Below are 922746 nucleotides of genomic sequence, written 5' to 3'. Positions count from 1 at the left end.
TGACCCAATCGGTAAGCGTGGCGCTCGGGGCGATTTTAACGGTCAGTGGGCGAACCGGTAGCGAGCCGATGGCTTCACGCAGGGTTGATAGCAGGTCCTCGGCGCGCTTGGCGCTCGCCGAGTCGACCAGGATCAGGCCCTGCTTGGGCGCGATGGCTGCGAAGGTGGCCGACTTACGGATAAACGCGCGGGGTAGGAAGGTCTGCACGATTTCATCTTTAAGCTGGTCGCGCTCTTTTTTGTAGACCTTGCGCATCTGCTCGGCTTCGATCTCGTCGACTTTTTCTTTGAGTGCGTCACGCACCACGCTGCCCGGCAGGATACGTTCCTCCTTACGAGCAGCGATCAGCAAAAAGTCGCCGCTGACGTGAACCAGCGGTGCATCTTCGCCTTTACCAAAGGGGGCGATAAAGCCGTAGGTGCTGAGTTCCTGGCTGGCGCATGAGCGAGCCGGTTTGGCTGCCAGAGCAGTTTCCAGAGCCTCAGCATCTAAAGGGATATCTTGGGTGAGGCGATAAACCAGCAGGTTACGAAACCACATAAGGGGGTGAATCTCCATTAACTGAGTTGCCGGCGGCGGCAGGTATTACACGTCGTTAGTCGCGGGCGCAGAGTCTGTTTCAGGCTGTGCAAGGCCATGCGACCCATTAAATAACCCACGCGTTTCATTCGGGGTGCATTATTCCCCCCAGCGGTGCCCAAGGCCAAGTCTGCGCTAAGCCTTTGCTGCAACAATAAAAAATTTCAAAACAGTGCTTGCCAAGGTAAGGATTGCTGTCTAGAATGCGCCCACTTCGAGAGAGAAGGGTGATTAGCTCAGCTGGGAGAGCAGCTGCCTTACAAGCAGCGGGTCGGCGGTTCGATCCCGTCATCACCCACCACTCGCTTTTGAAGTTACGCGCAGCGGTAGTTCAGTCGGTTAGAATACCGGCCTGTCACGCCGGGGGTCGCGGGTTCGAGTCCCGTCCGCTGCGCCATTTTTATCCTCGCTTCATCCCCTCTGTGACATATCGAAACGCCTCGCAAATCTTGCAAAATCATTTCTAAAAAACACCTAAACATCTGAACTTATACGCATTTTCTGTCTCCTATCACGGTAGCCAGTGATCGTGGCGGCCTGCTAAGCTCGCGCTTTCACACCATTAGCCCTAGGGCGTACCGGACAAGGAACAAGCATGAAACAGCATCGTTTAGCAGCGGCGGTCGCCCTGGTAGGTTTGGTTCTCGCAGGTTGCGATTCGCAAACCAGCGAAATCAGCCTGGAGACTCCAGCGCAGAAAGCTTCCTATGGCATCGGCCTGAACATGGGCAAAAGCCTGGCTCAGGAAGGCATGGATGACCTGGACTCCAATGCTGTGGCTCAAGGCATCGAAGATGCCATCGGCAAAAAAGAGCAGCGTCTAAAAGATGAAGAACTGATCGAAGCCTTTGCTTTCCTGCAAAAGCGTGCGGAAGAGCGCATGGTCACCCTGAATGAAGAATCGGCCAAGGCCGGTAAGAAGTTCCTGGAAGACAATGCCAAGCGTGACGGCGTGGTTACAACTGAATCCGGCCTGCAGTACGAAGTCGTGAAGAAGGTTGATGGCGCACAGCCAAAGGCAACCGACGTAGTAACTGTACATTACGAAGGCAAGCTGACCGATGGCAGCGTGTTCGACAGCTCGGTTGAGCGCGGCAGCCCGATTGACCTGCCAGTTAACGGCGTAATCCCAGGTTGGGTTGAAGGCCTGCAGTTGATGCACGTTGGCGAAAAATACAAATTGTACATCCCAAGCGAGCTGGCTTATGGCGAGCAGAGCCCGACGCCTGCCATCCCAGCCAACTCGGTGCTGGTATTTGATCTTGAACTGATTGCGATCAAAGACACAGCCGCTGAAGAGTAACGTTTAGCGGTCTACACAGCGCCCCGTTTCGACGGGGCGTTGTCGTTGTGCGCCAGGCATGGCGCGTTGCGCGCAAGCGCAACCAGCTTGGCTGTGGTGGCCTCGCTGGTGACTTGGAGGTGAAAGTCCTCTACACACCCGGCAAGGGGAAGTGTTAGCCAGAGGCAAGGGTGTCGCGGGTGACCGCGAATCTGAAGGAAGCCCGAGGCAAAATGCTGGCCTGACGTACAGGAAGCGGATAGAGGCGTCGTAGTGGGGTGAGGTCGCAATGACAGCCAAAGCCCAATACTTGCACGGAACACTACGGCGTAAATCCGACAGGCATAAGCAGGAAGGTCGCGCGAATTACCCTGGGAGATCTGTAGGTTTGCCACTGGGCTACCAAGCGTCGCGAGGCGCTGGGATGAATCTACAGAAGTCAGCCGAAGCCGTAGTAAGTGACGAATGACCGCGTCACCAAGGGCCGAACAGGTTATGCCGCCAGTAGGCGTCAGAGTCTCGTCGAATGTCGAAAAGCAGAAAATTCTCCGAGGGAGAACTGTGAACCTAAGTTCCGGACGGTATCCGCGGACGACGGTTGGCAGTGCGCAGGCATCGGCGTCGTCTGTGACGTGGACGAACGCGGAGCCGGACACGCTGATGGAGCGGGTGCTTACACCGGCCAACCTCAAGCGTGCGTACCAACGCGTAGTCAGCAACAAGGGAGCGCCGGGTGCCGATGGCATGACGGTCGACGAATTGGCGGGTTACGTAAAACAGTATTGGTCAACCCTCAAGGCGAGACTGCTAGCCGGCGAGTATCACCCACAAGGTGTTCGCGCCGTCGACATCCCCAAGCCCAAAGGCGGCACCCGACAGCTGGGTATCCCTAGCGTCGTGGATCGCCTGATCCAACAGGCATTGCTGCAACAGCTCACGCCGATCTTCGATCCGCTGTTCTCGAACTACAGCTACGGTTTTCGTCCGGACAGAAGCGCCCACCAGGCCATTGAAACAGCCCGTGCCCATGTGGCGGCGGGTCACCGTTGGTGCGTGGAACTCGATCTTGAGAAGTTCTTTGACCGAGTCAATCACGACATCCTGATGGCCCATGTGCAGCGTTATGTCGAGGACAAACGCGTGCTCAGGCTGATCCGTCGCTACCTCGAAGTCGGAGTCATGTCGGGCGGGATCGTCAGCCAGCGACAAGAGGGGACGCCGCAAGGCGGCCCGCTCTCGCCGTTGCTGTCGAACATTTTGCTCAATGAGCTCGATCGAGAGCTTGAGCGACGGGGCCATCGCTTCGTGCGTTATGCCGATGATGCGAACATTTATGTACGTAGCCGTCGTGCTGGCGAGCGAGTGATGAACAGCGTCGAGCGCTTCCTGAGCAGGCGTCTGAAACTGACGCTGAATCGGGAAAAGAGCCGGGTGGCAAGGCCGTGGGTCTGTGACTATTTGGGTTATGGGATGAGCTGGCATCAACAGCCGAGACTAAGAGTGGCGACGATGAGTTTGAGTCGCTTGCGTGCCCGGCTCAAAGGGCTTCTAAGCGGAGCGCGTGGACGCAAGATGTCGGATGTCATCGAGCGAATAAACCCTGCGCTGCGTGGCTGGGCGGGCTACTTCAAGTTGAGCCAGAGTAAGCGACCACTTGAAGAGCTGGATGGCTGGGTGCGTCACAAACTTCGCTGCGCTGTATGGCGTCAATGGAAGCAATCCGCAACGAGGGTTCGCAACCTGATGCGCCTGGGACTCAGCGAGGCCCGCGCATCCAAGTCTGCGTCTAATGGCCGTGGCCCATGGTGGAACTCGGGAGCGGCGCATATGAATCAGGCGCTGCCGAAGAAGCTATGGGATCGCCTGGGGCTGGTCTCAATACTGGATACGATCAACCGGCTTAGCCGCATAACCTGAACCGCCGTATACGGAACCGTACGTACGGTGGTGTGAGAGGACGGCGGATGTGAATCCGCCTCCTACTCGATTTTGTCGGTCGCAATCTGCACTTTTTGTTTGACTGACGGGTCTTAAAGAGTGCGGCTGATGGTTGCGCTGTTACGGTTATGCACATTTTCTTTTGTGGCTGTAGTGGGTTAGGGTTGATCTCTTTAATAAACCCGTTGCCATTTTTAAATTATTGATTTATATGGGCTTTTAGTCTGTGGGTGAAAAATGTCCGATCTGTGGTGAGGCCGCATGGGCTGGGCGTTTGCCAGGGTTATTTAGTAATTGCTCACAAGGTTATCCACAGCTTTAGTGGATAACCTTAGCGAAGCCAGTAAGGATGCGGGGTTGCCGGGAGAGGGGTATGAAAGCACCGAAAAATTTCGCGCGTTACCTGTTTTTAGCTCGGCGTTTCCTCAAGGCTGGGCGGTTACCGGCGTTGCTGTTATCTGTCGCTCGAAAGCGCGACAAGCTGGGTAATGGCTTTGCTGAATTGGCCAATCAGCTGAAGTTGTTGCAAGCGCTTTGCTTAGCTTGGTGGCGCGGTGAGTATCGGGCAATCGACTCCCGAGCATTGCTGGCGGTGGTGGCCGCCTTGCTGTACTTCGTCACACCGCTGGATGCGATACCCGATTGGTTGTTTGGCGTTGGTCTGGTCGACGATCTGGCCGTTCTCGCTTGGGTTATGCGGACCTGGCAGGCCGAGCTTGCCGCGTTCGAGCAGTGGCGAGCAGCTCAGGCCCCAGAAATTCTGCAGATAGTCGAACGTCTACCCGAGGCGGACGCATCAGCCGACGCCATAGAGGGGACGCTGCAATAACCGTCGTTGCCTGCGTTAGCTGTCGTTCAGCAGCTGCTTAATCAGCCCCTGATCACGCAATTGCAAGAGTGTTTGATCAAGGCGCTCGGCGCTGACCGGCAGCCGTGGGCTGTAAGTGCAATGCATGTCATAACGCTCAATCACCCAGCTGTTAATCCGCAGCGGCGCATTTGCCTGCTGATTCATCTGGTAGCGCAATGTGCGTTGCATATCGATGACTGCATCCAGACGCTGTTTGCGCAGCAAGTTTAAACCAGCAGCGTGATCACGCAGGTTTTCGCGGTTGATCTTGTGTGTAGCGAATGCGTCCATCAACGCATGGTTATAGACATAACCCAGCTGAGTACCCAGGTTCTTGCCATAAAGGTCCTGCAGGCTATTGATTGGTGCTTGCTGGCGGTGCACGAGCAGAACATCGGCTTCGCTATAGAGTGGGGCGGACCAGTGATAGTGCTCGGGGTTTTCTAGCCACTGCGGGTTGTTGTTGCAGATGACATGAATACGGCCGCGTTGCATGAATTCATCAATGCGTTTGTTGGGTGTTTCAATGAACGCCGCTTGATAACCCAGCTCTTGGCTGACCCGTTGGCCTAATTCATAGATGAAGCCGCCGTGCAATTGTTGCTCACGCACGTCAACGTAAGGCATACCATCAGCGCTGGCGAAGCCCCATCTCAACTCGTCCGCATTGGCCAGGCTGCTGCAGCTAATGAGAAGCAGTGTGAGCAGTCTGTACAAAACGTTCTCCCAAGTGCGGCTTGATAATCCCGGGGCAGTATAGATCACGCGCTTTGTGCTGTCGGGCTGTTAAGATGACCACCTATTCTGGAGTTGCTGAGAGTGATGGAAGTGCTCTGCATGGAGATTTACAGATGAATGTGCAAGTGATCGAGCGCGATGGTGCGCCTGAGTATGCGGTGCTGCCCTGGGCGCAGTATCAAGCACTGCTGCAAGCCGCTGGGCACGTGCCTGAGGTTGCCGCGCCGGTGGTTGCTGACAGCAAGCCGGCGTTGAGTGAGCTCACAGCATTGCGTGAAGCCAAGGATCTAAGCGTCGAGCAACTGGCGCGCAATGTCGGCATCAGTCCGCATTATCTGGGCATGATTGAGAGCGGCGAGCGCCTGCCTGATGCCGCCATCCAGCGTGCGCTGGCCTGGCATTTGGGCGTTGCTGGGTGGGAGTCACAATCTTGAGCGTGAGTATCAGTCGGCAGCACTGGGAGGCCTTACTCAGTGAGTTAGAGAGCGCTCAGCGCCAGCGCCATGTCGTGACCTATCGGGCAATGATTGAACGCTTGGCGCTGCCAAGCCCGGCCATGCAAACATTAGCGGCGGCATTGGAGCATCTCGCTGCACTGGATGCGCGTGCCGAGCGGCCGCTGCGCAGTGCGTTGGTGATCAGTCAGGGCGCTAGTCGTCTGCCGCGTACTGGTTTCTTCGAGTGTGTGAGCCGTTTGGGCCGTTTTAGCGGCGCTTCTGATGGTGTTGCGGCAGCCTCTTGGCATGCTGCTGAAGTGGCTCGGGTGTTCGAATTTAGTTACTCGGAAGATATCTGATGTTCGCTGCGCTAAGAGCGCGTATCGGTTATGTACTAGCGCGCCGCTTGTTTCACTGGGCGTGGCTGGTCAAGCAGCCGCGTGCCTGGCGTTGGCTGGAAGGGCAGTTTTCCCGTATGGCGAATCTGGGTGATGTCCAGGCGCAGAGTTTCTATGGGCACATTTTGCTGTTTCGTGGGCAAGGCTTCGGGGCCCGCAATGAAGGTCGGCGCTTGCTTGGCTTGGCGGCCAAGGCGGGTGATGCCAAGGCGGCCTATCAGCTCGGTGTTTTGAGCCTGGCCGGTGATAGCCAATACGCCGCAGATGCTCAGCAAAGCATTGAGTGGTGGACATTGGCGGCGCACGCCGGTCACCCGGCGGCAGCATATCGTCTGGCTGAGTTGTACCGCAGTGGCGCTGCCGGCGTTAGCGCTGATGAAGCCCAGGCCGAGTATTTCGCAGCCCTATCGAGCCGCCTGAGCGGCTTGTAAGTAAGCGGGCAATTCGTTGTCAGGCCGCTGTTTCAGCCTGGGTGTCGATGATATGCAGGCTATAACCTGGCACCGCCTTGGCGTGTCGCTTGGCTTCAGATGTCAGGGCCGCCAGCTGGCCGGCATCGAGCTGTGCACATTGCTCGGGATGCAGGTGCACCACCCCCAATGACAACGACAGTAAGCCGTATTCCTGGCGTTTACCGCTGCGGTCATGGGCGACAAAGCAGCCGGCGTGCAGGTCATCTTCGCGATAGAAACGACGACACTGACTCTGAAAATCTTCCAGCAGGCGATTGAGCCGCGCGCGCCAATCCTGCGAGCCGAGCACCAGCAGAAAGTCATCACCGCCGATATGCCCGACAAAGTCCCGCGTCGGATCGACCCGATCATTTAGGCACTGCGCGAGACTAAGCAGCACCTCATCACCTTTGGCGTAGCCGTAGATATCGTTGAACGGCTTAAAGTTGTCGATATCGACATAACACACCACCGCTTCGCGGCCCTGCTGCAGTAAGCGGGTGAGGCACTGCTGAATCGGTACATTACCCGGCAGCAGTGTCAGCGGGTTGGCGTAGCGAGCCTGCTGGATTTTCAGTTCGGTGATCAGCTTGAGTACATCGATAACCCGGCCCAGGCCGCTATAGCAGCCGTTCTCCGTGATGATGAAGTCTTCCTCGATCCGCTGGCGAGCGCGGCTGGTAAGCAGGCGGCTGACTTGCTGAAGAGACTGGCTGGACTCTACCGCCAGGTAGTCATCACTCATCAGGCGGCTAATCGGTTTGCGCGCGTACAACTCGTTGGCAAAGGGTTTGAGTAGGGCTTCGGCCAACGAGTGGCGGTGCACAATGCCCACGGGTTGCTGGGCTTCGTTGAGTACGGCCACTGTATTGAGGTTGGCCTGGGCGCGAAACATTTCCAGCACTTCGCTGGTGGGCGTACTCAACGCGACGGCTGGTTGTGTATTGAGCAGGCTGCGTAGGTCGCTGATGTCCTCAACCAGTGTGCTGCTGGGGCTGGTGTTGGGCAGCAAATTGGTGGCGTTACGCGGTGGCTGCTCCTGCGGACGGCAGAGCAGGTAGCCTTGCAGTAAGTCGACGCCCATGTCGGCTAATACACCGAGCTCTTCGGGCAGTTCGATACCTTCGGCAATCACTTGGGCGCGCGAGGCTTTGGCCATTTTCAGGATTGAGCCAACGAACTCGCGTTTGACCGCATCCTGATGAATGCCGTCGATAAAGTGCCGGTCGATCTTCACGTAATCCGGGCGCAGCTCTGACCATAGGCGCAAGCTTGAGTAGCCTGCGCCGAGATCATCCAAGGCAATCGAAAACCCCATGGCGCGGTAGTGGTGTAGGGCCTTGTCGAGCATGGCAAAGTCGTCGGTGGGCGATTGCTCGGTCAACTCGATAACCACCCGGCTGGGTGGAATGCCGAGGCTTTGCAGCAGTTGCAGGGTGCGCCCGGGCTGATGCTTGGGCTCCATCAGTGAGTCCGGCGAGACGTTGAGGAACAGCTTGCCTTCAAGCTTGAGCTGGCTGAAGCGTTGGCAAGCCTTCTTGCGGCAGAGCAGTTCCAATTCACTCAAGCGACCCGCGCTACGCGCCACGGCGAATAGGTTGATGGGCGAATGTAATGCGCTGTTGGATGGCCCGCGGCTAAGGGCTTCATAGCCGAGAATCCGTCGTTCGGAGAGCGAGATAATAGGTTGAAACAGACTATGCAGGTCGCCATTGGCGAGGATGGTGTCCAGCGCGCGGAACTGCTCGGTGACGTTCATGACGGCTCTCTGTGGCATAAAAAACGGGGACTGGCATTGCTACCAGTCCCCGCATTTCACGACAGTTTGATGACCCTTTGATGACGCCCGTGATTTACTGTTTGGCCAGGCGAGTGTTCAGGCCTAAGTAATCAAGCAGGATGCGCCCGCTTTCGGCGAGGAAGGCATCATCTTCCGGTTTGATTTTCTTGTCTTCCACCGGTAATGCATCTTCGTCTTCTTGCTTGAGCTTGTTCAGCAGCGCTTCACCTTTGGCTTTACGCCGGCTGTTTTCGATCGCCAATTGCTGACTTTCGATGTCCGCTTGCTGGGCGCGGCGCTTCGCTTCATTGAGGCTGACGGTGGTTTCCTTCATCAACTTTTGCGCCAGTTGCTGGCGTTCGCGGGCGAAGGTGAAGTCCGCATTTTGCGCGGTACGCTTCTCATAGCGGCTCTGCAGTTCGGCGAGGAACGGTTTGATCGCGTCCAGCTCTGGCTTGATAGCCGGTTTGATGCTGTCCCACGGCATGGCCTCGGGCAGGGCACTCTCACCGATTTCCTTGGTGTCCATGATGTCTGGGTACTGAATGTCCGGGATCACGCCCTGATGCTGGGTGCTTTGCCCGGAGACGCGATAGAACTTGGCCAGGGTCAGTTTCAGCTCACCATGATTGAGCGGTTGAATGGTCTGCACGGTGCCTTTACCGAAGGTCTGACCGCCGAGGATCAGCGCGCGGTGATAGTCCTGCATGGCGCCCGCGAAAATTTCCGAAGCCGAGGCTGACAGACGATTGACCAGCACGGCCAGCGGGCCTTTGTAGTAAATGCCGGTGTTCTCATCGGCCAGTACGTCAACTCGACCATCGCTGTTGCGCACCAGTACGGTGGGGCCTTGGTCGATAAACAGCCCTGTCAGCTCGGTTGCTTCCTGCAGTGAGCCGCCGCCGTTGTTACGCAGGTCGATGACCACGCCATCAACGTTTTCTTTTTCCAGCTCGCTCAGCAGGCGTTTAACGTCACGGGTGGTGCTTTTATAGTTAGGGTCGCCAGCACGGAAGGCTTTGAAGTCCAGGTAGAAGGCTGGAATTTCAATAACACCAAGGGTGTAGTCGCGGTTCTCGTGTTTAAGGTGAAGAACCGACTTCTTCGCCGCCTGCTCTTCCAGCTTCACCGCTTCACGGGTGATGGACACCACTTTACTGGTCTGGTCGTTCGGGGCGTTGCTGGCCGGAATTACTTCCAGACGCACCTGCGAGCCTTTGGGGCCACGAATCAGCTTGACCACTTCGTCTAGCCGCCAGCCGATGACATCGACCATTTCCTTGCTGCCCTGGGCAACACCGATGATCTTGTCAGCAGGGGCGATTTGCTTGCTCTTTTCTGCAGGTCCTGCCGGGACCAGGCGCACGACTTTGACGTGTTCGTTGTCGCTTTGCAGCACGGCACCAATACCTTCGAGCGAGAGGCTCATATTGATGTCGAAGTTTTCCGCGTTATCGGGCGACAGATAAGTGGTGTGCGGGTCATAGGACATGGCAAAGGCATTGATGTAGGCCTGGAACACGTCTTCGCCACGGGTTTGCTGGAGCCGCGCGACTTGGTTTTTGTAGCGCTTGGTCAGCAATTCCTGAATCGCTTTGGGCTCTTTGCCGGCAATTTTCAAGCGCAGCACTTCATCTTTTACCCGCTTGCGCCATAGATCATCCAGTTCAGCGACGTTCTTGACCCAAGGGGCGTTCTCGCGGTCGATGAGCAGGCTTTCATCGGTGTCGAAATCAATCGTGTCGATGCCTTGTTCGAGCATTGCCAAGGCGAACTGCAAGCGACCTTGCAGGCGCTCCAAGTGACGCGTGTAGATGGCAAAACCGGGTTGCAGATCGCCGTTTTTCAGAAAGTCGTCAAAGCGCGTGCGCCATTGGTCGAATTCCGCGATGTCGCTGGCGATAAAGTAGCTGCGCGAGGGGTCGAGCATCTTCAGGTAGCCCTGATAGATTTTCTCCGAGCGCTCATCATTTAGCGGCGGCTTGTTGTAGTGGTGGCGCTTCAACAGCTCGACGACGTTGAGGCTGGCGATCACCTGCTCGCGGTCAGGCTGCAGGTACTCCCAGGAGTTACTGGTGGTTTTCGCCGCGAGCGGCAGTGCGCTCAGGGCAAACGACAAGGCGAGGGTGGCGCTGAGTATGGATCGCTTCATGCTGGTTCGACGTGTGGGCTGTTTATAACGCATATTAGGCCGTCTTTAATGGCGCCCGGTTCCATCGGCGCAATGCAAAAGCCCGGTGTTCAGCGCCGGGCTCGGTTTAAATGCACTATGGAGGCAGCGTGAAGGCATTGCAAGGCGTTGAAGGCCGTGTGGAATGGGTAGAACAGCCCGCGCCGGCCTGTGATATTGGGGAAATTCGCATCCGTGTTGCGGCCGCCGGCCTCAACCGTGCTGACTTGTTACAGCGCGCCGGGCTTTATCCGCCGCCGCCGGGCATCACTGAGGTTCTCGGGCTGGAATGCGCGGGGATTGTCAGTGAGGTGGGTGCTGGTTGTGACTGGAAAGTGGGTGATCGGGTTTGTGCACTGCTGAGCGGTGGCGGTATGGCTGAGGAGGTGGTGGTCGATGCACGCCACGTGTTGCCTGTGCCTGATGGGGTGACGCTGCATGAGGCTGCGGCATTGCCAGAGGTCTATGCCACGGCCTGGCTCAACCTGTTCCAGCTCGCAGCGCTCAAACCTGGGCAAAAGGTGCTTTTGCATGCCGGGGCAAGCGGCGTTGGCTCGGCAGCTATTCAGTTATGCAAAGCGTTCGGTAGTCCGACGTGGGTCAGTGTCGGCTCGCCAGAGCGCTTAGCCTACTGTGAAAGCTTAGGTGCGCAGGGCGGTGTGCTGCGTGGCGAGCAACAGTTGCAAGCGCTGCGCGACTTTGCGCCGTTCGATGTGATCCTCGACCCGGTAGGCGGCAGTTACGCCGCGCTTAACCTGGGCTTGCTGGCTCAGGATGGTCGCTGGGTAAATATTGGCTTACTTGGAGGGCGTCAGGCTGAGCTGGATCTGGGGCTGCTGTTGGGCAAACGCATCCAGCTGATTGGCTCGACCCTGCGCAACCGCGATGAGCAGTTCAAGTCGGATCTATTGCGTGATGTGCAGCAGTTTGTCTGGCCGCTCTTTGCCGAGGGGCGGCTTAGCCCGCAACTTCAGCAGGCGTATGCGCTCAAAGATGCCGAAGCCGCTTTTGCGTCGTTGGCGTCTAACCAAGTCAGCGGCAAACTGGTATTGGTCATAGACCCAACCTTGATTTGAAGATGGAGTTGATTGGTTTAGTCAATCGATGCCATGGCGGCAATTAATAAGCTTTTTTTGTTCAAGGCGCTAAAATGCGCCCTGTAAATTTGTTAACCCTCAGAAGGAAGCAGAGATGAACCTCATCAACACTCAAGTTCAACCGTTCAAGGTCAACGCTTTTCACAATGGCAAGTTCATTGAAGTCACCGAAGAATCCCTGAAGGGCAAGTGGTCGGTGCTGATCTTTATGCCAGCTGCTTTTACCTTCAACTGCCCAACTGAGATTGAAGACGCTGCCAACAACTACGCCGAGTTCCAGAAAGCCGGTACCGAGGTGTACATCGTCACCACCGATACCCATTTCTCTCACAAAGTTTGGCACGAAACTTCGCCTGCAGTAGGCAAGGCTCAGTTCCCGCTGATCGGTGACCCGACTCACCAGCTGACCAACGCTTTCGGTGTGCATATCCCGGAAGAAGGCCTGGCACTGCGCGGCACGTTCCTGATCAACCCAGAAGGCGTTATCAAGACCGTTGAGATCCACTCCAACGAAATCGCCCGTGACGTTTCGGAAACTCTGCGCAAGCTGAAAGCCGCTCAGTACACCGCTGCTCATCCAGGCGAAGTGTGCCCAGCTAAGTGGAAAGAAGGCGAGAAGACCCTGGCTCCGTCGCTTGACCTGGTTGGCAAGATCTAAAAACGCTTTCGGCACTGCCTTGCCCCGGCAGGCAGTTTGCTGAAACGGTTTTAAATCCGCTCTGCGCTTTAGGGTTGTAACCCAGCCTCTTTAGTGCCCGACGCCCGGGCGCAATCCGTCCGGGCGTTTTTGTTCCTGAATTTTGTTAAAGGGATACCTGAATCATGTTGGACGCCACGCTTAAAGCCCAATTGAAGGCCTATCTGGAAAAGGTCACTCAACCGTTCGAGATCGTCGCGACCCTTGATGACAGCGACAAGTCCCGCGAGTTGAGTGCTCTGTTACATGACATCGTCAGCCTGACTGACAAGATCACTTTGCGTGAAGATGGCAGCGATAGCCGCGCGCCGTCCTTCGCGCTGAATCGCCCGGGTGCAGATATCGGTTTGCGTTTTGCCGGCATCCCCATGGGCCACGAATTTACCTCCCTGGTACTCGCACTGCTGCAAGTCGGCGGCCATCCGTCCAAGCTTGAAGCGGATGTGATTGAGCAGGTCAAAGGTGTTGAAGGCCAGTTCAGCTTCGAAACCTATTTCTCACTGTCCTGCCAGAACTGCCCAGATGTGGTACAGGCGCTGAACCTGATGGCGGTGCTCAATCCAAATATTCGTCATGTGGCCATCGACGGCGCGCTGTTCCAGGCCGAGGTCGAAGAGCGGCAGATCATGTCAGTGCCGAGCATCTACCTGAATGGTGAGTTGTTCAGCCAGGGCCGCATGGGTGTGGAAGAAATTCTCGCCAAGATCGACACCGGTGCTGCCAAGCGTGATGCCGAGAAACTCAACGCTAAAGACGCCTTTGATGTGCTTGTGGTTGGCGGTGGCCCAGCTGGCGCCGCAGCGGCTGTGTATGCCGCGCGCAAAGGTATCCGTACCGGCGTGGCCGCTGAGCGTTTTGGCGGTCAGGTGCTGGACACCATGGCTATCGAAAACTTTATTTCGGTGCAGGAAACAGAAGGCCCGAAACTGGTTCGAGCCCTGGAAGAGCACGTCAAACAGTACGACGTCGACATCATGAATCTGCAGCGTGCCAGCGCCATTATTCCAGCCAAACAGGCAGGTGGGCTGCATGAAGTGCAGTTCGATAGCGGCGCCTCACTGAAAGCCAAGACGCTGATTCTCGCCACTGGTGCCCGCTGGAGAGAGATGAATGTACCTGGCGAGCAGGAATACCGCGGTAAAGGCGTTGCCTACTGCCCGCACTGCGATGGCCCACTGTTCAAGGGCAAGCGTGTGGCGGTGATTGGCGGGGGTAACTCCGGCGTTGAAGCCGCCATCGACCTGGCCGGCATCGTCGCCCACGTCACCCTGATCGAGTTCGACAGCCAGCTGCGTGCCGATGCGGTGCTGCAGAACAAGCTGAACAGCTTGCCGAACGTGAGCATCATCAAGAGCGCGCTGACCACCGAAGTAAAAGGCGATGGCCAGAAGGTTAGCGGCCTGGTTTACCAAGATCGCACCACTGAGCAGCTGCACACCATTGAGTTGGAAGGCATCTTCGTGCAGATCGGCCTGTTGCCTAACAGCGACTGGCTCAAGGGCGTGATCGAGCTGTCCCCGCGTGGCGAGATTATCGTCGATGCGAAAGGCAGCACTAGCGTGCCAGGCATCTTTGCCGCCGGTGACGTGACCACCGTACCGTACAAGCAGATTGTGATCGCCATCGGCGAGGGCGCCAAAGCGTCGTTGAGCGCTTTCGATCACCTGATTCGCAGCTGATAGAGACGATCTGCAGCGCCGGACTATGCGCCGGCGCTAGCAAGCGTGCCGAGTAACACATAAAAAACGGGCCACCTGTGAAGGTGGCCCGTTTTTTGTCCGGATTTCAGCGCTTAGCGCGGCTGGCCGGTCAGGGTCAGGGTCAGCGGCATATGGCGGTTCACGTCCTTGTACAGCAGGTAGCTGAACGGGCCTGGGCCGCCGGAATAGCAGGCTTGCGGGCAGAAGGCGCGCAGCCACATGAAGTCGCCGGCCTCAACCTCGACCCAGTCCTGGTTCAGGCGGTATACCGCCTTGCCTTCGAGCACGTACAGGCCGTGTTCCATCACGTGGGTCTCGGCGAACGGGATCACGCCGCCGGGCTGGAAGGTCACGATGTTGACGTGCATGTCGTGGCGCATGTCGGCCATGTCGACGAAGCGGGTGGTCTTCCAAGCGCCGTCGGTGCCCGGCATCTCGATGACGGTGGCGTTGTCGCGGTGGGTGACAAACGACTCTGGCGCCGGCAGCCCTTCGACTTTCTGGTAGTGCTTGCGCAGCCAGTGGAAGGTGACGTTGGCCTTGGTGTTATTGCGCAGGCTCCATTCGGCGCCTGGCGCGAGGAAGGCGTAGCCGCCCGGTGCCAGGATGTGCTGCTTGCCTTCGAGGGTGATGTCGATTTGGCCTTCAACCACGAACAATACCGCTTCGGCGTTCGGGTCCAGCTCGGGGCGCTCGCTACCGCCTTCAGGGGCGACTTCGACGATGTACTGCGAGAAGGTCTCGGCGAAACCGGTCAGCGGACGGGCGATGACCCACATGCGCATCTTGTCCCAGAACGGCAGGTGGCTGGTGACGATGTCACGCATCACCCCTTTGGGGATCACGGCATAGGCTTCGGTGAACATGGCGCGATCGGTCAGCAGTTGTTTCTGATCCGGGTGGCCACCATGTGGGGCGTAGTAAGTTGATTGGCTCATCGAGACTGGCCTCTATGGGGCGTCGGCATTAGGCCGACGGGAAAGCGAAATAAGTGAGCCGTGGCTTGGATTCCCGGCGTGGCTCTACTATAGGAACATGCGCGTGGATTCTGAAATTAAATAGTAGAATCCTGCTCAGTGGATTTGTGAATAGGTTGTCGTCATGCTTGATCCGGTGTTGTTACGCGCTTTTCTAACCGTGGTGCAGACGGGCGGGTTTACCCGTGCAGCGGCGAGCCTGCACCTGACCCAGTCGACGGTCAGCCAACAGGTGCGCCGCTTAGAAGAGCAGGTGGGCGCAGAGTTACTCGAACGCGGCGGGCGCTATGTGGTGACGACCACGGAAGGCGAGCGCATGCTCGGTTACGCCAACCGTATCGTCGCGTTGATCGACGAAGCGGAGCTGGCTATGGGCCGCAATCAGCAGGCAGGTGAAGTGCGCCTGGGCGTGCCGGACGACTTCGCCGCCGACAGTCTGACCTCCTGCTTGGCAGATTTCGCCGATAGCCATCCGGGTATTCGCCTGGAAATTATCAACGGGCTTAGCCATGACGTGTGGAGCGCCTTCAATGCCGGCGAACTTGATCTGGCCCTGATCAAGCAGCGTATGGGCAGTGTTAAAGGGCTGGCCAGTTGGCCCGAGCCACTGGCCTGGATGGACAGCCGTGCACGCCCAGTGCTTGAGCGTAACCCGGCGCCGCTGGCGGTATTTCCGCCCAATGGGCTGTATCGCCTGGAAATGACCCATGCACTGGATGCCATGGGTAAGCCTTGGCGTATTGCCTATGTCAGCAGCAACCTGTCGGGGGTCAGTGCCGCCGCCGAAGGCGGGCTGGGGCTTACCTTGCTACCACGCCGCTTGCTTACGGCTGGGCACCGCGAGCTGGGCGCCGCCGAGGGTTTTGCACCGGTGGTCGATGTGGAAGTGGCGTTGCATGCCAGGCAGCAGCTGCCGGCCTATGCCCGGGAGCTGGCAGTGGCGTTAATCGCTGCCTGTGAACGCATCATGCAGCCCGTTGAGGCTTGACCTAACGCCAGTTAAGAATCGGCCAGCCAGCTTGTTCGGCGTGTTGCAGCAGGGTGGGGTCGGGGTTGACCACGCGGGGGTTATCAACCCGTTGTAATAACGGCAGATCATTGCGTGAGTCGGAGTAAAAATAGGCGCCGACGAGGGTTTCGCCCTGATCCTGCAGCCAGTCCTGCAGACGGCTGACCTTGCCTTCGCGGTAGGTCAGTACACCCTGGGTACGGCCGCTGTAGTGGCCGTGTTGGATTTCCAGGTCGATGGCCAGCACTTCCTCGATCTTCAAGCGTGCGGCAACGGCGCTGACCAGAAAGTGCGCCGAGGCGGAGATGACTAAAATGCGGTCACCGGCCGCGCGATGGTTGGCCAGGCAGCGGGTGGCGTCGCTGTAGAAAATCGGCTCAATCACGTCTTCAACAAACGGCTCAACCACATGGGCGACTTCTTCCGGCGTGCGCCCTACCAGTGGCGACAGGGTGAAGGCCATATAGTCCTCCATGGCCAGTTCGCCGGCTGCGTATTGGCGCATCAGCTCTTGTTCATGGGCGATAAAGCTGTCTGCGTCGGCCCAGCCAAGTTTGACCATTTCCTGGGTCCACAGGCTGGCGCAGTCGCCGCCGATCAGGGTTTCGTCCAGGTCGAAAATTGCCAGGGCCATCAGGCCACCTCACAAATAGCGTTGTCTTCAATGTTCAGGTTGATGTGCTGGCCACGGGCGTGCAGGTCAGCGGGGGAGCGATTGAGTACATCCACCAGCAGTTCGACGCCGCGGGCTTCAACGCTGTAACGGATTACGTTGCCGAGTAGGCGGTGGCTGCGAATCAGTGCTTGGATGCTGCCCTGCGCGCCGATTTGGATAGCCTCTGGGCGAATCGCCACGCGGCTATGGATCGGCCGCAGCAACAGGCGGCTGGCGGCATCGGCGTCGAGCAGGTTGTAGTTGCCGATAAAACCGGCGGCAAAGGCATCGGCCGGCGCGGTGTAGAGGGTTTCGGCGTCGCCGCTCTGGACAATCTTGCCGCCGTTCATCAGGAAGATACGGTCGCTCATGACCAGCGCTTCTTCCTGGTCATGGGTGACGAAGATGGTGGTCAGGCCCAGCTCCTGCTGGATGTTGCGGATCTGCTCACGCAGGTGCTTGCGAATCCGTGCATCCAGCGCCGACAGCGGCTCATCGAGCAGCAGCAGGCGCGGGCGGGTGACCAGCGAGCGTGCCAGGGCGACACGTTGGCACTGACCACCTGAAAGCTGCGGCGGGTAGCGGTTGGCAAAGTCATTCAGCTCGACCAGTTCAAGTACGTCCCTGACCCGTTGCTCAGCTTCACTGCCTTTGACCTTCTGCATGCGCAAGCCAAAGGCGACGTTCTGTTTCACGGTCATGTTGGGGAACAGGGCATAGCTCTGGAACACCATGCCGATGCCGCGTTTTTGTGGAGCAGTCGGTACCAGGTCTTCTCCGTCGAGGCGTATTTGACCGCCGTTGACGCCGGTTAATCCTGCGATGCAACGCAGCAGGGTGGATTTGCCGCAGCCGGACGGGCCAAGCAGGGTGATGAATTCGCCCTTGGCAATTTCGCAATTGATATCGCTGAAAATCGAGGTGGCGCCGTAGCTTTTATGCAGGCCTTGAATACTCAGATAACTCATGACTTGTCCTTATTCAGGCGGTTGGCCGCCCAGGTCATCAGCAGCACGAACATGAAGTAGGAAATCACCAGGGCGCTGGTGAAATGACCGCTGTCGTTACGCATGTTGTAGAGGTACACCTGCAGGGTCTCGAAGCGGCTGCCGACCAGTAGGTTGGCAAAGACGAATTCACCGAACAGGAAACTAAAAGACAGGAACACTGACACCATCAAGCCTTTGCGCAGGTTGGGCAGCACCACCATAAAAGCCGCGCGCCAGGTGCTGGCACCCAGCAAGTGGGCGGCGTCCATCAGGTCGCGCAGGTTGATCGCCTGCAGGTTGTTGCTGATCGCGCGGTACATAAAGGGCAGGGCGATGGTGAAGTAGCAGCCAATCAGGATCCACGGCGTACCGAGAATCGGCAGCGGGCCACCGGCAAATAGCTGCATCAGGCCCACCGAGGAGACCACTGGCGGAATGGCGAACGGCAGCAAAATCAGCACGTTCATCACCGCGTCGAGCTTGGGGAAGTGATAACTGACCACGAACAGCAGCGGCAGTATCAAGACCAACGACAAGGCCAGTGCGGCAAAGCACACCAGCAACGAACGGCCAAAGGCCGACAGAAAGCGCGCGTCGCTCCACAGCGCCAGGTACCACTTGAAGGTCAGCCCGCTGGGCAGAATGGTCGCCGACCAGCTGGTCGACAGCGAGTAGATCAAGGTGCCCAGCAGCGGCATCAGCAGAATTAGCATCAGGATGTAGACCACCAACTGATGAAACAGCGGTGAGCGTTTTTCAGCGTGAGACATGGTAGCTCCGGCGCAGCAGCCATTGGTGAACCAGGGTGATCAGGGTCATCAAGCCCACCAGAATCATCGCCAACGCACTGGCCATATTCGGGTCGAGGAAGATGTCGCCAGAGACCATGGCAGCAATACGAATCGGCAGGATGTTGAAGTTACCGGTGGTCAGTGCATACACCGTGGCGTAAGCCCCTAGGGCGTTGGCCATGAGAATCACGAAGGTGCCGAGCAGGGCTGGGGTCAATACCGGAACGCCGATATGGCGCCAGAATTGCCAGTTGCTCGCACCGAGTAATTCAGCAGACTCGCGCCAGTCTTCGCGCAAGGCATCAAAGGCTGGGTAGAGCAGCAGCACACCGAGGGGGATCTGGAAATAGGTGTAAAGCACGATCAGCCCGGTTTTCGAGTAGAGATTGAAGTCCTCAATGATCCCTGCCTGCTTGAGCAGAATGGTCAGGGCGCCGTTGAAGCCAAGCAAGATGACAAAGGCAAACGCCAGTGGCACACCAGCAAAATTACTGGTCATGTTGGTGAAGGCCATAACGAAATCGCGCAGCTTGCTGTCGACCTGGCGCAGCGAGTAACTACCTAGGATGGCAATGCTGATGCCGATCAAACTCGACCAGAACGCCACTTCCAGGCTGTGGCGCATGGCCTGGCGGTAGAAGGGCGAGGCAAAAGCTTCGCTGAAATTACCCAGGCCCCAGCCTTCGCTGGTGTGCAGGCTGTTGCTGGCGACCCAGAGCAACGGGGCGATCTGAAAGGCGATAAAGAACAGGGCAAAGGGCAGCAGGCAGAGCAAGGCCAGCCATTTGCCGCGCAACGCAGGCATCACAATAAAAGCTCCCTGCACAGAGGTTTGTCGTGGGCGATGCCGAGCAGCTCACAGACCGTACCGCATATCTCCAGCTGTTTAGGCTGGGCGCTGGGGTCAAGGCTGAAGGCGCTGCCGAGCACCAGCAGTGGCACTTCGCGTTCTTCCGGCAGCAGGCCGTTGTGCGAACGATCGTTGTTCATGCCATGGTCGGCGGTTACCAGAATCTGATAACCCGCATCCAGCCAGGGCTGAATGTATTCGGCCAGATGTACATCGGCCATGCGTGCGCTGTTGCGGTATTGCGCGCTGTCGAGGCCATGCTTGTGGCCTGCATCGTCGATATTCATCGGGTGCACCAGCAGCAAGTTGGGCGAGTGGCGCTGACGCAGGCTGTCGGCGTCAGCGAACAGGTGTGAGTCGGGGTAATGGTCGGCGTAGTAAAAGTGGCCGTACTGGATAGGCAGCGCCGTATCGCTGGTGTGGCGATCACGGGCAGCCTGGAACGGGGAACGGTTATACAGCTCGCTGACCCAGTGATAGGCCGCGGCGGCGGTAATCAGGCCTGCGTCGTGGGCGTAGTGGAACATGCTGCGCTGGGTCGACAGGCGCGATACATCGTTATTGACGATGCCGCTGTCGATGGGCGCAACACCGGTCAGAATCGCTTCATACAACGGACGTGACAGGGCTGGGAGTTCACAGTTGAGCTTGTACAGTGCTGCGCGGCCCGCTTGGCAGTAAGCCTGCAGATGCCCAGCGCATGCTGAGCCACCTGATAGCTCAAGCCATCCAGAACCACGAGGATGACGTTGTGCGACATGATTCAAAGCCTTAGTAAGCGAATCGGCCCCGGTGTGTCCGGGGCCCGATTGCGTTAGTTCATATTGATGATGACGTGCTCTTGCCACAGGCGCGGCAGGGCTTTGGAGGTGGCTTCCCAGGCAGCCGTATCCTTGATCGGCTGAACCTTGGCGTACTGCTCTTGCGGCAGCAACTTGGCTTGCACCTCGGCGGGCAGGGTCAGGTGTTCGGCGCGGATCGGCCGGGCGTTGCCTTTGGCCAGGTTGATTTGGCCCGCGTCGCTCAAGATGTACTCACGCGCCAGCTTGGCAGCGTTAGGGTTTTTCGCCCACTTGTTGATGATGGTGCTGTAGCCCGAGATAACCGAACCATCGGACGGGATCAGCACTTCGAAGCGCTCCGGATCGATCTGGTCGCGATAGGACAGACCGTTGAAGTCCCACACCACGCCGACTTCCACTTCGCCTTTCTCCAGGGTCTGAATGGTCGGGTTGGCCAGCGACAGACGGCCCTGTTTGGCCAGCTCACCGTAGAACTCCAGCGCTGGTTTGACATTGCTTTCATTACCGCCCATGGCGATGGCGGCAGCCAGTACACCGTTAACCGCTTGTGCAGCGGTGCTGACATCACCGGCGGAGACTTTGTAGGTGCCGGTTTTCAGGTCAGCCCAGGAGCGCGGAATATCTTTGACCAGCTGCTTGTTGACGATAAACGCGATGGAGCCGGTGTAGGCGAGCATCCAATGGCCATCGGTGTCTTTGGCCCAGGTCGGAATCTGTTCCCAGGTGCTCGGCTTGTAGGCTTGGGTAACACCTTGCTGCACGGCGATGGGGCCGAAGGCCGCACCGACGTCGCCGATGTCGGCGGTGGCGTTGTCTTTTTCAGCGGCGAATTTGGCAATTTCCTGGGCCGAGCTCATGTCAGTGTCCATGTGCTTGAGGCCGTACATTTTCTCCAGGTCAACCCAGGTGTCCTTCCAGTTGGCCCAGGTGTCCGGCATGCCGACACTGTTCACTGCGCCCTCTGCGCGTGCAGCTTTTTCCAGTGCCTGCATATCCATGTCAGCAGCCATGGCAGAGGTTGCCAGAGCAATAGCCGAACCCATTAGTGAAGCCATCAGCAGTTGTTTCATTGGAAACTCCTTTGCGATTGCGGTGTGTGCAGTAAGCGGTGCTGGTCTAGATCAGCAATACCCAGGCCAATTTAGGCGGGTTAAATGACAGTTTTATGTACGTTGATCATTTTCCGGTTATAACCGCGCTGCCTAAACGGGCGCATCACTAGCGTAGACCATGATTAAAACCCCTAGTACGCGGCTTGCAGGCTAGGGTTTGCGCGCATTGGCTGGGTTGACCAACCGCGTGTCATGTTTCGGTCATCTAGAGTGCTTAAACTTGAAACATGATATTTACAGCGGCATGAACAGGTTTTTGCCCTCTATTGGGGCTGGACTAGTCCAAATTCGGAGGTCTTGATGCGCGATGAAGCGCCGCGGGCAGTGACTGCTATATGCCGGGCATTGGAGGAGCAGATCGAACACGGTTTGTTGCCGTCTGGAAGTCAGCTGCCGGCAGAGCGCAAGCTCAGCGAGGTGTTCGACACCACACGCATCACCTTGCGTGAGGCGCTTGGGCAGCTAGAGGCCCAGGGGCTGATTTACCGTGAGGAGCGCCGCGGCTGGTTTGTTTCGCCACCGCGCGTGGCCTATAACCCGCTGGTGCGCAGCCACTTTCACGCGATGGTAGGTGAGCAGGGCCGGGTGCCGGCCACTGAGGTGTTGAGTGCGCGGCTGATTCCCGCCAGCGCCGAGATCTGCCAGCTACTGGTGTTGCCGGCGCTTTCTAGCGTGTATCAGATCCGCCGTGCGCGACGTATCGATGGTCGGTTGGTGCTGTACGTCGAGCACTACCTCAACCCGAATTACTTTGCCGGCATTCTGGATTTCGACCTGACCCGTTCACTGACCGAGTTGTACGCCAGCGAATACGGCATTCATTACGGGCGAGTGCGTTTCGATATGGTGCCCACGGCCTTGCACAGCGAAGCTGCGTCAGCATTGAAAGTAGCGGTGGGCAGCCCTGCGCTGCGTATCGTGCGGGTCAACCGCGATCAGCATGGCCGCTTGATTGACTGCGACCTGGAGTTCTGGCGCCACGACGCCCTGCATGTGAGCGTCGAGGTGCCGGAATAGAGCACGAGGCTGGGCTTTTCCCCAGCCGTTCTCAGGGCAGTTCAGCGCTGGCGTAAAACGCGGTGAGTACTTTCACCAGATGCGCCAGGTCGTGGCTGCCGGCCAGTTCGCGGATCGAGTGCATGGCGAATGTCGGCAGGCCGATGTCCACGGTGCGCACGCCGAGTTGGCTGGCGGTGATCGGGCCGATGGTCGAGCCGCAGCCCATGTCGCTACGGGTGACAAAGCTCTGCACCGGCACTTCATTCTCCAGGCACAGGTGGCGGAAGAAGCCGGCCGTCTCGCTCGTAGTGGCGTAGCGCTGGTTGCTGTTGATCTTGATCACGGGGCCGGCATTGAGCTTAGGGCCGTGGTTCTGATCGTGCTTATCCGCGTAGTTGGGGTGCACGGCGTGGGCGTTGTCAGCCGAAACCAGCAGTGAGCGCTGGATGGTCCGCACGAAGGCATCGCCTTCAGGCAGCACACGGCGCAATACCTGTTCGAGCATCGGGCCATCGGCTCCGCAGGCCGAGCAGGAGCCGACCTCCTCATGATCGGTGCACACCAGCAGGCAGCTTTCATCATCCGGCGCCGCGAGCAATGCTTGCAGGCCGGCGTAGCAGGACAGCAGGTTGTCCAGTCGCGCCCCGGCGATAAAGTCGCTGTTTAAGCCAATGACCGCTGCCGCCTGGGTGTCGTAGAAGCTCAGCTCGTAATCGAGCACGGCGTCGGCGCTGAAGTCATGTTCGCGGGCCAGTTGATCGGTGATCAGGGCGCGGAAGTCAGCGGCATCGCTACCGGCCAGTTGCGCAAGAATCGGCGGCAGTTCGTTCTGCGGGTTGATCGCCCAGCCTTGGTTGGCCTCACGGTTGAGGTGGATCGCCAGGTTAGGGATGACCGCAATGGGGCATTGAAAGTCAATTAGCTGGCTTTCCACTTTGCCGTCACGGCGATAGGTCACACGGCCGGCCAGCGACAGGTCACGGTCAAACCAGGGCGCGAGCAAGGCACCGCCGTAGACTTCCACACCGAGTTGGAAAAAGCCCTGACGCTGCAACTCCGGCTGCGGTTTTACCCGCAGGCATGGGCTGTCGGTGTGCGCGCCAACCAGACGAATACCGCCCTCAAGTGGCGAGCGTTTACCCAGTTTGAAGGCAATGATCGAGGAGTCGTTGCGCGTTACGTAGTAGCGACCACCGGCTTCGGTGTGCCAGCTGGCGCGCTCGTCCAGGTGCTGAAAGCCTGCTGCTTCAAGGCGCAGGGCCAGGCTGGCAGTGGCATGGAAAGGGGTGGGTGAGGCCTTGAGGAAATCGATCAGGCCTTGATTCAAATCTTCACGCATAGGGCACTCCAGACGGCAAGCGGGCGAGTTTAGCGGATTTGCCTCTGGCATTGGGACTACGGCGTAGCGTTTAGCGAGGGATGCTCACCAGGCTAAGCAAATAACCGTCGAATTGCGCAAACTGGCCATCCACTTGGCTGCCGGCGGGCCAGTCAGCGTGCAGGTCAATTAATAGACGCATACGCAGACAATTGTCTGCGCCGACGCTGAGCAGTTCCGCATCCTGAAAGTAGAAGCGTCGCAGTACCTGGGGGTAGAGCGCCTTGAACAGGCTCTCCTTGAGGGAAAATGTCAGGCTAATGCGCTGCGCGCGCTGCTCAGTTGGCAGGCGTTCTAGGCGCCGCAGTTCGGCTGGCGTGAGAATCTCGCTGGCCAGACGTTCGGCCCGGCTGGCCGGCATGATGCGTTCAATATCCAGGCCCAAGCCACTCCACTCGGCGCTGTGACCTACTACGGCAGCGGCCCAGCCGTTGCCGTGGGTGATTGAGCCGCAGGTGTCTGCTGGCCATTGCGGCGCGCGGTCATCACCGGTGCCCGGGACACTGGCTGCGCCGGTGAGTTGCGCCAATGCCTGGCGTGCGCACAGGCGACCGGCCAGGTATTCGGTCTGGCGTTTGGCAACGCCGCTGACTGGTTCGATTGCGCAGTGACTGAAATCATCGTGATGCAAGTGCTCAGGTGCAAAGCGGGTACTGACCAGACGCAACGTTGGCTCGGCCTGTGGCAATGGCCAGTGTTCTTCCAGTGGTGTGCAGCAAGCCGGCAAGTAATCTTTCTTCATGGGCGCATTCTGCCGCGTGCGTGAGATGCCGGCCAGCTGCACGCGAGGTTTACATTTCTTTGCAAAGCGACAACAAAGCTAAACGCAGTGAGTGGGTGTTTTTTGCAAGACTGCACGCTGCGTTTTTTGAAGACGCAGGTGAGGTTGTAGCCGGTGCGTGCGTGAGGTGTGTATCGGCATTTCTCTGAGAATGAGTACGGGAGCCCGTTTGGGCTCCCGTTTTTTTATGGGCACTGGTTTTCCGGGTGGGTTGAATGGGCGGCTTAACGGTCTTGCTCAGTGCGCCGTTAAGCGTCTCACCGACGGGTTATTTATTCTTCGTAAGTCTTGAGCTGTTCGTACACGGCAAAGCGGTCGTGCTCGGCGCGCAAAGCCGGCCATGTCTGCTGCATGCTAATCTTCCAGAACGGCCGACTTAGAGCCTTTTTTGTGAGTTTTAGATGCCGACGACTAGCGATGCCTCTGTTTATCTGATGCGCGGTACTGCCGCCTACCGGCGTGCAACGTTGGCGCTGTTCTGCGCCGGTTTTGCCACCTTTGCCTTGCTCTACTGCGTGCAGCCGCTTCTGCCGTTGTTGGCGCAGCATTTCTCTGTATCGGCGGCCGGCAGCAGCCTGGCGTTATCGCTGACGACGCTGAGCCTGGCCGTCTGCCTACTGGTTTCGGGTGCGCTGGCCGAGAGCTGGGGGCGCAAGCCGGTGATGGTGGCGGCGCTGGGCCTCGCCTCGCTGTTGGGGATCGCCTGCGCGCTGGTCGATAGCTGGGATCATTTGCTTTGGCTACGCGCCTTGCTCGGCCTGGCCCTTAGCGGATTGCCGGCGCTGGCGATGGCTTATGTTGGCGAGGAGTTTGACCCCGAGGCTTTACCCGCGGCCATGGGCCTGTATATCGGCGGCACGGCGCTGGGTGGTTTGCTCGGACGTTTGCTGGCCGGTCTATTGAGTGATCTGGGCGGTTGGCCACTGGCATTAGCCGGTATTGCCGGCATGGGCCTATTGGCCCTGGTGCTGTTTATCTGGCTGCTGCCGCCGTCCCGGCATTTTCAGAAGCAGACGCTGTCGCTTCGCGGCCTGCTGGGTAACTTTGCCGCGCACTTGGGTAATGCTGAGCTGCGTCGGCTGTTTCTGTTGGCGTTTTTATTGATGGGCGGCTTTGTTGCCTTGTTCAACTACGTCGGTTTCCGGCTAGCGGCGGCGCCATTCAACCTGTCATCGAGCCTGATTGGTTTGCTCTTCACGGTTTATCTAGTGGGCATTTTTAGCGCTGGCTGGGCGGGGCGACTGGTGCCGCGTCTTGGCGCGCGGCAGGTGATGCTTGGTGGTATCGGCATCATGCTGTTAGGTGTGGCGCTCTGTGCCACGCCCTGGCTAAGTGCAGCAGTGGCCGGCCTGGCGCTGTTTACCCTGGGCTTTTTTGCCGCCCATGCGGTGGCCAGCGGGCAGGTAGGGCAGCGTGCGAACGGCGCCAAGGCGCAGGCCTCGGCGTTGTACTTGTGCGCTTATTACCTGGGCTCCAGCGTGATTGGCTACGGCGCGGGTTATATCTGGGAACATGCCGGCTGGCTGCCGATGCTAGCGGTGCTGGCCGCGCTGTTTGTCTCGGCCGGAATCAGTGTGCGTAAGCTCTAAGGCTTGAGTTGCGGGTTCACACAAATGCTTGTGTATGCGGCGGCAGGCCATCGATTGACTGAGCAAACACTCAGTTGTGGCCATCCGCTGGCATTGCAATGGGCACTAAGACTTCATTGCGGCGTAAAAACCACGGCATAAAGGGTGGGTTGTAGCGGGCCCATACTGGTTCGCCGACAACACGCCAGCCGTTTTTGCTAATCCACGCGTCGAGCTCTGCTTTGTTGCGCGTGTAGGCACGTTCACTCCAGAACCCCGAGTAGCGCACCGCCGCCATCTGTCGCGCGGGGACTTGGCGCAATGTCACCTGTGGGTCTTTAGGCGCCGGCAGCGTGGCCAGTGAGAGGGTCGCAGGCATCATAAAGCTTACGGCCCAACTGCCATCGATTTGCTGTTGGCCAACGGGTGAAGTCATCGCGATTTTCTCACCGTCAGCCTCTTGAGCGACCGGTGCGGTCATCGCAATTTTCTGGCTGGAGGTGTTGTTGCCCGAAATGTAATCAAACAGCCGGCTAAACGCTTTGCTGCCAGCCTGATCAAAATCCCCGTCTACCCGGGTTTCTGCAACAACATGGGGCTCATAGTTACGCAACTCAAAGCTGTCTTCTTTAAGCACAACTGAGTATTTCGCTTCCTCAACGGCCATTGCGTTTCCACTCCCAAGGAGTGCAGCAAAAAACACTGCTGCAGCCTGTTTTAGATAGGTCATTCGCGTTCACCCGCTACTGTGCATCACTGGAGTGAGGCGCCGAGGCCATTTGTTTAGCTCGGCTGCTCACTATCTCATCGCCCTTAAGTCTTGAACGCTGCATATGCAACAAGTTCATCGCACGCCGATTTACGACTTGGGTGACTCAGGGCTTTTGCTGCACCATCAGGTATTTTGCGACGGCCTCGTAAGCCGGTAATGAGGTGGGGTCGTTGGCGGCGTTTGCCGCGATTGGGTGGCTGGCGAAGCGGGCAATCACCATCTCGGCAGTCGTGTCAATGTACAGCGCTTGGCCATGCACCCCGCGCGCCATGAAGGCGCCATGGGCGTTGTGGGTGACCCACCACATATTGCGATAGCTCCAGCCGGGCAACAGCGAGTAGCCGGCCTTGGCGAAATCTTCACGGCTTGCACCGTTGCGGATGTCTGTCACGACCTCAACCGGCAAGATTTGCTGGTCGTTGTAACGGCCGTTGTTGCGCACCATTTCACCAAAGCGTGCCAGGTCACGCAGGCCGCTGTTCAGCCCGCCACCGGCAAACGGTGTGCCGATGGAGTCCACGGACATGTAGGCATCCTGCTCTGCGCCGAGTTTGCTCCAGATACGCTCCGACAGCAGTTTTGCCACGTTGCGGCCACTCGCGCGCGCCAGCACCCAGCCTAGGGCGTCGGTGTTGGCGGTGCGGTAGTGGAAGGCCTCGCCATGCTTACCCTGCGGCTGAACCGTTGCCAGAAACTCATAATAAGTACGTGGCCCCTGGTAGTCCGCTGGCTTAGGCAGCGGATTGCCGGCGGCTGCATGCGCCCAGACCTCGGCATTGGGGTCGGCGTAGTCTTCGCTGAAGCGAATGCCGGTGGTCATATCCATCAACTGGCGAACCGTGGCGTTACCGAAGGCTGATGCAGCCAGCTCGGGTACGTAGTAGGTCACCTTGCGTTCAGGCTCCAGCGTGCCTTCGGCAACCAGCAGCGCGGCCAGGGTGCCCATAAAGGTCTTGGTAACTGACATGGCGCCATGCTGACCTTGCGCTTTGAGAACACCGAAATAGCGTTCGTAGACGATTGCGCCGCGATGCAGCACGACAATGCCGTCGGTGTAGTTGGCCAATAGCGATTGCTGCCAGTTCATGGGCACATCAGCACCAAGCGGCATGAATAAAACGGCGTCGATGGCGTCCAGCAGGTTGCGCTTTAGCGGCGAAGGCTCGCTAAGCCCATGCGACACATTGACGGTGGGCATGAGTTGGCGAAAGTTGGAGACACTCCAGCGCATCTGCGGGAAGCGAAAATAACTGCCGTCATCGAAACGCAGAATGCGCTCAGGCGGTGGCGGCGAGCCAACCATCCAGCCCAGTTCTGCCGGATCACTGGCCTGCGCGCTTGGGAATTGCGCAGGTGGACTGGCGTGGGCCGAGCATACGAATGCGCTGAATAGCAGGCACAAGCTCAGGGGTAATGATCCTTTCAAGCAGCGTATGTCCATGATCTGCACCCTCTGTGTATGTCTATTTAGTAGAGCATAGGCGGCCAAGTACGCCCGCCATCAGCGCTGCAGTAAGTATTCTTCTGTTTAGGCTTCCTGGGCCCGATACGCCCCCGGCGTCAGCCCCGTCCATTTTTTAAAGGCACGGTGAAAAGCCGACGGCTCGGAGAAGCCCAGCTGCTCGGCAATATCTTGAATCGCCAGGTCATCGCGGCCTAGGTGGTAAATCGCCAAATCCCGGCGCAAATGGTCTTTTAACTCCTGAAAGCTCGAGCCTTCTTCACGCAAATGCCGGCGCAGGGTTTGTGGGCTCATGTGCAGCTGTTGCGCCACGGCGTCGAGGTCTGGCCAGTTGCTGCAGTCGCGACCAAGCAGGCGGCGGATTTGGCTGATCAGGCTGTCGCCGCCATCCGGGCGCGCCAGCAGATCGGCCGGAGAATGCTGGAGGAATTGCTTGAGGGTGCGCTCGTCTTGTAGCAGCGGCATGGCCAGATAGCGGGCGTGGAACAGCAGGCTGGTACGCCCTGCGGAAAAACGCCGGTTGCAGGGGAACAGCAATTCGTACTCGGCGGCGTGGGCGGGCTGGGTGTAGGTGAAAGTGGCTTCTTCCAAACGAATGCGCTGGCCGATTAGCCAGCTGCCGAGGCGATGCCAGATCACCAGCAGGCATTCAACCAGAAAGTGGTCGGGGTCAAGCAGGCTCGAGCCGTCCACGCTCAGTCGTGCCCAATCACCTTCACGCTGAATGCTGATGATCGGTGCTTCGGGGAACAGGCTGTAGAACAGCGCGCCCCGGCTCAGGGCTTTTTCCAGCGAGCGGCAATGGATGATCGCGTAACACATCATGGCGAACGTGCCGCGCTTACTGCGCAGGCGGCCAAAACCGAGGTATTCGTCGTCGAGGCTTTCCCACAACAACTGCACCAAACGGGCGAATTGCTCGGGGGCGATACGGGCACGTGGCTCATCGAGCAAGGCGGGTTGAATCCCCAGCTGTCGCAGCAGTGGCGTGCAATCTTGGCCCTTAGCCTCGGCACCGCGTAAGGCGGCGCGGACAAAGTGGCTGGCGATGGTGCGTTCGCGCATGACGGCTCCTTGAAAGTGCGCCGATGGTAAGCAGCTTGACGGGCATAGAACAAGCACCGAGCGAATGGGTCAACCCAGGCTGAGCGCATGGGTCATTGAGGCTGGTGGCTGCGCAGGCCTAACCTGCAGCACGACTTCAGCTCTAGGAGCCATCCCCATGCAGCGCAACATTTTCGAGACCGAACACAGCATGTTTCGCGACGCCTTTGCCGCTTTTCTGAAGAAGGAAGTGGTGCCCCATCAGGACCAATGGGAGGCCGATGGCATGGTCAGCCGTGAGGTGTGGAAGAGGGCCGGCGACATGGGTTTTCTGCTGCCCTGGGCGGATGAGGAATACGGCGGTGCGGGCCTCAGGGATTTTCGCTACGAGCAGATTATGTGCGAGGAGTTGGCCAAGGTTAACGAAGCCGGCTTTATGTTGCCGCTGCACTCGGCGCTGTGCGGCCCTTATATCGCTGAATACGGCACCGCTGAGCAGAAGGCGCGGTTTATGCCGGGGATTATCAGTGGTGAGCTGATTCTTGCGGTGGCGATGACCGAGCCGAGCGCCGGCTCCGACCTGGCCGGCATGCGCACCAGTGCGGTGGAGCAGGACGATCACTACCTGCTCAACGGCTCCAAGGTGTTTATCTCCAACGGCTTGTTGGCCGATGTGGTGATCGTTGCAGCCAAGACCAACCCGGCTAACAAACATGCCATGGGCTTGTTCCTGGTTGAGCGCGGCATGGAGGGTTTCGAACGCGGCAAGAAGCTGGAAAAACTCGGCATGAAGAGCCAGGACACCGCCGAGCTGTTTTTCAATAACGTCAAGGTGCCCAAAGCCAACCTGCTGGGGGATGCCAAGGGTGGCTTCTTCTATTTAATGAACATGCTCGCTCAGGAGCGCCTGACCAATGCCTGTGGCGCGGTGGCCGGTGCCGAGGCGGCGCTGCAAGTGACCATCGATTACGTGAAAGAGCGTAAGGCCTTCGATCGGCCGATTTCGCACTTCCAGAACACCCGCTTCAAGCTGGCGGAAATGCGCACGCAAATCGACGTGGCCCAAGTGTTTGTTGATCGCTGCGTGATGGATCACAACGAGAAAAAGCTCACCCCGGAAGTCGCTGCCGAGGCCAAGCTGTTCACTACTGAGCTACTGGGCAAGGTGGTCGATGAGGGGGTGCAACTGCACGGCGGCTGGGGTTATATGTGGGAGTACCCAATCTGCAAGATGTACGCGAATGCGCGTATTCAGCGCATTTTTGCCGGCACCTCGGAAATCATGAAAGAGATCATCAGCCGCGGGATGAAGCTTTAAAAGAGGGCTAATGGCTAAATCGAGGCGCGACAGACACTAACAATAAGAGGTCTGCACATGGACGAACAACTGCCTCTGGAGCGCCTGGCGCTCTGGGTTGAGAAACGCCCCGATGCGGTCTGGCTTAGCCAGCCGGTAGATGGGCAATGGCATGATTTCACTTGGGCGCAGGTGGATGAGCAGGCGCGGCGCATGGCCACGGCGCTGCATGCACTGGGCTGTGCGCCGGGTGACCGAGTGGCGCTGCTGGCGAAGAACTGCGCCGAATGGGTGATTGCCGATCTGGCGATCATGATGGCTGGGCTAATCAGCGTGCCGTTGTATCCCCTGCAGTCAGCCGAGAGCATCGCGTATGTGCTGCGTCATTCGCAGTGCAAGGCGATCTTCCTCGGCAAGCTGGATGAGCCGGCCAAGTTGGCGCCCGGTATTCCCGCTGAAGTGATGCGGATTGCCATGCCGTATCCGACCATCGAGGCCCGTCACGGCTGGCATGCTTTGCTGGCGGCGCACCAGCCGTTGGCCGTAACGCATCAGCAGGCGCCCGATGCCTTGCTAAGCATCCTCTATACGTCCGGCACCACAGGGCGGCCCAAGGGGGTGATGCTCTCGGCCAAAGCGTTCGCCTATGCCGGTAGCCATTCGGTGCAGGAGTTGCAAATCACCGAGCAGGATCAGTTCTTCTCATACCTGCCGCTATCGCATGCCGCCGAGCGTTTTCTGGTGGAAATGAACGCCTTATACAGCGGTGGGCGGGTGGCTTTTGTTGAGTCGCTGGAGACCTTTGCCAGCGATTTACGCCATGTGCGCCCGACTGTGTTCTTCTCCGTGCCGCGCCTGTGGACGCGCTTTCAACAGGGCGTGCTGGAGAAACTGCCGCAGCCCAAACTGGCGCGTTTGCTGGGTATTCCGCTGATTGGCGGCTTGGTCGCGCGCAAAATACGCAAGGGCTTAGGGCTGGATCGCGCACGGATTCTGGTCAGTGGCGCGGCAGCGATTCCGCCAGCCTTGCTGGATTGGTACCAGCGTATCGGTATGACCATCTGCGAGGGCTATGGCATGACCGAGCACTTCGCGTACGGCTGTTTCAACCGGCCTGGGCAGGTGCGTTTCGGCACGGTGGGGCGGCCAATGCCGGGTAATGAGCTGCGCCTTGCCGAGAATGGCGAAATCCTGCTGCGTTGCCCTTGCCTAATGTTGGGCTACTACGAGGAGCCGGAGAAAACCGCTGAAACCATTACCGATGGCTGGCTGCACACCGGTGACAAGGGCGAGATTGATGCGGCCGGTTACCTGAAAATCACCGGGCGGGTGAAGGACATCTTCAAGACCAGCAAGGGCAAGTACATCGCCCCGGCGCCGATTGAGGGTGAAATTGCCAAAAATCTCTGGGTTGAGCAGGTGTGCCTGATGGGCAGCAACCTGGACCATCCACTGGCGTTGATCGAGCTGTCGCCAGCGGCCCGCGAGCATGCGCGTGAGCAGGTGGCGGCGCAGCTGCTGCAGACACTAGAGCAGCTCAACGCGCAGCTGCAGCCGCATGAACGGATCAGCCATTTCGTGTTGGTGAGCGAAGCCTGGACCGTGGACAACGGCTGCATGACCCCAACCATGAAGATTCGCCGTAACGTGCTGGAGGCGCGCTTTGCCGATCAACTGGCGGCGCTGGATGCCAAGCAACCGCTGCATTGGCAGTCATAGGTTTGTTTGCGTAGCCCGGATGCATCCGGGAGTGTGTTGATAGTCCCCGGATTACATCCGGGCTACGGGATTTAGTTCCCTGAGGAGCTGTTATGCAAGGCCCGCTGTCGTCCCTAAAAGTGCTGGATTTCTCCACCCTGTTGCCGGGGCCTTTCGCCTCTTTATTGTTAGCCGATATGGGCGCCGAGGTGCTGCGGGTTGAGTCGCCTTCGCGCATGGACCTGGTGCGTGTGCTGCCGCCGCATGACGGCGGCGTGTCGGCCAGCCATGCCTACCTCAACCGCAACAAGCGCTGCATCGCCCTGGACCTGAAAAAGCCTGAAGCGGTGGAAATGGTCAAGCAACTGGTGGCCGAGTACGACATCGTGCTGGAGCAGTTCCGTCCAGGCGTGATGGACAAGCTCGGCGTCGGCTACGAGGCACTCAAGGCGATTAATCCGAAGCTGATTTACGTGTCGATCACCGGTTACGGTCAGACCGGGCCCTATAAAGATCGCGCCGGGCATGACATCAATTACCTGGCTTTGGCCGGTATCGCCAGTTACACCGGGCGCCGCGACACCGGGCCGCTGCCGCTGGGTATTCAGGCGGCGGATATTGCCGGCGGCTCGTTGCACGGGGTGATCGGCCTACTAGCAGCGGTTATCCAGCGTCAGGCCACGGGGCAGGGCCAGCAGGTGGACATCAGCATGACCGACTGCGCCTTCAGCCTGCACGGCATGGCCGGGGCAGGGTATCTGGCGGCTGGGGTTGAGCCGGCAATGGAAAACCAGCCACTGAATGGCGGCAGTTTCTACGACTATTACCGCACCCGAGATGGTCGTTGGTTCTCGGTTGGTAGCCTGGAACCGCAGTTTATGCAGCAATTCTGCGCCGCGATTGGTCGCCCTGAGTTGGCAGCGCGCGGTCTTTCACTTAAACCGGAGGATCAGCAAGCGCTTAAACGCGAGATCGAAATCGAATTTGAGAAGCGCGATTTCGTCGAGTGGGGCCAGGTATTCGCTGAATTGGATGCCTGCGTGGAGCCGATGCTCAACCTCAGTGAGGCCGTTGAGCACCCGCAGATCAAAGCGCGCGATCTGATCACCGAGGTGCCGCGTGCCGGCAGTGCGCCACAGGCGCAGATCGCCTGCCCGATCAAGTTCTCTAGCGGTCTGCCTGCACCTCGGCATATCGGTGCGGCGTTGGGGGCGCACACCGAAGAAGTACTGGTCGAACTGGGTTATAGCGTCGAGCAGATTACCCAGCTCAAGGCGGCAAAAGTGGTGGCCTGAGCTCCGTTTGAATGAGCAGTCGCGTACTTTATGCGTAGCACCTGATGCACAGGCTGCTCGTCAAATGCTGAGTTTTCCGGCATAAGCGTGGTTCGCGCCAATAGGCCATGCAGGGAAACAGCATGTATCACGGTGAACGCTTCAACGCCTGGACCCATCTGGTCGGAACGCTACTGGCCAGCGTGGGCGCCGTGTGGTTGCTGTTGATGGCAAGCCTGGATGGCGACGTACGCAAGATTGTCAGTGTGGCCATCTATGGCCTGACGCTGGTGCTGCTTTACAGTATTTCCACGCTCTACCACAGCGTGCAGGGGCGGGCGAAGGTGGTGATGCGTAAGCTCGACCACCTGTCGATCTACCTGCTGATTGCCGGTAGCTATACGCCATTTTGCCTAGTGACGCTTGAAGGGGCGTGGGGGCTGGACGCTGTTTGGCGTCGTCTGGACGCTGGCCGTTATTGGCATGTTGCAGGAGATCAAACCGCGCTCCGAGGCGCGCGTGCTGTCGATTGTGATCTACGCCGTAATGGGCTGGATTGTGCTGGTGGCGGTCAAACCGCTGATCGCTGCGTTAGGGATGGCTGGGTTTATCTGGCTGGCCGGCGGCGGTGTGTTTTACACCGTGGGCATTATCTTCTTCGTCTACGACAGCCGTTTCCGTCATTGGCATGGCATCTGGCACCTGTTCGTTATGGGCGGCAGCTTGATGCACTTCGTCGCGGTGTTGCGTTACGTGCTGTGAGCCCTTGGCGGGCTATTCGATGCGCTGCTCACCGGTAAAACTCAAGGTCACCTTGCAGCGCCGGCAGAAGTAGCGCCGGCCTTTTTTGACCAGCGTGTGGCGCTGGGCCGAAAACGGGAATTCCCCTTGCGGGCAGCTGCAGCGGTAGATGTAGCGACTCACCGCACGCCGTTGCACGGCGTAGGTATGGCAGCGGTTGGGCGCCAGCTCATATACACCGCGCATGATCAGCTGCCACTCCTCGCCGTGGGGCTGGATTTTCAGGCCAAACAGCTGATGGGCAATCAGGTGCGCGACTTCATGGGGCACGGTCTGCTTGAGAAAGTCTTCGCGATTTTCCCGGTACAACTGCGGGTTGAAGCGCAGTTTATTTTCCGTCAGGTGCGCCACGCCTGCCTTTTGGCCACGCAGCTTGAAACTCACCTCGGCGCGGGCAAAGGGTTGCTTGAAGAACGCTTCAGCTTGCTGGTAGCAATGCTCTACGCGGCTTAGGAGTTGCTCAGGCATATAGATGATGATCGAGGCTGGGCCGGCGATTATGCCCAAGGCCTTTGATGTACGCAGCCCTGAAACGACGAAACCACCCGCAGGTGGTTTCGTTACGTGTCATCAAGTAAGCGCTAGCTGGTGTACACCGGGCCGACCCCAAAGCCCCAGAGAATCACCGAACTGGCAATCATCGCCACCAGCACCACCAAACCTACTGCGAGCACCGAGCTGGAGAACATAAAGCCTTCATCCTCGGGGATGCCCATAAACCGCGGGATACCGACATACAGCAGGTACACCGTGTAGCAGATGGCTGCTGTGCCCACCACCATGGCCAGCCAGAGGTGCGGGTAGAGTGCTGCGAGCCCACCGATAAACAGCGGAGTGGCGGTGTAGGCAGCAAATACCACGCATTGCGTTAGGTTCGGGCTGGCATCGTAGGTGCGCGCCATCCAATGGATGAATGCGCCCATTACTGCAACACCAGCCAGCATTGCCAGGTAGGTCATGAAGGTCATTTGCAGTGCGCTGGCTTCTGTCAGCATCACCGGCGCTCGATCACCAATGGCCCAGCCTACCTGGGTTGTGCCGATGTAGGCCGAGATCGCAGGAACTGCCGCGAGAATCAGTACGTGGGTGAGATACATGTGGCTGATGGTTTCTTCTTCGCCACGGATTTCCTGCCATTCCTGGTCAGGGTGGGTGAATAGTCCCCAAACGTGATGGATCATGCCAGACCTCCTGTTTTTATAGCGGTCGCCCCCAGCGCAGCGCCTGATTGGCATGGACAGCGTCATCAGGTGCGATGCCGAACCTATGCGACCGTATGTCGCAGTATAGGCAGCCATTACGGCTGGAAAGGCGGGGCGTTAGAGCAAATCGGACTCTCAGCCGCGGCCGTAATAACGTTCGAGGATTTCCATAGCCTTATTGATTGACTGCAAGCGCTCTGTACTGCCGCCGCGATCCGGGTGGTGCAGGCTGACCAGTTGCCGGTAGCGCTGTTTGATGCTGGCAGGCGTGAGTGTTTGCGCACTGTCGCTAAGTTCAAAGAGTTCCAGCGCGGCCTGTTGCTCCTCACCACCCTGCATGCGTGACCAGAAGCTGCGCAGCAGCTTGGCTACATCCTGCTCGTCGGTGTCGCGGAGTTGGCTCATGTCGAGGTAGTAATCGCGCAGTGGGTCATGCTCGCTCAGCTGCGCACTGCCCGGTTGATAGGGCAGCAGCTGGATGTTCAGCACGCTGATCTGCAGGTGGCCGCGTTGCGTCGCCCACAGCCGTTCGCGCAGGCGATAGAGCGCGTTGAACAGCAGAAAATGGGTACGAAACAGCACCAGGTGGTCAGTCAGTGGCAGGTTGGGGATGTGCGTGCAGTGGCGGGCTTTCAACTGCTGGATCAATTGGTATTCGCCAAGGCCCGCGGGCGCGGCATCAAGCAACTGGAGCACATGTTCGGATAGGTCGAGGTTCGGGTTGAAGTCGTCGTTCATCGGTCGAGCCTAGCATTTCAACAACTGTGGGGTAGGGTGCGTCACGCTTTCTGCGTAAAATGCCGCATTCTCAACGGCTTCCGGATTTCAGCGCACCATGGGTACCCTCTCGGTCAATCAGAACAAACTGCAAAAACGCTTGCGTCGCCAGGCGGGCGAAGCCGTCGCCGACTTCAACATGATCGAAGATGGCGACAAGGTCATGGTCTGCCTGTCCGGCGGCAAAGACAGCTACACCATGCTCGACGTGCTGTTGCACCTGCAGAAAGTCGCCCCGATCAAGTTCGAGATCGTCGCGGTGAACATGGACCAGAAGCAGCCAGGCTTTCCCGAGCACGTGCTGCCGGCCTATCTGGAGTCCATCGGTGTGCCGTACCACATCGTCGAGAAGGACACCTATTCGGTGGTCAAAGAGAAGATCCCGGAAGGCAAGACCACTTGCTCGCTGTGCTCGCGCCTGCGTCGCGGCACGCTGTACACCTTTGCCGATGAGATCGGTGCGACCAAGATGGCCCTGGGTCATCACCGCGACGACATCCTGGAAACCTTCTTCCTCAATATGTTCTACGGCGGCACCCTCAAGGCCATGCCGCCCAAGTTGCGCGCCGATGATGGCCGTAACGTGGTGATTCGTCCGCTGGCTTACTGTAATGAGGCGGATATCGAGGCTTACAGCCAGCTCAAGGAATTCCCAATCATTCCGTGCAACCTCTGTGGCTCCCAGGAAAACCTGCAGCGTCAGGTGGTTAAAGAAATGCTGCAGGACTGGGAGCGTAAGTCGCCGGGGCGCACCGAGATCATGTTCCGTGCCCTGCAGAACGTGGTGCCCTCGCAATTAGCCGACCGTAACCTGTTCGACTTCAAGAGCCTGAAAATCGACGACAGCGCGACGCCGCGTTTTCTCGATGTGATGAACCTCTGATTTAGCGGTTTCCCGGCTTAAGGACTGCCCGATGCGCGATTACAAATGGCTGCATGAATACTGTTTGAACCGCTTTGGCTCGGTGGCGGCGTTGGAATCGATGCTGCCGCAACCGCGCAGCGCGGCCCAGTTACGCGCGATCAGTGATGACCGCTACCTGTCGACGCTGAGCCTGCGGGTCTTCCGTGCCGGCCTCAAGCACAGCCTGGTGGATGCCAAGTGGCCGGCGTTTGAACAGGTGTTCTTCGGTTTCGACCCGGAGAAAGTGGTGCTGATGGGCGCTGAGCGCCTGGAAAACCTGATGCAGGATGCGCGCATCATCCGGCACTTGGGCAAGCTCAAAAGCGTGCCGCGCAATGCCCAGTTTATTCTTGATGTGCGCCAGGAAAAGGGCAGTTTCGGCGCATTGATCGCCGATTGGCCGGTCAGCGATATCGTCGGGCTGTGGAAGTACTTGGCCAAGCACGGCAGTCAGCTTGGCGGGTTGTCGGCGCCGCGCTTTCTGCGCATGGTCGGCAAAGATACCTTTGTGCCCAGCGATGATTTGGTCGCGGCATTAAAGGCACAGAAGATCGTCGATAAGCTGCCGACCAGCTTGAAAGAGCGCGCAGCGGTTCAGGCGGCGTTTAATGAGTGGCATGAGCAGAGCGGGCGCCCCTTATGTCAGCTGTCGATGATGCTGGCTTATACCGTCAATCATTGAAGTTGGAGCTTCTAATGGAACAAGCCATCAAGCGCGTCGCCGAGCAACTCAAGCAGGCCGAGCGGATCTTGCTGATTACCGGCGCTGGCTTGTCGGCCGACTCCGGGTTGCCGACTTACCGAGGGGTGGGTGGGCTGTATAACGGCCAGACTGCTGAGGGCTTGCCGATTGAAACGGCGCTCTCGGGGCCGATGCTGCAACGCGACCCGGCGCTGTGCTGGAAGTACCTGGCGGAGCTGGGCAAGGCCTGCCTGGGCGCTCAGGCTAATGCTGGGCATTACGCGATTGCTGAACTGCAGCGCAGAAAACCGCATTGCTGGCTGCTAACGCAGAACATTGATGGCTATCACCGTGCGGCAGGCAGCCCGATGGAGCGGGTAATCGAGATTCATGGCGAGCTGGCACCCTTATATTGCCAGTCTTGTGGCGCTGTGGATGCCGAACTGGCCGCGCATTTGCAGCGGCCGCTGCCACCCAAATGCCGGCAATGCGCCGGCATACTGCGCCCGCCCGTGGTGCTATTTGGAGAAATGCTGCCGGAGCAGGCCATCGCTTCGCTGTATGCCGAGTTAGGCAAGGGCTTTGATGTCGTTATCAGCGTCGGCACCAGCGCCAGCTTTCCCTACATCGTCGAGCCGTTGCTGCGCACCCGGCAAGCAGGGGGATTCACCGCCGATATCAATCCGCAGCGCAGCGACCTGAGCAATAGGGTGGATGTCCATTTGCAAGGGCGCGCTTTAGATGTTTTGCCAGAACTACTGAGTCACATTTAGAGCCATAGAATTTGCAAATGCATGTCATAGAGGGCATAGTCGCGCTCTTATGAAATCCACCGACACGGTCGTGCCCATGCTCCAACGCCTCGCACCCCTCGTGCCTATTGCACTCTCCCTGGTCCTGGCCGCCTGCGCCAACCATGCTCCGCAACCGGAGCTGACCACTCAATCTTCAGTGTTCTCCTCGACAGACCTTGCCGAGTTTGATGAGCAAGCCAAAGAAGCCGCCCTTGGCGATTTCACCGAAGAAAAGGCATACAAACTCCCGCAACTGGCTGACGGCATTCTGTCCCACGGTCTGTCACTGGTAGGTACGCGCTATCGCTTTGGTGGCGGCTCGGTAAGTTCCGGCTTCGATTGCAGCGGTTTTATCGGTTACCTGTTTAAAGAAGAGGCCGGCCTGAAGTTGCCGCGCTCGACCCGCGATATGATCAATATCGACGCACCATTGGTGGAGCGTGATGACCTTAAGCCGGGCGATCTGCTGTTCTTTAGCACCAACGGCCGTGGTCGCGTCAGCCATGCCGGCATCTACATGGGTGATGATCAATTCATCCATTCTTCCAGCAGTCGCAGCGGCGGTGTGCGGGTCGATAGCCTGGATGATCGCTACTGGAAGCGCACCTTTATCGAGGCCAAGCGGGCCTTGGCGCTGGCGCCAACCGAGTCGCTCGTACGTAACCCTTGAGTGCGGCGTGCAGCGGCCGTAACGTTAAGGTCGCTGTAGCCCGTTATCCTCTCTGACGTATCTCGATAGATTTCAACAACCTGCCAAGCAAAGCTAAAGCTTGCACTCGCATGTGCAAGCCGGCAGAGTAGGGCGCATCCCGGCTCAGGATCGCCTTGTCCATGACCGCATTCTCCCGTATCAGCTTGATTGTGTTGGCCGCGCTGCTTAGCGCCTGCGCGAGTCAAGCGCCCGCGCCAACCCCGCAACCCACTGTTTATCAGCCCATCAGCAGCTTTAACGGCAATGCTGATGATGTGCTATTTCGTGCGCTGGGCTTGGTAGGCACGCCCTATCGCTATGGCGGTAATACCCCCGAAGGCGGCTTCGACTGCAGCGGCTTGATCGGCTTTGTTTACCGTGATGCCGCAGGCATCAAGCTGCCGCGCACTACCCGTGAGCTGATCAGCATGCGCGCCCCAGGCATTGGGCGCGATGCGCTGCAAAGCGGTGATCTGGTGTTTTTTGCCACCAGTGGCGGCAGCCAGGTCAGCCATGCGGGTATTTATGTCGGCAATGGCCGCTTCGTGCATGCGCCCTCCAGCGGCGGCACTGTGCGCCTGGACAGCCTGAGCAATACGTATTGGCAGCGTACTTACTTGAATGCCAAGCGTGTGTTCACCCCGGAGCTGGCGGGTAACCCCTGAGGCCCAGCCCTGGGTATTTGTAGAGGGGCTTTTATGACCACTCAAACGCTTAATCTCGATGCTGATCTCTATCAGTACCTGCTGGATGTATCGCTGCGCGAGACGCCACTGCTCAAGCGTCTGCGCGAAGAAACCGCTCTGCTGACTCATTCACGCTGGCAAATCGCCCCCGAGCAGGGCCAGTTCATGGCCTTGTTGGTACAGCTGATCGGCGCGCGGCGGATTGTCGAAGTCGGCACCTTCACCGGTTACAGCGCTATCTGTATGGCCCAGGCCATGCCGAGCGATGGCCACTTGATTTGTTGCGACATTCCCGGCGGCTACAACGCCACGGCCAAACGTTACTGGGCTGAGGCGGGCCTCGCTGAGCGTATTGAGCTGCGGCTAGCGCCGGCGCTGCAAACCCTGGAAGCGCTTGCAGCTGAAGGGCTGACAGGGCGTATTGATCTGCTGTTTATCGACGCCGACAAAGCCAACTATCCGGCTTATTTGGAGCACGCCCTGCGTCTGGTACGTCAGGGTGGGCTGATTCTGTTCGACAACACCTTGTGGAGTGGCCGGGTGCTTGAACAGAGCCCCGAGGGCGCTGACACCCGAGCGATTCAGGCGCTCAACTTGGCGCTGCGTGATGACCCGCGCATCGACCTGTCCCTGCTACCGCTCGGCGATGGCCTGAGCCTGTGCCGTAAACGCTGAGCCGGCGTTGCTTGTATGCCCGAACCGATTCGCCTGCCCGAACAACCTGACGCCTGTGAACTTTGCGCCCGCGCTGCGCTGCTGACGCGCCATCACTTGATCCCCAAGGCACTGCACAACAAGGTTTACGTGCAAAAACGCTTCGGCAAAAGTGAGCGCATCAGCGCCACGCTCTGGGTGTGCCGTGCCTGTCACAACCAGATCCATCGGCTGTTCAGCGAAAAAGAGCTGGCGCTGACCTACAACAATCGTGACAGCCTGCTCAGTGATGAGCGCTTGCGTACCTTTGTTGAGTGGTTGGCGAGCAAGCCGGCGGGTTTTATGCCGCGGCATTGAGTGGCACGTGAGGCGTCGGCGCTATGCGCGGCGTTATGCGTTGACGCTCTGTATGCAAGTCTCTACCCTGCGCGCCTGCAACAGGTGCCCCAAACGCATAGCGTTCAAAGGGTGAAACAGGGAAGCCGGTGCGTTACGTGTTAACCACGCAACTATTTCGGCGCTGCCCCCGCAACGGTAAACGAGTCAAAGATCGCCACTAGCCACTGTGCCCACCGGCATGGGAAGGCGCGATCCGGGAACCTCAAGGTTCCACTCGTAAGCCCGGAGACCGGCCTGCTGCATCCACGGCATTGCGGAGGGCGTTGCCGGGCTGATGTGGCTGTATTGCTGCTCTATCTGCCTATGCTGTTCTCCCAATGTTTTATTCAGCAGTATCGCGCGGGCGGCGCGATGGAGAATCAGGCATTGTTTCGCACCTTTTATAAACGTCCGGCCGTTCTTTTATGGCTGGGCTGTAGTCCTTTTTTAACGGCACAAGCAGAACCCCTCAACCTCGCTCAGCAGGTGGTCACCGCCACGCGTACGGCTACGCCGTTGGTCTCGGTGGCGTCGAGCAGTGTGATTACCCGTGAAGATATCGAGCGCAGCCAGGCGCAGAGCGTGCCGGACATGCTGCGCGGCCTCGCCGGTGTGCAGATCGTTAGCAATGGCGGCCGCGGCAAAAGCACCTCGTTGTACCTGCGTGGCACCAGTGAAAAGCAGCTATTGGTGCTGATTGACGGGGTTAAGGTGGGTTCCGCCACCTCCGGTGCTGCCGCCCTGCAGGACATTCCATTAGCGCTGGTCGAACGCATTGAGGTGGTGCGCGGCCCGCGTTCCAGTCTGTATGGTTCCGAGGCGCTCGGCGGGGTGATTCAAATTTTCACCCGGCGCGGCGCAAAGCAGGGGCTCAAACCTTACCTGGCGTTGGGTACCGGCACGCGCTCCAGCCACAGCGCTAATGCTGGCCTGGCCGGTGGTTCGCAGAATGGTTGGTTTGACCTTGGCGTGAGCAGCGAAGATACCGACGGGATTAATGCCCGCGCTTACCGGCCTAGCGCCGTAGGTGCCTACGAGCCAGACGCCGATGGCTATCGCCAGCTGGCCGGTTCATTGCGCGGTGGCTACCGCTTCGTTAACGGCCTGGAGCTGGACGGCAGTTGGTTGCAATCGAGCATCCACAGCGACCAGGACCTGCGCAGCAGCTCCGGCAAAACCGGGCGCTTCAGCTATGCCGATGGAGAGCAACAGGTGCTTGGCGGGCGTGCCCGTTTCACTCCCTTAGAGCCCTGGGATGTGACCTTGCAGGCCGGTCACAGCGAAGATCGCACCGACAACTTCCGGGATGGAGGTTTTTACTCGCGCTTCGACACCGAGCGCGACACCTTTGCTTGGCAGAACGACTTTAGCCTGACGCCCGAGCAACTGTTGAGCCTGGGTTTTGATTACCAGCAGGACCGTATCGACACATCCGACACCTATGCTGAGGACTCCCGCGATAATCGCGGTTATTACACTCAGTACCAGGGCCGTTTCGGTCGACATGGCGTGTCCGTCGGGTTGCGCCGCGACGACAACCAGCAGTTCGGCGAGCACGATACTGGCAACCTAGGCTGGAGCTACGAGCTCAGCGAAAGTCTGACGTTGAGTGCTGCCTACGGTACCGCCTTCCGTGCGCCGACCTTTAATGACCTGTATACCCCGAACAGCGGTTCCACCGCGGGTAACCCCGACCTTAAACCGGAAAAGTCGGAAAACTACGAGCTCGGCCTGCAGGGCGATGCTGGCTGGGGTGAATGGCGTCTCAGCGTTTTTGAAAACCAGATCGACGACCTGATTGTTTGGGCCGGTAGTAAGCCGATGCGCCCACAGAACGTCGAATCCGCGCGTATTCGCGGCCTCGAGTCGAGTGCGCGTACGCAGCTGGAGAATTGGGACCTAGCAGCCACCCTGACGCTGCTCGACCCGCAGGACCGTAGCCAGGAAAACCATGGACATCAGTTGGCGCGGCGAGCCAAGCGCACCTTCAATATCGACGCCGACCGCCGCATCGGCTCGTTTGGCGTCGGTGCCACGTTGTTCGCTGCCAGCCAGCGGTTTAACGACGCCAGCAACACCGAAGATTCACGCCTGCCCGGCTATGCCTTGGTCGATCTGCGTGGCGAGTACCACATCGACAGCGAATGGCGTCTGCAGGCCAAGGTCAGCAACCTCTTCGACCGTGACTACGAAACGGCGCAGACCTACGAACAACCTGGCCGCGCCTTTTACCTGACCCTGCGCTACCAAGCGCTCTGAGGAGATACCCATGCCCATTCTTTCAACCCGTGCTCAGCTACTAACGGGCATCGTCCTGGCGTTGCTGCTGGCCATGACGCGTGGCAGTCACTTCGCCAGCATCAACCTGCCCAGCGCCTCCTGGGCGGTGTTTTTCCTGGCCGGCGTGCTGTTGCGACCACGCTGGGTTTTTGCTGGCCTGTTTGTGCTGGCCAGTGCCCTGGACTTCTCTATGATGACCAGCGGTACGGTGAGTGACTGGTGCCTGTCGCCCGCATACTGGTTGCTGGTGCCGGCTTACGCCAGCCTGTGGCTGGGCGGGCGACTGTATGCCGGCTGGCATCGTGACACCTTGCAAAGCCTGTTGCTGTTGGCTGCGGTTGTCGCGGTCAGCGCTTTTGTCTGCTACCTGATTTCCGGCGGTGGTTTTTACTTCTTCTCCGGCCGTTATCCTGAGCCGACTCTGGCGGCCTGGCTGCCGCGTATCGTCGAATACTACCCGCGCTTTTTGTCCAACATGACGTTTTATGTCGGGGTGGGCAGTGCGCTTTATATTGCTTCGTTGGCGCTGTTTGGCCAGCGCCTTAGCCTGGGAGCCAAGTGATGACTGAGTCTATCGAACGTGACGAGCGGCACCGTGCACGGATGCAACGAAAGAAAGCCCTGATCGATGAAAAAATCGCTCAGTCCCAGGACGAGTATGGGCTGCTGCTGGTGCACAGCGGTAACGGCAAGGGTAAGAGCAGCAGCGCCTTTGGTATGGTCGCGCGCGCGCTGGGCCACGGTATCAAAGTGGGTGTGGTGCAATTTATCAAGGGCGCAGCCAGCACCGGCGAGGAAGCGTTCTTCCGGCGTTTTCCTGATGAAGTCAGCTACCACGTGATGGGCGAAGGCTTTACCTGGGAAACCCAGGACCGCCAGCGCGACATCGACAAGGCCCGCGAGGCCTGGGCAGTGGCGGTGCAGCTGCTTAACGATCCGGGCATTGGCCTGGTGGTGCTGGACGAGCTGAATATCGCGCTGAAATACGGCTATCTGGAGCTGGATGCGGTGCTGGCCGATATCGAAGCCCGGCCGCTGTTACAGCATGTGGTGGTGACCGGCCGCGGCGCGTTGCCGGGGATGATTGAGGCAGCAGACACTGTGACCGAAATGAGCTTGGTCAAGCATGCCTTCAAAGCCGGAGTCAAAGCGCAGAAGGGAGTCGAGTTTTAATGAGCGACTGCGCTGCACGTGCCTGTCCCGCACTGTTGATTGCCGCGCCGGCTTCCGGCCAGGGTAAAACCACTGTGACAGCGGCGCTGGCGCGTTTGCATACGCGCCAGGGCAGGCGTGTGCGGGTGTTTAAGTGCGGCCCGGACTTTCTCGACCCGATGATTCTGGCCCGCGCCAGCGGTGCACCGGTGTATCAGCTCGATCTGTGGATGGTCGGTGCGGACGAGAGCCGGCGCTTGCTCTGGGAAGCGGCTGGCGAAGCCGATCTGATTCTGATCGAAGGGGTGATGGGGCTGTTTGATGGCAATCCATCGGCGGCCGACTTGGCGCGTCACTTCGCTGTGCCGGTGTTGGCGGTTATTGATGGCTCAGCCATGGCCCAGACCTTCGGCGCCATGGCCCATGGTCTGGCGACCTTCCAACCGGATCTGCCGTTTTCCGGGGTACTGGGTAACCGGGTCGGGAGCGTGCGCCATGGCGAGATTTTGCGCGACGCCTTGCCGGCTTCAATCCGCTGGTACGGTGCATTGCCGCGTAGCGCCGAAGTCGCCTTACCGAGCCGCCATTTGGGGTTGGTCCAGGCCGCTGAATTGGCCGACCTGGATGCGCGCCTCGATGCCGCTGCCGATGCCTTGGCTGCCAGCGCCGATACGGCGCTGCCACCGCCTGTCAGCTTCGCCGCACCTGAGCAGGCAAGGCCTGCGCCCTTGCTTAAGGGCGTGCGCATTGGTGTGGCGCGAGACAGCGGCTTTGCCTTTCTCTATCAGGCCAACCTGGATTTGCTGCGTGAGTTGGGTGCCGAGCTTACGTTTTTCTCGCCGCTGAACGATGCGCAGCTGCCCGAGGTCGACAGCCTTTATCTGCCTGGCGGGTACCCGGAGCTGCATTTGGCGCAGCTGGAGGGCAACCAGGCGATGGCGCAGGCTATTCGCGCGCACCATGCGGCGGGTAAGCCGATTCACGCGGAGTGCGGCGGCATGCTTTACCTGCTCGACAAGCTGACTGACAAGCAGGGCGCGAGTGGGAAGATGCTCGGCTTGTTAAACGGCGAGGCGACGTTGCAACCACGCATGACCGCCATGGCCTTGCAGCAAGCCGAACTGCCGGAGGGCCTGTTGCGCGGCCACAGCTTCCACTACTCAGCCTTGAGCAGTGAGCTGCAACCGCTGACCCGTGGCGAGTGCCCTAACTACAAACGCACCGCCGAGGCGGTCTATCGCCAGGGCCGGCTGACGGCGTCCTATATCCATTTCTATCTGCCGTCCGACCCGGCTGCAGCGGCAGCATTGTTCAGCCCCGGAGCGCCAGCATGAGTGAGCACGCCTTCAGCCCAGAGGAGCGCGCAGCGGTCTACCGCGCTATTGCCGAGCGCCGTGATATGCGCCATTTCAGCGGCGGTGAGGTGGCTCCTGAGCTGCTCGCGCGTTTGCTCGAGGCCGCACACCAGGCGCCCAGCGTCGGCTTAATGCAGCCCTGGCGATTTATCCGCATCACCCAGCCGGCGTTACGCGAATCGATTCACGGCCTGGTGGAAGAGGAGCGGGTGCGCACGGCCGATGCGCTGGGCGAGCGCAGCGATGCGTTTATGCGGCTCAAGGTCGAGGGTATTCGCGACTGTGCCGAGCTGCTGGTGGTGGCGCTGATGGACGGCCGCGAGGCCCACGTATTTGGTCGTCGCACCTTGCCGGAAATGGATCAGGCCTCCTTGGCCTGCGCGATCCAGAATCTTTGGCTGGCTGCGCGCGCTGAAGGTTTAGGCATGGGCTGGGTCTCGCTATTCGAACCCCAGGCTCTGGCCGATCTGCTTGGCATGCCAGCGGGCAGTAAGCCGCTGGCGGTTTTGTGCTTGGGCCCGGTAGACGCGTTCTATGACGCACCGATGCTGGTACAGGAAGGTTGGGCGACGCCACGGCCGCTCAGTGAGCTGCTGTTTGAGAACCACTGGGGCACGCCATGAGTGTGGTGCTTAGCACCTGCGCGGGGGTCGCCCTGGACGCGGTTTTTGGCGAGTCAAAGGGGTGGCACCCGCTGGTGGCGTTCGGGCAGTTGGCTGAGCGCATTGAGCAGCGCTTCAATCCTGCAGGGGGCGGTTGGCGTAGCCATGGTGTGACAGCTTGGTGCCTGGCGGTGTTGCCATTGACTCTGTTGGCATGGCTGCTGAGCCAGATCAGCGGGCTGGGCTGGGCACTGGAGATTCTCGCGTTGTATGCAGCACTGGGCCTGAAAAGCCTGGGTGAACATGCAATGCCAGTAGCGCGCGCCCTGCGTCTAGGCGACCTGGCCCTAGCGCGCGAGCGCGTCGGCTATATGGTGAGTCGCAATACCGCCGCGCTGGATGCAACTGGCGTGGCCCGCGCGGGTACCGAATCGGTGCTGGAAAATGGCAGCGACGCGGTGTTCGCCGCACTGTTCTGGTTTGTGGTTGCCGGCGCGCCGGGTGTGGTGCTGTATCGCCTGAGCAATACCCTGGACGCCATGTGGGGCTATCGCAACGAGCGTTTCGAGCGTTTCGGCTGGGCGGCGGCGAAGATTGACGACGGGCTCAACTACCTTCCGGCGCGGCTGGTCGCGTTGACCTATGCGTTGCTCGGGCGTACCGCTTTAGCGCTGCGCTGCTGGCGCACCCAAGCGCCGCAATGGGACAGCCCGAATGCCGGTCCGGTCATGGCGGCCGGGGCCGGGGCGCTGGCTGTCAGCCTGGGTGGCGCAGCGGAATATCACGGCGAGCTGCATGTGCGGCCTGACCTGGGTGCGGGGCCAGCGCCCAGGGCGCGTGATATCGAACGCGCCCTTAACCTGGTCAATGGCGGTGTATTGCTATGGCTGGCGCTGCTGTTGTTGTGGGGGGCTGTTTATGCTTGAACATGGTGGCCGCTTGCGTGAGGCCTCAGAGCGCTATGGCATTGCTCTGGCGGATTGGCTGGACCTGTCCACCGGTATCGCGCCCTATGCTTGGCCGCTGCCGTCGATTCCTGCCAGCGCCTGGGCGCGTCTGCCCGAGCCGCAGGACGACCTGGAGATCGCTGCCCGTGACTACTACGGGGTGAGCAACCTGCTGCCGGTGGCGGGCTCCCAGGCCGCCATTCAGGCGTTGCCGCGGCTGCTGCGCAATGTCACGGTCGGCATCGTTTCGCCGGCCTACGCCGAGCACGCCGCCGCCTGGCAGCGTGAAGGGCATCAGCTGCTGGAGATCAGCGAGGACGCTATCGAGGGCGCGCTGGCACGCCTGGATGTGCTGCTGTTGGTCAATCCGAATAACCCCACGGGGCGCCGTTTCGAACCTCAGCAACTGCTGGACTGGCAGGCGCGCTTAGCCGAGCGTGGCGGTTGGCTGGTGGTGGATGAGGCTTTTATTGACTGCACCCCCGCATACAGCCTTGCGGCATTTAGCCAGCGTCCGGGGCTGATCGTGCTGCGCTCATTCGGCAAGTTTTTTGGCCTGGCGGGGATTCGCCTGGGCTTTGTGCTGGCCCAGCCAAGCGTATTGCAGCAGTTGGCAGAACTGCTCGGGCCTTGGACGATCAGTGGGCCGAGCCGGGTGGTGGCAACGGCGCTGCTGCAGGATCAAGCCGCGCAGCGACAGCAGCGTGAGCGTTTGCTGGGCGATGGCGAGCGGCTGGCCACACTGCTGAGCGCCCAAGGGCTGGCACCAAGCGGCGGCTGCGCGCTGTTCCAGTTTTGTTGTACGCCGCAGGCGGCCGAGTGGCATGCGTTTCTCGCCGCCCGCGGCATTCTCACCCGGCTGTTTACCAGCCCGCTCAGCCTGCGCTTTGGCCTGCCGCCTGATGAAACAGGTTGGCAGCGTTTGCAGCAGTCACTTGCCGCCTTTACCGGGGAACGCACATGACGACTTTGATGGTGCAGGGCACCACCTCTGATGCGGGCAAAAGCACCCTGGTGACGGCGCTGTGCCGCTGGCTTAAACGCCAGGGCGTGGCGGTGGTGCCGTTTAAGCCGCAGAACATGGCGCTGAACAGTGCGGTGACCGCTGACGGTGGCGAAATCGGCCGCGCTCAAGCCGTGCAGGCCCAGGCGGCTGGTCTGGCGCCGCATACCGATATGAACCCGGTGCTGCTCAAGCCCAATAGCGATATCGGTGCGCAGGTGATTATTCACGGTCGCGCCCTGAGCAGCATGGATGCCGTGGCCTATCACGATTACAAAAAAGTGGCGATGCAGGCGGTGTTGCAGTCGCACCAACGTTTGAGCGCTGCTTATCCGGTGGTCATGGTGGAGGGCGCCGGTTCGCCGGCCGAGATCAACCTGCGCGCGGGCGATATTGCCAATATGGGCTTTGCCGAGGCGGTGGATTGCCCGGTGATCCTGATTGCCGATATCGACAAAGGCGGCGTATTTGCGCATCTAGTTGGCACCCTGGCGTTGCTCTCGGAGACCGAGCAGGCGCGGGTGCAGGGGTTCGTGATTAACCGCTTTCGCGGCGATATCGCGTTGTTGCAGCCGGGCCTGGACTGGCTGGAGCAGCGCACCGGTAAACCGGTACTCGGCGTGTTGCCTTACCTGATGGATTTCCACCTGGAAGCCGAGGACGCCATCGATATTCGCCAGAGCGCCAAGGCGGCCGAGGTGCTGAAAGTATTGATACCTGTGTTGCCGCGGATCAGCAACCACACCGATTTCGACCCGTTGCGCCTGCATCCTCAGGTTGAGCTGACCTTTGTTGGCCCCGGCCAGGCGATCCCCGCCGCCGACCTGATCATCCTGCCCGGCTCGAAAAGCGTGCGCGCCGACCTGGCATTTCTGCGTGAGCAGGGCTGGCCGGCGGCTATCGACAAACACCTGCGTTATGGCGGCAAGGTGCTCGGTATTTGTGGCGGGTTGCAGATGCTCGGTATGCAGATCGACGATCCGCAAGGGCTTGAAGGTGCCGCAGGATCCAGCGCAGGGCTGGGCTTGCTGGATTTCAGCACGGTACTGGAAGCCGAAAAACAGCTGCGCAATGTGCACGGTCAGCTGTGCCTGGAAGATGCGCCGGTAAGCGGCTATGAAATTCATGCCGGGGTCAGCACCGGTGCGGGCTTGAATGCGGCCGTGCGCCTGGATGATGGTCGCAGTGATGGTGGAATGAGCGCCGATGGTCAGGTGTTGGGCACCTATCTGCATGGTTTGTTTGAACGCACTGAAGCGTGCAGCGCGCTGTTGCGTTGGGCTGGGTTACGCGAGGTGCAGCACGTGGACTACCACGCCTTGCGCGAGCGTGATATCGAGCGCCTGGCCGATCTGGTTGAGGCGCATCTGGATGTCGAGCGGCTGCGAACGCTATGTGGCCTATGACTGTTATTTGTGGGAGGGGCTTTAGCCGCGAGTGGTTAGTTCGGCGTGTTTCGCGGCTAAAGCGGATCGCCGCCCGGCCCCTCCAACGGTTAGGGTGCACTATTCAAAAAAGGTGATCCATGCTTGAACTGATTTTGGGCGGTGCCCGCTCTGGCAAGAGTCGGTTGGCCGAGAAGCTGGCTCGCGAGTCTGGCCTGGGAGTGATCTATATCGCCACCAGTCAGGCGCTGGATGGCGAAATGAATGCGCGTATCGAACATCATCGCGAACGCCGCCCGGCCGCCTGGGGATTGGTGGAAGAACCGCTGAACCTGGCGCGGGTGCTGCGTGAACAGGCGGGCGCAGATAAATGCTTGCTGGTTGATTGCCTGACCCTGTGGCTGACCAATCTTTTAATGCTGGATGACCCCGCACGTCTGAGTGCCGAGCGCGATGCGCTGCTTGAGTGCCTGGCCGGTCTGCCAGGGCGGATTATTTTCGTCAGTAATGAAACGGGGCTGGGTGTCGTGCCACTGGGCGAACTGACCCGTCGCTATGTCGACGAGGCGGGCTGGCTCCATCAGGCCCTGGCCGAGCGTTGCGAGCGGGTGGTGTTTAGCGTGGCGGGTTTGCCGATGGTTTTAAAAGGACAAGCACTATGAGTGAGCAATGGTGGCAGCAAGGTTGTCAGGCACTGGACATGTTTGCGCGCAGCCAGGCGCAAGCGCGCCAGCAGCAACTGACTAAGCCTGCGGGTTCGCTCGGACAGCTGGAACAATTGGCCATCGCCCTGGCAACCATGCAGGGCAGCCAGCGGCCGCAGGTCGAGCAGTTGTGGATCAGTATTTTTGCCGGCGATCACGGTGTGGTTGCCGAAGGCGTGTCGGCCTATCCCCAGGCGGTTACTGGGCAAATGTTGCGTAACTTTGTCAGCGGTGGGGCGGCGATCAGTGTGTTGGCCAAGCAGCTGGGCGCGACGCTTGAGGTGATCGACCTGGGCCTCGCCGTGCCACTGGAGCCGCTGGCTGGCGTGCGCCATTTGCCCATTGGCCCAGGTACCGAGAATTTTGCCCGCGCCTCGGCAATGAGCGCTGATCAGTTACGCCTGGCCTTGGATGTTGGACAGTCCAGCGTGCGGCAGGCCCAAGAAGCGGGCAGCCAGCTGTTTATCGGTGGCGAGATGGGCATCGGCAATACCACCTCAGCCACGGCGATGGCCTGTGTACTGCTGGAGTGCTCAGCGTTGGCGCTGGCCGGACCGGGCACCGGCCTGGACAGCGCAGGCGTGGCGCGCAAAGCCGAGGTGATTGAAGTAGCACTGGCGTTGCATCGTCCCTCGCTTAGTGAGCCTTTTGAGATACTGCAACGCCTTGGCGGGTTCGAGATAGCGGCCCTCACGGGTGCCTATATCGCCTGTGCGCAGCAGGGCATCACTGCGCTGGTGGACGGTTTTATCTGCAGCGTCGCAGCCTTGTTGGCCGTGCGTCTCAACCCGGCTTGCCGTGACTGGCTGCTGTTTGCCCACAGCGGGGCTGAGCCCGGGCACCAGCGGGTACTACACGCGCTGCAAGCTGAGCCGTTGCTCGATCTTGGCCTGCGCCTGGGTGAGGGCAGTGGGGCGGCCCTGGCCGTGCCGCTGCTACGACTGGCCTGCAGCCTGCACAACGATATGGCCACCTTTGCCGAGGCGGCAGTAGCCGATCGTCCGCTATGACGGTGTACCTGGAGTTACTGCGGCACGGTGAAACCGAACTGGGTGGCGGCCTGCGTGGCAGCCTGGATGATGCGTTGACCGCTACAGGGTGGGCGCAACTGCGCACGGCAGTCGCCGACGGCAGCCGCTGGGATCGACTGATCAGCTCGCCTTTGCAGCGTTGCGCGCGGTTTGCCGAAGAACTGGCCACGCAACAGGGCGTGCCGCTGAGCCTGGAACCCGACCTGCAAGAGCTGCATTTTGGTGCCTGGGAAGGCTGCAGTACCGCCGATTTGATGCAAACCAGCGCTGATGCATTGGGCCGCTTCTGGAACGATCCCTATGCCTTCACTCCGCCTGAGGGGGAGTCGCTGCTGGCATTTGAAGCACGCGTGTTGAGTGCATTGCAGCGCTTGCAGGCACGTCATGCTGGCGAACGTTTACTGCTGGTTACCCATGGCGGGGTAATGCGTCTGTTGCTGGCGCGGGCGCGGGGCTTGCCGCGCAAAGATCTGTTACAGGTAGTGGTGGGCCATGCCGAGCGTTTTCAACTCAGCTTGGATGAGCAGGGCGAACTGCGGGAGTTGGCATGACGCCCTGGTGGATTGCGCTGCAGTTTCTAACGCGTTTGCCGGTGACGTTGGCCGGCATGCCGACAGCCGAGCAGAGTGGCCGCTCGCTGCTTTTCTATCCGCTGGTGGGGCTGTTGATCGGCCTGCTGCTGCTCGCTGCGCAGCACCTGCTGGCCGATGCAAGCGTGTTGCTGCAGGCGGCGCTATTGCTGGCGCTGTGGGTCGGGATCAGTGGAGGGCTGCATCTGGATGGTCTGGCCGACAGCGCCGATGCTTGGGTGGGCGGCTTCGGCGATAAAGAGCGCACCCTGAGCATTATGAAAGACCCGCGCAGCGGACCTATTGCTGTGGTGGTGCTGGTGCTGCTGCTGTTACTCAAGTTTGCCGCGCTGGTGGCCTTGCTGGAACACGACAACGGTTTACTGGTGCTGTTGGTACCGTGGCTGGCACGTGCGCTATTGCCGCTGTTGTTTCTTACAACGCCCTATGTGCGGGCAGGCGGATTGGGCCAAGCGTTGGCTGAACATCTGCCGCGTCAGCAACTGCCCTGGGTATTGGCTGCTCATGGCCTGGGTATGTTGCTGCTGGGCTGGTCTGCGGTGCTCGCCTTGCTAGTAGCTGGGTTGGTTTTCCTCTGGCTGCGCAGTGTGATGCTCAAGCGTTTGGGCGGCACTACAGGGGATACCGCCGGGGCACTGCTAGAGCTTGTCGAGTGCGCTGTGCTGGTGGCCTTGGCCTTTTAAGCGCTAGCGCATTGTGGCTGAGCACAGGCGGCGACGACTGTTGCTCAGACGGTCATTTCAGCGGGTCGAGATTAGCCGATAGTCGGCTTGCCAGGTATTTAGCCGGGGCTCAATCTAGCGGGTCGTGATCAATCAGTTGTCATCACAAGGGACGGGTTATGAAGACAATCGGGCGCGGCAGTTTTTGGATTCTGCTGGGCGCATCACTGATCCTGGCCCTGTCACTGGGCATTCGTCATGGCTTTGGTCTGTTCTTGCCGCCGATGAGCGCCGAGTTCGGTTGGGGGCGTGAGGTATTTGCCTTCGCCATCGCCCTGCAGAACCTGATCTGGGGGCTGACTCAGCCGTTTACCGGCGCCTTGGCCGACCGTTTCGGCGCCCGCAGTACGGTGATTGTGGGCGGTATTCTGTATGCCATTGGCTTGGGCTTTATGGGCCTTGCCGACTCCGCAGTGAGCCTGTCGCTGAGTGCCGGCGTGCTGATCGGTATCGGTTTGTCCGGCACCTCGTTCTCGGTGATTCTCGGCGCGGTTGGCCGCGCGGTACCGATGGAAAAGCGCAGCATGGCCATGGGACTGGCCGCGGCAGCCGGGTCGTTCGGCCAGTTTGCCATGCTACCCGGCACCCTGGGCCTTATCAGCTGGTTGGGCTGGTCGGTCGCGCTGATGGCGTTGGGGCTGTTGGTTGCGCTAATCATTCCGTTGGCAGCCATGCTCAAAGACACCCCGTTAGCGCCTACAGGGGTGGAGCAGACGTTGGGTGAAGCGCTGCGTGAGGCCTGCGCACACTCGGGCTTCTGGCTGTTGGCGTTAGGCTTTTTTGTTTGCGGGTTTCAGGTGGTGTTTATTGGCGTGCACCTGCCGGCTTATCTGGTCGATCAGCACCTGCCGGCGCTAGTGGGCACCACAGTGCTGGCCTTGGTGGGCTTGTTCAATATCTTTGGTACCTATATTGCCGGCCTGCTGGGTGGACGGATGTCCAAGCCGCGTTTGCTCAGCGCTTTGTACCTGGCCCGTGCCGTGGTGATTCTGGCGTTTATCCTGACGCCGCTGAGCGTCTGGAGTGCCTACGCCTTTGGCGTGGCCATGGGGCTGCTGTGGCTTTCAACGGTGCCGTTGACCAATGGCACCGTGGCAACCTTGTTTGGGGTGCGTAACCTGTCGATGCTCGGCGGTATCGTGTTCCTGTTCCACCAGCTGGGGCTTTTCTCGGCGGCTGGATGGGCGGCTATCTGTATGACCATACGGGCAGTTATGATCTGGTCTGGCAGATTGCCATACTGCTCAGCCTGCTGGCCGCTGCGCTGAACTGGCCAGTACGTGAGCAACCGGTGCCACGCTTGCAACAACAGGAGGCGAATGTATGAATACAGACTATGGCTTGAATACTGCGCTGGTAATGGGCGGCATGTTGCTCCTGGGCCTGGCCTGGTGGGGCTGGTTGCAAAGTGGCCTGGCGTTTTTGCAGCTGGGTCTTGGGGTTTGCTAAGACGCGTTTTGTTTCTGTCTATTCAATCAAGGTGATCCTAATGCGGCGTTATTCCCTGGTTATTCTGCTCATGTTAAGCACTTGGATGGGCGCAGCGCAGGCGGCTGAATGTCCGGCGTTATTACAGGGCGACCTGCAGAAATTGCGCAGTCAGGAGCGCATAGACCTCTGTGCCACGTTCGCTGGCAAGCCACTGTTGGTGGTCAATACCGCTAGTTTCTGTGGCTTTACGCCACAGTTTAAAGGCCTTGAAGCGCTGTATCAGCGTTACAAAGAACAAGGCTTGCAGGTGCTCGGTGTGCCCTCCGATGATTTTCGCCAAGAGGCCGACAGCAGCGAAGAGACGGCTAAGGTCTGCTACGTCAATTACGGCGTGACATTTCCGATGAGCGAAACCCAGTCTGTCACCGGCAGTGCTGCGGTGCCGCTGTTTAAAGAACTGGCCGCACAAAGCCAGGCTCCACGCTGGAATTTCTCCAAATATGTAGTCGATGCTCAGGGCAAGGTCGTCGCCAGCTTCCCCAGCAGTACCACGCCGGATGATCCGGCGCTGCTGGCCGCTGTCGAGAAGGCGATTGCCTCGCAGCGCTGACTCGCCGCCTGTCTCTTCTGGCCCGGCCCGGCGTTTAGCCAGTGCCGGGCCGCGAAGCAATCAGCTCATCTTTTTAAGCCCGCCCTTATTGCTCCAGCCGCAGCGCTCAGGAGCGCGTCAGTTGTGAGTCGTTCAGCTGATATTCCTCTCCCGCGTAGTAAGCCCGCACGCGCGGATCCATTACCGCGCGCCACAGCGGCGGAAATAGCGCCAGAACGATCATTCCGGCATAGCCGTTAGGCAATTGCGGGCTGTCGGCGAAGTGGCGCAATACCTGATAGCGACGTTTGGCATAGGCGTGATGATCGGAGTGGCGCTGTAAATGGAAGAGAAACAGGTTGGTCAGTAGGAAATTACTGTTCCATGAATGCGTTGGGTTGGTGCGCTCATAACGGCCATTGTCCAGCTTGCGCCGGTGCAAACCGTAATGCTCCACGTAGTTGACGATTTCCAGCAGGGTAAAGGCGACCAGCGATTGCGCGATAAAGAACAGCGCGCCGAGCCAGCCGAGTGCCAGGGTGAAACCGAGCAGAAATAACGCGCTCAGTGCATACCAGCCAATCAACTCATTACGCCAATGCAGGGCGGGCAAACCTTTGCGCTTCAGGCGTTCGGCCTCAAGTTTCCAGGCATTCAAAAAGTTGTGCACATAGGCGCGCGGTAAAAACGCGTAGAGGCTTTGGCCATAGCGTGAGGAACTGGCATCTTCCGGGGTGGAGACATGCACGTGATGGCCGCGTACATGCTCGATTTTGAAGCCACCGTAGCAAACGGCGGCCAGCAACAAGCCGCCGGAATTTTGTTCCAATGGCGGATCCTTATGAATCAACTCATGGGCCACGGTGATGCCAATTGAACCGGTGACCGTGCCGACCGACAGCACCCAGCCCAGTTGGCCGATCCAGTTCCATGTTTCATGGTTAACGAACACCCAGCCGGCCCAGGCAAGCATGCCGAGTAGGGCAGGCACCGCGGCCAGACTCAGCAGGCGGTAGTAGCCCTGCTGTTCCATCTGCGGCACTTGTACGGTTTCATCGGGATTGGCCGGATCGCGCCCAATAATGAAATCCAGCACTGGAATAACCCGAATACCACCAGCAGCACAAGCCAAGGCCAGGCGTTGCTGTACTCGCTGCGCAATGACGCGTGGTAACTCATGGGGATGCCCAATACAGGGATCAACCAGAACCAATAGCCGATGCTTTTTATCGTCAGCATCCAGTTGGAGGGCAGGCGTTCGAACATGGTGGTTACCTATTTTTTATTGTGGATTACTTCCATTGTTCGATTGTAGGACAATTAATGCTGGTGGCTATTTTAATAGCGCTTTTATGCGCTGAAAGGCCTATTCAGGCAGCCTTTGCACGGTAACGCCCTGTGTTACACTCGCGCCCTGCGCTGCAACGCTCAAGCCACGTCTGGCAAGGGCTCAAGCCGCTTTATGTCACCCTCGTTTGCCCCTGATTAGGCCAGATAGAGCCTAAGGATCATCATGACGTTCAAGGCACCGGATAGCCTCGCTGAGCAGATTGCCCATCACCTTGCTGAGCGCATAATTCGTGGTGAGCTAAAGGCACGTGAGCGGATTCAGGAACAGAAAGTCACCCAGGCGCTAAACGTCAGCCGTGGGTCGGTGCGTGAAGCCCTGTTGATTCTTGAGCGTCGTCATCTGATCGTGATCCCGCCGCGCCGCGGTGCCCAAGTGGCTGAGCTGACCCCGCACAACGTTAAAAGCCTGTATGCCCTGGTGATGGAGCTGTACATCCTGCTGGGCAAGGCCGTGGCGGATAGCTGGCAGGTGGAAGCGGACCTTGCGCCCTTCCTGGTGATTCAGCAGCGCTTGCAGGACAGCTTGCAGCGCGAGGACATCAACGGCTTTGTCGAAAGCAGCTTCGACATCATGCGTGCCGCCTTCCCGTTCTCCAATAATCCCTATCTGCAGGAAACCGTGGAGAACCTGCTACCCGCCATCAGCCGCACCTACCACCTGGCGCTGGAGCGGCGCAAAGGGGAAATGGGCCAGTTCCTCATTACCTTTGCGGCCCTGTTGCAGGCGATTATTGCGCGTGATCATCACGCTATTCGGCAGGTATTGCTGGGTTACGGTGAGCACAATTGCCAGCTGGTGCTGGCTGCACTGGCCGAGGCCTAAGGGAAGCGCTTCATGCGGCTCAAGTGCATCAAGCTCGCGGGTTTAAATCCTTCGTTGATCCAACCACCGTGACCTTCCCCAGCAATATGGCGGCAGTGGTCGGGCCCAATGGTTGTGGCAAATCGAACATTATCGACGCTGTACGCTGGGTGATGGGCGAAAGCTCGGCGAAGAACCTGCGTGGCGAGTCGATGACCGACGTCATCTTCAATGGCTCAAATACCCGTAAACCCGTGACCCAGGCTTCCATCGAGCTGATCTTCGACAATTCCGATGGCACCTTGACTGGCGAATACGCCGGCTATAACGAAATTTCCATCCGTCGTCGGGTCACGCGCGACAGCCAGAACACCTATTTCCTCAACGGCACCAAGTGCCGTCGTCGCGACATTACCGACATCTTCCTCGGCACCGGCCTGGGCCCGCGCAGCTACTCGATTATCGAGCAGGGCATGATCAGCAAACTGATCGAAGCCAAGCCGGAAGACCTGCGCAACTTTATCGAAGAGGCCGCCGGCATCTCCAAGTACAAGGAGCGTCGCCGCGAGACCGAGAACCGCATCCGCCGCACCCATGAAAACCTGGCACGCCTGACCGACCTGCGAGAAGAACTGGAGCGCCAGCTCGACCGCCTGCATCGCCAGGCCCAGTCAGCTGAGAAGTATCAGGAGTACAAGGCCGAGGAGCGTCAGCTCAAAGCCCAGCTCACGGCCTTGCGTTGGCAGGCTCTGAATGAACAGGTGGGTAGCCGCGAGGCGGTGATCAGCAACCAGGAAATCAGCTTTGAAGCGCTGGTGGCCGAGCAGCGCAACGCCGACGCCAGCATTGAGCGCTTGCGCGATGGCCACCACGAGCTGAGCGAGCGTTTTAACCTAGTGCAGGGGCGTTTTTATTCGGTTGGCGGCGATATCGCCCGCATTGAGCAAAGTATCCAGCACGGCCAGCAACGGTTGCGTCAGTTGCAGGACGACCTCAACGAAGCCGAGCGTTCGCGCCTGGAAACCGAATCGCATTTGGGGCATGACCGCACCTTGCTGGCAACGCTCGCCGAAGAGCTGGAAATGCTGCTGCCCGAGCAGGAACTGAGCACCGCGGCTTCTGAAGAATCCGCGGCCATGCTCGAAGCCTCCGAGACGGCCATGCAGGGGTGGCAGGAGCAGTGGGACGGCTTCAACCAGCGCAGCGCCGAACCCCGGCGTCAGGCCGAGGTGCAGCAGTCACGTATCGCCCAGCTGGAGCAGAGCCTGGAGCGCCTGGCTGAGCGTCAGCGGCGTCTCACCGATGAACTGCAGCAATTGGCGGCCGACCCGGAAGATGCCGCGATTATCGAACTGGGCGAGCAGATCGCCGCCGGCGAGATCAGCCTGGAAGACCTGCAGATTGAAGAAGAGCAGCACGCTGAACGTTTGCAGCAGCTGCGCAATGACCTGCAGCACAGCGGCCAGGCTCAGCAGCAAGCACAAGGTGAACTTCAGCGCCTGAATGGCCGCCTGGCCTCGTTGGAAGCGCTGCAGCAAGCTGCGCTTGATCCGGGTAAAGGCACCAGCGAATGGCTGCGCGAACAGCACCTGAGCGAGCGTCCGCGACTGGCTGAGGGCTTACGGGTTGAGGCAGGCTGGGAGCTGGCGGTGGAAACCGTGCTGGGTGCCGATCTGCAGGCCGTGCTGCTGGATGATTTCCAGGGCCTGGACTTTGCCGGCCTGACCCAGGGCGATCTGCGCCTAGCCAGCCCGAGCAAGGGCGGCGTGCGGGTAGCGGGCAGTTTACTAGACAAGGTTGAAGCCAGCGTTGACCTGGCGCCTTGGCTGGGCAAGGTTAAACCCGTGCAGAGCCTGGATGATGCATTGGCCGCGCGCTTGAGTCTGGCTGAAGGCGAAAGCCTGATCAGCCGTAATGGTTATTGGGTTGGTCGGCATTTCCTGCGGGTGCGCCGTGCCAGTGAAGCCGAAAGTGGTGTGTTGGCCCGCGGCCAAGAGATCGAACGTTTGATCTTGGAGCGTGATGAGCGTGAAGCCGCACTGGCGGTGCTTGATGAGCGCTTGTTGCAGTTGCGTGAGGGCCAACGCAGCCAGGAAGAACAGCGCGAGCAGCAGCGCCGTCAAGCACAGGAGCAAGCACGCCGCCTTGGCGAGCTAAAGGCCCAACTGTCTGCCGGGCAAACCAAGGTCGAGCAACTGGTTCTGCGCCGCAGTCGTTTGGACAGCGAGCTGCTGGAGCTGGCCGAGCAGCGTGCAATCGAGCATGAGCAGCTGGGTGAGTCACGCCTGCACCTTCAGGATGCGCTGGATGCCATGGCCATTGATAACGAGCAGCGCGAAAGCCTGCTGGCAAGCCGCGACATCTTGCGCGAAAGCCTCGATCGTGTTCGTCAGGAGGCCCGCCAGTACAAGGACCACGCTCACCAGTTGGCCGTGCGCCTGGGTTCGCTAAAAGCCCAGCATGATTCCACCCGCCAGGCCCTGGAGCGTCTTGAACTGCAGGCCGAGCGTTTGCACGAGAAACGCGAGCAGCTCAACCTGAATCTGGAGGAGGGCGAAGCGCCGCTGGAAGAACTGCGCATGAAGCTGGAAGAACAGCTCGATAAGCGCATGACGGTTGAAGACGAACTCAAACTGGCGCGCCTGGCTCTAGAAGATGCCGACCGTGAACTGCGTGACGCGGAAAAGCGCCGCACCCAGGCCGAGCAGCAGTCGCAGTTGTTGCGTGGTCAGTTGGAGCAGCAGCGCATGGATTGGCAATCGCTGACCGTAAGGCGCAAAGCCCTGCAGGACCAATTGCTGGAAGATAATTACGACCTGCATGGCGTGCTCGCCAGTTTGCCGGCAGAGGCCAGCGAGAACGACTGGGAGGATGAGCTGGAGCGGCTCGCTGCGCGAATTCAACGTCTTGGGCCGATTAACTTGGCGGCAATCGATGAATACCAGCAGCAGTCTGAACGCAAACGTTACCTCGATGCGCAAAACGCTGATCTGGTAGAAGCGCTGGAAACGCTGGAAAACGTCATACGCAAGATCGACAAGGAAACCCGTAACCGCTTCAAGGAAACCTTCGACCAGATAAATGGCGGCCTGCAGGCGCTGTTCCCGAAAGTTTTCGGGGGCGGCAATGCTTATCTGGAACTGACGGGCGAAGATTTACTGGATACCGGTGTAACCATCATGGCGCGGCCGCCGGGCAAGAAGAACAGCACCATTCACTTGTTGTCTGGTGGTGAGAAGGCACTGACTGCATTGGCACTGGTATTTGCCATCTTTAAGCTCAATCCAGCACCTTTTTGCATGCTCGATGAAGTCGATGCGCCATTGGATGACGCCAACGTAGGGCGTTATGCACGATTGGTTAAAGAAATGTCAGAAACCGTGCAGTTTATCTATATCACCCACAATAAAATCGCTATGGAAATGGCTGATCAGTTGATGGGTGTGACCATGCATGAGCCGGGTTGTTCGCGTCTGGTGGCGGTCGATGTAGAAGAAGCGCTGGCGCTGGTGGAGTCCTGATGCGCGAGGCGGTGTAAAGTTATCTTTCGTCGTGCTAGCTTAATGCGCATTGTTATTAGGCCTATCTGCGAAAGGCACGGAAAGGCCTGTCAGAACATGGGCTTGGCGTCACGTAAAAGAATTAGCAAAATGGCCCTGGATGGCCTTTTTCATCACATTATTATTAGGGGTTAAGGTATTTCATGGAATTCGGTCTGCGCGAGTGGCTGATTGTCATCGGCATTATTGTGATTGCCGGCATCTTGTTTGATGGCTGGCGGCGAATGCGCGGTGGCAAGGGTAAACTCAAGTTCAAACTTGACCGCAGTTTTGCCAACCTGCCGGATGATGACAGCGACCCTGATTTGCTCAGTCAGCCGCGAGTTGTTGATCGCAGCCATGAACCTGGTTTCGACGAAGAAGACTTGCCGTCGCTAAGTGCCCGTGAATTGAACCGTCGCACCGGCGAGCCGCAGCAGGGCGATCTTAACTTGGGCCAGGAGGAGCCTGTACCGACCCTGCTCAATCCAGTAGATGGCGATTCAGCTAAGCATTCTGGCCAGGGCAAACAAAACACCAAAGAGTTGCCGCCTGTTGAAGAAGTCTTGGTGATCCATGTGATCGCCCGTGAAGACGATGGCTTCAAAGGCCCGGCGTTATTACAGAATATTCTCGAAAGTGGCCTGCGTTTTGGCGAAATGGATATTTTCCATCGCCATGAGAGCATGGCCGGTAATGGCGAAGTCTTGTTCTCCATGGCCAATGCATTGAAGCCCGGCACGTTTGATCTGGATGATATTGAAGGGTTCAGTACCCGTGCGGTGAGCTTCTTCCTCGGTCTACCGGGCCCACGCCACCCTAAGCAGGCGTTTGATGTGATGGTGGCGTCCGCGCGCAAGCTGGCCCATGAACTCAACGGTGAGTTGAAGGATGATCAACGCAGCGTTATGACGGCGCAAACTATCGAGCACTACCGTCAGCGCATTGTTGAATATGAACGTAAGCTGCTGACCAACAAACGCTGAATTAACCTGTGAAGTAGAAAGAGCAGCCAAGGCTGCTCTTTTCGTTTGAGAGCACACCGCAATGACCGTCGCCTCTATTGCCGCCCAGCGCATTCTGCAACTGCGAGCTGAACTGGATGGGCATAACTACCGTTATCACGTACTCGATGAACCGAGTATTCCAGACGCCGAATATGACCGCCTGTTCCATGAACTGAAAGCCCTGGAGGCTGAGCATCCGGCCCTGGTCACAGCAGATTCGCCGACTCAGCGTGTTGGCAGTTTGGCGCTTTCTGCCTTTGGCGAAATCAAGCATGAAGTGCCGATGCTCAGCCTGGGCAATGCGTTTGCTGAAACAGACCTGTTGGACTTCGATCGTCGGGTGCGTGAGGGGCTTGATTTGCCGGCGGGCGATTTATTCGGCGGTTGTGCCGAAGTTGAGTACAGCTGCGAACCTAAGCTCGATGGCCTGGCCGTCAGCCTGTTGTACCGCGAGGGGGTGTTGGTGCGCGGCGCGACGCGGGGTGATGGCAGCACAGGTGAGGACATCAGCGTCAACGTGCGCACCATTCGCAATGTGCCCTTAAAGCTGCAAGGCGCAGGCTGGCCAGCGGTTCTTGAAGTGCGTGGCGAAGTCTTTATGTCCAAGGCCGGTTTTGCTGCGCTTAACGCCAGGCAGCTGGAGCAGGGCGCCAAGACATTCGCTAATCCGCGTAATGCGGCCGCAGGCAGCTTGCGTCAGTTGGACTCAAAAATCACCGCCAGCCGGCCTTTGGAGTTCTGTTGCTATGGCATCGGCCAGGTACAGGGTGAGTTGCCGCAGACGCATATCGGCATTCTTGAGGCCTTGAAGCAATGGGGCATGCCGATCAGCCGAGAATTGAAGCTGGCCAAAGGCGCAGAGGAATGCCTGGCGTACTACCGCGATATCGGTGAACGGCGTGATTCATTGGCGTATGAAATTGACGGAGTGGTGTTCAAGGTCAATAGCTTGGCCTATCAGCGCGAGCTGGGGTTTCGTGCCCGCGAGCCGCGCTGGGCAATCGCCCACAAGTTTCCGGCGCTGGAAGAGCTGACCGAGCTGCTGGACGTGGAGTTTCAGGTCGGCCGCACCGGCGCAGTCACCCCGGTGGCGCGCTTGAAGCCGGTGAAAGTAGCCGGTGTCACGGTGTCCAATGCCACGCTGCACAATATGGATGAAGTGGCGCGCCTGGGGGTGATGATCGGCGACATGGTCATTATCCGCCGCGCCGGTGATGTGATCCCGCAGGTGGTGCAGGTGGTGCTTGAGCGGCGCCCGGACAACGCCAAACCCGTGCAGATACCTGAAAGCTGCCCGGTGTGTGGCTCTCACGTTGAGCGCACCCAGTTGGTCAAACGCAGCAAGGGCAAGGAAACCTTTAGCGAAGGCTCGGTGTACCGCTGCGTCGGTCGCCTGGCCTGTGGCGCCCAGCTCAAGCAGGCGATCATTCACTTTGTTTCGCGGCGCGCCATGGACATTGAAGGCCTGGGCGACAAGACCATCGAGCAATTGGTGGATGAGCAACTGATTGCCTCGCCGGCCGATCTGTACAAGCTGAAATACGAGCAGATCATCAACCTGGAAGGCTTTGCCGAGGTTTCCAGCAACAAGCTGCTGCAGGCCATTGCCGACAGCAAGCAGCCGACTCTGGCGCGCTTTATCTATGCCCTGGGGATTCCTGACGTGGGTGAGGAGACCGCTAAGGTGCTGGCCCGTGCTCTGGCCTCACTGGAGCGTGTCCAGCAAGCCTTGCCCGAGGTGCTGACCTACCTGCCGGATATCGGTCTGGAGGTGGCGCATGAGATTCATAGCTTCTTTGCTGACAGCCATAACCAGCAGGTGATTGCAGCCTTGCTGAGTCGTGATGAGTGCGGCCTACAATTGCAGGAGCAGGGCGAGCTGAGTGCTGAGTTCAGCGCCAGCGTCACGTTAGCGGCGATGCTCGATAAGCTGAATATCCCGTCGGTGGGGCCTGGCGGTGCGCAAAAACTGGCAGACAAGTTCGCCAGCCTGGAGGCTATCTTGGCGGCTGATTGGCTAGACATGCGGCAAACCCTACCCGAGAAACAAGCCAAGGCCGTGCGTGAGTTTTTTGATAACGAAGCCAATGCCGAGCGCGCGCGCGCCATTGAGACTCAGCTAAAAGCCTTTGGCATGCACTGGCACAGTGAGAAGAAAGTTATCGCAGGCCTACCGCTGGCCGGGCAGACCTGGGTGTTGACCGGCAGTTTGGAAGTGATGAGCCGTGATGTCGCCAAGGAAAAGCTGGAGAGCCTAGGGGCGAAGGTGGCGGGTTCGGTGTCGGCCAAGACCAGCTGTGTGGTGGCTGGCCCAGGTGCGGGCTCAAAATTGGCCAAAGCCAGCGAGTTGGGGCTGCGGGTCATGGACGAGGCGCAGTTCTTGTCAGCCTTAGCTGGCTTCGGCCTCTAGGCGCGTTACCCGCTGTGCACTGCCCTCAGCGTAACGCTTGAGGGCAGTGCGCCAACTCGGTGATCGGTTAGCTATTAGGTTGGCTGAGCGCAGGGGCGCTGCCTAGTGTAAGCAACTAGGCGCTGGGCGATTAGTCGCCGCGGTATTCGCAGCCGCTGGTGCAGGTTTCATGGATACGAATGCGTGATAGCTCGGGCAGCAGTGGTTTGAGTTGTTGCCAGATCCACTTAGCCAGCACTTCACTGGTCGGGTTTTCCAGGCCAGCAATATCATTCAGGTAATTGTGATCGAGTTGCTCATAGAGTGGCTTGAAGATCGCCTTGATCTCGGAGAAATCGCGAATCCAGCCGGTATAAGGGTCAACCTCACCTTCGATATACACCGCGACCTTGAACGAGTGGCCATGCAGGCGACCGCACTTGTGCCCTTCAGGGACGTGAGGCAGGCGGTGCGCGGCCTCGAACATAAACTCTTTGAACAATTCCACGGTATTTCTCTCAGGTGTGCGCGGTTAACCACGCGCTTAGCAAGGCGCGAATATTATCAGCTCAAGCGCTGTTAACCGAGTGCCGTGGAATCTGCTGTGTGTTTTTAGGGCTGATTGCGGTCGAGTCGATAGATGCTGACAGCCTCGTAAACGGCCTTTCTGAGACGGTTGATGCCGCCAATTGGGCGGTGCTCGGGCAGCGCATGCCAGGGGTTAAACGACAGGTTGTCGCAGAACAGGTTCTGCTCGCGGCTATCAAAATCCTGCGCGGGCACCTTGATGCTAGCGACGGTTTCGAACGGCGATATAGCTTCGCTCCACTCCACGCTGGGGTCTTCGATGGGCATGTAGTACTCAGCGTTCTGCCGCTGTACTTGCAGGGCAAAGCAGGCGGGTACACGGTCCAGCGACAACTGCTGGTAAAGCGCATTGCGCAGGAAGTTTGGCAGGTCTTGGTTCTGTTCAGGCAACTGATAGTCCGGGCAAGCTCCAGGTTGAGGAATGATCCGATACTTGATGTTGTGTTCACCCAGCTTGAACGGGGCGATGGAGTTGTAGGTGGTCGCCACCGGCGTTTCCGGGGCAGGGGACAGGGTCTTCAAGGCAATGATCAGGTGGCGGATTTCCCAGGTGCTGGGATTCCAGCTGGGGAAGAAAGCCAAGACCTTTTGGCCGTCAGCTTGGGCGGCGAAATTGCTTTTGTACTCGGCTACATCGCGCACGAAAAAGGCCGGGTGATTGAACATCACGAAGTCCTGCTCGCTGGCGTGTTGTGGGCTTTTGCTGAGTTTTTCACCGGGTACATCCAGCAGCTTGATCGCCATCCCTCGCGCATCACGGGCCCGGTCGAATTGCGGGTAGGCATTGCCATTGGACAGGCGCATCCAGGCCTGCCAGGTTTTGCCGGGCTCACTGAGCACGCCGCGTTGCAGGCTGCTATCGAGATCGGCGCTGACGGTGACTTCGGCCTTCATACAACCATGGGCTTTGGCGTGGGCATCGCGCAGTACGCGGGTATTGTCGCGGTGCTGCTCAACCACGCGGATGGCATCTTCGATGATGCTCTGGGTCAACACGGCTTCATCGGTAGGGATCTGCTCTGCAGTGGAGACCGGGCCGGAGAACTTCCAGCCGTAATAGGCCGCACTGATGGCCCAGCCGCCGATACCGATGGCCAGTACAAGCATCAGCAACTTGCCAAGTACGCGGCCGAGCCAGAGCCAAAGTCGTTTAAACATGCAGTCAATTCCTTTTAATTATTCTCAGTGTGCAATCACAGGCAGCGTGCAGTTCAGTTCTGGCAAGACGGGCCTGGTGTCCATTCTTTGGCTGCAACAGGCTGCAGCTGCTGTTCCAGCGCAGGGTTGCCCAGGACCTTGAGGTACTCGATCAGCGCCCAGCGTTCTTCCGGTTGCAGGGCACGGCCGATCACGCCGTCTTCACGGCAGCCAGCGCGGAATTCATGGCCGCGATTGCTGTTGCCGGTGACCTGGGTATCGAAGTGGAAGCCGCCGGTGAATTTCTCGCTCTGGTAGCCAATCTGTTTGGGGTTGAATTCGAAGTTGCCCACCCAGAACTGGGTTTGCCGCTCCGAAACGGGCGACAGCAGTTGGAATAGGGTCGGCACCGAACCGTTATGCAGGAACGGCGGGGTGGCCCAGATGCCATCCAGCGGGCGCGCCTTGTAGCCGCGCTTTTCCTGGACGCCAATCGGCAGGCCGAAACCATCCATGCGCCAGCGTTCGCGCTCGGAAATGCCGGCGTCTTGGTAGGCGCGGTTTTCCACGTAGGCGGTGACATAGGCCAAGGCCTTGGCACTTGAGATGCTGCGCATGTCGATGTCGTCCAGCGTTGCACCAAACAGGCGTACATCCAGCTCGCTCAGCTCGGTTTTGGTCCAGCCCAGTTTGCTGATGTCGAAACGGTGGTCGGCGATGTTGTCCGCAGCGGTTGGGTCGGTGCCGACAATGGAGGTCGGTACCACGCGCATACGCCATTCCGGGTTACGCGAGGGGGCAAAACTGTTCTCGGGGTTTTTAGGGTCTGGGGCGTGGCAGTAAGCGCAGTTCTCGGTAAACAGCGCGCGGCCACGGCTGGCCAGCGGCCGATCGACCTTGCCAAACACCTCTTCCGGCCAGGTTGGTGGTTGCAGTTGCTTGAGGGTTTCTTCCAAGGTGAAGAGGTCGCGCAAGCGAACGCTGGAGGCGTAGCGCTCAGCTTCGGCAACTGGGTGGCCGTCGGTATTGAGCAAACGCAAGGTTGCGCCGACTCCTAGGGCTTCGCCAACGTTGCGGGCCATGGGCTGCATGGCTGAGCCGTTCCACTGCACCCAGTCGAATTTCCAGATATCCCAGACCTGCGGGTAGCTCACCGGTGCATCGGCGACTCGGTAGTTACTCGGGTCGATGGCATCACCAAAAACGCTGTTGGCAATACGGCCGAAAGCATCAGTACGACCAAAGCCTTCCTCGGTTGGGTAAAGACCGCGGTGCCAGTCATTGAAAGCCGTGCCGAGCAGATGGTCGAGCACCACCTTGAAGTCGCGGCGCAGCTGCGCTTTGTGGCTGTCGTACTCATCGCCGAGTATCTGTTTGGCGAAGCGGCGGAATTTCAGCGGGTTGTAATAGGTGAATGCCATGCTCATGCCGAGCGCCTGGCCAAAGCTGCCGCCGCGTAACGTGGGTACGGTGGATGCCAGGGAATGCAGCGCGGCGCCGCCGTCAATACGCACGGCCTGGCTCTTATAGCGCAGCTCGCCGGTGTGGCATGCGGCACAGCTGATGTCCAAAAAGTGCTCGCCAGTCTCGGCGTCGGCATGCCGAGCAAAGCCAACTGGCAGATTGCCAGGGTTCAGTTGCGTGGGCTGTTGGGCCGGATCGATGAGGAAGCCAAAACGCGCAAGATAATCCGGTGTAGCGAACTTACTACTACTGAACGGCAGCTCCAGAGCGCTGAACCAGTCATAGCGCAGGCCTTTCACCTGAGTACCCTGAGGTGTGTAGTAGTAGGTCTGACGCTGTTCTGCGGACCATTGATCAAGGTAGTGCAGTTTCGTGGGTTGCTGATAGACCGGCAGGTTAGGGTTGGCAATGAAATACAGCGCAACCAGCAAACCCACCGCTATTAATAGTAGAAGCGCATACAGGGTACGGCGGAGGATGTGCATGAGTACGTCCTTGTGGCTTTTTTATTTGTTCGCCTTATGCCAATTGCAGCCACGTATGGCAAGCAGCCATTACAGAACTAATAACTGAATCTCCTTCTATTGCCCCTGAACTAGGCCTTAAAGTACGGTTTATTCAGGATTAATAGACAGGAGTGAGTCATGCATCCATTTGACGCGGCGCACCCGCCGAAATTGGCACTGCTGCTCGGCTATACCGGGTTAGTGCCTTTTGTAAGCGGGGCTTTGGGTATTTGGATTACCCCAGAAGGCTGGCGGCCGGTGGTGCTGGCGGCGTTGCTGGATTATGCCGCGGTGATTCTGGCTTTCATGGGGGCGATTCACTGGGGCTTGGCCATGCGTGCAGAGGATACGAACGAGCAAGCGCAAGTACAGCTGGGGCTTTCAGTAGTGCCGCCCTTGTTGGGTTGGCTGGCGATTACTGGCGGCATGCCAACCAGTTTGGCCTTGCCGTTATGTTTGCTGGCGTTCGGCGGTTTGTACGTTGCGGATTTGCGAGCGGTCAAACTGGGCCTGGCTCCGCAGTGGTACCCCAGTTTGCGCAGGCCTTTGACGATTGTCGTCTGCCTGAGCCTGCTACTGGCCTGGGGCAGTGTGTTGCTGCGTTGAATTGAGCCAGTGCTCCACCGTCTTTAGGGTCTGTTCACGTCGCTGCGTCCAGTTGCCCTGAATGCACTGCATGGGTTGCTGATGTCGCTGTAACCACCCCTCACACTGTTGATAGAACGCCAGCCGCTGAGCCAACTCCGGCTGGCAGCGCTGGCCATCATCGACCCAAGGTGCATCGACTGGGTCGAGCAGCAAATGAAGGTGGTAATCGCGCTCGAGCAAGGCGTGTTCGATCCAAGAAGGGCAGTCGCCAAAAAGGGCCTGGCTCCAGAGCAGATTACTCAATAAGTGGGTGTCGAGAATCAGCAGCTCGGGGCGCGCAGCTCTGGCCTGGTCTTCCCAGGCCAATTGCCCTTGCGCAATGGTCGTAATGTCGGCGTAACAGGTGTCGCGCTGCTCGCGCTCGATAAAATAGCGCACATATTCGCCAACCAGTTGCCCACCAAAATTCATCTGAATTTCTTCAGCTAGCCAGCTTTTACCGCTGGATTCTGGCCCAGTGAGTACCAGCACCTTCATGCGCAAGCCAGGGCGCGGTCACGTCGCCAGGTTAGCCAACCGTTGAGTGCTAGCAGGGTAAATACCCCATACAGCGCTGCCGTTGGGTAAAGACCCTGCTGCATAAATAGAGCGACAAACAGCAAGTCCAGAGCGATCCACAGGGGCCAGCATTCCACGCGTTTCTGTGCCATCCATACTTGAGCCACCAGGCTAAACGCGCTGAGGGCTGCATCCTGCCAGGGGGCTGCGGCGTCCGTGAACGTGGCCATCAGGTAACCGAGGGTAAGTGAACCGATTGCACCGACCGCTAGGCTCGCCAATATGCCGTTTTGGCTTAGCCGGCTTACCTGCACCCCGTTGTGACTGCTACCGCCTCGTGTCCATAGCCACCAGCCGTAACCTTGCAACACGGCATACACACCCTGCAGGAGCATGTTTGAGTAGAGCTTTCCGTCATAAAAAATCCAGGTGTACATCAGCACCATCAACAAGCCTAGCGGCCAGCACCAGCGATTTTGCCGCACGGTCAACCAAACGGCCCATATGCCAATGGCTGAAGCGATAATTTCCAGAGAGGACACACATCACCGGTTAACGAGAGGTAACAAGGGGCCGCGATTGTAGCGATTGCCGGGCGTGGCGTCTTGGTGGCTAAAGATGCTTGTCGGCTGGATGGCTAATGGCTACTGCTTTGCCGATATACTCTGCACCCGTTTTTAGGATGATCAATGTGTTCAGGTCCGCTTTGGCTGTTATTGGCACCTTATGTTTATTGGTCTTCAGCCAATTAGTCCTGGCCGCTGCAGAAAACGCACATGTTAAAAGCAAGGCTCCGGCGTCGGTGGTGTTCCTCAACCCAGGGTTTTCTGACGAGCCTTTTTGGGTTGGTTACAGTGCATTTATGCAGGCTGCGGCGGATGATCTGGGCATGCACCTGGAAGTTATTTATGGTGAGCGCGATTCGCAGCGCTTGCTTGAGAGCGCCCGCAGCCTGCTTGCCAGAGATAAGCAGCCGGATTACCTAGTGTTCGTCAATGAAATGTATACCGCGCCGCAACTGCTCAGATTATTCGCGGAAAGCCCGATCAAGCTGTTCTCCCTGCACAGCACCCTAACGCTTGAACAACAGCAGATGATTGGCGGCTCGCGTGGCCAGTACCGTAACTGGATAGGCAGCCTGGTGCCTAATGACGAGCAGGCCGGTTACTGGATGGCTAAGGCTTTGATCGGCAAGCTGGAAGGCCAGCCAGCTAGCCTGCTGGCCTTTGCAGGGGTGCGCTTCACGCCATCCGCCACCCTGCGTGAAGACGGCCTGCGCCGCGCTTTACGCGAGCACCCTGAGATCAAACTGCAGCAGGTGTTACAGGGCGAGTGGAAGCGCCAACGCGCCTACGAACAGGCGCAGCTGGTGCTGGCACGTTATCCAGAAGTACGGCTTGTGTGGTCGGCCAACGACGAAATGGCGTTTGGCGTGATTCAGGCAGCGCGGGAGTTGGGTAAGCAACCGGGCAAGGATATTTACCTGGCAGCGCTGAACAATTCGGATGAAGTGCTGCAGGCGCGTATAGACGGCACTCTCAGTGTATTGGCCAGCGGGCATTTCACCCTCGGCGGCTGGGCCATGGTGATGCTGCATGATTACCATGCGGGGCTAGATTTTGCTGCGCGTGGGGGTAAGGATCGGGTCGATCCGCTGTTCAGTCTGCTGGATGTCAAACAGGCCGCGCACCTGCAAAAGCTGCTTAAGGTGCCGGGCTCTACGCTGGATTTTCGTCAGTTCAGCGCGGTGTACCGGCCGCAGATCAGGGATTACGGCTTCTCCATCAAACCCTTGCTGCAGTAAGTCAGACACCCGCCAAGTGCAAGACGAGTTTGACCACGGCGAAAATAACCAACACAAACATCACCGTGAAAAGCACACCGAGAATGATGAAGTGACTGGGCTTGCCTCGGGAAAAATCCCGACTGCGGTTCTTGCCACTCTGCACACCGAGCGCCGCACTTAATACGCTCTGCAGCATTTCCCTTAACGTCAGCGGTTTGTCTTGGTCATCGTCCATCATGCCGTCCTCCTGTGTGCTCAGAGTAGCTGCTGTATCTGGCAATGCTAGGACTCAGGATTTATTGACGCGCACGCTGGAGGCGGGGTGTTTGAATAATTTGGCTGCCGGTCGGCGTGGTCGTTGCAGCAATTCTCCCGAGCAATTCGGGCAGACACCTTGAAGGGTGTACAAGGCGCAATCACGACAAAACGTGCACTCGAATGAACAGATCAGGGCATCGCTTGAGTCAGCCGGCAGATCACGGTCACAGCATTCACAGTTAGGGCGCAATTGCAGCATGGAAGGCTCCGTAGAAAGACGTGTCGGCTGAGCATAAACGCAAATGTTAATGTGCGACAAAACTGTTCTACGGTAGCTATGCGCGCGGTTTAACGAGGCCTTGCGCTCGCTAAACCGTGCACACGTGAGGGCTCTAATTAGGACGTGGCCTAACGGTAGCTTAGAGCCCTTAAGAAGCAGCGGATTACTCCGGCATGCTCCACGGTTCTAGCGCGAAGCCTTGCTGGCTTAGCTGCTCGCGGGACTGTTTGAGCATGTCGGCAAACTGCACGGGGTCGCTGTAGATACTGCTCGACAGTTGAGTGCGGCCGAGCAGTCGAGTGCTGGTGCGGTCAATGACTGTCAGGCTGAGATTGCCGGAACCGTCCTGCGGGGCCCAGGCCACACATTGGAAAGGTTGAAAGGCGCGGTCAGCAATCAGCAGGGCTTCGTTAAAACGCAGCGGTGCGTTCATGGGGTCGGTTTCTCCGAGGTGATCCCAAATACACAAGGACAAGCGATAGGTTCCGCTTGCCAGTCATAGCTGTTGATGAACGAAGTTGACTGTGAAGTCACATCCTGGCCAAAAAATGCACGTATTTGTCCGATAAATCACAGTTTTATCGGTTCCGTAACGAATCCCGACTGAATATTCCAGCCTGCGCGGCCTCGGTTTTTATGCGGCCAGCATCATTTATAACGGCTGAAGGCGCTCGCCAAGACGACCATTTTCGGCAAGCTCGAGAAACTCATCGCCCAGCCGCTGGCTCTCGCTCATAGCTTTACGCCAATAGCGTTCACGGCCGCCATCATCACCCTGATAACGGCTGAAATCCTTACGGTCTGGGAGTTTCCCGTGAGGCAGGCGTGCCAGGTAATCACGTGAGGGGGCGAGTAACAGCACATCCTGAAGGCGCTCCCCATCACCGCGCCGCCAGGGCATACTTTTATCGAACCAGCCGGGGATGACTTTGTCGGTGAAATGGGGGTAGAGCACGATGTCATCGCCGCTGTAGGGCAGGTCGAGGTGGTAATCGAGCAGCCCGCCATCACGGTAGGTGCCGGGGCCGGCACCCGGTATGTCACGCACCCCTTGCATGATCATCGGGATAGAGCCCGAGGCCAGCAGCGCGTGACGTAGATTGCCGCTGTCGAGTTGCAGGTAGCGTGACGGAAAATCGTTGAGCAAGCCCAGTGGTGGAGCCAAGCGGGCGTCGTGCAGAATCACTCGTTCAAAGTGTTTAGCCAGTCGTGCTCGGCCCATCATGTTACTGCCAATCACCGAAGACAGACCTAGGCTCAGTGCGCCACGGTGATCGTGCTGCAGCAGGCCATGGCTTTTCACCACAACAATGTTGAGCCGGTAATGCGGGTTGCTGAGGATGCTGGACTCGTCGCTGCCCAACAGCTGCTCCAGCATTAGGCTACAGCTGTGTGATACCTGCGCCATGCTCACGCCTTTGGCAAAGCGCTGTGAGGTGTATAGCTCACCGAGCCGGCGTAAGCCGACAGCTGGGTCAGGTAGGCAGGCGCTGGCGAACCGCCACGAACCGATGGATGCCCCAATCAGCGAGCGCTCACGTGGCGCACGTTGCAGCCAATCACCAAACAAGGCCAGATCCAGCCCTTGAATACCCAGGGCCTTGGGCCCGCCTGCTGCGCCGGGCAGAATACCGACATCCGCCGGTTGCAAGCCCTGCTCACGAATGCGCGCAAGGGCGCGTTTGCCGGCTCTGATCGTTAGGGCAGGGGACTTGATTACTATCGCACTCATGCTGGCCTCCATCGCGCAGGGCGGCGATTATAAAGCGCTGAGATACCAGGCCAAGCACGTTCAGCACGTGAATGACGCGTACAGCTATGGATTAATCAGTCGTTGAGTTCGCTCTTAGGTACATTCAGCTTGAGTTAAGTCATTTGCAGTAATTTGAATGCCACCCAAAGCCAACGTGAAAAGGACCGTGGATATGCATACATTAACTGCCATATTGACCGCTGCTGCCCTGACACTGACTGCCGGCCTGGCCCACGCCCGCGACTTGGGGCCGGATGAAGCCCTAAAACTGCGTGATGCGGGGACTATTCTGCCCTTTGAAAAACTCAACGCAGCAGCATTGGCGCTGCACCCGGGTAGCAAAACCGAAGACACTGAATTGGAAGAAGAGTACGGCCGCTACATTTACCAGGTCGAAGTGCGCGATGCCCAGGGCGTTCAATGGGATGTCGAGCTGGATGCTACCAACGCTCAATTGCTGAAGAACCAACGAGACGATTGATGAACATCACTGCTTGGCTTGTACGCCCACTCTTGGCCTGTCTGCTGCTGACGTTCACGCTCAGCAGCAGCGCGCGTGATCTGGACCAGGACGAAGCACTGCGTCTACGCCGCGAGGGGCTGATCATGCCCCTCGAACAGCTGTTGCAGATGGCTTTGCAGCGTCACCCTGGCGCCGTTCTGCTTGAAGTCGAGCTGGAGGAGGAGGACGGGGTACTGGTTTACGAAGTTGAGCTGGTAACTGGGCAAGGTATTGTGCGCGAACTGGAATTACGTGCGAGTACCGGTGAAGTACTCAAGGACGAAGTGGAAGACTAAATGCGCTTATTGCTGGTTGAAGACCATGTGCCCCTCGCCGATGAGCTGCTGGCCAGCCTGACGTGCCAGGGCTACGCCGTGGACTGGTTAGCCGATGGCCGTGATGCGGCCTGCCAAGGCGCTACTGAGCCTTATGATCTGATCATTCTTGATCTCGGCCTGCCCGGCAAACCGGGGCTGCAGGTGCTGCAGGAGTGGCGTTCAGGCGGCCTTAGCACGCCGGTGCTAATCCTCACGGCACGAGGCTCCTGGGCTGAGCGCATTGAGGGGCTGAAGGCCGGCGCGGACGATTACCTGAGCAAGCCCTTTCACCCGGAAGAACTGCAACTGCGCATTCAGGCATTGCTGCGCCGGGCCCATGGCCTGGCCAATCAGCCGCAACTGGAGGCTGCTGGGTTACAACTGGATGAAGGCCGGCAAACGGTCAAACGTAATGGTGAAGAGGTCCAGCTGACGGCTGCCGAGTTCCGCTTGCTGCGTTACTTCATGCTGCATACAGGGCAGTTATTGTCGAAGAGCCATCTGGCCGACCACTTGTACGACGGTGAAAGCGAGCGCGACTCGAATGTCATCGAGGTGCACGTTAACCACCTACGGCGCAAATTGGGGCGCGAGATCATCGAAACCCGGCGTGGCCAGGGCTACCGTTTTAATGGGATACGGCTTGAGGTCGATTCAGCGACGACTCAGTCTAGGCCTGGTCAGCGTATTGCTGATTGTCGGCCTGCTGCTGGCGCAAAGTAGCCTCTGGTTATTCGACCGCAGCCTGCGTAGCTATTTGCAGACAACCCTGCAGGATGAAACGCAAACCTTGCTGGGGGCGATTGTGCGGGGCCCCAACGGCCTTCAACTGGACGAGCGTCGGCTGAGCGCAGCGTTTAAGCGGCCGTACTCGGGCCTGTATTTTCGCATCGACCTTGCCGAGCAGAGCTGGCGTTCACGTTCGCTCTGGGATCATGAGCTGCACACAGCTGAGGTTGAAGGCTTGCAGGACGAGCTAGCCGACGGCCCGCAAGGGCAGGCATGGCTGGTGTACCGCGCTGACTATCAACGCTATGGCCAGCACATCATGATTCATGTGGCGCGCGACTACACCCCGATGCTCAACAGTTTCAGCCACGTGCAGAAAATTGTCCTGGGGTTGGGCGTCGCCGCTTTGCTGTTGATTCTGTTGCTGCAACGCTTGATTGTCAGCCGTGCGTTGCGGCCGTTGGAGCAGACTCGCCGGCAGATCATGCAGCTGCAGCAAGGCCAGCGTAGCCAGCTGGATCAGCAGGTGCCGCTTGAGCTGGAGCCGCTGGTGGCGCAGATCAACCACCTGCTGGCGCACACCGAAGACACCCTGAAACGTTCACGTAATGCCCTTGGTAACCTCGGGCACGCGTTGAAAACGCCCTTGGCGGTGCTGGTCAGCCTGGCCGCCCGTGAAGAACTCAAACAGTTGCCGGAATTGCGCGAGAGCCTCAATGGCCAGCTGCAACACATTCAGCAGCGTATTAGCCGTGAGCTAGGCCGTGCGCGCTTGGCGGGTGAAGCATTGCCGGGGGCTCACTTCGACTGTGCCAGTGAGTTGCCTGAGCTGTTCGCGACCCTGGCGATGATCCACGGCCATCATCTGGAACTCAGCTGGCAAGCCGAGCCCGAACTGCGATTACCCTGGGACCGTGAAGACCTGCTGGAGCTGCTGGGTAACCTGCTGGATAACGCCTGCAAGTGGGCCGATCGCCAGGTGCAGTTGCAGATCAGTCGGCATCAGCACGGTTATCAATTGCTCATTGATGATGACGGACCGGGCATTGACGCCGCCCAGCGTGAAGAGGTGCTCAGTCGCGGCAGTCGCCTAGACGAGCAGGTGGCGGGGCACGGCCTGGGCTTAGGCATCGTGCGCGATATCGTCGATGCCTGGGGCGGACAATTGCAACTGGCGCAGAGCCCGTTGGGTGGGTTGCGCGTCAGTGTCACATTGCCGTTGAAGCGCACCTGAATTCATCAGGTGCGCACAACGCAAGGTTCACATGCCGTTGGCAAAGGCCGGGTTGCTCATGTCGATATTGGCGCGAACTGGGCGCAGGGCATGTGCGTACTGGGCCAAAATATCCAGCTCATAATCTATGCGCGCATGCAGCCGCTGATCGTCTTCGTTGCTAGGTTCGGGGGTGTTTAATACCTTCTCGACACCGCGCACAATCAAGTGCTCGGGCAGATAGCAGAGCCGGCAGTTCTTATAGCTTGAGGCGCGCAACTCGCTAATCGGGTAGGCCCCGCCAACACCCGATGAGACGCCTACGAGCAGCCCAGGCTTATGCGCCAGCTCAGCCTTACTGGCGTAGATAAAGAAGTTTTTGATGGCCGGGCAGGCCATGCCATTCCACTCCGGCGAGATAATCACCACGGCGTCAGCCGCTGCCAGCTGCTTGCTGTACAGCCCCCACGGACCAGCATCTTCGGCAGGCCAGAGCGGCAGTGGCGCAAGGCCCAGGTCAATGACGCTGCTCTGCGCATCATCGGTGTAACCCAGCTGAATCAGACGCTGACGCAAGAAGCGGGCAACCTTGCCCGATTGGCTGTTAGTGCGACCTGAGCCGGCCACCAAGGCGATATTGAGCATCGTGCACCTCTTTTTAATCAGTCATAAATGAAAAACGCAGGCTAACGATTGCTAGCCTGCGTCACAAGGAGGCAGTCGTCACAAGCACTGCCTGGTCGGGTCACGCCTTAAGCCTAGACGCGAAACTGATCCATCAGGCTTTGCTGGTGGTTAGCCAGTTTGTTCAGACCCTGGCTGATTTTTGCCGACTCGTCGGCCTGGGAGGAAATCGATTCCGTGACATCGCGGATCGAGGCGACGTTACGGTTGATTTCCTCAGCCACCGAGCTTTGCTCTTCGGCAGCACTAGCAATCTGCAGGTTCATGTCGGTAATCACACTCACGGCCTGACTGATGCGTTGCAGCACGGCCACCGCTTGTTCGACCTGCTCGACGCTGCCCTGGGCCTGACGATGGCTGCTGTGCATGGTGCTGACCACTTCCTTGGTGCCGCTTTGCAGGCCTTCAATCACCTGGCGGATTTCTTCGACGGAATCCTGAGTACGCTTGGCCAGGTTGCGCACTTCATCGGCCACTACGGCAAAACCGCGTCCGGCTTCACCGGCACGCGCCGCTTCAATCGCTGCGTTGAGGGCCAGCAGGTTAGTCTGCTCGGCAATCGAGCGGATCACTTCGAGTACCGAACCGATTTTCTCGCTACTATCAGCCAGCCCTTCGACTTCCTGCATGGCGACGTTCATTTCATTGGCCAGCAGCTCAATGCTTGAGGTGGTCTTACCGATCACATCCATCCCTTCACGGCTGGCTTGGTCAGCGGTGCGCGCGGCTTCGGCTGCCTGGGCGGCGTTGTGCGCCACATCTTGGGCGGTGGCACTCATTTCTTGGAACGCTGTAGCCACTTGATCGACTTCGCGGTACTGCTGTTGCATACCATCGCTGGTCTGGCTGGCGATCAGCGCCGACTGGTCTGCGGTGCTGCGAGCGTCCTGCACGCTGTGTTTAACGTCGGCAATGATTGGCTGCAGCTTGTCGAGGAAGCGGTTGAACCAGCTGGCCAGTTCGCCTAGCTCATCCTTCTTGGCGTATTCCAGACGGCGAGTCAGATCGCCTTCACCGCTGGCGATGTTTTTCAACATGGCGGCTACGCCAAGAATCGGCCGGGTCACGCCTAGAGCCGTAAGCCAGATCAGCAAGATACCCACCACACCTGCGGCCAAACCCAGGCCAAGTGAAATGGCACTGTTACGGGTGCCCATGGCGTCCATTTCAGCTTCAAGTCGAGCGGCAGGTTCAAGCAGGACCTTCTCCGGAACCTCAATGAGTACGCCCCACGGCTGTGCATCAGGAATGGGCAGCAGGGGTTGTAGCACCTGCAGCGCACCTTCATGGTGCAAAACTTCAGGGCGATTATTGGCCAGCAGGCTGAGTATCTCGCCGTGCTGAGCGCTGAAGGCTTTATCCAGTTTACCGCCAAGCAGAGCGCTATCACGGCTATGGCCGGCCAGCAGTCCGGCAGGGCTGATGATGCTGACATGCCCGGCACCATCAAACAGTCCTTGATGGGCCTCGTTGCTCAGCTCTTGCAGGCTGGCGAGGCTGATATCAACGCCCAGAACGCCGATGACCTTGCCCCCTTGCTCTAAGGGAAAGGCAATGCTGGTCATCAGGGTTTTTACCCCATCGGTGTCATCGATATAGGGGTCGAGCAAGCAGACTTTTTTCTTTTCGATAGGGCAGGTATACCACGCGTTGTATGGCGCTCCGCTAATGCCCGGCGTTGTGTCGCTGAGGCTCTCTTCGCTCATGCTCTCAGAAACCAGCTCACCGTTATCGCCCTGTGCCCAATAGATCGAGAAGCGGCCCTTGTCATTGCTGCCCAATTCCGCCTGGTCGGCAAACAGTTCATCTTTACCGTCGAGCGCGTTGGGCTCGAATACCGCATAAACACCGAGCAGGCTGCGATTGTTTTCCAATGCGCTGCGCACTTGTCGGGTCAGGTCTTCACGCAGGTCGAAGGCATCCAGAAAGCGTTTTTCCGCCTGCTCGCGAATAAACAGAACCTGGTTCGTGGCACTGCGACCGTATTGGTAGGCATCCATAAAGTAGCGCTGAATTTGCAGTGCCTGAGATTGCCCGCGGGCGCTCATGCGCAACTGCGCGGACTCTTGCAGCATTTTCGAGCTGGCCTGCTTGACCAAGTCTGCACTGCTCGATGCTTGAATGACCGACGCGGAGACTAAGACAGCGACAATGGCCAGAAGGCATAGGCCCGCCAGCAGGGTGATCTTCAACTGGATGGAGAGTCGGCTGAACAGCATTTTCAGGACCTTATATGACTGAGGCTTACAACGCCTATCGGCGCTTAGGCGCTTTTCTTTAAGTTTTACATTAACTAAAGCGCAGCAAGTTACAGGCCAATAGAGCGCTTTTAGCGTCCAGAGTAATCGAATCAGTTACAGCTTGTGTTAAATAATTTACAGGCGTTTTGACAGCTCGTTCAGCTTTGTGCAGAGTACGCGCCCTCGCCAAGCCGGCGCAGCATCCAAAGAAGGTTGAAACCTTCGTGGACCTACTTAAAAGCGGGAGTAAATCGATGAACGCAGTCGTTGCGGCAGTGGGGATCATGCTGATCCTCAGCTTGTGCCGCGTGCACGTGGTTGTAGCCCTAATAGTCGGTGCATTAGCCGGTGGCCTGCTCGGCGGTTTGGGCCTTGAAGGCTCGCTGACTGCATTTCACAACGGTTTAGGCGGCGGCGCCAAGGTTGCCTTGTCCTACGCCTTACTGGGCGCTTTTGCCGTGGCGATCGCCAAATCCGGCTTGGCCCACGCGCTGGCTGACAAAGCCTTGGCGATGGTCGGCAAACAGGACACTAACAGTGCCGGGCTGCTTAAGTGGCTGCTGATCGCTCTACTCTTGGTGGTGGCGATTTCTTCACAGAACATCCTGCCGATTCATATCGCCTTTATCCCGTTGCTGGTGCCGCCGCTGCTGTTTGTATTGAGCAAGCTGCAGCTTGACCGACGTTTGATCGCCTGCGTACTGACGTTTGGTTTGATCACGCCCTACATGTTTTTGCCGGTAGGCTTTGGCGGCATTTTCCTAAATGACATCCTGCTGGCCAATGTGGCCAGTGGTGGCGTTGATATCAGCGGCCTGCAAGTGACCAAAGCCATGGCCATCCCGGCACTGGGCATGCTCTGCGGGTTGTTGATTGCCGTGCTGTTCAGCTACCGCAAAAAACGTGTGTACGACCTGAGCAAGATAGAGCAGGCCGAGCGCGTGGATGTGGCCTACAACCCGTTGAGCCTGCTGGTGGCCGGCGTGGCGATTGCGGCAGCCTTTGTTGTGCAGCTGTGGTTGGACTCGATGATCATCGGCGCGCTGGTTGGTTTCGTGATCTTTTCGGTATCCGGCGTGGTGCGCTGGAAAGAGGCTGACGGGCTGTTTACCGAAGGCATGAAAATGATGGCCATGATCGGCTTTATCATGATCGCTGCTGCCGGCTTTGCCGAAGTGATGAAGGCCACGGGTGACGTAAAGAATCTGGTCGAGAGCGCAGCTGATCTGATTGGTCACGACAAGGCTCTGGGTGCGCTGCTGATGCTGCTGGTCGGCCTGTTGGTGACGATGGGCATCGGTTCATCGTTCTCCACAATTCCCATTATCGCGGCGATTTTCGTACCGCTGGGGCTGCAGTTGGGCTTCAGTCCACTGGCCATCCTGTGCATCGTCGGCACCGCCGGCGCACTGGGCGATGCGGGCTCGCCGGCCTCGGACTCGACCCTGGGGCCAACTGCGGGTCTTAACGTCGACGGCCAACACAACCATATTTGGGACAGTGTTGTGCCGACCTTCCTGCACTACAACCTGCCTCTGTTGGTGTTCGGTTGGGTTGCCGCGATGGTGCTTTGATTCGGCACGGCTTATCTGCCGAGCGAGTCTCGGGCGATTAGTCTTTAAGCGGGGCTATCGATAAGTCGGTAGCCCCGTTTTTATTTGGGCGGCAGGGTTATGCCTTGCGGCGGGGGCTTTCATTGCAGGTATGGGCCTACGATGGCGTGCCAGCATGCGCCGATGAAGGTTGCCGCCAGTACCCCGCATCTCAGCCGTTAGCGCCTGAGTGTCAGCATCAGCACCTATGATGCGATGCGCTTGTTTGATCGTGCGCCGTGCTGACTTTGGCAGGGCGGGGCGTCAGCGCAAGGCGAGGCTCTGCGCTACGGGCAACGTCCCCAAGACCGTCCCTGAGCCTTGGGGGGTTACGTCAGTGGAGCCGCACGCATAAAAAAACCCCAGCATTTCTGCTGGGGTTTTTTTCAACACACTCAACCTTGATCGTGGCCTCGGTTGAGTGAACCGGTTCTTAGCTGAACTGGTTCATGGTGTTGTCTTTGCCGCCTGCCTTCAGAGCGGCTTCGCCAGCGAAGTACTCTTTATGCGCATCGCCGATGTCGGAGCCGGACATGTTCTGGTGCTTAACGCAGGCGATACCTTGACGGATCTCCTCGCGCTGAACGCCTTTCACGTAGGCCAGCATGCCTTGGTCTGCGAAGTACCCTTTGGCCAGGTTATCGGTGGACAGCGCAGCGGTGTGGTAAGTCGGCAGAGTGATCAGGTGGTGGAAGATACCAGCCTGAGCAGACGCGTCACGCTGGAAGGTGCGGATGCGCTCGTCGGCGAACTTAGCCAGTTCAGTTTCGTCGTAATCGACGCTCATCAGCTTGGCGCGGTCGTAGGCGGAAACGTCCTTACCTTCTGCAGCCATGCTGTCGAAGGCCTGCTGACGGAAGTTCAACGTCCAGTTGAACGATGGGCTGTTGTTGTAAACCAGCTTGGCGTTCGGGATGGTTTTACGGATTTCGTTAACCATTTCTGCGATCTGGCCGACGTGTGGCTTCTCGGTTTCGATCCACAGCATGTCAGCGCCGTTCTGCAAGGACGTAATGCTGTCCAGTACGCAACGCGCTTCACCGGTACCAGCACGGAACTGGAACAGGTTGGAAGGCAGACGCTTAGGACGCAGCAGTTTGCCGCCACGGTTGATCACGACGTCGCCATTGCCCAGGTCGGCAGCGGAAACTTCTTCGCAATCGAGGAAGGAGTTGTACTGGTCGCCCAGATCGCCTGGCTCTTTGGTCACGGCGATTTGCTTGGTCAGGCCGGCACCCAGGGAGTCGGTACGCGCAACGATCACGCCGTTGTCGATGCCCAGCTCAAGGAACGCGTAGCGAACAGCGTTGATCTTGGCGATAAAGTCGGCGTGAGGAACGGTTACTTTACCGTCCTGGTGACCGCACTGCTTCTCGTCAGAAACCTGGTTTTCGATCTGGATGCAGCAAGCGCCTGCTTCGATCATGCGCTTGGCCAGCAGATAGGTGGCTTCTGGGTTACCGAAGCCTGCGTCGATGTCGGCGATGATTGGCACTACGTGAGTTTCGTAGTTGTCGATCTGATTCTGGATCTCAGCGGCTTTGGCGTTATCGTCTGCAGCGCGGGCAGCATCCAGCGCGGTGAACAGCAGGTCCAATTCGCGGGCATCAGCTTGGCGCAGGAAGGTGTACAGCTCTTCGATCAGGCCGGAAACCGAGGTTTTCTCGTGCATGGACTGATCCGGCAGCGGGCCGAAATCCGAACGCAGAGCAGCAACCATCCAGCCCGACAGGTAGAGGTAGCGCTTGTTAGTGGTCTTCAGGTGCTTCTTGATCGAAATCAGCTTCTGCTGACCGATGAAACCATGCCAGCAGCCCAGGGACTGGGTGTAGACGGAGGAGTCAGCATCGTACTCGGCCATGTCTTTACGCATGATGTCAGCAGTGTACTGAGCGATTTCCAGACCGGTTTTGAAACGGTTCTGAGCGCGCATGCGGGCTACGGACTCAGGGTCGATAGCGCTCCAGCTGCTGCCAGCAGCGGCTTTAAGGGCGGCAACGGCTTTGATGTCGTTTTGATAAGCTGACATGGTCAATCCTTCAAAGTATGTGTTTGGTTGAGCACCGACTTCCCCACTGAACACCTGTGTTGCTGGAGGTTGTTGTAGCCAACTGCAGAACGTTGAGAAATTGACGTGAGACGGAATTGATCCGGGAGAGGGGAGATCAGCTCAACAGAGCGCTGGCTGCAGCGGTTACAAATGACGTTGGATCATTTGCCGGCTAACGGATCAAAGATGCCGTTGGACTCTACCTGCTGCGACGTGATGCACGCTGTTGCTAAACGCTTCCCCGTCCCTCAGGACAACTTCGTTCCAGTCGCAATCTCATCGAACGGCCTTGTGGGCTTTACAACACAAATCGGCTCTGACGGTAAGTTGGAGCGCGATTCGGAGGGCTTTTCAGCACCTCTGATTAGCGGGAGCGGGGCCATCATGCCTCCGCAAAAAGTGTTCGTCAATTATTTTGTAGTGCCTTTCTAATTACTACTACATAATTTTTTTGGCGACCAGCAGGTCAGCCTCTACGGCTCTATCCAGCGGATTCCAGGAGAGGAGACCGGTGTAGGGGTGTTTCACGGGTGGCGACTGTGGCCGCGCCTGCTGGCGGCAACTGATGAGCGGTTCTCGGCATTGAGTAGCGGGCGGTTAGTGCCCTGTGGTGAGTCGTGGCCGGTTTAATCCACCACGTCGACCTTGACGCGAATATTCATGTCTTCACGGCCCAGGGTCGAACGACGTTGCAGGAAATCGCCTTGTTCGCCCTGGCTTTGCTCGCTAACGCCGCCAATATTGATCCATTCACCGATCCGCCCGCTGACTCGCGTATCGGTGCTTTGCACATCGATAACGCCGGGCTGTGATTGACTGAGGCGGTCGCGGTTGCTGCTGATGGTGATATGCACCCGTTCACCACTCAAACTGGCCGTGACATAAAACCCACGCGTTACATTACGGTATTGGGTGGTGCTGTAGGGCTGGCCATAAGTATCGCGGCCACGGGTAGTCAGCGGCACGCTCTGGCCGATCTGGATCAACGCCGGGTAACCTTCGGTAGCCTGCACGTGTTGGGTGCCCCCGCTGCGGCTGTCGGTACTGCGGCGGATGATGCGCACCTGATCGCGGCCATTGATTTCGCCCTGGCCGATCTGTACCTCGGCATCGCCGGCGCTGATCGTGCCGCCGGCGCTGATCGTGCCGTCGGCGCGGTAGCCGCGGTCGGACTGAAAGCCCGATTCATTGGTGTCGACGCTGATCAGCAGGCGCCGTGGTTCGGTGTCGATTTGTTGTAGCAGGGCGCGTATTTCAGCAATTTTCGCTGGCTCGGCATTGACGATCAGCTGGTTGCCGTAGGCGTTGACCTTGCCTTCCTGGCCGAGCACCGATTGCACCACGCCGATCACATCATCGGCCGTGCGGAAGTTTAACGGGATCACCTCGGTGGCAGCATTGACAAACAGGCTGCAGCTCAGCAGCGCGGCGGCGAGTAGGGCACGAACCTTCATAGCAGAAAACTCCGTAAGTCAGCATCGGTGATGCTGGTGTCCCAGGCTTGATCAAACTGCGCGCGGCGCTGACGGTTGCGGCCCGGGTCTTGGTAGAGGGCATAGCCGCTCGCTTGGCCCAGTTCGGGTAACAGCAGCAGGCCGCGGTCATCGGCCAGCAGGAACGCCAGCGCCTCATTAGGGTAGTCCGGGTGCAGCTTGCGGATCTGCAGGTTGCTCGACAGGCGGCGGGAAAGGCTAAGCAGGCGGTGGCCGTCCTTCACCGCGCGGCTTGGATCGCGCAGCAGAATGCGCAACTGATTGCGCGGGCTGGCTAACAGAAAACGGGTGCAAGCCTCTTGCACGCTGCTGTGGTGATAGAGCCAGGGTTCTAGGTCATGGCTGTAGATACACAGGCTGCGCTGAGCTTGCTGTAACAGAGCCAGGGCGTGAGCGCGGGCCTGTTCGGGTTGGCTGAAACGCTCCAGCGCCGGGTGCGCGCCGAGGATAAACGGCGCAGGTTCTGCACGTGGGCTGTCGGTGCTGTGGGTGGGCGGATTGTGCACAGCAAAACGCCCCGGTGACTGAAACTCGATGGCAGGAAGCTCTATGGGCTCCTGCGGTTCGGTTGGGTCACTCGGGGCGTTTTCGTCGTTCATATTGGCCTTTAGGCGCTGTTACGCACCATGTCCACGTGAGGGATGCCAGCTTCCAGGTATTCACCGCTGACGATGGCAAACCCGAGCTTTTCATAAAAGGCGGTGGCGTGCACTTGCGCGCTGAGCATTTGTTGCTTCAAGTCGCGCTGTTCCGCTTCCTCGATTACGGCCTGGATGAGTGCCACGCCAACGTTCAGCCCGCGCCAATCCTTAAGCACTGAGACCCGGCCAATATGCCCATCGGCCAGCAAGCGCGCCGTACCAACCGGATAGTCGCCTTCCAGTGCAAGAAAATGCACCGCTTCGGCGTCCTCGGCATCCCATTCGAGCTCCGGCGGCACCGCTTGTTCCGCCACAAACACGGTTTCACGAATGCGCCGCAGGTCAGCGTTGTCCTTTTGCCAGTCAGCCAGGCGAACGTGTATCTCACTCATCAGCAAACTCCAGGCTGCCTTGCTTGACCAGCTCAACCAGCAGGTTACGCCCTTCGTCATCGGCGAGCCACGGCGCCAGGTTTTCGATGTGCAGGGCGTCCGCAGCGCAGACCAGCTTCAACAGCTCGCGCAGGCTGGCCGAGAGCAGGCGGCTTTGGCCGCTGGCAAACAGCACCAGGTCTTCACCCACTTCCGACCATGCCATGCGAGCGCTGGGGTTACGGATCATCACGGCGCCATCTTCCAGGCTGGCGAGGAACGCCTCTTCGTCGATCTCGATACCGGCGATCAGCTCGGGATAACGCGGCTCGGTCATAAACTGGCCAAACCAGGTCATCAGCAGGCGTTCATCGCTCATGTGCTCAGTGAGCAGGGCTTTGAGGCGGTCCAGGGCGTCGCGCTGAATTTGTGTCGGGTCGCTGGTCGGCTGCGCGTCGGCGTCGCTGTAGCGCTCTTCATCGGGTAGGAACTGGCCGAGAAAGTCGGTGAAATGGGTGAGCACTTCGGCGGCGCTTGGCGCGCGGAAGCCTACGGAATACGTCATACAGTCATCCTCAGCGGTACCACAGTGGGCCAGAAGCGGCGGCAGATAGAGCATGTCGCCGGGCTCCAGAACCCATTCTTCAGTTTTAACGAATTCAGCGAGGATCTTCAGATCCGCGTGTTGCAGCATCGGGCTGTCGGAGTCGCACACTTGGCCAACCTGCCAGCGCCGCGTGCCAAAACCTTGCAGCAGGAATACATCGTAGTTATCGAAATGCGGGCCTACGCCGCCGCCTGGAGCGGCGAAGCTGACCATTACATCGTCGATACGCCACTTGGGCAGAAACTTGAACTGTTCGATCAGCTCGGCCACTTCCGGAACGAATTGATCGACGGCCTGTACCAGCAGCGTCCAGTCGCGCTCAGGCAGTTCGGCGAAGGCGTCTTCCGCGAAGGGGCCGCGGCGCAGCTCCCAGGGGCGCTCGCCGTGCTCGATGACCAGACGCGATTCAATTTCCTCTTCCAGTGCCAGGCCGGCCAGTTCATCTGGCGAGATTGGGCTCTCGAAACCCGGAATAGCCTGGCGAACCAGTAAGGGTTTTTTCTGCCAGTAATCGCGCATGAATTCGCGCGCAGTCAGCCCGCCCAGCAGTTGAAGCGGAATATCAGGATTCATCGCTAAGCCCTTGAATTAATTGAATACCCATAAATAAAAAAGCCCGGCACAGCCGGGCGTCTGGGTGGCTGTTGCCGTTTAGATGCGCTTAGCCTGAGCGACCGCATTGCCGATGTAGCTGGCAGGGGTCAAGCGTTTGAGCTCAGCTTTGGCTTCGGCAGGCATGTCCAGACCGTCGATGAAAGTCTGCAGTGCTTCCGGGCTGATGCCTTTGCCACGGGTCAGCTCTTTGAGCTTCTCGTAGGGGTTTTCGATGGCATAGCGGCGCATTACGGTTTGGATCGGCTCAGCGAGGACTTCCCAGCATGCATCCAGGTCAGCGGCGATGCGCGCTTCGTTCAGCTCCAGCTTACTGATGCCCTTGAGGCTAGCCTCGTAGGCGATCACGCTGTGGGCGAAACCCACGCCGAGGTTGCGCAGCACAGTGGAGTCGGTCAGGTCACGCTGCCAGCGCGAGATCGGCAACTTGCTGGCCAGGTGCTGGAACAGTGCGTTGGCGATACCCAGGTTGCCTTCGGAGTTCTCGAAGTCAATTGGATTGACCTTGTGCGGCATGGTCGAGGAACCGATTTCGCCGGCAATGGTGCGCTGCTTGAAATAGCCCAGGGAGATGTAGCCCCAGATGTCCCGGTCGAAGTCGATCAGGATGGTGTTGAAGCGCGCGATGCCATCGAACAGTTCGGCGATGTAGTCGTGCGGCTCGATCTGCGTGGTGTAGGGGTTGAACTGCAGGCCCAGGTCACCTTCGATGAACTGTTTGGCGTTGGCTTCCCAGTCGATCTGCGGGTAAGCCGAGAGGTGCGCGTTGTAGTTGCCCACGGCACCGTTGATTTTGCCCAGCAGCGGCACGGCGGCCACCTGAGCAATCTGCCGCTCCAGGCGGTAAACCACGTTGGCCAACTCTTTGCCCAGGGTGGTCGGCGATGCAGGCTGACCGTGGGTGCGCGAGAGCATCGGCACGTCGGCGAATTTTACCGCCAGCTCACGGATGGCTTCAGCGGTCTGGCGCATGAGCGGCAGCAGCACGTCATCACGGCCGGCGCGCAGCATCAGGGCGTGGGACAGGTTGTTGATGTCTTCACTGGTACAGGCGAAGTGGATGAACTCACTGACCTTGTCCAGTTCAGGCAGCTTGGCCGCTTGTTCTTTGAGCAGGTACTCCACGGCTTTGACGTCGTGGTTGGTGGTGCGCTCAATTTCTTTGACGCGCTCGGCGTGCTCAACGGCGAAGTTATCTGCCAGTTCGTTGAGGATGGCCTGTGCTTCGGCGGAGAAAGGCGCAACCTCGGTTACACCTTCGTGGGCGGCGAGGCGTTGTAGCCAGCGCACTTCAACCATTACACGGAAGCGGATCAGGCCGTATTCGCTGAAAATAGGGCGCAGAGCGCTGGTTTTGCCGGCGTAGCGGCCATCAACGGGGGAAACCGCGGTGAGCGAGGAAAGCTGCATGGGAGGCGTTCTCGGACAATCGGGCATTGAAAAGGGCGCGTATCATACATGAAATCGGCAGCTAAATTGCGCTTGCTTGCTACCGTTCAGCCGCGCATGCGCCGCGTAATGGATAACAGGCTGGCACTGAAAATCAGTGCAGCCCCAAACCATGAGGTCAGGTCAGGGGTCTCGCCCCAGCGCCACCAGGCTATAACACCGGCAAATACGATCGCCAGGTAAGCAAAAGGGCCGATCAGGCCTGGTGGCGCCAGCGCGTAAGCCCTGGACATGATGATCTGGCTGGCCGTTGCTAGCAGGCCGATCACCAGCAACAACCCGAGGTCATGCTGCGACAGCGGTTGCCAGGCCCAAGTAAGGGGGATGGCCGAGATCAGCGCGCAGAACAGTGAAAAATAGAAAACGATCCGAAACGCCGGCTCGGTGTCGCTCATTTCTCGAATCGAAACAAACGCGAATGCAGCCAGGATGCTGGCGGTCAGGCCAATCAGCGTATGGCTGTCCAGTAGCGCCGCAGAGGGCTTGGCCACCAGCAGTACACCCACGAGGCCAATGCCTGCCGTTAGTAGCATGCGCTTGGTCAGCGGTTCTTTTAGCCACCACCAGGCGATTATTGGGGTAAACACCGGGGCCGAGTAGGTGAACAGCATGGCGTCGGCTAGCGGCAGGTGGGCAATGGCGTAGAAGAAGCAGTACATCGCCGCCAGGCCATAGGTGGTGCGCCACAGGTGTGACTTTAATCGTACGGTCTTGAGCGGTTGAACGCCCCTGAGCAGTATCAGCGGCAGAAAGAACAGCACGCCCACCAGGTTGCGAAAAAACACCACTGATTCGTTGTTGACGCTTGCGGAGACCTCGCGGATCGCGCCTCCCATAAACGAAAAAAGCAGCGCCGAAAGCGCCAGCAATGCCGCGCCGTGTAACGGCTTGACCGAGCGCGTGAGCATGTTCAGCCGCGCAGCAGCGGGTAAAGCTCTTTGAGCAGCTTGCTGCGGCTGAATACCATCTGCCAGCGATGGCCGCCCAGTTGACGCCACAGGCGCGCGGAACGAATCCCGGCAAGCAGTAGCGCGCGGATTTTCGCCGCATTATTGGCTTGCTGCAGGTGGCGCATATCGCCTTGCACCTGAATACGTTGGCGGAACGTGCTGATGGTGTCCTGATACAGGCCGCCGCAGTTAGCGATCACGTTCTCATGGGTGGGGCCGAAGTGCTCAACCTGCTGTTGAACCTGGTCGAGGCGGCTGCCCATGACTTGCAACATATCGCCGCGTTTATCCAGTTGGCGCTCCAGCGAGGTCAAGGCCAAGGCGTAGCGCAATGGCTCGCGCTGCAGGCTGGCAGGGTCACGTTCCAGTGCGCCCACCAGGGCGCGGTAACCCTCGCGCAAATTCAGGTCATCGCCGCCATACACGTCCAGCGTGCTCTTTGGGTCGCGCACCAGCAGGCTGTTGATCATGCATGCCACGGCGGGCTCACTGACCTGGCCGGTTCGCGCCAGCGTGTCGACCAATACGGCGGACTCGAATACCGCCCCGAGGGCGATCAACTGTTCACGGATTGGATTCACGTCTGCTGCTCCTGCGTGGTCCATGGCTCGGCGACTTCAATCACACCGCCACCCAGGCAGATTTCACCGTCGTAAAACACCACGGATTGCCCTGGCGTAACCGCGCGCTGCGGCTCGACAAACGTCGCACGGAAGCCGCTGGCGGTTTGTTCCAGCGTGCAGGCTTGATCGCTCTGGCGATAGCGCACTTTGGCGGTCAGCTCACGCGGGATGGTTAAATCTACCGGGTTGACCCAGTAAATCTCGGAGGCGAGCAGGGCGCGGCTAAACAACAAGGGGTGCTGATTGCCTTGGCCTACCACCAGCACGTTACGCGTAAGGTCTTTTTGCAGCACATACCAAGGCTCATCACTGGCATCTTTCAGGCCGCCAATGCCCAAGCCCTGGCGCTGGCCAATGGTGTGGTACATCAGGCCATGGTGGCGACCGATGACTTCACCCTCAGTGGTTTCGATATTGCCCGGTTGCGCCGGCAGGTATTGCTTGAGGAAGTCGCTGAAGCGCCGCTCACCGATAAAGCAGATACCCGTGGAGTCTTTCTTCTTCGCCGTGGCCAGCTGGTATTTCTCGGCAATGGCGCGCACGGCAGGTTTTTCCAGCTCGCCAACCGGGAACAGCGTTTTAGCAATCTGCTCGCCACCCACGGCATGCAGGAAGTAGCTCTGATCCTTATTCGGATCCAAGCCTTTAAGCAGCTCTGTGCGGCCGTCGATGTCGCGCCGACGCACATAGTGGCCGGTGGCAATCAGGTCGGCACCCAGCATCAGGGCGTAGTCGAGGAAAGCCTTGAACTTGATTTCGCGGTTACACAGGATGTCCGGGTTGGGCGTTCGCCCGGCCTTATATTCGGCCAGGAAGTGCTCGAACACGTTGTCCCAGTATTCGGCGGCGAAGTTGGCAGTGTGCAGCTTGATGCCAATCTTGTCGCACACCGCCTGCGCATCCGCCAGATCGTCCATGGCGGTGCAGTAGTCGGTGCCGTCGTCTTCGTCCCAGTTCTTCATGAACAGGCCTTCGACCTGATAGCCCTGTTCGAGCAGGAGCACGGCGGAAACGGAGGAATCTACGCCGCCGGACATGCCGACGATGACGCGTTGGGTGCTTGGCTCTTGCATGGGAATACTGGACACGGCTTAGAAAAAGAGGGCGATTCTAGCAGGCTGAGGTGCTTGGCCGTTAATCGCGGATGAGTGACAACGGAAAACAGTGCCCGCTCAGGTAGTCATCAATACAGCGCACTACCAACTCACTGCGCCAGCGCTCGGGTTGCGCCGCTAGCTCGTCACGGGTCAGCCAGCGTGGGCCTATGATGCCGTGATCCAGCGTGTATTCGGGATGATGGCGCAGCGCTTTACCGGCAAAACATACGCGCTGGTAAGTCACGCCATTGCTCGGGGCGGTGTACAGGTAGATCCCCGTAACGCCCGTCAGCTCGATATCCCAGCCGGTTTCTTCAAGCGTTTCGCGAATGGCGGCTTGCAGCAGGCTTTCGTTGGCGTCCAAGTGGCCAGCGGGCTGATTGAATACCGCTCGTCCCTCGGCCATTTCTTCAACCAAGAGGAAGCGCCCCTGGTCCTCGATGACGGTGGCGACGGTGATGTGTGGCTGCCAATCCATAGGTACTTACCTGTTGTTAAACATAAGTTATAGGTGATTGCTGCGCGGCTAAACGCAGAACCCCAGCGCAAGGCCGGGGGTTCTGGATTACTACAGGTTGAGCGTCAAGCGTTACGCCAGTGCAGCAAGGGCCGCATTAAACGTAGCGCTGGGGCGCATAACCTGACTGGTCAGCTGCGGGTTGGAGCGGTAGTAGCCGCCAATGTCCACAGGCTTGCCCTGCACAGCACTGAGCTCCGCAACGATCGTGGCTTCATTCTCGCTCAGGGCTTTGGCCAATGGCGCGAACTGCGCTTGTAGGGCCAGGTCTTCAGTCTGCGCCGCCAGCTCCTGTGCCCAGTAGAGTGCCAGGTAGAAGTGGCTACCACGGTTATCCAGCTCGCCGGTTTTGCGCGATGGCGACTTGTTGCTGTCGAGCAACTTGCCGGTCGCGGCATCCAGGGTGGTGCCCAGTAGTTTAGCTTTGGCGTTGTTGGTCTTGATGCCGGTCTCTTCCAGAGATACCGCCAGGGCCAGGAACTCGCCCAGCGAGTCCCAGCGCAAGTGGTTCTCTTCGATCAGCTGCTGCACGTGCTTGGGGGCTGAACCGCCTGCACCTGTTTCGTACATGCCGCCGCCTGCCATCAATGGAACGATGGAGAGCATCTTCGCCGAGGTGCCCAGCTCCATGATTGGGAACAGGTCGGTCAGGTAGTCACGCAATACGTTGCCTGTCACCGAAATGGTGTCCAGACCACGAATCAAGCGCTCCATGCTCACGCGGATGGCTTGGTTGTAATCCATCATGCGGATGTCCAGGCCGGTGAGGTCGTGGTCCTGCAGATAAACTTCAACCTTCTTCTGCAGCTCGCGGTCGTGAGCGCGCTCTGGGTCGAGCCAGAAAATTGCCGGGGTGTTGGATTGGCGGGCACGGGTAACGGCCAGCTTGACCCAGTCACGGATCGGCGCGTCTTTGGTCTGGCAGGCACGCCAGATATCGCCGGCTTCAACTTCGTGCTGCATCAGAACGGTGCCATCGGCCAGCACAACACGCATGCTGCCATCAACGGTCATTTCGAAGGTTTTATCGTGCGAGCCGTACTCTTCAGCCTTCTGCGCCATTAGGCCAACGTTCGGTACGCTGCCCATGGTGGTAGGGTCGAACGCGCCGTTGGTTTTGCAGAAGTTGATCATTTCTTGGTAGATGCGGGCGTAGGTGCTTTCCGGCATCACCGCTTTGGTGTCCTTGAGCTTGCCGTCTTTGCCCCACATTTGCCCGGAGCTACGGATCATCGCTGGCATCGAAGCGTCGACGATCACGTCGCTAGGGATGTGCAGGTTGGTGATGCCCTTGACCGAGTCAACCATGGCCATTTCAGGACGACCGCTGTAGCAGGCGTGGATGTCGTCGAGAATATCTTCCTGCTGCGAGGCTGGCAGGGATTTGATTTTGTCGTAAACGCTGCTGATACCGTTGTTCGGGTTTACGCCCAGCTCTTCGAACAGCTTGCCGTATTTATCGAACACATCTTTGTAGTAAACGCTGACGGCGTGACCAAAGACGATCGGGTGAGACACCTTCATCATGGTCGCCTTGACGTGCAGGGACCACATTACACCGGTGTCCTTGCAGTCCTGCAGAGTCTTCTCGAAGAAGTCGCGCAGCTTGCGGCAGCTCATGTACATGCTGTCGAAGACTTCGCCTTCTTGCAGAGTGAGTTGCTTTTTGACCTCAACCGTGCCGTCTTTACCAACAAATTCAATGCGCACGTCACCGGCGTTTGCCATGGTGATCGACTGCTCGCTGGAGAAGAAGTCGCCGCCGCGCATGTAGTCCGCGTGGGACTGCGAAGCCATGCTCCACTTACCCATCGAATGCGGGTTTTTACGCACGAAGGCTTTTACCGCGGCTGGTGCGCGACGGTCGGAGTTGCCTTCACGCAGAACTGGGTTGACCGCGCTGCCGAGCACTTTGCTGTAACGCGCACGCGCTTCTTTCTCAGCGTCGGTGTGCGGGTCTTCAGGGAAGTTGGGGATGTTATAGCCCTGGGCCTGCAGTTCGGCGATAGCGGCTTTGAGCTGCGGCACCGAGGCACTGACGTTTGGCAGTTTGATGATGTTGGCTTCGGGAGACGTTGCCAGAACGGCCAGTTTGGCCAGGTCATCATCGACCTGCTTGTCGGCATCCAACTGGTCAGCAAAGCTGGCGAGGATGCGCGCTGCAAGAGAGATATCGCGTGTTTCGACAGCGATGCCAGCAGAGGCTGCGAAGGCTTCTACAATAGGTAGAAGCGAATAGGTCGCAAGGGCTGGGGCTTCGTCAGTGAAGGTATAAATGATCTTCGAAGGGGTGGACATTTAGAGTTAACTCTCTTCTTTGCTGAGCGTACATAAGCACTCGACATGCGCAGGTAAGCGCACAAGCCCAATGAAGAGCGGGCCTGAAATCGAGGTCTTGCCGCGGTGATGTTGGATGCACCAGTAGAGTGTTGAGCATTTCGAGCCGTTGAATCGCTGTAGCAGTTCGACGGTATCAAGACGCGAGCCACTTATTCGGGGTACCTACGCCTCATGACCTGTTGGTCAGCGCGCAGTATATCACTGCGGCAGCGCGTCGCAGAATGCCTTGGCGCATAAGACCAACGAACATATGGTTTCGCCCGAATCAAGTGGGTTACTCTCGGGTGATCTGACGGTTTAACCACAAGACGGAGTCCAGCATGGGATACCAAAAGATCCAGGTGCCAGCAATCGGTGACAAAATCACCGTTAATGCCGATACATCTCTGAACGTACCTAATAATCCAATCATTCCCTTCATTGAAGGTGATGGCATCGGCGTTGATATCAGCCCGGTGATGATCAAGGTCGTCGATGCTGCCGTTCACAAAGCCTATGGTGGCGAGCGCAAGATCTCCTGGATGGAAGTGTACGCCGGCGAAAAAGCCACTCAGGTTTACGATCAGGACACCTGGCTGCCTCAGGAAACTCTGGATGCAGTCAAAGATTACGTGGTGTCCATCAAGGGCCCGCTGACCACGCCGGTGGGTGGCGGCATCCGCTCCCTGAACGTGGCCCTGCGTCAGCAGCTTGATTTGTACGTCTGCCTGCGCCCAGTGCGTTGGTTTGAAGGCGTACCAAGCCCGGTGAAGAAACCTGGTGACGTCGACATGACTATCTTCCGTGAAAACTCAGAAGACATTTATGCCGGTATCGAGTGGAAAGCTGGCTCACCGGAAGCGAACAAGGTGATCAAATTCCTCAAAGAGGAAATGGGCGTTACCAAAATTCGCTTTGACCAGGACTGCGGTATCGGCGTTAAGCCAGTGTCCAAGCAGGGCACCAAGCGTCTCGCGCGCAAGGCATTGCAGTATGTGGTCGATAACGACCGCGACTCTCTGACCATCGTGCACAAAGGCAACATCATGAAGTTCACCGAAGGTGCCTTCAAAGAGTGGGCTTACGAAATTGCGGCTGAAGAGTTCGGCGCAACCCTGCTCGATGGCGGCCCTTGGATGCAGTTCAAGAACCCGAAAACCGGTAAGAACGTCATCGTTAAGGATGCTATCGCCGACGCCATGCTGCAGCAGATCCTGTTGCGCCCAGCCGAGTATGATGTGATTGCCACGCTAAACCTCAATGGCGATTACCTATCCGACGCCCTGGCTGCTGAAGTGGGTGGTATTGGTATTGCTCCAGGCGCCAACCTCTCTGACACCATTGCGATGTTCGAGGCCACTCACGGCACTGCGCCGAAGTACGCCGGCAAAGATCAGGTGAACCCAGGCTCGCTGATCCTTTCTGCCGAAATGATGCTGCGCCATATGGGCTGGGTCGAAGCCGCTGACCTGATCATCAAGGGCACCAATGGCGCTATCTCGGCCAAGACTGTGACTTATGATTTTGAGCGACTGATGGATGGTGCCAAGCTGCTGTCTTGCTCGGCATTTGGCGATGCACTGATTTCGCATATGTAAGCGAAGCGCGAATAAAGAGGCCGATCATTTGACCGGCCTTTTTATTGGGCGATTACTCGTCCATAAGCGGCGTCAGGCTTGTACCGGTGAGTCCTGGTTTTGCTTAATTGCGGCGGGTGCGTCATTGGCAGCAAAAGCCGTACTAATGTTTACAGCGTGGAGCCCTTTGGGGCCTTGAATAATATCGAAGCTTACTGGCTGGCCAGCCTTCAGGGTTTTATAGCCGTCCATCTGGATGGCCGAGTAATGGGCGAACAGGTCCTCATCTCGACCATCGGCCACGATAAACCCGTAACCTTTGGCGTTGTTGAACCACTTGACCTTACCGCTAACCATGCTGATATCCCTCTGCAAAGGACTCCATCACTGGAGTATCATCCACCTCATTCCACACGTTGCTTGACATGCGCCAGCAACACTGCGAAACCCCTTTAATACCCGCACAGGGTATTCATTGTTTGTAACACCGTTTTGCCGATAGTCAAGGCAATGCTGTAACTGGCTGAGAAGCCGGTCAAACTCTGTCCTGTACAGACTATTCGCCCATCAACGAAGCTATTCAGCATGCATGCACGTAGCCAGATTCGACTAACATCCAACCAAGACGATCCCTCCGAGCATGAGGATGATTCCTATGGCTTAGCCGTACAGGAGGCCAAGCCCGCATTGCAGGCGCCTCCGATGTACAAGGTGATCTTGTTCAATGATGACTACACGCCTATGGATTTTGTCGTCGAGATTCTTGAGGTGTTTTTCAGCCTGAATCGAGAGCAAGCGACCAAAATCATGCTGGCCGTCCATACAGAGGGGCGGGCAGTGTGCGGAATTTTTACTCGCGATATTGCTGAAACCAAAGCGACACAGGTGAATCAATATGCGAGAGAGAGCCAGCATCCGCTACTCTGTGAAATAGAGAAGGACGGTTAACGCCGGCCACTTGGGCATGAGGTGAAGCTATGTTAAATCGAGAGCTCGAAGTTACCCTCAATCTGGCTTTCAAGGAGGCTCGTACCAAGCGTCATGAATTCATGACAGTTGAGCACTTGTTACTTGCCCTTCTGGATAACGAAGCTGCCGCCAGCGTATTGCGCGCTTGCGGGGCCAACCTGGATAAACTGCGGCATGATCTGCAGGAATTTATCGACTCCACCACGCCACTGATCCCTCAACACGACGAAGAGCGCGAGACGCAGCCTACGCTGGGTTTTCAGCGCGTTTTGCAGCGCGCGGTTTTCCATGTGCAAAGCTCTGGGAAGCGTGAAGTGACCGGCGCCAATGTGCTGGTTGCGATCTTTAGCGAGCAGGAAAGTCAGGCTGTATTTCTGCTTAAGCAGCAGAGCGTTGCGCGTATCGATGTGGTCAACTTTATTGCTCATGGTATTTCCAAGGTGCCCGGTCACGGCGGTCATGCGGAAACCGAGCAGGAAATGCAGGACGAAGAGGGCGGTGAATCTGCCAGTTCCAGCAATCCGTTAGATGCCTATGCCAGCAACCTCAACGAACTGGCTCGCCAGGGTCGTATTGACCCACTGGTGGGGCGTGAGATGGAAGTTGAGCGTGTTGCGCAGATTCTCGCTCGACGCCGCAAGAATAACCCTCTGCTGGTCGGTGAGGCCGGCGTGGGTAAGACAGCCATTGCCGAAGGACTGGCCAAGCGCATTGTCGATAAGCAAGTGCCTGACTTGCTGGCGGATAGCGTGGTCTATTCACTGGATCTTGGTGCGCTGCTGGCAGGGACCAAATATCGTGGTGACTTCGAAAAACGCTTGAAGGCGTTACTGAATGAGTTACGCAAGCGCCCGCATGCCATTCTGTTTATTGATGAAATCCACACTATTATTGGCGCAGGCGCTGCTTCTGGTGGGGTGATGGATGCCTCCAACCTACTCAAGCCCATGCTGTCTTCAGGGGAGATTCGCTGCATTGGTTCGACGACCTTCCAAGAATTCCGCGGCATCTTCGAGAAAGACCGCGCCCTGGCACGGCGCTTCCAGAAAGTTGACGTGGTTGAGCCTTCGGTAGAGGACACCATCGGTATCTTGCGCGGCCTGAAAGGTCGCTTTGAGCAGCACCACAGCATCGAGTACAGCGATGAGGCTTTACGGGCCGCTGCGGAGCTGGCTTCGCGCTATATCAATGATCGGCACATGCCGGACAAGGCTATCGATGTCATCGATGAGGCAGGGGCTTATCAGCGCCTGCAGCCACTAGATAAGCGCTTGACCCGTATTGATGTGGCGCAGGTTGAAGACATCGTGGCGAAAATCGCCCGCATTCCGCCGAAGCACGTCAGCAGCTCGGATAAAGAACTGCTGCGTAACCTTGAGCGCGACTTGAAGCTCACTGTGTTTGGCCAGGACGATGCGATTGACTCGCTGTCCACGGCAATCAAACTGTCACGCGCCGGCCTTAAATCGCCCGATAAGCCGGTCGGCTCGTTTTTGTTTGCCGGCCCCACCGGGGTTGGTAAGACTGAAGCGGCGCGCCAGCTGGCGAAAGCCTTGGGCGTTGAATTGGTGCGTTTCGACATGTCCGAGTACATGGAGCGCCATACCGTGTCGCGCCTGATTGGTGCGCCGCCTGGCTATGTCGGCTTTGATCAGGGCGGCTTGTTAACCGAGGCCATAACCAAAACGCCGCACTGTGTGCTGCTGCTTGATGAGATCGAAAAGGCTCACCCTGAAGTCTTTAACCTGCTGCTGCAGGTCATGGACCACGGAACCCTGACCGATAACAACGGCCGCAAAGCAGACTTCCGTAACGTGATTGTGATCATGACGACTAACGCAGGGGCTGAAACGGCTGCGCGGGCATCCATTGGCTTCACCCATCAGGACCACTCGTCTGATGCCATGGAAGTGATCAAGAAAAGCTTCACGCCTGAATTCCGCAACCGCCTGGATACTATTATTCAGTTCGGACGCCTGAGTCACGAGGTGATTAAAAGCATCGTCGACAAGTTTCTTACCGAACTGCAGGCGCAGCTTGAGGACAAGCGGGTTACGCTGGAAGTCAGTAGTGCGGCGCGCAGCTGGTTGGCGCAGAGCGGTTATGACGTGCAAATGGGGGCTCGGCCAATGGCGCGCTTGATTCAGGACAAGATCAAGCGTCCGCTGGCGGAAGAGATTCTCTTTGGTGAGCTGGCTGACCACGGTGGCGTGGTACACATCGACATGGAAGATGGCGAGCTGACCTTCGAGTTTGAAACCACGGCAGAAATGGCTTAAGCGTAGTTTTCTTTCGCCCACAAAAACGCCCGGCAATGCCGGGCGTTTTTGCTTGAGCTTGGTGTAACAGATGCCGGAAAACTAGGTTTTCAGCGGCCTGTTAACGGGCGCGATAGGTAATACGGCCCTTGCTCAAGTCATAAGGCGTAAGTTCAACGCGAACTTTGTCACCAGTCAGAATGCGGATGTAATTTTTGCGCATCTTTCCGGAGATGTGCGCAGTAACGACGTGCCCATTTTCCAACTCCACACGGAACATGGTGTTGGGCAGGGTGTCGACGACAGTGCCTTCCATTTCGAAGCTGTCTTCTTTCGACATGCAGTAAAGCCCTCGGTATCCAATGAATGGCCCGGTGCAACTGGCGCCAGGCAAAAGCGGCGTGCATTGTGCCCGAAATTTGGGGTTTACGCCAAGCGCTTCAATTAAGGCTGGTCCAACGTTGGTTGGCGAATAGCTCAATGGGGCGGTATTCGGTCTTGTAACTCATTTTGCGGCAGCTCTTAATCCAGTAACCCAAATAGACCGCATGCAACTCAAGACGGGCAGCTTCGGCAATTTGCCAGAGGATGGCAAAGCGCCCGAGGCTGCGCCGCTCCTCGCTTGGCTCGTAAAAGGTGTAAACCGCAGACAATCCATTGGGCAGCACGTCAGTCACGGCAATTGCCAGCAGCTGGCTGTCCAGGCGGAACTCATAGAAACGTGAGAACGCCAGGTCGCGTACCAAAAATGTCGAAAATTGTTCGCGGCTTGGCGGATGCATGTCGCCATCAGCATGCCGCTGCTCAATGTAGCGCGCGTACAGTGCGTAATATTCCTCGGTAAATGCCGGGCGCACGAGGCGCACCTGAATGTCCTGATTACGCTTGAGTATGCGCCGCTGTTGGCGGCTGGGAATGAACTGTGCGGCAGGAATGCGCGCCGGGACGCAAGCGCTGCACTGCTGGCAATGTGGACGGTAGAGATGATCGCCGCTGCGGCGGAAACCCATTTCCGAAAGTTCGGCGTAAACCTGCACATCCATGGGCTGACTGGGGTCGAGGAACAGCGTTGTAGCCTGTTCGTCGGGCAGATAGCTGCAAGGGTGCGGTTGAGTGGCGTAAAACTTCAGGCGGGCCAGCTCAGTCATGATCGGCTCTCGGGATCGGTCTTCAAGCAAGTGTATGCCAGGCTGGCAAACTCGCCTAGGCGAGCCAGCCTGCTCGACTAGGCTGGTCAAGATGAGCGCTCAGGTAGCGCGTAAACTCAGTACGTGAAATCGTTTGGGCACCCAGGCTGAGCAAGTGTTCGGTCGGCATCTGGCAGTCGATCAGGACAAACCCCCAGCTTTTCAATTGTTCAACCAGGGTAACGAAGCCCACCTTGGATGCGTTATCGGCATGGCTAAACATCGACTCACCAAAAAACAGCTGGCCCATGGCCAAGCCATACAGCCCGCCTACCAGCTCGTTCTCACGCCATACCTCAACTGAATGCGCCACGCCTCGGCGGTGCAGTTCAAGATAGGCGTCCTGCATCGGGCTGGTGATCCATGTGTCTGCCGCATAACTACGCGGGCCTGCACAGGCGCGAATGACATCAGCGAAAGCGTGGTCAAAGGTCACCCGATAGCGGCCTTGGCGCAACACTTTGGCCAAGCTGCGTGAGATATGCAGGTTATCGGGAAACAAAACGGTGCGCGGGTCTGGTGACCACCAGAGAATTGGCTGGCCATCCTGAAACCAGGGAAAGCAGCCATGACGATACGCCTGTACCAAGCGCTCCGGGCGAAGGTCGCCACCCGCGGCTAACAGGCCATTAGGCTCGCGCAGGGCTTTAGTAAGCGGCGGAAAATCCAGCGAGTCGCGTTGCAGCCACGTCAGCATATGCAGGGCCGGGATTTGGATAGATGGGAGGGGAGGGCGGATGTGTATCCGCCCGAGGATGGATCAATTGTCGTCGAGGTATTTCTCAACATCCAGCGCTGCCATGCAGCCAGCACCGGCCGAGGTGATGGCCTGGCGGTAGACGTGGTCGGCTACGTCACCTGCTGCGAATACCCCGTCAATGCTGGTGGCGGTGGCATTACCTTCATTGCCGCCTTTGATCAGCAGGTAGCCGTCACGCATGTTCAGCTGCCCCTGGAATAGATCGGTATTGGGCTTGTGGCCGATGGCGATAAACACGCCTGCCAACGGCAGGTCGGTTGTAGCACCGGTTTGCGTGTCTTTAAGGCGTGCCCCGGTAACACCGGTGTTGTCGCCCAGCACTTCTTCCAACGAGTGGTTCCAATGCAGTACCACGTTACCGTTCGCGGCCTTATCGAACAGCTTGTCCTGAAGAATCTTCTCGGAACGCAGTTTGTCGCGGCGATGCACCAAGTGCACTTCCTTGGCAATGTTCGACAGGTACAGCGCCTCTTCGACCGCCGTGTTACCGCCGCCGATCACCGCAACCACTTGGTTACGATAAAAGAAGCCGTCGCAGGTCGCGCAGGCCGAAACACCCTTGCCGGCAAAGGCTTCTTCCGACGGCAGGCCCAGGTACTGCGCTGAGGCGCCGGTGGCAATAATCAGTGCGTCACAGGTGTAAGTGCCACTGTCACCTTTTAGCGTGAAGGGGCGCGACTGCAACTCGGCGGTATGGATGTGGTCATAGACGATCTCGGTATCGAAGCGCTCAGCATGCTTTTGCATGCGTTCCATCAGAGCTGGACCGGTCAGGCCTTCAACATCACCTGGCCAATTGTCCACTTCAGTGGTCGTGGTCAGCTGACCGCCAGGTTGCATGCCGGTAATGATCACAGGCTTAAGGTTGGCGCGGGCAGCGTAAACGGCAGCGCTATAACCGGCGGGGCCGGAGCCCAGGATGATCAAGCGTGAATGCTTGACTTCGCTCATAAAAACACCTCATAAGCCTTTGTCACAAAAGAGAATGCATGCTCAAATTGAGCTGCGCGGAAGACAGTGGCCGATATGCTACACCGAAGCAGGTAACGAGCGGGAGTCAACCGCCGCCGCTCGCGCAAGCGAGACCTGGAGCCTGGCGCCACCTCGCTAAACCCGTACAATCGCGGCATGTTTACCGTTAATCACTTATTCGGCGCCCCTGGCGCAGGAACACAAGCGTTTTGAAGAAATCTAGCCCAACCGCACAACTCCCTCTCTGGCGTCAGCAGCTGCCTTCTCGACTGAAAGAAGGCGCATTGATTGGCTTGGGTGCGCTTTGTCTTTATCTGTGGATGGCGTTGCTGACTTACGATGCGGCCGACCCGGGTTGGACCCACACCAGCAACGTTGAGCAGGTACAGAACTCGGCCGGGCGCGCCGGTGCCTGGTTCGCTGACATTCTGTTTATGGCGCTGGGCTATTTCGCCTACTTATTCCCATTACTGCTGGCCGTTAAAACATGGCAGGTGTTCCGTACTCGGCATCAGCCTTGGCAGTGGAGCGGCTGGCTGTTCTCCTGGCGGTTAATCGGTCTGATGTTTTTGGTGTTGTCCGGGGCCGCGCTGGCATTTATTCATTTTCATGCCAGTTCAAGCATGCCAGCCTCTGCTGGTGGCGCCTTGGGAGAAAGCCTTGGGCAGCTGGCCATCAATGGCCTGAATGTGCAGGGCAGCACGCTGTTATTGATTGCCTTGTTCCTTTTCGGGTTGACGGTATTTACCGACCTGTCCTGGTTCAAGGTGATGGACCTCACCGGAAAAATCACCCTAGACCTGATCGAGCTGATTCAGGGCCTGGCCAACCGCTGGTGGAATGCACGGCTTGAACGCAAGCAGTTGGTGGCGCAGCTGCGTGAGGTCGATGAGCGGGTCAGCGATGTCTCTGCACCGATTGTGCTGGATCGTCGCGAGCAGGCCAAAGTCAAAGAGCGCCTTATTCAGCGCGAAGAGTCGCTGAGTAAACACATGAGCGAGCGTATTAACCGTGCCGCGCCGGTTATCGCACCGCCCACTGCGCCGAAAGAACCTGAGCCCAGCAAGCGTGTGCTCAAAGAAAAACAGGTCAACCTGTTCGAGGACAGTGCCCTGGCTGGCAGCCTACCGCCTTTATCGATCCTCGATGTGGCGGAAAAAGTTCAGAAGAAATACTCGCCTGAATACCTGGAGGCGATGTCACGACTGTTGGAAATCAAACTCAAGGAGTTTGGTGTCGAGGTTATCGTCGAGTCCGTTCACCCGGGCCCGGTGATTACCCGCTTCGAAATCCAGCCGGCAGCCGGTATCAAAGTCAGCCGTATCTCCGGCTTGGCCAAAGACTTGGCACGCTCGATGGCGATCATCAGCGTGCGGGTGGTGGAAGTGATCCCTGGCAAGACCACTGTCGGTATTGAAATCCCCAACGAAGACCGGCAGATCGTGCGCTTCTCCGAAGTCTTGTCGTCGCCTGAGTACGACGAAGCCAAGTCTCCGGTAACCCTTGCTCTGGGCCACGATATCGGCGGCAAGCCGGTGATCACCGACCTGGCTAAAATGCCCCATCTACTGGTGGCCGGCACAACCGGTTCGGGTAAGTCGGTTGGGGTTAACGCGATGATTCTGTCGATCCTGTTCAAGTCCACGCCAGAAGAGGCACGCTTGATCATGATCGACCCGAAAATGCTTGAGCTGTCGATCTACGAAGGCATTCCACACCTGTTATGCCCCGTGGTCACCGACATGAAAGAGGCTGCCAACGCCCTGCGCTGGTCGGTCGCTGAGATGGAGCGCCGTTACAAGCTGATGTCGAAGATGGGCGTGCGTAACCTGGCTGGCTTTAACCGCAAGGTCAAAGACGCTATCGATGCCGGCGAGCCACTGGCCGACCCGCTGTACAAACGTGAAAGCATGCACGATGAGGCGCCGCTGCTTAAGCCGCTGCCGACCATTGTGGTGGTGGTCGATGAGTTTGCCGACATGATGATGATTGTCGGCAAAAAGGTAGAAGAACTGATTGCACGTATCGCCCAGAAAGCCCGTGCGGCAGGGATTCACCTGATTCTCGCCACGCAGCGGCCCTCGGTGGATGTGATCACGGGCCTGATCAAGGCCAACATTCCTACGCGTATGGCGTTTCAGGTATCGAGCAAGATCGACTCGCGGACCATTCTTGACCAAGGCGGTGCCGAACAACTGTTGGGGCACGGTGACATGCTCTACATGCCGCCGGGCACCAGTTTGCCTATCCGCGTACACGGTGCCTTTGTTTCCGACGAAGAAGTCCATCGCGTCGTAGAAGCCTGGAAGCAGCGCGGCACGCCGGACTATATCGATGACATCCTTAACGGTGCCGAAGAGGCCGGTAGCGGCTTTGAAGGCAGCGGTGAGGGTGGTGAAGGCAGTGAGACAGATGCGCTCTACGATGAGGCGGTCAATTTCGTCCTCGAGAGCCGCCGCGCTTCAATTTCGGCGGTGCAGCGCAAACTGAAAATCGGCTACAACCGTGCTGCACGGATGATTGAGGCCATGGAAATGGCCGGCGTCGTCACCTCAATGAACACCAATGGCTCTCGCGAGGTCATAGCCCCGAGCCCCGTTCGCGATTAACACTTCGCCCTGAACTGATAAGGATCCCCATGCGCCTGATTCGCATGCTGTTGCTGACCGTATTGAGTATTACCAGTGTTGCCGCCGTGGCAGATGATGAAGTTGCTGTGCAGCGATTGACCGAGCTGCTTAATCAGGCGCAAACCATTACTGCGCGCTTTTCCCAGCTAACGCTGGATGGCAGCGGTACTCAGCTGCAAGAAACCGCAGGTCAGCTTGTGCTCAAGCGCCCAGGTCTGTTCCGCTGGCACACCGATGCCCCGATGGAGCAACTGCTGGTCTCAAATGGCGAAAAAGTCTGGCTGTATGACCCGGATTTGCTGCAAGTGACCATCCAGGCCCTTGACCAGCGCCTGACTCACACCCCGGCGCTGCTGCTTTCCGGAGATGTATCGAAGATTCGTGAGAACTTCGACATCAGCCACAAGGAAGGCGGCAATGTGGTCGACTTCATCCTCAAGCCCAAGTCCAAAGACACCCTGTTCGACAGCCTGCGTCTGTCGTTCCGTAACAACGTGCTAAATGACATGCAGTTGATCGACAGCATTGGTCAGCGCACCAATATCCTGTTCCTCAACGTGAAAATGAATGAGCCGCAAGACAATGCGCAATTCACTTTCGACGTTCCGGCTGGCGCCGACGTGATCCAAGAGTAGAAACTCTCGAGCAAGAGGCGTTAACCCCCGATCATGGATCTGTTTCGCAAGGCCCCCGTTGCTCAACCCCTGGCTGCCCGCTTGCGTGCAGCCAGCCTCGACGAGTACGTCGGTCAGGAGCATTTGCTGGCACGTGGTAAACCTCTGCGCGAAGCCCTGGAGCAGGGTGCGCTGCACTCAATGATCTTCTGGGGGCCGCCCGGTGTGGGCAAAACCACCCTGGCGCGGCTATTGGCGCAGGTTTCCGACGCGCATTTCGAAACGATTTCCGCCGTGCTGTCGGGGGTCAAGGAAATCCGGCAGGCAGTCGAAGTGGCCCAGCAACATGCTGCGCAATACGGCCGTCAGACCATCTTGTTTGTCGACGAAGTACACCGCTTCAATAAGTCGCAACAGGATGCATTTCTGCCTTACGTAGAAGACGGCACGTTGATCTTTATTGGCGCGACCACGGAAAACCCTTCGTTCGAGCTGAACAACGCCTTGCTCTCACGGGCGCGCGTTTACGTACTAAAGAGCCTGGATGAAAGCGCGTTGCGCAAGCTGGTCGAGCGCGCCTTAAGTGACCCTAAAGGCCTGGGCGAACGCCAACTGAGCCTGCCCGAAGAAAGCTTCAAGATTCTCCAGGCCGCCGCCGATGGTGACGGCCGACGTTTGCTCAACTTTCTGGAGAATGCGGCGGACCTGGCAGAAGACGGCAGCGCGATCGATAGCGAGCTGTTGCTCAATCTGCTCGGCGATACCCGCCGGCGCTTCGATAAGGGCGGTGAAGCCTTTTACGACCAGATTTCTGCGCTACACAAATCCGTACGCGGCTCCAGCCCGGACGGCGCGCTGTATTGGTTCGCACGCATGCTCGATGGTGGTTGTGATCCGCTGTATATAGCCCGGCGTGTGGTGCGCATGGCCAGCGAGGACATTGGCAACGCTGACCCGCGCGCCTTAACCCTGTGCCTGAATGCCTGGGATGTTCAAGAGCGTCTGGGCAGCCCCGAAGGTGAGTTGGCCGTGGCCCAGGCGATTACCTACCTAGCCTGCGCACCGAAGAGCAACGCGGTGTATAACGCCTTTAACGCGGCCAAGCGCGACGCCGCCGAACATGGCTCGCAGGAAGTTCCCCTGCACCTGCGCAATGCGCCAACCAAACTCATGAAAGAGTTGGGCTATGGCGATGAATACCGCTATGCCCACGATGAGCCCGATGCCTATGCGGCTGGGGAAGATTACTTCCCGGAAGCCTTCGAGCCGCGTAACTACTATCAGCCCGTGCCGCGTGGTTTGGAGCTGAAGATTCGCGACAAGCTGCAGCACTTGCAGAATCAAGATCGCAATAGCCCTCGGCAGCGGAGAAAACCATGATTCGTGTGGCCTTAGCCGTAGCCCTCGGTGGCGCAGTCGGCTCCGTTTTGCGCTTTCTAACCGCCAGTTGGGTCGCCGCACAATGGCCGCGGTACTTCTACCTCGGCACTTTCACCGTCAATATCCTTGGCTGCCTACTAATCGGCCTGCTCTCCGGGTTATTGCTGCTGCGCAGCGATCTGCCCATCGAATTGCGCAGCGGCTTGATTATTGGCCTGCTCGGCGGTTTTACCACCTTCTCTTCATTCAGCCTGGAGCTGCTCAAGCTGTTTGAAAGTGGCCGTCATAATGAGGCGTTTGCCTACCTGTTATGCAGCGTTTTGGGTGGTGTCACTGCGGTTTGGGCCGGATTTAGCCTGGCACGCCTCTACCAGTAGCCGCCTCGTCTAACGCGCGGTGTGGCACGCGACCCTGTTAAAGCCTTAAACTGCGCGGCATTGCGCGCCATGGCAACGGCCATGCAAACCCTTGTGATGTGTTGAGACCAGAACATGCTCGATTCCAAACTCGTTCGTACCCAGCTCCATGAAGTGGCCGAGCGCCTGGCCACCCGTGGCTTTGTCCTTGATGTTGCACGCTTCGAAGCGCTCGAAGCCAAGCGCAAAACCGTGCAGACCCGCACTGAGCAGCTGCAGGCCGAACGCAACAGTCGTTCCAAATCCATTGGTCAGGCCAAACAGCGCGGTGAAGACATTGCGCCACTGCTGGCCGAAGTCGACCAGATGGGCAGTGATCTGGAGGCGGGCAAGCGTGAGCTTGATGCCATTCAAAGCGAACTCGACATCCTGCTGCTGAATATCCCCAACCTGCCACATGAGTCGGTACCGATTGGCGAAGACGAAGACGGCAACGTCGAGGTGGCGCGCTGGGGCACGCCGCGTAGCTTCGATTTCCCAATTCAGGACCACGTTGCATTGGGTGAGCAGCACGGCTGGCTGGATTTTGAAACCGCCGCCAAGCTGTCCGGTGCGCGCTTTGCCCTGCTGCGTGGGCCCATCGCTCGCCTGCACCGTGCCCTGGCACAATTCATGATCAACCTGCACACCGGCGAGCACGGCTACGAAGAAGCCTACACGCCGTATCTGGTGCAGGCGCCGGCGCTGCAAGGCACCGGCCAGTTGCCGAAATTCGAAGAAGACCTATTCAAAATCAGCCGTGAAGGCGAAGCGGATCTGTACCTGATTCCAACCGCTGAAGTGTCGCTGACCAATATCGTCGCTGGCGAGATTCTCGATCCGAAGCAGCTGCCGCTAAAGCTGGTCGCGCATACCCCATGCTTCCGTAGCGAGGCAGGTGCATCCGGTCGCGATACCCGTGGGATGATCCGCCAGCACCAGTTCGACAAAGTCGAGATGGTGCAGATCGTCGAGCCGAGCCAGTCCTTTGAGGCGCTGGAAAGCCTGACCGGCAACGCCGAGCGCGTGCTGCAGCTGCTTGAACTGCCTTATCGCAAGCTGGCGCTATGCACGGGCGACATGGGTTTTGGCGCGGTTAAAACGTACGACCTCGAAGTCTGGGTGCCGAGCCAGGACAAGTACCGCGAAATTTCCTCCTGCTCCAACTGTGGTGATTTCCAGGCCCGCCGTATGCAAGCGCGCTACCGCAACCCGGAAACCGGCAAGCCAGAGCTGCTGCACACCCTCAATGGCTCGGGCCTGGCAGTCGGTCGCACCCTGGTTGCGGTACTGGAAAACTACCAGCAAGCCGACGGCAGCATCCGCGTGCCGGACGTACTGAAGCCCTATATGGGCGGTATCGAAGTGATTGGCTAAGCCACGCTTTTGTTACCTGCGACGGGGCGGCCAGTGCCGCCCGTTTTTTTTATCTGATCGAGAGTGCGTGTCATGGATTTTCTGCCCCTGTTCCACAAGCTGCAGGATCGCCTGGTACTGGTGGTCGGTGGCGGTGAAGTCGCCGTGCGCAAGGCGCGCTTGCTCAGCGACGCCGGTGCCAAGCTGCGGGTGGTCGCGCCTGATATCCGTGAAGAACTGCGTGAAATGGCCGCGGCCCGCCAGGGTGAAGTGCTGCTGCGTGATTACCAGCCGGATGATTTGCACGGCGTGGCGCTGATTATTGCCGCCACCGATGACGAACCGCTGAATGCCGAAATATCGGCCCAAGCCCAGGCGTTGGGTATTCCGGTCAACGTGGTGGATGCGCCGAAGCTGTGCAGCGTGATTTTCCCAGCCATCGTCGACCGCTCGCCGTTGATTGTGGCGATTACCAGTGGCGGCGATGCGCCGGTTCTGGCTCGGCTGATTCGCGCCAAAATCGAAACCTGGATTCCCTCGACCTATGGTCAGCTTGCCGGCCTGGCAAAGCGCTTCCGTGCCCAGGTCAAAGGCTTGTTCCCCGATGTACAGCAACGCCGAGTGTTCTGGGAAGACGTGTTCCAGGGCCAGGTGGCCGAAAGCGTGTTCGCCGGAAAATTGCAGGAAGGTCAGCGCCTGCTGGAAGAAAAGATTGCTGGGATTGCACCGCGCGCACTCGGTGAGGTGTATCTGGTTGGCGCTGGGCCGGGCGATCCTGACTTGCTCACCTTCCGCGCCTTGCGCCTGATGCAGCAAGCGGATGTGGTGCTGTACGACCGCTTGGTCGCGCCCGCGATTATCGAGCTGTGCCGCCGTGATGCTGAACGCATCTATGTGGGCAAACAGCGCGCCGAGCATGCGCTGCCGCAGGAGCAAATCAATCAACGCCTGGTCACTCTGGCCAAAGAAGGCAAGCGTGTACTGCGCCTTAAGGGCGGCGATCCGTTTATTTTCGGCCGCGGCGGCGAAGAAATCGAAGAACTGGCTGCTCACGGTATTCCGTTTCAGGTGGTGCCGGGCATTACTGCGGCGTCAGGCTGCGCGGCCTATGCGGGGATTCCGCTGACTCACCGTGATCATGCGCAATCGGTACGCTTTGTTACCGGGCACTTGAAAGATGGCAGCAGCGATCTGCCCTGGAACGAGCTCACGGCTTCCAGCCAGACCTTAGTGTTCTATATGGGCCTGGTGGGTTTGCCCATGATTTGCAAGCAGCTGATTGCCCATGGCCGCGCCGCATCAACGCCGGCGGCATTGATCCAGCAGGGCACCACACAGAACCAGCGGGTGTTCACCGGTACATTGGCCAACCTGGCCGAGCTGGTGGCCGAGCATGAAGTGCATGCGCCGACCCTGGTGATCGTCGGCGAAGTGGTGCAGTTACGCGAAAAACTGGCTTGGTTCGAAGACGCTACTCGCCGCGATTAAGAGGCGGTATGACCTGGGACCCTCGGTTGGGTCCAAGGTTAATACTTAGCCTTGGTAAATTCCTTTACCCAACAGACGCTCACGGTCATGCGCTCGATCCAAGACTAACTGCGGCCCCTTGGGGATCACCCGGTGGGGTTAATGGTGGCGTGGCTGGCGTAGTAGTGATTTTTGATGTGGGTAAAGTCGACGGTCTCAGCAATACCTGGCCACTGGTACAGCTCGCGCAGCCAGTTGGACAGGTTGGGATAGTCTTCCAGTCGGCGCTGGTTGCACTTGAAGTGGCCATGGTAAACCGCATCGAAGCGAATCAACGTGGTGAACAGGCGGATATCGGCTTCTGTCAGGTACTCGCCGGCCAGATAGCGGCGTCTGTCCAGACTGGCCTCTAGGTCATCCAGCGCTTCGAAAAGCTCATCGAACGCTTCTTCATAAGCATCCTGGCGCGTGGCAAACCCCGCACGGTAAACGCCGTTATTGATGGCGGGGTAGATGCGCTCATTGAGGGCGTCGATCTGCTCGCGTAAAGGCTCGGGGTAAAAATCGAGGCGATTGTTCGTTAGTCCATCGAAGGCACCGTTGAACATGCGAATGATCTCGGCTGACTCATTGCTGACGATGCGTTTCTGCTGCGTGTCCCACAGCAGGGGGACCGTAACTCGCCCGGTGTATTGAGCGTCATCGGCTGTATAGCGTTGGTACAGGTAGGCAAGGTCGTCGAGGGCATCACCGCTGGCACCGTGCTCGGTGTCGAACGTCCAGCCATGCTCGCGCATTAGCCAACTGACGACTGAAACGCCAATTAGCGGTTGCAAGCCTTTTAGCTGGCGCAAAATCAGCGTGCGGTGCGCCCAAGGGCAGGCGAGTGAGGCATATAGGTGGTAGCGCCCGGCTTCGGCGGCAAAGCCGCCAGTGCCACTGGGGCCGGCTGCGCCGTCAGCGGTGATCCAATTGCGGCGTTGTGCGTCTTCACGTTGAAAGCGGCCGGTGTCGCCGGTGTCGTACCACTGGTCACGCCAGTGTCCGTCTATAAGCAGGCCCATAGGACTGACTCCGTAATGCATGAAGAGTCAGTCTAACGGCTTGTACTGGGTGGAAAGGTGTAAAAAGGCGCCTAAACACATCAGTTAGTTCGATGTTTTACGCGTTTCCCAGCAGCGTTTCGCCTGATCGAAGGCGGCCTCACGGCTGCGCCCTAGGGCGCGTAGAGCCAGCGCCATGGTGCTGATTACCGCAAGTTGACCGTATGCATCTTCGACGTTGCCATGCCAGAACGCCGCCAGGTGCGCGGGCTCAAGTGATTCCGGTTTGACGTGACGTTGCGCTGATAGGGCCGGCCATTCCTCATCCCAGTTTTCACCATTAGCGGTGCCATAGAGGTGGCTGGTGGCGTCTGGGTTGATCTCGATTTCGCCACCTTCGCCCTTGATCACGATGGCGTTATCGCCCAGTAACTGGCTGGCCTCGCGATGGACGGCCTGATAACCCGGATGGAAGATGCTCTGTAGGCCGCAACGCGCGCCCAGTGGGTTAAGAATGCGGGTGAGGGAGTGAATTGGTGAGCGCAAACCGAGGATATTGCGCAGATCAATCATCCGCTGCAACTGCGGCATCCAGTCGCCCAGGGGGATAAACGCTAAGTGCTGATCGGCGAGTGCCTGCTCAACACTCACCCAGTCGCGGCACAGCGGAATGTCGAGCGCTTCGAGTAATTGCTCGCTGTATAAGCGGCCCGCAGTGTGCGGCCCGCCGCCATGCAGCAATATGCGAATGCCGCTATTGGCCAACGCCTTGGCGGCCAACAGAAACCAGGGCAGGTGGCGTTTCTTCCCGGCATAGCTAGGCCAGTCCAGGTCGACCGGTATCGTCGGCGCCTGCAAGCGTGCACGCACGGCTTCAGCAAAACCGGCCATTTCCTCGGCGCTTTCTTCCTTGTGCCGTAACAGCATCAGGAAGGCGCCCAGTTGGCTCTCTTCGGCCTGGCCATCGAGCAGCATGCCCATGGCGTCGCGGGCCTCCTCGCGGGTCAGGTTGCGCGCGCCGCGCTTACCTTTGCCTAGAATTCGCACAAATTGGGCGAAGGGATGTTCCGGCGGTGTCACAAGGTTCATAAGCAATTGGTCGGCTTGGGTAGGCCCGCCAGCTTGGCGGCGAGTTTGGCGGGAGCACCATTGAACAGGCGGTTGAGGTGCAGGCTATTGCCTTTCTCGGGGCCGATTTTCACGGCAATGAACTTGATCAGAGGGCGATTGGCCGGCGACAGCTGAAACTCGTCATAAAAACTGCGCACCAAACGCAAGATTTCCCAGTGTTCGGCGCTCAGGCTTATCCCTTCGCGCTGCGCTAGCGCCTCAGCCGTGGCCTCGGACCAATCGCTTAGCTCGACCAGGTAGCCATCTTTGTCCAGCGCTAGGCTACGGCCCTCAACAGTCAGTGAAGTCATAGCCAGGTGTTGACCTTATCGTATTGGCAGCTAAGGGCCACGAAACCGGGGTAGTCAACCAGGCTCAGGCGTGTTGGTGAATCAATATCGCGGGCGCGCATATCTTCATCCAGCGCATACAGGGCAATGGCCTCAGGCAGCCGCTCAAGTGCCTGACGCTGCGCACTGCCGGCGTGCAGCGCGTATACCGCGTCACCACACAACAGTAATGCATCCTGGCTGCCGAGTATGCGCAAGCAACTGCTCAGCCGGTTATCCGTAAAAGGGGAGTGCGAGAGCACATGCAAGGTAGCCATCAGAGCGTAATCACCTGGTCGTAGCGGTCAATCAAGGCGCTTAGTTCGGCGTCGTTAAGGAGGGTGACAGCAAGGCTGCTGGATGGCGGCTGTAAGCCGCGCTCGGCTAAGCAGTGCTGCGAAACATACAGCGCGTCCACGCCAAACATCGGTAACGCCTGCAGGTTGGCGCCGAGGTCTTTTTGCTGCACGCGAGCAGGTTGTTGCGCGCTGCTCAGTTGAAACACGCCATCATCGAGAAACAGCATGCCAATCGGCAGGTCGAAAGCACCGCCGGCCAGGGCAATATCCAGTGTTTCACGGGCGCAAGGGCCGGACCAGGGGGCTTGGCGGCTGATAATCAGCAGTGACTTGCTCATTTCATGGCCCTCCAAAGCACACTAAACGATCGGCTAATTGCGTCGCCTCGTGCAATTGCCCAAGGCCGGAAAGCTCCCACGGGGCATCAAGAGTGGCGGCTGAGCGCGAGTAACGCTGCGCTTCATCGGCGTTCAGCACGCCACGGCGCAGGGCCGCAGCGATACACACCACCGCATCAAGCTGTTGTGCTTGCACAAACTCACGCCATTCACGCGGCAAATCCACTTCATCCTGTGCGCTGACCACGGTGCTCGATGCGCTGTGCACGCCGTCCTGATAGAAGAATAAACGCACAATCTCATGCCCACCCGCCAACGCCGCCTGGGCAAATCGCAGGGCGCGCCGTGACGAAGGGGTGTGGGGAGGGGAGAACAGGGCGATGGCAAACTTCATGGCAAACCTGGCGAGACAAATTTTTCGAAATGATAAAGCCTGGGCCACCAAGATGCGCGTGGCAGGCATAAAAAAGCCCGCCGAAGCGGGCTTTTTCAGTGCGGCGACAGCTTAGTCGTCGCCCATGATGCCGAAAATCTGCAGCAGGCTGATGAACAGGTTGTATATCGATACATACAGGCTGATGGTCGCCATGATGTAGTTACGCTCGCCACCATGAATGATCGCGCTGGTCTGGAACAGGATGCAGGCCGACGAGAACAGCACAAAGCCGGCACTGATCGCCAACTGCAGGCCGCTGATCTGGAAGAAGAAGCCCGCCACCATCGCACCCAACAGTACAAAGAATCCTGCAGTGATAAAGCCGCTGAGGAAGCTCATGTCCTTACGGGTTGTCAGCACATAGGCCGACAGGCCGCAGAACACCAGTGCAGTCATGGTAAAGGCCGAGCTGACGACTTCAGCGCCGTTGGCCATGCCCATGTAGCGATTGAGGATAGGGCCGAGGGTGTAGCCCATGAAACCGGTCAGGGCGAGGGTTGAAACCAGGCCCCAAGACGAGTTACGCAATTTAGCGGTGAGGAAGAACAGGCCATAAAAGCCGATCAGCACCACGAAGATATTCGGGTAAGGCACATTGGCGCGCTGCGCGATGTACGCCACCAAGCCACTGAAGGCCAGGGTGATAGCCAACAGGCCGTAGGTATTGCGCAGGACGCGGCTAACTTCTTGCTGTTCAACCTGCGTATGGTCAAGTGCATAATTGTGTTCGTTCATGGCGACACTCCTTAAATGACGGATGGTCCGTGACCAAATTCAGCCCGATCATAGCATTGCGATGCAATCAGCCAACACGCAGAGTTTGACAGCGTGTTGCGTTCGGGTAAGATTGCCGGCCGCAACACGCCGGAAGCGTGGCAGAGCGGTTGAATGCAACGGTCTTGAAAACCGTCGAAGGGGAAACTCTTCCGTGAGTTCGAATCTCACCGCTTCCGCCATATTATGAAAACCGTTACTTGCAGCGCCTGACTTTATTGACGCTTGCATTTTGACGGTTTTGCGCCAAGCTGGACTTAGCAAAATCTCCTGCTATCCAACCCAACCACTCGCTCTTGGCGATTGATGTGAATCGGGGTGACGCTTGATCAGGGTACTCGTTGTTGATGACCATGACCTGGTGCGCACCGGTATCACCCGGATGCTGGCTGACATCGACGGATTGCAGGTAGTTGGTCAGGCTGAGTCCGGTGAAGAATCCCTTACCAAAGCCCGCGAGCTGAAGCCAGACGTTGTCCTGATGGACATCAAAATGCCGGGTATTGGTGGTCTTGAAGCCACACGCAAGCTGATTCGCAGCCATCCCGATCTGAAAATTGTTGCCGTCACGGCCTGCGAAGAAGACCCGTTCCCCACGCGTCTACTGCAAGCGGGCGCAGCGGGTTACATGACAAAGGGTGCGGCGCTCGAAGAAATGGTTCAGGCCATTCGCATGGTCTTCGCTGGTCAACGCTACATCAGCCCGCAGATTGCTCAGCAACTGGCGCTCAAGTCATTTCAGCCGCAGAGCAGCAATTCGCCATTTGATCTGCTTTCCGAACGCGAAATCCAAATTGCGCTGATGATCGCGGGCTGCCAAAAAGTTCAAGCGATCTCCGACAAGCTGTGTCTGTCGCCGAAAACCGTGAACACCTACCGCTACCGCATCTTCGAAAAACTCTCGATCACCAGTGATGTCGAGCTGGCTCTACTGGCCGTGCGCCACGGCATGATTGATGCCAGCAGCTGACGACAGCCGCGCAGCCTTCGATTCCAGCGCGTTTCTCTCCACTTGCAGCGGTCGTCCCGGCGTCTATCGCATGTTCGATGTGGATGCCAAGCTGCTCTATGTCGGCAAAGCCAAGAACCTGAAAAAACGCCTGGCCAGCTATTTCCGCCAGAGCGGTTTAGCGCCGAAGACCGCCGCGCTGGTGGGTAAAATTGCGCAGATCGAAACCACCATCACCGCCAATGAGACCGAAGCCCTGCTGCTTGAGCAGACGCTCATCAAGGAGTGGCGTCCGCCGTACAACATTCTGTTGCGCGACGATAAATCCTACCCCTATGTGTTTCTTTCCGATGGTGACTTCCCGCGCTTAAGCATCCACCGCGGTGCTAAAAAACAGAAAGGCCGCTACTTCGGCCCTTACCCCAGCGCCGGCGCTATTCGCGAAAGCCTCAACCTGCTGCAGAAAACTTTTTTCGTGCGCCAGTGCGAGGACAGTTTTTACAAAAACCGTACACGACCCTGCCTGCAGCATCAGATCAAACGCTGCAAAGCGCCCTGCGTGGGCCTGGTTGAGCCCGCTGAATATGCCGATGACGTGCGTCATTCGGTGATGTTTCTTGAGGGCCGCAGCAATGCCCTGACCGACGAGCTCTCCACGGCAATGCAAGCCGCCGCCATGACGCTCGATTTTGAGCGCGCTGCCGGGTTGCGTGACCAGATCTCGCTGCTTCGCCGGGTCCAGGACCAGCAGAGCATGGAAGGCGGCGAAGGGGATGTGGATGTAGTTGCGGCCATGGTTAACCCGGGCGGGGCGTGCGTGCATTTGATCAGCGTGCGTGGTGGCCGGGTGCTTGGCAGCAAGAACTTCTTTCCGCAGGTAGCCATCGAGGAGGAGGGTAGCAGCGTGTTGCTGGCCTTCCTCGCGCAGTATTACTTGAGCAGCCAGGAGCGCGACCTGCCGAACGAGCTGATCGTCAACGTCCAGCACGAAGACTTCCCCACGCTGATCGCAGCAATCGATGAGCTGCGCGGCCGTGAGCTGAGTATCAGCTATCGAGTGCGCGGCATTCGGGCACGCTGGCAGCAACTTGCCGTGACCAATGCTGAGCAAGCCCTGATGGCGCGCCTGGCGAATCGGCAGCATGTTTCCGCGCGCTTTGATGCGCTGGCGCAAGCGTTGGATCTGGATGAGGTGCCGCAACGCCTGGAGTGTTTTGACATCAGTCATTCCAGCGGTGAGGCGACTGTTGCCTCCTGCGTGGTATTCGGCCCGGAAGGCCCGCTCAAGTCCGATTACCGCCGCTATAACATCGAAGGCGTGACGCCTGGTGATGATTACGCTGCCATGCATCAGGCCCTTACCCGGCGTTTTAGCAAGATCAAGGATGGCGAAGGTAAGCTGCCGGACATCCTGCTGGTTGATGGCGGTAAGGGCCAGCTAGCCATGGCGCGTGAGGTGCTTGAAGAGCTTGCCGTGCCTGACCTTACGTTGCTCGGCGTGGCCAAGGGCGCAACCCGCAAGCCCGGCCTGGAAACCCTGTACCTGAACGATGCTGCGCACGAGTTCACCTTGCCGGCAAACTCACCGGCCTTGCACCTTATTCAGCAAATCCGCGATGAATCGCACCGCTTCGCCATTACCGGCCACCGCGCTCGTCGCGATAAAACCCGCCGCACCTCGACACTTGAAGAGGTTGCCGGGGTAGGGCCTAAACGCCGACGCGAGCTCCTCAACCATTTTGGTGGCCTGCAGGAGCTGTCTCGCGCCAGCATCGAAGAAATCGCCAAGGCACCAGGAATCAGTAAAAAACTCGCCGAGTCGATTTATGCCGCACTGCACAGTGAGTAGAATGCCGGCTCTCTTTATCGCTAAGTTGTGCCGATGAACATTCCCAACCTGCTCACCGTGCTCCGTGTATTGCTAATACCGGTCTTTATTGTGCTTTTTTACCTCCCCTTCAGTTGGAGCTATTGGGCTGCCAGTGCAATGTTCTCAATCGCGGCAGCCACTGACTGGTTAGATGGCTACCTCGCTCGCCGCTGGGAGCAGAGCACGCCGTTTGGCGCGTTCCTTGACCCGGTTGCCGACAAGCTGATGGTGGCGGTAGCCCTGGTTCTGCTGGTGGATGAGCATTCCAATCTTTGGCTCACACTGCCGGCGGCCATCATTATCGGTCGCGAAATCGTGGTATCGGCGCTGCGTGAGTGGATGGCAGAGCTCGGTGCGCGGGCACATGTGGCCGTATCCAAGCTCGCTAAATGGAAAACTGCAGCGCAGATGGTGGCCCTGGTGATTCTGCTGGCTAATCCGCCGACATTCACTGCCTGGGTCGTGTTGGGCTATGCGCTGCTGATCATTGCCGCCGTGCTGACCCTGTGGTCGATGGCCCAGTACCTGATGGCCGCATGGCCGCACCTGCGGATCACCGCAGAAAAGAAATAAGCTTTTTTGAATCAAGGGGTTGACGGACAGCCATGAAACTATAGAATGGCGGCCGTCAGCACGACAAGCGGGAATAGCTCAGTTGGTAGAGCACGACCTTGCCAAGGTCGGGGTCGCGAGTTCGAGTCTCGTTTCCCGCTCCATTTTTAACGAATCGTTTTTCACGGTCCGTGTTTAGTTTCAAGGCTGAGTAGCAGAGTGGTTATGCACCGGATTGCAAATCCGTGAACGCCGGTTCGATTCCGACCTCAGCCTCCAATTAGAAGAGCCTCGTAGATCACTGATTTACGAGGCTTTTTCATTTAAGCTTGAAACCTTGCGAGGTGCGCACGGGCTGTATATAGTCCAAGCCTCGCAACACAGCGCTACCGCCCGAATGGCGAAATCGGTAGACGCAAGGGACTTAAAATCCCTCGAGGGTAACCTCGTGCCGGTTCGATTCCGGCTTCGGGCACCAATAACGTTAACCTGGGACTACCCGCGTTAACCCGAAATACAGAAAAACCGGCCCTTTTGGCCGGTTTTTTTGTGCCTGGCATTCAGGCTGGATCTGAATCCATGCGTTGGACCCGTGCGGGAGGGGCATTGTAAGGCCGGTGCAGCCTGATAGACTGCGTACGCACTTTTCACATCATTGCTCAAGGTTCCCCATGATCAAGAAATGTTTGTTCCCTGCAGCCGGTTACGGCACCCGCTTTCTGCCAGCCACTAAGGCTATGCCCAAAGAAATGCTGCCGATCGTGAACAAACCGTTGATCCAGTATGGCGTCGAAGAGGCGCTGGAAGCCGGCTTGACGGAAATTGCCATGATTACCGGCCGCGGCAAGCGCGCGCTGGAAGATCACTTTGACATCAGCTACGAACTTGAACACCAGATCCGCGACACCGACAAGGAAAAGTACCTGGTCGGTATCCGTCGGCTAATCAACGAATGCAGCTTCTCCTACACTCGCCAGGTTGAAATGAAAGGTCTAGGCCACGCGATCCTCTGCGGCCGCCCACTGATTGGCGATGAACCCTTCGCGGTGGTTCTGGCCGATGACCTGTGCCTGAATCTGGATGGCGATGCGGTGTTGACGCAGATGGTTAAGCTTTATAACCAGTTCCGCTGCTCAATCGTGGCCATCCAGGAAGTACCGCACGAAGAAACCCACAAATACGGCGTGATTTCTGGCGAGATGATTCGCGATGACATCTACCGGGTTAACAGCATGGTTGAGAAGCCCAAGCCGGAAGATGCGCCATCGAATCTGGCGATCATTGGGCGCTATATCCTCACCCCGGATATCTTCGACCTGATCGAGCAGACCGAGCCAGGCAAAGGCGGGGAAATTCAGATCACCGACGCGCTGATGAAGCAGGCGCAGAATGGTTGCGTCATGGCCTACAAATTCAAGGGCAAGCGCTTCGATTGCGGCGGTGCCGAAGGCTATATCGACGCCACCAACTTCTGCTTCGAAAACCTCTACAAAACCGGTAAGGCTTTCTGATTCAGCCTATCGCGCGGTAAACACAGCCACCTTCGGGTGGCTGTGTGCATTCAGGGCAACGCCATATGCTCGGCGCCAGGCCCTAACGGCTGGCCATAGCTAAATTCCACGTAATGCCCCGCCGGGTCACGCACGCCGCAGTAATAACCAACTGGGTAGGCATCTTCGCGCGGTTCCCAAACCAAGCACCCAGCAAGTCGCGCCTGTTCAGCAATACTGTCGACCTGGGCTCGACTGCCTAGGGCAAAGCCGAAATGGCTGTAATCATCGGCCGCCAATTGTCGGTTCTGACCACCCGGCATAAGCACGAAAATAAAGCTGTGTTCCTTGCCGGGCTCGGCCATCCAGACAATCGTTGAGCCTTTACCCGCACGCCGATGAATCACCCGCATCGCGCAGAACTGCTCATAAAAGGCCACGCATGCGTCTACGTCAGGCACATGCAACGCCACATGAGTAAGGGTAGGGCGCATCAGCGTTCTCCTGCTGTTTCATATGCTTCAAGCTTAGGCGCTAGCGCCGCTTGGGGTATGCTTGCCGACTTGCTCTGGAGGCTTACATGACCTACGACTTCGACCTGTTTGTGATTGGCGCCGGTTCCGGCGGTGTACGCGCTGCGCGATTTGCCGCGGGTTATGGTGCGCGTGTGGCGGTGGCTGAAAGCCGCTACCTTGGCGGAACCTGCGTCAACGTCGGATGCGTGCCCAAGAAGCTGCTGGTTTATGGTGCTCACTTTGCCGATGACTTCGAGCAAGCACAGGGCTTTGGTTGGTCGGTAGGTGAGGCCAAATTTGACTGGCCCACCCTGATCGCCAACAAAAACCGCGAGATTGAACGCCTCAATGGCATCTACCGTAACCTGCTGGTCAACAGCGGAGTGACCTTGCTTGAGGGCCATGCGCGGATAGTCGATGACCACAGCGTTGAGCTGGACGGTAAGCGCTACAGCGCCAAGCACATCCTGATCGCCAGCGGCGGCTGGCCGCATATCCCTGAGGTGCCGGGGCATGAACATGCGATCGGTTCGAATGAAGTGTTCTTTCTGCAGCAGCTACCTAAGCGTGTGCTGGTAATAGGCGGCGGTTATATTGCTGTGGAGTTTGCCTCGATCTTCAACGGCCTCGGTTCGCACACGTCACTGCTCTACCGTGGTGATTTGTTCCTGCGCGGTTTCGACAATGCGGTGCGTAACCATCTCCAGGAAGAACTGACCAAACACGGGGTCGATCTGCAATTCAACAGCGATATCGCGCGCATCGACAAACAGGCCGATGGCAGCCTGCTGGCCACGCTTAAAGATGGTCGGATGCTTGAGGCAGACTGCATTTTCTACGCCACCGGGCGTCGTCCAATGCTGGACAACCTGGGCCTGGAAAACACTCACGTAGAACTTGATGAGCGCGGCTATATCAAGGTCGATGCGCAATACCAGAGCAGCACGCCATCAATCCTCGCCATCGGCGATGTGATTGGCCGCGTTCAGCTGACACCGGTTGCGCTGGCCGAAGGCATGGCGGTAGCCAGGCGTTTGTTCAAGCCGGAGGAATACCGCACTGTTGATTATCAGACGATCCCGACCGCGGTATTCAGCCTGCCTAATATCGGCACAGTTGGGCTGAGCGAAGAGCAGGCGAGGGAGGAGGGCTACCGCGTCCAAGTGTTCGAGAGCCGTTTCCGGCCGATGAAGCTGACCCTGACCGAAAGTCAGGAGCGCACGCTGATGAAGCTGGTGGTGGATGCGGACACAGACCGTGTACTGGGCTGCCATATGGTGGGGCCGGAGGCTGGCGAAATTGTCCAAGGGCTGGCGGTCGCACTTAAGGCTGGGGCCACCAAGCAGATCTTTGATGAAACCATCGGCGTGCACCCAACTGCGGCCGAAGAGTTTGTCACTATGCGTACGCCCGTCTAGTCCTGGGGTCAGCATGGCGCAATTGTTCTATCTCGCCGATTTGTTCGGTGTCGCGGTATTCGCCATCACCGGCGCGTTAATGGCTGGGCGAAAGTCCATGGACCTGTTTGGCGTGCTGGTGATTGCCATCATCACCGCCCTGGGTGGCGGTACCTTGCGTGACTTGATTCTGGATAACCATCCGGTCAGCTGGAGCTGTTTTTACCGTGATCGGCACCGAAGTCGCCATGCAGCATGACGTTCCCAATAGCACGGCAATCATCATGGGGGTGATGACCGGCGTGGCGGGCGGGGTGATGCGTGATGTGATCTGCAATGAGATTCCGCTGATATTCCAGAAAGAAATCTACGCCACCGCCTGCATAGCAGGGGCCCTGGTCTTTATCGGTATGCGGAGCCTGGATACACCACACTGGCTCGACACAGGTGTGGCCATGCTTACAGTGTTGCTGACGCGCTTGGCCGCCATTCGTTGGCACATAGCCTTGCCAAGTTTCCATTTGCTGGATCGCGATTGATGCCTCTGCTCTGACCAGAGCAGAGGCGCGCGGGTCATTGCGCAGTCAGGCCGCCATACACTAAAGCCTGACTCCAGCAGGCCGGTATGGCTCAGGACTTTGGCGGGGTAGAGCGTCTCAGCCGCAGTGCTTTCACGGCCGTATTCTATTCATTAAGGCCTAAGTTAATTTAACTCAACTAAATAGTCATTTAGTTGAGTTAAATTCATGAGAGCTTGCCCAAGCTTGCTGATGACTGCGGTAGCGCGATACCCGCAGCCCACAATAGGCGCCCCATACCAGTCGTTGACACTGTGCAGGGGGCAGCAGCTGCCAGACATGCAAAAAACCTAATTCAGGACTGAGACAGGCTATCGTCCTCCAGCCAATTGACCATGAAATAGGTGTTCCAGGATGCCGTTAACGGTGTGGGCGACAGTCGCTATCTAAGGGCACGGCCTCGATTGTTCTGTGCGTGCGCCCTGATACCTCGCTGGAGAAGAAGCAGGAAGTCGTTCATTCCATTACCGGGCAAAGCTTAAAACTCATCCCCGAGTTGTTGGGAAATGGCAGCCAGTCCTTTGTGTCGAGGTCAGCGGTTGGGGCATCAAGCGCATGAAGAGCAAATGGGAGCATGTGCAGCATCGAAGCCGGAGCTGGAGCCCCATATTTACCGTAATGGCGAATGCTGCGTGAGGAGCTGAATGGATCGGTGCTTACGGAGTTGTAGGTTGATCGCGATGGTGATGTGCTTATACGCACGATCAATTTTAGGCAATCAGTTCATTCGCAAGTGTTGCACGAAGCTGATCTGCTTCAGATGAAAGCAGCCAAAAAGGCTCAATGGTGCAGCATTGGTGCAGAGGAAGTGGCTGATTTTAAATAGCTTTTAGAGTTCTCATCCTTGACGTAATTCTCCAGTTAGCTGAAGTACGACACTTGCTGAGCTCTTGAACATTACCGACATAACTATGATTTAACATAATATACATTATGCGAAGTCTTTGATCGGGAAGCTCCCAGTGCTCCACTGTGCTTTGCGCCATACGCAATCTGCTATCGAGCATACGGTTTAGAGAAAACACTCATTAGCGAAAATTAAACGCCTGGCGTTTTTGGAGCGTGCACTCAGTAACCGTCCCAAGTGGTAATTGCCATTCAGGGACTGCTGCCGTGGCATGAGTTAAATCACAGCGCACTTATGCCTCGGTGCTGTCAGCTTAACTGGCATTGCCAGCGTGTTCGGCTTGACGATGAATATCACATTTGCACAAGACTCATTGCCTGCACAGCTGCCGCGTAAATTCATCCGCCTGCAACGTCGCTTCTTAGCTTATTCCATAAAATTATTAATGATTTCATTGATATAGAGCTTTTCGGTAATCAGAATGCGCGCCTCGTTAATCCCATTTCATGCGACTTGCTTGCCGCGCTTTTTGACTGTTTTGGAGGTCGCATGTCCGTTACACGCCAGATCTTGTTTGCCCTCGCATTCGGCATCATTACCGGCCTTGTGTTGAACACCTGCGCCGGCGCACTGCCTGATGGTAGCGTGACCTGGCTGGACACTCATTTACTGACCCCGGTGGGCAGCATCTTCCTGCGCTTGCTGCAGTTCGTGGTCGTACCCATGGTGTTCGGTGCTCTTATCCTGAGCCTGACAAATCACGAGCACGGTGCTGCTGTTGGCCGCCACGCTGGTCGCCTGCTGGTTGGCTACGTGCTCACCAGTGCCATAGCGCTCGCACTTGGCATGCTGGTCGCCCAATGGTTGAGCCCGGGTACTGGCGCGGTAAGCCTTGTCAGCCAGGCCCCTGTTGGTCGTCATGCCGATAGCCTGAGTCAGTGGCTGGTCGGGCTGGTGCCGAATAACCCATTCACGGCGTTGGGCAGCGGCGGTTTGTTGCAGGTTATCTTCGCTGCGGCACTAATCGGTATCGCCATGCGGGCGTTACCGGATGACAGCGCGCCATTACGCCGGCTGATTCAGAGTGGCTACACCGTCACGCTCAAGGTGCTGGAATTCGTACTCAAACTGGCCCCCTATGGTGTGTTTGCGCTGATCACCTCGGTGATTGCCAGCCAGGGGCTGGACTTGCTTTTGCGCCTTGGTATGTATGTGGCCGGGCTGACGCTGGCTCTGGCGCTAATGGCGATTCTGTATTTGCTGCTGTTGGGCATCACGGGCGCCCGCCCGCTGGACTTCGTAAAGCATTTTGGCCAGAGCCTGGGCTTCGCTTTTGGCACGGCCAGCTCCGGCGCGACCTTGCCATTGGCGCTTGGCAATGCGCGCAGCTACGGCATGAGTGAATCCTTAGCCAGCTTTGCCCTGCCCTTTGGTACCGCCCTCAAACGCGATGGCGCAGCCGTACTACAGGGCTTTAATGCGTTATTTGTTGCCCAGTTGTTCAACATCGACATCACCACCTCATTGTTGATCACTGTGTTCACCACGGGACTGTTGGTGAGCTTCTCCACCGCCGGTGTGCCAGGTGCCGGACTGGTGGCCATGACGACCGTGCTGGGGGCTGCCGGCCTGCCGCTGGAAGGAGTTGCGGTTGTCGCGGGGGTTGATCGCTTTACGGATGGGCTGCGTACCGCCCTCAACGTGATGGGCAACTGCGCCAACGCTGCTTTGCTTGAGCGTCTGGATGGCCGTCGTGCAGCGGCGACTGGCGATGATGGTGAGGCTGAACGCTCAGCGTCTTGAAGGTACTAAAGTGGGTTGGTTGGGCCTGCAGCTCAATGAAGCTGCAGGCCCAACCAGAGCGGCTTTAAACGCCACATGGGTTAACGCTGCCCCCTTGTTTAGAGTGGCGTGCCCTACCCCGCATGCTGGCGTGTTTTTGCCAGGCAGCGGTTAAACCTGTAACAGCACTCGGCCACGGCTCGGGCAGGTTTCCATATAGCGATGGGCGGCGATCACATCGTCGAAGCTGAAGACCTTGTCGATCAGTGGCTTGATCAAACCATCGGCTGTCAGCTGATTAATGCCTTGCACAGCCTTGGCCACCGCCACCTTATCTTGCGGAATATTTAGCTCCTCCTTGCCGGTGAAGTTACCGATGCAATGGACGAAGAACTGAATATTCTTCTGGAACGCCGCGCAGGCTGGGAATGGCGTTTCATTGCCGCCTTGTAGGTCGAATAAAATCAGCCGACCACGCGGTGCGATGGCATCACCCAGCAGGCACATTTGTGGCCCACCCAAGGCGTCCATCACCACATTAACGCCACGCCCATCCGTGAGTTTACTGACGCGGCTCACCAGATCCTGCTCCTCGGTAAGGATGATGTGATCGGCGCCCAGCTGTTTAAGAAACTCGCTGTCTTCGGCATAGGCTGTGGCGGCGATAACGTGGGCACCCAAGGCTTTGCCCATCTGCACAATATACGGCCCCCAGCAGCGACTGGCGGCGGTTACCAAGACCGTTTCACCCGGCTGTAGATGCGCCAGTTCAACAAAACCGAGCCAGCCCACCATCGATGGCAGATAGTGCACGGCCGCCTGTTGCGCGGTCAGATTAGCGGGGTAACGGACCAGAGAGCTGCGCGGTAAAACCACGTGCTCGGCGTAGCTGGGATAGCGATTGGCGCTGTGCCCTGGGAAGCTGGCAACCCGATCGCCCACGGCCAGATCACTGACCCCATCGCCAACCGCCAACACCACACCGGCGACTTCATGGCCGAGGCCAGCAGGCAACTGTGCCAGCGTAGGTGCCAGGTTCTGCCGCCAGAGTACGTCGTGCCAGCTGACGCCCACGGCTTCAACACCGACTAGCACTTCGCCCGCTACCGGTGCAGGGACGTTACGCTCTTCGATCTTGAGGACATCAGCCTCACCAAACTCATGGAAACGCACTATGCGGGACATCGCAAACCTCTTCGGTTGACCCATTCAGGTCGTGGTAACTGGTACGCAGGTGTGCGCTAAACAATTACAGGCGACCGCTTATGGCCACGGACTTTATCCGGGCCTGGCCAGCAATTCCACCGCTCGGGGCTGATATTCACCATGCTTGTCGATGATGATGCGGCGCCAGCGTTTGATTTGCGTCTGCATATTGCCTGTAAGCGGCATTCAGCATTAGCCTGACTCGCTTGTAAAACCGCAGCCACTCGATAATGGACACCGGATGAACCGTAACGATCTTCGCCGCGTCGATCTCAACCTGCTGATCGTCTTTGAAACGCTGATGCATGAACGCAGCGTGACCCGTGCGGCGGAAAAACTGTTTCTCGGTCAGCCGGCCATCAGCGCCGCCCTCGCCCGTCTTCGCAGCTTGTTTGATGATCCGCTGTTTGTGCGCACTGGCCGCAGCATGGAACCGACTGCACGGGCCATGGAAATTGCTGCCCTGCTCTCACCGGCGCTGGATTCAATTTCCACCGCCGTCAGCCGCGCCGCAGAATTTCATCCGGCGACCAGTAATGCAGTGTTTCGCATTGGCCTGTCGGATGACGTCGAGTTTGGTCTGCTGCCGCCGCTGATCAAGCGCCTACGGGCTGAAGCGCCAGGTGTGGTGCTGGTAATTCGCCGCACCAATTACTTGCTGATGCCGGCTTTGCTGGCCTCCGGCGAAATTTCCGTCGGCGTTGCCTATACCGAAGAGTTGCCGGCCAATGCCAAGCGCAAGGTCCTGCGCCGTAGCAAACCAAAATTGCTGCGCGCCGACAGCGCCCCAGGCGCGCTTAGCCTGGATGATTACTGTGAGCGCCCGCACGCGCTGGTGTCGTTTGCCGGCGACCTCAGTGGTTTTATTGATGTGGAACTGGAAAAACTCGGGCGCAAGCGCCGCGTGGTGATCGCCCTCCCCCAGTTCAATGGCCTGGGCACCCTGCTCGCCGGCACCGATATTATCGCCACCGTACCGGACTACACCGCCGCTGCACTCAGTGCGGCGGGTGGTGTGCGCGCTGAAGAACTGCCCATACCGGCGCAAACCTTTGAGCTGCACATGGCCTGGCGCGGCGCTCAGGACAATGACCCGGCCGAACGTTGGCTGCGCTCGCGTATCCAGATGTTCTGCGGCGACCCCGATAGCGTTGAGTAGGCCGGTTAAGCACAGAACCAGGACTTGCTCACATATGCGTTTGTCGATACAAGCCTGTAGATAATCAATCTGATTGATACATACCTTCGAATCGTTCGATTCGTCGCAATAGAGCCCTCGCTGCAGACTCCGCCTCCTCAAAACACCCTCTGGCGGAAGTACACATGGAACAGTCCAATAAGAACCTCTGGCATTTCCCCCTCGCCCTTGCCGCGGTGCTGGTAGTGAGCGCCTGTGGCAAAGCACCTGAAAGTGCACAGCAAATGCCTGCAGCCAAAGTCAGCGTGGCCGACGTTATCGAACAGCCGATCAATGAGTGGGACGAGTTCACCGGCCGGCTGGAAGCGCCAGAATCAGTCGATATTCGCCCACGTGTATCCGGTTTCGTTGACCGCGTAGCCTTCAACGAAGGCAGCCTGGTGAAGAAAGGCGACCTACTGTTCCAGATCGACCCGCGGCCGTTCCAGGCCGAAGTCAAACGCCTTGAGGCCCAACTGCAACAAGCCCGCGCCAGTTTTGCGCGCACCCAAAGTGAAGCCCGTCGCGGCGAGCGTTTGCGCCAGAGCAACGCTATCTCTGCCGAGCTCGCCGATGCCCGCGCAAGCGCTGCGGCAGAAGCCAAGGCCGCTGTAGCGGGCATCCAGGCAGAACTGGATAACGCCCGCCTCAACCTCAGCTTTACCCGCGTCACAGCGCCGATTGATGGTCGCGTCAGCCGTGCGGAAATAACCGAAGGCAACCTGGTAAATGCCGGGCAAAGCCACCTCACCACGCTGGTCAGTACCGACAAGGTCTACGCCTATTTCGATGCCGATGAGCGCGTGTTCCTCAAGTATGTCGAGTTGGCGCGCCAGGCCGGTGGCCAGGCCCGCGATGCCAGCCCGGTGTACCTGGGGCTGTCCAGCGAAGAAGGCCATCCACACCAGGGGCAGCTGGACTTTCTCGACAACCAGGTCAACCCGCAAACCGGCACCATCCGTGGTCGAGCGGTATTCGACAACCGTGACGGGCGCTTCACCCCTGGCCTCTACGCGCGCCTCAAGTTGGTCGGCAGCAGTCAATACGCCGCCGCGCTAATTAAGGACGAAGCCGTCGGCACCGACCTCGGCAAGAAGTTCGTCCTGGTCCTCGATAAGGACAACGCCGTGCAGTATCGCGCCATTGAGCTGGGGCCAAAGCTGGCGGGGCTGCGCATCGTGCGCAGTGGCCTGGCCAAGGGCGAAAAGATCGTGGTCAACGGCCTGCAACGCGCCTTCCCTGGTGCCACGGTTGATCCGCAAAACGTGCCCATGGCCGATGAGCAGACCCAGGCCATGCTGACCGAGCAGCGCCAAGCCATCGAGCGGTATAACCCGCGCGGGCTCGCCGTGAAAAACAGCCCAGCCAGCACTGCGCCACGCGGCTAAATAGGTAGAACGACGATGAATTTCTCGCAATTCTTTATTCAGCGGCCGATCTTCGCCGCGGTGCTGTCCTTGCTGATCCTGATCGGCGGGGCCATCTCGCTGTTCCAGCTGCCTATCAGCGAATACCCGGAAGTGGTGCCACCCACCGTGGTCGTACGCGCCACCTTCCCCGGCGCCAACCCAAAGGTGATCGGTGAGACCGTCGCCTCGCCGCTGGAGCAGGCGATTACCGGCGTAGAAGGTATGTTGTATATGTCTTCGCAAGGCACGGCCGACGGCAAGATGACGTTGACGCTGACCTTCGCCCTCGGCACTGATCTGGACAAGGCGCAGGTGCAGGTGCAGAACCGTGTGACCCGCACCATGCCGACCTTGCCCACCGAAGTGCAGCGCCTCGGCGTAACCGTCGACAAAGCCTCGCCTGACCTGACCATGGTCGTGCACCTGACCTCGCCCGACGACCGTTACGACATGCTGTATCTGTCCAACTACGCCGCCCTCAACGTCAAAGATGAGCTCGCGCGCCTCGATGGCGTGGGTGATGTACAGCTGTTCGGCCTGGGCAATTACTCGCTGCGCGTGTGGTTGGACCCAAATAAGGTCGCTTCGCGCAACCTGACGGCTTCTGACGTGGTCAACGCCATCCGTGAGCAAAACCGCCAGATCGCTGCAGGCTCGCTCGGTGCGCCACCGTCGGATGCGGGCAACAGCTTTCAGTTGTCGATCAACACCCAGGGCCGCTTGGTCACTGAGGAAGAATTCGAGAACATCATCATCCGCGCCGGTGAAAACGGCGAAATCACTCGCTTGAAAGACATCGCACGGATCGAACTGGGCTCCAGCCAGTACGCCTTACGCTCCCTGCTGAACAACAAACCGGCAGTCGCCATTCCGGTATTCCAGCGCCCCGGTTCCAACGCCATCGAGATTTCCGATGCAGTGCGGGCGCGTATGGCGGAGCTGAAGCAGAGCTTCCCGCAGGGCGTGGACTACGAAATCGTCTACGACCCAACCATCTTCGTGCGTGGCTCCATCGAGGCAGTGGTGCACACCCTGCTCGAAGCCATCATCCTCGTGGTGCTGGTGGTGATTCTGTTCCTGCAAACCTGGCGCGCATCGATCATTCCGCTGGCTGCGGTACCGGTATCGCTGATCGGCACCTTCGCCGTGATGCACATGTTTGGCTTCTCGCTCAACGCCCTGTCGTTGTTCGGTTTGGTGCTGGCCATCGGCATCGTGGTGGACGACGCCATCGTTGTGGTGGAGAACGTCGAGCGCAATATCGGCCTGGGCAAAACACCCGTGCAAGCCACCCAGCAGGCGATGAAGGAAGTCACCGGGCCCATCGTTGCCACGGCCTTGGTACTGTGCGCGGTATTTATCCCCACCGCCTTTATTTCCGGCCTGACCGGACAGTTCTATCAACAGTTTGCCCTGACGATTGCCATCTCCACGGTGATCTCGGCCTTCAACTCGCTGACCCTGTCCCCTGCCCTGGCCGCTGTATTGCTGAAAAGCCACGACGCACCGAAAGACCGCTTCTCCAAGCTGCTCGACAGGCTGTTTAGCGGCTGGTTATTCAACCCTTCAACCGCCTGTTCGACCGCGCCAGCCATGGTTATGTCGGCACCGTTAAGCGCGTGCTGCGCGGTAGCGGTATCGCGTTGGTGTTGTACGCAGGTTTGATGGGCCTGACCTACCTGGGCTTTGCCACAACGCCAAGCGGCTTCGTACCGGCGCAGGACAAGCAGTATCTGGTGGCCTTTGCACAACTGCCCGACGCGGCCACCCTGGACCGCACCGAAGCGGTGATCAAAAACATGTCGGAAATCGCCGGCAAACATCCCGGCGTGGAAAACACCATTGCCTTCCCGGGTCTGTCGATCAATGGTTTTACCAATAGCCCCAACAGCGGCATCGTCTTCGTCGCCCTGAAAGACTTTGATCAACGCAAGGGCGAGAACATGTCCGCCGGCGCCATTGCCTCCGAGCTTAACGGCCAGTTCTCCGGGATTCAGGAAGCCTACCTGGCGATCTTCCCGCCACCTCCGGTACAAGGCCTGGGCACCATCGGCGGCTTCCGCCTGCAGGTGCAGGACCGTGGCAACTTGGGTTATGACGAGCTGTACGTACAAACCCAGAACGTCATCGCCAAGGCCCGCGCGCTGCCGGAGTTGGACCCGATGTCGGTGTTCACCAGTTACCAGGTGAATGTGCCGCAGATCGATGCCGCCATCGACCGCGAAAAGGCCAAGACCCACGGCGTCGCGATCAGCGACATCTTCGACACCATGCAGATTTACCTGGGTTCGCTGTACGCCAACGACTTCAACCGCTTTGGCCGTACCTATCAGGTCAACGTGCAGGCCGAGCAGCAGTTCCGCCTAGAACCGGAGCAAATCGGCCAGCTCAAGGTCCGCAACAACCGTGGCGAAATGGTTCCGCTGTCAGCCTTCCTCAAGGTCAGTGCCAGCTCCGGGCCGGATCGGGTGATGCATTACAACGGCTTCCTCACCGCCGAAATCAACGGCGCGGCAGCCCCGGGCTACAGCTCCGGCCAGGCCGAGGCAGCGATGGCCAAACTGCTCAAGGAGGAACTGCCCAACGGCATGAGCTTCGAGTGGACCGACCTGACCTACCAGCAGATCCTTGCCGGTAACAGCGCGATCTTCGTCTTCCCGCTCTGCGTACTGCTGGCCTTCCTGGTACTGGCCGCTCAGTACGAAAGCTGGAGCCTGCCGCTGGCGGTGATCCTGATCGTGCCGATGACCCTGCTGTCAGCCATTACCGGGGTCATCCTGGCTGGTGGCGACAACAACATCTTTACCCAGATCGGACTGATCGTACTGGTGGGGTTGGCCTGTAAGAACGCCATCCTGATCGTCGAGTTCGCCAAGGAAAAGCAGGAAGAAGGCATGGACCGCGTCAGCGCCGTATTGGAAGCCTGCCGCTTGCGTCTGCGGCCGATTCTGATGACCAGCTTCGCCTTCATTATGGGCGTGGTGCCACTGGTGCTGTCCTCGGGTGCCGGTGCGGAAATGCGTCACGCCATGGGCGTTGCGGTATTCAGCGGCATGCTTGGGGTGACCTTCTTCGGCCTGCTGCTGACCCGCTGTTCTATGTGCTGATCCGTGCCTTTGTGGAGAAGCGCGAAGCGCAGAAAGTGGCTCGTTTGCAGGAGGTGCAGGCATGAAAACAGTCAATGCCAAGCCCCTGGCCATCAGCCTGCTGAGCTTTGCGCTGACAGCCTGTGCTGTCGGCCCAGACTACCAGGCACCGCAAACGGAGGCCGCCCAGCTGAGCGCAACACAAAGCAGCAACTACGATCGTTCGCGCTTCGAAGTCAGTTGGTGGCAGCAGTTCGATGACCCAACCCTTAACCAGTTGGTGCAACAGTCCCTGCAGGAAAACCGCCAGCTACGCGTGGCCTTTGCCCGCCTGCGTGCGGCCCAAGCGATCCGTGATGACCTTGGCAACGACCAGTTGCCGACCATCACCAGCCGCGCCAGCGGTGATTTCGGTAAAGCCCAGCAACCCGGCATCACCGAGCAGCGCGTGCGCAGCGAACGCTACGACCTGGGCCTGGACATGCTCTGGGAACTGGATCTGTTTGGCCGCATTCAGCGCCAACTGGAAGCCAGCGACGCCGAACTGGACGTGGCCGAAGCGGATTATCAGCAACTGCAGGTCAGCCTGATCGCCGAGCTGGTGGATGCCTACGGCAGCCTGCGTGGTGCGCAACTGCGTGAACGCATTGCCCGCGACAACCTGAAGAATCAGCAAGCATCCCGTGCCATCACCGAGCAACTGCGCGAAGCCGGCATCGGTAGCCAGCTCGATGTGCTGCGCAGCGATGCGCGCCTGGCAGGCACTGAAGCCAGCCTGCCGCAACTGCAGGCCGAACAGCAGCGCGCCAAGCACCGCATCGCCACCCTGCTCGGCCAACGCCCCGACCAATTGAGTGTGGACCTCTCGGCTCAGGACCTGCCTGCCATTGCCAAAGCACTACCGGTTGGCGACCCCGGCGAGTTGCTGCGCCGCCGCCCGGATATCCGTGCGGCCGAACGGCAACTGGCCGCCGCCACCGCCAATATCGGTGTGGCCACGGCGGACTTGTTCCCACGGGTGAGTTTGTCCGGCTTCCTCGGCTTTACCGCCGGGCGTGGCTCGCAGCTGGGTTCATCTGCAGCGCAAGCCTGGGGCCTGGCACCGACTATGAGTTGGGCAGCGTTTGATCTGGGCAGCGTGCGTGCACGTATGCGCGGGGCCGAAGCCGAAGCCGATGGCGCGCTGGCCAACTATGAGCAACAAGTGCTGCTAGCCCTGGAAGAATCCGCCAACGCCTTTAGCGATTACGGTAAACGCCAGCAGCGGCTACTGGCCCTGCTACGCCAATCCGACGCAAGCCGCGCCGCAGCCGAACAAGCCCGCGTGCGCTACCGCGAAGGTGAAGTGGACTTCCTCGTATTGCTCGACGCCGAACGCGAACGCCTAAGCGCCGAAGACGCCCAAGCTCAGGCGGAGGTCGAGCTGTATCGCGCAATTGTCGCTATTTACAAGGCGCTTGGCGGTGGCTGGGAGCCGAACGCTTAACACTGGCTTTGAGACTCGGCTGGCTCAGCCAGCCAATTTTTCGCCCCACGGCAGTTGCTCCTTGCCGTGGGGTTTTTTATGCGCGGGGAACTGAGCGATCTATAGCAGCAGCGACTGCACGCGTTAAGCCGTAGCCATTGCCTTTAGCCTATCTGCGCTAGGTTGCTCAGCGGCTGGCGGCTTTTTTCTTGGTGTTCGGTAGCAGGTGTGAGAACACCGCGTGCAAATCATCTGATGCGGTATCGCCGTCTAGGTTGAGTTTGGCGTCAACGCTGTCCATGTGGCGCATCATCAGGTCTACGGCCACATCCACATTGCCGGCCTCGATGGCATCAATCACCTGGTCGTGCTCGGCATCCGAGCAATGCGCACGGCTGTTGCTTTCATACAGCGCGATGATCAGCGAGGTCTGCGAAATCAGGCTGCGCAAAAAACCCAGCAAGGTCAGGTTGCCAGCGGCTTCTGCCAGTTTGAGGTGGAACTCGCCCGACAGACGAATGCCCATGCCGCGATCACCACGGGCGAAGCACTCGCGCTCATCCATCACCATCTGACGCAACGCAGCGATGTGCTCGGGTTTGGCGTTTTTGCAGGCCAGTTCGGTAATGGCGCGCTCAATCATGCGGCGCACATAGAAGATCTGCCGCGCTTCTTCTGCACCGGGGCTGGCCACTACCGCGCCACGGTTAGGGCGCAGTAGTACCACGCCTTCGTGGGCCAGGCGCGACAAGGCGCGACGAATAATGGTGCGGCTAACGCCGAAGATTTCACCGAGGGCTTCTTCGCTGAGCTTGGTACCAGGCGCCAGGCGCTGCTCAAGAATGGCATCGAAGATATGGGCGTACACGACATCGTCCTGAGTCCCGCTGCGAGTAGTCTTACCCTCGCGCGTCTGCTTCTTAAGGGGCTGCAATTGTTCGTTCATTGTGGCTCGCGTGGTCAAGGTTCGGCGGTTGCTCATGCAACTCCCCTGGATGTTGCCATCCTTGGCAAGCAGCAGTCAGTGAAAAGTTACAGATAAAAAGTGCTTGCATTGTACACAATGTAACCAATGCGTGCATATCTACCAAAGCATAACAAGCCTGTAAACATGCATGTACACCTGCTTTCAGGACAATTCCCTTGCGCAGCGTCCAGGCCAATTTTTTCGAGACAGCGCTGCGTGCCTATTTTTGCTAAATGGCGGCGCAAGCAAAACGCGGCTATGCCCCGTCGATGGTAATTCGCCATGGCGTAATCGAATCGCTCACAAGCCAGAAAAACCTCCCCGAGCAGACAACTTAGTGCGCTGTATAGGCCTCAGTGAAGCAGCTGCTCACGCTCGAATAACCGAGCCGTACACACCCTTGCCTTAGCCAGAAACAGTATTTGCTTTTTTTGTATACAACATCATAATCGGCCTCAGCGTTATTTCTTGACCTCTTGGTCAGCTAAGTGCGCCAACAAACTAAAAACACCACCTGCCTCAGAGGGCCGAGCAGTGCGCAGTAAAGGCTTTGGGTGGCACACAACAAGAGATGAGGAGTATCCCTGTGGAAAGCGCTAAACAAGAAAAATCGGCGACACAGATACAAGGCCTGAGCAAACCTGGCCTGCTTGACCGCTTCTTCAAGCTGACCGAACACCGCACTAGCCTCAAAACCGAGGTGATTGCCGGCATAACCACGTTTTTCACCATGGTTTACATCATCTTTGTTAACCCCAGCATCATGGCAATAGCCGGTGTTGATCAGGGGGCCGCGTTTGTCGCGACCTGCGTTGGCGCGGCCTTGGGCTGTTTCTTGATGGGCCTCTACGCCAACTGGCCAGTCGGCCTGGCGCCCGGCATGGGGTTGAACGCGTTTTTTACCTTCACTGTCGTCGGCGACATGGGCTACAGCTGGGAAACCGCCCTCGGTGCAGTATTCCTTTCCGGCATCCTGTTTATGATCATGAGCCTGTCGCGCATTCGTGAATGGCTGCTCAATAGCATCCCCATGAGCCTGCGCTTTGCCATGGGCGCGGGGTTGGTTTGTTCCTCGGGCTGATTGGCTTGAAAACCGCCGGTATCGTTGTCGACAGCCAGGCCACACTGCTGACCATGGGCAGCTTTGCCAACCCGAATGCGCTGCTGGCCGCCATCTGCTTCCTGCTGATTGCGGTGCTAAGCCACCGCAATGTGTTCGGTGCGATCCTGTTCAGCATGCTGGCAGTCACTGGGATCGGTATGGCCATGGGCATGGTTGAGTACACCGGCCTGGTTTCGATGCCGCCAAGCTTGGCGCCAACCTTCCTGGCGATGGATATTGCCGGTGCCTTCCAGATTTCGATGATCAGCGTGGTGCTGTCGTTCCTCTTCGTGAACATGTTCGACACGGCCGGCACCCTGATGGGGGTTGCTCACCGCGCCAATCTGGTCGATGAAGACGGCAAGATTCAGAACCTCTCGCAGGCGCTGAAAGCCGACAGTACCTCCAGCGTGATCGGCTCTCTGGTGGGTTGCCCGCCCGTCACCAGTTATGTGGAAAGTGCTGCCGGCGTAGCCGCGGGTGGCCGCACTGGGCTGACGGCGGTAACGGTTGGTGTGCTGTTTCTGGCGGCGATGTTCTTCGCGCCACTGGCCGGGATGATCCCCGCCTATGCCACCGCTGGCGCGCTGATTTATGTGGCAATGCTGATGATGAGCGGAATGGCGCACATCGACTGGAAAGACAGCACCGATAGCATCCCCGCGATCGTTACCGTGGTGATGATGCCGCTGACCTTCTCCATCGCTAACGGTATTGCCCTAGGCTTCCTGACCTATGCAACCCTGAAGCTGCTTACCGGTCAGCGCGATAAAGTGTCAGTCAGCCTGTACGTGCTGTGCATCATCTTTATTGCCAAGTTCGCCTTCCTTTAAGAAGGCTCGCGGACTAACACCTAAGCCCCGGCACTTTATGCTGGGGCTTTTCATCAACTGGAGAATGGGTAATGAGCCTGGATACCTGGCTGTTGTTTGCAAGCACTGCACTGGTGGTGATCTTGATTCCAGGGCCGCTGTCGCTGCTGATGGTGAGTAACAGCTTGAACTATGGTCTGCGCCGCTCGGTGCCAGCGTTTATGGGCGGTGTGTTGGCATCGATCTGCCTGTTGAGCGCCTCGGCACTCGGTCTTGGGGCCCTGCTGTTGGCGTCGGAGCAGCTGTTTAGTGTGCTGAAAATAGTCGGTGCGCTATACCTGTTCTATCTCGCCTGGCAAAGCTGGCAAGCCTCGCGGCAGGCCGTTAAACCCTTAGCTGCTGATGAGCAACCGATCACGCCGCACTCTCGCAGCATGTTTTTGAAAGCCTTCGGGTTGGGGGCCAGTAACCCCAAAGACATTCTGTTCTTCGCGGCCCTCCTGCCACAGTTTCTCAGCGCTGAGCGCTCCCTGCTCAACCAGCTGCTGGTGATGATCGCCACCTGGGCGGTGCTGGATCTGGCCTGCAAATTGCTCTACGCCCTCAGCGCCCAAGGGGCTGCGCGTTACCTGCTTTCGGGTAATGGCCAGGTGTGGTTCAACCGTACCAGCGCTGCACTATTCGGTGGCGCTGGCACCGTCTCGCTCCTCAGCCGCTAAGCACAGAGGCGGACGTGCACGCCGAGGCGCCTGGCCTGCACGTGAGGCGGTTTACGGTTGAGGAAAATTGCAGACGAAAAAAAGCCCGCAGTGTGTACGGGCTAGGGACTCTTAAACTGAGTCAGAGGGTGACAAGCATTCGGTTCAGCTACCGCGGTAGGTGGAGTAGCTGTAAGGGGAAATCAGCAGCGGCACGTGGTAATGCTCCTGCCCGGCATCAATGCCAAAGCGCAGCACGACAACATCGAGAAATGCCTGTTCCGGCAAGGTAACGCCACGCGCACGGTAGTAATCGCCAGCGTGAAAATGCAGCTGATACACACCGCTGCGGTAATCATCACCCTGCAACACGGGCGCATCACAGCGGCCGTCGTGGTTGGTGACAACGCTGTTAAGCAGTTCAAGTTGATTGCCTGCAACGCGATACAGCTCGATCTTCAGTTCGCTGCCAGGGCAACCATGGGCAGCATCCAGTACGTGTGTGGTCAATCGTCCCATCGCGTGTGGGCACCTGCGCAGACAAGCAAGCACAGACGCCACTCCTCCTCTACTTTTATGGAATTCGGCAGATTTATCAGGCTAAGCAGCCTTGACTGAGCTGAAGCATAGCATGCAGAAAAACAAAAATAAGACAGTTTTATAAAAAACTGTACACAATATTAAGGTCATTCATCCTTTTAATCATCTCCTACGCGGGCAGCAGACAAGCTATAAGCTATATAGGTGCTGCTTTTGTGCAGTAAGAGCTGGCGCACTGGACAGTTTTTGCATTTCGGCAAGATTTAGAAAAATAAGTGATTTTTAGATTTACAAGATGCAATGTGTTTTGTATACAATTACCCCATCACGGTCGCGCAATGCATTTATGCCTGCCCAATGACCGCCACACATAGCAAGAAGGAAGACTGCAGTGAGCGCTGACTACCCACGCGACCTGATCGGTTACGCCAACAACCCGCCCCACCCGCATTGGCCGAATGACGCGCGCATCGCCCTGTCGTTTGTTCTCAATTACGAGGAAGGCGGCGAGCGCAACATCCTGCACGGCGACAAGGAATCCGAGGCGTTTCTCTCCGAGATGGTTTCCGCGCAGCCGCTGCAAGGCCAGCGCAACCTGTGCATGGAATCGCTCTACGAGTATGGCAGCCGTGCCGGCGTCTGGCGTTTGCTGAGTCTGTTCCAGAAACACAACATCCCGCTGACCATCTTTGCCGTGGCCATGGCCGCGCAGCGTCACCCAGATGCGATCAAGGCGATGGCTGACGCAGGCCACGAGATCTGCAGCCACGGCTACCGCTGGATCGACTACCAGAACATGAGCGAAGCCGAAGAGCGCGAGCACATGCACGAAGCCATCCGCATCCTGACTGAGCTGACAGGCCAGAGGCCGCAGGGTTGGTACACCGGTCGTACTGGGCCGAATACCCGCCGCCTGGTGCGCGAGGAAGGTGGCTTCCTGTATGACAGCGACACCTACGACGACGACCTGCCCTACTGGGACCCGGCCAGCACCGCGGCCAAACCGCACTTGGTGATCCCCTACACCCTGGACACCAACGACATGCGCTTTACCCAGGTGCAGGGTTTCAATACCGGCGACGATTTCTTTCAATACCTCAAAGATGCCTTCGATGTGCTCTACGCCGAAGGCGTGGCCGGCGCGCCGAAGATGCTCACCATCGGTATGCATTGCCGCTTGCTCGGCCGCCCTGCGCGCCTGGCATCGCTGGCGCGTTTTATCGAATACGTGCAAAGCCACGAGCAAGTCTGGTGTGCCCGCCGTGTCGACATTGCCAAGCACTGGCATGCGACTCACCCCTTTAACGAGCAGGCTAGCAAGGAGCTCTCGAAATGAACCGTTTTCAAACCCTGACCCGTCGCAACTCAGCCGGGAAGAATTCGTTACGGTATTTGCCGACATCTATGAGCATTCACCCTGGGTCGCCGAAAAAGCCTATGACCTGGGTTTGGATGACAGCATCAACGAGATCGACGGCTTGCATCAGCGCATGGCCGACCTGTTGCTCAGCGCCAGCCATGCTGAGCAGCTGGCCCTGATCAATGCTCACCCGGACCTCGCCGGCAAAGCCGCGGTACAGGGTGAATTGACCGCCTCGTCGACATCAGAGCAGGCCGGTGCGGGCATTCATGAATGCACCGCCGAGGAGTTTGTCCGCTTCACCACGCTGAATGATGCTTACAAAGCCAAGTTCGGCTTCCCCTTCATCATGGCGGTGAAAGGCAGCAATCGGCACCAGATCCTGGCGGCTTTCGAGGAGCGTATTCATAACTCCCCGGAGCAAGAGTTCGCCTGCGCCCTGGCTGAGATCAACAAGATCGCACTGTTCCGCCTGCAGCAGCTGTAAACCGCAGAGGTCCTGCGCGTAGTCGAGTAAGCACCGTCGGAACCCTGGTGCCGGTCTTGTGACGTTAATCACGACGACGGCCCCGCCGACATAAAGCCCACGCCCGGCAACAGGCATGGTTTATACGCAACCGATAAGAAGACCCACATGCGCAATTTGATCATTGAGCCATTAAGCAAAGAAGCGTTCGCCCCCTTTGGTGATGTCATCGAAACCGAAGGCAGCGAATTTTTCATGATCAACAATGGCTCGACTCGCCGCTATCACAAACTGGCTACGGTCGAGACCACCCAGCCAGACGATAAGGCGATCATCAGCATTTTCAGTGCCGAACAAGTGCCGATGCCATTGACTGTGCGCATGCTGGAGCGACATCCGCAGGGCAGCCAAGCGTTTATACCGCTGCTCGGCAACCCCTTTCTGATCGTGGTCGCGCCCGTTGGCGATGCACCTGTATCAGGGTTAGTCCGTGCCTTCCGTAGTAATGGTCGGCAAGGCGTCAATTACCATCGCGGCGTTTGGCACCACCCGGTGCTGACGATCGAAAAGCGGGATGACTTCCTGGTGGTTGATCGCAGTGGTTCTGGTAACAACTGCGATGAGCATTTCTTCACCGACGACGAGCAACTGCTCCTCGCCCCCCACCTATAAGAGAAGCCCAGACGCCGGCGTGTCGGCACTGGGAATGAGGTACTGATTGTGGAAGCACATTTGACTGAGTGGCTAAACCTGAGCATTCGCTGGGTGCATATGATCACCGGCGTTGCCTGGATCGGCGCATCCTTCTATTTCGTTTGGCTGGAAAACAACCTTAACCGCAGCAACCCGCGGGATGGCCTGTCCGGCGACTTATGGGCGATCCACGGTGGCGGTATCTACCACCTGGAAAAATACAAACTGGCCCCACCGAAAATGCCGGAGAACCTGCACTGGTTCAAATGGGAAGCCTATTTCACCTGGCTGTCGGGCGTGGCCCTGATGCTGGTGGTTTACTACCTCAACCCTAGCCTGTACCTGATTGCCCCCGGCAGTGACATGGCTCCAGTTACCGCCATTGCCATCGGTTTTGGTTCGCTGATTGCCGGTTACGTGGCGTATCACTTCCTCTGCGATTCGGCATTGGGCAAACGCCCTGCACTGCTCGGCGCCGTACTGTTCATCCTGCTGATTGCGGCGGCCTATGGCTTCAGCCATATCTTCAGCGGCCGCGCTGCCTACATCCACGTTGGCGCCATCATCGGCACCATCATGGTTGGCAACGTGTTCTTCACCATCATGCCGGCACAGCGCGCACTGGTTAAAGCCATCGAAGACGGCACCACGCCTGACCCAACCCTGCCGGCCAAGGGCCTGCTGCGTTCGCGTCACAACAACTACTTCACCCTACCAGTGCTGTTCATCATGATCAGCAACCACTTCCCGAGTACCTACGGCAGCCAGTACAACTGGTTGATCCTGGCGGGTATCGCGATTCTGGCGGTATTGGTGCGTCACTACTTCAACACCCGTCACGACAGCAGCAAGTACGTCTGGACCCTGCCAGCTGCGGCACTGGGCATGATCTGCCTGGCGTATGTCACAGGCCCGAAACCGGTAACACCAGCAGCCCCTAAAGCAGCAGTTGTTAGCCCAGCTCAAGAAGACAGCCAGGCGGCGCCAGTAGTAGAAGCCACTACAGCCAGCGCGGCGGCTCCTGCGGCTGATTCAGCGAGCGCTGCTGTCAGTGAGGATTTTGCCAAGGTCTACGCCGTGATTCAGGAACGCTGCACGGTGTGCCACTCGGCAACCCCAAGCAGCCCAATGTTCAGCGCGGCTCCACTGGGTTTTATGCTCGACACACCGGAGCAGATCAAACTGCAAGTGGGCAAGATTCACGCACAGAGTGTGGCATCGCAAATTATGCCGCTGGGTAACATCACTCAGATTACTCAGGAAGAGCGTGACCTGATTGGTGCCTGGATCGAAAAAGGCGCACAGATTAACTAAGCAACACCCCCGATGCCGCAGCCTATGAGGTTGCGGCATTTTTTTGTGTCCAATCTGGCCTCGCGCCAGGTGCAACATTGCAACTCCAATGCCCTGCACTTAATCAGGGCATTGAACAGCGACTTACAAAAACAAAAGCGCCTGAGGTTTTTGCATGAACCAGTTGAACCCCCAACCGACCGCTGTGTCGGCGGTTGATCAACGCCTGCCATTTCTGCAGATGATTATGGTGAGCATCCAGCATGTGTTGTTGATGTACGGCGGCGCCGTGGCGGTGCCCTTGATCATCGGTGAGGCCGTTGGCCTGTCCCGTGAAGAAGTCGCTTTTCTGATTACCGCCGACCTGCTGGTGGCCGGTGTTGCCACGTTGGTGCAATCACTGGGCTTTGGCCCGGCGGGCATTCGGATGCCGGTGATGATGGGCGCCAGTTTTGCCGCCGTTGGCAGCATGGTGGCAATGGCTGGCTCGCCGGGTATCGGCCTACCGGGGATCTTCGGCGCGACCATCGCCGCGGGTTTTTTCGGCATGCTGATTGCGCCCTTTATGTCGCGCATCGTGCATTTCTTTCCACCGCTGGTAACCGGTACGGTGATTACCTCCATCGGTTTATCGCTGTTTCCGGTTGCGCTCAACTGGGCCGGCGGTGGCAGTGTCGCCACTGAGTTTGGTGCCTTGCAGTACCTGGCCATTGCTGCTCTGGTGCTGATGATCATCTTGCTGATCAACCGCTTCCTGCGTGGCTTCTGGGTCAATGTCTCAGTGCTGATCGGAATGCTTATCGGCTACGTGGTCGCGGGCGGCATGGGGATGGTTGATCTCAGCGGCCTGGAGCAAAGCGCCTGGCTGGCCGTGGTCAAACCGATGCACTTCGGCATGCCTGAGTTTCATTTGGCACCGATTCTCTCCATGTGCCTGGTTGTGGTGATTATCTTTGTTGAGTCCACCGGGATGTTTCTTGCCCTCGGTAAGGTCACAGGTAAAGAAATCACCCCTGAAATGCTCCGTCGTGGGCTGATGTGTGATGCCGGCGCCTCGTTCTTCGCGGGTTTCTTCAACACCTTCACCCACTCATCCTTTGCACAGAACATCGGTCTGGTGCAGATGACGGGCGTGCGCAGCCGTTATGTCACGGCCGCCGCTGGGTGCTTGCTGATTGGCTTGAGCCTGCTGCCTAAAGCCGCCTACCTGGTGGCCTCGATCCCTCCTGCTGTACTGGGTGGTGCGGGCATTGCCATGTTTGGCATGGTGGCGGCTACGGGCATCAAGATTCTGCAAGAGGCGGATATTGCCGACCGTCGCAACCAGTTGCTGGTGGCGGTGAGTATTGGCATGGGCCTGGCGCCGATTGTGCGGCCGGAGTTTTTCGCGCACATGCCGCTGTGGTTAGAACCCATCACGCACAGCGGTATCGCCTTGGCGACCATCAGCGCCGTGCTACTCAACCTGCTCTTCAACATCCTCGGCGGGCCGGAACGCGCCGCGTTGCTAAACCCTCACCCGCACCACTAACCCCCTCGTTTGTAGGCAACCACAGCCCGGTTTTCCGGGCTGTTTGCTGTGGGCAGATAGTGCCAATCCATACTGATCAACCAACCACGTCATGAGCACTAACTGTGCACGCGACTACCTGACTGCCGATTCATTTTATGTGCACAATCATTAAATAAATTGTTTTCTCATGTGTACACAGGTTGCTATAGTCGAACCACTCTGAGCGCGCGGACACTGTTTTCGCCTCCAGAGCGGAGGCGCCGTGAAGCCTCGCCAAGCCCATGACCATATAAAAACAACTGGCAGGCTCAAATATGACCACGACTAGTACCCCTAGCGCCGCAGCGCCGTCTGCTCGCAGCAACGACCTGATCTACCAGCTGGATGATCGCCCCTCCTTTGGCCCCGCCCTCTTTGCTGCGCTGCAACACGTGCTAGCGAGCTTCGTTGGCGTCATCACCCCCACCCTGATTGTCGGAAGCGTGCTTGGCCTAGGTGCCTACGTGCCCTACCTGGTGAGCATGGCGTTGTTTGTGTCGGGCCTCGGCACCTTCGTCCAGGCCAAGCGTATTGGCCCGATTGGCTCCGGCCTGTTGTGCTTGCAGGGCACCAGCTTCGCCTTTTTGAGTGCGATTCTCAGTGCGGGGATGATCGTCAAATCCCGCGGCGGTAGCCCCGAGGAAATTCTCTCGACCTTATTTGGCGTGTGCTTCTGCGCGGCCTTCGTGGAAATCGCCTTTAGCCAGGTGATGACCAAGTTGCGCAAAATCGTGACCCCGGTGGTGACCGGCACCATTATTTGCCTGATTGGCTTGTCGCTGATCAAAGTGGCCATGACCGACATCGCCGGCGGCTACGGCGCGCCAGACCTGGGGGCCTTGCATCACCTGGGGCTGGCGGCGCTGGTATTGTGCACAATCATCATTCTTAACCGTTTCAAATCGCAGGTGGTGCGCCTCTCGGCGGTGATTGTCGGTTTGGCTCTTGGTTTCGTCGTAGCCTGGTACACCGGCCGCGTCGACTTCGCCAATATGGCGGATGTGCCGCTGGTCAGCGTACCGGTGCCCTTCAAGTTCGGCTTCAGCTTCGACTGGCTGGCGTTTGTACCCATCGCCGTTATCTTCCTGATCACACCGCTGGAAACCGCCGGCGACCTGACGGCCAACTCGATCATTTCCAAGCAGCCGGTACAAGGCCCGCTGTATCTACGACGGATCAAGTCCGGCGTACTGGCTGATGGCTGCAACTCGGCAATGGCAGCGGTCTTCAACAGCCTGCCGATGACCACCTTTAGCCAGAACAATGGAGTGATCCAACTTACCGGTGTTGCCAGTCGTCACGTGGGCTATTACATCGCGGGTATCTTCGTCCTGCTGGGCTTGTTCCCCGCCCTCGGCGCCGTGCTGCAACTGATGCCCAAGCCCGTACTCGGCGGTGCCACACTGATCATGTTCGGCACGGTCGCGGTGGCCGGCATCCGCATTCTGGCTGAAGCGGGGCTGCATCGTCGCAACGTGTTGATCGTGGCCATCTCCCTCGGGCTCGGTTTGGGCGTGGCTGCAGTACCGGGCGTGCTGTCGCAAATGCCGGACTTCCTGAAGAACATCTTCGGCTCGCCAATCACCATTGGTGCCCTGAGCGCCATCCTGCTCAACGTGTTCCTGCCCGAAGAAGACGCTCCGCAAGAAGACAATCTCTACGACCCCGAAGCGCATCTGCACACGGTGCTGCAGAACCCACATAACGATGAGCATGAACCGCTTGCGCATGCCTTGCGCGACCACGCGGGCCGCGCTCACAACGCCGGCTGAGCGACTTAGTTCGCGCCAGACACACCCGGCGGCTCGCTGCCGGGTGCAGAGAAACGATGCACGTCCCAATAATAAGGAAAATCGCATGAACTCAACGTATCTAGCCCGCTTAATCGCGCTGTCTGCCGGTATTGTCGGCTGTCAGCAGGCGGTCGCCGCTGACGCCCTGCTTTGGCAGAACAACAGCCTTTCTTACCTGTACGGCGAAAACTTCAACAGAGGTCAATACAACGCCGAACAGCAGAAAACCCAAACCACCTTCACAGCAGAACATGCCAGTGGCTGGGTGTGGGGCGATGTATTCGGTTTTGCCGACTACGTGCTGGCCGATAACAAGCAGTCGCGCCGGGGTGATTTCAATCACGAGAAAGACAACTTCTATTACGTCGAGTTTTCGCCACGCGTGAGCCTCAGCTGGTTGAGCGGTCAGAAGCTTGCTGCCGGCCCGTTGAAGGATGTCTACGCCGCCTTTACCTATGAGAAAGGCAATGGCGGCGCGGGTACAGAAAACTACCTGTACGGCATCGGCTCGGCCTGGAATGTCCCAGGCTTTGCTTACTTCAATGCCAACCTGTACCGGGTTAAAGCCAACAACAACGTCTATTTCGACAATTCGCGTGGCAACCACAACGCACACACTTACCAACTGACCCTATCTGGTGCCGTGCCCTTCGCTGTCGGTGATCAGGACTTCCTGGTTGACGGGTTTATTGACTGGCGCGCCGGTACGTCGACCTCCAACACCCGCACCTCGGTCGGCTCTTCGATTCAGGTCAAATGGGATGCGGGCAAAGCCTTGTTTGGCGAGGGCCGTAAGCTGTACGTCGGTACCGAGGTCAATATGTGGCGCAATCGCTACGGCGCCAAGCCGCTTGATGGTTCCGGTCATGGGTTTAATCAAACCGCATTTCAGGCGCTGGTGAAGTACCACTTCTAAGCGCTTAACGCGGGTTGCCGGGTAGGCGGCAACCTGAACAAAAAGGGGATGGCATAACAGCCATCCCCTTTTTTATTGTGCGGCCTGAACGTTCAGCGAGTAGACCTGCAGCAAACGTCATAAGAGGATCAATCAGGCCGCTTGATTAGGCAGCAACACGCTGGCCTATAACATCCCATAATGGTTGTGGGTGATGCCTTGGCGCATTAGATTAGCTAATTATGTTAGGCACCCATCATAAGCAGAAGGGATAAACATGGCGCTTACTGACCAGTCCACCCGTATCCGCGAAGGCGAAGAACTCGACGCAGCGGTCATCGACCAGTACCTCAAGGCGCATATCCCAGGCCTCACCGGCGAGCCACGCATCAGCCAGTTCCCGGGCGGGGCATCGAATCTGACCTACCTGATCGAATACCCAAATCAGGAACTCGTGCTGCGTCGACCGCCGTTTGGCCACAAGGCCAAATCCGCCCACGACATGGGTCGCGAGTACCGCATCCTCAATCAGCTCAATGCCGGTTTCCCCTACTGCCCGAAAGCCTATGTGCACTGCACGGACGAGTCGCTGATCGGCGGTGAGTTTTATGTGATGGAGCGGGTCAACGGCATCATCCTGCGTTCCGAGATGCCGGCCGAGCTGAACTTCAGCGAAGAGCAAACCCGCAACCTGTGCAAAAGCTTTATCGACAAGATGGTTGAGCTGCACAACGTCGACTATCAGGCCTGCGGTCTAGGCGACCTGGGCAAGCCCGAGGGCTATGTGCAGCGACAAATCAGCGGCTGGAGTGACCGCTACGACAAGGCCCTGACGCCTGATGCGCCGCTGTGGGAGCCGGTCAAGGCCTGGCTCAAGGACAAGATGCCCAGCGACCACCACAAGCCCGGCATCGTGCACAACGACTACCGCTTCGATAACGTGATTCTCAACCCGCAAAACCCCAGCGAGATCATCGGTGTGCTGGACTGGGAGCTGACCACCATTGGCGATCCGCTGATGGACCTGGGCAACACCCTCGCCTACTGGATCGAAGCCGCCGACCCGGCCCCGGTACAATTGATGCGCCGCCAGCCGAGCAATGCCCCGGGCATGCTGACCCGTCAGCAGTTTGCCGACTACTACGCCGAACGTTCAGGCATTGAGATCAAAAGCATCGATTTCTACTACACCTACGGTCTGTTCCGTCTGGCTGGCATTGTGCAGCAGATCTACTACCGCTACTTCCATGGCCAGACGCAGGACAAACGCTTCGCGCAGTTCATTCACATGAACAAGCTGCTGGAGCAGATGAGCCTGCAGGTCATCCATAAATCGCAGCTGTAAACGGCCGAACAGGCCTCTTAATAAGAAGGGAAAAACGCATGTCCAAAACGAATCTGTTCGACCTCGACGGCAAGATCGCATTTGTCTCCGGTGCCAGCCGTGGTATCGGCGAAGCCATCGCCAAGCTGCTGGCGCAACAAGGCGCCCATGTGATTGTCTCCAGCCGCAAAATCGACGATTGCCAGAAAGTGGCCGACGCGATCATCGCCGATGGCGGCAAGGCTACGGCCGTGGCCTGCCACATTGGTGAAATGGAGCAAATCACCAATGTCTTCGCGCACATCAAGGAGCAGTTCGGCCGACTCGACATTCTGGTTAACAACGCCGCCACCAACCCGCAGTTTTGTAACGTGCTGGACACCGACCTGGGTGCATTCCAGAAGACCGTCGATGTGAATATTCGCGGCTACTACTTTATGTCCATCGAGGGCGGCAAGCTGATGAAAGCCAACGGTGGCGGCAGCATCATTAACGTCGCCTCGATCAATGGCGTTTCGCCGGGGGAGTTCCAGGGCATCTACTCGGTGACCAAGGCCGCGGTGATCAGCATGACCAAGGTTTTCGCCAAGGAATGTGCGCAGTTTGGTATCCGCTGCAACGCCCTGCTGCCGGGCCTGACCGACACCAAGTTCGCCTCGGCACTGGTGAAAAACGACGCCATTCTCAACCTCGCTCTGCAGCGTATTCCGCTCAAGCGTGTGGCCGAGCCAAGCGAAATGGCCGGCGCGGTGTTGTACCTGGCGAGCGATGCGTCCAGCTACACCACCGGCGTAGCGCTAAATGTCGATGGCGGTTTCCTCTCCTGAGGATTCAGCGGCCAACACCTCACCAGAGGGGCTAGTGCCTTTTAGATAAGCGCTATCGCTTGACCTTTTGGCGTAACAAATCAGAATCCGCTGCCTGTGTTGGCAGCGGATTTTTTATGCGTGCCGTTCTGACAATGATGCATGTCGCGCCTATGGTGTGTGCTGTTCACGTCGAAAGGCGCGCTGCGTTTACGTGATCCGCTTTGTCGCGCGACCTAATGATCCTCGCGCCCACAGGTTTAAGCCTAAATTGATGCTGTAGACATAAGGTCCCGCATGCCGCGTTCAACTCAATTTTCTCTGGTGATCCTGCCAATCCTGTTGCTATTGGTCGCCATGACATCGATCCAGAGCGGCGCATCCCTGGCTAAAGGCCTGTTCCCGGAAATCGGCGCAACCGGCACCACCGCCCTCCGACTGGGGCTGGGCGCACTGATTCTCTGCGTACTGATGCGCCCCTGGCAGGCGCAGCTGACCTTGAAGTCCTGCCGTTCGCTGCTGGCCTACGGGCTGTCGCTGGGCGGCATGAACCTGCTGTTCTATCTCTCGCTGAAAACCATTCCGCTGGGTATCGCCGTCGCCCTGGAATTTACTGGGCCACTGGGGTTGGCGCTGCTGTCGTCACGCCGTTTGCTGGACTTTGTTTGGGTCGCCCTGGCTGTTTTCGGCCTCTGGCTGCTCCTGCCCAGCGGCCTAAACCAGGTGGCACTCGACCCCGTGGGCATGGCCCTGGCTCTGGCAGCGGGGCTGTGCTGGGCGCTGTATATCGTCTTCGGTCAAAAGGCCGGGGCCGAGCACGGCAAACAGACCGTGGCTCTGGGCACCATCGTCGCGGCGCTGCTGGTGTTCCCGATTGGCCTGTGGCAGGCCGGCAGCAGTATGTTTTATGTCGACCTTCTGCCGGTGGCCCTCGGCGTGGCGGTGTTGTCTTCAGCCCTGCCTTACAGCCTGGAGATGGTCGCCCTGACCCGCTTGCCAGCCCGCACCTTCAGCATCTTGATGAGTATGGAACCGGCTATCGCCGCGCTCTCTGGGCTGTTGTTTCTCAGCGAGCGCCTGACGCTCACCCAATGGCTGGCGATCAGCGCCATTATTCTGGCCTCAGCCGGCGCCGCGGCGACCATCAAGCCGCAAGCCAAGGCGCTTTAGACCAGTCGGGCGCCGGTTTGGCTACCGCATAACGTGGTGAACGTGCAGAAGCGACTGCTAAAGCAGCCACTCGATCGGTAGCCAACTCAGCAGTTTGACCCCGGCGCGTTGCCAAAAGCCGGTCCCAGGCTCTTTATCCAGGCGCTCAACCTGCTCGCCCCGCTGCTCTAGCCAATACACCTGACCATCCTCCGACAACTGCACCTGATAGGCACTTTGCAGCAGCCCCTCGTCAAATACAGCCTGGATCTGCTGAGCGAACTTGGGGCTCTGAATCACGAAGCCCAGCTCGGTATTAAGGCTTACCGAGCGCGGGTCAAAGTTGAACGAACCGACAAACATCTGCTCGCCGTCCACGGCAAAGGTCTTGGCGTGTAGGCTGGAACCGGAGCTGCCAAAAGGGCCAGCTTTTCCCCGAGGTTTTGCTGTTGGCGAATCGCGGCGCATTTCGAACAGTTCAACACCGGCTTCGAGCAATGCCTTGCGGCGCTTGGCGTAACCCGAATGCACGGCCGCGACATCCGTGGCCTCCAGCGCATTGGTCAAAATACGCACGCTCACGCCCTGCTCCGTCAGCTCGGTAAAGGCTTTAACGCCAGCGGCTGTGGGCACGAAATACGGCGATACCAGCTCAACATGCTGCTGGGGTTGACCAAGGATCACCGCCAACTGTTTGCTCAGTAAGCCTTGATCAACAGCCTGCCCCAGGCCCTTGGCCGGGTCATCGCTGACGATGGTCGCGGACGCCCACTCCATCGGTAATTGACCGTCCACCAGTTGCTGGATAAACGGCAATTGGCGCAAGGCCTGCAGGTACTGTGCGGCGGCGGGTTCCTGCTCGACCTGGCTGGAGCGTGCTTGCAACTGCTGCAGACGCTCAGGCGGAGCCGCAGGCAAAAAACCGGAGACGGGGTAAGCACTGGCGCTCGCCCAGTAGCGGTCAAAATCATTCGAGGTGGCCTGCACCACCGGGCCGATGGCCAGCACATCAAGGTCAGCGAACACCACACCATCGCTGGCGCCGAAATATTCATCGCCGATATTGCGCCCACCGACAATGGTGGCGCTGTTGTCGGCAGTCAGCGATTTGTTGTGCATACGCCGGTTGGCGCGGGAAAAGTGCGTGAGAAACCCCAAAGACTTAGGGCTTCGCAGCGAAAAGGGATTGAACAGACGCACTTCAATCAGCGGATGACTGTCCAGCGCCGCCAGCCATGAGTCGAGCCCCGATGTACCGTTGTCATCGAGCAGCAGGCGAACACGCACACCCCGCAGCGCGGCAGCGTGCAGTTCTTCGAGTAACAAGGTTCCGGTGATGTCATCGCGCCAGATGTAGTACTGCACATCCAGCGTTTTCTCGGCGGTGTGGCTGAGCAGTGCACGGGCTGCGAACGCATCCTGCGGGTCGGCCAAGGCATAAAACCCACTCAAATCACCGCGCTGCTCCAACACCGGTGTGATGCCGCGGCCCAAGGTCGTCTGCGCCGCCTGCTCGGGCGCTAGGGCAAAGGATGCCGGCCGGCCTTCCAAGGTTGGCAAGCTGCAGCCGCCCAGCAAGAGCGATATGCCTAGCGTGGCCGCTGCGCTGCAGCGTTTTGTCATCCTGGCCATCGTAGCGTCCTCAGCGTAAATCCAGTTCTGCAGCCTACCGAACTAGGCGGCAGGATGAAATCGTGCCGCCTAGTGAGCGCGTATTAAGCCTCAGCTTCATGGTTGAACTGCAGCTCCGCCAGGCGCGCATACAGCGGGCTGCTGGTTACCAGCTCGTTATGGCTGCCAATGGCCGCCAGCTTGCCGTGCTCAATCACCGCGATGCGGTCGGCGCTTTTTACCGTGGCCAGACGGTGGGCGATCACCAGCGTGGTGCGCCCCTGCATCAGCAGCGGCAGCGCTTGCTGGATCAGGTATTCACTTTCTGCATCCAGTGCGCTGGTGGCTTCATCCAGCAGCAGAATCGGCGCGTCCACCAGCAGCGCACGGGCAATCGCCAAACGCTGACGCTGGCCACCAGAAAGCCCCAATCCGGCATCACCCAGGTGGGTTTGGTAGCCGTCCGGAAGTTTCATGATAAAGCCGTGGGCATGCGCGGCTTTGGCGGCGGCTTGCACTTCAGCCAGCGTCGCGTCTGTGCGGCCGTAGCGGATATTGTCCTCGACGCTGCCGAAGAACAGCGCTGGGTTTTGTGACACCAGGGCAAAGCTACGGCGCAGGTCGGCGGGATCCAGCTGCTTGATCGGCTGACCATCAATCAGAATCCGCCCCTCTTGTGGGTCGAAAAACCGCAACAACAAATCAAACAGCGTGGACTTTCCCGCCCCAGACGGACCAACCAGGGCCAGGGTTTCTCCCGGTGCGACGTCCAGGTCGATACCGTCAATGGCGAAGCTGCCGGGGCGAGAGGGATAAGCAAAGCGCAGCCCTTGCAGCTCAATACGGCCCTGCACCGGCTGGGCCAGCTGCACGCAGTCGACGGCAGGCGGGGTGATTTCATTGCGTGCCTGGAGCAACTCAGCAATCCGTTCGGCAGCACCGGCGGCCCTTTGCAGCTCGCCGATCACTTCACTGAGAGTGCCGAAGGCCGAGCCGACAATCAGGCTGTAAAACACGAAGGCGGCCAGTTCACCGCCGGAAATCCGCCCAGCAATCACATCCATGCCGCCTACCCAGAGCATCACTCCCACCGCACCCAATACCAGCACGATGACCACGGTAATCAGCCAGGCGCGCTGGGCAATGCGTTTACGAGCGGTGTCGAACGCCGCCTCGGCGGACAGGCCAAAGCGTCGCTTGTCTTCCGCTTGGTGGTTGTAAGCCTGCACGGTTTTGATTTGCCCGAGCACTTCGCCTACATAGCTGCCGACATCGGCGACGCGATCCTGACTCTGCCGCGAGAGCGCACGCACCCGGCGACCAAAAATCAGAATCGGCGCCACCACCAGGGGCAAGGCCATCAGCACGATGCCGCTGAGCTTGGCGTTCGTCACCACCAGCAAGACACTGCCGCCAATCAGCATGATCAGGTTACGCAGCGCCATCGACAATGATGAGCCAATCACCGATTGCAGCAGCGTGGTGTCGGCGGTTAAGCGCGACTGAATCTCTGAGCTGCGGTTGCTCTCATAAAAGCCTGGGTGCAGCTCGATCAGGTGATTGAATACGCGCTTGCGGATGTCGGCAACAAAGCGCTCACCGATCCACGACACCAGGTAAAAGCGCGTGAACGTGCCAATGGCTAAGGCAAACACCAGCACAAAGAACAGCCCGATGGAGTGCTGCAAAGCGGCCGGCGACTGGGTTGCCAGCCCCTGATCCACCAGCAGTTTGATGCCCTGTCCCATGGACAAGGTGATCGCGGCCGTGAACATCAGCGCCAGTAAGGCGCCAAGCACGCGCCCACGGTAGGGCGCGATAAAACGCCAAGCCATGCGTAAGGCCGTGCGCTGACGGGAAGACAGAATCGAGGGCATAGACACTCACTGTGGGCGCTGACGCCGATTAGACAAGGAAACGCATAGCGTTTAAGCCAGCCCGCATAGGACGTGGCCGCACAGCGAATTAGTCGCTTATAACAGAAGGTGGGGGCGGGTCAGGGCCACATCAAGCAACAGCGCCCCTTAGTCATGCAGAAAACGTTGAGCATGCTCAGCGCTGGGCAGCAGGCAGGTGTCATAGCGCCCGAATAACCGATATCGGTTGCGGGCAATACGGTCGTAACAGGCGTTGCGTATCGCCCGTGGAGTCAGCCGCAGCCAGGCCAGCAAGCGCCAATATCCGGGTAGTTGGCCGACGATGCGCAGCAGTGCATCGGTGCGCAGGTACAACGCGCCAGACTCGACATAGACCATGCTCTCAAACTGCTCGGTAGGCAGCGCAAACCAGCACAACAGCGCCTGCCCTTCAGCGGACTGCACACTCGCCAGACGAAACTGTTGCTGCGGGTCATGGCGAATCAAAAACTTCACCCAGCCATTGCACAGCTTGCACACGCCATCGAACAGCACCACGCGTTCGCCGTTCTGGATGGACGGTGGCGGCACTTGAGCGGTCATGTGCAACTCCTCTGATCACAGCCGTTACAGCCCCACGGGGTAAAGCAGCTCTTCCTTATAGCCTGCCCATACGCGCACCACATCGGGGAAAGCTGCGTCCAATTGCACGTCGCCACTGTCTACCAACAGCGGCCGACCCTCCAGCGTGCTGAGCTTGCGCTTGGTGGCAACGACCCGCAGGTGCTCAAGGCCGATGGCACGTAACACGCGTGGGCTGATCTGCTGATTACCACGGCCGATGATATGACCCTGCCCGCCAATGGCCGTGACCAGCAGACGTGCTGGATAGCCATTAACCAGCTCAAACAGCTGCGCCTCGGTTACATCGCTGGCCAGTAGCCGACCGTTCTCGATCACATCCACGCCGAGTAGCGTGGTAGTTAAACCGAGGTTCTGCGCCAGACCGTGCAGGGTCGAACCCGGGCCGAACACATAGCGCACATCGCTTTCCCAGCTGTCCTGCAGCCAATCCGCCAGGTCGCCGAGCACCAGTTCTTCGGATTCCACTCCGCCCTGCTTGACCTGCTGCACATAGCCGCCTTCCTGCGGCACCGTCAGTTCGCCATACCAGCGCGCGGTCACCCGGCCTTCACGCAACGCGCTTTCATCAATATCGCGCACTTCACCGCTGCTCAAGCGCACCAGGCCGCCTTCGACCAAACGGGCAGTCAGTTCGCCTGCGGCGCGCGGGCTGATGGCATAAACGCCGGATTGAATCTTCACCCCGGCCGGAATGCCAAGCACTGGCTGGCCTTCACGCACGGCCGCGCAGATATCGCGCGCCGTGCCATCGCCCCCGGCAAACAGAATCAGCGCCACGCCGGCGTCCTGCAGCAGCGCCACGGCCTGGTGGGTGTCGGCAGCGCTGCTCGGCCCGGCTGCCAGTTCACCGACCACGCGGTGGGCAAAGCCCATCTCAGTGAGAAGGTCAGCCCCCATGGCCCCGGGGAATGTGACGAATTCCAGGCGCTCGCGCAGCGGCAACAACACCTCAAGGGCGGTTTGCGTACGCTGCGCTGACTTGGCCTCAACCCCCAAGGCCAAGGCTTGCATCGCCATGCCGTCACTGCCCTTGAACCCCGCCGGGCCACCCAGCCCCGCCAGGGGATTGATGATCAAGCCAATATGGAAAAGCCCCATAACTCCCTCATGTTCAATTGCTGCCGGCATTCTGGCACAGTACCTGCTGTGGCTATTTGGTCCTGTGTCTTGCGCCAGCTTTATGCCGTCGCAAGTGTCATAGCGCCGTCATCTAACACTCATAAAATCGCGCTCATCGATGAGGAGACAACCCATGCACAGCTCGCAACAGACACCGCAAAAAACCGCGCCAGTGCCAGTCGGGGGCTCTGTCATCGACGACCAGGGCCGTGAAGTTCCGATCACCGAAGAGATGATCCAGCAGGCCTGCAGCGCACTGGAAAAAGCCCAGCAGCAAGCGGCCAAACCTAAGTAACCTACACCGCAAGGGCAGCATTCGCTGCCCTTTACTAAAGCAGATTTAGCTTCGCCCCCAACGCCTGCACCAGGCTGCTCAACGCCGGCGCCTGGCCTTGTATACACACCTCCACCCCGTCGATTTCTCGCCGCATCGGGTAGTGCTTGCGCAACCGGTCAAAAGCCGTGCGCCGGGCGCCTGCATCGCCCTGCAAGCTGCGCCGGAAATCCGCATCATCGCGGCGCGGGTCATACACGCTGCGGCAAATGCTAGCCAAGGCCCAGACCGGATCGGCGCTGGCATCAATCGTCAGATTCTTAAGCCAGGCGGCGGGCATCAGCTGCGTCAGTTCAACGTTGGCTGCAACGCCCAAGTGCTGACACAGCGCCTGATAGATCTGCGCCGTGCCGCGCAGCTTGCCGTCGAGGCTATAGCCGCCGATATGTGGGGTGGCAATCTGGCACAACGCCGCCAGGTCAACATCAACCTGCGGTTCACCCTCCCAGACATCCAGCACCACTTGCAGATCAGCGCGCTGTACCAGCAACTCGCGCAAGGCCTGGTTATCCACCACGGCGCCACGGCTGGCATTGATCAGCCAAATGCCGGATTTAAGTGCAGCCAAACGGGCGCTATCAAACAGGTGGTGGGTTGGATGCTCGCCCGTGCGCTCAAGCGGTGTGTGCAGGCTGATCACATCACACTCATCGAGCACCTGCTGCAGGCTGACGTAATCCCCCCCTTCTGCGGCGTGGCGTGGCGGATCGCACACCAGCACAGTCCAGCCCAGACCGCGCAGCACCTTGATCAAGCGGCTGCCCACCTGGCCGGCACCGATTACGCCATAGGTTCGTGTCGCCAGCTCAACGCCCTGTTGCTCGGCCAACAGCAACAGGCTGCCCAGCACATAGTCGACCACGCCACGGGCGTTACAGCCGGGCGCACTGGCCCACGTGATGCCGGCCTGCTGGAAGTAGTCGAGGTCCAGGTGGTCGGTGCCGATGGTGCAGGTGCCGACAAATTTAACCGCCGTATCTTGCAGCAAGGCACGGTCAACCCGCGTCACTGAGCGCACCAGCAGCAGGTCGGCATCGGCAACAGCGGCGGCATCAATGCTGCGGCCAGGCAGCCGGTGTATCTCACCGAAGCCGGCAAAGAACTCATCCAGCAGGGGGATATTTTCGTCGGCAACTATTCGCATGGCAGGGCTCCGTCAATCAGTCCGGCATTCTACCCCGCCGAGGCAACTTGGCTAGGCTGTACAGGGTTCTCGCACAGGTGAAATCACGCTTTCCTGACTGAGCCGTCAAGGCGTAAACTGCGCGGTTTTCTGCCCCATTTTCCGGATATTCGACATGCTCGCCCAAACCCGCCTGCAACGCACCCGCACTGAACTGTGCAGCCTGCTGAAGCTGGCAACGCCGATCATCATTGCCCAATTGGCAAATACCGCCATGGGCTTCGTCGACACCGTGATGGCGGGACGGGTCAGCCCGCAGGATTTGGCCGCGGTGGCGCTGGGCAACTCGATCTGGATACCGGTGTTTCTCTTGATGACCGGCATTCTGCTGGCCACCACACCGAAGGTCGCGCAACGCTTCGGTTCCGGCGCGCACACCGAGATCGGCCCCCTGGTGCGTCAGGCACTCTGGCTGGCGTTGGGCGTGGGCGTTGCGGCAGCAGTGATACTGTGGAACGCCGAATTTGTCCTGCGCCTAATGGATGTTGATCCGGCGCTGATCGAGCCCGCGATGGGCTACCTGCGCGCAGTAGCCTGCGGCTTCCCGGCGGTGGCGCTGTACCACGTGCTGCGCTGTTTCAGTGACGGCCTGGGGCATACCCGCCCGAGCATGGTCATCGGCCTGTGCGGCCTGGCGCTGAATATCCCGCTCAATTACATCTTCATTTACGGCAAGCTCGGTGTGCCGGCCATGGGCGGCGTCGGCTGCGGCTGGGCTACGGGCCTGGTGATGACGTTTATGTTTCTGAGCATGCTCTGGTGGGTGAAATGGGCGCCGTTCTACCAGCCGAGTAAAATTTTCAGCCACTTCGAATGGCCACAGTGGAAGGTACTCAAGCGCCTGCTCTCAGTGGGCCTGCCGATTGGCATTGCGGTGTTTGCCGAGTCGAGCATCTTCGCTGTGATCGCCCTGCTGATCGGTGGCCTAGGCGCAACTGTGGTGGCTGGGCACCAGATTGCCCTGAACTTCAGCTCCATGGTGTTTATGATCCCCTACTCCCTGGGCATGGCCGCCACAGTGCGCGTAGGCCAGGCGCTGGGCCGGGGTGAGCCACGGGAAGCGCGCTTTGCCGCGGGCGTGAGCATGGCGGCCGCACTGGGTTATGCCTGCCTGTCGGCCAGCCTGATGCTGCTGCTGCGCGAAGACATTGCGCAGATCTACACACCTGACACGACCGTGATCGCGGTGGCGACCACCCTGCTGGTGTATTCGGCGTTGTTCCAGTTTTCCGATGCTATTCAGGTGACCGCCGCCGGTGCGTTACGTGGTTATCAGGACACCCGGGTAACGATGATCCTGACGCTGTTCGCCTATTGGGGTATCGGCTTGCCGGTGGGCTATGTGCTCGGGCTTACCGACTGGTTTGGCCAACCCAGCGGGCCTAGCGGGCTCTGGCAAGGTTTAATCGTCGGCCTCACCTGCGCCGGCGGCATGCTCGCCATACGCCTGGCCGGCAGCGCGCGCAAACGCATTCGAGCCGCTAAGATGGCCTAATGAAAGCCCGCCTGCTGTCTCTGATCACTGCACTGTGCCTGTGCGCCTGCACGCCAACCGATGATGGTTTGGCGCTGCAGGCCGATTACCTGAAGCGTTTGAGCAACGCTCTGGATGTTGATCCGCCGGTCAATATCGAAGCAGCCAAGCCGGTGAGTTATCGGCTCCCTGGTCGCCGCGAGCGCCTTATAGAGATTCCCGAACTGCGCATCAGCCTGCTCGAACTGCTGGTCGAGGCGCGTTACTGCCCTGCGCTGCAACAGCAGATCAGCCTGCGCAACAACAGCTTGGGTAAGCAGCTGACGCCGAGTAGCCGGCTGGCCTATGAAGGCGACCTGCTGCGGGCTATCGACAACTGCATTGACTACTTGCGCGATCAAGAGCAACAGGAACTGCGTGGCACCCTGGAACAGCTTGCTCAGGACAAACGCGCACAACTGGCGGGCGTATTCTGGAACGCCCTAAACGCCAGCCCGGAGGTTGAACGCTACCTACGCTTCTCCAACCAAGCGCTGCCAACGGATGCCGCTGAAGACGCTGCGGCGCTGGATGCCCTGACGCAACTGGCAGCCATCGGCCGCACACTGCCCGCCGCATTACCGCCGAGCGCCGCGCAACTGGACCCCGTTTTTTTTGCCCTGCACGCCAGTGATCAGGGTGGTCAGCTGATCACCAGCCTGGCCAGCCTGACCCAAAGCCTCAATCAAGCCAGCCAGATGCTGGAAAGTCGCCATCAGCAAAGGCCCATCTGCCCCACGGGCAAGGCCACAGAGCGCGGGCGCATTGTGCAGAACATCTTCATCAAGTATTACGCCGGCAGCCTGCAACCCTACCTGGCGCAGGTGGACCAACGCGGGCAAACCTGGAGTAAGAGCCTGCGCCAACTCAGCGATGTGACGCAGGTCCCGCCCGCCACGCGCGACTATCTGCAGCGCCTGAGCGCAGATGAGCATTCATTGTGGGCAGACTTTCAGCTGGCGACGGCGCGCCATGTACGCAGCTGGCAAAACTTGCTCAACAGCTGCGGGCTGGCGCCCGGTCAGTCGGGATGGAACGGCAACGCTGCCAGCGCCGACCAGTAAGCCTCAGACAACAGCTCGCGGCCGGCGAGCAGATGCGCCAGATAGTCCTTACTGGGCAGCAAACCCTCTTCGCGAAAGGCCGGGTTGGCGATATACACCCACGCCGGCTGCACACCATGTGCGGTCACAACCGGCAAACACTCACGGCTGTAATAGACCGGGGTGCCTTCAAAGTGATCCAGCTTGGCGATCTCGCCGGCGTCGCGCAGGCGATAGAGCACCCCTTCGACCTGCCCTGCACGCGCGTGGCGAATATTGGCGTACGCCCGCCCTGGGGCACGGTCCATCGCGCGCTTGTTAAAACACAGGCCGTATCCCGGCAGACGGCCAGGCAGGGCCTCCAACACCGTTAGCCCGCGCGCCTGCATGCGCAGCGGGTTCATGTTCGAGCCGTACGCGAAGTACCAATCCATCAGTCGAGTTTCTTGCGAATCAGGTACAGATAGGTCGCGCCCTCTTCAGCTTGCTCGACCAGCTCATGGCCCAAGAACACGCAGAACTTGGGAATGTCACGGCGGGTCGAGGGGTCGGTGGCGATCACCTTGAGCAGGCCGCCGGCCTGCAAAGCGCGCACTTTGTTGTGCAGCATCATCACCGGCTCCGGGCAGTTAAGCCCGGTGGCGTCGAGGGTGTCATCAGGAATGGCGGTGGATTGCAAAGACATCAATGGGCTCCAGTTGCAGGCCGCTATTTTGGCGCAACGTTACGCCAAAGGTCAGCAAACAGCGGGTTAAAAACAGTACAGCGGGTTTATTTACTCAGGCGACACAGGTGGCAGGTGACCTCTTCGCGGTCGTGGTAGAGCTGCTTGCATGCAATCGAGACCTTGATCTTGCGCTCGGCAAAGCCCTCTTCCAGCCGCTGCAACAGGCGGCGCACTTCGGCGTAACGCTGCTTCATCGGTAACTTGAGGTTGACCACCGCTTCACGGCAGTGGCCTTCGCCAATCCAGGTTTCCAGCAAGGCCGCGCTGCGCGCCGGTTTCTCGACAATGTCGCAGACCATCCAGTCCACCGGCTGCTTGGGTTTCCAGGTGAAGCCGTCGACCATCAAGTGCTGCACCAACCCAGTATCCATGAGGCTTTCGGCCATTGGGCCGTTGTCGATGGCAGTGACCAGCATGCCGCGCTTGACCAGTTGATAGGTCCAACCGCCCGGTGCAGCACCCAGGTCAACACCGGTCATGTCGCCCGACAGGCGCTCATCCCACTGCTCGCGGGGGATAAAGGTGTGCCAGGCCTCTTCCAGCTTGAGGGTCGAACGGCTCGGCGCCTCACGGGGGAACTTCAAGCGTGGAATGCCCATGGGCCACAACGCCGAATTATTCGCCTCGGCCATGCCGACAAACACCTCGCGGCCGCTCTTGAAGGTCAGCAGCAGGCGCGGCTTGTGTGCATCCTCAACCAGCTTGCCGGCCTTGGTCAGGGCGTTGCGCAGGGGCGCTTCGAATTTTTTGCAGAAATTCGACAGTTCCTTGCCATCGTTGGTGTCCAGTACTTCCAGCCACAGGCTGCCAAACACGGGGAAACCGCTCAGGTGGCTGAGCAGCACGCTGATGCGATCCAGCTCAGGCAGGTCGATAAACACTCCACGCGCCCATTGCCGCGGAAAAATCAGCTGATTGAAGCGAACCCCACGCATTAAACGCTCGGCGCCATCGTCTTCGGTGCAGATAAATTCAGCGCAAGCGGTACTCGGCTTGGCCTTGGCATAACCGGCCACATCCAGGCGCGCGGCATGCTCGGCGATCTCGGCACACACCTCGTTCTCGAAACCGGGACGGCAGTGCAGTAGCAGGGTATTAATTGCGGGGGTATTCATCTGGGCTCTCCTCAAGGCGCGCATCATAGCCGACTCGGGAACCCTTAGCCCCCGCGACCTGTCCAGTGTGTACAGACATGGCTGCCACACCCACCCAAACCGGCTGAGATGCCAAGCCGCCAGGCACCCTTAAATGGCAAGCCTGGGCAAGCAGGGCTAGGGTGAACAGTCTGCAGCCACCAACCGGCTTGCACAGTGACAAGCCACAGGAGACGCGCAATGCCTTCCTTAGACAGCCTGAATAGCCAACGCAGCCTCGATGTAGAAGGCCAGAGCTACCAGTACTTCAGCCTCCCTGAAGCCGCCAAATCCCTTGGCAACATCGACCAGTTACCGATGTCATTGAAGGTTCTGTTAGAGAACCTATTGCGCTGGGAAGACGGTAAAACCGTCACCGGCAACGACCTGCAGGCCATGGCCGATTGGCTAAAGAGCCGCAGCTCCGAGCGCGAAATCCAGTACCGCCCCGCCCGCGTATTGATGCAGGACTTCACCGGCGTGCCCGCCGTGGTCGACCTCGCGGCCATGCGTGACGCCATGGCCAAGGCTGGCGGCGACCCGCAGAAGATCAACCCGCTATCGCCCGTTGACTTGGTGATCGACCACTCGGTAATGGTCGACCAATTCGCCACACATAACGCGTTCGAACAGAACGTCGCCATCGAGATGCAGCGTAACGGCGAGCGCTATGCCTTCCTACGCTGGGGCCAGCATGCCTTCGATAACTTCAGCGTGGTGCCGCCGGGTACCGGCATCTGCCACCAGGTCAACTTGGAGTACCTCGGCCGCACCGTCTGGACCAAAGAAGAAGACGGTCAAACTTTCGCCTTCCCCGACACCCTGGTTGGTACAGACTCACATACCACCATGATCAACGGCCTCGGCATTCTCGGCTGGGGTGTCGGCGGCATCGAGGCGGAAGCGGCAATGCTCGGCCAGCCCGTGTCGATGCTGATTCCCGAGGTCATTGGCTTCAAGCTCAGCGGCAAACTCAAGGAAGGCATCACCGCCACCGACCTGGTGCTAACCGTCACGCAAATGCTGCGCAGCAAAGGCGTCGTCGGCAAGTTTGTCGAGTTTTATGGCGACGGCTTGGCCGACCTGCCGCTGGCGGATCGCGCCACCATCGCCAACATGGCCCGGAATACGGCGCCACCTGTGGCTTCTTCCCGGTCGATGACATCACCCTCGGCTATTTGCGCCTATCCGGCCGGCCGCCGCAGACCGTCAAATTGGTTGAGGCCTACTGCAAAGCCCAAGGCCTGTGGCGCGAGAGCGGGGTTGAGCCGTTATTTACGGACAGCCTGGAGCTGGACATGGGCAGCGTCGAGGCCTGCCTGGCCGGGCCAAAACGCCCACAGGACCGCGTCGCCCTGCCCCAGGTCAAACAAGCTTTCGATGACTTTCTTGGGCTGCAACTCAAGCCCAATGCAGGCGCGGAATCACGCCTGCTCGACGAAGGGGGTGGTGGCGCTGCGATCGGCAGCGCCACCCAGGTTGGCGAGGTGGATTATGAACATGAGGGACAGATGCATCGCCTGAAAAACGGCGCCGTGGTCATCGCTGCAATTACCTCCTGCACCAACACCTCCAACCCCAGCGTGATGATGGCCGCCGGCCTGCTGGCGAAAAAAGCCGTGGAGAAAGGCCTGCAGCGCAAGCCGTGGGTGAAAAGCTCACTGGCACCGGGCTCCAAGGTGGTCACCGAATACTTCAATGCCGCCGGCCTGACCCGCTATCTGGATGAGCTGGGCTTCGACCTGGTGGGCTACGGTTGCACCACCTGCATTGGTAATTCCGGGCCGCTGCTTGAGCCCATCGAGCAGGCTATCCAGCAATCTGACATGAGCGTCGCCTCAGTGCTGTCCGGTAACCGTAACTTCGAGGGCCGCGTGCATCCGCTGGTGAAAACCAACTGGTTGGCCTCACCGCCCTTGGTCGTCGCCTATGCGCTGGCCGGCACGGTAAGGATGGACATAACCTCTGAACCCTTGGGGCTGGGAAAGGATGGCCAGCCGGTTTACCTCAAAGACATCTGGCCGAGCCAGGCGGAAATCGCCGAGGCGATCCTCAAGGTCGACACAGCGATGTTCCACAAGGAATACGCCGAGGTGTTCGCCGGGGATGCCGAGTGGCAGGCCATCGACATACCGCAAACCGCCACCTATAGCTGGCAGGATGACTCGACCTACATCCAGCATCCACCGTTCTTCGAGAATATCGCCGAGGCGCCACCGCATATTGGTGACATTCACCAAGCGCGTATTCTTGCCCTGCTTGGCGATTCGGTGACCACTGACCACATCTCCCCCGCCGGCAACATCAAGGCCGACAGCCCAGCCGGGCGCTACCTGCGTGAACAGGGCGTCGAGCCGGTCGACTTCAACTCCTACGGCTCACGGCGCGGCAATCATCACGTGATGATGCGCGGCACCTTCGCCAATATCCGCATCCGTAACGAGATGCTCGGCGGCGCAGAAGGCGGCAACACCCTGCACGTGCCGAGTGGCGAGCAGCTGTCGATCTATGACGCCGCCATGCGCTATCAGGAGGCCGGCACCCCGCTGGTGGTCATTGCCGGCAAAGAGTACGGCACCGGTTCAAGCCGCGACTGGGCGGCCAAGGGCACCAACCTGCTCGGCATCAAAGCGGTCATTGCCGAAAGCTTCGAGCGCATCCACCGCTCCAATTTAGTGGGTATGGGCGTCTTGCCGTTGCAGTTTAAACCCGGGCAAACCCGCAAAACGCTCAACCTCACGGGCAAAGAGACACTCAACATCTGCGGCCTGGATGGTGTTGAACTCCACCCGTCCATGACCTTAACCCTGGACATCCTGCGCGAGGACAACAGCCGCGACAGCATTGAAGTGCTCTGCCGCATCGACACCCTCAACGAAGTGGAATACTTCAAGGCCGGGGGCATCCTGCATTACGTACTGCGGCAGTTGATCGCCAGCCACTAGCTCCGCCCGAGAGCCTTACGTGCCGGGCAAAAAACACCATCAGGTCAAGGACGACCACGACCATGGCATAAATGTGACGCCATTCAAAAAGCGGTTAAACTCGCCGGCACGGATTTCGCCCTCAACTTCGCCCGCCATTGGCCGATGAAGAGGCATTACAACGACGGATAATTGCCATGCGTAACAACCAGCCGGTCACTCAGCGCGAACGTAGCTTCCCTGCTCAGCAACGACTGATCTCGACGACTGACCTCAAAGGTCAGATCAGCTACTGCAATGACGCGTTTGTCGAGATCAGTGGCTTCACCCGCGATGAGTTGATTCGTGCGCCGCACAATCTGGTACGTCACCCCGACGTACCGCCTGCGGTGTTCCAGCACATGTGGGACACCCTGAAAAGCGGCCGGCCGTGGATGGGGATTGTTAAGAACCGTTGTAAGAACGGCGATCATTACTGGGTTAACGCCTACGTCACGCCCGTGACGGAAAACAACCAGGTAGTGGGTTACGAATCCGTACGGGTCAAGCCAACCGCCGAACAGGTGCGTCGCGCAGAAGCCCTGTATCAGCGCATCAACAGCGGTAAGTCCGCCGTCCCGAGTAAGGATAAGTGGCTACCAACTCTGCAGGGCTGGCTGCCCTTTATACTGATCAGTCAGATTGGCTTTCTTATCGGTATTTGGCTTGATTCCAGCTGGGGCTTTGCCCTCGCGGCGGCGCTGTCGATACCGCTGGGCTTGGCCGGGTTGAGCTGGCAACAACGTGGCCTCAAGCGCCTGCTGCGTCTGGCTGACCAGACCACTTCTGACCCGCTGATCGCGCAGATGTACACCGACAGCCGCGGTGCTCAGGGTCGCCTGGAAATGGCGACGCTCAGCCAGGAAGCGCGCCTGAAAACCTGTCTGACCCGTTTGCAGGACACCGCCGAACAGCTCACCCTGCAGGCTAAGCAGGCCGATACCCTGGCACATAACAGCTCCGCCGGGCTTGAGCGCCAACGCAATGAAACCGATCAGGTGGCCACTGCAATCAATGAAATGGCCGCCACCACTCTGGAAGTGGCGAGCAACGTGGCGCGTACCGCCATCGCCACTCAGGATGCAAATCGCCTGACCAGCGCTGGGCGCACCATTGCCAGTGAAACCCGCCAAGCGATTCAGCGCCTGTCGCAATCGGTCGGTGATACCGGTGAAACGGTGACCCGCCTGGCCCAAGACAGCAATGAAATTGGCGGTGTAGTCGATGTCATCAAAGGCATCGCCGACCAGACCAACCTGCTCGCACTCAACGCCGCCATCGAGGCCGCTCGTGCGGGCGAAATGGGCCGTGGCTTTGCCGTGGTGGCTGATGAAGTGCGCTCACTGGCGCAGCGCACCGCCGAATCCACCGGGCAAATTCACCAACTGATCGCAAAGCTGCAGCGCACCGCCGAAGAAGCAGTCATGACCATGGAAATCGGCCGTAAACAGGCCGAAGAAGGTGTTGTGCGCGTGCAGCAAGCCGACGACGCACTGGCGGGTATCAGTGAAGCCGTTGCCAATATTGCCAACATGGCCGATCAGATTGCCGCCGCGGCTGAGGAGCAGAGCGCGGTAGCTGATGAGGTCAACCGCAGCATCACCACCATCGCTCAACTGGCCGACCAAACAGCCGGTGAGGCGCATGACACGGCGATGCTCAGTGAGGCTCTAACCGCCACCGCTCAAGGTCAGTACGCCTTGGTCGAGCGCTTCAACCGCTAATCCTGAAACGGCGCATTGCCTAGCCATGCGCCGCCCTCCCGGTTACAAATTCTCGTAGCGGTTCATGTCCAGCACACCGGCCTCAATGGGCTCGGTTTGCTGGATATACGCTGACATATCGTGGAAATAACGCCAGAACTCAGGATGAGTACGGCGAATCCCCCAGCGCTCAACCACCTGTTCGAATGCCGGCGTATCACGGGCCTGCTCCATCGCACTGACAAACTCCGCCACCTGCTCAACCTGAACATTGAAGATAAAGTTCGGGTAGCTGCTGAGCACCCCGGGATAAACCGTCAAGGTATCCAGCGTGGGCTGGTAGCGCAGCTCCTCGCCCAACATAAACGCCACATTGGTGTGCGCGCGGTTACGCAGCAGGCTGTAAACCTCACGCTGCCCACCGGGCATTTCCACCCGCAGCAGAGTGGCCTCGGGCAGTTGGTCGATTACTTTGAGCGCACCCGCTGGCTTAGCCGTTAAACGGCTCAAAGATTGTTCCGCGCGCTGCAGCTCGGGGTCCACACCCGGGCGATGGCAATGCGCACCGCTGCAACGATTGATCGGATCTGGGCGCGCATTCAGGCTGCCGTAACGCTCCAGTAAGGTCTCGACAAAACTACGTTTGGCATCGCCGCCCGCCAAGCGCAAGGCACTCGGGGTTTTAGTATCGATCGCCTGGTAATCGAGCCAGATTTTCAGCTTGCCGCTGCTCTGGTACCAATCGCTTAAATAGGCCTGACGCGACTGCGCAGGCATCAAACGCAGGAAGTTGACCTCCGCACCATTGCGGATCAAATCGAAATACAGCCTCGTTTGCGCCTGATGGGAGACATTGCCGAACACATCGAAATTCACCACCAACTGGTAATAGGTGCGTTCCAGCAACGGGAAGTCCAGCCACCAGATCGTCTGCGGCACCTCGCCAATCAGGCCTTTGCGCACCGAGGCGCTGTCATGTTGGCGGAAGATCGACAGCAACGCGTTATCGTTGCCCGCCCAGATGTGCGACCAGCTCGGCGCTGGCGCGTCGGCATAACGCTGCATACGTAACGCTTCGTACTCATTACGCTTATTGCGGTAGCTGCGCCAAATGCCCAGCAAGTCGGTAAGGCTGTCGAGTTGCCCGGGTATGGCCAGCAAGTCTTTGGCCTGCTCGCGGTACGCCGGGTCAGTGATGTACAAATCGTGCTGCGGGTCTTGGAACACCGCCCAGAAATTATCGCGAATCACATCCGTGGCAATCTGCCCGCGGCACACCGGCCCCCGGATAAAGGTGCGCACGAAATATTCGGCGTTATCCAGCATGAACTGGTAACGCGCCTGCGGCGGAATCGCGGCAAAGGTTTCAAACGGATTGGCGCGGCGCTGGGCGCCATACCCTGGTACAGCGTCGGCCTGCCAGTCGCTGGCGAAGAATAATTCCTTGACCCGAGCCAGCTTGGCCGCACTCAGCGCATAGGTGATGTGGGTCTTGTGCACAATCACCCCCTGCACCGGCGTCAGGCGGTAGTAGAACTCGCTGCCTGGATCGGAATTGGGCAAGCGCGTAGCAATGATGTCCACTGGCTGACCGCTGGGCGTGCGCGAACGCACCATCTGAAAGAAATGCCCCGGCTCACCTCCCGTGAAATGCATATGGGCAAGAAAAAGATGCTCATACAGCCAACGGGAAACCAGCGCCTCACGGGCGCCGGGGGCGTTCATAAAGGCTTCCCAGGTGGCGATCTGCTGCGCTTCGGCCGCACTGGCCTGCAGCGCTTGTTGATCGACCTGCGCACCCTGCTCGATCCAAGCCTGCAGCATTTGATAGTCGGTCTCAGTCAAACCAGTCACCGCGAACGGCATGCCCGCTTGCGGGTTGTTGCGGGCAAACGTCTCGAACTCCTGCGGCAGCGGGCATTGGTTGACCCGGCTGATGTTGATCTGCAGCTCAGCCGGCAGCTTGCTATTAGCGGCAAACGGCTGCTGGTGGCCCAACTCCAACATCCGTGCGAGCAAGGCGGCCTGGCCGCCCTGCTGATCCAGCACAGAGGTGAAACCTTTACGCTGCCAAGCTGCTGCACCGTGGGCATCGACAAACAACCGGGTGGTGGCCTGGGCTTCGGTGCGTGTACCTGCGTAAACCGTCGCTTTGCTCGCCCCCCGCTGCACGCCTTCAGCACTGCCCAAATTGAGCTGACAGGCCGCGTCGTAACAGGCATGACAGGCCACACAATTCTTGGTGAAAATCGGTTGAATGTCGCGACTGTAGGAGATGGGCTCGGCCGCGTGTAATGCGCCGATGAACAATAAACACGTGCTAAGCAGTAAGCGACCGAACATGGAAGCGTCTCTGAAATGGTCTGAGCGGCGATTCTAGCTGCCCACAGCGCGGCAAGGCCAACCCATGAACATGAATGAAATTCATGGAAAAGCACAGGGCACTGCAAAAGCGTGCAGCTTTGCTATGATCGCGCATCTTTTTTTCACGCGTCTCAGGTAGTTCTCCCCATGTCTCTGTCCGATCGCAGCGCCCGCCTCAACGCTCTTCAGCAAGCCCTGAAGGAACGTATCCTGATTCTCGACGGCGGCATGGGTACCATGATCCAGAGCTACAAGCTGGAGGAGGAAGACTACCGTGGTGCTCGCTTCGCCGACTGGCCGCAAGACGTTAAGGGCAACAACGACCTGCTGATCCTCAGCCGCCCGGACGTCATCGGCGCCATCGAGAAAGCCTACCTCGATGCCGGCGCCGACATTCTCGAAACCAACACCTTCAACGCCACCCAAGTGTCCCAAGCCGACTACGGCATGGAGAGCCTGGTGTATGAGTTAAACGTCGAAGGGGCTCGCGTGGCTCGCCGCGTGGCCGATGCGAAAACCCTGGAGACTCCGGACAAGCCGCGCTTTGTGGCCGGCGTGCTTGGCCCAACCAGCCGCACCTGCTCGCTCTCCCCCGACGTGAATAACCCTGGCTATCGCAACGTCACCTTCGATGAGCTGGTGGAAAACTACACCGAGGCAACCCGCGGCCTGATCGAAGGCGGCGCGGATATGATCCTGATCGAAACCATCTTCGACACCCTTAACGCCAAGGCAGCGATCTTCGCCGTGCAACAGGTGTTCGAGGATGATGGCGTTGAGCTGCCCATCATGATCTCCGGCACCATCACCGACGCCTCTGGCCGCACCCTGTCGGGGCAGACCACTGAAGCGTTCTGGAACTCGATCAACCACGCCAAGCCGATCTCCGTAGGCCTTAACTGCGCCCTGGGTGCCAAAGAGCTGCGCCCTTACCTGGAAGAGCTGTCGGCTAAAGCTGGAACCCACGTATCCGCCCACCCCAACGCCGGCCTGCCGAACGCCTTCGGCGAGTACGACGAAACCCCGGCGGAAATGGCAGTGGTGGTTGAAGAGTTCGCCGCCTCGGGCTTTTTGAACATCGTCGGCGGCTGCTGCGGCACCACACCGGCGCATATCCAGGCGATTGCCGAAGCGGTGAGCAAATACCCGCCGCGCGCCATTCCGGATATCCCCAAGGCCTGTCGCCTGTCTGGTCTTGAGCCGTTCACCATCGACCGCAACTCGCTGTTTATCAACGTCGGCGAGCGCACCAACATCACCGGTTCGGCCAAGTTCGCCCGGCTGATCCGCGAGGACAACTACACCGAAGCCCTTGAAGTCGCCCTGCAACAGGTGGAAGCCGGCGCGCAGGTGATCGACATCAACATGGACGAGGGCATGCTCGATTCGCAGAAGGCCATGGTCACCTTCTTGAATCTGATCGCCGGCGAACCGGACATTTCCCGTGTGCCGATCATGATCGACTCCTCCAAGTGGGACGTGATCGAAGCCGGCCTGAAGTGCATCCAGGGCAAAGGCATCGTTAACTCGATCTCGATGAAGGAAGGCGTCGAGCAGTTCAAGCACCACGCCAAGCTGTGCAAGCGCTACGGCGCGGCCGTGGTGGTGATGGCCTTCGACGAAGCCGGCCAGGCTGATACCGCCGCACGCAAGCGCGAGATCTGCCAGCGCAGCTACGACATTCTGGTTAATGAAGTGGGCTTCCCGCCGGAAGACATCATCTTCGACCCGAACATCTTCGCTGTGGCCACCGGCATCGAAGAACACAACAACTACGCAGTCGACTTTATCGAGGCCTGCGCCTACATCCGCGATCACCTGCCCCACGCGCTGACGAGCGGCGGCGTGTCCAACGTGTCGTTCTCCTTCCGTGGCAACAACCCGGTGCGTGAAGCGATTCACTCGGTGTTCTTGTACTACGCAATCCAGAACGGCCTGACCATGGGCATCGTCAACGCCGGCCAGTTGGAAATCTACGACGAGATTCCCAAAGAGCTGCGCGACGCCGTGGAAGACGTGGTGCTCAACCGCCACGACGGCGCCACCGAAGCGCTGCTGGCGATTGCCGACAACTACAAGGGCGACGGCAGCGTCAAGGAAGTCGAAACCGAAGAGTGGCGCACCTGGAGCGTGGTTGACCGCCTCAAACACTCGCTGGTCAAAGGCATCACCAGCCACATCATCGAAGACACCGAAGAATGCCGCCAACAGTGCGCGCGCCCCATCGAGGTGATCGAAGGCCCACTGATGGCCGGGATGAACGTGGTCGGCGACCTGTTCGGCGCCGGCAAGATGTTCCTGCCACAAGTGGTGAAATCTGCCCGTGTGATGAAGCAGGCGGTCGGCCACCTGATCCCGTTTATCGAGCTGGAAAAAGGCGACAAGCCGGAAGCCAAAGGCAAGATCCTCATGGCCACGGTGAAAGGCGACGTGCACGACATTGGCAAGAACATCGTCGGCGTGGTGCTCGGCTGTAACGGCTACGACATTGTCGACCTAGGCGTGATGGTGCCGGCGGAGAAAATCCTGCAAACGGCGATTGCCGAGAAGTGCGACATCATCGGTCTGTCCGGCCTGATTACTCCATCGCTGGATGAGATGGTGCATGTCGCCCGCGAAATGCAGCGCCAGGGTTTTAGCCTGCCGTTGATGATTGGCGGCGCGACCACCTCGAAAGCCCACACAGCGGTGAAGATCGAGCCCAAGTACCAGAACGATGCGGTGATCTACGTCACCGACGCCTCGCGCGCCGTAGGTGTGGCCACGCAGTTGCTGTCGAAAGAACTGAAAGCCGATTTTGTCGAGCGCACCCGCCTCGACTACATCGAAGTACGCGAGCGCACCGCCAACCGCAGCGCCCGTACTGAACGCCTGAGCTACGCCAAATCGGTCGAGAACAAACCCAAGTTCGACTGGGCGACATATCAGCCGAGCGTGCCGAGTTTTACCGGTGTGAAGGTACTCGACAATATCGACCTGAATGTTCTGGCCGAATATATCGACTGGACGCCGTTCTTTATCTCCTGGGACCTGGCCGGCAAGTTCCCGCGCATCCTCACCGATGAAGTGGTGGGCGAAGCCGCCACCGCGCTGTATGCCGACGCCCAGGAAATGCTGAAGAAGCTGATCGACGAGAAGCTGATCCGCGCCCGCGCCACATTTGGTTTCTGGCCGGCTAATCAAGTGAATGACGACGATCTGGATGTCTACGCCGACAACGGCGAGAAGCTGGCCACCCTGCACCACTTGCGCCAGCAAACGATCAAGCCGGATGGCAAGCCGAACTTCTCCCTGGCCGACTTTGTTGCGCCGAAAGACAGCGGCATCACCGATTACGTCGGCGGTTTTATCACCACCGCAGGTATCGGTGCCGAGGAAGTCGCCAAGGCTTATCAGGACGCCGGCGACGACTACAACTCGATCATGGTCAAAGCCCTGGCTGACCGTCTGGCCGAAGCCTGCGCTGAATGGTTGCACCGCGAAGTGCGGACGAATTACTGGGGCTATGATCCGGAGGAGCAGCTGTCCAACGAGGAGCTGATCAAGGAAGCCTACAAGGGCATCCGCCCTGCCCCCGGCTACCCAGCCTGCCCGGACCACACCGAGAAAAAAGCCCTGTTTGAACTGCTCGACCCGGCGGCCGAGTTCAACAAAGCCGGCAACAGCGGTGTGTTCCTCACCGAGCACTACGCCATGTTCCCGGCGGCAGCGGTTTCAGGCTGGTACTTCGCCCATCCACAGGCGCAGTACTTTGCCGTCGGCAAGATCGACAAAGATCAGGTCGAAAGCTACACCGCGCGCAAAAAGCAGGACCTCAACGTCAGCGAGCGCTGGTTGGCACCCAACCTGGGTTACGACAACTAACACACGCCTGCGGATACACACGACAGCGGAGGGTTTGCAACCTAGCCCTCCGCCGTTGTGACCACGCCCGTTCTCAGCCAAACACTGCGGAGCATTGCTCTCAGTGCGCGAGCCCTCCTTATGCACAGCCTTGGACAACTTCGCAGCGGTGAACTGGCCGGTATTACTCGGCTAGACCTTTGCTGCGACCTGACTGACTTCCCAGAAGAGATTTTCTCGCTGGCCGACAGCCTCGAAGTGCTCAACCTCTCGGGCAACCGCCTCAGCGCACTCCCTGCTGACTTAGCGCGCCTGCACAAGCTGCGCATTGTGTTTTGCTCAGACAACCTGTTCACCTCAGTCCCTGAGGTGTTGGGTAACTGCACGCAGCTGGAAATGATCGGTTTTAAAAGCAATCGCATTCAGTACCTGCCTGCTGCGGCACTGCCGCCCAAGCTGCGCTGGCTGATCCTGACCGACAATCAACTGCAGCAGCTACCGGCTGAGTTAGGTGACTGTGCCCACTTACAAAAGCTAATGCTGGCGGGCAACCAGCTGCGCGCACTGCCCGAAAGCCTGGCCAAGCTGCAGCGCTTGCAGCTGCTGCGCATTGCGGCTAACCAGCTAGAGCATCTGCCAGAGTGGCTCACGGAGCTACCGTCCTTGTGCTGGCTGGCCTTTGCCGGCAATCCATTCAGTGACGCCAGCGAAGCTGAAATTCTCCGGCAGCACCCACTGCCAACCGTCGCCCGCGACGCCCTTGAGCTGGGTGAAATACTCGGCCAGGGCGCCTCGGGAGTCATCCACAGTGCGACCTGGCAGCAGCCCAACCAGCCGGCGCAGGCCATGGCGGTCAAACTGTTCAAAGGTGATGTAACCAGCGACGGGCTTGCCCACAGTGAGATGGCTGCCTGTATTGCAGCCGGTGAGCACAACAACCTGATCAGCGTTGCCGGCCCACTGGAGCCACTACCGGACGCTCCGCCCGGCCTGCTATTGGCGCGTATTCAACCGAGCTTCAAAGCGCTGGCCGGCCCGCCCTCCCTCGCCAGCTGCACGCGCGACTGCTATGCCGAGCAGCGTCGTTTCAGCGTGGCAGAAGCCTTACGTATTTTGCGCGACACAGCGGCGGCCATCGTTCACCTGCATCAACGCGGCATCCTGCATGGCGATTTGTATGCCCATAACCTGCTGGTCAACCCAACCGGGCAAACGCTGCTGGGCGATTTCGGCGCAGCGTCGTTTTTTGACCCACAGAGCCACAACGGGATTGCCCTGCAACAACTTGAGGCCCGGGCCTTTGCCTGCTTGCTAGAGGAGTTGTTAGTGCGCTGCAACAAAGACAACCAACCCGCTCAGCAAACCCGCCTGTGGCACTTGCATGCGCGCTGCAGCCACACGCAACCTGCCGAGCGTCCGTTGTTTGCCGAGATTCAGGCGTGCCTGCAAGATTGCGCTGGTTTGTAATTGAGGCTTTGACATACCGGTGGACAAGCTTCGCGTTGTCCACCCTACGGATGCCGCGCGTAGGGTGGATGACGCTTTATCCATCCACCATTGCGATGGTTGTCCGGGCTACTTGCTACAGGGGGAAGTGAATTATCTTTAATTGCTGGTCGCGCTGGAGTTCAAGTACCAGCTTGGCTCATCAAAAGTTGTTCACTCCGTCCCCCTTTGATTTTTCGGTGCTATGCCGTCACTAGCGCTTACAACCCATACTTCAGTAACAACCCCCGGTAAGCCGACCCTGACTTGACCTTTTCTAGCGCACGCGTGAATTGACTCACCAGTGCTTCCTCAGTCCCCAGAGTAAAGGCCAGATAGCCTTCGCCAGCCAACTCGGGGAGCTCAAAAAGCCTCTCAACTTGACCGAAATCCAAGCCGAGACGCTGGGTCGAGTAGAACAGCATGTTGGGATCTTCGGGCAGAAGGTCAAAGCGGCCGTGGAAAAATTTGCGAATATTGGATTCATCATTGTTGGCAATATCCAGATTGGCGGCCAACCCCTGTTTATTCAGATAACGAAACCGGCTGCCTTGCGCAGCAACGCCGATTCGATAATGGCCCAGCTCGCTGACACTGCTCGCCTGCACATCCTGGCGCGACTTGAGTCGATAGATGACTATCTTAAAGGGCACCAAAGACCCGACCCAACGGTAGTCCAGTTCACTTTTTTGATTGCGGTAGACGGTAAAGATCAGGTTATTGGGCTGCTCCAGCACACAGCATTCAATTCTTGGCCAGGGTCGTAGCTTGATCGGTGCCTTGCTGCCCGCCTCTTTGAGCACCAGCTGTACGACCTCGACAGCAAAGCCAGCAGCCTGCCCCGAGCTGCTATCAAGGTACTGGTAAGGTGCTTCCTCCGGAGCGTAGACCCCAATCTCCATTGCCCATACCCTGACACTGAGCAATGCCAGTCCAAAGCAAATCAGAACCCTAATAGCCATTTAGATCAACCTGCTTCCATTCCGCTTAAGCTGCCACCGCAGCGTCTGCTTGGTCCGACGCAAAAGGATGAAAACGCACATTAATTGCGCTCCTCCCCACTGCTTCCAGGCTCATACCCTTGTCCTTGCCACTAACCTGCAGTTCTACTCCAGAGCTAATGGCCGGTGCACCGACCCGCAGGAAAGCTTCTGCAGCCGTTTCAACGCCTGAATCCAACATATAAGTGCAACGCTGCCCCTGAATATACTGAATCGCCCCTAGTTTCATAGTCATATCTGAGAGTCCGCTTTGGGTCCAGAGTGTGTAAAAACGTCCCGGTAAACCCTTGCTATGATTTCCGAGAATCTCATCGCAAGGGAAACCCATGAAACGGTTTATCCAGGGTGAACACCGAGGTCAAAGCACCTTGCTTCCCGAAAGCCTCGACGACTATGTCAGCGATACCAATCCGGTACGTGTGGTCGACGTTTTCGTCGACGAACTCGACCTAGCCAAGCTGGATTTTGATGGCGTCATTCCAGCCGAAACAGGCAGACCTGCCTACCACCCTGAGATCCTGCTGAAGATCTATATCTACGGCTACCTAAACCGCATCCAATCGAGCCGACGTCTTGAGCGAGAAGCCCAGCGCAACGTCGAACTCATGTGGCTAACCGGGCGTTTGATGCCCGATTTCAAGACCATCGCCAACTTCCGAAAAGACAACAGTAAGGCCATTCGCGGCGTCTGCCGCCAGTTCGTTTTACTCTGCCAGCAGTTGGGTTTTTTTGGCGAAAACTTGGTTGCCATCGACGGCAGCAAATTCAAGGCAGTGAACAATCGTGACCGCAATTTCACCAGTGCCAAACTGAAGCGGCGCATGGAAGAAATCGAGGCGAGCATCAGCCGTTATTTGGCTGCGCTCGATGCGGCTGATCGACAGATTCCTAGCGCCTCCGCGCCAGAGGCTGCCAACCTGGAAGATAAATCGCCAAGCTCAAAGCGCAGATGAAAGAGCTTCAGGGGATCGAAACTCAGCTCAACGACTCTCCTGACAAACAGGTTTCGCTGACCGACCCGGATGCCCGTTCGATGATGACGCGCGGCAGCGGTATCGTCGGCTACAACGTGCAGACGGCTGTCGATACGCAGCACCATTTGATAGTTGCTCATGAGGTCACCAACAGCGGTTCCGACCGTGACCAACTCAGTTCAATGGCGAAGCAGGCTCGTGAAGCTATCGGCACAGAAACGCTGTCCGTGGTGGCTGACCGAGGCTACTTCAAGGGTGAAGAAATCCTTGCCTGTCACGACGCAAACATCACGGCCTACGTGCCTAAGCCAATGACTTCAAGCGCCAAGGCTGATGGCCGATTCAACAAAGATGCCTTCGTGTATGACCCGACGAAAAACGAATACACCTGCCCAGCGGGAGAGGCACTGATCTGGCGATTCTCCAGCGTTGAGAAAGGCATGAATATGCACTGCTACTGGAGTTCGAAATGCCAGAGTTGCACGCTGAAAACCCAGTGCACGCCAAGCACAAATCGTCGAGTAAGGCGCTGGGAACATGAAGCTGTGCTGGAGGAAATGCAACGCCGGCTGAACCAAGCACCTGAGATGATGCGGGTTCGAAAGCGGACTGTTGAGCATCCCTTCGGGACGCTCAAACAATGGATGGGGGCAACGCACTTCCTCACTCGAAAACTGAACGGGGTGAGCGCAGAAATGAGCTTGAATGTGCTCGCCTACAACTTGAAGCGGGTGATGAAAATCATCGGCACCGAAGGTTTGTTGAAGGCGATGGCGGCGTAAAAGCCCGGCTTTTAATGCCCCAAGAGGTGCCAAAGCGCTTCATACGCGCTCTGAAGCGTTCCCGGCGCTGATCGTGGTAAATAATCGGGAAATCTCCACGCCCAGGAGCGATGGGCTGAAGCACGCACGATAAGAAAGTGTTTTTACACGCTCTGGGCCGGAAGTTGCCCATGGTGAGTGACCGCATTTGGCCGAGTCTGTTGAAAAAGTCGGTTTCTTAGAGAGTTGCTTTTCGGCAGCTCAAAAATCGCTCGATTTCGGCGTTGCTACGTAAAAACCAAGACAGCTCCGTCTTCTGAGTTAACCAGATTTCAACGTCGCGAACGCTCTTTCATGGGCAGAATCGTGACGGGACTTTTTCAACAGAATCGGCCGACACCCGCCTGTCGCTACCCATCATTAAATCTGCTGAACAACCATCTCCACCGTATCTAAACCAATCAATCGGCAGCGTTGGCACCTAAATCACCTAGTAACCACCCACAAAAAAACCGCCAGGATTTGGCGGTTTTTTTGAGGACGAAAACCTTTACTGCTGCAATTCCTGCTCGGTGAACATGTCAGCGAAGAGCATGCTCGACAGGTAACGCTCGCCGGAGTCCGGCAGTATCACCACGATGGTTTTGCCCTGCATCTGCGGCTCGGCGGCCACGCGCAACGCGGCGGCCATGGCGGCGCCGCAGGAAATACCGCACAGAATCCCCTCTTCACGCATCAAGCGCAGGGCCACGGCCTTGGCATCGTCGTCAGAAACCAGCTCAACCCGGTCGACCATGCTCAGGTCGAGGTTGCGCGGCACAAAGCCCGCGCCGATACCCTGAATCTTGTGCGGGCTGGGTTTGACCTCGTCACCGGCGAGGGTCTGGCTGATCACCGGCGAGCTGATTGGCTCAACCGCCACCGAGAGAATCGGCTTGCCCTGGGTCTGCTTGATATAGCGCGAAATACCGGTGATGGTGCCGCCGGTCCCAACGCCTGACACCAGCACATCAATCGTACCGTCGGTGTCATTCCAAATTTCCGGGCCGGTGGTTTTCTCGTGAATCGCCGGGTTGGCGGGGTTGTTAAATTGCTGCGGCAGGAAGTACATATTGCTGTCAGACGCCGCGATCTCCGTGGCTTTGTCGATGGCGCCTTTCATGCCCTTGGCCGGTTCGGTCAGCACCAGCTCAGCGCCCAGGGCCTTGAGCACCTTACGCCGCTCCAGGCTCATGGAGGCCGGCATGGTCAGCAGCAGTTTGTAGCCGCGCGCGGCAGCGACAAAGGCCAGGCCGATACCGGTGTTGCCGGAGGTCGGCTCAACAATCGTCATGCCGGGCTTGAGCACGCCACGCTCTTCGGCATCCCAGATCATGCTAGCGCCGATGCGGCATTTCACTGAATACGCCGGGTTACGCCCCTCGATTTTGGCCAGAATGGTCACTCCTGCCGGGCCCAGGCGATTGATTCGAACCAACGGGGTGTTACCGATAGCTTGTGCGTTGTCAGCGAAGATGCGGCTCATGACGAAGTCCTTGTTATGCAGGTTGCCGAAAGGCACCCAGACTAAAACGCTGGCTCGCACCCGTCCAGCGCAGCAACAAACGCGGCGTGACCCGCCATTCAGTGACTGAATGGCCCGTCTACGTTCACAGTCGCCAGGGCCGCGCGTTATAGTCGGCTTTTCACATACTGAACCCGCAGGCACGGCCTTGCGCGTTACCGTTCGAGGATTTACCGATGAAGTTCGAAGGCACCCAGTCTTACGTCGCCACCGACGACCTCAAGCTTGCGGTCAATGCCGCCATTACCCTGGAGCGTCCGCTGCTGGTCAAGGGTGAGCCAGGCACCGGTAAAACCATGCTGGCCGAACAACTGGCGGAGTCCTTTGGTGCACGCCTGATCACTTGGCACATCAAATCCACCACCAAAGCCCACCAGGGCCTCTACGAGTACGACGCGGTCAGCCGCCTGCGCGACTCGCAGCTGGACTCGGACAAAGTCCACGACGTGCGCAACTACATCAAGAAGGGCAAGTTGTGGGAGGCCTTCGAGGCCGAAGAGCGGGTGATTCTGCTGATCGACGAAATCGACAAGGCTGACATCGAGTTCCCCAACGACCTGCTGCAAGAACTCGACAAGATGGAGTTCTACGTTTACGAGACTGACGAGACGATCAAGGCCACCAAGCGCCCGATCATCATCATCACCTCGAACAACGAAAAAGAACTGCCGGATGCCTTCCTGCGCCGCTGCTTCTTCCACTACATCGCCTTCCCAGATCGCGCGACCCTGCAGAAAATCGTCGACGTGCACTACCCCAACATCAAGAAAGACCTGGTCGCCGAAGCGCTGGATGTGTTCTTCGACGTACGCAAGGTGCCAGGCCTGAAGAAGAAGCCCTCCACCAGCGAACTGGTCGACTGGCTCAAGCTGCTGATGGCCGACAATATCGGCGAAGCGGTACTGCGCGAGCGCGATCCAACCAAGGCCATTCCGCCCCTGGCAGGTGCGTTGGTGAAGAACGAGCAGGATGTGCAGTTGCTTGAGCGCCTGGCTTTTATGAGCCGCCGCGCTTCGCGCTAAGCGACGCTTTTGTAGGGTGGGTTAGCCAAAGGCGTAACCCACCAACCAGCCGACTGGCTGGCCATGACGGTGCCTACGGCATCGATGGTGGGTTACGCCGCTGCGCGGCTAACCCACCCTACGGTTACTCATGAGGGCGCTTATATGCTGCTCAACCTATTTAATGAAATGCGCGCCGCCAAAGTGCCGGTGTCTGTGCGCGAGCTGCTCGACCTGATCAACGCGTTGAAACACAACGTTGTGTTCGCCGATATGGACGAGTTCTACTTCCTTTCGCGCACCATTCTGGTCAAAGACGAGCGGCATTTCGATAAGTTCGACCGCGCGTTCGGGGCCTACTTCAAGGGTCTGGAAAACCTCAATCAGCACATCGAGGCATTGATCCCCGATGAGTGGCTGCGCAAGGAATTCGAGCGTTCGCTAACCGATGAAGAACGCGCCAAAATCGAATCCCTCGGCGGCCTCGACAAGCTGATCGAAGAGTTCAAGAAGCGTCTCGAAGAGCAGAAGGAACGCCACGAAGGCGGCAACAAGTGGATCGGCACTGGCGGCACTAGCCCGTTCGGCTCTGGCGGCTTCAACCCGGAAGGCATTCGCGTCGGTGACGCCGGCAAGCGCCAGGGTAAAGCGGTCAAGGTCTGGGACCAGCGTGAATACAAAAACCTCGACGATCAAGTCGAGCTGGGCACGCGCAATATCAAGGTGGCCCTGCGCCGCCTGCGCAAGTTCGCCCGCCAGGGTGCCGAAGACGAGCTTGATCTCGGCGGCACCATCGACCACACCGCGAAAGACGGCGGCCTGCTGAATATCCAGATGCGCCCGGAACGGCGCAACGCGGTAAAACTGCTGATCCTGTTCGACATCGGCGGCTCGATGGACGCCCACGTTAAGGTTTGCGAAGAGCTGTTTTCCGCCTGCAAAACCGAGTTCAAGCATATGGAGTACTTCTACTTCCATAACTGCGTGTACGAGTCGGTGTGGAAGAACAACCTGCGCCGTACCAGCGAGCGCTTTTCTACTCAGGATCTGCTGCACAAGTACGGCGCGGACTACAAAGTGGTATTCGTCGGCGATGCGGCTATGGCGCCGTACGAGATCACCCAGGCCGGCGGCAGCGTCGAACACTGGAACGAGGAGCCGGGTTACGTCTGGATCAAGCGCTTTATGGAGAAGTACAAGAAGCTTATCTGGATCAACCCCTACCCCAAGGACACTTGGGGCTACACCGCCTCGACCAATATTATGCGCGAGCTATTGGAAGAGCAGATGTACCCGCTGACCTTGAGCGGGCTGGAAGAAGGCATGAGATTCTTGTCCAAGTAACACAGCAGCTAAATAAAAAAGGCCCATATGGGCCTTTTTTACGCAGCGGGTTTAACGCCAATGCCGCTGCTGCACCTTCTGGCTGCGGCCTACGCCAAGCAGCATACCGACTAGCAGCGCCAGGCTTTCCAACAGCCAGGCCAGCAGCATGGCGCAGGCGATACCCCAGGCAATGGCTTCGGGCGCTAGCAGCACTTGGTAGCGGTAGGCACTCAGGGTTTCTTCTATTAACTCATGGTCTGCGGCTGTGGCCAGGTGCCAGACTTGAGCGTACCAAGCCCCCTGCATGGCCTTGGCTTCGCGCTCAAGAAATGCCGAGCGTTCGACCAACGTACCGAGGCTCTGCGCATCGCTGCGCATGACTGGATCAGCGCTGGCCTGGTAATGACCGACCAAAGCAACCAAATCGCCTTTAAAAAACCGCTCAGCAGTTTGCCGAAACCCCTTGAGCCCCTGCTCCGCTTCGATGTGATGAGCGTCGACGCGCTTACTGTAGTCATTGATAAAGCCAGGTACCTGGACCCCGACGAGCAACCCCAGAGCAAACAAGGCTAACCGCAGATAACTTCTGAACATTGCTCCCCTCCCCCAGTAAACCTGTCCTAAATCTGCATTTGCTCAGCCAGCCACGCCCTGCGCGACACATTCACCACCGCGCCACAAACGCCACTCGCCCGGCTGGTACAAGGTCCAGCTCTCGTTATTGGTCAAAGGCTCAGTGGCCAGTACGCTGACTACATCATTGGGCGTGGTTTCCGATTGAAAATCCACCTGCATATCAGCATCTTTCAAATGAGCCGGGCCAAACGGTGCACGCCGGGTGATATGTGCCAACTTGGTTGAACAAAAGCTGAACAGCCAATCGCCATCACTGAGCAAGCAGTTGAACACCCCCTGCTGACGATAACCGGCACAGGCCTTGACCAGAACTGGCAGCAACGCCTCTACCGCAACCGGCTCAGGAAAAGCGTGGCGCAGGCGGTTGAGCAGGTCACAGAAGGCCGCTTCGCTGTCGGTATCACCAACCGGCCGATAGATATCCAGACGCGGGGCAAAATCGGCCAATTGGCCGTTGTGCGCAAAGCACCAATTTCGGCCCCACATTTCGCGCATAAATGGATGAGTGTTGGCCAGGCAGACGCGGCCAACATTGGCCTGACGGATATGGCCGATCACCACTTCACTCTTGATCGGGTAGCGCTGCACTAACTGCGCCACCTCAGACTCGCTGCTCGCCCGCGGGTCTTGGAACAGGCGCAGGCCGCGCCCTTCATAGAAGCCGATGCCCCAGCCATCACGGTGCGGCCCGGTACGTCCGCCGCGCTGCATCAGGCCGGTAAAGCTGAAAACGATATCGGTCGGCACATTGGCACTCATGCCCAGCAATTCACACATGGTGCAATGCCTCGCGCAGTTGTTGTGCATCTAGCCGCAATCTGGCCTCCGGGCGCTTAGGCGCCAATGATAAAAAACCCATCAGAGCGCGCCACAACAAACGGCTCGCTTCATCATATCCCTTGGGGTCGGGAGCAAAGAGACAGCGCACATGACCGTTGGGCCTACTGACAGGCAAGGCCGACGGTGCCGCCTACAGACGGGGTTCTACGCGCATACGGCGGTCGCCGCGGGCATCGTAGCGGGTGTCTTCTGAGTCATCAGCATCGCGCGCCATCATCTCGCGCAGGGTCGGCTCGTCATCGGCAATCGGCGCGGGGCCTTTGCGTGCCTGCCACCAGCGTTCCACAGGCCAACGAATGGCCACAAACAGCAGGTACAGGACAAACGCGATCAAGCCGTACATGCTCAGGTCGGCCACCGCACGCCAGGCGTTGTTACCCACATCCAGCAGCAGGTCCATGGCGGTGATGGCGATCGCTGGGGCGAACTGATCTTTGCCAGGGTCAACGATGGTCGGGCTGAACAACAACACCAGAACCAGCACGCGCAGCGGCTCGCGCACGTAGCGCCACATCCAGCTGGTCAGACAAAACCACACCAACAGACAGCCGAGTGCTGCAACTAGATAGGCACCCCAGGCAAGCAGGTAGTCGTTTTCAGTCATAAAACGCAAATTCTCTGGCATTAATAGGGCTGCTGACTCGCAGATACAGAAGCACGCAGATTTCAGCAGCCGACGGGCGAAGTGGCGCTTATGATAACGGCTTTTGCCTGCTTTGAACCTGTTCAAAAGCTCGCGAGCTAGAGACATGCAAGGCAAAAACAGGCGAGGACGCGGAGTTTACAAGTTGTAAATGAGCAGTCCGAGCCTGTTTTTAACGTAGCAGGGCCGACGCGCAGCAGGTTTTGTACAGATTCTTCGGCGTCCCCGCTGTTGGCCGTCATCTAACGGAGTTACCCCATGTCACACGCCCCTATCGCCCGCGCCGATAACGCCGCCGACCCTTATCGCTGGCTGGAAAACCGCGACAGTGACGAGGTGCTCGATTATCTCAAGACTGAAAATGCCTATTTAGAGGCGCAGCTCAGCGCACAGTTACCCCTGCGTGAAGCGCTGTTTGAGGAGATCAAGGGCCGCATCCGTGAAACGGACCTAAGCCTGCCTTCGCCTTGGGGGCCTTACCTGTATTACCAGCGCACCACCGCTGGGGACGAATACCCACGGCATTATCGCTGCCGTAAACCGGCCGACGGCACACTGAACGTCGATGAACACAGTGAGCAGTTGCTGCTCGACCCCAATGCACTAGCAGATGGCGGGTTTATCTCGTTGGGGGCATTTAGCATCAGCCCAGATCATCAGCGGCTGGCCTACAGCCTGGACACCAGCGGTGAGGAAACCTACGAGCTGTTCGTCAAAGAGCTGGCCGACGACAGCGTGATCGAGCTGCCGTTCGCCGACTGCGACGGCAGTATGACCTGGGCCAATGACAACCAGACCCTGTTCTTCGGCGAGCTGGACGATACCCACCGCCCGCACAAACTCTATCGCCACACACTTGGTACTGACGCGGCCGAGCTGGTGTTCAATGAGCCAGATGGGCGTTTTTTCCTCAGTTGCTACCGCAGCAGCTCGGAACGCCAGCTGATTTTGCAGCTGGGCAGCAAAACCACCAGCGAAACCTGGGTGTTGGATGCCGCCACACCGCAAGAAAGCTTCTGCTGTGTGGCCCCGCGCGAAGACGGTCATGAATACGACATCGACCACGGCATGCTCGACGGTCAGTGGTGCTGGCTGATTCGCAGTAACCAAGATGGTATTAACTTCGCCCCGTTCAGCGCCCCCGCTACAAACCCGGCTCGCCAGCACTGGCACCTGCTGCGCGCGCATGATCCGCTGGTAATGCTCGAAGGTGTCAGCCTCAATCAGCACGCGCTGGTACTTAGCCTGCGCGAAAACGGCCTGCCGATCATCGAGGTACAACCGCAAGGGCAAACGGCCTACCGCGTGCAGTTACCCGACGCGGCCTACAGCCTGTATGTGCAGGACAGCCTGGAGTTCGACAGCACAGTAATTCGCCTGCGCTACGAAGCACTCAACCGCCCCGCGCAAGTGCGCCAGCTGGAACTGGCTAGCGGCACGCAGCAGGTGCTCAAGCAAACCCAGGTACTCGGCCCGTTTGATGCTGACAGCTATGTCAGCCAGCGCGTGTGGGCGACAGCGGCAGACGGCACTCAGGTGCCGATCAGCCTGGTGGCCAAACGCGAGGTACTGGGCAGCAGTGCGCCGCTTTACTTGTATGGCTACGGCGCTTACGGCGAAAGCCTCGACCCGTGGTTCTCCCACGCGCGCCTGTCGCTGCTCGAACGCGGCTTTGTCTTTGCCATTGCCCATGTGCGCGGTGGCGGCGAATTGGGCGAAGCCTGGTACCGCGCCGGCAAGCTGCAGCATAAGCACAACTCGTTCAGCGACTTTATTGCCTGCGCCGAACACCTGATCAACAGCGGCTACACCCAGGCCGAACAACTGGTTATCAGCGGCGGCAGCGCCGGCGGCCTGTTAATTGGTGCCGTGCTTAACCAGCGCCCGGAACTGTTTGCGGCCGCCATCGCAGAGGTGCCGTTTGTCGATGTGCTCAACACCATGCAGAACCCCGACCTTCCGCTGACCGTCACCGAATACGACGAATGGGGTGACCCGAGCGAGCCTGAAGTATTCGAGCGAATCAAACGCTACGCGCCTTACGAGAATATCCAGGCCCAGGCTTATCCGGCGATCCTCGCCGTGGCCGGCTACAACGACAGCCGCGTGCAATATTGGGAAGCCGCCAAGTGGGTGGCCAAGCTGCGGGCGCACAAGACCGACAGCCACCTGTTGCTTTTGAAGACTGATCTGGACGCCGGCCATGGCGGCATGAGTGGGCGCTATCAGGCGCTTAAGGATGTTGCCCTGGAGTACGCCTTTATTCTCAAGGTGCTCGGCTTGCACTGAGGCCGCAAAAAGTGCTCGCGCAGCGAAAGCGATCGCTCACTCGGCGGGCTTTTTCCGCGGTTGTGCATTGCGCTCGCGTTGCTCACGCAACAGCTGCTGGTCTTGATCGCGGCGGTTCTGCGAGCGCTCTTGCAAAGGTGGCTGCTTAAGCAGCGGCACGCTGTTAGCCGGCATGCTCGGCAGGTGCCGTGGCGCCGCAGGCATTCCATAAGGGTGCGGTGTGGCCGTGCCGGGCGCACCTGTCGCCGGTTCAGGAAGCGGATTCCCAATAGGTTGCTGAGCAAATAACGACGTGCTGGCCAGGGTAGTCAGGACAACGAGCAAAATGATCCGGCGCATATAGCATCTCCATGAACAGGTATTCACTTAGGCCACAGGTAAGCGCTTAAGTGCCGAACTGGCAGTTCTCACTGATCGCCGGCAAGGCTAGACTGGGCACACAGGCACAATTCACGAGACTCCCGATGAGCAGCGATAAATCACCCGCCACCGCCAAGCTTGACCGCATCCTCGCCGATGCCCAGCGCTCGCGTGAGGAAGGCTACCGCGACAAAGCGTTAAAAATGTACCCACACGTCTGCGGCCGCTGTGCACGCGAGTTCGCCGGCAAGCGCCTAAGCGAGTTGACCGTACACCACCGCGATCACAACCATGACAACAACCCGCAGGACGGTTCCAACTGGGAGCTGCTGTGCCTGTTCTGCCATGACAATGAGCATTCGCGCTACACCGACCAGCAGTACTTCAGTGAAGGCTCGCTCAGCACGCCGAAGACGGCTCAGGCCACGCACAACCCCTTTGCCGACCTAGCAGCACGGCTGAAGAGCAAAGAATAGGCCCCAGCCTACCCACCCCGTATAATCCCCGGCCTTTAATCTTGGTTGCCGTAAGGCACAGAAAAGGCCGGACACGTGGCAAACAAACGATACAGCTGCATCGGGTTGTTCAACCCAAAATCCCCAGAGAACGTCGGCTCGGTCATGCGTGCGGCAGGCTGCTATGGCGCGGCCTCAGTGTTCTACAGCGGCAAGCGCTATGCGCGGGCCCGCGACTTCGTCACCGACACCCAGCGCATCTATATGGATATTCCGCTGATCGGCGTTGAAGACCTGCAACAGATCATTCCCATCGGCTGTACGCCGGTGGCCGTGGAACTAGTCGAAGGCGCCCGGCCACTGCCGCAGTACACCCACCCCGACCGCGCCATCTACATCTTCGGCCCGAAGACGGTTCGCTGAGCAAGGAAGTCCTCGACTGGTGTGAGGACGTGATCTACATCCCCACCCAGGGCTGCATGAACCTCGCTGCGACCGTCAATGTGGTGCTCTACGACCGCATGGCCAAGGGCTTGAACACCAAATCCGGGTTGGGCCTCAAGTAGTTAGTGCAACAGCTTGCTGTCCAGCACGTCGGAGGCGCCGCCCATAACGTTTTCGCTGATTTCGATAAAGTCTTTGGTAGTGGCTTTATCCAGACGCATCAGGCCGCGGGTGACGTCATCTAACGAGCGCGGCTGGGTGCTGTCTTTGGTGGCTTGGCGGATTTCTCGATCCAGCTCCTGCAGCAACAGAACGGCGCGTGCGGTGACCGGACCGCTGGAGTTGTCGGTACGCAGGCTTTTTACCGGCTTGCTCCAGCCAATCAGCTGTTCACGAATTTTCTGATAGCGCTCCTCGCTCAGGCCGCCCGCGCGGCGCATCAGCTCGATGGCGTAGTACTCGGCGATGCCTTCGGTAATCCAGTCACTGCGATCACGGGCACGGATACGGCTGAATACATGCACAAGCTCGTGCACCAGGGAGCTGGTGCCGTTCTCGCTGACCAGCGGACGAGCGCTGTGCATGTAATAGGAGTTGGCGGCCGAAAGACCGCCACGCCACATCGGATCGCCAGCCCCGACAATCAACAGCTTGCTGGGGTCGCGCGGGAACACTTCCTGAGCTTGTGGCCACACAAAGGTCAGCAGGGTCAGCACGTCCATGCGTCGCATGCCCTCGCCCACGGGTGCAGCAATCGCCACATCGGTCTCACCCAGCTTGGCGCGGCGCGTACCCACTTTGCCGGCAACGATCCAACCCGTCGGCCGGTCGAACTTGCGCTGCGGATTATCAACCCGAAACTTGTTCTTACCGATACGTGGCCAGCCTGTTTCGACGCTTTTCCAGCCCTTGGGCAGATCGAATAGCAGGCGCGAAACCAGTTCGGTTTTGTCTTCCTGACGCAGCGTTACTGCCGGCACCAGATCGTCACCACGCAGCAAGGCCCAGTCTTTAGTCATCCGTGCATCGAAGCGGCCTGGGCTGCGTTCGTGGTTGACGCGCACGCGATAGGTTAGGGTCGATTTACCTTTGGCCGGCTGCCAGGTACCGAGTTCGGGCTTGTCTTGGGTCCACTGGCCGTCGGCCTTGAAATCGCTGTAGACGCCCTGCTGACCTAAATTGAATGCCAGGCTAAGCACCGGTGCGCCGTCGGCCAGGGTCAGGCTGACTTCGGCCTGCTCGGTCTCCGGCAGGAAGCGCACGCGATAATCCAAGTCGACTTTCTTCGCCCACAGCGGTGTGCTCAGGCTGAGTAAAACGACAGACAACAACACACGGCGAATCGACATGGCAGGCCTCCACAGGCTGTTCATTGGCGCAGATGAGTTTAGGCAGCGTGACTGACGTGCGGTTCAGCTCGAGCGGAAGATCATGTGGTCTTCCCACTCATCCTCGGCCACGCTGTTTTCGCTGAGCATGCGCCCGGCCTGGGAAATACGCTGTTTATGCACCTGTTCGGTATCACCGCAGACCAAGTGGTGCCAGAGCAACAGGTCCTTACCTTCGCTCACCAAACGATACGCGCAGGTGGGCGGCAGCCACTGAAACTGGTCAGCCTGGGCCGGTGTAAGTTGGATGCAGTCGGCGACGAACGTGCGCCGGTTGCTGTAGTCGGTGCAGCGACAGGTATCTAGGTCGAGCAGTTTGCAGGCGATGCGCGTGTAATACACGCTGCCATCGTCCTCATCCTCAAGTTTTTGCAGGCAGCACAGGCCGCAGCCATCGCACAGCGATTCCCACTCGTCCTGATTAAGTTGTTCGAGGGTTTTACGTTTCCAGAAGGGTTCGACTTTGGCGGCCATGGCGAGGGTACGTGAAGGGCGAAAAGGCCGGCAGTCTAGCCGCTTGGCCAGCAGCGGCCAAGGGCGGCATGCCGAATGGAGGGTGGGTTAATAGCCGCGGGCAAAATCCACCTGCCCGCGCAACGCGTTACCGCCCTGCCAACGCCCCAGGTTGTCGACAAACAACTGCACCAGCAGGCGCGGGTCAGTGGGTGCCGAGCTGTGCCCGGTCTGCAACAGGCGCGGCGCATCCCAGAACGGATGACCCGCGGGCAGCGGTTCCTCTCGGCAGACATCAATCACCGCACCGGCCAACTGGCCCTGGTGCAGCGCTGCGACCAGATCGACATCGACCACCGCGACGCCACGTCCGGCATTGATAAACAGCGCGCTCGGTTTGCAGCAGGCAAAGAACACCCCGTTATAGATGTCGCGGGTAGCCGGGGTGTCCGGTAGCAGATTGATCAAGTAGTCGGCCTCGCCCGCCAGGCGCGACAGCTCATCGAGCCCCGCCACCTGTCGAAACGGTGGCAGATGCCGTGGCTGGCTGGCGATGCCGAACAGCTCGATACCAAATGGCGCAAGAAACTGCGCGACGCTCAGGCCAATATCACCCGTGCCGATGATCAAGGCGCGGCGCCCATTAAGGCTGTGCGGTTGGCGATTGTCCCAACGCTGCTCGACCTGCGCCGCCAGCCGGGCTAACAGCTGGCGCTCATGGGCCAGCACGTGACAGAGCACATACTCGGCCATCACCTGACCGAAAATGCCCACGGCGCGGGTCAGCGGATAATTTGTCGGCAAGCCCCTCGCCAGCAGCGGTGTGATACCGGCCCAGGTCGATTGCAGCCACTGCGGCTGAAAACCCTGGCGCAGTAACGGTACAAGCAGGTCAGGCTGGCCCAGCCAGACTGCACCGTTGGCGGCATAGTCGGCCAACGCGCTGGGCTTATCACTGCCACGCAATTCAAGCTCAGGGGCCTGCTCGCGCAGCAGCTCGGCATAGAGCGCGTGCTCCGCTTCAGCAATCAATACACGCAGTGGGGCCTTCGCAGTCGCATGCATGCCGTTTACATCGGGTCGTTACGGCGCAGCAGTTCATCCGGCAGGTGCTCGATGTACTCGTCTTCCGGCGGTGGCATTTGCAGGTGATAGCCCTGCTCGTCGAGGTTGGCTAGCACCTTGTGGATGTCTTCGCGGGCCAGGACGCGCTCGGGTGTCAGCACCATTTCAAATGCAAGTGCCGGCGGGCCGAAGGCCAGCAGCAGGTTTTCTGGCACGCGCTTAAGACCATCGCTGCGCAGCACGTAGAGGTACATCTCGTTCTTGCGTGGGCTTTTGTAGATTGAGCAAATACGTTTCACGCGGACTCTCCGTTTGCAGCCAGGCAATCCAGCAACGCCTGGCCCATCAATTCACGCCGCCAGCCGCGCAGCGACTCCGGCAACTGGTAGGGCCCATTGGGATAGCCGGTTTTCAGCAGGGCTTCGAGGTTTTCTTGCGCAGCATCAGTTCGGGGGTGATGTTAAGGCGCTCACCTTCGCGCTGACCGATGGCCCGCAGCTTCTTCAGCAGTGACGAGACCTCCAACGGTAACGGCTCAGGTAACGCCTCAGGCCATTCTGCGGCTGGCGTGGCTGCAGCCTGCTTGATCAATTGCAGAATAAATTCACCGTCCTGGCGTACGGTCTTCGGGTGCATGTCCTCTATCCGCGCCAGGGCCACCAGGTTATCCGGCTGGGTACGGGCCAATGGCCACAGCGAATGCTCACGAAGGATGCGGTTACGCGGCTGGTTGCGCTGGCGCGCCTGGACTTCGCGCCAGGTGCACAGCGCTTTAAGCACGGCCAACTGTTGGCGTGAGAGTTTCCAGGCCAATTTGGCTTCGCGGTAAGCCAACTCGGGGTCGACCTCACGGGTGAGGTTGGCGACGAGTTCAGCGCCGTCTTCCAGTACCCAGGCATATTTCTCGGCGGACAGCTGATCCTTGAGCCGGGTATACACCTCGGCCAAATGCACCACGTCTTCGGCCGCATAGCTCACCTGGTTGGCCGATAACGGCCGCTGCAACCAGTCGGAGCGGGTCTCACCTTTGGGCAGATCAATATTCAGCACGGCCTGTACCAGGCGCGAATAGCCCATGGAGAAGCCGAGGTTGAGGTAACCGCCGCCAGTTGGGTATCGAACAAGGGCGCCGGCAGGCTGCCCGTCAGGCGCAGGAAGACTTCCAAGTCTTCACTGCAGGCGTGCAGCACCTTGACCACCGCTGGGTCTTGCAGCAAATCGGCAAAGGGGGTCCAGTCGCTGATCAGCAGTGGATCAATCAGGTAGGCCCGCTCGCCTTCGCTGACCTGCAGCAAGCCGGCAATCGGGTAAAAGGTGTCGACCCGCATAAACTCGGTATCAACCGCCACAAACGCCAGCGTACGCCAGGTTGCACAATGCTGCGCCAGGCTGGCGTCATCACCAATCCACTGAATATCAATCGCCACACGGCTCTCCATCAAGAATGCGGCGCAGTATATATCGCCACACCCCATAGCCGGGCATTCACGATGCGCGGTAAAGCGCATAAGCGTTATTCTGCCCGGCACGTACATGTGAGCACCTTCACTACAGGGAATAACAACAATGAAAAAACTGTTTGGCCTGCTTGTGGCCCTGATCGCGGCAATGGCGATCTACCTCGTCATCACGCCCAGCCCAATTGACCCGTTGGCCTGGGACGCGCCGGCCCCTCCGACGATGACCGGCGTGCTGGAGCCCAACGACACGTTGATGAAAGCCGAGCTGCTCGGCCGCGGCCAGGTGCATGGCCCAGAAGACACTGCCGTGGACGCCCTGGGCCAGGTCTACAGCGGCTTGCATGACGGCAGAGTCGTGCGGATCACGCTTGATGGCCGCGGGAAACCTTCGCCAACACCCAAGGCCGGCCCCTGGGCATGGACTTTGACGCCAGCGGCAACCTGATCGTGGCTGACGCTTATAAGGGCCTGCTCAGTATCGATGGCCAGGGCAAGATCACAGTGCTTACAACAGAAAGCCGAAGGCGTGCCCTTCAAGTTCCCGATGACCTGGATATTGCCGCGACGGCACCATTTATTTCAGCGATGCCCTCCGCGCGTTTTGAACAGCCGGATTACCTGCTCGACCTGCTCGAAGCCCGCCCATGGTCGCTGCTCAGCTACAACCCAGCCAACGGCGAAACCAAGGTGCTGCTCAAGGATCTGTATTTCGCCAACGGCGTTGCGCTGTCCGCGGCTGAAGACTTTGTGTTGGTCAACGAAACCTACCGCTACCGCATTACCCGTTACTGGCTGAGCGGCGACAAGCCGGCTCCCACGACATCTTTATCGACAACCTGCCCGGCCTGCCGGACAACCTCCAAGGCGACCGCAACGGCACCTTCTGGTGGCCCTGCCAACTCCGCGTAAAGCCGACGCTGACTTCCTGCACCGTTATCCATGGCTGAAAACGCAGATGGCTAAGTTGCGCGTGCGCTTTGGCCCAAGGCCGTGCCCTATGGTTTTGCCATTGCCTCAACGAACGCGGGGAAATCACCCAGAGCCTGCACGACACCAGTGGCACGCATTTACGCAATGATCACCTCGGTCAAGCGGTGGGTGACTACCTGTACTTCGGTAGCCTGGATAATGACCGCATCGGCAAGCTGAAAATTCGCTAAAGAACCTGCCCAACGCCTGCTGCGCGTCGGCCCTGCTGCGTTAAAAACAGGCTCGGATGCTCATGTACACTCGTACACTCCGTTCCTCGCCTGTTTTTGCCTTGCATGGCCCTAGCTCGCGAAGCGTTGACTAGGTTCTAAGCTCGTAAAAAAGCCCGCGTAACTGCTTAGTTGCCGGGCTTTTTAATGTTAGGGACTTGCCTATTTGCTCTTTTCCGCGATCCAGATGGTGTGCCGAGTGCCCTTGTTGCCGTGGGCATAGACCTGCACTTCTTCTACCTTGAAGCCGGCCTTGCGCACCTTGTCGCTGAATACCCGGTCGGCACTCGCCGACCACACCGCCAATACGCCCTTGGACGCAATGCCTGGTAGCAGCGCTGCAGGCCCTGGCGGAATACAGCCAGCTATTGCGCTTCTGGGTTAGGCCTTCTGGGCCGTTGTCCACATCCAGCATGATCGCGTCATAACGCTGATCGGCGTTTTTCAGGCAATTGGCCACATCGTCCTGATCACCGCGTACGCGGATCGAGGATCGGATAACCGGCCTTGGCGCCCAGCGGGCCACGGTTCCACTCCACCACGCAGGCACCAACTCGGCCACTTCCACCTCAGCAGTCTTGCCCAGGTTCTGCAACGCCGTAGCCAGGGTAAAGCCCATGCCCAGACCACCGATCAGCACCCGCGAATCCGGCCGCCCGCGACCTTTTTGCAGGGAATTGCCGCCAGCGCATCTTCGGAGCCGTGCATGCGTGTGTTCATCAACTGACCGCCATCGCCGCCGGCAATCTTGATCACAAAGTCTTCGCCATACTCGAACAGGCACAGTGCGCCAGAGCCATCAGGGATAGGGGCGGTATCGAGCAAGACAAAGCGTTTCATGGGGCGCGGCAACCTAGGTCAGAACAAAACGGGCAGGCAGCATGCACATAAAAGGGCCACGATGCAGCGTCTATTGAGAGAAATTCTTCTGCACAGGCCATCTTGACCGCTAAAACCCAAGGTTATGATGCGCGCAGCCCCTTTGCCAACAGGATGACTGACATGCCCCTCGCCCAACTGATCAGCGCCGCCCAGCTACAACAACGCCTTGCTGAACCCGACCTGCTGATTCTCGATTGCCGCTTTGCGCTGGATGACTTGGCCTACGGCCAGCGCAGCTTCGCCGAAGGGCATATCCCCGGTGCGCAGTTCGCTGACCTGGAGCGCGACCTGTCCGGGCCGATCCATAAAGGCATCACCGGTCGCCACCCGCTGCCAGAGCCTGCACACCTGCTGCAACGCCTGCGCGAATGGGGCTGAATACACACAGCGAGGTGGTGCTGTATGACGACGGCCCCGGTGCGTTTGCTGCGCGGGCTTGGTGGCTGCTGGCCTGGCTGGGTAAACGTGACGGTGTGTACCTGCTCGACGGCGGCCTCAAGGCCTGGCGCGAGGCTGGAGGGGCGTTGACTCAGGACCTGCCGACGCCAGCGCCTGGCACATTCAACGGCAGCACCGATAGCAGCATGCTGGTCAGCGCGGCGCAGCTGCAACAACGTTTGGGCGATAGCCAACTGACCTTGCTGGATGCACGCGGCCTGCCGCGCTTCAAGGGTGACGTGGAACCGATTGACCCAGTCGCCGGGCATATTCCTGGCGCGCAGTGTGCGGTGTTCACTGACAACCTCGACAGCGACGGCCACTTTTTAAGCCCGCAGCAGTTGCATCAGCGCTTTGCCGCGCAACTCGGTGAGCGTCCGGCCAATGAGCTGGTCGCCTACTGCGGCTCAGGCGTGACCGCCTGCCATAACCTGTTCGCCCTGTGCCTGGCCGGCTACCCACTGGCCCCGCTGTATGCCGGATCCTGGAGTGAGTGGATCACCGACCCTGCTCGCCCGGTAGCCACCGGCGACTAAAGCCCTGTGGCTGGCGATGCGTCTAGGGCAACGCCAGCCATTGCTTAGCATTAACTGGAATATTGATAACGAGCTAAAGCCTATAACAATTTAAAAACAATCTTTTACAACGATAACCTCACACTACACTTCAACTTAAGCGGCTAACCCCGCTTCCGGTGGGGCCTTTATCAAAATAAGCAGAAGCTGCCAGCGCCCCAGCCCCATCGGTAATCTGCTATCGAGGGCTTTATGGGAATTGCCGCCTGCGAGATCAGCCAGTACATCATCCGCCCTACCCTGCTCTACTTGGGTCGCCACTCCATCGCCGCCGAAGCCTTATTGCTCGGCGCCGCAGCCAGCCAATCGGAACTCGGCTCGGTCCTCGATGACAAACACGGCCATGGCCTTTATCGCATCACCGCACAACGCCACCAGCAGCTCTGGATCAACATCTAGCGTTGACCCCGAACTCGCCAGCCAGGTGCGCGGCCTCGCCAGCCAACATGCCTTTTTGAGCGCACCGCACCTAGAGCTGACCGTTAACCTGCGCTACGCCACGGCCATTGCCTGGATGCTGATCGAGGCCGAGCATCGCGAACTGCCAGCAGCCGACGACCTGCTCGGCATGGCGCAAGTCTGGCGCCGGGTGTTCAAACCCCACGGCCGCAATAAAGACTTTATCGCCGCCTGGCAACGCTGCATCGGCAACCTCAGTCAGGTGGCCTAAAGCCTGAACAAGCCATAACAGTTGTCCTACAATCGGCCTCTAGTTAGCCGACGATAGCGGCTAACTAACCGCATAATTCTGCTCGATCTCGGGAACCTCAAAGGCTGGCAAGGGTCAGGGAAAGTTGTTAATTTCCGCGTCCCGCTAAAACCTAGGATTCCTCCGTGTCCAAAAGAGTCGTCAAGACCAGCCTGTTTCTTGCCCTTGCAACTGCCGCCAGTCATAGCGTTGCCGGCGGCTTTGCCATCAACGAACAAAGTATCAGCAGCATGGGTACCGCCTTCGCCGGCCGTTCATCCTCTGCCGATGACGCCAGCACCGTGTTCGGTAACCCGGCCGGTATGGCACGCATCAAGCGCGAACAAGTCAGCGGCGGTCTTGCGCTGATCTACGCGAAAACCGATATTGATAACGCCAGCGGCAGCTTCCCAGGCAGCAATGACGGCGACATGGTGCCGTTTATCGGCGCGCCCATGGGCTACTACGTCAAGCCGCTGAACGACAACTGGAGCTTCGGCCTGGGTATGTATGTGCCATTCGGTCTGGTGACCGATTATGAGCGCAACTTCCAGGGTCGTTATTACGGCGACCGCAGCGAAGTACGCGTGATTACCCTGCAACCGACCCTGAGCTATCGCTTCAATGAACAGCTGTCGGTGGGTTTTGGCCCGACCATCAACCGTATTGATGGTGAGCTGACTTCATACGTTCCGAACCGGGCAACCCCAGGCCGCAACGATGGGCAAGTTAAAATTAAGGGGAATGACACGGCGCTGGGTTTCAACCTCGGCATACTGTTTGAGATCAATGAGCAAAGCCGTATCGGCATGACCTACCATTCGATGGTCGATTACACCCTCAAGGGCGATACACAGATTGAAGGCAGCGGCTTTGGCCAGTTCTCCGGTAGCAAGTTCGATACGACACTTGTGCTAAAAACTCCGGAGTCAGTGGATTTTTCAATCACCCACGAGCTTAACGCTGACTGGACTCTATATGCCGGCAGCACCTGGACGCGCTGGAGCCGTTTGGAAGAAATCCGCGCCGTCAACAAAGGCGTACCGGCGCCGCTGAATCCTAGCCTCGGCAATATTGTCGAGGAACAAAACTGGCACGACACCTGGTCCCACGCTGTGGGCGCGGCCTATAAGCTGAACCGCCAATGGACCCTGCGCGCGGGCTTTGCTGTAGACCAGTCGCCAACCAACAATACCAACCGTTCGCCACGTATTCCGACCGGCGACCGTAAGGTCTTTAGCCTGGCACCGCCTGGAGCCCGAATGATGATGTGACCATCGACGTGGCCTATTCCTACCTCATGGAAGAAGACACCCAGATCAATCACTCCAGCGCCACCAAGGGTAACTACCGCTCCACCTATAGGAACAGCGCCCACGGCCTGGGCACTCAAGTGACGTACCGCTTCTAATTCAACCAGCGGTTTGGGTTACACTCGCGCGGCGACCACAAGAATAAAAAGCCGCCTGAGACAGCCCTATGACTGCACTCTGCACTGCCTTGCCCGAACAGCTCAGCCTGTTGTTGGTGGATGACCACCAGATATTCCTCGACGGCCTCAGCTTGGCCCTCGCCCCGCTCTGCGCCAAGCTGACAATTCGCACCGCAGAATCCGCTGCTGCGCCGAAACCTACCTGCAGCACACCACCTTCGACCTGATTCTGCTGGACTTGCGCCTGCCTGATTTGCCGGGTTTGGAGTTACTCCAACGCTGGCAACAACAGGGGCGCATGACCCCAGTAGCGATTCTCAGCGCCAGCGATTCCAGCCTTGATGCTCAGGCCGCGCAGGCGGCAGGCGCGTTGGCGTTTATCTCAAAAAGTGCCAACAGTGATGAGTTGCGCCAAGCCGTCACCCGCGTGCTGCTGGGCGAAACCCTGCCAGTACCGCAGACGAGCGACAAACCACAGCTCACGCCGCGGCAGCTGGAAATTCTCCAGCTGTTGGCCGAAGGCTTGCCAAATAAGTCCATTAGCCGCCAGCTAGGCGTCTCCGAAGACACGGTGAAGACTCACCTGAAAACACTGTTCCAGGAACTCACGGTGCACACCCGAACAGCCTGCGTCAGTGCGGCGCGACAGCGGGGCTGGCTCTAACCTCCTTAGGCAACAGCACCGCCAGAGCCTGGCGCAAGCGGGCCGGCAACAAGGGCTTAGCGAGTAAGGTGACATGGGCTCGGGTGCAGCGCTCCTGCAGATCAGCGCCAACATCTGCGGTAATCAACAAGGCCGGCAGCATTCGCCCAGCCTCCTCACGCAAACGCTCGATGGCGCGCAACCCATCCTCGGTGGCCGCCAACCGATAGTCGCTGATCAATACCTGAGGCTGCGCCTGCGGCAAGCATTGCAAGGCATCCGCCAGGTCGGCGCACGCCCACACTTCACAGCCCCAGCGTTGCAGCAACCCGGCCAGCGCCTGACGCCCAGCCGCGTCGTCTTCCAGCAACAACACGTGCCCCTTCAACGCATTGATGGGGGCTGCGGGGGCCTGCAATGGCCCCGCTTCTGCCTGCGGCAGTTGCACGATAAATTGCGCGCCCGCGCCTGGGCTTGAGTGCAATTGCAGGTCATGCCCCAACAATTGCGCCAGCTGCTGGACGATGGCCAAGCCCAAACCCAGCCCGCGCTCGGCATGGCGACCGGGGTTATCCAGTTGGCGAAATTCCTCAAAGACCTGTGTCTGCTCTTCTGCACTCAGGCCCTGGCCATCATCACCGATTTCCAACAGCACCTCGCCCTGCTCCACACGCGCATGCACCCACACATGTCGCGCCTGGGCATGGCGCAACGCATTACTCAGCAGGTTACGCAGTACCCGCTCAAGCAACAGCGGATCGCTGCGTACCCAAAGTTCCGGGCATTGCATTTGTAACTCGATACCCAAAGCGCCGGCCTCTGCACGGCTTTCATCGCTCAGCCGCGCCAGCAGAGGGCGTAAGGCAAACACCTCCGGCTTGGGCTGAACGCCGCCGGGCAAGGTCAAGCGGGTGTAGTCGAATAGCGACTGCAATAGCCGGCTGAGCTGCTCAACGGCCACAGCCAGGCGACTGCTGATGCGGTGCACGCTGGGGGCCTGGTTCTGCTCCAGCAGGTGTTGGGCATACAAGCCCATCGCGTTCAGTGGCTGGCGAAGATCATGGCTGGCGGCCGCCAACAGCCGCAGCTTGCGCGCATCGTCGGCTTCGGCACGCTGCCATGCCAGATCCAGCAACCGTAGATTGAGCCAGGCCCCGCGCTGACCATGCTCCTGCATATAGGCTCCCACACTGCCAATCACGTTGGCGCACAGCAGAAACATCCCCTGATAACCCAGCGCCACGCTCCCGCCCGTCACGGCATAGCCCAGCAATAGGAAAAACCCACATAGCCCCCAGGAGGCCAGGCTCACAGCACGGAATGACACCCCCAGCAGCACGTAGCCAAATAGCAGCACCAGAAACAGCCCGTCATAAGGCATGGCGATGCCCTGGCTCCAGCACAAGTGAATGATCGCTGCGACGCAGGCACCATTCAGCGCATAAGCGCCTACATAGGCCAGCAACGCCCGGCGCGGCGGGCTTTGTGGGCGACGGCAGTAGATAAAGGCCAGCACTGCGCCGCACATGCCGAGCAACCGCACAGGGAGCAAGGTAAGGCTGATTGCTGGGCTCAGCAGCAACAGATCGAGAGTGGTGTAGACCAGCTGAAAGAGCACTGCCGTGCTGGTGATCAGCAGCAAACGGCGGCGAATGCGCTGCACTCGGTGCTCGACAAAATCATCTTCCAGCGCCTCGCTAAACCTCAGTCGGCGGTAACCCGACGTTGCTGCGCCAACAACAGGGCTTCCTGACGCGCGAGGTTCATGGGCTACAACTCGGGCTGTTGATTGGCCTGGCGTTTAGCGGCGATGGCGTCATAGGTTTCCACTCGGTGCTGATCTGCTGCGCTGAATAGCCGCTGGCGCAAACGTTGCTGTTCTTGCTGCTGATCTGCAGCACTGAGGCCCGTGCCCTGCAAACTCGCCAGTTCCTGCTGATACGTGGCATAACGCTGTTGCCAGGCGCGCTCGTTGCGCTGCTCTGCGAGCAGGCGATCGACCGTGGGCGGATCATAGGTCAATGCGAGGAAGTGGCGCACCTGCTCTTCGCTTACGCCCTGCTGCCAGAGCGTCTCTGTCTGAGCACGCACTACCTGCGCCTGGGCTTGACGCGCCTCACTGGCGCGCATGGCTTCAGGTAGCTGAGCGCGCAAGCGCTCCTGGGCCAAAGCCTTAGCGTGCTCGCTTAGATCATCGCGGGCCATAAGCGCTAGATTGTCCAAGGTATAACGGCCATAGGCCTCCTCGGCGCCGAACAAGGCTTCTGTCGCGGCACTGGAAAAGTGGGCACGACGCAGCTGCGCCAGCTGTTCGAAGGCCCGTTGCAAGGCCAGCAGTTGGCCGTCCGGCGTGCTTTGCTGAGCGGTGCTCAAGGGCTGCTGCAGCAACGCCAGGCTGGCACGTTTGTAATCCATATAGTCGCCCAGCAAGTCCATAAACTGCCCCAGCGCCGGCTCTGGCAAACGCCTGCGCGCATCGGCCAGCATCGCTTCCACCACAGTTTCCAACCCGGCCTGATCAGCAGCGCTGAGGAAGTAATCGAGATAATCGCGCAGCGCCAAGCTCAGTTGCAGGTTGCCCGCACTGTCCGCTTTGAGTTCGCCGTCGACATCGGTGCCCTGCAAACCCGGCAAGGTTGCAGGCGCGCTAACAGCGGGCGGGGTTGGCCTGATGGTTTGCGGAGCAAGGCTTGGTGTGGCGGAGAGCGGCGCCGCGACCGCAGTTAACGCCACAGGCGCGATGGGTAATTCAGCGGCGGGCCAGCGCCAATAAAGCGTAAGGCCGGCAATGCAGCCGGCCAGTAATATAAGTGCAGCAGTGGAGCGCAACGACAGGGCCATAGGACCTCCAAAACGCGAGCTGCATTGCACAGCCCGCGGGTAAGACGGTCAGACGCCTTTGTTTTTCAGGCGATTAGCGTGTTGACGGTACAGCGAAACGGGCTCAGTCCAGCCACGAATACCGAACAGATGGTTGATCGCATCCACATGATTCATGTTGTAGCCATCGCCAATCACTTGCCCCAGGTAGGTGGAGCAAACGCCAACCAGACCATCGTTCTTCTCGCTGCCAAAGGCCAAGCCGGTAATCGCCAGGAATGGATCGACCGCATCGAAGACGTTGGTGTAAGACGTGTTACCCGTCCAGGAGAAATACCGAATGCTGTACCCACGCACGTTCTGCACTTCAGTCGATTTGGCGCAGTAACTGCTGTTGTTCACGCCCCATGGATGACGGCTGTTCAGTGCAGCAGTGCCCGACGTGGTCAGCGTCCTCAGCGCAGCCAAGCCATTTTGCGGATTGTTGCTGCCGGAAAGAAGGTTAATCACCCCACCGATGGCATTGGCCAGCCCATTCGCGCCGCCTTCAATGGCGCTATTTGCGGGGATGACTCCGCGCAACACATCGGCCACTTTCGAGCCTTTATTCACGCCATTGACCGAGGTTACCGACGCCACCAGGTCCGGCCTTAGAGAAGCAGCCACCCGTGAGGTGGGCGAACCCTGGCTGTGACCGATCAAATTGACCTTACCGCCGTTGGCAGTGGCCCACGGCACGATTTGCTGCGCCAGTGCCGCGCCGCGTTGCTCGCTGTCGTTGAGTGCAGAGACGCTGGCGACATACACCTTGGCGCCATCGCGCTCGAGGTTCCATGGGATGGTATGGAAGTAATTGATCAAGCCGCCGATGGTGTCAAAACCTGTCACACCGTGCACCAGCACAATCGGGTATTTGGTCTGCGTGTATCCAGCCGCCTGGGCCTCAACCGCGCTGACCAGGGCGGCGGCTGCTAAAGCAGTTGTAATAATGCGACGCATGGGTGCCTCCTTATTTTTCTTGTTGGCAGGCCGGGATACTGCGTCCGGCGTATCTACCACTGTAAGGAAGCCTGTCATGCTGGACTATCGCCCAGATGGGTGAGCGCCAGGCACTCGAGTTTAATCTGTACCTGCACTAAGGCCTTTGCGGTATCTCAATGCACAACCGCTTGGTGTATCGGATCGAGAAGCGCCGACGCTAACGGCCCCTGATTCATCTACTAGTCTTTCAGGCAGAAATGGATTTTCTGGAGCACCGTTAAATGATTGAGACGACGCCAACTGCCGTGTCGACAATTTTAATCGTCGATGACCAGCCCAGAGACCTGTTGCTACTGAGCCAGGCGGTGCAGGACTTGGGCACTGTTCATATCGCCAGCAATGGCCATAAGGCCATTGAGCTTGCAAGACGCTGCCGCCCTGACCTGATTCTGCTGGATATCCAAATGCCCGGCATGGACGGTTTTCAGCTATGCCGCACAATCAAGGCGGACCCCAGGCTGTGTGACGCCGCTATTTTGTTTGTAACCGCACAAACACAGGCGGCCAATGAAATAAAAGCAATGGAATTAGGCGGCATAGACTTCATACAAAAACCACTGAATCTCCCGGTCGTTCGCGTTCATGTTCGCGCCCACCTGAACTTACGCCAACAGGCCAAACGCCTGGCTTATTACGATGAACTGACCGGCTTACCGAACCTTAATCTTCTGCAGGATCGTGCCGAGCAAGCGTTGCAAAAGGCCAAACGCAACCCGAGCAAGGTGGTCTTGCTGATGCTCGATCTGGATAATTTCAGAAGCATCAATGATTCGGTCGATCATGCCGTAGGCGATGCGGTTTTGTCTGAGGTGGCGCGGCGCTTAACCCAGTTCTCACGGGGCATTGATACGGTAAGCCGGCGTGGCGGTGATGAATTTCTGATTCTGCTCTCTGAGGTCACACGTCTTGATGCCATCAGCGATTTTGTAGCGCGGGTTTTAGACGCCATCGCCAGCCCAATGCACATCCATGAAAAACGCTATGACATCACGGCCAGCGCCGGGGTGAGTGTTTTCCCGGACGACAGCCAAGACTTTGCATCACTCTACCGTCATGCCGATACCGCCATGTATCAGGCGAAAAAGCTTGGCCGCAATCGTCAGCGCTTTTTCTCGCAAGGTCTTGAGAACATCTCGCGCGCACGCCACCTGCTTGAAGGGCATATGCGTAATGCCCTGGAACAAGGGGTTTTCGAGGTGTTCTATCAAGCCAAATATGATGCACTCAACCGCCGTATTTGCGGCATGGAGGCGTTGATCCGCTGGCGCATGAGTGATGCCACACTGGTCTCACCGGCAGAGTTCATTCCCCTGGCTGAAGAAACCGGGTTGATCATCCCGATAGGCCGCTATGTGCTGATACAGGCCTGTAAAGACGCCAAACAACTGCTGAGCCTGGGCTTAACCGTACCCGTGAGCGTGAATATCTCAGCGATCCAGTTTCGCGAAGACGGGTTTCTGAGCATGGTCAAAAACGCCTTGGAGCAGACCGCCCTGCCCCCATCAATGCTTGAGCTGGAAATCACCGAAAGCGTCCTGGCGCTCGATATTAAGATGGCCAGCGACGTGCTTAATGAACTCAAGGCCATGGGCGTGCATATTGCTATCGATGACTTTGGTACCGGCTACTCAAGCCTGACCTACTTGAAGAGACTGCCGATCGATGTACTGAAGATCGACCAGGGGTTTGTTCGCGACATGCTGACCGATAGCAGCGACGCTGCAATTATCGAGGCCATTGTGCGAATGGGCCAAGCGCTCGGCCTGGCACTGATTGCCGAAGGCGTGGAGCTTGAGGAACAGTCAAACAAACTACTGGCCCTCGGCTGCTCAGTCATGCAAGGTTTCCTCTACTGCAGACCCATGCCATTTCAAGGGCTGTGTGAATACCTTCAGGCACACCGCTAATCGAGTCCGCCGTGGCTGAGCGCTATGGTACCTAACAATAAAGGCATGCTTTCCTTGAAGAAACCCAGCTCCCGCCTCACGGCCACACTCAGTGCTGCCATCCCTCTGGCTGTAGGTCTTGCACTGAGCGTGCTAGCGGCCATGTGGTTGCACAACAGCAATCAACGGCAGGCCCAGACCGCCTTACAGCAAGCCGCTGAAGATAAAGCCGATGCGGTGGCGCGGCGTATGCGGCTCTATCAATATGGTTTGCGCGGGGCCCGTGGCACGATTGTGACCCTTGGTGAACATGGCATCAGCCGCAGGCTATTTGCCGCATATAGTCAGACACGCGATATCGACCAAGAATTCGCAGGGGCGCTGGGCTTTGGCTTTATTCGTAGGGTGCTTCCGGCTGATGAACCCGCGTTTGTGCAGCAAGCACGCAACGACGACAAGCCAGACTTCAATATTCGCCAATTAGCGCCGCATAACGGCGAGCGCTATGTCATCCAATATATGGAACCTGAAGCGCGCAACCTCGCCGCTATCGGCCTGGATATCGCCTCCGAACAGAACCGTCACGACGCCGCCTTTAATGCCTTAAGAACCGGCACCGTTCAACTGTCGGGGCCAATCACGCTAGTCCAGGCCAGCGGTAAGCCTTTGCAGTCTTTTCTTATTCTTCTGCCGATCTACCGCACCAGCACGACCCCTGAAACAGAAGCAGAGCGGCTGCAACAAGGGTTCGGCTGGAGCTATGCCGCCCTGATCACAGAACAAGTGCTCAGCGGCTTGCCGTTCAGCACCACAGATGTTGACCTGCGCTTGCGCGATGTCACTGACCCTGCGAAACCGGTCCTGTTCTACGAAGAAAAGCATCAAGACGACCTGCAAGCTGAAGGCCTGAGCAGCACCTTAGTGAGAGAGGTTTTTGGCCGCCGCTGGGAAATCCAACTGATTGCCCACCCCGCATTTATTCAAGGTCTGAACCAAACCGCACCGCAGCTGGTGCTCGGTGTCGGTTTTTTGCTCAGTGCTTTGCTCGCCGCATTGACCGCGGTTTTCGGCGCAAACCGTCAGCACCGGCGCCAGGTTGTTGCGGAACAGGCCAAGCAAGCGGCGATTGTAGAAAGCTCACTCGACGGCATTATCGGTAAAACCCTCGAAGGCATTGTCACCAGCTGGAACAAGGGTGCTGAGCATATTTTTGGCTTCAGCAGTGAGGAGGCCGTCGGCAAAAGTCTGATTGGGCTGGTCGTACCGGAGGAATGTGCAACCGAAGAAACCGATATCCTGCAGCGCATAAACGCCGGCGAGTCTATCGAGCACTATGAAACCTATCGCCGCCGTAAGGACGGCAGCTTGGTCGAGGTATCAGCGACCATTGCACCCATTTACGATGAGCAGCACCGGATGATCGGCATTTCCAAAACAGTGCGCGACATCACCCAACAAAAGGCTGCAGAGTCGAAAATCAGCGAGCTCAACGCCAGCCTGGAAAAACAGGTGATCGCGCGCACTGGCGAACTCAACAAACTCAACACCCTACTCAATACCGTGCTGGATTCGGCCTCTGAACTGTCGATTATTGCCACCGACACCCAAGGGCTGATCACCCTGTTTAACCAAGGGGCAGAACGTCTTTTGGGTTATAGCGCCGAAGAGATGATCGGTTTACAAACCCCTGCCGTTATTCACCTGCCCGAAGAAGTACAACAGCGCAGCGCTGAACTCAGTGAGCACTATGGCCAACCGATTGAGGGTTTCCGCGTCTTTGTCCACCGTGCCGAGTTGGATGAAGCTGAGGTTTGCGAATGGACCTACGTGCGCAAGGATAACTCGCACCTCACCGTTACCTTGATGGTGACCGCCATGCACGGCATTAATGGCGAGCTGGTTGGCTACCTGGGTATCGGTATTGACATCACCCAACGCAAAGCGGCGGAAGCTGAACTGGCGGCTAGCGTGGAAATTACCCGAGCCGTTTTGGACACCGCGCCTAACCCCGTGGTGACGTTGGATAGCACCGGACGAATCCATACCCTCAACCCCTCAGCAAAACGGGCATTTGGCCTAGAGGACGATTCGGACGCGCTCTTTTTGCCCGCACTGCTCAGCCCTGCTTCACAAGACCAGTTACACACGCTGATTGAGCACGCCACCGCAGGCGAGCGTGACCCTGCCAAGCTGTCGGCCGAGCTCATGGGACTGCGATCGAATGGCAGCGAATTTCCGGTGCAACTGTCTGTCGGCCTGATGCATGCCGGCAAGCAGCTGCTGGTCTGTGTGATCACCGACCTCAGCCAACAAATGCAGCTGCGCAAGGAACTCCTCACCACCCGCGACCAGCTGTTGATGGCGGCTGATGCGGCTGAGCTGGGGATCTGGTCATTGACCCTGGCCGATAACAGCGTGCAGTGGAATGAGCGGATGTTCGAGCTGTTTCAGCAACCGCTCTCACTGCGCGAAACGGGCCTTACCTATGAACACTGGCTTTCACGGGTACACCCCGAGGATGCCCCTACGGCAGAGGCGAGGCTAAAGGCGGCGATAGCCGGCACCCGTAACTTCGATCCGATTTTCCGTATTATTCGGCCCGATGGCAGCATTTGCACAATTCAAGCCGGGGCGCGAATTGAGACGGGCAGCGACGGTAAGGCGACCAAGATCACCGGGATCAATCGCGACATCACTGCTCAATATGAGCTGGAAACGTCTTTGCGCGTTGCCAAGGAACAGGCTGACTCCGCGAGTGCGGCCAAAAGTGCTTTCTTGGCCAACATGAGCCATGAGATTCGCACGCCCCTGAACGCAGTGCTGGGCATGCTGCACCTGGTGCAGGCCACCGAGCTTAATCAGCGCCAGCTCGATTACATTCAGAAAGCCTACGGCGCATCCCAATCGCTGCTGGGGCTACTCAACGACATCCTTGATTATTCGAAAATCGAAGCCGGCAAGCTGCAGCTTGATCTGCATCCAGTTCAGCTGGAACCACTGATGTGTGACCTCGCGGTGGTGCTCAGCGGTAATCAGGCGCAGAAAACGGTGGAGGTGATGTTTGACCTCGACCCCGCGTTACCAGCGGTCTTGATTGGCGACGGCCAGCGCCTGCAACAGATTCTGATCAACCTGTCGGGCAACGCACTCAAATTCACCGCGCAGGGTAACGTCATTGTCAGCCTGCGCCAGCTAGAGCGCAGCGAGGCCCAGGTTAAGGTGCGTATTGCCGTCACGGATACGGGCATAGGCATCACGGATGAACAACTCAAGCGTATTTTCGACGGCTTTTCCCAGGCAGAAGCCTCCATCAGCCGCCACTATGGCGGCACCGGTTTGGGGCTGGCGATTAGCAAGCGGTTGATCAACTTGATGGGCGGCGAATTGCAGGTAGAGAGCCGCGTTGGCGAAGGCAGCCGCTTCTGGTTCGATCTTGAATTCGCTATCGACGCGCAGCAAATCCCAATAAAAGCGGCGTGCGCTGTTGTCGACAAAAATCTGCACATGCTTGTAGTCGACGACAACCCAGTGGCGCGAGAGCTCCTCGTGCAAATGAGCAGCGACCTTGAATGGTCGGCTGAAGCCGCCCAGGACGCGACCGAGGCCATGGTCTGTATAAAGGCAGCGCATGCTAAAGGACAACCCTTCGACCTGATATTGATGGACCTGATAATGCCTGGCATGGACGGCCTTAACGCCGCCCGGCTAATTCGCGACTCAGCCGGTGATGCGCGCCTGCCACTGCTAATCATGGTGACCGCACACGGCCGCGAAGCCTTGGCTGACAGTGAGCAGGACGCCAATGCACCGTTTGCCGCGTTTTTGACCAAACCGGTAACCCCCAAACAGTTGGCTGACACCGTGGCGCGGGTCATCAGTGGTGCGCCGGCGAGGCATATTACGACCGATTATCACGTCTCAAAACGCCTGGAAGGCCTGCGTTTATTGGTGGTTGAAGACAACCCGTTAAACCGCCAGGTTGCGCAAGAACTGCTGATGGGTGAAGGGGCGGATGTAGTCCTGGCCGAAGGCGGTCAGCAAGGTATCGACGCGATTATTGGTATGCCAAACGTATTCAATGCGGTGCTGATGGATATCCAGATGCCAGGCATCGATGGGCTTGAAGCCACCCGGCTGATTCGCCAAGACGCCCGCTTTGCTGACTTACCCATCATTGCCATGACCGCCAATGCATCGGTAGCGGACCGTCAGGTATGCCTCGCTGCCGGGATGAGTGATCACATCGGCAAACCCATTGATCTGGATAAACTGGTAGCGACCCTACAGCACTGGACAGGAACCACTCCGCCGGAAAACGTAACGAGCGAGCCCCTCACAGGCTTGGCTACCGAGAATAGCGAAGCGGTACTGCGGCGCTTTGGCGGCAATCTCAAATTGCTACAACGCATGCTGACCAACTTTGAACCTGAAATGCGTAAGCAACTGCAGCAACTAAACTCACACGCCAGCCAAGGCGACGTAAAAGCGGTCTTGGCGCAGCTGCATATGCTTAAGGGCAGTGCCGGCACCATGGGCGCAAGGCAATTGGCAGAACAGGCGGCCGAGCTTGAGCAGCAAATCAAGCGGCTAGCCCCCGCCGCTGCAGGCGAACTTCTGGCGCGCCACAATTGGCGCGACGCGTTGGCAGGCATGCTTGAGCAGAGCCTTGTAGAACTTAACTCGGCCTTTCTCGCGCCTGAAGAAATTCAAACAGGTCCTGCAACTTCGCAACCCGCAGACGATTGGCAACAGTCGCTGCGCCATGTTCTTGTATTGTTGGCAGCCGGAAACTTGCAGGCTATTGAACAGACTGAAGCGATGGTGCATAACATCCCAAGGCACTGGCAGAGCCATTTTGCTCAGTTTTGCCAGGCAGTCGACTGCTTAGATTTCCCCAGTGCAAGCGTGCTGGGTGATGAGCTTCTTAACCTCGCTCAAGAGGATTGATATGGGTTTCTGGATAGAGCATTACCAGGGGCGACCTAAATTACTCGTGGTGGACGATCAGCCCATCAACATCCGTATCATCAATGAGCTGTTTCGCGCTGACTGCGACCTGCACATGGCCACTCATGGCGAGCAGGCCATCGCGGTTAGTAAAACCTTGCAGCCTGACCTGATTCTGCTCGACATCATGATGGACGGCATGGACGGGCTTGAAGTCTGTCGACGCCTGAAACTTGACCCAGCAACAGCTGATATTCCGGTTATTTTCATCACCGCCAAGCGCGAAGAAGACGATGAAGCCTTAGGCCTGGAGCTCGGTGCCGTTGATTACATCAGTAAGCCGCTGAACTCGGCGATCGTTCGGGCGCGGGTTAAAACCCATCTCACCCTCAAGCTGCAAAACGACTACCTCAAGGGGCTGGCGAGTTTGGATGGCCTGACCGGTATTCCAAACCGCCGGGCCTTTGATGTGCGTCTGACGCAAGCCTGGAGCCAGGCCTGCCGAGAAGGAGGGACGCTGTCCTTGATGATGGTCGATATCGACTATTTCAAGCGCTATAACGATCACTTCGGCCATGTGCAGGGCGATGAGTGCCTGCGTCAGGTTGCCAAAGCCATCGCGCAATCCGTTAATCGCCCATATGACATGGCCGCACGCTTTGGCGGCGAAGAGTTCGTCTGCGTTCTGCCGGAGACAACGCTGCAAGGTGCGCTGATATTGGCCGAAAAGATCCAGGCCCGCATCCGCCAGCTAGCCAACGCCCACCCCGGCTCTGAAGTGAGTGAATGGGTCTCGCTGTCTATTGGTGTGGCGAGCCTGCAACCCCGCGTCGACAGAGAACCCAGTGAGCTGATTGCCCTGGCTGATCAGCAGCTTTATCAGGCCAAGCATAATGGGCGTAATCAGATATTTAGCCTCGCTGCTTGAACAGCGCGCGTGCTCATACCAAGGGCCACAACACGCTGACGCTAACTAAAAAAGCCGCGACCTGATCAATCAGGCCGCGGCTTTGTTTTTACGCCCTTGTGGGCTTATGCGTAATGATCAAGCCAGATCGAAACGGTCCAGGTTCATCACCTTGTCCCAGGCGGCGATGAAGTCGTGGACGAACTTCGCCTGTGCGTCGCGGGTGGCATAAACCTCCGCCAGAGCGCGCAACTGCGAGTTGGAACCGAATACCAGATCTACCTGGCTGCCGGTCCATTTCAAATCGCCAGTGTTGCGATCTCGACCTTCCAGCACGCCGGCGGTGGCGGACGGCTGCCATTTGGTCGCCATGTCGAGCAGATTGACGAAGAAGTCATTGCTCAGGGTTTCTGCACGCTTGCTCAACACCCCGTGCGGGGATTGGCCCACGTTGGCATTCAGTGCGCGCAGGCCACCAATCAACACGGTCATCTCTGGTGCAGTCAGCTCCAGCAGTTGCGCCTTGTCGATCAGCATCTCGGCAGCAACGCTTTCGTAGCCCTTGCTCGCATAGTTACGGAAGCCATCGGCCTTGGGCTCCAATGCCTCGAAGGACTCGATATCGGTCTGCTCCTGCGTGGCATCCGTGCGGCCTGGGGCAAACGGCACGTCAACCTCAATACCGGCCTTCTTCGCCGCAGCCTCAACCGCTGCCGCACCACCCAGGACGATCAGGTCGGCCAGGGAGATTTGCTTGCCGCCGGTTGCCGTTGCATTAAAGTCCTTCTGCAGTGCTTCGAGCTTAGCCAGTACTTTAGCCAGCTCAGCGGGCTGGTTAACTTCCCAGTCCTTCTGCGGGGCGAGGCGAATACGTGCACCGTTGGCGCCACCGCGCTTGTCGCTGCCACGGAAGGTGGAAGCCGATGCCCAAGCAGTGTTGACCAACTGTGCAATCGACAGGCCGGACACCAGCACCTTGGCCTTGAGGCCAGCAATATCTTGCGCATCAACCAGGGCGTGCTCAACAGCCGGCACCGGGTCCTGCCAGATCAACTCTTCCTGCGGCACCAGCGGGCCGAGGTATCGGGCACGTGGCCCCATGTCACGGTGGGTCAGCTTGAACCAGGCACGGGCGAAAGCATCGGCGAACGCTTGCGGGTTCTGATGGTAGTGCCGCGAGATTTTCTCGTAGACCGGGTCCATACGCAGCGACATGTCAGCGGTGGTCATCATCGGCGGATGCTTCAGCGCTGGGTCATGGGCATCAGGAATCAGGTGCTCTGGCTTGCAGTTGATCGGCGTCCATTGATGCGCACCGGCCGGACTCTTGGTCAGCTGCCACTCATAACCGAACAGCATGTCGAAATAACCGTTATCCCAGGTGGTTGGATTAGGCTTCCAGGCCCCTTCAATACCGCTGGTAGTGGTGTGTACGCCTTTGCCACTGACAAATTTGTTGATCCAGCCCAAGCCTTGATCTTCAATCGGTGCCGCTTCCGGCTCCGGCCCCACCAGCGACGGGTCGCCTGCACCATGGGCTTTACCGAAGGTGTGCCCACCGGCTACCAGGGCCACGGTTTCTTCATCATTCATGGCCATGCGCGCGAATGTTTCGCGTACATCGCGGCCCGAACCTAACGGGTCAGGGTTGCCGTCCGGGCCTTCCGGGTTGACGTAAATCAGGCCCATTTGCACGGCCGCCAATGGGTTTTCTAGATCGCGATCACCGGTGTAACGGCTGTTGGGTTTATCGCTAGTGGCGAGCCATTCTTTTTCTGCACCCCAGTAGGTGTCTTCTTCTGGCTCCCAGATATCCGCGCGGCCGCCGGCAAAACCGAAGGTCTTGAGGCCCATGGATTCCAGGGCGACGTTACCGGCGAGCACCAGCAGGTCGGCCCACGATAGCTTGCTGCCGTACTTTTGCTTGATCGGCCAGAGCAGGCGACGCGCCTTATCCAGGTTGCCGTTATCCGGCCAGCTGTTGAGAGGCGCAAAACGCTGGTTGCCGGTGCTAGCACCGCCACGGCCGTCATGAATACGGTAGGTACCGGCGGCGTGCCAAGCCATGCGGATCATCAGGCCGCCGTAGTGGCCCCAGTCAGCTGGCCACCAGTCTTGCGAGTCGGTCATAAACGCGTGCAGATCCTTGATCACGGCATCCAGATCAAGGCTCTTGAATTCTTCGGAATAGTTGAAGTCGGCACCCATAGGGTCGGACTTGGAAGAGTGCTGCTGCAAAATTTTCAGGTTGAGCTGATTCGGCCACCAATCGGCGTTCCTCGGTGCGCCGCCAGACACGCTGTTTTTACCTGCGCCACTGGAGAAAGGGCACTTCGCTTCGTTAGACATGATTCACTCCTGTTGTATTCACCTACCGGATGCACATAGCTTCGTGGCTAGGCAGTCAACGAGCCAATAGGATTTCGGTATGAGCGTTATAGTCCTCGCGAGTATGGCATCGCGAACTGAACAATCATGCTCGGCAAACAGCAAGCAGATGTGTCGCGAGCGTCAGTCCAATAGGATGAAATGTAGCTGATACTGGGCGTTTAACTGACGCTCATGCAGCCTGTGCGTTCACTAATCAAAGGCCGTAAACCGTGGAACAATCGCCTCCCAACAACAACGTCAGCGACGAGGAACTGCTGGCCTATATGAACCGTCAGTTAGGTTCAGGTCGGGTCAAACCCAGCGTGCTGGTCAGCCTTACGCAGAAGACCTTTAGCGATGTCAGCCATGCGCGCATCGTGCAGTGTTTTAACCAGTTGCAATCATCACTGCTGAAACGCTGAACTCAGTGAACGGAAAATATGATCCCGGGCATCAATCTAGGCTTGTCTGCCTATTCGCTGGCGATCATCCTTACGCTGGTGGCGCTCTACCTGGAAAGGCAATCCACGTCATGCGCACACTATTTGAGCTGTCTGCGCCGTGCCTGCGCTAGCCGACACACCCGCCCCTTCGGAGATTACGATGTCCCGCACCACGTCAATCAAGCCTCTGCTCACCCTGATTGCTCTCGCCTGCTTCGCCATGCTTGGTGCCGCGCTGCTGCTGCAACACCTGCTCGGCTGGGAGCCTTGCACCCTGTGCATCCAGATCCGTTTATGGCTGCTCTGTGGTGGGGTCATCAGCTTGCTGATTCTGGCGCTGGAGGCCTTTGGCTTGCGTTGGTTGACCGTGCCGTTATGGCCGCTGCTACTGGCTGCAAGCGGCATGGCCGTGTATGACAACACGCATCTGCTGCTGATTGAAACCGGCGTATTGGAAAGCTCCAGCTGCTCGCCCTTCCCCTTCTATGCCTTCTACCTGCCGCTGCATGAGTGGCTGCCCAGCGTCTTTATGAGCGCCGGCGTGTGTGGGGAGAACGATTACAGCATTCTCGGCCTCTCGTTCACCCACTGGACGTTGGCTGGCGTCGCCCTGCTATTGATGCTGTGCCTGTTTACTGCCTGGCGCGCCATTCGCCGCTAATCGCGGTTGAGCACTGAGATGCCATCCATAGCCGCTTATCCGCAAGCGGCTATGGCGGGTAGCTGCTGGGCATTGGTGGAAATACGCCAGTAGCTGGCCGGGCTAAAGCGCGGCGTCAACGCCAACATCAGGGCGATGCACACCACCATCAACAGCCAGGTCGTGGAAAAACTGCCCGTTATTTCTCGCAGCAAACCACCGGCGGCCGGCGCAAGTGCATTGATCAGAAAACCAAAGCCTTGCACAAAGGCCGCTAGCTGACCGGCCGCACTAGGCTCCTGCAAATGGTCGAGGGTGAGGATCAGACTCAAGGCAAAGCAGGCGCCCAAGCCGAAACCGATCAGTGCCACCCACAGCAGCGCAGCCTGTTGCGGGGCGAGCAGCAGCCCGGTAAAGCCCAATAATTGCGCAATCAGGCTGATGCTCAACAAACCACGGCGTTCACGCATACGCTGGGCAAGCGCCGGCATGCCCAGCGCGGCCAGCACCTGAAACACCGTCATCCAGGCCAATAGCGCGCCACTGTTCTGGCTGCTCCAGCCCAAGTGCTGGTAGTAAGCCGGTAGCCAGGCCACGACAGCCATATAGCCGCAGTTGCTGAAGCCGAAATACAACGCCAGGGTCCAAGCGCGTTTATTGCGGATAAACCGACTCAGCCGTTGCTCGACAGACAGGCTTTGCGCGGCGCGCCAAGGTGTTTGCAGCCATAGCAGCAAGGCCAGCAACGCGGGTAAAGCCCATAGTGCCAGCCCTGCATGCCAATGGCCGAAGCTATTCGCCAGGCGTGGGCTAAACCAGGCTGCGAGGCCGCCGCCGCTCATCAATGCAGCCGAATAAATGCCCATCGCCAGGGCCACGCGGCCGACAAACCGACGTTTGATCAAGCCCGGTACCAGCACCTGAATCAGCGCAATACCCAAGCCGCCCAACAAGGCCGAGCACACCAGCAGCACGCTGTGATCGATGAGCCCGCGAACCGCACAGGCCAGCAAAATGCACAGCAAACCGAGGGCAATGCCCCTGCCCTCACCTAAACGAGCCTCGACCTGGCCACTGAACAACGCCACCAGCCCCATGCACGCCACCGGCAAGGTGGTAAGCAGGCCAGCCATCTGAAACCCCATGCCGACGCTGCTGCGAATGTTATTCAGCAGCGGGCTGATCGACGTCAGGCTCGGTCGCAGGTTAAGCGCTAGGATCACCAACACGCCAACCCAGCCGAACGTGCGCAGACCTGGACTAGCATGGCGCGATAACTGCTTAAGCATGCTGGGCATACCAGCGTTGATAAAGCGGCGTCATGGCGCTGTGCGCTGCGTGTTCGATGCGCAGACTCTGCTGCGCCAACGGCAAAGACAGTTGCTGATACACCCCAGCCGTGGACAAACCAAAAGGCTCACCCTCGGCATTGGTGGCGGCAAATACCACCCGGCTGATGCCACACAGGTGCATGGCGCTCAGGCACATGGGGCACGGCTGGCCGCTGGCATAAATCACGCAGCCCTCCAGGCGGTTGCTGGCCAGCAGCTGACTGGCCTGACGGATACACAACAACTCGGCATGCGCCGATGGATCAAAGCTCACGTGCATTTGGTTACTGGCTTCGGTCAGCTGTTTGCCTTCACGGACTAACACCGCGCCAAACGGTCGGCCGCCTTGCGCCACGTTGGCTTCTGCGAGGCGGATGGCCTGTTCAAGAAAATCGCGGTCATAGCTCATTGCACACTCTTCATCAGTTTGATCAATAAACCGCTAATTATCCCGAGCGGGCAAAGTATGCTGAAATTAAATATAAGCATGCTTACCATTTACATCAGGAATACTTAAATGCTCGACCACCTGCTCTTGCGCAGTTTTGTTGCCGTGGCCGATTGCGGTAATTTCACCCGTGCGGCTGAACGCCTGCACCTCACCCAGTCGACCGTTAGCCAGCAAATACGTCGCCTGGAGGACAACCTCGGCTGCCGTCTGCTAGATCGCAGCGCGAGGCAGATACTGATGACCGCTGAAGGCGAGCAACTGTGCAGCTACGCCCGCCGCATTCTGGCCCTGCACGATGAGGCCGACGATGTGCTGCGTAACCAGCAAAGTGAGGGTGTACTGCGCCTCGGCGTTCCGGAGGATTTTGCCGCCGAACGCCTGATGCCCCTGCTCGCCGACTTTGCCGACACGCAAACCAGTGTGCGTTTAGAGGTCAGCAGCGGGCTCAGCCCGGAGCTGCTGCGGCAATACCGCGAAGGCCAGTTTGACCTGCTTCTGAGCAAGCAAATGAACCCCGGCAGTGATTGCCTGGCCGCCTGGCCGGAGCCGTTGTGTTGGGTAGACAGCCGGCAGCGCCCGGCCTGGCCACGTGAACCGTTAGCGCTGGCGGTCTTTGCCCCGGGTGGTTTGTATCGCCAGGAAATGATCCAGACGCTGGAGATGCAGGCCCGTAACTGGCGTATTGGCTATTCCAGTACTAGCCAGGCCAGCGTTTGTGCGGCGGTGGCGGCAGGCCTGGGCATCAGTTTGCTGCCACGCCGCGTCCTGCAGGCTGACCACCAGATCATCGACAGCCTGCCGGTTATCGAAGGCATGCACCTGGTGCTGTATGCCCGGCCTAACCTGGGCCAGGCCGGCAGCCTGCTCAAGGAGCGGCTGTACCAACTGTGTCAGGAACAGTCTGCTGCGCAGCAGTAGGGGGCTCATCCAGCAACTGCTGTTGCTGCCAACCGCCGCCGAGCGCGGCAATCAGCTGCACGCTGGCAGTCAAGCGGCTGCCCAGTAGCGTCAGGTTACTGCGCTCGTTATTCAGCGCCGTGGCCTGCACGTTGACCACGCTGTTGAAGTCAACCGTGCCGGCGCGGTACTGGTTTTCGATCAGGCGCAGGGACTCGCGCGCGGCGTCCAGCGCTTCTTGCTGCACCCCGGCTTCTTGTTGCAGCACGCGCAGCTGCACCAAGTAGTCCTCCACTTCGCGGAAGCTGTCGAGCACGGACTGGCGGTATTGCGCCACGGTCTGATCGTAAGCGGCCTCCGTGCGTTCCAGCTCGGCGCTACGCGCGCCACCATCAAACAGGGTTAGCGCCAGTTGCGGACCGAGCGACCAGAAGCGATTGGGCAGATCGATCCAGTCAGCAAAGCTGCTGCCGCGGTAGCCGCCGCTGGCGGAAATACTCAGGTCCGGGTACCACGCTGCTTCAGCCACGCCGATATCGGCATTGGCGGCCATCACCCGGCGTTCGGCGGCGGCCACATCCGGGCGGCGCTCCAGCAGTTGCGATGGCAGCGCCACGGGGATTTCAGGCAGCACTGGCAATTGCTCGCGCACGGCAATGCTCAGCTCACTGGGCGGCACGCCGATCAGCACGGCAATCGCATGTTCCAGCTGGGCGCGCTGCCATTGCAGGTCAATCGCCTGGGCCTGGGTGCTTTTCAGCTGGGTCAGCGCCTGACTGACATCGGATTTCGGCACGATGCCGGCGTTGTACTGGTTATCCGTGAGCTTCAGCGAGCGCGCATAGGCCGCGACAGTGGCATCGAGCAGGCGCTGCTGATCATCCAGCACACGCAGTTGCAGGTAATTCTGCACCAGCTCCGATTGCAGGCTGAGTTTCAGCGCGGCCAGATCGGCAGCGCTGGCCTCAAAACCGGCGCGGCTGGATTCCAGCGAGCGACGCAGCTTGCCCCAGATGTCCAGCTCCCAGGCCGCATTCAGGCTGAGGTCATAGTTGGTGGATACACCGCTGCTGTTCGAACTGGTGCCGCTGGACGCATTTTGGCTGCCAGTGCCCTGCCCGCTGCGGGTGGCCCCGGCGCTGCTCGACAGGCTCGGGTAAAACGCCGCACGCGCGCCGCGCACCAGGGCGCGGGCCTGACGGTACTGCGCTTCACTGGCGGCCAGGTTCTGGTTGGAAATATTCAGCCGCTCAACCAACGCACTCAGCTCAGCATCGCCATACAGCTGCCACCAGCTGCCGCGCGCCAGTACATCGCCGGGCTGGGCCTGGGTCCAGCCTTCAATCTGTTTGAACTGCGCCGGGGTTTGCAGCTGTGGGCGCTGGTAATCCGGGCCGATGGCGCAGGCACTCAGGGCCAAACTCAATGCCAACAAAGCGGGTAAGCGGTAGGCAGTCAACACATTCATAACGGGGTTTCCAAAGCAGCGTCAGTGCGCACACCGCGCCAGCGGTTAACCCGGTGGCGCAGGCGGTCGAAATACAGGTAGATCACCGGCGTGGTGTAAAGGGTCAGCAGCTGGCTCAGCACCAAGCCACCAACGATGGTGATGCCCAGCGGCTGGCGCATTTCCGAGCCTTCGGCGCTGCTGAACATCAGCGGCAGTGCGCCAAGAATCGCCGCCAGGGTGGTCATCATGATTGGGCGAAAACGCAGCAAGCAGGCCTGGCGAATAGACTCCGACGGGCTCAGGTGTTGCTGGCGTTCCAGCTGCAGGGCCAGGTCGATCATCAGAATCGCATTCTTCTTAACAATGCCGATCAGCAGGAATAACCCGAGCAACGAGATAAGGCTGAACTCAATACTCATCAGCTGCAACGCCAGTAGCGCACCCACCCCGGCCGAGGGCAAGGTGGAGAGGATGGTCAGCGGGTGCACATAACTTTCGTAGAGCACGCCGAGGACGATATACACCACCACCAAGGCCAGCAGAATCATCCACGGCTGGTTTTGCTGGGTCTGCTGGAAGGCCCCGCCAGTGCCGCCGAGCACGCCTTGTACTTCAGTGGGTAACCCGATGCGCGCGATGGCACGTTCAATAGCCTGGCTGGCTTGATCCAGGCTGACGCCTTCGGCCAGGGAAAAGCCGATGTTTTCCACGGCAAACTGCCCTTGGTGGCTCACCCGGTCTTCTTCCAGGCTACGCTCCCAGCGGGCGAAACTGGACAACGGCACCCGCGCACCGTCGGCGGTGATCAGCTGAATCTGCTCGAGGGTTTCCGGGTACTGGGCAAACTGCGGGTTGATCTCCATGACCACGCTGTACTGATTGAGGCTGTCATAGATGGTCGAGATCTGCCGCTGGCTAAACGCATTGTTAAGCACGGCGGTGATCATGTTCATGTCCACGCCCAGCCGTTTGGCCATATCACGATCAACCACCAAGCGGATCTGTTGGGTACCCTCGGCCTCCTTGGCGTCGATATCGGTCAGTTCCGGCAAGGCACGCAGTGCTTCACGCACCGGCGGCAGCCACTTGCGCAATTCGTCGAGGTCGCCAGACAGCAGCATGTATTCGGTTTCCGAACTGCGCCCTTCCCGTCCGCCGATTTGCAGGTCCTGATCGGGCATAAGGAACATCCGCCCACCCGGCACTTTCGGCACCGACTGGCGCAGGCGGTTGATCACCACCTGGGCGCTGACCTTGCGTTCGGTAACAGGCTTGAGGCGCACGATCATAAAGGCGTTGTTGATACCGCCACTGCCACCAATAAAGCCCGCCACACTGTCCACGGCAGGATCAGCCAGCACCGCACGGCGGTAGATTTCCATTTTTGGTTGCATGACCTGAAAGGAAAGACCGTCATCACCGCGAATAAACCCGATCAGTTGGCCGGTGTCCTGCTGCGGCATAAAGGTCTTTGGCACGCTGACAAACAGAAAGATATTCAGCGCAATGGTCGCCAGTAAGCTGAACAGCATCAGCAAGGAATGCTTTAGTGCCCAGTCCAGGCTGCGTTGGTAGAACGCCAATACGCGCGTCTGCACGGCCCCGCCCCACCGCTGCATGGCGCTGGGCTTATGTTCGGTGGTTTCGGCCTTGAGCCAGCGTGCGCAGAGCATCGGCGTAAGAGTCAGCGACACCAGCAGGGATATCACGATGGCCACGGCCAAGGTGATGGAAAACTCGCGGAACAGCCGCTCGACAATACCGCCCATAAACAGGATAGAGATGAACACCGCGACCAAGGAGAGGTTCATCGCCAGCAATGTAAAACCTACTTCGCGTGCGCCCTTGAACGCGGCCGACATCGGCGTTTCACCGGCTTCGATATGCCGCGAGATGTTTTCCAAAACGACGATGGCGTCGTCTACCACCAGACCAGTGGCGATAATCAGCGCCATCAGCGACAGGTTGTTCAGCGAGAAATCCAGCAGGTACATCACCGCGAAGGTACCGACCAGTGATACCGGCACGGCCAGGGCCGGAATCAGCGCCGCACGCCAGCGGCCAAGGAAGGCGAACACCACCAGAATCACCAGCACCACGGCGATCAGCAAGGTCTGCTCGGCCTCATGCAGGGTGGCGCGAATTACCGGCGAGCGGTCCATCGCCACTTCCAGCTCGATACTGGCGGGGATCACCGCACGCAAGGCCGGCAGTTGCTCGCGAATGCCTGCAATGGTTTCGATGATATTGGCGCCGGTCTGGCGGTTGATCACAAGCAGCACCGCCTGCTCATCGTTGAAGAAGCCGCTGTTGTAGCGGTCCTCGACGCCATCGGTGACGGTCGCCACATCGCCCAGGCGCACGGCTGCACCGTCCTGATAGCGAATGATCAGCGGCAGGTAATCGGCAGCTTTTTCCAGCTGATCGCTGGCCTGCACCTGCCAGTGGCGCTCGGCATCTTCCACCGCACCTTTAGGCCGTTTGGCGTTGGCCGCGCTGATGCGCTGACGCACTTCATCGAGGGCAATGCCGTACTGATCAAGCAGACGCGGTTCAAGTGCCACACGCACAGCGGGCAATGAGCTGCCGCCGATCTGTACTTCGCCCACACCGGTTACCTGGGCAAGTTTCTGCGCCAGGATGGTCGAGGCTACGTCGTATAACTGGCCCTTGTTGAGCACATCGCTGGTCAGCGACAGCACCATGATCGGCGCCTGCGACGGGTTGATCTTGGCGTAAGTAGGCATGCTGCGCATACCGCTGGGCAGCAGCTCGCGTGAGGCATTGATGGCCGCTTGCACCTCGCGGGCGGCGGCGTTGATATCGCGATCCAGATCGAACTGGATCATGATCCGCGTGTTGCCCTGGCTGCTGCGGCTGTTCATCTGGCTGATGCCAGCGATGGTGCCGAGCGAGCGTTCCAGCGGCGTGGCCACGCTGGAGGCCATGATCTGCGGGCTGGCCCCCGGCAGGCTGGCCTGCACGGTGATGGTGGGGAAGTCCATCTGCGGCAGCGGCGCTACCGGCAACAGACCGAAGCTGACGCCGCCGAGCAACAGAATCGCCAGGCTCAGCAGCAGCGTGGCCACCGGCCGGCGGATAAAGGGGCCGGAAAGGTTCATGGGTTGACCACAAGCCCGGCCGCGCTACGGCCACTGATGCGCCGTGACAGGCGATCGAAGTACAGGTAGATAACCGGCGTGGTGAACAGCGTGAGTATCTGGCTCAGCAGCAGCCCGCCGACCATCACCAGCCCCAGCGGCTGGCGCAGTTCAGCCCCGGAACCGGTGGCCAACATCAGCGGTATCGCGCCGAACAGCGCGGCCAAGGTGGTCATCAGAATCGGCCGAAAGCGCAGCAATGCCGCCTGGTAGATCGCCGCTTCCGGCTGCATACCCTGATTGCGCTCGGCGTCGAGGGCGAAGTCGATCATCATGATCGCGTTCTTCTTAACGATGCCGATCAACAAGATGATGCCGATAATTGCGATCAGGCCAAGCTCATTACCGCTAATCAGCAACGCCACCAGCGCGCCGACACCTGCCGAGGGCAAGGTTGAGAGGATGGTGATCGGGTGGATATAGCTCTCATAGAGCACGCCGAGCACGATGTACATGGTGACGATGGCCGCCAGAATTAGCAGCAAGGTACTCGACAAAGAGGCGCGGAAAGCTTCTGCCGCGCCCTGGAAGCGCGTCTGCACCGCTGGCGGAATGCCGATCTCCTGCTCGATCCGCTCGATCACCGCCACCGCCTCGCCCAGCGACACGCCGCTGGCCAGGTTGAATGACAAGGTCGCCGCCGGGAATTGGCCGATATGGTTGATTAGCAGGCTGGCCGCGCGCTCCTCGACTTGGGCCAGGTTCGACAACGCGACCTGTTGACCATCGGCGGCCTTGACGTGAATCTGCCGCAGCGCGGCCGGGCCGATGCTGCCGGCGTTTTCGCTTTCCAGCACCACGCGGTATTGGCTGGCTTGGGTGTAGATGGTGGAAATCTGCCGCTGGCCGAAGGCGTCGTACAGCGCGTTATCGATATCGGCAATGCTTACGCCGAGGCGCCCGGCCATGTCGCGGTCGATCTGCAGAAACACCTGCAGACCACGGTTTTGTAGGTCGCTGGCCACGTCAGTCAGCTCCGGCTGCTCGCGCAGCGCGCTGACCAGTTTGGGTACCCACTCTTCCAGCAGGCTGATATCAGGCGACTCCATGCTGAACTGGAACTGCGTGCGGCTGACTCGATCCTCGATAGACAGATCCTGCACCGGCTGCAGGTACAGCTCGATCCCAGGAATCCGCGCCAACTCCGGACGCAGGCGTTCGATAATCTGGCTGGCGCTGACATCGCGCTCGGCCCGGGGCGTCAGGTTGATCAGCAGGCGGCCGCTGTTCAGCGTCGGGTTATCACCATCCACACCGATATAGGACGACAGGCTGGCAACGGCCGGGTCCTGCAAAACCACCTCGGCCAGGCGCTGCTGGCGCTCGCTCATGGCGCGGAAGGAGATCGACTGCGGCGCCTCGGAAATGCCCTGGATCACCCCGGTGTCCTGCACCGGGAAAAAGCCCTTGGGCACGGCCAGGTACAGCAGCACCGTCAGCGCCATCGTGGCGATGGCTACCAGCAGGGTCAGTGGCTGATGCTTGAGCACCCAGGTCAGCCACACGCCGTAACGGGCAATCATGGCGTCGATCACCCCCCCGGCGGCGCGGTAGAAGCGCCCTTCTTCCTCGGGCTTTTCCGCCTTGAGCAGGCGCGCGCACATCATTGGCGTCAGGGTCAGCGACACCACCAGGGAAATCAGAATGGCCACCGCCAGGGTGATGGCGAATTCGCGGAACAGCCGCCCCACCACATCGGCCATAAACAGCAGTGGAATCAGCACCGCGATCAGCGAGATGGTCAGCGAAACCAGGGTAAAGCCGATCTGTTTGGCACCTTTGAGCGCCGCATTCAGCGGCGTTTCGCCCTCTTCCAGATGCCGTGCGATGTTCTCCAGCATGACGATGGCATCGTCCACCACAAAGCCGGTGGCGATGGTCAGGGCCATCAGTGTCAGGTTGTTGATGGTGAATCCGGCCAGGTACATCACGCCGAAGGTGCCAATCAGCGACAGCGGTACGACGATGGATGGAATGATGGTCGCCGACACCTTACGTAGAAACAGGAAGGTCACCAGTACCACCAGGGCGATGGCCAGCAGCAGTTCATGCTGCACGCCCTTGACGGCGGCGCGGATGGTTTCGGTGCGATCGGTCAGCACGCTGACCTCAACGCTGGCCGGCAGGCCTTGAGTCAAATTGGGCAGCAGCGTCTGGATGCGGTCGACTACATCGATCACGTTGGCCCCGGGTTGGCGCTGCACGTTAACCAATACGGCCTCGTTGCGATTGGCCCAGGCGGCTAGGCGCTGGTTCTCGGCGCCATCGATGATGTCTGCGACATCTTTCAGGCGCAGTGCGGCGCCGTCCTTGTAGCCGAGTATCAGCTCGCGGTATTCGTCGACAGATTTCAGCTGGTCGTTGGCATCCAGTTGCGACACCCGGGTCGGACCATCGAAGTTGCCTTTGGGCTGGTTGACGTTACTGGCGGTGATCAGCGTGCGCACATCGCTGAGGTTCAAACCGTAGGACGCCAAGGCTTCAGGGTTGACCCGCAGGCGCACCGCCGGACGCTGCCCACCCGCCAGGGTGACCAGACCAACACCGCTGGTTTGCGCGAGTTTTTGCGCCAGGCGGGTGTCGACCAAGTCAAACACTTGCGGCAATGGCAGGGTTTTCGAGCTGATGGCCAAGGTCAGCACCGGGGTGTCGGCCGGTTGACCTTGTTGTACACCGGCGGCGCCGGCAGATCGTCCGGCAGCAGGTTACTCGCGCCGTTGATCGCGGCCTGCACTTCCTGCTCAGCGACATCCAGCTTCACCTCCAGGTTGAAGCGCAGGCTGATCACCGAGGCGCCGCCGGAGCTGGTCGAGGACATCTGCTTCAGCCCAGCCATCTGGCCGAACTGGCGCTCAAGCGGCGCTGTGACCGCACTGGTCATCACGTCCGGGCTGGCACCGGGATACAGCGTCAGCACCCGAATGGTCGGGTAATCCACTTCCGGCAGCGCCGAGACAGGCAGCATCCGGTAAGCGATCAGGCCGCTGAGGAATATCGCCAGCATGATCAGCGTGGTGGCGACCGGGCGCAGGATAAACAGGCGAGAGGCGTTCATTGGGCGCGCGGCGCTCCCATGCGCTCAGGCGTAGCCACGTCCTGGGCAGTAACCGTTTATCGCCGATTACCTCGACCTGTTGCCGGAGCGCAGGCGGTCAGTGCCTTCCAGCACCAGGCGATCGCCCGGTTTGAGGCCCTGCTCCACCACGCTGAGTTGACATCGCTGGGGCCGACGCTGAATTGGCGTCAGCTGCACCTTGTCTTCTTCGTCCACAACATAGGCGAAGGTGCCACTGGCGCCGAACTGCAGCGCGGCGGCGGGCATCAGCGTGACGTTTTGCAGGGTTTTCACCCGCAAGCGAACGTTGACGAATTGATTGGGGAAGAGCTGCTCTTCGGCATTGGCGAAGCGCGCCTTGAGTTTGATCGTGCCGGTGGCGGTGTCGATAAGGTTGTCGAGGCTTTCCAGCTCGCCTTCGGCCAGTTGAGTTTTTCACTGCGATCCCAGGCCTCGACAGCCAAGGTATGCCGGTACGCATTTGTTGCACACACCGCAGGCAGTTCGGCTTCCGGCAGGGTGAACATCACGGCAATGGGCAGGGTCTGGGATGACTACCAATGGCAGGTATCGCCGGAACAACCACCAGTTACCGACATCCGCCTGACGCATACCCAGGCGGCCGCTGATCGGTGCGCGCACCTGAGTGAAATCGAGGTTAAGCCGCGCGGTGGCGACATCCGCCTGCAAGCTCTTGAGGTTGCCGCGGTACTGGTTAACCAGCGCTTCCTGGGTGTCGAGCGCCTGCTTGGCTATTGAGTCTTCGGCGTACAGGCCGCGGTAGCGCTTAAGGTCCAGCTCGGCATTACGCAGCTGCGCCTGGGCGCTCTTGCAGTGCGCCCTGCGCCTGCTGCAGGGCGATTTCATAGGGCCCGCGGGTCAATCACCGCGAGCAGAGCTCACCCGCCTTGACCTGCTGACCATCCTTAAACAGCAGTTTGACCAATTGGCCATCTACCCGGCCGCGCACATTCACCGTGTTATAGGCCGTGACCGTGCCCAGGGCTTTGAGCTCAACCGGGAAATCACCCTGGCTCACACTGGCCACGCGCACCGGTACCGGGCCCATATCGCCAAAACGGCCACGGCCCATTTCCGGGCCTTGTTCTGCACTCGGCCAAAACCACCAAAGCAGCAGGCTCAGCGCGGCGAGCGCAAGCAGGCCAATCAGCCATTGGCGCGACAGGTTACGGGTACGGTTGCTGAGCTGTGTATCAGGCATGGCGACGATCACTTCCTTGGGGAGCCTGAACGATATTGACTATCAGCTCCCGTGCAAAGGTTCTTTACCGCCTATTTACCTTTCTCTTACGTAACTAAATATCTGATCCGAATAGAAAATCGTCGGATTGGCGTTCAGCCTCGCATCGCAACGACCCGCCGGGATAACAAGCCATAAATAAAAACGGCCTGCAAAGCAGGCCGTCGATGATGCGAAGTGTGCGCTTACTTGAGTACAGCCATTGCAGCTTCGTAGTTCGGCTCGTCAGCAATTTCAGCAACCAGCTCGCTGTGCAGCACTTTGTCGTTTTCATCCAGCACTACGACCGCACGGGCAGCAACGCCCACCAGTGGACCGCTGGCAATGGCCACGCCGTAGTCCTTGAGGAACTCAGCGCCGCGCATGGTCGACAGGTTGATCACGTTTTCCAGACCTTCAGCACCGCAGAAACGCGCCTGGGCGAACGGCAGGTCGGTGGAGATGCACAACACCACGGTGTTGGCCAGCTTGCTGGCATTGGCGTTGAACGTACGCACGGACGTGGCGCAGGTCGGGGTATCGACGCTTGGGAAAATATTCAGCACTTTGCGCTTACCGGCCAGACTGGCCAGGCTCACATCGCTCAGGTCGCCGGCGACCAGGCTGAAAGCGGGGGCTTGCTGGCCCACCTGTGGCAGTTGACCAGCGACTTCAACCGGGGAACCTTTAAGGGTGACTTGTGCCATTGGAACAATCCTTTTTCAGCGAAATTGGAGACGGTTAACAAGTAAGGGCGCGAACCCACCAAATGGCAAGCCCGCGCCCTCTTGAAGACGGGCAGGGAGAACCGACCAGAAAGTCAGACTACCCTGCTCAGTCATACGGCACATCAATTTTTAGCGAAATAATCCTTGGTCAGTTTGACCACGATCGGGCTCAGCAGTATCAGCGACAACAGGTTAGGAATCGCCATCAGGCCGTTGAGGGTATCGGCCACCAACCAGGCGAAATCCAGCTGGGCAATCGCACCGAACGGCACCGCCAGCACCCAGAGAATGCGAAACGGCATGATCGACTTGGTGCCAACCATGTATTCCCAGCACTTCTCGCCGAAGTAGCTCCAACCGAGAATGGTGGTAAAGGCAAACACCACCAGAGCAATGGTCAGAATGTAGCCACCGACGCCCGGCATGGCCGATTCAAAGGCCGCCGCCGAGAGTGCCGCACCGCTTTCACCGCTGGTCCATACACCGGAGGTGATGATCGCCAGACCGGTCATCGAGCAGATGATGATGGTGTCGATAAAGGTCCCGAGCATGCCGATCATCCCCGAACGCACCGGGCTGTTGGTGGTACCGGCCGCCTGCGCGATACCAGCAGTACCCAGGCCCGCTTCGTTGGAGAAGATACCGCGTGCCACACCGAAGCGAATCGCCGCCATAACTGCTGCACCGGCAAAACCACCGGTGGCAGCGGCTGGGCTAAAGGCATAGGTGAAGATCATTTCGAAGGCTGCTGGAATCTCAGAGGCGTTCACCACAAGCACCACGAACGCGGCAATGATGTAGGCCACGCACATAAACGGCACCAGGGTCGCAGCGACCTTACCGATGCGCTTGATACCGCCAAGGATCACCAGGCCAACAAAGACCATGGTGACCAAACCGGTGGCCCACAACGGTACGTTGAAGGTGGTTTGCAGGGCCGCGGCCATGCTGTTGACCTGCACCATGTTGCCGATACCGAAACCAGCAAAGCCGCCGAAAATGGCGAATGCCGTACCCAGCCACAGCCACTTTTTGCCCAGGCCGTTTTTGATCGCGTACATCGGCCCGCCAACGTGCTCGCCGCGCTTGTCCTTCTCACGGTAGTGCACCGCCAGTACCACTTCGCAGTACTTGGTGGCCATGCCGACCAATGCGGTGCACCACATCCAGAACAGTGCGCCCGGGCCACCGAGGAAGATCGCGGTGGCCACACCGGCGATGTTACCGGTACCCACAGTGGCAGCCAGGCAGGTCATCAGCGCCTGGAAGGGGCTGATTTCGCCGCTTTCCTCATCGCCTTTCTTGCGGCCTTGCCACATCAGTTTGAAGCCAGCGCCGATCTTGCTCAGCGGCATAAATTTAAGGCGCAGCATGAGGAACAGGCCGGTGCCGAGAATCAGCACCAGCATGGGTGGCCCCCAGACCACGCCATTGAGTTGATTAACCAGAGTGTTGACGAATTCCATGCTCATTTCCTTATTGTTTTAGTGAACGCGAGGTGGGTACCCATCGCTTATCCGATTGCCGGGTAGGCAACGCTGTTAGGCAAACGCGAGCCGGGTTGGTGCGCGGGCAAACAGCGAATCGGGCTATACCAGTCAGCGCAACGGCTGCCCAGTGCTCAGCGGCAGCCAGTATAGGGAGACTGTGATAGTGATTTTCACCGTTTAGATTTCAACGCTCAGACGTTTTGAGCGCGGTGCGCAATTTAAACGCGAATTAACTGGCTTAATCCAGCGTTTGTCCGCACAAACAGCGGCTAAAAATCCCGTCGATAGAATAAATCCAGGGAACTGGCAAGGCCGCTGGCAGCCTCGAGATAGAGCTTGCGGCTCAGTTCATAGCGCAAGGCAATGGTGTTAGCCGGCTCAAACACCCCCACGCCATAGCGCAGGCTCAGGCGCTCAGACAAGTTACCGCTGGCGACCACACTGGTGGTCACCCCGGAACCCTCGGTATCCAGCTGGAAATCGCTGATCCCCAAACCTTGCGCCAGGTTGTTGATCAGCGGCGCGCTGCCGGCCATGCCAAGGGCCAGTGCGGCCTGGGCGAGCATATTGTTGTCACCACCGCCCTGCCCCAGCGGACGACCCATGACCAAATAGGACAGCGCCTGCTCCTGGCTCATCGCCGGCTCGGAAAACACCACAGTGGTCGGTTGCGCGGCATTACCGCTGAGGCGCAGACCCGCGGTGACATCATCAACCTGGCGGATGGCCTCAATATCGAGAAACGGCTGGTCGATGGGGCCGGCGAACAGCAAGCGCGCGCGGCGCACATTCAGGCGCTGACCATAGGCGCGGAAACGTCCTTTATTCAGGCTCAACTCACCGCGCGTGTCCAGGTCATTGCTGATGTGCACACGGCCTTTCAGCTCGGCATTCAAGCCAAAACCACTGAAGGTCAGGCGTTCCTGACCAACCTCGACATCAATGTCCATGGCAATCGCCGTGGGCTGCTGCTGCGCACGGTCACGCCCCAGCACATGCGCATCGCTGGAAATCTGCACGGTTGAGGGCGGCAGCTCGCGGATCTCAATCTTGCCGCTGGGAATCAGCACCTTGCCCGCCACCGACAACTGCTCATCGCGCAAGCTCAAACGCAAGTCTGGCTCAACCTCCAGCGCCGCATAAGGTTCCACCGCCACCGGCAGCCGGCTACCCCGCAATTGCATGTCTGCGGTTAAACCAGCGGCCCAGTTCAGCTCGCCGTTAAGGCTGCCCTGGCCCTGTTCGCCACTGCGCCAATCACCGTCCAGCAGTAATCGTTCGCCCTCAATACGGGCCTGGAGTTGTAGCTGTTCGATGTTCATGGGCAATTCGCCGCCAGCGATTTCGCCATTGCTGACGCGCAGGTTGCCGTTGATCTGCGGCGCTAAAAGCCCACCCGACAGCGTGCCCGCACCATTGAGCTGCCCGGCGATACGCTCAACCATCGGCACAAAGGGCCGAACCAGTGCCAGGTCCAGGCCGTTGAGACGGAAACTGCCAGACAGCGGTTTGCTCGCCGGACGCGGATCAAGCGTGGCGTCCAGGGCCAGCTCGCCAATAGCTGGGCCACGCAACAGCAGTGAACTGTCGATGCGTTGCGGACGAATTTGGGTATTCAGGCGCAGGCTGTCATAGGCGAACTCCAGCCACTGTTGCTGATCGCGGACACGCCAGATGCCGCTGCCAGCATCCAGCTGCAGGCGACCATTCGGGCCGCTGGCTGGCAGTTCAAGCTGCAGTTGACCATTGAGTTGCCCTTGCCAGGTGAAATCCTTGGGTAACCACGGCGCCAGGCTATCCATCGGCAAATTACTGAGCTGAACGCTTAACTTAGGCTCCGGCAACAGGCGCTGCTCACCGCCGCACAGGCTGGCGTTGCCCGAACGCCAGCAATGCGCGCCGAGGCTAAGCTGGCCGCTGGCCAGGCGCACCAGTGAAGCCGGCTGTTGCAGGCGCCAGTCCTGACCACCACTTTGCACCTGGCCGCGACTGAGACTGCCGCGCCAGTTGCCTTTATCCAGTTTGCCAGCCAACGCCAGCTGGCTTTGCACTAAGGGGCCTTGCAGTTGCAACTCAAGGCTTTGCTGGTGCTGATCGCCATTGGCTGTGACATCGAGGCGGCCCAGATCAGTCTCGCCAAGCTGGATGCCCAGGGCCTGCAGGGTTAACTGGCCGCGCTGGACACGGTTCAGGCGCGCATCGAGGCTGAGCTGTTGCAGACGCTGGTCGGCATAGGCCAAACGCTGACCTTGCAGCTGCAATTGGCCTTGAGGCGCTTGCAGGTTGCCGGCCAGGTCCAGCTGGCCGCTGAGCTGGCCCTGCAAACCAGGCCAGAGTTGCCCCAGGCGCGGCATCGCCAACAACAATTGGCCGCTTAGCTGCTCCTGCAAGGCCGCTTTACCGCTGATACGGTTATCACCCAGGCGCACGTCCAACGCACTCAGCTCGCCCTGCTGCAAACCGCCGGCAAATTTTGCCAGCAACGTGGCCGGCTGCCCGCGCAGGCGCCCCTTGAGGTCGATATCGGCGCTGAGTGTGGGCTGCCCATCAAGCAGGCTCCCGGAGCTGTTCACAGGGCCGGCCAGGTTGCCCGGCAGCTCGGCCAGCCAATAGGCCGGGTCAAGCTCGCTCAACAGCAAACGTACATCCCAGCTCAGTTGCTCGGCAAAACCCAGGCTGACCTGACCTTCGGCGCGGCCCTGCCCGGCCTGCAGGCGCAGCTCGGGCAGGTACAGATGCTGCAGGTCTCCACTCAGCGGGCTTTGCAGGCTAAACGCGCCTGCTGGGCCATCCAACTCGGCGGCGAAATGCCCCAGATAATTGCCAGCCTGATAGGCCAACTCACCTTTTAACGTACGCAGCGCCACGGGCGGCGCCTCGCTCAGTGGGTAAAGGCGCTGCCAGGGGAAGTTCTGCCATGTGAAGCGGCTGTCCAGGCTCAGGCCCTGCTGCCAGTTCAGCTCGCCGCTGAGCTCTACCTGCTGCTCAGGGCTGGCAGTCAGGCTGAGGTTACTGACATCCGCACCGTCAGCCTTGACCACACCCGCCAGCGCCAAAGCCACAGGCCCTTCGACGGCCGGCAAACTGGCACTGCCGATAACCTGATAACCCGCCTGCAAATCGCCCTGGGCCGTCAACTCAAGCTGCTCAAGAGTCAGGCTGTCCGGCAGTTCAGCGCTGGCCTTAAAGGCTGCGACCTGCAAGCGCAATAGCGCAGGCAGGTGCTCTGCCAACGGTTGCAACCAGCCGCTTAATTCGCCCTGCAGGTAACCGCTGCTCCTCGCCCTTAGCTGCAGCCGCTCGCGCAACTCGCCGCTGAGTTCAAGCATTACAGGCCAGGCTTGCTGCTCTGGCGCCGGTAAATGCAGTTGCCCGCTGAGCTGCAAGGGCCAGTTGCCGGTGGTGTGCACCTGTCCTTGCAGCACCAGGTCGAGGTCAGCGGCGTGCAGGCTGAGGTTGTCGAGCTGGATACCTTGCGCCGTCCAGTGCGCAGCCAACTGCAAAGCCCGTAGCTGCTCGACGCCGTTGAGCTGCAGGCTGTCGATCTGCACATCACCCAGTTGCAACGCCAGGGGCAGGCTCAGGTCTGGCAGGCTGAATGGCTCGTTGCTGGGCTGCTCATCTGCGGGGAACTTCAAGGTGATCGGCCCGCTGTGCAGCTGTTCGATGCACAGCGTCAGGCGCAGCAGGCAGGCAGGCGACCAGTCCAGGCTCGGCGAGATCAGCTGCACGCTGTTTTGCCCATGCTGCCAGCGTAGGCTTGCCGCGCTCCAGCGCCCTGCCAAACGGCCGTTAAACGCCTCTACCTGTAACCCCGGCACCTGCGCCAGCAACCAGCGGCTGCCGCCCTGCGTACCCAGCAGCAGGCTCAGGCCGCTGCACACAACAAGCAGCACCCCGAGTACGCCGTAAAGGCCATAGCGCAGCCGGCGCGTCACAGTTCTGGGCCCATGGAAAAGTGCAGACGGATGCCGCCCTGATCATCCAGCGGGTGGGCCAAATCGAGACGCAACGGGCCGAGTGGCGAGACCCAACGCACGCCAATGCCCACAGCGCTTTTCAGCGACGGGATCTGTAACGAATCGAAGGTATTGCCCTGGTCGACAAAACTCGCCAAGCGCCAGCGCTCGGTCAGGCTGTATTGGTATTCCACGCTGCTGGTAAACAGGTACCGGCCGCCCACCTTGTCCCCTTGGTTATTTTCCGGTGACAGGCTCTGGTAGTCATAACCGCGCACGCTCTGGTCGCCACCGGCGAAGAAACGCAGCGACGGCGGCACCCGAGCAAAGCCATTGGACTCCGTACCGCCCACTTGCACCCGGCCCAGCAAGCGGTGACGTTTGAATACGGTTGTCAGCCCTTTGAGCTGAACATTGCCGTGCAGCACATTGGCGTCGGACAACAACTCCTTGGCAGCACCGGCCAAATCCAGCTGCAGACGGTAACCGTGATTGGGGTCGATCTGATTGTCACTCTGCAGGTAGGAGTAGCTGATGCCGGGCATTAGCAATGTGCTGGTACCGGCATCATCGCCCAGATCATATTGTTCGTGCCGCCACATAAGCGACACCACCCGCTGCCAACCACTGTCGAGCTTGCTGTGCCATTCCGGGCCGAAGGTCAGCAGACGGCTGTTGCTGTCGGTATCGGCCAGCTCTTCTGCCTGATAGCCACCGGCCACCCGCAATTTATCGGTCAGCGGCGGGTCAAGCGGTATGTCGTACCACAGACCGACATTCTGCCGCGGGGCCGACAGCTCGAACTCCGCGCCATAACTGTGCCCCTGCGAGTTGGCCCAATGGCGGGTCCAGTTACCTTTACCACGCGGGCCGACATCGGTAGAAAACCCCACACCCAGCCCCATGCTGCGTGGTTTACGCACCTGCAGCTGAACCTCGACCGGGATTTGCTCGGCCGCCGCGCTGCTCGGGTTGGCGTCCACCTGCACCGATTCAAAATAACCACTGGAACGCAGCGCCTGATACAACTTGGCAATCAGCGCAGAGTCATAGGGGCTATCAGCCGGGAACGGCACCATGCGTTGCAACAGCTGCTCATCGAAGGGCGCGTCACCGAGAAAACGCACTGCACCAAGCTGGTAGCGAGGACCACTGACATAGACCAGCTCGATATCGGCAACCCCGGCATCCGGGTCGATGGTCAGGCGTTGCTGAGTGAAACGTCCGGCAAAAAAACCATAGCGTGAGGCCTGGTTCTGGATGTCCCGCTTGGCCGCATCGTAACGCCCGTGATTAAGCTGCGCGCCGCTGCGCAGTTGCGGGTCTTGGGGGGTGCGGAAGGCACGCAGTTGCGCCGCAGGGCCATCAACACGCACCACCACGTCACGCAGCAACACCGGCGCGCCAGGCTGAACCCGCACAGTCAGCCGCGGCGTGGCACCTTCGCTGACCTCTGTGGTGATCTGCGCCTGGTAGTAGCCCAAGGCCTGGGCGGCTTTTCCCGCCTGACCCTCGGCAACCCGACGATAACGCTGCAGGGCCTCGGCATCACGCTCGCCGAGGCTACCGATATAGCCTTCAATATTGCTTTTCAGCGCACTATTGGCCGGCTCAACGCGCACGCGCAGCTGTGCTTCGGCCAGGGCCGTAGCACTCAGCAAGAGAAGGAAAAACCCAGCAAAGAAGTTAGAAAAAACAGCCATGGAGGCGATGCTAGCACGAGCCAGAGGCCGATTTAGAGCACCTGGCTTCGCTTTAGTTGCGCTGCACGGCATCTTTGCGCCGTGCCAGCATGACCTCAGGCACTGGCTTTGACGGCCAATTGTGGGCTCGGGTGGAAGAACACGTGCTCAATGACTGGGCCAATGGCAACTTCACCCACCTCCTCATAGCCCTGGCGCTTGTAGAAATCCAGGTAGTGCCCATTGCCGGTATCGAGAACCACCCCCTGCGAACCGGCATCTTCAGCGCACCAGTTGTGCAGCGCTTCGAGCAGCTGCTCACCAAGGTGCTTGCCCTGGTATTCCGGGTGAATCCCCAGCAATGGCAACACGTGATACGGGCCAGGCGGCAGGCAGGCAATCACCGCGTCGTGGTATTCCAGATAGCGCCGGGTGCAGCGAAAACCGGCAGTCAGTAGCATGCGCATGCGCCAGCCCCAACTCTCGGTGATGTCCATGCGCCGCTGCGGCGGTGCGATCAACGCCATGCCAATCAGTCGGTCGTCGATCAGCAGGCCAATGGCCGGCAGGTCTTCGGTAAAATGTTGCTGCACCAGCTCGCGCACCGTGGCGCGCACACGCTGGTCATAACCAGGTCGCTCGGCTTCAAACAGGTAGGCGAAAGTGGGGTCATGGCGGTAGGCGTGATAGAGCAGCGAGCGCGCTTCACGGGCATAGCCACTATCGAGCATGCGAACTTCGGCGAGACTGTTGGGCATCTGCTTGACCTCTGCTGTTCTTGGTATGTTCGGCCTGCAGCCACGTTAGCACCGTGCATCAGCCACCGCCACAGGCTGGCCGCTAGCGCGCGCAATGGGCTAGCATCGCGGCTTTCCAGAACGCCACCCAGGACAGTCGCCCGTGAAGATCGTCTCTTTCAATATCAATGGCCTGCGTGCCCGCCCACATCAACTGGCCGCGCTGATCGACAAGCACCAACCGGATGTCATTGGCCTGCAGGAAACCAAGGTGGCGGATGAGCAGTTCCCAGAAGCCGAGATCCGCAAGCTGGGTTACCACGTGCACTACCACGGCCAGAAAGGCCACTACGGCGTTGCCCTGCTGTCGCGCCAGGCGCCGCTGAGCCTGCACAAGGGTTTTCCCGGTGACCCCGAAGACGCCCAACGACGCTTCATCTACGGCACCTTTGCCGACGCCCAGGGCAACCCGGTCACGGTGATGAATGGCTACTTCCCACAGGGCGAAAGCCGTAACCACCCAACCAAGTTCCCGGCCAAGCAGCGCTTTTATGCTGATTTGCAGAACTTGCTGGTCAGCCAGTTCAACCCGCAGCAAGCCCTGGTGGTGATGGGCGATATCAATATTTCGCCGGAAGACTGCGATATCGGCATCGGTGAGCCTAATCGCCTGCGCTGGCTGAAAAGCGGCAAGTGCAGCTTCCTCCCAGAAGAGCGCGAATGGCTGGCCACCTTAAAGAACTGGGGCCTGGTTGATAGCTTCCGCCAGCTCAACCCGGCGGTGAATGACCGTTTCAGCTGGTTCGATTACCGCAGCCGCGGTTTTGAAGATGAGCCCAAGCGTGGCCTGCGTATCGACGTGATTCTCGCCTCAACGGGTTTGCAAGGGCGAATCAAGGATGCCGGTGTTGACTACGACTTGCGCGGCATGGAGAAACCCTCGGACCACGCCCCGATCTGGCTCGAACTAAGCGAATAAACCCGGAGCTAGAGCGTTCACATCGAAAAGTGACTGTCATATTGCAGTCACGTATTTGTCTTATCGTCGCGGCACTTTCACTCACCCATACAAGGTGTTTGTCGCATGCCGCGCACCCACTCTACTTCTGATCGTGAAACCTGGATTCGCACCATCAGCTTTCTGCTACTCGGTTCAATCTGCTACGCCCTGCCCTGGTCGGTATTCGCCGCCCTGCCCATTGCCGCTGATAACAGCAGCGTGTTGCGCATTCAGGGTTCCAACACCATTGGCGCGAAGCTCGGTCCGGCGCTGGTCAAAGGCCTATTTGAAGAGCAAGGGTTGAGCGCCATTCGCATTGAAGCAGGCGCGGCGGAAAATGAGCAGCGCATCACCGGCACACATCCCGATGGCCACAGTGTCAGCATTGAGGTCGCGGCCCATGGTTCGGGCACCGGCTTTACTGCATTGGCCGATGGCAGCGCTGAACTGGCGGCCTCATCACGGCCAATCAAGGACAGTGAAGCCACCAGCCTGCTTGCTCTTGGGGACCTGAAAAGCGCCAGTGCTGAGCAGATCATCGCCCTCGATGGCCTGGCCATCATCCTGCACCCGGGCAACCCCCTCTCCGCGTTAAACACCCTGCAATTGGCTCAAATTTTTGCTGGTGAAATCACCAACTGGGCGCAACTCGGTGCACCCGCAGGCGAAATCAACATTTATGCGCGTGATGACAAATCCGGCACCTATGACACCTTTAAAGAGCTGGTGCTGAGCGCCAATGGCAAAGCCCTGGCCACTCACGCCAAGCGTTATGAATCCAGCGAGAAACTCTCCGATGCGGTCAGCCAAGACCGTAACGGCATCGGTTTTATTGGCCTGCCTTATATTCGCCAGGCCAAGGCCCTGGCAATCGCGGCCGGCAACTCACAACCCATGCTGCCCAGCCTGACCTTGATTGCCACCGAGGATTACCCGCTGTCGCGCCGGCTCTTTCTGTATAACCAGCCGGAGCTGAACAACCCCTGGGCACGTGCCCTGGTGCAGTTTGCCCATAGCCCGCGCGGCCAGGCGATTGTCGAGCAGAGTGGGTTTATCGCGCAGACCGTACAGGCGGTGAATATCCCCGCGCATGCGCACATGCCCGCCAGCTACCTGAACCTGGCGCAAAACGCCCAACGCCTATCGGTGAATTTTCGCTTTCAGGAAGGCAGCGCCAGCCTCGACAACAAGGCCCGCCGCGACCTGAACCGGCTACTGGCTTACCTGCAGGGGCAAAATAAGCTCAAGGGTAACGTGGTACTGGTTGGTTTTGGCGACGCCAAAGCGGACCCGGCCCGCGCCGAGTTGCTGTCAAAGTTACGCGCCATGGCAGTACGCCGTGAGCTAAGCAAAGGCGGCGTCGTGTTCCGCGACATCATCGGCCTCGGTGATGAGCTGCCGGTGGCCACCAACAGCGCGGATGAAGGCCGGATCAAGAATCGCCGGGTAGAAGTCTGGGTCTACTGACCGCTGGCTGCCTGGTTGACACCAGCGTTAACCGCGCGCTAAACCCCATAACGCACAAGGCCCGCAATTGCGGGCCTTGTGTTGTGTTGCTGAAGCGCCTTAACGGCTGGCTTTCATCACATCCTTGGACACGTATTTACCGATCTCAAACTTGCCAATGGCCGCACGGTGCACCTCGTCCGGGCCGTCGGCCAGGCGCAGGGTGCGCTGCATGGCGTACCAATAGGCCAGCGGGAAGTCATTAGACACCCCAGCACCGCCGTGCATCTGGATCGCGCGGTCGATCACCTTGAGCGCGACGTTGGGCGCCACCACCTTGATCTGGGCGATTTCACTGGCGGCAATCTTGTTGCCCACGGTGTCCATCATGTACGCCGCGTTGAGGGTCAACAGGCGGGCCATGTTGATCTCCATGCGCGAGTCGGCGATGTGATCAATATTGCCGCCCAAACGCGCCAACGGTTTGCCGAAGGCAGTACGGCTGATCGAACGCTCGCACATCAGCTTCAATGCACGTTCAGCCATGCCAATGGAGCGCATGCAGTGGTGAATGCGGCCTGGGCCAAGGCGGCCCTGAGCGATCTCGAAACCGCGGCCCTCGCCGAGCAGGACGTTTTCATAAGGCACGCGGACGTTTTCGAACAACACCTCGGCGTGGCCGTGCGGCGCATCGTCGTAGCCGAATACTGGCAGCGGGCGAACCACTTTCACCCCCGGCGCATCCATCGGCACCAGAATCATCGAGTGCTGCGCATGGCGCGGGCCATCCGGGTTAGTCAGGCCCATGAAGATCATGATCTTGCAGCGTGGATCGCAGGCGCCGGAAGTCCACCACTTGCGACCGTTGATCACCCACTCATCACCCTGACGCACAGCGCTGGCTTGCATATTGGTGGCATCAGATGAAGCCACACCCGGCTCGGTCATGGCGAATGCCGAACGGATGGTGCCGTCCAGCAGCGGCTTGAGCCACTGCTCCTTCTGCGCTTCATTGGCGTAGCGCACCAAGACTTCCATATTGCCGGTGTCCGGCGCGGCGCAGTTGAACGGCTCAGGACCAATCAGCGAGCTGCCCATGATCTCGGCCAGGGGCGCATATTCGGTATTGGTCAGGCCTGCACCCAGCTCAGAGTCCGGCAGAAACAGGTTCCACAACCCTTCGGCTTTGGCTTTTGCCTTGAGCTCTTCCATGATCGCGGTGGGCTGCCAGCGGTCGCCTTGATTGACCTGCTGCTCGAACACGGCTTCTGCTGGATAGACATGGCTCTCCATAAACGCGGTCACGCGTTCACGCAGTTGCTGAACCTTTGGGGAGTAGGCGAAATCCATGATGGCTACCTTCTGACGCTGATTTTTGGGAATGAGGTGAGGTGGAAATGATGCTAGAGCAGGGCTTAAGATTTATCTAATCTATTCTCAGCGTGTATAAACATTCATCACCGATATATGATCCACCCATAACAACAACCTGCGGAGCGAGCGTGTCATGAATCTCAACAAGGTCGACCTCAACCTCTTTGTCGTCTTCGATGCCATCTACACCGAGGCCAACCTGACCCGCGCCGGGCAGATCGTCGGCATTACCCAGCCCGCAGTGTCCAATGCCCTGGCGCGCCTGCGCGAAACTTTCAATGACCCTTTGTTCGTGCGTACCGCACAGGGCATGGTGCCTACGCCGATGGCGCAGAACATCATCGCGCCGGTGCGCAACGCGCTGCAGCAGCTGCGCATTTCCGTGCAGGAAAGCCGCATTTTCAATCCGGCCCAGGCCAACAAAACCTTCCGCATCAGCATGACCGACCTCACCGAGGCCATCATCCTGCCGCCGTTGTTCCAGCGTCTGCGGCGTATGGCGCCGAATGTGAATATCGAGAGCATGCTCGCGCGCCGCCGCGAAACAACCAAGGAACTAGCCGCTGGCCGCCTGGATTTCGCCGTGGATGCGCCACTCAACACCGACCCTCAGGTGCGCCACGTCAAGCTGATGGAAGACCGCTACGTCTGTGCCATGCGCCGTGGTCATCCCATGGCCAAAGAGAAAATCAGCCTTGATGACTACATGGGCCTGACCCATATCCATATCTCCAGCCGCCGCAGCGGCCTGGGCCACGTCGACCTGGCGTTGGGCCGCATGGGCATCCAGCGCAAGATCGCCCTGCGCTCACAGCATTACCTGATGGCCACCACTGTGCTGCAAGGCACCGACATGGCCATGACCGTGCCAGAACGCTTCGCCCGCCGTAACGACCTGCATTTTGTCGAATTGCCAATCAAAGATATGACGCCACTGGAAACTCACCTGTACTGGCACGAAAGCACCGACCAAGACCCGGCCAACCGCTGGATGCGCGAGCAGATCATCGAGATCTCCCAACAAGCCGTAGCCCTGGAAAAGAAAAACGAGAAGACCCAGGCCTGACGCCTTCGGATAAAGAGCGCTTGCCACTCCAGGTTCTGTTTATTTGCGACCACGACCGTTAGCCAACCCCACAGCCAAACAGGTTTGCGCCAATTGGCCGGGGTTGTGCGTGCTTATGAATGAGCGCAGCTGCAATGGTTGCGGCAATCCATACCTCCCAACCGTTCTAGATAAACGCCGTAAAGCGCTGTCAGTTAACGACTTTTAAGCTATAAAAAATAGCAACTAAGGTATCGCTCTCCGCAGCCTAGTTGGCATTGTCTGGGCGCCAGTTGACTACGGCGCCTTGCAGGCTTACGTTAACGTAAAGGTAAGCAAGAGCCATCACCTATGTCCGCCGTCACCTACTCCATTTCTGAACTGGCCCGCGAGCTGGATATCACCACCCGCGCCATTCGTTTCTATGAAGAGCAGCAGATGCTCAGCCCCGAACGCCGTGGCCAGGAGCGCATTTACAGCGCCAAAGACAAAGTCGCCCTCAAGCTGATTCTGCGCGGCAAGCGCATCGGTTTTTCCCTGGCCGAGTGCAAGGAGCTGATCGAGCTGTACGACCCCGTACACGGCAATCACAAACAGTTGCACACCTTTATGGCCAAGATTGCAGAGCGCCGCGCCCAGCTCGAGCAACAGCTGCTGGACATTGAACAGATGCAGCTAGAGCTGGATACCGCCGAAGAACGCTGTTTAGCTGCTTTGTCTGAAACTGATAAAAAACAATCGATTACCTCCTAAACCTAATAACAAATCTTATAGGTGGAACCATGAGCTACCCCTCCCTCAACTTCGCCCTAGGCGACACCATCGACATGTTGCGCGAACAGACCCAGGCCTTTGTCGCGGCCGAGCTGGCACCGCGCGCAGCGGCCATCGACAGCGACAATCAGTTCCCGGCGGATATGTGGAAGAAGTTCGGCGACATGGGCCTGCTCGGTATCACGGTCGATGAGGAATACGGCGGATCCGGCCTGGGCTACCTGGCCCACGTCATCGCCATGGAAGAGATTAGCCGTGGTTCGGCTTCGGTCGCCCTCTCCTACGGCGCGCACTCCAACCTGTGCGTCAACCAGATCAAACGCAACGGCACGGCCGAGCAGAAGGCCAAGTACCTGCCCAAGCTAGTGTCCGGCGAGCATATCGGCGCGCTGGCGATGAGCGAGCCGAATGCCGGCTCCGACGTAGTCAGCATGAAGTTGCGCGCCGACAAACAAGGCGATCGCTACGTGCTCAACGGCAGCAAGACCTGGATCACCAACGGCCCCGACGCCAACACCTACGTGATTTACGCCAAAACCGACCTGGACAAGGGCGCACACGGCATCAGCGCCTTTATCGTCGAGCGCGACTGGAAGGGTTTCAGCCGTGGCAGCAAATTCGACAAACTCGGCATGCGTGGCTCCAACACCTGCGAACTGTTCTTTGACAATGTCGAAGTGCCGGAAGAAAACGTCCTCGGCCAGCTCAATGGCGGCGTGCGCGTGCTGATGAGCGGCCTCGACTACGAGCGCGTGGTGTTGTCGGGTGGCCCGACCGGGATCATGCAGGCCTGCATGGATGTGATCGTGCCCTATATCCACGACCGCAAGCAGTTCGGCCAGAGCATCGGCGAGTTTCAGCTGATCCAGGGCAAGGTCGCCGACATGTACACCCAGCTCAACGCCAGCCGCGCCTACCTGTATGCCGTGGCCCAGGCCTGCGACCGTGGCGAGACCACGCGCAAGGACGCCGCCGGGGTCATCCTTTACAGCGCCGAGCGCGCCACCCAGATGGCTCTGGATTCCATCCAGATTCTTGGCGGTAACGGCTATATCAACGAATACCCCACCGGCCGCCTGCTGCGCGACGCCAAGCTCTATGAGATCGGCGCTGGCACCAGCGAAATCCGCCGCATGCTGATCGGCCGTGAGCTATTCAACGAAACCAAATAAGCCAAACCGTAGGATGGGTTGGGCGAAGCGATACCCATGCCGATGCTTGCGATGGGTATCGCAGGCTCAACCCATCCTACGGCCTGACGTTTTTACCGGAGCCAACTCAATGGCCATCCTGCACACCCAAATCAATACCCGTTCGCCGGAGTTCGTTGCCAATACGCTGGCAATGCTCACTCAGGTGAATGACCTGCGCGCCCTACTCGCCAGCATTCACGAAGGCGGCGGCGCCAAGGCTCAGGAGCGTCACACCTCACGCGGCAAACTGCTGCCCCGTGAACGGATCAATCGTCTGCTCGATGCCGGCTCACCCTTCCTTGAAATCGGCCAGTTGGCCGCCTACGAGGTCTACGGTGAAGATGTACCTGCAGCCGGTGTGGTGGCCGGTATCGGCCGGGTCGAGGGCGTTGAGTGCATGATCGTGGCCAACGACGCCACGGTCAAAGGCGGCAGCTACTACCCGCTAACCGTGAAAAAACACCTGCGCGCGCAAACCATCGCCCAACAGAACCGCCTGCCCTGCATCTACCTGGTGGACTCCGGCGGTGCCAACTTGCCACGTCAGGATGAGGTGTTCCCGGATCGTGAGCACTTCGGGCGAATCTTCTTCAACCAGGCCAATATGTCCGCCATGGGTATCCCGCAAATCGCCGTGGTCATGGGCTCCTGCACCGCCGGCGGTGCCTACGTTCCAGCCATGGCTGACGAAGCGATCATGGTGCGCAACCAGGCCACCATCTTCCTCGCCGGGCCGCCGCTGGTAAAAGCCGCCACCGGTGAAGTGGTCAGCGCTGAAGACCTCGGCGGCGCCGATGTGCACTGCAAAACCAGTGGTGTGGCTGACCATTACGCCGATAACGATGAGCACGCCTTGGCCCTAGCCCGCCGCTCAATTGCCAATCTAAATTGGCGCAAGCTCGGCGTGCTGAATAACCGTGCGCCAATCAATCCGCTGTACAGCAGCGAAGAGCTATACGGGGTGATTCCGGCGGACGCCAAACAACCCTTCGATGTGCGTGAAGTGATCGCCCGCACTGTCGATGGCAGCGTATTCGACGAGTTCAAGGCGCTGTTCGGCACCACCCTGGTCTGCGGCTTTGCGCATATCCACGGCTATCCGGTGGCGATCCTCGCCAATAACGGCATCCTGTTTGCCGAGTCGGCGCAGAAAGGCGCGCACTTTATCGAACTGGCCTGCCAGCGTGGCATTCCCCTGCTGTTTTTACAGAACATCACCGGCTTTATGGTCGGTCAAAAATACGAAGCCGGCGGCATCGCCAAGCACGGCGCCAAGCTGGTCAACGCCGTGGCCTGTGCCAAAGTGCCTAAATTTACCGTGATCATCGGCGGTAGCTTCGGCGCCGGTAACTACGGTATGTGCGGTCGCGCCTTTGAGCCGCGTTTTCTGTGGATGTGGCCGAACGCGCGGATTGGCGTAATGGGCGCCGAACAGGCCGCTGGCGTGCTGGTACAGGTCAAACATGAACAGGCCGCACGCGCCGGGCAGCGCTTCTCCGCCGAGGATGAAGCGGCCCTCAAACAGCCCATCCTCGAACAGTACGAGCGTCAAGGGCACCCTACTACTCGAGTGCTCGCTTATGGGATGACGGCGTTATCGACCCGGCGCAAACCCGCGATGTACTGGGCCTAGCGCTGTCCGCCAGCCTCAACGCGCCAATTGAGCCGACTCAGTTCGGCGTATTCCGTATGTGACCGTAGGGTGGATGACGCTTCACCCATCTACCGGCGATGGTGGAAGAAAAAGCGTCTTCCACCCTACATGAGGGTAGATTGATGACCGATTTCACCACCATCCAGCTCGAAACAGACCCACGCGGTTTCGCCACGCTTTGGCTCAATCGCGCCGACAAGAACAACGCCTTTAACGCCGAGATGATCCGCGAGCTGATTCTCGCCCTCGACGCGGTGATGGCCGATAAAAGCCTGCGCTTTCTGCTGCTGCGCGGACGCGGCAAGCACTTCAGCGCCGGTGCGGACCTGGCCTGGATGCAGCACGCCGCCACGCTCGACTACAACGCCAACCTGGCCGACTCGCGCGAGTTGGCCGAGCTGATGCACAACCTCTACCAGCTGAAAATCCCGACCCTGGCCGTCGTGCAAGGCGCGGCTTTTGGCGGTGCGCTAGGCTTGATCAGCTGCTGCGACATGGCCATCGGCGCCAGCGACGCGCAGCTGTGTCTGTCGGAAGTTCGCATCGGTCTAGCACCCGCAGTCATCAGCCCCTTCGTGGTGCAGGCGATTGGTGAGCGTGCGGCGCGGCGTTACGCCCTCACAGCCGAGCATTTTAGTGGGGAACGCGCCCAGGAGCTGGGCTTGTTTGCCGAAAGCTATCCCGCTGCCGAACTCGACGCTCAGGTAGAAAACTGGATCAGCACCCTGCTGCTCAACAGTCCACAGGCCATGCAGACCAGCAAAGACCTGCTGCGCGAAGTCGGCAGCGGCGTGCTGACCCCGGCCCTGCGCCGTTACACGGAAAACGCCATTGCCCGTATCCGCGTTAGCGCGGAAGGTCAGGAAGGCCTGCGCGCCTTTCTGGATAAACGCAAGCCCGCCTGGCAGGAGCCACAAGCATGAGCCTTAAGCCTATCGACACTTTGCTGGTGGCAAACCGTGGCGAGATCGCCTGCCGAGTAATGCGCACAGCCAAAGCCATGGGCATTCAGACCGTGGCAGTGCACAGCGCCATCGACGCCAACGCGCGCCACGTGCGCGAAGCCGATGTGGCGGTAAACCTGGGCGGTGCCAAGCCGGCGGACAGTTACCTGCGTATTGACGCACTGATCGCTGCTGCCAAGGCCAGCGGCGCCCAAGCGATTCACCCCGGTTATGGTTTTCTTTCTGAAAACGCCGGCTTTGCCCGCGCCATCGAAGCCGCTGGCTTACTGTTTCTCGGCCCACCCGCCTCGGCTATCGACGCCATGGGCAGCAAGTCCGCCGCCAAGGCGCTGATGGAAGCTGCCGGCGTACCGCTGGTGCCGGGTTATCACGGCGAGGCGCAGGATGTAGAAACGTTCCGCACTGCCTCGAACGCAATCGGCTACCCGGTGCTGCTCAAGGCTGCTGCCGGTGGCGGCGGCAAGGGCATGAAAGTAGTCGAGGTTGAGAGCGAACTGGCCGAAGCCCTGGCCAGCGCCCAGCGTGAGGCACAGTCGTCGTTCGGCGATTCGCGCATGCTGGTGGAAAAATACGTACTCAAGCCGCGCCATGTGGAGATCCAGGTCTTTGCCGACTCGCACGGCAACTGCCTGTACTTGAATGAGCGCGACTGCTCGATCCAGCGTCGTCATCAGAAAGTGGTTGAAGAAGCCCCTGCGCCCGGTTTGTCAGCTGAACTGCGCCGCGCCATGGGCGAGGCAGCGGTCAAGGCGGCACAAGCCATCGGCTATGTCGGTGCCGGCACTGTGGAGTTCTTGCTGGATGAGCGCGGCGACTTCTTCTTTATGGAGATGAACACCCGCCTGCAGGTTGAACACCCGGTGACCGAGCTGATCACCGGCCTCGACCTTGTCGCCTGGCAAATCCGCGTCGCCCGTGGCGAAGCCCTGCCGATCACTCAGGAGCAGGTGCCGCTGATTGGCCACGCCATAGAAGTACGACTGTACGCCGAAGACCCGGATAACGACTTCCTACCTGCTACTGGCACCCTGGCGCTGTACCGCGAAACCAATGCCGGCCCAGGCCGTAGGGTCGACAGCGGCGTTAGCGAAGGCGATGACGTTTCGCCCTTCTATGACCCGATGCTCGGCAAGTTGATCGCCTGGGGCGAAAACCGCGAAGAGGCGCGCCTGCGCCTGCTGGCCATGCTCAGGGAAACCTGCGTCGGTGGGGTCAAGACCAACCTGGCCTTTCTCACCCGCGTGCTCGCCCACCCGGCCTTTGCTAATGCTGAGTTGGATACCGGCTTTATCCCGCGTCATGAAGCACAACTGCTGCCACCTGTTGGCGAACTGCCTGCCGAGTTCTGGCAGTTCGCCGCCGAAGCTTTCGTGCAGAGCGAAGCGCCTCAGCAGCGCCATGACGATTACCACTCCCCTTGGGCCAGTAACCATGGCCTGCGCCTGGGCTTGCCAGCAGAAACCGACCTGCACCTAAGATGCCAAGGCGAGCGCCAGGTGGTGCGCCTGCGCCACGCTGCCGCCTCTACTGTGCAGTTACACAGCGAAATGCTGTCGGTAACCTGTGAGGGTTTGCGCCAGCAGCATCAGGCAATCCGGCGCGGCGACACCCTGTACCTGCACTACGCCGGTGAATTACGCAGCGTGCAGCGTTTCGACCCCATCGCCGAAGTCGAAGCCAGCCACAGCCAGCACGGCGGCCTGACCGCCCCCATGAACGGCAGCATCGTGCGCGTATTAGTCGAAGCCGGGCAGCAAGTTGAAGCCGGTACGGCGCTGGTGGTGCTCGAAGCGATGAAGATGGAACACAGCATCCGCGCCGCGCAAGCCGGCACGGTTAAAGCGCTGTATTGCAGCGAAGGCGAGATGGTCAGCGAAGGCGCGGTGTTGGTCGAGCTCGACGAAGCCAGTTCATAACAACGTAGGATGGACATTGCGTTTTATGTCCATCAGGGCATTCACTGCGGGTGATCATGGTGGATGTATAAAGCGACATCCACCCTACATACTTGAAGAAACCAATGCATAACTGCGTAGGGTGGACATCGTTTTTCATGTCCACCAAGGCATTCACAACAGATGGTCATGGTGGATGAATAAATCGCTCTCCACCATTCGGAGTAAGTGCATGAACCTACCCAAACAAGTCCGCCTGGTCGAAGTCGGCCCGCGCGACGGTTTGCAGAACGAGAAACAGCCGATCAGCGTCGCCGACAAAGTGCGCCTGGTCGATGACCTATCCGCCGCTGGGCTGGGCTATATCGAAGTCGGCAGCTTCGTCTCACCCAATTGGGTGCCGCAGATGGCCGGCAGTGCCGAAGTATTTGCGCAAATCCAGCAACTGCCAGGTATTACCTACGCGGCCCTCGCCCCCAACTTGCGGGGTTTTGAGGCCGCACTGGAAGCCGGAGTGAAAGAAGTGGCCGTGTTCGCCGCCGCCTCAGAAGCCTTCTCACAAAAGAACATCAACTGCTCAATAAGCAAAAGCCTTGAGCGCTTTGTGCCGCTGATGGAAGCGGCCAAGCAGCACGAAGTGCGCGTACGCGGCTATGTCTCCTGTGTACTGGGTTGCCCGTATGACGGCCATGTGCCACCTGAACAGGTTGCCATGGTCGCCCGCGAACTGTTCGCCATGGGCTGCTATGAAGTGTCGCTGGGCGACACCATCGGCGCCGGTACGGCGGGTGATACCCGACGCTTGTTCGAGGTAGTTGGCCGCGATGTACCGCGTGAAAAACTGGCCGGGCACTTCCATGACACCTACGGCCAGGCCCTGACCAATATCTATGCCAGCCTGCTCGAAGGCATCAGCGTATTCGACAGCTCAGTCGCTGGCTTGGGCGGTTGCCCTTACGCCAAAGGCGCGACCGGTAACGTGGCGACCGAAGACGTGCTGTACCTGCTCAACGGCCTGGGCATAGAAACCGGTATCGATATGGACAAGCTGATCGCAGCGGGTGCTGGTATCTGTAGCATGCTGGATAAACCCAATGGTTCAAGGGTGGCACGGGCCAAACTGGCCAGCGCGTAGGGTAAAAATACCGAAGGTTTGCCCACCATTCAGCGCATACCCCGGATAAAACGCGGCACCCTGCGCAATTCCGGAACCTGCACCGGATTGCGCCAAGGCTTATCCAGGCTACGTCAGCCGTATGGTTTTATTTACGCGCTGTAAAGCACCACCGTCAGTCCTGCCGCCTGTTGCCTGACAGCGGTGCAAAGCGGCTACGGGCGCAACAGTTGCCGAGTAGTGACAGTGCTCATCACGCCCACTCAAGGCCATACGCAGCCAGTAGGCTTGCCCGATAAGCCAGCTGATAGCTGGGCACAACAAGAATATGAGGAACCACCATGCAACACCCCTGTGGACGCCTTCTGAACAACGTATCGCCGCCACTCGCATGGAAGCCTTTCGCCGCTTCGTTAACAAGCGCCACAGCCTGCAGTTGGCCGACTACCCGGCCCTGCACGCGTGGAGCGTGAGTGCGCGTGAAGCCTTTTGGCAGGCCATTGTTGATTTCTTCGACGTACGCTTCAGTGCCCAGCCCGAGGCTGTATTGCGCGAAGGCCCAGCCATGCCCAGCGCCCAGTGGTTTCCCGGCGCGACTCTGAACTTCGCTGAGCACCTGTTACGTCGCCGTGATAACCGTCCCGCAATAGTCGCCATTGGTGAAGACGGCAGTCGCGAGCAGCTGAGCTACGCCGAACTGGCGGCACAGGTTGCCGGCCTGCAAAAAAGTCTGCGGGCCGCCGGCGTCGGCATCGGTGACCGCGTGGCAGCCTTTATGCCCAATACTTGGCAAACCCTGGTCGGCATGCTCGCGACCAGCAGTCTCGGTGCAACCTGGTCGAGTTGCTCACCGGACTTCGGCACCCAGGGCGTGATTGACCGCTTCGGCCAGATCGAACCCAAGGTGCTGATCGCGGCCGCTGGCTACCGCTATGCGGGCAAGAACCTCGACTTAACCGCCAAGCTCAATGAAATCCTTGAGCGCCTGCCTTCGCTTGAGCAGCTGATTGTGGTGCCGTACGCCAACCCGCAGGCCACAGCGGCTGACTTCCACTCGGCGGCCAATGTCACGCTGTGGCAGGATTTCTATCAGGCCGGCGGCGAACCCGAATTCACGCCGGTGCCCTTCGATCACCCGCTGTATATCCTCTACTCCAGCGGCACCACCGGCGTGCCCAAGTGCATCGTCCACGGCACCGGCGGCACCTTACTGCAGCACGTCAAGGAGTTGGGCTTACACACTGACCTGAGCGCCGACGACACCCTGTTCTACTACACCACCTGCGGCTGGATGATGTGGAACTGGCTGGTCTCGGGCCTGGCACTTGGGGCCACCCTGGTGCTATTCGACGGCTCGCCCTTCCATCCGGGTGCCGAGCGCCTGATCGACCTGATCGACGCCGAGAACATCAGCATCTTCGGTACCAGCGCCAAATTTATTGCGGCGCTTGAGAAGGCTGGAGCTAAGCCGGGCCAAACCCACAAGCTACAACGCCTGAAAGCCATTCTGTCGACCGGTTCGCCGCTGTCCCACGAGAGCTTCGAGTACGTATACCGCGAGATCAAAGCCGACGTCTGCCTGTCGTCTATCTCAGGCGGCACCGATATTGTCTCTTGCTTCGCACTCGGCAACCCGGTGCTGCCCGTCTGGCGTGGCGAGCTGCAGTGTAAGGGGCTGGGCATGGACGTGCAGGTATGGAATGAAGCCGGCCAGCCGGTAGTAGGCGAAAAAGGCGAGCTGGTCTGCGCGCAGCACTTCCCGTGCATGCCGATCGGTTTTTGGAAAGACGCCGATGGCAGCAAATTCCAGGCCGCGTACTTCGACACCTTCCACGGTATCTGGGCCCATGGCGACTATGCGGAAATCACCGCACAGGGCGGTTTGGTGATTCACGGGCGCTCTGATGCGGTACTCAACCCCGGCGGCGTACGCATTGGCACAGCCGAGATCTACCGCCAGGTGGAGAAGGTTGAAGACGTGCTGGAATCGATTGCCATCGGTCAGGAATGGGACGATGACGTGCGCGTGGTGCTGTTTGTGCGCCTGCGTGACGGCGTGTCGCTCACTGACGAACTGCAGGCGCAGATCCGTCAGGTGATCCGCAGCAACACCACGCCGCGCCATGTGCCCGCCAAGATCATTGCCGTAAGCGATATCCCGCGCACCATCAGCGGCAAAATCGTCGAGCTGGCGGTGCGCAATGTGGTGCACGGCAAACCGGTGAAGAACACCGATGCGCTGGCTAACCCGCAGGCGCTGGAGCTGTATCGCGACCTAAATGCCTTGCGGGACTAGAGCGCTAGAAACTAGATACCTGCACTGGCCGCTGTGCTTATACTCCAGATCAGTCGTTGTCGGAGTGCTGCCGTGGTTGTGCACTGGATCTGTCTCGTTGCGTTGCTGGCCCCGCTAAGCCTGAGCGTTAAAGCACAGGAGCCCTTGGAGCTGCATATGCCGGATGCACCGCCGCTGACGTTTGTCAGCTTCAAGGGTGGCTATGGCATGGTAGGGATGTGGCGTTAGCCGCAATTGCCAGGGCTGGGTATCTCAGTCACATCTATGTAACCCCCTGGCTGCGCGCCCAGCAACGCGTCAGCCGCGGCCACAATCAACTGATCATCCCCCTTTCACGCACGCCCGAACGTGAAGCCCAGTTCACCTGGATCGCCCCCATTGTGCAGCTTGAGCGTGCATTCTTCAGCCTCGACGCACCAGTGGCTAACTTTGCCGAAGCGCGCCAGCGCTACCAACGTATTGCCGTCGGTATGGGCACCGCACAGATGGCCATACTCAAGAGCCAGGGCTTTAGCGACAAGCAAATCGTCAGCCTCAAGCTCGGCGATAACCCCGCGCGGATGCTCGAGCTTGGCCGCGTCGACGCCTGGTTTGCAGGGATTCCGGAGGGCTTGTACCTGTGGCCCAAAAGCAGCAATAGCTTGCAGATGAGCCCGGTAATGGCCAGTAGCAATATTTACCTGGCCTGCTCCAAACACTGCGACGCAGAGTTGCAGGAAAACCTGCGCAAAGCAGTCGAAGCATTACGTGCCGAAGGCACCCTCCAGCAAATGCTAGAGGCGTACCAGCCTGAAGGCTAAAGACCCTGTTGCACCCAATGACTTAAATGCCTTTGCGCCCTGGGTCCTCTGGCAGTTGCTCCTCGTCAATATCCTCAAGCGTCAACTCTAGCCCCCACTCGCCCGCCGAAGCAGCTGGCGCCGGTGTGCGCGGCTGAACTGCAGTGGGCGCAGGTGTTGGCGCGGCGGCAGCCTGCACCGGTGCAGCTGGATTATCGCGATAGAGCTTCAGCTTAAGCCGCACGTTGTTTGCAGAGTCGGCGTTTTTAACCGCCTCTTCTTCGTCAATTGCACCGTTATTGACCAAATCGATCAGCGCCTGATCGAAGGTCTGCATGCCTAGGTTCTTCGACTTTTCCATGATCTCCTTGATCTCGGAAAACTCGTTGCGCTTGATCAAGTCGCGAATGGTCGGCGTACCCAGCAACACCTCAACGGCCGCGCGGCGTTTACCATCGACGGTTTTGACCAAACGCTGGGAGACGAAAGCCTTGAGGTTGTTGCCCAGGTCATTGAGCAACTGCGGGCGGCGGTCTTCCGGGAAAAAGTTGATGATGCGGTCCAGCGCCTGATTGGCGTTGTTGGCGTGCAGTGTAGAGATCGCCAGGTGGCCGGTGTCGGCAAAAGCCAGGGCATGCTCCATGGTCTCGCGGTCACGGATCTCGCCGATCAGGATCACATCCGGCGCCTGACGCAGGGTGTTTTTCAGCGCTGCATGAAAACTACGAGTGTCCACGCCCACTTCACGCTGGTTGATAATCGATTTTTTATGCCGGTGCACATATTCCACCGGGTCTTCAATGGTGATGATGTGACCGCCACTGTTGCGATTGCGGTAGTCGATCAGAGCTGCCAGGGAAGTCGATTTACCCGAGCCAGTGCCGCCGACGAAGAGCACCAGACCGCGCTTCTCCATCACGGTTTTGAGCAGCACTTCCGGTAGTTTGAGGTCTTCGAACTTGGGAATATCCAGCTTGATGTTGCGCGCGACGATCGATACCTCGTTGCGCTGCTTGAAGATGTTGATACGGAAACGCCCAACACCGGCAATCGAGATAGCCAGGTTCATCTCTAACTCGCGCTCAAATTCCTCGCGCTGCGCGACATCCATCACCGAGTCGGCAATGGCCGCCACCTCACCAGACTTTAGCGGCTCGGCACTCAGCGCCTTAAGTACACCGTTGAACTTGGCACAGGGCGGTGCCCCGGTAGAAAGGTAAAGGTCGGACCCGTCCTGGCTGGACAGGACTTTGAGCATTGCATTGAGGTCCATAGCGACTTATTCCGAAGGTAAGAGGTATTACGTTAGGCCAAGACTGTGCAGCGCTCCGGGAATTATCCGCGCCTGCCAGGCCCAAGCGCTAAGCGGTTGAAATACTGGCACAATACGCCCACTTAAAAATGAGGAGCCCGTCATGGCAAAGGCAATGGCCCGCCACATTCTGGTGAAAACCGAGGCAGAAGCCGCCGCGCTGAAAAAACGCATAGCCGCTGGCGAAGCGTTCGATGTGCTGGCGCGCAAACACTCAACCTGCCCTTCCGGTAAGAAAGGCGGCGACTTGGGTGAAGTGCGCCCGGGGCAAATGGTGCGCGCCATCGATCAGGTGATCTTCAAAAAACCAGTACGTGAAGTACACGGCCCGGTGAAAAGCCAGTTTGGCTATCATCTGGTGCAGGTTTTCTACCGCGAGTGACCCACATGACTGCCGAACAGATCGCCGCATTTTGCTTGAGCCTGCCCGGTGCCCGTGAGGACATCAAATGGGGCGGCGTGCGGGTATTTTCGGTGGCGGAAAGCAAAATGTTCGCCCTGTTCCACCTGGGCGGGCACGATGGCCTGGCCTGCAAAGTGGATGACGACCTATTCCTCGGCTATTGCGATCGACCGGGCTTTCGCCCTGCGCCATATCTGGCCCGCGCACGCTGGATCAGCATGGCTGCGCCCTACCCACTAAGTGAAGATGAACTGCACGCGTTGCTGACACGTTCCCATCAACTGGTGGTGGCAAAATTGCCCAAGCGTTTGCAGCTGGGTCTTCTGCTTTAGCCTGCATTTCGCAACCCCTCTCAGGTAACGCCTAAGCTATGGGCGTGGGCGCATCCTGCAATATCTGGCTCAACACCGCCCGCAGCTTGCCGGGTTTGACCGGTTTATTGAGCAGTGGCACGCCCATGGCCTGCAACTCGCGGCGGCACTGATCGCTGCGATCGGCGGTAATGATCACCGCCGGAATATTCAAGCCAAAGTGCTCGCGCATGTGTTGAACCACCTGACTACCCACTACACCGTGATCGAGGTGGAAGTCGGCCAAGATCAGCTCCGGCGCGTGCGCACCCAGCACCTGCAGCGCGCCAGCCTGGTCGGTGGCAGTCAGCACCTCACAACCCCACTGCTCAAGCAGCGCCGACATGCTGTGCAGAATGCTCAGTTCGTTATCCAGTACCAGTAAACGCCGCCCCGGCAGTGGATCGCCCAGCCGCGGCCGTGACAATGTCGGCAGCACGGCCGTGCGTTGTTGCGTGCTGCTGGCCAGCGGCACACGGATGCTGAACACCGAACCACGCCCTGGCTGCGAACGTACCTTGATCGGATAACCGAGGATGCGCGCAATCCGCTCAACAATCGCCAGGCCCAAACCCACGCCCTTGCGCTCTTGCGCCCGCCCGACATTTAACTGATTGAACTCAAGAAAGATGCTGTCGAGCTGGTCATCGGCAATCCCGCTGCCGCTGTCCCACACCTGCAACTCGACAAACGCGCCACGCTTGCGCGCCCCCAGGAAAATCCCGCCCTGCTCGGTATAACGGCAGGCGTTGCTGAGAAAGTTGCGCAAAATACGCGTGAGCAGACGTAAATCGGTGTTCACCTGATAGCCACTGATGCGCACCCGCAGCGCTAATCCAGCAGCGGCGGCAACCGGCTGAAACTCCGAGGCCAGCGGTGCGAGCAGTTCATCCAAGCTGTAAACATCCAGGTCGGGCTTGATCGCGGCCTGATCCAGCCGTGCGATATCCAGCAAATCGGTCAGCAGATCTTCCGCCCCTTCCAGCGCCTGGTGGGTGCGCTCAACCAAATTCTGCTCGCTGGCCGGCAAGTGGCGCTCGCGCAAGGTCGAGATCAATAAGCGTGCAGCGTTCAGGGGTTGCAACAGGTCATGGCTGGCGGCGGCGAGGTATTTATCCTTACTGCGATTGGCGTCCTCGGCGGCATCGCGTGCATCACGCAGGGCCGTCTCGATGCGTTTGCGCTCGCCGATCTGTTGCAACAGGTTGCGGTTGGCTTCTTGCAGCTCGCCGGTGCGCGCACTCACACGCTGCTCCAGTTGGTCATTGAGCTGCTGCAGACGTTGCTGGGCTTGCTTGCGCTCGGTTATATCCGCCACAAAGCCTTCGAACAGGCCATTTTCATCGGGCTTGAGCAGTAAGTTCATTAGCACATCAATGACGCTGCCATCGCGCCGGCGCAGCTGTGTTTCATAACCGAACAGCCCCGGCTCACGAGCCAATACGCTGCGGATATGTTCCAGTTCAGTGACCCCACCCACGAACAGGTAGTTGGCCAAGCCAGTCAGCGACCAAAGCACCTGCTCCGGGTCGTCATAACCGAGCATGCGCGCCAGCGCCGGGTTAGCGGCTAGCAGGCCGTCTTGTAGGCTGGCTTGGAAAATCCCGTGAACCGCATGCTCGAACAACCATTTGTAGCGATTGCGCTCGGTTTCCAACTCCTCAAGCCGCGCCAGCAGCTCGGGGTAGTGGCTCTTGCGGGCCGAGTGACTGCCCAGGCCCAGCAGCCCGGCGAGGGCTTCACTCTGGCTCTGCGACGGATCAGAGCGCCTCGGCATAGACAACCTCGACATCACGCTGACTGGACTCACGAGGGTTGGTCAGAATGCACGGGTCCTCCATGGCATGCTGCGAGAGGAAGGGAATGTCGGAGACGCTCACCCCATGCAACTTGAGAGTGTCATGGAAGCCGACCGACTTTTTGAAAGTGACCAAATGCTCCACCAGGCGTTGGCGCACCTGATTATGGTTGAGCCCGCGCGCATCAATGCCCAGGGTCTCGGCCACCATGCGAAAGCGCTCGGGGGCCGAGTTGTAGTTGAACGCCACCACGTGCTCGACCAGCGCCGCATTACACATGCCATGGGGCAAGTCGAGAAACCCGCCCAGGCTGTGGCTCATGGCATGCACCGCCCCCAGAATCGCATTGGAGAACGCCAAACCAGCCTGCATGCTGCCCAGCATGATTTTCTCGCGCAGGACGATGTCATGCGGTGTGGCAATCATCTGCACCAGGTTGCCGTTGATCAGACGCATCGCCTCAAGGGCATGGGTATCCGTCAGTGGGCCGCTGCCAGTGGAGACAAAAGCCTCGATGGCGTGCACCAGCGCATCAATGCCAGTACAGGCCGACAGAAAGGGATCCATGCTCAGGGTGGTTTCCGGGTCGATCAGCGACACATCCGGCACCACGGCCTTGCTGACGATGGAGAACTTCATCCGCTCGGTCTGGTTGGAGATGATCACAAACTGCGATACATCCGCTGAAGTACCGGCGGTGGTCGGAATCAGGATCAGCGGTGGGCTCGGCACGCGAATGGTGTCCACGCCCTCGAACTCGATAATGCTGCGCCCGTGGGCGACCACGATGCCGATGCCCTTGGCGCAATCCATCGGGCTGCCGCCACCGATGGCGACGATTACGTTGCAGTTGTTGGCGCGGTAGATTTCCGCGCCGTGCATCACCTCTTCCACCCGTGGGTTGGGCGAAACCTGGGTGTAAAGGCAGTAGTCGATGTTCTGCGCCTGCAGGCTGGCTTCAACATCGGCCACCCAACCAGCGGCAACCACGCCGGGGTCGGACACTACCAGCACTTTGCGGGCGCCAAAGGTACTGGCGTAGTTGCCAACATTGTGGCGGCAGCCCGCACCAAAAATGATTTCCGGTGAAACGAATTTACGTAACTGACTGAGGGTGTGGCTCATACAACGGCCTGTTCTTGTTGTTATCAAAAATCGTCCGCCAGCCTACTGCATTCCCGGCTTTATGCAATTGCACCATGGCAGCAGGCGCCACTCACAGCAGGCGACGATAGAAAGCCAGCTCAGCGTCTAGCGCATCGGCCAGATTTTCCGCCTGGCGAAAACCATGACGCTCGTTTGCATAAACGCGACACTCCACCTCAACGCCACGGCGCTGCAAGGCGGCGACCATCTGCGCGGTCTGCTCGGGCACCACGACGTTATCCAGCGCGCCCTGAAAGAAAATCAGCGGCGCCTGGATGCGCTCGGCATGCAGCAGCGGCGTGCGCGCTTGATAACGTGCGGCATCGCGTTGCGGATCACCAATCAGCCAATCCAGGTAGTCGGCCTCAAACTTATGGGTGACACGCCGCAGCGCCAGCGGATCGCTGACGCCATACAGGCTCGCTCCCGCGCGAAACACCTGGGTAAATGCCAATGCACACAGAGCGGTATAACCGCCGGCGCTGGCCCCGCGAATAAACACCCGATCAGCATCAACCAGCCCACGCTCAGCCAAGTGCTGCACGGCCGCCACGGCATCCTCGACCTCCACCTCGCCCCAGCCGCCCTGCAAGCGCACGCGATAGGCGCGGCCATAGCCACTGCTGCCGCGGTAGTTGAGGTCGACCACGGCAAAGCCACGCTGGGTCCAGAACTGGATGCGCGGATCAAACACCGGATAGCAGGCCGACGTGGGCCCACCGTGCAAAAACACCAGCAGCGGCGGCTTCTGCCCCTCCGGTGCCTGAAACGCCGGGTTGTGCGGCGGGTAGAAGAAACCGTGGCAGCTTTCCCCCGCACCGCTGAGAAACAACAAGCGCTGCGGCAAGGAAACCGCCTCGGCCGGCAAAGCGTACGGGCTTCCCGCCAGCACCTGACAGGCATGACTGATCCGATCAATGGCCAGCACCACACTGCCGTGCTGCGGTGCTGCGGCGATCACGTAGAAATACTGCTGATCCGCCGCCACCTGACGAAAGCGGCTGTAGTCGGGCGCCAGGCGCTGCTCATGGCCGCTGACTGGGTCACGCTCAGCCAGCCAGGCAAACCCACCATCAAAGCCGCTGAGCAGTAAGCGCTCACCCGCCAGCGTCAGATAATTGCGTGCCCCCAGCTGCCAGGGCGCAGCGGCATGATCCGCCGCGCGGCAGTTGAGTGGTTGCATGCCGCCCTCGCCTTCACGCCAAGGCTGCCAGTAGCCCTGACGATCACTCAAGGCCAGCAAACGGTTATGTTGATCAAAGCTCGGTTGCTGGATCGACTCATCCACCCCTTGCCCAGCCACCACCTGCCTTGGCGACCAGCCGCCCTGCGCTGTGCGCTGGCTCACGCACAAGCGCGTGGCCAGCCAAGGCTGCTGCGGGCGGTCCCATTCGATCCAGGCCAAACGCTGGCCATCGTTACTGAGGGTGGGCGCCGCGTAGAAATCACAACCTTCACTGATCACCTGACGCGCGCCATCATCACGGGCGATTGCCACCAGGCGGTGCACCACGCCCGAGGCACTGTGCTGCTCTTCCACGGCGAGCACGGCGCGGCGCACAGGGTCATAACACAGGTCGCCGTAGCGGCAGTCGCTGCGTGCGGTGAGTGCCTGCGGCTGCCCATGCAGGTCTTGCCAGTAGAGTTGCTGACCCGCCTCGCAAACCAGCGCCAGGCCATCGTCACCGAGGCAGAAGGCGCCGCCGCCATACTCGTACACTCGGCTACGCACAGACCAGCCCGTGGCCGTCAAGCAGCGCAGGCAGGTGGGCGTCCAGTGCCACAAGCGGGTGCAGGCATCTGCTGGATCGAACTCGGACCACACCACGCCGCCCAGCCCTGTGCGTAGCTCGGCAAAATCGCGGCTGGCACTGGCGGCCTGGGCGCTGCTCCAGGCGCTGGACCATTGACCATAGTCGGCGGTGCGTGGCGTCATCAGTACGTCACACCTTACAGATCAGCTTGGAGGCCTTTTCGTTGCGAAACTGCAGATGTTCCAACGCACCGGGCGCCTGTTCGGCCTCTGCCCGCGCCGCGAGGATGATGCCGTGATGGGCCGACTTACTGCACACCGGGTCGGCGTTGCTGGCATCGCCAGTGAGCATAAAGGCTTGGCAACGACAGCCGCCGAAGTCCTTGTGCTTCTCATCGCAGGAGCGGCAGGGTTCAGGCATCCAGTCGTCGCCACGAAAACGGTTGAAGCCGAAGGAGTGACGCCAGATCTGTTCAATGCTCTGCTCGCGCACATTGGGAAACTGCACCGGCAGTTGCCGCGCGCTGTGGCACGGCAAGGCCGTGCCATCCGGGGTGATGTCGAGGAACAGGTTGCCCCAACCATTCATGCAGCCCTTGGGCCGCTCTTCGTAATAGTCCGGGGTGACGAAAATCAGCTTGCAGGGGTGATTCTTGGCCGCCAGTTTGTCGCGCCACTGCTGGGTGATGCGTTCGGCGCGTTCAAGCTGCGCACGGGTCGGCAGCAACCCAGCACGGTTCAGTTCCGCCCAGCCGTAGAACTGGCAGGTGGCCAACTCGACGAAGTCCGCCTCCAGCTCCAGGCACAGCTCGATGATGCGTTCGATGTTGTCGATATTGTGCCGATGGGTGACGAAGTTCAGCACCATCGGGTAGCCATGCGCCTTGACCGCGCGTGCCATGGCCAGTTTATGGGCGAAGGCCTTTTTCGAACCCGCCAGCAGGTTGTTCACCTCTTCATCGGCGGCCTGAAAGCTGATCTGAATATGGTCCAGCCCCGCCTCGCTGAAGCTGGCGATACGCTCTTCGGTCAGGCCGATGCCGGAGGTGATCAGGTTGGTGTAATAGCCCAGGTCACGCGCCGCCTTGATCAGCTCGGCCAGGTCTTGGCGCACCAGTGGCTCACCGCCGGAAAACCCCAGTTGCGCCGCGCCCAGTTCGCGGGCCTGGCGAAATACCTCAATCCACTCGGCGGTGCTCAACTCGGCCCCCTGCTGGGCGAAGTCCAGCGGGTTGGAGCAGTAAGGGCATTGCAGTGGGCAACGGTAGGTCAGCTCGGCCAATAACCACAACGGTGGTCCGGCCTCGTGCCCCGGCTTAGCGAAGCTCGATCCAGAACTGAGCATTGGCGACCTCCATAAAGGCGAGGATGTCTTCGTCGAGGCCCGGCACATCGGGAAACTGCGCACTCAGGCTGGCAATAATCTGCCCCACACTGTGGTCGCCATTGACCTGCTTGAGGATGGCCCCGGCGCTGTCATTGAGCTTGATCATGCCTTCCGGGTAGAGCAGCACATGACAATCCTGGGCGGGTTCCCACTGCAGGCGGAAACCCCGGCGCAGCTTGGGCACCTGGTCGATAGTCAACGGGTTCATAGGGCAAGTCCTCGGTGCCAGACGCGCTCACGGGTCACGCTGTGATACGGCGGACGCTCCAGCTGATAGGCCATGCTCATGGCATCGAGCATGCTCCACAGCACATCCAGCTTGAATTGCAGGATTTCCAGCATGCGCTGCTGGGCCTCCCACGTGACGTAATGCTGCAAGGTGATGCGCAGGCCGTGTTCAACATCGCGGCGCGCCTGCTGCAGGCGCGAGCGGAAGTAGCTGTAGCCCTCGGCATCGATCCAGGGGTAATGCTGCGGCCAGCTGTCCAGGCGCGACTGGTGAATCTGCGGGGCGAACAGCTCTGTCAGCGAACTGCTGGCGGCTTCTTGCCAGGAGGCGCGCCGCGCGAAGTTGACGTAGGCATCCACGGCAAAGCGCACACCGGGCAGCACCAGCTCTTGCGACAGCACCTGCTCACGCTCAAGCCCCACGGCCTCGGCCAGGCGCAGCCAGGCTTCGATACCGCCCTCCTCGCCGTGCACCCCATCGTGATCGAGGATGCGCTGCAGCCACTCGCGGCGGGTGTCGCGGTCCGCGCAATTGGCCAGAATCGCCGCGTCCTTGAGTGGAATATTCAGTTGGTAATAGAAGCGGTTCGCCACCCAACCCTGAATCTGCTCACGGCTGGCTTGGCCGGCATACATCGCCTGATGAAACGGATGGTGAATGTGGTAATACGCGCCCTTGGCGCGCAATGCCTGCTCGAACACGGCAGGGCTCATGGCAGTTTGGCTCATGGCCACTCCTTACAACTCGATACGCATGCCATCCCAGGCGACATCAATGCCATGCGCGGTCAGTTCAGCGCGTTCGGCAGAGTCGACATCCAGGATCGGGTTGGTGTTGTTGATATGAATCAGGATCTTCTGCGCCGCCGGCAGACCATCGAGCACCTCGATCATGCCGCCTGGGCCGCTCTGGCACAGATGGCCCATCTCACTGCCGAGCTTGTCGCCGACTTCGCAGACACGCATTTCGTCGTCGCGCCACAAGGTGCCGTCGACCAACAGGCAATCGGCACGGCGCATCCAGGTCAATAGCGACTCATCGACCTGGCCCAAGCCTGGCGCATAGAACAGCGTGCTGCCGCTGCGACGGTCCTCGACAAACAGGCCGATGTTGTCGCCGGGGTGCGGGTTACCGCGATGCGGCGAATACGGCGGCGCGCTGCTGCGCAAAGGGATCGCGGTGATCACCAGGTCCGGGCAGGCCGGGACGCTGAAAGACGCGCCATCCAGGCTAATCAGGTTGTGCTGCAGGCCACCGTTCCAATGGCTGAGCATGTTGAACAAAGGAAAGCCGCTGGTCAGGTCTTGATGCACCATCTCGCTGCACCAGACCTGATGCGGGCAACCTTCACGCAGGGTCAGCAGCCCGGTGGTGTGATCAATCTGGCTGTCGAGCAGGATGATTCCGGCAATCGCGCTGTCACGCAGGTGGCGGGCCGGATTGAGTGCGGGAAAGGCTTCTATCTGCACGCGGATATCTGGCGAGGCGTTGCACAGGATCCAGTCTTTACCGTTGTCACTCAGGGCAATCGAGGACTGTGTGCGCGGCTGCGCACGCACGCTGCCATCACGCACGCCTCGGCAGTTGCGGCAGTTACAGTTCCACTGGGGAAAGCCACCGCCGGCGGCGGAGCCAAGAATCTGGATATACATGGGCGCTTCCGCTTGGGTGTCGATTGCAGTACCAATTGGGATGCCCGGCAAAGCCGGGGCAAAACGGCTCAACGATTGGCGAAGTACATGGTCACTTCGAAACCAATACGCAGGTCGGTAAACGCGGGTTTAGTCCACATGGCGCGGTCCTCTTCTTATCGACGCCGGCAAATTCCGGCCCCTTCATTAAGCCCCTCGACCGGCGACGGCCAAATGGTACTTTGGGATGAATTTGTACTGGTATTGGTAGCGATTAGGGCGCCTGCAGCGGCCCTATATGGGCGCTAGGTCTAGGCTGGATTAGCGCCCACAAAAAACGCGGCCGAAGCCGCGTTGCGATAACGATCTGCTGCAGTACATAACACCTGCCCAGACCACAAACAGATCTCGCCCACAGACGAATCGCAGGAGGGGGCCCGACGCACTGGAGCGAATGCGCCGGGATTACACGATTTAGAAGAAGCCCAGCGGGTTGATGTCGTAGCTGATCAGCAGGTTCTTGGTCTGCTGGTAGTGGTCGAGCATCATCTTGTGGGTTTCACGGCCAACGCCGGACTTCTTGTAGCCACCGAACGCGGCGTGCGCCGGGTACAGGTGGTAGCAGTTGGTCCATACGCGGCCCGCTTTGATGGCGCGACCCATGCGGTAGGCGCGGTTAATATCGCGGGTCCACAAGCCAGCGCCGAGGCCGAACTCGGTGTCGTTGGCAATCGCCAGAGCTTCGGCTTCGTCCTTGAACGTGGTGATACCCACCACCGGGCCAAAGATCTCTTCCTGAAACACGCGCATCTTGTTGTTGCCCTTGAGCAGGGTCGGCTGGATGTAGTAACCGCTGGCCAGGTCACCTTCCAGACGTTCGGCGGCGCCGCCGGTGAGCAGTTCGGCGCCTTCCTGCTGGGCGATTTCCAGGTAGCTCAAGATCTTGTCGTATTGCTGCTCGGAGGCCTGGGCACCGACCATGGTCTCGGTGTCCAGCGGATCACCGCGCTTGATTACTTTGATCTTCTTCATCACTTCGACCATGAAGGCGTCGTAGATCGACTCCTGCACCAGTGCGCGCGATGGGCAGGTGCACACTTCGCCCTGGTTGAAGAAGGCCAACACCAGGCCCTCGGCCGCTTTTTCGATAAACGCAGGTTCCGCATTCATGATGTCTTCGAAGAAGATATTCGGCGACTTGCCGCCCAGTTCTACGGTGCTCGGGATGATGTTCTCGGCGGCGCACTTGAGGATGTGCGAACCCACTGGCGTGGAACCGGTAAAGGCGATCTTGGCGATGCGCTTGCTGGTGGCCAGCGCCTCGCCAGCTTCGCGGCCGAAACCTTGCACCACGTTAAGCACGCCTGGCGGCAGCAGGTCACCGATGATTTCCATCAGCACGGTGATCGACAGCGGGGTCTGCTCAGCGGGCTTGAGCACGATGCAGTTACCGGCAGCCAGCGCTGGGGCGAGTTTCCAGGCGGCCATCAATAGCGGGAAGTTCCACGGGATGATCTGCCCGACCACACCCAGCGGCTCGTGGAAGTGATAGGCGGCGGTGTGTTCGTCAATTTCGGCGGCGCTGCCTTCCTGCGCACGGATGCAACCGGCGTAGTAACGGAAGTGGTCAGCAGCCAGCGGCACGTCGGCGTTGAGGGTTTCACGCACGGCCTTGCCGTTATCCCAGGTTTCGGCCACGGCCAGCAGTTCGAGGTTGGCTTCAATACGGTCGGCAATCTTCAGCAGCACCATCGCGCGGTTCTGCACGCTGGTTTTGCCCCAGGCATCGGCGGCGGCATGCGCGGCGTCCAGCGCGAGATTGATATCGGCGGCATCAGAGCGCGGGAACTCGCCGATCACCGAGGCATCGACCGGACTGGTATTGGTGAAATAACTGCCACTGAGCGGCGCAACAAATTCGCCACCAATAAAGTTGCCATAGCGCGGTTTGAGATTGATGACGGCGCCTGGGGTACCGGGTTTGGCGTAAATCATGGAATTAACCTCTCTTGTTGGCGGAGCCTGCTCCCTGGGACATGGAACAGGTCATGGTTTGATCTTAGGAAGCCACCACCGCGACCGGTATGCGCCCATGGCACAAAACCTCTCGTCATTTGGTAGTAGAGCCGCAAGCCGCGACCCAGAGCCTCGTACTCGCACACGTCAGGGCAACTGCCGACGGAACTCGTGGCCATCGGCGTCCACCCAGCGTAGCAGCAGTGGCGTATGTCCAGTCGGCAGCCACAACCGCCAGTAAGGGTTGGCCGCCAAACCCTCAAAAGGTTCGACGCGCAGCAGGTTGCCGTGCGCCCCATTGATTTCAAAGCGTGTTGGCAAGTGCCGCGCCAGCAGCTGACCGTTCGCACCGGGGCTCCGCCCAGTTTCCATCGGATGACGCAATAAGCTGCGCAACTCCAGGCCGTGCTCGCCCGCCTCCAGCCAGCCCTGCAACTGGCCCAGCGTGGCGGCGCTATTGCCCAGGCTGGGTGACAGGCAGCTGCTGGCCAGCACCTCGACCGACTGCGCGGCCAGCCACAGCCGTCCGCGGCCGTCACGTGCCAACACAATCAGTTGCTGGCTGCGGGGCAACCGCACGCGCGTCGACAGGCGCAGCGGCGCTTCCCAGGCCTGCAGCTGCACCGTAGCAATGCGTGGGTCCTCCTCGCCGCTGCGCAACAGACTGAGGGACAACGGTGGCTGAGCATCGTGCAGGGTCAGGTCGACGGCAACGAACGCACCATCCTCGACCCAGCTCGGCACCTCGACAGTCAGTCCCTGTGTCTGCGCTTGAGCACCCTGCAACCACTGCTCCACCGCCTCCTGGGCCTGCCCCCAGGGTTGCGCCACAGCCGGCCCCGCCAGCATCAGCATCAACAGCACTACGCGAAGGCTCATAGCAACTGCCCCCAGGCATCGGCACAGATGCTTTGATACCAGGCCTCGGCCAGCGCCGCCTCCTGAGCGCGCAGGCCAAGAGGCGCCTGCAACGGGCTGAGCGCCAGGCTGCCTGGTAACTCGACCAGACGTTGCGCCTGCACGCCGTAATCCGCGGCAATCGACACCGCCTGACCCGGTGCTAGCAAGCTGTAGCAGGTGTTACGCCACGCCGCTGGCGGCGGCGCCTGTCCAGCCAAATCAGCGAGTAACGCCGCCACCGCAACCTTGGCTTGGGCATTGGCGCTGTAGGCTGACTTGGGCATCGGTGCAGCGATACAGGCGTCCCCGGCCACGTAGATGTCGCTGGCCTCACGGGCCTGAAACGTCGCCGGGCGAATCGGCACCCAGCCGCTGGCGTCCACCAGGCCACTGCGCTGGGCCACCTCGGCCGCCTTCTGTGGTGGGATCAGGTTGATCACGGCGGCGCGATGCCGCTGGCCAAACTCGCAAACCAACTCGCGTCGTATGGCATCGGCACGCACCACACGACCATCGCCGGCCCGGCCGACCCATTCGATACGCTCTCCGTAGAGCGTCTGCCAGCCCTGTTGAAACAGCGCCTGCTTGGAGAAGCTGTCCTTGCTGTCGAGAATCAGCAGCTTGCTGCGTGGCTTGGCCTGGCTCAGGTAATGGGCGATCAGGCTCGCGCGCTCGTAGGGGCCTGGCGGGCAACGATAGGGGTTGTCCGGCGCGCTGATAATCACCAGGCCGCCGTCGTCCATGGCCTGCAACTGCCGGCGCAACAGGCTGGTCTGCGCACCGGCCTGCCAGGCATGCGGAAGGTGCATCGAGGCGTTGCGGTCGTAGCCTTCAACGGCCTGCCAATCCATGTCTATCCCAGGCGCCAGAAATACCCGGTCGTAGCGCAGGCGCTGGCCGCCGTTCAGCACCACCTGGCGGGCCTGCAGGTCAATTACCTGCGCCCGCTCACGCACGTGCGGCACCTGCTGGCGCTGCAAGGCGCGGTAATCCTGGCGCAGGCTATCGAGCTCAGCCATACCCGCCAGCACGTGGTTGCTGAAGGGGCAGGTATAGAACGCCGATTTGGGTTCAATAAGCACCACTTCAAGCGCTGGCGCCTGGCGTTTGAGGTAACGCGCGGCGGTGGCACCGGCAAAACCACCACCGACCACCAGTACCCGCGCGCGACTCACGCTGGCATTTAACCCAGCGGGTAACAGCCAAGGCATTGCGGCCAGGCCGGCGAGCAATTGACGACGGGTAAGCTCCTGCATACGTCCCCCATAGCCAGGCGATAGAGCGACACGCTGAGGCATGGCCGTGCATTCGGCCATGCCGCTTTAGTCGAAAATCCTTAGTACTAATGCCTAAAAACGCAGATGGCCGGTCTAGACCGGCCATCTCATACGCTACAGGCTAATTAACGCTTGGCGACTAGCTCCTTGGGCAGTTTGAAGGTCCAGAGCATGCCGCCCTGGTTGTAGTTCTTCACCCGCTTGGCCACTTCGCCGCCCCACAGCGGTACCGCACCGCCCCAACCGGAAAGCACCGAAACATACTGCTCGCCGTCCATTTCCCAGGTCACTGGGGAGCCGAGTACGCCGGAGCCGGTCTGGAATTCCCAGACTTTCTCGCCGGTCTTGGCGTTGAAGGCCTGCAGGAAACCTTCTGGGTTACCGGTGAACACCAGGTTGCCCTTGGTGGTCATCACCCCGCCCCATAGCGGCGCGTAGTTCTTCTGCCGCCAGACTTCCTTGCCGGTTTTCGGGTCGATGGCGCGCAGCACACCGATGTATTCCTCGTTCAGTGGCCTGATGGTGAAGCCGGCGCCCAGGTAGGCCGCGCCTTTCTTGTAGGCAATATCTTCGTTCCAGATGTCCATGCCCCACTCGTTGGATGGCACGTAGAACAGGCCGGTGTCCTGGCTGTAGGCCATCGGCATCCAGTTTTTCGCGCCGAGGAAGGCCGGCGCAGAGAACACGCTGGTGCCCTTCTTCGCCGCGTTCGGCGAGCCTGGACGGTTGGTGTCGTCGTAGATCGGCCGGCCGTTCTTATCCAAGCCTTTAGCCCAGGTGATCTTGTCGACAAACGGGAAGCCACGAATGAACTTGCCGTTGGTACGGTCGAGTACGTAGAAGAAGCCGTTACGGTCAGCGGTGGCGGCGGCTTTGATGGTCTTACCGCCTTCCTCGTAGTTGAAGGAGATCAGTTCGTTGACCCCGTCAAAGTCCCAGCCGTCATGCGGGGTGGTCTGGAAGTGCCAGGTGATGGTGCCATCATCCGGGTTCAGGGCCAGACGCGAGGAGGAATAGAGGTTATCGCCAGGGCGCAGGTGCGAGTTCCACGGCGCCGGGTTACCGGTACCGAACAGCAGCAGGTTGGTTTCCGGGTCGTAGTAGCCGCCCAACCACGGTGCGGCACCGCCGGTTTTCCACAGATCGCCCGGCCAGGTTTTACCGGCCTCGCCACCGCTGATGCCGTTCTCAATGGCCTTGCCGTCTTTGTAGACATAGCCCATGTGGCCTTCAACGGTTGGGCGGCTCCACAGCAGCTCGCCATTCTTCGGATCGTAGGCTTCGATCTTGCCGACCACACCAAACTCACCACCGGAAACCCCAGTAATCAGCTTGCCATTCACCACCAGCGGCGCCGCAGTGATCGAGTAACCGGCCTTGTGATCAGCCACGTTCTTGCGCCAGACCACCTTACCGGTGTCCTTGTGCAGCGCCACCAGCTTGGCGTCGAGGGTGCCGAAAATCACCAAGTCGCCATACAGCGCCACGCCCCGGTTGATCACGTCGCAGCATGGACGAATGTCATCCGGCAGGCGCGCATCGTACTGCCACAGTTCTTTGCCGGTGCGGGCGTCCACGGCAAATACCCGCGAGTAGGAGGCGGTCACGTACATCACGCCGTCCTTGATCATCGGCTGGGCTTGCTGGCCGCGTTGTTTTTCGCCACCGAAGGACAGGGTCCAAACTGGACGCAGGTCCTTGATGTTATCCGTGTTGAGGGTCGTCAACGGGCTGTAGCGCTGGCCTTGCAGGCCCATGCCATTGGTGACGATCTCATCGGTGGTGTTCACATCGTTAAGGATTTCCTGATCAGTCACCGCCCAGGCTGGAGCGGCGGCCACGAGCATTGCGCTACACAAGGCACTGAGAACGAAGGATTGGCGAAAACCGGAGTGTTTCATTGCGGCTACCTCTGCGGGTTCATTGTTATCACCGGGAATTTTTCCCGATCTGCCACAGATTCTTGGCTGCATAGGGTCGTCCAACAATTGCCCGCAGTACCGATTTAGCTACTTCCTTGGTAGCAATACTGCAAGGCGTGCGCAGCATTTACGTTGCGCTCAGCGCCACTTGCCTAGGGCAATTTTCCTAGCCGCCGGAGCCCGCTCATAGCGCTGCAAACGGCTACTGCCGGGCTGAATAGAGGCAAGCCGTGCCGCGCCAGAACGACGGGCAGCAGGCAGGCGCTGCGTATCAAGAAAGGTTGATGCCCGCGCGCCTAGCGATCCACCCGCTGCATGCTCTCCCGCTCATAACGTGGGTAGAGGTGACTGACGCTGCGGATCAGCTCGTAACGGCTGAGGCTGACGCTGGCAAAGCGCTCGGAATAGGCGCACGGATCAGCTCATTCATCTCCGCGCCCTGCTCTGCGCCCTTGCGCATCAGCCCATCGAGCCAACCGAGGTAATCACGCATCTGCGCGAAGGGGCTGGCATCGCTCGCCAGTGGGCCGTGGCCCGGTACGATCTGCTTCCAGGGCAACTGCTGCAGCTGGTCGAGATCCGCCAGCCAGGCCTCCAGCCCCGGCGTACCGGGCGTGGTCAGGGCGCGCTGGTAAAACACTAGATCGCCGGCGAACAACACGCCGGTCTTGGCGTCCAGAATCGCCAGGTCAGCCCCGGTATGGCCACGCAACGCCAACAACTGCAGCTTGCGTCCAGCCACCTCCTGCATCCCTGGTTTTAACGCTTCAGTCGGCAGTACAACCTCAGTGCCGCGCATCCAGTCACCGACCAGGCGGTACATGTTTTCCGCCATGGCCTCACCCTGCTCTGCCAACAGCGCTGTGGTGGCTGGCAACGCTGCAATCGGTACATCACTGAAGGCCTGATTGCCCAGCACATGGTCGGGGTGGTGATGGGTCAATATGGCCTTGAGCACGGGCTTGTCGGTGACCCTAGCAATCGCCTGGCGCATGGCCTCGCCGTAACGTTTGGAAGGCCCAGTATCGATTACCAGCACGCCCTCAGCGCTGACGATAAACCCGGTGTTGACGATATTACCGCCGTTGGCCTGGGAGAAGTTATCGGTGCTGCCCTCAAGCAGCCACACCCCGTCGGCAATTTGCCGGGGCTGTAAGGCATAGTCGAAATCAGCCTGCACATAGGCGCTGGCCAGCGCCGCCAGTAACACTATCCAGCGCATAAGCACCTCGCGATAAAGTCGGCGCGCCTAAGAACGCGCCCTTGGCAGAATATTCAGCCGCTTGCAGCTGGCTCAGGGCGCGAGCCGCACCTCACTGATCTGCACCAACGGCTGGCTGTCGGTGAAATTGACTAAATCGCCCATGATGCGTTCCGCGTGCGGGGCAAAGCTCTGCTCAAAGGCCGCCACACTGTCGAAATACAAATGCCCCATGGCGATATACGGCGCCGGCTGGCCCGGCGTTGCGCTGGCCAACCCGGCGTCCACGGCAATGCCCTTGCAAGCACTGCCCAGGCATTCACGCACGATGGCCATGTGCTGCTCGCAGTAATAACTCATGTCGAACTGCACACCGGCGGCATTGGGGTACAACACGCTGACTTTGATCATCGCAAGGTCCTTGTGGGATATAGACGTGGCTAATAAAGAGTGACGTTTAGAGGTCAGCCTTGAACTCATTGCCGTTGTTGTCACGTAACCAGAGTTCGGTCTCCACCGCGCCTTTTACATCCAGGCTGATGGTCGGGTTTTCACTGACTGCGGGAACAATTCAAGGCTGGCCAGGGTGTTGCCCTGACGGTCGCGCAGCTGCGCCTGATTCAGAAAAAACTCGGGAATACCGCCCACCAGTCCGTTATCCATGGGGTGCGCCACTTGCACCCGTAGGCGATTGGCATCGCTCAGCACATAGCGCTTGCCGAGCACTTCGCCCAAGCGTTCTTCCCAGCCGGCCTCGGCGCGCACCACGCTGGGCGCGGTACAACCGCCGCCAGCGGCATCCACCTGCGCCGACCCCACATGCCACATACCGTCACGGGTCAGCACCGCCACGCGCAGCGGCGTGGCCTGTTCGACGCGAATGCGAATGGCCAGGCGCGGCAACACCTGCTCGCCGGGCTTAAAGTCGAATATCTGCGCAATCGGATTAAGCTCGGCCCAGGCCAGCATGCGCACCACCTGGCCGTCGAAGGCACTGGCATCGACCTGAATCGGTACCTGGCGAGCATCCTCGGCAAAGGGAGGGACGCTGAGCTTGACCCGTTCATCGAAGACAAACGCCTCATCACCCAGCAGCCGCTCGTGGTAGTACGCCCACATCACCGAAGTGACCGGGTCACGCTGCGCGGCCCAGCTGTCCCAAGGTAAGGCAAACAGCGCCAGCAATAGATATGAACGCCAATCGAGCCCCATCCCACACCTCCCAGCATTGTTCTAGGCAGTCATGTCTCGCAGCATCGCTGCCTGGCGATGCAACGAAAATAGACCCTGGCTACTCAACCTCCTGGTACAACCCAGGCAACTCATAGCGCAGACCGTATTGGCCGTAGATGCGCTTGAGCTCCCCCGCAAGAATCAACTCTTCAAGCTTTTCTTCCAGGGCATAGGCCAACTGCCGATTGCTTTCATGCACGGCCATGCCGATGTCCCAGACCTGCTTGCCCATATTCGGGTAGGCATTCTCGGCCAAGGCCAGTTGGCTGTCGGCCGCCAGCTTGCGCTGCCAATCCACCTCGCCGCGCAGCGCCATAACGGCATCCACTTCCCCGGCCTTCATCGCAGCAAAGGCTTCCTGCGGATTACGGTAGTGATGGGTCATCTTGCTGAGCATGCCGTCGAACACCGAAGACAGGTAGAACGACGGCACGCTCTCCACCTCGACGCCAATCGGGTGTTGCTGGAACACCGCAACACTGGGCACGGCCTTTAAGCGGCGCTGGTCAAACGCCACCTGCCAACGCTCACGCTGATAAGGCCCAAACATCACCACCAGCTCGTTGACCAGCTCACCGAACTCGTTGCTCTTGTAGGAGAACTCGCGGTCATAGGGCACACGCAGCATCACATCGGCTAATTGCTTGGGCCGCAGGTAATGCCCGCGCCAGATGTAATCACGCAGGTCATCATCGAGCTTCTCGCCAGGCGGCGCCCAGATCACCTCAAGCGTCAGGCCCAAACCCTCGGCCAGCGCCTGGGCAATGTCATAGTCAACGCCACACGGCTGGCCATCATGCTGAAAGCTGTAGGGCGGAAAATCCTCATACAGGGCGACCTTGAGCACGCCGGACTCGACGATCGAGTCATAGCTGCGCACCTGCGCCTGCAAGGCCGCGCTGATCGACATTAACAGGCTGCATAGCACCGCCAGCCACGGCATCCGCCGCGCCATCAGCCTTACTCCTCGACGGCCACGCTTTCGAGGTAACTGCGCACAGCCCACAGCGCCTCTTGGCTGAGGTAGTCAGCCATTTTCGGCATGTACACCCGGCCATCGCGCACCGCGCCGTTAATCACCCGCTCCTTGAACCACTCATCACCAGTGATACCGCTCTCAAGCAGACGCAGGTCCGGGGCGATGCCACCGGATTTGGCTTCCAAGCCATGACAAGCAGCGCAGTTCTGGTTGTAGGCCGAAGAGCCGATTTCAATGGCCAGTGGGTTTTCCCGGTAAGGGTTCTCTTCGAGCCACTCCTCACCCAACGGCTCCAGGCCCTCGGTCTTTACCGCCTGAGGCACCACATCACCATGGGCCCAGAGATTGGCGGAGAAGGCCAACAGCAGGAATGCATAACCAGTGTTCTTTTTAATTGTCATGTTCAAGGCCTCTTCAAATGCACGCAACACAGCTCTATAGAGCTTGCTTGTGAGCATCTTAGAAACAGCGCCGCGCCCACCGAATGCTGCTTTGGTGGCCCGCGTCTAATCCCTTGGTAGTAGGGCTTGTGGCCGTGTAACAGGTGGCTTTAGCAGCAAGGCTAAGTCATAGCCGGTTTGGGCAAACTTCCCGGCATAGCCGGGAGTTTTTCCGTTTCGGCGTAATCCGCGTGGTTCCACTATCGGCTCGCCAGGTCGCCAACAGGGCAGCACCTGCCACATTCCTCACCACGATGGGAAACCACAACCATGACAACAAGATCGTTACCCAGCACGCCACGCCCCGTGGCTCTTGCCATCCACAGCCTGCTACTGGCCAGCAGCCTGGCATTGAGCGGCAGCGTCCTGGCAAAAAATGTCACCTGGGACGACATCGCCAACGACCACACCAGCACCCACAACGTGCTGCAGTACGGCATGGGCACCAACGCCCAGCGCTGGAGCCCGCTGGCCCAGGTCAATGCCGACAACGTATTCAAACTGACCCCCGCCTGGTCGTTCTCCTTTGGCGACGAGAAACAACGCGGCCAGGAATCTCAGGCCATCGTTCACGAAGGGGTGATTTACGTCACCGGTTCCTACTCGCGGATCTTCGCCCTCGACGCCAAAACCGGCAAACGCCTATGGACCTACAACCACCGCCTGCCGGACAACATCCGTCCGTGCTGCGACGTGGTTAACCGTGGCGCCGCCATTTACGGCGACAAGGTCTACTTCGGCACCCTCGATGCCCGCGTCGTGGCCCTGAACAAAGACACCGGCAAGGTGGTGTGGAACAAGAAGTTCGGCGACCACGCCGTCGGCTACACCATGACCGGTGCGCCGACCCTGGTAAAAGACCAGAAGAGCGGCAAAACCCTGCTGATTCACGGCAGCTCCGGTGACGAATTCGGCGTGGTCGGCAAACTGTTTGCTCGCGACCCGGACACCGGCGAAGAAGTCTGGATGCGCCCCTTTGTTGAAGGCCACATGGGCCGCCTGAACGGCAAAGACAGCACCCCAACCGGCGACGTCAAAGCACCCTCCTGGCCGGATGATCCCAACCACCCAACCGGCAAGAAAGCCGCCTGGAGCCAAGGTGGCGGCGCGCCATGGCAGAGCGCCAGTTTCGATGCCGAAACCAACACAATCATCATCGGTGCCGGCAACCCAGCGCCCTGGAACGGCTGGGCACGCACCGCAGACGGTGGTGACCCGAAGGATTACGACAGCCTCTACACCTCCGGCCAGGTGGGTGTAGACCCCACCACTGGCGAAGTGAAGTGGTTCTATCAGCACACCCCCAACGATGCCTGGGACTTCTCCGGCAACAACGAACTGGTGCTGTTCGACTACAAAAACAAAGAGGGCAAAACCGTCAAAGCCACAGCCCACGCCGACCGCAATGGCTTCTTCTATGTGGTTGACCGGGCCAACGGCAAACTGCAAAACGCCTTCCCCTTCGTCGACAACATCACCTGGGCCAGCCATATCGACCTGCAAACCGGCCGCCCGGTAGAGAACAAAGGCCAGCGCCCAGCCAAGCCAAAACCCGGCGAAGCCAAGGGTGAAGCCGTAGAAGTGTCGCCCCCCTTCCTCGGCGGCAAAAACTGGAACCCCATGGCCTACAGCCAGGACACCGGCCTGTTCTACGTGCCCGCCAACCACTGGAAGGAGGACTACTGGGCCGAAGAAGCCACCTACAAAGCGGGCTCCGCCTACCTGGGCATGGGCTTCCGCATCAAGCGCATGTATGACGACCACGTCGGCATCCTGCGTGCCATGAACCCAACCACCGGCAAGGTCGTCTGGGAACACAAAGAGAAACTACCGCTGTGGGCTGGCGTGCTGGCCACCAAAGGCAACCTGGTGTTCACCGGCACGGGTGATGGTTTCTTCAAAGCCTTTGACGCCAAAAACGGCAAAGAGCTGTGGAAGTTCCAGACCGGTACCGGGGTGATCTCCCCGCCTGTCACTTGGGAACAGGACGGCGAGCAGTACATCGGCGTGACCACCGGTTACGGCGGCGCAGTACCGCTGTGGGGCGGCGACATGGCCGAGCTAACCAAACCAATCGCCCAAGGCGGCTCGTTCTGGGTATTCAAGCTACCAAGCTGGGATAACAAAACCGCGCAACGCTAACGGCTGCCCGCATGGCGCACTCCGCTGCGCCATGCGCCCTATCGCTCGCGGCTAAAGCCTACCTCCGCGGAAGCGGCTTTATCGCGAGCGCCCTATCACTCAATGCCCCAAGGTATTGCCATGAACTACCTACCCCTGCTTTTGCCTGTCGTATTACTGATCCTGGGTTCTGAGCTGGTCAACGCCGATGAGGCGCTTAGCGTCAACGGCTGCCGTATCGAAGCCGACAGCCAATGCCCCAACGCCAACCTGAGAGGTGCCGACCTGAGCAACCAGGACATGCGCCGCATGAACCTGCAAGGTGCCGACCTACGCGGTGCCAACCTGCGCCACGCCCGCCTGGACCTGGCCAATTTAGAAAACGCCCAACTGCAAGGCGCCAACCTCACACGCGCGAGCCTGCAACAGAGCAACCTGCGCCTGGCCGATCTGAGCAACAGCACCCTGGTCTCGATTAATGGCTGGGCACTGTTCGCCCAGGCCGCACAGTTCAAAGACGCCAACATGCACGGCGCCAATCTGGAATTCGCCCGCCTGTCCGCCGCCAAAATGCACGCCGTCAACCTGCAAGCCGCCAGCCTGGAAATGACCTGGCTAAGCAAGGCCGACCTCAAAGGTGCGGACCTTAAAGACGCGAATATGCAGGAAGTCAAAATCTCCGGCGCCAACCTCGCCGACGCCAACCTAAGCGGCGCACGCACCCACTACGGCAACTTCCAGGGTGCCAATATGCAAGGTTGTGTGGAATGCCCCAAGGGATGGGATTGACCCGTGAGGCAAGGTCGGCACTCGATCGGTCTGCTGCAAGTCAGGGATCAGGCTTGGCATTGACGCTTGCAAAGCGTGGACAAGCTTCGCGTTGTCCACCCTACGACTTCCGATCGCCGCTGTAATGTCAGTAGCCTGGAGAGGCGGCTAAAAGCCATGGGCTATAGGTAGCCCAACTAATGGCTTCATTAAGCGCTTTCCAAGCCCAAGCGAATCACTCCGGTATCAATCGCCAAGTGCACCAACTCTGCCTGGGAGCTGACCTGCAGTTTGCTCTTGAGCAGGGTCAGGTAGTTGGACACGGTTTTGCTGCTGATGCACAAGTGCTCGGCAATCTGGCGGCTGGGCATGCCTTTGGCCAGCATCACGAAAATCTCGAATTCACGCTGGGTCATGCCGCGCAGGCGTGGGTCGCTGCTGCCCTCGCCCACTGGGTTACAGGCCAGATGAGTGGCCAGGCTTTGCTCGATGTACGCATGCCCGGCCAGGGTACGTTTGACGGCCTCGACCAGCACCTCTGGCGATGAGGTTTTGGTCAAGTAACCCAGCGCGCCGGCATCCAATGCCTGACGCACCAGAGGTAACTCGTCGTGCATACTGAAAAACAGCACGCGCAATTGCGGTAAGCGTTGACGCAGGCGTCGGGTCACTTCCAGGCCGCTGATGCCGGGCAGGCCGATATCCATGATGACCAGGTTGGGAATCTCCTCGTGGACCATCTGCAACGCCTGCTCACCATCGCAGGCCTCGCGCACCTGTACGTCCGGCAGTAAGGCGCGCAGCAAGCTGGCATAGCCTTGGCGGACAACCGCGTGATCATCAACCAGCAGTATTTTCATGTTTCCTGCTCCGGCAGTGCCAGGGTCAAGCACAAAGCCCACCCGGCTTGAGGGCGACTGTGCACGCGCAGCACGGCGCCCAGGCTGCGCGCACGCTCGTGGATCGAACGCAGGCCAATGCCAGGGCGCTGCGGCAACTGCGCGCCCCGGCCATTGTCCCGAATAAACAGACGCAAACGCTGCCCCTTATAGTGCAGGCGCACGCGTACTTCACTGGCCTGGGCGTGCTTGGCCACATTGGTCAGGGCCTCCTGCACCAAGCGGTACAGGTGCGCCTTGGTCGGCAATGGCAGGTTTGGCAACGTGCCGCTGACCCTAACGTGGCACTGCACGCGTTGCGCCGTTTGCCAGTTGCTCGCGAGTAAGTGCAGCGCCTCATCCAGTTGTAAATGCTCCAGCACCACGGGATAGAGGTCACGTATCAACGCGCGAAAACCCTCTTGCAGACGCTGACAATTGGCATCCAGCTGCTGCGCGGTATTCAGTACCTGCTCGGGTTGCTGCGCCACGGCCTGCAACAAACAGGCTTGCGCGCGAATGCCGCTGAGGTACTGCCCGAGGTCGTCATGCAGGGTCTGCCCAAGACGCGCGCGCTCCCGCTCTTGCAGGGCCATCAGGGCTTGGTCAGTTCGGTGTTATCGGCCTGGACCTGCTGCAAGGTGGTGGCCATGGCATTGAAATAGCCAGCCAGCTGCCGCGCCTCCGGCAAACTGCGCGCGGGTAAACGGGCATCCAGCTGGCCCTGGGTCACCTGTTGCAGGCCCGCTAATAGTTCATCCAGCACGCGCAGGCCATGGCGTACGGCCCAGCGAATCGCCAGCAGGCTGATCAGCAGCGCCAGCAGGCAGAGCAGCAGCAACTGCAACAGCGAATTCCAGACTTCGTCGATTTCATCGCTGGGATCGACGCTGATCTGCAATTGCCGACCGTCCGCCAACGTGGCCACTCGTGGATGTGTTGCAGCGCAAACAAGCGCTGCCCCAACCACTGTTCAAATGACTGCGCCGCCGGGTCAGTCGCTAGCGGCAACCACTGCAGCCGTACATGACGTAAATTATCGGCCAGGCCATTTTGCAAGCTGGCAGGGTCACGCTGCGCCGCTTCGTAGAGGTACTCGACCACTGCTTCGGCGGCCTGCACCTCGCGCTGCACATCCTCGCTGGCCTGGCGCACTAACAGCGCCAGGCCGAGCACGGTGACCGAGACGAAGAACAGCGTCACCAGCAGGTAAGTGCGCCATAGAACGGACACCTTACTTGACACGAAGTGACCCAGCATGCCCTTGCCTTCTAGCCCTTGGCATAGAAGCGGAATTTGCCCGGTTTGATTGGCACGAAGAAGATCTCCGCCTCGCCGGCATCTTCGAACTCAAGCTCAGTCAGGGTGATGGCCTTGATCTCCACGCCGCCGGCTTCGACCTTGCGCAGGAAGATTGAGGTGGCGAACTCGGGGGCCTGAAAAGCGTATTCCTTCTGCCCGCTGGCGATGATCTTCAGTTGGTAGGCCTTGCCGGTTTCCAGCTGGTATTCCATTTGCGACATGCTGTAGTCGCTGGCCTCGTTACCCAACACTAGATCCGGGAGCGCCTGTGAACGTCGGGTCAGGTCGCCAGCGGCGTAGATGTTGTCGAAGCCGATCAGGCCGCTTAACACAATAAGCCCCAGCGTCAGGGTTTTGAGCGTGGTCATGACGGATACCTTTTGTTGTTTTAGTTAATGACCCCATCGTAAAACCCAGGCGCAGCAACTGACTTACTACCTTGGTACAGGCGTAGTGGTACTTTGGGCATATTTCCCGCACGCCCGGCTGTTCCTATGCTGGCAGCACCTATTCAGGAGTTGCCCATGCGCCGGATCAGCCAATCCTCATGCTCTGCGCCATTGCCCTGTGCAGCCTGGCCACGCCGTGTCTTGCTAACCCAGGTACGGCTGAGCTAGAGATCCGCATCGCCTACCTGGGCTACACCCCCGAGACCGGCCCGCTGCTGTCTAACGTGATTCCCGAACCCGAGGATGCCGGGCGCCGTGGCGTTGAGCTGGCGATTATCGACAGCAACAGCACCGGGCGTTTTCTCAAGCACCGCTACCAGTTGGACGTGGCCGAGCGCAGCGACAGTGACAGCCTGCTGGCCGCCGCGCGCGAGTTGCATACACAAGGTGTGCGCCTGTTTGTGGTCAACGCCCCTGCCGCCACCCTGCGCCAGCTCAGCCAGGCGCTGCCCGACAGCTTGCTGCTTAACGCAGGCAGCGCCGACGACAGCCTGCGGCAAAGCCAGTGCCTGAGTAATGTGCTGCACACCCTGCCCAGCCGCGCCATGCTCGCCGATGCCTTGGCGCAGTTTTTGGTTGTACGCAAATGGACCCGTGGTCTGCTGATCAGCGGCCCGACTGCGGACGATCAAGCCTATGCCGCAGCACTCAAACGCGCGGCCAAACGGTTTGGCCTGCGCATCGTCGCGGAAAAAGCCTGGAGCTTTGATAACGACCAGCGCCGCAGCGCCCAAGCTGAGATGCCGCTGTTCACCCAAACGGCGGAATACGACGTGGTGCTGGTGGCCGATGAGCGCGGTGACTTCGGCGAATACCTGCCCTACCAGACCTGGTACCCGCGTCCTGTGGCTGGCACCCAGGGCCTGACTCCGACTGCATGGCACAAAACGGTGGAAACCTACGGTGCCGCACAACTGCAAAAGCGCTTTGAGGCCCATGCGCAACGCTGGATGAATGACCGCGATTTCGCCTCCTGGATCGCCGTGCGCAGCATCTCCAGTGCTGTCAGCAAACTGCGCCAGAACGATGCCAGGCCATCCGCACCCTGGCCCTGAGTGATCAGCTACCACTCGACGGGTTCAAGGGGCGCAAGCTGAGCTTTCGCAGCTGGAACGGCCAGTTGCGCCAACCCATTGCGCTGGTGCAACCCCGCGCCCTGGTCAGCAATTCGCCACAAGAAGGCTTTCTGCACCCCAACACTGAACTCGACAGCCTCGGTTACGACCGCCCGGAAGTGAGCTGCGATCTGGCTGCCAACCTATAACAAGAGGATCAACCCCATGCGTCTTACTCGCCTTGCCTGCGCCATCGCCGTTAGCCTCAGTTGCCACAGCGCCCTGGCGGCCACGGCTTATGTGTCCAACGAAAAAGACGACAGCATCAGCGTGATCGACCTGGACAGCATGCAGGTCACCGCCACCCTGGAGGTTGGTCAGCGGCCGCGCGGCTTGCTGCTCTCCAGTGACAACAAGCTGCTGTACATCTGCGCCAGCGACTCGGACCGCGTGCAGGTGATGGACCTGGCCACGCGCAAAATCATCAAGGAACTGCCCTCCGGCGCCGACCCCGAGCAGTTCGCCCTGCACCCCAACGACCGCTGGCTGTACATCTCCAACGAGGACGATGCCCTGGTCACGGTGGTCGACACCCAGAGCGACGAGGTGCTGGGGCAGATCGATGTCGGCGTTGAGCCCGAAGGCATGGCCGTCAGCCCGGATGGTAAGTGGGCGGTGAACACCAGCGAAACCACCAATATGCTGCACTGGATCGATACCAGTACCCAGCAACTGGTGGACAACACCCTGGTCGACCAGCGCCCCCGCCATGTCGAGTTCGACAAGGACGGCAAGCGCCTGTGGGCCTCGGCCGAGATTGGTGGCACGGTCAGCGTGATTGATGTGGCCAGTAAGCAGATCGAAAAAGTCCTGACCTTCCAGATCAAGGGCGTACACCCGGACAAAGTGCAACCGGTGGGCGTAAAGCTGAGTGACGACGGCAAGTACGCCTTTGTCGCCCTCGGCCCGGCTAACCACGTGGCGGTGCTCGACGCCAAGAGCTATGAGATCCTCGATTACCTGTTGGTTGGCCGCCGCGTATGGCACTTGGCCTTTACCCCCGACCAGAAGCAATTGCTGACCACCAACGGGGTCAGCGGCGATGTCTCGGTGATTGATGTCGACTCGCTAAAGGTCAGCAAATCGATCAAGGTCGGCCGCTACCCTTGGGGCGTGGTTGTCACCCCATGAGTGCACTTCAGGTAGAGGGCGTGAGTTTTGCCTACGGCCAGCGCCAAGCCCTGCAGGACGTTAGTTTCAGCGTTGCGGCGGGGAGTTTTAGCGCGCTACTGGGGCCGAATGGCGCAGGTAAATCCACCCTGATCGCCCTGCTCACCCGGCTCTACGACCTGCAACAGGGCGAAATCCACATCTTCGGCCACAGCCTACGCAGCGCCCCGCGCCAGGCGCTGCGCCAACTGGGTGTGGTGTTTCAACAAAGCACCCTGGATCTGGACCTGTCGGTGCAGCAGAACCTCACCTATCACGCGGCCCTGCATGGTTTGAGCAAGCGCGAGGCACTGGCGCGCATCGACGAGGAACTGGCGCGCCAGCAACTCGATGAACGCCGCCATGAGAAAGTGCGTGTACTGAATGGTGGCCACCGTCGCCGGGTGGAAATTGCCCGCGCCCTGCTGCATCGCCCACGCCTGCTATTGCTCGATGAGGCCAGCGCTGGCCTCGACCCGGCCAGCCGCCTGGCGCTGAACCAGCATGTGCGCCAGCTGTGCGCTGAGCATGCGCTCGCGGTGCTCTGGACCACCCATTTGCTCGATGAAGTTGAGCACCACGACGAGCTGCTGATCCTCAATCGCAGTCGTCTGGTCGCCCAGGGTGGCGTTGCCCAAATCAGCCGCGCTGACGCCAACCTGGCCGCCACCTTCGCCCGTCTCACGGGTAGCGAGCATCATCCATGACAGCCCTATCAACGGCCTTCTTTCACTTGGAGCCTCGCCCATGAGCGCCTATTGGTATTGCCTGCAGGGCATCGTGCAGCGCGAGTGGTTGCGCTTTGTCCTGCAGCGCAGCCGCTTCTTCAGCGCCCTGGTGCGGCCGCTGCTGTGGCTGCTGGTGTTCGCCGCCGGTTTTCGCGCCGCGCTGGGCATCGCCATCATCGCGCCGTACGACACTTACATCACTTACGAGACCTACATCGTGCCGGGTCTGGCGTGCATGATCTTGCTGTTCAACGGCATGCAGGGCTCGCTGTCGATGGTCTATGACCGTGAAATGGGCAGCATGCGTATTCTGCTGACCAGCCCACTGCCACGCGCCTTTTTGCTGGCCGCCAAGCTGCTGGCCATCGCCCTGATCTCGCTGCTGCAGGTGTATGCCTTTCTCGCCATTGCCTGGGTCTACGGCGTGCAACCGCCCGCTTGGGGATTGCTCAGCGCACTGCCGGCGCTACTGCTGGTGGCACTCATGCTCAGCGCGCTTGGTTTGCTGCTGTCCAACGGCATTCGCCAGTTGGAGAACTTCGCCGGGGTGATGAATTTCGTCATCTTCCCGTTGTTCTTCCTCTCCTCAGCGCTCTACCCGCTGTGGAAGATGCGTGAGGCCAATGAATGGCTGTACTGGCTGTGCGCTCTCAACCCGTTTACCCATGCGGTGGAGCTGGTGCGTTTTGCCCTCTATCAACGCCTCAGCCCGTTGGCACTGGCGGTGTGCCTGGGCCTGACGCTGCTGTTCGCCGTACTCGCCGTGCTGACCTTCAACCCGCAGCATGCGGCGCTGCGCAAGGGCAATGCCTAAGTGGTGCCAGCACAGCCAGTAGGCCTGCGCTCTAGTACTTTGGTACTGGTTTTCATCTCCAACGTAGAATTCCCAAAGCAGCAACATTGCCCTGTAATAGAACGATAAAAAGAACCGAGAACTAAGGCGATGAAGCACTGCCTGGCGCTGCCAAAGCTCCTGATACTGATGGCTAGTTTATTGCTGACCAGCGCGGCACTGGCCGAAGCCCCGCTGTTTTCAGCCGACGGCTACCGCCTAAGCCATTACCGCAGCCCCACACCCATTAGCCACGACAATGCCCGCACGCTGGATACCGCGGCGCTGCAGCAGCTGCTGCGTGAACAACCCCAAACCCGCCTGATTGATGTCTACCGCCGGCAATGGCTGCATGGCCAGTTCATCGAGGATGAGCTGCACGCCAACCTGCCAAACAGCCTGTGGCTGGCCAACACCGGCGACGGTCAGCTGACGCCGCAGTGGCAGCGCTACTTGCGCGAACACCTACGCCAAGCCAGCCAGGGCAACACGGCATGGCCCTTGGTGTTTTATTGCCGCTCTGATTGTTGGCTGGGCTGGAACGCAATTAAACGCGCCCATCATCTGGGTTACCGCAACCTCTACTGGTACCGTGACGGCATTGATGCCTGGCAACAAGCCGGCCTGCCCCTGATACCCGCACAACCTTTGCCCTTGCTACGTTAACCCCAGTGTTACGGCTCAACCCCACCATAATCAAAACAACGAGGTGATAAGGCCATGTACAAAATTTTAATTGCCGATGACCACCCGCTGTTTCGCGAGGCCATCCATAACGTCATCAGTGACGGCTTCCCCGGCAGCAGCATCATGGAAACCGCCGACCTCGACAGCGCCCTGGCAATGACCCAGGAGCACGATGACCTCGACCTGATCCTGCTCGATCTGAACATGCCCGGTATGCACGGCCTCAATGGCCTGATCAACCTGCGTAACGAGGCGCCGACTATTCCGGTGGTGATTGTCTCCGCTGAGCAGGACAAGCAGATCGTCCTGCAGGCCATCACCTACGGTGCGGTCGGCTTTATTACTAAGTCATCGCCACGGGTGCAGATGACTGATGCCATCCAGCAAATTCTTAACGGCAACGTGTACCTACCGCCGGACATCATCCGCGCCCAGAAAAGCGGTTCGCAGCGCAGCCATCACGACCACCACAGCTTCCCGCCTGAATTGCTCCAAGCGCTGACCCGCAAACAACTGCTGGTACTCGAACGCATGACAAAGGGCGAGTCTAACAAGCAGATCGCCTACAGCCTGGACATCGCCGAAACCACGGTCAAAGCCCACGTCTCGGCCATTTTGCGCAAGCTCAATGTGCACAACCGGGTGCAGGCGATTCTTTCAGCTGGGGATATTGATTTCGCGGCCTACCTGCGTCGTTAATCCCCGCAGCTGTTGCGCCAGCACGCCCACGGATGGGCCCGCTAGCACCCTCCTCGCGCACTACCCTCCCCAAATAAAAGGTTAACCGCATGTCTAAAACAGCATTGATCATCGTCGACCTGCAAAAAGACTACTTCCAAGGTGGTAAGTGGCAGCTCGAAGGCACCGAAGCCGCAGCCGCCAACGCCGCTCGCCTGCTCAGCGCGTTTCGTGAAAAAGGCTGGCCAGTGGTGCATATACGTCACGTGTTCGCCAACGCCGACGCCCCCTTCTTTGCCCCAGGTTCGTCGGGTGCCGAGGTGCATCCACTGGTCGCTGAACGCCCTGGCGAAGCGGTGTTGATCAAACAGCAGATCAACAGCTTTCGCGATACCGAGCTCAAACAGGTGCTGGATCAGGCCGGGGTTAGCCAAGTGCTTATTTGCGGCGCCATGAGCCATATGTGCATCGACGCGGTAACCCGCGCCGCTCACGATTTCGGTTACAGCTGCGCGGTGGCGCATGATGCTTGCGCCACCCTGGCCCTGGAGTTCAACGGGGTGAACGTGCCCGCCAGCCAGGTTCATGCGGCGTACATGGCCGCACTGGCGTTTGCCTATGCCAATGTGGCGAGCACCGAAACACTGCTAAGCGAGCTGTCGTAACGGCCCTCACCTTTAGCGCAGCCCGGTAAAGAAGCCGGCGCGCTAAAGGTGTGGCTAACCCGCTACGCTGCGGTCCAGTAGATGGCTGATAGCGGTTTTTAGCTTCATCGGCCGCACCGGTTTGTGCATCAAGGTATGGCCCAACTCGCGCATCTGCTGCTTGAGCTCGTTGCTGTAGTTGGCAGTGATCATCAGTGCTGGCAAGGGTGAGCTGCGCCGGGCATTGATTTGGGCCACGGCATCCACCCCGTTATGGTCATCATCAAGGTGATAGTCGGCGATCAGCAGGTCGGCATCAGCATGGTAATTATCCACCTGGCGCGCCAAGTCCTCTTCCGACAAAGCGGTCACCACCTGACACCCCCAGGCTTCCAGCAAGGTGCGCATGCCGGCGCAGATCGCCGCATCGTTATCCAACACCCAGATCCGTGACCCACTGAGGCGCTCCAGCAGTAGGTTTGGCGTGTCATGCACCGCGCGCGCGCGCGGCGCACGTGTGCTCAACGGCACCTCAATGGCAAACACTGAGCCCTTGCCCTGGCATGACGCCACACGGATACGATGGCCCAGGATACGGGCGATCTTATCGACGATGGCCAGCCCGAGGCCAAGCCCGCGGTCGTGCTTCAAATGCGCCACGTCGCCTCGTTTGAATTCCTGGAAGATCTCCTCCAGCTTGTCTTCGGCGATGCCCATGCCGGTGTCCCACACCTCAATCGACACGCTTTGCCGACGCCGCCGGCAACCCAGCAAAATGCGCCCACTGCTGGTGTAACGGATGGCATTGCTGAGCAAGTTGCGCAGAATGCGCGCCAACAGCTGAATGTCGCTGTGCACCACCGCCGAGCTGGGCACAAAGTCCAGTTGCAGGCCTTCACTGCCGGCGATCTGGTGATATTCGGCGGCCAGATTCTCCAATAACTCGCTGACCGCAAAAGGCGCAATGTCGGCTTTGATCACCCCTGCATCTAGTTTGGAAATGTCGACCAGGGTACCCAGCAGGCTTTCAACATCCTCCAGCGAGTTGCTGACATTGCGCACCAGGCTGGCGCTCTCCACCAGCTCACGTTTCTCCATCAGCGCGCTGGTGAACAGGCGCGCCGCGTTGAGTGGTTGCAGCAGGTCATGACTGACGGCGGCGAGGAACTTGGTTTTCGACAGGTTGGCCTGCTCCGCCTCGCCCTTGGCTTCACGCAGGCGCGCTTCCATCTGTGTGCGCTCATCAATCTCGCGGCGCAGCTGGTTGTTCAGATCAGTCAGCTCGGCGGTGCGCTCACGCACCCGTTGCTCAAGGTGTTGGTAGGCCTGGTGCAGCGCTTCAGCGGTACGCCGGCGCTCAGTGATATCGCGGATCAGCACAAAGATCCCGACCACCTCGCCGCAGGCCAACCGATTGGGCACATAGGAGCGCAGCATGTAACGCTCCTGGCCGTTGTGATTGGTTTCGGCAAACTCGAAGGTCACGCTTTCGCCAGACAGCGCACGCTCAATAAACGGTTCCAGGCGCCGGCAGTGCTCCTCCGGGTGCACCACACGCAGGCTCTGCCCGAGCATTGCGCCACGCGGCCAGCAGTACCATTCCTCGTACACCTTGTTGGTGAACTGATAAGTCAGATCAGCCGTGAGGTAGGCAATCAGCGCCGGAACGTGGTCGGTAATCAGACGAATCCAGCGCTCGCTCTCGCTTAGCGCCTTGGCGTGGCGGTGGCGCTCGGTGATGTCAGTGAAGGTATTGACGAAGCCACCGGTGGGCAGCGGATGGGTGCGCACTTCGAGCATGCGCCCATCGAACAGGCACAGTTCCATTTCCTCGATCTGCTTGCCGTTGGCGTCGCGGCTGGCGGGCGTTAGCAGCGCCAGCTCACTGTCGGCCATGACCTCGGCAAACGGCCGGTGGGCATTGATCGGGGCCAGGCCGCAGAGGTCGAGAAAGCGGTGGTTCCACAACTCCAACTGGCCCTCGGCGTTGACCATCGCCATGCCCTGAGACAGGTTATCCATGGCCCGTTGTAACAGCCGCGACTTCTGCGCCAGGGCCTGTTCGCGGCGCATGGTTTCGTTGAGTTTGACCTCGGTGATATCGGTGTAGAGGATCACCAGCCCGCCCTCACGGGTCGGCCGCTCGCTGACCTGTACCCAGCGCCCGTCCTGCAAGCGGTAGAGCATGTTGTCATCGCGGTTGCTGCGCTGCTCCTCAACCACCAGCCCAGTACTTTTGCTTAGGCGTTTGATCTCCGCCAGGCGCGTGCCGGCGGAGATACGTGCCCGGCTGCCCGCCCAGAACGATTTGAAGCGGCTGTTGAACAGCACAATGCGTTGCTCACGGTCGAACAAGACAAAGGCATCGGAAATGCTCTCGATCGCATCAATCAGATGATGGTGGGCCGTTTCCGCCCGCAGGCGCGCATCGCTCAGCAGCTGATTGCTGGATTTCAGTTCGGCCATGGCCTGGTTCAGCGCATCGGTGCGTTCACGCACCTGTTCGGCCAACACCACCGAATGTTGAAACGCGGCATAGGCATCATCACCGCGAGAGTGCGCCGACTCGACCCGCTCGATCAGCGCGCTGTTGATCTGCCGCAGCTTAGTGTTCTGCCGCTCCAGCTCCAGGCAACGCGCCTGCAGCTCGGCCGCATCAGCCGTGAGTGGGGCGACCAATGGCGACTCCGGTAAAGGTCTGGTTGATATGCATGCCATTGAACTGCTCTCCGTAGGTGTTGAACCCAATCACCTTCTGGCTGCGCAAAAAAGTCGAAATGGCTTCAACGCCATCACGTCCTTCGATTTCCATACGGCGTAAAAAACAGTCGCAACCAATGGTCAGCAGCAACGGCCCGAGGCGCTCGCGCAACCCGTCAAACACGCTCTGCAGGTCTGGCAGCAGCGGCCCTGGCTGCATGGCAGTCAGCACGATGCCGTTCTCCACCGCGCAGTAAAAGGTCAAACTGAGGTCATCATTAACTCGCTGGATGGAGCGCACGTAGTACTGCCCACCAATGCGCACAGCCAGCGGATGAGCGGCAAACAGGCAGTGATTCAGCTCACTCAGCGGCACGCCGATCAGCTGCGCATACTCCTGCGCTGCCGGGGCGGCATTGAGTTCATAAACAGTGCGACTGGTGCTGTCGGCGCGGGTCACCACCAGCTTCTCGGTGCGCGGCAAAATGTGGTGGGTACTGAACACCTCGAAATCCAGCCAGGTATTGAACAGCACCACCACGGCGGCTCCGGTGTGGAACTCGCCGTTGTAATAAACGTGGGTGTGGGTCAGGTGGTTGTCGTCACCGGCTGAGCCACCAAAGTGCGGAATGCTGCCTAACGCCGCGCTGAGTGCCCCAGCACTACTTCCTCACGGCTGGACAAACCGTCGAGTAGCGTCAGGGCGAAGCTGTGACCCTTGATGCTGGCCAGCTCGTTGTTGCGGCAATCACTGACCAGGCGCTCGACCAGTTGCTGCGCATCAATCAGGCTGAAGCGCTCCATTTCGTCGATCAGCGCGCTGGCAATCGAGAAACTGCGGTGATCAAAACCGATGGCACTGACGCAACCACGGTCATACCCCTCGGCGGTGATCTCACCGGCGCTTGTGCACCCCACCAGCTTGATGCCGCCGAAGTACTGATCCAGCGACTCACCGAGCCCTTGCAGGTCATATTCAGCCGAGCAGAAAAATAACACGAAGCCCAGATGCGGATGAATCAGCTGGCGGGCTAACTCCTGGGCCACCAGTTCAACTTCCGTGGCGTTAGAGGTGGCGGTCACCACACCTTCGGTAAGCGTATGCGGCATAGCGGCCCCCAATGCAAAACACTTTAATTCATGGGGATATTCTACGAAGCTAACCGGCGCTGCCCCATGCCACTTGAGTAGCGCAGGACTAATCCCTAAGTAGCGGGCCAGAACAGCAGCGTCAGGGCCAGCATGGCGCTATAGAAGCCAATCTCCAGGGTTTCACTGAGCGGCTGAATACGCCGCAGAGCGCCATAGACGTGGACGATGACCATCATCACGGCGACTGCCGCGAGCATCTCGAAGACCACGTGAATGGCCTCACCGGTCAGCCCCGCGCGTAGCATCATGGCTTCGAGAATCAGAATAAAGGCGCCCAGACAGCGGCCGAAGTACACGGCCAGATCGGTATGGGTCGGAATCTTCCAGCCCATCAAACGGGCCCAAATCAGCGGGGTACAGAAAATCGGCAAGGCAAACACCAGGGTGGTCGCCAGCGCCAGAATCAGCAGGTACTGCGGGGCGTAAGCACTCCATAAGCCGAGCATCAGGTCGTCCTTGAATACAAATCTTGCGGGTTATAGACAGCGCATTAACACGATGGGCAGCGCCAGCAATACGCCACTGCAGGGCAGCAGGATCAGCAGTACATCCAGGTGCATGGCAACCTCCAGGTAAAGCCGGGCAACTTCTGCCCGGCCTGAACGGCCTGCTTACCAGTTAAGTACGGCACCCACCGCAAAGGTGTTGGTGTCTTCACCCAGGCCACTGCCCTGAGCCGCATCAATCTCGTACTGGTTGTATTCGGCAACCAGCTTGAGGTTGTCGTTAATGGTGCGGAAGTAGGCGACACCGCGGGTCTCGTAATCGGCGGCAGTGCCCAAACCGTTGCCGTCATCTTCGGTCTTGCCGTAAGACAGTGCGACACGGTTTTTGCCAAAGGTGTACGAGCCTTGCAGCAAGTAGCCGTCACTATCGATTTCACGCAGCGTCGGTTCACCCAGGTTGTTGGTAAAGAATGGATTGATGCCCTCAGCCTGGAAGCCAGAAGCGGTCACCGAAAAGCCCGCCATCTTCGCCTGTACCCCATAGCCCAGGCCTTGGGATGTCACGGTATCAACAGTGCTGTCGGTGTTTTCCGAGGTTTGGTACGCGCCGTTGAGCCAGGAGTAGATGGTTGCCCCGCCCAGGTCAAACTGGTAGCTGACCTCCGACTCGAAGCGCGGCTCTTCCTGATAGGACTTGCCCACGGCGCTGTCATCGTTGGTGTCTACCGGGTCCATAATGCCCACAGCAACGCGCAAGCCTTCGGCAAGGTTGTTGTTGCGGTAAGTGATCTGCGACGTCGGGAACGGGTACGGGTAGCCAGTGCCGATATTGCCGAACGAGACGCCCGTGCCATCGACCAGGCCCAGGGTATCGCTGACGTTGCCGTAGCCGGCCAGCAACTCATCAAGGAAAATATTCGAGCGCGAGAACAGGCCGAAGTCCTTACCGACCAGCACTTCACCCCACTCCGGGCTGGCCACGGTGCCGTAGAACTGACGAACGTCGATGGCGGTGTCGGTGCCGTTGGTTTCACTGTCGTTGATGGTGACCCAGAACGACGAACGTCCGCCGAGCTGCAGGCCATCGATCTGCTTGCCGAAGTTGAAACCAATCCAGTTTGGCAAAAAGCCCATTTTCACCCGCGATTGACGGCGGTCGAATTGCTCGCCTTCGCGGTCAACATCGCTGGTCACATAAAAGGCATTGATATAACCGTCGGTGGAAAAGGTGGTGTCGTCCTGGTCATACAGGACGATCTCGGCGGCGGCCTGCTGAGCGCTCAGCATCGCGATGGTGGCAGCCAAGGTCAGGGGCAGGAATCGGGTGCTGGCGATCTTCTTGTTGTTCATAACACTCTCCGCTGGAAGGGACGACCGGCAATGGTCAGTCAGGTCGGAGGCGATTATCGAAAAGCCCGGACAGCCGCCATACGCTGCAATAGCGCTGTTTGCTTGCTGCTTTGGAGCGGCCTAGGGTGTGCAGCGAAACGATGTAGGACTGACTGGCCAATAGAGCCAAGCCACAAGGATGGTCACCCAAGGTCGTAGAAGGACTAATTCACAGGCAGCACAACGCCCGCCGTAAATAGCGCATAAAAAAACATAGGCTCAGGAAGTGGCGCACGGCGGCGCCTGGGCATTACTCGGTGTGGCTTTGCGGCAGATTTAGCAGGGCGGCGTTTGGTTGCTCAGCACATACCAGCCGCCAACGGCCTGACTCAGCGCCTGCTGCGCTTGCAGTACGGCGTCCGGATCTAGCTGCTGCAGCGCCAATTGCACAGTGTCGCCATGCTCTGCGGACAAGCCCGCCAGATGCGCCTGCCAGGCTTGCTCAGCCAGCCCTTCGCTGCTGCGCGATTGCACCTGCCACTGACGACTCAAGGCATCAGTGGCACAGGCCAATGCGGCGTGGTTCAGCTCAAGTAAGCAGGCGTTACGCGCCTGCAGAAATGCCTGAATATGCTCAACAATCGCCGCGCCATTGCAGCTCGGTGACTGCACGCCAAACAGCAACCCACGCCGGCCATGGATCTGCCGGTAGCTGCAAAACACCGCATACCCCAGCTGCAGCTCACTGCGCAGGCGCTGATAGAACGCGCCCTGATGCAGATGCCCAAGCACGCGCCAGCAAGCCTCGGTCACCGCCGAGTCATCGGGCTGCGGGCAAAACAGCAATAGCGCCGACTCGCCCTCTGCCGCCAAGGTCCGCCAATGCTGCCCAGCGGCAACAGAGGCCAAACTGGCTGACACCGACAGTGGGTGAACTGCGCTAAAAAGCGCTTCAACCTGCTGTTGTCCCCCCACATCCAGCCCTACACCAAGCGCATCGACGCGCACCTGACGATAGCGCTGCTGCAGCGCTGCCAAATCAAGCCTGGCGGTATCGACAGGCTGGCGCCGGAATAACTCGCTGCAATTCGCCAGGAGCTGACGGATTGGCATGGCCTGCCGCTCAAGCGCTACACCTGCAATGGCTGAGCGCCAGTGTGCAGCATCAGCGTGCAGTAGTGCCGGCATGAGCAGTGCTATCGCACGTGGCAGCAAGCTGGCACTGCCCTGCAAACACACACTCAAGCTGGCGGCCTCGGCATCCAGGGTCAGGTTAATGCCGAGCTGAGCCAGGTGCTGGCGAATCTCGCGCAAGCTAACCTGCGCCAGCCCAAGCAACAGCTCAGCCTCAAGTGGTTCGGTAAAGCAGCAGCGAGCGTGCCAGGCGGCCATAGGAACAGGCTGGCCAGTAACGACCTTGGGCCCGGGTAGCCAGGCCAAGCCAGCTGAAACCTTCAGCACCGCGCCCAGCTGCTGCGCCGGTAAAAGTAAGGGATTGTGCCCAGGCAACTGCCAGCAACCGCGTAGGGCCGGTAATGACAATGCGGGAGCAAACGCCATACGCAAGGGAAAGCCCGCACCAGGCCAGTCCGGCAATACGCCGTTATCCGCCGTCACTAAGCACCGGCGCAGCGGCTCCTGCAATTGCTGCAAGAGCATGCTTAGCGTTTCAGCGTCAGCGTGCGACGACTCTTGCCAGTAACGCGCCAAGGCCAGTGGCGTCATACCATGCAGGCGATGAGGCTGAATCTGCAGATAGCTGTCGAGGCAACGCGCAGGGTCAGCATGTGTATTAACAAAAGCCAGCCAATCCAACAGCAAAGCTACGCAGTCAGGCGCTGATGCCACACCGCGCGCACTCAACAGCAGCAAGGCCTGACCGCCATAGCAGTAAGGCACCTGTACTTGCAGCCCCTCAGCCAAACCATGCTCGCGCAAGCCTGCAAGCAGCCCCCCAGAGCTTTCATCTAATAACCAGCTTTGCAGCCAGGCCAAGGTTTTAACTGCTGAGGCCTCGGTCAAATCCAAGGCAAAGCCAAGATGCAGGCTGTCCATTGCACCAGGCAGGTTCAGGCGTAGATGCGCAGTACGCCATGGCAACATCGGCACCGGTGACGCACGTGGCGTCGCCATCGCATCGGCCACAACCCGCCCATGACATTGCGCCAAGGCGTAAAGTTGCTCAATCGGCTGCGGCGCAACGATGCTCAGTTGGCAATTACCGGCGTGATAGAACGCCCGATGGAAAGCCCGCAGCGCCTGCTGGAACGCCACCTCGGCTACCGGCAGGCTATCGCGATTACCCGCTTGGAACACCGCGCAGCGATGGCCATCAGCCAACACCTGCCCCAACGCGGCACTGAGCAAGGTATCGGCATCCTGACCACGGGCAATAAACTCCGCATGCACCACTTCACGTTCGCGGACCTGGTCAACCTCCGCCAAAATCGGCTGGGCAACCATATCCAGCAGCCGTGCCAGCGCGCCGTCCAGGGACGCCGCCGGTACTTCACAGAAATATTCGGTGTAACGCGCCTGTGTGGTCGCATTCACGTGCCTGCCACAGGCTTGCACAAACGGCATGAGGCGCTGCTCAGCGGTAAATCCTTCACCGCCAAGAAACAGCAAATGCTCGAGAAAGTGTGCCAAGCCGGGATAAGCCAGCGGCTCGTCATGACTGCCGGCATTGACCCGCAAACACAACGCTGCATGGCTTAACCAAGGTTGGCTGAGCAGCATGACCGGCAAGCCGTTATCCAGATGACGGCTCACCGGTTCTATGCTCTGGTCAGAGGTGCAAGCAGGCAGATTGGGCATAACGGACAAAGCCGTAGCAAACATGAAAGAACGAGGATCGACTGCCTAACAGTGCAGCACAATTGTTCTTTAGAAGTAGTCAGTGCCTATCCCTGCATCGCCCGCTGCGGCAGTTCTAGCGCTTCTATTTAGAGTCGCCGCGCTTAGATAAATGCCTGTTTAGCGACGCCGCGCGGCATGCGGTTTGTACCAGGCAGTTGTTGCAGCCGTTGCAACCATGCAGCGCGAGGGCTCAAGGTGGATTTCGGCTTCGCCGTTTCAGCCGCTAACTGGGCAGCTTTCGCGGCTTTTGCCGCCGCGCGCAGTTCGGCGAGGGTGGGTGTTTTGCGTACTGGCTCTGCAGCGCCCTTTTCAACGGTGCGCAGGCAAAGCTTGCATGAAACCTGAGTAACATCCTGAGTACTTTTTAGGCTCAATCCTGTTCGCCCGCATGCAACATTGTCCTGAAGCGTGGAGTAATGAATTGCCAACGTGTTGTCTCCTGCATTTTTGGGGGCGCGAATTCTACACGGTTCGGCTGCAGGACAAAGGGCCTCAACTAAACAAAGTCAGCTTGTCGGACAGTTGACTTGTCCATGTGAGCGGTATGGGCCAAGACCCGGGCTCACGCTGTAAGCGCAGGGTACTTCGGCGAACCCGCGCAGAGCGCTGCCATATAACTGCCGCCATACCTATGCGACAATGCGCCGAATATCCGGTATGAACCCCGCATTGATCACTCAGCCATTGGGCCGTAACGCCCTGATGTTGGTGTCGATGTGCGCCCGCTGGATCAACTCAAGCTCCGTCTGGAGCAAACTGGAACAGCTGAATATTGGTATCCAATCGCTATCAACACCATTCAGCAAGCCGCAAGTCATTGATAGGTAAGACTTTTGATCTCCACCGCTAACATCACCATGCAATTCGGCGCCAAGCCACTTTTCGAGAACGTTTCCGTCAAATTTGGCGGTGGCAATCGTTACGGCCTGATCGGGGCCAACGGCTGTGGCAAGTCGACCTTTATGAAAATTCTCGGTGATGATCTGGAGCCATCCGGTGGCCAGGTGATGCTGGAGCCGAATGTTCGCCTGGGTAAGCTGCGCCAGGACCAGTTTGCCTACGAAGAATTTACGGTGATCGACACCGTGATCATGGGTCACGAAGAGCTGTGGGCGGTCAAAGCCGAGCGCGACCGTATCTATTCGCTGGCGGAAATGAGCGAAGAAGACGGCATGAAAGTCGGCGAGCTCGAAGGTGAGTTCGCGGAAATGGACGGCTACACCGCTGAATCCCGCGCCGGCGAGTTACTGCTCGGCCTGGGTATTCCGCTGGAGCAGCATTTTGGCCCGATGAGTGAAGTTGCGCCGGGCTGGAAACTGCGCGTGTTGCTGGCGCAGGCATTGTTCTCCGATCCGGAAGTGTTGCTGCTCGATGAGCCAACCAACCACCTGGACATCAACACCATCCGCTGGCTGGAAAACATCCTCACCCAGCGCAACAGCACCATGATCATCATCTCTCACGACCGTCACTTCCTGAACAGCGTGTGCACCCACATGGCTGACCTGGATTACGGCGAGCTGCGCCTGTTCCCAGGCAACTACGATGAGTACATGACTGCAGCCACTCAGTCGCGCGAGCAGTTGTTGTCCGACAACGCCAAGAAGAAAGCGCAGATCAACGAGCTGCAAAGCTTTGTGAGCCGCTTCTCGGCCAACGCGTCGAAATCCAAGCAAGCCTCCTCGCGCGCCAAGCAGATCGACAAGATCCAGCTGACCGAGGTTAAGCCGTCCAGCCGCGTTAGCCCGTTCATTCGTTTTGAACAGAACAAAAAGCTGCACCGCCAGGCCGTGATGATCGACAAAATGGCCAAAGGCTTCGACGGCAAAGCGCTGTTCAAGAACTTCAGCTTCCAAGTTGAAGCCGGCGAGCGCGTGGCAATTATCGGCCCGAACGGTATCGGTAAAACCACCCTGCTGCGCACCCTGGTCGGCGAACTGACCCCGGATGCCGGTAGCGTGAAATGGACCGATAGCGCAGAGCTGGGCTACTACGCCCAGGACCACGCCCACGACTTCGAACGCGACGACACCCTGTTCGATTGGATGGGCCAGTGGACCACCGGCGAGCAGATGATCCGTGGCACGCTGGGGCGCATGCTGTTCAGCAACGATGACATCCTCAAGTCGGTAAAAGTCATCTCCGGTGGTGAGCAAGGCCGCATGCTGTTCGGCAAGCTGATCCTGCAAAAGCCCAACGTGCTGGTGATGGACGAACCGACCAACCACTTGGATATGGAGTCCATCGAAGCGCTCAACCTGGCGCTGGAAAACTACCCCGGCACGCTGATTTTCGTCAGCCACGACCGTGAATTCGTCGGTTCCCTGGCCACGCGCATCATCGAGCTGTCGGCCAACGGCATCACTGACTTCAGCGGCACTTACGACGACTACCTGCGCAGCCAAGGCGTGATCGTCTAAAAGCTGGCGAACAACCTGCTTAGCGCCGGCTAAACGGCGAAGAAAAAGCCCCGCTCACAGAATCTGTGGGCGGGGCTTTTTTGGGTGCGTCTGACTTAGGCGTAGTGGCGACGGAGAAAATCTGCGAGCAGCTTATTCACCTGCTCAGCCTGCTCGTTCTGAATCCAGTGGCCGCAATCTTTCAGCACATGCTGCTCAAGGTGGGCGATGCGCTTGGGCATCTGCTTCAGCGTGTAGGCTTCGAGTGTGCCGACTGGATCCATATCACCGAGCAAAAACAGCGCCGGCTGCTCGATCTGCCGGTCAGCCAGGGCCTCGGTACGCTGCCAGTTACGCTCGAAGTTACGGTACCAATTGAGCGCGCCGTAAAAGCCGCGCCCCTCAAAAGCACTCAGGTAGTGCTCGAATGCCGCGTTATCGCACCAAGCAGGCAACGTGGCGGGATCGTGCATGCCATCAAACAACCCGGCCCCTGCTGGTTTTTCCTGCAGAAAGTGATCCTTAGGCGCGGCGGCGGAGGTGTTGTACATCATCATGCGCAGGGTGCGCGGTATGTCGGCATCCATTTCCGCCTCGGCTACACCAGGCTCCTGGAAGTGCAGGATGTAATGAAAGCGCTCGGCATACAGCTGGCGCATGATGTCGATGGCAGGCTGCTTCGGCCGACCGCCAAACGGCACCGCCATCCCAACCACCGCCATAACCCGATCAGGCTCAAGCAAAGCCAGGTGCCAGGCAATAGGCGCGCCCCAGTCGTGGCCCACCACACACACTTGCTGCTGGCCGAGTTGGTCCATGGCGGCCTGGATGTCGGCGCAGACGGTCAACAGGTCATAGGCGGCAGGATCGCGCGGCGCGCTGCTCTGGCCATAGCCGCGCATTTCAGGGATGAGTACGCGATAACCCGCCGCCACCAAAGGCGCAATCTGCTGTCGCCAAGAATGCCAACACTCAGGAAAACCGTGCAGCAGCCAGACCGCTCGGCCCATTTTAGGGCCGGCACTGTATAGGCTCAGGTCGATCCCGTTGACCTGGAGTATTTGATGCTCAAGCTGATCCATATGCGTCTCCGTTATCTGCGGCTACTATGACAAAGGCGCACCCGAAGATGCGCCCTTATTCACCCGCCGAATACGGCAGCAGCAGTCAGCTTTGCACGGTGCTCCAGTCAATCCACTGCAGCTGCCAGGTCGCCAGAATCAGCAAGCCGAAGCCAATGCGATACCAGGCGAAAGCTGCGTAGCTGTGGTTGCCGATAAACTTGAGCAGCGCCCGCACCGCAATCATGGCGAAGATAAACGAGGTGACAAAGCCAATGGCAAATACCGGAAAGTCGCTGGCCTGAAACAGATCGCGGTACTTGTAGCCGGAGTAAACAGCAGCGCCCACCATCGTCGGCATGGCCAGAAAGAACGAAAACTCGGTCGCCGCTTTGCGCGAAAGGCCGAACAACAGGCCACCAATGATCGTCGCGCCAGAGCGTGAAGTACCCGGAATCATCGCCAGGCATTGGGCGAAGCCGATCTTCAGCGCATCTTGCCAGGTCATCTCATCCACGCTCTCGGCGTGGACCAAGTGCGTACGCCGCTCAGCCCACAGCATGATCACCCCGCCCACCACCAGTGCTAGCGCCACAGTGATGGGGTTGAATAAGTAGTGATGGATAAGGTCGGCAAATAGCACACCTAGCGCCACAGCCGGCAGAAAGGCGATCAGCAGATTGGCGGTAAAGCGTTGCGCTTGAGGCTCTTTAGGCAACCCAACAACAATGCCGATAATTTTGCGTCGGTACTCCCATACCACCGCCAGAATCGCCCCGAGCTGGATGATGATATTGAAGGCCATCGCCCGCTCACCGCCAAAACCGATCAGGTCAGCCACGATGATCTGGTGTCCGGTGCTAGAAATTGGCAAAAATTCAGTAATGCCTTCAACGATGCCCAGAATCAGTGCCTGAACAGCAACCCAAAGATCCATCCCCACTCCTAAAACGTGCCTTTCAGCACGAACAACACATTATGACGATGAATACGCAAGGGCTGTCGGACTACCCGCCGTAAAAAGGGTTCCGGGCGAACAGAAAAAACAGGCAAATCACATACTTAACCCGTAACGACGAAAATCCTAACAGAGAACCTTTGTGCGCGCCGCACTCAGATGCTGTACAGCCACGTAAAGCTTTAGGCATTAGCAAATACTGCACCTTAACTACCCGACTATTAGCCTAAGGTCTAAGGTAGAAAAGCAATGTTCTTAACCTATAAGAAGCGAGCAAATGCCGAAACTCAAAAAGGAAGAAAAACGCTATGAATAGCTTGCGCAGCCTGCCGATCAACCGCCGTTTATGGCTAATTCTGGTGGTGGCTATCGCCATGCTAGTTATTCAGGGCGCCTTGTTGCTCAAGCAAATTCGCACTGATCTTTACGCCGCCAAGGCAGAAAAGACCCAGCACGTGGTGCAGAGCGCGGCGGGCATTTTACAGCACTATCAAAGTTTGGAAGCTGCAGGCAGCCTGTCCCGCGAAGACGCACAGAAGCAGGCAATGGAAACGATCCGCGGCCTGCGCTACGCCGGCCAGGAATATTTCTGGATCAATGACCAGACACCGGTAATGGTCATGCACCCGACTAACCCCAAACTGGAAGGCCAGAACCTGTCTGGCTTCAAAGATCCAGACGGCAAGGCGCTATTCAATGAGATGGTGGCCATCAGCAAGAGCCAGGGTGCGGGTCAAGTTGATTACCGCTGGCCCAAGCCCGGGGCAAGTGAGCCAGTGCCCAAGATCTCCTACGTGCAACTCTTTCAGCCATGGGGTTGGATCATCGGTTCCGGCGTCTATGTAGATGACGTGCAGACTGAGTTTAAAACCCAGGCGCTCAATACCCTCGCGATTGGGCTGGTGATTGCTGCGCTGCTGATTTTATTGGTGGTACTGATCGTGCGCAGCATCACCCAACCGCTGCAGCAAGCCGTCAGCGCGATGGCCAATATCGCCAGCGGCGATGGCGATCTGACGCGCAACCTCGACACCCACGGCAACGATGAGCTGAGCGCCCTGTCCCGCCACTTCAATGCGTTTACCGACAAACTGCGCCTGGTGATCAAACAGTCTCTCGACTCCGCCAGCCAGCTTGATGTCGCTGCCAAAGAACTGGGACAGATATCCGGCCAGTCACAACAGCACAGCGAACAGCAATCGCAACAGATGGAATTGGTTGCCACAGCCATCAACGAGGTGACCTACGGAGTGCAGGATGTGGCGAAAAAACGCCGAGCACGCCTCCAGCGAAGTGCATGCCGCCGAAGACCAGGCCACTCAGGGCCAGCAAAATATTGAGGCCAGCCTGCGGCAAATTAACGAGCTGTCCGGCACGATTGACCAGGCCGTGGCGGTGATTCAGGCGCTGGCCCAAGAAAGCACGCAGATTGGCAGTGTACTGGAGGTGATTCGCTCAATTGCCGAACAGACCAACCTGCTGGCACTCAACGCCGCCATTGAAGCGGCCCGTGCCGGCGAGCAGGGTCGCGGCTTTGCCGTAGTGGCCGACGAGGTGCGTCTTCTGGCACAACGCACGCAAAAATCCACGGCGGAAATCCAGGTGATGATCGAACGCCTGCAAGGCAACTCGGAAGCGGCGGTCAAGGTCATCCATGACAGCAGCAAAGCCTCCCAGCTGACCATCGAGCAGGCTAGCCTGGCAGGTGCCAGCCTCACGCAGATCGCCAGCGGGCTGCGTAACCTCAGCGGCTTGAACGCGTCCATCGCCAGCGCGACGCTGCAACAATCGCATGTGGTCGAGGACATCAACCAGAACGTCACCCAAGCGGCCAGCCTGGCGCATGACAATGCCTTGGCCGCGCAACAATCCAGCGATGCCGGGCAACACCTGGGCCAGTTGGCTGAACAGCTAAACCGGCTGCTGAGTCAGTTCCGGGTATAAGGAATACATGAGCAGCATGGAACACCAGGAAGTCGACCTGAGCAAACCACAGAATCAAGACTTGATCTGGGACTTGGACAACATCGCCCGGCGCGAGCTGGCCGAGCGTTTTATCAAGCTGTTCGAGAACCGCCTGTGCGTTTACTCGGAGTCGACGCGCCAGCTGTATACCAACTACGACCTGCACTTCCCCAGCGACCTGGGCCGCAAGATGGTAGTGCTGCCCAATCCGTACGCTTTCCACGACACCCTGCACGGCATTGAAGCTCAGGCAATACGCAAGACTGGGCTGTGCGTGCTACCCGGCGTGGTATTGAAAAAGCCAGGACTGCTGCTGACGACCATGATCAAGGAACGCGGCCCGGCACCAAAGACAATGCAATTTAAACCGGCCTTAGCGCAAATCATCAGCAACCAGAAAAAAGCCGGTGATATCTTCCTGCCGATCATGATCAAAGGCGATTTGCGTGAGTTTAATCAGCAAATGCCCTACATCCACCTGCACCGTTTACAAGTCAGCCGCCTGACTCGCCTGTCGACCTTTGAGCGTGACGATATTCAGCAGACCATCACCCGCAAGCTTCTTATGCTCTATCGCCAGGCCGACAGCCTCACCTGCTAATACAGGGCGTTGGTTTAACCCACACAAAAACGGGCCCTCGTTACCGAAGGCCCGCTTTGTTATTTATCGCAAAAAGTCGGAGCTGCAACCGCTATTGCTGGCTGACCCAAAATACTGCGCTGACGACGAAGATTACAATCAAGGCAAAAATAGCCTTGGCATCGACTGCGCTGTCAGTGCTGTCCGGCTCGCTATGTTCGGTCATGGACTACCCCTCTTGTTATGTTTATAGGTGAATCGCCTAATGCAGTTAAGACCAGCGCACTCGCTTGCTCAAGCCGGGCAGCGATGTTCAGCGGCGTGCTTATCCCATTAAGTTCTTTCCATATACTCAAACATCACTTTTGCGCATAACTCCGAGCTGGTATCTTCCTCCGCCTCCGCCTCCGCCTCCGCCAGGACTGCGCGGCCGTGCGCGCTGATTAGCTGTAAAAAGCCTGATAACAGGACACTCCATGTACGTATACGACCAGTACGACCAAAAAATCGTCGAAGACCGCGTTAAGCAGTACCGCGATCAGACCCGCCGTTACCTGGCTGGCGAACTGAGCGGCGAAGAATTCCGCCCGCTACGCCTGCAGAATGGCCTGTACATTCAACGCTTTGCGCCCATGCTGCGCGTTGCCGTGCCATACGGCCTGATGTCATCTGCACAGGTGCGCATGATGGCCAAGATTGCCCGCGACTACGACAAGGGCTATGCGCACATCAGTACCCGCCAGAACGTGCAGTTCAACTGGCCGGACCTGGAGGATGTTCCCGACATTCTTGCCGAGCTGGCCACCGTGCAGATGCACGCGATTCAGACCAGCGGCAACTGCATTCGTAACACCACTACCGACCAATTTGCCGGTGTGGCTAAGGATGAACTCATCGACCCGCGTCCGTGGTGCGAGATCATCCGCCAGTGGTCGACCTTCCACCCTGAGTTCACCCACCTGCCGCGCAAGTTCAAGATTGCGGTTAACGGTGCAGTCAGTGATCGCGCTGCAGTCGAGGTGCACGACATCGGCCTGGAAGCAGTGCAGAACGCCGCCGGCGAGCTGGGCTTCCGTGTGTCCGTCGGTGGCGGCCTGGGCCGTACGCCGATCGTTGGCAGCTTTATCAACGAATTCCTGCCGTGGCAGCACCTGATCAGTTATCTCGATGCCATCCTGCGTGTGTACAACCGCTATGGCCGTCGTGATAACAAGTACAAGGCGCGGATCAAGATTCTGGTTAAGGCGTTGACCCCTGAAGTGTTCGCCGAGCGCGTGAATGCTGAATGGGCGCACCTGAAAGACGGCCCGACCACCCTGACTGAAGCTGAAGTGGCGCGTGTTGCCGCGCACTTTATCGACCCCAGCTACAAAGCCCTCGACGACCAGGACGTCGCGCTTGCAGCGTTGGATGCCGAGCATCCTGGCTTTGCCCGCTGGCGTCAGCGCAATACCTTCGCCCACAAAAAACCGGGCTATGTGGCCGTGACTCTGTCGCTCAAGCCGACCGGCGTGGCGCCGGGCGATGTCACCGACAAGCAGTTTGATGCCATCGCCGATCTGGCTGATCGCTACAGCTTCAGTGAAGTGCGCAACAGCCATAACCAGAACATCATTCTGGCCGACGTCGAACAAGCCCAGCTGTTCACCCTTTGGGGCGAGCTGCGCGAACATGGTTTCGCCACGCCAAACGTGGGCCTGTTGACTGACATCATCTGCTGCCCGGGTGGCGACTTCTGCTCGCTGGCCAACGCCAAGTCGATCCCGATTGCCGAAGCCATCCAGCGCCGCTTTGATGACCTGGATTACCTGTTCGACATTGGCGAAATTGACCTAAACATCTCCGGTTGTATGAACGCCTGTGGTCACCATCACGTCGGCCATATCGGCATTCTCGGGGTGGACAAGAAAGGCCAGGAGTTCTACCAGGTATCGCTCGGCGGCAGCGCTGGGCGTGATGCCAGCCTGGCGCAGATCCTCGGCCCATCCTTCGCCGAAGCGGACATGGCTGACGTGATCGACAAGATCGTCAAGGTCTATGTCGAGCGCCGTACTGACGAAGAGAGTTTCCTCGACACCTTCCGCCGTATCGGTGTTGCACCGTTCAAGGAGCGCGTTTATGCAGCGAATCATTAAGAACGGCCAGCTGGTCGATGAAAGCTGGCACCTGCTGCCCAAAGATGCCACGTTGGACGGTATTTCCAACTGCGACGACCTGATCGTTCCACTGGGTCTTTGGGTTGAACACAGCACCGCGCTCAAGGCCCGCGATGGCGGCCTGGGTGTGTGGTTGGATGCGGGTGAGGAAATCGAGGAAATTGCCGACCAGCTGGATAATTTTCAGGTGATCGCGCTGAATTTCCCTGCTTTCACCGATGGCCGCCACTGCTCCACCGCCTACCTGTTGCGCAACCGCTACGGTTACACCGGTGAAGTGCGTGCTATCGGCGATGTGCTGCGCGACCAGCTGTTCTCCTACCTGCGCGTAGGCTTCGATGCCTTCGCCCTGCGTGAGGACAAAGACCCGCTGGACGCGCTGAAAGCCTTTGAGGAGTTCAGCGAGGTCTACCAGGCCTCCACGGACCAGCCGCTGCCGCTGTTCCGCCGCCGCGCCTAAGTCAGCGCTGCAACGCAAAAGGCCCGGTAATCCGGGCCTTTTCATATCCGCGTTATTTAGCCCAAATTGACCAGCACGCGCCCTACTTGCTTACCCGCCAGCACCTGCGCAATGGCTGCCGGTAGCTGCTCAAGCGTCACTTCGCTGACCAGCACATCCAGATTGACCTTCCACTGCAGCGACAGCTTGTCCCACATCGACGCCTTGACCACCAGCGGCAGCTCGACCGAGTCGACCCCCAGCAGATTCACCCCACGCAAGATAAACGGCAGCACACTGCCCTTAAAGCCCACGCCAGCCGTCAGGCCGCAACAGGCAGCGCTAGCACCATAGCGCAGCGATTTGACCACGTTAAACAGCAGATCCCCGCCTACGCAATCCACCGCACCGGCCCACTGCTCCTTGAGCATTGGCTTATCGGTGCCCTCCAGCAGCTCGGAACGCAGGACAATCTGCTGCGCGCCCAGCGCTTTGAGGTAATCGCCCTGCTCCGCTTTACCGGTCGATGCCGCCACCCGATAACCCAGGGTAGTCAGCAACGCCACCGCAACGCTGCCAACCCCTCCGGTGGCCCCCGTCACCAGAACGGTACCCGCATCCGGCGTTAGCCCGCTTTGTTCAAGCTTGTCGACACATAGCGCGGCAGTCAGACCAGCAGTACCGAGCACCATGGCCTCACGCAGCGATAAGCCCTTGGGCCGTTTCAGCGCCCAGATAGCGGGAATACGGATGTATTGGGCAAAACCACCCGAGGTGTTCATGCCCAAGTCATAACCGGTGACGATCACCTCATCGCCAGCACTGAACTCAGCCACGCTAGAAGCTTCCACCACACCGGCGGCATCAATACCTGGGGTATGCGGGAAGCTTTTGGTGACGCCGCGATTGCCAGTGGCAGACAAGGCATCCTTGTAATTGAGTGACGAATACTTAACTCGAATCAGCAGTTCACCGGCCGGCAAGTCGTCGATCTCACGCTGCACAATCACCTGTTCGAAACCACCCGCTGCACTTTCACGGGCCTGCAATGCACTGAACTTGCTCATGCTCTTCCTCTGTATGACGGATCGATTACCAGAAGCGCTGTTGGCTCAACCGGCTCAGCCAGTTCAGGACAAAACGGTCTAGCGCAACGCTGCCCGCCAATCCAACGCGCTCCTGCAGGGTTTTCTTCTCGGCATAGTGCAAATGAAACAACTCGGCGCTCTTCGCCCGTTCTGCCAGGTATTCGTCACTGGTCTTGAGTTCATCGACCAGCTGCTTTTCCAGCGCTGTTAAGCCGAGCCAAACTTCACCGGTGGCAATTTGATCGATATCCAGCTGCGGCCGGTAGCGCGCAACAAAGCCCTTGAACAACTCATGGGTGGCTTCCAGGTCTTCCTGAAACTTCTCCCGGCCCTTGTCGGTGTTCTCACCGAATACCGTCAGGGTGCGCTTATATTCGCCGGCGGTCAGCACCTCGAAGTCGATGTCATGCTTTTTCAGTAACCGGTGCACGTTAGGCAACTGCGCCACCACGCCAATCGAGCCGAGAATGGCGAACGGCGCGGAGATAATCTTCTCACCGATGCAGGCCATCATGTAGCCGCCACTGGCCGCGACCTTATCAATGCAGATAGTTAGCGGCACGCCCGCCTGGCGAATGCGCGCCAACTGCGAAGAGGCCAAACCATAGCTGTGCACCATGCCACCGCCGCTTTCCAGGCGCAGCACCACTTCATCCTGCGGCGTGGCCATGCTCAGCAAGGCAGTAATCTCGTGACGTAGGCTGTCGGTGGCCGAGGCTTTGATATCGCCATCGAAATCCAGCACATAAACGCGCGGTTTGTGAACAGCGGCCTTTTTTTCCTGCTTTGCAGCCCTGGCTTCAGCTTTGCTCGCAGCTTTCAGTTGCTCTTTGTCGAGCACCGCGTGCTCCATGCGCTGCTGCAACTGCTTGAAGAAGTCATTGAGCTTGTTCACCTGCAGTTCGCCAGTGCGCTGACGGCCCTTGCTGCGCAGTGCAGCAATCGCCACCAGCACGACGAGAATGGCAACAACCAAGGTCACTGTCTTAGCCAGAAAGCCAATGTACTCTGCAAAAAACTCCACGAATTCCCCCTTACCCCGATGGCAGCGCCCGCAAATCGTTAACGCTGATTCTCCGCAAGCATACCGAGGCCATCGGTTGGCGACCAGCAAGCAAGGCCTTGGGCATTCAGCGCGTCAATGCAATTCAAACAAGCGTATGTTTTTACGTTGACAGCCCTTGAGCTTCCCCATACCCTCGCGAAACTTTCACCGTACCGGAAACCAGCGGACGTGGGCAGCATCTACCTGATTCGACATGGCCAAGCCTCCTTCGGTGCAGACGATTACGATGTGCTATCGCCCATCGGTATTCGCCAGGCCGAAGTGCTGGGTGCACACCTCGCGCAACTCGACACGCGCCTTGATCGCAGCGTCAGTGGCAGCCTGCGTCGCCAGCAGCATACGGCCGACAGCGCCCTGCAGCAGTTGCGCGCGGCTGGCATTGCGGTTCCGCCGCAGGAAACCGATCCGGCATTTAATGAGTTCGATGCCGACGCGGTAATCCGCGCCCTGCTCCCGGACATACTCGGTGAAGAACCAGAAGCCCTGCATATCCTGCGGAATGGCGCGAATAACCGCGCTGAGTTTCAGCGCCTGTTCGCTGAGCTGATTGGCCGCTGGATTTCGGGCGAGCACGACAAGCCAGAGCTACAAAGCTGGCAAGCGTTCGTCGAGCAGGTGCAAGGTGGCCTCAGCCGTCTGCTGGAACAAGCAGGCAGCAAACAGAATATCGCCGTGTTTACCTCCGGCGGCACCATCACCGCGCTGCTGCACTTGATTACCGGCATACCGCCTGCTCAAGCGTTTGAGCTGAACTGGCAAATTGTTAATACCTCACTGAGCTGGCTGAAGTTTCGCGGCAGCCAAGTGAGCCTGGCTTCCTTCAACAGCCATGTGCATTTACAGCTGTTGAAGGCGCCGGAGCTCATCACTTACCGTTGAGCTGCGGCCCACTGCACCCATTAAGGGCGCTAGAAAAACCTGAGAAAAAGGAATAAACCATGAGCGTTGCAGACATCGTCAATACCATGCAGTCCAAATTCAACGCCGGTGCCGCTGCAGGCCTGGACCTGGTGTTCCAATTCAACATCGAAGATGGCGAAAACTACGCCCTGATCGTCAAGGACGGCACCTGTGCCGTTGAGCAAGGCGACAACCCTAACGCCAGCGTGACCCTGATCATGGACACCGAAACCCTGAAAGGCATAACCAGCGGCGAAACCGACGGCATGCAAGCCTTTATGTCCGGAAAACTGCGCGCCGAAGGCGACATGATGCTGGCCATGAAACTGGGCGAACTGTTCCCGGTTTAAGCAGCAACTCAGCAATAAAAAACCGGAGCCTTGGCTCCGGTTTTTTATTGCTCGCGTTTTATACAAACCGCGGCCCCGCCTACGGTTCAATCACGACAATGCACCGACTGACCGGCGGCGAAGGTTTGCTTGATGGCGCGGTCATCACCGAGCATGGTCAGTGCGAACAAGCGCTCATCGAGACTTTTGGCTTGCTGCATACGGTAGCTGATCAGCGGCGTGGCGTTGTAGTCGAGCACCACGAAGTCGGCGTCTTTGCCGGGCAGGAAGTTGCCGATCTTGTCGTCCAGGTACAGCGCGTTGGCACCGCCTAGGGTGGCCAGGTACAGCGACTTGAATGGGTCGAGCTTCTTGCCCTGCAACTGCATCACTTTGTACGCCTCGTTCAGCGATTGCAGTTGGCTGAAACTGGTGCCCGCACCGACATCGGTGCCTAGGCCAACGCGTACGCCATGTTCTTCGAGTTTATTCAGATCAAACAAACCGCTGCCGAGGAACAGGTTGGAGGTCGGGCAGAAGGCCACGGCCGAGCCAGTTTCAGCCAGGCGCTTGCACTCGTCGTCGCACAGGTGCACGCCGTGGGCGAAGACCGAGCGCGCGCCAATCAGTTTGAAGTGATCGTACACATCCAGGTAGCCCTTACGCTCAGGGAACAGCGCCTTGACCCATTCGATTTCCTTACGGTTCTCAGACAGGTGAGTGTGCATGTACAGATCTGGGTATTCACCGAACAGTTTGCCCGCCAACTCCAGTTGTTCCGGGGTGCTGGTCGGGGCAAAGCGTGGGGTGACCGCGTAGTGCAGGCGGCCTTTACCGTGCCAGCGCTCGATCAGCTCTTTGCTGTCGGCGTAGCCGGACTCGGCGGTGTCGGTCAGGTAGTCTGGGGCGTTACGGTCCATCAACACCTTACCGGCGATCATCCGCAGGTTCAGCGCTTCGGCGGCCTCGAAGAAGGCGTCTACCGATTGCTTGTGCACGCTGCCGAATACCAGCGCGGTGGTGGTGCCGTTGCGCAGCAGTTCCTTGAGAAAAATACCCGCCACCTCCGCCGCATGGACCTTGTCGGCGAACTGCTGTTCGGTGGGAAAGGTGTAGGTGTTCAGCCAATCCAGCAGCTGTTCGCCGTAGGAGGCGATCATCCCGGTTTGCGGGTAGTGGATATGGGTGTCGATAAAGCCGGGGGTGATCAGCGCATCGTGGTATTCGGTGATGTCCACGCCCTTGAGCGTGGGTAGCAGGTCTGCGGCGTGGCCGACTTTGGCCACCTGGCCGTTATCGATGACCAGCAGGCCGTCTTCAAAGTATTCATAGGATTGCTCAACGCCCACCACGGCCGGGTCGGCGATGCTGTGCAGGATGGCGGCGCGGTAGGCTTTCACTGGGCTAGTCATGTAACGCTTATCTCAATCTATGGTTTTGGTCGTTCAGGCGCGTATGCGCCTGAGCAGATAGTCAGGCCTGGCTGCGGCGAGAGGCGGGCAGTAGCTTGGCAACGCTGGGTTGGCCCTTTTTGCTCTCTTGGCCAAAGGCAGCGTTATAGGTAGCGATTACTTCGCCGGCGATGGACACGGCGATTTCTACCGGTAACTTGCCTTTCACCTCGGCCAGGCCCATCGGGCAGCGCATGCGTGCTACCACGGCTGGATCGAATCCGCGATCACGCAGGCGGTGTTCAAATTTGGCGCGTTTGGTCTGCGAGCCGATCAGGCCGTAGTAGGCAAAATCGTTGCGTTTGAGGATTTCTGCAGTCAGCTCCAGATCGAGCTGATGGTTGTGGGTCATGACGATAAAGTAGCTGCCGGCGGGCATGCGTTCGATCTCGTCGATCACCTCTTCGTTGACCACTTTGTCGACGTTTGCAGGGATCTGATCAGGAAATTCGTTTTCCCGCGAGTCGATCCAGCGCACCTTGCACGGCAAGCTGGCGAGCAGTGGCACCAGGGCGCGGCCGACATGGCCAGCACCGAAAACGGCGATCTGCGCTTGCGGCTGGCCCATAGGCTCAAACAACAGCACGGTGGCGCCGCCGCAGCATTGGCCGAGGCTGGCGCCGAGGCTGAAACGCTCCAGGAGGGTGTCCTGGCTACGCGAGGCGAGCATTTCGCGGGCCAGCTCCATCGCCTTGTATTCCAAATGACCACCGCCGATGGTTTCGAAAATGCGGTCGGCGGTGACCACCATTTTCGAGCCGGCGTTACGCGGGGTTGAGCCGCGTTCTTCGATGATAGTCACCAGCACGCAAGGATGACCTTGCTGCTGCAGTTCGGCGAGGGCGCTGATCCAGCTCATTTGCTCAGCCTCCAGGTGGGTGGCAGTTGTCCGGGTGGTGGTAAGCGCCAGTTGCTTGGCGACGGGTCCAGTATCGGCACTGGAGTTGGTCGCGGTGTTTGCGGTTTCGCTTCGGTGTGTTTTGTCATTGTTGTACACCTGCTTCGTTGTTCATTCACGCCCTTGGTGGACAACGCTTCGCGGTTGTCCACCCTACGCGAGGTAGGGTGGATCGGGGCGCGTAGATGTCGCGCAGCACATCCACCAGATCGGCGGTTCGCGTTAGGCCGGCTCGATCTCGGTCGCGGTTTCGGCCTTGGCGGGTTGCTGGAGTTTCTTCATCTGCTCCACCCCCCAGAGCACGCGCTCAGGCGTTGCCGGGGCGTCGATGTTCGGTTGTACGCGGTAGTCCGCCAGGCTAGCCACGGCGTCCTTGATGGCACACCACACGGCAATGCCGAGCATAAACGGCGGCTCGCCCACAGCTTTGGAGTGGAACACGGTGTCTTCCGGATTCTTGCGGTTTTCCACCAGGTTAACGCGCAGGTCCAGCGGCATATCGGCGATGGCCGGGATCTTGTAACTGGCCGGGCCGTTGGTCATCAGCTTGCCTTTGCCGTTCCACACCAGCTCTTCCATGGTCAGCCAACCCATGCCCTGAACGAAGGCACCTTCGACCTGACCGATATCGATGGCCGGGTTCAGCGAGGCGCCGACGTCATGCAGGATGTCGGTGCGCAGCATCTTGTACTCACCGGTCAGGGTATCGACGATCACTTCCGAACAGGCTGCGCCGTAGGCGAAGTAGTAGAAGGGACGGCCAGCAGCCTTGTCACGGTCATAGAAGATCTTCGGCGTGCGGTAGAAACCGGTGCTGGAGAGCGAGACCTGGCCGAAGTAGGCCTTCTGGATAACTTCTTCGAAGCTCAGGAACAGATCACGCACGCGCACTTGGCTGTTGCGGAACTCCACGTCTTCCGGGGTGACCTTGTACTCGCGCACCAGGAAGTCAACCAGACGCTGCTTGAGGGTTTCAGCGGCGTTCTGTGCGGCCTTGCCGTTGAGGTCGGCACCGCTGGATGCAGCCGTCGGCGAGGTGTTTGGCACCTTGTCGGTGTTGGTCGCGGTGATCTGGATACGTGAAATATCCACCTGCAACACTTCGGCAACGATCTGCGCGACCTTGGTGTTGAGACCCTGCCCCATTTCGGTGCCGCCGTGGTTCAGGTGGATCGAACCGTCGGTATAGATGTGGATCAGCGCGCCGGCCTGGTTGAGGAAGGCGGAGGTGAAGCTGATGCCGAATTTAACCGGAGTCAGCGCCAGGCCTTTTTTCAGTACCGGGCTCTTGGCATTGAACGCGCGGAGTTCTTCGCGGCGCTTGGCGTAGTCACTGCTGGCTTCCAGTTCGGCGGTCATCTCGTGGATAACGTTGTGCTCGACGGTCTGGTGGTAATGGGTGACGTTGCGCTCGGTCTTGCCGTAGTAGTTGGTCTTGCGCACGTCCAGCGGGTCTTTGCCCAGACTGCGGGCAACCGCATCCATGATCTCTTCGATGGCGACCATCCCTTGCGGGCCGCCGAAGCCGCGGTAGGCGGTGTTAGATGCGGTGTTGGTCTTGCAGCGGTGACCATTGATGGTGGCGTTGCCGAGATAGTAGGCGTTGTCAGCGTGGAACATCGCCCGGTCGACGATTGCGCCGGACAGGTCTGGCGAATAGCCGCAGTTGCCGGCCAGTTCGATTTCGATGCCGTGCAGCAGGCCATTGTCATCGAAGCCGACGTCGTATTCGACGTAGAACGGGTGACGCTTGCCCGTCATCTGCATGTCTTCAACACGCGGCAGGCGCATCTTGGTCGGCCGGCCGGTAAGGTGCGCAATCACCGCACAGAGGCACGCCGGGCCTGCGGCCTGGGTTTCCTTACCGCCGAAGCCGCCGCCCATACGGCGCATGTCGATAACGATCTTGTGCATCGGCACGCCGAGCACTTCGGCTACCAGCTTCTGCACTTCGGTGGCGTTCTGCGTGGAGGTGTAGACGAGCATGCCGCCGTCTTCGGATGGCATTACTGAGGAAATCTGGGTTTCTAGGTAGAAGTGTTCCTGGCCACCAATATGCAGACTGCCTTGTAGGCGGCGTGGCGCGGTGGCGAGTTCGGCGGCGGAGTTACCGATCTTGTGCTGGTGGCTGTCGAGGACGAAGTGTTTCTTGCGCAGCGCATCGACCACATCGAGTACCGGCTCAAGGTCTTCGTATTCGATAATTGCGGCCATAGCCGCCTTGCGCGCGGTTTCCAGGCTATCGGCACCGACGGCGAGGACGACTTGACCAACGTATTCGACCTTGCCGTCCGCCAGTAGCGGGTCACCGGCGACGACCGGACCGATATCCAGCTGGCCAGGTACGTCATCCTTGGTGATGGCGATAGCCACGCCGGGAATGGCGTAGCACGGCGCGGTATCGATGCTGATGATGCGAGCATGGGCGCGGTCGCTCATGCGGGCATAGACGTGCAGCTGATTGGGGAATTCCAGGCGGTCGTCGACGTAGATGGCTTCGCCGGATACATGTTTATCAGCACTTTCGTGTTTAACGCTGCGGCCAACGCCGGTGGTGATGTCGGCGCGGAACAGTTCAGCCAGTTCGGCCTGGCTTTTGGCTACGTGATGGTTAGACATAATCGGTCACCCGGGTCTCGACGTCTGGAGCCTGCAGCTCAAGGAAGAATTTACGCAGCAGGTTCTGCGCAATAAGCAGGCGGTATTCCTTGCTGGCACGGAAATCACTCAGCGGGGTGAAGTCTTCGGCCAGCGCGTTACACGCCCGCTCGATAGTTTCTGGGGCCCAGGCAGAGCCAAGCAAAGCCGCTTCACAGGCAGCGGCACGCTTGGGGATGGCCGCCATACCGCCAAAGGCGATGCGCGCGCTTTGCACCACGCCCCCTTCGACCACCAGATTAAAGGCCGCACAGACGGCAGAGATGTCATCGTCCAGGCGCTTGGACACCTTGAAGGCGCGGAATGCCTGGCTGGCCTGATGGCGCGGCACGATGATCTTCTCGATAAATTCGGCTTCCTGACGTGCAGTCACCTTGTAGTCGAGGAAGTACTCTTCAATCGGCAAGGTGCGGCTTTCGCTGCCTCTACGCAGGACGATGTGTGCACCAAGCGCGATCAGCAACGGCGGAGCATCGCCAATGGGCGAGGCGTTGCCGATATTGCCGCCCAAGGTGCCCTGATTGCGGATTTGCAAGGAGGCAAAACGGTGCAGTAGCTCGCCGAAATCCGGGTAATCCTCGGCCAGTGCGGCGTAGCAGTCAGACAGCACGGTGGCGGCGCCGATTTCGATGCTCTCGGCCGTGACTTCAACGCGCTTCATCGACTCGATATGACCCACGTAGATCATCACCGGCAGCTCGCGGTGGAACTGAGTGACTTCCAGCGCCAGGTCGGTACCGCCGGCGAGCAGACGTGCTTGCGGGTTGGCCGCATAAAGGTCGGCCAGGTCGGCGACGGTCAGCGGCAGCAGGCAGCGTTTGTCGCCGCTGTTGAGCTCGGCGGTGTCTTGCGGGGCGATGGCTTTCAGTTGTGCGACGGTCTGTACTTCGGCAGCGTCGAACTGGTCCGGCTGCTTTTGGCAGCAAGCTTGCTCGGCGGCGTCAATGATCGGACGGTAGCCGGTGCAACGGCAGAGGTTGCCGGCTAGGGCTTCCATGGTGTCGGCCTTGTCGAAGCCGCTGCTACCTTTCTGCAGGGCGAACAGCGACATGACAAAACCTGGGGTGCAGAAGCCGCACTGCGAGCCGTGGCAGTCGACCATGGCCTGCTGCACGCTGTGCAGTTGGCCTTGGTGCTTGAGGTCTTCAACCGTGATCAGTTGCTTGCCGTGCAACGAGGAAACGAAGGTCAGGCAGGAGTTGAGGGTGCGATAACGCACGCGCTCGCCCTCCAGCTCACCGACCACCACGGTGCAGGCACCACAGTCGCCAGAAGCGCAGCCTTCTTTGGTTCCGGATTTGCCGACATGCTCACGCAGGTAATTGAGCACGGTGACGTTTGGGTCGAGGGCATGTTCAGTACGCAGCTCCCGGTTGAGTAAAAACTGGATCAAGGACGACCTCCAGGCACTTTTATTGTTCTCTTATCAGGCACTGCTGAAACGACTGCACGGGGCAGCACAGCGTTTCCACACGGCTTGGCATGAGGCAAATCTAGAGTTTTCTGACTTTAGGGTCAATAAATATTTGTCCCTAAAGTCAGAGGCGCTTTATGCAATTCAGCCATGAGCGGGAAAGCTCAGCTAATTTGCTTAAACGCTAGCGGCTTTTGTGCCAAATACTGCGCTGCTGCTGAGACAAATAGCCTGACATGCATGCACGCAAAGAGACGGGACTGAGAGTTACCTGGCTGTAAGCTGCTTTTCGATCGACCACACTTGATCGACCTAGCGAGGCGCTAGGTGATAGCTGCGTGCTTAAAGCGATTGACTGGCTGAACCTTATTGCCAGTCCTTGAGCGCCTGTTTGGCTGCGGGTTCATCGGCTCGGCCAGCAAGCCGGCAGGCGTCAGATTGATGCTGTACACCGCTTCATCGGCAAGCGGCAGGTACGTCACTCGGCGCGCCTGAGGATCAAAGACCAACAAATCATGCTGCCCCAACCTTAGCCAACGCCACAGGTCGATGCCGTATGGGCTGTGCGCCAGTTCGACGCGGGTATGCAGGGCCTGGCTTTGTTGTTCGATCGAAAGAAAACGCCCCGAGAGTTTTTCCAGACGATAACCCGGCTGCAAGCCGATCAATGCCGCCAGGCCCTTCCACTCTAGAAAGCGGGCATCCAACTGCCACAGATCACCTTCCATCGTCAGCGTACGTTCACGCCCACCCTCCAGCAGCGTGACCCGATACAACGGGCCATCCGCTTTGAAGCTCAAGGTCGCCAGCGGCTTGTCTTCGGCAATCGGCGCATAGCTGCGCAAATCGATAGCCAATATGCCGATCAGTACTGCCAACGCGAGAAATCCCAGGCCGCAAGTGCCACGTAACCAGCCGAGAAACCACTGCCGATTAAGCAGAATGCGAACCGCTACAAAAGCAGCCAGCAACGCCAGCAGCGCCGTTGCCCATGCGAGTCCATCGTATTGCATCGCTGTGCATTCCTTATGGTTGAAGTTGCGGGCATTATGCGCAGCTGCCAGGCTGGCGAACAGCAAGCGAGCAGCACAATTAGACGCAGGGCGTGTTTTATAGCCTGTTGTTTTTCGTGGCTACCGTCTGCCATCGCTACATGACCTTTAAAAACTCCCGGTAAATCTCCATGGTCTTCCCATTTGAACTCAGCGTTGACCTGTCGACGCTGGCCATCCTTGCTCTGGTCGCCTTTATTGCCGGTTTTATCGATGCCATTGCTGGCGGCGGTGGCCTGCTGACCATTCCCGCGCTGCTCACCGCCGGCCTCCCGCCGCATCTGGCGCTGGGGACCAACAAGCTTAGTTCGACCTTTGGCGCGGCGGCTGCCAGTTACACCTTCTACCGGCGCAAATTATTTGACCCCAGCCAATGGCGCAATGCGTTGATTGGCACAGCGGTGGGTGCACTGCTTGGCGCGGCGATGGCGCAATGGTTACCGTCGGCGTGGTTGAACCAGATGCTGCCTGTGGTGGTATTTGCCTGCGGTTTGTATCTGCTGTTTGGCAAAACCCCAGCAGCGCCGCTACTCGCCGACGCACCGATCGCCCAAGGCCGGCAGTGGCCACAGAGCCTGAGCCTGGGTTTTTATGACGGCGTGGCCGGCCCGGGTACAGGGGCATTCTGGACGGTCAGCAGCCTGCTGCTCTACCCGCTTGACCTGGTTAAGGCCAGCGGCGTGGCCCGCAGCATGAACTTTGTCAGCAATATTTGCGCACTCAGCGTATTTATCTTCAGCGGGCAAGTGGCCTGGCTGCTCGGCCTGTGTATGGGGATGGCGCTGATGGTCGGTGCGTTTCTCGGCGCACGCACCGCGATCAAGGGCGGCTCAAAGTTTATCCGCCCGGTGTTCATCCTTGTGGTGCTGGGTTTGACCGTGCGTCTAGCCTGGCAGCACTGGTTCGGGCTGGCCTAAACGGCGCGCGACATAGACATCAATCAGGTAACGCGCAATCGAGCGTACCGCCGGTAACGGCGGCAGATCGTGCACGCTGAACCACTGCGCATCCTCGATCTCATCGACCTGCATGACGATCTCACCCGAGGCGTACTCGGCATGAAAGCCCAGCATCAGGGAGTGCGGGAATGGCCAACCCTGGCTGCCCAAGTACTGCACATTGTGGATTTCGACCCCCACCTCTTCGCGCACTTCACGGGCTACGCACTGCTCCACCGACTCGCCGGCTTCGACAAAGCCTGCCAGGGTGCTGTAGATGCCGGAAACGAAACGAGGAGAACGCGCCAGGAGGATCTCATCGCCGCGCGTAACCAGCACAATCATGCTGGGTGAAAGCCGCGGGTAATGCTGCAGCTCACACCGCGGGCAATGCATGGCCCGCTGCCCGGGGACATGCTGCATTGCCCCGCCACAGCTGCCACAGAAGCGATGCTGGCTGGCCCAGGTACCGATCTGCGTGGCGTAGCTGAGCAACTTGAAGGTGTCCGCATCGCCTTGCAGCATGAATTGGCGCAGGCTTTGCCAGGCACACCCTGGCATCTCGAAGGACTGATCCAGCTCCAGCAGGTAAACCGCATCGCCATCAAAATGGCCCAGGCCATGCTCGGCGATAACCGGTAAATCTTGCTTTTTTAACCATTCACGGGGGAACAGTACGCCATTGCTATCGGCCAGAAAGTGCTGCTTAAAATGCACAACAACCCAACCACCAGGCTGCTGACTGTCGATAAACGTAGCTTGCCAACGCTGCATATACTCAGGCCTCCAACGGCATACCCAGCGCCCGCACGCTTTCAGCGGCGAGGTCGAGCACACTTGGCTGAGTTTCCGGACGCATCACCGCGCCGGCTTCCAGGTAGTACTCAAGGCTACTGAGTGCGTCAGCGAGCGTTTCCAGCATCTGTTCGGAAGGCATCTGCGGCGCATCAAACATCTGCTTCTGGATGTAATCGGCGCAGGCACCGACCAACGCGGCGGCGCGCTTTTGCTCGAGGAACCACAAGCCACCGCGCACGGCTTGCAGGCTGAACGGTACGTTGGACAGGTGCATACGCTCACCACCGGACTCGAGGTACGCCGTGATCGCGCGTTTGGCTAGCGCTAAACCCGCCTGCGCTTCATCGACCACAACAATGCGTGCTTCATTGAGCTGATGCATGGCAAACGATTCGGCCTCATTGCCAGGCTGCGCCGGGGCAGACCGTACTTCACGGCGCTCACCACTCTCCAGGCTGGCGACCATGCCTTCGACGTACAGCACCGCATCCGCCAGCTTGTTCAGCGCCTGCGGTTGCGGCGCACTCGCCTCCCCCCAGCTGGCAACAACGGGCAGTTGGGCGCTCAATGAGTTGCCTGCAGAGCTGAGCCCGACCATGCCGAGGGTCTTGCTCAACTTGCCAAGCAAAGCATGCAGGGTATTAAGGCTATCGCTCTGCAGGGTGCCACGCTCGATCAGGTCGAGCATGTCTTTTAGGCTATTGAGTTCTTCACGGATCGCCGAGCTCAGCGAACGCATCACTGCCTGCCCAGGACCGGCCAGGCGCTGGTATTCCTCTTCAAGCAAGTGGTCGGTAAACGGCAGTGGCGCCAGACCGAACACTTCACTCAGAGCCGTCACTTGTGGCCCGTGTGTGCCGGCCAGTGCCACCAGATAGAGCAGCTCTTTAAGCAGGCCACGGGGCGCTTCGTACTGAGCGTTAGCGAGTGTCTGTTTAAGTTCACGATCAATGCGCGAGAACAACTGCTTGCGCGATTTACGCGCCAGCAACTGGCCGTCAACCTGCGCCTCGACAGCCGCAGCACCGACCCAGCACAGTCGCCCGCGTGGTTCATTGGCAAACAGGCCGTCGACACGGCTCAGCGCACGCCCCATCAATTTGAGGCTGGCCTGTGGGTTCTGCTCACGGATAAAGCCCAGCAAGCCCACTTGGTACATGTGCCGCAAGCGCCGGCCTTCACTTTCGCGCGCTGCGCCATCAATGGCAGGCGGTGCGGTATGCGGGCGAGCGTGGTCGAGGCGCACGCTGAAAAAGAAGCTTTCCGGTAAGGCTGGCTGGCCGCCGGCCTGGCGCAGGTCATTGATCGCCGGCAACAACAATTCAGGCATTTCCTGACGATTGGCCTCGACGTTCTCCAGGTAACGGCGCAGTACATGCAACGCGTTACTCAAGGCTGAAAGCTGCACATCGCGCTCTTCACCGGCACCTGCGGGGATATCGGTCGCTTGATCCAGCACTTCCTGCGCCAACAATTCGGCACCGGTCAGCTCGATCAGGTTCAGCGTACCGCGCACCTGATGCAGATTTTCCACGGCCTGCTGCAGCAGGCTGCCGTTGTGACGGTCGGCGATAAAGTGCTCAAGGCTCGACTCGGCCTCTTCCATGGTGGCGAACAATTCATCGCGCACCAGATTAAGCGACGTGGCTCCAGAAACCATGTGCTATTGCGCCTCCCGCGTCAGTGATAAATACAAGTGCAAGGACTGCATCAGTCAGCAAACTCAGGCTTCTGCTTACTCATGTGCGCCGTCATCGCCACCCGCAGGTCCACCGACTGCAGCATGGCGGCGTTCCAGGTGGCGATGTACTCAAGGCCATCATCAACGCGATGATCGCGCATGTAGCGAATCATCTCTTTAGTGCCACGAATCGCCACAGGGGATTTGCTGGCGATCTCACGGGCAATGCCCATCACGCCATCCAGCAACGCATCGGCATCGGCATAGGTACGGTTTACCAGACCAATGCTGCGGGCCTCTTCTCCGTCGATGGTGCGACCGGTAAAGGCCAGCTCACGCATCATGCCGTCGCCAATAATGCGTGGCAGACGCTGCAGAGTGCCGACGTCCGCGGCCATGCCGATATCAATTTCCTTGATCGAGAACTGCGCATCGACCGTCGAATAACGCATGTCACAGGCCGAGACCAGGTCAATCGCGCCGCCCAAGCAATAGCCCTGAATGGCCGCCAGTACGGGCTTACGGCAATTATCCACGGCATTAAATGAGGCTTGCAGCTCGAGAATTTTGCGCCGCAGTTTTTCTGCGTTGCGCCCGACATCTGGGCCCAGCTGGCTGCCGACGGAAGCCAGCATCATCAGGTCGATGCCTGAAGAGAAATGCTTGCCCGCGCCCGAGATCACCACGGCGCGGACCTCATCGGTGTCATCGACCCAGCGGAAAATATCGATGATTTCGCGCCAGAAGTCCGCGTTCATCGCATTCACTTTCTCTGGGCGATTGATCACCACATGGGCGACCTTATCTGCCAACACGACATTAAAGGCTTTGTAGTCGGACACGGCAGTCATCCTCAGCTGGGGCGCAAGCGCACGATATGGATTTTTCTTATGATAAAAATCGAGCAACTATAACAACCAACCGACAAATGTCGATGCCAGCCAGTGTGACGCAGAACACGCCATCAACCTTAAGCTCAATATTCACCTATCGGCGATAAGCGCTTGATCTACCGAGGCAACCTGGACGGAACAGGTTTGCATGTGACGGGCCGACAGGTAAAGCGCCGGCCCGTCGAGAATCAGGCCTTGATGCAATCGACTGTATAAACCCCCTCTTCACGCTGCAGGCCATGCACATCGGCATCAAAGCCGGGGAAGCTGCGATCGAAGGTGCGGGCAAAGGCCAGGTAATCAATGATTGAGCGCGTCTGCGCGGTAAAGCGCTCACCCGGCATGATCAGCGGAATACCCGGTGGATAGGGCACCAGCATCACCGCGGAGATCCGCCCTTGCAGCTGCTCGATCAGCACGGCCTCAACCTCGCCGCGCACCAGTTGGTTGTAAGCATCGGCAGGTTTGATCGCCACTTCCGGCAGCACCGTGTACATGCGCTTAAGCGCTTTAGCCGTGGCGTTTTCGCGGTAGCAGGCATGCAAGGCATCGCACAGATCGCGCAAGCCCATGCCCTGATAGAACGCTTTGCCGGCCTGAGCAATCGACGGCAGCACATCGCTCAACGGCAGGTTGGCGTCATAACTGCGTTTGAACTCCAGCAGCTCGGTCAGCAGCGTGCTCCACTTACCCTTGGTAATGCCCATGGAGAACAGCACCAGGAAGGAATACAGGCCGGTTTTCTCCACCACCAGGCCACGTTCCCACAGGAATTTACTGACCACCGCCGCCGGAATACCCCGCCCGTCCAGCGTGCCATCGGCCGTCAGCCCGGGCGTAACCAGGGTGACCTTGATAGGATCAAGCAGCACGTAATCTTCGGCCACATCACCAAAGCCATGCCAATCAGCTTGCGGCTGCAACAGCCAGTCCTCGGTCACCACATCATCGGCGCCTTCGGCCTTGGCCGGCTGCCAGATGCTGAACCACCAGTCATCAGCGCTGAGGTTCTGTCGCAAGTTGGCCAGGGCACGACGGAAGCTCAGGGCTTCATCGAAGGTTTCCTGAATCAGCGAGCGCCCGGCCGGGCCTTCCATCATGGCCGAGGCCACGTCCAGCGAGGCGATGATGCCGTACTGCGGCGAGGTGGAGATGTGCATCATAAAGGCTTCGTTGAAGCGATCCCGATCCAGCTGGCGCACACCGCCATCCTGTACATGAATCATCGAAGCCTGGCTGAATGCCGCCAGCAGCTTGTGCGTCGAGTGGGTGGTAAACACCAGCGGCGCGGCTTCGGTTCGCGCCGTGCCCATACCGTAGCGCCCGGCATAAAACTCATGAAACGCCGCATAGGCGTACCAGGCCTCGTCGAAGTGCAGCACCTCGACGCTGTTGCCCAGGGTTTGCTTGATCAGTTCGGCGTTGTAACAGAGGCCGTCATAGGTAGAGTTGGTCACCACCACCAGTTTGACCATCGCCCCACTGCTGCTTGGCACGCGACCGCGCGCCAGCGGGCTGGCATCGATCTTCGCCTGAATCGACTCGCGGCTGAATTCGCTCAGCGGGATCGGCCCGATAATGCCCAGTTCATTTCGCTCCGGGCACAGGTACAACGGGATCGCGCCGGTCATGATGATCGAGTGCAAAATCGACTTGTGGCAGTTGCGGTCAACCAGTACCAAATCATCGCGGCCAACCATGCTGTGCCAGACGATCTTGTTCGCCGTCGAGGTGCCGTTGATCACGAAATACGTGTGGTCTGCACCGAAGTTACGCGCCGCGCGGGCTTCGGCCTCGGCCAGCGGACCGGTGTGGTCGAGCAGCGAACCCAATTCCGGCACTGAGACAGACAAATCGGAACGCAGGGTGTTTTCACCAAAAAACTGATGAAACGCCTGGCCCACCGGGCTTTTGCGATACGCCACACCGCCACCATGGCCGGGCGTGTGCCAGGAGTAGTTGGATTGCGCGGTGTGCTGTACCAGCGCTTTGAAGAATGGCGGCAGCAGACCATCCAGATAATTACGCGCCGCACGCGCCACCTGCCGTGCAAGGAATGGCACGGTGTCTTCAAACAAATAAAGGATGCCGCGCAACTGGTTGAGGTCAATCATCGCCTCGGCTGGAGCGTTTTCGATGGTGACTTGCTCGCCAATGGCAAAGATCGGCAGTTGCGGCGCACGGCGGCGGGCAATGCGGATCAGCTCAAGCATGTCCTGCAACAGGTTGTTGTTCTCCCCTGCTCCTTCGGCAGCCACCAGAATGCAGGCCAGGCCGTGGTGGGTGGAAGCAACAATCCGCCCTTCGGCGGAGCTGGCGGTAGAAAGAATGCTGAAGCCGTCCTGCTCCAACTCTTGGGCGATGGCGCGTACCCGGTCACCGGCCACGGTATCGGCCTTGATGTCACGGTGCACGATCAGGACGGGGAACTTTAGGTCTTTATACATTGTGGCGTCCCTGAAGAATGGCAGGTGCGGGCCTGCCGATCGCTTCAGGTTAGAGGCTCGCACTGACTGGCGTAACCCCCTCTACGTGACACTGTACGAAAAGGTCGCGAGTGAATAACTCGCGAGAGGCGGCTGCCGTTGCAACTCACTCAAACGACAACCACCCTTACCACTCAGGCCTCGGTTTGCGGCTGCTCCATTTGCAACCACAGCGGCAAGGCGCCGGCAGACTTCTCGATAATCGCCAGGCGCACCCTATGCTCGGCCAGCTCAGCTTCAGTGGCCTGAATCACCCGCGTGCGGGCGCGCCCGGCAGGCAAACGACGAATCGCAGTGGGCTGCTGGCGGCCATTACCGTCACCTTCAGAACCGTCACCGGCCAAGGACAGATTGGTCTGCCCGCCGGTCATGGTCAGGTAGACGTCGGCCAGAATCTCGGCATCGAGCAAGGCGCCGTGCAGATCGCGGCCGGAGTTATCGACACCGTAACGCTTACACAGCGCATCGAGGTTGTTACGTTGGCCCGGATGACGCTCGCGGGCCATCAGCAGGGTGTCGAGGACCGAGCAGTAATCGCTGATCTCGGCGCGATCTGCCTGCCCCAGCAAATTGAATTCATTGGCAATAAAGCCGATATCGAACGCGGCGTTATGAATGATCAGCTGCGCGCCCTTGATGAATTCATAGAACTCATCGGCGACTTCCTTAAAGCGCGGCTTGTCCTTGAGGAACTCATCGGTAATACCGTGAACCGCAATCGCGCCCTCGTCGCTCTCACGATCCGGTTGCAGGTAAACGTGGAAGTGCCGCCCCGTCAGCCGGCGGCCAATCAGTTCAACACAACCAATTTCGATGATCCGGTGGCCGTCAGCCACCGGCATACCGGTGGTTTCAGTGTCCAAAATCACGCTACGCATGCTTCAAACCTCGTACTTCATCAACACCACGATTGGCCAACTGGTCGGCGCGTTCGTTACCCGGATGCCCCGTATGGCCGCGCACCCACTGCCAGGTCACGGTATGGCGGTTAACCTGCTCATCGAGTTGCTGCCAAAGGTCAGCATTTTTCACCGGCTGCTTGGCGGCGGTTTTCCAGCCACGCTTCTTCCAGTTCGGCATCCAGCCCTGAATGCCCTGCATCACATATTGCGAATCGGTCACCAGGCGTACGTCGCACGAGCGCTTCAACTCGGCCAGGGCGCGGATAGCGGCGGTTAACTCCATACGGTTGTTAGTGGTATCAGCCTCGCCGCCCCACAACTCTTTTTCCACACCTTTGAAAATCATCAATGCGCCCCAGCCACCCACGCCAGGATTACCTTTGCAGGCGCCGTCGGTGTAGATCTCGACCTGTTCACTCATGTATCTGCAATCTCTCGCTCAATTTATCGGCCGGCTCTATTTCTGTGGTGTTTCTCGACGGCTGACTTTGGCTACAGGCATCGGCAGCAACGTCCCAACCTGCTGACGATTGGGCTGGCGCAGTGGACGCAGGCCGATCACTAGTTTGCGCGCGACCAGCACGTAAACACCGCCACCCGGCAACTGCCAGGCGGCGCCCACGCGCTCCAGCGGTGCCAGTCGTGCCTGCCAGGCCAGCGAAGAAAGCGGCGGACGATAGCACCCGAAGCGGCGTTTCTCCAGCGCGAAACCCAGCAGGTGCAACCAGTCACTGACCCGGCCAGGCGCAATGCAGCGTGCCTGGCGCAGCGCATCGCGGGTAAATACATGACGCATCCCCCAGGTGCTCATCGGGTTAATACCGACAATCAGCAAATGACCGCCGGGCCGCACGCTGCGCGCGGCTTCGCGCAGCAAACCATGGGGCGACAGGCTGAAGTCCAGACCGTGCTGCAACACCACCACATCGGCGGCATGTTCGGTCAACGGCCAGGCTTGCTCCTCGCAGACAATCTCGACGCCTTTGAACGGCGCGCCCACACGCACGCTACGCTGAATCTGCTGGGCATCCGGCGGGGTGTCGGCGGCCGGGCCGTAATGCACCAGGTAGCCGCCAAAAAAGCGCGCCAGTTCTTCTTCTAACAACTGCCGTTCCTGCTCCAGCAATAACTGCCCGAGCGGGCCGGCCAGCCAGCCGCGCGCAGCGCCCATAAGATCGAGCCACTCGCTATCGGCCTGAGCAAACGGATGATCGGTCATAACAAATACCTACGTAGCCAGCACCGCTGTTGCGCCCTAAGATGAACCTTTATGCCCTGCTTAGCGACCTAGTGATGATAAAAATCGACGCCCTGCCTGCATTCACCGACAACTATATCTGGCTGCTACAAGACGCCGAACAGCGCCGCTGCGCGGTTGTAGACCCGGGTGACGCGGCACCTGTAGAGGCCTGGCTGGCGGCTAATCCTGGCTGGCAGTTAAGCGACATCCTGATCACTCATCATCACTTTGACCATGTGGGTGGAGTGGAACGGCTCAAGGCCATGACGGGCGCACGGGTGCTCGGCCCGGCCAACGAGAAGATCCCCGGACGTGACCTGCCGCTGCGCGACGGCGATCTGGTAGAGATCCTCGGGCACGGCTTTGACGTCGTCGAAGTGCCAGGGCATACCCTCGGGCACATCGCTTATATCCAGCCCGAACAGCATTGGCTGTTCTGCGGCGACACCCTCTTTGCCGGTGGCTGTGGCCGGTTGTTCGAAGGCACGCCCGAGCAAATGCACGCGTCACTCAGCCGCCTCGCCGCCCTGCCTGAGCAGACTCAAGTGTTCTGTACCCACGAGTACACCCTGAGCAACTTGCGCTTTGCCGCCGCTGTTGAACCTGAAAACCCTGAGATCAGCCAACGCGTGGAGCAAGTCAGCCAATGGCGCGAAATCGGGCAGATCAGCCTGCCGTCATCCATCGGCCTGGAGCGTGCGACCAATCCGTTTCTGCGCAGCGCAGAACCTTCAGTCATCGCCTGCATCGCCGGGCGCGAAGGGCCCGCCAGCCGCTCGCCAGTCGAGGTTTTTGCCGCGCTGCGCGCCTGGAAAGATCACTTCTAAACCTCGACAACCCCACAAAAAATATGGTTAAAACTTGACCAATGAGGTGCTCGTTTCTAGAATCGCCCGACCTTTTCGCCGGGAAGTACATCGCCGCCAATGCCTTTATCACCACGCAAGACCTTGAATTTAAAGGCATTAGCACGCAGCGCCGAGGCGCTCCTGGTGATCATATGCATAACTATGGCGGGCTGTCAGAGCACCAATCAGCAGCACTTCGCCGCAGACCGCACGGTCGGCCTTGAGCAGGAACCGGAGTGGCTGAAAGACAGCGCCAAGGATGTTCCCGAAGCGCCTACAGACATCTGGGAGCGGGTTCGCAACGGCTATCAGTTGCAAGAGACCATTACCCTCAACCCGCGCATCGAACAACAGCGTCTGTGGTTTGTCAGCAACCCCTCGTTTATCGAAAAAGCCGGCGAGCGCAGCAACCCCTATATCCACTTCATCGTTGAGCGCTTAGAAGAGCGCAGCATGCCGATGGAGTTGGCCCTGCTGCCGATGATCGAAAGTGCCTACAACCCCCAGGCCTACTCGCATGCTCATGCCGCCGGGCTTTGGCAGTTCATCCCGTCCACCGGGCGCTACTTCAACCTTCGCCAAACTAACTGGTACGACGGCCGCCGCGATGTGATGGCTTCAACTGATGCTGCCATCAGCTACCTGTCGCGACTTAAAGAAATGTTCAACGGTGACTGGCTACTCGCATTGGCGGCCTATAACGCCGGTGAAGGCCGGGTCAGCCGGGCGATTGAGCGCAACCAGAAACTCGGCCTGCCGACCGATTACTGGAACCTTTCGCTGCCGACTGAAACGCAGAATTACGTGCCCAAGCTGTTAGCCCTGTCGCAAGTCGTGATGACGCCGCAGGCCTATGGTGTCAGCCTCGCCCCAGTGGCTAACGAACCTTACTTCGAGCAGGTTGAGTTCAAGCAGCATATGGATTTGGCCCGCGTAGCCGCCATGGCGGGTCTGGATGAAGACGAGCTGTACCTGCTCAACCCCGCCTTTAAAAAAGGCATCACCCTGGACGGCCCGCAGCACCTGCTAGTGCCGACCGACAAGGCCGAACAGCTGACCGCCAACCTGTCGCAGATGAAGCCCCAGGAAATGGTGCAATGGCAGCAGTATCACGTGCGCTCGGGTGACAGCCTGCACAGCATTGCCAATCGCCACCAAGTCACCGTGAGCACCCTGAAGGATCTCAACAAGCTGTCCAGCAGTCACTTGCGCATCGGCCAGGTGCTGAGCATTCCCGGCCAGCCTGGGATAGCAGCTCGCGAAGCGCTGCACCCATTGACCACAGCGCAGCGCACACAACAGCGCACCTACCGGGTGAAAAACGGCGATAGCCTCTGGCAGATCGCCAAGCATCACCAGGTTGCGGTTAAAGATGTGCGGCGCTGGAATAAGCTATCAGGCAATAGCCTGCAGATCGGCCAGGTACTGACCCTACAAGCGGGCAAAACCAGCAAAACTCGGCAAGGCGCAACCTATTACAAGGTACGCCAGGGCGATTCGCTGTACCTGATTGCCAAGCGCTTTAAAGTGCCGATGAAAACACTGCAGAACTGGAACCCCAAAGCGGGCAAAGCCATCAAGCCCGGCCAGACCCTGACGCTTTACAGCGCCAACTGATCAAGCCTTCTTGCTCATCGCCTCCAGGCAACGCCCGGTTAACTGGGTAAAGCGTTGGAAGGCGACAAATTGCTCATGCTTCAACGCCCGGCCGGACACCCGGCCGTCGGCGTACAGCAGGCCAATCTCCCGCGTACCGGCCAACAGCGGCGCAACAAAGAACATGCCCTGCCCCAGGCGCTGGCGAATCGGCTGGGTGACTAACTCATTGAGGTTGTAGCTGGCCGGCACCCCCATCCATAGCGCCTCTTTATTACGCAGGGCATAACTGAATATATGCGGCTGCTCCTGCTGGGAAACGGGCAAGATAAAATCATGCGCCCAACTCTCGGTGCCCTCACCGATCACACGCTTGGCGCGAAAGCAGCTCTGCCCGTCGGCCAGCACCACCAGCATGATGCGCTCCAGCCCCGCGCCCTGATGCAGCCCCTTAAACAGGGTATCGAGCACCAGCCCCAGATCAGAACGCCGCGTCACCATCAACCCAAGGTCCTGCAGCGCTTGCTGCAAAACCAGCAAATTGGGCTGTAGCAACCGTGCTTTGCGCTGTTCGCGCTGCAGCAGAATTTGTTCCGGGTCGGTATTAGGAATCAGCTTGCACAGTTGGCTAGCGCCGAAGGTGGCAGCCATCTTCACCGTTTCCTCGGCACTGGCCAGCACTTGCTGCATGGCTTCCTCCGAGGTCACGCCAATAAAGCCGGCCAATTGCACGACCAAGGCGTCCATAGCCGGCGTATCCCAGCCGTCCAGCGCTGCCTGGCTGATCTTCACCCCCAAGTTCACCGCTTTGACTGCAGGGTCGTGCTGGCTGGTCGACTGATGCGCCAGGCTGACGGTGTCGCCCAGGTTCCAGCTTTTCACCAAGGCCTGGCTCAGCTGGCGGAAGCTGGTGCCCAGCACCTGCATCACCACCTCATCTTCTTCCGCCCCTGGTTGCGCCAGGGCACTGGCCAACTCATCGGCCACATCAGCCGCGCAGCCCCAGAATGCTAATTCACCGACGTTATGCAGCAACGCGGCGATAAACACCTCTTCATCGTTTTTAGCCAGCACGTAGCCGGCAATATTGCGCGCCTGCACGGCGGCATGGAACGAACGTGCCAGCAATTCGGCCAGCTGGTCCCGCGAACTGCGGGCCAACAGCCCATCAATCAGGCTGACGGACAGGCCGATCTGCCGCACGTTATCGAAGCCGATCAACACAATGGCCCGGGAGATGGTGCGAATGGTTTCTTGGGAGGGGTTGTAATAGACGCTGTTGCCGATACGCAGGACCTTGGCGGTCAGCGCGGCATCACGCAACAGCACATCGGCTAATTGCTGAACCGATGATTTATCGCCCAGCGTCAGGCGATGCAGGTCATGCACCACCGAGGCCAGGGCGGGTAATTCGGCTTGATTAAAGCGATCAATCCATGACTGCAAACCATGGCATTTTGTAGCCAAATCAGTGTCCTCGTAATGAGTCGTTTCAGTGTAGTTAAATTGCCACTATTGCTTACCCGCGAGCCTACCCTTTTTCCAGCGGATACAAGCTGTTAATGTGCCTGACCAGCAGCCCCCAAGACGCCACGGATCGGATATTTCACTTGATACGTCCCTCCTCTCGCTGTTCCTCTGCCTGGCCATTCATTCGCCTGCCTGGGCCACCCTGTATAAAAGCCATGGCTACGCCCAGTTTGGCGAGCTGAAGTACTCGGCCAGCTTCACTCATTTCGCCTGGATCAACCCAGAAGCGCCTAAGGGCGGCACGCTGCGGATGATGGCCAATGGCACTTTCGACACGCTCAACCCATACACGCTTAAGGGCAGCAGCCCGATCAGCACGGCCAACTTTCTGCAATACGGCGTTAATGAGCTCAATGCACCGCTGATGGTCGGCACCGGGGCCTACGACCCTTCGGGTGACGAGCCCGCATCCAGCTATGGCCTGATTGCCGAATCAGTGGAATACAGCGATGACCGCAGCTGGGTGGTGTTCAACCTGCGCCCCGAAGCGCGCTTTCATGACGGTAAGCCGATTACCGCCTACGACGTAGCGTTCTCCTACCGTTTGCTGCTCAAGGAAGGCCACCCGCAGTACCGCAGCAACCTGCAAGCCGTGAAACGGGTCGACATCCTCAACCGCCACAGCATCCGTTTTGTCCTTAAGCGCGCCGGCAGTTCCTTGTTGATTCTGCGCCTGGGCGAGTTGCCGGTGTTGCCGCAACATTACTGGAAAGGCCGCGACTTCAAGGCCACCACCTATGAACCGCCCCTGGGCAGCGGGCCGTATCGCATTACCCAGGTCAGCCCTGGGCGCAGCCTGCGCTTTGAACGGGTCAAGGATTGGTGGGGGGCGAACCTGCCGGTCAACCGCGGCAAGTACAACTTCGACCGGGTTGACGTGGAGTTCTACCGCGACAGCCATGTTGCATTCGAAGCGTTCAAGGCCGGCGAATTCGATATTTATATCGAGCAGCAAGCGAAGAACTGGGCCAACGGCTACCGTTTCCCGGCGCTAAACCGTGGCGAAGTCATTCGCGCCGAAATCCCGCACCAGATTCCGACCCAGACCCAGGCGCTGTTTATGAACACCCGCCGCGCGATGTTCAGCGACCGCAAAGTCCGTGAAGCATTGGGCCTGATGTTCGACTTTGAATGGGCCAACCGCGCCCTGTTCAACAGCTCCTACAACCGCGCAAAAAGCTACTACCCCAACAGTGAGTTCTCGGCCACCGGTAAACCAGAAGGCGCCGAATGGCTGCTGCTGTCGCCTTATCGCAAGCAGCTGCCGGCCCGCCTTTTTACCGAGCCATTTACCATGCCGCAGACTGATGGCAGGGGCATCCCACGGGAAACCTTGCGCCGCGCCCTCGGTCTATTGGCCGATGCCGGTTGGAAGCCTTCAGGCCAGCGCCTACTCAATCGTCAAGGCCAGCCACTGAGCCTTGAGATACTGCTGGTTAACCCGAACCTTGAGCGGATTCTCCAGTCGTTTATCGAGAACCTCGCCAGCATTGGCATCCAAGCCAACCTGCGCACTGTCGACCGTGCCCAGTACAAGCAACGCCTTGATCAATACGACTTCGACATGATTCTGCTCACCCTGCCGCAAACCCTCAGCCCCGGCCTTGAGCAATCACAGTACTTCCATTCATCCCAGGCCAATACGAAGGGCGGTCGCAACTACGCCGGGGTTAATCACCCGGTGGTCGACGCCATGATTGAAAAGTTGCTGACGGCGCAGACGCGAACCGAGCAGGTAGCGGCCACTCGCGCCCTCGACCGCGTGTTGTTATGGCAGCACTACACCATCCCGAACTGGTATATCGATTACCACCGCCTGGCTTACCGCAACCGATTTGCCTTCGTCACCACGCCGCCCTACACCTTGGGCCTTCGCACTTGGTGGCTGAAATCCATGGAGAACGCTGAATGACCCATGCATTGCGCACCCTATTGATCCGTTTCAGCGGCATTGCCCTGCTTGGCGTTGCTGGCCTGGCGTTGGCCAGCCCCAAGCACGCGCAGACCCTCTACGACGAGCCGCCCAAATACCCGGCCAACTTCAAACACTTCGACTACGTCAACCCCGATGCGCCCAAGGGCGGCACCTTGCGCCAGGCCGGATTTGGCGGCTTCGACAGCCTCAATCCTTTTATCAACAAGGGCGTGGCCGCCGATTACATCGGCCTGATCTACGACACCCTGACCCGCCATGGCCTGGATGAGCCTTTTACCGAATATGGTCTGATCGCAGAAAAAATCGAGAAATCCCCAGACAACGCCTGGGTACGCTTTTACCTGCGCCCCGAAGCACGCTTCCATGACGGCCAGCCAGTCACCGCCGAAGACGTTAAATTCACCTTCGACACTCTGATGAGCCAAGGCGCACCGATGTACCGCGGCTATTACGCGGATGTCGACAAGGTCGTGGTCGAAAGCCCTCTACGGGTGCGCTTCGTGTTCAAGCATGCCGGCAATCGTGAGCTGCCGCTGATCGTCGGCCAGCTACCGGTATTACCGAAACACTGGTGGGCCGAGCGCGATTTCAGCAAAGGCAATCTGGACATCCCCCTGGGCAGCGGCCCCTACAAAGTGGCGGATGTACAAGCCGGACGCTCGATCCGCTATGAGCGGGTCGAGGACTGGTGGGGTAAAGATTTACCGGTCAACCGCGGTTTCTACAACTTCGACACCCTGCAAATTGATTACTACCGCGACAACACCGTCGCCCTGGAAGCGCTCAAAGCCGGTCAATTCGACTACTGGCTGGAAATGAGCGCAAAAAACTGGGCCACCGCCTACAACACCGAAGCCGTGGCGAATGGCCAGTTGATCAAGGAAGAGATCGCCAACCACAACCCCACCGGCATGCAGGGGTTTATCTTCAACACGCGTCGCCCGCTGTTCAGCGACCGTCGAGTGCGCGAAGCCCTCGGCCTGCTGTTTGATTATGAGTGGACCAACCGCCAGCTGTTTAACGGCGCCTATACCCGCACCCGCAGCTACTTCGACAACTCCGAACTGGCGTCAATCGGCCTGCCTTTGGCCGACGAGCTGAAGCTGCTTGAACCTTTGCGCGAACAGGTACCGCCACAGGTGTTTACCGACGAATACCAGCCTTCGGTTACCGATGGCAGCGGCATCATTCGCGAGCAGCAGCGCCGCGCCTACCAGCTCTTACAAGAAGCCGGCTGGCGTGTCGATGGCGACCAAATGCTCGACAGCACGGGCAAACCGGTGAGCATCGAATTCCTGCTGGCACAAACGGAGTTCGAACGCGTATTGCTGCCGTTCAAACGCAACCTGGCCGACCTCGGCATCGAGCTGGTGATCCGCCGCGTTGACGTGTCGCAATACATCAACCGCCTGCGCTCGCGTGATTACGACCTGATTGTGGGCGGCTTTGGCCAGTCCAACTCGCCCGGTAACGAGCAACGCGAATACTGGCACTCCAGCAGCGCCGACAACCCCGGCAGCCGCAACTTTATCGGTCTCAAAGACCCGGCCGTGGACAGCCTGGTTGAAGGGCTGATCAATGCCGATTCACGGCAGAGCCTGATCAGCTATACACGCGCCCTCGACCGCGTGCTGTTGTGGGGCCATTACGTGGTGCCCAACTGGCATATCAAGACCTGGCGCGTGGCTTACTGGAACCGTTTCGAACACCCGCAAGTGACGCCGCAATACGACATTGGCCTGCACACCTGGTGGGCCCGCGCGCAATCACCCGAAGCGGCGGCGGCCAAGGCCACTGCAGACGTGGAGCAATAAAATGCTGGCGTATATCTTTCGTCGGCTGCTGCTGATCATTCCCACGCTGTTCGGCATTTTGCTGATCAACTTCATCATCATCCAGGCCGCGCCCGGCGGCCCCGTCGAGCAGATGATTGCCAAGCTGGAAGGCTTTGACGGCGCCACCAGCCGTATTGCCGGCGGCGGTGCTGAAGTAGCGGTAGCCGGCTCCAACTACCGCGGCGCCCAGGGCCTTGACCCTGATCTGGTGGCGGAAATCGAGCGCATGTATGGCTTCGACAAATCCGCCCCCGAGCGCTTCTGGCTGATGCTCAAGAGCTACGCGCAACTGGACTTCGGCTCTAGCTTCTTTCGCGATGCCGAGGTCATCGACCTGATCATCGAGAAAATGCCGGTGTCGATCTCGCTGGGGCTGTGGAGCACGCTGATCATGTACCTGGTGTCGATCCCGCTGGGCATCGCCAAAGCCACCCGCCACGGCAGCGCCTTCGACGTCTGGACCAGCTCGGCAATTATCGTCGGTTACGCCATCCCCGCCTTCCTCTTCGCCATCCTGCTGATCGTATTGTTTGCCGGCGGCAGCTACTGGGACTGGTTCCCGCTGCGCGGGCTGACCTCGAACAACTTCGACGAACTGAGCTTTACCGGCAAACTGCTCGACTACTTCTGGCACCTGGCGCTGCCCGTCACCGCGCTGGTAATCGGCAACTTCGCCACCCTCACGCTGCTGACCAAAAACAGCTTCCTCGATGAGATCAACAAACAGTATGTGGTCACTGCTCGCGCCAAGGGTCTGAGCAATAACCGCGTGCTCTACGGCCATGTATTCCGCAACGCCATGCTGATCATCATCGCGGGCTTCCCGGCGGCCTTTATCGGCATTTTCTTTACCGGCTCCCTGCTTATTGAGGTGATTTTCTCCCTCGACGGCCTCGGCTTGATGAGTTTTGAAGCGGCCATCAACCGCGATTACCCCGTGGTGTTCGGCACCCTGTTTATCTTCACATTGCTCGGCTTGGTGGTGAAATTGATCGGCGACATTACCTACACCCTGGTCGACCCACGCATCGACTTCGAAAGCCGGGAGGGTTGAGATGAAACTGTCCCCGATCAATCAACGACGCTTCCAGCTGTTCAAGGCCCACAAACGCGGCTGGTGGTCGCTGTGGATATTCCTCGTGCTGTTCTTCGTCACCCTCGGTGCCGAGCTGATCGCCAACGACAAGCCCTTGGTGGTGAGCTACGACAGCGAACTGTATTTCCCAGTATTCAAGCGCTACCCGGAAACCACGTTCGGCGGCGAGTTCCCGCTGCAGGCTAATTACAAGAGCCCGTACATCCAGGAGCTGATCAAGGCAAAGGATGGCTGGATGATCTGGCCGCCGATCCGTTACAGCTACTCCAGCATCAACTACGACCTGCAGGTACCCGCGCCAGCGCCGCCCTCGACGGAGAACCTGCTCGGCACCGATGACCAGGGCCGCGATGTACTGGCGCGGGTGATCTACGGCTTCCGTATCTCGGTGCTGTTCGCCCTGATCCTGACCCTGGCCAGCTCGGTGATCGGTGTATTTGCCGGGGCCTTGCAGGGCTTCTATGGCGGCTGGGTCGACTTAGTCGGGCAGCGCTTTCTGGAAATCTGGTCGGGTCTGCCGGTGCTCTACTTGCTGATCATCCTGGCCAGTTTCGTGCAGCCGAACTTCTGGTGGCTGCTGGGCATCATGCTGTTGTTCTCCTGGATGAGCCTGGTGGATGTGGTGCGCGCCGAGTTCCTGCGTGGGCGCAACCTGGAATATGTGCGCGCGGCCCGTGCGCTGGGTATGCGGAACGGTTCAATCATGTTCCGCCACATCCTGCCCAACGCGATGATTTCCACCATGACCTTTATGCCGTTCATCCTCACCGGCGCGATCGGCACCCTGACCGCACTGGACTTTCTCGGCTTCGGCCTGCCGCCTGGTGCGCCGTCTCTTGGCGAGCTGGTGGCGCAAGGCAAGTCCAACCTGCAAGCGCCATGGCTTGGCATCAGCGCCTTTGCCGTACTCGCCCTGATGCTCAGCTTGCTGGTGTTTATCGGCGAAGCCGCTCGCGATGCCTTCGATCCGAGGAAATAACATGACCGACTCCACTAGCCTCATCGAAGTCCGTGACCTGGCCGTCGAGTTCGTCACTGGCAGCCGTAAACAACGCGTGCTGGAAGGCGTTAGTTTCAACATCAAACGCGGTGAAACCCTGGCCCTGGTCGGCGAAAGTGGCTCGGGCAAATCGGTTACCGCCCATTCGATCCTGCGCCTTCTGCCCTACCCGCTGGCCCAACACCCGAGCGGCAGCATTCACTACGCCGGCCAGGATCTGCTCAAGCTGAACGAGAAAAAACTGCGCGGCATTCGCGGTAACCGCATTGCCATGGTCTTCCAGGAGCCCATGACCTCGCTCAACCCGCTGCACAGCATAGAAAAGCAGATCAACGAAGTACTGGCCCTGCATAAGGGCCTAACTGGCAAAGCTGCCACCGCGCGCACCCTGGAGCTGCTCGACCTGGTCGGCATCCCGGAACCGCACAAACGCCTGAAAGCCTATCCGCACGAGTTGTCTGGCGGGCAACGCCAACGCGTGGTGATCGCCATGGCCCTGGCCAACGAGCCAGAACTGCTGATCGCCGACGAGCCCACCACCGCGCTGGACGTCACTGTGCAACTGAAGATCCTTGAACTGCTCAAGGACCTGCAGGCACGCCTGGGCATGGCGATTCTATTGATCAGCCACGACCTCAACCTGGTGCGGCGCATTGCCCACCGCGTCTGCGTGATGCAGCACGGGCATATTGTCGAACAGGCCGCCTGCGAAACGTTGTTTAACGCCCCGCAGCACCCCTACACGCGTGAACTGCTAGGCGCCGAACCCAGTGGTGGGCCGGTCGATCAACCGCCCGGCAAGCCCATGCTAGAAGTCGACAACCTGCGCGTATGGTTTCCAATCAAAAAGGGCCTGCTGCGCCGTACGGTTGACCACGTCAAAGCGGTGGATGGCATCAATTTCAGCGTGCCGCAGGGGCACACTTTGGGCATCGTCGGTGAAAGCGGCTCGGGCAAGTCCACACTCGGCCTGGCGATTCTGCGACTGCTTGGTAGTGAGGGTGGCATCCTCTTCCAAGGCCAGGCGATCGATAACCTGTCACAAGAAGAAGTACGCCCATTACGCCGACAGATGCAGGTGGTGTTCCAGGACCCATTTGGCAGCCTCAGCCCGCGCATGTCAGTCAGCCAGATTGTCGGCGAGGGTTTGCAGATCCATGGCATGGGCAACGCAGCCGAACAGGAACAGGCGATCATCGATGCGCTGCTTGAGGTCGGCCTCGACCCGGAAACCCGCCATCGTTACCCGCATGAGTTTTCCGGCGGCCAACGCCAGCGCATTGCCATTGCTCGCGCCCTGGTACTGAAACCTGCGCTGATTCTGCTCGATGAACCGACCTCAGCCCTCGACCGTACCGTACAGCGCCAGGTGGTCGAGCTACTGCGTTCGCTGCAGGCTAAATACAACCTGACCTACCTGTTTATCAGTCACGATCTCGCGGTGGTCAGGGCACTGAGTCACCAGGTGATGGTGGTCAAACAGGGCAAAGTGGTGGAACAAGGCCCGGCGGCACGTGTCTTTGCCGCGCCACAGGACATCTATACACAGCAGTTGCTGGAAGCAGCCTTTATGGCCCCAGCTGATTAACCGGCTATTAAACGCGTTGGCGAGGCAGCCAGCGCAAGGCAAAAGCAGGCGAGAAGTTGAGTTTGCGCGCTGTACGTGTGCACTTTTCGCCTGTTTTTAACGCAGTGATGGCAAGCAGGTAGTGTTCAACTGCCTGCCAATCCTTGTAGACAGGAAGAGGAACAACACTCATGGGTTTTCTAAGCGGCAAGCGTGTACTGATCGTTGGCGTCGCCAGCAAACTGTCCATCGCCTCCGGCATCGCGGCAGCCATGCACCGTGAAGGCGCCGAACTGGCCTTCACCTACCAGAACGAAAAGCTCAAAGGCCGCGTTGAAGGCTTTGCTGCTGACTGGGGCTCAAACGCTGACCTGTGCTTCCCTTGTGATGTGGCCAACGATGAAGAAATCGCCTCGGTATTTGAAGCGCTGAGCAAAAAATGGGATGGCCTGGATTGCATCGTTCACTCTGTTGGCTTCGCCCCGGGCGACCAACTGGACGGCGACTTCACCGACGTCACCACCCGTGAAGGTTTCCGTATCGCTCACGACATCAGCGCCTACAGCTTCGTCGCCCTGGCCAAAGCCGGTCGCGAGATGATGAAAGGCCGCAACGGCAGCCTGCTGACCCTCTCCTACCTGGGTGCCGAGCGCACTATGCCCAACTACAACGTCATGGGCATGGCCAAAGCCAGCCTGGAAGCCGGTGTACGTTATCTGGCCGGTAGCCTGGGCCCAGAAGGCACTCGCGTTAACGCCATCTCTGCTGGCCCGATCCGCACCCTGGCGGCCTCTGGCATTAAGAGCTTCCGCAAGATGCTCGCTGCCAACGAGAAGCAGACCCCGCTGCGCCGCAACGTGACCATCGATGAAGTCGGCAACGCCGGCGCCTTCCTCTGCTCGGACCTGGCCTCTGGCGTGAGCGGCGAGATCATGTACGTCGATGGCGGCTTTAACACCACCGCTATGGGCGCCATGGAAGAGTAAGCCGTTAAATCGCAACAAGAAAAAAGGCCGCTTAATTAAGCGGCCTTTTTTATACGCTGCCATCCTTGGCAGTCACCCTTCGGGCCGTCGCTGCGCGACGTTAACAATTGCGTCCTACCATTGCTTTGTTCAGTCACATCGATCAGAAGCGCTCGATATCCGCTGTATCTTCCAACTGCTTGCGGAACGCGGCGAAATCCTGCTGACCAACGCGCGAGGCGAGGAAGCGGCTGTACATGGCCTTGTCCTCGTCCGACAGCGCTTGCTCTGGCTGGCTCACGCCATTGAGGCGGATGACCACAAAATCACCATTGCTCAAGCTGACACCGGCAAAAGTCGGCTTATCCGCCGCTTCCGGCTTGGGCATGCGGAACAGCGCCTGCAGCACGACCGGCTCAACGCCTTCCTGGCTGCGTGTGGCCGCCTCAACAATATTCCAGCCTTGCTTGGCATCGGCCTGGGCAACCGGCGTCTGACCTGTACGCAAAGCGGCCAGCTGCTCTTCGGCTTTAGCCTTGACCGCTTCGCTTGCACGAACCTTGGTCAACTGAGCACGAATGCTCTCGGCTACCTGCTCAAGCGGCAGCTGCTCAGGCGTGTTGTGCTGTTTAACGCGCACCACTACCACTGTGTTCGGATCGAGTTCGATCACGCTGCTATTGCTGCCGTCTTCCAGCACCTCAGCGCTAAAGGCAGCCTGAATCACTTTAGGGTTAGCCGTTAGACCCTCAAGGCCGCCCTGACGACCGAACGCCTCAGAGGTCTTGACTTCCAGGCCCAGTTCCTGAGCTGGCTGAGCCAGATCAGAGGCTTCAAACGCGGCATCTTCGAGGTCTTTGGAAACCTCAACAAACCGCTGCTCAACCTGACGCGTCTTTAGGTCACGCTGCAGTTTTTCTTCCAGGCTGGCAAAGCTCGGTAGTTCAGGCGACTGAACGCCCAGGAGCTTGATCAAGTGCCAACCGAATTCACTGCGCACGGGAGCAGACACGCCATTTTCGCTCAGCGCATACAGTGCCTCTTCGAAGGCTGGGTCATACACGCCTGGGCCAGCAAAGCCAAGATCACCGCCTTCGCTTGCCGAACCCGAATCATCGGAGAACTCTTTGGCCAATACGGCGAAATCTTCCCCTTGCTGAAGGCGCTTCTGCACCTCGGCCAGCTTGGCCTGGGCTTGCTCGTCATTCAGCTTGTCGTTTACTTCAACCAGAATGTGCGCGGCGCGACGCTGTTCGGCGAGGTTGGCGATTTCACTCTGATAGGCACTTTGCAGCGCTTCATCGGTAACTTCAACCTGATCAAAGAAGGCATCCTTCTTCAGCTCCACATACTCCAACACCACCTGCTCAGGGGTCATGAACTGGCTGGCTTGGGCGTTGTAGTAGGCCTTGATGTCATCATCGCTAAGGATGACCGCATCAAGGTCAGCGTGAAGGGTCAGGGTTGCGAAATCACGGGTCTGCTTTTCCAGTGCGGCAAACGCTTGCACTTGGGCATCCGTCACAAAACCACTGTTAGCCACGCCGGCACGCAATTGGCCAATGAGCATTTCCTGCTCAAGCATCTGGCGGAACTGCAAACGGCTGTAACCGAGCTGACGGATCACCTGATCAAAACGCTCAGCGTTGAATTGGCCGTCGACCAGAAACTCAGGGGTTTTAAGGATTATTTGATCCAGCGCTTGTTGCGAAAAGGCAAATTTGGCGTCTTTGGCGCTATCGAGCAGCAAGGTACGCTCGATCAGGCCATTCAGGGCAGCCTCACGCAGCAGCTTTTCATCCAGCAGGGAGGCATCGAAATCGCGTCCCAACTGCTGCAGCAATTGCCGCCGCTGCATCTCCACAGCCTGGCTTAACTCAGCTGAAGTGATTTTCTCACCATTCACCTCAGCAGCATTCTGGCTGTTACTGGTGCTGGTAAAAATAGCGTCAACACCCGTCAGCGCAAGCAGCGCGACAATGATGCCGATGATGGTCTTGGCAATCCAACCCTGTGAATTGTCCCTGATATTTTGCAGCATGCGTCCCCCAGAACGACTGTTAAAAGAACAGCCGTGCAGTGTGGGTAAAATCCGGATAGAAGAAAGGCGCATCAGTGGATGCGCCTTCTCGTAACTGGCGAAGCGGATCGAACTCAAGTATCAGATTCGTTGTGCTCAGACCGATAAGACTGAATGAACATCCCGCCCCGCTCCAGACCAGCCATTCAACTGGTCTGCTGGGCAAAACTCGAAAGAGACTTAGTTGACAGCGTCTTTCAGTGCTTTACCGGCTTTGAAGCCTGGAATCTTGGCAGCAGCGATGCTGATCGGGTTACCAGTTTGTGGGTTGCGGCCAGTGCGAGCAGCACGCTCTTTAACAGCAAAAGTACCGAAACCAACCAGTACTACAGAATCACCAGCCTTCAGAGCGCCAGTAACGGATTCAATTACTGCGTCCAGCGCGCGGCCAGCAACAGCTTTTGGGATATCAGCAGATGCAGCAATGGCATCGATCAGTTCCGACTTGTTCACTCTTAAGTCCCCTTAATTTCTGTTGAGTTTATTTCTTGCTTTTAAATGTAAGCGAAGCTGGTGCAGAAGCGCCTGCTGACACGATAAGAGCCGCTTTATAACAAGGGCTCTAAAAATGTGTCAAGAAACCCCTCCGGCTAATGCGTGCTAATTCGCTCCTTGGAATCAGTCTCGCGTTTTTCATCCTTTGCAACCATGGGAGCCGCATCAGGCAAGGGCTCCGGGGCGTATTGCAGCGCAATTTGCAGGACCTCGTCAATCCATTTAACCGGTTTAATCTGCAGGTCTTGCTTAATGTTCTCCGGAATCTCTTTCAAATCGCGCACATTCTCTTCCGGAATGATCACGGTTTTGATTCCACCACGGTGTGCGGCCAGCAGTTTTTCTTTCAAACCACCAATCGCTAATACCTGACCACGCAAGGTAATTTCACCGGTCATTGCCACATCCGCCCGCACAGGAATCTGCGTCAGCGCCGAAACAAGCGCCGTACACATGCCAACGCCGGCGCTAGGGCCATCTTTGGGTGTTGCCCCTTCAGGCATATGGATATGGATGTCCTGCTTCTCGTAGAAGTCCTCAGGCACGCCCAGGCTCTTGGCCCGACTGCGTACAACGGTTTGTGCGGCAGTGATCGACTCAAGCATTACATCGCCCAGCGAACCGGTTTTAATCAGCTGGCCTTTGCCAGGGACCACAACCGCTTCAATGGTCAATAGCTCACCACCGACCTGAGTCCAGGCCAGACCTGTTACCTGACCAATTTGATCCTTCTGTTCAGCCAAACCGTAGCGATGCTTACGCACACCGAGGTAATGCTCTAACGAATCAGCCGTAGCGGCAACCTGGAAGCGCTTCTCGGTGGAATGCTCCTTGACCACCTTGCGGCAAACCTTGGCAAGCTGCCGCTCCAACCCACGCACACCGGCTTCGCGGGTGTAGTAGCGAATAATGTCGCGGATCGCCGCTTCTTCAAACACCAGTTCAGTCTTCTTCAGGCCATTGGCCTGCACCTGCTTAGGCGCTAGGTACTTGACCGCGATGTTGATTTTCTCGGCTTCGGTATAACCCGGTAGACGAATCACCTCCATTCGGTCAAGCAACGGACCCGGGATGTTCATCGAGTTAGCGGTGCACAAGAACATCACATCGGACAGGTCGTAATCGACCTCCAGATAGTGATCGTTGAAATTGTGGTTCTGCTCTGGGTCAAGCACTTCAAGCAGCGCCGAGGCGGGATCGCCGCGCATGTCCTGGCCCATTTTGTCGATTTCATCGAGCAGGAACAGCGGATTGCGCACACCTACCTTGGTCATCTTCTGGATCAGGCGGCCCGGCATGGAGCCAATATAAGTGCGTCGATGGCCACGAATTTCAGCTTCATCACGCACGCCACCAAGGGCCATGCGCACGAACTTGCGGTTAGTGGCCGTGGCAATCGACTCGGCCAGCGAGGTTTTACCCACGCCAGGCGGGCCAACCAGGCAGAGCACTGGGCCTTTGATTTTTTTCACGCGCTTTTGCACGGCAAGGTATTCAAGAATACGTTCCTTGACCTCATCGAGCCCGTAGTGGTCGGCATCAAGGATGCTCTCGGCTCGCGCCAGGTCGAGGCGCACCTTGCTCTGCGCTTTCCACGGCACATTGACCAGCCAATCAATGTAGGAGCGCACCACCGTGGCTTCAGCCGACATTGGCGACATCTGCTTGAGCTTGTTCAACTCGGCGTTGGCTTTAGTGAGCGCTTCTGCCGTCAGGCCAGCGTTATCGATGCGCTTTTTCAGCTCATCGAGCTCATTGTGGCCGTCCTCGCTGTCACCAAGCTCCTTCTGAATGGCCTTCATCTGCTCATTCAGGTAGTACTCACGCTGACTTCGCTCCATCTGCTTCTTGACCCGGCCGCGGATGCGCTTCTCGACCTGCAACAGGTCGATCTCGGCATCAAGCAGTGCGAGCACATGCTCAACACGCGCAGTAAGGTCGGTAATTTCCAGAATTTCCTGCTTCTGCTCGATCTTCAACACCATATGCGCAGCCATGGTGTCGACCAAGCGAGCGGGGTCATCAATACCGTTAAGCGAAGCTAGAACCTCAGCCGGCACCTTCTTGCCCAGCTGAACGTATTGCTCGAACTGGCTAAGCAGGCTGCGAGTGAAGACTTCAGACTCACGTTCGGCAGCATCAACCTCGTCAATCAGTTGCACTTCAGCGCGGCAATGACCATCAACCTCAATAAAGCGCTCAACTTCACCGCGCTGCTCGCCCTCGACCAGCACCTTGACCGTGCCGTCCGGTAGTTTCAGCAACTGCAGGACTGTGGCTACGGTGCCGACCCGATAAAGGCCAGCCTCATCAGGGTCGTCGTCCGCAGGATTCTTTTGTGCGAGGAGCAGAATCTGCTTCTCGCCCGTCATCGCAGCCTCAAGGGCCTCAATGGATTTCTCACGCCCGACGAATAACGGAATGACCATGTGCGGATAGACCACAACATCGCGCAACGGCAGGAGAGGCAATTCGATGGTTGTCTTCATGATTTCAGCTCTACGGCGGCCATACGGCCGTAAACAGATGGGATGACCCTTGGAGCTAAGATGGGGGCAGCCCAAACAAAAAACAAGCATTGCAGCAGCAAAAGCAAAGGGGCCCGCAGGCCCCTTGCTTTCAACATGTTACAAAGCTGTTACGCGTCAGGCGCAGCCTTGGCTGGCAGCTCGCTGTTCTCATAGATGAGCAACGGCTTGGAGGTACCTTCGATGACACTCTCATCGATCACCACCTTGCTGACGTCTGACTGCGATGGAATCTCGTACATGGTATCGAGCAGGATACCCTCGAGAATCGAACGCAGACCACGAGCACCGGTTTTACGCTCAAGCGCCTTGTGGGCAACCGACTTCAGCGCATCCGGACGAAATTCCAGCTCAACGCCTTCCATCTCAAACAGCTTGCCATATTGCTTGGTCAAGGCGTTCTTCGGCTCGGTCAGAATTTGCACTAAAGCCGCTTCATCGAGCTCATCCAGCGTTGCGATAACCGGCAAGCGACCCACAAACTCAGGAATCAGGCCAAACTTGACTAGGTCATCGGGCTCAACAGCACGCAATGACTCGCCAACTTTTTTGCCCTCTTCCTTGCTGCGAACCTCGGCACTGAAACCAATACCGCCTTTGGTCGAGCGACCCTGAATAACTTTTTCCAGGCCGGAGAACGCACCACCACAAATGAACAAGATATTGCGCGTATCAACCTGCAGAAACTCCTGCTGCGGATGCTTACGGCCACCTTGCGGTGGAACAGATGCCACAGTCCCTTCAATGAGTTTCAGCAGTGCCTGCTGCACACCCTCACCCGATACATCGCGAGTGATCGATGGGTTGTCAGACTTACGCGAAATTTTGTCAATTTCGTCGATGTAGACAATACCCATCTGGGCTTTTTCTACATCGTAGTCGCACTTCTGCAACAGCTTCTGAATGATGTTCTCGACATCCTCACCCACATAACCGGCTTCGGTAAGCGTGGTGGCGTCAGCGATAGTAAAAGGAACGTTGAGCAAGCGCGCCAAGGTTTCAGCCAGCAGGGTTTTACCCGAGCCCGTCGGACCGATGAGTAGGATGTTGCTCTTACCTAGCTCAATGTCGTCTTTCTTGTCGCGCTGATTGAGACGCTTGTAATGGTTATAAACCGCTACAGCCAAAATTTTCTTCGCGCGCTCCTGACCAATCACATACTGGTCAAGAATGCCGCTGATTTCCTTGGGGGCAGGCAATTTATGCGCGCTGCTCTCGGCCTGGGCTTCCTGCACCTCCTCGCGGATGATGTCGTTGCACAGGTCGACGCACTCGTCACAGATGAAGACCGAGGGGCCGGCAATTAATTTGCGCACTTCATGCTGGCTTTTGCCGCAGAAGGAGCAATAAAGCAACTTGCCGTTGTCCTCGCCGTTGCGGGTGTCAGTCATTCGTTCGATCCAAATCCGATAGGCTTGCAACACAAGATGAAGGCTTATGCGGGCTTTTTCAAGCCCGCCGGTGGTCGGACGCGCCGACCTGCCCTATTTTTGAGCTGCTTATATTAAGCGGGGCGCTTTTCGATCACGGCGTCGATCAACCCGTATTCACGCGCGGCTTCGGCGCTCATGAAGTTGTCACGGTTGGTATCGCGTTCGATTTCTTCCAGGGTGTGCCCGCTGTGCTTGGCCATCAGCGTGTTGAGGCGTTCGCGGATGAAGAGGATTTCCTTGGCATGGATTTCGATATCCGACGCCTGGCCCTGGAAACCGCCCAGTGGCTGGTGAATCATCACGCGTGAGTTCGGCAGGCAGTAACGCTTGCCCTCGGCGCCAGCGGTAAGCAGGAATGCGCCCATGCTGCATGCCTGACCAATACAAGTGGTCGACACATTAGGCTTGATGAACTGCATGGTGTCGTAGATCGACATACCCGCCGTCACCGAACCACCCGGGGAGTTGATATAAAGGTGGATGTCCTTGTCCGGATTTTCCGCCTCAAGGAACAGCAGTTGCGCACAGATCAGGTTAGCCATGTAGTCCTCTACAGGGCCGACCAGAAAGATCACTCGCTCCTTGAGCAGGCGCGAATAGATGTCGTAGGCGCGCTCACCGCGAGCCGACTGCTCGACAACCATGGGTACCAGGCCGCCAGCGGCTTGGACATCAGGCATTTGCTGCATAAAAGGATTGCGGGACATGTGTGCACTCGCTCCCTAAATAGTCATGTCACAAATACGCATAAGCCAGCACGGCGGCTGGCTTATGACGCATTCGAACGAGGTAAAGAAATCAGGCGGCTTGTGGTGCTTCTACCGGCTTGACAGCTTCTTCGTACGAGACCGCTTTATCGGTCACGTTGGCCTTCTGCAAAACAGTATCTACAACTTGCTCTTCCAGTACAACCGAACGCACTTCGTTCATTTGCTGGTCGTTTTTGTAGTACCAGGCCACAACCTGCTCAGGCTCTTGATAAGCCGAAGCCATTTCCTGGATCATTTCGCGAACGCGAGCGTCATCTGGCTTCAGTTCACACTGCTTAACCACTTCAGCCACAACCAGACCCAGCGCAACGCGGCGCTTGGCTTGCTCTTCGAACAGCTCAGCTGGCAGCTGGTCTGGCTTCAAGTTGCCGCCAAACTGCTGTACGGCCTGAACGCGCAGACGATCAACTTCATTGCTAACCAACGCCTTCGGCACTTCGATCGCATTGGCAGCCAGCAGGCCGTCCATGACTTGATTCTTAACCTTGGACTTGATGGCCTGGCGCAGCTCACGCTCCATGTTCTTGCGAACTTCGGCTCGGAAGCCTTCCAGACCGCCTTCTTTCACGCCGAACAGGGCGAAGAACTCATCATTCAGCTCAGGCAGCTGAGGCGCTGCAACGCTGTTGACGGTCACAGTGAACTCAGCGGTTTTGCCCGCCAGATCGAGATTCTGGTAATCCGCAGGGAAGGTCGGATTGATAACGCGCTCTTCGCCCGCTTTGGCACCTACCAGCGCATCTTCAAAGCCAGGAATCATGCGGCCGGAACCAATAACCAACTGCGTACCTTTAGCCGAACCACCAGCAAAGGCTTCGCCGTCGATTTTGCCAACGAAGTCGATATTGAGCTGATCGCCATTCTCGGCAGCACGCTCGACAGCTTCAAAGCGAGTGTTTTGCTTGCGCAGGATTTCCAGCATGTTGTCGACGTCAGCGTCAGTCACGTCAGCCTGCAGGCGCTCGATGGCGATTGACTCGAAACCAGCAACGGTGAACTCCGGGAACACCTCGAAGGTCGCCACGTACTCCAGATCCTTGCCTTTCTCGAAAGACTTCGGCTCAACGGCCGGAGAGCCAGCTGGATTGAGCTTTTGCTCAACAACGGCCTCATAGAAAGTCGACTGGATCAAGTCACCCAGTGCTTCCTGGCGCGCAGCGTCTTCATAACGCTGGCGAATCACACTCATCGGCACTTTGCCAGGACGGAAGCCAGGGACTTTGGCGCGACGGGCAGTCTGCTGCAGACGCTTGTTGACTTCAGTCTCGATGCGCTCAACAGAAACGCCTACAGTCATGCGGCGTTCGAGAGCAGAAGTACTTTCAACAGAAACTTGCATTGATATTCCTCGTTGCACAGACATAAGCCGGCCGTTTACCGGCCCCAAATCAAGGGCATGCATTCTAGAGGGTCAATATACAGAAGTCACCCTAAGAAGCAGGCGGCAAACGGGAGGGAGTTCTAAAAGATGGTGCGGACGGAGAGACTCGAACTCTCACACCTTGCGGCGCTGGAACCTAAATCCAGTGTGTCTACCAATTCCACCACGTCCGCGGGTAAAGCTTTATAAAAAACGCCAGGCGCTAACCTGGCGTTTTCTGAATATGGGGTGGACGATGGGGATCGAACCCACGACAACAGGAGTCACAATCCTGCGCTCTACCAACTGAGCTACGCCCACCATATTGCATTTTGCTCGAGCCAAGACCGCCAAATGGCGCACCCGGCAGGACTCGAACCTGCGACCATCCGCTTAGAAGGCGGATGCTCTATCCAGCTGAGCTACGGGCACTTATCCATCTGCAAACGCAGACTTAAAGCTTTCGGCTTCGGAAAAAACTTTGCAGCTTCTACCTTTGCCGTCTTACCCAGCGTCTGGCTGTGCTCGACAAGCGGGGCGAATGTTATAGAGGTGACTTAAGGTCGTCAACACTAAAAGCTAAAAAAAATCAGATATTTAAAGGGGTTACGCGAAAACCGCGGCGTGCGCCTTTGCCCCACTGCACGGTCATGCGAGAATATGCGTCCTTTCCCCATCCTTTCTTTATGGTTAACCAAGCGCAATGACCGCACAACTGATCGATGGCAAAGCAATTGCCGCCGGCCTGCGTCAGCAGATCGCCAAACGTGTCGCCGAACGACGCCAGCAAGGCCTGCGCGCACCCGGGCTAGCCGTAATTCTCGTCGGCAGCGACCCCGCGTCCCAGGTCTATGTCTCGCACAAGCGTAAAGATTGCGAAGAAGTCGGTTTCGTCTCACAGGCTTATGACCTGCCAGCCACCACAGGCCAGGCAGAGTTGATGGCATTGATCGACCGCCTCAATGATGAGCCGACTATTGACGGCATCTTGGTGCAGCTTCCTCTGCCGGAACATCTCGACGCCTCTTTATTGCTGGAGCGTATCCGCCCGGACAAAGACGTTGACGGCTTCCACCCTTACAACATTGGTCGCCTGGCCCAGCGCATGCCCTTGCTGCGCCCCTGCACCCCTAAAGGCATCATGACCCTGCTACAAAGCACCGGCGCTGACCTGTACGGCATGCACGCAGTGGTAGTTGGCGCCTCGAATATCGTCGGCCGGCCAATGGCAATGGAATTACTGCTGGGCGGCTGCACGGTCACCGTGACCCACCGCTTTACTAAAGACCTGCCCATGCATGTTGGCTTGGCCGATATCGTTGTCGTCGCGGCCGGCAAGCCTGGCCTGGTACATGGCGAGTGGATCAAGCCTGGGGCTATCGTGATCGACGTCGGTATTAACCGTCAGGAAGACGGCAAGCTGATTGGTGATGTGGTCTATGAAACCGCCCTACCCCGCGCTGGCTGGATTACCCCAGTGCCAGGCGGCGTTGGCCCAATGACCCGCGCCTGCCTGCTGGAAAACACCCTGCATGCCGCGGAGCATCTGCACGACTGAGTGCAGCGCAGGCAGAAATAAAAAACGGCACCTGTAGGTGCCGTTTTTTTATGCCGAGATTAACCCTCTGCGTCCATCGCGGGCCTTCCCCTAGGACTTCAACAGATCGTTGCAGCCACCGGCGACGATGATCTAGCCAGCCAATATCAAGCGTGCGACGGCAACATTTCTAGCCTGGGAGTCAGCCGTAACACGCTGTATAAGCGGCTGCGTGAAAACGGATTAACCGAGCATTAACCACGCTAGGCTTGCGTGCCGCCTACCCAGGGAATACCTGAGCGGCTGCAATATCAGTGGCGCGCATACTCCACAGGCAATAAAAAACCGCTCGAAAGCGGTTTTTTATTCATCACTGCGTTTAATCAGCCAAACGCCAAGTCGTACCGCCCTTGCCGTCTTCCAGCACCACACCCATGGCGGTGATCTGATCACGGATGCGGTCAGACTCGGACCAGTTCTTCTCGGTGCGGGCCTGCAGACGCGCCGCGATCAACGCTTCAACCTCGGCCGCATCAACCTTGCCGGCGGCGCCCGCTTGCAGGAAAGCCTCAGGCTCAAGCTGCAACACACCCAGTACGCTTGCCAGTTCCTGCAAACGCGCCGCTAAACCAGCTGCTGCCTGGACATCGCTTTCGCGCAGACGATTGATCTCGCGGGCCAGTTCGAACAACACGGCGCAGGCTTCTGGCGAGTTGAAGTCATCGTCCATTGCCGCCGCAAACCGTTCAACAAACGCCTCACCACCTGCTGCGGCCACTTTAGGCAAGCCTTTGAGCGCGTTATAAAAGCGTTCAAGGGCGCCCTTGGCTTCCTTCAGGCTGTCTTCGGAATAGTTGATCGGGCTGCGGTAGTGGCTGGACACCAGCAGGTAACGCACCACTTCCGGGTGGTATTTCTCCAGCACTTCGCGAATGGTGAAGAAATTGCCCAGGCTCTTGGACATCTTCTCGCCATCTACGCGCACCGCGCCGGCGTGCATCCAGGCGTTGGCATAGAGCTTGCCAGTGGCCGCTTCGCTCTGCGCAATCTCGTTTTCGTGGTGCGGGAATACCAGGTCCGGGCCACCGCCATGGATATCGAAGGTTTCGCCCAGGCAGCAGGTCGACATCACCGAGCATTCGATGTGCCAGCCTGGACGACCCGCGCCCCACGGCGACTGCCAGCTCGGCTCGCCCGGCTTGACGCCCTTCCACAGGACGAAATCCAGCGGATCCTGCTTGGTTTCATCGACCTCGATTCGCGCGCCGATTTTCAGGTCTTCAATTTTCTTGCGCGACAGCTTGCCGTAGCCGACGAATTTGCCGACGCGGTAATACACGTCGCCATTGCCGGGGGCGTAGGCAAAGTCTTTGTCGATCAGGGTCTGAATCATCTGGTGCATGCCGGCGATATGGTCAGTAGCGCGCGGCTCCTGATCCGGGCGCAATACATTCAGGCGCGCCTCATCTTCATGCATGGCCGCGATCATGCGCTCGACCAGCGCCTCAAACGGCTCACCGTTTTCATTGGCGCGCTTGATGATTTTGTCATCAATGTCGGTGATATTGCGTACGTAGATCACCTCATAGCCACGATGGCGCAGCCAGCGAGTCACCACATCAAACGCCACCATCACCCGCGCATGACCGATATGACAGAAGTCGTAAACCGTCATGCCGCACACGTACATGCGCACCTGGTTACCCACCAGCGGTTTAAAGACATCTTTGCTTTTGGTCAGCGTGTTGTAGATCGAGAGCATCGGGATTCCTTGAAAAACAACGGGCCAGCGCGCTGGCCCGGTCTATAACGCGTTCGCCTTGATCAAGCCCAGGAGTCACGCAGCGTTACGGTACGGTTAAATACCGGCGCGCCTGGCTTGCTGTCCTTGATATCAGCGCAGAAGTAGCCTTCACGCTCGAACTGGAAGCGTTCTTCCGGCACGGCATTGGCCAGCGACGGCTCAGCGCGACAGCCCTTGAGTACCACCAGCGAATCCGGGTTGATGTTGTCAAGGAAGCTGCCGCCCTCTTCGTCCTTCTCCGGGTTGGCGGAGCGGAACAGGCGGTCGTACAGGCGCACTTCGCACTCGACGCTTTCAGCCGCCGGCACCCAATGGATCACGCCTTTGACCTTGCGGCCTTCGGGGTTCTTGCCCAGGGTGTTTTCGTCATAGCTGCAACGCAGTTCGACGATGTTGCCCTCAGCATCCTTGATCGCTTCATCCGCCCGAATCACGTAGCTGCCGCGCAGACGCGCTTCGCCGCCGGGGATCAGGCGCTTAAAGCCCGCTGGAGGGACTTCTTCAAAGTCGCCCGCATCGATATAGATTTCGCGGCTGAACGGCAGTACGCGCACGCCCAAATCTTGCTTGGGATGACGCGCCAGCTCTAGATTCTCGACCTGGCCTTCTGGGTAGTTGGTGATCACCACCTTTAGCGGTTTGAGTACGCACATGGCGCGGCCCGCATTGGCGTCCAGGTCGTCACGGATGGCGAATTCAAGCATGCCCACATCCACCACACCGCCAGCGCGGTTGACACCAATCATGTCGCAGAAATTACGGATCGACGCTGGCGTGTAGCCACGACGGCGGAAGCCCGACAGGGTCGACATACGCGGGTCGTCCCAACCATTGACGTGCTTCTCATCAACCAGTTGCTTGAGCTTGCGCTTGCTGGTGATGGTGTAGTTCAGGTTGAGGCGCGCAAATTCATACTGACGCGGCTGTGATGGCACTGGCAGTTGCGCCAGGAACCACTCATACAGCGGACGGTGATCTTCAAACTCCAGGGTGCAGATCGAATGGGTCACGCCTTCGATGGCGTCCGACTGGCCGTGGGTGAAGTCATAGCTCGGGTAAATGCACCACTTGTCGCCCGTCTGGTGGTGATGAGCGTGGCGAATACGGTAAAGAATCGGGTCGCGCAGGTTCATGTTCGGCGAGGCCATATCAATCTTAGCCCGCAGCGCACGCACACCATCTGCGAACTCACCGGCTTTCATGCGCGCAAACAGGTCGAGGTTTTCCTCCACGCTGCGCTCACGGAACGGGCTGTTCTTGCCCGGCTCGGTCAGGTTGCCGCGGTATTCACGGGCCTGCTCCGGCGACAAATCACAGACATAGGCGTTGCCGGCCTTGATCAGCTCAACCGCCCAATCGTGCAGCTGGTCGAAGTAGTCGGAGGCATAGTGCTCCTTGCCGGCCCACTGAAAACCCAGCCACTGCACATCACTCTTGATCGCGTCGATGTATTCCTGGTCTTCCTTGGCCGGGTTGGTGTCGTCAAAGCGCAGGTTGCACTCGCCACCAAACTCCTTGGCCAAGCCAAAGTTCAGGCAGATCGACTTGGCATGGCCGATATGCAGGTAGCCATTGGGCTCCGGCGGAAAACGGGTGATGATTTTCGCGTGTTTGCCGGCATCCAGGTCGGCCTGGACGATGGGGCGAAAAATGTTAGCGGCGGCGACAGCTTCTGGCTTGCTCATGGGGTCCTTGATCATGCAGGTGCGCGGCGCAGGGTAGGCCGGCTAAAACAAAGCGCTTATCATAGCCGAAGCTGTCAATCCCCTGACAGGCCCAAGAGCCGCCTCAATGCCCATTGCATGTCGCCACACAGCACACGCACGGTCACAAAACGGCTCACGGATTTATCGACAGAGCGATTACCTCCATGATCAAGCTGCACACCAACCACGGCGTTATCACCCTCAAGCTGTTCGAAGACAAAGCCCCAGAGACCGTGGCCAACTTCAAGCAGTACGTTAAAGATGGCCATTACGACAACACGGTATTTCACCGTGTGATCAGCAACTTCATGATCCAAGGCGGTGGCTTTGAGCCGGGCATGAAGCAGAAAACCACCCGCGCACCGATCAAAAACGAAGCCAACAACGGCGTTGCCAACAAGATCGGCACCGTGGCCATGGCCCGCACCATGGAGCCGCATTCGGCTTCCGCGCAGTTCTTTATCAACGTTGGCGACAACAGCTTCCTTAATCACAGCGCGCCAACCGTTCAGGGCTGGGGCTACGCGGTGTTTGGTGAAGTGGTTGAAGGCATGGACGTGGTTAACGCGATCAAGGCCGTGGACACCACCAGCAAATCCGGCCACCAAGATGTGCCCGTTGAAGACGTGATCATCGAGCGCGCCGAGATCGTTGAGTGATTCTACTGATCTCCGATCTGCATCTTGAACAGGAGCGCCCGGCTATCAGCCGGGCCTTCCTGCATTTTCTCGAAACTCGTGCGGTTCACGCTCAGGCGCTGTATATCCTGGGCGACTTCTTTGAAGTGTGGATCGGCGACGACGCCATTACCCCGTTTCAACGCTCGATTGCCCAAGCGCTGCGCAACCTTAGCGAGCGCGGCACGCGCATCTATCTGATGCACGGCAATCGTGATTTCCTGATCGGCAAGGCCTTCTGCCAAGAAGCAGGCTGCAGCCTAATTCCAGACCCGTGCGTGATTGAGCTTAACGGTGAGCGCACGCTGCTGATGCACGGCGACAGCCTGTGCACTCAGGATATTGGTTACATGAAGCTGCGCCGCTGGCTGCGCAACCCCATCGCCCTGTTTATCCTGCGCAACCTGCCGCTCAGCACCCGGCACAAACTGGCGCGCAAGCTGCGCAATGAAAGCCGCGCGCAAACCCGCATGAAAGCCAGCGAAATTGTCGACGTCACCCCGGACGAAGTGCCGCGCATCATGGCCGCCCACCGCGTACGCACGCTGATTCACGGCCACACCCATCGCCCGGCCACCCATCAACTGCAGGTCAACGGCGAGGCGGCGCAACGCATCGTCCTCGGCGACTGGGACCAGCAGGGCTGGGCCTTGCAGGTAGACCGGCAAGGCTTGCAGCAAAACGCGTTCGAGCTGGCGGCAGACTAACCGCCTCACACGCCCGACAAAACCGCCACATCAGCCACATAGCCGCGCGCCTGCTCGGCGCGCCAGGGTTTCAGCGTGGCGGAATCCCGCTGTGAAAACGAAACTCAGTGTCTGGCGACTCGATCAGCTCTCGCTCCGCCGCCCTCACCCGCTCGATGGCCTGATCAACATCTCGAGCCTCGCCGTATTGGTAGGCCAACTTCAGATAATTCTGAAAATGCCGCGCCTCGCTTTTCAGCAAGCCGAAATAAAACTTACCCAGCTCTTCATCCAGATGCGGCACCAGCGCCTCGAAGCGCTCACAGCTGCGCGCCTCGATAAACGCACCGACCACCAGGGTATCCACCAGTTTGTGCGGCTCATGGGTGCGCACTACCTTGCGCAAACCCGAGGCGTAGCGCGCCGCGGATACCGGCCGCAAGCCGATTTTGCGCCGTTTCATGATGCGCAACACCTGCTCGTGGTGCACCAGCTCCTCACGGGCCAGGCGCGACATGGCGTTGAGCAAGTCCGCATAGGTGCTGTACTTGGCCATCAGGCTCAGCGCCGTACTGGCCGCCTTGAACTCGCAGTTCTTATGGTCGATCAGCAGGGTCTGCTGGTCAGCCAAAGCAGCGGTGATCCAGGCAACCGGCGTACGGCAACCCAGAAAATCGTGGATTTCAGGCAGGTTCATGACCACAGACCTGCTGCGCGGCAAGGCGTGGCCACAGAAAAACGACAGTGCTGCAGGGGTTCAATTTCAGCTAACAGATACATAAATTCACAGAGCTAGGCCGGCAAGAGTGATAACGCTAGAGGGCGCGCATTATACGATTGAGCGCGCAAACAGCCACTCGATTGACATCAATCAGCATTGATCGAGTGGCAGCGATCTATAGTGATAATTAGAACAATTGACTGCACATGGAGACGATCATGCAAGCTATTCGCAGCATTCTGGTGGTGGTGGAACCGACGCACACGGACGACTTGGCTCTCAAGCGCGCCAAACTGATTGCCGGCGTCACGCAGTCACACCTGCACCTGTTGGTGTGCGACAAGAAGAGTGACCACGGCGATTACCTTCGCGACCTCACCGGTTTGCTCAACAGCGAAGGGTACAGCACCTCCAGCCAGCAAGCCTGGGATGATAGCCAGCACCAAACCATCATCAACGTGCAGCAAGCCGAAGGCTGCGGCTTGGTGATTAAGCAACACTTCCCCGATAACCCGCTAAAAAAAGCCCTGCTCACTCCGGGTGACTGGAAGTTGCTGCGTTACTGCCCCGCTCCTGTATTAATGGTCAAAACCGATAAGCCCTGGGCCGACAGCGTAATCTTGGCGGCCGTAGACGTGGGCAATGCCGATGGCGAACACCGCACGCTGCACACCAGTATTGTCAGCCATGGTTATGATATCGCCGCCCTGGCTAAGGCTGAACTGCATGTCATCAGCGCCCACCCAACACCGATGCTTTCAGCGGCCGACCCGACCTTTCAACTAAGAGAGACCATCGAAGCGCGTTACCGGGAGCAGTGCAAAGCCTTCCAGGCCGAGTACGACATCAGCGATGAACACCTGCATATCGTCGAAGGGCCAGCCGACTCATTGATTCCGCAGATCGCACGCCAGCTCAACGCAGGCGTTACCGTGATTGGCACCGTTGCACGCACCGGACTGTCTGGCGCGTTGATCGGCAATACTGCCGAAGTGATTCTCGACGCCCTCGAAAGCGACATCCTGGTGCTCAAGCCAGACGACATCATCGCGCACCTGGAAGAACTGGTCGCTCAGCGCTAAGGCCGAGCGACAGAATCGAGTAGGAGGCGGATTCACATCCGCCGTCCTCTCACACCACCGTACGTACGGTTCCGTATACGGCGGTTCAGGTTATGCGGCTAAGCCGGTTGATCGTATCCAGTATTGAGACCAGCCCCAGGCGATCCCATAGCTTCTTCGGCAGCGCCTGATTCATATGCGCCGCTCCCGAGTTCCACCATGGGCCACGGCCATTAGACGCAGACTTGGATGCGCGGGCCTCGCTGAGTCCCAGGCGCATCAGGTTGCGAACCCTCGTTGCGGATTGCTTCCATTGACGCCATACAGCGCAGCGAAGTTTGTGACGCACCCAGCCATCCAGCTCTTCAAGTGGTCGCTTACTCTGGCTCAACTTGAAGTAGCCCGCCCAGCCACGCAGCGCAGGGTTTATTCGCTCGATGACATCCGACATCTTGCGTCCACGCGCTCCGCTTAGAAGCCCTTTGAGCCGGGCACGCAAGCGACTCAAACTCATCGTCGCCACTCTTAGTCTCGGCTGTTGATGCCAGCTCATCCCATAACCCAAATAGTCACAGACCCACGGCCTTGCCACCCGGCTCTTTTCCCGATTCAGCGTCAGTTTCAGACGCCTGCTCAGGAAGCGCTCGACGCTGTTCATCACTCGCTCGCCAGCACGACGGCTACGTACATAAATGTTCGCATCATCGGCATAACGCACGAAGCGATGGCCCCGTCGCTCAAGCTCTCGATCGAGCTCATTGAGCAAAATGTTCGACAGCAACGGCGAGAGCGGGCCGCCTTGCGGCGTCCCCTCTTGTCGCTGGCTGACGATCCCGCCCGACATGACTCCGACTTCGAGGTAGCGACGGATCAGCCTGAGCACGCGTTTGTCCTCGACATAACGCTGCACATGGGCCATCAGGATGTCGTGATTGACTCGGTCAAAGAACTTCTCAAGATCGAGTTCCACGCACCAACGGTGACCCGCCGCCACATGGGCACGGGCTGTTTCAATGGCCTGGTGGGCGCTTCTGTCCGGACGAAAACCGTAGCTGTAGTTCGAGAACAGCGGATCGAAGATCGGCGTGAGCTGTTGCAGCAATGCCTGTTGGATCAGGCGATCCACGACGCTAGGGATACCCAGCTGTCGGGTGCCGCCTTTGGGCTTGGGGATGTCGACGGCGCGAACACCTTGTGGGTGATACTCGCCGGCTAGCAGTCTCGCCTTGAGGGTTGACCAATACTGTTTTACGTAACCCGCCAATTCGTCGACCGTCATGCCATCGGCACCCGGCGCTCCCTTGTTGCTGACTACGCGTTGGTACGCACGCTTGAGGTTGGCCGGTGTAAGCACCCGCTCCATCAGCGTGTCCGGCTCCGCGTTCGTCCACGTCACAGACGACGCCGATGCCTGCGCACTGCCAACCGTCGTCCGCGGATACCGTCCGGAACTTAGGTTCACAGTTCTCCCTCGGAGAATTTTCTGCTTTTCGACATTCGACGAGACTCTGACGCCTACTGGCGGCATAACCTGTTCGGCCCTTGGTGACGCGGTCATTCGTCACTTACTACGGCTTCGGCTGACTTCTGTAGATTCATCCCAGCGCCTCGCGACGCTTGGTAGCCCAGTGGCAAACCTACAGATCTCCCAGGGTAATTCGCGCGACCTTCCTGCTTATGCCTGTCGGATTTACGCCGTAGTGTTCCGTGCAAGTATTGGGCTTTGGCTGTCATTGCGACCTCACCCCACTACGACGCCTCTATCCGCTTCCTGTACGTCAGGCCAGCATTTTGCCTCGGGCTTCCTTCAGATTCGCGGTCACCCGCGACACCCTTGCCTCTGGCTAACACTTCCCCTTGCCGGGTGTGTAGAGGACTTTCACCTCCAAGTCACCAGCGAGGCCACCACAGCCAAGCTGGTTGCGCTTGCGCGCAACGCGCCATGCCTGGCGCACAATGACAAAGCCGCCTTGCAGGGCGGCTTTGTCGTTTAACTCAGGGCTAAATCTGCACATTCAAACCATCACGCAGAAATTGCGGCGCGATATAGCGCTGGTAATGCGCTTCCGATAATAGAAAGAACTCGCGATCAATCGCGTCGCGCAACTCAGGCAGGTTCCACTCGCGAAACTCCGGCAATAGCACCATGCCATACGCCTCTAACTGGCTGATCACTCGGGCGCCACGGGCAATCAGCTGGTAGGCCCAGCAATAAGGTGACTGCTGCGGGACAAAGCGAATCTTGCGCTGCTCCAACTGCATGCGCAGGCGGTTTTCATCGAAAACCTCGAGCTTCGCCGTCATCACCTGCACCAGCAACACCTCCAGGCGCAGCCAGACGGCGTGTTTTTCCTCGTCGTTGTAACCGTTCCAGTTGATCACCTCATGGTGGAAACGCTTACAGCCACGGCAGACCAAATCACCGTAAACAGTCGAGCACAGGCCAACACAAGGGGTTTTGATGCGTTGATTAGACATAACGAAAGGCATGGATACTGGCGGATAGGCTGGCATCTTAGCCCTTTGTCTAAGGCAGATCACCCCTATATAAGCGGGGCCTTTGGCTTAACTTTGTGAAAGCTTTCCAGTAGACTCAGCCGGCCTTTTAGAGGCAGCAACGTCCGTTGGAAGCTGTTTTCAAAGCGTCACGAGCACAGTCAATCCTGCAGGTTCGATGTTGGTACCGCCCCTTGAGCCACCCTTTCAAGTGTCGGTACCAGCCCTCATCCAGCCCGTCCTGCCGGCGTAAAACTTTGAAAACAGCTTCTGCAAGAAAGCAGCACAATCTCGGCTGAGCGGCCCATAAAGCCACGAAGCGCCTGGTTTGTTGTTTTTCTGGATCGCGTCCCGGACACGCCTTTGGGACCACTGATGAGGGTAATAACTGTGCTTGAAGCCTACCGCAAACATGTAGCAGAGCGTGCCGCTCAGGGTATCGTGCCCCAGCCGCTGAACGCCGAACAAACCGCAGGCCTGATCGAGCTGCTGAAAAATCCGCCAGCCGGCGAAGAAGCTGTTCTGCTCGACCTGATCACCAACCGCGTGCCGCCAGGCGTCGACGAAGCCGCCTATGTCAAGGCCGGTTTCCTCTCTGCCATTGCCAAAGGCGAAGCCACCTCCCCACTGATCAACAAGCATCACGCTGTTGAGCTGCTGGGCACCATGCAGGGCGGCTACAACATCGCCACGCTGGTTGAGCTGCTCGACGACAGCGAACTGGCTGGCGTGACTGCCGAGCAACTGAAGCACACCCTGCTGATGTTCGACGCTTTCCACGACGTCGCTGAAAAAGCTAAGAACGGCAACGTTCACGCTAAAGCCGTTATGCAATCTTGGGCTGATGGCGAGTGGTTTAAAAACCGCCCAACCCTGGCCGACAAGATCAGCCTGCGCGTATTCAAGGTTACCGGTGAAACCAACACCGATGACCTGTCCCCTGCTCCTGATGCCTGGTCGCGCCCTGACATCCCGCTGCACGCTCTGGCCATGCTGAAAATGGCTCGCGACGGTATCGTGCCGGACGAGCAAGGCGTCACTGGCCCGATGAAGCAAATCGAAGCCATGCGCAACGAAGGCTTCCCGATCGCCTACGTCGGCGACGTAGTGGGTACTGGCTCTTCGCGTAAATCCGCCACCAACTCGGTGCTGTGGTTCTTCGGCGACGACATCCCGAACGTACCGAACAAGCGCGCAGGCGGCTTCTGCTTCGGCAGCAAGATTGCTCCGATCTTCTACAACACCATGGAAGATGCCGGCGCTCTGCCAATCGAATTCGACGTTTCCAACATGCACATGGGCGACGTGATCGACCTGTACCCGCATGCTGGCAAAGTCTGCAAGCACGGCACTGACGAAGTACTGACCACCTTCGAAATGAAGACCCCAGTACTGCTTGACGAAGTGCGTGCTGGCGGCCGTATCCCGCTGATCATCGGTCGCGGGTTGACCGAGAAAGCCCGCGCTGAACTGGGCCTTGGCCCGACTGACCTGTTCAAGCTGCCTGAACCACCGGCTGCCAGCACCAAGGGTTTCACCCTGGCGCAGAAGATGGTCGGCAAGGCCTGCGGTCTGCCTGAAGGCCAAGGCGTTCGCCCTGGTACTTATTGCGAACCGAAGATGACCACCGTCGGCTCCCAGGACACCACTGGCCCAATGACCCGTGACGAGCTGAAAGACCTTGCTTGCCTGGGTTTCTCCGCTGACCTGGTGATGCAGTCGTTCTGCCACACCGCGGCTTACCCGAAGCCAATCGACGTCACCACCCACCACACCCTGCCGGATTTCATCCGCACCCGTGGCGGTGTTTCCCTGCGTCCTGGTGACGGCATCATCCACAGCTGGCTGAACCGCATGCTGCTGCCGGACACCGTCGGTACCGGTGGTGACTCGCACACCCGCTTCCCGATGGGCATCTCCTTCCCGGCCGGCTCCGGCCTGGTAGCGTTCGCCGCCGCCACCGGCGTGATGCCACTGGACATGCCAGAGTCCATTCTGGTGCGCTTCAAAGGCAAGCTGCAGCCAGGCATCACTCTGCGTGACTTGGTCCATGCGATTCCTTACGCAGCCATCCAGAAAGGCCTGCTGACCGTTGAGAAGAAGGGCAAAGTTAACGCCTTCTCCGGTCGCATCCTCGAAATCGAAGGCCTCGACGAGCTGACTGTTGAGCAAGCGTTCGAGCTGTCCGACGCCTCTGCCGAGCGTTCCGCTGCGGGTTGCACCATCAAGCTGCCGGAAAAAGCCATCGCTGAGTACCTGCGTTCGAACATCACCCTGCTGCGCTGGATGATCAGCGAAGGTTACGGCGATGCACGCACCATGGAGCGCCGTGCACAAGCGATGGAAGCTTGGTTGGCTGATCCTAAGCTGATGACGGCTGATAAAGACGCTGAGTACGCAGAGATCATCGAAATCGATCTGGCTGACATCAATGAGCCAGTTCTCTGCGCACCGAACGACCCGGACGATGCCCGTCTGCTGTCGACCGTTGCGGGTGAGAAGATCGACGAAGTGTTTATCGGCTCGTGCATGACCAACATTGGTCACTTCCGCGCCGCTGGCAAGCTGCTGGAAAAAGTCGACGGTTCGCTGCCGACTCGCTTGTGGCTGTCGCCGCCAACCAAAATGGACCAGCATCAGCTGACCGAGGAAGGCTACTACGGTATCTACGGCAAAGCCGGCGCTCGTCTGGAAATGCCAGGCTGCTCGCTGTGCATGGGTAACCAGGCACGCGTTGAAGCCAACTCCACCGTGGTATCGACCTCGACCCGTAACTTCCCCAACCGTCTGGGTGATGGCGCCAACGTCTACCTGGCTTCGGCCGAACTGGCGGCGGTTGCTGCAATCACCGGCAAACTGCCGAGTGTTGAGGAGTACATGGTCTACGCGAAGGAAATCGACACCATGGCAGCGGACGTTTACCGCTACCTGAGCTTCGACCAGATCGCCGAGTTCCGTGAAGCTGCTGCGAACGCCAACATCCCGGTCGTTCAAGCTTAACGAAACAACGCATCACGTCGTAAGCTTAAGAAGAGCCCCGCCTAGTGCGGGGCTTTTTCTTTTCTGTCCAATGAGTTCGCCGCTAAAGGTCTTACGGCCAGGATCTACTGATCACAGTGGACAACCTCAAAAAGCACAGGCATTCGCCTTGAAGGCACGTCTAGTCACTAACGGCTTACAGAAGGCGGGACAGCTGATCAGGCGGATCAGCCCATGATCGAGTAACTCAATGGCTACACCTCACGCACTGTTATGCCGCGCGGCGGCGTGACTGTGCTGGACAGGCGACGCAACGCCATTTATCTTCACCGCCTGGCCAGCGCACTGGCCAACGTCGCTCGGACGGTTCCGGGCGCTTACGTATCCGAGGAAAGCATGGCTGATCAAGCTCCGCGCCGCTTTGCGCGCATCGATCGACTCCCCCCTATGTGTTCAATATCACCACCGAACTGAAGATGGCCGCGCGCCGCCGTGGCGAAGACATCATCGACTTCAGCATGGGCAACCCGGATGGCCCCACCCCACCGCATATCGTCGAAAAGCTGGTACAGGTCGCCCAACGCGAAGACACCCACGGCTACTCGACTTCACGCGGCATTCCGCGCCTGCGCCGCGCTATTTCGCGCTGGTACAAAGACCGCTACGAAGTCGACATCGACCCGGAAAGTGAGGCAATCGTCACCATCGGCTCAAAGGAAGGCCTGGCACATTTGATGCTGGCCACTCTGGACCATGGCGATACCGTGCTGGTACCTAACCCCAGCTATCCAATCCACATCTACGGTGCAGTCATCGCCGGCGCACAGGTGCGTTCGGTGCCGCTGATTCCGGGCGTGGACTTCTTCGCTGAACTGGAGCGCGCGATTCGCGAATCCATACCCAAGCCGAAGATGATGATCCTCGGCTTCCCTTCCAACCCCACTGCGCAATGTGTAGAGCTGGACTTCTTCGAGCGCGTGGTGGCCCTGGCCAAGCAATACGACGTACTGGTTATTCACGATCTGGCGTACGCCGACATCGTCTATGACGGCTGGAAAGCACCGTCGATCATGCAGGTGCCGGGCGCCAAAGACATTGCCGTGGAGTTCTTCACCCTGTCCAAGAGCTACAACATGGCCGGCTGGCGCATCGGCTTTATGGTCGGCAATAAAGAGCTGGTCAACGCACTCGCACGGATCAAGAGCTACCACGACTACGGCACCTTCACCCCGCTGCAAGTCGCAGCTATTGCTGCGCTGGAAGGCGACCAACAGTGCGTGCGCGATATCGCCGAACAGTACCGCCAGCGTCGCAACTTATTGGTCAAAGGCCTGCATGAGCTGGGCTGGATGGTTGAGAACCCGAAAGCCTCGATGTATGTCTGGGCCAAGATTCCTGAGCAGTATGCCCATCTCGGCTCACTGGAGTTTGCCAAGAAGCTGCTACTGGAAGCCAAGGTCTGCGTCTCTCCAGGTATTGGCTTCGGTGATTACGGTGACGACCATGTGCGCTTTGCCCTGATCGAAAACCAAGACCGCACCCGCCAGGCGCTTCGCGGCATTAAGACGATGTTCCGCGCGGACGGCCTACTAGCCGGCCAAAAAGCCAAGCCTCACGACCAGTAATCACACAGAGGGCACCTTAGGGTGCCCTCTAGCGTTTCAGCTCGAATAATCCAGCACCGTCCACACCCGGCTCAACCCATCAGCAATCACGCAACCACTTTGCCCCAGCTGGTTGCTACTGTGCAGCGACATCCGATTAGTCATGCCATCGGCTGCATCCGAACGCTCGCTCAACCACTGCACACGGCCGCAATTAGTCGTCTCGATCACGTAACTGGCCGCCACTGCAGCGCCCTCGCTAGGCTGCTTAATTACATCCACCACCGTACCGCGCTCTTCAACGCGAGTGCCGTCGAATACCAGCACGGCCCAGGCCTGGTTGCCCTCTATCACTAGGTAGGTGCCATTGGCTCGGGGCTGATCGAGCTGCGGCTGCGCACAGCCGGATAAAAGACCCAGTAGCACAAGTGTCATCAGCATCTGTTGCATTGTTAGCGACTCCTTTGCAGTACCTGTCGCCATTGGCTCTGCGAGCAAATAGCGGGAGAGATCGAGTAGGTGACGATTTAGGCCTTGGACTTACTATTGTCGAATACTGTTTATTTGTACAGTACTTTTCGATTACCCTTGTTCTGGCTATTCAGCCAACCGCACAGCCCGTAAACGGACCCTTACAAGGCGCTAACAGGAGTACCCACATGCAAGACGTATTGCATATGAAAGACAGCGTAAACCGCATGGCTGTGGAAAAAGTCCGCAGCATCGTCGAAGAATTACAGCTCGATGGCATCGTCACCGAGGGCAAGATGCCGTTCTCACGGGTGCACTTCAATACCTGCTTTGCCGAGATAGAAGCTTTATTGCAGCGTGCCGGCTATCACCGCCAACTGGACGTGGTCGGTTACCAAGGCCTGGCCTATGCCATGTTCGATCCTTCGCGCTGGGAGGCTGTGGAAGTGCTGCGCTGGCTCAAGGCGTTTGTCGAGGAAGGACAGAGCCAATCACGCTCACGCTAAGACTGCTAACACCACGCAGCACCTGCCACACAGAGCGCAACAGGGCTAATATTCGCCATCTTTTCAATGACTGGATGCTGCAATGGCCCGCTTGACCCTGACTTTCCCCGAAGACCAGTTCTGCTACAGCACTCACCTGACCGTACGCGTAACCGACATCAACGCCGCCAACCACCTGGGCAATGACTCGATGATCTCGATGATTTCCGAGGCGCGGGCGCGCTTTTTGTTCGAGTTCGGCATCGAGGAAACCCAGGAAGACGGCACGGGCATCATCGTCACTGACCTGGCCACCACCTACCGCGCCGAGGCCCACGCCCGCGATCAATTGCTGTTTGAGGTCGGCGTGATGGATTTCAACAGCTACGGCGGCGACATCACCTTCCGCATCACGCGCCCGGCCGACGGCGTGCTAGTGGCCATGGCTAAATCCGGTTTCGTGTTTTTTAACTACACGCTGGGCAAGGTGGTGAAGATGCCAGCCGCCTTCAGCGATAAATTCGGCAAGGTGAACTGGCTAAGCCAATAACCGACGCTGCCGAGATACGCCGGCGAGTGTCGGCATAACCTCGCCGAAGCGCTACGACTCAGTCTGACCGAAGTGTTTTTGCTCGATTATTCGACCGCCGCCGTGACAGCCGGTGCATCCTCTGCTACGCCTTATGCATAAAACCAAAAGCAAGGGGAATTGCCGTGACCACTACGCGCCGTCATGTCCGCAACGCCGGGTTACTGAGCAATCTACTCGCCTTAGCTCTTCTAACCCTCCCCTTACCTACGCATGCGTTTAACGCAGCCACTGACGCCAAACCCACTGAGCCACACTGCAGCGTGCATACAGAGGAATTTGACGTATGTATGCTTTTTTATAACGGCTCAGCCTATTTCCAGACAAAGAAAAGCCCGGCCTAAGCCGGGCTTTTCTATACAGCCAGATCGATTACTGCTGGATCTGAGCTTCTACTTCAGCTTCTACGCGACGGTTAACAGCGCGACCTGCGTCGGTGGCGTTGTCAGCAACCGGACGAGTTTCGCCGTAGCCAGCCGCGTTAACGCGGGCAGCGTCGACGCCGTACTGGTTGACCAGCACGTCACGAACAGCGCTGGCGCGGCGCTCGGACAAGTTCTGGTTGTAAGCGTCGCTGCCTTTGGAGTCAGTGTGACCTTCAACCACGGTGGTGGTCTGTGGGTACTGCTTCATGAAGTCGGCCAGGTTCTTGATGTCGCCGTAGCTTTCTTCTTTAACGTTCGCCTTGTCGAAGTCGAACTTAACGTCCAGCTCAACACGAACCAATTCCATCGGCTCTTCAACAGCTACCGGCTCAGGAGTCGGCTCAACAGCAGCGACAACAACTGGCGCTGGCTTGCTGCCACCACCAAAATTCATGCCGATACCGACGCTTGGCGCCCACTCGGTGTCGCCCTGGTCGATGTTGTACTGAGCTTCAACACCTGCACGGGCATAGAAGTTGTCAGTGAAGTAGTACTTAGCACCGCCGCCAACATTGGCGAAAGTGGAGCCATTACGGCCATTGCGACCGGACTGACCGATGCTCTGATCCGAGAAACCAGCAGAAACGTAAGGACGCAGTGCGTCGCCAGCGTTGTTGAAGTGGTACAGAGCATCCAGAGCGGTGTTCGAACCCTTGATGTTGCGCCCATCTTCGCCACGGGCGTTGTGTACTTCGTCATAGGCCAGACGCAGTTCAACGTCGTCAGTCAGGTAGTAGCCGATGCTGCCACCAAACAGGTTGCCGTTGTTTTTGAAGTCACGGGCGCTGTCAAACATTTCTTTCTTGGCAAAACCCTCAATTTCTACAGCGCCTTGGCCCTGGGCCAGAGCACTGAGGGAAGAAGTAGCCAACAACGAGCCAATGACAACGCCTAAAGTGTTTTTCAGTTTCATTACCAATATTCCCTATCTCATGATGGTCAGTAAGTTGTCTGACAAACACAAGACAACTCAGCCGATAATTCTACCAGAATTAACCGTTAGCTATGACGGTTTTATTCTAAGTAAGTTTCAGCGCTATCCGAAAATTTATCGCGTAGCCGATCAAGTGCCCGCTTATAGCGCATTTTCGTAGCACTTAGGCCCATGTGCATAATGTCGGCAATCTCTTGGAACTCCAGCTCTGCGACAAAACGTAGCACCAAAATTTCCCGATCGATGGGATTAACGTGCACCAGCCAACGATCAAGTCCACCTTTATCTTCAGGCTTTGGCTCTTTCTCTTCAGACGCTTCTTCGAGCGGATCCAAGCTTAGGGCGTCAATAAGACGGCGTTTGCGACGCTCTTTACGATATTGAGTAATGCATTCGTTATACGTGATGCTGTACAGCCATGTTTTAAACTTTGACTTACCCTCAAAGTTTTTAAGGCCATATAAAACCTTGAGCATAACTTCTTGGCAGACATCATCCGCATCACGGTCGTTACCCAAATAACGCGCGCACACGTTAAATAAAGTACGTTGATAACGGCGCATTAACTCTTCATAGGCGCGGGTTATATGAAATAACTCGTCACGGGCACGCGCCACTAACTCTTCATCCGAGAGTTCGCGGGGGTCATAGCGCAGTGATGCAGAGTGGGCTTTATTCAAAACGAGTCGGGCCGACAGTCAGGACATAAGCCAACGCAACCTGTAAATCAGGCTGCAGATTGGCCGCATACAATAGCAGGGATTAGCCTTAGCGGCTGCTTACCTGCTGATCAAGCAAGGTACGGTTAGCGACTGAAACCAGCTCGCCAGCTTCCGTCAGCAGCGTGGTTTTAACCGTACCGATCTCTTCGATCTGCCCTTCGACCGCACCGACCTGGACTTGTTGCCCCACTTCATACAATTCACGCACATAAATACCAGCCAGGATCTGACTGGCGATATCGCGACTGCCCAGCCCCAGCGCCAGAGCGACAGCCAGCCCTACCGAGATCAGCACAATGGCGATCACGTTATTAAGCAGTTCGGTTTTCACCTCAAGCTGACCGATCGCCACCGAGATACTGATGATGATCACCAAGCCCTGAGCAATACGCCCCAGGCCGCCGGCGTAATCCAGGCCTACGCCTTCCGCAGCGCCGCGCACCAAACCACTGACCAGCTGTGCCAGCAAGACACCGGCGAGCAGCACCAAGGCCGCACCAAAGACTTTCGGCAGGTACAGGGCCAGCACATCGAGAGTCGCAGAAACACGCTCAAGGCCAAGGGACTCAGCCGCTGTGACCAGGAAGATCAGCAGCACAAACCAGTAAACGATTTTACCGATCAGGGTCGACACCGGCACTTGGATACCGGCACGACCGAGTATCTTGGTCAGACCAGTACCGGCCATCAAACGATCCAGACCAATCTTACCGAGAAGCTTGGACAGCAGCGTGTCGAGAAACTTGGCCACCACAAAACCCAGTAACACCACCACCATGGCGCCAAACAGCCGCGGAATAAATGCAGCAATAGGGGTCCAGACGCTGGCCATCGCGTCTACCAGCACTTGAGTAAATTCCATGCTCAGTCAGCCTTATCAAGAGAAGATTCGGAGGATTTACGACGCGAAACAGGAGCAACGTGAGGCGATCCGTTATTCAGCGCGATCATTAATGCGCCGGCCCAATGCCCCATCAGGGCAAACAAATCACCCACACCGACCTGGCGGTTGGCGGTTTTCAACACGCGATGCAGACAAGCATCATCGTCATGGCTCGAGGCGGGCGACTTAAGTAAATCGCGCAATGATTCTTCAAAGGGATCGTGCATGGCGCACCTCACAGGATGTGACGGCTAGACGAGATCAGTACCGAGCAGGTCACATCAGATCCAGCGCAAGCGACGAAACAGCAGCCACTGCACCAGCGCCACCACTGCCATCAGCGAACAGGCCAGAAGAAAACCATGCGGGCTTTCTGAGCCGGGAATACCGCCGACATTAATCCCGAGCAAGCCGGTAAGGAAACTCATCGGCAAGAAGATCCCGGTGATGATGCCGAAACGGTACATGGTGTGGTTCATCCGCTCATCCATGCGCCGATTTTCCGCTTCCAGCAGCAGGCTGACCCGCTCACGGCTGAGCTCAAGCTCTTCCAGGTAACGGGTCAGGCGGTTGTTCAGCTCATTCCAATAACCGCCATCCCCCTCAACAAACCAAGCCTGGGCACTAGCGGTCAGCTGAGCATAGATATCACGCTGCGGCGCCAGGAAACGCCGCAAACTGGCCGCACGGCGACGTATCTGCAGCAGCGTGGAATGATCCGGCGCCTCACTGGCTTCGGCATCGGCGGACTCTTCCAGATCATCGATCTGCTCCGACAGCTCGCCCACCAACAACTCAACTTTATCGGTCAGGTAATGCGCCATGCTGAGGATCAGTTCGGCCGAGGTTTTCGGCCCGCGACCCGCCAGTAGGTCTTCAATCAACGCCTCAGTGGCCCGCAACGGTCGTAAACGCAAAGAAATGGCCCGCTGGGTATCGGCAAAGATACGCACAGAAACCATGTCTTCGGGCTCAGCCCCCGGATTGAGATTCAAGCCACGCAAAAACAGCAGCAGTTGCTGCTCAGGCAGCGCCAGCAGTCGCGGCCGCGTGTTCTCCTCAAGCAGCAGGTCACAGCAGAACTCACTCAAGCCACTTTCGGCGCGCAACCAGGCATGCGTCTGCGGATGACCGCGATCCCAGTGCAGCCAGAGGCTTTCCTGCTCAGCCAGCACCATCCCAGGCAACTCATCCCGAGCGATGCTACGAGCACCGCCCTGGCCATTGAGGACAAAGGCATGCACCAAGCCCCACTGAGCGTTTTCACCTTCGTGCATGACGGTTTCCTGCAAGTTGGTTACTCCGGCATCTGTAGGGCAGACGGCGAGATGATCACGCCATTGTTGTCGGCATAGATAAACTCACCCGGACGGAAGGTCACACCACCAAAGGTGACCGCGACGTTGAGGTCGCCGATACCGCGCTTATCGGTTTTCATCGGATGGCTGGCCAGGGCCTGAATGCCCAGATCGGTCTGCGCCAGCACGTCGACATCCCGTACGCAGCCGTAAATCACAATGCCTTCCCAGCCATTCTTCGCGGCTTTCTCGGCGAGCATGTCACCGAGGAGCGCGCGGCGCATGGAAGCGCCACCGTCGACCACCATAACCTTGCCCTTACCCGGCTGCTCAACCTGCTCCTTGACCAGCGAGTTGTCCTCGAAGCATTTGATGGTGACAATTTCGCCACCAAAGGAATCGCGGCCACCAAAGTTGCTGAACATCGGCTCAACCACCTGGACCAGTTCCGGGTAGGCATCGCACAGATCGGGGGTGATGTAATACATGGCAAAGCTCCTTGGAGAATGTGAGGGGCGCTGACAGGTCGATCCCGACCCGTTTTGCATCATAAACCACAGGCCAATACGCCGGCTGACAAAGGGCGCATTCAACGCGCGACAACTGTCCAGGTCAACCGCAATTAGGCTCCCTGCCGCTACTCGCGCCATAAACGCAGCCGCCTACCGGGGTCAGCCGCCGCTTGAGCCAAGGCTCAAACGCAACACACATAACGCGGGTGTATCACGACTGAAACACAAGACCCGCCCGCTACTCGACGCCAGCAGTTGCAGCGCCTTCTAATTCACTACGCTCCAGCTCGGCAGACATTTGCGGACTTCGTTGCAACCATTGCTCAAGCAAGGGCCACACCTCACGCTGCGCTTCTTTACTGATGAGCATTTCAACATGGCCGAAGTCGCTGCTGAAACCCTGCTTTTTACCCAGGCAGATAAACTCACTCACGGGCGAACCGAACTGCTTGAGTAACTTTTCGCACGCCCAGGCCGGATCCTGCCTGTCCCCTGCCGCAGCCACGGCCAGAACCGGCACCCGCACCTCTGCCAACCCGGCCCACCAGTTGCGCTTGGCATCACCAAAACGGCCAAAAAGGCCATGCCAGCGCAAGCTCTCGACGACCAGGCCAATCGGTTCATCTTCCGGGCCGCGCTTAAGCCGAGCGCCGGAAAGCACCGAGAAGCGCTTGAGCAGCAGCCGCGCGGTCCACTCCAGCGGTGGCAGCTTCAACGGCCAATAAACGCGACTGATCTGACTGCCGAACAACGCACTGGAAGCGATTTTTGCCTCATCCAGATAATGTCCGCCCAACGCCCCAGCAAGAATAATCCCGCCCAGAGAGTGCCCCAGCCAGTGGGCCTTCTGCGGGTTTAGCTCATGGATAAAGTCAGCGATTGCCGGCAGGTCATAACGCACGTAATCACTGACGGTGTTGCGCGAATAGTCGCGGTTACGCGGCGATAAGCCGTGCCCACGCATCTCGGCTATCCACACATCAAAACCTGAACGGGCCAGATAAGCGCCCAGCCCAATACCCTTGGGTGAGAACCAGAAGCGCCGGTTGGAAAAGCTCCCGGGAATCAGAATCACCGGCACGCCGCGAGTGTGCTCACAACCTGCACGACCCAGACGCGTCAGCGCCAGTTCAACACTTCTATCCGGACTGTTACCGGGCTTGAGGCGATAAATGTCTTCACTCAAATCGCCACGGAGTTCCGCGCTGATCAAGGCGACGGGAAAAAGCTCACTGCTGCTTTGCATCTGTTTACGCTCTGGTACAAGCCAATTGTCGGGCGCAATTTTTCACGTCGCAGGCGACGGCCCTAAGGGTCGCCACGATGGCCGACCACAAAAACGCCAGCAGCGTTGTTGCGCACAAGCCCCGGAGAGGTGAAGCACATGGATGTGCTGAACACAAAAAAGGGCGGGATCAACCCGCCCTTGAATATAACGTTAACGTGTCATCAGGCCGATTGCTGACCTTCGGCCAGGAAGAACCAGGTATCGAGCACCGAATCCGGGTTCAACGATACGCTTTCGATGCCCTGCTCCATCAACCAGCGCGCCAGATCCGGGTGGTCCGAAGGGCCCTGACCACAGATGCCGATGTACTTGCCGGCCTTATTACAGGCCTGGATAGCGTTGCTCAGCAGCTTCTTAACGGCCGGATTACGCTCATCGAACAGGTGAGCGACGATGCCCGAATCGCGGTCCAGCCCCAGCGTAAGCTGGGTCAGGTCATTGGAGCCAATGGAGAAACCATCGAAGAACTCAAGGAACTCTTCAGCCAGAATCGCGTTGGACGGCAGTTCGCACATCATGATGACCTTCAAGCCATCCTGACCACGGGCCAGACCGTTGGCAGCCAGCAGATCAACCACTTGACTGGCCTCACCGAGGGTACGCACGAACGGCACCATGATCTCGACGTTGGTCAGGCCCATTTCATTGCGCACTTTCTTCAACGCGCGGCATTCGAGTTCGAAGCAATCACGGAACGACTCGCTGATATAACGCGAAGCACCGCGGAAGCCCAGCATCGGGTTTTCTTCTTCTGGCTCGTAGAGCTTGCCGCCGATCAGGTTGGCGTATTCGTTGGACTTGAAGTCCGACAGACGCACGATGACTTTCTTCGGCCAGAACGCTGCAGCCAGAGTACTGATACCTTCGACCAGCTTCTCGACATAGAAATTGACCGGATCGTCGTAACCAGCAATGCGCTTCTCGACGCTTTCTTTGATCTCCGGCGGCAGGCCGGCAAAGTTCAGCAGCGCTTTGGGGTGCACACCAATCATGCGGTTGATGATGAATTCCAGACGCGCCAGGCCTACACCTTCGTTGGGCAGCTGGGCGAAATCGAAGGCACGGTCCGGATTACCGACGTTCATCATGATTTTGAACGGCAGTTCAGGCATGGCATCGACCGAGTTCTTACGAATGTCGAAGCCCAGCTCGCCTTCAAAAATAAAGCCGGTGTCGCCTTCAGCGCAGGAAACTGTCACACCCATGCCGTCTTTCAGCACCTGGGTGGCATTGCCGCAGCCGACGACTGCAGGAATACCCAGTTCGCGAGCGATGATTGCGGCGTGACAGGTACGCCCGCCACGGTTGGTGACAATGGCGCTGGCGCGCTTCATCACCGGCTCCCAGTCTGGGTCGGTCATGTCGGAAACCAATACGTCGCCTGGCTGGACCTTGTCCATCTCAGAAACGTCATGGATCACCCGTACGCGACCCGCACCAATCTTCTGACCGATCGCGCGCCCCTCAACCAGCACAGTGCCGGTTTCCTTGAGCAGGTAACGCTCCATCACATTGATGTTAGAGCGGCTCTTCACGGTTTCAGGGCGTGCTTGCACGATGTAAAGCTTTCCGTCGTCGCCGTCTTTAGCCCATTCGATATCCATCGGACGACCGTAGTGCTTCTCGATGATCATGGCTTGTTTGGCCAGCTCGCTGACCTCAGCATCGCTCAGGCAGAAGCGCGCACGTTCGGCGCGATCAACGTCGACCACCTTGACCGACTTACCGGCCTTGGCTTCGTCGCCATAGATCATTTTGATGGCTTTGCTGCCCAGGTTGCGACGCAGAATCGCTGGGCGACCGGCTTCCAGGGTCTGCTTGTGCACGTAGAACTCATCCGGGTTCACAGCGCCCTGCACTACGGTTTCACCGAGGCCATAAGCGCCGGTAATAAACACCACGTCACGGAAGCCGGACTCGGTATCCAAGGTGAACATCACCCCGGCAGTACCGGTTTCCGAGCGCACCATGCGCTGCACGCCAGCAGACAGGGCGACCAATTTATGATCAAAGCCCTGGTGCACGCGGTAAGCGATGGCGCGGTCGTTGAACAGCGAGGCAAATACCTCTTTAGCAGCGCGGATCACATTGTCCACGCCACGGATGTTCAGGAAGGTTTCTTGCTGTCCGGCAAACGAAGCGTCTGGCAGGTCTTCGGCGGTGGCCGAGGAACGCACGGCGACGGCCATGTTGTCGTTGCCACCGGCCATTTCGGCGAAGGCAATCCGAATCTGCTTGTCCAACTCGGCGGGGAACGGTGCATCCATGACCCACTGGCGGATCTGCGCGCCAGTCTTAGCCAAGGTGTTGACGTCATCAACATCAAGGGTATCAAGGGCCGCATGAATCTGCGCGTTCAGGCCGCTCTGCTCGAGAAAGTCCCGGTAAGCCTGGGCTGTTGTGGCGAAACCACCGGGCACTGAAACACCGGCACCAGCAAGGTTGCTGATCATCTCGCCCAGGGAGGCGTTCTTGCCCCCTACGTGCTCAACATCGTGATTGCCGAGCTTATCGAGGGAAACTACGTACTCTACCAAGGTGATCTCTCCACTAAGGTGTTGGAAAAGCTCAAGGGGCTGGGGAAACTCGCCGGCATACATGCCCGCACGATTGTGGCCTGGCCCTGGAAAATAAGTAACAATGCCGGCCAGATCGGCCCTGCAAAGGCGGGCCTATGATAGCCAAGATTCGTCCTCAGCTTAAGGCCCATGGCACAAATGAAACGAACCGCTTTTTTCATCTCCGATGGCACCGGCATCACTGCCGAAACCCTGGGCCAAAGTCTGCTAGCCCAATTTGAAACTATCGACTTCACCAAACTCACGCGACCCTACATCGATAGCGTGGAAAAAGCGCGCGCAATGGTACAACAAATCAACAGCGCAGCCGAGAAGGACGGCTCTAGACCGATCATTTTCGACACCATCGTCAATCAGGACATACGCGACATCCTGGCTGAGTCCGAAGGTTTTATGATCGATATCTTCTCGAGTTTTCTGGCCCCTCTGGAACAGGAACTGACCTCACATTCCTCTTATTCCGTCGGCAAGTCACACTCCATCGGCCACAACTCCAACTACATGGAGCGTATTGAAGCGGTCAACTTCGCCCTGGATAACGACGACGGTGCACGCACTCACTACTACGACAAGGCTGATTTGATCCTGGTCGGTGTATCACGCTGCGGTAAAACCCCAACCTGCCTGTATATGGCCATGCAATATGGCATTCGCGCCGCCAACTACCCACTGACCGAAGACGACATGGAGCGGTTACAACTGTCGCCGGCCTTGAAAAAGTACAAAGACAAGCTGTTCGGCCTGACCATCGACCCGGATCGCCTTACCGCCATTCGCAACGAGCGTAAACCCAACAGCCGCTACGCCAGTTATGCCCAGTGCGAATTTGAAGTGCGCGAAGTGGAAAACCTGTTCCGCCGCGAAAACATCAACTTCATCAATTCCACGCATTTCTCGGTAGAAGAAATATCGGCCAAGATTCTGGTGGAAAAAGGTGTTGAGCGCCGCTTTAAGTAAGCAGTCTAACTTATTGATATAAAGGAAAAAGGCTCGACAACTTCGAGCCTTTTCTCAGGTTGCTATTTTAGATCGAGTCACCGGGAACACGCACCCAACCTTCCATCAGAATCCGTGCGCTGCGCGACATAATCGCCTTGGTGACCGTCCACTGACCGTCCACCAGAGCCGCCTGAGCGCCAACGCGCAACGTGCCGGAAGGGTGACCAAAGCGTACCGCTTCGCGTGCACTGCCACCCGCAGCCAAATTAACCAGCGTGCCCGGAATCGCCGCCGCCGTACCGATGGCCACCGCACAGGTGCCCATCATCGCGTGGTGCAGCTTGCCCATCGACAGCGCGCGCACCAGCAAGTCGATATCAGCAGCCTGCACGGTTTTGCCGCTGGACGAGAGGTAATCCTTGGGCTTGGCGACGAAGGCGATCTTCGGCGTGTGCTGCCGGGTAGCCGCTTCTTCTGCAGTTTTGATCAGGCCCATGCGCAAGGCACCTGCCACACGAATCTTCTCGAAGCGCGCCAGTTGCTCCGGATCACCGTTGATCTGCTCACGCAGCTCGCTGCCGCTGTAGCCAATGTCTTCTGCATTGACGAACACCGTGGGGATACCGGCCGTAATCATGGTCGCCTTGAAGGTCCCGACTCCCGGCACCTCCAGATCATCGATCAGGTTGCCAGTGGGGAACATTGAGCCGCCCTCCTCACCGTCGTCAGACGGATCAAGGAACTCCAGCACAATCTCGGCAGCGGGAAAGGTCACCCCGTCCAGCTCGAAGTCGCCGGTTTCCTGCACCTGACCATTGCTTATCGGCACGTGGGCAATGATGGTTTTCTGGATATTGGCCTGCCAGATACGCACCTCACACATACCGCTCTGTGGGATGCGCGACGGGTCAACCAAGCCGGCATGCAGGGCAAACGCGCCAGCGCCCGTGGACAGGTTGCCGCAGTTACCGCTCCAATCGACGAAGGCCTTGTCGATCGACACCTGGCCGTAGAGGTAGTCGACATCGTGATCCGGCTGGCTGCTCTTCGACAGAATCACGCATTTTGACGTCGAGGATGTCGCCCCGCCCATGCCATCAATCTGCGCCGCATAAGGATCGGGGCTACCAATCACCCGCATAAACAGCTTATCGCGCGCCGCTCCTGGCACTTGGCAGCTCTGCGGCAGGTCTTGCAGGCGGAAGAACACGCCCTTACTGGTACCGCCACGCATATAGGTGGCGGGGATTTTGATCTGGGGTAACTGAGACATGGTGATTACCTGGCCTTATAAACCCTAGGGTGGATAGTGTTTTTCCATCCACCGCACACGCGGTCAGGGCAGATCGATACAGCGTGACCCACCCTACGAAAGACCGGGGCGTTAACGCCCCGGTGGTCAATCAGCCCTTAGACGACTCCAGGAAGTCCTGAGCAAAGCGTTGCAGCACACCGCCCGCCTCGTAGATCAGCACTTCTTCGTTGCTGTCCAGGCGACAGGTCATCGGCACTTCAACGCGCTCGCCATTGCGACGTGTGATCACCAGCGTCATGGTTGCGCGCGGTTTGCGCTCACCGATCACGTCATACACTTCAGTGCCGTCGATACCCAGGGTCAAGCGTGTAGTGCCTGGCTTGAACTCCAGCGGTAGCACGCCCATGCCGATCAAGTTAGTGCGGTGAATACGCTCGAAACCTTCGGCAGCAATCACCTCAACACCAGCCAAGCGTGGCCCCTTGGCGGCCCAGTCACGCGAGCTGCCCTGGCCATAGTCGGCACCAGCAATGATGATCAGGTTCTGCTTGCGCCCCATATAGGTTTCGATGGCTTCCCACATGCGCATGACCTGGCCTTCCGGCTCGACCCGCGCCAGCGAACCCTTCTTCACCTGCCCATCCACCACGGCCATTTCGTTGACCAGTTGCGGGTTGGCGAACGTGGCGCGCTGCGCGGTCAGGTGATCGCCGCGGTGGGTGGCGTAAGAGTTGAAGTCCTCTTCCGGCAAGCCCATTTTGTGCAGGTACTCACCCGCTGCCGAGTTCAGCAGAATGGCGTTGGAGGGCGACAGGTGGTCGGTGGTGATGTTGTCCGGCAGCACCGCCAACGGCAGCATGCCCTTGAGCGTGCGTTCACCAGCCAGCGCGCCTTCCCAATACGGCGGACGACGAATGTAGGTCGACATCGGGCGCCAGTCATACAACGGGCTTTCGGCCTCCTGCACAGTACCCAGGTCAAACATCGGGATGTAAACCTGACGGAACTGCTCCGGCTTGACGCTGGCCGCGACGATGGCGTCGATCTCTTCATCGCTCGGCCACAAATCCTTCAGCGTGACCGGGTTGCCCTGCTGGTCATGCCCGAGCACGTCTTGCTCAATATCAAAGCGCATGGTGCCGGCAATGGCATACGCCACCACCAACGGCGGCGAAGCAAGGAACGCCTGCTTGGCGTAAGGATGGATGCGCCCGTCGAAGTTGCGGTTACCGCTCAACACGGCGGTGGCGTAAAGATCGCGGTCGATGATTTCCTGCTGGATCACCGGGTCCAGCGCGCCGGACATGCCGTTACAGGTGGTGCAGGCGTAGCCAACAATGCCGAAACCGAGCTGCTCCAACTCGGACAGCAGGCCTGCGTCCTCCAGATACAGCTTGGCGACTTTCGAGCCTGGCGCGAATGAGGTTTTAACCCAAGGCTTGCGCAGCAAGCCGAGTGCATTGGCCTTTTTCGCCAGCAAGCCAGCGGCCACCACGTTGCGCGGGTTGGAGGTGTTGGTGCAACTGGTGATGGCCGCGATGATCACCGCGCCGTCGGGCATCAAACCGTCAGCTTCTTCGACTTTGCCGGATGCCAGCTTGGCTTCGTCAGCAATGCCGCGCTCGTGCAGCGCCGAGGTTGGCAGGCGGCGATGCGGATTGCTCGGGCCGGCCATATTGCGCACCACAGACGACAGGTCAAAGCTGAGCACCCGCTCGTATTCGGCGGTGACCAGCGCATCAGCCCACAGCCCCGTGGTCTTGGCGTAATGCTCAACCAGCGCCACTTGCTCCGGCTCGCGGCCGGTGAGTTTGAGGTAGTCGATGGTCTGCTGGTCGATGTAGAACATCGAGGCAGTGGCACCGTATTCCGGACACATGTTGGAGATAGTAGCGCGATCGCCGATGGTCAGGCTGTTGGCGCCCTCACCGAAGAACTCAACCCAGGCACCGACCACGCGCTCAGCACGCAGGAACTCGGTGATGGCCAGGACGATATCCGTGGCGGTAATACCGGGCTGGCGCTTGCCGGTCAGCTCGACGCCGACGATATCGGGCAGACGCATCATCGAGGCGCGACCCAGCATCACCGTCTCGGCTTCCAGACCACCCACACCTACTGCGATTACGCCCAGGGCATCAACATGCGGAGTGTGACTGTCCGTACCGACACAGGTGTCTGGGAAGGCCACGCCACCACGCGCCTGAATCACCGGGCTCATTTTCTCCAGGTTGATCTGGTGCATGATGCCGTTGCCGGCAGGGATCACGTCGACGTTCTTGAATGCGGTCTTGGTCCACTCGATAAAGTGGAAGCGGTCTTCGTTGCGACGGTCCTCGATGGCGCGGTTCTTATCGAACGCATCCGGGTCGAAACCCGGCGCTTCCACCGCCAGCGAGTGATCGACGATCAACTGGGTGGGCACCACCGGGTTGACCTTGGCCGGGTCACCGCCCTGCTCGGCAATCGCATCACGCAGGCCAGCCAGGTCGACCAGCGCGGTCTGGCCAAGAATGTCGTGGCATACCACGCGAGCCGGGTACCAGGGGAAATCCAGGTCGCGCTTGCGTTCAATCAGCTGCTTCAGCGACTCAGTCAAGATCGCCGGATCACAGCGCCGCACCAACTGCTCGGCCAGCACGCGCGAGCTATACGGCAGCTTGGCGTAGGCACCCGGGGCGATGGCATCCACCGCCTCGCGGGTGTCGAAGTAGTCCAACACGGTGCCGGGCAACGGCTTACGGTGCTGGCTGTTGAGGGTAATGGTCATGGTTATGGACGCTCCTTGAGCGGCACAAACTTAAGATCTTCCGGGCCAACGTAGTTAGCGCTCGGGCGGATGATCTTGCCGTCGATGCGCTGCTCAATCACGTGGCTGGACCAGCCTGAGGTACGGGCGATTACGAACAATGGGGTGAACATCGCGGTCGGCACACCCATCATGTGGTAGCTGACGGCGCTGAACCAATCGAGGTTGGGGAACATCTTCTTGATTTCCCACATGGTCGATTCCAGGCGCTCGGCAATGTCGTACATCTTCATGTTGCCCTGCTCGGCAGACAGCTCGCGCGCAACGTCCTTGATCACCTTGTTACGTGGATCGCTGACGGTGTAGACCGGGTGACCGAAGCCGATCACCACTTCCTTCTTCTCGACGCGCGCACGGATATCAGCCTCGGCCTCATCCGGATTGTCGTAGCGCTTCTGAATTTCAAACGCCACTTCGTTGGCGCCGCCGTGCTTCGGCCCCCGCAGCGCGCCAATACCGCCGGCGATGCACGAGTACATGTCCGAACCGGTGCCGGCGATTACCCGCGAGGTGAAGGTCGAGGCATTGAACTCATGCTCGGCATACAGATTGAGTGAGGTGTGCATGGCACGCACCCAGGACTCGCGCGGCTTTTCACCGTGCAACAGGTGCAGGAAATGGCCGCCAATGGAGTCATCGTCGGTTTCCACCTCGATGCGCTTGCCGTTGTGGCTAAAGTGGTACCAATACAGCAGCGCGCTGCCCAAGGAAGCCATCAGCTTGTCGGCAATATCACGGGCACCCGGGTGGTTGTGGTCGTCTTTCTCCGGCGACACACAGCCCAACACAGATACGGCGGTACGCATCACGTCCATCGGGTGCGCCGACGGCGGCAGCTGCTCAAGGCTGACTTTGAGGCTTGCCGGCAGGCCACGCAGAGCCTTGAGTTTGGCTTTGTAGCCTGCCAGTTCAGCGACGTTAGGCAGTTTGCCGTGCACCAGCAGGTGAGCGATTTCTTCGAAGTCGCAGCGATTGGCAAAATCGAGCACATCATAGCCACGGTAATGCAGGTCGTTACCGGTACGGCCAACGGTGCACAGGGCGGTATTACCGGCGGCGGTGCCGCTCAGTGCCACGGACTTCTTCGGCTTGAAGCCCGGGGTGGTGGTTTCTGGGGTCGCACTCATCGCTTCTATCTCCTCATCCGATCCGGTCGGGTGGTTCTTTTTATTGGCAGGCGCGCTGGCCTGCATTCCGGTTATTTCTTGGCGGCGAACAACGCATCCAGACTCTGCTCGAACGCGTGGTAGTTGATGCGATCGTAGAGCTCCATACGCGTTTGCATGGTGTCGACCACATTCTTCTGCGTGCCATCGCGGCGCACGGCCATGTAGACGTTTTCAGCTGCCTTGTTCATCGCGCGGAAAGCCGACAGCGGGTACAGCACCAGGCCGACATCCACCGAGGCCAGCTCTTCAGTGGTGTACAGCGGCGTGGCACCAAACTCGGTGATGTTGGCCAGAATCGGGGCCTTAACCCGATCGGCGAAGGTCTTGTACATCGCCAGCTCGGTGATCGCTTCGGGGAAGATCATGTCGGCACCGGCCTCGACACAGGCGGCGGCGCGGTCCAGCGCCGAGTTCAGGCCTTCAACCGCCAGCGCATCGGTGCGCGCCATGATCACGAAGCTGTCGTCGGTGCGTGCATCAACGGCGGCCTTAATGCGGTCGACCATTTCCTGCTGGGAAACGATTTCCTTATTAGGGCGATGGCCGCAACGCTTGGCACCGACCTGGTCTTCGATATGAATCGCGGCGGCGCCAAACTTGATCATCGATTTGACCGTACGCGCGACGTTAAAGGCCGAGCTGCCAAAACCGGTGTCTACATCAACCAACAGCGGCAAGTCGCAGACATCGGTAATACGCCGTACATCGGTGAGCACATCATCCAGGCCGGTGATACCTAAGTCCGGCAAGCCGAGTGAACCCGCCGCCACACCACCACCAGACAGGTAGATCGCCTTGAAACCGGCACGCTTGGCCAGCAATGCATGGTTGGCATTGATGGCGCCGATGACTTGCAGCGGATGCTCTTCGGCAACCGCATCGCGGAAACGCTGACCGGGACTTTTCATGCTCATGACTCACCTCGGGTTTTGGCTGTTTGGGTGGGTGCGCCCTGCCCTTTGCTGATAGCAAAGTGGCGCTCAATATTACGTTTGGAGGCGCCGATATGGCGGCGCATCAATAACTCGGCCAGCTCACCATCACGCTCGGCAATGGCATCGAGAATACGGTGGTGCTCGGCAAACGCCTGCCGCGGGCGATTGGGCGTTGCAGAAAACTGCAGGCGGTACATGCGCACCAACTGATAAAGCTCACCACAGAGCATCTGGGTCAGGGTCTTGTTGCCGCTGCCTTGGATGATCCGGTAGTGAAAATCAAAATCGCCTTCCTGCTGGTAGTAGCCGACGCCGGCCTTGAAGGCCGCGTCCTGCTCATGCAGGTCCAGCACCCGACGCAGCTCGTCGATTTCTGCGGCGCTCATGCGCTCGGCCGCCAGTCGACAGGCCATGCCTTCTAGGGACTCGCGAATTTCGTAGAGTTCAATCAGCTCAGCGTGACTGAGCGACACCACCCGCGCGCCGACGTGCGGAATGCGTACCAGCAAACGCTGACCTTCAAGGCGGTGAATCGCTTCACGCAGCGGCCCACGGCTGATGCCATAGGTGCGCGCCAGCTCCGGCTCGGAGATCTTGCTGCCGGGGGCAATCTCACCTTTGACGATCGCGGCCTGTATACGCCGAAAAACCTGCTCGGAGAGGGTTTCAGAATCTTCCTGGCTGGACTGGGGCGGCTCAATCACATCAAGCATATTGTCGACACTATTTAAATTAACCGCCTCAAAACTAACCATGGCGCCTAACAATGTCAAACATACCGATAACATTGTTGACAGTTTTTAGTCAGCCTTTAGTCGATAACAGCCGCGACCTTACTTGCATAAACGCCTATAAGCGCCTGTGCTGACTGAAAAAGCGCATGGTAGAATGCCGCCCGATTAACACCCGCAAAGGAATTTTGCCGGCCTGCCAGACTCCAAGCGCAAGCTCGCTTATGGCGATACGCGCTACACGCTTTTATTCGCACCCTTATCAACAGCACACCGCCCGGACTTATGACACTCAAGCCCTTTCTTCTATTGTTATGCCTGTTACTGACTCCCGGCCTGAGTCTCGCCGCGGAGAAGACCGTTTATGGGCTTAATGAGTACGTGCGTTTATTCGACCTCGACCTCAAGCTCGCCGCCAAGCTCGATACCGGCGCAAAAACCGCATCGCTCAGCGCCCGCGACATCGAACGCTTCAAGCGTGATGGCGAAACGTGGGTGCGCTTCTACCTGGCCATCGACGAGGCGCACAGCAGCCCGATCGAACGCCCTCTGGCACGCATCAGTAAAATCAAACGGCGTGCGGGCGACTATGATCCAGAAGAAGAGAAAACTTACACAGCTCGCCCGGTGATCGAAATGGATGTCTGCATGGGCCACGCCCTGCGCACTATTGAAGTGAACTTGACCGATCGTAGTGCATTCCAATACCCGTTATTGATAGGCTCCGAAGCACTCAAACGCTTTTCGGCGCTGGTCGATCCGAGTCTTAAATACGCAGCAGGCAAACCTGCTTGCACCCCTGACGCAAACCCTGGCGAGTAATTCCCATGCGCTCTCTTACGCTTCATCTGAAAGTCCTAGTCACGCTCCTTGTGAGCCTGGGCATTCTGATTACGGCTTATCAGATTTTCATCCTCGGCATCCCCATGACCGAAGACGAGACTGACGATCTGTGGAACATCGACGCCAAAGTCGAGTTCCTGGCCAACCCGCGCGAGCCGGTTAAACTGCAGATGTTTGTACCGCCACTGGCTCAGGATTACGTCAGCCTGAATGAGAGCTTTATCTCCAATAACTACGGCGTGAGCATCAACCGCGCCGATGGCAACCGCAAAGTCACCTGGTCCGCACGTCGCGCCAGCGGCAAGCAAACCCTCTACTACCGTCTGGTGCTGACCAAGCGTTACAGCGGCGAGCAAACCAAGGCCAAAGGCCCCATTTTCCGTGACAGCATCCCCGTAGAAGGTGCCGAGAAAATTGCCGCTGAAGCGTTGCTGGCGCCGATTCGCCAGCACTCGGCAGACGTCGAAACCTTCATCAGTGAAACCATCAAACGCGTCAACAACAGCAACGACGACAACGTCAAATTGCTGCTGAGCGGCGACACCTCTACCGCCAACAAAGCCACGGCCATCGAGTTGCTGCTGTCCATCGCCCACGTGCCGATGCAGCGCGTGCACACCATCCGCCTCGCCAGCGAAATCCAGCAAAGCCCAGAGCTGTGGCTGCGCAGCTTCAACGGCGAAAAATGGCTGTACTTCAACCCGGAAAGTGGCGAGCAAGGCCTGCCAGCTGATCGTCTGGTCTGGTGGACCGGCGATGAAAGCCTGGTCACCCTCGAAGGCGGCAAGCAGGCGCAAGTTACTTTCAGCCTGAACAACAGCGAAATGAACGCCATTCGCCTGGCCAAGCTGACCGACGAAAACACTGACGCCGACTTCCTCGAATACACCCTCTATGGCCTGCCGCTGCAAACCCAGCAGACCTTTATGATCATGGTCATGATCCCCATCGGTGTGTTGGTGATCCTGATCCTGCGCAACCTCGGCGGCCTGCAGACACTCGGTACCTTTACCCCGGTACTGATCGCCCTGGCCTTCCGCGAAACCCAACTGGGTTTCGGGATTATCCTGTTTACCGTGATTACGGCCCTTGGCCTGTCGCTGCGCTCTTATCTGGAGCACTTGAAACTGCAGATGCTGCCTAGGCTCTCGGTGGTACTGACCTTCGTCGTGGTGCTGATCGCGGTGATCAGCCTGTTCAGCCATAAGCTTGGCCTGGAACGCGGTTTGTCGGTAGCGCTGTTCCCGATGGTGATTCTGACCATGACCATCGAACGCCTGTCGATCACCTGGGAAGAACGCGGCGGCGGCCATGCCTTCAAGGTGGCGCTGGGCACCCTGTTTGCGGCGACCATCGCGCACCTGCTGATGAGCGTGCCGGAGCTGAACTACTTCATCTTCACCTTCCCGGCCGTGCTGATGATTCTGGTGGGCTTCATGCTGGCGATGGGTCGCTACCGCGGTTACCGCCTGACCGAACTGTTCCGCTTCAAAGCCTTCCTCAAGGACTAATGCCATGTTCGGTCTGATCAAGACGTGGAAAGCCCTTGAAGCCAAAGGCATCATGGGCATCAACCGACGCAACGCGGACTACGTGCTGAAGTACAACAAACGGCACCTGTACCCGATCGTCGATGACAAGATCATCACCAAGCAGCGCGCGATCGAAGCGGGCATCGATGTGCCGGAAATGTATGGCGTCATCGAGACCGAGAAAGGCATCGATAAGCTGCGCGAGATTATTGGTGACCGTCCGGACTTCGTGGTCAAGCCAGCGCAAGGCGCTGGCGGTGACGGCATCCTGGTGATCGCTGATCGCTTCGAAGATAAATACAGAACCGTCTCGGGCAAAATCATCAGCCACGAAGAGATCGAGCATCAGATCTCCAGCATTCTCACCGGCCTCTACTCCCTCGGCGGCCACCGTGATCGTGCGCTGATCGAATACCGCGTGACCCCGGACCAGATCTTCAAAAGCATCAGCTATGAAGGCGTACCGGACATCCGCATCATCGTACTGATGGGCTACCCGGTGATGGCCATGCTGCGCCTGCCAACCCGGCAATCCGGCGGCAAGGCCAACCTGCACCAAGGCGCCATCGGTGTTGGCGTGGACATGGCCACCGGCGTGACCCTGCGCGGCACCTGGCTGAACAATAAAATCAGCAAGCACCCGGACACCACCAACGCGGTGGACGGCGTGCAACTGCCAAACTGGGACGGCTTTATGAAGCTCGCTGCCGGCTGCTACGAGCTGTGCGGGCTGGGCTATATCGGCGTGGACATGGTGCTGGACCAGGACAAAGGCCCGTTGATTCTTGAACTCAACGCCCGCCCAGGCCTGAACATCCAGATTGCCAACGACTGCGGGCTCACTCACCGCGCCCATGCGGTTGAAGCACGCATCGCCGAGCTGAAAAAGAAAGGCATTGTGGAAACGCCCGAAGAGCGCATGCGCTTCTCGCAAGGGCTGTTTGGCCAGACATCATCGGCTAAGGCCTGATCGCTTACATCGATACCCGCCCGGGTTGCTCCGGGCTAAGCACCCTGCGAGGGTCAAACCTTCGCAGGGTGTTTTGTTATCGCCGCCAGCATCCTCGCCTAGCAAGGACGTGCCAGGCCGCAAGCGATAACGCGCACAATGAAACCAACAGCGCGCCCTGCATGCCGAGACCCCCAGGCCCCCCAAGCAAACCCACGCGCAAACGCTAGGATGAATATTGGCGACGCTCTACAATCGCCATCCGCGCACTCGAAACTGTCATATGCCTACTTGCCTTGTACTGCCACTGCCCTACCAAGCAGACCCTTCTCACTATTTCAACAGCATCCAGGATGCCCCGGGCGCAGTGCTGCTGGATGCCGGACGACCGACCGCACAACGCGGACGCTACGACCTTATGAGCGCCTGGCCATTGGCTGAGTTGCTGCCAACGCCTGACGAAACGGCTGACGCCTTCCTGCAACGCCTGCGCCAGAGCCTCAACGCGCTAGGTGAAGCCGAAGCCCCTGCCGACACACCCCTGCCATTCGTTGGTGGGCTGATCGGTTACTTGAGCTATGACTTCGGCCGGCGACTGGAGCACTTACCGAGCGAAGCTGTCGATGACCTCGACCTGGCCGATGCCCGCTTTGGTGTTTATGCCTGGGCCCTGGTGACTGATCACCAACAGCAGCGCAGCCAATTGGTATTTCACCCAAACCTGCCGGCAGCCGAACATCAACGCCTGAGCCTCTTGTTCACCCAGCCATCAGCGTCTGCACACGAGCCGCAACCGTTCAAGCTGCAGCAACGCTTCCAGCACGACATCACTGAAGAGCAGTACCTGCAGTGTCTGGCGCAAATTCAGACCTATATCCAGGCTGGCGACTGTTATCAGGTGAACCTTACCCAGCGTTTCCGAGCGAACTACCAGGGCTCGACGTGGACCGCCTACCAGGCGCTGCGCGCCGCCTGCCCGACACCGTTCTCGGGTTATCAGACGTTACCGGATGGCGGGGCAATCATCAGCCTGTCGCCGGAGCGCTTCTTGCGCATCAGCGAAGGCCAGGTCGAAACCCGACCTATCAAGGGCACTCGCCCCCGCCGTGCAGATCAGCAGCAGGATCAAGCCGAGGCCGAGGCCCTGCTCGACAGCAGCAAAGACCGCGCAGAGAACCTGATGATTGTCGACCTGCTGCGTAACGACCTAGGCCGCAGCTGTAAAGTTGGCTCGGTGCGAGTGCCGGAACTCTTCGCCCTGGAGAGCTACCCCAACGTGCACCACTTGGTCAGCGCCGTCACCGGCGAACTGGCGCCGGGTAAAGATGCGCTGGACCTGATCGCTGGTAGCTTCCCCGGCGGCTCGATTACCGGCGCGCCAAAGATTCGCGCGATGCAGATCATCGACGAACTCGAGCCCACGCGCCGTGCGCTGTATTGCGGCTCACTGCTGTACTTGGATGTACGTGGGGAAATGGACAGTTCCATCGCCATCCGCAGCCTGCTGGCCAAGGACGGCCAGATCAGCTGCTGGGGCGGCGGCGGCATCGTTGCCGACTCCGACGGCCAAGCCGAGTACCAGGAGTCCATCACCAAGGTCAAAGTGTTACTCCAGACCTTGGAGCGCTTCTGCGACTGAGCGCAATACCGGGCAGGCTTTTGCTTGCAGGGTGTTTACCGAGAGCAGTCTTTCGTCACAGCAATGCGACTATGCTGCCCAGCAAAAACTAAACACCCTGCGAGAGACTAGCCCTCGCAGGGTGTTTGGGTAACCGCCTAACTTACCCGCCAGCGCGGGGCATAGCGGGCTTTTGAATACAGCCGATTAGATCGCGGGCTCGACAGCCACCACGGCCTGACCGGGCTGTGCGATCTCAACCGGCAAACCGTCTTCCGCGGCGACCACTTCACGCAGCATCTCCCAATCCAGACGCAGATCGGCAAATTCGTCGTTTTTCAGCAGCGCATTGATCACGGCGGTGTGCTTATCGACGACCGAAACTTCTCCTGTCTCATCCAGCGGTGCGTGCGCCTCCAGATAGACCTTGCCGCCACTGCGGCCAAACTTGTATGGCTCGTTGATGATGCGCACCGGCGTACCGACCGACACCATTGACGCCAGTTTCAGCACGTTGTGGTTAAGCATGCGGAAACAGCCGTGGCTGACGCGCATACCAATACCGAATTTCTTGTTCGAGCCATGAATCAGGTAGCCAGGCACCGACAGCCCCAACTTATAAGGCCCCAACGGGTTGTCCGGCCCAGGCGGCACATAGGCCGGCAGCGGGTCACCCGCAGCCGCATGCTCTGCCAGAATCGACTTGGGTGGCGTCCAGCCCGGGTTCGGGGTCTTGGCCGTAATGCGCGCATCAGCCACCGGTGAGCTCCAGCCCTCGCGACCAATACCCAGCGGATAGGTGTGAACCACATTGCCGCCTTTCGGGTAGTAGTACAGACGGTACTCAGCCAGGTTGATGACCACACCTTCACGCGGGCCTGGCGGCAGGATAAAACGCGTCGGCAGAATGATCTCGGTCCCCTCACCCGGCAACCAGGCATCAACGCCCGGGTTGGCGATCACCATTTCCAGGTAGCCCAGGTCATTGACCACACCTAAATCGGCAAAGGTGTCTTCATATTTGGCCTTGATGACCTGCACCTCGCCAACGATATCCTCGCCAGGTGGCGGCAAAGGAAGCTCAAGCGCATTGGCAGACGCTACCGCGAAGACAGCAGCAAGTGGCAGGCAGCGGGTAACGGCAAAAGCACGCAACAACATCCGAGAATTCCTGACGAAAATAGTGGGTGAAGGTGAATGGCGAGTGTACACCGGTTGATCAACAGCCGGCATAGCTCAGCGCCCCGGTAATGCTGGACGATCGCCGCGCTTCTGCGCATCCAGCCTCGCGCGACAAGCCGGGCACAGGCGCTTATCACGCAGCACCGCTTTGCTCAGATCACGCCATAACGGCTGCGCAGGCAGTAAACCACCGCACAGCGTACGGTCGGCGAACTCGCCTAATTCAAGCTGGCGCGCGAGCAGGTGCACGCGTGCTTCTCGGCAGGCGAACAAGTCGAGCTGCTCGTCAGGTTCGATCAGTTGGTAGGCATGCAAGGACCAGGCAGGACGCGGCATTGAGGGCTCCAGTGCGGGGGCGCCACATTAGCCGAAAGGCAGCCTACAGAAAAGCCTCTCAGAGCAAAGGTTTTAGGGCTAACCAAGGCTTATTCAGCCGCGCAGGGTTGAGCCCAGGTAGCTTCATGACATGATTGAGCATCGCGGCATGCCCGCTCAGTACAATCGGGCCTTCCTGACTACCTCAGGGATTACTTCAAAGCATCGGTTTGAGCATCGGCCAGACATTATCTAAAAGCCGAGGCTGAGCTTCAGCAGCAGGGTGAATACCATCACGCTGCATCATGGAAGGCACACCACCTATGCCCTCCAGCACAAAAGGCACCAACTCAGCGCCAGTCTCAGTGGCGACTTTGGGGAACACCGCAGCGAACGCCGTGGTGTAACGCACACCGTAATTAGGCGGTAGCTGCATCCCCAAAATCAGCACCTTGGCCCCGACCTTTTGTGATTGCTCAACCATGGCCGCAAGGTTTTGTTGCAATTGCACAGGCGGCTGACCACGCAAGCCATCGTTCCCCCCCAGCTCAATAATCACCAGCTCCGGTTGATGCTCTGTAAGTAGCGCAGGCAGCCGCGCGGCGCCGCCTGCACTGGTATCACCACTGATCGAGGCATTGACCACACGATGGTCAAACCCCTGCTCGATCAAGCGTTTTTCCAGCAAAGCGACCCAACCCTGGCGGGTATCCAGGCCAAAAGCCGCGCTGATACTATCGCCGACGACTAGTACGGTACCCGCGAACGCCGCCGGCCCCCACAGCAGCAGGCTCAGGGCAGTACCGATCAACCACTTACGCATTGGATTCTCCATGAGCTCAAGTATTCTCACCGCGCGAAACCTTAGCAAAGTGGTTACCAGCACGGAAGGCGAGCTAACCATACTCCATGACCTGTCACTGGAGCTTGCCTCTGGTGATAGTTTGGCGATTGTTGGCAGTTCCGGTTCGGGTAAATCCACCCTGCTCGGCCTGCTCGCCGGCCTCGATCTGCCCAGCAGCGGCAGCGTTGTGCTGGCTGGTAACGACCTCGGCAGCCTCGATGAAGATCAACGCGCGCGCGTTCGCGCTGAACACGTCGGCTTCGTCTTTCAATCCTTCCAGTTACTCGACAGCTTGAATGCCTTGGAAAACGTCATGCTGCCATTGGAGCTTGAAGGCCGTGCCGATGCCCGCCAGCGCGCCCGCACCTTGCTCGACCGTGTCGGCCTCGGCCAGCGCCTGACTCACTACCCACGCCAACTCTCGGGCGGGGAACAGCAGCGGGTAGCAATCGCCCGCGCCTTTGCCGCCGAACCGGCGGTGCTGTTTGCCGACGAACCCACCGGCAACCTCGACAGCCATACCGGTGAACGCATCAGCGACCTGTTGTTCGACCTGAACAAGGAGCGCGGCGCGACCCTGGTCCTAGTCACCCATGACGAGCGCCTGGCGCACCGCTGCCATCGCCTGATCCGTCTTGAAGGCGGCCACTTGGTCGACCACGTGGAACCCTGATGAACCACCTGCCGTTTACCCGCCTGCTCTCCCTAGCCAGCCGCCAATTGCTGCGCGATGCGCGCGCGGGCGAACTGCGCGTGCTGTTTTTTGCCCTGCTGATTGCGGTCGCGGCCAGCACGGCCATTGGCTACTTCAGCGCACGCCTGAATGACGGCATGCTGCTGCGCGCCACCGAATTTCTGGCGGCAGACCTGCGCCTGACGGGCAGCTCACCCAGCGCCCCCGAACAAATCAGCAGCGGTAAACAACTGGGGCTTGAGCATGCCCAGTTGGTTGAATTCTCCAGTGTGATCGCCAGCGACACCGGCATTCAGCTGGCCAGCGTCAAAGCGGCGGACAGCGCCTATCCATTACGCGGCGAGCTGAAAAGTGCTGCGGCGCTCTACGACGCTGAACACGTCAGCCCTGGCCCAGGGCCGGGCGAAGCCTGGGCCGAAGCCCGGCTGTTTGTCGCCCTCAACCTCAAACCCGGCGACAGCGTCGAGGTCGGCGCGAAAACCCTGCGACTGACCCGCGTGCTGACCTTCTTGCCCGATGAAGCCGGCGACTTCTACAGCCTGACCCCACACCTGCTGATGCACCTCGACGACCTGGCCGCCACCGGCGTAGTGCAGCCTGGCAGCCGCGTGCGCTACCAAGAGCTGTGGCGTGGCGACAGCGATGCCTTGGCGCAGTATCGCCAGAGCATCACCCTTGCAGCCAACCAGCGCCTGGAAGATGCCAAAGATGGCAATCGCCAGGTCGGCAACGCCCTGGGCCGCGCGGAACGTTATCTTAACCTCGCCAGCCTCGCGGCCGTATTGCTGGCCGGGGTTGCCGTGGCCTTGTCAGCCGCCCGCTTTGCCGCCAGGCGTTTCGATGCCAGCGCGCTGCTGCGCTGCCTCGGACTGTCACGTAACCAGGCACTCGGCCTGTTCAGCCTGCAACTGGCACTGCTGGGCATAACGGCCAGTCTGATCGGTGCGGGGCTGGGTTGGCTTTCCCAACTGGCACTCTTCAACCTCCTACACGATCTGCTACCCGCACAGATTCCCCCTGGCGGCCTTTGGCCCGCCCTGGCCGGCATGGCTACGGGGCTGGTCGCCCTCGCCGGCTTTGCCTTGCCGCCCCTGGCTGCACTGGGCCGCGTACCACCACTGCGGGTCCTGCGCCGCGATTTGCTGCCCGTGCCAGCCAGCTCCTGGCTGGTGTATGGCGCCGCCTTGCTGGCGCTGGGCCTGATCATGTGGCGTTTGAGCCTCGACCTGCAATTGACCTTTGCCCTGCTCGGCGGCGGCCTGGTAACCGCGGCGGTGCTCGGTGGTTTAATCCTACTGAGCCTACAAAGCCTGCGTCGCCTGCTAGCCAGTGCGTCGCTGCCCTGGCGACTGGGGCTGGGTCAGCTGCTGCGTAACCCACTCGCGGCAGCGGGCCAGTCGCTGGCGTTCGGCCTGATCATCCTGTCCATGGCACTGATTGCCCTGCTACGTGGCGAGCTGCTCGACACTTGGCAGGATCAGCTGCCCGAACAAGCGCCCAACCACTTCGCCTTGAATATCCTGCCGGCGGACAAAGAGGCCTTTAGCGCTCGCCTGAGCGAACTGTCACCCCACCCTGCGCCACTCTTCCCGGTGGTGCCCGGCCGTCTGGTGATGATCAATGACGAGCGGGTACGGCAGATCGTCAGCAAAGAGTCGCAAGGTGAGCGCGCGATTCGCCGCGACCTGAGCCTGACCTGGGCCGCCGATTTACCCGCGGACAACTCCCTCGTCGCAGGCAGCTGGTGGCGCGAGGCCAACAGCAACGAGTTACCCGGCGTATCAGTGGAGTCCGAACTGGCCGAAAGCCTGCAACTGAAACTCGGCGACCGCCTGAGCTTCAGCGTCGGCGGCCTCAACCGTGATGCGGTGGTCAGCAGCCTGCGCGAAGTCGACTGGAACAATTTCCAGCCCAACTTCTACATGATCTTCCAGCCCGGTACTCTGCAGGATCTGCCAGTCACCTACCTGACCAGCTTTTACCTGCCGCCGCAGCAGGAGCAGCAACTGGTGGCGTTGTCACGGGCCTTCCCGGTAGTGACCTTGCTGCAGGTCGAAGCCCTGTTGGCGCAGCTACGCAGCATCCTCGCGCAGGTCACCCTGGCCATCGAGTTCGTCCTGCTGTTCGTCCTGGCGGCCGGGCTTGCCGTGCTGTTCGCCGGCCTGCAGTCCACCCTGGATGAGCGCATTCGCCAGGGCGCGCTGCTTCGCGCTCTGGGGGCCGAGCGCAAAATACTGATCAAGGCGCGGCGCGCCGAATTCGGCCTGCTGGGTGCTTCGAGCGGGCTGCTGGCGGCATTTGGCTGTGAGCTGATCAGCTTCCTGCTCTACCGCTTTGCCTTCGATCTAGCCTGGCAGCCGCATCCCTGGTTGCTGTTGCTGCCGTTGATTGGCGCCTTACTGGTGGGCGGCGCCGGTATTCTCGGCACGCGCCGGGCGTTAAATATCAGCCCGCTGACGGTGCTGCGCGAGGGCTGATAGACTCGCGCCTCACTTTTCTCTGCTGCCTGCGGGCCTGCTTTTAACGCAGCAGGCCGACGCACAGCAGACGTTAAACAGGTTCTTATGAGTCGCTACCGCCCACCCCGCTCCGCTGGCACACCGCTGATTACCCCTGAGGGCGAGGCGCGCATGCGTGCCGAACTGCATGAGCTGTGGCATGTGCGCCGGCCCCAGGTCACCCAGTCGGTCAGTGAAGCCGCCGCCCAGGGCGACCGCTCAGAGAACGCCGAGTACACCTACGGTAAGAAGATGCTGCGCGAGATCGACAGCCGCGTCCGTTTTTTGACCAAACGCCTGGAAAACCTCAAGGTCGTCAGCGCCCGGCCCAGCGACCCGGATAAGGTCTACTTCGGCGCCTGGGTCACCTTGGAAGATGAAGAAGGCAGCGAGGCGCGCTACCGCATCATCGGTCCCGACGAGCTGGACCTGAAAAACAACCTGATCAGCATCGACTCGCCCCTGGCCCGCGCCCTGATCGGCAAAAGCCTGGACACCGAAGTACGGGTACACACCCCGACCGGCGAGAAGACCTGGTACATCGTGGCCATCGACTACCCGTGAACGAACCAAGCATGCCCTCCACCGCTGATACCCCCACCCAGCAAGCTTGCCTTGAATGGGATGAGCAGGGCCAACCGCTGTCCAGCCATTTCGCTGACGTGTACTTCTCCAATGAGAATGGACTGGCCGAAACCCGCTACGTATTTCTCGCCAATAACCAGCTGCCTGATCGTTTCGCGGCGCTGCAGGCGCACGAGCACCTGGTCATTGGCGAAACCGGCTTTGGCACCGGGCTGAATTTCCTCTGCGCTTGGCAGCTGTTCGAGCAACAGGCTGTAGCAGGGGCCCGCCTGCATTTTGTCAGCGTGGAAAAATACCCGCTAAACAAAACCGACCTGCAGCGTGCACTGGCCCTGTGGCCTGAACTAGCGCCCTACGCCGAACAGTTGCTGGCGCAATACGTGGCGCTGCACCCAGGCTTTCAGCGCCTGGTGTTTGCCGGCGGGCGCGTCGTGCTCACCCTGCTGATTGGTGATGCGCTGGAGCTGCTGGGCCACTTGGACGCCAAGGTTGATGCCTGGTTTCTCGACGGCTTCGCCCCAGCGAAGAACCCGGACATGTGGACGCCGGAACTGTTTACTCAGCTGGCGCGGTTGTCGCACGCCAGTACCACGCTGGGCACCTTTACCAGCACCGGCTATGTGCGCCGCCGCCTGAACGAGGCTGGCTTCAAGATGAAGCGCGTACCAGGCCTGGGGAAGAAATGGGAAGTGCTCAAGGGAACGTATGTCGGTAGCGCAGCCGTGCAGCACAAACCCTGGTTTGCCCGTCCCGCACCACCAACCGGGGAACGCAGCGCTTTAGTCATTGGCGCAGGCCTGGCGGGCTGCGCCACTGCTGCCAGCCTGGCCCAGCGCGGCTGGCAGGTCACCCTACTAGAACGCCATAACGCCATCGCCCAGGAAGCCTCCGGTAACCCGCAAGGCGTGCTTTACCTCAAGCTCTCGGCCCATCACACCACGCTCTCGCGCCTGATTGTAAGCGGTTATGGCCACACCCGCCGGCTGCTGGCGGGCCTGCAAAAAAAGCAGCACTGGGATAATTGCGGCGTGCTGCAACTAGCTTTCGATGACAAGGAAGCGCAGCGCCAGAGCCAGCTTGCCACAGCGTTTCCCGCCGACTTGCTGGTTAATCTGGGCAAAAGTGCCGCCGAAGCCAAAGCCGGTATTGCCCTGCCTGCCGGTGGCCTGTTCTACCCCGAGGCGGGCTGGGTACACCCACCAGCACTGTGTGAGCTGCTCAGCCAGCAGCCAAATATCCAGCTGCAACTGCATCAGGAAGCACTGGAGCTGCGCCGTGAAGGTGAACGTTGGCAAGCCTGGAATGGCGAACAGCTGCTGGCCAATGCCAGCGTGGTGGTGCTGGCCAGCGCCGCCGAGATCAAGCGCTTCAGTCAAGCCGCGCACTTGCCCCTGAAACGCATCCGCGGGCAGATCAGCCGCCTACCCGCCACAGCAGCCAGTCGCGCGCTAAGCACCGTGGTGTGTGCGGAAGGCTATGTCGCCCCCGAACGCCAGGGCGAGCACACCCTAGGCGCAAGCTTTGACTTCAACAGTGACGACCTGAAGCTAAACAGCGCTGATAACGCGAGCAACCTGCAGTTATTGGAAGAAATTTCGCCAGAACTGGCCAAGCAGCTTAATGCCGCTGAATTAGCGCCTGAGCACCTACAAGGCCGCGCCGCGTTTCGCTGTACCAGCCCCGACTACCTGCCGATTGTCGGCCCGCTCGCCGATACAGCGGCCTTTAGCGAGGCCTATGCGGTGCTGAGCAAAGATGCGCGCCAAATGCCGGATACACCCTGCCCCTGGCTCGACGGCCTGTATATCAACAGCGGGCATGGCTCGCGCGGGTTGATCACCGCACCGCTGTCAGGCGAGCTGATTGCCGCTTGGCTGAACGACGAGCCACTGCCAGTGCCTGCCGATGTGGCGCAGGCCTGCCATCCCAACCGCTTCGCCTTGCGTACGCTAATCCGCAACAAACCATAACGCCTGTGCGCCTGCGAGCAGGCGCACAGCATCATCAACCGCGCAGGGTAAAGCGCCAGGCGCGGTGGATTTTCGGGTTGCGGGCAAAGTCCGGGTCCAGGGTTGATTCGCTGATGTCTTCCACCTGATAACGCGCAGCCAAGCTCGCATCGAGCTCAAACTTGCGGAAGTTGTTGGAGAAATACAGCACCCCATCTTTGGCCAGGCGCGCCATGGCCAGATCGAGCATCTGCACATGGTCACGCTGGATGTCAAAGATGCCTTCCATGCGCTTGGAGTTTGAGAAGGTCGGTGGATCAATAAAGATCAGTTCGTACTCGCCGCGATCCTCGGCCAGCCAGGCCATCACATCACCCTGTTCCAGCTTGTTCTTATCCGAATAGCCGTTGAGCGAGAGGTTGCGGCGCGCCCAGTCCAGATAGGTTTTCGATAGGTCGACGCTGGTGGTAGTGCGCGCGCCGCCCTTAGCCGCATGCACGGTGGCCGTGGCTGTGTAGCAGAACAAGTTGAGGAAACGCTTACCGGCCGCCTCTTTCTGGATGCGCAGACGCAGCGGACGGTGATCGAGGAACAGTCCGGTATCCAGGTAGTCGGTGAGGTTAACCAGCAACTTTACGCCGCCTTCGTTGACCTCCAAAAACTGCCCTTGGGTGGCCTGACGCTGGTACTGCTTAGTACCGCTCTGGCGCTCGCGACGCTTGACCACTACTTTGCTCTTGTCGACGCCAAGCGCTTGTGGGATCGCGGCGATGGCATCGAACATACGCGCCTTGGCCTTCTCCGGATCAATCGACTTGGGCGCCGCATATTCCTGCACATGCACCCAATCACCGTACAAATCCACCGCCATGGAATACTCCGGCATGTCGGCGTCATACAGGCGGTAGCACTGCACATCTTCACGACGCGCCCACTTGCCCAGCTGCTTGAGGTTCTTCTGCAAACGGTTGGCGAACATCTGCCCGCCTTCGCTCAAGCGCGCCTGCTCAACCACAGGGGCCGGGGCCGGCTTGATCGGATTACCGTTCTTGTTGTACTGACGCTCTTGCGGCTCAAGCGGTGCCTTGTCGGCTTCGACCTGTTCACGCTCGCGCTCGCGTTGCTCAGGCGTACGACGCTCGCCCGTGACGAACTGCTCGGGCTGAACCTTGATGAGTAGCAACTTGCACGGCAATGCGCCGTTCCAAAAGGCGTACTGCTTATGGCTGCGGATGCCCATGCGCTTGCCCAGATCCGGCGCGCCGGTAAACACCGCCGCCTCCCAACCCATGCACGCCTGACGCAGACGCTCACCAAGGTTTTGGTAGAGGTACAACAGGCTGGCTTCGTCACCTAGGCGCTCGCCGTAGGGCGGGTTACAGATCACCAGGCCTTTTTGGTTCTGATCCGGACGCGGCTCAAAGGTCGCCACTTCGCCCTGATAAACCTTGACCCAGTCACCCATACCGGCGCGCTCGATGTTATTGCGCGCCGGTTGAATCAGGCGTGGATCTGCTTCGTAGCCGCGAATCCACAATGGCGGTTTAGCCATACCGGCGGCAGCACGCTGCTCAGCCTCGGCATGCAGCTTTTTCCATAAGGCCGGTACGTGGCCCAACCATTTGCTAAAACCCCACTGCTCGCGGGTCATGTTTGGCGCGACATCAGCAGCAATCATCGCCGCTTCCACCAGAAAGGTGCCGACCCCACACATCGGGTCAGCCAGCGCGCCGCCTTCAGCAGCAATACGAGGCCAGCCGGCACGAATCAACACAGCGGCCGCGAGGTTTTCCTTCAGTGGCGCAGCGCCCTGCTGCAGACGATAACCGCGCTGGTGCAAGCTGTGGCCTGAGAGGTCGAGGGAGAGAATGGCCTCGCCGCGATCCAAACGCAGATGCACGCGCAGATCCGGGTTGATCTTATCGACCGATGGCCGCGTGCCGTCTTTCAGACGCAGTTTGTCGACGATGGCATCCTTGACCTTCAACGCACCGAAATGCGTGTTGTCGATGCCGGAGCCGTTACCGCTGAATTCCACAGCCAAACTGCCGTCGGACTCCAGGTGCTCGAACCAGTCGACCTCCAGTACGCCCTCGTAAAGGCTCTGGGCGTCCTGCACGCTGTAGCGTTTGATTACCAACAACACTCGGTTGGCCAGGCGCGACCACAGGCACAGGCGATAGGCCGTTTCCATGTCAGCCATGCCACGAATGGCCGACGTGTGCTCACGCGCATCTTCAAGGCCGAGGCTGCTAGCTTCTTCGAGCAGCAAGCCTTCAAGGCCCTTGGGGCAGGTGAGGAAGAGTTCGTAACGATCCGACATGGGGGGTTCCAGTGCCTAAGGCAATCAACGGTGTACAGAGAAGTCAGCACAGCCAAAATAAGTGACAAAGCGTCGCAACGCGACCCTTCGTCGGAATAAACAACAGTCTCAATCGCACTAAATTCGCGATAGCAAACCACCAGTACATAGAGCGCATATGCCCACAGCATAGGCGTTACAGCATTAAAACAGGACGCCTGGCACCGTCCTTATGGCTTGACCCTCAAAAAGGTTACGGCCTTATGACGAAACGGTCATTCACAGGCACCCGCGCATTGGTTAGAAATCACTTCAGGCCAATACCGCAACGGTACTTGGCAAGGAGGCTCGCGACGCCGGCAGCGGACTCCGTCGGCAGATCATTTCTGCCTGACCTTGCGACAAGGTCTAAGGGACATAACAGTCAACATTGAGGGCTTCACCCTATGAGAAGACTTAAGCGTGATCCGTTAGAAAGAGCTTTTTTGCGCGGTTACCAATACGGCATCAGTGGTAAATCCCGCGAACTCTGCCCCTTCACCCTCCCCTCTGTCCGTCAAGCCTGGCTAAACGGCTGGCGCGAAGGCCGCGGTGACAACTGGGACGGTATGACCGGCACCGCCGGCATCCATCGACTCAACGAACTTCACGCTGTCGGCTAATCAGGAACCTACCGACTTCACCAAGCGCGCTCCATCCGAGCGGCGGGCGCGAGCCCAGGGGCTCCCTTAGGGAGCCCTTTTTTCATCTGCCAATTTTAGCCAAGAAGCTTCTGCGGTAGCGCGGCTATCGCGTCGACCGCTTCGCGAATCAACGCAGGCCCCTTGTAGATAAACCCGGAATAAATTTGCACCAGGCTGGCGCCGGCGGCGATCTTCTCAGCCGCATGCTTGCCTTCGGTAATACCGCCCACCGCAATAATCGGCAAACGCCCTTTCAGCTCGCTGGCCAGCACCTGAACAATGTGAGTGCTCTTATCACGCACCGGTGCACCGGACAGGCCGCCCGCCTCATCGGCACACTCCAGCCCATGCACCCCTTCACGGCTCAAGGTGGTGTTGGTGGCAATCACCGCATCCATGCCGGCTTCAACCAGTGCATTGGCCACTTCGATGGTTTCTTCATCACTCATGTCCGGGGCAATCTTGATCGCCAGCGGCACACGCTTGCCATGTTGCGCCGCCAGGTCTTCCTGACGCTGACGCAAGGCTTCAAGCAACTGCTTGAGCGAGTCACCAAACTGCAGGCTACGCAGCCCTGGGGTGTTCGGCGAGCTGACGTTAACGGTGACGTAGCTGGCGTGTTGATAGACTTTGTCCAGGCACAGCAGGTAATCATCCACTGCGTTCTCGACTGGGGTGTCGAAGTTCTTACCAATATTGATTCCAAGCACGCCCTTGTATTTGGCGGCCTGAACGCGAGCCAGCAAGTGATCAACACCGTGATTGTTAAAGCCCATGCGGTTGATGATCGCTTCGGCTTCAGGCAAACGGAACAAACGCGGTTTGGGGTTACCCGGCTGCGGACGCGGTGTCACCGTACCAATTTCAACAAAGCCAAAGCCCAGTTGAGCAAAGCCATCGATGGCGTCGCCATTCTTGTCCAGCCCAGCAGCCAAACCGACCGGGTTAGGGAATTCCAGCCCCATCACCTTAACCGGCAGAACAGCCGGGCTCTTGGTCAGTAAAGCGTTAAGCCCCAAACGACCGCCAGCACCGATCAGGTCGATGGACAGTTCGTGGGAGGCTTCAGGGGAGAGTTTAAACAGCAGCTCGCGGGCCAGGGTATACATGGGCAGGCTTAGCTCGATAAAGTAACAAAGGCCGCGATTATAGCTGGCCGCACGCCCGATAGGCGAGGCGCCTCGGCAGCATCAGCCCAAACGACGCAAACTGAGCAGCTCACCAGCCGCGCTGAATTCAAGCTCGAAGGAACCATAGACGCCTTCGTGCGTCAGAAATGGCCGAAAATGATGGGCCGGCACACTGACGCTGCGGCCATCGCGGCTTTTCACTAATACCCGATTGGCACGCCCCTGATAGACGGCCCGCAAGCGTTCGGCCGATAACGCAATATCAAACACCAGACTGGGCATGGAGGCACCTTTGCAACTCAACGCAGTAATCTTGCCATACACGGCGCGCATGCTAGGTGAAAAACCTGTCGATACGCCCGATAAAGCCTGTGCAGCGGCCAGCGGGCTCTGCCACACTTGCTATGGCGATTTTGGAGTTATTACCCGGTCATGAGTCTGCCTGAGCAACCCTCCACCCTTAGCTCACGCCTCGGTGCCCTGGCGCAACGACTGGGTTTTATTGGTCGCGGGCAACGCCAAATACTTGAGCGCGCCAGTCGATTACAGCTGCCCTTTACCCCATTGCCGCCGCTGCGTGAAACAATCTGCTGGCAAGACGGCCCACAACTGCAGCGCCTGCTAGACCTGCCGCGCAGCGCACTCTCCGGCCCGGTCCAGGAAGACAAAGCCCAGGCGCATGCCATGCTGGTTGGTGTAATTGAGGCACAAGAGAAACAGCTGACTTCATTCGACCTGCGCATGATAGACGGCGTATCCAACTGCGATTCTCAGCAAGCGAGCCACGCCAGCTTCGAGGCCTTCGCTGCCAGCGAGTTGTGCCGCCAGGTACGCATCATCAGCTACAAGGACTTCGTCAAAGCCATCAGTCTGGCGCTACCGCGCTTTCTTGCCGGCGAACGCATCATCCTGCGTCAAGCTAGCTGGCGCGGTGGGCGTGTGTTCTGGTCTGGTGATCATCACAATGAAGCGTTTGCTTGCGCCATTGCCTATGCGCGCAGGCGCGAGCTGGACGTTAACCTGCCTGCCGCACTGACCCAATACCGGTTGAGCGAGCAAGGCCTGGCCAACTTGCAACAGCACTACCATGTACTGGCCATGCCGAGTGCGTCGTGGAGCGACCCTACGTTTATGGCGCTGCTGCTGGATAATGGCCTGCCTTATGCGCGCCTATCTTTGCTAGGCGCGCCTGGCTCACCGGAGTTTCTGCTGCTACCCAAGCATTCCAATGAAGCCACCGCCCTGGGTGAAGGTCTACGCCTGGCGGGTGCGCCGGATGTGGTGAGCTACCTGCTACAACTCGCATAATGCCATCAAAAGTTTAAGCCCGCTTTATCAAGCGGGCTTAAACTTGTGCCAATACTTGTACTAAACCACGAGCGTATCGTTACCCAACATACCGTTGATCACATCGAGCGCATTCCCACCCGCAAGCAGGTCAAACGACTCCAAGGTAATTTTCTGATCCGCTGGCTGACTGTCCAAATTCCCGGCGCTGGAAACTTCAATCAAAGTACTAGTACCGTCGAAGCTCAGCGCCAAGTATGAACCAAGTAAATCGCCAGACGTGACAGAACCCACGACATCCAACAAGTCTGACAAGTCCAGCACATCCATATCACTAGGTGTACGCCCAAATTCTTTGACGACATCGTGGTAATTCCCGCCACGGTCATCTTCATTCCATACAAAAGTGTCGTTACCACTACCTCCGATCAGCAGATCATCACCGGCTCCCCCAATTAATCTGTCGTCACCACCCTGGCCATAGAGGATGTCGTTGCCAGCCCCACCGTTGAGAATGTCATTTCCGCCTACAGAACCTTCTTGACCGTAAACAGCATGATTTTCAGCAATCAAATCGCTGAGTTGGCTATTGGTCAAACCAGGATTGGCCGCTACGAACGCCGCCCAGCCGCCATCAGTGTTATCTGCATGAATACTGTCGCCAAAAATGATATCGTTGCACCCCCTCCATTAAGAACATCATCACCCACACCGGCAACATCGATTGCACCACCAGCCAGACTGCCGATAACGGCCGAAAGCTGATTGGCGGTAGTCACATTATCCGCCTCACCACTATCAATCTGATCTAGCCGACCCAATTGAGTAGCCGACACACTTATACCAATGGACTCAATGGTGAATCCCGCACCGTCAATAAGAGCTACCTCACTCACAGTATCGCCACTGCCAATTCCAAGCACATGATTCATGGCGTCACTTTCATTTACACTAACAACAGTACTTTCCCCGTCCTCCTGCAGAGCTCGGTTAGGCGAACCGTCCGACACAAAAATCAGCTTATTTAAATCAGCCGCTGCAACAGGATCAGCTGACTGAATCCAGTTATTGGCCCTAACCAAACCTGCTTCATAATTCGTAAATTCCCCGCTGGTAGCGCTGCCATTGGCCGTCATTACACTAATAAACGTAATCGCGGCATCCAACTGCGCAGAATCACCTACGCCGCTTGCAGTCAACGTGAAGGTACTACCTACAGGTGCATTTGTACCAAACCTGACCAAATGCACTTTAATATCACTGGCACCCGAGTTGTATAGATCATTCAAAGAGGAAATCACGGACTGCTTTAATGCTTCAAGACGAGTTATATTACTGGTTACACCTTGAGCATTGGTAAAGGTAATATTGCTATCCATACTGCCCGAGTTATCCAGCACATAAACAATATTGGCTTTCTGACCTGGTAACTGAGTAGCCCCCCCAACATCCCCAATCAGCACATCATTGCCGCCTACACCATGTATCACGCCACCTAGAACAGTATCGAATGGGCTGGCAATGAAATGCGGAACATCAGAATCGGCATCATCGCTGAAATTCTCACCGACCACTAGGACCGACTGGTCGTTGAGAATGCAGATTTCCAGACTGGCCGAATCCTTGTCACCATCACCATCCACCAACGTGTAGGTGAACAACTGCTCAACCTTGCCATCATCGCCGAAGTTCGCGGCTGATAGGTTGGTCTTAGAGACGAAGCTGTATTCGCCAACATTCGATCCCTGCAGATCAATCTTCAAGGTGCCCAGTTCGGTAATCAACGTAAGCACCTTACTGGAGGCATCGAAACTGTAGGTAACCGGGCCAGCGCCCGATACATTTATATCCGTCCCATCAGCATTGAGAGCAAAGGTTTTCGCCCCCAAAGCGATAGAGTCAATCCTCCCTACACCATCAGCACCTGACGCATCGTTTGCTAGCACATTGCCAGCCACAACACCGCCAACACTGACCAGGTCCACTAAAGTAGCGGATAGGTTTTCCGGTGTGGCAAGGATATAGGTCCCACTGCTTGCAACAGGATTAAGGTATTGACCGTTATTGACATTTATACCAATAGCGTATGCCTGGAACGCATTGGTCACCGGCAGGCCATCACTGTCGATGTTTCCGTTTTCGATGAAGTCGTTCCAGGCATTTATAGCCGGCACCTGATTCGCCGCATTGGGTTCCGGGTTACCGTCAGAGATGAAATAAAGCTTGTGCTGCTGGGCAGCATCCGCACCTGGGGCATTCACATCAAGCAGGATTTGCGCCTCGGCAGTACTTAGTGCCGCCGCATAATTTGTCCATCCATCTGCAGCAAGACCATTCACATCATTTATCAGGTCGGTATAACCTGCATCACCGACTGAGTTAAAGCTGTAATCGCCAACGTTTACTGAATTGGTGGCGAAGGTCACCAAATTGACATGAATAGGAGCATCCAGCGCAGCATATGCTTGAGCCAGATCGGCTACCGCTGCTTTAAGTGCAGTAAGTTTTGCCACACTCATACTGCCAGATGTGTCTAGCACTAATGTCACATTAACCAACGGCAACGGTGACTGAATAATACAGCTCGGTGAATCATCGCTGGCCATTGGCGTGTCATCATCTACATTGATGCGCAAACTGCCGGTTGCACTATCACCATCTTTATCAGTGACATTGTAGGCTAGGTTAAACTCAACATTGTTTTCGTCCAAACCCGCTGGATGGGATATCGGTGCATTATGCGTCACAGCATAGACTCCAGACGCATTGTCCAGTGTCACGGTTAGCACCAAGGTTGCCCCCTGGCTGATCAAAAGTGAACCTTCGGAATTTGTCGCGTAGGTAAAACCTGCTGGGGCAACACTGGCAAGCCATTGCACAGTACCGGCGCCGTCTGCACCGAAGTCATGGCCCAATGTCCCACTGATATTCACGGCGTTATCATCACCGATACCGCTTGGAACACCACTGGCAAGGGCATCGTCGTCCAGTTGTACCAAGTCATTCGGCAGCACACTTGGGCCGTCATCCTTAAAGCTGATAACCGTACCGATATCAATGCTTGCGCTCGCCTGGTCACCATCGCCATCGGTCACGACGGCATTCAAACTGACATGCCCCTCGCCCAAGAACTTGGCTTCATCTGGATCACCCGTTGGGTGAACAATGGCGCGCAGTTGGTCAAGAGTGACGGTACCTGCAGCGTCGACACTCAGAGTAAATACCAGCTGGTTGGTGCCAGAGGTACGACCCTCAATGACCCCAGCATTCAGGCTAAGGATCACCGCCTGGTTGGTTTCTGTATCGACCAAGCCCGAGTTGACGTCATGCACGATCAGGTTATAACTCAGGGGGGTCAAACTATGCAGGCCATCGGCACCCGGCTGCACATTAAACACACCACTGAAGCTGGCGGTTGCATTAATGTGGAAGGTCGACTCATCGACCTGTAGCGCTGAACCCCAGGTGACATTGGTGCTGACATCGTTGTAGTCGTAATCCGAGGTGAGTGTTTTGTCCTCCCAGTTCTGGTTACCTACGCTGCCGATGTCCTGCAAATGTGAGCCACCTGGATTTAAGCTGGCATCACTGAACAACACATTAGCCCCATCAGCCCCAACCAGCGGCACACCTCCCACTGTCGCCTGCCACTGGCCGGAGACAAACTCGAAAGTCACACTGGTTCCATTAGCCAAGCCAGGATTAGCTCCTCCATTGGGGATGATAAAGAAGCCTGTATTGGCAGGATCCAGACCACTAAGGTCAGCCACATCGCTAACGGACTGGTCCTGGACATTGGCCCAAATTACTTTGCCGTCTACTGGCGTACCATCAGGAGCCTTGTTGTAGTAGCCGTAGGAATTGCTGAAGCCGGCATCCGTTCCTTGGAAGGTTACAAAAGAGCTGACTCCGAGACTGCCCGCTTGGATGGTCGGCGTATCGTCATCAATAGTCACCACGAGCGACCCCGTAGCCGAGTCGTTATCACCATCAGTTACCGTGTAACCGATGTTCAGGGTGATATCGTCTTCGGTGCCAATAACCGGGTGCATCAATGGTTGTAACAGGTTGATGGTGTAGGCACCGCTGGCAGGGTCCGTGAGTACCACCGTCAGCAAAGCACCACGACCAGAACTGATGGTCAAGGTATTGGAAAGCGCATCCCAATCGGATGTCACAGCCTCCGACCCCAAGCTCAGCGGGCCGCTAAACGCGATGGATTTGAGACCGTCTGCCCCGGCATCAAATGCCAAATTACCACTGGTGCTGGTAGCAGCGCCCGCAACATCACCTGGGCCGCCATTGATACCGCCAGAGAGGCCTTCGTCATCCAGAACTGGCGTAGCAACAACATTGCCAGCAGTTGGACCATCGTCTTCGAAGCTAAAGGCACTGGCGGCGCCCAGGTCAATGGAGACGCTGTCGCTGTCGCCATCTCCGTCAGTCACGGTCTGGGTCAGCAGCAATGCACCTTCGGCCAGGGACAGCACTTCGCTGTCGTCCGCATCCGCGGTGTCGTCATGCCAAATGTTGTCCAGCAGATCCAGGGTCACTTCGCCACTGACTGGGTCGATGGTCAGGGTGAAATACGGCACGCCACCGGCACTGCCGGTGACCACGTTGCCCACCTGGTTCAGGACAATCTGTTCGCCCTGACCCAGCGGCGCACTGGCATCCACTGCATACAAGCCACTCGGTACATCCGCGCCGCTCAACTCCAGGCTGTAAACCGTGGCGTCATCACCTGCCGCCGCACCGTCGGCACCAAACGCACTGTCAAACTGCGACTGCACCACTGCCGCACTTAGCACGGCAGAAGGAATACCATCGCCCTGGACTCCGCCAAAGCTCACCAGGCTTTCATCCACACGCACGGTACCCAACTCACCAGACTGTTCGCTGAGCTGTGCAACTGGACCATCATCCTCAAAGCCAATGCGTGAACCCAGTTCAACAGACTCAGAGGTTGCCGAATCCCCGTCATTGTCATAAATCTTGACAGTCACCCCGACTAAACCGTCGCCAATAACGGCCATGCTGTCGTGGTTATTACCGTCATTGCCATGATCAACAGCAGCATATTGGGTGACAGAAACAGCTCCAGTACTTGAATTTATACTGATCCGGAATACCACCAGGCCGCCGTCGGCAATCCCAAGAATGTCTCCCGCATCGGCGCCACCTCCTCCGACAAACGAGAGCAAGATAGGGCCGCCCGCGGTGGCGGTAAGGCCCGAGTCGGCTCCACTTTCTGACAGGGTTAGCGAGAATGCTCTGGCTTCGAGGTTCTCACCATCAGCACCGGGATCAACAGCCAGTGAGAAAATGCTTTCCAAATTGAAGCTGGCGTAGCCAATAACACCTGCTTCGCTACCGGCATAACTGGTTTCATCGTTATTTTGGGCTTGGCCTGACTCATCCTTAGTTGAGCCTCCAGTGCCAACTGACTCGTCAACAACCAGCAACCCACTCTGCTCGGAAATATCAAACCGCAAAATGCTGGGGCCATCGTCATACACAGCAATCGTCAACGGCACAGTTGGCGACACATCGCCATCGCCATCGAACACACGAACAAGAAATGGGTCGAGCAACTGATCATCAGCCCCAACCGCATCGGGGTTGGAATGATTGAGCGTGTTGTCGGCTAGGGTGTAAGTCCAGTTGCCGGCAGCATCAAATACCAACTGCCCATAAGCGCCCTGAACCACACCACCGCCCTGTACGTTGATCCACACCCCATCCTTATCTAGCACCTGGATAGCCGAGATACCGTCAGGTGAGTTGATGACCAATGAGCCGGAGACATTCTCAGCGTTGCTGCCGGGATTCGAACCTGCCTGGCCATCAAGGTTAGTTGGCGCGCCGGGATTAAGCGCGGCTTCCTCCACTACACCCGGCCCGGCAACCACAGAGCCTTCTTGATCGAAGTAAATGATCCCAACCGTGGGTGAGGAGTCATCGGCCGCCACCGGTTCTGGGTTAGGGAACTCCGGCCCGCTACTCAACCCTTCGGTCGGAAAGCCAATAATTGGCTCGAGTGCACCAGCGGTTTCACCCAAGAGTACAAACGAGTGGCCCCCCCACTGCACCTGGCGCCCCACCAGCACCAGGACCAGCAGCAGTTGCTTCGCCTTCAAGTGTTGGGTCAACACCCGCCTCGATTGCCGCTTGCAACCTTTCTACATCAGTCAGATCGCTATCGCTGGGCGTATCTGCTGGCACTTGCGCGGGCGCGGCTGGTGGGTTGGCGCTGTCTGCAAGCATTTGCTCATTAAGACTCAGGCTGCTTTCGCGCCCAAGGGTTAGCAGCTGTCCATCACTCATGGCGACAGAGACAGCGCCTGCGGCCCCGGTAACAATTTGCTCCCCTGCAAAGACTCGATCACCTTCACTGAGTGGCCGACGCGTTCCGTCGCCAGCTACTGCATAGACTTCGCCGATAACTTGGCTGACGACACCAATCAAAGTAGCCATGATTCCATCCTCACTACAACTGCCGACCACCGTCGACACGTATGTCAAAGGGACCAAACACACCTACAAGGAAGAGTAAAAACAGCTGATTGATAATTACGACGTTTTGCTTAAAAAACTAAACGACAAAAAAATGCCACCAAAAACTACGCCGTCTATCGAACCAGTACATCCCGCCCCTACTAAATGCATTTGACCATCTGCTTTAAGCCATGCACGCCGCTGAAGGGCACAAAGCGCCTGACTTATGAGTACAAACAATGGGCCAAATCGCCAAGACTGCATAAGATTTTTTTCTTATAAACCTTGTGAAATTTTTATCTTAGCTATGCTTGAAAGTGTTCTTAGCTTTGATCTTATAAATCGAGAGTAATCCAAAAATTATTAAAGCCATTTTTTTGGCGGCATAAATAAGAGCTTATAAGGAGATGTACAAATGCGCGTACTAAACCCTTTATGGAGCAGTATTGTGCTGGCAGCAGTGTGTTCTCAGGCACAAGCCATCACCTTATCCGAGGCAATCCAAAGCACATTGGATAACCACCCGGAAGTGCATGCCGGGGCTAACAGTCGCCTTTCATCGGACGAAGAAGTCAAGATTGCTAAAGGCGGTTATCTACCAACTGTTGATCTGCTCATGGGCTACGGTCGAGAAAATACCGACAGCCCTAGTACCCGAGCGCTGGGCAACCACAACACCGAAACGCTGAATTACGGCACCTCTGAGCTGCGTCTGCGGCAAATGATTTTTGATGGTTTCAACACGCCCAATGAAGTGGAGCGTACTAAAGCGGTGGTCAATTCGAGGGCTTATCGCCTGCTGGGCACCTCAGAAAGCCTGGCGCTGCGTACTGTTGAGGTGTACCTCGACTTATTGATGCGTCGGGAAATGGTGGCCCTTGCTCGCAACAACCTACAGGCTCACCAACGGATTAATGATCAAATCGGCCTACGCAGCCAACAAGGCGTGGGGAGTACAGCAGACTTGGATCAGTCCGAAGCACGCTTGGCGCTGGCAGAAAACAACTTTTATACAGAACAAGTGAATCTGGCCGATGCCGAAGCCAATTTCTTCAGTGCTGTTGGCCGTATGCCCAATGAGCTGACCGCACCCGCATCACTCAAAGGCTCACTGCCGGAAACCCTCGTCGAAGCTCGGCAAGCGGTCGAGAGTAATAATCCCTTTTTGAAATCAGCGCAGTCCGATGTACAAGCAGCCGAAAAGCAATATGAGGTTGCCAAATCAACCTTCTACCCACGCGTTGACCTTGAGCTGGCAACCAACGCCGATAACAACACGCAAGGTGACCAGGGCCATAACAATGGCTGGCGTGCGGCAGTGGTGATGAATTACAACCTATTCAATGGCATGCGCGATAAGGCGCGCCTGCAATCGACGGCTTATCAAATCAACGAGTCGATGGACATCCGCAACAATGCGTTGCGCGTACTCAATGAGAACCTCTCGCTGGCGTGGAATGCCATGGAAAACGCCCGCCTGCAAACGCCTAAAGCACGCGACTACGCCGAATACACGGCGAAGGTTCGCGGCGCTTATCAACAACAGTTCGGCCTGGGTCAACGCACCCTGCTTGACCTGCTGGACAGTGAAAATGAGCTGTTCACCGCTAACCGACGCTACAGCGAAGTACGCTACAGCGAAGAGTTCTCCATGTACCGGGTGTCCGCAGCAATGGGCGATTTGTTACGCCAGCAGCAAGTAGTAGTACCGGCAGAAGCTGTAGCCCTTACTGAAGTGAAGAGCGAGGCACGCCTGCCTGCAATGAAGTAGAACGACCATAAGGAGTAGTAACCTTTGACCAGCATGGAGCGGCCAGAAACATCCAGCGATCCGCGTCTAAACCACGACGACCCGTTGCTTGATGGTTTATTGATTCTTTGCAAACTCCACGGCTGCTCAGCCAGCCGTGGCAGCTTGAGTGCAGGGCTGCCTCTGCCAGAACAGCGCCTGACCGCAGAACTGTTATCCCGTGCGGCGGCGCGGGCTGGTTTGCAGGGGCGCTTACTGCACCGTGACCTGGCCAGTATCTCAGCCCTCAATCTGCCAATACTGTTGCTGCTGAAAAATGGCCGCAGCGCTGTATTACGTCAATGGGGAGAAAATAACCAGGCACAGATACTGCCCTGCGAAGCCGATGGCGGTGAGCAATGGGTCAGCCGAGAACAATTAGCCAGCGAGTACAGTGGGCAAGCCTTCTTTGCCCGCCCACGCCATGAACTGGAAGAAACGCGCTCCCCACTCATACCGCGCATAGAGGCCTGGTTTCGCGACACCCTGAAACTGTCACGCTGGTTATATACGGATGCGATTCTCGCCAGTCTGCTGATCAACCTGCTCGGTTTAATGGTGCCGCTGTTTGTGATGCAGACCTATGACCGCGTAGTCCCCAACCAAGCCACCTCGACACTCTGGGTACTGGCCATTGGCTTATTTATCGGCATGGGCTTCGAGTTACTGCTGAAAATTCTACGTGCGCACCTGCTTGATACGGCGGGCAAGAAAACCGATGTGGTGTTGTCGGCAACACTGTTCGAACGTATCACCGGTATGTCGATGACTGCCCGCCCCGCTACGATCGGCGGCTTTGCTCAAAGCATTCATGATTTTCAGGGCCTACGCGAATTTCTCACGGCGGTCACCCTCACCAGCCTGATCGATCTACCCTTCTCATTTTTGATGATTACGGTGATATGGCTGGTCGGCGGCTGGCTGGTGATCATCCCCCTGCTGGCGTTTCCGATCACCGCGCTCTTTGCCTTTATTATTCAGGCGCGCTTACGCGACACCGTGGAAAAGAGTCTGCAACTGGCCTCGCAGCGCCAAGCACTGTTAATCGAAACCCTCGGTGGTCTTGAAACCCTTAAAGCCTGCGGCGCAGAGAGTGAGCGCCAGCATCAATGGGAAAAAACTCACGGGGCGCTCACCCGCCTGGATATCCACGCGCGCTCATTGGCTGCAATCGCCACCAACGGCACACTATTCCTGCAGCAGTTTGCCGGCATGGCCACCATCGTCGCGGGGGTTTATATCATCATTGCCGGTCAACTCAGTGTGGGGGCGTTGGTGGCCTGTTACATGCTGGGTAGCCGGATCCTCGCCCCTCTTGGACAAATTGCCGGGCTGATCACCCGCTATCAACAGGCACGCCTGACCATGACCAGCACTGATGCGCTAATGGCTCTGCCACAAGAGCGTCAGGCGAAACAGCGGCCACTGGAACGTACGCAACTGCACGGCGCGCTTGATGTGCGTGATGTCACCTTTAGCTACCCAGGCCAGAGCAGCCCGGCGCTTGACGGTGTGAGCCTGCGAATGAGTGCCGGAGAGCGCATCGGCATCATCGGCCGCAGCGGCTCAGGCAAGAGCACGCTGGCGCGATTGGTCATGGCGTTCTACAGCCCTGACAAGGGGCAAATCCTGCTGGACAACCTGGACTTGCGTCAGCTTGACGTGTCCGATCTGCGCCACCAAATTGGTTACGTCGCCCATGACCTGCCGCTACTGGCTGGCAGCCTGCGCGATAACCTGACGTTAGGCGCACGCTATGTCAGCGATGCGCGCATGCTCGAAGTCGCCGAACTGACTGGGGTGGTCGACCTGGCACGGCAACACCCACAAGGCTTCGACCGTCCAGTGGGCGAACGCGGCCAGCTGCTTTCGGGCGGTCAGCGCCAGGCTGTACTGCTGGCCCGTGCACTGTTGCTTGACCCGCCTATTCTGCTGCTCGATGAGCCCACCAGCGCGATGGATAACACCAGCGAAGACATACTGCGCAACCGTCTGCATACCTGGGCCCAAGGTAAAACCATGCTGTTGATCACGCACCGCGCCTCCATGCTCAGCCTGGTGGATCGCCTGGTGGTATTGGACAACGGCCATATTGTTGCCGACGGTCCCAAAGAAGCCGTCATTGAAGCGCTACGCAAAGGTCGAGTTGGCCCCGCAGCGGTATAGGAGCGCTCATGCAAAAGAACCATTCGATTAGCCAATACTTCGCCAGTATGCGGCAGCGCAAACAAGACACCGAGTTTATGCCAGAGGTCGACGGGGCCATTCTCGAAGACTCACCCTGGTTCACGCGCATCACTGTTTGGGTGGTCAGCGCCTGCCTAATATCAGCGCTGGTCTGGGCCAATTTTGCGGTACTGGAGGAAGTCACCACGGGCGAAGGCAAAGCCATACCTTCTAGTAAAATTCAGGTCATCCAGAATCTAGAGGGTGGCATCGTCAGCGAGATATTTGTTCGTGAAGGGCAGATCGTTGAACAAGGCGCCGTGTTACTGCGCCTGGACGATACACGCTACCTCTCCAATCGCGGGGAAGCTGAAGCCGATCGCCTGGCACTGGTGGCGCGCGTCGAACGGTTGACGGCTGAAGCGGAAGGCCGCCCGATAAGCATGCCAGAAGAGATCTTACGCCTTGCACCGCAGTTGGCTGAAGACGAACTGGCGGTTTATCAGTCTCGACAAAACCGCCTACAAAGTGAGCAGCGCACACTCGGCGAACAACTGCGGCAAAAAACCCAAGAACTTGCCGAGTTTCGTGCCAAAGCCCAACAATATCGCTCCAGCATGGGCCTGCTGCAGCAAGAGCTGAATATGTCACAACCGTTGGTTGCCGCAGGCGCAATCTCCCAAGTGGAGATCCTCCGTTTACGCCGCAGCTTGGTCGAAGTACGCGGTTCACTAAACGCCACCAACTTGGCAATACCCAGGGCCGAATCGGCAATGGATGAAATCAAAAGCAAAATTGAAGAGTCCGAGCTAAGTTTCCGCTCCGACGCCTTCAAGGAGCTCAATGAAATTCGTACAGAGCTACAGAAAATTACCGCCAGCAGCGTCGCTATTGACGATCGCGTCACCCGCACAACCGTGGTTTCACCTGTGCGCGGCATCATCAATCAGCTCAAAGTCAACACCATTGGTGGCGTGGTGCAGCCTGGCAGCGACATGCTGGAAATCGTCCCCCTGGACGACAGCCTGTTGATCGAGGCCAAGGTACGGCCGCAGGATGTTGCCTTCCTCCATCCAGGGCAGAAGGCCATGGTCAAATTCACCGCCTACGACTACACCATCTATGGCGGCCTTAAAGCCAACCTCGAGCTGATCAGCGCCGACACCATTACCGATGAGGAAGGCAACAGCTTCTACCTCATTCAGGTGCGCACCGATAAAAGCCACTTAGGCAGCGACAAGCACCCGCTGCTAATCATCCCCGGCATGGTCGCCAGCGTGGACATTATTACTGGCGAAAAGAGCGTTCTCGACTACTTGCTTAAACCCGTGCTGAAGGCGCGCTCAGAAGCCATGCGCGAACGCTAAAACGCCCTATAACGGGCTCATATTTTTCAGGATGAGGCATCCTGTTTGCCATGATTACGTTGGTAGGTGTGCTCCCCCATCGCTTCAATCTGCCCATCAATCAACACCTCAAAGGGTTTGAGCAGCGCATCGAAACAGCCAGGTGCCTCGACTGTATTCAGCGCGGTAACGATCGCTTCGATGGTTGATAACGCACCCGCTACTGGCGCTTTGCGTAAACGATAACGTGACTGTAACCCCTCAGGCAGCGCCACCCTGGGCAAAGCCGCCAATAGCGGATTGAGGTGCAGCAGTTTGCGCGCCTTACGCCAGGTACCGTCGGGTACCACCAGTAGCAGCGGCAGCTCGTTGCGCTGTTCAGCAAACGGCATCAGAGGTTGCGCATGCTCACCCGGAAACAGTAAACACGCATGGTAGCCGGGCTGCTGTAACAGTGCTGCGAGCGACTCGAACACCTCACCAACCAGCAATTCGGCGTTACTCAAGCCAAGCGCAGCCAAGCGCGCGGTATTCAGCGCATGCTTAACCTCACTCGGATGCTGCAGAATCAATACCCGAGTGCGGCTCGGTAAGCTCGGGATAAGCGCACACAGGCAGCGCTCGGATGGACGGGTACAACGTGGGCATTGCGCGCGCGACATGGGTTTCTCCTCAGCCGCGCAGTTTGCCATACCCCATAAAAAATCGGCCCCCTGTCACGTGCCAGGCAGGCCGATAATTGTGCAACTCTCACTCAGCGGTTGAAGCGCTCCGCCAAGCTATGTAAGTAATCCGCCATGTCCTCCAGTTCCTGCCCAATTGCCGCACCTTGATGGGCCTGCTCAGCACTGCGGTCCGAGAGCTGAGCAATCTGAGTGATCTGCCGGCTGATGTCTTCTGCCACATGGCTCTGCTCTTCAGATGCCGAGGCCATCTGCTGGCTCATGCCGGTAATCCGGCTGACAGCCGCGCTGATGCCATCCAGGGCGCTGCGCACAGACTCCACGCTCTCGACGCTCTGTTTGGAAATGGCTTCGCCTTTGCCCGCGGTGACCACTGCACGTTCGGCCCCCGCACGCAGCGAAGCGATGATCTGATGGATCTGCTCAGTCGACTCGCGCGTGCGTGACGCCAGCGAGCGGACCTCATCGGCCACCACGGCAAAGCCTCGCCCTTGCTCACCCGCACGCGCCGCTTCAATTGCCGCGTTAAGCGCTAGCAGGTTGGTCTGTTCGGCAATGGAGGTGATCACGTCGGCCACGCTACCGATTGACTGAGTGGAGTTGGCCAAGTCATTAACCGCCTGCCCAATATCCACGACAGCTTTCGCCATGTGATGCATGGAATCCAGACTGCCGCCGGCCAGCTCTAAGCCCTGCATGGCCAGACGATCCGCTTCCTCAGCGGCATGTGAAGTGCTCTGGACGTTATGCGTGACTTCCTGAATGGTTGCAGCCATTTCGTTGATAGCCGTCGCTGACTGATCCGTCTCACTGCGCTGTTGATCAAGCATTTGCGCACTAGAGCGCGACAGATCAGCCGAGCGCGCCGCATGTTTTTTAACGTTGTTACCGGCATCCTCAATACGCGTCAGTGCCGTCTGCAAACGAGCTTCTTCGCTGATCATGGCCATATCCAGCAACGCCTGCGCACCACGATTGTTGGTGTACGTCAGAGCAACCAGGGCACTGGTAAATGCCTTAGGGTGCTCAGCAAGGGTCTGCCTGATCAGGCGGCGCTTAGCCGATAATTGATAAGAGCCGAGGCCAAACATTACAGCGCCAATAAAGCCCCATAACCAAGGCCCGCTAAGTACAAATTGTGCACCAAGAATCAGCAGGGCGACCAAGATCACCGGCCATGACTGGATAATATCGAGTGTCCAGTATTCAAGTTTAGGCACGGGTGGCTTGCCTTCACGCAAGCGCGCATAAAGTTTTTCAGCGCGTCGTTTCTGCGCGTCATCCGGCAAAGAGCGCACTGATTCATAACCCGCGACGCGGGCACCCTCATAAATGGGCGTGACATAGGCGCTAACCCAATAGTAGTCACCGTTTTTCGAGCGATTCTTAACGATGCCCATCCAGGGCTTGCCCTGCTTGATGGTCTCCCACATGTGCGCAAACACGGCAGGAGGCATATCAGGATGACGCACCAAATTATGCGGCTGGCCGATTAACTCCTCTCGGGTGAAGCCACTCACCTCCACAAAGGCGTCATTGCAATAGGTGATATTGCTATTCAGGTCGGTAGTGGAAATCAACCGCTCATGCTGGGGGAAAGTTTTTTCCCGCTGAGTTACTGGGAGGTTCTGGCGCATTGTGGGCTTTCCCTGTCTGAGCGATGTGTGGGTGTACAGGTAATGGTCTAGCACAGTCCGAACAACTCGCTAGCAAATGCTTGTATGAGTCATTCAGCAGGCCCAAGGCCGCTGCCTTTTAGGGCGAAAGGCAGCCAGCGCAACAGCAGGGATTTGAGCGCGAGGAGGCATAGCCTAGGCACACACATCGGCTACTGGCGTTACAGGTTGGTCGTTTAAGTAAACAGCACGGGCGTATCAGCGGCGTCGACGGTCTTCAGGCTGAGAGGCTGGTTTAGTGCTACGTACCGGGATGGGTTGCAATGTTGGCTGCTCAAGCAGACCAAGGGTTCTCAACAGATCAAGCAGGGCGTGCTGTAACTTGGCGTTCATAAATAGCCTCCAACCAAGATCATCGAACAGGTACTTGTGCTTCTCGTCTCATCTTAGTTCACGTGAGCCGAAACTGCCGCAGCGGCGCTGTTACACGCTAAAACAGCAGGCGCAAGCCTGCATACAGGGTTCGTCCCGGCCCCGGCTCAAAATAGCGAGCGCTGCCATCGTTAATCCGCAGGTTGTCAAAGTATTCACGCCCCAGCAGGTTATCGATCCCCAGGTAAGGTTCCAGACTTTGCTCACCAAGCTGCAAGCGCTTGCCGAGGCGCAGGTTAAGCAAGGCATAACCGGGGGCTGACTGAGTATTGGCATCGTTGGTGTATACGCGCGCCTGGGCTGTAGCGCCCAAGCGTATGTATGCACCTTGATGCTCATAGGTCAATTCAGTGAAAAAGCTTTGCCGCGGGATACCGGGGGTGCGCTTGCCAGCAAAGTCGCCTGCAGACGTTTGATACTCTGCAAAGCGGTAGCGGTTGTAGGTATAAGCCATCGACCAGCGCCAAGCCTCGGCCAGTTGCCAGTCCAGGCTCAATTCGAGGCCATCACGGCGCGACTGCCCGGCATTGCGATAGAAGTTACGCCCCGGCTGAGTTGGCAGGCTAAACGCCACCAGCTCATCCTTCAGGTCGATCCGGTACAACGCCAAGGCATAACGCAGCGAGGTCCACTCACCTTTCAGTCCTAGCTCATGGCTTACTGCCTGGGCCGGCTGTAACGCTGCATTGACCCCCCCCCTTGCGGGTTTGCCAGCTCATTGATGGTCGGCGTTTCGAATGAACTGGCCAGCCGTGCGTAAAGCGACTGTTGTGGCGTCAGGCGATAACTCAGGCCAGCGCTGTAGTTCCAGTCTGCCAGGCTGCGCGAGCCTGAATCATCGCGACTGTCGGCCAGGTAAAGGTCATCCACCGCCAGGCGCACGTGGTCATAGCGCACCCCAAGGGTGGCCTGCCACTGCTCAGTCAGGTTGATCTGATCTTCGATAAACAGTCCTTGGCTAAGCGCGGACTCATCTTGATGCTGGCGCAACTGCCCGCGTTCGCCGAGCAAATTGTCATAGCGTCGCCGATCATCTCGCTGGGCTTCCAGGTCGAAACCTGTGGTGATTTTATGTGGCACGCCGATTAGCTCGCGGTAATGACTGTACTGCCCGCCGATACCGCTGAAATAGCGTTCAAAGGTCGTTTGGCCGCTCGTGGTAAACCCCAGTTGATTGCCGAACTCACGGCGCCCCAAATAGCTGCGCAGTTGGTACTGATCAGACCCTGAAGCGTAGCCATCCCAAACCAACGCCAGGCGTTGCTGACGAATAAACTCATCGCCATCAAAGCGCAGGTTGTTCGGCGCCGCTTGCCGGCGATCCGCGTCGACTTGGGCCGCCGTTAAACCACCGGGATCCTCGGCGCGGTTATCGATCGCATTGAAACTTAGGCGTAAGCGCCCCGCCGGCGCATACCAACGCAGTTTGGCGGTCAGGCTGTTGGTCTGCGCTGCGCCGTGCTGGCGATCCCCGTCTAAATGGGTGCTGTTAAACGCCAGCAATGCGCCCAAGTTGCCGTCACTGCCCGCCATTTCGACGCGTGTTCGCTGATAGCCGAGGCTTGCAGCGCTCAGGTCAAGCTGCATCGAGGGCAACGCCGGCGGCTCGCGTGTTTCGATCGCTAGCACTCCGCCGGCAGCATTGCCGTAGAGCACCGAGGCCGGCCCGCGCAAAACCTCCATGCGCTCAACCAAGCCAAGGTCGAGACCGTCGAGTTCGGTTTGCCCATCCGGCATGGTCAGGGGTACACCATCGACAAGTACCCGAATACCGCGCACACCAAAGTTACCGCGCGCGCCGAATCCACGAATCGACGGACGCAGACCTTGGGCCAGGTTGTAACGATTGAGGCCGAATACGCCCGGCACACGTGCCAGCCAGGTATCCAGAGCGAGGTTCTGCTCACCCGGCGTTGCCCCTGCATCGACCACCGTTACCGCCGCCGGCGTACTCAGCCAGCGCACGTTACTGCGTGGGCTGGTGATGAGTAGCGGAGCCGGCGCAACTGCGCTGTGGTCAACCTCGGTCGCGTGCAGTACGCGGCTATCTGCCAGCAGCCAAAGCCCGCTAGCGACGAAACCAAGCGGCACTCGCATGCCGCTCAATACTCCCGATCGGCTTGATCTTTGCGCCGATAGGGGAACACGTCGATGACCTTGCCTGCGCTAATCGCCTCTTGCAGGGTTTTCCAGTAATCGGCGTCGTACAGCTCCCCATGCAGCTCGCTGAACAGCTTACGCTGCTGCATATTGGCGAACAGAAATGGCGGGAACTCCTCAGGGAACACATCCATCGGCGCGATCGAATACCACGGCTCGGAGGACATTTCATCCTCGGGGTAGCGCGCCTGGGGAATATGGCGAAAATTCACCTCCGTCAGGTAGCAGATTTCGTCGTAGTCGTAGAACACCACACGGCCGTGACGGGTTACGCCAAAGTTTTTCAGCAGCATGTCGCCAGGAAAGATATTCGCTGCAGCCAGCTGTTTGATAGCCAGACCGTAATCGTCTAACGCCTCACGCACCTGAGCTTCACTGCCACTTTCCACATACAGATTCAACGGCGTCATGCGCCGCTCAGTCCAACAGTGGCGGACCAGTACGGTGTCGCCATCAACCTCAACGGTCGACGGCGCCACGTCCAACAACTCGGCCAGGCATTGCGGGTCAAACTTGCTCAGTGGGAAGCGGAAATCTGCGAATTCCTGGGTGTCGGCCATACGCCCGACCCGGTCGACCGTTTTCACCAGGCGGTATTTTTCGATCACCGTATTGCGGTCGACGTTTTTCGACGGCGAGAAGCGGTCCTTAATGATCTTGAATACTGTATTAAAGCCCGGCAGCGTGAATACGCTCATCACCATGCCGCGCACCCCTGGCGCCATGACGAATTTGTCATCGGTGGTCGCCAGGTGGTTGATCAGGGATCGATAGAACTCTGATTTGCCGTGTTTGTAGAAGCCAATCGAGGTGTACAGCTCGGCAATGTGCTTGCCAGGCAAAATACGCTTAAGGAAGCCGACGAACTCGGCGGGATAACCAACCCGCACCATGAAGTAGGAGCGGGTAAAGGAGAAAATGATCGACACCTCCGCCTCATCGGTAATCAGTGCATCAATCTGAATCCCCTGCCCTTCGCGGTGCAACAGCGGAATCACCAGCGGCCATTGTTCATCGCGGGTGTAAATACGCCCCACCAGATAGGCACCTTTATTGCGATACAGGCGCGAGGCAAACAACTCGATGCGCAGATCGGGGTCCTTGCACACCCAATCCGGCAGGCTTTGACGCAATTGCTTGAGCAATCGCGCCAGGTCGCGCGGCAGATTTTCGTAGCCCACTTCGAAACTGAAATCATCGAAGATCTGCCGCAGAGACAGCTCGACATCGCCATTGGGCTCATACAACCGCGTTTGCAGCGTGCGCGTATTAACCCGCAGCGAAGGGCGAGTGGTGTGGATGAACATGCCGCCATCATTGATCTGATCATGGCTGAACAACCCGCAAAAAATCGAGTTAAACCAGGTCTCTGCCAACTCATCGTCATCACGCAGGTTGATCAAGGCGATATAGGCCGACTTGACCAGTGGCCACTGCTCAACATCCAGCAATGCCTCGGCCGCATAGGCCTCGCGTAACTGCCGGCTGACCGCGATTACGCACTTTTCATACAAAGCAATACGCGCCGCCGATGCGTCTTGGATTTCCTGCCACAGGGCCTGCTCAAATCGTAAGCGCGCGCCGTTGGTAATCTGCCGAAACTGCTCGCGGTAGTCGTCAAAGCCATCAAGGATAAACGCCGCTATCGCGCTGGCCGGCCATTGCTGTGGCATATACGAACCCCTTCAGGTGAGTGCGGACAAGCCATCGAGCTTATCCAGTGACTGCATGAAGTAAAAGCTGCCATCGCATGGATGCGCACTTATCTACAACGAAATGTTGTCAGGCAACCATTTGAAAGCGCATTTCGAATTGCCTTGAAGCCCCGGCCCAGCAACACTGCTCACCCTTTCTGACCGCTGTGGAGTCCGTTGTGCGCCTTGCTGACCTGATGCGTCTGCTGTTGCTTGCTGCTATATGGGGCGCAAGTTTTCTGTTTATGCGCATCGTTGCGCCAGTACTTGGCAGCCTGCCGACTGCTTTTTTTCGCGCCAGCCTGGGCATGCTTGGGCTACTGGTGATATTGCTGCTGATGCGTGTGCGCTGGGACTTCAACGGCAAGCTCAAACACTGTCTGATACTCGGGGTGATCAACGCGGGGCTGCCTTCTGCCATGTACTGCATGGCTGCCTTGGTGCTGCCAGCAGGCTATTCCGCCATTTTCAACGCCACCACGCCGATGATGGGCGTATTGATCGGCATGCTGTTCTTTGCTGAAGCCATGACTGTGAGCAAAGCCGCCGGGGTCGCTGTTGGCCTATTTGGTGTGGCAGTGCTGACCCGCACCGGCCCAATTGAGTTTGACTCGACCCTATTGCTCGGCGCTGCCGCCTGCCTGGTGGCGACCGCTTGCTATGGTTTTGCCGGTTTTCTTACCCGGCGCTGGATTGGCATGCAGGGCGGCCTGGACAACCGTTTGACCGCCTTCGCCAGCCTGTGTGGCGCCAGCCTGTTTCTACTGCCGCTGTTCGGCGGCGCGCTGGTCATACAACCGCCAGCCAGCTGGGGCGGGCTCGACGTCTGGCTGTCTCTCGCAGGGCTAGGCTTTGTCTGCACCGCCCTGGCCTATGTGTTGTACTTCCGCCTGCTCAGTGATGTAGGGCCGATAAAAGCCAGCACCACGACCTTCCTGATCCCGCCCTTTGGTGTGCTGTGGGGCGCCCTGTTACTCGACGAGCCTTTGTCTTGGGCGTATCTGTACGGCGGCGTATTGATCGCCATCGCCCTATGGCTGGTGGTGCGACCGACCGCCAGCGCTCAAGCTGATCGCTGAAAAACCCATGAATACTCACAATAACGTCGCGCGCACAGCCTCGCAGGCTGCCTAGTCTTAACCCGGCCAATACATACGCTATTTGCCTAGATTGATAACGGCAACGCGACCTTACCGATGATGCTCAGCACCAAAAAAAACGCCCCACGAACGTGCAGCGTTCGTGGGGCGTATCGGTGAACATCTGAGTAGCCCTAGAGCGCAGGCTTTAAAAACCCGGCAGATTAGAGGCTCAGCTGGCGATTAGACGCCTTAAGGAACTCACGTTTGAGCGCCTCAAAGGTATGCACCGCAGGGAATTGCGGGAATTCGCGAATCACATTGTCCGGGGCATGGAACAGAATGCCGGCATGGGCTTCGCTGAGCATGGTGGTGTCGTTGTAGGAGTCGCCAGCGGCAATTACCCGGTAGTACAGGCTCTTAAAGGCAACTACCGACTGGCGCTTAGGATCCTTTTGACGCAACTGGTAGTCCACCACCCGATCCGTTTCATCGGTGATCAGCTTGTGGCACAACAGCGTCGGGAACCCCAGTTGACGCATCAGCGGCTGGGAGAATTCATAAAAGGTGTCCGAAAGAATCACCACCTGAAAGCGTTCGCGCAGCCAATTAACAAATTCCACTGCACCGTCTAGGGGCTTGAGGGTAGCAATCACCTCCTGAATGTCGGACAGCTTCAAGCCGTGCTCATCCAGAATGCGCAAACGCTGCTTCATCAGCACGTCGTAGTCCGGAATATCCCGGGTGGTCGCTTTTAGCGATTCGATGCCAGTTTTTTCCGCGAAGGCGATCCAGATTTCCGGTACCAATACGCCTTCCAGGTCGAGACACGCGATTTCCACAGGACACTCCTAACTTGGATTTTTTAGAAGGCGGCACTCTAGCTGCTCCCCCAGTGCTCTGCAACGCAGGGCTTATACTCAAATCAGAGGTCTACTGAGGTACTTCGTTATTTAGTCGAATAACCTGCGTTTGCTACCATCGCCGCACAAGACGCGCAGCGTCACCCTAACTAGGAATTCAGCCCGATGAGCCACCCCTTCGACGCAGCCGAACTGGCGGCGAGCTATGCCAACAAGTCGCCTCAGGACATTCTCAAACTCGCCTTTGAACACTTTGGCGATGAGCTATGGCTATCGTTCAGCGGCGCCGAGGACGTAGTGCTGGTCGACATGGCCTGGAAGCTCAACAAGAACGTCAAGGTCTTCAGCCTCGACACCGGCCGCCTGCATCCGGAAACCTACCGTTTTATCGATCAGGTGCGCGAGCACTATGGCATCAGCATCGACATACTCTCACCCGAAGCTGCCGCTCTGGAGCCCTTCGTCAAGGACAAGGGCCTGTTCAGCTTCTACAAAGACGGTCATGGTGAGTGCTGTGGCATCCGTAAAACCGCCCCGCTACGCCGCAAACTCGCCACGGTTAAAGCGTGGGCCACCGGCCAGCGGCGCGATCAAAGCCCCGGCACGCGCAGCCAGGTTGCGGCGGTCGAGCTCGATACGGCCTTCTCCACAGCGGACAACACCCTGTACAAATTCAACCCGCTGGCACAGATGAGCAGTGAAGATATCTGGGCCTATATCCGCATGCTCGAACTGCCTTATAACAGACTGCATGAGCGCGGCTTTATCAGCATCGGCTGCGAACCCTGCACCCGCCCCGTACTGCCTAATCAGCATGAGCGTGAAGGCCGCTGGTGGTGGGAAGAAGCCACACAAAAAGAATGCGGCTTGCATGCCGGCAACCTGATTGCCAAGACCTGATCGCTGAAATAGATATAAAAAAGGCCAGTCTCTGACTGGCCTTTTACGTTACCCGAATCACTCAGCTCTTATCCGTATGCCCCTTGCGCTGCATGTAACGCTCGACATAGGAGCATGACGGAATGACCGTGTAGCCCAAGCGATCAGCATATTGCAGTGCATGCTCGGTCAACGCAGCAGCGATGCCTCGCCCACGCAGCGAGGTGGGAACAAAGGTGCGGTAGATATCCAGCGTTTGCTTGCCAAGATCCATATAAGCCAGATAGGCCCGATCACCATCCACTGTGGTCTCGAATTGATGACCTGCTAGGTCATGGTGAATGGACAGCGCCTCGCTCATCGCAACTCCTCTGTTCGCTCGCGCAACCCGCACGCCGCTTGTGCAGCAATGGGGTTACAGAATCTCTTACCTATTAAGTTGTAGGCGATTATAACGAGCTTATCAGGCCAGAACCTGTGAGGTCACGTGAATCAATGACTTAGATCACACAGGCAGCATCTGGCCATGTGCAGAATCTAGTCACTGCATCTGCCAATAACGCAAGTTATCTGTCACAAACGTGCAGCCATTCATATGTCAGTGAAACCGAAATTATCGTCAAGATGCTTTCCAACCACTGCAGCTCCCAAACACCTGTCGTTACTGCGCAAAGAACTGCCAACAGCCTGAAATTGATTGTTTTTTAAGCAGCCAATGGCCAGAAAACACCCAACTCTGCAGCAATCCAAAAAAAACCTTTGCGCCTTGCCTTGCCTCCGTTTACTTACTACAAGTTATAGGTACTATGTACGCCGGCTAATTTCCTATTATCAGGAAATTGCTTTTATGGAAAACCTCCACCTCAAGGGGAACACGATGAACAACGTTCTGAAATTCTCTGCTCTGGCATTGGCCGCAGTTCTGGCTACCGGTTGCAGCAGCATGTCCAAAGAAACTGAAGCTCGTCTGACTGCAACTGAAGATGCAGCTGCTCGCGCTCAAGCCCGTGCCGACGAAGCCTACCGTAAGGCTGATGACGCTATGGCTGCTGCTCAGAAGGCTCAGCAAACTGCTGACGAAGCCAACGAGCGCGCTCTGCGTATGCTGGAAAAAGCCAGCCGCAAGTAATAGCTCACAAGGCTATGAAAAGCCGACCCAGTCTCTGGGTCGGCTTTTTTATTAGCTGACCAACTGCTGGACAAACTGAAGTTTATAAAACGCGTTAGCGCCTCCTGGAGCAGCGGAGACCGGTTTTTACGCCGCCATTTCCTCGAATAAGCCTTCGATGCCGATAATTTTCATAACCTGTTTCATGTTGTAGGCGAGTACATTCAGGCTCATCTCCGCGCGCCACAACCAGCTTGCGAGTCAGAAAATGCGTCGAGCCAATCCATTGTTTGAGCGTCCACAAGGGATGCTAAACAGTCCGCTTTCGAACTTTCATCATCTCTGGTGCTTGGTTCAATCGGCGCTGCATTTCGTCAAGTACCTCCTCATGCTCCCAGCGACAAACTCGCCGTTGTTTGCTCGGCGTGCACTGAATTTTCAATGCGAAGCTCTGGCAATTCGAGCTCCAGTAGCAGAACATGTTTAGGCCTTTCTCTATGCTGGGAAACAGCCAAATAAGCGCCTCGCCAGACTGGCAGGTGTATTCGTGTTTTTAGCGGCGATTCAGGCGTCCTTATTGAAACGCCCATCAGCCATATCTCCAGAGGTCATAGGTTTGCGTACATAGGCGGTAATGTTGCCGTCGTGATAAACCAAGACTTCTTCGCTTTGAAATAGTCTCGATCAGCCACCACGAACAGCGTTTCTGAAGCCATAGCTTCCCGAGCTTGCTTCGCCATCGAGCTGAGCTGGTCACGGTCAGAACCGCTGTTGGTAAGCTCGTGAGCAACGAACAAATGGTGCTGCGTATCAACAGCCGTCTGTACGTTGTAGTGACGATGCCGTTACCGCGCGCCGCCATCGAACGGGCATCCGGGTCGGTCAGTTAAACCTGCTTGAATGGCGATTTATGAGCTGAGATTCGAGCCCCTGAAGCTCTTTCATCTGAGCTTTGAGCTTGGCTATTTTCTCTTCCCGGCTCGTAGCGTCTGGCTCAGAGGCGCTAGAAACTTGCAGATCAGAAGCATCTAACGTGGCCAAATAACGATTGATGCTCGACTCAACTTTTTCCATGCGCCGCTTCAGTTTGAAGCTAGTAAAATTACTGTCGCGGTTGTTCACCGCCTTGAATTTACTGCCGTCGACAGTGACCAGGCTTTCACCGAACACCCCAAACTGCTGGCAGAGCAAAACGAACTGGCGGCAGACGCCACGAATGGCTTTGCTGTTGTCTTTTCGGAGGTTGACGATGGGCTTGAAGTCCGGTGTAAAACGGCCGGTTAACCACACCAGCTCGACGTTGCATTGGGTTGCTCACTCAAGATGCCGGCTCGATTGGATGCGGCTTAGGTAGCCGTAGGTATAGACTTCCAGCAGGATCGCGGGGTGATATGCGGGCCTGCAGGCTTCGGCTGGAATGACACCCTCAAAACCCAGCGTAGCTGGGTCGAGTTCATCGACGAAAACGTCGACCACGCGCACCGGATTGGTATCGATGACGTAATAGTCGAGGCTTTCGGAAGTTAAGGTGCTTTGACCTCGGCGTACACCCAGGGTAAACCGTTTAATGGGTTTCCCTTACGATGAAGTTCTCAGAAATCATAGCAAGTGTTTCTCTGGGCGTTTTTACATACCCGGGGCCGATTTCTACCTATCATCAATATGCCGTGTGCTGGTCAAGTCGAATGCAATTGATTAGTCAGTGGTAATGCAATTGGGTGGTCAAAACCATGCGATAAGCGGCATATGTTTGCGCTTGCCCTTTACCAGCGACTCAGCACGCTTGATTTCCATCACTGCGCACAGCGCACCCGACGTCGCCGCGACTAGACGAGTCACGCTTCGAGCAGCTTCATGAATCCTGCGGGCGATCTTACGAAACGTGCTGCGATAGATAGGCAGAAGGTTAAAAATATTAAGCTGCTTATTTTTATAGGAAATTAAATTTAACAGTTAGACGCATTGCAGTCGATCAGCGCAATGGCGGACTCATGCATGGCAGTGGTGACGACGAATACTGCCCATGACCACGCCCCAAATCAGCAGCTCGTCACCTTCCAGAATGTAGCGCGGTGCAAAGGCGGGATTTTCCGACTGCAGCACAATCTGCTGGCCGTCCTGAATCAGGCGTTTGACGAAGGTGTCGCCATTGATCGCCGCAATCACAATATCGCGGTGGCGCCACGGCATAGCGCGGTTGACCACCATTACATCGCCATCAAAAATACCGATGCCCATCATGCTCTCGCCATCTGCGCGCACCAGGAAGGTGTGCGGCGCGTCGACGTCGAACAGCTGATCGAGTGAGAGTTTTTGTTCCAGATGATCCTGCGCCGGGCTCGGAAAACCGGCCGGAATGTGTGCGGAAAAAAACGGCAGCTCAATGATCGAGCCGCCCAGGGGGCCGAGAAAGGTTGCGGTGGCCATTAGAGGGGTTCCTGCAGAATAATACTGTATGCATAAACAGCAAAAGGTAAACTCTACTCGGTCAATTCACGGCGCTGAAAGGCGGCATACTCTGCGTCCACACCTTGCGCCCTCCCCGTCCACGTTGAATGACCAGCCTGGCGAGACGCTGATACCTGATGATGCAAATAGCCACCGCCCCCCCATGCAGCTGCAAGACGACCCGCGTTTCTATTACCTGGCGAACTTCCGTCAAGCGTTGGCTTGGCTGCAAGAGCGCTATGCCGACTTGCTGAGCGAGCCAGAGCACTCCTTCTTGCAGCAATTTTTAGCCACGCCAATAGCCGCCCAGGCGTTGCTGGTTCGCATGATCATGCGCCAGGGCCCGCACTTTCGTGTGAGCAAGCTGGACTACGCCGAGATCGGCTGCAGCCGCTTGGCGGCAAAGCCACTGCTCGACGCCGGCTGGGTTCGACAGGACGCCGCGCTGTCGTTGGATGAGCTGTTCAACCTGCTGCGCAAGGATGAAGTGCTCGAACACCTGGGTGAGCGAGCGCAACAAAAAACGCTGAGTAAAGGCGAGCTGCTGGAGCAACTGCGCGAGACCTACAGTGAGCCCCGCGCCTTCGCAGCGTGGTGCCCCTCCAGCGAGGATCAGGTGCTTAGCCTGACTGTCGATGCCTTGTGTGAACGCCTGCGTTTGATGTTTTTCGGCAACCTGCGTCAAGACTGGTCAGCGTTCGTGCTCGCCGAGCTCGGCATCTTCCGCTACGAGCCTGTAGCCCTGAGCGCTGACTCGCGGGCCTTTCGCCACCGCACAGATGTCGACTGCTACCTGCAGCTGCAACGCAGCCGCGAACAGTTCGAGGCCGGCGAGCCGATCGATAACGTCCTGCAACAGATCAGCGCCCTGCTCTGCGACACCCCCTTCCTGGCCGCGCGACGGCACAAACTGCTGTTTCGCATGGGCCAGCAGTTGGAGCGCGAGGCCAATCTGGACGGTGCCTTGGCCTTTTATGCCGACTGCCGTTATGTCGGCGCCCGGCTGCGGCAGATTCGCGTGCTTGAGCGCCTGGGCCATCAAGCGCAAGCCTACGCACTGGCCAATCAGGCTGCCCACGCGCCGGAGAACGATGCCGAAGCGCAAGCCGTCGCCCGCGCCTTGGTGCGTCTGGCGCGCCAGCTGGGACAACCACAGCCGGGTAAAGCCAAGGCTGTCGCGCCGCAGCGGATGGACCTCTGCTTGCCCAAACCGGTGGCGCAGAGCGTCGAGTTCGCCGTCAAAGCGCATCTAAGCGAGCCTGACGGGCCGGTGCACTATGTCGAGAACAACCTGATCTGTAGCTTGTTCGGGTTGCTGTGCTGGAAGGCCATCTTCGCCCCAGTGCCGGGGGCGTTCTTCCACCCGTTTCATACCGGCCCGGTTGACCTGTTCAGCACTGACTTTCACCCACGCCGCGCCGGGGTCTTTGCTGAGTGTTTAGCGCACCTTGATACGCAGCACTACAAGCAGGTGATCCGGCAGAACTACGCAGACAAATTCGGCATCCAATCGCCGTTCGTATTTTGGGCGGCGCTCGATCCAGCCTTGCTGGAGCAAGCGCTCGACTGCCTGCCCGCCGCGCACTTGTTGGCGTGGTTCAAGCGCTTGCTGCTCGACATCAAAGCCAACCGAGCCGGCATGCCTGATCTGATTCAACTGTGGCCAGCCGAACAACGCTACCGAATGATTGAGGTCAAAGGCCCTGGCGACCGCTTGCAAGACAACCAACGCCGCTGGCTGGCCTTCTGCGCCGAGCACGGTATGCCGGTGGATGTGTGCTACGTGCAGTGGGCCGACGCGTGAACTACCAAGTCGCCGTCCGCGCGCTGTGCGAATTCACCGCCAAGGTCGGTGATCTGGACTTGCGCTTCACCCCCTCACCGACGGCCCAAGAAGGCATGACCGGCCACGCCATCGTGGTGGCTAGGCGCGGCCCAACCTATTACGCCGAGCTGCCGCTCAGTGGCGAATACCAAGGCTTGCACGTGCGCGGCCGGGCAGATGGCTACGACCCGGATGAAAACCTGCTTGAGGAAATCAAAACCCACCGTGGTGACATCAGCCGTATCCCCGAGAACCACCGCTTGCTGCATTGGGCGCAGGCCAAGGTCTACGGCTGGCTGCTGTGCCGCGAGCGCGACATGGCGGAGATCAATCTTGCGGTGGTCTACTTCAACGTCATCACCCAGCATGAAACAGCTTTTCACCTGACGGTCAGTGCTGGTGAGTTGCGCGAATTCTTCGAGCTGCAGTGCAGCCGCTATATCCGCTGGGCCGAATACGAAGGCGAGCACCGACGCCTGCGTGATGAGGCGCTAAAACGCCTGCGCTTCCCCCATGCCGAGTTTCGCAGTGGCCAGCGTCAGTTGGCCAACACCGTCTACCGCGCCGCGCGCGATGGCCACTGCCTGATGGCTCAGGCCACCACCGGCATTGGTAAAACCCTTGGCACACTGTTTCCGCAGCTCAAGGCGTTTCCCGAACAAGAGCTGGACCGGCTGTTCTTTCTCACGGCGAAAACACCCGGTCGGCGCCTGGCCCTCGATGCCCTGGCCACCCTACGCAGCCAGGAAGAGGCCATGCCGCTGCGGGTACTTGAACATGTGGCCCGTGACAAAGCGTGCGAGCACCCGGACAAAGCCTGCCATGGCGACTCATGCCCGTTGGCCAAAGGCTTCTACGACCGTTTGCCAGAGGCGCGTAAGGCGGCACTCGAAGGCCAATGGCTGAGCCATGAAAGCGTGCGCAAAACCGCCCTGGCCCATCAGATCTGCCCGTATTACCTGAGCCAGGAGCTCTGCCGTTGGGCCGATGTGGTGGTCTGTGATTACAACTATTATTTCGACATGGGCGGCCTGCTGTACGGCCTGACACTGCTCAACGAATGGCGCGTGACCCTGCTGGTGGATGAGGCCCACAACCTGATTGAGCGGGCCCGCAGCATGTACACCGCCGAGCTCAATCAACTGCGCTTTGAGGCCGTAAGGCGCATTGCGCCGAGCGTGTTGAAGGCACCGCTGGAGCGCATCAGTCGGCACTGGCGGCAGTTGGAGCGTGATCAAGAGGTGGCCTATCAGGTTTACCCGACCACCCCTGACCTGTTCATCATGGCGCTGCAAAAAGCGGTCAGCACCCTCACCGATCACCTGAGTGAGCAACCGGCGGGCAATGCCACAGAGTTGCTGCACTTCTACCTGGACGCCATGCTGTTCTGCCGGCTGGCCGAGGCTTTTGGGCCGCACTCGCTGTTCGATATCAGCCGTGACGACAACAACGGCCAGTCTGTTTCTACCCTGTGTATTCGCAACATCGTCCCGGCACCGTTCCTGGCGCCGCGCTTCGCGGATGCCCACAGCTGCACGCTGTTTTCCGCCACCCTCAGCCCGGCGCACTACTACGCCGACCTGCTGGGCCTACCAGAAGAAACCCCGTGGATCGATGTGGAGTCGCCCTTCAGTGCCGAGCAGCTGCACGTGCAAGCGGTCAGCAACCTCTCCACCCGCTATGCTCATCGCGACTTCTCATTGGCCCCGATTGCAGCATTAATGGCGCGCCAGTTCGCTGAGCGGCCGGGCAATTACCTAGCCTTCTTCAGCAGCTATGCCTACCTGCAATCAGTGCTGGATGCGTTTCGCGCAACCCACCCGCAGATCCCGGTTTGGGTGCAATCACGGCAGATGGATGAAGGCGAACGCCAAGCGTTTCTCGACCGCTTTTGCAGCAATGGTCGTGGCATTGGCTTTGCCGTATTGGGCGGCGCATTTGGCGAGGGCATCGACCTGCCGGGGGATCGATTGATCGGGCATTTATTGCCACCCTCGGCCTGCCACAGATCAATCCGGTCAATGAAGAAATCAAACAGCGCATGGAAATCATGTTCGGCAGCAACAATGGCTACGACTACACATACCTCTACCCCGGCCTGCAAAAAGTCGTACAGGCTGCCGGGCGGGTCATCCGCACGGTCAAAGATCAAGGCGTGGTTTACCTGATTGATGATCGCTTCAACCAACCCGCTGTCCGCAAGCTGCTGCCGACTTGGTGGAAAGTCGAGCGCTGCCGTTTACCGCTGAACAACGACCAACCGTCCTAACCATGCGCAACGGTTTACTCGTCACCTGAAAGGCTGTGCGTGAGCGGCTGAAAACTGCCCGGCGCGGCGACCTGGATAACCCTCCCCTACAAAGCCACGTTCACCAGCCCTCTGCTAACCAGCCTCGCTTGCGCCTCTCGATCCTTAAGGGCCAGCGGCAGTTAAGGATCGCGATCAGCCCCGCCGTGCCAAGACTTGCGTCGCGCCCTGGGTTTTCTGGCAATACCAGAACACCCGGCTGACGCCGCGCGTGACCGCTACATAGGCCAGGCGCAGGCTTTCGTCCTGCATTGCCTGGTCGTAGCTGTTGCTGAAGAACCCGCAATAGGCATACAGCGCATTGCGCAGTGGATGCGGCGTGGGCGGCATGCAGTCGTCGAGGATGATGGCCACCTCGGCCTGCAGGCCCTTGGCGCGGTGAATGGTGTAAGCCTTGACCGGCAACTTTTTGTCCAGCTGCGCGGTGATGGCTTGCAGCGGCTCGTTGCGCCGGCTGAGCAGCAACACCGCATTGCGCTCACGACTGTTGCGCTCAGCGGCATAGGCACACTGCTCCTGAATCTGTTTGAGCAACTCCGGCAAACGCGCCTTGCTGTCGAAACGCTGAATCAGTCGCACACCGTGATCACCCGGCTGCACAGGCTTGATCGCCTGGCTGGTTTTCGCCTGTTTGTGCCGCACGCCGCCAAGCAGCGCTTCGGCGTCACGGATAATCGGTTCAACCGAACGGTAGTTATTGGCCAGCGTCAGCACGGCGCTGTGTTTGGCGCGGCCCTTACCTGGAAAGTGCCGGTCGAAGTCGATAAACAGCTCCGGCGAACTGCCGCGCCAACCGTAGATCGACTGCCAGTCATCACCAATCGCCATCAAGCTGACGGTGCTGCCCTGCCCAGTTTGAGCGCGCTGCACGGCTTGCAGCCACTGCACGATCTGCGGCGAGATGTCCTGATATTCATCGATTAGCAAGTGACTAAAGGGGGCCAGCAACTCGGCGGAGACGCCCTGCCCGCAAGCGTTCAGCCGCGCAGTCAATTGCTTGAATGCCGTATTGAAGGTCATCAGCCCCTGCTCTTGCAGGCTCCGGTCGAAGTACGGCCAAAACAGCGCCAAGGCCTCACAAAACTCGCGCACCTGGGCCGAGCCATTTAGCCCCTGTGGCTGCAAAGCGGCGACCTCAATAGCGATGCTCTCGGCAAATCCAGCCTGGGCGTAGAAGGCCTCATACAGCGGCGCGGCGCTGAACTCGCCCTGCAGCGTGAAGGCATCCAGCGGCGCCTTGGGCGGGCGTTTGCCCTCTGCCGGCGGCAGGGGTAACTGCAACAGGCTGTGCACCCGCTGGCGAAACACCTGTTGTTCGGCATAACACTGTTGATAGGCCTGTTTCAGCAGGCGCTGCTGCGCAGGCCGTAAACGGCTCGCCATCAGCGGGTTATCCAGCTCACGGCCGGCCGCCTGTTTATCGTCTAACTGCTCAAACCAACGCGGGTTGCCGAGCAAGCCTTTAGCCATGGCACCCATGGCCGAGTGGAAGGTGCGCACACACTGCCGCGCCTGGGCCTCATCGAAGGGGTAGTTGAAAAACCCCAGCACCTTGAGCAGCTGTTCGCGCAACTCGGCGCAAGACGCATTGGTGAAGGAGATCACCGTCAGTTGCTCAGGCTTGATGCCCAGATGACAGCACATAAACACCACCCGTAGCACCAGCGTGGTGGACTTGCCCGACCCGGCACCGGCGAAGATGCGCGTTAGCGGATGATGGCTGAGGATCATCGCCCACTGCTCATCCGAAGGCGCACTGAGCAGCCCGGCCTGCACTGCGCGCGCCACCTGCTCACGCATCGCCAGGCTCTGCGCGGCATCGACCGGCAACATGGCGGGCCCATAAATACCTGTTGTGCTGGTTTTGCTGGCCGCGCGGCGCGGTTTAGCCGGCGGCGTTGCGGTACGCGATTTGGCTTTAGCCGCGGCAGGTTGTTTGCCGCGCACGGCGGGCTTCTTCAATGCAGCCGTGGCTTCGCGGTCAGCACGCAGGTACGCCGTGGTGTGGGGGAAGTAGCGCGCCAGGGCAGCGGCGATGCGCCGCGTGTAGCGCTGAACAGCAGATGGCATCCGCGACCCAGTCATGTAGATAGATCGTTGAATGATAAGTGTTTTTTACGCCGAGCTGGCGATGCTAGTCAGCGCACGGGCACAGCCCGTATTCGCCAACTAACACCGCCAGATAGTCAATCGAGCATGCCGACATAACGCGGATGGCTGGCCACCCGCGCCAGCCACGTACGAATGGCGGGGAATGGCGTCAGGTCAAAGCCGCCCTCCTCGGCCACATGGGTATAGGCATACAGGGCGATGTCGGCAATCGAGAAATCCTCGCCAACCAGATAGGAGGTGCGCTGCAGCTGCTTCTCCATCACCTTGAGCGCCTTGTAACCTAGCGCCTGACACGCTTCGTATTCCGCGCGGCGTGCGAGCGGCAGCCCCTGATACAGCTGGATAAAGCGCGCCACCGCCACGTTGGGCTCATGACTGTACTGCTCGAAAAACTGCCACTGCAGCACCTGAGTGCGCAGACGCGGCTCGGTTGGCAAAAACGAGCTGCCGTCGGCGAGGAAGTTGAGAATGGCGTTGGACTCCCACAAACAGGTGCCGTCATCCAACTCCAGCACCGGGATCTTGCCGTTGGGGTTCTTGGCCAAAAACGCTTCGCTCTGGGTTTCGCCCTTGAGGATATCAATCGGTATCCACTCATAGGGCTGATCCAGCAGGTGCAGCATCAGTTTGACCTTGTAACAGTTGCCTGAACGGTAATCGCCGTAAACCTTGTACATATCACCCTCCTCTGACTAAACCTGTTCAGCTAGCGTGCTTGCGCCTCACGGATCACGGCGGCCAAGCGTTTGAGACCTTCACTCAGGCGCTCCGGTGCCACGTGGCTGAAGTTCAGTCGCAGATGGCCAGGGTGAGCGTCGGGATCGATAAAGAAGGGTTCGCCCGGCATAAACGCCACGTTTTGCGCCAATGCAGGGGCCAGCAGCGTGCGCGTGTCCAGCGGCTGCTTGAGGGTTAGCCAGAAAAACAGCCCACCCTGGGGGATCTGCCAGTCGGCCAAGTCAGTGAAATGCTCTTGCAGAACGGCCTGCATGGCATCACGACGGAGACGATAAAAATCGCGCAGTTCGGCCAAATGGCCACGGTATTTCTCGCTGCCCAGCCATTGCAGCGCCTGCCACTGGCCGATGCGGTTGGTGTGCAGATCCGCCGACTGCTTGAGGCGCAGCAAATAGGGGTACAGATCCGGCGTGGCGATCAGATAGCCGATGCGCAGCCCCGGCAGCAGGGTTTTCGACACGGTGCCGGTGTAGATCCAGCTGGCCTTCTTTAGGCGGCTGACAATCGGCGTGGCGCTGCCGTCATCGAACACCAGCTCGCGGTACGGCTCATCTTCAATCAAGGGCACGCCAAACTCGTCGAGCAAGGCGGCGACGGCATCGCGCTTGGCTTCGCTGTAGCGCACGGCCGAGGGTTCTGGAAGGTTGGGATCAGATAGGCAAACGCAGGCTTGTGATCCTGCAACCGCTGACGCAACGCCTCCAGCTGCGGGCCATCGGACTCCTGCGGCACGGCGATGCAGTCAGCACCGAACAGCTGGAAGGCTTGCAGCGCGGCGAGGTAGGTCGGCGCTTCAAGCAGCACTTCGGTACCCGGATCGATAAACAGCTTGCTGGCCAAATCCAGCGTTTGCTGCGAGCCGCTGACAATTAACACCTGGCTGGCATCGCAAGGTACGCCTAGGGCACGCGCCTCGGCGGCAATCGCCTCACGCAACGCCGGCTCGCCTTCACTGGTGCCGTACTGGCCCATGCTTGCTGGCATCGCGTCCCACTCGACCTTCGGCAGCATCGGCTCGGCGGGCAAGCCGCCGGCAAACGACATCACTTCCGGGCGCTGCGCCGCCGCCAGAATTTCACGAATAAGGGAGCTTTTCAGGCGGGCAACACGTTCGGAGAAGGCCATGGATACACCGGTAGCAAAGGCAAATAAAAATAGGTCAAACTGTTTGACTGAAATTACGCCGACCACCGCATATACGTCAATAGGCTTGACCTTAATGATTGACTTCAAAAGCACAGCCACTCAGCAAATTGCTATGGAAGCCTTTTTCTCCGGTTATCAGGCATTTACCGCCAAAGCCGATGAAATGCTGGCGCGCCGCGGCTTGTCGCGGGTGCATCACCGCATCCTGTTTTTTATCGCCAAGTACCCAGGCTTGAGCATGAAAGAACTGCTGGCTTATCTGGGCGTCAGCAAGCAGGCCTTGAATACCCGCTGCGTCAGTTACTGGAAATGGGCTTAGTGCAGAGCCTTACGGCCGCGGATGACAAACGCAAACGTCTGCTCGGCTTTACCGCCGAAGGCACCAAGCTGGAAAAAGCCCTGCGCCGCGAGCAAACCAAGCTGCTACAGCGCGTGCTGAATGAGGCGGGTGAGACGGCCGTCAGTGGTTGGTTGCAGGTAAACCAAACGCTGGGCAACAGTCGGTAATAGGCGGCGTGCAATAGCGCAGCAGTTAGCTGCTGCTGAGTAACCCACTAACTGTACCGTCGCCACAGATAAGCGCAGCAAAACTGTACCGCTCATTGCCTGCATCGCTGTACCGCGACGCTCTGCCTCTGTGTCCCTAGGCTGTTAAGCACTGCCTATGAGTGCTGCGCCATGACCCTCGAACTGTTGATTGCCTTTGTTGCGTTTGCCTTTGTCACGTCCGTGACACCTGGGCCCAACAACACCATGCTGCTTGCCTCTGGGGCTAATTTCGGCCTGCGACGCACCCTGCCGCACATGCTGGGCATTAGCCTGGGCCTGATGCTGCTGGTGCTATCGGTCGGGCTAGGGCTCGGTCAGTTATTCGAGCAAGTACCCGTGCTGTACAGCGTGCTGCGTTATGTCGGCGCGGCGTACCTGCTTTATCTAGCCTGGAAAATCGCCAATGCCGGCGCGCCGAACAGTCAAGCCTCGGCCAGCGGCAAACCCTTCAGTTTTCTCCAGGCCGCCGCCTTTCAGTGGGTCAACCCCAAGGCCTGGATTATGGCGATCGGGGCGATCACCACCTACACCCCGCAGGAAAATTTCGTGACCAATGTGCTGCTGATTTCAGCACTTTTTGCGGTGGTCAATAGCCCGACCATGAGCGTCTGGACTGTTCTCGGCAGCTTGTTGCGCAACTGGCTGCAGGATGCGCGGCGGTTACGCCTATTTAATATCGGTATGGCGCTGCTGTTGGTGGCGTCGCTTTATCCCATCTTCGCTGACACCGGACTGCTCTGATGCACGACCTGCCGCAACCCCGCCTCCGGCCGCTGGCCGACACGTCCACCTCGGCAGTCGTCGCCGGTTTTATTGCCATGCTCACCGGTTACACCAGCTCACTCGTGCTGATGTTCCAGGCCGGCCAAGCCGCCGGGCTGACGGATGGCCAGATCTCCTCATGGATCTGGTCGCTGTCGATTGGCATGGCGATCTGCTGCATTGGCCTGTCGCTGCGCTACCGCGCGCCGATCATGATTGCCTGGTCTACGCCGGGGGCCGCCTTGCTGATCACCAGCCTGCCGGGTGTGCCGTATGGCGAAGCCATTGGTGCCTACATCCTGGCCTCTGGGTTGATCGTGCTGATCGGCCTGACGGGCACCTTCGACCGCATCATGCGGCGCATTCCCGGTTCCCTGGCGGCCGCCCTGCTGGCCGGGGTGCTGTTCAAAATCGGCCTGGAAATCTGCGTGGCCGCCGAACAACAACCGGTGCTGGTGGTGGCCATGCTGCTCGCCTACCTGCTGGGCAAACGCCTGCTGCCGCGTTATGCGGTACTCGCCGCGCTGATTGTAGGCAGCGTGTTGGCGGGGGTCTTGGGCTTGCTGAATTTCGAACAGTTCGAGTTACAGTTGGCCGTACCGGAATGGACCACGCCACGCTTCTCCCTGGCTGCGGCCATCAGTATCGGTATTCCGCTGTTTATCGTTGCCATGGCCTCGCAGAACCTGCCGGGCATGGCCGTGCTGCGCGCCAATGGCTATGACGTACCGGCCAGCCCATTGCTGACCACCACCGGGCTGACGTCAATGCTGCTGGCCCCATTCGGTAGCCACGGCATCCACATGGCCGCCATTAGCGCGGCCATCTGCGCCGGCCCGGAAGCCCACGAAGACCCGAAAAAACGCTACACCGCCGCCATCTGGTGCGGGGTGTTCTACGGCATCGCCGGGATCTTCGGCGCCACCCTCGCCGCACTATTTAGCGCCCTGCCGAAAGCCCTGATCCTGTCCATCGCCGCGCTGGCGCTGTTCGCCTCGATCATCGGCGGTTTGACCCAAGCCATGAGCGAGCCGAAAGAACGCGAAGCGGCGCTGATCACCTTTTTGGTGACGGCCTCGGGCATGACGTTGTTTTCAGTGGGTTCGGCCTTCTGGGGCATCGTCGCCGGCTTGCTGACCCTGGTCATTCTCAACTGGGGCAAGCAGGACGCGTGAGCACATTGCCCACAAGACGCCCCTAGCGCCCGACAGCAAGCCCCACCGATTAAGTCTGCCTTTACCTGGGGCCGCTAAGCGCGGCCCCTAGCGCCCTTCACGCAGTGCACTGGATACCAGCGAAAATGCGGGCGAGGGTTGCCGCCTGCTGGGGTAATACAAGTAGTAGCCGGCGAACGGAGGGCACCAGTCTTCTAATACGCGCATCAGCCTGCCTTCCTGAAGATGGGGTTCAAACTCCTCCTCGGGTAAATAGGCAACGCCCAGCCCTGCCAATGCCGCATCCACTATGTGCACCGAGGTATTGAAGGTGAGCTGTCCGGTTACGCGAACGTTCACCTGCTTGCCGCGGCGCTCAAAGTCCCACACGTATAGCCCGCCGGATGTCTGCATGCGCTGGTTGATACAGCAATGGTCCATTAAGTCGTGCGGCTTTTTGGGAATGGTGCGGGAGGCAAAGTAAGCCGGCGTGGCGACGGCCGCCATCCGTAAGGGCGGGCCTATGGGCACTGCGATCATGTCTTTGTCGATGGTGTCGCCCAACCGCACGCCTGCATCAAAGCGATCCGCCACGATATCCCGGAAGCCGTAATTGACGTCGAACTCGATTTCGATGTCCGGGTATTCGCGCAACAAAGGCGTGAGCTTGGGCATCAGGGTTTTGCGCAGCACGTGATCGCCGCAGGTGATGCGTACAGTCCCCGCCGGCTTGTCGCGCAATTGCGTCAGCTCATCCAGTTCCGCTTCAATTTCATCAAAGCGATGGCCGATGGCCTGCAGCAGCCGCTCGCCCGCGATCGTCGGCGAGACGCTGCGCGTGGTGCGTGTCAGCAACCTGATCTGCAGGCGGGCTTCCAGGCCGCTGATGGCCTGGCTTAACGCCGATTGGCTGATGCCCAAGATCGAGGCGGCGCGGGTAAAACTGCCTTCACGCGCCACGGTCACGAAGGACTGCAGATCGTTGAGGTTTCTTCTGACCATATACCGACGCCTTGCAGCTTATTAATTAGCTCAACTTATAGCCTTATTAAGCATTGATTAGCTAGTCAGCACAAATGGCTTGCCTCACCATTCGCGGCATAAATTTGAATCAAGGTGAGGCTCGATGGCCGCTGTTTTTCCACTCGCTGAGGCACATGAGCAACCCGCTTGCTGGAGCGGGGTCTTTGCCATGACGCTTTGCGTTTTCGCGCTGATCGCATCGGAATTCATGCCCGTCAGCCTGCTGACACCGATAGCTGTTGATCTGCATGTCAGCGAAGGGCTCGTAGGCCAAGGCATCGCCATTTCCGGAGCCTTCGCGGTACTGACCAGCTTGTCGATTGCGAAGCTGGCTGGCGCCCTCAACCGCAAGAAGCTGTTGCTGGCGCTGACCGGTTTGATGGCGCTATCCGGCGCTGTGGTCGCGATGGCGCCAAACTACCTGACCTACATGGTCGGCCGCGCACTCATCGGCGTGGTCATCGGTGGTTTTTGGTCCATGTCCGTTGCAACGGCCATGCGTCTGGTGCCTGCCAACCAAGTGCCCAAAGCCTTGGCCATCTTCAACGGCGGTAACGCATTGGCGACGGTAATTGCCGCACCACTGGGCAGCTATTTGGGGGGCTCATGGGCTGGCGCGGCGCCTTTTTCTGCCTGGTACCGGTCGCGGCGATTGCCTTTATATGGCTATGGATCAGCCTGCCAAGCATGCAGGCGGGTGAGCGCACACCGGGCGCTGCAAATGTCTTCACGCTGTTAAAGCACCGTGCCGTGGCACTGGGCATGGCCGGATGCGCCGCCTTCTTCATGGGGCAGTTCACGCTGTTCACGTACCTGCGGCCGTACCTCGAAACCGTGACACAGGTTGACGTAACCACGCTGTCGCTGATCTTGCTGGTGATTGGCGCGGCAGGCTTCATCGGCACCCTGATTATCGGTGCGTTGTTGCGGCGCGGGCTGTTTCGAACACTCGTCACCATTCCCTTACTGATGGCCGGGATCGCCTTGGCGCTGATCCCCTTCGGCAGCTCGGTCTTAGCCGTTGCGGTGCTGCTCGGTCTATGGGGGCTGGTGGCTACCGCTGCGCCCGTTGGCTGGTGGAGCTGGATTGCCCAAGCCCTGCCTAAAAATGCTGAGGCCGGCGGCGGCCTGATGGTGGCCGTGATTCAGTTGGCCATCGCGCTGGGCTCTACCGTTGGCGGTTTACTGTTCGACAATCGCGGCTACCAGAGCACATTCCTGGCGAGCGCCGCCGTGCTTGTGCTTGCAGCGCTGCTTACTTTTTTAACCTCACGCGCCGCAATGCCTCGAGCGGCCTGAGCCGCGCGCGAGAACGGAGACGCGTCATGACCCTGATCGGCTGCAGCGCCCTGCTTCGAGATCTGCGCCCATTCGCGTCGGTAATTGGCCAGCGCCGATTCTCAGCCCTGAGGGGCCTGCGCTGGCGGGGATTACTGTATGCCATGCTGTTACTCGGCGGTTGCGAAGCCCACTCACACCCTGCATCTGGCTCACTTGAAACAGCTGCGCTAAATGCCGCATCGGCGGCGTTGATACCGGAGAAACCCCGCATGTTTATGAACGTCGGCGAGCATCGGTTCGCCATCACGCTGACCGACTCTGCGAGCGCCCGTGCATTTGCGGCGCTGCTACCGCTGACGTTGGAGATGAGCGATCTCAACCGCAATGAGAAATTCGCCAGCCTTCCTCAGGCGCTGCCCACTGATGCCAGCATTGCGGGAACGCTGCACAATGGCGACCTCATGTTGTATGGCGCCGACACGCTGGTGGTTTTCTACCTGCGCTTTAACTCGTCGTACGCCTATACGCGGCTCGGTCGTGTGGACGACCCCGCTGGCCTGTCTCAGGCGCTAGGTTCGCGGGATGTGCGGGTGGTGTTTTCTAACCACTAACGGCTGCGCATGGGTAGATTCACACCAATGAATAACGTCATTCTTCTACTCACGCGGCCGGCCAGCGGCGCCCCGCAGGGGTGAGATTCGCCCCAAGGTAGGCGATCAAAGCACTGACCTTGGGCATCGCCTCGCGGCTCTTGAGCCATACCAGATTCATGGGCTGCCCTTCAGTGGACAGGTGTGGCAGAACTTCTATCAAGCTGCCATCGTTCAAATGCGCCTGAACCAGCCATGTAGGCAGCTGGGCGATGCCCAACCCGGCCAGCACGGCCATCACCTCCCCTTCACCGTCACCGACGGCGATATGCGGGTGCATGATCCTGCGCTCCATATCACCCGGTTGACGCCCTTTGAAATACCACGGGATCGCCATGCCATCGTTTTGTCCGTAACCCACACACAGGTGTCCGTCCAGGTCCGACTCTGATTGGGGCATCCCGTAACGGCGGAGGTAATCCGGCGAGGCGCAGAAAATCAGTTTAGGCGTGCCGAAAAACTGATGCCCAAGAGAGGCAGGCCATGCACCCGAGCCGCCAATCCTGACAACGATATCGATACCCTCGTGTACCGGATCGACGTAACGATCGGAAAACGACACATGCGGCGATAACCGTGGGTGCTCTTTGACGAAATCAAGAATGAGCGGCAGTACATGCAGCCGCCCATATGACGCCGGTAAATCAATGCGTACCTTGCCGTGCGGCTCGGTCTGAGTGGCGGTCAGCGCGACCTCAACCTCTTCCAGATCGGCAAGCACCGTCGTGCAGGTGCGGTAGAAGGTCTCCCCTGCTTCGGTGAGCGACACGCGACGCGTGGTGCGCTGAAACAAACGGATGCCCAGGCGCGCCTCGAGGCGCCCAATGCTCTTGCTCACCGCGGAGCTGGTCAGGTGCAAGCGCTCAGCCGCGGCGGTAAAGCTGCCCAGATCGGCCACGATGACGAAAACATCGATGCCTTTTAAGCGCTCAGAAGAAAACATTGCAGCCCCAATTGATGAATTAAATTCCAATCACTTGGTAAAAACCAACCAAGATCAAACAGTATTTCTCCAATAGGCTATGTGAAAACCTATTTGGAGTTAAGTGTCATGCATTCCTCATCTGTCGCAGACGCGACGCTGTCCCCTGCCGAAACGTCGCGCTCAGGGCTGCAGATCCTGATCATGGCAGTCGCAGCCTTCATTATCGTCACCACCGAATTTCTGATTGTCGGTCTACTGCCTGCGTTATCGCGAGAGCTGAACATCTCTATCGCCTTGGCTGGCCAGGTCGTCACTCTGTTCGCCTTTACCGTAATGGTGTTCGGGCCGCTACTCACCGCTAAGCTGGCGCATGTGGAGCGCAAGAAACTCTTCACATTGATCCTCATGGTATTCGCCGCGTCCAACGTGCTGGCGGCGGTCGCCACTAACATCTGGGTGTTGGCCCTGGCGCGCTTCATCCCGGCTCTGGCGCTGCCCGTTTTTTGGGGTACGGCCAGCGAGACGGCCGGGCAACTCGCGGGCCCGGGTCAATCAGGCAAGGCTGTCGGGCGCGTCTACCTGGGCATTACCGCCGCCCTGGTGTTCGGCGTACCGCTCGGGACCCTGGCCGCTGATTCGGTCGGCTGGCGAGGCAGCTTCTGGATACTCGCTGCGATCTCGCTGCTGATTGGTGTGCTGATGCACGTGGTGATGCCTAAGCTGCCGGTGTCCGCCAGCTCGCACCCTGACAACAAGCAAACGGCGATATTAGGCCAACCGCGCTTCCTGGCTCATTTGCTGTTGTCGATCCTGACCTTCACCGCGTTGTTCACCGCTTACACCTATTTAGCCGACATCCTTGAGCGCCTGGGCAACATTCCGGCTGGCCAGGTGGGCTGGTGGTTAATGGGCTTCGGCGCGGTCGGCATGCTCGGTAATCACCTGGCTGGCAGCATGGTCGACCGCAGGCCACTGGCCGCCATGGTGCTGTTTTTAGTGCTGGCGGGCGCCGGTATGCTCGCCGCTGTTCCGCTGGCCCCCATCACATTGGGCTGGTGGTTGCACTGGTGGCGTGGGGGATTGGCTATACGGCGCTGTTCGTGGTCTGCCAAGTGCGGGTCATGCAGGCCGGGGAGCAGGCTCAAGCCTTGGCCGCAACCATGAACATTTCCGCCGCCAACGCGGGCATCGGTTTGGGCGCGATTCTTGGCGGTATCGGCATTGAACGCTACGGCCTGGGATCGATCGGCATCATCGCTGCCTTGATAGCCGCTTTGGCAATCGTCGTCGCGCTACTGTTGATGCGTCGCCAGTAATCACCTCGGCGGCAACCGTCCGAAAGGTTGCCGCCATTCGCGAGCCTAGAGACCGCGATCAGGCTGCAACTCCGGCGCCGTACTTCGGGCTGGCACACGCCTCACACAAGATGATGCCAATCACTGCACCTAGGCCGAACTACCGTGCCACCACCTGCAGTCACCAAAGTGGTGATGATCGGTCGCTTAGCCCTTTATCACAGGGCACAAAAGGCCAGAAACAGCCATCTGGCGTCCACGAATGCTGGGGCGATTCACGTGCCCGGCTCGCAGTGAGCAGTTAACGGTGAGACACATTGTTGCCTCAGCGGCAAACATTGCGCAGCGCAAGCGTCGCCGCGGCGAAGCGCACCTCAACGGCGAGCACATCTTCCGCTTCCGGCACGGCTTCTCGCGCCCCTTTTACGATCATGCCGGCCTGGCGCTGAAGGCATTTCGCCTGCTGCTGGGAGCTCAGGTGACCTGCGATCTGGGCGATGGCATCGAGCATGCGGATTGCCACGGCCGGGTTCGATCGAGCGCTTTGCCTGATCTGGTTGAAAGCCGTATCAACAATGCCGGCAAAAGTCGCCCCCGTAGCGACCAGCCGCAGCTGCCCGTGACTGTCGAATCGATAGGGCGATGGCATGTCGCGCTGGGCTAGGCGGCACAGGGCCGATTCCAGCCGATCCACGCAGGCGACCGCCGTGAAGGGGTCGTTGATACCCGGTGACAACGCCCGCAAGCCGATCTCGACCAACTGCTGAAGAGAGAACTCGACATCCTGGGCGGCGCTGCGCTGGTTCCCCAGCACGAAGGCGGCGTTTAATTTGTCCACAAGGGTTTCAGTGACTCGATCCCCAGGCCAGACCATCAGTATGGTCCTGCCCTTGGCGAGGTAGTGACCAGGCCGGCGCTCCAGCCGCAGCAGCAGATCTTCTTTGCAGGCTAACGCCATTAGAGCGTCAGCATCGATCATCTGGATATAGCCGTCTTTAAGGGCAGCCACAGGGCATGCCTGGCGTTCGAACTCCGCTGGCAGGTTAACCTCGCTTGGCGCTTTTGAGGCGTCGGCTCCAGGGTTGCCAAGGTCAGCGGGAAACAACCTGTTGATACCCTCATCGAGTTCCTGGCCGACCCGAGCCACGACCTGATCCGCCTGTATCGAGACCGAGATGTGGTGGATGAAGTAGATCAGCACCCCAACGCTGACAATGGCCAGCAATACGCCGATGCTAACGGAGAGATGAGGCACGAATGCCACCTCGTCAGCGCGCCGGATGGTGCGTAGCACGAGCAGGCAGTACAAAAACGTGGCCACGAAGGTGCCCAGCACCACCTGGTTGGCGGTATCGCGCATGAAGTTGCGCAGCAGGCGCGGGCCCAACTGAGACGAGGCGAGCGACAGCGCCACCAGTGTCATCGAGAACACCGTCCCGGCGATGGCGATCATCGACCCCGCCACGGTGCTCAGTAGCATGCTGGCACCCTCGGCACCACCCGAGTAACTCCAGCCCAATAGCCGTAGCCAGTCGTTAGGAACGGTCTCGTCGATACCGATGGCGCACAAGGCCAGTGCCACGGCCAGGAACGCCATGGTCGCTGGCACGAACCATAAACTGGATCTAAGTCGATACCAGTACTTCTGCAGCAACGTTTTCACGGCGCCTCACTTCCACTCGTCAGCCTCGAACTAAGCGCCCAAACAGGCACTGAACAGGCCCTCTGTAAGGTGTAAGTTCTCGAACCGAAGCTGGCTTTTCGTCCCTCTACATCGGTCCAAGCCTTGCTTTCAGCGTGGGCGCTGCATCTCACGCGCGGACCGCCCGCAGCATCGCCGCGAACTCGTGTAGTGTCTTGCTACCGCTGGCCTCGGCTGTCTTCAGCCAAGCCTGTAAGTCGGCTACACGTTGTGCGCCGGATGCGTCCGAGGGTGCCCACAGCGGTCGCAGTTGTTCGCGCATCGTGACCAGTTCGGTTAGTACCTGGCTTTGTTGAATCGCGCTCGACGCCTGCCGCTGCCGGGCGGTCGGCATATGGCGCACGTCCCGGTGCAGCCAGCGCCGCGCGCGGCGCAAGTTCGCAAGCTCGACTGAGTGGCCTTGCGCACGCAACCGCAACCATTCGGCAAGGGCCGCGCGGTGCATGCGCCTTGCATAATTCGCCATCAGTTCGTAGCGGTTCGCGATGATCGCGTTCAGCATGGTTGCATCCGCCACCGGCCGCGCCGAGCCGAGCAACAACTGCGGCGGGCCGCGGCGTACAGTGGCCAGCCCGAGCATTTCGAGGCCGCGGATGTAGGCCCAACCGAGGTCGAACTCATAGCGTCGTACCGACAGCTTCGCCGACGTCGGATAGGTGTGATGGTTGTTGTGCAACTCCTCGCCGCCGATCAGGATGCCCCACGGCACGATATTGCGGCTGGCGTCGGTGAGCTCGAAGTTGCGATAGCCCCACCAGTGGCCGATACCGTTGATGATCCCTGCGGCGGTGATCGGGATCCAGAGCATCTGCACCGCCCAGACGGTTGCGCCGATCGCCCCAAATGCAAGCAGATTGATCACCAGCATCAGGCCGACGCCGTACAAGCTGTGCGGCGTATAGAGTTTTCGCTCGATCCAGTCGTTGGGCGTGCCGGCTCCGTACTGGTCGAGCATCTGGCGGTCCTTCGCGGCGGCCACATACAGCTCGCGACCGCGCAGCAACACGACCGAGATGCCGCGGGTTTGGGGGCTGTGCGGGTCTTCGGGCGTTTCGCAGGCGGCGTGGTGCTTTCTATGCACCGCCACCCATTCGCGCGTCACGATACCGGTGGTGAGCCAGAGCCAGCACCTGAAAAAATGTGCAGCCAGCGGTCGCAGTTCGACCGAGCGATGCGCCTGGCTGCGGTGCAGAAAGAGGGTGACCGCAGCGATCGTGATGTGCGTTGCCACCAGCGTATAGATGACGATCTGCCAACCGCTGAAACCGCTAAGGCCATGCGCAAGCCAGTTCAATAAAACGTCTTGCAGTTCGCCTATGTGCATTGGGATGTCTCCATGAATGGCGTGTGGTCTGCAGGCGCCGCACTAATGAGTAGAGCCGACTGCCATTTCCACCTCGCGGATTTTGGCCTCATCCGGCGCGCCCTCGACGCGGGCGATGACCGTGCCTTGCGCGTCGAGCACGAATACAAACGCCCTGGCACTGTCGCGCGGGATATTCAAAGCGCTTTCTAGGCTCGACTCGCTCAAGATCCACGTCTGGTCTTGGTAGCGCGCCGGGATCTTTTCCTTAGCCCGGCCGATCGCGTCTTCCTCGCTCATAAAGAACGGCAGGTCGATTGCCAGCACGTCTCTGATACGCACTTGGGTCTGGTCGATGTTTTTGCGCAGCGCTTTGGCCCACAGGCGGGTGTGCTTAGCGGCATCCGTGCTTGGCGTGACGATCAGGATCGTCGGTTGACCGATCAACTGGGCGGCGCTGACTTTTTCCCCAGTCAGCGCGGTCGCCGTGAATTCGGGGATAGGGCTGTTCGAGAGCTGCGCCCAGGCGTTGACGGGCGACAGCAGTGCAAGTGTGAGCGTGATAACTGTTTTCATGGCAGTGGTCCTTAACGGTCGACTGCTCTGCGCAGTAGCTAATCAAGCATGAGCCTAAGCGGGGCCTGCGAGGGTTGTCGGTACGGCAACACACACAACTTCTGCGCAACGATTGCTCATTGAGGCCCGCCTCGGGCGGTATCAACTCACTAGGCAGCACTGTGAAACTGAATCGCCCCGGCTTATCAGGACATCTCAGCAGCTGATCTCACCCGTAATATTCTCCCCGCCTGGAACGGCATGGCCTCTGCGTAGAGCAAACCAATCTCTTGCGCCTTAACGGTACGGATCTGCGACTGCAGTAAGTAGCGGCCTGATCTTGACGGCAGATGCCGGGCCTACAGGCCAAGCCTGATTTACTGCGAGTGATCCTGGTTTTCAATCTGCGTACGCAAGACGTTTTTAGCGGAGCTCAAGCGCACGCCCAAACCATTGCTGCCAACGCGCACCGCCACCCCACGAACAGCCGTCGATTCTGCAGGTAGGTCTTTGACCTGCACGGTAATCAATTCACCTTCGATGAACGTCTTGTCGGCATCTTTTAACTCAACGAACACGCCTGTATCGGAGATGTCCCTGGTCACGCCCGTCAACATACCGCGCTGGCCTTCGACTGTGACTGTCAGCTCAACGTTAGAACGCAATGCCTTGCGGTCGGCTTTGGTTTGAGTCACCTGTTTACGCCGGGCGTCTAACTGGACACGCTCATCAATCAGTTGGTTTTGCAGTTGTTCCTCTACCCAGGCGGATCGCGTGCTGTTGTTACTGGCTTTAGCTAGGCGTAATGCTCTGTCGTTTTGCGCTATTGCTGTGAGCAACTTTGAACGGGTGTCAGGTGAGGAGGCTTTAGCGCCTGGACTGTTCAGCAGAATGTCGTTTTGCAGCTGCTCGATGCGTTCACTAATTGTCGATAGTTGTTGTGCTGCTGCCGACATACTTGCAGACGAAAAAGGAACACCGAGCTTAAAACGTAACTTGTCTGCAACGGTCAGTTTGGCTTGGGTTTGTTGCTCCAGCAGTTGCTGGCTAGCGAGTTCACTACGCAGTTGTTTGCAGTATTCCACGGCGTCTTTGAGTGCAGAGAGAAAAACCTCGTTAACGCGTTCGAGCTCCTGCTCAATCCAGCGTTGATTGAGTTCAACTCTGATCTGTTCAAGTCGCACCGCTTTTTTTGTATCGGCTGTGGAACGGTCGGTGGTCATAGATTCAACGCCATACATTCAGTCCATGTTTTTCGAGTATAACCGTTGCGTTGTAAACCCAACCGGTTGTCGCAACACTGAATCGTCCAGCGCGAGCTGGTGCACGAATGCGTAGCCATCGCCAAGGTTCTCGATTACAGCCTGAAACGCGGGCCGGCATTGTCACGTTATCTGGATGACGGCACGGTGCCTATTGATAACAACCACATCGAGCAGCTGAATCGCCCCGGATTTCTTAGACACTTTCCAGGCTCTGGAAATAACGCTTTTCAAACTCTATCGGCAACAGCTGATTGTTGAAACCATGCCGCCGTTTTGGGTTATAGAACATCTCGATGTAATCGAATACATCCGCGCGGGCATCCTGCTTGGTGCTGTAGATCTTTCGCCTGATCCGCTCCCGTTTCAGCAGTTGAAAAAAAAGCTTTCCGCTACCGCATTGTCATGGCAGTTGCCACGTCGACTCATGCTGCCAAGTAAGTTGTTGGCTTTCAGGAAGCTCTGCCAGTCACCGCTGCTGAACTGACTGCCTTGGTCTGAGTGAATCATCACTTCCTGTTTTGGCTTATGCCGCCAAACCGCCATCATCAATGCATCAATAGCCAAATCGCTGGTCATCTGTGGCTTCATCGACCAACCGATTACCTGCCGCGAAAACAGATCGAGCACCACCGCCAAAAATAACCAACCCTCATAGGTGCGGATGTAGGTAATGTCCGTAACCCAGACTTTGTTGGGCTCGGTGACATTGAATCGACACTCAAGATGATTCGGTGAGGCCGCTGGAGGCTTGCCGCCATAACGTTCTGGACGCCGCCGATATCCCCTCTGCGAGCGCAGTCCTTCCTGGCGCATTAATCGAGCAACGCGATTTCTACCGCACTGTTCTCCAAGCTCACGCAGGTCGTCATGAATTTTGCGGTAACCATAGACGCCACCGCTCTCTAACCAGGAGTGCTTGATCAAACCCAACAGCCGCTGATCATCCTTAGCTCGTGCCGACTTCGGCTCAGCCAGCCAGGCGTAGTAACCGCTGGCATGTACTTTAAGGGTCAGGCACAGACGGCGAACCGAATAGTCTGCGGATAGCTGACTGATGAAGGCGTACTTCAGCCGCACTCCTTGGCAAAGTACGCGGCGGCCTTTTTTAGTATGTCTCGCTCTTCAGTCACACGCTTGAGTTCAGCGCGCAAACGACGCAATTCAGCATGCTGGCCGTCTTCTTGCGCTCGCTGCTCTTGAGGCTTGCTGTAGCGCTTCACCCAGGCATAAAGGCTATGTGTCGACATGCCCAAACGAGCCGCTACCTCAGCCACCGGCAAACCTCGCTCGGTCACCTGTTTGACTGCTTCGATTTTGAATTCTTCGGGATAACGCGGGTTGCTCATGACACCTCCTAATGGGCCGTATTATGAGGCCTAGAGGTGTATACGAAACCAGGGGCGATTCAAATTAAAGACGGGTTCTTATCAGTCATCCAAGAAAAACATCGACTAAAACCAATGCTGCGTGGATTCAGTACGAGCTAACTCCAGAGCTAGTCAAGGTGCTTGAGCAATGCCAGGATGAGGTGGATTCACCTTTCCTAGTCCACCGCAAGCCTGAGCGCAAGCATGCGACAGAACACAAAGAGCATTGGTCAAAGGTTGAGAGCCGCTATCTGACCCGCGCCTTTCAAGAGGCAAGGGAAGCAGCTGGCTGCTATGCCGGGTGGACAAAAGAAGAACTGCCTGGGTTTCATGAAGTTCGAGCTGTGTCTGTAAAGCTCTATACCCGTTCAGGCGAGGATGCTCAGAAAATCGCTGGTCACGCCACGGCAGAAATGACTAAAAACTATCTGCGTGATAAAGATGATGTCACCTGGACAAAGGTTTCGCCGAACCTTGATATCTCCAAGATCACAGAGTGATTTTGCGCAGCACAAAAACAAAAACAGCCACTGATCACTCAAGTGGCTGTTTTTATTGGAGAATTATGGTCGGGACGGAGTGATTCGAACACTCGACCCCTAGCACCCCATGCTAGGGCTTTATATACCTAAGTTATTGATTTTAAAGGATTCACATAGAATTTGATTGGCACAAATTGACAACCAATCGCGATTTTGCAAACGGTAGAATGCGGGTTCCAGAGGCCTTTTTGCGCAGCATTTCTGGTGGATTCAGCACCAAAACTTACACTCACCTTGGTGACGCTCTCGCGCTGAACCCTCGACGCAAACACCTTAAATTCCCGGTCGCCTGCAACGATCTCCCAAGTAAATGCTAACCGCCTTAGCAGTAAATCCCCAGTACTCCCGCATCTAATCCGTTAGGGATTTGAACGCTGTCTACTGCACGCCCACACCGCCCCACGCACATCTAGAGCTCAATGAATCCGGCATCTGCTGGTTTTGAACGGTTTGTAGCGGCCTGGATTTTGCCCCCAGTTTTGCCCCCAAAATACGCGGGGCAAAAAAGTCATCCCCTGATCCCTAGGGGAGCACTCAGCACCCGTTCAGCTTGCGCCTGGCCGGGTGATTCTACACCGACGCAGAATAGACGCAGGCTATCATCCAGGTCTCATCCTGCCACACCTCAGACCAAACCGGTGATCTGCTCCGGCACCATTTAGATCCGCCCCAACAGGGTGAGCTAGAAATAATAGACATGCTCAGATTGCTGCACGGTGACATCAGTCGGATTCATCGTGTTGCTGGCTGCATAATGCTCTACGCCTGCTACGGAGGCCTTTGGGTTCTCCTGCCCCACCCTCGGCGCCAGCTCTTACAACTGCTCGATTATCGCTCAGTGAGATCCTTCAGCGCATGAAACCCATGAAGCTTTTCATCCCAGAGGTAGCCGCCAAGCTTCGATATACTGACAAACCATTCGTGACGCTCATCATCAATGCTGAGAACAATCCGGCGATTGCTGACGAAGTCACCGTCGAAACTCATTGAGTAATCATCAATCTGCAATCTCTCGCCCGGCGCAATCGAGGCAGAAACTGCAATCCCATCCTTGAACGCAGAGCCTGCTGTCCGATACTCATCGACGCCATCATCCGTGCTCGCATACGCATAGAGTGACCGGCTGAGATAGGTGATGGGTTTGGGTGTGCGATTCACCAGCCATACGGGCTGTTTGTCTGAGCAGCGCGGAAAATACGGTATCGCCAAGTACAAGCCAAAGGGCACTTCCTGCTCATAGGTGTCGAGGTTGGCCATCGCGATCAAATCAGCGATTTGTGCGCGACGCTGCGAGAGCAAAGCGAAGACGTCGTCATCCATTCGCGGACGACATCCGAGAAAAGACTCTAGAGCATCACAGGCAGACGTCACCCGCGCATAACGCTCCAGTTCACCTGCATGGCGCTCAGCTACCAGTGGATGACAGTCACTCGCCAAGCGTGATGCCCGGCTCATGACCTCATCATGAATCGGTCTGTGATACATATGACCCTCGTAGTGATACGGCCTAATCGTCTCAGCCGAATGAAAATTTCCTCGTCAGTTCCCTATCGAAGCTGCCAGCAGCAAACGAATACTGAGGCCGCCTTCGCAACAGGCCCTAGGCAGGCTAATTCAGAGAGGAAGATCACAATGAGCGATAAAAGCGACCGCGACAACCATGCGAATCAACTGAACGAAAACAACAATGCGTATTGGCAGTCACGTGGCTATGACGAGCGCCCAGACGACTGGGAAGAAGGCTCAGACGAGGATGAGTGAGATAACCCACGCCTCCCGATACCAGCCGTTATCAAGCCGATAATCGACTAGGCCTAACGCGTTCCGCAACACCCAAAAAACTTATTACTGACAGCTCGGCTGAATGCCCAAGAGCAGCGCCTACTGTCGCCCCAAAAAGGGAATAGTCATGTTGAAAATAAAATTTGTTGGCGCCATCGAGGGTGTCAGTGGCTCGTGCACTTGGCTGCACCACACCGATTCTGACACTCAATTTCTGGTGGACTGTGGCATGCATCAGGGTACAGAGCGGGAGGAATGGGCCAATAGCCAAGCGTTCCCCTTCCAAGCTGCGCGTCTCAAATATGTGCTGCTCACTCATGCGCACATCGATCACTGTGGCCTGCTGCCCCGGCTGATACGTGAGGGATTTACCGGCATGGTTTACGCCACCCGTGCAACTCGTGAAATTACCGAACTTATGCTGCTGGACGCAGCACGGGTAAGCGGCATGTTTACAGAACACGAGGTGAAGCAGATTCGCTGGAGCGTTCTGGATGATGACCCAGGCTTCAAATGGGGTCGATTAGTCCGCTTGGCCGAAGGCATTAGGATGGCCTACCTGCGCAGCAGCCATATCTTGGGTGCCTGTTTAATCAGTATCAGTTGGAAAGTGGGTGAAGCTGATCGCACCATCTGCTTCAGTGGTGATGTTGGCTGCCAGACCGATGAGAACGCCTATCTGCCGCTGATGAAAAGCGGCCAACAACCGTTCGCTGATACGGACTACATTGTTGTTGAGTCCACATACGGCGGACGTGTGCGGGCACAAGAGCATCAGGATTCCCAACTACGCCTGGCACGTCTGGCTGAAGTCATCGCACACACTCTGTTCGTAAAGGGCGGCAAAGTCTTGATGCCGGCCTTCTCCCTGCACCGTGCTCAGGAGTTACTGATGGACGTCCTGCACTGGATGAAAGTTAATTTGCCAGCCAGCAGACAGGCACTTGGGTATAGCGGCAATGATCAGCCAGTTACTGCCAATGTTCATGCACCACTGGGCCACGCGGTGACTCAGGTGTATGCAAAACACCTGTGCAGTAAGTCGCCTAACGGTAAGTTCAAATACCTGAATGCTGAATTGTGTAAGTCACTGGCAATGAATGCTAATGAGATTCAAGCCATGTTGCAGCGCCTGGTCGAGAATGGTCGCTTCAAAGCAGGCGATGGGGGCTATCTGAGCATGATTAAACCCAAGCAGCCCTCCAATTTTGAGGCCGATATCGTCATCGCCAGCGCCGGCATGTGCGACAACGGCCCAGTAGTGAGTTATCTGGAACGCTGGGGTAACGATCCGCGCAACACCGTTATCCTCACGGGCTACCAGTCTGGAGGCAGCAAAGGTGCCGAGCTGATGCAGCGTGCCACAGCATCCCCTGCGCCCATAGATAGCCTTTCACCCGGCCAGGCAGAGGTAATTGATATGTCACCGTATTACTCAGCCCATGCCGATCAACAGATGCTGCTGGATTTCCTGTTCCGCACCGATGGCTATGACTGTGACAAAGCCGCGACACTGCTGATCAACCACGGCAACCCGGAGAGCAAATATGAAATGCGCACAGCCGTCCAGCGGCGTGCCGACAGTCGAAGGGAAAATGATCGTCAAATCAAAGAAGTGAGAATCGCCGATGCTCGCTGGCTCAACCTGGACACAGGTGAAGTGATTGAGCAGAGCTGCACTGAGCAAGCACTGCTCGATGAGCTTGAGCTTTTACGACGACAGGTCGAGCTTCTCAGCGATAACAAGAACAGGCAGGATAAGCCTCGGACTCACGATACCACCATTCTGCATGCCGAATGATTCGGGCCAGCTTGCTGGAGGGGCTGCCGATTGGCAGCCCCTCCAAAGAATGAAATTACGGTGACTTGACTAACCGTTTGCACAACCGCTGGCTAGTCAATTTGTGTTCGACTTGACCACATCACGTCGTAGTGATGCTCGGCAGTGAACGGCCCAGAGTGTGTAAAAACACTTTCTTATCGTGCGTGCTTCAGTCCATTGCTCCTGGGCGTGGCGACTTCCCGATTATTTACCACGATCAGCGCCGGTAACGCTTCAGAGCGCGTATGAAGCGCTGTGGCACCTCCTGGAGCAGCAAAAGCTGGGGCTTTTACGCCGTCATCGCCTTCAACAAGCCTTCGGTGCCGATGATTTTCATCACCCGCTTCAAGTTGTAGGCGAGCACATTCAAGCTCATCTCTGCGCTCACCCCGTTCAGTTTTCGAGTCAGGAAGTGCGTTGCCCCATCCATTGTTTGAGCGTCCCGAAGGGATGCTCAACAGTCCGCTTTCGAACCCGCATCATCTCCGGTGCTTGGTTCAACCGGCGTTGCATTTCCTCCAGCACAGCTTCATGTTCCCAGCGCCTTACTCGACGATTTGTGCTTGGCGTGCACTGGGTTTTCAGCGCGCAACTCTGGCACTTTGAACTCCAGTAACAGTGCATATTCATGCCTTTCTCAACGCTGGAGAATCGCCAGATCAGTGCCTCCCCAGCCGGGCAGGTATATTCGTTTTTCGTAGCGTCATAAACGAAGGCATCTTTGTTGAACCGTCCTTCTGCCTTAGCGCTGGAGGTCATCGGCTTTGGTACATAGGCGGTGATGTTTGCGTCATGGCAGGCCAGTATTTCCTCGCCCTTGAAGTAGCCTCGGTCGGCGACTACCGACAACGTTTCTGTGCCGATGGCTTCACGAGCGTGCTTCGCCATTGAACTGAGCTGATCACGGTCGGAGCCTCTATTGGTGACCTCGTGAGCAACGATCAGGTGATGCTGCGTATCGACAGCCGTCTGCACGTTGTAGCCGACGATACCGCTGCCGCGCGTCATCATCGAACGGGCATCTGGGTCGGTCAGTGAAACCTGTTTGTCAGGGGAATCGTTGAGCTGAGTTTCAATCCCCTGAAGCTCTTTCATCTGCGCTTTGAGCTTGGCGATTTTATCTTCCAGGCTGGCAGTGTCTGGCGCGGAGGCGCTAGGAATCTGTCGATCAGCCGCATCGAGCGATGCCAAGTAACGGCTAATGCTCGTCTCGATTTCTTCCATGCGCCGCTTCAGTTTGGCGCTGGTGAAATTCCGGTCTCGGTTGTTCACCGCCTTGAATTTACTGCCGTCGATGGCGACTAGGTTTTCGCTGAACAATCCCAACTGCTGGCAGAGCAAAACGAACTGGCGGCATACACCGCGAATGGCTTTGCTGTTGTCTTTTCGGAAGTTGGCGATGGTCTTGAAGTCGGGCATCAATCGCCCGGTCAGCCACATCAGCTCGACATTGCGTTGGGCTTCTCGCTCAAGGCGTCGGCTCGATTGGATGCGGTTTAGGTAGCCGTAGATATAGATCTTCAGCAGGATCTCAGGGTGGTAGGCAGGTCTGCCGGTTTCGGCTGGAATGACACCATCAAAACCTAGCGTGGCTAGGTCGAGTTCGTCGACGAAGACATCGACCACACGTGCCGGATTGGTATCGCTGACGTAGTCGTCGAGGCTTTCGGGAAGTAAGGTACTTTGACCTCGGTGTTCACCCTGGATAAACCGTTTCATGGGCGTCCCTTGCGCTGAGATTCTCGGAAATCATAGCAAGGGTTTACCGATGCGTTTTTACACACTCTGGGCCAAAAGCGGACGTTCACCAAAGCTCTATTTTGAGGTTTGGAGGCGCCTACAAAGCCGGGGACGATTCAATGGCGAGTATCAGACCGAGGCAGAAGCTCTTGAACCGGCGCACCACCAGGCACGCCGGCTCATGATCAATCGACTCAGAATGGGGTATCAGGTTCCGAACCATCCACCCCAGCTGAGAATGGCTCAGGGGGCTGCGCTACAATGGGGATTACCAAGGACGTAGGAGTACTCAATGGCTCGGCAGCACCTTCACCACCAGCCGCCCCTGCAACAATGTTAAATGCGTCTGTGCCGGCGGCAGCCCCGCCTGCTTCGCCCACCAGCTCCCCATCTTCCGTCGCCACCTCAACAGGATCTAAATCGACAAAGTCTCGGCCCATCATCATTTTATAATGAGGCATATGTTCCATAGCCTTAAAGACCTTGAAGAAGATCTTCATATAGCTGTGCGCCATACCATCGCTTATTGCCACATACAGATCATCTGGCGAATAGTGGGATCCGTCGTTAACCCAACTAATCAATGATTGGCATTGAACCTTTTCCTGTCCTTCGAACTTATCGATGATGACATGCGTATCTATGTTTCCTAGGATTTTGAAGTAATTCTCCAAGATCCTGCGCATGGTGTTTTGAATGGTAAGCGCCGGCAATGGCTTTTTCGTCAACTCTGCCCACAGCAGCTGATAGGACGTCTTAATAGGATTGTTCTCAAAGCCTTCAATTTTCGAGAAGTGATCGGGCTTACGTACTACCCAAAACGTCTCATCCTTAATAGAAGCATCTCCAGCCCTCTGCGGGTTAAAGGTGATTTCTTTATGAAAGTGCACGTTATGGGTCAGGACAAAGACCTGCTTTAGGTTATTCCCTTTCTGGCGAACCTCGTGGAAAAGCTTTTTGATCAAGCTGCCCACGATGAACAGAACATCGCTATCCAGGCTTGAAACCGGGTCGTCGATGACGACTATCCGATCAGTACTGATACCCGAGGTCGTGATACTTCCCCTGAGCAAATGATAGAAGTAAAGGAAAGTAACGAAGGTCTTTTCGCCTTCGCTGAGTGTTGCTTTAGCATCAGTTCCATCGCTTCTGATTAGGCGATATGAATTTTCGGCACACGCAGGATCCAGGGAGAAACTTCGGAACCCAAAGTCTTTCAGGATTTTATTGATCGCAATGACAGTAGGTCTCACACTTGTCAGCGAAGTTTCAATCTTTGCAATTTCTGCATCAGTCTTGGATATATCTACCGCTGCCCTATCCATGCTTGCAGTGATGCCATCAATTGCTTTACCGACACGGTCAAAATCTTTGGTGTAATCAGCAAGAGTGTCTTTAAGCTCAACATCAAGAAGATGCCGCCACACCGCACCTGTTAACTTATTCTGCTCAACGGAGAACCCCGAAACAAGACGATTATGTTCAGAGACCTTGAGGTTGGCTGAATTGATCAGCTCAGAAATTCTAAGCGGAATCTCTGCAAGACCTTCCAACGCCACGTCAATACTGGGACTAGTCACCTTGTGGTCAATGCGTTGCCTGTTCACCAAAATGATTGCATTCAGGGCCTGCAACTCAAGATCAAGCTTCTCTATATCTAAGTGAGAACAATCCGTAGCCAAGACCGTTTGAGCCTGGAATAACAGGCCATCTGCTACCGAGTTATAAGTATCCCGAAACTGCGATAGAGCTCTAGTATCAGCCTCGAATGTTTCGTCGAAATAATCCTCAAGGCTTTTTTCGAATTCATGCGGCAGTTTCTGTTGACAGAAAGGACAGTCATCGTCGGTATGGCCCAAGTACTTCATACCTTGCCTAATCCAGTCACTGTTCCCTAGGTGCTGGATCATCGCAGATACATTGACATCCTCTTTGCCAACCACTTTCTTGCTCAGGACAGGGTTTTGCTCAAGCGCGACCAAGCGAGACAGGTCAAGGTTGGAGACAGCATTCATGGGTGATGGTACGTCACCATAAAGTACGCCTGCGCGCTTGCGCAGGTCTTCGATATCAACCAGCTGGGAGGTGTTACTTTTGCTCTCCTGTAAGACCCTATTCTTGAAGGCCTCCCGGTTATTTCTCAGGCCTGTAAAAGCCCCCTGAAACTCATCGTCGTGCTTCTGCTTTTGTTCCCAACACCGTGCTACTAGCTTTGCTTCCAAGGCATTTTTTTCGGCGATCTTCCCGCTCTTACCGTCTGGGCCATTCAGGTTTTCTTGCGCTTTTGTTTTGAACAGCGCATTGCGGTCTCTTTCCTTCTTTAGCTCTTCCAAGCGATCAAGTTGCGCCTGCTCGGCCTGCCCCAGCGTGAACACACCTTTGAACTGCTTCGAATCAATGAAATTCGCAGCGATGAAGTCGTTGTTGTAGACCATTGCCGGAATCTGATTGCCTTTCGCCCACGTGACCTTGGAGGCAGTTGAAAATGCTGGGTTGTTTATCAGCCTGCTGATCGTTGTCTTGCCTGCTCCGTTTGCACCGTAGAAGTAGTTCACGGCCTTCAGGTTTTGAATCGTTTCGGGGGTTACGGGGCTGTAGGTCGCTATGCCGGAAAGGGTGATCGATTCAATCATGTCTCGCATCCGTGGGAGAGGGGGAGTTAGGGAACAAGCTAAGGGGCGGCCCTAGATATGACGCACGTCATCCTGGAATTCAGAGCAGGGAGCAGGCGGCGGCCTTTTGCCACCTCAGCGTAGACCACTACACCAGCTTGTGAAGCCGGTAGCAATCGAGGACTACCATCGCGAACCCGACTGTAGTGATCTACTCCTGCCTGATTTTCGTCGTTTTGCGGAGTGGTCAAGCGCGTCCTAGGCACTTCGATTACAGCTAGCCACGGTGCATTTTTTCAAGTTGCACATTTTTCTAGGCTCTGTTCGCGTTCGTCGTTGGCTCCGCCCAAGATGGGTTTCGCTGCTGGGTTCCAGGAAATCCATAGATTTGGTCTTATCCCCAGCAAGTACGGGGTCTCCAGCTGAATAGACCAGTTGAACCCACGATGAACGCGAACAGAGCCTTTTTCTATCACTGTCCGCTCTTGGCCGACTCCTGCCTGTTACGACAGGCTCAATGCGGCCAGAAGCGGTCACTGAGATTGGGTAGAAATGGGGTTGTCCACAAACTTGCTCGCACCTGGGATTGATTTACACCTCACCCTGCCGGATTGGCTGACGTCATTCCTGTCCTAGCTTTAAATGATTATGCAAAGTTTGCTGACGTTGAGTGAGCTCAAGCTGTAACTGATGTCAGCGATGCTAATCTTGGTGCTAAGCAGCTTTTATTGAGCGTGCCTAGTGCATTGTGGAGGTGATCAACGGCTCAGTGGGCTTTATTGATCCTCGGAGAGATGGAAGCATTTTTACGCAATGACCTGGTTATACTGCTAATGTTTCCAGGCAGCCAGAGAAAGATCAGCGATGCGGTATCTCACAAGCAAAGGATTGTTCGCCCGTAATGTAGGGGGAGAACGTTATGTATTGGAAGATGTATTCGGCGTGTGCACGACCCCCTTCTTAGCCAAAGATATTGAAGAGTTATCAGCGACTATCAGTACTCTCGCACGCGTGAGCATCCTCTGTAGTGAGGAGTGCTTAAATCCGATGGCCTCGCCAGAGTTCGCCAATTGGTTTGAGCTAGAGAACTTTTATGTATCCAAGATTTCAGATCATTATAGATATTGGCAGGTGGGTAGAAATCTTGTTGAGACTTATGATGGCGTATCAGCCATGCTCCCTATAGCTTATTTCGAAACTGGTTTTGGAAGCGGCAGCAAAGACGTCCTAGAGTTCATTGATAAACATATTTCTACTGCTGCAATTAACTCCACGGTGCCTTTCACCCCAAGCTGCATAGCCATTAGACTTTCGCATATTCAAATTGAGCGCATGTGTAGCGATCTAATGGCTCTTCTTAATCGGTCGATTCGGTCGCTTCTTGATTTTCTTATAGTCCAGCGTGCGACAATAGCTGAGGAAAACTGGGCTCGTGAACATATGGACGTCTCAGAGATTGTTCATTCCGGGCCAAAGTCTTATCAAGCGGCAAGCCTTGCTACGATATGTGTAATCTCTCTATGCACATCTCTCGATATCATGAGCAAGCTAATTCACTTTGTTAATGCCAGCTCTCGCCCCACTGAAAAATTTAAATCAACCCAAGGAAAACATTTTTCCGATCTCTATAAGACAAAAGCAAACACTCTCCCTCAAGATTTCTTTAAAGCGATGGCGGTTGCAGGAGCTGAGTGCAACACGGTCATTGAATTGAAGCTGGAGCATCATGCCGCATAGCCATGGCCTTCTGCATCACCTCACCCATAACTTCGATGGGGCACTTGAAGTCGAAGCGCTTACGCGGTCGCATGTTCAGTTGCAGTGCAATAGCGTCGAGTTCTTCTTGGCTGTGTACCGACAAGTCCGTGCCCTTGGGCAGGTACTGGCGGATCAGGCCATTGATGTTTTCGTTGCTGCCGCGTTGCCAAGGGCTATGCGGATCGCAGAAGTAAATCGCCACCCCGGTCTGCTGGGTGATTTCAGCATGCCGCGCCATTTCTCGGCCCTGGTCGTAGGTCATGCTCTTGCGCATCGCCAGCGGCATGCCATTGAGCGCTGCACTGAAGCCTTCCATCGCCGAGGTCGCCGTCGCGTCGTTCATCTTTACCAGCATCAGGTAGCCACTGGTGCGCTCTACCAGCGTGCCTACAGACGAGGCGTTGGCCTTGCCCTTGATCAGATCGCCTTCCCAATGCCCTGGCATCAGTCGGTCTTCGATCTCCGGTGGGCGCACATGGATGCTGACCATCTCGGGGATCTGGCCACGCCGATCCACGCCGCCAGAGCGCGGCCGGCGCGTCGTCTTACTTTGGCGCAGGCAGATGATCAGCTCCTTACGCAGCTCGCCGACCGGCAAGGCATAGATGGCGTTATAGATCGTCTCGCGACAGACGTATGCATCTCTGAGGCTGGGAATGTTCATGCTGCGCAGCTTGCCGGCAATCTGCTCGGGAGACAAACGCTCGCGCAGCATATGGGCCACCAACTGAAAGCGCTCACCACCCGGCAACAGCTTTCGTTTCGGTCGACAGCCTTGGCGGCGGGCCTGCATCTGCTGCTGGGCCATGCGGGCCGAGTAGCCACCACAGACATCTCGATTGCGGCGCAGCTCCCGGCTGATGGTCGAAGGGGATCGGGTGATCAAGCAAGCAATCTTGCGCAGGCTGAACCCTTGGGCACGGCTGATTTGAATGGTGGCGCGTTCTTCAACGCTGAGTTCGGAATAAGACATAGGGGCAGCACCGTACCGGAAAGGTCAGGTGTTGCACTCAGTTTTTGCCGCCGCCGATTATAAACAAATGGGAAGACTTGCCAGGAGCGTCTTCATTAATTCAGTTTCGTCATGACTTAGTACACAGCACCGCAGCCTTGGAGCTTGAAAAAATATATGTTGGCTGTCAGACAGGGGAGATAAATGAGCTACCGCTTCACTACGCTTTTGTACCCTGGCGCGATTGCAATGCAAATGGGCAGCCAATACGCTATCTTGGTCGCGAGTACTTCACTTCGGGAGGAGTTGACATGGAATCACAACTTCTGTGCTGGACGAAAAGCGTGATCTCCCTCCATCTTTACACTGGAGAGCAGTTGCTTGATTTCCTAAAAGAGCAGACAAAAGACGACATCAAAGTTGAGCTGGCAAACAGGTGTATGTAATCGCATGCGATTATCCCGCTGAATTACTTCTAAATTTTTAGATGCGTCCGAGTTGTGTCTACTGGCCGGGTCTAGCCTATTGCGACATGTTAGATCCTGCTAAAGGCAGGCATAATAATGGTGACTTGAGCTTGTCGTAAGCCCTAAATATTCTGACTGAGTGTTGCCTGTAACCGGTTTTGGTAACCATACTAGGATGCCCATGAAAAAGACGAAAGGAAGCTCTTCTAATCGCTACCTCGGGACTTACCAGATATCCAGTGATCAAAACCTGGTCGGTGAGTTAGCACTCGATGGAGAAGGCACAATCTTGAAGGTTCATGCCAATGAGCCCCTTCATGTGGGAAACGTTGAGCATGTAAAAGGGATCGCTTACACAGGGGACTACATCACTCTTATCGATTGTCTTAGCTCGGGGCATGGGGCGCGCTATTCAACGGATGGTTCATGCCAGTATCACGCTGACATCCTTCCACACTATGTATCAATTGGCTCCTCACATCTTGATCCAGAGGCGTCATGCATCAAAGCAATTCACTTTACAGCTACGGATTTGCAGGATCTGTTCTATGACTTTGATGCATTCAGCACTGTTATAAATGCCCTCCCAATTATCGATTCTGTTCTCGAAGAGCGCCGTAAGATGCGTCCTGTCCAAGCCGGCGAGCATCCAATAGTTTCTTACTACACGGGCAAGGGTTGTGTGATTGAGGCTCCATCGTCCATAGGCAAGATTTCAGTCCATCACCGGCCAAGCTATGGCATGGGAGGGCCTGCCGGTGTCTACATCAAAAACAGGATGGTTGTGTCGATAGAGCCCAGCGAGCCAGCCACATTCTCTGAAAGTCTCCAGAGAATGTATGACATTGGTTGCTTTCTTTCCGTAGTGGCAGGGCGCGCTCAAGGTATAAAACACATTCAACTAGAAACTTCGCAGTCGGTTGACGGCGTTCCAGTAGTGCTTTCAGTATTTCCTTGCTTCCCATGGAAAACTGGTCGGAAAAGCGAGTACTACAAGCCTCATCCCGGAGACGTGCCACTAGATCCGATTCATGCCCCAGAAGAGTTCCGTGCCGTCTTGGCCAACTGGGTTGAACGCCACGAATCGTGGCATACAGCACGAACGCGATATCTAGGCTGCCTTCGAAAAGGAAATAATTACGATTTTGACCGGCTTGTGGCCGCTGCGAATATGTTCGACATTCTTCCCGCAGATGCAGCGCCAGCTAAAAACCAACTATCTCCAGAACTTGCTGAGGCAAAGCGAGCTTGTAGGGAACTGCTCAGAAAAATTCCACAAGGTGTTGATCGAGATAGCGTGCTTGGAGCGTTAGGCCGAATGGGGCAGCCATCGCTGCCCAAAAAAGTGTTTTACCGTGCAACCATCGTGGAGAGTCAGTTGGGGGATAAAGTCCCTGATCTTGCGTTCGCTGCTGGTATTGCCGTCAAACTTCGAAATTACTTTGTGCATGGTAGTTTGGATGGGCTTGAATACGAAAAAATTGAACCTTTCCTGGCCTTTTTAACAGATACGCTTGAATTCGTTTTTGCTGCATCCGATCTAATAGATGCCGGATGGAGTGCTCTGCGTTGGTCACGTAGGTCTCTCGGTTCTGGACATAGTTTCAGTCGTTTTCTAACCGGATATAAACACCTGCTTGGTGAGCTTCGAATCGCCACAATCCCAGATGCGCAAGCGGCCACCTGAATTGCAGCTGAATTCATAAACACTCAATGACCGCTTCTGGCCTTCTCCTGCCTGATGTGACAGGCTCAGAGCGGCCAGAAGCGGGCGCTCAGACTAGGGAAAACCAACTCTTACATTCGGTCACGCTCAGAATATACGTTGCAACTATCTACATTCATTTCGGCTTCCTCGCCAGTAAGGCGGCCTTCATGGTAATTAGATCGTCATACCAAGATTTAAATTGGTCGCGCGACTTTCCTGAATAAAAATTGCGAATATCATCATGCTCGGTGGGACTGAGGTTTGAATAAAGATCTCTGAGTTTGTCAGCCTCTTGAGGCAGAAGAGGGACAAGCTTTGTAAATTGATGGAAGGTCGAAATATTCAGACCTTTGTGTTTGTACTGATGGCGCTGTTCGTTGAATACATAGCCATTAGTGATGCGCTCAATCAGCCTGCGAAGGAGGCCGGAAAGGTGTTCTTTCTCGGCGCTGGAGGGCTCATCGGACGAGCCGGTGTACGCTTCTATCTGTGAGCACAATTCGTCCCATTTTTCGACGTACTCAGACACTGTTGAACAGTCTTCAAGCACCTGCACTGACAAGCAATGATCCAAGCCTGAGCGGTTAAACGTCGACTGAAGATTGGCAAAAAAGTCCCAGTTATGGGTAAGGATGATAATTTGGGCGCTAGGGTTGTCCCGTACATAGTCTCTCAGTCTTTCGCAGAAGTTCGAGACGTAGTTGTAGTCAAAGCTGGTGACAGGATCATCCAGAACTAGCACTTGATGTGCCGTGGTCGATGCCTCGCACATAAATACTGCTAGAGCATGCACCTTCTGTTCACCTTCGCTGAGCACCCGATGTACTGGGCTGTCACCAACCTTAGGTGTAACGATGGCCTCCGCCCCTTGGGTGGCGAGTTTGACGCCCATCTGCTCTAAAGATGAGCCGCTCAGCCTTTTATATTCGTTATCAAGGTGAGGAATAAACGAATTCAAAACCAACTCGGTATGGGCTTCCTTCATCCTTGCAGTCACCGCAGCCAGGCGGGGAGTGAAGTTGAAGCCGTTTACAACTTCTGCTGCCTCCTCGAAGCTAATAGCTGCATTGCATAGCGCGACGGCATCCTCCTTAATGCTGAAGGCGGCCTCATAGACGATGTCTAAACTAATCGCATTTTGCAGCCTATTAATTTCGGCTTGTGTTTTATCGAGGTCGGCAGAGGCTAGCGAAAGAGCTGAAGTAATTTGCGTATGGCGCTCGGAGATTTTGTCGATATAGTCATCGATTTGCAGGTATTGCGAGTAATCCTCGATCATTTCATCGGTTATGGTTTTCTCGCGAATCGCACTGTCAATGCGATCTAAAGTGGCATTCAAGCCCAGTATGAACTCGGGAGAAAAGTGAGGTGTGTAAATCAAAGTATCTGGTTTCTGAAGATTGTAGACCACAGCATACGCTTCATTTAACTTATCCTGGCGTGCTTTGAGTTGGTCGATTTCTGCATGCAGAGTAGATATCAGGTACTCATGATAGCTTTTGAAGAGCACGCTGCGTGTCTGCGAAACTTCCTGAAGGCAGAGTGGGCATGACTGCGCTGTTAACAACGGCGTAGAGTTATTTGCTGCAAAGATTAATTTCTGGTGCAGTTGAGGGTCAGTCCCTTCAGGAAAAACGGCGCGGCCTAACTCTATGCTTGCGGCCTGCTTTTGCTGAAGTGTGTTCATGACCAGAACTACCTCGGCAGGGGAATACTTTTCGCAAGTTGACTTAAACAAACGCAGGGTGGACACGAACTGAGATAACAGTGATTGTTCTGCTTGAAGCGATTTTTTCCCTTCCTGGCTCGTAGCGGCAGTAAGTTGCTGGAGTAGCTGCTGTTGCTGGGTTCTAGTTTCTTTTGTAGCTGGGTCGTAGGCGGGTATGCTTGATATCCACGTCAGCATGGGGCGCGTATTGGTCGCCTCCCAACTGGCGAACTCGCCAGTGGCAATGTCGATAGAAGTAACGACCCTGTTTTTAAGAGCAGTGATCGCCAGATTTGTACTATTTCGTGTTGCGTCGATTTTTGTCAGGCAAAACTGTTGAAATTGCTTGATGTAATTCTTTGCGTACTCGAAGCATTCCAGCCGAAATACAGAGATCTCAACGACAGCCTCTGGGTTTAACGAGCCTGTCGCGTGTTTTATGGCAATGGTTGAGTCAAAATACTTAAGTGCTTGTGCTTGCACGCCGTAGCCATCTAGCTCGCTCCAGTTCTGTATGCTCGGTAAGTCTTTGAATTTATATCCAAACGAGGCCAGTACCTTTGCTTTGCTTCTGACGTTGGTAAGCGGCTCTTTTGGCTTTTCGGGATTAGATAGTACTTTCAGTGCCTGGCAGAGGCTGGACTTCCCCGCGCCATTTTTACCGAAAATCAAAGTTACTTTTTTAGGCAAGTCGAGCGTAAGAGATGGGCTCAGACGCTTGAAGTTTCGGAATGCGGTTAGTTGCTCTAGGTGGTAAGTCTGCGCGGCGGCCTTGGCAGGTAAAGCCAACTGAGGAGGTGTGGCAGCCACAGGGCTGAACGCTTCGGTTCCGAGAAAGTAGTTCCAGAGCTTTTCGAGATCCGAGTCAACGAGTGGCTCCCCATTAGACTGTATTGCGTGGTCGCAGATGGCGTGGAACCACACCTCATTGACGGTATCGCGATAGGCGAGGAGATACCCGGTAGCATCGTTGTGCGTTGCCATTGCGTGCGTCCTTGTACGTTAGTGTTCATCTGAATTTTTACGGTAGAGCCGCCTAGTTTATGCCTGCTGAACAAGGACAGTGGTCAAAGCACCTCTAATCCATTTCAGCGACATAGCGACAGTATGCACTTAGCCGACCTAGCTCTGCCTCAATGTGGAAATGATCATCAAGCGCTCCTCAACATTATCTGCCTTGGGTCGGAAGCACATACCTAGTCGGAGGCTGCTTTTGGCCGATTGGGTGTTGCCGCTGACCGAAAACTGACCCAGTAGAGGCTGTTCTGCCGACTGAAAACTGACCCAGGTGTTCAACTGCTTCTGCTCAATTTTTGAGCAGGAGAACACAGGGTGATCAGTATGGAAATGATGGGCAAAATCCGCCGGATGTATTTCCGCGACAAGCTGTCGCTGCATGAGATAGCCAAGCGCACCGGGTTGGCGCGCAACACGATTCGCAAGTGGGTCAGAGCACCTGAGGCCAAGCCGCCGGTCTACCAACGCCGCGCGATCTTCAACAAACTCAGCCCTTTTCACGCCACGCTGGAGCAGGCGCTAAAAGCCGATTCGCTGCGGCCCAAGCAACAGCGGCGCAGTGCCAAGGCGCTGTTGGCGCAAATCAAAGCCGAAGGTTATGACGGTGGCTACAGCCAGCTCACCGCGTTTATCCGTGCCTGGCGAGGGGGACAGGGCAAGGCGTCGCAGGCCTTTGTGCCGCTGACCTTTGCTCTTGGCGAGGCGTTTCAGTTTGACTGGAGCGAGGAAGGCTTGCTGGTCGGCGGCATTTACCGGCGTATGCAGGTGGCACATCTGAAGCTGTGTGCCAGCCGTGCGTTCTGGCTTGTGGCGTATCCGAGCCAGGGCCATGAGATGTTATTTGACGCCCATACACGCTCGTTCGGCTCCTTGGGCGGCGTGCCGCGCCGGGGCATCTACGACAACATGAAGACCGCCGTCGACAAGGTCAATAAGGGCAAAGGCCGGGCGGTGAATGCGCGCTTTGCGGTGATGTGCGCGCATTACCTGTTCGATCCGGACTTCTGCAACGTCGCCGCTGGTTGGGAAAAGGGCATCGTTGAAAAGAACGTGCAAGACAGCCGCAGGCGTATCTGGCTAGACGCCCAGGACTGCCAGTTTCACTCCTTCGAGGAACTCAATGCCTGGCTGGGCCAGCGCTGCCGCGCGCTTTGGAACGAGCTGACGCACCCTCAATACAGCGGGCTCAGTGTGGCCGAGGTACTGGAGTTGGAGCGCGCCGAACTGATGCCTGTGCCAGCGCCATTCGACGGTTACGTCGAGCGGCCTGCGCGGGTCTCCAGCACCTGCCTGGTCAGCGTCGGGCGCAACCGTTACTCGGTGCCGTGTGAGTACGCGGGTAAGTGGGTCAGCAGCCGTTTGTATCCGACCCGCATCGAGGTGGTGGCCGATGATGCGCTGATTGCCAGCCATGCGCGCTTGCTGGATCGCGAACAGGTCAGCTACGACTGGCAGCACTACATCCCGCTGATTGAGCGCAAGCCCGGCGCGCTGCGCAACGGAGCGCCCTTTACTGATCTGCCAGCGCCGCTGCGTCAGCTTAAGCACGGTCTGGGGCGTCATGCCGGCGGTGACCGGATCATGGCGCAAGTCCTGGCTGCCGTACCGGTCGCCGGACTCGATGCCGTGCTGGTAGCCGTTGAGCTGGTACTGGAGAGCGGCAGCCTGAGCGCCGAACACATCCTCAATGTCGTGGCACGGCTGACAGCATCCGAACCACCACCCAGCGTCGAAACCCACTTGTCGCTCAAGGAAGCCCCCGTCGCTAACACGGCGCGCTACGACCGCCTGCGTGGCCAGGCCGAGGAGGTCGGTCATGCGTGATTTGATGGCGGAACTCAAGGAGCTGCGCCTGCACGGCATGGCCACGGCCTGGGCGGAGTTAACTGCACAGGGTGAGTCGAACACAGCCTCGTCCAAGTGGCTGCTCGAACACCTGCTGGAACAAGAGCACACAGATCGCGCCATGCGCTCGGTGAGCCACCAGATGAACATGGCCAAGCTGCCGATGCACCGCGATCTGGCCGGCTTCGACTTCAGCGCCTCCAGCGCCGACGCTCGCTTGATCAGCGAGCTGGCCAATCTGAGCTTTACCGACACCGCGCAGAACGTGGTGCTGATCGGTGGGCCAGGCACCGGTAAAACCCACCTAGCCACCGCGCTGGCCGTGTCCGGCATCACCCGGCACGGTAAGCGCGTGCGCTTCTACTCCACGGTCGATCTGGTCAATCTGCTGGAGCGCGAAAAACACGACGGCAAAGCCGGGCGGATCGCCCAGGCACTGCTGCGCATGGATCTGGTCATCCTCGACGAACTGGGTTATCTGCCGTTCAGCCAGGCTGGCGGTGCGTTGCTGTTTCACCTGCTGTCCAAGCTGTACGAACACACCAGCGTGGTGATCACCACCAACCTGAGCTTCGCCGAATGGTCGAGCGTGTTCGGCGACGCCAAGATGACCACCGCCCTGCTGGATCGGCTGACCCACCACTGCCACATCGTCGAAACCGGTAACGAGTCCTATCGACTGCAACACAGTAGCTTGGCGGCCCAGGCCAAGATCAAATCACGGGAGCGAAAGCGTAAGGGCGGCCAAGAACCGGAGGACGATGAGCCGTTCTGATTTCATGGCGACGACGGCCTGCTACATGGCTGCATGTGGCAGGTCTTAAACAACTGAACTGGGCTAGCGAAGGAGTGGGGGCAACAGCAGCTGCGCTGGTAGACTTATCCACAGTTGCTGGTAACAAAATCAGCAATCCGCCCTGGGTCAAATTTCAATCGGCAGGGTGGGTCAATTTTCCATCAGCGCCAACACTTGAGGTCATGCACAGTGAAGGGCGAGCCTTTACCACCCTCCTCGAAGTGATAATTCATGGTCACGATGCACCAGATGCCACCAGCGAGGAGCTTCTCGAAGTCCTTGATAAAGCGACTGGGGATCTCGGCATCTTTGACACCCAGGTTCATGAATAGCGCTTGGTAGATGTCGCGACGCTCGTTCAGGCTGACTGAAACCTTGTCGATGATTTTGAAACTACCGCGCTCGCGGATCTTCGACTTAACCTTTTCGGCCTCGTCGGGGCGAACGTAGTTTTCAGCGAGGATACGCTTAACGGTTTCCAAGCCATCGGCAATGACCTCCTCGTTGTCCGAGGCGCAGTACATGCCGAGCAGATACTCAAGCACGTACACCGGCACGTTGATGCCTTCCTTCAAACGCTTGGTCAGATCCTTGCGCACCACTTTGCCGGTAAAAAATCGGTTCAGGAGAGCATCAAGATCCAGGTCAAGATTGCCGCTATCAGAAGTCAAAGTCATTGCTAATCGCCAGGTTGATACGGACATCAATTCGGAACTGCTCAACGTCAGTTTCGGCGTCTAGCAGCTTAAAGAAATAGCGCTCACTGGAAGAGAACGGACGGTTCAATAGCGTCAGAATCACCTTGCGTTGGCGCTGGTCAAGATTCTGCGAGTCGCTGTCCAGGGAAACCAGCTCCACCGCTGATACCGCCTCTCCGGCTTCATCATATAGTCCTACGCGCAGCACTGCCGGCAGCACCCGCTCGGAGACCGCCTCTGTCTGCAACAGGTTGAACACATAGCGGTTGGTGGTGATAGTGAAGTTGTTACCCAGCACCGTGACCTGTGCCTTGCGCACCGCCGTGTCTTTGGCCTTCGGGCCGCGCACCTGTTGCACCTTGAGCACTGGCACAGCCACTTCCTGCAACGCAGCTCCGCCATGAATAAACCGTGCGCCACCGACAAAGTGGAAACGGTTCACCCCGCGTGGTGACCAGAACATCATGTCATCGCTGATGCCTGCGGTGTTCCGGGTGTATCCAGCATGCACCTGGTCGCTACTGCCCAGGTTGCGACCAATCAGGTAGCGCTTTTTCGAGACCACAGCTCCAGAGGGCTTGCTGACCAACTTACTCTTGTCTAAAGCCTCAAGCGCTGAATCCTGGAACAGGAAGCCGTGATCCGCTGTGACCAACACCCGATGGCCGTTCAGATTATTGATGATGCGACTGACAATAGACTCCAACTCTTCAATAGCATCGCGACAAGCACTGAAGGTGCTGCTCTCAGTGCTTGCGGTATCGCCAACGGCATCAATCTTGTTGTGATAGATATAAATCACCCGGTAAGGCTTGATCAGCTCTCGCCCATCGGTCTTGTTCATCGTCAGGAAGTCTTCGGCACGCAGGGCAAAGCCATTTACGCTGGACAGGATTTTGTTGCGAGCCTCCAGGCCATCACTGCTCAGCCCATCCACTTGCACCAGGCCCGTATCGGTGTAGCTCAGTGACTTGTGCGGTAGCAGGCTGGCCATACCGAGCTTGGTGTATGACGGCAGCACGCCCAGTTGGCTGCTCAGCTCTGCGGCAAACCGATACTTACCATTTAGCGACTCACTCAGCTCCTGAGCCACCTCGTAGCGCAGCGCATCGCTGATCACCACGAACACCCGACGATCCTCGCCACCTTTCAGATAGCGATCCACCTGCTCGGCATAGAAGTTTTGTTGATTGGGTAGGTCAGGCAATTGCCACTGTTGCAGCAGGCCGCCATCGACGAAGCTGCCCCACTTCTGTGCCAGCGGTTGCAGGAAGCCATTCAAGTAGTCCTGCTCAACTCGGGAGGTCAACGGGGACAAGGCGTCCGGACTACGTGCGTACACAGCATCAGCGGCTTCGTGATACATCCGGTAGAGCTGATCGAAACGATAAAGCTCACCGGTGTAAGCGCTGTAGCAGGCCTCAGCGGAAGCAAAAGAAAAACCACCGGCGTAACGTAGCTTCAGCTCGAACAGTTCAGATGCTGCAATCAGCGAACGGTAGTAGGCGTACCACACCGAACGGTTGGCGTCCTCGTTATCTGGCCAGCGAGGATTGGCCCAGTAACCATCCATGCGCCGGCTAGCCATATCCCGCAATTTCAGGCCAACCGCTTCGCTGGTATTAGAGAGCACGGCATCTCGCAAACGCTCGGCAATCTGGCGCTCAACATCAACAAACGTACTGACGGCCATCAGTGCCTCCAAGGGCACCTGAGCCAACAACTCTGTCGGGCGCAAATCTGCCGCCACCCGCTTCGATAAACGATCATATGCACGCTGCCGCAAGGTGCTGTCGCGCCACTGCGACAAGAAGACCGCGACATTTGCAGCGCGTGCGGGGTTGAGCTGAAGGGCCTTGAGGTTGGTCGGGGCATGGGTATGCAAGGCATGCCCGATATCAGTTGCAAACAACCGCACCAGGAAATGCCGCAGGGATGGTTCGCCATTCTGATAACCGAAGGCCTGCAACATCAGCTGCCAGAACACCGGTTGCATGTCGAACTTGCAGATCGACTCCCACAGAGGGTTATTCTCAAGTTCTTCGGCCTCGGCCAAGGTGGCAAAAATAGCCGTGAGCACTGCAAACAATTCAGCCTGCTCAACCTTGGCCAATACCGCGAGGATCTTCAGATCTAACGCTGCCTCATCGTCATCCGGATTGAGCAGTCGCTGGAGCTTGGTTACCCGATCTTTACTGGCAAAGAACGCACTACGCAGCTTCAGGTGCTCACGCAAACTGTGCTGACGCAGTCCCAGTTCCTGCAAGAGCATGGACGTACGATCCGCTGCAAATGGCGCGGCATAAAGTCGAATATCCAGCAACCAATCCTGCTCTGGCTCGGGGCGATGACTGTCTTCGTAAATAAGGAAAAGGCCACTCGGATTCAGCAACTCGACCTGTTGCTTGATCGCCAGCGCTGGCGTCTTCGAGCGGCGCAAAACCTGAACATTCTGCAAGGTCAGCGCTTCCAAGGTCTCGCTGAACTCGCCCATCGGATCTTCCCACCAAACCACTCGGCTGACGGCAAACTGCTGCTGTAGGCCGTCGATGATCCGTTCGATTTGTGCAGACTGCTCAGACATCAATCACCGCCTCCAGTGGGTTTATAAAACCCACCTAAAATAAACTTTCAGTGCTTTTTTAGAACAAAAAATAAACCAACCGTACAGGGATGGGTTTCCAACAAATGCGTTATGAGGAGCTTTGAACCACGGAGATTTACTGGCCAGACTTCACCATCAAACGCAGTAAAACCTGCTCCAGTCGAGCCAAGGACTCTGCGCGCTTACCCTCAGCCATTGCACGAATATTTGTTAGTTTCCAGTTAACGGCTGGCAGCTCTGAAATACCAGCCAGATCGAGCAGCGACCAGTCTGGCTGGCCACGTTTAAGTGATAACAAAAACCCGACATCCCGTTGCTCGATCTGCGCTCGGATGGCATCCATTAACGCGGCCTGGGTGGCTTCGAGTTGCTCAAGACCGATAGTCTCGCGCGTCATGCCAGAAAACTCAGCCTGATAGATCTGCTTCAGAGGTTTCCAGCGTGGCTCCAGCAAATCGGCCATCGGTCGGCCATGGCTGATTAGATACACGAGAAAACCTTCAAAGATTTCCCGCGTAAGTCCCTCCTCTCTGAGCATCAGCATCACATCAAACAGATCACGAGGATGCTGACGGTCGAGTGCAGCGCAGATTTTACCTCCATAGAGATCCGGCAAAGACACGACCGGCATACTGGCAAAGCCAAACTCATCCTCGACTTCTGCGACCACATCCCGCTGCACTGGCAGATGCACAGTACCGCGCAGCACCGGAGAAACCTCGACTTTGATCTGCGCCGTTGCTGAGCGCACAAGAATGCGAAGCTCATCCGGTCGATTGGTTTGCAGAGTGGCTTTGACGCCTGGCATGCCCCGCTCGACAGATGCTGCAATACGGCCCAGTGCTGCACGCGCATCATCTAAGGCTTCTTGCCGTGAAGCATTCGGCAAGTAAGCCAAGTCGATATCAACCGAAAGACGGGGCAAATTGCGCACGAATAGATTGATGGCGGTTCCGCCTTTCAATGCAAAACAGTTTTCCACCGCGACCAAGGGTAGCGTCTGCACTAAAAGACGAACCTGGGCTGTTGGCGCTGATGGAAAATTGACCCACCCTGCCGATTGAAATTTGACCCAGGGCGGATTGCTGATTTTGTTACCAGCAACTGTGGATAAGTCTACCAGCGCAGCTGCTGTTGCCCCCACTCCTTCGCTAGCCCAGTTCAGTTGTTTAAGACCTGCCACACGCAGCCATGTAGCAGGCCGTCGTCGCCATGAAATCAGAACGGCTCATCGTCCTCCGGTTCTTGGCCGCCCTTACGCTTTCGCTCCCGTGATTTGATCTTGGCCTGGGCCGCCAAGCTACTGTGTTGCAGGCGATAGGACTCGTTACCGGTTTCGACGATGTGGCAGTGGTGGGTCAGCCGATCCAGCAGGGCGGTGGTCATCTTGGCGTCGCCGAACACGCTCGACCATTCGGCGAAGCTCAGGTTGGTGGTGATCACCACGCTGGTGTGTTCGTACAGCTTGGACAGCAGGTGAAACAGCAACGCACCGCCAGCCTGGCTGAACGGCAGATAACCCAGTTCGTCGAGGATGACCAGATCCATGCGCAGCAGTGCCTGGGCGATCCGCCCGGCTTTGCCGTCGTGTTTTTCGCGCTCCAGCAGATTGACCAGATCGACCGTGGAGTAGAAGCGCACGCGCTTACCGTGCCGGGTGATGCCGGACACGGCCAGCGCGGTGGCTAGGTGGGTTTTACCGGTGCCTGGCCCACCGATCAGCACCACGTTCTGCGCGGTGTCGGTAAAGGCCAGGCTGGCCAGCTCGCTGATCAGGCGTGCGTCGGCGCTAGAGGCGTTGAAATCGAAGCTGGCCAGATCGCGGTGCATCGGCAGCTTGGCCATGTTCATCTGGTGGCTCACCGAGCGCATGGCGCGATCTGTGTGCTCTTGTTCCAGCAGGTGTTCGAGCAGCCACTTGGACGAGGCTGTGTTCGACTCACCCTGTGCAGTTAACTCCGCCCAGGCCGTGGCCATGCCGTGCAGGCGCAGCTCCTTGAGTTCCGCCATCAAATCACGCATGACCGACCTCCTCGGCCTGGCCACGCAGGCGGTCGTAGCGCGCCGTGTTAGCGACGGGGGCTTCCTTGAGCGACAAGTGGGTTTCGACGCTGGGTGGTGGTTCGGATGCTGTCAGCCGTGCCACGACATTGAGGATGTGTTCGGCGCTCAGGCTGCCGCTCTCCAGTACCAGCTCAACGGCTACCAGCACGGCATCGAGTCCGGCGACCGGTACGGCAGCCAGGACTTGCGCCATGATCCGGTCACCGCCGGCATGACGCCCCAGACCGTGCTTAAGCTGACGCAGCGGCGCTGGCAGATCAGTAAAGGGCGCTCCGTTGCGCAGCGCGCCGGGCTTGCGCTCAATCAGCGGGATGTAGTGCTGCCAGTCGTAGCTGACCTGTTCGCGATCCAGCAAGCGCGCATGGCTGGCAATCAGCGCATCATCGGCCACCACCTCGATGCGGGTCGGATACAAACGGCTGCTGACCCACTTACCCGCGTACTCACACGGCACCGAGTAACGGTTGCGCCCGACGCTGACCAGGCAGGTGCTGGAGACCCGCGCAGGCCGCTCGACGTAACCGTCGAAGGCCGCGGGCATAGGCATCAGTTCGGCGCGCTCCAACTCCAGTACCTCGGCCACACTGAGCCCGCTGTATTGAGGGTGCGTCAGCTCGTTCCAAAGCGCGCGGCAGCGCTGGCCCAGCCAGGCATTGAGTTCCTCGAAGGAGTGAAACTGGCAGTCCTGGGCGTCTAGCCAGATACGCCTGCGGCTGTCTTGCACGTTCTTTTCAACGATGCCCTTTTCCCAACCAGCGGCGACGTTGCAGAAGTCCGGATCGAACAGGTAATGCGCGCACATCACCGCAAAGCGCGCATTCACCGCCCGGCCTTTGCCCTTATTGACCTTGTCGACGGCGGTCTTCATGTTGTCGTAGATGCCCCGGCGCGGCACGCCGCCCAAGGAGCCGAACGAGCGTGTATGGGCGTCAAATAACATCTCATGGCCCTGGCTCGGATACGCCACAAGCCAGAACGCACGGCTGGCACACAGCTTCAGATGTGCCACCTGCATACGCCGGTAAATGCCGCCGACCAGCAAGCCTTCCTCGCTCCAGTCAAACTGAAACGCCTCGCCAAGAGCAAAGGTCAGCGGCACAAAGGCCTGCGACGCCTTGCCCTGTCCCCCTCGCCAGGCACGGATAAACGCGGTGAGCTGGCTGTAGCCACCGTCATAACCTTCGGCTTTGATTTGCGCCAACAGCGCCTTGGCACTGCGCCGCTGTTGCTTGGGCCGCAGCGAATCGGCTTTTAGCGCCTGCTCCAGCGTGGCGTGAAAAGGGCTGAGTTTGTTGAAGATCGCGCGGCGTTGGTAGACCGGCGGCTTGGCCTCAGGTGCTCTGACCCACTTGCGAATCGTGTTGCGCGCCAACCCGGTGCGCTTGGCTATCTCATGCAGCGACAGCTTGTCGCGGAAATACATCCGGCGAATTTTGCCCATCATTTCCATACTGATCACCCTGTGTTCTCCTGCTCAAAAATTGAGCAGAAGCAGTTGAACACCTGGGTCAGTTTTCAGTCGGCAGAACAGCCTCTACTGGGTCAGTTTTCGGTCAGCGGCAACAATTCGTAATCATCTGCGAAACAGGATGATTCCCGGAGAACAGATTGGACGGACTTGGTACGTCGACTGGATCGGCTATGAGCGGCTCAGCCAAAACCCGCTGGTAAACATGGTTTTGATGGGGGCTGCCTAAATGACAAGACCGCGAAAAAAATCAAACTCAGGCCTTCCAAGCAATCTGTACTTCGATATCCGCCGGAAAACGTATCGCTACCGCAGGGCCACCGACGGTAAGTGGTACCCATTTGGTACTGACAGACTCAAAGCGATTGATGCAGCAAAGCAGCTCAATCTTGAGTACATGAAAGGACGCGATTTGGTCGCGTTAGTGATGGGCGAAAGCACCATGACCTTGGCAGCTTACATTGAGCAATACAGGACTACGATTCTGCCCAAGCGTGAGCTTAAAAAGGGGACGCTTGACCTATATGCCGTCCATTTCAGAAAGATCAACAAGGCCCTGGGGCAAAAGCCAATCAACGAAATCACAGTCCGGATTGTCGCCGACTTCTTGAGGGACTCAACGCCACGCTCAAGCAATCAAGTACGCGCATTACTAATGAACGTGTTCACTCACGCCATCGCGGACGGATTAATTCCCGACAACCCAGCCGCGAGCACCATTGCCCAGAAGGAGAAGAAAAAGCGTAAACGCCATACCCAGGAAGGACTGAAAGCTATTCGGGATGCATCTCCCCAGTGGCTTAAGAATGCTATTGATCTGGCCTTGCTAACAGCGCTAAGACGCGGCGATGTACTTGAGATGCGCTTCGATAAAATGGAAGACGGCTTCTTATCAGTGATTCAAGAAAAGACGTCGGAGGAGGCCGATACGGCTTGGATCAAGTACGAGCTAACACCCGAGCTTCTCAAGGTCATTGAGCAATGCCGGGACGACGTGGACTCCCCCTTCTTAGTCCACCGCAAGCCTGAGCGGATGCATGCGACAGAACACAAAGAGCATTGGTCAAAGGTTGAGCGCCGCTATCTGACCCGCGCCTTTCAAGAGGCAAGGGAAGCCGCTGGTTGCTATGCCGGGTGGACAAAAGAAGAATTGCCTGGATTTCATGAAATTCGAGCTGTGTCTGTCAAGCTCTATACCCGATCAGGCGAGGATGCTCAGAAAATCGCTGGTCACGCCACGGCAGAAATGACTAAAAACTATCTGCGTGATGAAGAGGATGTCACTTGGACAAAGGTTTCGCCGAACCTTGATATCACCAAGATCACAGAGTGATTTTGCGCCTATTTTGCGCCAGTTTTGCGCAGCCCAAAAACAAAAACAGCCACTGATCGCTCAAGTGGCTGTTTTTATTGGAGAATTATGGTCGGGACGGAGTGATTCGAACACTCGACCCCTAGCACCCCATTTAATTATCCACCCGATCCCCATGGACGCCTGCAGACGCTAAAAGAGCCTACAGGTCAGCAATAGCTGGGGCTTTAGCCATTTTAGCGTCTACGACGAACTGTCTAATTCTACTGACAGCCAGGCCTTGCGGTGGGGGCAAAAGTGGGGGCAAAATTCAGCTCACCCAGATGATGCAAGGGGTAGGAAGTGGCCAAGTTAACCATAAAGCAACTCGAAGCACTTACCGCGTCCGACGATGGCAAGACGTTGCGTGAAGACGGTGGCATCGTGGGCAGGGTTCGTGTCGGTGTTCGCGGTGTCACTGTACAGTTCCGCTACGAGTTCAAGCTGGACGGCACCAAGTGTGATCGCCGAATTGGTACATGGCCCAAGAATTCACTTGCCCAAATACGCGCCGAACGCGAGGAATTGAGGGCATCGGTTAGCCAGGGAGTCGACCCCACAGCCGCTCGAAAAGCCTCCAAGATTAAAGCGCAGGCCGCCGTTGCAGCCATCATTGCCGAAGCCGAGCGAGAGGCTGCTGAAAACAAGACAGTGGCCGATCTCTTCAACGAGTGGGTGCGCGACGGTGTGTCACGTCAAGACGGAAATGCTGAGCTGCAGCGCAGCTTTAAAAAAGATGTCCTGCCGCTAATCGGCCAGAAGCCATTGCGCAAACTGACCGAACAGGATTTGCTTTCCGTCCTGCGCTCGGTCAAGACTCGCGGGCTAAATCGTACCGTCGTCATCCTCCGCAATAATATCGGCCAAATGCTGCGCTGGGCAGAAAAGCGAAAACCTTGGCGAAATCTAATGATCGATGGCAACCCGTCCGGCTTGGTAAACGTGCAGACATTGCTCGACCACGACTATCAGGAAGAACGTGACCGCCTGCTCTCCCCCGACGAAATCCGCGAACTGCGCGACATCTTCTCTCGGCTGGAGCGTGACTACAAAGCCCTGCCCGCCGGCCAAAAATACTCCGGAATCCGCCCGGTCAATCCTCGAGTACAGTGCGCTCTATGGATCTGCCTGAGCACCCTCTGCCGCATCGGCGAACTGCTCAAGGCCCAATGGCGCAATGTGGATCTGGACAAAGGCACCTGGTTCATCCCGGCCGAAGCCACCAAAGGGCACAAAGGCAAACGCCAGGATCACCATGTATTTCTGTCATCCTTCGCACTGGCACAGTTCAAGTGCCTGAAAAAAGAAACCGGGCAGACCCCGTTCTGCTTCCCCAGCAGGGACGAGAATAACCACGTCGACACCAAGACGGTCAGCAAGCTGATCGGTGACCGACAGTGCCGCTTCAAGAAGCGCAGCAAGCCCTTGGTAGGCCGCCATCACGACGACTCACTGGTGCTCAGCAAAGGCACCAGAGCCGAATGGACACCGCACGACCTGCGTCGCACTGGCGCGACAATGATGCAGGAGCTGGGTGTGTCGCTAGACATCATCGACCGCTGCCAAAACCACCTACTGGGCGGTTCCAAGGTACGTCGACACTATCTACATCACGACTATGCGAAAGAGAAAACTGAAGCTTGGAGACTTCTTGGGGAACGCATTGAAACCATACTGGCCCCCATTTGCTCTAGCTAATGGGCCAAGCGGGTCGCAGCAGCAGGTTAGCCGCGCTTGTTAGTGAAAACCAACTAGCTTTTAGCATCGACCGCCTCACGGTAGTGATTACCAAGTCGTAGTGTGTGGATTACGGCAGGTGCGTGTTCTATCACGCCGCCGGCTCCAACCACTGCGGCTTTACCATAGGCTTCGGGGTGCCCCCCACTGCGCCCATCGTTTGACAGCGCTGCTCATCCATCAAAAGACCGAGCCCTGAGCAAGGCTCCCTGATCGATGGCTTCAGGTCTTCCACGAAGACTCTCCCATGCCAAGGCATTGAACATGACAACTACAACGCCTGCCGCCGTTGGTGACCTGCCCGCAGCGTTGCCACCTTAGATAAAAGCTGTCTCGGTATACGTCACAATCTTGCGTACTTGGAAGACCATAACTCTCGCCCAACAGCAAGGATACCGCAACATGGTATGCCTATAGATTCTGAGGCGGGCCACGTGCTGCCCCATGCCGAACCATGCCAATCCTCTGGCACTCATCCACTGATACGCAGGAAGCTCACCATGCAATCAATCAGACACCGCTTGCTGGCCATTGCCGCAGCAACCCTCAGCCTTGGCGCGAACGCCACAGAGGATGGCTACAGCGCTACCTATACCAGCTGCATGGATGCGTCCGGCGGCGTGACGATGAACATGCTCAACTGCATGGGCGGCGAAACCCAGCAACAAGATGCTCGCCTCAATCACAGCTACAAGGCCGCTATGCAGGCGTTGGAAAAAGGCCAACAAAGCCAGCTGCGCAACGCCCAGCGCCTGTGGATCAAGTTCCGCGATGCCGACTGCGCGTTACTCGGCAGCTTGACCGGCGGCACCATCGACAGCGTCAACCACGCCTCGTGCATCCTGGAAATGACCAAGGAACGCGCCGATGAACTCGTCTGGTTAGCCGAGCACGGCCAGTAGCTGCCGGTCGAACCCAACCACCTGAAGGCTAGGGTGACTGGAGCGAGGTTGCGATCATGCGGGTCAGTGGATGCTGGCCAACATTGCCTGCATATCGTCGACGGTGACGCGGTTGTGCTTGCGCTCGAAAGGACGCTCCTAGGCGCTGCCAGAAATCGGCTTGATCGCTCACAGCGCATCAACTGCCACGCTCTTGGCCTAACACCACGCGCCAGCCACTCGGCTATTGACTTGCTCGCCACAGCCCTTAGAGTGCTGCTCCATGCACACACACATCTGCCCAATTTCCGCGTTTTATTACGCCCTGCCCTCTCTCACCAGGCGGTAGATGCGTTGTTGCATGTCCGATCCGCCTGAGGCGGCCCGGATAGCACACCCTCACTCCAGTCTCCTCAGGCCTTTGCCTTAACCAGGAGACACTTATGCCCAGCAACACCTTTGATCTGATCGAACAACTTGATGCCCGTGGCTTTATCCACCAGAGCACTGACCTCGACGGCCTGCGCCTGGCGCTAAGCCAGGGCGCGATCACCTTCTACCTCGGTTTCGATGCCACGGCGGACAGCCTGCACGTCGGCCATTTGCAGGCACTGATGTTGATGCGTCACCTGCAACGCGCCGGGCATAAACCGATCCTACTGATCGGCGGCGCGACCACGCGTATTGGCGATCCGAGCTTTCGTGACAGCAGCCGGCCGGTGCTAACTGAGGCACAGATCCAGCACAACATCGCCGGAATTACCGGCTGCTTTGCCCGCTACATCCAGTTGGGCGATGGCCCCAGCGACGGCCTGGTGGTGGACAACGCCGACTGGCTGGACGGCATCGGCTACCTGCAGTTTCTCGATCAGGTCGGCCGGCACTTTTCCATCAACCGCCTACTGACCTTCGATGCCGTGCGCACCCGCCTGGAGCGCGAGCATTCGCTGAGCTTTCAGGAGTTCGGCTACACCCTGCTGCAGGCCCATGACTTCACCGAACTGGCGCGCCGGCACAACTGCACCCTGCAGTTGGGCGGGGCCGACCAGTGGGCCAATATAATCAATGGTGTCGAGCTAGGCCGCCGTCAGGGTTGCCCACCACTGTTCGGCCTGACCATGCCGCTGCTGACCACCCGCGACGGCCGCAAGATGGGCAAATCCGCCAGCGGCGCGGTGTGGCTGAATGGCGACAAGCTCTCGCCGTACGATTTCTGGCAGTTCTGGCGTAATTGCGACGACGCCGATGTGGGGCGCTTTCTCGCACTGTTCAGCGAACTGCCGCTGGAGGAGGTGGCGCGCCTCGCAGCCTTGCAAGGCGCCGAGTTGAACCAGGCGAAAATTGTCCTGGCCAACGCCGCCACCGCGTTGGCCCATGGCCAGGCTGCAGCCAAGGCCGCAGCCGCCACAGCCGCCGAACTGTTTGCAGGCAGCACGGTAGAGGCAGCATTACCTGCTCTGCCGATTGACCGGCTGCGCCTGGACGGCAGCCTGAGCCTGTTGCAGCTGCTACTGGGATACAAGCTGCAACCTTCCGCCAGTGCGGTACGGCGCCTGGCGGCTGGCGGCGGCCTGCGCCTGAATGGCGAAGTGCTCAGCGATGCCGAGCTGAAGCTGACAACCGAACACCTTGGGGCTCGCATCAGCCTTGGAAAAAAGCGCCATTACCAGTTACAGGCGCGGTGATACGACTGATCGCGGGCATGGCCCACTCCTACAGCGGCAATCGCCGTGCGATAGTTCAGCGCGGGTCATCGCTAGTAGGGCGGGCTATGCCCGCGACCCGCTAACGACGGTCCGCGTGCCTGAAAGCGCAATACGAGGGCATCATCTCGCACCCTACGATCAGCTTGGGGGCCTGGTGCCGTATTGGGGAGTTACTTCAGGCCGAATGTAAGAACGTCGATTTGGAAAACCATACCAGGTTCATCCCTAGCGAAAATTTCAAAGGCACTCGGCGCAAGAAGCAAGACCATCATGTTTTGCTGTCACCCCAAATTTTATTGACCGCGCTTCAAAAGAATAACGCGTTGCTGCATTTCGCGTTTCAGCCCGCAGGGCTGGGTCAGTCTCGCGTCGGCGCCAACAGCCAGTACCTCCCGCAGCTGGCTGGAGATATTTAGTGGTTGCCGCTCAGTTGACCTGAACCCGTGCACCCCCTCCCCCGACTACCTTGCCAAGCTCAGTAAATCAAACACCACCCGCGCAAACTTAGTGGCCTTACCCGGATCGGATAACAGCTGCATCATCTGGTTCTGGTGGGCATCGCCGCTGCCCATAATCGCGTCATCGACCGCGTTGGCGAAGTTGCCCAGCAGTGCTTGCTCGGCGGTGTTGTTGGCCAGTTGCTGCATGACCAACTGGTTTTCACTGACCTTGTCGCGGATGGTGTAGGCGTAATTCACCATGTCTTTGTTGGTCAGTTCATCGGTTACAAACAGCTCGTTCAGACGCTCTACTATCTGCGAGAGCAGCTCTTCCTTCTTGTCTTTGGCCGTGGCGGAGCCAAGCCCCTCGCCAGGCAGCAGTTTGTAGTCAGGCGAGTCTTCTTTTAGCTTGAGGTCTTGCTGGCGTATTTTCGACACCCGGTAATGGCTGAGCACGATGCTGTCCAGATCAATATCATCCTCATCCACTGCGCTTTCGCGCAGCATTGGGCTGAGGTTGCGCGCATACAGGCTGAGCTTTTCCAGCTGTTTGTCGTCGTAATCGACGATCTGCGACATGAATTCATAGAAGCGCACGAAGGTGCCCAAATCCTTTTTGAAGATATCCAGGGCGTCCTTGGCTTGCTTGCATTGCTTCAGGTCGTTTTCAGCATTGGCGATCAACACCGGGTCCTGAGTCTTTTTAATCCGTTCAAAAATCTCTTTTGAGTGCGCGTAGGCCTCAACGGCCAGTTTGTAACGCTTGGTCCAGCGCTCGACCGCGGGCTTGCAAATATTGGCAATCGCCGCATTGCTTTTGTTTTTGACGAAGAAGGCCGTGCAGAACTGCTCAATCTCGCTCGACTTATAAATGCCCGCCGCGTTGAGCTTCTCAAACAGGTCGAAGATCAAGTCGGGGTTGGACACATCCGCCAGCTCTGCCGTCTGAAAATACGGCTGGAACGAGTCGAGGATTTCCTGTGGCTCGTTGAAGAAATCCAGGATGAAGGTGCCAACTTCGGCCTTGCCCGGATAGGTACGATTGAGCCGCGACAGGGTCTGTACGCACTCCACACCGCCGAGCTTTTTGTCCACGTACATAGCGCAGAGTTTGGGCTGATCGAAGCCGGTCTGAAACTTGTTGGCCACGATCATCACTTGATAATCGTCGCTATCAAAGGCTTTGCGCATGTCGCGGCCTTTGAGGTTGGGGTTCATGTTGCTCTCGGTGTATTTGTTGCCCAGCAGCGCGACTGCGTTTGGGTCTTTCTCGGTGAATTCCACCTCACCCGAGAACGCCACCATGGCATGGATCTTCTGGTAACCCTTGTCGACGATGTATTTGTCGAAACACAGCTTGTAGCGCACCGCTTCTTTGCGCGAGCTCGTCACCACCATGGCCTTGGCTTGCCCGCCCAGCAAGCCCATGACGTTGCTGCGAAAGTGCTCAACGATTACCTGCACCTTCTGCGCGATGTTGTACTCGTGTAGGCGCACCCACTGGTTGAGCTTAACCTTGGCTTTTTTGCTTTCGACCTCCTGATCGGCCTTGTCGATTTTTTGCGCCAGGTTGTAGGCCACTTTGTAGTTGGTGTAGTTCTTCAGCACGTCGAGAATAAAGCCCTCTTCGATGGCCTGACGCATGCTGTACACATGATAGGCCTCGGGCTTATTGGTTTTCGACGGTTGCTCGGCAGGCTTAGGCAAGCGGCCAAACAACTCCAACGTCTTGGTTTTTGGCGTGGCGGTAAAGGCAAAGTAGCTGAGATTTTTTGAGGCTTTGCGTGAGGCCACGGCGGCATCGAGAATGTCCTCAGAGCTGAGTTCATCCTCACCATCGGCCTTGGCCTCGATCATCAGCACTTCTTTCAGCTGCCGCGCCGTTGAGCCGGTTTGTGAGGAGTGCGCTTCGTCGGCAATGATTGCGTAGCTGCGGGTTTTCAGGCTGACACTGTTCTCGATGGCGCGCAGCACGTAGGGGAAGGTCTGGATGGTGACGATAATAATCGGCTGCGAGTTTTCCAACGCCGCCGCGAGCTTCTCCGACTTGGAGCCGTCCCCCTCCTTGTTATTGATCCGGCCGACGGCGCCGTCGACGTGCTCAAACTGATTGATGGTGTCTTGCAGTTGGTCGTCCAGCACGGTGCGGTCGGTCACCACAATCACCGAGTTGAACTGCTTGCCGCCCTGGTCGTTGTAGATCGACGACAGCTGGTGGGCGACCCACGCAATCGAGTTGGACTTACCCGAGCCGGCGCTGTGCTGGATCAGGTACTTATGCCCCGGCCCTTCGCTGCGCGCCGCGTTAACCAGCTTATTCACCACATCCCACTGGTGATAACGTGGGAAAATCAGGCTTTCTTTTTTGTATTTACGCCCTTCCCAATCTTCTTTCTCTTCGATTTGCAGGTGCACAAATCGGCCGAGAATCGCCAGTAAGTTGCTCGGCAGCAACACCTCGTTCCACAGGTAATCAGTGGCGTACTGATTCAGGTCGGCCGGCACATCGTTACCGGCACCGCCCGCCGTGGTGCCCTTGTTAAACGGCAAAAAGTAAGTCGCCGCGCCTTCCAGCCGCGTGGCCATATAGACCTCGTACTGGCTGACGGCAAAATGCACCAGCGCACCGCGTTTAAAGGTCAGCAGCGGTTCGGGCTTTTTGGTCACGGGGTCGATAGCAAAACGGGTGGTCTTGTATTGCTTGATGGCGTTGTGCACGGCCTGCTTGAATTCCGATTTCAGCTCTAGCGTGGCCACCGGCAAACCATTTACAAACAACACCAGGTCAATCCGCCAGGCTTTGGCTTTGCTGCCGGTAAGTTCCAAGTGCTCTTGCGTGGCCCAAGGGGAATACACCAGCTCCGGAACCACCCGGCAGCGATTCTTGGCGTAGCGCGCCAAGGTATCCGGGTTCAGATCATGTTCGGGCTTAAACTGACACAGGCTAAACCGCGTGCCTCGGTGGCGTAGCTCATGGCGCAATACACCCAGAGTGCCGTAAGTGCGCATGTCTTTGCTGGCGGCATTGGGGTCGGTTTTATCCAGCTGGCTGGCGACCCGTTCGAGAAAGTGCTGCTCGGGGTTGCTGGGGTACAGCGCGCAAAATTTCTGCCATTGCTCATCCTGGGTTTCTTGTACAAAACCGAGCAAGTCTTCCGGGTACAGGGCCAGTCCACGGTTGTAGTGCTCTGCCTTGCCCAGCAACCAGCCGTTGGCCAACAAGTGTTTAAGCATGTCGTTTTGAAAGGTCAGTTCGCCGGCCTTGCTCATGCGGTTTCCGCTCCTTGCATTAACTGCGGATGTGCCGCGATCAAAATGCCCATCATGGCATCCTCATGCGTACCCATCGTGATATCGCTCCAAGCCCACTCAGAGCCGTGTTCCGCTGAAAATACATGCGCCAATTTCAACGATTGAATAAACTCACGCCCAAGACTCGCCTGAAATGCGCCCCTTTTCTCTACGGGGTCTTTATCGCTGTAACTTGAGTTCTCGCCAATAGACAGCAAGGCCAGGTTGCCAAAGCGATCCAGCTGCGAAATCTTGCCGGTATTCTTACTTTGCGGGCTGACGTGCTCAACCGAGGTCACATGGCGCATGCGATAGATAGCGGCGCCTATTTTCAAAAGATCAGGTTTCGATGCTTTATCGCGAGCATCCTCGGAGTTAAACCACTTCTCCCACAGCAAATATTCCAGCTTGTAAAACCAGTAATGCGCAGTGTCGGTGCCTAAGCCGTTAGCCTCCTTATCGGTAGCATTCGACTCGGTAACATTCGGCTTAGCAGCATTCGACTCGTCAGCATTCGGTACAGCAAGACCCAGCACCTCATGCAAGGTCTTACCTCTAAGCGTTGCTTTCGCATAGTTTGCGTCTTGCTGTTTTAACGCTTTGAGAATTGCGCTGGCATCAGCAAGCACAGCCTCTGGCTTGCACAAATCTTTAAGCGTTTGTGTCAGCCAGGGTGCGCGGGTTAGGTCTTGGCTGAAATACATCATGCTTTGCAACATGCTGATGGAGCCCCACTCTTTGCCCCTACGCTTGGCACGCTCCTTCTTGGCGGGATCACCAGCTAAAGCCGAGGCGATCTCCCACCGCACTGCCGCATTACTGCCCTCATCGATATGGCCTTTAATTATAAAGTTGTCCATAAGCAGGCGGCAGCGCAGCAGGCAATGGATAAAAGCTTTGCACTGGGCTTTGTCCGCCAGTGGCTTTTCCTCGCCCCCAGCGCGAAAGTGCTCGTCAAATTCAGCAATCAGCTTTTTATGATCGACTGACACGTTGGCACCCGCACTGTCTGTGCCGAGAAACACCCGCAACACATGCAGCAAGAACACCGGAAAACTGACCAGGCTTTTATGCCCCACGGATACCTTGTCATCTGTACTGACAACATTGGCTTTCAGGCCTTCGCTGCCGAGTATGGCCTCTAGCGTCCGCGCTGCGCCTTCGCCAGTGCCCTTTTCCCCTAACGCCTTGGCATGTACGCCACTCAATAGCTGAGTGTCGATATTCATAGCGCCTCGCCCATAGTCGAGGTCGGCCTGCACGCTACCTTTCACATAACCATTGATGTCGGCGCAGATATCCCACGCCCAGGCGTAAACCAGCCGCTCGCTCTCTTGCATACCGTTGAGCAAACGTGCCTTTAGAATTTCATGCTTTTCCAACTGCACACCGCGACTGTTCATGCTGTCGAAGAAGCGATTTTTGTCGGTTGCACTGTGCAGAGTGGTAACCACAAAGGTGGCCTTAGCCCACAAATAGTCACTGAACGTCTGCAGCCCTGAAGCTGTGGTCGCCAGATTTTCTGGTTGCGGCGGCTTGGCGAGCTTGTTTATGAAGTTGATGATGGTTTTGCGCGCAACAATCATCGCCTCATTTTTCAGCCAGCCATTGCATTGCGAGCTACACGAAGGAGATTTACAACCGCACTGCCAGTGCCTCATAAAGCCTGCTAGTGCATCCTTGTCTTGCTTGCGACCAGAGAAGTTCAAGCGTGGGCCAGCACCAGCCTTCATAAACGTCTGCCACTGCTTTTTTGAGTCCTCAATTAGGCCTGGCGCAGTCACCAGCACTGAGGCAATCAGCCATAGGGTGGTCATGCGCTGCTGACCGTCGATCAGCTCCAGGCCACCAGTTGCGGGGCTAACAACCACCGCGCCAATAAAGTACTCAGCCGCAGCTTCTTGCTGGCAAGCCTCCCACAAATCGCTGAGTAGACAGTCAACATGCTGAGCTTCCCAGGTGTATAAGCGCTGGTAGATCGGGATCAGAAAGGCCTGGACCAATGCAGGTATACCTTCAGCACCTTCAGCAGCGCTGCCATAGGTAATGCGCTGCGCACTGTACTTATTCGCGGTCAGTTCGTGAGCGGGGCTAGGCATGCTCTTCATCCTTGAAAAAACGTATTTTGCAGTACCGTGGCGAGTGCGCTGCGATGCTCTGCATGGGCGCCCTTGCCTGCTGAATAGTGGCTTTTGAACGTGTTTATATACCGATGTATTACGGGGCTCTTTTTGGCATTTTTCACGTCAGTCTCATCGAACTGCTCTAGCACTTGAGCCTGCTTGGCACTCAGTTTTTCGATCAGTGCCACAGCCTGCAACGAGGACGGGCACTGCAGTAAATCAGCAAAAACATGCCGATCCGCGAAGTGATTTTCCACCGTGCTACGGCGCAACGAGCCGGCGCTAATACGCAGACTGAACACGTATTGATCGGCCAGCGCAGCAAAGACTGCAAAGCGCTCATCCTGAGCAAAGCGATCCAGATAAAACACCAGCATCGCCAGCCATATTTCGATTAGTCGTGAGTAACCGGCACTTTGCCCTTGTTCAACCCGGCGATGCAGCTGCAGCAAGCCCCCATGCACTGTTTCGCTTGTTGGTGACCGCTCAGCCGTCTTTAGCTCGTCCGCAGTAATATCCAGCGGGAAATGCTGCTTATACAACTCGGTGTATTTGCCGATATAAAAAAGAACTGCTCGCCACCCAATAGCGGCTGATGGAGCTGTAGCGGCAGACGCTGCAGGTCGGTTTCTTTGAGCTGAATTCTGGCGTCACGATTCTCTTGGGTAGTGAATGTGAACGCATCAGCCCCAGCTTGGCAGCCCTCATAGCGCACTTGCCAGTCGCGATAAAAGCTCACGGCCGTGGGAGGCGAAAGCTGGATGGTCTTTGGGCCTTTAGCTGCCGGGTCCGGTTTGGGCAGTTGTACCGCGAACTCCTTGACCAGCTGCAAGTCGTCGACTTTTTTCCCGCGTTGGCGAATGCGGGTACGCGCCAGAATTTGCTCGGTCAAAAAATACGCCAAGCGCTGGCCATTACCGACCTTTTGCTGCTCATAGGCCTCCCACAGATGCGAGCAACCAATGCCCACGCTGTCGTCGGAAACCACCGCACGCAAGTGCCTGGCCTTGAGCAAGTCAAAGTCGCTGAGGCGTTTGCCGGAGGTGTTTTGGCTGTCAAAAAAAGCAAAGGCTTGGTCGATCGAGGTGATGCTGATCACCACAAACTGCAACTTATACAGCAACTCTTGCTTGCCGGCTTGCAGCCTGATGCCGGGCTCGGTCGTCAGGAAACGCTTAATATGCGCAAAGTTAGCCGCCAAGCTCTGCTGCGACTGGCTGTCAGTGAACTGCCCTTGCAGCAACTTTTCGACTGCTGGCCCATTCATCCCCAGCGCATGCAGCAGCAACACCAGGGTTAAACAGCGCTGCTGACCATCGACCAAGCAAGCGTCCTGAACCGGCGTAGCAGCAGTGGCCGCTTCTTGGTGCAGGATTAGCGTGCCTAGAAACAGCGGTGCTGGCTGTGCGTCGCGCTTGTCTGCGTCGAGTGGTTTGAACTGCTGCTCGATGTCCGCTAATAACAACGCAACCTGCTCTGACCCCCAGCAATAGCGGCGTTGGTATTCGGGGATGGCCAAGGGGCGCTGGATTAGCTCGCCCAGCGTTTTTGTGGCAACGGCTACCGCATCTGCGTCGCTCACACCGCCAACGCCTTACCCAGCAGCCAGCCGTTGGCCAGCAAGTGTTTGAGCATGTCGTTCTGGAACGTCAGCTCGTTGGCCTTACCGCCCGCCAATGCATTCATGCGGCAACTTCCTTGTGGGTTGGACTGGTTTGCGGCGCGACCCAGTCTCTGACGTCGATTTTGCCGGTGACGGCGGCGGAGATTAGGGCGGTGCGACGCTCTTGGAGTAAAGCTATTCCAGTTTCAGCCTGAGAGGATAGAACTTCAAAATGCCTCATCATTCCAATAACACGACCCTCAATCTCACGCTGCTCATCGACTGGAGGAATCGGAACATATTCGTTTGTTACTTTGGTCCCGGTAATCAAGGGCTGGGCATTTTTATCTGCCAACTTGTTCAGATCTCTTACCTCGAGACATAAGGCGATATAATCAAAGCTAAAAACCGAAGCATTTACATTTAAAATAAGTGCATTATCACTTATCCAAGACAATTCTTCAGTCTTATGAACGTTGCCGCAGAGCGCTCCAACACGACCAATTACAATTGCCGTGGTTTTAAGGTTGGATTTCTTGGCATACCCAAGAATTCCATTACCACCATATACCGGATAGCAAAACTCTTCGTCCTTAATAGATTCAATTTCGTTCGCCGGCAGATTTTCACCGCTTTTAATACTTGAATACCACTTTATCGGGCTGACCTTCCAATGCTCCGGCACTTCCCCCAGCCACTCAACACCCGAGTCGCGCATCTTGGCGTTGGGCCCGCCGTTTAATGAAGAGAGGCCTTTGGTGACGGCATGGCTAATCACGGCCTGACGTTTTTCTTTTAGCAGTTGGATAAGCTGCTGTTGTTTTTCGATCAGCGTGTCGATTTTGGCGGTTTCGTGATCGAGGAAGTTGGCGATCTTTTCTTGCTCTTCAAAGAGAGGGGTAACAATTCGAATATTACCCAGCAGCCCTCGACTGATGCGTTGCATGGTTGCACCTCGAGCCAAATTGCCCGTATGCCTAAAATAGCCCTCACTGCTAAATAGATGAACCAGATAGTTTTTTTGATATTTTTTGTCAGGTCTAAAAATAACGTTATCTACAGACGTTACTATTTTCGATTCTAGATTAGGTACAATGCAAGCTCTGCCGATCGGATCATTCAGTCTTGCTATTAGTACATCACCCTCAAGCACCTCAGTGCAATTTAGCTTAAGAAAAGTATCCTCTGTTATATATCCAGCACCCTGCTCCCTGTACTTGCCATTCGTTACATTGCCCGTTGTAATGTAACGAATTCCTTCTCCAGATATATCTTTGCTTTCAATCCAGTCGCCATCAAGAAATAGAGACTCACTTTCAAGCGCCATGTATTTTATTGGCACGTTTCCCCAGTGTTCGGGCACGTCCCCCAGCCACTCAATACCCGAATCTTTATACTCAGGATAAGCCCGATAATTGCCCGTCATTATGACTGCTCTCCTGCGTCGATATTCAGCGCATAAAACTCGTGCAGTTTGGCTTGCAGCAGTTTTTTATCCGGCAACTGGGTCTGGTACTCGGCAATCAAGGCCGGTGACAGCGAGCGGCTGAGGGCGTATTCGACCACTTCTTCATCCTTGCTGGCACAGAGCAACACGCCAATGGCGGGGTTTTCGTGGGGCTTGCGGTGGTCGCGGTCAAGGGCTTCGAGGTAGAAACTGAGTTTGCCTAAATGCTCTGGCGCGAAACGCGTCACCTTCAGCTCAATGGCAACCAGGCAATTAAGACTGCGGTGGTAAAACAACAAGTCGAGGGCAAAGTCCTGCTTGCCCACCTGCAAGGGAAACTCCGAGCCAACAAAGCAAAAGTCGCTGCCCAGTTCCAGCAAAAACTGCTTGAGCTTACTCAACAAGCCACGCTGCAAGTCGGCCTCGCTATGGCCAGCCGGCAGTTGCAGAAACTCCATCACATAGCTGTCTTTAAACACATCGAGGGCTTGCGGGTGTAAGTGCGCCACCACCGGCGACACTTTTAGCGGGTTAAGTACCACGCGTTCAAACAGGGCGTTATTGAACTGGCGCTCCAACTCACGCTTGCTCCAGCGCTCGGTAATGGCCATTTTCAGGTAGAACTCACGTTCTTCAGGCCGCTTGCTCTGGCTGAGGATGATCAGATTGTGCGTCCATGGCAATTGTCTCACCAGTGGCGAGACAATTTCATCGCCTTGATAAGCCTCATAAAACTGGCGCATGCGAAACAAATTAGGGCGGGTAAAACCTCTCAGGCCAGGCTGCGTGAGCGCCAGATGGCGTGCCAGTTGCTCGACCACGCCATCGCCCCACTCGGCGGCGGCCAACTTGCCGCTGATATACCCACCCACCTGCCAGTAAAGCTCGATCAGGCTGGTGTTAACGGCTTGATAGGCGCGCTGACGCGCCGCATCAATGAGCTGGGCAACTTCAGCAAAGTCATGGGGCTGAACGACTGGCGCCATTACGAATGCACCTCTTGCAGCAGCTGCATGATCTCGGCGGACACGGCATCCAGATCGGCATCGATCTCAAGCAAATCCCGGGGCGGTTGGTACTGATAAAAATGCCGGTTAAAGGGGATTTCGTAACCGACGATGCCGACCTGCTGATCCTTCGCATCCTTCTTGCTGGCATCTATCCAGGCATCGGGTACGTGGGGCTGCACTTCCTTGAGGAAGTAGGCTTCGTTGATGGCGTTAACCGTTTGACTGGGGTCGAGGGCGACGTTCTCGTTGTCGCGCAGCTCGCTGTCGGTCTGGTATTCCAGTACTTCACCGTTAACCGCAAACAAGCCATACAGTGGCTTGGCTGGGGTTTTGTGGATTTTCTTGATGACCTTGGCGGCGGCTGGGTTCTTCCAGCTCATGGCATCGGTCAGTTGTTTTTTGTCTTTGGCGTCCAGCGTAAAACCCTGTTGCTTGCCGGCGGCCTTGAGGGCGTCGTCAAAGGTGTTGAAGTCATCATGCTGGGCGCTGCCAATACTGGCCTGCAGTTGCTGCGCCTTGAGCAACAGGCGTTTCTGATCCATCCAGGTGGTGCGGCTGAGCAGATCCTTGAGGTGCTTCTCTTTCAGTTCGGCGAAGTGCAGCTTGCAGTAACGGCGGATGGCATCTTCATGGGCGCTCAGCTCGCCATAGCGTTTGCAGGTGTCGCCATCACTCCAGCTCTCACCTTCCAGGGCGCTGAACTCTTGGTAAACCCAGCGCATGGCGCTGTTGAGGGCGCCGGGAGCGAAACGCAGCTCGGCCACGCGCTCATCACTGAACTGCCAAGACAGGCGCAACGGCCGCTCGATGCTGATGCGCCGATAGCCGAACTCATAGGTGTTGAAGACCTTGCTGGCAAAGGTCTTGGCCACCTCGGCTTTGGGGTTGGCGGCCTGGCGACCGCGATTGCTTTTTTGCGCGGCTTGTTTGTCCAGCGCGTAGGCATCGATGGCGGCAAAACTGCCGAAGGCGCGAATGATGGTGGCGATATCATCTTCTGACATTTCATTGCGCTTGGAACCGAGGGATTTGCGCATTTTGCCGCACAGGTTCACGCCATTAATCAGCTGCACCTTGCCCTTGCGCTCTGGGGCTTTTTTGTTCGACAGCACCCACACATAGGTGGAGATGCCGGTGTTGTAGAACATGTCGGTGGGCAGCGCGACTATGGCTTCGAGCAAATCGGTTTCGAGAATGTAGCGGCGGATCTCCGATTCGCCAGAGCCGGCACCGCCAGTAAACAACGGCGAACCATTGAGGATGATGCCAATCCGGCCACCGCCCGTAGAGCCATCGCGCAACTTGCTGATCAGGTGCAGCAGGAACAGCAAGGAGCCATCGCTGACCCGTGGCAAACCGGCACCAAAGCGGCCGTTGAAGCCCTTTTGCGTATGCTCGTCGCTGATCTCTTGCTCGATCTTCTTCCAGTCCACGCCAAACGGCGGGTTGGAGAGCATGTAGTCAAATTCGCTGGCGTACAGCTGGTCATTCGACAGGGTATTGCCGAGCTTGATGTTGCTGACGTCCTGGCCCTTGATCAGCATGTCGGCTTTGCAGATGGCGTAACTCTCGGGGTTGAGCTCCTGACCATAGGCGCGCATCACGGCCTGTGGGTTGAGCTCGTGGACATACTCCATGCCCGATGAGAGAAAGCCGCCAGTGCCGGCCGTGGGGTCGTAAATGGTGCGAATGATGCCGGGCTTGGTCAGCGCATCATCGTCTTCCATAAACACCAGGGAGGTGGTGAGCCGCACGATATCGCGTGGGGTGAAGTGCTCTCCGGCGGTCTCATTCGAGCCTTCGGCAAAGCGGCGGATCAACTCTTCAAACACCAGGCCCATGTCGTGGTTGGACACGGCTGCCGGGCTTAGGTCGGTCTGTCGCACCCGCTGCACAAACTTGAAGAGCAGGTTGGCGTCGTTGAGTTGACCGAGGAATTCGGTGAATTTGAAGTGTTCAAAAATCTCCCGCGCATCCTTGGAGAAACCCTGCAAGTAGGACTCCAGGTTGGCCTTGATGCCGGCTTCACCAAGCGTGGACATGTCCATTTTCGAGGTATTGAAAAACGACAGGCCATCAGCTTGGCCGGGCAGCTTGGTGGCGCGCAGCAACAGTTTTTCCTGGGCTTCTTCTGAGACGCCGAGCTGCTGAATCCGCTCGTACTCGGCCAATACCGCCGCCTTGCTCGCTTCCAACACGCACTCCAAGCGCCGTAACAGGGTGAACGGCAGAATAATGCGGCCGTACTGGCTCTGCTTAAAATCGCCACGCAGGAGATCGGCCAAAGACCAGATATAGGCGGCCAGGTTGTTGGAGGTTTGCGACATTCGTGAAATCCCTGTGGTACTGGGCGCTCGCTTTGGCGCCAGCACTATTATCAAAAAATTGGCGACATTATGCGGCAATAGCACGCTGTGGTTTTGGCTGAAATAGGTTATTTGCACGCTCTACGCGCAGCCACCATGGCCGTGAACACGCCCCGGCCAGGGAGGACGCAGGCTAAGGAAACATGGACAACACGTTCCAACGCGGGTGAGGTGCGCCTATCCGCTGATTCGAGTAACCCGATGAGGCAAAGCACCTTCGCCGATGCTGCGTACGCCAACCAGCACAGGCAGTCCCGCAATCGGCGCGCTGCCCTGATCGTGGTGGACCAGGTTGTGCGCTTGATGGGATTGATTGCCCAGACCGGCTCGTAGCTCTACAAGGGTGAGCCCCGCCGCTCTGGGCGGTACCCATGGATGAGCACATGACTCTGCATCAGTCAGCCGGGCTGAATATGGAACATATTCCAGCCAAACTACGCCCCCACAACTTTCGTCGACTGCCGCAGGCACACACACTCACTGCAGCCACTCTGGTTGTAATCAATGGCTCTTTGGCGAACCGAAACTTGTAGTTACGCCGACGCACCATTGTGGACGCCACGCTGATCAATGCACCGAATTCGACCAATATCAAAGAAACTCTCAACAACCAGGTGAGCACTATGATCAGCACTAAAATGGCATATGCGCACAACGGCCTTCCGTCGGCACGACTACTTGCCGCGTCAAAGTTATAACAGGTTCACGTTTCCACGCTTGGCGGGTGTGATTTACTGAACGGAGTTGGGCAATGCCGGTCTTTTTTAGTGCCGATGAAGCCACTTACAGTTTTACGCGTAACGCAGGCCGAACACACTATCGTCTAGAGCCTGAGCAGCATTTACCGCCCCAACATGGGTGGTTAAAAATAGTTTGAACTTTGTTAACTAATGCATCAGGTTTTCTACTATTACTGTAGTGTTTACTCGTAATGCCCATCTGCTGATTGCGGTGGGCAGATGGCATGACCTCACCGAACAAGTGAAATCGTGGAAGTCACTGCAGGGAAGCCCCAAAAAGCCTATCGGCGGTAGCATAAATAGCCTGAGGTAGGTCCATCCATATGGAATAGGGGGACTTCGCCAGCATGTATTCAATCCACAGCTGCAACCCGCACGCTAAAGTATTCTATCGTCCCGTCGAGGCGGCTTTACGCTGGTGTAACTTGACGGCCTACGAGGTGCAAATATTGGACGCGGCATGGCGCTGCCCAGCCCTCCTCGCCCAAACCTTTCCGCAGTGGCCCTGCTTGCATATCAACATCGATAGAATCTTCGATGCCGTCCGCCATTGTGAATTGTCATACGGCTGCTTGGGTATGGCGGTACCCATGGGAACAGAGGTCGAATGCACACTGCTGACCGTGCGCCACACTGACCTGAAGCGTTGGATGACGCTCTACTACCCTGACCAAAGGCCTACGTTTCTTTTCGAACCGCTGCCTTCCCCGCAAAGCACGATCAATGCTGGCTCCTACTTGGCCTTACAAGCTGATCGGGATGCTCTGCAGCTGCAGTTAAGGAACACGCAAACACTCTATCAAGGCTTGCTGGCCGAGCTGAAAACCGCTGGACTCGAGCGGGAGGGGCTGCAAGCACTGCTCAAGTCTCAAGGCGCACCCAGTCCGCGCAGCGAGCTCGTCTACCTCCACATCATTGGGGCTCTGCTCAAGCTACTGCTGGGTTGCTCACCGTCCGGCAAACCTCACTCGGTTTTCCGCAGCCAGGCTGCAATCGTTTCCGCGCTCACCGCTTACTTTGAAAACGTACCTGGCATTACCAAGCGCACCTTGGACGAGAAGTTCGCCGCCGCCAAGCGCAGCCTTCCCGACACCTGACGAGCATTGCACTGCAATGCCGGCAATTGCAGTGCAATGACGCCCAGCCTTTTCTGTTATTGACTGACCGTCACCCCCTATCTCGCGCCACCCGGCGCCAAGGAGTGACGACATGCAAGCCCAAGCCTCAGCCGCCCTCACCACCTCCCCAACGCCGGTCGAGCGCTACATCATGCGCCGCGACGAGGTGGAGCGAAGAACCGGTTTCAAACGCGCGCACATCTACAACCTGATGAAAGAAGGCAAGTTCCCCAAGGCCAAACGCATTGGCATGCGCGCCGTGGGCTGGGACTCGCTGGAGATCGATCAGTGGGTCGCCGACCGCTTGGCACAGCAGGGCTGAGATCATGCGCGTGGTATCAGTGATTTCCACCAAAGGTGGCGTGGGCAAGACCACGGTAGTGGCCAATCTAGGCGGTCTACTGGCCGATGCCGGCTTACGGGTTCTCCTGCTGGATCTGGACAGCCAGCCCACGCTGTCCAGTTATTACACACTGAGTCGTGAAGCGGCCTCAGGCGCATACGAACTGATCGCGCTCAACCTGACAGAACCGGCGCAGATCGTTTCTACCACCACGATCACCGGCCTCGACCTGATTCTCTCCAATGACGATCAAGGGCGGCTGAGCACCTTGCTGCTGCATGCTCCAGACGGGCGCCTGCGCTTGCGCAACTTGCTGGAGGGCTTGCGCGCCCACTATGACCTGTTGTTGATCGACACCCAAGGTGCCCGCAGTGTGGTGCTGGAGATGGCAGTCCTGGCCTCCGATCTCGCCCTCTCGCCCATTACACCGGAAATGCTCGCCGCTCGTGAATTACGCCGCGGCACCGTGAAACTGCTCAGCGATCTCGAGCCCTTCCGACACCTGGGTATTGCCACACCACCGCTGCGACTCCTGCTCAACCAGGTGAACGCAGTCAAACTGGACACCCGGATGATCATGCGCGGCCTGCGTGAAACCTTCGCCGGCGCTGCCACCATCACGGTATTGAACACCCTGATCCCCGACCGGGTGGCCTATCTCAATGCGGCCTCCCTCGGCCTGCCGGCTCATCGGGTCGAGCTCCGCCGAAAGGGTGGACAAAACTCGCCGTCGGCCCTGGAGACCATGCAGGCGTTAGCCATCGAGCTGTTCCCCGAATGGCGCGAAGCCATCTCGGCAGTGGGCTTTTGCAGGGAGGGTCGATGATGAAGCCCTCGGCATCAGCACCCGTGAGTAGCCGTGCAGACGGCACCTCTTCAGTACCCCTCCGTTTCACTTCCGTAGCGGCCAACCACGCTTGGCAAGGAGCTTTCGATGCAGCATCATCGCCCAAACACCATTGAACAGTCACCAGCGCTGCACTTCACCTGTGAGGAGTACTGCACCGTGGTCTTTCGCCTGCAGGGTGGGCGCTCGGCCATGGGCTGGTTCCTCGCGGAGCTGTCCCGTCACGTCGAAAGTTCGGGCACCGCCGAAATCGTTAAATTCGAGGTCGGCGATCACCTGACCACTCGAAGCCAGTGAGCGTGGTGGATGCGGATGAAGAAGCCCACTCAAGAGGACATTACCGACAAGCTCCAGCTCGGTCCCTGTCCTCAAGTTCAGGCGGTAGATCGGTTATCCGACCCACTCACTGACACCCCTATGCGGGTGACGCTGGAACAACTGCGACCCTATGAACACAATCCACGCTTCATCCGCAACCCGCTGTACGAGGACATCAAGGCCTCGATTCGCGAGCGCGGCCTGGACCAGCCTCCGCCGATTACCCGCCGCCCCGGCGAGCCACACTTCATCATCCGCAATGGCGGCAATACCCGCCTGGCGATCCTCGGCGAACTGTGGCAAGAAACCCGCGACGAGAAGTTCTTTCGCATCCACTGCCTGTTCCGCCCCTGGACAACTGAAGTCACCGCCCTGCTCGGCCATCTGGCCGAAAGCGACCTGCACGGCCAGCTTACTTTTATAGAGCGCGCCCTGGCAGTCGCCAAACTCAAGGCGATGTATGAAACCGATGGCGCCGCACTGTCACAACGTGAGCTGGCCAGACGCCTGGCCGCAGGCGGTTACCCGGTGTCACAGCCGCACATCAGCCGCATGTTCGACACCCTGGAACACCTGCTACCGGCTATCCCACACACCCTGTATGCCGGCCTGGGTAAACCCCAGATCGAACGCCTGATCAGGCTCCACAGCCAGGCCGAGCGAACCTGGAACCGTTACCCTCCCGCCACCATCACGTTCATCGAGTTCTGGCTCGACACGCTGGCCAGCTTCGATGCCGGGCCTGACGCCTTCGATATCGAGCTTGTCCAGGACGAACTGCTCGAACGCATGAGCCGGGCACTGGGACAGTCCTACCGCGTGCTGGCCTTGGAGCTGACGGATAGCCCGCCGGGCACACAGGTGTCCGGTATCGCCACCGATACAGCGCCGGCCAGCAGCCAACCGGCGAACACATTGAAGCATGACAGCGGAACATCACACCCCGCTCCGTCAGTGGACAGCACCCCATCCACGATCCGGCCCAAGACCGATCACCCAGCCTCCAACGTCACAACAGCGCTAACCCAGGAAGAGCGGCAGGCACGGATCGACGCCCAGGTGATGACACCGGCCAGCACCACGTCACGGGTTCAGCAAATCCGTGAACAGATCGCCCGTGAGACCTTCGATGACGCGCTGCCCGACATCGAGGCGTGTGCGGTCAGCGACACCTGGTACATCGAACCGCCACTCGATACGCCGCCGCAGTTACGCGCGGCCATCGCCAGCCTGGCGCGGGAAATGGCCGGCTATGCCGGGCAAGCCGACAGCGTGTTTGAACAGGCAGATGGGCTGGGTTTCGCTCTGCACATGGAGCATCTCGACCTCGATACACCACGCGCCATGAGCATTCACCTGCTGCTGACAGCCCTGCTGCGGGCCCAGGACGAGGTGGACTGGGACGATCGCAAGCAGCTGCCTTCCGCCCTGTTTGGTCAATTACTGCTCGGCATTTACCACCTGCCCCTGGCGGAGCGCCCCGCGCTGGACATCGGGCTGGAACGCTTACCCGATGCGCTGCTGATCAAGTTGTATCGCTTGATCCGCCTGGCGCGCCGACTGATCGACCTGACGCTCGCACCTGCGCCAGACTCACTGGAGAAACAGCCATGAGCCTCTATTTCAACGTGCTCAACCAGGCCATGCTGACCCAGGTGCTGCACGAGCTGCACCTGGGCAATCTGCAGCGCTGCAAAGCCCTGGGCTTGGGCGAGGACGACATCCACCTGCTGCAATCCTTGCCGCCTACCACCTTGTCGCGCCTGGCGCATGCCAGCGTGCCCTGGGTCGAGGTCAGGGTCGACTCGCCGGTGCTACGCCGCCTGATCGAACAGGCCGACCGTGACGAGCAGAACGAACGGCTGATCAACCGGGCGCTCAAGCTCGGCGCCAGCAGCACCATCATGTACAGACGCTTCGGCCTGGCCCACTCGGAAACCGCAATGCGCCGGCGCCTGCTGCGGATCGAAAGCCGCAAGGGCCGGCCTAACCAGTTGAGCGAAGCGCAGGAACACGCACTCTGGCAACGCTGGTGCCAGCTGCGCACACAAGACAGTGCGGACGACCAGCTTGACGCCATGATGTTGCTGGCCGAGGAACAACAGATCAGCCTGGCCGTGGTCTGGCAGCAGATCAACCACTACAGCAGCGGCCAATGAGCACGGCAACGCCTTCCCGCTGGCAGCGTGTCCTGCAGCAGTGTGCCCGCCATGTAGAAGGTTGCTGGCCATCCCGATCCGCTGTCACAAAGCCTTGCGTCTACGGCTTGCAGGCCGGCTTTCTGTTCAGCGGCCAAGCCCATGAGACCGTTCCGCGGCGCCTGCTGCTGGATAACCGGCTGACGCCGCTGGAGCGCAATGCCTGGCAGGTGTTTCGCCTGCTGCTGGACGGCCAGGGCCTGGTCACGCCGCGTTACGAAGACCTGCAGCCCTACCTGTCGACGGTGCCCTACGGCGCCACCGCTTCACGTGAAACCGTGGCGCGGGTGCTGACCATGCTCAGACTGACCCGCTGGCTCAGCCTGGTGGCGCGCGGGCGCGATCAGGTCAGCGGTCGGCTGCAGGGCTCCCTGTATGTGCTGCACGACGAGCCGCTGACACCCGCTGAAGCAATGGAACTGGATCAGGAATACCTGGAACTGGTGGGACGTTGCCTCAGCCATGCCACCAAGGTCGTGCGCATCGTCGCCCGGCACGTCTTGGAGGAAATCCGTCAGGACACCAATATCGATCAGGGCCAATTGCCCACACGGTTGGATACTTGGGGCGAGCGCTGGGCGCAGCAAGGGCTGGACCAGCCCGAGGAGTCCTTGCACGAATCCGAACCGGGAGATCAGAACCCAGTTCGGAATCGGGCAGCCCCGGGTTCGGCTACCGAACCGGGGCTGCAACCCAGCATTGACGGCGCCGTTCGGACGCCGAACGCGGCCTGTACAGTATTAAAAGCAAGTAGTTGTACCGTACCGCGCGCGAGCCCGGCTGTGGATAACCTCGCCCTGCACTGGCCGGACACGCTGCACCTGAGCCCAAGCGAGCGACATGCCGCGACGATTGCGCTGAGCAAACTCAAGCCGGCTGACCGCCAAGCGGTAATCAACGAAGCCGGCGCCCGCTGTGCGGCCGGCGGCATCCGCAAGCCCGCCGCCTACCTGATGGGGCTGATCCAGCGTGCGCTGCGCGGCGAGTTTCATCCGTGGGCGGGCCAAGCCTCACCGCCAGCCACGGTGAACACTGCATCAACTCCCCCGCCGCGCCCATCCAGAACGCCAGGCGAGCCCATCTCCTCTCTGGCACAAGCATGCCTCGACGAGCTACGCCAACTGCGTGGCAACCGCCCTGGCTGTCAGTAGAATTGATGCCACTGGCATCAAATCCAGGGCGTTCCACCGCCAGGGCCAGCCATCGCCGGGATGGCCGTATCAGCACCGGCAACACGGTCGCATGGTCGCATGGTCGCATGGTCGAGAGTGGCACTAGCCATCCATGGAAATGATGCCACTGGCATCACTCGGACGAAGGCCGCCGACGTCGAGCAGGCAAGCCAAACCGAACAGACCACCTTCAACTTATTGGCTGCAGCAGAACCTCAGCTGTCGCACCCTTCTCGCCAGTTCTCAGGCGAGGATATCTCCGTGACCGACCACTACCAGCTCAACCTGGGCTCATTGCGCAGCAGCATCACCCTGACGCTGCACACCCACCATGCGGCCCGCATCTGGCAGGGTCGGGCAGCGCGTGATGGGGTTCGCTCGATCATGGGCATGGCCGGCTACATCAGTGTGACCAACCTGATCAAGCAGGCCGCGGCGCAGGACGACCCCTACGCCGACTGGGCGATGCTGCAGCTCGAAGAAAAACTGATGCAGGCCAAAGCCGGGATGATGGCGCTGACCCAGCAGCTGGATCGGGTCAAACAGGATTTGCCGACCCAGATCGACATCGGCGACAACCTCAATATCCACCCGGTCACCCTGCCGCTCTATATCGGCAGCCAGTTGGGCTTTCTCACGGTCTACCTGCTCACCGACTACGACACCTTGGTACGCCGCACCCTGCTGGCCCACCACACCGCCTTGATTGGCCGCGCGGACATGGAAACCTGGATCGACAGCGGCGCCCACCTGCTGCGTAGCCTGTTCGGCCTGGCCCAGCGTTACCGGCTTGCCGCTGTCACCCGCGACGACATGGCCGCGAAGAATGCCCGGGCCCATGAGGCCATCGACAAGTTCGGCCAGCCGCCGCAAGACATCCTCGACGGCACTCGGCGATCCGAGTTCGCGCCGCCGATCATTCGTCGTGCTTCTGGGCCAGTGGATGACGCCGGGACTCCAGCGGACAACACGGATGAGCTGGCCCTAGCCACCGCCGAGCCGGAGAACGAGTCATGAGCGCCATCAACCGCGCGAACCCGCCTGCCATTGTATCGCTGACAGCGGATGCCTATCGGCAGCTCGAACACGCTGCCTCGCTAAAAGGCCTTTTAAAACCTTTTAAGGGTAAGGGGAGTTGGAGCACCTGGCGCAGGTGGCCAGGGCAATCGAGGCGCAGCTACAACAGCTGATGGCGGCTATGTCCCAGCAGGCCAGCCGGCCGCCCTACTCGCTGCTCGACATGCGCCTGGTACCGCAGAACACCAGTGCCGGCAGCACCTTCCTGCGCTGGCGCACCCGTGATTTCTCGCGGATGGGCGTCACCGTCTGGGAGAGGCAAATGAGCAACGCAACCCTGTCGCAAGCCCTGCGCGAAGCGTTGTACCGCATCGAATGCGACCGCATCACCCTCAACCTGCAAATGAGCGTGACGCATTCGCTGTACCGCCAAGCCGCGGCCTGCGCGGCCAAGATGGCCAGTGCCGAGCAGGTGCTGCGCCAATTCGTCAATCCTGTGGAGGAATCGCAATGAGCACCTTTTTCGTTGGCGAAGGCAATATCGGCAGTGCGCCAGAATTCCAGGAATTCAACTCGGGCAACTCGGGCAACGAAGAGCCCAGACGACTGCTGCGCCTAAACGTCTACTTCGACAACCCAATCCCTCGTGACGGCGCCTACGAAGATCGCGGCGGCTATTGGGCACCGGTCGAACTCTGGCACCGCGAGGCCGAACACTGGAGCACCCTGTACCAGAAGGGCATGCGCGTACTGGTCGAAGGTCGCACCGTGCGTGACGAGTGGGAAGACAGCGAGGACAACGCGCGGGTGACGTTCAAGATCGAAGCGCGCCGAATAGGCATGCTGCCTCACCGCATACAGAGCGTCGCGATGAAGGAAAAAGTCAGCGAGCCCGCTTCGCCCGAGCAACGACCATCCACGTCGAAGGGCGGCAAGAAACCCTCTCGTCACCAGCCTCCGCTACCGTCACTGGATGCCGATGACTCAAACCACGCCTCTTCGTGACATTGCCCCTGAGATGCCACGGCGCAGCGTCTTGCCTCAGACCACACCCGTGCACTCTACTCGACTCGGGCTGGCTACGTGACAGACAGCAATCGACCAGAATCGGAAAGTCGTAAAGCCGGAAGTACTGGGCACCCACTCAAGCTGTCGAGCATTTGCACGCAGCCTACCTGACCAGGCGAATTAGCCTGGGTTAGTCAATCATCGACGCGACCTGCTCGATTTAATCAGCCACTAGCGGCTGAGTATTTACAGAGTGGAATTCTCTTTCAGTTTTTTGTGAAGGGTTGTACGGGATATGCCTAGCGCCTTCGCTGTTGCTGAAATATTGCCACGATTAGCGTGCAAGATTTCTTGGATAGTCCGCTGCTCAGCCGCTTTTAGAGAACAGACTTGTGGTTCATTAGTAGAGGTAACAACAGGTAAATGTTCTGGGAGAATCTCTTCACCTTCACCAGCTAACGCCGACGCCAGTCGCAGCGCTTGTTCAAGCTGGCGGATATTGCCTGGCCAGCGCTGCGCACGAAGGAGCTGAAGGCTGCCCGGATGTAGATGGCACCCTCCGTAGCGTCTGAGTAATGTCTCGATCAACTGATTGACATCCTGGCGCTCACGCAAGGCAGGTAGGTGAACCTGTACGCCGTTAAGCCTGTAGTAGAGATCCTCGCGGAAGTTTCGCTCACTGATCAGCTTCGGCAGATCGCAATGAGTGGCGCTGATGATCCGGACATCCAGCGGAAGGCTTTCAGAACTACCTAAACGAGTGACTCGACGTTCCTGCAGCACACGAAGCAGACGTGTCTGCAGCGCGGCAGGCATATCACCTATTTCATCGAGTAACAGTGTTCCTCCATGTGCTTCTTCGATACGCCCTTTGGCACCGCCCTTGCGCGCTCCGGTGAAAGTTCCGTCGGTATAGCCGAAGAGTTCGGCTTCAATCAGGCTTTCAGGGATCGCCGAGCAATTGATCGCTACGAATGGTGCGTCAATGTTCCAAGCCTCGTGCAAGGCTCGGGCAAAAACTTCCTTGCCAGTGCCCGTTTCGCCATGGAGAAGCACTGGAATGCTTGCTTTGAAGGCTTTATATGCAGTATCAAACTGTTGGCTCAGAGCGCTATCGCAACCGAGCGGTGATTGTGGAGTGTATTCCTTAGCCAGGTTAATACGTGGCCTTTCACCTTGGGTCGAAAGCATGTGGGCATACAGGCACGAGCCGTCATTCAACTTTACCAGGCCTGGTGATCGCCTTTGCGAGCGTGTAGCGGGATCCTGCTCGAACAACCGCTCCCAGTGCTGGCCGCGGCCATTGCCGGGTGTATCTTCCAGACCCAACAGTCGCTGAGCCATGCCGTTGGCGGCCAAGATGCGCCCCTGGTCATCGAGAGCCAGTAAGCCTTGAAGAGGGGTGCCGATCATCCGCGGGTCATGTTGCAGACTGAGAATCTGACAATTTGTGAGGTTGGCATACAAGCGGTTTTCAGTTGCCATGGCCGTGACTCGCATCTGCTCGAGGACAGCCCTTGCGTTACGCTCTCCGATCCGGTGATGTCCAACGCCCCAACCAACTGACCATGCACGCCATAAACAGGAACGGATACGCAAAAGAATCGCTCGAACTCGCTCAGGTAATGGTGCCCCCCGAGCAGAATGATCGGTTGATTCTCCGCCAGGGCACAGCTAGGGGCAGTGGTACCTATATCGGCCTCGTGTATGCGCCGGCCGACTTGCAGGGCGTCGAGCGAGCCTGCACCAGTGGCATGCTGGGCATGAACGATCACACCTTGGGTGTTGACGCAAAACAGCGTCCAAGACTGCCCTCCAAAGACCTGCCAGAGGCGCTCGATTTCAGGCTTTACGCACACAGCAAGGGCCTGATCAACCTCATCCAAGGAAAAAATTGGCGCATCGCTATTTATAAGACGGTGATCCCAAGGACGTAAACCCGCATCGCGAGATCGCTCCCAAGAGCGGGCGACCGGATTGGGCAGAAGGCCTGCAGGAAGCGGCTCTCCATCCCAAAGGCGGCGGCGCACACCCTCCAGACAGAGGGTTTCGGTCAGTCGGCAGGTATCCATGTCGACACCTTTCTTTATTGTTATGGGTTGGGGTACCCGGCCAGGAAACGCCTGTACAGGTCTACCTATTTAATGATTATCCAGAGCATTGGCGTCAAGTACCCTTCGACGTCTCAAACCACAAAGGGTTCGAAGGCTGATTCCAGTATTCTCGAAAAAGCCCTCCCCTAGGTAGCCGGTAGGTCTCGTGAGATAAGACGAGCAGGTTCATCCGCCCCCTGGAAAGCAAGGGTTGGTCGCGCTTCCTGAATTCCGGAAATGCCCGGATGAACAATCTGCGGGTGACCTCGCCTGCTCGCTGGTTGTTTAGCTGAAATTCGACTTCACAATTTGATCGGCTATGTAGTTAGCCAGCGCGTAAACAGTTTCAGACGGGTTGTAACCGATTGAGGTCGGCAGCAGGCTGGCGTCCGCGATATAGAGCCTCTTCACGTCGTGCGTTTCACCGTAGGGATTGACCACAGTCTTGCTGGGGTCAGCCCCCATACGGCAGGTGCCCTGGGGGTGGAAGGAGGTATACCGATACCGCGCCGATTCATTCTTCAGTTGATCGATAATCCGGTCTATATCGTCGACGCTTTCAATTACAGTGCGCTCCGAAGTCGGCAAATAAAGGAATTGCGCGCCCGCGGCGAACAGAATTTGAGCATTATACTTAAGCCCTTTTTTCATTGCCTCGAAGTCGCTGTCATCCACTTCGTAGATAATCTCCTTGACACCATCCTTTAAGCGAACCTCACCCACATTCTTGTCATGGATAAGTGTGATCAAACGGATGGTGTTCCGATATTTCTCCATATACGCCACATAGGGTTTACCGGTGCCAGGCTCTGCTTGGAAACTCGCTTCCACAGGTTCTTGCAAGGCGTCCAACAGCAAATAACCACCTTCCTCTGGAAGTGTGTGGGTATCCACGTATAGCGAGTGGGTCGCGCCGTGGAAATCGTTCACTGGGTTCTCGAAAACTGCGGTCACCGACAGAGTCGGATGGCAGGCGAAGTTTTTCCCGACCTGGCCGCTTGAGTTAGCAATACCTGACTGCTGGAGAATGATCGGCGACTGTATAGGGCCCGCAGCGAGCACAACAATCGGTGCGCTGACTTTCATCACCGATTTAACAGCCTTGGTTTTTGGATCGATAATTACCGCCTCAACGCCCGACGCTTGACCGTTTTGGGTCGTGATGCGAGTGACTCTGGTATCAGCATAGATCTCTGCACCGTGATTGCAGGCCCAAGGCAGATAAGTTACCAACATCGATTGCTTACGATCAGTTTTACAGCCCGAGAAACAGAACCCGGTCAGGGCGCAGTCACGAATATTACGGCGTGCAACACCTCTTTTTATCTTCAGCTTTTCAAGCCCTTGGGCGATCAGGTGCGCACCAATACTAGTTTCGTGTGCGCCATTAGTATCAATACTGAGGTTTTTCTCAATCGTATCAAAATAACCAGCCATCAATTTAGGCGTCAGATTGGTCAACCCGAACTCTTTCGCCCAAAGATCAAGATAATAGTCCGGCGTGCGAAAGCAAAGTGCTGCGTTGACCACAGTGGAGCCACCTACGCAGGCCCCCTGAAGCACGGTAATATCGCCGTGGGTATTCGCCTGCCCGCCTTCATCCTGATAGAGGGTGCCCATGCCAACCGCTAACATCTCCGAAAACTTTGATGAGGGCACATAGGGACCTGCCTCCAACACGACAACTTTCTTACCCTGCTTAGCAAGCTCATAAGCGTTGATTGCGCCACCAGCGCCAGAACCGACAATAACGACATCCGCCTCGATAAAGATGTCAGCACTTTGAATATCTCCAGCGGTTTTGATATTCAGCGTATTTTTTTGAGCAGTCATAAATTTCTACCTGTCCGGTTATGCCTTTGGCTCTGGCGTATTGCCCAGCGAGGGAAGCTTCCACTTGTCAGACACGGGGCCGCCATAACCAAGTGGCACCCAGGTATCCGGAATCGCCCAATAAGCGAGCACGGTGAGCTTCTTGAGGCCCATCGACAGCGCTCGCTCAGGTGGGCTGTCAGAAGCGGCCCATCGATCACAAAAGCGGATGGCGTCTTCATCACTCAAGTTGAGGAACGTGGCACCAAAGTCCTTAACCGCACCATCATTGAAGTAACCGATACCTCCGCGCAGACCTTGGCGAATATGCGGTGCCATTCCCACGAGCAGAGCATTTTCCAGCGTCTGTAAAACCGGCAGGGTGGCCGGATCTACCAAGGAGCTGCCATCTGTCGGCAACGATATTTTTAGTAGTTTGTGAAAAACGCTTCGCTCGAGATCCGTCATTCGAGCCTCATCGGTTGACTCACCGGCAAACGCACTGAGGGTGGGGAGTATACTGACGGCCGCTGCAACTATTGACGCGGTCTTGATAAAACTTCTACGGCTAATCATCATGTTATTCACAGGGCTACACCTCCTTAGAACACTTTTACCAAGCGTAAGTTGAGACGATCCTCTTCGAAGAATCCGTTTTCAACTTCAAGACTGCGACCATATTGAACTTGGACTTGCATATCCGGCGCAACAAAATGAGCGAAAGTTCCCTGCCAGCGGCTATTACTGAGCTTATCATCCATGTCGATACCGTTGAGAGTCGTTTCACCACCAAAGTCATGGTAATAACTCAGCGAAACCTTGGTCTTGCTACCGAGGCTTTTACTTAAATGCGCCTGCACACCGTACTGGTCATCCTGTTCCTTTTTGGCCCCGGCAAAGTCATCGTTCTCGCCGAAAAATGTGTACTCCCGATCAGATCCAGAGAGAGGGTGTCTGTCAACGGAGTGACAAATGCCGCTTGGGTAATCAGCTTCCAACGGTTCTCACCGATGTTGACGGGACCTTTATCGGGGTCGTATTGGCCGAGGGGGAGCGAACCAAGCGCCGTGATACCGAACGCTTGCTTGCTCTCGGTATTATTATACAGCCAGAGTGTTCCCCCTACGATTGGATCGCCGACGCCAGAGCTGCGCGTGGTGCCGCCGGTGGTTTTTAAAGAGACTTCCCCGAACGGAATGATAATCTGCGGATCCACAATATATCCGCCTACATCGATGTAGTGCACCCAGCGCAGTAGGCCAATATCGGTTTTCAGCTCCTTGATACCCGCGAGATCAGATATTTCCTTACCCGATGAATAAAGTTTTTATGTGTTGTGTGCTGGTAGTAAATAATCCCCAGATCAACGCCCGCAGGTAATGGACTATAGTCGCCAGGGTCGGTCGCTACTTGTGCCGCATGGGAGACAGACGTAAGAAGTGCTAATCCGCCGGCAAGTATTGTTGTGGCAACATTTGGTGTGATAATTTTTATCATTTTAGCTATACCTTCTTATTTATTTTTATTTAGCGCGTTACAGCGGGTAGAGCGGGGCTTCACCTTTCAGCGTTAACCACTGCCATTGAGTGAACTCTTCCCAGTTCGCGGCACCACCAATGCTGGCACCATTGCCGGATGCACCAACGCCGCCGAAGGGGTTGATGACCTCATCATTCACGGTCTGGTCGTTGATATGCAGCAAGCCAGTGCGCAACCGCTCACCCAACTTGAGCGCGCGACCGACATCCTTCGAAATGATGGCAGCCGAAAGGCCGTACTCGGTGTCATTTGCCAGCCGAATGGCGTCCTCGTCGCTGTCGAACGGCACGACGACCGCGACGGGGCCAAAGACTTCCTCATGAAATGCAGGGTTATCCGGATTAACACCACTTAGAACCGTAGGCTGGAAGAACAGCCCCTCGTAGCTACCGCCAACCTCGAGCCGAGCACCGGCACGCTGAGCAGCCTGAACGACCTGGTAGACATGGTCGCGCTGCTGAGCATTGATCAGTGGCCCCTGGGCCACATCGCTCTGTGCCGGGTCACCGACAGTTAAACTGCCCGCTTTGGCCACCAGGCGTGCGACAAATTGGTCGTAGATACCGCGCTGAATCAGTAGGCGGCCGGTAGACATGCAGATTTGACCTTGGTGCAGATATACGCCCCAAGTCGCATTAGCCAGGGCAATATCCAGATCAGCATCGTCCAGCACAATTAGTGAATTCTTGCCGCCAAGCTCTAGCGACACCTTCTTCAGGTGCCTACCCGCGGCCTCGCCCACTTTGCGGCCCGCACCGGTTGAACCGGTAAATTGAATCATCGCGATATTCGGGTCAGCAACCAATGCGGCACCGGCTTCGGCCGCGCCGGGTAGAACGTGCAATACACCGCTCGGCAAACCGGCCAGTTCGAACAACCTCGCAATAACGAAACCACCGCAAACAGCAGTACGTGGATCCGGCTTCAGTACCACGCTGTTACCAACCGCCAGCGCTGGCGCAACCGCACGAACCGCCAGATATAGAGGAAAGTTGAATGGCGAAATAACTCCGATCACACCCAGCGGGCGGCGACGAGCAAGGCTCAAACGACCTGGGCTTGAGGGCAGCACTTCACCCTGGCTGCGAGACGGAAGTCCGGAGCTTTCAAAGAGTGCCTTGATGGTGAGACTGGTTTCGAAGGCTGCCTTGGCACGTGTGGAGCCGCTTTCACGGACAATCCACTCGACGATTTCGTCGAAGCAAACTTCCGCAACCTGTGCTGCCTTTCGTAATACGCTAGAACGCTCTTCGTATGGCAGAGCGAACCAGCCCGGTTGGGCCGTTCGAGCAATTAGGCTAGACCCAGCGATGGTCTCGGCACTGGCCATACCAATACTACCTAGCGTTTCGCCAGTAGCGGGTTCAATTACCGGGCTGACAGGCAGGGGGCTTTTACCCCAGGAGCCAGTGAAAAGGTGCTCGTTCCAAAGCTCGGATGGCAGAAGCGATAACTTCTCGCTCATAGGGCGTCCTCATTATGCTTATTATATTGGGTCGCTGCGCTTGGCAGCGCTCTACATAACCCCTAAGCACGAGGTGTGCCAACCCACAAGCTGCTGGGTTTCGAGCGTTTTGACTGTTCAGTTTCTGGTCACTTGAACGCAGCAGCGTTCAAAATCTGAACAGTACGCTGACTATGGCTTTCGATGAACCTTGGTAATATTGGCCTTTTGCAGCGGACACCCAGCCACCATAACTACCTGCTTCGGATGCAGGTCACTGAGTAGTTATTCTGGCCCATGCTGGCCAAACAAGGACTAGGTGGTTACCCACCGCCCCTCGCACAGATCCGTACGTGCAGCATACGGCATACGGCTCCTACCTCAGGTTTTGTCGCGAAAACGTTCTGCCGGATAGGGGTGTGCCAACCTGACATAAGGTATGAATGCCTTCACCATTCGCTTGAAACGTCTCCACGGTAAGCGGTGCTTCTTGCTGCGCCGCAACAGAGACTGTCGCCAAGCACGTGTCAGCTCCAGCCGGGCCACTCAGCCTCCGCAGGTTTCCTGGCACTGCGTGGTAATTGAAGTATCCCTGCACCACCCTCTGCAACCAGCGGCCAACATCGACCACCGGCTCATGTCGGCGGCGCTTGAGGGTTGCCCGGATCGCCGCAAGGCTTACCCACATCCTTTTCTTGATCGTAAGGCGCAGGATCGTGAACCACACCGCCCGCGTTTTACTGCAGCAGACACAATCAGGCCACTGTATTGATTCTAACGGGCAGCTCCTGTCCGATAACGGCCTGTCACCAGCGACAGTTTTCGGCCCAGAGTGTGTAAAAACCCTTTCTTATCGTGCGTGCTTCAGCCCATTGCTCCTGAGCATGGCAATTTCCCGATTATTTACCGCGATCAGCGCCGGTAACGCTTCAGAGCGCGTATGAAGCGCTTTGGCACCTCTTGGGGCAGTAAAAGCTGGGCTTTTACGCCGCCATCGCCTTCAACAAGCCTTCGGTGCCGATGATTTTCATCACCCGCTTCAAGTTGTAGGCGAGCACATTCAAGCTCATTTCTGCGCTCACCCCATTCAGTTTTCGAGTCAGGAAGTGCGTTGCTCCCATCCATTGTTTGAGCGTCCCGAAGGGATGCTCAACAGTCCGTTTTCGAACCCGCATCATCTCCGGTGCTTGGTTCAGCCGGCGTTGCATTTCCTCCAGCACCGCTTCATGTTCCCAGCGCCTTACTCGACGATTTGTGCTTGGCGTGCACTGGGTTTTCAGCGCGCAACTCTGGCACTTTGAACTCCAGTAACAGTGCATATTCATGCCTTTCTCAACGCTGGAGAATCGCCAAATCAGTGCCTCTCCAGCCGGGCATGTATATTCGTTTTTCGTCGCGTCATAAACGAAGGCATCTTTGTTGAACCGGCCATCAGCCTTGGCGCTTGAAGTCATCGGCTTTGGCACATAAACGGTGATGTTTGCATCGTGACAGGCGAGGATTTCTTCACCCTTGAAGTAGCCTCGGTCGGCGACTACCGACAATGTTTCTGCGCCAATGGCTTCCCTAGCTTGCTTGGCCATCGAGCTGAGTTGGTCGCGGTCAGAACCTCTGTTGGTGACCTCATGAGCAACAATCAAATGGTGCTGCGTATCGACCGCCGTCTGCACGTTGTAGCCGACGATACCGCTGCCGCGCGTCATCATCGAACGGGCATCCGGGTCGGTCAGCGAAACCTGTTTGTCAGGGGAATCGTTGAGCTGAGTTTCGATCCCTTGGAGCTCTTTCATCTGCGATTTGAGCTTGGCGATTTTATCTTCCAGGCTGGCAATGTCTGGCGCGGAGGCGCTAGGAATCTGTCGATCAGCCGCATCGAGCGCAGCCAAATAACGGCCGATGCTCGCCTCGATTTCTTCCATGCGCCGCTTCAGTTTGGCGCTGGTGAAATTGCGGTCACGGTTGTTCACTGCCTTGAATTTGCTGCCGTCGATGGCAACCAGGTTTTCGTCAAACAACCCCAACTGCTGGCAGAGCAAAACGAACTGGCGGCAGACGCCGCGAATGGCCTTACTGTTGTCTTTTCGGAAGTTGGCGATGGTCTTGAAATCGGGCATCAAACGCCCGGTTAGCCACATGAGTTCGACGTTGCGCTGGGCTTCTCGCTCCAGACGTCGGCTCGATTGAATTCGGTTTAGGTAACCGTAGATGTAGATCTTCAGCAGGATCGCCGGGTGGTAGGCAGGTCTGCCGGTTTCGGCTGGAATGACGCCATCAAAACCTAGATTGGCCAAATCGAGTTCATCGACGAAAACGTCAACCACCCGAACCGGATTGGTATCGCTGACGTAGTCGTCGAGGCTTTCGGGAAGTAAGGTGCTTTGACCTCGATGTTCACCCTGGATAAACCGTTTCATGGGCGTCCCTTGCGATGAGATTCTCGGAAATCATAGCAAGGGTTTACCGGGATGTTTTTACACACTCTGGGCCAGGAGCGGCCTTTCAAGTAGCGAAGGTAATCTGTACCCATTTGCCTTCGCAGGACCTAACTTCAGCTTTAGTGCCAACCCTTTCGCTTGCTGCCACACATCAAACATTTGCTGTATGTACCGTAGCGGTCATCTAAATGGCGCAAGGGTCCACCACAATTATCACAGCCGCCCAGCAACTCCCCCTGCATCCAGCGGAACTCAAGCCAGGCACGATAGAGGCTCCACACTATCCCGCCCACCGTTAACATGACTGCTACCCAAAACACTCCTCGTTTTAGAGGTGCAATCATCTGGTCAAGCGGACTCGCTGATGCGGCGGAGGGATCAATCAGCAACATTGTGCCCATCCCGATCAAGGTAAGCAGTCCTGGCAAAGCGTAGAGCCTGATATTTCGTTCAATTGCTGTAACGTTGATGTTCATTACCCCCCCTCCACGCATCCCCAAAGGACCATTCTGAACCGAGCTCGCTACGACCCATTTCCCCCTTTGGCGCTTATAGCCAGGGCCTGCGCGCTCCGCTTGCTCTTAAAGCGAGCATCTGGGCAAGCCCCCGGCTTCCCTAGCCCCACGTGCTGCTTGCCAAAGGATCCGTCAGGGCCTACCAAACACCAGCTTTTCACGAATCAAGTTGAACAACTCCGCCTGGTAAACGGCGTCATCTAGGGCATCATGGTTGCCCGAGCTTTCAGGATTCACTACCTTCTCAATTTCGCTTGAGCGGGTCGATTTCCAAGCGCATCCGGAGGTGCCGAAGTACATCGACTTGATGTCGAGCGCTGCGATTCCGAAGGGGTTTTCACCCAAGAACAGATGGAAGTAATAGTTCACGAAGCTCAAGTCGAACGAAGCGTTGATCCGTTCGACGATTGGTTGAGAGGACATTTGCTCACTCGCGGTGATGACCGGTGGCTTGCGGACCGGCGCGATCCCGAGATACTGAAGGCCGCCTCGTCGGAGAGAGATCGATCGGATTCCTCATGGTGTTGGCAAGTCGATAGACAGTACCTGGATGACCAACTGACAACGGACGATGGTATGACGGCCCTATGGGGCCATTGGACGGCCACCGATGCGGTCAACGGTGAAACGGTGTCGGTAAGGTCTGTACTCGTTCCTTCTTGCCAGGCGGCTGCTCTTCTAACCGCCATGCAGACGAGTCCTAACCCAGGAGAAATTTATCTTCCAGACGCGGATCACATCGACCATCGGGAGGAGGTTGATGATCCAGTGCTGAGGCTGCTCGGCTGGGTCAAGTCGGGAAGCGACTCGTTGAGCCTTGATGAATATGACCCATGGGCTGGCAAGGTGGCCAACCCGGGCCCGCAGCCTTGTCAAGAAATCATCAATGTCCTGAATTCGATGACGGATCCAGACGCGCGATCGTGGACGCTACCAGGCGGTGGCAGGTTGAGAAGCGAATCGTGGTCGCGCAGCACGGGCTACGGGGAGGAGCGCGACGTCCTGACCGGCACTCGGCTCAGCGCCGACGACAAGTTCATTCGCGCACTGTTGGATGGGCACCCGAACACATCCCTGATCGTCTGCCTCAAGGTCCGCCGCAAGCCACCGAAAGACGAGACTGACAACGATGACTACTCCTTCTACAACTATCCCTACAACCGCCCAGCGATCACAGCCAGAAGACTGCCGGATTGATCAGTGCGCTGCCAGCGCCTGATCGCACCTTCATTGTGGAGACGGTCGAGCGGCTAGCGGCGCATCTCGGCAACACGTAACGCCCCTTGCACGGCTTGACACGCCGCCGACAGCGCTGCTGTAGTGCACGTGCAAGTACGGGTGCCACGGCATCCCCCAAGACCGATTCGCTCCGGGTAGCTCGGTCGGACTTTCGAGTTCGGAGCCTTCTTCTCGTCGGGACATCGTGCCCGTTGCTTACATGATCAAATCGTGGAGGCGGATGACCCCTGCTGCCTGAATCAGGCAGCTGCGGTCATCCGCTTCGGCGGTGGTATTCAGCGCCGGAGCCCACCGGCGAAACACTGGGCGCCTTTTGTGCGCGGATGCGTGCCGGACCATTCCGATCCAGGCCACGACAAGGGTCGGCTGGCGAATCCTGATGCGGCGAAACGAGGCGTTGCCAGCGGCCTGTTGCGCTACGCAAGACCGTCAGAGGTGGCTTTCCTGTTCCTCGCCCGGCATTCCGCCGGGCTGACTTTTCACTTTTTTCATTCCAGTGTTTGCCACTGGATTCCGACGCTAAGAATTCCCCTTGCAGCGCCTTGACGCTGCCCATCGACGGGCTTATAGAAAGGGCGTGGTTCGCTGTCGTTGACAGCCCAGCCCAGGTAGCCAGAGCCTTCGAGGCTACGCCACATCCGTGGTGGTTCAACCCAAGTGTGATCAGCGTTCGGAAGCTCGCACGGTCGCCGCTTCGGCGGTGATGAATGCCGACTCCTCCTCTCCTGGCTGTTTCATCAGCCGGCTCTGTTTTGCCGTACCTCATTCACCGTACCCAGGCGTTTTGCCTTGCTCGCCGTCGGCTTGCCGATGCCGTTCCTGACTCGCCTGCACCTTACCCACCCCGACGGGGACTCACCTTCCCGTCGTGGGGATCGTGCGTCGCCGTTTCCCCTGAAACAGGAGAAGCACCATGGCCCACACCAACCACCCCCAAGAAGCGATCACTTACTTCAATCTGCACACCAGCGGCATCGGCTACCTCAACCGCGTCCGAGAAGTACCGGTGCGTCGCGGCCCGCCGTTCATGGCCTGCGATATCGCCGCCTTGCACGGTGCCAGCGATGCGGTGGAATACACCCGCTTCGACTGCAAGGTCGCCGGTGGCGAAGCCGAACGGCTGATCCGCCAGTACTGGGATGCAGTCAAGTCCGAGAAAAAGGTCTTGCTGTCCTTCCGTATCGGCGACCTGTGGATCGATCCGTTCCTCTACGAGAAAGGCGAAAAACAAGGCCAGCCAGGTGCGAGCCTGAAAGGTCGCCTGCTCCTCATCGACTGGCTCAAGGTCGACGGCAAGCTCGAGTACAAGGCGCCCGCCCGGCAGGAAGCAACTGCCCCTGCCGAACCAGCAGCGAGTACCGAGCCGGCCGAGGCATCGGCGGACGCTGAAACCGATGCACCCGACACCACGATGGATACGCCGGCAGAGTCGGACGCTCCACCGTCTGCACGCACGGCTCGCCGTGATGCCAAGCGTACCGTTCAGTCCGTCTGAACCGTTCGCGACCTCCTGAACAAGGCGCTCCATCGAGCGCCTTTCCTTCGCGCCGGCACAGGAGAAACCCACATGGAATCTTTCTGGCTCTGCGACGACTGCCTGTTGGCCGAGGCTTACGACGACTACAGCGCGCTGTCGCTCCACCACACGGTGAATGATGTCGATGCGCGCATCGCGGCCATCCGGGACGGACTGACTCGATTGATGCCCATCAGCGCCGACTTCGATACCGACGCCGGCTGGGGAATCGATCCTTTTTCCCGCTCACCTTGCGAGGGCTGCGGGTCACCTCTGCATGGCCAACGGCACCGTTTCACTCGGCTCTGACTGGAGATTACTGGTGAAAACCGACTACACCGACTCACCCTTTGCCAAGCATGCCGACCTGCTGCTGCAGCATGACCACAGCACGGCCCAGCGCCTGGCGCGCTGCGTGCTCAGTCTCTACAACGGCGAGGAATGGCCGTGCCAACTGGACTGGATCGCCAGCTTCGACACACCGCACCTGCAGATCCTGCTCGACATGCTGGTGAGCTACCGCCGTTACGGAGAGAACGACCCGCACTTCATGAACCTGGGGCGCCAGCTCTGGGATCGATTCGAACACACCCCGCACCCGCGAAGACGACGCACCGTCTGAGGCGCATGCCACTCACCTACCCACCCCGGGGATACCACTCCCCAGGGGATGTGTACCCCCGAGTTCACCCGGAGGCACCACCATGAACACGCAACTCGCGCGAATCGACAGCACGCACCTCAACACCGACGCCCGGACTATCCGGGAAGACCGCTTGATCGAAGAAGCCCTGCTTATCCTCGAACGACGGGTATTCAGCCGCGGTCCCGAACTGACCTCACCCGGCCTAGTGGCCGAGTACCTGAAAATGCTTCTCGCCCAAGAGCCGCATGAGGTCTTCGGGGTGGTTTTTCTCGATAGCAAGCACCGGGTACTGGCATTCGAGGTGTTGTTTCACGGCAGCATCGACGGTGCCAGTGTCTACCCCAGGCAGGTGGTCAAACGCTCCCTGGCCCATAACGCCGCGGCAGTGATCCTGACCCATAACCATCCCTCTGGCTGCACCGAGCCCAGCCAGGCCGATCGCACCTTGACCCTACGTTTGAAGGAAACACTGGCCCTGGTCGACGTTCGTGTCCTGGATCACTTCATCGTTGGCGCAGGCCGCCCCACCTCCCTGGCCGAATGCGGCTGGCTCTAGTTCCACAGGCACCTTCGGGTGCCTTGTTCATTCTGAGACCAGCACAATCGGCGCCGGATGGACCCTGCACCGCCAAAAGCGATACCTCCCACTTCAGCTTTCCTCTGCGTAACAGCCCATGCCTCATGTCAGGGTCATGCCGTCCCTGGCATGAGGCATACGCCGTGCACCTATCTTCCGTACTTCTCGCGCTGTTGGCACTGCTGGGGGCATGCACCTCGCAGGTGCCTGCGGTAACCGAGCCCCGAGCCCATGAGGCAGAAATCGCTCGACCGGCGGACACGCCCCCGCTGCAGGCGCAGAGCGTCCGCTACGGGCGCTATACCCTGGTCAGCACCGAGCCCACCGCGGAACAACTGGACCTGCTCGCCCAGATCATCGATGTGCGCATCCCGCCCGGGTTGAACCCGACGGTGCAGGACGCTATGCGCCATGTGCTGCAGCGCTCGGGCTATTCGCTATGTCCCATCAGCGCGACGGTCACGGTGTTGTTGACCCGGCCGCTGCCGGCGGCCCATTACCGGCTCGGCCCGCTCGCGCTCCGCAACGCGCTGGAGGTACTGGCCGGCCCCGCCTGGCAGTTGGTCGCCGATGACGTCGGTCGCTCGGTCTGCTTCCGGCAACGCAGCCAGGACAACGGCAGCGCATCCCCCGCCACGCCTTTCCAGCCAGGGGCCCGCCGATGAAAGGCGCGACCTTGCAAACCCTCATCCTCGGCTTGCTGTGCCTGGCGGTCACCGGGCTGGGCGGCGTGCTCTACAACCAGCATCAGCGTATCGCCGACTTGCAGGACGCCAGCGTCACACCCGCACGGCACCTGGACACCCTGCAACAGGACGCCAATAGCCTGCTGGCGGCGCAGGAAGCCTTGAGACACGAGGTGAAGGCATTGAGGCTTGCTGTCGACAGTGGCGCGCAGCAGGCCAGCACCCTCGATCCCCTGCTGGAGCAGTGGGCCCAGGAGATACAGGCGCTGCGCGATGGGCTAGCGGCGCGTGCCAGCGAGACGGCGTTGGCCGCCCTGCGCACACGCACCGAGCAGGTCGAGCAGCAGCTCCAGGTGCTCAACGCCAAGCCGCCCCGCCGCGTACCGCCACCACCCGCCAAACCCAGAAAGGCCGCACGGCCACTCGTCCCAGCGCCGCTCTCCCCGCCCTTCACCGTGCTGGGTATCGAGTCCCGTGGTGGCGAGCGCTTCCTGACCGCGGCGCCCTTGAGTAGCCGCTCACTGGCAGAAGTCCGGCTGCTGCATCACGGCGAACGATTTGGTTCCTGGCACTTGAAAACACTGAGCCCGACTACTGCCACCTTCATGGTGCCCAACCAGCCGGACCAGATTGTCCCGCTTCCCTGAGAGGTGATGATGAACAGCTCGCTGCTGAGCGCCACCTGCTGCCTCGCCGTACTGGTCACCGCCAGTTCGCTGGCCGACGACACCACCGTGGTTCGTTCACAAATACGCAACGCCGAGGCCACCCCGCTCGAACGCAGCCATTCGGGGCGGGCCTCGGACTGGGGCCTGACGGAGCAGGAATGGTCGCGTTTCGAGGACATCCAGGCGGGCCCACGAGGTTTCTGGAGCCCGAACCTCGATCCCCTCACCGCGCTGGGGGTCGAAGCGCGGAACGAGCAGGAGCGTCGGCGTTACGCGCAATTGCAGGTCCAGCTCGAGGCCAAGCGCGCCGAGCGCGAGCTGGCCTACCAACACGCCTACGATGCCGCCTGGGCCCGGCTGTTTCCCGGTCTGCTACCGATCCAGGGCCTCGGCGGCCCAGTCGCAAACAGTTCGCCCGACTCACGGCGGCTTGCCCTGTTCGTGGAGAAACAGTGCCCTGCGTGCGTAGCTGAAGCGCAACGCCTGCAACACCAGGAGAGCGAATTCGATCTCTATCTGGTCGGCAGCCAGGGCGAGGACGCGCATATCCGGGCCTGGGCCCGGCAAGCGGGTATCGACCCCGCCCGGGTTCAGCGCCGGCAGATCACCCTGAACCATGATCGCGGCCAATGGTTCGGGTTAGGCGCGCAGGGCCCGTTACCCGCCCTCTTCCAACAGGTGCGTGGGCAATGGCAGCGCCTGGAGTGACGGGGCTCGTGCTCCTGCTGGTGATCCTCGCCGCCCGGGCCGAGGTGCCCCCGCCGGCCTACCAACTGGCGGCCCATGGCGCCGGTATTCCTGCCGCAGTGCTGTTCGCGATTGCCTTGCAGGAAAGTGGCATGCGCATCCGCGGCCGGCTATTGCCTTGGCCCTGGACCCTCAATATCGCCGGTAAAGCCCAGCGCTTCGCCACCCGCCAAGCAGCGTGCCTGGCCTTGCTTCAGGCGCTCGCCGAACACGACGCCAAGCGCATCGACGCCGGACTCGGCCAGATCAACCTGGGTTATCACGGCCAGCGCTTTTCCAGCCCCTGCGAAGCGCTTGAGCCCTATCGCAACCTCGCGGTCGCCGCCAGCTTGCTGCGGGAACAGCACGACGCCACCGGTGACTGGATACTGGCCGCCGGGCGCTATCACCGGCCAGCCGGAGGTGCGCCGGCCGCGCGCTACCGCGCCCAATTTGCCCAACACCTGCAACAGGTTGCGGGTCTCCGCACGTCTCGACCAGGCCCAGCTCCCCATGAAAGCCTCACTTGCCGTAGGCATTGCTGTCTTGGCGCTGACGTCCGCGGTGCGGGCGGAGCCAGTACGGGACGTTCCCATCCAGCCCCACGCCCCGCCCCTGAGCCAGTATTTGGACGAGGACTGGATGCTGCCGGTCAGCAGTTCTCTGCTGCGCCCTGGTGCAGTTACCCCGCGCGCCCTGGACATGCCGGGACTGCGGCCGTTCTTTCTGCTCGGCAGCGATCCTCGCTCGCTGTCCTGGTTGCGCAAAAACAGCCCGCGGCTGCAGGCGATAGGCGCGGTCGGCCTGGCCGTGGAGGTGGCCAATATCGAGGCCCTGACCCGAATCCGGGCGGCAGCACCCGGCCTGGTCATTCTGCCGGTCAGCGGCGACGACATCGCCGCGCGCCTGCAGATCAGCCACTACCCGGTGCTGGTCACCGCCACCACACTGACCCAGTGAGGCAAGGCAATGGCCGAGCATGCGATGGAATCCAAGCTCAGGCCCGCCGTGGAACTGTACACCGTGGCCATCTGCGTAGCCGCCACGCTGCTGTGCCTGCACGCGCCCTGGACTGTGGCGTTGTCGCCCGAGATCGGCCTGGTCGCGGCGCTGGCCTACGCCCTGTTCGGCTTTATCCGTCTGCGCCAGGCCTGGGCAGTATTGCGTTACCGGCGCACTATCCGCCGCCTGCCGCGCTATGAACTCACCAGTCGGCAGATTCCCGTCAGCCGCCAGCGCCTGTTCATGGGCCGGGGGTTTCGCTGGACCCGCCTGCATACCCAGCGCCTGGTCGAGGCCCAGGATCCTGCCGTCTCCCGCTACATCGACCCGCCTCTCCTCCAGCGCCTGGCACGTGGGTTGGAACGGCACCTGGAGCACGCGCCCTTGCCCCTGTCGGCACTGGCCCGCGTCACCGCCTGGGACAGTGCGTTCAACCCCGTGCGCCCGCTACCCGCGGTAGGCGGCTCGGCACTGTTGCACGGGGTCGAGCCCGAGGAAGTCGAGGCGAGCCTGGCGCTCGGCGAGCGCGTCGGGCACACCCTAGTGCTGGGCACCACACGGGTCGGCAAGACCCGCCTGGCCGAGGTGTATATCACGCAGGACATCCACCGCCGCGAGCACGAGGTGGTCATCGTCTTCGACCCCAAAGGCGATCCCGATCTGCTCAAGCGCATGTACGTCGAAGCGCGTCGAGCCGGGCGGGAACAGGAGTTCTACGTGTTCCACCTCGGCTGGCCGGAGATCTCGGCCCGCTACAATGCGGTGGGACGCTTCGGCCGCATCACCGAAGTCGCCTCGCGCATCGCCGGCCAACTGAGTGGCGAAGGCAATTCGGCGGCCTTTCGGGAGTTTGCCTGGCGCTTCGTGAATATCGTCGCCCGTGCCCTGATTGAACTGGGCCGGCGCCCGGACTACCTGCAGATCCAACGGCATGTGGTGAACATCGATGCCTTGTTCATCGAGTACGCCCAGCAACTCTTCGCCCGCACCGCGCCAAAGGCCTGGGAGGTGATCGTCCAGCTTGAGGGCAAACTCAACGAGAAGAACACCCCGCGTCACATGCTCGGTCGCGAGAAGCGCGTGGTGGCCATCGAGCAGTACCTGGCAGCCAAGCGCGTATACGACCCGGTGCTGGACGGGCTGCGTTCGGCGGTGCGTTACGACCGCACCTATTTCGACAAGATAGTGGCCAGTCTTCTGCCCCTGCTGGAAAAACTCACCACCGGCAAGACGGCGCAGTTGTTAGCACCCGACTACAGCGACCTGAACGATCCACGGCCGATCTTCGACTGGCTGCAGATCATCCGTAAACGCGGCATCGTCTACGTCGGCCTGGATGCGCTGACCGACGCCGAGGTCGCCGCGGCAGTGGGCAACTCCATGTTTGCCGACCTGGTCTCGGTCGCCGGGCAGATCTACAAACACGGCATCGACCACGGCCTGCCCGCTGCCAGCCAAAGCACGGACAAGGTACCCATCAACTTGCACGCCGACGAGTTCAACGAGCTGATGGGCGATGAGTTCATTCCGCTGATCAACAAGGGCGGCGGCGCCGGCATCCAGGTCACCGCCTACACCCAGACCCTCAGCGACATCGAGGCGCGGCTCGGCAACCGCGCCAAGGCCGGCCAGGTGATCGGCAATTTCAATACCCTGCAGATGCTGCGCGTGCGCGAAACCGCCACTGCCGAGCTGCTCACCCGGCAGTTGCCGAAGGTCAACGTGCTGACCAGAACGCTGGTATCGGGGGCCACGGACACCGCCGACCCTCACGCCGCCACCGACTTCACCTCCTCCTCGCAAGACCGGGTCAGCGCCACCGGCGTGCCACTGATCGAGCCGGCCCATATCGTCAGCTTGCCCAAGGGGCAGATGTTCTCCTTCCAGGAAGGCGGGCAGCTGTGGAAAGTCCGTATGCCGCTGCCCAAGCCCTCACCTGACGACGCCATGCCCAAGGACTTGCAGGAGCTCGCGCAGCGGATGCGGGCGACCTACAACGAGCAGGCGGGGCAATGGTGGAAAGCCAGCGGCGGCGGACCCACGCTCGACTTCGATCTGGGGACGGCCGCATCGCCCGCCTCTGCCGCAGCGGAGGATGCCTCCTCCCAGGAGGCACCGTGACCAAGCCATCCCAGCAACGCCGCCCGGACTGAGCCATGGCGAACAGTCCGCCGCCACGGCAAGCCCAGCCGATCCAGCGCCCCGGACTGATCGCCTCGGCGCTCGGTCTGACCCTGCGCATCATCGGCCTGTTGATCGCCTCGCTGCTGTTCTCGATTCTGATGGAGTTCATCGGCCTCGTGTTGCTCTGGGGCGATCAGGGCTGGCGGCACAGCCATGCCATGCTGACCAGCGAACTGGGCTGGCTCAGCGAGCACTTCAAAGCCTCGCTGATCCTGCCGCAGCCGATGCAATCCACAACCCAGCTACTGGAACAGCTCAACCACTGGCTGCTGGTGCAGACAGGCTTCGCAGATTTCACCCGACAGGCGCAGGAATCGAGCCGCGGCAACGGCTTCTGGAGCTGGCTCAGCCAGCTCTACCTGAGCATCGAAGATTTCGTGTTGGCGGCGGTGTATATCAGCTTCACCTTCGTCGTACGCCTGACCATCCTGCTCTTGGCCACACCGCTGTTCCTGCTGGCCATGCTTACCGGCTTCGTCGATGGCCTGATGCGCCGTGACTTGCGCAAATTCGGCGCCGGGCGTGAGAGCAGTTTCGTCTATCACCGCGCCAAGCGCGCGATGGCGCCGCTCCTGATGATTCCGTGGATCATTTACCTGGCGCTACCCTTCTCGCTGCATCCCCTGCTGATACTGCTGCCCGGCGCGGCCATGCTGGGCATGGCCGTCGCAATCACCGCGGCGACGTTCAAGAAATACCTATGAGCACGACCCTGCGCTGCTTTCTCGCTATAGCTCCCGATCAGCGCGTCAGGTCAGCAGGCTCTGCGCCGCATCCATCTGCTCGTGTTCGAAAGCCGGCGCGAAATCCTCCAGCTCCTCCCGGCGCAGGCCGACCTCGGGGCTGAGTGCAAGGTCCCGCCAGTTCGACACGGCGGCATGCACCTCAGTCAGCACCGTCAGCGCCTCGTCCCGGCTCAGGGAAAAGTAGGTGCTGCGATTCAGCAGCATCGCGAGGTCGGTGATCGGCCCATCCTGCTCCGACAGCCAGGTCTTCGACTCGCGCTCCTTGTCCGGGAAGGGATTGATATCGAAGGCTGGAGCCAACCGCCACAGGCCCTTCTCCACGTGAAGAAAACCGTGGTTCTGCAGGTGATCGTCCACATTGGTGACCAGCAGGTTGAACAGCATGCGCCGCCAGAGTTGCCGCACATCCGCCGTGGGCCGATGGCCTGTGGCGCGGATGGCGTCGGCGATCTCCGTGTAGCTGCGATCCTCCTCGCGGGAGGCCTGGAGCAGCGAGGCGGCGGACAGGTAGGGGATGCGCCCTTCGGCGCCATCACGATCAAAGCGGCGGATAATGGCCACCGGAACGCCCTCCAGTTCAACGATGCGCGCTGGCGCCGCGTCGATACCGGCGCGCTGCGCCAGACGTAGCGCCAACACCTCGCCACGCGTCACGCTGCGCGTATCACCCACACTCGGAAATTTGCCGATGGCCAACCAACCATCGTCGTCGACCACCGTGCATTTGGGCCGCATGCCGCCCAGGGACGTGCCCTTGCCTTGCAGGTAGCGCAAATCCTCAGTGGTCTCCTGTCCCTGCTCGACCGCGCGACTGGCCTCGTAGATGCGCCGTAACTCCAGCAGCGGCGGCGTGCTGCGTCGGCCCTGCTCGACTGTCCGACAGAAGCGGCCGGCCTGATCACGCAGGCGCAATGCGCCAACCCGGCTGAAATCGTCGACCGCCAGCAGGTAGTCCATCTCGCTCAGTGGCGCGAGCGCCGGGTTGCCCCGGCGCCGCTTGGCATGATCGCGCGCGATAACCCGGCGCCCCCAGGCGTCCGGTGCCGTGTCGGCGATGGCGAAGGGGAAGGCCGAGTCAACGGCGGACGGTGCCTTGCGTGGCTGATAGCCCGTGACCAGGTCAAGGTCGGGAGAAATCGCGAAGCGGTCCGGGTTCGCCAGCCAACGCTCGTCGTAGGCGAACGCGGTATTCTCGCGCCGCCCCTGCCTGGCGTAGACCAACCGCCCCACCGACGTACCCACACGCCCGATGCAGACCTCCACTTCCTGCCTGATCGACTCCAGCGTCTTCATAATGCCCCCGTCTCGTCCTTGCTGCGCTTGCTGCGCACCCGCTGCGGCAGGCGCTCATCCATCAAGACCAGGCCGATGTCGTCCCGTGCGGAATCGATCAGCCCCGCGAGCGCCTCGATCTCACCGAAAACCTGCAGCGCGCGGGCAATGAAATGGATGGGTACACGCGGATCGCCCTTCTCCATGCGCCGGACCGTGGACAACGAAGCGCCCATGCGTTCGGCCAGGGACTGCTGGGAGATGTGCCGGCGGCGCCGAGCCAGCGCCAGATCGCTGCCGAGTTTGCGGATGGCCCGCTCGGCAGGCATGGGCAGCGGTAACTTTTCGGTATATCCGCTCCCACCAGAGCTCTTATCTTCTTTAGGCGCTTCCATGGGAATTCCTAATCAAAAAGCTGCTTAAGTTGAAAATAATAACTCCCTATGGGGCACTTAAACAATATAAGAGTTCCTACAAGAACACTAAGTAGCATCCAGCGACGTTTGACCCATTGATCTGCTACCCGGCCGCCATGATTCACTCGCTCAGCCCGGTTTACTGCCTGAGCCTGCGGTACACGAAAGCGATCCGCCCACCTTCGCTTTTCCTGCTGCCTCCTTCCGACCACTCCGTCCATGCTGGTGCCAGATGGTTCCGAGGGTCTTCAACATGCGCACTGCCCCTGTCCGCTGCCTGCTGCTGGTTCTCTGCGCGGTAACTGGCACCACCTCGGTCGTGGCCTCCCAGGAGAGCACCGAGCTCAGCCTGATCCTCCAGCAACTCGACACCATCGAGACCCTCGCCCAGCGAGCCAGGCCTTCCCAAACGCCCACCGATCGCTACCGCTTCGACTACACCCGCCTGACCCAGGACCTGCAGCGCATCCGCCAGGGCGTGCGGGGTTATCTGTCGCCCTCCCGCGCTCAGCCTCACGATCCCGGCGAGTTGCTCGGCGACTACCGCCTCGACACCCCCGACTCGGAGACTGCGCCATGAGCATGACCGACACCCAGACCGCGGCCTTCCAGAACGCATCCGGCTTCCCCCACCAAAGCAGTTCGACCTTGTGGCTGTCTCTGGTGCTGGTTCTCGCCTTGCTCTGGTGCGCCTGGGTGATGTGGACGGCTTATCGGGGCTGGGCTTTGGGCAGCGTGCGCTTCGGTGCCTTGGGCGGTAGCGCCGCCCGCGTGTTGTTGGCCCTGCTGATCCTGATGTTCTTCACCCTGTCCTGACCCCGGAGATCGACGCCATGCTCAAGGCCTTTGCCATCGCCCAAAACAACCTGAGAGACCACACCACCCAACGCCTGCTCGGCCTGCTGCTGGTCTTGGGCCCGAGCCTGGCCATGGCCGAGCTGCCCACCATGGAAGCCCCCTCACGCGGTGAGGGATCCGGGCTGATTGAAACGATCCAGAACTACGCCTACGACGGCGGCATCCTGCTTGGTCTACTGATTGCCCTGCTCGCCTTTCTCGGTGTGGCCTGGCATTCGCTGACCGTCTACGCCGACGTGCAGAACCAGCGCAAAACCTGGAAAGACCTCGGTGCTGTGGTCGGTGTCGGCGCCCTGCTGGTGGTGGTGATCATCTGGTTCCTGACCAAGGCTGCCGAGATCCTGTGAGGTCCACATGAACGACGCCATCGAACGTCTTGACGACGGTACGCTGACTTTTCTGCCGGAGCGCCTCAACCGCGACCCGGTCGTGCTGCGCGGGCTGACCAGCGACGAGATGTGGATCGCCTTGGGTCTTGGCGCAGTTATCGGCCTGGTACTCGGCGTGCCGCTGGCCGTCGCCACCGCCGCCCTCGCCGTGGCGCCGACCGGCATGATCGCCGGCATGACCATGACGCTGTTCGTCGGGGGCACTCTGCTGCGTCGGGCGAAACGTGCCCGTCCGGAAACCTGGCTGTACCGCAGGCTGGAGTGGCTGCTTGCCAGTCGCTGGCGTGTAAGGCACAGGACGCTGATCCTCTACACGGGTGCGTGGACGGTTCGCCGCTCACGCCGGCTGCGCCCCGCCCTGTCGCGGTGGCCGTCATGAGCCGTTTCCGTAACAAGGTGGATGCACAGCAGGCGCATATCTTCAGCCTACGGTTGGCAATCGCGGCCCTGGCGCTGGCCTGCCTCGGCTTCTGGTACGGCTGGCAATCGGCGCCCAGCGCACTGACCGTGCATGTGCCGCCGGACCTACGCTCAGGCAGCACACGCCTGTGGTGGGACGTGCCCCCGAAAACATCTATGCCTTCGCCCTGTATATCTTTGGTCAGCTCAACCGCTGGCCCAGCAATGGCGAACAGGACTACCGCCGGGCCATTTATGCCTTGCAGTCCTACCTGACCCCGGCCTGCCGACACTTCCTCGAGGGCGACTACGAGTACCGCAAGGCCGCTGGCGAGCTGCGCCAGCGCGTGCGCGGCGTCTATGAAGTGCTGGGCCGTGGCTACAGCGACGATCCCGCACTGCGGGTCAAGCAGCTCGACCAGGACAGCTGGCAGGTCAACCTCGACCTCAACGCCGACGAGTACTTCGCCGCCGAGCCGGTCAAACGCGTGGTGGTGCGCTACCCCCTGCGTGTGGTGCGATTCGACGTCGACCCCGAGCGCAACAAGTGGGGGCTGGCGCTGGACTGCTACCAGGGGACGCCGCAGAAACTCAGCCTACCTGGAGGTGCGAGATGAAACGACTCTCCAGCTTGGCGCTGGCCATGGTCCTGGGCTGTCCAGCGTCGCGGCCAACGCGGTCGAGTTGATGCGCTGGGAGCGCCTGCCCCTGCCTGTGCCGCTGGTGGTCGGTCATGAGCGCGTGGTGTTCCTCGACGAAGATGTCCGGGTCGGCCTACCCGCCGCATTGGCCGGCAAGCTGCGCGTGCAGTCGACTGGCGGCACCCTGTACCTGCTGGCCGCGGAGACCATCGCCCGTCCCGGTTGCAGCTGCAATCGGTGGCGACGGGGCAGGTCATCCTACTGGATATCGCGGCAAGCCCCGGTGAGCACCCCTTAGAGCCGGTGCGTATCGTTCGCAACGATGCCAACCAGGCTGCTGATGAGTCCTCTACCAGTCCCCCGAGTGCGACGCCTACGCCGATTCCCGTCATGCTGACCCGTTATGCAGCGCAGAGCCTGTACCCCCTTGCGTACCGTGGATGCCTTACCCGGCGTACGCCGCGTGCCCCTGAAGCTCACAGGCGAATTGCCGACCCTGCTGCCAACCGAAAACGTTGCCAGCACGCCGATTGCGGCCTGGCGGCTGGGCGACTACTGGGTGACCGCGGTGAAGCTGCGCAATCGCGGTGCGGGCCACGTGCAGCTCGATCCCCGCCGGCTGCAGGCCAGCCTGTTTGCCGCCACCTTCCAGCACGCCGACCTGGGGCCTGCCGGCAGCGCCGAGGACACCAGTGTCGCCTACCTGATCACCCGGGGTTCCGGTCTGGAGCGGGTGGTGCTGCCAGCGCCAGGGCGCACGCGAGGCGACGGCGATGAAGGCTAACGTATTGCTCAAATGGCTGGTGCCGGGGGCACTGCTGGCGGTGGCGTTGATCATCTTGAAGAGCTGGGTGACCGATGACGACCCTCGTGAAGGCCGAGCGACCCGCAGCACCTCGAACTCTCCGCCGAACAGGCCAAGTCGCTCGGGATCGCCGGCGACACACCGCGCGACACAGTTGCCACCCTGGTCGGTCAGGTAAAAGCCATGCGCAGCGAAATGCTCGGCATGAAAAAGAACAACGAAACCCTGCAACAGGAAAACACCCGCCTGCGGGAGCGGGAAAGCGGCGTCGACCGGCGGATCCAGCATGCCCTCGGCGGCGTGACCCAGCAGGCCGAGAAAGACCGCCGGCAGGCCGATGAGGTCAGGCGCAAAGCCGAGGAAGAAAGCCGCCAGGCGCGTGGACTGCTGACGCAGCTGCAGGCGCAACTCTCCAGCCTGGCCGGCAAGGACCAGGATTTACCGGTGGGCCTGGGGCTGCAACCCGGCGACGGCAGCCCGTTCGAGGGTGGCTCGACGGGCGACGCCATGCTGTGGATCGAGCCCTCGGGCAGCCAACCGGCCAGTGAGCACGATGCCGCCAAACCCACATCCCCCTGAACCTGCCCTCCGGTTTCAACTCGCTGGGGCTGGATGGCGGCGCCATTGATCGCAGCCAGAAGCAGCTGCGGGCGGTGAGCAACAGTGGGGGCGACCTGGCCCGCCCGGTCGACCGCAGCGAGGGCGCCAGGCCGGTCTACACCCTCCCCGAAAACGCCACCCTGATGGGCTCGGTGGCGATGACCGCGCTAATCGGGCGGGTGCCGGTCGACGGTACGGTGAACGACCCCTACCCCTTCAAGGTGCTGGTCGGCCCCGAGAACCTGACCGCCAATGGCATTGACCTGCCGGAGGTGGCCGGCGCGGTCATGAGCGGCACGGCGTCGGGGGACTGGACCTTGTCCTGCGTGCGCGGCCAGGTCGAGTCGATCACCTTCGTGTTCACCGACGGCACCATCCGCACCGTACCGGAACCGCGGGCGGTGGTCAGCCGCAATACGGCCACCGCGCAGAACAGCAACACCGACAGGATCCGCGGCGGACTCGGCTACCTGTCCGACCCCTACGGCATCCCCTGCATCGCCGGGGTGCGCCGCTCGAACGCCCAGCAGTACCTCGGCAGCCAGAGCCTGATCACCGCGGCCGGCGCCGGGGTGGCCGCCCTGCTCGGTGACGAGCGCAGCAACAGCAGCCTGGTCAGCTCCGGCGACAGCACCCTCGGCGTCAGCAGCAGCAGCGGCAACAGCGCCCTCAACGCCATCCTCTCCGGCGGCGTCAGCGACATCCGCGCCTGGGTCAACAAGCTCTATGGCGAAGCCTTCGCCGCCGTGTACGTGCCGCCGGCCGCCCAGGTGGCGCTGCACCTCGACCACGAGATCACCCTCGACTACGAGCCCAACGGCCGGAGCGTTCGCCATGAACACACCCCCCACGTCACCCTGCCCGACCTGGATTAGTCTCGCCGCAGGCGCGTGCCTGGCGCTGGCGGGCTGCTCCACCGACAAGGAAACACTGCTGCCCCATGGCGGGCAGAGCATGCTGGAGATCTGGAACGGCGCCGGTGCACCGGGCACCCAGCAGCAACTGCTCGACGCCCGGCAACAACTGCGCCGGCCGCTGACCTCGGTAGACCTCGCCGCGCATCTGCAAGAACCCTATACCCGTAGCGCGGCGAACGAGGTTCGCAGCCTGTTTCCGCGCCTGCCCAATCCCGACCTGGTGATGTATGTCTACCCGCATTTGAGCGGCACGGAACAAGCGCCGATTCCAGGCTACTCGACGGTCTTCCCGTTCTACCAACGCGTGCAATACGCCCTGCCTGGCGAACGCCAGGAAGACCTGTAATGGCTACCCGCGAACCGGCTGGCAATGCCACTGCGTGGAAGCCCTGGCGCAACCCACAGCAACCACGCGCCACCCTGGCCGACGCCGCCGCGCTGTATGCCCACAATCCCAGCTTTACCGATCACCTGCCCTGGGTCGAATACCTCGATGCCGAGCAATGCTTCCTGCTGGATGACAATCGCTCGGTGGGCGCCCTGTTCGAGCTGACGCCCATCGGCACCGAAGGGCGCGAGCCCGACTGGCTGATGACGGCCCGCGACGCGGTCGAGGATGCCCTGCAGGACAGCTTCGACGAGCTGGAGGCATCGCCCTGGGTCGTGCAGTTCTTCTGCCAGGACGACGGCGACTTCAGCCCCCACCTGAACCGGCTCACCGCCTATATCCAGGACCGCGCACGCGGCAGCGTCCTCACCGAGGCGTACCTGGAGCTGACCCGTCGCCACCTCAAAGCGGTCGCCAAACCGGACGGCCTGTTCGACGACAAGGTCGTCACCCACCTGCCGTGGCGCGGCAACAACCGCCGGGTTCGCCTGGTGCTCTATCGCTGGGTCGGCGCCGATGACGACGAGAGCGGGCTTGCCCCCATACAGGCCCTGCGTCAGGCGTGCGAACGGATCGGTGCCGCGCTGCGGGCCTGCGGGGTGCAGTCACTCGCGGTCGATGGCCGTGGTCTCTACGCCTGGCTGCTGCCTTGGTTCAACCCGGCACCTGCGCTCACCGACGAGCCGCCCGCCGCGTTCTACGCCCGGGAGGCCTATCCGGAGATAGGCGACGGCGAGTCGCTGGAATTGCCCTTCGACCACGACTTTACTGAGCGCCTGTTCTTCAACGAGCCGCGCTCGGATGCGCAGCGCGGGCTCTGGTACTTCGACGGCCAACCCCACCGGGTGATGGTGGTGGATAAACTGCGCCGTCCGCCCTCGATCGGCCAACTCACCGGCGAAACCAGCAAGGGCGATGCGATCAATGCCCTGTTCGACCAGTTGCCGGAGGGCACGGTGATGAGCCTGACACTGGTGGTCAAACCCCAGGACGCGCTCGAGGAGCAGTTGAACCGCCTGGCCCGTAAAGCCATCGGCGAAAACCTGGCCTCGACCCAGACCCGCCAGGATGTCGAAGAGGCGCGGGCGATCATCGGGCGCAAGCACAAGCTGTATCGCGGCACCTTGGCGTTCTACCTGCGCGGCCGCGACGAGCAGCAGTTGCACCGGCGCTCGATCACGCTGGCCAATGCCCTGCTCGGCACGGGCCTGCAGCCGGTACGCGAAGGCGATGAGGTGGCGGCCTGCAACAGCTACCTGCGCTGGCTGCCGATGGTCTACAACCCGCGGCGCGATACCCGCAACTGGTATACCCGGCTGATGTTCGCCCAGCACCTGGCAAATCTGACGCCGGTCTGGGGCCGCAGCACCGGTACCGGACATCCGGGACTCACCCTGTTCAACCGCGGCGGTTCGCCTCTCAGCTTCGACCCGCTGTCACGCCTGGATCGCGCCATGAATGGCCACCTGCTGCTGGTCGGCCCGACCGGCGCGGGCAAGTCGGCCACTCTGGTGACCTTGCTCATGCAGATCATGGCCGTGTACCGCCCTCGCCTGTTCATCGTCGAGGCGGGCAATTCGTTCGGCCTGCAGGGCGACTACTTCTCGACGCTGGGGCTGTCGGTCAACAAGGTGCAGTTGAAACCCGGCGCCCCGGTCAGCCTTGCGCCCTATGCCGACGCAGTGCGCCTGGTCGAACAACCGGACCAGGTCGCCAGCCTCTCGATCGAGGTGCCGGACGATGAAACGACCGTCGACCACGACGAGCAGCGCGACATCCTCGGCGAGCTGGAAATCACCGCGCGCCTGATGATCACCGGTGGCGAGGCCAAGGAAGAGGCCCGCATGAGCCGCGCCGACCGCAGCCTGATCCGCGAGTGCATCCTCGATGCCGCGCACACCTGCGCTGCTGCCGGCCGGCAGGTACTGACCCGCGACATACGCGGTGCCCTGCTGCGTGTCGCCGCCAATCCGGCCCTGCCGGACAGGCGCCGCGAGCGCGCCCAGGAAATGGGCGAGTCCATCGATTTGTTCTGCCAGGGCTTCGAGGGCGAACTGTTCGACCGCGAAGGCACACCCTGGCCGGAGAGCGATGTAACGATTGTCGACCTGGCGACCTATGCTCGCGAAGGCTACGAGGCGCAGCTGTCCATCAGCTACATCAGCCTGATGAACACGGTGAACAACCTCGCCGAACGCGACCAGTACCTGGGCCGGCCCATCATCATGGTCACCGACGAGGGCCACATCATCACCAAGCACCCGCTGCTCGCGCCGTTCGTGGTCAAGGGTACGAAGATGTGGCGTAAGCTGGGCGCCTGGTTCTGGCTGGCGACACAGAACCTAGCCGACTTCCCCAATGCCGCGCAGACCATGCTCAACATGATCGAATGGTGGATCTGCCTGAACATGCCGCCAGCGGAGATCGAGGAGATCGCCCGCTTCAAGAAACTTACCCCCGCCCAGAAGGCGCTATTACTCTCCGCCAGCAAAGAGGCGGGGAAATACACCGAAGGGGTGGTGCTGTCGAAGAACCTCGAAACGCTGTTCCGTGTCGTACCGCCCAGCCTCTACCTCGCCCTGGCCATGACCGAGCCGGAGGAAAAAGCCGAACGTTGGATGCTGATGCAAGCGCACAACTGCTCGGAGCTGGAGGCGGCGTTTCGCATGGCAGAGCGCATCGATATGGCCCGAGGCATCGGGCCGTCAGATTGAACGTATGTTCACCGCAAACACGCAGTGCAACGAGCGCAGCCTATGCCCCTGCGAACGGCTAACTATGAGTCCCCTGAGGAAGCGATCCACTTGAGTACCAAGCAGATATCGGAAGCTGAAATGCGCAAGGCATTAGGCCTTGGCCCTGCATCCCCAAAAGCATCAACCCCGCAAGAAAAAGCCAAGCGGGCTACGGTTTACACCCTTGTCGAGTTGAGCGTCAGACAGAAAACTGGGGGCCCTGCCTTCAGATTCGCACACCGGTCCTCCTCGATCAGCACCCTTAGCGCGCGGCTTGAAGCCGAGAAAGCGGTGCGCCAGCAAGGGCTGGAAGTCTGGGCCGTTCTGGATATTCACCAGACCACTGAATAAAGCGTGGCTATAATCCGCTCCTTATCAGACCGCCAGAAGGAACCGCCCATGAACAAAGCTCAACTGATTGAAGCCATCGCCGCCTCGACTGACCTGCCCAAAGTCACTGCTGGCCGCGCCCTGGATGCCATCACCGGCGCCATCTCTTCTGCCCTGCAAAATGGTGAAAGCGTCAGCCTCGTGGGTTTCGGTACCTTTGCGGTGAAGGCACGCGCTGCACGCGATGGACGCAACCCGCAAACCGGCGCCACGATCAAGATCGCAGCAGCCAAGCTGCCCGGTTTCAAGGCCGGCAAGACACTGAAAGATGCGGTGAACTGAGCGCGTCTCAGAACGAAAAAAGGGCCTTATTCAGGCCCTTTTGCATGTGCGCAAGCCACTCAGGCCTGGCTCATATGCCGCTCTATCAATTCTTGGCGTTGCTTGGCCTCGACGGACAAGGCTGTGGTGGGGCTCAGCAACAGCCGTTGTAGACCGATTGGTTCGCCGGTCTCGTCACACCAACCATAACTGCCATCGTCGATCCGCACCAAAGCTTGCTGGAATGCGGGAAGCATCCTGCGGTCGCGATCAATCAGGTGCAGCAGCGTCATGCGCTCCTCTTCGACAGAGGCAGCATCGGCCACATCAATCGGTCGTTCCAGCTCGGCCAGACCTGCCCTGCCGCTCTCGACACGCTCGTTGCATGCGTCCAACTGGGCGAGCAACAGTGCCTTGAAAAAAGCCAATTGGGCGTCATTCATGTAATCGGACTCAGCGGCCGCAAGTAATTCATCTCGTGTCATGCCATGCATCCTCTTCACCCATCTGCTCCGCTTTCTGGATAGCTGAGCTCACACTCATCTCGCCGCTCCAGCGCCTCAAGGGCCAATTATCCAACATTGATCGTCATCGGAGCCAGCCTGAAAGCCCTGCATGCAGCCACGGCTGCCGTCCTTTATCCGTCCCAAGCCTGCGTGAATGACTGCCTGGCCGATTGCGCCGAGCGCGGGGTCAGCCCGCAGAAGTCGGCGTCCGGCAAGATAATGCTGCGCATTCGCCCTGCAGTGCACGCTGCCGCCACCCAGCCCAACCAACAGCGGCGTCAGGTTGCTCAGACGCCCTCGACCAGATGACATACGCCGTTCTTGGACTCCAGGGTGACGACGATCGCCCGCAGCAAGCAAGGCCGTTTTCGCCCTTTCCTTAAACCGACATCCTCATATCCACTTTTCCCCGGGACAGCCATTAGCGCCCGGTTAGATCCTGCTCCCGGGTCACCTTTGACCGTTCTGGAGCCTGGATCATGTTCGAACACCTGCGCTGCATGCCCTGGGTTGCCGCTCTACCGAGCGGGCAGACCTGCAACACCGCTGTGCGAGTCATTATCGACCGGCATCCCGACGTGCGGATGGCGCTTGATCGCACCGGCCAGCAGCGGGAGCGCCAGCCATGATCGGCCAGGCGAAACTGCGCCCCTTGGCTCTGGCCATGCTGCTGGCATCCGGCCCGAGCGTGGCGCTGGATACCGGCAGCATCGCTGCCAGCGTGCTATCGCCGAGCTGCCTCGAGTACCGGGTTGTCGGTATCTGCTTCTGGCTGCACTGCACTGCCTCCGGCTGCTCGGTGCGCACCTCGACCAAGGTGCGGCATTTCATCCCCGAACTGGTGGTGTCGAGCTACGCCACCACGGGCAACAACCCCTGGTCTGACATGGCGCCGCTCTCCTCACCGATCATCGGTGCGGAAGGCGGCGGTAACCTGATCACGCCAAACACACGGCGCGACAACCTGCCCCGCTTCAAGAACGTCGACGCCATCGGCCACCCCGGCGGCTGGGCGGCGACGCAACTGGCTGCGCAATCCGGCTATGCCTGTGCCAGCGGCGCGACCGCGCTCATGCCCTATTTCCTGAGCACCCTGGATACGCTGGCCTGGCGCTATGGCATCCCGGAGAGTGTCTATCCCGAGTCCGTCACCCTGGGGCTTCGCGAAATCGGCAGCCAGGCCTCTGCCAACATGTGGGGCAATGTCTACCCGCGGCAGGGCTTTGTGGTCCAGCCTGACGACTTCAAAGCCGCCGCGGTGATGGCGCAGCGGGCTGGCGACGTCACCACCCGCAACGGCCAGCCGCATGTGTATTGGCCGCTCACCCCGGCGTCACGCGACGGCTACTGGCCGCCCGGACCGATCGTCGAAAACGATGGCTCGACCCATAAGTGGCAGTTGCTCTACCCCCAACGCCAGAACACCTGCGCAATCTTCCCGAGCGATACGCTGCAGAGCGCGGATGGCGGCTACGCCTGGTCGTTGTGGCGCCCCTACAGCTGCTGCAAACGCGAAGGCCAGACCTTCCTGTTCAGCCTCGACTTCGCAGGTAACGCCCCATGAGTCGTTCACCTGCACGGCCTCGTCCTGGCCCACTGCTTTTCAGCGCCTGCGTGTTGCTGAGCGCAGCGCTGCACACCGGCGCCGCCGAAGACGATTACCGGCTGGGTAACCAGGGCCAAGTGCTCGACGACCGGGTGATGTACAGCATCGGCGGCGGCTCGGCGGTGGGCTCGCCCAGCTCGCTCTATCGGCCCAGCGGTATCGGTGTGGGGTTGTCCTGGCGCGCCAATATGATGTGCGGAAACATGGACCTCGCCACCACCCTGCAGAACCAGCTGAACGGGGCCACCGACGGTTTCCAGCGGATAATGGGCGAGATCGTGCAAAACGCCACCCAGGCGGTGATGTCGCTGCCTGCGCTGATCATCCAGCGCGCCAATCCCGGCCTCTACGAACTGCTCAGTAATGGCGTGATGCAGGGCCGTATCGACTTCGATCGTTCCAAGCTCACTTGCCAGGCCATGGCCGAGAAGATGGCGGACAGGGTCGGTCAAGCCGGCTGGGGCGCCCTGGCCAGGAACCAGGAGATGCAGGGCAACCTGGAGCAAGCGGGTGGCGACGCGGTCACCGCGGTGAAGAACACCGAGACCAATAACGGTAACAACGGCGTGTCCTGGGTCGGCGGCCAGAATGCCGGCGGGGACGGTCAGGTGCCGATCCGGGTGACGTCCGACGTGGTACGCGCGGGCTACAACCTGCTGCACAACCGGCCGGTGGATAATCCCGCCGCGATCGACGACAGCGGCTGCCAAGGCGGCGCCATCTGCCGCGCCTGGCCCTCGCCCCAGGCCGTGTCCGAATGGGCCGTGCGGGTGCTGGGCGAGACCGAGGTGGCGACCTGCGACACCTGCGAAACCCTGCGTGCAACCGCCGGCAGCGGGCTGACGCCGCTGATCCAGGAAACCTACAGCGACCACCTGAAGGCACTGCACGATCTGCTGTCGGGCGCGGCATCACCGACTGCGGAGAACCTGGGCAAAGCCTCCAGTCCCATGCTGCCGGTGACGCGTGGGGTGATCGAAGCGCTGCGTGACGACCCCGACCAGGATCTGCTGGCGCGGCGGCTGGCCAGCGAGACGGCCCTGTCCAGCGTCCTTGACAAGGCGCTCCTGCTGCTGCGCACCCTGCTGGCGGGCAGCCACGAACCCAACGTCGCCTCCGCCGAGCCGGCACAGACCGCCTTGGCGAAAAACATCGACGCCCTGGAGCGCGAAATCCGCCTGCTGCAAACCGAACTGCAGGTCCGCCAGATGTTGGCCACCAATACCGCCAGCCTGGTGCTCGACCGGCACGCCGGTGGGGCCGAGGCATCCCGTACCGTCGAACAAGGCGACCCCGAACCTGGTCGCCTCAACGACGCCGACGCCCGACAGGAGTGAGCCCATGCAACGCTCGCTAACCGCCACACTGCTCTCCGGGTTGGGAATTGCCGCGCTAATGGTCCTGGCGGCGGTTATCACCCTACGGGTCGGCAGCGCACTGCTGGGCAGCTTCGAGGCCTGGCAGCAGGCGTTCGAGTCCGCCCAACCCTATCTACGGCTGTGGCGCGCGCTGCTCTACGCTGCCCTCCTCGCGCTCTGGCTGGATCTGCTGCGGCGCCACCGGGAGAGTCCCCCTGCGCGGCTGCGGGTGACGCGTATCGGGATCATGGGGCTCGTGCTCTTCACCGGCGTCGAACTCACCCGCTTGTGAGGCCACCCCCATGCTCATGAGCACCAACAGCTACCTGGAGTTCTACCTCTCCCTGCTGGCCTGGATCATCAACAACGGCATCTGGAACATCCTGTCCGATACCGGCCTGTTCGCCGCGCCCTTCGCCGCGATTATCCTGCAGGAATGGTTGTCAGCCCGTCAGCAAGGTGCGGACGAAGGCAACAAGGGACTGCTCTCGGTGCCACGGATCGAAAACCGATTGTGGCTGGCCTATATCGTGCTGCTATTCGGCTGCATGCCGATCTTCCCGCTGACCCTGGCCGCGATGGCTTTCGACGATGCGGCCAGCCAACGCTGCGGGGTCAGTGTGACCACGCCGGCAGAAACGGCTTGGGCCGCCACCTTCAACACCATCGGCGAGCAATCCGCCAACGTGCCGGTCTGGTGGTTCCTGGTACATGCCCTGAGCAAGGGCGTGACGGCGGCCGCCACCGCGGCGATTCCCTGCACGCCGGATATTCGGCAGATGCGCATGGAGATCGACAGCTCGCGCATCGACAGCCAGGTGCTGCTGCAGGAGGTCGCCGACTTCACCCGCGACTGCTACGGCTATTCCCGCTCGCGGTTGTTCACCAACCGCCCGGTGCTGGACAAGGCGCAGAGTCATGACACGTCCTGGATCGGCTCGCGCTATTTCCTCGATACGCCCGGCTACTACGATACGGACCGCTCACGCACGCCGCGGGTGAGCTGGCCTTACGACGAAAGCCGCGATGTCTCCCTGCCGCGCCTCGACAATGGCGCGGGGTATCCGAGCTGTCGGCAGTGGTGGAACGACAGCGGAGTCGGATTGCGCGAGCGCCTGCTCCAGCAGCTCGACGCATCGTTGTTGGATCGCCTGAAAAGCTGGCTAACGGGCCGCTCCGCCAGCGAAATCGAGGATGCGACGCTGCGCGAACTGGTCAGCCCCCGTCAGCAGTCGATGACCATGGCGCCAGGACAGATCTACCAGGAGTATGGTTCCAGCGCCCGCGGCAGCTCGATCATGCACGGCCTCAACAACCTGGCGACCAACACCGGCCTGGCCCTGGGCACCCTCAGCAACTTCCCTGCCCTCAACGCGCTGCGTACCGCACTGCCAATGGTGCAGGCCTTTCTGATCATGGGCGTGATCATCAGCCTGCCGTTGATCCTGCTGATCAGCACCTACCAGTTAAAGACGGTCATGACCCTGACCTTCGCCCTGTTCACCTTGCACATGCTGACCTTTTGGTGGGAGCTGGCGCGCTGGGTGGACTCGAGCATGCTCGATACCCTGTACCACCAGGTAGCGACCGCCGATCGTCTTATCCTTACGCTGCCTACAGCCGGCTTTTCAGGTGGAACGGTGACGGCGCAGGTGATCGAATATGTGATGGGCGCGATGTTCCTCGTGCTGCCGATGCTGTTTCTGGCGGCGATGAGCTGGGCGGGATACTCCGTAGGCAACGGAATTCAGGGCATGCTGGGCAATGGAGGTAAAGCGGCAAGTGAATCAGCTGGCAAAGGTGCAGGGCAAATACTGGGTTCAGCTAAAGGCTCAACTCGATGACTTGCTGCCACCGATGTAGTGGCCCTTGTCATCGAAATCGCCAATGTAGAGATCAGCTCCCAAATAATCTGGCCCAGAGTCCTCCTCTTCAACATCAACGCCTATAAACGCCCTGAGCTGTAGAAGAGCGATAACGGCCAGCATCGCCACCACGGAAGCGACCAACCAGAAGCTGATGAAAAACAGCACACCCACCAAGGTCAGCTTGGCGATCAGAAAGCCGCCACGCACAAGCGGCTTTCCAACGGGCACGCCAGCAGCAGCCCGCTCAGCAAGGCGTAACTCGAACGCGTTTATCCGTCGATAACCGCGCTTCAATGCCATACCGCACGCATACGCCCAGCGGCTTGCGCGGGAGGCTGTTGCGGGACGGGTGACAGTCATGAAGCAACCTCTGGATTAGCATTTCAATGGTTACGTTCTAGCACAGCCTGGCCAGTGTTTATTGAGACTGATCTGGCCGTTCATCAGTTCATAGCGGCACTTTTCCGTCCCATCAGCTTGCTCTGGAACACAGTGGAAAAGCTCGATAACTCATAGCGCCCCCTCTGCTTGACACCCACCTACAGCGCCATTAATTAGTCAGTAGGGAACGCTGTCGCAGACAGCACCTGCCCAGGTAGCCGGGACCTTCGAGGCTACGCCACATCCGTGGTGGTTCTTGCCCAAGTGCGATCAGCGTTCGGAGGCTCGCACGGTCATCGCTTCGGCGGTGACGAACGCCCACTCCTCCACTCCAGGCGTACTCGGGCTTCGTTCGAAACGCCAACCCCTGCCAATTTTTCATCCGCCCCTGTGGGAAATAGCGTCCCGCAGAGGACCGGCTTTTTCCGCGCCTCGATATTGGAGGTTAGTCATGTCCGATCAATTCCCCCCACCCGTGCTCTGCATGAGCCTTCCGGTCACGTTCACCGAGGCGGCCTGGCAAGAATCGGTCTTGCTCAACCCCGCCGTCACCTCGGCACAGCCGCTGGAAAATCGGCTGGGTTATGTACTGCGTGCGGCCCTTGAAGCCTTCCTGAGCTATCCACGCGAGCCCCATGTGGACTTCCAGATGGTCCAGATCGCTCCGGAGGGACACCCGCAGAACGGCCAGTGGTCGCAACTGCGCCTCAGCCTGGTCCAGGAACCAGATCAACCTGTCGCCCTGCTGATTTCCCTACACCGGGAGCACCAGGACTAGACATCTAGCCGGAGCCACCAGGGCTCGTCCCTGCATCCGGCCAACCTACACATTCAACACACCACCCAGCGGGGAACCCTCCCCCGCTGGGCTGGCGTTCCTCGCGTCATTCATGAGGAGAACGCCATGCACGACATCTACCAAGACGTCACCGACAAGATCATTGCGGCCCTGGATCAAGGGGTCGTGCCCTGGATCAAGCCCTGGTCCTCAACCGGCTCTTCGGGCCCCAGCCCCCAGCCCTACCCCATCAATGCAATCACTCGCCGTCCTTACTCCGGCATCAACCTGCCATTACTCTGGGCTGCAGCCGGGATGCAGGGGTTCAGCCAGGATCGCTGGCTCACCTTCAACCAGGCCAAGAAAGCCGGCGGCCATATCCGCAAAGGCGAACGCAGCACCTTGGCAGTTCTCTACAAGCCCATGGAGCGTCAAGAGCAGGACGAGTCAGGCCGGGTCGTGCTCGACGAGAGCGGCAATGCCAAGGTCGTGCGCTTCGCCATCCTGCGGACGCACTTTCTGTTCAATATCGAGCAGACAGAAGGCGTCGAATCGTTCGACGAAGCACCGACCGAAGCAGACTCAGGGCTATCCTTTCAGGCCAACGCCTGTGCGGAACACCTGCTACTGAGTTCGGGTGCCAGAATCGTGCACCAGCCCGCCGATATGGCCTTCTACCATCCGACTCTGGACTTCATCCAACTGCCGACCAAAGCGCAATTCCACGACGAAAGCGGCTACTACGCCACCGCCCTGCACGAACTGACCCACTGGAGCGGTCATTACTCGAGACTACAACGCGAAGGGATAACCTCGCCGTCCCCGTTCGGCTCTGCCAGCTATGCCTTCGAGGAACTGGTCGCGGAAATGGGCGCCGCTTTCCTCTGCGCCCAGGCCGGCATTCAGGGGGAGTTGCGGCACGAGGATTATCTCGACTTCTGGCTGGCCCTGCTCAAGGCCGACAAACGCGCGATCTTCCGCGCCAGCGGCCAGGCCCGGGAAGCCTCGGAGTATGTGCTTGGTTTGGCGCGGGCACTGGACGAAGTCGCGGATGATCAGGCCAGCACCGACGACAAGGATGCGGCTCTTGTCATGGTCATATAACAGGCAACTAAACAAGGCCCGGCGAAAGCTGGGCCTTGTTCTTTGTACGCAATTGCACTGACATGACCACCAGCAGAGGTAAGCCAAAGCCAGCAATTCGTGACAGGCAGAAAGCGGCCAAAAGCGGACCACAGGCTCGGATGTCGGGGGAAGCTCTCCTGATGAGCGCACGCAGCAGTGCGGACATCCAAGCCCCAACGAAATGGGCAGCACTTGCCGCCCATTTCTCCGCCCTCATAATCGCCTTAAGCAATCGCTGACCTTGCGCGCATGTCAGCGACCAACACGGCACGCGCCGCAGCCAATCGCTTGAGCATGTTGCGCAGCGGCACGCAATCAAGGTACGAACCCATCAATAGAAACTGCACACGTTCAATCGCCGCCAGCTGATCCTCCGCGGTCTCGAACTGCGCAAAATCATTTCCGCTGTAGTAGGCATCCCCCTCATCTCGAGTGGGTTTACGGCTGTATCGGGAGTTCTCTGCGTACATCCAATCTTCAAGCTCCGAGCGGATGACACCGAGTTTTTCATAGGTTGCGTAGGGAATGCCTGACGCATTCAGCCGCTGCAAGGTTTCACCCAACTCAACATGATTAGACAGGCTCTTAGCTTGGTCAGGGCGCCAATTCGGCTTGAATCCAGGGCGCTGCGTGTACTGAATCGCGTTCTTGCTCCAGGCATGGGTGGTCCCTGGGCGAGGCTTACGCTTGATGCCTGCAGCCTGACGCGCCGGGCTTACGAACTGCAATCTGTAGTCGTCAGTGCTGCCTTGCCAATCGTCCATGCTTTGCGGAATCAGTTTTGGCATGGACTCGATCACTGTCACCACTTCCTCCAGCAATTCCTTATCGACACTGATCAGGTGGGGAACCGCCTCACCCGGAACATAGAGTCCGCCCCATGCCGGCCGCAACAAATGCAGTCCGTTGCGCTCCAACCAGGCGCAGCGACGTTCCACCACGTCCGGCTTTGCGACATGGGCATAGGGCTCGTCCAGAACTACCCACTGCCCCGACGGAGACAGCCAGCGCGACATATGATCGTGTTGAGGTAAATCCTCAACGACCTGCATTTTTTCCGCTGGACCCTAGTCGTCGCCGGACGCATGCCGGTAGCTTCCATGAACTGTAGCGTCAGCGCCGCCCGATACAGCAGTTCGCGTGCCCGCGCTTGTGAATCCACATTCGGGCGCATCTCCAGGTGGTCATCGAACTCGATGAAGAACGCTTCGAGATTACGTGCCGAGCCACACTGATGTCTCTGCAGAATCGACAGTAACGGTTTGGGCAGCTCGATCTGTAGCGTTTCCAACCCAGCAGTCATCGACTTCGTCGACGCATCACGCCAATATGCGGACAGATAGATGCTGAAGGAACTCCGCAGCGACTGATCGTTCGCGCTCACGCGCTCCAAGGCATGTCGGGCATGGTGAAAGTTCTGATAGCCGCAGGTTTGAGCAACGCGATCGAGAGCTTGGGTATGGGGGATTTCATTTAGCCGGCCGATGGCTTTAGCCAATCGTTTGATGCCGGACAGAGTTGAGGGCAGAGCGGAATTCGAATGGTGGCGCATGGTGTTTCTCCTCGCCCCCATATGCACACGCCACCCGCCTACGATGCTAAGGAGCCACGAAAAAAACCTTGGCCTTGAGCTGATATCACCGAGGGTAGTGCCGTTTCCAGCTGTCACTGACGGGTGAGGTGCGCATACCCAGCGCATCAACAATCTAGCAACGAGTCAGGGCCAATGCAAGGCCAAGCATAGCGACGGCCAAAGCCAGGCCGTCGCTAACCGGCCAAAAGCTGCCTGTTCGTAACGGGAGAAAGCTTCTGGAATGGGGTGCATAAACGCCTATGCTTACGCACTCGCGCTATAGGTACTACGACATGCCCTCGATTCATACCCTGAACGCTCGCGGTAATGTTCTGCTCCCTGTAATGCGTGAGTGCTTCTCCCTCAGCGATGCAAGCACCTTTGCTGAGATCCAAAAATTCCATGGCGATTGCGTCGGTATCCTTAAAGCCAAGGGTATCGACTACGCCCTGCTCAGGACAGCCCTGACCCCGCAACCAACGAAGCACGAGGCTGCGTTCCTTTTCGATACGGGTCTTTGTGCCCAGAGCTTCGTGCCAGGAGTGGGGTGCTCCGAAGCACTCTTTAGCGCGCTGGATACCCAAACGACGCACAGCATCCTGGGAGGGGAGCTTTTCGGCTCGAGCGATATGCTTGCGCGCAGGCTGCTGGATCCCGCGGTCGTCAGCACAAAACCGAGTTTTCGTCTGCCCGATACGTGCTTCGTCTTGTACGTGAACAATCTGTCCGAAGGTGCTGTTGCTGCCGTCCACTCTCAACTCCAGCAGCTTCGAGCCTACGTAGGCTACTTGCCGTGCACTTACTCAAGCGCAGCCAAAACATTCACCTCGCTGAATCTGATGAACTATGTAATCAAGCATGGCGATACAGTCATAATGGGGCACGAAGATGATCGACCGAACACGCAGGATTTCAACCTCCACCAGCATGACTACGTGAAACAGGGTTTCCGACTCAGGAGCCTTCAGTCGATCTACTTCGGCACATTCCTTTCGTACAAACCTGAGCGCCTGCTGCTCGATGTCACCGACGATGACCTGGAGATCGCGGTAAGGGCCATGTCCCCTGCTGTAGCACCGCTGGCAGAGTTCACGGTCCTGATTGAGGATGCCAAGTTCCATAAGTACCTGCAGATCACGAAGCTAGGAAAGCTGCAAAAGGCCGGCTTGGCAGAGCTGACCAAGGCCGAGCTTGAAGCCGCGATCCGAAGCAAGCTGCGAATGAACTATCTGTACAACCTCGATTGGGTGAGTCAACCGACCCACCAGCTCAGCAAGTTCAACATCCTGCTTGAGTTCCCGCGAATCGGTGGCCACCCGGAGCGAGTAGTTGTAGCCCTAGAGTATCGCCCGGTCGACCGCATCCTTCGCCTCGTCACCATTACCTGACTACCCCAAGCCTTCAGAACACGGTCCACAAGCGAAAGCCACCTCCTGACTGCCTGGATTTTGTTGGTCGAAGGTAAAAACACCAAATTGGAATGCACCGGACCAGCGGTATGCATAGGATCTTAAGTAGGCGATTTGCCTAGACCTCAACGGAACTGTCGAACCTATGCTGAAGAACGCTTTGCTGCTCGCTGCTATCGCGCTATCGCTTCCTGCCCATGCGGCCCAACCAACCAATGTCATCTTCGACTGGAAGCTTTTCCACAATGGAGAGCTGGTTGATGGGCAGCCTCCCATCACAAAGTTGCTGGACGGCGGCCCATATCCGTACAGAGGCCTGTCCGCACACCGCTACAACAAAAGCACTGTGCATGACGGCAACAAGGTTAAGACGGTCGCTGGGTACATCAATACCGGTGTTGAGTTCACGCTCAAACCCAGCTGGCAGAATGGCGTGGCATTCGACTACGACATTCGCCAGCACCACTTGAATGGCTTCACCAGGCTGCCCGGAAGCTTGCCCATTGAGAAACCAGATCAGCATACCTACGAGGCACGGGGCTCCTTGCCCCCCTTGGCTGTCGGTGAAACAGCGGTTATCCGACTGGCATGCGATCCGGACATCCCCGTCGAGCAATGCCTCTACCATTTAGAACTCAAGGTTTTCCAGGTTAACTAAACCTGGGCTCTCCCAAGGCCCCGGCGATCCATGACCTACTGCGTGGGTCGCCGGGGCGGGAGAATAGGGAGGCATATGGATGGTGAAGAAAGGGCCAGGTACCTACAGGCCTCGGATTTTTTTATTTACAGGTACCGACGAGAGAGTCGCTGCGCATTAGTTTTGGCGCATCTTCCACGGGTAGGTAACTCGAACAATGGGCACCCCATCTCAAGCCGTTCTAGTCTGCGAAGCGATTCTTCGATCGGATTTGGAGTACAACCAGGCGCACAAAATCTGGCCAAGCGTAAACCGGGTTATTGAGCTCATGCTCGCTCGGCGGAATGAATTGAGCGACGCATACGAGGAACTCCACGCGTCGCTATATCACCGCCATCGAGCCCTGGAGGCGTTCTTCGACGTATTCACCTCGACGCCCATGGCGTGGAGCCCTGAGAAACTCAACAAAGCCCGTCAGGCGCGAAAAGAGCTCACCGACATCAACATGCGGATCGCCGCAGTAGCAGAGGATCTCGCCGAACTGCTCGCCCGACGCGACGAATTTAAGGAAACCTCCAGTTTCAGTTGCGACACCTTCCACCACGCCCTCGATCCTGTGGAGGTTGCGGCCGAGTCAGAGGCAATTCACCTTTTCGAGTGGCATGTAAAAGAGCGCCTGGACTCTCTGAAGGGCCAGTACGACCTGAAATACTGGCCAACACTGAGCGCCGTCGTTCAGGCCATTGGTGAAGATGCCCAAAACGTAGAAATCTATGCGCGGGATCCTGCCACTGCGTCGGCCACGGAAAGTCGCCGCCCAGGTCTGTCCGACTTCCTGAAGGCATACTTCGCTCGCATCAAAGACAACAGCATCAGCGCACACGGCTTCATTCCGAACGACTTCAGCTTGTCTGATAACACCCTGGCGTCGCTGGTCAACTGCGCCCTAGATCTTGATGTCGACAAGCTTATTGATGGCGATTTCGTTAAGCGCTTCCGGCAGCGCGAGCGCGACCGCTAAGAGGAAGTACCAGCTCAGAGCGAGTTTCTCAAAGCGCGTGGCCTAACCCCGCTTGAAGCTGCTGATGAGTGGCGGGATATTACTCACTTTAGGGCCGGAAACTTCCGCCTGCAGGACTAGCATTATCCATTTTATGGTGGATGTCTTAAGCTGCAGTGGGAGGGTAAAAGGCGAATAGCACCACCAAGGACGAACTGTGGCGAGTGGGCCATCACTAGCCCCAGTTTCATTTACGAAGTTATGGAGAACGCTGCTCGGTGAAAATCAGAAAAATTTCGATCAAGAACTTTCGTGGGGTGAAAGAGCTTGACTGGGCCCTTCCCGCATCCGACATCTTCTGCTTCATAGGGAAGGGCGACTCCTCCAAGTCGACGATCCTGGAGGCAATCCGATTTACGTTCTACCCCCAGTGGAATCTCACGCTCAGCGATTCTGACTTCTTTCAGTGCAAGGTCGAGAACACCATCACCATAGAAGTCACGATTGGCAATCTGGCTGAAGAGTTCTACTCACTACACAAGTACGGCCCCTACCTCCGCGGCTGGGACGGAGCTGCTCGGACTCTCGCGGACGAGCCGGACGACCATCTGGAGCATGTTCTGACCATACGGCTCACGGTCGAAAAGGACCTAGAACCGAAGTGGATCGTGGTCTGTGATCGGAGCCCAGAGGGAACACCGTTCAAGCAAGCTGACAGAAACAAAGTCAGTGTGGGCTTCATCGGTGCGTACAGTGAGAAGCAGCTGTCCTGGGCGAATGGAACTGCGCTGGCCAAAATCACGGAAGCACAGAGTTTGAATGAGCTGCTGGCGAATGTATCCAGAAACGCCAGGACATCGCTGGACACTGATCGTGATGTCAATCTTGCGAACTTCGATGCTGCTGCGGCGAAATCACAAGAGATGGCCAAGCTGCTCGGCGTACCTGTGGTGGATGCCTACAAAGCTCACCTTGACCTGAGCTCCATAAATCTGAAAGTGGGCGGGCTGTCGCTGCACGACGGCGATATGCCGCTACGTCAGCTGGGTCTTGGATCGCGCCGCATGCTTCTGTGTGGCATTCAGACTGTGGGGCTAGAAGAAGGCCACATCACCTTGTTTGATGAAGTGGAGTTTGGCCTGGAGCCACACCGGATCACCCGCCTCATTAAGCACGTGAGAGATGACGAACGAGGGCAGTATTTCCTCACGACCCACTCTCCAACCGTGCTGCGCGAACTCACCGTGAATGAGCTTCATATAGTTCACAACACCGACGGTGTGGTTCAGATCATTTCCGCTGCCAAAGACGGCCTCGAGGATCTCGAGGTTCAGGGGAAGATTCGGTTAAGCACCGATGCATTTCTGGCAAAGAAGGTGGTGGTTTGCGAAGGCGCAACAGAGGTCGGCTTCCTGAGAGGTTTTGACGACTTCCAGATGGCGAGCAAGAAGGATCCGTTGTCCTTCCACGGTGTTGCGCTGCTAGATGCAAAGGGAGGCAGCAAGGTAAAGGCACTTGCGAAGGCTTTCAAATCGCTTGGCTATGACGTAACGGTGCTCGCTGACGGGGACGCCGAAGATCAGTTCTCTCCAAAGGATGAGAAAGAGCTAGCGGATCTGAACATCCCGGTTCTGAAGTGGAGCGACAAGCTTTCACTGGAGGAGCGGGCCTTTCAGGATCTTCCGTGGCCAAGCGTGCTGGCTAGTCTAAAGCTCGCCCAAGACGAACTGAATTTCCCGGTGTACGACCACGTGCGTTGTAGGCTCCTGGCAGGACATTTAGACAAGGACACTGGCTCCTGGAAAGACAGTCCTGAGCTGCGTACCGCCATAGGTGTCGCGGCGAAGAAGTCCAGCTGGTTCAAGGACACCACCAGAGGTGACTTATGGTTTAAGGCGGTAAACCAAGCCTTCCTCGACGCTGATTTCGCCAAAAAGAACCTCGCACTTGAGCTTGGCAAGCTTTGGGCATGGGCAGAACATGTCTGAGGAGCTAGCAACCAAGCTCAGCAAGTGCCCAAACCGGGGTACGTTATTGCACCTGCCGGATACGGCAAGACGCACCTCATTGCGCTGGCAGTGCGGGCCGCTAGCGGCCGGCAACTGATCCTGACTCACACCTTTGCGGGCGTGAACTCGATAAAAACCAAGATGACATCTCTCGGTGTTCCCGCCTCCAATTATCAGGTGGATACGATTGCAAGCTGGGCGTTGCGCCTTTGCTTGGCCTATCCCAAAAGCTCCGGCTGGGCGACTGAAAATCCGATCAAGAAGCAGTGGAGCAAGCTCTATGAAAGCTGCTTGGGATTGCTGAAGAAGCAGTTCATTCGCCATGTCGTATCGGCCACTTACACGGGAGTCTATGTAGACGAGTACCAAGACTGCTCCGATTCGCAGCACTCGCTGGTCTGCGCCTTGGCAGATGTCTTTCCCTGCCGGATCCTGGGCGATCCCCTGCAGGCCATCTTCGACTTTGAGGATGGTAAACCTGTGGACTGGAAAGCAAGCGTGTATCCCACTTTCGACTGCCTGGGCGAGCTAGATACCCCTTGGCGCTGGAAGAAGGCTGAAGCTCATGAGCTGGGCGCTTGGCTGAAGGAGGCGCGGAAGAAGATTGAGCTGGGGCAGAAAATTGATCTAGTGGGTGGACTGCCACGCAGCGTGATCCGGGTTGAAACCGATCCCGCGTTCCTAGAGGCAAAACAGTACTCATCGCTCTACGGCCAACTAGGGCACAACGAGAGCGTGATTGCTCTGCACGGCGGGGACCCCAAGTCCAAGAGCAAGACCCACATTTTGGCCCGAAGCATGGCAGGTCGATTTTCTTCTATCGAGGAAGTTGAAGGCAAAGACCTTCACACATTCATCAAGAAGCTCGGAGCTGCGAAGACTACCCAAGCAGGATTCCTTCTAGTCTTGGATTTTGCGAAGAAATGTTTTACTGGCGTGACCAAGACTTTGACTGCTGGAACCCAGAGAGGCGAGGTCGCGAAACTCAGTAAAACCACAAAGTACCCCTTGGTCCTACATGCGGCGAATGACTACCTCAACAACCCATCAAGCAGTCACCTCAAGTCGTTTTTTCTGGCGTTGAAGTCAAATCCAGAAACATCGCCCTATCGCCGTGACCTCCTGTATCGCTTACTCAACGTGCTTAAGCTGCACATTGATGGAGAAGGAGCAACTCTCTCAGAGGCCGCAAACCTGTACCAGCGCGAGATGAGGCATACGGGGCGGCCTCTTAGCCACAGAAAGCTCATCGGGACAACACTGCTGGTCAAAGGCCTGGAATACGACCATGCCGTCGTCCTTGATGCAGACTCGCTTGACGCTAAGCATCTGTATGTCGCGATGACTCGTGGATCGAAGTCCCTCACCATCATCGGTACGGGTAGACACATTCCAGCAAAATGATCTGACGTCATAGACCCATAGGGCCGGGGACCTCCGGGACGCCAGTGAGACCCTTTCAGTCTTGAGCAAATCAGTCCGCTTTTGGCCGGTTTCTGCCTTTCGCTACACCTGGGTCGATCGGCCTTTTTGATGTCAAAGATGCAGCCATGATGGGCTGCTGTGATGCTTCCCGTTAGGGGATGGAGGTCAGAGGCTCTCAAGTTAGGGCTATTGAGGTATTGGCATCAATTGGCCATTATTCGGGCAGGTGCCGGGATTCAACGCTCAGGCACACCCGCTCGCTCGGTTACCGAGTGCCCTATCGCGCTACTTTATTCAAGGAAGAAAGCGCATGGACCTGCTCCTGTCCGTTGCACTTATCGTCGCCATATTATTGTGTGTGAGAGTCTACCTGTCTGCGAAGACAGCCCGTAAAGCCCACGCAGGTGAGCTTGCGCTGCGAAACCTGCGGATTCATGAACATGAGCAACTCATTGCTCAGCAAAGCTCGCAGATCAAGCTGCTGCAGCTGGAGTTATCCTTACTCTCCCAAGAACGGGATGGGTTGCTACAACGGGTCGAGGCGCTTAGTCGATACGCTCATATCATTGATGTTGAAGCGGCGGCCCAGACCATCATGGCCGATGCGGAGCTGTTGCTGGAAAAAGCGAGACTTGAAGCCAGCAACCTACGACAGGACGCGAATCAGAAAGCCAAGACGGCGTCTGAAGAAGCCGCGCGACGAATAGGCGTAGCCGGGCAGGAAGCTGACAAGATTATTGCCGCTGCCCAGCAGCGTGCTGACGAAATTGCAGGCGACGCCTACACGGCCATGAGCCGTGCAAAAGAGTTCGCCAATACGGTTCAGGCGATGAAGAACATCATCGACGGCTATGGCGATGCCTACATCGTACCTACCTACAACTTACTCGATGATTTGGCCGATGAGTTTAGCTTTACTGAGGCTGGGCAGAAGCTGAAAGATGCCCGCGATACCAGTCGCATGATGGTTAAAAGTGGTATGGCTGCTAACTGCGATTATGTTGAGGCGAACCGCAAGGAGACGGCCATTCGCTTCGTGACTGACGCCTTCAACGGCAAGGTCGACTCGATCCTTTCACGCAGCAAAACCGACAACCACGGCAAGTTAGAACAAGAGATCCGAGATGCCTTCGCGCTGGTTAACCATAACGGTGCAGCCTTTCGCAGTGCGCGGATTACAGACAGCTATCTAGCCGTGCGTCTTGAAGAGTTGAAGTGGGCGGTAACCGCCAAGGCACTCAAGGACGAAGAGAAGGAAGAACAGCGCCGACTACGCGAACAGATCCGCGAAGAAGAAAAAGCACGCCGCGAGTACGAGCGGGCGATCAAGGATGCGTCGAAGGAAGAAGACACCCTGCGCAAGGCCATGGAAAAAATACAACGGCAAGTGGATGTCGCCAGCGAAGCGCAGCGGGCCGAGTTCGAGGCCAAGTTGTTTGAGTTGGAGTCTAAGCTGCGTGCGGCTGAGGAGAAAAATCAGCACGCCCTTTCCATGGCCCAGCAGACACGCTCTGGCCATGTCTATGTGATCTCGAATATCGGTTCATTTGGTGAGGAAGTGTTCAAAATCGGCATGACCCGACGATTGGAACCGCAGGATCGTATTCGTGAGCTGGGCGACGCCAGTGTGCCGTTCGAGTTCGATGTGCACGCCATGATCTTCAGTGATGACGCACCGGGCCTGGAGAAAAGCCTGCACCGTCACTTCCTTCGCCAACAGGTCAACAAGGTGAACCCGCGTAAGGAGTTCTTCCGTTTGGGCCTGGAAGATATTCGCCAGGAGTTGAATACCCTCGGGGTTGAGACGCATTGGACGATGACGGCGCGGGCTCACGAATACCGGGAGAGCCTGCGCATTGAGCAGCAGATAGTCGAGAACCCTAACGTCGAGCGCGAATGGACGCGGCACCAGCTGGAAGTCGAAGCCGAGATCGAAGAAGAGGAAGTCGAGGTAAGTATTTGAATCAAGCGGCTAATGGAGAGCGACAATGAATATGGATATCACAGCGATTGAGAGGCATCTCCGACTGTTCGGACTACCGACGTTTATTACGCTCATGGGGATCGCCGGCATGGTGCTTTTATCTGAGCCTGCTGAAGCAGTAAGTATTGCCTCTTCTGCGTTTTCTCCTGTGGCAAACGTGTTATTCCCTGTTAGCGCAGCTCTGGCTTTCACCGGTTTGGTCTGGTTGAGTTGGAGCCTTTGGCAGCTCTACCGCTGGAAAAATGGCAATTTGGTTGGTGAATGCCATAACTGCGGCGGAGTTATGTCCCACAAAGACGGGCGCTATGGCACATACAGGGTGTGCAAAATGTGTGGGGCTAAGCGCGAGGGCTAGGGCTAGGGCTAGCGCTGAGTGTTGATGCCGATGCCGATGCACTTTTGACCCATATACCGACGCTGGACTGACCCAGCCTTGCGGGCTGAAATGCGAGATGCCGCAACGAGTTAGGCGCTCGAAACTGGATCAATGAAATTCCAGCATGTTGGGCAAAAATGCATCGACGGCAACAGGCCAATCAACCGCTGGCCACTGTTTACGTGTTCAAGGATGCCCTGAAAGAGACCCGGTATGCGCCCAGCGTACGAGAAGGCCAGCAACGCTGGAGAACCTGGTTACGCGATAACTGGGCACCGCTACAACGCTTTGCCCGAAACCTCAGGCGCTACGTCTGATGCATCCTCGCCAGCGCCCGCTTCCACATTCATACCAGCCTGCTGGAAGGGGTGAACAACCGCATCAAGGTAATCAAGCACATGGCCTATGGCTTCACGGACTCGGATTACCTCTTCCTGAAAATCAAGGCCGCCTTCCCCCGGGAAAGCACGTTGAACCTTAAAATTGGCTTTGGCGTTGCAGTTAGTCCTCCACTACGGCAACGAACACCACCATTGCTGACTATGGCTATGCGAACCATTGGAATGCAGCTGAATCTAGCCTATTTTATTTTCCGCAGACGACGGGCGAACAGCCCTGCCAGTACTTTTGCTGAAGTTCCCAGTGGGACGCCGCGCAAGCTCAAGATGCCGAGTGACATGGGTGGCGGTAAGGGCGTGACGGCAAACTGCTGTAGCCCGGCACCAAACAAGGAGTCACTGAGCAGGGCTGTTGGGCCAAAGCCTATGTAATCGGTGCGGCGCATCAGCTCCAGCATCAGGGTCAGCGAGGCGCAGCGCAGCATGTTGGTTGGTGCGTCGATGCCGTTGGCGGCTAGCCAGCGCAGGAGATGATTGCCCAGACTCCCGTCAGATAGGTTAAGCACCCAGCTCGCATCCTTCAATTCTGCCCAGGTCTGCGCGTTCGCCAGCGGGTGGCCGTGGCGGCCGGTAGGCGCTGCATAAACCTCGGTCAATAGCTCAAAACTCACTTCATAGGGTAGGTCCTCTGGGTTGCCAGTACGATCGCGAAATCTAGCCGGCCTTCCAGGAGGCGGGGATGGCGTGCGTTAACAAGCCTTCCTCGAGACTCAGCGCGGCGTCGGGTTGAATGCTGCGAAATTCAGTCAGTACCGGTAACAGGATAGTCGCCGCGACCAGCGGCGTCAGGGCGATGGAGATGCGGGCACCGGCACCGCCACGCAACAGCCGAATCTCATCACGGGCCTTTTCCAGCGTCGCATGCGCAAGGCGGGCGCGCACCAGCAAGGCGTTACCTGCGGACGTGAACTCGATGCCCTTGTAGCTGCGCATCAGCAGTTCCGCGCCGACGTCATCCTCGAGCTCGCGCAGCGCTTTGGTAAGCGCGCTCTGGCTGAGGTTCATGGTTCGTGCCGCCGCGCGGATCGAACCGGATTCGGCGACCTGGATCAGGGCTTTGAGCTGATGGTCTTTCATGGCGTTCAGTGATTCCCTTTGGTTGTCACCTGAGAAAAAGTAATGCCTTCCCATGAGCACTGCAAGTTTTATGATCCAGCCTATGAATACATCCGATCAGTTTTCTCCCGACGAAACCGCCATGACGTCCTGGCGGCATACTATCCACCTGCATCCCGAGCTTGGCTTCAACGAGTTCGCGACCAGTCGGTTGGTGTCCGAGTGCCTTGCCCAATGGGGCTTTGAGGTGCACGGTGGCATTGCGACCACCGGTGTTGTCGGCACCTTGCGCTGGGGCGAGGGCGGGCCGCGGTTGGCCTGCGCGCCGACATGGACGCGCTGCCAATTGAGGAACTGACCGGCCTCCATGGGCGAGCCGCACGCCAGGGCAGATGCATGCCTGTGGCCATGATGGTCACACCGCCATGCTGCTGGGCGCCGCGCAAGTGTTCGGTCGCATGCATCGCGAAGGGTGCCTGCCGGGCAGCGGCACCTTGAACCTGATTTTTCAGCCGGCCGAAGAGCTTGGCGGTGGCGGCGGAGCCCGACGCATGCTCGACGAGGGGCTGCTAGAGCGCTTTCCCTGCGATTGCGGCCTTCGCTATGCACAATTATCCAGGCATCCCGACGGGCCATTTCCACTTTCGTGCAGGGCCTTCATGGCCTCATCCGACCGGGTGCTGATTCGCTTCAACGGCAAGGGCGGGCAGGTGCATTTCCGCACCTTGCCGTGGATCCGATGCTGCCCGCGGCAGCGACCGTGCTCGCGTTACAGACGATCGTCGGGCGCAACATTGACCCGAACGACGCTGCGGTAATCAGCGTGGGCCGCATTGAGGCGGGCAAAACCTACAACGTGATCCCTGAGTCGGCCGAGATGGAGTTGAGCGTACGCGCCCTGCGCCCCGAGGTGCGCGATCTACTCGAGGCGCGCATCCATGCGCTGGTCGAAGGTCAGGCGACAGCCTTTGGCGTTGGCTGCCAGGTGCAGTACGAGCGCGGTTATCCAGTGCTGGTCAATAGCGTCGAGCAAACGCGCCTGGCGGTCGAGGTCGCACGCGAACTGGTCGGCGATGCACGGGTCGTGGGTGATGCACTGCCGTTGAGCGGTAGCGAAGATTTTGCCTTTATCTTGCAGCAGGTGCCGGGTTGTTACCTGCTCATAGGCAATGGCGACAGCGGGTTTGCGGTGGCGAGCACCTGCTCGGCCCCTGCAGTGTGCAAACCCCCATTACGACTTCAATGATGCCTGTCTGGCTCCTGGCGCGGCCTTCTGGGTGGCACTGGCGGAGCGATTTTTCGGCAAATAAGTTCTTTTCGTCACACGCATTTATAACAACAAACTCTATTGTGGAGATGACAGCATGAGCAAGCAGCACGCAGCACCGCCCAAACATCAGGTTATCGCGGCCGTTATCGGTAACGCGCTGGAGTGGTACGACTTCATCGTCTTCGGTTTTCTCGCCGTCATCATTTCGCGTCTGTTCTTTCCCAGCGAAAGTGAATACAGCTCGCTGCTCATGGCCACAGCGACATTCGGCGTTGGTTTCTTCATGCGCCCGGTTGGCGGCATTCTGCTCGGCATCTACGCCGACCGCCGGGGGCGCAAAGCCGCTGCAGCTGATCATCAGCATGATGACAGTGTCCATCGCGATGATCGCATTCGCTCCGCCTTACGCTGCGATCGGTATCGCCGCGCCTTTGCTGATCGTGCTTGCGCGATTGCTGCAAGGGTTTGCGACTGGTGGCGAATTCGCCAGTGCCACCTCCTTCCTGATCGAGAGCGCGCCGCCTAATCGCCGCGGGTTGTATGGTTCGTGGCAGATGTTTGGTCAGGGCTTGGCGGTGTTCTGCGGTGCTGGGGTGACCGCCCTTGTGACTAACGGCCTGTCACCAGAGGCGCTTGACTCCTGGGGCTGGCGCATTCCTTTCATTATTGGCCTGATCATCGTCCGGTTGGCTTGTGGATGCGTCGTCACCTGTCGGAAACCAGCGCCTTCCTCGAGGCCCAACAAGCGCCCAAGGAAAAACGTTCGCTGGCGCGCATGCTGCGTAACCATATGCGTGAGGTAATTACCGTGATGGCGCTCACCGTGTGCGGTACCGTCGGCTTTTACGTGATTCTTGTCTACATGCCGACCTTCGCCAATCGGCAACTGAATTTGCCGCTGACCGACGCCTTTACCGCCCAGGTGATTGCCGTCGCGCTGATGACACTATTGATGCCGGTGTTCGGCGCACTGTCTGACCGCGTTGGCCGCAAGTTACTGATCATCGCCGCCACGGCCGGACTGCTCATCGTCTTGTATCCACTGTTCAGTTGGGTGCATGCGGCGCCGTCCTTCGCTCGACTGATGACCATGCAAGTGGTGCTGTGCACCCTGTTAGCGGTTTTTTTCGGGCCGTTCTCTGCCGCAGTGGCCGAGCAATTCCCGCCGGCGTACGCTCCACGGGGCTGGCGCTCGCCTACAACTTGGCGGTTATGATTTTCGGCGGTTTCGCCCAGTTCATCGTGACCTGGCTGATTCATACGACCGGCATGGCCATTGCTCCGGTGTTCTACGTGATGTTTGCTGTGACCCTGGGCTTGATCGCAGGCTTCTTCCTGATCGATCGTACTCACGATATCAACCTTGATGTCGTCGATGATGAAGGTCCCGATAACCCTGCGCTACAGGCCGAGACCCGACCAGCCGTGCGGCTATTCAGGGGCTGTAGACCAATCCCACAGCAATGGCGGCTTGATCGCTAGTTGCCATTCTTAGGCTGGGCTGATCGCCCGCCCAGCCGCTATTGAACTGTCACATGGCGCTGCTTCGCGCAGTTGCCCGATTCTAATAATTTAATCTCGAGAATAACAACAATGAACCTCAGTCAATTGATTGGGCCGCGCCAACTCGCGTGCCTGTTTGCCGCTCCGTGGTTGTTGATGGCCTCCGTTGCCACGGCCGACTTCCTCGACGACAGTAAGGCCAGCCTGGAGCTGCGCAATTTTTACCTGAATCGCGACTTCCGTAATGAGGATGCGAAGCAGGCCAAAGCCGCCGAATGGGCGCAGGGTTTCATCGCCCGTGTCGAGTCGGGCTTCACTGAGGGGCGGGTTGGTTTTGGGCTTGACGCCCTCGGCGAGCTCGGGGTCAAGTTGGACTCCAGTCGCGATCGCAGTGGCACTGGCCTGCTGCCTTTCGGGCCTACCAGCAAGGCACCGGTGGACAACTACAGCGAGCTCGGCCTGACCACCAAGCTGCGCCTCTCCAAGAGCATGCTGCGCCTAGGAACCTTGCAGCCATGGCTGCCGGTGGCCATCTATAACGACACTCGCTTGCTGCCTTCGACTTTCCAGGGCGCCATGTTCACGTCTCACGACATTAACCGACTGACCCTTGATGGTGGTCGGCTGACCCGGGCCAACCTGCGCGACTCCTCCGGTCGCGACGAGCTCGGCTACGGCAGTGCCACCAGCGATGCCTTTGACTTTGCCGGCGCCAGCTACGCCATTAGTCCGCAGCTCGCTGTCAGTTACTACCATGGTCTGCTCGACGACATATACCGTCAGCACTATGTCGGCCTGGTGCATAGCCAAGCGCTGCCCGGCGGTTTCAGCCTGCGTAGCGATGTCCGTTATTTCGACAGCAGCGGTGCAGGCAGCGAGCGAGCGGGCAAGATCGACAACCGCAATTTCAACGGCATATTCAGCCTCAGCCACGGCGGCCATAAGGTCAGCGCGGCCTGGCAGTCGCAGTCCGGCGCCAGTGCCTTCCCCTACCTTAACGGAGGCGCTGCATACGTTGTCAACCTGGTGACCCTGCATGACTTCACCCGCCCCGAGGAGGACTCTTGGCAACTGCGCTATGACTACGACTTTGCCGCTCAGGGTATTCCCGGACTCAGCTTCATGACCCGCTACGTAGATGGGCGCAATGTCAGGACAGCAACAACACGCAATGGCGAAGAGTGGGAACGCGACACCGACCTGGCCTACGTCGTGCAGAGTGGCAGCCTGAAGGGTGTTAGCCTGCGTTGGCGTAACCTGAGTTTAGATCGGGTAATGGCCTGGCCACGGATATTGACGAAAATCGTCTGATCCTGGGCTACACCTTAGCGCTCTGGTAAGGTCCGCAGCTCGTCATATTCCCAGTGTTGGTTACGTGCAGGGGGTGATCGGCACAATGGCAGCTGGCTACGGCGGCTAGCCTGGCCAGAAAGCGGTAAGATCAGGAGGGTGCAATATGACAGCAGGGCGCAGAGGTTGGTGCGTTTGGCGGCTGCTAATTTACCTGTGTCCCTGACTGTGAACCCTCTCTTTCCCGCGATAATGCGAAGCGTCAAATAATACGCCTGTGTCGGCTGGATCCCGCAGATGGGGGCCAGCTTTTGCTACCGATGAATGTGTGACCCACATGCCGAAAATTTATTGACTCTGTTTCGGTCGTCTAACTCGTTGATGCATTTCGCGTTTCAGCTCGCCGAGCTGGGTCAGCCTAGCGTCGGTACATGGGTCAAAATTCGCCGGCGGCAACACTCGAGGGACCACCACTGATCACGATCAGCCGTTGATCGAGTACTGAGCGGTCACAGCTCCAAGTCCTGCGCCAAGAAGCTCACCAGCTCGAGCGGACCCCAGCTGGCGACCACCTTGTAAATCAGGTCGCGCTTGCTGCGCGGCAGCAATTTCACACAGCGCTTCGCCGTCGCCCTGACCGCAGCGTCGGTTCCGTGTATCCATGCCGCAACAGCAGCGCGAGCATGGCATCAGTGATGGGTCATGACATTGCTTTCGGCAAATGACGACGGCTGTGTAGCGCCTATCCCACCATATCTGCACCGCAGACAGCCTCGGCCGCTTAAACCGTTGTGAGGCGTATCGCTTTCCTGCTTGGCGCGCAAAGGGGCACAGGCCAAAAGGTCACAAGGGCCGCAAAGGAAGGGGGCATCAAGGGTAAGAGGCCTAACCGAAAAGGCTAAAAGGCCAGCAGAAGCGGATCCTTGCGGAGAATACGATGCTCGGCCTATTTCGTCTCACACAACAAAAGGCTGTCTCTCCTGCGTCTGAGCCACTGCCTGAAAGCTACACCTCCGTGGAATCGGCCCATACCCTGCTTCAGCCCGCTCATCGCCGCCAACTGCTGGCGCATATCTGGGAGCTAACAGCCCTGTCCCGCGCCCAGTTCCAGCAGCTCTACTTGAACCCGCTCCAGCGTTACGCCCAATGGGTACAGCAGCTGCCGGCCAGCGAGAGCCATCACCACGCCTACCGCGGCGGCATGCTGGACCATGGCCTGGAACTGGTTGCCTACAGCCTGAAGCTGCGCCAATCCTACCTGCTACCTACCAACGCAGCCCCTGAAGACCAGGCGGCGCAGGCCGACGCCTGGTCCGCTGGCATCGCCTACGGCGCCCTGCTCCACGATATCGGCAAGATCGCCGTGGACCTGCGGATCGAACGCCAGGATGGCAGCCTCTGGCATCCCTGGCACGGCCCCCTGGACCAGCCCTATCGCTTTCGCTACAGCAAAGGGCGTGACTACAGGTTGCATGGCGCTGCGGCCGGTCTGCTCTACACCCACATCCTCGACCGGGATCTTCTCGACTGGCTCAGCACCTTTCCTGCCCTCTGGGGACACCTGCTGCACCTACTGGCGGGTCAGTACGAGCATGCCGGCGTACTGGGCGAACTGGTCATCCAGGCCGACCGCGCTTCCACCGCGCAGAACCTGGGCGGCAACCCCGACAAGGCGCTGCAGGCCCCGCTGCATGCCCTACAGCATCACCTGATCCGCGGACTGCGCCACCTGGTGCAGCATGAACTCAAGCTCAACCAGCCCGGTGCCGCCGGCTGGCTGACCCAGGACGCGCTGTGGCTGGTCAGCAAGGCCGTCACCGACAAGCTCCGTGCCCATCTGCTGTCACAGGCCATTGACGGCATCCCCTCCTCCAACACCGCGCTGTTCGATGAACTGCAGTCCCACGGACTGGTCGAGCCCACGCCTGAAGGCAAGGCTATCTGGAGCGCTACCGTCGACCAGGAGAACTGGCAACAGACCTTCACCTTCCTACGTGTCCAACCCGCCTTGATCTGGGGCAGCGATGAGCGGCCGGCGCTATTCAACGGCACCGTCAACATCGCCGCCGACGAAGCGGCAAATCAGCCGCAGCCGATACCTGAAGAAATCCCTGCTGCAGCGGATGGGGCCAGCCACCCACACGAAGGTGACTGCATCGAGTCGTTGCTGGAGATGTTCGAACCCGAGGAGCAGAGCTTATCCGAGGCATCACCGCAGCCCAGCCCGGAAAACCTGTTGCCCACCCCCGGCGATCCCGGCCAGGTGTTTTTGCGCTGGGTCAGGGATGGCATCCGCAGCCACAAACTGATCATCAACGACAGCAAAGCCAAGGTGCACACAGTGAACGGCAGCGCCTTCCTCGTCACGCCTGGACTGTTCCAGCGCTATGCGCAGGAGTTTCCCGACATCGCTCCTGGCGCCGAGCAGGAAGGCGAAGCATGGCGCTGGGTCCAGCGCCAGTTCGAAAAGCTGAAAGTCCACAGAAAGCGCCCTGATGGGCTCAATATCTGGACCTGCCAAGTCGAAGGGCCACGCAAGAAAGCCAAGCTTCAGGGATATCTATTGGACCAGCCGGACATACTTTTCACTACGCTGCCCGCTGACAATCCATTTCTGACGTTAAGGGAATGATCGGCAGCTGCGAAAACTGAGTGCGCAACTAACCGCTGTACCTGGCAGCCCTGATCAACGACCATTGGCCGCAAGCCGGGCTAGCCTGCCCTGCACCCACAGTTACCCAAGGCCGGACCTTGTTCTCCTCTGAACGTTTAAAAGGTATCGATGTATTTGTATGCGTAGCCGAACTCGGCAGCTTTGCTGCGGCGGCCGAACGCCTGAGCCTCACCAGTTCAGCGGTGAGCAAAGGCATCGCGCGGCTGGAGACCCGCCTGGGTATCCGCCTCTTCGAGCGCACCACGCGCAGGCTTGCGCTAACCGATGCAGGCACAGCCTTCTACCGAACCTGCACGCGAGTACTCACCGACCTGGAAGAGTCGGAGCAGGCCCTGCATGCCGAGCTCTTCGCCCCGCGCGGGCGCATCCGCATTGATCTTCCGGCCTCGTATGGGCGCTTGCACGTGTTGCCGGTGATTCTGCAGTTCGTAAAGCAGCATCCGCTGCTGATGCCGCATATTTCCTTTACCGATAGCTTTGTCGACCCCGCCGATCAGGGCATCGACATCCTGGTGCGGATCGGTGGCTCGGATATTTGGCCGGCAACGTTGGGCCATCGCTTCCTGGGCGCCGAGCGCCTGATCTACTGCGCCGCCCCCGAGTACCTGTCCACGCGGGGGGCACCGGCAAGCGAAGCGGCACTTGAACAACACGATTGCGTGCTCTACGGCCATAGCGATGGCCAGGTCAGCCCCTGGTATCGGGAAGGCCCTCAGCCGGGCGATAAAAAGCGCCGAATCATGCCGGCGCGAATCGCTGTCGGCGATGGCGAGGGCGAAGTACTGGCCGTTCTGGCGGGCTATGGCATTGCGCAACTGCCCACCTGGCTGGTGCAAGGGCATCTGGATAGCGGAGCACTGGTGGAGGTGCTACCGCAGTTGGCCACCGACGGCCTGCCGATGAACCTGGTCTGGCTAAAGAAACGCGAAGCACTGCCCAAGGTCAGCGCCCTGCTGGAAGTGCTCGCAGTCTGTCTGACGCCCGCGGGGCACAGCTTGCCTGAGCAATCAGATACGTGAATCCAGATCATCAATACTCAGAATAAACACCTGCAATAGGAATCTAAAGAACCAATACCATGGTGCCCTCTTTACTAAGGAGCGGCGTCATGAGTGCTATCGAATCACCACGGCCACTGGCTTCCACTGCTGAAAGCTCTACGCTGAGTATCACCATTCTGGCCATCTCGGCCTTTCTGATCGTCACCACAGAGTTTCTGATTATCGGCCTGCTCCCGGCCTTGGCCCGTGATTTTGGCATTTCCATTGCCGCAGCCGGTCAGTTGGTCACGCTGTTCGCCTTCACCGTCATGTTCTTTGGCCCGCCGCTGACCGCCGCCCTCGCCCACCTGGACAGAAAGAAGCTGTTTATTACGATCCTGCTGGTCTTCGCCTTTGCCAACGGCTTGGCGGCACTTTCGTCGAACATCTGGGTACTGGCGATCGCGCGTTTTATCCCGGCACTGATGCTGCCGGTCTTCTGGGGCACTGCCAGTGAAACGGCAGCCCAACTGGCCGGCCCGGAAAAATCAGGGCAGGCGATAGCCCGGGTCTATCTCGGCATCACCGCCGCGCTCCTGCTGGGCATTCCCCTTGGCACACTGGCGGCCAACGGTATCGGCTGGCGGGGCGCTTTCTGGCTGCTGGCGGGCCTGCCACTGGTGATGGCGATTGCCATCGCGCTCTATATGCCGACAGTCGCGCGCAGCCCACGGGTCGATTTCCTCAAGCAAGCGCGCATCTTCAAAGAGCCTCTGTTCCTGGCCAACGTCGCGCTGTCGATCATCATCTTCAGCGCCATGTTCGTTGCCTACACCTACCTGGCCGATATGCTCGAGCGCATCGTCGGCGTGGCCCCCGCGCATGTCGGCTGGTGGATGATGGGCTTCGGCGCCATAGGCCTGATTGGTAACTGGATTGGCGGCAAAGCAGTGGATCATTCGCCCCTCAAGGCCACAGCCTTGTTCGTTGCACTGCTTGCGCTGGGCATGGCGGCGGTCACGCCGCTGGCAGGAGCAGGCTTACTCGTCTGCATCGCGCTCGCGCTCTGGGGCATTGCCAACACCGCGCTGTATCCGATCTGCCAGGTGCGGGTGATGAACTCGGTGAGCCATTCACAGGCTCTTGCGGGGACGACCAACGTTTCTGCGGCTAATGCGGGGATAGGTATTGGAGCGATGCTTGGCGGTTTGACTATCCAGACCGCAGGCATAGCCAGCGTTGGCTATGTAGCCGCGGCCGTTGCCGGTATTGCGCTGCTGGTGATGCCGTTGGTGGGCCGCCTGGCCGCTCGCAAGTGATGGCCAGAAAAGGCGAAACCAGCACCTAGAAATACCGAGAGCCGATGGTTACTCCTAGCGCTCCCCCCGTCCTCGACCGGGTAGAAACGGCATCCTGATGGTTTCGTCCACTGCATGAATTCGAGGAGGGTGGTGCGCATGGCACATCTGCGCAATGTGCGGCGTTGCTCAGGCCGCCCCAAACCCTGTCAGGCCAGCAGGAAGTCCAGCAGCTGGCGGGTAAAAGGCTCACCGACCTCGACATTGGACAGGTGCGCGGCATGAAACTCGATCAGTTGCGCGCCAGCGATCTGCTGTTGCATAAAGCGGCCGTGCTCGGGCGTGGTCACCACATCGGCGGTGCCACAGACGATCAGGGTCGGCAGCTTGATGGCAGCCAGCTGCTCGCGAAAGTCGGCATCACGCACCGCCGCGCAGTTGCCGGCGTAGCCCTGGGCCGAGGTGGCCGCCAGCATCGCGGTAATACGGCTGGCCTGGGCCGGCTCGGCCGCGGCGAATTCGGGAGTGAACCAGCGCGCAATGGAAGCATCGCGAAGATCGCTCATGGCCTGTTGGCCGCCCTGCAGCACCGTGTCGATGCGACTGTTCCACACGTCGTCGTTGCCAATCTTGGCCGCAGTGTTGCACAGCACCAGCTTGTGCAAACGCTCACCGGCATTGATGCCCAGCCACTGGCCAATCAGCCCGCCCATGGACAGTCCACAGAAATGCACCTGAGCAATATCCAGGTGATCGAGCAGGGCCAGCACGTCGCGGCCCAGTTGTTCGATGCTGTAGAAGCCATCGCTGACCTGCGACTGACCGTGGCCACGGGTGTCATAGCGCAGCACCCGGAAATACTCGGTAAAGGCCGGCATCTGCGTGTCCCACATACCCAGGTCAGTGCCCAGGGAATTGCTCAGTAACAGCACCGGCGCGTCCGCCGGGCCTTCGAGTTGGTAATTCAGGTCGCCAGCGGCGAGGTGGACAACAGGCACAGAAAACTCCTTCAAATGATTAGGACTCGATGTTCGGCCAGGACAAGTACGTACTAGCGGCACTGCCGCTTGCGATCAAGCCCTTGCCACGGGCACCTGCATGAATGGTGCAGGCAGGCGCGGATCGAGGCAACGCGGTTAGCCTGCGGTGCGCAGGGCGCACCCTGGGATCTGGAGGCTCAAACCCGTTCGATAGCCAGCGCCAACCCCTGGCCGACGCCCACGCACATGGTCGCCAGGCCGCGCTTGCCGCCGGACTTTTCCAGCTGATGCAGAGCGGTCAGCACCAGGCGCACGCCGCTCATGCCTAGCGGGTGTCCGAGGGCGATGGCGCCGCCATTGGGGTTAACCTGGGCAGCGTCGTCGGCCAGACCGAGGTCGCGGGTTACCGCCAAGCCTTGGGCGGCGAAAGCCTCGTTGAGTTCGATCACGTCGAAATCAGTGATCTGCAGATCCAGACGCTGCAGCAGCTTGCGCACCGCCGGCACCGGGCCATAGCCCATGATCCGCGGCGCCACACCGGCACTGGCCATGCCCAGCACCCGCGCACGCGCGGTCAGGCCGTGCTTTTTCACCGCGTCGGCGGAAGCCAGGATCAGCGCCGCCGCGCCATCGTTGACCCCGAGGCGTTGCCGGCGGTGACGGTCTTGCCTTCGCCATTGACCGGCTTGAGCTTGGCCAGGGCTTCAGGCGTGGTCTCGGGACGCAAGTGCTCGTCCTGGTCGATCACGCTGTCACCCTTCCTGCCCTTGATCGTCACCGGGACGATTTCCTCGGCGAAGAAGCCGGCCTGCTGGGCGGCGGCGGCGCGCTGCTGGCTGCGCAGGGCGAACGCATCCTGATCGGTGCGGCTGATCCCGAACTGATCGGCGACGTTGTCGGCGGTCTGCGGCATGGCATCCACACCATACTGCTGCTTCATCAACGGATTGATAAAGCGCCAGCCGATGGTGGTGTCTTCGATCTTCTGATTGCGGCCGTAGGCCGTGTCGGCCTTGCCCATGACATAGGGCGCACGCGACATCGACTCAACGCCGCCGGCAATCGCCAGCTCCATCTCGCCGCTGGCGATGGCGCGAAAGGCTGAGCCCACCGCGTCCATGCCCGAAGCGCACAAGCGGTTAAGGGTCACCCCCGGCACGCTGTCCGGCAGGCCGGCCAGCAGCAGGGCCATGCGTGCGACGTTGCGGTTGTCTTCGCCGGCCTGGTTGGCGCAGCCCATAAAGACTTCATCGACCTGGCTCAGGTCGAGTTGCGGGTTGCGCTCGATCAGCGCCTTGAGCGGCACCGCAGCCAGGTCGTCGGCACGCACCGGGGCCAAGCCGCCGCCGAAGCGGCCGATCGGCGTGCGCACAGCGTCGCAGATGAATACCTCGCGGCTCATTCCTCACCTCCGACCTGGCCGTGGGCGGCTGCGGTGCGGGCTTCCAGAGCGCGCAGGGCACTGAGTTCGACCTCGGTCGGTTCGGCGGTGACGCTAAGGCTCTCGGCGAAACGAATCTGCCAGCCGGTGGCCTCGATCACCTGCGCGCGAGTCACGCCCGGATGCAGGGTGGTGACGATGAATTCGTTGCTGCCGGCTTCCGGCTCCATGATGCACAGGTCGGTAATGATGCCGACCGGGCCCGCGCCGGGCAGACCGAGGCGTTGACGATGATCGCCACCCTCGCCAAAACCGACCGAGGTGATAAAGGCCAGCTTGTCGACAAAGGTGCGGTGCGACTGCTTGAGGATGATCAGCACCGACTTGGCGCTGCCGGCGATTTCCGGTGCGCCACCGGCGCCGGGCAGGCGCACTTTCGGCTGGTGATAGTCACCGATCACGGTGGTGTTGATGTTGCCGAACTTGTCGACCTGGGCGGCGCCGAGGAAGCCGACGTCAATGCGCCCACCCTGCAGCCAGTAGCGGAAAATCTCGCCGGTGGGCACCACGCTGTCGGCGGTTTCGGCCAGCTCGCCGTCACCGATCGACAGCGGCAGCACGGTTGGCTTGGCGCCAATTGGGCCGGACTCGTAGATCAGGACCACGTCTGGCGAGGAGGTCAGGCGCGCCAGATTGGCGGCCTTGGATGGCAAACCGATGCCGACAAAACACACCGCGCCATTGCGCAGGCGGCGCGCGGCGGCCACGGTCATCATTTCATTGGTGCTGTAGGCGCTCATCAGTTAGCCTCCTGCTGTGCGGCCAGTTTGTCCTGGCGCAGTTTTTCTTGAAAAGCGGCGAAATCGGCGGTGCCGCGGATGTACTCGTCGATCCAGGCGCTGAAGGTCTCGCGGTCGCGGGCAATCGGGTCCCAGGCCTGGTAGAAACGGTTATCGCGCTCGGAGTAGCCGAGGGCGTAGGACGGATGGGCACCGCCCGGTACGTGGCAGACTGCAGTCAGCGCCCAGCTCGGCAATACGCAGGCGTTCATCGGCGCATTGAGGTCGTCGACGATTTCTTCCACGGTAACGATGCAACGCTTGGCCGCCAGGGCCGCTTCCTTCTGCACGCCGAGGATGCCCCAGAGCAGCACGTTGCCCTTGCGGTCGGCCTTCTGCGCGTGGATCACGGTGACGTCCGGACGCACCGACGGCACCGCCGCCAGCACTTCGCCGGTAAACGGGCAAATGACCGTTTTGATCAGCGGGTTGACCTTGGGCAGATCGGAGCCGGCGTAGGCACGCAGCACCGCAAACGGCAGGCCCGAGGCCCCGGCGACGTAGGCGTTAGCCATGTCGGCGTGGCTGTGCTCCTCGATCTCCAGCGGCTTGGGCCAGCCCTTCTCCACCGCGTCACGCAAGCGGTGCAGGGAGCCGACACCAGGGTTGCCACCCCAAGAGAACACCAGCTTCTTCGCGCAACCGGCACCGATCAGCAGGTCGTAGACCAGGTCGGGAGTCATGCGCACCAGGGTCAGCTCGCGCTTGTTCTGGCGGATGATCTCGTGGGACGCCGCAGTCGGGATCAGGTGGGTAAAGCCTTCGAGGGCGACGCTGTCGCCGTCGTTGACGAAGCGCTGTACGGCTTCGGCAAGGGAAATGATTTCGGCCATCGGTGCTGCTCTCACTGGTTAGACAGTGCCACCGGGTCAAGGTGGCGGGTGCGTCAACAGTAGGTCGCACGGCGCGCGCAAACAATCCGATAATCGACTTACTGTTCGATTATCGAACACAGCTTTACTCGACTCGTTCGAGCAAGCAACCCAGGCCTTCGGCCAGCTCACGTTGACGCTGCAGCCCCTGCATGACCCGACCGACGATCTCCATGCGCTCGCGGGCGCCGATGCGCAGTGCATCCATGGCCTCGTGGGCGGCGGCCGACGTATTCAGACCGTTATGGGCCGACTGATCGACCTGACCCAGACCAGCGCTGGCCTCATCGGCGGCACTTTTCAGGCCCTTGGCGATCTGCATGATCTGCTCGCTGGAGTCGTTGGCACGCACCGCCAGGCTGCGCACCTCGTCGGCCACCACGGCGAAGCCGCGGCCGTGCTCGCCGGCCCGCGCGGCCTCGATGGCCGCATTCAGTGCCAGCAGGTTGGTCTGCCGGGCGATGTCCTGAATGCTGCCGACAATCGCGCCAATGCGCCGCGACTGCTCGCCCAAGGTGTTGAAAACCTCGCCGGTACGGCGCAGGTAATCGGCCAGTTCGCCGATCGACTGGCGGGTGGCCTGGATGCTCTCGGCACTGCTGCTGACCTTCGCGCCGGACTGCTGGGCCAGTTGGGTGGCAAAGTGCATGTCGGCCTGGCTCTGCTCGATGGCGTGCAGCAGCTCGCGTTGATGCTGACGCAGCGCAGGGTCTAAAACCACTTCGGGCGGCGGGCTGGCGGGCACCAACACTGGCGCTTCCGAGTGCGCTGACGGTTGCGACCAGTCGCAGTTCTGCAGCACCCGCTCGATAATCTGCGGCGGCTGGGTCAGGTAGAAGAAGCCGGCCAGCAGCCCGGTGATCAGCAAGCCTGCGGCCACGCCTGACTCCCAACTGCCACTGGTCATAACTACCAGGGCCACAGCCCCCAGCAGGTTGCCGGTCAGCAGCGCGCTGGCCAGATGCCGGCGCCAGCTGCTGCGGCCCATTGTTTGATCGCGCTTCATGGATGCTCTCTTATCTCGTCAAACCAAAATAGGACCTCCCCTCCGTTATGCGCGGCATGAGGGAAGGTGCTTTTGCAGAACCGATGCCGCGTTGTAGGAGCAGGTCATGCGGCAGGGCTGGCTATTTCGCGACCATGGGCCGCGCCTACGAGAGGTCCTGCGGATACACTTGGCATGTCCACCGCAGCCAAAACCGGGCACCTGAGTGCCCTGCCCTGAGGATGATTGAAATTACAGGCCGATATGGCTCTGCAAGATCGCCGGCTGGCCCTTCAGTTCCTGGCTGGGACCGTCATAGACCACTCGGCCCTTGACCATGATCATGCTGCGATCGGTGAGGTCGAGCAGTACGTTGACGTTCTTGTCGACCACCAACGTAGCAATACCGCTGGCCTTGATCAGGCGGATCACGTCCCAGATCTCCTTGCGGATCAGCGGCGCCAGGCCTTCGGTGGCTTCATCGAGAATCATCAGCTCGGGGTTGGTCAGCAGCGCGCGGCCGATAGCGACCATCTGCTGCTCGCCGCCGGAAAGGTTGCCGGTGAGATGGCCGAAGCGCTCGGCCAGTCGCGGAAAGGTCGCCAGCACCCGCTCAAGATCCCAGTCGCGACGACCGTCCACGCCGGGCCGCGCTGCCATCACCAGGCTTTCGCGCACCGTCAGATTAGGGAACATGCCGCGACCTTCCGGCACATAGCCAATGCCGCGACGAATTACCTGGTGCGCGGCGCTGCCGGTGAGGTTCTCGCCCCTGATCCGTACCTCGCCACTGCGCGGCGGGGTCAGGCCAAGCAGCGAGCGAATGGTGGTGCTCTTACCCACGCCGTTGCGCCCGAGCAGGGCCAGGGTTTCCCCCGGCGCGATCTGCAGGTCAACGCCATGCAGCACATGGCTGTTGCCATAAAAGGTGTGCAGCCCGCGCACCTCGACCAGCGGGGTGGCTGTTGTGGTCGTGTTCATCAGAATTGCTCCTCGCCGTCGCCCAGATAGGCTTCCTGCACCGCAGGGTCGTTGCGCACCTGCTCCAGCGGACCGCTGGCCAGCATCTGCCCGTTGACCATCACGGTCAGGGTCTTGGCGATGCTAAACACCGCGTCCATGTCGTGCTCGACCAGCACCAGCGAGTAGTCGCGCGCCAGCTCGGCGAGCAGCTCCACGACCCGGCTCGACTCCTCCTTGCCCATGCCAGCCATCGGCTCATCCAGCAACAGAAAGCTCGGTTCGGTGGCCAGTACCATGCCAATCTCCAACTGGCGCTGCTCGCCATAGCTCATCGAACTGGCGATGCTGTGGCCCTTGCTGCTCAGGCCGCAGGCCTCCAGGGCTTTTTCCGCACGCTCGCGCACCGCCAGATAGCTGTCGCTTCGACGGAAGAAGCGGAAGGAGTTCTTCATCCGCGACTGCGCGGCGAGCATGCAGTTTTCCAGACAACTGAAGCTGGGAAAGATATTGGTGCGCTGGAAGCTGCGCCCCACCCCCAGGTGCGACACCTTGTTTGGTGCCAGGCCGGTGATGTCCTGGCCATTGAAGATCACCTGGCCGCTACTGGGCCGCAGATGGCCCGAGAGCAGGTTAACCATGGTGCTCTTGCCTGCACCGTTGGGGCCGATGATGGCGTGGATCTCACAGGGTGCCACTTGCAGGCTGATATCGCTGACGGCGCGCAGCCCGCCGAAGTGCTTGCTCAGGCTACGGGTTTCCAGAATCAGGGCGCTCATTGTTCGGCCTCCTGTTTGATCGTGCCGGTATGTTTCACCGCTGAAGTTTTAGTGGCCTTGCGCTGCGCCAGTTGCAGCAGCAGGCCGGCGATCCCGCGCGGCAGCAGCAGCACCATGGCGATCACCACCACGCCCATTGGTAACTCCCAGTGCGGGGTCAGGCTGGCGAACCAGTGATGCAGACCCTCGAAAGCGAAGGCGCCGAGAATCGGCCCGAACAGGGTGCCCATGCCGCCGAGAATCACCATCACCAGGATATGCGCCGACATCTGCCAGCTCAGCTGGCCGGGGCTGACGAAGCCGTATTGGGTGGCCGAGAGCATGCCGGCATAACCGGCGATGGTGCCGGCGATAACGAAGGCCGCCAGCTTGTAGAACAGCGGGTTGAAGCCCATGGCACGCACCCGTTGCTCGTTCTCCTTGATCCCCAGCAGCACCCGGCCGAAGGGCGCACGGAGGAAGGTGCGCAGCAGGACGAACAACAGCGCCAGCGAGGCCAGCACCACATAGAACAAAGTGGTGCGGTTCTCCAGGTCGAGCAGTTGCACCCCGGCGATGGCGACCGTGGGTTTCATGAACAGGTAGGCACCGTCCGAGCCGCCGGCAAAAGACGCATCGTGGAACAGGTAATAGAGCATCTGCGAGAAGGCGATGGTCACCATGATGAAGAAGATCCCCGAGGTGCGGATGATCAGTAGCCCCATCAGCAGTGCGGCCAGAGCGGTAATCCCCAGACACAGCGGCAAAGCGATCCAGATGCTCAGCGCCTCGTATTCGGGGGCGAACAGCACCAGGGCATAACCGGCCATGCCGAAAAAGGCCGCCGAGGCCAGGCTGACCATGCCACTGACCCCGACCAGCAGGTCGAGGCCCAAGGCGACAATGGCCAGGATCATGATGCTGGTCAGTTGCTGAAGGTAGAAGTCGTGTTTGTCGCCAGTCAGGCTGGCACCGAACAACGGGTATGCAGCCATCAGCAGCAACAATAGCGCCAGCAGCAGCTGGATCGGGCGAGGTAATGCGTGCATAAGAAAATCCCCGAAATGGTTATTAGGCGAACAGCCCGCGCGGTTTGAACAACAGCACCACGGCCATCAGCACATACACGGCCATGCCGGCGTATTGCGGCACCAGTACCGCGCCCCAGGTGGCGGTCAGTCCGACCAGCAAGGCGCCGAGAAAGGCCCCGCGAATCGAGCCCAGGCCGCCGATCACCACCACCACAAAGGCGATGATCAGGATCTGGTTGCCCATGCCCGGATACACCGACGACACCGGCGCGGCGATCATCCCGGCGAAGGCGGTCAACGCTGCACCCGCGGCGAACACCAGGGTGTAGATGACGCGGATATTGATGCCCAGGCCCTGAACCATCTCGCGGTTGCTCGAACCGCCGCGGATAATCATGCCCAGGCGGGTGCGTTGCAGGATCAGATACATGGCCAATGCAATCGCCGCGCAGACCGCGGAGATGAATAGGCGATACACCGGGTAGTCGAGGGTCTCGGTGAGCTGGATCGAGCCGCTGAGCAGCGCCGGGATGGCCACGCTGTGCACGTCGTTGCCCCAGATAATGCTGCGTAGCGAGTCGATGACCATGATCAGGCCGAAGGTCATCAGTACCTGGTCGAGGTGCTCGCGCTTGTACAGCGCCTGAATCAGGAAGCGCTCGATCAACACCCCCAGCAGCGCCGCCAAGGGCACCGCCAGCACAATGGCGATAAAAAAGTTATCGACCAGCCCGCTCAACCAGTACATCAGGTAGGCGCCGACCATATAGAGCGCACCGTGAGCCAGGTTGATGATGTGCATGATGCCGAAGATCAGGGTCAGGCCGCTGGCAATCAGAAACAGCAGCAGGCCGTACTGCAGACCATTAAGGGTCTGGATAAGAATCGTGGAAAGTTCCATCGGGCATACCAAGGTCAGGAATGGGGCAGACCCGCCCCCTGGTCATGGCTAAACGGCAAGGCTGATCAGCTGGATCTAACAACCCCTGCCGAGGTTTGGACAAGGCGCTGCGACGGGTCATAGCCGGCTATGACCAAGTGCAACAACGCGGGATCCAAACCTCGGCAAGCGAACTCGACTCAGCCAACCCGCCCGCCGACCAACCATTAGCGGCCAGGGCGCGGGGATAACGCGCTACTGCAGCTTGCAGCCCGGCGCAGGATCAGCCAGGGCGGCGACAGCCGTGCTGACTACCACATTGGCGCCGTCACGCACCTCGCGCAGGTAGATGTTCTGCACCGGGTTATGCGCCTTGGAGAAACTCCACTCGCCCCGCGGGCTGTCGATCCTGGCAGCGGCCATGGCCGCATTCCAGGCAGCACGATCCTTGGTATTACCGTTGACCTTGGCCAACGACTGGACCAGCAACAGACCAGTGTCGTAGCCCTGCACGGCGTAGATGTCGGCCTCCTTGCCAAACTTCTGCCGGTAGTCCGCGCGAAACTTGTTGTTCTGCGGGGTATCCAGGCTGTCGGCGTAATGCAGGGTGGTCAGCACACCGCTGGCGGCCGAACCTTGCGCGGCCAGGGTGCCCTCGGTGAGGAAGCCCGAGCCTAGCAGCGGGATCTTGCCTTGCAGGCCAGCCGCGGCGTAATCCTGAACGAACTTGGCGGCGCCACCGCCGGCAAAGAACACAAACACTGCGTCGGGCTTGAGCGCAGCGATTTCAGTCAGTTGCGACTGGAACTCGACGTCTGGGAACGGCACGTAGATTTCCTTGCTGACGGTGCCGCCGGCCTTCTCGAATCCTTCCTTGAAGCCGTCTACCGACTCGGTGCCGAAGCCGTAACGCCAGGCCACAGTGACGATATTCTTGTAACCCTTGTCCGCCGCCACCTGCCCCATCGGGTAGGCGGTCTGCCAAGAGGTAAACGAGGTGCGGAAGATATTTTCCGCGCACAACGGCCCGGTCGCCGCGTTGAAGCCGGCGTTGGGAATGATCAGCGGCACGCCGGTTTCCCGAGCGACCTTGACCGCGCCCATGCCGACCCCGGAGTGCACGGGGCCGACCACCACGTCGACCTGGGAACCAGCGATCAGCTTCTGCATGTTTGGCACGGCCTTGCCGGGGTTGGCTTCGCTGTCGACCACCACGTATTGCACCGGGCGCCCGCCGAGGCGGTTGTCATGTTGCTCGATGGCCAGTTTCATGCCGTTGGTGGTGGCTTCGCCCAATGCGGCGAAGGTCCCGGTATACGGCAGCAGCAAGCCGATTTTCACCGGATCGGCCGCCATGGCCAGGCTGCTCATCGACGCACTGAGGGCCAACGCCAGGGCGCTGGCGCGGAAGCGGGTTGTGCAAGGCATCTTGTTATTGTTGTTCATTACTATCTCCAGCGGCGCTCTGCGGCGCAGCATTAAAGGAAAACGATCTTCGATTGCCGTTTTTTGTCGAGCCGCCGACACCAGGCCGACAGCGCGTTGCACGCTTACTGTCAGAGTAGATTCCAGGTGTAGTTGAGGATCAGGCGGTTCTCATCAACATCGGTGCGGTAGTTGGAGCGCGCGGTGACGTTGCGCACTTTCATGCCCAAACCCTTGAGTGAGCCGCTCTGCACCACATAGCCGATGTCCAGATCGCGCTCCCACTCCTTGCCCTCGAAGCCGCGGCCGGTGTCGACGTTGTCACCGGTCAGATAACGCACCCCGGCGATCAGCCCCGGTACGCCCATGGCGCTGAAGTCATAGTCATAACGCACCTGCCAAGAGCGCTCGTCGGCCGCGTCGAAGGTAAAGGTCGGCACCTCGTTACCCAGCGGGCTGACGTTGGCGAACACCCGCGGCAAGCCGTCGTCGCCAAACATGGCCTGATAACCCAGGAAGAAGGTATGCCCGCCATGCTTGGCCGAGAGCAGCGAGTAGAAGGCCTGGTTGTCGATCTTGCGCGCCAGTTCGCCGTCTTCGGCGGAGTCGAAATAGCCCAGATTGGCGCCAAGCACCCAGTCGCCGACTGGCTCGCTGTGCTTGAGGCTGAGATGACGCTGGTTGTAGATATCTTCCAGCTGGGCATACCAGGCGCCGACCGAGGTGCGGTTGGCGTTAAAGGCGTAATCTGCGCCGGCATAGTTGAAGCGATCCGTAGTGATCAGCTTGCCTGCATCGCGCAGCGGGACAAAGCCGAGCATGGCGCCCAACTCGTCATCGCCAGCCTCGTTGCGCAAGCTGGTGGAGCGCAACTGGCCGCCTTGCAAGGTAAGACCGGCAAACTCATTGGAAACGACACTGACGCCCTGATAGGTCGGCGGCAACAGGCGAATATCACCGAAGAACAACACCGGCAGTATCAGCTGCTGCTCACCTACCTTCAGCTCGGTCTTCGATACCTTGACCTTCAACGCCGCACCCAGGCGGCTGTAGTCATCGGCTGCCTTGCCGCTTTCGAGGGTCGGCAGCAGGCCGGTGTTGACCCGGTCCGCGCTGCTGTCGAGCTTGACGCCGAGCAAGCCGATGGCGTCGACACCGAAACCGACGGTGCCCGGGGTGTAGCCGGACTTGACGTTGAGGATGAAGCCTTGGGCCCACTCCTCGGCCTTAGACTGCTGGTTGGGCCCGACGATGTCGGAGTAGTCGCGGCTGAAGTAGTAGTTACGGGCTGTCAGGGTGGCCGTAGTGTCTTCGATAAAACCGCCTTCGGCCGCCTGCACCATGGCTGGCAGGCTGAGGGCTACGGCAACGGACAGCAGAAGGGGCTGCAGCTTCGGATAGTGAGTCATGATTTAGCTCTTTGTTGTTATTGAAATTATGCTGTTGCTCCACCTTTGCCGAGGGCAGACCCGGCAACGCAAGTAGGTGGTGTGACTACCGCCGCGTCGACTTCAGATCGACATGACGGCAATGCTCAGGGGCCAGAGGCGGCTAACCGGTCGCCTCCTCCTTGGCCAGATTCGTGGTAGGCAGCGGCGCGGTGGCGACCACGGCTTTACGCCGGACACTCAGCAGCAGGTGCGCGGCGATGCCGAACATCAATCCCCAGAAGGCCGCCGACAGGCCGAGAAATGACATGCCCGATGCTGTCACCAGAAAGGTGATCAGCGCCGCTTCACGATCAGCCGGCTGGGCCATAGCTCCCGCCAGCGAACTGGCAATCGCGCCGAACAGCGCCAGCCCGGCCAGGGCGGCGATCAGTTCTTTGGGGAAGGCAGTAAACAGCGACACCAGGGTGGCGCCGAACAGGCCCAGCAGCAGGTAGGCCACGCCACCCACCACCCCGGCGACATAGCGCCGGGCCGGGTCTTCATGGGCTTCGCGGCCGGTGCAAATAGCGGCGGTAATCGCGGCCAGGTTGAGGCCATGGCAGGCGAAAGGCGCCAGCAGCAACGAACCCAGGGCACTGCTGGTAATGATCGGGCTGGCCGGCGTCTGGTAACCAGCGCCGCGCAACACCGCCATGCCCGGCACGAACTGCCCGGTCAGTGCCACCATGACCAGCGGCAGGGCGATATTCAGGCTGGCCGACAGACTGAACTCAGGGCTGATCCACACGGGCATGGCCAGACCGATCACCAGCGCCTCCTGGCGCAGGTCGCCAGTGACAAAGGCGATGCTGCAACCAACCAGCAGCACCGCCATGACCGCGTAACGCGGCAGCACACGCTTGACCAGCAGGTAAGTGGCGAACATCGCCAGCACCAGAAAGGGCTTGGCCTGCAACGAAACGAACAGACCGGTGCCGAAACTGAACAGGATGCCGGCCAGCATGCCGGCGGCAATCGCTGCGGGCAGTTTGCTGATGATGCGATCAAAGGCGCCGCTGATACCGACCAGAAAAATGATCAGGCTGGCAACGATATAGGCACCAACCGCCTCGTTGAGGCTGATCTGCGGCAGCAACGACACCAGCAACGCCGAGCCCGGAGCCGACCAGGCGATGATGATGGGCACGCGGTAACGCAGGCTGAGGACGATGCCGAGCACCGCACTGCCAATGGAAATCGCCCAGACCCAGGACGACAGCACGGCATGCGACATGCCCGCGCTCTCGGCCGCCTGGAAAATGATCACCAGGGGACCGGCATAGGAAATCACGGTGGCGATAAAGCCGGCCACCACGGCGGACAAAGAGAAATCGTTGATCAAGGCTTTCATCGGGCCTCGCAAGGTATTAGTGGCGCTCCTCGGGGAGCGCTCTCGTTGTATGTAGGCCCCGTGACCGCGGCTTGAACCGGCTCACACGGGGCCAACTGGCACGGAATCAATGGTGCGCGCGGCGCACCCTACGCACCCTGCAACGCACGCGGACGGTTGCTGCGCTGTTCGGCTTGTGCCGCAGGAGCCTTCTGCAGCTGGAAGTCGAACTGCAGTTCGGCAAAGCGGTTGCCTTGTACGCTACGGTCATTGGCGGCAGCGGCGTCCTCGACGAAGGTGATATCGCCGACCAGGCCATCACGGGTGGCGTAGGCGAAGTCGTCCCACAGGTATTGCTCGCCGGCCAGGTTGATCTGAGTGGTCAGGTGACGATGGCCCGGTGCGGAGATGAAGAAGTGGATGTGTGCCGGACGCTGGCCATGACGGCCGAGCAGATCCAGGCATTCCTGAGTCGGGCCGTCCGGGGAGCAGCCATAACCGCAAGGCACAATGCTGCGCGCGCGGTAGCGGCCCTCGCTATCGGTGACGATACGCCGGCGCAGGTTGTACTCGGACTGGCTCTTGTCGAAGTAGGAGTAGTTGCCCTGGGTGTTGGCATGCCACAGGTCGACCACCGCACCGGCCACAGGCGCACCGTCGGTGTCGCGCACCACGCCTTCGAGGAACATCACGGTGGCGGAGTCCAGCTCACTGCCATCGTCCATGCGCACTTCGCCTTCGGCCAGCGGCGCACCAGCAACATACAGCGGGCCTTCGATGGTGCGTGGAGTGCCGCCGGTCAGTCCGGCTTGAGCATCCTTGGCATCCTGCAGCACGTCGAGGAAGTGCTCCAGGCCCAGACCTGCAACCAGCAGGCCGGCTTCATTGCGCCCGCCAAGGCGATTGAGGTAGTCGACGCTGTTCCAGAACTCGTCGTCGCTGATTTCCAGGTCTTCGATGATCTTCGCCGCATCACTGATGATACGCAGCATGATCTGCTTGAGACGCGGGCTGCCTTGCTCGCTGTTGAGGCCGCTGGCTTCTTTGAACAGATCCTGGATTTCGGCAGTGTGGCTAACGTTAACGGTCATGGTGGTGTCCTCGGTTTTTTGTTCTAGGGCTAATCAACGGTCGTCATCACGGATCGACGAGGGGTGACGGCACAGGGCGTCAATCTCGATATCCATGTAGGGAAACAGCGGCAGCTGCATCAGCGTGTCGTGCAGCTCTTGCACGCTATCCAGGTCGAATACGCTGTAGTTGGCGTACTGCCCGGCGATGCGCCACAGGTGGCGCCACTTGCCCTCGCGCATCAGGCGCTGGGCCAGTTCTTTCTCGTCCGCCTTGATCTGGGCGGCCTTGGCCGGGTCCATATCCAGCGGCAGTTTTACCGTCATCTTTACGTGGAACAGCATGGAGCTCTCCTCTCGGTTCAGGGGCGACGGAAGAACGCCAGGCGTTCTTCGTCCAGGCTCAGGCCGAGGCCCGGGGTACGCGGCACGTGCAGCTGAAAATCGCGGTACTGCGGCGCTTCGTTGACGATTTCTTCGGTCAGCAGCAGCGGACCGAACAGCTCGGTGTGCCAGGTCAGCTTGTTCAGGGTGAGGAAGGCGTGGGCCGAGGCCAGGGTGCCGATCGAGCCTTCCAGCATGGTGCCGCCGTACAGGGCGATGCCGGCCGCCTCGGCGATCGCCGCGGTGCGCAGCACGGCGCGCGGGCCACCGTTCTTGGCAATCTTCAGGGCGAAGATGCTGGCCGCGCCGTCGGCGGCCAGGCTGAAGGCGTCTTCCACGCTTTCGATCGATTCGTCGGCCATGATCGGCGCCGGACTGCGTTGATTAAGACGGATCTGGCCGCTGCGGTTGATCCGCGAGATCGGCTGTTCGATCAGGTCGATACCATTGTCGCCGAGCACCTGACAGGCACGCAGGGCGACCGACTCGTCCCAGGCCTGGTTAACGTCGACGCGCACGCTGGCGCTGTCACCCAGGGCCGCTTGATCGCGATGACGTGCTGGAGATCCTGACTGACCTCGCCCGCACCGATCTTCAGCTTGAAGATGCGGTGGCGACGAATTTCCAGCATGTGCTGGGCTTCGGCGATGTCCTTGGCGGTGTCGCCACTGGCCAGGGTCCAGGCCACTTCCAGGCTGTCGCGCACCCGGCCGCCGAGCAGTTCGCTGACCGGCAGGCCGAGGCGCTTGCCCTGGGCATCGAGCAGCGCGCTTTCCAGGCCGGACTTGGCGAAGGTATTACCCTTGGCGGCTTTATCCAGACGCAGCATGCAGGCGTTGATATTGGCCGCGTCCTGACCGATCAGCAGCGGCGCCAGGTGGCTGTCGATGTTCTGCTTGATGCTCTCCGGGCTCTCGTTGCCGTAAGCCAGGCCGCCGATAGTGGTGGACTCGCCGAGGCCTTCGATGCCGTCGGCACAACGCAGGCGAATCACCACCAGGGTCTGCTGCTGCATGGTGTGCATCGCCAGCTTGTGCGGGCGGATGGTCGGCAGATCGACGATGATCGCCTCGATGCTTTCGATCAGGGAATGGCTCATTCAGGCTCCGCTAGATTGCGCAGGTTGAGGTCAGGAAGCCGTGGCCGCCGGCAGCGGCGCGGCATTGCTGCGCTGGCTGCTGATGGCGAACACGCTCATGGCGATGGCGGCGATGGCGCCAGGAATGGCAAACGCCAGGAAGTTGAGCTGCAGCGGCAGGTTGATCCCCAGCAGCGCGCCACCCAGTAGCGGCCCGACGATGGCGCCGTTGCGACCAATACCCGAGGCCCAGCCGAGACCGGTGGAACGGATCGACAGGCCATAGAATTGCGCGGCGCAGGCGTACAGCAGGATCTGCGTACCGATGGTGGTGGCACCGGCCACGCCGATCAGCAGGTACAGCACCGGCGTCGGGCTCTTGATCCCGAGCAGGCTGATCGACACCGCCGCCACCACGAAGAACACCGCCAGCACCCGAGGCAGGTTCATCCGGTCGCCGAGCAGGCCGCCACCGATGGCACCGAACACCGCACCCAGGTTCAGCGCCAGCAGGAACGACAGGCTCGAACCCAGGCTGTAGCCGGCGTTGGCCATCAGCTTCGGCAGCCAGGAACTCAGGGCGTAGACCATCAGCAGGCAGCAGAAGAACGCCAGCCAGATCATCAGGGTGCGCAAGGCACGGCCCTCGCGGAACAGTTCCAGCACCGAGGCGGCGTTGCCTTTGGCCTCGGCCATGGTGATGGGATCAGCGTCGCCGATGGCACGGCTCGGATCGACCCGACGCAGAATGCCGCGGGCCTGTTCGGTACGCCCTTCGCGCACCAGGAAACCGACCGATTCCGGCAAAAACCAGAGAATCAACGGCAGCAGCAGCAACGGCACGCCGGCGATGAAGAACATCGATTCCCAGCCAAAGCGCGGCAGCATGTAGATACCCAGGCCGGCGGACAGCATGCCGCCTACCGAGTAGCCGCTGAACATGATGGCCACCAGGGTGCTGCGCAGCTTCTTCGGCGCGTACTCGTTCATCAATGCCACTACGTTGGGCATCAGGCCACCGCAGCCAAGGCCGGCGATAAAGCGGCAGATGCCGAATTCGGTGGGGTTGCTGGCAAAGCCATTGACGATGGTGGCGCAACTGAACAGCAGGAAGCACACGGCGATGCCCTTCTTGCGCCCGATCTTGTCAGCCAAGGTGCCGAAAGCCAGGGCACCGAACATCATGCCGAACAGCGCATAGCTGCCCAGGGCACCGGCCTCCAGCGGGGTCAGGCCCCACTCCTGCATGATCACCGGCAACACCACACCGTAGATAAACAGATCGTAGCCGTCGAAGATCAGCAGCAAGGCGCACCAGAACATCACCATCCAGTGATAACGGTTGAAGCGCGCGTTATCTATTACCTCGTGTACATCAATATTTCGCATGGCATCGGTTCTCTCTTTTGTTCTTGTTGTGAACAGCTCGTTGAAGTGGATAGCAGTATTTCTGTAGGAGCCAGCTTGCTGGCGATGCTCTGGCTGATCGCGACAAGGACTAGGCGTCCCCCTCGCGCCTACAGGGGTCGTGCTTAGCCCAGATCCCCACCACCCACCGGCAGGGTCACGCCAGTGATATAGGCGGCGTCGTCCGAGGCCAGAAACAAAATCGCCCCGGCTTGGTCATCGATGCTGCCGTAGCGTTTCATCAGGCTGCTGCTGAGGGTCTGGTCAACGATTTGCTGGTACCAGAGCTTCTCCTGCTCACTCTGCTCGGCGCTGTTGCGCGGGATGCGTCGTGGCGGCGCTTCGGTGCCGCCCGGTGCGGTGGCGTTGACCCGAATACCGCGTCCGGCAGTCTCGAAGGCCAGGCAGGCAGTCAGGGCATTGACCCCGCCCTTGGCCGCGCCGTAGGGCACGCGATTGACCCCGCGGGTGGCGATGGAAGAAACGTTGACGATGGCCCCGCTGCCCTGCGCGAGCATCTGTGGCAACGCGGCGTGGCAGCACCACAGGGTCGGGAACAGCGAACGGCGCACCTCGGCCTCGATCTCGTGCGCCTGGTAATGCTCGAACGGCTTGGCCCAGATGGTGCCGCCGACGTTGTTGACCAGGATGTCCAGGCGACCGAAGCGCTCGACCGCCATCTCCATCACTCGCTGGCACTCGGTGAACTGCTCAAGGTCGGCGGTCAGGGTCAGCACTTCGCAGATGCTCGCCAGCTCGTCGGCCAGTTCATGCACCAGCTCGGAACGGTCGACCAGCAACAGCCGGCCACCCTCGGCCGCCATACGTTCGGCGACACGGCGACCGATGCCTTGGGCAGCGCCAGTGATCACGGCGACCTTGTCTTGAAAACGCGTATTCATAGTCCCGACCTCGGTGAATGGTTGCGGTGCGCCAACGTCCCGTGGCTGCAAGCTTGCCCGCGATGCGCCTGCTGTCTTCGCGGACAAGTCCGCTCCCACAGAGACGAAGCCTCGGTTGCGTAGCCCGGATGTAATCCGGGGCAATCCAACAGATAACTCCCGGGCTATTGCACGAATAAAACAGGCCCGCTCACCCAGCAAGCGGACCAAAGGAGCCCTTTAAGCGCTGGCGGCGAACTTCTCGTAATAGAAGTTGGCCGGCTGGATGCCCTGTTCGCGGATGTAGCCGCTGACCGCCTCGACCATCGGCGGCGGGCCGCACAGGTAGATATCCACGTCGCCGTCGTTGAGGTGCTTGGCCGCGATGTGCTGGGTGACGTAGCCCTTGTGCGGATACTTGCTGTCCGGGCTGGCCACGCAGGCGCTGTAGGTAAAGTTGGGGATGCGCGCGGCCAGGGCCTCAAGCCTGTCCATCTCAACCAGGTCGAAATCGTTGGTCACCCCGTAGATCAGGTGCAGCGGGTGCGCGCTGCCCTGCTCGGCAATTTTCTCGAGCATCGCGGTGAACGGCGCCAGACCGGTGCCGCCGGCAAGCAGCAACAACGGCCGCTTGATTTCGCGCAGGTAGAAACTGCCCAGCGGGCCGGCCAGGCTCATGCTGTCACCGGCCTTGGCAAGCCCGGTGAGGAAGCTGCTCATCAAGCCGCCCGGCACATTGCGGATCAGGAAGCTGACTTCGCCGTCCTTCTGCAGACTACTAAACGAATAAGCGCGGCTCTGCTCGCTACCCGGCACCCTGAGGTTGACGTACTGGCCCGGCAGGAACGCCAGCTTGCTCAGCGCCTCGCCCTTGATCGACAAGGCGATGGTGCTGTCGGAGAGCTGACGCACCGCGCAGATCGCCGCCTCGAAGCTGGCCTGCTGGGTCTTGCAGACGTCGCTTGAGGCCGGCACGCGCACCACGCAATCACTTTCGGCGCGCATCTGGCAGGTCAGCACGTAGCCTTGCTCTGCTTCTTCCGCGCTCAGAGCATCTTCAACATATTCCTCGCCCAAGTCGTACTGACCGGCTTCGGCGAAGCACTTGCAGGCACCGCAGGCGCCATCGCGGCAATCCAGCGGGATATTGATGCCCTGGCGATAGGCGGCATCAGCCACGGTTTCGCCGACATTGGTGTCAATGAAACGGGTGACCCCGTCTTCGAAATTCAGGGCGATCTTGTGGCTCATGGCACACCTCGCTGTAGCTGATCTGGCGGATTGCGGCATGCACGGCCCCGTGACGGGAGCAAAGCGCTCCCGCCGGCAACCCTGCAGCGGACTTAGATGTGATAAACGTCGATGACCTGCCTGACGTAGTCGTTCTTCAGCACCACCTTCTTGGCCTTGATCAGTGGGTTCGGCCCGCTGGTGTCGAGGGTGTAGAAGCTGGTGCCGTAGAAGTGGTCGACGACCTTGTAGCGAAAGCTCATGGTGTGCCAGTTGAAGCGCAGCCTGCACAGGCCATCAGCCTGCTCGATCAGCTCGATATTGCTGATGTTGTGCGAGGTGCGCGTATCCGGAATGGTGGCACTGGAGCGCTCGGTGCGGATGCGGAACACCCGGTCTTCCAGACCGCTGCGGTTGCCGTACCAAATCAGCGAGATCTCGGTCTGCGGGTTTTCCACCAGTTGATCGCGGTCGTCCCAGGCCGGCATCCAGAAGGTCGCGTCGCTGGCATACAGCTCCAGCCACTCGTCCCACTGCTTGTCGTCGAGGTAGCGCGCTTCACGGTAGAGGAAGTCGCGTGCGGCTTCGTAAGTCAGGCTCATTTACGCGCCCTCCACGTGAATCAACTGGTCCTGCTGTTCTTGCAGCGCCTTGATCATCTGCTGCTGCCAGTAGTGATGCTGCAGCACGAACAACCCTTCGTCCTCGGTACGCACGCCGCTCATCAGCGGATGCAGGTCGATTTGCTTGGCGGCTTCATCGGCACCGTCAATCCAGTGCTCGGAACCGCGGGACATGTCGTTCCACTCCATCGCACGGCCGGCAAAGCCCTGCTGACAGGCACGGAACTCTTCCAGGTCGTCCGGAGTGGCCATGCCGCTGACGTTGAAGAAGTCTTCGTACTGACGGATGCGGCGGGCACGGGCCTCAGCGCACTCGCCTTTCGGCGCGATGCAGTAGATGGTCACTTCGGTCCGGTCCACCGACAGCGGCCGGGCGATACGCAACTGCGAGCCGAACTGATCCATCAGGTACAGGTTCGGGTACAGGCACAGGTTGCGCGAGTTGCCAACCATCCAGTCGGCACGTGCTTCGCCAAACTCGCTGGCCAAACGATCGCGCTCGGCGAACATCGGCCGGTCTTCCGGGTTGTCCCAGCGCGTCCACAGCAGCAGATGACCATTATCAAAGGAGTAGAAACCACCCCCTTCTTGCCCCAACCACCGGCGCTCATGGCGCGGATATCGTCGCCCGCTTCTTTCAGCTTGCGCTGCTGCTGGGTGGCGGCGTAGTTCCAGTGGACGGCGGTGACGTGGTAGCCATCTGCGCCGTTCTCGGCCTGCAGCTTCCAGTTGCCTTCGTAGACGTAGGTGCTCGAGCCACGTAGCACTTCCAAGCCATCGGCGGACTGATCGACGATCATGTCGATGATCTTCTTCGACTCGCCCAGGAAGTCTTCCAGCGGCGCGACGTCTTCACGCAGGCTGCCAAACAGGAAGCCACGGTAGGACTCGAAGCGCGCGACCTTCTTCAGATCATGGGAGCCGTCGCAATCAAAGCTCGGCGGATAGCCGGCTTCCTTGGGGTCCTTGACCTTGAGCAATTTGCCCGAGTTATTGAAGGTCCAGCCATGGAACGGGCAGGTGTAGGTGGCCTTGTTGCCGCTCTTGAAGCGACAGAGCATGGCACCGCGATGGCTGCAGGCGTTGATAAACGCATTCAACACACCATCCTTGTTGCGCGCGATGAAAATCGGCTGACGCCCCATGGAGGTGGTGTAGTAATCGTTCGTCTCGGGATCTGGCTTTCATGAGCCAGGTACAACCAGTTGCCCTCGAAGATGTGCTGCATCTCCAGGTCGAACAACCGAGGATCGGTGAACATCTCGCGCTTGCAGCGGAAAATGCCCTTCTCTTTATCTTCTTGCAGCAGGCCGTTCAGGTAATCGAGTCGCAGGGTCATCGCCATGGCTCCGTTATTATTGTTTCAACGGAATCAAGACTACGACTCAGGACTGTCCGACAATATCCAGTTTGTACACGACCTTTATCCGTTTTCTGCAGGGCGCGGACAACGGGACCAGCGACACATACCCGTGGTGCGCACCAACAGCACAGAAGTCAGGTTTGCCAAGACGCCGTAGGGTGCGCCGTGCGCACCAACAGCACAGAAGTCAGGTTTGCGAGGGCGCCGCAGGGTGCGCTGTGCGCACCAACAGCACAGAAGTCGGGATTTGCGAGGACGCCGTAGGGTGCGCTGTGCGCACCAACAGCACAGGCGTCAGGACTCGCGCCGGCGCAGGGTGTCAGAAGGCAGCTCGCCGAAAGCGCTCTTGTAGCTTTCGGAGAAACGTCCGAGGTGCAGAAAGCCATAATCCAGCGCCACCTCGGTAACGTTGCGCACCTTGGCGGTCGGGTCGAGCAGGCAGGTATGTACCTTTTCCAGCTTCTTGTTGCGGATGTAGTGCTTTGGCGTGGTGCCAGCGTTGCGCTCGAACAGCGCGTAGAGCGAGCGCGGACTCATGCGTACCACCTCGGCCAATTGCTCCAGGCCGATGTCCTGCTTGAGGTTGTCCTCGATGTACTGGGCAATACGCTCGAACGAGGGGCAGCTTTCGCCCAGCTCCTCGCGCTCAACGTTATTGGCCAGCAGGCCGAGTAGCTTGGTGGCGATGATCCGGGTGTAGTGTTCTTGCACCTGGGTCATCGGCTGCGCACTTTCAGCTTCGTCGCAGACCAACCCCAGCAGATTGACGAAGCCGTCGAGCTGCTGAAGGTTGTGCCGTGAAGCGAAACGGATGCCGTCTGCCGGACGACGCCAATGGTTTTCGCTACAGGCCCGCTCGAGAAAGGTCGACGGCAGCTTGACGATGAATTTTTCGCAGTCGTCAGAGTAGGTCAGATCGACCGGATCGTCGGGGTTGATCAGCAGCAACTCACCTGGCGTGAAGTAATGCTCCTGGGCATTGCCGCGCCACAGACAATTGCCCTTGAGCAGAATTTGCAGGTGGTAGATGGTTTCCAGCGCCGGCGAGGTGACGCGCACACTGGCGCCGTAACTGATCCGGCACAGATCCAGGCTGCCGAAGGTGCGGTGGCTGAGGCTAGCCTCGGGCCGCCCGCTTTGCGGCAAACGAATGCAATGCGCGCCGACATGCTGATTGACATAGTCGGAAACGGCATAGGGGTCGGCATTGTGGAATATCCGACTTTTCTCGTTCAGCAGACGGCAGTCCATAACTCACGGCACTCTTATAATTTTTATGACACTGAGGGTCAGCACAAGCAAGGCATCTGCCCTCACGTCTAAATATTGATACAGGCAAAACAGCTTTAAAACAGCCTGTACCGATCAACGGTCAAAATCGTCACCCGCAAAACTATCAGCCGATTATTGATATCAATCATAGCCGCTGCGACAGCTTAGTGAATCCAAACGAAAGTAGGATGGCCGGCGCGCGATAACCGCACACATTCGCACATGGCACTAGTGTCATATCGATGGCCGAATGGCGAATTTCGGAGCAGGTGGAGTTGGCGGCGCGGATACTCAAGCGATCAGCCACCGCTGTGCGCGCTGCGTAACCCTCCAGGCGCCCGGTTTCGAGAATCAGCTGCGCAGCGCGGCACTTAGGGCCCGGCACATTTCAACGCTGGCGTGACCCTACCCCCGAGCCTGGCTCACACTGGTTTGAACAACTGACTGCTCAGCTCGCGGCTAGCGTTGAGCATGATCGGCAGGAAGCGCTGCTCAAGCTCGATGGCCGGCACACGCCCGGCGTGAGTGCTGACGTTCATTGCGGCAAGGACATGGCCGGACGAGTCGTAGACCGGCACGGCCAGCGAGCGCAGCCCTTGCTCCAGCTCCTGATCGACCAGGCACCAGCCCTGCTGACGTACCTGCTGCAGGCATTCCCAGAGCGCCTCCGGGGTATGCAGGGTGCGACTGGTCTTGGCCTGCAGCTCAGCGTGATTGAGGTAGTCGTGCAGGCTGTCGTCGTCCAGCGCGGACAGAAGGATCCGCCCCATTGAGGTGCAGTAGGCTGGCAGGCGGCTGCCGACACTCAAGTCCACCGAGATCAGCCGCTGTGGAATCGCCGAGCGGGCGATATACAACACCTGCTCGCCTTCCAGGGTGGCCAGGTTACAAGCCTCATGCAGCTGCTCGCTGATCCGATCCAGATAAGGCTGCGCCGAGACGGCCAGCGGGGTGGACGACAGGTAGGCATGGCCGAGTGTCAGCACCTTGGGCAGCAGCGAATAGGTATGCCCTTCACTGGTCGCATAGCCCAGCTTCATCAGGGTATACAGGCAACGGCGCACGGCAGCGCGGGGGATCTCGGTGCGATGGCTGATCTGCGCAATGGTCAGGTGGCGCTTGCGTTCCTGAAACGCATTGATCACCGCCAGGCCACGGGCAAGGGAGGACATGAAATTAGGATCGCCCGTAAACTCCTCGATGCGCTTGGCAGGCGACACATAGGGCGGCGGAGCCAGGGTAGACAGCTGCGGACGATTTTCGCTCATGGAGCCTCCGGGGCAAGGGGACAACGCTGAGCGATTATCGAACCAGTGCGCGATAATCGCAAACACTGGTGTACCAATACACCGGAACACAATAGCGCTCTGTTGGCTTTCGGTAGCGGAATGAAGCACGGCATAGACTCGCGAAGAGTAATTCAACCCGGCCGCTTAAACCGTCGTGACGGCGTATCGCTTTTCTGCTTGGCGCGTAAAGAGGGACAGGCCAAAAGGGCCGGAAAGGAAGGGAACATCAAGGGCAGGCCACCAAAATGATGGCTAGATTCTTCGGTGGGGCAAAAAGTGGGGGCAAAATTCGGAAATGCTAAAAATCATCAAGCATAAAAAAATCCAGTCACCGCTAAGTGACTGGATTTTCTAGGATTATATGGTCGGGACGGAGTGATTCGAACACTCGACCCCTAGCACCCCATGCTAGTGCGCTACCGGACTGCGCTACGCCCCGACTAGGCGTTAATCTGTTTCGGAGCCCCGAAACCTGGCGAACTATACATTAAGCCCCTGAAATATGGAAACTTTTTGAATAGTGCGACTATTTTTTGAGTACCTGTAAAACATCCTCAAGCTCAGTAATCATTTGCTTGATCAGTTGCTTGTATTGAGTGTTGTCATCTTTGGCCTCATCACCGGAAAGGCGCTGGCGCGCCCCGCCAATTGTGAAGCCCTGATCGTACAAAAGAGCGCGAATCTGCCTAATCATCAACACATCCTGTCGTTGATAATAGCGTCGGTTACCGCGGCGCTTCACTGGGTTTAGCTGAGGAAATTCCTGCTCCCAGTAACGCAGCACATGAGGCTTAACGGCGCACAACTCACTTACCTCACCGATAGTGAAGTAGCGCTTGCCGGGTATGACGGGTAATTCGTCGTTATGACTTGGTTCCAGCATACGCCTCGACCCTGGCTTTAAGTTTCTGGCCTGGACGGAAAGTCACCACACGGCGGGCCGTGATCGGAATTTCCTCTCCTGTTTTGGATTGCGACCGGGGCGCTGACGCTTATCGCGCAGATCAAAATTACCGAACCCCGAGAGCTTGACCTGTTCGTTGAGCTCCAGCGCTTGGCGGATTTCCTCAAAGAACAGCTCCACCAACTCCTTGGCTTCCCGTTTATTCAGGCCCAGCTCTTCATACAGACGTTCCGCCATCTCAGCTTTCGTCAGAGCCCCCATACGCTACTTCCTTAACGTGGCGTTGAACCTTTGTTCCAGGGAGGTGAGAATATTTTGCATTGCTGCGCTCACCTCATCGTCATTTAGAGTGCGCGATGGATGCTGCCAGGTCAAGCCAACCGCAAGGCTTTTTCTATCAGGATCAATACCTTTACCGTGATACACGTCAAATAGCTTGAGGTCCGTCAGCCACTCACCTGCAGCGCCCTTGATGCAATCAAGCAAATCCTGCGCGGGCACATCACGATCGACCAGCAAAGCCAGGTCACGCCGCACCTCAGGAAACTTAGAAAGCGCCTGGAACTTAGGCATAACGCCCTCAGTGATTTCACCCAACACGAGTTCAAACATGAAGACTGCTTGATCCAAGCCTAGCGTTTTCGACAACTCAGGATGAATGGCACCAACGAACCCGACAAGGCGCCCATCACGCTCAATGCGCGCTGTTTGCCCCGGATGCAGTGCCGCATGCTCGCCTGGCGTAAAAGCAAAGCTATTGCCCGCACCGGCGCTGGCTAGCAAAGCCTCAACATCAGCCTTCACATCATAGAAGTCGACATCATCACGAGTATGCGCCCAGCCTTCTGGCAAGCGGCCACCAGAAATCACACCCGCCAGCATCGGCTCTTGCTTCAAGCCTTCGAGCTGACCAACAAAGCGCAAACCACTTTCAAACAGGCGCACACGCGACTGCTGACGATTCAAGTTGTGCTCAAGCGCCTTGATCAGACCTGGCCACAAGGAAGAACGCATCGCCGCCATATCTGCGGAGATCGGGTTAGCCAACATCAGCGGCGCAACGCCAGGGTTGAACAGCTCGAATAATTTGGGATCGATAAAACTGTAGGTAATTGCCTCCTGATAACCGCGGGCAACCAACAAACGACGCAACGCAGGTAGCTCGATAGCGGCTTCGGCCTTAGTTTGCGGAGCTAAACGCGCTTGTGGATAACGTACAGGCAAGCGGTTGTAGCCATACAAGCGGGCAAGCTCTTCAATCAGGTCAACTTCCAGGCTGATATCGAAGCGATGGCTTGGCACACCAATCTGCCACTGCCCTTCGCCATCTGCATGAACATTCAAGCCTAAAGCGGCCAACAAGCGGACAATTTCAGCCTCATCCATCTTCAGGCCAAGCATCTGCTCGACACGCTCAGCACGCAGCGTGACCGGCGCAACGCTCGGCAACTGCTCCTGATTGACGACCTCGATAATCGGCCCAGCTTCGCCACCGACAATCTCCAGCAGCAACGCAGTCGCGCGCTCCATGGCTTCACGAGCCAACTGCCAATCCACGCCACGCTCAAAGCGGTGCGAGGCATCGGTGTGCAGCCCATAGGAGCGAGCCTTGCCGGCAATGGCAATGGTGTCGAAGAACGCACTTTCGAGAAACAGGTCTCGCGTTTTGTCATTCACACCGCTGTGCTCGCAACCCATCACGCCGGCAATGGCCAAGGCACGACTATGATCGGCGATTACCAGGGTATCGCTGCGCAGGCTGACTTCCTGCCCATCAAGCAGGACAAGCTTCTCGCCCTCCTCGGCCATACGTACGCGGATGCCACCATTGATCTCGGCCAGATCGAACGCGTGCATCGGTTGGCCTAGCTCAAGCATCACGTAGTTAGTGATATCGACGGCAGCATCAATGCTACGCACATCGGCGCGCCGCAAACGCTCAACCATCCACAGCGGCGTCGGCTTGGACAGATCGACATTACGCACAACGCGACCGAGGTAACGCGGACAAGCTTGCGGCGCGAGCACTTCGACCGGACGCACCTCATCATGGTTAGACGCAACCGCCTCGATAACTGGACGAGTGACCGGCGCGGCGTAAAGCGCACCCACCTCACGCGCCAGACCAGCCAAGGACAGGCAATCACCACGGTTCGGCGTCAGATCAACTTCGATGCTGGCATCATCAAGATCCAAATAGACACGAATGTCCTGGCCTACGGGCGCGTCAGCCGGCAGCTCCATCAGGCCGTCATTGTCTTCACTGATCTGTAGCTCGGAGGCCGAGCAAAGCATGCCGTTGGACTCAACACCACGCAGCTTGGCTTTCTTGATTTTGAAATCGCCAGGCAGTTCGGCACCAATCATGGCGAACGGAATCTTCAAGCCGGGGCGCACATTCGGTGCGCCACACACCACCTGAAAGTTTTCCGCACCACTACTCACCTGACACACACGCAACTTATCGGCATCGGGATGCTGCTCGGTGCTCAGCACCTCGCCCACCACAACACCACTGAATACGCCCGCAGCCGGCGATACGCTATCGACTTCCAGGCCAGCCATGGACAAGCGGGCAACCAGGTCGTCGCTGGAGACATCTGGGTTTACCCAACTGCGCAGCCATTGTTCACTGAATTTCATTCTGTCTGTTCTCCTGAACCAATTCGATTACGGAATGCGAGGGCGCTAGCGAAATTGCGCCAGGAACCGCAGGTCGTTATCGAAGAACAGCCGTAAATCGTTGACGCCGTAACGCAGCATGGCCAGACGTTCAACACCCATACCGAAGGCGAAGCCGGAGTATTTTTCCGGATCAATGCCCGACATGCGCAGCACATTCGGATGCACCATGCCGCAGCCCATAACCTCCAGCCAGCCAGTTTGCTTGCACACGCGGCAACCCTTGCCACTGCACATTACGCATTGCATATCGACTTCGGCCGATGGCTCGGTGAACGGGAAAAACGAGGGACGGAAACGCACACCTAGCGGCTTCTCGAAGAACACCCGGAGGAACTCTTCAATGGTGCCCTTAAGATCGGCAAAGCTCACACCTTCGTCGACCAGCAAACCTTCGACCTGGTGGAACATCGGCGAGTGAGTAATATCAGAGTCACAGCGGTAAACGCGCCCTGGGCAAACAATGCGGATTGGCGGCTGCTGAGATTCCATGGTGCGCACCTGCACCGGTGAGGTATGGGTGCGCAGCAACATGTTCGCGTTGAAATAGAAGGTGTCATGCATCGCCCGCGCCGGATGGTGGCCGGGGATATTGAGCGCCTCAAAGTTGTGGTAGTCGTTCTCCACTTCGGGGCCTTCGGCAATGCCGTAGCCTATCCGAGTAAAGAATTGCTCTACGCGCTCCAGCGTGCGGGTTACCGGATGTAGACCACCCGATGCCTGTCCACGCCCTGGCAGTGTTACATCAATCTTTTCGGCGGCGAGCTTGGCGCTCAGCGCAGCCTGCTCCAATGTTTCTTTACGGCTGTTCAGAGCTTCCTGAACTTTATCCTTGGCGGCATTGATCAACGCACCTGCTTGCGGGCGTTCCTCTGCCGACAGGCTACCCAGGGTCTTCATCACCTGAGTTAATTCGCCCTTTTTGCCCAGATAGTGAACGCGCAGCTGCTCTAGAGCATTCACATCGTCGGTGTGGCTAACGGCCTCAAGCGCTTGCGAGACCAGCACATCCAGATTTTCCATTTACAGACTCCAGATACGAAATAGGGGAAGAGCTTGAAGGCTCTTCCCCTATTGGTGACGTTTAGCACCGGGCGAACCCGGTGATTGTCGGGGACTTAAGCCAGTACGGCTTTCGCTTTCTCGACAATCGCAGCAAACGCCGCTTTTTCGTTCACTGCCAGATCAGCCAGTACCTTACGGTCGATCTCAATGGACGCTTTTTTCAAGCCAGCAATGAAACGGCTGTAAGACAGACCGTTAACACGTGCACCAGCGTTGATACGAGCGATCCACAGAGCGCGGAACTGACGTTTTTTCTGACGACGGTCGCGGTAGGCGTATTGGCCTGCCTTGATCACCGCTTGCTTGGCAACGCGGAACACGCGTGAACGTGCGCCGTAGTAGCCTTTAGCGAGTTTCAGAATTTTTTTGTGACGCTTGCGAGCAATAACGCCGCGCTTAACACGAGCCATGAGTAATTTCCTCTATCTTGACCGATTAACGAACGCGCAGCATGCGCGCCACTTTTGCTACGTCAGACGGGTGCACCATGGAGCTGCCCCGCAGTTGACGCTTACGCTTAGTGGACATCTTGGTCAGGATGTGGCTCTTGAAAGCGTGCTTGTGCTTGAAGCCGTTAGCAGTTTTCAAAAAACGCTTGGCTGCACCACTCTTAGTTTTCATCTTTGGCATGTTCGGATACTCCGCATTCAGTTGATAAACATAACCGCAAGGCCTGCCGTGCCCTGGTGGTTATTTCTTCTTTTTGGGGGCGATGACCATGATCAGCTGGCGTCCTTCCATCTTTGGATGCTGTTCAACGGCGCCGTATTCAAGCAGGTCAGCTTCAACCCGCTTTAACAACTCCATGCCCAGCTCCTGATGCGCCATCTCACGGCCGCGGAATCGAAGTGATACCTTGGCCCTGTCCCCATCACTAAGGAAACGTACCAGGTTGCGTAGTTTTACCTGGTAATCCCCTTCCTCCGTCCCTGGACGAAACTTGATTTCTTTAACCTGAATCTGCTTCTGGTTTTTCTTTGCAGCAGCAACCTGTTTCTTCTTCTCGAAGATCGATTTGCCGTAGTCCATCAGCTTACAAACAGGTGGCACCGCATCGGCAGAAATTTCTACCAGATCCAGCTTGGCCTCTTCGGCCTTAAGAAGCGCGTCCTCAATTGACACAATCCCGAGCTGCTCACCCTCAGCGCCAATTAACCGTACCTCACGTGCCGAGATATTCTCGTTGATCGGTGCCTTAGGTGCAGCTCGCTTATCTTGTCTCATATCACGCTTAATAATGATTACTCCAAATCTTGGCGACCACGCCGGGAAACCGCCTGCGTAAGAAGTTCAGCGAATTGAGTGACGGGCATAGAGCCCAGATCAACACCTTCGCGAGTACGCACGGCGACAGTTTTCGTCTCAACCTCCCGATCTCCGATAACCAAGAGATAGGGAACCTTGAGCAAAGTATGCTCGCGGATTTTAAAGCCTATCTTCTCGTTCCTCAAGTCAGACTTGGCACGAAAACCGCTCTGATTGAGCGTTTTTTCCACTTCGAGGGCAAAATCAGCCTGTTTATCAGTGATATTCATCACCACGGCCTGAGTCGGCGCCAGCCAAGCAGGGAATGCACCCTCGTAGTGCTCGATCAAAATACCGATGAAACGCTCGAACGAACCAAGAATCGCCCGGTGCAACATGACCGGTACTTTCCGGCTGTTGTCCTCGGAAACGTAACTCGCCTCAAGGCGCTGCGGCATGTTCGGATCGTACTGCAGTGTACCGCACTGCCAGGCACGACCGAGGCAATCAAGCAGCGTGAATTCGATCTTCGGACCGTAGAACGCACCCTCCCCCGGGAGATACTCCCAAGGCAGACCCGCCTCATTCAGCGCATTGGCCAGCGCCTCTTCAGCACGATCCCAGAACGCGTCATCGCCCACACGCTTAGCCGGGCGCGTAGAAAGCTTCATCTTCACATCACTGAAACCGAAGTCAGCGTAAACCTGCAAAGTCAGCTTAATGAAGTCTGCAGCCTCTTTCTTGACCTGCTCTTCAGTACAGAAGATGTGCGCATCATCCTGAGTGAAACCACGCACGCGCATGATGCCATGCAGCGCACCCGACGCTTCATTGCGGTGGCAAGAACCGAACTCAGCCAAACGCAGCGGCAATTCACGGTAGCTTTTCAGCCCCTGATTGAAAACCTGCACGTGACATGGGCAGTTCATCGGCTTGATGGCGTAATCACGACTCTCCGACTCCGTAGTGAACATGTTGTCGGCGTAGTTACCCCAGTGCCCGGATTTCTCCCACAGCACGCGGTCAACAATCTGCGGCGTCTTGATTTCCTGGTAGCCGTTCTCACGCTGCACACCGCGCATGTACTGCTCAAGCACTTGATAAATGGTCCAGCCATTTGGGTGCCAGAACACCATACCCGGCGCTTCTTCCTGGGTATGGAACAGATCAAGGCGCTTACCGATCTTGCGATGGTCGCGCTTCTCAGCCTCTTCAATACGCTGAATATAAGCAGCCAGTTGCTTCTTATCCGCCCAGGCAGTGCCATACACGCGCTGCAACTGCTCATTCTTGGCATCGCCGCGCCAGTAAGCACCAGACAATTTGGTCAGCTTGAACGCTTTAAGGAAGCGCGTATTCGGCACGTGCGGACCGCGGCACATGTCGACGTATTCTTCGTGGTAATACAGACCCATCGCCTGCTCGCCCGGCATATCTTCAACCAGACGCAGTTTGTAGTCCTCACCGCGCGCGGTGAAGACATCAATAACCTCAGCGCGCGGCGTCACTTTCTTGATGACGTCGTAGTCTTTCTCGATCAGCTGCTGCATGCGCTGCTCGATGGCCGCCACATCATCTAGAGTGAAGGGGCGCTCAGACGCGATGTCGTAGTAGAAACCGTCATCAATGACCGGCCCGATCACCATCTTAGCCGTCGGAAACAACTGCTTAACCGCGTGCCCAATCAAATGCGCACAGGAGTGGCGAATGATTTCGAGACCTTCTTGGTCTTTGGGCGTAATGATCTGCAGGGTGGCGTCGCTATCAATCACGTCGCAGGCATCAACCAGCTTGCCATTGACCTTACCGGCTATCGTGGCCTTGGCCAGGCCAGCACCGATGGATTGCGCCACCTCAAGTACAGATACTGGGTGATCGAACGAACGCTGACTGCCGTCGGGAAGAGTAATGATGGGCATGGCGCCTCCTCTCCTAGTGGTGACCTCTACCAAAGGCCACATGGGTTGGGATGAGCCAGTAAGCGATTCGGCGGTAAACCTGCCATACAGAAGCAGGAGCATGTACGCCTAACCAAAACCGAACCGCAGTCACTGGAGGTTTTAAACAACAACTAACCGCATGAATACTTGCAGAAAGCCTGGCTTGCTAACAAGAACCCAAAAAAAAGGGCCGCCTAAGCGACCCTTTTTCTACCAAATTTGGTAGGCACGATTGGACTCGAACCAACGACCCCCACCATGTCAAGGTGGTGCTCTAACCAACTGAGCTACGTGCCTACGATGGGTGCGCATTCTACGGCCACGCGAAAAAGTGTCAACAGGTTTTTTAGCTAACTGCCTGAATAATTGAATTTTTTACTGTTTCATCGTGCGTTTAATATTTCGCACAGGCCACTAGCCGAGCATTTTCAACTCAGGTAGCATCCGCTCATTCGTAAAATATAAAGAACAGAGGTTGCAAAATGGCGCACACAGCTTATCCACAATCCTATTATGCGGCCTCCGCCAATCCGGTACCGGCACGCCCGGAACTGAATGGTGAAGTCGAAACTGACGTGTGCATCGTCGGCGCAGGCTACACCGGTCTATCTACCGCTATTGCCCTGCTGGAAAACGGCTTCAAGGTCAGCATCGTCGAAGCGGCAAAAGTCGGCTTCGGTGCATCGGGCCGCAATGGTGGGCAGATCGTCAACAGCTACAGCCGCGATATCGATGTAATCGAGCGCAGCTGCGCGCCCAAGCAAGCACAGCTGCTCGGCGACATGGCCTTCGAAGGCGGCCGCATCATTCGCGAGCGCATCGCCAAGTACAACATCCAGTGCGACCTCAAAGACGGTGGCGTCTTCGCGGCCAATACGCCTAAGCACATGAAGCACCTGGAGTCGCAGAAAAAACTATGGGAGCGCTACGGCCACACCCAACTTGAGCTGATGGACGCCAAGCGCATACAAGAAGTCGTGGGCACCGACATTTATGCCGGCGGCATGCTCGATATGAGCGGCGGCCATATCCATCCGCTCAACCTGGCACTCGGTGAAGCGGCGGCAGTTGAGTCGCTCGGCGGGGTGATTTACGAGCAGTCCCCGGCCATCCGCATTGAGCGCGGCGCCAACCCCGTTGTGCACACCCCTAATGGGCGGATCAAAGCCAAGTTCGTGGTAGTCGCGGGCAACGCCTACCTAGGCAACCTGATTCCTGAGCTCTCGGCCAAATCGATGCCGTGCGGCACCCAGGTGATTACCACTGAGCCTTTGTCCGCCGAGCTGGCGAAAAGCCTGCTGCCGCAGGACTACTGCGTGGAAGACTGCAATTATTTGCTCGATTACTACCGCCTTAGCGGTGATAACCGCCTGATCTTTGGCGGCGGCGTGGTCTACGGTGCCCGTGACCCGGCCAACATCGAGGCGATCATTCGCCCGAAAATGCTCAAGGCATTCCCGCAGTTGAAAGACGTCAAGATCGATTACGCCTGGACCGGCAACTTCCTGCTGACGCTCTCGCGCCTGCCGCAAGTCGGTCGCCTGGGCGACAACATCTATTACTCACAAGGCTGCAGCGGTCACGGCGTGACCTACACCCACCTGGCAGGCAAGGTGCTGGCCGAAGCACTGCGCGGCCAGGCTGAGCGCTTCGACGCATTTGCCGACTTGCCGCACTACCCATTCCCGGGTGGCCGCCTGTTCCAAGTGCCGTTCAGCGCCTTGGGCGCTTGGTACTACACCCTGCGCGACAAGCTGGGCATCTAACACCAGCACTACAAACAGAAACGGCACCCTTGGGGTGCCGTTTTGCGTTATCACTCACGCTCATTGCTGGATGCCTTTACAGCGCGGCATCCGGCCAAACCTGGCGCGCCGTGCGCAACGCGCGCTGCGCCGCTGCACCTCGGCCTTGCTGCTGCAGATCACGGGCAGCCTGCAACCAAGCGCGCTCAACGGGTTGTGCAGGCAGTTGACTGGTCGGTTGAATCAATACTGCCCAGCGTCCTGCCTCCCCCCAAGCGTCGTCGAAGCTGGCAAAGCTGCTGTACCAGCGTCGGTCATTGCCCGAACGCAGCACCAGCGTCCGCTCGCGCTGGTCATAGCCCACCAGCACGGCAAACTGCGAGCCCGGCCCGCCAAATAAACGATCCTGCAGCACCAGCACCGGGTGCCCCGCGGAAATCTGCTGCATCAGCGCATCCAAATTACCGGGCAAGGGATACACCACGAGCTCATACGAGCGCGCCACTGCCTCAAGCCCCGCCTGCGGGCTCTGCCCTTTGCCCAACTGCTGCATGCGCTCATCTACCAAACCTGGGCTACTGATCACCCCGTGATAATTGAGCAACGCCGCTAACGCCGAAGGCCCGCCCTGAGCGTCACTGAGCTGGAAGAATGGCACATCAGTCAGCTCGACCCGCTCCGGCAATCGCGCTGCCTCTGGCGATAACTGCGGCCCACGCGCGCAGGCAGCGAGTAGAAAGAGCATGACAAAGGGTAGAAGCCTGACGGCTCGAATTGGCTGGAACATCACTCACCCACTGATCTGTTTGTGACGCAGAGCATAACCATGAAGTGCGCACGGCCCAACCTATTCCCCCGGCGGCGCCCAAACAGTGGCCTACACGGCTGGATAGATGTTTAGGCCAGTAGCGTCTGCTCAAGCCTGCTCCTATTAGCCTGCACTGGCTTAGCAGCCTTTACCTTGATCGAGCTGAAGCAGCCTTGTGTTCGCTAGCGCACGGTGACCAGACACCACTGCAGGCACGATGAAAAGCGTCAGGACTCAGTGCGTGCCTGCGCTGCACACCTGTATCGCCCGAACACGCAGATTTGATAAGGGCATTCGAGATGACGGTAAGCCAAATAGAAACGCCAGCGACTGCAGACAACGTCGGCATTGTTGTAGCGGTTCGTGGCAGCGTCATCGACATGCGCTTCGACCTTGCTCTGCCGGCTGTTCACACCCTGCTGCGCGCCGGTGAAGGTGACAGGGTGGCGATTGAGGTATTAGTCCAGCGCGACGCCCATCATGTACGCGGCATCGCCCTGACACCCACTCAAGGCCTGGCGCGCGGCATGCCGGTGCACAACACTGGCGGGCCATTGCTGGCGCCGGTCGGCAAGCCCATTCTCTCGCGCATGTTCGATGTGTTCGGCAACACCATAGACCGCGAGCCGGCGCTGGAAGGCGTGCAGTGGCGCTCGGTGCACAGCCAGCCGCCCCCGCTGGTGCGCCGCTCGACTCAATCAGAGATATTCGAAACCGGTATCAAAGCCATCGACGTGCTCACCCCGCTAGAGCGCGGCGGCAAAGCCGGCTTGTTCGGCGGCGCGGGCGTCGGCAAGACGGTGCTGCTGACCGAAATGATCCACAACATGGTCGGCCATCAACAGGGCGTGAGCATCTTTTGCGGCATCGGCGAGCGCTCTCGCGAAGGCGAAGAGCTGTACCGCGAGATGAAGGCTGCCGGGGTGCTGCCCCATATGGTGATGATCTTCGCGCAGATGAACGAGCCACCTGGCGCGCGCTTTCGCGTTGGCCATGCGGCGCTGACCATGGCCGAGTATTTCCGCGACGACGAGCACCGCGATGTGCTGCTGCTGATCGACAATATTTTCCGCTTTATTCAGGCTGGCTCGGAAGTCTCAGGGTTGATGGGGCGGATGCCATCGCGCCTGGGCTATCAGCCGACCATGGGCACCGAACTGGCGTCGCTGGAAGAGCGCATCGCCAACACCGATAGCGGCGCGATCACCTCGATCCAGGCGGTTTACGTGCCGGCGGACGACTTCACCGACCCGGCGGCGGTGCACACCTTCTCCCACCTGTCGGCGTCCATCGTGTTGTCGCGCAAACGCGCTAGCGAAGGTTTGTTCCCAGCTATCGACCCGCTGCAATCCAGCTCGAAGATGGTCACGCCGGGCATTGTCGGCGAGCGCCACTACCGGTTGGCGCAGGCCATTCGCCGCACGCTTGCGCAGTACGCCGAACTCAAGGACATCATCGCCATGCTCGGCCTGGAGCAGTTATCGCCCGACGACCGCAAGGTGGTGGCGCGCGCGCGGCGGTTAGAGCGCTTTCTCACTCAGCCGTTCTTCACTACCGAACAGTTCACCAATATGAGCGGCAAGCTGGTCAGCCTGGCCGATGCGCTGGATGGCTGCGAACGCATCCTCGCCGATGAATTCAAGGACCTGCCCGAGAGCGCGCTGTACATGATCGGCGCGGTGGATGAAGCCACGGCCAAGGCCAAATCGAGCGGCCAATCAAAGCCCGAACCCGAGACCAAGCCTGAGCAGCACCCCAGCGAGGAGCCCACGCATGCCGCTGATGACGCTTAAGGTGCTGCTGCCGTTTGAGGTGTTCGCCGAGGAAACCCAAGTGGCGCGCATGGTGGTCGAGACCGCGCAAGGCGCGTTTGGCCTGCTGCCGCAGCGCCTCGACTGCGTGGCGTCACTGGTGCCCGGCATCCTCAGTTTCGAGAGTGAGGCGCAGGGTGAGGTGTTTCTCGCCTTGGACGAAGGCGTGCTGGTTAAGACCGGGCCGGATGTAGTGATCTCCGTGCGCCATGCGCTGCGCGGTAAGGATCTGGCGCACCTGCGTGATGCGGTTGAGCAGGAATTCCTCACCCCGGATGAGCAGCAGCAGGCTGTGCGCGCCGCGATGGCCAAACTCGAAACGGGCTTTATGCGGCGCTTCGCCTCGCTGCGTGAGCGTTCCTCATGAAGCCGGAACCGAAACGCACACCGCCTGCCAGCGCCAGCCTGGCCGAACAAGTCGGCGCCAAGGCGACGCGCAAACTCAAAGCCCGGCGCAACGGCGCACCCGGCGTGTGGTTCGGCCTGGGCATGATGGGTTTGATCGGCTGGTCAGTGGCCGTGCCCACGCTGCTGGGCGCAGCGCTTGGCCTATGGCTCGACCAGCAGTATCCCGGTGGCCGTTCCTGGACCCTGGCGCTGCTGATGGCGGGCCTGACTATCGGCTGCTTGAACGCCTGGCATTGGGTCTCTCAGGAAGACCGAGCCATGCACGCCGAACAGGAGGATGAGGATGATCAACAACCCTAACTGGCTGGTCTGGATCGCTGCGCTGCTGGCCGGCGGCGCACTGGGTACGGTGTTCTTCGCCGGCCTGTGGTGGACGGTACGCCGTGCGGCCGATTCGGCAACGCCGGCGCGCTGGTTTATCTCCAGCCTGGTTGTGCGCACCGCCATCGTACTCGCAGGTTTCTACGTCGTCGGCGCAGCGCAGCCGCTGCAACTGGGGCTGTGCCTGCTGGGGTTTGTACTGGCGCGTGTGCTGGTCTTGCGCATCACCCATCCTGGCACCGCCGCACTTGCGCCAGCGCCCCTGCACTCGCGAGGAAAGCCACCATGCGCCTGACCCCCGACAACTGGATTTTCTGGGAGTACGGCTTTATCAAGCTGAACGCTACCATCCTCTTCACTTGGGCATTGATGGCCGTGTTGGTGGTAGGCGCCGCGCTAATCACTCGGCGCCTTGCCACCGGCCATGAACGTTCGCGCTGGCAGAACCTGCTGGAGATTGTGGTGACTGCAATCATGGGCCAGATCAAGGATGTCGGCCTGCACAACCCACGGCGCTACCTGGGCTTTCTCGGCACCCTGTTTCTGTTTGTCGCCGCCGCCGCGCTGGCCACCGTGATTCCCGGTTATGAACCGCCCACTGCATCGCTGTCGACCACCGCTGCGCTGGCCCTGTGCGTACTGGTGGCAGTGCCGCTGTTTGGCATCTCGGGTCAGGGCCTGGGCGCCTACCTGAAATCCTATATGCAGCCCACGCCGATCATGCTGCCCTTCAACCTGATCAGCGAAGTCTCGCGCACCCTGGCGCTGGCGGTACGCCTGTTCGGCAACATGATGAGCGGTGCAATGATCATCGCCATCCTGTTATCGATCACGCCGTTCGTGTTCCCCATCGTGATGACCGTGCTGGGGCTGCTCACCGGCATGGTTCAGGCCTACATCTTTACCATCCTCGCCGCGGTGTACATCGCTGCCGCCACCCGCAGCAGCAAGGCAGCTAGCACGCCTGCGCCAGAACCTGAGCGGCTGCCCTCCCCCATCCACTCACATAAAGGCATACCTTATGGACGCTCTTACCATGATCGCCGTCGCCTCCATCGTTATGGCCGGCCTGACCACCGGCTTCGGTACGATGGGACCGGCCTTGGCCGAAGGCCGCGCGGTCGCCGTTGCGCTCACCGCACTGGCCCAGCAGCCCGATGCATCGGCCACCATCACCCGCACGCTGTTTGTCGGCCTGGCGATGATCGAATCCACGGCGATTTACTGCTTTGTGGTGTCGATGATTCTGATCTTCGCCAACCCGTTCTGGAATGCCGCACTGACTGCCGCCTCCCAGGCAGCAGGAAAATAGACCGTGCTTATCGACTGGTTCACCGTCGGCGCACAGCTGCTCAACTTCATCATTTTGGTTTACCTGATGAAGCGCTTTCTCTATCAGCCGGTGCTGGATGCCATTGCCGCGCGCGAAGATAAAATTGCCACTGAGCTGGCCGATGCCGCCGCGACCAAAGCCAAGGCGCATGCGCAGCGGAGCGAGTTCGAGGAGAAGAATCAGGCCTTTGACGAACAGCGCGCTGACTTGCTGAGCAAGGCCACCGAGGCTGCCAATACTGAACGTGAGCGCCTGCTGGCTGAGGCGCGCAAAACAGCTGAGACGGCGAGTGCGGCGCGGGCGAAAAAACTGCAGGCCGACACCCAGGCGTTGCACGGTGAGATCGTCCGCCAGACGCAGCAGCAGGTGTTCGACATTGCCCGCCGGGTGCTCGGTGACCTGGCCGACGCCAGCCTCGAACAACGCGCCTGCGCGGTGTTTATCCAGCGCTTGCAGGCCGTCGATGGCGAGACGTTGGCCGCCTTGAGCGCGGCACTCAAGGCCACCTCTGCCGAGGAGCCAGCTTTGTTGCGCAGCGCCTTTGACTTGCCCGCCGAGCAGTTGGCCGCGATTCAGGCGGCGCTGGAGGAAACCTTTGGCCAGGCGATTGCGCTCAAGGTCGAGACGGCGCCCGAATTGGTCAGCGGCATCGAACTGAGCGCACAAGGGCAGAAGCTGGCCTGGAGCATTGCCGACTACTTAACAACCTTGTCCGCCACGTTGAACGAGCATCCCGCTGAAGCGGGGGCCGCATGACCACGGCCAGCCCCGACAACAGCCTGCGCAGCGTTTACGACAGCGCGTTTTCCGGCATTCAGCAGTGCGTGCAGGCTTTCAGCGCGCAAATGCTGCCGCGCGAGGTGGGTGCCATCGTCAGCGTTTCCACCGGCATCGCACGAATTAACGGCTTACAGAATGTTGGCTTCGAGGAGCTGCTGGTGTTTCCCGGCGGCCTGTCAGGCATCACCTTTAACCTCGATGAGGACGGCGTTGATGTGGTGTTGCTCGGTGACTACGCGCACCTGCATGCCGGTCAGGAGGTGCAGCGCAGCGGCCGGGTGATGGACGTCGGCGTCGGCGATGCGTTGCTCGGCCGGGTGATCGACCCGCTGGGTCGAGCGCTGGATGGCCTCGGCCCTGTGCGGACCGAACAACGGCTGCCCATCGAGCGCCCGGCAGCGCCGATCATGGACCGCGCACCAGTAACCGAGCCCCTGCAAACCGGGCTGAAAGTACTCGATGCGCTGATCCCTATCGGCCGTGGCCAGCGTGAATTAATCCTCGGCGACCGCCAGACCGGCAAGACCGCCATTGCCCTGGACACCATCTACAACCAGCGCGACAAGAACGTGCTCTGCGTTTACTGCGCCATCGGCCAACGCGCCTCGGCGGTGGCCAAGGCGGTGGCGAACCTGCGCGCCAAGGGCGCACTGGCCTACACCGTAGTGGTGGTGGCCGAAGGCAACGAAGCGCCTGGGCTGTCCTACATTGCGCCGTACGCCGCCACCAGCATCGCCGAGCATTTTATGGAGGCCGGCCGTGACGTGCTGATCGTCTACGACGACCTCACCCACCACGCGCGGGCTTATCGTGAGCTGTCGCTGCTGCTGCGCCGCCCGCCGGGGCGCGAGGCCTTTCCGGGGGACATCTTTTATATCCACTCGCGCATGCTCGAACGCGCCACCCACCTCAACGAGGCGCGCGGTGGCGGCTCGCTGACGGCGCTGCCGATTATCGAGACCGAGGCGCAAAACATCTCGGCTTATATCCCGACCAACCTGATTTCCATTACCGACGGGCAGATCGTGCTGTCGCCATCGCTGTTTGAGCTGGGCGTGCTGCCGGCCATCGACGTTGGCCAGTCGGTCTCGCGGGTCGGTGGCAAGGCGCAGCGCGCGGCTTATCGTGCGGTGGCCGGTGATCTCAAGTTGGCTTACGCGCAGTTCGAGGAGTTGGAAACCTTCGCCCGCTTCGGTGCCCGGCTGGACGAAGACACCCGGCAATCTATCGAGCACGGCAAACGCATCCGCGCCTGCCTGGGCCAAGGCGAATTCTCACCGGTCTCGGTGCCCGCGCAGATCGCCATTCTGCTGGCGCTGAATACCAAGCTGTTCGACCCGGTAGCGCTCGAGCGAATGACTGCGGCCCAGCAAGCGGTTGAGGAAGCCGCCAATGCATTACCCGATGAGCTGCGCACGCGCCTGAGCGGTGTCGACAAATTGACCGACGCCGACCGTGAGCAGGTGAGCGCTGCGGCCCGTCAGGCACTTGCCGCCTTTTCCAGCACCGACGACGGCGCCCCCGGCGCCAAGACTGCAATCGAGGAAACCCCATGAAAATCCAGATCAATACCGACAATCACATCGACGGCAGTGCCGAACTGTCCGCGCACATCAGCGCCACGCTTGAGCATGCGCTGCAACGTTTTAGCGAACAGATCACCCGCGTGGAAGCGCATCTCAGCGACGAGAATGGTGACAAGAATGGCCAGCATGATCAGCTGTGCATGCTTGAGGCCCGCCTCAAAGGGCGCCAGCCGGTGGCCGTGACCGAGTTCGCCGCCACCCAGGAGCAAGCGGTGCATGGTGCAGCGCAGAAGATGGTGCACCTGCTGGACAGCACGCTAGGCCGACTGAACAAGCATCGCGATAAGACCTCCGCCGCACCGGAGCCTGATAGCGAAGCCATGCCAAGCGCATGACTACCACCCTGACTGCATTGCGGCGGCAGATAGGTAGCGCCGGGGATCTCAAGTCCGTGGTGCGCACCATGAAGGCTTCTGCGGCGTCAGCCATTGGCCAGTATGAAAAGTCGGTGGCGGCACTGGCTGACTACGCCCGCACAGTCGAGCTTGGCCTTGGCGTATGCCTGCGTGCAGTCGATCCACATGGAGCACAGCGGCAGGCGCCCAACAACACGGCCGATGACGCGGTGGTGCACGCCATCGTATTTGGCTCCGACCAGGGCTTGGTCGGGCGCTTTAACGAGGTGGTGGTTGAGCATGCACTGGCGGGGCTGCCGCCCTCAGGCAGCTCCAAGACCACAGTAAAAGTCTGGGCGGTCGGCGAGCGCGTGCAGGCGCGCCTGGTCGATGCCGGCATAGCCCTGGAAGGTTCATTTGCGGTGCCGGGGTCGGTGGAGTTGATCACCCAACTGGTCGGGCAAATCCTGCTGACCATCCAACTGCCTGACGACCCCACGATGAGTGCAATGCCGCGCGCCACGCTGCTGCTGTTCTATAACCGCCCCAGCGAGTCCGGCTACAGCCCAGTTAGCCAGCGCCTGCTGCCGCTGGATGCCGCGTGGCAGCGCGAGTTGGCCAGTCAGCCCTGGCCCACGGCGCAATTGCCAGAAGTGCTCGGCAACCCTGCGCCAGCACTGCAAGCCTTTATCCGCGAGCACCTGTTTGTCTCGTTGTTTCGCGCCAGTGCCGAGTCGTTGGCCAGTGAAAACGCCAGCCGCCTCGCCGCCATGCAGCGCGCCGACCGCAACATCGGCGAACTGCTGCAAGAACTGCAGGCCAGCTTTCATCAGTTACGCCAAGCCAGCATCGACGAGGAACTTTTCGATGTGATCGCCGGCTTCGATGCGTTGCAGCCCAGTACCTGAAACATGTCATCTGAACACCGCCCCTAAAACCACTGCGTGCGCTGTCGAACAGACGGCGTAAGGGATGACGCACAGACTGACGGTGGAATTCAGGCCAATCCACGGCTGCATGCCGTGGCTGTTAATCCTCTGCAAAGGTACTTGCTATGACCCAGCCTCTCTCCGACGTTTACCGCTACATCGTCAAGGAACTCGCCCCAGCGCGCACAAGCCCGACGAACCCGCGCTCAGCATCGTCTGTGAGCCCATTAAGGTGCCGGGCGAGCCGAATACCAGCAACACCATCACCTTGCATTTACACGATGGCACCACCCAAGCTGAGGCGCAGGCCATAGCCAGCACCCTGCAGGCCAAGGTCAAAGCGCTGTGCCATGTGCAGGCTGTCGTAGACGGGGTGGTATGAACAGTACCCACACGCCGCCAGCAACCGCATTACCGGTCGCGCAAAACGCCACAAACGCCACCACGCAAGCGCCGCCCAAGCTGGGCCTTAGCCTGCTGGTGGCGCTGGTGGTTGGCTCGATCATCGGCAGCGGTATCTTTGGTCTGCCGCAAAACATGGCGGCGGGCGCCGGCGCCGGCGCCATCCTGATTGGCTGGACCATTACCGGCATCGGCATGCTGTTACTGGTGCGGGTCTACCAGATGCTGTCCATGCGCAAGCCCGAGCTCGACAACGGCGTCTACGCCTATGCCCGCGCACTTTCGGGCGAGCACGTCGGCTTCAACTCGGCCTGGGGTTACTGGGTCAGCGCCTGGATCGGCAATGTCGGCTATTTGGTGGCCGCGTTCGGCGCGCTGGGTTACTTCTTCCCGGTGTTCGGCACAGGCAATTCACCAGCGGCTATTGCCGGTGCTTCGATCGTGCTGTGGGTCATCCACCTGCTAGTGCTGCGCGGCATTCAAGGCGCGGCGGTGCTGAATGCGGTGGTCACGCTGGCCAAGATCGTGCCGCTGCTGCTGTTTATCGCGCTGGTGGCCATGGCCTTCAAGGTGGAAACCTTCAGCCTGAATTTCTGGGGCGATGCCAGCCTCGGCTCGGTGCTTGATCAGGTCAAGAGCACCATGCTGGTCACGGTCTGGGTATTTATCGGCATTGAGGGCGCCAGTGTCTATTCGGCGCGGGCGCGCAAACGTGAAGACGTGGGCCGCGCCACCGTCATCGGCTTTCTGATCTGCCTGCTGTTATTGATGTCGGTGTCGCTGCTGTCCCTCGGGGTCTTTAACCAGCCGACCCTGGCCGGCTTGAAAAACCCGTCGATGGCAGGCGTGCTGGAAGACGCTGTCGGCACCTGGGGCGCGGTACTGATCTACGTCGGCCTGATTGTCTCGGTCGGTGGCGGCTTCCTGGCCTGGATGCTGCTGGCCGCGGAATCGCTGTTCACCCCGGCAGGCGGCGGCGTGATGCCGAAGTGGCTGGGGCAGACCAACGACAAGCACGTGCCGGCCAATGCGCTGTGGCTCACCAACGGCATGGTGCAGCTGTTCCTGATTCTGACGCTGTTTTCCAAGGCGTCTTATCTGGCACTGATCTCGCTGTCGACGGCGATGATTCTGCTGCCCTACCTGTTCAGCGCCGCTTACGGCCTGTTGCTGGCCTGGCGGGGCGAGGGTGTTAAAGCAGCCATCCAGCGTGCTGATGTGCCCATCGCTGCCTTGGCCACCGTTTACTGCTTGTGGCTGCTGTATGCCGCCGGCTTCAAGTACCTGCTGCTCAGCGCCCTGCTTTATGTCCCCGGGGTGGTGCTCTACGCCTGGGCCAAGCGCCAGCGTCAGGAACGCGTGTTCACCCCCTGGGAGTGGGCCATTCTGGCCGCGCTGGTGGTACTGGCCGGCGTAGCCGCCACGCTGCTGATCATGGGTCGACTCGGGCTGTAAGCGCTCTGCATTTTTCATCTCCGTATTTGTGAATAGGAAATCAATGTCATGACGACCCAAGGTTTGCATTCTGAAATTGGCCGCCTGCGCCGTGTACTGGTGTGTCGCCCCGGTCTGGCGCAGCAGCGGCTGACCCCGCTCAATTGCCGCGATTTGCTGTTCGACGACGTGCTCTGGGTCGGCCAGGCACGCAATGATCACGACGCCTTCACCAATGCCATGCTCAGCCGCGATGTCGAGGTGCTTGAGCTGCATGACCTGCTGGCCACCACCATGGCCAATCCAGAGGCGTGCACCTGGCTACTGGATCGCAAACTCGCCCCTGGTACTGTTGATACCGAGTTGGCGCAGCAGCTACGGCCCTGGCTAGAAGAGCTGCCGCCCATGCGTTTGGCTGAACACCTGATCGGCGGGCTGGCGCGCGCCGAGTTGCCGTTTGAGCCCGAAGGACTACTGGCCCGCTATGCGGCTGCGAGCGACTTCCTCCTGCCGCCCCTGCCCAACACCCTGTTCAGCCGCGACAGCAGCTGCTGGATCGGTAAAGGCGTGGTGCTGTGCTCGATGTTCTGGCCCGCCCGCCGTCAGGAAACCCTGCTGACTGCGGCGGTCTACCGCTTCCATCCGCTGTTTGCCGGCAAGGTGACAACCTGGTGGGGTGACCCCGACGTCGATCATGGCGGTGCAACCATGGAGGGCGGCGATGTGATGCCGCTGGGTCATGGCGTGGTGCTGATCGGTAGGGGCGAGCGCACCTCACCGCAGGCGGTCAGCCAACTGGCCCGTGCCTTGTTTGCTCAAGGCGGTGCTACCCATGTGCTGGCGGCGCAGATCCCCAAGTCGCGCGGGGCTATGCACCTGGACACGGTATTCACCTTCTGCGATGTCGACCTGGTGACCTGTTTCCCCGAAATGGTCGACGCGATCCGCGTGCACAGCCTGCGACCAGGCGAGCGTGAAGGCAGCCTGGATGTGCGTACCGAGAGCAAACCCTTCCTTGAAGTGGTGGCCGAAGCACTGGGCCTGGCCAAGCTGCGTTCGGTCGCCACCGGCGGCGACGCCTGGCAGTCCGAGCTCGAGCAGTGGGACGACGGCAACAACCTGCTGGCACTCGCGCCGGGCGTGGTCATGGGCTACTCGCGTAACACCCACACCAACACCTTGCTACGTAAAGCGGGCGTCGAGGTCATCACCGTTTCTGGTTCCGAGCTAGGCCGCGGTCGCGGTGGTAGCCACTGCATGTCCTGCCCGATCGAGCGCGACACGCTCTGATCCCTCAAAAAACGAGAGCACCTTATGAGCTTCAACCTGCATAACCGCAGCCTGCTGGCGCTGAAGGACTTTAGCCCGGATGAGATTCGCTACCTGCTCGACCTGTCTGCCGAGCTGAAACGCGCCAAAGCAGTCGGCAACGAAGTGCCCCGTTTGAAGGGCAAGAACATCGCCCTGATCTTCGAGAAACCGTCGACACGCACCCGCTGTGCGTTCGAGGTCGCCGTGCATGATCAGGGGGGCCATGTCACCTGCCTCGATTCCGGCACCTCGCAACTGGGGCACAAGGAGTCGCTGAAAGACACCGCCCGCGTACTCGGGCGCTACTACGACGGTATTGAGTACCGTGGTTTCCACCAGAGCGTGGTTGAGGAGCTGGCGCTGTACGCCAAGGTACCAGTGTGGAATGGCCTGACCGATGAGATGCACCCCACGCAGATTCTCGCCGACCTGCTGACCATGCAAGAGTTCGGTGAAAAGCCGCTGCACGAACTGAGCTTCTGCTACCTGGGCGACGCCAGCTTCAACATGGGCAGCTCGCTGCTGGTGGGCGGCACGCTAATGGGCATGGATGTGCGCCTCTGCTCACCGGCTGACCTGCAACCGCCCGCTGAGCTGGTGGCGCAGATGCGCGAGCTGGCGGTAAAAACAGGTGCGCGTATCACCCTGGAGACCGACCCACTCAAGGCTGTGGCCGGTGCGGACTTTCTCTACACCGATGTCTGGGTCTCGATGGGCCAGGACGACGCGGTGTGGCAGCAGCGTATCGACAAATTGCTGCCCTATCAGGTGACCACGGCGCTGATGCAGGCCACCGGCAAGCCACGCGCCAGGTTTATGCATTGCCTGCCCGCCTTCCATAACCTGGAAACCGAAGTGGGCCGCGAGGTGCATGAAAAATATGGCCTGAGCGAAATCGAGGTCACCGACGAAGTATTCGAGTCCGAGGCTTCCATCGTCTTCACCCAGGCTGAAAACCGCATGCACACCATTAAAGCCGTGCTGGTGGCGACCCTCGGATGACGCCTTGCGGAGCTGACGTATGAGAGTCGTCGTGGCCCTGGGCGGCAATGCACTGCTGCGCCGCGATCAGCCGCCGACAGCGGACAATCAGTTGGCGAATATTCGTCGCGCCGCGGCCCAATTGGCCCGCGTGGCCGAACACCACGACCTGGTGCTGACTCACGGCAACGGCCCACAGGTAGGGTTATTGGCCCTGCAAGCGGCGGCTTACATAGACGTGGACGCCTACCCGCTGGACGTTTTAGGCGCGCAGACCGACGGCATGATTGGCTACCTGCTTGAGCAGGAACTGGCCAATCTGCTCCCTGCAACGCGGGCGATAACAACGCTGATCACCCGTGTAGAAGTGGATGCGCAGGACCCGGCCTTCGGCCACCCGAGCAAACCCATCGGGCCGACCTACACCCAGGTCGAGTCCGAGCGTGTCGCGGCGGCCAAGGGCTGGAACATGGCGGCGGACGGTGCTTCGTTCCGGCGCGTGGTGGCCTCGCCCCAGCCGCTGCGTGTGCTCGGGATACAGGTCATCCGCTGGTTACTGGAGCATGGCGCGCTGGTGATCGCGGCCGGCGGCGGTGGTATCCCGGTGGCGTGCAATGGCGAGGGCAACGATCTGCATGGCGTTGAGGCCGTGATCGATAAGGACCTGTGCAGCAGCCTGCTCGCCCGCGAACTGCACGCCGACGTACTGGTCATCGCCACCGACGTGCCAGCGGTCTACCTCGACTGGGGCCAGCCCACACAACGCGCCCTCGGCAAGGTCACGCCACACGAGCTGAGTGAGCATGACTTCGCCGTGGGCTCGATGAAACCTAAGGTCGACGCCGCGCGGGCCTTTGTCCTCGCCACTGGCCGGCGCGCAGTAATCGGCTCACTTGAGCAGATCGAGGCCATGCTCGCCGGCAGCGCCGGCACTCAGGTTTGCCAGGCACCAGCAGAAGCAGCCACCTAAAACCCTGATCTCAGACAAAGCGTTCTGCACGCAATAGGCTTATATAGATAGGAGAACGTCTCGGTGAATAACCCAAGGTGGCCCGATGGACTTTAAGGATTACTACAAGACACTCGGGCTTGAGCCCGGTGCAGATGACAAGGCGGTCAAGGCGGCCTATCGCAAACTGGCGCGCAAATATCACCCCGACGTCAGCAAGGAAAAGGACGCGGAAAATAAATTCAAGGAAGTCGCCGAAGCCTATGAGGTGCTGAAAAGCGCTGAAAAGCGCGCCGAGTACGATGAGCTGAGTAAATACGCCGAGCACGGCCGGCCCTTCGAGCCGCCGCCTGGGTGGCAATCCCAGGGCCATGCCGGCTTTGCCGATGGCATGGGCGGCGACAGCGACTATTCAGATTTTTTCGAGTCCTTATTCGGCGCAGCTGGACGCAGCCATCGCGGCGGCGGCCGCAGCGGCGCACGGCGTGGCCAAGACGTGGAGATGGAGCTGGCGCTGCTACTCGAAGAAACCCTCGCGGATGAGACGAAGACAATCGCCTTCCAATTGCCGCAGTACAGCCCCGACGGCCAACCACTGCCCGCCCTCAACAAGACCTTAAACGTAAAAATCCCACGCGGTGTGAGCAACGGCGAACGCATTCGCCTGAAGGGCCAAGGTGCGCCCGGGTTGGGCGGCGGCGCGAATGGCGACCTGTACCTAATTATTCGCTTTGTCCCGCACCCGCTGTTCGACGTTGAGGGGCATAACCTGATTCTCACCGTGCCATTGGCACCCTGGGAAGCGGTGCTGGGCGGCCAGGTCACGGTGCCCACGCTGACCGGCAAAATTAACCTGCGCATTCCCGCCAACACCCAAAGTGGGCAACGGCTGCGCATCAAAGGTAAGGGGCTGCTCAGCAAATCTGGCGAGCCGGGCGATCTCTACGCGCTATTCAAGATCGTTATCCCGCCTCAAACCGGCGAGCCAGAACGCGCACTCTGGGCGCAACTGGCCGAACAAGCCGCTTTTAACCCGCGCGCGCAGTGGAGTCAGTGATGAGCAGCCTAATCATGCAATTAGACATTCACGAGTTTTGCCAACGTGCCGAGCTGCCGCAGACGGTTGTGCTGGAAATTGTCGAGCACGGCATCGTCGAACCCGCAGGCCTGACACCCGATCAATGGCAGTTCGATGCCGACGCACTGGCCATCGTCAAGCGTGCGTTTCGCTTGCAAGCCGAACTGCAAATTGAATGGGCCGGTATTGCCCTGGCGTTGCAGTTGCTTGATGATCTGGAGCAGCTGCGCGCCGATAACAGCCATTTACGCCGGCGCTTGAGCCGCTTCGAGCAACCCTAGCCGGCCCTGCGTGACACCAAGCCGTGCAGTTGCAAACTCCCTCTGTTTAGCTAATCAAGGTAACTATGTCAGTCAGCCGTAAATGGATCGTTCCTGCCGCGAGCATTGCCGTCGTGGCAATAATCGCCGGCTTACTCTGGTACACCCTGCGCCCTACTGGCCTGGGAGATGGTTTCGCCAGCGGTAACGGGCGCATTGAAGCCACCGACGTCGACGTGGCCAGCAAGCTGCCCGGCCGAATCGCCAGTATCGACGTTGAGGAAGGCCAGTTCATTCAACCCGGGCAAATCATTGCCCGCATGGACACCCAGGTACTTGAAGCGCAGTTGGCCCAGGCCCAGGCACAAATGCGTCAAGCGCAGAACAGCCAGCTGACCGCACGCGCCCAGGTTCGCCTGCGCGAAAGCGAGAAGGTCACCGCCGAGGCGATTGTTCGTCAGCGCCAGGCAGAAGTGTCGGCCGCACAAAAACGCCACGGTCGCAGTGCCATTCTGGTTAAACGCAATGCCATGGCGCAGCAGCAACTGGACGATGACCTCGCCCGCCTGCAAAGCACTCAGGCAGCGCTGGCCGCCGCGCAGTCTCAAGTGATCTCGGCTGAAGCGGGCATTGCCGCCGCACAGTCGCAGGTGATCGAGGCGCAATCTGCCGTGGAAGCCACCCAAGCCAGCGTGGCCCGCTTGCAGATCGACATTGAAGACAGCCAGCTCAAAGCACCGCGCGGCGGCCGCGTGCAATACCGCATCGCCGAACCCGGCGAAGTCATCGGTGCGGGCGGCAAGGTGCTTAATCTGGTTGATCTGAGTGATGTCTACATGACCTTCTTCCTGCCCGAGCAGCAGGCTGGCCGGGTCGCGCTGGGCGCCGAGGTGCGCTTGGTGATCGATGCCATACCGCAGTATGTGATCCCAGCCGAAGTCAGCTATGTGGCCAGCGTCGCTCAGTTCACCCCGAAAACCGTGGAAACCGCCAGCGAGCGCGAAAAACTCATGTTTCGCGTTAAAGCACGTCTGGATCCTGAACTGCTGCAACGCCACCTCAAGCAAGTAAAAACCGGCGTACCCGGCGTGGCGTATCTGCGCCTCGACACACAGGTCGAGTGGCCTGAGCATCTGGCGATTAAGGTTCCGCAGTGAGCATAGCCGCGGCAACCGTCGCACAGCTGCATGATGTCAGCCTGCACTACGGCAAAACCTGCGCCCTCAATGCCGTCAGCCTGGAAGTACCGGCGCAACGCATGGTCGGCTTGATCGGCCCGGACGGCGTGGGCAAGTCCAGCTTGCTGGCGCTGATTGCCGGTGCCCGTAAAATCCAGAGCGGGCAGATCGAGGTGCTCGGTGGCGACATGGCCAGCCGCGACCACCGCCGGCAGGTTTGCCCGCATATCGCCTACATGCCCCAAGGGTTGGGCAAGAACCTCTACCCAACGCTCTCGGTGATCGAGAACCTGGACTTCTTCGCCCGCCTCTTCGGCCAGGCCGAGGCCGAGCGCAAGAGCCGTATCGATGACCTGCTGCGCAGCACCGGTCTCAGTAAATTTGGCGAACGCCCGGCGGGCAAGCTATCGGGCGGCATGAAGCAAAAGCTCGGGCTCTGCTGCGCCTTGATCCACGACCCCGACTTGCTGATCCTCGACGAGCCCACCACCGGGGTCGACCCGCTGTCGCGTAACCAGTTCTGGGAGTTGATCGAGCGCATTCGCGCCCAGCGCCCACAGATGAGCGTGCTGGTGGCCACGGCTTACATGGAAGAAGCCGAGCGTTTTGATCATTTGATCGCCATGGATGATGGCGCCGTAATGGCCACCGGCAGCCCGGCCGAGCTGCTGCAACGCACAGGCTGCAAACACCTGGAAGAGGCCTTTATCGCCCTGATGCCGGAAGCCAAGCGCAAGGGCCATACGCAATTGGTCATCCCGCCACGGCCCGCAGGCGAACAGGAAATTGCCATTGAGGCGCGTGACCTGACCATGCGCTTCGGTGATTTTGTCGCGGTCGACCACGTCGACTTTCGCATTGAGCGCGGGGAAATTTTCGGCTTTCTCGGCTCCAACGGCTGCGGCAAAACCACCACTATGAAGATGCTTACCGGCTTGTTGCCTGCCAGTGAGGGGGAAGCCCTGCTGTTCGGCCAAACGGTAGACGCCAACGACATGGCCACGCGCAAGCGGGTTGGCTATATGTCGCAAGCCTTCTCGTTGTACGGCGAATTGAGTGTGCGGCAGAACCTGGTGTTGCATGCCCAGCTATTTCACGTACCGACCTCCGAGATTACCGCGCGGGTAACGGCCATGGCCGAGCGCTTCAACCTTGGCAGCGTCATGGACCAGCTGCCTGAACGCTTGCCGCTGGGCATTCGTCAGCGGCTATCGCTGGCGGTGGCGGTCATCCATAAACCGGAAATCCTCATCCTTGATGAGCCGACCTCAGGCGTCGACCCGATTGCCCGCGATGTGTTTTGGCAACTGATGCTCGACCTGTCACGCGATGACGGCGTGACCATCTTCATCTCCACCCATTTTATGAACGAAGCGTTGCGCTGCGACCGCATCTCCTTGATGCACGCGGGCAAGGTACTGGACAGCGATACGCCACAGGCACTGATGGACAAACGCGGCCTGCCGACCCTGGAGGCGACCTTTATCGCCTACCTGCAAGAGGCAGTTGGCAAGCCCGCACCCGCCGAAGCCCCGGCATCCGCTCCGGACGCGAGCAGCGCCGCCGCTCGCCCGGCCGCGCGCCGACGTTTCAGCTTGCTACGGCTGTTTAGCTATACCCACCGCGAAACCCTGGAGCTGCGCCGCGACCCGATTCGCGGCAGCATGGCGCTGTTCGGCAGCCTGCTGCTGTTGTTCATCATCGGCTATGGCATCAGCCTGGATGTGGAAAACCTCACCTACGCCGTGCTCGACCGTGACCAAACCACCACCAGCCAGGCGTATGCACTCAACCTGGCTGGCTCGCGCTACTTCCTTGAGCAAGCGCCGCTGCACGATTACGACGAACTGGAACGGCGCATGCGCAGCGGCGAAATCAGCCTGGCGGTGGAAATACCGCCTAACTTTGGCCGCGACCTCAAGCGCGGAGCCGTGCCGCAGATTGGTATGTGGCTCGACGGCGCGATGCCCATGCGCGCCGAAACCATCAAGGGGTATGTCACTGGTCTGCATGCCAGTTACCTGCAACAACTGGCACGCCAGAGCAGCGCCTCGACCAGCAGCAGCCTGCCGACGTTGGAAGTGCGCTACCGCTACAACCCGGACGTGGAAAGCCTCAATGCCATGGTGCCGGCAGTGATCCCGCTGCTGCTGATGCTGATTCCGGCGATGCTCACCGCCCTTGGCGTGGTGCGTGAAAAGGAGCTGGGCTCGATCATCAACCTGTATGTCACGCCGGTCACTCGCCTGGAGTTCCTGCTTGGCAAGCAGCTGCCGTATATCGCCCTGGGCATGCTCAATTTCATCTTATTGCTGATGGCCGCCGTCTTCGTCTTCGACGTGCCGCTCAAGGGCAGCCTGCTGGCCCTGCTGACTGGCGGCCTGCTGTACATCAGTTGCGCCACGGCTATGGGCCTGCTGATGTCGACCTTCACCCGCAGCCAGATTGCCGCGGTATTTGGCACGGCCATCGTCACCCTGATTCCGGCCATTCAGTTTTCAGGGCTGATTTACCCGGTGTCCTCGCTGGAAGGCTTTGGCGCCGTGATTGGGCAGATTTACCCCACCTCACACTTTTTAATCATCAGTCGCGGGGTATTTTCCAAGGCCCTCGGCTTCGTTGAGCTGTACCGCTACTTCATCCCCCTGCTGATCACCATTCCCGTTCTGCTGGCGCTGTGCACCAGCCTACTGAAGAAGCAGGAGGCCTGACATGGCGCAGCTGGCGAATATCTTTCACCTGGGGCTCAAGGAGTTGCGCAGCCTGCAACGTGACCCGGCGTTGCTGTTGCTGATTGTCTGGGCCTTCACCTTGGGCATTGTCACGGCCGCTACCAGCATGCCGGAGAGCCTGCACAATGCCTCGATAGCCGTGGTCGACGAGGACCGCTCGCCGCTCTCGGCCCGCTTGATTGATGCCTTTCAGCCGCCGTTTTTCCGCGCGCCGCAACGCATCGAACTGAACCAAATGGACCACGGCATGGACTCCGGCCAGTACACCTTCACGCTGAATATCCCGCCCGATTTCCAGCGTGATGTACTCGCCGGGCATAGCCCAGCGATTCAGCTCAACGTCGATGCGACCCAAGTGAGCATGGCCTTCACTGGTGCGGGCTATATCCAAATGATCGGCGCCCAGGAAGTCAGCGCGTTCTTGCGTCACTACCGCGCCGATCTGCCGCAGCAGGCTGAATTGGCCGTGCGCGTCGCGTTTAACCCGAACCTGACGCGCAGCTGGTTCGGCTCGGTGATGGAGGTGATCAACCAGATCACCATGCTGTCGATCATCCTCACCGGTGCCGCGCTGATCCGTGAGCGTGAGCACGGCACCATCGAACACCTGCTGGTGATGCCCGTAACGCCGCCTGAGATCATGCTGGCCAAGGTCTGGTCGATGGGCCTAGTGGTGTTGGTGGCCACCGCGCTGTCGTTACTGTTGGTGGTGCAGGGCTGGCTGCAGGTGCCGATTGCCGGCTCGCTGCCGCTGTTTCTGTGCGGTGCGCTGCTGCATCTGTTTGCCACCACCTCAATGGGGATTTTCTTCGGCACCATCGCGCGCTCAATGCCACAACTGGGCTTGCTGATCATTCTGGTGCTGATCCCACTGCAGATCCTCTCCGGCGGCACCACGCCGCGCGAGAGCATGCCTGAACTGGTGCAGCAGATCATGCTGGTGGCGCCGACCACCCACTTCGTCGACCTGGCCCAAGCGATCCTTTACCGCGGTGCAGGCTTTGCCACCGTTTGGCCGCAGTTCTTGGCGATCATCGCCATTGGCGCGTTGTTTTTTGCCGGCGCGCTGCTGCGCTTTCGCAAGACGCTGGCGCAGATCAACTGAAGGCTGGCCGCTCATTGCGGGAGCCTTGTCGGCCAGCGTCCGTGTTTAGTCCGGCTTGAGCGCAGTAAAGCGCAGCCGCAGGGCGTTGCTGATCACCGAGACTGAGCTGAGGCTCATCGCCAGCGCGCCGATCATCGGCGACAACAGCCAGCCGGTGAACGGGAACAGCACACCGGCGGCCAGCGGCACGCCGAGCATGTTGTAGAGGAAGGCAAAGCCGAGGTTTTGCTTCATGTTGCGCACCGTGGCCACCGACAACTCACGTGCTGTAGCAATGCCGCGCAGATCGCCCTTGACCAGGGTGAGCTGTGCGCTGTTCATCGCCACGTCGGTGCCGGTGCCCATGGCGATGCCAACATTGGCCTTGGCCAGCGCCGGTGCATCGTTGATGCCGTCACCCACCATCGCCACGATTCGCCCCTCTTTTTGCAGGCGCTCGACCAGCTGTAACTTATCAGCCGGCTTGACCTCGCCATGCACCTCCTCGATGCCCAAACGCTTACCCACGGCCTGCGCCGTCGTCAGGCCATCGCCGGTGGCCATGATGATGCGCAGCCCCGACTTGCGCAGCGAATCCAAGGCATCTGCGGTGGTCGCCTTGATCGGATCGGAGACCGCCAGCAGCCCCGCCAATTTGCCGTCCACTGCCAGGTGCATAACGCTGGCGCCCTGCCCGCGCAATTCTTCGGCCTGGCTCGCCAATGACGTCACATCGATATCCAGCTGCTGCATCAGCGCCGGGTTGCCAATGGCCAGGGATTTACCAGCCACCACCCCCTTCACGCCGATGCCCGATGCGGAGTCGAATTCTTCGGCTTTTTCCAGCTCCAGTTTGCGCTCTCGCGCCGCGCTGACAATAGCGGCAGCCAAGGGATGCTCGCTGCCCTGATCGAGGCTGGCAGCCAGGCGTAGCACCTCGTCGTCGCTAAAGCCATTGACGCCTAGCGAGCGCTCAAATGCTGGTTTGCCCTCGGTCAACGTGCCGGTCTTGTCGACGATTAGCGTATCAACCTTGCACAGGTTCTCGATGGCCGCCGCATCGCGAAACAACACGCCATGCGTGGCGCCTCGACCCGTGGCGACCATAATCGACATCGGCGTGGCCAGCCCCAGCGCGCACGGACAGGCAATGATCAACACCGTCACGGCCGTGATCAGCCCATAAACCCAGCTTGGTTGTGGGCCAAAAAAGCCCCAGGCGAAGAACGTCAGCAGCGCGATGCCAACCACGCCATACACGAAATACGCCGCCACGCTATCGGCCATGCGCTGCATCGGCGCCTTCGAGCGCTGCGCCTGCGCGACCATCTGCACAATCTGCGCGAGCACGGTGGACGAGCCCACATGTTCGGAGCGCATCAACAAGGCGCCACTGGTATTCAGCGTGGCGCCAATTAGCTTGTCACCCTCGCGCTTGCTGACGGGCAAGGGTTCGCCGGTGAGCATTGACTCGTCGAGCGAGCTGCTGCCTTCGAGTACCACACCATCCACCGGCACCTTCTCGCCTGGCCGCACGCGCAGGCTGTCGCCTTCGTGTACATGGCTCAGAGGGATGTCTTCTTCGCTGCCGTCGGCGTTTACCCGGCGCGCGGTTTTCGGCGCCAGGCCGAGCAAGGATTTAATCGCCGCCGAGGTTTTCGAGCGCGCCTTGAGCTCCAGTAATTGGCCGAACAGGGTCAGTGAAATAATCACCACGGCGGCCTCAAAGTAGACCGCTACACGGCCCATCGAGATAAACGAAGCCGGGAACACGCCGGGCGCCAGGGTGGCCACCACGCTGTAAATAAAGGCAGCACCAGTACCCAGGCTGATCAGCGTCCACATATTGGGGCTGCGTTTGATCACCGATTGCACGCCGCGCACGAAGAACGGCCAGCCGGCCCATAGCACCACCGGTAGTGACAGAATCATCTCGATCCAACTCTGTGTGGCCATGTCAAACCAGCCAAGCTGATGACCGAACATGGCGAGCACCATGACAATCACCGACAGCGGCAGCGTCCACCAGAAACGCCGGGTAAAGGACGCCAGCTCAGGGTTTTCGTCATCGTCGAGTTCGGGCACGACAGGCTCCAGGACCATGCCGCACTTGGGGCAATCGCCCGGATGGTCCTCGCGGATCTCCGGGTGCATGGGGCAGGTGTAGAGCGCTGCACCCTCGCCTGCCTCTGCTGCCGAGTCTTTTTCTGCATCTGCTGCGGGGGGCGACGATTGGCTGTAGGTGTCCGGTTCGGCGCGGAATTTGGCCAGGCACTTGGCGCTACAGAAGAAGAACGCTTTACCCGCGTGCTGCGCCTGATGCGCGGACTGATCGGTGACGGTCATGCCGCATACGGGATCCTTCAGTGTGGGTTGCTGTTCTGAGGTGTCAGGTCGCTGCTCGTCGTTGTCGGTGCTGGTTTTCGTGTCCATGCGTTGCTCCATCCCGGTTTGGCAAATGCCGGGTGATGGCCCCTAACTGCTTCGCAGGCGCCGGCGGGTTATTGATCGCGTCGCTCAGCGCCATGCCGCCCTGCATGACCCTCATGCCTCATGCCTCATGCCTCACGCGGCACACGCATCGATAATCCGCCTGTGCTGGCGGCTGATCTGTACGCTGCAACACGTAGGGCAGCGGCGCCTGTGCTCACATCAGCCCGGGCGTTACTGATTTTTTGGCAGAGCCTTTCGCTCCGACGCGCAGGCTTACGCTTAGAAAATACTAGTCGGCTAAACATGTCGCATCAGTCAACTCGATAATCTAGGCCGCAGCAGTTCCAGTGGCCGCTCTCCAGCGCCATACTGCAGCCCTCTCAAACACCCTCGTGTTTTAACGATCGCGGCGGCTTGTTCGCGCACTCGGGTTTACGTGTTTACCGCAAACGCGGGGTGGTCAATTTAGCCACCTACGTAACCGCACAGGCGCTAGGCTCATTCAAGGGTCTATGCTTGCCCTGCTCAAGTAGCCGGCCCCTTGAACGGCGCACAGCTTTTTAGGCAACCACGTGAAATATTCAACACTTACTGCAGCGCTGCTCTGCCTGTTGTTCGGCCCCCTTGTTCGGGCTGAGCCGTATCAGGTCGTGACCGAAGAGTGGGCCCCCTACAACTACCAAGTGAACAATCAGCTCACCGGCATGACCACGGAGATCATCCGGGCCATTATGGCCCTGACCGGTGATAACTTTGAGATGGTTCTAGTGCCCAGCATGCGAGCCTCCCACACCTTACAAACCCGCCCGAAAACCATCCTGTATTCAATGTTCCGCACAGCGCAGCGTGAGCCGTTATACAAGTGGGTCGGGCCGATCGTGGAAGAGTCTATTTACCCCTATCAGTTGGCCAATACCTCGCAGCCGATAACCTCCCTGGAGCAACTTCTGCATGCTCCGCAGATCACCACGCGCCATGCCGGCCTGGTCCCCGATATGCTGCAATCACTGGGTTTCAACAACCTCGATAAGAGTGCCGTCAATAGCCACCAGCTCTACCGCATGCTGCTGGCCGGACGAACCGACATCATCATTGGCGACACTGCGGCAGGGGTGGCTTACTACAGCCGCGAGTTGAATATCCCAACCGGGACATTGCGGCAGATTCCCCTCGAACTGTATCGCTCACCGCTGTACATCGCCTTTAGCCTCGACTCTGACGATGAACTGCTCGCTGCATGGGCCAACGCCTTAGCGCAGCTGCGCCAATCGGGTGAGCTGGAGCGCATCCAGCGGCGGTACGAGCAACCTATAGGGCAATAAAAGCGCTGCCTGATAACGGCCATTCGGCACGATGCAGCCACCACAGGGGAGCGATAAGCTGAGTTTGTGCGTGGCAGTCATCAGCACGGCATCAGGTTAAAAAAAACGGGAGCACAAGGCCCCCGCTTCTCTTTTATAGCGACAGGTTACAGACCCGAGAGCGCCCAGCCCGCCACAAAAGGTAAGAGCACGGCGCTGATAACGCCCAGCAGGCTCATGCCCAGAGCGGCGAAAGCACCACACTCCGAGCCTTCCTCCAGCGCCCGCGCCGTGCCGATGGCATGGGCGTTGATGCCGTAGCTCAGCCCGCGCGCCGCCGGGTGGGTCACATTGAACACACCCAGCAACCAAGGCCCTAAGGCCGTGCCAATCACCCCGGTCAGCATCACAAACACCGCAGCCAGAGAGGCCAGGCCGCCGAGCTGTTCGGCCGCCAGCATGGCAATCGGCATGGTCACAGACTTGCCCGACAGGCTCGCCAGCACCGGCAGCTGTGCCCCATCGCATGGGCAATCACCAACGTCAGCGTGACCGTCAACGAGCCACCGACCAGTACCGTCAGCAGCACCGGCCACGCCAGCAGGCGAATACGCTTGATGTTGTTATACAAAGGCACCGCCAGGGCAATGGTCACCGGGCCCAGCAAAAAGGCGATGGGCGCCGCACCTTCACGGTAGGTGGCGTAATCCATACCGCAGGCCAGCAACGCGCCCACCACCAGCAACATGGACACCATCACTGGTTGCAGCACCAGCCAACCACTGCGCCGGTACAGCCACAAGGCAAACTGGAACACCAGCAGCGTCAGCCCTACGGGGAACAGCGGGTGATCGATCACCAGCTGCGCCACCATCCGCCACGATGACTCACTCATGACGCCCCTCCTCACGCTGTTCAACACGAATCGCCAGGCGTTGCATCATCCAGCCGCACAGCGGCACCGTGACCAGCAACGACAGGCACAATGCGGTGAGGATCGCCGGCAGGTCGGCGAGCAGTGCATCACTGGCCAGCATGATCCCCGCTGCGGGTACCACGAACAGCAATGGCAGGTACTGCAGCAGCACGCTGGTCGCCTGCCCCAGGGGTTCGCTGACCCCACCGCGCAACAACAGGTAGCCAAACAATAGGAGCAAACCAATCACGCTACCGGGCAACACGGGCAGCAGTAACTCGCTGACAAGGCTGCCAAAGATTTGCAGGAGGACCAGCCAGGTCAGTCCTTTCAACACCATGAGAAAACTCCTTATGTACGACGTCGGAACAATGGCCGCGGCTCGATGGCCGACCGCCCATATACCACACTCATCCCGGCTAAGCCCTTGAGCGCATCCGAAACAGACTTATCTTCACGCACCGCAAAGGCGTCAAAACCGCACTGGCGCATGTGGCTGAGCTGGTCACGCAGCACATCGCCCACCGCGCGCAATTCGCCCTGCCACCCCAGTCGGGTGCGCAGCAAATAGGCTTGGCTGTAGCCACGGCCATCGCGAAAGCTCGGGAAGTCGATGGCGATCAGCGGCACGATCGCGAGATAAGCCTGCAGGCTTTCTACTTCATCATCCGGCGCCAGGCAAATACCGTCTGGGCTCAAGCGTTCACCCAGCAGCACGGCCTTCTCTTGGCGCTCAAACCAGGCGTCCAGCGGCAGAATCAACGGCCCGTCCGGGTGCAACTCAGGGTTGCCAGCCAATAGCGTCCAGGGATCGTTTTCGATGATGCGCGGCGCACCATCAAGCAAGCGGATCAGGTTATTCATGCGTTCACCTGCTGCTTGCGATAGACCTGCTCCTTGAATGGCTCCAGGCCGATTCGCTGCACGGTATCGACAAAGCGCTCGTCGGCTTCGCGGTAGTCCGTAAAGGTGCGTACCAGCCCATCGATCACTTCGGGGATCTGCTCGGCGCTGAACGCCGGGCCGATCACCTTGCCCAGCGCACTGCTTTTGCCTTGCGAGCCTCCAATGGTGACCTGGTACCACTCGCTGCCGTTTTTATCGACGCCGAGAATACCGATATTGCCAATATGGTGATGGCCGCAGGCATTCATGCAGCCGGAGATATTCAGGCTGATATCGCCCAGATCATGCAGGTAATCAAGGTCGTCGAAGCGCTGCTGAATCGCCTGGGCAATCGGGATCGACTTGGCGTTGGCCAGGGCGCAGAAGTCGCCGCCCGGGCAGGCAATCACATCCGTCAGCAGCCCGACATTTGGCGTTGCCAGGCCCGCTTCAGCGGCCGCCAGCCACAAGGCATAGAGGTCGGCTTTGCGGATATCGGGCAGCACAACGTTCTGCTCATGGGCAATGCGTAGTTCGGCGAAGCCAAAGCGCTCGGCCAGATCGGCCAGTGCGTTCATCTGCTGCGCTGTCACATCACCGGGCGGCGCGGCGATGCCCGGTTTGGTCGACAGCACCACGGCGATATAACCCGGTACCTTGTGCGCCAGGGTATTGCGCGACACCCAACGGGCGAATTCAGCGTTCTGCGCCAAGGCAGTACCGAAACCCAGATCGACCTCAGGCAATGCTTCATACGGCGGCGCGATGAAGGCATCGCTGACCCGCTGATACTCCGCGTCAGTCAGTTCTGCCGGGCCATCTTTGATGTGTTGCCACTCCGCCTCAACCTCACGGGCGAACGCCTCGATCCCTAGGGCTTTGACCAGGATCTTGATGCGCGCCTTGTACTTGTTGTCACGGCGGCCATGGCGGTTATACACACGCAGCACGGCCTCGACATAGGACAGCAGATGCCGCCACGGCAACGCCTCACGAATCTGCTGGCTGAGGATCGGCGTACGCCCCAAACCGCCGCCCACCATGACCCGCAACAACAGCTCACCGGCCTCGTCGCGGTACAGGTACAGGCCGATGTCATGCATCATCACCGCCGCACGGTCTTCTTCAGCGGCGCACAGGGCGATCTTGAACTTACGCGGCAGGTAGAGGAATTCCGGGTTGATGGTCGACCACTGCCGGAGGATTTCCGCCAGCGGGCGTGGGTCCAGCAACTCATCGGCGGCGACCCCGGCGAAGGCTTCAGTGGTGATATTGCGCACACAGTTGCCGGAGGTCTGGATCGCGTGCATTTCCACCTCGGCGAGGTGCTCGAGAATGTCTGGCACCTGCGCAAGCTCAATCCAGTTGAACTGAATGTTCTGCCGGGTGGTGAAATGCCCATAACCCCGGTCGTAATGCTGCGCAATATTCGCCAACGCGCGCATCTGCCGCGCTGCTAGCGTCCCATAGGGGATCGCCACCCGCAGCATGTAGGCATGTTTCTGCAGGTACAGACCATTTTGCAGGCGCAGCGGCAGAAACTCTTCTTCGCTCAGCTCGCCACTGATACGGCGCTCAACCTGATCGCGAAACTGCGCCACACGCTCATGCACCAGCGCGTGGTCATATTCATCGTATTGGTACATCGGCGGCCTCGGCTGTTATCGATAGCGCACTATGCCCACGGCCCTGATAGCGAAACAGCGGCAGATTAGGCGTAAAAATACGGATCAGATGGGCTTGCGCGCCAGCAAGGCGCAGCCGAGCGAAACGATACGCTCGCTGGTTTCGAGCGCAGGCAGCGGGTTAGTCGACTGATTTAGCCAAGGCACTCGGCCCACGCAGTCGCGCCGAGCAGTGAGCGGAGATTGGCAAATGGCTACGGCCCAGTGCGCTTGCAAGGTCACTGGCTGGCTTACCCGGCGAGCTGGGGCCGCTCGCTGGTTGTGCGCGGCCATCCATCGCCACTGCCACACGAGCAAACAGCAGCAGGAAGAAGGCTTGGATGGCAGAGCGAACTGCAGGGGAGCTAAGCGGGTATAAAAACCTGGGCGTTGAGCACAGGTAAACCCCGCATCAGCTCAAACGGGAGGTGGACTTACGCACAATTTTGATCGAGTGCTTGAGCGTCGGCTTGCGCGTCACGCTGATGGCTTTTCGGCTTACCGTGTCGATGGTGATATTCCAGAAACCGCTGCTAGGCACGGTGATCTTCGCCGGAAAGGTGTCGAACGCGCCGCCGTGATAGGTGTGTCGACCGCCATTCTTGAAGCTGCGGAAGTTGGCATCGCTCATCAGGCGAATGTTGCAGGTTTGCGAGCATACAATCTCGACGACGTCGTCTTCGTTGAGGTGTTCGCGCTGGTGTATAAATTTCATCTACCGCTCCGCACAGCTGGGTCAGGCTAATCAGGGCGCTAGTATGAGTGCCTGCGCCCCGGAGAGCAAAGCGCGATGAGGTTTTGCCCAGGTTAGCCGACGTCTGCCCGCCCCCCACACATTCCACCGCATCCTGGCCGGTGGTAGGATGCGCGCCCCATGCATATCCACGACTTTCACCAACGCCTCACCGATCTCGGTGCCAAGCCCATGCACATCGGGCGAATTACCCGTGCCTGGCTGCGCGGCGTGCCGCTGGACACCGGCACGCGTAACCAGAAGACCGAGAACTTCCTGCCGCTGGCGGTGCGTAATGCTCTGCCCGAGATCAGCCGCGAGCTGGATGGACTGGCACGCCTCAGCTCCGAACACCCGGCGACTGACGGCTCCGCCCGCTTATTGGTAGAACTGGCCGACAAGCAGATGGTGGAAAGCGTACTGCTGCCGCGCGACGGCCTGTGTGTCTCCAGCCAAGTAGGCTGCGCTGTGGGCTGTGTGTTCTGCATGACCGGTAAAAGCGGCCTGTTGCGCCAACTAACCACCAGCGAAATTCTCGCTCAGGTGGCATTGGCCCGGCGCTTTCGCGCAGTGAAGAAAGTGGTGTTTATGGGCATGGGTGAACCGGTGCACAACCTCGATAACGTGCTGGAGGCGATCAACCTGCTCGGCACCGAAGGCGGCATCGGCCAGCGCAATCTGGTGTTCTCCACGGTCGGCGACCCTCGCGTGTTCGAGCGCCTGCCGCAGCAGCCGGTCAAGCCGGCCCTGGCTCTGTCGTTGCACAGCACTGACGCTGAACTGCGCCAGCAGCTGCTGCCACGCGCACCACGCATTGACCCTGAAGAGCTGGTGGAACTGGGCGAAACCTACGCGCGGCAGATCGACTACCCGATTCAGTACCAGTGGACGCTGCTCAAGGGCATCAACGACAGCCAAGAGGAAATGGACGGCATCCTGCGCCTGCTCAAGGGCAAGTACGCGATCATGAACCTGATCCCCTACAACAGCTTGGAAGCTGACGAGTTCCAACGCCCCGATGGCGACCGTATCGTGCAAATCGTGCGCTACCTGCACAGCCGTGGCGTGCTGACCAAGGTGCGCAACTCGGCGGGCCAGGACATTGATGGTGGCTGCGGGCAACTGCGCGCGCGGGCGACCGCAGTACTGGAGCGGCGCAAAAGCCGTGCATAAGTGATGACGGCACTGTTGCCGCGCGGCTAAAGCCCTTCCCACGCTAAGTAAGCGCCAACAAAAATGCCCGCAGTGCGCGGGCATTTTTTATCGCCATCTACTTAGTAGTAGGCATTTTCCTTGATGCTGTGATCGGTCACATCACGCACGCCTTTGAGCTCAGGAATACGCTCCAACAGAGTCTTCTCGATGCCCTCTTTAAGGGTCAAGTCGACCTGACCGCAGCCTTGGCAGCCGCCGCCGAACTTCAGCACAGCAATACCATCTTCAACCACATCGATCAGGCTGACTTCGCCGCCATGGCTGGCCAGACCCGGATTGATCTCGGTTTGCAGGTAGTAGCTGATGCGCTCGTTGATCGGGCTGTCTTCATTGACCATCGGCACTTTGGCGTTCGGCGCCTTGATGGTCAGCTGGCCACCCATACGGTCGGTGGCGTAATCGACCACTGCATCGTCAAGAAACGGCTCGCTGACCGCATCAATCCACGCAGTAAAAGTAGCCAGACCTAAGGCAGTATCTTCAGCTTTCTGCTCACCCGGCTTGCAATAGGCAATGCAGGTTTCGGCGTACTGGGTGCCTGGCTGGGTGATAAACACACGAATGCCGATGCCCGGGGTGTTCTGCTTGCTCAGCAGATCAGCCAGATAATCGTGGGCAGCGTCGGTAATGGTAATGGTGCTCATGGCAACTCCTCGCAAACATGGGCGCAGTGTACGCCACTCGCCAGCGCCGGCAAAGTCCTAGCGTTTTAGTAGGAATAACATCAGCCGCACTTATGCAGCGTCCTGCTCGCGCCCGATGAACGCCGCAATCGCTTCAGCCGCGCTAAGCAGGTGCTGGGAATGAGTGAAACCTGAGCTTTTCAGCGGTTTGAGATCGTGATCGCCGGCCGTTAGCCAATGCAGTTTGATCGCCCCAGACAGCGCATAGGTCTCAACCGTCTGACGATTACCCAGCGCATCGCGTTCGCCCTGGATGATCAGCGTCGGGGTTTTCAACTCGGCCAGGTGCGCGACACGCGGCTTCTCGGGCTTGCCAACGGCGTAGAAGGGATAACCCAGACACACCAACGCGTCGACGTTCAACTCATCGGCCAGCAGGCTGGCCATGCGCCCGCCCATTGACTTGCCGCCAATCGCCAGCGGCCCTGCGACCTGTTGGCACACCTGGCGGTAGACCTCACGCCACTGCTCAAGCAATTGCGCCTGAGGATTGGGCGGACGTTTCTTGCCGTCCTGCCGCCGGGCGGCCATATAGGCAAACTCGAAACGCAACAGCGCAACCCCACGGCCTACAAGGTTTTGCGCCATGTGTTGCATAAATTCGCTGTCCATCGGCGCGCCGGCACCATGGGCCAGGATCAAGGTTGCGCGCGGTTCGCCTAGCGGGCGATCCCACAACCAGCCCTCAGGGCTCTGTTCCTGCACGTATTGATCCCCGTCAATACCCGCTTCCCTTGCTTTGCTCATGCTTGCCTCGCTTAAAGAATCCGTTGGACTGCGGCGCTGATCGTACAGGCGCGCAGCCGCTGATTTTCGATGATCTGCCTATAACCGTGGATGGAAGCCCAGACATGAACACAACCAGCAGCAGCGCCTACAACTACAAGGTGGTGCGCCAATTCGCCATCATGACAGTGGTGTGGGGCATTGTCGGGATGGGGCTCGGCGTGTTTATCGCCGCGCAACTGGCTTGGCCCGAACTCAACTTCAACCTGCCGTGGACCAGCTTCGGGCGCCTACGCCCGCTGCATACCAACGCGGTCATCTTCGCCTTCGGCGGGTGCGCACTGTTCGCCACCAGTTACTACGCCGTGCAGCGCACTTCACAGGCCACGCTATTCGCACCCAAGCTCGCCGCCTTTACCTTCTGGGGTTGGCAGCTGGTGATTGTACTGGCAGCCATCAGCCTGCCGATGGGCTGGACCAGCTCCAAGGAATACGCCGAGCTGGAATGGCCGATCGACATTCTGATCACCATTGTCTGGGTCAGCTACGCCGTCGTGTTTTTCGGCACGGTGATGAAGCGTAACGTCAGCCACATCTATGTGGGCAACTGGTTCTTCGGTGGTTTTATCCTCACCGTGGCGCTGCTGCATCTGGTCAACAACCTGGAAGTGCCGGTCACCCTGACCAAGTCCTACTCGGCCTATGCTGGTGCGACCGACGCGATGATTCAGTGGTGGTACGGCCACAACGCGGTGGGTTTTTTCCTCACCGCGGGCTTTCTCGGCATGATGTATTACTTCGTGCCCAAGCAAGCAGCCCGTCCGGTGTACTCCTATCGCCTGTCGATTGTGCACTTCTGGGCGCTGATTGCCGTGTACATCTGGGCCGGCCCGCACCACCTGCACTACACCGCGCTGCCAGATTGGGCGCAGAGCCTGGGCATGGTGATGTCGCTGATCCTCCTGGCACCGAGCTGGGGCGGCATGATCAACGGCATGATGACCCTCTCTGGCGCCTGGCATAAGTTGCGCACCGACCCGATCCTGCGCTTCCTGGTGGTATCGCTGGCGTTCTACGGCATGTCGACCTTCGAAGGCCCGATGATGGCCATCAAGACCGTCAACGCGCTGTCCCACTACACCGACTGGACCATCGGCCATGTGCACGCCGGCGCACTCGGCTGGGTGGCCATGGTGTCCATCGGCTCGCTGTATCACATGCTGCCCAAGGTCTTCGGTCGCGACGAGATGCACAGCATCGGCCTGATCAACGTGCACTTCTGGTTCGCCACCATCGGCACCGTGCTCTACATCGCCTCGATGTGGGTTAACGGCATCGCCCAGGGCCTGATGTGGCGTGCAGTCAACGAAGACGGCACCCTCACCTACTCCTTCGTCGAAGCACTGGAAGCCAGCCACCCCGGCTTTGTAGTTCGGGTGATCGGCGGCGCAATCTTCTTTGCCGGCATGTTGGTGATGGCCTGGAACGTCTGGCAAACCGTGCGTCATACCAAGGCCGCTGAAATGGAAGCCGCCGCGCAGTTTTCGCTTGAGGGAGCTCACTGATGAGACACGAAATACTCGAGAAGAACATCGGCCTGATGGCGCTGATGATGGTCCTGGCCGTGAGCATCGGCGGCCTGACGCAGATCGTGCCGCTGTTCTTCCAGGACGTCACCAATGAGCCGGTAGCTGGCCTCAAGCCGTACACCGCGCTGCAACTGGAAGGTCGTGACATTTACATCCGTGAAGGCTGCGTGGGCTGCCATTCGCAGATGATTCGTCCATTCCGCGCCGAAACCGAGCGCTACGGGCACTACTCGGTGGCAGGCGAAAGCGTTTACGACCACCCCTTCCTCTGGGCTCCAAGCGCACGGGGCCGGACCTGGCGCGCGTAGGCGGTCGCTACTCGGATGAATGGCACCGTGCGCACCTATATAACCCGCGCAACGTAGTGCCGGAGTCGAAGATGCCAGCCTACCCATGGCTGGTAGAAAGCACCCTGGACGGCCAACACACCCCAGCCAAGATGAAAGCCCTGCGCATGCTGGGTGTGCCTTACAACGATGAGGACATTGCCGGTGCCGCTAGCGCGGTTAATGGCAAGAGCGAGATGGACGCCATGGTCGCCTACCTGCAAGTGCTCGGCATTGCCGTGAAGAACAAGAGGTAGCGCCATGTCATTCGAATTTTTTGATATCGGCGCTCTGGATATTGGAACCGTGCGCGGCATAGGTACGGCTCTGGTTCTGCTGTCCTTTGTTTGCGTCACCCTGTGGGCGTACAGCGGCAAGCGCCGCCTGGCCTTCGACCAGGCAGCACAACTGCCCTTTGCCGATGAACCCAAGCTGGCTGCACCAAGGAGCAAGACCCCATGAGCACGTTCTGGAGCTGGTACATTACCCTGCTGACTGTCGGCACTCTGCTCGCCCTGTCCTGGCTGATTTTCGCCACCCGCAAAAGCGAAGTTCACAAGAACCCAACCGATCAGACCATGGGTCATGCCTTCGATGGCATCGAGGAATATGACAACCCGCTGCCCAAGTGGTGGTTCATGCTGTTTGTCGGCACCATCATCTTCTCGATTGGCTACCTGGTGCTGTACCCCGGCCTGGGCAACTGGAAAGGTGTATTACCGGGCTACGAAGGCGGCTGGACCCAGGTCAAGCAGTGGCAGCGTGAAGTCGACAAGGCTGACGAGCTGTATGGGCCAATCTTCGCCAAATATGCAGCCATGCCCCTGGAAGAAGTGGCCAAAGACGAGCAGGCGTTGAAAATGGGCGGCCGCATGTTTGCCACCTATTGCTCGGTCTGCCACGGCTCGGACGCCAAAGGTGCAGTGGGTTTTCCTAACCTAACTGACAGCCACTGGCGCTGGGGCGGCGAGCCGGAAACCATCAAAACCACCATCCTCAATGGCCGTATGGGCGCCATGCCCGCGTGGGCACCGGTGATTGGCGAAGACGGCGTGCAACAAGTCGCGGCCTATGTGCGTAAGGACCTGGCCGGCTTGCCACTGCCAGCCGACAAGCCGTATGACCTGGATAAGGGTGCATCCATTTATGCCACCAACTGCCTGGCCTGCCACGGTGCCGAAGGTAAAGGCATGGCCGTACTGGGTGCGCCAGACCTGACCAGCCCAGCGGGCTGGATCTACGGCAGCAGCCTGGTGCAGCTGCAACAGACCATCCGCCATGGCCGCAACGGCCAGATGCCGTCGCAGGATCAATACCTGGGCAACGACAAGGTGCATCTGCTGGCCGCTTATGTGCTCAGCCTGAGCCAGCAAGCGCGCAACGCCGCAACGCGATAATCAGCCCTCAGCAATACTGCCTGGTGATCCCGTATCGCCAGGCAGCCTAAATAGCCTCCCCTCACGCCTCAAACCCCGCCAAGTCATGCGACCCAAGGTCGCACCCTTCCGACCAAGTGCACGCGCAGGCTTTGATTTGAGCTAATCTTGTCGACAGTCGCCACCTGTCATAACTCCAAGGCGATTCCCATCTTTGCGCTATGCCGTTTTAAGGCGTTTGTTGCTTGCAGCAATGCCTTGTGACAAAGGCATTACATGCTTGTTAAGAGCCCTGAAAGCCCTATCGCGCCGGCTTGTGTCGTTGCAATGAGAATCTGCTTTCTACATACTTGCCGCCGATTTTTGCCCCTAAAAAATCCATTAACCGTGGAACCCATAATGAGCACAGCAATCAGTCAGACTGCTTATAACTACAAGGTGGTTCGCCAATTCGCCGTAATGACGGTGATTTGGGGAGTCATTGGCATGGCTCTAGGTGTTTTCATCGCCGCACAACTCGTGTGGCCTGAACTCAACCTAGGCATGGAATGGACGACCTTTGGCCGTCTACGTCCGCTTCACACCAACGCGGTAATCTTCGCCTTCGGCGGTTGCGCACTGTTTGCCACGTCTTACTACGTGGTGCAGCGCACGTGCCAAACGCGCCTGATTTCCGATGGTCTGGCTGCTTTCACCTTCTGGGGCTGGCAAGCCGTAATCGTCGCAGCGGTCATCACCCTGCCGATGGGTTACACCGGCACCAAAGAGTACGCTGAGCTTGAGTGGCCGATTGATATCCTCCTGGGTATCGTCTGGGTGACTTACGCAGTGGTGTTCTTCGGCACTGTGGCCAAGCGTAAAACCAAGCACATCTATGTCGGCAACTGGTTCTACGGTGCCTTCATTCTGGTGACCGCGATGCTGCACATCGTCAACAGCGCGGCCGTTCCGGTCAGCCTGTTCAAGTCCTACTCGGCCTATGCCGGTGCGACTGACGCGATGATTCAGTGGTGGTACGGGCACAACGCCGTAGGCTTCTTCCTGACCACTGGCTTCCTGGGGATGATGTACTACTTCGTACCCAAGCAGGCTGAGCGTCCGATCTACTCCTACCGCTTGTCCATCGTGCACTTCTGGGCGCTGATCACCCTGTATATCTGGGCTGGCCCGCACCACCTGCACTACACCGCACTGCCGGATTGGGCGCAGTCCCTCGGTATGGCGATGTCGATCATTCTGCTGGCACCGAGCTGGGGCGGCATGATCAACGGCATGATGAGCCTGTCTGGCGCCTGGCATAAGCTGCGCACCGACCCAATCCTGCGCTTCCTGGTGGTATCGCTGGCGTTCTACGGCATGTCGACCTTCGAAGGTCCGATGATGGCGATCAAGACCGTCAACGCCCTGTCTCACTACACCGACTGGACTATCGGCCACGTACACGCCGGCGCTCTCGGCTGGGTAGCGATGATCTCCATCGGCGCGCTGTACCACATGCTGCCTAAAGTGTTTGGTCGCCCACAGATGCACAGCGTTGGCCTGATCAACGCACACTTCTGGTTGGCCACCATCGGTACCGTGCTGTACATCGCCTCCATGTGGGTCAACGGCATTACCCAGGGCCTGATGTGGCGTGCAGTCAACGAAGACGGCACCCTCACCTACTCCTTCGTTGAAGCGCTGGAAGCCAGCCACCCAGGTTATGTGGTGCGTATGATCGGCGGCGCGTTCTTCGTCACCGGCATGCTGCTGATGGCTTACAACACCTACCGTACCGTGCGTGCCGCGAAAGCTTCTGAATACGAAGCAGCTGCACAGATTCCAGCCGGAGTAGCGCACTGATGAAACACGAAATCATTGAGAAAAACATTGGCCTGATGGCGCTGCTGATGGTTCTAGCCGTCAGCATCGGCGGCCTGACTCAAATCGTTCCGCTGTTTTTCCAGGACGTCACCAATGAGCCGGTGGAAGGCCTCAAGCCTTACACCGCGCTGCAACTGGAAGGCCGCGATGTTTACATCGCCAACGGTTGTGTCGGCTGCCACTCGCAGATGATCCGCCCGTTCCGTGCGGAAACCGAGCGTTATGGCCACTACTCGGTCGCCGGTGAAAGCGTTTGGGACCACCCGTTCCTGTGGGGCTCCAAGCGTACCGGTCCGGACTTGGCCCGCGTTGGCGGTCGTTACTCGGATGAGTGGCAGCGTGCGCACCTGTATAACCCGCGCAACGTCGTGCCTGAATCAAAAATGCCGGCCTACCCCTTCCTGGTTGAGCACAAGCTTGACGGCAAGGACACCGCCAAGAAGATGGAAGTCATGCGTGGCTTTGGCATCCCTTACACCGATGAAGACATCGCAGGTGCTAAGGATGCAGTAAAAGGCAAAACCGAAATGGACGCACTGGTTGCGTACCTGCAGGTTCTCGGCACTTCCATCAAGAACAAACGGTAACGCTCAATGGATATCGGGACTATTCGCGGCATAGGCACAGCAGTGGTGTTCATCGCTTTTATTAGCGTGGTGCTCTGGGCTTACAGCAGCAAGCGTAAATCCAGCTTCGACGAGGCCGCTAACCTGCCCTTCGCCGACGATCCCAAACCCGTTGACCGTGACGAGCAATCTTCCAGGAGCAATAACCAATGACCACGTTCTGGAGTTGGTACGTAACCATTCTGTCGCTGGGCACCATCTTCGCCCTGACTTGGCTAGTGTTCGGCACCCGCAAGGGCCAGCGCCAGGACACTACCGAAGAAACCATGGGCCATACCTTTGACGGTATCGAAGAGTATGACAACCCACTGCCTAAGTGGTGGTTCATGCTGTTTGTCGGCACCATCGTCTTCGCCCTCGGCTACCTAGTCCTGTACCCAGGCCTGGGTAACTGGAAAGGTCTGCTGCCAGGCTACGACTACCTCGACAACAAAGCAGAAACCCCATTTGCCACCAACGTGGAAATCGCTGGCGGTGCTGAGCGCAATGCCGGCTGGACCGGTGTGCACCAGTGGGAAAAAGAGATGGCCAAGGCCGATGCCCAGTACGGGCCGATCTTCGCCAAATACGCAGCCATGCCGATTGAGCAAGTGGCCCAGGACGAGCAAGCGCTGAAAATGGGCGGCCGCCTATTTGCTTCCAACTGCTCGGTCTGCCACGGCTCTGATGCCAAGGGTGCCTACGGCTTCCCTAACCTGACCGACAACGACTGGCTGTATGGCGGCGAACCGGAAACCCTCAAGACCACCATCATGGGCGGCCGTCAGGCAGCTATGCCAGCGTGGAAAGACATCATCGGTGAAGAAGGCATCCGCAACGTTGCCGGCTACATACGTACGCTGTCTGGCTTGAAGAATCCGCAGGGCATCGAAGTTGACCTTGCCGCAGGTCAAAACATCTTTGCGAGCAATTGTGCAGTCTGTCATGGCGCTGAAGGTAAGGGCCAACAGGCCATGGGCGCACCGAATCTGACTGACAAAGTCTGGCTCTACGGTTCCAGCTTCGCTCAGGTTCAACAAACTCTGCGTTATGGCCGTAACGGCAAGATGCCAGCTCAGGCTGACTTCCTGGGCAACGATAAAGTGCATTTGCTGGCCGCTTATGTGTACAGCCTGTCGCAAGGCAAAACCGAGAAGTAATTCTTGGGCTTGGCAGGCGCGACCGCAGGTCGCACCTGCCGAGTGATCGTCAGGCGTACCATAGCGCAAGAGCACGTATGACCCCGGCCGGCACGTATCGACCAGGGCAGCCATCCAACCGCCGTGGTACGCACTGATGAGCACACAGATCCCCGTTAAAGACGTCACTCCTGCCCAGGCCAAGGTCGAAGTTGTTGACCTGTACGCCAACCGCGAAAAAATCTACACCCGCTCCTTCACCGGCATCTTCCGCAACTTGCGCATGCTCGGTGGCGCAGCCCTCTTCCTGTTGTATTTCGGCACTGTATGGTTGACCTGGAATGGCCGTCAGGCTGTTTGGTGGGACCTGCCGGAACGCAAATTTCATATCTTCGGGGCCACCTACTGGCCACAAGACTTTGTCCTGCTCTCAGCACTGCTGATCATCGCCGCCTTCGGTTTGTTCTTTATCACCGTATTCGCCGGTCGCGTCTGGTGCGGCTACACCTGCCCGCAGAGCGTATTCACCTGGGTCTTCATGTGGGCAGAAAAGGTCACCGAAGGTGATCGCAATCAGCGTATGAAACTCGACAAAACCCCAATGACCTCGCAGAAATTTCTGCGCAAGCTGGCCAAACACAGCATCTGGGTGGGCGTTTCACTGGTCACCGCGATTACCTTCGTCGGCTACTTCACCCCGATCCGCGATCTGATCCCCGATCTGTTTACCCTGCAAGCTGGCGGCTGGGCACTGTTTTGGGTGGGCTTCTTCACCCTGGCCACCTACGGCAACGCCGGTTATCTGCGTGAGCAGGTGTGCATCTATATGTGCCCTTATGCGCGCTTCCAGAGCGTGATGTTCGACCAGGACACCCTAATCGTGTCCTACGACCCTCGCCGCGGCGAGCAGCGTGGCCCGCGTAAGCGTGATGCTGATTACAAGGCTGAAGGCCTGGGTGACTGCATCGACTGCAAGATGTGCGTACACGTCTGCCCGACCGGTATCGATATTCGCGACGGCCTGCAGATTGAGTGCATCGGTTGCGCGGCCTGTATCGACGCCTGCGACAGCATCATGGAAAAGATGAACTACCCGAAGGGGCTGATCAGCTACACCACCGAACACAACCTCTCCGGGCAAAAGACCCACTTGATACGGCCCCGCCTGATTGGTTACGCCATCGCCCTGCTGGCCATGTTCTGCGTATTCAGCTGGGCCATCGTCGATCGCTCGCTAGTGGAGTTGGATGTACTCAAAGACCGCGTGCTCTACCGTGAAAACGAAGAAGGCCGGATCGAGAACGTCTACACCCTGAAAATCATGAACAAGGCCCAGCACGAAGTGACCTATCGGATCGAAGCCGATGGCCTCGACGGCCTGGTGTATGAAGGCAAGCGTGAGGTCAAAGCACTGGCTGGCGAGGTACTGTCGCTGCCTGTGGAACTGTCCATCGAACCTGAGAAACTGCCTTCGAGCGCCAATGAAATCAGCTTCCGCTTGCAGGCGGTAGATGACCCAAGCATCAAAACCGACGCCGCCAGCCGCTTTATCGGCCCCAGCGTGCGCTGACCAGAGAAGACCATGACTGAAAAGAACGCCGAGATCATCAAGCCCTGGTACAAGCAATTCTGGCCCTGGTTTCTGATTGGCCTGTTGGCCTATTCAGTGGTCCAGGGGCTGACCCTGCTGACCATCGCCACGAAAAACCCGCCGGGGCTGATTTCCGATGACTATTACGACGTCGGCAAGGGCATCAACCAGTCACTGGAACGGGAAAACCACGCCATCCGTCTCAAGCTGCACGCCAACCTGCTGCTCAACGATGACGACGGCACCGCCACCCTGCAGCTGAATGGCAACAGCCGCCCACAGCAGTTGGTGCTCAACCTGATTTCACCGACCCAGCCGGAGCGTGATCGCCGGGTAATCCTGCAGCCGCAGGCCGATGGCAGTTACAGCGGGCAGATGATCGATGCGGTGCAAGGTCGACGCTTTGTTGAGCTGATCGGCCAAGAAGGCGGCAAGGACTGGCGCCTGTTCGAAGAAGAAGACGTACAAAGCGGCCAAGAAATCCTTCTCGGGGATGCTCAATAAGCACACCGATGGCCACTCCAACTCCCTGCTATCACTGCGGTTTGCCGGTCCCCAGCGGCAGCCGCTTTCAGGCTCAGGTACTGGGCGCTCCCCGTGAAATGTGCTGCCCGGGCTGTCAGGCAGTGGCCGAAGCCATCGTCAGTGGCGGCCTGGAGCACTACTACAGCCACCGTAGCGAAAGCGCCGCCAACCCACAGAGCCTGCCCCAGGCCCTGCCTGATGAACTCGCCCTGTATGACCGCAGCGATGTGCAGCAACCCTTTGTCGAGCATGACGGTGAACTCAGTGAGACCTGCCTGCTGATTGAAGGCATCAGCTGCGCTGCCTGTGGCTGGCTGATTGAAAAACACCTGCGCGCCCTACCCGGCGTCAGCGAGGCGCACCTCAACCTGTCCAACCACCGCCTGCAAGTGCGCTGGGCCGACAGTCAGCTGCCGTTAAGCCAACTGCTCAAGGCGCTGCGTAAGATCGGCTACGCCGCCCACCCTTGGCAGGCCGACGCTGCCGCCGAACAACTGCAACGCGAAAACCGCCGCGCCATGCGCGAACTGGGCGTCGCCGGCATGCTGTGGATGCAGGTGATGATGGCGACCATGGCCACTTGGCCGGAATTCAACATTGACCTGTCTCCCGAGCTAGACAAGATCCTGCGCTGGGTCAGCCTGTTTCTCACCACGCCGATTGTCTTCTACTGCTGCGGCCAGTTCTTCCGCGGTGCACTGCGCGACTTGCGCACCCGCCACCTGACCATGGATGTGTCGGTATCCCTGGCGATTGGTGGCGCCTATGTCGCCGGTATCTGGTCCACCATCACCGGTCAGGGCGAGCTGTATTTCGATGCCGTGGGCATGTTTGCCCTGTTCCTCCTGGCCGGCCGCTACCTGGAACGCCGCGCTCGCGAACGCACCGCCGCTGCCACCGCGCAGCTGGTAAATCTGCTACCGGCCTCCTGTCTGCGCCTGGATGTAGACGGCCAAAGCCAACGGATTCTACTCAGCGAATTGCGCGTCGGTGATCAGGTGCTGGTACCGCCAGGCGCCCTACTGCCCGCCGACGGCCGAATTGTCCAAGGCCAGTCGAGCGTCGATGAGTCCCTGCTAACCGGCGAATACCTGCCGCAACCGCGTAACGTCGGCGATGCCGTTACCGCTGGCACTCTGAATGTCGAAGGTCCGTTGCAAGTTGAAGTGCAGGCTCTCGGTGACGCTACGCGGCTGTCGGCAATCGTCCGCCTGCTGGAGCGCGCACAGAACGATAAACCGCGCCTGGCAGTACTCGCCGACCGAGTGGCGCAGTGGTTCCTGCTGATTGTTCTAGTCGTTGCGGCTATCGTCGGCCTGGTCTGGTGGCAACTCGACCCATCGCGCGCCTTCTGGATTGTGCTGGCCCTGCTGGTCGCCACCTGCCCCTGCGCACTGGCATTGGCCACGCCCACCGCACTGACCGCCGCCACGGGCTCGCTGCACAAGCTCGGCATGCTGCTGACCCGTGGCCACGTACTCGAAGGCCTGAATCAGATCGACACCCTGGTGCTGGACAAGACCGGCACCTTGACCGAAGGCCGCCTGACACTCAGCGCCATCCACCTGCTGCGCGAGCTGGATGCGGATAGCTGCCTGGCCCTGGCCGCCGCCCTGGAAAACCGTTCCGAACACCCGATTGCCCGCGCCTTCGGCCAAGCGCCTGAGGCGGCCGAACAAGTCGACAGCCATCCAGGCCTCGGCTTGCAAGGGCGCGCCGGGGGACGTTTGCTGCGCATCGGCCAGGCAGACTTCGTCTGCGCACTGAGCACTCAACCCGTCCCGACCATTACCGGCGAACATGGCCAGTGGCTGCTGTTGGGTGACGAGCAAGGGCCGCTGGCCTGGTTCGTGCTCGATGACCGCTTGCGCGATGACGCGCCACAACTGATCGCCATGGCCAAAGCCAAACGCTGGCAGATCATGCTGCTGTCCGGCGACAGCTCGCCAATGGTCGCTGAAGTAGCGCGACAACTGGGCATCGACGATGCACGTGGCGGCCTCACCCCGGATGCCAAGCTGGACGTACTAAAGCAGCTACACAGCCAGGGCCGCCGCGTACTGATGCTGGGTGACGGAGTCAACGATGTGCCGGTTCTGGCCGCCGCCGACATCAGCGTGGCCATGGGCAGCGCCACCGACTTGGCGAAAACCAGCGCCGACGCCGTGCTGCTCTCCAATCGCCTGAGCAGCCTGGTACAGGCGCTACACATGGCGCAACGAACCCGCCGGGTGATCATCGAGAACCTCGCCTGGGCCAGTCTGTACAATGGCCTGGTACTGCCCTTCGCCGCTATCGGCTGGATTACCCCGATCTGGGCCGCGCTGGGTATGTCGATCAGCTCACTGCTGGTGGTACTCAACGCCTTACGGCTAACACGCCCGTAAGGGGTTCACGCCTCACCCAAGCCGCACCTGGAGATCTTATGCCCGCCCTCTACATTCTGATCCCAGTCGCCATTGCGCTGGTGGCATTCGCCATCTGGCTGTTCTTCTGGGCGGTCGACAGTGGTCAGTACGACGACCTGGACGGCCCGGCCCACAGTATTCTGTTCGACGACGAAGACCCAAAACACAAAGCCGCCGTTACCCAGGCGCAGCAACAAGACACGCAGCACGACTCACAGGAGCCGCCGCGTGCTTGATCTGCTGCCGCTGCTGATCTCAGCCATGATCCTCGGCCTGCTTGGCGGCGGCCATTGCCTGGGCATGTGCGGCGGACTCATGGGCGCACTGACCTTAGCGATCCCGCCCGAACAGCGCGCACAGCGCTTTCAGCTGTTACTGGCCTACAACATGGGGCGGATTCTCAGTTACACCCTGGCTGGCCTTCTGCTCGGCCTGGCTGGCTGGGCAGTCGCCACCAGCCCACTGGTAACCGGGTTGCGCGTAATAGCGGCACTGCTGCTGATTGCCATGGGCCTATACCTGGCCGGCTGGTGGAGCGGCCTGACGCGTATCGAAGCCCTCGGCCGCGGCCTGTGGCGCTATATCCAACCCCTGACCCGACGCTTTATGCCCGTCACCAGCCTGTCGCGTGCTTTGGTGCTCGGCAGTTTGTGGGGCTGGCTGCCCTGCGGCCTGGTCTACAGCACCCTGCTGTGGGCCGCCAGCCAGGGCAACGCGTTCGACAGCGCCGCGCTGATGCTGGCCTTCGGCTTGGGCACCATGCCCGTTCTTCTGGCCACCGGCCTAGCCGCCGAACGCCTGACCGCCCTGCTGCGTCAGCGAGGCATCCGCATGGCCGGTGGTATTTTGGTCATCCTGTTCGGTCTGTGGACCCTGCCCGGCCCGCACCAGCACTGGCTAATGGGCCACTGATCGGCAATCGGCGACAGCACGCAGCCGCTTGATACAGGTCAAAACACCCCCAACGTGGCGCACTTAGACTCCCCGGTATTGAAAGCCAAACCGGGAACCCCCGCATGCTCAACGCCATCCAGTGGGACAGCAACCTGATCCGCCGTTATGACCAGGCCGGCCCGCGCTATACCTCTTACCCGACCGCCGTGCAGTTCCATGAGCGCGTTAGCCAGTTCGACCTGCTGCACGCTCTGCGTGATAGCCGCAAAGCCATGCGCCCGCTGTCGCTGTATGTGCACATCCCGTTCTGCGCGCACATCTGCTACTACTGCGCCTGCAACAAGGTCATTACCAAAGATCGCGGGCGCGCCCAGCCTTACCTGGAAAAACTCGAACGCGAAATCGAGATTATCAGCCATCATTTAGACCCGCAGCAAAAGGTCGAACAGCTGCACTTCGGCGGTGGTACGCCGACCTTTCTCAGCCATGATGAATTGCGCCACCTGATGGGTCACCTGCGCCAACACTTCAATCTGCTGGATGACGATTCAGGCGATTACAGCATTGAGATCGACCCACGCGAAGCCGACTGGTCAACCATGGGCTTACTCCGTGAACTCGGTTTCAACCGTGTCAGCTTGGGCGTGCAAGACCTCGACCCGGCCGTGCAGCGAGCGGTAAACCGCCTGCAAACACTGGAAGAAACCCGCGCCATCATCGAAGCCGCGCGCACCCTGCAGTTCCGCTCGGTAAACATCGACCTGATCTACGGCCTACCGCTGCAAACGCCTGGACGCTTCGCCCGCACGGTCGACGAAATAATAGCCCTGCAACCCGATCGCCTCTCGCTCTTCAACTACGCGCATCTGCCGGAGCGCTTTATGCCGCAGCGGCGCATCAACACCAGCGACCTGCCCAGCCCAGGCGACAAGCTGGCCATGCTGCACGCCAGCATCGAGCAACTGAGCGCCGCCGGTTACCGCTACATCGGCATGGATCACTTCGCCTTACCCGATGACGAGCTGGCCAGCGCTCAGGAAGACGGCAGCCTGCAGCGCAACTTCCAGGGCTATACCACCCACGGCCATTGCGACCTGATCGGCCTGGGCGTGTCATCCATCAGCCAGATTGGCGACCTGTACTGCCAGAACATCAGCGATCTAAGCAAATACCAAGACAGCCTTGAACACAGTGAACTGGCCACCGTGCGCGGCCTGCACTGTGATGACGACGACCGCCTGCGGCGTGCGGTGATCCAGCAGTTGATCTGCCATTTCCAACTGCGTTTTATCGACATCGAACAGGCCTATTCCATCGAGTTTCGCCGCTACTTTTCCGATATCTGGCCGCAACTGCAGCAAATGGCCAATGATGGTTTGATCGAATTGAATGCCCAGGGCATCGACGTTAAGCCTGCAGGGCGCCTATTGGTGCGCTCGTTGTGCATGCTGTTTGATCGCTACCTCAGCGAACTAAATCAGCAACGCTTTTCCCGGGTCATCTAGCACCCTGCGGACTGTATGGGCCTGGTTTTTTCATAAGAGGCTGGCCACTTCCTGCATCTGCTGATCACTCAGGTCTTGCTCACGCAGGATTTCGATCAGCGTTGCGTTGGCGCTGCTCAACGCGCCCTGCAGCGAGGCCAGCTCGCCCTGCAGGGCCTCGATCTTTATGCGTTTGGCCTCGGGGTCAAGGCTCTGATCGCCCATCACCTTTTCCAGCTCTGCTTTCTTCGCATCAACCTGCGCCTTGAGCTCGCGGATTCTCTTGAGTAGATCCTTGATCACGTCCGGCAGGCTGCTCTCATCAATATCGCGGTTCTTCTGTGCAGCGGCAGAGCGCGCTTTACCCAGCTCTGACAGGCTTACCCGCAGACTGTCACGCAGCGCCTGCTGATCTGCCTCGCTGCTCTCAACAACACCTTCGGCCACAGCGCGCTTGCGCTCCAGCGCGGCGTTCATGCGACTGCTCACATCGGTCAACTCCAGACGCATACATAGGCTCCTTGCACATAATTGACAGTCGTCTGACTTATCGACCGAGCGCCATCAAACTTGATCATGCGCTCAAGAACCGCGTCCTAGTGGCCCAACCCTGCGCCCTGCTGTAACCTTGCGCTTATTGTGTGTTTACCCAGGATCATTCGAGATGTCCGAAAACATCAAGCTGCACGCACCCCATCAAGCCCATTGCAAGGACTGCAGCCTGGCGAGTTTGTGCCTGCCGCTATCGCTGAATCTGGAAGATATGGACGCCCTCGACGACATCGTCAAACGCGGCCGCCCACTGAGAAAAGGCGAGTTCCTGTTCCGCCAGGGCGACGCCTTCAATTCGGTTTTTGCCGTGCGTGCCGGGGCGCTAAAAACCTTCAGCCTGAGCGATGGCGGTGATGAACAAATCACCGGCTTCCACCTACCCAGTGAACTGATTGGGCTGTCGGGCATGGACAACGAGACCTATCCAGTGTCGGCCGTAGCCCTGGAAACCACCTCGGTGTGTGAAATCCCCTTCGAGCGGCTCGACGAATTGTCAGTGCAGTTGCCGCAACTGCGCCGCCAACTGATGCGCGTTATGAGCCGGGAGATCCGCGACGATCAACAGATGATGTTGCTGCTGTCGAAGAAGACCGCAGATGAGCGCATCGCCACCTTCTTGGTTAACCTCTCGGCCCGCTTCCGCGCACGCGGCTTCTCGGCCAATCAGTTCCGCCTGGCCATGTCGCGCAACGAAATTGGCAACTATCTAGGCCTTGCGGTAGAGACCGTATCGCGAGTATTCACCCGCTTCCAACAGAACAAGCTGCTCGAAGCCGAAGGCAAAGAAGTGCAGATCCTCGACCCGATCGAGCTGTGCGCCTTGGCTGGCGGCAATCTCGACAGCTGATAGAACCGCCCAGCGCAGGACCCAACAGATGATCTTCGACGAATTCAGCATCAAAACCCTGATCCGTCCGGTAGTGGACTTCCCAAAACCGGGGGTGATCTTTCGTGATATCACACCGTTATTCCAGTCACCACGAGCCCTGCGCATGGTCGCTGACAGTTTTATTCAGCGTTATGTTGAAGCAGACTTCAGCCATATCGGCGCCATGGATGCACGCGGTTTTCTGATCGGTTCGATCATCGCCTATGAGCTGAACAAGCCGCTGGTGTTGTTTCGTAAGCAAGGCAAATTGCCTGCCGATGTGCTCAGCGAGAGCTACCAAACCGAATACGGCGAAGCCAAGCTCGAAGTGCATGCCGACAGCCTCTGCGAAGGCGACAAAGTGCTGATTTTTGATGACCTGATCGCAACCGGTGGCACCTTGCTCGCTGCTGCGCAATTGGTACGACGCATGGGTGCCAGCATCATTGAAGCCGCCGCGATCATCGACCTGCCCGAACTAGGCGGCTCGCAAAAACTACAAGATAGCGGTATCGCCACTTTCGCCCTCACCCGCTTCGCCCTCACCGACCAGTAACACCTTTCGATCAACTAAACGCCCGCTTTATTGCGGGCGTTTAGGTTTTCTGTAGGCATTTTCTGGTGAGCCTAGCCCCCACCAAGAGTGAGAGTCTCAGGAAGCCTCGGTACGGCTCTCCAATGTTCTGATCACATGCTCAGCCAAGCCAGACCCGGCTTCACTCATGGTCAGGTAGGTACGATCAGCGCCCGCCTCCTGAATACGTTTGGCAATGTCTTCATACATCGCGTGGGACACCACCAAACCACTGAAGCCACGATCCCGCAGCTTCTGCGTGGCAATGACCTTGGTCTCTTCATCGTTGAGCGTGAGAATTACGGCATCAACCCTGGGCATATCCAGGTGCTGCCAGAACACCGGGTCTTCGCCATCGGCAAACAGCACGTGACGCCCAGCTGCCTTACTCTGCTCAATCACAGTAGGGTCGGAATCCAGACCAACCACGCGATAGCCTTGCTCTTGCAGATAATCGTAAGCAGCACGGCCAGTACGCCCCATACCCATTACCAATGTTTGTGCGTCGCCCAGCGATAACGGTTGCTCATCGGGGTGGCGAATATTGCGTTCCAGGGGATTAAGCACCAAGCCCAGCGCTCATACAGTAGATGAACGATACGATTGAGTGGGGCGGAGATAACAAATGACAATGCCACCGTAATGGCCAACGGAATCAGCCATTGCGGCAGCACTACGCTGGCCATAATCAGGCCGAATTCACTGTAGTTGGTAAGGCTGACACCCGCGAGGAAAGCGCTTCGCGCGCGCAAGCGAAAGAGCAGAAACAGAAAAAAGAACAGCGCGCCCTTGAGCGGCAATAACAGCGTCATTACCAGCGCAAACTTCAGCGCATCCGCATCCGGAAGACCGCCAATCCCGATCTGTAAAAAGAAGCCGACCAAAAAGACTTCTTTGATACCCCACAGTGAGTTGGACAGTTCGGTAGCCCGCTTATGCTTGGCCAACAACGCGCCAAAAGCCAGAGCGCCTAACTCCGAACTCAACCCCAACTGCTCAAAGCCGAAACCACCGGCCGCCAACGCCAAAAGCAAACCGAGCAACAGCAGCAGCTCCTCGTGGCCACTGGCATCAAGCAAGCGAAATAACAGCGGACGCAGAAACGGCAAGGCAAAAACCAGTAACGCCCACGGTGAAGGCAAATCCCCAGCAGCCAGGCTCATGACCAGCAAAGCAATCATGTCCTGAAGCACCAGAACGCCAATCGCTACACGACCGTGAAACGCCCGAAGCTCGCGCTTACTTTCGAGCACTTTGGCCGCCAACACCGTGCTGGAAAATGACAGTGCGCTCGCCAGTAATAAACACTGTAACCAAGGTAAATCGAGCAGCAGCCTAATTGCGGGGAGAAACAGCACACTGGAAATAGCGAAGTGCAGAAGCCCACCGCCAATCACCTCACGCCGAAGCAGATTGCTCGGTTTCAACTTTAGGCCCACGGTAAACAACAGCAGCAGCACACCCAAATGAGCTATGTGCTGCAGCGCCTCACTGTCATGTGGACCAACACCGATGTACTCACCTACCGCGGCCAAAGCAAAACCTGCCCCCAGATAGCCCACCAATGGCGGCAGCCCCACAGCTCGTGCAGCCAAGCCCATGCCAAAGGCAAAAGCAATCCAGGCAGCTTCAATCATCAGTAATCCTTATCAGCAGAAACAAGCGCCAAGCCAGCAAACATATCAGCGGGCCGGGCGAAGTAACTTAATAGCATACGGGCGCAGCGCTTAAGCAACATTGATCAACATCAGCCATGGCGGTGCACTGGCAAGCGGAACCGGCTAATCGTCGCAACATGAGGTCCATAGCAAGCCAGTCTCAGCCAACACACCGATCACACCAGGCGTTCAGCTGCAGCTGGTAGAACGCTTGGGTGAGTAATGTCCTTGCACTGATGGGGTGTTGGAGTTTTTCTGAGTACTCCGCAAAGCGAAACCGACCGTTCGACGAAGCAACCAGCAGCCCAAGAAGCCTTGATGGACAACGCCATTCAATGCGTTTTTAGGGACCTAACGGTGGAAATAAGCTGTGACCATGGCCCTGAGACGTACCATTTATCAAATACCTCAGCACCTACAGCCCAGTAAAATAGGGCTCTGAGGACTTTCGGGCTGATAAAATATGAATAATTGATGTTAAACCCAACACTTCCCGTAAAAACGGCCTATTATGGCTGAGCTGACTTCTTGTAGTTATCAGCAAAACCGCATAGGTGCTATGAGCACTCTGGCACCGCAATTCGTATCGATTTAAGAGACACACCATGGCAAATCGCGAAACTGGCACCGTTAAATGGTTCAACGATGAAAAAGGCTTCGGCTTCATCACCCCAACTAACGGCGGCGACGATCTCTTCGTTCACTTCAAAGCTATCCAGAGCGATGGCTTCAAAAGCTTGAAAGAAGGCCAGACTGTTACCTACGTGGCCGCTCGCGGTCAGAAAGGTATGCAAGCTGAAGAGGTACAGGTGGCTTAAGCCTCTGTCCTGCTTTAAAACAAACCCCGCCCTCGCGGGGTTTGTTTTATCTGCTGTTTGTAAAACCTCAACCGAATCTATAAGCCCATCTGCTTGCTGATGATCTCGTTCATGATTTCACGCGAGCCACCACCAATCGACAAAATACGATTGTCGCGGTAAAGCCGCTCCACCAGGCTTTCGCGCATATACCCCATGCCGCCCATGATCTGAACGGCGTCGTAGGTCAGTCGATCAGCAATATCAGTGGCGAAGTTCTTGGCCATGGATATTTCCTTAATCACACTTTTACCCGCCGCCATCTTCGCCGCTTGCCGATAGGTAAAGTCACGCGACACTTCAAGCTGAGTGGCCATTTCAGCCAAGCGATGTTTGAGCACCTGGAACTTGCCGATCGGCTTGCCGAACGCTTCTCGCGCCTTCGCCCAGCCCAATGCTTCCTCGAGTGCCAGTTGCGCGGTCATGTTGGCCATGATGGCCAATGACAATCGCTCACTCTGAAAGTTAGCCATGATGCAGGCAAAGCCCATATTCTCGGCGCCAATCAGGTTACCGACTGGAACCTGGCAGTCATCAAAGAATAACTCGGCCGTATCCGACGCCCACCAGCCCATTTTCTTCAGCTTGCGCCCTACAGTGAAACCAGCTGTACCCTTCTCCACCAGCAACAGGCTGACACCACCAAAGCCATCGCCACCGGTACGCACAGCAACTGTGTAGTAGTCGGCGCGCACTCCACTGGTGATAAAGGTTTTGCTACCCGTAACACGGTAGAAATCACCATCACGGACTGCTCGTGTTTTTAGATTGGCCACATCAGAACCACCCGATGGTTCGGTCACCGCTAGCGCCATAATCTTTTCACCCGCAAGTACCTGCGGAACAATGCGCTCACGCAACTCAGGCCTGGCCCACTTCATCACGGGCGGTAAACCGATATCCAACGAGCCAAGTCCGGCCACGAGACCGCCAGAGCCCGAGCGCATCAACTCCTCGCTGGCAGCAACCTTGGCAAACACATCACCCTCATGGCTACCACCAAACACTTCTGGGTAACCGATGCCGAGAATCCCAGCCGCACCCGCCTTCAGATAAAGCTCGCGAGGAAACTCCTCAGCCTCCTCCCAGTCATTGATATGCGGCAGAATTTCGCGCTCGACAAAACGCCGAACCGAATCGCGCACCAACTGGTGTGAGTCATCAAAATATTCTTGGAAGGCAGACATGAGGGAACTCCGCTGAGGTTTCAGCGAAATTACCAAGCGCTTGCTTGGTTTACAAGGGAATGCTTAAAACGACGCCAACTGTAATCGAGTCGCTCGCCAATCGCAGCCTAAAGCAGAATAGGTCGCCGCCCAGCAATCGAGTGCGCCAAGGTACCACCGTCGACTAATTCCAGCTCACCACCCAACGGCATACCGTGGGCAATGCGCGAAGCAATCAGACCTTTTCCCGCCAACAGCTGAGCAATGTAATGCGCTGTAGCCTCACCCTCGACCGTTGGGTTGGTTGCCAGAATCACCTCATCGAAACTTCCTGCTGCGATGCGCGCTAGCAGTTCAGGAATGCCTATCGCCTCCGGCCCTAGACCATCGAGTGGCGACAAGTGCCCCTTGAGCACAAAGTAGCGACCCCGAAACCCGGTGTGCTCGACGGCATAAACATCCATTGGCCCCTCAACGACGCACAGCAGACGATCATCACGACGCGGATCAAGACAAATCTGGCATTCATCCTCTTCGCTCAGGCTGCGGCATTGCTTGCAGTACCCGACCCCGTTCATAGCTTGCGTTAGCGCCTGGGCCAGACGCAGCGCTCCAGTCCGGTCACGCTCAAGCATCTGTAACGCCATACGTTGAGCGGTCTTTTGCCCAACGCCTGGAAGAATGCGTAGAGAGTCAATCAGGTGGCGGATCAGCGGGCTAAAGCTCATAGGAAATACTCAACGACAACGAAGACTCAAGCGCTTGCTATGCAGTCACTCTAAGAGTTGTTAAGACCCCTGCAGAGCTAGCCATAAGCGGGTGCAGACTGAGTGCGCCTACACCCGCTTGCTGCGCAATCATTTGCGCTAGACGGGATAGCTTTTTAGAACGGCATCTTGAAGCCTGGAGGCATCTGCATACCCGCCGTCACACCAGACATTTTATCCTGACTGTTTTGCTCTACCTTACGTACCGCATCGTTCACCGCAGCGGCAATTAGATCCTCAAGGATTTCCTTGTCTTCTTGCATCAGACTGTCATCCAGGCTGACACGCTTGATATCGTGACGCCCAGTCATAACCACGCTGACCAAGCCAGCGCCGGATTGGCCGGTAACTTCGGCGTTCGCCAGCTCTTCCTGCATCTTCTGCATTTTTTCCTGCATCTGCTGAGCCTGCTTCATCAGGCCGGCCATGCCACCTTTCATCATGGGGTAATCCTCGGTAATTAGGGGTTAACAGGAGTGTCTAGGGGTTCAATACTGTCTGCGCGAATCACCGCACCGAATTGCTGAATCATCTGTTGGATCAAAGGATCCTTCTCGATCGAGGCTTCTGCATCACGTTGTCGATTAGCGCGTTTACGCGCCGCAGCCTGCGCCGGGGTTTCCTGCTCAGGCTTATGTAACTCAATCAATACGCTGAGTTCGCGCCCGTGAAACTGATTAAGCGCCTCATTAAGACGCCGCTGCTGAGTTGAGTTGAACAGCGCCGACTGCGCAGGATCAAGGTGCAACAACCAGTTATCGCCCTCAACAGAAATCAGCGTGCAGTTGGCCCCGATACTGCCGGTCATCCCAGACAACCCAAGCTTAGGGAATAACTCCAGCCACTCAGCAGCAAGTCCTGTTGCCGGCTGGGCGGCTGGCAACACCTCTGGCTCGACAGACTCACTGCGCTCTACGGCGTCAAAATCATAATCAAACGACTCGGCATCCATCTCGACATAGTCATAATCGCCCAGCGGCGGCTCATCGTCGTCGTCATCATCAACCAACGATGCCACGGGGAGCGACTCGGGCACTGCAGGCTGTGGCACTTCAACAACTACATTGCCAGTAATAGGCACAACAGGTTCAAGCGCATCAAAAACCGGCGTTTGAACCGGCTCTTCCCAGGGCAAATCAACAACCTTTTTAGGTGCAATGCAGACAGACGCAGACTGCGCAGCGGGCTCTTTGACAATTTCAGGCGCTACCACAACGTACTGCTCAGCAGCAGCCGGAGTCGCCTCAACAACTGGCGCAGGGTGAGATTCGGCGACAATTGCAACAGAAGTGCTGACCGGGTCTGCGTGAGCAGTACCAGCCACTGGGTTGGTCGCGGGATCAGCAGTGGCCTGGCTAATCCCTAGCGGCTTTAGCACCACCCTAGGCGCATCATTGGTATCCGCTGGGCGGAAGGCCAGCATACGCAACAACACCATCTCGAAGCCGCTACGCGGATCTGGCGATAATGGTAAATCGCGTCGTCCAATCAGCCCCATTTGATAATAGAACTGCACGTCCTCACTGGGCAGAACGCTAGCCAGCTCAAGCACCCGCTCACGGTCGCCCTGGCCATTATCAACCGCCTCGGGCAGCGCCTGAGCAATGGCCACACGGTGTAGCACATTGAGTATTTCGGATAACACGCCATTCCAGTCCGGCCCCTGCTCAGCCAAGTGCCGCACGGCCTCAATAAGGCCGCGTGCATCCCCCTCAAGCAAAGCATGCAACACGCCATAAACCTGACCATGGTCGAGAGTCCCCAACATGGCGCGAACATCGGCCGCTAAAACCTTGCCCTCACCAAAGGCAATCGCCTGATCGGTCAAGCTCATAGCGTCGCGCATGGAGCCATCTGCCGCTCGGCCGAGCAACCAGAGCGCATCGTTTTCAAATGGAATCTGTTCGGCGGCCAAAACATGACTAAGGTGGTCAACCACCCGCTCTGGCGGCATGTTCTTCAGCGAGAACTGCAGACAACGCGACAGCACTGTGACCGGCAGTTTCTGTGGGTCAGTTGTAGCCAAAAGGAATTTGACGTGAGGAGGCGGCTCTTCCAGTGTTTTCAACAATGCGTTGAAGGAACTGGTAGAGAGCATGTGTACTTCGTCGATCAGGTAGACCTTGAAACGCCCACGACTGGGCGAGTACTGCACGTTATCGAGCAATTCGCGGGTGTCTTCAACCTTGGTCCGGCTGGCTGCATCGACCTCAATCAGGTCAATAAAACGACCTTCGTCAATCTCTTTACAGATCGAACAAACACCGCAGGGTGTCGAGCTGATGCCAGTTTCACAATTCAGGCACTTGGCAATAATCCGCGCAATCGTTGTCTTGCCCACACCACGCGTGCCCGTAAACAAATAGGCATGGTGCAGACGTTGACTATCGAGCGCATTGATAAGCGCACGAAGCACATGAGTCTGGCCAACCATTTCGCTGAACGAGCGCGGACGCCACTTACGTGCAAGAACCTGATAACTCATCGAAACCCGTCACGAGAGGAAAGCAAAAGTGGCGCTAATCCTAACGGAGCATGGGCTAAATTGCATCTGATGCGCAGCCCACGAATGACCGCCCAGCACATTACTGACAAATGAGCTGGCTAATAATTAACCAAACGAGTATTATCCGCCTTGTTCGTACCACGCTGTAAGTCAATCAGGCCTTTTGGCCACCTCGATGGTTTCCAGGTAAGAGCGCATAACCCAAAGGTATGCCGCACAGCTCGAGCCCTTGACCCAACCTGCTGACTGATCTGGCCGTCCCGCGCAAGCGCTGACTCAAGCCCGCCTCCGAAGTACCGACCCGCACAAAGTAATCTCAATGGGAACTTGTGCGCGCAGTCCAGCTCCAATCTGCACATGCAATAGACAATTCAAGTCGACCGCCTGGAGCTCTATTTAGCGCAATGACGCGCCTGCTGTTTTAGGAAATACCAAAAAATGAATACTCAACACCAAATTCAGGATGCCATTCGCACCCTATCCAGTGCATTTGCACCGTTTGATTGCCGCATCCTTGCCGCCCGCAAAGGCAGCTTTAGCTTCACCATCGTCAATGATGCTGGCATCGCCAAGCACAGTCAGCGCCTATATCCCGGCCAGTACGGTGCCGCGCACCTACAGCAAGTCATTGAACGTGCCCGACAATCACTGGCGGCCTGATCGCCGAAAGCGGCGAACCATCGAACCATCTTGAGGTCTGAATCTATCACCCTCAGGATGGAGTACCGTCATGGATAGCATTAATCGCCAACTCGTCGAACAGCTGTTTTCCCCACTGCGCGCCACATTCAGCCCGCCCCGCCCAGATGGCGGAGTCGTGCTGTCATTACTGGATGCAAGCGACGCCACAGCCTATAGCCGCGTACTCAGCGCCGCTCAACGCACAGACTCACAGGCCTTCGCGCAAAGCCTTGAAGACATCCGCCTAGAACTTGCAATGCGCTCTGGCAACATCCCCGCCGACATGCGCAAAGCTCTGAAGGAACAGGACAGCATCCTCAGCTACCAGACAAACTGAGGAGACGCGAGGCCCAGCTCACTGCAGGGCCCGCAATATAATTGCCGTTACCACCATCATCGCGAGAAGCAATTTTTGATCGACAGCGATTAAGCAGCGAAGCCAGAACACTGGCTGCCAACTTAGCGCGATAAAAATCAAATGACGTAAACTCAAAGCCCAGCAAAGATCGACGATCTTACAGGCAGGGTATTTGACGATCGAGGGTATCGAGACTGGCACTTACTCAGCAGATGAGTCATTACCATGGCGAGACTGGAGGCAGCCCTACCAGCCACACCTCGGCACACAATGTCACCGCTGCGGCTGCTCCCTTCCAGGCCTGACCGGGTTCACGGTTAATCGTTGCGAGGGGACCGGCAGGACCACCATAACGCAGCTCACTAGAAGCGAGCTGAGGTATTGTACCGGCTTGACTTGAAGTTACAACCGTTTCAAACACTTAGCCTAATTAATCGCGTACTAGACACGAAACCTACCAACCAACTTAGTCAGTCCATGTGATAACTCAGATAGCCGCTGACTGGCCTTGGCACTCTGCTCAGAGGTTTTTGCTGCTTCATCAGACAGATCGCGAATATCACTGATATTACGTGCAATCTCCTCAGTCACACTGCTCTGCTCCTCGCAAGCTGTAGCGATCTGCGCCGTCATGTCGTTGATACGCTGGACCGAATCGCTAGTGTCAGTGAGTGCCTGATCTACACCCGCCGCTTGCTCAACACTTTGTCGCGCCCTGGTACTTCCTGAATGAGTAGCCTTAACGGCATTCTGCACACCAACTTGCAGGCGCTCGATCATCACTTGGATATCCTTAGTCGATTCCTGCGTGCGCGCTGCCAGTGCACGCACCTCATCCGCAACAACCGCGAAACCGCGGCCCTGCTCTCCGGCGCGTGCTGCCTCAATCGCAGCATTCAATGCTAACAAGTTGGTTTGCTCAGCAATGCCCCTGATAACAGCTAGTACCGCACCAATATTGGTGGCCTCCTGCTCAAGGGTTTGGATAGTTACCGAAGCGCTTTCTACTTCTTGCGCCAACTGACGAATAGAGTTAATCGTTGCTCCAACTACTCGCGCACCCTCTCGTGATTGAGCTTCTGCACCACGAGCCGCGTCAGCTGCATTTTGCGCATTACGTGCCACTTCATGCACAGCAGAGCTCATCTGCGTTGCCGCAGTACTCACCTGATCTACTGCTGCGTGCTCACTGCTGATCAACCTATCATTGGCTGCAGCCATCCCTGCCAGATTTTGCGCAGAGCTTTCGACCTCACCCGTAACTCGACCAACCTCTTTTATCAACGGCTGCAATTTATCGAGAAAGCGATTGAATGCATGACTGAGCTTACCCAACTCATCATTAGACAACACATCCAAGCGCACCCGCAGATCGCCATCACCGTCAGCAACCTGCTCAATACGGTTAAGTAAATTATGTAACGGCCCAGTGACAAGGATTGGAAAACCAACGACCAATACGAGGCAAACGACTAAGCCGATGACAATAATCACCCCCTGCTGCCAGCTCAAAGTTTCGCCCAGCGCTATGGCTGCAAGCCCTTCGGCATTAGCTGCCACATCATCCATCTCGCCCAGCTTGTCGATGACTGTGCGCATTGCCTCAAACTGCTCTTCGCTGCTACCGAAACTCAACACACTTGCCGCCTGAGGATCATTGATAGCTAACTGTAAGACCTTTTGCGAGGTTGCCTTCCAGCGCTCAAAGCCCGCGTCGAACTGCGTAACTAATATCATCGCCTCACTGCCAGGCTGCATACCTGCGAATTTATGTACGCGGTCATAAGCCTGCTGCAAGTTCTCCGCATGCGTAGCTGTCAGCGCATCAGTATTTGCTCCCACCCCCTCATCAAGTAAGCTGCGCTCTGCAACAAACGCCTGATAGAGATCGCGATCCGCATTCAACAGCAGACTAATGCCTGGCAAGAAACGATTAGTCAGCTTCGTGCTTGAGTCAGCGACCTCGGTAATCCCTCGCATACCGAGAACGCCCATAGAAACAAGCAAAACCGCCAGCAACAAAATGGGAAGTGCGATCTTCCAGCGAAAACCTAAATCAGCAAAGACACGCAGCATGCTGGCTCTCCAAGGCAATGACTAAGTAACATCAGCATAGACTGCGCCCCAGAATCATTGCTAATGACTTTTGCACACGCAAATTTTCAGCGAGGGCAGATATCCTGACCCGCACTCAATCCGCATCAACCCCAAAGGAACTTAACCATGGCAATAACTAAAGACCAACTGATCAGCGACATTGCGGAAGCCATCGACACACCAAAAAGCACAGTACGCGCAGCACTCGAACAGTTGAGCGAGATCGTATCCGACGCACTGGAAAATGGTGACGAGATCACTCTACCTGGCATTGGCAAACTCAAAGTGAACGAGCGCCCTGCGCGTACCGGCCGAAACCCAAAAACCGGTGAAGCGCTACAAATTTCCGCCAAGAAAATCGTCAAATACGTACCGGCAAAAGCGCTAAGCGACGCAATAAACTGAGCTTCGGTGCGCTCTGCAGGAGCGCACTTCGTAACAGAGCCAGCGCTAGGCTTTTAAAAATTTTCGGCGATTAAAGTAAAACCCCCGACCAGTTTCCTGATCGGGGGTTTTGGTATAGGTGCTTGACGATGACCTACTCTCACATGGGGAAACCCCACACTACCATCGGCGATGCATCGTTTCACTACTGAGTTCGGGATGGGATCAGGTGGTTCCAATGCTCTATGGTCGTCAAGCGATTCAGCTGGAGTATCGTCGTTAGACGCTGCTCCGAATTGGGTATGTGATAAAGGTAGCTGTGTTCTTACAAATTTTCGGCTGTTGCAGTCTTCATAGAGACACACAAACATCAAATTGTTTGGGTGTTATATGGTCAAGCCTCACGGGCAATTAGTATTGGTTAGCTCAACGCCTCACAGCGCTTACACACCCAACCTATCAACGTCGTAGTCTTCGACGGCCCTTTAGGGAACTCAAGGTTCCAGTGAGATCTCATCTCAAGGCAAGTTTCCCGCTTAGATGCTTTCAGCGGTTATCTTTTCCGAACATAGCTACCCGGCAATGCCACTGGCGTGACAACCGGAACACCAGAGGTTCGTCCACTCCGGTCCTCTCGTACTAGGAGCAGCCCCTTTCAAATCTCAAACGTCCACGGCAGATAGGGACCGAACTGTCTCACGACGTTCTAAACCCAGCTCGCGTACCACTTTAAATGGCGAACAGCCATACCCTTGGGACCGGCTTCAGCCCCAGGATGTGATGAGCCGACATCGAGGTGCCAAACACCGCCGTCGATATGAACTCTTGGGCGGTATCAGCCTGTTATCCCCGGAGTACCTTTTATCCGTTGAGCGATGGCCCTTCCATACAGAACCACCGGATCACTAAGACCTACTTTCGTACCTGCTCGACGTGTCTGTCTCGCAGTCAAGCGCGCTTTTGCCTTTATACTCTACGACCGATTTCCGACCGGTCTGAGCGCACCTTCGTACTCCTCCGTTACTCTTTAGGAGGAGACCGCCCCAGTCAAACTACCCACCATACACTGTCCTCGATCCGGATAACGGACCAGAGTTAGAACCTCAAGGTTGCCAGGGTGGTATTTCAAGGTTGGCTCCACGCGAACTGGCGTCCACGCTTCAAAGCCTCCCACCTATCCTACACAAGCAAACTCAAAGTCCAGTGCAAAGCTATAGTAAAGGTTCACGGGGTCTTTCCGTCTAGCCGCGGATACACTGCATCTTCACAGCGATTTCAATTTCACTGAGTCTCGGGTGGAGACAGCGCCGCCATCGTTACGCCATTCGTGCAGGTCGGAACTTACCCGACAAGGAATTTCGCTACCTTAGGACCGTTATAGTTACGGCCGCCGTTTACCGGGGCTTCGATCAAGAGCTTCGCGTTAGCTAACCCCATCAATTAACCTTCCGGCACCGGGCAGGCGTCACACCCTATACGTCCACTTTCGTGTTTGCAGAGTGCTGTGTTTTTAATAAACAGTCGCAGCGGCCTGGTATCTTCGACCGGCATGGGCTTACGCAGTAAATGCTTCACCCTCACCGGCGCACCTTCTCCCGAAGTTACGGTGCCATTTTGCCTAGTTCCTTCACCCGAGTTCTCTCAAGCGCCTTGGTATTCTCTACCTAACCACCTGTGTCGGTTTGGGGTACGGTTCCTAATTACCTGAAGCTTAGAAGCTTTTCCTGGAAGCATGGCATCAACCACTTCGTCATCTAAAAGATAACTCGTCATCAGTTCTCGGCCTTGAACGCCCGGATTTACCTAAGCATTCAGCCTACCACCTTAAACACGGACAACCAACGCCGTGCTGGCCTAGCCTTCTCCGTCCCTCCATCGCAGTAATTAGAAGTACGGGAATATTAACCCGTTTCCCATCGATTACGCATTTCTGCCTCACCTTAGGGGCCGACTCACCCTGCGTCGATTAACGTTGCGCAGGAAACCTTGGTCTTTCGGCGTGGGAGTTTTTCACTCCCATTGTCGTTACTCATGTCAGCATTCGCACTTCTGATACCTCCAGCAAGCTTCTCAACTCACCTTCACAGGCTTACAGAACGCTCCTCTACCGCTCATCCTAAGATGAACCCGTAGCTTCGGTGTATGGTTTGAGCCCCGTTACATCTTCCGCGCAGGCCGACTCGACTAGTGAGCTATTACGCTTTCTTTAAAAGATGGCTGCTTCTAAGCCAACTTCCTAGCTGTCTAAGCCTTCCCACATCGTTTCCCACTTAACCATAACTTTGGGACCTTAGCTGACGGTCTGGGTTGTTTCCCTTTTCACGACGGACGTTAGCACCCGCCGTGTGTCTCCCGTGCTGACACTTGTTGGTATTCGGAGTTTGCATCGGTTTGGTAAGTCGGGATGACCCCCTAGCCGAAACAGTGCTCTACCCCCAACAGTGATACACGAGGCGCTACCTAAATAGCTTTCGAGGAGAACCAGCTATCTCCGAGCTTGATTAGCCTTTCACTCCGATCCACAGGTCATCCGCTAACTTTTCAACGGTAGTCGGTTCGGTCCTCCAGTTAGTGTTACCCAACCTTCAACCTGCCCATGGATAGATCGCCCGGTTTCGGGTCTATACCCAGCGACTGTCGCCCTATTAAGACTCGCTTTCGCTACGCCTCCCCTATTCGGTTAAGCTCGCCACTGAATATAAGTCGCTGACCCATTATACAAAAGGTACGCAGTCACCCAACAAAGTGGGCTCCCACTGCTTGTACGCATACGGTTTCAGGATCTATTTCACTCCCCTCTCCGGGGTTCTTTTCGCCTTTCCCTCACGGTACTAGTTCACTATCGGTCAGTCAGTAGTATTTAGCCTTGGAGGATGGTCCCCCCATATTCAGACAAAGTTTCTCGTGCTCCGTCCTACTCGATTTCATTGATAAGAGATTTTCGTGTACGGGGCTATCACCCACTACGGCGGCACTTTCCAGAGCCTTCCACTAATCTCAAATCAACTTAAGGGCTAGTCCCCGTTCGCTCGCCACTACTAAGGGAATCTCGGTTGATTTCTATTCCTCAGGGTACTTAGATGTTTCAGTTCCCCTGGTTCGCCTCACACACCTATGTATTTAGTGTGTGATAACCAGCTTATGCTGGCTGGGTTCCCCCATTCAGAGATCTCCGGATCAAAGTCTGTTTGCCGACTCCCCGGAGCTTATCGCAGGCTACAACGTCTTTCATCGCCTCTGACTGCCAAGGCATCCACCGTATGCGCTTCTTCACTTGACCATATAACCCCAAGCAATCTGGTTATTGTCTCTAACGTGAAGACGACATTCGCCGAAAATTTGCAATTGAGAACTACAAATTTTACCTTGACCAAATTAATTACCAGTGAAAGTAATTAATCAGTCACTTCTATCACATACCCAAATTTTTAAAGAACGATTTTCTTACTGGTCAAAGACCAGAAATCAACATTCATCTGCTGTTAGCAGGAACGTTCATTTCTGAACTCTTACTATGCTGTATATGGTGGAGCCAAGCGGGATCGAACCGCTGACCTCCTGCGTGCAAGGCAGGCGCTCTCCCAGCTGAGCTATGGCCCCATATTCGTACAAGGCCAAACCCCACAACAATTGGTGGGTCTGGGCAGATTCGAACTGCCGACCTCACCCTTATCAGGGGTGCGCTCTAACCAACTGAGCTACAGACCCAATCGTCTTTTTCAATGAATCAAGCAATTCGTGTGGGAACTTATGAAGAAGCTGAAGTCTTCGATTAAGGAGGTGATCCAGCCGCAGGTTCCCCTACGGCTACCTTGTTACGACTTCACCCCAGTCATGAATCACACCGTGGTAACCGTCCTCCCGAGGGTTAGACTAGCTACTTCTGGTGCAACCCACTCCCATGGTGTGACGGGCGGTGTGTACAAGGCCCGGGAACGTATTCACCGTGACATTCTGATTCACGATTACTAGCGATTCCGACTTCACGCAGTCGAGTTGCAGACTGCGATCCGGACTACGATCGGTTTTATGGGATTAGCTCCACCTCGCGGCTTGGCAACCCTTTGTACCGACCATTGTAGCACGTGTGTAGCCCTGGCCGTAAGGGCCATGATGACTTGACGTCATCCCCACCTTCCTCCGGTTTGTCACCGGCAGTCTCCTTAGAGTTCCCACCATTACGTGCTGGTAACTAAGGACAAGGGTTGCGCTCGTTACGGGACTTAACCCAACATCTCACGACACGAGCTGACGACAGCCATGCAGCACCTGTGTCTGAGTTCCCGAAGGCACCAATCTATCTCTAGAAAGTTCTCAGCATGTCAAGGCCAGGTAAGGTTCTTCGCGTTGCTTCGAATTAAACCACATGCTCCACCGCTTGTGCGGGCCCCCGTCAATTCATTTGAGTTTTAACCTTGCGGCCGTACTCCCCAGGCGGTCAACTTAATGCGTTAGCTGCGCCACTAAGAGTTCAAGACTCCCAACGGCTAGTTGACATCGTTTACGGCGTGGACTACCAGGGTATCTAATCCTGTTTGCTCCCCACGCTTTCGCACCTCAGTGTCAGTACCAGTCCAGGTAGTCGCCTTCGCCACTGGTGTTCCTTCCTATATCTACGCATTTCACCGCTACACAGGAAATTCCACTACCCTCTACCGTACTCTAGCTCAGCAGTTTTGGATGCAGTTCCCAGGTTGAGCCCGGGGATTTCACATCCAACTTACTGAACCACCTACGCGCGCTTTACGCCCAGTAATTCCGATTAACGCTTGCACCCTTCGTATTACCGCGGCTGCTGGCACGAAGTTAGCCGGTGCTTATTCTGTCGGTAACGTCAAAGTAGCAACGTATTAAGTTACTACCCTTCCTCCCAACTTAAAGTGCTTTACAATCCGAAGACCTTCTTCACACACGCGGCATGGCTGGATCAGGCTTTCGCCCATTGTCCAATATTCCCCACTGCTGCCTCCCGTAGGAGTCTGGACCGTGTCTCAGTTCCAGTGTGACTGATCATCCTCTCAGACCAGTTACGGATCGTAGCCTTGGTGAGCCATTACCTCACCAACTAGCTAATCCGACCTAGGCTCATCTAATGGCGCGAGGCCCGAAGGTCCCCCGCTTTCTCCCGTAGGACGTATGCGGTATTAGCGTCCGTTTCCGAACGTTATCCCCCACCACTAGGCAGATTCCTAGGCATTACTCACCCGTCCGCCGCTCTCAAGAGAAGCAAGCTTCTCTCTACCGCTCGACTTGCATGTGTTAGGCCTGCCGCCAGCGTTCAATCTGAGCCATGATCAAACTCTTCAGTTCAATACTGCTTGGGTTTTGAGAAAACCCTAAACCTAGCTCAGCAATCGTTGGTTACATCTTTGATTTCTCGCGGAGTAACTTGTGATGCTGATAATCTTGCGACTAGCAGTCTTACCTCACAAGCACCCACACGAATTGCTTGATTCAGTTGTTAAAGAGCGGTGGTTAAGTCTTTCGTCTCAACCGAGGCGCGAATTCTACAGCAGCCTCATCTTCCGTCAAGTGATTTCGAAAATTTCTTTTCAAACTCAACCACTTGCGCTTTCGATCAACTTCTAGCTTCTCGTCAGCGGGAGGCGAATTCTACAGCGTTTCAAACCGCTGTCAACCGCCTCTTTTACCGCTTTCGATCATCTCGATCGAACCACCAACAGAATCAAACCACTGCCCTGCCAGCCAGGCGCATTCTACGCAGCTTTCGCAGCTTTGCAACCCATTCTTGAAAACCAACCTATTGTTTTATAAGCAGTTTAATGAGCTGCGCTAGAGACACGATAAAGGTCAACCGTTTGCTTGGCTTCGCAAGGCAAGTACCAGACCCATGCTCTTCTTTATTAAGAGAACTGATCACCTGATCATGCTGACCGCAATACGGACTATCGTACCTGACGAGCACCTTTTTCGAAATCACTCATAACCCCACCTATATAAAGAGACAGACCACTTCACACAAAGCGAGGCTAACACTCCAGCCAGACCATTCCATTTGCACCACCTCAGCACTACCTCGCCAACAGCTACACAGATAGCATTTGCAGATCTACACCCCAAACCAGCAACAGCCCTCCTTGCACACCAGATACTACCGGGCGCTCAACTACCCTTAGCCACCCAACGCACGCCTTTTGATTGCAAGCACCTGAAAGTATGTGAAAAAAATTACAATTTGGGTTAGACAAACGCAATACAACTGCTATTATTCGCGCCGCCACGGGAAGATGCCGGAGTGGCCGAACGGGACGGATTCGAAATCCGTTGTGTTAGCGATAGCACCTAGGGTTCAAATCCCTATCTTCCCGCCATACAAAAAAAGCCCCGCCGCTCAATGAGCTGCGGGGCTTTTTCTTGCCTTTTAGAAAGCAAGACGCCTAAAGACATCCTAACTAAGCAGGCCACGCTGTAGCGCAACCACTTAAACCCCACACCCACGACAGGCTGAAACACAGCTAACCACTCACAAGCTATGACCCGAGAACAGTGTGCTATAGCGTACCTCGATCTGTCAGCGCACCACGCCACCCCAAGGTAACGCGGCACAGACCGACTCGAGAGCATTGATCAGACTGTCAAAAACCACCTTCTCGTGAATCGCATAGCTTTAAGCAGATGAAGGGGTATCAGCCAACTTGATCCCCCTCAAGCACAACCGACTTATGCAGTCAGTCGCGTCAGTGCTTCGCGGTATTTATCCGCAGTTTTCTGAGCAATGTCTGCAGGTACGGCAGGGGCTGGCGGTTCTTTGTTCCAGCCGGTGGATTCCAGCCAGTCACGCACAAACTGTTTATCAAAACTCGGTGGATTCTTGCCTTCTTCATAGCTGTCAGCCGGCCAGAAGCGGCTAGAGTCAGGAGTCAGAGCCTCATCCATGAGAATCAGCGTGCCATTTTCGTCTAAACCAAACTCGAACTTGGTATCAGCAATAATAATGCCGCGCGTGGCAGCGTATTCGACTGCCGCGCTGTACAGAGCAATGGAGGTGTCACGCACTTTAGCGGCCAGCTCTGCACCGATGATCGCTTCGCACTGGGCGAAGGAAATGTTCTCGTCGTGATCGCCCACAGCTGCTTTGGTTGAAGGGGTAAAGATCGGCTGAGGTAGCTTAGCCGCCTCCTTTAACCCTGCGGGTAATTGGATACCGCAGACGGTGCCGCTCTTCTGGTATTCCTTCCAACCAGAACCAACGATATAGCCACGCACAATGGCTTCTACCGCAACTGGCTTGAGGCGTTTGGCCACCACAGCACGACCTTCCACCAACGGCAATTCAGCGACTGATACAACATCTTCAACCTTGTCGCCTGTGAAATGGTTGGGCACCAGGTCCGCTAATTTGTCGAACCAGAAATTGGAGATAGACGTGAGGATCTTGCCCTTTTCCGGAATCGGCTCATTGAGAATCACGTCGAATGCCGAAAGACGGTCGCTAGCGACCATCAGCATGCGCTTGTCGTCGATTTCGTAAAGATCACGGACTTTGCCGGAGTAGATTTTCTTCAGGCTCAGGGTGGTGACTGTGCTCATGTCGGAATTTCCGTCTTTAGTAAACAAAACAGGCGAAACCCGCCGGGTTTCGCCTATTGATAATGCCGGTGCAGCAGTTGCCTGCTGTCAGCCAAGGTTTTCCTGAATCAGATCAAGCACTTTGCGCGCCACATCGCTCGGGGCGATGGTGTTTAGGTCTTTTTCTACGGAGACCTGCACGCTATCGCCTACGGCTGTGAGGCGCACCTGATAGCGCTCGGCACGGGCGTCAATTTCTTCCTTGCTTGGCGCACTACCAAACACCTTGCCGAAGAAGCCTGGCTGCTCATCTGGTTTCTGCGCACGCTCAGCCAGGTTTATGTAATACACACCCAGGCTGCGGTTGATGTCGTCGATACGCACATCGGCCATTTCCAGGGAGCGACCAACACCCGACCAAGCACGGTCGAAATCAGCACCCAGGCTCAGTACCGGATTGCCATTACCGTCTTCCGACAGGCTGACACGATTTGGAGCGTCATAATCACGCGCAGCCAGCAGGGAGACCGATCCGCCCTGCTCGGCGCTACGCGCCAAACTTACGAGCATCTCATCGAGCAGCGCAGCATCCAGAGCAGAGTTGCTAGTGCGGTTAGTGAAGGCGACATCTGCCGTGCTGCCAGCTGGACGCTCGGCACTGACCACGAAGACCTCACTAGTGTTGCGCTGAACACCTGGCTCAATTCGGACCCGGACACGGGTTTCAACATCTGCAGAAGCACCGGAAACACGGCTATTCAGACGACGCGCCATAGCCTCAGGCAAGGCGTCAACAGACTGCCAAGCGGTACTGAACTCACCCGTTTGCGGACGCTCTTCAGCAATCTGAAAACCGTTATCGGTAAAGAACTGACGCGCCACTGGCCATACTTCAGCCGGTACACGCTGCGCAACCACCCAGCGAGAATCGCCACTCTTTTGCAGGCTGAACTCACTGGCATCGCCTGCCACCGCCAATGACTGCGGGCGCGGCACAGTGAACTCGCCTTTATCCGAAGTAGTTGCTACCTGCTGCGGTACGGGCAGCAGTGGATCAATACGCTTAGCGTCAACATTTGACGGGATTTGCATGGTGGCCGTTTGGCGGGCTTCGAGGTAATCACTGCCGCGGTCACGGAAGTAACCGTTTTCGCCATAGATCCAACCACAACCACTAGTGCCAGTAATAATCAGGGCCAGTGCAGAGAGTCCGGTGAGTCGCTTCATGCGTCGTAATTCCTCAATTAAACCAATACGCCGGACTGGCGCATGGCCTGACGCAGCGGTTCATGACAACGCGGACTGAGCCAGGTCAGCGGCAGACGGATACCGTCCGGCATAAGACCCATTTCATGCAGAGCCCACTTCACCGGGATCGGGTTGGATTCGATAAACAACGACTTATGCAGCGGCATCAAGCGGTCGTTTATAGCGCGGGCAATAGCCGCTTCACCGCGCATGGCAGCAGCGCACAAGTCGCTCATAGCGCGCGGAGCAACGTTGGCAGTGACGGAAATATTACCCTTGCCACCCATCAACATCAGCTCAACAGCGGTGGGGTCGTCACCGGAGTAAACGAGGAAGTCCTTGCTGACACGCTCCAGCACTTCCTGAGCACGCTGCAGATCACCGGTGGCTTCCTTGATACCGATGATGTTATCGATCTTGGACAGACGCTCGACTGTCTCTGGCAGCATGTCGCAGACCGTACGGCCCGGCACGTTGTAGAGAATCTGTGGGATGGCGACCGACTCGGCAATATGGCGGAAGTGCAGATACAAGCCTTCCTGGGTCGGCTTGTTGTAATACGGCGTGACCAATAGGCAAGCATCAGCGCCAACCTCCTTGGCAGCGCGGGTTAGCTCGACCGATTCACGGGTGGAGTTGCCACCGGTGCCGGCGATAACCGGAATACGGCCAGCGACTTGATCGACCACGCGGCGGATCACTTCAATGTGCTCACCCACGTCAAGCGTGCAGGACTCACCCGTAGTGCCGACCGCGACGATGGCGTTGGTGCCCTCCTGTAGGTGGAAATCCACCAGCTTGCTCAGGCTGTCCCAATCAAGACCACCCTGTGCATCCATGGGCGTAACCAGTGCCACCATACTGCCCGCAATCATGCAACTGCTCCTGCCGGAAAAAGTGAGCCGTAATGGTACTGGGGCCACCTGCCTTGCACAAGGCGAACTAATGAGGCCACGCACATACAATTAATATCGTTCAGTGCAGCACATTCCTCAGCCGCCTAGCCCACTGGCATTCCTTTAAGCGGTGCTTTTCGCTACCCTTCGGGCTTTGATCAGCCCCGCATACGCAGACTGATCGTTCTATTGTTTAGGAAGGCTGCATGTCCACCCCCCCAGTTCGCGAACAATTCCTGCTTATCAGCGCCCTCGGCCCCAACGCCATGGAGCTGACCAATGTGCTCTGCCGTACCAGCCACGAAAACCGTTGCGCCGTGGTCAGCACTCGCCTTAGCCGGCATGGTGATTACAGCGCACTGGTGCTACAGATATCCGGCAGTTGGGATGCCCTCGCTCGCCTGGAGTCAAGCCTGCCAGCACTGGCGAAGAAACACAGCTTCATGGTCAACGTGATTCGCAGCGCCGCTTCGGAAACCCGCCCCCAAGCGCTGCCTTATGTCGCCTATGTCAGCTCGGTTTATCGCCCGGACATCCTCAACGAGCTGTGCCAGTTCTTTCTCGACCACCAGGTTGAGCTGGAGAACCTGACCTGCGACACCTACCAAGCACCGCAGACCGGCGGCACCATGCTCAACGCCACCCTGACCGTAACCCTGCCCGCGGGTACGCAGATTAGCTGGTTGCGCGATCAGTTCCTCGATTTCGCCGACGCCTTGAATCTGGACGCACTGATAGAACCTTGGCGCCCACAGACCCCGTAAAGGAGCACGTTATGGCCGTAGCAATTGACACACCGGTTGCCGACTTCCAGGCGCAGGCCACCAGTGGCCAAACCATCGAGCTGTCCGCACTCAAGGGTCAGCAGGTGGTGATCTATTTCTACCCAAAAGACAGCACGCCTGGCTGCACCACCGAAGGCCAGGGCTTTCGTGATCACTACCCGGCGTTTCAGGCAGCCAACACCGTGGTATTGGGTGTATCCCGCGACGGGATGAAGTCTCACGAGAACTTTAAGAGTAAACAGCAGTTTCCTTTCGAGCTGATCTCCGACAAGGATGAAGCTATTTGCCAGCTATTCGATGTGATCAAGCTGAAAAAGCTCTACGGCAAGGAATACCTAGGCGTCGACCGCAGCACATTTCTGATCGATAAAGACGGCGTACTGCGCCAGGAATGGCGAGGCGTCAAAGTGCCGGGGCACGTCGATGCTGTACTGGCCGCCGCCCAGGCCTTGAATAAAGCCTAAGAACCACACGCAATAAAAAGCCGGTCAATTGACCGGCTTTTTATTGCCCACACGACTACGGCGCGACCTGCTCACTGCGCGGCCAAGCGTCGATCACCGCTTTGAACAGCGTGGCCAATGGAATGGCAAAGAACACCCCCCAGAAGCCCCACATGCCGCCAAACAGCAACACCGCGCAAATGATGGCGACAGGGTGCAGGTTGACCGCCTCGGAGAACAGCAGCGGCACCAGAACATTGCCATCCAATGCCTGAATGATGCCGTAGACCACCATCAGGTAAATGAACTGGTCACCAAAGCCCCACTGGAACAACCCAATCAGCGCAACCGGCACCGTCACAACTACCGCGCCGATGTACGGCACCACCACTGACAAACCGACAAACAATGCCAGCAACGCCGCGTAGTTAAGCCCCAGGTAAGCGAACGCCACATAGGTGACCACGCCACAGATGAGGATTTCGATGACCTTGCCACGGATGTAGTTGGCAATCTGCTTGTTCATCTCCTGCGCCACCAGGGTGATAAGCGATCGCTCACGCGGCAAATAGCTGCGAAACCATGCACCGATCAGCTCGCGATCCTTGAGAAAAAAGAACACCAAGATGGGTACCAGCACCAGGTAGATCATGATGCTGACCAGCATCGGCAGGCTGGACAGCGAGAACGACAACGCCCACTGGCCGAACTTGCCCGCCTCGCCGCGTACACCCTCAATCAGCTGCAGCACCTGCGCATCAGTGATCAGCGTCGGGTAGCGCTCCGGTAATAATAGAAACAGCGACTGCCATTCACCGAGCATGCGTGGCAGCTCATTGAACAACGTACTGAGCTGCTGCCAGAGCAACGGCATCAAGACCAGCATAAACAGAGCCAGCATGCTCATGAACAAGGTGAACACCAGCCACACCGCCACCACCTGCGGCAGATGCAAACGCTCAAACGCGTTGACCAATCCCTGCATCAAAAACGCCAGCACCAGACCGGTCAATACCGGTGCAAGCATGCCGCCCAGCGTCAGAATGGCAGCAAAGCCGACGATCAGTAGCAATGCCAACACCACTGCCTGCTCATCAGAGAAATAGCGATGTAACCAGTCCTGAAACACCTTGAGCATTGTGACTCCTTACCTGGGCTACACCGTATGTGTGCCGCCTCATAATCAATACTTACTGCAGCCGTGCTAAGCCTTACGCAACCAATAGCGGTAAACGCCGCCATCAACCTCTTCACGCAATAAACCATGCCCCGCAAGGCTGGCGAAGGCACGGAAGTCGCGCTGCGAGCCGGCATCAGTGGCCTCAACCATCAGCACCTGGCCGCTGACCAGACGATTGAGTTCCAGCTTGGCCTTGAGTAAAGGCAGCGGACAATTCAGGCCACAAGCATCCAGTTGCGCGTCGAAGTCTTCGGCACGCCATTGCATATCAGTCATTTATCTACTCCGAGAGGGCCGCAAGGATAACCAAGACCGCACAACCCTGGCCAGCACCGCTGCCAGGCAGCTACAGTAACGGCTTTGTACGACACGAGCTTTGTGCATGAGCCTTCTGCGCCCTACCCTATTGACGCTCGCCTGCCTGCTGGCAACCCCCGGCATGGCCAGCAATCTGCCCTCCCTTGGCGATGCCAGCTCGGCCATCGTCTCACCGCAGCAAGAACACCAGCTGGGCCGCGCCTGGCTGAGCTTGGTGCGCGGCCAAGTCAGCCAACTGGATGACCCGCAACTCAAGGACTTCATCGAGACCAGCGTGTATCGATTGAGCGAAACCAGCCAACTGCAAGATCGTCGCCTGGAGTTCGTCCTGCTCAACAGCCCGCAGATCAACGCCTTTGCTGCACCCGGTGGGATTGTCGGGGTCAATGGCGGCTTGTTCTTGTATGCCCAGACCGAGGCGGAGTACGCCTCAGTCATGGCCCACGAACTGGCGCACTTGTCACAGCGCCATTTCGCGCGAGGCCTTGAGGCTCAGCAACGCATGCAGATCCCGGTGATGGCCGGGCTGCTGGCCGGGATTGTTGCTGCCGCAGCCGGTGCCGGCGACCTGGGCATAGCGGCAATCGCCACAACGCAGGCGGCGGCACTTCAAGAACAGCGGCGCTTCTCCCGCCAGAACGAACAGGAGGCCGACCGCATCGGCCTGGTCAACCTGGAGAAAGCCGGCTTCGACCCCCGCGCTATGCCCAGCATGTTCGAGCGGTTAATGCGCCAGTATCGCTACGACCGCAAGCCGCCGGAGTTCCTCCTGACGCACCCGGTGTCAGAATCACGCATTGCCGATACCCGCAACCGCGCCGAGCAGTACACCGCAACAGGCGCCACCGACAGCGTGCGCTACCAGTTGATGCGCGCGCGCGTGCAGTTGATCTACGAAGAAACACCGGGAATCGCTGCCAAGCGCTTTCGCAGCATGCTGGATGAAAACCCGAACATGGAAGCCGCTCGCTACGGCTTGGCGATTGCGCAATTGAAAAGCGGCCAATACAAACAGGCGCGCGAGTCCCTGCAACCGCTGCTTAAAATCTCGCCCAACGATGTGACCTATAACCTGGCGCAGGTTGAGCTGGACATGGCGAGCAACCGCCTTGCTGACGCACAAAGCCGAATCACCCGGCTACTGACCCTCTACCCGAGTAACTACCCCGTCAATCAGGCGCATATCGATCTGCTGATGAAACAGGTACGCACCCAAGAGGCGGAGCGCGCCCTGGATGAGATGCTGAAAAGTCGCGGTAAAGATCCTGACGTCTGGTACCAAGTCGCAGAAGTACGCGGTCTAAGCGGCAACACCATCGGCCTGCACCAAGCGCGCGGGGAGTTTTTCGCCTTGGTCGGCGACTACAAACAGGCACTGGAACAACTCGACTTCGCCAAGCGCCGCGCCAGTAACAACTTCCAATTGGCATCACGTATCGATGCCAGGCAACGTGAGCTGATAGAAGAGCAGCGCATCATCGAACAGATGCTGCGCTAGACAGAAAAAGCCCGGTGAATACCGGGCTTTTTTATACTGGCTGTTTAAGCATTACCGCTTAACTTGAGCCGCGCGGCCTGGGTAAAGTCCAGCATACGCTTGAGCGGCTTGATCGCTTTAGGGATCAGCGCCGGGTCGACGAATATCTCGTTGCTGCCCTCACGCAAGCACGCCAGAGTGCGCTGCAGGGTATTCATCGCCATCCACGGGCAATGTGCACAGCTGCGACAAGCTGCACCGTTACCAGCAGTCGGCGCGGCCACAAATTCCTTGTCGGGGCACAGCTGCTGCATCTTGTAGAAGATGCCAGCGTCGGTGGCGACGATAAAGGTCTTATTCGGCAAGGCTTGTGCGGCGGCAATCAGCTGACTGGTGGAGCCCACAGCATCGGCCAGATCAATCACGGCCGTTGGCGACTCCGGGTGAACCAGAACAGCGGCGTCCGGGTACAGCGCCTTCATGTCTTCCAACTGCTTGGCCTTGAACTCCTCATGGACGATACAAGCACCATCCCACAGCAGCATATCGGCGCCGGTCTTGTTCTGGATGTAACGCCCCAGATGCTGATCGGGCGCCCAGAGAATGCTCTCGCCGTTATCCATTAGGTGCTCAACAATCTCCACGGCACAACTGGAGGTCACCACCCAGTCGGCACGCGCCTTCACCGCCGCCGAGGTATTGGCATAAACCACCACGGTACGCTGCGGGTGCTGATCGCAAAACGCCGAGAACTCTTCGACCGGACAACCCAGATCAAGCGAGCAGGTCGCTTCAAGCGTCGGCATCAGCACGCGCTTTTCGGGGTTGAGGATTTTCGCCGTCTCGCCCATGAACTTGACGCCAGCCACGAGTACCGTCTGCGCCGCATGTTGATTGCCGAAACGGGCCATTTCTAGCGAGTCAGAAACACAGCCACCGGTTTCCTCGGCCAAAGCCTGCAGCACCGGATCACAGTAATAGTGCGCGACCAGTACGGCGTTCTGCTTTTTTAGCTCAGCTGCGATTTCGGCACGGTAAAAAGCTTCCTGCTCGGGCGTCAGCGGCTTGGGCTGCTTAGCGTCGAGGTGAGCTTGCACCAATAGGCGTTCGGAAATCTGCGTCATGTCATCAGGCCCTGTGAAGGTCTATCAGCGCGGAACTCGAGTATACCCGTCAGTTTGCTGGCAGCGCAGGAGAGGTAATCGAGATAGAAATTACAGATAAAAAAAAACCTGAAAATTCCTTTAATCAGAACTTTCAGGCTTTCTTGCCCTTCCGAAGAAGGAAATATGGTGGGTCGTGTGGGATTCGAACCTACGACCAATTGGTTAAAAGCCAACTGCTCTACCAACTGAGCTAACGACCCGACGCGAGACGTATAATACTGATTTAATTCAGGAATTCAACACCTTGCAGAAAATATTTTAGAAATAACGCGTAGGGTCAACGATTCCTGCCGCGACAAAGCCGGCAGCACGAAGACGGCAGCTGTCGCACTTACCACACGCACGCCCTTGCTCATCCGCCTGGTAGCAGGAAACTGTCAACGCATAGTCAACCCCTAGCCGAACACCCGCCTGAGCGATTTCAGCTTTGCTCATATTCTGCAGCGGAGCCTGAATGCGAAAACCCTGCCCCTCCACACCCGCCTTGGTAGCCAGATTGGCCATGCGCTCAAAGGACTCGATAAATTCCGGGCGGCAATCCGGATAGCCCGAATAATCCACGGCATTCACGCCAATGAAAATATCTCGCGCACCCAGCACCTCAGCCCACCCCAGAGCGAGGGACAGGAACACGGTATTACGCGCAGGCACATAGGTCACCGGAATCCCTTCTGTCGGACCTTCCGGCACATCGATGCTGGCGTCAGTTAGGGCCGAGCCACCCATGCCATTGAGGTTAAGGCCAATCACCTTGTGCTCGACCACTCCCAACTGCCGAGCCACCTGCTCAGCCGCCTGCAATTCGGAGCGGTGGCGCTGGCCGTAATCGAAACTCATGGTGTAACAGCTGTAGCCATCGGCCTTGGCCAGCGCCACCACGGTGGCCGAATCAAGGCCGCCAGACAGCAGGATTACCGCTTTCTTCTCGCTCATATCAATGTCCCGGCTCATCATTCCAGAGAATCTTGTGCAACTGCATCTGCAGGCGCACAGGCAGGTTGTCGGCAATGATCCACTCTGCCAGGGCACGCGCATCCAGCTCATGGTGACTCGGCGACATCAGCACCTCACTGACGCGAGCGTCCAGGCCGTACTGGATAAGCTTGCTTACCGCCCAGTCGTAGTCCTCACGCGAGCAAATGACAAATTTGACCTGGTCATTAGGGGTCAGCAGGGCAATGTTCTCATAGCGATTACGTGCAACCTCGGCCGAGCCTGGAGTTTTCAGGTCGAGGACCTTACTCACCCGCGAGTCGACCGCCGACACATCAAGTGCACCACTGGTCTCCAGCGACACCTCAAAGCCGGCACCACACAGACGCTTGAGCAGCGCAATGCAGTTAGGTTGCGCCAATGGCTCGCCACCCGTCACACAGATATAGCGCGGCTTGTAGCCGGCGACCTGCTCGACAATGGCATCCAGCGACATCATTTCCCCGCCACTGAAGGCATAGGCGGTGTCGCAGTATTGGCAACGTAAAGGACAGCCGGTCAGGCGAACGAACACAGTCGGCAAGCCGGCGGTGCGCGTCTCGCCCTGCAGCGAGTAGAAAATCTCGGTAATGCGCAGGGTATCTTGCATATCGGCCACGGGCGTAACAGCTAAACAGGCTGTCCGCCTCCGTTGCGGGAAAGGGGCGCGGATTGTATATGAAAAAATTTCCGGGAGAAATTTTTAACGTCGCGCAGCGACGGCCCGAAGGGTGGCCGCAAGGAATGGCAGGCTATAAAAACCCCGGGAGGAGTTTTTATAGCCGCAAAGCACCAGTAGCAAGGTAGCTGCCAGAAACGGCAGACCATAAAAACCCGCGCAGGGCGCGGGCTTGGTTATGACTCATCCAGCTTTACGGCAAGCGCTGCAAATCACGCTGCGCCAGCTGGGCGGCAGAGCTGCCTGGGTACTGCGCAATAACCTGCTGCAGAATACCCTTGGCCTTGTCGCTATTGCCCAGGCGCTGCTCGACATCAGCCAGCTTGAACAATGAGTCCGGCACCTTACCATGGCTTGGGTAAGCTTGACTGACCCGAGCAAAGGCCTGACCGGCACCCTGCAGATCACCCTTCGCCAGGTTCACCTCACCCAGCCAATACTGGGCGTTACCGGCGTACTGACTGTTCGGGTACTTACGTAGAAACGCGGCAAATGCCTGGCTAGCTTTGTCGAAGTCCTTGGCCTTAATCAGGTCAAAGGCGGCTTCGTAGAACAGTTTTTCCTTTGCCGGGTCGGCCGGCTCATTACTGGCCGGAGCCTGCCCCGCCGTTGGCGAGGTCGGCGTACCACTGGCATTGATCGCGCCAGTGGCTGAAGAATTCTGGCTGGCTGCAGCACCTGCTGCACCACCACTCAAACGCTTATCAAGATCCTGGTAACGCTCCAGGCTTTCTTGTTTAAGGCGCTGAATTTCATTCTGTTGTTCTTCCAATGTACCGCGCAGCTGCGCGATCTCTTGCTGCATCTGCTGCAACTGGTTGAACAGCATGCCCTGCGCCGAGACAGGAGCCGCAGCTCCTGCCCCCGCGTAGGTGCCGGACGCACCGTAACCAGCAGGCGGATAACTGCTGCCGTAACCGGCATTGTTATCCACCACGGGAACCTCAGCCCACGCCGCAAGCGGGAGGCTGAGCGCCAAAACGGTTAAAGCACGGCGGCACGTTCGCATATCGAATTACTTACGCAGTTCGACGCGACGGTTTTGAGCCCACGAGGACTCGTCGTTACCAGTAGCGATGGCGCGCTCTTCACCGTAGGAAACCAGTTCCAGTTGAGCTGGGGAAACGCCCTGCAGTACCAGGTAACGCTGCACAGCCTTGGCGCGACGCTCGCCCAGAGCCATGTTGTATTCACGAGTACCGCGCTCGTCAGCGTGGCCTTCCAGAACTACGCGAGCGCCATTGCCTTGCAGGTCTTTGGCGTGCACGTCCAGAGCGCGCATGGCCTCTGGCTTCAGGTCGGAGCTGTCGTATTCGAAGTAGAAGGTGGTGATAGCGCGCAGAGCAGCTTCTTCGCTCAGGCTGCCATCAACAGCGCCAGTGTTAGCACCGTAACCAGCGTTAGGATCGATAGCGCCTTCACCAGCAGCGTCACCGCCTTTAGAGGAACAACCTACAGCCACGGCGAGAGCCAAACCCAGTGCAGCGAACTTACCAAATTTCAGCATTTCCATCATATAGCTCCTAATGAACCCCAGTGTGTTAAGCAGTGTTTCAAACAACAACGGTATAGCGCCGCATCAGTTCAGGTAAGGGGACCAAGAAGGCTCTCGAACTTCGCCTTGAGCGGTAGGAAGAGGGAGCCTCACGCGTCCATTGGTGGACGCTAAAACCAAGACTCCCCGGCCCTGCTGGCGGGTGGCGTAGACTACCATGGTGCCGTTAGGCGCAACAGTGGGCGACTCATCCAAACTAGTGTCTGAAAGAATGCGCAAATTGCCGCGCTGCAGGTCTTGTGCAGCCACCTTGAACACGGTGTAACCATCCTGGCGGTGAATCATAACCAGGGTTTTCTCATCAGCAGACAGCTTCGGATTAGCGTTGTAGTTACCAATAAAGGTCACACGCTCAGCCGCACCGCTGTTGATGTTGGTTTTGTAGATTTGTGGCTTACCGGAACGATCCGACGTGAAGTACAGCGTCTGACCATCTTTGCCCCAGAAAGGCTCGGTATCGATCGAGGCCTGATTGGTTACCCGACGCAATTGCCGAGTGCCCATGTCCATCACATAGATTTCCGGGTTGCCGTCTTTGGACAGTACAAATGCCAGGCGATTGCCATCTGGCGACCACGCCGGCGCGCCATTTAGGCCTTCAAAATTGGTGACCTGCTCTCGACGACCGGTATCGATATGCTGGACGAAGATCCGCGGGCGCCTCTGTTCGAACGACACATAGGCAATCCGGCGACCGTCCGGTGCAAACGACGGCGATAGAATCGGCTCACGCGATTGCAGCAAGGTCACTGCCCGCGCACCGTCGTAGTCGGAACGCTGCAGGGTGTAACGGGTGTTACTGACCGAAAAGCGTTCAGCAGTGACATAAAGCATGCGCGTGGAAAACGCGCCTTTGACGCCGGTGAGTTTCTCGTAAGACTGATCGGCGATGTGATGCGCCATATCACGCAGCTGATCAACACCACCGCCGACACTGCCGGTCATGACTTGCTGCTGAGTGGTCACGTTAAACAGGGCGAACTGCACCTGCAGGCGACCTGCGTTGGGCACAATACTGCCAACCAGCACGTACTGCGCACCAAGTGCCTGCCAATCGCGGTAGATCACTTCAGCGGCCTGAGTCGGCAGGCTGATCATATTCTGCCGCGCGATGGGCTCGAATACGCCCGAGTTGCGCAGGTCACTGCCTATGATTTCGGCCATATCCTCAGGTAACACGGTGCCGCCCTGCCAGCCAAATGGCACGACTGCGATAGGCGTAGCACGGTCGGTACCACTGCTGATCACCAGCGGGTCAGCGGCCTGAACGGAGCCGACCAGCAAGGTCAGGCCGAGCAGAACAATACGCATCAGGGTATTCACAGACCTAAGTCCTCCGGTTTGAAGACAGCGCGACGCTGCCGGTAAAGGCGATCAAAAGTGGCACGGTCCAGCTGTTGCATTTCAGCGATACGACCGACGTTACGCACTGCTTGCACGGCCGAGTTGTCAAACGGTGAATCGCCACTCGAGCGCGTCACGCTAGCATTAGTAATGGTGCCATCGGGCAGCATTTCGATCAGTACTTCTACACTCATGCCATTGCGCGCAGAAGGCGGGCGCCGCCACTGCTGACTCACTAGCATGACAATTAAATCATCCAAACTGCCGGCCACTTCATCACCAACAGTGTCGGCCATCGCCTGCTGACGACCGACATCGTCGGACAGCAATTCGGCCAGTGCGGCAGCCTTTTTGTCTTCTACGGCCTTTCGCTGCGCCGCCTCCGCTGCTTTCTTCTTGGCGTCGTCAGCTGTTTTCTTCTTGGCAGCTTCGGCGGCCGCTTTTTTCTTCGCCTCTTCTGCCGCTTTCTTTTTGGCGTCTTCGGCTGCTTTCTTCTTCGCGTCTTCAGCAGCCTTCTTCTTGGCAGCTTCGTCAGCGGCTTTCTTCTTTGCTACGTCAGCCAGTTTTTTTTGCTCTGCTGCTTTTTTCGCCTCAGCAGACTTCTTCTCGGCGTCGGCTTTTTTAGCATCTTGGGCTTTCTGAGCCTCTTGCGCCTTCTTTTGTTCCGCTGCCTTGGCCGCTACTTTCTCTTGCTCCGCTTTTTTCTGCTCAAGCTGTTCGGTTTCGTACACAGGTGCAGTGGTCTTTTTCGTCTCACCGGCTATTTTTTGGTTGGTCTGGGTGGTGGCCTGACTCTGCGATTGCAGCTTATATAAAGTTGCCTGTACCACCGGCTTGGCCGGAGGTAGATCCGGGGCAAAAGCGAAGCTGACAAACAGCATGGCAAACATGATGACGTGCAGCGCCACTGCCCAGACCACAGGCCAAAACAGACTTTCCGAGGACGAACGCTCGCGCTGGTATTGCATCAGGGGGCCTCGGTAATCAGCCCGACGTTACCCACGTCAGCCTGCTGCAGACCACCCATGGCCGCCATCACCGTGCCGTAGTCGACGGATTTATCGCCACGCACGAACACCTGGACCTGCTTACCCGTGGCACGACTCTGATTGATGATCGCGGTTACCGCGCGAGTCATCTCTTCCAGCGTCAGCGCTTTGTCCTGCACGGTATCGACATCGACCTCAGTGCCCATATTCCAGTAGTAGGTTTTATCGGCCTTGATCGAAATAGTAAGCACTTGGGCATTGTTGTCTTGCGGCAAGGCCTCGCTGCTGACTTTCGGCAGGTCAACCTTAACCCCTTGATTGAGCATCGGCGCGGTCACCATAAAGATCACCAGCAGCACCAACATCACATCGATGTAAGGCACCACGTTCATCTCGGCGACGGGCTTGCGTCTGTTGCGAATTCTGGCCATGGCTTGAAAAACCTGTATTGAGAATGCCTAAGGCTTAGTCGTCGCTGGTGTGCACTTTGCGGTGCAGAATCGCCTGGAACTCGTCAGCGAAGGTGTAGTAGCGGCCGATCAACATTTCGCCGCGCGATGCAAAACGGTTGTAGGCAATAACCGCCGGGATCGCCGCAAACAAACCAATGGCAGTGGCAATCAGCGCTTCAGCAATACCCGGCGCGACAGTGGCCAGGGTGGCCTGCTGCACCTGGGCCAGGCCGCGGAAGGAGTTCATGATCCCCCACACGGTACCGAACAGGCCGATATACGGGCTGGTCGACCCCACGGTGGCCAAGAACGGCAGGCTCTGCTCCAGCTTTTCTTCTTCGCGCGAGATCGCTACGCGCATGGCGCGTGCCACGGCATCCATAACCGCATCCGGGTCAACACCTGGCTGCTGACGCAGGCGTGAGAAGTCTTTGAAACCGGCGCGGAAAATTTGCTCGAGCCCGGAATCCGGGTCCGGATTGCTGCCTGCCTGGCGGTACAGCTTGGACAGGTCGATACCCGACCAGAAGCGCTCTTCGAAATTGTCCAAGGCACGCTTGGCCGCACGCAGCAAAGCGGTGCGCTGGAAAATCATGACCCACGAAGTGACCGATGCGGCCACCAGCGTCAGCATTACCAGTTGCACCACCAGACTGGCGTTGCTGATCAGACTCCACATCGACATGTGGTCAACGGCGTTGGCTTCCACGCTTACTCTCCTGCTCTAGATGTACCCGCGCCACCCTGCCCGGCAAAGGCCGCATGCAGAGTTGGGGGAATAGCCCGGGGTTTTAAATTGTCGGCGCGCACACAGGCCACCATAAATTGCCCTTCACAGAGCAACACATCATCCGCTGCCCGCCTGACTTGCTGACGAAAACGCAAGCTGGCACGGTTTAACTCAACCACTTCAGCGCTTACCACCAGCTCATCATCGAGCCTGGCTGGCGCGTGATAGCGCGCTTCAGCCGAGTGCACAACAAACAACAGGCCCTCCTCGGCCAACGTCGACTGGAGAAAACCCAGATCACGCAGGCGTTCGGTACGAGCCCGTTCCATAAATTTGAGGTAATTGACGTAGTAGACGATGCCGCCCGCATCGGTGTCTTCGAAATAAACCCGACAACGAAAGGTGAACGGCTGAACTCCGTTTTGCGCGCGCATACTCTAGTCTTAGCTCCCGGTCTTGCCAATTGGGTACAGCAAGTATTTTTTCTTACTCCAGCGCACCGTTAGCCTGCTGCTCCACGGGCAGTTCGCCCATGCGTTTCGGTACATTCAGCCCAAAATGCAGGTAGGCATGCCGGGTCACAACACGCCCACGCGGGGTGCGCATGATGTAACCCTGCTGGATTAGATAAGGCTCCAGTACATCCTCAATGGTATGGCGCTCCTCGCTGATGGCTGCAGCCAAGTTGTCGACACCGACTGGTCCGCCATCGAACTTCTCGATCATGGTCAGCAGCAGGCGCCGATCCTGGTGATCGAACCCCCGCTCATCGACATCCAGCAAGTTCAGCGCGAGGTCGGCAATCGACCGGGTGATATCGCCCTGGCCGCGCACTTCAGCAAAGTCACGCACCCGGCGCAGCAAGCGGTTGGCGATACGTGGTGTACCACGCGCTCGGCGCGCAATCTCGAATGCACCCTGCGGTTCAATCGGCAAACCCAGAATCCCCGCCGAACGCATGATGATGGTGGTCAGGTCTTCAGTGTTATAGAACTCCAAGCGCTGGACGATACCGAAACGATCACGCAGCGGATTGGTCAGCATGCCGGCGCGGGTGGTAGCACCGACCAAGGTAAAGGGCGGCAGGTCGAGCTTAATCGAACGCGCTGCCGGGCCCTCGCCGATCATGATGTCGAGCTGGAAGTCCTCCATCGCCGGGTACAGCACTTCTTCGACAATCGGCGAAAGACGATGAATCTCATCGATAAACAGCACATCGCCCGGCTCAAGATTGGTCAGCAGCGCGGCCAGATCGCCCGGTCGCTCTAGAACTGGGCCGGACGTGCTCTTGATTGAGACATTCATTTCCTGGGCGATGATATTGGCCAGGGTCGTCTTACCCAGGCCAGGCGGGCCGAAAATCAAGGTGTGATCGAGCGCTTCACTGCGTCCACGGGCGGCCTGGATAAACAGCTCCATCTGCTCACGCACGCTTGGCTGACCAATGTACTCAGCCAGCTTAAGCGGGCGAATGGCACGATCAACCTGCTCGTCACGGTCACGGGGGTGGCGGTAATCAGACGATCAGCTTCTAGCACTAGACCATTCCCTTAAGGGCTCGACGAATCATATCTTCACTGCTCAAACCTTCTTCCTTAATAGCTGAGACGGCGCGACTGGCTTCCTGGGGTTTGTAGCCGAGCGAAATAAGTGCGCTGACGGCATCATTCTCCGCGCTTGAGACTGCGCCACCGGCGCGAGGTTCCGCCACCAGTGGCGACATACCCGGCACAACGTCCCAAGCCTTGAAGCGGTCTTTCAACTCAACCAGCAAACGCTCAGCCGTTTTCTTGCCGACCCCGGGGATTTTCACCAACACCGAGGTGTCTTGCGCCTGCACGCAACGCACCAGCTCATCGACCTCCAGCCCCGACATCAATGCCAGTGCCAACTTCGGCCCTACGCCATTCAGGCGGATGAGCTCGCGAAACAGTTCGCGCTCACGCTTCTCAAAAAAACCATAGAGCAGATGCGCGTCTTCACGCACCACCAAATGAGTGTGCAGCGTCAGCGGCTCGCCCACCGGGGGCAAACGGTACAGGGTGGTCATGGGGACTTCCAACTCATAACCCAAACCATTTATGTCAACAATCACATGGGGCGGCTGCTTTTCCGCCAGGGTGCCGCGCAAACGTCCGATCACCGCTGCTTTCCTTAAAAATTACGTTACAAACGAAGGCGACCGGCACGACGCTTGGCGCCGACCAGACCGTGAGGAATGAGACTCTGTCGATGATGGGCATGACACAAAGCAATCGCCAGGGCATCAGAGGCGTCGATCTGTGGCTTCTGCACCAGCTTGAGCAGGTGCATGACCATTAGCTGCACTTGCTCCTTGTCCGCCCCACCGCTGCCGGCAATCGCCTGTTTAACCTGAGTCGCGGTGTATTCGGCGATATCCAGCCCAGCCTCAATCCCTGCGACGATGGCCACACCACGCGCCTGACCGAGCTTAAGCGCAGAGTCCGGGTTACGCGCCATAAACACCCGCTCAATGCCCATGGTGACCGGCCCGTAGGTCTCAATAACCTCGCGCACGCCGCGAAACACCACCTGCAGACGCTCCGGCATGGAGCCATTGCCCGTACGAATACAGCCCGAGGCGACATAGTCGCAATTACGCCCGTTATCGCGCACCACGCCGTAGCCGGTAATGCGCGAACCCGGGTCGATGCCGAGAATCAAGGTCATGCCTACCGCTCACTCAAGGTACCCGCCAACTCAGCCGGCACACTGTCTATTTATCCAGTTGGCGAGTATAGAGCCCGGCATGGCTTGCGTCACCCAGCCAGCCCCCATAAAAAAACCGGAAGCGCTGGATTATTCACCCAACTACTTCCGGTTTCGCTAAAGCCATGGACAATCAGCCAAGCTGCTCCATCAGCTCATCAGGAATCTCGGCGTTGTGGTAAACCTCCTGCACATCGTCGAGGTCTTCCAACATGTCGATCAGTTTGATGACCTTCTGCGCAGTGTCCAGATCCGTAATCGGCGCGCTAATCGAAGGGATCATGGCAATTTCAGCGTCCTCAGGCTTGAAACCTGCAGCACTGAGCGCTTCGTTAACGGCATGAAAATCAGCAAAGCTGGTGGAGACCAGCGCCGAGCCATCTTCACCCATCTCCACGTCATCGGCGCCAGCCTCCAACGCCGCCTCCATCAGCGCATCTTCGTCGACACCCGGCGCGAAGCTGAGCTGGCCTTTGCGGTCGAACATATAGGCCACCGAGCCATCGGTACCCAGGTTGCCACCACACTTGGTAAAGGCATGGCGCACTTCCGCAGCCGTACGGTTACGGTTGTCGGTCATGGCCTCAACGATAATCGCCACACCACCGACGGCGTAGCCTTCATAGCTCAGCTCCGCAACGTTGTCGGCGTCATTGTTACCGGCGCCACGTGCAATCGCCCGATCGATGACATCACGCGACATGTTGGCGGTCAGTGCCTTGTCCACCGCCAGACGCAGACGTGGGTTGTCCGCCGGGATCGGGCCACCGTGCTTGGCCGCAACCGTCAGCTCACGAATAATCTTGGTGAAAATCTTGCCGCGCTTGGCGTCCTGACGCCCTTTGCGGTGCTTGATGTTGGCCCACTTGGAATGACCAGCCATAACTCACTCCGGTTATTTCACATTCGTTATCAAGGCGTGAGAGTTCGAGTCTCTCCGCCCTGCCATAAAGAAGAAGCCTGGAAAACCAGGCTTCTTTTGACGCTTTATTCCGCTTTCGGCTGCTCGCGCAGACGAATGTGCAACTCGCGCAACGACTTGTTATCCACCTCACCCGGCGCCTGCGTCATAACACAAGCCGCGCTCTGGGTTTTCGGGAAGGCAATCACTTCGCGAATCGACTGCGCACCGGTCATCAGCATCACCAGGCGATCAAGGCCGAAGGCCAAACCACCGTGAGGCGGCGCACCGAACTTCAGGGCATCGAGGAGGAAACCGAACTTCTCCTGCTGCTCGTCTTCGCTAATGCCCAGTACGCGGAACACCGTCTGCTGCATCGACTTATCGTGGATACGGATCGAGCCGCCACCCAGCTCAGTACCGTTGAGCACCATGTCATAGGCGCGCGACAGTGCGGCCGCCGGGTTGGCTTCCAGCTCTTGCGGGCTGCAGCTCGGTGCGGTGAACGGGTGGTGCATGGCGGTCAGGCTGCCGTCGTCGTTCTCTTCGAACATCGGGAAGTCGACGACCCATAGCGGCGCCCACTCACAGGTCAGCAGATTGAGGTCGTGACCCAACTTGATACGCAGCGCGCCCAATGCCTCGGAAACGATCTTGGCCTTATCGGCGCCGAAGAACACGATGTCGCCGTCGACCGCACCGACGCGATCAAGGATCACATTGATGTTGTCCAGCGGGATGTTCTTAACGATCGGCGATTGCAGACCTTCAACGCCATTGGCGCGTTCGTTGACCTTGATATAGGCCAGGCCCTTGGCACCGTAGATGCCGACGAACTTGGTGTAATCGTCGATCTGCTTGCGCGGCATGCTCGCCCCGCCTGGTACGCGCAAAGCGGTAACGCGGCACTTGGCATCGTTAGCTGGGCCGGCGAAGACTTTGAAGTCGACATCTTTGAGCTGATCAGCAACGTCCACCAGCTCCAGCGGGTTACGCAGGTCCGGCTTGTCCGAACCATAACGGCGCATGGCTTCGGCCAGGGTCATGTGCGGCAACTCGCCGAACTCAACATCCAGCACTTCTTTAAACAGCTGGCGAATCATCTTCTCGGTGATGGCCATGATGTCAGCCTCGTCGAGGAAGCTGGTTTCGATGTCGATCTGAGTGAATTCAGGCTGACGATCGGCACGCAGGTCTTCGTCACGGAAGCACTTAGCGATCTGGTAGTAGCGGTCGAAGCCGGCGACCATCAGCAATTGCTTGAACAGCTGCGGCGACTGCGGCAGCGCGAAGAAGCTGCCGGCGTGGGTGCGGCTTGGCACCAGATAGTCGCGCGCGCCTTCTGGCGTGGCACGGGTGAGGATCGGCGTTTCAACGTCAAGGAAGCCGTTGTCGTCGAGGTAGCGGCGAATGCTGCTGGTGATGCTTGAACGCAGCTTCAACTTGGCCGCCATTTCCGGGCGACGCAGGTCGATAAAGCGGTAACGCAGGCGGGTTTCTTCGCCCACATCGGTGTATTCGTTAAGTGGGAACGGCGGGGTTTCCGCTTCGTTCAGCACTTCCAACTCATAACCCAGCACTTCAATCGCGCCGGAGGCCATGTTGGCATTACCCGCACCCGCCGGACGCAAGCGCACCTTGCCGGTGATTTTCACCACATATTCGCTGCGCACTTTATCAGCCGCTGCAAAGGTTTCGGCACGATCCGGGTCGAACACCACCTGAGCCAGACCTTCACGGTCACGAATGTCGAGGAAAATCACCCCGCCATGGTCACGGCGGCGATGTACCCAACCGCAAAGGGTGATTTCCTGGCCGTCCAGGCTCTCGTTCAGTTGGCCGCAATAATGGCTGCGCATCATGGTGGTAATCGCTTCTCTTGAGTCTTGAATTCGTTGGGCCGCAATCAATGCGACGCTCGTTGGCCGGTTGGCGCATGCGCCTGTTCCCGCAATTGCGCTGATTTTCATGGGCGACAACTGACCGGCAACGCATACGCAATCGCCCGCAAGAGCCCACAAAACACGGCAAAGGGCGGGATTATATATGGTTAAGCCGTCACGTGCAGCCGCCGCCATACGCGCTATTACCAGCCCTTCCTATACTCAGGCGTGCAGCTTTCAGACTATCGGTTAGTGGAGAAGCCTATGAGCAGGCCAGACTTGGCTGAATTACCCAGCGATTTGCTGGATGACTTTCGCCTGGAGTCCAACGAACAATTCCAACGCTGCGAGCAATTACTGATTGAGCTTGAGCACGCACCCAATGACAACGAGCGCCTGCGTGTATTGTATCGTTTGATCCACACTGTCAAGGGCAACCTGGGCTGCGTCGGACTGGATGCGCTGATCAGCGTCCCACAAGCCATGGAGGATGTACTGTCTTGCTTGCGTGACGGCGAGCTGAGTTTTGACAGCCTACTGGGCGATATTCTCTTGCTAACCCTCGACCACCTCAAAGAACTTATCCATCACGCATTCGGCGGCCACGAGACACAGCTTAGCGACAGCCAGATCCAGGCCCTTGCCCAGTCACTCAGCCACCTTGCGCACATACCTGCAGCGCAACAAACCGGCATGCGTAGCGCACTGCTACAGCAACTCGACCCCAGCTCTGAAGCCTCCACCCTCCAAACTATCGAGCAACCTGCGGTTGCCGAACTGCTGACACGCTACGGCATTGAGCTCAATGCCGACCTGTTGTTCTTTATCGATTTGATGAAAGCCAGCGAGCGTCGCTCGCACTACTGGCAAGGCCGTGGGCTACGCCAGCTCGATCTGGCCCTAGCCATCAACCAGTTGGGCGGCACCCCAGAACAGCCCGAGCAGCTGACAGCAGCCATCTGCCTGCACGACGTAGGCATGGCCTTCTTGCCGCTGGACATGCTGCACAAAGAGGTCAACTTCACTCATGAAGAACGTCGCCGAATGCAGTCGCACCCGCGCATCGCCCATGACCTGCTCAAGCGTATGCCACACTGGCATTCAGCCGCGGAAATCGTCCTGCAGCACCAGGAGCGTGCGGACGGCAGTGGCTACCCCAAAGGCCTGAAAGAAATCGAAACCAGCCCTGGCGCACTCATTATTGGCATCGTCGACACCTTCGACGCGCGCACTCACGAGCGTGCCCACCAGAAGCTGAACAAGCGCCCACTGCTGCGCGCCATTCTCGAAATCAACAACCTTGCAGGGACTCAGTTCAGCGCTCATTGGGTTGAGCTTTTCAATCAAACGTTACAGCGGTATCCAGAACTGGCGCATCGTCACGCTCCCGAAACCGCCCCAATCACCGAGCACACAACGCGCCACTAAACGCGCCACTAGAAAATTGAACCCTGGCTCGGCAATATCATCCAAACAGCACTTCTATTGATATGAAGCAGGATAAAGCTCAACAGCCGCCATGTTAGGCTTTGCCCATCAAAGAGCAGCTACCCGCCCCACCTGAGAGGATAAATGGTATGGAAATCAACATTGGTATTGCCGAGCAGGATCGCGCCGCCATCGCTGAGGGCTTGTCGCGCTTACTCGCTGACACGTACACGCTGTACCTGAAAACCCATAACTTCCATTGGAACGTCACCGGCCCAATGTTCAACACCCTGCATTTGATGTTTGAAGGTCAATACACCGAGCTGGCACTGGCCGTGGACGATATTGCAGAGCGTATTCGCACCCTGGGCTTCCCAGCACCTGGCACCTATGCGGCCTACGCCCGCCTCTCCTCCATTAAGGAAGAAGAAGGCGTCCCAGATGCGCAGGACATGATCAAGCTACTGGTTCAAGGCCAGGAAGCCGTCGTACGCACAGCCCGCGGGATCTTTCCGCTGTTGGATAAAGTCAGCGACGAACCTACCGCTGACCTATTGACCCAACGCATGCAAGTCCATGAAAAAACCGCTTGGATGCTGCGCAGCCTGCTAGCCGCCTAACAAGCCAAAACCTTGCCTGGCGTAAACCTAAAAACAATAAACCTCGGGAGCACTTCTCGAGGTTTATTGTTTTCTAGGTGGCGAGCCATACAGATTTAGCCGCCAGCCTTAGACACCTAAAGCGATTGACCCAGCATCCACGGGCCTTTTGCTAGGCGAATGAACAACAGCTGTTCTATGCTTTGGCCAATTGGACCCCTGACACAGTGATGTGCATGAACACTCCCAAAAAAGCACCCGGCATCCTAGAACTGTATCCCGAAGATACGCGCGACGCTGCCGCGCTTCTGAAAAAATCAGTGCCTCTAATGATGCGCCATGGCATTCCACCGAATCCGGTGCACTACGCCCTTTGGTACACCTACAGCAAAGGGCTTGAGCCGGAACTTAATCGCCGCTTGGATAAGACCGTCGCAGACTTTGACAGCTTCCCCCCGGAAACCGCAGTCAAGCTGTTTCGTGACTACATCATCCACGGCGAACTCGAAGAAGCGCGAGCAGGCCAGCAACAAGTCATCGAACTGGTCGACGATATCGAAGGCAATGTTTCACTCAGCATTACTGGCAGCAGTAACTATCAGGCCAGCCTAGAGCTGGGTCTCGCGGCCCTGCAAGAGCCAATCATCGACGACCTGCCTAGCGTCTTGAGCGAGCTGCAAGAAAGCACTCAGCTGATGCAGAATCAGCAAACCCAATTTCTAAATCGACTGAATGCTGCCCAGCAGGAAATCAAGACCCTGCGCGGCCAACTCGAACGCGCCCACATTGCCGCAACACTGGATAACCTGACACAGGTATTCAACCGCAACGCCTTCAGCCGATTGCTTGAACAAACCCTAAGCACGGATTACAAAGGCGTTGCCCTAGTGATGCTGGATATCGACTATTTCAAACAGTTCAACGACCAATACGGGCACCCACTGGGTGATCGCGTACTGCAGCATGTTGGCCAACTACTGCGCGACACCCTCCCCGCACGCGCCATTGCCGCCCGCTATGGCGGCGAAGAGTTCTGCATCATCCTGCGTGACTACTTTGACAGCCCTACTGTTCACGCTTTTGCCGAGCAGCTACGCCTGAAAATCCAGTCACTGCGCATCAAGGTACGCCGTACCGACGAAGTACTCGACAGCATCACAGCCTCTTTTGGTTTCGCCCTTGCCAAACAAGGCGACACCCTTGAAACACTCCTCACGCGCGCCGATGACGCCCTTTATCAAGCCAAGCGCAATGGCCGCAACCAGGTAAACCCCAACCCAAGCGATACAGCACTCAGAGCCTGATTGAGAACCCCGCCTCTTTACTGTTAAATACGCCCCGTGCCGCTGAACCGCAGCCTTGGTTCGGCACACAGGCACATCGGCTGGTACCACGCGCTTCTACTCCTCCCTTGCAACGCCAAATACGCGCAGCCAGCCCTCCGTTGACCATATAAATTGAGTGAGCTAATCGAACATGTTGAAAATTGTCCATCTCCTGACGGGCGCTATCGCCCTGCTACTTTCTTTTGCTCCAGCCTTCAGCGACACGCCACAGTCACTTTTAAGCCATCCCGACGCCCTGTGCCTCGCACTGTTCGGCCTACTTAACCTTCTACTCGCTCCGCAACTGCCGATCTGGCATGCCGGCCTGCGCCATCAAGTGCAAAGCCTGGTTTCAGCACTCCTAGTAATTGGCAGCCTGCTACAAGCCTTGATCCTGCTAGCCCCCTAGCAGAAATCGCCAACCAACCTGCCAGCCTGTTTAGCCTCATCATCATCGCCGCCGCCGTGGCTCTGCACCTGGCGACCAACCTGCGCCTCAAGCCACGCAACGTCTCTAGCTCGCATGACCTGGGCGACCGCGAAACGGGCACCGTGAAATGGTTCAACACCTCGAAGGGTTTCGGCTTTATCTCCCGCGACTCGGGTGACGATATTTTTGTGCACTTTCGCGCCATTCGCGGTGAAGGCCACCGCGTACTGGTAGAAGGCCAGCGGGTCGAATTCGCCGTCATGCACCGCGACAAAGGCCTGCAGGCCGAGGACGTGATCGCCGCACTGCCCGCAAGACGCTAATCCAAAAAAACAAAAAGGCCCGCACATGCGGGCCTTTTGCATTTTAGGGACTCAATAATGCGGCGGCGGCGCCTCATCCTCGGCCATGCCGAATTGCGAACCCACCTCCTCCTGCCGCTTGATCAATGCAGCCACCTGCAACTGCAAACGCTCAAGCAACCGCTGTTGCGCTACTAGCGCATCGTTGAGTGCCTGAATCGTGTCATCTTGAAAGGCCAGGCGGCTTTGTAAATCGTTGATGCGCTCTTCTACTTCCACCAATCAGCCCTCAGCAAAACAGAAACCCTCAGTCAAAATCAGCCGCAACCGAGCCTTCAGCGCCACTAACTGCTCAGCACTATAAGGCTGCGCAGGATGCTTACCCCATACAGGCGCGGGCCAGGCCACGTCATTGCGACGACGCACGACGACATGCATGTGCAACTGGCTGACCACATTCCCCAGCGTAGCGACATTCATTTTATCCGCTGCAAAACAGTCTTTAAGCACTTCAGCCAAGCGATTAGTTTCCTGCCAGAGCTGCAGCTGATCCGCTGCATCCAACTGAAACAGCTCACTCACAGCCTCACGACGCGGCACCAAGATAAACCACGGGTACTGCGCATCATTCATCAGCAGCAGACTGCACAACGGGTAATCACCCAATAAAGCGTGTCCTGCTGCAAACGCGAATCCAGAACAAACATCACCATTAACCCCTAAAAATCCACCCACAGTGTTTTGACAACGATCGAACAGGCTGAGCAACAGCACCCGACTGCGACACCCGAGCCAAGATAGCCAGCAGCTCGCCAACCCAGCTAGAGCATGCAAATACCCGCAATGCAGGATACGCCGAAGCAGTGCTTCCAGCATCCATGGTGCAGACCCCACAAACTTCGCACCATTAGAAAGCACTCAACAGAACCATCCCACGCCCGCGCACCAAAACTGTTCCCTCGGTAATCCCAACACAGCAGCCACATGCCAGACAGGCACGATCCGACTGCAACCCTCTGAAAACCCAGGAGAACACAATCAACAAAAAAACCTTCAGCTGACGATAGAAATAGAAATAACGCCTGAAAAGCCTCGAAAACCCAAAACAACATCCCGAAAAAGTGACGAACCAAGTCGCCTAGCGGCTAAAAAACAGGCCTTTGGCATTTTGTGCACGACTATTGCTTAGCAATCCCTGACGAATCGTATCGCGCCTCGCCTGCAGAAAATCATCAGCAGACAAGCGCAAAAATCCGTCAGTAATGACTTACAGCACGCCTGCAGCATCTACAAAATTGCGACATGATTCATAGGCTTTGCGACACAGCTTTGAAGAAAACGCAATGGATAGATTGCAACTATCGCCAACATAGGCAGCGTGCTATAAGTTATCGCCGACACAAAAAGAAAAGAGCCGCCATACAACAACCAGCAGGGCGGCGCAACTTTTATAAACCAAAGGAGCAATCACGATGCAAGTGATGAAGTGGAGCGTAATCGCCCTCGCAGTAGCAGCGGGCAGTACTCAAATGGCATTCGCCTCAAGCCAGTCCGAATCCAAGGGCTTCCTTGAAGACAGTACCCTCAACCTATTCAATCGCGTTCTTTACATGAACCGTGATTTCCGCTCGGGCGGCCCTCAGCGCAGCGCTCAAAGCTATCGCGAAGAAACAGGTCTTGGCATTCGCGTACTTGCCGAGTCTGGTTTCACCCAAGGTACAGTCGGTGTCGGCGTCGACGCGCACAGCCTAAGCAGCATTAAGCTGGATGGCGGTCGCGGCCATAAAGGCAATGGCTTTTTGACACGACTAGCAACGGCCACAATGATGACACTCAAACTGAAGTCGGCGGCGCTATTAAGTTCCGTGTTTCTGACACAGTTCTAAAGTACGGCAACATGGTCACGGGTAGCCCTGTATTCTCCACAGACGACAGCCGAATCTTGCCGGAAGTCGCTACAGGCACTTTGCTGACCAGCAACGAAATCGAAGGTTTGGAACTGACTGCTGGCCGCTTTACGGCAATGAGTAGCCAGGTCAGTACTGATCGCGACACTTTTGGTCTTAAAGAAATTAACATCATTGGTGCTAGCTATAGCTTCACCGATAATTTCTCTGGCGCTATCCACCACTCTGACGCGGAAGACAACTTCAAGAAGACTTATGTCAACTTGAACTACAACCTACCGCTGACAGAGTCCCAGTCTCTGAATTTTGACCTCAACGGCTATAAAACTAGCGGTGACGGCAAAGAACTTCTAGGCGAAATGGATAACACCATCTGGAGCCTTGCTGCCGCCTACTCCATGGGCTCACACACATTCACCTTGGCCCACCAGCGCTCCACTGGTGACACCAGCTACCGCTATGGCGACATTGACGGTGGCGGTACCATTTGGCTGTCTAACTCCGTTCAATACTCTGACTTCAACGCTAAAGATGAAACCTCCTGGCAGGTTCGCTATGACCTGAATATGGCTGAGTATGGCGTTCCTGGCCTGAGCTTCATGACTCGTTACATCGCCGGCGACAATATCGACGTTGGTAGTGGCTCAGACGCTCAAGAGCGAGAGCTCAACCTTGAAGCCAAATATGTGATCCAAGAAGGTGCCGCCAAAGATCTTTCTTTCCGCGTTCGTAACGCTTTCTACCGTGCAGATAATTCGTACGGTGGTGACGTAAATGACTTCCGCCTGATCGTTGAGTACCCACTTAGCATTCTGTAATTCAGACTGTTTAGCCTGCAAAGAAAGCCCGACTTAGGTCGGGCTTTTTTATTGCCTACAGAAACTTAAAGCGGCAACGCATAAGTCCCCGTCACATGCGCCACCAACTCACCCTCATGCCCCAGCGAATAGACCGACACTTCGCACACAGCCTGCCTGCGACTCAAGCGCAATATGCGCGCCTCAGCTAATAGATCCAACGGCTTTGGCTTAACCAGAAAATTGATATTCAAGTTGGACGTAACGGCCATCTCCACCCGCCCGAGGCTGCCGAGCACCACGGCATACATCGCCGCATCGGCCAGCGCCATGATGGTTGGACCAGACAGCGTGCCGCCGGGCCGCACCAGCTTACTGTGGAATGGCACGCGCGCCAGCGCGCCCTTAGCATCCAGTCGATCGATGCACAGGTTAATGTCTTCCGCCATTGGTAACCCTGCGCGAATTAGCGCCTGCACCTGCTCTGCCGTCAATATCGACACACACATCTCCTTTTTATCGGCACACGCCAGCCTCCTGTACGCATCTGTACAGGCACCGTACAATGCCGACCATTGAAATCCTCTTGCAAACGACAGAACAGCCAAATATGCGTACTAGCCAGTTCCTGCTCTCGACCCTTAAAGAAAACCCTTCCGATGCCGTAGTGATCAGCCATCAGTTGATGCTACGTGCCGGCATGATCCGCAAATTGGCTTCTGGCCTCTACACCTGGCTGCCCATGGGCCTGCGTGTGTTGCGCAAGGTTGAGAAAGTTGTTCGCGAGGAAATGAATGCCGCCGGCGCGCTGGAAGTGCTGATGCCTGGCATCCAGCCCGCCGAACTGTGGCAAGAGTCAGGCCGCTGGGAGCAATACGGCCCTGAACTGCTGCGCATGAAGGACCGCCATGGTCGTGACTTCTGCGCCGGCCCGACCCACGAAGAAGTGATCACCGATTTGGCGCGCAACGAGCTGAATAGCTACAAGCAGCTGCCGATCAACCTGTACCAGATCCAAACCAAGTTCCGTGACGAAACGCGTCCGCGCTTCGGTGTGATGCGTGGCCGCGAGTTCATCATGAAGGATGCTTACTCGTTCCACGTTGATCAGGCTTCGCTGCAACAAACCTACGATCGCATGCACCAGGCCTACTGCAACGTATTCACGCGTCTGGGCCTTAACTTCCGCCCTGTACAGGCGGATACAGGCTCTATCGGCGGTACCGGCTCCCATGAGTTCCATGTGCTGGCCGAGTCGGGTGAAGACGATATCGCCTTCAGCAACGCCTCCGACTACGCCGCCAATATCGAAAAAGCCGAAGCACTGCCTCGTGAAACCGTCCGCGCTGACGCATGCGAAGCCATGCGTCTGGTCGACACCCCAGACACCAAGACCATTGATGCGCTGGTTCAGGGGTTCGATATTGCGATCGAGAAAACCATTAAAACCCTCATCGTGCACGGTGCTAAAGAAGGCACGCTGATCGCTTTGATCGTACGCGGCGACCATGAACTCAATGAGATCAAGGCCGCGAACTTGGAGCTGGTTGCCAGCCCACTGGTTATGGCCAGCGAAGCTGAAATTCGCGCCACCATCGGCGCAGGTCCTGGCTCGCTGGGGCCCATCAACCTGCCAATCCCTTGCGTCATCGACCGCTCGGTTGCCCTGATGAGCGATTTCGCTTCAGGTGCCAACATCGACGACAAGCACTATTTCGGCGTCAACTGGGAGCGTGACCTGCCACTGCCGGAAGTTGCCGACCTGCGCAACGTTCTGGCCGGCGACCCAAGCCCGGATGGCCAAGGCACGCTGGAAATCAAGCGCGGCATCGAAGTCGGGCATATCTTCCAGCTCGGCACTAAATACAGTGAAGCGCTGAACTGCCAGGTCCTCGGCGAGAACGGCAAGCCGGTAACACTGACCATGGGCTGTTACGGCATTGGTGTTTCCCGCGTTGTAGCGGCAGCTATCGAGCAGAACAATGATGAGCGCGGCATTCTCTGGAATGACGCCCTCGCACCGTTCCAAATAGCCCTGGTGCCGCTGCGCTATGAGACTGAAGCCGTGCGTGAAGCGACCGACAAGCTCTATGCCGAGCTGACCGCGGCAGGCTTCGAAGTCTTGCTGGATGACCGTGACAAAAAGACCAGCCCAGGCATTAAATTTGCCGACATGGAACTGATCGGCATCCCACACCGCATCGTCGTCAGCGACCGTGGCCTGGCCGAAGGTAACCTGGAATATAAGAGCCGCAAGGAAACCGAAGCCCAGGCTGTGCCTGTGGCTGACATCCTGAGTGTTATCCAGGCCCGTATCAGCCACTGATTTCAGCCCTTTTAGCAAGAGCCGTCATGTTCAAGCGAAACGCCCTCAGCCTTACTGCCACCCTTCTGGGTGGCAGCTTGCTTCTCAGTGGTTGCGCCAACCAGTTACCGCAGCGCAGCGAGCACGAGGAGCGCATCGAGCGCAAATTACTCGACCACAGCCTGCAGATCGATGTTGGCGAGCCACGCGTACTGGAGCTGCCGCAGCGCCGCGTGCGCGTGCATGAACAAAAGACCTTTGAGGTCACGGCATTTAACGTAACCCGCCGCTATGACCGCTACACCCCTTACCAGCCTTGGCGCGAGCTGTATGAGATACCGCTCGGCGCACTGGCAGTGGTCGGCGGCATCGGAGCCAACGTGTTGAACGTGGTACTGCTCGGCAGCCTGCCTGATAGCGTCACCAAGGACTGGATCAGTTACGGCTTTGCGGGTCTTAACCCAGCGATAAACGTCGAGTCCAATGGCCGTTCGCAACAGAGCCTGGCCAGCCTTGAAGAGCACCGACAGGACGCCCGGATGGAGTATTCCAGCCTACCCTGGGCCGAGCGCCCGGTAGTGGTTAAAGCAGGCGAGCAGAGCCACGAGCTGCTGACCGACCGCAACGGCATCCTGCGCCTGAACCTGCTCGACAGCCCGTTTGCCGAGCAGGATGTCACGCGTATCAGCACTCTGCTGCTGACGGTTGAGGATGACCAAGGTTCGGCACGTGCCGACGCCTCACTGCTGGTCAGCCGCACCTTGCGCGGCAAGCTACAAGAAGCCCATGAGCTGATTTACAGCGACCTCGAAGACGATGACGTTGCTCAGTGGGTGCACCGGGTCAAGCGTCTGTCAGAGCTAGGCCTCGAAGAAGAAGCCAGCGAGCTGGAGCAGAGCCTGATTGAGCTGACGCGCAACGACCCGGAGCTACAGAAGATCTTCCTCTTGTCCTTGACCAAGGACGCCGGCCGCCTGGTCGCCGACCCAGGCAACGACTAACAGGCGCATGCGGCAGCGCCTGATCTGCGCCCTTCTCGGCCTAATGCTCTGCAGTGCCGGGCTGGCCGACGTACGCCAGGCGCCAGAGCCCGAGTTGCGTACATTGCTGCAACAGACCGTGGCCCAGGCGGATAGCTTTCAGGATCGGTTCGATGCCGAGGTGTGGCTGCTGGACATGTCCACACGCATGCGCCGTTATATTCCGAATGCCGAGGAACGCCTAAGCCTACTCAGGCTGGTGCATCGCGAGGCCAGTAAGGCAGGCTTGCGCCCGGATTTGGTGATTGCGTTGATTCACGCCGAAAGCCATTTTGATCGCTTTGCCATTTCCTCAGTAGGCGCCCAGGGCATGATGCAGGTGATGCCCTTCTGGAAGGCAGAATTGGGCCGCCCACAGGATAACCTCACCGAAAACGCCACCAACCTGCGCTACGGCTGTACCATCTTGAGCTTCTATTTACGCAAGGAAAACGGCGATCTCAACCGCGCCCTCGCACGCTACAACGGCAGCCTGGGCAAACACACCTACTCAGCCAAGGTGGTCGGCTTCTGGCACGACTTCTGGTACGTCAAACCCTGAGTTGGCGCACAGCACCGGTAGGACAACCTCGCCAGCTGCCGGCCTGTTTCAGCGCCACAGATCGGCAATACGCTTCAACGCCGCACGATAAAGCCGGCAACGCCCTGCAGCGCCCGCTCTTGCAACTCCAGAGCGGTCACTTCGGCAGCCTCAGGCCCCTGCTGTAACCAGCTCGCCAACTCGTCCACAGCCGCTTCTTCGCCCTCGAACAGCACCTCAACACGCCCGTCTGCCAGATTGCGCACCCAACCATCGAGGTCAAGACGCTCAGCCTGCGCCGCAGTCGCCTGACGGAAGTACACCCCTTGAACACGACCGCTGACATAGCCATGCCTACACACACGCGCCATGGTTCTACCCCTCCGCCTTGAGTGCCGCCAGACGGGCGCTGAGGCCCGCTGCGGTTTGCTCACCGACCAGACGCTCACGCATAAGGCCCTGCGGGTCGACGATATAGGTCACCGGCAGCACCTCGGCGCGCGGTAACTGATAACGCTCGGCGGGGTCCTGCGCAAGTACCGTGAAGGTGATCCCCATGTCTTGCGCCGCCTGACTGAGCTTATCGCCCTGCAGCGCGTCAAAATTCACCCCAAGCACCTGCACGGATTGAGCTTTGAGCTGCTTCTCTAAGGTGTTGAGTTCGGGAATCTCGGTACGACACGGCGCGCACCACTGAGCCCAGTAATTAATCACTAACCACTGGCCTTCCAGTCGCTCAGCCGCTACCTTTCGTCCATATTGATCGACGCCTATATCTTCAGCGCAACCGGCCAGCATCAGCCCTAAACCTATGCCCGCAACAGCACGAATGACCGCCTGGAAACGCATAACCATGCATTCGCTCCCTGATTCCATAAGGTTGATATGACATTAGATGCCTTGCGCCTGGAAGTGCCAGACATCCTCGAGACAGACGTCGGATCACTCGCCGACCTCAACGAGCAACTGGCCCAAGCTCGCCTGCAGCCAGTAGACCCGGCCTTGCAGCAAGTGCTCAGCTTGCTCTTCAGGCTAAACCGCAGTGCCATGACCTTACTCGAAAGGCAACGCGCCCTGCAAAGCTTCAGCGACCAGTACCGGCACTACTGCAAGGCTTACCAAGGCGAGCATCCACCGACTGCATTGTTTGTGCGCCTGTGCAATGAGCTGGCCATCGGCTTCAAACGCCTGCTTCTGCAAATCCTGCAAGGTCGTCAGCCATCACGCCCCCATCTGGCGTGGTGTTTGTACATGGCTCAGCACTTTCTCGCGCAGAGCTTGCTGCGCCACTATCAGCTGTATCAGGAGCCCTCGCCCAGCCTGTGGCGGGACAGCCACTTGCTGTATTGGATTGGTGAGCATCAGGACTGCCTGGATGAGCCAGTGGCGGCCGCCTTTACCCCGCAGCCGGCGAGCACCCTGCGCGGTCTCTACCAGCAAATGCTGTTGCTGGCCCTGAGCAACCCATTCCACCTGGCTGAAGGTGAATGCGCACTACTATTCGGAGCACTCTCACCGCTGGCCGGGCTGGCGCGGTTACTGCCCTGGGATGAAGACGATGAAGTCGAAGGGCCTACCATCGACCTGACCGAAGCCCAACCCTGCCTGAGCTACGCCCAGACGCCGGAAGGCAGCGCTGATTATTTACGCCGTTTCGAGCTGGGCGCCTTGCTGGTCGCCTTGCATGATCCTGCGCCCCTGCAAAGCCCTGCTGAGCGCCAGGTGCTAGAGCGTGTACAGCAACATTGGTTGATTCGCCAACAGCGTCGCCATACCCGCGCCGATCAACGCAGCGAATGCAGCCTGGTCGTGGGGCTTAGCGCTATTCATGCCCAACTGCTGGAGCAGCGCCCGCTGCGCACCAGCGCGCAAATGCAGGATGCCAGCCCAGGCGGCGCACGCTTACTGTGCAATGCCGACCAGGCGGCGCAGCTGTCGATTGGCCAGCTGGTATTGCTGCTCACCGGCAGCGATACACCGACCCTGGCCCTGGTGCGCTGGCGCCATCTCAATAGCGAAGGCCTGCACCTGGGCCTGCGTTACCTCAAAGGTTTGCCGCGCCCAGTCTGGCTGCGTCGCGCACCCAGCGCACAAACTCATCCAGGCGTACTACAAAGCACCCCGGCACCGGGTAACGGCTGGCACCACGGCTTGTGGCTGCCCAATGGGCAGTTCGTTGCAGGGGAAAGTATCTGGCTGCAGCTAGCCAACGCGCATAACCAAGCCATCCTCCAACTGCCGGCGGCCAACCTGGTCTCGGCATCCGTCACTCGCTATCCGATGCAGCTGGCCTAACGCTATTGCCCACGCGCTAAAACTGCGAGAAAGGTCACGCCGAACATCGGCCGAGCGCACAGTCTCATCCAGAAAGCCGAGCTTATAATCCTTCGCACTCACGCATGATGCGATCTGTTATTAGCCTGGAACACAACCATGACCCAAGCCCTCGATAAGTTGGTCGGCCCCGTGCCATCTGCCATCGTCAATCTCGCCCGCTTACAGGTCACCCCTTACGAAGGGCGCGTCGCAGAGTTCAACGTAGCGGCTTGGCTACACCTACCAGGGCTGGCAAACCTGCCCGTTTCCTTGCTAATCAGCTACCGCGACGGCACTGCCCGCCGCGAAGTGATGGTCGATCACGGCAAGGTCAATCAGCACAGCAAGATTCTGCTTTCCAGCATTGCCCGGCTGCCGGTCAAGCTGAAAATTGAGGAGATGCAGGTGCGCCTGCGCTCTGCTGTTCCCGCGACCAGCTTGGTCGTCGAAGAGCTCTTCGTTCAAGCAGTTGAGTTGTCGCAGGCCGATAGCCGCCACGCGCTGGCACACTAGCCTTGCCCAACAGTAGAAACCCCGCGCACTGACGCGGGGTTTTGCGTTTAGCGCGACAGCCTCTCCGCAGGCCCGCACGCCTCGGCTGGGTCGGGCTGCACAGCTGTTGCTGAGGTTTGATCCGCGGCTGTCGAGGTATCAACCAGCGACTGCGGCCAGCAGCTAAAGCGCAGGCCGGTAATACGGTTGAGGCGCTCAAGGGCCTCTTGAGGGTCACGCTGATGCAGATGAATCACTTTGCCTTTGCTGGCTGTCATAACGTCTCACACTCTGCCAATCCCTGCCCTGCTGGCACCGATTGCTATCTACATGGCAGATAGCCAGAAACGTGCCAGCTTCCGTATAACCACATTTGGCGACCTCCATGGTCGCCAGTCGCCGTGTGTGCCGCCAGCGCAGCGCCGTAAACTGACGTTTTACGTCACTTCGACGACTGAGCCTCGGGCTGTAGCCATTGCGCGAGGTCTTCAGCAAAGAGTGCAGCCTGCTCATCCTGTAACTTCTCCAGCCCCGCGTGCAACGCCGGATACCACGCTTCATCAAGCTGCTCGGGCAAGTTCTCCACCCTCGGCAGCGGCCAAGGACTGTGGCTGAGCAATTGCTGCAAGGAGTAATGGCCGAGGTCACGGCTCAACACCCAGGTACCCGAGCCGGTCGGCGCGATCAGCTTCTGCTGTTCAAGGAAAACCAAAATCTCTTCCCACTCATGCTCTGCCAGCAGCCAACCTTGACGCTGCACATCCCGCAAACGCACCTTTAAACCCGACTGCTGACGCTCATAGAACACACGCAAAACACCGAGCGCCATCAACAAACGCGGCATCGCGCGCTTACGCCATTGCTGGGAAAACCCCAGATTGCAGACCAGCTCAGCGCCAAACAGAACAATCAGCCAGGACAGATAGATCCATAAGAGAAACAGCGGCACCGTGGCAAACGCGCCGTAGATCAACTGATAGCCGGGGAACAAACGCACATACAACCCAAACAGCATCTTCGCCACTTCAAACAGGATCGCCGCAAATAACCCGCCCAACAGCGCATGGCGCATCGGCACCTGCGCATTCGGCACCGTGGCATACAGCAGGGTGAACGCGGCCACGCTAAACACTAATGGCATGAACTTCAGTAACGCCTGCACACCCAGCAAGGCGTCAGGCCCGGAAATCAGCGACAGCGAGGTGAAATAGGTACTGATGGCAAAGCCGCCCCCAAGCAGCAGTGGCCCCAGGCTGAGAATGGCCCAGTACAGCAGGAAGCTCGACACACCCCGGCGCGGCTGGCGCACACGCCAAATGGTATTAAAGGTCTTCTCGATGGTCACCAGCATCCAGAACGCAGTGCCAGCCAACACCGCCACCCCCACCCACGTCAGCTGGCGCGCCTGGGTCGTAAATTCGCGTAGATATTGCTGCAGGGTTTCACCCGCAGAAGGCACGAAATTGCGGAAGATAAAACTCTGGATCTGCTCGCCAGTGCCCTGAAACGCGGGAATGGCCGAGAGCATGGAGAATGTCACCGTCATCATCGGCACCACGGCAAACAACGTGGTGTAGGTCAGCGCCGCAGCACTATTTGTCCCCTGATCAGCGATAAACCGCTGCAGCAAAAAACGCCAAAAGTCCCACAGTTCAGTAATCCGCTGCAGCATGCCTTCTCCTTAGCTATTTGACCGCGCAACCTGCTACAGGCGCGGATGCCGATAGCGGTTAGAATAGCCGCCATCAACGGTAACAGGCGACCCGAACATGGCTGCTATGACGCTCTACCATAATCCGCGCTGCTCAAAATCACGCAGCGCATTGCAACTGCTGGAAGAGCGCGGGCTCAACCCAGCCATCGTGCGCTACCTGGAAACGCCCCTGAGCGCCGCACAACTGCAGGACCTGCTGGGTAAGCTCGGCATCCCTGCGCGACAACTGCTGCGCAGCGGCGAAGAGGAATACAAGAGCCTCGGCCTGAGCGACCCAAACCTTACGGACGCCCAGTTGATTGAGGCCATGGCCGCTCAGCCAAAGCTGATTGAGCGCCCTATTTTGGTAGTGGGTGAAAAAGCCGTTATCGGCCGCCCACCGGAAAATATCCTGGAGATTCTGCCGTGAGCGCCCCCTACATCCTGGTGTTGTATTACAGCCGCCACGGCGCAACCGCTGAAATGGCCCGTCAGATTGCTCGCGGCGTGGAGATGGGCGGTTTGCAAGCACGCCTGCGCACCGTGCCCGCGGTATCAACCGAGTGCGAAGCCGTCGCCGCAGACATCCCAGCAGAAGGCGCACTGTACGCCAGCCTGGATGACCTGAAGAACTGCGCCGGCCTCGCGCTTGGCAGCCCAACCCGCTTTGGCAATATGGCCGCGCCGCTCAAGTACTTCCTCGACGGCACCAGCGGCCTGTGGCTGACCGGAGCCCTGGTCGACAAACCCGCTGGCGTCTTCACCTCGACCGCCAGCCTGCATGGCGGTCAAGAAACCACCCTGCTGTCGATGCTGCTTCCGCTGCTACACCACGGCATGCTGATCACCGGTCTGCCCTACAGCGAAGCCGCGTTACTGGAAACCCGTGGCGGCGGCACGCCTTATGGCGCCAGCCATCACGCCGGAGCCGACAGTAAGCGCGCCCTCGATGAACATGAAACCGCCCTGTGCCGCGCACTCGGCCAACGCCTGGCGCAAACCGCGGCAAAACTGGAGAGCACCCGTGGCTAAAACCGCAAAACCGTTGCCCACACTGGAATGGCTCCAGCCGCGCCTGAACATCAGCCGCGCCGCCAGCTTGCTGAGTTTTTTTGGCCTCGGCACGTTACTGGTGGTGTGGAACCTGTGGTTCGCCAACGTCCCCGGCAAACTGCTCTGGGTAGTGCTGGGCGCTCAGCTCATACCACTGCTGCTGCTGGCCCCCGGCATAATCCTCGGCAACGCCCGCGCCCATGCCTGGGCCTGCTTTGTGGTGAACCTGTACTTTATCCAGGGCGTACTCGCCGCCTTCGACCCGAGCAAGGCGCTATACGGTTGGCTGCTAACCGGGCTGAGCTTTAGCCTGTTCTGCGCCGCACTGATGTTCACCCGCTGGCGTTTTCAGTACGAGCGCAAGTTGGCTGGGGAAAACTAAGCCTTAACGGTGCTGATTGAGCGTGACCCGACGCTCAATCAGGCTTACCAGCCTAGGGTTTCTTTAAGGAAGGGAATCGTCAGCTTGCGCTGCGCCTGAAGCGATGCCTGATCCAGCCGCTCCAGCAAGTCGAACAAAGCGTTCATGCTGCGCTCGCCACGCGTCAGGATAAAGCGCCCAACCTCATCACTCAGGTGCAAGCCACGGCGCGAGGCGCGCAGCTGCAAAGCACGCAACTTGTCTTCATCAGACAGTGAGCGCAACTGAAACACCAGCGCCAGGGTCAGGCGCGATTGCAAGTCAGCCAGCTTGACCGGTAACTCACGCGGCGAAGCGCTGGCAGCCAGCAACAAGCGCCGGCCACTGTCACGCAAACGGTTAAACAGGTGAAACAGCGCCTCTTCCCACTCGCTGTCACCGACCACCGCATCCAGGTTATCCAGGCAGACCAGCTCGTAGCGCTCCAGATTATCCAACAGCGCCGGGCCGTAACTGACTAACTCCGCCAGCGGCAAGTAAACCGCCGGCTCGCCGCGCTGCTCAAAGCGCAAACAAGCGGCCTGCAACAAATGGCTGCAGCCCACACCTTGAGCGCCCCACAGATAGATCAGGCTTTCCGTCCAGCCCGCATCGGCCTCGCACAGACGCTCGACATAGCCAAGCGCCGCAGCGTTGGCTCCGGGGTAGTAGTTGGCGAAAGTGGCGTCATCACGCAGACGCACACCTAAAGGCAGTTGTATGGGTGTCATGCTGGGTTGGGCGGCTCGTCGGAACCGCAGGCTGGCTCACCGTAAAGAGCCGAAAGTTTATAGCCTTCTGCTCGCTAAGTCATTGATGGATAACGCGAGTCGTTACTGGATGCTGCCAGCCCCCTAACCGCCAAGCCTTGACGATTTCCGACAGCTGGCTAGACAGGCGCATGCCCTATCAGTAGTTTCTAGCCACAGCGTGCCGTAGTAAGGCACTCGGGCTTGCCTCATGTCGCTTTTCACCCCACCGGTTTCGCTGTCGTTATTCGCAACCGCAGGAATTCAAGGGCTTAGTGCGTGACAAGGAACGTTATCAGACACCTCAAGGTGCGTTATGCGACACCAATGTCGCCTAATAATAGTTAGGTATCACACAGGAATATCATGCGCCGAATATTTGCTGCTGTAATTTTACTATGCATTGTCTATTTTATCGGTGGTTGGATTGCTGTTTCATTTGACTTGCTAAAGAAAGAGGACTATTTCGCCTACGCTGGGATTGTTGGCGGCCTTGCTTCAGTTGCTGGCTTATTTGCCTTGACGAGGCCAGCAATATCAAAATCAGATGTTCAGGCTATCGAACTAGATGCGCTGAGATCGATGACGGAAACAGCAGCACAGTTACAAGCACTCGAAGCTGCCCGCTCTAAAACCAAAGAAGAAATAGGCGGCCTTGAGATAAAGAAACAAGAAATGGAACTTCTGGTTAAAAAAGCCAGCTTAGCTCTTTTTCTAAAAGAGCAATACTCTTACCACGAAAGACAAATCCTTGATGAAGTTGAGTGTAGTCCGCGACTAAGTGAACACCTCCGTAAAGCACAAGAGGTATCGCTCAAACTTGCAGCGCTTAATGAGGAAATTGAGGAGAATCCAAATGTTGCACAACTTAAAGAAATAATTACATCTGCAAGCCGCCAACCGATAACGGTTGATGACCTTATTGACGAAATACCTTTCCCTTTTAATACAATGTCACGCAGTATTCTGCTAATTAGTCGCGCAGTAAGTAATCTTTTCCTTACGCTAAAGTGAAACCTAACTAGTGGTTCAAACCGCTCGCTTCGCTCACTGGGACGGGCTAAAGCCCGCCCCTTAACCAAACGTTAGGGTCAGAGCAAAAATAGGAGTACGACGCACATGGATGTCAGCTGTAATTCACTAAACGAAGTCCGCGAAAACATCGACAACATAGATCGCGAAATCGTGGCATTACTCGCAGCACGCGGTAATTTTGTCACCCAAGCAGCATCATTCAAAAAGACAACAAGCGAAGTAAAAGCACCCAACCGGGTAGAACAAGTAATTTCAAAAGTAATATCACTTGCACAAGAGCAAGGAGCTAACTCTGCGGTAGTAGAAAGCGTCTACCGTGCCATGATTTCGGCTTTTATTGAGGCAGAGCTTAAAGAGCACTCGCGGCTTAACGAAAATCGTGGGAACCCTAACAAGTGGTATATGGACTCTTCCCACAAGTAGTGAGCAAAGCTTTCCTAACCCTGTCGTCAGCGCGGTTGCATTCGTATATCCGGCCTATTTTGGGCTTTACTGCCCTGGCCACTCTGTAGTTCGCGCAGCGGGGGCCAAGCGTTCAATCGATCACGAAGATCATGATTGTTATCGGCCTTATTCCGTTGCAGGACTCGCCTGTTTCGACAGTGTTGCTGCTCACCACAACCACAAGAAAACCATCACATCTTACTGATTGCTCCGCCGTCAGGCGGGCTTTACGCTTTGCCAGTCACCACTGAAACGCCGCTCGTTGCACCACACAGCCCAGCAAATCCTTACCAATTTATTAGCCAGCGCCACAGCTGCTTTGTTGTGGCCGATACGTGACGCTGTCTCGACGGCCCAGCGTTGTAACTGGGTCAGTTTCTCCGGCGTGCGGGCCTGACATCGCTGTGCCGCCAGCAAGGCTGCTCGCGAACCGTGGATCAATAAGGTACGCACATAGACGTTGCCCTGTCTGCTGATGTGGCCCAGTTTACGTCGGTCGCCGCTGCTGAATTCACGCGGTGTCATGCCCAACCAAGCGCTGAGTTGGCGGCCATTAGTAAAACGCTCAGGCTTGCCTACTGCGGTTTTCAGGGCGCTGGCGGTCAGCAGACCAATACCGCTGACCTCATCGAGTTTACGTACCACTTCATCGTCGGCATGCCAGCGCTTGAGTTGCTGTTCGCACTCGACCATGCACTGTTCGTGCAGGTTGATTTCCGCCAGGACGATATGCAGTTGATGGCTCAAGGGGGCGATTTCTGGGCGCTCAACTAACTCATGGGCGGCACGGATAAAAGCGGCGGTAGAGGCTGGAGCTTCGATGCCCGCTTCGCGCAGGATGCCGCGCAGTAGGTTGATCCGCTGGGTACGGCTTTTCTTCCAGGTTTCGCGCAGCCCATGCAGTTGCTGCACCTGTTGCTGCTCATGGGTTTTCACCGGCACCGGATGGATATCCTTGCAGCGCGAGGCTTCTAGCATCGCATCGCAGTCGTTGCGGTCGGTCTTGTTGCGGCGCCGATACGGGCGCACATAGCGCGGGTGGATCAGCTTTACCGAATGGCCCAGTGCCTGCGCCACGCGCCCCCAGTAATGGGCCGTGCCACAAGCCTCCATCACCCACTCGACCGGCTCGCCCTGCTCCTGTATATATCGCCTAAACGCCTCTCGGTTCAGCCGCTTGCGCTGCACCACCTGGCCGGAACGGACACTCTCGGCAACTTGGTAAACGGACTTGGCCAGATCAACCGCAATTCGCTTCATAACGTCTCTCCCAATGATCAGTCACCGCAGTTCTAGGTATAGAACCGTGGTGCGGGGAGAGTCCATTACAGCATTCAAACCGTTCGCTGCGCTAACTGGAACGGGCTAAAGCCCGCCCCTTAACCAAACGTTAGATACTTCACCCAAAATAATACATACCGCCATTGGAGGCAGAATGAAAAATATAACCACACTATTAATTGCAGCTTTGTCTGTATTTGTAATTTCCGGCTGCTCAAGCAGAGCTGGCCCATTTGTCACCAGTATCAGCAGCGACGGCAGAGGCGGACTAATTGTAGAAAAGTGTATGGCTAAATTCGATCCTTGGATGTCTACAGTAAACAACGACAACTGCACATCTACAACAATGCAGGTTAGGTAGTAAAGCATCTAACAACTGGTTAAAACCGTTCGCTTCGCTCACTGGAACGGACTAATCCACCAGCAGTTAAAACCAGTTATTCAAGGAGGAATACATGCCATTTCCAGCACATGAGCGTAAGGCGTTGTTGGCGGTTAAAGGCGTTGGCCCTACTGTTGTGGCTAGGCTTGAGCAAATGGGTGTTGAGTCACTGGCGCATCTGAGTAAGGCCAACGTATTAGATATCGTGGCTAAGGCATCTGACATTGTGGGGTCTACTTGTTGGAAAAATAGCCCGCAAGCCAGGTCGGCTATCGCGGCGGCGATATCTCTGGCTCAGTCTTTTCAAGGCGTAGAGCACCACGAGCTGCATTAGGGAGGCGGCATGCTGAATCTAGACAACAAAATTCCACCACCGCTTATTGCCACCCTATGCGGGGCGGCGATGTGGGGTATCGCCCTCTACACGCCGGGTATTGAGGTGGCTGGGGCATTGCGCATTGTTGGGGCGGTGGCTGTTGCCTTGGCTGGCGTATTCTTTTGTACGGCGGGGGTTGTTTCGTTTCGGCGTGCGCAGACCACTGTCAATCCGTTAAAGCCTGATGCGGCGTCAGCGCTTGTCCGTTCCGGTATCTATCAGGTGTCGCGCAACCCGATGTATGTCGGCTTTGCGCTGTTGCTTGTTTCATGGGCGGTGTTTTTGTCATCGCCGTTGGCGCTGCTGGGTGTGGGTGTTTTCATGCTGTACATCAACCGCTTTCAGATTGCACCTGAGGAGCGGGCCCTGAGCATGCTGTTTGGCGCAGAATTTGAGCGCTACAAAAACGCCGTGCGCAGATGGATTTAAGCCCGTCGTATTGGTAGCGGCTGCAGTAACTTCCCTAAGTAAGGTTCTATATAACCACAAGAGTTAGATAAGCCGATGTGCGCGACCCTGAAGTGGCCCCAGGCGCCCCTAACGGCCTCAGGAAGTGCCCGTGACTGGCTCGAAAGACCATTGGCCAGCGCCTTGCCTGCGCGCGCACCTCTGTTGGGCAGGCAACCTGTTACTACTGCTTCATCGATAGCTCAATACACATAGGCATACGGCGGCGCGGTGCAGACTTCGCCAACAGGCAATGAATCCCTGCCGCACGCTTGTGATCCCCCAAGTGCCTCGGTAACGTGCTCGCTCTTGTCAGGAGAGCCTCATGCGCATTAGCCGTACCTTAGTCGTTGCCCTGTTGCCGCTGTTTGCCGGCTGCCAGCTGTTGAGCGAACAACCGAATGACACCTCAACGCCGCCCACTCGCCTGCAGGGCGAACTCAGCCTGGCAAACGGCGACTTACTGTTTCGCCCCTGCCAGGAGCAACGCAGTTTCGTCATCGCCCATGACGGGGCAACCACCTTAAACCGCGACGCGGCGGAGCTGTTTAGCGATGGCGCGACGCAGCTCTACGTGGATATGCGCGGCGAGCTGTCTAGCACGAGCCAACCTAAGATGGACGGCACCTTCACCCCCAGCCAGGTGTATCGCGTCCAGGCTGAAGGCCATGGCTGCAGTGACATCAATTTCGCCCGCACCCTGCTGCGCGCCAGCGGCCATGAGCCGGACTGGAGCATTGCCGTAAGCACTCAGGGCCTGGTCCTCAATCGTGCGGGTAAAGAGCCGCAAGCGCTGCCCTACCTGGAAGAGCAACTGCCCGAAGGCCGCCTGAACCTCAGCAGCGAGGCCAACGGCCAGCGCCTTGAACTGTGGCTCGCGCCGCAGCGCTGTGTTGACGGCATGAGTGGCGCGGTGCAGCACATGAGCGCCGAGTTGCGCCTTAACGGCGAGGTGTTGCGTGGCTGCGCCTACCTCGGCGGTGCGCGTAACGACTAGCAGGCCGTTGAAAACTACCGGCGTTGGCAATACGGCGTTAAAAACGGCCCTGCATGCTCATTTACAACCCGTAAACGCCGCTTCATCGGCCATTTTTAGCTTGTCTACCTGCCTCGCTTACGTTTTCAAAGGCCTGCGGGCAAGCTATCAATGCGCAGAGAGCTGAGATAGATCAGCCCGCCGGTAGACGTTTGGCCTAAGCTGCAAGGGAAGTCAGCCAAAGGGATATCGTTATGCTGCGCATTGCTATTAATGGATATGGACGTATTGGTCGTTGCCTGGTGCGCGCGTTGTTTGAGCGCAACCTGCAAGACCAGATCCACCTCACCGCGATCAATGACCTGGGTGAGCAAAGCACCCTCGCCCACCTGACGCGCTTTGATTCCACCTTCGGCCGTTTCCCCGGGCAGATCAGCCTGGACGGTGACGTATTCACCGTAAATGGCCACGCGATCCAGCTGCTGCGCGAACGTGAAGTGGCGAATTTGCCCTGGCGTGAGCATGCAGTCGACCTGGTGCTCGAATGCACCGGCAAACTGAAGAAGCGCGAATTGGTCGAACAGCACATCAGCGCCGGTAGCCCGCGCGTGCTGCTCTCGCATCCGCTCGACAGCGCCGATTTGACCGTGGTGTACGGTGTTAACCACCAGTTGCTGGGCGATCAGCAAATTGTCTCCAACGCCTCCTGCACCACCAACTGCCTGGCGCCATTGGCCAAAGTGCTGCATGAGGCCGTGGGCATTCGCCAGGGCCTGGTCAACACCATTCACTCCTATACCAATGACCAGAACCTGCTGGATAAGACCCACAGCGACCTGTACCGCGCCCGCGCCGCCGCGCTGTCGATGATCCCCACCAGCACCGGTGCAGCCAAAACCATCGGCCTGGTCTTACCCGAGCTGGCGGGTCGCCTGGATGGCCTGTCGGTGCGCGTACCAACGCCCAACGTGTCACTAGTTGACCTGACCTTCACCTGTGAGCGCCCAGCCAGCCGTGAGGCGATCAACGCCGCGCTGCAAGCCGGTGCCGCGCAACTGCCGGCTGGGGTGATGGAATGCAACGAGCTGGCGCTGGTGTCCAGCGACTTCAATGGCTACCCGGTGTCCTGCGTAGTCGACCTCAGCCACACCCGTGTGCAGGGCGATCTGGTCAAGGTCTTGGCCTGGTATGACAACGAGTGGGCCTTCGCCAACCGCATGCTCGACGTGATGCTCGCCTGGGTGAAGCCAGACGCACGCTGAGCCTTGCGACCGCCTGGGCGCAGGCGAGCGATGTGCATGACCAATGGGCGAAGCCACTGAGCCCAGAACCGGCGATCACAGGTATAATCGCCGGTCCTAAAATGTTGCCGGGTTGCCTCCGGCCCTGATAGTGGATCGCCCCTCATGCTACGCATCACCGAACTCAAGCTGCCGCTCGACCATCCCGAAGAGGCCCTGCGCCCAGCCATCATCCAGCGTTTAGGGATTGCCGACAGCGAGCTGCTCGACTTCAGCCTGTTCAAGCGCAGCTACGATGCGCGCAAGAAATCCAGCGAAATACACTTCATCTACACCATCGACTGCAGCCTGCAGGATGAAGCGACGGTGCTGAGCACATTGGCCGATGACCGGCATATCAGCATCACCCCGGACACTGATTACAAACCCGTCGGCCTGGCTACAGAAGACCTGGCCGAGCGCCCGCTGGTGGTCGGCTTTGGCCCGTGCGGGATTTTTGCCGCGCTGATTCTCGCCCAGGCCGGGCTCAAGCCGATTGTGCTGGAGCGCGGCACCGAAGTGCGCCAGCGCACCAAGGACACCTGGGGCCTGTGGCGCAAGAATGTGCTCAAGCCTGAGTCCAACGTGCAGTTCGGCGAGGGCGGCGCGGGCACCTTCTCCGACGGCAAGCTCTACAGCCAGATCAAAGACCCCAAGCATTACGGGCGCAAGGTGCTGCAGGAGTTCGTCAAGGCCGGCGCGCCGGAGGAAATTCTCTACGTCAATAAACCGCATATCGGCACCTTCCGCCTGACCGGCGTGGTTGCGACCATGCGCGAAGAGATCAAGGCACTGGGCGGTGAAGTGCGCTTCCAGCAGCGTGTCAGCGATGTGCTGATTGAAGAGGGTCAGCTCAGCGGCGTGGTGCTCGACAGCGGCGAGCAGATTCTTAGCCGTCAGGTGATCCTGGCCCTCGGCCACAGCTCGCGCGACACCTTCCGCATGCTGTACAAGCGCGAGGTATTTATGGAAGCCAAGCCGTTTTCGGTCGGTTTCCGCATCGAACACCCGCAGTCGCTGATCGACCGTTCCCGCTTGGGCAAATACGCCGGCCATCCGAAGCTGGGCGCAGCCGACTACAAGCTGGTGCACCACGCCAAGAACGGCCGCTCGGTCTACAGCTTCTGCATGTGCCCGGGCGGCACGGTGGTGGCGGCGACCTCAGAGCCGAACCGCGTAGTCACCAACGGCATGAGCCAGTACTCGCGCAACGAGCGCAATGCCAACGCCGGTATCGTCGTTGGCATTACTCCGGAGCAGGATTATCCGGGCGGCCCGTTGGCGGGGGTTGAGCTGCAGGAGCGCCTGGAATCGCAGGCCTACCTGCTCGGCGGCAGCACCTACGAAGCGCCAGGGCAACTGGTGGGCGACTTTATCGCTGGCACACCGTCGACAGCGCTGGGCAGTGTCGAGCCGTCCTACAAACCCGGCATCAAACTAGGCGACCTGGCGTTGGCCCTACCGGACTTCGCCATCGAGGCGATCCGCGAAGCCCTGCCAGCCTTCGGCAAGCAGATCAAAGGCTTCGACCTGCATGACGCGGTACTCACCGGCATCGAAACCCGCACCTCCTCGCCGCTGCGCATCACCCGTGGCGCAGACATGCAGAGCCTCAACGTGCGCGGCCTGTACCCAGCCGGCGAAGGCGCGGGTTACGCCGGCGGTATTCTGTCGGCCGGTGTCGATGGTATTCGCGTGGCCGAAGCGCTGATCAAAGACATGCTGGGGATTGCCGAAGCCTGAAAGCAGGCGCCGCCCAAGACACCGTGACGCTCACAGCGCTGACAAGAGCTTTTCCAGCCCCTGTTGCTGGAATTGCTCGCGGACAAAATCGATAAACACGCGGGTCTTTTGCGGCAATAGCTTCTGCCCGACGAAGTAGATCGAAATCGCCCCCGCATCCACATACCAGTCCGGTAATACCCGCTGCACTGTGCCTCGGCGCAGGTATATCTGGGCATGGCCGGTGCTCACCAAGGCAATGCCCAGCCCACTCTCGGCAGCGGCGCAGGCCGCTTCCGGATCGCTGAAGGTCATGCGGGTTTGCATCTCTGCGGAAGCCAACAGGCCCTCGCGGTTGCGCAAGGCCCAAGGGCGCACGCGACCGGTTTGCGGTGAGCGAATCAAGATGCCGGCGTGCTGAGGTAGATCCGCGGGCGAATCCAATCGCGGTGCCTGCTCCAGGTACTGCGGGGCCGCCAACAATACGCGGTGGGCAGGCGCCAACTCGCGCGCCACCACACCTTGGGGAATATCGAAACCACCGCCAATGGCGGCATCAAAGCCTTCGGCAATCAGGTCTACCTGACGGTTATCAAAATGCCAGTCCGGCACGATGCGTGGATAGCGCCGCAGAAACTCCCCCAGCAGCGGCACCATGTACTCACGGCCGAACGATAGGCCCATGCTCACCTTCAGAACACCTGCCGGCTGGCTGCGCAGCCTGGTGAGATTCTCCATCGCCAGTTGCAGAGCACTCAGTCCACCCGCCGCTTCGGCCAGAAAGTGCTCGCCGGCCTCGGTAAGACTCAACTTGCGCGTACTGCGCTGAAACAGTCGCACATCCAGGCTGGCCTCTAGCCGCGCCACATTCTTGCCGACCGCAGCCGGCGTCAGCCCCAGACGCCGCGAGGCCTCGGCAAAGCTCCCGGACTGGGCGCTGCGAATAAAACATTCAATGCAATTAAGCGTGTCCATAGGCGATTCCCCGCGAGCATTCGATAGCGTTTGGATCGAAAGCATATGCGTATTACAGGCTTATTAGAAATCAATCCACGGCAGATACTCACTCCAACACCAAGAAGTACCGACACCCCAACTTACTTGTATGGAGATCGACATGACTCACAACACCCCTACCCTCAACGGCAAAGTAGCTTTTATTCAAGGCGGTTCCCGTGGCATTGGCGCAGCCATCGCCAAACGTCTGGCGCGTGACGGTGCTGCGGTTGCCCTGACCTATAGCCAGAGCGCCCAGCACGCCGAAACACTGGTGCAGGAAATCCAGGCCGCCGGCGGCAAAGCCCTCGCCATTAAGGCCGACAGCGCGAGCGAGAGCGCCATTCGCGGTGCTATTCAGCAAACCCTGAGCACCTTCGGCCAACTGGACATTCTGGTGAACAACGCCGGTGTACTGGCCATCGCCCCAATCGAAGAAATGAGCATCGAAGATATCGATCGCACGCTTGCGATCAACGTGCGCAGCGTGGTGATCGCCAGTCAGGAAGCATCCAAACACCTCAACGACGGTGGCCGTATCATCAATATCGGCAGCACCAACGCCGAGCGCATGCCCTTCGCCGGTGGCGCGGTATATGCCATGAGCAAGGCCGCACTGGTGGGTTTGACCAAGGGCCTGGCCCGCGACCTGGGTGGCCGTGGTATCACAGTAAACAACCTGCAACCGGGCCCGGTGGACACCGACATGAACCCAGAAAACGGCGAGTTTGCTGATAGCCTGAAGCAATTGATGGCCATCAACCGGTACGGTCGCGCCGAAGAAATTGCCAGCTTCGTGGCTTATCTGGCGGGCCCGGAAGCGGGCTATATCACCGGTTCTAGCCTGATGATTGATGGTGGTTTTTCCGCCTGAAAACGCACCACCGCACTGCTAAACACTCCAGTTGCGCAAGCGGCCGGAGTGTTTAGAGCGCCCAGGCGCGCTGATCACTCATGCCTTGCTCCTTAATCCAGTACACCAGCCGGTATCACCTGCGTGCCGCGCCATTGGCTGAGCAGCACGCCGGCGAACACCAAAGCCGCAGCCAGCATCTGTAGGGCATTCAGGCTTTCGCCCAACAGCAGTATGGCGAACAACAAGGTGAATACCGGAATCAGGTTGGTAAACCCCGAGGCTTGGCTCGCCGGCAGGCGGCTCACGCCGAAGTTGTATAAGCCATAAGCGCCCACCGTGACCACAATGCCTAAATAGACGATGGCGCCCAGCCCCATAAGACTGACAGCGGTCGGCAACGGCGCACTCAACAAAGCCATGGGCAGAAAGAATAGAGTGCCGACAAACGCCACCATGGCCGTCAGCAGAAAAGGCGAATAACGCCCCGATAGATGCTTGAGCAACAAGGTGTACCCTGCGGCACAGAGCATGGCGAGTAGCTCGTAGAAGTTGCCAAGCACGGGGTTACTGGCATGTTCATCGGCACTGCCAGCCAGGCTCAGCCAGACGGCGCCAACCAGGGCGATAAGAAACCCGGCCAGGGTGATGCGGCTGATCCGCTCGTGCAGAAAGACAAACGCGCCGACCGCCACCAGCAGCGGCAGCAAGGCCGTGACCATGCCGGCCTGGGCAGCACTGGTGTGCTGCAACGCGAGGGCTTCAAAGAGGAAATACAGGCAGGGTTCGCAGGCCGCCAGGCCCAAGAGGTACTTCCAGTCACCGGCGCGGTAATGCATCTGCCCGCGCCAGCGCCAGGCCAGCAAAAACACCAGACTACCGAGGGCCATACGACCGAAGATCACCCACAACGGCGGCAACTCGGCAAAGGCCAGTTTCAGCGCAATAAACGAACTGCCCCACAGCGCCATGGCAATCACCAGGCAGATCACCGCCACACGTCTGCCCTGCTCGCGCATCGTCCACCTCGGCTCAAAGACGCAGTCTAGAGGGGCCGGTGCGCCGCCGACAGATACAGTTAGCCGCGCAAAGTGTGTGGCCTTACTGCTCCCAGGGCCTACCGCGGGTTTTCCCGTCGATGTGCAGCTTCTGCTGCATGGCCGCCTTGGCCAGCATATGGGCGCTGACAGGCGCGGTGATAAACAGAAACAGGGCAATCAGTAGTTCATGCAGGCTGACGCCCTCGCCATGAAAGCTGAAGTAGATCAGCGAGGCGATCACCATACCGCCCACCCCCAAGGTAGTGGCCTTGGTCGGGCCGTGCAGGCGCATAAAGAAGTCCGGCAGCCGGTACAGACCAATCGCACCCACCAGGGCAAACACACTGCCAAGCAGGAGAAACAGCGCCACCAGCGCTTCGATCCAGAAAGCCATCAGATGCTCCTCATTCGATGATGTCGCCGCGTAGTAAATACTTGGCCACGGCCACCGTGCCAATAAAACCCATTACCGCAATCAGCAGCGCTGCTTCGAAATACAAATCGGATCCCAGCCACACGCCAAACAGCACGAGCATGGCAATCGCGTTGATATACAAGGTGTCCAGCGCCAGGATGCGATCAGGCAAGTCCGGGCCGATGATCAACCGCGCCATAGTCAGCACCAGCGCCAGGCCGATCAGCACTAGGCACAGCGGAATCACGTAGGCGAGCATGTGAACACCTCCAGCAAGGGAACTTCGTAACGCTGCTTGATTTCCGCCACCAGGGCTTCGGCGTCAGGCACATCCAAACCGTGCACCAGCAAGGTCTTGCGGTCATCACTGAGATCGGCGGAAACCGTGCCTGGAGTCAGGGAGATAATGCTGGTGAGCATGGTCAGGGCCAGCTCGTCTTCCAACAGCATGGGGATTTCCACGAACGCGGGGCGCAGCTTGGCGGGCGAGCCGAGGATCAGCTTGGCCACCTGCAGGTTGGCCATGACGATATCGCCGAGGATGCGCAGTAAAAACCAGCACAGCTTGACCGGTTTATAGACCCGTGGCGGGTTGATCCAGAACACCTGGGTCAGCATTGGAATGGCCCAGCCGAGCAACATACCGAGCAACCAGTGGCCCAGGCTCAGGTCATTCATCAGCAACAGCCAGACCATCAGCAGGCAGACGCTCAGCAGCGGATGGGGTAACCAGCGACGTGCTTTCATCGTGCAGCTCCCGATTCGATGATCTGTCGGTACAGCCCCAGGTCATGCAGCTGGCTGGCCGTGGCTTCGACATAGCTCAGCAAGGGTGCCGCACCCACAACCAGCAGGAAGCTGAGCAACAGCAAGCCCATGCAGGCCAGCAGCCGGCCATAGTCCAGCTCGGCGCTGTCCAGCTGGCTTAAGCCTACCCGCCAGAACAGCATGCTGCCGGCACGGCTCAGGGCTATTAAGGTCAGCAGGCCGCCGCCCAGCACAATCGGCCAGAGCAACAACGCCTGCATGCCAGGCTCCAGCGAGCGCAGCAGCAACAGTTTGCCGATAAATCCGGAGAGCGGCGGTAAGCCAGCCACCGCAATCGCGCCAAAAAAGAACAAGCCGCCAAGTATGTGAGGATTCTGCAGCGCCGGCCCCTGCACCAGCAGCCCCTGTTTTTCGCCGCGCTGGCGGGTAATCAGGTCCGCCAGGAGGAACAAACCGCCGGCTACCCAAGTGCTGTGCACCAAGTAAAACAGCGCGCCAGCCAAGGCTTGCTCAGTACCGATGGCAATACCGGCGAGCAAGGTGCCGACTGATACCACCACCAAATACGCCAGCAAGCCTTGCAGGCTGACCGCCGCCAACGCGCCGATCACGCCCAATGCCAGGGTCAGCAAAGCCAGTGGCCAAAGCCAGTCGTTGGCCATATTGGCCAGGCTGCCCGCCTCGTCACCAAAGATCAGCGTGTACACACGGATAATCGAGTACAGCCCCACCTTGGTCATCACCGCAAACAGCGCAGCGACCGGTGCAGTGGCCGAGGCATAGGCTTTGGGCAACCAGAAATACAAGGGTAAAAACGCGGCCTTAAGACCGAACACCACCAACAACAGCAAACCAGCCGCGCCGAGCAGCCCCGCATCATCTGGCCCGGCCGCCGCTACATGGATGGCCATATCGGCCATGTTCAGGGTACCTGTGATGCCATACAGCACACCCACAGCGAGCAGGAAGAACGCCGACCCCACCAGGTTGAGCACCACGTAATGCAAGCCCGCACGCACACGCTCGACGCCACCACCATGCAGCAGCAGCGAGTAGGAGGCGATCAGGAGGATTTCAAAGAACACGAACAGGTTGAACAGATCGCCCGTCAGAAAGGCGCCGTTGATGCCCATCAGCTGGAACTGGAACAACGCATGGAAGCTCTGCCCGCGCTCATCATCACCGCGTACCGCATACAGCAAGGCGAAGCTGCCGAGTACTGCGGTCACCACCAACAGCAAGGCGCTCAGGCGATCGAGCAGCAGGATGATGCCAAACGGGGCCGCCCAGTTACCGGCGGCATACACCTGCAGCACACCTTGATCGGCCAGCCAGAGCAGGTAAGCACTCAACGGCAACAGCGACAAGGTGGCCAGCAGCGACACGCAACGCTTAACCCGCTGGCTAAGGCCCGCGCCAAGCAGCAATAGGCTGCCGGCAAACATCGGCAACAGGATGGGCAGGATCAAGCCGTGGTTCATTGCGCAGGCTCCTGGCCGTCAACATGGTCGGTGCGGGTTTCGCCCACACTGCGCAGGGCCAACACCACCACGAATGCGGTCATGGCAAAGCCGATCACAATCGCGGTCAGCACCAGCGCTTGCGGCAGCGGATCAGCGTATTCAGCGCCCGCCCCGATCACTGTGACCACGCCAGTTTGTAGACGGCCCATGGCAAACAGGAACAGGTTGACCGCATAGGAAATCAGCGTCAGCCCCAGCACCACGGGAAAGGTCCGCGCGCGCAGCAGCAGGTACACACCACTGGCCGTCAGGATGCCCAGGGTCGCGGCAAATATGGCTTCCATTTCAAAGCACCTCTTGTGCAGCTTTTTCCTGGGTCAACTTGCCCAGGTTGGCGAGAATCAGCAGGGTCGCGCCGACAACCGTCAGGTACACGCCCAGGTCAAACAGCATGGCCGTGGCCAGCTCTATTTCACCGATCAGCGGGATCTGGAAATGGCCGAAGGCGGAGGTCAGGAATGGCCGGTCAAACAGCCAGCTGCCCAACCCGGTGAGGCCGGCGATCAACACGCCAAGACCCGCCATGCCTTGGTAGTTCAGCGGCATGCGCGATTGCGTCCACTGCACGCCACTGGCGACGTATTGCAGAATCAACGCCACCGCCGTAACCAAACCGGCGATAAAGCCACCACCCGGTAGGTTGTGGCCGCGCAGGAAGATAAACACTGAAACCAGCAATGCCATCGGCAGCAATACCCGCGACAGGGTGGCAAGCACCAAGGGATGACGATCACGCGCCCAATTGCGCCCCTGCGCATCTAATTGCGGCTGGAACAGGCGCAACCCGTCAAGCAAGGCGAAAATGCCCACCGCGGCAATCGCCAATACAGTCACCTCGCCCATGGTGTCGAAGCCACGGAAGTCGACCAGAATCACGTTGACCACGTTGGTGCCGCCACCGCCAGGCACGCTGTTCTCCAGGAAGAACGCGGAAATGCTGTCATACGGTCGCGTGAGCACGGCAAACACCAGTATCGCCACCATCACGCCCATACTGACGGCCAGGGTAAAGTCGCGCAGGCCACGCAAGCTGCTGGACTCCACACGGGTATGCGCCGGCAAAAAGAACAGCGCGAGCATCAACAGAACGATCGTGACCACTTCAACTGACAGCTGGGTCAGCGCCAGATCCGGCGCTGAATAGCGGGCGAAGGCCAGCGCCACCATCAACCCGACCACACTGAGCATCAACAGCGAGACCAGTCGCTGGCGGTGGAAGATCACCGTCACCAACGCGGCCAAGGCCATGATGCCCAGGCCCAGCGCAGTGATGCCATCAATCTCCGTCATGGCCAGCGGCCCACTGATCTGCGGTAGCGAACTCAGGCCCTGGGTCACCACAATCAACGCCGCCGCCAGTAACAGCGCCAGGTAACGCTGCAGCGAGGCGTTCTCCAGCCACTGCGTTATTGCAGTACAGGCCTTGATCATCAGCACGACGCCGCGCTCAAAGATCAACTTGGCATCCACGCTCGGCAACCCGGCATACCAGCGAAATAGCGGCTGGCGGAATACGTAGACCAGAATCCCGCCGAACAAGGCGATAAAGCTCATCAGCAACGGCAGGTTAAACCCATGCCAAATCGACAGGCTGTAAGTCGGTACATCGCCCGCCAGGGTTGCCGAGGCAGCCGCTGCGAGCAGTGGCGCGACGGTGTACGCCGGAACGATGCCCACCAGCAAGCAGAGGAACACCAGAATTTCCACCGGCACCTTCATATAGCGCGGCGGCTCATGCGGCGGGTAATGCGGCAGGTTGATCGGCTCGCCGTTGAAGAATACGTCGTGAATAAAACGCAGCGAATAGGCCACCGAGAACACCCCGGCCAGGGTGGCGGCTGCCGGAATCACCCAATTGAAGCTGCCCAGCAGGTGCTGATTGAGCGTTTCACTGAAGAACATTTCTTTGCTCAAGAAGCCATTGAGCAACGGCACGCCAGCCATCGCCGACGCCGCGACCATGGCTAGCACAGCCGTGTGCGGCATGTACTTCCACATGCCGTTGATACGCCGCATATCGCGGCTACCCGTTTCGTGATCGATGATCCCCGCCGCCATAAACAGCGAGGCTTTGAAGGTCGCGTGGTTAATGATGTGGAACACCGCCGCCACCGCCGCCAGCCGGGTATCCAGGCCGAACAGCAAGGTGATCAGGCCCAGGTGACTGATGGTCGAATAAGCCAACAGCCCCTTGAGGTCATGTTGAAACAGCGCCATTCCCGCACCGACCAGCAAGGTCACCAGGCCGGTGATGCTAACCAGGTAGAACCACCACTCCGAGCCTGCCAGCGCCGGGTAGAGGCGCGCCAGCAGAAACACCCCGGCCTTGACCATGGTCGCCGAGTGCAAATAGGCAGACACCGGCGTCGGTGCGGCCATTGCGTGCGGTAACCAGAAATGGAACGGAAACTGCGCCGATTTGGTAAACACCCCAGCAGCACCAGAATCAGAGCCAACGGATACAGTTCGTGGGCACGGATTGCGTAACCGGCAGCCAGTACCTGGGACAATTCAAAACTGCCGGCGATATGGCCAATCAGCAGAATCCCGGCAAACAATGCCAAACCGCCGCCACCGGTCACCGCCAAGGCCATGCGTGCGCCTTTACGCGCGTCCGAGCGCGCGCCCCAAAAGCCAATCAGCAGGAACGACGACAGGCTGGTCAGTTCCCAGAACATCAGCATCAGCAGCAGGTTTTCCGAGAGCACTACGCCCAGCATGGCGCCCATAAACAACAGGAGGAAGGCGAAGAAACGCCCCATCGGCTCCTTCTTGGACAGGTAGTAGCGCGCGTAGAGGATCACCAGCAGGCCGATGCCGAGAATCAACAGGGCAAATAGAAAACCAAGGCCATCGAGGCGCAGGCTGAGATTCAGGCCCAGTGCAGGCAACCACTCCAGCTTGACCTTGAGCAGCTCGCCGGAGAACACCGCGGACTGCTGCGAGAGCAGCAACACCAAGGCGGCTAACGGTGCCAATGCGGTGGCTGCGGCGCACGCTGAACGTCCCAGCCGCTCGGTCAGCAGAGGCAGAAACAAGCCGAGAAATGGCAAGGCGATGATCAGCGCAAGCGTCATAGATAAACCTCTTTATACGAACCCGGCACGTACATGTACCCGGCCGACTCCCTAACTGACTGACTGACGGTAAACCACAGGGTTTAGCCTGTGCCACACCCCACACGCATCTGAGGCGCCAGCGGCGGCGAATACCGATCAACAGAAAAACGTGCGCGATTATCCATAACTATCGGCCAGACGTCATGGATAGAATCATTACAAAACGCTCGCTCGCCAGGAACTTACCTGGGAAATCCGTCAAACACCGCTAAACGTCTGGCCTATCTAGAAAAAAGGCAATAAAAAGCCGGATCAGCCAACACTGATCCGGCCTCTGCAACATTCACTGGGTAACGCGGCTGGTGCCATTGACCGTCAAGATGCGTACGCGCTCACCGACCCGAAATACTTGATTCTCTTCGACCGCCTGCACGTAGGCGCGCATGCTGCCGTCATCTTCGCGCACGGTAATTTCAACGCCCTGGGTGCGTGTCAGACCTTCTTCGGTCACGGCGCCCAGCAAGCCACCGGCCACTGCGCCGATCACTGCAGCCACCACACTGCCACGGCCACCGCCAACGCTACTGCCTGCAACACCGCCAATGACCGCACCGGCACCGGCGCCGATTGGGGTTTTCGTGCCTTCGATTTTCACCGGCCGCAGCGCTTCAATGGTGCCCATGCGCACAGTCTGCACAGTACGCGCTTCTTCACGTGTGTAGGTATCGCCAGTGAGGCTGGAGGCGCAGCCACCCAGTAGGGCTAGCGCGGCAAAGGAGGCAGCCAACAGAAAGGGGTTACGCATGATCATTTCTCCAATTAGGCAGGCATTCATTAAAACGCCTGCGCGGTTCAACTGTCACCCGCCAATATGCGGAAAACATTATCAGCGCTGCATCGCCGGACCATAACGCGACATTGCGCCACCTGCGAGCCCACAACCAATTAGCCTAAGCTAAGACCTTGTTTGGGGGATTTATGGATTATTTTATCGTCGCCATTACCACCGTGGCAGGCCTGTACTTTCACTGGTGGCTGTATGTGCGGATCAAGCGCTGGATCGATCGCGACCTGGCGCTGTCATTGGCCGGTGACTCAGCCGCCAAACGCGACTATATGCTCTCGCGCCTGGCTGAGGCGCAGGCCGCCGGCATCAAACGCAATGATCTGCCAGCCTGGCTGGAGCACGCCGCCGCACAATACTCCGGCGACTAAAGCGCCCTCAGGGTGCTAGGCGCTCACGCAACCAGGCGCCGTCTTGCTGGCGGAAGTTAAGCCGATCATGCAGACGGCTGGAGCGGCCCTGCCAGAACTCGACGCGCTCCGGCAGCAGGCGGTAGCCGCCCCAATGCGGCGGGCAATGCGGCGCCCGGTCGAGAAAGCGCTGTTCCGTTTGCGCCAGCAAGCTTTCCAGTTCGGCGCGGTCGGCAATTACCTGGCTCTGTGGTGAGGCCCAGGCGCCCAGACGGCTGCCCAATGGACGCACCTGAAAATAGGCATCGCACTCCTCAGGCGTAACCCGCTCGACGCGTCCTTCGATACGCACCTGCCGCTCCAGGCTGGGCCAGAAAAAGGTCATGGCGGCAAATGGATTGGCCTGCAGGTGTTGGCCTTTGGCGCTGTCGTAGTTGCTGAAGAAGGTGAAACCGCGCGCATCCAACCCCTTGAGCAGCAGCACACGGCAGTGCGGCCGGCCTTGTGCGTCAACAGTCGCCAGGGTCATCGCATTGGGTTCAACCGGCAGCTGTTCGGTCTTTACCGCGTCGGCAAACCATTGCTCGAACAGTGCAAACGGCTCAAGCGGTGCTTGCGCTTCACTTAAACCGTCACGGGTGTAATCACGGCGCATGTCAGCCAGCGTTTGAGTCATCGGCAAATCCCCTTGGGCAAATAGGCTTAGCTTACCCGCGAGCGCTCAATCTGGCTTGATCTGCAGCAACAAGCCGCTGCAGCAGGGTTTTATTGGCTGCGCGCGGGTTTATCGGCCTTGGCAACCACTTTGGCGTTCTTGTCTTTAATGGACTTGGTTGCAACTACTGCCGTGGCAGGCAAAGGCTGGCTGTATTTGGCAATCAGCGCATTGAGGGTGGCTTTCGAGGTCAGCATAATTTCCACCCGACGGTTCAGTGCACGGCCTTGTTGGCTATCGTTGGCCGCACGCGGCATATCCGAGCCCAGGCCTTTGACCATCAAGCGGCTTTGCTTAAGGCCACTGAGGCGGAAAATCGAGGTAAATGCGCGGGCGCGTTGCTGGCTCAAGTCACGGTTGGCATTCGCTTCACCGCTGCTGTCGGCGTGGCCAAGAATCAACACGCCGATGGTTTCATCACGCTCAAGCAATTTGGCCATGCGGCTTAGCGGCCCCAGGGTGCTCGGTAGCATCATGTGCGGGCGATCCGGGTTGAATGAGCCCTGCACCGGAGCGGTGACCACCAGCAGATTTTCACGGCGTTCGAACTCAAAGTGAGTGCCTTTGATCGCTTCACGCACCTTCGGCTCATACACATCCAACCACGCCTGAGTCACTGCCGGTGGCGGCATGGCAACCACTTTCGGCGCGGACGTTGCAGATTTATCAAACATACTGCAACCGCTGATCAGCACACAAAGGGCGACGGCGAGAGTTTTATTGGTGAGCATCGGGCATCCACACGTGATAAACAAAAGAAGCGCGCCGGGACCTGCTCAAGGAGCTGACCCCTGCTGATTGCGCAGCAGTTTAGCTGAGCTGGCTACAAACAATCAGCCAACAAACGCGCAAGTTTCTGCGCACGGGGGTCCATCAAGACGAACGGTCCTAGATTGTTGGTAACAAAGCCGAACGCTACATCCCTTTCCGGGTCAGCAAAGCCAATCGAACCGCCGGCTCCTGGGTGACCAAAGGCGCGCGGCCCCATGCCGTAGGTGGCGTTGGCAACTTCAGGCTGGTCGAGCATGCAGCCCAGTCCAAAGCGGGTCCGCGTCAGCAGGGTCTTGTCCTCGCCCACCGCGTGCTCGCGGGTCAACTCATCCAGCAGTTCGCTTTCCAGCAAGCGCCCATCCAACAGGCCACTGTAGAAACCAGCCAGGCTGCGGGCATTGCCGTGGCCGTTGGCTGCAGGCTGCTGCATGCGCCGCCATTCTGGCTTGTTGGTACTGGTCATGATCGACGGCGGGTTGGTGAAGGCCCGCGTACTCATGGCCGCAGGCTCGCTCATCATGGTTTTGAGCAGGCGCTGGGCTGCCGCGTCGCCGAAGTTGCCCTTGCCGCGGGAGATGATCGCCACCCGGTCGAACTCCTCGTCCGCCAGGCCGACGTGGAAGTCCAGCCCCAAAGGCGTAGCCGTGCGCGCGACGATGGATTCGCCCGGCCCGCGCCCCTCGACCCGGCGCAACACCTCACCGACCAGCCAGCCATAGGTGATCGGCGCATAACCATGGCCCTCACCCAGTGCCCACCAGGGTTGCTCGGCGGCCAGCGCCGTGGTCATCGCCTGCCAGTCATACAGCGCTTCGGCGGGCAGCATCTGGCGCAAGGCCGGCAACCCAGCCTGATGGCTGAGCAAATGGCGCAGGGTGATTTTATCTTTGCCGGCTGCGGCAAACTCAGGCCAATAACGCGCGACTGGCGCATCCAGCTCAAGCTTGCCCTCAGCGACCAACTGCAAGGCCGTCACGGCAGTAAAAGTCTTGGTACAGGAGAACAGGTTAAGAATGGTGTCGCTGTGCCAGGTCTGCTGGCCATCCTTGTCGGCAACCCCGGCCCACAGGTCCACCACAGTTTCACCGCCGACCTGCACACAGAGCGCCATGCCACGCTCCTGCGGGTCATCGAACAACGCCGCGAAAGCATCTCTCAATGCCTCGAACTTAAGGTCGAAAAAGCCCTGTATCTGCACCACCCTACTCCTCTATCACTGCGCGCCAAATGGTCGGCGATTGTTTCAGCTCTGCCGTTTACGGTGAACCCTGCTCAAGCCGGGCATCGGCACTATCCGTTTTGCGAATAGCCCTTCAAGGGGTTTTCGTCACAGGCTCAGGCACAGGCTGGAGCACGCTTTTTGCGACAGCCAAATTGGCCTTGCGTACGGCTTTGACGAAACCAGCCCAAGGCCGATCAGTGATCGCCACCAACCCTAAATGGCCGTTCTCGCCATCTAACAGGCGCCCGGTAACCGGCTGATCGAGGTACTGGAACCAATGCACGCCGACAACCTGTGGCTCCTCCAGGGCTTTGCTCAGGAAGTGCGCATAAGCCGGGCCGCGCTCCGCTTCGTTGTACACCTCGGCAACGCCCCCCAGAACGGCCCACGATCGCGCGAGCCGAAGTGGAACTCGGTGATCATCAGTGGCTTGTCCAGCTGGCGCAGCGCGGCGAAGTCATAGCCTTGCTGCGGCTCACGGGTATAGAAGTTGAAGCTCAGCACATCACAGAAACGCGCACAGGCGCCTACCGCTTCGGGGATGCTGCTGGCAAAACGCCCACCTAACAGCAGGTGATTTGGCGCATGCCAGTCGAGCGAGTCGGCAATGGTTTTAAAGTAGGTTTCGGCGAACAGGCGCAAAAATGCCTGCATGTCCTTTTCGATGGCGGGGAATTCGGCACTTGGCAGCGGTGCCTGAAACCCTGGGTCTTCCATTAGCTCCCAAGCCTGCAGCTCAATCCCCCAGGCGCGAGACAGGCCATTCTGGTTGCGGTATTTATCGCGCAGCTGTTTAAGGAAAGCGCGCTTGGCCGGCACATCGGTGGTCAAACGCAGCGTGGCGTACGCCAGAGCATAACGACCATTGGGGTCACTCGCAGGGCCAGCCCAAGCCAATTCGTTATCGGCGAAATAGCCGAGCAGCCAGGGATTGTCGCGGTGATCACGCGAGGCAATCGCCACAGCGCGCTCGGTGGCCATGGCAAAGCGCGGGTCGAACGGGTCCGGCATCGCGCCCCACCAATCAACGCCGGTGCTGATGGTGGCGTAGTCGCCACGAATCGACAGCGGAATGCTGAACGGCATACGTGAGTCGCCGCCGAACGCCGGCTCACTCCAGTTACCCAGAGTGTTGAAGCCCCAGGCCTGCAGGCGGTCCTGGCTCAGCGCGCGCCAGGCTGCAGGGTCGACCTGGCCATAACTGCGCTGCAGGTTAGCTTTGTAGAAATCGAACCAACGCCCGCTGGCAAATGCTCGACCCTGGTTGGCGCCGGTGTCACTGCGGCTATCCGACGTGCCGAAATAAGCCGTCAGAGCATTAGCCTCTTGCGGCAGATCGGTAAACATCGCCTCACGCCCCTCGACATAGGTCGCGCTCTGCTCGGCCGTCACGGCGTTGACGCCCAGTGAGTAGAACGGATGCCCCTCAGGCGAAACGAGAAACCAGCGCCCGTCGCGCTTCTCGGTACGGAAGAAACCACTGGCCTCAAACGGTTTTCCGCCCGTCCAGCCACCGAATTTATCCTGCGCCGGGCGCTCAGCCAGCCAGCCCTGCAACTGCGTCTGCTCCTCGGCAACCGCTTGCTGCAACTGCGCATCGCGCTTGATCTTGCCTGGCCAGTTGGCCCGCGTGAACTGCCCGTAACTGTCGACAATCTCGGCATAAGCGGCGCTCGTGAGCTGTTCGCTACTGACGCCAAACTGACTGATCAAAATATCTTGCGCCGCCTTGGGTTGCGGTACGGACAGGGTGAGTGCGCTGACCTTGGTCAGGTCGAGGGCGCCACTGACCGTGTCCGCCAGCAGCAGTCGCTGGCCTTTGTGCATCCAGGGCATCGGCACACCGGCACGCATGCCTTGATCACGGGGAGAAACCGCTTGCAGGGGAATCAACAGGGTTTGCGCAGGGCCGGCCGGCAAGGCGATACGGGTGCTCAACCGCTGGCCATCCGCACTCTCGATCAGCACATCGAGGGTCAGCGCCCAATCCATGGCGTTTTGCACACGCAGGCTAACCAGCGCTTGCTGCGACCAATCCCAGCTACCGTTCTGCGGGGTAAGCCTTACGCTCGGCTGCTCGGCGGGCTGGAAGGTTATCCGGCGCAGCACCTCACCTTGCGGGGTTGGCTCGCCAATACGGTTGGGTAAATCGGCATCCTGTGTCACGACCTTCACAGCATCCAGTGGCCGGACGAAGTTGAACAACTCCTGCGGTTCGATCGCCATAGCGGCGCCGCAATAAGCCAGCAGCGCGGATAGCCAAACACCTGTCTGCAGCCTGCGTTTACCCTTCACCCACCACACTCCCCATTGTTTCGGCCGCCCCAGACAACACTGCCTGGGGCAAAATCCAGGCCTCGGTGACGACCAAGGCCTTGTTCACGCGTCACTTAGAACCTATTTGGCGCGGCGAGTTGCCTTGCACCGACCGATGGGCGCTAACTAATTTCCCGACGAAACGGCGGCAAGGCATTGAGAATCGACTTGCCGTAACGCTGAGTGACAACGCGCCGATCCAGCAGGGTAATAGTTCCGCGGTCCGCTTCGGTGCGCAGCAGGCGGCCACAGGCCTGCACCAGGCGCAGCGAGGCATCCGGTACGGCGATTTCCATAAAGGGGTTGCCGCCGCGCGCCTCAATCCACTCGGCCAGAGCCGCTTCTACTGGGTCGTCCGGCACGGCAAAGGGGATTTTGGCAATCACCACATGCTCGCAATAGGCACCCGGCAGATCGACACCCTCGGCGAAGCTCGCCAGGCCAAACAGTACGCTTTCCTCACCGCTATCGACCCGCGCCTTGTGCTTATTCAGGGTTTCCTGTTTGGACAGATTGCCCTGAATAAAAACCCGTTTGCGCCAGTCGCGCTCCAGCCCTTCGAAAACGTCCTGCATTTGCTTGCGCGAGGAAAACAGCACCAGCGTGCCGCGTGAGCCCTCAACCAAGCCGGGCAAGTCACGAATAATCGCGGCCGTATGCGCCACCGCATCACGTGGATCGGCATTCAGATTAGGCACCCGCAACACACCGGCATCAGCATGATGGAAAGGGCTAGGCACCACAGCGATCACCGCCCCTTTCGGCAAGCCGGCCCGCATGCGGTAGCGATCAAACGTACCCAAGGCAGTCAGCGTCGCTGAGGTTACCAGTGCGCCATAGGCGACATTCCACAGGTTACGCCGCAGGGTTTCGGCCGCCAGGATCGGGCTGGCGTTGACTTCAATATCGAACAGCGCGCCGCTGTCAGCCAGCGTTAACCAACGCGCCATCGGCGGGCTCGCCTCCGGGTCTTCGGCGGTAAAGGCCAGCCACAGCTCCCAACTGCCCTGAGCACGCGCCAGCAGGCTGCCGAACAGCGGGTACCACTCTTCGGCCTGATGGCTGGCAATGCCGACAGTGGACTCGCCGTCCATAGCTTCCTTGAGTTTCTCGGCCACCCCGGTAAACAGCTCGGTCAGCTTGGAGAAACCCTTTTTCAGCTCTACGCCCAACTCAATCAAGTGCGGCGGTACCAGGCCACCCACAAAGCGATGGCGCGGCCGCTCGCGGCCCTGCATGTCTTCACCCGGCTTGAAGTCAGCCACTTGCTCGCAGGCGGCGAACATAAACTGCTGGTGGGTTTTGATTTCTCGCGCCAGCTCCGGCACCTGCTCAATCAAACGCCCCAAATCACCCGGCAGCGGATGCTGAGCGAGCAACTTGGTGAGGTTCTTGGCGGTCTGCTCCAGCCAATCTGCAGTCGAACGCAGACGGGTGAAATGGGCGAAATGACCAATCGCCTTGTCTGGCAGGTGATGCCCTTCGTCAAACACATAGAGGGTGTCACGCGGGTCAGGCAACACCGCACCGCCGCCCAGGGCCAGGTCAGCTAAAACCATGTCATGGTTGGTGACGATGACATCGACCTTGCCCATGCCCTCGCGCGCTTTGTAAAAAGCACACTGTTGGAAGTTGGGGCAATGGCGGCTGGTGCACTGGCTGTGATCGGTGGTCAGTTGCGACCAGCGGGCATCTTCCAACTCTTCCGGCCAGCTGTCGCGGTCGCCGTCCCACTTGTTACCGGCAAGTTTTTCGATCATTGCGGTAAACAGCTTTTGACTCTGTTCATCCACGTCGATTTTGAAGCCTTCTTCCTCGAACAGCTGCGCGGTGGCGCTTTGCGCCTGGCCTTCCTGCAGCAGCATATCCAGCTTGGACAGGCACAGATAACGGCCGCGACCCTTGGCCAGGGCGAAGCTGAAGTTCAGACCACTGTTGCGCATCAGGTCCGGCAGATCTTTGTGCACGATCTGCTCTTGCAGCGCCACGGTGGCGGTGGCAATCACTAAGCGCTTTCCCGCCGCCTTGGCCGTAGGAATCGCCGCCATGCTGTAGGCCACGGTTTTACCCGTACCTGTGCCGGCCTCAACCGCAACAACAGCGGGCTCACCGACACGCCGACCCTCTTCATCAACTTCAATGGCCCCCAGCACCTTGGCGATTTCGGCAATCATCAGGCGCTGGCCATAGCGCGGCTTGAGCGACTTGGCTTCGAGAAAACGGGAATAGGCGCCCTGGATCTGGGACTTGAGTTCGGTACTGAGCATGAGGTCTTGGTGCAAAAAGGCTGGATAAATTTTCAGTGTTTGAAATCGGCGGCTATCATAGCGCGCTAATTGATCCCGCGCTGAACCGCTTAGAACCTGTTTACGCGCTTCGCCGCTGACACGGCCGGCCCGACACGCAACAGCGCACAAATAAGCGTTTAACCAACAGGAGTACTCCATGACCCCTTATGCCTTCGTCTACAGCCTGCACCTGCTCGCCGCCCTGGTCTGGGTGGGCGGCATGTTCTTCGCGTGGATGATCTTGCGCCCGGCAGCCGTCGCCGCACTGGAAGCCCCATCGCGCCTTAAACTCTGGCTAGAAGTCTTCCCACGATTTTTCTACTGGGTCTGGGCTGCCGTAATTGTTTTGCCGATTACCGGCGTCGGCATGCTGCACCTGCGTTTTAGCGGCTTCGATAGCGCGCCACGCTATGTGCACGTGATGATGGGGCTGTATATCGCCATGCTGGCACTGTTCCTGCGCATTCAGGCGCTGCAACTGCCCGAGTTGCGCCGCGCCGTAACGGCAGAAGACTGGCCGACTGGCGGCGCGGTGCTGGGGCGCATTCGCCGCCTGGTCGGCATCAATCTGCTACTGGGACTGCTGGTCATCGCAATCGCCGGCGCGCGCCCCTCGTTCTAACGCAGCGCGACCAACCGCTGCCTTCAAGCAGCGGTTAGACGATTAGAACCGCACAACATTCACTGCACCTGCTGGGCCTGACTCACCCGCGCGCCCCGCCTGCCCAGGCTTGCCATCGCGAGCGCCGTCGGTACTGTACAGCCAGCAACCTTTACTCAGGCCGCCTTGACCGCCCGCCCCTGGCACGCCCGGCTGACCACCACTGCCGCCATCCACCCGAACCTGCAGTTGCTCAACCGGGAAACCCTGCGGTACTTCCAAACGCACGTGTGCGCCGGCAGCACCCGGCTGGCCATCACCGCCATCCAAACCATCATGGCCGCGACTGGCCTCACCCCATGTGCAGCCGCCCTGCTCGCCGTCTGCACCGGCAAGACCGGCATAACCAGGCGCACCCGCACCGCCACGGGCGTCCAAGATCAAGCTCTCCAGACTCACGACCTGTAACCGCACATTCAGGTCACGCCCCGGCAATGCGGGTTTTTCGGCGCTGCCCTGGGCGCCACGCGCACTGATCTGCGCACCATTGGCAATCTCAGCTGCCGCCACGTCAAGACGCAACGCGTGCTCACTCGGGGCAATCGCCAGGCGCGCTTCACGCCCCAAACGCATCTGCGCCACGCGGATTTCGGTCAAACCAGCAGGGATCAACAACGTGCCATGGTCTGCAATGTCCAAACGATCCAGCAGCAACACGCTGGTATTGCTTGGCAGACGCATAAACGCGTGGGAGTCGACTTCAATCACGGCCTGCGCGAGGGCAAGGGGACTGAAAAATATGGCGAGGGCGAGCAATCTACGCATTTTCGGCCTCCAACTGCAGTGCTTCTTGCGGCTCTGCGTCAGCGGCGGCTTGCTCAGCGGGCAGCCCAAGCAGCTGAAAAATCCCGAACAGCATGACCTGCACACGCTGCTGAGCCGGCTTAGGGCAAGCGCTAAGGCGCGCGTTAAAAAACCACAGTTCAAGTGCGTGAATCAGCACAATAAAAGCGCCTACGCCATTTAACAGCAGCGCAAAAGGCTGTGCGAAAGGTTGCAGCAGATTCGCCAGTACAACACCCCAAAACAGTGCCGTTAGGCACTTGCCCAAAACCAGAAATATTTTCATACCCGCCCCCAGCAATTTGTTATTTCGCTGCACCTTATCTGCTTTAGGGGGTGTGCGGCCAGAAGACCCGTAAAAACCATAAAGCAGGAGCAGACTCACAACTTTTACGGGGTTGAAACGTGCCACTTACTAAAAGGCCGCTGCGAACTGACGCTAGGTTCGCAACGGCCTGCCAGCACATCACATTCGTTACGGTTGCGCTTCGACCTCCGCTTCAACGCGCCGATTGATTGCCCGCCCCGACTCGCTGTCATTATCAGCGACCGGTCGCGACTCGCCATAGCCAACCGATGAAACCCGGCTACTGGAGATACCGTGCTGATTAACCAACACATCCCGCACCGCATTGGCACGGCGCTCGGACAAGCCTTGGTTATACGCATCGCTGCCTACCGCGTCGGTATGCCCTTCAACGGTTGTGGTGGTTTGCGGGTACTGTTTCATAAAGTCAGCGAGACTCTTGATATCCGCCTGACTGTTTTCTTTAACGTCTGATTTGTTGAAATCGAACTTCACATCCAGCTCTACCCGGACCGCCTCCATAACCTCAATGGGCTCTGGTTCGACCGGCGTACTGGCGTATTCCTTGATAGGGCAGCCGTTGGGATGCACGGGTGTATTGGGTGGGGTTCCTGGGCAACGATCACGGCGATCAAACACACCGTCACCGTCTTCATCACCATCTTGGGCGTAGCAAATCAGCGTGCCAATGACCGCACCGGCCACGGCACCACCTGCTGCCCATGTAGAACTTTCAATTGCGCCCAGACCAGCACCGGTAAGGCCGCCTAATACACTGCACAGGGGCCAGTTCCCTTGGTTGAGCGACGCATCTCCCGTACTGGAAGTTGTGACACAACCTGAAAGAACACTGCTGACCAAGAGAACGGGGGCGACCCCCATTATGGATCTAACTCTCATGGTACGAATCTCCTGTATTGCCGGCTATTGCCGGTAACTTAGGAGTAAAGACCTACCCTGGGAGCTGTACAAGCCAGCCCCGAGGGGGCTGGCTTGTTTTCTTCAGAAAGCCTGGAGTCAGGCGATCAAGGACGTGCTTCTACTTCAGCTTCTACGCGGCGATTGACGGCGCGACCTTCAGCACTGGCGTTGTCGGCAACCGGACGTGTTTCGCCATAGCCGACCGCATTAACACGCTCACCGCCTACACCGTACTGGTTAACCAGCACATCTCGCACTGCATTGGCGCGGCGCTCGGACAGGGTCTGGTTGTAAGCATCGCTGCCTACGGAGTCGGTATGGCCTTCAACCACGGTGGTGGTTTGCGGGTATTGAGTCAGGAAGTCAGCTAGATTTTGATATCGCCATAACTTTCTGGTTTGACCTGAGCCTTATCGAAGTCGAACTTCACATCCAACTCAACACGCACAGGCTCGGCCATAACCTCCTCAACCACAACAACCTCTTCAACCACTACAACCTGCTCTTCGCTGGCGCCATGCACCCAGCAATAAGCAGCGGCCATGCCAGCACCCAATACGGCGCCGCCACCGGCCCATGACGAGCTTTCAATAGCGCCCAGAGCAGCACCACCCACACCGCCGACCGCGGCACAGGTTGGCCAATCCGTTTTCTGCAGGCCGGCACAACCGGTTAATAAGGTACTCGCGACAATAAGGGGTAATACTTTCCTGGTGATGCTCATATTTAAGACTCCTATTGGTAAATCGGTAAAAACCGATACTGACAAAGTAAAGACGCCAGTCAGAAAATACGCCAGAGAATATACAAACACATTAGTAGCGCGATCCGCACTAGGCCGCCCTGCAGCTGCACGTTAGTCTTTGTGCACTGAGTGAGGAATTATCATGCCTGCAACACTATCATCCCGCACACCCCAACACGCCCTTGCGGCCTTGCTGGCGCGCTACACGCCAGAACGTCTGCTTGTGGTCGGAAGCCGCGAATTACCTGCGATTGATGCATTTATTCAAGCCCACCCGGACTGCCATATTGTCCACGCAGATCCAGGCGTACTGTCCGCCGAAGCCGCCGCACAACGCTTCGATCTGGCACTGGTCGTCGATTGCCTTGAGCACCTGCCCAAACGCGCAGGGCTGGAATTACTGGGCGGTATTCGTAACCTGAATGCTAGCCGAATGGCCGTGCTAGTCGACCTCAACGCCTGTGACTGGCATGAGACCGACTTTTTTGCCTTGGCTCTGCAGGCCAGTGAATGCTTCCAGCGCGATGAGCAAATACTCAATCTATTCACATACGACCTACTCGACTACAAGCAGGTGCCTGACTGGCTGAATGCCAAGTTCTGGGCCAACCCGGAAAACTTTGGCAAGTACTGGTGGTAAGCCCGTGAACAGCACAATCTGCCCGTGCGGCAGCGGGCAATTACTGACACGCTGCTGCGGCCGCTATCACGCAGGCACTCCAGCACCTAGCGCCGAAGCCTTGATGCGCTCACGCTACAGCGCCTACGCCCTGGGGCTGATCGATTACCTGGTGCGCAGCACGCTGCCGGCCCAACAAGCCAACCTCGATCAACACGCCATACAAGCCTGGAGCCAAGGCAGTACCTGGCTTGGGCTTGAAGTGGAGCAGGCCCAGCTGATCGATGGCGAACCTCAGCACGCCTATGTGACCTTTACCGCACACTGGCGCGACGAAAGTGGCGAGCACAGCCACCGCGAACGCTCAGCGTTCGTGCGCCATAACGGCAACTGGTATTTCATTGACCCTACGGTCGAAACCAAACTCGGGCGCAATGACCCGTGCCCTTGTGCGAGCGGGCTGAAGTTCAAGAAGTGCTGCGCAAGCTATTTTTGATACCGCTCAAGCCAATCACTCGCACAAGGCGCATCGAGCGACGCTGGCTAGTCCTGTAATTTCAGGTGAGAAATATCAGGCGCGGGGCCGGGCGGGGCTTTTTTCGCTTCGCCCATATCACTGCCAGGCGGCGCCAGGCTGAACTGCGACAAATCCAGCACTGGAGCCGCTGCCTGCGGCTTTTCATCCTGCACATCATCGCCAAGCGGTGCGATGCCAAAATCGGGGGCATCCACCTCGGCAAATGCGGCCATGTATTCATCTCGCGGCGCCACCTGCAAACGCCCCGCAGGTGAGCTGGCAAAGGTGGGGGCTGGCGCAGCTACCGGAGTGGCGGCCGCTGAGGCCGATACCTCAGCTGGCGGCGCGGTGAGCACAATCTCTTCAATCTCATCGTCGATACAAACGACGTCGACCACTGCCCCTGCGCGCTCCAGAGTCGAGCGATATTTTTCAGCGCCGGCTGCATCCAAGTTGCTTTTAATCACGATACGGCGCCCGGAAAACAGCAATTCGAGGCGCTGCTCATCGGCCTGAAACAGCTTGGCCACGTTGGCTTTTACCAACGCGAGCTGAGCCCCCGAAACCAATTGCGCACTGAAGGCAATTTCGTAGCGAGCCATGGTCATACTCCTGTCCTATTCGTTGCTCAGTATGGCGCAGGTTTTTTTACCGTCACAACAGGTGGCAGCCAAGCACTTGCTTGTTACACTGATGCGTCATTCGGAGTATGCAATGTTTTCTCAGGCGCAAACGATAAGAATTCTCAGCCTATTGCTTTTTTTTGGCCTCCTTTCCGGCCTAGGCGGTTGTTCCTCTTGGTCATCAGGGGACTTTAAAGACCCCGAGGTCAGCTTGGTCAAAGTCGATGTGGTCAAAGCCAGACTGCTGGAGCAGCACTTCACGCTGCGCTTTCGCATCGACAACCCCAACAGCTTCAGCCTGCCGGTGCGCGGGCTGGACTACGTGGTGCACCTGAATCAGGTGAAACTGGCTGAGGGCGAGTCGAACGCATCCTTCACCGTCCCCGCTCACGGCCACTACAGTTTCAACGTGCCCGTGCGCACCAACCTCTGGCGACACCTGCGGCAAATCGTCAAGGCCTTGGAAAAACCCGACAGACCCATCCCCTATCGATTGCAGGGTGCGGTCAAAACTGGCTGGTTATTCGGACGGAGCGTGCACATGTCGCGCAATGGCGAGATAATTCCCGGCAATTACATCCAGGAGTAACTCGCATGACTCAGCAAGAACACGTTCACGGCCCTGACTGCAACCACGACCATGATCACTCCCATAGCCACGATCACGGTCACGTCCATGGGCCAGACTGCAATCATGGCCATCAGGAGCCTGTGCGCAACGCGCTGAAAGACGTTGGCCGCAACGACCCTTGCCCATGCGGCAGCCAGAAAAAATTCAAGAAATGCCACGGCGCATAACCCCGCGATGAACAACCTCACTCTGCTCGCATTGATCACCAGCGCAGCGCTGATTACTGCGCTGGCACTCTACGCCCTGTATCTGTGGCGTAGAGTTTGGGCCAAGGAAAAAACGCAAACCGCGGCACTTAATGCGCAGCGTGAGCGCATTGGTGGTGATCTGCAGATTCTTGCCAGCAGCCTGCTCGACGGTCAGCTCCCGCTGATCGAGGGTGCGATTCGAATCAAGGTGCTGCTGGATAACTACGACAGCACCCTGAGTCAGAATCCGCGCTGTGAGGTTTTTCACCAGCTGTTCGTGGCAACCGCCCAGGTGCCTACCCACGCCGAGTGGAAAGCCTTGGAGAAAAGCGTTCGGCGCCAGCATGAGCAGCACTTCAGTGAACTGGAGCTGCAGCACAAGGCAGCTGCCCGCGCTGCCGCACGCTGGCTACTCGATGAAGCCTTGCCGGCAGGCCGCAAACACGCCTGATTTCACCCGCCACGCGCCTTGTCAGGCGCGTGGCCCCTGGCTAACGTAGTACGTCCGCTGCTGCGCGCCCACGCACTTGCCGGAAGGCGCACACTCACCCGATCGTTTTCCATCCGCAAGGAGCCAGCTGCATGCTAGCGCGCGCGTTACGCCCCATGGCCCACCTCAGCCTCGCCGCCGTACTCACGGCAGTGGTCGCACTGAGTGGCTGCCAGTCACTCCTGAACAGTCGCTACAGCGACAGCGTGCCCGCGGATCAAGGCATTGTCCGGGTCAAGGGCCTGGCGCAAAGCGTGGTGATTCGCCGTAACCCGCTGGGCATGCCACTCATCGAAACCACCACCTTCCATGACGCGCTGTTCGCCCTCGGCTATGTGCATGCCAGCGACCGCCTCAGCCAAATGGTCGGCCTGCGCTTGATGGCCGAAGGTCGCCTGGCCGAGATGGCCGGCCCCGGTGTGTTGGAAATGGACCGTTTCATGCGCGCGGTCAATTTGAAAAAGAGCGCTGAGGTGCTCTACAGCAGTGCATCGCCGCGGATCAAACGCTTCTTCGAGGTCTATGCTCGCGGGGTCAACGCTTACCTGTTCCGTTACCGTGACAAGCTGCCAATGGACCTGGCCGAATCCGGCTATCGCCCGGCGTACTGGAAGGCCGAAGACTCCGTATTGGTGTTCTGCCTGTTGAACTTTGGCCTATCGGTCAATTTGCAGGAAGAAATCGCCGCCCTGGTACTCGCGCAGAAGGTCGGCAGTGAACAACTCGCCTGGTTGCTGCCGACCTACCCCGACGAGCCCTTACCGGTTGAAGAAGCCAGCAAACTCCGTGGGCTTGACCTCAATGGACAGCTGGCAGGGCTGGGCGACGTTAGCGCGGCCGTCAGCCAATTTGCTGATGCACACATGCTCGGTGTCGCGGCGTCCAACAACTGGGCGTTTACCCCTCAGCGCACGCGCAGCGGCAAAAGCTTGCTGGCCAACGACACACACTTGCCATTGTCGATGCCGTCCGTATGGAATTTCGTGCAAATTCGCTCGCCCAAATACCAAGCCGCCGGCGTCTCGATTGCCGGCGTGCCCGCCGTCGTAGCAGGCTTCAACGGCAAGCTGGGCTGGGGTATGACTATGGTCATGGGTGACAACCAGGATTTATTCCTAGAGCAAGTCAGACGTCAGAATGGCCGCCTGCATTACCTGGCAGACGGTAAATGGTTACCCACCCAAGAACGCCAAGAGACCTTCTTCATCAAAGGGCAACGCCCCATCCGTGAAACCATTTTCGAAACCCGCCACGGACCACTGCTGAATTCGGTGCTCGGCGAGCGTAAACACGCACTACAACCCATGCAGCTGAGCAGCGGCTATGGCCTGGCGCTGAAAACCACGCAATTCGAAGCGGACCAGACCCTCGATGCGTTTTTCGACCTGTCGCGCGCCCAGTCAGTCGAGCAGGCCTTTGAGGCCACCCGTGAAGTCCGCGCCATGCCGCTAAATATCGTCTTCGCCGATGCCCAGCACATTGGCTGGCAGGTCACCGGGCGGTTCCCCAATCGCCGCGCAGGCCTGGGGCTGATGCCCTCACCCGGCTGGGACAGCCAGTTCGACTGGGATGGGTTTGCCGACCCAATGCTGCACCCCTACGATCAGGACCCACCAAGCGGCTGGCTAGGCACCGCCAACCATCGCACGGTACCGCGCGGGTATGGCATGCAGCTTTCCAACTCCTGGTTTTACCCCGAGCGCGCCGAGCGTATCGCCGCACTGGCAGCAACGGGCAAGCATGACACCCAGAGCATGATCGCCATGCAGTACGACCAGACTTCGCCCTTTGTCGCCAAGCTGCAGAACATGTTCAGCGCACCGGGCATGGCAGAAAGCCTGCAAGCCGCCATCGATGCTTTACCGGCAGCAGAACGCGGCAACGCCCGCGAAGCGCACAGCCGACTGATGAAGTTTGACGGCAAGATGACGGCCACCTCGGCAGACGCTGCGCTGTACAGCGCCTTTCTCCACCAGAGCGCCCGGGAAACCTTCCTCGACGAATTGGGCCCAGAAAGCAATCCAGCGTGGAAGGCTCTGATCGAAACCGCCAACAACTCCTACTCCGCTCAGGCCGACCACTTGCTGGGCCGTGAAGACAGCCCCTTCTGGAATGACCGCCGCACCGCACAGCAAGAAGACAAACCAACCATCCTCGCGCGCAGCCTCGCCGGCGCAGTGACGCTGCTGGAAAACAAACTAGGTCGTGACCGTAGCACCTGGCAGTGGGGCAATTTGCACACTTACAACTGGACCACCGAGACCAGCCAACTGGCGCCCTACATGAGTGCCAGCCAGCGCAGCAGCATCAACGCCATCAAGGGCTACCTGGACCGCGGCCCCTACCCGGCCGGCGGCGATCACAGCACGCTGAATGTGGCGGCCTACAACTGGGGCGAGAACTTTGACACTTGGTTGATCCCAGCCATGCGCATCGTCGTCGACTTCGGCCGCGAAGAGCCGCTAATCGGCCTCAACAGTTCCGGCCAATCAGGCAACCCGGCCAGCAAACACTACGCCGACGGCATCGACGCCTGGCTCAAGGGCGGCTATATGAGCTTCCCGTTCCAGTCGCAAAACCTCGACAAGGTGTATGGCAGTAAGCGCTTACTACTGATGCCGACAAACTGAAGGAAACAGCGACTGACCGTTCGTCGGCAACCACTGAACCAATTCAGCAGTTACCGCTCAGACAAAGTGGACTTACTCCACAGATCATCATCGTTTTAGGGCGCTTTTTAGCGCCCTTTCTTTTGCCTGCGATTCAGTCACCCGTCTGCATGCAGCTCTAGCGTGCACTTTGCCGCTGGTTCAACGTAAGCTTTGCACCTTGTGTTAACGCTTGATGCTTAAAGCCGGGCAGTTCTGCCGCGCGACCGCATAAGCCATGTGTTCTGCTTCCCGTGAGGACTTTGAAATGAGCAACCGCCAAGCTGAAATTGCCGCTGCCCTGGATGTGATACCGCCTTTTTCTGACGAAGCGGCGCTGGTCGCCGAAATCGAGCGACGCAAGACCTTTATCAAGCACTGCCTGCGCAACTCGGGCCTTAAGGTACTGGTGCTGGGTATCAGCGGCGGTGTCGACTCATTGACCGCCGGACGCCTGGCGCAGCTATCAATTGAGGAATTGCGTGAAGAAACCGGCGACTCGGCCTATCGCTTTATCGCCGTACGCCTGCCCCATGGCACCCAGCACGACGAACATGACGCCCAAGCCTCGCTGCAATTTATCTGCGCGGATGAAGAAGACACCGTCAATATCGCAGACAGCGTAACGGGGCTCGGCGAACAGGTGACTCACCTGCAGAAGCTCAGCGACGCCCGCCGCGACTTTGTCATGGGTAACGTCAAGGCACGCATCCGCATGGTCGCCCAGTTCGCCATCGCTAACGCCAATAACGGCCTGGTCATCGGTACCGACCACGCCGCCGAAGCGGTCATGGGCTTCTTCACCAAATTTGGTGATGGCGCTTGCGACCTCGCCCCGCTCTCCGGCTTGGTCAAAGGCCAGGTACGTGCAATCGCCAAGCACTTGGGCGCGCCAGATAATTTAGCGTTCAAAGTGCCGACCGCCGACCTGGAAGAGCTGCGCCCCGGCAAGCCGGATGAAGAGGCCCACGGCGTTAGCTATGCAGAAATAGACGCCTTCCTGCACGGCCAACCGGTGCGCGCAGAAGCCTACGCCATTATCGTGCGCACCTTTGATGCCACCCGCCACAAGCGCGAACTGCCATTAGCGCCATAAAGACCGCAGGGTGTTCGCCAAGGACGGCGCCCCATAAAAATTACGAACAATAAAAAGCCGGGCATCGCCCGGCTTTTTATTGGATCAACCACTCAGGCCCTTGGCAGGGTCACGCCCAGCTGACCTTGGTACTTGCCACCCCGGTCCTTGTAGGACACTTCACAGGCCTCATCGGACTGCAGGAATAGCATCTGCGCGACACCTTCGTTGGCGTAGATCTTCGCCGGCAAGGTGGTGGTGTTGGAGAATTCCAGGGTCACGTGGCCTTCCCATTCCGGCTCCAGCGGCGTGACGTTGACGATGATGCCGCAGCGCGCATAGGTGCTTTTGCCCAGGCAGATGGTCAACACATCACGGGGAATACGGAAAAACTCCACAGTGCGCGCCAGCGCAAAAGAGTTAGGTGGAATGATGCACACATCGCTTTTCACATCGACAAAGCTCTTCTCGTCGAAGTTCTTAGGGTCGACAGTCGCCGAGTTGATGTTAGTGAACACCTTGAATTCATCGGCGCAACGTACGTCATAGCCGTAGCTGGAAACGCCGTAAGAAATCAGTGGCTGCGCACCCTCGACACGTACCTGGCGCTCGACAAACGGCTCAATCATGCCGTGCTCTTGAGCCATGCGGCGAATCCACTTATCCGATTTGATGCTCATGGCGACTGTCCTGCTATAGCGAAGGGTGAAAAGTGCACGCATCTTACCGGGCCGCGCGACTGGGTTCAAAGGCTCTGAAAACAGCCGCGGGGCAAATCGCCAAGATCAGCCCATCGCTAAATAACAGAAAGATGCACAGAGCATTCGCGCTTAGCGCTAAAAGCGGGTATCGTGTGCCCCACTGTGCTGCATGTGTCACCGCGAATCGCTTCATGATGCCTAGATTTCGATCCAAACATCGTCCGACTCCTAGTACTCGTTGCACTCAGTCCCGGCCTGGGCTTTTCCAGGGCTGTTAATAAAATCTTTAGGAGACATAACATGTCGAATCGTCAAAATGGCACCGTTAAGTGGTTCAACGATGAGAAAGGCTACGGCTTCATCACCCCACAGTCCGGTGACGACCTGTTCGTACACTTCAAAGCTATCCAGAGCGATGGCTTCAAGAGCCTGAAAGAAGGCCAGGCAGTGACTTTCGTCGCTACCCGCGGTCAGAAAGGCATGCAGGCTGAGGAAGTTCAGGTTGTATAACCTGATCTAACTCGCTTGATAAAAAGCCCCGCCTAGTGCGGGGCTTTTTTATGGGCGCGTATTTATCTGCGAGCAAGATGTGGCGCACGTGCGTGCGCCACTGCCAAATCAATCTTCGCTGATCACAATGCTCGGCATCGCCTGCTGCGCGCCACCTTGAGCAATGCGTGCACCCACATTACGCGCAGTTTCCTGATAGATCATCGCGATCTGGCTTTCCGGATCAGCGATAGTGGTTGGCTTACCGCCATCGGACTGCATGCGAATGGCCATCGACAGCGGCAAGGATGCCAGCAGATCGACGCCAAACTGCGCCGCCAGCTTCTCACCACCGCCTTCACCGAACAGATGCTCGGCATGACCGCAGTTCGAGCAGATATGTACGGCCATGTTTTCTACAACGCCCAGCACCGGGATGTTCACTTTACGGAACATCTCCACGCCCTTCTTAGCATCCAACAGAGCCAGATCCTGCGGCGTGGTGACGATTACCGCACCGGCCACTGGCACCTTTTGCGCCAGGGTCAGCTGGATATCACCGGTGCCCGGCGGCATGTCAACCACCAGGTAATCCAGGTCATTCCAGGCGGTCTGGGTGATCAACTGCAGCAGCGCACCGGAGACCATTGGCCCACGCCAGACCACCGGGGTGTTCTCATCGGTGAGAAAGGCCATGGACATCACTTCCACACCATGGGCCTTGAGCGGCACAAACCACTTCTGATCTCTCACCTCTGGCCGCGTGCCTTCGGGGATACCAAACATGATGCCCTGGCTCGGCCCATAGATATCGGCATCCAGAATGCCGACCTTGGCACCCTCACGGGCCAGCGCCAACGCCAGATTGGCGGCAGTGGTGGATTTACCCACCCCGCCTTTACCGGATGCCACGGCAATCACGTTTTTCACATTCGCCAGCGCCGGCACCTGATCCTGCGCCTTGTGCGCCTCAATCACGCAATCAACCTGCACGTCAGCGCGCTCGACGCCATCAAGCCCCTCCAAAGCCATCTGCAGCATCTGCGCCCAGCCGGCCTTGAATAATCCGGCGGCATAGCCCAACTGCAGACGCACCTTAACTTGACCACCCTGAATCTCCACCTCACGCACGCAGCCGGCGCTGACCGGGTCCTGATTCAGGTGGGGATCGGTGTATTGGGACAGCGCGGCTTCAACCGCTGCACGGGTAACAACACTCATGGGAGACTCCGAAAGACTGAGTAAAGCAGGCGGACATCCTACCCGAGCGCGCTTGCTGGCGCATGCCCATAGCCCGGCGCAGCGGTCATGGATGAAAAATATCCGCTGCCCCTATATAGTTACCGGCTTCTCCGAGTTACCAGTGCAGCCAATTCCCATGAGCCAAGCCCGCAAGATTCTCGTCACCAGCGCCCTGCCCTACGCCAACGGTTCGATCCACCTCGGCCATATGCTCGAGTACATTCAGACCGACATGTGGGTGCGCTTTCAGAAGCTGCGCGGCAACCAGGCTATTTATGTATGCGCCGACGATGCGCATGGCTCGGCAATCATGTTGCGCGCTGAGAAAGAAGGCATCACACCAGAGCAGTTGATCGCCAATGTGCAGGCAGAGCACACCGCCGACTTCGCTGATTTCGGGGTGAACTTCGACAACTACCACTCGACCCACTCGGATGAAAACCGCGAGCTGTCGGCGGCCATCTACCTAAAGTTGCGCGACGCCGGGCATATCGCCACGCGCTCGGTCACGCAGTACTTCGACCCTGAAAAGGGCATGTTCCTCGCTGATCGCTTCATCAAGGGCACCTGCCCGAAATGCGCAACCGAAGATCAGTACGGTGACAACTGCGAAAAATGCGGCGCTACCTACGAGCCAACCGAGCTGAAGAACCCACGCTCGGCGATCTCCGGCGCGGTGCCGGTACTGCGTGATTCGAAGCACTTTTTCTTCAAGCTGCCTGATTTCGAGGCCATGCTGAAAAGCTGGACCCGCAGCGGCGCGCTGCAGGACGCAGTCGCCAACAAGATTGCCGAATGGCTGGATTCCGGCCTGCAGGAATGGGACATCAGCCGTGATGCGCCGTACTTCGGCTTCGAGATTCCCGACGAGCCAGGCAAATACTTCTACGTGTGGCTGGATGCGCCAATCGGCTACATGGCCAGCTTCAAGAATCTCTGCGCACGCACCCCAGAATTAGACTTCGACGAATTCTGGGGCAAGAACTCTAGCGCCGAGCTGTACCACTTTATCGGCAAGGACATCGTCAACTTCCACACCCTGTTCTGGCCGGCCATGCTCGAAGGCGCGGGCTACCGCAAGCCTACAGCAGTCGCTGTGCACGGCTACCTGACGGTCAACGGGCAAAAAATGTCCAAATCGCGCGGCACCTTTATCAAGGCGCGCACCTACCTCGACCACCTCAACCCCGAGTATCTGCGCTACTACTACGCAGCCAAACTGGGCCGTGGCGTGGATGACCTTGACCTCAACCTTGAAGACTTTGTGCAGAAGGTCAACTCCGACCTGGTCGGCAAGGTAGTGAATATCGCCAGCCGCTGCGCCGGTTTTATCCACAAAGGCAACAATGGCCTGCTCTTGGCGGGCAATATCGCTCCCGAGCTGACCGAAGCCTTTGCCGCGGCCGCACCGACTATTGCTGAAGCCTATGAGGCCCGTGACTTCGCCCGCGCCATGCGCGAAATCATGGCCCTGGCCGACCGCGCCAACGCCTGGATCGCCGACAAAGCCCCTTGGGCGCTGAACAAGCAGGAAGGCAAGGAGGCCGAAGTACAGGCCATCTGCGCCCTGGGTGTGAACCTGTTCCGTCAGCTGGTGATTTTCTTGAAGCCAGTGCTACCGCAACTGGCCAAAGATGCCGAAGCCTTCCTTAATGTTGCGCCACTGACCTGGGACGACCATCAGTACTGGCTGGCGGACCACCAGCTCAACCCATTCAGCGCCCTGCTAACCCGTATCGAGCCTGCGAAAATCGACGCCATGATCGAAGCCTCTAAAGAAGACCTGGCCGCCAGCGAAGCCGCTCCAGCAGCCGCTGGTAATGGCGAACTGAGTAAAGACCCACTGGCTGCCGAGATCGCCTTTGATGCCTTTGCCGCCGTCGACCTGCGTATTGCGTTGATCGAGAAGTGCGAGTTCGTTGAAGGTGCCGACAAATTGCTGCGCCTGACCCTGGATATCGGCGACGCCAAGCGCAACGTGTTCAGCGGCATCAAGAGCGCCTACCCAGACCCAAGCAAGCTGGAAGGCCGCCTGACCCTGTACGTGGCCAACCTGGCAGCGCGCAAGATGAAGTTCGGCATCTCCGAAGGCATGGTGCTGGCTGCCGGCCCTGGCGGTGAGGAAATCTACCTGCTCAGCCCCGACAGCGGCGCCAAGCCGGGCCAACGGGTTAAGTAAACCGCTGCGACGGATCAGCGCAGTCAGGACTCTCTGCCTGCGCTAGCCTTATGCCCACACCTCAGGAACGCTGATCCGGCTTGTATGGCCGCATCGGCTTATCGATAATAAGCACCCTTTTCCTGCGGCCTTTGCCCGTCCATTAACGGAACCTGCAATGACCGAACTCGCCTTGATCATGGTCAGCGCCATCCTGGTTAACAACTTCGTGTTGGTCCAGTTTCTCGGCCTGTGCCCGTTTATGGGCGTCTCGAAGAAAATCGAGACCGCCATCGGCTTGTCCCTGGCCACCACCTTCGTGCTGACCCTGGCTGCTATGTGCAGTTATCTGGTGCAGCAGTACGTGCTCAAGCCGCTGGATATCGAATACCTGCGCACCATCAGTTTTATTCTGGTGATCGCAGTGGTGGTGCAGTTCACCGAGATGGTGGTGAACAAGACCAGCCCGCTGCTGTACCGCGTATTGGGGATCTTCCTGCCGCTGATCACCACCAACTGCATCGTCCTTGGCGTGGCTCTGCTCAACGCCAACAAGGCCGAATTCACCTTTATCACCGCCACCGCCAATGGCTTCGCCGCGGGTCTGGGCTTCTCCCTGGTGCTGGTGTTGTTTGCCGCCATGCGTGAACGCATTGCGATTGCCGATGTACCGAAGTCCTTCCAGGGCGCGGCTATCGGTATGATCACTGCCGGGCTGATGTCGCTGGCCTTTATGGGCTTTAGCGGGCTGATCAAGCTATGAGCCTGGTGCTAATCGCCGTTCTGGCATTGCTCGCCCTGTGCCTGGTGGCCGGCGCCATTCTTGGTTTCGCGGCCGTGCGCTTCAAGGTCGAAGGCAACCCGATTGCTGAACAGATCAACGCCTTGCTGCCGCAAACCCAGTGCGGCCAGTGCGGCTACCCCGGCTGCAAGCCCTATGCCGAGGCGATTGCCGGCGGTGACAAGATCAACAAATGCCCACCGGGCGGCGAATCGACCATTCAAGCGTTGGCTGACCTGCTAGATGTAGAGGCCGAACCGCTAGACGCCGTGGAAGGCGAAAAGCCGCAGATGGTCGCCTACATCCGCGAAGCCGAATGTATTGGCTGCACCAAGTGCATCCAGGCCTGCCCGGTGGATGCCATTGTCGGCGCGGCTAAGCAGATGCACACCGTGATCGTCAGCGAATGCACCGGCTGCGACCTGTGCGTCGAGCCCTGCCCGGTGGATTGCATCGACATGCTCGAAGTGGGCAGCAGCGTGCAAAGCTGGAAATGGGAAAAGCCACTGCCCCCCGGCCAACTGATTGCTAGTGACCGGGAGCAAGCAGCATGACCGCACAACAACGTATCTGGGACATCCCCGGCGGCATTCACCCAGCCGAGCGCAAGGAGCTGTCCAACCGCACGCCGATCCAGCAAGCACCGTTGGCCAAGCGCCTGACACTGCCGCTTAACCAGCATATCGGCGCGCCGGCCGAGCCGGTTGTCGCCGTCGGTGAGCGCGTACTGAAAGGTCAGCTAATTGCCGCTGCCAACGGTTTTGTCAGTGTGCCCGTGCATGCGCCCACCTCTGGCACCGTGAGTTTTATTGGCCCGCAGCCTTACCCGCACGTATCCGGCATGCTCGCCCCGGCCATCGTGATCGACAGTGACGGCCTGGAGCTGTGGTGCGAACTGACGCCTTGCCCGGACTATCGTCACTTGGAACACAGCGCCCTGGTTGAGTTGATTCGCCAGGCCGGTATCAGCGGCCTCGGTGGCGCGGGTTTTCCTACGGCCGTCAAAGTCAATGCGCGGCCAACGCAGAAAATCCACACGCTGATTATCAACGGCACCGAGTGCGAGCCCTACATCACCGCCGATGACCTGTTGATGCGCGAACGCGCCAACGAGTTGGTCTCCGGTATCAACATTCTGGTGCAGCTGATCAACCCAGATGAGGTGCTGATCGGCATTGAGGACAACAAACCCGAGGCCATCGCCGCCATGCGCGATGCGTTGGCCGAGCGCAGCTATCAGCTCAAGGTATTCCCGACTAAGTACCCCTCGGGCGGCGAGAAGCAGCTGATCCAGATCCTCACCGGCGTGGAAGTGCCCAGCGGCGGCCTACCGGCGGATATCGGTATGCTCTGCCAGAACGTCGGCACCTGTGTGGCGATCCACGATGCAGTGCAGCTGGGCAAACCGCTGATCTCGCGCATCACCACCCTCACTGGCGAAGCACTGGCGCAGCCGATGAACGTCGAAGTACTGCTCGGCACGCCCGTCGGTGAACTGCTGGCGTTTGCTGGGTTGGATAAAGCCAAGCTGAACCGGCTGATCATGGGTGGCCCGATGATGGGTTTTACCCTGCCCGACTTCACGGTGCCGCTGATCAAAACCACCAACTGCCTGCTCGCCGCTAGCGTCGCCGAACTACCCCCGCCGCCGGCCATGCCGTGCATCCGTTGCGGTGAATGTGCAGAAGCCTGCCCGGCCAGCTTGCTGCCGCAGCAGCTGCACTTCTTCGCCATCGGTCAGGAGCACGAGCAGCTCAAGGCACACAACCTGTTCGACTGCATCGAATGCGGCGCTTGCGCCTATGTCTGCCCGTCGAGCATCCCCCTGGTGCAGTATTACCGCGCCGCCAAAGGCGAAATTCGCGACCTCGAGCAGAAACAGCTGAAGGCCGAACAGTCCAAGCAGCGTTTCGAGTTGCGCCAAGAACGCCTGCGCCGCGCCGAAGAGCAAAAAGAAGCAGACCGCCAGGCCCGCGCCGCTAAAGCCGCGCAAGCCAAGGCCGCCCAGGCTCAAGCTGCCCCCGCGGCAGGCAGCGATGCCCCTGCCGCCAAGCCCGCGGGCCTGAGCGACGAACAAAAGAAACTGAAAATCGAAGCCAGCATGGCGCAGGTGGCACTGAAGAAAGCCGAAAAACAACTGGCCACCCACGCCACAAGCGAATTGCAAACTCAGGTCGACGCGCTGCGCAGCGCTGCCGCCGCCGCACAACTGGCGCTGGATACAGCGCTGGCAGCCAACCCGCCAGCGCCTGTGGCGGCCGCAGCCCCCACAGCCGACGACAGCGCGCTGAAAAAAGCCAAGATCGACGCCGCCATGCTCCGCGCCCAGGTGAGCAAGCTGGAAAAACTCGAAGCGCCCAGCGGCGAGCAACAGGCCGAACTGCAACAACTGCGCAGCCAGCTCGATACCGCGCAGACGTTGCTGGCCAACCTTGAAGCCCAAGCACCTGCGCCTGCCGCGCCCACTCCACAAGCCGCAACCGACGATAGCGCGCTGAAGAAAGCCAAGATTGATGCCGCCATGCTTCGCGCCCAAGTGCGCAAGCTGGAAAAACTCGAAGCACCAAACGGCGAGCAGCAGGCCGAACTGCAACAATTGCGCAGCCAGCTGGAGGCGGCCGAAAAACTGCTGTCCGGCCTGGAAGCGCAAGCCCCGGTACCCGCTGCTAAACCCGCTGCCGACGATGGCGCACTGAAAAAGGCCAAGATCGATGCAGCCATGCTGCGCGCTCAGGTGCGCAAGCTGGAGAAAGTCGAAACGCCAAGCAACGAGCAGCAAAGTGAACTGCAGCAACTGCGCAGCCAGCTGGACGCCGCCGAAAAACGGCTCGCCAGCCTGGAAGCCCAGACACCGGCCGCTCCCGTTAAAGCGCCTGACGCAGAAGCCCCCGACCCGCTGAAAAAAGCCAAGATCGAACTGGCGATGAAGCGCGCCGAACTGAAAAAGGCCGAGAAGGCCGGCAGCGATGAAACCGCGCTTAGCCGCTTGCGCGAGGCATTGGCAGCCGCCGAGCAGGCCCTGCACCAGGCTGAGGATGCATCCGGCAAACCTGCACCAGAACTGGTACGCACGGACAAGAAACCAATCGACGAAGCCACCCGGGCGCTGAAGACCGAAGTGGCCTTTGCCCGCGCTGATCTGCGCAAACTGGAACGTGATGACAGCAGTGCTGCCGACGCTCTGGCCGCTGCGCGTCAACGCCTGACAGAGGCCGAACGCCAATTACAGGAACACGCAGGCAGCTGATAACAGCCCTGCGTAGCCAACCCAAGCAACAACCGGAGCACCAATGGCCCTGCCCCGCATCACCTCGCCCCACGCTAAGGGCAACAACCGCACCCAGCAAGTGATGCTGCAGGTGCTGCTGGCTGCCGTACCGGGAATCCTGGTCATGACCTGGCTGTTTGGTATCGGCACCTTGTTCAACCTGCTGTGGGCCAGCCTATGCGCCCTAGGCTTCGAGGCAGCCATCCTGGCCTTGCGCAAGCGCCCTGTGGTGTTCTTCCTCAAGGATTACAGCGTATTGGTCACGGCCGTGCTGCTGGCCTTGGCGCTGCCCCCCTATGCACCGTGGTGGTTAACGTTGGTGGCCACCGGTTTTGCGGTGATTTTAGGCAAGCAGCTGTATGGCGGCCTTGGGCAAAACCCGTTCAACCCGGCCATGCTCGGCTATGTCGTGGCACTGGTGTCCTTCCCGGTAGAAATGACCAGCTGGCCAGCGCCCCACGCAGTGGGCATGCTCGAAGGCCTGCAACAGATTCTCGGCATCGCTAACCTGCCCGATGGCTGGGCCCAGGCCACTGCGTTGGACGCCTTGAAGGTCAATAAAAGCCTGACCATAGACGAGCTCTGGGCGCAAAACCCAGCGTTCGGCCGATTTGGCGGCGCAGGCAGCGAAGCGGTTAACTTAGCCTTCCTCGCGGGCGGCCTGTACCTGCTGCACAAACGCCTGTTCACCTGGCATGCCCCCGTCGGCATGCTTGCTGCTCTAGCACTGATGAGCCTGCTGTTTTGGAACGGCTCAGGCTCCGACTCGCACGGCTCACCACTGTTTCACCTGCTAACCGGCGCGACCATGCTCGGCGCCTTCTTTATCGTCACCGACCCCGTCAGCGGCGCCACCAGTAACCTCGGCCGCTTGATTTTCGGCATAGGTGTCGGCGTGTTGGTGTATGTGATTCGCGCCTGGGGCGGTTACCCGGACGCGATCGCGTTTGCCGTATTGCTGATGAATTTGGCCGCCCCGACCATCGACTACTACACACGGCCGCGCACCTACGGTCACCGCAAGCCGACACGCGGCTTCAAGCTGGGAGAGTAACCATGGCCCTGCCTGAAATTAGCCGTTCGATGCTGAAAAACAGCCTGGTGCTGGGGCTGTTTGCCATTGCCACCGTGGGGCTGGTGGCGGTATTGCAGCAAGCCACTGCCGGGCGTATCGCCAACGCCGAGCGCGAAGCGCAGGTGCGCGCCCTGAGTGAAATCCTGCCCCAGGGCAGCTATGACAATCATTTGCTGGAAAACAGCATTGAACTGTTTGACCCACTACTCGGCAACAAATCGCCGCAAGCGGCCTATATCGCCCTAAAAGATGGAAAACCCAGCGCCATCATCCTCCGCGCTACCGCACCGGACGGTTACAGTGGCGCAATCCAACTGCTGATCGGCATTCAGGCGGATGGTCGCCTGGCCGGCGTGCGCGTGCTCAATCACCGGGAAACCCCAGGGCTTGGCGACAAAATAGATCTAGCTAAGAGCAGCTGGATACGCAGCTTTGATGGCAGATCATTGAGCAACCCCGCAGAGGATGGCTGGGCAGTGAAGAAAGATCGCGGCGCATTCGACCAGTTTGCCGGCGCCACCATCACCCCGCGCGCCGTGGTCAAGGCCGTACACAAAGCCCTGCAGTATTTCGATGCCAATCAGCAACAGCTGTTCGCAGCCCAGGTGAAGTCCAATGGCTAGTCCAAGCTATCGCGAGATCACACTCAACGGCCTGTGGAAGAACAACCCGGCCCTGGTCCAGCTGCTCGGCCTTTGCCCGCTGCTCGGGGTGAGCAACTCGGCGGTAAACGCCCTCGGCCTGGCATTGGCCAGCGCCCTGGTACTGATCTGCTCCAACACGGCTGTATCGTTGGTGCGTGGCGTGGTCAATACCGCCGTGCGTCTGCCGGCCTTTGTGATGATCATCGCCGCCCTGACCACCTGCATCGAGCTGCTGATGCAGGCCTTCACCTACGAGCTGTACCAGATACTCGGCATCTTTATTCCGCTGATCACTACCAATTGCGTGATCCTCGGGCGCGCCGATGGCTTTGCGGCAAAGAACGACCCCGCTCGCGCCGCCTATGACGGCCTGATGATGGGCCTGGGCTTTGGCGTCGTATTGGTGATGATCGGCGCGCTGCGCGAGCTATTTGGCACCGGTGCGGTGTTTGCCAATATGCATTTGCTATTCGGCCCGATAGCCGCCAACTGGCAACTCACCCTGATCCCCGAATACAAAGGCTTTCTGCTGGCCATCCTGCCGCCCGGCGCATTTATCGTGCTCGGCCTGCTGATTGCCTGCAAAAATCGTGTGGATGAAGTGCTGGCGGAACGGGCCAAGGCGCAACAGGTTGAAGTACCCGTGCAGAGCCGCCGCGTACGGGTGACCGGAGTGATTGAGTGAACGCCGCCAAACGCCTGGAAATCTTCCGCCGCCTGCACGAAGACAACCCCGAGCCAAAAACCGAGCTGGCCTACAACTCGCCCTTCGAGCTGCTGATTGCCGTCACGCTCTCGGCCCAAGCCACTGATGTGAGCGTCAACAAGGCCACGGCCAAGCTCTTCCCGGTGGCCAGTACGCCAGAAGCCATCTATGCCCTAGGCGTTGAGGGCTTAAGCGAATACATCAAGACCATCGGCCTGTACAACAGCAAAGCCAAAAATGTGATTGAAACCTGTCGCCTGCTGATTGAGCGGCACGGCAGCCAGGTGCCCGAAACCCGCGAGGAACTTGAAGCCCTACCGGGCGTGGGCCGCAAAACCGCCAACGTGGTGCTCAACACGGCGTTTCGCCAGCTGGCCATGGCGGTGGACACGCACATTTTCCGGGTCAGCAACCGCACCGGCATCGCCCCCGGCAAGAATGTCGTGGAGGTGGAAAACAAGCTGATGAAGTGTGTACCCAAGGAATTTTTGCTTGATTCACACCACTGGCTGATCCTGCATGGCCGCTATGTGTGCCAGGCGCGCAAGCCGCGTTGTGGCAGTTGCCGCATCGAAGATCTGTGCGAATACAAGCAGAAGACCTCTGACGATTGAGCGGCTATTCAGCCACTCAATGAGTCCATTGAAAAAAACCTTTTTACCCACTCCGCTTTTGCCGCTATAAGGTGCGCAAATGGCCCTTGTAGCCTGGAGTGAGACAAATGAGCACTGATAAAGACGATCTTGAGCTCGACGAAGATTTTGTGGCCGATGATGCTGATGACGCCGAGGCACCGGTTGAGGTGGCTAAAACTAACCTGACCAAGCGCCGCATCATCGATAACCTCTTGGATGAGCGTCGCCTGAACAGGCAGCTGTCTGAATACGACTTTGATCTGTAAGCCCAAATAAAAAGCCCCGCTACGATGCGGGGCTTTTTCTTACACGTGTACAGATCAATCCGCGCGCGATGGCGACAGCAGCTCGATCTTGTACCCATCCGGATCTTCAACAAAGGCCAGGATGCTGCTGCCATGCTTCATCGGGCCAGGCTCACGGGTGATCTTGCCACCGCGGGCGCGAATGTCTTCGCAGGCTTTGTACACATCGGCCACTTCCAGGGCGATGTGGCCATAGCCAGTGCCCAACTCGTAACTTTCCACACCCCAGTTATGGGTCAGCTCAATCACGCTGTTGTGCGCTTCGTCGCCATAACCGACAAACGCCAGGGTGAATTGCCCTTCCGGGTAGTCCTTACGCCGTAGCAGGGTCATGCCCAGTACCTCGGTGTAGAACGCGATGGATTTATCCATATCGCCGACGCGCAGCATGGTATGCAGCAGTCTCATCAGGTCTCTCCTCATCGTAAAAATGCAAACCCCGGCTTATGGCCGGGGTCTGTTCAGGCTCAGGTGCTCAAGTTTATCAGAGCATCTTGCGCCCTTTGCCGGCCGCAATGCGCATACGCAGAGCGTTAAGCTTGATAAAGCCGGCTGCGTCCTGCTGATTGTAGGCGCCGCCATCTTCTTCGAAGGTGGCGATATTGGCATCAAACAGCGAATCATCGGACTTGCGACCGGTGATGATCACGTTGCCTTTGTACAGCTTCATGCGCACCACGCCGTTCACGTTGGCCTGGGAGGCGTCGATCATCTGTTGCAGCATCAGACGCTCTGGACTCCACCAGAAACCGTTGTAGATCAGGCTGGCGTATTTGGGCATCAGCTCGTCTTTCAGGTGAGCGACTTCACGATCCAGGGTGATCGACTCAATGGCGCGGTGGCCCTTGAGCATGATGGTGCCGCCGGGTGTCTCGTAGCAGCCACGGGACTTCATGCCGACAAAGCGGTTCTCGACGATATCCAGACGGCCAATGCCGTTCTCGCCGCCGATGCGGTTCAGCTCAGCCAGTACGGTGGCTGGGCTCATTTCCTTGCCGTCGATGGCAACGATGTCGCCCTTGCGGTAGGTCAGCTCGATGTAGGTCGCTTGATCTGGCGCGGCCTCAGGGGAGACCGTCCATTTCCACATGTCTTCTTCGTGCTCGGTCCAGGTGTCCTCCAGCACGCCGCCTTCATAGGAGATGTGCAGCAGGTTGGCATCCATGGAGTACGGCGACTTCTTCTTGCCGTGGCGCTCGATCGGGATCGCGTGCTTCTCGGCGTAGTCCATCAGCTTCTCGCGCGACAGCAGGTCCCATTCACGCCACGGGGCAATCACTTTCACGCCGGGCTTCAGTGCGTAAGCACCCAGCTCGAAACGCACCTGGTCGTTACCCTTGCCGGTCGCGCCATGGGAGATGGCGTCGGCGCCGGTCTCGTTGGCGATCTCGATCAAGCGCTTGGCGATCAACGGACGGGCGATGGAGGTGCCCAGCAGGTACTCGCCTTCGTAGACGGTGTTGGCACGGAACATCGGGTAGACGAAGTCGCGGACGAACTCTTCGCGCAGGTCATCTATATAGATTTCCTTGACACCCATGGCCTGAGCCTTGGCGCGGGCCGGCTCGACTTCCTCACCTTGGCCGAGGTCAGCGGTGAAAGTCACCACTTCGCAGTTATAGGTATCTTGCAGCCACTTGAGGATCACGGAAGTGTCCAGGCCACCGGAATATGCCAGGACTACCTTGTTTACGTCGGCCATGCCATCAACTCCACGGGGTTGTGCGGGAAACCCGTGATTCTACTGCCCATGCCGGCTGATTTACAGAGGCGCGACAGCTTGTGACGACCAGGCGACGGTTTATTGTTGGGCAACCGGGCAGTAGCAGGGGCTAAGAAGTCGCCGCAGGATCAGCCGGTGCAGCAGCCGGAACAGGCGGCGCAGCGGCTTCGGGGACGCGATCAAGGAAAATACTCACCCGGCGATTTTTAGCCCGGTTAGCCTCCTTGTTGTTCGGCGCCAACGGATAACGCTCGCCGTGAAAGCGCAGGGTGATCTGCTCAGCCGGAATACCGTTGGCCTTGAGATACTCCATCACCGCCAGCGCACGACGCCGCGACAGGTCGCGATTGGTCAGGCGGTTGCCACTGTTATCAGCATGGCCATCGAGCTGGATGCGATTAACGCTGGGGTCGGCCTTGAGATAACTGAGGATGATATCCAGTTTGGCCTGTGCCAGCGGTTCAAGCTCAACACCGCCACCGGGAAAGCCCACCAGGCTTTTGCGCACTTGATCAAAGTTCACCGGCAGCAACTTGGCCGTGCACTGCAAATAGTCGTTGTAGGCTTTTTTGAACCTGGCCGGCAGCAAACGCACTTCAACCGCATCACCGCCCATGGCCGCACGATGGCGCACCAAGGGGCTGCGCCCTTCAAGCAAGCCGGTGAGCAAACGCGAGCCTTGCTCTTGAGAACTGTTGAACAAGACCTCAGCATTCACCACGCTGACTGAACCGAGGTTGATGTCGCCGCGCCCTGGCTGCCAAGGCGCGGCAGCCGCCAGCAAGGTCGCATTACCACGCCCCAGCCAACGCTCGCGGGCTTTCAGGCTAAACGTTACCTGCTCGCCCGCACGCCGCACGAACACGCCGGAGCCGAAATCGGTGATGGGTTGCGCGAGACGGCACTCAAACTGATCACCTTCGACCTGCCACTCGACCTTCTCCAGACGGGTCTGGAAGCTGATGGCAAGGACTGGCTGACTGGCCAGTAGGCACAGCACCGCGAGTGGGTAGGGTCGCACGACAGACTCCAGTGAATACGGCTTACCCCTTTTCTATCGGTGCCAACGCGCAAAACTTGAGCGGGGCGGCATGCCACATGTGCACGCCGCCCCGCTGTGCAGCTCGGCCGCCAGTCAGCTTTGCCCAATGGGCCTGCTTTCAACGTGCTGCCGAGGGGCTTTTCCGGTAGCATTCTCGTCACGTTTTGCCCGCCTGGAAGCTTCCATGACTGACCGCCTTACCCTGCTGCGTCCTGACGACTGGCACATCCACCTGCGTGACGGTAGCGTGCTACCGCACACCGTCGCCGATGTAGCCCGTACCTTTGGCCGCGCCATCATCATGCCTAACCTGGTGCCGCCCGTGCGCAATGCCAGCGAAGCCGATGCCTACCGCCAGCGCATTCTCAGCGCTCGCCCAGCCGGCAGTAATTTTCAGCCGCTGATGGTGCTCTACCTCACCGACCTGACCCAGCCTGCTGATATCCGCAGCGCGATGGCTTCAGGCTTTGTGCATGCCGCCAAGCTCTACCCGGCCGGCGCGACCACCAACTCCGATTCCGGCGTGACCAGCATCGACACGATTTTCCCGGTGCTCGAAACCATGGCCGAAGTGGGTATGCCGCTGTTGGTGCACGGTGAAGTGACACGCAGCGAGATCGACATCTTCGACCGCGAAAAAATCTTTATCGGTGAGCACCTCAGCCATGTAGTTGAGCGTTTCCCGACGCTTAAAGTGGTGTTCGAGCACATCACCACCCGTGATGCGGTGGAGTTCGTGCAAGGCGCTTCGGCCAACGTTGGCGCGACCATCACCGCCCATCATTTGCTCTACAACCGCAATCACATGCTGGTTGGCGGTATTCGTCCGCACCTCTTTTGCCTGCCAGTCCTCAAGCGCAATAGCCATCAGGACGCGCTGCTGGATGCGGCCACCAGTGGCAGCGCCAAGTTCTTCCTCGGTACCGACTCGGCGCCCCACGCCAAACACGCCAAGGAAGCCGCCTGCGGCTGCGCCGGTTGCTACAGCGCCTATGCGGCGATTGAGTTGTATGCCGAAGCGTTCGAGCAGCGCAATGCGCTGGATAAGCTGGAAGCCTTCGCCAGCCTCAACGGCCCGGACTTCTACGGCCTGCCGCGCAACAGCGACAGCATCACCCTGGTCCGTGAAGACTGGACAGCCCCTGACAGCTTGCCCCTGGGCGAGCAAATCGTAATCCCCCTGCGCGCCGGTGAAACCCTGCGCTGGCGTTTGCTGGAGAACCACGCGTGAGTGAAGATCTGTATGACGACGAGCCCGAGAGCAACAGCCACTCAGGCCCGCGCCACCCGATGGCCGCACGCTTTCGTGGCTACCTACCGGTAGTCGTAGACGTGGAAACCGGTGGTTTTAACTCCGCCACCGATGCCCTGCTGGAAATTGCTGCCACCACCATTGGCATGGACGAAGGCGGCTTCCTCTATCCGGAGCACACCCAGTTTTTCCGTGTTGAGCCGTTCGAAGGTGCAAACATCGAGCAAGCGGCGTTGGATTTCACCGGGATCAAACTCGATCACCCGCTGCGCATGGCCGTCACGGAAGAACACGCACTGACGGAAATCTTCCGCAGCCTGCGTAAATCGCTGAAAGCCAATAGCTGCAAACGGGCAATTCTGGTCGGCCATAACAGCAGCTTCGACCTGGGCTTCCTCAATGCTGCCGTGGCGCGTACCGGGATCAAGCGTAATCCGTTTCACCCGTTCTCCAGCTTCGACACAGCCACCCTGGCCGGCCTTGCCTATGGCCAGACCGTGCTAGCTAAAGCGTGCCAAGCAGCAGGCATCGATTTCGATGGCAAGGAAGCCCATTCGGCTCGCTACGACACCGAGAAGACGGCCGAGCTTTACTGCGGCATCGTCAATCGTTGGAAGGAGATGGGCGGCTGGATGGATTTCGACGACTGAGGTTACAACCTGAGGTCAACAAGCTCCGCACTCAGCGCAATGCCGTTCACTTAAGTCAGGTGAGCGGCATTTTCTTGTAGCCCGGACGCAATCAGGGAAAGTTCTGCGGGCCGAACAACCACTCCCGGATTACATCCGGGCTACGCACTAGAGCAAGTGCGTCAAGGTTTACGCCAGACCTGCCCCAATAAAAAGCCCCGCACTAGGCGGGGCTTTTTATTGGGGCAGAAACAGCGCAGGCCAGGCCTGCGGTGTTTACATCAGGCGCTTTGTGCCAGATCCATCAACTCACGGTTAGCCACGGCGTACATGGCGTAATCGGTGTTGGTGGCTGCGCGCAGCTCACCGAGCATAAGCTTCCAGCGATCCACCAGGCGACGGTGCTGATCCAGCCACACCACCACACGCTCTTCGATGTCCACCGGTCCATCGGTCATTTGCAGCACCGACACGGTAATCGCGCGCTGCTGCCAGTCGAGGTCATCGCGGAAGGCTTCACGGGCCAGCGCTTGCCAGTTGTTTTCCACCGGCAGGCTGGTGATCTGCTGCAGATACCAGGACAACTCCAGCGAGCCGCCAATGGCGAAGTACGCAGCGGCCACACGTGCGGGCTCCTGCCCCGTCACATCTGACGCTTCGATGATCGGCAACAGGGTGTACAGGTGGCTGGTGCCCGCGACCACACGCGCCAGCTCTTCCGGCACGCCCGCTTCGACATACGCTTGGAAGCGCGCCAGCCACTGTTCACGGGCTGGGCCTTCAAGCAGTTCGTCCAAACGGCCGACCAAGGCCTCGATACGCGGTGCGAAGTGCGCCACATCACGTGCCGCGTCCAAGTCATTACGGCGGTTACGCAAGAACCAGCGGGTGGTACGCCGGCCCAGGCGCATCAGCTCATCCATCAACTGCAACTGCAACTCGGCGGGCACCTTGGAATCCAGCGCTTCGATCTGCTGCCACCAGTGCGGCAGACGGAACAGGTCACGCACAATCACATACGCGCCGGCCACATTCGCCGCGCTCATGCCCGTGGACTCCTTCAGGCGCTGCACGAAGGTGATGCCCATATGGTTAACCAGATCGTTAGCGATCTGCGTGCTGACGATTTCGCGCTTGAGGCGATGGCGACGCATCGGCTCGCCAAACTTCTCCGCCAACAGGGGCGGGAAGGCAGTTTCCATTTCCCGCGCCAGGTACTCGTCATCCGGCACCAGGGATTTGAGCAGCGACTCCTTGAGGTCAATCTTGCTGTAGGAGATCAGCACCGACAGCTCCGGCCGGGTCAGGCCCAGCCCATTGGCGGCGCGTTCGTTGAGTTCATCATCCGAGGGCAGAAACTCGAGGGCGCGGTCCAGCTTGCCTGCGGTTTCTAGCGCTGACATCAGACGCTTATATTCACCCACGCGCTCACGTGCGCGGCGTTCGGCCATCGACAAAGCCTGGGTCTGTTTGTAGTTGTTGCCCAACACCAGGCCGCCAACGGCATCGGTCATTTCCACCATCAGCTTGTTACGCTGCTTGCCGGTCATGTCGCCCGCAGCAACGATTTCGCCGAGCAGAATCTTGATGTTCACTTCGTGGTCAGAGCAGTCCACACCACCGGCGTTGTCGATAAAGTCGGTGTTGCTCTTGCCGCCATTAAGACCGTATTCAACGCGCCCCAGTTGGGTCATGCCGAGGTTACCGCCCTCGCCTACCACCTTGGCGCGCAGTTCGCGGCCGTCTACACGCAACAAATCGTTGGCCTTGTCGCCCACATCGGCGTGGCTTTCTTTGCTGGATTTAACGTAGGTGCCAATCCCACCGTTCCACAACAAATCCACGGGTGCTTTGAGCAAGGCGTTGAGCAGCTCGGTCGGTGCCAGCTTGTCGGCACTGATGTCGAAGCGCTCTTTCATCTGTGCACTGATCGGGATGCTCTTGGCGCTGCGCAGGAAGATCCCGCCGCCAGCTGAGATCAACTGGGCGTCATAGTCGGTCCAGCTGGAGCGCGGCAGATCAAACAGGCGCTGACGCTCGACAAAGCTCTTGGCCGCGTCCGGGTTGGGGTCAATAAAGATATGCATGTGGTTGAAAGCCGCCACCAGCTGCAGGCTTTCCGACAGTAGCAGGCCGTTGCCGAATACGTCGCCGGCCATGTCGCCGATACCGATGACCGTGACGTTGTCTTTCTGCACATCAATGCCGCGCTCGCGGAAATGCCGCTGCACCGAGACCCATGCGCCTTTAGCGGTAATGCCCATGCCTTTGTGGTCGTAACCTGCCGAGCCGCCCGAGGCGAACGCATCGTCCAGCCAGAAGCCGTAATCGGCAGCAATACCGTTGGCAATGTCGGAGAAGGTCGCGGTGCCTTTGTCGGCGGCCACCACCAGATAAGGATCGTCACCGTCGTGGCGCACCACATTCTGCGGCGGTACCACGACACCCTCTTTGAGGTTATCGGTGATATCCAACAGCCCGCTGATGAAGATGCGGTAGCAGGCGATACCTTCCGCCAACACGTCATCACGCGAACCACCCAGCGGCAGGCGGCGTGGCACAAAGCCGCCTTTGGCGCCCATTGGCACGATCACCGCGTTCTTCACCTGCTGCGCCTTGACCAGGCCCAGCACCTCAGTGCGGAAGTCTTCCTCACGGTCCGACCAGCGCAGGCCGCCACGGGCGACGTCGCCAAAGCGCAGGTGCACGCCTTCAACCCGTGGCGAATAGACGAAGACTTCGAACTTCGGTGTTGGCCGTGGAATCTCCGGAATGGCGCGGGGATTCAGCTTGAAGCTGAAGTAGGACTTGTTCTGCCCCGCCGCATCGGTCTGGTAGAAGTTGGTGCGCAGAGTGGCTTTGATCAGGTCCAGGTAGCGGCGCAGGATGCGGTCTTCGTTAAGCACCGCGACGTTATCCAGCGCGGCGAGAATCGCCTGCTCAAGCTTCTGTTGTTTATCTTCCAGGTCTTCGGCGGTGAGCTTGCGCGCAAGATAGAAGCGCGTCTTAAACAGGCGCACCAGTTCCTTGGCGATATCCGCATGATTGACCAAGGTGCTGGCGATGTAGCTCAGGTCGAAGCCCAGGCGAATCTGCTTGAGGTAGCGGGCGTAGGCACGCAGCAGCGCCACATCACGCCATGGCATGGCGGCCATCAGCACCAGACGGTTGAAGCCGTCATTCTCTGCCGCACTGCCGACGATTTTAACGAAGGCGTCTTGCAGGGTGTCGTTAAGCTGCTGGATGTCGACATCCAGGCCTTCGGCATAGGTAAAGGCAAAATCGTGAATCCAGAACTCGCGGCCATCAGCGCGGCGCAGCTTGTAAGGGAACTCACCCAAAACACGCAGGCCGAGGTTTTCCAGAATCGGCAGCACGTCTGAAAGCGGCAGCGGCGTATCGGCGTGGTAGAGCTTGCAGTGCAACTGCTGCTCGCCCTGGGTCAGCGGCTGGTAGAAGCTCATCACCAACTGACGCTCGCTGTTCAGGCTGAGCAGGTGCTGCATGTCCACCACCGCCGAATGCGGGGCGAACCGCTCACGGTAGCCCGCCGGGAAGCCATCCGGGAACTCGCTGAGCACTTCCGTGCCCTGCGCCTCGCCGAGGCTCTCGACGATCAAGCTGGTGTAATCGTCCTTCCACGAACGGCAGGCCTGGATGACTTCTTTTTCCAGACGCACAGGGTCGATCTGCACACGGTTCTTCGGGTCGACCTTGAGAATAAACTGCACCCGCGCCAGCACCGACTCGGAGAAGAAGGTCCAGAACTCGCAATCAATCCCCTGCAGACGATCCATCAGCACTTGTTGGATTTTTACCCGGGTCTCGGTGGAGTACACATCACGCGGCACATAGGCCAGGCAGTAGCAGAAACGACCATAAGGATCGCGGCGCAGGAATACGCGAATTTTATTGCGCTCCTGAATCTGCACGATCGACATGGTGGTGTTGAACAACTCATCCACCGAGGTCTGGAACAAGTCATCACGCGGCAGTACTTCCAGCACCTGAGCCAGCTCTTTGCCCAGGTGAGCGCTGCTATCAAAGCCCGAGCGCTGCTCGATGACTGCAATTTTGCGACGGATATAGGGGATGTTCCACACGCTCTCGGCATACACCGATGAGGTGTAGAGGCCCATAAAGCGGCATTCCTTGATGACCTTGCCGGTGCTGTCCAGCTCACGAATCGACACTAGGTCCGGATAAGCCGGGCGATGCACGCGGCTCGGTACCGCCGCCTTGGCAAACGACAGCAACTGCGCTTCACGCAGGTAGCAGACCGCCTCCGGCTCAATGTGCGTGTCTTCGGCCGTCAGGCCACTGCGCAGGCGCTTAGACAGCCCCAGCAGGGATTTTTCGTCATAGACAATGCTGCCGCCATCAACGCTGTCGGCAACAGTGAACTCTTCATAACCGAGGAAGGTGAAGTGGTCATCGAGCAGCCAGCTCATGAACACCTTGACCTCTTCCAGCTCAGCGCCTTCAACCTTGAGCTTGGCCTTATCAAGCCAGGCACGCAGCTCTTTGGCCTTGTCCTTCATCGGCTGGAAATCCACCACACTCAGGCGCACATCAGCGAATACATCGTGCAGGGCTTTTTCCAGGACTTTCAGCTCGCTGGCGCTGGAGCAGCGGTCAATTTCCAGGAACATCAGCGCTTCTTGTTGCACATCCTTGCCCTGGGCACCTTTGGGCAGAATTTCTTGCAGCACGCCGCTTTTATTGCGGCGCACGCTGAACACGCTGTTCTGCAAAGTGTGGATGCTGTAACCGCGACGGTTCAGCTCCATGCGTACCGAGTCGACCAGGAAGGGAATATCGCTGTGCAGAATTTCCACCGCTGTATGGGTGGACTGCCAGCCGTGCTTCTCATAATCGGGGTTGAAGACCCGCACCTCAGGCTTGCTCGATGCAAAACGCTCCAACAGCCGCCAGGACGATAACGTACAGCCGACCAGATCAGAGAGACGACGCTGGGTCAGCTCCTCAAGGGCGATGATGCCGAAGAATTGTTCGGCGAACAGGGCTACTTGTGGCAGAGCCTGTTCGCTGACGTGCTGCGCCAGGGCCGTTTGCAGGTGGTGCTGAAAATCGGCTTTGCTGGCCGCCGTAAAGAACGCCATGGGTGTGCTCCATTTGGCTTGTAATTCGATCAGGGGCAGCCGCGAAAAGGATCTTCGCCACAACCTTGTTGTTCAACGTTAGTCTAGGAGGCAGCGATTGCATTAAAGTGGCTGCCACTTAACTCTGGCGAGTCTCACGACCCGCTGGTCACATTTGCCGGATGAGCTTAACGATGGAACACCGTGAAGCGCTTATCGCGCTGCGACATTTTCTTTCAAGCCAGATCCTCGGCCAGGAAAAACTCATCGAAAGGCTGCTGATTGCCTTGCTCGCTGATGGCCACATGCTGGTTGAGGGCGCACCTGGGCTCGCCAAGACCAAGGCGATCAAGGAACTGGCCGAAGGCATTGAAGCCGAATTCCACCGTATTCAGTTCACCCCGGACCTGCTACCGGCCGACATTACCGGCACCGAGATCTATCGCCCGGAGACCGGCAGCTTTGTGTTCCAGCAGGGGCCGATCTTCCACAACCTAGTGCTGGCCGATGAGATCAACCGGGCGCCGGCCAAGGTGCAGTCGGCGCTGCTCGAAGCCATGGCCGAACGCCAGGTCAGCGTCGGGCGCAGTACGTACAACCTGTCGCCGCTGTTTCTGGTGATGGCCACGCAAAACCCGATTGAGCAGGAAGGCACCTATCCACTGCCCGAAGCCCAGCTCGACCGCTTTCTGATGCACGTGAAGATCGGCTTCCCGGACGCCAGCGTGGAACGCAAGATCCTCGCCCAAGCGCGTGGCGAAGCGCTCAACGGCGAAACCAAGCCCGAGCAGCTGGTTAGCCAGCAGGCGATCTTTGCCGCGCGCCAGGAAATCCTCGGCCTGTACATGGCCGATGCGGTGGAGGAATACCTGGTGCAACTGGTGATGGCCTCGCGCACTCCGGCCAAGTTCGACCCCGAGCTGGCCGAGTGGATTGCCTACGGCGCCAGCCCGCGCGGCTCGATTGCCCTGGACCGCTGCTCACGCGCCCACGCTTGGTTGGCCGGGCGCGACTTCGTCAGCCCGGAAGATATCCAGGCCGTGCTATTCGATGTGTTGCGTCACCGCATTATTCTGTCGTTTGAAGCGGAGGCCGCCGGTATCGACCAGGATCGCGTGGTGCAGCGCATTCTCGACGTTGTGGCGGTCGCCTAAGCCCCATGCATGACCAACCCACGCAGCCTGGCATTCGCGTCAGCCTCGGTGAACTGATCGAGATGCGCCACCGTGTGCGTGAAGTGCAGCTGTTCTCCACCCCCGCACAGCGCAGCCCGCTGATTGGCCTGCACCATTCCAAGCTACGTGGGCGCGGTGTCGACTTTGACCAGGTGCGCGTTTATCAGCCCGGCGACGATGTGCGCACCATCGACTGGCGCGTGACCGCGCGGACCCAGGAGCCGCACACCAAGCTATTCCATGAAGAGCGCGAGCGGCCGATCTACATCATGGTCGAACAAAGCCGACAATTGTTCTTCGGCTCCGGGCTGATGCTTAAATCGGTCCTCGCCGCCCAAGCGGCTAGCCTGATTGGCTGGGCGGCGCTGGGTCACAACGACCGCATCGGCGGCCTGGTCTTCGGTGATCAGGAACACCACGAAGTCAAACCACGGCGCAGCAAGCAGAGCCTGCTGCAACTGCTCAGTCGCCTGGCCAAAGCCAACCAAGCCCTGAGTAACGACAGCCAAGGCGAGCGCGACAGCTTTGGCCTGGCCCTGCGCCGTGCCCGCGAAGTGCTGCGCCCGGGCAGCCTGGTGGTGGTGCTGTGTGATGAGCGCACACTGAACGACAGCAGCGAGCAGCAGCTACAGCTGCTCGCGCGGCACACCGACCTGCTGCTGCTGCCGCTTTCCGATCCGCTCGACCATGCCCTGCCCAATGCTGGCCTGCTGCGCTTCAGCGAACAGGGCGCGCAACTGGAGCTCGACACCCAGAATGCCGAGCTGCGCCAGGCCTACCGCAGCCTGGCCGATGCCCGTCAGGCACGCTGGCAACGCCTGGCGCAGAAGCTCAGCGTGCCCTTGCTGCCACTGAGCACGCAAAGCGAAATGATCGAACAATTGCGCGAACACCTGAATGTTCAGCGCTCAAGGAAAGCGCTGTGAATCCGCTGGATCAACTCGAACCGCTGATCGCACCGCCGGCGATCAGTTGGTGGCCACCGGCGCCGGGTTGGTGGCTGCTCGCCCTGCTGCTGCCGCTACTGTTGTGGGCAGCCGCCACCTTGCTCAAACGCCTGCCGCACACAGCAAAGAAGGCCGAGCGTGATGCCCCTCTCGACCCATTACGCCAGGCCGCCCTGATCGAACTCGAACAACTGCCCAAACCCTACGACGGTGCCGAAGCCGGCCCTTGGTTACAGCAGCTTAATGCCATCCTTAAACGCCTATGCCGTGAGCGCTACCCACAAAACCACAGCCACACCCTGAGCAGCCGCGCCTGGCTGGCCTTTCTCGACAGCCGCTGCCCAGCTGCGGGCTTGACCCGCTGGATGATTCTGGTCGAAGGCGCCTATCGCCCGCACTGCAGCCTGGACGACAAGGCCATCGCCGGTCTTAATCAGGCAGTGGCGATCTGGATTCGCAAACATGTTTGAATTTGCCTGGCCCTGGGTCTTTCTTCTCGCCCCCTTGCCCTGGCTGCTGCGCGCCTGGTTACCCCCTGCGGACAGTGGCGAAGCCGCTTTGAAAGTCAGCTTTCTGGCTGAACTGGAAAGCCTCAGTGGCCGTCGCGCCCGACCACGTCTGCCGGCCATGCGCCAACAGGCACCGTTTGTGCTGATCTGGCTGTTACTGCTGCTCGCCTGCGCCCGCCCGCAATGGCTCGGTGAACCCCTGCCGCTGCCAGCCAGTGGCCGCGACCTGTTGCTGGCCGTGGATGTCTCCGGCTCCATGGACTACTCGGATATGACCTGGGAAGATCAGGACGTCAGTCGCCTGACCTTGATCAAACACCTGCTCGGCGACTTTATCGACGGCCGCCAGGGTGATCGCGTCGGCTTGATCCTGTTTGGCAGCCGCGCCTACCTGCAATCCCCCTGACCTTTGACCGGCAAACCGTGCACACCTGGCTCGATGAAGCGCAAATCAACATTGCTGGCCCGCAAACAGCCATCGGCGACGCCATTGGCCTGGCGGTCAAACGCTTGCGCGAACGCCCAACGCAAAGCCGGGTACTGGTGCTGGTGACTGACGGCGCCAACAATGGCGGTGAAATTGACCCGATGACCGCCGCGCGCCTGGCTGCCGAGGAAGGCATCACCATCTACCCCATCGGTATCGGCGCCGACCCTGAGCAAGGCGGCGTATTGGGCATGCTTGGTTTCAACCCCGGTATCGATCTGGACGAGCCAAGCCTGCGTGCTATTGCCGATGCCACCGGCGGCGAATACTTCCGTGCCCGTGACAGCGACGAACTGCAAGCTATCGAAGCCACTCTGGACCGCCTGGAGCCAGTGGCACAAAAACCAACCCTGGCGCGCCCAACACTGCCACTCTATCCCTGGCCACTGGGCCTTGCCCTTGTACTGAGCCTGCTGCTGGTCAGCCAAACGCTCTGGCCAACGCTGCAACAGCGCGTGCGTACGTGGCTGGCCAAAGGGGGTAAAGCATCATGAGCGAACTGAGCAGCCTCTGGCCGCACTGGCAACGGCCCTTCTGGCTGTTACTGATCCCGCTTCTGGGCGTGCTGCTGTGGAAACTCTGGCACCGAGAAAAACGCAGCGGGCGCTGGCAAGCCTTGCTGCCGCCCGCCTTCCAGGCGGCATTGCTGACAGCCGGCAGTGGACGCAACAGCCGCCTGCCCTGGCTAGCCCTCGGCCTGGCCTGGTTGCTTGCCGTACTGGCGCTACTTGGACCGACGTGGCAACGTATCGAACAGCACAACCCCAAACCAGCCGACCCGCTGGTGGTGCTGCTTGAACTGACGCCGGAGATGCTCGCCAGCGACGCTTCACCCAATCGCCTGGCCCAGGCCAAACGCAAACTGCTCGATCTGCTGGAACAGCGCCAAGATGCGCAAACCGCCATCATCGTCTATGCCGGCAGCGCGCACACCGTGGCGCCACTGTCCGACGACCTGTCCACCAGTCGCAACCTGCTCGACGCGCTGAATCCGGGGATCATGCCGGAGCCCGGCAAGCGCGCCGATCTGGCCGTGCTTAAGGCCCTGCAACTGCTCGAACAGGGCGCCCAAGGCAACGGCCGCTTACTGCTGCTGACCAGCACCCTCAGCGAAATTGAGCGCCAGGGCATCGCCCAGGCACTCGGCCGCCGTGGCGAACGCTTGCACATTCTCGGGATTGGCAGCACCCAGGGCGCGCCGATCATTCAAGAGGACGGCTCGTTCCTCAAGGATGCCCAAGGGGCCATTCTACTGCCGCGCCTGGACAGCTTCGGCCTCAAGCGTTTTGCCAGTGAACTGGGCGGCCGCTACCAGGGCCTTTCGCTGGATGAGCAGGACTTGCGCAACCTCGGGCTGCTCGATGCGCCGCAACAGGTGCGCCGTGACGGCGAGCTGACCCGCCTGCAAGCCTGGGCAGACCAGAGCCACTGGCTACTGCTGCCGTTGCTATTACTCGCCGCCTGCGCCGCACGCCGCGGTTGGCTGCTGTGCCTACCGCTGTTGCTGCTGGGCCTGCCGCAGAACAGCTATGCCTTCAGCTTTGAAGACCTCTGGCTACGTGCCGACCAGCAAGGCCAGCGCCTGCTCGACGCGCAACAACCCGCAGAGGCCGCGCAGCGCTTCAATGACCCGCGCTGGCAAGGCCTGGCGCTCTATCAGGCGGGGGATTACGCCGCAGCTGCTGAACGTTTCGCCAACGGTGACACCGCCAGCGATCACTACAACCGTGGCAACGCCCTGGCGCGCAGTAATGAGCTGGAGGCCGCCATCGATGCCTATGCCCAGGCGCTGGAGTTGCAGCCTGATCTGACTCAGGCGCAAAAAAATAAGGCCCTGGTGGAAAGCGTGTTGCAGCAAAAGCAGCAGCAACAAGATCAATCAGATGACTCGCAAGAATCCGGTGACGCGCAGAATCCGCCGAGTGAACCGCCGCAAACTGGCCAGCCCGAACAAAATGCGCAGCAGCAGTCCGAGCAAACGCCCGCCTCCCAGGGCGAGTCTCAGGAAGAACCTGCAGAACCGGGCCAGCAGCCCGCACAACCCAGCCCTGACGACGGCACAGAAAAACCGCCTGCATCGCCCGCAGAAGACGACGGCGACGATAGTGAAGAACAAATTGCCAACGCCGAACCGACTCTCGACGGCGAACGTCGCCAGGCATTGGAACAATGGCTGCGGCAGATCCCCGACGATCCGGGTGAGTTACTGCGGCGTAAATTCAGGCTGGAACAACAACAGCGCCAGGAACAACTGCAATGAGCCGACTGCTCTGTACCCTTTTGCTTAGCCTGCTGGCCCTATACGTCAGCGCGCAGAGCCTGAACGCCACTGTCGACCGCACTCGCCTGAATGCCGGCGAGAGCGTCGAACTCACGCTTGAGTCCCAGGACACCACGCTATTCGGTAAACCCGACCTGCAGCCACTCTATGAGTTGTTTGAGGTGCTCGGCACCCGCCAGGTCAATCGCCTGACCAACAATGGCAGTGCTGCGCAGGCCAGTACTCGCTGGATCATCACCCTACAACCCAAGCACAGCGGCTATGTGGTGATACCACCGCTGAAACTTGACCAGTTGCAAAGCACACCGATCACCCTGCACGTGCAGCAAGGCACGAGCGCCGCTGACAGCCGTTTAGCCCCGGTGTTTATCGATGCCAGCCTGGATCAGGAAAGCGTCTACGTGCAGGCGCAAACAGTGCTGACGCTGCGGATCTACCACTCTGTTTCACTGTACGACGACAGCAGCCTGAGCCCGCTCGAGATGCCCCAGGCCCGCGTTGAGCCGCTGGGTGAGCCGCGCACCTATGAGAAAGACATCAATGGCATACGCCATGGCGTGATCGAATTGCGCTACGCCATCTTCCCCCAAGAAAGCGGCGAGCTATTGATTCCCGCGCAAGCCTTTTCCGCCACGGCGGTTGATCGCGCCAGCAGCAATACCTACAACCCATTCGGCCCCCGGCCGGGCAAGGTGGTGCGGGTTAAGTCCCCAGAAATCCCACTGCAGGTGAAGGCCAAGCCGGCCAGCTATCCAGCCGACGCACCCTGGTTGCCCGCGCGCGCCGTGAGCCTAAGTGAAGTGTGGAGCCCGCAACCAGACGAGGCGCGGGTTGGCGACTCACTGACCCGCAGCCTGCTGCTCAAGGCCGAAGGGTTGGCCAGCGCACAATTACCGCCATTGCCCGCCACTCAGGTAAGCGGCCTACGGCGCTACCCGGACCAGCCACAACTGGCCAATCAAGCCAGTGACAACGGACTGATAGGTAGCCGCGAAGAACGCGAAGCCTTGGTGGCCAGTCGTGAGGGGGTAATTGCCCTGCCGGCCATTGAAGTGCTGTGGTGGAACACCACCACCGATCAGCTGGAGCGCAGCAATTTGCCAGCCCGCACCCTGCAGGTCGCCGCCAATCCGAACCTTGAGACGCTGGCGGTTGAAGCCACACGACCTGGGCCCGTCAGCGTATCCACCGTACAACTCTGGCCTTGGCAGTTGAGCAGCGCACTGCTGAGCCTGACCACCCTGCTCGGCTTTACCCTCTGGTGGCGTGCGCGCCGCCAGCCGGCCGTATTGCCGAACCAGCAAGCAGGCCCCAACCCACGCGACCTGCTCGACGAACTCAAGCGCACATGCCTGGCCAACGACACGCAAGCGACCCGCCATGCGTTGGATGCCTGGGCCCGCCAACAGCCGGAAACCCTTGCTGATATGGCCGCGCGCTTTACCCCGCTGTCCGACGCCCTCGACGGCCTGAATGGCGCCCTGTACAGCGAAAGCGGCCAACACTGGCAGGGCCGTAACCTGTGGCTGGCGATCCGTAGCCTACCCGCCGCAGAAGACCTCGAGGGCACCGCCAGCCAAGACACCAGCGCCCTGCCACCGCTGTATCCGCGCTAGTCGCAATGCAATCCATCAGCCTGTGCGCACCGCTTTTGTAGGGTGGGTGGCGCAGAGCCGGACCTGCGCAGCAACTGCACAACCTGTGCGCCACGCAACCCACCAGCGGTTATCAGGTTTCCTCAGCTAGTGGGTTATGCGTCAGTCATGTAGGAGCGGATTTATCCGCGAAGCTACTGGCGTAGGCGTGATTCGCGGGCAACCCCGCGCCGACAAAAGCCATTTGTAATCTACCCCGCAGGCAATAAAAAACCGCGACCCAAGGGCCGCGGTTTTTAGTGGGCTGCGTATCAAGCTCAGGCTTTGTTGCGCAGCTTCTCTGGGTTGATCAGGAAGCGTGCCAGGGCAGGCAGCAGCCAGATCGCACCAATCATGTTCCAGAGGAACATAAAGGTCAGCATCAAGCCCATGTCAGCCTGGAACTTGATCGTCGAGAAGATCCAGGTGGCCACGCCGATCGCCAGGCAGACGCCGGTGAACAGCACCGCTTTACCCGTCGACTTGAGCGTCTCGTAATAGGCTTCCTGCAACGACAAACCTTGACGCAAGTAGGTCTCCAGACGGCTGTAGATATAGATGCCGTAGTCGACACCAATACCCACACCCAGGGCGATTACTGGAAGCGTCGCGACCTTCACACCAATGCCCATATAGGCCATCAACGCGTTGCCCAGCACCGAAGTCAGTACCAGCGGCAGGATTACGCACAGTGTCGCGGCCAACGAACGGAAGGTCAGCAGGCACATGATGCTCACGGCCGCATACACCGCGATCAACATGGTGGTTTCAGACGCGGCAATCACCTCATTGGTGGCCGCCTCGATACCCGCGTTACCGGCCGCCAGGATGAACTCCAGGCCGTCCTTGTTGTTCTCTTTGGCAAACTCTTCGGCGACGTTAACCGCACGCGTCAGCGTTTCGGCCTTATGGTCAGTGAGGAAGATCAGCACCGGCGCCACTGAGCAATCACCGTTATACAGGCCATCAGCCCGGGCAATGGAGTTGTTCAGTACGTCCTGGTTACGCGACAGGGTTTCCCATTTCAGGTTGCCCTCGTTCATGCCCTTGATCACCTGACGCGACACGGTGACCATGGAAATGGCCGACTGCACGCCTTCGGTGTTCTCCATCTTCCACATCAACTCATCCATGGCCGACAGCGTCGGGTAAGTCGAGCAGCCTTCAGCCGCCGTCTTAACCATGATCACCAGAACATCAGAGCTGGTGGAGTAGTTGCGGATGACGAAGTCGTTATCCAGGTTGTAACGCGAATCCGGATGCAGCTCCGGTGCACCTTGGTCAAGGTCACCGATCTTCAGGTTCTGCCCGTACCACACACCGCCAGCCAAAGCGACGACCGCCACCACCACGGAAATCGGGGCCACCATGGGGTGCGCGCAGTTAGAGATAAAGCGCCAGAACGGGTGTTCTTTAACCGCGTCTTCACGGCTGATCTGCACCGCCTTCTTGCTGATGCCGATATAGGAAATCATCACCGGCAACAGAATCAAGTTGGTCAGGATGATCACCGCCACACCCATGGAGGCGCCGATGGCCAGCTCACGGATCACACCGATGTCGATCAACAACAGGGTGATAAAGCCCACGGCGTCCGACAACAGCGCGACCAACCCCGGAATAAACAGCTGACGGAAGGCCATGCGTGCGGCTGACAGCGAATCGGTTGCCTCGCCAGAAGCCATGGCAATACCGTTGATCTTCTGCACACCGTGGGAAATACCGATGGCAAACACCAGAAACGGCACCAGCATCGAATAAGGGTCAAGACCAAAACCCAGGGTATGCAACAGGCCCAACTGCCAAACCACCGCAATCAGGGTGGTCAGAACCACCGCCAGGGTGCTCTTGAAGCAATGGGTGAACCACAGCAGCAGCACGAAGGTGATGCCGATTGCCACAGCAAAGAACAGCGCCACGCCAATTAGGCCATCGATCAAATCACCGACTTTCTTGGCAAAACCGATAATGTGGATTTTGACGTTGGGGTTCTGCGCTTCGTACTTGTCGCGGATCTTCTCTTCCAGCTCGTGGGAGAACTTCTGGTAATCCAGCGGGATCTGCTTGCTCTGGTCTTCAGGGTCGGCATAGGACTCCAGCAACGGCAAATCGACAATGCTCGATTTGAAGTTGTTTGCAACCAGACGGCCGATCTGCCCGGACTTGAGGATGTTACTGCGCAGCTCCTCCAGGCTTTCGGAAGAACCGTCGTAGGTTTGCGGAATCACTTCGCCGCCGGCAAAGCCTTCTTCAGTCACTTCGGTCCAGCGTACGCTAGGACTCCACAGCGACTTCAGGCCGGAACGGTCTACACCCGAGATATAGAAGGCTTCGTCGTTGATCTGACGCAGCGTCTCCATGTACTCCTTGGAGAAGATATCGCCATCCACCGCTTCCACCGAGATGCGCACGGTGTTGCCCAGGTTAGCCAGGTCATTACGGTGCTCGAGCATCTTCTGGATGTAGGGATGCCCCAGCGGGATCATCTTCTCGAAGCTGGTCTGCGGACGCACCTGAGCCGCCTGGAAGAACAGAAACAGACTGATCAACAAGCACAGCAGAATCACGGCCGGACGATTGTTGAAGATCAACCGCTCTAGAAAGGAGGCAGGTTGTTGTTGATGCTTACTCATGCAAAGGCTCCCGGCTTATTGTTGTTGGCCCAGATCAGCGCCTGTAGGTGCAGCAGCGTGAACGCCACCCTGCCCTACTAGAATCAGATTGCCGTTTTCCATTGCTGCAACGCCAGCCAGCGAAAGCCGGTCGGCACGATTGGTCACACTGAAATTGCGGCCGTTGTCGGTGCTCTTGAGTACCGTGCCACCATGCCCAACCACCACAATGGAACCGTCGGCCAGACGGTTACCGTCAGCCAGCCCAAATTCAAGCGGCCCATTGTTAGCGGTGTTCAGGCTGATCGCCTGCCAGGTGGTACCGAAGTCAGCGGAACGGAACAAATGCCCGCGCAGGCCATAGACCAGCAGCGTTCCGGCTTCATCAGTGCCCAAAGCACCGAACAGCGAACCCTCGTAAGGCCCTTCCAGGGTTTCCCAGGTCTGTCCCCAATCTGGAGAACGGAACATCACACCCTGCTCGCCTACGACAAACAGGCCAGAGTCTTTGACTTCGACAATGGCGTTGAGGTGATAGGCATCTTCGTTATCCATGCGGTCGCTGATGTCTTCCCAGTTGGCGCCACCATCGCTGGTTTCCAACAAGGCGCCATACGCACCGACGGCATAACCGTTGTTGCGATCTTTGAACCAGACATCCAGTAGCGGCGCTTCACGCTCAAGGTCTTCGAATTGCTTAACCCACGTCGCGCCGCCATCGGTAGTGGCGAGAATCTGCGCATCGTGACCGACGGACCAGCCATGGCTGTTGTCGATAAAGAACACGGCGGTGAGCATTTGCTTGGTCGGCACTTTGGCCTGGACCCAGCTCGCGCCATTGTCATCGGAGAAGAGGATATGCCCGCGATCACCGACGGTGACCAGGCGCTTACCGAGGCTGGCTACATCGAGCAAAAGCGTGTTTGAGGCTTTGGCAGACATTACTGAAAACTTACTGCCTTCATCGCTGGCAGCTTGCAGTGGCGCACTCGCCAACATCAGCATGGATAGCACACCGCACAGCGACAGCGCTTTGGCTATCGGTGAGTGGCGGAGCACCGGTGTGCGGGAAAACCCCACAGCATGACCGGCCTGGGTGCGCCGCATAACGGGCTCACTCATATACCTTCCCCCTTATTCTTATAGGTAGCACTACGCTTATAGCAGTACGCCTATCCTACTGAGCTTTCAAAAGGCCTGACAATCGGCGCGACGTTATGTTTTGTTAAACCCGGCCGTCTACCATGCCCTGTTCGACTGACAAATAGCAAAAGGCCGCTACAACAGTAGCGGCCTTTTGCTCAACCGTGTCGCGGCTTAACGTGTACCGCGGCGACGCAGCGCAGCAGGCTTGAAGTAACCGTCATCCGGCACGGCCTGGCTGAAGTCGATGGTGCTTGGCTCTTCGTTATCCAGGTTTTGCACGTGATAACGACGCGCCTGCAGGTCATGGAAGGTATCCAGCGCAGACCAGGTGGTTGGCAGGTCATAGTAGTTTTTCAGGTAGGCAATTGAGACGCGCCACAGCTCGCCACGGCCGTCGTACTGATCAGCCACAGCAACCTGCCAGCTGTCCTCGTCGAGGAACAAGGTACGCTTGGAATAGATATGGCGAGAGCCAGACTTCAGCGTGCCCTCAACTACCCACACACGGTGCAGTTCGTTACGCGTAAACGCCGGGTTCAGGTGACCCACTTGCAGCAGGTCCTCGTACTTGACGTCCGGGCTGGTGACTTTATAGCTGTTGTAAGGAATATAGATTTCCTTCTTACCCACCAGCTTCCAGTCATAACGATCTGGCGAGCCGTTGATCATGTCGGTGTCGTCTGCAGTACGCAGGCCGTCAGCCGCAGCAATCGGCGTGTCATAAGCCAGGTTCGGAGCACGACGGACGCGACGCTGACCGGCGTTATAGCCCCAAGCCTGACGCGGCTCTTTTACCTGGTCGAGGGTTTCGTGTACCAGTACTGCACCGCCGGCCAAACGCGCTGGGCTCTTGGTGAAGGACAGGTAGTAGAACATGATGTTGTTCAGGTCGGCTGCGGTCCCTTTCGGGTCGTAGAACTTGAACATGGCTTCCTGCTGCGAGGTCACCAGGGAGTAGCTGCCGTTACGCTGCACAGCCACTTCGGATGCACGACGCACAATGTAAGTACCACGGTAGCGGGCAATGTGGTTCCACAGCGCCTCTACACCATTCTGCGGAATCGGGAATGGAATACCGCCGTAGGCATCGGAGAAGCCGTTACCGCCATCGAGCAGCTTGGCAGTGGTGGCGTTCTTCTGCGTGTTGTCATACACCCACTGCGGCGCCGAGCCAGAGCGGCGGGTCTGGTAGACCGGCATCTGGTAGCTATTGGGTAGGTGTTGAACATGGCAATCTGACCTGGGGTCAGGTTATCTTTGTACTGGTCAAGGTTGGCCTTGGTGATGGTGAACAGCGGTTTATCACCCGCGAAAGGGTCAACGTGGTGCTGGCCCGGCTGGGTATAACCTGCCGGCGCTTTGGTGATACCACCCGTCCACTCAGGGATGGTGCCCGCTGCGTTACCGGCTTTCTCGGCACCAAACGGGGTGAGGCTTGCGCCCAACTTGGCCGCTTCTTGCGGCGAAACTGCAGCCAGCGCGCTGCCAGCGGACAAGGCCAGCGCAATGGCAGCACCCATCAGCGTGTGCTTTTTCAGCATCTTGATTCTCCGTGAAATAAGTCATCAACCGAGCGCCAGCAGGCACTCGGTATTTTCTAGTTATATTTAGAAGGAATACTTAACGTTGACGCCAATATTGTCGCGATCGCGGCTGCCGTTGTTCTGGCCACCACCGAAGAACTCGGTGTATGCCAGCTCAGCTTCCAGGCTATTCAGGTAACTAGCTTTCACACCGAGGGTATAAGCCTTGCGGCCTTCAATGAAGTTACCCGTCTGGTAAGAGTTACCTTCGAAGTCATCCTTATAGACGGCGTACGGTGAAACGTTTACCCCGGCATAGACGTCGTTCCAAGTACCACTCAATACCAAGGTGTACCCGTAAGCGTTTTTATTAACCTGATCATCACGATCACCGCCGCTAACATAGGAACTGTTGCCACGACCAGAGTAATAACGGTTCACACCGTTGAAGTCGGTGTATTGAAGGTCGTCACCACGCAAGTGTTCTGACGCTAACTCGGCGATACCAAACAAAGAGTCAAAGCCAAACGCAGGACCAAAATTATAGATAGTACCCAGCGAGGTGTTGAACGCTTCAACACGCTTTACGTTGTGGATTTCGTCACCTAACTGAACCTGTTGACCGCCAATATTGACCAGCTTTTTTGAAGCTAACTGCGGTGCTTGTAACAGCAAATCACCAAGCAGGTCGTTGGTTGTGGCAACTCCGATCGGCAGATTCGGGCGATAGGACAACTCACCGAATACCGAGGCATCACCCACAGTGGTATTGAAGCTAAAGCCATACATACGAATGTCTTCAGCGTACTCACGCCGAGCATTCACTTGGTTAGCTACATCAATAGTTGCCAAGCCGCCAGCAGCGGTCTGGGCTGCTTTAGTCAAGGCATTAGAATAAGCCGACGCTAGATTCGGATTTAGACCAGGATTAGCAATGACGGCCTGCAGAGTAGCAACAGATACGCCCGCAGCGCCCGCAACAGCTGTTTGAACCGAAGGAGCAAGCGAAGCACCCGTTTGAGCACCAATCGCTGCCAAATTCAGACCTTGATAATCACCAAGATCTGCCGCAATCGTAGGTTCTTTAGAGTGATAGTTAACAAAATAAGCACCAAACTCCGTAGAGTTCAGTTCCTCAGCAATATAACGAAACGCTATACCAAACTGACCATCGTTCTTAGCATTAATATCCGGACCGATAGAAGCCACTTTAATGTTGCCACTGGCATCGATGTTACGCCCACCCTGCAGACCACCTACCCCTGCTTGACTCAAGCCACCATAAAATCCAGCCAGCGGAATCAAAGCTTTTTGCGTCGAGTAAGCGGTATTTCCGCCGTCAGCAAACAAATCGGTTTCGGAGAAGTAAGTGCCAACCGGGTCGATAGCAGACTCTTTCCAGTTGAACTGGTAGAAAGCTTCCATCGATAGGTTATCGGTGAGGCCAATATTAAAGTTCAACGCCTCAACCGGTACCAGCACCTCTTTCAACTCGGCACCTGGTAGACGGAACTTAGCAGCATCCACAGGGTTAGTGGTGTTGATACCACCACGGTAGAACAAGCCTTCGCCCCAGTTAAACACCTGCTTACCGAAGCGCCCGGTAACTGGCATGTCAGCCACATCCCAGTTGCCATACACGTAGGCATCGAGGATTTGCGCACCACGACCAGCCTTGTGGCGCGTCTCATAGGTGAAACTCGAATCGTTCGGGGTGTTTTGGCTCGGCTGCGAGGGATTATTCTGGCTTAGGTAGTCGTTGCGCTTATCCATGATCTGGGTGTCATAGAACGCTGTACCACGGACAAACACGCCGTAGTTCTGATAGCGCGCTTCCATATCCGTGGTGATTTTGAATACTTCGGAAACCAAACCGGTGTCGAAATTACGGTTACCGTCGTTGGTGTTGATGTCGTTATTGGTCTTGTCCTGACCCTGTACGCGCCAGAGTTGGCCGTAGGACACGGTGGAGTCGATGGAGCCGGTGATTTCATTATCGGCGAAGCTGAATTCCACCGCCTGGGCATGCGCAGCCACCAGCAGAGGCAGGATGCCAACAAACGCAAAACCTGCCTTGGCAGGCGCAAAACGCAATACGGGCTTACGGGACTTAAATTCCATCGAAACGTTACTCCGTGTACAGATCATCTTTTTTGCACCCCAACCACCGGGCACGTTATGGCCGTACTGATGACGACCTTAAATGTTGATTGGAAGGCAACCCCCAACGCGTTTACACGCACCCCACTGCTTGGCATACACCATCACGAGGTCAAATCTGCCTTACACCTGCAACCATAGTGCCAATTCAAACGGTCGTATAAAAAATAGCCACGCACAGAGATAGAACCAAGCAACCGAACTGTGACTGTTCATTCAGCAAACAAATAAAGCGATACACTCGCGCAGATAGCATCTTTTGTCCTACGATCTGGCGCGTTTTGCCACTCAAGCCCGAAATAGAGCGCCCAAAGCGTTCAAACAATTCAGCCAGGGTCAAGCCATGCAGCCAATAAAAGCGGCGTAAGCGGTGGCTAGAATTAGATGGGTAACAGATAAGTGTTACCCGCTTAGACCGAGTAACACTTTCACGCTGCCAATAAGGCCTGAAACAAGACCTTGCGAGCCGATGCATTGCACATGGCTCACAGGATCGACCTTTAGTATTAGTCCGACGACTCAAAAACAGTCGAGATATGGCCGCTCACGTTTAATTGGGCGGCGCGTGGTTGCATAAATTACGCCACAGCGATTAATCCGCCAGACTCTTGCTGACCACTTCATAGACATCACTGGACAGGTCGCCCGAGGCCAGAATGCGTTGCAGTTCAGCCTTCATTTGGGCCTGACGGGCACTGCCATATTTAGCCCAGCGGGTCACTGGGGCCAGCAAGCGCGAGGCAATCTGCGGGTTGAGGGCATTGAGGGTGATCACCTGATCAGCCAGGAAGCGGTAGCCACTGCCGTCGGCCTGGTGGAAGCCCAGCAAGTTCTGCCCAGCAAAGGCGCCGATCACGGCACGCACCTTGTTAGGGTTCTTCAGGGTAAACGCCGGGTGCTGCATCAACTGCTCAACGCGCTGCAGCGCGCCTGGCAAGGCGCAGGCAGCCTGCACGCTGAACCACTGATCCATCACCAGCGGATTGTCTTTGAAGTGGTCGGCAAAACTGGCCAGCGATGCGGCCTTCTCAGCCTCAAACGGCGAATTGACCAGTACGGCCAAGGCTGCCAGGCGCTCGGTCATATTGTCGGCGTTTTCAAACTGCTCCAGACAGGCCGCCAGCACCTCAGTGTTACCGCTCAGCATCAGGTAGGACAGCGCAATGTTCTGCAGGCTCCGTCGGGCAAAGTGCTCGGCCTCGGCCACATAGGCGCTATTGCGGGACACTTCACGGTTAGCCTGATAACGCTGCCACAGCAGATCAAACAGTGCATCGGCGAGCTGCTGGCGAGCAAATTCTCGGGCCGCATGGATGGCCTCGACATCGGCCACTTCACTGATTTGAGTCAAATACGCCTCGCCTGGCAGCGAGAGCATCTCGGCGACCATGGCTTGATCCAGCGAGTCTTCCGCCAACAGGGTACGGAAGGCCGCGACCAGGCGCTGATCAAGCAGCAATGGCTCGCCGCGTTGATGCTGACCGATCAGCTCCTGCAGCACCTGCACGGATAATTGCTGCCCGGCCTCCCAGCGATTAAAACCATCACTGTCGTGCTGCATCAGGAACATCAATTGATCGCGACTGTAGGGGAAGCTCAGCTTGATCGGCGCTGAGAAACCACGCAGCAACGACGGCAGCGGCTTTTCCGCCACATTGATAAAGGTGAACGCCTGTTCGGCTTCGCTTACCTGCAGTACGCGCGCCCCCGCTACGGCGGCATCTTCACCCACCAATTGCAGCGGCAACTCATGCCCTTGGGCATCGAGCAACGCCAACTCAACAGGGATCACAAAAGGCAGCTTCTGCGCCTGGCCCGGCGTCGCTGGGCAGCTTTGGCGGAACGCCAGACGGTAGCTGTTGGCGGCCGCGTCATAGCTTTCGCTGACTTCAAGATGCGGCGTACCGGCCTGGCTGTACCAGCGCTTGAACTGGGTCAGGTCGATGCCATTGGCCTCTTCCATCGCGCGGATAAAATCATCACAGGTCACAGCCTGGCCATCATGGCGCTCGAAATACAGATCACTGCCTTTGCGGAAGCCCTCGGCACCGACCAGGGTGCGGATCATGCGCACCACTTCCGAACCCTTTTCATACACGGTGAGGGTGTAGAAGTTGGAAATCTCCATAAAAGCATCCGGGCGCACCGGATGGGCCATCGGACCGGCATCTTCGGCGAACTGATGGGTACGCAGGTAGGCTACGTCTTCAATGCGTTTGACGGTGCGCGAGTGCATGTCGGCGCTGAACTCGGCATCGCGGAACACGGTGAAACCTTCCTTGAGCGACAGCTGGAACCAATCGCGACAGGTCACGCGGTTGCCCGACCAATTGTGGAAGTACTCGTGCGCAACCACCGCTTCGACGCGCTGGTGCGCGGCATCGGTGGCGGTTTCGGCCTTGGCCAGTACACAACTGGAGTTGAAGATATTCAGGCCCTTGTTTTCCATGGCGCCCATATTGAAGTCGTTAACCGCAACGATCATGAAGATGTCGAGGTCGTACTCACGGCCATAGACCTCTTCATCCCACTTCATGGACTTCTTAAGGCTGTCCATGGCGTGCTGGCATTTGTCGATATTTTCCGGCTCGACATAGATGCGCAGCGCCACCTCGCGCTCGCTCATGGTGGTGAAACTGTCTTCCACACACCAGAGATCACCCGCCACCAGCGCAAATAGGTAAGCCGGCTTCATAAACGGATCTTCCCAGGTCGCCCAATGCCGACCATCGCCCTCGTTACCGCTGGCAATCGGGTTGCCGTTGGACAGCAGCACTGGGTAGCTGTGCTGCTCCGCACTCAGAGTGGTGGTGAACTTGCTCATCACATCTGGGCGGTCAAGGTAGTAGGTGATCTTGCGAAAGCCCTCAGCCTCGCACTGGGTGCAGAACATGCCACTGGATTTGTACAGGCCTTCCAGGGCGGTGTTGCTTTCGGGGTGGATGCGCACGCTGCTGTCGATCACGAAGCTCGCAGCGGTTGGCTGCAGGGTCAGGTGACTGTCACTAAGCTGGTAATCAGCGGCACTCAGTTCGCGGTCATCCAGCACCAGCGACAGCAGTTCCAGCTGCTGACCGTCCAGCACCAGCGGCGGTAAGCCGCTGCCGGCCGCAGGATTACGCCGCATCACCAGCTGCGCGTGCACCAGAGTGTGGTCCTCGAACAACTCGAAGGCCAGGTGCGTTTCATCGATCAGATAATCCGGAACCTGGTAATCCTTGAGGTAAATCATCTTCGGCTGTTCGGTGCGCATGGCGTATGGCCCTTTATCTACGGCGCGCGGGCGCCGGATTGGCGAATGGAAAACTCAGACGGCCAGTTCGTGGACGGCGAGCTGATAAGCGGTGTACTTACGAATATTGATCACGCCGGTGTCGAACATCAGGTACTGGCCCTTGATGCCCAGCAGCGTGCCCTCGGCCAGCGGATTCTTGTCCAGATTGAAACTGGTGATCTTGGCCGGGTAGCCCTCAATCGGATAGGCAATCTGCACCACGGGCTGATCACTGAGCGGCTGAATGGCCTGAATACCAAAGCGCTGCTGCAATTCGGTCAAGCCGCTGCTGCAACTGGCAAACAGCTGCTCGCGCACGGCGACAAGGTCGACTGGCGCCGCATCACCTTTGAGCAGTGCGCGCCAGTTGGTTTTGTCCGCCACCTGGCTGCGCAGTAGGTCTTCAACAAAGCCGGACTGCTGGCGAGTGGCGACGCGCAAAATCGGCAGCGCTTGGCTGGCGCCCTGATCGATCCAGCGGGTGGGGATTTGCGTGGCGCGGGTAATACCGACTTTCACTCCAGAAGAGTTGGCCAGATAGACCACGTGATCGGTCATGCAAAACTGCTCGCCCCAACTCGGTTCGCGACAGGTGCCGGCATCATAGTGGCAACGCTCGGGGCTCATGATGCAGATATCGCACTGCGCCAGTTTCTGCATACAGGGGTAGCAATAGCCCTGGCTGTAACTGCTTTTAGTCTTGCGCCCACAATGACTGCAGTGGATCGCGCCGAGGAATTCCAGGCGCAGGGTTTTACCGATCAGCGGATTAACTGGCAAAAGCTCATCGCCCAGGCGAAAGCTGTACTGCACCGGCGCATCCAATTGTGCAGCCATTTTGCTCAGGGCACCGCGGGCTAACTCGCTCATCAGTGCAGGGTATCCGAGGACTTGAACAACAGATTGGGCACTGGCGCGGATTTCGAGCTGCATTCCTGCGGGCCCATATAACCGATGCGCTCTTCTTCCGGCAGGTTTTGGCTTTCCCAGGCGATCAGCGCCTGCAGCGTCAGTTCTTTCTGCTCTTGGGTCAGCTTGCGGCCATCCGGCCATTTGCCGATTTCCACAGCCAGCTTGAGGCTCTGATAAATCTCAGGGGTGATGTTTTCAATCGCTTCAATAAAAGACGACATGACGCCTCCAAATGCAAAGTGGCAGTTTACCAGCCTGATGAATAACTAACTGTGTTGCCGGCGCGCCAGCACACCGCCGAGCAGCCCGGTCAGGCAACCGGCCAGCAGGCCACCGACGTGCGCGGCATTGGCAATCGCGCCGAATTGCAGCAACTCGAAGATTCCGGTCATGCAGATCAGCAGCCAGGCCAGCATCATCACCAGCACACCAGGTGGTAGCCGATAGGCATTGCAAGGGGCTAGGCGCTGGAAGATCCAGCAATGCCCAAGCAGGCCGTAAAGCACACCCGAGAGACCGCCAAACACTGAGGGACCGGCGTGCAGGTATTGCGCAACGTTAGCCGCCAGGCTGAATAACAGGGTCAGCCCAAGCAACATCCAGGGCCCCTGACGCCCTTCGAGCCGCCGGCCTAGCTCCCAATACCACAGGGTATTCATCGCCAGATGGAGAATACCGAAGTGAATCAGCATCGGCGTCAACAGCCGCCACCACTGGCCACTGGCCAAGGTCCCGTTGAAGTAGTCGAAATAGATGTAATCGCCCTGCACGCGGTAATCGACAAAACTCAGCCAGCTCACTGCAGCCAGGTTATCGCCGAGCAACGTCAAGGCCGCAACGATAAAGGTCAGTAACAGCACAGCAGCGGTCATACGGCTGGCGCGCAGCTGCTGGATAAAACTCGCCGAGGTATTGGCTGCACGCGGCGGCGGATCAAGCGTGACAGCGGCGTCCCCCAGCGGATAACGCGCATAGAGCGCACATACCTGTTCGGCCAATTGCTCGTCAGGCACCCAGAGCACCTGCTCACCCGCCTCTTCCGCGACCCGGTGCGGCACCTGCAACCGCTGCAGCAAGCCGATAAAGCCGCTCAAGTCGACCTGTTCGGGTAAACGCATCGCCGCGACGCCACTCATGGTCGCGCCTCCGGGCTGTCAACATCGACCCAAACAAATTTATTGGGATCCAAGCGCACCTCCTGATCAAGTCGATAGGCGACCATCTTGCCGTTGAGGACGGCGCTGTAATCCAGACAGGCCAGGTTGCTGCGAATCGGCGCAGGTTTGCCGCTGCGCCAGTAGTGGCCAACAAACAACAACGGCTGATCTGCCCCGTACTTGAGCAACTCGGTCTTCTGCGACTCGCTGAGCGGCATCTGCGCCGCCAATTCCGGCAAGGCATCGGGCTGAAAGACGATATCGCCGTAGGTTTGCGGGTCTTCTTCCCAGAACTTGGTGCGAAAGTGCGCGCGGGTAAAACCGTCATCACTGGTCAGGGTCATGCCGTGTGGCAGACGCATGTCGGTGCCCCGCAGCAAACGATCAAACGCAGTATTGGCAAAACTGCCATGCACCGCGGCGGCCTGCAGAAAATGCTCATCAATGCAGCCATCGGCAAACTGCGCACGCAGTGGCTCGATCAGGCTGGCGTCCCAGCAGGCATGCACCACGCGAAAAAACCCCGCATCAATAAACAGCGGTAACTCATAGAACCAGTCGAGAAACGACTGCCACTCAGCGGGGTATGCCTCGAACTGTTCGAGGGTTTCCTTGATCAGCCGGGCATGCCGCGGCGTGTGCTCACGGACGAACTGCTGGCCACTGCCGGGCGCGGCTGGTGTGCTCCAAGCCAACGCATTGAACTCATGGTTGCCCATGATGCACAGCGCCTGACCGGCCGCGACCATGTCACGCACCAGGTGCAAGGCCTCGCGGATGCGCGGACCACGGTCAACCAAGTCGCCGAGAAAAATCGCCATACGCTGTGGATGACGCCAAACACCCGCCTGCTGCCGATAGCCCAGGGTCGTCAGGAGATGCTCCAGGGTTTTCGCGCAGCCATGAATATCGCCGATCAAATCGTAACCACGCGCAGGATCGAGGTGCATTAATCACCCCCGCCGAGCCGGCTACCCCAGCCCAGTTTGTTGCGGCAGACCTCATAGAAGTTGTGGTCGAGCGGGTGAATCAGACGCAGCTTCTGCGGCCGTTTGGCCACGGTGATGGTGTCGCCCGGGGCGCAGGTGAAGTGGTTTTGCCCGTCGCAGGAGATCAGTGGATAAATCTGCAAATCCTTGGACACGACGATTTTCAGCTCGCTGTTACCGTCCACCACGATTGGCCGGCTAGACAACGTATGCGGGTACATCGGCACGATCACGATGGCATCCAGCTTGGGGTGCATGATCGGCCCGCCCGCAGACAACGCATAGGCCGTCGAGCCGGTCGGCGTCGCGACAATCAGGCCGTCAGCCTTTTGGCTAAGGACGAACTGGCCGTCGATATACAGCTCAAACTCGATCATCCGCGTCGACTTACCGGGATGCAGCACCACGTCATTGAGTGCATCACCCTGACCGATGGCTTCGCCATGACGGCGTACTTCGGATTGAAGCAGAAAGCGATTCTCCGTCAGGTAGTGCCCTTCGAGCACCTGCGCGACCTTCACCTCCAGCTCATCGGGGCGAATATCGGTGAGAAAGCCCAAGCTGCCACGGTTTACCCCCAGCACCGGCACCTTGTGCCGCGCCAGCGCGCGCGCCGCACCAAGCATGCTGCCGTCACCGCCAACCACAATCACCAGATCGCAGATTTCCCCAAGAATCTTCCGCGAGGAAGTCTGCAGGCCATGACCGGGTAGCACTTCGGCAATGATGTCTTCGAGAATCACATGCAGGTGACGAGCGAGCAGAAATTTCTTCAGCCGGCGAATGGTATCCAGCACCTGGGTGCTGCCCAGCCGACCGATGATGCCAATATTACGAAATTGCTCCATGGGGCTCCCGCCAGGCTCTATCTAATGGCTCGGATTATGGGCGAAAGGCTATGGCAGCAGCAAACCGTTGACCGGCTCTGCGCTATGCTCGCAGCATGATGCCCTTCCCTTCGCTCACCGAGTTGCCCACGCACCTACGCCAACCTGCCGTCCGTGATCTGGCGTGGGCGCTGCTTTCGCCACCGCTGCTGGCAGACTCGCCCTGGCCACAGCGCCACCCGCTAAGGGCCAGCAGCTGGAGCCAGCACCCCGAAAAACTGGCTGACTGGTTAATGAGCCTGGATGCCGACAGCCATGCACTGCAGCAGTGGCTAAGCCAACACTCGGTGCGCCGTTTGGGGCTGTACTACGAACGCCTCTGGCAGTTTGCCCTGCACGCTGCGCCCGACGTTGAGGTGCTGGCCGCCAACCTGCCCATCCGCCTGCACGGCCATACCCTGGGTGAGCTGGATATGTTGCTGCGTGATGACGAAGGTGTGCATCACTTGGAACTGGCCATCAAGCTGTACCTGGGCCAACCGCATTGCAGCGGCGCTGACCCTGCCCATTGGCTCGGCCCTGGCAGTCACGACCGCCTGGACATCAAACTGACACATTTGGGTCAGCACCAGTTGCCGCTTTCATCACGGGCTGAAGCCCTACAGAGACTGGCTGAGCTGGATATTCAGCAACCCCAGGCGGCGCTCTGGCTGGCCGGGTACCTGTTTCGCCCTTGGCAGCAAGCCTATGCCGCACCGGACGGAGAGAACCCTGCGCACTTGCGTGGCCGCTGGCTGCATCGCGCAGACTGGGCACACTTTGCCAGGCAGCACCCAGGTCACTGGCAACCACTGCCACGCCAGGCTTGGCTAGCCCCCGCACGTATTGAGGAAGAGCACCTGTGGACGTGTGGGCAACTCACGCACTGGCTGGCGGCATTGCCCAACGATGCCAATGCGCAGTTGCTTGCGCACTTGATTGAAGACCCACAACAGCACTGCTGGCGGGAAGCCGAGCGGGTGTTTCTGGTGAATGATCAATGGCCGGCGCAGGCCACTGAATAAATCACCCGCAGCTTATAGACTGCGCTCTGTGCGACCACCCGAGCGCGCCAAATAGCCCGAGCCACTTTCACACAACAACGCATCTCGCTGCACAGCCGGCAAGGCATCCACACCCTCGCGCAGGGCATAGGCGCTGTAGCCCAACTGTGAAAGCAAAAACACTGCACTGGCACTGCGCTTGCCACTGTCGCAATAACACAGGTAAGTGCGCGCTTTATCCAGCAAGCGGGCTTTCAGACGCAGCAGTTGCAAAGGCATGTTCAATGACTGCAAGGCATGAGCGCGCTCATATTCCTCTTGCAAGCGCACATCCAGCCACTGCGCACCACCGGCCAGCAGCCGCGAAGCTTCGCCGAGCGACACCTCGTTTACCACTGGCGCTTTTAGCAGGGCGAAAAAATCTTGGCGATCCAGGCGCAGCACCACACCGTCTTCCAGCATGGTCACCGTGGCATTGCGCGGGCTGTCAGCCAACAAGGCTTCCTCACCAAAGCAGGCGCCAACCTCCAGCTCAGCCAATACCTGCTGCGCGCTACCCGCACCGCGAATCACCTCAGCCCGGCCGCTGTTCAGAAAGTAGCAGCTGTCGCCGACATCACCTTCCTGCAGCACGGTACTGCCGGCAGCCACCTCAACCCGCTGCAACCGCTCAAGCATGGCGCGCACGTTGGACGGTGGCACCTTGGCAAACAGCGGGTTCTCCAGCAGGCGCTCCAGCCACTCTACATCCTCATGGCTGTGCCCCAACTCCAGCAGCAGATCCTGATAAGCCAAGCGCCAGGTCAGTAAGCGATTGAGGGTGCTGGTATCCAGCGCCAGCACGCTGGCATCAGTCAACGCACGCGCCTCATGCAAACGCGGCAAGCTCGGCGACAGCGGGTGGCAACTGACCTCACTGCCTGCGTATATACGTTGCGCCTGACCATCGGCAGATTGCAGCAGCAACTCACCCGCCAGCAGGTAATAGGTCAAACGCGCCTGATCCCCCGGGCGAAACAACAATTGCCCCGCCAGCAACGGCTGCGGAACCAGTTGCCCACGCAATTCCCGCCACTGCTGTTCAGACAGCACATTGAGTGGCGTCAGGCTGCGTAACTGTTCGGGGTTAAGGGCTTCGCTCATGGCATATCCAGCTCCGCTGGTGAAAGTCAGTGTAGCCACGTTACGCCTGTGGGTGCTGCAACAACGCCGCCGCACGGCCTTGCAGGCCGCCGGTATGAACAAACACCAGGCGACTACCGCGAGCAAAGTAACCGGCCTCAACCTGCTGGCGCAACGCCATTAAGGCTTTGGCGGTATAGAGCGGTTCCAGTGGCACCCCGCTTTCTGCCTCCGCGGCCTGCATAAAACCAAGCAACTCGGCATCCACCTTGGCAAATCCACCGCGGCAGGCGGCATGCAACTGATAAGGCCCAACCGGCATCCTGGCAGCCTGGACAATCGCCTGCACCTGCTGCTCGACACCATGGTCGGCTGGCACGGCTAACGCCGCGTGCACTGGATGCGCGGCCGCTTCACCTAACAGCAGGCCTGCCAACGTGGTGCCAGTGCCAGCCGCTAGCCACCAAGCGTCATAATCGTCCCACCCCAGGTTTGTCAGTTGCTCGCGCACCTGCGACACCAAACACATGCAACCCAATGCGCCCGGCAATCCACCACCGCCCTCAGGCACCGGATAAAACACGGGGTAATCCGCCAACCAGGGCAACCAGAACTCGGGAGCATGACGGGCTCGATAGCCGGCATAACCCAGCCAATGCAACTGCATGCCAAAAGCCTGCAAATCGGCCACAGTCGGCGTCTGCTGCGGATGGCCGCGCAATAACCCGACGGTCCGGAAGTTGAAGCGCTTACCGGCAGCCGCCAGGGCGTGTAAATGATTGGAGTGCGCACCACCCAGGCTGATCACGCCGGCGGCATCACTGTCTTGCGCGGCACGCAAGTGATGGGAGAGCTTGAACCACTTATTACCGCTAATCAGCGGATCAAGCAGATCCAGGCGCAACACCGCCAACTCAACTCCGGCGGCAATCGACCACTCCAGCCGCAAGGTTTGCAAAGGGGCACGTGGCGCCCAATCAGGCAGGACAATAGGCAAGGTTAACTAACAGTCCGCAAACGGCTACTGGCCTTGTGCCGTGCACAGCAATTGGACTCCGCCAGGGTAAACCGGCTGGGCGTATCGATGCGATCGATCGGGATGGCGCAACGCTCGCCACTGGGCAGCAAGGCCTCGCAACTCGGCTGCTGGTAATGCGCCAGCCAGTGGCGGTACTGCTCTTCACTGACAAAGCATTTGGCGGCCGCGTAAGCCTGTGGGTTGTCTTGGTATGCACTGATGTCTTGCAAGGGAATGGTCAGATGACCAGCACCTGGGTGGTACACCACAAAGACCACGCCGAGTTTGGCTAAGCGCTCGAGAATCTGATCACCACCTTGGCTGGCCAAATCCGCGTAGGCGCGCTTGAGGCGGTTGATTTCCTGCAGCGCCTGGGTGTCTTGCTCACTGCGATAGGCCAGCTCAACATCGCGAATGGCAATTTGCTCTTTGTACTCGGCTACCGCAGAGGCAATCTTGGCCTGCATCTCACCTTCGTATTGCGCACGCAGGCTGTCGCTTTCACTGCGCCCATCATGCTCCAGCGCACGCAGCTGCTCGGTCATGTCTTCTCGGGCAGTTTGGAAGCTCGCCGCCTGCGCCGCCAGCTGAGCCTTCAACGCAGCATTGTGTTCTTCCTGCTGACGCAGCGCCTGGTGCAAGCCATGGATCTGCGCCTGCAAATTCTTGCTCTGTTCCTCGCTGGCCAACTTGAACTTGGCCAGTTCTTCCTCATGCTGCTGGCTGAGGCTGCTGATGCGCAATCGCTGCTGTTTGATCAGTTGCGCGGCTTTCAGGCGCTGTTCGTGATCAAGCTTGTGGCTGGCCTTGGCGGTTTCTTCCTGACCCGGATCAGGGGCGTACCACTTGTCCTCCGAGGCCATTTGTAGGCGCTCGGGCGCGACCGCTTGAGCGCTCTCATCTTCGACCAGCAAACCCAGGCTGTTGCGTTTAACCGCATCGCGCAGCAGCACCAAATCATTATTACCAGGGCTCAGGCCGGGGTCCCAGAGATGCATCTGGTGCCAGGAGACAGGACACTGGCTGCGGCAGGCCAGGCGAATTGGCCCGGCGCCTAGATCAGGACCACGTCCAGCGCGCTCAGCCAATGCCTGCAAGGGAATATTCCAGCCGGAGTCGGGCGCGCCTTTTTCATCAAAATCCAGGTAGAAGAACACCAGCGCTTTAATCAACAGGCGTGGGTTGATCAGCATGTAAGCTACGCGCATCTGCTGGTCGGCGAACTCGGGCATATTCACTACGCCATCGAGTAAGGCCTCAAATTCGGGGAAAAACATTTGCTTGCCGATGCCGCCGCGTTCACTAAAGAACATAACGGCCTCAACCATCTGCGGCTTGTTCTGCATGCTCATTGGTTTTCCCCTAGGCCGAGACGGGCGCTCCGCTCAGCGCGCGACATATCTTGCCTATGCTGCGCAAAAAATGGCACACATAGCAAGACTGCCAACTTTCTGACGAGTTAAGCAAAGCCTGCGTTTAAGGCGCTATACCCTTGCTTGTACAAGTTTAGGGGAAAACCCAAGCCCAGCAATGTGACTGGGTTGGCAGTCGACCTGCCAACCCGCCGTAAAAACGGGCCTACAGGGCGAAACTGTGATGGGCTTGGTGCAACGCTTCAGGCTTTTGCAGCCGCCAGAAAAGGCGCCAGACGCCGCCCCACCTCATCACCCAAGGCTTTCAGGCCGCTCATAGGGCGAATCATCACCTCGAATTCAATGATCTTGCCAGCTTCATCGAAGCGGATCATGTCGATGCCTTTGAGTTCACGCTCGCCCACCTTAGCACTGAACTCCAGCACCACACTGAGGCCATCGGCGCTGACCAGCTCGCGGTGGTAGGCAAAATCGATAAACACCTTGCTCACGGTATTGAGAATCAGCGATACCACCGGAGCACCAACATACGGTTTGTATGCCATGGGCGAGCGAAACACCGCTTGCGGATGAAGCAACGCAGGTAATCCGCCAAGATCATTTTTCTGCATCAAAGCATGCCACTGATCAAGCGTGGCGGCGGCTTCTGCCTGCAGTTGAGTGCTATGAGACACGGGCTTCTCCTTGTTTTGTGAGCCACATACAAAACGCCCCGCACAAGGCGGGGCGTTCAGCGCTTAGAGTTCGGCGGCGAGACGCGAGCCCTGGTTGATTGCCCGTTTAGCATCCAGCTCACTGGCCACATCAGCCCCGCCGATCAGGTGTACGTTCTGCCCGGCAGCCACGAGGGCGTCCTGTAGCTCGCGCAACGGGTCCTGGCCGGCGCAAACGATAATGGTATCGACAGGCAGTACCTGCGGCTCGCCACCGGCGACACTGATATGCAGGCCAGCGTCGTCGACCTTGAGGTATTCGACCGCGTTGAGCATCTGCACGTTCTTGTTCTTCAGGCCGGTGCGGTGGATCCAACCGGTGGTTTTACCCAGGCCGTCACCCACCTTGGTTTTCTTGCGCTGCAACAAGAACACCTCACGCGCCGCCGGGTGCGGATGCGCCTGAATGCCCGCCACGCCTCCACGCGCTTCCAGCGCCGCATCAATACCCCACTCTTTCCAGAACTCCTCGCGATTTAGGCTGGTGGCCTCGCCCTGGTGCGTAATGAACTCAGACACATCGAAGCCGATACCGCCCGCACCAATCACTGCAACTTTCTGCCCCACCGGCTTGCGCTCAAGGATGGCGTCCAGGTAGGTGATCACTTTGGCGTTGTCGATACCCTCGATGGCCGGCGTACGCGGAGCAATACCGGTGGCCAGAATGATTTCGTCATAACCGCCCTTGGCCAGCTCATCCGCCGACACACGGGTGTTCAAGCGCAGGTCAACGCCAGTGGTTTCCAGCTTGCGCTTGAAGTAACGCAGGGTTTCGAAGAACTCTTCTTTGCCCGGCACGCGCTTGGCCACATTGAATTGGCCGCCGATTTCGCTGGCCGAGTCGAACAGGGTCACGCTGTGGCCACGTTCAGCGGCCACGGTGGCGGCCGACAGCCCGGCCGGACCCGCACCGACCACGGCAATCTTCTTCACTGCGGCAGTCGGGATGTAGTTCAGTTCAGTTTCGTGACAGGCGCGCGGGTTAACCAGGCAGCTGGTCAGCTTGCCGCCGAAGGTGTGATCGAGGCAGGCCTGGTTGCAGCCAATGCAGGTGTTGATTTCATCGCCGCGGCCTTCGGCAGCTTTGTTAACGAAGTCCGGGTCAGCGAGGAACGGACGCGCCATTGAGACCATGTCAGCATCGCCTTCGGCCAGTACTTGCTCGGCGATCTCTGGGGTATTGATGCGGTTGGTGGTGATCAGCGGGATATTCACCTCACCGCGCAGCTTGGCGGTGACCTTGGTGAAAGCCGCACGCGGTACCTTGGTGGCGATGGTGGGGATACGCGCTTCGTGCCAGCCGATCCCGGTATTGATCAGGGTCGCACCGGCTTTTTCGATAGCCTTGGCCAGAAGGACGATTTCATCCCAAGTGCTGCCACCTTCAACCAGGTCGAGCATCGACAGGCGATAGATGATGATGAAATTCGGGCCAACAGCCTCACGCACACGGCGGACGATTTCCACCGGCAGGCGCATACGGTTTTCGTAGCTGCCGCCCCAGCGGTCGTTACGGTGGTTGGTGTGAGCGGCGAGGAACTGGTTAATGAAATACCCTTCAGAACCCATGATTTCGACGCCGTCGTATTCGGCCTGCTGGGCCAACACGGAGCAGTTGATAAAGTCCTGGATCTGCTTCTCGATGCCTTCTTCGTCCAGCTCTTTTGGCTTGAACGGGTTGATCGGCGCCTGAATCGCGCTTGGTGCGACCGACTTCGGGCTATAGGCATAACGACCGGCATGGAGGATCTGCATGCAGATCTTGCCGTCCGCTGCGTGCACGGCACGGGTGACGATCTTGTGCTTTTCCGCCTCTTCCGGGGTGGTCAGCTTGGCTGCACCGGAGTAAACGCCACCCTCATCGTTAGGGCCAATACCACCGGTCACCATCAAACCAACACCGCCACGAGCGCGCTCGGCGAAGTAGGCGGCCATGCGCTCAAAGCCGTTGGGCTTTTCTTCCAACCCGGTGTGCATGGAGCCCATCAAGGTGCGGTTCTTCAGGGTGGTGAAGCCCAGATCGAGCGGGGCCAGCAGGTGCGGGTAGAGAGCGGTCATGAAAATCTCCAAATCAAACAGAGGCATTACACGGATGCCGCTACCTCTTAGTGGGTCGCGGTCGATATGGTCTAGACGATAATCAGCCGAGGCGAACGGCTCAATGACCCAAAGTGACAACCTACTGATCAAAAAGAGCAGCGCCACTTGGCAAACACCCTGCACCTACCTACCCTGACGCCTGATCTAAACGCTCAACAGCGTCTGAGCCAGGTTGGATAGCCTCGACATGATGAAAAACACGCGTGTCAAACTCGGCGACTTGTCGGTTGGTTTTGTCGGCAGCCTGGCGGACGCCATGCGCCATTGCGCTCAGGACCCTCAGCCGCTGCTCGACAGTTACGGCTTGGATGCGGCGCGCCTGGCCGAGCCACGCGCACGGCTATCGATCCCGCGCTATATGCGCCTGGGCCATGCGGCTATTCAGCAATGCTCGCAGCCAGGGCTGGGGCTGCTTATGGGGCAAACCAGCCGCCTCAGCCAACTCGGCCTGGCCGGCGTCACCGCCATGCAGGCCCCCACCGTACGCGAAGCAGCGCGCGCACTGATCCGTTTCGAGCCGCTGTATGCCAGTAACTACCGCGGACAATCCAGCCTGCTTGAAGACGCCCGTGGCGCGTGGCTCCGCTTCTACTCGATCAGCCCGTATAACGCCTATAACCGCTTTGTCGTCGACTCCGTGCTGGCCAGCTGGGCGCAACAACTGAGCAAGCTCGCACAACAGAGCCTGGCCGTAGAAAAAGTGCAGATCGAATTCCCCGCCCCCGACTACGCAGTGCAGTACGCCGAGTTGCTTGCCTGCCCGGTGGAGTTTGCCTGCGAGCACAATCAGCTGCGCCTGAATCAGCAGAGCCTGAACCTGCGCAACCCTGAACACTGCCCAAGCACCTGGCGGCACCTGTTGGAAATCTGCGAAGGGGAACTGCAGCAGCTGACTCGTACGCGCAGCCTACGTGAGCGCATCACCCAGCTGCTCGGCCCTCTGCTGCATGGCCACGAGCCAGACTTGGCGGAAGTCGCCGCGCGCTTGCAGTTACCCACCTGGACCCTGCGGCGCAAGCTGGCCGAGGAAGGCACACAGTTTCGCAGCATCCTTAACGACACCCGCCGCGACCTGGCCATGGCGTATATCCGCGACACCGAACTGGCTTTCGGTGAAATCGCCTACCTGCTTGGCTTTGCCTCGGCCGAAGCCTTCCAGCGCGCCTTCAAGCGCTGGAACCAGCAAACCCCAGGCGAGTATCGCCGCGCGCAGCGCAGAGCACTCTAATACCCCTAGAGCTCAGTGGCGTCTTCGTCACCTGCCGGCACGTCCAGCTCGGTGGCACGGGCTTCTAGCAACTCTTCTTGATATTCATCCATTGCCTGTTCTCCCACTCAATACGTCAGCGACGGCTTAGCTACACAGCACATGCCCATCAAGCTAGAGGAGAAAGATGAATACAAGATGACAGGTTGTCGCGCAGCAACCCTCAGCGCGAGCGCAAAAATCGCAGTCAATAAAAAACCCGCTGATATCGCTATCAGCGGGCTTCCTATATGGCGCAGCGGACGGGACTCGAACCCGCGACCCCCGGCGTGACAGGCCGGTATTCTAACCGACTGAACTACCGCTGCATGTCGGTGGACTTTCGTCCATGTAACGCTTGCTTCATCTGACGAATCAGCCTTTGAGGCTTTTTCATCTCAACCCAAGCGAACTCAGGCTGGAAAATATGGCGCAGCGGACGGGACTCGAACCCGCGACCCCCGGCGTGACAGGCCGGTATTCTAACCGACTGAACTACCGCTGCGCGTCGGTGGACTTTCGTCCGGTAAACTTCTCGGCAAGTGGTGGGTGATGACGGGATCGAACCGCCGACCCGCTGCTTGTAAGGCAGCTGCTCTCCCAGCTGAGCTAATCACCCTTGGCCTTGCGAGGTGGCGAAATTTACGCAAGGGCCGAACCTAAGTCAATACCCTGCTTCAAGTTTTTCTAAAAAAGTGGAAAAAACACTGCCCCTCGCCAACACACCAAACAGCGCCCTTCGCCAATAGGCCGCAGGCCGATCCGCTACTGCGTAATGCGCAGACTTAACCGAGCCGCCACTTTGTTATCGTCCGCCCGGTCCAGCCCGGCTTCGGTAATTTGTACGCCCTGCTCCTGCAGCACGCCAAACCACCCCAGCAACAGAGCAAAAGGAGCAGGTTGCAGGTTGAGCTGCAAGGCGCCATCGCCGGCATTGTCGAGCCGCTCAATCGTCAGCCCACGCGTCGCCGCCGTAGCCGTGACCATGCCTTGCAGGCGGGCCGGGTCAATGGCCTGCTGCGGACGGCTGGCCAGATGACGCGCCGCAGGCGCCTGCCCTTGCAGATAGACATATAACGCCCGCTGCGTTTCAAACGCGCTACGCGCGCTGACCAAGAGTTGCTGGGCGGGTTGCCAAAGCGTCAGGTACAAGAGCACCAGCAGCAGAAATACGCCCAGGCTGCCGAGCGAAAACTGCTCACGCGGCGCTAGCGCACGCCAGCGCTGCAGCAACTGGGCATTATTCAGCTGCGCGATAAAGCCTTTGTCTTGCTGAACCATGCTCATCCTCCGATCACCACACGCGCGCTCACTCCACTGCCCTCACGGCTGGCAGACCCCAACTGCACCGCCAAACCACCGCCCTCTAAGCGCTCTCGCAAACGCTCTAGCTCGGCGAAACCCGGCGCTTGAACCTGCAGGGCCAGATCACCGCGCGCCTCGCTGAAATCCACCTGACTGATCTGCACCTGCCGGCCCTCGGCTGCCAGCGCCCCACTGACCTGAGCCAGCAGGCCGAGCAGGCGCGTTTGCCCGCCGCCCGCACCGGCCTGCAAGTGCTGATCAAACTGCGCACGCAGGTTGATCAGCTTGCTGTCCTGCGGGAACAGCTCCTTGTACAACGCGGCACTGGCACTGGCGTATTGGTCGGCCTGGCGCTGCAGATGCCAGCTCTGCGCCAGATTAAAGCCCCACTGCAGCACCAGCCATAGTCCTACCAACCCCAACAACGGCCGCCAGCGCTGCCACTGGCCACAGGCCGATTGCCCGGCGAACTCGCCCTGCGCCAGGTTATTGCGCAGCGGCTGCTGAGCCAGCCAAACAAAAGGCTCCGCCACTGCCTTAACCTCATCAATAGGTTGCAGGGGAGACTGCTGAGGGCCGCACCACGCCACCTGCGGCTGCGCGCACAACGGGCTCAGTTGCGGCCAGCTCTGCACCTGCACGGCCATCCGCGCCACATTTTCGCCCCCCAACAGCCAGCGCCCGTGCAACGGCAAGAGCGCAGAACCGGGCCCTGGTAACAAATCAGCATCCACCGCAATCGCCTGGGGCGGCGTGGCACATAGCGCCAACCAGCCAGCCAGCCAGCTACGGCGCACGGCAAACACCCGATGACGGCCATCGGCCAGCTGCTCACCCAGGGCCAAGTGCATCAGTTCAACGTCTTCGGCGAGCAGCTCTTCCACGGCAAACGGCAAGGCTTGGCGCAACCAGCGCGCTTTGCGGGTTGGTAGGTTGACCGCACAGGCAGTCACCGCCTCAACCGGCAAGACCAATACCCAATTACCACCACACTGCGCCTGCGCATCGCTGAACAGCAGGCTATCGCTCACCCCGCCGGCAACTCGCTGCACCAGCAGATCGGCCTGCGCACCCACGCAGGCAGCAGGCGGTAGAAACACATAGGTTTGACTCATGGTTGGACTTCCTCAACGGGCACCAGCGGCATAGCACCCTGCCCCAAATCACGTGCTAAAACATACACCCGCGCATCGCTGGCCCGTTGCAACGTGCTGCGTAAAACCTGTCGGCGCTCACCGACATTGACTTCGCTGAGCACCTGAAAATACTCACTGCCCACGGCAAGCGCCTGGCTTTGTACCTGTAGGCCATTGAGCTGCGCTAAAAAGCTCGGCACATCGCGATAGCCTTCACCACCTCGCGCCGCAACCAAGCCTTGCGCGCGACTCAGCGATAGACCTTCAGCCAAACTGGCCAGCACCCGTGCGCTGGCGGTATTCACATTAAGGGGGGTATTCGCTGGCAAGGTGCTGACATAGGGCTGCAAGCGCTGATAATCCGCTTCGCTCATTTCCAGCAACAGGCGCAGCTCCGATACATCAGTCAATTCACGGTTACCGGCGCGATAGGCAGGCTGTGCCAGCAGGTATTGATTGTCTTCCGCGCCATAACCGCCCGAAGGCTGATCGTCGGCATCTAGCCAATCAAGCAGACGTTCCGCGTAGGGCGCTTCGATCTGCAGCCCCAGCAGCAGACGGCGAAATTGCGCCACCGCCGCTGCGTTGGGCTGCCCTTGGCGCAGCATGCTGTTGAGGTTGAAACGTCCGCTTAGATCGCTGATCTGTACGCGCAACGCGCCGCCCTCCTCCAGAGCAAAAGGCGCACGGGGTTTGGCCCACGCCTCGCCCGGGTAATCCACCGGCGCCCGCGGGTCACCCTCGCGCAAGTCGCGCTGCAGGATGGCTTTGGCCAGGGTTTCGCCCCCCAGGGCGTAATGCCAGGCCTGGCGCACGTGCAACTGATTGGCGCTGCTGCGAATCGATAACTGCTGGCGCGCAATGATTCCAGCGCTGACTACCGTAACCACGGCCACCACCAGCAACACGGTTATTAACGCCATACCGCGCTGCTGGCTCATGGCTGTGGCTCTGCAGGAGGTTCATCGGCTAATTCAGCAGAGCCCTCGGGATTCTGCTGCGCTGCTTGTTGCAGACGCTCAGGCAAGCCTTCAGGCAGGCGCAGTAGCCGGCGCAACTCGCCATAACGGCGATGCTGCAGCACCAGTTCAATGGCTTGCGGCAGAACGATAAGCGCCTCATCGGGCTTTTTGTCCAGCGGCGGCCAATTGCTCTGCCAGATACCCGCTTGGTCCAGGTAACGCAGCTGCAGCTGGGTGACACCGTCCAGCGCCTGCTGAATCTGCGGCTGACTGTCCTGAGCCTGATCCAGCACGCCCCAGTAACGCCGCTGCCATTGCTCACCACTGAGCTGCCAGCGCACCCGCTGCAGGCTTGAACGGGGCTGCCCCAACGGGTTGCGCCAACCATTGCGCGTCAACTCCAAGACCGGGTTTTCAGGGCCGTCGCCCAGCAATGCGGCGCGCGAGTCGCCAAAGGCGTCGCGCACTGGCCGAGCCTGCACCTGCAGCATATCGCGATCGAACGCCGCCATGGCGCGCACCAGCTCACGCAACTGCAGTTCATGACTGCGGGTGACCTTGTCGGTTTGCAGCACGCTGTCGAGCATGCGGTAAGTAGCCAGCCCCAGCAGTGCGAAGATGGCGATGGCGATCAGTAATTCAAGCAAGGTGAAACCGCGCATCGCCCTCATCGCATCACCCCGATAAAGCCATTTAGGCTGACCACGGCACGCTCACGCACACCGCCGGCGGAGCGATCCTGCGCCATCGGTGCCACCCACAACGTGACACGGCGCATATCCGCCTCGCTGGTCGCCTCGACTTCGCTTTGCCATTGCCAACGCCGCCCGGCGAAGGCTACTTCACCCTGCTCACGACCATCCGCCACGGGCTCGCGCGCCAACTGCATTTCACTCAAGCGGTTATCGGCAATCCACATCGCCAGGGTTTTATCCTCCAGGCGGGCGGCGATTTGTAGGCTGCGGGCGGTGGCGGTCAGCACGCTGGCGGCGACCAACGCGAAAATCGCCAGGGCCACCAGCACCTCCAATAACGTGAAACCGCCCAGGCGTTTCATTGATTGCGCCCTGCTGGCTGCAGGACTTCGACCACCGGCAAACGAAAGCCATCGCTGACCAGTTGCAGGCGCAAACCATCGCTACGACGCTCAGCCAAGCGCAGGCGAAATGGGCTTATCTCGCCACTCGACAACAGCAATAGCTGTGGCAGCAGCCCCACCTTAGCGGGTGCATCGCCTGCAGATGACGGCAACGCCAACGCAGCGCCCTCCAGTTCAACGCTCAATTCAGCCCAAACTGGTAATGCATGCGCTTTGCTGCCCAGCGCTTGCCAGGCCTGCTTGAGCGGGTCATAGCGCAGCACTTGATAAGACTCTCGAGCCAGCAACAGCCCGTATTCCTGGTTGTCCAGCACGGCCTCTTCAGCCAGCACGCCGATCAATCCGGCCAGCCGTTCGGCTTCGTTGTGCAGCTCCCGCCCTGGGCCGGCAATGCCCACACTGAGCACCGCCAGACCGATCAGGCTGCCGAGAATCACCAGCACCACCAGCAGCTCGATCAGGGTAAAGCCGCCAAGCCGATTCGGTTGCTGGCACATACGGGTCAGAGGTCCCAGTTACCGATATCGGCATCCTGATCGCTACCGCCATCCTTGCCATCCGCCCCCAGGGAGTAGAGGTCAAAAGCCCCTTTAGTACCGGGAGCCAGGTACTGATAAACATTGCCCCAGGGATCGACCGGCATGCGCTTAAGGTAACCGTCGCGGTTCCAGTTTTTCGGCTGAGGGCTGCCGGATGGCTTTTTCACCAACGCCTCAAGACCCTGCTGAGTGCTTGGGTAGACATGGTTGTCCAGCTTGTACATGTCCAGGGCAGCCGATACCGCCTTGATATCGCCCTTAGCGACAGTAACCTTGGCCTGATCAGGCCGGCTCATCACTTGCGGCACAACCAGAGCCGCCAGGATGCCCAGGATCACCACCACCACCATGATTTCGATCAGCGTAAAACCTTTCTGTGTCTTGCTCACTGCTTACCCCACCAACTGATTGAGAGACAGAATTGGCAGCAGAATGGCCAGCACGATCACCAGCACCACCGCCCCCATAAACACCAGCATAAACGGCTCAAACAGGCCGACCAGCAACGCCACTTGGGCACTCAGATCGTTTTCCTGATTACGCGCCGTGCGGGCCAGCATCTGGTCCAATTCGCCGGAGCGTTCACCGCTGGCAATCATGTGCAGCATCATCGGCGGGAACTGGCCGCTGGCTTCCAGCGCACGGGTCAGGCTGCCGCCCTCGCGCACTTTTTGCGCGGCGATGACCACATCCGCACGGATCACTCGGTTAGCGATAACCTGTGCGCCAATCCCCAGGGCGTCAACTAAGGGCACGCCGCTGCGGGTCAGTATCGCCAGGGTCGAAGCAAACCGCGCGCAATCAGTCGCACGAATCAAACGCCCCAGCAGCGGGAGGCGCAGCAAAAAACCATGCCAGCGGGCCTTGATCGCCTCCTCGCGCAAAGCCCAACGCAGGGCCAATACACCCAGCACCAGGATAATCACCGCCAGCCAGCCCCAGCCTTTGACCCAGTCGCTTAAGGCAATCAGGCCGCGGGTCAGTGCCGGCAGGGTTTGCCCGGAATCAATAAACACCCGCACCACATCGGGTACCACATAGCCGAGCAGGAAGCCGACGATCAGCAGAGAGGTGCACATCAGGATCAGCGGATAGAGCAGCGCCAGCTGGATTTTCTGCCGCGACTGCTGGCGCTGCTCGGTGTAGTCGGCCAACTGCTCCAGTACCGGGCCCAAATGGCCGGCATGCTCACCGGCCGCCACGGTGGCACGGTAAAGCTCGGGGAACGCCGACGGGAACTCTTTCAGGCTGCTGGCCAGGTCATGCCCCTCCAACACCCGCGCCCGCACCGCCAGCAACATGCCCTGAATGCGCGGCGAAATAGCCTGCGCAGCTGCCGCGCGCAGGGCCTCCTCAATGGGTAACGCGGCCTGCACCAAGGTCGCCAACTGACGGGTAATCAACGCCAGATCACGAGCGGAAATACCGCGAGAAAAACTGAAATGGCTAGCTGCGCCGGCATTTTCCCGGGTGCGCGTGGCTTTAACAGCCAAAGGCGCCAGCTGCCGCTCACGCAGCATCTGCCTCACCTGACGGGCACTATCGGCCTCCAGCACACCTTTCTGCTGGCGGCCTTTGCCATCGAGCGCGAGGTATTCGAAGGCAGCCATTATTCGTCCCCACTCATTCTTCGCGAGTCACGCGCAGCACTTCCGCGACCGTGGTCACCCCTTCCAATACCTTGCGCCGACCATCCTCACGAATGCTCGGGCCGAGGCTACGGGCGTGACGGGTCATTTCCTGCTCGGACGCAGCGCTGTGAATAAGCGTGCGCAAGTGCTCATCAAACACCACCAACTCATAGATCCCGGTACGGCCACGGTAGCCCTGCTGATGACACTCAGCACAACCACCCGCGTGATACAGCGTCGGCGCAACGTCGGCAGCCACACCGAGCAGCGCGCACTCGGCTTCATCCGCCTGGTAGGCCTGTTTGCAATGCGGGCAGAGCACTCGCACCAGACGCTGGGCCAAGACACCGAGCAAGGATGACGCCAACAGAAACGGCTCAATGCCCATGTCCACCAAGCGGGTAATCGCACCAATCGCACTGTTGGTGTGCAAGGTCGACAGCACCAGGTGACCGGTTAAGGAGGCCTGTACGGCGATTTCGGCGGTTTCCTTGTCACGAATTTCGCCGACCATCACCACGTCGGGGTCCTGGCGCAAGATGGCGCGCAGTCCGCGGGCAAAGGTCATCTCGACCTTGGTGTTGACCTGGGTCTGGCCGATGCCCTCGAGGTGGTATTCGATCGGGTCTTCAACGGTGAGGATATTGCGCGTGCGGTCATTCAGGCTGACCAGGCTGGCATACAGCGTGGTGGTCTTGCCCGAGCCGGTGGGGCCAGTCACCAGCAAAATACCGTGAGGCTTACGCACCGTGGCTTCCATCAACTCACGGTCGCGCGCACTCATGCCCAGGTGCTGCAAGTTCAAGCGGCCAGCCTGCTTGTCGAGCAAACGCAGCACCACCCGCTCGCCATTGGCCGAAGGCAGCGTGGAGACCCGCACATCCACCTCACGGCCACCGACCTTCAGGGAAATCCGCCCGTCCTGCGGCACGCGCTTCTCGGCGATATCCAGGCGCGCCATCACCTTGATTCTGGAGACCAGCAGCGCCGCCAGTTCCCGCTTGGGCTCCAGCACTTCACGCAGAATACCATCCACGCGAAAGCGCACAACCAAGCGTTTCTCGAAGGTTTCCAAGTGAATATCCGAGGCATTTTCCTTGATCGCTTCGCCGAGAATGGCGTTGATCAAACGGATGATCGGCGCGTTGTCCTCTTGCTCAAGCAGGTCCTCGGTTTCTGGCACCTGTTCGGCTAAGGAGGCCAAATCCAGGCTCCCGCCCAAATCTTCGGCCAACTGCATGGATGCTGAGTCGTGCTGGTAAGCCTTGGCCAAGGCCTGTTCAAACGCAGCGGCAGGCAACCATTGCAGCGTCAGCACCGAAGCCGCAACCCGCTGGGCTTCTTGCACCACGCAAAGGTCACTGCCTTCACGCACGCACAGCTGCCACTGCTGCTCGTGCTTAAAGAAAAACACGCCCTGGCGACGGGCAAAAGCAAAGGATAATCGCGGCGGCTGAACAGTTAAAACGGTGGACCGCATGCGTAGTCACCAAGGCTATCTATACGTAATAGGGCGGCTATCTTGCCGGCATTCTCGCTCTTTGCGCAGAATAAACCACAAAATGCGATTCACCTCGCAGATCGTGTAAACCGATCTTAGAAATACAGCCATTGCTCAGTAGTATCCGCGCAACTGAACACGTGCTCCAGCGGTAGCAGCGTATCCCCCGCACACCACCGCGTTACTTACCTGTATCTCACCCAACGTTTATAGCACCCCATCTTGGCTGAGCGCAGACACCGCGCACGCTCGGACCAAAAGAGACAACACCCCATGATCAAACCTTCCAGCAGACGCGCTCTGCGCCTGGCTCTGCCGTTTAGCGGATGAAAAGTGGCTGACTGATGCTAACGGGCGCATTCGCAGCGCCGTGGATCTCAGCCAATGCCTGACCGATCAAGGCTCGGTCAGCCTCGCCCGCTGCGATGACAGCCAGCAAAACCAGCGCTGGGCAGCGATAGCCAAACAACAATGAAGTGGCGCACTGACTAAGCGCAAAAAACGTTTGCCCCCTCACACACTGAAAACCGACGCCGGCAATCCCCCTCCCCGACCTTCGGCACGGCTTCATCGAAGCCGTGACCCAGCCAACGCTTACCCCCCTAGCGACCTTGCCATGGGTATACCCCATCGCTCAGCACCCAAGCCCAAGCCAGCCGCCCCAGCAACAGTGGGCGGCAGGGCCAAGAAGGCCGTCAAAAACAGCAGAGTCATTTGCATAGGCTTCAATCCAGCCACCGGTGTAGACGCGCCAGTTTAAAAGCCAGTTTTTACGATTTAATTCGTTGTACGTTGTCCAAACGGTTGAACAGCGTTAGAACATTAAATCGAACGGCACATTACCCCGGCAGTAGTGTCAAACATCTGGCAAATGTCTATGATCTGCGCGCAAGCCACGCCACATAATAATAAGTTCCGGAGTGACGCCCTTGCCCCTATCGGCCCCAAAACCCTGGCTACAGCGCCATGCCATTACCGTGGTGAGCTTCGTGCTGGTGGCGGCTATGAGCATCAGCCTTGCCTGGCAGACGGCCAACTGGGTGCGCTTGTTGCGTGCGCCCGCGGCAGCCAGCAACAGCGCAGCCACACCAGCGGCGACTGCACTGCCCCCCGAAATCGGCCAATTATTCGGCAGTGACGTACCCAGCGATCGCCTGGCCCCCGACACCAACTTGCGCCTGACCTTGCTGGGCAGCTTTGTGCATGCGGACCCGCAACGCTCCAGCGCGATTATCCGCAGCGAAGGCAGCGTTGCTCAGCGCTATAGCGTCGACAGTGAGATCAGCAGCGGCGTGCGCCTGCACGCGGTGGCCGCCGATCATGTCGAACTCATGCGCAATGGCCGTCGTGAAAGCCTGCGCTTCCCCCTGCACACCTCGGCCGCCGGCAACCTGCAAAACTCCCCCCCGACGTGATGGCCGACCCGGTTGAACAGCTCAACGATCTGCAAGACAACAACCTGAGCCAACTGCGCGAGCGCATGGAAGCGCTGCGCCAGCAGATGCAGGACTCCGGCAGCCTGCCCGTGACTGCTGAACCCACCGAACAGCCTACGGAAAACAACTGATCCGATGACCCCGACCCTCTCGCGCCTTACCTTCGCCTTTCTGGTTGCCGGCCTGGCCTGCAGCCCGCAGCCACTGAGCGCTGCCGTTACGGCCGTGGCGCCGAGCGCCAGCCAGCAAGAAGAACGCTGGACCATTAACCTCAAGGGCGCGGATATCCGCGAGTTTATCGATCAAGTGGCACAGATCAGCGGCCAGACGTTTGTGATCGATCCCCGGGTCAAAGGCCAGGTCAATGTGGTGTCCAACAGTCCGCTGACGTTGCCGGAGGTCTACCAGCTGTTTCTCTCGGTGATGGCCACCCACGGTTTCAGCGTGATGACCCAGGGCGAGCAGGCACGCATCGTGCCCAACGCCGAGGCCAAATCGGACGCCAGTGCTGGGCGCAATGCGCCAGACCGCCTTGAAACCCGGCTGATCCAGGTACAGCACGGCTCCGCTAGCGAACTCATCCCACTGATTCGTCCGCTGGTGCCACCCTACGGTCACCTGGCCGCCGTCAGCAGCGCCAACGCGATCATCATCAGCGACCGCACGGCCAATATCGACCGTATCGAAGACCTGTTGCGCCAGCTCGACCAAAAAGGCCAGAACGACTACAGCGTGCTCAACCTGCAACATGCCTGGGTCATGGACACCGCCGAAGTATTGCGCAGCGCCGTGGATCGCGGCCAAGCCAAAGGCACCTCCGGCACTCAGGTGATTGCCGACGGCCGGACCAATCGCCTGATCCTGCTTGGCCCACCGGGCGCCCGCGCCAAGCTGATGGCCTTGGCTAAATCACTGGACAGCCCAACCAGCCGCTCGGCCAACACCCGGGTGATTCGTTTACGCCATGGCGATGCCAAAAGCCTGGCAGAAACCCTGGGGAGATTTCCGAAAAACTTAAACCAGAGTCCGCTGGAGAAGCCACCGGCAAGCCGCAGGCTGTGCTTATTCGCGCTGACGAGAGCCTCAATGCCCTGGTGCTACTGGCCGAGCCGGATGTGGTGGCAACGCTGGAGGACATCGTGCGCCAGCTCGACGTACCGCGCGCGCAGGTCATGGTCGAAGCGGCGATTGTCGAAGTGTCCGGCGACATCAGCGACGCCCTGGGTGTGCAATGGGCTGTGGATGCGCGCGGCGGCAGCGGTGGCCTGGGCGGCACCAACTTCAGCGGTACCGGGCTGTCGGTTGGCCGAGTCTTACAGGCGCTCCAAGACAATAGAAACGGCAATGACAACAACACCCTGAGCAACCTGCCCGACGGCGCCATTATCGGCCTGGGCACCGACAGTTTCGGCGTGCTGGTCACCGCGCTATCAGCCAACAGCAAGAGCAACCTGTTGTCCACACCGAGCCTACTAACCCTGGATCATCAAAAAGCAGAAATACTGGTCGGGCAGAACGTGCCCTTCCAAACGGGCTCGTTTACCACCAGCGCGTCGGGAGCCGATAACCCCTTCACCACCATCGAGCGCCAAGACATCGGCGTGACACTCAAAGTCACCCCGCACATCAACGATGGGGCGAGCCTGCGCCTGGAAATCGAGCAGGAAATTTCGTCCATCGCCCCCACCAGTCAGGGGGTGAATGCGGTCGACCTCATCACCAATAAACGCTCAATCAAGAGCACCATCCTTGCCGAGAACGGGCAGGTAATTGTGCTCGGCGGCTTGATTCAGGATGACGTCTCCCAGGCCGACTCCAAAGTGCCCCTGCTGGGTGATATCCCCCTGCTCGGCCGGCTGTTTCGCTCGACCAAGGAAACCCGCGTCAAGCGCAACCTGATGGTGTTTCTGCGCCCGACGGTGATTCGTGACGCGGCAGGGATGGCTGCGCTGTCAGGCAAGAAATACAGCGACATCCGCGTGCTCGGCGAGGTGCGTGAGGACTACCGACCCGGTGTTCTGCCAGAAAATCCGCTGCAGCTATTCGACAAGAACATGCCAGACGCTATCGACCTGCGCGAATAAACCCCATAAAAAAGCCCCGGCATTTGCCGGGGCCTTTTGCTACAGCTGATTACCCGCTGATTTAGAGCGCCGCCAGCCCACGAGCCAGATCGGCCTGTAGGTCAGCCAGGTCTTCAAGACCAACCGCAACGCGGATCAGGTTATCGCGAATACCGGCATTAGCACGCTCTGCCGGGCTCAACCGACCATGGGAGGTGGTCGCCGGATGAGCAATGGTGGTTTTGGTGTCACCAAGGTTGGTGGTGATGGAAATTACCCGCGTAGCATCGATAAAACGCCAGGCCGCTTCTTTGCCGCCTTTTACCTCAAAGCTCACCACAGCCCCGAACGCACTCTGCTGACGCTTGGCCAGCTCGTGCTGCGGATGACTCGACAAGCCAGCGTAGTGCACGCGCTCTATACCTGGCTGTTGTTGCAACCACTGCGCTAGGTGCAGCGCGCTGCTGCAGTGTGCCTGCATACGGATACGCAGGGTTTCCAGACCTTTGAGGAAAATCCACGCATTGAACGGGCTCAACGTAGGCCCCGCCGTGCGCAGAAAGCCGACCGCTTCAGTCATTAGCTTGGCGCTACCGGCCAACACGCCCCCCATACTGCGACCCTGGCCATCGATGTACTTGGTGGCCGAGTGCATGACGATGTCAGCACCGAGCTTGAGGGGTTGCTGCAATGCAGGTGTACAGAAGCAGTTATCCACTGCCAGTAACGCCCCTTTAGCATGAGCAATTTCCGCCAAGGCGGCGATATCCACCAGTTCAGCCAAAGGGTTGGATGGCGACTCGACAAACAGCAGTTTGGTGTTGGATTTGCAAGCAGCAGCCCAACCGTCGAGATCCGCCAGCGGCACATAATCGACCTGCACACCAAAGCGCTTGAGGTATTTTTCGAACAGACTGATGGTCGAGCCGAAGACACTGCGCGACACCAGCACATGATCGCCGGCGCTGCACAGGCTCATGACCATGGCCAAAATTGCCGACATACCGGACGACGTGGCAACCGCCTGCTCAGCGCCCTCCAGCGCCGCGATGCGCTCTTCAAACGCACGCACCGTGGGGTTGGTGTAGCGCGAATAAACGTTGCCGGGCACTTCCCCGGCAAATCGTGCGGCAGCATCAGCAGCGGTACGGAAAACATAACTAGAGGTCGGGTAGATCGCCTCGCTGTGCTCACCTTCCGGCGAGCGGTGTTGCCCAGCACGCACCGCCAGGGTGTCGAAACCAACGCCTTCAAGGTCGCTGTCAAGACGCCCGGCCTGCCATTCAATCGTCATTCGCAATCCCCTCAAGCAGCCTGCTAAGCAGGCTATACCGCGTAATTAGTCGTTATACAGACCGATAACTGCACTGACCGCCTGGGACTGGGCCTTCGACATGTCATTACGCGCTTGCTCGATCTTGTTCAGGTAGGCCTCGTCAACATCACCGGTGACGTATTTGCCATCAAACACTGCGCAGTCGAAGTTATCGATTTTGATCTTCTTGCTACCACTGACCGCTTCGATTAGATCCGGCAGATCCTGGTAGACCAACCAGTCGGCACCGATCAGCTCGCAGACTTCCTCGGTGGTGCGGCCGTGAGCGATCAGCTCATGGGCGCTAGGCATGTCGATACCGTACACATTCGGGTAGCGCACGGCAGGGGCTGCCGAACAGAAATACACGTTCTTCGCGCCGGCTTCGCGGGCCATCTGAATGATCTGCTTGCAGGTGGTGCCGCGCACGATGGAATCGTCCACCAGCATCACGTTCTTGCCGCGGAATTCAAGCTCGATGGCGTTGAGCTTCTGCCGTACGGATTTCTTCCGTGCGGCCTGGCCCGGCATGATGAAAGTACGGCCGATATAGCGGTTCTTGACGAAGCCTTCGCGGAATTTAACACCCAGGTGGTTGGCCAGCTCCAGCGCAGCGGTACGGCTGGTATCCGGAATCGGGATGACCACATCAATGTCATGTACTGGGCGTTCACGCAGGATTTTGTCGGCCAGCTTCTCGCCCATGCGCAAGCGCGCCTTATAGACCGAGATACCGTCCATGATCGAATCCGGACGCGCCAGATAGACGTGTTCGAAAATGCACGGTGCATATTTTGGGTTGCTCGCGCACTGACGGGTATACAGCTTACCGTCTTCAGTGATGTACACAGCTTCGCCTGGCGCGAGGTCGCGAATTAGGGTGAAACCGAGCACGTCCAGCGAAACGCTTTCCGAGGCAATCATGTATTCCACGCCCTCGTCGGTATGGCGCTGACCGAAGACGATCGGGCGGATACCGTTGGGGTCGCGGAAACCGACAATGCCGTAGCCGGTGATCATCGCCACCACGGCGTAACCGCCCACACAGCGCTCGTGCACATCAGTTACGGCGGCGAACACGTCTTCTTCGGTCGGCTGCAACTTGCCGCGCTGAGCCAGCTCGTGAGCAAACACGTTGAGCAGCACTTCCGAATCGGAGTTGGTGTTGACGTGGCGCAGGTCAGACTCGTAGATCTCCTTGGCCAACTGCTCGACGTTGGTCAAGTTGCCGTTGTGCGCCAAGGTGATGCCGTACGGCGAGTTGACGTAGAACGGCTGCGCCTCAGCTGAGCTGGAGCTGCCCGCAGTTGGGTAGCGCACATGGCCGATGCCCATGTGCCCGACTAGGCGCTGCATGTGACGCTGTTGGAACACGTCACGCACCAGACCGTTGTCCTTGCGCAGGAACAGGCGGCCATCATGGCTGGTGACAATACCGGCAGCATCCTGGCCGCGGTGCTGGAGGACGGTGAGCCCGTCATACAGCGCCTGATTGACGTTCGATTTACCGACGATACCGACAATGCCGCACATGTGACGCAACCCCTACTTTATGAAACACGATAATTGCGAATGCACTTACGGCAGCTTGGGCTGCAGCAGTGCCTCTTTAAACGGTAACTCCACCGGCGCACTCACGCCGCTGGCAAGCCACTGACTGGAGAGGCCTAAAATCAGGTTTTTCGACCAGTCGGCCACCATCAGAAAATGTGGCAAGAGTGCTGATTGCTGCCACCAACTGTCTTGCTGAACCGGGGCCAGGCTGATCAAGCCAACCAGCACGACCACCAGCAAACCACCGCGTGCGGCGCCGAAGACCATGCCGAGAAAACGATCAGTGCCCGACAGCCCGGTGACCCGGATCAACTCACCAATCAGGTAATTGACCAACGCGCCGACCAGCAGCGTGACCACAAATAGGATTGCGCAGCCTGCAATCACGCGCGCCGAGGGTGTTTCGATAAAACCCGCCAAGTGCTGCGACAGTGCGCCGCCAAACATCCAGGCGACCACGCCAGCAATGATCCAAGTGAGCAGCGACAGAGCTTCCTTAACGAAACCTCGGCTCAGACTGATCAGACTTGAAACGGCGACAACGGCGATAATCGCCCAATCGACCCAGGTGAATGCCACGATGCAGGTTACCGACGAGAAAGGCGCTGCATTTTAGCAGAGCACCTGTGCGGGGAGTAAACAAAGGATTCGCCAACCGCTGAAATGCCCGAATCGCCTCTCGGCAAATCTGCTACCCGCGTTTGACGAAGCCCCTACGCCATTGAATCAGTTCGCCTCAGGCTGAAAACGCACCACAAAGCCATTGAGCTTGTGCTGACGATTGAGCTGATCACGCAGGCGATCCGCCTCGGCACGCTCAATCAACGGCCCAACAAACACCCGATTCATGCCGTCGAAATTACGGATATAGGCGTTGTAACCTTGAGTGCGCAGGGTTTTCTGCAGTTTCTGCGCGCCATCGCCACTGGACAAGCTTGCCAGCTGCACTGACCAGCTGACCGGCAGACTGTTAGCGTCCAGCTTACTTGGCGCACTCTGAGGCGCCGCCGCCACAGGCTTGGCCGGTGCTGTTGGCTGCGCAGGCACTACCGGAGCAGCTGGCGGCTCGTCTACAACCGTGTCAGCGGGCTCCAGGCTCTGTGTGGCTTCAGCGCCAACCGGCTCATCGGGCAACAATTGCGGCTCTGGCACGACCACTGGCTGCAATTCAACCTCTGGAACCTCAGGGGCCACTGGCATTGCCGGGGCATCGACTTGAACCCGCTGCGACTCATCTTCACGCGATAACAGCATGGGCAGAAAAATCACTGCCAGTGCCAGCAAAACCAGCGCACCGACCATGCGCTGCTTTAATCCCTTATCCAGCAAAGCCATCCTGCACGCCCCCATTGGCTTGGCGGCCCAGCCAATCCAAGGCCTCGGCCACGCAGTAAAAAGATCCAAACACCAGCACTTCATCGCCATCTGCAGCCTGTGCACACTGAGCCCCAAGCGCAGCCTGCACATCTGCATAGGTTGTTACTCGCGCACCGCGGCTGTGTAAGTGCGCTTGTAGCTCGGCGGCTGCACGCGTACGACCAATTGGCAGCGGCGCCACCGCCCAACTCGCTACTTCACTTAACAAGGGCGCCACCACACCAGGCAAATCCTTGTCAGCAAGCAAACCAAACACAGCTAAGCGTTTACCGGGTACTGGGCGATTGGCCAGTCGCTGCGCGAGATACTCAGCAGCATGGGGATTATGCCCAACATCAAGCAACAGCGTGAGTGACTTACCCTGCCAATTCAGCACTCGACGATCGAGCCGTCCAGCCACCCGTGTCTGCTGCAGCGCCTGACTGATCATCTCAGGCTGCCAAGGCAGCTGCATCAAGGCATAAGCCTGCAGTGCCAAGGCGGCGTTCTCCATGGGCAGATCGAGCAGCGGCAGGTTTGCCAGAGTCACTACGGCGCCTAGATGATTGAGGCCGCGCCAGGACCAATCCTGCGCATTGATGCTCAAGTCATAGTCACGACCACGCAAGAAGAATGGCGTATCAAGCAGAGCCACCTGATCAAGCAAGGGCTGCGGAGGATCAAGGTCACCACATAAGGCAGGCTTGCCGGCACGGAAGATCCCGGCCTTCTCGAAGGCAACCGATTCGCGGCTATCACCCAACCAATCGGCATGGTCAATACCGATGCTCGTGACCACGGCAATATCAGCATCCAGCAGATTCACCGCATCCAAACGGCCGCCCAGGCCGACTTCCAGCACCAGCGCGTCCAGGCCTGCCTGGTGGAATAACCAGAACGCAGCCAGCGTGCCCATCTCAAAATAGGTCAGTGACGTGTCGCCACGCGCAGCTTCAACCACCGTGAACGCCTCGCAGAGCATGGCGTCAGTAGCCTCAACACCTGCAACCTGGACCCGCTCGTTGTAACGCAGCAGATGCGGCGAGCTGTATACGCCGACCTTAAGCCCCTGTGCCTGCAGCAACGCAGCGATAAAAGCACAGGTTGAGCCCTTGCCATTGGTTCCGGTAACGGTAATGACCCGCGGCGCCAGCTTGCCCAGCCCAAGGCGCTGCAACACCACCCGGGAGCGCTCCAAGCCCATGTCAATGGCACTTGGATGCAATTGCTCGAGATAGCTCAGCCAATCAGCAAGGGCGCGCTCGGTCATGCCGTCGCCGGCAACGAGACAGGGGAAGGCAGGCCCATAAACTGTGCCAGCAAGCGCGCCAAGCGCGGACGCAGCTCCGCACGATGAATGATCATATCGATGGCACCGTGCTCCAACAGGAACTCACTGCGCTGGAAGCCTTCTGGCAACTTCTCGCGCACGGTTTGCTCGATCACGCGCGGGCCGGCAAAGCCGATCAACGCACGGGGCTCAGCCACAATCACATCACCAAGCATGGCCAAACTGGCAGACACACCGCCGTACACCGGGTCGGTCAGTACCGATACAAACGGAATACCTTCTTCGCGCAGGCGCGCAAGCACGGCCGAGGTTTTAGCCATCTGCATCAACGAAATCAGCGCTTCCTGCATGCGCGCACCGCCGGATGCGGAGAAGCACACTAACGGGCAGCGCTGCTCCAGCGCCGCGTTGGCGGCACGCACAAAGCGCTCACCAACAATCGCCCCCATCGAGCCACCCATAAAGGAAAACTCGAAGGCGCAGGTCACTATCGGCATGCCTTCCAGGGTGCCACGAATGGCCACGAGCGCATCTTTCTCGCACGTCTGCTTTTGCGCACCCACGATGCGATCTTTGTATTTCTTACTGTCGCGAAATTTCAAGCGATCGACCGGCTCAAGCTCGGCACCCAGCTCCTCACGGCCCTCTTTATCGAGGAAGATATCCAGACGCTCGCGTGCGCCAATACGCATGTGATGATTGCACTTGGGGCAAACATCCAAGGTCTTTCCCAGCTCGGGCTTGTACAGCACGGCATCGCAGGATGGGCACTTGTGCCATAGGCCTTCGGGCACCGAACTCTTCTTGACCTCGGAACGCATGATCGATGGGATGAGTTTGTCTACCAACCAGTTGCTCATGCTCTTGATTCTCCAAAGCTGTTAACCGGACGGGCTGCGCTCTATGCGATCAGGCCTATCCGGGAAAATTCATGAGTACAGCCGTTTCAGGGGCCGGTGCATTGCCATTACAGCGGCGCTCATACACCCGCCACCCTTGAACGACCGCCGCAGCGTTCATACATTCTGCAACAGGGTTATGGACGGCCAAGCACGCTAACCCGTCACATCAACCCAGCACACCTTAAGCAGCTTTTACCGCCTGCATGAAAGCGCGAATCTTCTCAGCATCCTTAATGCCCTTGGCTAGTTCAACGCCACCACTGACATCTACAGCATAGGGACGCACACGAGCAATGGCTTGCGCAACGTTCGCAGCTGTTAGGCCACCGGCCAGAATAACCGGCTTGCTCAAGCCTTCCGGCACCAGCGACCAATCAAAAGCCTCACCTGTGCCGCCCGGAACACCTGGCACATAGGTATCCAGCAGTACGCCACTGGCGTTCTTATAGAGCTCAACCTGCGCAGCGATATCGTCGCCCGGCTTAACCCGCAGCGCCTTGATATAAGGCCGGTGATAACCATCACAATCAGCCGGGCTCTCGTCACCGTGGAACTGCAGCAAACCAAGCGGCACAGCATCGAGCAGCTCACCCAATTCGCAGCGACTGGCATCAACGAACAAGCCCACGGACGTCACAAACGGCGGCAAGGCACTAATGATCGCGCGCGCCTGTTGTACCGTGACAGCTCGCGGGCTCTTGGCATAGAACACCAGCCCAATCGCATCCGCACCCGCCTCGACAGCCGCCAATGCATCTTCTATTCGGGTGATACCACAAATCTTGCTGCGAACGACTGACAACAGGATGACCTCGATTAGTTCAGTGTGAGCGGGATGCTAGCAAATAGCCTTTCAGGCGTCAGCCGCCACATCTGGCAGGCCGGAAAGAAAGTGCGGCCCCAGGTAGCGCTTGGGTAAGTCGAACTCCTGCGGATAGTCGACCTGCACCAGATACAACCCATAGGGATGCGCAGTCACGCCACCAGTTCGGCGCACACGGGTTTCCAGCACTTCCTGCGCCCACTCAACCGGGCGCTCGCCGGCACCGATGGTCATCAGAACCCCTGCGAGATTACGCACCATGTGATGCAGGAAGGCATTGGCACGAATGTCCAGCACGATAAACCGTCCGTACTGGAGCACCTCCAGGTGATGCACCGTCTTGATCGGCGATTTGGCCTGACACTGACGCGCACGGAAAGCACTGAAATCATGGGTGCCGATAAATGCCTGGGCTGCCTCACGCATGCGCTCAATATCCAGCGGGCGATGATTCCAGGTCACCTCTTCGGCCATATGCGCCGGGCGGATCTGGTCGTTATAAATTACATAACGGTAGCGCCGCGCTTGAGCACAAAACCGTGCATCAAAGTGCGCCGGCATCGACTTGGCCCACGCCACACTGATATCACCGGGCAAGTTCATGTTCGCCCCCATCACCCAGGCATGCATAGAGCGATCAACCGGCGTATTGAAATGCACCACCTGGGCACTGGCGTGCACCAGCGCATCGGTTCGCCCAGCGCAGCTCAACGTAACGGCAACACCACCCGCAACTTTAGTTAGGGCTTTTTCCAGCGATTCCTGGATGGAAGGCACACCGGCGCGCTGGCGCTGAAAACCGCGGTAGCGCGACCCTTTGTACTCAACGCCGAGGGCTATCTTGAAAACGCCAACGGCAGCCGAGTCGGCTGCCGTTGTAGTAGGACTTTCAGACATGTATCAAACCAAATTAGCGATCAGCTCACGGGCTTCTTGTTGCTGACCATCGTTACCTTCACTGATGACTTCATCGAGAATATCGCGGGCACCTTCGGTATCACCCATGTCGATGTAGGCGCGAGCCAGATCGAGCTTGGTAGCTGTCTCGTCGGTGCCCGAGAGGAAGTCGAAGTCATCGTCATTATCCAGCGCAGCACTGGCAGAAGCAGCACTTACCGGCACGTCCAAATCAGTAGGTTGTTCCAGATCATCAGATAGCAAGTCCAACTCCGCGCTGACCTCGTCCAGTTGAGCGGCAAAGCTATCATTCGATGGCTGACTAGGCGCCTCGTCACTCAGTGAAAGGTCAAAGTCTGCCGACAAATCGAAATCACCACCCACCTCTTCCGCGGGCAGATCAAAGCTTGGCTCAGTTGGCGCAGCACTTGGCTCGTCATCCAGGCTCAGCAGGAAATCATCTTCAGCCGCTGCTTCAGGCTTGGCAGGTGCATCCAGATCCAGACTGAAATCAGCCAAATCAGCGCCCAAATCCAGCTCACTGTCGCTGCTATCAGCGAGGTTCAGGCTAAAGTCCAGATCATCGGCCTTGCTCTCAGTCGGTTCAGCCGGTGAGCTGAAATCCAGATCGCTGTCGAACGACAAGCTATCCAAGTCATCTAAGGCAGCATTATCGCCGGCAGCTTGCAAGTCACGGTCAAACTCAGCTTCAAGATCATCCAAGCTCAGGTCGAACGCATCGTCTTGATCGGCAACAGCAGGTTTTGCGCTTGGCTCGTCGAGCGTCAGATCATCCAGGCTGAAACTATCAAGGCTTTCCGCGGAGGTCGCAGCCGCTGCGAAGCCTGCACCAGCAGCAACAGCCATGGCTGGGTAGCGCGCATTGATTTGATCAAGCTCAGCTGCACTGCCGCCAATCTCGCGCAATTCATTGTCCTGACGCGCGAAACCATTGCGGTCACCCATTTCGGCATAGACCTCCATCAACTTCAGACGCAGATCACTACGCTGCGGCTCGTCATTGATAGCGCCCTGCAACAGCTCAGCGGCCTGAGGGAAGCGACCATAGGCGATATAGATATCCGCCTCACCCAACACATCACCGGTTTGCGCGGTAACACGCTCTTGGTTGGGCAGATCGCTTTGCTGCCCCTCCAGATCGTCGGTCAGACCCGCAAAACCGTCATCCGGCAGATCCAAACCAGCGCCCAGATCGGATGAATCATCACCAGCCGCTAGATTTTCCTGCAATTGCGCTTCTTTAAGTGCATTACGGCGCGACAGCATCATCAGCGCTATCAGTAATAGCAGCAGCGCACCGCCACCTGCAGCACCCAGCAACATCGGGTTAGCCAGCAAATCATCAAAGGTGCTTTCAGCTGGCGGCTCAGCCACTACCGGCGCTTCAACAACCGGTGCGACTGCAGCAGGCTCAGGTGCGGCAGCCGGTGCAGGCTCCACCTCTATCGGGGCGACGGGTTCGACGGATGCTGCAGGCTCTTCGCTGTAATTAAAATCGGTTTCAGCAGCAGGCACTACGGGAGTCGTAACAGCAGGTTCTTGCGGCGCGGCCTCTGGAGCAGGCTCTACAGGAGCAGCCGGCGCTTCGGCTGCTGGTGTTTCTGGGGCTACAGCTGTAACAACTGGAGCAGGAGCTTGCCCCTGCGCGGCCAGATCAGCCTGCAGCTTGGCCATCTGATCATCTTTCAACTGAATCAGACGTTGCAGCTTATCGAGCTGGCTCTGCAGGTCAGTCATGCGTCCTTTCAGCTCGTCATTTTCACGACGGCTGGAGTCCAGGCTTTCCTGAGTCACGGCCAGCTTGTCATTTAATGCTTTGGTGTCTGCTGCACCTTTGTCACTGCCGGCGGTTGCTTTACCGCTATCAGCGGCAACCAGTTTCAGGCTATCACCGACGTCGACCTTGGTCGGCGCAGCGGCAGCACTGGTGCGCTTGGTGGCATCCAGCTGGCGGGCACTAGCGGCAGTGCCGCGACCTTGACGCCAGGCTGTATTTTGCTCAGCCACCTGAGCGAGCGCTTCGCCCTGGGCACGCTTCTTGACCTGCTGCTCATCCGGCAGACGCAGCACCTGGCCGCTTTTCAGGCGGTTGATGTTGCCACCGATAAAGGCATCAGGATTCAGGTCTTGGATCGCCAACATGGCTTGATGCACGCTGCCACCGGCACGTGCACGCTGGGCAATTTCCCAGAGCGTATCGTTGGCCGTGGTGGTGTATTGATTACCGCCTAACGGTTTGGCCGTGGGTGCGGCAGGCGCAACAGAAGTCGCGGTATTAGCTACTGCTGCCGCAGGGCGCGGCGCAGGAGCCGGATTTTGTAAGCGAGGGGCAGGCGCCGCTGCAGCTACAGGTAGCCGAGCAGTCGCTGGGGTCACGCTTTGCGGGGTATAGAGCGGCGGGTCAAGCAGCAGGGTGTACTCACGCAGCAAACGGCCATTCGGCCACAGCACTTCCACTAGGAAGTTCAGATAGGGCTCACGCATGGGCTTGCTGGAGGTCACCCGGATAACGCTTTTGCCATTGGGCTTGAGTACCGGCGTGAACTTTAAATCCGTCAGGAAATACTGACGATCCACACCTGCTTTGGTGAATGCTTCTGGGGACGCCAGGGTCGGCAATAGTTCATTAGAAGCCAGGTCGCGCACTTCCAGTAACTCAATCTCAGCCACTAGGGGTTGATTGAGCGCTGACTGCAGAGTGACTTCACCCAGCCCCAACGCGTGGGCCATGCCGGATGACAGCGCCGAAGCAGCTGCGATTGCCAGCACCAGTTTGCGAACCCGAACCATAGCGTTATCCCTTGTTTTATCTTTTTTTCTCGACCAGCGAGAGGATCTTGAAAATTGCTGCCTATCACGCCCGAAGACGCAACCCCGTTCAGCAATTAACTCAGCCAGTATTGCCAAGCTCGAAAGATTCTTCAAATTTCTAGGTAAGTATCTTTTACAGATAGTGTTTTATCAACAACTCGGCCAATTGCACAGCGTTCAGCGCGGCGCCTTTTCTCACATTATCAGACGCAATCCACAAATTGAGTTCTGCGGGGTCATGCAAACCGGCGCGCACGCGACCGACATAGACCACATCCTGCCCCACCGCATCACCAACCACTGTTGGATAATCGTCCAACTCCACCAGCTCCACTGCCGGCGCAGCATCCAACGCGGCATAAACCTGCTTAATGTCGATGTTCGATTCAGCCTGAAGCGACACACTCAAACTGTCGCCAAAGAACACCGGAACTTGAATACAAGTCACCGCCACTGGCAGCGCCGGTATAGCCAGCAGCTCTTGGAGCTCAGCGGCAATCTGCCGCTCCAGCGCGGAGTGCCCTTCACTGTCGCCCTGCTCAACCTGGGCCAGCACATTGAAAGCCATTTGCCGGTCAAACAGACGAGGCTCAAGTGAACGCCCGTTGAGCAATTCCGCCGTTTGCCGCGCCAACTCTGCGATACCTTCACGCCCTCGACTGGAGACAGCCAGGCAAGCAGTCACCGTAACGCGGCGAATACTGATGCTCTCAGGCAAAGCCGCCAGCACAGTGGCCAGCGCAACACCCGGCGCACTTGGGCTCGTCAGTACATAAGGCGCAGCTACAGCGGCCAGCACCTGCGCATTAGCCTCAGGCACTACCCGCGGCGCCTGCGCGGCCGGCAAGCCGCTGGCCAAATCAATCACCGCGCAGCCTGCCGCCCCGGCCTGCAACGCGTACTTCTGCGTGACCTTGCTACCCGCTGCAAAGAACGCCAGGCGCACGCTGGAGAAATCAAAGGTTTCCAGGTCTTTTACCCGCAGGTTCTTACCCTTATAAGACACAGAACTTCCCGCAGACTCGCCACTGGCGATCACGTGCAAATTAGCTACGGGGAATTCGCGCTCTTCCAGCAATTGCACCAGGGCCTCGCCAACGCTGCCGGTGGCGCCAATTACGGCAATATCAAAGGTACGGGTCATGGCAAAGCTCGCAGAAATAAGCCCAGCACTGTATAGCCGGGCCCGCCAAATGCAAAGGAGCGGACTGCTGAGCGCTCGAGTTGACTCGAACGCCCTGCAGCCCGCCCCTCGTTGACTACGCAATAAACGCCTCAGCGCCGCGCGATTAACGCTCCAGCAGAATACGCAGCATGCGACGCAATGGCTCCGCAGCGCCCCACAACAACTGGTCGCCAACGGTGAATGCGCCCAGGTATTGCGAGCCCATATTGAGCTTACGCAGGCGACCGACCGGCACGCTCAGAGTCCCCGTCACAGCGGTTGGGCCCAGCTCACGGATGCTCGCTTCGCGCTGGTTCGGCACCAACTTAACCCATGGGTTGTGCTGGCTGATCAGGCCTTCGATGTCCGACAGCGGTACATCCTTGTTCAGCTTGATGGTCAATGCCTGGCTGTGGCAACGCATGGCACCGACGCGCACGCACAAACCATCGACCGGAATCGGGTTCTTGAAACGACCGAGAATCTTGTTGGTTTCAGCCTGGGCTTTCCACTCTTCACGGCTCTGCCCATTAGGCAGTTCCTTGTCGATGTAAGGAATCAGACTGCCAGCCAACGGCACGCCAAAGTTGTCGACCGGGAAGGACTCGCCACGCATGGCCTCAGCAACTTTACGGTCGATGTCGAGAATGGCGCTGGCCGGATCAGCCAACTCGTCTGCCACCGCACCGTTGATCGCGCCCATCTGCTTGATCAGCTCACGCATATTCTGCGCGCCAGCGCCGCTCGCGGCCTGGTAGGTCATGGCACTCATCCACTCGACCAGACCAGCCTCGTACAGACCGCCCAACGCCATCAACATCAGGCTGACAGTGCAGTTACCGCCGATGTAGTCCTTGGTGCCAGCATCCAGCTGCTGATCGATCACCTTGCGGTTGACCGGATCGAGCACGATCACCGAGCTGTCGCTCATGCGCAGCGACGAGGCCGCATCAATCCAATAGCCCTGCCAGCCGGCTTCGCGCAGCTTAGGGAAGACTTCATTGGTGTAGTCGCCACCCTGACAGGTCAGGATCACGTCGAGGCTTTTCAGCTCGTCAATGCTGTAGGCGTCCTTCAAGGGCGCCGTTTCCTTGCCAATCGCCGGGCCTTGGCCGCCGACATTGGAGGTGGTGAAGAAGACCGGTTCGATCAAGTCGAAATCCTGCTCTTCCAGCATGCGCTGCATCAGCACGGAGCCGACCATGCCACGCCAACCGATCAGACCTACACGTTTCATAACCACTACACCTATATAAGCTGACCGCCGGAACCGTCCGACGGGCCAGGAAGATTACAGACTGCGTAACGCTTCGACTACTGCATCGCCCATTGCCGTGGTGCCGACCTTGGTCGTACCCGCGCTATGGATATCACCGGTGCGCAGGCCCTGATCGAGCACATTGCTCACGGCCAGCTCAATAGCATCCGCAGCCGCGGTCTGATTGAAGCTGTAACGCAGCATCATCGACACCGAGAGAATGGTCGCCAGCGGGTTGGCGATGCCCTTGCCGGCGATGTCCGGCGCAGAGCCGTGGCATGGCTCGTACATGCCTTTGTTGTTGGCATCCAGGGATGCCGACGGCAGCATGCCAATGGAACCGGTGAGCATCGAAGCTTCGTCAGACAAAATGTCACCAAACATGTTGTCGGTGACCATCACGTCGAATTGCTTGGGTGCGCGCACCAGTTGCATGGCGGCGTTGTCGACGTACATGTGGCTCAGTTCGACGTCCGGGTAATCCTTGGCCACTTCCTCGACCACGGCGCGCCACAGTTGGCTGGAAGCCAGAACGTTGGCCTTGTCCACCGAGCAGAGCTTCTTGCCGCGCACGCGGGCCATGTCGAAACCGACCTTGGCGATGCGGCGGATCTCGCTCTCGCTGTACGGCAGGGTGTCGTAGGCCATGCGCTCGCCGTTTTCCAGCACCTTGCTCTCGCGCGGTTGGCCGAAATAGATGCCGCCGGTCAGTTCACGAACGATGAGGATGTCCAGGCCCGCGACCACTTCCGGCTTGAGGCTGGAGGCCTCGGCCAGTTGCGGGTAGAGAATGGCCGGACGCAGGTTGCCGAACAGACCCAGCTGCGAGCGGATCTTCAGCAAACCGCGCTCCGGGCGGATCGCAGGATCGATGGTGTCCCACTTCGGCCCGCCAACGGCACCGAGCAACACCGCATCGGCAGCCTTGGCGCGTGCCAAGGTCTCGTCGGCCAGCGGCACGCCATAACGGTCGATGGCCGCACCACCGAGGTCATCGAAACTCAGTTCGAAGCCCAGGTTGTACTTGTCGTTGGCCAGGTTCAGCACCTTGACCGCCTCGGCCATGATTTCCGGGCCGATACCGTCGCCGGGGAGAATCAGAATCTGTTTGGACATGCTTTTCTCAACTCATTAATCGGCGAGTGACGGATGCACTCGCCCGCTGATTACTTGATTGCGCCGAACAGCCAGGGGCTGCGCTGCTGATAGGTGCTTTCAAAGGCCTTGATCGCATCGCTGTCCTGCAAGGTCAGGCCGATATCGTCCAGACCGTTGAGCAGGCAATGCTTGCGGAAGGCATCGACCTCAAAGCTGTACAGCACGCCGTCCGGGCGGGTCACGGTTTGCGCGGCCAGGTCGACGGTCAGTTGATAGCCAACCGTGGCTTCCGCCTGCTGGAACAGCGCATCAACCTCGTCTTCCTTGAGGATGATCGGCAGCAAGCCGTTCTTGAAGCTGTTGTTGAAGAAGATATCGGCAAAGCTCGGCGCGATGATGGTACGGAAGCCGTACTCCTCCAGCGCCCAAGGCGCGTGTTCGCGGCTCGAACCACAGCCGAAGTTCTCACGCGCCAGCAGCACGCTGGCGCCCTGGTAACGCGGGAAGTTGAGTACGAAATCCTGGTTGACCGGACGCTTGGAATTGTCCTGATTCGGCTGACCGACATCGTGGTAGCGCCATTCATCGAACAGGTTCGGGCCGAAGCCGGTGCGCTTGATCGACTTCAAGAACTGCTTGGGGATGATCTGGTCAGTGTCGACGTTGGCACGGTCAAGCGGTGCTACCAGGCCGGTGTGTTGAGTAAAGGCTTTCATCGTCAGCTCCTTAGGCCTGGATCAATTCGCGCACATCGATAAAGCGACCGGTCACCGCCGCTGCCGCCGCCATCGCCGGGCTGACCAGGTGGGTACGACCACCCGCGCCCTGACGGCCTTCGAAGTTGCGGTTGGAGGTCGAGGCGCAATGCTCGCCACTGCCGAGTTTGTCCGGGTTCATCGCCAGGCACATGGAGCAGCCCGGCTCGCGCCATTCAAAGCCAGCCTCGATAAAAATGTGGTGCAAGCCTTCTTGTTCCGCCTGCGCCTTGACCAGGCCCGAACCTGGCACCACCAGCGCCTGTTTGATGGTGCTGGCAACCTTACGGCCCTTGGCCACTTCAGCGGCAGCGCGCAGGTCTTCGATGCGCGAGTTGGTGCAGGAGCCAATAAATACGCGATCCAGTTGAATATCGGTAATCGGCTGATTGGCCGACAGGCCCATGTACTTCAGCGCGCGGATGATCGAGTCCTTCTTCACCGGGTCGCTTTCAGCGGCCGGGTCCGGCACGTTCTGGTCCACAGCCAGAACCATTTCAGGGGAAGTCCCCCAGCTGACTTGCGGTTTGATGTCTTCAGCCTTCAGTTCGACCACGGTATCGAACACTGCATCCGCATCGGAAACCAGGTCCTGCCACTGCACCACGGCCTTGTCCCAATCAGAGCCCTTAGGCGCAAACGGACGGCCTTCGACGTAGGCGATGGTTTTTTCATCCACAGCCACCAAGCCCACGCGAGCACCCGCTTCGATGGACATGTTGCAGATGGTCATGCGCCCTTCCAGCGACAAGTCGCGGATTGCGCTGCCGGCGAACTCCAGGGCATGACCGTTGCCGCCCGCAGTGCCGATCTTGCCGATCACGGCCAGCACGATGTCCTTGGCGGTGACGCCGAACGGCAGCTTGCCTTCGACACGCACCTGCATGTTCTTCATCTTCTTGGCCACCAGGCACTGAGTGGCAAGCACGTGCTCGACCTCAGAGGTGCCGATGCCGTGGGCCAAGGCACCGAAGGCGCCATGGGTGGAGGTGTGCGAGTCGCCGCAGACCACGGTCATGCCTGGCAGGGTGGCACCCTGCTCCGGGCCGACCACGTGAACGATGCCCTGGCGCACGTCGTTCATCTTGAACTCGAGGATGCCGAAGTCATCGCAGTTCTCGTCCAGGGTCTGTACCTGGATGCGCGACACTTCATCAGCGATGGCTTCAAGGCCACCCTGACGCTCAGCCTTGGTGGTCGGCACGTTATGGTCCGGGGTAGCGATGTTGGCATCGATACGCCACGGCTTACGGCTGGCCAGGCGCAAGCCCTCAAAGGCCTGCGGCGAGGTCACTTCGTGGAGGATGTGGCGGTCGATGTAGATCAGCGACGAACCATCGTCGCGACGCTTCACCTCGTGCATGTCCCAGAGCTTGTCGTACAGCGTTTTGCCGGCCATCAGCTTTCCCTCATCAGCGTCTTTCTATGCCTGGGCGAATAGCCCTTTGGCTTATGGGGCCATCCTATGGGCCCGAATTAAATTACTCAAATTCATATTTTTTATTTAAAGGATTCCAAATAGGAATGCGAGTACGGCATGCTGATCGCAATCCACCCCCACTCGCCGCCAGGAACTGCCGCATGGATCTCGCCACCCTGAATGCCTTTATTGCCATTGCCGAGCTGGGCAGCTTCTCGGAAGCGGCAGAGCGCCTGTTTCTGACCCAGCCGGCGGTGAGCAAACGCATCGCCAGCCTGGAGCAACAGCTCAATGTGCGCCTGTTCGACCGCCTGGGCCGCGAGGTGAGCCTGACTGAGGCCGGCCACGCCCTACTGCCACGGGCCTATCAGATTCTTAATGTGCTCGATGATACGCGCCGTGCACTGACCAACCTGAACGGCGAGATCAGCGGTCGCCTGACCCTGGCCACCAGTCACCATATCGGCCTGCACCGCCTGCCGGCGCTGCTGCGCGCCTTTACCCGCGCCTACCCGCAGGTGGCATTGGATATTCAGTTTCTCGACTCGGAAGTGGCCTATGAAGAAGTGCTGCATGGCCGCGCTGAACTGGCGGTGATTACCCTCGCCCCGGAAACCCGCGAGCCCGTGCATGCCGTGGCCGTGTGGGACGACCCACTGGATTTCGTCGCTGCTCCCGAGCACCCGCTGGCGCGCAATGGCGCGGTCAGCCTGGCGGATGTTGCCCATCATCCGGCAGTATTTCCCGGCGGCAACACCTTTACCCACCACATTGTGCGGCGCCTGTTCGAGGCGCAGGGACTGACGCCAAACATCGCCATGAGCACCAACTACCTGGAAACCATCAAGATGATGGTGTCCATCGGCCTGGCCTGGAGCGTACTGCCGCGCACCATGCTCGACGACCAGGTTGCGCGCCTGCCGTTGCCCGGCATCCAGCTGACGCGCCAGTTGGGCTATATCAGCCATACCGAACGCACCCTGTCGAATGCAGCGCGAGCCTTTATGAACCTGCTGGATGCACAGCGTGACGGTCTTGCACAGGCAAGCGGGTAAAGGCTAACGTGGGCCCATAACGATAAGAAAGGTTTCTGCATGACTCAGCCCAGTTGCTCAGCCAACGGCCACGAAACCCGTGCATGTAAAGGAAGAGTGGATCGTGGCCAAATCCAGTGATCGCCGTCCGCCACTGCCGTTTATTCCGGCACTGGATCCTGCCGAATTCGAAAGCACCTGGAACGATGCCCCGCGCCTGTTGCGTGCGCTCAATGGTGCCAAACTCGGCACCTGGTACTGGGACATTGAAAGCGGCCGGGTCAGTTGGTCACGCGGTGCCCAGGCACTTTTCGGCCTTGACCCCAAACAGCCGCTGCAAAAGCGCATCGACTATATCGAGCTGATCCCGGAAGAAGACCGTCCGGAGATCATTCGCCTGTTCGAGCAACTGCTTGCCGGCACCCCAAGTACCCGCGCCTTCCGCCACCGTATTCGCTGGCCAGATGGCAGCCTGCACTGGCTGGAAATCAGCGGCAGCCTGCAGCAGGACGCCGACGGCAAACATCGGGTCATCGGGGTCATCCGCGATATCAGCAACCAGCAGGCCCGTGAGCAGGCCCTGCGTAGCAGCGAAGAAAAATTCGCCCAGGCCTTCAACTACAGCCCCGACGCGGTGGTGATCACCGACAAGGCCAGCGGTCGCTTTATCGAAGTCAACGCCGGCTTCGAGCAGCAGTTTGGCTGGAGTAGTGACCAAACCATAGGCCGCACCTCCCTGGAAATAGGCATCTGGGCGTGCCTGGAGGATCGTCGACGGATGATGGATGCGATCAGCCATAACAGCCTCAACGGCCTGCAAGTATCGCTTTATCACCGCGACGGCAGCATCCGCAAGAACCTGCTCTTCGGCGGTGAAATACTGTTGCAAGGTGCACCCTGCCTGGTCCTATCGCTGCGTGACATCACCCAGCAATGCGAACAAGAACAGGCACTGCGCGACAGCCAGGAGCGCCTGAACCTGGCCCTCGACTCGGCTGACCTCGGCACCTGGGACTGGCATATACCCAGCAACATGCTCTTTGGCTCGCCCCGCGCAGCCAAACTCCACGGCTTAACGGAGCAGCCGTTCCACGACGATTTCCGTAAATTTTTCAGCTGTGTACCACTGTCGGACCGTCATGCCATGCGCGTGCATTATCAGCAGTTGGCGCAAGGCAGCGCTGATAATTACCAAGTGACTTACCAGGCGATTTATTCCAACCAGGAGGTTCATTACCTCGAAAGTACCGCCAAGCTTTACCGGGATGCTGACGGCAAACCATTGCGAATGGCGGGCATCCTTATCGATATCAGCGAGCGTGTCCGCCGCGAACAGAGCCTGATTACCTCAGAAGCCAAATTTTCCAGCCTGTTTCAGGCCAGCCCAGATCCAATTGCCCTGACGACTATGCCGGAAGGCGTTGCCCTGGAAATCAACTCAAGCTTTAGTCAGACCTTCGGCTGGCAACCCGACGAAGTAATAGGCCACAGAATGGTCGACCTGAATTTCTGGGCCGACCTCAGCACGCGGGCCGAGCTGTACAGCAAACTGGAGCGTGACCAGAGCTTGCACAATGAACTGGCGCACTACCTAGACAAACAGGGCCGCGCGATCACCTGTGTGATTTCCTCAAGGCCGGTGCTGTTAAATAAGCAAACCTGCCTGCTCACCACGTTCCGTGATATCAGCGAACGGCAGAAAGCCCAGGCAGAGCTGCAGGCCAGCCAGGAAAAATTCGCCCTAGCATTCCACTCCAGCCCAGACGCCATCACCATCACCGAACGCGACAGCGGCCGCTATATCGAGGTGAACGAGGGCTTCTACCGGCTAACCGGCTATAAATCAGAAGAAGTGATCGGTCTTAGCGCCAAAGACCTCAATGTCTGGGCCGATCTGGCAGAGCGCGACCTAATGCTGGAAATACTTAAGCGCGACGGCCACGTACACCACATGCAAATGCGCGGCAATCATCGCGACGGTCGAATTAAGCAGGTTGAGGTCTCCGTCGAACCTATCCAGCTCAACAAACCCCCTGCCTGTTGCTGACCGCCCGTGACATCAGTGATTTGAAAGAAGCCCAGGCTCAAGTGCAGCACCTGGCCTACCATGACTCGCTGACCAACCTACCCAACCGCGCCCTGCTGCTCGACCGCCTGACTCAGCAGATCGCCCTGCTCAAGCGCCACGAATTGCGCGGTGCGTTGATGTTTATCGACCTCGATCACTTCAAACACATCAATGACTCACTCGGCCATCCGGTCGGTGATGCCGTACTGAAGCTGGTCACCGCTCGCCTAGAGGCCAGCGTGCGCCAGGAAGACACCGTGGCACGGCTGGGTGGTGACGAATTTGTCGTGCTGATTTCCGGCCTGGAAGGTAAGCGCTCAGCGGTGCTCAACCAAGTCCGCAGCGTGGCGGAAAAACTGCGCCACCTGCTGGCCGAGCCAATGCAGCTCGACGGCCACCAGCTGCAGGTAACGCCAAGTATCGGCATCGCCCTGATTCCCGACCACGGCGACACCCCTCCGACCTGCTCAAACGCGCCGACATCGCCCTCTACCGCGCCAAGGACTCGGGGCGTAATACCATCCAACTGTTCCGCAACACCATGCAGAAAGCCGCCAGCGAACGCCTGCGCTTGGAAAACGACCTGCGCCTGGCCCTGGCTCGCGGCGAGTTCGAACTGCACTTCCAACCGCAGGTGGATGCCCGCACCAACCAGATCATCGGTGCCGAAGCCTTGCTGCGCTGGATGCACCCGACACTGGGCGCGCAATCACCGGCGTTGTTTATCCCGATTCTCGAAGAAAGTGGGTTAATCCTCGAAGTCGGCGGCTGGGTACTCGCCGAAGCCTGTCACGCCTGCGCACAACTGCTCAAGCAGGGCATGATCGACGCGGCGCAGTTCAGCCTGTGCGTGAATATCAGCCCAAGGCAGTTCCGCCAGGCTGATTTTGTTGAACGGGTAGACAGCTGCTTGGCCAGCAGCCACCTGCCACCCAACATGCTTAAACTGGAAATCACCGAAGGAATCGTCATCCAGAATATCGACGACACCATCGCCAAGATGAACCGCCTCAAGCGACTTGGCGTGACCTTCGCCATGGATGACTTCGGCACCGGCTACAGCTCGCTGACCTACCTCAAACGCCTGCCGGTGGATGTCCTGAAGATCGACCAATCCTTCGTGCGCGACGCCACCCTCGATGCTAACGACGCGGAAATCATCCGCGCTATCGTCGCCATGGCGCATAGCCTGGGGCTGGATATTATTGCCGAGGGGGTTGAGCAGCATGATCAGCTGGAATTCCTCCAGCAACAGGGCTGCCATCACTACCAGGGTTACCTGTTCAGCAAAGCGGTGCCACTGCAGTCGTTTCACCAATTACTTCACGACAATCGACTGCCCGCGCCCCGCTAATACAGCAAGGGCACCCGCAGGTGCCCTTGCTCGCGTGCAGCCTAATGGTCAGCTGTTAAGCACCGGACGGCTGGCGCCAATCGGGATGCGCTTGGCTTTAGCCTCTTCCGGCACGATGCGTACCAGGTCGATATTCAGCAGGCCATTAACCAGGCTCGCGCCCTTCACTTCGATATGGTCAGCCAGGCGGAAGGACAACTTGAACGCCCGCTGAGCAATGCCTTGATACAGGTAGGTGACGTTCTCGGCACTGTTATCACGTTTGCCACCGGTCACAGTCAGCACGTCACGCTCGACTTGCAGCTCCAGGTTTTCTTCCTCAAAGCCCGCCGCAGCGACCACAATGCGGTACTGGTCGTCGGCATATTTCTCAACGTTGTAGGGTGGATAGCTGCTACCCGCCTCATTGCGCATGGCGGACTCGAACAAGTCATTGAACCGGTCGAAGCCAACGGACTGACGCAGCAGTGGGGTCATGGAAAATGCAGTGCTCATCGTTAAATCTCCTGAACTTCAGCGAAGTCGTGAATGTGGAACCCGACTTCGGCATCCCACAGCACTGAAAATGTGGCTACTCAGAATGATTTCAAGCCGCTGTAAAATTTTCTTACAGGGAGGCAACACGATGACCAAGGTCATGCTCATTACCGGTGCCAGCCGCGGCATTGGTGCCGCTACCGCCAGGCTGGCAGCCGCCCAAGGCTATGCGTTGTGCCTGAACTATCAACGGCAACAGGCAGCGGCCGAGTCGCTGGTTAGCGAGATCATCCAGGCGGGCGGCCAAGCCATTGCGGTGCAGGCCAACGTAGCCGACGAAAACCAGGTCATGCAGTTGTTCAGCCACGTTGATCGGCACTTCGGCCGCCTCGACGTACTGGTCAACAACGCCGGCATACTGGAAGGCCAAATGCAGTTGCAACAGATGGACCTGGCGCGCTGGCAACGGGTCTTCGCCACCAATGTATTTGGCAGTTTTCTCTGCTGCCGCGAGGCGATCAAACGCATGTCGACCCGCCAGGGCGGCAATGGCGGTGCCATCGTCAACCTGTCATCGGTTGCCGCCCGGATCGGCGCGCCGGGTGAATACATCGACTATGCGGCCGCCAAAGGGGCAATCGACAGCATGACCCTGGGCCTGGCCAAAGAAGTGGCGGCTGAAGGCATTCGCGTCAACGCCGTGCGGCCGGGAGTAATTGCCACTGAGATTCACGCCAGCGGTGGTGAGCCGGAGCGGATCGCACGCGTCAGCCAGAGTGTGCCTATGGGGCGCGGCGGCCTGGCCAGTGAAGTGGCCGAGGCGATTCTTTGGCTGGCCAGCGAGCAGGCGTCCTACACTAACGGCGCACTACTGGATGTCAGCGGCGGGCGCTAATCCAAAAGTGACAATTTGTAGCCCGAAGGCAATCCGGGCTCCCCCCTCAGGCGCTCGCCTGCTGACGTTGCGCTTCAGCAAACTGGATACCGAGCAGGGCATCGATACGCAGGCAATCGTTTTCTCGGCGCAGCAGGTTGAACAGCTCAGTCGCCTCGGGGTAGCTGCGAGTGAGCATCGCCAGCCATTGCTTAAGCCGCCCAGGCGCATAGCGTGGTGAAATTTTGCGCCGCGCCTGCAGCCAGAAATCCGCCAGCAGCGGCTGCAATTCCGCCCAACTCATAGGTACAACGTCCTGCCCGGCCTTGGCGGCGGCAATCTGCCGGGCCAGGTCCGGGCGCGCCACCAGGCCACGACCGAGCATGATGTCCTCGACACCACTGACCTCACGGCAACGCCGCCAATCGTCCAGATTCCAGATATCACCATTGGCGAACACCGGCACCTTGACCGCTTCCTGCACCCGCGCGACCCACTCCCAGTGTGCCGGTGGCTTGTAGCCTTCGATCTTGGTCCGCGCGTGTACCACGATCTGCGCAGCACCGCCGTCAGCCAGGGCTTGCGCGCACTCCATGGCATCGTCCTTGTGGTCGAAGCCCAGGCGCATTTTCGCCGTCACCGCAATGGCCGCCGGCACTGCGCGCCGCACTTCACAGACGATGGCATGCAGCAGCTCGGGCTCTTTGAGCAGCACGGCACCACCACGGGACTTGTTCACCGTCTTGGCCGGGCAGCCGAAGTTGAGGTCGATGACCGGCGCACCCAAGGTGCAAGCATAAGCCGCGTTATCGGCCAAACAGCTGGGATCAGAGCCCAGGAACTGCACGCGCAGCGGCGTGCCAGCGGCCGTTTGCGCGCCACTGAACAACTCGGGCGCCAGCTTCTGGTAGGTGCTAGCCGGCAATACCCGCTCCGTCACCCGGATAAATTCGGTCACGCACCAGTCGATGCCGCCAACCCGGGTCAGCACATCGCGAAGGATTTCGTCGACCAACCCCTCCATCGGGGCCAGGGCGATTTGCATACGTTCAGCTCTCAAAGAAAATCGGGCGCCATGTTTGACGCGGCACAGCAACGACCCGAAGAGGCGGCCGCCATAAAAAACGCCGCGTAGTGTACGCGGCGCAACGAATCAGCAGCCAGGCTTTAGCCCAACGGCGCGTCAAAGCTCCATGGGGAACGCTGGCTGTAACGCCGCCCCGTAGCCTTCAACAAACTCCGCGGGCATGCGCTTGGGCTTGCCACTGGACAGCTCGATGCAGACAAAGGTGGTTTTCGCCCGCAACAGCGTCACACCATCTGCCGGGCGGATCAGCTGAAAACAGCGATCCATCTTCAAGCGCTGATCGGACTCGACAATCCAGGTAGCCATTTGCAGCTGCTGACCCTCATAGGCGCTAGCCAAATAATCGATTTCATGGCGCAGCACGGCCATGGCGCGATCCAAACGGCGGTACTCGGCCAAATCCAGCCCAAGAAACTGCGAATGCCGCCAGGCGCTGCGCTCCAGCCAACTGACATACACCGCATTGTTGGCATGCCCAAGGCCGTCGATATCGTCTGCCGCGACCTCGATATCAATCACAAACGGGTTACTCAAATCCCACATCATGCCGACTGCTCCAGGCTACCCGCCAACGCCCGAGCCTCAGCGGCCAACTGGGTGATTTGGTCCCAGGCACGGGCGCGCACCAGGTTACTGGGCGCAATCCAAGTACCGCCGACGCAAGCCACATTAGGCAAACGCAGAAAGCCCAATAAGTTATCCAGGGTAATCCCCCCGGTTGGACAAAACCGAATACCGGTGAACGGCCCCTTGAAGCTCTTGAGCATTTTGATGCTGGTGGCGCCGTCGGCCGGGAATAGCTTTAGCGAGCGATAACCGTACTCCAGCGCCAGCAGCACTTCGGAGGGGGTCATTACGCCGGGTAAATACGGCAAACCGGAGTCCTCAGCGGCGGCCGCTAGACGCTCCGTGCACCCCGGGCTGACGGCGAACTGCGCACCGGCTTCGCGGGCCTCATTAAACTGCTCGGCATGAATCACCGTGCCGGCGCCAATCAATAGATCCGGCAGCTCCTTGCGCATGGCAGCCAGCGCATCCAGCGCGCGCGGCGTGCGCAGCGTCACTTCCAGCACGCGAATACCACCGGCGTGCAGCGCACGGGCCAAGTCCACCGCCAAGCTGACGTCTTCGATCACCAACACCGGCAAAACCGGGCGGGCCTGTTGCAGCACCGCATCCATCGTCAGGTTCATGCTTTGCTCCCCGCTCTCAAACTCAATCTTCAAATAGGCTGCTGGCACCCTGCTCAGCTGAACCGACCAGGCGGCGCTGGGCGCCAAACATTTCCAGGCCAAAGCCCAACTCCATTTCGTCACTGCTTGCCGCCAAGGGCCGTGCAGCGAGTTGCTGCTCACTCAGCTCTACCTGGAGCAGGCCGTGCTGCGCATCCAGCACCAGCCAGTCGCCATCCTGCAACCGCGCCAGAGCGCCGCCCGCGGCGGCTTCCGGGGTCACGTGTAAGGCCGTGGAAACCTGCCCGGAAGCCCCGGACATTCGCCCGTCGGTGACCAGCGCGACACGTTGTCCAGCCTGCTGCATATTGGCCAGCAAGGGCATCAGTTTATGCAGCTCGGGCATGCCATTGGCTTGTGGGCCTTGGAAGCGCACCACCAGCACCAGGTCACCTTGCAGCTCACCCGCACTGTAAGCCGCCTGCACCGCCGCTTCCGAATCAAAAATGCGTGCCTGAGCGCGAATCTGCCAATAGGCCGGATCCACCGCCGAGGTTTTCAGGATGGCGCGCCCCAGGTTGCCCCTCAGCAGCACCAGCCCACCCTCCTCGGCAAACGGCTCAGCCGCTGTACGGACAATGTCGCGCGCCGGGCTCTGCGGCGGCAGCTCGCGCCAAGCCAGGTGCTCGCCGTCCAGCCACGCTTCGCGGGTATAAGCGCGCAAGCCATGCCCGGCGGCAGTCGCCACATCGTCATGCAGCAAGCCTGTGTCGAGTAACTCACGCAGCAACCAGGCAGGGCCGCCAGCGGCCTGGAACTGATTCACGTCCGCCGCGCCATTGGGATACACCCGCGCCAACAGCGGCACGACCTTGGACAGCGCGGCAAAGTCATCCCAGCTCAGCTCATAACCGGCCGCGCGAGCGATGGCCGGTAGGTGCAAGGTGTGATTGGTCGAGCCGCCGCTGGCGAGCAAAGCCACCACAGCATTGATCAGCGCCCGCGCATCAATCTGCTGGCCGACCGGCAGGTAGCGCTCGCCCTGGCGGCTGTTGTGCGCCACCAAGCGTGCAGCCTCATCGGTCAGAGCATCGCGCAATGGCGTGTAAGGGTGAACAAAGGCGCTGCCTGGCACATGCAGCCCCATGGCTTCCATCAGTAACTGGTTGGTATTGGCCGTGCCATAAAAAGTACAGGTCCCCGCCTGGTGGTAGGCCGCCAGCTCAGCAGTCAGAAGCTCATCACGGCTGGCTTCACCGCGGGCGAAGCGCTGGCGTACGGCGGCTTTTTCTTTATTTGGCAGGCCAGAATGCATAGGCCCAGCGGGGACGAACACAGCCGGCAGATGACCAAAATGCAGCGCGCCGATCAGCAGTCCGGGGACGATCTTGTCACACACCCCGAGGTACAACGCGCCGTCGAAGATGCCATGGGTCAGGCCTATGGCAGTAGCCTGGGCAATCAGGTCGCGAGAAAACAGCGACAGCTGCATGCCGCCCTCGCCCTGGGTGATGCCATCACACATGGCCGGTACACCAGCTGCAAATTGCGAAGTCGCACCAGCTCTGGCCAGCGCCACCTTTAGGCGCTCGGGATAATCTTTGAGCGGCGCATGGGCCGAGAGCAGGTCGTTGTAACTGGAAATGATCGCCACATGCGGCGAACCACCCTGCTTCATGATCAGCTTGGCGTCATAAGGTTGCGCAGCCAGGGCATGGGCCAAATTAGAGCAACCCAACGCCTGATGCGCACTGCGCCCCGCCGCCTGCGCCAGGCGCTGCAAATAGCGCTGGCGGCGTTTCGCCGAGCGCAGCTCCAAGGCGGCGGTAACCTGCTCAACAACCGGATGCAACATGACGGCTCCCTTTATCTGCGAGGTACAAGCCTGCAGTGTAACGGCTCAAGGTGCCCAGTAGATGTTTACCGGCATGGGGCTGCACTGCAGCCAGGCATATAGAGGCAGATCCTGAGCCGCAGGCTCACCCGCCAACACGGCGTCGATTAATTCGCGCTTACGCTCGCCAAACGCCAGCAAACCCAACCATTGCCCACGCTGCAGCATGGCCAGGTTCAGCGATAAGCGCTCACTGGGCGCTTGTGGCGCCTGCGCTGGCACCGCCGCCGGCTCAGCAGCCGGGTCGAGTGCCGCCGCCAGCCCCGGCATGCTGGGAAACAACGAAGCGATATGACCGTCCTCGCCCATACCCAGCAGCACCGCGCTAAACGGCTGCCACTGCTTCAACTGCTCGCCCCACGCTAACGCGGCCTGCGCCAGCGTGGCACCCTGGCGCGGGTCAAGGCAGTGGGCCTCAGGCAACCCCAGCTGCAACAACTTCCAATTGCTCTCGGCCGCCTGCGCCGGCACCCAGCGCTCATCACTGGGACTGAGGTCGATACGTCTTCCATCAAGCTGCTGCGCCAGCAACGGCAGCAACGCCTGCGGGCTGCTACCGCCGGGCAGCACCAACCCAGCACGCGACTGCGTCGCCAAGGTGGCCTGAACTTGTGTCGACAGATCGAAGGCCAGCGCTTGCAAACAAACATTGCGCTCGGCATAGCAATGCAACAAATTACAGCCCATAAGTAACCTCATCTAAGCTATCGACCTGTCATAAGCCCACGCAATAATGCACCTTTTGCAGTAGTAGCCAACGCTCTTGCCATGAGAAATCTGTTTTGAATGTGTTGCTGCGCGTCCTTTTAATGTTGCTGCTGCCGACATTGGCTCAGGCCACAAGCCTGCCTCTGACAGCCAGCAACTCGCCACTACTGCCCGGCCCCAGCATGCAAGTCTGGGTAGACCCTGAGGGCATGGCAGACATAAACAGCGTTCGCCAACTCCCAGCCTCTGCCTGGCAACCTGTGGCGCGCCGCGATGCCAGCTTCGGCTATAGCCAATACGCCTACTGGCTGCGCGTCAGCCTGCAAAACCCTAACAATGAGGCGATCAACTGGGTCCTCCTGATCGGCAATCCGCTGCTTGATCGGCTGGATGCTTACGGGCTAGACGGCGACCGCGTTTATAAAGCCGGTGATCAACGGCCCTTTCACCAGCGCTGGATCGATAACCGCCAACTGGTGTTGCCATTCAGCCTGGCGGCCGGGGAAGAGCGCGAGCTCATACTGCGCATGCAGACTGAAGGCGCGGCCAATCTCAGCGCTAGCCTAATGAGCGCTCAAGCCTTCAACCATCACGAACAACGCATGCTCATGCTGCAAGGGCTATTTTTTGGCGCCCTGCTGGTGATGCTGATCTATAACCTGTCGATCTTTAGCATCACCCGTGATCGCAACTACCTCTGGTACAGCCTGTTTGTCGCCAGCTTCAGCGTCTATCAGTTTATTCAGCTGGGGTTTGCCTTTCAGTGGCTGTGGCCGAATTCACTGGCCTGGCAGCAGCTGAGCTTTCCCCTCAGCTCGGCCCTGGCAACCCTGTTCGGCATTTATTTCACCTACGGTATTCTCGATCTCAAGAGCCAGCACCCAGCCTACACCTGGGTCAGTCGCACCCTGCAGGGCTGCAGCCTACTGGTAATGGCGCTGGCCCTGACCGCACCTTACCGAGTGGCACTGTTCGGTAGCTTTGCACTGCTGATCGTCTGCGCGATTGCCGGCTGCATCATCACCGCACTGCGCTGGCGCGCGGGTTATTCACAGGCCAAATTATTTGCCCTCGGCTGGTCAGCACTGGTTATAGCCAGCCTGTTTAGCGTGCTTAGCGGCACGGGGGTGATTGCCAACTCACTGCTAACCCTGCACGCCCAGCAGATCGGCAGCCTGCTGGAGCTGGTGATTTTCTCGATCGCCCTCGGCTCACGTATTCGCCAAGCCCAGAACGATTACCAACTGGCCCAGGTACGCCTGTTTGCCAAAGAGCATCAGCTGCGCATGGAGCAAGCCAAAAGCCTGAACTTGCAACGACAGATCAATGAAGGCCTCGAAGCCCGCGTACAGGAGCGCACGGCCTCGCTGGAGCAGGTCCTAAAAGAGCTCTCTACGGCCAACCAGCAGCTGGCAGAACTCAGCCGTCGCGACAATCTCACCGGGCTGTTCAATCGCCAGGTACTCAACGAAGAACTGGAACGCATGCTCGCGCAGGCCAAACGCAGCCGGCAGTCGATCGCCATCTTGATGATGGACTTGGATCACTTCAAACAGGTCAACGACCGTTACGGCCACCTGATTGGTGACGCCTGTCTACAGCACGCTGCCCAGCGTATGCAGCAGCGCATGCGCGGCAACGACCTGCTAGTTCGCTTCGGCGGCGAAGAGTTTGCAGTGGTGCTCGGTGATACAGATCTGTTCGGGGCGATGGATCTGGCTGAGCAGTTGCGCGAGGACTTGGATACTCATCCGTGCCAGCAACAAGGACTGAGTATTAGCCTTAGCCTGAGTATTGGCGTCTACGCGCTGATTCCGGATGCCACGTGCAGTCGCGAACACCTGCTGCAGCACGCCGACCAAGCGCTTTACCGGGCAAAAGCCGCCGGTCGCAACCAAGTAATCGGCCAGGAAAGCAATGCGCTGGATGGCGCCTGAAACTGAAAGCGCTCACGCTTCAGCGCCGCTAACGACAGGCCCACTGATAAAGCCACAAACACAATCGAGCGGCATAAGGAGTTAAGCCCGCGCGGCACACACTCAATCTCTCGCCGCGCAGATTTATCAGGCCCTAGAAAAACAAAAGGGCCATTCAGTTAAGAATGACCCTTCAAAGTCCCGCAGAGCGGGCAAAAATGGCGTCCCCTAGGGGACTCGAACCCCTGTTACCGCCGTGAAAGGGCGGTGTCCTAGGCCACTAGACGAAGGGGACGAAACCTTCGAAAAACAAGGCCAGCTTTAAGCTGGCCCGTGGCAGTGTAGTTACTGCTTTAAATTGGTGGAGATAAACGGGATCGAACCGTTGACCTCTTGCATGCCATGCAAGCGCTCTCCCAGCTGAGCTATACCCCAGATTTATCGCCTCTCGGCTCACAGCCCAAACCAGCACTGCTTTTTGAAACTGGCGTCCCCTAGGGGACTCGAACCCCTGTTACCGCCGTGAAAGGGCGGTGTCCTAGGCCACTAGACGAAGGGGACGTAACCCTTCTACAAACAACCAGCTACAAGAGCTGATTGTGGCAAGCCTTTCGGCTTTGAAGATGGTGGAGCTAAACGGGATCGAACCGTTGACCTCTTGCATGCCATGCAAGCGCTCTCCCAGCTGAGCTATAGCCCCATCTCAAGGACGGGGCGCATGTTAAGAGCGCACCCCGCCTCTGTCAACATTATTTTTACCAACAAGCCTATTTTTTATGCTGACAGAACAACCACTTACCCAATCCCGGCCGGCTTATGCAAAACCGACCGGCGGTACACAGCAATCAGGCGATGCTAGCCAGCAGCTTTTCCCACTCTTTGTTTTCTTTCTTCGACACACCACCGAGCAGCTCAATGGCCTGACGCAGACGGAAGCGGGTCAGATCCGGGCCTAGGATTTCCATGGCGTCGAGCACCGACACCGAGCTGGCCTGCCCTGTTATTGCAGCGAACATCAATGGCATGGCGTCACGCAACTTCAACTCCAGGTGTTCAACCACCGCCTGAATGCAGCCGGTAATCGTGTCCTTCTCCCACTGGCGCAGCGCTTCAAGCTTCCACAGGATCAACTGCATCACCTGACGCACCTGATCGGCCGAGAGCTTTTTGTGCGCGAACAGTGCGGCATCCGGCGCCACGCCACCGGCGAAGAAGAAACTGGCCAGCGGTGCAATCTGGCTGAAAGTTTCCACTCGGCCCTGCACGTGCGGCGCAATCTGCATCAGGTAATCGCTGTTGAAGGCCCACTTCTGCGCACCGGCGGCAAACTCTTCAACGCTCAGCTCGCGCATCCACTGACCATTGAGCCAGGACAACTTCTCCAGATCGAAGATTGGCCCACCCAAGGAAACCCGGTTGATATCGAAGTGCTCGACCATCTCGTCAAGGCTGAACTTCTCGCGCTCATCGGGCATCGACCAGCCCATGCGGCCGAGGTAGTTGAGCATCGCCTGCGGCAGGTAGCCCATGCGCTCGTAGAAGGTGATCGAGGTCGGGTTCTTGCGCTTGGACAGCTTGCTCTTGTCCGGATTACGCAGCAGCGGCATGTAGCATAGCTGCGGCTTGTCCCAACCGAAGTATTCGTACAGCAGAATCAGCTTGGGCGCCGATGGCAGCCACTCTTCACCACGCAGTACGTGGGTGATGCCCATCAGGTGGTCATCGACCACGTTGGCCAGGAAGTAGGTCGGCAGGCCATCGGTCTTCATCAGCACCTGCATGTCCATGCGGTCCCATGGGATCTCCACTTCACCACGCAGCATGTCCGGCACCACGCACACGCCGTTAGTCGGCACCTTCATGCGCACTACGTTCGGCTCATTGGCTGCCAGGCGCTGCTGCACCTCAGCGGCCGACAGACTCATGCAATGGCCGTCATAACGCGGCGTCTGCTTGGCTTCCATCTGCTCGGCGCGCACTTTATCCAGACGTTCGGCACTGCAGAAACAGTGGAAAGCATGGCCTTTTTCCACCAGCTCGGCGCTGTACTTCTGGTAGATGTGACCGCGCTCACTCTGCCGATACGGACCGTGCGGGCCGCCAACATCCGGGCCTTCACTCCACTCGATACCCAACCAGCGCAGGGCGTCGTAAATCTGCTGTTCCGACTCACGGGTCGAACGCACCTGGTCGGTGTCTTCGATGCGCAGGATAAATTCGCCACCGTGCTGACGGGCAAAGCACAGGTTGAACAGGGCGATATAGGCGGTGCCTACGTGCGGATCACCAGTGGGCGAAGGCGCGATACGGGTACGAACGGTGGTCATGGCAGCTCTCAGAGGAATGTGCAACGGGCAATCGTTTCAAGGGCGCGATATTAACAGGCTGGCCGCCGCCGGCTCCAGCAACCGGCCATCCGATAGCGGCAAACTGGCCATTAGGAAATCCAGAAAGGTTTTCACCTTCATGGCCTGGAAGCGCCGTGAAGGATAGACCGCATACAACTCACCGACAGGCAGGCAGGCTTCTGGCAACAGCTCAATCAAGCGACCTTCTGCCACCGCCAACGCGGTGATCATCACTGGTAGACCGGCAATCCCCGCACCCGCCAGCGCCGCTTCACGGGCAAAGGTGATGTTGTTGCACGCCAATGCGCGCTGACAGGCAATGCTTTCACCCAGCAGCGGCCAATAACGCGGCGAGTCATTGGGCAGCACAATCGCCCGATGCCCCAGCAACTCTCCCGTCGCCCGTGGCGTACCGTGCAAGGCCAGGTAGTCGGGACTGGCATGTAGACGGCGGCGGGTCTCAAAGAGTTTGCGCGCGATCAGCGTGGAGTCCTGCGGCTGACCGACCAGAATGGCGATATCCACGCCCTCCTCAACCGGATCAACATGCCGCGACGTCAGCTCCACTTCAGCATTGATCTGTGGATACAGGCGCATGAAATCGCCCAGCACGCGCCCAAGAAATAACTGGCCAAACTCAATCGGCGCGGTAATGCGCAGCAAGCCGGAAGGCTCCTGCTGCAGTTGCATCACCGCCTGCTCGGCTTCGGCAAAGTCGAGCATGATCTGCCGACACCGCTCGTAATAGGCCTGCCCCACCTCGGTCAGGCGTAATTTGCGCGTGGTGCGATTGATCAAACGCACCCCAAGGCGCTCTTCGAGCAAAGCGATACGCCGACTGACGGTCGACTTCTGCATACCCAGGCCCTGCGCTGCCAGGGTGAAACTGTGACACTCGACCACCCGCGTGAAGATCAGCGCATCATCCAACCCCATGATTGTTCCCTATAAGCAACAAAGTTTATGAAGTCTAACGACTACAGGCGTGAAAGGAACACTGGTAAATTTGCTTACACTTTTGCCCGAGCCTCGAGCGCCCGTTATGCCCGCCCAACTGAAACGCCGCCTGTTCATCTTCCTCACTGTTATTGGCTTAATGGCCGCCGCCCTTTTCGGCCACTGGCTGTTGATCGGCCGTCACCTCGAAAGTACCGACAACGCCTACGTTCAAGGGGAAATCACCCGCGTATCCAGCCAACTTGGCGCACGCATTGAGCAAGTGCTGGTGCAGGACAATCAGTACGTTGAAAAAGGCGAGTTGCTATTGGTACTGGAAAGCGCCGATTTTGAGCTGGCCAAGCAACGCGCTATCGCCACCCTGGCGACCCGCGAAGCCGAACTCAGCCAGGCGCGCAGCACGCTGGACCAACAAGCCAGCCTGATTGCCGCCAGCCAAGCCGATGTCTCGGCCAGCGAAGCCACACTGGGGCGCACGCAGATAGACCTTTCGCGCGCCCAAGCCCTGCGCAAGCCAGGCTTCGTCTCCGAAGAGCGCGTAACCACCCTGGCAGCCGACAGCCGTATCGCCCGCTCGCACGTCAGCAAAGCCCAGGCCGACCTGCAAGCCCAGCGCCAGCAGATCAACACCCTCAATGCCGAGATCAAGCGCCTGCAAGCACAAATCGCCAGCGCCCGCAGCGACCTGGCGCAAACCGAGCTAAACCTCACACGCACCCAGATCCACGCTCCGATCAGCGGCTTTATCGGCCAGCGCGCCGCACGTAACGGCCAAGTCGTCCAGGCCGGCGCTTACCTGCTGTCGCTGGTGCCGGATCAGGACATCTGGATTCAAGCCAACTTCAAGGAAACCCAGATCGGCCGCATGCACCCTGGACAGAGCGCCGAACTGACCTTCGACAGCTATCCCGATACGCCTATCGAAGCGCGGGTAGAGAGCCTGTTCGCGGCGTCCGGCGCACAGTTCAGCCTGTTACCCCCCGACAATGCCACCGGCAACTTCACCAAGGTGGTGCAGCGCATCCCGGTGAAACTGACGTTCGCCGCAGACAACCCGCTCAAGGGTTTGATCCGCCCGGGCATGTCGGTCGAAGTCACCATCGATATCAACGACAACGCTCGCCATGGCGGCTGATGCCCTGCTTCGCCCCACAGGCGAACCGAGCCGGCGTGATTGGATTGCGGTGATGAGCGCCATGCTCGGCGCATTCATGGCCGTGCTGGACATCCAGATCACCAATTCCTCCCTCAAAGACATCCAGGGCGCACTATCGGCCACCCTGGAGGAAGGCTCGTGGATTTCCACCTCCTATCTGGTCGCGGAGATCATCATGATCCCGCTCACCGCCTGGCTGGTGCAGCTGCTCTCGGCGCGGCGCTTGGCGGTGTGGGTGTCCGTCGGCTTTCTGTTCTCCTCTCTCCTTTGCTCGCTGGCCTGGAGCCTGGAGAGCATGATCGTATTCCGCGCCATGCAGGGCTTTACCGGCGGCGCGCTGATCCCCCTGGCGTTTACCCTGACGCTGATCAAACTGCCCGAGCATCACCGCGCCAAGGGCATGGCGCTGTTTGCCCTGACCGCAACGTTCGCGCCGTCAATCGGCCCCACACTCGGCGGCTGGCTGACCGAAAACTTCGGCTGGGAATACATCTTCTACATCAACGTGCCGCCGGGCCTGCTGATGATTGCCGGGCTGATGTATGGCCTGGAAAAGAAAGCCCGCACTGGGAAATGCTCAAGAAGACCGACTATGCCGGCATCCTCACCCTGGGCCTCGGGCTTGGCTGCCTGCAGGTGTTTCTCGAAGAGGGACATCGCAAGGATTGGCTAGAGTCCAGCCTGATCAGCGGCCTAGGCAGCGTGGCGGCGATCAGCCTGGTGCTGTTTTTCATTCTGCAAACATCCAGACCCAACCCACTGATCAACCTCGGCGTGCTGCGCGAGCGCAACTTTGGCCTGTCGAGTATTTCCAGTGTCGGCCTCGGCATGGGCTTGTATGGATCGATCTACGTATTGCCGTTGTACCTGGCGCAGATTCAGGGCTACAACGCCCTGCAGATTGGCGAAGTGATCATGTGGATGGGCGTGCCGCAGCTGTTCCTGATCCCCTTTGTGCCACTGATGATGAAAAAGATCTCGCCGAAATGGCTCTGCGCCATTGGCTTTGGCCTGTTCGGCGGCGCCAGTTTCCTCTCCGGCGTTCTCAATCCGGACTTTGCCGGCGAGCAGTTCAACCACATCCAGATCATCCGCGCACTCGGCCAGCCCTTGGTGATGGTGACCATCTCGCTGATCGCCACCGCCTATGTGATGCCGCAGGATGCTGGCTCGGCTTCCAGCCTGTTCAACATCCTGCGCAACCTCGGCGGCGCCATCGGTATCGCCCTCCTCGCCACCCTGCTCGACAGCCGCGCCAAGGTGTATTTCGACTACCTGCGCGAGTCGCTAGTACCGAGCAATCCGCAAGTCGCCGAGCGCCTGGCCCTGTTAACCGAGAAGCTCGGCAGTGAGCAGGCCGCCCTGGCCAAGCTCAGCGAAATCACCCATCAGCAGGCGGCGATCATGGCCTACAATGACGCCTTCCATTGCATTGGCATCGCCCTCGGCATCAGCATGCTCGCCGTGCTGCTGACCCGTAAGCTGCCTGCCGGCGCCACAGGTGGTGCCGCTCACTAATCCATACCCTGCGCCGGTTCTCGGCGCAGCGTTGTTTCAGGTTACCCATGTCTGAGTCCGCTGCACGCGCCCGCACACTGTTGCTGATAGGCGCTTTTGCCATTATTTACCTGGGCTGGGGCACCACCTACCTGGCCAACCACTTCCTGCTGCTGGAACTGCCACCGTTCGTCATCGGCAGCCTGCGCTTCTCCCTGGCCGGGCTATTGGCCCTGGCGTGGGTAATTCTCAGCGGCCAGCTGCGTATTCAGCGCAGCGATTGGGGCGGCATACTGCTGGGGGGCTTAAGCCTAATTACAGTCGGCCAGGGCGCCTTGATCTACGCCAACCAGTATTTGCCGACCGGCATGCTCGCCATGCTCTACACCACCCTGCCGTTGTGGAGCGTGGCGCTGGAATGGCTGCTCGGGGAGCGCCCACCGCTGTGGGTGATGTGCGGCCTGGCGCTGGCCTGCAGTGGCATCGTGCTGCTGATGAATAACGGCCTGGGCCAGAGCGCCTCAGCTGAACAGTGGTTCGCCGGCCTGTTGGTGGTCGGTGCCACACTGCTGTGGGCCTGCGGCGCCTGGCTATTGCGCCAGCGCCCGCCATTTCGCTCCAGCTGGCTGGGGCTGAGCCTGCAAATGCTGATCGGCTCACTGCTGCTGGGCTTGTTCGGCCTTTGGCATGGCGACTGGCAAAGCCTCGACCTGCATAGCCTGAGTGCTAACGCCTGGCTCTGGCTGGCATACCTGGTACTGCCAGTGAGCCTGGGTGTGTACCCAGCCTATTTCTGGTTACTGCGCGAAGTGCGCCCCAGCCTGGTATCGACCTTTGCCTTTGTGAATCCAGTCGTCGCCCTGCTGCTGGGTTACCTGCTGCTGGACGAACATCTTAGCGTCGTAGCCATGCTCGCCTGCGGCATTACCCTGGGCGGCGTGGTGCTGATTATTTTCGGCCGCCGCTAGTTAGCGCTGATTTGTGGGAGGGGGCTTTAGCCGCGAACAAAGCAGGCGCCTTGTCGCGGCTAAAGCCCCCTCCACAGTCAAGCAATCAGACTTGTAGCAGGCGATCGCGCAGCTTCTGGATCTCATCACGCAGCTGCGCGGCGGCTTCAAATTCGAGGTCGCGCGCCAGGGCATACATTTTCTCTTCGAGCTGGCGAATGCGTTTCGTGATCTCGCTAGGTGAACGCAGCTCGTTCTCGTAACGCGCACTTTCTTCCGCCGCCTGCGCCATGCCTTTGCGCTTCTTGCTGCGCGCACCGGGCACAACAGCGCCTTCAAGAATGTCCTTAACGTCCTTGAACACACCCTTGGGGGTGATGCCATTGGCTTCGTTGAAGGCAATCTGCTTGTCGCGCCGCCGATCGGTCTCGCTAATCGCCCGCTCCATCGACCCGGTCATGCGGTCGGCATACAAAATCGCCCGACCGTTGAGGTTACGCGCGGCGCGGCCAATGGTCTGGATCAACGAGCGCTCAGAGCGCAGGAAGCCCTCTTTATCGGCATCGAGAATCGCAACCAGCGAGACTTCCGGCATATCCAGGCCTTCGCGCAGCAGGTTGATCCCCACCAACACATCGAAGGCACCGATGCGCAGGTCACGGATAATCTCCACCCGCTCCACGGTATCGATATCCGAGTGCAGGTAGCGAACCTTAACGCCGTGGTCGGCCAGGTAATCAGTCAAATCCTCGGCCATGCGTTTGGTCAGGGTGGTGACCAGAACACGCTCCTCAATCGCCACGCGCTTGTGGATCTCCGAAAGCAGGTCATCGACCTGGGTCAGCGCCGGACGCACCTCGATCTGCGGGTCGACCAGCCCGGTCGGCCGCACTACTTGCTCAATCACTCGCCCGGCGTGCTCGGCCTCGTAGTTACCCGGCGTGGCCGAAACGAAGATGGTCTGCGGGCTGGCCGCTTCCCACTCTTCAAACTTCATTGGCCGGTTGTCCAGCGCTGAGGGCAGACGGAAGCCGTACTCGACCAGGGTTTCCTTGCGCGAACGGTCGCCCTTGTACATGGCGCCGACCTGCGGCACCGAGACGTGGGACTCGTCGATCACCAGCAGCGCTTCGTCCGGCAGGTAGTCGTACAAGGTCGGCGGTGGCTGACCGGAGTCGCGCCCGGAGAGGTAGCGCGAGTAGTTTTCGATGCCGTTGCAGTAACCCAGCTCGACGATCATCTCCAGATCAAAACGGGTGCGCTGCTCCAGGCGCTGCGCCTCCACCAGCTTGTTGTTACTGCGCAGGTACTCCAAACGCTCAACCAGCTCGACCTTGATCTTCTCCACCGCCTCCAGCAACACGTCACGCGGGGTGACGTAGTGGCTTTTCGGGTAGAAGGTAAAGCGCGGCAGCTTGCGGATGACTTCGCCGGTCAGCGGGTCGAACGATGAAATGCTCTCCACCTCATCGTCAAACAGCTCGATGCGCACGGCTTCCAGATCGGATTCCGCCGGGAAGATATCGATCACATCGCCGCGCACGCGGAAAGTCGAACGGGCGAAATCCATGTCGTTGCGGGTGTATTGCAGATCGGCCAAACGGCGCAGCAAGGCGCGCTGGTCCATTTTGTCGCCGCGGTCGACGTGCAGCACCATTTTCAAATACGACTCAGGGCTGCCCAGACCGTAGATACACGACACGGTAGTGACGATGATGGCGTCTGGTCGCTCCAGCAACGCCTTGGTCGCCGACAAGCGCATCTGCTCGATATGGTCGTTGATCGAGGCGTCCTTCTCGATAAAGGTATCGGAGGACGGCACATAGGCTTCCGGCTGGTAGTAGTCGTAGTAGGAAACGAAATACTCAACCGCATTGTTCGGGAAGAAGCTCTTGAACTCGCCATACAGCTGCGCGGCCAGGGTCTTGTTCGGTGCCAGCACCAGGGTCGGGCGCTGAATCTGCGCGATCACATTGGCGATGGAAAAGGTCTTGCCCGAGCCGGTTACGCCGAGCAGCGTCTGATGCGAAAGCCCCGCCTCCAGGCCCTCAACCATCTGCCGAATCGCCTCCGGCTGATCGCCGGCCGGCTGAAAACGGGTGACCAATTGAAACTCGGACATGACTGACCTCGGCAAGTGACTGTGACGCGATCTGAAAGCCTACGTCATAACACTGAAATGCATGCGCGCGCTGTCGCGACACGCGTTATGGGCCGGTATACTACCGGGCCACTTACGCAACCCCTAGTGCCAGTCGTAGCGGGGTGTTGCTTAATACTTACCTTCCTCTTCGAGTTGCCGCATCCCATGAGCCTGTTCTCTGCCGTCGAAATGGCGCCGCGCGACCCAATCCTGGGCCTCAACGAAGCATTCAACGCTGACCCTCGTACCACCAAGGTCAACCTGGGCGTCGGTGTTTACACCACCGAAGAAGGGCGCATCCCGCTGCTCCGTGCAGTGGCCGAAGCGGAAACCATCCTGACCGCAGCCCATGCGCCACGTGGCTACCTGCCGATCGAAGGCATTGCCGCCTATGACCAAGCCGTGCAAACCATGCTGTTCGGCAAGGGCTCGCCACTGCTTGAACAAGGCCGCGTGATCACCACCCAGGCCATTGGCGGTACCGGTGCGCTGAAAGTCGGTGCCGACTTCCTCAAGCGCTTGCTGCCTGACGCCACCGTCGCCATCAGCGACCCAAGCTGGGAAAACCACCGCGCGCTGTTTGAGTCCGCCGGTTTCCCGGTGCGCAACTACCGCTATTACGATGCCTTCAGCAACGGCGTTAACCGCGGTGGCCTGCTCGAAGACCTGAAAAACCTGCCTGTGCGCTCCATCGTCGTGCTGCATGCCTGCTGCCATAACCCGACCGGTGTCGACCTGACCCTGGACGACTGGAAAGCCGTGCTGGAGATCCTCCGCGAGCGCGAGCACGTACCCTTCCTCGACATTGCCTATCAAGGTTTTGGCGATGGCATTGAGCAAGACGCCGAAGCTGTGCGCCTGTTTGCTGAGTCCGACCTGACCTTCTTCGTCTCCAGCTCGTTCTCCAAGTCGTTCTCCCTGTATGGCGAACGCGTGGGCGCGCTGTCCATCGTGACCGGCTCGCAAGAAGAAACCGGGCGCGTGCTGTCACAGGTCAAGCGCGTCATCCGCACCAACTACTCCAACCCGCCTACTCACGGCGCCAGCGTAGTGGCCACTGTGCTCAACAGCCCAGAATTGCGCGCCATGTGGGAAGCCGAGCTGGGTGAAATGCGCGAGCGTATTCGCGGCATGCGCATGGCCATGGTCGAGCAGCTAGCGGCGCTAGGCGCTAAACGCGACTTCAGCTTTGTGGCACAACAGCGCGGCATGTTCTCTTACTCCGGCCTAACGACCGAACAAGTCGAGCGTCTGCGCAACGAGTTTGGCATCTACGCTGTAGGCACCGGACGCATCTGTGTGGCTGCACTCAACCAGCGCAATCTGCCTGCCGTGACCCAAGCCATCGCCGCCGTCCTATAAATTCAAAGGGGAAGTCATCAAGGGCTTGACTTCCCCTTTTGAATCAGTAGGATACGCGCCATCGTTCCGCGATAGCTCAGTCGGTAGAGCAAATGACTGTTAATCATTGGGTCCCTGGTTCGAGTCCAGGTCGCGGAGCCAGTTGTTCATCGGGGTATAGCGCAGTCCGGTAGCGCGCCTGCTTTGGGAGCAGGATGTCGGGAGTTCGAATCCCCCTACCCCGACCATTTTTGGGTCGCGATACAAACTGAAAGCGCCATTGGTATTTAACCAATGGCTCATAGGTTTAAATCAAGCACCACGCAGCATTTCAAGCTCGCTTGAAAAAAAAACCCGCCTAGTGCGGGTTTTTTATTGCTTGCCATCCACGGATAACCATCCCTCAGGCCGTCGCCAGGCTACGTTGAAAACTGTTGTTGATTGGCCCGCCAATGACGGCATCGGCAGCCAACCGAACCAATTACCAAAAGCTATTAAATCCATTCATACACAACATTTCTCCAATCAACCCTGAGCAACTAGGCTAGACCTCAATAAAGAGTAATTCTCAATTGAGGTGCAGCATGCTTAAGACTCTAACCTTCACCCTGATGCACTTTTGCATTGCCTTCGCCGTAACTTACGCCCTGACCGGCAGCATCGCCGCCAGCGGTCTGGTGGCCGCCATCGAGCCGCTGTGCAACTCAGTGGGCTTCTACTTCCACGAGAAAGTCTGGCAGCGCATTGAAGGCCGTTCAGTGGCGAACGATGCACGGCCGAAACATGCCTGGTTGCATCACCAAGCCTGAGTGATTAATGCCGGCATAAAACAACTGAGCCACGCACAAAAACAGCCCGCCAAGTGCAGGGGCAATCCGCTACTATGCGCGGCTCAGCCACCACACGCGCCCGCTCATGCCCGCCACTTCCCGCTTTCCTGCAGCGCCTTACCTGTTTGCCTGCCTCCTCGGTCTGCTAGCACTTTTCGGCCTGTGGTTTGGCATTGGCCAATCGCTTGAGTTGGCCGATGCCGCGACCCCGACGCACAAGCTGCAATGTGCGTCCTACACGCCGTTCGACAAAGATCAGTCGCCCTTCGATCAGCCCATCCAATTGCGCCCCGAGCGCATGGACGCAGACCTGGCAATACTGGCCAAGCGCTTTGAGTGCCTGCGCACCTACTCGGTGACCGGCCTGGAAGACTTGCCGAATATGGCGCGCAAGCATGGCTTGAAATTGATCGTCGGCGCCTGGGTCAGCCGCAACCCCGCCGACACCGCCGTTGAAATCGCCAACCTGGTCAAAGTCGCCAACGCACACCCGGATGTTGTCCAGGCGGTGATCGTCGGTAACGAGGCCTTGCTGCGCAAGGAAGTCACACCCGAACAACTGGTGGCGCTGATTGAGCAGGTCAAGGCACAGATCAAGCAACCCGTGACCTACGCCGATGTCTGGGAGTTCTGGCTCAAGCACCCGCAAGTCGCACCGGCGGTGGACCTCATCACCATCCACTTGCTGCCCTACTGGGAAGACAACCCCGCGGGCATCGAAACCGCCCTGCATGAAGTCGCCGAGGTGCGTCAGACGTTTGGTAAAGCCTATGCGCCGAAGGACATTCTGATCGGCGAAACCGGCTGGCCCAGTGAAGGCCGTCAGCGCGAAACCGCCGTACCGAGCCGGGTCAACCAGGCGAAATTCATTCGCGGCTTCGTCGCCATGGCCGAACAAAACGGCTGGCACTACAACCTGATCGAAGCCTTCGACCAACCGTGGAAACGCATCAGCGAAGGCGCCGTGGGCGGTTACTGGGGCCTGTACGACGCCGACCGGCAGGACAAATCGATCCTCGCCGGGCCCGTTTCCAATCTGCCGCACTGGCCGGCCTGGTTGGCGCTGAGCCTGGGCCTGTTTGCCACCACGCTGCTGCTTGCCGGCCGCCCACACTCACCCCGCGCTGCACTGCTGTTACCGCTGCTAGCGGCGCTGGGCGCGGCCTGTATCGGGTTGTTTGCTGAGTTAGCGCTAGTGACCAGTCGCTACCTCGGCGAATGGCTCTGGGCCGCCGCACTGATCGTGCTGAACCTGCTGGTACTGAGCCACGCAGCGCTGTTGCTGGGTCGCCATGATGGCTGGCGCGCTCGCCTGCTCCATTGGCTGCACAGCCGTGGCGCACTTTGGCTGGCGCTGAGCGGCTTTGCCGGCGCGGTGATGATGCTGGCGCTCGTGGTGGATGCTCGCTACCGCAGCCTCCCCAGCGCCGCACTCTTGCTGCCGGCACTGGTCTATCTATTCCGGCCGGTGGCCGGTTATCGCCGCGAAGTAGCCCTGCTGGCCCTGCTGATCGGCGCGGGCATTGCACCGCAGTTGTATCAGGAAACCCTGAGCAACTGGCAAGCCCTGGGTTGGGCCATGACTTGCGCGTTGCTGGTCGCCGCGCTCTGGCGCAGCCTGCGGGCCAAACCACAAACCGCCTGATCAGGCGGTTTGTGGCGCGCGCACCCAGCGCAGTAGCGCCAGCACCACTGCAAATACCGCAAGGCTCGCGCTGTACAGCACCAGCGCCGGCAGAGCGAGCAGCAATGCAGGCACTGCCAGGCGCTTCCCCCAGGCACCTGGCAGCACAAATGCCAACACGGCACACACCAACGAAGCCCAGGCCAATACCCCGAAGTGGATCAACCAGCCAAGGCTTGCGCGCACCTGGCAAGCCAACTGCTGCGGGGCATCGACGCATAGACCGACCCACTGCGCGCCTTCCATCAACTGATAACGCAGCGCAACGCTCAGCGCCAAACACAGCGCGGCCGCGATCAACAGAGCCGTACTGGACAGGTAACGGGACATAAGCAAACCAGGCAGATAAGAAGGGCGCGTAGGATAAGCTGAGGCGGCAGCGATAACACGCTCAAGATCGCCTATTTAAGGTCGCTGCGGCTAAAATCCAGCCATGCTTATACGCCGCCTAATACTGCTCACCGCCAGCCTACTCGGCCTTTGGATGCTGTGGGTCATTCTGCTGCCCACGCCCAGCAACCTGCCAGCAAGCACATCAGTGAGCAACGGCAGCTGGCGCGTGGCCGAATACACCGTCAGCGCCCTGCAAAGCTTCCAGCTGGAAGCACGCATTCTGGCCCGCGAAGACTATTACCTCGACCGTGGTGCCAAGCTGTCGCCGACCGACCTGGCGCTTGGCTGGGGGCCGATGGCCGACCCCGAGGTCGTGCGCCATATCAGTATCAGTCAGCGCAACCGCTGGTACTTTTGGCGCGCTGAGCAACTGCCCATTGCGCGCCGTCAAATCGAGACGCACAGCGCCAACATGCACCTGATCCCCGCCACCCCCGAAGTGGCCAAAACCCTGGCACAGCTCAAAGAGGGCCAGCAGATTCGCCTGGCGGGCCAACTGGTGCGCGTTGATGGTGACGACGGTTATCGCTGGGTCAGCTCGCTCAGCCGTGAGGACACCGGCGACGGTGCTTGCGAACTGATCTGGGTCGAACAGCTGGCTGTACTACCCTAATCATCCCGGCGCTCAACAAAGCGGCGCCTAGCTGAGGATGAGGCGTCTATAACTAAACGGCACTTGGTCGGGCTTATGTGGTCAAATCGATCCGCATTGCACTGCGACACCAGCAACAGCCCTCGCTCTCAAGAGATTTAGCCATGCCGTATTTCCTTCGCCTGCTTGCCCTTCTCGGCTGCCTGGCTCTGGTCACTAGCGCCAGCGCCGCCGACATCGACGCTGACAGCTATGGCTACCCCATCAGCAACGCCTTTGAAGCCACCCTGGTAACAACCCCGCCAGAACTACGCCCAAAGCTGCCGACAGATGCCGATATCAACCAGCGTGATTACCAGATCAAACTGCGCCCGGGGCGTGAATTTGAGCTGCCGGACAACTTCTGGCCCGTCACCAAAATGCGCTACCGCTTGGCCAAGCAACGTGGCGAGGCGCCACTGATCTTTATCATCGCCGGCACCGGCGCGCATTACGCCAGCAGCACCCCGGAGTACCTGAAGAAGCTGTTCTATGGCGCCGGTTATCACGTAGTGCAACTGTCATCACCCACCAGCTATGACTTTATGTCCTCAGCCTCGCGCTTTGCCACACCGGGTATTACCCGTGACGATGCCGACGATCTGTACCGCGCCATGCAGGCGGTTCGCGCTCAGCATCCGCGGCTGAAAGTCAGCGCGTTTCACCTCACCGGCTACAGCCTGGGCGCCTTGCAGGCGGCGTTTGTCAGCGAACTGGATGAAACCCGTCGCAGCTTCAACTTCAAGCGCGTTTTGCTACTCAACCCGCCGGTCAACCTCTACACCTCGGTGACCAACCTCGACCGCATGGTGCAAACCAAGGTTAAAGGGATCGACAGCAGCACCACCTTCTACGAATTGGTACTGGGCAAGCTGACCCACTATTTCCAGGACAAGGGCTACGTCGATATCAACGACGCCCTGCTCTATGACTTCCAGAACTCCAAGGAGAAACTCAGCGACGAGCAGATGGCCATGCTGATCGGTGCGGCGTTTCGCTTCTCCTCCGCCGACATTGCCTTTACCTCAGACCTGATCAACCGCCGCGGCCTGATCACCCCGATCAACTATCCAATCACCGAAAATACCAGCCTGAGCCCGTTCTTCAAGAATGCGCTGAAGTGTGACTTTGATTGCTACCTGACCGAACAGGTGATCCCGATGTGGCGGGCCCGCTACGACGGCGGCAGCCTGGCGCAACTGATCGACCAGGTCAGCCTGTATGCCGTGGCTGACTACCTGAAAAACAGCAGCAAAATTGCCGTCATGCATAACGCCGATGACGTCATTCTCGGCCCTGGCGACCTGGGCTTTCTACGCCGCACAATGGGCGAACGCCTGACTGTTTATCCGCTGGGTGGCCATTGCGGCAACCTCAACTACCGCGTCAACAGCGACGCCATGCTGGAGTTTTTCCGTGGCTAAGCCTATTTCCCTTGCCGTGTGTTTTAGCCTGCTGCTGGGCAGCAACCTGGCCTGCGCAGAGCACACGACCGACGACGACGGCTTCAAGCAGCCGATGCAGCACCTGCAATTTAACCCAGGCCTGGACCAGCGTGAGTTCGAGCGCTCAACCTGCGGATTCCACGCCATTCGGACACTCAGCCCACGCTGATCCGGACACCTGTTCCACGATCATTCGGACAGGCAGTCGGAGCGCAGCGACGCAGGGGTTGCATTGTTAGTCTGAGGCGCCCGGCGCCGTCAATTTCTTCACCCGCTTTCTCATCGACTCGCCCTTGAGGTTGATCCGGTAGGCGTTGTGCACCAGGCGGTCGAGGATGGCATCGGCCAGGGTTGGATCGCCGATCAGTTCGTGCCAGTTGTCCACGGGCATTTGGCTGGTCACGAGGGTCGAGCGCTGGCCGTAGCGGTCGTCCAGTAGCTCCAGCATGTCGCGGCGCTGTTCGGCGGTGAACGGGGCCAGGCCCCAGTCATCAAGGATCAGCAGGTCGGTCTTGGCATAGCCGCTCATCAGCTTGGCGAAGCGCCCGTCGCCATGGGCTAGGCCCAACTCTTCCAACAGGCGCGGCAAGCGCAGGTAACGCACGCTGTAACCCTCTCGGCAGGCCTGGTGTGCCAGGGCGCAGGCCAGCCAGGTTTTACCCACGCCGGTGGGCCCGTTGATGATCAGGTTGAGTCCGTCGCGTAACCACTGACCGCTGCTCAGCTGGAGGATCAGCGCCTTGTCGAGTCCGCGCGGGCTGCGGTAGTCGATGTCTTCGAGGCAGGCGTTGTGCTTGAGCCGGGCCTGACGCAGGCGGCTGCTGAGGCGCTTGTCGTCGCGTTCGGTCAGTTCGCGGTCGACCAGCAGGCCGAGGCGTTCCACGAAGCTCAGGCTGTCGATGTCGGGGGTTTTCAGTTGCTCGGCGAGTGCCTTGAGCATGCCGGTCAGGCGCAGGGTCTGGAGCTTGTCCAGGGTCGGATGGGGCAGCATGGTGGGATTCCTTGTGTTCAGTGGTAGTAGCCGGGGCCGCGCAGATTGGCGTGGTCGTCCGGCAGCAGGGGCAGGTTGGCTTGAGCCAACGGCAGGCTTTCCAAACCCTGGCGCAGGATCGATTCGAGGCTCTTGTAGCTGCACGCACCGAGGCTGAGGGCGCGACGGCAGGCCAACTCCAAGCGCACTTCGCCATGGGTCTTGCCCAGGCGCAGGATGCCCAGGCAGGCCCGGTAGCCTTGGGTTGGGTGGATGCGCCGTTCGAGGATGTGGCTGATCACGCCGGCCGTGTTCGGCCCGGTCTGCTCAGCCCAGCGGATCAGCCGTTGTGGCGTCCACTCGGCGTGCTCGCGATGGCTCTTGGGCATGTGCTCGGCCTGTGTGCTGTGCCGGCCCTTGTGCGGTGAGCGAAGGTGGCTGGCCACCCGCTGATTGGCGTGGAAGCACTCCACCGTGCGCGCTGTCAGGCGTACTTCCAGTTGTTTCTTCACCAGTTGGTACGGCACCGAGTAGTAGTGCCCATCAACCTCGACGTGGTAGTCGATGTGCACACGCGCCTTCTTCCACTCGGCATACACGTAGGGTTGCTCCGGCAGCGGCCGCAGCACCGGACGATCCAGGGCTTCGAAGGCCGAGTGCCGGGAGCCCGGCAGCTTGCGAAACGGTCGTCGGTTGAGGCGCTCCAGCAATAAGGCGATGGCGCTGTTGAGTTCGTCCAAGGAGAAGAACTGGCGGTTCCTCAGCGCGGCGAGGATCCAGCGCTCGACCACCTGCACGCCGACCTCGGCCTTAGCCTTGTCGCGCGGCTTACGCGCCCGCGCCGGCACCACCGCCACTCCATAGTGCTCGGCCAGATCGCGGTAGCTCGGGTTGATGTCCGGCTCGTAGCGATGGCTCTTACTCACCGCGCTGCGCAGGTTGTCCGGCACCACGATCTCCGGCACGCCCCCGAGGAAGGCGAAGCAGCGGGTATGCGAGCCCAGCCAGTCCGGCAGCTGCTGCGACCAGGTGGCTTCGGCGAAGGTGTAGCTGGAGGCGCCGAGCACCGCGACGAACACCTGCGCCTGGCGGATCTCGCCGCTGTGCCGGTCGATCACCGGCACCGTCTGCCCGGCGTAGTCGACGAACAACTTCTCGCCGACACGATGTTCCTGGCGCATCACCACGTCCAGCTTGCCCTGCCAGGCCCGGTAGTGCTCGCAGAACCAGCTGTACTGAAAACCCTGCGGCTGGCTCAGGCGATACTCCTGCCAGAGCAGCGCCAGGGTCACGCCGGGGCGACGCAGCTCGGCGTGCACCCAAGACCAATCAGGCAGTGGCCGCTGCTCACTGGGCACCGCAGGGGCCAGTGGGAACAGTTGCTGTTCCAGTTCGGAATCGGACAACGAGCAGGGCCAGGCTAGACCGCTGGCGGCAAAGCGACAGAGGTAATCACCGGCACTGCTGTGGCCTATGCCCAGACTGCGGGAGATCTTACGGACAGACAGCCCGCAATCGAACTTGAGGCGCAACACCTCACGGATTTTACGCATGGACAAACGCTCCACGACGACCTCTCTGCTTCGAAAAAGAGGTCGATGGTAGTGAATAAATCCTGCGTAGCTGCCTGCCTGGAAAGTGTCCGGATGGCCGTGGAATCGGTGTCCGGATGCTCGTGGAATGAGTGTCCGGATCAGCGTGGAATCACTGTCCGGATGTGCGTGGAATGGGTGTCCGAGTCAGCGTGGAATCCGCACTCAACCCTCAGCGCATTGAATGTCTATGACCCATTAGAGTCGTGGAACCGCCGCGTTTACCACTTCAACTACCGCTTCGATGAATGGGTATTTCTGCCGATTGTCGATGGTTACCGCTACATCACGCCCACGCTGGTGCAAACCGGCGTCAGCAACTTCTTCAGTAACCTGGGTGATGTACCCAACCTGCTCAACAGTGCGCTGCAGTTCAAAGGCAAACGCACCCTGCAAACCACCGCACGCCTGCTGTTCAACACCACCATTGGTGTCGCCGGCCTGTGGGACCCGGCCACGCTGATGGGCCTGCCCAAGCAGAAAGAAGACTTTGGCCAGACCCTCGGCTATTACGGCACCCCAGCGGGGCCTTACCTGATTCTGCCGCTACTGGGCCCGTCCAACCTGCGCGATACCGGCGGTTTGGTTGCTGACTTTGCAGCGAAAAGCCAAGTTAACTGGCTGAATGTTGCCGAAGTCAGCACTAACCATCCGGAAATCACGCTACTGGAGGTTGTAGACCAACGCTCAACGGTGAACTTCCGCTACGGCCAGCTCAACTCGCCATTTGAGTACGAGAAAATTCGCTTCTTCTATCACGAGTCGCGCAAGCTGCAGATTGCCGAGTAGCTTGACCCAAGGGCCGCCCCCAGGTTTTAACCTGATGCGGCCTAGCACTACTGGAGAACAAGGCTCATGCGCGTCGCCCAACTGGCCAAAGCCGCGGCAGTCAGCAGCGAGACTGTACGCCACTACACCGACCTTGGCCTGCTCAGGCCCACACGCAACCCGGATAACCGCTACCAGCAGTATTCCAATGCGGATCTGCAACGCCTGCGTTTTATCGCCCGCGCCCGCCGCCTGGGTTTTAGCCTGAAAGACACACAACAAATCATCAGCAGCGCCGATAACGGCCACGCACCGTGTGCCGAGGTGCGCGACTTACTCCGCGAACGGTTAACTGCCTTGCAGATGCATATCGAGGAATGCCAACGCCTGGCGCTGGTGATGCAGAACGCCTTCAACGACTGGGCCGACAAGGACGACTGCGCCCCTGACAGCCAGGCCATCTGCCGTTTGATCGAAGAGTTCGAGCCGCAGATCGAGCGCCGCCCAGCGACGCCCTGCCCCGCCCACTAGCGGCGCTTAGAGCCTGTTTACGATCTCGCGAGCTAGAGCCCTGCAAGCGCTACGTTTGTAACAGCCTCCGGCTGGTCAAAACAGGCGAGAAACGAGCGCAGCGAAGTAACAGCTTACGGCTGGCCGTAGGGCGAGCGCAGCGAATCAAGCGGAGTTTACGAGCTGTAAATGAGCATTCCGAGACGCCGCGTCCGAGCCTGATTTAACGCAGCAGGGCCGACGCGCAGCAGATCGTAGATAGGCTCTTACTGCGCGTAGTGGCGAGACAACCCTGGCGGCACACCACTGCTGTCAGTCGGTAACCAGGGGCCTTGGGGATTACTGGCCCAACTCCAGCCAGCACTCCAGCGGTAATAGGTGCGCTCACGGTAGTACAGGTGAGAAGCCCCGCCGACCACATACACCCCCAGCCGCGCATCCCACTGACTCGCCACCCCGGGTGGCGGGGCAAAGCGTGGGTGGTTGCTGCTGCCACTCGGGTTTGTCACCGGCGGTGTGCTGAGCGGCGCCTGCGCGCAGGCGCCGAGGCCCAGCACGCTGACAAGTACAACGCCACGCCATAGCGGACTCATGGCGTTTTACTGTCCGCGCTATCGATTAGCAGTTGTTGTGGCTCAGTGGTTTTGCTGGCCAGCGGCAGGCTGCTGCCGACCCACTCACCGGCCGTGGCATTGCCACTGCGAGAAATACGCGCCACCAGTTGCACCTGCTCGAAGCCAGAGATCTTCAACTGCGGCATCATCGCGTCGCTGTCCGACAAGCGCACTTCAGCGGGCAGGTCAGCTACGGTCAAACGCTTGACCGCCAGCGGCATCGGCGGCCCGGAAACCGCGCGGGCGAAGATAAACACCGCATCGCCAGGTTGCACCTTGGCCTGCAAATCGTCGGCGAGCGCCACCTGTACAGTTAGGCCAGGGCTGGCAGCAACTGCTGCCTCTTCAACGGGCTCACCGAGCTGCTCGCGGGCGCGGTCAATCCCCCCCTGAATCGCCATGCGCGAAGGATCTTCGGCGGGCAACACCGCGACCAGCTGCTGCCAGTGGCCAATCGCCTGCTTGAACTGCCCGCTCTCATAGGCGGCAATACCCAACAGGCCCAGGCTGGTGACTTCCGCAGGATCAGCTTTAAGCGCCTCGTCGGTCAGTGCCTGCAACTGCGGCGTCCATTGTTTGCCACCGGCAAAATACAGCGCCTGCGCCCATTGCCCGAGCAGCTCAGGCGCCCGACCGGCTACTTCAATGGCACGTTCAAAAGCGTGGGCAGCATCAGCCGCACGCTCCTGAGCCATGTAGGTGCGACCCAGGAAGTACCAGCTTTCAGCTGACTTGGGATCACTTTTTACTGCAGCTTCCAAGCGTGCAGTCATTTCCTCGATGGTCTTCGGCTGATCGGCAAAGGTACGGGCACGCTCGACATCATCGATAGCCCCCCAATGCTGATACAGGCCATACCCCAGCACGGGCATCAGCAAGGCAAACACCAGTGGGACTTTAATGCCCAGTGTGCGCTGCGGCGGCAGCGCCTGCGCACCTTCGGTATCAGCCAGCAACTCACGGGCCGCCTCATCACGGCCAGCGGCAAGCTGCTCAGCATTCAACGCCCCAGCGGCATTCTGGGCCTGCAAGTCCTGCAAGCGCTCTTGGTACAGGGTGACGTTGAGGGCGGTGCGGTCTTCTTCAGCCTGGAGCTTGCGCCCACGCAGCACGGGAATCAGTACAAATGCCAGGGCTGTCAGCAACAGCAGGCCGGCGCATAACCAAAATTCAATCATCAGTCTTTTTATCCACAGGCGGTTGATTGGCGGGCTGCTGGCTGAGCAACGTCGCCAGACGCTGCTGCTCGTCCGCAGACAGGCCGTTGGCGACACCACCCGACTTACTACGACGACGCAACAGGATGACCCCAAGCAAAGCGAAACCACCGATCAGCAGACCGGCCGGGCCGTACCACAGCAACAGGGTGCGCGCGGTTACCGGCGGTTTGTAGAGCACGAAATCGCCATAGCGGCTGACCAGATAATCGATGATCTGCTGGTTGCTCTGACCCTCCTCCAACATGCGGAAGATCTGCGCACGCAAGTCCATGGCAATCGGTGCATCGGAGTCGGCGATGTTCTGGTTCTGGCACTTAGGGCAACGCAACTCTTGCACCAGATTGCGATAACGCTGGCGTTCGCCCTCGTTCGCAAATTCATAGGTATCAATAGCCGCCTGGGCAGTGCCTAGCAGGGCCAGACCCAGCACGGCGGCGGTGAGTAAACGCCTCATGGCTGGGCCTCATCGACCAATTCTTGATAAAGCGGCGCCAGCTGCTCACGCCAAACGCGCTCATCGATCACGCCGACAAATTTGTGGCGGATGATGCCGGCCTTGTCGATCAGGAACGTCTCAGGCGCGCCATACACGCCTAGGTCCAGCCCCAAGGTGCCGCGGGCATCGTTGATATTCAGCTGATAGGGGTCATGGAACTCCACCAACCACTTTTGCGCGGCGGCATTGTCGTCCTTGTAGTTGACCCCATAAATGTTCACGCCCAGCTTGGCCAACTTGTTCAGCACCGGGTGTTCGACCCGGCAAGCCACACACCAAGTAGCCCAGACATTGACCAGCGCAGGCTTGCCCTTGAAATCAGCCTCGCTGAGCAACTTACCGTCCTGCACCGCCGGCAGAGAGAACGCCGGCAGTGGCTTGCCAATCAGCGCCGATGGCAGCTCCGACGGGTCGAGGAACAGGCCACGGTAGAGAAACACCGCCACACCGAGAAAAAGCGCCAGGGGCAACAGCAGCAACAAACGCTTCATGCCTGCGCCCCTGCCATGCCTAAGGCTTCACGCACGCGGGTGCGCACCTTCATCCGATAGCGTTTATCGGATGCTGAAAGGAAGCCACCAAAGCCCATCAGCAGCGCGCCAAACCAGATCCAGCGCACGAACGGCTTGATGTGCACTCGCACCGCCCAGGCGCCGTTCTCCAACGGTTCACCCAGGGCGACGAACAGATCGCGGGTAATCCCGGCGTCGATCCCGGCTTCGGTCATGACCGATTGCTGCACGGTGTACAGGCGCTTCTCCGGGTGCAGCACGGCAATCTGCTTGCCGTCTTCAAGGATGCGCACAGTGCCTTTGTCCGAGGTGAAGTTCGGCCCTTCAAAGTGCTCGGCACCTTCGAAGGTGAACTGATAACCGCCAACCTCCACCGACTCACCCGGCGCCATGCGCATATCGCGCTCGAAACTGCCGACACTGGTCAGCACCACGCCCAACGCACAGATCGCCATACCCAGGTGCGCCGTCTGCATGCCCCAATAACTGCGGGTCAGGCTCGGTAAACCTTTGAGCAGGCCCTTGTGCCGGGTCTTCTCAAGAATGTCGCGCACACCGGCCAACACCACCCAGGCAGCCAGCAGGCAGACCCCGAGCACCGCCCAGTTAAAGTCCCCTACCAGGAAGGTGGCGATAACCGCCAGCACCACGCTGCCGATCAGTACCGGCGCGAGCATGCTCAGCAACCATTTAAGCGGCGTGTCTTTCCAGCGCACCAGCACACCGACCGCAATCATCGCCATCAACAGGCCCATCAACGGCACAAACAGCGCGTTGAAGTACGGCGGGCCAACCGACAACTTGGCGCCGGTCATGGCGTCGAGTACCAACGGGTACAGGGTGCCGAGCAGAATCATCGCCGCGGCCACCACCAGAATCAGGTTATTCACCAGCAGCAGGGTTTCCCGCGACCACAGGGCGAAGCCGACCTGGCTCTTGACCACCGGCGCACGGATTGCAAACAGCGCCAGCGAGCTGCCCACCACGATCAACAGGAACCCCAGGATAAACACGCCGCGCTCAGGATCGCTGGCGAACGCATGCACCGAGGTCAGCACCCCGGAACGCACCAGGAAGGTCCCCAGCAGACTCAGGGAGAAGGCGGCAATCGCCAGCAGTACGGTCCAGCTCTTGAACACGCCGCGCTTTTCCGTCACGGCCAGGGAGTGAATCAGCGCGGTACCAACCAACCAGGGCATAAAGGAGGCGTTTTCCACCGGGTCCCAGAACCACCAGCCACCCCAGCCAAGCTCGTAGTAGGCCCACCAGGAGCCCAGAGCGATACCGATGCCGAGGAAGGCCCAGGCGACGATGGTCCACGGCCGCGACCAGCGCGCCCAGGCCGCATCCAGTTTGCCGCCGAGCAAGGCGGCGATGGCGAAAGCGAAGGCGACGGAGAAGCCGACATAGCCCATGTAGAGCATCGGGGGGTGCACGATCAGTCCAAAATCCTGCAACAGCGGATTGAGATCACGGCCATTAGCCGGCGTATCAAACAGCAGACGCGCGAAGGGATTGGAGGTGACGATCAAAAACAGCAGAAAGCCAATGCTGATGATGCCCATGACCCCGAGCACACGCGCGAGCATTTCTTCCGGCAGCTGGCGCGAGAAGATCGACACAGCAAAGGTCCAGCCGGCGAGAATCAAGCCCCAGAGCAACAGCGAGCCTTCGTGGGCACCCCACACGGCGCTGAATTTGTAATACCAGGGCAGTGCGCTGTTGGAGTTATTGGCCACGTAGGCGACGGTATAGTCGTCGACCATAAAGGCGTAGGTCAGGCAGATAAAGGAAAACAGCAGGAAGGCAAACTGGCCCCAGGCGGCCGGTGCCGCCAGACTCATCCACTGACGGTCACCCCGCCAGGCGCCAATCATTGGTAATGTCGCCTGCACCAGCGCCATGCACAGCGCCAGAATCATTGCCAAATGGCCGAGTTCGGGGATCATTGCGCAGCCTCCAGTCGGGACGCCTGCTTGGCCGCTTGGGCCGCGTCATGTTTTTGCTTCATGCCGCTTTGCTCCAACGCCTGCATGACTTCCGGCGGCATGTAGTTTTCATCGTGCTTGGCCAGCACTTCATCGGCAATCAACATATTGCTGGCGTCGAGCTTGCCCATGGCGACAATGCCCTGCCCCTCACGGAACAGGTCCGGCAGGATGCCGCTGTAGCGGATAGTCACGCGCTTGGCGCCGTCGGTCACCACAAAATCAGTTTCCAGCGAATCGCTGGAGCGCGTCACGGAGCCCTCTTCGACCAGGCCACCGGCACGAATCCGGGTGTCCTGCGGGGCGTCACCATTGGCAATTTGCGTAGGTGTGTAGAACAGGTTGATGTTCTGCTGCAATGCGCTCAGGGCCAGAGCCACGGCGATGCCTACACCAGCGATGATCGCCAGAACGATAAACAGGCGTTTCTTGCGCAGCGGGTTCACTTCGACTCCTCCCGGCGCAAACGACGCGCCTCGTCTTGCAGATAACGTCGACGTGCCAGGATTGGCAGCGCCACATTCAACCCCAGCACAACCAGGCTGATGGCATAACAGGACCAGACATATGGCCCATGGGTCCCCATGGCGAGAAACTCGCTAAAGCTGGAAAAACTCATAGGCCGTTCTCCACCTGCGCCTTCACTTCGGCCTTGGCCCAACTGCTGCGCGCCTCGCGCTTGAGCACCTCCAAACGCATACGCATCAGCAGCACCGCGCCAAAGAAGCAGTAGAAGCCCAGCACCATGATCAGCAGCGGCATCCACATTTCAAACGGCATGCTTGGTTTTTCCACCACGCTGAAGGTGGCGGGCTGATGCAGGGTATTCCACCACTCCACCGAGTATTTGATGATCGGGATATTCACCACGCCGACAATCGACAGCACCGCACAGGCCTTGGCGGCGCTGTCACGGTTGGTGATGGCGTTGCCCAGGGCGATCACACCGAAATACAGAAACAGCAGAATCAGCATCGAGGTCAGGCGTGCGTCCCAGACCCAGTAGGTGCCCCAAGTGGGCTTGCCCCATACCGCGCCAGTCACCAGGGCAATAAAGGTGATCCAGGCACCAATGGGCGCCGCCTGCTGCAGCGCGACATCGGCCAACTTCATTTTCCACACCAGGCCAACGGTGCCGGCGACTGCCAGCATCACGTAGATGGACTGAGCCAGAAAGGCCGCGGGGACATGGATATAAATGATGCGAAAACTGTTGCCTTGCTGGTAATCCGGCGGCGCAAAGGCCAGGCCCCATACCAACCCAACCAGCAGCAGTAAGACGGCGGCAACGGCCAGCCAGGGAAGCCAGCGGCTGCTGATTTCATAAAACCATTTGGGTGAGCCGAGCTTGTGAAACCACGTCCAGTTCATCAGGTTACTCATCAGTGCTAGGGCTGATCGCGGTGCAGGTAGGCACCTGCGGCGGCCGGCCATTCAGGCTTAGTTGTCTACTCAGCGACACTGATCGTTAGACCAGCGGCGATGGCAAAAGGTGTCAAGGTCACCGCCAATGCGGTGAGGCTGGCCAACCACAATAAGTGGCCGACCGCCGGCAATCCTTGCAGGCTGGCTTGTAACGCACCGCTGCCGAGAATCAGCACCGGGATGTACAACGGCAAAATCAACAAAGCGAGCAGTAGGCCGCCACGTTTAAGGCCCACAGTCAGCGCTGCACCGACGGCGCCCAGCAAGCTCAACACCGGGGTGCCCAGCAACAGGGAAATCAGCAATACCGGTAAACAGCGCTCAGGTAACCCCAGCATCAAGGCCAACAACGGTGCCAACAGCACCAACGCCAACCCAGAAAACAACCAGTGTGCCAGTACCTTGGCCAAAACCAGAAGAGCCAGGGGGTGCGGCGAAAGGACCCACTGCTCTAGCGAACCGTCCTCGAAATCACTGCGAAACAGCCCGTCCAGCGAGAGCAGCACGGCCAATAGGGCCGCCACCCACACCAGCCCGGGCGAAAGGCTTTGTAACAACTGCGTCTGCGGCCCCACTGCCAGAGGAAACAGGGCAATCACAATGGCGAAGAACACCAGCGGGTTGGCCAGCTCGGCGGGACGACGAAACAGCAAGCGCGCTTCGCGGGCCAGCAGCAGAGTAAAAACATTGCTCATGATGTGCGCAGCCCCAAATCAAGCTCGCGATAACCGGCCGGTTTAACGCGTAACTCGTGATGCGTGGTCAGCACCACCAAGCCGCCTTGCTGACAATGCGCGGCCAGATGGTCTTCCAACTGTGCCACTGCGGCTTTATCCAGCGCGGTGAAGGGCTCATCCAGCACCCACAGCTTCGGCCCAGGCAGATACAACCGCGCCAATGCCACACGTCGCTGCTGGCCGGCGGACAGGGTATGACAGGGCACATCTTCAAAACCGCGCAATCCCACCGCATCTAGTGCCTGCCAGATAGCGTCGCGTTCCGCCGGCTGATGCAGCGCACACAGCCAACCGAGGTTCTCTTCGGCCGTTAGCAAGCCCTTGATACCGGCAGCATGGCCAATCCACAACAGGTTGCGCGCCAACTCGGCACGCTGCGCCGTCAACGGACGACCATTCAGGCGGATCTCGCCGGCAGTTGGTTGCATCAGACCCGCCAACAAGCGCAGCAGGCTGGTCTTGCCGCTGCCGTTAGGCCCGGCAACCTGCAACATCTCACCGGGAACCAGACGCACCTCCAGCTGCTCGAACAGCATGCGCCAGTCTCGCTCACAGGCGAGCGCCACGGCTTCGAGAAGGGGACTGGTCAAGGCATCTGTACCTAAAGTGGATGGCAAAAGCGGCTCAAGTCGGCAGCGTCTTGGCCGCTATACTGACGCAAGTGAAACACGCAGCCGGCCCTGACGGGGCGCGATTATACATGCCATACCCCGCCTCCCGCAGCGGGCATTTTCGACAGGTTGTAACCCACCAATGAGCGAAATCAGCAGTCCACGGCCCATGCCGCCGACGCCCCCCAGTAGCCGCCCCAATGCCGTAGCGGCTGACCAAGCGGTGAAGCTGCTGCAACCCCTGCAAGGCTTACTGCTCAGCGGAGAAACTGCCAAGGCCGAAGTTATCGCCTTGAAAGAAGTGGCACAGAGCTTTCAGTTGCTGCTCAAGCTGACGCTGGAGAATGGCCGGCAAACCACCCTCGAAGCCAGCAGTTCAAGGCCTATCGCCCAGGGCACCTCACTGGCGGTGACCGCCTTGTCGGAAACCCGCCTGGCCTTAGCCGTACTGGCCGGGGGCAATAAACCGCTCACCAGCCTGGACCTCGAACAACTACCCGTCGGCACTCTGCTGCAAGGCAAGGTGGTCGCCCGCGAGCAACTGCTGCAGGGCCGCACGCAAGAGGTGGTCTACAAAGTCGTGGTCAACCTGCTCAACACGCAGCTGGCCGGCAGCAAGCTATCACTGGAGACTCCGCTGGCGCTGCCCGTGGGCAGCCTGCTCAGCGCACAAGTGCAGGGTAACCAGTCGTTAAGCTTTCTCCCCTTGAGCGGCCGCCTGGATCAACTCGCGCTGAGCCAGCAATTGGCCTCACAAAGCAACCGCCAAGGTTCATTAGAAGGGCTGTTCAGCGCCCTACAAGGCCTGCGCGGCAACGCCGAGATGAGCGAAGGCCTGCGCACCAGCATCGACAAGCTCTTCGGCACCCTGCCCGACGCCGCTCAGCTGAGCACCCCTAAAGGGCTGGCCGCCGCCCTGGAGAACAGCGGTATTTTGCTCGAGAGCAAACTATTGGGCGGCCAGGGCCAAGCACTGCCGACCGACCTCAAGGCCAACCTGCTGCGCTTGATTACCCAACTATTGCCCAACCTATCAACCGGTACCCCCTTGGCCGCCGTCAATGCCAGCTCAGCAATGGCCCAGGCTATGCCGGCTCTGGCCCGTGACCTGCTTGGCAGCCTGGGCAAGGCCAGCACTCGCCAGCAAGCACTGAACTTCCCCCTGCCCTCGCGCCTGCTGCAATCCATGGAAGGTGAGGCTGACCTGGAGGCACTGCTAAAGCTCGCTGCAGCGGCCATCTCGCGCCTGCAAACTCACCAGCTCTCCAGCCTGGCGCAGAGTCAGGTCGGACCGGAAGGCAACCTTCTCACCACTTGGCAGCTGGAACTGCCGATGCGTAACCAGCAGGAACTGGTACCGCTGCAGGTAAAAATCCAACGCGACGAAAGCAACCCACAAGATAAACCCGAGAAAAAAGAAACCCTGTGGAAAGTTGAGCTGGCATTCGATATTGACCCACTGGGGCCCCTGCAGATCCAGGCGCAACTGGCCCACGGCCGCCTGACCAGCCAGCTGTGGGCCGAGCGCAGCAGCACCGTCAGCCTGATTGACGCGGAACTGGACAACCTGCGCCAACGCCTTAATGCCGCAGGCGTTCAGGTAGGTGAACTGGCGTGCAACCAGGGCACACCGCCGCGTGGTCCACGCACAACCTTGGAACAACGCTGGGTGGATGAAACCGCATGAAGAAGACCGCGCCACGCCAAGCCATCGCCCTCACCTACGACGGCCAAAATGCCCCCGTGCTCAGCGCCAAAGGCGATGACGAACTGGCCGAAGCAATCCTGGCGATTGCCCGAGAATATGAAGTCCCGATCTACGAAAATGCTGAACTGGTACGCCTGCTCGCGCGCCTGGAGCTCGGTGATGTAATCCCGGAGCAGCTGTATCGCTGCATCGCGGAAATCATCGCCTTTGCCTGGTACTTAAAGGGTAAAGCACCGGCTGGTAGTAGGCGCGACACGGATATCACGCCGCCGCTGCGCCTATTGGAAGGCCCAGCACACTAAGTAACAGCTGATCAAAAAAGGAAGGGGTAATCAGGAACGCTGCCGTTTGGCCTGCTGCATTTTGCTGACCAACTCAGCCTCAGCCTTACTCAGGCCGCAGGACTGAGTAAGGTCATCCACGCTGGCGCCCATGCCAGCTAGCCGCGCCGCCTGGGTAAACGACAGGCTACTGGGGTCACGCTGCTCGATCTGACTGAGTTTGTCCGGCAGCGGCGCGACGACGCGACGCAGCTCTTGTAACTCCTCGCCCATCTGCACACTGCCCGCGAGGTAGGCATCGAGACGCCGACTGAGCTCTTTGAACCGCCGGTCACGCGCAGCGTCACGCTCCCCTTGCAGCTTGACGGCGTCGCGCAGCTGCCGTGCAAGCCAAATGCATGCACCAACTAGCCCCAGGCAAACCAGGGCTAGGACGATAAGCAGCGCGACAAGCATGAGCTAGATACTCTCCAGCTCGGACCACTCTTCTTCGCTCATCATCTTGTCCAGCTCAACCAGAATCAGCAGCTCGCCGTTCTTGTTGCATACGCCCTGGATAAATTTGGCGGATTCATCATTACCAACGTTTGGCGCAGTTTCCACTTCAGATTGGCGCAGGTAAACCACCTCAGCCACGCTGTCGACCAATATACCGACGACCTGCTTGTCAGCCTCGATAATCACGATACGGGTGTTATCGGTCACCTCTGTGGAGTCCAAGCCAAAACGCTGACGCGTGTCGATGACGGTGACCACATTACCGCGCAGATTGATGATGCCCAGCACATAGCTCGGAGCACCCGGCACAGGGGCAATTTCGGTATAGCGCAGGACTTCCTGCACTTGCATCACATTGATGCCATAGGTTTCGTTATCCAGGCGGAACGTCACCCACTGCAGAATTGGATCTTCAGAACCTTGTGCCGAACTTTTCTTCATGTCCCTAACCTCGTCATGAACCGCTCACGGCGGCGATCGCGGGTATCTAGCCCGCTGTCTTTACTGTAGTTGCAAGGCGGTGCATCGCACAGCCCGGCTGTTATTCAGTGACCCTGCCTGGCCGCCATACGTTTGGCCGCACCACTGGCGATCAACTCAGCCAGCGATGCAATGTCCAACAGGGCACACATGTGTTCAATCACCGTACCGGCCAGCCATGGGCGCTGAGTCCGCTGGCTGCGCCACTTGACCTCATTCGGGTCGAGCCTAATCGAGCGGCTGACCTGATGCACGGCCAGCCCCCACTCATAGCCCTGAACGGAGATCACATACTGTAAACCTTCGCGAAAATCATCGCGGTAACGGTCAGGCATTACCCAGCGCGCAGTATCCAGCACTTTCAGGTTGCCTGCCTGGCTCGGCAGTATGCCGAGAAACCAGTCGGGTTGGCCAAATAATGGCGTCAGCTCCTGGCCTTCTAGAGGGTAAATCGAACCCAGACACACCAGCGGCACGGCCAAGGTCAGGCCGGCAACGTCGAACAATAGGCATTCGAAAGGCTCCTGAGCCCATTCTGGACGGCCAGGTAACGCCGGCTCAGGCACCATCAACGGCGGTAGCGGTGCGTGCTCAACCTCAATCACTGCAGGGGCTGCAGTCACTTGGGCCGCCACTTCAACGCGGGCTTCAACTGGCGGCGCAGGTATTTCGATTGTGGGTAGCACGAGCGGTCGCGCAGCCAGTTCAGCCAACGGTTTGGCGGCCACGGCTTGCACATGCGGCACGGTTCGGGCATCGCGGACCTGCTCTTCAAGCACCGCCGCCTCGAACTCGTCCAGCGTGATGCTATCGGCTAACTCGACCGCAGCGTCCTGCAACAAGCTATCCAAATAGGACTGCAAGGCCAGTTGCGGACGTGTAGCGGTAGCAAGGGGAAGACTCATGAACACAACCCGTAATAACAATCTGTACAGACTATCGGCCGCCCTAGCGGCAGACTTGAGCCTATATCTTCAGCATAGCCGCTCATCTCAGGCGACCTGCGCAGCAATCTGCTGCGCCAACAAGTGCTTGAGAAGCGCCCGGTAGGCAATCACGCCACGGCTATTTTTGTCGAATTGCGACGGTGTCAGGCCTGCCCGACTGGCGTCGCGCAAGCGCGTATCAACCGGAATATAAGCCGGCCATAGGTGCTCAAGGTAATTGTTGCGCAATACCCGCAGCGTGCTCATGGAGGCCTGAGTGCGGCGATCGAACAGCGTCGGCACGATGGTGTAAGGCAGCGCTTGCTGCCGCGAGCGGTTGATCATGGCCAGTGTATTGACCATGCGCTCAAGGCCTTTGACCGCGAGAAACTCAGTCTGCACTGGAATCACTAACTGTTGGCTGGCCGCCAGGGCATTGACCATTAACACGCCGAGCAAGGGCGGACTGTCGATCACGGCATGATCAAAATCCTCCCAAAGCTGCGCAAGGCTCTTGGCAATCACCAACCCTAACCCGCTCTGCCCGGGCGACTGGCGCTCCAACGTGGCAAGTGCGGTGCTGGAAGGCAGCAAAGAAATTCGCTCATGGCTGGTCGGCAACAGTAATTGCTGCGGCAAGCCGCGCGGCACACTGCCCTTGTGCTGAAACAGATCAAAACTGCTGTGCTCAAGGCTGTCAGGATCGTGCCCGAAATAGCTGGTCATCGAACCATGAGGATCGAGATCGACCACCACCACACGCTTGCCGGCATCGGCCAGCAGGCCCGCCAAGGCGATTGATGTGGTGGTCTTACCAACTCCACCTTTTTGATTGGCTACTGCCCAGACTCTCATCGTTATCATCCTCTCGGTGCAGTAAATGCCTGACCGAGAACGGGGCCACCCTTATGGGGCCGGCGACGGGGGGTTGACGGCACCCGCTTGCGGGGCCGGCGCTACCAGTGTTGCTGCAGGTTGCGTGCCAGCCCGTTTCAGGGCCGCATCAGGCTTAGCATTCGCGCTGCCCACACCACTCACGCTGCGGCGTACATCGAGATTGCGCGATATCACCAACACCACCCGGCGATTGCGACCACGCCCCTCTGCGGTCGTGTTATCGGCCACGGGCTGGAATTCACCGTAACCTACAGCCGCCAAACGACTCGGGTTAACCCCATCCATCGCCAGCATCCGCACGATACTGGCGGCCCTTGCGGTAGACAGCTCCCAGTTGGTGGGGAACTGCGCAGTCTGAATGGGCAGGTTATCGGTAAAGCCTTCTACATGAACCGGATTCTCGTAAGGCGCCAGAATTTTGGCTACCTTCTCGATAATATCGAACGCTGCATTATTGGGAACGGCATCGCCACTGGTGAACAGCAGGCTGGAACTGAGCTCAATCTCGATCCATAGCTCATTGCCACTGACCTTGAGCTGACCGGACTGAATCAAGCCACCAAATGCTTCACTTATGCTTTGGGCGATGCTTTCTAGCGAGTCGGCAGCTGACAGCGTGCTTTCTTCATCCACCAGCGAACGATCTGGCTCAGTGGTACGCGGCCGCTCATCGCCGACAGGGATCGGCTTGATCGCGCGATCAGGCTGATTGAAAACCCCAGTCAGGCTGTCTGAAAGAATTTTGTACTTGCCTTCGTTTATCGAGGAAATCGAGTACATCACCACGAAAAACGCGAACAGCAAGGTGATGAAGTCGGCATAGGAGACCAGCCAACGTTCGTGATTTTCATGTTCTTCTTGATGACGCCGACGGGCCATGCTGTGTCTCCATCAATCCATAAAGCCTTGCAGCTTCAATTCGATGGAGCGTGGGTTTTCACCCTCGGCAATCGACAGGATGCCTTCAAGCAACATCTCGCGATAACGCGATTGACGTTGAGCGATGGCCTTAAGCTTGTTGCCAATGGGCAGCAGCAACAGGTTGGCAAACCCCACGCCATAAATAGTCGCCACAAAGGCCACCGCAATGCCGCTACCGAGCATGCTCGGGTCAGCCAGATTACCCATGACATGAATCAGGCCCATAACGGCACCGATAATGCCAATCGTCGGTGCGTACCCACCCATGCTTTCGAACACCTTGGCAGCCTGAATATCCCGACCTTCCTGGGTGTACAGATCGACTTCGAGAATACTGCGAATGGCTTCCGGCTCTGCCCCATCAACCAACAGCTGCAAACCTTTGCGGGCGTAGGGGTCCTTCTCAGCATCAGCCACCGCCTCAAGGCCCAGCAAGCCTTCCTTACGCGCGGTCATGCTCCAGCCAACGACCCGATTGATGCCTCCGACCAGATCGATCCGCGGCGGAAAAAAGATCCAGCTGATGATTGCCAACGCACGTTTAAATACGTGTACGGGAGCCTGGAGGAATGCTGCGCCTAGGGTGCCGCCGATCACGATCAACGCCGCCGGCCCATTGAGCAAAGCGCCAACATGACCGCCTTCGAGGTAGTTGCCGCCGAGGATCGCGACAAATGCCAGGATGACCCCAATAAGGCTCAGTACATCCATTAAATACAGGCCTCCACCAGATGCCTGCCAATATCATCCAATGGGTACACAGCATCGGCCAGGTTGGCTTTAACGATGGCCATGGGCATGCCGTAAATCACACAACTGGCTTCATCCTGTGCCCACACCTGGCTCCCCGTCTGTTTGAGCAGACGCGCACCTTCACGGCCATCAGCGCCCATGCCCGTCAGCACGACTGCGAGCACTTTGTCCGCATAAGACTTAGCCACAGAGCCGAAGGTGATATCGACACAGGGCTTGTAGTTAAGGCGCTCGTCACCCGGCAGGATCTTCACCATGCCGCGGGCGTCGACCATCATCTGCTTGCCGCCAGGGGCCAGCAGCGCCAGCCCAGGCCGTAGCACATCGCCATCCTCAGCCTCTTTGACGCTGATACGGCACAGTTTGTCGAGGCGCTCGGCAAACGCCTTAGTGAAGGCTGCAGGCATATGCTGGATCAGCACCAGCGGCGCGGGGAAGTTAGCCGGCAACTGTGTCAACACACGCTGCAGCGCCACCGGCCCACCCGTTGAGGTGCCGATAGCGACTAATTTATACGGCTTACGCTTGGGTGTAGCACTCGAAACGGCCGCAGGAACAGGGGCAGGTGCAACCGCAGGCCGACCCAGTGTGCTGGTCGTTGGGGCGGGGCGAACCGCTGGTCTGGCGGGGGTAGCCGGTGTTGCCGCAGGCTGCGGACTCAGGCTGCGGCGGTTGCTGCGAGCGATGGTATGGATTTTCTCGCAGAGCAGTTGCTTAACCCGCTCGGGGTTACGCGAAATGTCTTCAAAGTTCTTCGGCAGAAAGTCCACGGCACCCGCTTCAAGGGCATCCAGGGTTACACGGGCGCCCTCATGGGTCAGCGAGGAGAACATCAATACCGGCGTGGGGCAGCGCTGCATGATATTACGCACGGCCGTGATGCCATCCATCATCGGCATCTCGTAATCCATGGTAATCACATCAGGCTTGAGCGCCTGCGCCTGCTCGATGGCTTCACGACCGTTAGTGGCGGTGCCGATTACCTGGATATTCGGATCAGCTGAGAGAATTTCCGACACGCGCCGACGAAAAAAACCGGAGTCATCTACCACCAACACCTTAACAGCCATATACAACTCCTAAGCGGCGCGACAAATACCCGCGCCGCGAACAATCAGACACGTCGCGCGTAATGTTTGAGCATGCTCGGCACGTCAAGAATCAGAGCAATACGGCCATCACCGGTAATCGTCGCGCCTGACATGCCTGGGGTGCCCTGCAGCATCTTGCCCAGCGGTTTGATCACCACTTCTTCCTGGCCCACCAACTGATCGACCACAAAGCCAATACGCTGGCTGCCGACGGTCAGAATCACCACATGTCCTTCGCCTTGCTCTACGTGGGCGGCATTGCCGACTAACCAACGCTTGAGATAGAACAGCGGCAAGGCTTTATCACGCACAACCACCACTTCTTGACCATCCACAATATTGGTGCGTGACAGGTCAAGGTGGAAGATTTCGTTAACGTTAACCAGCGGGAAGGCAAACGCCTGATTACCCAGCATCACCATCAGCGTCGGCATGATCGCCAGGGTCAGCGGCACCTTGATGACAATCTTCGACCCCTGCCCCTTCACCGAAAATACGTTGACGGTGCCGTTGAGCTGGTTAATTTTGGTTTTCACCACGTCCATGCCCACACCTCGACCGGAGACATCGGATATCTCCGTCTTGGTCGAGAAGCCGGGGGCGAAAATCAGGTTGTAGCACTCGAACTCATTGAGGCGCTCGGCCGCATCCTTATCCAGCAGACCTTTTTCAACGGCCTTCGCGCGCAATACATCCGCGTCCATGCCCTTGCCGTCATCGGAGATCGACAAGAGGATGTGATCGCCTTCCTGCTCGGCGGACAGCACCACTTTGCCGCCTCGCGCTTTACCTGATGCTTCACGCTCATCAGGGGTTTCAATGCCATGGTCAACCGCGTTGCGCACCAAGTGCACAAGCGGATCGGCCAGCGCCTCGACCAGGTTCTTATCGAGGTCGGTTTCTTCGCCGACCAGCTCCAGATTGATCTCTTTCTTGAGCTGACGCGCGAGGTCACGAACCAGACGCGGGAAACGCCCGAAAACTTTCTTGATCGGCTGCATGCGGGTTTTCATCACCGCTGTCTGCAGGTCGGCCGTCACCACATCCAGGTTGGACACCGCCTTGGACATGGCTTCATCGCCACTGCTGGAACCCAAGCGCACCAGGCGGTTACGCACCAGCACCAGCTCACCGACCATGTTCATGATTTCATCCAGGCGCGCAGTGTCGACCCGCACGGTGGTTTCCGCTTCGCTGGGCGGCGCGGCCTTTTCTACCGCAGGCGCCTTGGCGGGTTCGGCCTTGACCGCAGGTTTTGCAACAGCCGGCGCTGAACTTTTGCTGGGCTCTACTGGCTTGGCAACTGGCGCCGGCGTAGCGGCTTTGATCGCCTCTGGCTCGACAAACTTGCCTTTGCCATGCAGCTGATCGAGCAAGGCTTCGAACTCATCGTCAGTGATATCACCGCTCGCTGCAGCTGCAGCAGGCTCAGCCTTGGCTGCCGGTGTAACAGGTGCCGAAGCGGCTGGCGCTACAAACTGGCCTTTGCCATGTAGCTGGTCGAGCAGCGACTCAAACTCATCATCGGTGATTTCATTGCCAGACGTTGACTCGGGCACGGCAGGTGCGGCTGGAGCCTCGGGCGTGACGAACTGACCTTTACCATGCAACTGGTCAAGCAAGGACTCGAATTCATCATCCGTGATTTCATCGCTGCTGGCGGCACTGGAAACGGCTGCTGCCGGCTCATCCAGAGCACCGAGCAATGTCTCGAATTCACTGTCGGTAATGTCGCCAGCAACGGGCTCAGGCGCAGGCTCAACAGACACTTCAACCGGCACGACCGGTTCAGGTTCAGCACCTGCCGGTTCAGCCAGGCGCGCCAAAGCGGCTAGCAGCGCAGGAGTCGCCGGGGTTAGATCGGTACGCTCGCGCACCTCGGTAAACATGCTGTTAACGGCATCCAGTGCTTCCAGCACCACATCCATCAACGCGGAGTCGACGCGCCGCTCACCCTTGCGCAGGATGTCGAAGACGTTTTCTGCGATATGGCAGCATTCCACCAGCTCATTAAGCTGGAGAAAACCAGCACCACCTTTGACGGTATGAAACCCGCGAAAAATAGCGTTGAGCAGATTCATGTCGTCCGGGCGACTTTCCAGCTCTACCAGCTGCTCGGACAATAGTTCAAGAATCTCGCCGGCCTCTACCAGGAAGTCCTGGAGGATTTCTTCATCGGCGCCGAAGCTCATAAGACGTGTGCTCCTAAAATCCTAAGCTAGAAAGCAGGTCGTCGACATCATCTTGATTAGATGCGACGTCTTCACGCTTATCGGCATGAATCTGCGGACCTTCACCGTGGGAAGGCTCTTTTTGTTTTTCTTGTTCGGCGCGGAGCAGCTCGTGGTTGTGCTCAATGCCGGCAAATTGATCAACCTGACTGGCCATCAGCACCAGTTTCAGCAGGTTACTTTCAACCTCAGTGACCAACTGAGTGACCCGTTTGATCACCTGCCCCGTGAGATCCTGATAATCCTGAGCCAGCAAAATATCGTTGAGGTGCCCGGAAATTTTCGCGCCATCACGCTCACTGCTTGCTAGAAACAGCTCAACACGCTTGGCCAACTCACGAAAACCGTCTGCGCTCATCTCGCGGCGCATAAAACGCCCCCAGTCAGCACTCAGGCTTTGCGCTTCGGCACTGAGGTCATTAACCAGCGGCGCACTCAACTCAACCAAGTCCATGGTGCGATTGGCCGCTTTCTCGGTCATCGTCACCACATAATTTAGGCGTTCGGTGGCATCGGTGATTTGCGAGACTTCAGTGGCATGCGGCACACGAGGGTCAAGCTGAAAGTTGACGATGGCGTTATGCAGCTCACGGGTCAGCTTGCCGACCTCATGATACAAGCCACGGTCACGCGCCTTATTCAAGTCATGTATCAGCTGGACCGCTTCACCAAAGTTGCCTTTTTCTAGGCTATCTACCAGTTGGCGAGCGCTGTGCTTCAAGGACGATTCAAGATCACCCTGAGCAGGATTTTTATGCTCCATAGAACCTCGTGGCAGACATCAGCCGTTGACCCGCTCAAAGATTTTCTCAATCTTCTCTTTCAGAACCTGGGCAGTGAACGGTTTGACCACATAACCGTTAACCCCAGCCTGGGCAGCCTCGATAATCTGATCACGCTTAGCTTCCGCCGTAACCATCAGCACCGGCAGGCTTTTCAGCCGATCATCCGCACGCACAGCGCGCAGCAGATCAATACCGGTCATGCCAGGCATGTTCCAGTCCGTGACCAGAAAGTCGAAACTACCGCTTTGCAGCATTGGCAATGCAGTCGTGCCGTCATCGGCTTCTGCGGTATTGGTGAACCCCAAGTCACGCAGGAGGTTCTTGATGATCCGTCGCATCGTTGAAAAGTCATCAACGATGAGGATTTTCATGTTTTTGTCCAAGTCGACCTCCGTACAGTCCCAAACGCACCCAGCAACCTGCATGCGCCTTTATTCATGAAACCAGCCGCGCGAGCGGGCAGTTTAGTGCGCGCGCCACTCACCCAGACGGGCGCGTAAACGAGCGGCACACTGACTGTGTAGTTGGCTTACGCGTGACTCGCTAACCCCCAACACCGCGCCGATCTCTTTAAGGTTCAATTCTTCATCGTAATACAGTGCCAACACCAAGCGCTCGCGCTCTGGCAGATTGCCAATGGCATCCGCCAAGGCCGCCTGAAAGCGTTCATCTTCCAGATCACGAGAAGGTTCTAGGTGGTGGTTGCCAGCGTCTTCAGCCAGTTCGCCGTGCTCGCCGTCCTGTAACAGATCGTCGAAGCTAAACAGGCGGCTGCCTAAAGTGTCGCCAAGAATGCCGTAGTAATCCTCCAGACTCAATTGGAGTTCGGCCGCAACCTCTTGATCTTTAGCGTCCCGACCGGTTCTAGCCTCAACTTTTCGAATGGCGTCGCTGACCATGCGGCTATTGCGGTGCACCGAACGGGGGGCCCAGTCGCCTTTACGCACCTCATCGAGCATAGAACCGCGGATACGGATACCTACGAATGTCTCGAAACTGGCACCTTTGCTGGAATCGTATTTTTTTGACGCTTCAAGCAGGCCGATCATCCCGGCCTGGATCAAGTCGTCAACCTGCACACTGGCCGGCAAGCGTGCCAGCAGGTGATAGGCAATGCGTTTGACCAGAGGCGCATAGCGCTCGATCAACTGGTGCTGGGAATCCTGCGCCTGCGCTTTGCTGTACATACGAAGTCCAGAGGCTGCTGTCATATGGCCGTGTCTGCGATCGGCTGCTGCACCAGACGCTCAACAAAGAACTCTAAATGACCGCGCGGGTTGGCCGGTAAAGGCCAGGCGTCGACTTTCTGAGCGATTGCTTTGAACGCCAGCGCGCATTTCGAGCGCGGGAAAGCTTCGTAAACCGCGCGCTGCTTCTGCACGGCCTTGCGCACTGACTCATCGTAAGGCACTGCACCGACATACTGCAGGGCAACGTCAAGAAAACGGTCAGTCACTTTAGTCAGCTTAGCAAAGAGATTACGACCTTCCTGCGGGCTGTGAGCCATATTGGCCAAAACCCGAAAACGATTCATGCCGTGATCACGATTGAGCAATTTGATCAGGGCGTAAGCGTCGGTAATCGAGGTGGGTTCATCGCACACCACCACCAAAACCTCCTGTGCGGCGCGCACGAAGCTAACTACGCCATCACCGATACCGGCTGCCGTGTCGACAATCAGCACATCGAGGTTGTCGCTGATATCACTGAATGCCTGGATTAATCCAGCATGCTGCATGGGCGACAACTGCACCATACTCTGAATGCCCGAAGCGGCAGGCACGATGCGAATCCCACCTGGCCCCTGCAACAGCACATCACGCAGCTCGCACTCGCCACTGATAACGTCTTCCAGGGTGCGCTTAGCACTGAGCCCCAACAATACATCGACGTTGGCCAAACCCAGGTCGGCGTCCATCAACATGACCCGACGCCCCAGATCAGCCAGGGCCAATGCCAGGTTCACCGAGACGTTGGTCTTGCCGACGCCACCTTTGCCGCCGGTCACCGCTATCACCTGTACGGGATGCATACCCATAATTTCTAATACCTTGTCTAACGTCGACTGGAGCCACTTGGTCGGCTAAGCACCGCTCAATTCCAATAATATTTAGCTTAACTGGCACGCCGTGTAGGCTGCTGGTAAAGACCGGAAAACATCTCTGCCATCGTATCTTCACTCGGTTCTTGGGTCGCCTGCAGCCCAACGGCCCGACTCACCAACTGATGACTGCGCGGTATCTGCAAATCATCGGGAATGCGTGGCCCATCAGCGAGATAGGCTACCGGTAGACGCTGGCTAATAGCCAGACCTAAAACCTCACCCAAACTGGTGGCTTCATCCGCCTTGGTAATAATACAGCCGACCAGGCCGCAGCGTTTATAACTATGGTAGGCGGCTTTCAGCACTTGGCCCTGACTGGTCGCGGCCATCACCAGATAGCTCTTCGCATTGACTCCGCGGCTGGCTAATGTTTCCAGCTGCATGCGCAGCGCTGGATCATTGGCCGACAGGCCAGCGGTGTCGATCAGCACTACGCGCTTACGCGCCAACGGTGCCAGGGCCTGGGTCAACGATTGGCCTGGGTCGACCAGAGTGACCGGCACGTTAAGGATACGGCCCAGGGTTTTGATCTGTTCCTGCGCACCAATGCGGTAGCTATCAAGGCTGACCAGGGCGATATGCTGCGCGCCGTACTTGAGCACATAACGCGCAGCCAGCTTTGCCAAGGTCGTGGTCTTGCCCATACCCGCCGGGCCCACCAGGGCGATTACACCGCCCTCTTCCATCGGTTCTTGTTGCGGGGTCTTGATCGCGTGAGCCAGATGCGCCAGCAACATGCGCCAGGCCTGACGCGGCTCGGCAATATTGGCAATGCGCTCAAGCAGCGCTTTCGACAGCTCAGCGGACAGCCCCATGCGCTGCAGGCGACGCCACAGATTCGCTTGCTGCGGCTGGCGGCTCTGCAACTGCCCCCAGGCAATTGAACCCAACTGCACTTCAATCAGCTCACGCAGGCCATGCAGTTCGAAGCGCATGGCATCCAGGGCACCCTGATCAGCGGCGGCAGGCGCAGCACGCGCCGGAGACAACGCATCGGCCAACCGATCGACTGGCACGCTGGCGGCAGCGCCAAACAACTGACGATCCTTGCCGGCATCGACTTTCGTACGCGTGGTCAGCTCAGCCTGAGCTGTAGCGATTTTTGCCTGGGTCTTGCGCAATTCGGCTTCCAGCGCCGGATTAGGCTGACGGGCTGGCGCGGCAGGCACTTGATAATCCAATGCGGCAGTCAGCTCGACACCGCCAGCAACCCGGCGATTGCCAATGATCGAGGCATCGGCACCCAGTTCATCACGCACCAGCTTCATGGCGGTACGCATATCGGCGGCGAAAAAGCGTTTGACCTGCATGGCCTGTAACCTCGGTTAGTTCTGCCCCACCGTCGCAACGATGGTGACCTGCTTATTATCCGGAATTTCCTGGTATGCCAGTACATGGATACTCGGAACCGCCAGCCGCGCGAATCGCGAGAGCATCGCCCGGACCGGACCGGCCACCAGCAGTATCACTGGCTTGCCGAGCATCTCCTGGCGCTGCGCCGCTTCCACTAGGGAACGCTGCAGCTTCTCGGCCATGCCCGGCTCCAGGAGGATGCCCTCCTCGGAGCCTTGACCGGCCTTCTGAATACTATTTAGCAATATCTGTTCCAACCTTGGCTCAAGGGTGATCACAGGCAGCTCCAGCTCTAGTCCCACAATGCTTTGCACGATTGCACGGGCTAACGCGACACGCACCGCGGCCACCATCACGGCGGGATCTTGACTCTTCACCGAGACATTCGCGATGGCCTCGGCAATAGTGCGAATGTCGCGCACTGGCACCTGCTCCTGCAGCAGGCTTTGCAGCACCTTGAGCAGGGTCGACAGGGAAATCATCCCGGGCACCAGCTCTTCGGCAAGTTTGGGCGAGCTCTTGGCCAGCAGCTGCATCAACTGCTGCACTTCCTCGTGCCCCAGCAGTTCATGAGCATGCTTATGCAGCACTTGGTTCAGGTGGGTGGCGACCACGGTGCTGGCATCCACCACGGTATAGCCGAGGGACTGCGCCTGATCACGCTGGTTTGGATCGATCCACACCGCCTCCAGGCCGAATGCCGGATCTTTGGCGGCAATACCATTGAGCGGGCCGAAGACCTGTCCGGGGTTGATCGCCAGTTCGCGATCCGGATACACCTCAGCCTCAGCCACGCTAACGCCCATCAAGGTCAGACGGTAGGCACTGGGCTGCAGGTCAAGGTTGTCGCGGATATGCACCGAAGGCATGAGAAAGCCCATTTCCTGGGAAAGTTTCTTGCGTACGCCCTTGATCCGCGCCAGCAGCTGGCCGCCCTGGTTACGGTCGACCAGTGGAATCAAGCGATAGCCGACTTCCAAGCCGACCATGTCCACCGGCGTGACGTCGTCCCAGCCCAGCTCCTTGACCTCCTGGGCCTTCTGCGCCGGCAGCAATTCCTGCTGGCGCTGCACTTCTTTGACCTCGTTTTCTTTAGTCGTACGCTGCTTGTTGGCAATCCAATAGGCAGCACCAGCAGCCACCAGCCCCAGACTGATAAAGGAGAAGTGCGGCATACCCGGCACCAGGCCCATGGTGATCATGATCGCAGCAGTCACCGCCAGAACGCGTGGCGAGGCGAACATCTGCCGATTGACTTGCGCCCCCATGTCTTCCGAGCTTGAAACCCGGGTCACCATAATCGCGGCAGCAGTGGACAGCAGCAGCGAAGGAATCTGCGCCACCAGGCCATCACCGATGGTCAGCAAGGTGTAAATACGTCCGGCATCCGCAAAGCTCAGGTCATGCTGAAAAATCCCGATGGCCACACCGCCGATCAAGTTGATAAATAGAATCAACAAGCCGGCAATGGCATCACCGCGCACGAACTTGCTGGCACCATCCATGGAGCCATAGAAGTCGGCTTCCTGGGACACCTCACTGCGCCGCAGCTTGGCCGTTTCCTGATCGATCAGACCGGCGTTAAGGTCGGCGTCGATGGCCATTTGCTTACCGGGCATAGCATCTAGAGTGAAGCGCGCGCTTACTTCAGAGATACGCCCAGCACCTTTGGTGACCACCACGAAGTTGATGATCATAAGGATGGCGAACACCACGATACCGACCACGTAATTGCCGCCGATCACTACCTCACCAAACGCTTGAATCACCTTACCTGCAGCATCTTGGCCGTCCTGGCCATTGAGCAGAACCACCCGCGTGGACGCGACGTTAAGCGCCAGGCGCAGCAAGGTCGCCGCGAGCAGAATGGTCGGGAATACCGCGAAGTCCAAGGGCCGTAGGGCATAGATCGCCACCAGCAATACGACGATCGACAAGGCAATACTGAAGGTAAACAGCACGTCGAGCAGGAATGGTGGAATCGGCAGCATAACCATGCCGAGCATGACCAGCAGCATCAGCGGAATACCCAGGTTCCCCTGCTTTAACCCCGACAGGTTGCTGCGTACGTCACCGATCATTTGTGAGCGATCTATTGCCACACCACTACCCCAGCCAATTCAATCTTTTGACGCTTTACGCGCCTCTGGGCAGGGATTTGCAAGAAGCTGTCCAACTTTGCCGGGCGGAGGCAAACAGCCGGTAAATGTGCGGATTGCTGCGGACAAATGATCAGTCGTCGCGGCGTAAATCCGGCGGGATTGGGATCTCTGGCAGCGGCCCAGGGCGTTTGCCTTTGCCCGCCTGGTACTGGCGCAGCTGGTAGACGTAAGCCAGTACCTGAGCGATCGCCAGATAAAGCCCTGCGGGAATTTCCTGATCCAGCTCAGTGGAATAGAACACCGCCCGCGCCAGGGCCGGAGACTCCAGCACCATCACTTTGTGCTCATTGGCAATTTCACGAATCTTCAATGCCGTAAAGTCGCCGCCCTTGGCCAGCAGCACCGGCGCGCTGCCTTTGGCCGGGTCGTATTTCAAAGCCACGGCAAAGTGCGTCGGGTTGGTGATCACCACATCGGCGTCCGGCACCGACTGCATCATGCGCCGCTCGGCCATTTCGCGCTGCAGCTGACGAATACGCTGCTTAACCTCCGGCTTGCCTTCGCTGTCTTTGTACTCGTCGCGCACTTCCTGCTTGGTCATCATCAGCTTCTGCTTGCTGCTCCAGAGCTGGAATGGCACGTCCACAGCAGCAATCAAAATCAACCCGCAGGACATCCACAGGGCGCTCCAGCCAACAACCGTCATCGAATGCAGAATGGCCGACTCAAGGGGCTCATGGACAATCGCCAACAGGTCTTCCTGCCAGGCAGACAACACCACCACGCACACCAACAAGATCAGAATGAATTTGGCCAAGGCTTTGAGTAGTTCGACCAGCGCCTGCACGGAAAACATCCGCTTAAGACCCGCTGCGGGATTCATCCGGCTGACCTTGGGCGCCATGGCTTCGGCCGAAAACAGCCAGCCGCCCAAAGAAATCGGCCCAACAATCGACACGATTAGCAGCAGTATCAGCAGTGGAAACAGCGCGTTTAGTGCGATTTCCCCGGATGCCGCCAGCCAAAGCCCCATGCTGCGCTCATCCATGACCACCTCACGCGGCAAAGAAAAATTGCCCTGCATGATATCCATCATGGCCTTACCAATGCTGCCACCGAACGCCAGCATGCCGCCAAACCCGCCCAACGTCACCGCGAGGGTGTTGAGCTCTTTGGAGCGGGCAATCTGGCCCTTCTCACGGGATTCGCGCAGGCGTTTCTCCGTGGGCTCCTCGCTTTTATCAGCACCGCTCTCGGACTCGGCCATGGCTTAGCGCGCCCTCGCCATTTCACGAAGGAACTGCAAGGCTTCGATAGCAAACATCTGATACTGCGCGAGGAAATCAGCCATGCCGATCCAAACGATCACCAGCCCGAGCACCAATGTCAGCGGAAAGCCGATGGAGAAGATATTCAGTTGCGGCGCCGCACGGGTCATGACCCCGAACGCGAGGTTGACCACCAGCAGCGCGGTGACCGCAGGCAGCACTAAAAGCAAAGCGGCGCCGAGCACCCAGCTCAGTTTGTGGGCGATCTCCCAGTAATTCTCCAAGAGAAAACCGCCGCCAACCGGCAAGGTAAAGAAACTCTCGGCGAGTACTTCGAAGACCACTAAATGGGCATTCATCGCCAGAAACAGCAAGGTCACTAGAATCGTAAATACTTGGCCGATCACAGGCACCGAAATGCCGTTGGCGGGATCAATCATTGAGGCAAACCCGAGGCCCATCTGCATAGCAATGATCTGCCCGGCAATCACAAAAATCTGGAAGAACAGCTGCAGCACAAACCCCAGCATCGCACCGATAAGGACCTCCTGAGCGATCCAGATCAAGGCCTGCACACTGATGGCATCAATAACCGGCATTGGCGGCAGGCTCGGCATAATCGCCAGGCAGATGGCCAAAGACAGATACAAGCGCACCCGACCAGGAACCAACTGGGTGCCGATAAGCGGCATAAACATCAACAGCGCAGAAACGCGAAACAACGGCAGCAGAAAACTGCCCACCCACGCCCCAATCTGCGCGCTGCTTAATTCGAGCATGTCAGCCGATCAACAGCGGGATGTTCATGATCAGGTTCTGGGTGTATTCCATCAGCTCGCGCACCAGCCACGGGCCGGCAAATATCAGCACCAGCAGGATGACCAGCAGCCTGGGCAAGAAACTTAAGGTCTGTTCGTTGATTTGAGTGGCCGCTTGAAACATCGCCACCAACAAACCCACAAGCAAGCTCGGGACAACCAGGATGCCGACAATCATTGCTGTCAGCCACAAGGCATCGCGCACCAAGTCAACCGCCACTTCGGGGGTCATGTTTAAGTGCCTCCGAAGCTAGCGGCCAGGGTGCCCATGATCAGCGCCCAGCCATCAATGAGGACAAACAACATGATCTTGAATGGCAGGGAAATGATCAGCGGCGACAGCATCATCATGCCCATCGCCATCAGGATACTGGCCACCACCATGTCGATGATCAGAAACGGGATAAAGATCATAAAGCCAATCTGAAAGGCGGTTTTCAGCTCCGAGGTGACGAAGGCCGGCACCAGAATGGTCAGCGGTGCATCGTCCGGCGTGGCGATATCAGTGCGTTTGGACAGGCGCACGAACAGTTCCAGATCGCTTTCACGGGTCTGCGCCAGCATAAAGTTCTTGATTGGCCCTTCCGCCTTGAGGATCGCATCCTGGGCGGTCATCTGCTCGCTGAGGTAGGGCTGCAGGGCTTCGCGGTTAATCTGATCAAACACCGGGGCCATGATAAACATGGTCAAAAACAGCGCCAGACCCACAAGAATCTGGTTCGACGGTGTTTGTTGCAGGCCCAGCGCCTGACGCAAAATCGAGAAGACGATGATGATCCGGGTAAAGCTGGTCATCAGCATGACAAACGCTGGAATAAAACTCAGCGCGGTCATGATCATCAAGATCTGCAGGCTAACCGAGTATTCCTGCTGCCCTTCGGTGTCGGTGCTCAGGGTGATCGCCGGAATCGATAACGGGCTGCTGCCCGTCTGAATCAGCGTGCTGCCAGTCGGCGGATCTGCGGCGAAGGTAAGCGAAGCCCCCAGGCTGAGAACCAACACCAGTAAGAAACGCAGCATCACGACTTGTCCTTCTGATCCTTACCCAACAACTCCATCAGGCGCTGAGCAAACTCGGTCGAGGCCGGCTCGGCATCCGGCAAATGCACGGGCTCCTGCATCACATGTAACGAGGTGATGTTGCCTGGTGTCAGCCCCAGCAACACCTGCTCGCCGCCCACCTGCACCAGCACCAAGCGATCGCGCGGGCCCAAGGCCTGAGTGGCCACTATTTTAATCACCTGCCCACCGCGCGGCACGATCCGCTGTACCCGGCGCATCAGCCAGGCCAGTAGAAAGATCAAGCCGATCACGAGTAGCAGGCCCAGCAACAGCTGCACCAACTGCCCGCCCATACCCGAACTGGCAAGCGGGCAGCGGCTTGTGCGGCGGGTTCGGCAGCCGTTGCGGCAACAGGTAGAGCCAGGCCCAGCAGGAGGGTTCTATACATGGTTAGCGCAACTTCTTGATGCGTTCGCTGGGGCTGATCACGTCAGTCAGACGAATGCCGAATTTCTCATTCACCACCACCACTTCGCCATGAGCAATCAGGGTGCCGTTGACCAACACATCCAGCGGCTCGCCGGCCAGGCGATCCAACTCAACAACCGAGCCTTGATTGAGCTGCAGCAAGTTGCGGATGGTGATGTCGGTGCTACCGACCTCCATGGAGATCGACACCGGGATATCCAGAATCACATCCAGATTCGGCCCATCCAGACTAACCGGCAGGTTGTTCTTGGGCGCGCTGCCGAACTCTTCCATGGGCGCACGCGGGACCGACGGCGCCGAATTGCTGGCGGCGAGCATGGCGTCGATATCGTCCTGCCCGGCATCGCCGGCCTCGGACAATGCAGCCGCCCACTCATCTGCCAGCGCCTGCTCTTCAGGAGAGCTGGCCTCTTCGCCGTCATCAATATTGTCGTTTTCGTCTGCCATCGTTCTTCCTCGGCTGGCGTGAATAGGGTTAACAGTTAACGCTGGCGCTCAATCGGATCGAGCACCTGCAACGCCAGGTTGCCTTTGTGGGCCCCTAGCTTGACCTTGAATGAAGGGACGCCATTAGCGCAGAGCACCATATTTTCTGGCAGCTCAACAGGGATCACATCGCCTGGCTGCATGTGCAATATGTCGCGCAATTTAAGCTGGCGCCGCGCGACGGTGGCACTCAGCGGCACGCTCACGCCGAGGATGTCTTCACGCAGGGCCTTGATCCAACGCTCATCCTGATCGTCGACATCGGACTGGAAGCCCGCATCGAGCATTTCTCGAATTGGCTCAATCATCGAATACGGCATGGTGATATGCAGATCACCACCACCACCATCCAATTCGATATGGAAGGTTGAGACCACAATCACTTCACTGGGGCTGACGATGTTGGCCAGCGCCGGGTTCACTTCCGAGTTGACGTACTCGAAGTTGATATCCATCACCGCATGCCAGGCTTCTTTCAGGTCAACAAATGCCTGATCCAGCACCATGCGCACCACACGCAATTCGGTCGGGGTGAACTCACGCCCTTCAATCTTGGCGTGACGGCCGTCGCCGCCGAAGAAGTTGTCCACCAGTTTGAACACCAGCTTGGCGTCGAGAATAAACAGGCCGGTGCCGCGTAGCGGCTTCATCTTCACCAGGTTGAGGCTGGTCGGCACATACAGCGAGTGCACGTACTCGCCAAACTTCATCACCTGCACGCCGCCCACCGCCACATCGGCAGAACGGCGCAGCAGGTTGAACATGCTGATGCGGGTATAGCGGGCGAAGCGCTCGTTGATCATCTCAAGCGTCGGCATACGCCCACGGACAATACGGTCCTGGCTGGTCAGGTCATATTGCTTGACGCTTCCCGGTTCGGCTTCATCCTCGGTTTCAACCAAGCCGTCATCCACGCCGTGTAACAGGGCATCGATTTCATCCTGGGAAAGCAGGTCTTGCACAGCCATATACCGCTCCTGGTTACTGCAATACGAGGTTGGTGAACAACACTTGCTCGATCGTGACCTTGCCGGTCTCTTTCTGCGCCAACTCCTGCACGCTGGCGGTGGCCTGCTGGCGCAGCATTTCCTTGCCCACCGGGGTAATCAGGGAGGCGAAGTCCTGCCCGGAAAACAACATAACTAAACGGTTACGCAGCACCGGCATATGCACTTTGAGGGCATCTAGTGCGGCCTGGTCGCGCGTCATCAACGCAACGCTGACCTGCATATAGCGGGCGCGGCCCTGATAGTTGAAATTCACTACAAATGCCGGCGACAGCTCTTCATAGATAGCTGCCTGTTTGACTGGCGCTGCAGGCTCATCACTGGCGGCGGCCTTGGCTTCTTCAGCGCCCGCGTCATTCTTGCTCAAAAAGAACCAGGTGCCGCCCACGGAAAGACCTACAGCCAGCAGCACGGCGAGCACGATGATGATGATCAGCTTCATTTTGCCGGCTGGTTTCGCTTCGCCATCTGCCGGCGCTTGCGCTGCTTCTTTCTTAGCCATGCCAATAATCCGTCATTATTCGGAGTTCTATCCGCTTTCAAAGGGTTGCGAGCAAGTGTTATGCCAGTCTGTCAACAGGCCTGCTCACTACGGGTGGTCCAGCACCTTAAATAGGTGCGGCCAAGGCATCGGTAAGCGCACGCCCCAAACAAAACCGCCCGACTCCCACGCAATGGGAGCCGGGCGGTACGCAGTTTAGATCAGTGGGCCGTGCAACTACAGCGCCAAGCACCTCAGAACCTAACCAAAGCCGGCGGCGCATCGCCCCGTCTGCATTAAAACAGGCTGAAGCACCACTGCGCTCGGAGCCGCTTGCTGCTAGCGCATTACCTTGCGCACGAAGGGCAAGCTAAACGAGCGCTCACCAACAGCTCGCGCACTGCGCCGTTTCGCCAGTTCCCCCCTTGCCTCGCGCCAGGCTCGCCAGCGGTTGAAAGCCCACTCAAGCGTAGTAATCAACTAGGCCACGGGCACTAACGGCACTTGGCCGCGCTGATTCCACGGTGCTCACGTGCAGTTCTTCATCCGCGCCCGATCGCTCACCCGAGGAACCACCGCGCCCCCTGCCGTCACCACCGTCTTGGCCTTGCCAACCACGGCTCAGCGACTGATCGGAAACGCTCACGTCCAGCTGGTTCATGCCTTGCTGAGCGAATAGCTCACGTAGGCGATGCATCTGCGCATCCAACGCTTCGCGTACCCCTGCATGCGGGCTGGCGAAGGTCACCTGGCTCTGTTCTTGGTTGACGCTAATGCGCACCTCCAAGCGCCCCAACTCGGCCGGATCGAGTTGAATTTCGGCAGATTTGAGATTCTGGCTGGACATCACCATCACTCGATCCACTACCGCCTCACTCCAACCGCCCTGCTGCATGGGCACCGGCTGCCCAACCATAACCGGCGCACGCGCAGAGAGTGGGCTTTGTTGGCCAATGGCCTGACTCAGCGCATTGAGTTTGCTGACAAAGTTCTCAGGCGAATTGTTCGCCGTGCCCTCCTTCAGCGCTTCCAGGCTTTTGCCGGTAAGGGCCTCAAGCTGTATGTCCGAGAGCTCGAGCGCATCGCCTTCAACTGGCGCCTCATCCTGCAGCAGCTGACTGGCCAGCATACCCTGACTCGCGCTCTGCGTTGCCTGATTAGCCTGCGCCAAAGGTGTAGCGGCTTGTTCCGCCAACGTTTTTTCCTTCGCCCCCATCTCCAATGCCATACGCACTGCTGGCAGTTGGTTGAGCGCATCCAACTCAGCGTCAAAGCTGGCCTCGGTCATGCTCGCAGGCCCCGAGCTGGTCAACCCGCTGGTTACCAGCAAGGGCGCAGGCGCAATGTCGGGCGCAAGCCCTTGCTGCGGCAGTTCACCGGTTATACCGAGCAACAACAGCGGATCAAGCGCATCCGCCTCGCTTGCCGGGTCACTCGGCAAAGGCTTGCCGCTATCGGCAAGCTCGCCCGGCACAGTGGCAGCAACAACCGGCGGCTCATCGTCTTGCTGTTCTTTCGGTTTACTCTCACGCGCAGGCTTTGCGGCAGCATCGTTACGCTCGACCGCCTTGGCCTGACGCTCCTTGGCGTACACCTGGGAAAAGCTGGATGCCTCGTTTTTATTGGCCTGCGCGGGGTTTTCCGGCGGCTTTGCTGCAGCAGCCTTAGGCTTTACGGCAGGTGCCGATTTAAGCAGCAGATCGGGGGCAACGGACATGGATACTCTCCGCTCGGGGTTGGTCGTGCAGAGGTAATTGCAAGGGGCGGGCCAACTTGTTGACGTAGCAATAAACAAGGCAGGTATGCAGCAGGCGCCTGCTCAGCAGCAAAACTAATGCCGATAACGCTGGCGCTCGGACTTCAGCAAGATGCGCACAATGGCAAACTCACGCTCAACCTGCTCAACCAGCTCAGGGGCTTGCGCCAATTGCTCGCGCCGCGCGGCCTCTTCCAGTTGCCTGCAAAGCCCTGCGAGCATCAGCGCCCCCATATTGCTGCAACTGCCTTTAAAACTGTGGGCGGCCAGTCGCAGGCTCTGTGCATCCGTCGCCTGCTCAGCCTGGCGCAGCGACAGTAGGCGCTCTTCGGAGTCGATCAGAAAGGTATCCAGCAGCACTGGATATTCATCTTCCATAACGTCCTGCAATGCCAGCAACACGGTGCTATCAAGATGAATATCGGACAACGTCTCACTCCCTGGGCGTTATTGCGTCGATTATGCCCTAGGCTGCCAAGAAAACTCCACGCGCACCCCGGACTCGCCGCCACCCCAACTGCAACGCTCACTCAACCGCCTGACCAGCGCCAACCCGCGCCCGCTTAGGCGATGGCTATCGCTCGGTTGCGCTGACACCTGCGGCGCATTGAAGCCCGAGCCACTGTCCTCGACGCGGACAATCAAACGCCCGCCAGCACCTTCGGGGATTAACTGCAGATGAAAACGCACAAAACCGTCCACCAGCGCGGCCAGCCGCATGCTGCGCTGGTGGTAATATTCGGCAAACCCTTCGGCATTCGCCTTGAGCGCAGAATCCAGGCCCAACACACCATGCTCCAAGGCGTTCGAATACAGCTCGGCCAGCACGCTGAACAGGGCACCGCCTTGGGGACGCAGCCCTTGCACCTCCAGCAGCAGCTGCAAGAGAAACGGCAAAGGATTGAAATGCCGCAGGGTTTCACCGCGAAACTCGAAATTCGCCGACCAGTCCAGTGAGTGACTCTGGCCATTGTCCGCAAAAGCCAGTGGCGGCCGGTTCAGCGTGGCCTGATCGACCAGGCTAACCTCAACAAGGCTGACATCATCCTGTTGCTCACCACTGAAATGCGTCAGCGCCTGTTGGATTTCAGCAAACAGCTGCGCCTGCTGCCGGTTGGCACGAAACACCTCAAGCAAACGTTCCTCACCGAACAGCTCACCCTGCTTATTGCACGCCTCCAGCACACCATCGGAAAGCAGGAAAACCCGATCACCCAGCGCCAGCGGGTAGACCTCGTACTTGTCATTGAACGCGCCAGGCTCCAGCACGCCCAGCGGCAAATGCCGCGACACCAACGGTATCCGCTCGCCATTACCGCGCAGCAGATAACCATCCGGCAAGCCACCGCCCCACACCTCGACCACCTGGCGCTGGAAGCTGATGTTCAGAATGCTCGCACAGCAAAACACGCCCACGGGCAGAATGTGTTTGAGCTTGGCGTTGATTTCACGCAGCACTTCGGCCAGGGAATAACCCTTGGCTGTCATGCCATAAAACACCTCGGCCAACGGCATCGCGCCTATCGCCGCCGGCAAGCCGTGCCCAGTGAAGTCACCGAGCAGCACGTGCATGCCACCGGACGGCTTGAACGCGGCGAGTAGCAGATCCCCGTTAAACACCGCATAAGGCGATTGCAGGTAGCGGATATTCGGCGCATCCAGGCAACCGGAATGGGTCACCTTATCGAAGACTGCCTTGGCCACCCGTTGCTCGTTGAGCAGATGCTCGTTGTGCATGGCAATCAGATCGCGCTGCTGCAAGACGGTGTCCTGCAAACGCCGCAGGCGGTCCATCGCGTTGATCTTGGCCTCAAGAATGACCCGATTGTAGGGCTTGGCCAGAAAGTCATCACCGCCGGCCTCCAGGCAACGCACCAAGGCTTCGCCTTCGGTCAGGGAGGTCAGAAAAATGATCGGCACCAGTTCTTCACCAGCAGCCTGCTTGATTCGCCGTGCGGCGTCGAAGCCATCCATCACCGGCATCAGGGCGTCCATCAGCACCAGCTGTGGACGCTCCTGCTCGAACAATGCCACCGCCTCAAGGCCATTACTGGCCGTCAGCACCCGGTGCCCCTGGCGGCTGACGATGGTCGACAGCAGCATGCGGTCGGCAGCGTTGTCCTCGGCGATCAGAATGGACAGGCGCTCTGGCATGGCATGCGCCCCGATCAGGTGATTTTGAACAGCTGCTCGAAGTTCGAGATCGCGAGGATTTTGCGCACATCCGGGTTGCAGTTGCGCAAGCTGATCTGCGCACCGTCACCGCCGGCGTGATCACGCAGCAACAGCAACATGCCCAGCGCTGAGCTGTCCAGGTAAGTGGTGCCCTTAAGATCTACAACATAGCGCTGCGGCGTAGTGCTGACGCGCTCATAGGCATTGCGAAATTCCTGATGCGCAGCGAAATCGAAGCGGCCCTGAATCACAATGGTCAGCTCTTGCCCATCGGATGAGGGCTGCGAGGTGATTGCCATGAATTACTCCTTTAACAAATAGACTCGGGCGCATGTTCGAGTATGCCAAGCGGCACGTTATGCACAGTCAAGATGTAGCATCGCAAAGCCTGTGCGGCAACTGTTTAGGCGGTATTGAGTGGTTATTGAGGGCGTTATATCAACGCTTAATACTGCGAATCACGGGCCACTAAGCGCTGCGAGAGTTCATCAAGCAATTTCTGTTCGCGCTTGTCTTCAGCCTGGCGCGCCTCATCCTGATAACGCTTCACCAGTTTGCGCAGCCCCTCCATGCGGGCGTAGCGTTGTTGCCAGATGTCGCGCACCTTGTCCATATTGGCGCGGTGCCAATCGACACTGTTGCGCTGCTGGCCGATAGCACCTTCCAACTGAGTGAGAAAGCGCTGGTAGTTCATCAGCCACTGCCCAGAAACACCGCGCTGGCCTTCACTGATCCATTGCTGCTGATAATCACCGCGGTAGCGCTCCAAGTCCCCCAGCTGCACTTCAGCCTGACGCAATAAGCCCTGACAATGGCCCAGCTGCAACGCGGCCTCGCGCTCGGCACGCTCGGCCATGACCACCACAGGAGCCAACCGCGCCGCGCGGCTTTGCGCCATGGCTTAGTTGCCCGCCGCGCCAGGGTTGAAGGTGGCAGCGAGCATCGCACTGCTGTTTTCCAGGCTTTCATTGTCGTGCAGGCCCTGCCGCAAGTATCTGACCATGGCCGGCTGACGGGCGATGGCCAGGTCGGTATCCGCGTCGCCCCCCGACACATAAGCGCCCACGCTGATCAGGTCGCGGCTCTGCTGATAACGCGACCACAACTGCTTAAAGCGCTGTGACAGGCGCAGATGCTCGGCACTGACCACCTGCGGCATCACTCGGCTGATCGAGGCTTCAATATCGATGGCGGGGTAGTGCCCTTCCTCGGCCAAGCGTCGCGACAGCACGATATGCCCATCGAGCACCCCACGGGCGGCATCGGCAATCGGGTCTTGCTGATCATCCCCTTCACTGAGCACGGTGTAGAAGGCGGTAATCGAGCCGCCGCCCTCCTCGGCATTACCGGCACGTTCCACCAGTTTGGGCAGGCGAGCAAATACCGACGGCGGATAGCCCTTGGTCGCTGGCGGCTCGCCAATGGCCAGGGCGATTTCGCGCTGCGCTTGAGCAAAACGGGTCAGCGAATCCATCAGCAGCAGTACGTTCTTGCCTTTGTCGCGGAAGTATTCAGCTATTCGCGTGCAATACATGGCGGCACGCAGACGCATCAGCGGCGCGTCATCGGCCGGCGAAGCCACCACCACGGAGCGTTTAAGGCCCTCGTGACCGAGAATTTCATCGATAAATTCTTTTACTTCTCGGCCCCGCTCACCGATCAGCCCGACCACGATAATGTCGGCTTCGGTAAAGCGCGTCATCATGCCCAGCAGCACCGACTTACCCACACCGGTACCGGCAAACAGGCCAAGACGTTGGCCGCGACCGACAGTCAGCAAGCCATTGATCGAGCGGATACCAACATCCAGCGGTTCACTGATCGGATTACGCTTGAGCGGATTGATCGTCGGGCCATCCATCGGCACCCAGTCTTCGGCCTTCATCCCGCCTTTGCCGTCGAGGGCGCGGCCGGTGCCATCGAGTACCCGACCGAGCATCGACATGCCCATGGGCAGTCGGCCGGTATCCGGCAGCGGCACCACGCGCGCACCGGGGGCTATACCGGCCAGACTGCCGACCGGCATCAGGAAGATTTTGCCATTGGAAAAACCCATCACCTCGGCTTCGACCTGCACCGGGTGATAGCTGTCATCGTTGATCACCAGGCAACGGCTGCCGAGTGCGGCACGCAGGCCTTCGGCTTCCAGGGTCAAACCGACCATGCGCAGCAAGCGGCCTTCAACCTGCGGCTGGGTCGGCAGCGCTACGACATCGCTGTAACCGGCCAGGCGCTTGGCAAAGCTGATCCGTTCAAGGCGCATCCGCAATCATCTCGGGGGCATCCAGGTCAGTCTGCAGGTCGGCTTCCAGCGGGTGCATGGCTTGCTCGCGCTGCTGTTCAAACAACTGCTTAATGGCCTGATTCAGTCGGGTTTCCACCGTGGCATCGATGCGGCTGAGTTCGCTTTCCACCCGACAACCGCCGGGCAGCAAAGCGGCATCTTCGAGAATTCGCCAACTCTCTTCATGGCGCTCGCGCAGGGCTTTAACCATCTCGAAATCTTGCGGATTAAGGTGAATGCGGATATTGCCCGCGCCCATCGGCAGCAGCTTCAACGCCTCGCTGAGCACCTGACGAATCTGGCTGGAATCACTGACCAACTCACGCTGAATCACCTGGCGCACGATCTGCTCAAGCAGCTTGATCAGCCCTTCTTCGAGCTGCTGATCCTGCCCGGCGATCGGCTCGAACAAGTGAGTCATCAGCTGCTCCAGCCCAGCTATTTTTGCCGCCAAGGCCACATCGGCGTCCTGTTTGGCTTTTAGCTGGCCGGCATGGAAGCCGTCTTTTTCGCCAGTGGCAAACCCCTCGTTGTAGGCGTCCTGACGGATTGCCTCCAACTCATCCAACGTCAAAGGCTTGACGTCTTCCAGAGCTACTTCTTCGCTGTCGGCTTGCGCGGGTTCACTCGTTTCAGCGGCCGGCTCGACCACCTGTTCTTCTGCGCTGGGTTCAGGCGTCGGTGCGTGCGGGTCAAAGCTGGGCAACGCCCAGACGTTAACGCCTCTTAGATCCTTGGCGCGAATCAGCTCACTCGCCGGTTCTTTACTGGACATTGCTTAGACCATTTCCTCGCCGCCTTTGCCGCCCAAGACAATTTCCCCGGCTTCGGCCATACGTCTGGCGATGGTAAGGATTTCCTTCTGCGCCGTTTCCACATCGCTGACGCGTACCGGGCCTTTGGCTTCCAGATCGTCGCGCAGCAGTTCGGCAGCACGTTTGGACATGTTTTTGAAGACCTTTTCCTTGATGGCCTCATCGGCGCCCTTGAGCGCCAACACCAGCACATCGGAGGAAACTTCACGCATCAACGCCTGGATGCCACGGTCATCGACATCGGCCAGGTTGTCGAAGACGAACATCAGGTCTTCAATCTGGCTGGACAGGTCCTCGTCAACTTCACGGATCGAATCCATCAGCTGACCCTCAACCGAGCTGTCGAGGAAGTTCATGATGTCGGCGGCACGCTTAACCCCGCCCAGTGCAGCGCGGGTGCTATTGGAGCTGCCGGAGAACTGTTTCTCAAGGATAAGATTGAGCTCTTTCAGCGCGGCTGGCTGCACGGTGTTCAGTGAAGACACCCGCAGTACGATGTCCAGGCGCACCTTGTGGTCGAAGTGGCCGAGCACTTCACCGGCCTGGTCGGGATCAAGGTAGGCCACAACAATGGCCTGAATCTGCGGGTGCTCGTAGCGGATCACATCCGCCACGGCGCGCGGCTCCATCCATTTAAGGCTGTCCAAACCACTGGTACTACCGCCGAGGAGGATGCGGTCAATCAGATTGCCGGCTTTGTCTTCGCCCAGGGCCTGCGTGAGCATCTTACGGATGTAGCCGTCGGCACCAACGCCCAGACTGGTCTGGTCGCCGACGATGTCAACGAACTCGCCCATCACCTGCTCGACCTGCTCACGCTGAATGTTGCGCATACCGGCCATGGCCACGCCTACGCGCTGCACTTCCTTCGGCCCCAGATGACGCAGCACTTGGGCGGCATCCGTTTCACCGAGCGACAGCAGCAGGATCGCGGCCTTATCGACCTTGTTCAACTTGGCGACGGTTCGATTATCACTCATCGGCGTTAATCCACTCTTTCACAACCTGGGCAACGCGGCCCGGATCTTCTGCGACCAGGCTCTTGATGGCGTTTAGCTGTGCATCATACCCCTCACTCGGGCTTGGCAGGAGGATGCTTTGCGGCCCGCCCAGGCTGACCCGGTCCTCGGCCAAGTCACCACCCAGCCCACCCATTTCACCGAGCTCGACGTCGCCACCCCGGCCATCGCCTTGGCCTCGGCCGGCGCCGGTGATGTTGTTCAGCACAGGGCGCAGCACACCAAATACCAACACCAGGATAAACAGGACGCCAAGTACTTGTTTGACCACATCCCAGAACCACGGCTGGGTGTAAAACGGAATTTCGATCAGCTCTTCACCCAGCTCGGTGGAGAACGGCGTATTGATCACGCTAACGCTGTCGCCACGACTGGCGTCGAAACCCACTGAGTCCTGCACCAGACGGGTAAAACGCGCCAGGTCGTCACTGCTCCACGGCACCCGAGTGACCTCACCGGTGGCGGCATCCAGCTTCGCTTGATCGTCGACCACCACCGCCACCGACAAGCGGCGTAGACGCCCCTGCTGTTGTTTGGTGTAGCTGATTGAACGGTCCAGCTCGAAGTTACGCGTCGATTGCTCACGCTTATCTGCCGGGTAAGGCGCGAGCATGGCCAGGCCGGTGGCCGGGTCGATGATCTGCGCGCCATTGGCATCCAGCAACGGCTGCCCAGGCGCAATCGCCCCTGCCACAGCCGCCGCCCCGGCACCTGCTTGCTGAGGCGCAGCGGCGGGACCTGGCGGCTGATTACTCAGGGCGCCGGGCACGCCTTGCGGTGGCAGGCTGCTGGTACGCTGCTCATTGACCTGCTGCTCACTGCGCAGCGCCGGCTGGTCGGGGTTAAACATTTCCGAGGTGGACTCCACCGCACTGAAGTCCACATCTGCCGATACTTCGGCCTTGTAACGACCGGAACCCAGTACCGGCTGCAAAATATTGTGCACGCGCTGGGTGAACAGGCTTTCCATACGGCGGCTGTAATCGAACTGTTTGCCGGCCATGGTCAGCTCGGACATTTCCTGAATATCCGAGAGCAGGTTGCCCTTCTGATCGACCACAGTGACTTGGGCCTTATTCATTTCCGGCACGCTGCTGGCAACCAGGTTGACGATGGCCATCACCTGGCTCGGCTCCAGACCTCGCCCCGAATACAACTCAACCAGCACTGAGGCACTGGGCTTGCGTTCATCGCGCACGAACACCGAGCTTTTAGGGATAGCCAAATGCACGCGGGCGGCTTTGATGTTGTTCAGGCTGGCGACCGTGCGGGCCAGCTCGCCTTCCAGGCCACGGCGGTAGCGGGTGGCTTCCATAAACTGGCTGGTGCCCAGGCCTTGCTCCTGGTCGAGAATTTCAAAGCCGACGCTGTTGTCTTTCGGCGCGACGCCAGCAGCAGCCAGACGCATGCGCGCCCGGGCGAGATCATCGGCCTTGACCAACAACGCTCCGGAATTGGGCTCCACGGTGTACTTGATATCGGCAGCGGACAGCGTCTCCATCACCTGCGAAGCATCCATACCATCAAGGCTGCCATACAGCGGACGGTAATCCGGCTGTTGCGACCACAGCACCACGGCAAAGCCGATGGCCACACTGGCGGCGAGACCGACCAACAAACCGATCTGCCGCAGCATCGACATATCGGAAAGGTTTTCCAGAAAGGTCAGGCCGAACAATGGTTTTTTCGGCTCACCACCACCGGTGGTGGCAGGTACGTTTGCAGCGACAGCTTCAGCCATGATTCAGCCCTACCCTTAAACCGGCATCTGCATAATGTCTTGATAAGCCTGAACCAGCTTGTTACGCACCTGGGTCATGGCTTGGAAGGAAACGCTGGCTTTCTGCGAGGCAATCATCACGTCAGTTAAATCCACACCACTGGTGCCCATTTCAAAGGCTGTCGACAGCTTGCTAGAGGCCTGCTGGGTTTCGTTAACCTTGCCCACGGCCTGGCCGAGCATATCGGAAAAGCTCGGCGCGCCTGGCTCAGGTGTGCTGGCGACAGGCTTTTGACGCACCATGGCGTCAGCCTGCATGGAACGCATTTCCAGCATCAAACGATTGAATTCAACACCCTGACTCATCACTTCCTCCACTGGCCGCAGTTTTTTGACGCTTTGCGGCGTTTGCAGAGGTATTGCAACAAGGGTGCCAGGTTACCGACCTGGCGCTCAGCGCTTAGTGACGCGCTTGCGAGCGAATATACAGCGCCTCAACCTTTTCCCGCGCCCAAGGCGTCTTGCGCAAAAAAGTCAGGCTGGACTTGATGCTCGGATCGCTCTTAAAGCAGCGAATATCGATGCGTTGCGCCAAGCCATCCCAACCATACTGGGCAACCAGAGCAGTGAGGATGGCTTCAAGCGTCACGCCATGCAGCGGATTGTTCGGTGATTGAGTCATGCAGAACCTGTACGGACAGCCTGGTTGAAAATATGCGCCACCTTAGCCAAGCGCGCGCCTGGCCGAAAGTGCAAAGACCGATGCCGGGCCTTTTATCTCGCTATAAAAAATGGTCTAGCCGTTTTTTGACGTCGCCACGCGACGGCATAAGGGCGATACCTAAGTATGACGAACAAAAAAAACCGGCCCAACAGCAAAGTGTGGGCCGGCAAAAAACGATCAATTCACATGCACATCAGCGCAAAACACGCTGACTGGGCAACTGAGCGATCCGTCAGTTGCCCACTACTGGGGGCCATCAGGCCGACTGGTATTCTTTCTCGGCTTCGTCGAAGCGCTTGATCATGGCTGCCGATGGGCCGTTGCCGATTTTGCTGAACACGACGATGGCCAGCGTGGCGAAGATAAAGCCGGGGATGATTTCGTACAGGCCCAGATGGCCGAGAAGGTTCTTCCACAGGATCACGGTTAGGGCACCCACCAGCATGCCGGCCAACGCGCCGTTGCGAGTCATCTGCTTCCATACCAGCGACAGGATCACCACCGGACCGAAGGCCGCACCGAAGCCTGCCCAGGCATAGGACACCAGGCCCAGCACACGGTTTTCTGGATTAGCCGCCAACATGATGGCGACGATAGCGATCAGCAACACCATGCCGCGCCCCACCCACACCAGCTCGACCTGCGACGCATCTTTACGCAGGAAAGCCTTGTAGAAGTCTTCAGTCAGGGCACTGGAGCACACCAGCAGCTGGCAGCTCAGGGTGCTCATCACGGCAGCGAGGATGGCAGACAACAGAATGCCGGCAATCCATGGGTTGAACAGCAGCTTGGCCAGCTCAATAAAGACGCGCTCAGGGTTCTCGCCAACCGGACCGGCCAGGTCTGGGTTGGCGGAGAAGTAGGCGATACCGAAGAAGCCCACCGCTACAGCACCGGACAGCGTCAGGACCATCCACGTCATGGAAATGCGACGGGCCGCTGGAATCGACTTAACCGAATCTGCCGCCATAAAGCGCGCCAGGATGTGCGGTTGGCCGAAATAGCCCAAGCCCCAAGCCAGCAGCGAAATCACGCCAACAAAGGTCGCGCCCTTGAGCATGTCGAAGTTAGTGGCGTCTTGCAGCTCGATGGCGGCGAAGGTGGCGTCCGCGCCACCCGTGGCAATCATCACCACAACCGGAGTGAGGATCAGCGCAAAGATCATCAGCGTGGCCTGCACGGTGTCAGTCCAGCTGACTGCGAGGAAACCACCGATAAAGGTGTACGCAATGGTCGCCGCAGCGCCCGCCCACAAGGCTGTCTCATAGGACATGCCGAAGGTGCTTTCAAACAGGCGAGCACCGGCCACCACACCCGAGGCGCAGTAGATGGTGAAGAACACCAGAATGATCAGCGCCGAGAAAATACGCAGCACACGACTGCCATCCTCAAAGCGATGCGTGAAGTAATCGGGCAGCGTCAGCGCGTTGCCATTGTGCTCGGTCTGCACCCGCAGACGGCCGGCAACAAACAACCAATTCAAGTAGGCACCGGCGATTAGGCCGATGGCGATCCAGCCTTCAGACAGGCCCGAGAGGTACACGGCACCCGGCAAGCCCATCAGCAGCCAGCCGCTCATATCCGACGCACCGGCCGACAAACCGGTAACGAAACTGCCCAGGCTGCGACCGCCGAGGATGTAATCGGAAAGATTTTTAGTGCGCATATAGGCGACCAGGCCGATTAGCACCATGAGCGCGATATACGCCACAAAGGTGACGAGCATCGGAGTACTTGCAGTCATTAGGGGATCCCCTCTTGATTGTTGTTATTGGGTAACAGGGAGTAGCCCCATTACCAACGTGGCATTTCATACCTGCGGTGCAGGTGAAGCCGGTTCACGCAGTCGGAGTTCTAGACCCCATTACAAAAAGGGCGCATGTCGTAAAACAGTCGCCCGTAAAACGCCTTTAACGGCTTGCCAGGGCCTCGTACCCAAAGACCCAGCACGCACTCAAACTACGAATAAATACTGCGCACTGCTGACAACTTAACACCCAAGGCATGCGGCGTTTGCGCACGATCAGCCGCAGACGCGACCCGGCGAATTATACCGCCACGCCCTGCCTTTTATTGGCCCCGACCTGTATTAGGTCTAGCCCAATTGCAGCGGCTTGCAGGAACGTCCTGTGGCGCAAACCTACGCACGGCGTAAGCCGGGAACGGAATTTAGTGGCAGAGGCATGAACGCTTCTTACAAAAAGCTCTGGAGTTTTTACAAAAAACTCCATGCCAGGAACTTCCGGCAAACACCTGTTTAAAGCACCGAGCATTGATGGCGGCGCCATTTACCGCACTAGCCTACCCGCATAGTGCCGATCTAGACTGCCTGAATAAACATGGAGGTGTGTATTGCAGAGCGAAACATCCGACTATTCCGTCTACCGGCGCTTGGTCTCGCAACTGCTGCAGGGTGAGGAGCAATTGCCCAGCCTGCCGACCCTCACGATGGACATTCGCCGCGCCTTGGGCGACCCCAACATTTCGCTCAACGCCTTGACCCGCTTAATCAGCCGAGACCCTGCCCTTAGCGCCTTGCTGATAAAGCATGCGTCCAGCGCTCTGCACCGTACCAAAACGGCACCGAAAACCCTGCTTGAAGTCATCAGCCGGCTCGGCATGGCCGAAGTCGACCGAATCACCATGGCGCATAGCATCAAAAGCCTGTTTACCCTGCACAGCGCCAAGCATAAACAGCTGTTTATCGAGGCCTGGGAGCGCGTGGTGATCAAGGCCAGCACCTGCACCCTGCTGGCTCGCCTGCTTGGCCATGTATCGGCAGAACACGCCCTGCTGGCAAGCCTGCTCGGTGAAGTCGGAACCCTCGTCGTGCTTTCGGCGTTCCGCAGCGACAGCGTGCCCCTCTCCAGCGCGCTGTATTACAAGCTGTGCCGCGAATACAGCAAATCGCTGGGGATTATCGTGCTGAAGAAATGGTCAGTGGATAACGACTATATCGAGATCATCCGCAACACCGGCAACTGGCAGCACAGCCCGGGAGGCAAGCTGCAATTGTTGGACATGGTCAACCTGGCGCTCTACCACTCGCTCAAGGAGCACGAGCCAACGAGCGATTTGCCGCCACTGCAAGAGCTGGCGGCCTATCAGAAGCTGATGCCAGCGCAGAATTCCATCGATGAAAACGGTGAACTGAGCCTGCTGAGCAGTCACCGCGCCGAGATCCTGGCAATCGCCCAGACCTTACGCTGAGTCTCTTTGCGGCCTCACACGCTGGAGCCATGCAGAGCACACGCTGGTAACAGCGTCAGGCGGGTTTGAATGCCGCAAGGCCAATGCGCAACAGTCCAAAAACAGACCTTAGCGATCGATTACTTGCGCCCGCATGGGTGCAAGCCGCGCCAGCAGGCGATTCTGCGCGGGCATGGGGACGCCCTGGGCACTCATGGCCTCTTGCAGGTTTTCCACCAGGGCATTGAAGTCACTCGGCGTGAGGTGTTGGCCCTTGTGGCTTTCTTCCATGCTGTCGCCGCTGTATGTGCAAGGGCCGCCAGCCTCGACGCAAATCTGCTCCACCAACTTGTCGCGCAGACGCACGATGTCGATATTCTCAAAGTGCCTAACGATCCGCGGGTCACCGGCAATATTCAGCAGCATGCCCTCGACGATGCGGGTAATCCCGCCCTGCTCGCCCAAATCACGGTAAAGGCTGTCGTCTTTGGGCGGCTGTTGGGCACAGGCCGCCAGGGTCAGCACAACGGTCAGCAGCAGGCTGCGCATGCTTAGAAACTCCCCTGCACGGACAGGTAAACGCCGTCCTGATTATCCAGCGTGGCGATTTCACCGAGGCGCGCATAGGCCAGCACCACGGCCAGGTTTTTGTTGGGAAAATAACCGAGAAACAGGTCGGCCCAGTCACTCTCCCCGGCAAAGCTTAGGTTGTCTGGCTTCTCGCGGTACTCGACGCCCAGCGCCCAGTGCGGATTGAACAGCACTGCAACCGAGCCTTCCTTGAGTACCGAGTGGCGATCACGCCTATCACCGCCAAAGCCCAGCAGACCCAACTCATTGGCCCGGCTGTAACGAACACCGCCGTTGAGCAGCAGGTTGTAGCCAAAGGCGCCGCCAAGGATCAGCCGGCTGGCGGTGATATAGCCTTCGGTGTCTTCGCTACGATGCGCGCCAATCAGCCAGGGAATCAGAAAATCCTTCTGGCGTTTGTGCTGAACGCCCAGCGACACCTGCGGCAGCTGGTCATAGATCAGGTCGCCAAACAGGCGCACCTTGAGGCCGAAGATATCCTGGCTCAGGCTGTTTTCCGGCAGATTGAGGTTGCGCGCCAAGGTGCCCAGGTCAAAGCGCTGACGGGCGAAGGACAGCTCAATACGGTTATCGAATGCCACCCCAATACCGGCCACATCCAGACGGTAGTCGCCGGTTTCCACCCGCGTGGCAAAGACATCCGCGCCCCACTCGCCGCGCTCGCCATACCCGGACAACACCGCCCAGGGCGTGATGCCACCACCGGCCGCGCCTTCCAAACTGCTGGCGCCACCGGTCGCCAGCAAGCGGCCATCGGCCCAGCTCAGGTTGGCCAACAGGCCCAGCAACAGAAGCACACCGTGAAACGGCTTTAGCATGATCAATGCACCACGTCCGAGGCGGCGGGCGTGTGTTGCGCCATCCAGGTTTCAAAGGCTTGCGCCGCCAGCGGCCGGCTGATCAGGTAGCCCTGGGCGGTATCGCAATTCCAGCGTGCCAGCAGTTGCAGGCTGCGCTCAAACTCAACCCCCTCAGCCACCACCTTGAGGCCCAGGCTGTGGCTCATTTCGATGGTTGAACGCACGATCACCGAATCTTCACTGTCATCGTCCAGGTCGCGAATAAACGATTGATCAATCTTCAGCTCCTGCACTGGCATACGTTTGAGCTGAGCGAGGGACGAGTAGCCCGTACCAAAGTCATCCACCGACAAACTGATGCCGCACTCGCGCAAGCCATGCAGCACCTGCAGGGCGAGTTCCGGATTGAGCATCACCCCACTTTCGGTAATCTCAAAAATCAGCTGTTCGGCCGGCACTTGGTATTTGGATAAGAGTTGGCTGACCCGCGCCGGTAACTGCGGGTCAATCAGGTCTTCGGTGGAGATATTCAATGACACCTGCACATAGAGGCCGCGCCCGCCCCACTCACGTAACTGGCGCATGACATCTTCAAGCACCCAGGTGGTCAACAACTGGATGCTGCCGGTGCGCTCGGCCAGCGGAATAAATTCCCCAGGCGAAACCATGCCCAGCTCGGGGTGCTGCCAACGCAGCAAGGCCTCTGCCTGCCGCACCCGACCGCTGGCAATGTCCAATTTTGGTTGATAGTGCAGCAGCAGCTCGGCCTTGCTCGGCGCGTGGCGTAAATCGCGAATCAGACGAATCTGCCGCTGCTGGGCATCATCGCGACCGCGCTGGTAGACCTGCAGATGGCTGGCCATACCAGCCGCATCTTGCATGGCGATGGCCGCCCGGCGCAGCAGCTCTTCCGGGGCATTGCCATCCACCGGGTAACTGGCAATACCAATGCGACAGTCCAGCGCCACATCATGGGTGGCGACGCGCAAAGGCTCGAGCAGCAGTTGCTGCAGCGTGTCGGCAATGGCCACGGCACTGTCGCTGTCGGCGTTTTCCAACAGCAGGAGAAATTCGTCACCGATGATCCGCGCCACACTATCGCCGGGGCGCAAAATCCCCTGCAGACGCAGGCTGAGCTGCTGCAGCGCTAAGTCGCCGCCCTCCGGCCCGAGGCTTTCATTGACCGCGCGAAAGTTCGCCACCCCTAAATACAGCAACGCCATGGGCCGCCCCGCCGTGATGGCACTGCCTAGGCGCTCCAGCGCCAGTGTGCGGTTGGGCAGACCGGTGAGCGCATCATGCAAGGCATTGTGCGCCAACTGCCGTTCACGCTCGGCAATGCCTTGCTGCATGGCCTTGAAGGCCATGGCCAAACGGCCTAATTCGTCAGCACGCTGCAGGTCCAGATCGGCCTGATAATCCCCCTGCCGCACCCGCTCGGCGACGGCAGCCAGTTGCTGCACGGGTTGCGACACCGAGCGCGCCAGCAACAGGGCGCCGCCCAGGGACGCGGTCAGTGCCACCAGGGCGATCAACAGAATATTTTGATCAAGCGACGCGAACGCCAGCTGCGCCTGACTCAAGGATTTGTGCAGTAAGGCACGCACCTCAAACCCGTCACCACTGGCCAGTACCAGTGCTTGGTTAAGGTAGCGTTCGTTGCCGATCACGCTCATCGCATCATTCGCCAGGTGGGTCATTCCCTCCTGTCCCTGCTCGCGCTGCGCCGCCGGCAAGGTACTGATCCAGATATCGGCAACCCCCTTCTGGGTCGCTAGCAGGGTCAAGTCCAAGTGGGTCAGCTCGCGCAGCTCGGCAGCAAAAGCATCATCCACCTGAAAGCCCATCATCACTCGGGCAATCGGCAACGGTGCGGTAACGGCGGCCTGCACCAGCAGGTAAATTTTGTCGGCAATCGGCATCAGGAAAATCTGCACGCCCTCGCGCTGGCGCTGCATCACCTGGGCACTCAGGCGCTGCGCTGTGGCGCCGCTGATCTGCCGGTCGCTGCTGACTTCCAGGCTGCCGTCCAGAGACAGCATCATCACGACACTGGCATTGATCCGCGCACCGTGGTTGGCCAGCGCCGAGCGAATGGTCTCAGTGTCGCCACTGGCCACGGCTTCTTTAAAGCCGAAATCGGCGGCCAACACCTGAACCGCATCGTGCAACTGGCGGCCACGCACTTCGAGCAACTGCTGAAACACCAGACTGCCGACATCCAGCTGCTCACGTGCCTGGCTGCGCACTGCTGCATTGGTGGCGGTTTGTACGGCCGCATAGAGCGCCCCGACCACAATAAGCAGCAGCAGGACCAATACACCGGCAATTCGCGCCTGGAAGCTATTGCGCAGCATCGCGAGCCTTCTTAAATGCATCGCCAAAGGCGCTGGCCGGTGCACGCGGGGCGACTTGGGCGGCTGGGGCCTGAATGGCCAAGGTAAAGCGCCGCTGGTTATCGGCCTCGCTCAACTGCACCTCACCCGCCGCCTGCGGCAACATCTGCGGAGCTTGTGGGTGCCACAGGCTGGCCGAGTAAGTACCCGCCGGCAGCTGGTCAATACGCAAGCGCCCCTGCTCATCGCTGACAGCAAACCAGGGATCGTCGGTGACATAGACATAGCCCAACATCCAGTCGTGGATATTGCAGCCAAGCACAACCACGCCGGGCTTATCGAAGATCACCGGTTCACTGGGTGTGCCTTGATAAAGGCGCAGCTCGAAGCGCTTGGCCAGGGAGAAGGAATAGACGTGATGGCGAATATTGTCGCTGTTAGGAAACGTCACCGAAGTGCCGCTGCGCACCGCCAACACATTCGGTGCGAACTGCTGCGAGCGTTGATCCATGATTGCGCTAGCCGGTGCAGTTGGTGCACCCGCAGAGCTGCGCAAGCTGAGTACGGCATTCGCGAGGGGCTGGCCTTGGCTGTCCAGCAGTTCGGCCTGCAAGCTGGCGGCATGCAGCGGCGCGCTCAGCAGCAAGATACTCAGCAGCGAGTGCGCGAACAATAAATGCAGGTATTGGCTCATCAAGACGACTCGTACGCGAGGGGCACACTTGATTAGGAACAGCATCCATGCCTGACACATTGAGTGCCGCAGTGAGCCACAGCTTAGCCGCCTGCCTGCAGAAGTTCACGTTATGTCGGAGAGCGTCACCAGTTGATGTCAGCGAGCCAGGTGCAACGCAGGCTAAAAGGGAGGTTTACTCGGCACTGCGCAGGCGCTTGGGCGTCAGGCCGAGGTAGCGACGCATCGCAGTGGTGAGCGCGCTCTGGCTGGAGAAGCCGCATTCCTCGGCGATGCGGATAAGCGGCAAACCGCTCTCGCGCAACAAACGCACAGCGCGATCAAGGCGGGTTTTCAGCAGGTACTGGTGCGGCGTCAGGCCGACGCAGTCCTTGAACTGCGCATGAAAATGACTGGGGCTTAAGCAGGCCACCTGGGCCAACTCAGCCACACTGATGCGCCGAGCCAGATGCTCGACGATATAACTGTCGAGTCTTTCTAAATTCAACGGGCCAATGGCGCGCGCCTGCTGCTCACCAAACAGTCGCAGGTGCAAAGCCCTCAGCAAAACGCCACCGAGCGCCCGCGCCAACAGCGGATCAGAGCCGTAACGCTCCAGCTCGGCGCCGGCATAGCTCAACAGGTTCTGGAAGTCGGCATCCAACTGCGGGTAGCGCGGTGTTTCAAACAAGCCCGTCAGCAGCTGCAGGTCCTCACTGGATACACCCTGCTCATCCAGGTCGATGATCAACATGCGGTTATCACCCATACCGGCGAACTGATGATCGGCATCCCCGGGCACTAGGCAGGCACGCATGCGGCACACCTCGCCGCCACGACCATTGACCTCAAACTCCGCGCGCCCAGCCAGCGACAACACCAGTTGGTGATGGTCGTGGGTGTGTTCATGGGCTTGGTCATCAAGACGTATCAAGCGCGCGTTGAGCATTAAAAGTGCAACCCCGGATAAAAGAGGTGCAACTTTAACCGTTTGCCCGGTGAAACTGCAGTCAGCACGACAAATGGGCAGTGCCCGCCGCGCCCCTTACAACCAATTAAAAGCGCCTGAATACACTGCCTGTAGTCAGCCCCAGGTGGAGCAATCAGTTTTCATTTGCACGACCTGGCAAGCGATTTGCTGAGCAGTCCTGTCCCTTGCGCATCGCTCGGGTTTTAGGACATCCGCTATGGTTTTCAGCATTGCCCTCGCTCTCGCATCAGCGCTGTTACTTGCCGGCCACTACCTCAGCCAGCTTGCGGCTAAACGTCATGAGCAGCACCTAAACCAACTGCAATCAGGCCGTCCCCTGGCACTGCAGGTGACGCGCCAACCCTAGTGCGGATTTCCGCAGGCGGGCCGTTGCAGTTATGCTGGCAACCTCGACTTTCGCCAGGAGTTCACCATGCTCGCTCCCCGCCTAACGCTGATGTTTGGCCTTGTACTGCTCAGTGCCTGCGCACAAAAACCCAGCAGCGTCAGCCTGGAGCAGAACCAGCAGAGCAAATGCCCGCTATCACTGCACGTTGGCCAGCAATTTATCCTGCGCTTGCCGAGCAACCCGACTACTGGCTTTCGCTGGTTGATGCGCGACTCGGCAACACAGGTTCTGCAAAGCCTCGGCCCGGAGGTCTACAGCAACCCTGAAGATGCCGGCCTGGTCGGCAGCGCTGGGGTTTCTACCTGGCGCTTCCAGGTGGTCAAGGCCGGCGAAGGCCAACTGGCCCTCACCTATGAACGCCCCTGGGAAGTTGGCGTAGTGCCCGCTCAGCGCTTCGACTGCACACTCAAGGCGCAGTAACCTGTCGCCATAGGCTGCGCTAACTGGTTGGGCCAATGGGCAATCACCGCATCAGCCTTTAAGCCGGCTAACGAGACCGCGAACTAGCGCCGCATACGTGACGGCCGCATGGATTTGCGACCAATAGCTGCAATCAACGTTTGGCTATGGACGTTACTTGGCTAAAATGCCCGGCTTTATCGATCAGTGCGCAGCCAACGTGAGCAAACAACCCGACCGTCTTTTCGCCCAACCCCTGGCCCAGGTGCCGGACTTCGTGTTCAACGAAGATGTGGTGCGGGTCTTCCCCGACATGATCAAACGCTCGGTACCGGGTTACCCGACCATTGTCGAAAACATCGGCGTGCTTGCTGGCCAGTTTGCCCAGCCGCACAGCGTGCTGTATGACCTCGGCAGCTCATTGGGCGCAGTTACCCAAGCGTTGCGCCGGCATGTACAGATCGCCGACTGCCGAGTGATCGCCGTGGACAACTCCAGCGCCATGGTCGAGCGCTGCCGCGAATACCTGCATGCACAAGACTCGATGTTTCAGGAGCTACTCCCGGTCGAGGTGCTCGAAGCCGATATTCTCAGCCTCGACTTTCAGCCAACCTCGTTGGTGGCGTTGAACTTCACCCTGCAATTTATTCAGCCCGAACAGCGCCTTGAGTTACTCGCCCGCATTCGCCAAGCCCTGCTGCCCGGCGGCGCACTGATTCTCTCGGAAAAACTGCACTTCGAGGACGCCGAACAACACCGCCTGCTCGGCGACCTGCACATCGCCTTCAAGCGCGCCAACGGCTACAGCGAGCTGGAGATTGCCCAGAAGCGCAGCGCCATTGAAAAAGTCATGCTGCCCGACAGCCTGGAGCAACACCGCGAGCGCCTCCTCGCCGCGGGTTTCAGCCAAGTAGTGCCGTGGTTTCAGTGTCTCAACTTTGCCTCGATGATTGCCCTGCCATGATTAATCGCCTCGACCTCGACGCCCTGCAAGCAGCGCTTGCCGGTACCCCGCTGCAGGATTGGTCCGCCGACTTGCCTGGCCAGATCGATGCAAAACTGGCCATCGGTCACGGTGACCTGGCGCGCTGGTACGGCGCCGTCCAAGCACTGCCTGAACTGCAGGTTGAGCAACTGGAGTTGCTGCACGACTTCAGCCTCAATGGCCGCTGCGATGAGCCGACGCGTGGCGCGCTAAAAACCGCTTTGCAAGGGCTCATCCCCTGGCGCAAAGGGCCGTTCCATCTGTTTGACGTACACGTCGACACCGAATGGCGTTCGGACTGGAAGTGGCAGCGAGTGGCCCCCTACCTCGACCTCAAGGGCAAGCGCGTGCTGGATGTCGGCTGCGGCAACGGCTACTACATGTGGCGCATGCTCGGCGCAGGTGCGGACAGCGTGGTGGGCATCGACCCGAACTGGTTGTTCCTCTGCCAGTTTCTGGCGATGAAAAATTACCTGCCCGACCTGCCCGCCTGGCACCTGCCGTTGGCCTTCGAAGAACTGCCCGGCAAGTTGCAGGGCTTCGATACGGTATTTTCCATGGGCGTGCTGTATCACCGCCGCTCGCCCATCGATCACTTGATCGACCTCAAGGACTGTTTGGTCAAAGATGGCGAGCTGGTGCTGGAAACCCTGGTGGTGGAAGGCGATGCCCAGCAAGTGCTGGTACCTGAAGATCGCTACGCGCAGATGCGTAACGTCTGGTTCCTACCGTCGGTGCCGGCCCTAGAGCTGTGGCTGCGCCGCGCCGGCTTTGTTGATGTGCGCTGCGTGGATGTCAGCACCACCAGCGTGGATGAGCAGCGCTCAACCGAGTGGATGCGCTTTCAGTCGCTGCCTGAGTTCCTTGATCCGGCCGACCATAGCCGCACGGTCGAAGGACTGCCGGCGCCAAGCCGCGCGGTATTGATCGCACGTAAGCCGTAAGATGAGTTAGACGCGCAGCGGCGTAACCCATGAGCCCGAGAGATGGGTATCGCTGCGCTCAACCCATCCTACAACTCGCCTCTCGATCAACCGCGATTGGCCGCTGCGGTGATCAGCTGCTTCATTTCCACCACTGCCTGCTTAAAACCGACAAACAGGGCGTGTGCCACCAGTGCATGACCAATATTCAGCTCGTTGATCCCGGCAATCGCGGCCACCGGCTCAACGTTGTGGTAATGCAGACCATGGCCGGCATTGACGATCAGCCCGTGTTGCAGGCCGCAAGCCACGCCGTCGCGAATCCGCGCCAGCTCGCGTGCCGCCTCTTGCGGCGTATGGGCATCGGCATAACGACCGGTGTGCAGCTCGATAGCCGGGGCACCTACGCGCTTGGAGGCTTCAATCTGCTGCGGCTCAGGGTCGATAAACAGCGACACTTCACAGCCAATTTTGCTCAGACGCTGAACCGCCGCACGAATGCGTTCTTCTTGTCCTGCCACGTCCAGGCCGCCTTCGGTGGTCAGTTCCTGACGCGTCTCTGGCACCAGGCAGACGTGCTCGGGACGAATGCTTTCGGTAAACGCGAGCATCTCCTCGGTCACGCCCATCTCGAAGTTCATCCGCGTCTGCATGACTTCCTTGAGCAGGCGCACATCACGCTCTTGAATATGCCGGCGATCTTCACGCAGGTGCACGGTAATCCCATCGGCCCCGGCCTCTTCAGCGTCCAGCGCCGCCTTGACCGGGTCTGGGTAGCGGGTACCACGGGCCTGGCGCAAGGTGGCCACATGGTCGATGTTCACACCCAGCAGAATACGATTGGCATCAGTCACGGCTTGGCTCCTTGAGCGTCATAAAAAGTTCGCGGCTGACCAGCGGTCGTCCGCCTAAATGGGGGGCCAGGGCTTGGCGCATCAGGCGCTTGGCAGCCGCCAGGGCGCCGGGCGTGGTCCAGTCGGCCTCGGCCATGGCCAGCAATTCAATCCCGTGGAAAACCCCAGGCTGAAAATGCCCGATGGGCACCAGCCCGGTTTCGGTCTGAAGTCGATATAGGCCGGCTTCGACGATGGGTTGGCCTTCGCTGTCCAGATTCAGGGCAAAACCATAGCCCAGCTCATCCAGCAAACGCCACTCAAAAGAACGCAGCAACGGCTCCAGCGCGCGGCCCTCGGCCAGTGCCAGTACCGTCATAGCGTAATGTTCGAAGACGGCAGGATGGGGTGCCTCAGCAGGGAGTAAACGGATCAATAGCTCGTTGAGATAGATGCCACTGAAAAGGGCCTCACCGACTAACAGATTAGGAATGCCTGCGGGATCAAGGCGGCCAACGTTTTTCAGCTCGCCGCGCCCGCGAAATTCAGCTTCAAGCGGAATAAACGGCCGAGCCAAGCTGCCCGCCTTTCCCCGCGCACTGCGCAATACAGCCCGCAGGCGGCCTTGCGGCGTAAGGAAATCCACCAGCGCACTGCTTTCGCGGTAAGCACGGCTGTGCAGCACATAAGCGGGCTGGCTAGGCGCAAGCATCAAGGCTTACTCGAAATAGCGGGCACACAGGCGGGCCCGCGGCGCATCAAATATTGTCGTAGCCCAAAGAACGCATGGCGCGCTCATCGTCAGACCAGCCACTTTTAACCTTGACCCACAGATTAAGCATAACCTTGGAGTCGAACATAACCTCCATGTCTTTGCGCGCTTCCTGGCCAATACGTTTGATCCGCTCACCCTTGTCGCCAATGATGATTTTCTTTTGCCCGTCGCGCTCAACCAGAATCAGCGCATGGATGTGCAGAATGCGCCCATCACGCTTGAATTCTTCGATTTCCACGGTGATTTGATACGGCAGCTCAGCGCCGAGTTGGCGCATAACTTTCTCACGTACCAGTTCGGCAGCGAAGAAACGGCTGGAGCGGTCGGTCACCTGATCTTCCGGGAAGAAGTGCACACCTTCCGGCAAACGCTCACCTACCAGCTTTTCCAGAGTCTCGAGGTTATGCCCGTGCTGCGCTGATACCGGTACGATTTCGGCATTCGGCAACTGGGTGGCCAGCCACTCCAAATGCGGCATCAACTCGGCTTTATCTTCCAGACGGTCAGTCTTGTTAATCGCCAGAATCACCGGGCCTTCGACGTACTGAATGCGCTCCAGCACCATCTGGTCTTCGTCAGTCCAGCGGGTACGGTCGACCACAAAGATCACCACGTCGACGTCTTTCAGTGCCGACGAGGCATTCCTGTTCATGTAGCGGTTGAGCGCTTTCTCGTTGTTTTTGTGCAGGCCAGGGGTGTCGACATAGATCGCCTGCACCTCACCTTCGGTCTTAATTCCGAGCATGTTGTGCCGCGTGGTCTGCGGCTTGCGCGAGGTGATCGCCAGCTTTTGTCCGAGAATATGGTTCAGCAAAGTCGACTTACCCACGTTGGGCCGGCCGACGATGGCGACATAGCCACAGCGTGTAACAGGTAAATCAGTCATTGCCATTCTCCACACCCAGGGCGATCAGCGCGGCAGCGGCGGCCACCTGCTCGGCAATACGCCGGCTAGCACCCTGCCCCAGGGTTTTATCATTCAATAAAGTAATCTGACATTCGACCACGAACGAGCGACAGTGCGGCTCGCCCTGGATATCCACCACTTCGTAACGTGGCAGCTCACAACCGCGCGACTGCAAAAACTCCTGCAGGCGAGTTTTCGGGTCTTTGTTGGTGTCGACCAGCGTCAGGCTCTCCAGCTCCGTGGTCAGCCAGGCCAACACCCGCTCACGGGCGGCATCCATACCGGTGTCCAGGTAAATGGCGCCAATCAACGCCTCCAAGGCATCGGCCAGGATCGACTCTCGGCGAAAGCCACCGCTTTTTAGCTCACCGGAACCTAGACGCAGGTATTCACCGAGGTCAAAGCCGCGCGCCAATATTGCCAGCGTTTCGCCCTTGACCAAGCGCGCACGCAGGCGTGACAACTGGCCCTCACGGGCCAACGGAAAGCGCTGAAACAATGCTTCGCCGGCGACAAAATTGAGGATCGCATCACCGAGAAACTCCAGGCGCTCGTTATTGCGCCCCGCAAAGCTGCGGTGGGTGAGCGCCAGGATCATCAGCTCCTGGTCTTTGAAGGTATACCCGAGTTGCCGCTCGAGGCGGGTTAATGACGCGCTCACGGCATACGCACGCGGAATTCTTTATCGAAACGCACCACCAGATCGATATTCTCGATCAACGGCTCGCGCTTTTCGTATTTCAGGTGTACCCGGAACTCGTTGTTTTCCACTTTAATTTTCACTGCGTCCTGCATGTTCAAGTCACGAATGCTGTTGACCTGCATGCCTTTGCTGATGTGGCTGTAGAAATCGCTGACGCTGCGAACATCAAGCGCTTTGTCGGTTTCGACGGAGGTGATCATTTTCTCCAAGGCCATGTTGTCGAAGTAATGCGGCATTACCTTGAACGCTGCGCTGGCCAAAAAGGCCACAACTGCAAGCACCATCAGCCAACTGAGAATCGACATTCCTTTTTGCGAATGTGCAGATTTCATATTTGTCCCCAAATTCAAGTGGTGTGAAGCCATTACGGCTGGAGGCAAAACTATATATAGCCTGCGAGGCTGCGTTTAACAGCGTCGCAAACTCATCCGCGGGTCAGTGAATGAGACCTACACGGGAAAAATTGGGCAGGTTACTCGACTTAGGATCCGGCCAGCTCATCCAGATCGCGAAGGCTTTACCGACGATATTCTGATCCGGAACCATGCCTAGCAGCGGCTTGGGGATAGCCGGATCATTCCAGTAACGGCTGTCATTGGAGTTGTCGCGGTTGTCGCCCATCATGAAGTAATGCCCTTGCGGCACCACCCACTCGCGGCCAGGTTCAAGGCGATAGCGGCGCATTTCCTTACGGATCTGGTGCTCTGCCTCACCGAGTTTCTCGTTATACAGCGTCGCACTACCCAGGCTGCCGGGCTCATCGCCAATCAACTGCTGAGCCACAGACTCACCATTAATGGTCAGGCGCTTGTCGCTGCTGTAAGCAATCCGGTCGCCGGCCAGGCCCACCACACGCTTGATGTAGTTAATGTTCGGATCACTGGGGTAGCGGAACACCATCACATCGCCGCGCTGCGGGTCACCCACCTCAATCACCTTGGTGTCCAGCACAGGCAGGCGAATGCCATAAGCGAACTTGTTAACCAGGATGAAATCGCCCACTTCCAACGTCGGCTTCATCGAGCCGGATGGAATCTGGAAGGGTTCGACCAGAAACGAGCGCAGCACCAGCACGATGGCCAGCACCGGGAAGAACGATTTACCGTACTCCATCAGCAGCGGCTCTTTGTTCAAGCGTGCCACAACCGCCTCATCAGGTTCACTAACCTGGCTGTGGTAGGTGCTAATCGCCGCTCGCCGGCGAGGCGCCAGAAAGATCAGGTCGAACAACGCCAGCGCGCCACAAACGGCGACGGCGATAACCAGCAATAACGGGAAATTGATCGACATAGGCCCTTAACTATCCAACCTGAGCACGGCGAGGAAGGCTTCCTGTGGAATTTCCACGTTGCCGACCTGCTTCATGCGTTTCTTACCGGCCTTCTGCTTTTCCAGCAGCTTGCGTTTACGGCTGACGTCACCACCGTAGCATTTGGCCAATACGTTCTTGCGCAGCGCCTTGACGGTAGTGCGCGCCACAATCTGCCCACCAATGGCCGCTTGAATGGCCACATCGAACATCTGCCGAGGAATCAGCTCTTTCATCTTCTCGGTCAACGCACGACCTTTGTAATGCGCGTTGTCACGGTGCACGATCAACGCCAAGGCATCGACCTTCTCACCGTTGATCAGTACATCCAGCTTGACCAGATTGGCCGATTGGTAACGGTCAAAGTGATAATCCAGCGAGGCATAACCCCGGCTGGTTGACTTCAGACGGTCGAAGAAGTCCAACACCACTTCGTTCATCGGCAGGTCATATGTAACTTGCACCTGGGAGCCGAGGAACAGCATGTCGTGCTGCACGCCGCGCTTTTCAATGCACAGGGTAATCACGTTACCCAGATGCTCCTGCGGCACGAGGATATTGGCGCGCACAATCGGCTCACGCATATCTTCGATGGCCGACAGATCCGGCAATTTCGACGGGTTATCGACGTAAATCGTCTCACCGGTCTTGAGCAGTAGTTCGAAAATCACCGTTGGCGCGGTGGTGATCAGGTCCAGGTCGTACTCGCGCTCCAGGCGCTCCTGAATGATCTCCATGTGCAGCATGCCGAGGAAGCCGCAACGGAAGCCAAAGCCCAAGGCATCCGAGCTTTCCGGGGTGTACTGCAAGGATGAGTCGTTCAGCGTGAGCTTTTGCAGGGCTTCACGGAAGTCTTCGAAGTCATCGGAGCTCACCGGGAACAGGCCGGCGTACACCTGCGGCTGGATGCGCTTGAAGCCCGGCAGCACATCAACATCCGGCGTCGAACTCAAGGTCAGGGTGTCGCCCACGGGCGCGCCATGAATGTCCTTGATGCCGGCGATGATAAAGCCCACTTCACCCGCTTTGAGATCAACGGTGGCGGTGTGCTTCGGGTTGAACACGCCGACACTGTCGACCAGGTGAATCTTGCCGGTGGACTTCACCAGCACCTTGTCACCCTTCTTGATCCGACCATGGCGCACGCGTACCAGGGACACAACGCCCAGGTAGTTATCGAACCAGGAGTCGATGATCAAGGCTTGCAGCGGGTCTTCGATATTGCCGGTGGGCGCGGGAATGGTATGCACCAAGCGCTCGAGCACCTCATCAACACCCAGGCCGGTCTTGGCACTGCACGTCACGGCGTCGGTGGCATCAATACCGATGATCTTCTCGATCTCTTCCTTAACCCGGTCCGGGTCGGCCTGAGGCAAGTCGATCTTGTTCAGTACTGGCATGACCTCAAGGCCCTGCTCAATCGCGGTGTAGCAGTTGGCTACCGACTGCGCTTCCACGCCCTGACCCGCGTCGACCACCAGCAGCGCGCCTTCACAAGCTGCCAAGGAACGGCTGACTTCGTAGGTGAAGTCGACGTGGCCCGGCGTGTCGATGAAGTTCAGCTGGTAAGTAACGCCGTCTTTAGCCTTGTAATACAGGGTGACGCTATGGGCCTTGATGGTGATCCCGCGCTCGCGCTCAAGATCCATGGAATCCAGCACCTGGGCTTCCATTTCACGATCAGCCAGGCCACCACACATCTGGATAAACCGGTCAGCCAGGGTCGACTTGCCGTGGTCAATGTGGGCGATGATGGAGAAATTGCGGATATGACTCAAATCACTCACGGATCAACACTCGAAAAGGTCGCAGGCGACTGCCCGCCGAAAATAGCCGCGAAGTGTACCCGAAAGCCACCTTGCACGTCACCACAGCCGCAAAGCGGCTCTATGTAAAAGGGCGACCGAAGTCGCCCTTTTACGCTAGAACTGCCGTTAATCGGCCAGCTTAAAGGTAATAAAGCTGGCACGTCCCTGGCGCAGTACGCGCATCGACACCGAGCGATTTTTCGGCAGTGCCTGCGCCACCTCGGTAAAGGTCTTGGCCGAATTGATCGCCTGATTGTTCAGGTGCGTGATCACATCGCCCGGACGCAAGCCAATCAACGCGGCCGGCCCCTCCTGCACCTCGGAAATCACCACACCACCTTTAAGGTCGAGGCTTTTCTTCTGCTCAGCACTCAACTCAACCACCTTGACCCCAAGACGGTTGCTACTGCGCTCGACGCCAGGCGCCGCATTTCCTGCCAATGTTTCACCATCTTCAGGCAACGCACCAATGGTCAGCTTTAGCTTCTTGCGTGCACCGTCGCGCACTACGTCCAGCTCGGCGCGAGCACCCGGCTTCAGCGCGCCCACTAGATGCGGCAGATCAGCAGACATGATGATTGGCTTGCCATCTAGACTGAGGATGACATCACCCACCTGCAAACCGCCTTTAGCGGCCGGACCATCCTCTAGCACCTGGGCAACCAACGCACCCGCTGGCTTATCCAGGCCAAACGACTCGGCCAAATCCTTGTTCACTTCCTGAATCACCACACCCAGCCAGCCGCGACTGACCTTACCCTCCGCCTTGAGCTGATCAGCCACATCCATGGCCACACTCATCGGGATGGCAAACGACAACCCCATAAAACCGCCGGAACGGGTGAAAATCTGCGAGTTGATGCCGACCACTTCGCCAGCCAAGTTGAACAGTGGGCCACCCGAGTTACCCGGATTAATTGCCACGTCCGTCTGGATGAACGGCACATAGCTCTCGTTCGGCAGGCTACGGCCCTTGGCACTGACGATGCCAGCAGTGACCGAGTGATCGAAGCCGAATGGTGAACCGATCGCCAAAACCCACTCACCGACCTTCAACTCATCGGACTTGCCCAGTTTGACGATTGGCAGACCGCTGCCCTCAACCTTGAGCAACGCTACATCGCTGCGCGGATCCGTACCAATTAGCTTGGCTTCCAATTCACTACGATCCGCCAAGCGCACGATGATCTCATCGGCATCGGCAATCACATGATTGTTGGTCAGCACATAACCATCAGCGGAAATGATAAAGCCGGAGCCCAGCGACTGAGCCTCACGCTGACGACCGCCGCCTGGCGCGCGCGGCACCTGGGGAATATTGCGTTCGAAAAACTCGCGAAACATCGGCGGCAAGCCTTCCAAATCAGGCACATTAAGTTGGCCTGCGCCGGCCACTGGGCGATCCGGCATCTTCTGCCGGGTACTGATATTGACCACCGCCGGCGACGCTTGCTCAACCAGCTCAGTGAAATCCGGCAGACTTGCCTGAGCAAGCAGTACCTGCCCCATCAGCAACACAGCACATAACGCAGTAAAGGTAGATTTCAGACCAGGCTTCGACATACAACTCCCCATCAGGCCAGCAAAAGTCTTAAAACGCTGCCGCGGCACCAACAAGCAATGCACGCAACACCACAGGCTGCAGAGCCGGATCACCGGCCGTAAGACGACTGCGCCAACGCACAGCGCAGCAGGCAAGCAGAAAACCGAACAGCGCACTGAGTATCACCAAAGGCTCGCTCAACCCTAGCTGATCAGCCAGCACAGCTGCAGAAAATAAACCAAGCAATGGCAGCAAATAAACCAACAGCGAGCCGCGCACCAGCAAATCCTCGCGCACGCCGATGATGACTGCATCCCCAACACTCAGGTGCAAATTCGACAGTGCGCGCACATAACCACGACGCCCGCTCGCCCCGAGCTGGTCAAGCAAGCCCTGGCCACAACCGGCTTTGACCGAGCAACTGGAGCAGGTGCTTTTACGTAAGGTTTCAACCCACACAGCGCCTGGCTCGACAGCCACGACGCGGCCCTGCTCCTCGATCACTGCGCCACCTCAGTGACTGCACGCATAGACAAGGCCACACGTTCAGCGGTCCCCAAAGGTATCTCGCCCACCACCGTGACCATGACATCGCCATCGTCAGTTTTTAGCCGGCGCGAGACAGCAGCCGTCGGCCCCAATTGAGTGCGCAGATCTTCAACTGCCGTACCGCGCAGCGGCTCCATAAATACAGAAAAGCGGGCTAGGCCGTCGTCATACACCTGACAGGCGACCAACTCATCCGATGCCGGGCTGCGACGCTGAGTAACTGAGCTCAGGCTAAAACCTGGTGGCAACCAATCCGAGCGCCAGGCCTCAGCCGTCTCTGCCTGCACAGGCGACAACCGCACGGGCCGACAGCCGACACTCGGCTCTAGATTGGCAACGGCGGGGATCTCGGTTTGCAACTGGGTGAACTGAAAACGCTCGAGCAACTGGCCTTTGTCGTTAACCAACAACGATTTCAACGGCAAACCTGTTTGTTGATCAATGTGTAGCTCGATGCCATAACGGTGCTGATCTCGCGGCACCAGCGCCAATACACGACTGGCGCGCCCCGCCACCCGAGACGCACCCAGCACGCGCAGCTCGTACCATTCACTCAATTGCGCGGCATCCAGCCCTCTGGCGGGCCACAGCTGGCTGTCAATCAACTGATCGGCCAATGCGCCGCTGGCACATTGCACCTGACCGCCGACGCGCACGACCTCTTGAGCCGAACCATCCAGCTGCAGCAGCCGCTCACGCAGCGCGCCATCCTCCTCAACGCGATGCCAGATGCTGTGCGTCGAAAAGCTGCCATTGCGCTCGTATACGAAGGTGCCTTGAAAGCTCTGCGTGCGCTCAGCATCCGCCAAGCGCTGCAGCAAATCCTGCCCCTCATCAGCCACGGCAGGCAATGCCAGCCAGCTACCCAGTAACAGGGCGCTAAAAGGAATAAAGCGCATGCGACTCCTTAACCAAAGCCCTTAACGGGTTTCCAGACTGGCTGCGCGCGCATAAGGCAGCGCACCTTCGCTGGCGCTCATAGCTGCTTGTTGCGCATGCTGGCGCAAATAGGCCGGCAGGCGCTGTTCATGCCAGCCAGGCTGACCTTGACCTACAGCGCTGATCGCTGGACCAACAGACTCTTCGCTCGTATTAAAACCGGCCAACATGGCTTGACCGCTGGCCTGTGGCGCGCTCAGCACCGGCTGACTGGCCTGCTGCGCCAACTGTGCGCCGGTGATTTCATCTTGGTTATACAGACGCACGCCAGCCAATACAGCAACGGTAACCGAAGCCGCCACCGCCAAACGCCCAACTGTGCGCCAAGGGCCGCGCTGCGACTGCGGCGCAACGGGTGCGGCGTCATCAGCCAAAGCGGCAGATACAGCAGCCGCAAGATCCAGACGCGGCTCAAGCAACTCTTTGTGCATCACTGCACGCGCAACTTGATAGCGCGACCAGGTTGCACGCATCTCAGGGTCGTCACTGGCCGCTAGCACGCGCCTTAATTCAAGCTCATCCGCTTGGTTATCCATCACCGCGGACAGCGATTCCTGCAGGGTTTCACGACTCATGGCGGTTCCTCTCTTGGCTGACGCCGCTGCCTTAGGTTTCCTGCAGCAACGGCTGCAGGGATCGATCAATGGCCTCACGCGCCCGGAAAATTCGCGAACGCACGGTACCCACTGGACACTGCATGACGCTGGCAATGTCCTCGTAACTCAGACCATCAAATTCACGCAAGGTTAGCGCCGTACGTAAATCTTCCGGCAATTGCTCAATACTGCGGTGCACCGTGGCCTCAATCTCGTCACGCAACAGCACACGTTCCGGCGACTCGATATTTTTAAGGGCGTGATCGCCATCGTAGAACTCGGCATCCTCAGCACTGACATCACTCTCTGGCGGCCGCCGACCGCGCGACACCAAATGATTCTTCGCCGTGTTAATGGCGATGCGATACAGCCAGGTATAAAACGCACTGTCACCGCGGAAATTACCCAACGCTCGGTAAGCCTTGATAAAGGCCTCCTGCGCCACATCCTGTGCCTCATGGGTGTCATGCACGAACCGCACAATCAACCCGAGAATCTTGTGCTGATACTTGAGCACCAATAGATCAAATGCACGCTTGTCGCCGCGCTGAACGCGCTCGACCAGTTGCTGATCATCTTCCTGGGTTAGCATGAAAACTCCTCATTAGGTTTGAAGGAGCGCAAGCCGACCCATTAATCGGTCTGCCAAAGTAGACTTGGGCATTGCGCAAAAGTTCTCTCCTTCAAACAAGCTTCCTGCAGATCACTTAAAAGCCCTGCACGGAATAGCGCAGCAAAGGGACTCCGAGGCTGCGCTTTTAGTCTGGATCACACACAGGCCATGCAAAAATTGCCGCCCTACTGCAAAGCCGCCCGAGACAGGCGAATTACTACACAAATAACCGCCTATGGAACCCGAAACACTTAAAAAGTTCCCGAGTAACGCACTTGGTCATAAGCCGGCTATTGTGCAGCCCACCCCCTCTATATACTAGGGGCCGCTTTTCGCGGAATTCGAACATGAGCCAACATTACCAACACGACGTTCTGGTTATCGGGAGTGGCGCAGCCGGGCTGACCCTAGCCCTGACACTGCCAGCGCACCTGAGCATTGCCGTGCTCAGCAAAGGTAACCTGTCCAACGGCTCCACCTACTGGGCGCAGGGCGGCGTGGCGGCGGTGCTGGACGACACCGACACCATCGAATCGCATGTCGAGGACACCCTCAACGCCGGCGGCGGCCTGTGCCGCGAAGAGGCTGTACGCTTTACCGTCGAGCACAGCCGCGAAGCCATCCAGTGGCTGATCGACCAGGGCGTGCCCTTTACCCGCGACGATGAACACGCCCGCGAAGATGGCGGCTTCGAATTCCACCTGACGCGCGAAGGCGGCCACAGCCATAGACGCATCATTCATGCTGCCGATGCTACCGGCGCAGCCATTTTCAACACCCTACTCACACAAACCCGACTGCGCAGCAATGTTGAACTGCTGGAGCAGCGCGTCGCCGTCGACCTGATCACCGAACGCAAACTCGGCCTGGAGGGCCAGCGCTGCCTGGGCGCTTACGTGCTCAACCGCACCAGCGGTGAGGTGGATACCTTCAGCGCGCGCTTTGTGATTCTCGCCACAGGCGGTGCAGCCAAGGTTTACCTGTACACCAGCAACCCGGACGGCGCCTGCGGTGATGGCATCGCCATGGCTTGGCGCGCCGGTTGCCGAGTAGGCAACCTGGAATTCAACCAATTCCACCCGACCTGCCTGTACCACCCCAAAGCGAAAAGCTTTCTGGTCACCGAGGCGCTGCGCGGTGAAGGTGCATTACTTAAACTGCCCAACGGCGAGCGCTTTATGCCGCGCTTCGATGACCGCGCCGAGCTGGCCCCGCGGGATATCGTGGCCCGCGCCATCGACCACGAAATGAAGCGCCTGGGGATTGATTGCGTGTTCCTCGATATCAGCCATAAACCAGCTGACTTTGTGAAATCGCACTTCCCTACTGTGTACGAGCGCTGCCTGGATTTCGGCATCGACATCACCAAAGAGCCGATTCCAGTGGTACCGGCCGCGCATTACACCTGCGGCGGTGTGCTGGTCGATCAAAACGGCCACACCGACGTGCCCGGGCTATATGCCATTGGTGAAACCAGCTTTACCGGCCTGCACGGGGCAAACCGCATGGCCAGCAACTCACTCCTGGAGTGCTTCGTCTATGCTCGCTCGGCGGCCGCAGACATCGTCAGCCAGCTGGCGCAGGTGCAAATACCCGCAACGCTGCCCAGCTGGGATGCCAGCCAGGTCACCGACTCCGACGAAGACGTGATCATTGCGCACAACTGGGACGAATTGCGGCGTTTTATGTGGGACTACGTCGGCATCGTACGCACCAATAAGCGCCTGCAACGCGCCGAGCACCGAGTGCGCCTGCTGCTCGACGAAATTGACGAGTTTTACAGTAACTACAAGGTCAGCCGCGACCTGATCGAGCTGCGTAACCTGGCCCAGGTGGCCGAACTGATGATTCGCTCAGCCATGCAGCGCCACGAAAGCCGCGGCCTGCACTACACCCTGGATTACCCGCAGCAGCTGGCAGAAGCTAAAGACACTATTTTGCTACCGCCCACCTATGGCGACTGAACTTCAACCTCACGCGTAAACGCCGATGCTGATCACGTGGCAGGCTGTCGCGGGCAACGCACAGCGATCGCACGCGGCGCTGCCCGGCCAGGCGAAAACGCAGCAAGACAATCAGCGGTAACGCCAGGCTGTCGGGGTGCATCTCGATGGCCTGCCACCCCTGCACAGCACTGTAAACCTGCCAGCCATCGTTATTGCAGCGCAGTGCCTGATAGGCACAAGGCTGCGTCAGCAACAGGTGCCGCGGCACGACCCAGGCGGCATGTGCCAGACAGAACAACACACCCAGCCCCCATGCCCACAGCGGAATATCCACCCAAGCAAGGCTGAGCAGCGCCAGCCCTAGGATTAGCGCATAGCCTGCCAGCAGCAAGCGCGAGGGCTGCCACTGGCATTCGAAGGCATCACTTCGGCTGGACACGGTCCAGAATCATCCGAACCATGCGCTTAAGGTCGGCATCTTCCGGCTCAGCACGCTGCATAAACCAGCCGAACATGTCCTGATCTTCACATTCGAGCAGTTTGCGATAACGCTCGCGATCATCGGCATCGAGGTGTGGGTACACCTCCCTGACGAACGGCACCAACAGCACATCTAACTCCAGCATGCCGCGGCGGCTGTGCCAAAAAAGACGATTGAGTTCAACCGAGTCAACCATGGGTCTGCTCCTTGAAAAAATGGCGTGAAACCATTTTTAACGTCGCACAGCGACGGCCCGAAGGGTGGCCGCCATAAATGGCAGACCATAAATAAGGCGCGCAGTATACCGAGGAAACCGCCGCTATTGGCCATGTACAGCACCAAGTGCGGCTATGTACTGCAGCGATGCAACGGCAAGCGCTGACAAGGCGCAAGGTGCACTCTATGATGAGCACCCTAATTTTTATCCAGCGATACCTAATCCACCATGGCCGACACCGCGTTTTATTGCATCCTCAGCCACGAAGGCATCCTCGCCGTACGCGGCCCCGACGCCAACAAGTTCCTCCAGGGCCAAGTCACCTGCAACCTTAACTACCTGAGCGACAGCCACTCCAGCCTCGGTGCGCGCTGCACACCCAAAGGCCGTATGCAGTCGAGCTTTCGCATCGTGATGGTCAGTGACGGCTATTTACTGGCGATGGCCAGCGAGCTGCTTGAAGCGCAGCTCGCCGACCTGAAAAAATACGCTGTATTCAGCAAGTCCAAACTCGCCGATGAAAGCAGCGCGTGGCTGCGTATTGGCCTAAGCGGCGGCGATGAAGCACTGCACAGCCTCGGCCTAGAACTCTCTGACGCCGCCGACAGCGTGGCCCATGGTAATGAAATGCTGGCCCTGCGCCTGAGCGATGGCCGCGCCGAGCTGTGGATACCTAACGCCCAGGCCGAAGCCGTACAGGCTTTGTTGGCCAGCCAACTGCCAGAGGCGCCGCTTAACGATTGGCTATTGGCCCAGGTCCGCGCCGGGATTGGTCAGGTCATGGGCAGCACCCGCGAGCTGTTTATCCCGCAGATGCTCAACCTGCAGGCGGTCGGCGGTGTCAGCTTTAAAAAAGGCTGCTACACCGGCCAGGAAATCGTTGCGCGCATGCAATACCTGGGCAAGCTCAAACGCCGCTTGTATCGCCTGGAACTGCATGACAGCCAAGTGCCAGAGCCGGCCACAGGACTGTTTTCGCCCACGCATGCATCCAGCATCGGCGAAGTCGTGCTGGCGGCGCGCAGCGAAGCAGGTGTCGAACTGCTCGCCGTGCTGCAGGGCGATGCGGTGCTAAATGGCAATATCCACCTGGGCTCTGCCGAGGGCAGCCCGCTAAGCGTGCTTGATTTGCCGTATACACTGGATACAGACCGTGAAATACAGCGCTAATCATCGCGCACCTGTTCATTACACTTATTTGCCTCACCGCCTAAAGAGAATTGCCCATGAGTAAGCTTGCCGAAAAGTCCAAGAAGAACTGCTCCTGGCTATCGACAGAGATGAACTGGTGCTGCCGACCCTGCCCGAAGTCGCCCTGCGGGTGCGCGAAGCGGCAGAAGACCCTAACGTCGGCATTGCCGAGCTGAGCAAGGTGATCGGTAACGACGCGGCGCTGACCGCGCGCATCATCAAGGTCGTCAACAGCCCGCTGCTGCGTACCAGCAAGGAAATCACCGACCTGCAGATGGCCGTCGGCCGCCTGGGTATCAACTACACCAGCAACCTGGCCACAGGCCTAGCGATGGAGCAGATGTTCCAGGCCACCAGCGACGTAGTGGACCGCAAGATGCGCGAAGTGTGGAACAAAAGCACCGAAATCGCCGGCATCTGCCATGTTCTGTGCAAGCACTACACCCGCCTGATGCCAGACCAGGCCACCCTCGCCGGCCTGGTACATCAGATCGGCATACTGCCGATTCTCACCTATGCCGAAGAGCACAGCGAACTGCTGGCTGACTCAATCAGCCTCAACCACGTGATTGAGCAGATTCACCCCATCATCGGTGACAAGATCCTGCGCGCCTGGGAATTCCCCGAGCAGATCGCCATGGTGCCAAGCCAGCACCTGGACTTCACCCGCGACAGCGCCAAAGTCGATTATGTCGATCTCGTTCAGGTCGCCACCCTGCAAAGCTACCTGGGCAGCGAGCACCCTTACACCCAACTGGACTGGAGCCAAATCCCGGCGTTCCGCAAACTGGGCCTAGACCCCAGCCAGAACCTGAATGACGACGAAGACCTGTCGGCTGCCATGGAAGCAGCCATGAGCATGCTTCAGTAACGCGTTCAAAAGCCCACACGCGCATGCAGCCGAATGCAACTAGACTGGCCTCAGCCCCGGCAACTGGCATACGGTTCATGCGCACACTGCTGTTATCCGCCCTGCTCAGCCTAATGTGCAGTGGCTTCGCTGCGGCACAATCGGTGCGGCTGACCAACGGCGAATGGCCGCCTTACCTGGGTGAACATCTGCCACACCAAGGCGTCGCCTCGCGCATTGTCAGCGAAGCCTTTGCCTTGCAAGGCATCGTCGTGGAGTGGGAGTTTTACCCTTGGGCCCGCTCATTGCTAATGGCTGAACAGGGCCAACGTGCCGGCAGTGCCGTGTGGCTGAATAACAGCGAGCGAGAAGCCAAATTCTTTGTCAGCGACCCCGTGATGGAAAGTGGTTATTACATCTTCCACCGCAAGGGCTATAGTTTTGACTGGGCCCAGGTAGCTGACCTGCAAAGCCAGCGCATTGCCGGCACCCGCGGCTATGACTACGGCAAAGCCTTTCAGCAGGCCGAAGCCAGCGGGCAACTGCGGGTCAACCGGGTGACCAGCGATGAAACCGCGTTTCGCCAGTTACTCGCAGGCCGAGTGGACCTATTCCCTGTCGATAAGGCCGTAGGCTTTGACGTGCTGTATCAGCATTTCAGCGCCGCCGAGCGTGCCCAACTCAGCTTTCACCACACCCCGTTGCGCACTGACAGCATGCACCTGCTGCTGTCACGGCAAGTACCCGGCAATGCGCAACTGATCAAGCGCTTCAACCTTGGTCTGCAGCAGTTGCGCGAAAGCGGCAAAATCACCCAGTACCTGCTGGAAATCCAGCAACCGCTGAGCCTGGCACCCTGACTTAGGCTTCTGCGCTGGCGAACTCGACGCGGACCAGCAAGCCATGCGGTTGAGCCTCATGCAGGCTGATCTCGGCCTGATGCGCGCGACATATCTCACCCACAATCGCCAAACCCAGCCCCGCTCCCGAACCCTTGTTGCTGCGTCGATAGAAGCGCGCAAATACCCGTTCATGCTCTTCCGGCGGAATCCCCGGGCCATCGTCTTCCACCTCCAGCACCCCAGTGGGCAAGACCCGCAGAATCACATTGCCGCCCGCTGCGGTGTGCGCCAGGGCGTTATCCAGCAGGTTGCACAACAGCTCATTGAGCAAAGTCGGCTCACCGCTGACCCACACCGGCTGCTCAGCCTCCAGCGCCAGAGAAATACCCCGCGCATGGGCCAGCGGCGCCAACGCCATACCCAACTCGCGCGCCAGCTGGCTGAGATCCAGACGCTGCGCGCCGCCCTCGGCAATCGCCCGCGCACCGCTTTCGATACGCGCCAGCGAAAGCAATTGATTGGCCAGATGGGTCAACTTGTCGGTGTTTTGCGCCGCTTCCTCCAGCGTACTGCGCCACACCGCCGGCTCCTGCGCGCGCAAACCTAGCTCGACCCGCGCCTTGAGCGCCGCCAAGGGTGTGCGCAGCTCATGGGAAGCATCGGCAATAAATTGCGATTGGCGCTCGAACAGGTTGCGCAGGCGATCATTAAACTGGTTCAGCGCATCGATCAGCGGACGCAGCTCGCGCGGCATGCCAACATCCGACAACGGCTGCAGATCATCGCTGGTGCGCGTCGCCACACTTCGCCGCAAAGCCTCCAGCGGGCGCAGCGCAGCGCTCACCGCCAGCCACACCAGCAACAAGGCGCTCAACGACAGCACGCCCATGCGCAGCAAAGTGCCGAGCAACAACTCGCGGGCCATGCGCTCGCGTGCGCCCTGGGTTTCCGCCACGCGGATTTCCGCGACACCATTGACTCCCGGCTCGCTGACCGGCTGCAGCAGGCTGACCACGCGCACGCCCTGATTACGGAACTCGGCATCGTAGAAACGCGCCAACGCCGGATAATCCTCGGTGCGCTTGGTGCCCACTGGCGCCGGCGGTAAATCTTCATAACCGGACACCAACGCGCCCTGCACATCCAGCACTTGGTAGTAGATGCGCCCGGCGCTGTCATAGGCAAAGGTGTCCAACGCCACATAGGGCACATTGGCATTCAGCCGTTCGGCGGTGGTGTACAGACCATCGGCAATCGCCCGCGCCGAGGCCAACAAAGTGCGGTCATAGGCGGTGTCCGCCGCATGCCGGGCGCTCCAATAGGCGCTCAGGCTGCTGACCAAAAGAATCAGCGCCAGCAGCAGCGCCAATCGGCGAAGCAGTCGCCCACGCAGGCTGCTCGAGTCAGTCACCGAGCGCTTCCAGCAAATAGCCCAGACCACGGAAGGTGACAATTTTCACGCCGCCGCCCTCAAGCTTCTTGCGCAGACGGTGCACGTAGATTTCGATGGCGTCGCTGCTGGCCTCCTCATCCAAGCCGAACACTTGGGCGGCCAGCTGCTCCTTACTCATCACCCGGCCCGGCCGGGCGATCATCGCTTCCAGCACCGCCTGCTCGCGAGAGGTCAGGGTCAGAAGGCCATCGGCCAGGGTAAAACGCCGAGTATCCAGGTCATACAGCAGATTGCCGCAGCGTTGCTGGCGTTCGCCACCGAGTACGGTGCGGCGCAGCAGGGCCTTAACCCGCGCCTCCAGCTCGCTCAGTTCGAAGGGTTTGGCCAGATAATCATCGGCGCCGAGGTTAAGACCATGTACGCGGTCCTTGACCTCACCGCGAGCGGTAAGCATCAGCACTGGCAGGGTATTGCCGCGCTCGCGCAGACGCGCCAACACCTGAAAACCGTCCAGACGCGGCAGGCCGATATCGAGAATCGCCAGGGCGTAATCCTCACTTCCAAGAGCCAGATCAGCGGCTATGCCGTCATGCAGCATGTCCACGGTCAGCCCGGTGCCCCGCAGGGCCTGAGCCACACTTTCAGCCAGGGGCAGATGGTCCTCGACCAGCAGGATTCGCACGGTAATAGCACTCCACGAACTTGTTGTTATGTACCCAGTGTAACGGTGCAAAGGCCGCTGCGAACGCCCCAACAGTTTTCTTTCAAGCTGAAAGCCTGGTGAAAGCTTGACCCCATAGCATCGGTTTCAGGTGGCTCGACCCACCGACCTGAACGACTGACGCAGTGGTGCGCAGCCGTGACAAAAACAACAATGGAGACCACAGGATGCCGACTGCATCAAATCGGGCACTTTCGCCTGTACACATGCTCAGCCTGGCCATCAGCACGGCCCTGCTTGCCCCCGCTGCCCACGCCGACTTTGTCGCCGACAGCAAGGCCAGCCTGACCACCACCAATATCTACCTCAATCGCGACTTCCGTGAAGGCACAAGCAGCCAGCAGAACAAGCGCGACGAATGGGGTCAGGGCTTTCTCCTCGACATCCAGTCCGGCTATACCGAAGGCACTGTCGGCTTTGGTTTGGACGCCATAGGTATGCTCGGCGTCAAACTAAACTCCGGCGGCGGCAGTACCGGCACCGACCTGCTGCCTGTGCAGGACGATGGCGGCACCCCAGACCAATTCGGCCGCCTGGGCCTGACAGCCAAGGTCAAGGTTTCCAATACCGAACTGCGCTATGGCTCGCACATTCCTGAACTGCCCGTGGTCAAGGCCAGCGACAGCCGCCTGCTGCCGCAGGTATTTGAAGGCGGTTTGCTGACTTCGTCCGAATTGGACGGACTGACCTTTACCGGCGGGCGTTTGAACAAAGTGATCGACCGCGCCTCGACCAACTCCGAAAAGCTGATCCTCAACAGCAAAAATCGCCGCTTCGCTGGCGGCATCACCGCTGACCATCTGGATCTGATGGGCCTCGACTACCAGTTCGCCAAGGGTCTCACCGGGCGTTACTACTTTGCCGACCTCGACGATATCTACCGTCAGCACTTCTTCGGCCTGCTCGCCAGCCAGCCTCTGGGCAGCGGCAACCTGAGTGCCGATGTACGCCTGATGCTGAGCAAGGACAGCGGCGCGGCGAACGCCGGAAAAGTCGATAACCGCGCCTTCAACGCCATGCTCAGTTACGCCATCAACGGCCACAAACTGGGCCTGGGCTTTCAGGACATGAGCGGCGACACCGGTTACACCTATATCGATGGCAGCGACCCGTTCCTGGTCAACTTCGTGCAGATCAACGACTTCGCCAATGCCGACGAGCGCTCCTGGCAGGCCCGTTACGACTATGACTTCGGCAAGCTCGGGGTGCCCGGACTGAGCTTTATGACCCGCTACATCAAAGGCAGCGATGCGCAAATTGCTGGCAGCGGCGACACCGGCGGTGAGTGGGAGCGCGACATCGAGGTCAAGTACGTAGTGCAGAGCGGCCCGCTGAAAGATGTCTACGTGCGCCTGCGTAACGCCAGCTTCAAATCCGACTTCGCCCGCGATGCGGACGAGAACCGCGTCATCGTCGGCTATACGCTGCCGATCTGGTAACCCACAATAATCGGGTGATACACACTACTGCGCTAGGCCATGCCGCGTTGAAATCAGCCTCAAAATGCTCATGTACAACTCGTACACTGCGCTTTCTCGGCCAATTTCGCCTTGCCTGACCTTCGCTCGCTACGTGTGTAAAGCACCCTCTACGAGTTCAGAGGAACACACCATGAAAACTGCCTTTACTCGCATTGCCCTGGCTACCGCTTGCATGGCCTTTGCCGGCCAGTTGCTGGCTGCGGAACCGAAGCGCCCAGAATGTATTGCCCCAGCCAAACCCGGTGGCGGCTTCGACCTGACCTGCAAACTGGCTCAGAGCGGCCTGAAAGACGAAGGCCTGCTCAAGTCCCCCATGCGCGTCACCTACATGCCCGGCGGTGTTGGCGCCGTAGCCTACAACGCGGTGATTGCCCAGCGCGCGGATGATCCAGGCACCATTACCGCGTTTTCCAGCGGCTCGCTGCTCAACCTGGCGCAAGGCAAGTTCGGCCGTTACGACGAAACCGGTGTGCGCTGGCTAGCCGCCGTCGGCACTGACTACGGCGCCATCACCGTACGTGCCGACTCGCCCTTCCAGAACCTCGATGATCTGGTGCAAGCGCTGAAAAAAGATCCAGGCAGCATTGTTTTCGGCGCTGGCGCCACCATCGGCGGGCAGGACTGGATGCAAACTGCACTGATTGCTCGCCTCGCCGGCATCGACCCAAAAAACCTGCGTTACGTAGCCTTTGAAGGCGGCGGTGAAACCCTCACTGCCATGCTCGGCGGCCATGTACAGGTCACCAGCAGCGGCCTGGGTGAAGTCACCCCGCAAATGGCAGCGAAGAAAGTACGCATCCTCGCCGTACTCTCCGATGAGCGTCTGCCGGGCAAGCTGGGCGATATCCCGACTGCTAAAGAGCAAGGCTACGACATCAGCTGGCCGGTTATTCGTGGTTTCTACATGGGCCCAGAGGTTAGCGACGAGCAGTTCAACTGGTGGAAACAGCAGTTCGACACCCTGCTGGCCAGCGAAGATTTCGCCAAGCTGCGTGAACAGCGTGACCTGCTGCCCCTGGCAGTCACCGGTGATGAGCTGAAAGCCCTGGTCTTCAAGCAAGTTGAAGAATACAAGGCATTGGCAGGCGAGTTCGGCCTAATGCAATAAGCGGCCACACCGCATTCGTAGGATGGGTTGAGCGCAGCGATACCCATAAATGGGAGCTGTGCGATGGGTATCGCGATGCTCAACCCATCCTACAGTTCCACGGTCTTTTCCTGACCCTCGATTAGGTAATTCGCCATGTACGTTCGCCTGTTCGCCGCGATCTGGCTGCTGTTTTGCGCCGTTCTCGCCGTTATTGCCTGGGGCTTCCAGGCACCCTTCGCCTACGACCCGGTGGGGCCGCGCGCCTATCCCTTGCTGCTGCTGGCCCTGATGTCGGCCGGCAGCCTGTGGCTGCTGTTCAAGCCAGGTCTGCTCGAACAAACCTTCAACCGCAAAGCCGCCCTGCGCGCCACGTTGTGCGTGTTGACCTTGCTGGCCTATGCCGTGCTGTTTGAAACCCTTGGTTTTGTCATCAGCACTGCCTTGGCCGCTTTCGCTCTTGGCCTGCTGTTTACCGGCCGCCTGATTCCTTGCGCCATCAGCGCCGTGCTGATGGGCGTGTTGCTGTATGTCCTGTTTGACTACCTGCTGGATGTGCCGCTGCCCCTCGGCCTGTTCGAAGCCTTTGTGGAGAACTGAAATGGAAACCCTGAATTTCTTGATGCAAGGCTTTGATGTCGCCACCCGCCCGGAAAACCTGTTGATGGCGCTGTTCGGTGCCTTTGTCGGCACCATCGTCGGCATGCTTCCAGGCCTTGGCCCGATCAACGGCGTGGCCTTGCTGCTGCCGCTGGCTTTCGCCCTTGGCCTGCCACCGGAAACCGCGCTGATCCTGTTGGCCGCCGTGTACCTGGGCTGTGAATACGGCGGGCGTATTTCCGCCATTTTGCTCAACGTACCGGGTGATGCCGCCGCGGTGATGACCACCCTTGATGGTTATCCGCTGGCACGCCAGGGCAAGGCCGGTATAGCCCTGTCGCTGTCTGCGGTCAGCTCGTTTATCGGCAGCATCATCGCCACCTGCGGTGTAGTGCTGTTTGCGCCACTGCTGGCGAAATGGGCGGTGGCCTTCGGCCCGGCCGAATACTTCGTACTGATGATCTTCGCCATTGCCTGCCTCGGCGGCATGGTCGGCGACAAACCGATGAAAACCCTGATGGCTGCGTTGATCGGCCTGGCGTTGGCAACGGTCGGCGTAGACTCCACCACCGGCGTATACCGCTTCACCTTTGGCAGCGTCAGCCTGTCCGACGGCATCCAGTTCGTGATCGTGGTGATCGGTTTCTTCAGCGTTAGTGAAGTACTGCTGATGCTGGAAAAAACCCACAACGGCCAGAAAGCCGTGAAAGCCAGCGGTCGCCTGCTGTTCAACTTCAAAGAGTTCACCTTCACCTTCTGGACCATGGTGCGCAGCGCCGTCGCTGGCTTCGTCATCGGCACTCTGCCCGGTGCCGGTGCGACCATTGCCAGTGCCATGACCTACATGAGCGAGAAGCGCATGGCAGGCGCCAACGGCAAGTTTGGGGAAGGCGACCTGCGCGGTCTAGCAGCGCCAGAAGCGGCTAACAACGCTTCGGCCTGTGGCTCGCTGATCCCCATGCTGACCCTCGGCGTACCCGGCTCCGGTACCACCGCGGTGATGATCGGCGCACTGACCCTGTACAACATCACCCCTGGCCCACTGCTGTTTGAACAGCAGCCTGACGTGGTGTGGGGCCTGATCGCCTCGCTGTTTATCGGCAACGTAATCCTGCTGGTGATGAACATTCCGCTGGTTGGCCTGTTCTCACGCATGCTCAGCGTGCCTAACTGGGTATTGGTACCGGCGATCACTGTGATCAGCATGGTCGGCGTCTACGCGGTGCACAGCACCACCTTCGACCTGGTACTGATGATCGGCCTCGGCGTATTTGGCTACATCCTGCGTAAGCTGGACTTCCCGCTGTCGGCCTTGATTCTCGGCTTTGTTCTCGGTGGGTTGATGGAAGACAACCTGCGCCGCGCTCTGTCGATATCTGCAGGGGATCTGAACATCCTCTGGAGCAGCCCGATCAGCCTGTGCCTGTGGGCGCTCACCGCGCTGATGCTGGCCCTGCCGGGCCTGCGCTGGTGGCGTGCACGCCGTGCGGCGCAACCGGCCAATGCCTAAGCTGCCCATGCTCGCCGGCTGGCAAAGCTGGTGGGCCACTCCGCTGGTAGGCCTTGCCGGCGGCGCCCTGGCCAGCCTGATCGGCTGGCCTTTGCCGTGGATCATTGGCTCACTGCTCGCGGTTATCACGGCACGCTGCAGCGGCTGGCTGATTACCGAGCTACCGGGCGGTCGCAAGACCGGCCAATGGCTGGTATCCAGCGCCATCGGCCTGCATTTCACCAGCGAAGTATTCGGCCAGCTCTTCAGCCACTTCGGCGTCATCCTGCTAGGCCCCCTACTCACATTGCTGCTGAGCCTGATCGGCATCATTGTGCTGCGCCGCGCTGGCCTCGACCGCGCCACCGCGTTCTTTGCCAGCATGCCTGGCGGCGCCAGCGAGATGGTCAATCTGGCCCAGCGACATAACGCTGAAACCGCCAAGGTGGCGGCCGCTCATAGCCTGCGCTTGTTGTTGGTGGTGCTGCTGATTCCGGCGATCTTCACCTGGAGCTTGCCACCCATCACCCCACCGCTGCCGGCTCCAGTGAGCTGGCCATGGCTGGCACTGCTGTTACCTGGCGGTGCGCTGATGGCTTGGTTATGGGGGCGTTTGGGCCAACCCAACCCATGGATGCTCGGCCCGCTGACCGTCTGCGCCGTGGCCAGTGTCAGTTTTGACCTGCACCTGAGCTTGCCAACCGGCCTTGGCCAGGCGGGGCAATGGCTGATTGGCTGCGCCCTGGGTTGTCACTTCGACCGCAACTTCTTTCGCAGCGCGCCGGGGTTTCTCGTACGCATCCTGCTGTTCTGCCTGCTCACCATGCTCGCCGCCGCCGCGCTGGGCCAGGGGCTGGGTTGGCTGGCCGGGGAAAGCCAGAACGCGCTGATGCTCGGCATGATGCCTGGCGGTATTACCGAACTGTGCCTGACCGCCGAAGCCCTGCAACTCTCAGTGGCAATGGTCACCGCCCTGCAGGTGCTGCGATTGTTTCTGGTGATGTTCCTCGCCGAGCCCTTGTTCAGGCTCTGGCAGCGCCGCTGAAAACGCATTAACGACCACGTTTAGCCCGCCTTGTGCGGGCTCTTTTTTGCCGGTTCCGCCAACAGTTTTTGTTTAACAGATATGTCCACCGCCACGCAGGCGCACCGCGCAGGGGTACTCTCAGTACCTGGTTTAACGAGGCATTGTGTATGAGCGTACTGCGCTGGCCCGCCGCAAAAACCCTGCTGCTATTGCTCTGCCTGAGTTTACTGGTCACGGCCTGCAGCCGCCTGGGGCTGGCCTACCGTAACCTGGACTGGCTGGTGCCCTGGCGGCTGAACGATTACCTGAACCTCAACAGCCAGCAGCAGGCCTGGCTCAAGCCGCGCCTGCAGACACACCTGCAATGGCACTGCAACGTCGAGTTACCGCGCTATATCGACTGGCTGCACACCACCGAGAGCATCCTCAAGCAGCCACAACCGGACAGCAGCCAGCTACTTGAGCAATTCGCCCAGTTCGATGCTGTGCTCAAACGCATCAGCGTCGAAATCACCCCCACCGCCATCGAACTGCTGCAGGGCCTGAGCGAACAACAGGTCAACGAGTTATATGCCGCGCTGGATGAAGACAACCTGGAAGACCGCCAGGACTTTCTCGACCCGCCGCTAACCACCCAGATCAGCGAGCGTCAGACGCGTATGCAGGAACGTCTACAGCCCTGGCTCGGTCGCCTGAATAATGCCCAGACAGAGCATATCGCCGACTGGGCCAATGGCCTAAGCGAGCAGAACCGCCTCTGGCTGGAAAATCGGCAACGGTGGCAGGCCGAGCTGCGCAAGGTGGTCGCCGAACGCGACAGTGCCGACTTTGCCGAGCAACTGAGGCGCCTACTGCAGCAGCGCGAGAGTTTCTATAGCGACGAATACCGCGCCAGTTATGGCCGCTCACGCCAGGCAATGGCTACGCTATTCAGCCAACTGCTAAGCAGCAGTGATACGACTCAACGCGAGCGTCTGAGCCACCGCTTGCGCGACCTGCGCCGCGATCTTGCCGAGCAGCAGTGCGAAGCCGCTTAACAGGCTATTAGGCCTCGGGTAAGCGCCAGTCGATCGGACTCAGTTCATGCTGCTGCAGGAACTTGTTGGTACGGCTGAAATGGCCATTGCCGATAAAGCCACGGTGCGCCGACAGAGGCGAAGGGTGTACGGATTTCAGCACCAGGTGCTTGCTGGTATCGATGAGTTTTTCCTTGCTCTGCGCATGCGCGCCCCAGAGCAGAAACACCAGCCGCTCCTGCTGCTGACTGACCACCTCGATCACCTTGTCGGTGAAGGTTTGCCAGCCGATTTTGGCGTGGGAACCGGCGATGCCATGCTCAACGGTCAATGAGGTGTTGAGCAGCAGCACGCCCTGCTCCGCCCAGTGCTGCAGGTTGCCATGGCTGGGGATGTCGATATTCAGGTCGCGCTTGAGCTCTTTGTAGATGTTCACCAGCGACGGCGGGGTTTTCACCCCAGGCTGCACCGAGAAACATAGGCCATGGGCCTGACCCGGCCCGTGGTAAGGGTCCTGGCCGATCACCACCACTTTGACCGCCGCCAATGGCGTGGAATTCAAGGCATTAAAAATCAGCGCGCCCGGTGGGTAGATCTCTTTGCCCGCCGCCTTCTCCGCCCGCAGAAAGTCGCCCAGCTCACGCATATAGGGCTTTTCGAACTCCTCGCGCAGCGCGGCTTTCCAGCCTGCTTCGAGTTTGATGTTATCTGCAGCGCTCATGCCTGTTTCCTGCCTGTACCAACGGAGACGGCACGCTAAGGAAGCCTCATCGGCAAGTCAAGCAGACAGGCATGCCCCACTAAGCTCGATCTAGAGTGGCTTAATCCCGTAGCGGGCAAATAATGCGGCCCAGGCGGGGTCAGCCTTAGCGCGCTCAAGCACGTCGCGTAAATCTGGACGGCTTCTGGGAATCATGGCCTGCAAGGTGAACTGGTTAAACGGTTGCTTGGCCACGTAGAAATCAGCCGCAAGCGACATCAACTGCGGATCGTTCTGCAGATAATAGTTGAACGCTAAACGACGAATAATGGTCACCCCGGCCCGCCGTGAATGGATACGCATCAGCGAGGCGCGCACATCATTTCCATCTTCGCGGTCAATTTTGCCTTGCAGCATCAGCTCTTCAACGCCCATCGGGTAGTGATGCCCGCGCAACGCGGCAAAGCGTTCACCGATCAGCGAGTTGGCGTTGCGGTAGGGGACCTTATGCTGCTGCGTTGAAACAACCAGATCTTCATCATTGAACAGATCAACCCAGAGAAATCGCTGCTCAGCCTCCTCGCCCCAGCCCCAGGCAGGGATAACCCAAAGCAGCATCCAGTTGTCATCGCAACCTGGCGCCCCTGGTCCTGCACAGCTGCCGTCCAGCCAACCCGCCAACGTTTGGTTTAAGCGGGCGCGCGGCAGCACACGGGCATCATAGGTTTGCTGAGCGTCGGTTTGCTGATTCAGCAGCGCCGCGACCTCAAACATAAGACCCGTGCGCGGCTCTAACTCCAGAACGAAGGGGGGCTGGCGATGGTAGGTGTAAAGACTGACAGGTGCGGCCACTACCGTGACGGGCAACAACAGAAGCAGCATCCAGGCTAGGCGTCTCAATATGACCTCGTACTAACAGTGTCCCTACCGACCGTTGTGGGCCAGCTTAATGACTTCATTAGTGTGCCGGGGCCTTCGGCAGCACTTCATGTATAAGACAGAACGTTGGCAAACACCACCTGCTGCACGGCTTATTTACTGAAGAACGCAAGGCAGCATCAGCCCTGGTGCAACGCCCGATAATGACTGGGCGCCATGCCCACCACTTTGCGAAATAACCGCGAAAAGTAATACACATCGTCATAACCCAACTGCTCCGCCACTTGGCGAATGCCCTGCTCTCCTTCATCCAACAAGCGGCAGGCGTGGGCCATTTTCAGCTGGATAAAATCCTGAATCGGCGCATGCCCAGTCAGTGCACGGTAGGTTTTGGCGAAGTGAAAGCGCGACAGTTTGAACTGCGCGGCCAGCTCATCGAGGTTTAGCGAGTCATGCAAATGCGCGCGCATCACCGCCTGCACCGCGTCCACATCCAGCACCCGCCCAGACTTCAGTGTGGCACGCGCCGGCAGCACCGCCAGGGATGTCAGCAACACCTGCAATTGATGCGCCGCATGAATAAAGTGCGGCAGGTTCAAGCCTTGCTTGCGCAAACTCAGTAACGCATCGAATTCGGCCAGTAGCCGTGGCTGCACGCCAATGCGCCACAGTGGCCCGCGGCCCAACGGTTTGAGAAAGTCCGCCACCAACTCACCATCAAAATGCACCCAATACAGGGTCCAGGGCTTCTGCGCGTCCGCGCCATAGGTATGCGCCACGCCTTTTGGCAACAGCAGCAAATCGCCACCACTGACAGCTAATCGTCCATCCGCCGTCTCTAGCCAGCCCTGCCCGGCGCGGCAGTAAATCAGCAGATGATCCTCCGGCTGCGGGCGATGCATGCGGTGTCCTGCGGCCTGTGGGTAGAACCCCAGAGCCAGCGGGTAGCAGCCATTAGCTAGAGGGCTGCGAGCCAGCAGGCGGCGCAAGCGGGGCGGTGTGATAAAGCGCACACCGTTGGCGGGCAAGGGCCAATTGGAGGTCTCAACATAGGCGTGCATCGGCCTCTCCGGACAAACAATCAATCACAAGATAGTCCATCCAGCGGCCAAGATCGTCAATCCACAAAGCCGAGCAGGGTCGCTATAACAGAAGCCAAACAATAATTGAGTCCAGCACGAGGCTCGCCCGGAGGAACGCATGGCCAAGGCAATCGCGCAGTTGATCGACGGTGAATGGCGCGAAAGTCGCGCCCGTGAATTTATCGAAGTCACCGACCCGGCCACTCAAGAGGTCCTGGCCCTGGCACCCAAGGCCACCGCCGAGGAGATCGAAGCGGCTATTGCCAGCGCCAAGGCAGCGTTCCTCACCTGGCGCGACGTGCCAGTCTCCGAGCGTGCGCGGGTGATGCTGCGCTACCAGCACCTGCTCAAAGAACACCACGATGAACTGGCGGAAATTCTCGCCGGCGAAACAGGCAAGACCCTGGCCGATGCCAAGGGTGATGTCTGGCGCGGTATCGAGGTGGTCGAGCAGGCCTGCAACATCGCCAGCCTGATGATGGGCGAGACTATGGAAAACGTGGCCCGCGACATCGACACCGCCAGCTGGATTCAGCCATTGGGCGTGTGCGTAGGCGTTACTCCGTTTAACTTTCCGGCGATGATTCCATTGTGGATGTTTCCCCTGGCCATCGCCGCCGGCAACACCTTTATTCTCAAGCCGTCCGAACAAGACCCGCTAACGCCTAATCGCCTGGCTGAACTGTTTATCGAAGCTGGCGCGCCCAAGGGCGTATTGCAGGTATTGCACGGTGCGCGTGAAGTGGTCGACAGCCTGCTCACTCACCCGGATATCCGCGCCATCTCCTTCGTCGGCTCGGTACCTGTTGGCCAGCACATCTACCGTACCGGCACCGCCCACCTCAAACGCGTGCAGGCGTTTGCCGGGGCCAAAAACCATATGGTGATCATGCCCGACGCCAATAAACAGCAAGTGCTGAGCAACCTGGTCGGCGCCAGTTGCGGCGCGGCTGGGCAGCGCTGCATGGCGATCAGCGTGGCGGTGTTTGTCGGTGAATCGCAGCAATGGATCGACGAACTGCAGGCACAAATGGCCGACCTGCAGCCCGGCTACTGGACCGACGGCCACGCTGCCTTTGGCCCGCTGATCAGCCAGCAAGCCAAGCAGCGCGTGCTACGGCTGATCGCTGAAGGCAAAGCGGAAGGCGCCGAATGCCTGCTCGATGGCTCGCATTGCGCAGTCGAGGGCTACCCCAATGGCAACTGGGTCGGCGCCACGCTGTTTCGCGGTGTGACCCGCAAGATGAGCCTGTACCGCGAGGAAATCTTCGGCCCGGTGCTGGTGTGCATGGAAGTCGACACACTGGAAGACGCTATTGAACTGGTTAACGCCAGCCCCTATGGCAACGGCACCTCTATCTTCACCCGCTCAGGCGGTGCGGCGCGGCATTATCAGCACGCAGTGGAAGTCGGCCAAGTGGGCATCAACGTACCGGTGCCGGTGCCACTGCCGTTCTTCTCTTTCACTGGCTGGAAGGGCTCGTTCTATGGCGACCTGCACGCCTATGGTAAACAAGGGGTGCGTTTCTTTACCGAAACCAAAACGGTCACCAGCCGCTGGTTTGATGAAGAGTCAGTAGCCGCCGCAATGCCGGCCAGCCCGAATATGACCATTCAATTGAAATGAGAACCCGTAGCCGTATTGATCCACTGCAATACCCAGTTGTTTAGACCAAAAGACAATGCCTCCTTGCGTGCCAGAGCCTCACAGTGCTTTGACATAACAACAACATGGAGGATTGTAATGAAACGACTGACTGCCGCCCTGGCCCTCTGGGCCGGGCTTATTGCCTGTGCGCAAGCTGCTGAGCCGATCACCCTCGGCCTCAACTACCCACGCACAGGCCCCTATAAGGAAGAGGGTTTGGCCCAGATGCGCGGAGCCTTGCTGGCCATCGACGAGCTTAACGCCCAGGGCGGTGTACTGGGGCGCACGCTGCGCCTGTCGAGCAAAGACACCGCCTCGCGCCCGGCCAAGGCCGTGAAAAACGTCGACAAGCTAGCCAGTGAAGGCGCGGCCATGCTGTTTGGCGGCTCATCCAGTGCGGTGGCCATCACCTCCGGCAAGCGCGCCGCAGAACATGGATTGCTGTACTTCGGTACCCTCACCTACTCCAACGACACCACCGGCAAAGACGGCCATCGCTATATGTTCCGCGAGAGCAACAACGCCTGGATGAGCGCGCGGGTGTTAGGCCAATACCTGAGTAAAAATCTGCCGGACAAACGCTACTTCTACATCACCTCCGATTACACCTGGGGCCACACCAGCGAAAGCTCCTTGCGCCAAACCACTGGCAGCGTAGACAGCATTCAGCACCTGGGCCTCAAAGTAGCCTTTCCGGGTGCGCGCCTCGCCGACTACCAAGACGCACTGACCCAAGCCGCCGCCAGCAAAGCCGAGGTGCTCGCCCTGGTGCTGTTCGGCGAAGACCTGGTGCGCGCCATGCGCATCGCCAAGGACCTTGGCCTCACCGAACGCATGCAAATCGTTGCGCCGAACCTGACCCAGAGCATCGTTGAACAAGCGGGCCCCGGCCTGATGGAAGGCGTTATCGGCAGCGAACCCTGGACCTGGCGCGTGCCTGCACTGGAAAAATCCGTGCACGGCGAAGCCTTCGTCAAAGCCTTCAGTGAACGCTACAGCACCTACCCGTCCAGCTCCGCCGCATCGGCCTACAGCATCGTCTATCAGTGGGCCGATGCCGCCAAACGCGCGGACAGCCTGGACAGCGAAGCGCTGATCAAGGCCTTGGAGGGTCATCAGTACCAACTACTTAAGGATTCACAAACCTGGCGCGCCTTCGACCACCAGAACGTGCAGACGGTGTATGCGGTCAAAGTCAAAACCCGTGCCGAGGTGCTCAAGGACCCGTTCAAGCAAGACTATTTTGAAATCGTCGACCGCCTCGACGCCTCCCAAGCGGCGCCCAGCCTTGCCGAATGGCAAGCCGAACGACACGCCGCCGGGCAACCCCTAACCCTGCAATGAGGACTTATGGATTTCGAACTCAGCGATGAACAACGCCTGCTGGTCGACAGCGCCCGTCAATTTGCCAGCCGTGAGCTGGCGCCGCATGCCGCCGACTGGGATCGCGACCACCACTTCCCGGTAGACGTGATCAAGCGCGCCGCCGAACAGGGCTACCTGGCCCTGTACATCGGCGAAGAGGACGGCGGCCTGGGCCTGTCGCGCCTTTCTGCCTCGCTGATGTTCGAACAGCTGTCGGCCGGCTGCATAGCCACCACGGCGTTTCTGACCATTCACAACATGGCGGCGTGGATACTCGCCTCCTTCGCCGACCAGGCATTGAAAGATGCCTGGCTGCCGCGCCTGGTCAGCGGTGAGTTACTGGCCTCCTATTGCCTCACCGAACCCGACGCCGGCTCCGACGCCGCGCACCTGCGCACGCGAGCCCGGCGTGATGGCGATGACTACGTGCTGGACGGCAGTAAATGCTTTATCTCCGGCGCGGGCTCCACCGATGTGCTGATCGTCATGGCGCGCACCGGTGAGGAAAGCGGCGCCAAGGGCGTGTCCTGCTTCCTGGTACCGGCCGATGCCAAAGGCGTGAAGTACGGCCGTAACGAACTGAAAATGGGCTGGCGCGCCCAACCGACGCGCACCATCACCTTTGAAGGCGTGCGTATCCCGGCGGGCAACCGCATCGGCCCCGAGGGACAGGGCTTCGTCTACGCGATGAAGGGCCTGGATGGCGGGCGCATCAATATTGCCAGTTGCTCGCTAGGGGCGGCGCAGGCGGCGCTGGAGCAATCACTGCGCTACGTCGAAGAGCGCAAACAGTTCGGCAAGCCGCTGAGCGACTTCCAATCCTTGCAGTTCAAACTGGCCGACATGCTCACTGATCTGACCGCCAGCCGGCAGATGGTGCGGTTGGCCGCGCATAAGCTGGACCATGGCCACAGCGAAGCCAGCCTGTATTGCGCCATGGCCAAGCGCTTTGCCACCGACCACTGTTTCAACCTGTGTAACGAGGCGCTGCAGCTGCATGGCGGTTACGGCTACCTGAATGATTACCCGCTGGAGCGCTGGGTGCGTGACAGCCGTGTGCACCAGATTCTCGAAGGCACCAACGAAATCATGCGGGTGATCATCGCCCGGCGCCTGCTCGACCAGGGCGGCATGTTGGATCGCCTTTTATAGAGCCTGAATCCTTGACCCGCAGGTGGCAGCAACAAGCGCCTGCATCAGCCCACATGAGGACACCCATGAGCCACGCCATCGAACCCTACAACCCCGGTGTATTCGACCTGACTCACAAGATCACCGTGGAAAAGCACGGCCACACGGCACTGATCACCCTTAACAACCCGCCCGCCAACACCTGGGATCGCGACTCGCTGATCGGCCTCAAGCAGCTTGTTGAACACCTCAACCGTGACGACGACATCTACGCCCTGGTGATCACCGGTCAAGGCGGCAAGTTCTTCAGCGCCGGCGCCGACCTCAAACTATTTGCCGATGGCGATAAGGCCCGCGCCCGGGAAATGGCCCGACGTTTCGGTGAGGCCTTCGAAGCGCTGCGCGATTTTCGCGGGGTGTCGATTGCCGCACTGAACGGCTATGCCATGGGAGGTGGCCTGGAGTGCGCCCTGGCCTGCGACATCCGCATCGCCGAGCGTCAGGCACAAATGGCCCTGCCGGAAGCCTCGGTAGGCCTGCTGCCCTGCGCCGGCGGTACGCAAAACCTGGCCTGGCTGATCGGCGAAGGCTGGGCCAAACGGATGATTCTCTGCGGCGAGCGCCTCGATGCGGAAACCGCGCTGCGCATTGGTTTGGTCGAGCAAGTGGTCGACAGCGGCGAAGCCCGCGGCCATGCCCTGCTGCTGGCGGCCAAGGTTGCGCGGCAAAGCCCGGTGGCGGTGCGCACCATCAAGCCACTGCTGCAGGGCGCACGCGAGCGCAGCCCGAATACCTGGCTGAGCGAGGAGCGTGAGCGCTTTGTCGACCTATTCGATGCCGATGACACCCGTGAAGGGGTCAACGCCTTTCTGGAAAAGCGCGACCCGCAGTGGCGCAATAAGTGATCCGTAGGGTGGATGTCGCTTTTCACATCCACCAGAACTGCATGCGGTGGATGGATAAAACGCCATCCACCCTAGGATAGGACCCACGATGAATGTCATTTTCGAAGAACGCCCCGCGCAACACGGTTACCGCATCGGCATCGCCAGCCTGGATGCCGAAAAGAGCCTGAACGCCCTGTCACTGCCGATGATCGAAGCGCTGGATGCAAAGCTAAAAACCTGGGCGGACGACCCGAGCATTGCCTGCGTGCTGTTGCGCGGCAATGGTCCCAAAGCCTTCTGCGCCGGCGGTGACGTGGTGCAGCTGGTGCAGCAGTGCGTGAACACCCGGGCGAAATCCCGCCCCTGGCGCGGCGCTTCTTTGCTGACGAATACCGCCTCGACCACCGCATCCACACCTACCCGAAACCTTTTATCTGCTGGGCCCACGGCCATGTACTGGGCGGTGGCATGGGCCTGATGCAAGGTGCCGGCATTCGCATCGTCACCCCAGGCAGCCGGCTGGGCATGCCGGAAGTGAACATCGGCCTGTACCCGGATGTGGGTGGCAGCAGGTTCCTCGCACGCCTGCCGGGCAAGCTCGGGCTGTTCCTCGGCCTGACCGCCAGCAGCATCAACGCCCGTGACGCACTGGATCTGAACCTGGCCGACCGCGTATTACTCGACAGCCAGCAGGGCGACCTGCTCGATGGCCTGGCCCAGCTCAACTGGCAAGAACAAAGCGCGCAACAACTGCACAGCCTGCTCAAGGCGCTGGAAAACCAAGCCCTAGCTGAACTGCCGGAAGCACAGTGGCTGCCGCGCCGAGCACGCATCGATGCACTGCTCGACACCGCCGACCTGCCCCATGCGTGGCAAGCCATCAGCGAACTGCAAAACGATCACGACCCGCTGCTGGCCCGCGCAGGCAAAACCCTGGCTGGCGGCTGCCCGCTGACCGGGCATCTAGTGTGGGAACAGATCAAGCGCGCCAAACAACTGTCTCTGGCCGAGGTATTCCGCATGGAATACGCCGTCAGCCTGAACTGCTGCCGCCACCCGGAATTCCCGGAAGGCGTGCGCTCGCGGTTGATCGACAAAGACCACGCACCGCGCTGGCACTGGCCGGATGTGGCGGGTATCCCACAGGAGGTGATCGACGCCCACTTCGCCCCCGCCTGGGACGGCGCCCACCCACTGGTGGATCTATAGGGTGGATGACGCTCTTTTCATCCACCGATCAGACCGCAACTGGTGGATGGGTGAAGCGCCATCCACCCTACACCGATACACAGCCCCTCGTAGCCCGGATGCAATCCGGGAGGGTTGACTTAACAACCTGCCCGGGCTGCATCCTAGCGACAACGTTCAGTACGTAGGGTGGATGACGCCTTTTTCATCCACCGATCAGACCGCAGCTGGTGGATGGGTGAAGCGTCATCCACCCTACACCGCTGTCAAGCAACCCTCTACACGAGAGTTATTCTGCGCGACAGGAGCATAACAATGACAACAATCGCTTTTATCGGCCGCGGTCACATGGGCCTGCCCATGGCGCGCAACCTGCTCAAGGCTGGCTTCAACCTGAACGTCTTCCGACCTACTGCAAGCCGCCGTTGAGGATTTGGCCAAGGACGGAGCCCTCCTGCCAGCAGCGCACTGGAGGCGGTGCAGAATGCCGATGTGGTGGTGAGCATGCTGCCCGCCAGCCGTCATGTTGAAGGCCTGTACTTAGGTGATAACGGCCTACTCGCCGCGCTAAAACCCGGCAGCCTGGTGCTGGAATGCTCAACCATCGCCCCGGAGTCTGCGCGCAAGGTGCACCAAGCCGCGCAGGCGCGCGGTATCGAACTACTCGACGCACCCGTCTCCGGCGGCACCGGCTGGCGCGGCGGCGGGCACCCTGACCTTTATGATTGGCGGCGCAGCAGAAACCCTGGAAAAGCCCGCACAATCTTCGACGGCCATGGGCAAGAACATCTTCCACGCCGGCCCCGCCGGTGCAGGCCAAGTCGCCAAAGTGTGCAACAACCAAGTGCTCGCCGTGCAGATGATCGCCACCGCCGAAGCCATGGCCATGGGCGTAGCCAACGGCCTTGAGCCCGCGGTGCTGGCCGAGATCATGCCGCCAGAGCTCGGGCGGTAACTGGACGCTGGAGAAGTAACAACCCCTGGCCCGGCGTCATGGAAAACGCTCCGGCGTCGAAGGGCTACAGCGGCGGTTTTATGGCCGAACTGATGACCAAAGACCTCGGCCTGGCGCAAGAAGCCGCCCAAGCCAGCGGCAGCAGCACACCCATGGGCGCATTGGCCTTGCAGCTCTATCGCCTGCTGCTCAAGCAGGGTAAAGGCAAGCAAGACTTCTCGGTGGTGCAGCAGTTGTTTATCGAAGATATTGCGTAATAACTGCGCGGCTAGTCCACAGCGGTTGCAATAACCCCGCTACCATTACCTAGCGGGGTATTGACTGAGGACCCCCAACACGAGGAGTCAGCAATGCTTTACGTGAAGCGGGATGCTTGGGGCAATTTACAGCAAGTGGAAGCCGCGCCTTTCGAGGGTATGGATGGCGAGCTCCTGGCGGACAGCGAAGAAGCAGAAGCCTGGTATGCCAACCAGAGCGTAGAGAGCAGCCTGCTGCAGCTCAAGCAGAGCGACCTGGACATGATCCGGGTACTGGAAGATTTGATCACCGTGCTCATCCGCAAGGGCGTGGTGCGCATTACCGATCTACCGGAAGCGGCGCAGAGCAAGCTGGTCGGCCGTAGCAAGGCGCGGGATGCGCTGGGCGGTTTGCATCGGCTGATTAATGACGATGAGTCAGAGCTGATCTGACCTCGACCAACGGTATAAGGCTTTTCCGATTCAAACCCAAAGGTTCGCTGGCAACCCGCATTTAATAAAGGCAGTGGCTGTTAGCGCCTAGGCGCTGGCTCGTACCTTGATACGCCTAGCGCGCAATACCTGCAGCCCCCCTTGCGTCTCCAGCGGCTCGGCACTCAGCGTTGCCGCTCCCATCCCCGCTTGCCATCGCGGCGCTCATCTGCACGGCGTTCTTCGTAACGTGATGCATCGCCGCGCTGTTGGCGTGATGCCTGATGGCTGCGTGAAAAATCACGATCAGCATGGCCATCCCACCTCGCACGCGGTTGCGGTGCGCGGTCATCGTGGCGCTTCTGATACCTATGCGCTTGGTAATCGCGGGGCTGTGGGGCCGGTGCGTAATAACGCGGCGGTTGGCGATGATCATCATAGCGGCGACCATCATGGCGGTATGCCTTGTAGCGGTGAGGCTGCGGCACCGCATACACCGGGTAGCGTTGCACCTGGTAATAGGTGCTTGAATGCCCTCGATCGTAACGGTGATCGCCATAACCGCTGCCGCCACCGTAGACCGCACAACCACTTAAAGACATCAACAACAGCGCCAAGAGCATCGTTTTATAGGGCATAGCGGCCTCCTTCGACCGCAGGTATGGCAGCGACCGTTGTCGCTACCAGGGGTGACTCCCGCTAACTCTGACAGCGGCATATGCGCTTTGGTGCGCTGATGGACAGTAAGTATCCGACCAGTTGCTCTCTGCAGATTGATTCGACAACGCACACAACGCCCAGCTCAGCCATCAGCTGTTGACTCACGCCCCATCGTGACCTGCTTTAAGCCCCCGCTCGGTCACGGCTTAATCACCTGAGCCTTAAAAACAGCGTTGCTCAGGTCTGTCCTTTGAACAGGTTCGGCGGTCGGTCAGTCCCCTGAAACCAACTCAGCGTTACACCCTGAAAAACAGCACATTTTAATATTTTGAGCGGCCCTATAAGCCTCGCGGAGTCAGCACTAGATGATGCTCAGGACATAACCACAAAACAGCAGTAATAAATTGCCCCTATGAAGAAGTGATTCGCACCAGAAACTAAATAGCTTATCCCCCCTGCGCGTGGCGCCTATTCATCGGCTAAACGTCGGGATGCCCTGACGGCGCGAGCAAAAAAACGCATGGAGATGCCGGGTTACGTGGCGGCGCACTGTCTAGCGGCATCTGGGCAATCGTGGTTAAGTGCAGCAGGCGCCATTGCTGCGCACACACAAGCCCAAACCTTGTTGTAGCCACCACGCTCGGTATCGAGCGCTACAATGCGGTGAGTATTTAACCAGCAGAGCCTTGCATGCCTGACTCTTCCTCCCTGCCCCGCCAATGGCCGTTGATTGTCTTACTGCTGGTGCTACTGGGTTGCGGCTTCCTTGCCACCTCCCTGGCCAGCTATTACGCGGCCCTCGACTCCATTCGTGCAGGGATCATCCACACCGAGCTGCCGCTGACTTCGGATAACGTCTATTCGGAAATCCAAAAGGACCTGGTCAGGCCCATCCTGATTTCTTCGATGATGTCTCGCGACACCTTCATGCGCGACTGGGTAATCGACGGCGAGCAGGATGCCAAACAGGTGGTCCGTTACCTGCGCGAAGTGCAGGAGCATTACGCCACGGTCACCAGCTTCTTTGTTTCCGACAAAACCCGCACGTACTACCAGGCCAAGGGCGTACTCAAACAGGTCGAGAAAGACCAATCGCGCGATGACTGGTATTTCCGTGTGCGCGACATGCAAGCGCCCTACGAGATCAACGTCGACGTCGACATGGCCAACAACGACCGCATGACCGTGTTTATCAACTACAAGGTGTTCGATTACCAACAGCGCTTTATCGGCGCAACCGGTGTCGGTCTAAACGTGGATGCCGTGGTCAAACTGATCGACACCTACCAGCGGCGCTATAACCGCAGCGTGTTCTTTGTCGACACCGAGGGCCGCTTGGTACTCACCGGTGCCAGCGGCGGCCCCTTGGGCGCACGCGTCGGCCAGTCGCTCAAGGAAATTGCCGGACTGGAAGAGCTGATGGTCAAGTTGCCCCAGCCGCAAAGCGGTGATTTCGAATACCAGGAACACGGCCGCGAGCACTTCCTCAACGTGCGGTTTATCCCCGAGTTGAACTGGTACTTGTTTGTGGATACACGCGAAGACGGCGCTGTGGCCGGCATCCGCAAATCGCTGTACATAAACCTGCTGATTTGCCTGGTGATCACCGCCCTTATCATCACCCTGGTCAACGTCGCGCTAAGGCGTTATCAGCGCCGTATCAGCGCCCTGGCCACCACCGACCAGCTGACCAAACTGCCTAACCGCCGAGGCTTTGACCTGCTCGCCAATCAAGCCATGCAGGAAGCCCGGCGCAACCAAAGCGCGCTGTGCGTGCTGATGCTCGACCTGGATAACTTCAAGCAGCTTAACGACAGTCAGGGCCACATGGCCGGTGATGAAATGTTGCGCCGCTTTGCCAACCACCTGCGCAATATCGTACGTAAATCCGACATCATCTGCCGCTGGGGCGGTGAGGAATTTATCCTGCTACTCAAAGACACCACTCCCGAGCAGGCCCGCGAGCTGGCCGAAAAAATCATTCAGCAAACGGAGCAAAGCAGCATTCATTTCAATGGCGTCGACCTGCAAATCACCACCAGCATCGGTCTGGCGCAACTGCAGGCCGATGAATCACTGGAGCAAGTGATCACCCGCGCCGACCGCGCGCTGTATCGGGCCAAGCAGAGCGGGCGCAACCGCCTGTGTGAAGAAACCGCATGAGCGATGCTCCGAGCCACTGCCCCTGCTGTGGGCAGCTCAACCAATGCGCCCAGGCCGCAAGCACATCACCCGTGACGCAGTGCTGGTGTTTTGCCGTAAAGGTCGACGCCCAGCAACTGGCCAACGTGCCTCCTGAACTGCGCAACCGCAGCTGCCTGTGCCCCCGCTGCGCGCAAGGCCTGCCGCCTGAATCGCCAACTGCAACCAACTAGCCATGCGCCTCGACCGCTTTATCAGCAACCTGCCCCAATTCAACCGCCAAGCCGCACGTCGGCTACTGGCCAGCGGGCAGGTGCGAGTGGATGGCGCAGTGGTCGGTGATGGCCTGTGCGAAATCAGCCAATTCAGCCGCGTCGAGCTAGAGGGCGAATTGCTGCAAGCCGGCAAAGCGCCACGCTACTTTATGCTGCACAAACCGCCGGGCGTGGTCAGCGCTACCGCGCACGATGAACACCGCACCGTACTTGATCTGCTGGATGAGCCGGATAAAGCCGAGCTGCACCTGGCCGGCCGCCTGGACCTGAACACCAGCGGCCTGCTACTCATCACCAACGATGGCCAATGGTCGCGTCGCCTAACCGAACCCAGCAGCCGATTGGGCAAGGTCTACCGGGTCGAAACCGAACAACGGATAACGCCTGAATACATCGAGGTATTCGCCGGCGGCCTGTACTTCGCCTATGAAGACCTCACCACCCTGCCCGCCGAACTGGTCATCCTAAGCAGCCACAGCGCCCTGCTGACCCTGCACGAAGGCCGCTACCATCAGGTTAAGCGCATGTTTGGCCACTTCCAAAACAAGGTCATCGGCCTGCACCGCCTGAGCATGGGCGCCATTGAACTCGACCCCCAGCTCGCACCCGGCCAGTACCGCGCACTCAGTACCGCAGAAATCAACCACTGCTGAACCACCTGCCGCCTTCTCGGCATACGACCAGCGGTGGAAGAAAAAACAAATAAAGACTTGTGAGTGCAACACGCGGCTGCTTAAATCGAGCCATAAGGTCTTAACGTGACTTGCAAGTCACGAAAGCCATCTAAGCGTTCTTTTGGTTGCTTGCGCGCTGCGCGAAATGGGTTCCTGCCTGGTTAAAGACACCGCTCCACACCTGTAAAAAGGGCCGTGGAAGATGCTCTATTTCAGCCCTAACTGATTGAAAATAAACAATTTATAAAATCCTCCAGCCTGACATCTTGCTGTCACGTCCAGGCGCTTATCTGTCTGCCCTATATAGCTCGGCTTAACGCTGCTGCCGTTAGCCGTGACCACTTTTATGCGCCAGGAGGAAACGACATGAAGCCAGCCATTGCTGTCGTCGATATACACAGGACGTTCAAGGTACACACGGAGTTCTACGCCAACCCCAGCGCGCGCAAGACCATCATCCTGATCAACGGCTCGCTGGCCACCACCGCCGCCTTCGCGCAAACCATCAAATACCTGCAACCGCAGTTCAACGTGGTGCTGTACGACCAGCCCTATGCCGGCCAATCCAAGCCGCACAACAGCAACACCCGGCCGATTAGCAAGGAAGATGAAGCGAGCATCCTGCTGGAGCTGATCGAGCAGTTTCAGGTGGACTACCTGATGTCGTTTTCCTGGGGCGGTGTTGCCGCCATGCTCGCCCTGGCGCAGCGCCCAGCGCGCATCGAAAAAGCCGTCATCACCTCCTTCTCACCCCTGCTCAACGAACCGATGCTCGATTACCTGGAAAAAGGCATGGTCTACCTGCAGGCCACCGACGGCGAACAGGTCGGCCAATTGGTCAACAGCACCATCGGCAAATACCTGCCTTCGCTGTTCAAACGCTACAACCAGCGCCATATCAGCCGCCTCGACCGCCACGAATACCTGCAGATGTATGCGCACATCAACCAGGTGGTGCACATGGACAACCACTGCCAGATGGAATGCCTGGCGGCTATCGACATCCCGCTGCTGTTTATCAATGGCGAACACGACGAATACACCGCCGCGCAGGACGTGCGCATATTTGCCGAGTACCTGAGCGACTGCCAGTTCGTCACCATCAACAACGCCGGGCACTTTCTTGATATGGAACACAAAGGCGCATGGCTGCAAAGCCAAACCGCCCTGCTGAAATTCCTCCAAGCCCCGGCGCGCAGCAGCGCCAGCTACCGTGCAGCGCCCAACCCGCACCACGCGATCGCCGTATGAAACAGCGCCGTAAACCCAAGCCTGCCGCGCAAAAGCACAGATAACCGCGCGGCAGGCTTCATTTCGGCCAAGACTTCCGGTATAAAGGCACCCGCTGCGGACGTCGTATAGTGGTAATACCCTAGCTTCCCAAGCTAGAGCTGTGGGTTCGATTCCCATCGTCCGCTCCAAATCGCAGTAAAAAAGCCCCGAAACCTCCCGGTTTCGGGGCTTTTTGCTTTCTGGCTCCAGCCCAAACCGGCGCTGCCGAAAGGCTGCCGACTCAGGCCGATACAATCATGATCCACGTGATCGATTGAACGCTTGGCCCCCGCTGCGCGAACTACAGAATGGCCAGGGCAGTAAAGTCCAAAATAGGCCGGCTATACGAATGCAGCCGCGCTGACGACAGAGTTAGGAAAAGCTTTGCTCACTACTTATGGGGAGAGTCCATATACAGTTGTTAGAGATTTACTCTGACCTTGCGCTGCATGTGTTTATACCAGTCGGAAATTATTACGCACTCGGCATAGGCGATTAAGCCGTAAAGTATGAAGTGGGAAACCCTCTCTACCTTGAAGTTTTCCGGTTCGGCCACTAGCCAGATTAACGGAAATGTAAGCATTACCCCGGAAGCAACCCTTATTAGACTTAATGCGCTAGCCCCAGCCTCTTGGAGGGCGTGAGTAATGATGTTCCATATCTTTCTGCTTGAGTCAGTGCGTTTCCAAATTAACCAATTTACCCCCCACAACTAGGAACGCACCGAATAGCGCCACTAAGTAGTATGTAAGGAAACTGTTTTTGGTTATGAGCGCTCCAATCATCGCCTCTAGCTCTTTTGCTCCACCAAGGAAATGACTGGCTATAAGAGGCAGGCCTCCAAGCAGGAATATTATGAGCGCTTCATTTATCAGGCGAGTCTGCACTTTTCGATAAATCTCGGCGGCGGCAAAAACTGAGTGCAACACCTGACCTTTCCGGTACGGTGCTGCCCCCATGTCTTATACCGAACTCAGCGTTGAAGAGCGCGCCACCATTCAAATCGGTCATGCCCAAGGTTTCAGCCTGCGTGGGATTGCCTGCTTGATCAACCGATCCCCTTCGACCATCAGCCGGGAGCTGCGCCGCAATCGAGATGCCTGTGGTGGCTACTCGGCCCGTGTAGCCCAACAGCAGATGCAAGCCCGCCGCCAGGTGTGTCGACCGATGCGAAAGCTGTTGCCGGGTAGCGAGCGCTTTGAGCTGGTGGTTCATATGCTGCGTGAGCGTTTGTCTCCCGAGCAGATTGCCGGCAAGCTGCGCAGCATGAACATTCCCAGCCTCAGAGAGGCCTACGTCTGTCGTGAGACGATCTATAACGCGATCTATGCCCTGCCGGTCGGTGAACTGCGCAAGGAGCTGATCATCTGCCTGCGCCAAAGCAAGACGACGCGCAGGCCGCGCTCTGGCGGTGTGGATCGGCGCGGTCAGATCCCTGAGATGGTCAGTATTCATGTACGTCCGCCGGAGATCGAAGACCGGCTGATGCCAGGGCATTGGGAAGGCGACCTGATCAAGGGCAAGGCCAACGCCTCGTCTGTAGGTACGCTGGTGGAGCGCACCAGTGGCTACCTGATGCTGGTGAAGATGAACGACGCGACGGCGACCTCGGCGATGGAAGGCTTCAGTGCAGCGCTCAATGGCATGCCGCTGGCGATGCGCAAGAGCATGACCTACGACCAGGGCCGAGAAATGGCGCGGCATGCTGAAATCACTCAGCAGACCGGGGTGGCCATTTACTTCTGCGACCCGCACAGCCCTTGGCAGCGCGGCAGCAACGAAAACATCAATGGCTTGATCCGCCAGTACCTGCCCAAAGGCACAGACCTGTCGGTACACAGCCAGGAAGAACTGGATGCCATCGCACTGCAACTGAACATGCGCCCACGTAAGCGCTTCGACTTCAAATGCCCAATTGAAGTTATGGGCAAAGTGATGCAGGAAGCCATGGCTATGCGGCATGATGCGCCTGCTTCAATTCAATAACCGTGTTGCACTCAGCCCCTGCAACCGCCCTCTAACGTTTGGTTAAGGGGCGGGCTTTAGTCCGTCCCAGTGAGCGAAGCGAACGGTTTGAAACAGTTGTTATACGGCAACTACTCGGACTGCTCGACAATCAACGGTGTTTCTTGTTCTTGAAGTGGAATTTCCATTTGAGGCGTTTTACGATCTTCGTAATCAGAGCTATGCCAGTGATTATGTAGTTCTTCTTCAAGCCAATCGGTAATTTGAAGGCATTGTTCATAAGACTCTAGGAAATATTGAATATCTGCTGGTAGTTTTACTCCTGACCTGACTCTTGCGTGAGTTCCTGACTTGCGAATATATACCTCGTTTGCGACCCCTTGATTGTGTATAAATATATCTCTTGTAGCTTTTACTTCCATGTATCGATGGAATGCAGGGCACTCCAGCAGGTTAACCGATAAAAGTTGATTCATTGCCTCGGAAAATTCTGCTGGTGATTTATATGCGAGCTCATTGAGTAGGATGTCTGTTGCTCTGAGGTGAACTTCTTCTAGGGTAGTTGACTCTAAGACTGCCTGAATTGAAATGTTTCGCTTGCCACCTAGCTTTTGCGGATATCTGGCAATAACTGCACGAATAATATCGCCAAGCATGGTTTCAGTAATTGTAACTAGTTGAACAATTGCATTTATGCTTAGCTGATGAAATGCAAGAAATTGATATTTTTCTTGCAACTCCTCTTTGCGGTAAGTTCGAGTGCTCTGAATTGCAGTTTTATCTGGGTTGTAGCCAACGGGAAATGTTACTTCGATTTCATCTTGCGCCATGTTTTGCATGCTGGTTGCAGCAATGTCAAATGCGCCATATGTCAACTGCGATAGTTCGCCCTGATCAAACATGGCTGCTCTTGCCATATAGACAATTTGGTAAAGCTGATTACCAAGGTTTGCGCTGCTCATTTTTTGGGTTCCGTATAACGATTAAGCTAAGGGGCCGGCTTTAGCCGGTCCCAGTGAGCGAAGCGAACGATTTGAGCGCATTGTTATACGTTCTGGAAAAGATTGCGCTTCTGAAGCTCAGTATTTACAAATTGAATATTAAAGCCAATGCCAATTCCGGAGTTGGCATTGGCATGAATGACCTGCGACATAGCTCCTAACCCTTGAGCCATCATTGCGGCAAAATCGCCAAAATTGATGCCCATTATCTCCACGCGACCGCGGCCAGCGATAGCCGCGCAGTGTTGAGATAGTTGTTGCAATTGGGGGGCAATATTTTCTGGGTAAGCGGATTAAATGGTTGATCTTACCTTTGCATGAGAGTGAGACAGACCGGCATCTCATCGGATTATCTGGTTGATGCTTCACCTACTGCTGGTGCATGTTTCCTTCGCTAATTCCAGCAAGAACCCCACACGCCTCAACTTCCCGGTCATCGTTGCAACTCGCTCTCAGTGAAACGAGTTGTTTCTCAAGCGCTTGCAGAGCGGTTATCTGCGACCGCACATGAGAGATGTGATCATCGAGCAAGGCGTTGACGGCGGTACAAGGCTGATGAGGGTCGTCCTGATAGCTCTGTAGTTCGTGAATCTCAGCCAGTGACAGGCCCAGGATTCTGCAGCGACGGATGAAGGCCAGCCCCTCACCATGCTTCTCGGTATAGACACGGTAACCGTTGTCCTGCCGATCAGGCGGCGGCAACAAGCCCTGCTGTTCATAGAAGCGGATCGTCTGTGTTTCGACCCCTACCAACTGCGCCAACTGACCAATGCGCATCAGCCTCCTCCCCAACGGATTCTTTACTCTATTGACCTTATAGTAGCTTTATAGTTTTAAATGGCACCACAACATTGTTCAAGTGGAGTCGTATCATGAGCAAATCCTGTGGTGGCGCCTGTGGCGGTGATGCAACGTCCGCAGCGGATACCGATATACAGGCCTCCTCCGAGGCGCCAGGGAGATGGGTCAGTGTTTATGCCGTGCCGAAGATGGACTGTCCATCAGAAGAGCGCATGATTCGCCTGGCCCTGAACGGCGTTGAGGGGATTCGGGCACTGTCCTTCGACTTGTCGAACCGCCGGCTGAAGGTCGTGCATGACGGCGAGGTCGAGCCCGTCACCTCGAAACTGAAGACCTTGGGGCTAGGCGCCTCGCTTCAGGAAACCGTCGCTGCAAATCCGGAGACCATCAAGGCCGCCGAGTTTTCGGCAGCTTCTGCTAAGCAAGAATCCGGGACCCTGCGCTGGTTGCTCGGCATCAATGCACTTCTGTTCGTGGTGGAAATGACTGCCGGTCTGATCGCCCGGTCCACCGGCCTGATTGGAGAATCCCTGGACAATTTTGCCGATGCGGCGGTGTACGGGCTTGCCCTTTATGCGGTTGGACATAGCGTGAAAATGCAGGTACGTGCCGCGCATCTTGCTGGTGTACTGCAACTGATCTTGGCTGTGGGCGTACTCATAGAGGTGGTGAGACGCTTTGTATTCGGTAGTGAGCCTGAATCGCTGGTGATGATGGCTATCGCATTCGTCGCATTGATTGCCAATACCAGTTGTCTGCTGCTCATATCCAAACATCGGGAGGGCGGGGCGCACATGAAGGCAAGCTGGATATTCTCGGCCAACGACGTGGTGATCAACCTGGGGGTCATCACCGCCGGCGCTCTGGTCGCGTGGACCGGGTCCAATTATCCGGATCTGATTATCGGCACCATCGCGGGGGTAATTGTGCTTAACGGTGCTAGACGCATTCTGGCGCTCAAGGATTAAGCAATGTCCATTTTTGGCAAACATCTGTCACCGTACGCTCTGTTGTCCATCTCCGGCCTGCTGGCAGCGTCTGATCAGGCCGTAAAATGGCTGGTGCAACAATCAATGGCATATGGCGAGTCTATTTCAGTGACCTCATTCTTTAACTGGGTACACGTATGGAATACCGGTGCCGCATTCAGTCTTTTTGCGAATGGTGGAGGCTGGCAGCGCTACTTTTTTATCGGAATCGCGGTAGTGGTCTCGATTTTTCTGATCAAGCTGATCCTTGAAAATCGTCATAAAGGAGAAGCCATCGCTTACAGTCTTATCCTCGGTGGCGCCATGGGCAACCTGATTGACCGGGTCTTTCGCGGCTATGTTGTGGATTCCTTTGATTTCTATTGGCGAGACTGGCATTGGCCGGCCTTCAACCTGGCTGATATTGCAATTGTCCTCGGTGCCTTACTTTTAGTTTCCAGCAGCTTGTTGGGTAAAAAAGCAAACACCAATGCCGAGTCGGATGGATCTGACTGACACCTACGCCTATACAACACCATGACCGAACTTCCCGACAACATCCTTCACCTGCCGCAATACCAAGTACTGGGCTGCAAATCTACCGACGACGAAATGCACTTCCAGGTGGACGTGCCCGATCCCATCGCCTGCGAGGAATGCGGCGTGCAGGGTGAGTTCGTACGGTTCGGCAAGCGTGACGTTCCCTATCGTGATCTGCCCATCCACGGCAAGCGGGTCACTCTCTGGGTGGTCCGCCGCCGATACACCTGCCGGGCCTGCAAGACAACATTCAGGCCCCAGCTACCGGAGATGGTGGACGGATTCCGTATGACACTGCGGCTGCATGAGTACGTGGAGAAGGAATCCTTCAACCACCCCTACACCTTTGTGGCGGCACAGACCGGCCTGGACGAGAAGACGGTGCGCGACATCTTCAACGCCCGCGCCGAGTTCCTGGGGCGCTGGCACCGCTTCGAGACGCCCCGCATCCTGGGCATTGACGAGCTATACCTGAACAAGCGCTACCGCTGCATTCTGACCAACATTGAGGAGCGAACCCTGCTCGACCTGCTGGCCACCCGCCGCCAGGACGTGGTGACCAACTACCTGATGAAGCTGAAAGACCGGCAGAAGGTCGAGATCGTCAGCATGGACATGTGGAACCCCTACCGGGCAGCGGTCAAGGCTGTGCTGTCCCAGGCCCGTATCGTGGTCGATAAGTTCCATGTGGTGCGCATGGCCAACGATGCCCTAGAGAGAGTGCGCAAGGGCCTCAGAAAGGAGCTGAAACCGTCCCAGAGCCGGACTCTCAAGGGAGACCGGAAAATCCTGCTGAAACGCGCTCACGAAGTCTCAGACCGGGAGCGCCTCATCATGGAGACTTGGACAGGCGCGTTCCCGCAACTGCTGGCCGCCTACGAGCACAAGGAGCGCTTCTACGGCATCTGGGACGCCACCACACGGCTCCAGGCAGAAGCCGCCCTGGACGAGTGGATAGCCACCATCCCGAAGGGCCAAAAGGAAGTCTGGAGCGATCTGGTCAGGGCAGTGGGAAACTGGCGCGAAGAGACCATGACCTACTTCGAGACGGACATGCCCGTCACCAACGCTTACACGGAGTCCATCAACCGACTGGCCAAGGACAAGAACCGTGAAGGGCGCGGTTACTCCTTCGAGGTGATGCGGGCACGAATGCTCTACACCACGAAGCACAAGAAGAAGGCACCGACTGCGAAGGTCTCTCCTTTCTACAAGAAAACCATCGGTTACGGACTGCCGGACTTCGCAGAGGAACTCAACTACGGAGTCGATCTATCAACCATCTGAGGGTGGTATCAGATTGATGGGGTGAAGGTGCCCCATCAACCATTAAATCCGTATACCCTATTTTCTAAGTCCTGCCCGCCCAAGAATCGGCGCTGAGTAACTATGCCAATAACTTCGCCCGTGTTTGCGTTAATGATCGGCCCGCCGGAGTTTCCCCCGTTAATTGACCCATCAACATAAAACGCGTGTTGACCCAGAGGCGCTGAGACGACAGCCTCATGCACAAGCAGATGAGGAATTCCATGTGGGAATCCTGC

General features: G+C 58.7%; 774 protein-coding genes, 24 tRNA genes, 3 rRNA genes, 1 other RNA gene, 79 pseudogenes and 1 riboswitch (2 of these 882 cut by a window edge). Of the genes and pseudogenes, 407 read left to right on the top strand and 474 right to left on the bottom strand.

Annotation, left to right across the window (positions count from 1 at the left end; all coding sequences use genetic code 11):
• Positions 1-541 carry the 5' portion of a recombination-associated protein RdgC gene (rdgC, locus tag ACEPAJ_RS11515; protein ID WP_425914935.1) on the bottom strand. It extends 377 nt beyond the left edge of the window, so the window shows 541 of its 918 coding nt (coding positions 1-541); its start codon is at positions 539-541; its stop codon lies off the left edge, out of view.
• A 264-nt stretch (positions 542-805) separates the two neighbouring features.
• Here rdgC and ACEPAJ_RS11510 point away from each other — a divergent pair.
• The 5 genes from ACEPAJ_RS11510 (at position 806) to ACEPAJ_RS11490 (ending at position 4629) form a co-directional block, all read left to right on the top strand.
• Positions 806-881, top strand: a tRNA-Val gene (locus tag ACEPAJ_RS11510).
• A gap of 19 nt (positions 882-900) precedes the next feature.
• Positions 901-977, top strand: a tRNA-Asp gene (locus ACEPAJ_RS11505).
• A 198-nt stretch (positions 978-1175) separates the two neighbouring features.
• Complete coding sequence (locus tag ACEPAJ_RS11500; RefSeq protein WP_425914934.1) at positions 1176-1883, top strand: FKBP-type peptidyl-prolyl cis-trans isomerase; 708 nt, start codon at positions 1176-1178, stop codon at positions 1881-1883.
• A 474-nt stretch (positions 1884-2357) separates the two neighbouring features.
• On the top strand, positions 2358-3779 hold the full coding sequence (ltrA, locus tag ACEPAJ_RS11495; RefSeq protein ID WP_425913153.1) for a group II intron reverse transcriptase/maturase: 1422 nt from the start codon (positions 2358-2360) through the stop codon (positions 3777-3779).
• A 394-nt stretch (positions 3780-4173) separates the two neighbouring features.
• The gene (locus ACEPAJ_RS11490; RefSeq protein ID WP_425914933.1) at positions 4174-4629 is read left to right on the top strand and encodes a YkvA family protein; all 456 of its coding nucleotides are present in this window, start codon (positions 4174-4176) and stop codon (positions 4627-4629) included.
• Between the two features lie 15 nt (positions 4630-4644).
• Here ACEPAJ_RS11490 and ACEPAJ_RS11485 read toward each other — a convergent pair whose 3' ends face one another.
• On the bottom strand, positions 4645-5367 hold the full coding sequence (locus ACEPAJ_RS11485) for a substrate-binding periplasmic protein (RefSeq protein WP_425914932.1): 723 nt from the start codon (positions 5365-5367) through the stop codon (positions 4645-4647).
• Between the two features lie 134 nt (positions 5368-5501).
• Between ACEPAJ_RS11485 and ACEPAJ_RS11480 the strand changes: the two genes are divergently transcribed.
• Genes ACEPAJ_RS11480 through ACEPAJ_RS11470 form a run of 3 tightly spaced genes read left to right on the top strand, consistent with a single transcriptional unit; the run spans position 5502 to position 6654 of the window.
• Positions 5502-5822, top strand: a complete 321-nt coding sequence (locus ACEPAJ_RS11480) for a helix-turn-helix domain-containing protein (protein WP_425914931.1) — start codon at positions 5502-5504, stop codon at positions 5820-5822.
• On the top strand, positions 5819-6184 hold the full coding sequence (locus ACEPAJ_RS11475) for a hypothetical protein (RefSeq protein WP_425914930.1): 366 nt from the start codon (positions 5819-5821) through the stop codon (positions 6182-6184). The genes ACEPAJ_RS11480 and ACEPAJ_RS11475 overlap by 4 nt, the downstream gene beginning before the upstream one ends.
• Positions 6184-6654 carry a sel1 repeat family protein gene (locus tag ACEPAJ_RS11470; RefSeq protein ID WP_425914929.1) on the top strand — a complete coding sequence of 157 codons (471 nt, stop codon included), beginning with the start codon at positions 6184-6186 and terminating at the stop codon, positions 6652-6654. Before ACEPAJ_RS11475 ends, ACEPAJ_RS11470 begins: the two co-directional genes overlap by 1 nt.
• A gap of 19 nt (positions 6655-6673) precedes the next feature.
• Here the strand turns inward: ACEPAJ_RS11470 and ACEPAJ_RS11465 are convergent, their stop codons facing one another.
• Entirely contained in the window at positions 6674-8434 is a 1761-nt protein-coding gene (locus ACEPAJ_RS11465) for a bifunctional diguanylate cyclase/phosphodiesterase (RefSeq protein WP_425914928.1), read from the bottom strand.
• 94 nt (positions 8435-8528) lie between these two features.
• Positions 8529-10607 (bottom strand): carboxy terminal-processing peptidase, encoded by a 2079-nt coding sequence (locus ACEPAJ_RS11460; RefSeq protein WP_425914927.1) that lies wholly within the window; start codon positions 10605-10607, stop codon positions 8529-8531.
• 128 nt (positions 10608-10735) lie between these two features.
• Between ACEPAJ_RS11460 and ACEPAJ_RS11455 the strand changes: the two genes are divergently transcribed.
• From ACEPAJ_RS11455 to ahpF, 3 genes are all read left to right on the top strand, one after another.
• Complete coding sequence (locus ACEPAJ_RS11455; RefSeq protein WP_425914926.1) at positions 10736-11701, top strand: NAD(P)H-quinone oxidoreductase; 966 nt, start codon at positions 10736-10738, stop codon at positions 11699-11701.
• A 115-nt stretch (positions 11702-11816) separates the two neighbouring features.
• Positions 11817-12380, top strand: a complete 564-nt coding sequence (gene ahpC, locus ACEPAJ_RS11450) for an alkyl hydroperoxide reductase subunit C (RefSeq protein WP_274089391.1) — start codon at positions 11817-11819, stop codon at positions 12378-12380.
• A 164-nt stretch (positions 12381-12544) separates the two neighbouring features.
• Positions 12545-14098 (top strand): alkyl hydroperoxide reductase subunit F, encoded by a 1554-nt coding sequence (gene ahpF, locus ACEPAJ_RS11445; protein WP_425914925.1) that lies wholly within the window; start codon positions 12545-12547, stop codon positions 14096-14098.
• Between the two features lie 113 nt (positions 14099-14211).
• On the opposite strand, the gene ACEPAJ_RS11440 is transcribed toward ahpF, so the two are convergent.
• Complete coding sequence (locus ACEPAJ_RS11440; protein WP_425914924.1) at positions 14212-15057, bottom strand: bifunctional allantoicase/(S)-ureidoglycine aminohydrolase; 846 nt, start codon at positions 15055-15057, stop codon at positions 14212-14214.
• Positions 15058-15220: 163 nt separating this feature from the next.
• Here ACEPAJ_RS11440 and ACEPAJ_RS11435 point away from each other — a divergent pair, with 163 nt between their 5' ends.
• Positions 15221-16084 carry a LysR family transcriptional regulator gene (locus tag ACEPAJ_RS11435; RefSeq protein ID WP_425914923.1) on the top strand — a complete coding sequence of 288 codons (864 nt, stop codon included), beginning with the start codon at positions 15221-15223 and terminating at the stop codon, positions 16082-16084.
• Between the two features lies 1 nt (position 16085).
• On the opposite strand, the gene ACEPAJ_RS11430 is transcribed toward ACEPAJ_RS11435, so the two are convergent.
• From ACEPAJ_RS11430 to ACEPAJ_RS11405, 6 genes and pseudogenes are all read right to left on the bottom strand, one after another.
• Positions 16086-16739, bottom strand: coding sequence for an HAD family hydrolase (locus ACEPAJ_RS11430; RefSeq protein ID WP_425914922.1), 654 nt, complete (start codon positions 16737-16739; stop codon positions 16086-16088).
• Positions 16739-17728, bottom strand: coding sequence for an ABC transporter ATP-binding protein (locus tag ACEPAJ_RS11425; RefSeq protein WP_425914921.1), 990 nt, complete (start codon positions 17726-17728; stop codon positions 16739-16741). The genes ACEPAJ_RS11430 and ACEPAJ_RS11425 overlap by 1 nt, the downstream gene beginning before the upstream one ends.
• Positions 17725-18519, bottom strand: a complete 795-nt coding sequence (locus ACEPAJ_RS11420) for an ABC transporter permease (protein ID WP_425914920.1) — start codon at positions 18517-18519, stop codon at positions 17725-17727. The genes ACEPAJ_RS11425 and ACEPAJ_RS11420 overlap by 4 nt, the downstream gene beginning before the upstream one ends.
• Positions 18506-19345 carry an ABC transporter permease gene (locus ACEPAJ_RS11415; RefSeq protein WP_425914919.1) on the bottom strand — a complete coding sequence of 280 codons (840 nt, stop codon included), beginning with the start codon at positions 19343-19345 and terminating at the stop codon, positions 18506-18508. The genes ACEPAJ_RS11420 and ACEPAJ_RS11415 overlap by 14 nt, the downstream gene beginning before the upstream one ends.
• A pseudogene (locus ACEPAJ_RS11410) lies at positions 19345-20150 on the bottom strand (alkaline phosphatase family protein). The gene ACEPAJ_RS11415 and the pseudogene ACEPAJ_RS11410 overlap by 1 nt, the downstream one beginning before the upstream one ends.
• Before the next feature lie 54 nt (positions 20151-20204).
• Complete coding sequence (locus ACEPAJ_RS11405; protein ID WP_425914918.1) at positions 20205-21263, bottom strand: ABC transporter substrate-binding protein; 1059 nt, start codon at positions 21261-21263, stop codon at positions 20205-20207.
• 342 nt (positions 21264-21605) lie between these two features.
• Here ACEPAJ_RS11405 and ACEPAJ_RS11400 point away from each other — a divergent pair, with 342 nt between their 5' ends.
• Positions 21606-22322 (top strand): UTRA domain-containing protein, encoded by a 717-nt coding sequence (locus tag ACEPAJ_RS11400; protein WP_425914917.1) that lies wholly within the window; start codon positions 21606-21608, stop codon positions 22320-22322.
• 31 nt (positions 22323-22353) lie between these two features.
• On the opposite strand, the gene ACEPAJ_RS11395 is transcribed toward ACEPAJ_RS11400, so the two are convergent.
• Positions 22354-23643, bottom strand: a complete 1290-nt coding sequence (locus tag ACEPAJ_RS11395) for a M18 family aminopeptidase (RefSeq protein ID WP_425914916.1) — start codon at positions 23641-23643, stop codon at positions 22354-22356.
• Between the two features lie 70 nt (positions 23644-23713).
• On the bottom strand, positions 23714-24424 hold the full coding sequence (locus ACEPAJ_RS11390) for a 4'-phosphopantetheinyl transferase family protein (RefSeq protein WP_425914915.1): 711 nt from the start codon (positions 24422-24424) through the stop codon (positions 23714-23716).
• A gap of 440 nt (positions 24425-24864) precedes the next feature.
• Here ACEPAJ_RS11390 and ACEPAJ_RS11385 point away from each other — a divergent pair, with 440 nt between their 5' ends.
• Positions 24865-26052, top strand: a complete 1188-nt coding sequence (locus tag ACEPAJ_RS11385) for an MFS transporter (RefSeq protein ID WP_425914914.1) — start codon at positions 24865-24867, stop codon at positions 26050-26052.
• A 70-nt stretch (positions 26053-26122) separates the two neighbouring features.
• Here the strand turns inward: ACEPAJ_RS11385 and ACEPAJ_RS11380 are convergent, their stop codons facing one another.
• The 3 genes from ACEPAJ_RS11380 to ACEPAJ_RS11370 form a co-directional block, all read right to left on the bottom strand.
• Positions 26123-26761, bottom strand: coding sequence for an SOUL family heme-binding protein (locus ACEPAJ_RS11380; protein ID WP_425914913.1), 639 nt, complete (start codon positions 26759-26761; stop codon positions 26123-26125).
• 145 nt (positions 26762-26906) lie between these two features.
• Positions 26907-28244, bottom strand: coding sequence for a serine hydrolase domain-containing protein (locus ACEPAJ_RS11375; protein WP_425914912.1), 1338 nt, complete (start codon positions 28242-28244; stop codon positions 26907-26909).
• 87 nt (positions 28245-28331) lie between these two features.
• A complete protein-coding gene (locus ACEPAJ_RS11370) occupies positions 28332-29330 on the bottom strand; it encodes an AraC family transcriptional regulator (protein ID WP_425914911.1) in 999 nt (332 codons plus the stop codon).
• 157 nt (positions 29331-29487) lie between these two features.
• On the opposite strand from ACEPAJ_RS11370, the gene ACEPAJ_RS11365 reads away from it, so the two are divergent.
• The 4 genes and pseudogenes from ACEPAJ_RS11365 (at position 29488) to trhA (ending at position 34340) form a co-directional block, all read left to right on the top strand.
• On the top strand, positions 29488-30627 hold the full coding sequence (locus ACEPAJ_RS11365) for an acyl-CoA dehydrogenase family protein (protein ID WP_425914910.1): 1140 nt from the start codon (positions 29488-29490) through the stop codon (positions 30625-30627).
• Between the two features lie 57 nt (positions 30628-30684).
• Positions 30685-32325, top strand: coding sequence for an AMP-binding protein (locus ACEPAJ_RS11360; protein ID WP_425914909.1), 1641 nt, complete (start codon positions 30685-30687; stop codon positions 32323-32325).
• Positions 32326-32417: 92 nt separating this feature from the next.
• Positions 32418-33599, top strand: coding sequence for a CaiB/BaiF CoA transferase family protein (locus ACEPAJ_RS11355; protein ID WP_425914908.1), 1182 nt, complete (start codon positions 32418-32420; stop codon positions 33597-33599).
• Positions 33600-33721: 122 nt separating this feature from the next.
• A pseudogene (gene trhA, locus ACEPAJ_RS11350) lies at positions 33722-34340 on the top strand (PAQR family membrane homeostasis protein TrhA).
• Between the two features lie 12 nt (positions 34341-34352).
• Here trhA and ACEPAJ_RS11345 read toward each other — a convergent pair.
• The 3 genes from ACEPAJ_RS11345 to ACEPAJ_RS11335 all read right to left on the bottom strand — a co-directional run bounded on the left by ACEPAJ_RS11345 (position 34353) and on the right by ACEPAJ_RS11335 (position 36319).
• Entirely contained in the window at positions 34353-34853 is a 501-nt protein-coding gene (locus ACEPAJ_RS11345) for a SprT family zinc-dependent metalloprotease (protein ID WP_425918015.1), read from the bottom strand.
• 107 nt (positions 34854-34960) lie between these two features.
• Positions 34961-35560, bottom strand: a complete 600-nt coding sequence (locus tag ACEPAJ_RS11340) for a Yip1 family protein (protein ID WP_322950538.1) — start codon at positions 35558-35560, stop codon at positions 34961-34963.
• Between the two features lie 156 nt (positions 35561-35716).
• Complete coding sequence (locus tag ACEPAJ_RS11335; RefSeq protein WP_425914907.1) at positions 35717-36319, bottom strand: DNA-J related domain-containing protein; 603 nt, start codon at positions 36317-36319, stop codon at positions 35717-35719.
• 97 nt (positions 36320-36416) lie between these two features.
• Between ACEPAJ_RS11335 and ttcA the strand changes: the two genes are divergently transcribed.
• The 22 genes and pseudogenes from ttcA to ACEPAJ_RS11225 all read left to right on the top strand — a co-directional run bounded on the left by ttcA (position 36417) and on the right by ACEPAJ_RS11225 (position 54959).
• Positions 36417-37241 carry a tRNA 2-thiocytidine(32) synthetase TtcA gene (gene ttcA / locus ACEPAJ_RS11330; RefSeq protein ID WP_090253070.1) on the top strand — a complete coding sequence of 275 codons (825 nt, stop codon included), beginning with the start codon at positions 36417-36419 and terminating at the stop codon, positions 37239-37241.
• A 31-nt stretch (positions 37242-37272) separates the two neighbouring features.
• Positions 37273-37944 carry a DNA-3-methyladenine glycosylase I gene (locus ACEPAJ_RS11325; protein ID WP_425914906.1) on the top strand — a complete coding sequence of 224 codons (672 nt, stop codon included), beginning with the start codon at positions 37273-37275 and terminating at the stop codon, positions 37942-37944.
• Between the two features lie 14 nt (positions 37945-37958).
• Entirely contained in the window at positions 37959-38717 is a 759-nt protein-coding gene (locus ACEPAJ_RS11320; protein ID WP_425914905.1) for an NAD-dependent deacylase, read from the top strand.
• Between the two features lie 76 nt (positions 38718-38793).
• The gene (locus tag ACEPAJ_RS11315; protein ID WP_274088692.1) at positions 38794-39408 is read left to right on the top strand and encodes a C40 family peptidase; all 615 of its coding nucleotides are present in this window, start codon (positions 38794-38796) and stop codon (positions 39406-39408) included.
• 161 nt (positions 39409-39569) lie between these two features.
• A complete protein-coding gene (locus ACEPAJ_RS11310) occupies positions 39570-40094 on the top strand; it encodes a C40 family peptidase (RefSeq protein WP_322950541.1) in 525 nt (174 codons plus the stop codon).
• A gap of 33 nt (positions 40095-40127) precedes the next feature.
• The gene (locus ACEPAJ_RS11305) at positions 40128-40790 is read left to right on the top strand and encodes an O-methyltransferase (protein WP_425914904.1); all 663 of its coding nucleotides are present in this window, start codon (positions 40128-40130) and stop codon (positions 40788-40790) included.
• Positions 40791-40805: 15 nt separating this feature from the next.
• A complete protein-coding gene (locus tag ACEPAJ_RS11300; protein WP_425914903.1) occupies positions 40806-41126 on the top strand; it encodes a hypothetical protein in 321 nt (106 codons plus the stop codon).
• Positions 41127-41191: 65 nt separating this feature from the next.
• Positions 41192-41420, top strand: a riboswitch (cobalamin riboswitch).
• 99 nt (positions 41421-41519) lie between these two features.
• Complete coding sequence (gene btuB / locus ACEPAJ_RS11295) at positions 41520-43406, top strand: TonB-dependent vitamin B12 receptor (RefSeq protein WP_425918013.1); 1887 nt, start codon at positions 41520-41522, stop codon at positions 43404-43406.
• A 10-nt stretch (positions 43407-43416) separates the two neighbouring features.
• The gene (locus ACEPAJ_RS11290) at positions 43417-43989 is read left to right on the top strand and encodes a hypothetical protein (protein WP_425914902.1); all 573 of its coding nucleotides are present in this window, start codon (positions 43417-43419) and stop codon (positions 43987-43989) included.
• A complete protein-coding gene (gene cobO / locus ACEPAJ_RS11285) occupies positions 43989-44600 on the top strand; it encodes a cob(I)yrinic acid a,c-diamide adenosyltransferase (RefSeq protein WP_425914901.1) in 612 nt (203 codons plus the stop codon). The genes ACEPAJ_RS11290 and cobO overlap by 1 nt, the downstream gene beginning before the upstream one ends.
• Positions 44600-45913, top strand: a complete 1314-nt coding sequence (locus ACEPAJ_RS11280) for a cobyrinate a,c-diamide synthase (protein ID WP_425914900.1) — start codon at positions 44600-44602, stop codon at positions 45911-45913. The genes cobO and ACEPAJ_RS11280 overlap by 1 nt, the downstream gene beginning before the upstream one ends.
• Positions 45910-46557: a 5,6-dimethylbenzimidazole synthase gene (gene bluB / locus ACEPAJ_RS11275; protein ID WP_425914899.1), complete on the top strand. Its 648-nt coding sequence runs from the start codon at positions 45910-45912 to the stop codon at positions 46555-46557. Before ACEPAJ_RS11280 ends, bluB begins: the two co-directional genes overlap by 4 nt.
• Positions 46554-47462: an adenosylcobinamide-phosphate synthase CbiB gene (gene cbiB, locus ACEPAJ_RS11270; protein ID WP_425914898.1), complete on the top strand. Its 909-nt coding sequence runs from the start codon at positions 46554-46556 to the stop codon at positions 47460-47462. The genes bluB and cbiB overlap by 4 nt, the downstream gene beginning before the upstream one ends.
• Positions 47455-48447, top strand: coding sequence for a threonine-phosphate decarboxylase CobD (gene cobD, locus ACEPAJ_RS11265; protein WP_425914897.1), 993 nt, complete (start codon positions 47455-47457; stop codon positions 48445-48447). The genes cbiB and cobD overlap by 8 nt, the downstream gene beginning before the upstream one ends.
• On the top strand, positions 48444-49892 hold the full coding sequence (locus ACEPAJ_RS11260) for a cobyric acid synthase (protein WP_425914896.1): 1449 nt from the start codon (positions 48444-48446) through the stop codon (positions 49890-49892). Before cobD ends, ACEPAJ_RS11260 begins: the two co-directional genes overlap by 4 nt.
• Positions 49893-50011: 119 nt before the next feature.
• A complete protein-coding gene (gene cobU / locus ACEPAJ_RS11255) occupies positions 50012-50533 on the top strand; it encodes a bifunctional adenosylcobinamide kinase/adenosylcobinamide-phosphate guanylyltransferase (RefSeq protein WP_425914895.1) in 522 nt (173 codons plus the stop codon).
• The gene (gene cobT / locus ACEPAJ_RS11250; RefSeq protein WP_425914894.1) at positions 50530-51585 is read left to right on the top strand and encodes a nicotinate-nucleotide--dimethylbenzimidazole phosphoribosyltransferase; all 1056 of its coding nucleotides are present in this window, start codon (positions 50530-50532) and stop codon (positions 51583-51585) included. Before cobU ends, cobT begins: the two co-directional genes overlap by 4 nt.
• Entirely contained in the window at positions 51582-52157 is a 576-nt protein-coding gene (cobC, locus tag ACEPAJ_RS11245) for an alpha-ribazole phosphatase family protein (protein WP_425914893.1), read from the top strand. Before cobT ends, cobC begins: the two co-directional genes overlap by 4 nt.
• Positions 52154-52879, top strand: coding sequence for an adenosylcobinamide-GDP ribazoletransferase (locus ACEPAJ_RS11240; protein WP_425914892.1), 726 nt, complete (start codon positions 52154-52156; stop codon positions 52877-52879). Before cobC ends, ACEPAJ_RS11240 begins: the two co-directional genes overlap by 4 nt.
• A gap of 167 nt (positions 52880-53046) precedes the next feature.
• Positions 53047-54245, top strand: a pseudogene (locus tag ACEPAJ_RS11235) (MFS transporter).
• Positions 54242-54367 (top strand): hypothetical protein, encoded by a 126-nt coding sequence (locus ACEPAJ_RS11230; RefSeq protein WP_274088708.1) that lies wholly within the window; start codon positions 54242-54244, stop codon positions 54365-54367. Before ACEPAJ_RS11235 ends, ACEPAJ_RS11230 begins: the two are co-directional and overlap by 4 nt.
• Positions 54368-54407: 40 nt before the next feature.
• On the top strand, positions 54408-54959 hold the full coding sequence (locus tag ACEPAJ_RS11225; protein ID WP_425914891.1) for a glutathione peroxidase: 552 nt from the start codon (positions 54408-54410) through the stop codon (positions 54957-54959).
• Positions 54960-55065: 106 nt separating this feature from the next.
• Here ACEPAJ_RS11225 and ACEPAJ_RS11220 read toward each other — a convergent pair.
• Positions 55066-56204 (bottom strand): annotated as a pseudogene (locus ACEPAJ_RS11220) (alkane 1-monooxygenase).
• Positions 56205-56451: 247 nt separating this feature from the next.
• On the opposite strand from ACEPAJ_RS11220, the gene ACEPAJ_RS11215 reads away from it, so the two are divergent.
• From ACEPAJ_RS11215 to ligA, 4 genes and pseudogenes are all read left to right on the top strand, one after another.
• Entirely contained in the window at positions 56452-57111 is a 660-nt protein-coding gene (locus ACEPAJ_RS11215; protein ID WP_425914890.1) for a GntR family transcriptional regulator, read from the top strand.
• Between the two features lie 12 nt (positions 57112-57123).
• A pseudogene (smc, locus tag ACEPAJ_RS11210) lies at positions 57124-60611 on the top strand (chromosome segregation protein SMC).
• Between the two features lie 182 nt (positions 60612-60793).
• The gene (zipA, locus tag ACEPAJ_RS11205) at positions 60794-61615 is read left to right on the top strand and encodes a cell division protein ZipA (protein WP_425914889.1); all 822 of its coding nucleotides are present in this window, start codon (positions 60794-60796) and stop codon (positions 61613-61615) included.
• 61 nt (positions 61616-61676) lie between these two features.
• Positions 61677-64046 carry an NAD-dependent DNA ligase LigA gene (gene ligA / locus ACEPAJ_RS11200; protein WP_425914888.1) on the top strand — a complete coding sequence of 790 codons (2370 nt, stop codon included), beginning with the start codon at positions 61677-61679 and terminating at the stop codon, positions 64044-64046.
• 130 nt (positions 64047-64176) lie between these two features.
• On the opposite strand, the gene queD is transcribed toward ligA, so the two are convergent.
• From queD to ACEPAJ_RS11185, 3 genes are all read right to left on the bottom strand, one after another.
• On the bottom strand, positions 64177-64533 hold the full coding sequence (gene queD / locus ACEPAJ_RS11195; RefSeq protein ID WP_425914887.1) for a 6-carboxytetrahydropterin synthase QueD: 357 nt from the start codon (positions 64531-64533) through the stop codon (positions 64177-64179).
• A 104-nt stretch (positions 64534-64637) separates the two neighbouring features.
• Complete coding sequence (locus ACEPAJ_RS11190) at positions 64638-65771, bottom strand: catalase family protein (protein ID WP_425914886.1); 1134 nt, start codon at positions 65769-65771, stop codon at positions 64638-64640.
• Positions 65772-65824: 53 nt separating this feature from the next.
• Positions 65825-67699 carry a di-heme-cytochrome C peroxidase gene (locus ACEPAJ_RS11185; protein WP_425914885.1) on the bottom strand — a complete coding sequence of 625 codons (1875 nt, stop codon included), beginning with the start codon at positions 67697-67699 and terminating at the stop codon, positions 65825-65827.
• Between the two features lie 159 nt (positions 67700-67858).
• Here ACEPAJ_RS11185 and ACEPAJ_RS11180 point away from each other — a divergent pair, with 159 nt between their 5' ends.
• Positions 67859-68326 carry a DUF3429 domain-containing protein gene (locus ACEPAJ_RS11180; protein ID WP_425914884.1) on the top strand — a complete coding sequence of 156 codons (468 nt, stop codon included), beginning with the start codon at positions 67859-67861 and terminating at the stop codon, positions 68324-68326.
• On the opposite strand, the gene ACEPAJ_RS11175 is transcribed toward ACEPAJ_RS11180, so the two are convergent.
• Together ACEPAJ_RS11175 and pnuC are read right to left on the bottom strand one after the other, a co-directional pair.
• Positions 68294-68845, bottom strand: a complete 552-nt coding sequence (locus ACEPAJ_RS11175; protein WP_425914883.1) for an AAA family ATPase — start codon at positions 68843-68845, stop codon at positions 68294-68296. The two genes, ACEPAJ_RS11180 and ACEPAJ_RS11175, sit on opposite strands and share 33 nt — an antisense overlap.
• On the bottom strand, positions 68842-69408 hold the full coding sequence (gene pnuC, locus ACEPAJ_RS11170) for a nicotinamide riboside transporter PnuC (protein ID WP_425914882.1): 567 nt from the start codon (positions 69406-69408) through the stop codon (positions 68842-68844). Before pnuC ends, ACEPAJ_RS11175 begins: the two co-directional genes overlap by 4 nt.
• A 149-nt stretch (positions 69409-69557) precedes the next feature.
• Here pnuC and ACEPAJ_RS11165 point away from each other — a divergent pair, with 149 nt between their 5' ends.
• Positions 69558-70670: an ABC transporter substrate-binding protein gene (locus ACEPAJ_RS11165; RefSeq protein WP_425914881.1), complete on the top strand. Its 1113-nt coding sequence runs from the start codon at positions 69558-69560 to the stop codon at positions 70668-70670.
• A gap of 1 nt (position 70671) precedes the next feature.
• Here the strand turns inward: ACEPAJ_RS11165 and ACEPAJ_RS11160 are convergent, their stop codons facing one another.
• From ACEPAJ_RS11160 to ACEPAJ_RS11145, 4 genes are all read right to left on the bottom strand, one after another.
• Positions 70672-70887 (bottom strand): DUF2970 domain-containing protein, encoded by a 216-nt coding sequence (locus tag ACEPAJ_RS11160; RefSeq protein WP_425918011.1) that lies wholly within the window; start codon positions 70885-70887, stop codon positions 70672-70674.
• A gap of 54 nt (positions 70888-70941) precedes the next feature.
• Positions 70942-71169 (bottom strand): DUF1272 domain-containing protein, encoded by a 228-nt coding sequence (locus tag ACEPAJ_RS11155; protein ID WP_425914880.1) that lies wholly within the window; start codon positions 71167-71169, stop codon positions 70942-70944.
• Positions 71170-71353: 184 nt separating this feature from the next.
• A complete protein-coding gene (locus ACEPAJ_RS11150) occupies positions 71354-71623 on the bottom strand; it encodes a hypothetical protein (protein WP_274088719.1) in 270 nt (89 codons plus the stop codon).
• A 219-nt stretch (positions 71624-71842) separates the two neighbouring features.
• The gene (locus ACEPAJ_RS11145; protein ID WP_425914879.1) at positions 71843-72922 is read right to left on the bottom strand and encodes a patatin-like phospholipase family protein; all 1080 of its coding nucleotides are present in this window, start codon (positions 72920-72922) and stop codon (positions 71843-71845) included.
• A gap of 193 nt (positions 72923-73115) precedes the next feature.
• Between ACEPAJ_RS11145 and ACEPAJ_RS11140 the strand changes: the two genes are divergently transcribed.
• The 4 genes and pseudogenes from ACEPAJ_RS11140 to ACEPAJ_RS11125 all read left to right on the top strand — a co-directional run bounded on the left by ACEPAJ_RS11140 (position 73116) and on the right by ACEPAJ_RS11125 (position 75725).
• Complete coding sequence (locus ACEPAJ_RS11140; protein WP_425914878.1) at positions 73116-73424, top strand: PepSY domain-containing protein; 309 nt, start codon at positions 73116-73118, stop codon at positions 73422-73424.
• Positions 73424-73741, top strand: coding sequence for a PepSY domain-containing protein (locus ACEPAJ_RS11135; RefSeq protein ID WP_425914877.1), 318 nt, complete (start codon positions 73424-73426; stop codon positions 73739-73741). The genes ACEPAJ_RS11140 and ACEPAJ_RS11135 overlap by 1 nt, the downstream gene beginning before the upstream one ends.
• Positions 73742-74401: pseudogene (locus ACEPAJ_RS11130) on the top strand (response regulator transcription factor); the annotation flags it as partial.
• A 4-nt stretch (positions 74402-74405) separates the two neighbouring features.
• Complete coding sequence (locus ACEPAJ_RS11125; RefSeq protein ID WP_425914876.1) at positions 74406-75725, top strand: sensor histidine kinase; 1320 nt, start codon at positions 74406-74408, stop codon at positions 75723-75725.
• 27 nt (positions 75726-75752) lie between these two features.
• Here ACEPAJ_RS11125 and ACEPAJ_RS11120 read toward each other — a convergent pair whose 3' ends face one another.
• The 3 genes and pseudogenes from ACEPAJ_RS11120 to ACEPAJ_RS11110 all read right to left on the bottom strand — a co-directional run.
• Positions 75753-76349 carry an NADPH-dependent FMN reductase gene (locus tag ACEPAJ_RS11120; RefSeq protein ID WP_425914875.1) on the bottom strand — a complete coding sequence of 199 codons (597 nt, stop codon included), beginning with the start codon at positions 76347-76349 and terminating at the stop codon, positions 75753-75755.
• Between the two features lie 113 nt (positions 76350-76462).
• Positions 76463-76975, bottom strand: a pseudogene (locus ACEPAJ_RS11115) (methyl-accepting chemotaxis protein); the annotation flags it as partial.
• A 345-nt stretch (positions 76976-77320) separates the two neighbouring features.
• Positions 77321-78388, bottom strand: a pseudogene (locus ACEPAJ_RS11110) (HAMP domain-containing protein); the annotation flags it as partial.
• A gap of 494 nt (positions 78389-78882) precedes the next feature.
• On the opposite strand from ACEPAJ_RS11110, the gene ACEPAJ_RS11105 reads away from it, so the two are divergent.
• On the top strand, positions 78883-80202 hold the full coding sequence (locus ACEPAJ_RS11105; protein ID WP_425914874.1) for a Na+/H+ antiporter family protein: 1320 nt from the start codon (positions 78883-78885) through the stop codon (positions 80200-80202).
• 451 nt (positions 80203-80653) lie between these two features.
• Here the strand turns inward: ACEPAJ_RS11105 and ACEPAJ_RS11100 are convergent, their stop codons facing one another.
• From ACEPAJ_RS11100 to ACEPAJ_RS11050, 11 genes are all read right to left on the bottom strand, one after another.
• Entirely contained in the window at positions 80654-82249 is a 1596-nt protein-coding gene (locus ACEPAJ_RS11100; RefSeq protein WP_425914873.1) for an isocitrate lyase, read from the bottom strand.
• 647 nt (positions 82250-82896) lie between these two features.
• Positions 82897-83724, bottom strand: a complete 828-nt coding sequence (locus tag ACEPAJ_RS11095) for a secretin N-terminal domain-containing protein (RefSeq protein ID WP_425914872.1) — start codon at positions 83722-83724, stop codon at positions 82897-82899.
• Positions 83721-84362 carry a histone acetyltransferase HPA2 gene (locus tag ACEPAJ_RS11090; protein ID WP_425914871.1) on the bottom strand — a complete coding sequence of 214 codons (642 nt, stop codon included), beginning with the start codon at positions 84360-84362 and terminating at the stop codon, positions 83721-83723. Before ACEPAJ_RS11090 ends, ACEPAJ_RS11095 begins: the two co-directional genes overlap by 4 nt.
• Positions 84363-84370: 8 nt before the next feature.
• Entirely contained in the window at positions 84371-84796 is a 426-nt protein-coding gene (locus ACEPAJ_RS11085) for a GNAT family N-acetyltransferase (protein WP_425914870.1), read from the bottom strand.
• Positions 84789-85955, bottom strand: coding sequence for a JmjC domain-containing protein (locus ACEPAJ_RS11080; RefSeq protein WP_425914869.1), 1167 nt, complete (start codon positions 85953-85955; stop codon positions 84789-84791). Before ACEPAJ_RS11080 ends, ACEPAJ_RS11085 begins: the two co-directional genes overlap by 8 nt.
• Before the next feature lie 78 nt (positions 85956-86033).
• On the bottom strand, positions 86034-87404 hold the full coding sequence (gene purB, locus ACEPAJ_RS11075; RefSeq protein WP_425914868.1) for an adenylosuccinate lyase: 1371 nt from the start codon (positions 87402-87404) through the stop codon (positions 86034-86036).
• Between the two features lie 86 nt (positions 87405-87490).
• Positions 87491-88351 carry a DMT family transporter gene (locus ACEPAJ_RS11070; RefSeq protein ID WP_425914867.1) on the bottom strand — a complete coding sequence of 287 codons (861 nt, stop codon included), beginning with the start codon at positions 88349-88351 and terminating at the stop codon, positions 87491-87493.
• A gap of 2 nt (positions 88352-88353) precedes the next feature.
• Positions 88354-88998 (bottom strand): high frequency lysogenization protein HflD, encoded by a 645-nt coding sequence (gene hflD, locus ACEPAJ_RS11065; RefSeq protein WP_425914866.1) that lies wholly within the window; start codon positions 88996-88998, stop codon positions 88354-88356.
• Entirely contained in the window at positions 88971-90089 is a 1119-nt protein-coding gene (mnmA, locus tag ACEPAJ_RS11060; protein ID WP_425914865.1) for a tRNA 2-thiouridine(34) synthase MnmA, read from the bottom strand. The genes hflD and mnmA overlap by 28 nt, the downstream gene beginning before the upstream one ends.
• A 61-nt stretch (positions 90090-90150) precedes the next feature.
• Positions 90151-90591, bottom strand: a complete 441-nt coding sequence (locus ACEPAJ_RS11055; RefSeq protein ID WP_274089175.1) for an NUDIX hydrolase — start codon at positions 90589-90591, stop codon at positions 90151-90153.
• A gap of 111 nt (positions 90592-90702) precedes the next feature.
• Complete coding sequence (locus ACEPAJ_RS11050) at positions 90703-92928, bottom strand: NADP-dependent isocitrate dehydrogenase (RefSeq protein ID WP_425914864.1); 2226 nt, start codon at positions 92926-92928, stop codon at positions 90703-90705.
• 362 nt (positions 92929-93290) lie between these two features.
• Between ACEPAJ_RS11050 and icd the strand changes: the two genes are divergently transcribed.
• Positions 93291-94547 carry an NADP-dependent isocitrate dehydrogenase gene (gene icd / locus ACEPAJ_RS11045; RefSeq protein ID WP_425914863.1) on the top strand — a complete coding sequence of 419 codons (1257 nt, stop codon included), beginning with the start codon at positions 93291-93293 and terminating at the stop codon, positions 94545-94547.
• Positions 94548-94619: 72 nt separating this feature from the next.
• On the opposite strand, the gene cspD is transcribed toward icd, so the two are convergent.
• Complete coding sequence (cspD, locus tag ACEPAJ_RS11040) at positions 94620-94883, bottom strand: cold shock domain-containing protein CspD (RefSeq protein WP_425914862.1); 264 nt, start codon at positions 94881-94883, stop codon at positions 94620-94622.
• A 228-nt stretch (positions 94884-95111) separates the two neighbouring features.
• Between cspD and clpS the strand changes: the two genes are divergently transcribed.
• Complete coding sequence (clpS, locus tag ACEPAJ_RS11035) at positions 95112-95474, top strand: ATP-dependent Clp protease adapter ClpS (protein WP_425914861.1); 363 nt, start codon at positions 95112-95114, stop codon at positions 95472-95474.
• Between the two features lie 29 nt (positions 95475-95503).
• Positions 95504-97774 carry an ATP-dependent Clp protease ATP-binding subunit ClpA gene (gene clpA / locus ACEPAJ_RS11030; protein ID WP_425914860.1) on the top strand — a complete coding sequence of 757 codons (2271 nt, stop codon included), beginning with the start codon at positions 95504-95506 and terminating at the stop codon, positions 97772-97774.
• A 100-nt stretch (positions 97775-97874) separates the two neighbouring features.
• Here the strand turns inward: clpA and infA are convergent, their stop codons facing one another.
• The 4 genes from infA to trxB all read right to left on the bottom strand — a co-directional run bounded on the left by infA (position 97875) and on the right by trxB (position 100651).
• The gene (gene infA, locus ACEPAJ_RS11025; protein ID WP_002553999.1) at positions 97875-98093 is read right to left on the bottom strand and encodes a translation initiation factor IF-1; all 219 of its coding nucleotides are present in this window, start codon (positions 98091-98093) and stop codon (positions 97875-97877) included.
• Positions 98094-98193: 100 nt separating this feature from the next.
• Positions 98194-98901 (bottom strand): arginyltransferase, encoded by a 708-nt coding sequence (locus ACEPAJ_RS11020; RefSeq protein WP_425914859.1) that lies wholly within the window; start codon positions 98899-98901, stop codon positions 98194-98196.
• A 55-nt stretch (positions 98902-98956) separates the two neighbouring features.
• Complete coding sequence (gene aat / locus ACEPAJ_RS11015) at positions 98957-99637, bottom strand: leucyl/phenylalanyl-tRNA--protein transferase (protein WP_425914858.1); 681 nt, start codon at positions 99635-99637, stop codon at positions 98957-98959.
• Positions 99638-99700: 63 nt separating this feature from the next.
• The gene (gene trxB / locus ACEPAJ_RS11010; RefSeq protein WP_425914857.1) at positions 99701-100651 is read right to left on the bottom strand and encodes a thioredoxin-disulfide reductase; all 951 of its coding nucleotides are present in this window, start codon (positions 100649-100651) and stop codon (positions 99701-99703) included.
• Positions 100652-100848: 197 nt separating this feature from the next.
• Here trxB and ftsK point away from each other — a divergent pair, with 197 nt between their 5' ends.
• The 6 genes from ftsK (at position 100849) to cysG (ending at position 108535) form a co-directional block, all read left to right on the top strand.
• On the top strand, positions 100849-103281 hold the full coding sequence (ftsK, locus tag ACEPAJ_RS11005) for a DNA translocase FtsK (RefSeq protein WP_425918009.1): 2433 nt from the start codon (positions 100849-100851) through the stop codon (positions 103279-103281).
• 29 nt (positions 103282-103310) lie between these two features.
• Positions 103311-103937, top strand: coding sequence for an outer membrane lipoprotein chaperone LolA (gene lolA, locus ACEPAJ_RS11000; RefSeq protein ID WP_425914856.1), 627 nt, complete (start codon positions 103311-103313; stop codon positions 103935-103937).
• 33 nt (positions 103938-103970) lie between these two features.
• Entirely contained in the window at positions 103971-105296 is a 1326-nt protein-coding gene (locus ACEPAJ_RS10995; protein ID WP_425914855.1) for a replication-associated recombination protein A, read from the top strand.
• The gene (gene crcB / locus ACEPAJ_RS10990; protein WP_425914854.1) at positions 105293-105673 is read left to right on the top strand and encodes a fluoride efflux transporter CrcB; all 381 of its coding nucleotides are present in this window, start codon (positions 105293-105295) and stop codon (positions 105671-105673) included. Before ACEPAJ_RS10995 ends, crcB begins: the two co-directional genes overlap by 4 nt.
• A gap of 114 nt (positions 105674-105787) precedes the next feature.
• Positions 105788-107068 (top strand): serine--tRNA ligase, encoded by a 1281-nt coding sequence (gene serS / locus ACEPAJ_RS10985; RefSeq protein WP_425914853.1) that lies wholly within the window; start codon positions 105788-105790, stop codon positions 107066-107068.
• A gap of 72 nt (positions 107069-107140) precedes the next feature.
• Positions 107141-108535 carry a siroheme synthase CysG gene (gene cysG / locus ACEPAJ_RS10980; protein ID WP_322949282.1) on the top strand — a complete coding sequence of 465 codons (1395 nt, stop codon included), beginning with the start codon at positions 107141-107143 and terminating at the stop codon, positions 108533-108535.
• A 45-nt stretch (positions 108536-108580) separates the two neighbouring features.
• Here the strand turns inward: cysG and ACEPAJ_RS10975 are convergent.
• From ACEPAJ_RS10975 to ACEPAJ_RS10945, 7 genes and pseudogenes are all read right to left on the bottom strand, one after another.
• Positions 108581-109578, bottom strand: a pseudogene (locus ACEPAJ_RS10975) (glutathione S-transferase family protein).
• An 84-nt stretch (positions 109579-109662) separates the two neighbouring features.
• Positions 109663-110646 carry a glycosyl transferase family protein gene (locus tag ACEPAJ_RS10970; RefSeq protein WP_425914852.1) on the bottom strand — a complete coding sequence of 328 codons (984 nt, stop codon included), beginning with the start codon at positions 110644-110646 and terminating at the stop codon, positions 109663-109665.
• Positions 110643-110978, bottom strand: a complete 336-nt coding sequence (locus ACEPAJ_RS10965) for a TusE/DsrC/DsvC family sulfur relay protein (RefSeq protein WP_425914851.1) — start codon at positions 110976-110978, stop codon at positions 110643-110645. Before ACEPAJ_RS10965 ends, ACEPAJ_RS10970 begins: the two co-directional genes overlap by 4 nt.
• A complete protein-coding gene (gene tusB / locus ACEPAJ_RS10960) occupies positions 110975-111274 on the bottom strand; it encodes a sulfurtransferase complex subunit TusB (protein WP_425914850.1) in 300 nt (99 codons plus the stop codon). Before tusB ends, ACEPAJ_RS10965 begins: the two co-directional genes overlap by 4 nt.
• Positions 111274-111633: a sulfurtransferase complex subunit TusC gene (gene tusC, locus ACEPAJ_RS10955; RefSeq protein ID WP_425914849.1), complete on the bottom strand. Its 360-nt coding sequence runs from the start codon at positions 111631-111633 to the stop codon at positions 111274-111276. The genes tusB and tusC overlap by 1 nt, the downstream gene beginning before the upstream one ends.
• Position 111634: 1 nt before the next feature.
• Positions 111635-112027, bottom strand: coding sequence for a sulfurtransferase complex subunit TusD (gene tusD, locus ACEPAJ_RS10950; protein ID WP_425914848.1), 393 nt, complete (start codon positions 112025-112027; stop codon positions 111635-111637).
• 111 nt (positions 112028-112138) lie between these two features.
• On the bottom strand, positions 112139-112804 hold the full coding sequence (locus tag ACEPAJ_RS10945; RefSeq protein WP_425914847.1) for a Bax inhibitor-1/YccA family protein: 666 nt from the start codon (positions 112802-112804) through the stop codon (positions 112139-112141).
• A 131-nt stretch (positions 112805-112935) separates the two neighbouring features.
• Here ACEPAJ_RS10945 and ACEPAJ_RS10940 point away from each other — a divergent pair.
• The 8 genes from ACEPAJ_RS10940 (at position 112936) to galU (ending at position 117725) form a co-directional block, all read left to right on the top strand.
• Positions 112936-113025 (top strand) — tRNA-Ser (locus ACEPAJ_RS10940).
• Between the two features lie 143 nt (positions 113026-113168).
• On the top strand, positions 113169-113813 hold the full coding sequence (gene gacA, locus ACEPAJ_RS10935) for a response regulator transcription factor GacA (protein ID WP_274089197.1): 645 nt from the start codon (positions 113169-113171) through the stop codon (positions 113811-113813).
• Entirely contained in the window at positions 113800-115641 is a 1842-nt protein-coding gene (gene uvrC / locus ACEPAJ_RS10930; RefSeq protein ID WP_425914846.1) for an excinuclease ABC subunit UvrC, read from the top strand. The genes gacA and uvrC overlap by 14 nt, the downstream gene beginning before the upstream one ends.
• A gap of 33 nt (positions 115642-115674) precedes the next feature.
• Positions 115675-116235 carry a CDP-diacylglycerol--glycerol-3-phosphate 3-phosphatidyltransferase gene (gene pgsA, locus ACEPAJ_RS10925; RefSeq protein WP_274089199.1) on the top strand — a complete coding sequence of 187 codons (561 nt, stop codon included), beginning with the start codon at positions 115675-115677 and terminating at the stop codon, positions 116233-116235.
• A gap of 67 nt (positions 116236-116302) precedes the next feature.
• Positions 116303-116378, top strand: a tRNA-Gly gene (locus ACEPAJ_RS10920).
• A gap of 41 nt (positions 116379-116419) precedes the next feature.
• Positions 116420-116493, top strand: a tRNA-Cys gene (locus tag ACEPAJ_RS10915).
• 112 nt (positions 116494-116605) lie between these two features.
• Positions 116606-116692 (top strand) — tRNA-Leu (locus ACEPAJ_RS10910).
• A gap of 193 nt (positions 116693-116885) precedes the next feature.
• Positions 116886-117725 carry a UTP--glucose-1-phosphate uridylyltransferase GalU gene (galU, locus tag ACEPAJ_RS10905; protein ID WP_425914845.1) on the top strand — a complete coding sequence of 280 codons (840 nt, stop codon included), beginning with the start codon at positions 116886-116888 and terminating at the stop codon, positions 117723-117725.
• A gap of 50 nt (positions 117726-117775) precedes the next feature.
• Here the strand turns inward: galU and ACEPAJ_RS10900 are convergent, their stop codons facing one another.
• Complete coding sequence (locus ACEPAJ_RS10900) at positions 117776-118198, bottom strand: VOC family protein (RefSeq protein WP_425914844.1); 423 nt, start codon at positions 118196-118198, stop codon at positions 117776-117778.
• Positions 118199-118284: 86 nt separating this feature from the next.
• Here ACEPAJ_RS10900 and gorA point away from each other — a divergent pair, with 86 nt between their 5' ends.
• From gorA to ACEPAJ_RS10885, 3 genes and pseudogenes are all read left to right on the top strand, one after another.
• Positions 118285-119637 carry a glutathione-disulfide reductase gene (gene gorA / locus ACEPAJ_RS10895; RefSeq protein WP_425914843.1) on the top strand — a complete coding sequence of 451 codons (1353 nt, stop codon included), beginning with the start codon at positions 118285-118287 and terminating at the stop codon, positions 119635-119637.
• 13 nt (positions 119638-119650) lie between these two features.
• Positions 119651-120155: pseudogene (locus ACEPAJ_RS10890) on the top strand (trimeric intracellular cation channel family protein).
• 1435 nt (positions 120156-121590) lie between these two features.
• The gene (locus ACEPAJ_RS10885; protein ID WP_425914842.1) at positions 121591-122844 is read left to right on the top strand and encodes a dicarboxylate/amino acid:cation symporter; all 1254 of its coding nucleotides are present in this window, start codon (positions 121591-121593) and stop codon (positions 122842-122844) included.
• A 150-nt stretch (positions 122845-122994) separates the two neighbouring features.
• On the opposite strand, the gene ACEPAJ_RS10880 is transcribed toward ACEPAJ_RS10885, so the two are convergent.
• A complete protein-coding gene (locus tag ACEPAJ_RS10880) occupies positions 122995-124008 on the bottom strand; it encodes a zinc-dependent alcohol dehydrogenase family protein (protein WP_425914841.1) in 1014 nt (337 codons plus the stop codon).
• A 262-nt stretch (positions 124009-124270) separates the two neighbouring features.
• Between ACEPAJ_RS10880 and ACEPAJ_RS10875 the strand changes: the two genes are divergently transcribed.
• From ACEPAJ_RS10875 to ACEPAJ_RS10860, 4 genes and pseudogenes are all read left to right on the top strand, one after another.
• Positions 124271-125188, top strand: a complete 918-nt coding sequence (locus tag ACEPAJ_RS10875) for a LysR family transcriptional regulator (protein ID WP_425914840.1) — start codon at positions 124271-124273, stop codon at positions 125186-125188.
• A gap of 164 nt (positions 125189-125352) precedes the next feature.
• Positions 125353-126594 (top strand): multidrug efflux RND transporter periplasmic adaptor subunit MexE, encoded by a 1242-nt coding sequence (mexE, locus tag ACEPAJ_RS10870; RefSeq protein ID WP_425914839.1) that lies wholly within the window; start codon positions 125353-125355, stop codon positions 126592-126594.
• 15 nt (positions 126595-126609) lie between these two features.
• Positions 126610-129787: pseudogene (locus ACEPAJ_RS10865) on the top strand (efflux RND transporter permease subunit).
• Positions 129784-131187: an efflux transporter outer membrane subunit gene (locus tag ACEPAJ_RS10860; RefSeq protein ID WP_425914838.1), complete on the top strand. Its 1404-nt coding sequence runs from the start codon at positions 129784-129786 to the stop codon at positions 131185-131187. Before ACEPAJ_RS10865 ends, ACEPAJ_RS10860 begins: the two are co-directional and overlap by 4 nt.
• Positions 131188-131353: 166 nt before the next feature.
• Here ACEPAJ_RS10860 and ACEPAJ_RS10855 read toward each other — a convergent pair whose 3' ends face one another.
• A complete protein-coding gene (locus ACEPAJ_RS10855; RefSeq protein WP_425914837.1) occupies positions 131354-132112 on the bottom strand; it encodes a GntR family transcriptional regulator in 759 nt (252 codons plus the stop codon).
• Between the two features lie 607 nt (positions 132113-132719).
• Here ACEPAJ_RS10855 and ACEPAJ_RS10850 point away from each other — a divergent pair.
• Positions 132720-134068, top strand: a pseudogene (locus tag ACEPAJ_RS10850) (NCS2 family permease).
• Between the two features lie 71 nt (positions 134069-134139).
• On the top strand, positions 134140-134766 hold the full coding sequence (locus ACEPAJ_RS10845) for a LysE family translocator (protein WP_425914836.1): 627 nt from the start codon (positions 134140-134142) through the stop codon (positions 134764-134766).
• A 144-nt stretch (positions 134767-134910) separates the two neighbouring features.
• Here ACEPAJ_RS10845 and uraH read toward each other — a convergent pair whose 3' ends face one another.
• On the bottom strand, positions 134911-135264 hold the full coding sequence (uraH, locus tag ACEPAJ_RS10840; protein WP_322950183.1) for a hydroxyisourate hydrolase: 354 nt from the start codon (positions 135262-135264) through the stop codon (positions 134911-134913).
• 412 nt (positions 135265-135676) lie between these two features.
• Here uraH and puuE point away from each other — a divergent pair, with 412 nt between their 5' ends.
• From puuE to rhtA, 10 genes and pseudogenes are all read left to right on the top strand, one after another.
• Positions 135677-136621, top strand: coding sequence for an allantoinase PuuE (puuE, locus tag ACEPAJ_RS10835; RefSeq protein ID WP_425914835.1), 945 nt, complete (start codon positions 135677-135679; stop codon positions 136619-136621).
• Positions 136618-137132 (top strand): annotated as a pseudogene (uraD, locus tag ACEPAJ_RS10830) (2-oxo-4-hydroxy-4-carboxy-5-ureidoimidazoline decarboxylase). The gene puuE and the pseudogene uraD overlap by 4 nt, the downstream one beginning before the upstream one ends.
• Positions 137133-137279: 147 nt before the next feature.
• Positions 137280-137783 (top strand): ureidoglycolate lyase, encoded by a 504-nt coding sequence (locus ACEPAJ_RS10825; RefSeq protein ID WP_425914834.1) that lies wholly within the window; start codon positions 137280-137282, stop codon positions 137781-137783.
• 48 nt (positions 137784-137831) lie between these two features.
• The gene (locus ACEPAJ_RS10820) at positions 137832-139118 is read left to right on the top strand and encodes a urate hydroxylase PuuD (protein ID WP_425914833.1); all 1287 of its coding nucleotides are present in this window, start codon (positions 137832-137834) and stop codon (positions 139116-139118) included.
• Between the two features lie 154 nt (positions 139119-139272).
• Positions 139273-140628, top strand: coding sequence for a nucleobase:cation symporter-2 family protein (locus tag ACEPAJ_RS10815; RefSeq protein WP_425914832.1), 1356 nt, complete (start codon positions 139273-139275; stop codon positions 140626-140628).
• A gap of 296 nt (positions 140629-140924) precedes the next feature.
• A complete protein-coding gene (locus ACEPAJ_RS10810) occupies positions 140925-142421 on the top strand; it encodes a nucleobase:cation symporter-2 family protein (protein WP_425914831.1) in 1497 nt (498 codons plus the stop codon).
• 85 nt (positions 142422-142506) lie between these two features.
• Positions 142507-143358, top strand: a complete 852-nt coding sequence (locus ACEPAJ_RS10805) for an outer membrane protein OmpK (RefSeq protein WP_425914830.1) — start codon at positions 142507-142509, stop codon at positions 143356-143358.
• Positions 143359-143614: 256 nt separating this feature from the next.
• A complete protein-coding gene (locus ACEPAJ_RS10800) occupies positions 143615-144682 on the top strand; it encodes a phosphotransferase family protein (RefSeq protein ID WP_425914829.1) in 1068 nt (355 codons plus the stop codon).
• Between the two features lie 38 nt (positions 144683-144720).
• The gene (locus tag ACEPAJ_RS10795) at positions 144721-145488 is read left to right on the top strand and encodes an SDR family oxidoreductase (protein ID WP_425914828.1); all 768 of its coding nucleotides are present in this window, start codon (positions 144721-144723) and stop codon (positions 145486-145488) included.
• Positions 145489-145764: 276 nt separating this feature from the next.
• The gene (rhtA, locus tag ACEPAJ_RS10790) at positions 145765-146637 is read left to right on the top strand and encodes a threonine/homoserine exporter RhtA (protein ID WP_425914827.1); all 873 of its coding nucleotides are present in this window, start codon (positions 145765-145767) and stop codon (positions 146635-146637) included.
• Positions 146638-146694: 57 nt separating this feature from the next.
• Here the strand turns inward: rhtA and ACEPAJ_RS10785 are convergent, their stop codons facing one another.
• The 4 genes from ACEPAJ_RS10785 to ACEPAJ_RS10770 form a co-directional block, all read right to left on the bottom strand.
• Positions 146695-148248 carry a phospholipase D family protein gene (locus ACEPAJ_RS10785; protein WP_425914826.1) on the bottom strand — a complete coding sequence of 518 codons (1554 nt, stop codon included), beginning with the start codon at positions 148246-148248 and terminating at the stop codon, positions 146695-146697.
• An 83-nt stretch (positions 148249-148331) separates the two neighbouring features.
• Positions 148332-150104 (bottom strand): ABC transporter transmembrane domain-containing protein, encoded by a 1773-nt coding sequence (locus tag ACEPAJ_RS10780; protein WP_425914825.1) that lies wholly within the window; start codon positions 150102-150104, stop codon positions 148332-148334.
• A gap of 147 nt (positions 150105-150251) precedes the next feature.
• The gene (locus tag ACEPAJ_RS10775) at positions 150252-150686 is read right to left on the bottom strand and encodes a thiol-disulfide oxidoreductase DCC family protein (protein ID WP_425914824.1); all 435 of its coding nucleotides are present in this window, start codon (positions 150684-150686) and stop codon (positions 150252-150254) included.
• A 24-nt stretch (positions 150687-150710) separates the two neighbouring features.
• Entirely contained in the window at positions 150711-151826 is a 1116-nt protein-coding gene (locus ACEPAJ_RS10770) for an ATP-NAD kinase family protein (protein ID WP_425914823.1), read from the bottom strand.
• A gap of 139 nt (positions 151827-151965) precedes the next feature.
• Between ACEPAJ_RS10770 and ACEPAJ_RS10765 the strand changes: the two genes are divergently transcribed.
• Positions 151966-152142, top strand: a complete 177-nt coding sequence (locus tag ACEPAJ_RS10765) for a PA1571 family protein (protein WP_425914822.1) — start codon at positions 151966-151968, stop codon at positions 152140-152142.
• A gap of 34 nt (positions 152143-152176) precedes the next feature.
• On the opposite strand, the gene pdxB is transcribed toward ACEPAJ_RS10765, so the two are convergent.
• The gene (gene pdxB / locus ACEPAJ_RS10760) at positions 152177-153325 is read right to left on the bottom strand and encodes a 4-phosphoerythronate dehydrogenase PdxB (RefSeq protein ID WP_425914821.1); all 1149 of its coding nucleotides are present in this window, start codon (positions 153323-153325) and stop codon (positions 152177-152179) included.
• 154 nt (positions 153326-153479) lie between these two features.
• On the opposite strand from pdxB, the gene ACEPAJ_RS10755 reads away from it, so the two are divergent.
• Together ACEPAJ_RS10755 and ACEPAJ_RS10750 are read left to right on the top strand one after the other, a co-directional pair.
• Positions 153480-154859, top strand: coding sequence for an MATE family efflux transporter (locus ACEPAJ_RS10755; RefSeq protein WP_425914820.1), 1380 nt, complete (start codon positions 153480-153482; stop codon positions 154857-154859).
• On the top strand, positions 154859-155941 hold the full coding sequence (locus ACEPAJ_RS10750) for a DUF3080 family protein (RefSeq protein ID WP_425914819.1): 1083 nt from the start codon (positions 154859-154861) through the stop codon (positions 155939-155941). Before ACEPAJ_RS10755 ends, ACEPAJ_RS10750 begins: the two co-directional genes overlap by 1 nt.
• On the opposite strand, the gene ACEPAJ_RS10745 is transcribed toward ACEPAJ_RS10750, so the two are convergent.
• The 3 genes from ACEPAJ_RS10745 to rlmM all read right to left on the bottom strand — a co-directional run bounded on the left by ACEPAJ_RS10745 (position 155899) and on the right by rlmM (position 157747).
• A complete protein-coding gene (locus tag ACEPAJ_RS10745) occupies positions 155899-156354 on the bottom strand; it encodes a gamma-glutamylcyclotransferase family protein (protein WP_425914818.1) in 456 nt (151 codons plus the stop codon). The two genes, ACEPAJ_RS10750 and ACEPAJ_RS10745, sit on opposite strands and share 43 nt — an antisense overlap.
• Positions 156354-156605 carry a sulfurtransferase TusA gene (gene tusA / locus ACEPAJ_RS10740; RefSeq protein ID WP_425914817.1) on the bottom strand — a complete coding sequence of 84 codons (252 nt, stop codon included), beginning with the start codon at positions 156603-156605 and terminating at the stop codon, positions 156354-156356. Before tusA ends, ACEPAJ_RS10745 begins: the two co-directional genes overlap by 1 nt.
• An 86-nt stretch (positions 156606-156691) precedes the next feature.
• A complete protein-coding gene (rlmM, locus tag ACEPAJ_RS10735) occupies positions 156692-157747 on the bottom strand; it encodes a 23S rRNA (cytidine(2498)-2'-O)-methyltransferase RlmM (RefSeq protein ID WP_425918007.1) in 1056 nt (351 codons plus the stop codon).
• Between the two features lie 234 nt (positions 157748-157981).
• Between rlmM and acnA the strand changes: the two are divergent.
• Positions 157982-160725 (top strand): annotated as a pseudogene (gene acnA, locus ACEPAJ_RS10730) (aconitate hydratase AcnA).
• 176 nt (positions 160726-160901) lie between these two features.
• Entirely contained in the window at positions 160902-162467 is a 1566-nt protein-coding gene (locus ACEPAJ_RS10725; protein WP_425914816.1) for a methyl-accepting chemotaxis protein, read from the top strand.
• Between the two features lie 42 nt (positions 162468-162509).
• Here ACEPAJ_RS10725 and ACEPAJ_RS10720 read toward each other — a convergent pair whose 3' ends face one another.
• Positions 162510-164789: a fatty acid cis/trans isomerase gene (locus ACEPAJ_RS10720; protein ID WP_425914815.1), complete on the bottom strand. Its 2280-nt coding sequence runs from the start codon at positions 164787-164789 to the stop codon at positions 162510-162512.
• Between the two features lie 168 nt (positions 164790-164957).
• Here ACEPAJ_RS10720 and metH point away from each other — a divergent pair, with 168 nt between their 5' ends.
• On the top strand, positions 164958-168674 hold the full coding sequence (gene metH, locus ACEPAJ_RS10715) for a methionine synthase (protein ID WP_425914814.1): 3717 nt from the start codon (positions 164958-164960) through the stop codon (positions 168672-168674).
• Between the two features lie 120 nt (positions 168675-168794).
• Positions 168795-170120 (top strand): leucine-rich repeat-containing protein kinase family protein, encoded by a 1326-nt coding sequence (locus ACEPAJ_RS10710; protein ID WP_425914813.1) that lies wholly within the window; start codon positions 168795-168797, stop codon positions 170118-170120.
• 239 nt (positions 170121-170359) lie between these two features.
• Here the strand turns inward: ACEPAJ_RS10710 and ACEPAJ_RS10705 are convergent, their stop codons facing one another.
• A complete protein-coding gene (locus ACEPAJ_RS10705) occupies positions 170360-171040 on the bottom strand; it encodes a substrate-binding periplasmic protein (RefSeq protein ID WP_425914812.1) in 681 nt (226 codons plus the stop codon).
• An 85-nt stretch (positions 171041-171125) separates the two neighbouring features.
• On the bottom strand, positions 171126-171374 hold the full coding sequence (locus ACEPAJ_RS10700) for a hypothetical protein (RefSeq protein WP_425914811.1): 249 nt from the start codon (positions 171372-171374) through the stop codon (positions 171126-171128).
• Between the two features lie 91 nt (positions 171375-171465).
• On the opposite strand from ACEPAJ_RS10700, the pseudogene ACEPAJ_RS10695 reads away from it, so the two are divergent.
• Positions 171466-172895: pseudogene (locus ACEPAJ_RS10695) on the top strand (IS1182 family transposase).
• A gap of 529 nt (positions 172896-173424) precedes the next feature.
• On the opposite strand, the gene cysK reads toward ACEPAJ_RS10695, so the two are convergent.
• Complete coding sequence (gene cysK / locus ACEPAJ_RS10690) at positions 173425-174399, bottom strand: cysteine synthase A (RefSeq protein ID WP_425914810.1); 975 nt, start codon at positions 174397-174399, stop codon at positions 173425-173427.
• A 215-nt stretch (positions 174400-174614) separates the two neighbouring features.
• Between cysK and ACEPAJ_RS10685 the strand changes: the two genes are divergently transcribed.
• Both ACEPAJ_RS10685 and ACEPAJ_RS10680 read left to right on the top strand, forming a co-directional pair.
• The gene (locus tag ACEPAJ_RS10685) at positions 174615-175460 is read left to right on the top strand and encodes an AAA family ATPase (RefSeq protein WP_425914809.1); all 846 of its coding nucleotides are present in this window, start codon (positions 174615-174617) and stop codon (positions 175458-175460) included.
• Positions 175461-175604: 144 nt separating this feature from the next.
• Positions 175605-176783 carry a vWA domain-containing protein gene (locus tag ACEPAJ_RS10680; RefSeq protein WP_425914808.1) on the top strand — a complete coding sequence of 393 codons (1179 nt, stop codon included), beginning with the start codon at positions 175605-175607 and terminating at the stop codon, positions 176781-176783.
• A gap of 51 nt (positions 176784-176834) precedes the next feature.
• On the opposite strand, the gene ACEPAJ_RS10675 is transcribed toward ACEPAJ_RS10680, so the two are convergent.
• The 3 genes from ACEPAJ_RS10675 to ACEPAJ_RS10665 all read right to left on the bottom strand — a co-directional run bounded on the left by ACEPAJ_RS10675 (position 176835) and on the right by ACEPAJ_RS10665 (position 178845).
• Positions 176835-177359 (bottom strand): DUF2937 family protein, encoded by a 525-nt coding sequence (locus ACEPAJ_RS10675; RefSeq protein WP_425914807.1) that lies wholly within the window; start codon positions 177357-177359, stop codon positions 176835-176837.
• Between the two features lie 42 nt (positions 177360-177401).
• On the bottom strand, positions 177402-178178 hold the full coding sequence (locus ACEPAJ_RS10670; protein WP_425914806.1) for a class II glutamine amidotransferase: 777 nt from the start codon (positions 178176-178178) through the stop codon (positions 177402-177404).
• Between the two features lie 193 nt (positions 178179-178371).
• Positions 178372-178845 carry an MFS transporter gene (locus tag ACEPAJ_RS10665; protein ID WP_425918005.1) on the bottom strand — a complete coding sequence of 158 codons (474 nt, stop codon included), beginning with the start codon at positions 178843-178845 and terminating at the stop codon, positions 178372-178374.
• Between the two features lie 297 nt (positions 178846-179142).
• On the opposite strand from ACEPAJ_RS10665, the gene ACEPAJ_RS10660 reads away from it, so the two are divergent.
• Entirely contained in the window at positions 179143-181173 is a 2031-nt protein-coding gene (locus tag ACEPAJ_RS10660) for a S9 family peptidase (protein WP_425914805.1), read from the top strand.
• Between the two features lie 36 nt (positions 181174-181209).
• Here the strand turns inward: ACEPAJ_RS10660 and ACEPAJ_RS10655 are convergent, their stop codons facing one another.
• The gene (locus tag ACEPAJ_RS10655) at positions 181210-181512 is read right to left on the bottom strand and encodes a hypothetical protein (RefSeq protein WP_425914804.1); all 303 of its coding nucleotides are present in this window, start codon (positions 181510-181512) and stop codon (positions 181210-181212) included.
• Between the two features lie 125 nt (positions 181513-181637).
• Between ACEPAJ_RS10655 and ACEPAJ_RS10650 the strand changes: the two genes are divergently transcribed.
• Together ACEPAJ_RS10650 and ACEPAJ_RS10645 are read left to right on the top strand one after the other, a co-directional pair.
• Positions 181638-182009, top strand: coding sequence for a YajD family HNH nuclease (locus ACEPAJ_RS10650; protein WP_090241885.1), 372 nt, complete (start codon positions 181638-181640; stop codon positions 182007-182009).
• Between the two features lie 75 nt (positions 182010-182084).
• A pseudogene (locus tag ACEPAJ_RS10645) lies at positions 182085-182554 on the top strand (RNA methyltransferase).
• On the opposite strand, the gene ACEPAJ_RS10640 reads toward ACEPAJ_RS10645, so the two are convergent.
• The 5 genes and pseudogenes from ACEPAJ_RS10640 to rnd all read right to left on the bottom strand — a co-directional run bounded on the left by ACEPAJ_RS10640 (position 182555) and on the right by rnd (position 186765).
• Positions 182555-183781, bottom strand: coding sequence for a hypothetical protein (locus tag ACEPAJ_RS10640; RefSeq protein ID WP_425914803.1), 1227 nt, complete (start codon positions 183779-183781; stop codon positions 182555-182557).
• A 63-nt stretch (positions 183782-183844) separates the two neighbouring features.
• Positions 183845-184294 carry a YcgN family cysteine cluster protein gene (locus tag ACEPAJ_RS10635; RefSeq protein WP_425914802.1) on the bottom strand — a complete coding sequence of 150 codons (450 nt, stop codon included), beginning with the start codon at positions 184292-184294 and terminating at the stop codon, positions 183845-183847.
• Between the two features lie 87 nt (positions 184295-184381).
• Positions 184382-185314: a D-2-hydroxyacid dehydrogenase gene (locus tag ACEPAJ_RS10630; RefSeq protein WP_425918003.1), complete on the bottom strand. Its 933-nt coding sequence runs from the start codon at positions 185312-185314 to the stop codon at positions 184382-184384.
• A 29-nt stretch (positions 185315-185343) separates the two neighbouring features.
• Entirely contained in the window at positions 185344-185637 is a 294-nt protein-coding gene (locus ACEPAJ_RS10625; protein WP_090253148.1) for a YcgL domain-containing protein, read from the bottom strand.
• Positions 185634-186765, bottom strand: a pseudogene (gene rnd / locus ACEPAJ_RS10620) (ribonuclease D). Before rnd ends, ACEPAJ_RS10625 begins: the two are co-directional and overlap by 4 nt.
• Positions 186766-186904: 139 nt before the next feature.
• Between rnd and ACEPAJ_RS10615 the strand changes: the two are divergent.
• Positions 186905-187958 (top strand): annotated as a pseudogene (locus ACEPAJ_RS10615) (SMP-30/gluconolactonase/LRE family protein).
• 201 nt (positions 187959-188159) lie between these two features.
• Here ACEPAJ_RS10615 and ACEPAJ_RS10610 read toward each other — a convergent pair.
• Positions 188160-188837: pseudogene (locus tag ACEPAJ_RS10610) on the bottom strand (MnmC family methyltransferase).
• Between the two features lie 162 nt (positions 188838-188999).
• On the opposite strand from ACEPAJ_RS10610, the pseudogene ACEPAJ_RS10605 reads away from it, so the two are divergent.
• The 5 genes and pseudogenes from ACEPAJ_RS10605 to ACEPAJ_RS10585 all read left to right on the top strand — a co-directional run bounded on the left by ACEPAJ_RS10605 (position 189000) and on the right by ACEPAJ_RS10585 (position 192676).
• Positions 189000-189853, top strand: a pseudogene (locus tag ACEPAJ_RS10605) (sulfurtransferase).
• A gap of 231 nt (positions 189854-190084) precedes the next feature.
• A pseudogene (locus ACEPAJ_RS10600) lies at positions 190085-190562 on the top strand (hypothetical protein).
• A gap of 164 nt (positions 190563-190726) precedes the next feature.
• Positions 190727-191991 (top strand): annotated as a pseudogene (locus ACEPAJ_RS10595) (OmpP1/FadL family transporter).
• 68 nt (positions 191992-192059) lie between these two features.
• Complete coding sequence (locus ACEPAJ_RS10590; protein WP_425914801.1) at positions 192060-192239, top strand: hypothetical protein; 180 nt, start codon at positions 192060-192062, stop codon at positions 192237-192239.
• Positions 192240-192250: 11 nt separating this feature from the next.
• The gene (locus tag ACEPAJ_RS10585) at positions 192251-192676 is read left to right on the top strand and encodes a LuxR C-terminal-related transcriptional regulator (RefSeq protein ID WP_425914800.1); all 426 of its coding nucleotides are present in this window, start codon (positions 192251-192253) and stop codon (positions 192674-192676) included.
• On the opposite strand, the gene ACEPAJ_RS10580 is transcribed toward ACEPAJ_RS10585, so the two are convergent.
• From ACEPAJ_RS10580 to ACEPAJ_RS10570, 3 genes are all read right to left on the bottom strand, one after another.
• Complete coding sequence (locus tag ACEPAJ_RS10580; protein ID WP_425914799.1) at positions 192645-194318, bottom strand: hybrid sensor histidine kinase/response regulator; 1674 nt, start codon at positions 194316-194318, stop codon at positions 192645-192647. The two genes, ACEPAJ_RS10585 and ACEPAJ_RS10580, sit on opposite strands and share 32 nt — an antisense overlap.
• Positions 194319-194425: 107 nt before the next feature.
• Complete coding sequence (locus tag ACEPAJ_RS10575) at positions 194426-195496, bottom strand: lipase secretion chaperone (protein ID WP_425914798.1); 1071 nt, start codon at positions 195494-195496, stop codon at positions 194426-194428.
• A 48-nt stretch (positions 195497-195544) separates the two neighbouring features.
• On the bottom strand, positions 195545-196474 hold the full coding sequence (locus ACEPAJ_RS10570) for an esterase/lipase family protein (RefSeq protein WP_425914797.1): 930 nt from the start codon (positions 196472-196474) through the stop codon (positions 195545-195547).
• 263 nt (positions 196475-196737) lie between these two features.
• Between ACEPAJ_RS10570 and ACEPAJ_RS10565 the strand changes: the two genes are divergently transcribed.
• From ACEPAJ_RS10565 to ACEPAJ_RS10555, 3 genes are read left to right on the top strand one after another with little or no spacing between them, the layout of a single operon-like run.
• Positions 196738-198423, top strand: coding sequence for a two-component system response regulator (locus tag ACEPAJ_RS10565; protein WP_425914796.1), 1686 nt, complete (start codon positions 196738-196740; stop codon positions 198421-198423).
• Positions 198424-198477: 54 nt separating this feature from the next.
• The gene (locus ACEPAJ_RS10560) at positions 198478-203349 is read left to right on the top strand and encodes a PAS domain S-box protein (RefSeq protein WP_425914795.1); all 4872 of its coding nucleotides are present in this window, start codon (positions 198478-198480) and stop codon (positions 203347-203349) included.
• Position 203350: 1 nt separating this feature from the next.
• Positions 203351-204277 (top strand): diguanylate cyclase domain-containing protein, encoded by a 927-nt coding sequence (locus tag ACEPAJ_RS10555; RefSeq protein WP_425914794.1) that lies wholly within the window; start codon positions 203351-203353, stop codon positions 204275-204277.
• Positions 204278-204394: 117 nt separating this feature from the next.
• Here ACEPAJ_RS10555 and katG read toward each other — a convergent pair whose 3' ends face one another.
• The gene (gene katG / locus ACEPAJ_RS10550; RefSeq protein ID WP_425914793.1) at positions 204395-206605 is read right to left on the bottom strand and encodes a catalase/peroxidase HPI; all 2211 of its coding nucleotides are present in this window, start codon (positions 206603-206605) and stop codon (positions 204395-204397) included.
• Positions 206606-206856: 251 nt separating this feature from the next.
• On the opposite strand from katG, the gene ACEPAJ_RS10545 reads away from it, so the two are divergent.
• A complete protein-coding gene (locus tag ACEPAJ_RS10545; RefSeq protein WP_425914792.1) occupies positions 206857-207048 on the top strand; it encodes a hypothetical protein in 192 nt (63 codons plus the stop codon).
• A 181-nt stretch (positions 207049-207229) separates the two neighbouring features.
• A complete protein-coding gene (locus ACEPAJ_RS10540; protein ID WP_425914791.1) occupies positions 207230-207730 on the top strand; it encodes a disulfide bond formation protein B in 501 nt (166 codons plus the stop codon).
• Between the two features lie 35 nt (positions 207731-207765).
• On the opposite strand, the gene ACEPAJ_RS10535 is transcribed toward ACEPAJ_RS10540, so the two are convergent.
• Both ACEPAJ_RS10535 and ACEPAJ_RS10530 read right to left on the bottom strand, forming a co-directional pair.
• The gene (locus ACEPAJ_RS10535; RefSeq protein WP_425914790.1) at positions 207766-208998 is read right to left on the bottom strand and encodes a CynX/NimT family MFS transporter; all 1233 of its coding nucleotides are present in this window, start codon (positions 208996-208998) and stop codon (positions 207766-207768) included.
• Positions 208991-209449 (bottom strand): nucleoside deaminase, encoded by a 459-nt coding sequence (locus ACEPAJ_RS10530; protein WP_425914789.1) that lies wholly within the window; start codon positions 209447-209449, stop codon positions 208991-208993. Before ACEPAJ_RS10530 ends, ACEPAJ_RS10535 begins: the two co-directional genes overlap by 8 nt.
• A 108-nt stretch (positions 209450-209557) precedes the next feature.
• Between ACEPAJ_RS10530 and ACEPAJ_RS10525 the strand changes: the two genes are divergently transcribed.
• Positions 209558-210409: a LysR family transcriptional regulator gene (locus ACEPAJ_RS10525; protein ID WP_425914788.1), complete on the top strand. Its 852-nt coding sequence runs from the start codon at positions 209558-209560 to the stop codon at positions 210407-210409.
• Here ACEPAJ_RS10525 and ACEPAJ_RS10520 read toward each other — a convergent pair.
• The 9 genes and pseudogenes from ACEPAJ_RS10520 to ACEPAJ_RS10480 form a co-directional block, all read right to left on the bottom strand.
• Complete coding sequence (locus tag ACEPAJ_RS10520; protein WP_425914787.1) at positions 210357-211856, bottom strand: efflux transporter outer membrane subunit; 1500 nt, start codon at positions 211854-211856, stop codon at positions 210357-210359. The genes ACEPAJ_RS10525 and ACEPAJ_RS10520 overlap by 53 nt on opposite strands.
• Positions 211853-214960 carry an efflux RND transporter permease subunit gene (locus ACEPAJ_RS10515; protein WP_425914786.1) on the bottom strand — a complete coding sequence of 1036 codons (3108 nt, stop codon included), beginning with the start codon at positions 214958-214960 and terminating at the stop codon, positions 211853-211855. The genes ACEPAJ_RS10520 and ACEPAJ_RS10515 overlap by 4 nt, the downstream gene beginning before the upstream one ends.
• Positions 214957-218003 (bottom strand): annotated as a pseudogene (locus tag ACEPAJ_RS10510) (MdtB/MuxB family multidrug efflux RND transporter permease subunit). The gene ACEPAJ_RS10515 and the pseudogene ACEPAJ_RS10510 overlap by 4 nt, the downstream one beginning before the upstream one ends.
• Before the next feature lie 129 nt (positions 218004-218132).
• A pseudogene (locus ACEPAJ_RS10505) lies at positions 218133-219276 on the bottom strand (MdtA/MuxA family multidrug efflux RND transporter periplasmic adaptor subunit); the annotation flags it as partial.
• 224 nt (positions 219277-219500) lie between these two features.
• On the bottom strand, positions 219501-220001 hold the full coding sequence (gene tpx / locus ACEPAJ_RS10500; RefSeq protein WP_274086593.1) for a thiol peroxidase: 501 nt from the start codon (positions 219999-220001) through the stop codon (positions 219501-219503).
• Positions 220002-220144: 143 nt separating this feature from the next.
• Positions 220145-221488 carry an alanine/glycine:cation symporter family protein gene (locus ACEPAJ_RS10495; protein ID WP_274086594.1) on the bottom strand — a complete coding sequence of 448 codons (1344 nt, stop codon included), beginning with the start codon at positions 221486-221488 and terminating at the stop codon, positions 220145-220147.
• A 293-nt stretch (positions 221489-221781) separates the two neighbouring features.
• Positions 221782-225450 (bottom strand): translocation/assembly module TamB domain-containing protein, encoded by a 3669-nt coding sequence (locus tag ACEPAJ_RS10490; protein ID WP_425914785.1) that lies wholly within the window; start codon positions 225448-225450, stop codon positions 221782-221784.
• Complete coding sequence (locus ACEPAJ_RS10485) at positions 225447-227174, bottom strand: autotransporter assembly complex protein TamA (RefSeq protein ID WP_425914784.1); 1728 nt, start codon at positions 227172-227174, stop codon at positions 225447-225449. The genes ACEPAJ_RS10490 and ACEPAJ_RS10485 overlap by 4 nt, the downstream gene beginning before the upstream one ends.
• A gap of 95 nt (positions 227175-227269) precedes the next feature.
• Positions 227270-227911: a GNAT family N-acetyltransferase gene (locus ACEPAJ_RS10480; protein WP_425914783.1), complete on the bottom strand. Its 642-nt coding sequence runs from the start codon at positions 227909-227911 to the stop codon at positions 227270-227272.
• 142 nt (positions 227912-228053) lie between these two features.
• Between ACEPAJ_RS10480 and xthA the strand changes: the two genes are divergently transcribed.
• Both xthA and ACEPAJ_RS10470 read left to right on the top strand, forming a co-directional pair.
• A complete protein-coding gene (xthA, locus tag ACEPAJ_RS10475; protein ID WP_425914782.1) occupies positions 228054-228869 on the top strand; it encodes an exodeoxyribonuclease III in 816 nt (271 codons plus the stop codon).
• 105 nt (positions 228870-228974) lie between these two features.
• On the top strand, positions 228975-230357 hold the full coding sequence (locus tag ACEPAJ_RS10470; protein ID WP_425914781.1) for a substrate-binding domain-containing protein: 1383 nt from the start codon (positions 228975-228977) through the stop codon (positions 230355-230357).
• A 99-nt stretch (positions 230358-230456) separates the two neighbouring features.
• Here ACEPAJ_RS10470 and ACEPAJ_RS10465 read toward each other — a convergent pair whose 3' ends face one another.
• Positions 230457-231686: an acyl-CoA dehydrogenase gene (locus tag ACEPAJ_RS10465; RefSeq protein ID WP_425914780.1), complete on the bottom strand. Its 1230-nt coding sequence runs from the start codon at positions 231684-231686 to the stop codon at positions 230457-230459.
• 157 nt (positions 231687-231843) lie between these two features.
• Here ACEPAJ_RS10465 and ACEPAJ_RS10460 point away from each other — a divergent pair, with 157 nt between their 5' ends.
• The 9 genes and pseudogenes from ACEPAJ_RS10460 (at position 231844) to ACEPAJ_RS10420 (ending at position 243446) form a co-directional block, all read left to right on the top strand.
• Positions 231844-232776 carry a LysR family transcriptional regulator gene (locus tag ACEPAJ_RS10460; protein WP_425914779.1) on the top strand — a complete coding sequence of 311 codons (933 nt, stop codon included), beginning with the start codon at positions 231844-231846 and terminating at the stop codon, positions 232774-232776.
• A gap of 330 nt (positions 232777-233106) precedes the next feature.
• A complete protein-coding gene (locus tag ACEPAJ_RS10455; protein ID WP_425914778.1) occupies positions 233107-233508 on the top strand; it encodes a MerR family transcriptional regulator in 402 nt (133 codons plus the stop codon).
• Positions 233509-233537: 29 nt separating this feature from the next.
• Positions 233538-234701 (top strand): isovaleryl-CoA dehydrogenase, encoded by a 1164-nt coding sequence (locus tag ACEPAJ_RS10450; RefSeq protein ID WP_425914777.1) that lies wholly within the window; start codon positions 233538-233540, stop codon positions 234699-234701.
• Between the two features lie 109 nt (positions 234702-234810).
• Positions 234811-236417 (top strand): annotated as a pseudogene (locus ACEPAJ_RS10445) (carboxyl transferase domain-containing protein).
• Positions 236418-236498: 81 nt separating this feature from the next.
• Complete coding sequence (locus ACEPAJ_RS10440; RefSeq protein ID WP_425914776.1) at positions 236499-237299, top strand: gamma-carboxygeranoyl-CoA hydratase; 801 nt, start codon at positions 236499-236501, stop codon at positions 237297-237299.
• Positions 237296-239257, top strand: coding sequence for an acetyl/propionyl/methylcrotonyl-CoA carboxylase subunit alpha (locus tag ACEPAJ_RS10435; RefSeq protein WP_425914775.1), 1962 nt, complete (start codon positions 237296-237298; stop codon positions 239255-239257). The genes ACEPAJ_RS10440 and ACEPAJ_RS10435 overlap by 4 nt, the downstream gene beginning before the upstream one ends.
• A 211-nt stretch (positions 239258-239468) precedes the next feature.
• On the top strand, positions 239469-240371 hold the full coding sequence (locus ACEPAJ_RS10430; RefSeq protein ID WP_425914774.1) for a hydroxymethylglutaryl-CoA lyase: 903 nt from the start codon (positions 239469-239471) through the stop codon (positions 240369-240371).
• A gap of 307 nt (positions 240372-240678) precedes the next feature.
• Positions 240679-242646 (top strand): acetoacetate--CoA ligase, encoded by a 1968-nt coding sequence (locus tag ACEPAJ_RS10425; protein ID WP_425914773.1) that lies wholly within the window; start codon positions 240679-240681, stop codon positions 242644-242646.
• A gap of 218 nt (positions 242647-242864) precedes the next feature.
• Positions 242865-243446 (top strand): substrate-binding periplasmic protein, encoded by a 582-nt coding sequence (locus tag ACEPAJ_RS10420; protein WP_425914772.1) that lies wholly within the window; start codon positions 242865-242867, stop codon positions 243444-243446.
• A 22-nt stretch (positions 243447-243468) separates the two neighbouring features.
• On the opposite strand, the gene ACEPAJ_RS10415 is transcribed toward ACEPAJ_RS10420, so the two are convergent.
• Positions 243469-244698, bottom strand: a complete 1230-nt coding sequence (locus tag ACEPAJ_RS10415) for a PilT/PilU family type 4a pilus ATPase (RefSeq protein ID WP_425914771.1) — start codon at positions 244696-244698, stop codon at positions 243469-243471.
• A 142-nt stretch (positions 244699-244840) separates the two neighbouring features.
• Between ACEPAJ_RS10415 and ACEPAJ_RS10410 the strand changes: the two genes are divergently transcribed.
• Positions 244841-245119 carry a peptidylprolyl isomerase gene (locus ACEPAJ_RS10410; RefSeq protein ID WP_296131136.1) on the top strand — a complete coding sequence of 93 codons (279 nt, stop codon included), beginning with the start codon at positions 244841-244843 and terminating at the stop codon, positions 245117-245119.
• Between the two features lie 5 nt (positions 245120-245124).
• Positions 245125-245472, top strand: a complete 348-nt coding sequence (locus ACEPAJ_RS10405) for an MmcQ/YjbR family DNA-binding protein (RefSeq protein ID WP_425914770.1) — start codon at positions 245125-245127, stop codon at positions 245470-245472.
• 31 nt (positions 245473-245503) lie between these two features.
• On the opposite strand, the gene ACEPAJ_RS10400 is transcribed toward ACEPAJ_RS10405, so the two are convergent.
• From ACEPAJ_RS10400 to pedF, 17 genes and pseudogenes are all read right to left on the bottom strand, one after another.
• Positions 245504-247267 carry a PAS domain-containing hybrid sensor histidine kinase/response regulator gene (locus tag ACEPAJ_RS10400; RefSeq protein ID WP_425914769.1) on the bottom strand — a complete coding sequence of 588 codons (1764 nt, stop codon included), beginning with the start codon at positions 247265-247267 and terminating at the stop codon, positions 245504-245506.
• Positions 247251-248414, bottom strand: a complete 1164-nt coding sequence (gene ercA / locus ACEPAJ_RS10395; RefSeq protein ID WP_425914768.1) for an alcohol dehydrogenase-like regulatory protein ErcA — start codon at positions 248412-248414, stop codon at positions 247251-247253. The genes ACEPAJ_RS10400 and ercA overlap by 17 nt, the downstream gene beginning before the upstream one ends.
• Positions 248415-248505: 91 nt before the next feature.
• Complete coding sequence (locus ACEPAJ_RS10390) at positions 248506-250371, bottom strand: alpha/beta hydrolase family protein (protein ID WP_425914767.1); 1866 nt, start codon at positions 250369-250371, stop codon at positions 248506-248508.
• Positions 250372-250378: 7 nt separating this feature from the next.
• Complete coding sequence (gene pqqE / locus ACEPAJ_RS10385; RefSeq protein WP_425914766.1) at positions 250379-251533, bottom strand: pyrroloquinoline quinone biosynthesis protein PqqE; 1155 nt, start codon at positions 251531-251533, stop codon at positions 250379-250381.
• Complete coding sequence (gene pqqD / locus ACEPAJ_RS10380) at positions 251505-251783, bottom strand: pyrroloquinoline quinone biosynthesis peptide chaperone PqqD (protein ID WP_274086616.1); 279 nt, start codon at positions 251781-251783, stop codon at positions 251505-251507. The genes pqqE and pqqD overlap by 29 nt, the downstream gene beginning before the upstream one ends.
• Entirely contained in the window at positions 251780-252532 is a 753-nt protein-coding gene (gene pqqC / locus ACEPAJ_RS10375) for a pyrroloquinoline-quinone synthase PqqC (RefSeq protein WP_425914765.1), read from the bottom strand. The genes pqqD and pqqC overlap by 4 nt, the downstream gene beginning before the upstream one ends.
• Before the next feature lie 9 nt (positions 252533-252541).
• Positions 252542-253456, bottom strand: coding sequence for a pyrroloquinoline quinone biosynthesis protein PqqB (pqqB, locus tag ACEPAJ_RS10370; RefSeq protein WP_425918001.1), 915 nt, complete (start codon positions 253454-253456; stop codon positions 252542-252544).
• Positions 253457-253524: 68 nt separating this feature from the next.
• The gene (gene pqqA / locus ACEPAJ_RS10365) at positions 253525-253596 is read right to left on the bottom strand and encodes a pyrroloquinoline quinone precursor peptide PqqA (RefSeq protein WP_003253598.1); all 72 of its coding nucleotides are present in this window, start codon (positions 253594-253596) and stop codon (positions 253525-253527) included.
• A gap of 313 nt (positions 253597-253909) precedes the next feature.
• Positions 253910-255430 (bottom strand): acetaldehyde dehydrogenase ExaC, encoded by a 1521-nt coding sequence (exaC, locus tag ACEPAJ_RS10360; protein WP_425914764.1) that lies wholly within the window; start codon positions 255428-255430, stop codon positions 253910-253912.
• 168 nt (positions 255431-255598) lie between these two features.
• Positions 255599-256330 carry a thiosulfate oxidation carrier protein SoxY gene (locus ACEPAJ_RS10355; protein WP_425914763.1) on the bottom strand — a complete coding sequence of 244 codons (732 nt, stop codon included), beginning with the start codon at positions 256328-256330 and terminating at the stop codon, positions 255599-255601.
• Positions 256327-257607: an FCSD flavin-binding domain-containing protein gene (locus ACEPAJ_RS10350; RefSeq protein WP_425914762.1), complete on the bottom strand. Its 1281-nt coding sequence runs from the start codon at positions 257605-257607 to the stop codon at positions 256327-256329. The genes ACEPAJ_RS10355 and ACEPAJ_RS10350 overlap by 4 nt, the downstream gene beginning before the upstream one ends.
• A 146-nt stretch (positions 257608-257753) precedes the next feature.
• Positions 257754-259529: a methanol/ethanol family PQQ-dependent dehydrogenase gene (locus ACEPAJ_RS10345; RefSeq protein WP_425914761.1), complete on the bottom strand. Its 1776-nt coding sequence runs from the start codon at positions 259527-259529 to the stop codon at positions 257754-257756.
• Positions 259530-259846: 317 nt separating this feature from the next.
• A pseudogene (locus ACEPAJ_RS10340) lies at positions 259847-260772 on the bottom strand (quinoprotein relay system zinc metallohydrolase 1).
• Between the two features lie 72 nt (positions 260773-260844).
• On the bottom strand, positions 260845-261162 hold the full coding sequence (locus ACEPAJ_RS10335; RefSeq protein ID WP_425914760.1) for an EthD family reductase: 318 nt from the start codon (positions 261160-261162) through the stop codon (positions 260845-260847).
• A gap of 46 nt (positions 261163-261208) precedes the next feature.
• Positions 261209-261963: pseudogene (locus tag ACEPAJ_RS10330) on the bottom strand (quinoprotein dehydrogenase-associated SoxYZ-like carrier).
• Between the two features lie 79 nt (positions 261964-262042).
• On the bottom strand, positions 262043-262894 hold the full coding sequence (locus ACEPAJ_RS10325; RefSeq protein ID WP_425917997.1) for a substrate-binding periplasmic protein: 852 nt from the start codon (positions 262892-262894) through the stop codon (positions 262043-262045).
• A gap of 50 nt (positions 262895-262944) precedes the next feature.
• Positions 262945-263364: a cytochrome c-550 PedF gene (gene pedF / locus ACEPAJ_RS10320; RefSeq protein WP_425914759.1), complete on the bottom strand. Its 420-nt coding sequence runs from the start codon at positions 263362-263364 to the stop codon at positions 262945-262947.
• A 309-nt stretch (positions 263365-263673) separates the two neighbouring features.
• Between pedF and exaA the strand changes: the two genes are divergently transcribed.
• Positions 263674-265545: a quinoprotein ethanol dehydrogenase gene (gene exaA / locus ACEPAJ_RS10315; protein ID WP_425914758.1), complete on the top strand. Its 1872-nt coding sequence runs from the start codon at positions 263674-263676 to the stop codon at positions 265543-265545.
• A gap of 120 nt (positions 265546-265665) precedes the next feature.
• A complete protein-coding gene (locus ACEPAJ_RS10310; RefSeq protein WP_425914757.1) occupies positions 265666-266313 on the top strand; it encodes a pentapeptide repeat-containing protein in 648 nt (215 codons plus the stop codon).
• A 188-nt stretch (positions 266314-266501) separates the two neighbouring features.
• Here the strand turns inward: ACEPAJ_RS10310 and ACEPAJ_RS10305 are convergent, their stop codons facing one another.
• From ACEPAJ_RS10305 to ACEPAJ_RS10295, 3 genes and pseudogenes are all read right to left on the bottom strand, one after another.
• The gene (locus ACEPAJ_RS10305; protein ID WP_425914756.1) at positions 266502-267152 is read right to left on the bottom strand and encodes a response regulator transcription factor; all 651 of its coding nucleotides are present in this window, start codon (positions 267150-267152) and stop codon (positions 266502-266504) included.
• A pseudogene (locus tag ACEPAJ_RS10300) lies at positions 267149-268403 on the bottom strand (histidine kinase). Before ACEPAJ_RS10300 ends, ACEPAJ_RS10305 begins: the two are co-directional and overlap by 4 nt.
• 9 nt (positions 268404-268412) lie before the next feature.
• A pseudogene (locus ACEPAJ_RS10295) lies at positions 268413-268840 on the bottom strand (copper-binding protein); the annotation flags it as partial.
• A 179-nt stretch (positions 268841-269019) separates the two neighbouring features.
• On the opposite strand from ACEPAJ_RS10295, the pseudogene ACEPAJ_RS10290 reads away from it, so the two are divergent.
• From ACEPAJ_RS10290 to ACEPAJ_RS10260, 7 genes and pseudogenes are all read left to right on the top strand, one after another.
• Positions 269020-270185, top strand: a pseudogene (locus ACEPAJ_RS10290) (ABC transporter substrate-binding protein).
• Between the two features lie 16 nt (positions 270186-270201).
• Positions 270202-271167 carry a YVTN family beta-propeller repeat protein gene (locus ACEPAJ_RS10285; protein WP_425914755.1) on the top strand — a complete coding sequence of 322 codons (966 nt, stop codon included), beginning with the start codon at positions 270202-270204 and terminating at the stop codon, positions 271165-271167.
• A complete protein-coding gene (locus ACEPAJ_RS10280; protein WP_425914754.1) occupies positions 271164-271892 on the top strand; it encodes an ABC transporter ATP-binding protein in 729 nt (242 codons plus the stop codon). The genes ACEPAJ_RS10285 and ACEPAJ_RS10280 overlap by 4 nt, the downstream gene beginning before the upstream one ends.
• A gap of 40 nt (positions 271893-271932) precedes the next feature.
• Entirely contained in the window at positions 271933-272727 is a 795-nt protein-coding gene (locus tag ACEPAJ_RS10275; protein WP_425914753.1) for an ABC transporter permease, read from the top strand.
• A 129-nt stretch (positions 272728-272856) separates the two neighbouring features.
• Positions 272857-273411: a PQQ-dependent catabolism-associated CXXCW motif protein gene (locus ACEPAJ_RS10270; protein WP_425914752.1), complete on the top strand. Its 555-nt coding sequence runs from the start codon at positions 272857-272859 to the stop codon at positions 273409-273411.
• A 54-nt stretch (positions 273412-273465) separates the two neighbouring features.
• Positions 273466-274131 (top strand): response regulator transcription factor, encoded by a 666-nt coding sequence (locus tag ACEPAJ_RS10265; protein WP_274086634.1) that lies wholly within the window; start codon positions 273466-273468, stop codon positions 274129-274131.
• An 89-nt stretch (positions 274132-274220) separates the two neighbouring features.
• The gene (locus tag ACEPAJ_RS10260) at positions 274221-274775 is read left to right on the top strand and encodes a cysteine hydrolase family protein (RefSeq protein ID WP_425914751.1); all 555 of its coding nucleotides are present in this window, start codon (positions 274221-274223) and stop codon (positions 274773-274775) included.
• Between the two features lie 54 nt (positions 274776-274829).
• Here ACEPAJ_RS10260 and nahK read toward each other — a convergent pair whose 3' ends face one another.
• The 6 genes and pseudogenes from nahK to ACEPAJ_RS10230 all read right to left on the bottom strand — a co-directional run bounded on the left by nahK (position 274830) and on the right by ACEPAJ_RS10230 (position 283668).
• Positions 274830-277472 (bottom strand): hybrid sensor histidine kinase/response regulator NahK/ErcS', encoded by a 2643-nt coding sequence (gene nahK / locus ACEPAJ_RS10255; RefSeq protein ID WP_425914750.1) that lies wholly within the window; start codon positions 277470-277472, stop codon positions 274830-274832.
• Positions 277411-278564 (bottom strand): annotated as a pseudogene (gene nosP / locus ACEPAJ_RS10250) (nitric oxide-sensing protein NosP). The gene nahK and the pseudogene nosP overlap by 62 nt, the downstream one beginning before the upstream one ends.
• 95 nt (positions 278565-278659) lie before the next feature.
• A complete protein-coding gene (locus ACEPAJ_RS10245) occupies positions 278660-279052 on the bottom strand; it encodes a hypothetical protein (protein WP_425914749.1) in 393 nt (130 codons plus the stop codon).
• 165 nt (positions 279053-279217) lie between these two features.
• Entirely contained in the window at positions 279218-280402 is a 1185-nt protein-coding gene (locus ACEPAJ_RS10240) for a porin (RefSeq protein ID WP_425914748.1), read from the bottom strand.
• Between the two features lie 315 nt (positions 280403-280717).
• Positions 280718-283153: a pyrroloquinoline quinone biosynthesis protein PqqF gene (gene pqqF, locus ACEPAJ_RS10235; protein ID WP_425914747.1), complete on the bottom strand. Its 2436-nt coding sequence runs from the start codon at positions 283151-283153 to the stop codon at positions 280718-280720.
• 188 nt (positions 283154-283341) lie between these two features.
• A complete protein-coding gene (locus ACEPAJ_RS10230) occupies positions 283342-283668 on the bottom strand; it encodes a hypothetical protein (protein WP_274086641.1) in 327 nt (108 codons plus the stop codon).
• 229 nt (positions 283669-283897) lie between these two features.
• Here ACEPAJ_RS10230 and ACEPAJ_RS10225 point away from each other — a divergent pair, with 229 nt between their 5' ends.
• Positions 283898-284068: an integrase gene (locus ACEPAJ_RS10225; protein WP_425914746.1), complete on the top strand. Its 171-nt coding sequence runs from the start codon at positions 283898-283900 to the stop codon at positions 284066-284068.
• Between the two features lie 5 nt (positions 284069-284073).
• Entirely contained in the window at positions 284074-285660 is a 1587-nt protein-coding gene (locus ACEPAJ_RS10220) for an ABC-F family ATPase (RefSeq protein ID WP_425914745.1), read from the top strand.
• 95 nt (positions 285661-285755) lie between these two features.
• On the opposite strand, the gene ACEPAJ_RS10215 is transcribed toward ACEPAJ_RS10220, so the two are convergent.
• Together ACEPAJ_RS10215 and ACEPAJ_RS10210 are read right to left on the bottom strand one after the other, a co-directional pair.
• Complete coding sequence (locus ACEPAJ_RS10215) at positions 285756-286721, bottom strand: alpha/beta fold hydrolase (RefSeq protein ID WP_425914744.1); 966 nt, start codon at positions 286719-286721, stop codon at positions 285756-285758.
• 85 nt (positions 286722-286806) lie between these two features.
• Positions 286807-287637, bottom strand: a complete 831-nt coding sequence (locus tag ACEPAJ_RS10210) for an undecaprenyl-diphosphate phosphatase (RefSeq protein ID WP_425914743.1) — start codon at positions 287635-287637, stop codon at positions 286807-286809.
• 329 nt (positions 287638-287966) lie between these two features.
• Between ACEPAJ_RS10210 and ACEPAJ_RS10205 the strand changes: the two genes are divergently transcribed.
• The 5 genes from ACEPAJ_RS10205 to ACEPAJ_RS10185 all read left to right on the top strand — a co-directional run bounded on the left by ACEPAJ_RS10205 (position 287967) and on the right by ACEPAJ_RS10185 (position 292819).
• On the top strand, positions 287967-288998 hold the full coding sequence (locus tag ACEPAJ_RS10205) for a cache domain-containing protein (protein ID WP_425914742.1): 1032 nt from the start codon (positions 287967-287969) through the stop codon (positions 288996-288998).
• Positions 288916-289602 (top strand): methyl-accepting chemotaxis protein, encoded by a 687-nt coding sequence (locus tag ACEPAJ_RS10200; RefSeq protein WP_425914741.1) that lies wholly within the window; start codon positions 288916-288918, stop codon positions 289600-289602. The genes ACEPAJ_RS10205 and ACEPAJ_RS10200 overlap by 83 nt, the downstream gene beginning before the upstream one ends.
• A 7-nt stretch (positions 289603-289609) precedes the next feature.
• On the top strand, positions 289610-290224 hold the full coding sequence (locus ACEPAJ_RS10195; RefSeq protein ID WP_425914740.1) for a hypothetical protein: 615 nt from the start codon (positions 289610-289612) through the stop codon (positions 290222-290224).
• A gap of 455 nt (positions 290225-290679) precedes the next feature.
• Positions 290680-292338 (top strand): nitrite/sulfite reductase, encoded by a 1659-nt coding sequence (locus tag ACEPAJ_RS10190; RefSeq protein ID WP_425914739.1) that lies wholly within the window; start codon positions 290680-290682, stop codon positions 292336-292338.
• Positions 292322-292819, top strand: a complete 498-nt coding sequence (locus tag ACEPAJ_RS10185; protein ID WP_425914738.1) for a DUF934 domain-containing protein — start codon at positions 292322-292324, stop codon at positions 292817-292819. The genes ACEPAJ_RS10190 and ACEPAJ_RS10185 overlap by 17 nt, the downstream gene beginning before the upstream one ends.
• A 56-nt stretch (positions 292820-292875) precedes the next feature.
• Here the strand turns inward: ACEPAJ_RS10185 and ACEPAJ_RS10180 are convergent, their stop codons facing one another.
• Together ACEPAJ_RS10180 and sohB are read right to left on the bottom strand one after the other, a co-directional pair.
• Positions 292876-293865 (bottom strand): YhdH/YhfP family quinone oxidoreductase, encoded by a 990-nt coding sequence (locus ACEPAJ_RS10180; protein ID WP_425914737.1) that lies wholly within the window; start codon positions 293863-293865, stop codon positions 292876-292878.
• Between the two features lie 25 nt (positions 293866-293890).
• A complete protein-coding gene (gene sohB, locus ACEPAJ_RS10175) occupies positions 293891-294910 on the bottom strand; it encodes a protease SohB (protein ID WP_425914736.1) in 1020 nt (339 codons plus the stop codon).
• A gap of 210 nt (positions 294911-295120) precedes the next feature.
• Here sohB and ACEPAJ_RS10170 point away from each other — a divergent pair, with 210 nt between their 5' ends.
• The gene (locus ACEPAJ_RS10170; protein ID WP_425914735.1) at positions 295121-295831 is read left to right on the top strand and encodes a histidine phosphatase family protein; all 711 of its coding nucleotides are present in this window, start codon (positions 295121-295123) and stop codon (positions 295829-295831) included.
• A gap of 59 nt (positions 295832-295890) precedes the next feature.
• Positions 295891-296202 (top strand): SCP2 sterol-binding domain-containing protein, encoded by a 312-nt coding sequence (locus tag ACEPAJ_RS10165; RefSeq protein WP_274086652.1) that lies wholly within the window; start codon positions 295891-295893, stop codon positions 296200-296202.
• Positions 296203-296288: 86 nt separating this feature from the next.
• Here ACEPAJ_RS10165 and guaD read toward each other — a convergent pair whose 3' ends face one another.
• The 5 genes and pseudogenes from guaD to ACEPAJ_RS10140 form a co-directional block, all read right to left on the bottom strand.
• The gene (gene guaD, locus ACEPAJ_RS10160; RefSeq protein ID WP_425914734.1) at positions 296289-297593 is read right to left on the bottom strand and encodes a guanine deaminase; all 1305 of its coding nucleotides are present in this window, start codon (positions 297591-297593) and stop codon (positions 296289-296291) included.
• Between the two features lie 61 nt (positions 297594-297654).
• Positions 297655-298491, bottom strand: coding sequence for a xanthine dehydrogenase accessory protein XdhC (xdhC, locus tag ACEPAJ_RS10155; RefSeq protein ID WP_425914733.1), 837 nt, complete (start codon positions 298489-298491; stop codon positions 297655-297657).
• Positions 298492-298752: 261 nt separating this feature from the next.
• On the bottom strand, positions 298753-301149 hold the full coding sequence (gene xdhB, locus ACEPAJ_RS10150) for a xanthine dehydrogenase molybdopterin binding subunit (protein WP_425914732.1): 2397 nt from the start codon (positions 301147-301149) through the stop codon (positions 298753-298755).
• Positions 301142-302581: a xanthine dehydrogenase small subunit gene (xdhA, locus tag ACEPAJ_RS10145; RefSeq protein ID WP_425914731.1), complete on the bottom strand. Its 1440-nt coding sequence runs from the start codon at positions 302579-302581 to the stop codon at positions 301142-301144. Before xdhA ends, xdhB begins: the two co-directional genes overlap by 8 nt.
• Positions 302582-302968: 387 nt before the next feature.
• Positions 302969-303615 (bottom strand): annotated as a pseudogene (locus ACEPAJ_RS10140) (hypothetical protein).
• Positions 303616-303785: 170 nt separating this feature from the next.
• Between ACEPAJ_RS10140 and ACEPAJ_RS10135 the strand changes: the two are divergent.
• A complete protein-coding gene (locus ACEPAJ_RS10135) occupies positions 303786-304571 on the top strand; it encodes a TSUP family transporter (protein WP_425914730.1) in 786 nt (261 codons plus the stop codon).
• Here ACEPAJ_RS10135 and nudC read toward each other — a convergent pair.
• The 7 genes from nudC to ACEPAJ_RS10100 all read right to left on the bottom strand — a co-directional run bounded on the left by nudC (position 304539) and on the right by ACEPAJ_RS10100 (position 312571).
• Positions 304539-305366, bottom strand: a complete 828-nt coding sequence (nudC, locus tag ACEPAJ_RS10130; RefSeq protein ID WP_425914729.1) for an NAD(+) diphosphatase — start codon at positions 305364-305366, stop codon at positions 304539-304541. The genes ACEPAJ_RS10135 and nudC overlap by 33 nt on opposite strands.
• 4 nt (positions 305367-305370) lie before the next feature.
• On the bottom strand, positions 305371-307050 hold the full coding sequence (locus ACEPAJ_RS10125; RefSeq protein WP_425914728.1) for a ferrous iron transporter B: 1680 nt from the start codon (positions 307048-307050) through the stop codon (positions 305371-305373).
• 50 nt (positions 307051-307100) lie between these two features.
• Entirely contained in the window at positions 307101-307913 is an 813-nt protein-coding gene (locus tag ACEPAJ_RS10120; RefSeq protein WP_425914727.1) for a crotonase/enoyl-CoA hydratase family protein, read from the bottom strand.
• Positions 307914-308152: 239 nt separating this feature from the next.
• The gene (locus tag ACEPAJ_RS10115; RefSeq protein WP_425914726.1) at positions 308153-310411 is read right to left on the bottom strand and encodes an Orn/Lys/Arg decarboxylase N-terminal domain-containing protein; all 2259 of its coding nucleotides are present in this window, start codon (positions 310409-310411) and stop codon (positions 308153-308155) included.
• Positions 310412-310584: 173 nt separating this feature from the next.
• Positions 310585-311328, bottom strand: a complete 744-nt coding sequence (gene dnaQ, locus ACEPAJ_RS10110) for a DNA polymerase III subunit epsilon (RefSeq protein ID WP_425914725.1) — start codon at positions 311326-311328, stop codon at positions 310585-310587.
• Positions 311321-311773 carry a ribonuclease HI gene (gene rnhA / locus ACEPAJ_RS10105; protein ID WP_425914724.1) on the bottom strand — a complete coding sequence of 151 codons (453 nt, stop codon included), beginning with the start codon at positions 311771-311773 and terminating at the stop codon, positions 311321-311323. The genes dnaQ and rnhA overlap by 8 nt, the downstream gene beginning before the upstream one ends.
• Before the next feature lie 36 nt (positions 311774-311809).
• Complete coding sequence (locus ACEPAJ_RS10100; protein ID WP_425914723.1) at positions 311810-312571, bottom strand: class I SAM-dependent methyltransferase; 762 nt, start codon at positions 312569-312571, stop codon at positions 311810-311812.
• Between the two features lie 74 nt (positions 312572-312645).
• Here ACEPAJ_RS10100 and gloB point away from each other — a divergent pair, with 74 nt between their 5' ends.
• A complete protein-coding gene (gene gloB, locus ACEPAJ_RS10095) occupies positions 312646-313419 on the top strand; it encodes a hydroxyacylglutathione hydrolase (RefSeq protein WP_425917995.1) in 774 nt (257 codons plus the stop codon).
• A gap of 99 nt (positions 313420-313518) precedes the next feature.
• Positions 313519-315057, top strand: coding sequence for a LysM peptidoglycan-binding domain-containing protein (locus tag ACEPAJ_RS10090; protein WP_425914722.1), 1539 nt, complete (start codon positions 313519-313521; stop codon positions 315055-315057).
• On the opposite strand, the gene ACEPAJ_RS10085 is transcribed toward ACEPAJ_RS10090, so the two are convergent.
• A complete protein-coding gene (locus tag ACEPAJ_RS10085) occupies positions 315058-316503 on the bottom strand; it encodes an HDOD domain-containing protein (protein WP_425914721.1) in 1446 nt (481 codons plus the stop codon).
• Between the two features lie 163 nt (positions 316504-316666).
• On the opposite strand from ACEPAJ_RS10085, the gene ACEPAJ_RS10080 reads away from it, so the two are divergent.
• From ACEPAJ_RS10080 to ACEPAJ_RS10060, 5 genes are read left to right on the top strand one after another with little or no spacing between them, the layout of a single operon-like run.
• On the top strand, positions 316667-318478 hold the full coding sequence (locus tag ACEPAJ_RS10080) for an extracellular solute-binding protein (RefSeq protein WP_425917993.1): 1812 nt from the start codon (positions 316667-316669) through the stop codon (positions 318476-318478).
• Positions 318475-320316, top strand: coding sequence for an extracellular solute-binding protein (locus ACEPAJ_RS10075; RefSeq protein ID WP_425914720.1), 1842 nt, complete (start codon positions 318475-318477; stop codon positions 320314-320316). The genes ACEPAJ_RS10080 and ACEPAJ_RS10075 overlap by 4 nt, the downstream gene beginning before the upstream one ends.
• A gap of 1 nt (position 320317) precedes the next feature.
• Positions 320318-321391 (top strand): microcin C ABC transporter permease YejB, encoded by a 1074-nt coding sequence (locus ACEPAJ_RS10070; protein ID WP_274086668.1) that lies wholly within the window; start codon positions 320318-320320, stop codon positions 321389-321391.
• 1 nt (position 321392) lies between these two features.
• Complete coding sequence (locus ACEPAJ_RS10065) at positions 321393-322412, top strand: ABC transporter permease (RefSeq protein ID WP_425914719.1); 1020 nt, start codon at positions 321393-321395, stop codon at positions 322410-322412.
• 1 nt (position 322413) lies between these two features.
• Positions 322414-324021: an ABC transporter ATP-binding protein gene (locus ACEPAJ_RS10060; protein ID WP_425914718.1), complete on the top strand. Its 1608-nt coding sequence runs from the start codon at positions 322414-322416 to the stop codon at positions 324019-324021.
• A 7-nt stretch (positions 324022-324028) separates the two neighbouring features.
• On the opposite strand, the gene ACEPAJ_RS10055 is transcribed toward ACEPAJ_RS10060, so the two are convergent.
• Positions 324029-324193 (bottom strand): hypothetical protein, encoded by a 165-nt coding sequence (locus tag ACEPAJ_RS10055; protein ID WP_425914717.1) that lies wholly within the window; start codon positions 324191-324193, stop codon positions 324029-324031.
• On the opposite strand from ACEPAJ_RS10055, the gene fabI reads away from it, so the two are divergent.
• Positions 324192-324986 carry an enoyl-ACP reductase FabI gene (gene fabI / locus ACEPAJ_RS10050; RefSeq protein ID WP_274086671.1) on the top strand — a complete coding sequence of 265 codons (795 nt, stop codon included), beginning with the start codon at positions 324192-324194 and terminating at the stop codon, positions 324984-324986. The two genes, ACEPAJ_RS10055 and fabI, sit on opposite strands and share 2 nt — an antisense overlap.
• 142 nt (positions 324987-325128) lie before the next feature.
• Here the strand turns inward: fabI and ACEPAJ_RS10045 are convergent, their stop codons facing one another.
• The 9 genes from ACEPAJ_RS10045 to ACEPAJ_RS10005 all read right to left on the bottom strand — a co-directional run bounded on the left by ACEPAJ_RS10045 (position 325129) and on the right by ACEPAJ_RS10005 (position 334063).
• Complete coding sequence (locus ACEPAJ_RS10045; protein WP_425914716.1) at positions 325129-327006, bottom strand: SurA N-terminal domain-containing protein; 1878 nt, start codon at positions 327004-327006, stop codon at positions 325129-325131.
• Between the two features lie 219 nt (positions 327007-327225).
• Positions 327226-327498, bottom strand: a complete 273-nt coding sequence (gene hupB / locus ACEPAJ_RS10040; RefSeq protein ID WP_010490206.1) for a nucleoid-associated protein HU-beta — start codon at positions 327496-327498, stop codon at positions 327226-327228.
• 137 nt (positions 327499-327635) lie between these two features.
• A complete protein-coding gene (lon, locus tag ACEPAJ_RS10035) occupies positions 327636-330029 on the bottom strand; it encodes an endopeptidase La (protein WP_425914715.1) in 2394 nt (797 codons plus the stop codon).
• Between the two features lie 149 nt (positions 330030-330178).
• Positions 330179-331459 carry an ATP-dependent Clp protease ATP-binding subunit ClpX gene (clpX, locus tag ACEPAJ_RS10030; RefSeq protein ID WP_274086674.1) on the bottom strand — a complete coding sequence of 427 codons (1281 nt, stop codon included), beginning with the start codon at positions 331457-331459 and terminating at the stop codon, positions 330179-330181.
• Between the two features lie 113 nt (positions 331460-331572).
• Entirely contained in the window at positions 331573-332208 is a 636-nt protein-coding gene (clpP, locus tag ACEPAJ_RS10025) for an ATP-dependent Clp endopeptidase proteolytic subunit ClpP (protein WP_274086675.1), read from the bottom strand.
• 91 nt (positions 332209-332299) lie between these two features.
• Positions 332300-333610 (bottom strand): trigger factor, encoded by a 1311-nt coding sequence (gene tig, locus ACEPAJ_RS10020; protein WP_425914714.1) that lies wholly within the window; start codon positions 333608-333610, stop codon positions 332300-332302.
• A gap of 130 nt (positions 333611-333740) precedes the next feature.
• Positions 333741-333825: transfer RNA gene (locus tag ACEPAJ_RS10015), tRNA-Leu, on the bottom strand.
• A gap of 51 nt (positions 333826-333876) precedes the next feature.
• Positions 333877-333952: transfer RNA gene (locus ACEPAJ_RS10010), tRNA-His, on the bottom strand.
• A gap of 34 nt (positions 333953-333986) precedes the next feature.
• Positions 333987-334063, bottom strand: a tRNA-Arg gene (locus ACEPAJ_RS10005).
• Positions 334064-334334: 271 nt separating this feature from the next.
• Here ACEPAJ_RS10005 and folD point away from each other — a divergent pair.
• On the top strand, positions 334335-335189 hold the full coding sequence (gene folD / locus ACEPAJ_RS10000; protein WP_274086677.1) for a bifunctional methylenetetrahydrofolate dehydrogenase/methenyltetrahydrofolate cyclohydrolase FolD: 855 nt from the start codon (positions 334335-334337) through the stop codon (positions 335187-335189).
• 358 nt (positions 335190-335547) lie between these two features.
• Here the strand turns inward: folD and cysS are convergent, their stop codons facing one another.
• Together cysS and ACEPAJ_RS09990 are read right to left on the bottom strand one after the other, a co-directional pair.
• On the bottom strand, positions 335548-336930 hold the full coding sequence (cysS, locus tag ACEPAJ_RS09995) for a cysteine--tRNA ligase (RefSeq protein WP_425914713.1): 1383 nt from the start codon (positions 336928-336930) through the stop codon (positions 335548-335550).
• Between the two features lie 62 nt (positions 336931-336992).
• Positions 336993-338657, bottom strand: a complete 1665-nt coding sequence (locus ACEPAJ_RS09990; RefSeq protein WP_425914712.1) for a glutamine--tRNA ligase/YqeY domain fusion protein — start codon at positions 338655-338657, stop codon at positions 336993-336995.
• A 185-nt stretch (positions 338658-338842) separates the two neighbouring features.
• On the opposite strand from ACEPAJ_RS09990, the gene ACEPAJ_RS09985 reads away from it, so the two are divergent.
• Complete coding sequence (locus tag ACEPAJ_RS09985) at positions 338843-339337, top strand: peptidylprolyl isomerase (protein WP_274086685.1); 495 nt, start codon at positions 338843-338845, stop codon at positions 339335-339337.
• The gene (locus tag ACEPAJ_RS09980; protein ID WP_425914711.1) at positions 339334-340062 is read left to right on the top strand and encodes a UDP-2,3-diacylglucosamine diphosphatase; all 729 of its coding nucleotides are present in this window, start codon (positions 339334-339336) and stop codon (positions 340060-340062) included. Before ACEPAJ_RS09985 ends, ACEPAJ_RS09980 begins: the two co-directional genes overlap by 4 nt.
• 70 nt (positions 340063-340132) lie before the next feature.
• Here the strand turns inward: ACEPAJ_RS09980 and ACEPAJ_RS09975 are convergent, their stop codons facing one another.
• Complete coding sequence (locus tag ACEPAJ_RS09975) at positions 340133-340738, bottom strand: tRNA-(ms[2]io[6]A)-hydroxylase (RefSeq protein WP_425914710.1); 606 nt, start codon at positions 340736-340738, stop codon at positions 340133-340135.
• Positions 340739-340980: 242 nt separating this feature from the next.
• Between ACEPAJ_RS09975 and ACEPAJ_RS09970 the strand changes: the two genes are divergently transcribed.
• Positions 340981-341844 (top strand): universal stress protein, encoded by an 864-nt coding sequence (locus ACEPAJ_RS09970; protein ID WP_425914709.1) that lies wholly within the window; start codon positions 340981-340983, stop codon positions 341842-341844.
• Positions 341845-341929: 85 nt separating this feature from the next.
• On the opposite strand, the gene ltrA (ACEPAJ_RS09965) is transcribed toward ACEPAJ_RS09970, so the two are convergent.
• Together ltrA (ACEPAJ_RS09965) and ACEPAJ_RS09960 are read right to left on the bottom strand one after the other, a co-directional pair.
• Positions 341930-343351, bottom strand: coding sequence for a group II intron reverse transcriptase/maturase (gene ltrA / locus ACEPAJ_RS09965; RefSeq protein WP_425913153.1), 1422 nt, complete (start codon positions 343349-343351; stop codon positions 341930-341932).
• A 473-nt stretch (positions 343352-343824) separates the two neighbouring features.
• Positions 343825-344301: a DUF1289 domain-containing protein gene (locus ACEPAJ_RS09960; protein ID WP_425914708.1), complete on the bottom strand. Its 477-nt coding sequence runs from the start codon at positions 344299-344301 to the stop codon at positions 343825-343827.
• Between the two features lie 408 nt (positions 344302-344709).
• Here ACEPAJ_RS09960 and acnB point away from each other — a divergent pair, with 408 nt between their 5' ends.
• Positions 344710-347319 carry a bifunctional aconitate hydratase 2/2-methylisocitrate dehydratase gene (acnB, locus tag ACEPAJ_RS09955; protein WP_425917991.1) on the top strand — a complete coding sequence of 870 codons (2610 nt, stop codon included), beginning with the start codon at positions 344710-344712 and terminating at the stop codon, positions 347317-347319.
• A gap of 375 nt (positions 347320-347694) precedes the next feature.
• A pseudogene (gene alaC / locus ACEPAJ_RS09950) lies at positions 347695-348923 on the top strand (alanine transaminase).
• Positions 348924-348959: 36 nt separating this feature from the next.
• Here alaC and ACEPAJ_RS09945 read toward each other — a convergent pair.
• Positions 348960-349352, bottom strand: a complete 393-nt coding sequence (locus tag ACEPAJ_RS09945) for a hypothetical protein (RefSeq protein WP_425914707.1) — start codon at positions 349350-349352, stop codon at positions 348960-348962.
• Between the two features lie 209 nt (positions 349353-349561).
• On the opposite strand from ACEPAJ_RS09945, the gene ACEPAJ_RS09940 reads away from it, so the two are divergent.
• Together ACEPAJ_RS09940 and ACEPAJ_RS09935 are read left to right on the top strand one after the other, a co-directional pair.
• The gene (locus tag ACEPAJ_RS09940; RefSeq protein ID WP_425914706.1) at positions 349562-349879 is read left to right on the top strand and encodes a transcriptional regulator; all 318 of its coding nucleotides are present in this window, start codon (positions 349562-349564) and stop codon (positions 349877-349879) included.
• A gap of 82 nt (positions 349880-349961) precedes the next feature.
• The gene (locus tag ACEPAJ_RS09935) at positions 349962-350408 is read left to right on the top strand and encodes a thioesterase family protein (RefSeq protein WP_425914705.1); all 447 of its coding nucleotides are present in this window, start codon (positions 349962-349964) and stop codon (positions 350406-350408) included.
• Positions 350409-350819: 411 nt separating this feature from the next.
• On the opposite strand, the gene ACEPAJ_RS09930 is transcribed toward ACEPAJ_RS09935, so the two are convergent.
• The 8 genes from ACEPAJ_RS09930 to ppsA all read right to left on the bottom strand — a co-directional run bounded on the left by ACEPAJ_RS09930 (position 350820) and on the right by ppsA (position 359046).
• A complete protein-coding gene (locus ACEPAJ_RS09930) occupies positions 350820-351785 on the bottom strand; it encodes an OmpA family protein (RefSeq protein ID WP_425914704.1) in 966 nt (321 codons plus the stop codon).
• Between the two features lie 101 nt (positions 351786-351886).
• A complete protein-coding gene (sigX, locus tag ACEPAJ_RS09925) occupies positions 351887-352486 on the bottom strand; it encodes an RNA polymerase sigma factor SigX (RefSeq protein ID WP_274086695.1) in 600 nt (199 codons plus the stop codon).
• Between the two features lie 88 nt (positions 352487-352574).
• The gene (locus ACEPAJ_RS09920) at positions 352575-353390 is read right to left on the bottom strand and encodes a mechanosensitive ion channel family protein (protein WP_274086696.1); all 816 of its coding nucleotides are present in this window, start codon (positions 353388-353390) and stop codon (positions 352575-352577) included.
• A 2-nt stretch (positions 353391-353392) separates the two neighbouring features.
• Entirely contained in the window at positions 353393-353638 is a 246-nt protein-coding gene (locus ACEPAJ_RS09915; RefSeq protein ID WP_274086697.1) for a CrfX protein, read from the bottom strand.
• Between the two features lie 54 nt (positions 353639-353692).
• Positions 353693-354688 carry a zinc transporter ZntB gene (locus ACEPAJ_RS09910; RefSeq protein WP_425914703.1) on the bottom strand — a complete coding sequence of 332 codons (996 nt, stop codon included), beginning with the start codon at positions 354686-354688 and terminating at the stop codon, positions 353693-353695.
• Between the two features lie 20 nt (positions 354689-354708).
• The gene (gene rraA / locus ACEPAJ_RS09905) at positions 354709-355197 is read right to left on the bottom strand and encodes a ribonuclease E activity regulator RraA (protein WP_274086699.1); all 489 of its coding nucleotides are present in this window, start codon (positions 355195-355197) and stop codon (positions 354709-354711) included.
• Between the two features lie 262 nt (positions 355198-355459).
• On the bottom strand, positions 355460-356467 hold the full coding sequence (locus ACEPAJ_RS09900) for an alpha/beta fold hydrolase (RefSeq protein ID WP_425914702.1): 1008 nt from the start codon (positions 356465-356467) through the stop codon (positions 355460-355462).
• Between the two features lie 203 nt (positions 356468-356670).
• Positions 356671-359046: a phosphoenolpyruvate synthase gene (gene ppsA / locus ACEPAJ_RS09895; RefSeq protein WP_425914701.1), complete on the bottom strand. Its 2376-nt coding sequence runs from the start codon at positions 359044-359046 to the stop codon at positions 356671-356673.
• A 180-nt stretch (positions 359047-359226) separates the two neighbouring features.
• Between ppsA and ppsR the strand changes: the two genes are divergently transcribed.
• A complete protein-coding gene (gene ppsR / locus ACEPAJ_RS09890) occupies positions 359227-360045 on the top strand; it encodes a posphoenolpyruvate synthetase regulatory kinase/phosphorylase PpsR (protein ID WP_274086702.1) in 819 nt (272 codons plus the stop codon).
• Positions 360046-360112: 67 nt separating this feature from the next.
• Here the strand turns inward: ppsR and prpF are convergent, their stop codons facing one another.
• The 5 genes from prpF to ACEPAJ_RS09865 all read right to left on the bottom strand — a co-directional run bounded on the left by prpF (position 360113) and on the right by ACEPAJ_RS09865 (position 366908).
• Positions 360113-361300, bottom strand: a complete 1188-nt coding sequence (prpF, locus tag ACEPAJ_RS09885) for a 2-methylaconitate cis-trans isomerase PrpF (RefSeq protein ID WP_425914700.1) — start codon at positions 361298-361300, stop codon at positions 360113-360115.
• 130 nt (positions 361301-361430) lie between these two features.
• Entirely contained in the window at positions 361431-364052 is a 2622-nt protein-coding gene (gene acnD, locus ACEPAJ_RS09880; RefSeq protein ID WP_425914699.1) for a Fe/S-dependent 2-methylisocitrate dehydratase AcnD, read from the bottom strand.
• Positions 364053-364054: 2 nt separating this feature from the next.
• Complete coding sequence (gene prpC, locus ACEPAJ_RS09875) at positions 364055-365218, bottom strand: bifunctional 2-methylcitrate synthase/citrate synthase (protein ID WP_425914698.1); 1164 nt, start codon at positions 365216-365218, stop codon at positions 364055-364057.
• A 71-nt stretch (positions 365219-365289) separates the two neighbouring features.
• Positions 365290-366174 carry a methylisocitrate lyase gene (gene prpB, locus ACEPAJ_RS09870; RefSeq protein ID WP_425914697.1) on the bottom strand — a complete coding sequence of 295 codons (885 nt, stop codon included), beginning with the start codon at positions 366172-366174 and terminating at the stop codon, positions 365290-365292.
• Positions 366171-366908: a GntR family transcriptional regulator gene (locus ACEPAJ_RS09865; RefSeq protein ID WP_425914696.1), complete on the bottom strand. Its 738-nt coding sequence runs from the start codon at positions 366906-366908 to the stop codon at positions 366171-366173. Before ACEPAJ_RS09865 ends, prpB begins: the two co-directional genes overlap by 4 nt.
• A gap of 303 nt (positions 366909-367211) precedes the next feature.
• On the opposite strand from ACEPAJ_RS09865, the gene ACEPAJ_RS09860 reads away from it, so the two are divergent.
• From ACEPAJ_RS09860 to pabB, 4 genes are all read left to right on the top strand, one after another.
• Positions 367212-367748 carry an ATP-dependent zinc protease gene (locus ACEPAJ_RS09860; protein ID WP_425914695.1) on the top strand — a complete coding sequence of 179 codons (537 nt, stop codon included), beginning with the start codon at positions 367212-367214 and terminating at the stop codon, positions 367746-367748.
• Between the two features lie 5 nt (positions 367749-367753).
• Entirely contained in the window at positions 367754-369280 is a 1527-nt protein-coding gene (locus ACEPAJ_RS09855) for an inactive transglutaminase family protein (RefSeq protein ID WP_425914694.1), read from the top strand.
• Positions 369281-369284: 4 nt separating this feature from the next.
• Positions 369285-370271, top strand: a complete 987-nt coding sequence (locus tag ACEPAJ_RS09850; protein ID WP_425914693.1) for an alpha-L-glutamate ligase-like protein — start codon at positions 369285-369287, stop codon at positions 370269-370271.
• A gap of 262 nt (positions 370272-370533) precedes the next feature.
• Positions 370534-371889 (top strand): aminodeoxychorismate synthase component I, encoded by a 1356-nt coding sequence (gene pabB, locus ACEPAJ_RS09845; RefSeq protein WP_425914692.1) that lies wholly within the window; start codon positions 370534-370536, stop codon positions 371887-371889.
• 186 nt (positions 371890-372075) lie between these two features.
• On the opposite strand, the gene ACEPAJ_RS09840 is transcribed toward pabB, so the two are convergent.
• The 3 genes from ACEPAJ_RS09840 to ACEPAJ_RS09830 form a co-directional block, all read right to left on the bottom strand.
• On the bottom strand, positions 372076-373029 hold the full coding sequence (locus ACEPAJ_RS09840) for a L,D-transpeptidase family protein (RefSeq protein ID WP_425914691.1): 954 nt from the start codon (positions 373027-373029) through the stop codon (positions 372076-372078).
• 75 nt (positions 373030-373104) lie between these two features.
• Entirely contained in the window at positions 373105-373386 is a 282-nt protein-coding gene (locus ACEPAJ_RS09835) for a hypothetical protein (protein WP_425914690.1), read from the bottom strand.
• Between the two features lie 196 nt (positions 373387-373582).
• Positions 373583-374188, bottom strand: coding sequence for an arylesterase (locus tag ACEPAJ_RS09830; protein WP_425914689.1), 606 nt, complete (start codon positions 374186-374188; stop codon positions 373583-373585).
• Positions 374189-374198: 10 nt separating this feature from the next.
• On the opposite strand from ACEPAJ_RS09830, the gene ACEPAJ_RS09825 reads away from it, so the two are divergent.
• The 4 genes from ACEPAJ_RS09825 to mnmC all read left to right on the top strand — a co-directional run bounded on the left by ACEPAJ_RS09825 (position 374199) and on the right by mnmC (position 379956).
• Positions 374199-374882: an ABC transporter ATP-binding protein gene (locus ACEPAJ_RS09825; RefSeq protein WP_425914688.1), complete on the top strand. Its 684-nt coding sequence runs from the start codon at positions 374199-374201 to the stop codon at positions 374880-374882.
• Positions 374882-377380: an ABC transporter permease gene (locus ACEPAJ_RS09820; protein WP_425914687.1), complete on the top strand. Its 2499-nt coding sequence runs from the start codon at positions 374882-374884 to the stop codon at positions 377378-377380. Before ACEPAJ_RS09825 ends, ACEPAJ_RS09820 begins: the two co-directional genes overlap by 1 nt.
• A gap of 87 nt (positions 377381-377467) precedes the next feature.
• The gene (gene greB / locus ACEPAJ_RS09815; RefSeq protein WP_425914686.1) at positions 377468-377965 is read left to right on the top strand and encodes a transcription elongation factor GreB; all 498 of its coding nucleotides are present in this window, start codon (positions 377468-377470) and stop codon (positions 377963-377965) included.
• An 11-nt stretch (positions 377966-377976) separates the two neighbouring features.
• A complete protein-coding gene (mnmC, locus tag ACEPAJ_RS09810; protein ID WP_425914685.1) occupies positions 377977-379956 on the top strand; it encodes a bifunctional tRNA (5-methylaminomethyl-2-thiouridine)(34)-methyltransferase MnmD/FAD-dependent 5-carboxymethylaminomethyl-2-thiouridine(34) oxidoreductase MnmC in 1980 nt (659 codons plus the stop codon).
• A gap of 34 nt (positions 379957-379990) precedes the next feature.
• Here the strand turns inward: mnmC and rlmKL are convergent, their stop codons facing one another.
• The gene (rlmKL, locus tag ACEPAJ_RS09805) at positions 379991-382258 is read right to left on the bottom strand and encodes a bifunctional 23S rRNA (guanine(2069)-N(7))-methyltransferase RlmK/23S rRNA (guanine(2445)-N(2))-methyltransferase RlmL (RefSeq protein ID WP_425914684.1); all 2268 of its coding nucleotides are present in this window, start codon (positions 382256-382258) and stop codon (positions 379991-379993) included.
• A gap of 425 nt (positions 382259-382683) precedes the next feature.
• Here rlmKL and rmf point away from each other — a divergent pair, with 425 nt between their 5' ends.
• The gene (gene rmf, locus ACEPAJ_RS09800; RefSeq protein ID WP_090255928.1) at positions 382684-382899 is read left to right on the top strand and encodes a ribosome modulation factor; all 216 of its coding nucleotides are present in this window, start codon (positions 382684-382686) and stop codon (positions 382897-382899) included.
• A 95-nt stretch (positions 382900-382994) separates the two neighbouring features.
• Here the strand turns inward: rmf and ACEPAJ_RS09795 are convergent, their stop codons facing one another.
• Complete coding sequence (locus ACEPAJ_RS09795) at positions 382995-384029, bottom strand: quinone-dependent dihydroorotate dehydrogenase (protein WP_425914683.1); 1035 nt, start codon at positions 384027-384029, stop codon at positions 382995-382997.
• Positions 384030-384110: 81 nt separating this feature from the next.
• Complete coding sequence (locus ACEPAJ_RS09790) at positions 384111-384332, bottom strand: DUF2835 domain-containing protein (protein WP_425914682.1); 222 nt, start codon at positions 384330-384332, stop codon at positions 384111-384113.
• A gap of 150 nt (positions 384333-384482) precedes the next feature.
• Here ACEPAJ_RS09790 and ACEPAJ_RS09785 point away from each other — a divergent pair, with 150 nt between their 5' ends.
• Entirely contained in the window at positions 384483-385358 is an 876-nt protein-coding gene (locus ACEPAJ_RS09785; RefSeq protein ID WP_425914681.1) for a DUF6685 family protein, read from the top strand.
• A gap of 60 nt (positions 385359-385418) precedes the next feature.
• On the opposite strand, the gene ACEPAJ_RS09780 is transcribed toward ACEPAJ_RS09785, so the two are convergent.
• From ACEPAJ_RS09780 to ACEPAJ_RS09770, 3 genes are read right to left on the bottom strand one after another with little or no spacing between them, the layout of a single operon-like run.
• On the bottom strand, positions 385419-385934 hold the full coding sequence (locus ACEPAJ_RS09780) for a calcium-binding protein (RefSeq protein ID WP_425914680.1): 516 nt from the start codon (positions 385932-385934) through the stop codon (positions 385419-385421).
• A gap of 14 nt (positions 385935-385948) precedes the next feature.
• Positions 385949-391489: a DUF5801 repeats-in-toxin domain-containing protein gene (locus tag ACEPAJ_RS09775; protein WP_425914679.1), complete on the bottom strand. Its 5541-nt coding sequence runs from the start codon at positions 391487-391489 to the stop codon at positions 385949-385951.
• On the bottom strand, positions 391392-391814 hold the full coding sequence (locus ACEPAJ_RS09770; RefSeq protein ID WP_425914678.1) for a retention module-containing protein: 423 nt from the start codon (positions 391812-391814) through the stop codon (positions 391392-391394). The genes ACEPAJ_RS09775 and ACEPAJ_RS09770 overlap by 98 nt, the downstream gene beginning before the upstream one ends.
• A 436-nt stretch (positions 391815-392250) precedes the next feature.
• On the opposite strand from ACEPAJ_RS09770, the gene ACEPAJ_RS09765 reads away from it, so the two are divergent.
• From ACEPAJ_RS09765 to ACEPAJ_RS09755, 3 genes are read left to right on the top strand one after another with little or no spacing between them, the layout of a single operon-like run.
• Positions 392251-393606 carry a TolC family outer membrane protein gene (locus tag ACEPAJ_RS09765; protein ID WP_425914677.1) on the top strand — a complete coding sequence of 452 codons (1356 nt, stop codon included), beginning with the start codon at positions 392251-392253 and terminating at the stop codon, positions 393604-393606.
• Positions 393607-393630: 24 nt separating this feature from the next.
• A complete protein-coding gene (locus tag ACEPAJ_RS09760; protein ID WP_425914676.1) occupies positions 393631-395790 on the top strand; it encodes a type I secretion system permease/ATPase in 2160 nt (719 codons plus the stop codon).
• Positions 395791-395798: 8 nt separating this feature from the next.
• The gene (locus ACEPAJ_RS09755) at positions 395799-397157 is read left to right on the top strand and encodes an HlyD family type I secretion periplasmic adaptor subunit (RefSeq protein WP_274086728.1); all 1359 of its coding nucleotides are present in this window, start codon (positions 395799-395801) and stop codon (positions 397155-397157) included.
• Between the two features lie 26 nt (positions 397158-397183).
• Here ACEPAJ_RS09755 and ACEPAJ_RS09750 read toward each other — a convergent pair whose 3' ends face one another.
• The 6 genes from ACEPAJ_RS09750 to aceK all read right to left on the bottom strand — a co-directional run bounded on the left by ACEPAJ_RS09750 (position 397184) and on the right by aceK (position 403700).
• Positions 397184-397798 (bottom strand): tRNA-uridine aminocarboxypropyltransferase, encoded by a 615-nt coding sequence (locus ACEPAJ_RS09750; protein ID WP_425914675.1) that lies wholly within the window; start codon positions 397796-397798, stop codon positions 397184-397186.
• 92 nt (positions 397799-397890) lie between these two features.
• The gene (locus ACEPAJ_RS09745; RefSeq protein ID WP_425914674.1) at positions 397891-399456 is read right to left on the bottom strand and encodes a methyl-accepting chemotaxis protein; all 1566 of its coding nucleotides are present in this window, start codon (positions 399454-399456) and stop codon (positions 397891-397893) included.
• 237 nt (positions 399457-399693) lie between these two features.
• Positions 399694-399828, bottom strand: coding sequence for a PA1414 family protein (locus tag ACEPAJ_RS09740; protein WP_425914673.1), 135 nt, complete (start codon positions 399826-399828; stop codon positions 399694-399696).
• Between the two features lie 97 nt (positions 399829-399925).
• Positions 399926-400510, bottom strand: coding sequence for a TonB-dependent receptor domain-containing protein (locus ACEPAJ_RS09735; protein ID WP_425917989.1), 585 nt, complete (start codon positions 400508-400510; stop codon positions 399926-399928).
• A gap of 14 nt (positions 400511-400524) precedes the next feature.
• Positions 400525-401964, bottom strand: a complete 1440-nt coding sequence (locus ACEPAJ_RS09730) for a TonB-dependent receptor family protein (RefSeq protein ID WP_425914672.1) — start codon at positions 401962-401964, stop codon at positions 400525-400527.
• Positions 401965-401969: 5 nt separating this feature from the next.
• The gene (aceK, locus tag ACEPAJ_RS09725; RefSeq protein ID WP_425914671.1) at positions 401970-403700 is read right to left on the bottom strand and encodes a bifunctional isocitrate dehydrogenase kinase/phosphatase; all 1731 of its coding nucleotides are present in this window, start codon (positions 403698-403700) and stop codon (positions 401970-401972) included.
• 200 nt (positions 403701-403900) lie between these two features.
• Between aceK and ACEPAJ_RS09720 the strand changes: the two genes are divergently transcribed.
• A complete protein-coding gene (locus ACEPAJ_RS09720; RefSeq protein ID WP_425914670.1) occupies positions 403901-404800 on the top strand; it encodes a DMT family transporter in 900 nt (299 codons plus the stop codon).
• Between the two features lie 224 nt (positions 404801-405024).
• Here ACEPAJ_RS09720 and thrH read toward each other — a convergent pair whose 3' ends face one another.
• Positions 405025-405642: a bifunctional phosphoserine phosphatase/homoserine phosphotransferase ThrH gene (gene thrH, locus ACEPAJ_RS09715; RefSeq protein ID WP_425914669.1), complete on the bottom strand. Its 618-nt coding sequence runs from the start codon at positions 405640-405642 to the stop codon at positions 405025-405027.
• Between the two features lie 186 nt (positions 405643-405828).
• Here thrH and ACEPAJ_RS09710 point away from each other — a divergent pair, with 186 nt between their 5' ends.
• The gene (locus ACEPAJ_RS09710; protein WP_425914668.1) at positions 405829-406563 is read left to right on the top strand and encodes a phosphoadenylyl-sulfate reductase; all 735 of its coding nucleotides are present in this window, start codon (positions 405829-405831) and stop codon (positions 406561-406563) included.
• A gap of 61 nt (positions 406564-406624) precedes the next feature.
• On the opposite strand, the gene ACEPAJ_RS09705 is transcribed toward ACEPAJ_RS09710, so the two are convergent.
• A complete protein-coding gene (locus ACEPAJ_RS09705) occupies positions 406625-406903 on the bottom strand; it encodes a GNAT family N-acetyltransferase (RefSeq protein ID WP_425914667.1) in 279 nt (92 codons plus the stop codon).
• 516 nt (positions 406904-407419) lie between these two features.
• Here ACEPAJ_RS09705 and oprI point away from each other — a divergent pair.
• The gene (oprI, locus tag ACEPAJ_RS09700; protein ID WP_090242095.1) at positions 407420-407671 is read left to right on the top strand and encodes an outer membrane lipoprotei OprI; all 252 of its coding nucleotides are present in this window, start codon (positions 407420-407422) and stop codon (positions 407669-407671) included.
• Between the two features lie 126 nt (positions 407672-407797).
• Here oprI and ACEPAJ_RS09695 read toward each other — a convergent pair.
• Positions 407798-409219 (bottom strand): annotated as a pseudogene (locus ACEPAJ_RS09695) (IS1182 family transposase).
• A 420-nt stretch (positions 409220-409639) separates the two neighbouring features.
• The gene (locus ACEPAJ_RS09690) at positions 409640-410077 is read right to left on the bottom strand and encodes a LexA family protein (RefSeq protein WP_425914666.1); all 438 of its coding nucleotides are present in this window, start codon (positions 410075-410077) and stop codon (positions 409640-409642) included.
• 184 nt (positions 410078-410261) lie between these two features.
• On the opposite strand from ACEPAJ_RS09690, the gene ACEPAJ_RS09685 reads away from it, so the two are divergent.
• Together ACEPAJ_RS09685 and ACEPAJ_RS09680 are read left to right on the top strand one after the other, a co-directional pair.
• On the top strand, positions 410262-411902 hold the full coding sequence (locus ACEPAJ_RS09685) for a VRR-NUC domain-containing protein (RefSeq protein ID WP_425914665.1): 1641 nt from the start codon (positions 410262-410264) through the stop codon (positions 411900-411902).
• Positions 411899-414192 (top strand): annotated as a pseudogene (locus tag ACEPAJ_RS09680) (ATP-dependent DNA helicase). Before ACEPAJ_RS09685 ends, ACEPAJ_RS09680 begins: the two are co-directional and overlap by 4 nt.
• Positions 414193-414366: 174 nt before the next feature.
• Here ACEPAJ_RS09680 and ACEPAJ_RS09675 read toward each other — a convergent pair.
• The 3 genes and pseudogenes from ACEPAJ_RS09675 to ACEPAJ_RS09665 all read right to left on the bottom strand — a co-directional run bounded on the left by ACEPAJ_RS09675 (position 414367) and on the right by ACEPAJ_RS09665 (position 418206).
• Entirely contained in the window at positions 414367-416301 is a 1935-nt protein-coding gene (locus ACEPAJ_RS09675; RefSeq protein WP_425914664.1) for a UvrD-helicase domain-containing protein, read from the bottom strand.
• Between the two features lie 116 nt (positions 416302-416417).
• Positions 416418-417020, bottom strand: a complete 603-nt coding sequence (locus tag ACEPAJ_RS09670) for a glutathione S-transferase family protein (RefSeq protein WP_425914663.1) — start codon at positions 417018-417020, stop codon at positions 416418-416420.
• Positions 417021-417049: 29 nt separating this feature from the next.
• A pseudogene (locus tag ACEPAJ_RS09665) lies at positions 417050-418206 on the bottom strand (PLP-dependent aminotransferase family protein).
• A 94-nt stretch (positions 418207-418300) separates the two neighbouring features.
• On the opposite strand from ACEPAJ_RS09665, the pseudogene ACEPAJ_RS09660 reads away from it, so the two are divergent.
• From ACEPAJ_RS09660 to ACEPAJ_RS09650, 3 genes and pseudogenes are all read left to right on the top strand, one after another.
• A pseudogene (locus tag ACEPAJ_RS09660) lies at positions 418301-418734 on the top strand (MarR family winged helix-turn-helix transcriptional regulator).
• 171 nt (positions 418735-418905) lie between these two features.
• On the top strand, positions 418906-419517 hold the full coding sequence (locus tag ACEPAJ_RS09655; RefSeq protein WP_425914662.1) for a LysE family translocator: 612 nt from the start codon (positions 418906-418908) through the stop codon (positions 419515-419517).
• Complete coding sequence (locus ACEPAJ_RS09650) at positions 419517-420713, top strand: benzoate/H(+) symporter BenE family transporter (RefSeq protein ID WP_425914661.1); 1197 nt, start codon at positions 419517-419519, stop codon at positions 420711-420713. The genes ACEPAJ_RS09655 and ACEPAJ_RS09650 overlap by 1 nt, the downstream gene beginning before the upstream one ends.
• Positions 420714-420800: 87 nt before the next feature.
• On the opposite strand, the gene ACEPAJ_RS09645 is transcribed toward ACEPAJ_RS09650, so the two are convergent.
• A complete protein-coding gene (locus ACEPAJ_RS09645) occupies positions 420801-421694 on the bottom strand; it encodes a LysR family transcriptional regulator (protein WP_425914660.1) in 894 nt (297 codons plus the stop codon).
• A 124-nt stretch (positions 421695-421818) separates the two neighbouring features.
• Here ACEPAJ_RS09645 and ACEPAJ_RS09640 point away from each other — a divergent pair.
• Positions 421819-423014 (top strand): annotated as a pseudogene (locus tag ACEPAJ_RS09640) (MFS transporter).
• 26 nt (positions 423015-423040) lie between these two features.
• Positions 423041-423607 (top strand): cyclophilin-like fold protein, encoded by a 567-nt coding sequence (locus tag ACEPAJ_RS09635; RefSeq protein WP_425914659.1) that lies wholly within the window; start codon positions 423041-423043, stop codon positions 423605-423607.
• A gap of 49 nt (positions 423608-423656) precedes the next feature.
• Here the strand turns inward: ACEPAJ_RS09635 and ACEPAJ_RS09630 are convergent, their stop codons facing one another.
• Complete coding sequence (locus ACEPAJ_RS09630) at positions 423657-424589, bottom strand: LysR family transcriptional regulator (protein ID WP_425914658.1); 933 nt, start codon at positions 424587-424589, stop codon at positions 423657-423659.
• Positions 424590-424697: 108 nt separating this feature from the next.
• Here ACEPAJ_RS09630 and ACEPAJ_RS09625 point away from each other — a divergent pair.
• Positions 424698-425887, top strand: a pseudogene (locus ACEPAJ_RS09625) (MFS transporter).
• A 304-nt stretch (positions 425888-426191) separates the two neighbouring features.
• On the opposite strand, the gene ACEPAJ_RS09620 reads toward ACEPAJ_RS09625, so the two are convergent.
• The 4 genes from ACEPAJ_RS09620 to ACEPAJ_RS09605 form a co-directional block, all read right to left on the bottom strand.
• A complete protein-coding gene (locus ACEPAJ_RS09620; RefSeq protein ID WP_425914657.1) occupies positions 426192-427529 on the bottom strand; it encodes a DUF2254 domain-containing protein in 1338 nt (445 codons plus the stop codon).
• Positions 427530-427677: 148 nt separating this feature from the next.
• Complete coding sequence (locus ACEPAJ_RS09615; protein WP_425914656.1) at positions 427678-428892, bottom strand: DesA family fatty acid desaturase; 1215 nt, start codon at positions 428890-428892, stop codon at positions 427678-427680.
• 42 nt (positions 428893-428934) lie between these two features.
• On the bottom strand, positions 428935-429447 hold the full coding sequence (locus ACEPAJ_RS09610) for a TlpA family protein disulfide reductase (RefSeq protein WP_425914655.1): 513 nt from the start codon (positions 429445-429447) through the stop codon (positions 428935-428937).
• A gap of 356 nt (positions 429448-429803) precedes the next feature.
• A complete protein-coding gene (locus tag ACEPAJ_RS09605; RefSeq protein ID WP_425914654.1) occupies positions 429804-430649 on the bottom strand; it encodes a PilZ domain-containing protein in 846 nt (281 codons plus the stop codon).
• 81 nt (positions 430650-430730) lie between these two features.
• Between ACEPAJ_RS09605 and ACEPAJ_RS09600 the strand changes: the two are divergent.
• Positions 430731-430877: pseudogene (locus ACEPAJ_RS09600) on the top strand (IS66 family transposase); the annotation flags it as partial.
• A 7-nt stretch (positions 430878-430884) separates the two neighbouring features.
• Here ACEPAJ_RS09600 and ACEPAJ_RS09595 read toward each other — a convergent pair.
• A pseudogene (locus ACEPAJ_RS09595) lies at positions 430885-432037 on the bottom strand (IS3 family transposase).
• Between the two features lie 158 nt (positions 432038-432195).
• Between ACEPAJ_RS09595 and ACEPAJ_RS09590 the strand changes: the two are divergent.
• Positions 432196-432558, top strand: a complete 363-nt coding sequence (locus ACEPAJ_RS09590; RefSeq protein ID WP_425914653.1) for a hypothetical protein — start codon at positions 432196-432198, stop codon at positions 432556-432558.
• Between the two features lie 870 nt (positions 432559-433428).
• Here ACEPAJ_RS09590 and ACEPAJ_RS09585 read toward each other — a convergent pair.
• The gene (locus ACEPAJ_RS09585) at positions 433429-434085 is read right to left on the bottom strand and encodes a hypothetical protein (protein ID WP_425914652.1); all 657 of its coding nucleotides are present in this window, start codon (positions 434083-434085) and stop codon (positions 433429-433431) included.
• A 147-nt stretch (positions 434086-434232) separates the two neighbouring features.
• Here ACEPAJ_RS09585 and ACEPAJ_RS09580 point away from each other — a divergent pair, with 147 nt between their 5' ends.
• A complete protein-coding gene (locus ACEPAJ_RS09580; protein WP_425914651.1) occupies positions 434233-434361 on the top strand; it encodes a hypothetical protein in 129 nt (42 codons plus the stop codon).
• A gap of 148 nt (positions 434362-434509) precedes the next feature.
• Positions 434510-436183, top strand: coding sequence for an MBL fold metallo-hydrolase (locus tag ACEPAJ_RS09575; protein ID WP_425914650.1), 1674 nt, complete (start codon positions 434510-434512; stop codon positions 436181-436183).
• Positions 436184-436493: 310 nt separating this feature from the next.
• Here ACEPAJ_RS09575 and ACEPAJ_RS09570 read toward each other — a convergent pair.
• A pseudogene (locus ACEPAJ_RS09570) lies at positions 436494-437923 on the bottom strand (IS1182 family transposase).
• A gap of 215 nt (positions 437924-438138) precedes the next feature.
• Positions 438139-440577, bottom strand: coding sequence for an AAA family ATPase (locus ACEPAJ_RS09565; protein ID WP_425914649.1), 2439 nt, complete (start codon positions 440575-440577; stop codon positions 438139-438141).
• Positions 440578-441420: 843 nt separating this feature from the next.
• Between ACEPAJ_RS09565 and ACEPAJ_RS09560 the strand changes: the two genes are divergently transcribed.
• On the top strand, positions 441421-442293 hold the full coding sequence (locus tag ACEPAJ_RS09560; RefSeq protein ID WP_425914648.1) for a hypothetical protein: 873 nt from the start codon (positions 441421-441423) through the stop codon (positions 442291-442293).
• Here the strand turns inward: ACEPAJ_RS09560 and ACEPAJ_RS09555 are convergent.
• The gene (locus ACEPAJ_RS09555; RefSeq protein ID WP_153376404.1) at positions 442259-443287 is read right to left on the bottom strand and encodes an IS30-like element ISPa59 family transposase; all 1029 of its coding nucleotides are present in this window, start codon (positions 443285-443287) and stop codon (positions 442259-442261) included. The genes ACEPAJ_RS09560 and ACEPAJ_RS09555 overlap by 35 nt on opposite strands.
• Positions 443288-443914: 627 nt before the next feature.
• Between ACEPAJ_RS09555 and ACEPAJ_RS09550 the strand changes: the two genes are divergently transcribed.
• On the top strand, positions 443915-445420 hold the full coding sequence (locus tag ACEPAJ_RS09550; RefSeq protein WP_425914647.1) for a HEPN domain-containing protein: 1506 nt from the start codon (positions 443915-443917) through the stop codon (positions 445418-445420).
• Positions 445421-445574: 154 nt separating this feature from the next.
• On the opposite strand, the gene ACEPAJ_RS09545 is transcribed toward ACEPAJ_RS09550, so the two are convergent.
• Positions 445575-448133 carry an AAA family ATPase gene (locus ACEPAJ_RS09545; protein WP_425914646.1) on the bottom strand — a complete coding sequence of 853 codons (2559 nt, stop codon included), beginning with the start codon at positions 448131-448133 and terminating at the stop codon, positions 445575-445577.
• Between the two features lie 357 nt (positions 448134-448490).
• Here ACEPAJ_RS09545 and istA (ACEPAJ_RS09540) point away from each other — a divergent pair, with 357 nt between their 5' ends.
• Together istA (ACEPAJ_RS09540) and istB (ACEPAJ_RS09535) are read left to right on the top strand one after the other, a co-directional pair.
• Positions 448491-449990, top strand: a complete 1500-nt coding sequence (istA, locus tag ACEPAJ_RS09540) for an IS21 family transposase (RefSeq protein WP_425917916.1) — start codon at positions 448491-448493, stop codon at positions 449988-449990.
• A complete protein-coding gene (istB, locus tag ACEPAJ_RS09535; protein WP_003459721.1) occupies positions 449983-450786 on the top strand; it encodes an IS21-like element ISPst3 family helper ATPase IstB in 804 nt (267 codons plus the stop codon). Before istA (ACEPAJ_RS09540) ends, istB (ACEPAJ_RS09535) begins: the two co-directional genes overlap by 8 nt.
• A gap of 182 nt (positions 450787-450968) precedes the next feature.
• On the opposite strand, the gene ACEPAJ_RS09530 is transcribed toward istB (ACEPAJ_RS09535), so the two are convergent.
• The 5 genes from ACEPAJ_RS09530 to istA (ACEPAJ_RS09510) form a co-directional block, all read right to left on the bottom strand.
• Positions 450969-451484, bottom strand: a complete 516-nt coding sequence (locus tag ACEPAJ_RS09530; protein ID WP_425914645.1) for an anti-phage BREX system Lon protease BrxL — start codon at positions 451482-451484, stop codon at positions 450969-450971.
• Complete coding sequence (gene pglZ / locus ACEPAJ_RS09525) at positions 451468-454089, bottom strand: BREX-1 system phosphatase PglZ type A (protein ID WP_425914644.1); 2622 nt, start codon at positions 454087-454089, stop codon at positions 451468-451470. The genes ACEPAJ_RS09530 and pglZ overlap by 17 nt, the downstream gene beginning before the upstream one ends.
• 136 nt (positions 454090-454225) lie before the next feature.
• Positions 454226-455293 carry a nucleotidyl transferase AbiEii/AbiGii toxin family protein gene (locus ACEPAJ_RS09520; RefSeq protein ID WP_425914643.1) on the bottom strand — a complete coding sequence of 356 codons (1068 nt, stop codon included), beginning with the start codon at positions 455291-455293 and terminating at the stop codon, positions 454226-454228.
• A gap of 35 nt (positions 455294-455328) precedes the next feature.
• On the bottom strand, positions 455329-456132 hold the full coding sequence (istB, locus tag ACEPAJ_RS09515; protein WP_011911830.1) for an IS21-like element ISPst3 family helper ATPase IstB: 804 nt from the start codon (positions 456130-456132) through the stop codon (positions 455329-455331).
• A complete protein-coding gene (gene istA, locus ACEPAJ_RS09510; protein ID WP_139134708.1) occupies positions 456125-457624 on the bottom strand; it encodes an IS21 family transposase in 1500 nt (499 codons plus the stop codon). The genes istB (ACEPAJ_RS09515) and istA (ACEPAJ_RS09510) overlap by 8 nt, the downstream gene beginning before the upstream one ends.
• A 247-nt stretch (positions 457625-457871) precedes the next feature.
• Between istA (ACEPAJ_RS09510) and ACEPAJ_RS09505 the strand changes: the two genes are divergently transcribed.
• Positions 457872-458975, top strand: coding sequence for a tyrosine-type recombinase/integrase (locus ACEPAJ_RS09505; RefSeq protein ID WP_425914642.1), 1104 nt, complete (start codon positions 457872-457874; stop codon positions 458973-458975).
• A gap of 321 nt (positions 458976-459296) precedes the next feature.
• Positions 459297-460691, top strand: a complete 1395-nt coding sequence (locus ACEPAJ_RS09500) for a tyrosine-type recombinase/integrase (protein WP_425914641.1) — start codon at positions 459297-459299, stop codon at positions 460689-460691.
• A gap of 56 nt (positions 460692-460747) precedes the next feature.
• Here ACEPAJ_RS09500 and ACEPAJ_RS09495 read toward each other — a convergent pair.
• Positions 460748-461101 (bottom strand): annotated as a pseudogene (locus ACEPAJ_RS09495) (amino acid synthesis family protein); the annotation flags it as partial.
• 129 nt (positions 461102-461230) lie between these two features.
• On the opposite strand from ACEPAJ_RS09495, the gene ACEPAJ_RS09490 reads away from it, so the two are divergent.
• The 3 genes and pseudogenes from ACEPAJ_RS09490 to ACEPAJ_RS09480 form a co-directional block, all read left to right on the top strand.
• Positions 461231-461632: a lysozyme inhibitor LprI family protein gene (locus ACEPAJ_RS09490; protein WP_425914640.1), complete on the top strand. Its 402-nt coding sequence runs from the start codon at positions 461231-461233 to the stop codon at positions 461630-461632.
• A gap of 422 nt (positions 461633-462054) precedes the next feature.
• Entirely contained in the window at positions 462055-463296 is a 1242-nt protein-coding gene (gene tyrS / locus ACEPAJ_RS09485) for a tyrosine--tRNA ligase (RefSeq protein ID WP_425914639.1), read from the top strand.
• A gap of 158 nt (positions 463297-463454) precedes the next feature.
• Positions 463455-463604 (top strand): annotated as a pseudogene (locus ACEPAJ_RS09480) (site-specific integrase); the annotation flags it as partial.
• Between the two features lie 174 nt (positions 463605-463778).
• On the opposite strand, the gene ACEPAJ_RS09475 reads toward ACEPAJ_RS09480, so the two are convergent.
• The 7 genes from ACEPAJ_RS09475 to ACEPAJ_RS09445 all read right to left on the bottom strand — a co-directional run bounded on the left by ACEPAJ_RS09475 (position 463779) and on the right by ACEPAJ_RS09445 (position 475558).
• Positions 463779-467027: a type I restriction endonuclease subunit R gene (locus ACEPAJ_RS09475; protein WP_425914638.1), complete on the bottom strand. Its 3249-nt coding sequence runs from the start codon at positions 467025-467027 to the stop codon at positions 463779-463781.
• Entirely contained in the window at positions 467024-469147 is a 2124-nt protein-coding gene (locus ACEPAJ_RS09470; protein ID WP_425914637.1) for a DUF262 domain-containing protein, read from the bottom strand. The genes ACEPAJ_RS09475 and ACEPAJ_RS09470 overlap by 4 nt, the downstream gene beginning before the upstream one ends.
• Positions 469148-469152: 5 nt before the next feature.
• Positions 469153-469623 carry a hypothetical protein gene (locus tag ACEPAJ_RS09465; protein ID WP_425914636.1) on the bottom strand — a complete coding sequence of 157 codons (471 nt, stop codon included), beginning with the start codon at positions 469621-469623 and terminating at the stop codon, positions 469153-469155.
• A 44-nt stretch (positions 469624-469667) separates the two neighbouring features.
• Positions 469668-470753 carry a DUF262 domain-containing protein gene (locus tag ACEPAJ_RS09460; protein WP_425914635.1) on the bottom strand — a complete coding sequence of 362 codons (1086 nt, stop codon included), beginning with the start codon at positions 470751-470753 and terminating at the stop codon, positions 469668-469670.
• Positions 470754-470853: 100 nt separating this feature from the next.
• The gene (locus tag ACEPAJ_RS09455) at positions 470854-472200 is read right to left on the bottom strand and encodes a restriction endonuclease subunit S (protein ID WP_425914634.1); all 1347 of its coding nucleotides are present in this window, start codon (positions 472198-472200) and stop codon (positions 470854-470856) included.
• Positions 472200-473207: a PDDEXK nuclease domain-containing protein gene (locus ACEPAJ_RS09450; RefSeq protein ID WP_425914633.1), complete on the bottom strand. Its 1008-nt coding sequence runs from the start codon at positions 473205-473207 to the stop codon at positions 472200-472202. The genes ACEPAJ_RS09455 and ACEPAJ_RS09450 overlap by 1 nt, the downstream gene beginning before the upstream one ends.
• Positions 473207-475558, bottom strand: a complete 2352-nt coding sequence (locus tag ACEPAJ_RS09445) for a type I restriction-modification system subunit M (RefSeq protein WP_425914632.1) — start codon at positions 475556-475558, stop codon at positions 473207-473209. The genes ACEPAJ_RS09450 and ACEPAJ_RS09445 overlap by 1 nt, the downstream gene beginning before the upstream one ends.
• 1126 nt (positions 475559-476684) lie before the next feature.
• Between ACEPAJ_RS09445 and ACEPAJ_RS09440 the strand changes: the two genes are divergently transcribed.
• The 10 genes and pseudogenes from ACEPAJ_RS09440 to ACEPAJ_RS09395 all read left to right on the top strand — a co-directional run bounded on the left by ACEPAJ_RS09440 (position 476685) and on the right by ACEPAJ_RS09395 (position 484355).
• Positions 476685-477434 (top strand): hypothetical protein, encoded by a 750-nt coding sequence (locus ACEPAJ_RS09440; protein ID WP_425914631.1) that lies wholly within the window; start codon positions 476685-476687, stop codon positions 477432-477434.
• Between the two features lie 112 nt (positions 477435-477546).
• On the top strand, positions 477547-477777 hold the full coding sequence (locus ACEPAJ_RS09435; RefSeq protein WP_425914630.1) for an AlpA family transcriptional regulator: 231 nt from the start codon (positions 477547-477549) through the stop codon (positions 477775-477777).
• A gap of 4 nt (positions 477778-477781) precedes the next feature.
• On the top strand, positions 477782-478624 hold the full coding sequence (locus tag ACEPAJ_RS09430; RefSeq protein WP_425914629.1) for a ParA family protein: 843 nt from the start codon (positions 477782-477784) through the stop codon (positions 478622-478624).
• Between the two features lie 108 nt (positions 478625-478732).
• Complete coding sequence (locus tag ACEPAJ_RS09425; protein ID WP_425914628.1) at positions 478733-478942, top strand: hypothetical protein; 210 nt, start codon at positions 478733-478735, stop codon at positions 478940-478942.
• 15 nt (positions 478943-478957) lie between these two features.
• Positions 478958-480577, top strand: a complete 1620-nt coding sequence (locus tag ACEPAJ_RS09420; protein WP_425914627.1) for a ParB family protein — start codon at positions 478958-478960, stop codon at positions 480575-480577.
• Positions 480574-481122, top strand: a complete 549-nt coding sequence (locus ACEPAJ_RS09415; RefSeq protein WP_425914626.1) for a DUF2857 domain-containing protein — start codon at positions 480574-480576, stop codon at positions 481120-481122. The genes ACEPAJ_RS09420 and ACEPAJ_RS09415 overlap by 4 nt, the downstream gene beginning before the upstream one ends.
• Positions 481119-482312: an STY4528 family pathogenicity island replication protein gene (locus ACEPAJ_RS09410; protein ID WP_425914625.1), complete on the top strand. Its 1194-nt coding sequence runs from the start codon at positions 481119-481121 to the stop codon at positions 482310-482312. Before ACEPAJ_RS09415 ends, ACEPAJ_RS09410 begins: the two co-directional genes overlap by 4 nt.
• 282 nt (positions 482313-482594) lie before the next feature.
• Entirely contained in the window at positions 482595-483350 is a 756-nt protein-coding gene (locus ACEPAJ_RS09405; protein WP_425914624.1) for a PFL_4669 family integrating conjugative element protein, read from the top strand.
• Positions 483347-483765 (top strand): annotated as a pseudogene (locus tag ACEPAJ_RS09400) (DUF3158 family protein); the annotation flags it as partial. The gene ACEPAJ_RS09405 and the pseudogene ACEPAJ_RS09400, both read left to right, overlap by 4 nt.
• A gap of 95 nt (positions 483766-483860) precedes the next feature.
• Complete coding sequence (locus tag ACEPAJ_RS09395; protein ID WP_425914623.1) at positions 483861-484355, top strand: single-stranded DNA-binding protein; 495 nt, start codon at positions 483861-483863, stop codon at positions 484353-484355.
• A gap of 249 nt (positions 484356-484604) precedes the next feature.
• Here the strand turns inward: ACEPAJ_RS09395 and ACEPAJ_RS09390 are convergent, their stop codons facing one another.
• A complete protein-coding gene (locus tag ACEPAJ_RS09390) occupies positions 484605-485843 on the bottom strand; it encodes a sigma-54-dependent Fis family transcriptional regulator (RefSeq protein WP_425914622.1) in 1239 nt (412 codons plus the stop codon).
• A gap of 32 nt (positions 485844-485875) precedes the next feature.
• Here ACEPAJ_RS09390 and ACEPAJ_RS09385 point away from each other — a divergent pair, with 32 nt between their 5' ends.
• On the top strand, positions 485876-486295 hold the full coding sequence (locus ACEPAJ_RS09385; protein ID WP_425914621.1) for a hypothetical protein: 420 nt from the start codon (positions 485876-485878) through the stop codon (positions 486293-486295).
• Positions 486296-486736: 441 nt separating this feature from the next.
• Here the strand turns inward: ACEPAJ_RS09385 and ACEPAJ_RS09380 are convergent, their stop codons facing one another.
• The 7 genes and pseudogenes from ACEPAJ_RS09380 to ACEPAJ_RS09350 all read right to left on the bottom strand — a co-directional run bounded on the left by ACEPAJ_RS09380 (position 486737) and on the right by ACEPAJ_RS09350 (position 494619).
• Positions 486737-488284 (bottom strand): GMC family oxidoreductase, encoded by a 1548-nt coding sequence (locus ACEPAJ_RS09380; RefSeq protein WP_425914620.1) that lies wholly within the window; start codon positions 488282-488284, stop codon positions 486737-486739.
• 18 nt (positions 488285-488302) lie between these two features.
• Positions 488303-488842 carry a twin-arginine translocation signal domain-containing protein gene (locus ACEPAJ_RS09375; protein ID WP_425917987.1) on the bottom strand — a complete coding sequence of 180 codons (540 nt, stop codon included), beginning with the start codon at positions 488840-488842 and terminating at the stop codon, positions 488303-488305.
• Between the two features lie 23 nt (positions 488843-488865).
• Positions 488866-489479, bottom strand: a pseudogene (locus ACEPAJ_RS09370) (transporter).
• Positions 489480-489797: 318 nt separating this feature from the next.
• Complete coding sequence (locus ACEPAJ_RS09365) at positions 489798-491267, bottom strand: benzaldehyde dehydrogenase (RefSeq protein ID WP_425914619.1); 1470 nt, start codon at positions 491265-491267, stop codon at positions 489798-489800.
• A gap of 962 nt (positions 491268-492229) precedes the next feature.
• Positions 492230-493660 (bottom strand): IS1182-like element ISPmo1 family transposase, encoded by a 1431-nt coding sequence (locus ACEPAJ_RS09360; protein WP_425914618.1) that lies wholly within the window; start codon positions 493658-493660, stop codon positions 492230-492232.
• Positions 493661-493800: 140 nt separating this feature from the next.
• Positions 493801-494157 (bottom strand): hypothetical protein, encoded by a 357-nt coding sequence (locus ACEPAJ_RS09355; protein ID WP_425914617.1) that lies wholly within the window; start codon positions 494155-494157, stop codon positions 493801-493803.
• Between the two features lie 171 nt (positions 494158-494328).
• A complete protein-coding gene (locus ACEPAJ_RS09350; protein ID WP_425914616.1) occupies positions 494329-494619 on the bottom strand; it encodes a hypothetical protein in 291 nt (96 codons plus the stop codon).
• Positions 494620-494772: 153 nt separating this feature from the next.
• Here ACEPAJ_RS09350 and ACEPAJ_RS09345 point away from each other — a divergent pair, with 153 nt between their 5' ends.
• From ACEPAJ_RS09345 to ACEPAJ_RS09290, 12 genes and pseudogenes are all read left to right on the top strand, one after another.
• The gene (locus ACEPAJ_RS09345; RefSeq protein ID WP_425914615.1) at positions 494773-495393 is read left to right on the top strand and encodes a hypothetical protein; all 621 of its coding nucleotides are present in this window, start codon (positions 494773-494775) and stop codon (positions 495391-495393) included.
• Between the two features lie 955 nt (positions 495394-496348).
• Entirely contained in the window at positions 496349-496930 is a 582-nt protein-coding gene (locus ACEPAJ_RS09340; protein ID WP_425914614.1) for an STY4534 family ICE replication protein, read from the top strand.
• Between the two features lie 72 nt (positions 496931-497002).
• Entirely contained in the window at positions 497003-497260 is a 258-nt protein-coding gene (locus tag ACEPAJ_RS09335; RefSeq protein ID WP_425914613.1) for a hypothetical protein, read from the top strand.
• 13 nt (positions 497261-497273) lie between these two features.
• Positions 497274-497573, top strand: a complete 300-nt coding sequence (locus tag ACEPAJ_RS09330; RefSeq protein ID WP_425914612.1) for a hypothetical protein — start codon at positions 497274-497276, stop codon at positions 497571-497573.
• Positions 497574-497655: 82 nt separating this feature from the next.
• Complete coding sequence (radC, locus tag ACEPAJ_RS09325) at positions 497656-498153, top strand: RadC family protein (protein WP_425914611.1); 498 nt, start codon at positions 497656-497658, stop codon at positions 498151-498153.
• Positions 498154-498317: 164 nt separating this feature from the next.
• The gene (locus tag ACEPAJ_RS09320) at positions 498318-498839 is read left to right on the top strand and encodes a PilL N-terminal domain-containing protein (protein ID WP_425914610.1); all 522 of its coding nucleotides are present in this window, start codon (positions 498318-498320) and stop codon (positions 498837-498839) included.
• Positions 498836-499507: a chemotaxis protein gene (locus tag ACEPAJ_RS09315; RefSeq protein WP_425914609.1), complete on the top strand. Its 672-nt coding sequence runs from the start codon at positions 498836-498838 to the stop codon at positions 499505-499507. Before ACEPAJ_RS09320 ends, ACEPAJ_RS09315 begins: the two co-directional genes overlap by 4 nt.
• 9 nt (positions 499508-499516) lie before the next feature.
• On the top strand, positions 499517-500236 hold the full coding sequence (locus ACEPAJ_RS09310) for a TIGR03759 family integrating conjugative element protein (RefSeq protein ID WP_425914608.1): 720 nt from the start codon (positions 499517-499519) through the stop codon (positions 500234-500236).
• A pseudogene (locus ACEPAJ_RS09305) lies at positions 500218-500766 on the top strand (lytic transglycosylase domain-containing protein); the annotation flags it as partial. The gene ACEPAJ_RS09310 and the pseudogene ACEPAJ_RS09305, both read left to right, overlap by 19 nt.
• A gap of 1 nt (position 500767) precedes the next feature.
• Positions 500768-501214, top strand: a complete 447-nt coding sequence (locus ACEPAJ_RS09300; RefSeq protein WP_425914607.1) for an integrating conjugative element protein — start codon at positions 500768-500770, stop codon at positions 501212-501214.
• A 9-nt stretch (positions 501215-501223) separates the two neighbouring features.
• Positions 501224-503377, top strand: a complete 2154-nt coding sequence (gene traD, locus ACEPAJ_RS09295; protein ID WP_425914606.1) for a type IV conjugative transfer system coupling protein TraD — start codon at positions 501224-501226, stop codon at positions 503375-503377.
• A gap of 35 nt (positions 503378-503412) precedes the next feature.
• A complete protein-coding gene (locus ACEPAJ_RS09290; protein ID WP_425914605.1) occupies positions 503413-504144 on the top strand; it encodes a TIGR03747 family integrating conjugative element membrane protein in 732 nt (243 codons plus the stop codon).
• 45 nt (positions 504145-504189) lie between these two features.
• Here the strand turns inward: ACEPAJ_RS09290 and ACEPAJ_RS09285 are convergent, their stop codons facing one another.
• Together ACEPAJ_RS09285 and ACEPAJ_RS09280 are read right to left on the bottom strand one after the other, a co-directional pair.
• Positions 504190-505479: a type II toxin-antitoxin system HipA family toxin gene (locus ACEPAJ_RS09285; protein ID WP_425914604.1), complete on the bottom strand. Its 1290-nt coding sequence runs from the start codon at positions 505477-505479 to the stop codon at positions 504190-504192.
• Entirely contained in the window at positions 505476-505853 is a 378-nt protein-coding gene (locus ACEPAJ_RS09280) for a helix-turn-helix domain-containing protein (RefSeq protein ID WP_425914603.1), read from the bottom strand. Before ACEPAJ_RS09280 ends, ACEPAJ_RS09285 begins: the two co-directional genes overlap by 4 nt.
• 274 nt (positions 505854-506127) lie before the next feature.
• Between ACEPAJ_RS09280 and ACEPAJ_RS09275 the strand changes: the two genes are divergently transcribed.
• From ACEPAJ_RS09275 to ACEPAJ_RS09225, 11 genes and pseudogenes are all read left to right on the top strand, one after another.
• Positions 506128-506454: an RAQPRD family integrative conjugative element protein gene (locus tag ACEPAJ_RS09275; protein WP_425914602.1), complete on the top strand. Its 327-nt coding sequence runs from the start codon at positions 506128-506130 to the stop codon at positions 506452-506454.
• Positions 506451-506690 (top strand): TIGR03758 family integrating conjugative element protein, encoded by a 240-nt coding sequence (locus ACEPAJ_RS09270; protein WP_425914601.1) that lies wholly within the window; start codon positions 506451-506453, stop codon positions 506688-506690. Before ACEPAJ_RS09275 ends, ACEPAJ_RS09270 begins: the two co-directional genes overlap by 4 nt.
• Before the next feature lie 17 nt (positions 506691-506707).
• The gene (locus tag ACEPAJ_RS09265) at positions 506708-507079 is read left to right on the top strand and encodes a TIGR03745 family integrating conjugative element membrane protein (protein ID WP_425914600.1); all 372 of its coding nucleotides are present in this window, start codon (positions 506708-506710) and stop codon (positions 507077-507079) included.
• A 7-nt stretch (positions 507080-507086) separates the two neighbouring features.
• On the top strand, positions 507087-507500 hold the full coding sequence (locus ACEPAJ_RS09260; RefSeq protein ID WP_425914599.1) for a TIGR03750 family conjugal transfer protein: 414 nt from the start codon (positions 507087-507089) through the stop codon (positions 507498-507500).
• Positions 507497-508137, top strand: a pseudogene (locus ACEPAJ_RS09255) (PFL_4703 family integrating conjugative element protein). Before ACEPAJ_RS09260 ends, ACEPAJ_RS09255 begins: the two are co-directional and overlap by 4 nt.
• Positions 508134-508945: pseudogene (locus tag ACEPAJ_RS09250) on the top strand (TIGR03749 family integrating conjugative element protein). Before ACEPAJ_RS09255 ends, ACEPAJ_RS09250 begins: the two co-directional pseudogenes overlap by 4 nt.
• A pseudogene (locus ACEPAJ_RS09245) lies at positions 508935-510441 on the top strand (TIGR03752 family integrating conjugative element protein). The pseudogenes ACEPAJ_RS09250 and ACEPAJ_RS09245 overlap by 11 nt, the downstream one beginning before the upstream one ends.
• Positions 510401-510829 (top strand): TIGR03751 family conjugal transfer lipoprotein, encoded by a 429-nt coding sequence (locus ACEPAJ_RS09240; RefSeq protein WP_425914598.1) that lies wholly within the window; start codon positions 510401-510403, stop codon positions 510827-510829. The pseudogene ACEPAJ_RS09245 and the gene ACEPAJ_RS09240 overlap by 41 nt, the downstream one beginning before the upstream one ends.
• On the top strand, positions 510829-513585 hold the full coding sequence (locus ACEPAJ_RS09235; protein WP_425914597.1) for a conjugative transfer ATPase: 2757 nt from the start codon (positions 510829-510831) through the stop codon (positions 513583-513585). Before ACEPAJ_RS09240 ends, ACEPAJ_RS09235 begins: the two co-directional genes overlap by 1 nt.
• Positions 513586-513627: 42 nt before the next feature.
• Complete coding sequence (locus ACEPAJ_RS09230) at positions 513628-513957, top strand: hypothetical protein (RefSeq protein ID WP_425914596.1); 330 nt, start codon at positions 513628-513630, stop codon at positions 513955-513957.
• A 48-nt stretch (positions 513958-514005) separates the two neighbouring features.
• Complete coding sequence (locus tag ACEPAJ_RS09225) at positions 514006-514278, top strand: HU family DNA-binding protein (protein WP_305253901.1); 273 nt, start codon at positions 514006-514008, stop codon at positions 514276-514278.
• A 59-nt stretch (positions 514279-514337) separates the two neighbouring features.
• On the opposite strand, the gene ACEPAJ_RS09220 is transcribed toward ACEPAJ_RS09225, so the two are convergent.
• Positions 514338-514742, bottom strand: coding sequence for a TraR/DksA family transcriptional regulator (locus ACEPAJ_RS09220; RefSeq protein WP_425914595.1), 405 nt, complete (start codon positions 514740-514742; stop codon positions 514338-514340).
• Between the two features lie 96 nt (positions 514743-514838).
• On the opposite strand from ACEPAJ_RS09220, the gene ACEPAJ_RS09215 reads away from it, so the two are divergent.
• The 6 genes from ACEPAJ_RS09215 (at position 514839) to ACEPAJ_RS09190 (ending at position 519571) form a co-directional block, all read left to right on the top strand.
• On the top strand, positions 514839-515072 hold the full coding sequence (locus tag ACEPAJ_RS09215) for a toxin-antitoxin system HicB family antitoxin (RefSeq protein WP_425914594.1): 234 nt from the start codon (positions 514839-514841) through the stop codon (positions 515070-515072).
• 170 nt (positions 515073-515242) lie between these two features.
• Entirely contained in the window at positions 515243-515392 is a 150-nt protein-coding gene (locus ACEPAJ_RS09210; RefSeq protein WP_425914593.1) for a hypothetical protein, read from the top strand.
• A gap of 35 nt (positions 515393-515427) precedes the next feature.
• Complete coding sequence (locus tag ACEPAJ_RS09205) at positions 515428-516327, top strand: TIGR03756 family integrating conjugative element protein (RefSeq protein ID WP_425917985.1); 900 nt, start codon at positions 515428-515430, stop codon at positions 516325-516327.
• The gene (locus tag ACEPAJ_RS09200; protein WP_425914592.1) at positions 516324-517706 is read left to right on the top strand and encodes an integrating conjugative element protein; all 1383 of its coding nucleotides are present in this window, start codon (positions 516324-516326) and stop codon (positions 517704-517706) included. The genes ACEPAJ_RS09205 and ACEPAJ_RS09200 overlap by 4 nt, the downstream gene beginning before the upstream one ends.
• Before the next feature lie 4 nt (positions 517707-517710).
• Positions 517711-518019, top strand: coding sequence for a hypothetical protein (locus tag ACEPAJ_RS09195; RefSeq protein WP_425914591.1), 309 nt, complete (start codon positions 517711-517713; stop codon positions 518017-518019).
• Between the two features lie 10 nt (positions 518020-518029).
• Complete coding sequence (locus ACEPAJ_RS09190) at positions 518030-519571, top strand: conjugal transfer protein TraG N-terminal domain-containing protein (protein ID WP_425914590.1); 1542 nt, start codon at positions 518030-518032, stop codon at positions 519569-519571.
• Here ACEPAJ_RS09190 and ACEPAJ_RS09185 read toward each other — a convergent pair.
• Positions 519560-519955, bottom strand: coding sequence for a DUF3742 family protein (locus ACEPAJ_RS09185; protein ID WP_425914589.1), 396 nt, complete (start codon positions 519953-519955; stop codon positions 519560-519562). The genes ACEPAJ_RS09190 and ACEPAJ_RS09185 overlap by 12 nt on opposite strands.
• 505 nt (positions 519956-520460) lie before the next feature.
• On the opposite strand from ACEPAJ_RS09185, the gene ACEPAJ_RS09180 reads away from it, so the two are divergent.
• The gene (locus ACEPAJ_RS09180; protein ID WP_425914588.1) at positions 520461-520754 is read left to right on the top strand and encodes a hypothetical protein; all 294 of its coding nucleotides are present in this window, start codon (positions 520461-520463) and stop codon (positions 520752-520754) included.
• A gap of 126 nt (positions 520755-520880) precedes the next feature.
• Positions 520881-521858, top strand: a complete 978-nt coding sequence (locus ACEPAJ_RS09175; protein WP_425914587.1) for an ArdC family protein — start codon at positions 520881-520883, stop codon at positions 521856-521858.
• Between the two features lie 245 nt (positions 521859-522103).
• Here the strand turns inward: ACEPAJ_RS09175 and ACEPAJ_RS09170 are convergent, their stop codons facing one another.
• Positions 522104-522895, bottom strand: coding sequence for a DUF5623 domain-containing protein (locus ACEPAJ_RS09170; protein WP_425914586.1), 792 nt, complete (start codon positions 522893-522895; stop codon positions 522104-522106).
• Positions 522859-523431, bottom strand: coding sequence for a hypothetical protein (locus ACEPAJ_RS09165; protein WP_425914585.1), 573 nt, complete (start codon positions 523429-523431; stop codon positions 522859-522861). Before ACEPAJ_RS09165 ends, ACEPAJ_RS09170 begins: the two co-directional genes overlap by 37 nt.
• Positions 523432-523745: 314 nt before the next feature.
• Between ACEPAJ_RS09165 and ACEPAJ_RS09160 the strand changes: the two genes are divergently transcribed.
• The 8 genes and pseudogenes from ACEPAJ_RS09160 to ACEPAJ_RS09125 form a co-directional block, all read left to right on the top strand.
• Positions 523746-524840, top strand: a complete 1095-nt coding sequence (locus ACEPAJ_RS09160) for a hypothetical protein (protein WP_425914584.1) — start codon at positions 523746-523748, stop codon at positions 524838-524840.
• Between the two features lie 166 nt (positions 524841-525006).
• A complete protein-coding gene (locus tag ACEPAJ_RS09155) occupies positions 525007-525519 on the top strand; it encodes a hypothetical protein (RefSeq protein WP_425914583.1) in 513 nt (170 codons plus the stop codon).
• Between the two features lie 196 nt (positions 525520-525715).
• Positions 525716-526519, top strand: coding sequence for a hypothetical protein (locus ACEPAJ_RS09150; protein ID WP_425914582.1), 804 nt, complete (start codon positions 525716-525718; stop codon positions 526517-526519).
• Between the two features lie 257 nt (positions 526520-526776).
• Positions 526777-528486: an ATP-dependent nuclease gene (locus ACEPAJ_RS09145; RefSeq protein ID WP_425914581.1), complete on the top strand. Its 1710-nt coding sequence runs from the start codon at positions 526777-526779 to the stop codon at positions 528484-528486.
• A gap of 24 nt (positions 528487-528510) precedes the next feature.
• The gene (locus tag ACEPAJ_RS09140; RefSeq protein ID WP_425914580.1) at positions 528511-529911 is read left to right on the top strand and encodes a UvrD-helicase domain-containing protein; all 1401 of its coding nucleotides are present in this window, start codon (positions 528511-528513) and stop codon (positions 529909-529911) included.
• Positions 529912-530242: 331 nt separating this feature from the next.
• The gene (locus ACEPAJ_RS09135; RefSeq protein ID WP_425914579.1) at positions 530243-531895 is read left to right on the top strand and encodes a DUF4041 domain-containing protein; all 1653 of its coding nucleotides are present in this window, start codon (positions 530243-530245) and stop codon (positions 531893-531895) included.
• 25 nt (positions 531896-531920) lie between these two features.
• Positions 531921-532271: a hypothetical protein gene (locus tag ACEPAJ_RS09130; RefSeq protein ID WP_425914578.1), complete on the top strand. Its 351-nt coding sequence runs from the start codon at positions 531921-531923 to the stop codon at positions 532269-532271.
• Positions 532272-532444: 173 nt separating this feature from the next.
• Positions 532445-532750: pseudogene (locus tag ACEPAJ_RS09125) on the top strand (transposase); the annotation flags it as partial.
• A gap of 122 nt (positions 532751-532872) precedes the next feature.
• On the opposite strand, the gene ACEPAJ_RS09120 reads toward ACEPAJ_RS09125, so the two are convergent.
• The gene (locus ACEPAJ_RS09120; protein ID WP_425914577.1) at positions 532873-533301 is read right to left on the bottom strand and encodes a LysR substrate-binding domain-containing protein; all 429 of its coding nucleotides are present in this window, start codon (positions 533299-533301) and stop codon (positions 532873-532875) included.
• A gap of 43 nt (positions 533302-533344) precedes the next feature.
• The gene (locus tag ACEPAJ_RS09115) at positions 533345-533767 is read right to left on the bottom strand and encodes a LysR family transcriptional regulator (RefSeq protein WP_425914576.1); all 423 of its coding nucleotides are present in this window, start codon (positions 533765-533767) and stop codon (positions 533345-533347) included.
• Positions 533768-533849: 82 nt separating this feature from the next.
• Here ACEPAJ_RS09115 and ACEPAJ_RS09110 point away from each other — a divergent pair.
• The 7 genes and pseudogenes from ACEPAJ_RS09110 to ACEPAJ_RS09080 all read left to right on the top strand — a co-directional run bounded on the left by ACEPAJ_RS09110 (position 533850) and on the right by ACEPAJ_RS09080 (position 542782).
• A pseudogene (locus ACEPAJ_RS09110) lies at positions 533850-535056 on the top strand (M20 aminoacylase family protein).
• A 190-nt stretch (positions 535057-535246) separates the two neighbouring features.
• Positions 535247-536232 (top strand): annotated as a pseudogene (locus tag ACEPAJ_RS09105) (MFS transporter).
• On the top strand, positions 536220-536498 hold the full coding sequence (locus ACEPAJ_RS09100) for a hypothetical protein (protein ID WP_425914575.1): 279 nt from the start codon (positions 536220-536222) through the stop codon (positions 536496-536498). The pseudogene ACEPAJ_RS09105 and the gene ACEPAJ_RS09100 overlap by 13 nt, the downstream one beginning before the upstream one ends.
• 177 nt (positions 536499-536675) lie before the next feature.
• Positions 536676-537859, top strand: a pseudogene (locus ACEPAJ_RS09095) (OprD family porin).
• An 887-nt stretch (positions 537860-538746) separates the two neighbouring features.
• On the top strand, positions 538747-540441 hold the full coding sequence (mobH, locus tag ACEPAJ_RS09090) for a MobH family relaxase (RefSeq protein ID WP_425914574.1): 1695 nt from the start codon (positions 538747-538749) through the stop codon (positions 540439-540441).
• A gap of 119 nt (positions 540442-540560) precedes the next feature.
• Positions 540561-541502, top strand: a complete 942-nt coding sequence (locus ACEPAJ_RS09085; RefSeq protein WP_425914573.1) for a LysR family transcriptional regulator — start codon at positions 540561-540563, stop codon at positions 541500-541502.
• Between the two features lie 89 nt (positions 541503-541591).
• Entirely contained in the window at positions 541592-542782 is a 1191-nt protein-coding gene (locus tag ACEPAJ_RS09080; protein ID WP_425914572.1) for an MFS transporter, read from the top strand.
• A gap of 188 nt (positions 542783-542970) precedes the next feature.
• Here the strand turns inward: ACEPAJ_RS09080 and pcaD are convergent, their stop codons facing one another.
• The 34 genes and pseudogenes from pcaD to ACEPAJ_RS08910 all read right to left on the bottom strand — a co-directional run bounded on the left by pcaD (position 542971) and on the right by ACEPAJ_RS08910 (position 574362).
• Positions 542971-543759 carry a 3-oxoadipate enol-lactonase gene (pcaD, locus tag ACEPAJ_RS09075; protein WP_425914571.1) on the bottom strand — a complete coding sequence of 263 codons (789 nt, stop codon included), beginning with the start codon at positions 543757-543759 and terminating at the stop codon, positions 542971-542973.
• Between the two features lie 179 nt (positions 543760-543938).
• Positions 543939-545143: pseudogene (gene pcaF, locus ACEPAJ_RS09070) on the bottom strand (3-oxoadipyl-CoA thiolase).
• Positions 545140-545922, bottom strand: coding sequence for a CoA-transferase subunit beta (locus tag ACEPAJ_RS09065; protein WP_425914570.1), 783 nt, complete (start codon positions 545920-545922; stop codon positions 545140-545142). The pseudogene pcaF and the gene ACEPAJ_RS09065 overlap by 4 nt, the downstream one beginning before the upstream one ends.
• On the bottom strand, positions 545922-546794 hold the full coding sequence (locus ACEPAJ_RS09060) for a CoA transferase subunit A (RefSeq protein WP_305255303.1): 873 nt from the start codon (positions 546792-546794) through the stop codon (positions 545922-545924). The genes ACEPAJ_RS09065 and ACEPAJ_RS09060 overlap by 1 nt, the downstream gene beginning before the upstream one ends.
• 124 nt (positions 546795-546918) lie before the next feature.
• Positions 546919-547305 (bottom strand): annotated as a pseudogene (locus tag ACEPAJ_RS09055) (methyl-accepting chemotaxis protein); the annotation flags it as partial.
• 765 nt (positions 547306-548070) lie between these two features.
• Positions 548071-548799, bottom strand: a complete 729-nt coding sequence (locus tag ACEPAJ_RS09050) for an ABC transporter ATP-binding protein (protein WP_305255305.1) — start codon at positions 548797-548799, stop codon at positions 548071-548073.
• Complete coding sequence (locus ACEPAJ_RS09045) at positions 548799-549557, bottom strand: ABC transporter ATP-binding protein (RefSeq protein ID WP_305255306.1); 759 nt, start codon at positions 549555-549557, stop codon at positions 548799-548801. Before ACEPAJ_RS09045 ends, ACEPAJ_RS09050 begins: the two co-directional genes overlap by 1 nt.
• Positions 549554-550585, bottom strand: coding sequence for a branched-chain amino acid ABC transporter permease (locus ACEPAJ_RS09040; protein WP_305255307.1), 1032 nt, complete (start codon positions 550583-550585; stop codon positions 549554-549556). Before ACEPAJ_RS09040 ends, ACEPAJ_RS09045 begins: the two co-directional genes overlap by 4 nt.
• A 22-nt stretch (positions 550586-550607) precedes the next feature.
• Positions 550608-551468, bottom strand: coding sequence for a branched-chain amino acid ABC transporter permease (locus tag ACEPAJ_RS09035; protein WP_305255308.1), 861 nt, complete (start codon positions 551466-551468; stop codon positions 550608-550610).
• A gap of 234 nt (positions 551469-551702) precedes the next feature.
• Positions 551703-552893 carry an ABC transporter substrate-binding protein gene (locus tag ACEPAJ_RS09030; protein WP_425914569.1) on the bottom strand — a complete coding sequence of 397 codons (1191 nt, stop codon included), beginning with the start codon at positions 552891-552893 and terminating at the stop codon, positions 551703-551705.
• 110 nt (positions 552894-553003) lie between these two features.
• Complete coding sequence (locus ACEPAJ_RS09025; protein ID WP_425914568.1) at positions 553004-554281, bottom strand: OprD family porin; 1278 nt, start codon at positions 554279-554281, stop codon at positions 553004-553006.
• A 142-nt stretch (positions 554282-554423) separates the two neighbouring features.
• Positions 554424-555653 (bottom strand): benzoate/H(+) symporter BenE family transporter, encoded by a 1230-nt coding sequence (locus ACEPAJ_RS09020; protein ID WP_425914567.1) that lies wholly within the window; start codon positions 555651-555653, stop codon positions 554424-554426.
• 128 nt (positions 555654-555781) lie between these two features.
• Positions 555782-556723, bottom strand: a complete 942-nt coding sequence (gene catA / locus ACEPAJ_RS09015; RefSeq protein ID WP_425914566.1) for a catechol 1,2-dioxygenase — start codon at positions 556721-556723, stop codon at positions 555782-555784.
• 33 nt (positions 556724-556756) lie between these two features.
• Entirely contained in the window at positions 556757-557047 is a 291-nt protein-coding gene (catC, locus tag ACEPAJ_RS09010) for a muconolactone Delta-isomerase (RefSeq protein ID WP_305255312.1), read from the bottom strand.
• A gap of 17 nt (positions 557048-557064) precedes the next feature.
• Positions 557065-558185: pseudogene (locus ACEPAJ_RS09005) on the bottom strand (muconate cycloisomerase family protein).
• Between the two features lie 30 nt (positions 558186-558215).
• Positions 558216-559553 carry an MFS transporter gene (locus ACEPAJ_RS09000; RefSeq protein ID WP_425914565.1) on the bottom strand — a complete coding sequence of 446 codons (1338 nt, stop codon included), beginning with the start codon at positions 559551-559553 and terminating at the stop codon, positions 558216-558218.
• A 143-nt stretch (positions 559554-559696) separates the two neighbouring features.
• Positions 559697-560473: a 1,6-dihydroxycyclohexa-2,4-diene-1-carboxylate dehydrogenase gene (locus ACEPAJ_RS08995; RefSeq protein ID WP_425914564.1), complete on the bottom strand. Its 777-nt coding sequence runs from the start codon at positions 560471-560473 to the stop codon at positions 559697-559699.
• A 219-nt stretch (positions 560474-560692) separates the two neighbouring features.
• Positions 560693-561703, bottom strand: coding sequence for a benzoate 1,2-dioxygenase electron transfer component BenC (gene benC / locus ACEPAJ_RS08990; RefSeq protein ID WP_425914563.1), 1011 nt, complete (start codon positions 561701-561703; stop codon positions 560693-560695).
• Positions 561704-561795: 92 nt separating this feature from the next.
• The gene (benB, locus tag ACEPAJ_RS08985; RefSeq protein WP_425914562.1) at positions 561796-562284 is read right to left on the bottom strand and encodes a benzoate 1,2-dioxygenase small subunit; all 489 of its coding nucleotides are present in this window, start codon (positions 562282-562284) and stop codon (positions 561796-561798) included.
• Positions 562285-562980, bottom strand: a complete 696-nt coding sequence (locus ACEPAJ_RS08980; protein WP_425917983.1) for an SRPBCC family protein — start codon at positions 562978-562980, stop codon at positions 562285-562287. It abuts the gene before it with no gap.
• A gap of 338 nt (positions 562981-563318) precedes the next feature.
• Positions 563319-563450: pseudogene (locus ACEPAJ_RS08975) on the bottom strand (Rieske 2Fe-2S domain-containing protein); the annotation flags it as partial.
• Positions 563402-563644 (bottom strand): hypothetical protein, encoded by a 243-nt coding sequence (locus ACEPAJ_RS08970; RefSeq protein ID WP_425914561.1) that lies wholly within the window; start codon positions 563642-563644, stop codon positions 563402-563404. The gene ACEPAJ_RS08970 and the pseudogene ACEPAJ_RS08975, both read right to left, overlap by 49 nt.
• Before the next feature lie 318 nt (positions 563645-563962).
• Positions 563963-564919, bottom strand: a complete 957-nt coding sequence (locus tag ACEPAJ_RS08965) for an AraC family transcriptional regulator (protein WP_425914560.1) — start codon at positions 564917-564919, stop codon at positions 563963-563965.
• A gap of 443 nt (positions 564920-565362) precedes the next feature.
• On the bottom strand, positions 565363-566208 hold the full coding sequence (locus tag ACEPAJ_RS08960) for an IclR family transcriptional regulator (protein WP_425914559.1): 846 nt from the start codon (positions 566206-566208) through the stop codon (positions 565363-565365).
• Positions 566209-566591: 383 nt separating this feature from the next.
• A tRNA-Pro gene (locus ACEPAJ_RS08955) sits at positions 566592-566668 on the bottom strand.
• A gap of 87 nt (positions 566669-566755) precedes the next feature.
• Positions 566756-567112 carry a MerR family transcriptional regulator gene (locus ACEPAJ_RS08950; RefSeq protein ID WP_425914558.1) on the bottom strand — a complete coding sequence of 119 codons (357 nt, stop codon included), beginning with the start codon at positions 567110-567112 and terminating at the stop codon, positions 566756-566758.
• A pseudogene (ihfA, locus tag ACEPAJ_RS08945) lies at positions 567093-567394 on the bottom strand (integration host factor subunit alpha). The gene ACEPAJ_RS08950 and the pseudogene ihfA overlap by 20 nt, the downstream one beginning before the upstream one ends.
• 3 nt (positions 567395-567397) lie before the next feature.
• Positions 567398-569776: a phenylalanine--tRNA ligase subunit beta gene (gene pheT, locus ACEPAJ_RS08940; RefSeq protein WP_425914557.1), complete on the bottom strand. Its 2379-nt coding sequence runs from the start codon at positions 569774-569776 to the stop codon at positions 567398-567400.
• 45 nt (positions 569777-569821) lie between these two features.
• Positions 569822-570838: a phenylalanine--tRNA ligase subunit alpha gene (pheS, locus tag ACEPAJ_RS08935; protein ID WP_425914556.1), complete on the bottom strand. Its 1017-nt coding sequence runs from the start codon at positions 570836-570838 to the stop codon at positions 569822-569824.
• A 95-nt stretch (positions 570839-570933) separates the two neighbouring features.
• Entirely contained in the window at positions 570934-571290 is a 357-nt protein-coding gene (gene rplT / locus ACEPAJ_RS08930) for a 50S ribosomal protein L20 (protein WP_040069108.1), read from the bottom strand.
• Positions 571291-571315: 25 nt separating this feature from the next.
• Positions 571316-571510 carry a 50S ribosomal protein L35 gene (rpmI, locus tag ACEPAJ_RS08925; protein ID WP_136665879.1) on the bottom strand — a complete coding sequence of 65 codons (195 nt, stop codon included), beginning with the start codon at positions 571508-571510 and terminating at the stop codon, positions 571316-571318.
• Between the two features lie 60 nt (positions 571511-571570).
• A complete protein-coding gene (infC, locus tag ACEPAJ_RS08920) occupies positions 571571-572122 on the bottom strand; it encodes a translation initiation factor IF-3 (RefSeq protein WP_425917981.1) in 552 nt (183 codons plus the stop codon).
• Positions 572122-574044 (bottom strand): threonine--tRNA ligase, encoded by a 1923-nt coding sequence (gene thrS, locus ACEPAJ_RS08915; protein WP_425914555.1) that lies wholly within the window; start codon positions 574042-574044, stop codon positions 572122-572124. The genes infC and thrS overlap by 1 nt, the downstream gene beginning before the upstream one ends.
• A 241-nt stretch (positions 574045-574285) precedes the next feature.
• Positions 574286-574362: transfer RNA gene (locus ACEPAJ_RS08910), tRNA-Val, on the bottom strand.
• 185 nt (positions 574363-574547) lie between these two features.
• On the opposite strand from ACEPAJ_RS08910, the gene ACEPAJ_RS08905 reads away from it, so the two are divergent.
• Positions 574548-575831 (top strand): NAD(P)/FAD-dependent oxidoreductase, encoded by a 1284-nt coding sequence (locus ACEPAJ_RS08905; RefSeq protein ID WP_425914554.1) that lies wholly within the window; start codon positions 574548-574550, stop codon positions 575829-575831.
• Between the two features lie 76 nt (positions 575832-575907).
• On the opposite strand, the gene ACEPAJ_RS08900 is transcribed toward ACEPAJ_RS08905, so the two are convergent.
• The gene (locus ACEPAJ_RS08900; protein WP_425914553.1) at positions 575908-576555 is read right to left on the bottom strand and encodes a PA2778 family cysteine peptidase; all 648 of its coding nucleotides are present in this window, start codon (positions 576553-576555) and stop codon (positions 575908-575910) included.
• Between the two features lie 362 nt (positions 576556-576917).
• Here ACEPAJ_RS08900 and atpD point away from each other — a divergent pair, with 362 nt between their 5' ends.
• From atpD to ACEPAJ_RS08800, 20 genes and pseudogenes are all read left to right on the top strand, one after another.
• Entirely contained in the window at positions 576918-578411 is a 1494-nt protein-coding gene (gene atpD / locus ACEPAJ_RS08895) for a F0F1 ATP synthase subunit beta (protein ID WP_425914552.1), read from the top strand.
• Positions 578392-578796 (top strand): F0F1 ATP synthase subunit epsilon, encoded by a 405-nt coding sequence (locus tag ACEPAJ_RS08890; RefSeq protein WP_425914551.1) that lies wholly within the window; start codon positions 578392-578394, stop codon positions 578794-578796. Before atpD ends, ACEPAJ_RS08890 begins: the two co-directional genes overlap by 20 nt.
• The gene (locus ACEPAJ_RS08885; RefSeq protein ID WP_425914550.1) at positions 578793-579137 is read left to right on the top strand and encodes an AtpZ/AtpI family protein; all 345 of its coding nucleotides are present in this window, start codon (positions 578793-578795) and stop codon (positions 579135-579137) included. The genes ACEPAJ_RS08890 and ACEPAJ_RS08885 overlap by 4 nt, the downstream gene beginning before the upstream one ends.
• Positions 579121-579453, top strand: coding sequence for an ATP synthase subunit I (locus tag ACEPAJ_RS08880; RefSeq protein WP_425914549.1), 333 nt, complete (start codon positions 579121-579123; stop codon positions 579451-579453). Before ACEPAJ_RS08885 ends, ACEPAJ_RS08880 begins: the two co-directional genes overlap by 17 nt.
• A pseudogene (locus tag ACEPAJ_RS08875) lies at positions 579444-580079 on the top strand (F0F1 ATP synthase subunit A); the annotation flags it as partial. The gene ACEPAJ_RS08880 and the pseudogene ACEPAJ_RS08875, both read left to right, overlap by 10 nt.
• Positions 580080-580179: 100 nt before the next feature.
• Positions 580180-580470 carry a F0F1 ATP synthase subunit C gene (locus tag ACEPAJ_RS08870; RefSeq protein ID WP_405118214.1) on the top strand — a complete coding sequence of 97 codons (291 nt, stop codon included), beginning with the start codon at positions 580180-580182 and terminating at the stop codon, positions 580468-580470.
• Between the two features lie 66 nt (positions 580471-580536).
• Entirely contained in the window at positions 580537-581247 is a 711-nt protein-coding gene (locus ACEPAJ_RS08865) for a F0F1 ATP synthase subunit delta (RefSeq protein ID WP_425914548.1), read from the top strand.
• Positions 581244-582827 carry an alternate F1F0 ATPase, F1 subunit alpha gene (locus tag ACEPAJ_RS08860; protein ID WP_425914547.1) on the top strand — a complete coding sequence of 528 codons (1584 nt, stop codon included), beginning with the start codon at positions 581244-581246 and terminating at the stop codon, positions 582825-582827. Before ACEPAJ_RS08865 ends, ACEPAJ_RS08860 begins: the two co-directional genes overlap by 4 nt.
• The gene (locus ACEPAJ_RS08855; protein WP_425914546.1) at positions 582824-583192 is read left to right on the top strand and encodes an HPF/RaiA family ribosome-associated protein; all 369 of its coding nucleotides are present in this window, start codon (positions 582824-582826) and stop codon (positions 583190-583192) included. The genes ACEPAJ_RS08860 and ACEPAJ_RS08855 overlap by 4 nt, the downstream gene beginning before the upstream one ends.
• Complete coding sequence (locus ACEPAJ_RS08850; protein ID WP_425914545.1) at positions 583189-584100, top strand: F0F1 ATP synthase subunit gamma; 912 nt, start codon at positions 583189-583191, stop codon at positions 584098-584100. Before ACEPAJ_RS08855 ends, ACEPAJ_RS08850 begins: the two co-directional genes overlap by 4 nt.
• Positions 584101-584164: 64 nt before the next feature.
• The gene (locus tag ACEPAJ_RS08845) at positions 584165-584503 is read left to right on the top strand and encodes a hypothetical protein (protein WP_425914544.1); all 339 of its coding nucleotides are present in this window, start codon (positions 584165-584167) and stop codon (positions 584501-584503) included.
• Positions 584500-585978: an arginine-ornithine antiporter gene (gene arcD, locus ACEPAJ_RS08840; protein WP_425914543.1), complete on the top strand. Its 1479-nt coding sequence runs from the start codon at positions 584500-584502 to the stop codon at positions 585976-585978. Before ACEPAJ_RS08845 ends, arcD begins: the two co-directional genes overlap by 4 nt.
• A 48-nt stretch (positions 585979-586026) precedes the next feature.
• Positions 586027-587247: an arginine deiminase gene (locus tag ACEPAJ_RS08835; RefSeq protein WP_425914542.1), complete on the top strand. Its 1221-nt coding sequence runs from the start codon at positions 586027-586029 to the stop codon at positions 587245-587247.
• Positions 587248-587271: 24 nt separating this feature from the next.
• Positions 587272-588270, top strand: coding sequence for an ornithine carbamoyltransferase (gene argF / locus ACEPAJ_RS08830; protein ID WP_425914541.1), 999 nt, complete (start codon positions 587272-587274; stop codon positions 588268-588270).
• Between the two features lie 19 nt (positions 588271-588289).
• Positions 588290-589219, top strand: a complete 930-nt coding sequence (arcC, locus tag ACEPAJ_RS08825; protein WP_425914540.1) for a carbamate kinase — start codon at positions 588290-588292, stop codon at positions 589217-589219.
• An 85-nt stretch (positions 589220-589304) separates the two neighbouring features.
• A complete protein-coding gene (locus ACEPAJ_RS08820; protein WP_425914539.1) occupies positions 589305-590255 on the top strand; it encodes a DnaJ C-terminal domain-containing protein in 951 nt (316 codons plus the stop codon).
• A complete protein-coding gene (locus ACEPAJ_RS08815) occupies positions 590255-590557 on the top strand; it encodes a chaperone modulator CbpM (protein WP_425914538.1) in 303 nt (100 codons plus the stop codon). The genes ACEPAJ_RS08820 and ACEPAJ_RS08815 overlap by 1 nt, the downstream gene beginning before the upstream one ends.
• A gap of 65 nt (positions 590558-590622) precedes the next feature.
• The gene (locus ACEPAJ_RS08810; protein WP_425914537.1) at positions 590623-591693 is read left to right on the top strand and encodes an HlyD family secretion protein; all 1071 of its coding nucleotides are present in this window, start codon (positions 590623-590625) and stop codon (positions 591691-591693) included.
• Positions 591690-594425: a ribosome-associated ATPase/putative transporter RbbA gene (rbbA, locus tag ACEPAJ_RS08805; RefSeq protein ID WP_425914536.1), complete on the top strand. Its 2736-nt coding sequence runs from the start codon at positions 591690-591692 to the stop codon at positions 594423-594425. The genes ACEPAJ_RS08810 and rbbA overlap by 4 nt, the downstream gene beginning before the upstream one ends.
• A 1-nt stretch (position 594426) precedes the next feature.
• Entirely contained in the window at positions 594427-595551 is a 1125-nt protein-coding gene (locus ACEPAJ_RS08800) for an ABC transporter permease (protein WP_425914535.1), read from the top strand.
• Between the two features lie 45 nt (positions 595552-595596).
• Here the strand turns inward: ACEPAJ_RS08800 and ACEPAJ_RS08795 are convergent, their stop codons facing one another.
• A complete protein-coding gene (locus ACEPAJ_RS08795; RefSeq protein WP_425914534.1) occupies positions 595597-597963 on the bottom strand; it encodes a heavy metal translocating P-type ATPase in 2367 nt (788 codons plus the stop codon).
• Between the two features lie 572 nt (positions 597964-598535).
• Here ACEPAJ_RS08795 and ACEPAJ_RS08790 point away from each other — a divergent pair.
• Positions 598536-599285: a substrate-binding periplasmic protein gene (locus ACEPAJ_RS08790; RefSeq protein WP_425914533.1), complete on the top strand. Its 750-nt coding sequence runs from the start codon at positions 598536-598538 to the stop codon at positions 599283-599285.
• A gap of 146 nt (positions 599286-599431) precedes the next feature.
• Here the strand turns inward: ACEPAJ_RS08790 and ACEPAJ_RS08785 are convergent.
• From ACEPAJ_RS08785 to ACEPAJ_RS08765, 5 genes and pseudogenes are all read right to left on the bottom strand, one after another.
• Positions 599432-600159 (bottom strand): annotated as a pseudogene (locus ACEPAJ_RS08785) (LrgB family protein).
• Positions 600152-600520: a CidA/LrgA family protein gene (locus ACEPAJ_RS08780; RefSeq protein ID WP_425914532.1), complete on the bottom strand. Its 369-nt coding sequence runs from the start codon at positions 600518-600520 to the stop codon at positions 600152-600154. Before ACEPAJ_RS08780 ends, ACEPAJ_RS08785 begins: the two are co-directional and overlap by 8 nt.
• An 11-nt stretch (positions 600521-600531) precedes the next feature.
• Positions 600532-601044, bottom strand: a complete 513-nt coding sequence (locus tag ACEPAJ_RS08775; protein ID WP_425914531.1) for a DUF934 domain-containing protein — start codon at positions 601042-601044, stop codon at positions 600532-600534.
• Positions 601041-602711, bottom strand: coding sequence for a nitrite/sulfite reductase (locus ACEPAJ_RS08770; RefSeq protein ID WP_425914530.1), 1671 nt, complete (start codon positions 602709-602711; stop codon positions 601041-601043). Before ACEPAJ_RS08770 ends, ACEPAJ_RS08775 begins: the two co-directional genes overlap by 4 nt.
• Before the next feature lie 430 nt (positions 602712-603141).
• The gene (locus tag ACEPAJ_RS08765; protein ID WP_425914529.1) at positions 603142-603444 is read right to left on the bottom strand and encodes a DUF1883 domain-containing protein; all 303 of its coding nucleotides are present in this window, start codon (positions 603442-603444) and stop codon (positions 603142-603144) included.
• Between the two features lie 159 nt (positions 603445-603603).
• On the opposite strand from ACEPAJ_RS08765, the gene ACEPAJ_RS08760 reads away from it, so the two are divergent.
• Positions 603604-604635 carry an RNA methyltransferase gene (locus ACEPAJ_RS08760; protein WP_425914528.1) on the top strand — a complete coding sequence of 344 codons (1032 nt, stop codon included), beginning with the start codon at positions 603604-603606 and terminating at the stop codon, positions 604633-604635.
• Between the two features lie 101 nt (positions 604636-604736).
• Here ACEPAJ_RS08760 and nfuA read toward each other — a convergent pair whose 3' ends face one another.
• Together nfuA and ACEPAJ_RS08750 are read right to left on the bottom strand one after the other, a co-directional pair.
• Entirely contained in the window at positions 604737-605321 is a 585-nt protein-coding gene (nfuA, locus tag ACEPAJ_RS08755) for a Fe-S biogenesis protein NfuA (protein ID WP_425914527.1), read from the bottom strand.
• A gap of 90 nt (positions 605322-605411) precedes the next feature.
• Complete coding sequence (locus tag ACEPAJ_RS08750; protein ID WP_425914526.1) at positions 605412-606107, bottom strand: alpha/beta family hydrolase; 696 nt, start codon at positions 606105-606107, stop codon at positions 605412-605414.
• Positions 606108-606211: 104 nt separating this feature from the next.
• Between ACEPAJ_RS08750 and ccoN (ACEPAJ_RS08745) the strand changes: the two genes are divergently transcribed.
• From ccoN (ACEPAJ_RS08745) to hemN, 14 genes and pseudogenes are all read left to right on the top strand, one after another.
• A complete protein-coding gene (ccoN, locus tag ACEPAJ_RS08745; protein WP_425914525.1) occupies positions 606212-607651 on the top strand; it encodes a cytochrome-c oxidase, cbb3-type subunit I in 1440 nt (479 codons plus the stop codon).
• Positions 607651-608258 (top strand): annotated as a pseudogene (ccoO, locus tag ACEPAJ_RS08740) (cytochrome-c oxidase, cbb3-type subunit II). The gene ccoN (ACEPAJ_RS08745) and the pseudogene ccoO (ACEPAJ_RS08740) overlap by 1 nt, the downstream one beginning before the upstream one ends.
• A 4-nt stretch (positions 608259-608262) precedes the next feature.
• Positions 608263-608463, top strand: coding sequence for a cbb3-type cytochrome oxidase subunit 3 (locus ACEPAJ_RS08735; protein ID WP_274088750.1), 201 nt, complete (start codon positions 608263-608265; stop codon positions 608461-608463).
• On the top strand, positions 608460-609398 hold the full coding sequence (gene ccoP / locus ACEPAJ_RS08730) for a cytochrome-c oxidase, cbb3-type subunit III (RefSeq protein WP_425914524.1): 939 nt from the start codon (positions 608460-608462) through the stop codon (positions 609396-609398). Before ACEPAJ_RS08735 ends, ccoP (ACEPAJ_RS08730) begins: the two co-directional genes overlap by 4 nt.
• A gap of 378 nt (positions 609399-609776) precedes the next feature.
• Complete coding sequence (gene ccoN / locus ACEPAJ_RS08725; protein ID WP_274088748.1) at positions 609777-611219, top strand: cytochrome-c oxidase, cbb3-type subunit I; 1443 nt, start codon at positions 609777-609779, stop codon at positions 611217-611219.
• Positions 611219-611827, top strand: coding sequence for a cytochrome-c oxidase, cbb3-type subunit II (ccoO, locus tag ACEPAJ_RS08720; RefSeq protein ID WP_090242354.1), 609 nt, complete (start codon positions 611219-611221; stop codon positions 611825-611827). Before ccoN (ACEPAJ_RS08725) ends, ccoO (ACEPAJ_RS08720) begins: the two co-directional genes overlap by 1 nt.
• Positions 611828-611833: 6 nt before the next feature.
• Positions 611834-612019 (top strand): cbb3-type cytochrome oxidase subunit 3, encoded by a 186-nt coding sequence (locus ACEPAJ_RS08715; protein WP_322948815.1) that lies wholly within the window; start codon positions 611834-611836, stop codon positions 612017-612019.
• Positions 612016-613005, top strand: coding sequence for a cytochrome-c oxidase, cbb3-type subunit III (gene ccoP / locus ACEPAJ_RS08710; protein WP_425914523.1), 990 nt, complete (start codon positions 612016-612018; stop codon positions 613003-613005). The genes ACEPAJ_RS08715 and ccoP (ACEPAJ_RS08710) overlap by 4 nt, the downstream gene beginning before the upstream one ends.
• A 136-nt stretch (positions 613006-613141) precedes the next feature.
• The gene (gene ccoG / locus ACEPAJ_RS08705; RefSeq protein ID WP_322948814.1) at positions 613142-614554 is read left to right on the top strand and encodes a cytochrome c oxidase accessory protein CcoG; all 1413 of its coding nucleotides are present in this window, start codon (positions 613142-613144) and stop codon (positions 614552-614554) included.
• 12 nt (positions 614555-614566) lie between these two features.
• Positions 614567-615079 (top strand): FixH family protein, encoded by a 513-nt coding sequence (locus ACEPAJ_RS08700; RefSeq protein ID WP_274088744.1) that lies wholly within the window; start codon positions 614567-614569, stop codon positions 615077-615079.
• Positions 615080-615087: 8 nt separating this feature from the next.
• Entirely contained in the window at positions 615088-617487 is a 2400-nt protein-coding gene (locus ACEPAJ_RS08695; protein WP_425914522.1) for a heavy metal translocating P-type ATPase, read from the top strand.
• Positions 617488-617525: 38 nt separating this feature from the next.
• The gene (ccoS, locus tag ACEPAJ_RS08690) at positions 617526-617744 is read left to right on the top strand and encodes a cbb3-type cytochrome oxidase assembly protein CcoS (protein WP_274088742.1); all 219 of its coding nucleotides are present in this window, start codon (positions 617526-617528) and stop codon (positions 617742-617744) included.
• Positions 617737-618420 carry a sulfite exporter TauE/SafE family protein gene (locus ACEPAJ_RS08685; protein ID WP_425914521.1) on the top strand — a complete coding sequence of 228 codons (684 nt, stop codon included), beginning with the start codon at positions 617737-617739 and terminating at the stop codon, positions 618418-618420. Before ccoS ends, ACEPAJ_RS08685 begins: the two co-directional genes overlap by 8 nt.
• 104 nt (positions 618421-618524) lie before the next feature.
• Positions 618525-619907, top strand: coding sequence for an oxygen-independent coproporphyrinogen III oxidase (hemN, locus tag ACEPAJ_RS08680; protein WP_425914520.1), 1383 nt, complete (start codon positions 618525-618527; stop codon positions 619905-619907).
• A 30-nt stretch (positions 619908-619937) separates the two neighbouring features.
• On the opposite strand, the gene ACEPAJ_RS08675 is transcribed toward hemN, so the two are convergent.
• On the bottom strand, positions 619938-620396 hold the full coding sequence (locus tag ACEPAJ_RS08675) for a hypothetical protein (protein WP_425914519.1): 459 nt from the start codon (positions 620394-620396) through the stop codon (positions 619938-619940).
• 154 nt (positions 620397-620550) lie between these two features.
• Between ACEPAJ_RS08675 and fnr the strand changes: the two genes are divergently transcribed.
• Complete coding sequence (gene fnr / locus ACEPAJ_RS08670; protein ID WP_425914518.1) at positions 620551-621285, top strand: fumarate/nitrate reduction transcriptional regulator Fnr; 735 nt, start codon at positions 620551-620553, stop codon at positions 621283-621285.
• A gap of 28 nt (positions 621286-621313) precedes the next feature.
• Positions 621314-621862: an adenine phosphoribosyltransferase gene (locus tag ACEPAJ_RS08665; RefSeq protein ID WP_322948810.1), complete on the top strand. Its 549-nt coding sequence runs from the start codon at positions 621314-621316 to the stop codon at positions 621860-621862.
• Between the two features lie 96 nt (positions 621863-621958).
• Here the strand turns inward: ACEPAJ_RS08665 and ACEPAJ_RS08660 are convergent.
• Positions 621959-623517: pseudogene (locus ACEPAJ_RS08660) on the bottom strand (cation:proton antiporter).
• Positions 623518-624143: 626 nt separating this feature from the next.
• On the opposite strand from ACEPAJ_RS08660, the gene ACEPAJ_RS08655 reads away from it, so the two are divergent.
• Positions 624144-624356, top strand: a complete 213-nt coding sequence (locus ACEPAJ_RS08655; RefSeq protein ID WP_069516724.1) for a cold-shock protein — start codon at positions 624144-624146, stop codon at positions 624354-624356.
• A gap of 77 nt (positions 624357-624433) precedes the next feature.
• On the opposite strand, the gene ACEPAJ_RS08650 is transcribed toward ACEPAJ_RS08655, so the two are convergent.
• From ACEPAJ_RS08650 to dnaX, 4 genes are all read right to left on the bottom strand, one after another.
• The gene (locus tag ACEPAJ_RS08650; RefSeq protein ID WP_425914517.1) at positions 624434-625582 is read right to left on the bottom strand and encodes an acyl-CoA dehydrogenase family protein; all 1149 of its coding nucleotides are present in this window, start codon (positions 625580-625582) and stop codon (positions 624434-624436) included.
• A 107-nt stretch (positions 625583-625689) separates the two neighbouring features.
• Positions 625690-626289, bottom strand: coding sequence for a recombination mediator RecR (recR, locus tag ACEPAJ_RS08645; RefSeq protein ID WP_425914516.1), 600 nt, complete (start codon positions 626287-626289; stop codon positions 625690-625692).
• 155 nt (positions 626290-626444) lie between these two features.
• Entirely contained in the window at positions 626445-626771 is a 327-nt protein-coding gene (locus tag ACEPAJ_RS08640) for a YbaB/EbfC family nucleoid-associated protein (protein WP_090242388.1), read from the bottom strand.
• 17 nt (positions 626772-626788) lie between these two features.
• On the bottom strand, positions 626789-628813 hold the full coding sequence (gene dnaX, locus ACEPAJ_RS08635; RefSeq protein WP_425914515.1) for a DNA polymerase III subunit gamma/tau: 2025 nt from the start codon (positions 628811-628813) through the stop codon (positions 626789-626791).
• Between the two features lie 459 nt (positions 628814-629272).
• Between dnaX and ACEPAJ_RS08630 the strand changes: the two genes are divergently transcribed.
• Together ACEPAJ_RS08630 and ACEPAJ_RS08625 are read left to right on the top strand one after the other, a co-directional pair.
• A complete protein-coding gene (locus tag ACEPAJ_RS08630; protein ID WP_425914514.1) occupies positions 629273-629494 on the top strand; it encodes a hypothetical protein in 222 nt (73 codons plus the stop codon).
• Positions 629495-629564: 70 nt separating this feature from the next.
• Positions 629565-629852, top strand: a complete 288-nt coding sequence (locus tag ACEPAJ_RS08625) for a DUF3509 domain-containing protein (protein WP_425914513.1) — start codon at positions 629565-629567, stop codon at positions 629850-629852.
• Between the two features lie 265 nt (positions 629853-630117).
• Here the strand turns inward: ACEPAJ_RS08625 and ffs are convergent.
• The 3 genes and pseudogenes from ffs to ACEPAJ_RS08610 all read right to left on the bottom strand — a co-directional run.
• Positions 630118-630214: signal recognition particle sRNA small type (gene ffs / locus ACEPAJ_RS08620), an RNA gene on the bottom strand.
• Between the two features lie 100 nt (positions 630215-630314).
• Positions 630315-631094 (bottom strand): methyl-accepting chemotaxis protein, encoded by a 780-nt coding sequence (locus ACEPAJ_RS08615; protein WP_425917979.1) that lies wholly within the window; start codon positions 631092-631094, stop codon positions 630315-630317.
• Between the two features lie 78 nt (positions 631095-631172).
• Positions 631173-631949 (bottom strand): annotated as a pseudogene (locus ACEPAJ_RS08610) (MCP four helix bundle domain-containing protein); the annotation flags it as partial.
• Between the two features lie 147 nt (positions 631950-632096).
• Between ACEPAJ_RS08610 and ACEPAJ_RS08605 the strand changes: the two are divergent.
• Positions 632097-632375, top strand: a complete 279-nt coding sequence (locus ACEPAJ_RS08605; RefSeq protein WP_425914512.1) for an HU family DNA-binding protein — start codon at positions 632097-632099, stop codon at positions 632373-632375.
• Between the two features lie 120 nt (positions 632376-632495).
• Here the strand turns inward: ACEPAJ_RS08605 and rrf are convergent.
• From rrf to ACEPAJ_RS08580, 5 genes are all read right to left on the bottom strand, one after another.
• Positions 632496-632611: ribosomal RNA gene (rrf, locus tag ACEPAJ_RS08600) — 5S ribosomal RNA — on the bottom strand.
• A gap of 133 nt (positions 632612-632744) precedes the next feature.
• Positions 632745-635634: ribosomal RNA gene (locus ACEPAJ_RS08595) — 23S ribosomal RNA — on the bottom strand.
• Positions 635635-635878: 244 nt separating this feature from the next.
• Positions 635879-635954 (bottom strand) — tRNA-Ala (locus ACEPAJ_RS08590).
• A 31-nt stretch (positions 635955-635985) separates the two neighbouring features.
• A tRNA-Ile gene (locus tag ACEPAJ_RS08585) sits at positions 635986-636062 on the bottom strand.
• A 65-nt stretch (positions 636063-636127) separates the two neighbouring features.
• Positions 636128-637664, bottom strand: a 16S ribosomal RNA gene (locus tag ACEPAJ_RS08580).
• The 16S, 23S and 5S rRNA genes sit together here with 2 tRNA genes alongside, the layout of an rRNA operon.
• Before the next feature lie 932 nt (positions 637665-638596).
• On the opposite strand from ACEPAJ_RS08580, the gene ACEPAJ_RS08575 reads away from it, so the two are divergent.
• A tRNA-Ser gene (locus ACEPAJ_RS08575) sits at positions 638597-638686 on the top strand.
• A gap of 349 nt (positions 638687-639035) precedes the next feature.
• Here the strand turns inward: ACEPAJ_RS08575 and ACEPAJ_RS08570 are convergent.
• The 3 genes from ACEPAJ_RS08570 to dapA all read right to left on the bottom strand — a co-directional run bounded on the left by ACEPAJ_RS08570 (position 639036) and on the right by dapA (position 642007).
• Positions 639036-639905 carry a phosphoribosylaminoimidazolesuccinocarboxamide synthase gene (locus ACEPAJ_RS08570; protein ID WP_425914511.1) on the bottom strand — a complete coding sequence of 290 codons (870 nt, stop codon included), beginning with the start codon at positions 639903-639905 and terminating at the stop codon, positions 639036-639038.
• An 87-nt stretch (positions 639906-639992) separates the two neighbouring features.
• Positions 639993-641111: an outer membrane protein assembly factor BamC gene (gene bamC / locus ACEPAJ_RS08565; protein ID WP_425914510.1), complete on the bottom strand. Its 1119-nt coding sequence runs from the start codon at positions 641109-641111 to the stop codon at positions 639993-639995.
• Positions 641112-641128: 17 nt separating this feature from the next.
• Positions 641129-642007, bottom strand: coding sequence for a 4-hydroxy-tetrahydrodipicolinate synthase (gene dapA / locus ACEPAJ_RS08560; RefSeq protein ID WP_274089451.1), 879 nt, complete (start codon positions 642005-642007; stop codon positions 641129-641131).
• A gap of 227 nt (positions 642008-642234) precedes the next feature.
• On the opposite strand from dapA, the gene ACEPAJ_RS08555 reads away from it, so the two are divergent.
• On the top strand, positions 642235-642792 hold the full coding sequence (locus tag ACEPAJ_RS08555; protein ID WP_425914509.1) for a glycine cleavage system protein R: 558 nt from the start codon (positions 642235-642237) through the stop codon (positions 642790-642792).
• 11 nt (positions 642793-642803) lie between these two features.
• Entirely contained in the window at positions 642804-643277 is a 474-nt protein-coding gene (locus ACEPAJ_RS08550) for a peroxiredoxin (protein WP_425914508.1), read from the top strand.
• Between the two features lie 55 nt (positions 643278-643332).
• Here ACEPAJ_RS08550 and ACEPAJ_RS08545 read toward each other — a convergent pair whose 3' ends face one another.
• A complete protein-coding gene (locus ACEPAJ_RS08545; RefSeq protein ID WP_425914507.1) occupies positions 643333-644394 on the bottom strand; it encodes an AI-2E family transporter in 1062 nt (353 codons plus the stop codon).
• Between the two features lie 66 nt (positions 644395-644460).
• A complete protein-coding gene (locus ACEPAJ_RS08540; protein WP_274089447.1) occupies positions 644461-644712 on the bottom strand; it encodes a sulfurtransferase TusA family protein in 252 nt (83 codons plus the stop codon).
• Between the two features lie 106 nt (positions 644713-644818).
• On the opposite strand from ACEPAJ_RS08540, the gene ACEPAJ_RS08535 reads away from it, so the two are divergent.
• Positions 644819-646252 carry a M48 family metalloprotease gene (locus ACEPAJ_RS08535; protein ID WP_425914506.1) on the top strand — a complete coding sequence of 478 codons (1434 nt, stop codon included), beginning with the start codon at positions 644819-644821 and terminating at the stop codon, positions 646250-646252.
• Positions 646253-646296: 44 nt separating this feature from the next.
• Here ACEPAJ_RS08535 and nadA read toward each other — a convergent pair whose 3' ends face one another.
• The 16 genes and pseudogenes from nadA to aspS all read right to left on the bottom strand — a co-directional run bounded on the left by nadA (position 646297) and on the right by aspS (position 659611).
• Positions 646297-647355 carry a quinolinate synthase NadA gene (gene nadA / locus ACEPAJ_RS08530; RefSeq protein WP_274089445.1) on the bottom strand — a complete coding sequence of 353 codons (1059 nt, stop codon included), beginning with the start codon at positions 647353-647355 and terminating at the stop codon, positions 646297-646299.
• 166 nt (positions 647356-647521) lie between these two features.
• Positions 647522-647597, bottom strand: a tRNA-Lys gene (locus tag ACEPAJ_RS08525).
• A 58-nt stretch (positions 647598-647655) separates the two neighbouring features.
• Entirely contained in the window at positions 647656-648330 is a 675-nt protein-coding gene (queC, locus tag ACEPAJ_RS08520) for a 7-cyano-7-deazaguanine synthase QueC (protein ID WP_425914505.1), read from the bottom strand.
• A 1-nt stretch (position 648331) separates the two neighbouring features.
• Positions 648332-648979, bottom strand: a complete 648-nt coding sequence (gene queE / locus ACEPAJ_RS08515) for a 7-carboxy-7-deazaguanine synthase QueE (protein WP_425914504.1) — start codon at positions 648977-648979, stop codon at positions 648332-648334.
• 262 nt (positions 648980-649241) lie between these two features.
• The gene (gene ybgF, locus ACEPAJ_RS08510) at positions 649242-650057 is read right to left on the bottom strand and encodes a tol-pal system protein YbgF (protein WP_425914503.1); all 816 of its coding nucleotides are present in this window, start codon (positions 650055-650057) and stop codon (positions 649242-649244) included.
• A 6-nt stretch (positions 650058-650063) separates the two neighbouring features.
• Positions 650064-650561, bottom strand: coding sequence for a peptidoglycan-associated lipoprotein Pal (gene pal / locus ACEPAJ_RS08505; RefSeq protein ID WP_090237783.1), 498 nt, complete (start codon positions 650559-650561; stop codon positions 650064-650066).
• A 66-nt stretch (positions 650562-650627) separates the two neighbouring features.
• Complete coding sequence (tolB, locus tag ACEPAJ_RS08500; RefSeq protein ID WP_425914502.1) at positions 650628-651926, bottom strand: Tol-Pal system beta propeller repeat protein TolB; 1299 nt, start codon at positions 651924-651926, stop codon at positions 650628-650630.
• Entirely contained in the window at positions 651923-652915 is a 993-nt protein-coding gene (gene tolA / locus ACEPAJ_RS08495) for a cell envelope integrity protein TolA (RefSeq protein WP_425914501.1), read from the bottom strand. Before tolA ends, tolB begins: the two co-directional genes overlap by 4 nt.
• Positions 652915-653367, bottom strand: a complete 453-nt coding sequence (gene tolR, locus ACEPAJ_RS08490; RefSeq protein ID WP_425914500.1) for a protein TolR — start codon at positions 653365-653367, stop codon at positions 652915-652917. The genes tolA and tolR overlap by 1 nt, the downstream gene beginning before the upstream one ends.
• Before the next feature lie 34 nt (positions 653368-653401).
• Positions 653402-654097: a protein TolQ gene (gene tolQ, locus ACEPAJ_RS08485; protein WP_425914499.1), complete on the bottom strand. Its 696-nt coding sequence runs from the start codon at positions 654095-654097 to the stop codon at positions 653402-653404.
• A 2-nt stretch (positions 654098-654099) separates the two neighbouring features.
• Positions 654100-654552 carry a tol-pal system-associated acyl-CoA thioesterase gene (ybgC, locus tag ACEPAJ_RS08480; RefSeq protein ID WP_425914498.1) on the bottom strand — a complete coding sequence of 151 codons (453 nt, stop codon included), beginning with the start codon at positions 654550-654552 and terminating at the stop codon, positions 654100-654102.
• Between the two features lie 52 nt (positions 654553-654604).
• Positions 654605-655656 (bottom strand): annotated as a pseudogene (gene ruvB, locus ACEPAJ_RS08475) (Holliday junction branch migration DNA helicase RuvB).
• Positions 655656-656261 carry a Holliday junction branch migration protein RuvA gene (ruvA, locus tag ACEPAJ_RS08470; protein WP_425914497.1) on the bottom strand — a complete coding sequence of 202 codons (606 nt, stop codon included), beginning with the start codon at positions 656259-656261 and terminating at the stop codon, positions 655656-655658. The pseudogene ruvB and the gene ruvA overlap by 1 nt, the downstream one beginning before the upstream one ends.
• A gap of 23 nt (positions 656262-656284) precedes the next feature.
• The gene (ruvC, locus tag ACEPAJ_RS08465; protein WP_425914496.1) at positions 656285-656809 is read right to left on the bottom strand and encodes a crossover junction endodeoxyribonuclease RuvC; all 525 of its coding nucleotides are present in this window, start codon (positions 656807-656809) and stop codon (positions 656285-656287) included.
• Positions 656810-656981: 172 nt separating this feature from the next.
• Positions 656982-657731, bottom strand: a complete 750-nt coding sequence (locus ACEPAJ_RS08460) for a YebC/PmpR family DNA-binding transcriptional regulator (RefSeq protein ID WP_425914495.1) — start codon at positions 657729-657731, stop codon at positions 656982-656984.
• 104 nt (positions 657732-657835) lie between these two features.
• A complete protein-coding gene (gene aspS / locus ACEPAJ_RS08455) occupies positions 657836-659611 on the bottom strand; it encodes an aspartate--tRNA ligase (RefSeq protein WP_425914494.1) in 1776 nt (591 codons plus the stop codon).
• A gap of 285 nt (positions 659612-659896) precedes the next feature.
• On the opposite strand from aspS, the gene ACEPAJ_RS08450 reads away from it, so the two are divergent.
• The 5 genes from ACEPAJ_RS08450 (at position 659897) to ACEPAJ_RS08430 (ending at position 663737) form a co-directional block, all read left to right on the top strand.
• On the top strand, positions 659897-661060 hold the full coding sequence (locus tag ACEPAJ_RS08450) for an HD domain-containing phosphohydrolase (protein WP_425914493.1): 1164 nt from the start codon (positions 659897-659899) through the stop codon (positions 661058-661060).
• A 149-nt stretch (positions 661061-661209) separates the two neighbouring features.
• Complete coding sequence (locus tag ACEPAJ_RS08445; protein ID WP_090237816.1) at positions 661210-661680, top strand: Dps family protein; 471 nt, start codon at positions 661210-661212, stop codon at positions 661678-661680.
• A gap of 215 nt (positions 661681-661895) precedes the next feature.
• A complete protein-coding gene (locus ACEPAJ_RS08440; RefSeq protein WP_425914492.1) occupies positions 661896-662963 on the top strand; it encodes a GGDEF domain-containing protein in 1068 nt (355 codons plus the stop codon).
• Between the two features lie 172 nt (positions 662964-663135).
• Positions 663136-663393, top strand: coding sequence for a cold shock domain-containing protein membrane protein (locus ACEPAJ_RS08435; protein ID WP_425914491.1), 258 nt, complete (start codon positions 663136-663138; stop codon positions 663391-663393).
• 119 nt (positions 663394-663512) lie between these two features.
• Positions 663513-663737 carry a cold shock domain-containing protein gene (locus ACEPAJ_RS08430; protein ID WP_244153932.1) on the top strand — a complete coding sequence of 75 codons (225 nt, stop codon included), beginning with the start codon at positions 663513-663515 and terminating at the stop codon, positions 663735-663737.
• 51 nt (positions 663738-663788) lie between these two features.
• On the opposite strand, the gene ACEPAJ_RS08425 is transcribed toward ACEPAJ_RS08430, so the two are convergent.
• Positions 663789-663995, bottom strand: coding sequence for a SlyX family protein (locus tag ACEPAJ_RS08425; RefSeq protein ID WP_425914490.1), 207 nt, complete (start codon positions 663993-663995; stop codon positions 663789-663791).
• 3 nt (positions 663996-663998) lie between these two features.
• Positions 663999-664423: pseudogene (locus ACEPAJ_RS08420) on the bottom strand (HIT family protein).
• Positions 664424-665188: 765 nt separating this feature from the next.
• On the opposite strand from ACEPAJ_RS08420, the pseudogene ACEPAJ_RS08415 reads away from it, so the two are divergent.
• Positions 665189-666441 (top strand): annotated as a pseudogene (locus ACEPAJ_RS08415) (OprD family porin).
• 65 nt (positions 666442-666506) lie between these two features.
• Here the strand turns inward: ACEPAJ_RS08415 and ACEPAJ_RS08410 are convergent.
• On the bottom strand, positions 666507-666914 hold the full coding sequence (locus tag ACEPAJ_RS08410) for a PaaI family thioesterase (RefSeq protein WP_425917976.1): 408 nt from the start codon (positions 666912-666914) through the stop codon (positions 666507-666509).
• Positions 666915-667030: 116 nt separating this feature from the next.
• Between ACEPAJ_RS08410 and ACEPAJ_RS08405 the strand changes: the two genes are divergently transcribed.
• The 3 genes from ACEPAJ_RS08405 to ACEPAJ_RS08395 are packed head-to-tail and all read left to right on the top strand — an operon-like array spanning position 667031 to position 670306.
• Positions 667031-668746 (top strand): proline--tRNA ligase, encoded by a 1716-nt coding sequence (locus ACEPAJ_RS08405; protein ID WP_425914489.1) that lies wholly within the window; start codon positions 667031-667033, stop codon positions 668744-668746.
• A 26-nt stretch (positions 668747-668772) separates the two neighbouring features.
• A complete protein-coding gene (locus ACEPAJ_RS08400) occupies positions 668773-669726 on the top strand; it encodes a hypothetical protein (protein WP_274089328.1) in 954 nt (317 codons plus the stop codon).
• Positions 669727-669733: 7 nt separating this feature from the next.
• Positions 669734-670306 (top strand): transglycosylase SLT domain-containing protein, encoded by a 573-nt coding sequence (locus ACEPAJ_RS08395; protein ID WP_425914488.1) that lies wholly within the window; start codon positions 669734-669736, stop codon positions 670304-670306.
• 74 nt (positions 670307-670380) lie between these two features.
• On the opposite strand, the gene ACEPAJ_RS08390 is transcribed toward ACEPAJ_RS08395, so the two are convergent.
• Together ACEPAJ_RS08390 and ACEPAJ_RS08385 are read right to left on the bottom strand one after the other, a co-directional pair.
• Complete coding sequence (locus ACEPAJ_RS08390; protein ID WP_425914487.1) at positions 670381-670656, bottom strand: acylphosphatase; 276 nt, start codon at positions 670654-670656, stop codon at positions 670381-670383.
• Between the two features lie 4 nt (positions 670657-670660).
• A complete protein-coding gene (locus ACEPAJ_RS08385) occupies positions 670661-671140 on the bottom strand; it encodes a TlpA disulfide reductase family protein (protein ID WP_425914486.1) in 480 nt (159 codons plus the stop codon).
• Between the two features lie 30 nt (positions 671141-671170).
• On the opposite strand from ACEPAJ_RS08385, the gene ACEPAJ_RS08380 reads away from it, so the two are divergent.
• Both ACEPAJ_RS08380 and ACEPAJ_RS08375 read left to right on the top strand, forming a co-directional pair.
• Entirely contained in the window at positions 671171-672580 is a 1410-nt protein-coding gene (locus ACEPAJ_RS08380; RefSeq protein ID WP_425914485.1) for a PilZ domain-containing protein, read from the top strand.
• A 138-nt stretch (positions 672581-672718) separates the two neighbouring features.
• Positions 672719-673114 (top strand): hypothetical protein, encoded by a 396-nt coding sequence (locus ACEPAJ_RS08375; protein ID WP_274089333.1) that lies wholly within the window; start codon positions 672719-672721, stop codon positions 673112-673114.
• Between the two features lie 47 nt (positions 673115-673161).
• Here ACEPAJ_RS08375 and ACEPAJ_RS08370 read toward each other — a convergent pair whose 3' ends face one another.
• Both ACEPAJ_RS08370 and ACEPAJ_RS08365 read right to left on the bottom strand, forming a co-directional pair.
• Positions 673162-673371, bottom strand: coding sequence for a hypothetical protein (locus ACEPAJ_RS08370; protein WP_425914484.1), 210 nt, complete (start codon positions 673369-673371; stop codon positions 673162-673164).
• Between the two features lie 164 nt (positions 673372-673535).
• Positions 673536-674765, bottom strand: a complete 1230-nt coding sequence (locus ACEPAJ_RS08365; protein ID WP_425914483.1) for a virulence factor BrkB family protein — start codon at positions 674763-674765, stop codon at positions 673536-673538.
• A gap of 97 nt (positions 674766-674862) precedes the next feature.
• Between ACEPAJ_RS08365 and arsC the strand changes: the two genes are divergently transcribed.
• Genes arsC through ACEPAJ_RS08350 form a run of 3 tightly spaced genes read left to right on the top strand, consistent with a single transcriptional unit; the run spans position 674863 to position 676221 of the window.
• Positions 674863-675216 (top strand): arsenate reductase (glutaredoxin), encoded by a 354-nt coding sequence (arsC, locus tag ACEPAJ_RS08360; protein WP_425914482.1) that lies wholly within the window; start codon positions 674863-674865, stop codon positions 675214-675216.
• Positions 675213-675818 carry an NAD(P)H:quinone oxidoreductase gene (wrbA, locus tag ACEPAJ_RS08355; protein ID WP_425914481.1) on the top strand — a complete coding sequence of 202 codons (606 nt, stop codon included), beginning with the start codon at positions 675213-675215 and terminating at the stop codon, positions 675816-675818. The genes arsC and wrbA overlap by 4 nt, the downstream gene beginning before the upstream one ends.
• Complete coding sequence (locus tag ACEPAJ_RS08350; RefSeq protein WP_425914480.1) at positions 675811-676221, top strand: DUF2069 domain-containing protein; 411 nt, start codon at positions 675811-675813, stop codon at positions 676219-676221. Before wrbA ends, ACEPAJ_RS08350 begins: the two co-directional genes overlap by 8 nt.
• A 44-nt stretch (positions 676222-676265) precedes the next feature.
• Here ACEPAJ_RS08350 and hda read toward each other — a convergent pair whose 3' ends face one another.
• Positions 676266-676970, bottom strand: a complete 705-nt coding sequence (hda, locus tag ACEPAJ_RS08345; RefSeq protein ID WP_274089339.1) for a DnaA regulatory inactivator Hda — start codon at positions 676968-676970, stop codon at positions 676266-676268.
• A 384-nt stretch (positions 676971-677354) separates the two neighbouring features.
• On the opposite strand from hda, the gene ACEPAJ_RS08340 reads away from it, so the two are divergent.
• Entirely contained in the window at positions 677355-678002 is a 648-nt protein-coding gene (locus tag ACEPAJ_RS08340; protein WP_425914479.1) for a hypothetical protein, read from the top strand.
• Positions 678003-678107: 105 nt separating this feature from the next.
• A complete protein-coding gene (locus ACEPAJ_RS08335; protein ID WP_425914478.1) occupies positions 678108-678446 on the top strand; it encodes a chorismate mutase in 339 nt (112 codons plus the stop codon).
• Positions 678447-678683: 237 nt separating this feature from the next.
• On the opposite strand, the gene ACEPAJ_RS08330 is transcribed toward ACEPAJ_RS08335, so the two are convergent.
• On the bottom strand, positions 678684-679727 hold the full coding sequence (locus ACEPAJ_RS08330) for an IS110 family transposase (protein ID WP_425914477.1): 1044 nt from the start codon (positions 679725-679727) through the stop codon (positions 678684-678686).
• Between the two features lie 476 nt (positions 679728-680203).
• Here ACEPAJ_RS08330 and ACEPAJ_RS08325 point away from each other — a divergent pair, with 476 nt between their 5' ends.
• The 5 genes from ACEPAJ_RS08325 (at position 680204) to ACEPAJ_RS08305 (ending at position 684952) form a co-directional block, all read left to right on the top strand.
• Positions 680204-680464: a helix-hairpin-helix domain-containing protein gene (locus tag ACEPAJ_RS08325; RefSeq protein ID WP_425914476.1), complete on the top strand. Its 261-nt coding sequence runs from the start codon at positions 680204-680206 to the stop codon at positions 680462-680464.
• A 9-nt stretch (positions 680465-680473) separates the two neighbouring features.
• Entirely contained in the window at positions 680474-680935 is a 462-nt protein-coding gene (locus tag ACEPAJ_RS08320; RefSeq protein ID WP_425914475.1) for a methyltransferase family protein, read from the top strand.
• A gap of 343 nt (positions 680936-681278) precedes the next feature.
• Positions 681279-681950: a COG3650 family protein gene (locus ACEPAJ_RS08315; protein ID WP_425914474.1), complete on the top strand. Its 672-nt coding sequence runs from the start codon at positions 681279-681281 to the stop codon at positions 681948-681950.
• A 233-nt stretch (positions 681951-682183) separates the two neighbouring features.
• Positions 682184-683191: a type I glyceraldehyde-3-phosphate dehydrogenase gene (gap, locus tag ACEPAJ_RS08310; RefSeq protein WP_425914473.1), complete on the top strand. Its 1008-nt coding sequence runs from the start codon at positions 682184-682186 to the stop codon at positions 683189-683191.
• Between the two features lie 144 nt (positions 683192-683335).
• Positions 683336-684952, top strand: a complete 1617-nt coding sequence (locus ACEPAJ_RS08305; RefSeq protein ID WP_425914472.1) for an NAD(P)/FAD-dependent oxidoreductase — start codon at positions 683336-683338, stop codon at positions 684950-684952.
• A 30-nt stretch (positions 684953-684982) separates the two neighbouring features.
• On the opposite strand, the gene ACEPAJ_RS08300 is transcribed toward ACEPAJ_RS08305, so the two are convergent.
• Positions 684983-685906, bottom strand: coding sequence for a LysR family transcriptional regulator (locus ACEPAJ_RS08300; RefSeq protein WP_425914471.1), 924 nt, complete (start codon positions 685904-685906; stop codon positions 684983-684985).
• A 142-nt stretch (positions 685907-686048) separates the two neighbouring features.
• Between ACEPAJ_RS08300 and ACEPAJ_RS08295 the strand changes: the two genes are divergently transcribed.
• Entirely contained in the window at positions 686049-686801 is a 753-nt protein-coding gene (locus ACEPAJ_RS08295; protein WP_425914470.1) for a 3-oxoacyl-ACP reductase family protein, read from the top strand.
• A 92-nt stretch (positions 686802-686893) separates the two neighbouring features.
• Here the strand turns inward: ACEPAJ_RS08295 and ACEPAJ_RS08290 are convergent, their stop codons facing one another.
• The 8 genes and pseudogenes from ACEPAJ_RS08290 to ACEPAJ_RS08255 all read right to left on the bottom strand — a co-directional run bounded on the left by ACEPAJ_RS08290 (position 686894) and on the right by ACEPAJ_RS08255 (position 694390).
• Positions 686894-687799, bottom strand: a complete 906-nt coding sequence (locus tag ACEPAJ_RS08290) for a DMT family transporter (protein WP_425914469.1) — start codon at positions 687797-687799, stop codon at positions 686894-686896.
• 82 nt (positions 687800-687881) lie between these two features.
• Positions 687882-688214 carry a Na+/H+ antiporter subunit G gene (locus ACEPAJ_RS08285; protein ID WP_425914468.1) on the bottom strand — a complete coding sequence of 111 codons (333 nt, stop codon included), beginning with the start codon at positions 688212-688214 and terminating at the stop codon, positions 687882-687884.
• Positions 688215-688224: 10 nt separating this feature from the next.
• Complete coding sequence (locus ACEPAJ_RS08280) at positions 688225-688494, bottom strand: K+/H+ antiporter subunit F (protein WP_274087989.1); 270 nt, start codon at positions 688492-688494, stop codon at positions 688225-688227.
• Entirely contained in the window at positions 688479-688982 is a 504-nt protein-coding gene (locus tag ACEPAJ_RS08275; protein WP_425914467.1) for a Na+/H+ antiporter subunit E, read from the bottom strand. The genes ACEPAJ_RS08280 and ACEPAJ_RS08275 overlap by 16 nt, the downstream gene beginning before the upstream one ends.
• Positions 688979-690484 (bottom strand): monovalent cation/H+ antiporter subunit D, encoded by a 1506-nt coding sequence (locus ACEPAJ_RS08270; protein ID WP_425914466.1) that lies wholly within the window; start codon positions 690482-690484, stop codon positions 688979-688981. Before ACEPAJ_RS08270 ends, ACEPAJ_RS08275 begins: the two co-directional genes overlap by 4 nt.
• Entirely contained in the window at positions 690481-690810 is a 330-nt protein-coding gene (locus ACEPAJ_RS08265; RefSeq protein ID WP_425914465.1) for a Na+/H+ antiporter subunit C, read from the bottom strand. Before ACEPAJ_RS08265 ends, ACEPAJ_RS08270 begins: the two co-directional genes overlap by 4 nt.
• Position 690811: 1 nt before the next feature.
• Positions 690812-693603, bottom strand: a pseudogene (locus ACEPAJ_RS08260) (monovalent cation/H+ antiporter subunit A).
• A gap of 325 nt (positions 693604-693928) precedes the next feature.
• A complete protein-coding gene (locus ACEPAJ_RS08255) occupies positions 693929-694390 on the bottom strand; it encodes a glycine zipper 2TM domain-containing protein (RefSeq protein ID WP_425914464.1) in 462 nt (153 codons plus the stop codon).
• Positions 694391-694563: 173 nt separating this feature from the next.
• On the opposite strand from ACEPAJ_RS08255, the gene ACEPAJ_RS08250 reads away from it, so the two are divergent.
• Positions 694564-694800 carry a hypothetical protein gene (locus tag ACEPAJ_RS08250; RefSeq protein WP_425914463.1) on the top strand — a complete coding sequence of 79 codons (237 nt, stop codon included), beginning with the start codon at positions 694564-694566 and terminating at the stop codon, positions 694798-694800.
• Positions 694801-694807: 7 nt separating this feature from the next.
• Here ACEPAJ_RS08250 and pdxH read toward each other — a convergent pair whose 3' ends face one another.
• The 5 genes and pseudogenes from pdxH to dinG form a co-directional block, all read right to left on the bottom strand.
• Positions 694808-695455: a pyridoxamine 5'-phosphate oxidase gene (pdxH, locus tag ACEPAJ_RS08245; RefSeq protein WP_274087982.1), complete on the bottom strand. Its 648-nt coding sequence runs from the start codon at positions 695453-695455 to the stop codon at positions 694808-694810.
• 89 nt (positions 695456-695544) lie between these two features.
• Positions 695545-696225 (bottom strand): OmpA family protein, encoded by a 681-nt coding sequence (locus ACEPAJ_RS08240; RefSeq protein ID WP_274087981.1) that lies wholly within the window; start codon positions 696223-696225, stop codon positions 695545-695547.
• A gap of 92 nt (positions 696226-696317) precedes the next feature.
• Complete coding sequence (locus ACEPAJ_RS08235; protein WP_425914462.1) at positions 696318-697463, bottom strand: serine hydrolase domain-containing protein; 1146 nt, start codon at positions 697461-697463, stop codon at positions 696318-696320.
• Positions 697464-697578: 115 nt separating this feature from the next.
• Positions 697579-699713 (bottom strand): annotated as a pseudogene (locus ACEPAJ_RS08230) (beta-agarase).
• Positions 699714-699925: 212 nt separating this feature from the next.
• Complete coding sequence (gene dinG / locus ACEPAJ_RS08225; protein WP_425914461.1) at positions 699926-702070, bottom strand: ATP-dependent DNA helicase DinG; 2145 nt, start codon at positions 702068-702070, stop codon at positions 699926-699928.
• A gap of 178 nt (positions 702071-702248) precedes the next feature.
• Between dinG and ACEPAJ_RS08220 the strand changes: the two genes are divergently transcribed.
• Positions 702249-702713, top strand: coding sequence for a CopD family protein (locus ACEPAJ_RS08220; RefSeq protein ID WP_322947619.1), 465 nt, complete (start codon positions 702249-702251; stop codon positions 702711-702713).
• Between the two features lie 42 nt (positions 702714-702755).
• Here ACEPAJ_RS08220 and ACEPAJ_RS08215 read toward each other — a convergent pair whose 3' ends face one another.
• The 4 genes and pseudogenes from ACEPAJ_RS08215 to ACEPAJ_RS08200 form a co-directional block, all read right to left on the bottom strand.
• Positions 702756-703517 carry a collagen-like protein gene (locus ACEPAJ_RS08215; RefSeq protein WP_425914460.1) on the bottom strand — a complete coding sequence of 254 codons (762 nt, stop codon included), beginning with the start codon at positions 703515-703517 and terminating at the stop codon, positions 702756-702758.
• Positions 703510-703947 (bottom strand): DUF1145 domain-containing protein, encoded by a 438-nt coding sequence (locus ACEPAJ_RS08210; RefSeq protein WP_425914459.1) that lies wholly within the window; start codon positions 703945-703947, stop codon positions 703510-703512. Before ACEPAJ_RS08210 ends, ACEPAJ_RS08215 begins: the two co-directional genes overlap by 8 nt.
• A 63-nt stretch (positions 703948-704010) precedes the next feature.
• On the bottom strand, positions 704011-704742 hold the full coding sequence (locus ACEPAJ_RS08205) for an OmpA family protein (protein ID WP_425914458.1): 732 nt from the start codon (positions 704740-704742) through the stop codon (positions 704011-704013).
• A 125-nt stretch (positions 704743-704867) separates the two neighbouring features.
• Positions 704868-705223 (bottom strand): annotated as a pseudogene (locus ACEPAJ_RS08200) (OmpA family protein); the annotation flags it as partial.
• Positions 705224-705650: 427 nt separating this feature from the next.
• On the opposite strand from ACEPAJ_RS08200, the gene ACEPAJ_RS08195 reads away from it, so the two are divergent.
• Both ACEPAJ_RS08195 and ACEPAJ_RS08190 read left to right on the top strand, forming a co-directional pair.
• Positions 705651-706148, top strand: coding sequence for a DUF6231 family protein (locus tag ACEPAJ_RS08195; protein ID WP_425914457.1), 498 nt, complete (start codon positions 705651-705653; stop codon positions 706146-706148).
• Positions 706149-706152: 4 nt separating this feature from the next.
• The gene (locus ACEPAJ_RS08190) at positions 706153-706623 is read left to right on the top strand and encodes a YchJ family protein (protein ID WP_425914456.1); all 471 of its coding nucleotides are present in this window, start codon (positions 706153-706155) and stop codon (positions 706621-706623) included.
• Between the two features lie 47 nt (positions 706624-706670).
• Here ACEPAJ_RS08190 and ACEPAJ_RS08185 read toward each other — a convergent pair whose 3' ends face one another.
• Positions 706671-707246 (bottom strand): hypothetical protein, encoded by a 576-nt coding sequence (locus ACEPAJ_RS08185; protein ID WP_425914455.1) that lies wholly within the window; start codon positions 707244-707246, stop codon positions 706671-706673.
• 112 nt (positions 707247-707358) lie between these two features.
• Between ACEPAJ_RS08185 and ACEPAJ_RS08180 the strand changes: the two genes are divergently transcribed.
• The 5 genes from ACEPAJ_RS08180 to nadE all read left to right on the top strand — a co-directional run bounded on the left by ACEPAJ_RS08180 (position 707359) and on the right by nadE (position 712320).
• On the top strand, positions 707359-707856 hold the full coding sequence (locus ACEPAJ_RS08180) for an LEA type 2 family protein (RefSeq protein ID WP_425917974.1): 498 nt from the start codon (positions 707359-707361) through the stop codon (positions 707854-707856).
• Positions 707857-707861: 5 nt separating this feature from the next.
• A complete protein-coding gene (locus ACEPAJ_RS08175; RefSeq protein WP_425914454.1) occupies positions 707862-708065 on the top strand; it encodes an SEC-C metal-binding domain-containing protein in 204 nt (67 codons plus the stop codon).
• A 7-nt stretch (positions 708066-708072) separates the two neighbouring features.
• Positions 708073-708537, top strand: coding sequence for a DUF2489 domain-containing protein (locus tag ACEPAJ_RS08170; RefSeq protein ID WP_425914453.1), 465 nt, complete (start codon positions 708073-708075; stop codon positions 708535-708537).
• A gap of 155 nt (positions 708538-708692) precedes the next feature.
• Positions 708693-711206, top strand: coding sequence for a penicillin acylase family protein (locus tag ACEPAJ_RS08165; RefSeq protein WP_425917972.1), 2514 nt, complete (start codon positions 708693-708695; stop codon positions 711204-711206).
• A gap of 286 nt (positions 711207-711492) precedes the next feature.
• Entirely contained in the window at positions 711493-712320 is an 828-nt protein-coding gene (gene nadE, locus ACEPAJ_RS08160; protein ID WP_425914452.1) for an ammonia-dependent NAD(+) synthetase, read from the top strand.
• A 92-nt stretch (positions 712321-712412) separates the two neighbouring features.
• Here the strand turns inward: nadE and dcd are convergent, their stop codons facing one another.
• A complete protein-coding gene (gene dcd / locus ACEPAJ_RS08155) occupies positions 712413-712979 on the bottom strand; it encodes a dCTP deaminase (protein WP_274087967.1) in 567 nt (188 codons plus the stop codon).
• A 321-nt stretch (positions 712980-713300) separates the two neighbouring features.
• Between dcd and ACEPAJ_RS08150 the strand changes: the two genes are divergently transcribed.
• Positions 713301-713510, top strand: a complete 210-nt coding sequence (locus ACEPAJ_RS08150; protein ID WP_090242762.1) for a cold-shock protein — start codon at positions 713301-713303, stop codon at positions 713508-713510.
• Positions 713511-713618: 108 nt separating this feature from the next.
• On the opposite strand, the gene apbC is transcribed toward ACEPAJ_RS08150, so the two are convergent.
• Positions 713619-714710: an iron-sulfur cluster carrier protein ApbC gene (gene apbC / locus ACEPAJ_RS08145; RefSeq protein WP_425914451.1), complete on the bottom strand. Its 1092-nt coding sequence runs from the start codon at positions 714708-714710 to the stop codon at positions 713619-713621.
• 157 nt (positions 714711-714867) lie between these two features.
• Here apbC and metG point away from each other — a divergent pair, with 157 nt between their 5' ends.
• The 9 genes from metG (at position 714868) to ACEPAJ_RS08100 (ending at position 724264) form a co-directional block, all read left to right on the top strand.
• The gene (metG, locus tag ACEPAJ_RS08140; protein ID WP_425914450.1) at positions 714868-716910 is read left to right on the top strand and encodes a methionine--tRNA ligase; all 2043 of its coding nucleotides are present in this window, start codon (positions 714868-714870) and stop codon (positions 716908-716910) included.
• 157 nt (positions 716911-717067) lie between these two features.
• On the top strand, positions 717068-717652 hold the full coding sequence (rsxA, locus tag ACEPAJ_RS08135; protein ID WP_274087964.1) for an electron transport complex subunit RsxA: 585 nt from the start codon (positions 717068-717070) through the stop codon (positions 717650-717652).
• Entirely contained in the window at positions 717649-718224 is a 576-nt protein-coding gene (gene rsxB / locus ACEPAJ_RS08130) for an electron transport complex subunit RsxB (RefSeq protein WP_274087963.1), read from the top strand. Before rsxA ends, rsxB begins: the two co-directional genes overlap by 4 nt.
• Positions 718221-720917: an electron transport complex subunit RsxC gene (gene rsxC / locus ACEPAJ_RS08125; RefSeq protein ID WP_425914449.1), complete on the top strand. Its 2697-nt coding sequence runs from the start codon at positions 718221-718223 to the stop codon at positions 720915-720917. The genes rsxB and rsxC overlap by 4 nt, the downstream gene beginning before the upstream one ends.
• Positions 720918-720960: 43 nt before the next feature.
• Positions 720961-721992, top strand: a complete 1032-nt coding sequence (locus ACEPAJ_RS08120) for an RnfABCDGE type electron transport complex subunit D (protein WP_425914448.1) — start codon at positions 720961-720963, stop codon at positions 721990-721992.
• A gap of 2 nt (positions 721993-721994) precedes the next feature.
• Positions 721995-722636 carry an electron transport complex subunit RsxG gene (rsxG, locus tag ACEPAJ_RS08115; protein WP_425914447.1) on the top strand — a complete coding sequence of 214 codons (642 nt, stop codon included), beginning with the start codon at positions 721995-721997 and terminating at the stop codon, positions 722634-722636.
• Entirely contained in the window at positions 722629-723342 is a 714-nt protein-coding gene (locus ACEPAJ_RS08110) for an electron transport complex subunit E (RefSeq protein WP_425914446.1), read from the top strand. The genes rsxG and ACEPAJ_RS08110 overlap by 8 nt, the downstream gene beginning before the upstream one ends.
• Positions 723339-723977 carry an endonuclease III gene (gene nth, locus ACEPAJ_RS08105; RefSeq protein WP_425914445.1) on the top strand — a complete coding sequence of 213 codons (639 nt, stop codon included), beginning with the start codon at positions 723339-723341 and terminating at the stop codon, positions 723975-723977. Before ACEPAJ_RS08110 ends, nth begins: the two co-directional genes overlap by 4 nt.
• Positions 723978-724084: 107 nt before the next feature.
• Complete coding sequence (locus ACEPAJ_RS08100; RefSeq protein WP_425914444.1) at positions 724085-724264, top strand: PA3496 family putative envelope integrity protein; 180 nt, start codon at positions 724085-724087, stop codon at positions 724262-724264.
• Positions 724265-724318: 54 nt separating this feature from the next.
• Here ACEPAJ_RS08100 and gloA read toward each other — a convergent pair whose 3' ends face one another.
• The 3 genes from gloA to ACEPAJ_RS08085 all read right to left on the bottom strand — a co-directional run bounded on the left by gloA (position 724319) and on the right by ACEPAJ_RS08085 (position 727047).
• A complete protein-coding gene (gene gloA, locus ACEPAJ_RS08095; protein WP_425914443.1) occupies positions 724319-724711 on the bottom strand; it encodes a lactoylglutathione lyase in 393 nt (130 codons plus the stop codon).
• 76 nt (positions 724712-724787) lie between these two features.
• Positions 724788-726005 carry an argininosuccinate synthase gene (locus ACEPAJ_RS08090; protein ID WP_425914442.1) on the bottom strand — a complete coding sequence of 406 codons (1218 nt, stop codon included), beginning with the start codon at positions 726003-726005 and terminating at the stop codon, positions 724788-724790.
• A 130-nt stretch (positions 726006-726135) separates the two neighbouring features.
• The gene (locus ACEPAJ_RS08085; RefSeq protein WP_425914441.1) at positions 726136-727047 is read right to left on the bottom strand and encodes a flagellar protein MotY; all 912 of its coding nucleotides are present in this window, start codon (positions 727045-727047) and stop codon (positions 726136-726138) included.
• A gap of 205 nt (positions 727048-727252) precedes the next feature.
• Here ACEPAJ_RS08085 and pyrC point away from each other — a divergent pair, with 205 nt between their 5' ends.
• Both pyrC and rnt read left to right on the top strand, forming a co-directional pair.
• The gene (gene pyrC / locus ACEPAJ_RS08080) at positions 727253-728299 is read left to right on the top strand and encodes a dihydroorotase (protein WP_425914440.1); all 1047 of its coding nucleotides are present in this window, start codon (positions 727253-727255) and stop codon (positions 728297-728299) included.
• Positions 728296-728970 (top strand): ribonuclease T, encoded by a 675-nt coding sequence (gene rnt / locus ACEPAJ_RS08075; protein ID WP_425914439.1) that lies wholly within the window; start codon positions 728296-728298, stop codon positions 728968-728970. The genes pyrC and rnt overlap by 4 nt, the downstream gene beginning before the upstream one ends.
• Before the next feature lie 260 nt (positions 728971-729230).
• Here rnt and ACEPAJ_RS08070 read toward each other — a convergent pair whose 3' ends face one another.
• On the bottom strand, positions 729231-734072 hold the full coding sequence (locus ACEPAJ_RS08070) for an NAD-glutamate dehydrogenase (RefSeq protein ID WP_425914438.1): 4842 nt from the start codon (positions 734070-734072) through the stop codon (positions 729231-729233).
• A gap of 173 nt (positions 734073-734245) precedes the next feature.
• On the opposite strand from ACEPAJ_RS08070, the gene ACEPAJ_RS08065 reads away from it, so the two are divergent.
• From ACEPAJ_RS08065 to ACEPAJ_RS08040, 6 genes and pseudogenes are all read left to right on the top strand, one after another.
• Positions 734246-735205 carry an AAA family ATPase gene (locus tag ACEPAJ_RS08065; RefSeq protein WP_425914437.1) on the top strand — a complete coding sequence of 320 codons (960 nt, stop codon included), beginning with the start codon at positions 734246-734248 and terminating at the stop codon, positions 735203-735205.
• Positions 735206-735210: 5 nt separating this feature from the next.
• Positions 735211-736152 (top strand): DUF58 domain-containing protein, encoded by a 942-nt coding sequence (locus tag ACEPAJ_RS08060; protein WP_425914436.1) that lies wholly within the window; start codon positions 735211-735213, stop codon positions 736150-736152.
• Entirely contained in the window at positions 736149-736643 is a 495-nt protein-coding gene (locus ACEPAJ_RS08055) for a DUF4381 domain-containing protein (protein WP_425914435.1), read from the top strand. Before ACEPAJ_RS08060 ends, ACEPAJ_RS08055 begins: the two co-directional genes overlap by 4 nt.
• Positions 736636-737663 (top strand): annotated as a pseudogene (locus tag ACEPAJ_RS08050) (vWA domain-containing protein). The gene ACEPAJ_RS08055 and the pseudogene ACEPAJ_RS08050 overlap by 8 nt, the downstream one beginning before the upstream one ends.
• A 5-nt stretch (positions 737664-737668) precedes the next feature.
• Positions 737669-739429: a VWA domain-containing protein gene (locus ACEPAJ_RS08045; RefSeq protein WP_425917970.1), complete on the top strand. Its 1761-nt coding sequence runs from the start codon at positions 737669-737671 to the stop codon at positions 739427-739429.
• On the top strand, positions 739426-741066 hold the full coding sequence (locus ACEPAJ_RS08040) for a BatD family protein (protein ID WP_425914434.1): 1641 nt from the start codon (positions 739426-739428) through the stop codon (positions 741064-741066). Before ACEPAJ_RS08045 ends, ACEPAJ_RS08040 begins: the two co-directional genes overlap by 4 nt.
• A 296-nt stretch (positions 741067-741362) precedes the next feature.
• Here the strand turns inward: ACEPAJ_RS08040 and ACEPAJ_RS08035 are convergent, their stop codons facing one another.
• The 10 genes and pseudogenes from ACEPAJ_RS08035 to ACEPAJ_RS07990 form a co-directional block, all read right to left on the bottom strand.
• Positions 741363-743717 (bottom strand): efflux RND transporter permease subunit, encoded by a 2355-nt coding sequence (locus tag ACEPAJ_RS08035; protein WP_425914433.1) that lies wholly within the window; start codon positions 743715-743717, stop codon positions 741363-741365.
• A gap of 15 nt (positions 743718-743732) precedes the next feature.
• Positions 743733-744818: a WD40/YVTN/BNR-like repeat-containing protein gene (locus tag ACEPAJ_RS08030; RefSeq protein WP_425914432.1), complete on the bottom strand. Its 1086-nt coding sequence runs from the start codon at positions 744816-744818 to the stop codon at positions 743733-743735.
• A 195-nt stretch (positions 744819-745013) separates the two neighbouring features.
• Positions 745014-746362: pseudogene (locus ACEPAJ_RS08025) on the bottom strand (DUF1329 domain-containing protein).
• 87 nt (positions 746363-746449) lie between these two features.
• Positions 746450-748486 (bottom strand): DUF1302 domain-containing protein, encoded by a 2037-nt coding sequence (locus tag ACEPAJ_RS08020; protein ID WP_425914431.1) that lies wholly within the window; start codon positions 748484-748486, stop codon positions 746450-746452.
• Positions 748487-749117: 631 nt separating this feature from the next.
• The gene (gene pepN, locus ACEPAJ_RS08015) at positions 749118-751778 is read right to left on the bottom strand and encodes an aminopeptidase N (protein ID WP_425914430.1); all 2661 of its coding nucleotides are present in this window, start codon (positions 751776-751778) and stop codon (positions 749118-749120) included.
• Between the two features lie 54 nt (positions 751779-751832).
• Positions 751833-752669 (bottom strand): DUF2797 domain-containing protein, encoded by an 837-nt coding sequence (locus ACEPAJ_RS08010; protein ID WP_425914429.1) that lies wholly within the window; start codon positions 752667-752669, stop codon positions 751833-751835.
• On the bottom strand, positions 752669-752932 hold the full coding sequence (locus tag ACEPAJ_RS08005; protein ID WP_274087940.1) for a YeaC family protein: 264 nt from the start codon (positions 752930-752932) through the stop codon (positions 752669-752671). The genes ACEPAJ_RS08010 and ACEPAJ_RS08005 overlap by 1 nt, the downstream gene beginning before the upstream one ends.
• A gap of 45 nt (positions 752933-752977) precedes the next feature.
• Positions 752978-753847 (bottom strand): rhomboid family intramembrane serine protease, encoded by an 870-nt coding sequence (locus tag ACEPAJ_RS08000; RefSeq protein ID WP_425914428.1) that lies wholly within the window; start codon positions 753845-753847, stop codon positions 752978-752980.
• Positions 753844-754818: a metallophosphoesterase gene (locus ACEPAJ_RS07995; protein ID WP_425914427.1), complete on the bottom strand. Its 975-nt coding sequence runs from the start codon at positions 754816-754818 to the stop codon at positions 753844-753846. Before ACEPAJ_RS07995 ends, ACEPAJ_RS08000 begins: the two co-directional genes overlap by 4 nt.
• Positions 754818-755705, bottom strand: a complete 888-nt coding sequence (locus tag ACEPAJ_RS07990) for an NAD(+) kinase (protein WP_425914426.1) — start codon at positions 755703-755705, stop codon at positions 754818-754820. Before ACEPAJ_RS07990 ends, ACEPAJ_RS07995 begins: the two co-directional genes overlap by 1 nt.
• Before the next feature lie 95 nt (positions 755706-755800).
• Between ACEPAJ_RS07990 and ACEPAJ_RS07985 the strand changes: the two genes are divergently transcribed.
• Entirely contained in the window at positions 755801-756748 is a 948-nt protein-coding gene (locus ACEPAJ_RS07985) for a DUF1853 family protein (RefSeq protein WP_425914425.1), read from the top strand.
• Positions 756749-756760: 12 nt separating this feature from the next.
• Here the strand turns inward: ACEPAJ_RS07985 and ACEPAJ_RS07980 are convergent, their stop codons facing one another.
• The 5 genes from ACEPAJ_RS07980 to ACEPAJ_RS07960 all read right to left on the bottom strand — a co-directional run bounded on the left by ACEPAJ_RS07980 (position 756761) and on the right by ACEPAJ_RS07960 (position 763011).
• Complete coding sequence (locus tag ACEPAJ_RS07980) at positions 756761-757870, bottom strand: cyclic nucleotide-binding domain-containing protein (protein ID WP_425914424.1); 1110 nt, start codon at positions 757868-757870, stop codon at positions 756761-756763.
• A gap of 40 nt (positions 757871-757910) precedes the next feature.
• Positions 757911-758807, bottom strand: coding sequence for a 1-aminocyclopropane-1-carboxylate deaminase/D-cysteine desulfhydrase (locus tag ACEPAJ_RS07975; RefSeq protein ID WP_425914423.1), 897 nt, complete (start codon positions 758805-758807; stop codon positions 757911-757913).
• A gap of 41 nt (positions 758808-758848) precedes the next feature.
• Complete coding sequence (locus tag ACEPAJ_RS07970) at positions 758849-760219, bottom strand: chromosome partitioning protein ParA (protein ID WP_425914422.1); 1371 nt, start codon at positions 760217-760219, stop codon at positions 758849-758851.
• A 263-nt stretch (positions 760220-760482) separates the two neighbouring features.
• Positions 760483-760914: a nuclear transport factor 2 family protein gene (locus ACEPAJ_RS07965; protein ID WP_425914421.1), complete on the bottom strand. Its 432-nt coding sequence runs from the start codon at positions 760912-760914 to the stop codon at positions 760483-760485.
• Between the two features lie 63 nt (positions 760915-760977).
• A complete protein-coding gene (locus tag ACEPAJ_RS07960; RefSeq protein ID WP_425914420.1) occupies positions 760978-763011 on the bottom strand; it encodes an FAD-dependent oxidoreductase in 2034 nt (677 codons plus the stop codon).
• Between the two features lie 232 nt (positions 763012-763243).
• Between ACEPAJ_RS07960 and ACEPAJ_RS07955 the strand changes: the two genes are divergently transcribed.
• Positions 763244-764281 (top strand): AraC family transcriptional regulator, encoded by a 1038-nt coding sequence (locus tag ACEPAJ_RS07955; RefSeq protein ID WP_425914419.1) that lies wholly within the window; start codon positions 763244-763246, stop codon positions 764279-764281.
• 270 nt (positions 764282-764551) lie between these two features.
• On the opposite strand, the gene ACEPAJ_RS07950 is transcribed toward ACEPAJ_RS07955, so the two are convergent.
• The 12 genes from ACEPAJ_RS07950 to gspE form a co-directional block, all read right to left on the bottom strand.
• Positions 764552-764628 (bottom strand) — tRNA-Asp (locus tag ACEPAJ_RS07950).
• Between the two features lie 99 nt (positions 764629-764727).
• Positions 764728-764804, bottom strand: a tRNA-Asp gene (locus ACEPAJ_RS07945).
• Positions 764805-764842: 38 nt separating this feature from the next.
• Positions 764843-764918 (bottom strand) — tRNA-Val (locus ACEPAJ_RS07940).
• Between the two features lie 146 nt (positions 764919-765064).
• The gene (locus ACEPAJ_RS07935; RefSeq protein ID WP_425914418.1) at positions 765065-765580 is read right to left on the bottom strand and encodes a type II secretion system protein M; all 516 of its coding nucleotides are present in this window, start codon (positions 765578-765580) and stop codon (positions 765065-765067) included.
• A gap of 2 nt (positions 765581-765582) precedes the next feature.
• Positions 765583-766719 (bottom strand): type II secretion system protein GspL, encoded by a 1137-nt coding sequence (gene gspL, locus ACEPAJ_RS07930; RefSeq protein ID WP_425914417.1) that lies wholly within the window; start codon positions 766717-766719, stop codon positions 765583-765585.
• On the bottom strand, positions 766716-767681 hold the full coding sequence (gspK, locus tag ACEPAJ_RS07925; RefSeq protein ID WP_425914416.1) for a type II secretion system minor pseudopilin GspK: 966 nt from the start codon (positions 767679-767681) through the stop codon (positions 766716-766718). Before gspK ends, gspL begins: the two co-directional genes overlap by 4 nt.
• Positions 767678-768373, bottom strand: a complete 696-nt coding sequence (gene gspJ, locus ACEPAJ_RS07920; RefSeq protein WP_425914415.1) for a type II secretion system minor pseudopilin GspJ — start codon at positions 768371-768373, stop codon at positions 767678-767680. The genes gspK and gspJ overlap by 4 nt, the downstream gene beginning before the upstream one ends.
• Positions 768370-768759, bottom strand: a complete 390-nt coding sequence (gene gspI / locus ACEPAJ_RS07915) for a type II secretion system minor pseudopilin GspI (protein WP_425914414.1) — start codon at positions 768757-768759, stop codon at positions 768370-768372. The genes gspJ and gspI overlap by 4 nt, the downstream gene beginning before the upstream one ends.
• Positions 768756-769298: a type II secretion system minor pseudopilin GspH gene (gene gspH, locus ACEPAJ_RS07910; RefSeq protein ID WP_425914413.1), complete on the bottom strand. Its 543-nt coding sequence runs from the start codon at positions 769296-769298 to the stop codon at positions 768756-768758. Before gspH ends, gspI begins: the two co-directional genes overlap by 4 nt.
• Before the next feature lie 5 nt (positions 769299-769303).
• Positions 769304-769729, bottom strand: a complete 426-nt coding sequence (gspG, locus tag ACEPAJ_RS07905; protein WP_425914412.1) for a type II secretion system major pseudopilin GspG — start codon at positions 769727-769729, stop codon at positions 769304-769306.
• A 3-nt stretch (positions 769730-769732) separates the two neighbouring features.
• Positions 769733-770950 carry a GspF family T2SS innner membrane protein variant XcpS gene (xcpS, locus tag ACEPAJ_RS07900; protein WP_425914411.1) on the bottom strand — a complete coding sequence of 406 codons (1218 nt, stop codon included), beginning with the start codon at positions 770948-770950 and terminating at the stop codon, positions 769733-769735.
• Between the two features lie 13 nt (positions 770951-770963).
• A complete protein-coding gene (gene gspE, locus ACEPAJ_RS07895) occupies positions 770964-772451 on the bottom strand; it encodes a type II secretion system ATPase GspE (protein ID WP_425914410.1) in 1488 nt (495 codons plus the stop codon).
• Positions 772452-773401: 950 nt separating this feature from the next.
• On the opposite strand from gspE, the gene ACEPAJ_RS07890 reads away from it, so the two are divergent.
• From ACEPAJ_RS07890 to gspD, 3 genes and pseudogenes are all read left to right on the top strand, one after another.
• Positions 773402-773887: a type II secretion system protein N gene (locus ACEPAJ_RS07890; RefSeq protein ID WP_425914409.1), complete on the top strand. Its 486-nt coding sequence runs from the start codon at positions 773402-773404 to the stop codon at positions 773885-773887.
• On the top strand, positions 773887-774039 hold the full coding sequence (locus tag ACEPAJ_RS07885; protein WP_425914408.1) for a hypothetical protein: 153 nt from the start codon (positions 773887-773889) through the stop codon (positions 774037-774039). The genes ACEPAJ_RS07890 and ACEPAJ_RS07885 overlap by 1 nt, the downstream gene beginning before the upstream one ends.
• A 4-nt stretch (positions 774040-774043) precedes the next feature.
• Positions 774044-775992: pseudogene (gene gspD / locus ACEPAJ_RS07880) on the top strand (type II secretion system secretin GspD).
• A 61-nt stretch (positions 775993-776053) separates the two neighbouring features.
• Here gspD and ACEPAJ_RS07875 read toward each other — a convergent pair.
• The 14 genes from ACEPAJ_RS07875 to leuC form a co-directional block, all read right to left on the bottom strand.
• On the bottom strand, positions 776054-777265 hold the full coding sequence (locus ACEPAJ_RS07875) for an O-succinylhomoserine sulfhydrylase (RefSeq protein ID WP_425914407.1): 1212 nt from the start codon (positions 777263-777265) through the stop codon (positions 776054-776056).
• 45 nt (positions 777266-777310) lie between these two features.
• The gene (purF, locus tag ACEPAJ_RS07870; RefSeq protein ID WP_425914406.1) at positions 777311-778819 is read right to left on the bottom strand and encodes an amidophosphoribosyltransferase; all 1509 of its coding nucleotides are present in this window, start codon (positions 778817-778819) and stop codon (positions 777311-777313) included.
• Positions 778820-778864: 45 nt separating this feature from the next.
• Positions 778865-779419, bottom strand: a complete 555-nt coding sequence (locus ACEPAJ_RS07865; RefSeq protein ID WP_425914405.1) for a CvpA family protein — start codon at positions 779417-779419, stop codon at positions 778865-778867.
• A gap of 147 nt (positions 779420-779566) precedes the next feature.
• On the bottom strand, positions 779567-780175 hold the full coding sequence (locus ACEPAJ_RS07860; RefSeq protein ID WP_425914404.1) for an SPOR domain-containing protein: 609 nt from the start codon (positions 780173-780175) through the stop codon (positions 779567-779569).
• Positions 780159-781466: a bifunctional tetrahydrofolate synthase/dihydrofolate synthase gene (gene folC, locus ACEPAJ_RS07855; protein WP_425914403.1), complete on the bottom strand. Its 1308-nt coding sequence runs from the start codon at positions 781464-781466 to the stop codon at positions 780159-780161. The genes ACEPAJ_RS07860 and folC overlap by 17 nt, the downstream gene beginning before the upstream one ends.
• A complete protein-coding gene (gene accD / locus ACEPAJ_RS07850) occupies positions 781463-782347 on the bottom strand; it encodes an acetyl-CoA carboxylase, carboxyltransferase subunit beta (protein ID WP_425914402.1) in 885 nt (294 codons plus the stop codon). Before accD ends, folC begins: the two co-directional genes overlap by 4 nt.
• Positions 782348-782570: 223 nt before the next feature.
• Positions 782571-783191: a phosphoribosylanthranilate isomerase gene (locus tag ACEPAJ_RS07845; protein WP_425914401.1), complete on the bottom strand. Its 621-nt coding sequence runs from the start codon at positions 783189-783191 to the stop codon at positions 782571-782573.
• 51 nt (positions 783192-783242) lie between these two features.
• Positions 783243-784109, bottom strand: a complete 867-nt coding sequence (gene truA, locus ACEPAJ_RS07840) for a tRNA pseudouridine(38-40) synthase TruA (protein ID WP_425914400.1) — start codon at positions 784107-784109, stop codon at positions 783243-783245.
• 3 nt (positions 784110-784112) lie between these two features.
• The gene (locus tag ACEPAJ_RS07835) at positions 784113-786920 is read right to left on the bottom strand and encodes a FimV/HubP family polar landmark protein (RefSeq protein WP_425914399.1); all 2808 of its coding nucleotides are present in this window, start codon (positions 786918-786920) and stop codon (positions 784113-784115) included.
• Between the two features lie 154 nt (positions 786921-787074).
• Positions 787075-788085: an aspartate-semialdehyde dehydrogenase gene (locus ACEPAJ_RS07830; protein ID WP_425914398.1), complete on the bottom strand. Its 1011-nt coding sequence runs from the start codon at positions 788083-788085 to the stop codon at positions 787075-787077.
• 145 nt (positions 788086-788230) lie between these two features.
• Positions 788231-789343 (bottom strand): aspartate-semialdehyde dehydrogenase, encoded by a 1113-nt coding sequence (gene asd / locus ACEPAJ_RS07825; protein WP_274087906.1) that lies wholly within the window; start codon positions 789341-789343, stop codon positions 788231-788233.
• A gap of 54 nt (positions 789344-789397) precedes the next feature.
• On the bottom strand, positions 789398-790480 hold the full coding sequence (gene leuB / locus ACEPAJ_RS07820) for a 3-isopropylmalate dehydrogenase (protein ID WP_425914397.1): 1083 nt from the start codon (positions 790478-790480) through the stop codon (positions 789398-789400).
• 50 nt (positions 790481-790530) lie between these two features.
• Positions 790531-791178, bottom strand: coding sequence for a 3-isopropylmalate dehydratase small subunit (leuD, locus tag ACEPAJ_RS07815; RefSeq protein ID WP_425914396.1), 648 nt, complete (start codon positions 791176-791178; stop codon positions 790531-790533).
• 10 nt (positions 791179-791188) lie between these two features.
• On the bottom strand, positions 791189-792616 hold the full coding sequence (gene leuC, locus ACEPAJ_RS07810) for a 3-isopropylmalate dehydratase large subunit (RefSeq protein WP_425914395.1): 1428 nt from the start codon (positions 792614-792616) through the stop codon (positions 791189-791191).
• Positions 792617-792798: 182 nt separating this feature from the next.
• Between leuC and ACEPAJ_RS07805 the strand changes: the two genes are divergently transcribed.
• Together ACEPAJ_RS07805 and ACEPAJ_RS07800 are read left to right on the top strand one after the other, a co-directional pair.
• Positions 792799-793692: a LysR family transcriptional regulator gene (locus ACEPAJ_RS07805; RefSeq protein ID WP_425914394.1), complete on the top strand. Its 894-nt coding sequence runs from the start codon at positions 792799-792801 to the stop codon at positions 793690-793692.
• Between the two features lie 103 nt (positions 793693-793795).
• Positions 793796-797093: pseudogene (locus tag ACEPAJ_RS07800) on the top strand (sensor domain-containing protein).
• A 48-nt stretch (positions 797094-797141) separates the two neighbouring features.
• On the opposite strand, the gene ACEPAJ_RS07795 reads toward ACEPAJ_RS07800, so the two are convergent.
• Entirely contained in the window at positions 797142-797588 is a 447-nt protein-coding gene (locus ACEPAJ_RS07795; protein WP_425914393.1) for an Hsp20 family protein, read from the bottom strand.
• Between the two features lie 130 nt (positions 797589-797718).
• On the opposite strand from ACEPAJ_RS07795, the gene ACEPAJ_RS07790 reads away from it, so the two are divergent.
• Positions 797719-798465: an SDR family oxidoreductase gene (locus ACEPAJ_RS07790; RefSeq protein ID WP_425914392.1), complete on the top strand. Its 747-nt coding sequence runs from the start codon at positions 797719-797721 to the stop codon at positions 798463-798465.
• Positions 798466-798511: 46 nt separating this feature from the next.
• Here the strand turns inward: ACEPAJ_RS07790 and ACEPAJ_RS07785 are convergent, their stop codons facing one another.
• The 5 genes from ACEPAJ_RS07785 to ACEPAJ_RS07765 form a co-directional block, all read right to left on the bottom strand.
• Positions 798512-799489: a tRNA dihydrouridine synthase gene (locus tag ACEPAJ_RS07785; RefSeq protein WP_425914391.1), complete on the bottom strand. Its 978-nt coding sequence runs from the start codon at positions 799487-799489 to the stop codon at positions 798512-798514.
• A gap of 138 nt (positions 799490-799627) precedes the next feature.
• Positions 799628-800077: an acyl-CoA thioesterase gene (locus tag ACEPAJ_RS07780; protein WP_274087897.1), complete on the bottom strand. Its 450-nt coding sequence runs from the start codon at positions 800075-800077 to the stop codon at positions 799628-799630.
• Positions 800074-800724 carry a bifunctional 4-hydroxy-2-oxoglutarate aldolase/2-dehydro-3-deoxy-phosphogluconate aldolase gene (locus ACEPAJ_RS07775; protein ID WP_322947746.1) on the bottom strand — a complete coding sequence of 217 codons (651 nt, stop codon included), beginning with the start codon at positions 800722-800724 and terminating at the stop codon, positions 800074-800076. The genes ACEPAJ_RS07780 and ACEPAJ_RS07775 overlap by 4 nt, the downstream gene beginning before the upstream one ends.
• Positions 800725-800746: 22 nt before the next feature.
• Positions 800747-802555, bottom strand: coding sequence for a phosphogluconate dehydratase (edd, locus tag ACEPAJ_RS07770; RefSeq protein WP_425917968.1), 1809 nt, complete (start codon positions 802553-802555; stop codon positions 800747-800749).
• A 48-nt stretch (positions 802556-802603) separates the two neighbouring features.
• On the bottom strand, positions 802604-803284 hold the full coding sequence (locus tag ACEPAJ_RS07765; protein WP_425914390.1) for a 6-phosphogluconolactonase: 681 nt from the start codon (positions 803282-803284) through the stop codon (positions 802604-802606).
• A gap of 203 nt (positions 803285-803487) precedes the next feature.
• On the opposite strand from ACEPAJ_RS07765, the gene ACEPAJ_RS07760 reads away from it, so the two are divergent.
• Positions 803488-805242 carry a sensor domain-containing diguanylate cyclase gene (locus tag ACEPAJ_RS07760; RefSeq protein ID WP_425914389.1) on the top strand — a complete coding sequence of 585 codons (1755 nt, stop codon included), beginning with the start codon at positions 803488-803490 and terminating at the stop codon, positions 805240-805242.
• A 198-nt stretch (positions 805243-805440) separates the two neighbouring features.
• On the opposite strand, the gene ACEPAJ_RS07755 is transcribed toward ACEPAJ_RS07760, so the two are convergent.
• The 5 genes from ACEPAJ_RS07755 to ACEPAJ_RS07735 all read right to left on the bottom strand — a co-directional run bounded on the left by ACEPAJ_RS07755 (position 805441) and on the right by ACEPAJ_RS07735 (position 808505).
• Positions 805441-805516 (bottom strand) — tRNA-Glu (locus ACEPAJ_RS07755).
• A gap of 190 nt (positions 805517-805706) precedes the next feature.
• Positions 805707-805782, bottom strand: a tRNA-Glu gene (locus ACEPAJ_RS07750).
• A gap of 63 nt (positions 805783-805845) precedes the next feature.
• Positions 805846-805921, bottom strand: a tRNA-Ala gene (locus ACEPAJ_RS07745).
• Between the two features lie 145 nt (positions 805922-806066).
• Positions 806067-807548 carry a glutamate--tRNA ligase gene (gene gltX, locus ACEPAJ_RS07740; protein ID WP_425914388.1) on the bottom strand — a complete coding sequence of 494 codons (1482 nt, stop codon included), beginning with the start codon at positions 807546-807548 and terminating at the stop codon, positions 806067-806069.
• A 36-nt stretch (positions 807549-807584) separates the two neighbouring features.
• On the bottom strand, positions 807585-808505 hold the full coding sequence (locus ACEPAJ_RS07735; RefSeq protein ID WP_322947754.1) for a LysR family transcriptional regulator: 921 nt from the start codon (positions 808503-808505) through the stop codon (positions 807585-807587).
• Positions 808506-808611: 106 nt separating this feature from the next.
• Between ACEPAJ_RS07735 and ACEPAJ_RS07730 the strand changes: the two genes are divergently transcribed.
• From ACEPAJ_RS07730 to ACEPAJ_RS07720, 3 genes and pseudogenes are all read left to right on the top strand, one after another.
• Complete coding sequence (locus ACEPAJ_RS07730; RefSeq protein WP_425914387.1) at positions 808612-809661, top strand: HlyD family secretion protein; 1050 nt, start codon at positions 808612-808614, stop codon at positions 809659-809661.
• A gap of 49 nt (positions 809662-809710) precedes the next feature.
• A pseudogene (locus ACEPAJ_RS07725) lies at positions 809711-811200 on the top strand (MDR family MFS transporter).
• Positions 811201-811247: 47 nt separating this feature from the next.
• Positions 811248-812147: an EamA family transporter gene (locus tag ACEPAJ_RS07720; protein ID WP_425914386.1), complete on the top strand. Its 900-nt coding sequence runs from the start codon at positions 811248-811250 to the stop codon at positions 812145-812147.
• Between the two features lie 85 nt (positions 812148-812232).
• Here the strand turns inward: ACEPAJ_RS07720 and uvrB are convergent, their stop codons facing one another.
• Positions 812233-814248, bottom strand: a complete 2016-nt coding sequence (gene uvrB / locus ACEPAJ_RS07715) for an excinuclease ABC subunit UvrB (RefSeq protein ID WP_425914385.1) — start codon at positions 814246-814248, stop codon at positions 812233-812235.
• A gap of 186 nt (positions 814249-814434) precedes the next feature.
• Between uvrB and ACEPAJ_RS07710 the strand changes: the two genes are divergently transcribed.
• From ACEPAJ_RS07710 to ACEPAJ_RS07690, 5 genes are all read left to right on the top strand, one after another.
• Positions 814435-815631: an amino acid aminotransferase gene (locus ACEPAJ_RS07710; RefSeq protein ID WP_274087888.1), complete on the top strand. Its 1197-nt coding sequence runs from the start codon at positions 814435-814437 to the stop codon at positions 815629-815631.
• Positions 815632-815696: 65 nt separating this feature from the next.
• Positions 815697-815772: transfer RNA gene (locus ACEPAJ_RS07705), tRNA-Asn, on the top strand.
• Positions 815773-815781: 9 nt separating this feature from the next.
• Positions 815782-815858, top strand: a tRNA-Pro gene (locus ACEPAJ_RS07700).
• A 336-nt stretch (positions 815859-816194) separates the two neighbouring features.
• The gene (locus ACEPAJ_RS07695) at positions 816195-816419 is read left to right on the top strand and encodes a DUF2061 domain-containing protein (RefSeq protein ID WP_274087887.1); all 225 of its coding nucleotides are present in this window, start codon (positions 816195-816197) and stop codon (positions 816417-816419) included.
• 106 nt (positions 816420-816525) lie between these two features.
• Positions 816526-818085, top strand: a complete 1560-nt coding sequence (locus tag ACEPAJ_RS07690) for a beta (1-6) glucans synthase (protein ID WP_425914384.1) — start codon at positions 816526-816528, stop codon at positions 818083-818085.
• Here ACEPAJ_RS07690 and ACEPAJ_RS07685 read toward each other — a convergent pair whose 3' ends face one another.
• Positions 818086-818454, bottom strand: a complete 369-nt coding sequence (locus ACEPAJ_RS07685) for a hypothetical protein (RefSeq protein ID WP_274087885.1) — start codon at positions 818452-818454, stop codon at positions 818086-818088.
• 103 nt (positions 818455-818557) lie between these two features.
• On the opposite strand from ACEPAJ_RS07685, the gene ACEPAJ_RS07680 reads away from it, so the two are divergent.
• The 3 genes from ACEPAJ_RS07680 to ACEPAJ_RS07670 all read left to right on the top strand — a co-directional run bounded on the left by ACEPAJ_RS07680 (position 818558) and on the right by ACEPAJ_RS07670 (position 820762).
• Positions 818558-819130, top strand: a complete 573-nt coding sequence (locus ACEPAJ_RS07680; protein ID WP_274087884.1) for a hypothetical protein — start codon at positions 818558-818560, stop codon at positions 819128-819130.
• A gap of 143 nt (positions 819131-819273) precedes the next feature.
• Complete coding sequence (locus ACEPAJ_RS07675; protein ID WP_425914383.1) at positions 819274-820572, top strand: serine/threonine protein kinase; 1299 nt, start codon at positions 819274-819276, stop codon at positions 820570-820572.
• The gene (locus ACEPAJ_RS07670; RefSeq protein ID WP_425914382.1) at positions 820565-820762 is read left to right on the top strand and encodes a hypothetical protein; all 198 of its coding nucleotides are present in this window, start codon (positions 820565-820567) and stop codon (positions 820760-820762) included. Before ACEPAJ_RS07675 ends, ACEPAJ_RS07670 begins: the two co-directional genes overlap by 8 nt.
• A gap of 66 nt (positions 820763-820828) precedes the next feature.
• On the opposite strand, the gene istB (ACEPAJ_RS07665) is transcribed toward ACEPAJ_RS07670, so the two are convergent.
• Together istB (ACEPAJ_RS07665) and istA (ACEPAJ_RS07660) are read right to left on the bottom strand one after the other, a co-directional pair.
• Entirely contained in the window at positions 820829-821584 is a 756-nt protein-coding gene (gene istB, locus ACEPAJ_RS07665) for an IS21-like element helper ATPase IstB (protein ID WP_038408850.1), read from the bottom strand.
• A 17-nt stretch (positions 821585-821601) separates the two neighbouring features.
• Positions 821602-823116: an IS21 family transposase gene (gene istA, locus ACEPAJ_RS07660; RefSeq protein WP_263097333.1), complete on the bottom strand. Its 1515-nt coding sequence runs from the start codon at positions 823114-823116 to the stop codon at positions 821602-821604.
• A gap of 93 nt (positions 823117-823209) precedes the next feature.
• On the opposite strand from istA (ACEPAJ_RS07660), the gene ACEPAJ_RS07655 reads away from it, so the two are divergent.
• Together ACEPAJ_RS07655 and ACEPAJ_RS07650 are read left to right on the top strand one after the other, a co-directional pair.
• Entirely contained in the window at positions 823210-823944 is a 735-nt protein-coding gene (locus ACEPAJ_RS07655) for an MlaA family lipoprotein (protein WP_425914381.1), read from the top strand.
• A gap of 66 nt (positions 823945-824010) precedes the next feature.
• A complete protein-coding gene (locus ACEPAJ_RS07650) occupies positions 824011-824454 on the top strand; it encodes a MerR family transcriptional regulator (protein ID WP_425914380.1) in 444 nt (147 codons plus the stop codon).
• Between the two features lie 245 nt (positions 824455-824699).
• Here the strand turns inward: ACEPAJ_RS07650 and ACEPAJ_RS07645 are convergent, their stop codons facing one another.
• The 10 genes from ACEPAJ_RS07645 to ccmA form a co-directional block, all read right to left on the bottom strand.
• Positions 824700-825026: a hypothetical protein gene (locus ACEPAJ_RS07645; RefSeq protein ID WP_425914379.1), complete on the bottom strand. Its 327-nt coding sequence runs from the start codon at positions 825024-825026 to the stop codon at positions 824700-824702.
• Positions 825023-826225, bottom strand: a complete 1203-nt coding sequence (gene ccmI / locus ACEPAJ_RS07640) for a c-type cytochrome biogenesis protein CcmI (protein ID WP_425914378.1) — start codon at positions 826223-826225, stop codon at positions 825023-825025. Before ccmI ends, ACEPAJ_RS07645 begins: the two co-directional genes overlap by 4 nt.
• Positions 826218-826721 carry a cytochrome c-type biogenesis protein gene (locus tag ACEPAJ_RS07635; RefSeq protein ID WP_425914377.1) on the bottom strand — a complete coding sequence of 168 codons (504 nt, stop codon included), beginning with the start codon at positions 826719-826721 and terminating at the stop codon, positions 826218-826220. Before ACEPAJ_RS07635 ends, ccmI begins: the two co-directional genes overlap by 8 nt.
• Positions 826718-827254: a DsbE family thiol:disulfide interchange protein gene (locus tag ACEPAJ_RS07630; RefSeq protein ID WP_425914376.1), complete on the bottom strand. Its 537-nt coding sequence runs from the start codon at positions 827252-827254 to the stop codon at positions 826718-826720. The genes ACEPAJ_RS07635 and ACEPAJ_RS07630 overlap by 4 nt, the downstream gene beginning before the upstream one ends.
• The gene (locus tag ACEPAJ_RS07625; protein WP_425914375.1) at positions 827251-829224 is read right to left on the bottom strand and encodes a heme lyase CcmF/NrfE family subunit; all 1974 of its coding nucleotides are present in this window, start codon (positions 829222-829224) and stop codon (positions 827251-827253) included. The genes ACEPAJ_RS07630 and ACEPAJ_RS07625 overlap by 4 nt, the downstream gene beginning before the upstream one ends.
• Positions 829221-829709 carry a cytochrome c maturation protein CcmE gene (ccmE, locus tag ACEPAJ_RS07620; protein WP_425914374.1) on the bottom strand — a complete coding sequence of 163 codons (489 nt, stop codon included), beginning with the start codon at positions 829707-829709 and terminating at the stop codon, positions 829221-829223. Before ccmE ends, ACEPAJ_RS07625 begins: the two co-directional genes overlap by 4 nt.
• Positions 829706-829882, bottom strand: a complete 177-nt coding sequence (gene ccmD / locus ACEPAJ_RS07615) for a heme exporter protein CcmD (RefSeq protein WP_425914373.1) — start codon at positions 829880-829882, stop codon at positions 829706-829708. Before ccmD ends, ccmE begins: the two co-directional genes overlap by 4 nt.
• Positions 829879-830637 (bottom strand): heme ABC transporter permease, encoded by a 759-nt coding sequence (locus tag ACEPAJ_RS07610; protein WP_425917966.1) that lies wholly within the window; start codon positions 830635-830637, stop codon positions 829879-829881. Before ACEPAJ_RS07610 ends, ccmD begins: the two co-directional genes overlap by 4 nt.
• A gap of 74 nt (positions 830638-830711) precedes the next feature.
• Positions 830712-831383, bottom strand: a complete 672-nt coding sequence (ccmB, locus tag ACEPAJ_RS07605; RefSeq protein ID WP_136666296.1) for a heme exporter protein CcmB — start codon at positions 831381-831383, stop codon at positions 830712-830714.
• Entirely contained in the window at positions 831380-832015 is a 636-nt protein-coding gene (gene ccmA / locus ACEPAJ_RS07600) for a cytochrome c biogenesis heme-transporting ATPase CcmA (protein WP_425914372.1), read from the bottom strand. The genes ccmB and ccmA overlap by 4 nt, the downstream gene beginning before the upstream one ends.
• A 163-nt stretch (positions 832016-832178) precedes the next feature.
• On the opposite strand from ccmA, the gene ACEPAJ_RS07595 reads away from it, so the two are divergent.
• Positions 832179-833723, top strand: a complete 1545-nt coding sequence (locus ACEPAJ_RS07595) for a flagellar hook-length control protein FliK (RefSeq protein ID WP_425914371.1) — start codon at positions 832179-832181, stop codon at positions 833721-833723.
• Positions 833720-834046, top strand: coding sequence for an EscU/YscU/HrcU family type III secretion system export apparatus switch protein (locus ACEPAJ_RS07590; RefSeq protein ID WP_425914370.1), 327 nt, complete (start codon positions 833720-833722; stop codon positions 834044-834046). Before ACEPAJ_RS07595 ends, ACEPAJ_RS07590 begins: the two co-directional genes overlap by 4 nt.
• A gap of 30 nt (positions 834047-834076) precedes the next feature.
• On the opposite strand, the gene ACEPAJ_RS07585 is transcribed toward ACEPAJ_RS07590, so the two are convergent.
• From ACEPAJ_RS07585 to putP, 34 genes and pseudogenes are all read right to left on the bottom strand, one after another.
• The gene (locus tag ACEPAJ_RS07585) at positions 834077-834481 is read right to left on the bottom strand and encodes a DUF2802 domain-containing protein (protein WP_425914369.1); all 405 of its coding nucleotides are present in this window, start codon (positions 834479-834481) and stop codon (positions 834077-834079) included.
• Positions 834482-834484: 3 nt separating this feature from the next.
• On the bottom strand, positions 834485-834964 hold the full coding sequence (locus ACEPAJ_RS07580) for a chemotaxis protein CheW (protein ID WP_274087870.1): 480 nt from the start codon (positions 834962-834964) through the stop codon (positions 834485-834487).
• A 104-nt stretch (positions 834965-835068) separates the two neighbouring features.
• Positions 835069-835908, bottom strand: a complete 840-nt coding sequence (locus tag ACEPAJ_RS07575; protein ID WP_425914368.1) for a CheW domain-containing protein — start codon at positions 835906-835908, stop codon at positions 835069-835071.
• Between the two features lie 87 nt (positions 835909-835995).
• On the bottom strand, positions 835996-836784 hold the full coding sequence (locus ACEPAJ_RS07570; protein WP_274087868.1) for a ParA family protein: 789 nt from the start codon (positions 836782-836784) through the stop codon (positions 835996-835998).
• Positions 836785-836835: 51 nt separating this feature from the next.
• Complete coding sequence (motD, locus tag ACEPAJ_RS07565) at positions 836836-837705, bottom strand: flagellar motor protein MotD (protein ID WP_425914367.1); 870 nt, start codon at positions 837703-837705, stop codon at positions 836836-836838.
• 12 nt (positions 837706-837717) lie between these two features.
• A complete protein-coding gene (locus ACEPAJ_RS07560; RefSeq protein WP_425914366.1) occupies positions 837718-838458 on the bottom strand; it encodes a flagellar motor protein in 741 nt (246 codons plus the stop codon).
• A complete protein-coding gene (locus ACEPAJ_RS07555; RefSeq protein WP_425914365.1) occupies positions 838458-839570 on the bottom strand; it encodes a protein-glutamate methylesterase/protein-glutamine glutaminase in 1113 nt (370 codons plus the stop codon). Before ACEPAJ_RS07555 ends, ACEPAJ_RS07560 begins: the two co-directional genes overlap by 1 nt.
• Positions 839571-839614: 44 nt before the next feature.
• Complete coding sequence (locus tag ACEPAJ_RS07550) at positions 839615-841783, bottom strand: chemotaxis protein CheA (protein WP_425914364.1); 2169 nt, start codon at positions 841781-841783, stop codon at positions 839615-839617.
• A gap of 13 nt (positions 841784-841796) precedes the next feature.
• Positions 841797-842585, bottom strand: coding sequence for a protein phosphatase CheZ (locus ACEPAJ_RS07545; RefSeq protein WP_425914363.1), 789 nt, complete (start codon positions 842583-842585; stop codon positions 841797-841799).
• Positions 842586-842603: 18 nt separating this feature from the next.
• Positions 842604-842978 (bottom strand): chemotaxis response regulator CheY, encoded by a 375-nt coding sequence (locus ACEPAJ_RS07540; protein ID WP_208598743.1) that lies wholly within the window; start codon positions 842976-842978, stop codon positions 842604-842606.
• Between the two features lie 93 nt (positions 842979-843071).
• Positions 843072-843818: an RNA polymerase sigma factor FliA gene (gene fliA / locus ACEPAJ_RS07535; RefSeq protein WP_425914362.1), complete on the bottom strand. Its 747-nt coding sequence runs from the start codon at positions 843816-843818 to the stop codon at positions 843072-843074.
• Positions 843815-844645, bottom strand: coding sequence for a flagellar synthesis regulator FleN (fleN, locus tag ACEPAJ_RS07530; protein ID WP_425914361.1), 831 nt, complete (start codon positions 844643-844645; stop codon positions 843815-843817). Before fleN ends, fliA begins: the two co-directional genes overlap by 4 nt.
• Positions 844646-844722: 77 nt before the next feature.
• Positions 844723-846021 carry a flagellar biosynthesis protein FlhF gene (gene flhF, locus ACEPAJ_RS07525; protein WP_425914360.1) on the bottom strand — a complete coding sequence of 433 codons (1299 nt, stop codon included), beginning with the start codon at positions 846019-846021 and terminating at the stop codon, positions 844723-844725.
• Positions 846022-846036: 15 nt separating this feature from the next.
• Entirely contained in the window at positions 846037-848160 is a 2124-nt protein-coding gene (flhA, locus tag ACEPAJ_RS07520) for a flagellar biosynthesis protein FlhA (protein ID WP_425917964.1), read from the bottom strand.
• Between the two features lie 136 nt (positions 848161-848296).
• A complete protein-coding gene (gene flhB / locus ACEPAJ_RS07515; protein WP_425914359.1) occupies positions 848297-849433 on the bottom strand; it encodes a flagellar biosynthesis protein FlhB in 1137 nt (378 codons plus the stop codon).
• Between the two features lie 3 nt (positions 849434-849436).
• Entirely contained in the window at positions 849437-850213 is a 777-nt protein-coding gene (gene fliR, locus ACEPAJ_RS07510) for a flagellar biosynthetic protein FliR (protein WP_425914358.1), read from the bottom strand.
• 1 nt (position 850214) lies between these two features.
• Positions 850215-850484 (bottom strand): flagellar biosynthesis protein FliQ, encoded by a 270-nt coding sequence (gene fliQ, locus ACEPAJ_RS07505; RefSeq protein ID WP_425914357.1) that lies wholly within the window; start codon positions 850482-850484, stop codon positions 850215-850217.
• A 2-nt stretch (positions 850485-850486) separates the two neighbouring features.
• Entirely contained in the window at positions 850487-851272 is a 786-nt protein-coding gene (fliP, locus tag ACEPAJ_RS07500; RefSeq protein ID WP_425914356.1) for a flagellar type III secretion system pore protein FliP, read from the bottom strand.
• Positions 851272-851702: pseudogene (gene fliO / locus ACEPAJ_RS07495) on the bottom strand (flagellar biosynthetic protein FliO). The gene fliP and the pseudogene fliO overlap by 1 nt, the downstream one beginning before the upstream one ends.
• A gap of 2 nt (positions 851703-851704) precedes the next feature.
• Positions 851705-852190: a flagellar motor switch protein FliN gene (gene fliN, locus ACEPAJ_RS07490; RefSeq protein WP_425914355.1), complete on the bottom strand. Its 486-nt coding sequence runs from the start codon at positions 852188-852190 to the stop codon at positions 851705-851707.
• Positions 852191-852225: 35 nt separating this feature from the next.
• Positions 852226-853197, bottom strand: coding sequence for a flagellar motor switch protein FliM (gene fliM, locus ACEPAJ_RS07485; protein WP_425914354.1), 972 nt, complete (start codon positions 853195-853197; stop codon positions 852226-852228).
• Positions 853198-853210: 13 nt separating this feature from the next.
• Positions 853211-853738 carry a flagellar basal body-associated protein FliL gene (gene fliL / locus ACEPAJ_RS07480; RefSeq protein WP_425914353.1) on the bottom strand — a complete coding sequence of 176 codons (528 nt, stop codon included), beginning with the start codon at positions 853736-853738 and terminating at the stop codon, positions 853211-853213.
• Between the two features lie 442 nt (positions 853739-854180).
• The gene (locus ACEPAJ_RS07475; RefSeq protein WP_425914352.1) at positions 854181-855434 is read right to left on the bottom strand and encodes a flagellar hook-length control protein FliK; all 1254 of its coding nucleotides are present in this window, start codon (positions 855432-855434) and stop codon (positions 854181-854183) included.
• 114 nt (positions 855435-855548) lie between these two features.
• Positions 855549-855902: an Hpt domain-containing protein gene (locus tag ACEPAJ_RS07470; RefSeq protein WP_425914351.1), complete on the bottom strand. Its 354-nt coding sequence runs from the start codon at positions 855900-855902 to the stop codon at positions 855549-855551.
• Positions 855903-855932: 30 nt separating this feature from the next.
• Positions 855933-857627, bottom strand: a complete 1695-nt coding sequence (locus ACEPAJ_RS07465) for a SpoIIE family protein phosphatase (protein ID WP_425914350.1) — start codon at positions 857625-857627, stop codon at positions 855933-855935.
• A 14-nt stretch (positions 857628-857641) separates the two neighbouring features.
• A complete protein-coding gene (locus ACEPAJ_RS07460; RefSeq protein WP_425914349.1) occupies positions 857642-857947 on the bottom strand; it encodes an STAS domain-containing protein in 306 nt (101 codons plus the stop codon).
• Between the two features lie 146 nt (positions 857948-858093).
• Positions 858094-858546 carry a flagellar export protein FliJ gene (gene fliJ, locus ACEPAJ_RS07455; RefSeq protein ID WP_425914348.1) on the bottom strand — a complete coding sequence of 151 codons (453 nt, stop codon included), beginning with the start codon at positions 858544-858546 and terminating at the stop codon, positions 858094-858096.
• 3 nt (positions 858547-858549) lie between these two features.
• Positions 858550-859911 (bottom strand): flagellar protein export ATPase FliI, encoded by a 1362-nt coding sequence (fliI, locus tag ACEPAJ_RS07450; protein WP_425914347.1) that lies wholly within the window; start codon positions 859909-859911, stop codon positions 858550-858552.
• Positions 859901-860707: a flagellar assembly protein FliH gene (gene fliH, locus ACEPAJ_RS07445; protein WP_425914346.1), complete on the bottom strand. Its 807-nt coding sequence runs from the start codon at positions 860705-860707 to the stop codon at positions 859901-859903. Before fliH ends, fliI begins: the two co-directional genes overlap by 11 nt.
• A gap of 3 nt (positions 860708-860710) precedes the next feature.
• On the bottom strand, positions 860711-861727 hold the full coding sequence (gene fliG / locus ACEPAJ_RS07440; RefSeq protein WP_274087844.1) for a flagellar motor switch protein FliG: 1017 nt from the start codon (positions 861725-861727) through the stop codon (positions 860711-860713).
• A complete protein-coding gene (fliF, locus tag ACEPAJ_RS07435; RefSeq protein WP_425914345.1) occupies positions 861720-863507 on the bottom strand; it encodes a flagellar basal-body MS-ring/collar protein FliF in 1788 nt (595 codons plus the stop codon). Before fliF ends, fliG begins: the two co-directional genes overlap by 8 nt.
• A gap of 15 nt (positions 863508-863522) precedes the next feature.
• Positions 863523-863852: a flagellar hook-basal body complex protein FliE gene (gene fliE / locus ACEPAJ_RS07430; protein WP_425914344.1), complete on the bottom strand. Its 330-nt coding sequence runs from the start codon at positions 863850-863852 to the stop codon at positions 863523-863525.
• 94 nt (positions 863853-863946) lie between these two features.
• Positions 863947-864168, bottom strand: coding sequence for a VF530 family DNA-binding protein (locus ACEPAJ_RS07425; protein WP_425914343.1), 222 nt, complete (start codon positions 864166-864168; stop codon positions 863947-863949).
• A 298-nt stretch (positions 864169-864466) separates the two neighbouring features.
• Positions 864467-865954, bottom strand: a complete 1488-nt coding sequence (gene putP / locus ACEPAJ_RS07420; protein WP_425914342.1) for a sodium/proline symporter PutP — start codon at positions 865952-865954, stop codon at positions 864467-864469.
• A 608-nt stretch (positions 865955-866562) separates the two neighbouring features.
• Here putP and ACEPAJ_RS07415 point away from each other — a divergent pair.
• Positions 866563-867420 carry an HDOD domain-containing protein gene (locus ACEPAJ_RS07415; RefSeq protein ID WP_425914341.1) on the top strand — a complete coding sequence of 286 codons (858 nt, stop codon included), beginning with the start codon at positions 866563-866565 and terminating at the stop codon, positions 867418-867420.
• A gap of 108 nt (positions 867421-867528) precedes the next feature.
• Here ACEPAJ_RS07415 and ACEPAJ_RS07410 read toward each other — a convergent pair whose 3' ends face one another.
• The 5 genes from ACEPAJ_RS07410 to ACEPAJ_RS07390 all read right to left on the bottom strand — a co-directional run bounded on the left by ACEPAJ_RS07410 (position 867529) and on the right by ACEPAJ_RS07390 (position 872748).
• Positions 867529-867948 carry a group I truncated hemoglobin gene (locus ACEPAJ_RS07410; protein WP_425914340.1) on the bottom strand — a complete coding sequence of 140 codons (420 nt, stop codon included), beginning with the start codon at positions 867946-867948 and terminating at the stop codon, positions 867529-867531.
• 2 nt (positions 867949-867950) lie between these two features.
• Positions 867951-868808 (bottom strand): DUF3034 family protein, encoded by an 858-nt coding sequence (locus ACEPAJ_RS07405; RefSeq protein WP_425914339.1) that lies wholly within the window; start codon positions 868806-868808, stop codon positions 867951-867953.
• Positions 868809-868810: 2 nt separating this feature from the next.
• The gene (locus ACEPAJ_RS07400) at positions 868811-871147 is read right to left on the bottom strand and encodes a putative bifunctional diguanylate cyclase/phosphodiesterase (protein ID WP_425914338.1); all 2337 of its coding nucleotides are present in this window, start codon (positions 871145-871147) and stop codon (positions 868811-868813) included.
• Positions 871134-871820: a methylamine utilization protein gene (locus tag ACEPAJ_RS07395; RefSeq protein WP_425914337.1), complete on the bottom strand. Its 687-nt coding sequence runs from the start codon at positions 871818-871820 to the stop codon at positions 871134-871136. Before ACEPAJ_RS07395 ends, ACEPAJ_RS07400 begins: the two co-directional genes overlap by 14 nt.
• Positions 871821-871995: 175 nt before the next feature.
• Complete coding sequence (locus ACEPAJ_RS07390) at positions 871996-872748, bottom strand: AraC family transcriptional regulator (protein WP_425914336.1); 753 nt, start codon at positions 872746-872748, stop codon at positions 871996-871998.
• Between the two features lie 454 nt (positions 872749-873202).
• On the opposite strand from ACEPAJ_RS07390, the gene ACEPAJ_RS07385 reads away from it, so the two are divergent.
• From ACEPAJ_RS07385 to cmoB, 3 genes are all read left to right on the top strand, one after another.
• Positions 873203-873598, top strand: coding sequence for a protease inhibitor I42 family protein (locus ACEPAJ_RS07385; RefSeq protein WP_425914335.1), 396 nt, complete (start codon positions 873203-873205; stop codon positions 873596-873598).
• Between the two features lie 166 nt (positions 873599-873764).
• Positions 873765-874541, top strand: a complete 777-nt coding sequence (gene cmoA / locus ACEPAJ_RS07380; RefSeq protein ID WP_322948014.1) for a carboxy-S-adenosyl-L-methionine synthase CmoA — start codon at positions 873765-873767, stop codon at positions 874539-874541.
• Entirely contained in the window at positions 874538-875506 is a 969-nt protein-coding gene (gene cmoB, locus ACEPAJ_RS07375; protein ID WP_425914334.1) for a tRNA 5-methoxyuridine(34)/uridine 5-oxyacetic acid(34) synthase CmoB, read from the top strand. Before cmoA ends, cmoB begins: the two co-directional genes overlap by 4 nt.
• Positions 875507-875592: 86 nt before the next feature.
• On the opposite strand, the gene pdxJ is transcribed toward cmoB, so the two are convergent.
• The 12 genes from pdxJ to rpoE all read right to left on the bottom strand — a co-directional run bounded on the left by pdxJ (position 875593) and on the right by rpoE (position 886039).
• Positions 875593-876339: a pyridoxine 5'-phosphate synthase gene (pdxJ, locus tag ACEPAJ_RS07370; protein ID WP_425914333.1), complete on the bottom strand. Its 747-nt coding sequence runs from the start codon at positions 876337-876339 to the stop codon at positions 875593-875595.
• Positions 876332-877030 (bottom strand): DNA repair protein RecO, encoded by a 699-nt coding sequence (gene recO / locus ACEPAJ_RS07365; protein WP_425914332.1) that lies wholly within the window; start codon positions 877028-877030, stop codon positions 876332-876334. Before recO ends, pdxJ begins: the two co-directional genes overlap by 8 nt.
• A gap of 46 nt (positions 877031-877076) precedes the next feature.
• Positions 877077-877979, bottom strand: coding sequence for a GTPase Era (gene era, locus ACEPAJ_RS07360; RefSeq protein ID WP_425914331.1), 903 nt, complete (start codon positions 877977-877979; stop codon positions 877077-877079).
• On the bottom strand, positions 877972-878661 hold the full coding sequence (rnc, locus tag ACEPAJ_RS07355) for a ribonuclease III (protein ID WP_425914330.1): 690 nt from the start codon (positions 878659-878661) through the stop codon (positions 877972-877974). The genes era and rnc overlap by 8 nt, the downstream gene beginning before the upstream one ends.
• The gene (locus tag ACEPAJ_RS07350; RefSeq protein WP_425914329.1) at positions 878658-879035 is read right to left on the bottom strand and encodes a DUF4845 domain-containing protein; all 378 of its coding nucleotides are present in this window, start codon (positions 879033-879035) and stop codon (positions 878658-878660) included. The genes rnc and ACEPAJ_RS07350 overlap by 4 nt, the downstream gene beginning before the upstream one ends.
• 103 nt (positions 879036-879138) lie before the next feature.
• Positions 879139-879993 (bottom strand): signal peptidase I, encoded by an 855-nt coding sequence (gene lepB, locus ACEPAJ_RS07345; RefSeq protein WP_274087826.1) that lies wholly within the window; start codon positions 879991-879993, stop codon positions 879139-879141.
• A gap of 6 nt (positions 879994-879999) precedes the next feature.
• On the bottom strand, positions 880000-881799 hold the full coding sequence (gene lepA, locus ACEPAJ_RS07340) for a translation elongation factor 4 (RefSeq protein ID WP_425914328.1): 1800 nt from the start codon (positions 881797-881799) through the stop codon (positions 880000-880002).
• 147 nt (positions 881800-881946) lie between these two features.
• Complete coding sequence (locus ACEPAJ_RS07335) at positions 881947-883329, bottom strand: DegQ family serine endoprotease (protein ID WP_425917962.1); 1383 nt, start codon at positions 883327-883329, stop codon at positions 881947-881949.
• Positions 883330-883411: 82 nt separating this feature from the next.
• Positions 883412-883867, bottom strand: a complete 456-nt coding sequence (locus tag ACEPAJ_RS07330; RefSeq protein WP_425914327.1) for a SoxR reducing system RseC family protein — start codon at positions 883865-883867, stop codon at positions 883412-883414.
• Positions 883864-884811, bottom strand: coding sequence for a MucB/RseB C-terminal domain-containing protein (locus tag ACEPAJ_RS07325; RefSeq protein ID WP_425914326.1), 948 nt, complete (start codon positions 884809-884811; stop codon positions 883864-883866). Before ACEPAJ_RS07325 ends, ACEPAJ_RS07330 begins: the two co-directional genes overlap by 4 nt.
• A gap of 21 nt (positions 884812-884832) precedes the next feature.
• Entirely contained in the window at positions 884833-885426 is a 594-nt protein-coding gene (locus tag ACEPAJ_RS07320) for a sigma-E factor negative regulatory protein (RefSeq protein WP_425914325.1), read from the bottom strand.
• A gap of 31 nt (positions 885427-885457) precedes the next feature.
• Positions 885458-886039 carry an RNA polymerase sigma factor RpoE gene (gene rpoE, locus ACEPAJ_RS07315; protein WP_274087820.1) on the bottom strand — a complete coding sequence of 194 codons (582 nt, stop codon included), beginning with the start codon at positions 886037-886039 and terminating at the stop codon, positions 885458-885460.
• 368 nt (positions 886040-886407) lie between these two features.
• On the opposite strand from rpoE, the gene nadB reads away from it, so the two are divergent.
• Entirely contained in the window at positions 886408-888024 is a 1617-nt protein-coding gene (gene nadB / locus ACEPAJ_RS07310; RefSeq protein WP_425914324.1) for an L-aspartate oxidase, read from the top strand.
• Here the strand turns inward: nadB and ACEPAJ_RS07305 are convergent.
• Together ACEPAJ_RS07305 and ACEPAJ_RS07300 are read right to left on the bottom strand one after the other, a co-directional pair.
• Positions 887993-888445 carry a protein YgfX gene (locus ACEPAJ_RS07305; protein WP_425914323.1) on the bottom strand — a complete coding sequence of 151 codons (453 nt, stop codon included), beginning with the start codon at positions 888443-888445 and terminating at the stop codon, positions 887993-887995. The two genes, nadB and ACEPAJ_RS07305, sit on opposite strands and share 32 nt — an antisense overlap.
• Positions 888429-888683 carry a succinate dehydrogenase assembly factor 2 gene (locus ACEPAJ_RS07300; protein ID WP_397493960.1) on the bottom strand — a complete coding sequence of 85 codons (255 nt, stop codon included), beginning with the start codon at positions 888681-888683 and terminating at the stop codon, positions 888429-888431. The genes ACEPAJ_RS07305 and ACEPAJ_RS07300 overlap by 17 nt, the downstream gene beginning before the upstream one ends.
• A gap of 249 nt (positions 888684-888932) precedes the next feature.
• Here ACEPAJ_RS07300 and ACEPAJ_RS07295 point away from each other — a divergent pair, with 249 nt between their 5' ends.
• From ACEPAJ_RS07295 to ACEPAJ_RS07285, 3 genes and pseudogenes are all read left to right on the top strand, one after another.
• Positions 888933-889874: a YgfZ/GcvT domain-containing protein gene (locus tag ACEPAJ_RS07295; RefSeq protein WP_425914322.1), complete on the top strand. Its 942-nt coding sequence runs from the start codon at positions 888933-888935 to the stop codon at positions 889872-889874.
• 56 nt (positions 889875-889930) lie between these two features.
• Positions 889931-890766 (top strand): annotated as a pseudogene (locus ACEPAJ_RS07290) (HDOD domain-containing protein).
• A gap of 77 nt (positions 890767-890843) precedes the next feature.
• A complete protein-coding gene (locus ACEPAJ_RS07285) occupies positions 890844-891605 on the top strand; it encodes a substrate-binding periplasmic protein (RefSeq protein WP_425914321.1) in 762 nt (253 codons plus the stop codon).
• Between the two features lies 1 nt (position 891606).
• On the opposite strand, the gene ACEPAJ_RS07280 is transcribed toward ACEPAJ_RS07285, so the two are convergent.
• Both ACEPAJ_RS07280 and ACEPAJ_RS07275 read right to left on the bottom strand, forming a co-directional pair.
• Positions 891607-892998: a sensor histidine kinase gene (locus tag ACEPAJ_RS07280; RefSeq protein WP_425914320.1), complete on the bottom strand. Its 1392-nt coding sequence runs from the start codon at positions 892996-892998 to the stop codon at positions 891607-891609.
• Complete coding sequence (locus ACEPAJ_RS07275) at positions 892991-893662, bottom strand: response regulator (RefSeq protein WP_425914319.1); 672 nt, start codon at positions 893660-893662, stop codon at positions 892991-892993. The genes ACEPAJ_RS07280 and ACEPAJ_RS07275 overlap by 8 nt, the downstream gene beginning before the upstream one ends.
• A 206-nt stretch (positions 893663-893868) precedes the next feature.
• Between ACEPAJ_RS07275 and ACEPAJ_RS07270 the strand changes: the two genes are divergently transcribed.
• The 6 genes from ACEPAJ_RS07270 to ACEPAJ_RS07245 all read left to right on the top strand — a co-directional run bounded on the left by ACEPAJ_RS07270 (position 893869) and on the right by ACEPAJ_RS07245 (position 900422).
• The gene (locus ACEPAJ_RS07270; RefSeq protein ID WP_425914318.1) at positions 893869-895140 is read left to right on the top strand and encodes an OprD family porin; all 1272 of its coding nucleotides are present in this window, start codon (positions 893869-893871) and stop codon (positions 895138-895140) included.
• 172 nt (positions 895141-895312) lie between these two features.
• Positions 895313-896290, top strand: coding sequence for a Bug family tripartite tricarboxylate transporter substrate binding protein (locus tag ACEPAJ_RS07265; RefSeq protein ID WP_425914317.1), 978 nt, complete (start codon positions 895313-895315; stop codon positions 896288-896290).
• Between the two features lie 135 nt (positions 896291-896425).
• The gene (locus ACEPAJ_RS07260) at positions 896426-896869 is read left to right on the top strand and encodes a tripartite tricarboxylate transporter TctB family protein (protein WP_425914316.1); all 444 of its coding nucleotides are present in this window, start codon (positions 896426-896428) and stop codon (positions 896867-896869) included.
• A gap of 1 nt (position 896870) precedes the next feature.
• Positions 896871-898379 (top strand): tripartite tricarboxylate transporter permease, encoded by a 1509-nt coding sequence (locus ACEPAJ_RS07255; RefSeq protein ID WP_425914315.1) that lies wholly within the window; start codon positions 896871-896873, stop codon positions 898377-898379.
• A complete protein-coding gene (locus tag ACEPAJ_RS07250; protein WP_425914314.1) occupies positions 898372-899403 on the top strand; it encodes an AbrB family transcriptional regulator in 1032 nt (343 codons plus the stop codon). Before ACEPAJ_RS07255 ends, ACEPAJ_RS07250 begins: the two co-directional genes overlap by 8 nt.
• Positions 899404-899552: 149 nt before the next feature.
• The gene (locus ACEPAJ_RS07245) at positions 899553-900422 is read left to right on the top strand and encodes a DUF6279 family lipoprotein (protein ID WP_425914313.1); all 870 of its coding nucleotides are present in this window, start codon (positions 899553-899555) and stop codon (positions 900420-900422) included.
• A gap of 7 nt (positions 900423-900429) precedes the next feature.
• On the opposite strand, the gene ung is transcribed toward ACEPAJ_RS07245, so the two are convergent.
• The 3 genes from ung to ACEPAJ_RS07230 form a co-directional block, all read right to left on the bottom strand.
• The gene (gene ung, locus ACEPAJ_RS07240; protein ID WP_425914312.1) at positions 900430-901122 is read right to left on the bottom strand and encodes a uracil-DNA glycosylase; all 693 of its coding nucleotides are present in this window, start codon (positions 901120-901122) and stop codon (positions 900430-900432) included.
• 90 nt (positions 901123-901212) lie between these two features.
• Positions 901213-901983, bottom strand: a complete 771-nt coding sequence (locus ACEPAJ_RS07235) for a hypothetical protein (protein ID WP_425914311.1) — start codon at positions 901981-901983, stop codon at positions 901213-901215.
• A 176-nt stretch (positions 901984-902159) separates the two neighbouring features.
• Entirely contained in the window at positions 902160-903041 is an 882-nt protein-coding gene (locus ACEPAJ_RS07230) for an AraC family ligand binding domain-containing protein (RefSeq protein WP_425914310.1), read from the bottom strand.
• Positions 903042-903180: 139 nt separating this feature from the next.
• Between ACEPAJ_RS07230 and ACEPAJ_RS07225 the strand changes: the two genes are divergently transcribed.
• The 9 genes and pseudogenes from ACEPAJ_RS07225 to ACEPAJ_RS07185 all read left to right on the top strand — a co-directional run bounded on the left by ACEPAJ_RS07225 (position 903181) and on the right by ACEPAJ_RS07185 (position 910925).
• Positions 903181-904689: a CoA-acylating methylmalonate-semialdehyde dehydrogenase gene (locus tag ACEPAJ_RS07225; RefSeq protein WP_425914309.1), complete on the top strand. Its 1509-nt coding sequence runs from the start codon at positions 903181-903183 to the stop codon at positions 904687-904689.
• A gap of 117 nt (positions 904690-904806) precedes the next feature.
• A complete protein-coding gene (locus ACEPAJ_RS07220) occupies positions 904807-906054 on the top strand; it encodes an ABC transporter substrate-binding protein (RefSeq protein WP_425914308.1) in 1248 nt (415 codons plus the stop codon).
• A gap of 6 nt (positions 906055-906060) precedes the next feature.
• On the top strand, positions 906061-907227 hold the full coding sequence (locus tag ACEPAJ_RS07215; protein ID WP_425914307.1) for an isobutyryl-CoA dehydrogenase: 1167 nt from the start codon (positions 906061-906063) through the stop codon (positions 907225-907227).
• A 65-nt stretch (positions 907228-907292) separates the two neighbouring features.
• A complete protein-coding gene (locus ACEPAJ_RS07210) occupies positions 907293-908111 on the top strand; it encodes an enoyl-CoA hydratase (RefSeq protein ID WP_274087800.1) in 819 nt (272 codons plus the stop codon).
• Between the two features lie 88 nt (positions 908112-908199).
• Positions 908200-909302 (top strand): annotated as a pseudogene (locus ACEPAJ_RS07205) (enoyl-CoA hydratase/isomerase family protein).
• Between the two features lie 213 nt (positions 909303-909515).
• A pseudogene (locus ACEPAJ_RS07200) lies at positions 909516-909959 on the top strand (NAD(P)-dependent oxidoreductase); the annotation flags it as partial.
• Between the two features lie 43 nt (positions 909960-910002).
• Entirely contained in the window at positions 910003-910236 is a 234-nt protein-coding gene (locus ACEPAJ_RS07195; RefSeq protein WP_425914306.1) for an NAD-binding protein, read from the top strand.
• Positions 910237-910274: 38 nt separating this feature from the next.
• Positions 910275-910493 carry an NAD-binding protein gene (locus ACEPAJ_RS07190; RefSeq protein ID WP_425914305.1) on the top strand — a complete coding sequence of 73 codons (219 nt, stop codon included), beginning with the start codon at positions 910275-910277 and terminating at the stop codon, positions 910491-910493.
• A gap of 93 nt (positions 910494-910586) precedes the next feature.
• Positions 910587-910925 (top strand): tryptophan synthase subunit beta, encoded by a 339-nt coding sequence (locus ACEPAJ_RS07185; protein ID WP_425914304.1) that lies wholly within the window; start codon positions 910587-910589, stop codon positions 910923-910925.
• Between the two features lie 164 nt (positions 910926-911089).
• Here the strand turns inward: ACEPAJ_RS07185 and ACEPAJ_RS07180 are convergent, their stop codons facing one another.
• On the bottom strand, positions 911090-911542 hold the full coding sequence (locus ACEPAJ_RS07180) for a hypothetical protein (protein WP_425914303.1): 453 nt from the start codon (positions 911540-911542) through the stop codon (positions 911090-911092).
• Between the two features lie 712 nt (positions 911543-912254).
• Between ACEPAJ_RS07180 and ACEPAJ_RS07175 the strand changes: the two genes are divergently transcribed.
• The 6 genes from ACEPAJ_RS07175 to ACEPAJ_RS07150 all read left to right on the top strand — a co-directional run bounded on the left by ACEPAJ_RS07175 (position 912255) and on the right by ACEPAJ_RS07150 (position 917913).
• Positions 912255-913727 (top strand): sensor domain-containing diguanylate cyclase, encoded by a 1473-nt coding sequence (locus ACEPAJ_RS07175; protein ID WP_425914302.1) that lies wholly within the window; start codon positions 912255-912257, stop codon positions 913725-913727.
• Positions 913724-913939: a cysteine-rich CWC family protein gene (locus ACEPAJ_RS07170; protein WP_425914301.1), complete on the top strand. Its 216-nt coding sequence runs from the start codon at positions 913724-913726 to the stop codon at positions 913937-913939. Before ACEPAJ_RS07175 ends, ACEPAJ_RS07170 begins: the two co-directional genes overlap by 4 nt.
• A 2-nt stretch (positions 913940-913941) precedes the next feature.
• Positions 913942-914634 (top strand): pseudouridine synthase, encoded by a 693-nt coding sequence (locus ACEPAJ_RS07165; RefSeq protein WP_425914300.1) that lies wholly within the window; start codon positions 913942-913944, stop codon positions 914632-914634.
• A 387-nt stretch (positions 914635-915021) separates the two neighbouring features.
• A complete protein-coding gene (locus ACEPAJ_RS07160; protein ID WP_425914299.1) occupies positions 915022-915906 on the top strand; it encodes an alpha/beta fold hydrolase in 885 nt (294 codons plus the stop codon).
• A gap of 96 nt (positions 915907-916002) precedes the next feature.
• Positions 916003-916076 (top strand) — tRNA-Gly (locus tag ACEPAJ_RS07155).
• 808 nt (positions 916077-916884) lie between these two features.
• The gene (locus ACEPAJ_RS07150) at positions 916885-917913 is read left to right on the top strand and encodes an IS30 family transposase (RefSeq protein ID WP_038661402.1); all 1029 of its coding nucleotides are present in this window, start codon (positions 916885-916887) and stop codon (positions 917911-917913) included.
• Between the two features lie 110 nt (positions 917914-918023).
• Here the strand turns inward: ACEPAJ_RS07150 and ACEPAJ_RS07145 are convergent, their stop codons facing one another.
• From ACEPAJ_RS07145 to cadR, 3 genes are all read right to left on the bottom strand, one after another.
• Positions 918024-918854: a hypothetical protein gene (locus ACEPAJ_RS07145; RefSeq protein WP_425914298.1), complete on the bottom strand. Its 831-nt coding sequence runs from the start codon at positions 918852-918854 to the stop codon at positions 918024-918026.
• Between the two features lie 83 nt (positions 918855-918937).
• Complete coding sequence (locus ACEPAJ_RS07140) at positions 918938-919099, bottom strand: hypothetical protein (RefSeq protein WP_425914297.1); 162 nt, start codon at positions 919097-919099, stop codon at positions 918938-918940.
• Positions 919100-919262: 163 nt separating this feature from the next.
• Positions 919263-919670 (bottom strand): Cd(II)/Pb(II)-responsive transcriptional regulator, encoded by a 408-nt coding sequence (cadR, locus tag ACEPAJ_RS07135; protein ID WP_004364961.1) that lies wholly within the window; start codon positions 919668-919670, stop codon positions 919263-919265.
• Positions 919671-919765: 95 nt separating this feature from the next.
• Between cadR and ACEPAJ_RS07130 the strand changes: the two genes are divergently transcribed.
• The 3 genes from ACEPAJ_RS07130 to ACEPAJ_RS07120 are packed head-to-tail and all read left to right on the top strand — an operon-like array spanning position 919766 to position 922489.
• Positions 919766-920662 (top strand): cation transporter, encoded by an 897-nt coding sequence (locus ACEPAJ_RS07130; RefSeq protein ID WP_023628797.1) that lies wholly within the window; start codon positions 919766-919768, stop codon positions 920660-920662.
• A 3-nt stretch (positions 920663-920665) separates the two neighbouring features.
• Positions 920666-921178: a signal peptidase II gene (gene lspA / locus ACEPAJ_RS07125; RefSeq protein ID WP_004813174.1), complete on the top strand. Its 513-nt coding sequence runs from the start codon at positions 920666-920668 to the stop codon at positions 921176-921178.
• 21 nt (positions 921179-921199) lie between these two features.
• The gene (locus tag ACEPAJ_RS07120) at positions 921200-922489 is read left to right on the top strand and encodes an ISL3-like element ISPpu12 family transposase (protein WP_023628798.1); all 1290 of its coding nucleotides are present in this window, start codon (positions 921200-921202) and stop codon (positions 922487-922489) included.
• A 35-nt stretch (positions 922490-922524) separates the two neighbouring features.
• On the opposite strand, the gene ACEPAJ_RS07115 is transcribed toward ACEPAJ_RS07120, so the two are convergent.
• Positions 922525-922746: the 3' end of a S1 family peptidase gene (locus tag ACEPAJ_RS07115; protein ID WP_425914296.1), read on the bottom strand. Its footprint extends 312 nt past the window's final position; 222 of the gene's 534 nt are visible here — the last part of the coding sequence; its start codon lies beyond the right edge, outside the window; the stop codon is at positions 922525-922527.

Origin of the sequence: Pseudomonas sp. GWSMS-1, assembly GCF_049847425.1 — a bacterium.
Lineage (GTDB): Bacteria > Pseudomonadota > Gammaproteobacteria > Pseudomonadales > Pseudomonadaceae > Aquipseudomonas.
Note: the sequence above shows the minus strand (reverse complement) of the source record. Positions and strands in the feature narration are given on the sequence as shown.

Excerpts from the sequence above, each read along its gene's own strand:
- ACEPAJ_RS11500 (WP_425914934.1), top strand. The coding sequence starts at position 1,176 with ATGAAACAGCATCGTTTAGCAGCGGCGGTCGCCCTGGTAGGTTTGGTT.
- ltrA (WP_425913153.1), top strand. The coding sequence starts at position 2,358 with ATGCCGCCAGTAGGCGTCAGAGTCTCGTCGAATGTCGAAAAGCAGAAA.
- ACEPAJ_RS11490 (WP_425914933.1), top strand. The coding sequence starts at position 4,174 with ATGAAAGCACCGAAAAATTTCGCGCGTTACCTGTTTTTAGCTCGGCGT.
- ACEPAJ_RS11480 (WP_425914931.1), top strand. The coding sequence starts at position 5,502 with ATGAATGTGCAAGTGATCGAGCGCGATGGTGCGCCTGAGTATGCGGTG.
- ACEPAJ_RS11470 (WP_425914929.1), top strand. The coding sequence starts at position 6,184 with ATGTTCGCTGCGCTAAGAGCGCGTATCGGTTATGTACTAGCGCGCCGC.
- ACEPAJ_RS11465 (WP_425914928.1), bottom strand. The coding sequence starts at position 8,434 with ATGAACGTCACCGAGCAGTTCCGCGCGCTGGACACCATCCTCGCCAAT.
- ACEPAJ_RS11460 (WP_425914927.1), bottom strand. The coding sequence starts at position 10,607 with ATGAAGCGATCCATACTCAGCGCCACCCTCGCCTTGTCGTTTGCCCTG.
- ahpC (WP_274089391.1), top strand. The coding sequence starts at position 11,817 with ATGAACCTCATCAACACTCAAGTTCAACCGTTCAAGGTCAACGCTTTT.
- ahpF (WP_425914925.1), top strand. The coding sequence starts at position 12,545 with ATGTTGGACGCCACGCTTAAAGCCCAATTGAAGGCCTATCTGGAAAAG.
- ACEPAJ_RS11440 (WP_425914924.1), bottom strand. The coding sequence starts at position 15,057 with ATGAGCCAATCAACTTACTACGCCCCACATGGTGGCCACCCGGATCAG.
- ACEPAJ_RS11435 (WP_425914923.1), top strand. The coding sequence starts at position 15,221 with ATGCTTGATCCGGTGTTGTTACGCGCTTTTCTAACCGTGGTGCAGACG.
- ACEPAJ_RS11430 (WP_425914922.1), bottom strand. The coding sequence starts at position 16,739 with ATGGCCCTGGCAATTTTCGACCTGGACGAAACCCTGATCGGCGGCGAC.
- ACEPAJ_RS11425 (WP_425914921.1), bottom strand. The coding sequence starts at position 17,728 with ATGAGTTATCTGAGTATTCAAGGCCTGCATAAAAGCTACGGCGCCACC.
- ACEPAJ_RS11420 (WP_425914920.1), bottom strand. The coding sequence starts at position 18,519 with ATGTCTCACGCTGAAAAACGCTCACCGCTGTTTCATCAGTTGGTGGTC.
- ACEPAJ_RS11415 (WP_425914919.1), bottom strand. The coding sequence starts at position 19,345 with ATGCCTGCGTTGCGCGGCAAATGGCTGGCCTTGCTCTGCCTGCTGCCC.
- ACEPAJ_RS11405 (WP_425914918.1), bottom strand. The coding sequence starts at position 21,263 with ATGAAACAACTGCTGATGGCTTCACTAATGGGTTCGGCTATTGCTCTG.
- ACEPAJ_RS11400 (WP_425914917.1), top strand. The coding sequence starts at position 21,606 with ATGCGCGATGAAGCGCCGCGGGCAGTGACTGCTATATGCCGGGCATTG.
- ACEPAJ_RS11395 (WP_425914916.1), bottom strand. The coding sequence starts at position 23,643 with ATGCGTGAAGATTTGAATCAAGGCCTGATCGATTTCCTCAAGGCCTCA.
- ACEPAJ_RS11390 (WP_425914915.1), bottom strand. The coding sequence starts at position 24,424 with ATGAAGAAAGATTACTTGCCGGCTTGCTGCACACCACTGGAAGAACAC.
- ACEPAJ_RS11385 (WP_425914914.1), top strand. The coding sequence starts at position 24,865 with ATGCCGACGACTAGCGATGCCTCTGTTTATCTGATGCGCGGTACTGCC.
- ACEPAJ_RS11380 (WP_425914913.1), bottom strand. The coding sequence starts at position 26,761 with ATGACCTATCTAAAACAGGCTGCAGCAGTGTTTTTTGCTGCACTCCTT.
- ACEPAJ_RS11375 (WP_425914912.1), bottom strand. The coding sequence starts at position 28,244 with ATGGACATACGCTGCTTGAAAGGATCATTACCCCTGAGCTTGTGCCTG.
- ACEPAJ_RS11370 (WP_425914911.1), bottom strand. The coding sequence starts at position 29,330 with ATGCGCGAACGCACCATCGCCAGCCACTTTGTCCGCGCCGCCTTACGC.
- ACEPAJ_RS11365 (WP_425914910.1), top strand. The coding sequence starts at position 29,488 with ATGCAGCGCAACATTTTCGAGACCGAACACAGCATGTTTCGCGACGCC.
- ACEPAJ_RS11360 (WP_425914909.1), top strand. The coding sequence starts at position 30,685 with ATGGACGAACAACTGCCTCTGGAGCGCCTGGCGCTCTGGGTTGAGAAA.
- ACEPAJ_RS11355 (WP_425914908.1), top strand. The coding sequence starts at position 32,418 with ATGCAAGGCCCGCTGTCGTCCCTAAAAGTGCTGGATTTCTCCACCCTG.
- ACEPAJ_RS11340 (WP_322950538.1), bottom strand. The coding sequence starts at position 35,560 with ATGATCCATCACGTTTGGGGACTATTCACCCACCCTGACCAGGAATGG.
- ACEPAJ_RS11335 (WP_425914907.1), bottom strand. The coding sequence starts at position 36,319 with ATGAACGACGACTTCAACCCGAACCTCGACCTATCCGAACATGTGCTC.
- ttcA (WP_090253070.1), top strand. The coding sequence starts at position 36,417 with ATGGGTACCCTCTCGGTCAATCAGAACAAACTGCAAAAACGCTTGCGT.
- ACEPAJ_RS11325 (WP_425914906.1), top strand. The coding sequence starts at position 37,273 with ATGCGCGATTACAAATGGCTGCATGAATACTGTTTGAACCGCTTTGGC.
- ACEPAJ_RS11320 (WP_425914905.1), top strand. The coding sequence starts at position 37,959 with ATGGAACAAGCCATCAAGCGCGTCGCCGAGCAACTCAAGCAGGCCGAG.
- ACEPAJ_RS11315 (WP_274088692.1), top strand. The coding sequence starts at position 38,794 with ATGCTCCAACGCCTCGCACCCCTCGTGCCTATTGCACTCTCCCTGGTC.
- ACEPAJ_RS11310 (WP_322950541.1), top strand. The coding sequence starts at position 39,570 with ATGACCGCATTCTCCCGTATCAGCTTGATTGTGTTGGCCGCGCTGCTT.
- ACEPAJ_RS11305 (WP_425914904.1), top strand. The coding sequence starts at position 40,128 with ATGACCACTCAAACGCTTAATCTCGATGCTGATCTCTATCAGTACCTG.
- ACEPAJ_RS11300 (WP_425914903.1), top strand. The coding sequence starts at position 40,806 with ATGCCCGAACCGATTCGCCTGCCCGAACAACCTGACGCCTGTGAACTT.
- btuB (WP_425918013.1), top strand. The coding sequence starts at position 41,520 with ATGGAGAATCAGGCATTGTTTCGCACCTTTTATAAACGTCCGGCCGTT.
- ACEPAJ_RS11290 (WP_425914902.1), top strand. The coding sequence starts at position 43,417 with ATGCCCATTCTTTCAACCCGTGCTCAGCTACTAACGGGCATCGTCCTG.
- cobO (WP_425914901.1), top strand. The coding sequence starts at position 43,989 with ATGACTGAGTCTATCGAACGTGACGAGCGGCACCGTGCACGGATGCAA.
- ACEPAJ_RS11280 (WP_425914900.1), top strand. The coding sequence starts at position 44,600 with ATGAGCGACTGCGCTGCACGTGCCTGTCCCGCACTGTTGATTGCCGCG.
- bluB (WP_425914899.1), top strand. The coding sequence starts at position 45,910 with ATGAGTGAGCACGCCTTCAGCCCAGAGGAGCGCGCAGCGGTCTACCGC.
- cbiB (WP_425914898.1), top strand. The coding sequence starts at position 46,554 with ATGAGTGTGGTGCTTAGCACCTGCGCGGGGGTCGCCCTGGACGCGGTT.
- cobD (WP_425914897.1), top strand. The coding sequence starts at position 47,455 with ATGCTTGAACATGGTGGCCGCTTGCGTGAGGCCTCAGAGCGCTATGGC.
- ACEPAJ_RS11260 (WP_425914896.1), top strand. The coding sequence starts at position 48,444 with ATGACGACTTTGATGGTGCAGGGCACCACCTCTGATGCGGGCAAAAGC.
- cobU (WP_425914895.1), top strand. The coding sequence starts at position 50,012 with ATGCTTGAACTGATTTTGGGCGGTGCCCGCTCTGGCAAGAGTCGGTTG.
- cobT (WP_425914894.1), top strand. The coding sequence starts at position 50,530 with ATGAGTGAGCAATGGTGGCAGCAAGGTTGTCAGGCACTGGACATGTTT.
- cobC (WP_425914893.1), top strand. The coding sequence starts at position 51,582 with ATGACGGTGTACCTGGAGTTACTGCGGCACGGTGAAACCGAACTGGGT.
- ACEPAJ_RS11240 (WP_425914892.1), top strand. The coding sequence starts at position 52,154 with ATGACGCCCTGGTGGATTGCGCTGCAGTTTCTAACGCGTTTGCCGGTG.
- ACEPAJ_RS11230 (WP_274088708.1), top strand. The coding sequence starts at position 54,242 with ATGAATACAGACTATGGCTTGAATACTGCGCTGGTAATGGGCGGCATG.
- ACEPAJ_RS11225 (WP_425914891.1), top strand. The coding sequence starts at position 54,408 with ATGCGGCGTTATTCCCTGGTTATTCTGCTCATGTTAAGCACTTGGATG.
- ACEPAJ_RS11215 (WP_425914890.1), top strand. The coding sequence starts at position 56,452 with ATGACGTTCAAGGCACCGGATAGCCTCGCTGAGCAGATTGCCCATCAC.
- zipA (WP_425914889.1), top strand. The coding sequence starts at position 60,794 with ATGGAATTCGGTCTGCGCGAGTGGCTGATTGTCATCGGCATTATTGTG.
- ligA (WP_425914888.1), top strand. The coding sequence starts at position 61,677 with ATGACCGTCGCCTCTATTGCCGCCCAGCGCATTCTGCAACTGCGAGCT.
- ACEPAJ_RS11190 (WP_425914886.1), bottom strand. The coding sequence starts at position 65,771 with ATGTTTAAACGACTTTGGCTCTGGCTCGGCCGCGTACTTGGCAAGTTG.
- ACEPAJ_RS11185 (WP_425914885.1), bottom strand. The coding sequence starts at position 67,699 with ATGCACATCCTCCGCCGTACCCTGTATGCGCTTCTACTATTAATAGCG.
- ACEPAJ_RS11180 (WP_425914884.1), top strand. The coding sequence starts at position 67,859 with ATGCATCCATTTGACGCGGCGCACCCGCCGAAATTGGCACTGCTGCTC.
- ACEPAJ_RS11175 (WP_425914883.1), bottom strand. The coding sequence starts at position 68,845 with ATGAAGGTGCTGGTACTCACTGGGCCAGAATCCAGCGGTAAAAGCTGG.
- ACEPAJ_RS11160 (WP_425918011.1), bottom strand. The coding sequence starts at position 70,887 with ATGGACGATGACCAAGACAAACCGCTGACGTTAAGGGAAATGCTGCAG.
- ACEPAJ_RS11155 (WP_425914880.1), bottom strand. The coding sequence starts at position 71,169 with ATGCTGCAATTGCGCCCTAACTGTGAATGCTGTGACCGTGATCTGCCG.
- ACEPAJ_RS11150 (WP_274088719.1), bottom strand. The coding sequence starts at position 71,623 with ATGAACGCACCGCTGCGTTTTAACGAAGCCCTGCTGATTGCTGACCGC.
- ACEPAJ_RS11145 (WP_425914879.1), bottom strand. The coding sequence starts at position 72,922 with ATGAGTGCGATAGTAATCAAGTCCCCTGCCCTAACGATCAGAGCCGGC.
- ACEPAJ_RS11140 (WP_425914878.1), top strand. The coding sequence starts at position 73,116 with ATGCATACATTAACTGCCATATTGACCGCTGCTGCCCTGACACTGACT.
- ACEPAJ_RS11135 (WP_425914877.1), top strand. The coding sequence starts at position 73,424 with ATGAACATCACTGCTTGGCTTGTACGCCCACTCTTGGCCTGTCTGCTG.
- ACEPAJ_RS11120 (WP_425914875.1), bottom strand. The coding sequence starts at position 76,349 with ATGCTCAATATCGCCTTGGTGGCCGGCTCAGGTCGCACTAACAGCCAA.
- ACEPAJ_RS11105 (WP_425914874.1), top strand. The coding sequence starts at position 78,883 with ATGAACGCAGTCGTTGCGGCAGTGGGGATCATGCTGATCCTCAGCTTG.
- ACEPAJ_RS11100 (WP_425914873.1), bottom strand. The coding sequence starts at position 82,249 with ATGTCAGCTTATCAAAACGACATCAAAGCCGTTGCCGCCCTTAAAGCC.
- ACEPAJ_RS11095 (WP_425914872.1), bottom strand. The coding sequence starts at position 83,724 with ATGAAGGTTCGTGCCCTACTCGCCGCCGCGCTGCTGAGCTGCAGCCTG.
- ACEPAJ_RS11090 (WP_425914871.1), bottom strand. The coding sequence starts at position 84,362 with ATGAACGACGAAAACGCCCCGAGTGACCCAACCGAACCGCAGGAGCCC.
- ACEPAJ_RS11085 (WP_425914870.1), bottom strand. The coding sequence starts at position 84,796 with ATGAGTGAGATACACGTTCGCCTGGCTGACTGGCAAAAGGACAACGCT.
- ACEPAJ_RS11080 (WP_425914869.1), bottom strand. The coding sequence starts at position 85,955 with ATGAATCCTGATATTCCGCTTCAACTGCTGGGCGGGCTGACTGCGCGC.
- purB (WP_425914868.1), bottom strand. The coding sequence starts at position 87,404 with ATGCAGCTTTCCTCGCTCACCGCGGTTTCCCCCGTTGATGGCCGCTAC.
- ACEPAJ_RS11070 (WP_425914867.1), bottom strand. The coding sequence starts at position 88,351 with ATGCTCACGCGCTCGGTCAAGCCGTTACACGGCGCGGCATTGCTGGCG.
- hflD (WP_425914866.1), bottom strand. The coding sequence starts at position 88,998 with ATGGACCACGCAGGAGCAGCAGACGTGAATCCAATCCGTGAACAGTTG.
- mnmA (WP_425914865.1), bottom strand. The coding sequence starts at position 90,089 with ATGCAAGAGCCAAGCACCCAACGCGTCATCGTCGGCATGTCCGGCGGC.
- ACEPAJ_RS11055 (WP_274089175.1), bottom strand. The coding sequence starts at position 90,591 with ATGGATTGGCAGCCACACATCACCGTCGCCACCGTCATCGAGGACCAG.
- ACEPAJ_RS11050 (WP_425914864.1), bottom strand. The coding sequence starts at position 92,928 with ATGTCCACCCCTTCGAAGATCATTTATACCTTCACTGACGAAGCCCCA.
- icd (WP_425914863.1), top strand. The coding sequence starts at position 93,291 with ATGGGATACCAAAAGATCCAGGTGCCAGCAATCGGTGACAAAATCACC.
- cspD (WP_425914862.1), bottom strand. The coding sequence starts at position 94,883 with ATGGTTAGCGGTAAGGTCAAGTGGTTCAACAACGCCAAAGGTTACGGG.
- clpS (WP_425914861.1), top strand. The coding sequence starts at position 95,112 with ATGCATGCACGTAGCCAGATTCGACTAACATCCAACCAAGACGATCCC.
- clpA (WP_425914860.1), top strand. The coding sequence starts at position 95,504 with ATGTTAAATCGAGAGCTCGAAGTTACCCTCAATCTGGCTTTCAAGGAG.
- infA (WP_002553999.1), bottom strand. The coding sequence starts at position 98,093 with ATGTCGAAAGAAGACAGCTTCGAAATGGAAGGCACTGTCGTCGACACC.
- ACEPAJ_RS11020 (WP_425914859.1), bottom strand. The coding sequence starts at position 98,901 with ATGACTGAGCTGGCCCGCCTGAAGTTTTACGCCACTCAACCGCACCCT.
- aat (WP_425914858.1), bottom strand. The coding sequence starts at position 99,637 with ATGCTGACGTGGCTGCAACGCGACTCGCTGGATTTTCCGCCGCTTACT.
- trxB (WP_425914857.1), bottom strand. The coding sequence starts at position 100,651 with ATGAGCGAAGTCAAGCATTCACGCTTGATCATCCTGGGCTCCGGCCCC.
- lolA (WP_425914856.1), top strand. The coding sequence starts at position 103,311 with ATGCGCCTGATTCGCATGCTGTTGCTGACCGTATTGAGTATTACCAGT.
- ACEPAJ_RS10995 (WP_425914855.1), top strand. The coding sequence starts at position 103,971 with ATGGATCTGTTTCGCAAGGCCCCCGTTGCTCAACCCCTGGCTGCCCGC.
- crcB (WP_425914854.1), top strand. The coding sequence starts at position 105,293 with ATGATTCGTGTGGCCTTAGCCGTAGCCCTCGGTGGCGCAGTCGGCTCC.
- serS (WP_425914853.1), top strand. The coding sequence starts at position 105,788 with ATGCTCGATTCCAAACTCGTTCGTACCCAGCTCCATGAAGTGGCCGAG.
- cysG (WP_322949282.1), top strand. The coding sequence starts at position 107,141 with ATGGATTTTCTGCCCCTGTTCCACAAGCTGCAGGATCGCCTGGTACTG.
- ACEPAJ_RS10970 (WP_425914852.1), bottom strand. The coding sequence starts at position 110,646 with ATGAACCTTGTGACACCGCCGGAACATCCCTTCGCCCAATTTGTGCGA.
- ACEPAJ_RS10965 (WP_425914851.1), bottom strand. The coding sequence starts at position 110,978 with ATGACTTCACTGACTGTTGAGGGCCGTAGCCTAGCGCTGGACAAAGAT.
- tusB (WP_425914850.1), bottom strand. The coding sequence starts at position 111,274 with ATGGCTACCTTGCATGTGCTCTCGCACTCCCCTTTTACGGATAACCGG.
- tusC (WP_425914849.1), bottom strand. The coding sequence starts at position 111,633 with ATGAGCAAGTCACTGCTGATTATCAGCCGCCAAGCCCCCTGGTCCGGC.
- tusD (WP_425914848.1), bottom strand. The coding sequence starts at position 112,027 with ATGAAGTTTGCCATCGCCCTGTTCTCCCCTCCCCACACCCCTTCGTCA.
- ACEPAJ_RS10945 (WP_425914847.1), bottom strand. The coding sequence starts at position 112,804 with ATGAACGAACACAATTATGCACTTGACCATACGCAGGTTGAACAGCAA.
- uvrC (WP_425914846.1), top strand. The coding sequence starts at position 113,800 with ATGCCAGCAGCTGACGACAGCCGCGCAGCCTTCGATTCCAGCGCGTTT.
- pgsA (WP_274089199.1), top strand. The coding sequence starts at position 115,675 with ATGAACATTCCCAACCTGCTCACCGTGCTCCGTGTATTGCTAATACCG.
- galU (WP_425914845.1), top strand. The coding sequence starts at position 116,886 with ATGATCAAGAAATGTTTGTTCCCTGCAGCCGGTTACGGCACCCGCTTT.
- ACEPAJ_RS10900 (WP_425914844.1), bottom strand. The coding sequence starts at position 118,198 with ATGCGCCCTACCCTTACTCATGTGGCGTTGCATGTGCCTGACGTAGAC.
- gorA (WP_425914843.1), top strand. The coding sequence starts at position 118,285 with ATGACCTACGACTTCGACCTGTTTGTGATTGGCGCCGGTTCCGGCGGT.
- ACEPAJ_RS10885 (WP_425914842.1), top strand. The coding sequence starts at position 121,591 with ATGTCCGTTACACGCCAGATCTTGTTTGCCCTCGCATTCGGCATCATT.
- ACEPAJ_RS10880 (WP_425914841.1), bottom strand. The coding sequence starts at position 124,008 with ATGTCCCGCATAGTGCGTTTCCATGAGTTTGGTGAGGCTGATGTCCTC.
- ACEPAJ_RS10875 (WP_425914840.1), top strand. The coding sequence starts at position 124,271 with ATGAACCGTAACGATCTTCGCCGCGTCGATCTCAACCTGCTGATCGTC.
- mexE (WP_425914839.1), top strand. The coding sequence starts at position 125,353 with ATGGAACAGTCCAATAAGAACCTCTGGCATTTCCCCCTCGCCCTTGCC.
- ACEPAJ_RS10860 (WP_425914838.1), top strand. The coding sequence starts at position 129,784 with ATGAAAACAGTCAATGCCAAGCCCCTGGCCATCAGCCTGCTGAGCTTT.
- ACEPAJ_RS10855 (WP_425914837.1), bottom strand. The coding sequence starts at position 132,112 with ATGAACGAACAATTGCAGCCCCTTAAGAAGCAGACGCGCGAGGGTAAG.
- ACEPAJ_RS10845 (WP_425914836.1), top strand. The coding sequence starts at position 134,140 with ATGAGCCTGGATACCTGGCTGTTGTTTGCAAGCACTGCACTGGTGGTG.
- uraH (WP_322950183.1), bottom strand. The coding sequence starts at position 135,264 with ATGGGACGATTGACCACACACGTACTGGATGCTGCCCATGGTTGCCCT.
- ACEPAJ_RS10825 (WP_425914834.1), top strand. The coding sequence starts at position 137,280 with ATGCGCAATTTGATCATTGAGCCATTAAGCAAAGAAGCGTTCGCCCCC.
- ACEPAJ_RS10815 (WP_425914832.1), top strand. The coding sequence starts at position 139,273 with ATGAACCAGTTGAACCCCCAACCGACCGCTGTGTCGGCGGTTGATCAA.
- ACEPAJ_RS10810 (WP_425914831.1), top strand. The coding sequence starts at position 140,925 with ATGACCACGACTAGTACCCCTAGCGCCGCAGCGCCGTCTGCTCGCAGC.
- ACEPAJ_RS10805 (WP_425914830.1), top strand. The coding sequence starts at position 142,507 with ATGAACTCAACGTATCTAGCCCGCTTAATCGCGCTGTCTGCCGGTATT.
- ACEPAJ_RS10800 (WP_425914829.1), top strand. The coding sequence starts at position 143,615 with ATGGCGCTTACTGACCAGTCCACCCGTATCCGCGAAGGCGAAGAACTC.
- ACEPAJ_RS10795 (WP_425914828.1), top strand. The coding sequence starts at position 144,721 with ATGTCCAAAACGAATCTGTTCGACCTCGACGGCAAGATCGCATTTGTC.
- rhtA (WP_425914827.1), top strand. The coding sequence starts at position 145,765 with ATGCCGCGTTCAACTCAATTTTCTCTGGTGATCCTGCCAATCCTGTTG.
- ACEPAJ_RS10785 (WP_425914826.1), bottom strand. The coding sequence starts at position 148,248 with ATGGCCAGGATGACAAAACGCTGCAGCGCAGCGGCCACGCTAGGCATA.
- ACEPAJ_RS10780 (WP_425914825.1), bottom strand. The coding sequence starts at position 150,104 with ATGCCCTCGATTCTGTCTTCCCGTCAGCGCACGGCCTTACGCATGGCT.
- ACEPAJ_RS10775 (WP_425914824.1), bottom strand. The coding sequence starts at position 150,686 with ATGACCGCTCAAGTGCCGCCACCGTCCATCCAGAACGGCGAACGCGTG.
- ACEPAJ_RS10770 (WP_425914823.1), bottom strand. The coding sequence starts at position 151,826 with ATGGGGCTTTTCCATATTGGCTTGATCATCAATCCCCTGGCGGGGCTG.
- ACEPAJ_RS10765 (WP_425914822.1), top strand. The coding sequence starts at position 151,966 with ATGAGGAGACAACCCATGCACAGCTCGCAACAGACACCGCAAAAAACC.
- pdxB (WP_425914821.1), bottom strand. The coding sequence starts at position 153,325 with ATGCGAATAGTTGCCGACGAAAATATCCCCCTGCTGGATGAGTTCTTT.
- ACEPAJ_RS10755 (WP_425914820.1), top strand. The coding sequence starts at position 153,480 with ATGCTCGCCCAAACCCGCCTGCAACGCACCCGCACTGAACTGTGCAGC.
- ACEPAJ_RS10750 (WP_425914819.1), top strand. The coding sequence starts at position 154,859 with ATGAAAGCCCGCCTGCTGTCTCTGATCACTGCACTGTGCCTGTGCGCC.
- ACEPAJ_RS10745 (WP_425914818.1), bottom strand. The coding sequence starts at position 156,354 with ATGGATTGGTACTTCGCGTACGGCTCGAACATGAACCCGCTGCGCATG.
- tusA (WP_425914817.1), bottom strand. The coding sequence starts at position 156,605 with ATGTCTTTGCAATCCACCGCCATTCCTGATGACACCCTCGACGCCACC.
- ACEPAJ_RS10725 (WP_425914816.1), top strand. The coding sequence starts at position 160,902 with ATGCGTAACAACCAGCCGGTCACTCAGCGCGAACGTAGCTTCCCTGCT.
- ACEPAJ_RS10720 (WP_425914815.1), bottom strand. The coding sequence starts at position 164,789 with ATGTTCGGTCGCTTACTGCTTAGCACGTGTTTATTGTTCATCGGCGCA.
- metH (WP_425914814.1), top strand. The coding sequence starts at position 164,958 with ATGTCTCTGTCCGATCGCAGCGCCCGCCTCAACGCTCTTCAGCAAGCC.
- ACEPAJ_RS10710 (WP_425914813.1), top strand. The coding sequence starts at position 168,795 with ATGCACAGCCTTGGACAACTTCGCAGCGGTGAACTGGCCGGTATTACT.
- ACEPAJ_RS10705 (WP_425914812.1), bottom strand. The coding sequence starts at position 171,040 with ATGGAGATTGGGGTCTACGCTCCGGAGGAAGCACCTTACCAGTACCTT.
- ACEPAJ_RS10700 (WP_425914811.1), bottom strand. The coding sequence starts at position 171,374 with ATGACTATGAAACTAGGGGCGATTCAGTATATTCAGGGGCAGCGTTGC.
- cysK (WP_425914810.1), bottom strand. The coding sequence starts at position 174,399 with ATGAGCCGCATCTTCGCTGACAACGCACAAGCTATCGGTAACACCCCG.
- ACEPAJ_RS10685 (WP_425914809.1), top strand. The coding sequence starts at position 174,615 with ATGAAGTTCGAAGGCACCCAGTCTTACGTCGCCACCGACGACCTCAAG.
- ACEPAJ_RS10680 (WP_425914808.1), top strand. The coding sequence starts at position 175,605 with ATGCTGCTCAACCTATTTAATGAAATGCGCGCCGCCAAAGTGCCGGTG.
- ACEPAJ_RS10675 (WP_425914807.1), bottom strand. The coding sequence starts at position 177,359 with ATGTTCAGAAGTTATCTGCGGTTAGCCTTGTTTGCTCTGGGGTTGCTC.
- ACEPAJ_RS10670 (WP_425914806.1), bottom strand. The coding sequence starts at position 178,178 with ATGTGTGAATTGCTGGGCATGAGTGCCAATGTGCCGACCGATATCGTT.
- ACEPAJ_RS10665 (WP_425918005.1), bottom strand. The coding sequence starts at position 178,845 with ATGACTGAAAACGACTACCTGCTTGCCTGGGGTGCCTATCTAGTTGCA.
- ACEPAJ_RS10660 (WP_425914805.1), top strand. The coding sequence starts at position 179,143 with ATGTCACACGCCCCTATCGCCCGCGCCGATAACGCCGCCGACCCTTAT.
- ACEPAJ_RS10655 (WP_425914804.1), bottom strand. The coding sequence starts at position 181,512 with ATGCGCCGGATCATTTTGCTCGTTGTCCTGACTACCCTGGCCAGCACG.
- ACEPAJ_RS10650 (WP_090241885.1), top strand. The coding sequence starts at position 181,638 with ATGAGCAGCGATAAATCACCCGCCACCGCCAAGCTTGACCGCATCCTC.
- ACEPAJ_RS10640 (WP_425914803.1), bottom strand. The coding sequence starts at position 183,781 with ATGTCGATTCGCCGTGTGTTGTTGTCTGTCGTTTTACTCAGCCTGAGC.
- ACEPAJ_RS10635 (WP_425914802.1), bottom strand. The coding sequence starts at position 184,294 with ATGGCCGCCAAAGTCGAACCCTTCTGGAAACGTAAAACCCTCGAACAA.
- ACEPAJ_RS10590 (WP_425914801.1), top strand. The coding sequence starts at position 192,060 with ATGACTGCACTCTGCACTGCCTTGCCCGAACAGCTCAGCCTGTTGTTG.
- ACEPAJ_RS10575 (WP_425914798.1), bottom strand. The coding sequence starts at position 195,496 with ATGGCCCTGTCGTTGCGCTCCACTGCTGCACTTATATTACTGGCCGGC.
- ACEPAJ_RS10570 (WP_425914797.1), bottom strand. The coding sequence starts at position 196,474 with ATGCGTCGCATTATTACAACTGCTTTAGCAGCCGCCGCCCTGGTCAGC.
- ACEPAJ_RS10565 (WP_425914796.1), top strand. The coding sequence starts at position 196,738 with ATGATTGAGACGACGCCAACTGCCGTGTCGACAATTTTAATCGTCGAT.
- ACEPAJ_RS10555 (WP_425914794.1), top strand. The coding sequence starts at position 203,351 with ATGGGTTTCTGGATAGAGCATTACCAGGGGCGACCTAAATTACTCGTG.
- katG (WP_425914793.1), bottom strand. The coding sequence starts at position 206,605 with ATGTCTAACGAAGCGAAGTGCCCTTTCTCCAGTGGCGCAGGTAAAAAC.
- ACEPAJ_RS10540 (WP_425914791.1), top strand. The coding sequence starts at position 207,230 with ATGTCCCGCACCACGTCAATCAAGCCTCTGCTCACCCTGATTGCTCTC.
- ACEPAJ_RS10535 (WP_425914790.1), bottom strand. The coding sequence starts at position 208,998 with ATGCTTAAGCAGTTATCGCGCCATGCTAGTCCAGGTCTGCGCACGTTC.
- ACEPAJ_RS10530 (WP_425914789.1), bottom strand. The coding sequence starts at position 209,449 with ATGAGCTATGACCGCGATTTTCTTGAACAGGCCATCCGCCTCGCAGAA.
- ACEPAJ_RS10525 (WP_425914788.1), top strand. The coding sequence starts at position 209,558 with ATGCTCGACCACCTGCTCTTGCGCAGTTTTGTTGCCGTGGCCGATTGC.
- ACEPAJ_RS10520 (WP_425914787.1), bottom strand. The coding sequence starts at position 211,856 with ATGAATGTGTTGACTGCCTACCGCTTACCCGCTTTGTTGGCATTGAGT.
- ACEPAJ_RS10515 (WP_425914786.1), bottom strand. The coding sequence starts at position 214,960 with ATGAACCTTTCCGGCCCCTTTATCCGCCGGCCGGTGGCCACGCTGCTG.
- tpx (WP_274086593.1), bottom strand. The coding sequence starts at position 220,001 with ATGGCACAAGTCACCCTTAAAGGTTCCCCGGTTGAAGTCGCTGGTCAA.
- ACEPAJ_RS10495 (WP_274086594.1), bottom strand. The coding sequence starts at position 221,488 with ATGGAATTCGTCAACACTCTGGTTAATCAACTCAATGGCGTGGTCTGG.
- ACEPAJ_RS10485 (WP_425914784.1), bottom strand. The coding sequence starts at position 227,174 with ATGGCTGTTTTTTCTAACTTCTTTGCTGGGTTTTTCCTTCTCTTGCTG.
- ACEPAJ_RS10480 (WP_425914783.1), bottom strand. The coding sequence starts at position 227,911 with ATGCCCAACAGTCTCGCCGAAGTTCGCATGCTCGATAGTGGCTATGCC.
- ACEPAJ_RS10470 (WP_425914781.1), top strand. The coding sequence starts at position 228,975 with ATGCCGCGCACCCACTCTACTTCTGATCGTGAAACCTGGATTCGCACC.
- ACEPAJ_RS10465 (WP_425914780.1), bottom strand. The coding sequence starts at position 231,686 with ATGGATTTCGCCTACTCCCCAAAGGTTCAGCAACTGCGTGAACGCGTG.
- ACEPAJ_RS10460 (WP_425914779.1), top strand. The coding sequence starts at position 231,844 with ATGAATCTCAACAAGGTCGACCTCAACCTCTTTGTCGTCTTCGATGCC.
- ACEPAJ_RS10455 (WP_425914778.1), top strand. The coding sequence starts at position 233,107 with ATGTCCGCCGTCACCTACTCCATTTCTGAACTGGCCCGCGAGCTGGAT.
- ACEPAJ_RS10450 (WP_425914777.1), top strand. The coding sequence starts at position 233,538 with ATGAGCTACCCCTCCCTCAACTTCGCCCTAGGCGACACCATCGACATG.
- ACEPAJ_RS10440 (WP_425914776.1), top strand. The coding sequence starts at position 236,499 with ATGACCGATTTCACCACCATCCAGCTCGAAACAGACCCACGCGGTTTC.
- ACEPAJ_RS10435 (WP_425914775.1), top strand. The coding sequence starts at position 237,296 with ATGAGCCTTAAGCCTATCGACACTTTGCTGGTGGCAAACCGTGGCGAG.
- ACEPAJ_RS10430 (WP_425914774.1), top strand. The coding sequence starts at position 239,469 with ATGAACCTACCCAAACAAGTCCGCCTGGTCGAAGTCGGCCCGCGCGAC.
- ACEPAJ_RS10425 (WP_425914773.1), top strand. The coding sequence starts at position 240,679 with ATGAGGAACCACCATGCAACACCCCTGTGGACGCCTTCTGAACAACGT.
- ACEPAJ_RS10415 (WP_425914771.1), bottom strand. The coding sequence starts at position 244,698 with ATGGACCTCAATGCAATGCTCAAAGTCCTGTCCAGCCAGGACGGGTCC.
- ACEPAJ_RS10410 (WP_296131136.1), top strand. The coding sequence starts at position 244,841 with ATGGCAAAGGCAATGGCCCGCCACATTCTGGTGAAAACCGAGGCAGAA.
- ACEPAJ_RS10405 (WP_425914770.1), top strand. The coding sequence starts at position 245,125 with ATGACTGCCGAACAGATCGCCGCATTTTGCTTGAGCCTGCCCGGTGCC.
- ACEPAJ_RS10400 (WP_425914769.1), bottom strand. The coding sequence starts at position 247,267 with ATGCCGAGGCGCTCTGATCCGTCGCAGAGCCAGAGTGAAGCCCTCGCC.
- ercA (WP_425914768.1), bottom strand. The coding sequence starts at position 248,414 with ATGAGCCACACCCTCAGTCAGTTACGTAAATTCGTTTCACCGGAAATC.
- ACEPAJ_RS10390 (WP_425914767.1), bottom strand. The coding sequence starts at position 250,371 with ATGACGCCACGCACCGCCGACTATGGTCAATGGTCCAGCGCCTGGAGC.
- pqqE (WP_425914766.1), bottom strand. The coding sequence starts at position 251,533 with ATGCTCAGTTCTGGATCGAGCTTCGCTAAGCCGGGGCACGAGGCCGGA.
- pqqD (WP_274086616.1), bottom strand. The coding sequence starts at position 251,783 with ATGAACCCGTTGACTATCGACCAGGTGCCCAAGCTGCGCCGGGGTTTC.
- pqqC (WP_425914765.1), bottom strand. The coding sequence starts at position 252,532 with ATGAGCCAAACTGCCATGAGCCCTGCCGTGTTCGAGCAGGCATTGCGC.
- pqqB (WP_425918001.1), bottom strand. The coding sequence starts at position 253,456 with ATGTATATCCAGATTCTTGGCTCCGCCGCCGGCGGTGGCTTTCCCCAG.
- exaC (WP_425914764.1), bottom strand. The coding sequence starts at position 255,430 with ATGATTTACGCCAAACCCGGTACCCCAGGCGCCGTCATCAATCTCAAA.
- ACEPAJ_RS10355 (WP_425914763.1), bottom strand. The coding sequence starts at position 256,330 with ATGAGCCTTCGCGTAGTGCTGTTGATGCTGATGCTGGCGGGGCCGGCT.
- ACEPAJ_RS10350 (WP_425914762.1), bottom strand. The coding sequence starts at position 257,607 with ATGCAGGAGCTTACCCGTCGTCAATTGCTCGCCGGCCTGGCCGCAATG.
- ACEPAJ_RS10345 (WP_425914761.1), bottom strand. The coding sequence starts at position 259,529 with ATGAAACACTCCGGTTTTCGCCAATCCTTCGTTCTCAGTGCCTTGTGT.
- ACEPAJ_RS10335 (WP_425914760.1), bottom strand. The coding sequence starts at position 261,162 with ATGATCAAAGTCAGCGTGTTGTACCCCAATGCCGCCGGTGTGCAGTTC.
- ACEPAJ_RS10325 (WP_425917997.1), bottom strand. The coding sequence starts at position 262,894 with ATGTCGATCAGCGCGGCCTTGCAGGCGCAGGTGCGCAGCTATGACTCG.
- pedF (WP_425914759.1), bottom strand. The coding sequence starts at position 263,364 with ATGACAATTAAAAAGAACACTGGTTATGCATTCCTGCTGTTGGCCTTC.
- exaA (WP_425914758.1), top strand. The coding sequence starts at position 263,674 with ATGACAACAAGATCGTTACCCAGCACGCCACGCCCCGTGGCTCTTGCC.
- ACEPAJ_RS10310 (WP_425914757.1), top strand. The coding sequence starts at position 265,666 with ATGAACTACCTACCCCTGCTTTTGCCTGTCGTATTACTGATCCTGGGT.
- ACEPAJ_RS10305 (WP_425914756.1), bottom strand. The coding sequence starts at position 267,152 with ATGAAAATACTGCTGGTTGATGATCACGCGGTTGTCCGCCAAGGCTAT.
- ACEPAJ_RS10285 (WP_425914755.1), top strand. The coding sequence starts at position 270,202 with ATGCGTCTTACTCGCCTTGCCTGCGCCATCGCCGTTAGCCTCAGTTGC.
- ACEPAJ_RS10280 (WP_425914754.1), top strand. The coding sequence starts at position 271,164 with ATGAGTGCACTTCAGGTAGAGGGCGTGAGTTTTGCCTACGGCCAGCGC.
- ACEPAJ_RS10275 (WP_425914753.1), top strand. The coding sequence starts at position 271,933 with ATGAGCGCCTATTGGTATTGCCTGCAGGGCATCGTGCAGCGCGAGTGG.
- ACEPAJ_RS10270 (WP_425914752.1), top strand. The coding sequence starts at position 272,857 with ATGAAGCACTGCCTGGCGCTGCCAAAGCTCCTGATACTGATGGCTAGT.
- ACEPAJ_RS10265 (WP_274086634.1), top strand. The coding sequence starts at position 273,466 with ATGTACAAAATTTTAATTGCCGATGACCACCCGCTGTTTCGCGAGGCC.
- ACEPAJ_RS10260 (WP_425914751.1), top strand. The coding sequence starts at position 274,221 with ATGTCTAAAACAGCATTGATCATCGTCGACCTGCAAAAAGACTACTTC.
- nahK (WP_425914750.1), bottom strand. The coding sequence starts at position 277,472 with ATGGCATGCATATCAACCAGACCTTTACCGGAGTCGCCATTGGTCGCC.
- ACEPAJ_RS10245 (WP_425914749.1), bottom strand. The coding sequence starts at position 279,052 with ATGCTCGGCTTATGGAGTGCTTACGCCCCGCAGTACCTGCTGATTCTG.
- ACEPAJ_RS10240 (WP_425914748.1), bottom strand. The coding sequence starts at position 280,402 with ATGAACAACAAGAAGATCGCCAGCACCCGATTCCTGCCCCTGACCTTG.
- ACEPAJ_RS10225 (WP_425914746.1), top strand. The coding sequence starts at position 283,898 with ATGAACCCCGCATTGATCACTCAGCCATTGGGCCGTAACGCCCTGATG.
- ACEPAJ_RS10215 (WP_425914744.1), bottom strand. The coding sequence starts at position 286,721 with ATGGATCAGCTTGAGCATCAAATACTCCAGGTCAACGGGATCGACCTG.
- ACEPAJ_RS10210 (WP_425914743.1), bottom strand. The coding sequence starts at position 287,637 with ATGGATCTTTGGGTTGCTGTTCAGGCACTGATTCTGGGCATCGTTGAA.
- ACEPAJ_RS10205 (WP_425914742.1), top strand. The coding sequence starts at position 287,967 with ATGAATAGCTTGCGCAGCCTGCCGATCAACCGCCGTTTATGGCTAATT.
- ACEPAJ_RS10200 (WP_425914741.1), top strand. The coding sequence starts at position 288,916 with ATGTGGCGAAAAAACGCCGAGCACGCCTCCAGCGAAGTGCATGCCGCC.
- ACEPAJ_RS10195 (WP_425914740.1), top strand. The coding sequence starts at position 289,610 with ATGAGCAGCATGGAACACCAGGAAGTCGACCTGAGCAAACCACAGAAT.
- ACEPAJ_RS10190 (WP_425914739.1), top strand. The coding sequence starts at position 290,680 with ATGTACGTATACGACCAGTACGACCAAAAAATCGTCGAAGACCGCGTT.
- ACEPAJ_RS10185 (WP_425914738.1), top strand. The coding sequence starts at position 292,322 with ATGCAGCGAATCATTAAGAACGGCCAGCTGGTCGATGAAAGCTGGCAC.
- ACEPAJ_RS10180 (WP_425914737.1), bottom strand. The coding sequence starts at position 293,865 with ATGAGCAAGTTCAGTGCATTGCAGGCCCGTGAAAGTGCAGCGGGTGGT.
- ACEPAJ_RS10165 (WP_274086652.1), top strand. The coding sequence starts at position 295,891 with ATGAGCGTTGCAGACATCGTCAATACCATGCAGTCCAAATTCAACGCC.
- guaD (WP_425914734.1), bottom strand. The coding sequence starts at position 297,593 with ATGACTAGCCCAGTGAAAGCCTACCGCGCCGCCATCCTGCACAGCATC.
- xdhC (WP_425914733.1), bottom strand. The coding sequence starts at position 298,491 with ATGAGCTGGATCAGCGCCCTCGCCGAACTGCAGCAGCAAGGTCATCCT.
- xdhB (WP_425914732.1), bottom strand. The coding sequence starts at position 301,149 with ATGTCTAACCATCACGTAGCCAAAAGCCAGGCCGAACTGGCTGAACTG.
- ACEPAJ_RS10135 (WP_425914730.1), top strand. The coding sequence starts at position 303,786 with ATGGTCTTCCCATTTGAACTCAGCGTTGACCTGTCGACGCTGGCCATC.
- nudC (WP_425914729.1), bottom strand. The coding sequence starts at position 305,366 with ATGCAGCGTTGGCAAGCTACGTTTATCGACAGTCAGCAGCCTGGTGGT.
- ACEPAJ_RS10125 (WP_425914728.1), bottom strand. The coding sequence starts at position 307,050 with ATGGTTTCTGGAGCCACGTCGCTTAATCTGGTGCGCGATGAATTGTTC.
- ACEPAJ_RS10115 (WP_425914726.1), bottom strand. The coding sequence starts at position 310,411 with ATGTATAAAGACCTAAAGTTCCCCGTCCTGATCGTGCACCGTGACATC.
- dnaQ (WP_425914725.1), bottom strand. The coding sequence starts at position 311,328 with ATGCGTAGCGTGATTTTGGACACTGAAACCACCGGTATGCCGGTGGCT.
- rnhA (WP_425914724.1), bottom strand. The coding sequence starts at position 311,773 with ATGAGTGAACAGGTCGAGATCTACACCGACGGCGCCTGCAAAGGTAAT.
- ACEPAJ_RS10100 (WP_425914723.1), bottom strand. The coding sequence starts at position 312,571 with ATGACCGATCATCCGTTTGCTCAGGCCGATAGCGAGTGGCTCGATCTT.
- gloB (WP_425917995.1), top strand. The coding sequence starts at position 312,646 with ATGATAAAAATCGACGCCCTGCCTGCATTCACCGACAACTATATCTGG.
- ACEPAJ_RS10090 (WP_425914722.1), top strand. The coding sequence starts at position 313,519 with ATGCCTTTATCACCACGCAAGACCTTGAATTTAAAGGCATTAGCACGC.
- ACEPAJ_RS10075 (WP_425914720.1), top strand. The coding sequence starts at position 318,475 with ATGACCCATGCATTGCGCACCCTATTGATCCGTTTCAGCGGCATTGCC.
- ACEPAJ_RS10070 (WP_274086668.1), top strand. The coding sequence starts at position 320,318 with ATGCTGGCGTATATCTTTCGTCGGCTGCTGCTGATCATTCCCACGCTG.
- ACEPAJ_RS10065 (WP_425914719.1), top strand. The coding sequence starts at position 321,393 with ATGAAACTGTCCCCGATCAATCAACGACGCTTCCAGCTGTTCAAGGCC.
- ACEPAJ_RS10060 (WP_425914718.1), top strand. The coding sequence starts at position 322,414 with ATGACCGACTCCACTAGCCTCATCGAAGTCCGTGACCTGGCCGTCGAG.
- fabI (WP_274086671.1), top strand. The coding sequence starts at position 324,192 with ATGGGTTTTCTAAGCGGCAAGCGTGTACTGATCGTTGGCGTCGCCAGC.
- ACEPAJ_RS10055 (WP_425914717.1), bottom strand. The coding sequence starts at position 324,193 with ATGAGTGTTGTTCCTCTTCCTGTCTACAAGGATTGGCAGGCAGTTGAA.
- ACEPAJ_RS10045 (WP_425914716.1), bottom strand. The coding sequence starts at position 327,006 with ATGCTGCAAAATATCAGGGACAATTCACAGGGTTGGATTGCCAAGACC.
- lon (WP_425914715.1), bottom strand. The coding sequence starts at position 330,029 with ATGAAGACAACCATCGAATTGCCTCTCCTGCCGTTGCGCGATGTTGTG.
- clpX (WP_274086674.1), bottom strand. The coding sequence starts at position 331,459 with ATGACTGACACCCGCAACGGCGAGGACAACGGCAAGTTGCTTTATTGC.
- clpP (WP_274086675.1), bottom strand. The coding sequence starts at position 332,208 with ATGTCCCGCAATCCTTTTATGCAGCAAATGCCTGATGTCCAAGCCGCT.
- tig (WP_425914714.1), bottom strand. The coding sequence starts at position 333,610 with ATGCAAGTTTCTGTTGAAAGTACTTCTGCTCTCGAACGCCGCATGACT.
- folD (WP_274086677.1), top strand. The coding sequence starts at position 334,335 with ATGACCGCACAACTGATCGATGGCAAAGCAATTGCCGCCGGCCTGCGT.
- cysS (WP_425914713.1), bottom strand. The coding sequence starts at position 336,930 with ATGCTCTCGATCTACAACACGCTGACCAAAAGCAAAGATGTCTTTAAA.
- ACEPAJ_RS09990 (WP_425914712.1), bottom strand. The coding sequence starts at position 338,657 with ATGAGCAAGCCAGAAGCTGTCGCCGCCGCTAACATTTTTCGCCCCATC.
- ACEPAJ_RS09985 (WP_274086685.1), top strand. The coding sequence starts at position 338,843 with ATGATCAAGCTGCACACCAACCACGGCGTTATCACCCTCAAGCTGTTC.
- ACEPAJ_RS09975 (WP_425914710.1), bottom strand. The coding sequence starts at position 340,738 with ATGAACCTGCCTGAAATCCACGATTTTCTGGGTTGCCGTACGCCGGTT.
- ACEPAJ_RS09970 (WP_425914709.1), top strand. The coding sequence starts at position 340,981 with ATGCAAGCTATTCGCAGCATTCTGGTGGTGGTGGAACCGACGCACACG.
- ltrA (WP_425913153.1), bottom strand. The coding sequence starts at position 343,351 with ATGCCGCCAGTAGGCGTCAGAGTCTCGTCGAATGTCGAAAAGCAGAAA.
- ACEPAJ_RS09960 (WP_425914708.1), bottom strand. The coding sequence starts at position 344,301 with ATGTCTAATCAACGCATCAAAACCCCTTGTGTTGGCCTGTGCTCGACT.
- ACEPAJ_RS09945 (WP_425914707.1), bottom strand. The coding sequence starts at position 349,352 with ATGCAACAGATGCTGATGACACTTGTGCTACTGGGTCTTTTATCCGGC.
- ACEPAJ_RS09940 (WP_425914706.1), top strand. The coding sequence starts at position 349,562 with ATGCAAGACGTATTGCATATGAAAGACAGCGTAAACCGCATGGCTGTG.
- ACEPAJ_RS09935 (WP_425914705.1), top strand. The coding sequence starts at position 349,962 with ATGGCCCGCTTGACCCTGACTTTCCCCGAAGACCAGTTCTGCTACAGC.
- ACEPAJ_RS09930 (WP_425914704.1), bottom strand. The coding sequence starts at position 351,785 with ATGAAACTGAAAAACACTTTAGGCGTTGTCATTGGCTCGTTGTTGGCT.
- ACEPAJ_RS09920 (WP_274086696.1), bottom strand. The coding sequence starts at position 353,390 with ATGGAATTTACTCAAGTGCTGGTAGACGCGATGGCCAGCGTCTGGACC.
- ACEPAJ_RS09915 (WP_274086697.1), bottom strand. The coding sequence starts at position 353,638 with ATGCACGATCCCTTTGAAGAATCATTGCGCGATTTACTTAAGTCGCCC.
- ACEPAJ_RS09910 (WP_425914703.1), bottom strand. The coding sequence starts at position 354,688 with ATGCACGAAGGTGAAAACGCTCAGTGGGGCTTGGTGCATGCCTTTGTC.
- rraA (WP_274086699.1), bottom strand. The coding sequence starts at position 355,197 with ATGTATTACATCACCCCCGATCTGTGCGATGCCTACCCGGAACTGGTC.
- ACEPAJ_RS09900 (WP_425914702.1), bottom strand. The coding sequence starts at position 356,467 with ATGCAAAGCAGCAGTGAGCTTTTTCCCGTCGCCTTGATCAGCGCGGAA.
- ppsR (WP_274086702.1), top strand. The coding sequence starts at position 359,227 with ATGAAACGAACCGCTTTTTTCATCTCCGATGGCACCGGCATCACTGCC.
- prpF (WP_425914700.1), bottom strand. The coding sequence starts at position 361,300 with ATGTCTCAGTTACCCCAGATCAAAATCCCCGCCACCTATATGCGTGGC.
- acnD (WP_425914699.1), bottom strand. The coding sequence starts at position 364,052 with ATGACCATTACCCTCAACAGCCAGCACCGTAAGCCGTTGCCCGGCACC.
- prpC (WP_425914698.1), bottom strand. The coding sequence starts at position 365,218 with ATGAGTGCGACCCCAGAAACCACCACCCCGGGCTTCAAGCCGAAGAAG.
- prpB (WP_425914697.1), bottom strand. The coding sequence starts at position 366,174 with ATGAGCATGAAAAGTCCCGGTCAGCGTTTCCGCGATGCGGTTGCCGAA.
- ACEPAJ_RS09865 (WP_425914696.1), bottom strand. The coding sequence starts at position 366,908 with ATGCTTGATGTGATTGAGCCGCCCCAGTCCAGCCAGGAAGATTCTGAA.
- ACEPAJ_RS09860 (WP_425914695.1), top strand. The coding sequence starts at position 367,212 with ATGACACTCAAGCCCTTTCTTCTATTGTTATGCCTGTTACTGACTCCC.
- ACEPAJ_RS09855 (WP_425914694.1), top strand. The coding sequence starts at position 367,754 with ATGCGCTCTCTTACGCTTCATCTGAAAGTCCTAGTCACGCTCCTTGTG.
- ACEPAJ_RS09850 (WP_425914693.1), top strand. The coding sequence starts at position 369,285 with ATGTTCGGTCTGATCAAGACGTGGAAAGCCCTTGAAGCCAAAGGCATC.
- pabB (WP_425914692.1), top strand. The coding sequence starts at position 370,534 with ATGCCTACTTGCCTTGTACTGCCACTGCCCTACCAAGCAGACCCTTCT.
- ACEPAJ_RS09840 (WP_425914691.1), bottom strand. The coding sequence starts at position 373,029 with ATGTTGTTGCGTGCTTTTGCCGTTACCCGCTGCCTGCCACTTGCTGCT.
- ACEPAJ_RS09835 (WP_425914690.1), bottom strand. The coding sequence starts at position 373,386 with ATGCCGCGTCCTGCCTGGTCCTTGCATGCCTACCAACTGATCGAACCT.
- ACEPAJ_RS09830 (WP_425914689.1), bottom strand. The coding sequence starts at position 374,188 with ATGCGTAAGTGGTTGATCGGTACTGCCCTGAGCCTGCTGCTGTGGGGG.
- ACEPAJ_RS09825 (WP_425914688.1), top strand. The coding sequence starts at position 374,199 with ATGAGCTCAAGTATTCTCACCGCGCGAAACCTTAGCAAAGTGGTTACC.
- ACEPAJ_RS09820 (WP_425914687.1), top strand. The coding sequence starts at position 374,882 with ATGAACCACCTGCCGTTTACCCGCCTGCTCTCCCTAGCCAGCCGCCAA.
- greB (WP_425914686.1), top strand. The coding sequence starts at position 377,468 with ATGAGTCGCTACCGCCCACCCCGCTCCGCTGGCACACCGCTGATTACC.
- mnmC (WP_425914685.1), top strand. The coding sequence starts at position 377,977 with ATGCCCTCCACCGCTGATACCCCCACCCAGCAAGCTTGCCTTGAATGG.
- rlmKL (WP_425914684.1), bottom strand. The coding sequence starts at position 382,258 with ATGTCGGATCGTTACGAACTCTTCCTCACCTGCCCCAAGGGCCTTGAA.
- rmf (WP_090255928.1), top strand. The coding sequence starts at position 382,684 with ATGAGAAGACTTAAGCGTGATCCGTTAGAAAGAGCTTTTTTGCGCGGT.
- ACEPAJ_RS09795 (WP_425914683.1), bottom strand. The coding sequence starts at position 384,029 with ATGTATACCCTGGCCCGCGAGCTGCTGTTTAAACTCTCCCCTGAAGCC.
- ACEPAJ_RS09790 (WP_425914682.1), bottom strand. The coding sequence starts at position 384,332 with ATGCCCAGTCTGGTGTTTGATATTGCGTTATCGGCCGAACGCTTGCGG.
- ACEPAJ_RS09785 (WP_425914681.1), top strand. The coding sequence starts at position 384,483 with ATGAGTCTGCCTGAGCAACCCTCCACCCTTAGCTCACGCCTCGGTGCC.
- ACEPAJ_RS09770 (WP_425914678.1), bottom strand. The coding sequence starts at position 391,814 with ATGGCTACTTTGATTGGTGTCGTCAGCCAAGTTATCGGCGAAGTCTAT.
- ACEPAJ_RS09765 (WP_425914677.1), top strand. The coding sequence starts at position 392,251 with ATGCGCGTACTAAACCCTTTATGGAGCAGTATTGTGCTGGCAGCAGTG.
- ACEPAJ_RS09755 (WP_274086728.1), top strand. The coding sequence starts at position 395,799 with ATGCAAAAGAACCATTCGATTAGCCAATACTTCGCCAGTATGCGGCAG.
- ACEPAJ_RS09750 (WP_425914675.1), bottom strand. The coding sequence starts at position 397,798 with ATGTCGCGCGCGCAATGCCCACGTTGTACCCGTCCATCCGAGCGCTGC.
- ACEPAJ_RS09745 (WP_425914674.1), bottom strand. The coding sequence starts at position 399,456 with ATGCGCCAGAACCTCCCAGTAACTCAGCGGGAAAAAACTTTCCCCCAG.
- ACEPAJ_RS09740 (WP_425914673.1), bottom strand. The coding sequence starts at position 399,828 with ATGAACGCCAAGTTACAGCACGCCCTGCTTGATCTGTTGAGAACCCTT.
- ACEPAJ_RS09730 (WP_425914672.1), bottom strand. The coding sequence starts at position 401,964 with ATGCGAGTGCCGCTTGGTTTCGTCGCTAGCGGGCTTTGGCTGCTGGCA.
- aceK (WP_425914671.1), bottom strand. The coding sequence starts at position 403,700 with ATGCCACAGCAATGGCCGGCCAGCGCGATAGCGGCGTTTATCCTTGAT.
- ACEPAJ_RS09710 (WP_425914668.1), top strand. The coding sequence starts at position 405,829 with ATGAGCCACCCCTTCGACGCAGCCGAACTGGCGGCGAGCTATGCCAAC.
- ACEPAJ_RS09705 (WP_425914667.1), bottom strand. The coding sequence starts at position 406,903 with ATGAGCGAGGCGCTGTCCATTCACCATGACCTAGCAGGTCATCAATTC.
- oprI (WP_090242095.1), top strand. The coding sequence starts at position 407,420 with ATGAACAACGTTCTGAAATTCTCTGCTCTGGCATTGGCCGCAGTTCTG.
- ACEPAJ_RS09690 (WP_425914666.1), bottom strand. The coding sequence starts at position 410,077 with ATGGCCACCGCAACCTTTCTCGGCCCCCTGGGCGGCTCGATCATTGAG.
- ACEPAJ_RS09685 (WP_425914665.1), top strand. The coding sequence starts at position 410,262 with ATGCAGCTGCAAGACGACCCGCGTTTCTATTACCTGGCGAACTTCCGT.
- ACEPAJ_RS09675 (WP_425914664.1), bottom strand. The coding sequence starts at position 416,301 with ATGCCATCTGCTGTTCAGCGCTACACGCGGCGCATCGCCGCTGCCCTG.
- ACEPAJ_RS09670 (WP_425914663.1), bottom strand. The coding sequence starts at position 417,020 with ATGTACAAGGTTTACGGCGATTACCGTTCAGGCAACTGTTACAAGGTC.
- ACEPAJ_RS09655 (WP_425914662.1), top strand. The coding sequence starts at position 418,906 with ATGACCCTCGAACTGTTGATTGCCTTTGTTGCGTTTGCCTTTGTCACG.
- ACEPAJ_RS09650 (WP_425914661.1), top strand. The coding sequence starts at position 419,517 with ATGCACGACCTGCCGCAACCCCGCCTCCGGCCGCTGGCCGACACGTCC.
- ACEPAJ_RS09645 (WP_425914660.1), bottom strand. The coding sequence starts at position 421,694 with ATGGTCAGAAGAAACCTCAACGATCTGCAGTCCTTCGTGACCGTGGCG.
- ACEPAJ_RS09635 (WP_425914659.1), top strand. The coding sequence starts at position 423,041 with ATGACCCTGATCGGCTGCAGCGCCCTGCTTCGAGATCTGCGCCCATTC.
- ACEPAJ_RS09630 (WP_425914658.1), bottom strand. The coding sequence starts at position 424,589 with ATGTTTTCTTCTGAGCGCTTAAAAGGCATCGATGTTTTCGTCATCGTG.
- ACEPAJ_RS09615 (WP_425914656.1), bottom strand. The coding sequence starts at position 428,892 with ATGCACATAGGCGAACTGCAAGACGTTTTATTGAACTGGCTTGCGCAT.
- ACEPAJ_RS09610 (WP_425914655.1), bottom strand. The coding sequence starts at position 429,447 with ATGAAAACAGTTATCACGCTCACACTTGCACTGCTGTCGCCCGTCAAC.
- ACEPAJ_RS09605 (WP_425914654.1), bottom strand. The coding sequence starts at position 430,649 with ATGACCACCGACCGTTCCACAGCCGATACAAAAAAAGCGGTGCGACTT.
- ACEPAJ_RS09585 (WP_425914652.1), bottom strand. The coding sequence starts at position 434,085 with ATGTATCACAGACCGATTCATGATGAGGTCATGAGCCGGGCATCACGC.
- ACEPAJ_RS09580 (WP_425914651.1), top strand. The coding sequence starts at position 434,233 with ATGAGCGATAAAAGCGACCGCGACAACCATGCGAATCAACTGAACGAA.
- ACEPAJ_RS09575 (WP_425914650.1), top strand. The coding sequence starts at position 434,510 with ATGTTGAAAATAAAATTTGTTGGCGCCATCGAGGGTGTCAGTGGCTCG.
- ACEPAJ_RS09565 (WP_425914649.1), bottom strand. The coding sequence starts at position 440,577 with ATGATTGAATCGATCACCCTTTCCGGCATAGCGACCTACAGCCCCGTA.
- ACEPAJ_RS09560 (WP_425914648.1), top strand. The coding sequence starts at position 441,421 with ATGCGGTATCTCACAAGCAAAGGATTGTTCGCCCGTAATGTAGGGGGA.
- ACEPAJ_RS09555 (WP_153376404.1), bottom strand. The coding sequence starts at position 443,287 with ATGTCTTATTCCGAACTCAGCGTTGAAGAACGCGCCACCATTCAAATC.
- ACEPAJ_RS09550 (WP_425914647.1), top strand. The coding sequence starts at position 443,915 with ATGAAAAAGACGAAAGGAAGCTCTTCTAATCGCTACCTCGGGACTTAC.
- ACEPAJ_RS09545 (WP_425914646.1), bottom strand. The coding sequence starts at position 448,133 with ATGGCAACGCACAACGATGCTACCGGGTATCTCCTCGCCTATCGCGAT.
- istA (WP_425917916.1), top strand. The coding sequence starts at position 448,491 with ATGGAAATGATGGGCAAAATCCGCCGGATGTATTTCCGCGACAAGCTG.
- istB (WP_003459721.1), top strand. The coding sequence starts at position 449,983 with ATGCGTGATTTGATGGCGGAACTCAAGGAGCTGCGCCTGCACGGCATG.
- ACEPAJ_RS09530 (WP_425914645.1), bottom strand. The coding sequence starts at position 451,484 with ATGACTTTGACTTCTGATAGCGGCAATCTTGACCTGGATCTTGATGCT.
- pglZ (WP_425914644.1), bottom strand. The coding sequence starts at position 454,089 with ATGTCTGAGCAGTCTGCACAAATCGAACGGATCATCGACGGCCTACAG.
- istB (WP_011911830.1), bottom strand. The coding sequence starts at position 456,132 with ATGCGTGATTTGATGGCGGAACTCAAGGAGCTGCGCCTGCACGGCATG.
- istA (WP_139134708.1), bottom strand. The coding sequence starts at position 457,624 with ATGGAAATGATGGGCAAAATTCGCCGGATGTATTTCCGCGACAAGCTG.
- ACEPAJ_RS09505 (WP_425914642.1), top strand. The coding sequence starts at position 457,872 with ATGACAAGACCGCGAAAAAAATCAAACTCAGGCCTTCCAAGCAATCTG.
- ACEPAJ_RS09490 (WP_425914640.1), top strand. The coding sequence starts at position 461,231 with ATGCAATCAATCAGACACCGCTTGCTGGCCATTGCCGCAGCAACCCTC.
- tyrS (WP_425914639.1), top strand. The coding sequence starts at position 462,055 with ATGCCCAGCAACACCTTTGATCTGATCGAACAACTTGATGCCCGTGGC.
- ACEPAJ_RS09475 (WP_425914638.1), bottom strand. The coding sequence starts at position 467,027 with ATGAGCAAGGCCGGCGAACTGACCTTTCAAAACGACATGCTTAAACAC.
- ACEPAJ_RS09470 (WP_425914637.1), bottom strand. The coding sequence starts at position 469,147 with ATGCCTAGCCCCGCTCACGAACTGACCGCGAATAAGTACAGTGCGCAG.
- ACEPAJ_RS09455 (WP_425914634.1), bottom strand. The coding sequence starts at position 472,200 with ATGACGGGCAATTATCGGGCTTATCCTGAGTATAAAGATTCGGGTATT.
- ACEPAJ_RS09450 (WP_425914633.1), bottom strand. The coding sequence starts at position 473,207 with ATGGCGCCAGTCGTTCAGCCCCATGACTTTGCTGAAGTTGCCCAGCTC.
- ACEPAJ_RS09445 (WP_425914632.1), bottom strand. The coding sequence starts at position 475,558 with ATGTCGCAAACCTCCAACAACCTGGCCGCCTATATCTGGTCTTTGGCC.
- ACEPAJ_RS09440 (WP_425914631.1), top strand. The coding sequence starts at position 476,685 with ATGTATTCAATCCACAGCTGCAACCCGCACGCTAAAGTATTCTATCGT.
- ACEPAJ_RS09435 (WP_425914630.1), top strand. The coding sequence starts at position 477,547 with ATGCAAGCCCAAGCCTCAGCCGCCCTCACCACCTCCCCAACGCCGGTC.
- ACEPAJ_RS09430 (WP_425914629.1), top strand. The coding sequence starts at position 477,782 with ATGCGCGTGGTATCAGTGATTTCCACCAAAGGTGGCGTGGGCAAGACC.
- ACEPAJ_RS09425 (WP_425914628.1), top strand. The coding sequence starts at position 478,733 with ATGCAGCATCATCGCCCAAACACCATTGAACAGTCACCAGCGCTGCAC.
- ACEPAJ_RS09420 (WP_425914627.1), top strand. The coding sequence starts at position 478,958 with ATGAAGAAGCCCACTCAAGAGGACATTACCGACAAGCTCCAGCTCGGT.
- ACEPAJ_RS09415 (WP_425914626.1), top strand. The coding sequence starts at position 480,574 with ATGAGCCTCTATTTCAACGTGCTCAACCAGGCCATGCTGACCCAGGTG.
- ACEPAJ_RS09410 (WP_425914625.1), top strand. The coding sequence starts at position 481,119 with ATGAGCACGGCAACGCCTTCCCGCTGGCAGCGTGTCCTGCAGCAGTGT.
- ACEPAJ_RS09395 (WP_425914623.1), top strand. The coding sequence starts at position 483,861 with ATGAGCACCTTTTTCGTTGGCGAAGGCAATATCGGCAGTGCGCCAGAA.
- ACEPAJ_RS09390 (WP_425914622.1), bottom strand. The coding sequence starts at position 485,843 with ATGGCAACTGAAAACCGCTTGTATGCCAACCTCACAAATTGTCAGATT.
- ACEPAJ_RS09380 (WP_425914620.1), bottom strand. The coding sequence starts at position 488,284 with ATGACTGCTCAAAAAAATACGCTGAATATCAAAACCGCTGGAGATATT.
- ACEPAJ_RS09375 (WP_425917987.1), bottom strand. The coding sequence starts at position 488,842 with ATGATGATTAGCCGTAGAAGTTTTATCAAGACCGCGTCAATAGTTGCA.
- ACEPAJ_RS09365 (WP_425914619.1), bottom strand. The coding sequence starts at position 491,267 with ATGAGCGAGAAGTTATCGCTTCTGCCATCCGAGCTTTGGAACGAGCAC.
- ACEPAJ_RS09360 (WP_425914618.1), bottom strand. The coding sequence starts at position 493,660 with ATGAAACGGTTTATCCAGGGTGAACATCGAGGTCAAAGCACCTTACTT.
- ACEPAJ_RS09355 (WP_425914617.1), bottom strand. The coding sequence starts at position 494,157 with ATGAACATCAACGTTACAGCAATTGAACGAAATATCAGGCTCTACGCT.
- ACEPAJ_RS09350 (WP_425914616.1), bottom strand. The coding sequence starts at position 494,619 with ATGTCCTCTCAACCAATCGTCGAACGGATCAACGCTTCGTTCGACTTG.
- ACEPAJ_RS09345 (WP_425914615.1), top strand. The coding sequence starts at position 494,773 with ATGACGGCCCTATGGGGCCATTGGACGGCCACCGATGCGGTCAACGGT.
- ACEPAJ_RS09340 (WP_425914614.1), top strand. The coding sequence starts at position 496,349 with ATGGCCCACACCAACCACCCCCAAGAAGCGATCACTTACTTCAATCTG.
- ACEPAJ_RS09335 (WP_425914613.1), top strand. The coding sequence starts at position 497,003 with ATGGAATCTTTCTGGCTCTGCGACGACTGCCTGTTGGCCGAGGCTTAC.
- radC (WP_425914611.1), top strand. The coding sequence starts at position 497,656 with ATGAACACGCAACTCGCGCGAATCGACAGCACGCACCTCAACACCGAC.
- ACEPAJ_RS09315 (WP_425914609.1), top strand. The coding sequence starts at position 498,836 with ATGAAAGGCGCGACCTTGCAAACCCTCATCCTCGGCTTGCTGTGCCTG.
- ACEPAJ_RS09310 (WP_425914608.1), top strand. The coding sequence starts at position 499,517 with ATGAACAGCTCGCTGCTGAGCGCCACCTGCTGCCTCGCCGTACTGGTC.
- ACEPAJ_RS09300 (WP_425914607.1), top strand. The coding sequence starts at position 500,768 with ATGAAAGCCTCACTTGCCGTAGGCATTGCTGTCTTGGCGCTGACGTCC.
- traD (WP_425914606.1), top strand. The coding sequence starts at position 501,224 with ATGGCCGAGCATGCGATGGAATCCAAGCTCAGGCCCGCCGTGGAACTG.
- ACEPAJ_RS09290 (WP_425914605.1), top strand. The coding sequence starts at position 503,413 with ATGGCGAACAGTCCGCCGCCACGGCAAGCCCAGCCGATCCAGCGCCCC.
- ACEPAJ_RS09285 (WP_425914604.1), bottom strand. The coding sequence starts at position 505,479 with ATGAAGACGCTGGAGTCGATCAGGCAGGAAGTGGAGGTCTGCATCGGG.
- ACEPAJ_RS09280 (WP_425914603.1), bottom strand. The coding sequence starts at position 505,853 with ATGGAAGCGCCTAAAGAAGATAAGAGCTCTGGTGGGAGCGGATATACC.
- ACEPAJ_RS09275 (WP_425914602.1), top strand. The coding sequence starts at position 506,128 with ATGCGCACTGCCCCTGTCCGCTGCCTGCTGCTGGTTCTCTGCGCGGTA.
- ACEPAJ_RS09270 (WP_425914601.1), top strand. The coding sequence starts at position 506,451 with ATGAGCATGACCGACACCCAGACCGCGGCCTTCCAGAACGCATCCGGC.
- ACEPAJ_RS09265 (WP_425914600.1), top strand. The coding sequence starts at position 506,708 with ATGCTCAAGGCCTTTGCCATCGCCCAAAACAACCTGAGAGACCACACC.
- ACEPAJ_RS09260 (WP_425914599.1), top strand. The coding sequence starts at position 507,087 with ATGAACGACGCCATCGAACGTCTTGACGACGGTACGCTGACTTTTCTG.
- ACEPAJ_RS09240 (WP_425914598.1), top strand. The coding sequence starts at position 510,401 with ATGAACACACCCCCCACGTCACCCTGCCCGACCTGGATTAGTCTCGCC.
- ACEPAJ_RS09235 (WP_425914597.1), top strand. The coding sequence starts at position 510,829 with ATGGCTACCCGCGAACCGGCTGGCAATGCCACTGCGTGGAAGCCCTGG.
- ACEPAJ_RS09230 (WP_425914596.1), top strand. The coding sequence starts at position 513,628 with ATGCCCCTGCGAACGGCTAACTATGAGTCCCCTGAGGAAGCGATCCAC.
- ACEPAJ_RS09225 (WP_305253901.1), top strand. The coding sequence starts at position 514,006 with ATGAACAAAGCTCAACTGATTGAAGCCATCGCCGCCTCGACTGACCTG.
- ACEPAJ_RS09220 (WP_425914595.1), bottom strand. The coding sequence starts at position 514,742 with ATGACACGAGATGAATTACTTGCGGCCGCTGAGTCCGATTACATGAAT.
- ACEPAJ_RS09210 (WP_425914593.1), top strand. The coding sequence starts at position 515,243 with ATGTTCGAACACCTGCGCTGCATGCCCTGGGTTGCCGCTCTACCGAGC.
- ACEPAJ_RS09205 (WP_425917985.1), top strand. The coding sequence starts at position 515,428 with ATGCTGCTGGCATCCGGCCCGAGCGTGGCGCTGGATACCGGCAGCATC.
- ACEPAJ_RS09200 (WP_425914592.1), top strand. The coding sequence starts at position 516,324 with ATGAGTCGTTCACCTGCACGGCCTCGTCCTGGCCCACTGCTTTTCAGC.
- ACEPAJ_RS09195 (WP_425914591.1), top strand. The coding sequence starts at position 517,711 with ATGCAACGCTCGCTAACCGCCACACTGCTCTCCGGGTTGGGAATTGCC.
- ACEPAJ_RS09190 (WP_425914590.1), top strand. The coding sequence starts at position 518,030 with ATGCTCATGAGCACCAACAGCTACCTGGAGTTCTACCTCTCCCTGCTG.
- ACEPAJ_RS09185 (WP_425914589.1), bottom strand. The coding sequence starts at position 519,955 with ATGACTGTCACCCGTCCCGCAACAGCCTCCCGCGCAAGCCGCTGGGCG.
- ACEPAJ_RS09180 (WP_425914588.1), top strand. The coding sequence starts at position 520,461 with ATGAGCCTTCCGGTCACGTTCACCGAGGCGGCCTGGCAAGAATCGGTC.
- ACEPAJ_RS09175 (WP_425914587.1), top strand. The coding sequence starts at position 520,881 with ATGCACGACATCTACCAAGACGTCACCGACAAGATCATTGCGGCCCTG.
- ACEPAJ_RS09170 (WP_425914586.1), bottom strand. The coding sequence starts at position 522,895 with ATGTCGCGCTGGCTGTCTCCGTCGGGGCAGTGGGTAGTTCTGGACGAG.
- ACEPAJ_RS09165 (WP_425914585.1), bottom strand. The coding sequence starts at position 523,431 with ATGCGCCACCATTCGAATTCCGCTCTGCCCTCAACTCTGTCCGGCATC.
- ACEPAJ_RS09160 (WP_425914584.1), top strand. The coding sequence starts at position 523,746 with ATGCCCTCGATTCATACCCTGAACGCTCGCGGTAATGTTCTGCTCCCT.
- ACEPAJ_RS09155 (WP_425914583.1), top strand. The coding sequence starts at position 525,007 with ATGCTGAAGAACGCTTTGCTGCTCGCTGCTATCGCGCTATCGCTTCCT.
- ACEPAJ_RS09150 (WP_425914582.1), top strand. The coding sequence starts at position 525,716 with ATGGGCACCCCATCTCAAGCCGTTCTAGTCTGCGAAGCGATTCTTCGA.
- ACEPAJ_RS09135 (WP_425914579.1), top strand. The coding sequence starts at position 530,243 with ATGGACCTGCTCCTGTCCGTTGCACTTATCGTCGCCATATTATTGTGT.
- ACEPAJ_RS09130 (WP_425914578.1), top strand. The coding sequence starts at position 531,921 with ATGAATATGGATATCACAGCGATTGAGAGGCATCTCCGACTGTTCGGA.
- ACEPAJ_RS09115 (WP_425914576.1), bottom strand. The coding sequence starts at position 533,767 with ATGAAAGACCATCAGCTCAAAGCCCTGATCCAGGTCGCCGAATCCGGT.
- mobH (WP_425914574.1), top strand. The coding sequence starts at position 538,747 with ATGCTCGGCCTATTTCGTCTCACACAACAAAAGGCTGTCTCTCCTGCG.
- ACEPAJ_RS09080 (WP_425914572.1), top strand. The coding sequence starts at position 541,592 with ATGAGTGCTATCGAATCACCACGGCCACTGGCTTCCACTGCTGAAAGC.
- ACEPAJ_RS09065 (WP_425914570.1), bottom strand. The coding sequence starts at position 545,922 with ATGAGCGCCTACAGCACCAATGAAATGATGACCGTGGCCGCCGCGCGC.
- ACEPAJ_RS09060 (WP_305255303.1), bottom strand. The coding sequence starts at position 546,794 with ATGGCCGAAATCATTTCCCTTGCCGAAGCCGTACAGCGCTTCGTCAAC.
- ACEPAJ_RS09050 (WP_305255305.1), bottom strand. The coding sequence starts at position 548,799 with ATGAACACGACCACAACAGCCACCCCGCTGGTCGAGGTGCGCGGGCTG.
- ACEPAJ_RS09045 (WP_305255306.1), bottom strand. The coding sequence starts at position 549,557 with ATGAGCGCCCTGATTCTGGAAACCCGTAGCCTGAGCAAGCACTTCGGC.
- ACEPAJ_RS09040 (WP_305255307.1), bottom strand. The coding sequence starts at position 550,585 with ATGCACGCATTACCTCGCCCGATCCAGCTGCTGCTGGCGCTATTGTTG.
- ACEPAJ_RS09035 (WP_305255308.1), bottom strand. The coding sequence starts at position 551,468 with ATGGAACTTTCCACGATTCTTATCCAGACCCTTAATGGTCTGCAGTAC.
- ACEPAJ_RS09030 (WP_425914569.1), bottom strand. The coding sequence starts at position 552,893 with ATGAACAACAATAACAAGATGCCTTGCACAACCCGCTTCCGCGCCAGC.
- ACEPAJ_RS09025 (WP_425914568.1), bottom strand. The coding sequence starts at position 554,281 with ATGACTCACTATCCGAAGCTGCAGCCCCTTCTGCTGTCCGTTGCCGTA.
- ACEPAJ_RS09020 (WP_425914567.1), bottom strand. The coding sequence starts at position 555,653 with ATGAAAGCCTTGATCAACGATTTCTCTTTGTCCGCCGTGGTGGCCGGC.
- catA (WP_425914566.1), bottom strand. The coding sequence starts at position 556,723 with ATGACCGTTAACGTTAGCCACACTGCCGAAATCCAGGATCTGTTCAAA.
- catC (WP_305255312.1), bottom strand. The coding sequence starts at position 557,047 with ATGCTGTTCCACGTAAAGATGACGGTAAAACTGCCGCTGGATATGGAC.
- ACEPAJ_RS09000 (WP_425914565.1), bottom strand. The coding sequence starts at position 559,553 with ATGCGAAATATTGATGTACACGAGGTAATAGATAACGCGCGCTTCAAC.
- ACEPAJ_RS08995 (WP_425914564.1), bottom strand. The coding sequence starts at position 560,473 with ATGAATACGCGTTTTCAAGACAAGGTCGCCGTGATCACTGGCGCTGCC.
- benC (WP_425914563.1), bottom strand. The coding sequence starts at position 561,703 with ATGAGCCACAAGATCGCCCTGAATTTCGAAGACGGGGTCACCCGTTTC.
- benB (WP_425914562.1), bottom strand. The coding sequence starts at position 562,284 with ATGAGCCTGACTTACGAAGCCGCACGCGACTTCCTCTACCGTGAAGCG.
- ACEPAJ_RS08970 (WP_425914561.1), bottom strand. The coding sequence starts at position 563,644 with ATGACCCTGCGACTCGATTACCTGAACGGCCTGCTGCAAGAAGATAAA.
- ACEPAJ_RS08965 (WP_425914560.1), bottom strand. The coding sequence starts at position 564,919 with ATGGACTGCCGTCTGCTGAACGAGAAAAGTCGGATATTCCACAATGCC.
- ACEPAJ_RS08960 (WP_425914559.1), bottom strand. The coding sequence starts at position 566,208 with ATGAGCGAAAATCGTCCGCAGCTGTCTACCCTGGCTCCGCCGCCCTAT.
- ACEPAJ_RS08950 (WP_425914558.1), bottom strand. The coding sequence starts at position 567,112 with ATGCTGGAACCAAGTCATAACGACGAATTACCCGTCATACCCGGCAAG.
- pheT (WP_425914557.1), bottom strand. The coding sequence starts at position 569,776 with ATGAAATTCAGTGAACAATGGCTGCGCAGTTGGGTAAACCCAGATGTC.
- pheS (WP_425914556.1), bottom strand. The coding sequence starts at position 570,838 with ATGGAAAATCTGGATGTGCTGGTCTCGCAAGCGCTTGAGGCCGTTAGC.
- rplT (WP_040069108.1), bottom strand. The coding sequence starts at position 571,290 with ATGGCTCGTGTTAAGCGCGGCGTTATTGCTCGCAAGCGTCACAAAAAA.
- rpmI (WP_136665879.1), bottom strand. The coding sequence starts at position 571,510 with ATGCCAAAGATGAAAACTAAGAGTGGTGCAGCCAAGCGTTTTTTGAAA.
- thrS (WP_425914555.1), bottom strand. The coding sequence starts at position 574,044 with ATGCCCATCATTACTCTTCCCGACGGCAGTCAGCGTTCGTTCGATCAC.
- ACEPAJ_RS08905 (WP_425914554.1), top strand. The coding sequence starts at position 574,548 with ATGGCGCACACAGCTTATCCACAATCCTATTATGCGGCCTCCGCCAAT.
- ACEPAJ_RS08900 (WP_425914553.1), bottom strand. The coding sequence starts at position 576,555 with ATGCTCTTTCTACTCGCTGCCTGCGCGCGTGGGCCGCAGTTATCGCCA.
- atpD (WP_425914552.1), top strand. The coding sequence starts at position 576,918 with ATGACGGTAAGCCAAATAGAAACGCCAGCGACTGCAGACAACGTCGGC.
- ACEPAJ_RS08890 (WP_425914551.1), top strand. The coding sequence starts at position 578,392 with ATGCCGCTGATGACGCTTAAGGTGCTGCTGCCGTTTGAGGTGTTCGCC.
- ACEPAJ_RS08885 (WP_425914550.1), top strand. The coding sequence starts at position 578,793 with ATGAAGCCGGAACCGAAACGCACACCGCCTGCCAGCGCCAGCCTGGCC.
- ACEPAJ_RS08880 (WP_425914549.1), top strand. The coding sequence starts at position 579,121 with ATGATCAACAACCCTAACTGGCTGGTCTGGATCGCTGCGCTGCTGGCC.
- ACEPAJ_RS08870 (WP_405118214.1), top strand. The coding sequence starts at position 580,180 with ATGGACGCTCTTACCATGATCGCCGTCGCCTCCATCGTTATGGCCGGC.
- ACEPAJ_RS08865 (WP_425914548.1), top strand. The coding sequence starts at position 580,537 with ATGAAGCGCTTTCTCTATCAGCCGGTGCTGGATGCCATTGCCGCGCGC.
- ACEPAJ_RS08860 (WP_425914547.1), top strand. The coding sequence starts at position 581,244 with ATGACCACGGCCAGCCCCGACAACAGCCTGCGCAGCGTTTACGACAGC.
- ACEPAJ_RS08855 (WP_425914546.1), top strand. The coding sequence starts at position 582,824 with ATGAAAATCCAGATCAATACCGACAATCACATCGACGGCAGTGCCGAA.
- ACEPAJ_RS08850 (WP_425914545.1), top strand. The coding sequence starts at position 583,189 with ATGACTACCACCCTGACTGCATTGCGGCGGCAGATAGGTAGCGCCGGG.
- ACEPAJ_RS08845 (WP_425914544.1), top strand. The coding sequence starts at position 584,165 with ATGACGCACAGACTGACGGTGGAATTCAGGCCAATCCACGGCTGCATG.
- arcD (WP_425914543.1), top strand. The coding sequence starts at position 584,500 with ATGAACAGTACCCACACGCCGCCAGCAACCGCATTACCGGTCGCGCAA.
- ACEPAJ_RS08835 (WP_425914542.1), top strand. The coding sequence starts at position 586,027 with ATGACGACCCAAGGTTTGCATTCTGAAATTGGCCGCCTGCGCCGTGTA.
- argF (WP_425914541.1), top strand. The coding sequence starts at position 587,272 with ATGAGCTTCAACCTGCATAACCGCAGCCTGCTGGCGCTGAAGGACTTT.
- arcC (WP_425914540.1), top strand. The coding sequence starts at position 588,290 with ATGAGAGTCGTCGTGGCCCTGGGCGGCAATGCACTGCTGCGCCGCGAT.
- ACEPAJ_RS08820 (WP_425914539.1), top strand. The coding sequence starts at position 589,305 with ATGGACTTTAAGGATTACTACAAGACACTCGGGCTTGAGCCCGGTGCA.
- ACEPAJ_RS08815 (WP_425914538.1), top strand. The coding sequence starts at position 590,255 with ATGAGCAGCCTAATCATGCAATTAGACATTCACGAGTTTTGCCAACGT.
- ACEPAJ_RS08810 (WP_425914537.1), top strand. The coding sequence starts at position 590,623 with ATGTCAGTCAGCCGTAAATGGATCGTTCCTGCCGCGAGCATTGCCGTC.
- ACEPAJ_RS08800 (WP_425914535.1), top strand. The coding sequence starts at position 594,427 with ATGGCGCAGCTGGCGAATATCTTTCACCTGGGGCTCAAGGAGTTGCGC.
- ACEPAJ_RS08795 (WP_425914534.1), bottom strand. The coding sequence starts at position 597,963 with ATGGACACGAAAACCAGCACCGACAACGACGAGCAGCGACCTGACACC.
- ACEPAJ_RS08780 (WP_425914532.1), bottom strand. The coding sequence starts at position 600,520 with ATGGTGTTGAAAGGACTGACCTGGCTGGTCCTCCTGCAAATCTTTGGC.
- ACEPAJ_RS08775 (WP_425914531.1), bottom strand. The coding sequence starts at position 601,044 with ATGAATAACCTGATCCGCTTGCTTGATGGTGCGCCGCGCATCATCGAA.
- ACEPAJ_RS08770 (WP_425914530.1), bottom strand. The coding sequence starts at position 602,711 with ATGTACCAATACGATGAATATGACCACGCGCTGGTGCATGAGCGTGTG.
- ACEPAJ_RS08765 (WP_425914529.1), bottom strand. The coding sequence starts at position 603,444 with ATGAAATTTATACACCAGCGCGAACACCTCAACGAAGACGACGTCGTC.
- ACEPAJ_RS08760 (WP_425914528.1), top strand. The coding sequence starts at position 603,604 with ATGCATATCCACGACTTTCACCAACGCCTCACCGATCTCGGTGCCAAG.
- nfuA (WP_425914527.1), bottom strand. The coding sequence starts at position 605,321 with ATGAGCACCATTACCATTACCGACGCTGCCCACGATTATCTGGCTGAT.
- ACEPAJ_RS08750 (WP_425914526.1), bottom strand. The coding sequence starts at position 606,107 with ATGAGCAAAGCAAGGGAAGCGGGTATTGACGGGGATCAATACGTGCAG.
- ccoN (WP_425914525.1), top strand. The coding sequence starts at position 606,212 with ATGAACACAACCAGCAGCAGCGCCTACAACTACAAGGTGGTGCGCCAA.
- ACEPAJ_RS08735 (WP_274088750.1), top strand. The coding sequence starts at position 608,263 with ATGTCATTCGAATTTTTTGATATCGGCGCTCTGGATATTGGAACCGTG.
- ccoP (WP_425914524.1), top strand. The coding sequence starts at position 608,460 with ATGAGCACGTTCTGGAGCTGGTACATTACCCTGCTGACTGTCGGCACT.
- ccoN (WP_274088748.1), top strand. The coding sequence starts at position 609,777 with ATGAGCACAGCAATCAGTCAGACTGCTTATAACTACAAGGTGGTTCGC.
- ccoO (WP_090242354.1), top strand. The coding sequence starts at position 611,219 with ATGAAACACGAAATCATTGAGAAAAACATTGGCCTGATGGCGCTGCTG.
- ACEPAJ_RS08715 (WP_322948815.1), top strand. The coding sequence starts at position 611,834 with ATGGATATCGGGACTATTCGCGGCATAGGCACAGCAGTGGTGTTCATC.
- ccoP (WP_425914523.1), top strand. The coding sequence starts at position 612,016 with ATGACCACGTTCTGGAGTTGGTACGTAACCATTCTGTCGCTGGGCACC.
- ccoG (WP_322948814.1), top strand. The coding sequence starts at position 613,142 with ATGAGCACACAGATCCCCGTTAAAGACGTCACTCCTGCCCAGGCCAAG.
- ACEPAJ_RS08700 (WP_274088744.1), top strand. The coding sequence starts at position 614,567 with ATGACTGAAAAGAACGCCGAGATCATCAAGCCCTGGTACAAGCAATTC.
- ACEPAJ_RS08695 (WP_425914522.1), top strand. The coding sequence starts at position 615,088 with ATGGCCACTCCAACTCCCTGCTATCACTGCGGTTTGCCGGTCCCCAGC.
- ccoS (WP_274088742.1), top strand. The coding sequence starts at position 617,526 with ATGCCCGCCCTCTACATTCTGATCCCAGTCGCCATTGCGCTGGTGGCA.
- hemN (WP_425914520.1), top strand. The coding sequence starts at position 618,525 with ATGCTCAACGCCATCCAGTGGGACAGCAACCTGATCCGCCGTTATGAC.
- ACEPAJ_RS08675 (WP_425914519.1), bottom strand. The coding sequence starts at position 620,396 with ATGCGTCTGGAGTTGACCGATGTGAGCAGTCGCATGAACGCCGCGCTG.
- fnr (WP_425914518.1), top strand. The coding sequence starts at position 620,551 with ATGTCCGAAAACATCAAGCTGCACGCACCCCATCAAGCCCATTGCAAG.
- ACEPAJ_RS08665 (WP_322948810.1), top strand. The coding sequence starts at position 621,314 with ATGATCTTCGACGAATTCAGCATCAAAACCCTGATCCGTCCGGTAGTG.
- ACEPAJ_RS08655 (WP_069516724.1), top strand. The coding sequence starts at position 624,144 with ATGGCAAATCGCGAAACTGGCACCGTTAAATGGTTCAACGATGAAAAA.
- ACEPAJ_RS08650 (WP_425914517.1), bottom strand. The coding sequence starts at position 625,582 with ATGTCTGCCTTCCAAGAATATTTTGATGACTCACACCAGTTGGTGCGC.
- recR (WP_425914516.1), bottom strand. The coding sequence starts at position 626,289 with ATGAGCTTTAGCCCGCTGATCCGCCACCTGATTGACTCTCTACGCATT.
- ACEPAJ_RS08640 (WP_090242388.1), bottom strand. The coding sequence starts at position 626,771 with ATGATGAAAGGTGGCATGGCCGGCCTGATGAAGCAGGCTCAGCAGATG.
- dnaX (WP_425914515.1), bottom strand. The coding sequence starts at position 628,813 with ATGAGTTATCAGGTTCTTGCACGTAAGTGGCGTCCGCGCTCGTTCAGC.
- ACEPAJ_RS08630 (WP_425914514.1), top strand. The coding sequence starts at position 629,273 with ATGAATACTCAACACCAAATTCAGGATGCCATTCGCACCCTATCCAGT.
- ACEPAJ_RS08625 (WP_425914513.1), top strand. The coding sequence starts at position 629,565 with ATGGATAGCATTAATCGCCAACTCGTCGAACAGCTGTTTTCCCCACTG.
- ACEPAJ_RS08615 (WP_425917979.1), bottom strand. The coding sequence starts at position 631,094 with ATGGCTGCAGCCAATGATAGGTTGATCAGCAGTGAGCACGCAGCAGTA.
- ACEPAJ_RS08605 (WP_425914512.1), top strand. The coding sequence starts at position 632,097 with ATGGCAATAACTAAAGACCAACTGATCAGCGACATTGCGGAAGCCATC.
- ACEPAJ_RS08570 (WP_425914511.1), bottom strand. The coding sequence starts at position 639,905 with ATGAGCACAGTCACCACCCTGAGCCTGAAGAAAATCTACTCCGGCAAA.
- bamC (WP_425914510.1), bottom strand. The coding sequence starts at position 641,111 with ATGAAGCGACTCACCGGACTCTCTGCACTGGCCCTGATTATTACTGGC.
- dapA (WP_274089451.1), bottom strand. The coding sequence starts at position 642,007 with ATGATTGCGGGCAGTATGGTGGCACTGGTTACGCCCATGGATGCACAG.
- ACEPAJ_RS08555 (WP_425914509.1), top strand. The coding sequence starts at position 642,235 with ATGTCCACCCCCCCAGTTCGCGAACAATTCCTGCTTATCAGCGCCCTC.
- ACEPAJ_RS08550 (WP_425914508.1), top strand. The coding sequence starts at position 642,804 with ATGGCCGTAGCAATTGACACACCGGTTGCCGACTTCCAGGCGCAGGCC.
- ACEPAJ_RS08545 (WP_425914507.1), bottom strand. The coding sequence starts at position 644,394 with ATGCTCAAGGTGTTTCAGGACTGGTTACATCGCTATTTCTCTGATGAG.
- ACEPAJ_RS08540 (WP_274089447.1), bottom strand. The coding sequence starts at position 644,712 with ATGACTGATATGCAATGGCGTGCCGAAGACTTCGACGCGCAACTGGAT.
- ACEPAJ_RS08535 (WP_425914506.1), top strand. The coding sequence starts at position 644,819 with ATGAGCCTTCTGCGCCCTACCCTATTGACGCTCGCCTGCCTGCTGGCA.
- nadA (WP_274089445.1), bottom strand. The coding sequence starts at position 647,355 with ATGACGCAGATTTCCGAACGCCTATTGGTGCAAGCTCACCTCGACGCT.
- queC (WP_425914505.1), bottom strand. The coding sequence starts at position 648,330 with ATGAGCGAGAAGAAAGCGGTAATCCTGCTGTCTGGCGGCCTTGATTCG.
- queE (WP_425914504.1), bottom strand. The coding sequence starts at position 648,979 with ATGCAAGATACCCTGCGCATTACCGAGATTTTCTACTCGCTGCAGGGC.
- ybgF (WP_425914503.1), bottom strand. The coding sequence starts at position 650,057 with ATGCGAACGTGCCGCCGTGCTTTAACCGTTTTGGCGCTCAGCCTCCCG.
- pal (WP_090237783.1), bottom strand. The coding sequence starts at position 650,561 with ATGGAAATGCTGAAATTTGGTAAGTTCGCTGCACTGGGTTTGGCTCTC.
- tolA (WP_425914501.1), bottom strand. The coding sequence starts at position 652,915 with ATGCAATACCAGCGCGAGCGTTCGTCCTCGGAAAGTCTGTTTTGGCCT.
- tolR (WP_425914500.1), bottom strand. The coding sequence starts at position 653,367 with ATGGCCAGAATTCGCAACAGACGCAAGCCCGTCGCCGAGATGAACGTG.
- ybgC (WP_425914498.1), bottom strand. The coding sequence starts at position 654,552 with ATGCGCGCGCAAAACGGAGTTCAGCCGTTCACCTTTCGTTGTCGGGTT.
- ruvC (WP_425914496.1), bottom strand. The coding sequence starts at position 656,809 with ATGACCTTGATTCTCGGCATCGACCCGGGTTCGCGCATTACCGGCTAC.
- ACEPAJ_RS08460 (WP_425914495.1), bottom strand. The coding sequence starts at position 657,731 with ATGGCTGGTCATTCCAAGTGGGCCAACATCAAGCACCGCAAAGGGCGT.
- aspS (WP_425914494.1), bottom strand. The coding sequence starts at position 659,611 with ATGATGCGCAGCCATTATTGCGGCCAACTGAACGAGAGCCTGGACGGC.
- ACEPAJ_RS08450 (WP_425914493.1), top strand. The coding sequence starts at position 659,897 with ATGAGCAGGCCAGACTTGGCTGAATTACCCAGCGATTTGCTGGATGAC.
- ACEPAJ_RS08445 (WP_090237816.1), top strand. The coding sequence starts at position 661,210 with ATGGAAATCAACATTGGTATTGCCGAGCAGGATCGCGCCGCCATCGCT.
- ACEPAJ_RS08440 (WP_425914492.1), top strand. The coding sequence starts at position 661,896 with ATGAACACTCCCAAAAAAGCACCCGGCATCCTAGAACTGTATCCCGAA.
- ACEPAJ_RS08435 (WP_425914491.1), top strand. The coding sequence starts at position 663,136 with ATGTTGAAAATTGTCCATCTCCTGACGGGCGCTATCGCCCTGCTACTT.
- ACEPAJ_RS08405 (WP_425914489.1), top strand. The coding sequence starts at position 667,031 with ATGCGTACTAGCCAGTTCCTGCTCTCGACCCTTAAAGAAAACCCTTCC.
- ACEPAJ_RS08400 (WP_274089328.1), top strand. The coding sequence starts at position 668,773 with ATGTTCAAGCGAAACGCCCTCAGCCTTACTGCCACCCTTCTGGGTGGC.
- ACEPAJ_RS08395 (WP_425914488.1), top strand. The coding sequence starts at position 669,734 with ATGCGGCAGCGCCTGATCTGCGCCCTTCTCGGCCTAATGCTCTGCAGT.
- ACEPAJ_RS08390 (WP_425914487.1), bottom strand. The coding sequence starts at position 670,656 with ATGGCGCGTGTGTGTAGGCATGGCTATGTCAGCGGTCGTGTTCAAGGG.
- ACEPAJ_RS08385 (WP_425914486.1), bottom strand. The coding sequence starts at position 671,140 with ATGGTTATGCGTTTCCAGGCGGTCATTCGTGCTGTTGCGGGCATAGGT.
- ACEPAJ_RS08380 (WP_425914485.1), top strand. The coding sequence starts at position 671,171 with ATGACATTAGATGCCTTGCGCCTGGAAGTGCCAGACATCCTCGAGACA.
- ACEPAJ_RS08375 (WP_274089333.1), top strand. The coding sequence starts at position 672,719 with ATGACCCAAGCCCTCGATAAGTTGGTCGGCCCCGTGCCATCTGCCATC.
- ACEPAJ_RS08370 (WP_425914484.1), bottom strand. The coding sequence starts at position 673,371 with ATGACAGCCAGCAAAGGCAAAGTGATTCATCTGCATCAGCGTGACCCT.
- ACEPAJ_RS08365 (WP_425914483.1), bottom strand. The coding sequence starts at position 674,765 with ATGCTGCAGCGGATTACTGAACTGTGGGACTTTTGGCGTTTTTTGCTG.
- arsC (WP_425914482.1), top strand. The coding sequence starts at position 674,863 with ATGGCTGCTATGACGCTCTACCATAATCCGCGCTGCTCAAAATCACGC.
- hda (WP_274089339.1), bottom strand. The coding sequence starts at position 676,970 with ATGACACCCATACAACTGCCTTTAGGTGTGCGTCTGCGTGATGACGCC.
- ACEPAJ_RS08340 (WP_425914479.1), top strand. The coding sequence starts at position 677,355 with ATGCGCCGAATATTTGCTGCTGTAATTTTACTATGCATTGTCTATTTT.
- ACEPAJ_RS08335 (WP_425914478.1), top strand. The coding sequence starts at position 678,108 with ATGGATGTCAGCTGTAATTCACTAAACGAAGTCCGCGAAAACATCGAC.
- ACEPAJ_RS08330 (WP_425914477.1), bottom strand. The coding sequence starts at position 679,727 with ATGAAGCGAATTGCGGTTGATCTGGCCAAGTCCGTTTACCAAGTTGCC.
- ACEPAJ_RS08325 (WP_425914476.1), top strand. The coding sequence starts at position 680,204 with ATGCCATTTCCAGCACATGAGCGTAAGGCGTTGTTGGCGGTTAAAGGC.
- ACEPAJ_RS08320 (WP_425914475.1), top strand. The coding sequence starts at position 680,474 with ATGCTGAATCTAGACAACAAAATTCCACCACCGCTTATTGCCACCCTA.
- ACEPAJ_RS08315 (WP_425914474.1), top strand. The coding sequence starts at position 681,279 with ATGCGCATTAGCCGTACCTTAGTCGTTGCCCTGTTGCCGCTGTTTGCC.
- gap (WP_425914473.1), top strand. The coding sequence starts at position 682,184 with ATGCTGCGCATTGCTATTAATGGATATGGACGTATTGGTCGTTGCCTG.
- ACEPAJ_RS08305 (WP_425914472.1), top strand. The coding sequence starts at position 683,336 with ATGCTACGCATCACCGAACTCAAGCTGCCGCTCGACCATCCCGAAGAG.
- ACEPAJ_RS08300 (WP_425914471.1), bottom strand. The coding sequence starts at position 685,906 with ATGGACACGCTTAATTGCATTGAATGTTTTATTCGCAGCGCCCAGTCC.
- ACEPAJ_RS08295 (WP_425914470.1), top strand. The coding sequence starts at position 686,049 with ATGACTCACAACACCCCTACCCTCAACGGCAAAGTAGCTTTTATTCAA.
- ACEPAJ_RS08290 (WP_425914469.1), bottom strand. The coding sequence starts at position 687,799 with ATGCGCGAGCAGGGCAGACGTGTGGCGGTGATCTGCCTGGTGATTGCC.
- ACEPAJ_RS08285 (WP_425914468.1), bottom strand. The coding sequence starts at position 688,214 with ATGGCTTTCTGGATCGAAGCGCTGGTGGCGCTGTTTCTCCTGCTTGGC.
- ACEPAJ_RS08280 (WP_274087989.1), bottom strand. The coding sequence starts at position 688,494 with ATGCTCGCCTACGTGATTCCGCTGTGCCTAGTGCTGATCGGCCTGGCG.
- ACEPAJ_RS08275 (WP_425914467.1), bottom strand. The coding sequence starts at position 688,982 with ATGAAAGCACGTCGCTGGTTACCCCATCCGCTGCTGAGCGTCTGCCTG.
- ACEPAJ_RS08270 (WP_425914466.1), bottom strand. The coding sequence starts at position 690,484 with ATGAACCACGGCTTGATCCTGCCCATCCTGTTGCCGATGTTTGCCGGC.
- ACEPAJ_RS08265 (WP_425914465.1), bottom strand. The coding sequence starts at position 690,810 with ATGGAAGCCATATTTGCCGCGACCCTGGGCATCCTGACGGCCAGTGGT.
- ACEPAJ_RS08255 (WP_425914464.1), bottom strand. The coding sequence starts at position 694,390 with ATGCGTAACCCCTTTCTGTTGGCTGCCTCCTTTGCCGCGCTAGCCCTA.
- ACEPAJ_RS08250 (WP_425914463.1), top strand. The coding sequence starts at position 694,564 with ATGGATTATTTTATCGTCGCCATTACCACCGTGGCAGGCCTGTACTTT.
- pdxH (WP_274087982.1), bottom strand. The coding sequence starts at position 695,455 with ATGACTCAAACGCTGGCTGACATGCGCCGTGATTACACCCGTGACGGT.
- ACEPAJ_RS08240 (WP_274087981.1), bottom strand. The coding sequence starts at position 696,225 with ATGCTCACCAATAAAACTCTCGCCGTCGCCCTTTGTGTGCTGATCAGC.
- dinG (WP_425914461.1), bottom strand. The coding sequence starts at position 702,070 with ATGCTCAGTACCGAACTCAAGTCCCAGATCCAGGGCGCCTATTCCCGT.
- ACEPAJ_RS08220 (WP_322947619.1), top strand. The coding sequence starts at position 702,249 with ATGACCCCTTATGCCTTCGTCTACAGCCTGCACCTGCTCGCCGCCCTG.
- ACEPAJ_RS08215 (WP_425914460.1), bottom strand. The coding sequence starts at position 703,517 with ATGCGTAGATTGCTCGCCCTCGCCATATTTTTCAGTCCCCTTGCCCTC.
- ACEPAJ_RS08205 (WP_425914458.1), bottom strand. The coding sequence starts at position 704,742 with ATGAGAGTTAGATCCATAATGGGGGTCGCCCCCGTTCTCTTGGTCAGC.
- ACEPAJ_RS08195 (WP_425914457.1), top strand. The coding sequence starts at position 705,651 with ATGCCTGCAACACTATCATCCCGCACACCCCAACACGCCCTTGCGGCC.
- ACEPAJ_RS08185 (WP_425914455.1), bottom strand. The coding sequence starts at position 707,246 with ATGGCTCGCTACGAAATTGCCTTCAGTGCGCAATTGGTTTCGGGGGCT.
- ACEPAJ_RS08180 (WP_425917974.1), top strand. The coding sequence starts at position 707,359 with ATGTTTTCTCAGGCGCAAACGATAAGAATTCTCAGCCTATTGCTTTTT.
- ACEPAJ_RS08175 (WP_425914454.1), top strand. The coding sequence starts at position 707,862 with ATGACTCAGCAAGAACACGTTCACGGCCCTGACTGCAACCACGACCAT.
- ACEPAJ_RS08170 (WP_425914453.1), top strand. The coding sequence starts at position 708,073 with ATGAACAACCTCACTCTGCTCGCATTGATCACCAGCGCAGCGCTGATT.
- ACEPAJ_RS08165 (WP_425917972.1), top strand. The coding sequence starts at position 708,693 with ATGGCCCACCTCAGCCTCGCCGCCGTACTCACGGCAGTGGTCGCACTG.
- nadE (WP_425914452.1), top strand. The coding sequence starts at position 711,493 with ATGAGCAACCGCCAAGCTGAAATTGCCGCTGCCCTGGATGTGATACCG.
- dcd (WP_274087967.1), bottom strand. The coding sequence starts at position 712,979 with ATGAGCATCAAATCGGATAAGTGGATTCGCCGCATGGCTCAAGAGCAC.
- ACEPAJ_RS08150 (WP_090242762.1), top strand. The coding sequence starts at position 713,301 with ATGTCGAATCGTCAAAATGGCACCGTTAAGTGGTTCAACGATGAGAAA.
- apbC (WP_425914451.1), bottom strand. The coding sequence starts at position 714,710 with ATGAGTGTTGTTACCCGTGCAGCGGTTGAAGCCGCGCTGTCCCAATAC.
- metG (WP_425914450.1), top strand. The coding sequence starts at position 714,868 with ATGAGCCAAGCCCGCAAGATTCTCGTCACCAGCGCCCTGCCCTACGCC.
- rsxA (WP_274087964.1), top strand. The coding sequence starts at position 717,068 with ATGACCGAACTCGCCTTGATCATGGTCAGCGCCATCCTGGTTAACAAC.
- rsxB (WP_274087963.1), top strand. The coding sequence starts at position 717,649 with ATGAGCCTGGTGCTAATCGCCGTTCTGGCATTGCTCGCCCTGTGCCTG.
- rsxC (WP_425914449.1), top strand. The coding sequence starts at position 718,221 with ATGACCGCACAACAACGTATCTGGGACATCCCCGGCGGCATTCACCCA.
- ACEPAJ_RS08120 (WP_425914448.1), top strand. The coding sequence starts at position 720,961 with ATGGCCCTGCCCCGCATCACCTCGCCCCACGCTAAGGGCAACAACCGC.
- rsxG (WP_425914447.1), top strand. The coding sequence starts at position 721,995 with ATGGCCCTGCCTGAAATTAGCCGTTCGATGCTGAAAAACAGCCTGGTG.
- ACEPAJ_RS08110 (WP_425914446.1), top strand. The coding sequence starts at position 722,629 with ATGGCTAGTCCAAGCTATCGCGAGATCACACTCAACGGCCTGTGGAAG.
- ACEPAJ_RS08100 (WP_425914444.1), top strand. The coding sequence starts at position 724,085 with ATGAGCACTGATAAAGACGATCTTGAGCTCGACGAAGATTTTGTGGCC.
- gloA (WP_425914443.1), bottom strand. The coding sequence starts at position 724,711 with ATGAGACTGCTGCATACCATGCTGCGCGTCGGCGATATGGATAAATCC.
- ACEPAJ_RS08090 (WP_425914442.1), bottom strand. The coding sequence starts at position 726,005 with ATGGCCGACGTAAACAAGGTAGTCCTGGCATATTCCGGTGGCCTGGAC.
- pyrC (WP_425914440.1), top strand. The coding sequence starts at position 727,253 with ATGACTGACCGCCTTACCCTGCTGCGTCCTGACGACTGGCACATCCAC.
- ACEPAJ_RS08070 (WP_425914438.1), bottom strand. The coding sequence starts at position 734,072 with ATGGCGTTCTTTACGGCGGCCAGCAAAGCCGATTTTCAGCACCACCTG.
- ACEPAJ_RS08065 (WP_425914437.1), top strand. The coding sequence starts at position 734,246 with ATGGAACACCGTGAAGCGCTTATCGCGCTGCGACATTTTCTTTCAAGC.
- ACEPAJ_RS08060 (WP_425914436.1), top strand. The coding sequence starts at position 735,211 with ATGCATGACCAACCCACGCAGCCTGGCATTCGCGTCAGCCTCGGTGAA.
- ACEPAJ_RS08040 (WP_425914434.1), top strand. The coding sequence starts at position 739,426 with ATGAGCCGACTGCTCTGTACCCTTTTGCTTAGCCTGCTGGCCCTATAC.
- ACEPAJ_RS08035 (WP_425914433.1), bottom strand. The coding sequence starts at position 743,717 with ATGAGTAAGCATCAACAACAACCTGCCTCCTTTCTAGAGCGGTTGATC.
- ACEPAJ_RS08030 (WP_425914432.1), bottom strand. The coding sequence starts at position 744,818 with ATGAGTGAGCCCGTTATGCGGCGCACCCAGGCCGGTCATGCTGTGGGG.
- ACEPAJ_RS08020 (WP_425914431.1), bottom strand. The coding sequence starts at position 748,486 with ATGGAATTTAAGTCCCGTAAGCCCGTATTGCGTTTTGCGCCTGCCAAG.
- pepN (WP_425914430.1), bottom strand. The coding sequence starts at position 751,778 with ATGCGCACCGAACAGCCGAAGATGATTTACCTCAAGGATTACCAGGTT.
- ACEPAJ_RS08010 (WP_425914429.1), bottom strand. The coding sequence starts at position 752,669 with ATGAGCGAGTTAGCCCGCGGTGCCCTGAGCAAAATGGCTGCACAATTG.
- ACEPAJ_RS08005 (WP_274087940.1), bottom strand. The coding sequence starts at position 752,932 with ATGTCGTCTTTTATTGAAGCGATTGAAAACATCACCCCTGAGATTTAT.
- ACEPAJ_RS08000 (WP_425914428.1), bottom strand. The coding sequence starts at position 753,847 with ATGAGTGGCGTCGCGGCGATGCGTTTACCCGAACAGGTCGACTTGAGC.
- ACEPAJ_RS07995 (WP_425914427.1), bottom strand. The coding sequence starts at position 754,818 with ATGCACCTCGATCCTGCGCGTGGTTACGATTTGATCGGCGATATTCAT.
- ACEPAJ_RS07990 (WP_425914426.1), bottom strand. The coding sequence starts at position 755,705 with ATGGAGCAATTTCGTAATATTGGCATCATCGGTCGGCTGGGCAGCACC.
- ACEPAJ_RS07985 (WP_425914425.1), top strand. The coding sequence starts at position 755,801 with ATGATGCCCTTCCCTTCGCTCACCGAGTTGCCCACGCACCTACGCCAA.
- ACEPAJ_RS07980 (WP_425914424.1), bottom strand. The coding sequence starts at position 757,870 with ATGAGCGAAGCCCTTAACCCCGAACAGTTACGCAGCCTGACGCCACTC.
- ACEPAJ_RS07970 (WP_425914422.1), bottom strand. The coding sequence starts at position 760,219 with ATGAGCATGCAGAACAAGCCGCAGATGGTTGAGGCCGTTATGTTCTTT.
- ACEPAJ_RS07960 (WP_425914420.1), bottom strand. The coding sequence starts at position 763,011 with ATGACCGCTCTCTACCCGCACCTGCTGGCCCCGCTCGATCTGGGCTTC.
- ACEPAJ_RS07955 (WP_425914419.1), top strand. The coding sequence starts at position 763,244 with ATGAAAAACACGCGTGTCAAACTCGGCGACTTGTCGGTTGGTTTTGTC.
- ACEPAJ_RS07935 (WP_425914418.1), bottom strand. The coding sequence starts at position 765,580 with ATGGTTCAGCAAGACAAAGGCTTTATCGCGCAGCTGAATAATGCCCAG.
- gspL (WP_425914417.1), bottom strand. The coding sequence starts at position 766,719 with ATGAGTCAAACCTATGTGTTTCTACCGCCTGCTGCCTGCGTGGGTGCG.
- gspK (WP_425914416.1), bottom strand. The coding sequence starts at position 767,681 with ATGAGCCAGCAGCGCGGTATGGCGTTAATAACCGTGTTGCTGGTGGTG.
- gspJ (WP_425914415.1), bottom strand. The coding sequence starts at position 768,373 with ATGAGGGCGATGCGCGGTTTCACCTTGCTTGAATTACTGATCGCCATC.
- gspI (WP_425914414.1), bottom strand. The coding sequence starts at position 768,759 with ATGAAACGCCTGGGCGGTTTCACGTTATTGGAGGTGCTGGTGGCCCTG.
- gspH (WP_425914413.1), bottom strand. The coding sequence starts at position 769,298 with ATGTGCCAGCAACCGAATCGGCTTGGCGGCTTTACCCTGATCGAGCTG.
- xcpS (WP_425914411.1), bottom strand. The coding sequence starts at position 770,950 with ATGGCTGCCTTCGAATACCTCGCGCTCGATGGCAAAGGCCGCCAGCAG.
- gspE (WP_425914410.1), bottom strand. The coding sequence starts at position 772,451 with ATGCGGTCCACCGTTTTAACTGTTCAGCCGCCGCGATTATCCTTTGCT.
- ACEPAJ_RS07885 (WP_425914408.1), top strand. The coding sequence starts at position 773,887 with ATGGCCGACCCGGTTGAACAGCTCAACGATCTGCAAGACAACAACCTG.
- ACEPAJ_RS07875 (WP_425914407.1), bottom strand. The coding sequence starts at position 777,265 with ATGACGATTGAATGGCAGGCCGGGCGTCTTGACAGCGACCTTGAAGGC.
- purF (WP_425914406.1), bottom strand. The coding sequence starts at position 778,819 with ATGTGCGGCATTGTCGGTATCGTCGGTAAATCGAACGTCAATCAGGCG.
- ACEPAJ_RS07860 (WP_425914404.1), bottom strand. The coding sequence starts at position 780,175 with ATGGCTTTGCTGGATAAGGGATTAAAGCAGCGCATGGTCGGTGCGCTG.
- folC (WP_425914403.1), bottom strand. The coding sequence starts at position 781,466 with ATGACCGAGCGCGCCCTTGCTGATTGGCTGAGCTATCTCGAGCAATTG.
- accD (WP_425914402.1), bottom strand. The coding sequence starts at position 782,347 with ATGAGCAACTGGTTGGTAGACAAACTCATCCCATCGATCATGCGTTCC.
- truA (WP_425914400.1), bottom strand. The coding sequence starts at position 784,109 with ATGTCTGAAAGTCCTACTACAACGGCAGCCGACTCGGCTGCCGTTGGC.
- ACEPAJ_RS07835 (WP_425914399.1), bottom strand. The coding sequence starts at position 786,920 with ATGGTTCGGGTTCGCAAACTGGTGCTGGCAATCGCAGCTGCTTCGGCG.
- ACEPAJ_RS07830 (WP_425914398.1), bottom strand. The coding sequence starts at position 788,085 with ATGACCCGTACCTTTGATATTGCCGTAATTGGCGCCACCGGCAGCGTT.
- asd (WP_274087906.1), bottom strand. The coding sequence starts at position 789,343 with ATGAAACGTGTAGGTCTGATCGGTTGGCGTGGCATGGTCGGCTCCGTG.
- leuB (WP_425914397.1), bottom strand. The coding sequence starts at position 790,480 with ATGTCCAAACAGATTCTGATTCTCCCCGGCGACGGTATCGGCCCGGAA.
- leuD (WP_425914396.1), bottom strand. The coding sequence starts at position 791,178 with ATGAAAGCCTTTACTCAACACACCGGCCTGGTAGCACCGCTTGACCGT.
- leuC (WP_425914395.1), bottom strand. The coding sequence starts at position 792,616 with ATGGCCGGCAAAACGCTGTACGACAAGCTCTGGGACATGCACGAGGTG.
- ACEPAJ_RS07805 (WP_425914394.1), top strand. The coding sequence starts at position 792,799 with ATGGATCTCGCCACCCTGAATGCCTTTATTGCCATTGCCGAGCTGGGC.
- ACEPAJ_RS07795 (WP_425914393.1), bottom strand. The coding sequence starts at position 797,588 with ATGAGCACTGCATTTTCCATGACCCCACTGCTGCGTCAGTCCGTTGGC.
- ACEPAJ_RS07790 (WP_425914392.1), top strand. The coding sequence starts at position 797,719 with ATGACCAAGGTCATGCTCATTACCGGTGCCAGCCGCGGCATTGGTGCC.
- ACEPAJ_RS07785 (WP_425914391.1), bottom strand. The coding sequence starts at position 799,489 with ATGCAAATCGCCCTGGCCCCGATGGAGGGGTTGGTCGACGAAATCCTT.
- ACEPAJ_RS07780 (WP_274087897.1), bottom strand. The coding sequence starts at position 800,077 with ATGATGTGGGATTTGAGTAACCCGTTTGTGATTGATATCGAGGTCGCG.
- ACEPAJ_RS07775 (WP_322947746.1), bottom strand. The coding sequence starts at position 800,724 with ATGAACCTGACGATGGATGCGGTGCTGCAACAGGCCCGCCCGGTTTTG.
- ACEPAJ_RS07765 (WP_425914390.1), bottom strand. The coding sequence starts at position 803,284 with ATGGGCTGTAATTTGTTGCATTGCTATGCCGAGCGCAATGTTTGTTTG.
- ACEPAJ_RS07760 (WP_425914389.1), top strand. The coding sequence starts at position 803,488 with ATGCAAGTCTGGGTAGACCCTGAGGGCATGGCAGACATAAACAGCGTT.
- gltX (WP_425914388.1), bottom strand. The coding sequence starts at position 807,548 with ATGACCACCGTTCGTACCCGTATCGCGCCTTCGCCCACTGGTGATCCG.
- ACEPAJ_RS07735 (WP_322947754.1), bottom strand. The coding sequence starts at position 808,505 with ATGGGGTTGGATGATGCGCTGATCTTCACGCGGGTGGTCGAGTGTCAC.
- ACEPAJ_RS07730 (WP_425914387.1), top strand. The coding sequence starts at position 808,612 with ATGCCCGCCCAACTGAAACGCCGCCTGTTCATCTTCCTCACTGTTATT.
- ACEPAJ_RS07720 (WP_425914386.1), top strand. The coding sequence starts at position 811,248 with ATGTCTGAGTCCGCTGCACGCGCCCGCACACTGTTGCTGATAGGCGCT.
- uvrB (WP_425914385.1), bottom strand. The coding sequence starts at position 814,248 with ATGTCCGAGTTTCAATTGGTCACCCGTTTTCAGCCGGCCGGCGATCAG.
- ACEPAJ_RS07710 (WP_274087888.1), top strand. The coding sequence starts at position 814,435 with ATGAGCCTGTTCTCTGCCGTCGAAATGGCGCCGCGCGACCCAATCCTG.
- ACEPAJ_RS07695 (WP_274087887.1), top strand. The coding sequence starts at position 816,195 with ATGCTTAAGACTCTAACCTTCACCCTGATGCACTTTTGCATTGCCTTC.
- ACEPAJ_RS07690 (WP_425914384.1), top strand. The coding sequence starts at position 816,526 with ATGCCCGCCACTTCCCGCTTTCCTGCAGCGCCTTACCTGTTTGCCTGC.
- ACEPAJ_RS07685 (WP_274087885.1), bottom strand. The coding sequence starts at position 818,454 with ATGTCCCGTTACCTGTCCAGTACGGCTCTGTTGATCGCGGCCGCGCTG.
- ACEPAJ_RS07680 (WP_274087884.1), top strand. The coding sequence starts at position 818,558 with ATGCTTATACGCCGCCTAATACTGCTCACCGCCAGCCTACTCGGCCTT.
- ACEPAJ_RS07675 (WP_425914383.1), top strand. The coding sequence starts at position 819,274 with ATGCCGTATTTCCTTCGCCTGCTTGCCCTTCTCGGCTGCCTGGCTCTG.
- istB (WP_038408850.1), bottom strand. The coding sequence starts at position 821,584 with ATGCTGCCCCATCCGACCCTGGACAAGCTCCAGACCCTGCGCCTGACC.
- istA (WP_263097333.1), bottom strand. The coding sequence starts at position 823,116 with ATGCGTAAAATCCGTGAGGTGTTGCGCCTCAAGTTCGATTGCGGGCTG.
- ACEPAJ_RS07655 (WP_425914381.1), top strand. The coding sequence starts at position 823,210 with ATGGCCGTGGAATCGGTGTCCGGATGCTCGTGGAATGAGTGTCCGGAT.
- ACEPAJ_RS07650 (WP_425914380.1), top strand. The coding sequence starts at position 824,011 with ATGCGCGTCGCCCAACTGGCCAAAGCCGCGGCAGTCAGCAGCGAGACT.
- ACEPAJ_RS07645 (WP_425914379.1), bottom strand. The coding sequence starts at position 825,026 with ATGAGTCCGCTATGGCGTGGCGTTGTACTTGTCAGCGTGCTGGGCCTC.
- ccmI (WP_425914378.1), bottom strand. The coding sequence starts at position 826,225 with ATGATTGAATTTTGGTTATGCGCCGGCCTGCTGTTGCTGACAGCCCTG.
- ACEPAJ_RS07635 (WP_425914377.1), bottom strand. The coding sequence starts at position 826,721 with ATGAGGCGTTTACTCACCGCCGCCGTGCTGGGTCTGGCCCTGCTAGGC.
- ACEPAJ_RS07630 (WP_425914376.1), bottom strand. The coding sequence starts at position 827,254 with ATGAAGCGTTTGTTGCTGCTGTTGCCCCTGGCGCTTTTTCTCGGTGTG.
- ACEPAJ_RS07625 (WP_425914375.1), bottom strand. The coding sequence starts at position 829,224 with ATGATCCCCGAACTCGGCCATTTGGCAATGATTCTGGCGCTGTGCATG.
- ccmD (WP_425914373.1), bottom strand. The coding sequence starts at position 829,882 with ATGAGTTTTTCCAGCTTTAGCGAGTTTCTCGCCATGGGGACCCATGGG.
- ccmB (WP_136666296.1), bottom strand. The coding sequence starts at position 831,383 with ATGAGCAATGTTTTTACTCTGCTGCTGGCCCGCGAAGCGCGCTTGCTG.
- ACEPAJ_RS07595 (WP_425914371.1), top strand. The coding sequence starts at position 832,179 with ATGAGCGAAATCAGCAGTCCACGGCCCATGCCGCCGACGCCCCCCAGT.
- ACEPAJ_RS07590 (WP_425914370.1), top strand. The coding sequence starts at position 833,720 with ATGAAGAAGACCGCGCCACGCCAAGCCATCGCCCTCACCTACGACGGC.
- ACEPAJ_RS07585 (WP_425914369.1), bottom strand. The coding sequence starts at position 834,481 with ATGCTTGTCGCGCTGCTTATCGTCCTAGCCCTGGTTTGCCTGGGGCTA.
- ACEPAJ_RS07580 (WP_274087870.1), bottom strand. The coding sequence starts at position 834,964 with ATGAAGAAAAGTTCGGCACAAGGTTCTGAAGATCCAATTCTGCAGTGG.
- ACEPAJ_RS07575 (WP_425914368.1), bottom strand. The coding sequence starts at position 835,908 with ATGAGTCTTCCCCTTGCTACCGCTACACGTCCGCAACTGGCCTTGCAG.
- ACEPAJ_RS07570 (WP_274087868.1), bottom strand. The coding sequence starts at position 836,784 with ATGAGAGTCTGGGCAGTAGCCAATCAAAAAGGTGGAGTTGGTAAGACC.
- motD (WP_425914367.1), bottom strand. The coding sequence starts at position 837,705 with ATGGCCCGTCGGCGTCATCAAGAAGAACATGAAAATCACGAACGTTGG.
- ACEPAJ_RS07560 (WP_425914366.1), bottom strand. The coding sequence starts at position 838,458 with ATGGATGTACTGAGCCTTATTGGGGTCATCCTGGCATTTGTCGCGATC.
- ACEPAJ_RS07555 (WP_425914365.1), bottom strand. The coding sequence starts at position 839,570 with ATGGCTGTTAAGGTGTTGGTGGTAGATGACTCCGGTTTTTTTCGTCGG.
- ACEPAJ_RS07550 (WP_425914364.1), bottom strand. The coding sequence starts at position 841,783 with ATGAGCTTCGGCGCCGATGAAGAAATCCTCCAGGACTTCCTGGTAGAG.
- ACEPAJ_RS07545 (WP_425914363.1), bottom strand. The coding sequence starts at position 842,585 with ATGGAGCATAAAAATCCTGCTCAGGGTGATCTTGAATCGTCCTTGAAG.
- ACEPAJ_RS07540 (WP_208598743.1), bottom strand. The coding sequence starts at position 842,978 with ATGAAAATCCTCATCGTTGATGACTTTTCAACGATGCGACGGATCATC.
- fliA (WP_425914362.1), bottom strand. The coding sequence starts at position 843,818 with ATGACAGCAGCCTCTGGACTTCGTATGTACAGCAAAGCGCAGGCGCAG.
- fleN (WP_425914361.1), bottom strand. The coding sequence starts at position 844,645 with ATGGGTATGCATCCCGTACAGGTGATAGCGGTGACCGGCGGCAAAGGT.
- flhF (WP_425914360.1), bottom strand. The coding sequence starts at position 846,021 with ATGCAGGTCAAACGCTTTTTCGCCGCCGATATGCGTACCGCCATGAAG.
- flhB (WP_425914359.1), bottom strand. The coding sequence starts at position 849,433 with ATGGCCGAGTCCGAGAGCGGTGCTGATAAAAGCGAGGAGCCCACGGAG.
- fliR (WP_425914358.1), bottom strand. The coding sequence starts at position 850,213 with ATGCTCGAATTAAGCAGCGCGCAGATTGGGGCGTGGGTGGGCAGTTTT.
- fliQ (WP_425914357.1), bottom strand. The coding sequence starts at position 850,484 with ATGACCCCCGAAGTGGCGGTTGACTTGGTGCGCGATGCCTTGTGGCTG.
- fliP (WP_425914356.1), bottom strand. The coding sequence starts at position 851,272 with ATGCTGCGTTTCTTACTGGTGTTGGTTCTCAGCCTGGGGGCTTCGCTT.
- fliN (WP_425914355.1), bottom strand. The coding sequence starts at position 852,190 with ATGGCAGACGAAAACGACAATATTGATGACGGCGAAGAGGCCAGCTCT.
- fliM (WP_425914354.1), bottom strand. The coding sequence starts at position 853,197 with ATGGCTGTGCAAGACCTGCTTTCCCAGGATGAAATCGATGCCCTGTTA.
- fliL (WP_425914353.1), bottom strand. The coding sequence starts at position 853,738 with ATGGCTAAGAAAGAAGCAGCGCAAGCGCCGGCAGATGGCGAAGCGAAA.
- ACEPAJ_RS07475 (WP_425914352.1), bottom strand. The coding sequence starts at position 855,434 with ATGTCCGTTGCCCCCGATCTGCTGCTTAAATCGGCACCTGCCGTAAAG.
- ACEPAJ_RS07465 (WP_425914350.1), bottom strand. The coding sequence starts at position 857,627 with ATGCCAGAGCGCCTGTCCATTCTGATCGCCGAGGACAACGCTGCCGAC.
- ACEPAJ_RS07460 (WP_425914349.1), bottom strand. The coding sequence starts at position 857,947 with ATGGCAATCACCTCGCAGCCCTCATCCGATGGGCAAGAGCTGACCATT.
- fliJ (WP_425914348.1), bottom strand. The coding sequence starts at position 858,546 with ATGGCGCAAAGCCGCGCGGCGCGGTTGGCTCCTGTGGTGGTCATGGCC.
- fliI (WP_425914347.1), bottom strand. The coding sequence starts at position 859,911 with ATGCGCCTTGAACGGATCAGCTTTGCCAAGCGCCTGGCCGGTTACAGC.
- fliH (WP_425914346.1), bottom strand. The coding sequence starts at position 860,707 with ATGTCCAGTAAAGAACCGGCGAGTGAGCTGATTCGCGCCAAGGATCTA.
- fliG (WP_274087844.1), bottom strand. The coding sequence starts at position 861,727 with ATGAGTGATAATCGAACCGTCGCCAAGTTGAACAAGGTCGATAAGGCC.
- fliF (WP_425914345.1), bottom strand. The coding sequence starts at position 863,507 with ATGGCTGAAGCTGTCGCTGCAAACGTACCTGCCACCACCGGTGGTGGT.
- fliE (WP_425914344.1), bottom strand. The coding sequence starts at position 863,852 with ATGAGTCAGGGTGTTGAATTCAATCGTTTGATGCTGGAAATGCGTTCC.
- ACEPAJ_RS07425 (WP_425914343.1), bottom strand. The coding sequence starts at position 864,168 with ATGACTCAATCACCGAACAATCCGCTGCATGGCGTGACGCTTGAAGCC.
- putP (WP_425914342.1), bottom strand. The coding sequence starts at position 865,954 with ATGACTGCAAGTACTCCGATGCTCGTCACCTTTGTGGCGTATATCGCG.
- ACEPAJ_RS07410 (WP_425914340.1), bottom strand. The coding sequence starts at position 867,948 with ATGCGCAGCCTGCTGCTGACCGTTGTGCTGACCCTGGCGGCCTGTGCC.
- ACEPAJ_RS07405 (WP_425914339.1), bottom strand. The coding sequence starts at position 868,808 with ATGCTAAAGCCGTTTCACGGTGTGCTTCTGTTGCTGGGCCTGTTGGCC.
- ACEPAJ_RS07400 (WP_425914338.1), bottom strand. The coding sequence starts at position 871,147 with ATGCTGCGCAATAGCTTCCAGGCGCGAATTGCCGGTGTATTGGTCCTG.
- ACEPAJ_RS07395 (WP_425914337.1), bottom strand. The coding sequence starts at position 871,820 with ATGAGCCAATACCTGCATTTATTGTTCGCGCACTCGCTGCTGAGTATC.
- ACEPAJ_RS07390 (WP_425914336.1), bottom strand. The coding sequence starts at position 872,748 with ATGCTCAACGCGCGCTTGATACGTCTTGATGACCAAGCCCATGAACAC.
- ACEPAJ_RS07385 (WP_425914335.1), top strand. The coding sequence starts at position 873,203 with ATGCTCGCTCCCCGCCTAACGCTGATGTTTGGCCTTGTACTGCTCAGT.
- cmoA (WP_322948014.1), top strand. The coding sequence starts at position 873,765 with ATGCCCGGCTTTATCGATCAGTGCGCAGCCAACGTGAGCAAACAACCC.
- cmoB (WP_425914334.1), top strand. The coding sequence starts at position 874,538 with ATGATTAATCGCCTCGACCTCGACGCCCTGCAAGCAGCGCTTGCCGGT.
- recO (WP_425914332.1), bottom strand. The coding sequence starts at position 877,030 with ATGCTTGCGCCTAGCCAGCCCGCTTATGTGCTGCACAGCCGTGCTTAC.
- era (WP_425914331.1), bottom strand. The coding sequence starts at position 877,979 with ATGACTGATTTACCTGTTACACGCTGTGGCTATGTCGCCATCGTCGGC.
- ACEPAJ_RS07350 (WP_425914329.1), bottom strand. The coding sequence starts at position 879,035 with ATGAAATCTGCACATTCGCAAAAAGGAATGTCGATTCTCAGTTGGCTG.
- lepB (WP_274087826.1), bottom strand. The coding sequence starts at position 879,993 with ATGTCGATCAATTTCCCGTTATTGCTGGTTATCGCCGTCGCCGTTTGT.
- ACEPAJ_RS07335 (WP_425917962.1), bottom strand. The coding sequence starts at position 883,329 with ATGGGGCAGGTACTGCTTGCTCAGGCAAGTCTGCCGGATTTCACTGAG.
- ACEPAJ_RS07325 (WP_425914326.1), bottom strand. The coding sequence starts at position 884,811 with ATGCGCTTTATTCCTTTTAGCGCCCTGTTACTGGGTAGCTGGCTGGCA.
- ACEPAJ_RS07320 (WP_425914325.1), bottom strand. The coding sequence starts at position 885,426 with ATGAGTCGTGAAACCCTGCAGGAATCGCTGTCCGCGGTGATGGATAAC.
- rpoE (WP_274087820.1), bottom strand. The coding sequence starts at position 886,039 with ATGCTAACCCAGGAAGATGATCAGCAACTGGTCGAGCGCGTTCAGCGC.
- nadB (WP_425914324.1), top strand. The coding sequence starts at position 886,408 with ATGAGCCAACATTACCAACACGACGTTCTGGTTATCGGGAGTGGCGCA.
- ACEPAJ_RS07300 (WP_397493960.1), bottom strand. The coding sequence starts at position 888,683 with ATGGTTGACTCGGTTGAACTCAATCGTCTTTTTTGGCACAGCCGCCGC.
- ACEPAJ_RS07295 (WP_425914322.1), top strand. The coding sequence starts at position 888,933 with ATGGCCGACACCGCGTTTTATTGCATCCTCAGCCACGAAGGCATCCTC.
- ACEPAJ_RS07285 (WP_425914321.1), top strand. The coding sequence starts at position 890,844 with ATGCGCACACTGCTGTTATCCGCCCTGCTCAGCCTAATGTGCAGTGGC.
- ACEPAJ_RS07270 (WP_425914318.1), top strand. The coding sequence starts at position 893,869 with ATGCCGACTGCATCAAATCGGGCACTTTCGCCTGTACACATGCTCAGC.
- ACEPAJ_RS07265 (WP_425914317.1), top strand. The coding sequence starts at position 895,313 with ATGAAAACTGCCTTTACTCGCATTGCCCTGGCTACCGCTTGCATGGCC.
- ACEPAJ_RS07260 (WP_425914316.1), top strand. The coding sequence starts at position 896,426 with ATGTACGTTCGCCTGTTCGCCGCGATCTGGCTGCTGTTTTGCGCCGTT.
- ACEPAJ_RS07255 (WP_425914315.1), top strand. The coding sequence starts at position 896,871 with ATGGAAACCCTGAATTTCTTGATGCAAGGCTTTGATGTCGCCACCCGC.
- ACEPAJ_RS07250 (WP_425914314.1), top strand. The coding sequence starts at position 898,372 with ATGCCTAAGCTGCCCATGCTCGCCGGCTGGCAAAGCTGGTGGGCCACT.
- ACEPAJ_RS07245 (WP_425914313.1), top strand. The coding sequence starts at position 899,553 with ATGAGCGTACTGCGCTGGCCCGCCGCAAAAACCCTGCTGCTATTGCTC.
- ung (WP_425914312.1), bottom strand. The coding sequence starts at position 901,122 with ATGAGCGCTGCAGATAACATCAAACTCGAAGCAGGCTGGAAAGCCGCG.
- ACEPAJ_RS07235 (WP_425914311.1), bottom strand. The coding sequence starts at position 901,983 with ATGCTGCTTCTGTTGTTGCCCGTCACGGTAGTGGCCGCACCTGTCAGT.
- ACEPAJ_RS07230 (WP_425914310.1), bottom strand. The coding sequence starts at position 903,041 with ATGCACGCCTATGTTGAGACCTCCAATTGGCCCTTGCCCGCCAACGGT.
- ACEPAJ_RS07225 (WP_425914309.1), top strand. The coding sequence starts at position 903,181 with ATGGCCAAGGCAATCGCGCAGTTGATCGACGGTGAATGGCGCGAAAGT.
- ACEPAJ_RS07220 (WP_425914308.1), top strand. The coding sequence starts at position 904,807 with ATGAAACGACTGACTGCCGCCCTGGCCCTCTGGGCCGGGCTTATTGCC.
- ACEPAJ_RS07215 (WP_425914307.1), top strand. The coding sequence starts at position 906,061 with ATGGATTTCGAACTCAGCGATGAACAACGCCTGCTGGTCGACAGCGCC.
- ACEPAJ_RS07210 (WP_274087800.1), top strand. The coding sequence starts at position 907,293 with ATGAGCCACGCCATCGAACCCTACAACCCCGGTGTATTCGACCTGACT.
- ACEPAJ_RS07195 (WP_425914306.1), top strand. The coding sequence starts at position 910,003 with ATGATTGGCGGCGCAGCAGAAACCCTGGAAAAGCCCGCACAATCTTCG.
- ACEPAJ_RS07190 (WP_425914305.1), top strand. The coding sequence starts at position 910,275 with ATGGAAAACGCTCCGGCGTCGAAGGGCTACAGCGGCGGTTTTATGGCC.
- ACEPAJ_RS07185 (WP_425914304.1), top strand. The coding sequence starts at position 910,587 with ATGCTTTACGTGAAGCGGGATGCTTGGGGCAATTTACAGCAAGTGGAA.
- ACEPAJ_RS07180 (WP_425914303.1), bottom strand. The coding sequence starts at position 911,542 with ATGCCCTATAAAACGATGCTCTTGGCGCTGTTGTTGATGTCTTTAAGT.
- ACEPAJ_RS07175 (WP_425914302.1), top strand. The coding sequence starts at position 912,255 with ATGCCTGACTCTTCCTCCCTGCCCCGCCAATGGCCGTTGATTGTCTTA.
- ACEPAJ_RS07170 (WP_425914301.1), top strand. The coding sequence starts at position 913,724 with ATGAGCGATGCTCCGAGCCACTGCCCCTGCTGTGGGCAGCTCAACCAA.
- ACEPAJ_RS07165 (WP_425914300.1), top strand. The coding sequence starts at position 913,942 with ATGCGCCTCGACCGCTTTATCAGCAACCTGCCCCAATTCAACCGCCAA.
- ACEPAJ_RS07160 (WP_425914299.1), top strand. The coding sequence starts at position 915,022 with ATGAAGCCAGCCATTGCTGTCGTCGATATACACAGGACGTTCAAGGTA.
- ACEPAJ_RS07150 (WP_038661402.1), top strand. The coding sequence starts at position 916,885 with ATGTCTTATACCGAACTCAGCGTTGAAGAGCGCGCCACCATTCAAATC.
- ACEPAJ_RS07145 (WP_425914298.1), bottom strand. The coding sequence starts at position 918,854 with ATGAGCAGCGCAAACCTTGGTAATCAGCTTTACCAAATTGTCTATATG.
- ACEPAJ_RS07140 (WP_425914297.1), bottom strand. The coding sequence starts at position 919,099 with ATGGGCATCAATTTTGGCGATTTTGCCGCAATGATGGCTCAAGGGTTA.
- cadR (WP_004364961.1), bottom strand. The coding sequence starts at position 919,670 with ATGCGCATTGGTCAGTTGGCGCAGTTGGTAGGGGTCGAAACACAGACG.
- ACEPAJ_RS07130 (WP_023628797.1), top strand. The coding sequence starts at position 919,766 with ATGAGCAAATCCTGTGGTGGCGCCTGTGGCGGTGATGCAACGTCCGCA.
- lspA (WP_004813174.1), top strand. The coding sequence starts at position 920,666 with ATGTCCATTTTTGGCAAACATCTGTCACCGTACGCTCTGTTGTCCATC.
- ACEPAJ_RS07120 (WP_023628798.1), top strand. The coding sequence starts at position 921,200 with ATGACCGAACTTCCCGACAACATCCTTCACCTGCCGCAATACCAAGTA.